General features: G+C 67.2%; 813 protein-coding genes, 9 tRNA genes, 13 pseudogenes and 2 riboswitches (2 of these 837 cut by a window edge). Of the genes and pseudogenes, 406 read left to right on the top strand and 429 right to left on the bottom strand.

Features of this window, described 5'->3' with window-relative positions:
* A protein-coding gene (locus BXA00_RS06665; protein WP_076517297.1) for an ABC transporter permease crosses the window boundary here: on the bottom strand, positions 1-22 show its beginning. Its footprint begins 887 nt before the window's first position; only the first 22 of its 909 coding nucleotides appear in the window; it begins with the start codon at positions 20-22; its stop codon lies beyond the left edge, outside the window.
* On the bottom strand, positions 19-774 hold the full coding sequence (locus tag BXA00_RS06660) for a cell division ATP-binding protein FtsE (RefSeq protein ID WP_076517296.1): 756 nt from the start codon (positions 772-774) through the stop codon (positions 19-21). The genes BXA00_RS06665 and BXA00_RS06660 overlap by 4 nt, the downstream gene beginning before the upstream one ends.
* 292 nt (positions 775-1066) lie before the next feature.
* Between BXA00_RS06660 and BXA00_RS06655 the strand changes: the two genes are divergently transcribed.
* The 6 genes from BXA00_RS06655 (at position 1067) to BXA00_RS06630 (ending at position 7640) form a co-directional block, all read left to right on the top strand.
* The gene (locus tag BXA00_RS06655) at positions 1067-2083 is read left to right on the top strand and encodes an amino acid ABC transporter substrate-binding protein (protein ID WP_076521832.1); all 1017 of its coding nucleotides are present in this window, start codon (positions 1067-1069) and stop codon (positions 2081-2083) included.
* Between the two features lie 169 nt (positions 2084-2252).
* The gene (locus BXA00_RS06650; RefSeq protein WP_076517294.1) at positions 2253-3443 is read left to right on the top strand and encodes an amino acid ABC transporter permease; all 1191 of its coding nucleotides are present in this window, start codon (positions 2253-2255) and stop codon (positions 3441-3443) included.
* A 1-nt stretch (position 3444) separates the two neighbouring features.
* Positions 3445-4545, top strand: a complete 1101-nt coding sequence (locus BXA00_RS06645; protein ID WP_076517292.1) for an amino acid ABC transporter permease — start codon at positions 3445-3447, stop codon at positions 4543-4545.
* A gap of 61 nt (positions 4546-4606) precedes the next feature.
* A complete protein-coding gene (locus BXA00_RS06640) occupies positions 4607-5347 on the top strand; it encodes an amino acid ABC transporter ATP-binding protein (protein ID WP_056320495.1) in 741 nt (246 codons plus the stop codon).
* 232 nt (positions 5348-5579) lie between these two features.
* The gene (locus BXA00_RS06635) at positions 5580-6596 is read left to right on the top strand and encodes a tripartite tricarboxylate transporter substrate binding protein (RefSeq protein WP_076517290.1); all 1017 of its coding nucleotides are present in this window, start codon (positions 5580-5582) and stop codon (positions 6594-6596) included.
* Positions 6597-7265: 669 nt separating this feature from the next.
* Complete coding sequence (locus tag BXA00_RS06630; protein WP_076521831.1) at positions 7266-7640, top strand: glyoxalase superfamily protein; 375 nt, start codon at positions 7266-7268, stop codon at positions 7638-7640.
* A 16-nt stretch (positions 7641-7656) separates the two neighbouring features.
* Here BXA00_RS06630 and BXA00_RS06625 read toward each other — a convergent pair whose 3' ends face one another.
* The 12 genes from BXA00_RS06625 to gtdA all read right to left on the bottom strand — a co-directional run bounded on the left by BXA00_RS06625 (position 7657) and on the right by gtdA (position 18916).
* Positions 7657-8349, bottom strand: a complete 693-nt coding sequence (locus BXA00_RS06625; RefSeq protein WP_076517287.1) for an ABC transporter ATP-binding protein — start codon at positions 8347-8349, stop codon at positions 7657-7659.
* Positions 8349-9101 carry an ABC transporter ATP-binding protein gene (locus BXA00_RS06620; RefSeq protein ID WP_076517285.1) on the bottom strand — a complete coding sequence of 251 codons (753 nt, stop codon included), beginning with the start codon at positions 9099-9101 and terminating at the stop codon, positions 8349-8351. The genes BXA00_RS06625 and BXA00_RS06620 overlap by 1 nt, the downstream gene beginning before the upstream one ends.
* Positions 9098-10060, bottom strand: a complete 963-nt coding sequence (locus BXA00_RS06615; protein WP_076521830.1) for a branched-chain amino acid ABC transporter permease — start codon at positions 10058-10060, stop codon at positions 9098-9100. The genes BXA00_RS06620 and BXA00_RS06615 overlap by 4 nt, the downstream gene beginning before the upstream one ends.
* A gap of 80 nt (positions 10061-10140) precedes the next feature.
* On the bottom strand, positions 10141-11055 hold the full coding sequence (locus tag BXA00_RS06610) for a branched-chain amino acid ABC transporter permease (protein ID WP_083714200.1): 915 nt from the start codon (positions 11053-11055) through the stop codon (positions 10141-10143).
* Between the two features lie 61 nt (positions 11056-11116).
* The gene (locus tag BXA00_RS06605) at positions 11117-12292 is read right to left on the bottom strand and encodes an ABC transporter substrate-binding protein (RefSeq protein ID WP_076517282.1); all 1176 of its coding nucleotides are present in this window, start codon (positions 12290-12292) and stop codon (positions 11117-11119) included.
* 80 nt (positions 12293-12372) lie between these two features.
* Entirely contained in the window at positions 12373-13620 is a 1248-nt protein-coding gene (locus BXA00_RS06600) for a 3-hydroxybenzoate 6-monooxygenase (RefSeq protein ID WP_076517280.1), read from the bottom strand.
* A 19-nt stretch (positions 13621-13639) separates the two neighbouring features.
* Positions 13640-14992, bottom strand: a complete 1353-nt coding sequence (locus tag BXA00_RS06595; RefSeq protein ID WP_076517277.1) for an FAD-dependent oxidoreductase — start codon at positions 14990-14992, stop codon at positions 13640-13642.
* Between the two features lie 53 nt (positions 14993-15045).
* Entirely contained in the window at positions 15046-16080 is a 1035-nt protein-coding gene (locus BXA00_RS06590; RefSeq protein WP_083714199.1) for a tripartite tricarboxylate transporter substrate binding protein, read from the bottom strand.
* Complete coding sequence (locus tag BXA00_RS06585) at positions 16073-16450, bottom strand: chorismate mutase (protein WP_076517275.1); 378 nt, start codon at positions 16448-16450, stop codon at positions 16073-16075. The genes BXA00_RS06590 and BXA00_RS06585 overlap by 8 nt, the downstream gene beginning before the upstream one ends.
* Before the next feature lie 2 nt (positions 16451-16452).
* Entirely contained in the window at positions 16453-17091 is a 639-nt protein-coding gene (gene maiA, locus BXA00_RS06580) for a maleylacetoacetate isomerase (protein ID WP_076517272.1), read from the bottom strand.
* Positions 17092-17106: 15 nt separating this feature from the next.
* Complete coding sequence (locus BXA00_RS06575; protein ID WP_076517269.1) at positions 17107-17805, bottom strand: fumarylacetoacetate hydrolase family protein; 699 nt, start codon at positions 17803-17805, stop codon at positions 17107-17109.
* A gap of 43 nt (positions 17806-17848) precedes the next feature.
* Positions 17849-18916, bottom strand: coding sequence for a gentisate 1,2-dioxygenase (gene gtdA, locus BXA00_RS06570; RefSeq protein ID WP_076517266.1), 1068 nt, complete (start codon positions 18914-18916; stop codon positions 17849-17851).
* A 183-nt stretch (positions 18917-19099) separates the two neighbouring features.
* Here gtdA and BXA00_RS06565 point away from each other — a divergent pair, with 183 nt between their 5' ends.
* Together BXA00_RS06565 and BXA00_RS06560 are read left to right on the top strand one after the other, a co-directional pair.
* Positions 19100-20035 (top strand): LysR family transcriptional regulator, encoded by a 936-nt coding sequence (locus BXA00_RS06565; protein WP_076517264.1) that lies wholly within the window; start codon positions 19100-19102, stop codon positions 20033-20035.
* Positions 20032-20580: a hypothetical protein gene (locus tag BXA00_RS06560; RefSeq protein ID WP_076517261.1), complete on the top strand. Its 549-nt coding sequence runs from the start codon at positions 20032-20034 to the stop codon at positions 20578-20580. Before BXA00_RS06565 ends, BXA00_RS06560 begins: the two co-directional genes overlap by 4 nt.
* Positions 20581-20631: 51 nt before the next feature.
* Here BXA00_RS06560 and BXA00_RS06555 read toward each other — a convergent pair whose 3' ends face one another.
* From BXA00_RS06555 to BXA00_RS06545, 3 genes are all read right to left on the bottom strand, one after another.
* On the bottom strand, positions 20632-22110 hold the full coding sequence (locus BXA00_RS06555) for an efflux transporter outer membrane subunit (RefSeq protein ID WP_076517258.1): 1479 nt from the start codon (positions 22108-22110) through the stop codon (positions 20632-20634).
* 72 nt (positions 22111-22182) lie between these two features.
* Positions 22183-25398 (bottom strand): efflux RND transporter permease subunit, encoded by a 3216-nt coding sequence (locus BXA00_RS06550; protein ID WP_076517256.1) that lies wholly within the window; start codon positions 25396-25398, stop codon positions 22183-22185.
* A gap of 25 nt (positions 25399-25423) precedes the next feature.
* Complete coding sequence (locus tag BXA00_RS06545; RefSeq protein WP_083714198.1) at positions 25424-26626, bottom strand: efflux RND transporter periplasmic adaptor subunit; 1203 nt, start codon at positions 26624-26626, stop codon at positions 25424-25426.
* A gap of 388 nt (positions 26627-27014) precedes the next feature.
* On the opposite strand from BXA00_RS06545, the gene BXA00_RS06540 reads away from it, so the two are divergent.
* From BXA00_RS06540 to BXA00_RS06525, 4 genes are all read left to right on the top strand, one after another.
* Entirely contained in the window at positions 27015-28082 is a 1068-nt protein-coding gene (locus BXA00_RS06540) for a LysR family transcriptional regulator (RefSeq protein ID WP_076517253.1), read from the top strand.
* Between the two features lie 166 nt (positions 28083-28248).
* On the top strand, positions 28249-29361 hold the full coding sequence (locus BXA00_RS06535) for an AI-2E family transporter (RefSeq protein ID WP_076517251.1): 1113 nt from the start codon (positions 28249-28251) through the stop codon (positions 29359-29361).
* 107 nt (positions 29362-29468) lie between these two features.
* Positions 29469-30239: a phytanoyl-CoA dioxygenase family protein gene (locus BXA00_RS06530; protein ID WP_076517250.1), complete on the top strand. Its 771-nt coding sequence runs from the start codon at positions 29469-29471 to the stop codon at positions 30237-30239.
* A gap of 173 nt (positions 30240-30412) precedes the next feature.
* Positions 30413-31240: an IclR family transcriptional regulator gene (locus tag BXA00_RS06525; protein ID WP_076517249.1), complete on the top strand. Its 828-nt coding sequence runs from the start codon at positions 30413-30415 to the stop codon at positions 31238-31240.
* A 109-nt stretch (positions 31241-31349) separates the two neighbouring features.
* Here BXA00_RS06525 and dapA read toward each other — a convergent pair whose 3' ends face one another.
* From dapA to BXA00_RS06500, 5 genes are all read right to left on the bottom strand, one after another.
* The gene (gene dapA, locus BXA00_RS06520) at positions 31350-32252 is read right to left on the bottom strand and encodes a 4-hydroxy-tetrahydrodipicolinate synthase (RefSeq protein ID WP_083714197.1); all 903 of its coding nucleotides are present in this window, start codon (positions 32250-32252) and stop codon (positions 31350-31352) included.
* Between the two features lie 33 nt (positions 32253-32285).
* Positions 32286-34061, bottom strand: a complete 1776-nt coding sequence (locus BXA00_RS06515; protein ID WP_076517246.1) for an ABC transporter permease subunit — start codon at positions 34059-34061, stop codon at positions 32286-32288.
* A 4-nt stretch (positions 34062-34065) separates the two neighbouring features.
* On the bottom strand, positions 34066-35154 hold the full coding sequence (locus BXA00_RS06510; RefSeq protein WP_076517244.1) for an ABC transporter ATP-binding protein: 1089 nt from the start codon (positions 35152-35154) through the stop codon (positions 34066-34068).
* 61 nt (positions 35155-35215) lie between these two features.
* On the bottom strand, positions 35216-36298 hold the full coding sequence (locus BXA00_RS06505) for an ABC transporter substrate-binding protein (RefSeq protein WP_076517242.1): 1083 nt from the start codon (positions 36296-36298) through the stop codon (positions 35216-35218).
* A gap of 44 nt (positions 36299-36342) precedes the next feature.
* Complete coding sequence (locus BXA00_RS06500; RefSeq protein ID WP_076517240.1) at positions 36343-37770, bottom strand: FAD-binding oxidoreductase; 1428 nt, start codon at positions 37768-37770, stop codon at positions 36343-36345.
* Between the two features lie 532 nt (positions 37771-38302).
* Here BXA00_RS06500 and proC point away from each other — a divergent pair.
* Entirely contained in the window at positions 38303-39109 is an 807-nt protein-coding gene (proC, locus tag BXA00_RS06495; protein WP_076517238.1) for a pyrroline-5-carboxylate reductase, read from the top strand.
* Positions 39110-39144: 35 nt separating this feature from the next.
* Here proC and BXA00_RS06490 read toward each other — a convergent pair whose 3' ends face one another.
* A complete protein-coding gene (locus BXA00_RS06490) occupies positions 39145-40599 on the bottom strand; it encodes an MFS transporter (protein ID WP_076517236.1) in 1455 nt (484 codons plus the stop codon).
* A 96-nt stretch (positions 40600-40695) separates the two neighbouring features.
* Between BXA00_RS06490 and BXA00_RS06485 the strand changes: the two genes are divergently transcribed.
* From BXA00_RS06485 to BXA00_RS06475, 3 genes are all read left to right on the top strand, one after another.
* On the top strand, positions 40696-41574 hold the full coding sequence (locus BXA00_RS06485; protein ID WP_076517234.1) for a helix-turn-helix transcriptional regulator: 879 nt from the start codon (positions 40696-40698) through the stop codon (positions 41572-41574).
* Positions 41575-41690: 116 nt separating this feature from the next.
* A complete protein-coding gene (locus BXA00_RS29200) occupies positions 41691-42458 on the top strand; it encodes a PadR family transcriptional regulator (protein WP_231952223.1) in 768 nt (255 codons plus the stop codon).
* Between the two features lie 27 nt (positions 42459-42485).
* Positions 42486-43301: a siderophore-interacting protein gene (locus BXA00_RS06475; protein WP_076517232.1), complete on the top strand. Its 816-nt coding sequence runs from the start codon at positions 42486-42488 to the stop codon at positions 43299-43301.
* 6 nt (positions 43302-43307) lie between these two features.
* Here BXA00_RS06475 and BXA00_RS06470 read toward each other — a convergent pair whose 3' ends face one another.
* Positions 43308-44198, bottom strand: coding sequence for a LysR family transcriptional regulator (locus BXA00_RS06470; protein ID WP_076517230.1), 891 nt, complete (start codon positions 44196-44198; stop codon positions 43308-43310).
* A 102-nt stretch (positions 44199-44300) separates the two neighbouring features.
* On the opposite strand from BXA00_RS06470, the gene BXA00_RS06465 reads away from it, so the two are divergent.
* A complete protein-coding gene (locus BXA00_RS06465) occupies positions 44301-45161 on the top strand; it encodes an oxaloacetate decarboxylase (protein ID WP_076517228.1) in 861 nt (286 codons plus the stop codon).
* Here BXA00_RS06465 and BXA00_RS06460 read toward each other — a convergent pair.
* Positions 45155-48043 (bottom strand): WG repeat-containing protein, encoded by a 2889-nt coding sequence (locus BXA00_RS06460; protein WP_076521824.1) that lies wholly within the window; start codon positions 48041-48043, stop codon positions 45155-45157. The genes BXA00_RS06465 and BXA00_RS06460 overlap by 7 nt on opposite strands.
* Positions 48044-48045: 2 nt before the next feature.
* The gene (locus BXA00_RS06455; RefSeq protein WP_231952222.1) at positions 48046-51159 is read right to left on the bottom strand and encodes a WG repeat-containing protein; all 3114 of its coding nucleotides are present in this window, start codon (positions 51157-51159) and stop codon (positions 48046-48048) included.
* A gap of 260 nt (positions 51160-51419) precedes the next feature.
* On the opposite strand from BXA00_RS06455, the gene BXA00_RS06450 reads away from it, so the two are divergent.
* Positions 51420-52661 carry an MFS transporter gene (locus BXA00_RS06450; RefSeq protein WP_076517226.1) on the top strand — a complete coding sequence of 414 codons (1242 nt, stop codon included), beginning with the start codon at positions 51420-51422 and terminating at the stop codon, positions 52659-52661.
* A 9-nt stretch (positions 52662-52670) separates the two neighbouring features.
* Here the strand turns inward: BXA00_RS06450 and BXA00_RS06445 are convergent, their stop codons facing one another.
* Positions 52671-53051 carry a cupin domain-containing protein gene (locus tag BXA00_RS06445; protein ID WP_076517224.1) on the bottom strand — a complete coding sequence of 127 codons (381 nt, stop codon included), beginning with the start codon at positions 53049-53051 and terminating at the stop codon, positions 52671-52673.
* Positions 53052-53150: 99 nt separating this feature from the next.
* Here BXA00_RS06445 and BXA00_RS06440 point away from each other — a divergent pair, with 99 nt between their 5' ends.
* The 4 genes from BXA00_RS06440 (at position 53151) to BXA00_RS06425 (ending at position 56113) form a co-directional block, all read left to right on the top strand.
* Complete coding sequence (locus BXA00_RS06440) at positions 53151-53384, top strand: Arm DNA-binding domain-containing protein (protein WP_076517222.1); 234 nt, start codon at positions 53151-53153, stop codon at positions 53382-53384.
* Positions 53381-53938 carry an ureidoglycolate lyase gene (locus BXA00_RS06435; protein WP_076517220.1) on the top strand — a complete coding sequence of 186 codons (558 nt, stop codon included), beginning with the start codon at positions 53381-53383 and terminating at the stop codon, positions 53936-53938. Before BXA00_RS06440 ends, BXA00_RS06435 begins: the two co-directional genes overlap by 4 nt.
* Positions 53939-54152: 214 nt before the next feature.
* Entirely contained in the window at positions 54153-55172 is a 1020-nt protein-coding gene (locus BXA00_RS06430) for a DUF1254 domain-containing protein (protein ID WP_231952221.1), read from the top strand.
* 11 nt (positions 55173-55183) lie between these two features.
* Positions 55184-56113, top strand: a complete 930-nt coding sequence (locus BXA00_RS06425; RefSeq protein ID WP_076517215.1) for a LysR family transcriptional regulator — start codon at positions 55184-55186, stop codon at positions 56111-56113.
* Between the two features lie 45 nt (positions 56114-56158).
* Here the strand turns inward: BXA00_RS06425 and BXA00_RS06420 are convergent, their stop codons facing one another.
* Genes BXA00_RS06420 through BXA00_RS06410 form a run of 3 tightly spaced genes read right to left on the bottom strand, consistent with a single transcriptional unit; the run spans position 56159 to position 59152 of the window.
* A complete protein-coding gene (locus BXA00_RS06420) occupies positions 56159-56974 on the bottom strand; it encodes an SDR family oxidoreductase (protein ID WP_172805857.1) in 816 nt (271 codons plus the stop codon).
* An 18-nt stretch (positions 56975-56992) separates the two neighbouring features.
* Entirely contained in the window at positions 56993-58192 is a 1200-nt protein-coding gene (locus tag BXA00_RS06415) for an ABC transporter substrate-binding protein (RefSeq protein ID WP_076517212.1), read from the bottom strand.
* A 27-nt stretch (positions 58193-58219) separates the two neighbouring features.
* Positions 58220-59152 (bottom strand): 3-keto-5-aminohexanoate cleavage protein, encoded by a 933-nt coding sequence (locus BXA00_RS06410; protein WP_076517210.1) that lies wholly within the window; start codon positions 59150-59152, stop codon positions 58220-58222.
* Here BXA00_RS06410 and BXA00_RS28790 point away from each other — a divergent pair.
* The 5 genes from BXA00_RS28790 (at position 59127) to BXA00_RS06390 (ending at position 63852) form a co-directional block, all read left to right on the top strand.
* Complete coding sequence (locus tag BXA00_RS28790; protein WP_156902762.1) at positions 59127-59516, top strand: hypothetical protein; 390 nt, start codon at positions 59127-59129, stop codon at positions 59514-59516. The genes BXA00_RS06410 and BXA00_RS28790 overlap by 26 nt on opposite strands.
* A complete protein-coding gene (locus BXA00_RS06405; protein ID WP_076517208.1) occupies positions 59513-61012 on the top strand; it encodes an FGGY-family carbohydrate kinase in 1500 nt (499 codons plus the stop codon). The genes BXA00_RS28790 and BXA00_RS06405 overlap by 4 nt, the downstream gene beginning before the upstream one ends.
* 159 nt (positions 61013-61171) lie before the next feature.
* Positions 61172-62113, top strand: a complete 942-nt coding sequence (locus BXA00_RS06400) for an ABC transporter permease (protein ID WP_076517206.1) — start codon at positions 61172-61174, stop codon at positions 62111-62113.
* A gap of 17 nt (positions 62114-62130) precedes the next feature.
* A complete protein-coding gene (locus tag BXA00_RS06395; RefSeq protein ID WP_076517204.1) occupies positions 62131-63090 on the top strand; it encodes a substrate-binding domain-containing protein in 960 nt (319 codons plus the stop codon).
* Between the two features lie 21 nt (positions 63091-63111).
* Positions 63112-63852: an ATP-binding cassette domain-containing protein gene (locus BXA00_RS06390; RefSeq protein WP_076517202.1), complete on the top strand. Its 741-nt coding sequence runs from the start codon at positions 63112-63114 to the stop codon at positions 63850-63852.
* Between the two features lie 94 nt (positions 63853-63946).
* Here the strand turns inward: BXA00_RS06390 and BXA00_RS06385 are convergent, their stop codons facing one another.
* The 3 genes from BXA00_RS06385 to BXA00_RS06375 all read right to left on the bottom strand — a co-directional run bounded on the left by BXA00_RS06385 (position 63947) and on the right by BXA00_RS06375 (position 67682).
* Positions 63947-64228: a peptidylprolyl isomerase gene (locus BXA00_RS06385; protein WP_059373949.1), complete on the bottom strand. Its 282-nt coding sequence runs from the start codon at positions 64226-64228 to the stop codon at positions 63947-63949.
* Positions 64229-64405: 177 nt separating this feature from the next.
* On the bottom strand, positions 64406-66547 hold the full coding sequence (locus tag BXA00_RS06380; protein ID WP_076517200.1) for an ATP-dependent helicase: 2142 nt from the start codon (positions 66545-66547) through the stop codon (positions 64406-64408).
* Positions 66548-66665: 118 nt separating this feature from the next.
* Positions 66666-67682, bottom strand: coding sequence for an amino acid ABC transporter substrate-binding protein (locus BXA00_RS06375; protein ID WP_076517198.1), 1017 nt, complete (start codon positions 67680-67682; stop codon positions 66666-66668).
* 201 nt (positions 67683-67883) lie between these two features.
* Here BXA00_RS06375 and BXA00_RS06370 point away from each other — a divergent pair, with 201 nt between their 5' ends.
* The gene (locus BXA00_RS06370) at positions 67884-69008 is read left to right on the top strand and encodes an FUSC family protein (RefSeq protein ID WP_076517196.1); all 1125 of its coding nucleotides are present in this window, start codon (positions 67884-67886) and stop codon (positions 69006-69008) included.
* 54 nt (positions 69009-69062) lie between these two features.
* Here the strand turns inward: BXA00_RS06370 and BXA00_RS06365 are convergent, their stop codons facing one another.
* Complete coding sequence (locus BXA00_RS06365; RefSeq protein ID WP_076517194.1) at positions 69063-70049, bottom strand: LysR family transcriptional regulator; 987 nt, start codon at positions 70047-70049, stop codon at positions 69063-69065.
* 181 nt (positions 70050-70230) lie between these two features.
* Here BXA00_RS06365 and BXA00_RS06360 point away from each other — a divergent pair, with 181 nt between their 5' ends.
* Positions 70231-71211 carry a D-2-hydroxyacid dehydrogenase gene (locus BXA00_RS06360; protein ID WP_076521823.1) on the top strand — a complete coding sequence of 327 codons (981 nt, stop codon included), beginning with the start codon at positions 70231-70233 and terminating at the stop codon, positions 71209-71211.
* 5 nt (positions 71212-71216) lie between these two features.
* On the opposite strand, the gene BXA00_RS06355 is transcribed toward BXA00_RS06360, so the two are convergent.
* Positions 71217-72158 carry a LysR substrate-binding domain-containing protein gene (locus BXA00_RS06355; protein WP_076517192.1) on the bottom strand — a complete coding sequence of 314 codons (942 nt, stop codon included), beginning with the start codon at positions 72156-72158 and terminating at the stop codon, positions 71217-71219.
* Positions 72159-72371: 213 nt separating this feature from the next.
* Between BXA00_RS06355 and BXA00_RS06350 the strand changes: the two genes are divergently transcribed.
* The 3 genes from BXA00_RS06350 to BXA00_RS06340 are packed head-to-tail and all read left to right on the top strand — an operon-like array spanning position 72372 to position 75540.
* On the top strand, positions 72372-73601 hold the full coding sequence (locus tag BXA00_RS06350) for an amidohydrolase family protein (RefSeq protein ID WP_076517190.1): 1230 nt from the start codon (positions 72372-72374) through the stop codon (positions 73599-73601).
* 35 nt (positions 73602-73636) lie between these two features.
* On the top strand, positions 73637-74992 hold the full coding sequence (locus tag BXA00_RS06345; protein ID WP_076517188.1) for an MFS transporter: 1356 nt from the start codon (positions 73637-73639) through the stop codon (positions 74990-74992).
* Positions 74989-75540 (top strand): GAF domain-containing protein, encoded by a 552-nt coding sequence (locus tag BXA00_RS06340; RefSeq protein ID WP_076517187.1) that lies wholly within the window; start codon positions 74989-74991, stop codon positions 75538-75540. Before BXA00_RS06345 ends, BXA00_RS06340 begins: the two co-directional genes overlap by 4 nt.
* Positions 75541-75631: 91 nt before the next feature.
* Here the strand turns inward: BXA00_RS06340 and BXA00_RS06335 are convergent, their stop codons facing one another.
* A complete protein-coding gene (locus tag BXA00_RS06335; RefSeq protein WP_076517186.1) occupies positions 75632-76477 on the bottom strand; it encodes a DMT family transporter in 846 nt (281 codons plus the stop codon).
* A 46-nt stretch (positions 76478-76523) separates the two neighbouring features.
* On the bottom strand, positions 76524-77417 hold the full coding sequence (locus tag BXA00_RS06330) for a LysR family transcriptional regulator (protein ID WP_076517184.1): 894 nt from the start codon (positions 77415-77417) through the stop codon (positions 76524-76526).
* A 114-nt stretch (positions 77418-77531) separates the two neighbouring features.
* Between BXA00_RS06330 and BXA00_RS06325 the strand changes: the two genes are divergently transcribed.
* The 3 genes from BXA00_RS06325 to BXA00_RS06315 all read left to right on the top strand — a co-directional run bounded on the left by BXA00_RS06325 (position 77532) and on the right by BXA00_RS06315 (position 80011).
* On the top strand, positions 77532-78539 hold the full coding sequence (locus BXA00_RS06325) for a tripartite tricarboxylate transporter substrate binding protein (RefSeq protein ID WP_076517182.1): 1008 nt from the start codon (positions 77532-77534) through the stop codon (positions 78537-78539).
* Between the two features lie 66 nt (positions 78540-78605).
* The gene (locus tag BXA00_RS06320) at positions 78606-79325 is read left to right on the top strand and encodes a PIG-L deacetylase family protein (RefSeq protein WP_076517180.1); all 720 of its coding nucleotides are present in this window, start codon (positions 78606-78608) and stop codon (positions 79323-79325) included.
* Positions 79322-80011 carry a 4-carboxy-4-hydroxy-2-oxoadipate aldolase/oxaloacetate decarboxylase gene (locus tag BXA00_RS06315; RefSeq protein WP_076517178.1) on the top strand — a complete coding sequence of 230 codons (690 nt, stop codon included), beginning with the start codon at positions 79322-79324 and terminating at the stop codon, positions 80009-80011. The genes BXA00_RS06320 and BXA00_RS06315 overlap by 4 nt, the downstream gene beginning before the upstream one ends.
* Positions 80012-80039: 28 nt before the next feature.
* Here BXA00_RS06315 and BXA00_RS06310 read toward each other — a convergent pair whose 3' ends face one another.
* Both BXA00_RS06310 and BXA00_RS06305 read right to left on the bottom strand, forming a co-directional pair.
* Entirely contained in the window at positions 80040-80336 is a 297-nt protein-coding gene (locus tag BXA00_RS06310) for a hypothetical protein (protein WP_076517176.1), read from the bottom strand.
* 77 nt (positions 80337-80413) lie between these two features.
* Positions 80414-81598 (bottom strand): S1 family peptidase, encoded by a 1185-nt coding sequence (locus BXA00_RS06305; protein ID WP_231952220.1) that lies wholly within the window; start codon positions 81596-81598, stop codon positions 80414-80416.
* Positions 81599-82229: 631 nt separating this feature from the next.
* Here BXA00_RS06305 and BXA00_RS06300 point away from each other — a divergent pair.
* From BXA00_RS06300 to BXA00_RS28785, 4 genes are all read left to right on the top strand, one after another.
* A complete protein-coding gene (locus BXA00_RS06300) occupies positions 82230-84377 on the top strand; it encodes a TonB-dependent siderophore receptor (RefSeq protein ID WP_076517173.1) in 2148 nt (715 codons plus the stop codon).
* A gap of 10 nt (positions 84378-84387) precedes the next feature.
* Positions 84388-85557, top strand: coding sequence for a PepSY domain-containing protein (locus tag BXA00_RS06295; RefSeq protein ID WP_076517171.1), 1170 nt, complete (start codon positions 84388-84390; stop codon positions 85555-85557).
* Positions 85554-85766, top strand: a complete 213-nt coding sequence (locus tag BXA00_RS06290; RefSeq protein ID WP_076517169.1) for a hypothetical protein — start codon at positions 85554-85556, stop codon at positions 85764-85766. Before BXA00_RS06295 ends, BXA00_RS06290 begins: the two co-directional genes overlap by 4 nt.
* A 332-nt stretch (positions 85767-86098) precedes the next feature.
* Positions 86099-86389 carry a hypothetical protein gene (locus BXA00_RS28785; protein ID WP_156902761.1) on the top strand — a complete coding sequence of 97 codons (291 nt, stop codon included), beginning with the start codon at positions 86099-86101 and terminating at the stop codon, positions 86387-86389.
* Positions 86390-86433: 44 nt separating this feature from the next.
* On the opposite strand, the gene BXA00_RS06280 is transcribed toward BXA00_RS28785, so the two are convergent.
* Together BXA00_RS06280 and BXA00_RS06275 are read right to left on the bottom strand one after the other, a co-directional pair.
* Positions 86434-87171, bottom strand: coding sequence for a hypothetical protein (locus BXA00_RS06280; protein WP_076517167.1), 738 nt, complete (start codon positions 87169-87171; stop codon positions 86434-86436).
* A 287-nt stretch (positions 87172-87458) separates the two neighbouring features.
* A complete protein-coding gene (locus BXA00_RS06275) occupies positions 87459-89615 on the bottom strand; it encodes a LamG-like jellyroll fold domain-containing protein (RefSeq protein ID WP_076517165.1) in 2157 nt (718 codons plus the stop codon).
* Between the two features lie 277 nt (positions 89616-89892).
* Here BXA00_RS06275 and BXA00_RS28780 point away from each other — a divergent pair, with 277 nt between their 5' ends.
* The 4 genes from BXA00_RS28780 (at position 89893) to BXA00_RS06255 (ending at position 92052) form a co-directional block, all read left to right on the top strand.
* Positions 89893-90531, top strand: coding sequence for a hypothetical protein (locus tag BXA00_RS28780; RefSeq protein ID WP_156902760.1), 639 nt, complete (start codon positions 89893-89895; stop codon positions 90529-90531).
* Positions 90528-91067: a hypothetical protein gene (locus BXA00_RS06265; RefSeq protein ID WP_156902759.1), complete on the top strand. Its 540-nt coding sequence runs from the start codon at positions 90528-90530 to the stop codon at positions 91065-91067. Before BXA00_RS28780 ends, BXA00_RS06265 begins: the two co-directional genes overlap by 4 nt.
* Before the next feature lie 492 nt (positions 91068-91559).
* Positions 91560-91763, top strand: a complete 204-nt coding sequence (locus tag BXA00_RS29195; RefSeq protein WP_255376774.1) for a lysozyme inhibitor LprI family protein — start codon at positions 91560-91562, stop codon at positions 91761-91763.
* Between the two features lie 67 nt (positions 91764-91830).
* Positions 91831-92052 carry a hypothetical protein gene (locus tag BXA00_RS06255; RefSeq protein WP_076521821.1) on the top strand — a complete coding sequence of 74 codons (222 nt, stop codon included), beginning with the start codon at positions 91831-91833 and terminating at the stop codon, positions 92050-92052.
* Positions 92053-92150: 98 nt separating this feature from the next.
* Here the strand turns inward: BXA00_RS06255 and BXA00_RS06250 are convergent.
* Positions 92151-92235: transfer RNA gene (locus tag BXA00_RS06250), tRNA-Leu, on the bottom strand.
* A gap of 165 nt (positions 92236-92400) precedes the next feature.
* A complete protein-coding gene (locus tag BXA00_RS06245) occupies positions 92401-93792 on the bottom strand; it encodes a uracil-xanthine permease family protein (RefSeq protein ID WP_076517162.1) in 1392 nt (463 codons plus the stop codon).
* Positions 93793-93994: 202 nt separating this feature from the next.
* Between BXA00_RS06245 and htpG the strand changes: the two genes are divergently transcribed.
* From htpG to BXA00_RS06230, 3 genes are all read left to right on the top strand, one after another.
* Entirely contained in the window at positions 93995-95893 is a 1899-nt protein-coding gene (gene htpG, locus BXA00_RS06240) for a molecular chaperone HtpG (protein WP_076517160.1), read from the top strand.
* Positions 95894-96096: 203 nt separating this feature from the next.
* Positions 96097-96369, top strand: coding sequence for a helix-turn-helix transcriptional regulator (locus tag BXA00_RS06235; protein ID WP_076517158.1), 273 nt, complete (start codon positions 96097-96099; stop codon positions 96367-96369).
* 154 nt (positions 96370-96523) lie between these two features.
* Entirely contained in the window at positions 96524-97723 is a 1200-nt protein-coding gene (locus BXA00_RS06230) for an MFS transporter (RefSeq protein ID WP_076517156.1), read from the top strand.
* Positions 97724-97795: 72 nt separating this feature from the next.
* Here BXA00_RS06230 and BXA00_RS06225 read toward each other — a convergent pair whose 3' ends face one another.
* The 6 genes from BXA00_RS06225 to BXA00_RS06200 form a co-directional block, all read right to left on the bottom strand.
* On the bottom strand, positions 97796-98104 hold the full coding sequence (locus BXA00_RS06225) for a DNA-binding protein (RefSeq protein WP_076517155.1): 309 nt from the start codon (positions 98102-98104) through the stop codon (positions 97796-97798).
* Positions 98101-98424 (bottom strand): type II toxin-antitoxin system RelE/ParE family toxin, encoded by a 324-nt coding sequence (locus BXA00_RS06220; protein WP_076517153.1) that lies wholly within the window; start codon positions 98422-98424, stop codon positions 98101-98103. The genes BXA00_RS06225 and BXA00_RS06220 overlap by 4 nt, the downstream gene beginning before the upstream one ends.
* Positions 98425-98714: 290 nt before the next feature.
* Positions 98715-100025 carry an MFS transporter gene (locus tag BXA00_RS06215; protein ID WP_076517151.1) on the bottom strand — a complete coding sequence of 437 codons (1311 nt, stop codon included), beginning with the start codon at positions 100023-100025 and terminating at the stop codon, positions 98715-98717.
* A gap of 26 nt (positions 100026-100051) precedes the next feature.
* Positions 100052-101200, bottom strand: coding sequence for a galactonate dehydratase (gene dgoD, locus BXA00_RS06210; RefSeq protein WP_076517149.1), 1149 nt, complete (start codon positions 101198-101200; stop codon positions 100052-100054).
* Positions 101197-101850 carry a 2-dehydro-3-deoxy-6-phosphogalactonate aldolase gene (locus BXA00_RS06205; protein WP_076517147.1) on the bottom strand — a complete coding sequence of 218 codons (654 nt, stop codon included), beginning with the start codon at positions 101848-101850 and terminating at the stop codon, positions 101197-101199. Before BXA00_RS06205 ends, dgoD begins: the two co-directional genes overlap by 4 nt.
* Positions 101851-101858: 8 nt before the next feature.
* A complete protein-coding gene (locus BXA00_RS06200) occupies positions 101859-102866 on the bottom strand; it encodes a 2-dehydro-3-deoxygalactonokinase (protein ID WP_076517145.1) in 1008 nt (335 codons plus the stop codon).
* A 275-nt stretch (positions 102867-103141) separates the two neighbouring features.
* Here BXA00_RS06200 and BXA00_RS06195 point away from each other — a divergent pair, with 275 nt between their 5' ends.
* On the top strand, positions 103142-103963 hold the full coding sequence (locus tag BXA00_RS06195) for an IclR family transcriptional regulator (RefSeq protein ID WP_076517143.1): 822 nt from the start codon (positions 103142-103144) through the stop codon (positions 103961-103963).
* A 9-nt stretch (positions 103964-103972) separates the two neighbouring features.
* Here the strand turns inward: BXA00_RS06195 and BXA00_RS06190 are convergent, their stop codons facing one another.
* From BXA00_RS06190 to BXA00_RS06170, 5 genes are all read right to left on the bottom strand, one after another.
* The gene (locus BXA00_RS06190; protein WP_231952219.1) at positions 103973-106117 is read right to left on the bottom strand and encodes an ATP-binding protein; all 2145 of its coding nucleotides are present in this window, start codon (positions 106115-106117) and stop codon (positions 103973-103975) included.
* 237 nt (positions 106118-106354) lie between these two features.
* On the bottom strand, positions 106355-106978 hold the full coding sequence (locus tag BXA00_RS06185) for a glutathione S-transferase family protein (protein WP_076517141.1): 624 nt from the start codon (positions 106976-106978) through the stop codon (positions 106355-106357).
* An 18-nt stretch (positions 106979-106996) separates the two neighbouring features.
* Positions 106997-107575: a 1,6-anhydro-N-acetylmuramyl-L-alanine amidase AmpD gene (ampD, locus tag BXA00_RS06180; RefSeq protein ID WP_076517139.1), complete on the bottom strand. Its 579-nt coding sequence runs from the start codon at positions 107573-107575 to the stop codon at positions 106997-106999.
* 99 nt (positions 107576-107674) lie between these two features.
* Entirely contained in the window at positions 107675-107944 is a 270-nt protein-coding gene (locus BXA00_RS28775; RefSeq protein ID WP_156902758.1) for a PP0621 family protein, read from the bottom strand.
* A 1-nt stretch (position 107945) separates the two neighbouring features.
* Complete coding sequence (locus tag BXA00_RS06170) at positions 107946-108788, bottom strand: inner membrane protein YpjD (RefSeq protein ID WP_076517136.1); 843 nt, start codon at positions 108786-108788, stop codon at positions 107946-107948.
* Positions 108789-108894: 106 nt separating this feature from the next.
* On the opposite strand from BXA00_RS06170, the gene ffh reads away from it, so the two are divergent.
* Positions 108895-110301 (top strand): signal recognition particle protein, encoded by a 1407-nt coding sequence (ffh, locus tag BXA00_RS06165; RefSeq protein ID WP_076517134.1) that lies wholly within the window; start codon positions 108895-108897, stop codon positions 110299-110301.
* A 372-nt stretch (positions 110302-110673) separates the two neighbouring features.
* Here ffh and lysM read toward each other — a convergent pair whose 3' ends face one another.
* The 4 genes from lysM to trmB form a co-directional block, all read right to left on the bottom strand.
* Entirely contained in the window at positions 110674-111120 is a 447-nt protein-coding gene (gene lysM / locus BXA00_RS06160; RefSeq protein ID WP_076517132.1) for a peptidoglycan-binding protein LysM, read from the bottom strand.
* Positions 111121-111423: 303 nt separating this feature from the next.
* Positions 111424-111624: a sulfur carrier protein ThiS gene (thiS, locus tag BXA00_RS06155; protein WP_056559414.1), complete on the bottom strand. Its 201-nt coding sequence runs from the start codon at positions 111622-111624 to the stop codon at positions 111424-111426.
* 11 nt (positions 111625-111635) lie between these two features.
* Positions 111636-112577, bottom strand: a complete 942-nt coding sequence (gene pip, locus BXA00_RS06150) for a prolyl aminopeptidase (RefSeq protein WP_076517130.1) — start codon at positions 112575-112577, stop codon at positions 111636-111638.
* The gene (gene trmB / locus BXA00_RS06145; protein WP_076517128.1) at positions 112577-113401 is read right to left on the bottom strand and encodes a tRNA (guanosine(46)-N7)-methyltransferase TrmB; all 825 of its coding nucleotides are present in this window, start codon (positions 113399-113401) and stop codon (positions 112577-112579) included. The genes pip and trmB overlap by 1 nt, the downstream gene beginning before the upstream one ends.
* Before the next feature lie 128 nt (positions 113402-113529).
* Here trmB and BXA00_RS06140 point away from each other — a divergent pair, with 128 nt between their 5' ends.
* The 7 genes from BXA00_RS06140 to BXA00_RS06110 all read left to right on the top strand — a co-directional run bounded on the left by BXA00_RS06140 (position 113530) and on the right by BXA00_RS06110 (position 120020).
* Entirely contained in the window at positions 113530-114426 is an 897-nt protein-coding gene (locus tag BXA00_RS06140) for a LysR substrate-binding domain-containing protein (RefSeq protein WP_076517126.1), read from the top strand.
* A 126-nt stretch (positions 114427-114552) separates the two neighbouring features.
* The gene (locus BXA00_RS06135) at positions 114553-115746 is read left to right on the top strand and encodes a CaiB/BaiF CoA-transferase family protein (RefSeq protein WP_076517124.1); all 1194 of its coding nucleotides are present in this window, start codon (positions 114553-114555) and stop codon (positions 115744-115746) included.
* Positions 115743-116693 (top strand): hydroxymethylglutaryl-CoA lyase, encoded by a 951-nt coding sequence (locus BXA00_RS06130; protein ID WP_076517122.1) that lies wholly within the window; start codon positions 115743-115745, stop codon positions 116691-116693. Before BXA00_RS06135 ends, BXA00_RS06130 begins: the two co-directional genes overlap by 4 nt.
* Positions 116694-116847: 154 nt before the next feature.
* Positions 116848-117834 carry a tripartite tricarboxylate transporter substrate binding protein gene (locus BXA00_RS06125; protein WP_076517120.1) on the top strand — a complete coding sequence of 329 codons (987 nt, stop codon included), beginning with the start codon at positions 116848-116850 and terminating at the stop codon, positions 117832-117834.
* A 106-nt stretch (positions 117835-117940) separates the two neighbouring features.
* Positions 117941-118014: transfer RNA gene (locus tag BXA00_RS06120), tRNA-Gly, on the top strand.
* A gap of 348 nt (positions 118015-118362) precedes the next feature.
* Positions 118363-118776 (top strand): helix-turn-helix domain-containing protein, encoded by a 414-nt coding sequence (locus BXA00_RS06115; RefSeq protein WP_076521819.1) that lies wholly within the window; start codon positions 118363-118365, stop codon positions 118774-118776.
* Entirely contained in the window at positions 118776-120020 is a 1245-nt protein-coding gene (locus BXA00_RS06110; protein ID WP_076517118.1) for a type II toxin-antitoxin system HipA family toxin, read from the top strand. The genes BXA00_RS06115 and BXA00_RS06110 overlap by 1 nt, the downstream gene beginning before the upstream one ends.
* 21 nt (positions 120021-120041) lie before the next feature.
* Here the strand turns inward: BXA00_RS06110 and BXA00_RS06105 are convergent, their stop codons facing one another.
* From BXA00_RS06105 to BXA00_RS06090, 4 genes are read right to left on the bottom strand one after another with little or no spacing between them, the layout of a single operon-like run.
* Entirely contained in the window at positions 120042-121247 is a 1206-nt protein-coding gene (locus tag BXA00_RS06105; RefSeq protein ID WP_076517116.1) for a Wadjet anti-phage system protein JetD domain-containing protein, read from the bottom strand.
* Positions 121244-124621, bottom strand: coding sequence for an ATP-binding protein (locus BXA00_RS06100; protein WP_076517115.1), 3378 nt, complete (start codon positions 124619-124621; stop codon positions 121244-121246). The genes BXA00_RS06105 and BXA00_RS06100 overlap by 4 nt, the downstream gene beginning before the upstream one ends.
* The gene (locus tag BXA00_RS06095; protein ID WP_076517113.1) at positions 124621-125292 is read right to left on the bottom strand and encodes a DUF4194 domain-containing protein; all 672 of its coding nucleotides are present in this window, start codon (positions 125290-125292) and stop codon (positions 124621-124623) included. The genes BXA00_RS06100 and BXA00_RS06095 overlap by 1 nt, the downstream gene beginning before the upstream one ends.
* 31 nt (positions 125293-125323) lie before the next feature.
* Positions 125324-126796 (bottom strand): DUF3375 domain-containing protein, encoded by a 1473-nt coding sequence (locus BXA00_RS06090; protein ID WP_076517111.1) that lies wholly within the window; start codon positions 126794-126796, stop codon positions 125324-125326.
* A gap of 538 nt (positions 126797-127334) precedes the next feature.
* Here BXA00_RS06090 and BXA00_RS06085 point away from each other — a divergent pair.
* The gene (locus BXA00_RS06085) at positions 127335-128543 is read left to right on the top strand and encodes a hypothetical protein (protein WP_156902757.1); all 1209 of its coding nucleotides are present in this window, start codon (positions 127335-127337) and stop codon (positions 128541-128543) included.
* Positions 128544-128605: 62 nt separating this feature from the next.
* Here BXA00_RS06085 and BXA00_RS06080 read toward each other — a convergent pair whose 3' ends face one another.
* Both BXA00_RS06080 and BXA00_RS06075 read right to left on the bottom strand, forming a co-directional pair.
* Positions 128606-130444, bottom strand: a complete 1839-nt coding sequence (locus tag BXA00_RS06080) for an ABC transporter ATP-binding protein (protein WP_076517107.1) — start codon at positions 130442-130444, stop codon at positions 128606-128608.
* 171 nt (positions 130445-130615) lie between these two features.
* Positions 130616-131524, bottom strand: coding sequence for a LysR substrate-binding domain-containing protein (locus tag BXA00_RS06075; protein ID WP_076517106.1), 909 nt, complete (start codon positions 131522-131524; stop codon positions 130616-130618).
* Positions 131525-131667: 143 nt separating this feature from the next.
* On the opposite strand from BXA00_RS06075, the gene BXA00_RS06070 reads away from it, so the two are divergent.
* Together BXA00_RS06070 and BXA00_RS06065 are read left to right on the top strand one after the other, a co-directional pair.
* Positions 131668-132654: a tripartite tricarboxylate transporter substrate binding protein gene (locus BXA00_RS06070; RefSeq protein WP_076517104.1), complete on the top strand. Its 987-nt coding sequence runs from the start codon at positions 131668-131670 to the stop codon at positions 132652-132654.
* A gap of 27 nt (positions 132655-132681) precedes the next feature.
* Entirely contained in the window at positions 132682-134091 is a 1410-nt protein-coding gene (locus tag BXA00_RS06065; protein WP_076517102.1) for an amidase family protein, read from the top strand.
* Positions 134092-134107: 16 nt separating this feature from the next.
* On the opposite strand, the gene BXA00_RS06060 is transcribed toward BXA00_RS06065, so the two are convergent.
* Genes BXA00_RS06060 through BXA00_RS06030 form a run of 7 tightly spaced genes read right to left on the bottom strand, consistent with a single transcriptional unit; the run spans position 134108 to position 141842 of the window.
* Positions 134108-134845 (bottom strand): carboxymuconolactone decarboxylase family protein, encoded by a 738-nt coding sequence (locus BXA00_RS06060; RefSeq protein WP_076517101.1) that lies wholly within the window; start codon positions 134843-134845, stop codon positions 134108-134110.
* Entirely contained in the window at positions 134833-136014 is a 1182-nt protein-coding gene (locus BXA00_RS06055; protein WP_076517099.1) for an SDR family NAD(P)-dependent oxidoreductase, read from the bottom strand. The genes BXA00_RS06060 and BXA00_RS06055 overlap by 13 nt, the downstream gene beginning before the upstream one ends.
* A complete protein-coding gene (locus BXA00_RS06050; RefSeq protein WP_076517098.1) occupies positions 136014-136772 on the bottom strand; it encodes an SDR family NAD(P)-dependent oxidoreductase in 759 nt (252 codons plus the stop codon). The genes BXA00_RS06055 and BXA00_RS06050 overlap by 1 nt, the downstream gene beginning before the upstream one ends.
* 9 nt (positions 136773-136781) lie before the next feature.
* A complete protein-coding gene (locus tag BXA00_RS06045; protein ID WP_076517096.1) occupies positions 136782-137726 on the bottom strand; it encodes an acyl-CoA dehydrogenase family protein in 945 nt (314 codons plus the stop codon).
* On the bottom strand, positions 137723-138928 hold the full coding sequence (locus tag BXA00_RS06040; protein ID WP_076517094.1) for an acyl-CoA dehydrogenase family protein: 1206 nt from the start codon (positions 138926-138928) through the stop codon (positions 137723-137725). Before BXA00_RS06040 ends, BXA00_RS06045 begins: the two co-directional genes overlap by 4 nt.
* Positions 138929-138936: 8 nt before the next feature.
* Entirely contained in the window at positions 138937-141069 is a 2133-nt protein-coding gene (locus BXA00_RS06035) for an acetate--CoA ligase family protein (RefSeq protein WP_076517092.1), read from the bottom strand.
* Between the two features lie 2 nt (positions 141070-141071).
* A complete protein-coding gene (locus BXA00_RS06030; RefSeq protein ID WP_076517090.1) occupies positions 141072-141842 on the bottom strand; it encodes an enoyl-CoA hydratase/isomerase family protein in 771 nt (256 codons plus the stop codon).
* A 288-nt stretch (positions 141843-142130) separates the two neighbouring features.
* Between BXA00_RS06030 and BXA00_RS06025 the strand changes: the two genes are divergently transcribed.
* Positions 142131-143009 (top strand): SMP-30/gluconolactonase/LRE family protein, encoded by an 879-nt coding sequence (locus BXA00_RS06025; RefSeq protein WP_076517089.1) that lies wholly within the window; start codon positions 142131-142133, stop codon positions 143007-143009.
* Between the two features lie 16 nt (positions 143010-143025).
* Here the strand turns inward: BXA00_RS06025 and BXA00_RS06020 are convergent, their stop codons facing one another.
* Positions 143026-143973 carry a LysR family transcriptional regulator gene (locus tag BXA00_RS06020; protein WP_076517087.1) on the bottom strand — a complete coding sequence of 316 codons (948 nt, stop codon included), beginning with the start codon at positions 143971-143973 and terminating at the stop codon, positions 143026-143028.
* 108 nt (positions 143974-144081) lie between these two features.
* Here BXA00_RS06020 and BXA00_RS06015 point away from each other — a divergent pair, with 108 nt between their 5' ends.
* Positions 144082-145146, top strand: coding sequence for an LLM class flavin-dependent oxidoreductase (locus BXA00_RS06015; RefSeq protein WP_076517086.1), 1065 nt, complete (start codon positions 144082-144084; stop codon positions 145144-145146).
* An 11-nt stretch (positions 145147-145157) separates the two neighbouring features.
* Complete coding sequence (locus tag BXA00_RS06010) at positions 145158-145955, top strand: flavin reductase family protein (RefSeq protein ID WP_076517084.1); 798 nt, start codon at positions 145158-145160, stop codon at positions 145953-145955.
* Positions 145956-146027: 72 nt separating this feature from the next.
* Here the strand turns inward: BXA00_RS06010 and BXA00_RS06005 are convergent, their stop codons facing one another.
* Both BXA00_RS06005 and BXA00_RS06000 read right to left on the bottom strand, forming a co-directional pair.
* Positions 146028-146990 (bottom strand): tripartite tricarboxylate transporter substrate binding protein, encoded by a 963-nt coding sequence (locus BXA00_RS06005; protein WP_076517083.1) that lies wholly within the window; start codon positions 146988-146990, stop codon positions 146028-146030.
* A 224-nt stretch (positions 146991-147214) separates the two neighbouring features.
* Positions 147215-148009, bottom strand: coding sequence for a Crp/Fnr family transcriptional regulator (locus BXA00_RS06000; RefSeq protein ID WP_231952215.1), 795 nt, complete (start codon positions 148007-148009; stop codon positions 147215-147217).
* Between the two features lie 148 nt (positions 148010-148157).
* Here BXA00_RS06000 and BXA00_RS05995 point away from each other — a divergent pair, with 148 nt between their 5' ends.
* The 6 genes from BXA00_RS05995 (at position 148158) to BXA00_RS05970 (ending at position 155417) form a co-directional block, all read left to right on the top strand.
* The gene (locus tag BXA00_RS05995) at positions 148158-149375 is read left to right on the top strand and encodes an ABC transporter substrate-binding protein (protein WP_083714194.1); all 1218 of its coding nucleotides are present in this window, start codon (positions 148158-148160) and stop codon (positions 149373-149375) included.
* Positions 149376-149385: 10 nt separating this feature from the next.
* Positions 149386-150300, top strand: a complete 915-nt coding sequence (locus BXA00_RS05990) for a 3-keto-5-aminohexanoate cleavage protein (RefSeq protein ID WP_076517081.1) — start codon at positions 149386-149388, stop codon at positions 150298-150300.
* A gap of 63 nt (positions 150301-150363) precedes the next feature.
* Complete coding sequence (locus tag BXA00_RS05985) at positions 150364-151140, top strand: SDR family oxidoreductase (protein WP_076517079.1); 777 nt, start codon at positions 150364-150366, stop codon at positions 151138-151140.
* 145 nt (positions 151141-151285) lie between these two features.
* Positions 151286-151819 (top strand): sigma-70 family RNA polymerase sigma factor, encoded by a 534-nt coding sequence (locus BXA00_RS05980; RefSeq protein ID WP_083714193.1) that lies wholly within the window; start codon positions 151286-151288, stop codon positions 151817-151819.
* Positions 151816-152808, top strand: a complete 993-nt coding sequence (locus BXA00_RS05975) for a FecR domain-containing protein (protein ID WP_076517075.1) — start codon at positions 151816-151818, stop codon at positions 152806-152808. The genes BXA00_RS05980 and BXA00_RS05975 overlap by 4 nt, the downstream gene beginning before the upstream one ends.
* Before the next feature lie 140 nt (positions 152809-152948).
* Positions 152949-155417 carry a TonB-dependent receptor gene (locus BXA00_RS05970; protein WP_231952214.1) on the top strand — a complete coding sequence of 823 codons (2469 nt, stop codon included), beginning with the start codon at positions 152949-152951 and terminating at the stop codon, positions 155415-155417.
* 14 nt (positions 155418-155431) lie between these two features.
* Here BXA00_RS05970 and BXA00_RS05965 read toward each other — a convergent pair whose 3' ends face one another.
* A complete protein-coding gene (locus BXA00_RS05965) occupies positions 155432-156112 on the bottom strand; it encodes a LytTR family DNA-binding domain-containing protein (RefSeq protein ID WP_076517074.1) in 681 nt (226 codons plus the stop codon).
* Positions 156113-156193: 81 nt separating this feature from the next.
* On the opposite strand from BXA00_RS05965, the gene BXA00_RS05960 reads away from it, so the two are divergent.
* Together BXA00_RS05960 and BXA00_RS05955 are read left to right on the top strand one after the other, a co-directional pair.
* On the top strand, positions 156194-157270 hold the full coding sequence (locus BXA00_RS05960; RefSeq protein WP_076517072.1) for a sensor histidine kinase: 1077 nt from the start codon (positions 156194-156196) through the stop codon (positions 157268-157270).
* 111 nt (positions 157271-157381) lie between these two features.
* Entirely contained in the window at positions 157382-158896 is a 1515-nt protein-coding gene (locus tag BXA00_RS05955; protein ID WP_076517071.1) for an argininosuccinate lyase, read from the top strand.
* Between the two features lie 43 nt (positions 158897-158939).
* Here the strand turns inward: BXA00_RS05955 and BXA00_RS05950 are convergent, their stop codons facing one another.
* Positions 158940-159842: a LysR family transcriptional regulator gene (locus tag BXA00_RS05950; RefSeq protein ID WP_076517069.1), complete on the bottom strand. Its 903-nt coding sequence runs from the start codon at positions 159840-159842 to the stop codon at positions 158940-158942.
* 143 nt (positions 159843-159985) lie between these two features.
* On the opposite strand from BXA00_RS05950, the gene BXA00_RS05945 reads away from it, so the two are divergent.
* Positions 159986-161404 (top strand): MFS transporter, encoded by a 1419-nt coding sequence (locus BXA00_RS05945; RefSeq protein WP_076521815.1) that lies wholly within the window; start codon positions 159986-159988, stop codon positions 161402-161404.
* A gap of 2 nt (positions 161405-161406) precedes the next feature.
* Here BXA00_RS05945 and BXA00_RS05940 read toward each other — a convergent pair whose 3' ends face one another.
* From BXA00_RS05940 to BXA00_RS05925, 4 genes are all read right to left on the bottom strand, one after another.
* A complete protein-coding gene (locus BXA00_RS05940; RefSeq protein ID WP_076517067.1) occupies positions 161407-162372 on the bottom strand; it encodes a tripartite tricarboxylate transporter substrate binding protein in 966 nt (321 codons plus the stop codon).
* 65 nt (positions 162373-162437) lie between these two features.
* Complete coding sequence (locus tag BXA00_RS05935) at positions 162438-163682, bottom strand: CaiB/BaiF CoA-transferase family protein (protein ID WP_076517064.1); 1245 nt, start codon at positions 163680-163682, stop codon at positions 162438-162440.
* Positions 163683-163713: 31 nt separating this feature from the next.
* Positions 163714-164859 (bottom strand): MaoC family dehydratase N-terminal domain-containing protein, encoded by a 1146-nt coding sequence (locus tag BXA00_RS05930; RefSeq protein WP_076517062.1) that lies wholly within the window; start codon positions 164857-164859, stop codon positions 163714-163716.
* Positions 164860-164900: 41 nt separating this feature from the next.
* Positions 164901-166478, bottom strand: a complete 1578-nt coding sequence (locus BXA00_RS05925) for an acyl-CoA synthetase (RefSeq protein WP_076517060.1) — start codon at positions 166476-166478, stop codon at positions 164901-164903.
* A gap of 167 nt (positions 166479-166645) precedes the next feature.
* Between BXA00_RS05925 and BXA00_RS05920 the strand changes: the two genes are divergently transcribed.
* On the top strand, positions 166646-167446 hold the full coding sequence (locus tag BXA00_RS05920; protein WP_083714192.1) for an IclR family transcriptional regulator: 801 nt from the start codon (positions 166646-166648) through the stop codon (positions 167444-167446).
* 4 nt (positions 167447-167450) lie between these two features.
* A complete protein-coding gene (locus BXA00_RS05915; RefSeq protein ID WP_076517056.1) occupies positions 167451-167921 on the top strand; it encodes a PaaI family thioesterase in 471 nt (156 codons plus the stop codon).
* Positions 167922-167982: 61 nt separating this feature from the next.
* Here BXA00_RS05915 and BXA00_RS05910 read toward each other — a convergent pair whose 3' ends face one another.
* The gene (locus BXA00_RS05910; protein ID WP_076517054.1) at positions 167983-169827 is read right to left on the bottom strand and encodes a methyl-accepting chemotaxis protein; all 1845 of its coding nucleotides are present in this window, start codon (positions 169825-169827) and stop codon (positions 167983-167985) included.
* A gap of 370 nt (positions 169828-170197) precedes the next feature.
* Here BXA00_RS05910 and BXA00_RS28770 point away from each other — a divergent pair, with 370 nt between their 5' ends.
* The gene (locus BXA00_RS28770; protein WP_156902756.1) at positions 170198-170671 is read left to right on the top strand and encodes a hypothetical protein; all 474 of its coding nucleotides are present in this window, start codon (positions 170198-170200) and stop codon (positions 170669-170671) included.
* Positions 170649-172850: a M48 family metalloprotease gene (locus BXA00_RS28765; RefSeq protein ID WP_156902755.1), complete on the top strand. Its 2202-nt coding sequence runs from the start codon at positions 170649-170651 to the stop codon at positions 172848-172850. Before BXA00_RS28770 ends, BXA00_RS28765 begins: the two co-directional genes overlap by 23 nt.
* A gap of 64 nt (positions 172851-172914) precedes the next feature.
* On the opposite strand, the pseudogene BXA00_RS05905 reads toward BXA00_RS28765, so the two are convergent.
* Positions 172915-173436: pseudogene (locus BXA00_RS05905) on the bottom strand (PrpF domain-containing protein); the annotation flags it as partial.
* Here BXA00_RS05905 and BXA00_RS05900 point away from each other — a divergent pair.
* The 3 genes from BXA00_RS05900 (at position 173437) to BXA00_RS28760 (ending at position 175906) form a co-directional block, all read left to right on the top strand.
* Positions 173437-174348, top strand: coding sequence for an RHS repeat domain-containing protein (locus tag BXA00_RS05900; RefSeq protein ID WP_083714398.1), 912 nt, complete (start codon positions 173437-173439; stop codon positions 174346-174348).
* Positions 174349-174389: 41 nt separating this feature from the next.
* A complete protein-coding gene (locus tag BXA00_RS05895) occupies positions 174390-174869 on the top strand; it encodes a hypothetical protein (RefSeq protein ID WP_076517050.1) in 480 nt (159 codons plus the stop codon).
* A gap of 734 nt (positions 174870-175603) precedes the next feature.
* Positions 175604-175906, top strand: coding sequence for a hypothetical protein (locus tag BXA00_RS28760; RefSeq protein WP_156902754.1), 303 nt, complete (start codon positions 175604-175606; stop codon positions 175904-175906).
* A 58-nt stretch (positions 175907-175964) separates the two neighbouring features.
* Here the strand turns inward: BXA00_RS28760 and prpF are convergent, their stop codons facing one another.
* The 4 genes from prpF to BXA00_RS05870 form a co-directional block, all read right to left on the bottom strand.
* Positions 175965-177149: a 2-methylaconitate cis-trans isomerase PrpF gene (prpF, locus tag BXA00_RS05885; RefSeq protein WP_076517047.1), complete on the bottom strand. Its 1185-nt coding sequence runs from the start codon at positions 177147-177149 to the stop codon at positions 175965-175967.
* Between the two features lie 70 nt (positions 177150-177219).
* Positions 177220-179835 (bottom strand): Fe/S-dependent 2-methylisocitrate dehydratase AcnD, encoded by a 2616-nt coding sequence (acnD, locus tag BXA00_RS05880; RefSeq protein WP_076517045.1) that lies wholly within the window; start codon positions 179833-179835, stop codon positions 177220-177222.
* Entirely contained in the window at positions 179835-180545 is a 711-nt protein-coding gene (locus BXA00_RS05875) for a GntR family transcriptional regulator (protein WP_076517044.1), read from the bottom strand. The genes acnD and BXA00_RS05875 overlap by 1 nt, the downstream gene beginning before the upstream one ends.
* Before the next feature lie 173 nt (positions 180546-180718).
* A complete protein-coding gene (locus BXA00_RS05870; RefSeq protein ID WP_172805856.1) occupies positions 180719-181411 on the bottom strand; it encodes a response regulator transcription factor in 693 nt (230 codons plus the stop codon).
* Between the two features lie 369 nt (positions 181412-181780).
* On the opposite strand from BXA00_RS05870, the gene tssH reads away from it, so the two are divergent.
* The 19 genes from tssH to BXA00_RS05775 all read left to right on the top strand — a co-directional run bounded on the left by tssH (position 181781) and on the right by BXA00_RS05775 (position 208867).
* Positions 181781-184447: a type VI secretion system ATPase TssH gene (gene tssH / locus BXA00_RS05865; protein ID WP_076517041.1), complete on the top strand. Its 2667-nt coding sequence runs from the start codon at positions 181781-181783 to the stop codon at positions 184445-184447.
* Positions 184448-184459: 12 nt separating this feature from the next.
* The gene (locus BXA00_RS05860; protein ID WP_076517040.1) at positions 184460-185104 is read left to right on the top strand and encodes a response regulator transcription factor; all 645 of its coding nucleotides are present in this window, start codon (positions 184460-184462) and stop codon (positions 185102-185104) included.
* A gap of 231 nt (positions 185105-185335) precedes the next feature.
* The gene (locus BXA00_RS05855; RefSeq protein WP_076517038.1) at positions 185336-185872 is read left to right on the top strand and encodes a fimbrial protein; all 537 of its coding nucleotides are present in this window, start codon (positions 185336-185338) and stop codon (positions 185870-185872) included.
* Positions 185873-185955: 83 nt separating this feature from the next.
* A complete protein-coding gene (locus tag BXA00_RS05850; RefSeq protein WP_231952213.1) occupies positions 185956-186696 on the top strand; it encodes a molecular chaperone in 741 nt (246 codons plus the stop codon).
* Positions 186697-186734: 38 nt separating this feature from the next.
* Positions 186735-189425 (top strand): fimbria/pilus outer membrane usher protein, encoded by a 2691-nt coding sequence (locus tag BXA00_RS05845; RefSeq protein ID WP_172805855.1) that lies wholly within the window; start codon positions 186735-186737, stop codon positions 189423-189425.
* 24 nt (positions 189426-189449) lie between these two features.
* Complete coding sequence (locus BXA00_RS05840) at positions 189450-189989, top strand: fimbrial protein (protein WP_172805854.1); 540 nt, start codon at positions 189450-189452, stop codon at positions 189987-189989.
* The gene (locus tag BXA00_RS05835; RefSeq protein ID WP_076517033.1) at positions 189986-190513 is read left to right on the top strand and encodes a DotU family type IV/VI secretion system protein; all 528 of its coding nucleotides are present in this window, start codon (positions 189986-189988) and stop codon (positions 190511-190513) included. The genes BXA00_RS05840 and BXA00_RS05835 overlap by 4 nt, the downstream gene beginning before the upstream one ends.
* Positions 190506-192011 carry an OmpA family protein gene (locus tag BXA00_RS05830; protein WP_156902753.1) on the top strand — a complete coding sequence of 502 codons (1506 nt, stop codon included), beginning with the start codon at positions 190506-190508 and terminating at the stop codon, positions 192009-192011. The genes BXA00_RS05835 and BXA00_RS05830 overlap by 8 nt, the downstream gene beginning before the upstream one ends.
* 149 nt (positions 192012-192160) lie before the next feature.
* On the top strand, positions 192161-192697 hold the full coding sequence (tssB, locus tag BXA00_RS05825; protein ID WP_076517030.1) for a type VI secretion system contractile sheath small subunit: 537 nt from the start codon (positions 192161-192163) through the stop codon (positions 192695-192697).
* Between the two features lie 41 nt (positions 192698-192738).
* Positions 192739-194241: a type VI secretion system contractile sheath large subunit gene (tssC, locus tag BXA00_RS05820; RefSeq protein ID WP_076517029.1), complete on the top strand. Its 1503-nt coding sequence runs from the start codon at positions 192739-192741 to the stop codon at positions 194239-194241.
* A 108-nt stretch (positions 194242-194349) separates the two neighbouring features.
* A complete protein-coding gene (locus BXA00_RS05815) occupies positions 194350-194832 on the top strand; it encodes a type VI secretion system tube protein Hcp (protein WP_076517027.1) in 483 nt (160 codons plus the stop codon).
* Between the two features lie 134 nt (positions 194833-194966).
* Positions 194967-195506, top strand: a complete 540-nt coding sequence (tssJ, locus tag BXA00_RS05810) for a type VI secretion system lipoprotein TssJ (RefSeq protein WP_076517025.1) — start codon at positions 194967-194969, stop codon at positions 195504-195506.
* Positions 195507-195509: 3 nt separating this feature from the next.
* Positions 195510-196859 carry a type VI secretion system baseplate subunit TssK gene (tssK, locus tag BXA00_RS05805; RefSeq protein WP_076517023.1) on the top strand — a complete coding sequence of 450 codons (1350 nt, stop codon included), beginning with the start codon at positions 195510-195512 and terminating at the stop codon, positions 196857-196859.
* A complete protein-coding gene (gene tssL / locus BXA00_RS05800) occupies positions 196856-198187 on the top strand; it encodes a type VI secretion system protein TssL, long form (protein WP_076517021.1) in 1332 nt (443 codons plus the stop codon). Before tssK ends, tssL begins: the two co-directional genes overlap by 4 nt.
* 37 nt (positions 198188-198224) lie before the next feature.
* Positions 198225-202103: a type VI secretion system membrane subunit TssM gene (gene tssM, locus BXA00_RS05795; RefSeq protein ID WP_076517019.1), complete on the top strand. Its 3879-nt coding sequence runs from the start codon at positions 198225-198227 to the stop codon at positions 202101-202103.
* Positions 202103-202798 (top strand): type VI secretion system-associated protein TagF, encoded by a 696-nt coding sequence (tagF, locus tag BXA00_RS05790; RefSeq protein ID WP_076517017.1) that lies wholly within the window; start codon positions 202103-202105, stop codon positions 202796-202798. Before tssM ends, tagF begins: the two co-directional genes overlap by 1 nt.
* 11 nt (positions 202799-202809) lie before the next feature.
* Positions 202810-205224: a type VI secretion system Vgr family protein gene (locus BXA00_RS05785; RefSeq protein ID WP_083714190.1), complete on the top strand. Its 2415-nt coding sequence runs from the start codon at positions 202810-202812 to the stop codon at positions 205222-205224.
* Positions 205225-205266: 42 nt separating this feature from the next.
* The gene (locus tag BXA00_RS05780) at positions 205267-205539 is read left to right on the top strand and encodes a PAAR domain-containing protein (protein WP_076517013.1); all 273 of its coding nucleotides are present in this window, start codon (positions 205267-205269) and stop codon (positions 205537-205539) included.
* Between the two features lie 10 nt (positions 205540-205549).
* Positions 205550-208867 carry a DUF6531 domain-containing protein gene (locus BXA00_RS05775; protein WP_083714189.1) on the top strand — a complete coding sequence of 1106 codons (3318 nt, stop codon included), beginning with the start codon at positions 205550-205552 and terminating at the stop codon, positions 208865-208867.
* Positions 208868-208883: 16 nt separating this feature from the next.
* On the opposite strand, the gene BXA00_RS05770 is transcribed toward BXA00_RS05775, so the two are convergent.
* The 9 genes from BXA00_RS05770 to BXA00_RS05730 all read right to left on the bottom strand — a co-directional run bounded on the left by BXA00_RS05770 (position 208884) and on the right by BXA00_RS05730 (position 218662).
* On the bottom strand, positions 208884-210275 hold the full coding sequence (locus BXA00_RS05770) for a GlcNAc-transferase family protein (protein ID WP_076517009.1): 1392 nt from the start codon (positions 210273-210275) through the stop codon (positions 208884-208886).
* Between the two features lie 14 nt (positions 210276-210289).
* Entirely contained in the window at positions 210290-211297 is a 1008-nt protein-coding gene (locus BXA00_RS05765; protein ID WP_076517007.1) for a fimbrial protein, read from the bottom strand.
* A gap of 43 nt (positions 211298-211340) precedes the next feature.
* Positions 211341-212384: an ImpA family type VI secretion system protein gene (locus tag BXA00_RS05760; RefSeq protein ID WP_076517005.1), complete on the bottom strand. Its 1044-nt coding sequence runs from the start codon at positions 212382-212384 to the stop codon at positions 211341-211343.
* A gap of 14 nt (positions 212385-212398) precedes the next feature.
* Positions 212399-213436 carry a type VI secretion system baseplate subunit TssG gene (gene tssG, locus BXA00_RS05755; RefSeq protein WP_172805853.1) on the bottom strand — a complete coding sequence of 346 codons (1038 nt, stop codon included), beginning with the start codon at positions 213434-213436 and terminating at the stop codon, positions 212399-212401.
* A 2-nt stretch (positions 213437-213438) separates the two neighbouring features.
* On the bottom strand, positions 213439-215316 hold the full coding sequence (tssF, locus tag BXA00_RS05750) for a type VI secretion system baseplate subunit TssF (protein ID WP_076517001.1): 1878 nt from the start codon (positions 215314-215316) through the stop codon (positions 213439-213441).
* 2 nt (positions 215317-215318) lie between these two features.
* A complete protein-coding gene (tssE, locus tag BXA00_RS05745) occupies positions 215319-215831 on the bottom strand; it encodes a type VI secretion system baseplate subunit TssE (RefSeq protein WP_076516999.1) in 513 nt (170 codons plus the stop codon).
* Positions 215818-216660 (bottom strand): type VI secretion system accessory protein TagJ, encoded by an 843-nt coding sequence (locus BXA00_RS05740; protein ID WP_076516997.1) that lies wholly within the window; start codon positions 216658-216660, stop codon positions 215818-215820. Before BXA00_RS05740 ends, tssE begins: the two co-directional genes overlap by 14 nt.
* Positions 216661-216673: 13 nt before the next feature.
* Complete coding sequence (locus tag BXA00_RS05735; protein WP_076516995.1) at positions 216674-217609, bottom strand: TagK domain-containing protein; 936 nt, start codon at positions 217607-217609, stop codon at positions 216674-216676.
* A 147-nt stretch (positions 217610-217756) separates the two neighbouring features.
* Complete coding sequence (locus tag BXA00_RS05730; protein ID WP_076516993.1) at positions 217757-218662, bottom strand: LysR family transcriptional regulator; 906 nt, start codon at positions 218660-218662, stop codon at positions 217757-217759.
* A gap of 114 nt (positions 218663-218776) precedes the next feature.
* Here BXA00_RS05730 and BXA00_RS05725 point away from each other — a divergent pair, with 114 nt between their 5' ends.
* The 17 genes from BXA00_RS05725 (at position 218777) to BXA00_RS05645 (ending at position 239507) form a co-directional block, all read left to right on the top strand.
* Positions 218777-222316 (top strand): indolepyruvate ferredoxin oxidoreductase family protein, encoded by a 3540-nt coding sequence (locus BXA00_RS05725; RefSeq protein WP_076516991.1) that lies wholly within the window; start codon positions 218777-218779, stop codon positions 222314-222316.
* 74 nt (positions 222317-222390) lie between these two features.
* Positions 222391-223293, top strand: a complete 903-nt coding sequence (locus BXA00_RS05720; RefSeq protein ID WP_076516989.1) for a LysR substrate-binding domain-containing protein — start codon at positions 222391-222393, stop codon at positions 223291-223293.
* A gap of 147 nt (positions 223294-223440) precedes the next feature.
* Positions 223441-224415, top strand: coding sequence for a tripartite tricarboxylate transporter substrate binding protein (locus BXA00_RS05715; protein ID WP_076516987.1), 975 nt, complete (start codon positions 223441-223443; stop codon positions 224413-224415).
* A gap of 10 nt (positions 224416-224425) precedes the next feature.
* Positions 224426-226405, top strand: coding sequence for an aconitase family protein (locus BXA00_RS05710; RefSeq protein WP_076516985.1), 1980 nt, complete (start codon positions 224426-224428; stop codon positions 226403-226405).
* A 323-nt stretch (positions 226406-226728) separates the two neighbouring features.
* Positions 226729-227589: an N-acyl homoserine lactonase family protein gene (locus BXA00_RS05705; protein ID WP_076516983.1), complete on the top strand. Its 861-nt coding sequence runs from the start codon at positions 226729-226731 to the stop codon at positions 227587-227589.
* 7 nt (positions 227590-227596) lie between these two features.
* Complete coding sequence (locus BXA00_RS05700; protein ID WP_076516981.1) at positions 227597-228556, top strand: ABC transporter ATP-binding protein; 960 nt, start codon at positions 227597-227599, stop codon at positions 228554-228556.
* Complete coding sequence (locus BXA00_RS05695; RefSeq protein WP_076516979.1) at positions 228553-229266, top strand: ABC transporter permease; 714 nt, start codon at positions 228553-228555, stop codon at positions 229264-229266. Before BXA00_RS05700 ends, BXA00_RS05695 begins: the two co-directional genes overlap by 4 nt.
* Positions 229263-230642: a GldG family protein gene (locus tag BXA00_RS05690; protein WP_076516977.1), complete on the top strand. Its 1380-nt coding sequence runs from the start codon at positions 229263-229265 to the stop codon at positions 230640-230642. Before BXA00_RS05695 ends, BXA00_RS05690 begins: the two co-directional genes overlap by 4 nt.
* On the top strand, positions 230639-231229 hold the full coding sequence (locus tag BXA00_RS05685) for a DUF4340 domain-containing protein (RefSeq protein ID WP_231952212.1): 591 nt from the start codon (positions 230639-230641) through the stop codon (positions 231227-231229). Before BXA00_RS05690 ends, BXA00_RS05685 begins: the two co-directional genes overlap by 4 nt.
* A 274-nt stretch (positions 231230-231503) precedes the next feature.
* Entirely contained in the window at positions 231504-232409 is a 906-nt protein-coding gene (locus tag BXA00_RS05680; protein ID WP_076516974.1) for a branched-chain amino acid ABC transporter permease, read from the top strand.
* On the top strand, positions 232409-233389 hold the full coding sequence (locus BXA00_RS05675; RefSeq protein WP_076516972.1) for a branched-chain amino acid ABC transporter permease: 981 nt from the start codon (positions 232409-232411) through the stop codon (positions 233387-233389). The genes BXA00_RS05680 and BXA00_RS05675 overlap by 1 nt, the downstream gene beginning before the upstream one ends.
* A 2-nt stretch (positions 233390-233391) precedes the next feature.
* Positions 233392-234132 (top strand): ABC transporter ATP-binding protein, encoded by a 741-nt coding sequence (locus BXA00_RS05670; protein WP_076516970.1) that lies wholly within the window; start codon positions 233392-233394, stop codon positions 234130-234132.
* Positions 234133-234135: 3 nt separating this feature from the next.
* On the top strand, positions 234136-234792 hold the full coding sequence (locus BXA00_RS05665; RefSeq protein ID WP_076516968.1) for an ABC transporter ATP-binding protein: 657 nt from the start codon (positions 234136-234138) through the stop codon (positions 234790-234792).
* Between the two features lie 18 nt (positions 234793-234810).
* A complete protein-coding gene (locus tag BXA00_RS05660; RefSeq protein WP_076516966.1) occupies positions 234811-236247 on the top strand; it encodes an aldehyde dehydrogenase family protein in 1437 nt (478 codons plus the stop codon).
* 27 nt (positions 236248-236274) lie between these two features.
* On the top strand, positions 236275-237027 hold the full coding sequence (locus BXA00_RS05655) for a glucose 1-dehydrogenase (RefSeq protein WP_076516964.1): 753 nt from the start codon (positions 236275-236277) through the stop codon (positions 237025-237027).
* Positions 237028-237041: 14 nt separating this feature from the next.
* Positions 237042-238166, top strand: coding sequence for a zinc-dependent alcohol dehydrogenase family protein (locus tag BXA00_RS05650; RefSeq protein WP_076516962.1), 1125 nt, complete (start codon positions 237042-237044; stop codon positions 238164-238166).
* A gap of 36 nt (positions 238167-238202) precedes the next feature.
* A complete protein-coding gene (locus BXA00_RS05645; RefSeq protein ID WP_076516960.1) occupies positions 238203-239507 on the top strand; it encodes an ABC transporter substrate-binding protein in 1305 nt (434 codons plus the stop codon).
* 88 nt (positions 239508-239595) lie between these two features.
* Here the strand turns inward: BXA00_RS05645 and BXA00_RS05640 are convergent, their stop codons facing one another.
* Positions 239596-241947, bottom strand: a complete 2352-nt coding sequence (locus tag BXA00_RS05640; RefSeq protein WP_076516958.1) for a cytochrome P450/oxidoreductase — start codon at positions 241945-241947, stop codon at positions 239596-239598.
* A 67-nt stretch (positions 241948-242014) separates the two neighbouring features.
* Positions 242015-243004 (bottom strand): tripartite tricarboxylate transporter substrate binding protein, encoded by a 990-nt coding sequence (locus tag BXA00_RS05635; RefSeq protein ID WP_076516956.1) that lies wholly within the window; start codon positions 243002-243004, stop codon positions 242015-242017.
* A gap of 168 nt (positions 243005-243172) precedes the next feature.
* Between BXA00_RS05635 and BXA00_RS05630 the strand changes: the two genes are divergently transcribed.
* The 11 genes and pseudogenes from BXA00_RS05630 to BXA00_RS05590 all read left to right on the top strand — a co-directional run bounded on the left by BXA00_RS05630 (position 243173) and on the right by BXA00_RS05590 (position 250283).
* Positions 243173-244012, top strand: a complete 840-nt coding sequence (locus tag BXA00_RS05630) for an IclR family transcriptional regulator (RefSeq protein ID WP_076516954.1) — start codon at positions 243173-243175, stop codon at positions 244010-244012.
* Positions 244013-244189: 177 nt separating this feature from the next.
* Positions 244190-244300: pseudogene (locus BXA00_RS29190) on the top strand (integrase core domain-containing protein); the annotation flags it as partial.
* A gap of 70 nt (positions 244301-244370) precedes the next feature.
* A protein-coding gene (locus tag BXA00_RS05615; RefSeq protein ID WP_156902752.1) for an IS3 family transposase occupies positions 244371-245458 on the top strand; the annotation gives its coding sequence in 2 pieces (ribosomal slippage) (positions 244371-244623 and positions 244623-245458; 1089 coding nt in all).
* A 225-nt stretch (positions 245459-245683) separates the two neighbouring features.
* On the top strand, positions 245684-246139 hold the full coding sequence (locus BXA00_RS05610; protein WP_076516950.1) for an SMI1/KNR4 family protein: 456 nt from the start codon (positions 245684-245686) through the stop codon (positions 246137-246139).
* 47 nt (positions 246140-246186) lie between these two features.
* Positions 246187-246852: pseudogene (locus BXA00_RS05605) on the top strand (transposase); the annotation flags it as partial.
* A 297-nt stretch (positions 246853-247149) separates the two neighbouring features.
* The gene (locus BXA00_RS05600) at positions 247150-247824 is read left to right on the top strand and encodes a hypothetical protein (RefSeq protein ID WP_156902751.1); all 675 of its coding nucleotides are present in this window, start codon (positions 247150-247152) and stop codon (positions 247822-247824) included.
* 56 nt (positions 247825-247880) lie between these two features.
* A pseudogene (locus BXA00_RS05595) lies at positions 247881-248486 on the top strand (IclR family transcriptional regulator); the annotation flags it as partial.
* Positions 248487-248501: 15 nt separating this feature from the next.
* Entirely contained in the window at positions 248502-248711 is a 210-nt protein-coding gene (locus BXA00_RS28755) for a hypothetical protein (RefSeq protein WP_156902750.1), read from the top strand.
* Between the two features lie 157 nt (positions 248712-248868).
* Entirely contained in the window at positions 248869-249261 is a 393-nt protein-coding gene (locus BXA00_RS28750; protein WP_156902749.1) for an SMI1/KNR4 family protein, read from the top strand.
* Positions 249262-249511: 250 nt separating this feature from the next.
* Positions 249512-249664 (top strand): hypothetical protein, encoded by a 153-nt coding sequence (locus tag BXA00_RS28745; protein WP_156902748.1) that lies wholly within the window; start codon positions 249512-249514, stop codon positions 249662-249664.
* A gap of 139 nt (positions 249665-249803) precedes the next feature.
* Entirely contained in the window at positions 249804-250283 is a 480-nt protein-coding gene (locus tag BXA00_RS05590; protein WP_083714186.1) for a DUF4291 family protein, read from the top strand.
* 480 nt (positions 250284-250763) lie between these two features.
* Here the strand turns inward: BXA00_RS05590 and BXA00_RS05585 are convergent, their stop codons facing one another.
* Complete coding sequence (locus tag BXA00_RS05585) at positions 250764-251054, bottom strand: barstar family protein (RefSeq protein WP_076516946.1); 291 nt, start codon at positions 251052-251054, stop codon at positions 250764-250766.
* 526 nt (positions 251055-251580) lie between these two features.
* On the opposite strand from BXA00_RS05585, the gene BXA00_RS05580 reads away from it, so the two are divergent.
* The 8 genes and pseudogenes from BXA00_RS05580 to BXA00_RS05555 form a co-directional block, all read left to right on the top strand.
* Complete coding sequence (locus tag BXA00_RS05580) at positions 251581-251862, top strand: helix-turn-helix domain-containing protein (RefSeq protein ID WP_076516944.1); 282 nt, start codon at positions 251581-251583, stop codon at positions 251860-251862.
* A gap of 341 nt (positions 251863-252203) precedes the next feature.
* A complete protein-coding gene (locus BXA00_RS28740) occupies positions 252204-252674 on the top strand; it encodes a hypothetical protein (protein WP_156902746.1) in 471 nt (156 codons plus the stop codon).
* 191 nt (positions 252675-252865) lie between these two features.
* On the top strand, positions 252866-253120 hold the full coding sequence (locus BXA00_RS28735; RefSeq protein ID WP_156902745.1) for a hypothetical protein: 255 nt from the start codon (positions 252866-252868) through the stop codon (positions 253118-253120).
* Positions 253121-253618: 498 nt separating this feature from the next.
* A complete protein-coding gene (locus BXA00_RS05570) occupies positions 253619-253957 on the top strand; it encodes a hypothetical protein (RefSeq protein ID WP_197685563.1) in 339 nt (112 codons plus the stop codon).
* 112 nt (positions 253958-254069) lie between these two features.
* The gene (locus BXA00_RS28730) at positions 254070-254288 is read left to right on the top strand and encodes a hypothetical protein (RefSeq protein ID WP_156902744.1); all 219 of its coding nucleotides are present in this window, start codon (positions 254070-254072) and stop codon (positions 254286-254288) included.
* Positions 254289-254960: 672 nt separating this feature from the next.
* Positions 254961-255317 (top strand): hypothetical protein, encoded by a 357-nt coding sequence (locus BXA00_RS28725; protein WP_369825609.1) that lies wholly within the window; start codon positions 254961-254963, stop codon positions 255315-255317.
* Entirely contained in the window at positions 255250-255492 is a 243-nt protein-coding gene (locus BXA00_RS05560) for an RHS repeat domain-containing protein (RefSeq protein ID WP_076516938.1), read from the top strand. Before BXA00_RS28725 ends, BXA00_RS05560 begins: the two co-directional genes overlap by 68 nt.
* Positions 255493-255512: 20 nt before the next feature.
* Positions 255513-255827: pseudogene (locus BXA00_RS05555) on the top strand (hypothetical protein); the annotation flags it as partial.
* 76 nt (positions 255828-255903) lie between these two features.
* Here the strand turns inward: BXA00_RS05555 and BXA00_RS28720 are convergent.
* Positions 255904-256218: a hypothetical protein gene (locus tag BXA00_RS28720; protein ID WP_156902743.1), complete on the bottom strand. Its 315-nt coding sequence runs from the start codon at positions 256216-256218 to the stop codon at positions 255904-255906.
* Between the two features lie 526 nt (positions 256219-256744).
* Here BXA00_RS28720 and BXA00_RS29490 point away from each other — a divergent pair.
* Together BXA00_RS29490 and BXA00_RS05545 are read left to right on the top strand one after the other, a co-directional pair.
* Positions 256745-257512: pseudogene (locus BXA00_RS29490) on the top strand (RNase A-like domain-containing protein); the annotation flags it as partial.
* Between the two features lie 61 nt (positions 257513-257573).
* Positions 257574-257867 (top strand): contact-dependent growth inhibition system immunity protein, encoded by a 294-nt coding sequence (locus tag BXA00_RS05545; protein WP_231952211.1) that lies wholly within the window; start codon positions 257574-257576, stop codon positions 257865-257867.
* Positions 257868-257905: 38 nt separating this feature from the next.
* Here the strand turns inward: BXA00_RS05545 and BXA00_RS05540 are convergent, their stop codons facing one another.
* Complete coding sequence (locus tag BXA00_RS05540) at positions 257906-258943, bottom strand: DUF2235 domain-containing protein (protein ID WP_076516934.1); 1038 nt, start codon at positions 258941-258943, stop codon at positions 257906-257908.
* Between the two features lie 370 nt (positions 258944-259313).
* On the bottom strand, positions 259314-259739 hold the full coding sequence (locus BXA00_RS05535; RefSeq protein WP_076516932.1) for an organic hydroperoxide resistance protein: 426 nt from the start codon (positions 259737-259739) through the stop codon (positions 259314-259316).
* A gap of 238 nt (positions 259740-259977) precedes the next feature.
* On the opposite strand from BXA00_RS05535, the gene BXA00_RS05530 reads away from it, so the two are divergent.
* Positions 259978-260724 (top strand): 5'-methylthioadenosine/adenosylhomocysteine nucleosidase, encoded by a 747-nt coding sequence (locus BXA00_RS05530; protein ID WP_083714396.1) that lies wholly within the window; start codon positions 259978-259980, stop codon positions 260722-260724.
* 18 nt (positions 260725-260742) lie between these two features.
* Here BXA00_RS05530 and BXA00_RS05525 read toward each other — a convergent pair whose 3' ends face one another.
* From BXA00_RS05525 to BXA00_RS29370, 3 genes are all read right to left on the bottom strand, one after another.
* A complete protein-coding gene (locus BXA00_RS05525) occupies positions 260743-262068 on the bottom strand; it encodes an ATP-binding protein (protein ID WP_076516930.1) in 1326 nt (441 codons plus the stop codon).
* Positions 262065-262805, bottom strand: a complete 741-nt coding sequence (locus tag BXA00_RS05520) for a response regulator (protein ID WP_076516928.1) — start codon at positions 262803-262805, stop codon at positions 262065-262067. Before BXA00_RS05520 ends, BXA00_RS05525 begins: the two co-directional genes overlap by 4 nt.
* 69 nt (positions 262806-262874) lie before the next feature.
* Entirely contained in the window at positions 262875-263006 is a 132-nt protein-coding gene (locus tag BXA00_RS29370) for a hypothetical protein (RefSeq protein WP_255376771.1), read from the bottom strand.
* A gap of 173 nt (positions 263007-263179) precedes the next feature.
* Between BXA00_RS29370 and BXA00_RS05515 the strand changes: the two genes are divergently transcribed.
* The 16 genes from BXA00_RS05515 to BXA00_RS05440 all read left to right on the top strand — a co-directional run bounded on the left by BXA00_RS05515 (position 263180) and on the right by BXA00_RS05440 (position 276402).
* Positions 263180-263866 (top strand): cytochrome c biogenesis CcdA family protein, encoded by a 687-nt coding sequence (locus BXA00_RS05515; RefSeq protein ID WP_076516926.1) that lies wholly within the window; start codon positions 263180-263182, stop codon positions 263864-263866.
* Positions 263867-263883: 17 nt separating this feature from the next.
* A complete protein-coding gene (locus tag BXA00_RS05510) occupies positions 263884-264399 on the top strand; it encodes a thioredoxin family protein (RefSeq protein WP_076516924.1) in 516 nt (171 codons plus the stop codon).
* Between the two features lie 267 nt (positions 264400-264666).
* A complete protein-coding gene (locus BXA00_RS05505; protein WP_231952210.1) occupies positions 264667-265470 on the top strand; it encodes a transporter substrate-binding domain-containing protein in 804 nt (267 codons plus the stop codon).
* A 28-nt stretch (positions 265471-265498) separates the two neighbouring features.
* A complete protein-coding gene (locus BXA00_RS05500) occupies positions 265499-266212 on the top strand; it encodes an amino acid ABC transporter permease (protein WP_076516920.1) in 714 nt (237 codons plus the stop codon).
* Positions 266209-266856: an amino acid ABC transporter permease gene (locus tag BXA00_RS05495; protein WP_076516918.1), complete on the top strand. Its 648-nt coding sequence runs from the start codon at positions 266209-266211 to the stop codon at positions 266854-266856. The genes BXA00_RS05500 and BXA00_RS05495 overlap by 4 nt, the downstream gene beginning before the upstream one ends.
* A 13-nt stretch (positions 266857-266869) precedes the next feature.
* Positions 266870-267706, top strand: coding sequence for an amino acid ABC transporter ATP-binding protein (locus BXA00_RS05490; RefSeq protein ID WP_076516916.1), 837 nt, complete (start codon positions 266870-266872; stop codon positions 267704-267706).
* Positions 267703-269001, top strand: coding sequence for a M20 family metallo-hydrolase (locus tag BXA00_RS05485; RefSeq protein WP_076516914.1), 1299 nt, complete (start codon positions 267703-267705; stop codon positions 268999-269001). Before BXA00_RS05490 ends, BXA00_RS05485 begins: the two co-directional genes overlap by 4 nt.
* 80 nt (positions 269002-269081) lie before the next feature.
* A complete protein-coding gene (locus BXA00_RS05480) occupies positions 269082-269783 on the top strand; it encodes a DUF1989 domain-containing protein (RefSeq protein ID WP_076516912.1) in 702 nt (233 codons plus the stop codon).
* A gap of 33 nt (positions 269784-269816) precedes the next feature.
* The gene (locus BXA00_RS05475; protein ID WP_076516911.1) at positions 269817-270440 is read left to right on the top strand and encodes a cupin domain-containing protein; all 624 of its coding nucleotides are present in this window, start codon (positions 269817-269819) and stop codon (positions 270438-270440) included.
* Positions 270441-270468: 28 nt separating this feature from the next.
* Positions 270469-271407, top strand: a complete 939-nt coding sequence (gene speB, locus BXA00_RS05470) for an agmatinase (RefSeq protein ID WP_076516909.1) — start codon at positions 270469-270471, stop codon at positions 271405-271407.
* A 125-nt stretch (positions 271408-271532) separates the two neighbouring features.
* On the top strand, positions 271533-272513 hold the full coding sequence (locus BXA00_RS05465; protein ID WP_076516907.1) for a tripartite tricarboxylate transporter substrate binding protein: 981 nt from the start codon (positions 271533-271535) through the stop codon (positions 272511-272513).
* Positions 272514-272571: 58 nt separating this feature from the next.
* Entirely contained in the window at positions 272572-273537 is a 966-nt protein-coding gene (locus BXA00_RS05460; RefSeq protein WP_156902903.1) for a tripartite tricarboxylate transporter substrate binding protein, read from the top strand.
* A gap of 16 nt (positions 273538-273553) precedes the next feature.
* Positions 273554-274198: a flavin reductase family protein gene (locus BXA00_RS05455; protein ID WP_076516904.1), complete on the top strand. Its 645-nt coding sequence runs from the start codon at positions 273554-273556 to the stop codon at positions 274196-274198.
* 38 nt (positions 274199-274236) lie between these two features.
* Positions 274237-274851 (top strand): glutathione S-transferase family protein, encoded by a 615-nt coding sequence (locus BXA00_RS05450; protein WP_076516902.1) that lies wholly within the window; start codon positions 274237-274239, stop codon positions 274849-274851.
* Positions 274852-274864: 13 nt separating this feature from the next.
* Positions 274865-275479, top strand: a complete 615-nt coding sequence (locus tag BXA00_RS05445; protein ID WP_076521810.1) for a carboxymuconolactone decarboxylase family protein — start codon at positions 274865-274867, stop codon at positions 275477-275479.
* On the top strand, positions 275476-276402 hold the full coding sequence (locus BXA00_RS05440) for an amidohydrolase (protein ID WP_076516900.1): 927 nt from the start codon (positions 275476-275478) through the stop codon (positions 276400-276402). Before BXA00_RS05445 ends, BXA00_RS05440 begins: the two co-directional genes overlap by 4 nt.
* 29 nt (positions 276403-276431) lie before the next feature.
* Here BXA00_RS05440 and BXA00_RS05435 read toward each other — a convergent pair whose 3' ends face one another.
* From BXA00_RS05435 to BXA00_RS28715, 9 genes are all read right to left on the bottom strand, one after another.
* Complete coding sequence (locus BXA00_RS05435; RefSeq protein ID WP_076516898.1) at positions 276432-277394, bottom strand: LysR family transcriptional regulator; 963 nt, start codon at positions 277392-277394, stop codon at positions 276432-276434.
* A gap of 69 nt (positions 277395-277463) precedes the next feature.
* Positions 277464-278435: a tripartite tricarboxylate transporter substrate binding protein gene (locus BXA00_RS05430; protein WP_076516896.1), complete on the bottom strand. Its 972-nt coding sequence runs from the start codon at positions 278433-278435 to the stop codon at positions 277464-277466.
* 57 nt (positions 278436-278492) lie between these two features.
* Complete coding sequence (locus tag BXA00_RS05425; protein ID WP_083714184.1) at positions 278493-280838, bottom strand: acyl-CoA dehydrogenase; 2346 nt, start codon at positions 280836-280838, stop codon at positions 278493-278495.
* A complete protein-coding gene (locus BXA00_RS05420; RefSeq protein ID WP_076516894.1) occupies positions 280835-282058 on the bottom strand; it encodes a CaiB/BaiF CoA-transferase family protein in 1224 nt (407 codons plus the stop codon). Before BXA00_RS05420 ends, BXA00_RS05425 begins: the two co-directional genes overlap by 4 nt.
* A gap of 12 nt (positions 282059-282070) precedes the next feature.
* Entirely contained in the window at positions 282071-282868 is a 798-nt protein-coding gene (locus tag BXA00_RS05415) for an enoyl-CoA hydratase/isomerase family protein (protein WP_369825600.1), read from the bottom strand.
* Positions 282869-282885: 17 nt separating this feature from the next.
* Positions 282886-284106, bottom strand: coding sequence for a CaiB/BaiF CoA-transferase family protein (locus tag BXA00_RS05410; RefSeq protein ID WP_076516893.1), 1221 nt, complete (start codon positions 284104-284106; stop codon positions 282886-282888).
* 129 nt (positions 284107-284235) lie between these two features.
* Positions 284236-284400 carry a hypothetical protein gene (locus BXA00_RS29050; protein ID WP_172805852.1) on the bottom strand — a complete coding sequence of 55 codons (165 nt, stop codon included), beginning with the start codon at positions 284398-284400 and terminating at the stop codon, positions 284236-284238.
* Between the two features lie 161 nt (positions 284401-284561).
* A complete protein-coding gene (locus BXA00_RS05405) occupies positions 284562-285539 on the bottom strand; it encodes a DUF945 family protein (protein ID WP_076516891.1) in 978 nt (325 codons plus the stop codon).
* A gap of 19 nt (positions 285540-285558) precedes the next feature.
* A complete protein-coding gene (locus tag BXA00_RS28715) occupies positions 285559-287643 on the bottom strand; it encodes a hypothetical protein (RefSeq protein WP_156902742.1) in 2085 nt (694 codons plus the stop codon).
* A 163-nt stretch (positions 287644-287806) separates the two neighbouring features.
* Between BXA00_RS28715 and BXA00_RS05395 the strand changes: the two genes are divergently transcribed.
* Together BXA00_RS05395 and BXA00_RS05390 are read left to right on the top strand one after the other, a co-directional pair.
* Positions 287807-288553 carry a hypothetical protein gene (locus tag BXA00_RS05395; protein WP_156902741.1) on the top strand — a complete coding sequence of 249 codons (747 nt, stop codon included), beginning with the start codon at positions 287807-287809 and terminating at the stop codon, positions 288551-288553.
* Positions 288554-288969: 416 nt separating this feature from the next.
* On the top strand, positions 288970-289485 hold the full coding sequence (locus BXA00_RS05390; RefSeq protein ID WP_231952209.1) for a hypothetical protein: 516 nt from the start codon (positions 288970-288972) through the stop codon (positions 289483-289485).
* Between the two features lie 29 nt (positions 289486-289514).
* Here the strand turns inward: BXA00_RS05390 and BXA00_RS05385 are convergent, their stop codons facing one another.
* Positions 289515-291083 (bottom strand): tetratricopeptide repeat protein, encoded by a 1569-nt coding sequence (locus BXA00_RS05385; RefSeq protein WP_197685562.1) that lies wholly within the window; start codon positions 291081-291083, stop codon positions 289515-289517.
* A gap of 126 nt (positions 291084-291209) precedes the next feature.
* On the opposite strand from BXA00_RS05385, the gene BXA00_RS05380 reads away from it, so the two are divergent.
* From BXA00_RS05380 to BXA00_RS05350, 7 genes are all read left to right on the top strand, one after another.
* On the top strand, positions 291210-291641 hold the full coding sequence (locus tag BXA00_RS05380) for a hypothetical protein (protein WP_076516886.1): 432 nt from the start codon (positions 291210-291212) through the stop codon (positions 291639-291641).
* Between the two features lie 42 nt (positions 291642-291683).
* Positions 291684-292382 (top strand): glutathione binding-like protein, encoded by a 699-nt coding sequence (locus BXA00_RS05375; RefSeq protein WP_076516885.1) that lies wholly within the window; start codon positions 291684-291686, stop codon positions 292380-292382.
* Between the two features lie 3 nt (positions 292383-292385).
* Positions 292386-293321 carry a LysR substrate-binding domain-containing protein gene (locus BXA00_RS05370; RefSeq protein WP_076516883.1) on the top strand — a complete coding sequence of 312 codons (936 nt, stop codon included), beginning with the start codon at positions 292386-292388 and terminating at the stop codon, positions 293319-293321.
* A 77-nt stretch (positions 293322-293398) separates the two neighbouring features.
* The gene (gene tcuA / locus BXA00_RS05365; protein WP_076516882.1) at positions 293399-294814 is read left to right on the top strand and encodes an FAD-dependent tricarballylate dehydrogenase TcuA; all 1416 of its coding nucleotides are present in this window, start codon (positions 293399-293401) and stop codon (positions 294812-294814) included.
* A complete protein-coding gene (gene tcuB / locus BXA00_RS05360) occupies positions 294801-296030 on the top strand; it encodes a tricarballylate utilization 4Fe-4S protein TcuB (RefSeq protein WP_076516880.1) in 1230 nt (409 codons plus the stop codon). Before tcuA ends, tcuB begins: the two co-directional genes overlap by 14 nt.
* 74 nt (positions 296031-296104) lie before the next feature.
* Positions 296105-297082, top strand: a complete 978-nt coding sequence (locus BXA00_RS05355; protein ID WP_076516879.1) for a tripartite tricarboxylate transporter substrate binding protein — start codon at positions 296105-296107, stop codon at positions 297080-297082.
* Between the two features lie 101 nt (positions 297083-297183).
* Positions 297184-297783, top strand: coding sequence for a hypothetical protein (locus BXA00_RS05350; RefSeq protein WP_076521807.1), 600 nt, complete (start codon positions 297184-297186; stop codon positions 297781-297783).
* A gap of 33 nt (positions 297784-297816) precedes the next feature.
* Here the strand turns inward: BXA00_RS05350 and phbB are convergent, their stop codons facing one another.
* Genes phbB through BXA00_RS05320 form a run of 6 tightly spaced genes read right to left on the bottom strand, consistent with a single transcriptional unit; the run spans position 297817 to position 305584 of the window.
* On the bottom strand, positions 297817-298563 hold the full coding sequence (gene phbB / locus BXA00_RS05345) for an acetoacetyl-CoA reductase (RefSeq protein WP_076516877.1): 747 nt from the start codon (positions 298561-298563) through the stop codon (positions 297817-297819).
* Positions 298553-299014, bottom strand: coding sequence for a hypothetical protein (locus BXA00_RS05340; protein ID WP_076521806.1), 462 nt, complete (start codon positions 299012-299014; stop codon positions 298553-298555). Before BXA00_RS05340 ends, phbB begins: the two co-directional genes overlap by 11 nt.
* A gap of 49 nt (positions 299015-299063) precedes the next feature.
* Positions 299064-300188, bottom strand: coding sequence for an ABC transporter permease (locus tag BXA00_RS05335; RefSeq protein ID WP_076516875.1), 1125 nt, complete (start codon positions 300186-300188; stop codon positions 299064-299066).
* A 1-nt stretch (position 300189) separates the two neighbouring features.
* On the bottom strand, positions 300190-302931 hold the full coding sequence (gene rbbA / locus BXA00_RS05330) for a ribosome-associated ATPase/putative transporter RbbA (RefSeq protein ID WP_076516873.1): 2742 nt from the start codon (positions 302929-302931) through the stop codon (positions 300190-300192).
* Positions 302931-303998, bottom strand: a complete 1068-nt coding sequence (locus BXA00_RS05325; RefSeq protein WP_076516871.1) for an HlyD family secretion protein — start codon at positions 303996-303998, stop codon at positions 302931-302933. Before BXA00_RS05325 ends, rbbA begins: the two co-directional genes overlap by 1 nt.
* Positions 303999-304027: 29 nt before the next feature.
* Complete coding sequence (locus BXA00_RS05320) at positions 304028-305584, bottom strand: efflux transporter outer membrane subunit (RefSeq protein WP_172805851.1); 1557 nt, start codon at positions 305582-305584, stop codon at positions 304028-304030.
* 193 nt (positions 305585-305777) lie between these two features.
* Here BXA00_RS05320 and BXA00_RS05315 point away from each other — a divergent pair, with 193 nt between their 5' ends.
* Complete coding sequence (locus BXA00_RS05315; protein WP_076516870.1) at positions 305778-306419, top strand: TetR/AcrR family transcriptional regulator; 642 nt, start codon at positions 305778-305780, stop codon at positions 306417-306419.
* Between the two features lie 74 nt (positions 306420-306493).
* Complete coding sequence (locus BXA00_RS05310; protein ID WP_369825599.1) at positions 306494-308104, top strand: EAL domain-containing protein; 1611 nt, start codon at positions 306494-306496, stop codon at positions 308102-308104.
* On the opposite strand, the gene kch is transcribed toward BXA00_RS05310, so the two are convergent.
* Positions 308081-309292, bottom strand: a complete 1212-nt coding sequence (gene kch / locus BXA00_RS05305; RefSeq protein WP_076516867.1) for a voltage-gated potassium channel protein — start codon at positions 309290-309292, stop codon at positions 308081-308083. The two genes, BXA00_RS05310 and kch, sit on opposite strands and share 24 nt — an antisense overlap.
* 393 nt (positions 309293-309685) lie before the next feature.
* The gene (locus BXA00_RS05300; protein WP_076516865.1) at positions 309686-310498 is read right to left on the bottom strand and encodes a response regulator transcription factor; all 813 of its coding nucleotides are present in this window, start codon (positions 310496-310498) and stop codon (positions 309686-309688) included.
* Positions 310499-310564: 66 nt separating this feature from the next.
* Here BXA00_RS05300 and BXA00_RS28710 point away from each other — a divergent pair, with 66 nt between their 5' ends.
* Together BXA00_RS28710 and BXA00_RS05290 are read left to right on the top strand one after the other, a co-directional pair.
* Complete coding sequence (locus BXA00_RS28710) at positions 310565-310918, top strand: hypothetical protein (protein WP_156902740.1); 354 nt, start codon at positions 310565-310567, stop codon at positions 310916-310918.
* Between the two features lie 149 nt (positions 310919-311067).
* On the top strand, positions 311068-311478 hold the full coding sequence (locus tag BXA00_RS05290; protein WP_083714182.1) for a helix-turn-helix domain-containing protein: 411 nt from the start codon (positions 311068-311070) through the stop codon (positions 311476-311478).
* On the opposite strand, the gene BXA00_RS05285 is transcribed toward BXA00_RS05290, so the two are convergent.
* Positions 311459-312610, bottom strand: coding sequence for an acyltransferase (locus tag BXA00_RS05285; RefSeq protein WP_076516859.1), 1152 nt, complete (start codon positions 312608-312610; stop codon positions 311459-311461). The two genes, BXA00_RS05290 and BXA00_RS05285, sit on opposite strands and share 20 nt — an antisense overlap.
* 304 nt (positions 312611-312914) lie before the next feature.
* Here BXA00_RS05285 and BXA00_RS05280 point away from each other — a divergent pair, with 304 nt between their 5' ends.
* The 3 genes from BXA00_RS05280 (at position 312915) to BXA00_RS05270 (ending at position 315120) form a co-directional block, all read left to right on the top strand.
* Entirely contained in the window at positions 312915-313445 is a 531-nt protein-coding gene (locus BXA00_RS05280) for an META domain-containing protein (RefSeq protein ID WP_076516857.1), read from the top strand.
* 34 nt (positions 313446-313479) lie between these two features.
* Positions 313480-314307, top strand: a complete 828-nt coding sequence (locus tag BXA00_RS05275) for an META and DUF4377 domain-containing protein (RefSeq protein WP_076516855.1) — start codon at positions 313480-313482, stop codon at positions 314305-314307.
* A 75-nt stretch (positions 314308-314382) separates the two neighbouring features.
* Positions 314383-315120: a sulfurtransferase gene (locus BXA00_RS05270; protein WP_076516853.1), complete on the top strand. Its 738-nt coding sequence runs from the start codon at positions 314383-314385 to the stop codon at positions 315118-315120.
* 91 nt (positions 315121-315211) lie between these two features.
* Here BXA00_RS05270 and metG read toward each other — a convergent pair.
* Positions 315212-317311 (bottom strand): annotated as a pseudogene (gene metG / locus BXA00_RS05265) (methionine--tRNA ligase); the annotation flags it as partial.
* A 192-nt stretch (positions 317312-317503) separates the two neighbouring features.
* Entirely contained in the window at positions 317504-317779 is a 276-nt protein-coding gene (locus BXA00_RS05260; protein WP_076521804.1) for a hypothetical protein, read from the bottom strand.
* Between the two features lie 101 nt (positions 317780-317880).
* Between BXA00_RS05260 and apbC the strand changes: the two genes are divergently transcribed.
* The 4 genes from apbC (at position 317881) to dcd (ending at position 325188) form a co-directional block, all read left to right on the top strand.
* A complete protein-coding gene (apbC, locus tag BXA00_RS05255; RefSeq protein WP_076516849.1) occupies positions 317881-318969 on the top strand; it encodes an iron-sulfur cluster carrier protein ApbC in 1089 nt (362 codons plus the stop codon).
* Between the two features lie 3 nt (positions 318970-318972).
* Positions 318973-320865 carry a BamA/TamA family outer membrane protein gene (locus BXA00_RS05250; protein ID WP_076516847.1) on the top strand — a complete coding sequence of 631 codons (1893 nt, stop codon included), beginning with the start codon at positions 318973-318975 and terminating at the stop codon, positions 320863-320865.
* A 56-nt stretch (positions 320866-320921) separates the two neighbouring features.
* The gene (locus BXA00_RS05245; protein WP_172805902.1) at positions 320922-324515 is read left to right on the top strand and encodes a translocation/assembly module TamB domain-containing protein; all 3594 of its coding nucleotides are present in this window, start codon (positions 320922-320924) and stop codon (positions 324513-324515) included.
* Between the two features lie 109 nt (positions 324516-324624).
* On the top strand, positions 324625-325188 hold the full coding sequence (dcd, locus tag BXA00_RS05240) for a dCTP deaminase (RefSeq protein ID WP_076516843.1): 564 nt from the start codon (positions 324625-324627) through the stop codon (positions 325186-325188).
* 4 nt (positions 325189-325192) lie between these two features.
* Here the strand turns inward: dcd and BXA00_RS05235 are convergent, their stop codons facing one another.
* Positions 325193-326056, bottom strand: a complete 864-nt coding sequence (locus tag BXA00_RS05235; RefSeq protein WP_076516841.1) for a GNAT family N-acetyltransferase — start codon at positions 326054-326056, stop codon at positions 325193-325195.
* A 171-nt stretch (positions 326057-326227) separates the two neighbouring features.
* Here BXA00_RS05235 and BXA00_RS05230 point away from each other — a divergent pair, with 171 nt between their 5' ends.
* Entirely contained in the window at positions 326228-327469 is a 1242-nt protein-coding gene (locus tag BXA00_RS05230; RefSeq protein ID WP_076516839.1) for a diguanylate cyclase, read from the top strand.
* Between the two features lie 10 nt (positions 327470-327479).
* Here the strand turns inward: BXA00_RS05230 and BXA00_RS05225 are convergent, their stop codons facing one another.
* Positions 327480-327998: a GNAT family N-acetyltransferase gene (locus tag BXA00_RS05225; protein WP_076516837.1), complete on the bottom strand. Its 519-nt coding sequence runs from the start codon at positions 327996-327998 to the stop codon at positions 327480-327482.
* Positions 327999-328118: 120 nt separating this feature from the next.
* On the opposite strand from BXA00_RS05225, the gene BXA00_RS05220 reads away from it, so the two are divergent.
* The 8 genes from BXA00_RS05220 to gcvP all read left to right on the top strand — a co-directional run bounded on the left by BXA00_RS05220 (position 328119) and on the right by gcvP (position 339031).
* The gene (locus BXA00_RS05220) at positions 328119-328571 is read left to right on the top strand and encodes a hypothetical protein (protein WP_076516835.1); all 453 of its coding nucleotides are present in this window, start codon (positions 328119-328121) and stop codon (positions 328569-328571) included.
* 311 nt (positions 328572-328882) lie between these two features.
* Positions 328883-331144, top strand: coding sequence for an arginine/lysine/ornithine decarboxylase (locus tag BXA00_RS05215; RefSeq protein WP_076516833.1), 2262 nt, complete (start codon positions 328883-328885; stop codon positions 331142-331144).
* Positions 331145-331167: 23 nt separating this feature from the next.
* Positions 331168-332370, top strand: a complete 1203-nt coding sequence (locus tag BXA00_RS05210; protein ID WP_076516831.1) for an NAD(P)/FAD-dependent oxidoreductase — start codon at positions 331168-331170, stop codon at positions 332368-332370.
* A 117-nt stretch (positions 332371-332487) separates the two neighbouring features.
* Positions 332488-333102 (top strand): superoxide dismutase, encoded by a 615-nt coding sequence (locus BXA00_RS05205; RefSeq protein WP_076516829.1) that lies wholly within the window; start codon positions 332488-332490, stop codon positions 333100-333102.
* 30 nt (positions 333103-333132) lie between these two features.
* On the top strand, positions 333133-334026 hold the full coding sequence (locus BXA00_RS05200; RefSeq protein WP_076516827.1) for a ZIP family metal transporter: 894 nt from the start codon (positions 333133-333135) through the stop codon (positions 334024-334026).
* A gap of 96 nt (positions 334027-334122) precedes the next feature.
* Positions 334123-334224, top strand: a riboswitch (glycine riboswitch).
* A gap of 44 nt (positions 334225-334268) precedes the next feature.
* Positions 334269-334392, top strand: a riboswitch (glycine riboswitch).
* Positions 334393-334477: 85 nt separating this feature from the next.
* The gene (gene gcvT, locus BXA00_RS05195) at positions 334478-335578 is read left to right on the top strand and encodes a glycine cleavage system aminomethyltransferase GcvT (RefSeq protein WP_076516825.1); all 1101 of its coding nucleotides are present in this window, start codon (positions 334478-334480) and stop codon (positions 335576-335578) included.
* 99 nt (positions 335579-335677) lie between these two features.
* The gene (gene gcvH, locus BXA00_RS05190; protein WP_076516823.1) at positions 335678-336055 is read left to right on the top strand and encodes a glycine cleavage system protein GcvH; all 378 of its coding nucleotides are present in this window, start codon (positions 335678-335680) and stop codon (positions 336053-336055) included.
* A 102-nt stretch (positions 336056-336157) separates the two neighbouring features.
* Complete coding sequence (gene gcvP / locus BXA00_RS05185) at positions 336158-339031, top strand: aminomethyl-transferring glycine dehydrogenase (RefSeq protein ID WP_076516820.1); 2874 nt, start codon at positions 336158-336160, stop codon at positions 339029-339031.
* Positions 339032-339147: 116 nt separating this feature from the next.
* Here gcvP and BXA00_RS05180 read toward each other — a convergent pair whose 3' ends face one another.
* From BXA00_RS05180 to BXA00_RS05135, 10 genes are all read right to left on the bottom strand, one after another.
* On the bottom strand, positions 339148-341103 hold the full coding sequence (locus BXA00_RS05180) for a DUF945 family protein (RefSeq protein ID WP_076516818.1): 1956 nt from the start codon (positions 341101-341103) through the stop codon (positions 339148-339150).
* A 228-nt stretch (positions 341104-341331) separates the two neighbouring features.
* A complete protein-coding gene (locus tag BXA00_RS05175; protein ID WP_076516816.1) occupies positions 341332-342807 on the bottom strand; it encodes a M81 family metallopeptidase in 1476 nt (491 codons plus the stop codon).
* Between the two features lie 29 nt (positions 342808-342836).
* A complete protein-coding gene (locus tag BXA00_RS05170) occupies positions 342837-344246 on the bottom strand; it encodes an amidase (protein WP_076516814.1) in 1410 nt (469 codons plus the stop codon).
* 26 nt (positions 344247-344272) lie between these two features.
* Complete coding sequence (locus tag BXA00_RS05165; protein ID WP_076516812.1) at positions 344273-345970, bottom strand: ABC transporter ATP-binding protein; 1698 nt, start codon at positions 345968-345970, stop codon at positions 344273-344275.
* A 5-nt stretch (positions 345971-345975) separates the two neighbouring features.
* Positions 345976-346881 (bottom strand): ABC transporter permease, encoded by a 906-nt coding sequence (locus tag BXA00_RS05160; RefSeq protein WP_076521803.1) that lies wholly within the window; start codon positions 346879-346881, stop codon positions 345976-345978.
* Positions 346882-346891: 10 nt separating this feature from the next.
* Complete coding sequence (locus tag BXA00_RS05155; RefSeq protein ID WP_076516810.1) at positions 346892-347833, bottom strand: ABC transporter permease; 942 nt, start codon at positions 347831-347833, stop codon at positions 346892-346894.
* Between the two features lie 77 nt (positions 347834-347910).
* Positions 347911-349476 carry an ABC transporter substrate-binding protein gene (locus tag BXA00_RS05150; RefSeq protein ID WP_076516808.1) on the bottom strand — a complete coding sequence of 522 codons (1566 nt, stop codon included), beginning with the start codon at positions 349474-349476 and terminating at the stop codon, positions 347911-347913.
* A gap of 81 nt (positions 349477-349557) precedes the next feature.
* Entirely contained in the window at positions 349558-351069 is a 1512-nt protein-coding gene (locus BXA00_RS05145; protein WP_076516806.1) for a M81 family metallopeptidase, read from the bottom strand.
* 217 nt (positions 351070-351286) lie between these two features.
* Positions 351287-352780 carry a CoA-acylating methylmalonate-semialdehyde dehydrogenase gene (locus tag BXA00_RS05140; RefSeq protein WP_076516804.1) on the bottom strand — a complete coding sequence of 498 codons (1494 nt, stop codon included), beginning with the start codon at positions 352778-352780 and terminating at the stop codon, positions 351287-351289.
* A gap of 106 nt (positions 352781-352886) precedes the next feature.
* A complete protein-coding gene (locus BXA00_RS05135) occupies positions 352887-354212 on the bottom strand; it encodes an aspartate aminotransferase family protein (RefSeq protein ID WP_076516802.1) in 1326 nt (441 codons plus the stop codon).
* A gap of 158 nt (positions 354213-354370) precedes the next feature.
* Here BXA00_RS05135 and BXA00_RS05130 point away from each other — a divergent pair, with 158 nt between their 5' ends.
* Positions 354371-355789, top strand: coding sequence for a PLP-dependent aminotransferase family protein (locus BXA00_RS05130; RefSeq protein ID WP_076516800.1), 1419 nt, complete (start codon positions 354371-354373; stop codon positions 355787-355789).
* Between the two features lie 63 nt (positions 355790-355852).
* On the opposite strand, the gene BXA00_RS05125 is transcribed toward BXA00_RS05130, so the two are convergent.
* The 4 genes from BXA00_RS05125 to BXA00_RS05110 all read right to left on the bottom strand — a co-directional run bounded on the left by BXA00_RS05125 (position 355853) and on the right by BXA00_RS05110 (position 360418).
* Positions 355853-356338, bottom strand: coding sequence for a dihydrofolate reductase (locus BXA00_RS05125; protein ID WP_076516798.1), 486 nt, complete (start codon positions 356336-356338; stop codon positions 355853-355855).
* Positions 356339-356410: 72 nt separating this feature from the next.
* Entirely contained in the window at positions 356411-358474 is a 2064-nt protein-coding gene (locus BXA00_RS05120; RefSeq protein WP_076516796.1) for a bifunctional diguanylate cyclase/phosphodiesterase, read from the bottom strand.
* Positions 358475-358883: 409 nt separating this feature from the next.
* Positions 358884-359855: a thymidylate synthase gene (locus BXA00_RS05115; RefSeq protein ID WP_076516794.1), complete on the bottom strand. Its 972-nt coding sequence runs from the start codon at positions 359853-359855 to the stop codon at positions 358884-358886.
* A gap of 119 nt (positions 359856-359974) precedes the next feature.
* Complete coding sequence (locus BXA00_RS05110; RefSeq protein WP_076516792.1) at positions 359975-360418, bottom strand: OsmC family protein; 444 nt, start codon at positions 360416-360418, stop codon at positions 359975-359977.
* Between the two features lie 132 nt (positions 360419-360550).
* Between BXA00_RS05110 and coq7 the strand changes: the two genes are divergently transcribed.
* From coq7 to BXA00_RS05060, 10 genes are all read left to right on the top strand, one after another.
* Positions 360551-361228, top strand: coding sequence for a 2-polyprenyl-3-methyl-6-methoxy-1,4-benzoquinone monooxygenase (coq7, locus tag BXA00_RS05105; protein WP_076516790.1), 678 nt, complete (start codon positions 360551-360553; stop codon positions 361226-361228).
* Between the two features lie 765 nt (positions 361229-361993).
* Complete coding sequence (locus BXA00_RS05100; protein WP_056325286.1) at positions 361994-363100, top strand: glycosyltransferase; 1107 nt, start codon at positions 361994-361996, stop codon at positions 363098-363100.
* Positions 363101-363193: 93 nt separating this feature from the next.
* Positions 363194-364471 carry a Vi polysaccharide biosynthesis UDP-N-acetylglucosamine C-6 dehydrogenase TviB gene (gene tviB / locus BXA00_RS05095; RefSeq protein ID WP_092581082.1) on the top strand — a complete coding sequence of 426 codons (1278 nt, stop codon included), beginning with the start codon at positions 363194-363196 and terminating at the stop codon, positions 364469-364471.
* 11 nt (positions 364472-364482) lie between these two features.
* Positions 364483-365508 (top strand): SDR family oxidoreductase, encoded by a 1026-nt coding sequence (locus tag BXA00_RS05090; protein ID WP_076516788.1) that lies wholly within the window; start codon positions 364483-364485, stop codon positions 365506-365508.
* Between the two features lies 1 nt (position 365509).
* Positions 365510-366859, top strand: coding sequence for a murein biosynthesis integral membrane protein MurJ (murJ, locus tag BXA00_RS05085; RefSeq protein WP_076516786.1), 1350 nt, complete (start codon positions 365510-365512; stop codon positions 366857-366859).
* Complete coding sequence (locus BXA00_RS05080) at positions 366860-368002, top strand: glycosyltransferase family 4 protein (protein WP_076516784.1); 1143 nt, start codon at positions 366860-366862, stop codon at positions 368000-368002.
* A 44-nt stretch (positions 368003-368046) separates the two neighbouring features.
* Positions 368047-369981 (top strand): asparagine synthase (glutamine-hydrolyzing), encoded by a 1935-nt coding sequence (asnB, locus tag BXA00_RS05075; protein ID WP_076516782.1) that lies wholly within the window; start codon positions 368047-368049, stop codon positions 369979-369981.
* Positions 369982-369984: 3 nt separating this feature from the next.
* On the top strand, positions 369985-371100 hold the full coding sequence (locus tag BXA00_RS05070) for a glycosyltransferase family 4 protein (RefSeq protein ID WP_076516780.1): 1116 nt from the start codon (positions 369985-369987) through the stop codon (positions 371098-371100).
* Positions 371097-372254 carry a glycosyltransferase gene (locus BXA00_RS05065; protein ID WP_076516778.1) on the top strand — a complete coding sequence of 386 codons (1158 nt, stop codon included), beginning with the start codon at positions 371097-371099 and terminating at the stop codon, positions 372252-372254. Before BXA00_RS05070 ends, BXA00_RS05065 begins: the two co-directional genes overlap by 4 nt.
* A complete protein-coding gene (locus tag BXA00_RS05060) occupies positions 372251-373384 on the top strand; it encodes a glycosyltransferase family 4 protein (protein WP_076516776.1) in 1134 nt (377 codons plus the stop codon). The genes BXA00_RS05065 and BXA00_RS05060 overlap by 4 nt, the downstream gene beginning before the upstream one ends.
* On the opposite strand, the gene pgi is transcribed toward BXA00_RS05060, so the two are convergent.
* Both pgi and BXA00_RS05050 read right to left on the bottom strand, forming a co-directional pair.
* Entirely contained in the window at positions 373374-374921 is a 1548-nt protein-coding gene (gene pgi, locus BXA00_RS05055; protein ID WP_076516774.1) for a glucose-6-phosphate isomerase, read from the bottom strand. The genes BXA00_RS05060 and pgi overlap by 11 nt on opposite strands.
* Positions 374922-374929: 8 nt before the next feature.
* A complete protein-coding gene (locus BXA00_RS05050) occupies positions 374930-376321 on the bottom strand; it encodes a phosphomannomutase/phosphoglucomutase (protein WP_076516772.1) in 1392 nt (463 codons plus the stop codon).
* A 328-nt stretch (positions 376322-376649) separates the two neighbouring features.
* Here BXA00_RS05050 and BXA00_RS05045 point away from each other — a divergent pair, with 328 nt between their 5' ends.
* The 5 genes from BXA00_RS05045 to BXA00_RS05025 all read left to right on the top strand — a co-directional run bounded on the left by BXA00_RS05045 (position 376650) and on the right by BXA00_RS05025 (position 381682).
* Positions 376650-377282: a BPTD_3102 family carboxylase-like protein gene (locus BXA00_RS05045; RefSeq protein WP_076516770.1), complete on the top strand. Its 633-nt coding sequence runs from the start codon at positions 376650-376652 to the stop codon at positions 377280-377282.
* Between the two features lie 103 nt (positions 377283-377385).
* Positions 377386-378801, top strand: coding sequence for an FAD-binding oxidoreductase (locus tag BXA00_RS05040; RefSeq protein ID WP_076516768.1), 1416 nt, complete (start codon positions 377386-377388; stop codon positions 378799-378801).
* Between the two features lie 19 nt (positions 378802-378820).
* Positions 378821-379534, top strand: a complete 714-nt coding sequence (locus BXA00_RS05035) for a response regulator transcription factor (RefSeq protein ID WP_076516766.1) — start codon at positions 378821-378823, stop codon at positions 379532-379534.
* The gene (locus BXA00_RS05030; protein WP_076516764.1) at positions 379531-380874 is read left to right on the top strand and encodes a HAMP domain-containing sensor histidine kinase; all 1344 of its coding nucleotides are present in this window, start codon (positions 379531-379533) and stop codon (positions 380872-380874) included. Before BXA00_RS05035 ends, BXA00_RS05030 begins: the two co-directional genes overlap by 4 nt.
* A gap of 61 nt (positions 380875-380935) precedes the next feature.
* Positions 380936-381682, top strand: coding sequence for a phosphatase PAP2 family protein (locus tag BXA00_RS05025; protein WP_083714181.1), 747 nt, complete (start codon positions 380936-380938; stop codon positions 381680-381682).
* On the opposite strand, the gene BXA00_RS05020 is transcribed toward BXA00_RS05025, so the two are convergent.
* The 5 genes from BXA00_RS05020 to BXA00_RS05000 all read right to left on the bottom strand — a co-directional run bounded on the left by BXA00_RS05020 (position 381675) and on the right by BXA00_RS05000 (position 386316).
* Entirely contained in the window at positions 381675-382958 is a 1284-nt protein-coding gene (locus BXA00_RS05020; RefSeq protein ID WP_076516762.1) for a TRAP transporter large permease, read from the bottom strand. The genes BXA00_RS05025 and BXA00_RS05020 overlap by 8 nt on opposite strands.
* Complete coding sequence (locus BXA00_RS05015) at positions 382949-383512, bottom strand: TRAP transporter small permease (protein ID WP_083714180.1); 564 nt, start codon at positions 383510-383512, stop codon at positions 382949-382951. Before BXA00_RS05015 ends, BXA00_RS05020 begins: the two co-directional genes overlap by 10 nt.
* 7 nt (positions 383513-383519) lie before the next feature.
* Positions 383520-384497, bottom strand: coding sequence for a TRAP transporter substrate-binding protein (locus BXA00_RS05010; RefSeq protein WP_076516759.1), 978 nt, complete (start codon positions 384495-384497; stop codon positions 383520-383522).
* A gap of 112 nt (positions 384498-384609) precedes the next feature.
* A complete protein-coding gene (locus BXA00_RS05005) occupies positions 384610-385488 on the bottom strand; it encodes an SMP-30/gluconolactonase/LRE family protein (RefSeq protein WP_076516757.1) in 879 nt (292 codons plus the stop codon).
* A 9-nt stretch (positions 385489-385497) separates the two neighbouring features.
* Positions 385498-386316, bottom strand: coding sequence for an NAD-dependent epimerase/dehydratase family protein (locus BXA00_RS05000; RefSeq protein WP_369825598.1), 819 nt, complete (start codon positions 386314-386316; stop codon positions 385498-385500).
* A gap of 150 nt (positions 386317-386466) precedes the next feature.
* On the opposite strand from BXA00_RS05000, the gene BXA00_RS04995 reads away from it, so the two are divergent.
* The 3 genes from BXA00_RS04995 to BXA00_RS04985 all read left to right on the top strand — a co-directional run bounded on the left by BXA00_RS04995 (position 386467) and on the right by BXA00_RS04985 (position 390462).
* Positions 386467-387195, top strand: coding sequence for a FadR/GntR family transcriptional regulator (locus BXA00_RS04995; RefSeq protein WP_076516754.1), 729 nt, complete (start codon positions 386467-386469; stop codon positions 387193-387195).
* Between the two features lie 227 nt (positions 387196-387422).
* On the top strand, positions 387423-389318 hold the full coding sequence (locus BXA00_RS04990; RefSeq protein ID WP_076516752.1) for an LTA synthase family protein: 1896 nt from the start codon (positions 387423-387425) through the stop codon (positions 389316-389318).
* Between the two features lie 229 nt (positions 389319-389547).
* On the top strand, positions 389548-390462 hold the full coding sequence (locus tag BXA00_RS04985) for an acyltransferase (RefSeq protein ID WP_076516750.1): 915 nt from the start codon (positions 389548-389550) through the stop codon (positions 390460-390462).
* A 31-nt stretch (positions 390463-390493) separates the two neighbouring features.
* Here the strand turns inward: BXA00_RS04985 and fahA are convergent, their stop codons facing one another.
* The gene (gene fahA, locus BXA00_RS04980; protein WP_076516748.1) at positions 390494-391813 is read right to left on the bottom strand and encodes a fumarylacetoacetase; all 1320 of its coding nucleotides are present in this window, start codon (positions 391811-391813) and stop codon (positions 390494-390496) included.
* A gap of 136 nt (positions 391814-391949) precedes the next feature.
* The gene (hmgA, locus tag BXA00_RS04975; protein ID WP_076516746.1) at positions 391950-393248 is read right to left on the bottom strand and encodes a homogentisate 1,2-dioxygenase; all 1299 of its coding nucleotides are present in this window, start codon (positions 393246-393248) and stop codon (positions 391950-391952) included.
* 165 nt (positions 393249-393413) lie between these two features.
* Between hmgA and BXA00_RS04970 the strand changes: the two genes are divergently transcribed.
* Entirely contained in the window at positions 393414-394322 is a 909-nt protein-coding gene (locus BXA00_RS04970; RefSeq protein WP_076516745.1) for a LysR family transcriptional regulator, read from the top strand.
* Positions 394323-394351: 29 nt separating this feature from the next.
* Here the strand turns inward: BXA00_RS04970 and BXA00_RS04965 are convergent, their stop codons facing one another.
* The 4 genes from BXA00_RS04965 to mutM form a co-directional block, all read right to left on the bottom strand.
* A complete protein-coding gene (locus BXA00_RS04965) occupies positions 394352-394552 on the bottom strand; it encodes a DUF2783 domain-containing protein (RefSeq protein ID WP_076516743.1) in 201 nt (66 codons plus the stop codon).
* Positions 394553-394569: 17 nt separating this feature from the next.
* Positions 394570-396249, bottom strand: a complete 1680-nt coding sequence (locus tag BXA00_RS04960) for an FAD-dependent oxidoreductase (protein WP_076516741.1) — start codon at positions 396247-396249, stop codon at positions 394570-394572.
* Positions 396250-396351: 102 nt separating this feature from the next.
* On the bottom strand, positions 396352-397305 hold the full coding sequence (locus BXA00_RS04955) for an MBL fold metallo-hydrolase (protein ID WP_076516740.1): 954 nt from the start codon (positions 397303-397305) through the stop codon (positions 396352-396354).
* 140 nt (positions 397306-397445) lie between these two features.
* On the bottom strand, positions 397446-398273 hold the full coding sequence (gene mutM, locus BXA00_RS04950; RefSeq protein ID WP_076516738.1) for a bifunctional DNA-formamidopyrimidine glycosylase/DNA-(apurinic or apyrimidinic site) lyase: 828 nt from the start codon (positions 398271-398273) through the stop codon (positions 397446-397448).
* On the opposite strand from mutM, the gene BXA00_RS04945 reads away from it, so the two are divergent.
* The 14 genes from BXA00_RS04945 (at position 398272) to BXA00_RS28705 (ending at position 415457) form a co-directional block, all read left to right on the top strand.
* Complete coding sequence (locus tag BXA00_RS04945; protein WP_076516736.1) at positions 398272-400158, top strand: lipopolysaccharide assembly protein LapB; 1887 nt, start codon at positions 398272-398274, stop codon at positions 400156-400158. The two genes, mutM and BXA00_RS04945, sit on opposite strands and share 2 nt — an antisense overlap.
* 29 nt (positions 400159-400187) lie before the next feature.
* A complete protein-coding gene (gene lolB, locus BXA00_RS04940; protein ID WP_076521801.1) occupies positions 400188-400757 on the top strand; it encodes a lipoprotein insertase outer membrane protein LolB in 570 nt (189 codons plus the stop codon).
* Positions 400758-400986: 229 nt separating this feature from the next.
* Entirely contained in the window at positions 400987-402585 is a 1599-nt protein-coding gene (locus tag BXA00_RS04935; RefSeq protein ID WP_076516734.1) for a methyl-accepting chemotaxis protein, read from the top strand.
* A 130-nt stretch (positions 402586-402715) separates the two neighbouring features.
* Positions 402716-403642, top strand: a complete 927-nt coding sequence (gene ispE / locus BXA00_RS04930; RefSeq protein ID WP_076516731.1) for a 4-(cytidine 5'-diphospho)-2-C-methyl-D-erythritol kinase — start codon at positions 402716-402718, stop codon at positions 403640-403642.
* Between the two features lies 1 nt (position 403643).
* Positions 403644-403720 (top strand) — tRNA-Gln (locus BXA00_RS04925).
* A 187-nt stretch (positions 403721-403907) separates the two neighbouring features.
* On the top strand, positions 403908-404858 hold the full coding sequence (locus tag BXA00_RS04920) for a ribose-phosphate pyrophosphokinase (protein WP_006227587.1): 951 nt from the start codon (positions 403908-403910) through the stop codon (positions 404856-404858).
* Positions 404859-405007: 149 nt separating this feature from the next.
* Positions 405008-405619, top strand: a complete 612-nt coding sequence (locus BXA00_RS04915; protein ID WP_056325375.1) for a 50S ribosomal protein L25/general stress protein Ctc — start codon at positions 405008-405010, stop codon at positions 405617-405619.
* A 99-nt stretch (positions 405620-405718) separates the two neighbouring features.
* Entirely contained in the window at positions 405719-406315 is a 597-nt protein-coding gene (gene pth, locus BXA00_RS04910) for an aminoacyl-tRNA hydrolase (RefSeq protein ID WP_076516729.1), read from the top strand.
* A complete protein-coding gene (locus BXA00_RS04905; protein WP_076516726.1) occupies positions 406315-407085 on the top strand; it encodes a type II CAAX prenyl endopeptidase Rce1 family protein in 771 nt (256 codons plus the stop codon). The genes pth and BXA00_RS04905 overlap by 1 nt, the downstream gene beginning before the upstream one ends.
* A 178-nt stretch (positions 407086-407263) precedes the next feature.
* Complete coding sequence (gene ychF / locus BXA00_RS04900; RefSeq protein WP_076516724.1) at positions 407264-408355, top strand: redox-regulated ATPase YchF; 1092 nt, start codon at positions 407264-407266, stop codon at positions 408353-408355.
* Between the two features lie 319 nt (positions 408356-408674).
* Positions 408675-410783, top strand: coding sequence for a type VI secretion system Vgr family protein (locus BXA00_RS04895; protein WP_076516722.1), 2109 nt, complete (start codon positions 408675-408677; stop codon positions 410781-410783).
* Positions 410780-411685 (top strand): DUF4123 domain-containing protein, encoded by a 906-nt coding sequence (locus BXA00_RS04890; RefSeq protein ID WP_076516720.1) that lies wholly within the window; start codon positions 410780-410782, stop codon positions 411683-411685. Before BXA00_RS04895 ends, BXA00_RS04890 begins: the two co-directional genes overlap by 4 nt.
* Positions 411682-414342, top strand: a complete 2661-nt coding sequence (locus BXA00_RS04885; protein ID WP_156902738.1) for a T6SS effector BTH_I2691 family protein — start codon at positions 411682-411684, stop codon at positions 414340-414342. Before BXA00_RS04890 ends, BXA00_RS04885 begins: the two co-directional genes overlap by 4 nt.
* On the top strand, positions 414342-415457 hold the full coding sequence (locus tag BXA00_RS28705; RefSeq protein WP_076516716.1) for a hypothetical protein: 1116 nt from the start codon (positions 414342-414344) through the stop codon (positions 415455-415457). Before BXA00_RS04885 ends, BXA00_RS28705 begins: the two co-directional genes overlap by 1 nt.
* A gap of 15 nt (positions 415458-415472) precedes the next feature.
* Here the strand turns inward: BXA00_RS28705 and BXA00_RS04875 are convergent, their stop codons facing one another.
* Positions 415473-415916 carry a MarR family winged helix-turn-helix transcriptional regulator gene (locus tag BXA00_RS04875; RefSeq protein WP_076516715.1) on the bottom strand — a complete coding sequence of 148 codons (444 nt, stop codon included), beginning with the start codon at positions 415914-415916 and terminating at the stop codon, positions 415473-415475.
* 3 nt (positions 415917-415919) lie between these two features.
* Positions 415920-417518, bottom strand: coding sequence for an MDR family MFS transporter (locus BXA00_RS04870; protein WP_076516713.1), 1599 nt, complete (start codon positions 417516-417518; stop codon positions 415920-415922).
* Between the two features lie 343 nt (positions 417519-417861).
* On the opposite strand from BXA00_RS04870, the gene BXA00_RS04865 reads away from it, so the two are divergent.
* Entirely contained in the window at positions 417862-420363 is a 2502-nt protein-coding gene (locus BXA00_RS04865; protein ID WP_076516711.1) for an AsmA family protein, read from the top strand.
* Complete coding sequence (locus BXA00_RS04860; protein ID WP_076516709.1) at positions 420360-420746, top strand: MOSC N-terminal beta barrel domain-containing protein; 387 nt, start codon at positions 420360-420362, stop codon at positions 420744-420746. Before BXA00_RS04865 ends, BXA00_RS04860 begins: the two co-directional genes overlap by 4 nt.
* Positions 420747-420773: 27 nt before the next feature.
* Here the strand turns inward: BXA00_RS04860 and BXA00_RS04855 are convergent, their stop codons facing one another.
* The 4 genes from BXA00_RS04855 to rsmD all read right to left on the bottom strand — a co-directional run bounded on the left by BXA00_RS04855 (position 420774) and on the right by rsmD (position 423481).
* A complete protein-coding gene (locus BXA00_RS04855) occupies positions 420774-421991 on the bottom strand; it encodes a benzoate/H(+) symporter BenE family transporter (protein ID WP_076516707.1) in 1218 nt (405 codons plus the stop codon).
* Entirely contained in the window at positions 421988-422239 is a 252-nt protein-coding gene (locus BXA00_RS04850) for a YfhL family 4Fe-4S dicluster ferredoxin (RefSeq protein WP_043547072.1), read from the bottom strand. The genes BXA00_RS04855 and BXA00_RS04850 overlap by 4 nt, the downstream gene beginning before the upstream one ends.
* A 113-nt stretch (positions 422240-422352) precedes the next feature.
* Positions 422353-422856: a pantetheine-phosphate adenylyltransferase gene (gene coaD / locus BXA00_RS04845; protein ID WP_076516705.1), complete on the bottom strand. Its 504-nt coding sequence runs from the start codon at positions 422854-422856 to the stop codon at positions 422353-422355.
* Positions 422857-422914: 58 nt separating this feature from the next.
* The gene (rsmD, locus tag BXA00_RS04840) at positions 422915-423481 is read right to left on the bottom strand and encodes a 16S rRNA (guanine(966)-N(2))-methyltransferase RsmD (RefSeq protein ID WP_076516703.1); all 567 of its coding nucleotides are present in this window, start codon (positions 423479-423481) and stop codon (positions 422915-422917) included.
* A gap of 478 nt (positions 423482-423959) precedes the next feature.
* Between rsmD and ftsY the strand changes: the two genes are divergently transcribed.
* Entirely contained in the window at positions 423960-424964 is a 1005-nt protein-coding gene (gene ftsY / locus BXA00_RS04835) for a signal recognition particle-docking protein FtsY (protein WP_369825597.1), read from the top strand.
* A gap of 96 nt (positions 424965-425060) precedes the next feature.
* Here ftsY and BXA00_RS04830 read toward each other — a convergent pair whose 3' ends face one another.
* The 7 genes from BXA00_RS04830 to BXA00_RS04800 all read right to left on the bottom strand — a co-directional run bounded on the left by BXA00_RS04830 (position 425061) and on the right by BXA00_RS04800 (position 432219).
* On the bottom strand, positions 425061-426719 hold the full coding sequence (locus BXA00_RS04830) for a CYTH and CHAD domain-containing protein (protein WP_076516699.1): 1659 nt from the start codon (positions 426717-426719) through the stop codon (positions 425061-425063).
* Positions 426720-426948: 229 nt separating this feature from the next.
* Positions 426949-427773 (bottom strand): phosphonate ABC transporter, permease protein PhnE, encoded by an 825-nt coding sequence (gene phnE / locus BXA00_RS04825; protein ID WP_076516697.1) that lies wholly within the window; start codon positions 427771-427773, stop codon positions 426949-426951.
* Positions 427770-428657: a phosphonate ABC transporter, permease protein PhnE gene (gene phnE / locus BXA00_RS04820; protein ID WP_076516695.1), complete on the bottom strand. Its 888-nt coding sequence runs from the start codon at positions 428655-428657 to the stop codon at positions 427770-427772. The genes phnE (BXA00_RS04825) and phnE (BXA00_RS04820) overlap by 4 nt, the downstream gene beginning before the upstream one ends.
* Complete coding sequence (gene phnC, locus BXA00_RS04815) at positions 428654-429424, bottom strand: phosphonate ABC transporter ATP-binding protein (RefSeq protein WP_076516693.1); 771 nt, start codon at positions 429422-429424, stop codon at positions 428654-428656. The genes phnE (BXA00_RS04820) and phnC overlap by 4 nt, the downstream gene beginning before the upstream one ends.
* 6 nt (positions 429425-429430) lie before the next feature.
* Positions 429431-430429 carry a phosphate/phosphite/phosphonate ABC transporter substrate-binding protein gene (gene phnD, locus BXA00_RS04810; RefSeq protein ID WP_076516691.1) on the bottom strand — a complete coding sequence of 333 codons (999 nt, stop codon included), beginning with the start codon at positions 430427-430429 and terminating at the stop codon, positions 429431-429433.
* Between the two features lie 146 nt (positions 430430-430575).
* Positions 430576-431388, bottom strand: coding sequence for an IclR family transcriptional regulator (locus BXA00_RS04805; RefSeq protein WP_076516689.1), 813 nt, complete (start codon positions 431386-431388; stop codon positions 430576-430578).
* 12 nt (positions 431389-431400) lie between these two features.
* A complete protein-coding gene (locus BXA00_RS04800) occupies positions 431401-432219 on the bottom strand; it encodes an HAD-IIB family hydrolase (protein ID WP_076516687.1) in 819 nt (272 codons plus the stop codon).
* Between the two features lie 148 nt (positions 432220-432367).
* Here BXA00_RS04800 and ribBA point away from each other — a divergent pair, with 148 nt between their 5' ends.
* The 6 genes from ribBA (at position 432368) to BXA00_RS04770 (ending at position 436830) form a co-directional block, all read left to right on the top strand.
* Complete coding sequence (gene ribBA / locus BXA00_RS04795; protein WP_076516685.1) at positions 432368-433543, top strand: bifunctional 3,4-dihydroxy-2-butanone-4-phosphate synthase/GTP cyclohydrolase II; 1176 nt, start codon at positions 432368-432370, stop codon at positions 433541-433543.
* A 10-nt stretch (positions 433544-433553) separates the two neighbouring features.
* The gene (gene ribH, locus BXA00_RS04790) at positions 433554-434084 is read left to right on the top strand and encodes a 6,7-dimethyl-8-ribityllumazine synthase (RefSeq protein ID WP_076516683.1); all 531 of its coding nucleotides are present in this window, start codon (positions 433554-433556) and stop codon (positions 434082-434084) included.
* Positions 434053-434562: a transcription antitermination factor NusB gene (gene nusB / locus BXA00_RS04785; RefSeq protein ID WP_076516681.1), complete on the top strand. Its 510-nt coding sequence runs from the start codon at positions 434053-434055 to the stop codon at positions 434560-434562. Before ribH ends, nusB begins: the two co-directional genes overlap by 32 nt.
* A gap of 166 nt (positions 434563-434728) precedes the next feature.
* On the top strand, positions 434729-435694 hold the full coding sequence (thiL, locus tag BXA00_RS04780; RefSeq protein ID WP_076516679.1) for a thiamine-phosphate kinase: 966 nt from the start codon (positions 434729-434731) through the stop codon (positions 435692-435694).
* Positions 435695-435760: 66 nt separating this feature from the next.
* Positions 435761-436267 carry a phosphatidylglycerophosphatase A gene (locus BXA00_RS04775; protein WP_076516677.1) on the top strand — a complete coding sequence of 169 codons (507 nt, stop codon included), beginning with the start codon at positions 435761-435763 and terminating at the stop codon, positions 436265-436267.
* Positions 436264-436830, top strand: a complete 567-nt coding sequence (locus tag BXA00_RS04770; RefSeq protein ID WP_076516675.1) for a CinA family protein — start codon at positions 436264-436266, stop codon at positions 436828-436830. Before BXA00_RS04775 ends, BXA00_RS04770 begins: the two co-directional genes overlap by 4 nt.
* A gap of 60 nt (positions 436831-436890) precedes the next feature.
* Here BXA00_RS04770 and pyrF read toward each other — a convergent pair whose 3' ends face one another.
* The 3 genes from pyrF to BXA00_RS04755 are packed head-to-tail and all read right to left on the bottom strand — an operon-like array spanning position 436891 to position 439484.
* A complete protein-coding gene (pyrF, locus tag BXA00_RS04765; RefSeq protein WP_076516673.1) occupies positions 436891-437709 on the bottom strand; it encodes an orotidine-5'-phosphate decarboxylase in 819 nt (272 codons plus the stop codon).
* A gap of 8 nt (positions 437710-437717) precedes the next feature.
* Complete coding sequence (locus BXA00_RS04760; protein WP_076516671.1) at positions 437718-439037, bottom strand: NAD(P)/FAD-dependent oxidoreductase; 1320 nt, start codon at positions 439035-439037, stop codon at positions 437718-437720.
* Positions 439038-439085: 48 nt separating this feature from the next.
* Positions 439086-439484 carry a diacylglycerol kinase gene (locus BXA00_RS04755; protein ID WP_076516669.1) on the bottom strand — a complete coding sequence of 133 codons (399 nt, stop codon included), beginning with the start codon at positions 439482-439484 and terminating at the stop codon, positions 439086-439088.
* Positions 439485-439667: 183 nt separating this feature from the next.
* Here BXA00_RS04755 and BXA00_RS04750 point away from each other — a divergent pair, with 183 nt between their 5' ends.
* The 9 genes from BXA00_RS04750 to BXA00_RS04710 all read left to right on the top strand — a co-directional run bounded on the left by BXA00_RS04750 (position 439668) and on the right by BXA00_RS04710 (position 449535).
* Positions 439668-440381: a FadR/GntR family transcriptional regulator gene (locus BXA00_RS04750; protein WP_076516667.1), complete on the top strand. Its 714-nt coding sequence runs from the start codon at positions 439668-439670 to the stop codon at positions 440379-440381.
* A 143-nt stretch (positions 440382-440524) separates the two neighbouring features.
* Entirely contained in the window at positions 440525-441499 is a 975-nt protein-coding gene (locus BXA00_RS04745; RefSeq protein ID WP_076516665.1) for a sialic acid TRAP transporter substrate-binding protein SiaP, read from the top strand.
* 63 nt (positions 441500-441562) lie between these two features.
* Positions 441563-442189: a TRAP transporter small permease gene (locus tag BXA00_RS04740; RefSeq protein WP_156902737.1), complete on the top strand. Its 627-nt coding sequence runs from the start codon at positions 441563-441565 to the stop codon at positions 442187-442189.
* Positions 442190-442241: 52 nt separating this feature from the next.
* Complete coding sequence (locus BXA00_RS04735; RefSeq protein ID WP_076516663.1) at positions 442242-443651, top strand: TRAP transporter large permease; 1410 nt, start codon at positions 442242-442244, stop codon at positions 443649-443651.
* Positions 443652-443663: 12 nt separating this feature from the next.
* Positions 443664-444410: an SDR family oxidoreductase gene (locus BXA00_RS04730; RefSeq protein ID WP_076516661.1), complete on the top strand. Its 747-nt coding sequence runs from the start codon at positions 443664-443666 to the stop codon at positions 444408-444410.
* Between the two features lie 30 nt (positions 444411-444440).
* A complete protein-coding gene (locus tag BXA00_RS04725; RefSeq protein WP_076516659.1) occupies positions 444441-445307 on the top strand; it encodes a fumarylacetoacetate hydrolase family protein in 867 nt (288 codons plus the stop codon).
* 50 nt (positions 445308-445357) lie between these two features.
* Positions 445358-446893 (top strand): UxaA family hydrolase, encoded by a 1536-nt coding sequence (locus BXA00_RS04720; protein ID WP_076516657.1) that lies wholly within the window; start codon positions 445358-445360, stop codon positions 446891-446893.
* A gap of 59 nt (positions 446894-446952) precedes the next feature.
* Positions 446953-448473 carry a mannitol dehydrogenase family protein gene (locus BXA00_RS04715; RefSeq protein ID WP_076516655.1) on the top strand — a complete coding sequence of 507 codons (1521 nt, stop codon included), beginning with the start codon at positions 446953-446955 and terminating at the stop codon, positions 448471-448473.
* Positions 448474-448482: 9 nt separating this feature from the next.
* On the top strand, positions 448483-449535 hold the full coding sequence (locus BXA00_RS04710; protein WP_076516653.1) for an Ldh family oxidoreductase: 1053 nt from the start codon (positions 448483-448485) through the stop codon (positions 449533-449535).
* Positions 449536-449564: 29 nt separating this feature from the next.
* Here the strand turns inward: BXA00_RS04710 and BXA00_RS04705 are convergent, their stop codons facing one another.
* The 10 genes from BXA00_RS04705 to BXA00_RS04660 form a co-directional block, all read right to left on the bottom strand.
* Positions 449565-450275: an ABC transporter ATP-binding protein gene (locus BXA00_RS04705; protein ID WP_076516651.1), complete on the bottom strand. Its 711-nt coding sequence runs from the start codon at positions 450273-450275 to the stop codon at positions 449565-449567.
* Complete coding sequence (locus tag BXA00_RS04700; RefSeq protein WP_076516650.1) at positions 450272-451039, bottom strand: ABC transporter ATP-binding protein; 768 nt, start codon at positions 451037-451039, stop codon at positions 450272-450274. Before BXA00_RS04700 ends, BXA00_RS04705 begins: the two co-directional genes overlap by 4 nt.
* Entirely contained in the window at positions 451036-452019 is a 984-nt protein-coding gene (locus BXA00_RS04695; RefSeq protein ID WP_076516648.1) for a branched-chain amino acid ABC transporter permease, read from the bottom strand. The genes BXA00_RS04700 and BXA00_RS04695 overlap by 4 nt, the downstream gene beginning before the upstream one ends.
* 13 nt (positions 452020-452032) lie before the next feature.
* The gene (locus BXA00_RS04690; RefSeq protein ID WP_076516646.1) at positions 452033-452953 is read right to left on the bottom strand and encodes a branched-chain amino acid ABC transporter permease; all 921 of its coding nucleotides are present in this window, start codon (positions 452951-452953) and stop codon (positions 452033-452035) included.
* A 40-nt stretch (positions 452954-452993) separates the two neighbouring features.
* The gene (locus tag BXA00_RS04685; RefSeq protein WP_076516644.1) at positions 452994-454169 is read right to left on the bottom strand and encodes an ABC transporter substrate-binding protein; all 1176 of its coding nucleotides are present in this window, start codon (positions 454167-454169) and stop codon (positions 452994-452996) included.
* A gap of 51 nt (positions 454170-454220) precedes the next feature.
* Complete coding sequence (locus BXA00_RS04680) at positions 454221-455225, bottom strand: amidohydrolase family protein (RefSeq protein WP_083714178.1); 1005 nt, start codon at positions 455223-455225, stop codon at positions 454221-454223.
* 13 nt (positions 455226-455238) lie between these two features.
* Positions 455239-455790, bottom strand: coding sequence for a 3-hydroxyanthranilate 3,4-dioxygenase (locus BXA00_RS04675; protein ID WP_076516642.1), 552 nt, complete (start codon positions 455788-455790; stop codon positions 455239-455241).
* Between the two features lie 545 nt (positions 455791-456335).
* Complete coding sequence (locus BXA00_RS04670; protein ID WP_076516641.1) at positions 456336-457322, bottom strand: LysR substrate-binding domain-containing protein; 987 nt, start codon at positions 457320-457322, stop codon at positions 456336-456338.
* A gap of 103 nt (positions 457323-457425) precedes the next feature.
* Entirely contained in the window at positions 457426-457875 is a 450-nt protein-coding gene (locus BXA00_RS04665; RefSeq protein WP_076516639.1) for a RidA family protein, read from the bottom strand.
* A 24-nt stretch (positions 457876-457899) separates the two neighbouring features.
* Complete coding sequence (locus BXA00_RS04660) at positions 457900-459357, bottom strand: 2-hydroxymuconic semialdehyde dehydrogenase (protein ID WP_076516637.1); 1458 nt, start codon at positions 459355-459357, stop codon at positions 457900-457902.
* A gap of 141 nt (positions 459358-459498) precedes the next feature.
* Between BXA00_RS04660 and BXA00_RS04655 the strand changes: the two genes are divergently transcribed.
* A complete protein-coding gene (locus tag BXA00_RS04655; RefSeq protein WP_076516635.1) occupies positions 459499-460002 on the top strand; it encodes a MarR family winged helix-turn-helix transcriptional regulator in 504 nt (167 codons plus the stop codon).
* 21 nt (positions 460003-460023) lie between these two features.
* On the opposite strand, the gene BXA00_RS04650 is transcribed toward BXA00_RS04655, so the two are convergent.
* From BXA00_RS04650 to groES, 3 genes are all read right to left on the bottom strand, one after another.
* Positions 460024-461025, bottom strand: a complete 1002-nt coding sequence (locus tag BXA00_RS04650) for a YihY/virulence factor BrkB family protein (RefSeq protein WP_083714176.1) — start codon at positions 461023-461025, stop codon at positions 460024-460026.
* 222 nt (positions 461026-461247) lie between these two features.
* A complete protein-coding gene (groL, locus tag BXA00_RS04645) occupies positions 461248-462888 on the bottom strand; it encodes a chaperonin GroEL (RefSeq protein ID WP_076516634.1) in 1641 nt (546 codons plus the stop codon).
* A 37-nt stretch (positions 462889-462925) separates the two neighbouring features.
* Complete coding sequence (gene groES, locus BXA00_RS04640; protein ID WP_006221616.1) at positions 462926-463213, bottom strand: co-chaperone GroES; 288 nt, start codon at positions 463211-463213, stop codon at positions 462926-462928.
* A gap of 609 nt (positions 463214-463822) precedes the next feature.
* Here groES and poxB point away from each other — a divergent pair.
* Positions 463823-465550: a ubiquinone-dependent pyruvate dehydrogenase gene (gene poxB, locus BXA00_RS04635; RefSeq protein WP_076516632.1), complete on the top strand. Its 1728-nt coding sequence runs from the start codon at positions 463823-463825 to the stop codon at positions 465548-465550.
* Between the two features lie 111 nt (positions 465551-465661).
* A complete protein-coding gene (locus tag BXA00_RS04630; RefSeq protein WP_156902736.1) occupies positions 465662-465814 on the top strand; it encodes a transposase in 153 nt (50 codons plus the stop codon).
* Positions 465815-465892: 78 nt separating this feature from the next.
* Here BXA00_RS04630 and BXA00_RS04625 read toward each other — a convergent pair whose 3' ends face one another.
* Positions 465893-467992: a TonB-dependent siderophore receptor gene (locus BXA00_RS04625; protein WP_076516630.1), complete on the bottom strand. Its 2100-nt coding sequence runs from the start codon at positions 467990-467992 to the stop codon at positions 465893-465895.
* A gap of 183 nt (positions 467993-468175) precedes the next feature.
* On the opposite strand from BXA00_RS04625, the gene BXA00_RS04620 reads away from it, so the two are divergent.
* Both BXA00_RS04620 and BXA00_RS04615 read left to right on the top strand, forming a co-directional pair.
* Positions 468176-469456 carry a PepSY domain-containing protein gene (locus BXA00_RS04620; RefSeq protein WP_083714174.1) on the top strand — a complete coding sequence of 427 codons (1281 nt, stop codon included), beginning with the start codon at positions 468176-468178 and terminating at the stop codon, positions 469454-469456.
* Positions 469457-469902: 446 nt separating this feature from the next.
* Entirely contained in the window at positions 469903-470886 is a 984-nt protein-coding gene (locus BXA00_RS04615; protein WP_076516627.1) for a tripartite tricarboxylate transporter substrate binding protein, read from the top strand.
* Between the two features lie 71 nt (positions 470887-470957).
* Here BXA00_RS04615 and BXA00_RS04610 read toward each other — a convergent pair whose 3' ends face one another.
* The 6 genes from BXA00_RS04610 to BXA00_RS04585 form a co-directional block, all read right to left on the bottom strand.
* Entirely contained in the window at positions 470958-471683 is a 726-nt protein-coding gene (locus tag BXA00_RS04610; protein WP_076516625.1) for an anti-sigma factor domain-containing protein, read from the bottom strand.
* Positions 471680-472249: a sigma-70 family RNA polymerase sigma factor gene (locus tag BXA00_RS04605; RefSeq protein ID WP_076516623.1), complete on the bottom strand. Its 570-nt coding sequence runs from the start codon at positions 472247-472249 to the stop codon at positions 471680-471682. The genes BXA00_RS04610 and BXA00_RS04605 overlap by 4 nt, the downstream gene beginning before the upstream one ends.
* A 107-nt stretch (positions 472250-472356) precedes the next feature.
* Positions 472357-472902: a DUF3455 domain-containing protein gene (locus BXA00_RS04600; RefSeq protein ID WP_076516621.1), complete on the bottom strand. Its 546-nt coding sequence runs from the start codon at positions 472900-472902 to the stop codon at positions 472357-472359.
* Positions 472903-473090: 188 nt separating this feature from the next.
* Positions 473091-474095 (bottom strand): aldo/keto reductase, encoded by a 1005-nt coding sequence (locus BXA00_RS04595; RefSeq protein ID WP_076516619.1) that lies wholly within the window; start codon positions 474093-474095, stop codon positions 473091-473093.
* A 24-nt stretch (positions 474096-474119) separates the two neighbouring features.
* Positions 474120-474587, bottom strand: a complete 468-nt coding sequence (locus BXA00_RS04590) for a MaoC family dehydratase (protein ID WP_076516617.1) — start codon at positions 474585-474587, stop codon at positions 474120-474122.
* Positions 474588-474602: 15 nt separating this feature from the next.
* Positions 474603-475787: an acetyl-CoA C-acetyltransferase gene (locus BXA00_RS04585; RefSeq protein WP_076516615.1), complete on the bottom strand. Its 1185-nt coding sequence runs from the start codon at positions 475785-475787 to the stop codon at positions 474603-474605.
* 163 nt (positions 475788-475950) lie between these two features.
* On the opposite strand from BXA00_RS04585, the gene BXA00_RS04580 reads away from it, so the two are divergent.
* Positions 475951-476403, top strand: a complete 453-nt coding sequence (locus BXA00_RS04580; RefSeq protein ID WP_076516613.1) for a MarR family winged helix-turn-helix transcriptional regulator — start codon at positions 475951-475953, stop codon at positions 476401-476403.
* A gap of 138 nt (positions 476404-476541) precedes the next feature.
* Here the strand turns inward: BXA00_RS04580 and BXA00_RS04575 are convergent, their stop codons facing one another.
* From BXA00_RS04575 to BXA00_RS04535, 9 genes are all read right to left on the bottom strand, one after another.
* Positions 476542-477507 (bottom strand): DUF3829 domain-containing protein, encoded by a 966-nt coding sequence (locus BXA00_RS04575; RefSeq protein WP_076516611.1) that lies wholly within the window; start codon positions 477505-477507, stop codon positions 476542-476544.
* A gap of 180 nt (positions 477508-477687) precedes the next feature.
* Positions 477688-478491 carry an N-acyl homoserine lactonase family protein gene (locus BXA00_RS04570; protein ID WP_076516610.1) on the bottom strand — a complete coding sequence of 268 codons (804 nt, stop codon included), beginning with the start codon at positions 478489-478491 and terminating at the stop codon, positions 477688-477690.
* Positions 478488-479720: an alpha/beta fold hydrolase gene (locus tag BXA00_RS04565; RefSeq protein WP_076516608.1), complete on the bottom strand. Its 1233-nt coding sequence runs from the start codon at positions 479718-479720 to the stop codon at positions 478488-478490. The genes BXA00_RS04570 and BXA00_RS04565 overlap by 4 nt, the downstream gene beginning before the upstream one ends.
* On the bottom strand, positions 479665-480408 hold the full coding sequence (locus tag BXA00_RS04560; protein ID WP_076516606.1) for a GntR family transcriptional regulator: 744 nt from the start codon (positions 480406-480408) through the stop codon (positions 479665-479667). Before BXA00_RS04560 ends, BXA00_RS04565 begins: the two co-directional genes overlap by 56 nt.
* A gap of 117 nt (positions 480409-480525) precedes the next feature.
* The gene (locus tag BXA00_RS04555) at positions 480526-481239 is read right to left on the bottom strand and encodes an ABC transporter ATP-binding protein (RefSeq protein ID WP_083714173.1); all 714 of its coding nucleotides are present in this window, start codon (positions 481237-481239) and stop codon (positions 480526-480528) included.
* Positions 481236-481976 carry an ABC transporter ATP-binding protein gene (locus BXA00_RS04550; protein ID WP_076516604.1) on the bottom strand — a complete coding sequence of 247 codons (741 nt, stop codon included), beginning with the start codon at positions 481974-481976 and terminating at the stop codon, positions 481236-481238. The genes BXA00_RS04555 and BXA00_RS04550 overlap by 4 nt, the downstream gene beginning before the upstream one ends.
* Positions 481969-482943: a branched-chain amino acid ABC transporter permease gene (locus BXA00_RS04545; RefSeq protein WP_076516603.1), complete on the bottom strand. Its 975-nt coding sequence runs from the start codon at positions 482941-482943 to the stop codon at positions 481969-481971. Before BXA00_RS04545 ends, BXA00_RS04550 begins: the two co-directional genes overlap by 8 nt.
* Positions 482940-483803, bottom strand: coding sequence for a branched-chain amino acid ABC transporter permease (locus tag BXA00_RS04540; RefSeq protein ID WP_076516601.1), 864 nt, complete (start codon positions 483801-483803; stop codon positions 482940-482942). Before BXA00_RS04540 ends, BXA00_RS04545 begins: the two co-directional genes overlap by 4 nt.
* 39 nt (positions 483804-483842) lie before the next feature.
* Positions 483843-485063 carry an ABC transporter substrate-binding protein gene (locus BXA00_RS04535; RefSeq protein WP_076516599.1) on the bottom strand — a complete coding sequence of 407 codons (1221 nt, stop codon included), beginning with the start codon at positions 485061-485063 and terminating at the stop codon, positions 483843-483845.
* Positions 485064-485267: 204 nt separating this feature from the next.
* Between BXA00_RS04535 and BXA00_RS04530 the strand changes: the two genes are divergently transcribed.
* The 3 genes from BXA00_RS04530 to BXA00_RS04520 all read left to right on the top strand — a co-directional run bounded on the left by BXA00_RS04530 (position 485268) and on the right by BXA00_RS04520 (position 487690).
* Positions 485268-485681: a carboxymuconolactone decarboxylase family protein gene (locus tag BXA00_RS04530; protein ID WP_076516597.1), complete on the top strand. Its 414-nt coding sequence runs from the start codon at positions 485268-485270 to the stop codon at positions 485679-485681.
* Complete coding sequence (locus BXA00_RS04525; RefSeq protein ID WP_076516595.1) at positions 485678-486592, top strand: NAD(P)-dependent oxidoreductase; 915 nt, start codon at positions 485678-485680, stop codon at positions 486590-486592. The genes BXA00_RS04530 and BXA00_RS04525 overlap by 4 nt, the downstream gene beginning before the upstream one ends.
* 120 nt (positions 486593-486712) lie before the next feature.
* Positions 486713-487690: a tripartite tricarboxylate transporter substrate binding protein gene (locus BXA00_RS04520; RefSeq protein WP_076516592.1), complete on the top strand. Its 978-nt coding sequence runs from the start codon at positions 486713-486715 to the stop codon at positions 487688-487690.
* 149 nt (positions 487691-487839) lie between these two features.
* Here BXA00_RS04520 and BXA00_RS04515 read toward each other — a convergent pair whose 3' ends face one another.
* A complete protein-coding gene (locus BXA00_RS04515; RefSeq protein ID WP_076516590.1) occupies positions 487840-489042 on the bottom strand; it encodes a M20 aminoacylase family protein in 1203 nt (400 codons plus the stop codon).
* An 8-nt stretch (positions 489043-489050) separates the two neighbouring features.
* Complete coding sequence (locus BXA00_RS04510) at positions 489051-490034, bottom strand: tripartite tricarboxylate transporter substrate binding protein (RefSeq protein ID WP_076516588.1); 984 nt, start codon at positions 490032-490034, stop codon at positions 489051-489053.
* Positions 490035-490143: 109 nt separating this feature from the next.
* Between BXA00_RS04510 and BXA00_RS04505 the strand changes: the two genes are divergently transcribed.
* The gene (locus tag BXA00_RS04505; protein WP_083714172.1) at positions 490144-491103 is read left to right on the top strand and encodes a LysR family transcriptional regulator; all 960 of its coding nucleotides are present in this window, start codon (positions 490144-490146) and stop codon (positions 491101-491103) included.
* Between the two features lie 149 nt (positions 491104-491252).
* Here the strand turns inward: BXA00_RS04505 and BXA00_RS04500 are convergent, their stop codons facing one another.
* Positions 491253-493247 (bottom strand): phosphatase PAP2 family protein, encoded by a 1995-nt coding sequence (locus tag BXA00_RS04500; RefSeq protein WP_076516585.1) that lies wholly within the window; start codon positions 493245-493247, stop codon positions 491253-491255.
* 169 nt (positions 493248-493416) lie between these two features.
* Here BXA00_RS04500 and BXA00_RS04495 point away from each other — a divergent pair, with 169 nt between their 5' ends.
* A complete protein-coding gene (locus BXA00_RS04495) occupies positions 493417-494190 on the top strand; it encodes a hypothetical protein (protein ID WP_231952206.1) in 774 nt (257 codons plus the stop codon).
* A 6-nt stretch (positions 494191-494196) separates the two neighbouring features.
* Here the strand turns inward: BXA00_RS04495 and BXA00_RS04490 are convergent, their stop codons facing one another.
* The 5 genes from BXA00_RS04490 to BXA00_RS04470 all read right to left on the bottom strand — a co-directional run bounded on the left by BXA00_RS04490 (position 494197) and on the right by BXA00_RS04470 (position 502087).
* The gene (locus tag BXA00_RS04490; protein WP_076516581.1) at positions 494197-496626 is read right to left on the bottom strand and encodes a TonB-dependent receptor; all 2430 of its coding nucleotides are present in this window, start codon (positions 496624-496626) and stop codon (positions 494197-494199) included.
* Between the two features lie 125 nt (positions 496627-496751).
* Positions 496752-497702: a FecR domain-containing protein gene (locus BXA00_RS04485; RefSeq protein WP_076516580.1), complete on the bottom strand. Its 951-nt coding sequence runs from the start codon at positions 497700-497702 to the stop codon at positions 496752-496754.
* A complete protein-coding gene (locus tag BXA00_RS04480) occupies positions 497699-498208 on the bottom strand; it encodes a sigma-70 family RNA polymerase sigma factor (RefSeq protein WP_076516578.1) in 510 nt (169 codons plus the stop codon). Before BXA00_RS04480 ends, BXA00_RS04485 begins: the two co-directional genes overlap by 4 nt.
* A gap of 94 nt (positions 498209-498302) precedes the next feature.
* Positions 498303-501077, bottom strand: coding sequence for an autotransporter outer membrane beta-barrel domain-containing protein (locus tag BXA00_RS04475; protein ID WP_076516576.1), 2775 nt, complete (start codon positions 501075-501077; stop codon positions 498303-498305).
* A 146-nt stretch (positions 501078-501223) separates the two neighbouring features.
* Complete coding sequence (locus tag BXA00_RS04470) at positions 501224-502087, bottom strand: prephenate dehydratase domain-containing protein (RefSeq protein WP_076516574.1); 864 nt, start codon at positions 502085-502087, stop codon at positions 501224-501226.
* Between the two features lie 236 nt (positions 502088-502323).
* On the opposite strand from BXA00_RS04470, the gene BXA00_RS04465 reads away from it, so the two are divergent.
* A complete protein-coding gene (locus BXA00_RS04465) occupies positions 502324-502548 on the top strand; it encodes a hypothetical protein (RefSeq protein ID WP_076516572.1) in 225 nt (74 codons plus the stop codon).
* A 102-nt stretch (positions 502549-502650) separates the two neighbouring features.
* On the opposite strand, the gene BXA00_RS04460 is transcribed toward BXA00_RS04465, so the two are convergent.
* From BXA00_RS04460 to BXA00_RS04440, 5 genes are all read right to left on the bottom strand, one after another.
* Positions 502651-504789: an acetate--CoA ligase family protein gene (locus BXA00_RS04460; protein ID WP_076516570.1), complete on the bottom strand. Its 2139-nt coding sequence runs from the start codon at positions 504787-504789 to the stop codon at positions 502651-502653.
* 12 nt (positions 504790-504801) lie between these two features.
* Positions 504802-505797 carry an acryloyl-CoA reductase gene (locus BXA00_RS04455; protein WP_076516568.1) on the bottom strand — a complete coding sequence of 332 codons (996 nt, stop codon included), beginning with the start codon at positions 505795-505797 and terminating at the stop codon, positions 504802-504804.
* An 18-nt stretch (positions 505798-505815) separates the two neighbouring features.
* Positions 505816-506961: an acyl-CoA dehydrogenase family protein gene (locus BXA00_RS04450; protein ID WP_076516566.1), complete on the bottom strand. Its 1146-nt coding sequence runs from the start codon at positions 506959-506961 to the stop codon at positions 505816-505818.
* A gap of 20 nt (positions 506962-506981) precedes the next feature.
* Positions 506982-507965 carry a tripartite tricarboxylate transporter substrate binding protein gene (locus BXA00_RS04445; RefSeq protein WP_076516564.1) on the bottom strand — a complete coding sequence of 328 codons (984 nt, stop codon included), beginning with the start codon at positions 507963-507965 and terminating at the stop codon, positions 506982-506984.
* A gap of 64 nt (positions 507966-508029) precedes the next feature.
* Entirely contained in the window at positions 508030-509196 is a 1167-nt protein-coding gene (locus BXA00_RS04440) for an acyl-CoA dehydrogenase family protein (RefSeq protein WP_076516562.1), read from the bottom strand.
* Positions 509197-509387: 191 nt separating this feature from the next.
* Between BXA00_RS04440 and BXA00_RS04435 the strand changes: the two genes are divergently transcribed.
* On the top strand, positions 509388-510185 hold the full coding sequence (locus tag BXA00_RS04435) for an IclR family transcriptional regulator (protein WP_076516560.1): 798 nt from the start codon (positions 509388-509390) through the stop codon (positions 510183-510185).
* Positions 510175-510948 carry an IclR family transcriptional regulator gene (locus BXA00_RS04430; protein WP_076516558.1) on the top strand — a complete coding sequence of 258 codons (774 nt, stop codon included), beginning with the start codon at positions 510175-510177 and terminating at the stop codon, positions 510946-510948. The genes BXA00_RS04435 and BXA00_RS04430 overlap by 11 nt, the downstream gene beginning before the upstream one ends.
* 25 nt (positions 510949-510973) lie before the next feature.
* Here the strand turns inward: BXA00_RS04430 and BXA00_RS04425 are convergent, their stop codons facing one another.
* From BXA00_RS04425 to BXA00_RS04400, 6 genes are all read right to left on the bottom strand, one after another.
* Entirely contained in the window at positions 510974-512155 is a 1182-nt protein-coding gene (locus tag BXA00_RS04425; RefSeq protein WP_076516556.1) for an MFS transporter, read from the bottom strand.
* Positions 512156-512344: 189 nt separating this feature from the next.
* Positions 512345-513244, bottom strand: coding sequence for an SMP-30/gluconolactonase/LRE family protein (locus BXA00_RS04420; RefSeq protein WP_083714171.1), 900 nt, complete (start codon positions 513242-513244; stop codon positions 512345-512347).
* Between the two features lie 4 nt (positions 513245-513248).
* Complete coding sequence (locus tag BXA00_RS04415; protein ID WP_083714392.1) at positions 513249-514247, bottom strand: tripartite tricarboxylate transporter substrate binding protein; 999 nt, start codon at positions 514245-514247, stop codon at positions 513249-513251.
* A 59-nt stretch (positions 514248-514306) separates the two neighbouring features.
* The gene (locus tag BXA00_RS04410; protein ID WP_076516554.1) at positions 514307-515287 is read right to left on the bottom strand and encodes a tripartite tricarboxylate transporter substrate binding protein; all 981 of its coding nucleotides are present in this window, start codon (positions 515285-515287) and stop codon (positions 514307-514309) included.
* Positions 515288-515290: 3 nt separating this feature from the next.
* Complete coding sequence (locus tag BXA00_RS04405; RefSeq protein ID WP_076516552.1) at positions 515291-516487, bottom strand: CaiB/BaiF CoA-transferase family protein; 1197 nt, start codon at positions 516485-516487, stop codon at positions 515291-515293.
* 12 nt (positions 516488-516499) lie between these two features.
* Positions 516500-517426, bottom strand: coding sequence for a hydroxymethylglutaryl-CoA lyase (locus BXA00_RS04400; RefSeq protein ID WP_076516550.1), 927 nt, complete (start codon positions 517424-517426; stop codon positions 516500-516502).
* Positions 517427-517560: 134 nt separating this feature from the next.
* Here BXA00_RS04400 and BXA00_RS04395 point away from each other — a divergent pair, with 134 nt between their 5' ends.
* Both BXA00_RS04395 and BXA00_RS04390 read left to right on the top strand, forming a co-directional pair.
* Complete coding sequence (locus BXA00_RS04395; protein ID WP_076516548.1) at positions 517561-518289, top strand: IclR family transcriptional regulator; 729 nt, start codon at positions 517561-517563, stop codon at positions 518287-518289.
* 191 nt (positions 518290-518480) lie between these two features.
* On the top strand, positions 518481-518834 hold the full coding sequence (locus BXA00_RS04390) for a NirD/YgiW/YdeI family stress tolerance protein (RefSeq protein ID WP_076516546.1): 354 nt from the start codon (positions 518481-518483) through the stop codon (positions 518832-518834).
* A gap of 45 nt (positions 518835-518879) precedes the next feature.
* On the opposite strand, the gene BXA00_RS04385 is transcribed toward BXA00_RS04390, so the two are convergent.
* The 3 genes from BXA00_RS04385 to BXA00_RS04375 form a co-directional block, all read right to left on the bottom strand.
* Positions 518880-520487 carry a hypothetical protein gene (locus BXA00_RS04385; RefSeq protein ID WP_076521795.1) on the bottom strand — a complete coding sequence of 536 codons (1608 nt, stop codon included), beginning with the start codon at positions 520485-520487 and terminating at the stop codon, positions 518880-518882.
* 2 nt (positions 520488-520489) lie between these two features.
* On the bottom strand, positions 520490-521326 hold the full coding sequence (locus BXA00_RS04380) for a hypothetical protein (RefSeq protein ID WP_231952205.1): 837 nt from the start codon (positions 521324-521326) through the stop codon (positions 520490-520492).
* A gap of 198 nt (positions 521327-521524) precedes the next feature.
* A complete protein-coding gene (locus BXA00_RS04375; RefSeq protein ID WP_076516542.1) occupies positions 521525-521983 on the bottom strand; it encodes a hypothetical protein in 459 nt (152 codons plus the stop codon).
* A gap of 265 nt (positions 521984-522248) precedes the next feature.
* Between BXA00_RS04375 and BXA00_RS04370 the strand changes: the two genes are divergently transcribed.
* The 4 genes from BXA00_RS04370 (at position 522249) to BXA00_RS04355 (ending at position 525813) form a co-directional block, all read left to right on the top strand.
* Complete coding sequence (locus BXA00_RS04370) at positions 522249-522833, top strand: hypothetical protein (RefSeq protein ID WP_076516540.1); 585 nt, start codon at positions 522249-522251, stop codon at positions 522831-522833.
* A gap of 111 nt (positions 522834-522944) precedes the next feature.
* Positions 522945-523610 carry an RNA polymerase sigma factor gene (locus BXA00_RS04365; RefSeq protein WP_076516538.1) on the top strand — a complete coding sequence of 222 codons (666 nt, stop codon included), beginning with the start codon at positions 522945-522947 and terminating at the stop codon, positions 523608-523610.
* A gap of 2 nt (positions 523611-523612) precedes the next feature.
* Entirely contained in the window at positions 523613-524230 is a 618-nt protein-coding gene (locus BXA00_RS04360) for a hypothetical protein (RefSeq protein ID WP_076516536.1), read from the top strand.
* A 176-nt stretch (positions 524231-524406) separates the two neighbouring features.
* Positions 524407-525813, top strand: coding sequence for a caspase family protein (locus tag BXA00_RS04355; protein ID WP_083714170.1), 1407 nt, complete (start codon positions 524407-524409; stop codon positions 525811-525813).
* 153 nt (positions 525814-525966) lie between these two features.
* Here BXA00_RS04355 and BXA00_RS28530 read toward each other — a convergent pair whose 3' ends face one another.
* From BXA00_RS28530 to BXA00_RS04305, 8 genes are all read right to left on the bottom strand, one after another.
* Positions 525967-527832 carry a methyl-accepting chemotaxis protein gene (locus tag BXA00_RS28530; protein ID WP_083714390.1) on the bottom strand — a complete coding sequence of 622 codons (1866 nt, stop codon included), beginning with the start codon at positions 527830-527832 and terminating at the stop codon, positions 525967-525969.
* A gap of 170 nt (positions 527833-528002) precedes the next feature.
* On the bottom strand, positions 528003-528785 hold the full coding sequence (locus BXA00_RS04335) for an enoyl-CoA hydratase/isomerase family protein (protein ID WP_076516534.1): 783 nt from the start codon (positions 528783-528785) through the stop codon (positions 528003-528005).
* A 30-nt stretch (positions 528786-528815) separates the two neighbouring features.
* Positions 528816-529832 (bottom strand): tripartite tricarboxylate transporter substrate binding protein, encoded by a 1017-nt coding sequence (locus tag BXA00_RS04330; protein WP_076516533.1) that lies wholly within the window; start codon positions 529830-529832, stop codon positions 528816-528818.
* Positions 529833-529904: 72 nt separating this feature from the next.
* The gene (locus BXA00_RS04325; RefSeq protein ID WP_076521793.1) at positions 529905-531485 is read right to left on the bottom strand and encodes an AMP-binding protein; all 1581 of its coding nucleotides are present in this window, start codon (positions 531483-531485) and stop codon (positions 529905-529907) included.
* Between the two features lie 40 nt (positions 531486-531525).
* Entirely contained in the window at positions 531526-532302 is a 777-nt protein-coding gene (locus BXA00_RS04320; protein WP_076516531.1) for an enoyl-CoA hydratase/isomerase family protein, read from the bottom strand.
* A gap of 190 nt (positions 532303-532492) precedes the next feature.
* Positions 532493-533248, bottom strand: a complete 756-nt coding sequence (locus tag BXA00_RS04315; RefSeq protein WP_076516529.1) for an IclR family transcriptional regulator — start codon at positions 533246-533248, stop codon at positions 532493-532495.
* Between the two features lie 153 nt (positions 533249-533401).
* On the bottom strand, positions 533402-533917 hold the full coding sequence (locus BXA00_RS04310; RefSeq protein WP_076521792.1) for a hypothetical protein: 516 nt from the start codon (positions 533915-533917) through the stop codon (positions 533402-533404).
* A 140-nt stretch (positions 533918-534057) separates the two neighbouring features.
* Complete coding sequence (locus tag BXA00_RS04305) at positions 534058-534678, bottom strand: TetR family transcriptional regulator (protein WP_076516527.1); 621 nt, start codon at positions 534676-534678, stop codon at positions 534058-534060.
* A gap of 131 nt (positions 534679-534809) precedes the next feature.
* Here BXA00_RS04305 and BXA00_RS04300 point away from each other — a divergent pair, with 131 nt between their 5' ends.
* From BXA00_RS04300 to catA, 5 genes are all read left to right on the top strand, one after another.
* Positions 534810-535892 carry an alkene reductase gene (locus tag BXA00_RS04300; protein ID WP_076521791.1) on the top strand — a complete coding sequence of 361 codons (1083 nt, stop codon included), beginning with the start codon at positions 534810-534812 and terminating at the stop codon, positions 535890-535892.
* 52 nt (positions 535893-535944) lie between these two features.
* Entirely contained in the window at positions 535945-536733 is a 789-nt protein-coding gene (locus BXA00_RS04295) for an SDR family oxidoreductase (protein WP_076516525.1), read from the top strand.
* Positions 536734-536785: 52 nt separating this feature from the next.
* Positions 536786-537787, top strand: coding sequence for an NADP-dependent oxidoreductase (locus BXA00_RS04290; RefSeq protein ID WP_076516524.1), 1002 nt, complete (start codon positions 536786-536788; stop codon positions 537785-537787).
* 172 nt (positions 537788-537959) lie between these two features.
* Positions 537960-539105, top strand: a complete 1146-nt coding sequence (locus BXA00_RS04285) for a muconate/chloromuconate family cycloisomerase (RefSeq protein WP_076516512.1) — start codon at positions 537960-537962, stop codon at positions 539103-539105.
* A 55-nt stretch (positions 539106-539160) separates the two neighbouring features.
* Positions 539161-540096 (top strand): catechol 1,2-dioxygenase, encoded by a 936-nt coding sequence (gene catA, locus BXA00_RS04280; protein ID WP_076516510.1) that lies wholly within the window; start codon positions 539161-539163, stop codon positions 540094-540096.
* 36 nt (positions 540097-540132) lie between these two features.
* Here catA and BXA00_RS04275 read toward each other — a convergent pair whose 3' ends face one another.
* Positions 540133-540579, bottom strand: a complete 447-nt coding sequence (locus BXA00_RS04275) for a two-component system response regulator (protein WP_231952204.1) — start codon at positions 540577-540579, stop codon at positions 540133-540135.
* A gap of 326 nt (positions 540580-540905) precedes the next feature.
* Between BXA00_RS04275 and BXA00_RS04270 the strand changes: the two genes are divergently transcribed.
* The 4 genes from BXA00_RS04270 to BXA00_RS04255 are packed head-to-tail and all read left to right on the top strand — an operon-like array spanning position 540906 to position 547033.
* Positions 540906-544346 carry a response regulator gene (locus BXA00_RS04270; protein WP_076516508.1) on the top strand — a complete coding sequence of 1147 codons (3441 nt, stop codon included), beginning with the start codon at positions 540906-540908 and terminating at the stop codon, positions 544344-544346.
* A gap of 31 nt (positions 544347-544377) precedes the next feature.
* Positions 544378-545217 carry a protein-glutamate O-methyltransferase CheR gene (locus tag BXA00_RS04265; protein WP_076516505.1) on the top strand — a complete coding sequence of 280 codons (840 nt, stop codon included), beginning with the start codon at positions 544378-544380 and terminating at the stop codon, positions 545215-545217.
* Positions 545214-545834, top strand: a complete 621-nt coding sequence (locus BXA00_RS04260; RefSeq protein ID WP_076516503.1) for a chemotaxis protein CheB — start codon at positions 545214-545216, stop codon at positions 545832-545834. Before BXA00_RS04265 ends, BXA00_RS04260 begins: the two co-directional genes overlap by 4 nt.
* Positions 545835-545854: 20 nt before the next feature.
* Positions 545855-547033, top strand: coding sequence for a hybrid sensor histidine kinase/response regulator (locus BXA00_RS04255; protein WP_076516501.1), 1179 nt, complete (start codon positions 545855-545857; stop codon positions 547031-547033).
* On the opposite strand, the gene BXA00_RS04250 is transcribed toward BXA00_RS04255, so the two are convergent.
* Positions 547030-547686: an NTP transferase domain-containing protein gene (locus tag BXA00_RS04250; RefSeq protein ID WP_076516499.1), complete on the bottom strand. Its 657-nt coding sequence runs from the start codon at positions 547684-547686 to the stop codon at positions 547030-547032. The two genes, BXA00_RS04255 and BXA00_RS04250, sit on opposite strands and share 4 nt — an antisense overlap.
* A gap of 134 nt (positions 547687-547820) precedes the next feature.
* Here BXA00_RS04250 and paoA point away from each other — a divergent pair, with 134 nt between their 5' ends.
* From paoA to paoC, 3 genes are read left to right on the top strand one after another with little or no spacing between them, the layout of a single operon-like run.
* Positions 547821-548456 (top strand): aldehyde dehydrogenase iron-sulfur subunit PaoA, encoded by a 636-nt coding sequence (gene paoA / locus BXA00_RS04245; protein ID WP_076516497.1) that lies wholly within the window; start codon positions 547821-547823, stop codon positions 548454-548456.
* Entirely contained in the window at positions 548453-549403 is a 951-nt protein-coding gene (locus tag BXA00_RS04240) for a xanthine dehydrogenase family protein subunit M (RefSeq protein ID WP_076516495.1), read from the top strand. Before paoA ends, BXA00_RS04240 begins: the two co-directional genes overlap by 4 nt.
* A gap of 4 nt (positions 549404-549407) precedes the next feature.
* Entirely contained in the window at positions 549408-551609 is a 2202-nt protein-coding gene (paoC, locus tag BXA00_RS04235; RefSeq protein WP_076516493.1) for an aldehyde oxidoreductase molybdenum-binding subunit PaoC, read from the top strand.
* Positions 551610-551642: 33 nt separating this feature from the next.
* On the opposite strand, the gene BXA00_RS04230 is transcribed toward paoC, so the two are convergent.
* Positions 551643-551888 carry a hypothetical protein gene (locus BXA00_RS04230; RefSeq protein WP_076516491.1) on the bottom strand — a complete coding sequence of 82 codons (246 nt, stop codon included), beginning with the start codon at positions 551886-551888 and terminating at the stop codon, positions 551643-551645.
* 410 nt (positions 551889-552298) lie between these two features.
* On the opposite strand from BXA00_RS04230, the gene BXA00_RS04225 reads away from it, so the two are divergent.
* Both BXA00_RS04225 and BXA00_RS04220 read left to right on the top strand, forming a co-directional pair.
* Complete coding sequence (locus BXA00_RS04225) at positions 552299-553753, top strand: DUF1254 domain-containing protein (RefSeq protein ID WP_076516489.1); 1455 nt, start codon at positions 552299-552301, stop codon at positions 553751-553753.
* A gap of 85 nt (positions 553754-553838) precedes the next feature.
* Positions 553839-554621, top strand: coding sequence for a hypothetical protein (locus BXA00_RS04220; RefSeq protein ID WP_076516487.1), 783 nt, complete (start codon positions 553839-553841; stop codon positions 554619-554621).
* Between the two features lie 31 nt (positions 554622-554652).
* Here BXA00_RS04220 and BXA00_RS04215 read toward each other — a convergent pair whose 3' ends face one another.
* Positions 554653-555267, bottom strand: a complete 615-nt coding sequence (locus tag BXA00_RS04215; RefSeq protein ID WP_076516485.1) for an ATP-binding cassette domain-containing protein — start codon at positions 555265-555267, stop codon at positions 554653-554655.
* A 144-nt stretch (positions 555268-555411) separates the two neighbouring features.
* Here BXA00_RS04215 and BXA00_RS04210 point away from each other — a divergent pair, with 144 nt between their 5' ends.
* Complete coding sequence (locus BXA00_RS04210; RefSeq protein WP_076516483.1) at positions 555412-556206, top strand: enoyl-CoA hydratase; 795 nt, start codon at positions 555412-555414, stop codon at positions 556204-556206.
* 69 nt (positions 556207-556275) lie between these two features.
* Here BXA00_RS04210 and BXA00_RS04205 read toward each other — a convergent pair whose 3' ends face one another.
* Together BXA00_RS04205 and BXA00_RS04200 are read right to left on the bottom strand one after the other, a co-directional pair.
* Positions 556276-558357, bottom strand: coding sequence for a PIG-L family deacetylase (locus BXA00_RS04205; protein WP_076516482.1), 2082 nt, complete (start codon positions 558355-558357; stop codon positions 556276-556278).
* Positions 558358-558625: 268 nt separating this feature from the next.
* Positions 558626-559846, bottom strand: coding sequence for an MFS transporter (locus tag BXA00_RS04200; RefSeq protein ID WP_076516479.1), 1221 nt, complete (start codon positions 559844-559846; stop codon positions 558626-558628).
* A gap of 343 nt (positions 559847-560189) precedes the next feature.
* On the opposite strand from BXA00_RS04200, the pseudogene BXA00_RS29485 reads away from it, so the two are divergent.
* The 4 genes and pseudogenes from BXA00_RS29485 to BXA00_RS04190 form a co-directional block, all read left to right on the top strand.
* Positions 560190-560315: pseudogene (locus tag BXA00_RS29485) on the top strand (ESPR domain-containing protein); the annotation flags it as partial.
* Between the two features lie 234 nt (positions 560316-560549).
* On the top strand, positions 560550-563453 hold the full coding sequence (locus tag BXA00_RS04195; protein ID WP_231952203.1) for a YadA-like family protein: 2904 nt from the start codon (positions 560550-560552) through the stop codon (positions 563451-563453).
* A gap of 232 nt (positions 563454-563685) precedes the next feature.
* Positions 563686-563835 (top strand): annotated as a pseudogene (locus BXA00_RS29480) (ESPR domain-containing protein); the annotation flags it as partial.
* A gap of 189 nt (positions 563836-564024) precedes the next feature.
* The gene (locus tag BXA00_RS04190; protein ID WP_231952201.1) at positions 564025-567018 is read left to right on the top strand and encodes a YadA family autotransporter adhesin; all 2994 of its coding nucleotides are present in this window, start codon (positions 564025-564027) and stop codon (positions 567016-567018) included.
* Positions 567019-567199: 181 nt separating this feature from the next.
* Here BXA00_RS04190 and BXA00_RS04185 read toward each other — a convergent pair whose 3' ends face one another.
* The 19 genes from BXA00_RS04185 to BXA00_RS04095 all read right to left on the bottom strand — a co-directional run bounded on the left by BXA00_RS04185 (position 567200) and on the right by BXA00_RS04095 (position 590772).
* Positions 567200-570325 (bottom strand): DUF6519 domain-containing protein, encoded by a 3126-nt coding sequence (locus tag BXA00_RS04185; RefSeq protein WP_076516473.1) that lies wholly within the window; start codon positions 570323-570325, stop codon positions 567200-567202.
* Between the two features lie 25 nt (positions 570326-570350).
* Complete coding sequence (locus BXA00_RS04180; RefSeq protein ID WP_076516471.1) at positions 570351-572453, bottom strand: phage tail protein; 2103 nt, start codon at positions 572451-572453, stop codon at positions 570351-570353.
* A complete protein-coding gene (locus tag BXA00_RS04175) occupies positions 572450-575575 on the bottom strand; it encodes a putative baseplate assembly protein (RefSeq protein ID WP_076516469.1) in 3126 nt (1041 codons plus the stop codon). The genes BXA00_RS04180 and BXA00_RS04175 overlap by 4 nt, the downstream gene beginning before the upstream one ends.
* Complete coding sequence (locus tag BXA00_RS04170; protein ID WP_076516467.1) at positions 575572-578028, bottom strand: putative baseplate assembly protein; 2457 nt, start codon at positions 578026-578028, stop codon at positions 575572-575574. The genes BXA00_RS04175 and BXA00_RS04170 overlap by 4 nt, the downstream gene beginning before the upstream one ends.
* Positions 578025-578387, bottom strand: a complete 363-nt coding sequence (locus BXA00_RS04165; RefSeq protein WP_076516465.1) for a GPW/gp25 family protein — start codon at positions 578385-578387, stop codon at positions 578025-578027. Before BXA00_RS04165 ends, BXA00_RS04170 begins: the two co-directional genes overlap by 4 nt.
* 11 nt (positions 578388-578398) lie before the next feature.
* Positions 578399-578722, bottom strand: coding sequence for a hypothetical protein (locus BXA00_RS04160; RefSeq protein ID WP_076516463.1), 324 nt, complete (start codon positions 578720-578722; stop codon positions 578399-578401).
* A gap of 12 nt (positions 578723-578734) precedes the next feature.
* Positions 578735-579250: a phage baseplate assembly protein V gene (locus tag BXA00_RS04155; RefSeq protein ID WP_076516462.1), complete on the bottom strand. Its 516-nt coding sequence runs from the start codon at positions 579248-579250 to the stop codon at positions 578735-578737.
* Complete coding sequence (locus tag BXA00_RS04150; protein ID WP_076516460.1) at positions 579247-580374, bottom strand: hypothetical protein; 1128 nt, start codon at positions 580372-580374, stop codon at positions 579247-579249. Before BXA00_RS04150 ends, BXA00_RS04155 begins: the two co-directional genes overlap by 4 nt.
* Entirely contained in the window at positions 580367-580696 is a 330-nt protein-coding gene (locus tag BXA00_RS04145; protein ID WP_076516458.1) for a hypothetical protein, read from the bottom strand. Before BXA00_RS04145 ends, BXA00_RS04150 begins: the two co-directional genes overlap by 8 nt.
* Positions 580693-581346, bottom strand: a complete 654-nt coding sequence (locus BXA00_RS04140) for a hypothetical protein (protein WP_076516456.1) — start codon at positions 581344-581346, stop codon at positions 580693-580695. Before BXA00_RS04140 ends, BXA00_RS04145 begins: the two co-directional genes overlap by 4 nt.
* Positions 581343-581612 (bottom strand): hypothetical protein, encoded by a 270-nt coding sequence (locus BXA00_RS04135; protein ID WP_076516454.1) that lies wholly within the window; start codon positions 581610-581612, stop codon positions 581343-581345. Before BXA00_RS04135 ends, BXA00_RS04140 begins: the two co-directional genes overlap by 4 nt.
* Before the next feature lie 8 nt (positions 581613-581620).
* Complete coding sequence (locus tag BXA00_RS29145) at positions 581621-582784, bottom strand: DUF4157 domain-containing protein (RefSeq protein ID WP_083714168.1); 1164 nt, start codon at positions 582782-582784, stop codon at positions 581621-581623.
* Between the two features lie 8 nt (positions 582785-582792).
* On the bottom strand, positions 582793-583050 hold the full coding sequence (locus BXA00_RS04125; protein WP_156902734.1) for a hypothetical protein: 258 nt from the start codon (positions 583048-583050) through the stop codon (positions 582793-582795).
* Positions 583047-584990 carry an ATP-binding protein gene (locus tag BXA00_RS04120; protein WP_076516448.1) on the bottom strand — a complete coding sequence of 648 codons (1944 nt, stop codon included), beginning with the start codon at positions 584988-584990 and terminating at the stop codon, positions 583047-583049. The genes BXA00_RS04125 and BXA00_RS04120 overlap by 4 nt, the downstream gene beginning before the upstream one ends.
* Positions 584987-586279, bottom strand: a complete 1293-nt coding sequence (locus BXA00_RS04115; RefSeq protein ID WP_076516446.1) for a DUF4255 domain-containing protein — start codon at positions 586277-586279, stop codon at positions 584987-584989. Before BXA00_RS04115 ends, BXA00_RS04120 begins: the two co-directional genes overlap by 4 nt.
* The gene (locus BXA00_RS04110; RefSeq protein ID WP_076516444.1) at positions 586276-587160 is read right to left on the bottom strand and encodes a hypothetical protein; all 885 of its coding nucleotides are present in this window, start codon (positions 587158-587160) and stop codon (positions 586276-586278) included. The genes BXA00_RS04115 and BXA00_RS04110 overlap by 4 nt, the downstream gene beginning before the upstream one ends.
* Positions 587157-587882 carry a hypothetical protein gene (locus BXA00_RS04105; protein WP_076516442.1) on the bottom strand — a complete coding sequence of 242 codons (726 nt, stop codon included), beginning with the start codon at positions 587880-587882 and terminating at the stop codon, positions 587157-587159. The genes BXA00_RS04110 and BXA00_RS04105 overlap by 4 nt, the downstream gene beginning before the upstream one ends.
* 12 nt (positions 587883-587894) lie before the next feature.
* Positions 587895-588419: a phage tail protein gene (locus BXA00_RS04100; protein ID WP_076516440.1), complete on the bottom strand. Its 525-nt coding sequence runs from the start codon at positions 588417-588419 to the stop codon at positions 587895-587897.
* Between the two features lie 70 nt (positions 588420-588489).
* Positions 588490-590772, bottom strand: a complete 2283-nt coding sequence (locus BXA00_RS04095) for a phage tail sheath subtilisin-like domain-containing protein (protein WP_076516438.1) — start codon at positions 590770-590772, stop codon at positions 588490-588492.
* A gap of 415 nt (positions 590773-591187) precedes the next feature.
* Here BXA00_RS04095 and BXA00_RS04090 point away from each other — a divergent pair, with 415 nt between their 5' ends.
* A complete protein-coding gene (locus BXA00_RS04090; RefSeq protein WP_156902733.1) occupies positions 591188-593788 on the top strand; it encodes a carbohydrate-binding family V/XII in 2601 nt (866 codons plus the stop codon).
* 10 nt (positions 593789-593798) lie between these two features.
* Here BXA00_RS04090 and BXA00_RS04085 read toward each other — a convergent pair whose 3' ends face one another.
* From BXA00_RS04085 to BXA00_RS04075, 3 genes are all read right to left on the bottom strand, one after another.
* The gene (locus tag BXA00_RS04085) at positions 593799-594554 is read right to left on the bottom strand and encodes a hypothetical protein (protein ID WP_231952200.1); all 756 of its coding nucleotides are present in this window, start codon (positions 594552-594554) and stop codon (positions 593799-593801) included.
* A gap of 18 nt (positions 594555-594572) precedes the next feature.
* Positions 594573-596300 (bottom strand): alpha/beta-hydrolase family protein, encoded by a 1728-nt coding sequence (locus BXA00_RS04080; RefSeq protein ID WP_156902732.1) that lies wholly within the window; start codon positions 596298-596300, stop codon positions 594573-594575.
* Between the two features lie 80 nt (positions 596301-596380).
* On the bottom strand, positions 596381-597040 hold the full coding sequence (locus BXA00_RS04075; protein ID WP_076516434.1) for a glutathione S-transferase family protein: 660 nt from the start codon (positions 597038-597040) through the stop codon (positions 596381-596383).
* Positions 597041-597223: 183 nt separating this feature from the next.
* Here BXA00_RS04075 and BXA00_RS04070 point away from each other — a divergent pair, with 183 nt between their 5' ends.
* The gene (locus tag BXA00_RS04070; protein ID WP_076516433.1) at positions 597224-597988 is read left to right on the top strand and encodes a class II aldolase/adducin family protein; all 765 of its coding nucleotides are present in this window, start codon (positions 597224-597226) and stop codon (positions 597986-597988) included.
* A gap of 23 nt (positions 597989-598011) precedes the next feature.
* On the opposite strand, the gene BXA00_RS04065 is transcribed toward BXA00_RS04070, so the two are convergent.
* Complete coding sequence (locus BXA00_RS04065; RefSeq protein WP_076516431.1) at positions 598012-598800, bottom strand: hypothetical protein; 789 nt, start codon at positions 598798-598800, stop codon at positions 598012-598014.
* Positions 598801-599009: 209 nt separating this feature from the next.
* Between BXA00_RS04065 and BXA00_RS04060 the strand changes: the two genes are divergently transcribed.
* Positions 599010-599441: a DUF1801 domain-containing protein gene (locus tag BXA00_RS04060; protein ID WP_076516429.1), complete on the top strand. Its 432-nt coding sequence runs from the start codon at positions 599010-599012 to the stop codon at positions 599439-599441.
* Here BXA00_RS04060 and BXA00_RS04055 read toward each other — a convergent pair.
* Together BXA00_RS04055 and BXA00_RS04050 are read right to left on the bottom strand one after the other, a co-directional pair.
* A complete protein-coding gene (locus BXA00_RS04055) occupies positions 599438-599890 on the bottom strand; it encodes an SRPBCC family protein (RefSeq protein ID WP_076516427.1) in 453 nt (150 codons plus the stop codon). The two genes, BXA00_RS04060 and BXA00_RS04055, sit on opposite strands and share 4 nt — an antisense overlap.
* 91 nt (positions 599891-599981) lie before the next feature.
* Complete coding sequence (locus BXA00_RS04050) at positions 599982-600284, bottom strand: hypothetical protein (protein ID WP_156902731.1); 303 nt, start codon at positions 600282-600284, stop codon at positions 599982-599984.
* A 93-nt stretch (positions 600285-600377) separates the two neighbouring features.
* On the opposite strand from BXA00_RS04050, the gene BXA00_RS04045 reads away from it, so the two are divergent.
* A complete protein-coding gene (locus tag BXA00_RS04045) occupies positions 600378-603011 on the top strand; it encodes an excinuclease ABC subunit UvrA (protein ID WP_076516423.1) in 2634 nt (877 codons plus the stop codon).
* Positions 603012-603075: 64 nt separating this feature from the next.
* Here the strand turns inward: BXA00_RS04045 and BXA00_RS04040 are convergent, their stop codons facing one another.
* Positions 603076-603858 carry a hypothetical protein gene (locus tag BXA00_RS04040; protein WP_076516421.1) on the bottom strand — a complete coding sequence of 261 codons (783 nt, stop codon included), beginning with the start codon at positions 603856-603858 and terminating at the stop codon, positions 603076-603078.
* Positions 603859-604046: 188 nt separating this feature from the next.
* On the opposite strand from BXA00_RS04040, the gene BXA00_RS04035 reads away from it, so the two are divergent.
* Positions 604047-605096, top strand: a complete 1050-nt coding sequence (locus BXA00_RS04035; RefSeq protein ID WP_076516419.1) for an NADP(H)-dependent aldo-keto reductase — start codon at positions 604047-604049, stop codon at positions 605094-605096.
* An 88-nt stretch (positions 605097-605184) separates the two neighbouring features.
* Here BXA00_RS04035 and BXA00_RS04030 read toward each other — a convergent pair whose 3' ends face one another.
* Entirely contained in the window at positions 605185-605457 is a 273-nt protein-coding gene (locus BXA00_RS04030) for a hypothetical protein (RefSeq protein WP_076516417.1), read from the bottom strand.
* The gene (locus tag BXA00_RS29140) at positions 605454-606188 is read right to left on the bottom strand and encodes a hypothetical protein (RefSeq protein WP_197685558.1); all 735 of its coding nucleotides are present in this window, start codon (positions 606186-606188) and stop codon (positions 605454-605456) included. Before BXA00_RS29140 ends, BXA00_RS04030 begins: the two co-directional genes overlap by 4 nt.
* A gap of 342 nt (positions 606189-606530) precedes the next feature.
* Here BXA00_RS29140 and BXA00_RS04020 point away from each other — a divergent pair, with 342 nt between their 5' ends.
* The 3 genes from BXA00_RS04020 to BXA00_RS04010 all read left to right on the top strand — a co-directional run bounded on the left by BXA00_RS04020 (position 606531) and on the right by BXA00_RS04010 (position 610026).
* A complete protein-coding gene (locus BXA00_RS04020) occupies positions 606531-608708 on the top strand; it encodes a TonB-dependent siderophore receptor (RefSeq protein ID WP_369825596.1) in 2178 nt (725 codons plus the stop codon).
* Between the two features lie 203 nt (positions 608709-608911).
* A complete protein-coding gene (locus tag BXA00_RS04015) occupies positions 608912-609739 on the top strand; it encodes an RNase A-like domain-containing protein (RefSeq protein WP_076516415.1) in 828 nt (275 codons plus the stop codon).
* Positions 609739-610026, top strand: coding sequence for a contact-dependent growth inhibition system immunity protein (locus BXA00_RS04010; protein ID WP_076516413.1), 288 nt, complete (start codon positions 609739-609741; stop codon positions 610024-610026). The genes BXA00_RS04015 and BXA00_RS04010 overlap by 1 nt, the downstream gene beginning before the upstream one ends.
* Before the next feature lie 60 nt (positions 610027-610086).
* On the opposite strand, the gene BXA00_RS04005 is transcribed toward BXA00_RS04010, so the two are convergent.
* Positions 610087-610911: a metallophosphoesterase gene (locus BXA00_RS04005; RefSeq protein WP_076516412.1), complete on the bottom strand. Its 825-nt coding sequence runs from the start codon at positions 610909-610911 to the stop codon at positions 610087-610089.
* Positions 610912-611016: 105 nt separating this feature from the next.
* Between BXA00_RS04005 and BXA00_RS04000 the strand changes: the two genes are divergently transcribed.
* The 3 genes from BXA00_RS04000 (at position 611017) to BXA00_RS03990 (ending at position 613126) form a co-directional block, all read left to right on the top strand.
* A complete protein-coding gene (locus BXA00_RS04000; protein ID WP_076516410.1) occupies positions 611017-611421 on the top strand; it encodes a lysozyme inhibitor LprI family protein in 405 nt (134 codons plus the stop codon).
* Positions 611418-612074, top strand: a complete 657-nt coding sequence (locus BXA00_RS03995) for a DNA-3-methyladenine glycosylase I (RefSeq protein ID WP_076516409.1) — start codon at positions 611418-611420, stop codon at positions 612072-612074. Before BXA00_RS04000 ends, BXA00_RS03995 begins: the two co-directional genes overlap by 4 nt.
* Positions 612075-612151: 77 nt before the next feature.
* Positions 612152-613126, top strand: coding sequence for a helix-turn-helix domain-containing GNAT family N-acetyltransferase (locus tag BXA00_RS03990; protein WP_076516407.1), 975 nt, complete (start codon positions 612152-612154; stop codon positions 613124-613126).
* Here the strand turns inward: BXA00_RS03990 and BXA00_RS03985 are convergent.
* The gene (locus BXA00_RS03985; RefSeq protein ID WP_076516406.1) at positions 613113-613808 is read right to left on the bottom strand and encodes a pentapeptide repeat-containing protein; all 696 of its coding nucleotides are present in this window, start codon (positions 613806-613808) and stop codon (positions 613113-613115) included. The genes BXA00_RS03990 and BXA00_RS03985 overlap by 14 nt on opposite strands.
* A gap of 5 nt (positions 613809-613813) precedes the next feature.
* Entirely contained in the window at positions 613814-614260 is a 447-nt protein-coding gene (gene gvpU / locus BXA00_RS29045; protein ID WP_172805849.1) for a gas vesicle accessory protein GvpU, read from the bottom strand.
* Positions 614261-614467: 207 nt separating this feature from the next.
* Between gvpU and BXA00_RS03975 the strand changes: the two genes are divergently transcribed.
* A complete protein-coding gene (locus BXA00_RS03975; RefSeq protein ID WP_076516405.1) occupies positions 614468-614836 on the top strand; it encodes a hypothetical protein in 369 nt (122 codons plus the stop codon).
* A gap of 66 nt (positions 614837-614902) precedes the next feature.
* Here the strand turns inward: BXA00_RS03975 and BXA00_RS03970 are convergent, their stop codons facing one another.
* Both BXA00_RS03970 and BXA00_RS03965 read right to left on the bottom strand, forming a co-directional pair.
* The gene (locus tag BXA00_RS03970) at positions 614903-616243 is read right to left on the bottom strand and encodes a ParB/Srx family N-terminal domain-containing protein (protein WP_076516404.1); all 1341 of its coding nucleotides are present in this window, start codon (positions 616241-616243) and stop codon (positions 614903-614905) included.
* A 195-nt stretch (positions 616244-616438) separates the two neighbouring features.
* The gene (locus BXA00_RS03965) at positions 616439-617545 is read right to left on the bottom strand and encodes a porin (RefSeq protein ID WP_076516403.1); all 1107 of its coding nucleotides are present in this window, start codon (positions 617543-617545) and stop codon (positions 616439-616441) included.
* Between the two features lie 253 nt (positions 617546-617798).
* Between BXA00_RS03965 and BXA00_RS03960 the strand changes: the two genes are divergently transcribed.
* The 3 genes from BXA00_RS03960 to BXA00_RS03950 all read left to right on the top strand — a co-directional run bounded on the left by BXA00_RS03960 (position 617799) and on the right by BXA00_RS03950 (position 621096).
* Positions 617799-618449 (top strand): NUDIX domain-containing protein, encoded by a 651-nt coding sequence (locus BXA00_RS03960; RefSeq protein ID WP_076516401.1) that lies wholly within the window; start codon positions 617799-617801, stop codon positions 618447-618449.
* A gap of 85 nt (positions 618450-618534) precedes the next feature.
* Positions 618535-619377 carry a ribose-phosphate diphosphokinase gene (gene prs, locus BXA00_RS03955; RefSeq protein WP_076516400.1) on the top strand — a complete coding sequence of 281 codons (843 nt, stop codon included), beginning with the start codon at positions 618535-618537 and terminating at the stop codon, positions 619375-619377.
* An 18-nt stretch (positions 619378-619395) separates the two neighbouring features.
* Positions 619396-621096 (top strand): nicotinate phosphoribosyltransferase, encoded by a 1701-nt coding sequence (locus BXA00_RS03950; RefSeq protein ID WP_076516398.1) that lies wholly within the window; start codon positions 619396-619398, stop codon positions 621094-621096.
* Between the two features lie 87 nt (positions 621097-621183).
* Here the strand turns inward: BXA00_RS03950 and BXA00_RS03945 are convergent, their stop codons facing one another.
* From BXA00_RS03945 to cyoA (BXA00_RS03925), 5 genes are all read right to left on the bottom strand, one after another.
* Positions 621184-621960 carry an SURF1 family protein gene (locus BXA00_RS03945; RefSeq protein ID WP_076516397.1) on the bottom strand — a complete coding sequence of 259 codons (777 nt, stop codon included), beginning with the start codon at positions 621958-621960 and terminating at the stop codon, positions 621184-621186.
* Entirely contained in the window at positions 621960-622382 is a 423-nt protein-coding gene (cyoD, locus tag BXA00_RS03940; RefSeq protein WP_076516395.1) for a cytochrome o ubiquinol oxidase subunit IV, read from the bottom strand. Before cyoD (BXA00_RS03940) ends, BXA00_RS03945 begins: the two co-directional genes overlap by 1 nt.
* A complete protein-coding gene (cyoC, locus tag BXA00_RS03935; protein WP_076516393.1) occupies positions 622379-623023 on the bottom strand; it encodes a cytochrome o ubiquinol oxidase subunit III in 645 nt (214 codons plus the stop codon). Before cyoC (BXA00_RS03935) ends, cyoD (BXA00_RS03940) begins: the two co-directional genes overlap by 4 nt.
* Positions 623016-625019: a cytochrome o ubiquinol oxidase subunit I gene (gene cyoB, locus BXA00_RS03930; RefSeq protein WP_076516391.1), complete on the bottom strand. Its 2004-nt coding sequence runs from the start codon at positions 625017-625019 to the stop codon at positions 623016-623018. The genes cyoC (BXA00_RS03935) and cyoB (BXA00_RS03930) overlap by 8 nt, the downstream gene beginning before the upstream one ends.
* A gap of 63 nt (positions 625020-625082) precedes the next feature.
* Positions 625083-626126, bottom strand: coding sequence for a ubiquinol oxidase subunit II (gene cyoA / locus BXA00_RS03925; RefSeq protein WP_076521784.1), 1044 nt, complete (start codon positions 626124-626126; stop codon positions 625083-625085).
* Between the two features lie 234 nt (positions 626127-626360).
* Between cyoA (BXA00_RS03925) and BXA00_RS03920 the strand changes: the two genes are divergently transcribed.
* A complete protein-coding gene (locus BXA00_RS03920) occupies positions 626361-627707 on the top strand; it encodes an MFS transporter (protein ID WP_076516389.1) in 1347 nt (448 codons plus the stop codon).
* Between the two features lie 30 nt (positions 627708-627737).
* On the opposite strand, the gene BXA00_RS03915 is transcribed toward BXA00_RS03920, so the two are convergent.
* Positions 627738-628781, bottom strand: a complete 1044-nt coding sequence (locus tag BXA00_RS03915; RefSeq protein WP_076516387.1) for a histone deacetylase family protein — start codon at positions 628779-628781, stop codon at positions 627738-627740.
* A 48-nt stretch (positions 628782-628829) separates the two neighbouring features.
* Positions 628830-629408 (bottom strand): YdcF family protein, encoded by a 579-nt coding sequence (locus BXA00_RS03910; protein ID WP_076516386.1) that lies wholly within the window; start codon positions 629406-629408, stop codon positions 628830-628832.
* Positions 629409-629533: 125 nt separating this feature from the next.
* On the opposite strand from BXA00_RS03910, the gene BXA00_RS03905 reads away from it, so the two are divergent.
* The 4 genes from BXA00_RS03905 (at position 629534) to BXA00_RS03890 (ending at position 634182) form a co-directional block, all read left to right on the top strand.
* Positions 629534-630040 carry an RNA polymerase sigma factor gene (locus BXA00_RS03905; RefSeq protein WP_076516384.1) on the top strand — a complete coding sequence of 169 codons (507 nt, stop codon included), beginning with the start codon at positions 629534-629536 and terminating at the stop codon, positions 630038-630040.
* Positions 630027-631028: a FecR family protein gene (locus BXA00_RS03900; protein ID WP_076516383.1), complete on the top strand. Its 1002-nt coding sequence runs from the start codon at positions 630027-630029 to the stop codon at positions 631026-631028. Before BXA00_RS03905 ends, BXA00_RS03900 begins: the two co-directional genes overlap by 14 nt.
* A gap of 235 nt (positions 631029-631263) precedes the next feature.
* Positions 631264-633630, top strand: a complete 2367-nt coding sequence (locus tag BXA00_RS03895) for a TonB-dependent siderophore receptor (protein WP_172805848.1) — start codon at positions 631264-631266, stop codon at positions 633628-633630.
* Between the two features lie 150 nt (positions 633631-633780).
* On the top strand, positions 633781-634182 hold the full coding sequence (locus BXA00_RS03890) for a hypothetical protein (RefSeq protein ID WP_076516381.1): 402 nt from the start codon (positions 633781-633783) through the stop codon (positions 634180-634182).
* A gap of 6 nt (positions 634183-634188) precedes the next feature.
* On the opposite strand, the gene BXA00_RS03885 is transcribed toward BXA00_RS03890, so the two are convergent.
* The 3 genes from BXA00_RS03885 to BXA00_RS03875 all read right to left on the bottom strand — a co-directional run bounded on the left by BXA00_RS03885 (position 634189) and on the right by BXA00_RS03875 (position 636237).
* Positions 634189-634806, bottom strand: a complete 618-nt coding sequence (locus tag BXA00_RS03885; RefSeq protein WP_076516379.1) for a hypothetical protein — start codon at positions 634804-634806, stop codon at positions 634189-634191.
* A 53-nt stretch (positions 634807-634859) separates the two neighbouring features.
* Positions 634860-635258, bottom strand: a complete 399-nt coding sequence (locus tag BXA00_RS03880; protein WP_076516377.1) for a hypothetical protein — start codon at positions 635256-635258, stop codon at positions 634860-634862.
* Positions 635259-635343: 85 nt separating this feature from the next.
* On the bottom strand, positions 635344-636237 hold the full coding sequence (locus tag BXA00_RS03875; protein WP_076516375.1) for a LysR family transcriptional regulator: 894 nt from the start codon (positions 636235-636237) through the stop codon (positions 635344-635346).
* Between the two features lie 108 nt (positions 636238-636345).
* Between BXA00_RS03875 and BXA00_RS03870 the strand changes: the two genes are divergently transcribed.
* The 3 genes from BXA00_RS03870 to BXA00_RS03860 all read left to right on the top strand — a co-directional run bounded on the left by BXA00_RS03870 (position 636346) and on the right by BXA00_RS03860 (position 639737).
* Complete coding sequence (locus BXA00_RS03870; protein WP_076516373.1) at positions 636346-637332, top strand: TerC family protein; 987 nt, start codon at positions 636346-636348, stop codon at positions 637330-637332.
* A gap of 170 nt (positions 637333-637502) precedes the next feature.
* The gene (tam, locus tag BXA00_RS03865) at positions 637503-638276 is read left to right on the top strand and encodes a trans-aconitate 2-methyltransferase (RefSeq protein ID WP_076516371.1); all 774 of its coding nucleotides are present in this window, start codon (positions 637503-637505) and stop codon (positions 638274-638276) included.
* Between the two features lie 210 nt (positions 638277-638486).
* A complete protein-coding gene (locus BXA00_RS03860) occupies positions 638487-639737 on the top strand; it encodes an MFS transporter (protein WP_076516369.1) in 1251 nt (416 codons plus the stop codon).
* Here the strand turns inward: BXA00_RS03860 and BXA00_RS03855 are convergent.
* Positions 639658-639990 carry a protealysin inhibitor emfourin gene (locus BXA00_RS03855; protein ID WP_076516367.1) on the bottom strand — a complete coding sequence of 111 codons (333 nt, stop codon included), beginning with the start codon at positions 639988-639990 and terminating at the stop codon, positions 639658-639660. The two genes, BXA00_RS03860 and BXA00_RS03855, sit on opposite strands and share 80 nt — an antisense overlap.
* The gene (locus tag BXA00_RS03850) at positions 639987-641051 is read right to left on the bottom strand and encodes a M4 family metallopeptidase (protein WP_076516365.1); all 1065 of its coding nucleotides are present in this window, start codon (positions 641049-641051) and stop codon (positions 639987-639989) included. The genes BXA00_RS03855 and BXA00_RS03850 overlap by 4 nt, the downstream gene beginning before the upstream one ends.
* A 180-nt stretch (positions 641052-641231) precedes the next feature.
* On the opposite strand from BXA00_RS03850, the gene BXA00_RS03845 reads away from it, so the two are divergent.
* Both BXA00_RS03845 and BXA00_RS03840 read left to right on the top strand, forming a co-directional pair.
* Entirely contained in the window at positions 641232-641867 is a 636-nt protein-coding gene (locus BXA00_RS03845; protein ID WP_076521782.1) for a DUF4375 domain-containing protein, read from the top strand.
* 266 nt (positions 641868-642133) lie between these two features.
* Positions 642134-643015, top strand: a complete 882-nt coding sequence (locus tag BXA00_RS03840) for a prohibitin family protein (RefSeq protein ID WP_076521781.1) — start codon at positions 642134-642136, stop codon at positions 643013-643015.
* On the opposite strand, the gene BXA00_RS03835 is transcribed toward BXA00_RS03840, so the two are convergent.
* Positions 643008-645113, bottom strand: a complete 2106-nt coding sequence (locus BXA00_RS03835) for a PTS sugar transporter subunit IIC/EAL domain-containing protein (protein ID WP_076516363.1) — start codon at positions 645111-645113, stop codon at positions 643008-643010. The two genes, BXA00_RS03840 and BXA00_RS03835, sit on opposite strands and share 8 nt — an antisense overlap.
* A 287-nt stretch (positions 645114-645400) precedes the next feature.
* On the opposite strand from BXA00_RS03835, the gene BXA00_RS03830 reads away from it, so the two are divergent.
* The 5 genes from BXA00_RS03830 to BXA00_RS03810 all read left to right on the top strand — a co-directional run bounded on the left by BXA00_RS03830 (position 645401) and on the right by BXA00_RS03810 (position 650316).
* On the top strand, positions 645401-645643 hold the full coding sequence (locus tag BXA00_RS03830) for a hypothetical protein (protein WP_076516361.1): 243 nt from the start codon (positions 645401-645403) through the stop codon (positions 645641-645643).
* 203 nt (positions 645644-645846) lie between these two features.
* Complete coding sequence (locus BXA00_RS03825) at positions 645847-646323, top strand: sigma-70 family RNA polymerase sigma factor (protein WP_231952199.1); 477 nt, start codon at positions 645847-645849, stop codon at positions 646321-646323.
* 11 nt (positions 646324-646334) lie between these two features.
* Positions 646335-647336 (top strand): FecR domain-containing protein, encoded by a 1002-nt coding sequence (locus BXA00_RS03820; protein ID WP_076516359.1) that lies wholly within the window; start codon positions 646335-646337, stop codon positions 647334-647336.
* A gap of 119 nt (positions 647337-647455) precedes the next feature.
* Entirely contained in the window at positions 647456-649900 is a 2445-nt protein-coding gene (locus tag BXA00_RS03815; RefSeq protein WP_083714163.1) for a TonB-dependent siderophore receptor, read from the top strand.
* A gap of 68 nt (positions 649901-649968) precedes the next feature.
* The gene (locus BXA00_RS03810) at positions 649969-650316 is read left to right on the top strand and encodes a hypothetical protein (RefSeq protein WP_076516357.1); all 348 of its coding nucleotides are present in this window, start codon (positions 649969-649971) and stop codon (positions 650314-650316) included.
* Between the two features lie 12 nt (positions 650317-650328).
* Here the strand turns inward: BXA00_RS03810 and BXA00_RS03805 are convergent, their stop codons facing one another.
* A complete protein-coding gene (locus BXA00_RS03805; RefSeq protein WP_231952198.1) occupies positions 650329-652005 on the bottom strand; it encodes an ATP-binding protein in 1677 nt (558 codons plus the stop codon).
* A gap of 123 nt (positions 652006-652128) precedes the next feature.
* Here BXA00_RS03805 and BXA00_RS03800 point away from each other — a divergent pair, with 123 nt between their 5' ends.
* From BXA00_RS03800 to BXA00_RS03790, 3 genes are all read left to right on the top strand, one after another.
* Positions 652129-652650 carry a sigma-70 family RNA polymerase sigma factor gene (locus BXA00_RS03800; protein WP_076516355.1) on the top strand — a complete coding sequence of 174 codons (522 nt, stop codon included), beginning with the start codon at positions 652129-652131 and terminating at the stop codon, positions 652648-652650.
* Positions 652647-653615: a FecR domain-containing protein gene (locus BXA00_RS03795; protein WP_076516353.1), complete on the top strand. Its 969-nt coding sequence runs from the start codon at positions 652647-652649 to the stop codon at positions 653613-653615. The genes BXA00_RS03800 and BXA00_RS03795 overlap by 4 nt, the downstream gene beginning before the upstream one ends.
* Before the next feature lie 96 nt (positions 653616-653711).
* A complete protein-coding gene (locus BXA00_RS03790; protein ID WP_076516351.1) occupies positions 653712-656174 on the top strand; it encodes a TonB-dependent receptor in 2463 nt (820 codons plus the stop codon).
* Positions 656175-656189: 15 nt separating this feature from the next.
* Here BXA00_RS03790 and BXA00_RS03785 read toward each other — a convergent pair whose 3' ends face one another.
* Complete coding sequence (locus BXA00_RS03785) at positions 656190-656852, bottom strand: 2OG-Fe(II) oxygenase (RefSeq protein ID WP_076521777.1); 663 nt, start codon at positions 656850-656852, stop codon at positions 656190-656192.
* A gap of 158 nt (positions 656853-657010) precedes the next feature.
* Here BXA00_RS03785 and BXA00_RS03780 point away from each other — a divergent pair, with 158 nt between their 5' ends.
* A complete protein-coding gene (locus BXA00_RS03780; RefSeq protein ID WP_076516348.1) occupies positions 657011-657703 on the top strand; it encodes an HAD family phosphatase in 693 nt (230 codons plus the stop codon).
* A gap of 22 nt (positions 657704-657725) precedes the next feature.
* On the opposite strand, the gene BXA00_RS03775 is transcribed toward BXA00_RS03780, so the two are convergent.
* The gene (locus tag BXA00_RS03775; RefSeq protein ID WP_076516346.1) at positions 657726-658508 is read right to left on the bottom strand and encodes an SDR family oxidoreductase; all 783 of its coding nucleotides are present in this window, start codon (positions 658506-658508) and stop codon (positions 657726-657728) included.
* Between the two features lie 170 nt (positions 658509-658678).
* Here BXA00_RS03775 and BXA00_RS03770 point away from each other — a divergent pair, with 170 nt between their 5' ends.
* The gene (locus BXA00_RS03770; protein WP_076516344.1) at positions 658679-659197 is read left to right on the top strand and encodes an MgtC/SapB family protein; all 519 of its coding nucleotides are present in this window, start codon (positions 658679-658681) and stop codon (positions 659195-659197) included.
* Between the two features lie 5 nt (positions 659198-659202).
* Here BXA00_RS03770 and BXA00_RS03765 read toward each other — a convergent pair whose 3' ends face one another.
* The 8 genes from BXA00_RS03765 to BXA00_RS03730 form a co-directional block, all read right to left on the bottom strand.
* Positions 659203-659949, bottom strand: coding sequence for an SDR family oxidoreductase (locus BXA00_RS03765; protein ID WP_076516342.1), 747 nt, complete (start codon positions 659947-659949; stop codon positions 659203-659205).
* A 146-nt stretch (positions 659950-660095) separates the two neighbouring features.
* On the bottom strand, positions 660096-660464 hold the full coding sequence (locus tag BXA00_RS03760) for a cupin domain-containing protein (RefSeq protein ID WP_076516340.1): 369 nt from the start codon (positions 660462-660464) through the stop codon (positions 660096-660098).
* 93 nt (positions 660465-660557) lie between these two features.
* Positions 660558-661367: an AraC family transcriptional regulator gene (locus tag BXA00_RS03755; protein WP_076516338.1), complete on the bottom strand. Its 810-nt coding sequence runs from the start codon at positions 661365-661367 to the stop codon at positions 660558-660560.
* 15 nt (positions 661368-661382) lie between these two features.
* Positions 661383-661775: a VOC family protein gene (locus BXA00_RS03750; RefSeq protein ID WP_076516336.1), complete on the bottom strand. Its 393-nt coding sequence runs from the start codon at positions 661773-661775 to the stop codon at positions 661383-661385.
* A gap of 61 nt (positions 661776-661836) precedes the next feature.
* Positions 661837-662850 carry a formylglycine-generating enzyme family protein gene (locus BXA00_RS03745; protein WP_076516334.1) on the bottom strand — a complete coding sequence of 338 codons (1014 nt, stop codon included), beginning with the start codon at positions 662848-662850 and terminating at the stop codon, positions 661837-661839.
* 123 nt (positions 662851-662973) lie between these two features.
* Positions 662974-663633: a DNA oxidative demethylase AlkB gene (gene alkB / locus BXA00_RS03740; RefSeq protein ID WP_076516332.1), complete on the bottom strand. Its 660-nt coding sequence runs from the start codon at positions 663631-663633 to the stop codon at positions 662974-662976.
* A gap of 1 nt (position 663634) precedes the next feature.
* Positions 663635-664348, bottom strand: coding sequence for a 2OG-Fe(II) oxygenase (locus BXA00_RS03735; protein WP_076516330.1), 714 nt, complete (start codon positions 664346-664348; stop codon positions 663635-663637).
* Positions 664349-664425: 77 nt separating this feature from the next.
* The gene (locus BXA00_RS03730; RefSeq protein WP_076516328.1) at positions 664426-665940 is read right to left on the bottom strand and encodes a phospholipase D family protein; all 1515 of its coding nucleotides are present in this window, start codon (positions 665938-665940) and stop codon (positions 664426-664428) included.
* 143 nt (positions 665941-666083) lie between these two features.
* On the opposite strand from BXA00_RS03730, the gene BXA00_RS03725 reads away from it, so the two are divergent.
* Both BXA00_RS03725 and BXA00_RS03720 read left to right on the top strand, forming a co-directional pair.
* Positions 666084-666659 (top strand): helix-turn-helix domain-containing protein, encoded by a 576-nt coding sequence (locus BXA00_RS03725; RefSeq protein ID WP_076516326.1) that lies wholly within the window; start codon positions 666084-666086, stop codon positions 666657-666659.
* An 8-nt stretch (positions 666660-666667) separates the two neighbouring features.
* Positions 666668-667204 (top strand): GNAT family N-acetyltransferase, encoded by a 537-nt coding sequence (locus tag BXA00_RS03720; protein ID WP_076516324.1) that lies wholly within the window; start codon positions 666668-666670, stop codon positions 667202-667204.
* 21 nt (positions 667205-667225) lie between these two features.
* On the opposite strand, the gene BXA00_RS03715 is transcribed toward BXA00_RS03720, so the two are convergent.
* Complete coding sequence (locus BXA00_RS03715) at positions 667226-667558, bottom strand: hypothetical protein (protein ID WP_076516322.1); 333 nt, start codon at positions 667556-667558, stop codon at positions 667226-667228.
* 312 nt (positions 667559-667870) lie between these two features.
* Between BXA00_RS03715 and BXA00_RS03710 the strand changes: the two genes are divergently transcribed.
* A complete protein-coding gene (locus tag BXA00_RS03710) occupies positions 667871-668686 on the top strand; it encodes an SDR family NAD(P)-dependent oxidoreductase (RefSeq protein ID WP_076516320.1) in 816 nt (271 codons plus the stop codon).
* On the opposite strand, the gene BXA00_RS03705 is transcribed toward BXA00_RS03710, so the two are convergent.
* Positions 668683-669456 carry a sulfite exporter TauE/SafE family protein gene (locus BXA00_RS03705; RefSeq protein WP_076516318.1) on the bottom strand — a complete coding sequence of 258 codons (774 nt, stop codon included), beginning with the start codon at positions 669454-669456 and terminating at the stop codon, positions 668683-668685. The two genes, BXA00_RS03710 and BXA00_RS03705, sit on opposite strands and share 4 nt — an antisense overlap.
* 283 nt (positions 669457-669739) lie before the next feature.
* Between BXA00_RS03705 and BXA00_RS03700 the strand changes: the two genes are divergently transcribed.
* The gene (locus tag BXA00_RS03700; protein WP_076516316.1) at positions 669740-670705 is read left to right on the top strand and encodes a LysR substrate-binding domain-containing protein; all 966 of its coding nucleotides are present in this window, start codon (positions 669740-669742) and stop codon (positions 670703-670705) included.
* On the opposite strand, the gene BXA00_RS03695 is transcribed toward BXA00_RS03700, so the two are convergent.
* Positions 670629-671981, bottom strand: coding sequence for an MATE family efflux transporter (locus BXA00_RS03695; RefSeq protein ID WP_076521776.1), 1353 nt, complete (start codon positions 671979-671981; stop codon positions 670629-670631). The genes BXA00_RS03700 and BXA00_RS03695 overlap by 77 nt on opposite strands.
* Before the next feature lie 198 nt (positions 671982-672179).
* On the opposite strand from BXA00_RS03695, the gene BXA00_RS03690 reads away from it, so the two are divergent.
* Positions 672180-672656 carry a MarR family winged helix-turn-helix transcriptional regulator gene (locus BXA00_RS03690; RefSeq protein WP_076521775.1) on the top strand — a complete coding sequence of 159 codons (477 nt, stop codon included), beginning with the start codon at positions 672180-672182 and terminating at the stop codon, positions 672654-672656.
* On the opposite strand, the pseudogene BXA00_RS03685 reads toward BXA00_RS03690, so the two are convergent.
* The 6 genes and pseudogenes from BXA00_RS03685 to BXA00_RS03660 all read right to left on the bottom strand — a co-directional run bounded on the left by BXA00_RS03685 (position 672643) and on the right by BXA00_RS03660 (position 679429).
* A pseudogene (locus BXA00_RS03685) lies at positions 672643-673571 on the bottom strand (DMT family transporter). The gene BXA00_RS03690 and the pseudogene BXA00_RS03685 overlap by 14 nt on opposite strands.
* Before the next feature lie 82 nt (positions 673572-673653).
* Complete coding sequence (locus BXA00_RS03680) at positions 673654-674448, bottom strand: AraC family ligand binding domain-containing protein (RefSeq protein ID WP_076516314.1); 795 nt, start codon at positions 674446-674448, stop codon at positions 673654-673656.
* A 70-nt stretch (positions 674449-674518) separates the two neighbouring features.
* Positions 674519-675010 carry a hypothetical protein gene (locus BXA00_RS03675; RefSeq protein ID WP_076516312.1) on the bottom strand — a complete coding sequence of 164 codons (492 nt, stop codon included), beginning with the start codon at positions 675008-675010 and terminating at the stop codon, positions 674519-674521.
* Entirely contained in the window at positions 675007-675555 is a 549-nt protein-coding gene (locus BXA00_RS03670) for a hypothetical protein (RefSeq protein ID WP_076516310.1), read from the bottom strand. The genes BXA00_RS03675 and BXA00_RS03670 overlap by 4 nt, the downstream gene beginning before the upstream one ends.
* A gap of 49 nt (positions 675556-675604) precedes the next feature.
* Complete coding sequence (locus BXA00_RS03665; RefSeq protein ID WP_076516308.1) at positions 675605-678355, bottom strand: cation-transporting P-type ATPase; 2751 nt, start codon at positions 678353-678355, stop codon at positions 675605-675607.
* 105 nt (positions 678356-678460) lie between these two features.
* Positions 678461-679429 (bottom strand): LysR substrate-binding domain-containing protein, encoded by a 969-nt coding sequence (locus BXA00_RS03660; protein ID WP_076516306.1) that lies wholly within the window; start codon positions 679427-679429, stop codon positions 678461-678463.
* A gap of 107 nt (positions 679430-679536) precedes the next feature.
* Between BXA00_RS03660 and BXA00_RS03655 the strand changes: the two genes are divergently transcribed.
* Positions 679537-681834 carry an NADP-dependent malic enzyme gene (locus BXA00_RS03655; RefSeq protein WP_076516304.1) on the top strand — a complete coding sequence of 766 codons (2298 nt, stop codon included), beginning with the start codon at positions 679537-679539 and terminating at the stop codon, positions 681832-681834.
* Positions 681835-681901: 67 nt separating this feature from the next.
* Here the strand turns inward: BXA00_RS03655 and BXA00_RS03650 are convergent, their stop codons facing one another.
* The 9 genes from BXA00_RS03650 to BXA00_RS03610 form a co-directional block, all read right to left on the bottom strand.
* Positions 681902-682921, bottom strand: a complete 1020-nt coding sequence (locus BXA00_RS03650) for a DUF6708 domain-containing protein (protein WP_076516302.1) — start codon at positions 682919-682921, stop codon at positions 681902-681904.
* A gap of 107 nt (positions 682922-683028) precedes the next feature.
* A complete protein-coding gene (locus BXA00_RS03645; RefSeq protein ID WP_076516300.1) occupies positions 683029-684048 on the bottom strand; it encodes a DUF6708 domain-containing protein in 1020 nt (339 codons plus the stop codon).
* The gene (locus BXA00_RS03640) at positions 684048-686621 is read right to left on the bottom strand and encodes a T6SS effector BTH_I2691 family protein (protein WP_076516298.1); all 2574 of its coding nucleotides are present in this window, start codon (positions 686619-686621) and stop codon (positions 684048-684050) included. Before BXA00_RS03640 ends, BXA00_RS03645 begins: the two co-directional genes overlap by 1 nt.
* 13 nt (positions 686622-686634) lie before the next feature.
* Positions 686635-687513, bottom strand: a complete 879-nt coding sequence (locus BXA00_RS03635) for a DUF4123 domain-containing protein (protein WP_076516296.1) — start codon at positions 687511-687513, stop codon at positions 686635-686637.
* On the bottom strand, positions 687510-689633 hold the full coding sequence (locus BXA00_RS03630; RefSeq protein WP_076516295.1) for a type VI secretion system Vgr family protein: 2124 nt from the start codon (positions 689631-689633) through the stop codon (positions 687510-687512). Before BXA00_RS03630 ends, BXA00_RS03635 begins: the two co-directional genes overlap by 4 nt.
* Positions 689634-689799: 166 nt before the next feature.
* Positions 689800-690318 carry an Hcp family type VI secretion system effector gene (locus BXA00_RS03625; RefSeq protein ID WP_076515977.1) on the bottom strand — a complete coding sequence of 173 codons (519 nt, stop codon included), beginning with the start codon at positions 690316-690318 and terminating at the stop codon, positions 689800-689802.
* Between the two features lie 436 nt (positions 690319-690754).
* Positions 690755-691135 (bottom strand): hypothetical protein, encoded by a 381-nt coding sequence (locus BXA00_RS03620; RefSeq protein WP_076516293.1) that lies wholly within the window; start codon positions 691133-691135, stop codon positions 690755-690757.
* Between the two features lie 140 nt (positions 691136-691275).
* The gene (locus BXA00_RS03615; protein ID WP_076516292.1) at positions 691276-691641 is read right to left on the bottom strand and encodes a DUF4148 domain-containing protein; all 366 of its coding nucleotides are present in this window, start codon (positions 691639-691641) and stop codon (positions 691276-691278) included.
* Positions 691642-692127: 486 nt separating this feature from the next.
* Positions 692128-692343, bottom strand: a complete 216-nt coding sequence (locus tag BXA00_RS03610; RefSeq protein WP_076516290.1) for a SlyX family protein — start codon at positions 692341-692343, stop codon at positions 692128-692130.
* 98 nt (positions 692344-692441) lie between these two features.
* Between BXA00_RS03610 and BXA00_RS03605 the strand changes: the two genes are divergently transcribed.
* Entirely contained in the window at positions 692442-694520 is a 2079-nt protein-coding gene (locus BXA00_RS03605) for a TonB-dependent receptor (RefSeq protein ID WP_076521774.1), read from the top strand.
* Between the two features lie 51 nt (positions 694521-694571).
* On the opposite strand, the gene BXA00_RS03600 is transcribed toward BXA00_RS03605, so the two are convergent.
* From BXA00_RS03600 to BXA00_RS03570, 7 genes are all read right to left on the bottom strand, one after another.
* Entirely contained in the window at positions 694572-694829 is a 258-nt protein-coding gene (locus BXA00_RS03600) for a PAAR domain-containing protein (protein WP_076516289.1), read from the bottom strand.
* A gap of 76 nt (positions 694830-694905) precedes the next feature.
* Positions 694906-695886, bottom strand: coding sequence for a hypothetical protein (locus BXA00_RS03595; RefSeq protein ID WP_156902730.1), 981 nt, complete (start codon positions 695884-695886; stop codon positions 694906-694908).
* Positions 695883-698708, bottom strand: a complete 2826-nt coding sequence (locus BXA00_RS03590) for a toxin VasX (protein WP_076516285.1) — start codon at positions 698706-698708, stop codon at positions 695883-695885. Before BXA00_RS03590 ends, BXA00_RS03595 begins: the two co-directional genes overlap by 4 nt.
* A complete protein-coding gene (locus BXA00_RS03585; protein ID WP_076516283.1) occupies positions 698708-699583 on the bottom strand; it encodes a DUF4123 domain-containing protein in 876 nt (291 codons plus the stop codon). Before BXA00_RS03585 ends, BXA00_RS03590 begins: the two co-directional genes overlap by 1 nt.
* Positions 699583-701709: a type VI secretion system Vgr family protein gene (locus BXA00_RS03580; RefSeq protein WP_076516281.1), complete on the bottom strand. Its 2127-nt coding sequence runs from the start codon at positions 701707-701709 to the stop codon at positions 699583-699585. The genes BXA00_RS03585 and BXA00_RS03580 overlap by 1 nt, the downstream gene beginning before the upstream one ends.
* A 166-nt stretch (positions 701710-701875) precedes the next feature.
* A complete protein-coding gene (locus BXA00_RS03575) occupies positions 701876-702394 on the bottom strand; it encodes an Hcp family type VI secretion system effector (protein WP_076516280.1) in 519 nt (172 codons plus the stop codon).
* Between the two features lie 357 nt (positions 702395-702751).
* Complete coding sequence (locus BXA00_RS03570; RefSeq protein WP_083714158.1) at positions 702752-703381, bottom strand: nitrogen fixation protein NifQ; 630 nt, start codon at positions 703379-703381, stop codon at positions 702752-702754.
* 181 nt (positions 703382-703562) lie between these two features.
* On the opposite strand from BXA00_RS03570, the gene BXA00_RS03565 reads away from it, so the two are divergent.
* A complete protein-coding gene (locus tag BXA00_RS03565) occupies positions 703563-706079 on the top strand; it encodes an ankyrin repeat domain-containing protein (protein WP_076516278.1) in 2517 nt (838 codons plus the stop codon).
* A 63-nt stretch (positions 706080-706142) separates the two neighbouring features.
* On the opposite strand, the gene cyoD (BXA00_RS03560) is transcribed toward BXA00_RS03565, so the two are convergent.
* The 9 genes from cyoD (BXA00_RS03560) to BXA00_RS03520 form a co-directional block, all read right to left on the bottom strand.
* Positions 706143-706493, bottom strand: coding sequence for a cytochrome o ubiquinol oxidase subunit IV (gene cyoD / locus BXA00_RS03560; protein WP_076516277.1), 351 nt, complete (start codon positions 706491-706493; stop codon positions 706143-706145).
* Positions 706493-707107: a cytochrome o ubiquinol oxidase subunit III gene (gene cyoC / locus BXA00_RS03555; RefSeq protein WP_076516275.1), complete on the bottom strand. Its 615-nt coding sequence runs from the start codon at positions 707105-707107 to the stop codon at positions 706493-706495. Before cyoC (BXA00_RS03555) ends, cyoD (BXA00_RS03560) begins: the two co-directional genes overlap by 1 nt.
* Before the next feature lie 3 nt (positions 707108-707110).
* Positions 707111-709087, bottom strand: coding sequence for a cytochrome o ubiquinol oxidase subunit I (gene cyoB / locus BXA00_RS03550; protein ID WP_076516274.1), 1977 nt, complete (start codon positions 709085-709087; stop codon positions 707111-707113).
* Positions 709088-709089: 2 nt separating this feature from the next.
* On the bottom strand, positions 709090-709998 hold the full coding sequence (gene cyoA, locus BXA00_RS03545; protein WP_076516272.1) for a ubiquinol oxidase subunit II: 909 nt from the start codon (positions 709996-709998) through the stop codon (positions 709090-709092).
* A gap of 258 nt (positions 709999-710256) precedes the next feature.
* A complete protein-coding gene (locus BXA00_RS03540) occupies positions 710257-710808 on the bottom strand; it encodes a response regulator transcription factor (protein ID WP_076516270.1) in 552 nt (183 codons plus the stop codon).
* A 5-nt stretch (positions 710809-710813) separates the two neighbouring features.
* Complete coding sequence (locus BXA00_RS03535; protein ID WP_076516268.1) at positions 710814-712019, bottom strand: HAMP domain-containing histidine kinase; 1206 nt, start codon at positions 712017-712019, stop codon at positions 710814-710816.
* 246 nt (positions 712020-712265) lie between these two features.
* Entirely contained in the window at positions 712266-712754 is a 489-nt protein-coding gene (locus BXA00_RS03530) for a copper chaperone PCu(A)C (RefSeq protein ID WP_076516266.1), read from the bottom strand.
* A 20-nt stretch (positions 712755-712774) separates the two neighbouring features.
* On the bottom strand, positions 712775-713398 hold the full coding sequence (locus BXA00_RS03525; protein ID WP_083714157.1) for an SCO family protein: 624 nt from the start codon (positions 713396-713398) through the stop codon (positions 712775-712777).
* Positions 713399-713521: 123 nt separating this feature from the next.
* The gene (locus BXA00_RS03520; RefSeq protein ID WP_076516262.1) at positions 713522-713947 is read right to left on the bottom strand and encodes a DUF2946 family protein; all 426 of its coding nucleotides are present in this window, start codon (positions 713945-713947) and stop codon (positions 713522-713524) included.
* Between the two features lie 198 nt (positions 713948-714145).
* On the opposite strand from BXA00_RS03520, the gene BXA00_RS03515 reads away from it, so the two are divergent.
* A complete protein-coding gene (locus BXA00_RS03515; protein ID WP_076516260.1) occupies positions 714146-714814 on the top strand; it encodes a peptidoglycan DD-metalloendopeptidase family protein in 669 nt (222 codons plus the stop codon).
* Positions 714815-714905: 91 nt separating this feature from the next.
* On the opposite strand, the gene BXA00_RS03510 is transcribed toward BXA00_RS03515, so the two are convergent.
* From BXA00_RS03510 to BXA00_RS03500, 3 genes are all read right to left on the bottom strand, one after another.
* Positions 714906-715661: an amino acid ABC transporter ATP-binding protein gene (locus tag BXA00_RS03510; RefSeq protein WP_076516258.1), complete on the bottom strand. Its 756-nt coding sequence runs from the start codon at positions 715659-715661 to the stop codon at positions 714906-714908.
* Positions 715658-716338, bottom strand: coding sequence for an ABC transporter permease subunit (locus tag BXA00_RS03505; RefSeq protein WP_056327000.1), 681 nt, complete (start codon positions 716336-716338; stop codon positions 715658-715660). Before BXA00_RS03505 ends, BXA00_RS03510 begins: the two co-directional genes overlap by 4 nt.
* Positions 716339-716452: 114 nt before the next feature.
* Positions 716453-717235: an amino acid ABC transporter substrate-binding protein gene (locus BXA00_RS03500; protein WP_076516256.1), complete on the bottom strand. Its 783-nt coding sequence runs from the start codon at positions 717233-717235 to the stop codon at positions 716453-716455.
* Between the two features lie 212 nt (positions 717236-717447).
* Between BXA00_RS03500 and BXA00_RS03495 the strand changes: the two genes are divergently transcribed.
* The gene (locus BXA00_RS03495; RefSeq protein WP_076521772.1) at positions 717448-718077 is read left to right on the top strand and encodes a hemolysin III family protein; all 630 of its coding nucleotides are present in this window, start codon (positions 717448-717450) and stop codon (positions 718075-718077) included.
* An 11-nt stretch (positions 718078-718088) separates the two neighbouring features.
* Here BXA00_RS03495 and BXA00_RS03490 read toward each other — a convergent pair whose 3' ends face one another.
* On the bottom strand, positions 718089-718565 hold the full coding sequence (locus BXA00_RS03490) for an Lrp/AsnC family transcriptional regulator (protein ID WP_076516254.1): 477 nt from the start codon (positions 718563-718565) through the stop codon (positions 718089-718091).
* 137 nt (positions 718566-718702) lie between these two features.
* Here BXA00_RS03490 and kynU point away from each other — a divergent pair, with 137 nt between their 5' ends.
* Both kynU and BXA00_RS03480 read left to right on the top strand, forming a co-directional pair.
* On the top strand, positions 718703-719953 hold the full coding sequence (gene kynU, locus BXA00_RS03485; protein ID WP_076516253.1) for a kynureninase: 1251 nt from the start codon (positions 718703-718705) through the stop codon (positions 719951-719953).
* A gap of 77 nt (positions 719954-720030) precedes the next feature.
* A complete protein-coding gene (locus BXA00_RS03480; protein WP_076516252.1) occupies positions 720031-721437 on the top strand; it encodes an amino acid permease in 1407 nt (468 codons plus the stop codon).
* Positions 721438-721467: 30 nt separating this feature from the next.
* Here the strand turns inward: BXA00_RS03480 and BXA00_RS03475 are convergent, their stop codons facing one another.
* The 3 genes from BXA00_RS03475 to BXA00_RS03465 all read right to left on the bottom strand — a co-directional run bounded on the left by BXA00_RS03475 (position 721468) and on the right by BXA00_RS03465 (position 723256).
* Positions 721468-721878 (bottom strand): VOC family protein, encoded by a 411-nt coding sequence (locus BXA00_RS03475; protein ID WP_076516250.1) that lies wholly within the window; start codon positions 721876-721878, stop codon positions 721468-721470.
* Between the two features lie 69 nt (positions 721879-721947).
* A complete protein-coding gene (locus BXA00_RS03470) occupies positions 721948-722637 on the bottom strand; it encodes a YafY family protein (protein WP_076516248.1) in 690 nt (229 codons plus the stop codon).
* A gap of 151 nt (positions 722638-722788) precedes the next feature.
* The gene (locus tag BXA00_RS03465) at positions 722789-723256 is read right to left on the bottom strand and encodes a CopD family protein (protein WP_076516246.1); all 468 of its coding nucleotides are present in this window, start codon (positions 723254-723256) and stop codon (positions 722789-722791) included.
* A 166-nt stretch (positions 723257-723422) separates the two neighbouring features.
* Between BXA00_RS03465 and BXA00_RS03460 the strand changes: the two genes are divergently transcribed.
* From BXA00_RS03460 to BXA00_RS03420, 9 genes are all read left to right on the top strand, one after another.
* Entirely contained in the window at positions 723423-723932 is a 510-nt protein-coding gene (locus BXA00_RS03460; protein WP_076516245.1) for a sigma-70 family RNA polymerase sigma factor, read from the top strand.
* Positions 723911-724921, top strand: coding sequence for a FecR domain-containing protein (locus BXA00_RS03455; RefSeq protein ID WP_076516243.1), 1011 nt, complete (start codon positions 723911-723913; stop codon positions 724919-724921). The genes BXA00_RS03460 and BXA00_RS03455 overlap by 22 nt, the downstream gene beginning before the upstream one ends.
* Before the next feature lie 135 nt (positions 724922-725056).
* A complete protein-coding gene (locus BXA00_RS03450; RefSeq protein ID WP_076516242.1) occupies positions 725057-727681 on the top strand; it encodes a TonB-dependent receptor in 2625 nt (874 codons plus the stop codon).
* Between the two features lie 79 nt (positions 727682-727760).
* Positions 727761-728807: a hemin-degrading factor gene (locus tag BXA00_RS03445; protein WP_076516240.1), complete on the top strand. Its 1047-nt coding sequence runs from the start codon at positions 727761-727763 to the stop codon at positions 728805-728807.
* A gap of 18 nt (positions 728808-728825) precedes the next feature.
* A complete protein-coding gene (locus BXA00_RS03440; RefSeq protein ID WP_076516238.1) occupies positions 728826-729656 on the top strand; it encodes a hemin ABC transporter substrate-binding protein in 831 nt (276 codons plus the stop codon).
* 49 nt (positions 729657-729705) lie between these two features.
* Positions 729706-730653 carry an iron ABC transporter permease gene (locus BXA00_RS03435; protein WP_076521771.1) on the top strand — a complete coding sequence of 316 codons (948 nt, stop codon included), beginning with the start codon at positions 729706-729708 and terminating at the stop codon, positions 730651-730653.
* Positions 730650-731438, top strand: a complete 789-nt coding sequence (locus BXA00_RS03430; RefSeq protein ID WP_076516236.1) for a heme ABC transporter ATP-binding protein — start codon at positions 730650-730652, stop codon at positions 731436-731438. Before BXA00_RS03435 ends, BXA00_RS03430 begins: the two co-directional genes overlap by 4 nt.
* Positions 731439-731532: 94 nt before the next feature.
* Positions 731533-732015, top strand: a complete 483-nt coding sequence (locus BXA00_RS03425) for a YajQ family cyclic di-GMP-binding protein (protein WP_076516234.1) — start codon at positions 731533-731535, stop codon at positions 732013-732015.
* A gap of 18 nt (positions 732016-732033) precedes the next feature.
* Complete coding sequence (locus BXA00_RS03420) at positions 732034-732939, top strand: LysR family transcriptional regulator (RefSeq protein ID WP_076516232.1); 906 nt, start codon at positions 732034-732036, stop codon at positions 732937-732939.
* A gap of 56 nt (positions 732940-732995) precedes the next feature.
* Here the strand turns inward: BXA00_RS03420 and BXA00_RS03415 are convergent, their stop codons facing one another.
* Positions 732996-734441 carry an AlkA N-terminal domain-containing protein gene (locus tag BXA00_RS03415; RefSeq protein ID WP_076521770.1) on the bottom strand — a complete coding sequence of 482 codons (1446 nt, stop codon included), beginning with the start codon at positions 734439-734441 and terminating at the stop codon, positions 732996-732998.
* Between the two features lie 170 nt (positions 734442-734611).
* Between BXA00_RS03415 and ogt the strand changes: the two genes are divergently transcribed.
* The 3 genes from ogt to BXA00_RS03400 all read left to right on the top strand — a co-directional run bounded on the left by ogt (position 734612) and on the right by BXA00_RS03400 (position 737450).
* Entirely contained in the window at positions 734612-735178 is a 567-nt protein-coding gene (ogt, locus tag BXA00_RS03410; protein WP_076516230.1) for a methylated-DNA--[protein]-cysteine S-methyltransferase, read from the top strand.
* An 86-nt stretch (positions 735179-735264) separates the two neighbouring features.
* Positions 735265-736350 carry a tartrate dehydrogenase gene (locus tag BXA00_RS03405; protein WP_076516228.1) on the top strand — a complete coding sequence of 362 codons (1086 nt, stop codon included), beginning with the start codon at positions 735265-735267 and terminating at the stop codon, positions 736348-736350.
* 119 nt (positions 736351-736469) lie between these two features.
* On the top strand, positions 736470-737450 hold the full coding sequence (locus tag BXA00_RS03400; RefSeq protein ID WP_076516226.1) for a tripartite tricarboxylate transporter substrate binding protein: 981 nt from the start codon (positions 736470-736472) through the stop codon (positions 737448-737450).
* A gap of 19 nt (positions 737451-737469) precedes the next feature.
* Here the strand turns inward: BXA00_RS03400 and BXA00_RS03395 are convergent, their stop codons facing one another.
* From BXA00_RS03395 to urtA, 7 genes are all read right to left on the bottom strand, one after another.
* A complete protein-coding gene (locus BXA00_RS03395) occupies positions 737470-738075 on the bottom strand; it encodes a phosphatase PAP2 family protein (RefSeq protein ID WP_076516225.1) in 606 nt (201 codons plus the stop codon).
* A gap of 92 nt (positions 738076-738167) precedes the next feature.
* The gene (gene arsC / locus BXA00_RS03390) at positions 738168-738596 is read right to left on the bottom strand and encodes an arsenate reductase (glutaredoxin) (RefSeq protein WP_076516223.1); all 429 of its coding nucleotides are present in this window, start codon (positions 738594-738596) and stop codon (positions 738168-738170) included.
* A 73-nt stretch (positions 738597-738669) separates the two neighbouring features.
* Positions 738670-739368, bottom strand: coding sequence for an urea ABC transporter ATP-binding subunit UrtE (gene urtE, locus BXA00_RS03385; RefSeq protein WP_076516221.1), 699 nt, complete (start codon positions 739366-739368; stop codon positions 738670-738672).
* 1 nt (position 739369) lies between these two features.
* The gene (gene urtD, locus BXA00_RS03380) at positions 739370-740209 is read right to left on the bottom strand and encodes an urea ABC transporter ATP-binding protein UrtD (protein ID WP_076516219.1); all 840 of its coding nucleotides are present in this window, start codon (positions 740207-740209) and stop codon (positions 739370-739372) included.
* Positions 740206-741333, bottom strand: coding sequence for an urea ABC transporter permease subunit UrtC (urtC, locus tag BXA00_RS03375; RefSeq protein WP_076516217.1), 1128 nt, complete (start codon positions 741331-741333; stop codon positions 740206-740208). Before urtC ends, urtD begins: the two co-directional genes overlap by 4 nt.
* Entirely contained in the window at positions 741330-742961 is a 1632-nt protein-coding gene (gene urtB, locus BXA00_RS03370; protein ID WP_076516215.1) for an urea ABC transporter permease subunit UrtB, read from the bottom strand. Before urtB ends, urtC begins: the two co-directional genes overlap by 4 nt.
* Positions 742962-742990: 29 nt before the next feature.
* Positions 742991-744244 carry an urea ABC transporter substrate-binding protein gene (gene urtA, locus BXA00_RS03365; protein WP_076516213.1) on the bottom strand — a complete coding sequence of 418 codons (1254 nt, stop codon included), beginning with the start codon at positions 744242-744244 and terminating at the stop codon, positions 742991-742993.
* A 372-nt stretch (positions 744245-744616) separates the two neighbouring features.
* On the opposite strand from urtA, the gene atzF reads away from it, so the two are divergent.
* From atzF to BXA00_RS03350, 3 genes are read left to right on the top strand one after another with little or no spacing between them, the layout of a single operon-like run.
* Positions 744617-746458: an allophanate hydrolase gene (gene atzF, locus BXA00_RS03360; RefSeq protein WP_076516211.1), complete on the top strand. Its 1842-nt coding sequence runs from the start codon at positions 744617-744619 to the stop codon at positions 746456-746458.
* Between the two features lie 27 nt (positions 746459-746485).
* Entirely contained in the window at positions 746486-750124 is a 3639-nt protein-coding gene (gene uca / locus BXA00_RS03355) for an urea carboxylase (protein ID WP_076516209.1), read from the top strand.
* Positions 750121-750849, top strand: a complete 729-nt coding sequence (locus BXA00_RS03350; protein WP_197685586.1) for a GntR family transcriptional regulator — start codon at positions 750121-750123, stop codon at positions 750847-750849. The genes uca and BXA00_RS03350 overlap by 4 nt, the downstream gene beginning before the upstream one ends.
* Positions 750850-750934: 85 nt before the next feature.
* On the opposite strand, the gene BXA00_RS03345 is transcribed toward BXA00_RS03350, so the two are convergent.
* From BXA00_RS03345 to BXA00_RS03330, 4 genes are all read right to left on the bottom strand, one after another.
* Positions 750935-751762 (bottom strand): anti-sigma factor, encoded by an 828-nt coding sequence (locus tag BXA00_RS03345; protein WP_076516207.1) that lies wholly within the window; start codon positions 751760-751762, stop codon positions 750935-750937.
* Entirely contained in the window at positions 751759-752289 is a 531-nt protein-coding gene (locus BXA00_RS03340) for an RNA polymerase sigma factor (protein ID WP_076516205.1), read from the bottom strand. The genes BXA00_RS03345 and BXA00_RS03340 overlap by 4 nt, the downstream gene beginning before the upstream one ends.
* A gap of 24 nt (positions 752290-752313) precedes the next feature.
* Positions 752314-752682, bottom strand: a complete 369-nt coding sequence (locus BXA00_RS03335; RefSeq protein WP_076516203.1) for a hypothetical protein — start codon at positions 752680-752682, stop codon at positions 752314-752316.
* Positions 752683-752779: 97 nt separating this feature from the next.
* On the bottom strand, positions 752780-753244 hold the full coding sequence (locus tag BXA00_RS03330) for a GNAT family N-acetyltransferase (protein ID WP_076516201.1): 465 nt from the start codon (positions 753242-753244) through the stop codon (positions 752780-752782).
* A 179-nt stretch (positions 753245-753423) separates the two neighbouring features.
* On the opposite strand from BXA00_RS03330, the gene BXA00_RS03325 reads away from it, so the two are divergent.
* From BXA00_RS03325 to BXA00_RS03315, 3 genes are all read left to right on the top strand, one after another.
* Positions 753424-756195 (top strand): type VI secretion system Vgr family protein, encoded by a 2772-nt coding sequence (locus tag BXA00_RS03325; protein ID WP_197685557.1) that lies wholly within the window; start codon positions 753424-753426, stop codon positions 756193-756195.
* Positions 756188-757948 carry a phosphatidylserine/phosphatidylglycerophosphate/cardiolipin synthase family protein gene (locus BXA00_RS03320; protein ID WP_076516197.1) on the top strand — a complete coding sequence of 587 codons (1761 nt, stop codon included), beginning with the start codon at positions 756188-756190 and terminating at the stop codon, positions 757946-757948. The genes BXA00_RS03325 and BXA00_RS03320 overlap by 8 nt, the downstream gene beginning before the upstream one ends.
* Positions 757949-758028: 80 nt before the next feature.
* On the top strand, positions 758029-759126 hold the full coding sequence (locus BXA00_RS03315; RefSeq protein WP_076516195.1) for a tetratricopeptide repeat protein: 1098 nt from the start codon (positions 758029-758031) through the stop codon (positions 759124-759126).
* Positions 759127-759205: 79 nt separating this feature from the next.
* Here BXA00_RS03315 and BXA00_RS03310 read toward each other — a convergent pair.
* The 8 genes and pseudogenes from BXA00_RS03310 to BXA00_RS03275 form a co-directional block, all read right to left on the bottom strand.
* Positions 759206-760677 (bottom strand): annotated as a pseudogene (locus BXA00_RS03310) (DUF1501 domain-containing protein).
* Positions 760674-762224, bottom strand: coding sequence for a DUF1800 family protein (locus BXA00_RS03305; protein WP_076516193.1), 1551 nt, complete (start codon positions 762222-762224; stop codon positions 760674-760676). The pseudogene BXA00_RS03310 and the gene BXA00_RS03305 overlap by 4 nt, the downstream one beginning before the upstream one ends.
* Positions 762225-762370: 146 nt before the next feature.
* Positions 762371-763075, bottom strand: coding sequence for an SDR family oxidoreductase (locus BXA00_RS03300; protein WP_076516191.1), 705 nt, complete (start codon positions 763073-763075; stop codon positions 762371-762373).
* 47 nt (positions 763076-763122) lie between these two features.
* Positions 763123-764439: a sorbosone dehydrogenase family protein gene (locus BXA00_RS03295; protein WP_076516189.1), complete on the bottom strand. Its 1317-nt coding sequence runs from the start codon at positions 764437-764439 to the stop codon at positions 763123-763125.
* Between the two features lie 10 nt (positions 764440-764449).
* Positions 764450-764878 (bottom strand): universal stress protein, encoded by a 429-nt coding sequence (locus BXA00_RS03290; protein WP_076516187.1) that lies wholly within the window; start codon positions 764876-764878, stop codon positions 764450-764452.
* Between the two features lie 15 nt (positions 764879-764893).
* Positions 764894-765319, bottom strand: a complete 426-nt coding sequence (locus tag BXA00_RS03285; RefSeq protein WP_076516185.1) for a universal stress protein — start codon at positions 765317-765319, stop codon at positions 764894-764896.
* Between the two features lie 86 nt (positions 765320-765405).
* A complete protein-coding gene (murI, locus tag BXA00_RS03280) occupies positions 765406-766224 on the bottom strand; it encodes a glutamate racemase (protein WP_076516183.1) in 819 nt (272 codons plus the stop codon).
* Between the two features lie 110 nt (positions 766225-766334).
* Positions 766335-767267, bottom strand: a complete 933-nt coding sequence (locus BXA00_RS03275) for a LysR family transcriptional regulator (RefSeq protein ID WP_076516181.1) — start codon at positions 767265-767267, stop codon at positions 766335-766337.
* A gap of 142 nt (positions 767268-767409) precedes the next feature.
* On the opposite strand from BXA00_RS03275, the gene BXA00_RS03270 reads away from it, so the two are divergent.
* From BXA00_RS03270 to BXA00_RS03250, 5 genes are all read left to right on the top strand, one after another.
* Positions 767410-767982: a chromate transporter gene (locus BXA00_RS03270; RefSeq protein ID WP_076516179.1), complete on the top strand. Its 573-nt coding sequence runs from the start codon at positions 767410-767412 to the stop codon at positions 767980-767982.
* Positions 767979-768503, top strand: coding sequence for a chromate transporter (locus BXA00_RS03265; protein ID WP_076516177.1), 525 nt, complete (start codon positions 767979-767981; stop codon positions 768501-768503). Before BXA00_RS03270 ends, BXA00_RS03265 begins: the two co-directional genes overlap by 4 nt.
* Before the next feature lie 68 nt (positions 768504-768571).
* Positions 768572-769330, top strand: a complete 759-nt coding sequence (locus BXA00_RS03260) for a DUF1345 domain-containing protein (protein ID WP_083714153.1) — start codon at positions 768572-768574, stop codon at positions 769328-769330.
* Between the two features lie 180 nt (positions 769331-769510).
* Positions 769511-770743, top strand: a complete 1233-nt coding sequence (locus BXA00_RS03255) for an MFS transporter (RefSeq protein ID WP_076516164.1) — start codon at positions 769511-769513, stop codon at positions 770741-770743.
* Positions 770744-770758: 15 nt separating this feature from the next.
* Positions 770759-772003 carry an arsenic transporter gene (locus BXA00_RS03250; RefSeq protein ID WP_076516162.1) on the top strand — a complete coding sequence of 415 codons (1245 nt, stop codon included), beginning with the start codon at positions 770759-770761 and terminating at the stop codon, positions 772001-772003.
* Positions 772004-772033: 30 nt separating this feature from the next.
* On the opposite strand, the gene BXA00_RS03245 is transcribed toward BXA00_RS03250, so the two are convergent.
* From BXA00_RS03245 to BXA00_RS03215, 7 genes are all read right to left on the bottom strand, one after another.
* Entirely contained in the window at positions 772034-773152 is a 1119-nt protein-coding gene (locus tag BXA00_RS03245) for a class I SAM-dependent methyltransferase (RefSeq protein ID WP_076516160.1), read from the bottom strand.
* 120 nt (positions 773153-773272) lie between these two features.
* Complete coding sequence (locus BXA00_RS03240) at positions 773273-774940, bottom strand: OFA family MFS transporter (RefSeq protein ID WP_076516158.1); 1668 nt, start codon at positions 774938-774940, stop codon at positions 773273-773275.
* 126 nt (positions 774941-775066) lie between these two features.
* Positions 775067-775324: a formate dehydrogenase subunit delta gene (locus BXA00_RS03235; RefSeq protein ID WP_076516156.1), complete on the bottom strand. Its 258-nt coding sequence runs from the start codon at positions 775322-775324 to the stop codon at positions 775067-775069.
* 18 nt (positions 775325-775342) lie between these two features.
* A complete protein-coding gene (gene fdhD / locus BXA00_RS03230) occupies positions 775343-776164 on the bottom strand; it encodes a formate dehydrogenase accessory sulfurtransferase FdhD (RefSeq protein WP_076516154.1) in 822 nt (273 codons plus the stop codon).
* Between the two features lie 26 nt (positions 776165-776190).
* Positions 776191-779067: a formate dehydrogenase subunit alpha gene (gene fdhF / locus BXA00_RS03225; protein WP_076516152.1), complete on the bottom strand. Its 2877-nt coding sequence runs from the start codon at positions 779065-779067 to the stop codon at positions 776191-776193.
* Positions 779068-779080: 13 nt separating this feature from the next.
* Positions 779081-780661 (bottom strand): NADH-quinone oxidoreductase subunit NuoF, encoded by a 1581-nt coding sequence (locus tag BXA00_RS03220; RefSeq protein WP_076516150.1) that lies wholly within the window; start codon positions 780659-780661, stop codon positions 779081-779083.
* Entirely contained in the window at positions 780658-781215 is a 558-nt protein-coding gene (locus tag BXA00_RS03215; protein WP_076516148.1) for a formate dehydrogenase subunit gamma, read from the bottom strand. The genes BXA00_RS03220 and BXA00_RS03215 overlap by 4 nt, the downstream gene beginning before the upstream one ends.
* Before the next feature lie 158 nt (positions 781216-781373).
* Between BXA00_RS03215 and BXA00_RS03210 the strand changes: the two genes are divergently transcribed.
* From BXA00_RS03210 to mobA, 3 genes are read left to right on the top strand one after another with little or no spacing between them, the layout of a single operon-like run.
* The gene (locus tag BXA00_RS03210; RefSeq protein WP_076516146.1) at positions 781374-782483 is read left to right on the top strand and encodes a substrate-binding domain-containing protein; all 1110 of its coding nucleotides are present in this window, start codon (positions 781374-781376) and stop codon (positions 782481-782483) included.
* A gap of 7 nt (positions 782484-782490) precedes the next feature.
* A complete protein-coding gene (gene moaA / locus BXA00_RS03205; RefSeq protein WP_076516144.1) occupies positions 782491-783594 on the top strand; it encodes a GTP 3',8-cyclase MoaA in 1104 nt (367 codons plus the stop codon).
* Positions 783587-784276, top strand: a complete 690-nt coding sequence (gene mobA / locus BXA00_RS03200) for a molybdenum cofactor guanylyltransferase MobA (protein ID WP_083714152.1) — start codon at positions 783587-783589, stop codon at positions 784274-784276. Before moaA ends, mobA begins: the two co-directional genes overlap by 8 nt.
* Here mobA and glp read toward each other — a convergent pair.
* From glp to moaC, 5 genes are read right to left on the bottom strand one after another with little or no spacing between them, the layout of a single operon-like run.
* The gene (gene glp / locus BXA00_RS03195) at positions 784261-785466 is read right to left on the bottom strand and encodes a gephyrin-like molybdotransferase Glp (protein ID WP_076516142.1); all 1206 of its coding nucleotides are present in this window, start codon (positions 785464-785466) and stop codon (positions 784261-784263) included. The two genes, mobA and glp, sit on opposite strands and share 16 nt — an antisense overlap.
* A 3-nt stretch (positions 785467-785469) precedes the next feature.
* Complete coding sequence (moaB, locus tag BXA00_RS03190; protein WP_076516140.1) at positions 785470-785991, bottom strand: molybdenum cofactor biosynthesis protein B; 522 nt, start codon at positions 785989-785991, stop codon at positions 785470-785472.
* The gene (locus tag BXA00_RS03185) at positions 785988-786470 is read right to left on the bottom strand and encodes a molybdenum cofactor biosynthesis protein MoaE (protein ID WP_076516138.1); all 483 of its coding nucleotides are present in this window, start codon (positions 786468-786470) and stop codon (positions 785988-785990) included. The genes moaB and BXA00_RS03185 overlap by 4 nt, the downstream gene beginning before the upstream one ends.
* 4 nt (positions 786471-786474) lie before the next feature.
* Positions 786475-786726 (bottom strand): MoaD/ThiS family protein, encoded by a 252-nt coding sequence (locus BXA00_RS03180; RefSeq protein ID WP_076516136.1) that lies wholly within the window; start codon positions 786724-786726, stop codon positions 786475-786477.
* A complete protein-coding gene (gene moaC / locus BXA00_RS03175) occupies positions 786707-787195 on the bottom strand; it encodes a cyclic pyranopterin monophosphate synthase MoaC (RefSeq protein ID WP_076516134.1) in 489 nt (162 codons plus the stop codon). Before moaC ends, BXA00_RS03180 begins: the two co-directional genes overlap by 20 nt.
* Before the next feature lie 167 nt (positions 787196-787362).
* Here moaC and BXA00_RS03170 point away from each other — a divergent pair, with 167 nt between their 5' ends.
* Both BXA00_RS03170 and BXA00_RS03165 read left to right on the top strand, forming a co-directional pair.
* Positions 787363-790923 (top strand): DUF748 domain-containing protein, encoded by a 3561-nt coding sequence (locus BXA00_RS03170; protein WP_076516131.1) that lies wholly within the window; start codon positions 787363-787365, stop codon positions 790921-790923.
* Positions 790924-790990: 67 nt separating this feature from the next.
* Positions 790991-791869 (top strand): dienelactone hydrolase family protein, encoded by an 879-nt coding sequence (locus tag BXA00_RS03165; protein WP_076516129.1) that lies wholly within the window; start codon positions 790991-790993, stop codon positions 791867-791869.
* 72 nt (positions 791870-791941) lie between these two features.
* On the opposite strand, the gene BXA00_RS03160 is transcribed toward BXA00_RS03165, so the two are convergent.
* Positions 791942-792364: a hypothetical protein gene (locus BXA00_RS03160; protein ID WP_076516127.1), complete on the bottom strand. Its 423-nt coding sequence runs from the start codon at positions 792362-792364 to the stop codon at positions 791942-791944.
* 251 nt (positions 792365-792615) lie between these two features.
* Here BXA00_RS03160 and BXA00_RS03155 point away from each other — a divergent pair, with 251 nt between their 5' ends.
* Together BXA00_RS03155 and BXA00_RS03150 are read left to right on the top strand one after the other, a co-directional pair.
* Positions 792616-793119: a peroxiredoxin gene (locus BXA00_RS03155; protein ID WP_076516125.1), complete on the top strand. Its 504-nt coding sequence runs from the start codon at positions 792616-792618 to the stop codon at positions 793117-793119.
* An 85-nt stretch (positions 793120-793204) separates the two neighbouring features.
* Positions 793205-794614, top strand: a complete 1410-nt coding sequence (locus BXA00_RS03150; protein WP_076516123.1) for an MFS transporter — start codon at positions 793205-793207, stop codon at positions 794612-794614.
* Positions 794615-794672: 58 nt separating this feature from the next.
* Here the strand turns inward: BXA00_RS03150 and BXA00_RS03145 are convergent, their stop codons facing one another.
* From BXA00_RS03145 to BXA00_RS29040, 10 genes are all read right to left on the bottom strand, one after another.
* Positions 794673-795548 carry a DMT family transporter gene (locus tag BXA00_RS03145; protein ID WP_076521766.1) on the bottom strand — a complete coding sequence of 292 codons (876 nt, stop codon included), beginning with the start codon at positions 795546-795548 and terminating at the stop codon, positions 794673-794675.
* On the bottom strand, positions 795545-796570 hold the full coding sequence (bioB, locus tag BXA00_RS03140) for a biotin synthase BioB (RefSeq protein ID WP_076516121.1): 1026 nt from the start codon (positions 796568-796570) through the stop codon (positions 795545-795547). The genes BXA00_RS03145 and bioB overlap by 4 nt, the downstream gene beginning before the upstream one ends.
* A gap of 248 nt (positions 796571-796818) precedes the next feature.
* A complete protein-coding gene (locus BXA00_RS03135) occupies positions 796819-798312 on the bottom strand; it encodes a helix-turn-helix transcriptional regulator (protein WP_076516119.1) in 1494 nt (497 codons plus the stop codon).
* A 219-nt stretch (positions 798313-798531) separates the two neighbouring features.
* Positions 798532-798608: transfer RNA gene (locus tag BXA00_RS03130), tRNA-Asp, on the bottom strand.
* A gap of 89 nt (positions 798609-798697) precedes the next feature.
* Positions 798698-798773: transfer RNA gene (locus BXA00_RS03125), tRNA-Glu, on the bottom strand.
* A gap of 50 nt (positions 798774-798823) precedes the next feature.
* A tRNA-Ala gene (locus BXA00_RS03120) sits at positions 798824-798899 on the bottom strand.
* 104 nt (positions 798900-799003) lie between these two features.
* Positions 799004-799080, bottom strand: a tRNA-Asp gene (locus BXA00_RS03115).
* Between the two features lie 76 nt (positions 799081-799156).
* Positions 799157-799232: transfer RNA gene (locus BXA00_RS03110), tRNA-Glu, on the bottom strand.
* A gap of 35 nt (positions 799233-799267) precedes the next feature.
* A tRNA-Ala gene (locus tag BXA00_RS03105) sits at positions 799268-799343 on the bottom strand.
* A gap of 111 nt (positions 799344-799454) precedes the next feature.
* A complete protein-coding gene (locus BXA00_RS29040; RefSeq protein WP_172805847.1) occupies positions 799455-799736 on the bottom strand; it encodes a hypothetical protein in 282 nt (93 codons plus the stop codon).
* A gap of 43 nt (positions 799737-799779) precedes the next feature.
* Here BXA00_RS29040 and BXA00_RS03100 point away from each other — a divergent pair, with 43 nt between their 5' ends.
* A complete protein-coding gene (locus tag BXA00_RS03100) occupies positions 799780-800787 on the top strand; it encodes an aldo/keto reductase (RefSeq protein ID WP_076521765.1) in 1008 nt (335 codons plus the stop codon).
* Positions 800788-800793: 6 nt separating this feature from the next.
* Here the strand turns inward: BXA00_RS03100 and lnt are convergent, their stop codons facing one another.
* The 5 genes from lnt to miaB all read right to left on the bottom strand — a co-directional run bounded on the left by lnt (position 800794) and on the right by miaB (position 806403).
* Complete coding sequence (lnt, locus tag BXA00_RS03095) at positions 800794-802422, bottom strand: apolipoprotein N-acyltransferase (RefSeq protein ID WP_076516117.1); 1629 nt, start codon at positions 802420-802422, stop codon at positions 800794-800796.
* A complete protein-coding gene (locus BXA00_RS03090; protein WP_076516115.1) occupies positions 802419-803309 on the bottom strand; it encodes an HlyC/CorC family transporter in 891 nt (296 codons plus the stop codon). The genes lnt and BXA00_RS03090 overlap by 4 nt, the downstream gene beginning before the upstream one ends.
* A 154-nt stretch (positions 803310-803463) precedes the next feature.
* A complete protein-coding gene (gene ybeY / locus BXA00_RS03085) occupies positions 803464-803937 on the bottom strand; it encodes an rRNA maturation RNase YbeY (protein WP_076516113.1) in 474 nt (157 codons plus the stop codon).
* Positions 803927-804952: a PhoH family protein gene (locus BXA00_RS03080; RefSeq protein WP_076516111.1), complete on the bottom strand. Its 1026-nt coding sequence runs from the start codon at positions 804950-804952 to the stop codon at positions 803927-803929. Before BXA00_RS03080 ends, ybeY begins: the two co-directional genes overlap by 11 nt.
* Entirely contained in the window at positions 804949-806403 is a 1455-nt protein-coding gene (gene miaB / locus BXA00_RS03075; RefSeq protein WP_076516109.1) for a tRNA (N6-isopentenyl adenosine(37)-C2)-methylthiotransferase MiaB, read from the bottom strand. Before miaB ends, BXA00_RS03080 begins: the two co-directional genes overlap by 4 nt.
* 169 nt (positions 806404-806572) lie before the next feature.
* Between miaB and BXA00_RS03070 the strand changes: the two genes are divergently transcribed.
* Positions 806573-807340, top strand: a complete 768-nt coding sequence (locus BXA00_RS03070; protein ID WP_083714150.1) for a phosphatase PAP2 family protein — start codon at positions 806573-806575, stop codon at positions 807338-807340.
* Between the two features lie 88 nt (positions 807341-807428).
* On the opposite strand, the gene BXA00_RS03065 is transcribed toward BXA00_RS03070, so the two are convergent.
* From BXA00_RS03065 to queA, 9 genes are all read right to left on the bottom strand, one after another.
* Positions 807429-808139: an alanyl-tRNA editing protein gene (locus tag BXA00_RS03065; protein ID WP_076516107.1), complete on the bottom strand. Its 711-nt coding sequence runs from the start codon at positions 808137-808139 to the stop codon at positions 807429-807431.
* 55 nt (positions 808140-808194) lie between these two features.
* Complete coding sequence (locus BXA00_RS03060) at positions 808195-808872, bottom strand: VOC family protein (protein WP_076516105.1); 678 nt, start codon at positions 808870-808872, stop codon at positions 808195-808197.
* A gap of 75 nt (positions 808873-808947) precedes the next feature.
* Positions 808948-809265 (bottom strand): helix-turn-helix domain-containing protein, encoded by a 318-nt coding sequence (locus tag BXA00_RS03055; protein WP_076516103.1) that lies wholly within the window; start codon positions 809263-809265, stop codon positions 808948-808950.
* The gene (locus BXA00_RS03050) at positions 809262-809630 is read right to left on the bottom strand and encodes a type II toxin-antitoxin system RelE/ParE family toxin (protein WP_076516101.1); all 369 of its coding nucleotides are present in this window, start codon (positions 809628-809630) and stop codon (positions 809262-809264) included. The genes BXA00_RS03055 and BXA00_RS03050 overlap by 4 nt, the downstream gene beginning before the upstream one ends.
* Positions 809631-809791: 161 nt before the next feature.
* Positions 809792-810727 (bottom strand): protein translocase subunit SecF, encoded by a 936-nt coding sequence (gene secF, locus BXA00_RS03045; RefSeq protein ID WP_076516099.1) that lies wholly within the window; start codon positions 810725-810727, stop codon positions 809792-809794.
* Between the two features lie 54 nt (positions 810728-810781).
* Positions 810782-812662, bottom strand: coding sequence for a protein translocase subunit SecD (secD, locus tag BXA00_RS03040; protein ID WP_076516097.1), 1881 nt, complete (start codon positions 812660-812662; stop codon positions 810782-810784).
* A gap of 120 nt (positions 812663-812782) precedes the next feature.
* Complete coding sequence (yajC, locus tag BXA00_RS03035; protein WP_076516095.1) at positions 812783-813127, bottom strand: preprotein translocase subunit YajC; 345 nt, start codon at positions 813125-813127, stop codon at positions 812783-812785.
* A gap of 230 nt (positions 813128-813357) precedes the next feature.
* Positions 813358-814494 (bottom strand): tRNA guanosine(34) transglycosylase Tgt, encoded by a 1137-nt coding sequence (gene tgt / locus BXA00_RS03030; RefSeq protein ID WP_076516093.1) that lies wholly within the window; start codon positions 814492-814494, stop codon positions 813358-813360.
* Positions 814491-815549, bottom strand: coding sequence for a tRNA preQ1(34) S-adenosylmethionine ribosyltransferase-isomerase QueA (queA, locus tag BXA00_RS03025; RefSeq protein WP_076516091.1), 1059 nt, complete (start codon positions 815547-815549; stop codon positions 814491-814493). Before queA ends, tgt begins: the two co-directional genes overlap by 4 nt.
* 265 nt (positions 815550-815814) lie before the next feature.
* On the opposite strand from queA, the gene dacB reads away from it, so the two are divergent.
* Together dacB and upp are read left to right on the top strand one after the other, a co-directional pair.
* Positions 815815-817263, top strand: coding sequence for a D-alanyl-D-alanine carboxypeptidase/D-alanyl-D-alanine-endopeptidase (gene dacB, locus BXA00_RS03020; protein ID WP_076516089.1), 1449 nt, complete (start codon positions 815815-815817; stop codon positions 817261-817263).
* A 242-nt stretch (positions 817264-817505) separates the two neighbouring features.
* On the top strand, positions 817506-818144 hold the full coding sequence (upp, locus tag BXA00_RS03015) for a uracil phosphoribosyltransferase (RefSeq protein WP_076516087.1): 639 nt from the start codon (positions 817506-817508) through the stop codon (positions 818142-818144).
* Between the two features lie 56 nt (positions 818145-818200).
* Here upp and cysG read toward each other — a convergent pair whose 3' ends face one another.
* Together cysG and BXA00_RS03005 are read right to left on the bottom strand one after the other, a co-directional pair.
* Positions 818201-819610, bottom strand: coding sequence for a siroheme synthase CysG (gene cysG / locus BXA00_RS03010; RefSeq protein ID WP_076516085.1), 1410 nt, complete (start codon positions 819608-819610; stop codon positions 818201-818203).
* A 115-nt stretch (positions 819611-819725) separates the two neighbouring features.
* Positions 819726-820307, bottom strand: a complete 582-nt coding sequence (locus tag BXA00_RS03005; protein WP_076516083.1) for an ANTAR domain-containing response regulator — start codon at positions 820305-820307, stop codon at positions 819726-819728.
* 407 nt (positions 820308-820714) lie between these two features.
* Between BXA00_RS03005 and BXA00_RS03000 the strand changes: the two genes are divergently transcribed.
* The 9 genes and pseudogenes from BXA00_RS03000 to BXA00_RS02960 all read left to right on the top strand — a co-directional run bounded on the left by BXA00_RS03000 (position 820715) and on the right by BXA00_RS02960 (position 829841).
* A complete protein-coding gene (locus BXA00_RS03000; protein ID WP_156902728.1) occupies positions 820715-822013 on the top strand; it encodes a CmpA/NrtA family ABC transporter substrate-binding protein in 1299 nt (432 codons plus the stop codon).
* Positions 822014-822038: 25 nt separating this feature from the next.
* On the top strand, positions 822039-822869 hold the full coding sequence (gene ntrB, locus BXA00_RS02995) for a nitrate ABC transporter permease (RefSeq protein ID WP_076516081.1): 831 nt from the start codon (positions 822039-822041) through the stop codon (positions 822867-822869).
* Between the two features lie 4 nt (positions 822870-822873).
* Positions 822874-823746 (top strand): ABC transporter ATP-binding protein, encoded by an 873-nt coding sequence (locus BXA00_RS02990; RefSeq protein WP_076516079.1) that lies wholly within the window; start codon positions 822874-822876, stop codon positions 823744-823746.
* 10 nt (positions 823747-823756) lie between these two features.
* Positions 823757-824974, top strand: a pseudogene (locus tag BXA00_RS02985) (NAD(P)/FAD-dependent oxidoreductase); the annotation flags it as partial.
* Between the two features lie 6 nt (positions 824975-824980).
* Positions 824981-827701: a nitrate reductase gene (locus tag BXA00_RS02980; protein WP_076516075.1), complete on the top strand. Its 2721-nt coding sequence runs from the start codon at positions 824981-824983 to the stop codon at positions 827699-827701.
* Positions 827702-827862: 161 nt separating this feature from the next.
* The gene (locus BXA00_RS02975) at positions 827863-828588 is read left to right on the top strand and encodes a hypothetical protein (protein ID WP_076516073.1); all 726 of its coding nucleotides are present in this window, start codon (positions 827863-827865) and stop codon (positions 828586-828588) included.
* Between the two features lie 84 nt (positions 828589-828672).
* A complete protein-coding gene (locus BXA00_RS02970) occupies positions 828673-828990 on the top strand; it encodes a YqjD family protein (RefSeq protein WP_056326638.1) in 318 nt (105 codons plus the stop codon).
* A gap of 68 nt (positions 828991-829058) precedes the next feature.
* The gene (locus BXA00_RS02965; RefSeq protein ID WP_076516071.1) at positions 829059-829475 is read left to right on the top strand and encodes a phage holin family protein; all 417 of its coding nucleotides are present in this window, start codon (positions 829059-829061) and stop codon (positions 829473-829475) included.
* A 3-nt stretch (positions 829476-829478) separates the two neighbouring features.
* Positions 829479-829841, top strand: coding sequence for a hypothetical protein (locus BXA00_RS02960; RefSeq protein ID WP_076516069.1), 363 nt, complete (start codon positions 829479-829481; stop codon positions 829839-829841).
* Positions 829842-829989: 148 nt separating this feature from the next.
* Here the strand turns inward: BXA00_RS02960 and BXA00_RS02955 are convergent, their stop codons facing one another.
* Entirely contained in the window at positions 829990-831534 is a 1545-nt protein-coding gene (locus tag BXA00_RS02955) for a UbiD family decarboxylase (RefSeq protein WP_076516067.1), read from the bottom strand.
* 81 nt (positions 831535-831615) lie between these two features.
* Between BXA00_RS02955 and BXA00_RS02950 the strand changes: the two genes are divergently transcribed.
* Positions 831616-832434 carry a lytic transglycosylase domain-containing protein gene (locus tag BXA00_RS02950; protein WP_076516065.1) on the top strand — a complete coding sequence of 273 codons (819 nt, stop codon included), beginning with the start codon at positions 831616-831618 and terminating at the stop codon, positions 832432-832434.
* Positions 832435-832530: 96 nt separating this feature from the next.
* On the opposite strand, the gene BXA00_RS02945 is transcribed toward BXA00_RS02950, so the two are convergent.
* Positions 832531-833691 (bottom strand): pyridoxal phosphate-dependent aminotransferase, encoded by a 1161-nt coding sequence (locus BXA00_RS02945; RefSeq protein ID WP_076516063.1) that lies wholly within the window; start codon positions 833689-833691, stop codon positions 832531-832533.
* Positions 833692-833734: 43 nt separating this feature from the next.
* Between BXA00_RS02945 and BXA00_RS02940 the strand changes: the two genes are divergently transcribed.
* The 4 genes from BXA00_RS02940 (at position 833735) to BXA00_RS02925 (ending at position 838742) form a co-directional block, all read left to right on the top strand.
* Positions 833735-834646: an FAD-binding protein gene (locus tag BXA00_RS02940; RefSeq protein ID WP_076516061.1), complete on the top strand. Its 912-nt coding sequence runs from the start codon at positions 833735-833737 to the stop codon at positions 834644-834646.
* A gap of 133 nt (positions 834647-834779) precedes the next feature.
* Positions 834780-837068 carry an NADP-dependent malic enzyme gene (locus BXA00_RS02935; RefSeq protein WP_076516059.1) on the top strand — a complete coding sequence of 763 codons (2289 nt, stop codon included), beginning with the start codon at positions 834780-834782 and terminating at the stop codon, positions 837066-837068.
* Entirely contained in the window at positions 837049-838278 is a 1230-nt protein-coding gene (locus BXA00_RS02930) for a patatin-like phospholipase family protein (protein ID WP_076516057.1), read from the top strand. Before BXA00_RS02935 ends, BXA00_RS02930 begins: the two co-directional genes overlap by 20 nt.
* The gene (locus tag BXA00_RS02925; protein WP_076516055.1) at positions 838275-838742 is read left to right on the top strand and encodes a barstar family protein; all 468 of its coding nucleotides are present in this window, start codon (positions 838275-838277) and stop codon (positions 838740-838742) included. Before BXA00_RS02930 ends, BXA00_RS02925 begins: the two co-directional genes overlap by 4 nt.
* Before the next feature lie 15 nt (positions 838743-838757).
* Here the strand turns inward: BXA00_RS02925 and BXA00_RS02920 are convergent, their stop codons facing one another.
* Entirely contained in the window at positions 838758-839516 is a 759-nt protein-coding gene (locus BXA00_RS02920) for a 16S rRNA (uracil(1498)-N(3))-methyltransferase (protein ID WP_076516053.1), read from the bottom strand.
* 206 nt (positions 839517-839722) lie between these two features.
* On the opposite strand from BXA00_RS02920, the gene tkt reads away from it, so the two are divergent.
* From tkt to BXA00_RS02900, 4 genes are all read left to right on the top strand, one after another.
* Entirely contained in the window at positions 839723-841759 is a 2037-nt protein-coding gene (tkt, locus tag BXA00_RS02915; RefSeq protein WP_076516051.1) for a transketolase, read from the top strand.
* 15 nt (positions 841760-841774) lie between these two features.
* Entirely contained in the window at positions 841775-842785 is a 1011-nt protein-coding gene (gene gap, locus BXA00_RS02910; RefSeq protein WP_076516049.1) for a type I glyceraldehyde-3-phosphate dehydrogenase, read from the top strand.
* A 93-nt stretch (positions 842786-842878) separates the two neighbouring features.
* The gene (locus tag BXA00_RS02905; RefSeq protein WP_076516047.1) at positions 842879-844075 is read left to right on the top strand and encodes a phosphoglycerate kinase; all 1197 of its coding nucleotides are present in this window, start codon (positions 842879-842881) and stop codon (positions 844073-844075) included.
* Positions 844076-844283: 208 nt separating this feature from the next.
* On the top strand, positions 844284-845972 hold the full coding sequence (locus tag BXA00_RS02900; protein ID WP_076516045.1) for a SulP family inorganic anion transporter: 1689 nt from the start codon (positions 844284-844286) through the stop codon (positions 845970-845972).
* Positions 845973-845998: 26 nt separating this feature from the next.
* Here BXA00_RS02900 and fabI read toward each other — a convergent pair whose 3' ends face one another.
* The 7 genes from fabI to BXA00_RS02865 form a co-directional block, all read right to left on the bottom strand.
* The gene (gene fabI / locus BXA00_RS02895; RefSeq protein ID WP_076516043.1) at positions 845999-846772 is read right to left on the bottom strand and encodes an enoyl-ACP reductase FabI; all 774 of its coding nucleotides are present in this window, start codon (positions 846770-846772) and stop codon (positions 845999-846001) included.
* Complete coding sequence (locus BXA00_RS02890) at positions 846769-847953, bottom strand: acetate/propionate family kinase (protein ID WP_076516041.1); 1185 nt, start codon at positions 847951-847953, stop codon at positions 846769-846771. The genes fabI and BXA00_RS02890 overlap by 4 nt, the downstream gene beginning before the upstream one ends.
* 65 nt (positions 847954-848018) lie before the next feature.
* Positions 848019-848963, bottom strand: a complete 945-nt coding sequence (locus tag BXA00_RS02885) for a phosphate acetyltransferase (RefSeq protein WP_076516039.1) — start codon at positions 848961-848963, stop codon at positions 848019-848021.
* Complete coding sequence (locus BXA00_RS02880) at positions 848960-851494, bottom strand: DUF3141 domain-containing protein (protein WP_076516037.1); 2535 nt, start codon at positions 851492-851494, stop codon at positions 848960-848962. Before BXA00_RS02880 ends, BXA00_RS02885 begins: the two co-directional genes overlap by 4 nt.
* A 183-nt stretch (positions 851495-851677) precedes the next feature.
* Entirely contained in the window at positions 851678-852310 is a 633-nt protein-coding gene (gene yfcF / locus BXA00_RS02875; RefSeq protein ID WP_076516035.1) for a glutathione transferase, read from the bottom strand.
* Between the two features lie 104 nt (positions 852311-852414).
* Positions 852415-852744, bottom strand: coding sequence for a DHCW motif cupin fold protein (locus tag BXA00_RS02870; protein ID WP_076516033.1), 330 nt, complete (start codon positions 852742-852744; stop codon positions 852415-852417).
* 63 nt (positions 852745-852807) lie between these two features.
* Positions 852808-853293, bottom strand: a complete 486-nt coding sequence (locus BXA00_RS02865) for a GNAT family N-acetyltransferase (protein ID WP_076516031.1) — start codon at positions 853291-853293, stop codon at positions 852808-852810.
* A 215-nt stretch (positions 853294-853508) separates the two neighbouring features.
* Between BXA00_RS02865 and BXA00_RS02860 the strand changes: the two genes are divergently transcribed.
* The 3 genes from BXA00_RS02860 to BXA00_RS02850 all read left to right on the top strand — a co-directional run bounded on the left by BXA00_RS02860 (position 853509) and on the right by BXA00_RS02850 (position 855485).
* Positions 853509-854450, top strand: coding sequence for a DnaJ C-terminal domain-containing protein (locus BXA00_RS02860; protein WP_076516029.1), 942 nt, complete (start codon positions 853509-853511; stop codon positions 854448-854450).
* 2 nt (positions 854451-854452) lie between these two features.
* Positions 854453-854767, top strand: a complete 315-nt coding sequence (locus BXA00_RS02855; RefSeq protein WP_076516027.1) for a chaperone modulator CbpM — start codon at positions 854453-854455, stop codon at positions 854765-854767.
* A 106-nt stretch (positions 854768-854873) separates the two neighbouring features.
* Complete coding sequence (locus BXA00_RS02850) at positions 854874-855485, top strand: glutathione S-transferase family protein (protein ID WP_076516025.1); 612 nt, start codon at positions 854874-854876, stop codon at positions 855483-855485.
* Between the two features lie 16 nt (positions 855486-855501).
* Here BXA00_RS02850 and BXA00_RS02845 read toward each other — a convergent pair whose 3' ends face one another.
* The 4 genes from BXA00_RS02845 to BXA00_RS02835 all read right to left on the bottom strand — a co-directional run bounded on the left by BXA00_RS02845 (position 855502) and on the right by BXA00_RS02835 (position 859056).
* Positions 855502-856158 (bottom strand): DsbA family protein, encoded by a 657-nt coding sequence (locus BXA00_RS02845; protein ID WP_076516023.1) that lies wholly within the window; start codon positions 856156-856158, stop codon positions 855502-855504.
* A 96-nt stretch (positions 856159-856254) separates the two neighbouring features.
* Positions 856255-857730, bottom strand: coding sequence for an inorganic phosphate transporter (locus BXA00_RS02840; protein WP_076516021.1), 1476 nt, complete (start codon positions 857728-857730; stop codon positions 856255-856257).
* Positions 857731-857809: 79 nt separating this feature from the next.
* Positions 857810-857935: a hypothetical protein gene (locus BXA00_RS29365; RefSeq protein ID WP_255376757.1), complete on the bottom strand. Its 126-nt coding sequence runs from the start codon at positions 857933-857935 to the stop codon at positions 857810-857812.
* A complete protein-coding gene (locus BXA00_RS02835; RefSeq protein ID WP_076516019.1) occupies positions 857932-859056 on the bottom strand; it encodes a D-alanyl-lipoteichoic acid biosynthesis protein DltD in 1125 nt (374 codons plus the stop codon). Before BXA00_RS02835 ends, BXA00_RS29365 begins: the two co-directional genes overlap by 4 nt.
* A gap of 285 nt (positions 859057-859341) precedes the next feature.
* Here BXA00_RS02835 and mog point away from each other — a divergent pair, with 285 nt between their 5' ends.
* From mog to BXA00_RS02820, 3 genes are all read left to right on the top strand, one after another.
* A complete protein-coding gene (gene mog, locus BXA00_RS02830) occupies positions 859342-859974 on the top strand; it encodes a molybdopterin adenylyltransferase (RefSeq protein ID WP_076516017.1) in 633 nt (210 codons plus the stop codon).
* Between the two features lie 124 nt (positions 859975-860098).
* Positions 860099-860437 carry a hypothetical protein gene (locus tag BXA00_RS02825; RefSeq protein WP_076516015.1) on the top strand — a complete coding sequence of 113 codons (339 nt, stop codon included), beginning with the start codon at positions 860099-860101 and terminating at the stop codon, positions 860435-860437.
* A 38-nt stretch (positions 860438-860475) separates the two neighbouring features.
* The gene (locus BXA00_RS02820; RefSeq protein ID WP_076521762.1) at positions 860476-861312 is read left to right on the top strand and encodes a peptidoglycan DD-metalloendopeptidase family protein; all 837 of its coding nucleotides are present in this window, start codon (positions 860476-860478) and stop codon (positions 861310-861312) included.
* Positions 861313-861358: 46 nt separating this feature from the next.
* Here BXA00_RS02820 and BXA00_RS02815 read toward each other — a convergent pair whose 3' ends face one another.
* From BXA00_RS02815 to BXA00_RS02785, 7 genes are all read right to left on the bottom strand, one after another.
* Entirely contained in the window at positions 861359-861664 is a 306-nt protein-coding gene (locus tag BXA00_RS02815) for a hypothetical protein (RefSeq protein ID WP_076516013.1), read from the bottom strand.
* A 158-nt stretch (positions 861665-861822) separates the two neighbouring features.
* A complete protein-coding gene (infA, locus tag BXA00_RS02810) occupies positions 861823-862086 on the bottom strand; it encodes a translation initiation factor IF-1 (RefSeq protein WP_006221179.1) in 264 nt (87 codons plus the stop codon).
* 519 nt (positions 862087-862605) lie between these two features.
* The gene (locus BXA00_RS02805; RefSeq protein WP_076516011.1) at positions 862606-863145 is read right to left on the bottom strand and encodes an SRPBCC family protein; all 540 of its coding nucleotides are present in this window, start codon (positions 863143-863145) and stop codon (positions 862606-862608) included.
* A gap of 37 nt (positions 863146-863182) precedes the next feature.
* Positions 863183-863635 carry a GFA family protein gene (locus BXA00_RS02800; protein ID WP_076516009.1) on the bottom strand — a complete coding sequence of 151 codons (453 nt, stop codon included), beginning with the start codon at positions 863633-863635 and terminating at the stop codon, positions 863183-863185.
* 50 nt (positions 863636-863685) lie between these two features.
* Complete coding sequence (locus BXA00_RS02795) at positions 863686-864192, bottom strand: GAF domain-containing protein (protein WP_076516007.1); 507 nt, start codon at positions 864190-864192, stop codon at positions 863686-863688.
* Positions 864189-865163 carry a tripartite tricarboxylate transporter substrate binding protein gene (locus BXA00_RS02790; protein WP_076516005.1) on the bottom strand — a complete coding sequence of 325 codons (975 nt, stop codon included), beginning with the start codon at positions 865161-865163 and terminating at the stop codon, positions 864189-864191. Before BXA00_RS02790 ends, BXA00_RS02795 begins: the two co-directional genes overlap by 4 nt.
* 59 nt (positions 865164-865222) lie before the next feature.
* Positions 865223-867058 carry a gamma-glutamyltransferase family protein gene (locus tag BXA00_RS02785; protein ID WP_076516003.1) on the bottom strand — a complete coding sequence of 612 codons (1836 nt, stop codon included), beginning with the start codon at positions 867056-867058 and terminating at the stop codon, positions 865223-865225.
* Positions 867059-867166: 108 nt separating this feature from the next.
* On the opposite strand from BXA00_RS02785, the gene BXA00_RS02780 reads away from it, so the two are divergent.
* The gene (locus BXA00_RS02780) at positions 867167-868138 is read left to right on the top strand and encodes a LysR family transcriptional regulator (RefSeq protein ID WP_076516001.1); all 972 of its coding nucleotides are present in this window, start codon (positions 867167-867169) and stop codon (positions 868136-868138) included.
* A gap of 163 nt (positions 868139-868301) precedes the next feature.
* Complete coding sequence (locus BXA00_RS02775) at positions 868302-868736, top strand: hypothetical protein (protein ID WP_076515999.1); 435 nt, start codon at positions 868302-868304, stop codon at positions 868734-868736.
* 22 nt (positions 868737-868758) lie between these two features.
* Here BXA00_RS02775 and BXA00_RS02770 read toward each other — a convergent pair whose 3' ends face one another.
* Positions 868759-869148 (bottom strand): hypothetical protein, encoded by a 390-nt coding sequence (locus BXA00_RS02770; RefSeq protein ID WP_076521761.1) that lies wholly within the window; start codon positions 869146-869148, stop codon positions 868759-868761.
* 136 nt (positions 869149-869284) lie between these two features.
* Positions 869285-870577 (bottom strand): dicarboxylate/amino acid:cation symporter, encoded by a 1293-nt coding sequence (locus BXA00_RS02765; protein WP_076515997.1) that lies wholly within the window; start codon positions 870575-870577, stop codon positions 869285-869287.
* 275 nt (positions 870578-870852) lie between these two features.
* Here BXA00_RS02765 and BXA00_RS02760 point away from each other — a divergent pair, with 275 nt between their 5' ends.
* Positions 870853-871752: an SMP-30/gluconolactonase/LRE family protein gene (locus BXA00_RS02760; protein ID WP_076515995.1), complete on the top strand. Its 900-nt coding sequence runs from the start codon at positions 870853-870855 to the stop codon at positions 871750-871752.
* A gap of 39 nt (positions 871753-871791) precedes the next feature.
* Here the strand turns inward: BXA00_RS02760 and BXA00_RS02755 are convergent, their stop codons facing one another.
* Positions 871792-873393, bottom strand: a complete 1602-nt coding sequence (locus tag BXA00_RS02755) for an ABC transporter substrate-binding protein (RefSeq protein ID WP_083714149.1) — start codon at positions 873391-873393, stop codon at positions 871792-871794.
* Positions 873394-873568: 175 nt separating this feature from the next.
* Entirely contained in the window at positions 873569-874342 is a 774-nt protein-coding gene (locus BXA00_RS02750) for an IclR family transcriptional regulator (RefSeq protein ID WP_076515993.1), read from the bottom strand.
* A 229-nt stretch (positions 874343-874571) separates the two neighbouring features.
* Here BXA00_RS02750 and BXA00_RS02745 point away from each other — a divergent pair, with 229 nt between their 5' ends.
* From BXA00_RS02745 to BXA00_RS02680, 16 genes and pseudogenes are all read left to right on the top strand, one after another.
* Positions 874572-875894: an ArgE/DapE family deacylase gene (locus BXA00_RS02745; protein ID WP_076515991.1), complete on the top strand. Its 1323-nt coding sequence runs from the start codon at positions 874572-874574 to the stop codon at positions 875892-875894.
* A gap of 40 nt (positions 875895-875934) precedes the next feature.
* Positions 875935-877539 (top strand): ABC transporter substrate-binding protein, encoded by a 1605-nt coding sequence (locus BXA00_RS02740; RefSeq protein WP_076515988.1) that lies wholly within the window; start codon positions 875935-875937, stop codon positions 877537-877539.
* Positions 877536-878513: an ABC transporter permease gene (locus BXA00_RS02735; protein WP_156902727.1), complete on the top strand. Its 978-nt coding sequence runs from the start codon at positions 877536-877538 to the stop codon at positions 878511-878513. Before BXA00_RS02740 ends, BXA00_RS02735 begins: the two co-directional genes overlap by 4 nt.
* Positions 878510-879349, top strand: coding sequence for an ABC transporter permease (locus BXA00_RS02730; RefSeq protein WP_076515986.1), 840 nt, complete (start codon positions 878510-878512; stop codon positions 879347-879349). The genes BXA00_RS02735 and BXA00_RS02730 overlap by 4 nt, the downstream gene beginning before the upstream one ends.
* Complete coding sequence (locus BXA00_RS02725) at positions 879349-880980, top strand: ABC transporter ATP-binding protein (RefSeq protein ID WP_076515984.1); 1632 nt, start codon at positions 879349-879351, stop codon at positions 880978-880980. Before BXA00_RS02730 ends, BXA00_RS02725 begins: the two co-directional genes overlap by 1 nt.
* Positions 880973-882412 (top strand): amidase, encoded by a 1440-nt coding sequence (locus BXA00_RS02720; RefSeq protein ID WP_076515982.1) that lies wholly within the window; start codon positions 880973-880975, stop codon positions 882410-882412. Before BXA00_RS02725 ends, BXA00_RS02720 begins: the two co-directional genes overlap by 8 nt.
* Positions 882413-882620: 208 nt before the next feature.
* Positions 882621-883685 (top strand): class II fructose-bisphosphate aldolase, encoded by a 1065-nt coding sequence (fba, locus tag BXA00_RS02715; RefSeq protein WP_076515979.1) that lies wholly within the window; start codon positions 882621-882623, stop codon positions 883683-883685.
* A gap of 420 nt (positions 883686-884105) precedes the next feature.
* The gene (locus tag BXA00_RS02710; RefSeq protein WP_076515977.1) at positions 884106-884624 is read left to right on the top strand and encodes an Hcp family type VI secretion system effector; all 519 of its coding nucleotides are present in this window, start codon (positions 884106-884108) and stop codon (positions 884622-884624) included.
* Positions 884625-884781: 157 nt separating this feature from the next.
* Positions 884782-886911 (top strand): annotated as a pseudogene (locus tag BXA00_RS02705) (type VI secretion system Vgr family protein).
* The gene (locus BXA00_RS02700) at positions 886908-887786 is read left to right on the top strand and encodes a DUF4123 domain-containing protein (protein ID WP_076515975.1); all 879 of its coding nucleotides are present in this window, start codon (positions 886908-886910) and stop codon (positions 887784-887786) included. Before BXA00_RS02705 ends, BXA00_RS02700 begins: the two are co-directional and overlap by 4 nt.
* Positions 887783-890608, top strand: coding sequence for a toxin VasX (locus BXA00_RS02695; protein ID WP_076515974.1), 2826 nt, complete (start codon positions 887783-887785; stop codon positions 890606-890608). Before BXA00_RS02700 ends, BXA00_RS02695 begins: the two co-directional genes overlap by 4 nt.
* Positions 890608-891585 carry a DUF6708 domain-containing protein gene (locus BXA00_RS28690; protein WP_156902726.1) on the top strand — a complete coding sequence of 326 codons (978 nt, stop codon included), beginning with the start codon at positions 890608-890610 and terminating at the stop codon, positions 891583-891585. The genes BXA00_RS02695 and BXA00_RS28690 overlap by 1 nt, the downstream gene beginning before the upstream one ends.
* The gene (locus BXA00_RS28685; RefSeq protein ID WP_156902725.1) at positions 891585-891755 is read left to right on the top strand and encodes a hypothetical protein; all 171 of its coding nucleotides are present in this window, start codon (positions 891585-891587) and stop codon (positions 891753-891755) included. The genes BXA00_RS28690 and BXA00_RS28685 overlap by 1 nt, the downstream gene beginning before the upstream one ends.
* A complete protein-coding gene (locus BXA00_RS02685; protein ID WP_076515970.1) occupies positions 891755-892732 on the top strand; it encodes a hypothetical protein in 978 nt (325 codons plus the stop codon). Before BXA00_RS28685 ends, BXA00_RS02685 begins: the two co-directional genes overlap by 1 nt.
* A gap of 22 nt (positions 892733-892754) precedes the next feature.
* Positions 892755-892904, top strand: a complete 150-nt coding sequence (locus BXA00_RS28680) for a hypothetical protein (protein WP_172805846.1) — start codon at positions 892755-892757, stop codon at positions 892902-892904.
* A 52-nt stretch (positions 892905-892956) separates the two neighbouring features.
* A complete protein-coding gene (locus BXA00_RS02680; protein ID WP_369825593.1) occupies positions 892957-893187 on the top strand; it encodes a PAAR domain-containing protein in 231 nt (76 codons plus the stop codon).
* A gap of 103 nt (positions 893188-893290) precedes the next feature.
* Here the strand turns inward: BXA00_RS02680 and BXA00_RS02675 are convergent, their stop codons facing one another.
* Positions 893291-893743: a GFA family protein gene (locus tag BXA00_RS02675; RefSeq protein ID WP_076515968.1), complete on the bottom strand. Its 453-nt coding sequence runs from the start codon at positions 893741-893743 to the stop codon at positions 893291-893293.
* A gap of 231 nt (positions 893744-893974) precedes the next feature.
* On the opposite strand from BXA00_RS02675, the gene BXA00_RS02670 reads away from it, so the two are divergent.
* The 6 genes from BXA00_RS02670 (at position 893975) to BXA00_RS02650 (ending at position 898682) form a co-directional block, all read left to right on the top strand.
* Positions 893975-894856: a phosphoribosylaminoimidazolesuccinocarboxamide synthase gene (locus tag BXA00_RS02670; RefSeq protein ID WP_076515966.1), complete on the top strand. Its 882-nt coding sequence runs from the start codon at positions 893975-893977 to the stop codon at positions 894854-894856.
* Between the two features lie 198 nt (positions 894857-895054).
* The gene (locus tag BXA00_RS29035; RefSeq protein ID WP_369825592.1) at positions 895055-895213 is read left to right on the top strand and encodes a DUF5993 family protein; all 159 of its coding nucleotides are present in this window, start codon (positions 895055-895057) and stop codon (positions 895211-895213) included.
* A gap of 10 nt (positions 895214-895223) precedes the next feature.
* Positions 895224-895796, top strand: coding sequence for a disulfide bond formation protein B (locus BXA00_RS02665; RefSeq protein WP_076515964.1), 573 nt, complete (start codon positions 895224-895226; stop codon positions 895794-895796).
* A 104-nt stretch (positions 895797-895900) separates the two neighbouring features.
* Complete coding sequence (gene purE, locus BXA00_RS02660; RefSeq protein WP_076515963.1) at positions 895901-896422, top strand: 5-(carboxyamino)imidazole ribonucleotide mutase; 522 nt, start codon at positions 895901-895903, stop codon at positions 896420-896422.
* Between the two features lie 5 nt (positions 896423-896427).
* The gene (locus tag BXA00_RS02655; RefSeq protein ID WP_076515961.1) at positions 896428-897618 is read left to right on the top strand and encodes a 5-(carboxyamino)imidazole ribonucleotide synthase; all 1191 of its coding nucleotides are present in this window, start codon (positions 896428-896430) and stop codon (positions 897616-897618) included.
* 14 nt (positions 897619-897632) lie between these two features.
* Positions 897633-898682: an L-threonylcarbamoyladenylate synthase gene (locus BXA00_RS02650; RefSeq protein ID WP_076515960.1), complete on the top strand. Its 1050-nt coding sequence runs from the start codon at positions 897633-897635 to the stop codon at positions 898680-898682.
* Positions 898683-898706: 24 nt separating this feature from the next.
* Here BXA00_RS02650 and BXA00_RS02645 read toward each other — a convergent pair whose 3' ends face one another.
* From BXA00_RS02645 to BXA00_RS02630, 4 genes are read right to left on the bottom strand one after another with little or no spacing between them, the layout of a single operon-like run.
* Positions 898707-899534, bottom strand: coding sequence for an IclR family transcriptional regulator C-terminal domain-containing protein (locus tag BXA00_RS02645; protein ID WP_076515958.1), 828 nt, complete (start codon positions 899532-899534; stop codon positions 898707-898709).
* Positions 899534-900175, bottom strand: a complete 642-nt coding sequence (locus BXA00_RS02640) for a 3-oxoacid CoA-transferase subunit B (protein WP_076515956.1) — start codon at positions 900173-900175, stop codon at positions 899534-899536. Before BXA00_RS02640 ends, BXA00_RS02645 begins: the two co-directional genes overlap by 1 nt.
* Before the next feature lie 25 nt (positions 900176-900200).
* On the bottom strand, positions 900201-900881 hold the full coding sequence (locus tag BXA00_RS02635; protein WP_076515954.1) for a 3-oxoacid CoA-transferase subunit A: 681 nt from the start codon (positions 900879-900881) through the stop codon (positions 900201-900203).
* Positions 900882-900925: 44 nt separating this feature from the next.
* Complete coding sequence (locus BXA00_RS02630) at positions 900926-901945, bottom strand: tripartite tricarboxylate transporter substrate binding protein (RefSeq protein WP_076515952.1); 1020 nt, start codon at positions 901943-901945, stop codon at positions 900926-900928.
* 353 nt (positions 901946-902298) lie between these two features.
* Between BXA00_RS02630 and BXA00_RS02625 the strand changes: the two genes are divergently transcribed.
* From BXA00_RS02625 to BXA00_RS02605, 5 genes are all read left to right on the top strand, one after another.
* Positions 902299-903321, top strand: coding sequence for an amino acid ABC transporter substrate-binding protein (locus BXA00_RS02625; RefSeq protein ID WP_076515951.1), 1023 nt, complete (start codon positions 902299-902301; stop codon positions 903319-903321).
* A 187-nt stretch (positions 903322-903508) separates the two neighbouring features.
* Positions 903509-904027, top strand: coding sequence for a sigma-70 family RNA polymerase sigma factor (locus BXA00_RS02620; RefSeq protein ID WP_076521758.1), 519 nt, complete (start codon positions 903509-903511; stop codon positions 904025-904027).
* Positions 904024-904986: a FecR domain-containing protein gene (locus tag BXA00_RS02615; RefSeq protein ID WP_076515949.1), complete on the top strand. Its 963-nt coding sequence runs from the start codon at positions 904024-904026 to the stop codon at positions 904984-904986. Before BXA00_RS02620 ends, BXA00_RS02615 begins: the two co-directional genes overlap by 4 nt.
* A gap of 96 nt (positions 904987-905082) precedes the next feature.
* The gene (locus BXA00_RS02610) at positions 905083-907500 is read left to right on the top strand and encodes a TonB-dependent receptor (protein ID WP_076515947.1); all 2418 of its coding nucleotides are present in this window, start codon (positions 905083-905085) and stop codon (positions 907498-907500) included.
* A 212-nt stretch (positions 907501-907712) separates the two neighbouring features.
* Complete coding sequence (locus BXA00_RS02605) at positions 907713-909272, top strand: acetolactate synthase large subunit (protein ID WP_076515946.1); 1560 nt, start codon at positions 907713-907715, stop codon at positions 909270-909272.
* 23 nt (positions 909273-909295) lie between these two features.
* On the opposite strand, the gene BXA00_RS02600 is transcribed toward BXA00_RS02605, so the two are convergent.
* The 7 genes in view from BXA00_RS02600 to BXA00_RS02570 are tightly spaced (at most 55 nt apart) and all read right to left on the bottom strand, a layout consistent with a single transcriptional unit that may run on beyond the window.
* Positions 909296-910006, bottom strand: a complete 711-nt coding sequence (locus BXA00_RS02600; protein ID WP_076515944.1) for an ABC transporter ATP-binding protein — start codon at positions 910004-910006, stop codon at positions 909296-909298.
* The gene (locus BXA00_RS02595; RefSeq protein WP_076515943.1) at positions 910003-910767 is read right to left on the bottom strand and encodes an ABC transporter ATP-binding protein; all 765 of its coding nucleotides are present in this window, start codon (positions 910765-910767) and stop codon (positions 910003-910005) included. Before BXA00_RS02595 ends, BXA00_RS02600 begins: the two co-directional genes overlap by 4 nt.
* Complete coding sequence (locus BXA00_RS02590; protein ID WP_076521757.1) at positions 910760-911842, bottom strand: branched-chain amino acid ABC transporter permease; 1083 nt, start codon at positions 911840-911842, stop codon at positions 910760-910762. Before BXA00_RS02590 ends, BXA00_RS02595 begins: the two co-directional genes overlap by 8 nt.
* A gap of 45 nt (positions 911843-911887) precedes the next feature.
* The gene (locus BXA00_RS02585; RefSeq protein WP_076515941.1) at positions 911888-912769 is read right to left on the bottom strand and encodes a branched-chain amino acid ABC transporter permease; all 882 of its coding nucleotides are present in this window, start codon (positions 912767-912769) and stop codon (positions 911888-911890) included.
* Positions 912770-912806: 37 nt separating this feature from the next.
* Entirely contained in the window at positions 912807-913967 is a 1161-nt protein-coding gene (locus BXA00_RS02580; protein ID WP_076515939.1) for an ABC transporter substrate-binding protein, read from the bottom strand.
* A 55-nt stretch (positions 913968-914022) separates the two neighbouring features.
* Positions 914023-914859, bottom strand: a complete 837-nt coding sequence (locus BXA00_RS02575; protein WP_076521756.1) for an alpha/beta fold hydrolase — start codon at positions 914857-914859, stop codon at positions 914023-914025.
* 2 nt (positions 914860-914861) lie between these two features.
* Positions 914862-915367: the 3' portion of a benzoate-CoA ligase family protein gene (locus BXA00_RS02570; RefSeq protein WP_076515937.1), read on the bottom strand. The gene runs 1054 nt beyond the window's last position; only the last 506 of its 1560 coding nucleotides appear in the window; its start codon lies beyond the right edge, outside the window — the gene reads right to left on this strand; its stop codon occupies positions 914862-914864.

The raw sequence follows: 915367 nt of genomic DNA, 5'->3' as shown, positions 1-915367 counted from the left end.
GTTGCCGCAGCCAGGCGTTCATGCGGATTCTCCCGGATGGCCCAGGCCCGGCTCGGCGCGGCCGGGACGCGCGGGCGCCGCGTGGGGAGCGTGGGCGTCGGCAGGCGTGGCGGGACCGTGGGAATCGGCGAACCGGCCCGGATCGATGCGCAGGGTGCGGGTGGCGTAGCGCGCCATGAGTTCCTGGTCGTGCGAAGCGATCAGCGTGGTGACGCCGACGCGGTTGAAGTCGCGGAACACGTTCATGATGCGCTGCGCGTTGTCGTGGTCGAGGTTGGCGGTGGGTTCGTCCGCGATCAGGATGGCGGGCCGGTTGACGATGGCCCGCGCGATTGCCAGGCGCTGCTGTTCGCCGCCCGAGAGCTCGATGGGATTGAGGTCTTCCTTGCCCGACAGCCCGACCTTGTCCAGCGCCGCCCGGGCGCGCGACGCGGCGGATTCCCAGGGATGGCCCTGGACGGCCAGCGGCAACATCACGTTTTCGAACGCGCTGCGATCGAACAGCAGGTGCGTGTCCTGCAGGATGACGCCCACCGCGCGGCGCAGGTAGGGCCGGGCGCGCGCGGGCAGCTTGTCCAGACGCTGGCCGTTCACCTGGATCGAGCCCCGGCTGGCGGGCTCAAGCCCGCCGATCAGCTTGAGCAGGGTGGACTTGCCGGCGCCGGACGGCCCCGATACGAAAACGAACTCTCCCGCGCTCACGCGGAAGTTGATGTCGGCCAGGATATTGCGGCCGCGACCATATGATTTGAATACGTGCTGGAATTCGATCATGGCGGCTGTCAGATGAAGCCGCCATAGTAACTCGGGGACAGTAAGGTGGCCTACACCTCGTGGCGCGTCGTCCAGGCGATGGCCTCGTTCGACAGGCTGAACCGGATGCCCGTAAACCTGAAAGCGCGTCCCTGTTTTTCGTCAAAAACAGCGTTTCATTTCATCCAGTGTCCCTATATTTCAAGGGAATTCCCGGATGCGCCGCGTGCTTTGCGGACGCTACCATCCGCCCAATGCGTGGGCCCAACCCGGCACGCGCTTTGGATTCGCTTCATCCCACACGGAGATCACGATGAAAGTACTGAAACTCGCTGCCATTGGCGCTGCCCTGCTTGCCGCATCCTCGGCTGCCAATGCGGGCGCAACCTTCGATAACGTCAAGAAGAAAGGGTTTGTCCAGTGTGGGGTTTCGACGGGTATCCCGGGGTTCTCCATCGCTGACAGCAAGGGCGAATACAAGGGCATCGACGTGGACATGTGCCGCGCCATCGCCTCGACCATGTTCGGCGACGCCACCAAGGTCAAGTTCACGCCCTTGAACACCCAGCAGCGCTTCACCGCGCTGCAATCCGGCGAAGTCGACGTGCTGACCCGCAACACCACCGTCACGCTGACCCGCGACACCACGCTGGGCCTGATCGGCGTGGGCGTGAACTACTACGACAGCCAGGGCGTCATGGTCTCCAAGGACCTGAACATCAAGAGCGCGAAGGAACTGAACGGCGCCACCGTCTGCGTGCAGCCGGGCACCACCACCGAACTGAACCTGGCCGACTGGTTCCGCAGCCAGAAGATCGAATTCAAGCCGGTCGTGATCGACAAGTACGACGAAATCATCCGCGCCTTCTCGGCCGGCCGCTGCGACGCCTTCACGACCGACAAGTCGCAACTGGCTTCGACCCGCACCACGCTCGAGAACCCGGACAAGTTCGTCATCCTGCCGGAAGACTTCTCCAAGGAGCCGCTGGGCCCCATGGTCCGCCAGGGCGATGAGCAGTGGTTCAACGTCGTGCGCTGGTCCCTGAACGCCATGCTGGAGGCCGAGGAATACGGCATCACCAAGGCCAACGTCGATGAGATGCTCAAGAGCTCCAATCCCAACATCCAGCGCATCCTGGGCGTGACCCCGGGCATGGGCAAGAACCTGGGCGTGGACGACAAGTGGGCCTACAACATCATCAAGAACGTGGGTAACTACGGCGAAAGCTTCGAAGCCACGCTGGGCAAGAACAGCGCGATGAAGCTGGAGCGCGGTTTGAACGCTTCGTACAAGCAAGGTGGCTTGATGTACGGCTGGCCGGTGCGCTGACGCGCGGCTGCCTGGCATGGCGGAGCACGGCTCTCCGTCATGCCTAGGGCCTGTCTGCACAGGACGTGTATTTCCTGACAGGCCCTAACCCGCCTTCGGGCGGGCGGCAGAAGTGGGTGGCGCGGCAATTGCGGCATGTCACCCGGTGTCCGACTTCTGTAGATTCATCATGACGACTCCCAACAAAAACGCCCCGATTTCGGCACCCCCACGGCGTCTGAACTGGAACGATCCCGGCGTGCGCTCCGTGGTCTACCAGGTGATTGCCCTGACCGCGGTAGCCTGGGCCGTGTGGTTCCTGGTATCGAACACGCTTCATAACCTGTCCGTGCGCAACATCGCCACGGGTTTCGGCTTCCTGGACCGCGAGGCCGGCTTCGCAATTGGCGAAACCGCCATTGCCTACTCTCCCTCAGACACCTATGGCCGCGCCATCGTGGTCGGCCTGCTCAACACGTTGCGCGTGGCTGTCCTCGGCATTGTGCTGGCGACCATCCTCGGCACGCTCATCGGCATCGGCCGCCTGTCCAAGAACTGGCTGGTGTCCAAGATCACCTCGGTCTACGTCGAGGTGATGCGCAACGTGCCGCTGCTGCTGCAACTGTTCTTCTGGTACGCGATCATCACCGAGAACATGCCGGGTCCGCGCCAGGCGCACAATCCGCTGCCGGGCGTCTTCATCTCCAACCGCGGCCTGAAAGTGCCGGCGCTGGAAGGCAATTCGCTGGACTGGATGCTGGCCGGCCTGGGGCTGGCCATCGTGGCCATCATCCTGCTGGGCCACTGGGGCAAGAAGCGCCAGGAAGCGACCGGCCAGGTTTTCCCGCTGGGCCGCGCAGCCATCGCCCTGCTGATCGCCTTTCCCGTCATCGGCTGGCTGGTGAGCGGCGCGTCGCTGAAGCTGGACATGCCGGAATTGAAGGGCTTCAACTTCGCGGGTGGCCTGACGCTGTCGCCGGAATTCGCCGCGTTGCTGGCGGGCCTGGTGATCTACACGTCGGCGTTCATCGCTGAAGTCGTGCGCTCGGGCATCCAGGCGGTCAGCAACGGCCAGTGGGAAGCCGCGGGTTCGCTGGGCCTGCCGCGCGCCAAGGTGCTGCGCCTGGTGATCCTGCCGCAGGCGCTGCGCGTGATCATCCCCCCGATGACCAGCCAGTACCTGAACCTGACCAAGAACAGCTCGCTGGCCGTGGCGATCGGTTATCCCGACATCGTGTCGGTGGTGAACACCACGCTGAACCAGACGGGCCAGGCCATCGAGGGCATTCTCATCATCATGGGCGCGTACCTCACGGTCAGCCTGTCGATCTCGATCTTCATGAACTGGTACAACAAGCGCATCGCGCTGGTGGAGCGTTGATATGAGCAGCACTACGCATACCCCCAGCGAGGCCCTGCCGCCGCCGAGCAACCAGACCGGGCCATGGGCCTGGCTCAGGACGCGGCTGTTTTCGTCGCCGCTGAACATCCTCATCACGGTGCTGCTGGCGTGGTTCCTGCTGATGTCGGTGCCGGCGCTGGTGGAGTGGGCCTTCATCAAGGCCAACTTCAGCGCGACCAACGCCCAGGAGTGCCGCGCCTCGGGCGGCGCCTGCTGGGCCTTCATCATCGAAAAGCACCGGCTGATCCTGTTCGGCACCTATCCGTATGACGAGCAATGGCGGCCGTTGATCGCCACCCTCATCCTGGTGGCGGTGATCGTCTGCAGCGGCATCCGCCGCTTCTGGAACTGGAAGCTCGCGGTCATCTGGACCGTGGGGCTGACGGCCGTGGCGGTCCTGATGTGGGGCGGCGTGTTCGGCCTGACCTACGTGGAAAACGCGCGCTGGGGCGGCCTGCCGCTCACGCTGATCCTGTCCACGTTCGGCATCGCCTTTGCGTTTCCGATCGGCGTGCTGCTGGCCCTGGGCCGGCGCTCGAAGATGCCCGCCATCAAGGCGCTGTGCGTCGTGTACATCGAGCTGATCCGCGGCGTGCCGCTGATCAGCCTGCTGTTCATGTCGTCGGTGATGCTGCCGCTCTTCCTGCCGGAAGGCTTTTCGATCGACAAGCTCTTGCGCGCGCAGATCGCCATCATCATGTTCGCCGCGGCCTATATCGCGGAAACGGTGCGCGGCGGGCTGCAGGCGATCCCCAAGGGGCAGTATGAGGGCGCGGATTCGCTGGGCCTGAATTACTGGCAGCAGATGCGCAAGATCATTCTGCCGCAGGCGCTCAAGATCGTGATTCCGCCGCTGGTCAGCATCTTCATCGCGCTGTTCAAGGACACGTCGCTGGTGGTGATCATCGGCATCTTCGACCTGACGCTGGCGGCCAAGGCAGCCTTGTCCGATGCGGCATGGCGCGGATTCGGGGTGGAGGCGTATCTGTTCATTTCGCTGATCTACTTCGTCTTCTGCTTCTCCATGTCCAAATACAGCCAGGCGCTGGAAAAACGCCTGGCCACGGGTCACGCACGCTAGCAATATGCCGCGCGTCCGCCGCCAGGCGGGCGCGCCCAGCGATACTTACGGGAGTACAGGCATGTCGGATGCCATTATTCGTTTGCAGGACGTGAACAAGTGGTACGGCCAGTTCCACGTGTTGCGCAACATCAACCTGGACGTCGCGCCAGGCGAGCGCATCGTGGTGTGCGGACCTTCGGGTTCGGGCAAGTCCACGATGATCCGCTGCATCAACCGGCTGGAAGAACACCAGAAGGGCCACATCATCGTGGACGGCACGGAGCTCACCAATGACCTGAAGCACATCGAGACGATCCGCAAGGACGTGGGCATGGTGTTCCAGCATTTCAATCTGTTCCCGCACCTGACGGTGCTGGAGAACCTGACGCTGGGCCCGATGTGGGTGCTGAAGAAGCCGCGCGCGGAAGCCGAGGCGACGGCGATGAAGTATCTGGAGCGCGTGCGGATTCCGGAGCAGGCCAAGAAGTTTCCCGGCCAGCTGTCGGGCGGGCAGCAGCAGCGCGTGGCGATCGCGCGGTCGCTGTGCATGAATCCCAAGATCATGCTGTTCGATGAGCCGACGTCGGCGCTGGATCCGGAAATGGTGAAGGAGGTGCTGGACGTGATGGTCAGCCTGGCCCAGGAAAGCGGCATGACGATGATCTGCGTGACGCACGAAATGGGCTTTGCGCGCAAGGTCGCGAACCGCGTGATCTTCATGGACCGCGGCGAGATCATCGAACAGAATACGCCGGACGAGTTCTTCGACAATCCGCAGAACGAACGGACGAAGCTTTTCTTGAGCCAGATTTTGCACTGATCCGCCAAGCCGCTTTTGTGAACGGACCCCCCGTGGGTGGACGCCAGTCCAACTACCGGGGGTCTGTTTCATTCGGGCGGGTTGGCGTTGGTGCGGCGGCCTGACCGGGCGTGCGCCGGTGCGGCCAATCCTTGGAAGTCCGGCCGATCTTCCCGGTATCCCTTTGTTACGGCATTCACGTGCGTGGGGTATGCTACTGACCGCCAATGATCCAGAGTGAGGAGACCGAATCATGACGAATACCCCCCGCAGCGCCGCGCGCCGCGCCCTGTTGCAAGGCGCCGTGGCGCTGGCCGCGACCCTGCCGTTTGGCGCGCCCGCGCTGGCCCAGGCCACCGATTTTCCGACCAAGCCGATCCGCTTTGTCGTTCCCTACCCGCCCGGCGGTCCGCTGGACACGATGGCCCGCATGCTGGCCGAGAAGGTGCGCGGGTCGCTGGGCCAGCCGGTGATCGTGGAGAACCGTTCGGGCGCGGGCGGCAACATCGGCGCCGACCTCGTGGCCAAGGCGCAGCCGGACGGCTATACGCTGGTGATGGGCGCCGTGGCGACGCATGCGATCAATCCCTGGCTGTTCGCGAATCTGCCTTACGACCCGGTGAAGGATTTCGCGCCGGTGACGATCGTGGCGGCGGTGCCGAATGTGCTGGTGATGAATCTTGAGTTCGCGCAGAAGAACAAGATCGAGAAGCTGGCGGATCTGATCGACTATGCGAAGAAGAATCCGGGCAAGCTGAATTACGGCTCGGGCGGCAACGGCAGCGCGGGCCATCTGTCGGGCGAGCTGCTCAAGGCGCGGGCTGATATCAAGGTCGAGCACATCCCCTACCAGGGCGCGGCGCCGGCGCAGTTGGCGCTGCTGTCGGGCCAGTCGGATTTCATGTTCGACAATCTGGCGGCGTCGGCGCCGTTGATCAAGGACGGCAAGGTGAAGGCGCTGGCCGTGACGACGGCCAAGCGTTCGTCGCTGCTGGCGGATGTGCCTACCGTCGAGGAATCGGGCGTGAAGGGCTTTGACCTGGGCACGTGGTTCGGGGTGTTCACGACGGGCGGCACGCCGGCGCCGGTGGTGGCCAAGCTGAACAAGGCGTATGCCGAGGCGATGGCGCAGCCGGACATCAAGCAGCGTCTGCTGACCATGGGGTCCGAAGCGGGTCCGATGACGCCGGAGGCGTTTGCCGAATTCGTGAAGGCCGAGAAGGCGAAGTATCAGGAGATTGTGAAGATCTCGGGTGCTAGCTTGAATTGATGCTTTTTGGCGATGGGCGTCTTTGGTGGATGCCTGTTGCGATGTGGTTTTTGAACGCCCGTTGGAGTTGTTTCCGGCGGGCGTTTTGGTTTCTTCGGGCGGTTGCGGCTGGAGTAGGGCTGGGTTCTTTTGATGCTGGGCTTTTGGCCGTTGTAGGGCCGCGTTCTTCTGACGCCCGGCGCGTCGGCGGCCTGGGGCGCGCGGGGCTACGATTGCGGTCCGGAGCCTTCGCTCCGGACTGCCCCGTCGTCATCGTCGTTGGCGCCCTTCGGCGCCTGCCTTCCGATTCCCTCGGGCGCATCTACACGCCCCGCGCACCCCAGGCCGCCGCCACGCCGGGCTCTGTGGCTTGAGCTTGGCGGTCGCTGGGGCGGGTTGGGTTCTTTAGGTTCTATTGAGCAGCGGCGTGGGTTTGGAGCGTCTTGCGGGGCCCGCCCCACTGCGGCCGCGCGGGCGGCCTGGTGGGGCTTACGCAGTGTCTTGCGGCGGGGGGATGACGCTGCGCGATTTTCCGGGGGTGCCAGACACCGCATTGACTTGCACCTCAGCGGCCGTCGCGCGGGCATTCATGCTGGCGGTCCTTTGATCAGCCACTGCAGGGGCGTGGCGATGGGCATGGATGGGCGAGTGGTCTATGCTGGATTTTTCGCATCCTACCAAGGCACCGCCATGCACCTGCAAGCCGCCATACCGATCCTGCGCATTTTCTCGGTGGAGAAGGCGCGCGATTTCTATCTGGATTTTCTGGGCTTCACCTGGGACTGGGAGCATCGCTTCGAGGCCGGGTTTCCGCTCTATGCGCAGGTGCATCGCGACGACCTTGTGCTGCATTTGTCCGAGCACCACGGCGATGCAACGCCGGGCTCGGCGGTGTTCGTGCGGATGCAGGGCGTGGATGCGTTTCACGCGGAGGTCAGCGCGAAGGGCTATGCCTACATGCGGCCCTGCGTGGAGGAGATGCCGTGGGGGCGCGTGATGGCGGTGATCGATCCGTTCGGGAATCGCTTGAGTTTCTGCGAATCGCAGGACCAGGACCAGGGCTAGGATCAGGCCGCATCCTCTACACCCCCAGATACCGGTGCGCCAGTTCCGGCTGCGCGGCCAGTTCCGCGGGGCTGCCTTGCCAGACGACGCGGCCTTTTTCCAGGACGTGGTGGCGATCGACCAGGGTGGCCATTTCCTTGAGGTTCTTGTCGATCACGAGGATGGTCTGCCCTTCTTCCTTCAGGCGGCGCAGGCAGTTCCAGATTTCCTGGCGGATCAGGGGCGCGAGGCCTTCGGTGGCTTCGTCCAGGATGAGCAGGCGCGGGTTGATGAGCAGGGCGCGGCCGACGGCGAGCATCTGCTGTTCGCCGCCCGAAAGGGTGCGCGCCGATTGGGTGCGGCGCTCCTTGAGGCGCGGGAACAGGTCGAAGACCCGGCCGACGTGCCAGCCGGCTTGCGTGTTGCGGGCGGTGGCGACGAGGTTTTCTTCGACCGTCAGGGAGCCGAAGACGCGGCGTCCTTCGGGCACGAGGCCGATGCCCAGTTGCGCGATGCGGTGCGGGGCCATGCCGGCAATCGGCTTGCCGTCCAGCAGGATGCTGCCGCCCTGCGCGGGCAGCATGCCCATGAGGGTCTTGACCGTGGTGGTCTTGCCCATGCCATTGCGGCCGATCAATGAGACGACCTGGCGGGGCGCGATGTCCAGGTCCACCCCGAAGAGCACTTTGCTGGCGCCGTAGCCGCCCTGCAGTTGGTTGACTTGCAGCATCAGTCCTCCTCGCCCAGGTAGGCGGCGCGAACATCGGGATGGCGGCGCACCTCGTCGGGCGTGCCGGTGAATATGGTTTTGCCGTAGACCAGCACGGTGACGCGGTCCGCCAGCGCGAAGACGGCGTCCATGTCGTGTTCGACGAGCAGGATGGCGTAGCGGCCCTTGAGCGTTTGCAGCAGGGCGGTCATGCGTTGCGATTCCTCGGCGCCCATGCCGGCCATGGGTTCGTCCAGCAGCAGCACCGACGCGTCGAGCGATAGCGCCATGGCCAATTCGAGCTGGCGCTTTTCGCCATGCGCCAGGGCCGATACGCGCACGTCGGCGCGGCCCGCCAGGCCGACGCGATCCAGTGCCTGGCGCGCCGGCTCCCGCAGGCGCGCCAGGCGCCTGGCGTTCTTCCACAGATTGAAGCCGCCGGGGCTGTGCGCCTGCACGGCCATGGCGACGTTGTCTTCGGCGGTGAAGTCGGGGTAGAGCTGGCTGATCTGGAAGGACCGCGCCAGCCCGGCGCCGGGCCGCTTGTGGGCGGGCATGCGCGTGATGTCGTCGCCGTCCAGCCAGATGCTGCCGGCGTCGGGCAGGATTTCGCCGCTGATCTGGGACAGCAGGGTGGTTTTGCCCGCGCCGTTGGGGCCGATGAGGGCGTGCAGTTCACCGGGCCTGACTTCGAGGTTGACGCCTTGCGTGGCGTGCACCGCGCCGAACGATTTCCGCAGGTCGCGAATTTCCAGCTTGGGATGCGACGTCATGGTTTGCCTCCTGCCAGCCAGCCGTACACGCCGCGCTTGCCGAACAGCACCACCAGCACCAGCACCGGACCCAGGATCAGCATCCAATGTTCGGTCCAGCCGGTGGCGACCTGTTCCAACCCCAGGTACACGGCCACGCCCAGCACCGGGCCGAAGATCGTGCCCATGCCGCCCAGGATCACCATGGCCATGAGTTCGCCCGACTTTTGCCAGGCCGACATGTCGGGACTGACGAAGAGCGCGTAGTTGGCCCACAGCGCGCCCGCCAGTCCTGTGCCCGCGGCCGACAGGACGAAGGCGGTGAGGCGATAGCCCAGGGGCGCGAGGCCCAGCCCGATGCTGCGGCGCGGGTTCTGTTTGATGCTCTGCAGCGCCATGCCGAACGGCGAGTTCACGATGCGCCGGCAGACCACGATCCAGAGCGTCATCAGCGCCAGGCAGACGTAGTAGAAGGTGGCCGGATCGTTCAGGTTCAACCCCGGCAGGGTGTTGCGCGCGTCGATGGCCAGGCCGTCGTCGCCGCCATAGACCATCAGGCCCACCAGGATGAAATAGAGCATCTGCCCGAAGGCCAGCGTGATCATGATGAACTGCACGCCGGACGTGCGCAGCGACAGGAAGCCCACCGCCAGTCCCGCCAGCGCCGCGACGGCGACGGCCAGCGGCCACATCACGAGCGCGGCGTTGCTGCCGCTCCAGCCGAACAGGGTGTCGCCCTGTCCGACGTGGAAGCCGACGATGCCGATCACGTAGCCGCCCAGGCCGAAGAATGCGGCATGGCCGAAACTGACCATGGCGCCGTAGCCCAGGATCAGGTCCAGGCTCACGGCGGCGATGGCGTAGATGAGAAAGCGCGTCATGAGGTTGACGAGGAAGCTCTCGCCGGTGGCCGACGCGATGGCCGGCACCAGGACGAACAGCAGCAGGCCGATGGCGTTGACGAGGGCGCTTCGGGTGATGCGCCGGTGGCTGGCGAGGGCGGGGACGTAGGTGTCAGGCATCGGAGACGATGGAATTTGTCTGGTCATGGATATCGTTCCTAGCGCTGGGCCGGCACCAGCCCGCGCGGCTTGAACAGCAGCACAATGGCCATCAGAATGTAGATGCTGGCGGACACGAGGCTGGAGCTGGCCGAGTCTGACAGTTCAGGGGGAAGCAGGCGCGACATCCAGAAAGGGATGTAGGCGCGCCCCAGCGCATCGGTCATGCCGATCATCAGCGAGCCCGCCAGCGCACCGCGCACCGAGCCCACGCCGCCCACCACGATGACCACGAAGGTGGTGATGAGGATGCGTTCGCCCATGCCGATCTCCACCGCCAGCAGGGGCGCGGCCATCACGCCCGCAAAGCCGCAGAGCAGGGCGCCCAGCGTGAAGATCAGGGTGAAGAGGCGCTGGATGTTGACGCCCAAGGCATCGACCATTTCGCCGTCGTCGGCGCCGGCGCGCACCAGCATGCCCACACGGGTGCGCGAGATCAGCAGCCAGAGGCCCAGCGCGACCAGCGCGCCCGCGCCGATGAAGGCGAGCCGCATGACCGGGTAGTTCAGGCCGGGCAGCAGCGCCACGGACCCCGACAGGAACGGCGGGATGTCCATGAAGGGCGGACTGCGGCCGAACAGCACGGTCACCAGTTCATTGGTGAAGAGCGTCAGCCCCAGCGTGGCCAGCACCTGGTCCAGGTGGTCGCGCCGGTACAGGTGGCGGATGACCAGCAGTTCGATCACCAGCCCGTAGAGCGCCGCGCCCGCCAGCGCCGCCAGCAAGGCGGCGGCGAAGGACCCGGTGGACGCGGCCGCGCTGGCGGCGCAGAACGCGCCCACCATGTAGAACGAGCCGTGCGTCAGGTTGATGACGTTCATGATGCCGAACACCAGCGTCAATCCCGCCGACAACAGGAACAGCAGGGCGCTGTATTGCAGGCCATTGAGCACCTGCTCCAGGAACATCAGCATTGCGACTCCTTCTTGGGAGAGTCTGGGTGATGGCGGCCCCGCACGGCCGCCGATCGTGTACTCACATCTTGCAGTCCACGGCGTGCACGTCGGTATGGTCGCGCGCAAGCACCTTCAGGTTCTTGTAGACCAGTTTGCCGTCGGGGCCCGCTTCGATGTGCAGCAGATACCAGTCCTGGACGGGATGCTGGTTGGGGCCGAACTTGAATTTGCCGCGCACGCTGGGAAAGTCCGCGCGGCGCAGCGCGTTGCGAAAGTCGTCCGGCTTGCCCGCGATGTCGCCGTCCACTGCTTTGAGCGCGGAGCCGATCAGGTTCGCGGTGTCGTAGGCCTGCGCCGCATAGGCCGTGGGCGCGCGGTTGTAGGCCTTGGTGAAGGCCTCGACGAAGTGCTTGCTTTGCGCGTTGTCCAGGTCGGCGCTCCAGAGCGAGCTCAGGTAAAAGCCCTTGCCCGCCGTGCCCGTGGCGGCCAGCATGCGGTCGTCCATCGAATAGATCGGCGTGATCATCTTGATCTTGTCCGCCAGCCCCGAGTTGGCGAATTGCTTGGTCAGGTTGATGCCCGCGCCGCCCGGATGGAACTGGAAGATGGCGTCGGGGTTGAGCGAACGGATGCGCGCCAGCTCCACCGAGAAGTCGGCCAGTTCGAGCTTGGTGTAGATCTCGTCGGCGATTTCGCCCTTGTACGTGCGCTTGAAGCCGGCGACGGCGTCGCGGCCCGCCTGGTAGTTCGGGGCCATGATGACGACGCGCTTGGCGCCCAGCTCGTTGGCCGCCATGCCCGCGGTGTCGGCGTACGAGTCGTTCTGGAACGCCACCGAGAAGTAGTTGGGATTGCAGGCCTTGCCGGCATAGTTGGAGGGGCCGGCGTTCAGGCTGACGTAGAAGGCGCCGGCGTTCAGCACCGTGGGGCCGACGGCGGCCATGACGTTCGAGAAATTGATGCCGGTGAACAGGCGCACGCCGCCCTGCACCATCTTGTCGGCGATCTGCTTGGCGTTGGCGGGCTTGAGCGCGTCGTCCTCGACGCGCACATTGACCGGCACGCCGCCCAGCTTGCCGCCGCCTTCCTTGACGGCCAGCATGAAGGCGTCGCGCTCGTCTTCGCCGATGTAGCCGGCGGGCGTGGACAGGGTTCCGATGAAGCCGATGTCCACGGGTTTCTGCTGCGCGCTGGCCGCGTACGAGGCCAATGACAGCAGGACGGCGGCGGCGCCGCGGAGGGTGCTTTGGTGCATGGTTGTCTCCTCTTTTGCTTATGCTCTGTGCCGCATGGTCTTCGCCACGCGGCCTGTTCCCTGCAACGTCGATCACTGCATCACTGCGGCATGCCTTGCGCGAGGCAGTTCTCCACTTTCCAGCCGTACAGCCACTGCAAGGCGTCGTAGAACTGGGACTGGCTGCGTCCCGTCCACAGCATGTTGCGCACCGTGCGCTCCACGCCGCGCGCGTGATAGAGCCTGCCCATCTCGCGCGTGGACCACACCACGCGCGCGCTGCGCGGGATGCGGACCGATTCGTACAACCGGAAGGCCGCGGGCAGGTCGTGCTCGCATTGCCGGATTGCCTCGCCCAGCGTCACGGCGTCTTCGAGCGCCATGCAGGCGCCCTGGGCCATGTACTGCGTCATGGGGTGGGCGGCATCGCCAAGTATCGTGACGCGGCCTTGGCCCCACCGCTCCACCGGTTCGCGGTCGGCGGTGGCCCAGCGTTTCCATGAGGTCGGGCGGTCCAGCATCTGGTGCGGCGTCGGGTGGATGCCCTGGAAGTAGGACAGCACCTCTTCCTTGCTGCCTTCGCGCACGCCCCATTCCTCCTGCTCCCGGCTGTGGAAGGTGACGACCAGGTTGTATTGCTGGCCGCCGCGCAGCGGATAGTGCACCAGGTGGCAGTGCGGACCCGCCCACAGCACGGGGGCGTTGATGCGCAGTTCCTGCGGCATGTTTTCCTGGTCGACCACGGCGCGGTAGACCACGTGGCCCGTCACGCGCGCGGGATCGCCCACCATGGCTTCGCGGATCACGGACTTGACGCCGTCTGCCCCCACCACGGCATCGGCGCGGTAGCGGTTGCCCTGCGTGTCCACGACGTCGACCCCGTTGGCGTCCTGCGACATGCTGGCGATCCGCGTGGAGGTGCGGAACTGGATCAGCGGATCTCTCTGCACCGCTTCCAGAATGGACAGGTGGATGTCGGCGCGGTGAATGACGGCGTAGGGGCCGCCGAAGCGCGCACGAAAGGCCTCGCCTGTGTCGATGCGCACCACCTCCCTGGCATCCACGGCGTCCATCATGATGATGTGATCGGTGAAGACGGCGCGGCCGCGGGCCGTCGTGCCCACGCCCAGCGCGTCGAGCGCGGCGAAGGCATTGGGGCCAAGCTGGATGCCCGCGCCGATTTCGCCGATCTGCGCGGCCTGTTCCAGGAGTTGCACGGCAATGCCTTGCCGCGTGAGCGCCAGCGCGGCGGCCAGGCCGCCGATGCCGCCGCCCACGACGATCACGGTCTGGGTCTGGGTCTGGGTCTGGGTCGGCACTTTCGGTTTTGCTGCCAGGATAGTCGTCATGTCGGGTCCTCGCTGTGGTTCAGTCCTGGCCGCCCAGGAAGGCGCCTTGTTGCGTCAATTGCGCCTGCAGCGCCGCAATGGAGACGTCGCCCGGCGCGATGCCCGCGCGCAGCGCCATGGCGGACGCGGTGCCGGCGGCCTCGCCCATGACGAAGCAGCTTCCGCTGACGCGCGCGGCGGACTGGCCCTCGTGCGTCATCGAGGCGCAGCGGCCGGCCACCAGCACGTTGTCCGCCACGCCCGGGCCGCGCCGGGGCACCATCATGCGAAACGGAAGCTGGTTGTAGCCGCGCGATTCGGGTATGGGCGGCCAGAGCCACTTGACGTCGCCCGCCGTGTGCATTTCCAGCGGCCAGCCGTTGACGCCGATGCTGTCCGGAAAATCCGCGCAGCCCAGCACGTCTTCCTGGGTGAGCACGGCCTCGCCCACGATGCGGCGGGTCTCGCGGATGCCCAGCTGCGGGGCGATGTCCAGCACATAGGCCTGCTCGAATCCCGGCACCTTGGCGCGCAGGAAAGCCAGGTAATTCATGATCTGGCGGCGGCCTTCGAGTTCGCCCGCCGACAGCGAATCGGCGTCGGTGCCGTCCGCCGCGCTACCGTCGGCGTTGGCAAGCTGCGTGACGTTGACCCGCCATTCGTAGTCGTGCTTTTGGGGACGCACGATGGCGCCCTTGCGCGGAAACGTGAACTCGCCGCTGGCCGCCGCTTCGTCCATCAGCACGGGGATGGTCTTCCAGGCCTCTTGCGCGCGCACGCCGTCCACGTTGCCCACCTTGAACATCAGGGTGGGATAGAGCAGGTGGCCGTGCGCGTCGCCCTTCTCAAAGGGCAGGCCGCCCCACTGGGCGATGTCGGCATCGCCCGAGCAGTCGATGAAGATCCTGGCGCGCACCGCGCAGCGGCCGGACTTGGTTTCCAAAAAGAGCGCGTCCACGCGGCCCTGATCGTCGCGCGTGAGGCCCGTGGCCAGCGCGTGAAAGAGCACATGCGCGCCGCTGTCCTGCACCAGGCCGTCGGCCGCGCACTTGAATGCGGAGATGTCATAGGCCTGCGCATGGATCTTGCCCAGGATCAGATGCGGATCGTTCAGCCCGTCCATGGCGCGCATGCGGTCGAGCAGGTCGTCGGTCATGCCGTGCACCACCTGCCGGATGTCGCCGTGGATGTTGGCATGCAGTCCGCAGAAGTTGGACACGCCGGCGGCGGTGCCCATGCCGCCCAGGAAGCCGTAGCGTTCCACGAGCAGCACGCGCGCGCCATTGCGCGCCGCGCTGGCGGCCGCCAGCACGCCGGCCGGGCCGCCGCCCAGGACGACGACCTCGTACTCGCCATAAAGCGGCACCTGGCGTGCGGGTTCGGTAATGACCATCTGATTCTCCTTGCTTTGTTGCCGCCGGCGCGCGGCGCGGCCGCGCGTCGGTCTTACTGGCCCTTGATGCCCAGCTTCTTGATGAGGGGCTCCCAGCGCTTGAGCTCATCGTCCATGTAGCCGCGGAATTCGGCCGGCGTGTCGCCCACCGGATCCATGTACTGCGCTTGCAGCCGCTTGGCCACCTCGGGGTCATGGATGGCCTGGATGAGCGCGTCCGACAGCTTCTTCCGCACATCGGCCGGCGCCTTGGACGACACCACGAAGCCGATCCACGCAGATCCCTCGATGCCCTGCACGCCCACTTCGGCCAATGTCGGGATATCGGGCAGCAGCGCCGAGCGCTTGGAGGAGGTGACCGCCAACGCCTTCAGCCGGCCGTCCTTCACCATCGGCATGACCGCGATGGGCGGCAGCGCGGCGAACTGGGTGTCGCCCGACAGCAGCGAGGTCAGCGCGGCGGGCGAGGACGGATACGGGACGTGCGTGGCGCGCGCGCCGATCTGCTGCAAGAGCAGCTCGACCGCCAGGTGCGACACGGTGCCGGCCCCCGGCGACGGGAAGTTGTACTTGTCCGGGTTTTTCTTCAAGGCCTCCAGAAGCTGGCCGACGTTGTCGATGCCGGCAGTGGCGGGCACCACCAGCACGTTGGGCTGGTGCACGGCAAGGGTCAGCGGCGACAGGTCCTTGGCAGGGGCGTAGGGCAGCTTGTCGAACAGCAGCGTGTTGTTCACCAGCGGGCCGGTGATCGACACGCCGAAGGTGTAGCCGTCGGGCTTGGCGTTGGCGATGGCATAGGTGCCGATGTTGCCGCTGGCGCCGGGCTTGTTTTCGATGACGATGGCCTGGCCGAGAATCGCACCGGCCTTCTCGCCGACGATGCGCGCGACCTGGTCGGGGCTGGAGCCCGGACCGAATGGCACGACCGCCTTGAGCGGCTGGGTGGGCCACCCGTCGGAGGCTTCGGCGGCTACGGCGGTGCCGGCGGCGGCCAGCGGCGCCAGCGCGGCCAGGCCGAGCGCGGCGGCGCGCACCGCAAGACGGCGCGCGATCATGCGGCCCGGCGGCAGGAACGAAGAATCAGGCATGCGTGTCTCCCACGTCTTTCATGGTGTCGAAGTAGGTCTGCTCATTGGCGATGAATGCGGCGACCATCGCGCGATAGGTCGCGTCCACCACCTGCTCCAGGTTGGCAAAGCCCCGGTTGTGGCGTTCCGCCAGCTTCCTGGCCTTCTCGAAGACCTGGGCCTGGCGCGCGGGGGCGCTCACCTGGAAAGCGTCGCGCTTGAAGCGCGCCGCGTCCTTCACGTACATGGCGCGCTCGGCGATGAGCCGCACGATGTCGTCGTCCAGCCGGTCGATGTGGGCGCGCACCTCGGCCAGGTTGGCGCACAGCGGCCGATAGCCGGGATCGGTGTACTCGCGCAGCGGCGCGCCGTGGGTGTCGGGCTCTTGCATGTTCACTTGGTGTAGTCCGGTTGCTGGGCCGGCGCGGCCGCCCGGAAGGCAGGCTGCGCGTTGCAGTGTTCAAAAACGCGGAGGATGCGCGGATAGCCGGAGAGGTCGCAGCCCATGCGCTGGGCATTGGCCACCTGGGGCACCAGGCAGCAATCGGCCAGCGTGGGCGCGTCGCCAAAGCAGTACGCGCCGTGGCCGTGGCGTTCCAGCAGGGCCTCCACGGCGGTCAGGCCTTCGCGGATCCAGTGGTGGTACCAGGCGTTCTTCTGTTCGTCGCTGGCCCCCAGCACGTCCTGCAGGTAGCGCAGGATGCGCATGTTGTTGACCGGGTGGATGTCGCAGGAGATGGCGTCGGACAGCTCCAGCACCCGGGCGCGCGCCTGCGTATCGGCGGGAATCAGGCGCGGCTCGGGATGCGTGGCGTCCAGGTAGTCGATGATGGCAAGCGACTGCGAGAGCTGCATGTCGCCGTCGATCAGCAGGGGCACGCCCGCGGAGGGGTTCCTGGCCATATAGTCCGCGGTCCGCTGCTCCTGCTTGCGCAGATTCACCGGCAGGTACTCATAGGACAGGCCCTTGAGCGCCAGGGCGATGCGCACGCGGTAGGAGGTGGAGCTGTTGAAGAAACTGTGCAGTTGCATGCGGAACTCCCGGCCTCAAGCCATCTGGACGCTGATGGTGCCCAACCCGTCCACGCCGCCGACCATCTTGTCGCCGCGCACCACAGGACCCACGCCTTCGGGCGTGCCCGTGTAGATGAGGTCGCCGGCTTCGAGGCGGAAGTATCTGGACAGGTAGGCGATGGTCTCGGCGACAGACCAGATCAGCTTGCCGATGTCGCTGCGCTGCTTGTCGGTGCCGTTGACCTGCAGCCAGATGCCGGCCTGTTCGATGCCGCTGACCGATTGCGCGGGATGGAGCGGTCCGATGGGCGCGCTCTGGTCGAAGGCCTTGCCCAGTTCCCACGGGCGGCCGGCTTCGCGCATTTTCATTTGCAGGTCGCGGCGCGTCATGTCCAGGCCGACGGCGTAGCCCCACACGTGCGCCAGCGCGTCGTCGACCGGGATGTTGGCGCCGCCCTTGCCGATGGCCGCGACCAGTTCGATCTCGTAATGCAGGTTCGACGTTTCAGGCGGGTAGGGCAGGGACAGCGTGGCGCCGTCGGCCACGGGGACCACGGCGTCGGCCGGCTTGCAGAAGAAGAACGGCGGCTCGCGGTCGGGGTCGAAGCCCATTTCGCGCGCGTGGGCGGCGTAATTGCGGCCGACGCAATAGACGCGGCGCACGGGAAAACTGTCCTGGCTGCCGGCGATGGGCACGGCGACGGGGGCGGCGGGAGCAAACACGAACGACATGGAACACCTTTGAAGACGGGATGGGGATTCGGGAGCGCGCGGATCAGCCGACGCGTTCTTCGCGCCACAGGCCCAGCGCGGCCTGCACCGGGCGGTCTGAATAGCTGAAGAGCGTGGCGTCCTCCAGCGCGGCCAGTTGGACGGGCATCCAGGACGGCGCCACGACGACGTCGCGCGGACCGAAGAGGAATTCCTGGTCGCCGATGCGCGCCGAGCCCCGGCCTTCGACCACGCTGTAGACCGTGGAGTCGGTCGTGCGGAAGGTCTTGCCCTGAAAGCCCGCGGGCAGGAATTGCATGAACGTGGCCATCGTAGGCATGGGATAGCCGCCGGTGGCCGGATTCACGTAGCGCAGCTTGACGCCGTCCCAGGGATCGAGCTCGCCGTGTCGGTACAGCGCGTCCAGCGCCTCGCGGCTGCGTTCGTAGGGGTAGTTGAAGATGGGCGACGTGCCGCTGGACACCTGGTGGCGCACGGGCGCCATGTTGTGGCCGAAGCGCGCCAGGCTGTCGCCTTCGGGGCGCGTGACAGGCTGGGTGGCCGAGGGGTAGTTTTCGGCAAACCCGGCGTCCAGGAAGCGCAGCAACGGGATGTCCAGGCCGTCGAGCCAGACCACGGGCTCGCCGCCTTCGACGGTTTCGGCGTTGCCATGGTCGTGCCATGTCCACGACGGCGTGATGATGAAGTCGCCGGGATGCATCGTGGTGCGCTCGCCATTGACGGCGGTGTAGGCGCCGCGGCCCTCGACGATGAAGCGCAGGGCCGATTGCGTGTGGCGGTGGCTGGGCGCGATTTCGCCGGGCAGGATGAGCTGCAGGCCCGCGTACAGGCTTTGCGTGATGCTGGCCTGGCCGGGCAGGCCGGGGTTTTCCAGGATCAGCACGCGGCGCACGGCTTCTTCCGCGGAAATCAATGCGCCCGACGCCATGACGTCGTCGCGCACGTCGTCGTACTTCCAGATGGCAGGCACGCAGCGCGGCGCGGGCTGGCGCGGCACCAGGTTGTGCAGCGATTCCCACAGGGGCGACATGTGTTTCTTGGCGATGCGCGCGTAGTAGCGGGCGCGGTCCGAGGCAGCGCTGTCCGCGCTGGCGGGGTGGCCATCGTGCATGGTTGTCTCCGGTATGTCCGGCTATTGCCGGCTTCTACGGGCGGCCGCCGCGTGGGTTCGCAGCTGGTCCTGGTATGGAGACGATTATGCGCAAGCAGCTATGCGGTTTGAAATGAATTTATCTTATTATCCATACGAATAAGAACATACCTACGAGACAACCTCCCCACCAAGAGGGCCTGCATGGACTGGACCCACCGCTTGCGGCTGCGCAACCTGAAAATGCTGCTCAGCCTGGCCCAGACCCGCAACATCAGCCATTCCGCCGCCATGCTCAATACGACGCAGCCGGGCCTGTCGAAATGGCTGAAGGATCTGGAAGACGATATCGGACTGCCGCTCTTCGAGCGCCATGCGCGCGGCCTGCGCCCAACCCCGCACGGCGACGTGCTGATCGCGCATGCGCAGCGGGTGGAGTCGCAACTGGACCGCGCCAGCGCGGACATGGCGGCGCTGCGGGAGGGCGGCGGCGGCCGCGTGGTGATCGGCGCATCGGGGGCGTCCGCGTCCGACACGGTGCCGCTGGCGGTCATGAAGCTGCTGGAGCGCATGCCGCAGGCGCGGGTAAAGCTGGTGGAGGGCACCACGGACCGTCTGCTGGCGCAACTGGCGCAGGGCGACCTGGACATCGTGGTGGGGCGGTCCGCGCCCGAACACCATGACCCTGCCATCCGCTTCGAGGCCCTGTACCTGGAGCCCATCCATCTGGTCGCGCGGCCCCGGCATCCGCTCTTCGCCGTGGAGCGGCCAAGCTGGCAGGACCTGCTGTCTTATCGCTGGATCCTGTGGCCCAAGGGCACGCCCATCCGCAACGCCGTGGATGCGGCGCTGGCCGCGGCTGGCCAGGCGCCGCCGCCGGACCATGTGGAATCGAATTCGGTCACGGTCAATCTCACGCTCATCAACAACAGCGACATGATCGGCGTGGCCTCGCACCGCGCCGCGCTGCGCTTTTCGCAGATGCGCGCGATGCGCATCATCCCGGTGCGGCTGTCGGGATTCGGTTCGGTGGCCATGTACTGGCGCGAGGATGGGTTCCGGCCGTTGGCGGTGCAAGAGGCGATGGCGGCGTTGCGAAGCACGGTGGCCGAGCATGCGCCGGGAGTGACGCGCCCGTGACGCCCGCTCCCGCCCGCGGCCTGAACGCCTTGATCGCGCAGTGCCGCAGGCTGGAGGCTGCGCAGGCGCAGGGACGGGATCCCGCCGCGTCGGCGGCGATGCATCGCTTCGTGGCGCAGATGGATGCGGGTCGCACGCCGCCGGGGACGTGGTCTCCGCTGGTGCTGGCGGTGCTGGTGATGGGCGGCGGGCTCGGCGTCGGGATCGAGGTCTTGAGCCTGCTGATGCGCGGCGTGGGACCGGCGCTGGCGGCATTCGCGCTGGTCGCGGTGTGCACCGGGACGGCGCTGGGTCTGGCGATCGGCGTGGTGATGATGATGGCCGGACAGGCCGCGGGACTGGTGCTGCTGAAGCGGCTGTCGATCGGGCTGGTCATCGTCGGCGCGTTCGGCGTGATCGCCTGGACCCAGGGCGATGTGCAGGCCGTGGGACCGGTGGTGGCGCTGATGGGCGGCCTGGGCGCCTGGCTGGTGATGAACAGCGACGGGTTCTATGTGTACGCCGGGTACCGGATCGCGTTGCGGTATCTGGCGCGCAAGGCGTGAAGGCGGAGCAACGCCGGGGCGTTGCACCCCGGCGTTGCCCTGCTTTCCCGCTTACTTCGCCGCCACCTTCTCCGGCGGCACCGGGTTGTCCCAGCCGCCGCCGATGGCGCGGATCAGGCCGACGGTGGAGCGGGCCTGTTCGGCGCTGAGCTGGACGGCGACGCGCTGCTGCAGCAGCACGCTGCGGTCCGCTTCGATGACGTCGAGGTAGCTGATGGACCCCTCGCGGTACTGCGTGTGCGAGAGCTTCGCGGCGCGCGCGGCGGCTTCGACCGCGGCGTCCTGGGCCTTGGTCTGGTCCGCCAGGATGCGCAGGTTGGCGAGGTTGTCTTCGACTTCGCGGAAGGCGTTGAGGACGGTCTGGCGATAGACGGCGACGTCTTCTTCGTAGACGGCGCGGGCGCGGTCCAGGCCGGCCTGGCGGCGGCCGCCGTCGAAGATGGGCATGGACAGCGCGGCGCCGACCAGGGGACCCAACAGGAACGTGCGGCTCGACCATTGGAACAGGTTGCCCAGTTCCGAAGACTCGTAGCCGAAGGCCCCGGTGATGTCCAGGCGCGGGAAGAACGCGGACTTGGCCGCGCCGACGCGGGCGTTGGCGGCGGCCATGGCGCGTTCGGCGGCGGCGATGTCGGGGCGGCGTTCGAGCAGGGTCGACGGCAGGCCGGCGGGGATGGACAGCGCGATCTTCTCGATGGGCTGCGGCGGCATGGTGAATTCCGACGGGGCGCGGCCCAGCAGCACGGCCAGCGCGTGTTCGGCGGTGGCGCGGCGGCGGTCGATGCCCAGGGCCTCGGATTGCGCGGAGGCCAGTTCAGCCTTGGCGCGCGCCAGGTCCAGTTCGCTGATGTCGCCGGCGTCGTAGCGGCGCTGGATGAGTTGCAGCGTTTCCGTGCGCAGCTTGACGGTCTGGTAGTACAAGCGGGACTCCGCATCCTGCTCGCGAACCAGGAAGTAGGTGGTAGCGACGTCGGCCTGCAGGGCCAGCAGCACGGAGCGGTAGAGCGCCTCGCTTTGCTGGGCGTCGGCGGTGGCGGCGTCGACGGTGGACGCAACGCGGCCGAACAGGTCGGCCTCGTACGACACCGTGCCCTGCGCGCGCCAGGTGGTCACGGGCGAGGTCGACGTGCCGTCGGGCAGCCCTTGCGACACGGCCGAAGGGCGCTGGCGATTGGGGCCGAACCCGGCGTCCAGGCTGGGGAAGAAGCCGGACCGGGCTTCGCGCTGCAAGGCGCGGGCCTGGCTCAGCCGGGCGGCGGCGGCCTGCAGGTCCTGGTTGGCGCGCTGGGCTTCTTCTTCAAGCTGGTTCAGGCCTTCGTCGTTGAACACTTTCCACCACGCGCCGCGCAGCGCATCTTCGGACGGCTCGGCGGGCTTCCAGGAGCCGGCTTCGGACGCGGGCAGGGCGGCTTCCTTGAAGGCCGCGGGGGTGTCGGCCGAGGGCCGCTCGTAGGTCGGACCCACCGCGCAGCCGGCCAGCACGAGCAGCATGGCAAGCAGGGCGGATCCTCGGGTCAGTCTTTTGATCATGATGACGTTTCTCTTTGGCGCGCGTCCCGCCCGGCTGGACGGGACGCGCTGGCTTTTCTTGTGCGTGCCGGCCTAGGCGTTGTGCTGCGTGGCGGGCGGCGCGTTCGGATCGACGTGGGGCACGCACACGGGCGCTTCATGCGGCGCGGCCGAGTGCAGCGTCTTGCCGCCGATGGAGCGCAGCAGCACGTAGAAGACCGGCGTCAGGAACAGGCCGAACAGGGTCACGCCCAGCATGCCGAAGAACACGGCCACACCCATCGCATGACGCATTTCAGACCCCGCGCCCGAGGACAGCACCAGCGGCACCACGCCCATGATGAACGCGATGGACGTCATCAGGATGGGACGCAGGCGCAGGCGGCTGGCTTCGATGGCGGCTTCCAGCGGTGTACGGCCATTCATCTCCAGTTCGCGGGCGAATTCCACGATCAGGATCGCGTTCTTCGCCGACAGCCCCACCAGCACCATCAGGCCGATCTGCGTGAAGATGTTGTTGTCGTTGCCGGTGAGATAGACGCCGGTCAGCGCCGCCAGGATGCTCATCGGCACGATCAGGATCACGGCGAGCGGGAGGGTCAGGCTTTCATACAGGGCGGCCAGCACCAGGAACACGAGCAGCACGCTGATCGGGAACACCCACAGGCCGGCGTTGCCCGCCAGGATCTGCTGGTACGTGAGGTCGGTCCATTCGAACTTGACGCCGCGCGGCAGCGTTTCCGCGGCGACGCGCTCGGCCGCGGCCTGCGCCTGGTCGGACGAGTAGCCGGGCGCCGGACCGCCGTTGATGTCGGCGGCGGTGTAGCCGTTGTAGCGCACCACCATTTCCGGGCCGAACGTCTGCTTGACCGTGACCAGCGACGACAGCGGCACCATGTCGCCGGCGGCGTTGCGGGTCTTCAGTTGCAGGATGTCGTCGGCGTGGGCGCGGAACGGGGCATCGGCCTGCGCGCGGACCTGGAACACCCGGCCGAAGCGGTTGAAGTCGTTGACGTACATGGAGCCCAGGTAGATCTGCATGGTGTCGAAGACTTCGGTCACCGGCACGCCCAGCTGCTTGGCTTTGACGCGGTCCAGGTCCACGTCGAGCTGCGGCACGTTGATCTCGTAGCTGGAGAACGTGGGGCCGAGTTCGGGCGTCTGGCGCGCCTTTTCCAGGAAGGCCTGCTTGGCCTTGTCCAGTTCCGCATAGCCCAGCGCGGCGCGGTCTTCGAGCTGGAGCTTGAAGCCGCCCAGCGTGCCCAGGCCCATCACGGGCGGGGGCGGGAACACGGCGATGAACGAGTCCTGGATGGCCGCGAACTTCTGGTTCAGCGACGCGGCGATGGCGTTGCCGGACAGGTCCGCGCTCTTGCGTTCGTCAAAGGGCTTCAACGTGACGAACACGATGCCCGCGCTGGAGCTGTTGGTGAAGCCGTTGATCGACAGGCCGGGGAAGGCGATGGCGGACTGCACGCCGGGTTCCTTCAGGGCGATGTCGCTCATGCGGCGGATCACGTCTTCGGTGCGGTCCAGCGAGGCGCCGTTGGGCAGTTGCGTGAAGCCGATCAGGTACTGCTTGTCCTGCGCGGGCACGAAGCCGCCGGGCACGAGGTAGGACACGCCGATGGTCGCGGCGACCAGCACGGCGTACACGCCCATGGCGCCCGCCTTGCGGCGGATGACGCTGGCCACGCCCGTGCCGTAGGACTCGGACGCGCGGCCGAACATGTTGTTGAACCAGTTGAAGAAGCGGCCGAAGACGCGGTTCATGCCGCGGGTCAGCCAGTCAGGCTTGTCGTGGTGGCTCTTGAGCAGCAGGGCCGACAGCGCGGGCGACAGGGTCAGCGAGTTGAACGCCGAGATAACCGTAGAGATGGCGATGGTCATGGCGAACTGCTTGTAGAACTGGCCCGTCAGGCCCGTCATGAAGGCGAGCGGCACGAACACGGCGCACAGCGTCAGGGCGATGGCGATGATGGGGCCGCTGACTTCGCGCATGGCGCGATACGTGGCGTCGCGTGGACTGAGCCCGGCCGCGATGTTGCGCTCGACGTTTTCGACCACCACGATGGCATCGTCCACCACGATCCCGATGGCCAGCACCATGCCGAACAGGGACAGCGCGTTGATGGAGTAGCCGAACACCAGCAGTAGCGCGAACGTGCCGACGATGGACACGGGCACCGCCAGCAGCGGGATGATGGACGCACGCCAGGTCTGCAGGAACAGGATCACCACCAGCACGACCAGCGCAATGGCTTCCAGCAGCGTATGCACCACGGCTTCAATGCTGGAGCGCACGAACTGCGTGGGATCGTATTCGATGCGGTATTCCACGCCCGGCGGGAAGTCCTGGGCCAGTTCCGCCATGGCGGCGCGCACCTGGCTGGACACGTCCAGCGCGTTGGCGCCCGGCGACTGCATGATGCCCATGCCCACCGCCTGCTTGTTGTCCAGCAGCGAACGCAGGCCGTATTCCTGGGCATCGAGTTCCACGCGGGCCACGTCGGACAGGTACGTCACGGCGCCGTCCGGCGAGGTCTTCAGGATGATGTCGCGGAATTCCTCTTCGGTCTGCAGGCGGCCGCGCGCGTTCACGTTCAGTTGCAGCGGCACGTCGCCCGCCGTGGGCGAGGCGCCGATCACGCCCGCCGCCACCTGCACGTTCTGCTCGCGGATCGCGGCGACGACTTCGGACGCGGTCATGCCGCGCTGCGCGACCTTTTGCGGATCGAGCCACACGCGCATGGAGTAGTTGCCCGAGCCCCACACCGTCACTTCGCCTACGCCCGTGATGCGGGCCAGGCGGTCCTTCACGTTCAGGATCGCGTAGTTGCGCAGGTAGGTGATGTCGTAGCGGTCATTGGGCGAGATCAGGTGGACCACCAGCGTCAGCGTGGGCGAGCTCTTGGCCGTGGTCACGCCCAGGCGCTGCACGTCCGGCGGCAGGCGCGGCAGCGCCTGCGACACGCGGTTCTGCACGAGCTGCTGGGCCTTGTCCGGGTCCACGCCCAGCTTGAAGTTCACCGTCAGCGTCAGGTTGCCGTCGCTGTTGGCCTGCGACTGCATGTACAGCATGTCTTCCACGCCGTTGATGGACTCTTCCAGCGGCGAGGCGACGGTTTCGGCGATGACCTTGGGGTTGGCGCCCGGATACTGCGCGCGCACCACCACCGACGGCGGCACCACTTCCGGGTATTCGGAGATGGGGAGCTGGAACATGGCCAGGAGGCCCGCCAGCAGCACCAGGATGGATAGCACGCCGGCGAAGATCGGCCGGTCGATGAAGAATTTCGAGATATTCATGGACGTTCTCGTTAGACGCGTCGGCTCAGTTCTGTGCCGAGGCGGTCTGGACCGGGTTGCCGGGGCTACGCTTGGCGGCAACCATGGGGACGACGGTCGGGGTCACGGCGTCGCCGGGACGGATGCGCTGCAGGCCGTTGACGACGATGCGTTCGCCGGCGGCCAGGCCCGAATCGACCACGCGCAGGCCTTCCTGGTTGGCGCCCAGCTTCACCTGGCGGTAGACGGCGTGGTTCTTGTCGTCCAGCACCAGCACGAAGCGCTTGTCCTGGTCGGTGCCGATGGCGCGTTCGTCGATCAGCACGGCCGCGCGCGGTTCGCTGCCGCCCAGGCGGATGCGGGCGTAGAGGCCCGGCAGCAGCGTGCCGTCGGCGTTGTCGAACTCGGCGCGCACGCGGATGGTGCCGGAGGTGGCGTCCAGCCGGTTGTCCACCGACTGCACGACGCCCGTGCGCGAGTAGCCGTCTTCATTGGCCAGGCCCAGTTCCACCGGCACCGAACCGGCGCGGCCGTTGCGGGCGGGGTTTACGTAGCGCAGGAACGTCTGTTCGTCCACGTCGAACGAGGCGTACATCTTGGACACCGACACCAGCGTGGTCAGCGGCACGGACGTGGCGCCGGCGGCGACCACGTTGCCGACCGTGACTTCGGCGCGCGACACGCGGCCATCGACCGGCGCCTCGATGCTGGTGTAGCCCAGGTTGAGCTTGGCGTAGTCCAGCGCGGCCTGCGCGCCCTGCAGGTTGGCGGCGGCTTCGCGCGCGGCGTTCTGCTTTTCCTCGAAGTCGCGGCGGGCGATGGCGTTGTCGGTCAGCAGGCGCTTGCCGCGGGCCAGTTCCGACGCCGTGTAGGCGGCGCGGGCCTTGGCGGCCGTCAGCGCGGCGGCGGCGCGATCCACCTCGGCCGCGTAGGGGCGCGGGTCGATGGTGAAGAGCACGTCGCCCTTCTTGACGATGCTGCCGTCCTGGAAGTGCACGGCGGTCAGCGTGCCGGACACGAGCGGGCGGATGTCGACGCGGTCGATCGCTTCCAGGCGGCCGGAGTAGCGCTGCCAGTCGACGATGGTCTTGTTGACGACTTCGGCGACCTCGACCGGGGGCGCGGCGGGGGCGCCCTGCGCCATGGCGACGTTTCCGCCCGCGGGGCCGCGGGTCAGGGCATAGCCGCCGCCGGCCGCCAGCACGGCTGCAAAGACGACGAGCACAGCAATACGATTACGCGAAACCATGATGTTTCCTTGAGTGGTTTTCAGGGTCGAAAGCGCGCTTGCCCGAAAAGCCTGGGGCGCAGGCGGCGGCGCGACGGGTATGCCAATCCTGAGAATCCGGGGCCGGTAGGGTATGTTGCAGCGCAACATCGGCCGGGTTCGGGTATCCGGCGGCGGCGGGCGCCTGATCAGGGCGGGTCGCTGCGGGGTCGGAGTCTGAGGGTTGACATGCCCTTTGATGGCGCCGGGCGGCAAGGGCACTTCAAGATGGGTTGCATTTTGAGTGTTTTGTCCGGACGGATAAACCTGTCTATCTCGGCAACACTATTCGTGGAGAATGACTAATCCGCGCCGGAATCGGGTTATGCTGCGTTCACCCCGACTTATTTGCCCAAAGGACACCCTTGCCATGGACCGTTTTCAGGCGATGCAGGTGTTTGTGCGCGTCGTGGACGCCAATAGCTTCACCCGGGCGGCCGACAGCCTATCGCTTCCGCGCACCACCGTCACGACCATCATCCAGAACCTCGAACGCCTGCTGGGCGTGCGTCTGCTGAACCGCACGACGCGCCGCATCGGCCTCACGCCCGACGGCGCGGGCTATTACCAGCACTGCGTGCGCATCCTGGCCGACGTGGAAGAAACCGAGGCGTGCTTCCAGGAAGCCGCCCTGCGCCTGAAAGGCCGGCTGCGCATCGATGTGTCGACCTCCATCGGCCGGCTGATCCTGATCCCCTCATTGTGTGATTTCCACGACAAATACCCGGACGTCGAACTGGTGCTCGGGCTGGGCGACCGCCCCGTCGACATGGTCCAGGAAGCCGTGGACTGCGTGATCCGCGCCGGCGACCTCGAAGATTCCAGCCTGGTCGCCCGCCGCATCGGCACCCTGCAGACCGTGACCTGCGCGTCGCCCTCCTATGTGGCCCGCCACGGCATGCCGCAGACGATCGAATCGCTGCGCGACCACCATGCGGTGCATTATTTCTCCAGCCGCACCGGCCGCAATTGCGCCTGGGACTTCAAGGTGGACGGCAAGCACCAGGAAGTGGACATGAAGGGCACGGTGGCCGTGAACGAAGCCGGCGCCTACCTGGATTGCGGGTTGAAAGGCTTTGGTCTCATCCAGACGGCGCGCTACATGGCGCTGCCCTACCTGCAGTCGGGCGAACTGATTGAAGTTCTGCCCCAATGGAAGCCCAGCCCCACGGCCATATCCGTGCTGTACCCGCAGAGCCGGCAGTTGTCGCCCAAGGTGCGCGCCTTCACCGACTGGGTGGCCGAGCTTTTCGCCGGCTGCCCGCTGCTCAGCGGCCGCGACGAAACCGATCCGGCCGCGGCGTCCTGCGCGGTGTATCAGCGCAACCAGGGGCTTCCCATGGCTGCCCAGCCGCACGTCCCCGCGATTCCTGCCGCGCCCGCCATGGCGCCGCGCCGCCGCACCGCGCGCGAAGAAGCCGCGGAGTACGTGCTGTAAATACGCGCTGGCGCGATATCCCCATGGCGGGCCGGCGGTTTCGCCATGGGCAAAAAGCACGGGAAACCCCGTAGTAAATACAGCCCTTGCGTCCCTCGTATCGGGTGAAACGTCTGTATAGTCCGACAGTCAAAGCCTACAACGCCCTTAAACTGTCGATCGCGCTATGCAGCCTGTTCTACCCGCTTACCTGATCGCCCGTTGGCTGTTGCTGCTTGTGCTGTTGGCGGGGGTTTACTTTCTTAGCGGATTCCTGGTTCCGGCCCTGGCGGCGCTGATCATCGGCCTGGCCAGTTGGCCGCTCTACCAGCGCCTCGTCGTCCGATGCGGGGGCCGCACGGCGGTGGCCGCGTCGCTGGCGTTGCTGGTGGTCGTCGTCGTGCTGATCGTGCCGTTGTCGCTGGCCCTGTCCTATGCCATCAAGGAAGCCAGTGCGTTCGTCGCGTGGGCCATCGCGGCCAACCGCCACGGGGTGGACGTGCCCGCGTGGATCTCGTCCTTGCCGGTGGTGGGCGACCGCCTGTCCCAATACTGGGAATCCTATATCGGCCAGCCCCACGCGCTGGGCGCGCTGGTCGAAGCCGTCAGTGGCGAACACCTGGGCAATATCTACCGCATGGCGCTGGCCGCCACGGGCAACGTCTTTCAGTTGCTGCTGACGGTCCTCTTCATGTTGATCACGCTGTTCTTCGTCTACAAGGACGGCATCCGCATGGTGGCCCAATTGGACGTCCTGGGCGAACGCATCCTGCCCGCGCGCTGGCAGCGCTTTTCGCGCGTGGTGCCGGCCACCATCAATTCCACCGTCACCGGCATGGGGCTGATCGCCCTGGGCGAGGGGCTGGTCCTGGGCGTCGCCTACTGGATCGCGGGGGTTCCGTCGCCGGTCCTGCTGGGCGTGGTCACCGGCTTCATGGCCCTGATCCCGGGCGGCGCGCCGTTGTCCTTCACCCTGGTTTCGCTGTACCTGGTGGGCTCCGGCCACGTGGTGGCGGGCATCGCGCTGATGGTCTGGGGCAGCGTCGAACTCTTCATCGTTGACAAGACCCTGCGCCCGCGCCTGGTGGGCGGCCCCGTGAAGCTGCCGTTTTTGCCCACGTTCTTCGGTCTGGTGGGCGGCGTGAAGACCATGGGGATCGTCGGGCTCTTCGTCGGTCCCGTGCTGATGGCGCTGCTGGTGGCCGTGTGGCGCGAATGGGTGCACCATGAAGTCCAGGAGCGCGACGCCGCCCGCCTGAACCCGCCGGCCAGCCAGCCCGGGAAAACGCCCGCTGCCTGACCCGGCGTTTTGGTAATCTAGCCGTCCCGCGTCGACCGGCGCCTCGCCCGGTGCGCGCCTGCCCGCATGCAGACGCGTCGCATACGGCGCGGGCTGTGAGGATCGAGATGTCCAGGTTACTGCCTGATGAACAGATAGCCGTCCTGCGCGAGCAGGGCTTCGTCGTGGCGCGCCAATTCGCGAGCCAGAAGCAGGTCGCCGCGCTGCGCGCCCTCGCTGAACGCCACTTGCGCGACCACGTCGCGCCCATCGAATACGAAGCCGACCTGCGTTACCCCGGCGCGCCCGAATCGCGCGCTGCCGAGGGCGGGCTGACCGTGCGCCGTCTGCTGGGCGCCTACGCCCGGGACCCGCTGTTCGCGCAATGGGCCACCGATCCGCGCATCGCGCAGTGGCTGTCGCGCTATTTCCAGGAAACGCCGGTGCTGTCCACCGTGCACCACAACTGCGTGATGACCAAGCATCCGGCCTACGGCAGCCTGACGGGCTGGCATCAGGACATCCGCTACTGGTCGTTTTCCGATACCGACCTGGTGTCCTGTTGGCTTGCGCTGGGCAACGAAACGCGCGCCAATGGCGGCCTCTCGTTCATCCCGGGCTCGCACGCGGCGGCCTTCACGCCGGCGCAGTTCGACGAAAAGAAGTTCTTCCGCGACGACGCGGCGCAGAATGCGGAATGGATTGCGCGCGCGGTCTGCCCGGAACTCCAGCCCGGCGACGTGGTGTTCTTCCATTGCCGCACGCTGCACGCCGCCCAGGGCAATGCCAGCGACCGCGTGAAGCTGTCGGTGGTGCATACCTATCACCCCGCCTCCTGCCATCCCCAGCCTGGCTCGCGCTCGGCCTCACAGCCGGGGGTGCCGCTGGCGGATGCCTAGATGGCGTGGCGATTAAAGTAATTGAAATCTGCTATTAGTGATTGAATTACAATTAATTCGAGCGCAATACGCGACCGCAGTACGCGACCGCAGTACGTGACATGAGCCCGGCAAATGCCGTGTCGCGCTGATTCTTGCGCCGCCTCCCTATCATCACTCCATAGGCTGCCCCCGTGCGCACACCCCCTTCAGACGACACGCAAACGCCGCAGGCGCCGACCGAGACCCGGTCGTCGCTGTTCGTAGGCTCCACCGAAAAAGCCTTCCAGGTGCTGCACGCGTTCGACGGCCCCAAGCGCCACATGACCCTGGCCGACATCGCCCGCGCGTCGGGCCTGGACCGCAGCGCGACGCAGCGCCTGGTCTACACGCTGGAAACCCTGGGGTACCTGCGCCGCATCCCCGACACGCGCAACTACGGGCTGACGCCGAAGGTGCTGCAGTTCTCATACAACTACGTGCGCGCGAACGAACTGATCGACAAGGCGTCGCCCTATCTGCTGGACATCAGCCGCACGCTGGGCGAGACGACCAACCTGCAGGAACTGGACGGCCACGAGATTGTTTTTGTCGCGCGCTTTCCCGGCCACCACCTGGTGAACGTGGACATCGCCGTGGGTAGCCGCCTGCCGGCGTATTTCACGGCATCGGGCACGGCGATCCTGTCCCGGCTGTCCGAGGAGCATCGCCGCGAAATCCTGGCGCAGACCCGGCTGGAACCGATCACGCCGTACACGGAAGTGAACCCGGACAAGCTGCAGGAGCGGGTGCAGCGCGTGGCCGAAAAGGGCTACGCGGTCATCGTCAATGAGACGGTGCTGGGCGATATCTCCGTTGCCGCGCCGGTGATCGATCATCGGGGATGGGCGGTGGCGGCGATCAATATTTCCGTGCCGACGACGCGGTGGACGGTGGCACGCGTGGAAGCCGAGCTGGCGCCGCACGTGCAGGTGGCGGCCACGTCGATATCGAAATCGAAGTTCTCGGGCTATTCGAGGTGACGGGGGCTTCCCGATCACCCCGATCACCCCGATCATTCCGTTCACCCCATTCGTCCAGGCATCCGGGAAGCTGAATCCACGGGTGCCCGGTGAGGTACCTCAACCCCCCTCAAACCCCTTCAAACTCCCGCAGCAACGGCGTCAGCGCTTCCCGCAAGGCCGCCTGCAACCCATCCGCCGGCGCCACCAGCGGATCCAGCACTTCCGGCGCATTCACGCCGATCAAATCCATGACCGACTTCATCGGCCCCGGATTCGTTTCCGCAAATGCCAGGTTCATCAGCGGAATCAGCCGCCGATGCAGTTCCATCGATTCGCGCGTGCGCCCCGAAGCACCCAGCTCGTACACCTTGCGCCAGGCCGACGGCAGCAGGCTCGCCGTCACCACGATTCCGCCCCGCGCGCCGGCCGCCAGATGCACCGGCAGCAGGGTGTCCTCTCCGCTCAACACCGCAAACGACTCATCCACGCCCGCCACCGTGCGCAGGAAGTGGTACATGTCGGTATTGCAGGCCTTCATCCCGATGATGTTTTCGTGCCGCGACAGTTCATGCAGCACCTCCGGCGCGATCGCGATGCGGGTGCGGTACGGGATCTCGTAGATCATCACCGGCAGCGGCGAGGCGTCCGCATAGCGCAGGAAGTACTCGCGGATGCCCGCCTGCGTGGGCGTCGTGTAATAGGGCGTCAGCACCATCAGCGCATCCGCGCCCGCGTCCGCGAACTCCTTGCCCGCCTGCTGCGCATCGTGAAAGCCCGGGTCCAGCACGCCCGGAATCACCGGCACGCTGCCGGCCACGGCGTCGACCGTCAGCTTGCACATCCGGATGCGTTCCGCGCGGGCCAGCGCGCCATACTCGCCCGTGCCGCCCAGCGGCACGATGCCATTGATGCCCTGCTTGAGCAGATAGGCGATCAACGCCTGCGCGGCCGGGACGTGGATCGTGTCGTCGGCGTGGACGGGGGTCGGGATGGCGGGGAAGACTCCGCGCAGTTGTGTTGCGTTCAGCATGTTGCAAATCCTAGAGGGTGAAACGAGCGCGGATCAGTGGGCCAGGCTGCGGCGGCGCAGCCGGTCGGCCAGCCAGATCAGCGCGGCAATGAAGATGAAAAGGCAGGTCGAAACCGCGGCGATCACCGGAGAGATCTGCAGCGTGACTTCGTCCCAGAACTGCTTGGGCAGCGTCGCGTTCAGCCCGCCCGAAGCGAACAGCGCGATCGTCAGCTCGTCGAACGAGGTCGCAAACGCGAACAGGAACGACGACAAGAGGCCGGCGCTCAGGATCGGGAAGGTCACAAAGCGCAGCGTCGACCACGGGCCCGCGCCCAGGCTCTGCGCCGCCAGATCCAGGCGCGTGTCGTAATTGCGCAGCACCGCCATCATGGTGATCACCACGTAGGGCACCGCCACGACCGTGTGCGCCAGGATCAGCCCGATGGTCGACCCCACCAGCCCCACACGCGCAAAGAAATAGAACATGCCCACCGCGATGATCATGCGCGGCACCACGATCGGCGACAGCACAAAGGCCAGCATCGCCGACTTGCCCCGCATGTTCGCGCGCACCAGCAGGAACGCGGCAGGCGTGCCGATCAGCATCGCCAGCAGGCCCGTGCCCACGCCCACGATCAGCGACCGCGTGATCGCCTGCATCCAGACGGGCGAGGTGAACATCTGCTCGTACCACTGCAGCGAAAAGCCCTTGGGCGGCCACGTCAGGCCCGAGCCCGAATCGAACGACAGCGGAATCATCAGGAAGGCGGGCGCGGCCAGGAACGCCAGCACCAGCAGGACGATCCACCACAGCGTGCGCGACTGGCCCGTGCCCGACACCGAGCGGCGCAGGCGCGCGGGCAGCAGGGCGAACAGCGCATCGGACACATTGGCCAGCACGGTCAGCACCGCCTCGCCCGCGCGCCGCGACAGGCTTTGCCTGCCCGGCGCGCGCACCCGGGTCGACGCGCCGCCGGCCATCGTCGACAGGCCCAGCACCTTGTCGTAGATCGCGAACACCACCAGCACCACCACCAGCAGCAGCACCGACACGGCGCCCGCGAACTCCCAGTTCAGCGTCTGCTGGACCTGGTCGATGATGATCTGCGTGATCATCGTCTCCTTGCGTCCGCCCAGCAGCGCGGGCGTAATGAAAAAGCCGATGGCGGTCACGAACACCATGATCGCCGCGGCGGCCACGCCGGGCATCGACAGCGGGAAATAGATCTTCCAGAACGCCGTGCCGGGCCGCGCGCCCAGCGTGGACGCGGCGCGGGGCAGGTTGCGGTCGATGTTCTCCATCACGGACAGCATCGTCAGCACCGCCAGCGGCATCAACGCGTGCACCATGCCCACCAGCACGCTGCCGAAGTTGTAGAGCAGGCTGGCGGGCGCATCCAGGATGCCCAGCGCCTGCAGCAACTGGTTCACCACGCCGTTCCTGCCCAGCAGCACGACCCACGCAAAGGTGCGCACCAGGAAGCTCGTCCAGAACGACAGCAGCACCCAGAACAGCAGGGACGTCTTGCGCCTGGCCGACAGGCTGGAGATCAGGTAGGCCACGGGATACCCCGCCACCACGGAAAAGAACGTCGTCCACAGCGAGATCTTCAACGTGATGAGCAGCACATTCACGTAGACCGACGACGCGAAGAGCTTCTGGTACTGCGCCAGGCTGAAGCCCTGTTCGCCAAAGACGCTCAGCAGCAGCAACTGGCCCACGGGGTAGATCAGCAGCACCACCAGCAGCAGGACCAGGGGCGCGGCCATCAGGAAGTGGCGGCGGCCCGGGCTCATGCGTTGACGGGGTTTGGCAAGGGTTGTCATGGGATCACTCCGCGATGGCCACCGCATCCGCGGCCGCCCAGCTCACCGACAGCGGCTGCCCGATGTCGTAGTGCTCGGCCTGGCGCTGCGTGGGGTAGGCCACGACGACCGGGCCGGCATCGGCGGCGCCGGTGTCCAGGTAGAGCTTGGTCAGGCTGCCCGTCACCATCACGTCCAGCAGCTTGCCGGTCAGCGCGGCGCCCGCGGCGCCGGCCGCGCCGACGCGCAGGTTCTGCGGGCGCAGCATCACGGTGACCTTCTGGCCTGCCTGGATGGGCGCGCCGTTGGACAAGGCCTGGCCGGTCACGCCCTGATGGGCGAGCTGGACAGAGAGCGTCTCGCCGTCGACCGCCGTCACCACGCCCTGCAGCAGGTTCGATTCGCCCAGGAAGTCGGCCACGAACAGCGTGCGCGGACGGAAATACAGGTCGGCCGGCGTGCCGAGTTGCTCGATGGCCCCGCCGTTCATCAGGCAGATGCGGTCGGACATCGTCATCGCCTCTTCCTGGTCATGCGTCACGTAGACGATGGTCGTGCCCAGTTCGCGGTGGATGCGCTTGATCTCCAGCTGCATCTGGTCGCGCAGCTTCTTGTCCAGCGCGCCCAGCGGTTCGTCCATCAGGATGATCGCGGGCCGGTAGACCATGCAGCGGGCCAGCGCGATGCGCTGCTGCTGTCCGCCGGACAGTTCGCGCGGCAGGCGCGCCGCCACATGGGGCAGCCGCACCATTTCCAGCGCCTCGAGCGCGCGGCGGCGGGCCTCGGCGGCGGGCACCTTGCGCATCTTCAGCGGAAACGCGATGTTCTCCTCGATCGTCATGTGCGGGAACAGCGCGTAGTTCTGGAACACCATGCCGATATCGCGTTCGTAGGGGGCGCCGTAGGTCACGTCGACGCCGTCGATCAGCACGCGGCCCTCGTCGGGCTGGGCCAGGCCGGCGATCAGGCTCAGGAGCGTGGTCTTGCCGGACCCGGAGGGACCGAGCAGGGTCAGGAACTCGCCGCGGGCGACGTCCAGGTGCGTGGGCGCCAGCGCGACGAATTCGCCATAGCGTTTGCCCAGGCCCGAGATTTGCAGATTGGAAGAAGACATGGTGTTCGACACAAAGAGAATTGGCCCCGCGCCGCCCAGCGTGCGCGCGCGGGTTGCAGGCTTACTTCAGCACCCAGCCGTTGAAGCGCTCGATCACGTCGCGCTGCTTGTCCAGCCAGTACGCCGCATTGATGTGCAGGCCGTTCTTGATGTTGTCCGGGTGCGTGGGGCAATTGCGCGCCACGTCGGCCTTGATGTAATCGAACGCGGCGGGCTGCGTGACGCCCGCGGCGAAAAACTCCACCAGCGCGGCCTGGCGCTTGGGATCGGAGGCAAACTTGATGAATTCGCGGCACGCGTCGGCGTTGGGCGAGCCCTTCAGGATCGCCCAGTTGTCGCAGCCCCAGATGTTCTGGTCCCACACGATCTGCACCGGCGCGCCATTGGCGGCGGCCGACTGCGCCCGCGACACCCACGTGGCGATCATGTCCACCTCGCCCGAGCCCAGCATCTGCTCGACCTGCGCGCCGGTGTTCCACCACACGTCGACGGACGGCTTGATCTTGTCCAGGCTGGCCAGCGCGCGGTCGATGTCGCACGGATAGACCTTGTCGGTCGGCACGCCGTCGGCCATCAGCGCCTGCTCGATGGTGTCGAACGGGTGCTTGCGCAGGCCGCGGCGCCCCGGAAAGTCCTTCACGTTCCAGAAGTCGGCCCACGAGGCCGGGGCCTTGCGGCCCTTGAAGGCGTCCGTGCGGTAAGCCAGCACCGTGGTGTAGACGTTGTTGCCCACGCCGTAGGGCGACATGTATTGCTTGGGGATGGTGGCCACGACCGGATCGGACTCCAGGCCGTGTTTTTCCAGGTACACCTTGCCGCCTTCGGTCAGCATCAGGATGGCGGGTTGGCTGATCTTGGCCATGTCCCAGGTGTAGTTGCCCGTATCCACCATGCTGCGGATCTGGGCGGTGGGTTCGGCATTGGCCTGCACGCCCACGACCTGGATGCCGGTGGCTTCCGAGAAGGGCTTGTAGAACACCGCGCCATACGCCTTGCTGTAGATCCCGCCGTCGTCGCGCACGACGATGCGCTTGGAGGCGGCGCGCGAGGGCGTCCAGATCATGGGCATGGCCAGCGCGGCGGCGCCGGCGGCGACGGTCTTGAGCGCGTTGCGGCGCGAGGCGTTGTGGGAGGTCGATTTCATGGAAGACTCCTGCGGGTCAAAGACGACGGATCGGGAACGACGGCTCAGGGCAGCAAGCGGCCGGGATTGAAGAGGTGGGAGGGATCGAAGGTGGCTTTCAGCGCGCGCATCATGTCCAGTTCGACGGCGGACTTGTAGTGCGCCATCTCGGCCAGCGACGTGCGGCCCACGCCGTGTTCGGCGCTGAACGTGCCGCCCAATGCATCGGCCACGTCGTTGACGGCGCGCCGGATGGCGGCGGCCATGGCGTCGCGGTCGGGCAGCGCATCCCAGGCGGCGAAGGTGAAGAAAGGAATGAAATGGACGTTGCCGTCGCCCAGATGCGCCACGATCAGCACGGGCAGGTCTGGCACCAGGCGGCGCACGGCGAGGGTGGCTTCATCGATGAAGCGCGGGACGCTGGACACGGGCACCGCGCTGTCGGTGGTCAGGCCGACGCCCGCCTTCTTGTTGCCTTCCGACACGCTGTGGCGCACTTCCCAGAGCGCGGCGCGCTGCGTGTCGTTGCTGGCCACCACCGCGTCGTGCAGCAGGCCCTGCTCGGAAGCCTGTTCCAGGATCTGTTGCAGCAGGTCCTGCAGGCCGGCGCCGTCGCCGGTGTCGGACAGTTCGACCAGCACGTGCCAGGGATGCGCGCCGGCCAGCGGATTCTTGCGGCCGGGCACGTGTTCCATCACGACGTCGAGTTGGTTGCGGTCGATCATCTCGAAGGCCGACAGGCGCGAGCCGCAGGCATCCTGGAACCGGCCCAGGATGTCCAGCGCGGCCTGCGGACTGTCGGGCGCCAGCCACGCCACGGCGTGGGCGGTGGGCAGCGGATGCAGCTTGAGCACGGCGGCGGTGACGATGCCCATCGTGCCCTCGGCGCCGATGAACAGGTGCTTCAGGTCGAAACCCGTGTTGTTCTTGCGCAGGGCGGTCATGCCATTCCAGATGCGGCCGTCCGGCAGCACCACCTCCAGGCCCAGGATGTTGTCGCGCGTATTGCCGTAGCGCAGCACGCCCGTGCCGCCCGCATTGGTCGCGATGGTGCCGCCGATCTGGCACGAGCCTTCCGCGCCCAGGCTGATCGGATAGAGACGGCCGCTCGCGGCGGCGGCTTCCTGGATCGTGGCCAGCACGCAGCCGGCTTCGACCTGCATGGAGTTGTTCGCCGCGTCGATGCCGCGGATCCTGCGCATGCGGGACAGGTTCACGATGACGGGCGGGGTGCCGTCCGCCGCCGGGACCGCGCCGCCGCACAGACTGGTGTTGCCGCCTTGCGGCAGCAACGGCGTGCCGTGCAGGTTGCACAGGCGCACGATGTCCGACACCTGCTGCGTACTGCCGGGCAGGGCCACGCACAGCGCCGGGCCCTTGTACCGGCCGCGCCAGTCCTCGGTGTAGCCGGCGGTGTCGGCTTCGGAATGAAGAATGGCGTCCTGGCCCAGTGCCTGGGTCAACGCGTCTAGCAGGGTGATGCCGTTGGTCATGTCTGTGGTCCCGAATGGAGCGGGCGCGTCGGTGCACGCCCCAGCGCATTGAGGCACAGCATACGATTACTTAAATCGCTTTTCGATTTGATTAATCGTCATGCAATTGATTCTAGGGTATGTCCTAGGCGTTGAAACCGCAGGTCGACGCGGGGGCTGCACAAGAGGACTTGGACGCGGTCCGCGATTCTGGCAAGGTTGCGCGCGGATGTCCCGGCCGCAGGCCCGCTGTCGTGCGGTCTAATGGGTGACCCGGATTGCTCCCGCCGGATCGAGCGAAATACAATTGGATCGCTCGAAATGCAATTTATAAGGCATCCCCTGGGCGGACAGCCGGCGGTTCGGATCCGGGTACGGCCGCAACGGGCTATCCGCCGCGCCGGGACGCGGCCACGCGGCCCTGGCGATTCTGCGCGACGAACGGGACAATGCCGCTTAGACTCGGGGCCGCACCTGGCAGGCGCAGGACGCCCAGGCCGTGCGCAAGCGAGAGACCCGACCTGCAATCCCTATTCCGGAACTGAAAAGCATCATGCGTGAAAAGATCGTCTTCATCGGCGGCGGCAATATGGCCTCCGCCATCATCGACGGCCTGCTCGGCCAGGGCCGGGCGCTGACTGATTTCCTGGTGGTCGAGCCCTATGCGCCCACGCGCGAGGCGCTGACCGCGCGCGGCCTGCCGTGCCAGGAGACCGTCACCGCCGACATCGCCGGCGCCGCGCTGTGCGTGCTGGCCACCAAGCCGCAGGTGCTGCGCGAAGCCTGCGGCCAGGTGCGCCAGCATTTGCCCGCCGAAGCCACCGTGGTCAGCATCGCCGCGGGCGTCGAACTTGCCGCGCTGTCGGACTGGCTTGGCGGCCACGCGCGCATCGTGCGCGCCATGCCGAACACGCCGGCCAAGGTGGGCCTGGGCATGACCGGCCTGTACGCCACGCCGGCCTGCGGCCAAGCCGAGCGCGATCGGGTCGACGCGCTGTTCGCCGCCGTCGGCGAACGCATCTGGACCGAGACCGAAGCCATGATCGACGCCGTCACCGCGGTGACGGGCAGCGGTCCCGGCTACGTGTTCCACTTCATGGCGGCGCTGGAAAAGGGCGCCGTGGAGCTGGGCTTCGCGCCGGCCGACGCCCGCCGCCTGGCGGTCGCGACGTTCCGCGGCGCGGCCGGACTGGCAGCCAGCGAGGATGTGCCGCTGACCGAATTGCAGGAGCGCGTCACCTCCAAGGGCGGCACCACCTATGCCGCGCTGTCGCACATGCAGGAAGCGGGCGTGGCCGTGGCCATCGCGCAGGCCGTGCACAAGGCCGAGCAGCGCGCGCGCGAACTGTCGGCGGGGTAGGGCCCCAGGGCCCGGCCCGGCGGCGCGCCGGACCATCAGCGTCGCCGCCCCAACAGCCACAGCAAAGCGGCCGCCGCCAGGATGGCCGCGACGTTGAACTGCATGGCCGAGGCGAACGCGTGCGCATGGCGCTCGGCCACGCTCGCGTGCGCGTACGCCTCCAGCGTGCCGCCATACAGCATGCCGGCGGCCGACACCCCCAGCGCGGCGCCCACCTGCTGCAAGGTCGAGACCACGCCTGCCGCCATGCCGGCCTGGAGGTCCTGGACCAGCCCCATCGCCAGATTCACCAGCGGCGTGTTGACGGCGCCCTGCGCCGCGCCCAGCCACACCAGCGCCGGCAGCAGCGACCAGGGCTCCAGATGGGCGCCGGCGCTGCCCGTCTGCAGCATCAGCGCGGCCGTGGCCCCGCCGTACAGCAGGGCGGCCAGCGCGATCGCCCGCGTTCCGTACCTGGCGACCAGCCGCGGCGCGGCCATCGACCCCGCCACGAACCCGACGCTGGCCGGCGCAAAGATCAGGCCGGCCGTCAGCGCGTCGCGTCCGAAGCCGGTCTGCACCAGCAAGGCATAGCAAAGAAACATGGCGCTGGCGGTGGAGAACACCAGCATTACGACGAGGCACCCCGCCGCAAAGCGGGGCTGCGCCAGCAAGGCCATGTCCACCAGCGGCGCGCCGCCCCGCGCGGCGATGCGGCGCTGCAGTCGCGCGAAGGCCGCCAGCGCGGCCGCCGATGCCGCGCCGCAGGCCAGTGTCCAGGCCGGCCATTGACGCGCGGGGCCCTCGATCAGCGCGAGCAGCAGCAACGCCAGTCCCAGCCCCACCAGCACCGCGCCGCGCCAATCCATCGCCGCGCCCGAGGGCTCGACGGACTCGGGCATATGGCGAGCCAGCCAGCAAGCCAGCAGCCCCAAGGGCAGGTTGACGAGGAAGATGGCGCGCCACGCCAGGCCGAACAGATCGGCATGGACGATCCATCCGCCGAGCACCTGTCCGGCGATGGCGGCCAGCCCCAGCGTCATGCCCAGCAACCCGAACGCCCGCCGCCGCGCGTGTCCGTCGTAGCTGACGCGGATCAGCGCATACACCTGCGGGAACAGCATCGCCGCGGCCGCGCCTTGCAGGATGCGCGCGGCGATCAATGTGCCGGGCGTGGGCGCCAGGCCGCACAGCGCGGACGCCAACGCAAAGCCCGCCATGCCCAGCATGAACAGCCGGCGCCTGCCGTGCCGGTCGCCCAGCCGGCTGCCCGCGACCAGCAGCATCCCGTACGCCAATTCGTAGGCGGCAATGATGAAGTTGATCTGCGCGAAGCTGGCCGACAGCGTGGCTTGCATGCTGGGTATGGCCACGTTCACGACGAAGAGGTCGAAGATCGTGATGAAGCCGCCGGAGAGCAGCACGGCCAGGCCGAGACGGCCCAGGGCCGGGGTGCCGGCGTGCGCGGCGGGGGCGGGTTGGCAGGCGGAGGGGAGGGTGGAGGTCGTCATGAAAGCGCCAGGAAAGTTCAGATCGGCGCTATTCTGGGCGGGCTTTTAGCCTTATACAATTTAGCTGCTTATGCTATTACTGCCTGCAATATGTCCATGACAGCACCTGCCCCTGTCCCCCGGTTGGCGCGCACGCGCGCCGACCTGTCCGAATTCCTGCGGCTGCGCCGCGAACGTCTCAGCCCCGCCGACCTCGGCCTGCCGCCCGGCCGTCGCCGCCGCACGCCCGGGCTGCGCCGGGAGGAGGTCGCGGCGCTGGCGGGTGTCGGACTGGCCTGGTACACGTGGTTCGAACAGGGCCGCAACATCAGCGTGTCGGCCGCCTTCCTGGAAAACCTGGCGCGCGTGCTGCGGCTGGACGATGCGGAGCGCCGCCACCTGTACCTGCTGGCGCACCAGCGTCCGCCCGCCGAGACCGGCCGCACGTGGTGCACGGTGCCCGCGCAGGTGCGCCGCCTGATGGATGACCTGCCCACGCGGCCGGCCTACATCCTGAACCTGCGCTGGGACGTGGTGCTGTTTAACCCCGCCGCGGACAAGGTGTTCGGTTTTTCGGCGCAGGCGCCTGGGCGCCGCAACCTGCTCTGGATGCTGTTCGTGGACCCTGCGATGCGCACCCGCTTCGTGGATTGGGCGGCGCAGGCGCCCCGCATGCTGTCCTCGTTCCGGCGCGATTTCGCCAGCGCCGCCGGCGTGTCCGACATCGCCGAGCTGGTCGACGAGCTGGAACGGGTCTCGCCCGATTTCCAGTCATGGTGGCGCGAGCACGACGTGCATGGCGCCTGCATGGGCCTGCGCAGCCTGCACGTGGAGCCGCTGGGCGATATCGCGTTCGAGCACGCCACGCTGAGTGTCGATGAAAGCCGCCATCTGCGGCTGGTCGTCTACGCGCCCGCGCCGGACGAGCCCAAGGCGGCGGACTTCGCCCGCTGGGTGCAAGCCAGCCCGCCGGCGTCGGGTGGCCCGGCGGGGTAGGCGGGTTGCGCGGGGTCTGGCGGGGTTGACGGCAACCAGTCTGTAGATATATCGTAAGAGCTATATCGTAAGATACATCGTCAGATGCATCGTCAGATACATCGCCGGAGCCCAACATGCGCCATTCCCATTTCATCGCCGCGTTCCAACGCGCCCTCGAGGGCCGCCACGGCCACGGACGCCACGGCCATTTCCACCCTCACGGCCCGCTTCCGCACGGGCTCGAGTGCCATCATCCTGCCTCTCCCCACGGCGCGCGTCCTCACCCCCGTCACGCCAGCGCGGGCGGCGACTGGTTCTCCGGGGCCCAGGACGGCCGCGGCGACGCCGATGGCTTTGGGGGCGACGGCCGCGGTTTCACCCGCAGCCGCAAGGTGTCCAGCGACGACCTGCAGCTCATGCTGCTGGGCCTGCTGGAACAGAACCCCAGCCACGGCTATGAACTCATCAAGGCGCTGGGCGCATTGAGCAACGGCTTCTACACGCCCAGCCCCGGCATGGTCTACCCCGCGCTGACCTATCTGGAAGAACTGGGCTACGCCACGGTCGAGCAGGAGGGGACCAAGAAGCGCTACCACCTGTCCGAGCCCGGCCGCGCGCACCTGGATGCCAACCGCGAGCGCCTGGAGCTGATGTTCAACAAGCTCAAGCACGTGGCCCGCAAGATGGACTGGATGCGCCAGGCCTGGAGCGGCGAGCCGCGCAGCACCGGTCCCGAGGGCGAGGATGCCCGCACCGGCTGGCTGCCCGAATTCGTGGCGGCGCGCCAAGCGCTCAAGCGCGCGCTGCTGGACCGCACCGACGCCTCCCCCGCCGAACAACGACGCATCGCCGCCATCCTGGCGCGTGCGACCGACGCAATCACCGGCAAGTCCGGCAACTGATCGCGTCCCCCACACTCTGGAGTTCCCATGACCCGTAGCGACCTGAACGTCGAGCGCGTTCGCCACCCCCTGAAGATGCGCCTGCTGACCGTGACGCGCGTGGAGCGCATCGCCGGCCTGCTGGCGCGCATCACCTTCACCGGCGAGGACCTGCAGGACTTCGTGTCCGCGTCCTTCGATGACCACGTGAAAGTCTTTTTCCCCGCCGATCCCGCGCTGGCGCCGGTGCTGCCCACCGCCGGGCCCGACGGCATCAAGTTCCCCGAGGGCGTGCCGCGGCCCGCCGCGCGCGACTACACGCCGCGCCGCTTCGATACCGCGCGCCAGGAGCTTGAGATCGAATTCGTGCTGCACGGCGACGGCCCCGCCTCGACCTGGGCCGAGCAGGCCCGGCCGGGCCAGCAGTTGGGCATCGGCGGCCCGCGCGGTTCGTTCGTGGTGCCCAAGGCGTTCGACTGGCATGTGCTGATCGGCGACGAGACCGCGCTGCCCGCCATCGCCCGCCGGCTTGAAGAACTGCCCGCAACGGCGCAGGCGCTGGTGCTGATCGAAGTTCCGGCGCAGGCCAATGAAATCCCGCTGCCCACGTCCGCCAAGGCCACCGTGCGCTGGCTGCACCGCAACAGCACCGCGCCGGGCTACAGCACGCTGTTGCTCGAAGCCGCGCGTGACCTGGCGCTGCCGCAGGGCGAGGGGTATGTGTGGGTCGCGGCGGAATCCTCTACCGCCAAGGCCGTGCGCGAGATCATGGTGGCGCAGCACGGCATCGACAAAAGCCGCATCCGCGCCGCCAGCTACTGGAAGCGCGGCGCGGTCGCCGTGCATGAATCGCACGACGACTGAAGCGCGTCACTGGCTGCGGGATTCGCGCGCCAGCGCAAGCAGGTTCGCCGCCCGCGCCCCGGGCGCGTGCTGGCGCAGCGCCAGCCCCAGCACCGCCCGGGGCCCGTCCAGCGCGAAGGGGCGGTAGACCACGCCATCGGGCCGCAGGTGCCGCAGCGATGCCGGCACGATCGCCACGCCCATCCCCGCCGCCACCAGATTCACCGCCGATGACAACTGCGGCGCCTGCTGGCCGATGCGCGGACTCAGGCCCTGCTGCCGGCACGCCGCCATGATGTCCGCGCTGAGCCCGTAGCCCGACTTGCGGGAATACAGGATGAAGTGCTCGCGCGCCAGGTCGGCGGGCGCGAGGCGCTTGCGGCGCGCTAGCGCATGTCCCAGCGGCAGCGCCACCACCAGCGGTTCTTCAATCAGTTGCGTGAACGCCAGTCCGCCTTCCAGCGCGAAGGGCGGCCGCACGAACGCGGCATCTATCGCGCCTTCGCGCAGCCGCGCCACCAGCGTTTCGCTGTCGCCTTGCGACAGCGTCATCTCGACTTCCGGGTAGCGCTCGCGGTATTGGCGGATCAGTTCGGTCACCACGCCGTTAAAGGACGCCGACTCGGTAAATCCCAATGTCAGTTCGCCGACCTCGCCGCGTGCCGCGCGCCGGGCCGTGCGCATCGCGGCGTCCGCGCGTTGCAGGATGTCTTGCGCGCACACAAGAAGCGCGCGGCCCGCGTCGTTGAGCGCGACGCCCCGCCCCGTGCGGTCAAAGAGCGGCGTGCCCACTTCCTGTTCAAGCTGGCGTATCTGCTGGCTGAGCGGCGGCTGCGCCATGCCCAGCAGCTCGGCCGCGCGCGTGAAATGCTGGGCCTCGGCCGTGACGACGAAATAGCGGAGATGGCGCAGTTCCATACAGATACCTAAAAAATACTGATCAGCAAGTTTTCATATATTGGACATTCTAGTCTGGCGCGCCGATCATGCCTGCATCGTCAATCGCATCGAAGGAAATCCATGACCGCCACCCCGAATCCCGGCGCGCTGCTGCGCCAGCGCCTGTCTGAAGACATCGTCGTCGCGCCCGGCGCCTACGACGGCCTGTCCGCGCGGCTGGTCGCCGCGGCGGGCTTTTCGGCCGTCTACGCCAGCGGCGGCGCCATCGCCCGCGCGGCGGGCTATCCCGATATCGGCCTGCTCAGCTTCACGGAGGTGATGGACCGCGTGGAAAAAATCGTCGACGCCAGCGGCCTGCCCGTGGTGGCGGACGCGGACACGGGGTTTGGCGGATCGGCCAATGTAGAGCGCACCGTGCGCCTGATGGAACGCGCGGGCGTGGCCGCATTCCATATCGAAGACCAGTCCTTTCCCAAGCGTTGCGGCCACCTGGACGACAAAAGCCTGGTGGACGCCGACGAGATGTGCCGCAAGGTCCACATCGCGCGCCAGACGCTGGCCGACGCGGACACGCTGGTCATTGCGCGCACCGACGCGATCGCGGTGGAAGGCTTCGACGCTGCCATCGCCCGCGCCGAGCGCTATCTGAAGGCGGGCGCCGACATGATCTTCGTCGAGGCGCCCGAGACGCTGGCGCAGATCCGCGCCATCGCCGAGCGGCTGCCCGGCCTGAAGCTCATCAACATGTTCTACGGCGGCAAGACGCCGCTGGTGCCGCTGCCGGACCTGGCCGAGATGGGCTATCGCCTGGCGATCATTCCGTCGGACCTGCAGCGCGCGGCCATCCATGCGATGCAGGCCACGCTGCAAGCCATCCGGCAGACGGGCGACAGCAGCGCGCTGGCGGACCGCCTGACCAGCTTCAAGGAGCGTGAAGAGATCGTGCAGACCCGCCGTTATCTGGCGCTGGACGCTCAGTAGGCGCTGGCCTGAGGACGGTCCTTGCAGCCGTGGGGCATGCGCAGCGGCCACAGGCGCTGCCCGGCGGCGCCGTACAGCGTGCGGATGCCGCACTGCATCTGCACGTAGGCGAGCCGATGGCCGGTGTCGTCGATGATCTGCGACACGTCATCCGTGGAGACCACGGCGCGCTGTTGCGAGAAGCCCGACACCGCCTGGAAGTCTGCCGGGATGGCGAACTCGCCCTCGCGGTTCACGTAGCCATAGCTGCGGTCCTTGCGGGCGGGCGCCAGGCCTTCGCGCATCGCGCCCAGCGCGTCGAAGGCGGGCCCCACCAGCGTGCCCCGGGTGTCCACCCAGCGCACCCCGCCGCCGGACAGTTGCGTCACGGCGCGGCCTTCCGAGAACGCCGATGCCAGGCCGTCGACCGTGAGCCGGGGCTTGCCCGAGAGGTCGGTGTAGTCGGTCCGGGTCCCGCGGTCCGTCGCGTAATGGCGCAGCAGCATGTCGGAGCGGCGCGGCCAGACCCATTCGCCCTTGGGCAAGGTCGCTAGGGTCTTGCCGTTGGCGTCGATGATGCGCGTGCCGGCGGCGTCCATCGCCAGGGCCCGCGCGGGCGCGCCCCGGAAGTCGGTTGCGGTCCAGGCCGCGGGTTCGATCTGCCAGGCGCCGCTGGCGTTCAGGTAGCCCTGGCGGTCGGGGCGGCGGATCTCCATCCAGTCGCCCAGGCGGATGTAGTCGGCGTCCTTCATGTCCAGCGCGTCCGAGCCGTCCGGCGAGATGATCCAGCGGCGTTCGCGATTGCCCGCGCTGAGCGAGCCATCTCCGAAGTCGCCGATCTGCAAGCCGGGCATGAAGGCGGTCAGCGCCTTGCCTTGCGCATTGAAGACGGCGGCGGGGCGGTCGGATTCGTACTCCTGCTTGCCGGGTTGCGAGACCCGCCACAGCATGTCGTTCACGCGTTCGACGTCGTGATGGCTGGCCGGCAGGATCCACCGGCCCTGCATGTCGATGACGCCGACGCGGCCCGCGCCCAGCGCGGCGACCGCCTGGCCGTTGCGGAAGTCGCCGATGCGGCTGAACGCGGGCGCGGCCAGTTCCTTGCCGGCGACGAAGTCGTACAGCCCCCACGGCGCGCCGTCGGCCGCCGTCTTCAGGAAGCGCACCACGCCGGGCGCCACGACCTGCGAATCAAAGTTCTCCGGCAGCGCGTAGGTCTTGCCCGCGCGATCGATCATCCGCACCACGCCGTCGCCATAGACCTGCGCGTAACCGTGGCGGAACATGCCGATGTGCTGCTGAACGGGCAGGTCCAGCGCCTGGCCGCGCGCATCCAGCAGCACCATGCCTGCGTCGGTCTCGGCCGCGTAGCGCAACTGGTCCGCCTTGATCGGGGCATCGGCCTGGCCGCCGGCCTCGTCCAGCGGCGTGACCGCAGACCACGAGGCATCGGTCACGATGCTGCCGTCCGCCAGCAGCAGGCCCACCTCCACGTCATCGCACTGGCAATGGCTTTGCCCGAGCAGGCCCAGCGGACCGCCCGGCACGCCGCCCGGCAGCGGCGTCAGCGGCCGGTCCCGTAGCGCCGCCACGGTCTCGGGCTTGAGCAGCGCCTTGCCCTCGCGGTCCACCACGTTGAGCAGCTCGTCCTGCGCGCCGGACAGCCACAGATTGCCCTCGCGCACCGCGATGCGGCGGGCGTCTGCCAGCCAGGCAGGCGCGGTGGCGCCGTGCAGCCAGGCGCCCGAGGGCGTCAGCAGGCCGGCGGCCCGGCTGGAGCCATCCACGAACAGCACATAGCCCTCCATTTCGTCAGTGGCCGACAAGCCCTGGCCCAGCGTGACGGGGGTCTTGTGTCCCGGGACCAGCGCCACGAGCTGGTCGCCCGACGGGTACACAATGATGTCGGCATGGCGCTGCGAGGCGTGGCCTTCGTCCTGCGTCAGCGTGGCGACGACCGTGCCATCGCGGTCCAGCACCGCAAAGCCGGCCTGGCGTGGCAGCGCCGCGCTGAAGAACGCCGTGCCCACCGGATTCATGCTTTCGTACTGCTGGCCGGCGCCGATGAGCTTGCCGTCGGCGGTCACCATCATCGAGCCTTCTGCGCCGTAGCCGGTGGCCACGCCTGCGCCTTCCTGCACGTAGATGTCGTCCAGCACCGGCTCCACGACCCAGTTCCAGTCCTTGTCCACCACGCCGTACTTCGCCTGGCCATCGGAGGCGACGTACAGGCCCTTGTCGCCCAGCGGCCGCGTGATCACGACGCCGGCGCCGCCGTAGCGGCGTTCGCCGGAGGCCGAGCGGTACTCTTCCCGGTACTGGACGGTCGCCCGCGCGGGCACGCCGTCGGACAGGCGCACGTCGCGCACGACTTCCTCGAACGGCTGGCCGACCGGATTGCCCTGGCGGTCGATCAGCATGGGCCTGCCGTCCAGGGTGGCCACCGCCAGTCCGACTTCGACAAAGTCCTGCACCGCGTCATAGCGCGGCCGCACCGCCATGCGGCCCCTGGTGTCGATGAAGCCCCATTTTCCCTGCCACTGCACCGCGGCCAGTCCATGGCGGAAGTCGCGCACCGCCTCGAAGATGGGCTTGATCGCGACGCGGCCATCTGGGTCCAGAAAGCCCCAGGCATGGCGGCGCAGCGAGAAATCGTGCGGCACGCGGTCGATGTTCTCGATGGCCGAAGGCAGCAGCACCGCGGCGCGCTCGTCGTGCAGGTCCCGGATGCACCCGTTGCCGAAGGGACTGCGTGAGGCGATGTCGTCGGCGGCGGGATAGGCCTCGTAGAAGACCTCGCCCAGGCAGTACACATGGCCGGAATACGCCTGCGCGGACAGGGACGCGCCCAGCGCGGCCAGGGCGCAGGCGATGCGGGTGGTGCGAAGCACACGTGACGTCATGATCATTCTGCGTTGGCTTGTTCGGTTGCGGGAGGGGTGATGCCGGCGGCCTCGGGGCAATCGAGTTTGCGCGGCGGCCAGCTCTGCCTGTCCTGGGCGTCCACGATCACCATCGTGCCGCACAGCAGGCCGAACAGCGCGGTGGTCTTGCCCTTGGTGTCGATGTATTCGACCAGCCGGGTGCGGCGCACCAGCGCGCGCCCCTCGTGGAAGTCGTCGGCCCACGTGAACGCGGGCGCGATGGCGTAGCGTCCGGTCAGGTCGATGTAGCCGTACTGCTTGCCGGTGCGCGCCAGGCGGCGGGCCCGGGCGAGCCCGTCCTTCAAAGGGCCGAGATAGTCGAAGTGCGCGCCCACGACGCGCTTGCCGTCCGCGTCGATGAACCCGTACTTGTTCCGGGCATCGCTGTAGGGCACCACGCCTTCGCTGGCCTTGTCGGCGTCGACCGCGTAGCGGCCCGGCAGCCGCGCGATCTCGCGGCCCTGCAGGTCCACCATGATGCTGGACGAATCCTCGCTGTCATTGAAGACGACGCGCCGCATCGACGCCAGCGGCGTGCCGTCGCCCCACTTTTCCAGCACGGTCCTGCCGGTCTGGTCGATCACGCGGTAGCCCGGTCCGAGGTAGGCGCGCGCCAGGCCTTCGGGCTGCGCAAAGAACGGATTGAATTCGCCATAGCGCGCGGGCACCTTCAGGTTGCCGCGCGCGTCGATGGCGCCTTCGCGCTCGTCGTACTCGACGTGGATCCAGTCCCCGTATTGCTGCGTGCGCGCCGCGCGGCCGTTCGAGACGCGCAGGGCGGCGCCCTGCGCGTCGAACAGCACGGCGCTCTCGTCGGCCAACTCGCCCAGGTAGCGTCCGTCCTGCAGTTTCTGCGGCTTGCCGATCACGGGTTCGCTCGCTTTGCCCGTGCGCAGGTTGATCACGCGGTAGGCGCTTTCGCGATAGCCGCCGCTTTCGCGCTTGGCGTCGGGCGCATCCACCAGCATGAGGCCGTTGCCCAGGTATTCCAGGTCGTACGCGCCGTCGTACCGGGCGGGCAGCACCCACTTGCCCTGCCGGTCGACCACGCCCCAGCGGCCCTGGTCCTGCACCTTGGCCCAGTCGTCCTCGAACTCCTCGATCTGGTCGTAGACCGGCTTGAGCATCGGCGCGCCCTTGCGCAGGTTCCAGATGCCCCAGCGGCGCTGGCGGTTTTCGTTCATGGCGCGGTAATGCAGCAGGTCGCCATCGATGCGCGACGCTTCTTCCAGCACCTCGGCCGGGACGGGCACCTTCTGGCCGCGGGCATCGATCAAGTCGGCTTCGCGGCGGTCCATGTCCTTCGTGCGGGCCCAGGTGTAGGCGCCCTTGAAAGGGCGCATCTCGGCGTACCGCGGCTCGACGGCCCACGCGCCGTCGGGACCGATTGCGCCGACTTGGTACTGCCGGGTGCGCGCGACGATCGGCAGCGCGACGTCGTAGGTGTCGATGCTGTCCCACTCGGGATTGGTCACGATGGCGCCCGCGGCGGTCAGCACCCCCAGCGGTTTGTCGTCGTCGAGGGGACGCAGCAGCGCCAGCGGCGCATCGGCATTGCCGGCGGCTTCGCGTCCGTAATGGAACGCGCTGACCTCGTAGCCGCGCAGGCGGGAGAGGGAGGCCTCATCCAGCATGGCGCGGCCGTCGCGGGCGTAGATCTGGTAGAGCGATGGGTCATCGTCGGCGGCGAGGGCCGCGTCCTGCGCGGTGTCGTAGGAGGCCGTGGCCGCGTCGCTGGCGGCTTGCGTCGCGGCATCGCCGGCCTGGGCCGCCACTGGCGGGTCCACGAAGGCGGCTGCGGTTTCGGCCGCTGACGCCGCCTGCATCGCGTCCGCAGCGGCCTCTGCCTCGGGGTTTGCCTCTGCCTCTGCCTCCTTGGCCGCCGCCGCGTCCCCACCGGCCTGCGCCGCGTCGGCCGCATGCATCGTATCGGCGGTGGAGTCCGCCGCCGGCCCCGCTGGCGCGCCGTACACCCACGCGCGCCCGTCGTGGATTTTCACCTCGCCGTTGCGCAGCGCCAGAAGCTGCACGCCGCCTGCGGGGTCGATCAGCAGCGTCATGCCCGGTTCGGAGGCGATGCGCCATCCCTCGCGCTGCGCCACGCCCAGGTAGTCGTCGCGAAACACGTGCAGGGGCTGGAGTTCTCCGTCCAGCAGCGACGTGCCGCCGTTGGCATCCGCTTTGGCCAGCCATACGCCCGGCGCCAGCAGTTCGACGCTGGTGTAGCGCTGCGTCGACAGCGGCTCGCCGCGCAGGTCGACGAATTCCCAGGCGCGCTCGCGATTCACGGCCACCACGTCACCGTCGCGCAGCGGCGGGGCGAAGGAACGCAAGGTTTGCGGAGCGACCGCCCATGCGCCGTGGCGGTCCAGCAGCCCCCACCAGCCGCCGTAGCGCGAGCCGCGCGCCTGCGCGGGCAGATAGCCGCCGCTGGGCGCGGCCAGCGCCATCACGTCCTCGGGCAGCGCGGCCGGCTTGCCGGTCGTGGTGTTGAACAGGCTGGGCGGTGTCGGGATCTCCATGGCCGCCAGCGTCTGGCCGGGTGCAAAGCCCGACGTGCGCGTGCCCAGCGCAAAGGTCTTGAGCACTTTGCCGTGGCGGTCGATCAGCACGTCCTGGCCGTTTTCCTCGGCCAGCGCCGTGCCCTGCGCGTTGAACCCCGTGGCTTCCGAGAACCGCGGCTCGATGGCCCAGCGTCCCTGTCGGTCGATGTAGCCCCAGAGGTCGTCCCGGCTGACCGCGGCCAGTCCGTTCTGGAAGGGCCGGGCGTCCGAGTACGCGGGCGCGATGGCCATGGCGCCCTGCTTGTCGATATAGCCCCAGGCGGCCGATTCGCCATCGGCGGTGCCCACCAGCACGGCGGCCAGGCCTTCCTGGTAGGGCTGATTGCACGGCGTGCCGGCGCCTTCGCCGACGTAGTTCAGGCCGCATTGCTGCGTCCAATCGGGCTGCGCGTGCGCGCCGGCGGGCGCCAGCAGCGCCAATCCGGCCAGCGCCGCGGCGAGCGCCAGGGGCCTGAAGAACGGCGCCGCCGTCATGGTTTGCGGGCGCGGCCAGGAACCGCGGAAGTGAAAGTGCCAGACCGGGCGTGCCACATGAGTCAATGCCTGCCGAGGTGAATGGAGAAGGCAGCACTGTAACCAGCGTTACCAGGGACAGATCGCCTTAGATGTAACCATAGAAAACGAAGCGTTAACGTCCGCGGCCGCTGTCCGGTCAGAGGGGGCGCCCGGATCGCATTCCGCCCGCGCATGCAGCCGGCAAAAATTAATCGGTTGAAGCGCCCGGGCGGCGCCCCTGTAATAGAGCCGGCGCCCGCCTGCTGCGGGGCGACGTTCCCTGCGAGAGGTCCACCATGTCCATCCCTCAAAAATCTTCCCTGGATGCATCGCAGCTCTGGCTGCTGGTGCTGGCCGGCGGCGTCATCATGGGCCTGGCTCTGGGCGTGCGGCACGTCCAGGGCCTGTTCCTCTTGCCCGTCACCATGGACCGGGGCTGGAGCCGCGAGACCTTTGCCATCGCGCTGGCCGTGCAGAACCTGACCTGGGGTGTCGCGCAGCCTTTCACCGGCATGATCGCGGACCGCTTTGGATCGGCCAAGGTGATCGCCGGCGGCCTGGTGTTCTATGCGGCAGGCCTGGCGGGCATGGCTTACGCCACCACGCCCGCGGGCTTCATGTGGACCGCCGGCGTCTGTGTCGGCATTGCGCTGTCCGGCACCGCGTTTGCCGCCATCTACGGCGCGCTCAGCCGGCTGGTGCCGCCGGAGCGGCGCGGCTGGGCGCTGGGTGTGGCCGGAGCGGTGGGCGGACTGGGCCAATTCACGATGGTGCCAGCCGCGCAGTGGCTGATAGGCGGTTGGGGCTGGGTCGCGGCGCTGCTGGGATTCGCCGTTGCGCTGCTGATCCTGCTGCCCCTGGCGTTTCCGCTGCGCGAGCCGGCCGGCCGGCTGCGCGACGCAAGCGCGCCCGACGCAAACCTGTCCCTGACCGACGCCATGCGCGAGGCGTTCACGCGGCCCGGCTTCTGGCTGCTGAACCTGGGCTTTCTCGCCTGCGGCTTCCAGCTTGCCTTCATCGGCACGCACCTGCCCGCCTATCTGATGGACAAGGGCCTGCGCGCGTCGGACGCCGTGGCCGCGCTCGCCATCATCGCCCTGACCAACGTCATGGGCACCTATGTCTGCGGCATCCTGGGGGCGCACCATCGGCGCAAATACCTGCTGGCCGGCCTTTACCTCGTGCGCACCGCGGCTATCGCGCTATTCGTGCTGCTGCCGCTGTCGACCTGGTCGGTGTATGTGTTCGCGGCGGTCATGGGCTTTGTGTGGCTGGGCACGGTGCCGCTCACCAATGGCCTGATCTCGCAGGTGTTCGGCGTGCGCTACATCACGACGCTGTTCGGCTTCGTGTTCTTCGGCCATCAGCTGGGTTCGTTCATGGGCGTGTGGCTGGGCGGCGTCGTGTTCGAGGCCACCGGGTCCTATGACCTGATCTGGCTGGGCGCGATGGCGCTGGGCGTGCTGTCGGCCGCGTTGCACTGGCCCATCGACGACCGCGAGATCCAGCGCGTGCGCCCCGCCGGCGCGGCGGGGTAGCGCGCGGCGCTAGGCGGGCCGGTGCTGCGTGCCCGCGCCCATGGTGATGTGCAGCATGCGGCAGGGCTCGATGACCTTGACGGTGTGCCATGCGCCCTTGGGGATGACGTAGGCGTCCCCGGCCAGCATCTTCACGCGCTGGATGCCGGTGGGCCACTCCAGGTGCAGCTCCGCGGCGCCGGCCATGAGCCGCACGATTTCGTCGGCGCCCGGATGCATCTCCCACTGCGGCCAGTCCGACGTGAATTCGTATTCGGACACCAGCCAGCCGCGCCCGTACTTCTCCAGGTCTTCGCCGGACTGCGACCAGAATGCGTCGCCGCCCGTCACGACGGCGGCGGCGCCGCTGGCGTCCAGATACACGTAGTGCGACGTCAGGTCAGTAGCCATTTGCGCGTCCTCGGAAAGGGGATTCGGGCAGTGTATGCCAGCGCCGCCGTCATATCGATGCGTTTATCATGTGGGCCATCGGCAACAGGGGAGCACGCGATGAGCAGGGGATTCGAAGGGGTGCGCCCCGCGTCCGAGTCGTCCATCGAGATCGGTTTCTTCTTTGACGGCCGGCATTGTGTCGAGCGTATCCGGGTCAAGCCCACCGCCGCCAACCTCAAGCGCGCCGCGGACCGTCGCGCCGCCATCCTGGAGGCCATCGCGCGGGGCGACTTCGACTACGACGCCGAATTTCCCAAACGCGGCGGCAAGCCATCACAGGATTCTGCATGACGAGCAACACGCAGATTGAAATCAACGACCTCACGCCGGAGGCGTTCAGCGCCTTTGGCTGGATGCTGGGCAAGCCCATGCCGGACGGCAACGGCGTGCCGCTGTACACAAACCCCGCCACCGACTTCTGGCATGAGCACCTGTTCAACACCGGGGCGGGTGGCGACGCCGAGGTGCTGTGGGTCAACTACCGCAGCCAGTCCACGGAGATCGCCAGCCTGGAAAAGCACCTGCTGACGCAGCAGGCCATCGTCCCGCTGACGGGCAGCATCATCCAGGTGGTGGCGCGCAGCGCCGCCGACGGCAGCCCCGACCTGTCCACCCTGGCCGCCTTTCGGGTGGCGCAAGGGCAGGGGGTGTGCATGCGGCCGGGCTGCTGGCATGCCACCCGCGTGACGGACGCCGAGGTCACCTGCCTGATGCTGACCCGCCGCTCCACCACGATCGACCTGATCCAGCACCTGACCACCGACGCCAGCGCCACGGAAAGCGCCATCGTGGCCATCCCCGCGCATCGGCTCGACGTGCCGCAGGATCTGCCCCAGAGCGTCTGAGCCCCTGCATGAGGGGGAAATATGCCAGAATCCCCCGGATTCGAGCCGGGCGCACCCCCCGTCGTCATCCGGGCGCCTGAGCCATCCCGCCATGCCGGAGCCCTGAATGCGCCACCGCCAGAGTAGCAACGGATTTTGCCGCGCCGCCTGCCGCCTCGTTACAGGGCGGGTCACAGGACGACTCACAGCCCGGCTCGCAAGCCTGGCCGCAACCGTGGCATTGGCGGCTTTCCTGCCAGGATGCAGCGTCACATCGCCTGATGCCGCGGGCGCGCAATCGGTCGGCATCGAGGGCATCACCGGGCAACAGGCGCGCAGCATTGCCCGCGAGGCCTATCTTTACGGCGCGCCCATGGTCGCCAGCTACCAGGCCATGTACGCCTACAGCCTCGACAAGACCGGCGCGCACTACAAGGGCCCGCCCAATACGATCAACCCAGTCGGCACCGCCGCCGCAGCCGCGGCGAACCTGGATCCGGGGTACCTGTACTCGTATGCCGCCCTGGACCTGCGTGCCGAGCCCGTGGTCATCACCGTGCCGCGCATCGGAAAGCGGCGCGAGGCCTCATTGCAGTTGATGGACCTGTACACGTACCGCCTCGCCCGATTTGGCTCGTCCGGCATCGGCGGCGGCACGTTCCTCATCGCCGGCCCCTCCTGGAAGGGCAAGACACCCGCCGGCATCACCAAGGTGTTCCGGTCCGAGACCGAACTTGCCACGCTGGTGGGCCGCACGCAGCGCTTCAGCCCCGCGGACCAGGAGAACGCGCGGCGCATCCAGATGCGCTACAAGGTCCAGCCCCTGTCGGCATTCCAGAAGCGGGCCGCGCCCGCGCCGGCGCCGGTGGATTGGGCGGCGCCGGTCCCGCGCGCCCAGATGTACGCCTCGCTCGCGTTCTATGACGAACTGGCGTTCCTGCTGCAATTCGCGCCTGCCCATGCGTCCGACAAGGGGGTGCGCGAGCGCATGGCCAGCCTCGGCATGCGTCCCGGCGAACCCTTCGAGACCGCCACCCTCAACCCCGCGCTGCGTCGCGCCCTGCAAGAGGGCATGCACGACGCGCAAAACGACATCGACAAGAACCGCGCGGCGAAAGGCACGGATACCGACGGGCTCTTTGGCGGCCGCGACGCGCTCAAGAATGACTACCTGTCGCGCGCCACCGGCGCGCAGATGGGGCTGTTCGCATTCGGCGGCAGCAGCGCGCCGCCCGCGCCGGCCAGGAAGAAGTAGGCACGCGCGGCATGAAGCGCAACTTCAACATCCACGACCTGCGTATCTTCTACGCCGTCGTCATGACCGGTTCTACGCGGCAGGCGGCGCATGCCATGCATCTGACCCAGCCCGCGATCAGCCATGCGATCTCGCGGCTGGAAAGCGCCACGGGCGTGCAGTTGTTCGACCGCTCCCACAAGACCCTGCGGCCCACCGAGGCCGGCCAATACCTGTACAGCGAGGCCAAGTTCGTGCTGGACGAGCTGGTGCGCATCGACGAAGCCCTGCACAGCATCGAACAGTTCGGCGGGCGCGGCCTGCGCATCGCGTCGTCGCCCGCGCTGGCGCTGGGCTACGCACCCGACGCCGTGCGCCGCTACCTGGACGCCAACGGCACGCGGCCGTTTTCCATCGATGTCGAGTCGTCCATGCAGGTGATCAGCGCGGTGGAAACCATGCGCGCGGATTTCGGACTGGGCGCGGTGGGGCGCGACAGCACGCGGCTGAGCTTCACCCCTTTCCTGCGGGCGGACGTCATGGCGATCGCGCATCGCGAGCATCCGCTTGCCGGACACGATACGGTTGCCGTGGCGGACATCCCGCCCGACACCTACGTCAAGCCGCTGTGGTCCGACTACGTCGTGGCGCAGGGCGACATCGCGGACTCGCTGCTGCTGCGCTCGGGCATGCAGGCCCATATGTCGCTGGTGCCGGGCACGGTGCGCGCGGTCAAGGGCATCAGCCTGGTCAATGCGCTGTCGGCGTCGGACATCGTGGCGTCCTTCCCCGACCTGGTCGCGCTGCCGCTGGCGTCGCGGCAGTGGTTCGACTTCCTGCTCATCACCCGCACGGAATCGCGCAACCAGGACCTGACGGCACGGCTGCTGGACGCCCTGCGCGCCACCGCCCAGGCGCGCCGCCAGGGCGTCTACGCGCAAACCATCGAACTGCTGGCGTAGACGCCGGGTCTGCAAGCGCTGTCACAAGCGCTGTCACAAGCGCTGTCATTGCGCCGGCGGCTGCCAGGGCAGGGACTGCAGGTCGCCATCGATGCTGATGGCCTGCCCGCTGACCATCGCCCCGAAAGGGCTGGCCAGGAACAGCGCCATGTTCGCGATGTCCGCCGCGCGCACGAACTGCCGCAGGCTGACGCCGGACAGTTCCAGCCGGGTCTGCTCCTCGACCGACAGTCCCATGTTCTTGGCCCGCGCCGCAATCACCCGTTCGATGCGCGGTCCGGCCACCAGCCCGGGCAGCAGCGCATTGACCCGGATGCCCAGCGGCCCCAGTTCGACCGCAAGCGAACGAGTCAGTCCGACCACGCCCCATTTGGTGGCGGCATACGGCGTGCGCATGGGCAGCCCCATCCGGCCGGCCACCGAACTGATGTTGATGATGCTGCCCCCGCCCGCCTGGCGCAGCGCGGGCAGCGCGTGGCGCACGGTGTGAAATTGCGAGGCCAGGTTGATGTCCAGCGTCGCCGCCAGCTCCTCTTCCGTGATGTCGGCGATGCCCGCTGTCGGACCCGCGATGCCGGCGTTGTTCACCAGCACGTCCAGGCCGCCCAGGTGCGACAGCGCGGTCTGCATGTAGCGGTCGATCTCGTCGCGGCTGCCCACGTCCGCGCGCGCCCACGCATGACGGCAGCCGGCCAGGGCCTGGTCGTCCACGTCGCACACGTGCACGCGCGCGCCGCGTTCGGCAAAGGCGTCAGCCAGCGCCGCGCCGATGCCGGCCGCGCCCGCGGTGACGATGACCCGCTTGCCGGACAGGTCCACGGGCAGGGCGCCAGGGTTCATGAGGGTTTCCGTTTTTTTCATGGCGTCATTGCTTCAGCGTCATTGCTTCATCAGGCGGCAGGTCGATTCCGCGGGCGACGTATACACCTGGTCGCCCGGCACGCGCGCCACCAGCTTGTAGTAGTCCCACGGCGCCTTCGATTCGGCGGGCGCCTTGACCTGCATCAGGAACATGTCGTGCACCATCAGGCCGTCGGCGCGGATCTTGCCGTCCTTGACGAAGAAGTCGTTGACCGGGTTTGCCTTCAGCCACTTCATGATGGTCTCGCCGTCGGTGCTCTGGGTGGCCGCCACCGCCTTCAGGTAGGTGGTGGCGGCGGAATAATCGCCCGCCTGCAGCATGGACGGCTTCTTCTTCATCACGGATTCAAAGCGCGACGCCCACTTGCGCGAGGCGTCGTCCTGGTCCCAGTACCATGCCGTGGTCAGGTACATGTTCTGCGCCGCCTGCAGCCCCAGCGCGTGCACGTCCGTGATCAGCACCAGCAAACCCGCGATCTTCATCCTGGGCGTGAGGCCGAATTCGTTGGCGGCCTTCACGGCGTTGCTGGTGTCGCTGGCCGAGTTGGCCAGGCCCAGCACTTGCGCGCCCGACGCCTGCGCCTGCAGGATGAACGACGAGAAATCCGCCGTGTTCAGCGGATGCCGCACCCTGCCCTTGGCGGTGCCGCCGTCTTCCTGCACCACCTTGGAGGCGTCGCGTTCCAGCGCGTGGCCGAAGGCGTGGTCCACCGTCAGGAAGAACCAGTCCTTGTTGCCTTCCTTCATCATGGCGCGCGCCGTGCCGCGCGCCAGCGACACCGTGTCATACACGTAATGCACCGTGTAGGGCGTGCATTGCGAATTCGTCAACTCGGAGGCGCCCGCGCTCACCACGAAGAACGGCGTCTTCTTTTCCTCGGCCACCTTGGCCATCGCCAGCGCCGCCGCGGAATTCGCGCCGGCGATCAGCATGTTCACGCCGCGCTGGTCCAGCCATTCCCGCGCCCGCGACGACGCGATGTCGGCGCGATTCTGATGGTCCGCCACCAGTACCTCCACCTTCTTGCCCGCCACCGTGCCGCCCAGGTCCGCAATCGCCATCTTGATGGCCTCGGCGCCGCCGGGTCCGTCGGCGTCCGCCGACAGGCCGGACATGTCCGTGATGAAGCCGATGCGGATCACGCCCTCGTCGGCCTGCGCCGCGCCCGCCATTCCAAACAGTGCGGCCAAGGCCGCCGCGCACAATGTCTTTTTCATGGTTGTCTCCCCACTGGGTTGGATCTTTCAGAACGCGACGTTGCCACGTCCTTTCAGCTGCAGCGTCTCGCGCGCATCGTCGGGCGTGGCGATCTGCAGGGAAAGGTCCTCCAGGATCCGCCGGATGCGGCGCACCTGGTCCGCGTTCGACCTGGCCAATTCGCCCGGCCCGTCCCACAACGAATCTTCCAGGCCCACGCGCACGTTCCCGCCCATCGTCGCCGCCATCGTGGCCAGCGGCGTCTGCTTGCGGCCGGCGGCCAGCACGGACCAGATGTAGTCGTCGCCGAACAGCCGGTCGGCCGTGCGCTGCATCATCATTACGTCTTCCGGATGCGTGCCGATCCCGCCGCGGATGCCGAACACCGACTGGATCAGGAAGGGCGGCTTGAGCAGCTTGCGGTCCACGAAGTGCGCCGCCGTGTACAGGTGCCCGATGTCATAGCACTCGATCTCGAACCGCGTGCCGTTGTCGCCGCAGGACGACAGGATGTGCTCGATATCCTTGAACGTGTTCCGGAAGATCAGGTCGTTGCTGCCTTCCAGGTAAGGCTTTTCCCAGGCATGCTTGAACTCCTTGAAGCGCTCCAGCAGTTCATACATGCCAAAGTTCATCGACCCCATGTTCAGCGATGCGACCTCCGGCTTGAACCGCAGCGCCGGCGCCATGCGTTCGGCGATCGGCAGCACGGGGGAGCCGCCCGTCGTGATGTTGACCACCACATCGGACTCCTGCCGGATGCGCGGCAGGAACTGCGCATACAGCGCCGGATCCTGCGTCGGCTGGCCGGTATCCGGCTTGCGCGCGTGCAGATGGACGATGGCCGCGCCCGCCTGGGCGGCGTCCAGCGCAGACTGCGCGATGTCGGCGGGGGTAACGGGCAGGTAAGGCGACATTGACGGCGTATGGACCGAGCCGGTGATGGCGCAGGTAATGATGACCTTTCTGGACTTTTTCATGGGCCTCTGGGGTACGCGTTGGAATCGCGTTGGATTCGCGTTGGATATTTATGGCCCCGGCTGTCTCCTCCGGGTGTGGGCCATTCTGTCGCACGCTTCCGGTGCCTGTCACCTGAACAGAAATTATCAATTGATAGGGAATCCGGTGCTGCGGTGCAGCGTTGAAAAGGGCGCGCCGGCCCGACGAAAGCACGCCGCCGGGCAGGCGCTGAAATACAATATCGGCATGCCGAAATACCTGTTTCGGCCTCAAACAGGCTTACGCCAGAAGCTGCGCTCCATGTCCAACATCCTGCCTTCCCGCCCCGCGCGGCGCATGTCGTCGGCGCGTGTCCGGATCCGTCATCCGGAGGTTCGGCCATGAGCTGTGTGCTTGCGCTCGACCTCGGCGGCACGCGCTTTCGCGCCGCGCTGGTGAACGGCGCGGGGCATGTTGCCCATGCCTGCCACATCGACAGCCCCGCCGGCGCCAGCGCGCGTCCCGGCTGGGACGATATCGACGCCGATGCCTGGTGGCGCGGCCTGCAGATGCTGGCCGACACCCTGGCCGCACAGGCAGGCCCGGCTTTCGACGCCGTGCAGGCCGTGGCGGTCTGCGGCGTCACGCGCACGCAGATCTTCGTGGACGATCAGGGCGAGCCCATCCGTCCCGCCATCACCTGGCGCGACGCGCGGGCGGCGCAAGACGTCTCGCAGTGGCTCGCATCCATGCCGACGTCCCACCCCGAGTCCAGACAGATCAACGCCTTTCACCCCTGGGCCCGGGTGGCATGGCTGCTGCATGCGGAACCCGCCCACGCGGCCCGCGTGAAGGCGGTGCTGGAACCCAAGGACTACCTGAACTTCCGGCTGACCGGCCGCATGGCCAGCGACACGGTGTCCATGGCCCGCCTGCACGCGGCGGCCCAGCCCCACGCATCCGGCCCCGATCTGCTGACCGCGGTGGGCGCCAGCCCGGCATGGGTGCCCGAGCTGCTGGATCCCCTGCAAATTGTCGGGCCGGTCCAGGCCGGCCTGCCCGGCGCCCTGGCCCGGCTGGCCGGACGTCCGGTGGTCGCCTGCTCCAACGACACCTGGGCCGCCGTCGCCGGCCTGGGCGCGCTGCGTCCGGGCTACGCCTACAACATCTCCGGCACCACGGAAGTGTTTGGCGCCGTGGGCGCCGAGCCCGTGCAGGCGCAGGGCCTCATGACCGTGGACTGGGGCGGGGGCCATCACCAGATCGGCGGCCCGGGCCAGAACGGCGCGGACACCGTCGCGTGGCTGCTGCCCTTGCTGGGCCGCCTGGGCGAAGACGGCATGGCGGGGGTGGGCGAGGCGATGAACGAACTCCTGGACGCGCCGCGCGACCGTCAGCCGGCGCTCTTCCTGCCCTATCTGCAAGGCGAGCGCGTGCCGTACTGGGATCCGCACCTGCGCGGCGCCTTTCTGGGCCTGAACCGCCGCCATGGCCCGGGAGACCTCGCCTGGGCGGTGCTGGAAGGGGTGGCCTTCCTGAACCGCATCGTGCTCGAGCGCGCCGAGGCCGCCCTGGGCGCGCCCGTTTCCGAAATCCGCTTTGGCGGCGGCGCGGCGTCCAGCGCGCAGTGGTGCCAGGTGAAAGCCGACATCTGCGAACGGCCCGTCGTCGTCGGCCACGCCGACCAGCCCGGCATCCTGGGCGCCGCCGTCGCCGCCTGGACCGCGCTGGGCCAGCACGGCAGCTTTGCGGACGGACAGGACGCGCTGGCGCGCCCCGCGCAGCGTTACGAACCCCAGCCCGAGCGCGCCCACGCCTACCGCCGCATGTACGCCCAGTTTCGCGCCGCCGAGGCCGCGCTGGCGCCGGTGTCGCATGTGCTGGCAGGTATCCGGGTCTGATGCGGCAGGGCGAGAAAACCCTGTCGCGGCGCCTCCACACGGCGGCCCTGCGGCACCGCTTCGGGGTATACACTGCTACGCCATCAAGGCGTGGTCGCGCGGCAGGCGGTGGATCACCCTGGCACACACAAGAACTCGAACGCAGCAAGGGTTGATTCGATGCGCGGCATCCTGGAAAAGTACGGCACGGCAATCGCGGGACTCCTCCTCCTGGCCTTCTTCGCCATCGGCGCCCCGAACTTCGCGGCCCCGACCAACCTCTTGAACATCGCCAAGGAAACCAGCTTCCTGGCCATCATCGCCATCGGCTTCACGCTGGCGCTGGTCACCGCCGAACTCGACCTGTCCGTCGCCGACGTCGCCAGCCTCGCGGCCGTCGTGACCGGCGCCCTGGTGCACACCGGCCAGCCCATTGCCATGGCCATCGCCGCGGGCCTGGGCGTGGGGCTGCTGTGCGGCCTGGTGAACGGCGTGGCCGTCACCCGCCTGCGCGTGCCCTCGCTGATCGCCACGCTGGGCATGGCCGCCATGGCGCGGGGCTTTGCCTTCATGCTGACCGACGGCGTGTCCTATGTGGGCCGCTGGCCCGCCAGCTTCACCGACCTTGCGCGCGCCAAGCCCTTCGGCATTCCCGCGCTGGTGCTCTGGATGCTGGCCGCCGTGCTCCTGGCCTGGTTCCTGATCAAATGGACCCGCACCGGCGCCCGCATGACCGCCACCGGCGAGGCCGGAGAGTCCGCGCGCCTGGCCGGCATCAACATCCGCGCCATGAAGAGCATCGGCCTGGCCCTGTCCGGCCTGTGCGCGGGCCTGGCCGCGATCCTGCTGACCTCCAGCCTGTCGTCCGCCGCGCCCAACATGGCCGGGGACTACTTCCTGTACGCCATCGCCGCCGTCCTGCTGGGCATGACCATGTTCAATCCCGGCCATGCCAACATCCCCGGCACCCTCGTCGCCGCGCTGATCCTCAAGGTGCTGGGCAACGGCCTGGTCCTGATGGGCGCGCCTTACTACGTACAGGACATCGTGCTGGGCTTCATCATGATCGCGTCCGTCGCGGTGTCATCGGCCGTGCTAAAGAAAGCGGCCTTCAAATTCTGACCGGAAGGGGAAAACACATGAACAAGCTCGTCAAGCGTTCGCTGCTGGCCAGCGCATTCGCCATCCAGGCGCTGGCCGCCAGCGCGGCCCACGCCTTCGACGTCGGCATCGTCGCATTCCAGATGTCGTCCGAAACCCACGCCCGCGTCGCCAACGCCGCGGCCGAGGCCGCCCGCGCCAAGGGCTGGACCGTCACCCAGCTCAACGCCGAAGGCTCGCTGCCCAAGCTGGCCGAACAGCTCGACACGCTGGTCAACAAAAAGGTCGACGCCATCGTCGTGGCCATGGGCAAGCCGGTGGAAACCGACGCCCAGCTCCAGACCGCCAAGGAAAAAGGCATCCCCGTCGTCGGCGTCATGTCCGGCGCCAGCCCGCACATGCTGTTCGACGTGGAAGTCAACGAATACGCCACCGGCGCGCAGTCCGTGCTGTACCTGCTGGGCAAGATGGGCTACCAGGGCAACATCCTGTCCGCGCGCTTTGACGGCAACTCCGGCACCCGCATCCGCGGCAAGATGCTCGACGCCGTCCTGACCGAGAACACCGCCGTCAAGGACCTCGCCAAGTTCAGCATGGCCCGCACCCAAAGCTGGCGCGACGACGTGCGCAACGGCATGCAGGCCCTGTTCCTGCGCCATCAGGGCCAGTTCAAGGGCGTCTGGGCATCGTTTGACGGCCAGGCCTACGTCATCGACGACCTGCTGCAGGCCCAGGGCATGAAGAAGGGCGACATCACCCTGGTGTCGGTCGACGGCGGCCCCGAAACCTATCGCCGCATCGCCGACCCCAACAGCCTCATCACCGCCACCATGATGATTCCGTTCGAACAACTGGGCGTCAGCGCCGTCGACGCCATCGACCGCATCGTCGTCAAGAAGGAACCCAAGGACAAGGTCGTCGCCGGCCCGTACCTGTTCATGGACTCGGTGCTGGTCGACCAGACCAACGTCCAGAAATTCCTGCAACCCGCCAAGTAAGTAAGAGTGAGTCCTGCCGCCATGACCGCCGCATTGTCGCTACGCCAGATCCGCAAGTCCTATGGCGCCGTCGAGGCCCTCAAGGGCGTCGACCTGGACGTGCCCGAAGGCAAGGTCATGGCCATCTGCGGCGACAACGGCGCTGGCAAATCCACGCTCATCCGCATCATCTCGGGCGCGCAGGAACCGAGCGGCGGCGACCTGACCCTGAACGGCAAACCCGTCGTGTTCGCGTCGCCGCACGATGCCCTGGTGCAGGGCATCGCCACCATCTACCAGGACCTCGCCCTGGCCCCGCGCCTGTCCATCTGGGAAAACGTCTTCATGGGCGCCGAGCTGACGCGCCGCGTGGGCTTTCTCAGCGTCCTGGACAAGCGCCGCATGGCGCAGGACGCGCGCGGCTACCTGCAGCGCCTGTCCGTGCCCATCGAAGACATGGACCGCCCGGTCGAACGCATGTCCGGCGGCCAGCGCCAGGCCGTGGCCATCGCCCGCGCCCTGCGCTGGGACGCCCGCGTCGTCATCATGGACGAACCCACCGCGGCATTGGGCGTCAAGGAAACGGCCCTGGTGCTGAACCTGGTGCGCAAGCTGCGCGAAGAAGGGCGCACCGTCATCCTGATCAGCCACAACATGGCTGATGTGGTCGCGCTGGCGGACCGCGTTGCGATATTGAAGAGCGGCACGAAAGTCATCGAGCGCGACGTGGCGGGATTGGATGCGGATGCGCTGGCGCACATGGTGATGACCGGGAAGGAGTGACCGGGCAATCGCCAGGTGAGAGGGCGGAAGTCCAAATAAGAAGGCCGCAGCCGGGTAACCCCGGCGGCGGCCTTCTCGCAAACCGCAGCGGAACTTAGTCCTTGCGGCTGGTCACTTCAACCAGGTGATAGCCGAACTGGGTCTTCACCGGGCCCTGCACCACGCCGACCGGGGCGCTGAACACCACGGTGTCGAATTCCTTGACCATCTGGCCCGGGCCGAACGTGCCCAGGTTGCCACCGTCGCGGCTCGACGGGCAGCTGGAGTTTTCCTTCGCGAGCTGGGCGAAGTCGCCGCCGTTCTCGATGGCGGTCTTGAGTTCGTTGGCCTTCGCTTCGGTGGAAACGAGGATGTGACGGGCGGAAGCTTGTGCCATGTGGGGGCTCCTTGCGGACTGATTTGGGGGAGGGGAGAGTAACGCATTTGGGCGTACTCACACCCTTGCCATCATAAACGGGCCATGCTGCCGGCATGTAACCAAGTCAGACCACGGGGCCGCCTCTGCACTGATGCGCTGCTGCGTCCCCGCATGCCGCGGTGATTCCGGCTAACCCTAGGCCCGGTCCGCGAACCACTCCCTGAACGGTTCAGGATCCAGATTCGCGGGCACATACCAGACCTTTCGCGTCCGGTCCCATTGAGCCCCCAGCGCCTTCACCACGTCCCGGTTTGCGTAGGCCACCTTCAGGTCGCGGTGGCCCACGGCCTTCTCGGGGGCGGCCTGATTGCGGCGCAGCGTGTTGTCGGCCCGCGCCTGGATGCTGCCCAACTGCAGTTGCGCCAGAAAGGGGCTGCGCCGCTCGGGCGCTTCGGGGGCAATCAAGGTCAGGCGCGATTTCGTGCGGGTCGCTGCCACGTAGAACAGGTTTCTTTCTTCTTCGCGTTCCCGAAGCGGATGGGGAAACTCCCCGGCTTGCATGAACGGCAGGATGACGTGATCGAATTCCTTGCCTTTGGCGTTGGCGATGCAGTCGATCAACACCGTGTTCTTGCCGGGGCGCGCGCCGGCAAAGGCTTCGGCGGCGCCGATCCATTCGGAGAACTGGCGCAGGGCTTTTCCGGAATCCCCGGCGGTCGTGATGAAGCCCTGCACGGACCTGGTGACGACCGACGCGTCGTAGGGGTTGATGTACAGCCGCCGGGCCAGGTTTTCCATGTCCATGATGCGGCAGACTGCTTCCAGCGCGCCCTGCGCCGGCGCGTCGGCGGACAGGCCGCGCAGATGCGACACGGCGTCGGCAATGCGCGTGCGCGCGGCAACGCTGCCCACGCGCTGGATCTGCCCGTCGAAAAAATGCTTCAGCGCCGACGGCTCCTTCGACAGCGTGGCCTGGGCTTCGCGCAGTTCCTGCGGCGTCAGCGGCACCTGTGCAAAGGTCGCCAGCGCCCCGACAATCGCCTCGCGCGTGGCGGGGGCGGCGACGTGGTGGAAATCGTCCAGCGCGATGGCGATCATGCCCCGCAGAAACAGGATCTCTTCGCGCAGCAGGTAGCTGTGCATCGTGAGCGTGCGGTACTGCACGCCCGCGTTCATCAGCGCGTTCTCGATTTCGATGGACTGATGCGCGTCGCGCAGCAGGATGGCGCAGCCGTCCAGCGGCTTCTTGTCCTGCTTCCATTGCAGCACCGCCTGCACGACCTCGGCGCCGCATGCGCCCGGGGCCGCTGCGTAGGTCGGTTCGCGGATTTCCGTGCGCAGGGGCAGATTGGAGTCCACGGGTTTGTGCTTGAACGCTTCCATGGCGTACGCCAGGTGCGGACCGTGGCGGTACGTCATCGTCAGCGGCAGTTTGACGCAATCCGGAAAGCTCGACGCAATGCGGTGCTGCAGGAACGATTCGTCCGCGCCCAGGTGCGAATAGATGACCTGGTCCTTGTCCCCGACCCCGACAAAGTAGCTGGTGCCCAGGCTCAACAGCGCCTCAAGAACAACGAACGACGCTTCGTTGACGTCATGCATTTCATCGCACACCACCAGCCTGGCAGGCGGCAGCTCGTGGCGCGCATCCGGGTCGGCGCGGAGCCTGCGGGCCAGGTCATGGGTGGCATCGAAGAAGCCGCGGGCGGCAACCTGGCCGAACACGTCGACGCGCAGCCTTTCGTATTCGATGGCCCACAGGTAGTCGGTCAGGGGAACGCCCGCGCTGGCCGCCGCGTATTCCGGATCGTCGGCGCCATCGGCGGACACCGCCATGGTGGCTTTCAGCCGCAGCAGGTTGTCCAGGAACTGGCTAACGGCCGTGTTGTGGGTCCGGATGTCGAGCGCTTCCGCGTATTGCGGGTTGTTGAGCGCCACGTTTTCCAGCGCCGCCAGCGCAAGTTCCTGCTGCTCGCGCCGTGAATGCAGGATCTCCGGCGTGCCGTCCTCGAGGGTCGCCAGGACGCGCTGCGCGTAGCCTTCCAGCGTCTGGACCTTGACGCGCCGGGCGGTGTTGTAGGCGATCCCCACTTCCTGCAGGCGGGTCTGCAGCACCTGCCTGGCTTCGTCGGTGAACGTCAGCGCCAGGATCTCTTCGGGCGGCAGTCCCCGGGTCAGCGCCTCGCCGATACGCAGGGCCAAAGTGGTGGTTTTTGCCGCGCCCGCATTGGCGATGACCAGGGTGGTCCGGTTCCGCGAGGTCTGGATCTTGCGTTGTTCTTCGGTGGGGACGAATCCCGCCGGAATGAACTGGGGCGAAGCGGAAGGTGTGGTCATGGGCAGGCAACAGGTGGACAGCGAAGGCCGCTGGGTCCAGCGGCGGCTTCAGTGTAAGCGGACGGCCCCTGACCAGGCGGGCAGGGGCCGGAATCCGCGGGCGCGCCCGCCCGGGGCGTTACCGTACCGGCCAGCCGTACATCAGACCGCCGTTGCGGTAGGACGCGTTCAATCCGCGTTCCAGCTTGAGCGGGCTGTTCGGGCCAAGGTTCTTCTCGAAGCTCTCGCCGTAGTTACCGATGTGCTTGATGATGTTGTAGGCCCACTTGTCATCCACGCCCAGGTTCTTGCCCATGCCGGGCGTCACGCCCAGGAGGCGCTGGACGTTGGGGTTGGTGCTTTTCAGCATCTCGTCCACGTTCTTGGACGTGACGCCGTATTCCTCGGCCTCCATCATGGCGAACATGGTCCAGCGGACCAGGTTGAACCATTGCTCGTCGCCCTGGCGCACCATGGGGCCCAGCGGCTCCTTGGAGAAGTTCTCGGGCAGGATGTCGTATTTTTCGGGGTTTTCCAGGTTGCTGCGCGCGGCGGCGAGCTGCGACTTGTCGCCGGTGAAGGCATCGCAACGGCCCACGGCGAAGGCGCGGATGATTTCGTCCAGGCGCTCGACCACGACCGGCTTGAAGGTGACGTTCTGCGAGCGGAACCAGTCGGCCAGGTTCAGCTCGGTGGTGGTGCCCGGCTGCACGCAGACGGTGGCGCCTTCCAGTTCCTTGGCGCTCTTCACGCCCAGGGACTTGTTCACCATGATGCCCTGGCTGTCGTAGTAGTTCACGCCGACGCCGATCAGGCCCAGCGTGGTGTCGCGCGTCAGCGTCAGCGTGGTGTTGCGGGTCAGCACGTCGACTTCGCCGGATTGCAGGGCGGTAAAGCGCTGGACGGCGCTGATCGCCTGGATCTTGGATTTGGAGGCGTCACCGAACATGGCGATGGCCAGCGCGCGGCACAGATCCACGTCCAGGCCGATCCAGCCGCCCTTGCTGTCGTTCACGGAAAAGCCCGCCACGCCGGTCGATACGCCGCAGTGCACGAAGCCTTTGCTCTTGACCGCGTCGAAGGTCGCGCCGGCGTGGGCGGTCCAGGACGAGATGAACAAGGCGGTTCCTGCCGCAGCCAGTTTGAGTGCTTTCATGGTGTCTCCGCGCGGAATTGCGCATGTTATGGATCAGCCGAAGGCTGAAGTGCGGCGAATGGTAGCCAGCGGGTCTGGGGGGGAGAATCAGGGAATTCCCGTTAAATCCGGGGGGCGGAATTTGGACGGCTCGCCCGGCCGCGCCGGTTTGCCGTCTTGCGACCGATCGCCCATACTGGGCGCTTCCCCATCCAAGCTCCTATGAAACGACGTGACCCACCCGCAGGACGGGACGACAAGCCAAGGCGCCCCTACGCCTTCGTCAAGAACCAGTTGCTCGGCACGTGGTCCGAGCTGACTCGGGTCAACGCCAGCGACCGTCCCTGGGAAATGCCCCTGGCCGCGGCGCTCTCGTCCGGCCTGCCGCTGATGGTGGGTGCGTATTTCGGGCGCATGGACTACGGGCTGATGTCCAGCCTGGGCGGCATGGTGTTTCTAAGCCTGCCCAACGCCTCGCTCCAGATCCGCATGATGATGTTGCTGGCCGCGTCCTTCGGCATGGTGGCCTGCTACGCGCTGGGCGCGCTGACCCAGTTCTGGCCCACCGCCACGATCGCGGCGCTGACCCTGATCGCGATGGTCGTGAACATGGTGTGCCGCTGCTATCGTCTGGGACCGCCCGGCAGCCTGTTCTTCATCATGGCCACGGCAATTGCCGCCTATACGCCCGGCACCGTCGAAGACGTGCCGATGCGGGTGGGCATGGTGGCGCTGGGGTGCCTGGTCGCCTGCCTGGTGGCCTTTGCGTATTCGCTGCACATGACGCGCGTCGCCCCGCCGCCCGCGCCCATCGAATTGCCCAAGCCCACCTTCGACTTCGTGGTCTATGACTCCGTGATCATCGGCCTGTTCGTGGGGATTTCGCTGCTGGTGGCCGAATTGCTGCAGTTGCAGCGGCCGTACTGGGTGCCGGTGAGCTGCCTGGCGATCATCCAGGGCGCCAGCCTGCGCGCGGCCTGGAGCCGCCAGTTGCACCGCATCCTGGGCACGGCGGTGGGCCTGTGCGTGGCCTGGGCGCTGCTCAGCCTGCCGCTGAATGTCTGGACGCTGAGCCTGATCATGATGGCGCTGTCGTTCGGCATCGAAACCCTGGTCGTGCGCCACTACGCCAGCGCGGTGGTGCTGATCACCCCGCTGACGATCTTCCTGGCCGAAGCGCCGCACCTGGGGCAGGGCTATCCCATCGACGTCATCGAGGCGCGTTTCGTGGACACCGTGATCGGCGCCTTCATCGGCGTATTGGGCGCCGTGCTGCTGCACAACCAGCGCATCCGCCCGCTGCTGTCGCGCTGGATGCGAGCCGTGCTGCCCCGGCGCGTGAACTGAAAGGCGGCGCCGGGCGCGGGCGTCATGCGCGCGTCGCGGCGATACGCCGGCCGGCTAGGCATCCCGCCGCGCCTTCCCGTCCCTGCGGCCCAGCACCTTCACCCCCGCCGGCACGGGTTTGTCGCGGATGACGTCCCGCATGTATTGCAGGAACAGCTCGGAGCCTGCCGACAGCGACCGCAGGCGCCGCGTGATGAGGCAGACCTCTCGCGCCAGCCGCGGCGAACCCAGCTCGCGGAACACGAACGGACCCGGCGCTGCGCCAGGCGCCAGCGGCGGCACGATGGAACTGGCCGCCAGCGCCGGCAGGATCGAATAGCGACCGCCGCCGCGCAGGACGGCATGCAATGACGACGTCCGGGATACCTCGTCGTGCTGTTGCTCGAAAAATCCCGCCTTGCCGGCATGCTCACGCAGGTGGGCGCCGATGCCGGTGTCCTCGGTAAAGCCCACGTACTCGGCCGGGTCCAGGTCGCTCCATTTCAGCGGGCGCGCGCCGCGCGCGTAGGCATGCATGGCATCGCAGATCACGCCATAGCGGTCCGCGAAGAGCGGCGTGTAGACCAGTTCGTCGTACCCGTGATGCGGCGTAGAAATCGCAAAGTCGATGTCGCCGTTGACGATCATCTTCTCGACGAGAGCCGAGCCCGCATCATGCAGCGAGAAAGTGATGCGGGGATAGGACTGCCGGAACGCGGCGATGGCGTCGCCCAGGAAGTAATTGGTGACCGAGGCCACCACCGCGATCCTGACATGCCCTTGCCGGCCTTGAGACAGCGATTCAAGGTCGCTCAGCGCGCCATCGAACTGGCTGAGGATGCGTTCGGCCTCTGCCTTGAAGCGGGCGGCCTCCGGGGTCATCGCCACGCGCCGCGTATTGCGGTCAAAGAGCTTGACGCCCACGGCGTCCTCGAACTGCCGGATCGTGGCGGTGAGCGATGACTGGGTCAAGAACAGCTGCGAGGCGGCCAGGGTGAACGAGCCCGTGTTGGCCACCGCCACGAAACAGCGGAAGTGGCGCAGGGTGATGTTGCGCTTCATCGTCACGCTCCAGAATGGCCTTGCGTTGATTTATTGGCGAAAACGAATAATAGGCAAAAACTAATAATTTGTAGCGCACACACCGCGCTTCTAGAATTTCGTTCGGACCGGCGGGTCGGGGCGGGGGGGCATGCCGGCGATCCGCGCCCGCACCCATCGCGTTCCCAAGGAGCAAACCGAAATGAGCCGTGCAGGTCTGGTGCCGCTGCGCATCCTGATGTCCGAACAAGCGCTGGGCCGGATAGGCCACGCCATCGCCCACGCGCTGGGACGGCGAGCCTTCGAACCCGTCGTCGCGGCGCAGACGCGCGGCCATGAGCCCCGTGATGTGGACGTCGCGTTCATCTCACGCGACGTGACGGGGCTGTCGACCAAGCATCGCGTGCTCGAACCGCTGGAGGCCTTCTACGGGTCGTTGCGCCAGTCCCCGCGGCTGGCGTGGGTGCATGTCCATTCGGCGGGCGCCGACCGGCCCATCTTTGGCGAGCTCAAGGAACGGGGCGTGCGCGTGACCACCTCGTCGGGCGCCAATGCGCGGGTCGTGGCGCAGACCGCGCTGGCCGGCATCCTGGCGCTGGCGCGCGAGTTTCCGACCCTGTTCGAGGCGCAGCGCGCGCGGACCTGGACGCCCTTGATCGGCAGCCTGATGCCGCGCGACCTGGCGGGGCAGACCGCCGTGATCGTGGGCTGGGGACCGATAGGCCGCGAGCTGGCGACCTATCTCCAGATGCTGGGCCTGACGGTCATTGCCGTGCGCAGCACCGCAGAGCCCGCGGCGGACGGCGTGGAAACCCACGCCTTCGAAGACCTGGCCCAGATCGCCGGCCGCGCGGACTGGCTGGTGCTGGCCTGCCCGCTCAGCGACCGCACGCGCGGCCTGCTGAATGCCCATGTGCTGTCGCGCATGGCGCCGCATGCCAGGCTGGTCAATGTGGCGCGCGGCGAGGTTGTCGACGAGCCCGATCTGATCGACGCCTTGCGCGCCAAGACCCTGGCCGGCGCCTACCTGGACGTCTTCGCGCACGAACCGCTGGATGACGCGTCGCCGCTGTGGGACCTGCCGAACGTCATCGTCACCCCGCATTCCGCCGGCCATTCGGACGGCAACGAAGCGCGCGTGGATCGCATCTTTCTGGATTACCTGCGCGAGTGGCGGCTGTAACCGCGCTAGTTGTGAGGGCCGGACGTGGCGCAATACGGGCAATCGGTGGCGCACGCCTTGACTGACGTCGTGGCGCTGGCTTCCGGGCCATGAAAGCACTCGTGCGCCAGCCATTGGCTCAGGCGCTCGTAGCTTTCCATGTTGCTGCGCCAGTTCGGGGCGCACAGATAATAGCCAAGCGGGCTTTCAAAGGTGCGATCGAATATGTCCACCAGTTGTCCGGTGGCCAGTTCCTTTTCGATCAGGCAGTGCGGCATCAGCGCCACGCCAAAGCCGGACGATGCCGCCTGGATAATCATCGAAAACAGATTGAAGCCGGGGCCGAAGCGCGCCCGGTCATAATCGCCCAGGTACGTCGAAAACCAGTATTCCCATGACAGCGGAATTTCGATGTGCTGCAGCAGCGTGCATTGCTTGATGTCTTCGAGGCTGCCGATGGGATGCTGTTCCAGATATTCCCTAGAGCAGACCAGGCGCGTTTCCCGCCCCGTCAGGTACTTGGCGTCGCCGTCATGCCAGTCGCCGTATCCGTACTGGATCGACGCATCGAAATCGAGTTCGGTGCTTTTGTAATCGGCGACGCTATACCGCACGAAGTTGATCGAGATATCCGGGTTGACCTCGCGGAAGGTCTTCAGGCGCGGAAACAGCCACTGCGCGGCGAAGGTGGGCGCCGCCGATACGTTCAGGGATTTTGCCGACTGCTGCGTCGCCATGACCTGCGACGTGGCGCTTTCCAGCGTATGCAGGGCCGGGCGGATCAGGCTGAGGTATGTGGCGCCCATGCGCGTCAATTGCAGCCCGTTGGTGCCCCGGATGAACAGCGCATGCCCCAGATAGCTTTCCAGCGTGGCGATGTGCCGGCTGATGGCGCTTTGCGTGACGAACAGCTCTTTCCCGGCCTTCGAGAACGACAGATGCCGCGCCGCCGCGGAGAACGCATTCAACTCGGAAAGGGTGGGGCAGCGGCGTCTCATGAGAGATATCAGGCGGAGGTATCAGGCGGAGGTATCAGGAGGGGGTATGAGTAATGCTCATAAGGCTGTTCGAATTTGTGTCGAACGCATAGGGGGAGACCCGGTATCGGACCCCCGAATTGTACCGGTAGAGTTCGGCATGCCGTCATTTCCAGGCGTTTTGAACTGTTTACGTGGTTGATTATGAAGCCGGTTGTCATCAAGAATTGCAGGATCCTCAATACCCGAACCTTGGCCCTCGAAAGCGCCGCGACCGTGCTGGTCCAGGACGGTCTGATCACCCGGATCGGCGGCGATGAGCCCGCCCCGGCGGATGCGCAGGTGGTGGATGCCAAGGGCATGACCTTGATGCCCGGCATGATCGACTGCCACGTGCACGTGGTGGCGTCGTCGTTCAACCTGGGCCGCGTCGCGGCCCTGCCCAACGCCCTGGCGCTGCTGCGCGCGCTGCCCATCATGCAGGGCATGCTGGACCGCGGCTTCACGTCGGTGCGCGACGCGGGCGGCGCGGATTGGGCGCTGGCCCAGGCCGTGCTGGACGGCACCATCGACGGCCCGCGCCTCTTCTGCTCGGGCAAGGCCCTGTCCCAGACGGGCGGCCATGGCGACTTCCGCCCGCGCAACGACGAGCTCGACCCGTGCCCCTGCTCGGTCAAGATCGGCAACATCGGCCGCGTGGTCGACGGCGTGGACAATTGCCGTCTGGCTGTGCGCGAGGAAATCCTCAAGGGCGCCACGCAGATCAAGGTCATGGCGTCCGGCGGCGTGGCTTCGCCCAATGATCCGATCCAGAACCTGGGCTTCTCCGAGGCCGAGCTGATCGCCATCGTGGAAGAAGCCAGCAACGCCAGCACCTACGTCATGGCCCATGCCTATACGCCGCGCGCCATCACGCGCGCCGTGCGTTGCGGCGTGCGCACCATCGAGCACGGCAACCTGGTCGACCGCGAGGCCGCGCAGGTGATGAAGGAACACGGCGCCTATATGGTGCCCACGCTGATCACCTACGAAGGCCTGGCCAACGACGGCGAGCGCTATGGCCTGCCGCTGGACTCGGTGAAAAAGATCGCCACCGTGCGCACGCAGGGCCTGACCGCGCTGGAGATCCTGGACGACGTCGGCGTGAAGATGGGCTACGGCAGCGACCTGCTGGGCGAAACCCACTACATGCAGTCCGACGAACTGGTGCTGCGCAGCCGCGTGCTGGGCAACGCCAAGGTCATCCAGCAGGCGACCCTGATCGGCGCCGAGATCCTCAACCAGCAGGGCCTCTTGGGCGAAGTGTGCGAAGGCGCCTACGCCGACCTGCTGCTGATCGACGGCAATCCGCTGGATGACATCGCGCTGCTCACCCAACCCGATTCGATCAAGCTGATCATGAATCGCGGCCTGCTGCACAAGAACGCCTGCTGACGTTCACCTTCTTCTTTACTCCGGAAATTCCCATCATGTATTCCGTATCCGACCGCCTGGAGCGGCTGCCCTTCAGCAGCTTCCACTTCCGGCTGCTGTTGATCGGCGGCCTCGGGCTTGCCTTTGAAGCCCTGGACGCTGGCATCATTGCCTTCATCATCCCCTCGCTGCGCACGCAGTGGGGCCTGACCACCGGCCAGATCGGCTGGATCGCCAGCAGCACCTACGTCGGCTTCCTCGTCGGCGCGCTGTTCTCCGGCATCCTGGGCGACCGCTACGGCCGCAAGAAGATCATGATGTGGGCCCTGCTGCTGTTCTGCGTGGCCACGTTCTTCAACGCGTTCGCGCGCAACTATCACGAGTTCTACATCCTGCGCATGATTGCCGGCATCGGCATGGGCGCCGAAGGCGCCATCATCGCGCCCTACCTGGCCGAGTTCGTCAGCAGCAAGTACCGCGGCCGTTTCACGGGCGCGCTGGCGGGCTTTTTCTCGTTCGGCTTCGTGCTGTCGGCGCTGCTGGGCTACTTCATCGTTCCGATGAGCGATGACGGCTGGCGCTGGATCATGATCATCGCGTCGGTGCCCGTCATCTTCCTGCTGTGGTGGCGCAAGTCGCTGTTCGAATCGCCACGCTGGCTCGAACACACCGGCCAGACCGCCGAAGCCAATCGCATCTGCGAAGTTATCGAAGCCGAAGTGCAGCAGAGCACCGGCCGTCCGCTGCCCAAGCCGGTCGCGACGCGCAAGGCCGCGCCGACGCCCGCCGACCAGCAGACCGCGATGGCCAAGCTGGCGTCGCTGTTCTCCCAGCAATACCTGGGCACGACCGTGCTGGTGTGGGTGTTCTGGATCACCGTGCTGTTCTGCTACTACGCCTTCCTGGTGTGGATCCCCAGCCTGCTGGTGGAACGCGGCTTCACGATCACCAAGAGCTTCTCGTACACCATCCTGATCTATCTGTCGCAGATCCCCGGCTACTTCTCGGCCGCCTACTTCAACGACCGGATCGGACGCAAGTACACCATCCTGGCCTACATGCTGCTGTCGTGCCTGTCCGCGCTGGGCCTTGCCCTGGCCAGCGGCGAGCACCAGATCATCATGCTGAGCATGCTGCTGTCCTTCGGCATGAACGGCGTCATCGCCGGCCAGTACACGTACACCGCCGAAATCTATCCCACGTCGATCCGCGCGACCGGCATGGGCGCGGCCTCGGCCTTCGCCCGCATCGGTTCGATCGCGTCGCCGACCATCGTGGGCGTGGCGTATCCGGTGCTGGGCTTTGCCGGCGTGTTCGCCATGATGACCGCCATCCTGCTGGTCGGCGGGCTGGGCATCCTGTTCTACGGCAAGAACACGCGCGGCGTCGTGCTCGAGGAGATCAACGCATGACGGCGGCATCCGTCCTGGCGCTGGGCCCGCTGGCGGCCCACGCCCGCAAGCTGGGCCTGGCCGCAGATCGCGAGGCGCAGTGGAGCGCGATCTCGGCCTTGCTCGAAGCAGCCTTCGGCCACAAGCTGTTCACCGCGCTCGTACACCTGGAAGCGCACCGCCTGATGAAGCGGCTGCATACGTCCGACGAAAGCATCAGTCCGCTGGGCGGCTTCAAGGCCACCGGCAACGGCCCGTGGTCGCGGCTGGTGCTGCAGGAAGGGCAGATCTACGTGGCCAGCAACGAAGACGACGTGCGCACGGTGTTTTCCGAGGCCCCGATGCTGATCGAACGCGGCCTGCAATCGGCCTTCAACATCCCCGTGCGGCACGAGGGGCGTGTCATCGGCTCGCTCAACATGCTGGGCGCCCGCCATGCGTACGACAACGCCGACCACGACCTGGCCGCCGTGATCGGTGGGTTGTGCGCACCGGTCTTCATCGAAGAAATGCGGGCCGCGCAGGCAGCCGCCGAGGCCGTGGACCGGTCGGCGCTGGATAGCGTGTGATCGACTGAAAAGTGGTGCGCCGTCACAAGGCCGTGACGGCGTCTTGCGGGCCGCTCCATCGAGCGGCCCTCTTTTTTTGAGGAGCCGGGGTTTATGCCGGGCGGGGGGTGCGAATCACCAGCGCCACGCCCGCCAGCACCAGCGTCGACGCGATCACCAGCACGCCCGTCAACGGCTCGTCCAGAAACAGCGTGCCGCCAAATGCCGCCAGCACCGGCACGCTGAGCTGCACGGTGGCGGCGCGCGTCACGCTCAACTGTTTCAGCGCGGCATACCAGAGGATGTATCCCAGGCCCGACGTCACCGCGCCGGACGCGACGGCGTAGGCAGCGCCTGTCGCGTCGAAGCGGGTATGCGACGCCGCCAACTGCGCGGCGAACAGCGCTAGCGCCACCGGCGTGGCGCGGATGAAGTTGCCGGCGGTTGCCGCTGCCGGATGCTTCGTGCCGCGCCCGAGCAGCGAATACACGCTCCACGCGACGCCCGACACGATCATCAGGAACCCGTAGAACAATGGCGGCGCGCCCATGCCGGGCAGCATCAGGGCCACCAGGCCGGCGATTGCGAGGGTGATGCCCATGCCTTGCACCGCGGACAGCCTCTCGCCGATCAGGAAGCCATACAGGACCATGCTGATCTGGATCGCCCCGAACAGCAGCAGCGCGCCGGTCCCGGCAGGAATATGCGTATAGGCAAAAGAAAACGCCAGCGCATATGCAAACAGGGCCAGCGCGCCCGCCCAGGTGCCTTCGAGGCGCGAGCGGTCGCGGCGGGCGCGCAGCACCAGCCACAGCATCAAGGCGCCGGACCCGATGCGCAGGGCGACAAACGTCGTGGGATCGATGGCCGTCTGCGTAAGCGCAACCCGGCACAGCAGGGAATTGCCGGCAAAGGCCAGCATGGCGAAAAGGGTCAGGGCGAACAGGCGCAATGTCATGGCGCGGGCCTTCCAATGACCGCTGCGAGGCGCCAGCCGGCGCCGGTTACCGCACGGCCACGGCGGCCTCGCGGAACCGCTGCACCAGCGGGGAACCGTCTTCGGAACGATACGCCAGCAGGACCTGGCTTTGGGCGTCGGGCGTGTCCAGTTCACGATAGGCCACGCCGGGGATGCCCGTCTTCATGTAGGTATCCGGCAGGATGGAAATGCCCATGCCCGCCGCCACCAGGCCGATGATGGTCGCGCCTTCGCGGGCCTCCTGGCCCACTTGCGGCGCAAAGCCCGCGCGGCTGGCCAGCACGCCCACGTGGTCGAACAGGCCGCAGCCCAGTCCGCGGGGAAACAGGATAAAAGACTCGTCCGCCAGGTCCGTCATGGACAGCGGCGCGCTGCGCCGCGCCAACGGATGCGATTGCGGCAGGGCGGCCATCAGGCGGTCGGTCCAGAGCGGCACCGTTGCAATGTTGGGCGGCGCAACGAACAGGATCGACGGCCGCAGAAATCCCACGTCGATGTCCTTGGACGCCAGTGCGCGCAATTGCTGGCCGGTGGACTGGTGGCTCAGGTCCACGCCCACGCCGGGAAAGTCCGTGCGGAACGCGTGAACGATGCGGGGAAAGGCCTCGAACATCGGCACCGACGCGGTGAATGCCACGCGGATTTCGCCGGTTTCGCCCAGCGCCGATTGCCGCACGACTTCGCCGGCCCGTTCCAGGTGGGCCAGCGCCCGGCGCGCCTGCTCCAGGAACAGCGCGCCGGCCTGCGTCAGTTCCACGCTGCGGCTCGTGCGCGTCAGCAGGGGCGACCCCAGTTCTTCCTCCAGGGCCTTGATCTGCAGGCTGAGCGGCGGCTGGCTGACGTGCAGCCTGCGGGCGGCCTGGCTGAAGCTCAGTTCCTCGGCGACGGCGACGAAGTAGCGCAGTTGGCGGAAATCCATATCGATTTGGAAAGCAAATAGATCGTCATGAAAAACGGTATTGGACGATATGAGTGTACTCCGCGCATCATGCCGCCATACCCACACCGATAACTAGACAGACAGGAGACATTCATGAAGGCTTTCGTCCCGTCGCGGCCTCGCCGCGCCCTGGTCACCGCCGCGGGTTTGGGCGCGCTGCTCGCCGCCGCCGCGCTGGCGCCGCTGCCGGCCGCCGCCCAGGCCGCCTTTCCCGACAAGCCGATCCGCATCGTCGTGCCGTACGCCGCGGGCGGCGGCGTGGACATCGTCACCCGCCTCGTCAGCCAGAAAATGGGCGAGGCCCTCAAGCAGACCATCATCGTCGACAACCGCCCTGGCGCGGCCACCAACATCGGCATGGACATGGTTGCCCGGGCCCAGGCCGACGGCTACACCCTGCTGACGGCCTCCAACACGCTGGCCGCCAACGGCGCCCTGTTCTCCAAGCTGACGTTCGATCCCGCCCACGATTTCACGCCGGTCGGCGCGATCGGCTACGCCCCGCTGGCCGTGGTGGTGCCCATCCAGTCGCCCTTCAAGACCTTGAAGGACCTGACCGACTACGGCCGCGCAAATCCCGACAAGCTGACCTATGCGTCGGCGGGCAACGGCAGCTCGGGCCACCTGGCCAGCGAACTGCTCAAGCGCGAAAGCGGCATGAAGGCGCTGCACGTGCCCTACAAGGGCGGCTCGCCGGCGGTCACGGACCTGTTGGGACAGCGCATCTCCTTCATGTCCATCAACCCGCTCGAAGTCGTCTCGCACGTCAAGGCGGGCAAGCTGCGCGCCTTGGCCGTGCTGGACGACGAACCGGCCGCCATGCTGCCCGAGGTGCCCACGGTGGTCTCGCAGGGCTTGCCGGGCGCGATGGCGACGGTGTGGTGGGGCCTGATCGGTCCCAAGGATCTGCCGCCCGAGGTCACTGCCAAGCTCAACGCCGCGCTGCAGGCCGCACTGAAAGACCCCGACGTCAAAAAGCGTTTTGGCGAAATGGGCGCGGTCGTCACGCCGGGCACGGACAAACAGTTCGGCGCGTTCGTCGCGGCGGAAACCACCAAATGGACCAAGGTCATCCAGGACGCGGGCATCAAGGCGGACTAGACGCGCCCGCGCCGGCACGGCGCCGCGCGGCGGCGCGTGCCGGCTTTCATGCATAGAGGAATTGAAATGGAACGGCAAAAGAACGGGCTGGTCGTCAGCGCACACTCCGCGGATTTCGTCTGGCGCGCGGGCGGCGCCATCGCCCTGTACGCCAAGCGCGGCTGGAAGATGACCGTGGTGTGCCTGTCGTTCGGCGAGCGTGGCGAATCCGCCAAGCTGTGGAAGCAGCCCGGCATGACGCTGGAAAAAGTGAAGGCAGACCGCCGCGACGAAGCGCGCCTTGCGGCCGACATCCTGGGCGCGGACATCCGCTTCATGGATTGCGGCGACTATCCGCTGCGCGTGTCGGACGAGGCGCTCTTTGAACTGGTCGACGTCTATCGCGAGCTGCAGCCGGAATTCGTGCTGACCCACTCGCAAAAAGACCCCTACAACTTCGACCACCCGCTGGCCACGCACGTCGCGCAGGAAGCCCGCGTGATCGCGCAGGCGCACGGCCACCATCCCGAACAGGCGGTATTGGGCGCACCGCCCGTGTTCCTGTTCGAGCCGCATCAGCCCGAACAATGCGAATGGAAGCCCGAGGTCCTGCTGGACATCTCCGAGGTCTGGGACCAGAAGCGCCGCGCCTTTGAAACCATGGCCGCGCAGGAACACCTGTGGGAGTACTACACGCGCGTCGCCCTGCAGCGCGGTGTCCAGGCCTCGCGCAACTCGAACTTGAAGATCCAGTACGCCGAAGGCTACCAGCGCGTGTTTCCCCAAGTCACCGGGGAACTGGCATGAGCGTTGCCGTCAGGAACATCGCGCGCGCCGACAGCGCGGTCATCGCGCGCCTGGCGTCGGCCGGCGTCGCGACCGCGCACGAAGCCCAGCAGCGCACGGGGCTGTTGCAGCCCTACCTTCGCCCCATCTACGCCGGCGCGTCCATCGCCGGCAGCGCCGTCACCGTCCTGGCCCAGCCGGGCGACAACTGGATGCTGCACGTCGCCATTGAACTCTGCCGGCCTGGGGATATCGTGGTGGTGGCCTGTGCGTCTTCCAGCGAAGACGGCATGTTCGGCGAACTGCTGGCCACCTCGATGCGCGCACGCGGCGTGCAGGGGCTGGTCATCGACGCCGGCTGCCGCGACGTCGCGGCGCTGAAGGATATGCCGTTTCCCGTGTGGTCCAAGTGCGTATCGGCCAAGGGCACGGTCAAGGCCACGCCCGGGTCGGTGAACGTGCCGGTGGTGTGCGCGGGCGCGCTGGTGCAGCCGGGCGACGTCGTGATCGCCGACGACGACGGTGTGTGCATCGTGCCGCGTGCCCGGGCGGCGGAAGTTGCCGACGCGTGCGACGCGCGGCTGGTCAATGAGGCGGCCAAGCGCAAGCGGCTGGCGGCAGGGGAATTGGGGTTGGATATCTACGGGATGCGGGACAAGCTGGCGGCCGCCGGCCTGGTGTACGTGGACAGCCAAGTCGGCAAGTAACGACAGGGCGGGCGCCTGCGCCTTGCTGTCAGCGCCGGCCCTGCGCGTCCACCGGGCCCGTCACCGTAATCACCAACGGCACGCCGTTGATTTCGCGCGGCAGTCGCGCCGCCACGCCGGAATCCGTTACCCCCACCGCAAGCGCCTCTTCTCCAGGACGCCCGGTGGTGACGCCGACCGAGACGACGCCCGGCGTAGCGAGCAGCCGCGACTCTTCGGTGGCAAGCAATTGTTCAACCTTGCCGCTTGCCTGCGTCTGGCCCGGGTTGAATTGGACGGGGCCGGCGCCGGAGAAGTCGGGCCCTGGTTTTGGTGTGTCGCTCATGGCTCCCACTCCTCTTGGTCTGGTCAACGCTGCGAAATCGGCCGCCCCGGTGAGGGGCAGGGCGGCCGGAACCTCGATCAGGGCAGCAGCCTGATGTTCAGTGCGGAAAACACGGACGCGATCGGGTTGGCAAACGTCGTCCCACCGCCGCCCGCGAACAGCAGCGCGACGGGCCGCACGCCGGAGGCCCAATGCCAGATCAGCGATCCGGAATCGCCGCCCGCCGAGAACGGATTGGCGTTCACCGACTGGATGGCGATCTGGTTGCGGAACAGCGCCACGCGGCCGCCGCCGTAGTTCACGTTAACCGACACGCCGATCTGTGTCACGCGGCCCTGGGTAAGCCCCGTGGTGCGGCCGCTCTTGCCGACGATCATGCCGAGCGAGGCGGCCAACGCCGCCGTGCCGGTGCGGTAATACGCGGCGCTGCCGCCCGACAGGTAGTACTGCTCGCCGCGGATGCGCTCGTGCCAGGCCCAGCCGAAGGCCGCGTCCACGAAATTCGCCGCGCCGCCAAAGTTGATCGGCACCCAGCGCGCCAGCACGGCAATCTGGTCCCCCGGATGGCGTCCGCCATCCGCCGTGCCTGGCTGGATGATGCTGTCGTTCACGCTGGCAACGTTGGAATTGGCCAGCACGTGGTTGTTACTGAGGATCAGGTGCCGATTGGTCCACGGCGCCGTCAGGCCGATCGCCCGGCTTCCGAGCGTGCCTGCCGTGACATTCACGTGTCCCACCGACACCCCGCCCGGCGCCGGACGATGCCGCGCGCGGTGCGAATAAGCGTCCACGACGCCCACCGGCACCTGCTGCACCGGCACGGTCGATAGCGACCGCGTGCCGGCCGCCTGGGCTACCTGGCCAAGCACCGCCTCCTGCGGCATGGCGCTCTCGGTAAAGATGGTCAGCACCGGCTCACCGGGGCCGCCCGCGCCAAACGTGACGTTGGTCGGGTCCGGCAAGCCGATCCCGACGCCGACGATTCCTTCGGACGAAGGGGTCTCGGAGAAGGTTCGGAATTCGCCGGACGCGGTCAGCAACTGCGCTTCGATCGCGTCCCGCAGCGCCAGCAGGTCGTCCGACACGCCTGCCTCGGCAAAAACGGCTTGTTGTTCCGCCTCTTGGCTCAGCGCTTCGAGCCCGGCGGCGTCAGAGTCCGGGTTCTCGGGCGCCCCGGAAGCGGACTTGCCGGTGGCCGGCCCGCCTTCGTCTTCTTCGCCCGGGTTGTCCACCCGTGGGGTGTTGTTGTTCTTTCCTGACATGACAGTGTCCTCCAACTATATGAGTAAGCGTTAGATAGAACCGTGCAGAACTTCCATGAGGTCATGAGTCGCCCCGCGGCCTTTGGGGCCGCGCCTGGCGCTTGAAGCCCGATTCGCACTGTCACTGCGGCGGGCGGCCAATGGGCGGTAAAGGACCTTTCGATTGCTCCTTGAGGTTGATGGCCGATGAGGCCAGATAAAAGCAGCCCCACCCCGCAAGCGAACCTTGCGGTTGGCAGTCTGCGGATCGGGGCTGGAGAGGAATGTCGCGGGGTGTCCGGCAGGGCAGGTAACCAGGCCCGGCGGCCCGCGCGATGGACGGATTGCCAGGCATGGGAAGCGACTGGATTCCGGGGCGGACTAAGCCTTTTGGGCGTTGATGCGAGCCATTATTTGGCTGCGTTCAGCGCTTGGGTATGGGCAAACTTTGGTATGGACAAGCGAAGGCTGATGCGGGTGGATGAGATCCGGATGAGGGCCGGCGTTACGGTGTTCCGGCCACGCCATCCAGATAAACCCCGTAGAAAATACTAATAAGAATGCTTATCATGCTCGTTTTATAAAAAAATGAGCGGGGTGGGCAGTGGGTAAAGCAATCAAAGGCCGTCAAGGGGCGCAATGGCGCGTCGCCATGACCATGAAGCAGGCATTGGCGGGCAGCGCCGCGCTGTATGCCGCATCGTTATCGGCCCAGACCGCCGACCCTGACCCCGCCAAGATCACCGTACTTCCCACCGTCACCGTCACCAGCGCGCCCGTCGCCCTGGGCGAGGCGCCCGCGCCCATCGCAGGCGGCCAGATCGGCGGCGGCGCCCGCATGGGCATTTTGGGCAACACGTCCGTCATGGACACGCCTTTCAGTGTCACCAGCTACACCGCCCAGACCATCGAGAACGAACAAGCCCGCTCCGTGGCCGACGTCGCCACCCTGGATCCCGCCGTCCGCATGAGCAGCGCGCGGTCGAACATCAACGAAGACCTCACCATCCGCGGATTCAATGTGCCGACCGCGGACTTCGCATTCAACGGCATGTTCGGGCTGTCGCCGTACTGGCGCGCCCCGGTCGAAACCCTGGAGCGCGTCGAAATCATCAAGGGACCGTCAGCGGCGCTCTTTGGCATGACGCCGGGCGGCAGCGTCGGGGGCGTCGTCAACCTGGTGCCCAAGCGCGCCACCGACGACCCCATCACCCGCGTGACGGGCAGCGTCATGTCCGATTCCGTCTTCGGCGTCCATGCGGACGTCGGCCGCCGCTTCGGCCCGGACAACGCGTTCGGCATCCGCGTGAACGCGATGCTGCGCGACGGCGACACGCCGATCAAAGACCAATCCGCGCGCGAATCGCTGGGATCCGTCGCGCTGGACTACCGCGGTGAAAGACTGCGTTCGTCCCTGGATCTGCTCTGGCAAAAGGAACGTATCGACAACGTCGTGCGCCAGTTCCAGCTTGGCCCGGACCTGACCTCGATTCCCCAGGCGCCCAGCAACAAGAATCCATACCCCGGCCTGGGCTGGAGCGACGGCCGCAATGGCGCCGGCGTGTTCAAGGTCGAATACGACCTCACCGACAACCTCACCGCCTACGCCGGCTATGGCCAGCGCAAGCTGAACTGGGACGCCTTCGCTGCGAACCCTGTCCTGCAGAACACGCAGGGCGACTACTCCTTCTTTGGCGGATGGCAACGGATGACGGTGGACAGCAAGTCCACCGAAGCGGGCCTGCGCGGCAACTTCAAGACCGGCCCGGTCAGCCACAAGGTCGCCTTCAGCTACACACTGCTGGACCAGGACTCCAAGCTGGGCTTCTACACCGGCTTCCCGCCCGGCAACTCCAACATCTACGCGGGCAACACCTTCGACACGCCGTCCATCTCCGGTATCAGCAATCCCCTGAACCGCTACCAGAGCACCAAGCTCACGAGCTATGCGCTGGCCGACACCCTGGGATTCATGGACGACCGCCTGCTGCTGACCCTGGGCGCGCGCCGGCAGAACGTGCAAGGCCAGAACTACAACTTCATGAACGGCGAGCCCAGCGGCCCGCGCTACGACAAGAGCGCCACCACGCCCTTGGCCGGCGTCGTCTTCAAGGTGCGGCCAGACGTCTCGGTCTACGCCAGCTACGTCGAAGGCCTGTCCCAAGGCGACACCGCGCCCACCAGCGCCGCCATCACCAACCCGGGCGAAACCCTGGCGCCCTTCAAATCCAAGCAAAAGGAAATCGGCGTCAAATACAACCTGAACGACGACATGCTGGCCACCGTCGCGCTCTTCGAACTGACGCGCCCCAGCTCCGGCATCTCCGGCAACACCTTCGGAGAGTTCGGCGAACAGCGCAATCGCGGCGTCGAGGCCAGCTTTGCCGGCGAAGTCACGAAGGGCGTGCGCCTCCTGGGCGGCATCAGCTACATCGACGCCGTCATCAACAAGGCCGTCACGCCCGACCTGCAGGGCAACAAGGCCATCGGCGTGCCCGACTGGCAATTCAACCTGGGCGCCGAATGGGACACGCCCTTCGTCCCAGGCCTGACGCTGTTGGGCCGCGTCATCTACACCGACAGGACGTATGCCGACGCCGACAACACCCTGTCGGTCCCAAGCTGGACCCGCGTCGACGCCGGCGCCCGCTACGAAACCAGGATCAGCGGCACCCCCGTCACCTTCCGCTTCAACGTCGAAAACCTCTTCAACCGGAACTACTGGGGCACGGCCACCGCCGGCTACCTGTTCGTCGGCTCGCCGCGCACCTACACGCTCTCGACCAGCATCGCCTTCTAAGGAGGCCCCCATGTCCACGCAAACCTGGTCCTGGATACACAAGTGGAGCAGCCTGGTCTGCACGGTCTTCATGCTGCTGTTGTGCCTGACCGGGCTGCCGCTGATCTTCCACGAAGAGATCGAGCACCTGTCCGGCGTGGTCGAAGCCCCGCCCATGCCGGCCGGCACCCCCAATGCCAGCATGGACCGAATCGCCCAGACCGCCCTGGAGCGCCGCCCGGGCGAGGTCATCCGCTACATGTTCTGGGACCAGGACGAGCATCCCGACATCACCTACGTCTCGATGGCCAGCGCCGTCGACGCGCCGCCGGAAGAGAACAACGCCGTCGTCATCGACTCGCGCACGGCCAAAGTCCTGGACGAACCGGCCACCGACGAAGGCTTCATGTACATCATGCTCAAGCTGCATACGGACATGTTCGCGGGTCTTCCGGGCATGCTGTTCCTGGGTGCGATGGGCCTGTTGATGGTCGTCGCCATCGTCTCGGGTGTGGTGCTGTACTACCCCTTCATGCGCCGCCTCAAGTTCGGCGCGTTGCGCACCCGGCGCAGTACCCGCGTCAAATGGCTGGACTGGCACAACCTGCTCGGCATCGTCACCGTCGTATGGCTGCTGGTCGTCGGCATCACGGGCAGCATCAACACCTTGAACCGCGTCGTGCTGAGCCTGTGGCAGATGGACCAGATGGCGGAAATGACCGCGCCTTTCCGCGGCCTGCCGCCCGTCACGCAGCCCGCGCATTTGGAAGACTCCTTCCGCACGGCCCGCGCCGCGGTGCCGGACATGGCGGTGAGCCTGGTGGCGTTTCCGGGAACGATGTTCTCCAGTCCGCACCACTACACGTTCTTCATGAAGGGCAACACGCCGGTGACCTCACGGCTGCTCAAGCCGGCGCTGGTGGATGCCACCAATGGCAAGCTCACCGATACGCGGGAAATGCCCTGGTACGTGAAGACCCTGTTCCTGTCGCAGCCGCTGCATTTTGGGGATTACGGCGGCCTGCCGTTGAAGATTCTGTGGGCGCTGCTGGATATCTTTGCGATCGTGGTGCTGGGCAGCGGGTTGTATCTGTGGCTGCGCAAACCCAAGGCCGCCACGGCTTCCCGGCCGCAGGCGGAGGACGGCACGGAGACTGCCAATGCACTGCGCCAAGGGGATCGTCAGGGGGCCGCGCAATGAACAAGACCTATGAATCCCGCGGCGTGCGTACCGAACGCCTGCAATCGGCGGGCGAGGTGTTCCGGGTGCCGATCTGGCTGGGCATCGCGTCGGTTGTCGGGCTGGTGTCTGCGCTGTTGGGGGATGGGGTGTGGGATGGGGTGTCTTGGGGGGCGATTCTGATGCCGGTTGTGGCGGTGTGGTGGGCTTGGCGGCGGCGGGGGGGATAGGAGCGTCGACGAGAACCCTGGCTTGCGCGCTTGTCAGCATTTCGGACGATGCTGATATTGCCAGCGCAGCACCTTCGCTAGATTGAGGACTTTGATGGGGAAGGGGTAAGTGCCTTCTTGCTCCTTGGTCCGGCAAACGCGCCGTACGACCTCATTGGAAACAGTTGTTCGACCAACGTCGCCGATGTGTTGGAAATGGTTGGCGTATTGGCGCACGACCCGAGGTTTAAGTGGGATGCGGCCGCAACGACGGCTGTAAGTCCGAAAGAAGTTCTAATCATTGTGTCGCGGTCCCCGCGCATGAGACGGCGAAACGTTTACCCAAAAACGAAATGAAATCCTTGGTGGCTGCCTTGGCAATAATTGCTGTGTTGCTTGGTGCATGTTCAGATGCCCCGACGGGAAGATGGCAAGTCATCGCGCCTGTTGAGGTGTATGCAGACAACGATGATGTCGCGCCCGTCGTCTTTCAATTGCAGCCGGGTGACTTCTGTGCGCTGGGCGATGCATGGAGCTACCAAAAGGTCTACCGGTTCAAGCGGGTTTCTTGCGCAAAAGGGGAGGGCTGGGTGTCCACCGACAGTCAGTTTGTGCAAAGCCCAGAGCTACCGCCAGAAGTCTGAAGCCACCTGCCGGTCGAGCCGCGTCTGCGCATCTGAGCATGGATTTACTCCGTCAGCCGCACCTGCACAGGCGCAAACCCCGCGCGCCGCTTCCAGGTGAGCAGGCCTTCTCCGCCATGTTCCAGCGCCCCATACCAAATGGCGCGTGCGCCGCGAGCCGGCGGCGTGTCGGCGTCCAGCAGCCATTGCGCGATGTGCGAGTGCATCAGCAGCATGACGCCGTCAGCCAAAAAATCGCGGTGTCCCATCAGGTCCAGGTAGTGGACCAGTTCGCCCGCGCGCGCGAGCTTGGTGTAGGCCACCAGCCGCTCGGGCGTCTGAAGGTTGCCATTGCGATGACCGGGCGTGTCGATGAAGACGCCCCACCAGATAGTCCAATGGGTATCGCAGGCTGGCGGTTTCCAAGGTTGGAGCTCTTCCGTTTGCCGTCCGATATGTTCGGGCCGCAATAGCCAGCGTGCCAGCACCGGACCGCCACTGCGCACCGCCATCGAGGTCTTGATGGCGTGCACGTCATGGACGTGGTTGGCCAGCGCGAAAGGGCGCACCCGATATCCCATGCGCCCGGCGCGGCGGATCTTCGTCATGTTGCGCGAAGACAGGCCTCGCAACTGTTGTTCCAATCCCTTTGCATCACCGCAGGCCTGCAGATCCAGCATCATCGGCGTGGCGCCGCGGCCAAGCGCGTGCATGTCATAGCGCTGCGCCACGCGCCGCATGCGCGTCAGCGCCTGGGCGGAACCCGATCCCGATGCCCGGCCTGCCTCCAGGTCTAGCGTCATCGACGCCGGAGTGCCTCCCCACAAGTGCAAGCGTGCCGATTTACGGCGCCGCACCAGGATGGGATCCAGCACCCCATAGTAAATACGCATCAAAAAGGCGATCGCGTTCATTCGGGTCCGCGTTGAGAGGGCAAAACCCGAGGAGTGTAAGTGAATATGGGGTTGGGGAGCTACGCCACCACGAAACGCGCCGGTTGTGGCCATGTCGTCGCTGTAAATCCTGGCGATAACTGCCGGTATCGCTGCGGATTGCGACTAGCCCTGACCCCAACCGGCACGTGCGCCGATCAACGCTTGCGCGCGGTCAGCCAATCGATGGGCTGGAGCGCCCGGTCGACGATACGCACTTCACCGATGCTGCCAAAGAAGCCATCGGCACGTGCGCCGTCCCACGAACCGGCGCCGATGATCCACGGCATGTTTGCCGCAAGCGTCGCCAGTCCGGGGGCGTCGGAGGTGTTGCGCAGCACGGGCGCGCCTTCCACGTAGAGAATGGTCTCGTGCGTGGTGTCGTCGTTCACGACGGCAACGTGCATCCACTTGTCAGGGATGATCTCGCCAGACCAGTTGGCCTTGGCGCCGCGCGTTCCAGCGGTATCGGGCACCACTTCCCACTGGATCTCGCGCAGGCTCGACACCGCGAACAGCAACGGCGGCGACTCCGGGTCTCCCCCGGAAAAGCCCGGCAGGTCGCCGCGCTTGCCGTCGCGCGTCATGATGTTCATCCACGCATGCTTGGACGCGACCCAATCGCGGTCGATCTTGATGAACGCTTCCACCGTGTAGCCGTTGGGCGCGGTCTGGCCATTGATGACGGCCGCGGCGTCCGTGGCGAAGTAACTCATCCGCGCCGTGTTCTTGTCGGTGTTCAGAAAGCGCACCGACCCGGGAGCGGCCGAAAGGTAATGGTGATCGTCGGACCACACAACGTCGCCCAATTGCGCACCGGCCACGCCATCGATGTTCAAGGGCGCGCGGCGCATGGGGTTCATGCCCGTGCGGTCGGCAATCAACTCACCCACGGGGACAGGCTGACCATCCGCGCCGCCAAAGAAGCGCCAGTGCGCCAGCGTGCCCGAGACCTGCGGGTAGTCTTCACTGTCGGCGGCAGGCTTTTGCTCCGCGGCAACCGGATCCGTGTAGTTCGCAAGAATCAACGCGCGCGCCTGATCGATCAGCGCGGTATGCGAGGGCGTGGCCGCCTTGAATTCCTTGTTGAAGCCGCCAAAGCGCTTGGCGAAATCCATCTTGATGGTGAACTGTTCATTGGCGGCCGTCAGGATGGCCTGGTCGAACGTGTTCAGCGTTTCCTTCGGCTTCTGCGGCACCCAGGGCGAAAACGACAGCACCCGGATCTCATTGTTGGTGAGGTCGAATTCGTAAAGGCGCATCAGGCCGTTGCCGCCCTGGTAAGCCATCTGGTAGTCCACCACCATTTCCTCGACGGCGTTGCCGAACGCATTCGTCTTGGTCAGGTGCGCGGCGCCGTGATAGTGCCCGTTGAGCGTCATGAAGATCTGATCGTTGTCGCGGATCAGCTTGTCCCACAGCATCAGCCCGTAGGGCACTTCAAGCGGCGTGACGCCGTCTTTATCGATATTCAGCAGTTGGTGATTGACCAGGATGACCGGCAACGAGGGATTCGCGCGGATGACCTGATTGGCCCACGTCAGCGCGTCATCGGAAATGCGCCACGACAACGACAGCACCATGAACTTCTGGCCTTCGGCTTCGAACACGTGGTACTCGTGAAACCCACTGGGATCGCGTCCGCCAAAAGTGGCCTGCTGTTTGGCGCGATCGGCGCTGAAGGTCTGCAGATACGGCTCGGCGGCCAGATTGCGCTGGGCATCCGTAGCGCTGGCTTGACTGCTGGCATCGACGTAGTCGCGGTCCAGGATCACGTCGTGGTTGCCGGCCAGGATCGAGTACGGCACCTTGGCGTCTTCCAGAATCGCCATCGCCGCGTCGGCCACCTTCCACTGATCGGGCTTGCCCTGCTGGTCGACGACATCGCCCAGGTGGGCCAGGAACGGAATGCTGAGCGACTTGGCATGGTCCGCCACCCACTGCGTCTGCGCCTTGTACGGCTCGCTGCCGTACTTGCGCATGAACTGCTGGTTCTCGGCGTCCGTCGCGTAGCGGGAGTAGAACTGCGTGTCGGGTAGGACTGCGACGGCGAAGCTGGAGATGTTGACGGGCTGCGGTTGCGGTTCGGGCTGGGGTTGGGGTTGTTGTCCGGGCGTCTCGGGCGTCGAGGTGTCATCGTCGTCGTCGCTGGAGCAGGCCGAGAGCAGAAGCGAACCGCTTACGGGCAGCAGCGTGGCGCCAAAGCCAGCCTTGAGCAGGCTGCGCCGCCGCGGATCTGTGGCGGCCGGCAGTGTCGAAGGGGTGTTGGCAATATCGAGTTTGCCGTCTTGCTTGTCTTGCTTGTCGTGCGCCATCTGTGTCGCCCTGTGGGAAAAGCGGGAAGCTTAGGAAGGGCGGGTGACGGGATGATGAATGTTCAGGTGTTGGGGAGATGACCATTCAAATACGGTCATGGCCGCGGGCGAACATTGCCGCCCTGCATCCGATGCCGTGCGCGGCCGTGACGGCGGGGGCGGTCTTGATGTCTTCGGCAATAGCGGGTGCGCGAAGCACTCGTCTCAGACGCCGCTGATGGGCTGGGGGCGATAGTCCTTGAATGATGGGGGATTCTGCTTTCGTAAGGTCGCCCCAATGCCGGACTATGCAGCCGCTCTAGATGCTGAGCCCTCCTATGTGTGGGACGGAGCTTCCCCACTGTCGCCCGCCCTTTTTCAATTCTTGCCGCCCAGCGTGCCTGAAGGGGCGCAGCCCATTCACGATGAGGCCCTGGACGCGATCATTGGGTATCGAATAGGCTTTGGCGGCGTATTTCGGACCTACGACCTTTTGGGGGAGCTGCAATCCATTGACGAATTGCCCCTGGAAGCGCCGCTGATCGACCCCCTGGATGCGGTCGTTCTAGCGGGAACAGCGTGGAAGCTAGGGTCCAGGCTGGTTCGAGGGGCCGTGCTGGCGCGATCGGGTGTAACTGTTAGCCAAACAGTCTTGATACCCTTGCGGGCGAAATATTTTGCGCTGGCAAGAAGAGATCTGCGCTTCATGGCTGCTCCGCTGGCCAATATGAAAAAACCAGAACGATTTGTTCCCGTGCATATACTCAGGCTGGCAATTTTGCATGGCAAGCGTACACCTGATCCAAAAGGAACTGCTGGATTTTTTATGTACAGGATCAAGGTCATGTTTCGAGGGAAGCCATACGAGTTGGAGGTCTTGCTTTATGAACGTGAATACACCATTGTGCATTTCTTGTACGAGCAAATTAAAAAATGAGCTCTGTCACGATCACCCCTCTTCATACTATCTCGCCAGCTCGAGTGGAGGTCATCTGGGAAGCCTCCAGCCAGAATCTATGCTGCACGATTGAGTATCCTGAGAAGGCGCCCGTCGGCCAAGGATCGACCGCACTACGCGATTTTGTGGATGCGAAATGGCCGCTCCCGCGCCCTCGCCGCATGATTGTCGGTGGTGAGTTTTCCATGGTCCTCGATTCAGAGGGGCGTCTTCACGACTTCGATATCCGCACTGAATTAACACAGCGGGTTCTTCACCCCATCGCCCCATGCGATGCCGATTACATGGAGCCATATATTCAGGCGAGCTTTGACGAGGGCGGCGACGCGGAATGCTCCCCGATTGAAGAAGCGCTGTATGACCCTGCCCAAGGCATCGTCTGTCTCAGTTGGGGGGCGGCTGACCGCTGGTGCAACATCGCGCCGACGTTGGCGTTAGGACTCGCAGCAGATGGAAAGCTCATGAAGATTCAACTAAGCGAGTTTTGGCCGCGAGTGCCGAAGGCCCGGTCGTAAAGCGGATAGCGGCGGCTGAAGTTCAAACATCTATCCTGCCGGCCATTCTGGTAATTGTGGTGGCCCTCTGCGGCTGTTCAGATGAGCCCAATGGGCGATGGAGGGCTAATGCGCCAGTTGACGTTTCGATAAGGCATTCGGGTTCGAGCGCGTTTCATATGAGCAGGCTGGTCTGCGATCCCGTATAAGACAGCGCCTATAGTCAACAAAAGCTGTTGCAACTAGCCTTGGTCAGGAACCGCGCCCCACCCGCATATGCACAAACTAGCTCTTACTGTCTTTCTCGTGACTGCTTTCCATCCATTGGCTGCGATGGCTGCCGCCGATGCCAATGTTCAGAGTGAACGTGAGCTGCGCAACGAATGTTCGGGTGAAATAACCGGGGTTAGGGAATGCCTCCAGAAGAAGGCGGAGGAAAGTGAGGTCTAGTTAAAAGACGCAGAAAAGAAGGCGGTAGACGTTCTGACCCAATGGGATGGAGACGCCAAGTACGTGAACCAAGCCAAGGCCAAGCTCAAAGCATCGAACAGGGACTTTGTGAAGTACCGCGAGTCCCAGTGCTCATTCGCTTCATCTTTAGGTGGCGGGGCAATTGGAAATGCTTTGGCTATGCGGCGTTTCGCTTGCATTGCAGAACTCAACAGCAGACGAGCGTTTCAGCTACGCGATTTGGTGTCGGATCGCCCACTGAAGTAGCTTCTATGGGCCGTTACCCCAAAGAGGCGTGGTGCTGAACTCTGATTGCAATTCGATGGTGAGGACAATGCGTAAAGCAACGATATTTGCTGGAGATTTTGACGAGTCTCCATCAGAAGATGCCGCTTGGGTTCGGCAGTGGCTAGAAAAATGGGGCGCAGATGTGGTCGTGGTCCATTATTCAACCGGCGGTTGGGAACACCTTTGGGATGTGTTGGGGCCGGAAGCAGCAATTGACGAAATACCCGCGCATCTTCTTTGCACGAGTGAATGGGCTTCAGAGGGATAGCGCTCCCTGGCCCCACCGCAGCCTGTGTCCAGGTCGGCCGCCGGCAATCCGGAATGAAAAAAGCCGTTGACGGCAAACGTCAACGGCTTTTCGAATTCTGGTGCCCGGGGCCGGAATCGAACCGGCACGCCTTGCGGCGGGGGATTTTGAGTCCCCTGCGTCTACCAATTTCACCACCCGGGCTAGGAGGTCGCGAACACGTCCAGATGACGGCTGCGGGAGATGCGAAGACCGCGATTATATGCGGTCTTTTCCATCTTGTCAGGCGACGGCGGGGCGAGCAGGCCGTATCCAGCGCGATCTCGGGACACGCCACGCAGCGCATCCCGGACGCTATGCGCCCAAAACCTACTTCTTCTCAGGCAAGAACCAGTTCATCACCAGCGCGCAAATCCCGCCGGTCGCCACGCCTGATTCCAGCACGCTCTTCACGGAATGCGGCAGATGCGACAGGATTTCCGGCACCTGCGACACGCCCAGGCCCAAGGCCAGGGACACCGCGATGATCAGCAGAGCCCGCCGATCCAACTGAATGCCCGCCAGGATATTGATCCCCGACGCAGCCACCGCGCCGAACATGACCATGGCGGCGCCGCCCAGTACGGGTTCGGGCACGGCCTGCAGGACGCCGGCCACGACCGGGAACAGGCCCAGCAGGATCAGCATGCCGGCGATCCACACGCCGACGTGGCGGCTGGCGATGCCGGTCAATTGGATGACGCCGTTGTTCTGTGCGAAGACGGAGCTGGGGAAGGTGTTGAACACGCCGGCCAGCAGCGAGTTCGCCCCATTGACCAGCACGCCGCCCTTGATGCGCTGCATCCACAGCGGGCCTTCGACGGGCTGCTTGGATACTTTGCTGGTGGCGGTGACGTCGCCGATGGCTTCCAGGGACGTGACCAGGTAGATGATCAGCATCGGCACGAACAGGGCCCAGGAGAAGCCCAGGCCGAAGTGCAGGGGCACGGGCACCTGGAACAGGGCGGCTTCGCGGGCGCCGGTGAAGTCCAGGCGGCCCATCCAGGCGGCGGCGATGTAGCCGACGGCCAGGGCCAGCACCAGGGCAGTGCTGCGGATCCAGACGACCGGCACGCGGTTGAGCAGGATGATAGTGCCCAGCACGAGGCCGGACAGGGTGAGGTTTTCGGCGCTGGCGAAGGTGCCGTTAGCCATGGCGCCGAAGCCGCCGCCCATGCTGACGAGGCCGACTTTGATCAGCGTCAGGCCAATGAGCAGCACGACGATGCCGGTAACGAGGGGGGTGATGAGGCGCTTGACGAAGGGCAGGATGCGGCTGATGCCCATTTCGACGAAGGAGCCGGCGATGACGACGCCGAAGATGGCGGCCATGACGGCTTCGACCGGGGTGCCTTGCTTGACCATGACCGAGCCGCCGGCAATCAGCGGGCCGACGAAGTTGAAGCTGGTGCCCTGCACGATGAGCAGCCCGGCGCCCAGGGGGCCGAAGCGCTTGCACTGCACGTAGGTGGCGATGCCGGAGATGACCAGCGACATCGAGACGATCAGGGTGGTGTCGCGGCTGCTGACGCCCAGGGCCTGGCAGATGAGCAGGCCGGGGGTGACGATGGGGACCAGGATGGCCAGCAGGTGCTGCAGGGCGGCGACGAAGGCGACGGGGGGCGCGGGGCGGTCGTCGGGGCCGTAGACCAGGTCGTGGCTGGGTTCGGCGTCGTGGGGCGCGCTGCTGGGGGCGGGATGGGCGAGGGAGGCGGGTTGCATGGCGGAGTGCCGGCCGGGGAGGGGTAGAAAAGTGCGGGATTTTACCGGGGACAGCCCGGCGTCAGGTTGCTCTCATGCGACCCGGCCTTGAAAAGTTCCGATAGGCCCCCACATCAGTAGGGTTTCCCGGCGACTGCGCGGCTGCACTGCCCCAGTCGTCGAATATTACGTCCCTAATTTATTTTCAAAGCCACGTAGAACTATGAGCCAAACCGCCACGACTTCCGCGTCCGAAACCCTGGGGTTCCAGGCCGAGGTGAAGCAACTGCTTCATCTGATGATCCATTCGCTGTACAGCAACAAGGAAATCTTCCTGCGCGAGCTGGTGTCGAACGCGTCGGACGCCTGCGACAAGCTGCGTTTCGAGGCCATCGACCAGCCGGAGCTGCTGGAAGGCAACGGTGAACTGGCCATCACGGTCAGCTACGACAAGGCGGCCCGCACGATCACGATCTCGGACAATGGGATTGGCCTGTCGCGCGAGGAAGCGGTCGCGAACCTGGGCACGATCGCCCGGTCGGGCACGCGCGAGTTCTTCTCGCAGCTCACGGGCGACAAGCAGAAGGATGCCCAGCTCATCGGCCAGTTCGGCGTGGGCTTTTATTCGTCGTTCATCGTGGCGGACAAGGTGACGGTGGTGAGCCGCCGTGCCGGGTCCTCGGAAGCGATCCAGTGGGAGTCGGACGGCCAGGGTGAATTCACGATTGCCGCCGCCGAAAAGGCCGGCCGCGGCACGGACGTGACGCTGCATCTGCGCGCCGACGAGGACGAGCTGCTCAATGGCTGGAAGCTGCGCGAGATCCTGCGCCGTTATTCGGACCACATCTCGCTGCCGATCCGCATGGCCAAGGAAGAGTGGGATCAAGAGAAGGGCGAGCAGGTCAAGACCGAGGAACTGGAAACGGTGAACCAGGCGAATGCGCTGTGGGCCCGCAACAAGTCTGAGGTGACCGAAGAGCAGTACCGCGAGTTCTACAAGACGGTGTCGCACGACTACGACGACCCGCTGGCCTGGACGCACAACCGCGTCGAAGGCCGCAGCGAGTACACGCAACTGCTGTACGTGCCCAAGCATGCGCCGATGGACATGTGGGACCGCGATGGCCGCCATGGCGTGAAGCTGTATGTGAAGCGCGTCTTCATCATGGACGATGCCGACCAGCTGCTGCCGTCGTACCTGCGCTTCGTGCGCGGCGTGATCGATTCGGCGGACCTGCCGCTGAACGTGTCGCGCGAGATCCTGCAGGAAAGCCGCGACGTGCGCGCCATCCGCGAGGGCTCGGCCAAGCGCATTCTGTCGCTCCTGGAAGACATGGCCGAGAACAAGCCGGAAGACTACGCGACGTTCTGGTCGGAGTTCGGCCAGGTGCTGAAGGAAGGCGCGGGCGAGGATACGGCCAACCTGGAGCGCATCGCCAAGCTGATGCGTTTTGCGTCGACGAACTCGGGTGACCAGGCGCAGACGGTGTCGTTCGCTGACTACGTGTCGCGCATGAAGGAAGGCCAGGACAAGATCTACTACGTGACGGCCGACACGTTTGCCGCCGCCAGCAACAGCCCGCATCTGGAGATCTTCCGCAAGAAGGGCATCGAGGTCCTGCTGCTGTCGGATCGCGTGGACGAGTGGATGCTGTCGTACCTGCGCGAATTCGACGGCAAGTCGCTGGTGTCGGTGGCCAAGGGCGGCCTGGATCTGGCGGAGCTGGCCGACGAGGAAGAAAAGAAGCACCAGGCCGAAGTGGCCGAGGACTTCAAGCCGCTGGTCGAGCGTCTGCAAAAGACGCTGGAAGACCAGGTCAAGGAAGTGCGCGTGACGCTGCGCCTGGTGGATTCGCCGGCGTGCGTGGTGGTGGGCCAGAATGAACTCAGCCCGCACCTGTTGCGCATGCTGAAGGCCGCGGGGCAGGAAGCGCCGAACGTGAAGCCGGTGCTGGAGATCAACCCCGAGCATCCGCTGCTGGCGCGCATCCGCGCGGCCGAGGATGGCGAGTTCGATCAGTGGGCGCGTTTGCTGCTGGATCAGGCGCTGCTGGCCGAAGGGGCGCAGATTGCGGACCCGGCGGCGTTCGTGAAGCGGTTGAATGCGTTGCTGCTGAAGTAAGCGGCGGGGTTTCGCGATGCGAGGGGCGTCCGGTGGGACGCCCCTTTTTTCTTTTTGCTGGACACACGGCGGGCAATGTCGAAGAGGTGTCGGGCCGGCGAGTGTCTGATTTTCAGTTGTGAATTACCGATCGGTAATTCTTTACCGCGCAAGCCGCCAAAACCGCCTTAGGATTACCGATCGGTAACTCTGGTGGTGATGCCATGTCGACGACGCGTGATCATGATGTGGTTCCGGCGGTTGCGCGCACGTCGATCGAATTGGGCGCGCTGGTCAAGTCCGTGCGTCGATCCCAGGGATTGCTGCAAGCGGATCTGGCGGGCTTGGGAAATTCGGGAAACCGGTTTGTGGTCGACCTGGAGCGCGGTAAACCCACCCTGCAGTTGCAGAAGGTGCTGGACATGTTGGACCTCCTTGGCCTTGAGGTCGAAGTGCGTAGGAAGCGCGCCCGACTTGACGGATGGCAAGCCGATTAATGACCTGAAGTCAAAAGTGTTTGCCCGCCAGACGGCTTTTTCTGCAAGGATCGGGCCGTCATACTGCAGCCCTGTCTATCCGATGCGCCGGCCGATTCAGGCCGGCCCCGCCCCAGGTACCGCCTGCCGGCGCCGTCGAACCCAAGGAACTTGCATGAATCCCCAAGAAACCCAGCCGGTGAAGGCCGGCCCGCCGTTGTTGGCGCTTGCCGTCGGTGCGTTTGGCATCGGCGTGACCGAGTTTTCTCCCATGGGCCTGCTGCCCGTTATCGCCGACGGCGTGAACGTGTCCATTCCCAGCGCGGGCATGCTGGTCAGCGCCTACGCCATCGGCGTGATGATCGGCGCGCCGCTGATGACGCTGGCGTTTTCGCGCTGGTCGCGGCGCAAGGCGCTGATTCTGCTGATGGCGATCTTCACCATTGGCAATATCCTGTCCGCGCTGTCGCCCAACTACACGACGCTGCTGCTGGCGCGCCTTGTGACCAGCTTGAACCACGGCGCGTTCTTCGGCCTGGGCTCGTTGGTGGCGGCCAGCGTGGTGCCGCGCCACAAGCAGGCCAGCGCGGTGGCGACGATGTTCATGGGGCTGACCATCGCCAACGTGGGCGGCGTGCCGGCCGCGACGTGGCTGGGGCAGGTGATCGGGTGGCGCATGTCGTTTGCCGCGACGGCCGTGCTGGGCCTGATTGCGATGCTGTCGCTGTGGCTGGCGCTGCCGGCCGGCGAGGCGGGCCGCCGTCCCAACGTGCGTCACGAACTGGCGGTGCTCAAGAGTCCCGCGGTGCTGCTGGCGCTGTTGACCACGGTGCTGGGCGCGGGCGCGATGTTCACGCTGTACACGTATATCGCGCCGACGCTGGCTGACATCACCGGCGCGTCGCCGGCCTTCGTGACGGGGATGCTGGTGCTGATCGGCCTGGGCTTCACGCTGGGCAACGGCGTGGGCGGACGCATGGCGGACCGCTCGCTGGATGGCACGCTGATTTTCTTCCTGGTGCTGGTCATCGTGGACCTGCTGGCGTTTCCGTGGCTGGCGTCCACGCCGGTTGGCGCGGCGGTATCGCTGCTGATCTTCGGCATCGCGACGTTCGCGGTGGTGCCGCCCCTGCAAATGGGCGTGATGCGCGCCGCGACCGATGCGCCGGGCCTGGCGTCGTCAATGAACGTGGGCGCGTTCAACCTGGGCAACGCCGTGGGCGCGGCGGCCGGGGGCGCGGTGATTTCGGCGGGCATGGGCTATGCGGCGGTGCCGATCGCCGGCGCGGTGATCGCGACGGCCGGGTTGGGGCTGGTGCTGGTGCAGCGTGCCACGAATCAGCGTCGGCGCAGGCTGGCGATGCAGGGCTGCTGAGGTTCGGGCTTCGGGCCGAATGGTCGAAACCCCTGGTGGACAGGCTGTCGGCCAGGGGTTTTTCGTTGGACGCTAACCGGTGTGCCGCGGGTCCAATGGCTGCACCGCCAATCGCAATCCCATCGCCTTCAGAATCGACGTCAGGCTGCTGAGGCCTGGATTCCCGCTTGGCGAGAGCGTGCGGTAAAGCTGAGTCGGATTCAACCGCGCCTGTGCGGCCACGGATTGAACGCCGCCAAACGCCAGGGTGAGCTGGCGCAGCGCAATCAGCAGCTCGGCCTGGTCGCCATCTTCCAGGACGCTGTTGATAAGGTCTGCGGCGAGTCCCGGGTCGTTGCGGTACAGCTCCGCCATGGCCTCGTCATGTGATCTGCTCTTCATGGTCTCTGTGCCCAATCTGTCTGGTAACGAACGGCGCTGGCGATGTCTGTCGCCTGCGTATTCTTGTCGCCGCCACATAGCAGCAGCACGACCCGGCGTTCAGCCAATGTGTAGTAGACGCGGTAGCCGGGGCCCACGTCGATGCGCAGTTCCCAAATGCCGTCGCGGCAAAATCGGTGGTCGCCAAAAATGCCCAGTTCGGCTCTGGCAATTCGCCGGATGACTGCAACCTTGGTCCGGTTATCTCGCAAGCCGTTCAGCCAGTCCAGGTAGGGATTCGTGCGGCCATCAGGCGCCAGGTAGTGTTTGATTTCGTACATTGGATATTCGTTTATTGACGAATTCTAGTCAAGCCTGGGTTTGAGCATTGGCGAGTGGGTTTTCAATACCGCGCCAGCCGCGCGCGTCGCGTCAAATGATCCGGGGAACGACTCACCGCGCAATGGGGGCAGTGACGGATTTATCACTCAGGCGCATGTGCCGCCCAACGTGGACGATGGTTCGGGTGCCCGCGGGGGAAGGCGCCGCGGGCGCCCCGGCTCCCACAAAAAAGGGCGTCCCGCAGGACGCCCCTATTGCCAAGTCAGGAGTCAAGCTCCCGGCGGCGACATCAAGCCTCGATCCGCTCCACCTTCCCCACCAGCAGGATGTACGACAGCGCGCCCAGCAACGCCAGCGACGACACGTACACGATCGCCGGCGCGAAGTTGTCCTTGGACACCAGGAAGCCGATCACGATGGGCGTGCAGATCGATGACAGGTTGCCGACGAAGTTGAACACGCCGCCGGTCAGGCCCAAGAGGCGCACCGGCGCCAGCGCCGACACGAGCGACCAGGTGATCGATGCGAGCCCGTTGCCGAAAAACGCCACCGCCAGGAAGAAGATGACCCAGGGCGTGGAATCGGTGAAGTTCGCGCCGATCATGGACGTGGAGATCAAGAGGCCCAGGATGATGGGCAGCTTGCGCGCCATGCCGACGGTGGCGCCGCGGCGGATGAGGAAGTCGGACAGCACGCCCGAGCACAGCACACCGACGAAGGCCGCCAGGAACGGCACGGAGGCCAGGAAGCCCGACTTGATGAAGTCCATGCCGCGGTACTTCACCAGGTAGGTCGGGAACCAGGTCAGGAAGAACCACAGCGTGGACGTCAGGCAGAACTGGCCCAGGTACACGCCCCACAGCTTGCGCTGGCTCATGACCAGGCCCAGGTCATTCCAGTTGAACGGGGCCTTCTTTTCCCGGACGCGCGTGTCCAGGTCGACGACGCCGCCGCCTTGCTGGATCAGGTCGATCTCCGCCGCGTTGGCGCCTTTGAACTGGCGCGGCTCGCGGTAGATCATGAACCACAGCACGCCCCAGACGATGCCCAGGAGGCCCGTGCTGACGAACACCATGTGCCAGCCGTAATGGTGCTGCAGCCACGCCAGCACCGGGGTCAGGAACGCCAGGCCGACGAACTGGCCTGACGTGTAGAAGCCGATGGCGGTGGCGCGTTCGCGCTCTGGGAACCAGGTGGTGACGACGCGGTTGTTGATGGGGTAGGCCGGGGCTTCCAGCGCGCCCACGGCCAGGCGCAGGACGAACAGGATGACGAAGCTGCCGGCGAATCCCATGAAGAAGGTGGCCGCCGACCAGAGGATCAGCGCGGCGGCGTACAGCACGCGGGGGGACACGCGGTCCACCAGCCAGCCGCCGGGGATCTGCATGGCGGCGTAGGTCCAGCCGAAGGCCGACAGGATCAGGCCTTCATGCACGGTGTCCAGGCCGAACTCATCCTTGAGGGCGGGCGCGGCGATGGACAGGTTGCTGCGGTCCAGGTAGTTGATGACGACGGTGATGAACAGCATCACCATGATGATGTAGCGGCTGCGCGTGGGCCGCTGGCCGCTTTGCAGGGCGGCGTGGGTGGCGGTGGACAATGGCGTCTCCTCTCTGTTTTATCGGCTTACCATTCGGCGAAGCTGCCGTCGGCGTGACGCCAGATGGGGTTGCGCCAGCGGTGGCCCACTGCGGCGCGTTCCTTGACGTATTCCTCGTTCACCTCGATGCCCAGGCCCGGCCCCTGCGGGATCGCGACCATGCCGTCCTGGTAGGCGAAGACCTCGCGGTTGCTGACGTAGTCGAGCAGGTCGTTGGCGGCGTTGTAGTGAATGCCCAGGCTCTGTTCCTGGATGAAGGCGTTGTAGCAGCCGGCGTCGATCTGCAGGCAGGTGGCCAGCGCGATGGGGCCGAGCGGGCAGTGCAGCGCGAGCGCCACGTCGTAGGCTTCGGCCATCGCGGCGATCTTGCGGGTTTCGGTGATGCCGCCGGCGTGCGACGGGTCGGGCTGGATGATGTCGACGTAGCCTTCGGACAGCACGCGCTTGAAGTCCCAGCGCGAGAAGAGGCGCTCGCCCAGCGCGATGGGCGTGGACGTGAGCGGGGCCAGTTCCTTCAGGGCTTCGTAATGTTCGCTCAGGACGGGTTCTTCGATGAACATGAGCTTGAAAGGATCCAGCTCCTTCATCAGCACCTTGGCCATGGGCTTGTGGACGCGGCCGTGGAAGTCCACGCCGATGCTCACGTTCGGGCCGACGGCGTCACGCACGGCGGCGACATTCTCCAGGCACTTTTCGACCTTGTCGAACGAGTCGATGTATTGCAGCTCTTCGGTGCCGTTCATCTTGACGGCGGTGAAGCCGCGCTCGACGGCGCTCTTGGCGGCCGCGGCGGTGTCGGCGGGACGGTCGCCGCCGATCCACGAGTACACGCGGATGCGATCGCGCACGTTGCCGCCCAGCAGTTGCGAGACGGGCACGCCCAGGTGCTTGCCCTTGATGTCCCACAGGGCCTGGTCGATACCGGCCAGCGCGCTCATGTGGATGGCGCCGCCGCGGTAGAAGCCGCCGCGGTACAGGACCGTCCAGTGGTCTTCGATGTTGCGCGGATCCTTGCCGATCAGGTAGTCGGACAGTTCCTCGACGGCCGCGGCCACCGAATGGGCGCGGCCTTCGACGACGGGCTCGCCCCAGCCGACGATGCCTTCGTCCGTTTCGATCTTCAAAAAGCACCACCGGGGCGGCACGATGTAGGTGGTGAGCTTGGTGATCTTCATGCTTGTGTCTCCTGGGCAGGATAGGCGCGTTGCCAGGCCGCGATGAATGCGCGCGCGTTCTGGCCGGTTGCTTCGGCCGACAGGCCGGGTTTGTACAAGGCGGAGCCCAGGCCGAAGCCGCTGGCGCCCGCCTGGGCGTAACTGGAAAGGTTGTCGGGCGTGATGCCGCCCACGGGCACCAGCGCAATCGGCGGGCGCATCACGGCGCGCCATGCCTTGAGCACGGCCGGGCCAAGCTGTTCGGCGGGAAACATCTTCAGCACGTCGGCGCCGGCGGCCAGCGCCGCGAAGGCTTCGGTGGGGGTCGCCACGCCGGGGCAGGAGGCCATGCCCAGTTTCTTGGCTTCGCGGATCACGGCCGGATCGCTGTGGGGCATGACGATGAGTTCGCCGCCGGCCTGCTGGATGCGGGCGCAGTCCTTGGGATCGAGGACGGTGCCGGCGCCGATGAGGCAGTCGGTGGGCAGCGCGGCGCGCATGGCGCGGATGCTGTCCAGCGGATCGGGCGAATTGAGCGGCACTTCGATCAGGCGAAAGCCCGCGTCGTACAGGGCCTGGCCGACGGGTTCGGCTTCGGCGGGCGTGATGCCGCGCAGGATGGCGATCAGGCCGCAGTGGGCGAGGGCGGTTTGCAGACCGGGATGGTTCATCGGGGCTCCTAGGCTGAGATCGGGGTGGACGCGCGGACCAGGCCGGCGCTGACGGCCAGGTGCCACAGGCCGCGCTCGGTGGCGTTCTGCGCCTGGGCGGGCGTGCCCAGGCCGTAATGCTGCATGGCCAGGATGTAGCGGCGGCACAGCGCGGGATCGCCGCAGAGCACGATGCGGGGCAGTTCGCCCTGCTGGCGCAGCATCTCGGCCAGGGCCGCGATTTCGTGGCCGATCAGCAGGCCCGACAGGTAGTCGGCCTGCGATTCGGGCGCGAGTTCGCCGGTCAGGCCCAGCGCGCGCGTGCTGAAGATGGTGGACATGACCCCGGCGCGGCCCGCGGGGGCGCCGGCGACTTTCAGGCCGCGTTCGAAGGCCGCCATGTCGGGACTGGCGGCGTCCGCCATGGTGCGGCCCAGGATGGTGTGGCCGCGCAGCGCCGCGTAGACCTCGCCGGTCATGAAGGTGTCGAAGTGGGTGACGCGGCCGCGCCGCGCGTTGACCCATTTGGAGTGGGTGCCGGGCAGGCCGATGAGCACGCTGTCCGCGTCGGCGCTGGCCTGTTCGGACATCACGCCGAAGACCTGGGTCTCTTCGCCGCGCATCACGTTGGGCAGGCCGTGGCGCTGGATGAGGCCGGGCACGATGTGCAGCGGCGTGCCGCCCGGGCGGTCCACCACGGTCAGGCGCGTGCCGATGCGATCCAGGTCGACGGGCACGTCCAGGTAGGCGGCTTCCTTCCAGCCCTGGGCGCTGCCAACCATGCCGCAGGCGATCACGGGCAAGGCGGGCTCGGCCCGCAGCCAGTCGCCGCAGGCCTGTTCAAAGGCCAGTTCAAAACCGGATAACGCGGTGGTGGCGGCGCCGTCCTGCAGCGGCTGGGGCAGGCGCATGATGCCCCAGGGCAGATGGCGCGTATCGAGCGTGCGGCCCGTGGCGTCCAGGCGGTAGGCGCGCAGCGAAGAGGTGCCCCAGTCCAGCGCGATGAGCGCCGCACGGGCGGGCGATCCGGTAATCATCAGAGTCTGTCTCGTCTCTGGCCGTGCATCTGGCTGCTGTCGCGGCGCCGGATTGGCGCGCGAGGCGGGGATGCGCGGACCTTGTTGTCTGAAATCTGCCGTGCGCGTGCGCGGGCGCGCGGCGAACGGTGGCAAAAATTCTAGATCAGTGCTTGAAAAATCTCAAAATATAGAATTAAATCCCACATACAGGGAATTTGTGAGGGTCTCCGTGCCGAGTTTCAGGCCGGGTATCCTTGCCATTCCTGTCCGCCCACTTCCACCCGCATCGCTTCATGACCGTGACTCCCCAGATTCCCGAGCAGCCGTCCCTGCTGGACCCCGATGCCGCCGCGCCCGCCGGCACCCAGACGCTGATGCGCGGCCTGGCCGTGGTGCAGGCCGTGGCCGACGGCGCGCGCGACCTGAAAGAGATCTGCGCGCGTATCGGCGTGGCGCGCAGCACCACGCACCGGCTGGCCAGTTGCCTGGTGCAAGAGCGCTATCTGCGCGCCTTGCCGGGCGTGGGCTACGTGCTGGGCCCCAAGCTGATCGAGCTGGGGTTCCAGGCGCGCGAAGCCTTCCCCATGGCGACGCTGGCCCGCCCGTATCTGGACCGTCTGGCGGAACTGACGGGCGACACGATTCACCTGGCTGTGCGCGACAGCAACGAAGTCCTCTATCTGGAAAAAATCCCGGGCAAGAAGGGGCTGGAAATGCGCTCGCGGGTCGGGCACCGCATGCCGCTTGCCGCCACCGGCGTGGGCAAGGCGCTGCTGCTGGACGCGGACGAGCCGCAATGGAAGGCGCTGCATCGCGTCGGCGCGCCGGTGTCGTCGCGCGCGCCCGGCGGACAGCAGGGATGGGAGGCGTTCCGTGACCGCATGCGCGACTACGCGTCGCAAGGCTATGCGTTCGACCTGGAAGACAATGAGCCGTCGATCCGCTGCGTGGCCGCGCCGGTGCGCGATGCGACCAGCGGCATCGTGGCCGCGATCAGCGTGTCGAGCACCGTGCCCTACCTGTCTCTGGAGCGCATGCGAGAGATGGTGCCCGTGGTGCAGGGCGCGGCGGCGGCGATCTCCGCCGAGCTCGGCTGGAAGGTGGAGCGCGGCTGAGACCTGTCGCTAACGCTTGCCGTCGCGGCGTCCGGCATCGGACAGCACCTCCAGCAGGACATCCATATCGACCGGCTTTACCAGATGCGCATCGAAGCCGGCTTCCAATGAGGCCCGGCGGTCCTCTTCCTGCCCCCAGCCGCTGAGCGCGAGGATCGTCGCGTCCTTGCCCCAGTCGAGCGTCCGGATGCGGCGGCAGGCCTCATGGCCGCCCATGCCGGGCATGCCGATGTCCATCAGGATCACCTGCGGGCGTATCCGCTCGCCCACGGCGATGGCCTCTTCGCCGTCGTATGCGGCGTTCACCTCGTGGCCTTCCAGGGCGAGCACGGCGGCCAGGGACTCCACGGCATCCCGGTTGTCGTCGACCACGAGCACCCTGCGCGCGACCGTCGAGAAGTCCGCGGCCTGCGCCTGCGGCGCCGGGTGCTGAATGTCGGTGACGGGCAGCCGGACCACGAACTCGCTGCCCTGGCCCAGGCCGTCGCTGTGCGCGTGGACCGTTCCGCCATGCATTTCCACCAGGCGCTTGACGAGCATCAGCCCGATGCCCAGGCCGCCCTGGGCGCGCTCCAGCGTCCGGTCGACCTGGGTGAACATGTCGAAAATCCGGTCGAGCTGGTCGGGCGGAATGCCCGCGCCGTTGTCCCTGATGGCGATCTGGACGGCATCGTCGCCCGGTTCCACGAAGAATTCGATGTCGCCGCCGGGCGGCGTGTACTTGGCCGCGTTGGACAGCAGATTGCCGAAGACCTGCGACAGGCGCTCGGCATCGCCGCGCAAGGTGATCTGGGCGTCGGGCTGCACCAGACGGAGCCGATGGCCGTGTTGCTCCAGGGCGGGCCGGCACGTCTCGATGGCATGCTGCAGGACGGTGTCGAGCGTCAGGACGTCGAGCCGAAGCTCGAGCTTGCCGCGATTGATGCGGTTCACATCGAGCAGGTCGTCGACCAGCCGCACGAGCTGCCGGAGCTGGCGGTCCATCACCTCGCGGGCGCGCACGGTCATGGCGGGGTCGCGCTCGGCGCGCTTCAGGACTTCCAGCATGTTGCGCAACGCGGCCAGGGGGTTGCGAAGTTCGTGAGCCAGCACCGCCAGGAACTCGTCCTTGCGCCGCCGCTCGCGCGCCAGTTCGGATTCCGCCAGGTGGCGCTCCAGCAGTTCCGCGGCCTGACGCGCGAGCAGATCGATGTAGCGCAGGGCCTCGGGCGAGGGGCCGCCGGGCCAGCGATAGTGGTTGTTGAGCATGCCCAGGAGCTGGCCGCTGCGGCTCAGGAGCGGCGTGCATTGGATCGACCGGATGTCGTCTTCAAGGACGATCTCAAGTCCCTGGGTGCCCTGCAGATCCGTCAACTGTTCCACGTCGGGCACGACCAGCCGTTGCAGGTCCTGGGCGGCTTGCGCGCAGCTTGCGACCCAACCGTCCTCCGCGAAGTGCTCGACCAGGCGCGCGCTCAGGCCCTGATGCACGGCGATGCGCAGCGTGCGCTTCGCGGGATCGTAGATCTGGATGTTGCCTTTCTCGGTCCCGGAAATGTCGGCGGCGGCGGCCAGTATCTTCTTGAGCAGGGGCTCGAATTCGCCCGGGCCGACGAGTTCGGCGCTCAGCGCTTGCAGTCTGGCGAGCGCGTGCACTTCGTTCTTCAGGTCCGCGGCGGCGCGATCGCGCTCGACGACGATGCTGGTGGCCAGCGCGCCGAATTCCGCGACGCGTTGTTCCCACGGCGTGGGCGTGCGCGCCTGCGTCAGGCAGACGAAGAACCACCCCACCGGCGTGCCATCAGGCGTCAGCGCGGGGCGCGCATGGCAGGCGCGCAGGCCGTGGTCGCGGCAGATGGCGCGCCAGGGCGCGGCCCATATCGGCGATTGTTCGATGTCGGCGCAACCCACGGGGTTGTCGTGCGCCACGGGCTGGCCGCCGGCGGCAAACAAGGCTTGCTCTATCGGCAGCCCGCGCAGAGGGCATGCGAACGAGGCGGGAAGATGGGTCGAGTAGGCGTCGCCCACTTTGCTGCGGTCGGCGCCCGCCAGGAGCACGCATGCCCGCGTGCCGGGCGCGAGGCGGCCGACGGCATCGGAGAGCGCTTCCAGGCACGACCCGCTAGGCGCACCCGATGCGATGAGAAGCAGGATTTTTCGCTGCTCTTCGTCCAAGGCGGTTTGGATTGCGGATTCTGGCGGCTCGTGAGTCAAGCGGGTTTCCTCCAGGTGCGTCGCCAAGGCGGCGATCGTCCCCCGAGCCATGGCCCGGGAAATGAAAAGGCGCCCAAGGCATGAACCAGGGCGCCCCAGAGGTTGTCAATAATTGCACGAATCGAGCACGATGAATGTTGCAATTTGTCCCGACCGTGTACGGAAGGAACGGGCCGCACGGCGGCCCCGGCCGCGTGCCTAGCCCAGCGGCAGCGTCAGTACGCCCTGCGTGGCGGGGCGCATCATGACGCGGCGATACCAGGCCGACAGCGCGGGCGTGTCGGGCCGCTGGATCGGCATGCCCAGCCAGCGGTGCGCAGCCGCGACGAGCGCGATGTCGCCCATGGTGAGATGGCGGCCCGCGATGAACTCACGACCCTGCAGCGCCTGATCCAGGATCAGGGCGCGCGCATTCGCGCTTTTGACGGAGCTCTCGATCGCGGCCGCGTCGCGCTTGTCTTCGGGCGTACGGATCAGGCCCTTGAAGGCGGGCACCATGGCCGGCTGCCATTCGGTGGCCTGCCAGTCCATCCAGCGGTCGGCGTCGGCGCGCAGGCAGACGTCTTCGGGCCACAGCGACCCTTCGCCGTAGCGCGCGGCCAGGTAGCGCACGATGGCATTGGACTCCCACAGCACAAAGCCGCCGTCGTCGATGACGGGCACCAGCCGGTTGGGGTTGAGCTTGGCCGCGTAGTCGGCCGTGTCGACCACGCCGAACGGGCCGCCCGCCTGGACGAACTCGTGCGGCAGGGCCAACTCGCGCACGGTCAGCATCACTTTCTGGACGTTGACGGAAGTCAGGCGTCCCCAGATCTTCAACATAGCCAATCCTTGTAAGGGTCAGGCGGGCGGCAGGTGCCGTCGCGCAAAGCCGCTGTCGCGCGAAAAGCGCGTCCAGTCGAAAGCCGGCCCGGGGTCGGTCTTGCGGCCCGGGGCGATGTGTTCGTGTCCCCGGACGGCGGCCAGGGGATAACGCGTGCGCAGCGTCCTGGTCAGCCTGCGCAGCGCCGCGTACTGGTCGTCAGTGTAGGCCAGCGTGTCCGTGCCTTCCAGTTCAATGCCGATGGAAAAGTCGTTGCAGCGCTCGCGCCCCGCAAAACGCGACACGCCGGCATGCCAGGCGCGGCGGTCGGTGGAGACGAACTGAATGATGCGGCCGTTGCGGCGGATGAAAAAGTGCGCCGATACGCGCAGCCCGCGCAGGCGTTCCAGCCAGGGGTGCGAACGGTAATCCAGCGTGTTCAGGAACAGGCCCGCGACTTCAGGGCCGCCGAACTTGCCGGGCGGCAGGCTGATGTTGTGCAGGACCAGAAGCGAAACCTGCGCGTCCGCGGGCCGCGCGTCGCAATTCGGAGAGGGCAGAAGGGAAACGCCCGCAGCCGGCGCCAGCCAGCCATGTCGATCCAGGAGCAAAGGCATAGGGAGGGAGCATGTGAGGATTCCGACATGCATTATGCCGTGCGTGCGCGGGATGCTCCATCCGGCGGGCCTGCGGGGCATCGCCCGCGCCGGCCAGGGTCAGCGTTTGGCCGGACCCAGGCGGGCGTGGTCGGCGCTGCACCAGGTCTGGCCGTTCTGCAGCAGGGCTTCGGAACGGGGCAGGTGGATGCCGCAATGGGCGCAGCGCACCATGGATTCCAGTGGTTTGGGCTGCGGCGGCTCCTTGCGCGACGTTTTCTTCTGGCCGGGCTTGGCGTCGGCCTGGCGCTGCGCGGCCATGCGACCGGCGATGCGGGCAACGAAAAGGACCAGGACGATCAGTACGATCCAGAACAGCAACTTGCCCACGTCAGCCTCGATGCAGAATCATTTCCAGCACGAACCGGCTGCCGGTATAGGCCAGAATCAGGAAACCAAAACCCGTGAGGGTCCAGCGCAGCGCGACGCGGCCGCGCCAGCCCCAGATGTGCCGGCCCGCCAGCAGCACGCCGAAGGTCAGCCAGGACAGCAGGGTGAAGACGGTCTTGTGGTCGAACGGCAGGATCTTGCCGGTCAGTTTCAGGGAAGCCACCGAGCCCGAGCCCACGGCCAGCGTCAGCACGATAAAGCCGATCCAGATGACGCGAAAAAGCAGTTGTTCCTGCACCAGCAGCGGCGGCTGCGAATCCAGCACGCGCCCGACGATGCTGCGTTCGGCGGGGGCGTCCAGCGGGCGGTGCAGGTGGCGGTCCAGCAGGGCCATCATCATGGCGTGCAGGGCGGCGATGGTGATGAGGCCATAGGCGGCCAGGGCGATCAGCAGGTGCGCGCGCAGCCAGGGATCGTCGGCGTGGGGCACGAACTGCCCTTGCGGGAACAGGGCGGCCAGGCCGCTGGCCAGGGCGGCGGCGGGCAGCAGCAGCAATTGCAGGCCGTCGATGCGCACCAGCAGGCTTTCCAGCCAGAACACGACCATGCCCAGCCAGATGGCGGCGGACAGGGCAAGCGCCCACCCGATGAAAAGATGGCGGGATTCCAGCATCGATTGTTGCAGCCCGATTCCATGGAGGACCAGGGCTCCCAGCAGGCACAGACGGGCGATTCTGCCGGTCTGTTCGACGTCCTTGGCGCCAGCCAGGCGGATCCAGAGCGACCCCCCGAGCACTGCGTACGCCAAGGCAGCCGCTGTGTGAAATACAATGCCTAGTGACATAGAAACCGTTGTCTGGATGGGGCCTTGGGGTGCGCGTCACCCGAAAGCGCAGAATCCGCGCCTGCGGCCACCGTTCAATCAACTAGTTTAAGCGGAAACGCCTCTCATGCTCGATAACCTAACTCAACGCCTGTCGCGCGTCGTCAAGACGCTGCGAGGGGAAGCCCGCCTGACCGAGGCCAATACCCAGGAGATGCTGCGCGAAGTGCGCATGGCGCTGCTGGAAGCCGACGTGGCGCTGCCCGTCGTGCGCGAGTTCGTCGCGCGGGTGAAGGACAAGGCGCTGGGCGAAGAAGTCGCCGGCAGCCTCAGTCCCGGCCAGGCGCTGGTCGGCGTCGTCCACAAGGAGCTGACCGCGCTCATGGGCGGCGACCTGGGCGCCGATTCCAACGAACTGTCGCTGGCCGTGCAGCCGCCGGCCGTCATCCTCATGGCGGGCCTGCAGGGCGCCGGCAAGACCACCACCACCGGCAAGCTGGCGCGCTGGCTGTCCGAAGGCCAGCATACGCAGCACGGCCGCAAGACCGGCAAGAAGAAAGTCCTGGTCGTGTCCGCCGACGTGTACCGTCCGGCCGCCATCGACCAGTTGAAGAGCGTGGCGGCGCAGGTCGGCGTGGACTTCCTGCCGTCCGACCCCAGCCAGAAGCCCGAAGACATCGCGCGCGGCGCGGTGGACCATGCCCGCCGCCATCATTACGACGTGCTGATCCTGGACACGGCGGGCCGCCTGGGCATCGACGAAGCCATGATGCGCGAAATCCGCGCGCTGCATGACCTGGTCAAGCCGGTGGAAACGCTGTTCGTGGTGGACGCGATGCAGGGCCAGGACGCGGTCAACACCGCGCGCGCCTTTGCCGACGCGCTGCCCCTGACCGGCGTCGTGCTGACCAAGCTGGACGGCGACGCCCGCGGCGGCGCTGCCCTGTCGGTGCGCCACGTCACGGGCAAGCCGCTCAAGTTCGTCGGCGTGTCGGAAAAGCTGGACGGGCTGGAGCCTTTCTATCCCGACCGCATGGCGCAGCGCGTGCTGGGCATGGGCGACATCGTCTCGCTCGTGGAGCAGGCGCAAAAGAATATCGACATCGCCGAAGCGCAGAAGCTCGCGTCCAAGATCAAGTCGGGCAACAAGTTCGACCTGAACGACTTCCGCGACCAGCTTGGCCAGGTGAAGAAGCTGGGCGACATGGGTTCGCTGCTTGAAAAGCTGCCGGCGCAGTTCCAGCAGGCTGCCGGGCAGTTGCAGGGCGGCCAGGCGGAAAAGCAGCTGCGCCGCACCGAAGGCATCCTGAATTCCATGACCGCGGCCGAACGCGCCAAGCCCGAACTGATCAAGGCCTCCCGCAAGCGCCGCATCGCGGCCGGGTCCGGGGTTCCGGTGCAGGAGGTCAATCGTCTGCTGGCCCAGTTCGAACAGATGCAGGGCATGATGAAGCAGATGAAAAAGGGCGGCATGGCCAAGATGATGCGCGCCATGGGCGGCATGAAGGGGCTGGGCCGCTTCGGGATGAAGTAGTCAGGGCCCCCACGCCGCGCTCGCTTCGCTCGCTTGCTGCCCCCCGAGGGGGCTGCCCCGCCTTCGGGCGGCCGGGCGGCGGGGCGCGGCCCCCACGCCGCACTCGCTTCGCTCGCTTGCTGCCCCCCGAGGGGGCTGTGCCCCGCCTTCGGGCGGCCGGGCGGCGGGGCGCGGCCCCCACGCCGCACTTGCTTCGCTCGCTTGCTGTCCCCCGAGGGGGCTGCCCCGCCGGTGTCTGACACCTTCCCCCACTGCAAAAAAATGGCCAGACATTGCGTCTGGCCAAGCAATCGCGGCAGGCAGGGGGCGCCGCGCCGCGACACAAGCCGGAGAACGCATGGGTGTCCCCCGGATTGTCGGAATACGGGCCGCTTACGACAGCGGCGGAATGCGCAGCACCTGGCCCGGGTAGATCTTGTCGGGGCTGGTGAGCATGGGCTTGTTGGCCTCGAAGATCAGCGAGTTCTTGGCGCCCTGGCCCTTGCCGTATTGCGCCTCGGCGATCTTCCACAGGTTGTCGCCCTTTTGCACCGTGTACATCTTGGCTTCGGGCGTGGCCTGCTTGACCTTCAACTGGTTGTCCACCGCCGCGACGCCCACGGTGTTGCCCAACGCCAGCGAAATCTTCTCGGCGTCTTCGGTGCTGAGGGCTTCGCCCGCGACCGTGACCTTGTCGCCGTCCACCGAGATTTGCAGGCCATCCGCGTTCAGGCCGTGCTTATCAAGCTCTTTCTTCAACTCTTCTGCCGTCGCGGCCTTCGCCTCGCTGGCGCCGAAGAGTTTTTCTCCAACGTCCTTGATGAAATTGAGCAGACCCATAGTGTTTCCTTTATCGATGTTGCGGTGAGAAAACCTGCGCGCCGTAACGGCGCTGGCGTCGTTCAAGGCGGCGCGGCAGAAACGATTATGACTCGCTCATTTGCCCTACGACGAGGGGTTGTGGTGTAACAGGTTGCTAGCCTTTTGCCAGACTACGCAACAATGCTGGCATCTTCGTCGGACGGTGGTATCTGCGGGTGTAAGCCCTCTCGTGCGAGGGGCTGCATGCAAAAAGGCCGCTGGGTTTCAGCGGCCTATGACGGGGGGGCGCAACGTCGCGCCGACGTGCTTGCAGACAGGGGTTCAGCCGCCGCCCACCGCGACCACGATTTCGATCTGGTCGCCGTCCGACAGCGCGGTCTGCGCGTGCTGGCTCTTGGGCACGATTTCGCCGTTGCGTTCGACGGCCACGCGCTTGCCGGCGTAGCCCAGCGTTTCGAGCAATTCATTGACCGTCGTGTCCAGGGGGAACTCGCGGGCGTCTCCGTTCAGGGTGATGTGCATGACAGGGCTCCTCACTGTTTTGCGTAGGCGTCGGTGGCGGCGATCAGGCGCGCCAGCGTGCCGGGTTCGTCGAAGGCATGGCCGGCGTCGGGCACCAGGTGAAAGTGCGCTTCGGGCCAGGCGCGATGCAGGTCCCACGCGGTGCGCGCGGGCGTGCAGACGTCGTAGCGGCCCTGCACGATGGTGCCGGGGATGCCGCGCAGCTTGTGCGCGTCGCGGATGAGCTGGCCTTCTTCCATGAAGCCGGCATTGAAGAAGTAATGGTTTTCGATGCGCGCGAAGGCCAGCGCGGCGCGGTCCGCGGCATGGCTTTGCTGATGGCGCGGGCTGGGCAGCAGCGTGATGGTGCTGTCTTCCCATTTGCTCCAGGCCTTGGCGGCGCGCAGTTGTTCGGCGGGGTCGTTGCCGGTCAGACGCTTGTGGTACGCGCCGACCATGTCGCCGCGTTCGGCTTCGGGAATCGGCGCCAGGTAGTCTTCCCAGCGGTCGGGGAACAGCCACGACGCGCCTTCCTGGTAGAACCACTGGATCTCGGCGCGCCGCAGGCCGAAGATGCCGCGCAGCACCAGTTCGCTGGTGTGCATGGGATGCGTTTCCGAGTAGGCCAGCGCCAGCGTCGATCCCCAGGATCCGCCGAACACCAGCCATTGCTCGGCGCCCATCACTTCGGTGCGCAGGCGCTCGATGTCGGCGACCAGGTGCCAGGTGGTGTTGTTCTCCAGGCTGGCATGGGGCAGGGAACGGCCGCACCCCCGCTGGTCGAAGAGCAGGACGTTGTAGCGTTGCGGATCGAAGAGCTGCCGGTGCACGGGCGAGCAGCCGCTGCCCGGCCCGCCATGCAGGAAGACGGCGGGCTTGCCCTTGGGGTTGCCACACATTTCCCAATAGATCTGGTGGCCGTCTCCGGTTTCCAGCATGCCTTGGCGGTAGGGTTCGATCGGCGGATAGAGCATCAGGCGACTCGCTTGAAGATCAGGTCCCAGACGCCGTGGCCCAGTCGCAGGCCGCGTGTCTCGAATTTGGTGAGGGGGCGGTAGTCGGGGCGCGGCGCGTAGCCGTCCGCGGTGTTTTTCAAGAGCGGTTCGCCGCTCAGCACGTCCAGCATCTGCACCGCGTAGTCTTCCCAGTCGGTGGCGCAGTGGATATAGCCGCCGGGAGCGATGCGGCTGGCGAGCAGCGAGATGAACGCGGGCTGGATCAGGCGGCGCTTGTGATGGCGCTTCTTGGGCCACGGATCTGGAAAGTAGATGTGCACGCCGGCCAGCGAATCCGGGGCGATCATGTCACGCACCACTTCGACGGCGTCGTGCTGGATGATGCGCAGGTTCTGGATGCTGGAGTCTTCGATGCGGCGCAGCAGCGATCCCACGCCCGCGTTGAACACTTCCACGCCCAGGAAGTTGTCGCCGGGACGGGCCAGCGCGATCTTCTCGGTGGTTTCGCCCATGCCAAAGCCGATCTCCAGCACCGTCGGGGCCTGCCGTCCGAAGGCGGCGGCCGGATCCAGGCGGCGCGGGGCGTAGGGGATGGACCACTGGCCCATCAGGCGCTCCAGCGCGGCGAGCTGGCCTTGCGTGATGTGGCCGCGGCGGTGCACGAAGCTGCGGATGTGGGTGGCGCCAGGGCTGTTGGGCGCGTGCGCGGTGCTGGCCAGCGCGGCCTGGGTTTCCGGGGAAACGGGGGCGGGCGCGGCGTCGGAAGCGGGGGGGGCGGCAGGGCTCACGCCCGGGTCCGCGGGGGTGTTCGTGGGGCTGTTCGTGGGGTTGTTCGTATTCATAGGCGGGATTGTAGTGGCAGCCTTGCCCGCGCGGCGTCGGCCATCGGCACTAAAATAGGGACGCATTTATCCCGGATCCCTGCGGCTATAGTTCCAGTCCGGTTCCCCTTGTGCCGTAGGCCATTTTCATGAACGTTGCCCGCATCGACCTCGTCACGCTCGCTCTGTTTGTTTCCGTGGCGCGCCAGGGAAGCATCTCGGCCGGCGCGCGCCAGTCGCACCTGGCGGTGGGGGCGGCGAGCAAGCGCATCTCGGACCTGGAGGCTGCGCTGGGCTCCCCCTTGTTGTACCGGAACGCCGCCGGAGTGGAACTGACCGACGCCGGCCAGACTTGCCTGGTGCACGCGCTGCGGGTGTTGCAGGAAGTGGAGCAGATGGCGGGCGCGCTGTCGGACTTTGCGCAGGGCGTGCGCGGACAGGTGCGCATCGCCGCCAACACGTCGTCGCTGACGCAGTTCCTGCCCGAGGACCTGGCAGCCTTCATGGACGAACACCCCGCGGTGCGCATCGACCTCGAAGAGCAGAACAGCAGCGACATCGTCACCGCCGTGCTGGAGAACCGCGCGGACATCGGCGTCTTCGCCGACCGCACGCTCGCAGACGGTCTCGCGACCTTCCCGTACCGCCTGGACGAACTGGTGCTGATCGTGCCGCAGCGTCATCCGCTGGCCGCCGAGCCGCAGGTCGCCTTTGCCGACACGCTGGCGTACGACTACGTCGGCCTGCCCCCCGCGACCTCGCTGGCGACCCGACTGTCCGAGGAGAGCGAGCGGATGGGCCGGGCGATGCGCCTGCGCATCCAGGTCCGCAGCTTCGACGCCATCTGCCGCATGGTGGCGGCCACGCGTGGCGTGGGCGTCCTGCCGCGCATCGCCGCCGAACCGCATGCGCGCTCCATGCCCATCCGGCTGATTCCGCTGACCGACGAGTGGGCGCGCCGCTGGCTGCTGCTGGGGGTGCGCGACGCCGAGACCCTCACCGTGGCCGCGCGCCTCTTGCTGGCGCATCTGCGCGGCGAGGGCTGAGCCGCGGGTTTGCCCGGGGTTTCTCGTTCCGGGAATGCCCCTTTCCCCGATTGTCCATTCCGCCGGGCGGCGCTTTGCGCGCACACTGCCGTCCATCATGACGGTTGGACGCGCCTGGGAGGCGATATGGCAGGGCAGATTCTTGCGGGCATTCGGGTGCTGGAGCTGGGGCAACTCATCGCGGGGCCTTTCGCGGCCAAGACCCTGGCGGACTTCGGCGCGCAGGTCATCAAGATCGAGCCGCCGGGCCAGGGCGACCCGCTGCGCAAATGGCGCCTGCTGCACGAGGGCACCTCGGTGTGGTGGGAGGCCCAGTCGCGCAACAAGCAGTCGGTCTGCGTGGACCTGCGCCAGCAGGAAGGCCAGGACATCGTGCGCCTGCTGGCGCGCGAGGCCGACGTGCTGATCGAGAACTTCCGTCCCGGCACGCTGGAGAAATGGGGCCTGTCGTGGGAAGCCCTGCACGAACTGAATCCCCGCCTCATCATGCTGCGCATCTCGGGATACGGCCAGACCGGCCCCAAGGCGCGCGAGCCGGGCTTTGCCGCCATTGGCGAGGCCATGGCGGGCCTGCGCTACCTGAACGGCGAGCCGGGCCGCGCGCCGGTGCGCGCCGGCCTGTCGCTGGGCGACACCATCGCCGGCCTGCACGGCGCGCTGGGCGTGATGCTGGCGCTGTACCAGCGCGATGCGCGCGGCGGCGTGGGACAGGTGATCGACACCGCGCTCTACGAAAGCCTGTTCAACCTCAGCGAAAGCCTGCTGCCGGAATACTCCGTGTTCGGCGCGGTGCGCGAACCCGCGGGCGCGTCGCTGCCCGGCATCGCGCCGTCCAACGCCTATCCGTGCCAGGACGGCTACGTGCTCATCGCCGGCAACGGCGACGCCATCTACACCCGCCTGATGGCGCGCATCGGCCGCGAAGACCTGGGACAGGACCCGGCGCTCGCGCATAACGACGGTCGCGCGCGGCGCGTCGACGAGATCGACGCCGCCATCGGCGCGTGGACGCAGCAACGCCGCATCGACGACGTGCTGGCCGCGATGCTGGAAGCGGGCGTGCCCGCCGGCCGCATCTACTCGGTCGCCGACATCGCCAAGGATCCGCACTACCGCGCCCGCAACGCCATCACCTCGGTGGAATCGGCGGCGGGCGTGCAGGTCGAAATGCCCGCCGTGTTCCCCTACCTGTCGTCCAATCCGGGCGCGGTGCGAGAGCGCGCGCCCACGCTGGGCGAACACACCGACACGGTACTGGCCTCAGCCGGCCTGACCGATGAACAACGCGCCGCGTTGCGCGCCAAGGGAGTGATTGCATGAACCACGGTCCCGCCCGCATCGAGATCAACGAAGTCGGCCCGCGCGACGGGCTGCAGATCGAGAAGGCCCTGGTGTCCACCGACGACAAGGTCGCCTTCGTGGACGCCTTGTCCGACTGCGGCTTTGCCCGCATCGAGGTCACCAGCTTCACCTCGCCAAAGGCGATCCCGGCCCTGGCCGACGCGGTCGACGTCATGCGCCGCATCCGCCGCCAGCCGGGCGTGATCTACACCGCGCTGGTGCCCAACGTCCGCGGGCTGGAACGCGCGCTGGAAGCGGGCACCGACGAAATGAACCTCGTCATGTCGTGCAGCGAGACGCACAACCGCGCCAACCTGCGCATGACGCGCGACCAGTCTTTTGCCGAGCTGTCGCAGGTGCTCGCTGCCGCCGCCAAGGCCGGCGCGCCCTGCAACGTGTCCCTGTCGACCGCCTTCGGCTGTCCGTTCGACGGCGACGTGCCCGCCGACACGGTGCTGGACCTGGCCGCCCGGCTGGTCGACGCCGGCGCCGCCGGCATCACGTTGTGCGACACCACCGGCATGGCGTTTCCGACGCAGGTGGCCAGCCTGTGCGAGCAGGCGGCGGCCCGCCTGCCCGGCGTTGCGCTGACCGTGCACCTGCACAACACGCGCGGCATGGCGCTGGCCAATGCCATCGCGGCCTGGCAGACCGGCATCACGCGCTTTGACGCGGCGGCTGGCGGGCTTGGCGGCTGTCCCTACGCGCCGGGCGCGAGCGGCAACGTCAACACCGAAGAGCTGGTCCACATGTTCGCCTGCATGGGCGTGGAGACGGGCGTGTCGCTGGAACCGTTGCTGGCCATCGTGCAGGGCCTGCCTGGACTGGTGCAGCGGACCTTGTCCAACGCGCTGCTGCAGGCGGGGCCGCGGCTGGCCCTGCATGCGCCGCCGGCGTGGCTGGCCGAAAGGTTTCCGGCGGACTGATCCATGGGCGTGGCTTGAACGCTTACGTCGAAATCCGCAACCGAATCATCCGCAGCGCTTGCGGCACCCGCCGCAGCCGCTGCAATACGAAGCACCCGCAGCACCCGCAGCACCTGATCCTCACCTACCGATAACAAGACCCAGGAGACAACTCATGGCCCTTACCCGCCTGCCCCATACCCTGCGCGCCAGCGCTGCCTTCGCCCTGACCGTCGCCGCCGGCGTCGCCAGCGCGCAGGCCGATTTTCCCAACCGCCCGGTCACGCTGATCGTGTCCGCCGCGCCCGGCGGCACCACCGACATCGCCGCCCGCCTCATCGCCCAGCCCCTGGGCGCGGCGCTGGGCCAGAGCGTCGTGGTCGAGAACAAGCCCGGGGCCTCCGGCGGCATCGCCGCGCAGACCGTGGCCCGCGCCAAGCCGGACGGCTACACGCTGCTGCTGCAGTATTCGGGCTTCCAGGTCATCACCCCGCACGTCACGCCCGCCGCCGGCTGGGATCCCATCAAGGACTTCGCGCCAGTCGCCAACGTGCTGTCGGCGCCGCAAGTGGTGGTCGTGCGTCCGGACCTGCCCATCAAGTCCCTGAAGGAACTGGTCGAATACGCCAAGGCCAACCCGGGCAAGCTGAACTACGCCTCGTCCGGCAACGGCTCGCTGCAGCAGGTCGCCACGGAACTCCTGAACCAGATGGCCGGTACGCAGATCACGCACATCCCGTACAAGGGCACCGGCCCCGCGCTGAACGATCTGTTGGGCGGCGCCGTCGACATGACCATCACCACCCCGCCGCCGCTCCTGGGCCAGATCGCCGCGGGCAAGCTGCGCGCGCTGGCCGTCACCGGCAACACCCGCCTGCCGTCGCTGCCCGACGTGCCCACCGCCGCCGAAGCGGGCTACCCCGACCTGATCGTGTCGTCCTGGTTCGCGATGTACGCGCCCAAGGACACGCCCGCACCCGTGGTCGACAAGATCGCCGGCGAAATCCAGAAAATCATGAAGACCGACGAGTTCCGCAAGAAGGCGGGCGAGCAGGGCGCCGAAGCGACCTTCATGGGACCGAAGGAACTGGGCGCCTACACGCAGTCCGAGCTGGACCGCTGGGGCAAGGTGGTCAAGGCGGCGAATATCACGGCGAATTGATGGCGGCGGCTTTTCCAGGGGGCGGGCTTTTCGAGCCGCCCCGGCCGAAAAAAGCCGCGCTATAATCGCGGCTCTGCCCGGCCCACGGCCGCGGCACGACACCCGAGCGGGTGTAGTTCAATGGTAGAACGGCAGCTTCCCAAGCTTCATACGAGGGTTCGATTCCCTTCACCCGCTCCACTTCGGCTTTCTCCCCATTTCCCGCGCTTCGACCGATCTCAGGCGTGTCGAGGCCGCCTCGACAGGCAACGAAGAGGCGTCCGCCAGACCTCGGGGATCTACCTCCTAATCGATAAAGCATGACGGTCCGTTTCCCGAGCTCGTGGGAAGGAGCCGCTCGTTCGCCCCTGCGCCGGGATCGCGCAATGAAGAGTGCGAGCGTCTGTCGGATTTGATTTGGCGCTGGTGGCCCTATTGACTCATGCAGCGAACTTGGCCTTGGTTGACTGAAGGTTGACTGAACACCACTTTTGCACTCAAATATGAACCAATATTGAGAACATAAAATCATATTTGAGTATATAAATGATGCCGTCTCCCAACCAAAAACGCTCCGGTGCGCAGGTGGCCATGCCACAGCCCGTCGCGCGCGCGCTGCGCCGTCTGGGGCAGGACATCTCGGCGGCGCGGCGCATGCGCCGGCTCAGCCAGGAAGACCTGGCGCAGCGCATTGGCACCTCCCTAAGCACAGTCAGGCGCATGGAAGATGGCTATCCCGGCACCGCGCTGCACACCTTCCTGCGCGCGCTGCATGTGCTGGGCCGGCTTGATGATCTGGTCAAGGTGATGACCTTGGAAAACGACGCGCTCGGTATGGAACTGGTGCGGGAGCAGTTGCCGCAGCGGGTGCGCACCTCGTCCGGTAAGAAGCGTCCGATAGTGCGTCCAGAGACTGCGGCTGGCGAAGGCGATGCGCCCGCCGATGAACTGGAGGGCTTCTGATGGCAACGACGCGGCCTACCCGGCGCCCAGATCTCGAAATCCACCTGGGGACGAGTGGCCAGGTCGTGGGTCGCCTGCACTTGGGCAGTGGCAGACGCAGTGCGTTCAGCTACGACGAAGGGTGGTTGCGGGATGCGCGGTTTTTCACGTTGTCGCCCGAGCTGTTGCCGGTGGCCGGCGTGCAGCATCCTCGGCATGTGTTTTTCCTCGCTCTGGAGGACTCCGCGCCCGACGCTTGGGGCGAACGCGTGATTCGGCGTGCCCATGCGAAGCTGCGGCAGGAAGGCCGCGACACGCCCGCATTGGCCCCCGTGGACTTCGTAATGTGGGTGGACGACGAGGCGCGCATCGGCGCGCTGCGCCTGTTCGATCCACAGGCCGGCACGTACGTCTGCGCCGGCGGAGCCAACCGTCATGTGCCGCCGCTGGTGGAACTGGACAAGGTGCTGCGCGCGACACGTGCCCTGGAGGAAGGCACGGAGAGCGAGCGGGATCTTCGCTACCTTCTCGGGCAGGGCACGTCGCTGGGCGGCGCAAGGCCCAAGTCCACGGTGCGGGATACCGATGGCCGGCTGGCCGTGGGCAAATTCCCCAGTCAGGCGGACCGGCGCGACGTGATCCGAGGCGAAGTGCTGGCCATGCAACTGGCGGGCAAGGCCGGCATCCGCGTGGCGTCGGCCCGCGTGGAAATGATCGGCGGTACGGCCGTCGCCATCATCCGGCGTTTCGACCGCAGCGACGATGGCGGCCGCATCCCTTACGTGTCGGCCGCAACCATGCTCCAGTCCGATGGCCGCGACGCAACGCATGCTTACACCGAATTGGTGGATGTGCTTCTTCAGTCGGGCGCTGATCCGATCGTCGACATCCATGAGCTGTGGCGCCGGCTGGTCTTCAATTTCGTGATCTGCAATACCGACGACCACCTGCGCAACACCGGCTTCCTGTACGACGCGCGCCTGCGCGGCTGGCGTCTGTCGCCGGCCTTCGACCTCAATCCGATGCCGGGCGACCGACGCGAGAGCAAGACATGGCTGACTGAGGACTCAGGTGTTATCGACAGCCGTGGCATGCTGATGAGCGCCGCGCGGTATTTCAGGTTGGATGAGACCCAGGCTAAGGCGATCTGGAGCGAAGTGACCCAAGCCGTGGAGGGATGGCGCGCCGTGGCCAGGGGATTGGGGATGCGCGGTACCGACCTGGTGGACTTCGAGCCGGCCTTCATCGAACCGATCACATCCTGACGGCATCGGCAGGGAACGCCGCTACGGCCGAAAATCGTTCCGGACGGTTTCGACCAACGCTGCGCATAGCCAGCGATAGCCGATGCGTTCCTGTTCCAGCCGCAGCTGTGGCCGAAAGCGATCATCACGCAAGTCGTCGTAGAGAGCGGCTTCCTCATCGACCAGTCGGGACAAGGGCAACGTATGGCGTTTGTCGAGGGGCTCCTCACCCCATTGCAGTGCATGGGCCATCAAGGTGGGGCGGTCCATGAGGAATGAAGCGGCTAGGGGAAAATACTTGCGCAGGCTGTCCAGAATGGCAAAGCCATGGGTATCGATATCTCCCCAGTAGTACAGTGAGGCGCGATGCAGCCAGTCGGCTCGGGCAAGTGCCCTCCAGCCATAGCCGGCACCGAAAACGACGATGGCACCCGAGACGGGGGGGAACGCCAGGAAGTTCACCTCGTTTTCGGTGATGAAAACCCGCCGAGCAGGCAGGTCGAGGGTGGCGAAGCTGTCCGCATCCAGGGTGATGTCGGCCAGCCCCGTGCAGCCGGGAAGTTGGAGCAACTGGGGATCGAGCAAGCGCAGGCGGATGCGAATGGGCTTGTCGAGAAAGCCGTAGCGACGGGCAAACCCCGCCATCCCGGTCGCATCGTAATCGATGGCTTCGGCCGGCAAGGTCAGGTCCAGCCACTGGCCCAGTGTGCCGCGATGCGCTTCGATGAACTTGCTGTCCACACCCGGCGCATCGACTTGTCGCAGATAGACGCCAGGACGCGGACGGGCCTGCATCCAGGCCACCACGGCCAGCAGCCGCGGCCAGTGTTCGGCTAGTGCCAAGGTCTGCAACGGTGATCTGTGCAGCCACGGCAGCAGTGCGGGTTGCGCTTCGGCAGTCTGCTGCCAGAGCGCCTGGAATCGGCGGGCATCTCCGATTTTGTCGATCATCGCCAGTGCGTCGTCCAGCGTATCGATCCAGAGCGTGTCCGGCAGGCGCTGCCGGCCTTGTACCCGGTGCACCCACTCGCGCCATTCGATGCGCACGCGTGGCATGGCGCTCATGTCGCGCACCCAGCCCCGCACGGAATCGAAGCGGTGGCTGAGGTCGGCGGCGGAAGGCGCCTTCAGCGACAGCCGCAAGGGCCAGCCCGGCGTGTCGCCGCCGACCACGGCACGCAGCAATTCGCCGCGTTGCCACAGTCGTTCGACCTGACCACAAAGGTCGGCGGGCTGGCTCCACGTCATTCGGCACCTCCCGAAGCGGCGGCCTTCTGCGCGCGGTACGCTTCGATGCTCAGGTTGCGCAGTCGCGACTCACGGCCTCCTTCGTTGTGCACGAAGCCGACGCTGGACACATACGGCTCGATTATGTGGATCTTCTGCAGCGGCGTGATGATCAGCAGTTGCAGGCTGAGCTGGCGGAACAGTTCCAGCCCGTACTGGGCCGATTCGTCCGAGCCGCGCCCGAAAGCCTCATCGATCACGACAAAGCGGAACGAGCGCGAGCGCACCGCGCCCCATTCCAGGCCGAACTGGTAGGCCAGGCTGGCGGCCAGTACGGTGTAGGCCAGCTTCTCCTTCTGCCCTCCGGATTTGCCGCCGGAATCGGAATAGTGTTCGTGTTCGGCATCGTCTTCGCGCCAGCGTTCGCTGGCGGAAAACAGGAAGCCGTTCCGCACATCGGTCACCTTCTGCATCCAGCGCCGATCGACCTCGGTCAGCCCCTCACGCCCTCGGAAGCGGTCGATGATGGCTTTGACCTGCAGGAATTTGGCCTCGGAATACTGTTCGTCTTCCGAGCCGCTCAGCGCGCCTTCGGTGCAGGCACGCAGATCCTGCAGAAAGTCGCGGATCTCCGCGTCGGGGCTGGGCTGCGCCAGCAAACGGATGTAGCGTCCCGGGTTGTAGTCGATCACCTGCAGGGATTGGTTTATAACGTCGACCCGTTCTTTGATCGTTGCTCGCTCGCGCGCGAGCTGAGCGTTGAAGTTGGCGATCTCGTTGATGGTGTTGACGTTGAGAAGTTCCTTGAAACGCGCTTCGAAGCGCGGCAGGTCGTCGCGCTGCAAATCGTTCATCAAGCGTTCGAACTCGGGCAACGCGGCCAGGCTGATGTCTATCTCTGTGGTCTCTGCCTTGAAGGCCTCCTTGAAACCGCGCATGGCGTTGATGATGCGCTCGGTCAGGCGCGAAAGACGCTTGTCTTCGGCATCTATGCGCGACTGCAAGCCATTGCGCACGTCCTGCTCGCGGTTGTCGCAGGATTCCACCGTGAGCTGGTGTTCGCCGAGGATTTCGGCGCGCCAGCCTTCAAGACATTGCAGCAACACGTCGTCCAATGCAGCTTGTCCACGGATGTCGAGAGCCTGCGCGTGCTGCGCCTGGGCCGTTTCGTGCTTGTTGCGGGTCTCTCCGCGTTTGCCTTGCGCCTCGCCAAGCTCGCCTTCGATTTCCTTCAGGCGTTCAATGACCTGCGCCTGTTGCCTTTCCAGTTCCCGCAGGGTATCGGAGGCAGCTTTGAGGCGGTTTCGCTCTTCGGTCAGCCTGGCAATCTCGCGGGCCGGCTCCTGCCAGTCGATCTCGCTGTAGCGGGTGAATACTTCTAGCTTGGCCAAGGCCTCCAGTTGTGCCTGACATTGTCCGCGCAGCTTTTGCCTGTCTGCAATGCGCGCGCCGACGTCCCCAAGTATTTTCTCCAGCCTCTCTCGTTGGTCGCGCAAGGTGCGCAGTTTGTCGGCGTTGGTCCAGCCCAGCACATAGCGGCTGCGATCGTCGATGCGCCGGCGGTCGTCCTTTTCGTGGCGTCCGCTCGGATCCTTGATCTGTCCGGCACGGGTGATGGCGCGAGCCTCGCGGCGGAACTGCTCGGTGTTGTCGCAGCAGGCCAGGTCGAAGCGGTGGTGCAGTTCGCGTTCGAGCCACTCGTAGTGTGGCGTGTCGGGCTTGATGAGCAGCTTGCGCACCAGAGATTGGGGGTGCAAAGCGGTGGCCTGTGCAGACTTGCGCGCACGCACGTGAAAGTACACCAGTCGCGCGCCCAGGTGCTGGCGTTCCACCCAATCTGCGACGCCCTTGTAGTGTGAATCGGGTACCAGCAGGGACAGGCCAAATCCATGCAGCAGGCGTTCGGCCGCACCCTCCCAGTCACGTTCGTCCTCGCGAACCTGAATCAGTTCACCAGCAAAGGGCAAGTCTTCCTCGGCGATGGACAGGGCTGCACACAAGGCGTCGCGGATGCGTACCTGAGCCGCATCGATATTGCTCTTGCGACGCGTAAGGCTGTCGATCTCGTCGCTTAGCGCTTTGTGTTCTTCCTGACCCCGCCGTAGCGCATAGCCGTCTTCATTGATCTGTGTGTCGTGGTCCGCAATGCTTGTGCGCAGCGCTTCGGCGTGTTCTCCGATGGTGTCTCGTTGTGCCATGAAAGCAGCTTCGTCTCCCGGCGCGGCTTCGCCAATGCGCGTCAATAGCAGGGTATACGCGTCCGCTTTCTCCTGCCGTTGCTGTTTCTCGGCTTCCTGTTGCTGAATGGCGGCTGCGAGTTGTTGTAGCCGGTCACCGCCGTTCTCGCGCAGTGCGCTTTCGAGCTTCCCCTGCTCGATTCGGGCGTTGTCCCGTTGTTCTCCCAATTGCTTGATGCGGCCTTCCCAGCGCGTCGCATCCTGAGTCAGCAATTCCAGGCGCCGTTCCAACAATGTGGCCTTCAAACCGGCGAAGTAGGGGCGCAGCGCGTCGCGTCCTTCGCGCAGATCCTGGATCTCGGCGGCTATTTCTCCATGGCGACGGCCATCGTCCACCAGTGGGGTCAACAACTCGATCTGGCGCTTGGCCTTGAGCACTGACTGGTGGGCGCGGTCGAGGTCATCGAAATGGCTAAGCAGCGCCTCGATGCGACTGCCCACATTGAACGGCTCGAGCATGTGGCTGCGCACAAAATCCGTCAAGTTGCCGACCGACTTCATTGAAACCGTCTGATGGAACACTTCCAGCGCTTGCTCGTGCTCAATGCCGAAACGGCGGCGGAACCAGGCGCCGTAAGGAGGGAAGCTTTCGTTGAGTTCGCTGCCCATCGCGCGCAACTTCTTGCGCAGGCCGTTGAGGTCGCTGCCGAATCCGGAGAAGTGCTCGGTGATGGACAGTTCCCGCTCTACCGCCACGAACAAGCGCACAGGCTGGCTCTGTGGTTCGCGAAACCAGAAGACTTGCGCCAGCGTGACCGCCTGGTCGTAGCCTTCGTTGCGGAACACACCCAAGATGACGCTGTAGCTGGTGGTATCGCGTAACGCCACCGGGCGGGCGCTGCCGGTCGTTTCGTTACGCTCGCTTTTGTAGTGGCCCAACACGTAGGACCGCAGTGATCGCTCGCGCGTCTCGGCGCCCGCAGCCTTGTTGTAGGCGATGCGTTGCGCCGGCACGAGCAGCGTAGTGACGGCATCGACCAGGGTGGATTTGCCCGAGCCGATGTCGCCCGTCAGCAGGCCGTTGCGTCCATCGAGTTCATAGCGCCAGACGCGCCGGTCGAATGTGCCCCAGTTCAGGACTTCCAGCCGCTGCAGACGAAAGCCGACACGGCTGTCGTCTGCCACGAAATCAAGCTCTTGCAGTGAGGGGGTATTCATCAGTGGGCTTCCTTGTCGCGATCGGAACCTGACAATACAGAGCGGTAGCCTTCCAGGCGCGCATCGAAGTCGGCCAGCCACTGTGCATCGACGAACGCCTTGAGAATGCGCCGCACCTCGTAGCGAGGTGCCTGCTGAGCTGCGCCGGCAGCGGACTTGAGCTTGCGTAGATAGCCTAGTTCCACGACCTTCGTGATGGTCGAGTCGACCTGATCGATCAGGCGAGTTTCGTTGGTGCCGTCGGGCAGAAACACGCGCATCAATTCGGCAATCTCTTCGGCCGAAAGTACTAGCCGGGTATCGCCGCCGCTGGCGTCGGATTCGGCCATACGCTTACGCAGCAAGGCCAGCATCAGGCTGACCGGGTATGACAATGGTCGTCGCGCGATCAGGCGTGGCGGGCGGGGTGTGACTTCCGCGTGCTCCGGCTCTGGCTGGCTTTTGAGGAAGGCGTACCCCTCGGCTTCGTCCAGGATCAGATCCAGCAACAACACCGCCGCCTGTTCCCGTACCCGCGCTTGCAGGTTCTGCAGGCTGGCCCACAGGCGCTCGTCATCCTGACGGTACAAGACGCCTTTGAGTAAATGCACCATCAATTGCGAGAGCTCCGGTATAACGGGCGGGCTCGACTCGGTTCCGCCTTCGGGACCATTCTGGTGGATATCGTTCATGATTCTCTGCTATATCCTTCGCAGCTTTCATTCAACGCGTAAAAATCACGCGGGGCATTCGCGCCCGCCGTCGTACCGTCGAGCCATCCCTGTCCAGCATGGCCCATTCGATGATCTCCCGTACATCGTCATCAACAGTGGCCTTGAGGCCTTCTAGCCCGCGGTTGCCAGCATGGGCCAGTTCCAGCCAGGTCACAAGTTCGGCCAACCCCTGTTGCAGCGGCTGCGTTTCAAGCAACGCACGCAAGCTGATCTGCGACTGCTGGCGCAATGCCTGCCTTAGGGCCTGACGCAGTCGAGCCTTGTCCACGACATGCTGGCCGAACAAGCGTGTGATGTCGATGTCGTCGTCACCGTCCTCAAGGACCAGTTCCGCCAGGCGTGGCTTGGCATGAAGAGCGAACAGAGGGCGCTCCTGTGGCAAGGCAATGTCAGCGCCCATCTCGTTGAGGCACATCACGTCGCTGGCCGGGGGCATGTCGCGCAAAGAAAGTGCCTTGGTCTCGATGGCGCGCAACACTTCGAGGATGCGACGGTTCTCCTGGAAAGCCCGGTCATCCAGGTAGCGGCGCAGTTGTTGCGACAACAGGGCTATCGTGCGTTGGGTATGTTCGCCCGCTTCCAGCCAGTCGTGATGCACCCTGCGGGTGCGCGGCTCCGGCTTGAGCGCAGCCACGGCGGGCAGCCCCAGGATCTGGTCGAGCCGTACGGACAGTTCTTCCTGGCGCCGGCTGGACATCAGGAAATCCCAGAACGCACGGAAGCTGCGCCCTTGGTCCGAATCCCCGATGGCGTCGCGCTCGCCCATGACGTTGTCGAGCAAGGCCCCTTTGCTGCCATCCCACAACGCGATCTTCTCGCGAACGCTGCGGTCCAGCTGGCGAAAGTTGTGTTCCACCTGGCGGAAGTCGCTCAGCAACTCGCGCGCCAGTTGCTGGAATTGAAGGAAGCGATCCTTGATGGCCGTGTCATCCATAAGCGGCACGTCGCCGGACAGTACACGGCCAATTTCCGCATCGATCTCGTCGCGCTTGCGCCGCAGTTCCTCCAGACGCTTGGCTGGGTCGGTCTCGCTTCCAGCGCCGATCTGCTCCAGCAGTGCAAACAAAGTCAGCAAGCGCGATTCGGTGCCGACGAAAGGCCGTTCGGTCAGCGATGCCAGCCAGGAAATGGCTTTTTCCGTGGCGGGGGTGAGATCGAACTGAGCTTCATCGGTGCCCGGTTTGTAGAATTTTCGCAGCCAGCCCTTGTCGGGCGCGCACCAGTCATTCAGGTACTCGGTTGCGGCTTTTGGATACACCTCGGCACCGATCTGTTCGCGCAGGGCAAACAACTCGTCTTCCAGCATCTCGGCCAGATCCGCTTCACTCGCCACCCGCACGTTCGGTGCGACGAACATGCGATACAGGAAACTTGCTACCAACGGCGCATGTGGCGAGGCCAGCAATCGCCATGCAGGATGCCGATCGCGGTATGTAGTGAGTGTGAGGTGGTCGAGTGCCATGATGGGCTACCTATTCGGACCGTTCGTTGTGAACGAGGTCTCGATCCGAACGCGCGGACCGAGCGCGCTGGGCATGTGAGGATCTTTCCATCGCCCAAAAGGTGTTTCTTGATTTCGTTGATCTTATACATCAAACGACGAAATGAATTTTTCCTGCCTGGAGTGCGCAAGTCCTCCCGGCTATTGCTCCCTCTACGCCCTCTCATCCAAATATTTCCATCGAACGAAATCGAAAAATCATCGGCGAGCGCCGTGATTGAGATTCGCCGTGATCTCCGTCAACTGGCAGCCAGCGGCATCCACAGACGACCCGTGCTCTCTGGTAAAACGTCGTCGCAAAACAATGTGGAGAGCTTCTGTCTCCTCTCATTTGGGAAAGCCCGGGGCTGAAAGGGATTCCAGTCACCGGCTTGCCATTCATGTTGCGATTCAGTGCCATTTCCTGGCGCTATCCGCAAGGGATCATCCGTCGACTTCGCTGCTTGGGAGAGCCATCCATGCTGTGCCATTGTTCATTCTTTCCTTTTGGCGCGCCGACATGACCGAGGCGTCCATCGCGCTTCTGGAACGCCTGCGTGCCGACGGCGTCATACGTCCCGACCAGCACGCCGCTGCGCTTGAGCGGCGGGGCGTCGTGCCCACGGAGTCCTGGGCCACGCTGGGAGAGGCGCTGCTGTGGCTGGTGGACGAAGGTATCGTGTCCGATGTAGATCTGGACGACATGGGCGAGATGGCCGTGACCGAGGCCGCATTCGCCAGCAACGCCACACGCCGGCAGGCCCTGGACGAAATGTATGCGCTGAGGGAGCGCAAGCTTGAAGACCGCATACGGCAGGCGCGGCAAGCGGCCTTCAAGGACGCGTTCCCTGGACCAAGATGGGCCTGGCTGGGTGGCGGCGCCGTGGCGGTGGTGTCGGCCGCGTGGTTTGTACTGGCGCCAGCGTCGCCGCCGCAGTGCGGGGATGCCGGTGTGCAGAGAACCTTGCGGACCAGCATGTTTTCCACGAGCGTCCAGCATATGGCCAGAAGGGCTTCGGGTGGCGGGCCGACCCCCTCGGACCTGCTTCTGGCCACGTTCACGAACGTCAAGGAGGTCGGCTACATCAAGGCCGAGCGGTCACGCGGGTGTAGCGCCACACTGAAGGTCGGCGACATCGCCGCGCCGGTCGCTTACATCATCGGGCCGAACGACAAGGGCGACATGATGGTCTCCGGTGCGAATCCGCGCGTGGTGAGCGTGCGTTATGGTCAGTACGGTCCTGCCGGCAAGTCGCAGGACGTGGGCCGGCCCGCCGGCGCGACGCAATTGATCGCCGCATTCGAGCGCAGCGTAGCAGCTTTCGACGAGCGGACACAGAACGCGGCGAGCCGGGAGGCGTTCGATCGCCAGCGCAAGCGCATGGGCCAGTCCCCCGACACCGATACGCGCAGCGTACGCAATATCACGCCATTGGGCGACTGCAAGGAGCTTGGCCCGGATCGATGGTCATGCCGCCTGCAGGCCGAGTTCCGCGATCGCCTGATGTCGGCCATCGGCAAATCCGACTGGGTGGTGATAGAGGGAGACTTCGATTTCGTGCGGAAAGGAACTGCCTGGATGATGGACGATAACTTCGCGCGGCAGTACACGGATGCCATCGTTCGGGGCCGTGTCGCGCAAATGAAAGGGGATGAGGCGGCGGCCAAGCTGGAAGAGATCCAGCGTCAGCGGCCGGGCGTTGCCCAGGGCAGGGGCAGCGTCAATTAGCGGTCGGTCAGCGTCGGATGATATTGCCGGCGTACGGCGCTGCCGCTCGCATCCACACTCTCCTACTGACTCGGGTCCTCGGCCAGAAACCCCCCACTCTGATGCCGCCACAGCCGCGCATACACCCCATTCAAGGCCAGCAGTTCCGCGTGGCTGCCCTGTTCGATGATGCGCCCCTGGTCCATCACGATCAGCCGGTCCATCGCCGCGATGGTCGACAGCCGGTGCGCAATCGCAATGACCGTCTTGCCTTGCATGACCTCGTCCAGGCTTTCCTGGATGGCGGCTTCGACTTCGGAATCGAGCGCGCTGGTGGCTTCGTCCAGCAGCAGGATGGGCGCGTTCTTGAGCATGACGCGGGCGATGGCGATGCGTTGGCGCTGGCCGCCGGAAAGCTTGACGCCGCGTTCGCCGACCAGCGTGTCGTAGCCCTTGTTGCCATGGGAGTCGCTGAGCTGTTCGATGAATTCGTCGGCCTGTGCGCGGGCCGCGGCGGCGCGGACCTCCGCCGGGTCCGCGTCGGGACGGCCATAGGCGATGTTGTCGCAGATGGACCGGTGCAGCAGCGAGGTGTCCTGCGTCACCATGCCGATGGCGCTGCGCAGGCTGTCCTGGGTGACCCGGGAGATGTCCTGGCCGTCGATGCGGATCACGCCGCGGTCGACGTCGTAAAAGCGCAGCAGCAGGTTGATCAGCGTGGACTTGCCCGCGCCGGAGCGGCCGACCAGGCCAATTTTCTCGCCGGGCCGCACCGTGAGGCTCAGGCCGTCCAGGACCTGGCGTTCGTTGTTGTAGTTGAAGAAGACATTGTCGAATTCGACTTCGCCGCGGGTGACGCGCAGCGCAACCGCGTCGGGCGCGTCCTGTACTTTCGGCGGATGGGTCAGCGTGCCGATGCCGTCCTGCACGGTGCCGATGTTCTCGAAGAGCGACGTCATCTGCCACATGATCCAGTGCGACATGCCGTTGACGCGCAACGCCATGGCGGCGACGGCGGCGACGGCCCCGGTGCCGATCTCGCTGCCGTGCCACAGCCAGAGCGCGTAGCCGCCGGCCGAGGCGATCAGCGCGGTGGCCAGGATCTGGTTGAAGATCTCGAACTGGCTGACCAGGCGCATCTGCCGGTAGCCGGTTTCCTTGAAGTCCTCCATGGCCGCGCGCGCGAAGCGGGCTTCGCGGTTGGTGTGCGAGAACAGTTTGACGGTGGTGATGTTGGTGTAGGCGTCGGTGACGCGCCCGGTCATGGATGAACGCGCGTGCGCCTGGTCCTTGCCGACCTTGCCCAGGCGCGGCACGAAATACATCATGGTCAGTCCGTAGAGCGCCATCCAGGCGATGAAGGGCAGCATCAGGCGCAGATCGAATCCGCCCGCCAGCGCCACGATGGCAAAGAAGTAGACGGCGATGCCCAGCACGATTTCGCAGAAGGTGAGCAGCACTTCGCGCACGGCCAGCGCGGTCTGCATGACCTTGGTGGTGACGCGGCCCGCGAATTCGTCGGAGAAGAAGGACAGGCTCTGCCGCAGCATCATGCGGTGGAAGTCCCAGCGCAGGCGCAGCGGCAGGTTGATGGCGAGGACCTGGTGCTGGACCAGGGTGCGCAGCGCGACCACGCCGACGCTGGCGCACAGCACGAGGGCGATGCCCCACAGGACGCGCCGCTCGTGCGCCGACGCGGGCTCGCCGGCGTGCCAGGCGGTCAGCATGTCGACGACCTGGCCCAGGAAGGCGAACAGCCACGCTTCATAGATGGAGACCGCCGCGCTCAGGACCGCCAGCGCGGCGATGTAGCGGCGCGATCCGTGCGTGCAGAACCAGAGGAACGCGAAGAAGCCCTTGGGGGGCGGCGGCACGTTCTCGGAGGGGAACGGGTTGAGCTGGCTTTCAAATCTGCGGAACAAGGCAGAGACTCCAAAATCTGGGGTAGTGCGGGGCAGCTGGACGGCGCCGGGGCCGAGGGCGAGCGCCGGGGGCGCGGTGCGTCAGCGATACCGCGTCGCGTCGACAAAAGCCGAAGGGGCGGGCGTCACGAAGATTACACCCCTCGTCGGGCGGGTTGAGCCGCGCCGGCGCTATTGCCTCGGCGCCCCGCGCGCGACGTGCCGCCGGAAAATGTCCGCCATGGTGGCCGCGGCCAGCGACAGCGGGGTGCCTTGCAGGGTCATGATGCCGATGCTGGCCACCGGCATGGGCACGTCCGCGCGGATGCGCCGGGCTTCGTCGCCGTAGGGCTTGACGTTGAGCATGCCCGACGGACAGACGATGAGGGCGTCGCTGCGGGTCATCAGGTTCCACATGACGCCGAACGTGTCGCAGTCGATGACGCGTTCGGGTTCCGGCAGTCCGTGGGCGCGCAGGCCGTGCAGGAAGGCCTCGGTGTGGCTGCCGCCCGACACGTTGAGCAGCCATTCGCAGCCCCGGATGTCTTCCCAGCGCCGCGCCCGCGCCAGCGGATGGCCCTTGCGGCAGGCGATCATGAATTCCAGCGGCCGCAGTTCCTCGAAGTCGAATTCATGCCCGCCGCCGCCGTCTTTCATGCGCGAGGCCACCGCGAAATCCATCGTGCCGTTGCGCAGCGCGGGCTGCACGGCGGCCAGCAGGCCCTCCGAGACTTTGACCCGCGCGGCCGGCATGCGGGTCCTGAACTCGGTCAGCACATCCGGCAGTACGCTCAGCATGACCATGGGCGTCACGCCCACCGCCACCCGCGCCTGCGCGCCGCTAAGCAACTGGCGGATGTCCTGGCGCGCCAGCGCAAGCTGCGCCTGCGCCAGGCGCGCGCGCACCGTGAGATGTTCGCCGCATTCGGTGACCGCGATGCCCTTGGGGCTGCGCGTCAGGAGCGGGGCAGCCAGTTCGATCTCCAGCTCCTTGATGGCCTTGGTTACCGCGGCCTGGCTCAGGTGCAGGCTGCGCGCGGCGGCGCGGATGCTGCGCAGTTCGGCCACCTTCAGCCACGCCCGCAGATGATGGTCTTTCATGCGGGCTCCCGCCCTGACAACCTGGGGTGGTCACCTTAACAAAAATATAGCCTTCCGCGCAGCGGGGACGATCCCTAATCTTGAGGCGACAAGGAACCGGGCGCGATCCGCAGCCCGGTCCGACCGCCCTCAAGGAGAAAGCCATGCAAGTCTTCCCCAGCCGTATCCGCCGCGCCTTGTCGCTGCTGCTGGTCCTTTGCGCCGCGACCGGCGCGGGCGCCGCCCGGGCCGACTGGCCGGCGCGCCCGATCAAGCTCATCGTGCCGTATGCCGCGGGTTCCGGTCCCGACGTGGTGCTGCGCCCCATCGCCGACGCCCTGGGGCGCGAACTGGGTCAGCCGGTGATCGTGGACAACCGGGGCGGGGCCGGCGGCATTGTCGGCACGCAGGCGCTGGCGGCGGCGCAACCGGATGGCTACACGATCGGCTTCGGCAACATCGTCACGCTGGCGATCAACAAGAGCATGTATGCGAAGCTGCCCTATGACCCGCAGCGCAGCCTGGCGCCCGTCAGCCTGGCCATCAGCAACGCGCTGGTGCTGATCGCGCGCAATGACCTGCCGGCAGCCAATGTGCAGGAACTGGTGGCGTATGCGAAGCAGCACCCGGGCAAGGTCAGCGTGGGGTCGCTGGGGGTCGGGTCCAGCGCGCATCTGGCCGGCGAGATGCTCAAGAGCGAGACGGGCACCACCATGCTGCACGTGCCCTACAAGAGCGGCCAGCAGGCGGTGGTGGACATCGCGGGCGGACAGCTCGACGTGATGATCGACAACGTCGCGGGTGTGCTGCCGTTCATACGCGCCGGCCAGGTCAAGGTCCTGGGGGCGACCAGCCTCAAGCGCGTGCCGGTGCTGCCGGATGTGCCGACGCTGGACGAGTCGGGCCTCAAGGGCTTCGAGGTGGTGTCGTGGGGCGGCATCGTGACGCCCGCGGGCGTGCCCCAGCCGGTCATCGACAGGCTCAACGCCGCCATCGCCAGGGCGCTGCAGGACCCCGCCGTGCTCAAGCAGAACGAGACCCTGTCCGTCGACGCCACGCCCTCCACGCCCGCGCAGTTCGCCAGCCTCATCGCCGCCGAGATCCCGCGCTGGGCCGTGATGGTCAGGCAATCGGGCGCGTCGGCCGACTGAATACGCTTAGAACAGGAAGGAGACACCATGACGAACGCACTCTGGCGCTGGAACGCGCTTGACCTTGCCCGCGCCATCCGCAGCGGCGAGGTATCCAGCCGCGAAGCGGTCCAAAGCTGCCTGGACCGCGCCGGCGAGGTCAATCCGGTCTTCAATCCGCTGACCGAGCTTTACGCCGGACAGGCGCTGCGCGCCGCGGACGCGGCCGACGCCGCCGTGCGCGCCGGGCGCGGCCTGGGCATCCTGCATGGGGTGCCGGTGACGATCAAGGCCAACGCGGACCTGGCGGGCACCGCCACGACCAACGGCGTGACGGCCTACCGGGACCTTATCGCGCACGAAAACAATCCGGCCGTGGACAACTGGATCCGCGCGGGCGCGGTCGTCATCGGCCGCACGAACGTGCCCGCGTTCTCGTGGCGCTGGTTCAGCGACAACGACCTGCATGGCCGCACCCTCAATCCCTTCGATGCTGCGCGCACGCCGGGCGGATCGAGCGGCGGGGCGGCGGTGGCGGCGGCGCTGGGGATCGGCCCGCTTGCCCATGGCAGCGACCAGGGCGGCTCGATCCGGTATCCGGCCTATGCGTGCGGGGTGGCGGGACTGCGCCCCTCGCAGGGGCGGGTGCCGGGCTACAACGCCAGCCAGTTGTCGGAGCGGCCGGTGGCCTCGCAGATGGCCGCGACGCAGGGACCGCTGGCCCGCAGCGTCGCGGATCTGCGGCTGGGCCTGGCGGCGATGTCGGCCGGCGATTCGCGGGACCCGTGGTGGGTGCCGGCGCCGCTGGCGTTTGCGTCCGCGGCAGGTGAGCGGCGCGTGGCGCTCTTTACCGGCACGGCGCAATGGCGCGCCGACCCCGCGGTCGCCGACGCGCTGCAACGCGCCGCCGGCTGGCTGCAGGACGCAGGCTATATCGTCGAGGCCGCGGAACCGCCGCAGTTCGACGCCGCGGCGCGGCTGTGGCTGGACGTGTTGATGAACGAGGCCGCCGGTTCCATGCGGCGCGAGATCGAGCGCGCCGGAGACCGCGCGATCCAGAACGCCTACCAGAGCATGCTGGCGCACACGCCGCAGCGGGAAAAGGACGGCTTCATCCAGGCGATGGCGATGCGCACGACGATCCTGCGCGAATGGGGCCGCTTCTTCGACCGCTATCCCGTGCTGCTGATGCCCGTGTCCTTCGCGCTGCCGTTTCCGGTGGATCTGGACCAGCAGGGGCCGGATGCGATGGCGGATATCCTGCGGGCCCAGAGTCCGCTGGTCTCGACGGCGATCCTGGGACTGCCGGGCTTGTCGGTGCCGGTGGGGATGGCGGACGGCGTGCCCGTCGGCGTGCAGGTGGTGGCGGGGCGTTTCCGCGAAGACCTGTGCCTGGCCGTGGGAGAGGACATCGAGGCGCGGGCGGGCTGGTCGGTGCTGGACCGGCTGACCGTTTGAGCCCGGCCTGCCTGTCTCAGTCCGACGCGCCGGCTGCCTGCAAGCGCGCATGGACGGTCGCGCCCAGGGCCGCGCCATGCACCGCCAGATGGCCGCCTAGCTGGATGGCCTGCAGGATTTCCTGGCGCGACACGCCCTGCGCAAGCGCGTCGCCGATCAGCGCGCGCGTGGCGGCCATGTCGCCGTGCGTGAAGCAGGCGTGCAGGGCAATGCGCACCAGCATGCGTTCCGCCGCCGCCAGTCCGCCGGCCGGCGCGCCGCCTTCCAGGAAGTCGAGCAGGACGGCGACGTAGCCCCGGTCCTGCGCCGCCAGCCGCAACAGGCTGGGCGCCTGCGCCGGCCACAGCGCGGCGATGCGCGCCCGCATGGGGTCATGCGCGTCCAGCGCCGGTTGCGGCGCGGCCTCGTGCAGCAGGTCGGCGGCTTGCAGGACCGCGCTCAGTCCCTGCATCGTCACCAGGTGCAGCACGTCGAACACGTCGGCGTCGCTGGCGCCCGCCTCGCGCGCCATGCGCAGATGGGTCGCCAGCCCGGCTTCATACAGATGCGTCGCCGATGCGTCCAGCGCCACGTAGATGAGTTCGACCATGCGCGGCGTCAGCGGTCCGGTCCTGGCCGGATGGCCCGCGTATTCGGCATAGTGGGCGAGAAATCCCGGGTTGGCCCGCAGCATCGCGTCGGTCCACGGGCGCCAGTAGCCGCGCGCGGCGATGAAGCGCGCCTTGATGCTGTCCAGGTCGTTCAGCGGCTGCATAGCACTTGTCCGGTGAGGTATTGCGCCTGAGCGCCGGCGACAAAGCGCAGCAGCGGCGCCAACGTTGCCGGGTCCGTGCCCGGCGCGACTTCCACCGCATTGATGCGACGCGCCGCCGGCCCCCACTCGCAGGCCAGCGAGGCCACGAGCATGCGCGCCGCGGCGTGGTCGCCGGCATGGTCCCAGGAAAGGTCCTCGCCGGCGGGCAGCAGCAGGGTCAGGCTGGCCGGTCCCTCATGATCGAAGCGGCGTGCGGCCTGCAGCGCGGCCGCCAGGCGCCGGCCCGGCGCGCTGGACAGCACGGTCGCATCCAGGACTGCCGGATAGCCGTCGGGCGCGCCATCGTCCGGCACCGGCGGCCAATCGCCGCGCACGGCCAGGGACAGGGGGGTATCCAGGGAAATGCAGGCGCCGCTGCCAGCCGGCCCATAGACCTGGCTGCCGCCATACACCGACGAGCCGCCGTCCACGCACAACAGGCCGCCCGCCAGGGGCGCGGCGTGCGTGCCGGCCAGAAAGGCCAGGGCGCAGGCAATTTCGTCGGGGTCGGCCAGCCGGCCAAGCGGAATCTTGGCGACCGCGCGGGCCGTGTCCAGGCGGCCGGACGCGATCAGACCCGCCACCAGCTCCGTGCGCACATAGCCGGGACAAAGCACGGTGACGCGCAGGTCGGCGTCGGCCTGCGCCAGCGCGCGGCTCTGCGCGATCAGGCCGGCCTTGCTGGGGCTGTAGCCGCCGCGCCAGGGAATGGCGCGCAGGCCCGCGCCGGACGCCACGTTGACCACGCGCGCGCCGGGCGCGAGCCGGTCGCGCAGCGCGGCCACCATGCGGGCAGGCGCCCGCAGGTTCAGGTCCAGCAGGCGCTGCCAGTCTTCGTTCGATTGTTCGACGGTGGGGCGGTTGCTGCTGTCGGTCATCCCCGCGTTGTTGATCAGCGCGTCCAGGCGCGGCATGCCGTCGGCCAGCGCCGCGATCTGGTCGGGGTCGGTCAGGTCCGTGACACGCGCCACGTGCGCCTGCCCGGCCGGGGCAGGCAGCGCCGCGCGCAGCGCCTGCAGCGCGGACGCGTTGCGATCCACCAGGATGCAGCGATGGCCCGCGGCCGCGAGCCGCCCGGCCGTCGCCCGGCCGATGCCGCTGGCCGCGCCGGTGAGCAGGACCGTATCCATCAGAGCGTGGTGAACGTGATGCCGCCGTCGACCACCAGCGCCTGCGCCGTGATGAAGCGGGCGTCGTCGCTGGCCAGGAATGCGATGGCGTCGGCCACGTCGTCCACCGTGCCCAGGCGTCCCATCGGCGTGCTGGCGATGCGGCGCGCGTCGCGCTCGGCGTTGCGGTTGCGCTGCGTGCCTTCGGTCGGCACCGCCGACGGGCACACGGCGTTCACCCGGATGCGGCGCGCGCCCAGCTCGGCGGCGGCGGCGCGGGTGACGCCCAGCACGCCGGCCTTGATGCCGGAATACACCATCGAACTGGGGGCGGACTTGAGCGCCGCCGTGGAGGCCACGTTGACGATCGCGCCGCCGCGATCGGGGTCCATGACCTCGGCCGCCGCCTGGATGCCCCAGATGACGGCCTTGAAGCCGATGTCCAGCATGCGTTCCAGCGTGTCCGGCTGGATCTCGGCCACGCTCTGGTAGCGGACCCAGGCCGCGTTGTTGACCAGGATGTCCAGGCGCGAGGCGTGTTCGGCCGCCAGCCGCACGGCCTGGCCGATGCCCTCGCGCGTGGCGACGTTCTGCACCACGGGAAAGGCCTTGCCGCCTTCGGCGGCGATGGCCGCGACGGTGTCGTCCACCAGTTCCTGCTTGAGGTCGTTGACGCCGACCGTGGCGCCGCGCGCGGCGAGCAGGCGGGCCGTGGCCCGGCCGATGCCGGCGCCCGCGCCGGTGACGAGCGCGACGCGCCCGGCGAGATCATGTGCCATGGTGTCTTCCTATACCGATTGAATGAAGGCGCGCCCTGCGTCGCGCGACAGGCCCGCGAAGGCGGCGTCCAGCCTGCGCACGGCGCGCAGCGCCCGGTGCAGCGGCAATTCCCAGGTGAAGCCCATGCCGCCGTGCAGGTGGATGGCCTTCTCGATGACGAAGGCCGCGTTGGCGAGCGCCCCGGCCAGCGCGGGCCGCGTGTCGCGCGGCTTGCCGTACTCGTCGGCCTGCGTGGCGCGCCGGATCGCGGCGCTGGACACGTCCTGCAGCAGCCGCATGCGGGCCAGCAGATGGCGCACCGCCTGCTTGGCCGACAGCGGCCGGCCGAACTGCACCCGCGTGGCCATGTAGTCCGCCGCGGCCTGCAGCGCGCCTTCGGCCGCGCCGTTGGCGAACTCGGCCAGCAGCAGGTGGGCCTGGCGCCGCAGCGCGTCCCAGTCCGGTTCGTCCAGCCGCGCCAGCACGGGCGCGCCTGCCAGCGCGATCCAGGTTTGCGGATGCTCGGGGTCCAGCACGGCCTGCGGTTCGTGCGGCTGCGCGCTGGCATCGATGAGGGCCGCGCCCGCGCCGTCCGCCACCAGCACCCAGTCCGCGAGGCCATTGTCCACGCGGGCATGGCCGGTCTGCAGGCTGCCGTGCCAGGCGATGCCGGCCAGGCGCTCGCCGGCGGCCAGGGCCGCGGCCTGCGGGGTGCCGGCCAGCGCGCGGGCGAGCAGGATCTGTTCGGGCAGCGGCAAGGGCAGGCGCAGGCGCCCGGCGGCGTGGGCGATAGGCAGCGCGAAGGCGAGGTCCAGGCCCAGTCCGCCGTCGTCCTCGGCCGCCATCACGCCGCACAGGCCGGCCTGCGCCAGCACCTCGGCCATGGCGCGCGGATCGGCGCGGGTCAGGGCGTCGGCGATGGCCGCGTCGGCGGCCTGCGCGAATTCCTCGGGACGCAGTTCTTCATGGCTCATGTCAGGTCCTTGGGCAGATTCATGACGCGCTGCGCGATGACGTCGAGCTGCACTTCGGTGGTGCCGGCGTAGATCGTCTCGGCGCGCGAGAAGAGGTAGGCGGTGGTGAAGGCTTGCTGGGCGCGGCGCGCGAGCGGGCTGGAGTGGGGGCCGACCTGCGACAGCAGCGAGAGCGCGAGGCCGGCGAAGGCCTGGTGGCATTCCGACCAATAGAGCTTGGTCAGCGAGCCGCGCGCGCCGATCGTTTCGCCGCGCAGCATGCGCGCGACGGTAAGTTCGACCAGGCCCTTGAGGCCATCGATCTCGCAGATCAGGTCACCCACGCGGCGCTGCACGTAGCCATCTTCCAGGGCGGGCGCGAGCTGCGCATCGGACTTGCAGGCGGCGATAAGCTGGCGCAGCTCGCATTCGAAGCGCCACGGGCGGTACATGCGGTTGGTGGCGCGTTCGATGGACAGGACGCGGATGGCGGCGTTCCAGCCTTCGTCGGGGGCGCCCAGGCGTGCGCTGTCGGGCACGACCACGTCGTCGAAGAACACTTCGGCAAACGACTCCTTGCCGTCGATCGACTTGATGGGGACGACGCGGATGCCCGGCGTGTCCATCGGAACGGCGAACATCAGCAGGCCGCGATGCTTGTCGGCCACGGTGCCGGTGCGCGTCAGCAGCAGGCAGTAGTGGGCCTTGGCCGCGCCGCTGGTCCAGATCTTCTGGCCGTTGATGCGCCAGTGGCCGCCCTCCTGGACGGCCTTGGTGCGCAGCCGCGCCAGGTCCGAGCCGGCGTCGGGCTCGGAAAAGCCCTGGCACCAGAACTGGCGCATCGCCAGGATCGCGGGCAGGAACGCCTGCTTCTGGTCTTCGGTGCCCACGGCCATGATGATGGGGCCGGCCAGTTCCTTGCCGATGGAGCTGACGCTTTCGGGCATGGGCAGCGCGCCGATCTCCTTGTTCACCGCCAGGTGCTCGCGCAGCGTCAGGCCGTGGCCGCCATAGGCCTTGGGCCAGGTCATGCCGGCCAGGCCCGCCTGGTACATGGCCGCTTCCCAGGCGCTGCTTTCGGCGAGGGTGGGGGCGCGCCAGTCCAGGCTGTCGGCGCGCATGGAGTCCGGCAGGTTGGCGCGCAGCCAGGTGCGCGCATGCTGGCGGTAGATATCGGGTCCGGCGGCCGGATCGGGCACCGCGACGTGGTGTTCAACTTGCATGGCTGTCCTCAGTGGGCGGGCGCGGCGCGCGGGATCATCAGCGCGTCCAGGACGACCACGCCTTGGCCCTGCGGCCGGACCAGGATGGGATTCATGTCGATTTCGGCGACGTCGTCGCGATGCCGGGACGCGAACTCCGACAATCGCGCCACGGCGCGCGCCGCGGCGGCGACGTCGGCCTTGGCCTGGCCGCGCGAGCCGTCCAGGATGGGGAACATCCGGAGCGAGCGGATCATCTCGGCGGCTTCTTCCTCGGTCACGGGCGCGGCCTGCACGGCGACGTCCTTCAATACCTCGGCATGGATGCCGCCCATGCCGACCATGACGATGGGGCCGAAAACGGGGTCCTGCGAGACGCCGGCGATCATCTCGGTGCCGCCGCCGACCATCGGCGCGACCAGCACGCCGTCGATGCGCGCGGCGGGGGCGTGGCGGGCGACGCTGGCCAGGATCTGGGCGTGGCCGCGGCGCACGGCCTGGGCGTCGGCCAGGTTGAGCAGCACGCCGCCCGCTTCCGTCTTGTGCGCGACGTCCTCGGAGGCGATCTTCAGCACGACGGGATAGCCGATGGCCTCGGCCGCGCGGACGGCCTCGTCGGCGTCGCGGGCGATGCATTCCTGCGGCACGTCGATGCCGGCTTTGCCCAGCGCCTGCTTGGCGTGGAATTCGTTGCGGAATACGGCCGGGTCCACGGGCGCCACGGCGGGCGGCGCGAGGGGGGCGGCGGTGGCCGCGCGCAGCCGGCCCAGCCTGACCAGGCCCGCCAGCCCGGTGGCCGCCGCATCGATGCTGGAAAACACCGGAATGCCCAGCGCGTTGATCTGCGCGACGGCGTCGGCCGGGCCCTGGCTGATGACCATCAGCAGACGGTCCGGATGGCTGGCGCGCACCTGCGCCAGGGCTTCTAGGTAGATGCCGCGCAGCCGGGTGTTGTAGAGCGACAGCGACATGAAGAGCGCGAGCGAACTGGCCGAGGGATCGTCCAGCAGGGCGCTCAGCATCTTCAGGAGAATGTCGGGGCGGCTGGACATCTGCGCGGACGCGTCCACCGGATTGCCGGTGCTGGCGGTGGGCACGGCGTCGAGGATGCGCCGCTGCGTGTCGGGCGCCAGCGCGGGCAGCGCGAGGCCGGCCTCGCTCATGGCGTCGGCCATCATGATGCCGAAGCCGCCGGACGCGGCGACCAGCGTCACCGCGTCGTTGCGGGGCAGGCGACCGGGAATCAGCAGCGAGGCCGCGTGGCCGATGTCGATCAGGGCCTCGACCGAGCGCACGCGCAGCACGCCGTGGCGGCGGAACACCGCGTCGATCACCGCGTCCGAGCCGGTGAGCGCGCCGGTATGCGAGGCGGCCGCGGCCTGGCCTTTTTCGGTTGAGCCGATCTTCAGGATGATGACGGGCTTGCCCTGCTCACGCGCCAGGCGCAGGGCCTCGATCAGCTTGCCGGCGTCGCGGCAGGTTTCCATGCAGCACAGGATGATGCGCGTGTCCGGGTCCTCGGCCAGCGCGGCGATGCCGTCGGCGGCGTCCACGTCGGCCTCGTTGCCGGTCGCGATGAAGCGGCTCACGCCCATGCCGCGCCGGGCCACGCTCTGCATGGTGTGGCTGCCCACGTTGCCGGACTGGGACACGATGCCCACGTGCCCGGCGGGCGGCATGTTTTCCTCCAGGGCGATGGAGAACGAGCCGATCAGGCGGTCAGCCACGTTGACGGTGCCCAGGCAGTTCGGGCCCAGCACACGCATGCCGTGGGCGCGGGCGATGGCGACCAGCTCGGCCTGCAGCGCGGCGCCTTCAGGGCCGGCCTCGGTGAAGCCGGCCGACAGCACGATGGCCGCCTTGACGCCGCGCGCGGCGCAGTCGCGCAGCGCGGCGGGCGTGGCGGCGGCGGGCACGGCCAGGATGGCGAGCCCGGGTGCCTCGGGCGTGTCCCGCACCGAGGCGTAGGCCGGCAATCCCTGGATGACGCCGCCCTTGGGGTTGATGGGGTACACGGCGCCGCGGTAGCCGTGCTTGATCAGCATGTGCACGGGGCGGCCGCCGATCTTGGTGATGTCGTCGGAGGCGCCGATCACGGCGATGCCCGTTGCCTCAAAAAAGGGGGTAAGCCCCGCGCCGGGGCGTTGCTGGTGCGTGCCCATGCTCAGCGCCCCTTGAACTGGGGCTGGCGCTTTTCCAGAAACGCCATGCGGGCCTCGCGGGCATCCTCGGTCTTGGCGAGCGCCATGGTGAAGTCCTGTTCAAAGCGATAGGCATCGCGCTGCGGCATCAGGTCCACCATGTTGGCCGCGCGCTTGGCGTACAGCACGGCGAGCGGGGCCTTGGACGCGATTTCGTGGGCCAGCGCCAGCGCGGCGGGAAGCAACTGGTCGGGCGGCAGCACGTCTTCCAGCACGTTGCGGCGCAGCAGGTCATGCGCGGTAAGCCGTTGGCCGGTGTAGAACATGCGGCGCAGCGTCGAGCGTCCGAACAGGGTGCGCAGCATCGAGGCGCCGCCGGCCAGCCCGACATTGATCTCGGGCATGCCGAACGTGGCGTTGTCGGACGCATACATGATGTCGCAGGCGGCCATGAGGCCCAGGCCGGCGCCCAGCGCCGCGCCGTTGACGGCGGCGATGACCGGCTTGGCGCATTCGCGGATGGCGTTGCCGGTTTCGCGGGTGATGCGGTTGTGTTCCAGGAAGTCGCCCGCGACATCGGCATCGGGACGGTCCTTCAGGTCCGCGCCGGCGCAGAAGACCTTGCCGCTGCCGGTCAGGACCGCGCAGCGGATGTCGTCGCGCTCGGAGATTTCGTCGAAGATCGCCACGATGCGGCGGCGCATGTCGCGGTTCAGCGCGTTGACCGGCGCGTGGTTCAGCGTGACCAGGGCGACGCCCTCGCTGACCTCGAATTTGACGGGGGTATCGCTCATGCCCGCACCTCGTTCGACAGGGTGGGGGTGAGAGGCGCCGGGCGCCGCGGGCGTGCTGCATCGTAAGTCTCCTCGGGTCGGATTGACCGGTCTTGTCCGCTGTCCGCGCCCTGCGGCGCTGGACTTTTTTTTGATTTTAGGGAGGGGGTATGCGTCGATCTACGCCAAAAACGGTGGTTGTGTTCTGCAGGAATGGCGCATATTCCGCCGCGCCGCCAGCCGATACCATGACGCAGAAGCCTCGTCTGAAAGACCTATGGGACGAGAGGCCAGGAGACAAATCGGCAGATGCAGATCGAACGTATCGGAAGCCTGCGCGCGGCCCTGGGCGAATGCCCGGCATGGGACGCGGCGAGCGGGCGGTTGTGGATGGCGGACTGCCGCAAGGGCCTGATCCTGGCCGTGGCGCCGGACTCGGGCAGCGTGCAGAGCTGGCAGTTGCCCGCGCCGCTGGGATCCTTCGCTTTCAATGGCGAGGACGAGCTGGTGGTGGCGCTGAAGGAGTCGTTTGGGCTTTTCCGGCCGGCCGATGGCAGCCTGCGCACGCTGGCCCGTATCGAGGACAGCCACCCCAACCTGCGGTTGAACGACGGCGCGCCGTTGCCCGATGGCAGCTTCGTGGCGGGCACCATGCACATCTACCGGGAGGCCGGCGAAGCCCCGCTGGGCGGGCTGTATCGCCTGGATACCGGCGGCCGGCTCACGCGGATCGCGCAGGGGCTGGGCGTGGTCAACGGTCCGGCCCTGCATCCGGACGGCGGGCACCTGCACGTCTGCGACAGCGCCGCGCGCAAAATCTACCGCTACCGGATGGACGCGGCGGGCGGGCTGACCGCGCGCGAGGTCTTCGTCGACACGGACGCGCTGGGATCGGCGCCGGACGGCTGTTGCTTTGACCGCGACGGCGGGCTATGGACCGCGCTGGTCCACGCCGGCGCCATCGCGCGGTTCGACCGGGAGGGCAGGCTGGATGTGCGCATCGACCTGCCGGTCGCGCATCCGGCGTCGTTGTGCTTTGGCGGCGACGGCCTGGCCGACCTTTACGTCACGTCGATCAGCGACAGCGGCCGCCTGTCGGCCCACGGCCCCCTGGACGGCGCGCTGCTGCGCCTGCGTGGGACCGGCTATGCAGGCGCGCCGCGTCCGCGCTGCCTGATCCGGCCCTGAGCCGCGCGGCCCGGCGTCATTCGCCGCTGGCGCCCGCCGGCTTGCCATAGGCCGCAAAGCGCAGCTCGGCGCCCGACACGTGCGACGCCACGAAATCCAGGAACAGCCGTATCTTCACCGGAATCATGGCCGTATCCAGGATGGTGGCGTACATGCCTTCTTCGAAGGTCGTGTTGGTGACGCGGTAATCCGGGCACAGCCGCACCAGCGTGCCGCGCTCGATGTCGTGGTGCACGGTGTAGTCGTCCAGCAGCGCGATCCCTTCGCCCAGCCGCGCCAGTTCCAGCAGGGCCACGCCATTGTTGCTGACGTGCCGCGGCTTGATCAGGATTTCGTCGATGGCCTCGCCCCGCTTGAAGCGCCAGCAGTATTGGTCGCCGGGCAGCAGGTACGCCAGGCAGGCATGCTGCGCGATATCGGCCGGCTGCGTGGGCAGTTCCCGGTTCGCCAGGTACGCGGGCGACGCCACCAGATAGCGTTCGCTCTTGAACAGGATGCGCCGCTTCAGGCCGGCCTCGACGGGCGGCGAAATGCGGAAATCGATGTCGAAGTTGTTGCGCCGCAGATCGGTCTTGGCTTCCGACAGCACCAGTTCAATGTGGATCTCGGGGTAGGCTTCGCGGAACGCGGCCACCAGCTGCGGCAGCACGCCCAGGCCGAACATCATGCGCGAATGCACGCGCAGAATGCCCTTGGGCGCGGCGCGGATTTCGGTGATGTTGCGGTGCGCCTCGTTGATGTTCCAGAGGATGGTTTCCAACTGGCGGGCGTATTCCTGGCCGGCTTCGGTCAGCACGACCTGCCGCGTGGAACGCAGCAGGAGCTTCACGTTGAGCTCGCTTTCGAAGTCGGTGATCATGCGCGACACCGAGGTGGCAGAGATGCCGAACTGGCGCGCGGTTTCCGAGAAGCTCTCGGTCTTCGAGATCGACAGAAAGAGCTCCATTGCGCGCAGTCTGTCCATCATTCCTCCACTTTATGCAGCACAGAACGCCGCTTTTCTTGTATTCCAGCCCATGACTACCGGCCTCTAGAATTTCCTCAAGGATTCATGCATCAACGAGGAGACAATATGGAATTCGGCGTATTCATTCTGGCGCAGCAACGAGGTTACCACCAGTCCTCGACGCAAGTCATCAACAACTCCATCGAGCAGACGGTGGCGGCGGAGCAGGCAGGATTCGACGCGGCCTGGTACGCCGAACATCACTTCAACAACTACTCGCTGTCCCCCTCGCCCCTGATGACGGTGGCCCATGCGGCGGCCAAGACCCGTCGCATCCGGCTGGGCACGGCGGTGTGCATCCTGCCGCTCTACCATCCGGCGCGCTTCCTGGCCGAGGTCGGGTTCGTGGACACGGTGTCCAACGGACGCCTGGATCTGGGCGTGGGATCGGGCTACCAGCAATTCGAGTTCGAGCGCTTCGGCGTCCAGATCGAGGACTCGGGCGCGATCTTCAACGAGTTCCTCGACGTGATCCCCAAGGGCCTGACGCAGAAGATCTTCGAGCACGACGGCAAGTTCCTGAAGATTCCGCCCAGTTCGATCGCGGTGCGCTGCGTGCAGGACCCCATGCCGCCGCTGTGGATCACGTCGGGCAACCCGGTGACGCTGGGCCGCGGCGTGCGCGAAAACCACAACCTGTTCGTGACGGCGCTGCTCAAGGGCAACGACGCCATCGCGGAACTGCGCGGCCGGCTGGAGAAGGTGGCCGAGGACAACGGCAAGGACCTGGACCGCGACGTGAAGTTCGGCTTCCTGCGCTGCGGCTACGCCTCGGACAACAAGGCCGAGATCGATGCCTATCTGGATTGCGCGCGCTTCCAGCGCCGCATTTCCGAAAGCCTGAAGTTCCGCCGCGCGCAGAGCGACGATGGCTACATGGTCAAGGAAGTGCCGTCGGACACCGACCCGACCTTCGAGCAGCTGCGCAAGAACCTGCCGGTGGGCTCGGTCAACGAAGTCATCGACAAGATGCTGGAAGAGATCAGCATCCTGCGGCCCAAGCACATCGCGCTGCAAACGCAGCTTGGCGACTTCGACCAGAAGACGATGCTCAAGCAGATCGAGCTCTGGGGCGACAAGATCATTCCCGCGATCCGCAAGGAAATCGGCAGTACGGCAGTGCTTGCCTGAAGGAGGGCGACATGCGTATCTACTTGAGCAATGCCGGCGCCATCGCGCTGCGCGACCCGGCGGATTTCGGCCGTCTCGATGTCATGGCGGACCCGCAGCCCGCCGACCGGCTCGAGCGCGCCATCGCCCGGATCGGCCGGCGCGAGGACGAGCGGCACGTGCGCCTGTCGCCGTCGGTGCTGCGTTTTCTGTCGCAGCACGCCGGCGATCCGGACTGGGAGGCTGGCTTCTCGAAGATGGTGGATTACGCGGCGCGGCATGGGTGGGTCGATGAACGTGGCGACATCCGCGCGCACATGGTCTTCAACGAGCGCGACGAGGTGGTGTCGGTCGACGATTTCAAGGCGGCCATGCGGTCGCTGCCGGCGGGCATCAGCGCCGTCAGCACCGGGGACGGCGAGCAGATGGCGGGCATGATCGTGTCCAGCCTGACGTCGATCTCCGCCGATCCGCCCATGGTCGGATTCTTCGTGCAGCAGACCTCGTCGGCGCGCGAGCCGCTGCTGCGCAATGGCCGCTTCGTCGCCAACATCCTGGGCGAAGGCCACGGCGAAGTGATCGAAGCCTTTCTGAAACAGCCTCAGGGCCAGGCGCGCTTCGCGCAGGGCGGCTGGGTGCTGAACGAGCATGGCGCGCCCGTGCTGCCCGATGCGCTGGCCAGCATCGAATGCGACATCGTCTGCACCGAAAAGCTGGGCACGCACGATCTCATCGTGGGCAAGATCCGCAAGACCGCCTGCCGCGAGGCGCGGCCGGTCATCAACTTCAACGCGGCCACCCACTGCATCGCGCCGGCCCGGCTTCAGTAACGGGCCGCGCGGGCCGCCGCAAAAAGCCACAGCCCGCCGAACGGCGGGCTGTGGCTTTTTTTTACTGCGCGATCAATCAAGGACGATGTGGTTTTCCTGGATGACCTTGCCCCAGTACTGGCGGTCGGATTCCAGTTGCGCCTCCAGGGCCTGCGGGCCGCCGGCTTTTTCGGTCTGCCCGTTGGCGACGAGCACCTTGCGGAAGCGCTCGGATTGGACCGTCTTGATGGCGGCCGCGGCGTAGGCCTGGACGATGGCGTCCGGCGTGCCCTTGGGCGCGTGCAGCGCCGTCCAGTAGCTGGCCTTGAGCTGTGGATAACCCAGTTCGGTGACGGCGGGCACGTCCGGCAGCGCCGGGTCGCGCTGGTCGGTGGTCAGCGCCAGGATTTTCACCGCGCCGGCCTTTTGATGGTCGGCCAGCGCGATGGGCGTCATGTACGAGAGGTCGTTGCGGCCGGTGATGAGGTCGATCAGGCTGGTCGGCGTGCTCTTGTAGGGCACGGCGGTCAGCGGGATGCCCAGCGTCCTGGACAGGATCAGGCCGTACAGGTCGGTGACGCTGCCCGGTCCCAGCGATCCGTAGGTCAGCGCGCGGTTTTCCTGCTTCGCGTAGGCGACCAGGTCGGCAATGGAGTTCACGCCCATCTTGGACGGCACGGTGATGGTCAGCGGGCCGTCGAACATCATGGCCACCGACTTGAAGCTGTCAAAGCCGTAGTTCAGGCGGGGGCGCAGCAGGATGTTCAGGGACACCGGACCGGAGCCGCCCATCAGCAGCGTGCTGCCGTCGGCCGGGGCGCGCGCGACCTGGGTCGCGCCGATGATGCCGTTGGCGCCGGGTTTGTTCTCGACGATGAAGTTGATGCCCAGTTCGGCGCTCATGCCCTCGGCCAGCAGGCGCGCGAAGTTGTCGTTGGGGCCGCCCGGCGCGTAGGGCACGATCAGGGTCACGGGCTTGGCCGCGGCGCGCAGCGGCCGGGCGAGCATCATGAGTGTGCCGGCCGCGATGAAGCCGCGGCGCGTGAGCTTGAACATTGTCTCTCTCCTGGTTCCCGCCGCCATGCGTGGCCGTGCCTTGCGCGGGCCGGCTCTTATGGTTGTGCGCTGGTGGCTGGGTCGGCCGGCAGCGGGCCGCCGGCCATGGGTTGTCTCAGTAGCCGATCATAATTTTTATCGGCCTGATCGATTACCCCGTCGATATGCAGAACTGTTCTGCGCGGCGAGCATGACTGCGGCCCGCCATGGGCGGCCGTGGCGGATTATGCCGCATCGGCGCGGACGTCGCCGGCGCCGCGCGCGTGCCTGGCCGCCTCGCGGCTGATCTTCGCGCACCGGTACAGCGCGTCCTTGTCCAGCACCGTCAATCCGCCGTAGTGCGTTTGCAGGACCCCCGCCCGCGCAAGGCGGGTCAGCGCGGTGTTGCAGCGCTGGCGCGAGACGCCGCACAGGCCGGCGATCTCTTCCTGCGAGATGCGCAGACGCCCCTGCGTCCCCGAATGGACCTCGGCGTCCAGTTGCGCCGCCACGGCGCGCGCCACGGTGGTGTCCACGTCCAGCAGCACGTTGCCGGTGTAGCAGCCCATCAGCCAGTTCACCCGCTGCGCCAGGTGCGTCATCAGCGCCTTGGTGAATTCGATGTTGTGGTTCCACAGGCGCTCGCAGGTGTCGCGCGGCAGGATCACGATGCGGCTGGGCCGCAGGGCCACCACTTCGTACTCGAAGCGTTCGCGGCGGATCATGGTGGCTTCGCCGAACCAGCTTCCGGTGCTGAAGCCGGCCAGCGACAGGGTGCGGCCGTCGGTCCCTGGTGACGACCACTTCACCAGGCCTTCGACCACGCCATACCAGCCGAGCGACCGCGAGCCCGCGCGAAAGAGGTATTCGCCCGTGGCCAGCGACACCGTGCGCAGTTCCGCGCGCACCACGCCGCGCTCCAGTTCCGGCAGGCCCTTGTACCAGGGCACGACGTCGAGCATCTTGTCCACGGCGCAGCGCGCGGGCCGGCGGTTCGCGTTGGACGGGGCGTTGCCCATCAGGGCAGGGGGTGCGCGCATGTTCGTTCCCTGTCTGGAGATGGAGTGCCGCCCAGGTAAACCCTAGGATTCTTTGTCAACATGATGACTGTCCGCGGGGGCAGCCGGGCCGCAGAATGGTTGACGCCCCATGGGCCAAAAACCATAAGAGGAGACCGGTATGTTGTCAATGCCACGCCTGCTGTCCACCACCGCCATCGCCTGCGCCGCGTCCGCCGCGCTCCTGCCCATCCAGGCCGCCCAGGCGCAGATTTCCGACGACGTCATCCGCATCGGGTTCATCACCGACATGTCCGGCGTCTACTCGGGGCCGGATGGTCCCGGCGGCGCGGAAGCCATCAAGATGGCGATCGAGGAAATGGGCGGCGAGATCAACGGCAAGAAGATCGAGCTGCTGACGGCGGACCATCAGAACAAGGCCGACGTGGCCTCGGCCAAGGCCCGCGAGTGGTTCGACCAGCGCGGGCTGGACATGCTGATCGGCGGCACCAATTCCAGCACGGCGCTTGCCATGTCCAAGGTGGCCGCGGACAAGAAGAAGCCCATCATCGTGGTGGGCGCCGGGGCGCCCGCGCTCACCAACGAGCAGTGCACGCCCTATACGCTGAACTACGCCTACGACACCGTCGCGCAGGCGCGCGGCACGGGCGCGGCGGTGGTCAAGGCCGGCGGCAAAAGCTGGTACTTCCTGACGGCCGACTATGCCTTCGGCCATGCGCTGCAGGCCGACACCACCAACGTGGTGAAGTCGGGCGGCGGCACGGTGGTGGGCAGCGTCAAGCATCCGCTCGCCGCCAGCGATTTCTCGTCGTTCCTGCTGCAGGCGCAGGCCAGCAAGGCCGAGATCCTGGCGCTGGCCAACGCGGGCGCGGACGCGACGAACTCGATCAAGGCCGCCAACGAGTTCGGCATCACCAAGTCCATGAAGCTGGCGGGGATGATCATGTTCATCAACGACATCCACGCCATGGGGCTGCCCGCGGCGCAGGGCATGTACCTGACCGACAGCTGGTACTGGAACGCATCGGACGAGACGCGCGCCTGGAGCCGCACGTTCTTCGACCGGCGCCAGGCCATGCCGTCGTCGCTGCAGGCGGCGGACTACTCGGCGGCGCTGCAGTATCTGCGCGCGGTCAAGGCCACCGGCACCGACGACGCGGACCGTGTGCTGGCCCATCTGCGCGACAACAAGCTGAACGACATGTACATCAAGGACGGCGTGGTGCGGCCCGACGGCCGCGTGGTGCACGACATGTACCTGCTGCAGGTCAAGCGCCCCGAGCAGTCCAAGACGCCTTGGGATTACTTCACGGTCGTGCAGACCATCGACGGCAACCAGGCCTTCACCAAGCAGTCCGAAAGCCGCTGCGCCCTCTGGAAATCGTAGGAGACCGGGCATGTCCAAACGCAAAGTGATCGTGACCATCGCCCCGACCGGGGGCATGGCGCTGAAAAGCCAGAATCCGCACCTGCCGACGCAGCCCGCCGAGATCGCCGAGGACGTCTACCGCTGCTACAACGCGGGCGCCAGCGTCGTCGCGCTGCACGCGCGGCGGCCGGACGATCTTGCCACCTGCGACGCGGCGGTCTACCGGAAGATGAACCAGCTGATTCGTGAGCGCTGCGACATCGTGCTGAACAATTCCACGGGCGGCGGGGTGCATGGCGACATGGTCGCGGAAACCTCGCCGGGCACGTGGGAGATCCTGTGGGACGAGCGGGTCAAGGGCATGGATGCGGGCGCGGAAATGTGCACGCTGGACGCCACCACGCTGAACCTGGCTTTCGGCGACCGCGAATACCTGATGAACACGCCGCTCAGCAAGGGGCGCGAGCTGGCCGCCGGCATGAAGGCGCGCGGCATCAAGCCCGAGTGGGAGGTGTTCAGCCCCACGCACATCCTGCAGGACGTGACCACGCTCATCAACGAGGACCTGGACGAAGGGCCGCACTTCATCAACCTGGTCATGAACGTGCACCGCAACTTCCAGAACGCGATGCCGTTTTCGCCGCGGCACCTGCAGATGATGGTGGACCTGCTGCCGCGCAACAGCATCTTCTGCGTCAGCGGCATCGGACCCGCGCAGCTCGAGGCCAACATCAGCGCGTTGCTGCTGGGCGGCCATGCGCGGGTCGGGCTGGAAGACAACCTCTACTACCGGCACGGCGAGCTGGCCACCAATGTGCAGCTCACCGAGCGCATCGTGCGCATCATCCGCGAGATGGACATGGAACCCGCCACGCCCGCCGAGGCGCGCGAGATCCTGGGCCTGCCCCTGAAAAGCGGCGTCCGGCCCGAGTTCGCACGCTGACGAACAAGCCGGCAGGTGCGCCATCGGGCCGCGCCGCCGGTCACCCATCCATCGGGGAATGACATGATCGAATCGTTGAAGGGGGCCCGCGTCCTGATCACCGCGGGCGCGCAGGGCATCGGGCTTGCGATGGCGCGCAAGTTCGTGGAATCGGGCGCGGACGTGCACATCTGCGACGTGGACGCGCAGGCGCTGGAGGCGGCCCGCGCAAGCCTTCCGGCCGTGGGCGCGAGCCTGACGGATGTTTCCGACGAGGCGCAGGTACTGAAGATGTTCGACGCGCTGGCGCAGCGGTGGGGCGCGCTCGATGTCCTGGTCAATAACGCGGGCGTGTCCGGCCCGACCAGCCGTCTCGAAGACACGGACCTCGCTTCCTGGCGGAACACGCTGGAGGTCAACCTGACCGGCACGTTCCTGTGCGCCCGCAGCGCGGTGCCGCTGCTGCGGGCCGCGGGCGGCGGTTCCATCGTCAATATCTCTTCCGTTGCGGGGCGCCTGGGGTTTTCCCTGCGCACGCCCTACAGCGCCAGCAAGTTCGGGCTGGCCGGCCTGACCCAGACCTGGGCCATGGAGCTGGGGCCGTCGAACATCCGCGTCAATTCGGTGCTGCCGGGCGTCGTGGCGGGCGACCGGGTGGAGCGCATCATCGCCGCCCGTGCGGCGGCCGGCGGGGTGAGCAACGACGCCATGCGCGAGCAACTGGTGGAAAAGGTGTCGCTGCGCCGCATGACGCGCCCGGAAGACGTGGCGAACCAGGTGGCGTTTCTGTGCTCGGCCGAGGGGGCGATGATCAGCGGGCAAAGCATCTCGGTGTGCGGCAACGTGGAGTATCTGGGCTGACGCCGGGCGGGGCGGGTTGCCCCCCCGTTGCCAAATCCCGTGACCCCGGTCCATAATCTGCGCTTTGTTAATTGATAACCGTTCGCATTATTAATGATGCGAACGGGCGTCGCGTGCGGGCGGGATCGTGAGCGGATCGGAAGGGGTGTCCCAGGACTTCGAAAGCCTATACGGCAATCACCACGGCTGGCTGGTGGCCTGGGTGAACTGGCGGCTGGGCAACGCGGCCGATGCCGCCGACCTGGCGCATGACGCATTCGTGCGCCTGCTGACACGCCCGTGCAAGTTCGACAACGCCCGGCATGCCAGAACCTACCTGCGCCGGATGGCCAACGGCATGTGCATCGACCTGTGGCGCCGCCGGGACCTGGAGCAGGCCTGGCTGGACGCCCTGGCCGCGCAGCCGGAGCCCACGGTGTCGTCCGCCGAAGACCAGGCCATGGTGCTGCAGGCGCTGGGCGAGATCGACGCCATGCTGCGGGGCCTGCCGCCCCGGACTGCCCACGCCTTCGTCATGGCGGTGGCCTGCGAAATGACCGATCAGGAAGTGGCCGACGTGCTCGGCGTGTCATCGCGCATGGTCCGCAAATACGTCGCCCAGGCCATGCTTTGCTGCATGAAGCTGGAGGCCCGCCTGGCGGGCGGGCTCGCGGGCGAGCCGCAGCCGGGCGCGGCATGAGCGCCGCGCAGGGGCGCGAGCCTTCGCATCGCGTCATGGAGCAGGCCGCCGAATGGTATGCGCTGCTGCGCTCGGGCGAAGCCTCGGCCGCCGAGCGCCAGCAATGGCAGCAGTGGGTGGAGCGCAAGGCGGAACATCGCGAGGCCTGGGGTTACGTGGAGCGCATCGGCCGCCGTTTTTCGCCTTTGCAAACCAGTCCGGACCGGGATGCCGCGGTTACCGCGTTCGGCCAGGCCGCGTCGGCCGGGCGGCGCGGGCGCCGGCAACTGCTGCTGGGGCTGGCGGGCGCGCTGGGCATCGCCGGCCTGGGATGGACCGCGTGGCGGCAGACGCCGCTGCCCATCGTGGCCTCGACCTGGGGAGCGGATCAGCGCGCGGGCATTGGCGAGACCCGGCGTGTTGCCCTGGCCGACGGCACCGAGGTCTGGCTCAAGGCCCTGAGCGCCTTCGACGTCGACTATGGCGCCACGCTGCGCCGCCTGCAGCTCGTCGCGGGCGAGTTGCTGATCGCCACCGCCCCGGACCCCGCGCGTCCGTTCGTGGTCGACACCGCGCAGGGCCGGCTGCAGGCCCTGGGCACGCGCTTTACCGTGCGGGGCGAGGACGACGGCGTGGTGGTCGCCGTGCATGCGGGAGCCGTGCGGATCGACACGGCGGTCAGCCGCGCCAGCGGCATCGTGCCGGCGGGGAGCCAGGCCCGGTTCACCGCGGACACGCTGGACGCGATCCTCCCGGTGAACCCGGCGCGCGAGGCCTGGACGCGCGGCGTGCTCGTGGCCGACGACACGCCGCTGGCGGACGTCGTGGCGGAATTGCGCCGCTATCACTTCGGTCACCTGGCGGTGGCGCCGGAGGTGGCGCGCCTGCACGTCTTCGGCAGCTATCCGCTCCAGGACACCGGCCGCGCGCTGGACATGCTGGCCTCGGTGCTGCCGGTCCGGGTGCGCCGCACCCTGCCCTGGTGGATCAGCATCGAACCACGCGCCTGAAAAAAAATGCGCCGGGCGGTTCCGGGTTTGGCGGGCTCGTTCGAATAAGGACAGTAAGAGCCGCTCGCGCCCGGCAACCCGCCGGGCTGGCGCGCCGCTCTCCTTTCCCGAACCCCACGCACGAGAGCACAGGTCCCGTCATGTCCCACCGTCTTCCCCCCGTCGCCGCGGCTTTTCCCGTGACCCGCGCGCGCCCCTTGGCTTCCCGTGGCGCCCGCCTGCCGTCGTGGAGCCTGCCGCTGGCGCTGGCCCTGGCGGTTTCCACGGTCTGGGGGCCGCCCGCGCATTCGCAGGCGGCGCCGGCGGCGACCGGCGTGGCCGACCTGATCACCTTCGACATCCCGCCCGCGCCGCTGAATCAGGTGCTGACGCGGCTGGCCAACGAATCCGGCATCCTGCTGGCCGCGCAGCCGTCGCTGGTGGCCGACCGCCAGAGCAACGGCGTGCGGGGCCGCTATTCCAGCCACGACGCGTTGCAGCAGGCCCTGGCCGGCACGGGCCTGCGCGCCACCCGCGAGGCGCCGAACCAGTACCGCCTCAGTGCGCTGCCCGTCTCCGACGCGGCGACGCTGGAGGCCGTGACGGTGACCGCCTCCGGGCTGTCCAGCGGACTGCCCCCCGTCTATGCGGGCGGCCAGGTGGCGCGGGGCGGGCGCCTGGGCCTGTTGGGCAATCGCGACGACATGAGCACGCCGTTCAGCGCGACGCAGTACACCGCCAAGCTGATCGAGGACCAGCAGGCGCAGAACATCGGCGACGTCCTGGTCAACGACCCCACCGTGCGCAATACCTATTCGCGCGGGGCGGGCCGGGACGAATTCAACATCCGCGGATTCACGCTGTTCAACTACGACGTGTCGTTCAACGGCCTGTACGGCGTGTCGCCGCGCAATTCCAGTTCGCTGATCGGCGTGGAGCGGGTCGAAGTGCTGCGCGGCCCCAACGCGCTGCTGAACGGCATGGCGCCCTACGGCTCCGTGGGCGGTTCGATCAACCTGGTGCCCAAGCGCGCGGGCGCCGACCCGCTGAATCGCTTTACCGTGTCCTACATCGGCGACAGCCAGTTCGGCGCGCATGCCGACCTGTCGCGCCGCTATGGCGACAGCCAGGAATGGGGCGTGCGCCTGAACGTGGCGGGCAGCGGCGGCGACCTGCCGATGGACGGGGCTAGCGAGGACCTGGGCGCGGTGGCGCTGGGGCTGGATTACCAGGGCGAGCGCTTTCGCGTCGAAGGCGACATCAACTACCAGAACCGCACCACGGATGCGCGCAGCGGCCTGCTGTTCCCGCCGCCCTCGGGCGTGGACATCGGCCGGGCGCCGGACGCGCGCCGCAATTTCTTCCCGTCGTGGACGTACTGGAAGACCGAGGAATGGTCGGGCGCGCTGCGCGCCGAGTATGACCTGTCGCCGGACTGGACCGTCTACGGCGCGCTCGGCGCACGCAAGCACGACTTTGAAAGCATGCAGACGAGCTGGCTCATGCTGAACGAGGCGGGCGATATCGGCGCGGTGCCGTCCCGCCTGAACGAGTCGCTCACCAGCAAGACGGGCGAGGTCGGGGTGCGCGGCCGCTTCCAGACCGGCGCGCTCAAGCATGAGCCCGCGCTGAGCGCCAGCATCCTGGACATCGATTATTCGGCGGCCCGGATCCGGTCCAGCACGGTGTTCTCGAACATCTACAACCCCGCGGACCTGCCCAAGCCGAACATCGCGCGCCCGTCGGATCTGCCGCGGGCGAGCGATTCGCGGCTGGTCAGCATTGCGCTCGCCGACACGATCTCGATGGCGCAGGACCGCGTGCAATTCATTGCGGGCGTGCGGCACCAGCGCGTGGAATCCACCAACTTCGACGCGATGACGGGCCGCCAGACGTCCAACTACGACAAGTCCGCCGTCACCCCCGCGTTTGCGCTGACGGTCAAGCCCACCGAGCGCCTGTCGCTCTATGGCAATTACATCGAAGGCCTGAGCCAGGGCGGCACCGCGCCCGAGGGCGCCATCAACGCCGGCGAGGTGTTCGCCCCGGCCATCTCCAAGCAGTTCGAGCTGGGCGCCAAGTACGACTTCGGCCAATTCGAAACCACGCTCAGCGCCTTCCAGATCGAGCGCCCGAGCAGCTATCTGGACCCCGCCTCGCTGCGCTACGTGTCCAACGGCGAGCAGCGCAATCGCGGGCTGGAGTTCCTGGTGCAGGGCGAGCCGGCCCACGGGGTGCGCCTGCTGGGCGGCGTGGCCTATACCGACGCGCGGCTGATCCGCACCGCGGGCGGCGTCAACGACGGCAACCGCGCGCCCGCCGTGCCGCGCCTGCAGTTCAACGCCGCGGCCGAATGGGACACGCCTTTCGTCCCGGGCCTTACCCTGACCGCGCGGATGCTGAGCACTAGCTCGCAGATCGTCGACGTGAGCAACACGCAGGAGATCCCGGGCTGGACGCGCTTTGACGTGGGCGCCCGCTATGCCTTCAACGCCAATGGCAAGCCCGTGGTCATCCGCGCGATGGTCGAGAACGTCCTGAACAGGAACTACTGGCAGTCCGCGGCGCGCGAAGGCCTGACGGTGGGCGCGCCGCTGACGGTGCTGCTGTCGGTGACGACGGAGTTCTGAAGGCGGGTGGGCGGCTAGGCCAGCGCCCGCCGCAGCCGCAGCGACGCGACGCGGCCCAGCACGACGGGCTGGACGCCGTTGTTGAAGCTCACTTCGGACTGCGCGCCGGGCCGCTGCTCGACATGGGACACATGTTCCAGGTTGATGATGACGGACCGGGACAGGGCGCAGAACGGGGGAAAGGGCAACTGCGCGGCCAGGCGCTTGAGGGTGATGTGCATCAGCTCGTTCGCCTGGGCGGCGCTGCACAGGCGCACGTAGTCGCCCTGGGCCTGCAGCAGGGTCAGCTCCTGCACTTTGATGAGGCGCGTGCCCGTCTTGGTGCGCATCGACAGATGGCCGCTCGAACGCGGCCGCAACCGCGCCAGCGTCTGCGTCAGCCGGTCCGGAGATACGGGCTTGAGCAGGTAGTCCACGGCTTCGACGTCGAAGGCGCGCGGCGCATAGCTGTCATGCGCGGTGACGAACACGACGGATGACTGGCGCGCCTGCCCATCGAGCAGGTCGAAGCCCGTGCCGCTGGCCAGCTCGACGTCCAGGAAGATGGCGTCCGGGCTGTGCTCCTGGATCAGGCTGCGGGCCTGGTCGACGGTCGCCGCCTCGCCCGCGACGTGCACCGCGGGGGCGGCTTCGAGGAGGCGGCGCAGATAGCGGCGCGCCGGGGCTTCATCGTCGACGATCAGCACACGCAGCATGGTTTTTCTCGGGCAGCAGGTCAGGCGAGTGTATTCTTTCGATCCAATCCGTGGGGTAACGATATATAAGGCGGCACGTCCATGATTGCGACATCGATCGGCCGGGAGTTGAGCCAGGGCGAGTCCGCGCCGGGATTCTGGCGCGCGCAGACCGTGGGCTGGGTATTCCTGGCGTTCGTCGGCTACTTCATCCGCCTGGCGGCGTTCGGCAATCCCATCGCGGCATTCTGGCTGACGCTGACGCTGGAGCCGCTGGCCTTCGCGCTGACCAGCCTGGCCGCCGTGCAGCACGGACGCCTGCCGGCCAGGGTCCGCGAGCCCCTGCCGGTGCTTGCCTGCGCGGTGGTGCTGTGCGTGGCCGCCTCCGCGCTGCTGGCCACGATCGCCTACGCCATCAACCACCTGTTTCTGTCTGAAATCCGCGATATTCCCGACAACCAGTACTGGCTGGGCTTCATCTATTACATGGGCATCCTGTCCATCTGGACGCTGGTCTATTTTGGCGTGTCCGCCGAGCTCGCCGCCCGCACCGAGCGCCTGCACAAGATCAATGCGCAGGCGCGGTCATTGAAGCTGGAGCTGGAGCATCTGCAACTGCAGGTCGAGCCGCATTTCCTCTTCAACGCGCTGAACACCATCGTCGCGGAAATCGCCGAGCGGCCGTCCGTCGCCGAGGAAATGACGCGGCGCCTGGCGCAGTATCTGCGTTATTCGCTGGACCGGCGGGGGCGCGGCCTGTGCCGGCTGGAAGAGGACATCGAGGCCGCGCAGGCCTACGTGCGCATCCAGGCGCTGCGCTTCGAAAGAAAGCTGGAATGCCGATGCCAGATCGATCCGGCCACGCTGAAGATCAACATCCCGCACATGACGCTGCAGGGGCTGGCCGAGAACGCGATCAAGCACGGCATGCGCGCCGAGCACGAGCGCTTCGTGATCCACATCCGCACGCGCCTGCACGGCGGGGAACTGGTCATCGAGGTGAGCAACCCCGGCACGTTGCAGACGCCGTTCGATCCGGCGCAAGGCAAGGGCGGCCTGGCCAATCTGTGCCGGCGCCTGGCGCTGCGGTATCCGGAGCGCTACGCGTTTGCGCTGGAACCCCGCGGGGAGATGACGGTGGCGCAGATCCGGCTGCGGGGCGAGCCGGCGCCGCTGTAGCGCGGCGGGCCTGGGGGTAGCCCTGACTGGCCCGCGCCTGCGTGAAATTCAGGATGTCCGCGGGAAAACCGCTCCGATACACTGTCCGGCCATCCCTATAACGAGAACGCCATGAGACAGTTTCTACCCACCCTGGGCGCCGCCCTGGTGCTATCGCTGGCCGCGAACGCCGCCGCCGCGCAGCCGGCTCCCCCCCGCGATCCCTTCTTCTGGCTGGGGGAGATCAACAAGGCCACCACGGTGATCAACACCGACGAAGGGCTTCTGGACAAGGCCATGGCGCCCCGCCTGGCGGCCGGCGTGGCCAAGGTCATCAATGACGGCAACCAGCCCGGCGCCAAGCGCCCGGCCACGGTCATCACCTTCGAACCCCTCCTCATCAAGGCGGCGGGCGAGGACATCACCCTGCTGCACGCGGGCCGTTCCAGCCAGGACATGCACGCCACCTACCGCAGCGCGATCCTGCGCGACAAGCTGCTGGAACTGGCGGACCAGCTCAACGCCACCTCCACCACCCTGGTGGAACTGGCGGCCAAACACGCGGGCACCATCGTTCCCAACTACACGAACGGCGTGGCCGCGCAGCCCAACAGCTATGGACACTACCTGCTGGGCCAGGCAGCCGGCCTGGCGCGCGATGCGCAGCGCATCCGCGAGGCCTATGTCCGCATCGATCGCTCGCCCATGGGCACCACGGTGCTCAACGGCACGAGCTGGCCGCTGGACCGCAAGCGCATGGCCCAGTACCTAGGATTCGCGGCGCTGGTCGACAATGCCTACGACGCCTCCCAGATATCGTCCATGGACCAGCCGGTCGAGGTCGCGTCCATCGTGACCAGCATCGCGCTGCGCACCGGCAACTTCGTCGAAGACGTCATGACGCAATATGCGCAGCCGCGCCCGTGGATCCTGCTGGAGGAAGGCGGCGGCAACACCTACGTGTCCAGCGCCATGCCGCAAAAGCGCAATCCGGGCCTGCTCAACAACACGCGCAGCGACGCGTCGACGGCCGTGACGCTGGCGATGGGGCCGGTCCTGCAGACGCACAACATCACGCCCGGCATGAGCGACCCCAAGGACGTGAAGCAGAACTCGGCGATGGTCGACAGCGGCATCTCCGCGCTCAAGCGCTGGGACCGCGTCCTCAAGGCCATGGTCATCAGCCCCGACCGGGCGCTCGAAGAACTGAACAGCGACTGGACGGCGTCGCAGGAACTGGCCGACGTGCTGATGCACAAGTACAAGCTGCCGTTCCGCGCGGGGCATCACTTCGCCTCGGAAGTGGTCTCGTACGCCAAGACCAACAACATCAAGCCGCTGGACTTTCCGTATGAGCAGGCGCGCCGCATCTACGCGGACGCGATGAAGGATTCCAAGTACGGCACCGACCTGCCGATGAGCGAGGCGGAGTTCCGCTCGACCCTGGACCCGGTGGCCATCGTGAAGAACCGCGCCACCAGCGGCGGCCCCCAGCCCAAGGAAATGGAACGCATGATCAAGGAGGCGCGCGAGCAGCTCGCCGCGCAGGACAAGTGGATCAAGGAGCGCCGCGCGCACATCGACGCGTCGCTGGCGGAGCTGGACAAGCAGTTCGACGCGCTGGTGGCCAGCGCGCCGAAGCCATAGCCATAGCCATAGCTATAGCCATCGCTTGCATGCGGGACGGCGCCTAGCCAGGGGCGCCCGTTCCGCACGCCGCCAGGACGCAGCCGCGCAGCCAGCGGTGCGCGGCGTCCCCGTCCATCCTGGGATGCCACAGCATGGACACCGTGAAGGGCGCCATGGCAAAGGGCAGCGCAAAGCTGCGCATGCCTTCCCGCAGCGTGGCGGTGTGCATTTCGGGAACCGTGGCGATCAGGTCCGTGCCCCGCGCCAGCGCCAGCGCCATCGAGAATCCGCCGGCAATGGCGGCGATGTGGCGCTCGCGTCCCAACGCCTGCAGGGCTTCATCCATGGGCCCGGACTCAAGCCCGCGGCGTGACGCCAGGACGTGGCGCGCCGCCAGGTAGCGCGCCAGCGTGACGTTGCGCCCGCCCAGCGGATGGTCCGCGCGCATGACGCCGATGTACCGGTCCTGGAACAGCGCGCGCGTGCGCAGCTCCGGGCTGGCCAACCGGCCCACCACGCCGGTTTCCAGGTCGACGTCGCCTTCGCGCAGCGGTCCGCTGTCCTTGTCCGCCTTCTGCACGAAGCGCAGGCGCACGCCCGGCGCCTGCGCGGCGATCCGGGCGATCAGCGCGGCGCCGACGTTCTCCACGAAACCGTCGCTGACGCGCAGCGTGAACGTGCGGACGAGCCCGGCAAGATCCAGTTCGTGCGCCCGGCCCAGCACGGCCTGCGCGTCCCGGACCAGTCCGCCGACCTGGGCGCGCAGCGCCAGCGCGCGGGGGGTGGGAACCAGCCCGCGCCCGGCGCGCACCAGCAGCGGATCTCCCGTGGTCTCGCGCAGGCGCGCCAGCGCGCGGCTCATGGCGGACGGGCTCAGGCGCAGGCGCCGGGCCGCGCCGGCCACGCTGCCTTCCGAGAGCAGCGCGTCCAAAGTGATCAGCAGGTTCAGGTCGGGCTGGGTCATGCGGCAACCGTAGCATGCCGGCCTGGCCGGCGGAACATCCTGGCATGGCGTTTCATGCAGGTATTTGCTGCAAATGCTGCGTCTTCCGCCAGCGGTCATCGGGGCATACGCTGGGATACCGTGTTCCCTTGCTGGATGCCATCATGTCTCTTCCCGATCCTTCCACCCCGCCTTCCCGGCCCGATCCCATGCTCGTGGCCTGCCTGGCCCTGTCGATGTTGCTGTCGTCGCTGGGCACCAGCATTGCCAATGTCGGCCTGCCGGCGCTGGCGCGGGCCTTCGACGCCTCCTTTCCATCGGTGCAGTGGGTGGTGCTGGCCTATCTGCTGGCCGTCACCACCGCCGTCGCCAGCGCCGGGCGCCTGGCCGACCTGATCGGCCGGCGGCGCCTGATGCTGGCCGGGCTTGCGTGGTTCACCGCCGCCTCGGCGCTGTGCGGGGCGGCGCCCGGCCTGTGGAGCCTGGTGGCCGCGCGCGCCGCGCAAGGCGTGGGCGCGGCCGTGCTGATGACGCTGGCCATGGCCCTGGCCGGCGAGGCGGCGCCGAAGGGCCGCGCCGGCAGCGCCATGGGCCTGTTGGGCACGATGTCGGCGGCAGGCACCGCGCTGGGCCCGACGCTGGGCGGCGCGCTGATCGCCGGGCCGGGGTGGCGCGCGATCTTTCTGGTCAATCTGCCGCTGGGCCTGCTGGCGTTCTGGCTGGCCTGGCGGCATCTGCCCCAGGACCGGCCGCGCGCCACGCAGGCGCCGGTACGCTTTGACCGCCTGGGCAGTGCGCTGTTGACGGTGTCTCTGGCCGCCTATGCGCTGTCCATGACCTTGGGAAAAGGCGCTTTCGGCCCGCTCAATGCCGCCCTGCTGGCGGCGGCGGCCGCTGGCGCGTGCCTGTTCTGGCGGGTGGAATCGCGCAGCGCGCATCCGTTGCTGCGGCCGGCCATGTTCAGCGACGCCGGGCGCTCGGCAGGCCTGGCCGCCAGCGCGCTGGTTGCCACGGTGATGATGGCGACCCTGGTGGTGGGGCCGTTCTATCTGGCGGGGGCACAGGGGCTGGACGCCGCGCGCGTCGGCCTGGCGATGTCCTGCGGTCCGCTCGTGGCCGCGGTGGCGGGCGTGCCCGCGGGCCGCTGCGTGGATCGGTTCGGCGCGCGGCCCATGACGCTGGCCGCGCTGGGCGCCATGGCGGGCGCATCGGCCACGCTGCCGTTCGCGTCCGATGCGTTCGGCGTGGCGGGCTACGTCATCGCGCTTGTCGTGATCACGGCGGGGTACGCCTTGTTCCAGGCGGCCAACAACACCGCGGTGATGGCGGGCGCGGGCGGCGAGCGGGGCGCCGTGTCGGGGCTGTTGAACCTGTCGCGCAACCTGGGTTTGATCACCGGGGCGTCGGCGATGGGGGCATTGTTCGCCCTGGGCGCCGGAACGGCGGACCTGGCTGGCGCGCCGCCGCAGGCGCTGGCGGCGGGACTGCGGGCTGTCTTCCTGGCGGCGGCTGCGCTGTGCGTCCTGGCCGCGGCCGCGGTGGCGGCGGCCGGCGTGACCCGGCCGCGCGCCGTCCAGCCTTAGCGCTACTCCGCCTTCAACCCCGCCTGCACGATCAACGGCTGCCACTTCAGCCGTTCGCTGCGCGCGAACGCCGCCAGTTCGTCTGGCGTGCCGCCGCCCGGCTCATGCCCCAGGTCCAGCAATTTCTGCCGCACCTCCGGACGCGCGAGGATCTTCGCGAGATCGGCGTTCAGCCGTTTGATTGCGGCCGGCGGCGTGCCCTTGGGCGCGTACAGGCCATTCCACGCGACGACTTGAAAGCCCTCCAGCCCTTGCGCGGCCACGGTCGGCACGCCCGGAAGCAGGGCCGACTCCTTCAGCGACGTCACGGCCAGCGGGCGCAGTTTGCCGCTGGTGATGAACGAGCGCGCCGCGCTCACGGTGTCAATGCCTAGCTGCACCTGCCCGCCCAGCAGGTCTGTGGTGGCGGTGGCCGACCCCTTGTAGGGGATGCCGCGGAGGCTGTTCACGCCCTGCTGCTTGAGCAGTTCGTAGACCAGGCGCGCGGTGGTGCTGGGCATGCCGACGTTGATGCTGTCGGGCTTGGCCTTGGCCGGGTTGCGCAGGTCGGCCAGGCTGGCGTAGGGCGAGGATGGCGTGGTCAGCAGCACCATGGGAAACGAGCTGACCAGCATGACGGGCGAGAAGTCTTTCTCGGGATCGAAGTTGGTGGACGCATACATGTATTGGTTCAACACATGCGTGCCGTTGGTGCCCATCAGCAGCGTGTAGCCGTCCGGCGTGGCGCGCGCGGCCTCGGAGGCGCCGATGTTGCCGCCCGCGCCGGGACGGTTCTCGACGATGACGGGCTGGCCCAGGTCGCGGGCCAGGTACTCGGCCAGGTAGCGCGCGGCAACGTCCGTGCCCTGGCCGGCCTGGTAGGGGACGATGATCTTGACGGGTTTGGAGGGATAGCTGTCGGCCGCCGCGGCGGGCTGCGCGAACAGCAGCGGCGCCGCGAGCGCGGCGATCAGGCGTAAGGTCTTCATGGTGGTCTCCTCGATTTCTTATAGGTCTGCATCGGGTTGCGGTACGGATTGCGTCACGGACTGCGCTATGGCTTGGGCGGAGGCCAGCGCGGCAGGATGCCCAGCTCCTTCAATGCCGCGATCTGGGTATCGGCGAGGCCGGCCTCCCTGAGGACCTCGTCGGTATGCTGCGCATAGGCGGGCGGCAGGCGGTCCACGCGGGCGGGCGCGCGCGACAGCCGGACTGCGGGGCCGATGCCGTGATAGCCGTCGCGATCGACGCGCATGCCGCGATGGGCGGTGTGCGCCTGCGCGAAGGCTTCAGGCACGCTGTTGACCGGGCCGGCCGGTACGCCGATTCGCATCAGCTCGGCGCACAGCGCCTCGCGCGGGCGCGCGGCCAGCGCCGCTTCGATGGCGCCGCGCAAGGCCTCGCGATGCGTCAGCCGCGAGCGGTTGGTGGCAAAGCGGGCATCGTCGGCCAATGCCGCAAGACCCGCGTAATCGCAGAACCGGCGGAATTGGCGGTCGTTGACGATGCCCAGGAAGATCTCGCCGTCGCGGCACGCAAAGCGGTCGTACGGCGCGATGTTGGGATGCGCGCTGCCCAGCAGGCCGGGGGCGTGCTGGGTGTGCATCCAGTTGGCGGCGTGGGGCACCAGCAGGCTGAGCGCCGTGTCGAACAGCGTGACCTCGACGCGCTGGCCCAGCCCGGTGCGCGCGCGGTGATACAGCGCCAGCAGGATGCCGGATTGCGCGGTGTAGCCGGTCAGGTGGTCCACGATGGGGATGCCGACGCGGGTGGGGCCGCTGGCGGGGTCCCCGTTCACGCTCATCAGGCCGCACATGGCCTGCAGGATGGCGTCGTAGCCGGGCAGGCCGCCCAGCGGGCCGTCCTCGCCAAAGCCCGTGATGGAGCAATGGATGAGCTGCGGAAAGCGGGGCTTGAGGTCCGCCTCGTAGTCCAGCCCCCATCGGGCCATCGTGCCGGGCACGAAATTCTCGACCAGGACGTCGGCCTCTTGCAGCAAGGCCAGCAGGACCTCGCGACCCTCGGGCTGCGACAGGTCCAGCCCGATCGCGCGCTTTCCGCGATTGACCGCCATGAAGTAGGCGGCATCGCCGTCCTCGTTGACCGGCGGCCCCAGCGTGCGGGTCTCGTCCCCGCCCGGGGGCTCGACCTTGATGACGTCTGCGCCCTGGTCTGCCAGCATCTGCGTGCAGAGCGGGCCGGCCAGGACGCGCGACAGGTCGATGACGCGCAGGCCCTCCAGCGCGCCCCGGGCAGGGGCGTCGGGGCCGGGTGCAGCATGTTCCGATGAATCAGACATCGCCCACCTCGTTTGGGGAGATTGCCGCGGGTCAGGCGCGGGTAGGCAATTCGACCACACCGGAACCCAGCACGGAAAGCTCGTCGTCCTGGTTGCGCGCTTCCTGTTCGATCTCGACCAGGTGGCGGCCGTCTTCCACGTACTTGCGCACGACCTTGCCCTTGAAGAACAGCATGTCGCCCTCGGGGTTGTGGCGGCGGATCTTGCAGGTGGACTTGCGCAGGAAACCCGCGTCGCCCATCCAGTTGGTCAGATGGTGGGTCAGCCACGAGTTGCGCTCCGGACCGTAGTCGTAGGCGCCGGGCGCGCCGACTTCCAGCGCGAAGTCCTCTTCCCAGTGGACGCGCTCGGGCACGTCGGGGATGCCGAAGCGGTTGGTGATGCCCACCCCGGGGTGGGCGTCGATGAGCTGCCACGCCAGCTTGTTGGCGCGGATATACAGCCCGCCCCAGCCCTGCGCGTAGGCGATGAAGCCGGTCACCGTCATCGGGCCCTTGAACATCACGGGCAGTTCCTCGCCTTCCTTCACGTCTTCCCAGTAGCGGGGCGTGGCGCCGCGCACTTCTTCCTGGGCGTACAGCTTGTAGGCTTCCTTGATTTCCTCGGGGCTGTAGCGGCGCGGTTCGCGGGCGCGCACTTCCTTGTACTTGCTGCCCTGTTCGCGCGCGTGGTCGCGTTCGGTGCGGAAGCACCAGCTGTCGGCCTCGGCGACCTTGTCGCCGTCCTGGTTGAAGAAGTCGACGTGGTAGATCTGCTGCACGGCGCGGCCGGCAAAGCGGGTCTGGTGTTCGATCAGGTTCTTCAGGTGCGCTTCGGTCGAGATGGCGTCGTTGCGCTTGACCGTCTTGTGCCAGGTCCAGTCCGCGCCCGACCACATGGCGTGCACGCCGGGCAGCCCGCCCACGTAGCCGGACACGATGCGGCTGGTGGCAAACAGAAAGCTGGGCAGGGCGATGATGCCGCCGTGCTGCGTCTTGGCCGCGTACTCCGGGTCGGACCACAGGGGGTTGTCGTCGCCGATGCCGTGGGCGTAGTGGCGGATGTTGTCGCGCGTGGCTTCGTAGCACCACGGCTCGGCCGTGGCGCCGATCTTGACGCCGATGCGCTCGCGCAGCTCGTCCAGCCCGCGTTCGGTGATCTTGGGGAAGCTGCGTTCGGTCTTGGTCTGGGTCAGCATGATGTCTCCTGGGTGTGGTGATGGCCGGGGCTGGCGCAGCCCTAGGCGTGGGCGGCGCCGGCGGGCGTCTGGGCGGCGGTCGCAAGTTCCTGCTCCCGCAATTTCCTGCGATGGATCTTTCCGGCGGGCGTCTTGGGCAGTTCGGCCACGAACACCACCTGGCGCGGATACTCGTGCTGCGCCAGGCGGCTGCGCACGGCGTCCTGGATTTCTTGCACGAAAGCGTCGTCGCCGGGGCGGGCCGACACGACGAAGGCCTTGACTACCTGGCCGCGCAGCGGATCGGGCACGCCGATCGCGGCGGCCTCCGCCACGTCGCGGTGCTTGAGGATGGCGTCTTCGATTTCGACGGCGCTCATGGTCCAGCCGGCCGAGATGATGACGTCGTCGGCACGGCCCCCGTGCCAGAAGTAGCCGTCCTCATCCACGCGCCCCAGGTCCTTGGTGGCGACCCACGCGTCACGGCGCCACAGCTTGAGCTCTCCGGTTTCGCCGGGCGCGCAGGGCTGGCCGCTGGCGTCCTGCACTTCCACGCGCAGTCCGGGCACGGGCTTGCCCAGCGAGCCGGCCTTGACCGTGAAATCCGGCGCGCCGGGATAGTTGACCAGGCACACGCCGATTTCCGTCGTGCCGTACATGCTGCAGACCGGGCGGCCGAAGGTGGCCTCCACGAACGCGGCGGTCTCGCTGTCGATGGGCTCGCCGGTGAAGGACACCTTGTCGAGCTGGTAGCGATACCGGTCGGCCGCGCCGCAGTTGCGCATCATGCGGTAGTGCGTGGCGGCGGCGGAGATGTTGTTGAAGCGGTGCTCCTGCAGCGCCTGCAGCAGCCGCTCGGCGTTGAACTTGCCGGCGTAGGCGCCGATGGTGACGCCCAGCGCCAGCGGCGCCAGCGTGCCGTGCCACAGGCCGTGCCCCCAGGCGGGAGACGACGGGCACATGTAGCGGTCGCCGGGACGGATGCCGGTGCCGTACAGGGCGGCCAGCATCAGGGTGACCAGGGCGCGGTGCGTGTGCTTGACGGCGTCGGGCAGCTCGCGCGTCGTGCCGGACGTGTACTGGAAGATGGCCAGGTCATCGGCGCGCGTGCGGCATGCATAGTGCGAGGGGTAGCCGGCCAGCGCGCCGACGAATGCGTCGTCCGCGATGACCACGCGCATGTCGTCGCCACCCGCGGCGAGCGGCGCTTTTTCCGCGTTGGTCACCAGCATGCGCGGCTGGCAGTCCTGCACCCGCAGGCGGATGCCGTCCGGGCCGAACAGGGTAAAGAGCGGCACGGCGATGGCGCCCATCTTCATGGCGCCGAACATGGCCACGTAGAACGGCAGCGATGGCTCCAGCATCACGGCCACGCGGTCGCCGGGGCGGATGCCCTGTTCGACCAGGTAATGGGCAAAGCGCGAGGACTGCTCGGCAATCTGGCGGAAAGAGTAGGTCTCGTCGCCGCCCGCGGCGCGCACAAGGATGATCGCCGGCTCGGCCTTGCCGGCGTGCCGATCGATGCACTCGTGCGCGATGTTCATGTATTCGCGGTTGCCGTCGAAAAGCTCCCAGAGCTTGTCGGCGGAGCAGAGCGCCTGGGCGTCCGCGTAGGAGAGGGTGTCGGTCAGCTTCGTCATTTCGTCGCACCTGTGTGGGTCGGCAACCTGTTGAAGCCACTATGCGCGCCGGAAAATAAATTGTCAATGGCGTTCATTAATTGTATATAGACAATTATGAAGGTTGGGAAAACGCTGCGGGAGGCGGCGCGCACGGTATGCTTGCCGCCATGCAAACGGAGAAACCGATGAGTGAAACCAGTACCCCGGAACTTGCGTCCGCGGCCGGCCCGCGCGTGCGGCCGGTGCCGGCCGTGACGCGGTCCATCGCGATCCTTCGCCTGTTGGGCCGGGGCGGGGAGCCCATGACCTTGAAGGCGATCTCGCAGGAACTGGGCATGGTGACCAGCACCTGCCTGCACATCCTTCGCGTCCTGGTGGAAGAAGGCCTGGTGAAGGTCGATCCCGGCGCCAAGCGCTACAGCCTGGGCGTGGGCATGCTGACGCTGGCGCGCAGCGTGATCGAGAGCAATCCGTTCCCCGCGCTGGCCCAGCCCGTGCTGGACCGCATCGCCAACGCGGCCAGCGTCACCGCGATCGGGGTCGAGGTCTCGGGCAGCGACCACATGGTGGTGCTGGCGCTATCGCGGTCGAACGCGCCGTTCCGCCTGCACGTCGACGTCGGCAGCCGCTTTCCCGCGCTGATCAGCGCCACGGGGCGGCTGGTCGCCGCGTTCTCGGACTTTTCGGACAAGGAACTGGAGCGCCGCTTCAAGGCCCTGCGCTGGGACCAGGCGCCGGCGTTCTCCGCCTGGAAGGCCGACGTGGACGCGGTGCGCCGCCAGGGCTACAGCGTGGATCGCAACAACTACATCAACGGCGTCGTCGTGATCGCCGTGCCTGTCCTGGACAGCCACACGCGCATGACGCACGCGCTGGTGGCGGCGGGCCTGGCCGAACAGCTCGACGCGGCGCGCGTCGAGTCCCTGGCCCATGAATTGCAGGGCGAAGCGCACGCGCTGTCGCAACTGCTGGCGGCAAGGAACTGAACGCATGAGCGATGACGCCGCTGTTGACGCCGCCGTCCCGCCGGGATGGCGCAAGAAGACCCTGCCGGGTTTCGCGGGCCGGATCGGTCCGCTGTGGGTGTGCAAGGAAGACGACGGCTGGGCCTATGGCCTGCTGGCCACCGCCGACCACCTCAATCCCGCGGGCGTGGTGCACGGTGGCCTGCTGACCGCGCTGCTGGACCATGGGATCAGCGCGGTCGCGTGGGAAGCGCTGGGCCGGCGCGCGTGCGTGACGGTGCAGCTGGACACGCACTTTCTGGCGGCGGCACGCGCAGGCCAGTTCCTGGAGTTGCGCGCACGCGTGGTGCGGGCCACGTCCTCGCTCGTGTTCATGCAGGGCGAGATCAGCGCCGCCGGGCAGGCCATTGCCACGGCGGTCGCGGTGCTCAAACAGATGGGTCCGGCGCCGAAGGGCGCGGGAGAAGCGGCGGCGGGCGGTGCGCCCGCGCCTTAGGGCCGCGTTTTAGGGTCGCCTCTTAGGCCCGCGCCTTAGACCCACGCCTTAGGCCCGCCTCTTAGGCCGGCAGCGCGATCAGCCTGCCGGGGGTGCCCATTTCCTCTTCGCGCAATTTGAAGCGGGCGACGGCCTCGGCCAGCACGCGCGCCTGGTCGCTCAGCATGCCGGACGCGGCCGTGGACTGCTCGACCAGCGCCGCATTCTGCTGCGTGGCCTGGTCCATGTCGGCGACCGTCCGGTCGATCTGACCCAGCCCCGTGCTCTGCTCGGCCATCGCGCCGTGGATCTCGCTCACCATCCGCTGCACGCGGTGGATGCCGTCGACGATTTCGGTCATGGTCGAACCCGCCGCCTGCACGCGCTCCGTGCCGCTCTTCACGTTCTGCACCGACGCCTCGATCAGCGTCTTGATCTCCTGCGCGGACGAGGCGCTGCGCTGCGCCAGCGTGCGCACTTCGCCCGCCACCACCGCGAAGCCGCGGCCCTGCTCGCCCGCGCGCGCCGCCTCGACGGCCGCATTCAGCGCCAGAATGTTGGTCTGGAACGCGATGCCGTCGATCACGCGGATGATCTCGGTGATGCGTTGCGACGACTGCGAGATCTCGCTCATGGTGCTGACGGCATCGCGCACCACCTGCCCGCCGCGCGCCGCGACGGCGCTGGCTTCGTCGGCCAGGCGGGTGGCATGTTCCGCCGTTTCCTCGGTCTGGCGCACGCTGGACGTCAGTTGCGTCAGCGCCGACGAGGTTTCCTCCAGCGACGCGGCCGACGTTTCGGTGCGCTGCGACAGGTCGCGGTTGCCCATGTCGATCTCGCGCGTGGCGGCGCTCATCGAATGCACACCGCTGCGCACTTCGCGCATGACGTGGGTGATCTTGTCGACAAAGGCGTTGAACGACGACGAGATCTGCGCCACTTCATCGTGGCCGACCACCGCCAGGCGGTGGGTCATGTCGCCATCGCCCGAGCCGATGGTGTCCATCGCGTCGCGCACGGCGGACAGGCGCTTGAATGCGCGCGACGTGATCACGCTGGCCAGCGCCACGGCCACCAGCGTCAGGACCACCAGCGAGATCAGCGTCGCGTGCAGCACCTGCGTCTGGCCGACGGTGGCTTCGGTCTTGTCCAGCGCCACCACCAGATACCAGTCCGTGCCGGGGATGCGGCGCGCCTTCAGCAGCTTCTGCGCGCCATCCAGCGCCAGTTCGACCGGCGCGGCGCCGTCGCGGGCCATGGCGGCCACGGCGTCCGGGGTCAATCCGGCGGCGATGTCGGTCGACGGCTTGAGCGCCAGCTTGTCATTCAGGTGCGAAATCACCTGGCCGTCCGTCCCCAGCACGAAGGCGCTGCTGGACGGGGTGGGGTGGATGGCCTTGATGATGTCCTTGACCCCATCCAGCGGCACCGCGCCGCTCAGCACGCCGACCGTCTGCCCGCTGCGCACGAGCGGCGCGGTGAACGCGACGTACAGCACGCCCGTGGTGGAGTCGCCGTAGGGCTTGGTGATGGTCAGCTTGCCGGCGGCCACGGCGCTCTTGTACCAGGGCCGCGCCGTCGGATCGTAGTCGGCCGCGGTCTTCGTGGTGGAAAAGAAGGTCTTGTCCGACCAGCCGATCGTGGTGATGGGAAAGCCGTTGGTCTGGCCCATGAGCTGGGTCAGGCCCCGGGGATCGCCTTTTTCCACCACTTGCGCCGTGGCGTTGACGGCCTGCGCCTTGTCCGCCGACCAGCGCTCGATGGCGCTGGCATTGCCGGAGGCCACGGCGTCCAGGGTCGCGGCGATGGTTGTCATCATGTTGTCGCGCACGATCTGGTAGGTGATGAAGCCGGAGAGCGTAAGCGCCCCGACCACCGTAAAGCAGGTAATAAGCAAAATGCGGTTGCGCAGCGACGTGATCTTCATGCTCTTAGTCTGGTGCGCCAACCAGAAAGGTCGGCGGGTTGCGAGTCAGCCGGGAAACGCCCGGCCGCAACCCGCTAACGGCATTTGCGTGCAGCGACTTTAGGTCTGCACGAAGACGCAGTCGGGTGGTTGAGCAGGGACTTAGGCGAAATGAGCGGAATCTAAGCAGATGCGACACCGATTCAAAGGCGCTCCATCCTTGGCCCCAATTTCTACGCATGACACTGCTTCGATAAAAGCGCCCTTACCCAAAATTGACTATAGAGGAAGAGAGTTAATGAAGCCTACACTTCAAGCTAATTTGAGGCTATCTAGTGTCGAGATTTTGTGAGTTCCTCTGCAAGTTGGTAAGAGGTGGCGGAGAAAAATTATGAAAATGAGCAAGGGTGAGTTGACAGTTTGGCAAGCAATTGGGTCGGTCTTGAAAACTGAGGATCCGGTTGAATATGAAATGCTGCCGGAAATAGTGGAAATGCATAGCATCCCTGCTACGGACATAGGACGACAACCGGGGGCGTTCGATGCCGGTCAAATACAACTTGTCGCAGGAGTACTTTTCGGCATAGCGTCTTCGGTGATGCAGATGGTCCTGCCTAAACTCTTCGATGCGGCGCTGGATATCGGAAAAGACGCTCTGAAAAAGGAATTAGAGCGTCGGGCCTCCTGTCCGTCCACTCCGCCCGAACTAAAGAATAGAATTTCGGTATCTTGTCAGCAAATACGAGAAGCCATATTTCGGGCGGCTGCCGACCGAAAGCTTAGTCCTCGCACCGCTGCGGCTCTGGCCGATGCGCTGATCGCTCAATTCATTGGGGCGGAATATGTTGAATCCGCGAAGACTTAATCAGCTATTGTTGACCGATGATACTAGGTTCGGATTGTTGCTGGTGTGGGTATACATGATTCTGGAAGCTGTGCAGCAAACGTACCTTGGGGGCTACTGGCTAAGCAGATGGATCGGAAACAATACTAATGATCTATGGTGGTCAGTGATTGAAAGAGGGGCTCAAGTTGCCCTCCTGCTAGGGCTGGCAGGAGCTATTGGATGTTTTCGACTATATCGTTTGATACGACAAGTAAGACCTAGAGATCTATCGGATGCTGACCCTGCGTTTAGTGAGAACGTAACCTACATTGCACACAGCATCGTTAAACAGCGGCCGCGATTCCTTGCTACCCCCAATCTGGCAGACACGAATGCATGCTGTGTTCTGGCATGGCCACAGCAGTATGTCATTGTTGGAGGCGGCCTCAGGTTACTGTGGCGCAAAGCAGCAGCCCAAGCAGATAGCATCATTGCGCATGAGTGTGTTCATTTAGCAAAGCGCGATACGTTCTTGCTCATTGGAACTTGGTATACCTTTATTGCATATACTCTATTGCTAACCTTGAATTTGGTTCTGCATCAGGGGCTGTTTTGGGGAAAAGTTATTGCTCGCGTGCCAGCGTGGCTGGAAGCGGGGCAGGCTATTGCCGGTCTAAGTCGGAACCTGATAGTCGCTGGAGCCGTAGGAACTCCTCCGCTGATAAGTGCCCTAGTCATTGGAGTGATGCTGCGCCACATTTTGCGCTTGCGCGAGTTCATTGCCGACGAGGGCGCGGCCCAGCAAGGTTTTAGGCAAGGACTCATTCGGAACCTTGCAGTCGCGGCGGAAAACGAGAATGTTTCCTTTCGACTCTTCCGGTCGTTTCATCCTTCTGCCGCCGACCGGTTGGAACGGGTCGAAATGGGAGCCGGCTGGCTGCATGTTGATCGTCTATATTGTTTAGCCTGCGGGCTCATAAGTGCCAGGATGTTAGAAGCACTTAGCAACTTTGGCGGTAATTGGTGTTCTCGAACGGTCGGCGAAGAGTTATGGGGGGCACTGGTAAATTGTCTGTCAGCGGAACCGGGTTTGTGGGTTGCTGTGGCCTTCTTCTTTGTTGCGCTGGTGGGAGTGGGATTACTGGTGGTGCATCACGCCTACAGAACTTTGATGAGCAACCGAGCCGAAAGGCGTCGTTGGACCGATACTGTGCTGGTGGTTCTGGAAATATGGGCGTTCTCAATGCTAGGCGTTGTTCTCGGGAATTTTACCGATAGTCGCGTGGTGGGCAAGGTCGCCGAAATTATTGTTTTTGATATAGTCCCAGTTTCAAAGGTCTTCGATCGTGCGCTAGCATCTTCGATTTTTACTTCTAGCGCGTTGCTGCTGTTATTGGTTGCGACGGGAATAGTAGTTAGTATCACTGCGAAGCGGTTCAATGCAAGTCGACGCGTACGCTTTTTGGGGTTCTTAACTGCTCTCTTGGTGGCAATGACGCTATCTTCGTTTCTCGTAAATTTTTCGATACTATTGATGCATGAGTTCGGCAGGCTGTTAAATTTCGCGAACGTTGTCGGTTGGGAACGATCCACCACTTCAATAGTGCAGGGCTCGCCGACCCCGGTTGAAAGCATGATGAATTTGATCGTGCTGGCTCTGGCAATAGGAATTATGTCTTACGTCTTAAGTCGCTACCATAACTGCCGAACAAATGCGGCCAGTGACATGAACTCAAAACGGCTAATTTTGCGGGAAAGTGATGCTGTCGAAAATGCGATTTTCCAGACTTCAGTCCGCTCGGTGCCGATTTGGCGAGCGCCGTGGGTATTGCTCTTTGTGGCCGTTCTTGGAGTGGTAGGTACGACCGCATTCCTGCGGTCCGTGGACCAAATAGCGCTGGAGAGGCCAATTAAATTCAAATTCGAATACTCACATGGAGACAAGGCGGGAACCAGAACTTGGACGAGAAGTACGGCGGGAATTTGGTCCGAGTGGTATTGGGGGAAAGTCTACAGCACGTTCCGCGAAGTGGGGCGAATAAATTTGGCGGGCTGCAACGGAACGGTTGTTGAGCGTCGGGATTATCCCGCTTTTAAGGTTTTTATCCCGGATAAACGCTGCGAGAACAAGTCGTTAATGGCCAGGAACGGCGAAAGCAGTTGGGCTTTTTTGGGGTCAATGAACTTGATATGGTCGATCAGGACGTGGGATAAATAACATGCCTCCACAGAGCGATTAACGGTGGTCCGCCGTTCATAACCGGCTTTATGCCGAGGGCCCCTTAAAACCCCACCCGCGGCACATGCACCCGCCCTTCCATCAGCACCCGCGCGCTGCGGCTCATGATGGCCTTGGTGACTTTCCATTCGCCGTTCACCAACTGCGCCTGCGCGCCCACGCGCAGCGTGCCGGACGGGGGGCCGAAGCACACGTTGTCGCGTTCGCCGCCGCCCGCGGCCAGGTTGACCAGTGTGCCGGGCACGGCGGCCGCGGTGGCGATGGCGACGGAGGCCGTGCCCATCATGGCGTGGTGCAGCTTGCCCATGGACAGGGCGCGCACCAGGACGTCGATGTCGCCCGCGCCGATCCGTTTGCCGCAGGACGACACGTAGGGCTTGGGCGGCACGACGAAGGCGATCTTGGCGGTGTGCTGGCGGCTGGCGGCCTCGGCGATGTCCTTGATGAGGCCCATGCGCAGCGCGCCGTGAGCGCGGATGGTCTCGAAGCGCGCCAGCGCGGCAGCGTCGTCGTTGATGGCTTCCTGCAGTTCCGTGCCGGTGTAGCCCAGGGCGTCGGCTTCCAGATGGGCTGCAGCACGACACTCTACGGCTGGGATGGCGACACCCTGGCATGGGAAGGCGCTGATGACCAGATCGCGCACTATCTCTACGAACCCGGAATTTTCGTGCCGCTGGCCCAGGCAATCAGCCGCAAACCCATTCTCCTGCACCGGCAACCGGAGTACGCCGGCGCCTATGACATCGACCGCGATCCGCTAAGGATAACCTCGCCCGCTCCAGACCCCGTGGACGCCCTCGCTTGGTATCACTGCGATCACCTGGGCACGCCGCAGGAACTGACGGACGCGCAAGGCGAGATCGCCTGGAGCGCGCAGTACCACGCGTGGGGCGCGACCAAAGAGGCCATCACCGATGCCGCCCGCGCGGCGGGAATCCGTAATCCGATCCGATTCCAGGGGCAGTATCTGGACCCCGAAACAGGCCTGCATTACAACCGCCATCGGTACTATGCTCCGCAGATCGGGCGGTTCATATCGAAGGATCCGATCGGATTTTCGGGTGGGCTGAACATTTATCAGTATGCCCATAACCCCATCGAATGGCTGGATCCGCTCGGGCTAGCGGGTGCTAGAGGTGTACTTCGCGCGCAGAACATACCGGGAGGTTCGCAATGGGGACTCAGCTCCGGCGAGGGCGGAAGAGGCATAACAAACGCTGCCGTTAAGGCAGCTTATGACAATGTTCCGCTGACTGAGCGAAGCGAATATCACGGGGCTTGCGCCGAAGCGGACGCGTTGAGTAAAGCCGCGAATGCCGAAGGGATAGAAACACTCGACGAACTGAAAGATCTGGTTCAAGGCGGATCTTCCCAAACCTGGCGCAACGACAAGAAAGCCAAACCCATGCCTGCTTGTGGCTCTTGCGCCCATGTCCAGCGGCAACTGGGAATCAGAGACGATTGCCCAACGAGATAAGCGCTGGACGGTAGATGAGTAACAAGAGAAGGGATCCAAACATGAGCGACGCAAGTGACTGCATGAATCAATACAAGATCTTTGAAGAGGGCTTCAATATTGAATCGATGAGTTATGAGGACTTTTTCTTCGTTCTGACTGACTATATTGAGGACTGCCTGATCCATGAGCGGACATGCCTCTGTATTTCATCTCGGGTCAAAAGCATCGTTGCTTCCTACATTGACATCATCAGGGATCATCTGTCCCAAAAAACCGGTCCGGACTTGCTGGACCAATTGTGCATAGAAAACATGAAGAATAGGGAAGGCGCCAATTTTGAAGAGAGTGAGCAGGTATTGTTGAAAATAATCCAATATGCCCTATTTAGCAGAGAGAGGTCCTCGCTGACGAAGGATGGGGCAGACTTTATGCTGGGGTTTGTTTTTGCCGATATTGGTTTGCTGGGGCATGAGTATTGCCGAAGCTTTCGGCTATATCTAGAGCAACATACCCGAATGCACAAGTTCAAGGTCGACTAAGCATATGTAATGACCAGTGAGAACCTGACTCACGTCATAATCGAGGGAATTGACGATGAGCATGAAGATAAGCGGTGTCTCTGTAAACAGTGCAAACGGTAAGTCGCTTGGAGAACTAACCGCGAGTATTCCGCACTCCAAGGTGGGAACCACCACGGTTGGCGCTGTGACAGCGGCAGGTGGTGATGTTGTTCCTTCTCCAACCAGAAGTAATCCGTATCATGCGACACTTTCCTGAATCACGGGCAAGCAGGCCTAATCATTGATGACCCCTGTGGTCAAAAACCCCAGCGTGACAAGGTGAATCAGCATGGACAGTGCAGAACTAGATCGAATCGAAGCGCGCTGCCAGGCGGCAACGCCCGGCCCATGGCAGTCATATATAGAGGGTAGAGACCACGAGAGCGGTTCGAATTTTATTCGAACGGGGCCACCGGGGGCTAGGCATGAGGACATAGAGTTGTCTGGGGCGACTGTAGCCGATCAGGACTTTATCGCTCACGCAAGGCAGGATGTTCCTCGCCTATTGCAGGAGGTGCGGCGTCTTCAAAAATTGCTAGGGTCGAGCGTTCACCGGTGATGGACCCGGCCAATGGCGCGAAAACATTTGCTGGCGACGATGGACGAGGTGCGTCCTTGATATGCCCGCAGGCCGCGAAAAGGGCCTTATCCGGGACGTGAGCGCCAGATAAGCCGAGCTCTTTGAACTGTTTGGCAGAATTTTGGAGGCGCTAATGAATTTCTTCCCGAATGATCCCGTTGTCATAGAGACCTTTCTCGGAACGAAAACGACCGCCGCCTCAACACGAGATTCGGAAAATTACTGGAAACTGGTCGGGCAGCGAGGTCTGGTCGTCAAGGTAGAGTCGCAATCGGGCCTACCCCGCCATGAACGTGGAGAACGCGTATTAGTCAAATTCGATGTCGACGTTGCGAGTTTCGGAATGCGTTGTCACAACGAAATTCCCAATACGCTTTGGATTTTCATCTCCGACCTGCACCGGGCTTCCTGCTTAACGGGCGGTGTTGAAAGGTAATACTCCTGAACTTTCCGCCCAGAACTGCAGGCTGCTGCCTCGCGATTCTGATCTCCCGTCAAAACCCCTCCCGCGGCACATGCACCCGCCCTTCCATCAGCACCCGCGCGCTGCGGCTCATGATGGCCTTGGTGACTTTCCATTCGCCGTCAACCAGCTGCGCCTGCGCGCCCACGCGCAGCGTGCCTGAGGGGTGGCCGAAGCACACGTTGTCGCGTTCACCGCCGCCCGCGGCCAGGTTGACCAGCGTGCCGGGCACGGCGGCCGCGGTGGCGATGGCGACGGAGGCCGTGCCCATCATGGCGTGGTGCAGCTTGCCCATGGACAGGGCGCGCACCAGGACGTCGACGTCGCCCGTGCCGATCTGCTTGCCGCTGGACGACACGTAGGCCTTGGGCGGGGCGACGAAGGCGATCTTGGGGGTGTGCTGGCGGCTGGCGGCCTCGGCGATGTCCTTGATGAGGCCCATGCGCAGCGCGCCGTGGGCGCGGATGGTCTCGAAGCGCGCCAGCGCGGCGGCGTCGCCGTTGATGGCTTCCTGCAGTTCCGTGCCGGTGTAGCCCAGGGCATCGGCTTGCAGGAAGATCGTGGGGATGCCGGAGTTGATCATCGTGGCCTTGAAGGTGCCCACGCCCGGCACTTCCAGGTTGTCGACCAGGTTGCCGGTGGGGAACATGGAACCGCCGTCGCCTTCCTCGGCCGGGTCCATGAATTCCAGGCGCAGTTCGGCGGCCGGGAAGGTCACGCCGTCCAGTTCGAAGTCGCCCGTCTCCTGCACCGCGCCGCCGGTGATGGGCACGTGCGCGATGATGGTTTTCTGGATGTTGGCCTGCCAGATGCGCACCACGGCGGTGCCGTCCTGCGGGATGCGGGCCGGATCGACGAGGCCGTTGGTGATGGCGAAGGGGCCGACCGCGGCGGACAGGTTGCCGCAGTTGCCGCTCCAGTCCACGAAGGGCTGGTCGATGGAGACCTGGCCGAAGAGATAGTCCACGTCATGGTCGGGACGCGTGCTCTTGGCGACGATGACGGTCTTGCTGGTGCTGGAGGTGGCGGCGCCCATGCCGTCGATCTGCTTGCCGTAGGGGTCGGGGCTGCCGATCACGCGCAGCAGCAGCGCGTCGCGCGCGGCGCCGGGCACGCGCGCGGACTCGGGCAGGTCGTCCAGCTTGAAGAACACGCCTTTGCTGGTGCCGCCGCGCATGTAGGTGGCCGCGATCTTGGTTTGGGGAGCATGTGCCATGAAACAGTCCTGAGATATCGGAATAGGGGCGGCGGGCGTTGCAACGCCCGCCGGTCTGCATGACGGCCGGTCAGGCGAGCTTGCCGGCGCCGGAGGCGGAGGCGGCCTCCAGGAAATCCTGCGCAAAGCGCTGCAGCACGCCGCCGGCTTCGTAGATCGAGACTTCTTCGGCGGTGTCCAGGCGGCAGGTCACCGGGACCTGCTCGGTGCTGCCGTTGCGGCGGTGGATGACCAGCGTCAGGTCCGCGCGCGGCTTGCGTTCGCCGGTCACGTCGTAGCTTTCGGTGCCGTCCAGCGCCAGGGTCTTGCGGTTCACGCCCGGCTTGAATTCCAGCGGCAGCACGCCCATCCCGATGAGGTTGGTGCGGTGGATGCGTTCGAAGCCTTCGGCGACGATGGCCTCGACCCCGGCCAGGCGCACGCCCTTGGCGGCCCAGTCGCGCGACGAGCCCTGGCCGTAGTCGGCGCCGGCCACGATGATGAGCGGCTGCTTGCGGTTCATGTAGGTTTCAATGGCTTCCCACATGCGCATGACCTGGCCTTCGGGCTCCACGCGCGCCAGCGAGCCCTGCTTCACGCTGCCGTCGGCGTTCTTGACCATCTCGTTGAAGAGCTTGGGATTGGCGAAGGTGGCGCGCTGCGCGGTCAGGTGATCGCCGCGGTGCGTGGCGTAGGAGTTGAAGTCCTCTTCGGGCAGGCCCATCTTGTGCAGGTACTCGCCCGCGGCGCTGTCCAGCAGGATGGCGTTGGACGGCGACAGGTGGTCGGTGGTGATGTTGTCGCCCAGCACGGCCAGCGGCAGCATGCCGCGCAGCGTGCGTTCGCCGGCGAGCGCGCCTTCCCAGTAGGGCGGGCGGCGGATGTAGGTGCTTTGCGGGCGCCAGTCGTACAGCGGGCTGACGGCGGTCTGGCGGTCGTCCTTGATGCCGAACATCGGGGCATAGACCTTGCGGAACTGCTCCGGCTTGACCGCGGACTTGACCATGGCGTCGATTTCCTCGTCGCTGGGCCAGATGTCCTTCAGGCGGATTTCGCGGCCGTCGGCGGTTACGCCCAGCACGTCGCGCTCGATGTCGAAGCGGATGGTGCCGGCGATGGCGTAGGCCACGACCAGCGGCGGCGAGGCCAGGAAGGCCTGCTTGGCGTAGGGGTGGATGCGGCCGTCGAAGTTGCGGTTGCCGGACAGCACGGCGGTGGCGTAGAGATCGCGGTCGATGATTTCCTGCTGGATCTTCGGGTCCAGCGCGCCGGACATGCCGTTGCACGTGGTACAGGCGAACGCCACGACGCCAAAGCCCAGCTGCTCCAGCTCTTGCGTGAGGCCGGCTTCTTCCAGATAGAGCTGCACGGCCTTGGAGCCGGGCGCGAGCGAGCTCTTCACCCAGGGCTTGCGCGCCAGGCCGGCGCGGTTGGCGTTGCGCGCCAGCAGGCCGGCGGCGATGACGTTGCGCGGGTTGCTGGTGTTGGTGCAGCTGGTGATGGCCGCGATGATGACGGCGCCGTCGGGCATGAGGCCGGGCTGGTTTTCGACCACGCCGGCGATGCCGCGTTCGGCCAGGTCGGACACCGGCAGGCGGCGATGCGGATTGGACGGGCCGGCCAGGGTGCGCACCACGGTGGACAGGTCAAAGCGCAGCACGCGCTCGTACTGCGCGGTCGCCAGGCTGTCGGACCACAGGCCCGCTGTCTTGGCGTAGGTTTCCACCAGCGCGATCTGCGCATCTTCGCGGCCGGTCAGGCGCAGGTAGTCGATGGTCTGCTGGTCGATGGAGAACATCGCGGCCGTGGCGCCATACTCGGGCGCCATGTTTGAAATGGTGGCGCGGTCGCCCAGCGTGAGGCTGGAGGCGCCTTCGCCGTAGAACTCCAGGTAGGCGCCCACGACTTTTTCCTTGCGCAGGAATTCGGTCAGGGTCAGCACGATGTCGGTGGCGGTAATGCCGGGCTGGGCGCGGCCGGTGAGTTCGACGCCGACGATGTCGGGCAGGCGCATCCATGACGCGCGGCCCAGCATGACGTTTTCGGCTTCCAGGCCGCCCACGCCGATGGCGATGACGCCCAGCGCGTCCACGTGCGGCGTGTGGCTGTCGGTGCCCACCAGCGTGTCGGGGAAGGCCACGCCGTCCTGCGTGTAGATCACGGGCGACATCCGCTCCAGGTTGATCTGGTGCATGATGCCGTTGCCCGGCGGGACGACTTCGATGTTCTCGAAGGCCTGTTTGGTCCAGTCGATGAAATGGAAGCGGTCTTCGTTGCGGCGGTCTTCGACCGCGCGATTCTTGGCGAAGGCGTCCGGATCGTTGCCGTCGTATTCCACCGCGAGCGAGTGGTCGACGATGAGCTGCACGGGCACCACGGGGTTGACCTTGGCCGGGTCGCCGCCCTTGTCGGCGATGGCGTCGCGCAGGCCGGCCAGGTCCACCAGCGCGGTCTGGCCCAGGATGTCATGACAGACGACGCGCGCCGGAAACCACGGGAAATCCAGGTCGCGGCGGCGCTCGATGAGCTGCTTGAGCGCATCGGTGAGCAGCGCGGGATCGCAGCGGCGCACCAGGTTCTCGGCCAGGACGCGCGACGTGTAAGGCAGGCCGTCATACGCGCCGGGCGCAATGGCGTCCACGGCCGCGCGGGCGTCGAAGTAGTCCAGGCGGGTGCCGGGCAGGGTCTTGCGATACGACTTGTTCATCATGCCTCCGTGCGCTGTGGGGTGCTTTGCGCAATCTGTTGTTCGATATTGATGCGGGATGCGCGGATGTGGCGGCGCATCAGCATTTCAGCCAGCTCGCCGTCGCCGTCGGCGATGGCGTCGAGAATGCGGTGGTGTTCGGCGTAGGCCTGCCGCGGGCGGTTGGGCGTGGTCGAATACTGGATGCGGTACATCCGCGCCAGTTGGTAGAGCTCGTCGCAGAGCATGCGAAACAGCATCTGGTTGCCGCTGCCCTTGACGATGCGGTAGTGGAAATCGTAATCCCCTTCCTGCTGGTAGTAGCCCAGGCCGGCCTGGAAGGCTTCGTCGCGTTCGTGGGCTTCCAGCACGCCGCGCAGTTCCTCGATTTCAGACGGCGGCATGCGCTTGGCCGCCAGCCGGCAGGCCGTGCCTTCCAGGGATTCGCGGATTTCGTAGAGTTCGACCAGTTCCTGGATCGACAGGGACACGACCCGGGCGCCCGCGTGCGGCACGCGCACCAGCAATTTCTGGCCTTCCAGGCGGTGCAGGGCCTCGCGCAGCGGGCCGCGGCTGACGCCGTGGATGCGTGCCAGCTCGGGCTCGGAAATTTTGCTGCCCGGGGCGATCTCGCCCTTGACGATGGCGGACTGGATCTTGCGGAAGATGTGGTCCGACAGGGTTTCGCCGTCGATCGGCGCCGCCGTCGGCAGGGTGAGCACTTTGCTCATGGTGTCGACAATCCGTAGGTTTTCTTAAGAAATATCCCAGAAAAGCGCGCCAGGCACGCCAAATTGTCAACAATTTACTCCCGGCTGGGGGGCGGACGCAAGCGGGCTGGCGGCCCGCGGCGGGGCGAGGCCCAGGCCTTGGCGCCCGGGGCGCGGCGCCGCCCGGGGACGGATCAGTAGGGTTCGGAGGTGCTGCTGATCAGGCGGAACAGCCCGCTATCCGATGACACGCCCAGCTTGCGGAACGCGGCCGCCTTCTGCGAGCTGACCGTCTTGGGGCTTTTATGCAGGCGCGCCGCGATTTCCATCACGTTGATCCCCGACACGAAGGTCTTGAGGACGACGCGTTCGCTGGGGGACAGCTTGGCGCTGTCGAGCAAGGCCTGGATGCGCCGCCCGGCCCGGATGCGCTGCGCCGCGACGGGAAAGATGGGGGAAAGGCTGTCGGGCAGCAGGTGCCGGATCGCGGGGTCGATGAATTGCCCCCCGGCGTGGACGCGGCGCAGCGCGGTGAGGACGACCTCTTCCGGCGCGCACTTGCTGACAAAGCCGTGGGCGCCGAGGCGCAAGGCCAGGGCGGCAACGCCGGGGTCCTGCGAGGCGGAGAAGATGACGACGCGGGTGTCGGGATGCAGCCGTCGCAGGATGGGAATGAGCTCGGCGCCATCGTGATGGGAGTCGTCGAGGAAGTATTCCATGAGCACCACCTCGGTGTGCATGGATGACATCGCGTCGAGCAGGGCCACGCTGTCGTCGTACGTGCCGAGCACTTCGACGTCGGTGCATTTTTCGAATATTGCGGTGAGACCTTTGAGTACCAGGGGATGGCTGTCCAGGATGCCGAGCCGTATGCGGGGCGGGTGCATGTGCATAGGAATGAGGGTTCTGCCTGTCTGCAAGATTAGGTAATGCCGGCCGCCTGGTGAGCGGCCGGGAGACACCGCGGCGATAGACCGGCGCCCCTTGCGGCGGCGCGCGCATCGGGAAGTCCCGGTTCGATCGTCACTGGGATTTTTATGGCGCGGTGGGTCACTGGGAATAGGACTATTTCGAAAAGCGAAGACAAGTTGTTCGCTCAGCGGCTTTTCGCGGGCCGCACTGCGCCTGATCAAGCAGGGAAAAGCGCCGCGCCGCGAGCAATCTCTTCGGAAATAACTTTTGTCTAGTCTGATTGTTTCGTCGATTGATGGTGGATAGCCTCGGAAAAATCCTTGGGCCAACCACTTAAAAGACGAATGACAATTCTTCGACGCGTCCTGTTCGGAAAACTCAATCAACGACTGTTCCAGAGCCTGGAATCGGCCACGGCATTCTGCAAATTACGGGGAAACCCGTACGTGGAAGTGGTCCACTGGCTGCATCAGCTGTTGAATCAATCGGATGGCGATCTGCAGCGCATCCTGCGTCACGCGGGAGCCGACCCCGAAGTCATCGACCTGCATGTGCGCGAGGCGCTGGCGTCGTTGCCCGGCGGCGCGGGATCGGTCAGCGACTTCTCCTATCAGGTCGAGATCGCGGTCGAGCGGGCGTGGATCAGCGCGACCCTGCAGTTCAACGACTCCCGCATCCGGGGCGGCTGGCTGATCCATGCGCTGGCCACCGATCCCGAATTGCGCCGGGTGCTGCTGGGCATTTCGCCCGAATTCCGCAAGGTGCCGATGGACGACCTGGCGGCGCCCCTGCGCGGCTGGATCGACGGGTCGCCCGAGGCCGCGGGGCCGGAGACGGGGCAGACAGCAGGGCAACGGCCGGACGGCGCCGCGCAGGACGGCGCGCCCGGCCAGGACGATCTCTTGGCCAAGTTCTGCACCGACCTCACCGCGCGGGCCCGCGACGGCGGCCTGGACCCGGTGCTCAGCCGCGAGATCGAGATTCGCGCCATGGTCGATGTGCTGATGCGCCGGCGCCAGAACAATCCGCTGCTGACCGGCGAGGCGGGCGTGGGCAAGACCGCGGTGGTCGAGGGCCTGGCGATCGCCATCGCGCAGGGGGTCGTGCCCCCGATGCTGGCGGGCGCGCGCGTGCTGAACGTGGACATCGGCGCCATGCTGGCGGGCGCCAGCGTGAAGGGCGAGTTCGAATCGCGCCTGAAGGGCCTGCTGGACGCGGCCAAGCGCTCGGCCGCCATGACCATCCTCTTCATCGATGAAATGCACACGCTGATCGGCGCGGGCGGCCAGGCCGGGACGGGCGACGCCGCCAACCTGCTCAAGCCCATGCTGGCGCGGGGCGACCTGCGCGTGATCGGGGCCACGACGTGGGCGGAATACAAGCGCTACATCGAAAAGGATCCCGCGCTGACGCGCCGGTTCCACATGCTGCAGGTGGCGGAACCGCAGATCGAGCAGGCCGTGGCCATGGTGCGTGGCCTGGTGCCCAGCTTCGCGCGCCATCACGGCGTGCTGGTCCGCGACGACGCGGTGCGGGCGGCGGTGACCCTGTCGCAGCGTTACCTGCCCACGCGGCAGCTGCCGGACAAGGCGATCAGCCTGCTCGACACCGCCTGCGCCCGGGTGGCGCTGTCGCAGCACGCCCCGCCCAAGGTGCTGGAGCACGTCCAGCAGCGCATGCTGGCCTGCGAGTCCGAGCGCGCGTTGCTGGATGCGGAGGCAACGGTCGGCCTGCGCGACGCCGCCGAACTGGCCGAGATCGATGCGCGCATGGCGGCGCTGCGGGACGAGAAGGCGGCCATCGAGCACGACTGGCGCGAGCAGCGCGCGCAGGTCCAAGCCCTCCTGGCGCGGCGCGCCGCCGCGCTCGAGGGCAGGCCGGACGGCGCGGACCCGGAATCGGCGTCCGCGCTGGCGCAAGCCGCGCAGGCCCTGCGTGCGCAGCAGGGCGAAACGCCGCTGGTCCATCCGGAGGTCGGCGACAGCGCGGTGGCGGAGATCGTCGCCGACTGGACCGGCATTCCCGTCGGGCGCATGCTCACCGACGAGATCACGGCCGTGCGCAATCTCCAAGGCGCCCTGCGCGCGCGGGTGATCGGGCAGGAGCAGCCCATCGAGCGCATCGTGCAGCGGGTGCGCACCGCCCGCGCGGGGCTGTCCGATCCGCAAAAGCCCCAAGGCGTTTTCCTGCTGGCCGGCCCCTCGGGCGTGGGCAAGACCGAAACCGCGCTCGCGCTGGCCGAAGCGCTGTATGGCGGCGAACAGAATCTCATCTCCATCAACCTCAGCGAATACCAGGAAGCGCACACCGTGTCGGGCCTGCGCGGCGCGCCGCCCGGGTACGTTGGCTACGGCGAAGGCGGGGTGCTGACCGAAGCGGTGCGCCGCCGGCCTTATTCCGTGATCCTGCTCGATGAGGTCGAGAAGGCGCACAGCGACGTGCACGAACTGTTCTTCCAGGTGTTCGACAAGGGCTACATGGAAGACGGCGACGGACGCTACATCGACTTTCGCAACACCGTCATCCTCCTGACGACCAACGTGGCCAGCGAGCTGATCTCCACGCTCTGCGCGGACGAGGACGCGCCGCCCGCGTTCGACGGCCTGCGACAGGCGATCGAGCCGGACCTGCTGGCGCGCTTTCCGGCGGCGCTGCTGGGCCGCCTGACCGTCATCCCCTACGCGCCGTTGCGCAGCGATGCGCTGGCCAGCATCGTGCGGCTGCACCTGGACCGCGTGGTGCGCCGTATGTCCGAAACATTGAAGTCGCGGCTTTCCTACGAGCAGGACGTGGTCGATTATGTGGTGGCCGCGTGCCGGGTCGACCAGACGGGCGCCCGCGCGCTGATCGGCCATCTCGAACAGCACATCCTGCCGCGCCTGGCGTCCCTCTGGATGGATGCCATGGCCGACCGCAAAACGCTGGCGCGCGTGGACATCCTGGTCCAGGACAAGGACGCGGCGCCGGAAGCCGCTTTTTCGTTTCAACCGCATCTGGTGGACGCAAACTGAAGGGGCCGCCCAATGTCCAATCCGATCCGAGTCATCGTGGCCGACGGTCATCCCGTCTGCGTCAGGGGCGTGCAGGTCGAAGTCGCGGAGATGAGCCATGCCCGTGTCGTCGCAAGCGCCCAGAACTCGACGCAGCTCTTCAGCGTGCTGCTGAGCCAGCCGTGCGATGTGCTCGTGAGCGACTACGTCATGTCGGGCGAGAGCTTCGGCGACGGTCTGGGCATGCTGACGCTGATCCAGCAGCGGCATCCGGCGCTCAAGCTCATCGTGCTGACGTCGATCGACAGTCCGCTGGTGCTGCAGGCGGTGGAACGGCTGGGGGTGCAGGGCATTGTCAGCAAGTCCGACATGACCGAACACCTGCGCCATGCGATACAGGCCACCTGGCGCGGCGACCGGTATCGCTCGCCGCGGATACGCGGGGCGCTCGAGGCGGGGACCGGCGGCGCGGGCGCGGAACGCGCCAGCAAACTGACGCCGTGCGAAGTCGAGGTCGTGCGCCTGTTTCTCGCCGGCCTGACGGTTGGCGAAATCGCCGAGAAGTTCTCGCGCTCGAAGCAGACGGTCAGCGCGCAGAAGCGCGCCGCGATGCGCAAACTGGACGTGCATTCGGACAGCGAACTGGTCAGGTATGGCGTGCGCAACGGCCTGACCTGACAAGCGACATCCGGCTCGGGCAGCAAAGGCCGGATTTCGTCTTATTGTCGCCGCGCACGTCAATCACACCGGGCTTTTTTCCTCCGTATCGGACAGCGCTGATGTGCGAGCCCGCGGGCGCTACCTAGACTGACCGTGGTCGTGTCAGAAGATGGACCAGCGGATTCCGCCTCCGTGTTTTGAGTTCTGGCCACGCGTTCTCACTTCGATATCCAAACAGAGGAACTTAAGATGAAACTCCGCATTCTCGGCATCTCCATCGCCGCCGCGCTGGGCGCTGTCGCGTTGCCGGCAAGCGCCGCGCAAGTCGGCACGGGCAAGGTCAACTTCGAAGGCACCCTGATTCCGAACACCTGCAAGGTCGCTCCGGCTTCGGAGGACCAGACCGTCCTGCTGCCGACGGTGTCGACCCAATCGCTGATCACCGAGGGCGATACGGCGGGTTCCAGGGCGTTCGAAATCGACGTCATCGAGTGCCCCGACACCATCGACGAGGTCCAGGCGCACTTCGAGATCACCAACATGGAGCCGAAGTACCGCACGCTGAAGAACCTGGAATCCACTGGCGCCCAGAACGTCACGGTCCAGCTCCTCGAGGCGGACGGGACTCCCATTCAGGCGGGCTCGGCGGGCACTGCGTTCCCGGTCACCGGCGCCGGCGCCACGCGCGGCGCAACCCTGGTCTACGGCGGCCAGTACTTCTCGCTGGGCGGGGCCACCTCGGGTGTCGTGAAGACGTTCGCCGAGTTCACGCTGGCCTATCCGTAAGCATCGGCTGGCCTAGCTTGAACTTCCGCCGGGGCGTGCCGCCCCGGCGAATCGATATCCGCGTTTCCCGATCAAGGACTACCGTGTTCTTCGTCTACCTGCGCGCGGCGCTTGCCGCGCTTCTGGCATGCATTGCCGCAAGTGTGAATGCCGGTGTGGTCATCACCGGAACCCGCGTCGTGTATCCCGAGGGCAGCCGCGAGGTCAGCCTGCGGATGCGCAACGCCGATGAAAAGCCGCTGCTGGTCCAGTCATGGATCGATGACGGCAACATCAATTCCACCCCTGGCGCGCTGGACGTGCCGTTCCTGGTCACGCCGCCGGTCTCGCGGGTCGAGCCCGGCAAGGGGCAGACGCTGCGCATCGTGTACGTGGGCGCCGACCTGCCGCGCGACCGCGAATCCCTCTACTTCCTGAATGTGCTGGAAGTCCCGCCCAAAGCCGAGCGTAAGGAAAACGAGAACTACATGCAGCTCGCGGTGCGCACGCGGCTCAAGCTGTTCATGCGTCCGGGCGGCCTGACGGCGCTGGTCGAGGAGGCGCCTCAGGCCCTGACCTGGCAGTTGGGCGACAAAGGCGCGCTGCAGGTCAGCAATCCCACCCCGTACTACGTCACCTTCAGCCGCGTGCAGGCCAACATCGCCGGATCGCAGGTCTTCTTCGCGCAGGACATGGTCGCGCCGTTCGGCACGCTGGTCTTGAAGCGCGCGGCGGGCAAGGCAGCCGACAGGCAGCCGGTTGCCGCCAATCAGGTGCGCTTCGGGGTCATCAATGACTACGGCGCGGAAGTCCAGACGCAGGCGGAAATCAGGCCGCGTCCCTAGGTGCAAAGGAAAAAATGATGCTGCGAGGTTGCGTGAAGATGCACAAGTCATGGGCGGCCGGACTCTCGGGCACAGCCGGGAATGCGGGACGCGGCCGATGGCGGCAGGCGGCCATTACGGCGCTCATGCTGCCTTGCGCGGCCGGCGCGGCGCCGCCGGCCGAGGCGCCGCCGCGTTACGCGCAGGTCGATTTCGATCCCCGCTTCCTGTTCGGGACGTCGATGGACCTGGCAAGATTCAGCCGCGGCAACGCGGTGCTGCCGGGCCTCTACGCGACCGACGTCAGGGTCAATGGCCAGCGGGTGGGCACGTTCGACGTGCGTTTCCAGGCGGTGGACGCCGCGGGCTTCACCGAACCCTGCTTCAGCCTGATGGAGCTTGAGCAACTGGGCATCGACACCGCGCGGCTGCTGGCCGCCCGAACGGGCGAGGCGCCGGCGACGCGGGACGCCTCCCTTGGGGAGGCCGCCGGCTGCGAGCCCCTGAGCGTGGCGGTGCCCGGCTCGCGCGCCGACATGAACCTGGGCGACCTGCTGCTGGACCTGAGCGTGCCGCAGGCCTACATGCACACGCGGGTCCGCGGATGGGTCGATTCGTCGCGCTGGAACGAGGGCGCCACCGTCGGCCTGCTGGACTACAGCCTGAACGCGTACTCCAGCCGCACCAACACCATAGGCACGAATTTCAGCAATCTGTACCTGGGCCTGACGTCCGGCGTGAATCTCGGCGCGTGGCGCCTGCGCCAGCGGTCGAGCAAAAGCTGGTCCAATCGCGGCAATTCCAGCTGGGACAGCATCGAAACCTACGCACAGCGGGACATCGCGCCCTGGCGCGGACAGCTCGTGCTGGGCGACAGCAACACCAGCGGAGAACTCTTCGACACGTCCAGCCTGCGCGGCGTGCGGCTCTTCAGCGATGACCGGATGCTGCCCGATTCGCTGCGCAGCTACGCGCCCATCGTGCGCGGCATTGCCGACACCAACGCCGTCGTCACGGTGCGCCAGGGCGGACGGGTCATCCACGAACAGAACGTGCCGGCAGGGCCGTTCGAGCTGGCCGACATGCCGGCGGCCGGCTATGGCGGCGACCTCGAAGTGACCGTCCAGGAAGCCGATGGGCGCCAAAGCACGTTCAGCGTGCCGTTCTCGACCGTGCCCCTGCTGCTGCGCCAGGGCGTGCACCGCTACAGCGTCGGCGTGGGCAAGTATCGCAACGCCGAGTCCGACGGCGAACCCTGGATGGCTGAAGGCACCTACCAGTACGGCGTGACCGACGGGCTGACCGCCTACGCGGGCACGCAGGCGTCCGAGGGCTATGCCTCGCTCATGCTGGGGTCCGCCCTGAATACACCCATCGGCGCGTTCTCGCTGGACGTGACCGGGGCGCGCACGCAGGTCGGCGGCGCGTCGCACGAGGGCTTGAGCACGCGGCTGAACTATTCGAACATCCTGCAGGACACCGGCACGCGCTTCTCCATGGCCGGCTACCGCTATTCCACCTCCAACTTCTATTCCCTGCGCGATGCCATCTACACGCGCGAAGGCGGCGGCGGCAGCGAGGACGATCCGGGCTACGCCTGGCGTAATTTCCGCGTGAAGGAGCGGTTCCAGGTGAACGTGTCGCAGCCCGTGGGCGACCGGGGCAACCTGTTCGTCACCGGCAGCAGCCAGAACTACTGGCGCGAGGATTCCGGCCATGACCTGCAGTTCCAGATCGGTTACAGCGGCGGGTATCGCCAGCTCACCTATGCGGTCTACGCGCAGCGCAGCCGCAGCGGCGAGTCGGCGACGATGAGCAACCAGGTCATGCTGACGCTGTCGATTCCCCTGGGCCGCAACGCCATCGACGCCGGCCCGGGCTTCAACAGCCTGAGCACCAGCGTCAGCCGCAGCTCCCGGGGCGACCACCTGGTCCAGGCGTCGGCCAGCGGCAGCGGGGGCACGGAACTGCCCGTGTCGTTCGGCCTGACCGCCACCACCGCGCAGAACAGCGAATCGAGCGCCAGCGTCAACACCCTGGGCGGCTACGGCGCCTACCGCGCGCCGTTCGGCACCTACACGGCCAACGCGTCGATCGGCAACCGGTCCAAGCAGGTGGGGCTGGGCGCGCGCGGCGCCGTGGTCGCACACAGCGGCGGCCTGACGGCCGGGCCCTCGCTGGGCCGCGCCGGCGCGCTGGTGCAGGCCAAGGGCGCCACCGGCGCGCGGCTGATCAACGGCCAGGGCGCGGAAATCGATGCGAACGGCTACGCGCTCGTGCCGTCCCTGACACCGTACCGGGTCAACAACGTGATGCTGGATCCCACCAGCCTCGGCATGGATGTGGAGCTGGAAAGCACCTCCGAGGAGGTCGTGCCGACGCTGGATTCCATCGTGCTGGTGGAAATGCGCACGACCCAGGGCCGGCCGGTGCTGCTGCGGCTGCGCCGCGAGGACGGCGAAGCCGTGCCGCTGGGCGCCGACGTGTTCCAGGAGGCGGACGGCACCGCCCTGGGCACGGTGGGCCAAGGCGGCGCCGCGCTGGTGCGCGGGCTGGCGGAGCAGGGCGCGGTGCAGATTCGCTGGGGCCAGGCGCCGGACCAGCAGTGCCGTGCCGAATACACGCTGCCGCCGCAAGCGCCCGCCATCGCGGGGCAGGCCAAGGCGGGCATCGCCAGCATCGTGCGCGTACAGGCGGCGTGCCGCGTATCGGGGGCCGCGGTGTCCGCGGCGCCAGGCAAGAAAGGGTGATCCATGAAACTGAAAACGTTAGGAATGCGTTCCTGGCTCGCGCTGGCCGCGGCGGCGTTGACGGCCGCGCTTGGGTCGGACGCGGCGCGCGCCGCCACGGAAGACGTGCAGATCAAGTTCACGGGACGCTACGTGCCCTTGAGCTGCACCGTGCAGGCCGGCGCCGAGACCATGACGGTGACCCTGCCCACGGTGTCGGTCCAGTCCCTGTCCGCGCCCGGCAACACCGCCGGATCGACGCGGTTCGAGATACCCATCGAGTGCGTGGGCACGCCCGCCACGGTGCGCGCGTACTTCCAGTCGGGACCGACTTCGGACATGACCGGACGCCTGAACCCGCAGGCCGTGTCGCCCGGCGTCGCGGCGCAGGGTGTGCAAGTCGAGCTGCTGAACGAATCGGGCAGCGTGATCCGGGTGGGCGACCGTGACAGCGTGACGCCCATCGAGGCCGACGGCGTCAGCGGTCCGCTGCTGCTCGTCTATTACGCGCGCTATTACGGCACGGGCGGCGCCACGGCGGGCCAGGTCAGCACCTACGTGAACTACGTGCTCGATATTCCATGACGCAGGCCGTGCGTGCCGGCGCGGATCCGGACCTGTTCCTGCATACGCCGATGCTGGACGAGACCTTGCTGCACCTGGCGGTGCTGGACCGGCATGCCCGCCTTGGTCCCCTGCACGCCTGGCGCGCGCGCTGCGTCGCCCTGATGGCCGAGGTCGATGGCGCGCTGCTGGCGCGCAACGTGACGCCGGAGCAGGCGCACCGCCTTCGCCTGTCGCATGCGCTGCTGCTGGACGATGCCACGCTGGCCTCCTGTCCCGAGCCGATGCGCAAGGAATGGCAAGACGCCACGCTGTGCCGGATCGAACTGGGCGAACCCGATGCGGCGGACGTGGTGCTGGCGCACCTGGACGCCCTGGCGCGCCATCCTGACCGCGGCGGGGCCTGGCTGAACTGGTACGCGCGGCTCTTTGCCGCGGGGCTGTTGCGGCGGCGTCCGGACGCGATCCAGCGCTGCCGCCAGGTGAACGAACGGCTGCGCGAAGCATGGCCGTGGGCATGCGGCGAGGAGCAGGGAAGTGACTGACGCCATGCAGCGCAACACCGTCGCGACCGTCATCGTGGCCGGACCGAACGCCAGCCATCTGTTCGACAGGCAGGACGACGGCGCGGTGCGCGATACGGCGCGCAAGCGCTGGGGCGGAAATGCGGCATGGCTGCTCGCGGCCAGTCCCGACGACCTGCTGCGCATCCTGAAGGACGCGCCACGCGACGGCGCGCCGTGCGCGCTGCTGTTGCCGCTGGTGCCCGCGGGCGGCGACGAACTGGCGATGCGCCGGGAATGGCGCGAATGGCAGCGCGCCGTCGCCGGCTGCGCCGTGCTGGGACAGCGGCCCATTCCGGTCTACGCGGCCGTCTACGCGTGCCTCGGCCCGGCGCACGGCGACCCCATCACGCTGAGCAGCGGACTGTCCGTCGATCCGCAGGGGCAGGGCCGGGTCAGCTTGCGCCACGCGCTCAACGCGCTGCGCGAAGGCGCAATGCGGCGCCCGCCCGGGGCGGGAACCTTGCACGAACGCCTGGCCCTGTCCTTCGTGGACTGGGCGGCGGAGGCCGCGCTGCTGGCCCTGATGGAAGACATCGCGAACACGCCGCCGCTGTTCCTGGGGGGCGTATTCCTGGTGGACGCGGGCACCACGCTGCCGGACATGGCCGGGTGGATGCGGTGGCTCATCGGACGCACGGGCCTGAGCCCGTCGCTGCCCCCGCCCCGGCACGGCCCGTTGCCTCTGCCGCCGTTGGCCTTCGATGCGCAGCGCCAGGGACCCGGCTGGAATGACAGCGTCCCGCCGCCGCGCTCGCCGCGGGCCCGCGGTCTGCGCGTCGCCGCGATGTTGGGCGCGCTGGCGCTGATCCCGGCCTTGCTGGCGTGCGTGCCGTACCTGCGCGCCAAGGACGAACTGGACCGCTACGCAGAGGGCCTGCGCGCCTACGGGGGCATCGCCCCGGCGCGCATGTTCGACAAGTGCGCGGCGCTGCTGCAGTTGCGCGCCCAGCACGATCAACTGGGCAAAAAGCTCGCCGATGACGGCGTCGGATCCTGGATCTATCGCCAGGCGGGCGCACAGCGGGTCCAGGCGGCGATGTCGGAAGCGATCGCGGCCTACACGCCGCCGCAGACGGCATTGCGGCTGGACAGCATGGCGGTGTTCGAGAGCGGCAGCGCGACCTTGATCCGCGCCAGCGCCGCCCGCCTGCTGGACCCCGCATCGCAGCTGCTGCGCGCGAATCCCGATCTGCACGTGCGGATCGTCGGCCATACCGACGGGACGGGCAGCCCCGAGAGAAACCTCGCATTGTCCCTGGCCCGCGCGCAAGCCGTGCGCGACCAGCTCGTCGCCATGAGCGGCACGCCCCTGGCCCAGTTCGAGACGGCGGGGCGCGGCGCCTCGCAACCGGTCGACGACAACGCAACCGCGGCCGGCAGAGCCCGCAACCGGCGGGTGGATATCACGCTCACGCCGCTGCCCTCCGCGCATTTCGCGTGCGGCGCAATGGGGGGCGACGCCCCGCCGGCGGGGTGACGGGCATGCGTCGAAGTGGCATTCGCCAACACGGCGGGAGCGGTCCGCGCAAACAAACCTGTCGGACTAGGACAAGTCTGATTCCTTGCACAGAAAGCCTTGCATAAGCTGTGCGCATTCGTACCCCCTCAGCCTGCGTCGGAGAAAACATGGCGGTTTCCAATAGTTCACAGAAGTTCATTTCGCGCAATCGCGCACCCCGGGTCCAGATCGAATATGACGTCGAGATCTACGGATCCGAGCGCAAGGTCGAGCTGCCTTTCGTGATGGGCGTCCTGGCGGACCTGTCGGGCAAGCCGATCGAGGCATTGCCCGCCGTTGGCGAACGCAAGTTCCTCAGCATCGACATCGACAACTTCGATGAGCGCATGAAGGCGATCCAGCCGCGCGTGGCGTTTGCCGCGCCCAACACCCTGACGGGCGATGGCCAGATCATGGTCGACATCACCTTCGAAAGCATGGATGACTTCTCGCCCGCCGCCATTGCGCGCAAGGTCGAGCCGCTGTCCAAGCTGCTGGAAGCGCGCACGCAGTTGGCCAACCTGCAGACCTACATGGACGGCAAGGCGGGCGCCGAGACCCTCATCAATCAAGTCCTGAGCGATCCCGCGCTGCTGCAGACGCTGGCCAAAACGCCCAAGCCGCAAGCCAGGACCGAAGCGCCCGAAGAGGCCGAAGCCGATTAACGGCTCGCCGCAACGCATGTAAGCAACTGGGAAATCAAGAAATGGCAGTCAAGCAAAAAATCGCCGACAACGTCGCTCCCCAACCCGAAGCCGGGCATTCTGACTTCACCAACCTGTTGGCGCGCGAGTTCAAGCCCAAGACCGATCAGGCGCGCGCCGCCGTCGAGCGCGCCGTGCAGACGCTGGCCGAGCAGGCGCTGCAGAATGTCGTGCGCGTGTCCGACGATGCCTACAAGAGCATCGCGGCCATCATCGGTGAAATCGACAGGAAGCTGTCCGAGCAGATCAACCTGGTCCTGCATCATCCGGAGTTCCAGCAGCTGGAAAGCGCCTGGCGCGGACTGCATCACCTGGTCAACAACACCGAGACCGACGAAAAGCTCAAGATCCGGTTCATGGATCTGTCCAAGGAAGACCTGCGCCGCACCATGAAGCGCTACAAGGGTCTGGCGTGGGATCAAAGCCCGATCTTCAAGCAGGTGTATGAAGAAGAATACGGGCAGCTGGGCGGCGAGCCCTACGGCTGCCTGGTGGCCGACTACTACTTCGACCACACGCCGCACGACGTCGATCTGCTGGGGTCGATCGCCAAGGTGGCGGCCGCGTCGCATGCGCCGTTCATCACCGGGGCGGCGCCCTCGGTGCTGCAGATGGACTCCTGGCAAGAGCTGGCCAATCCGCGCGACCTGACCAAGATCTTCACGCAGAACCTCGAATACGCGCCGTGGAATGCGCTGCGCAATTCCGAGGACGCGCGCTACATCGGCCTGGCGATGCCGCGCTTTCTCTCGCGCCTGCCTTATGGCGCCAAGACAAACCCGGTCGACGAGTTCGACTTCGAGGAAGCCACCGACGGCGCCGATCACCGCAAGTATGTGTGGTCCAACGCGGCCTACGCGATGGCGGTGAACATCAACCGCTCGTTCAAGGAATACGGCTGGTGCACGCTGATCCGCGGCGTCGAAAGCGGCGGCGTCGTCGACAACCTGCCTTGCCATACGTTCCCCACGGACGACGGCGGCGTGGACATGAAGTGCCCCACCGAGATCGCCATTTCCGATCGCCGCGAGGCCGAGCTCTCCAAGAACGGCTTCATCCCGCTGATTCATCGCAAGAGCACCAACTACGCGGCCTTCATCGGCGCCCAGTCGTTGCAGAAGCCCGCCGAATACTACGACGCCGACGCCACCGCGAACGCCAATCTGTCGGCACGGCTTCCGTACCTGTTCGCCTGCTCGCGCTTCGCGCATTACCTGAAGTGCATCGTGCGCGACAAGATCGGCTCGTTCAAGGAACGCGACGAGATGCAGTCGTGGCTGAACGAATGGGTCATGAACTACGTCGACGCCGATCCGGCCAACAGTTCGCAGGAGACCAAGGCGCGTCGCCCGCTGGCCGCGGCGGAAGTCGTGGTCGAGGACGTGGAGGGCAACCCGGGCTACTACCAGGCCAAGTTCTTCCTTCGGCCGCACTTCCAGCTTGAAGGCCTGACCGTATCGCTGCGCCTGGTTGCCAAGCTGCCTACCGTCAAGGCGGCGGCGTAGGCGAACAAAGGTTGAGTGTGGCGGATCTTCCGCCGGAGCAGGCGGCCGGAATGCTCTTCAAAACCGTCCGGCCATTTTCGCAACAACAAATGATGTAAAGGATTTTCAATGGCACACGATATTTTCCTGAAGATCGATGGCATCGAAGGCGAGGCCGAGGACGCAACGCACAAGAATGAAATCGAAGTGCTGAGCTGGTCCTGGGGCGTGTCGCAACAGTCCAACATGCACATGGGGTCGGGCGGCGGCGCGGGCAAGGCCACGGTCGACGATCTGGCATTCGAGCACTACATCGACCGCGCCACGCCGAACCTGGTCCAGTACTGCCTGCTGGGCAAGCACATCAAGCAGGCGCAGCTGGTGGTGCGCAAGTCGGGCGGCAACCCGCTTGAATACCTGAAGCTGACCATGAACGACGTGATGGTCACGCGCGTCAACCCCGAGGGCGTGGCCACCGACGAGTCGCGTCCGCGTGAACGCGTCAGCCTGTCGTTCTCCAGCATGAAGCAGGAATACATCCTGCAAAACGCCCAGGGCGGCAGCGGCGGCGCCGTCACCGCAACCTTCGACATCAAGAAGAACGCGGCCTGAGGCCGGCGCGACGCTTGATTACGGGACGGACGGCGCTTCCTGGGCGCGCGGTTATCCGTCCTTTTTTGTACCGATCATTGCGCCTTTGCGGGTCGTCCCGCGAAGGCGCGCCGGTTCGCCGGCTTGCTGAGCTTATGAACACTACCGAGATTTTCCGCTGTTTGGCCGGTCGTGCGCGGCCATGGGGCGTGCTGGCGTCGGTGCTGCTCGCGATGTCGCTGTCGGCGTGCGCGAGCCAGGGCGATGCGCCCGAAAAGACGGTCAGCCTGGATATCCTGATCGAGGCGGACGCGCGTGTGAACGCCGATGCGCAGGGCCGCCCGGCGCCGATCCAGGTCCGCGTCTTCGAGCTGAAGTCCCGGTCGGTCTTCGAGGAAGCCGACTTCTTTTCGCTGCAGGGCAAGCCGCGCCAGGTGCTGGGCGGCGATCTGGCCGAATCCGACGACCTGGTGCTGCGGCCGGGCGACGCCAAGCGCATCCAGCGCCGCGCCGACCCCGAGACGGTGGCCATCGGCGTGGTGGCCGGCTACCGCGACCTGGGGCGCAGTGTGTGGCGCGCCACCTTCACGATGCCGCCCCGGCAAGCCCAGAGCTGGTACAGCTCGTCCAGCCAGACGGTGCGCGTGCGGATCAAGGCCGGCGCCGACACCGTCGCCGTCACGCAAGCGGACTGAGCAATGAGCCTCTACAGCAAAGTCGTCTGGAGCGAGGGCCTGTTCCTCATTCCGCAGTTGTTCCAGCAGCAGGAACGCTACCTGGAGTTCTTCGCGCACAAGCGCGCCGCGCCCGCGGGGCCGTTCTTCTGGGGCTTCTCGCGGTATGAGATCGACCATGAAGCCCTGTCGTTCGGCAAGATTGCCCTGCAAAAGGGGGCGGGCGTGTTTCCCGACGGCACGCCCTTCGACATTCCCGCCCACGAGCATCCGCCGGCGCCGCTGACGGTGCTGCCGGAGCATCTGAACCAGCGCATCTTCCTGGCCGTCCCGCTGCGCCTGCCCGACGTGGACGAAACGATGTTCCGGCCGGATCCGGGATCGATGGCGCGCTACGTGGCATTCGAAAAGGAAATGGCCGACAGCAATGTGATCGGCCAGGGCCCCAAGGAAGTCCAGCTTGCGCACCTGCAGCTGCGGCTGCTGCCCGAGAAGGAACTGACGCAGTCGTGGATCGGCGTGGCGGTGGGGCGCGTCAAGTCGATCCTGGCCGATGGCTCGGTGACTTTGCACGATGGCGACTTCATTCCGCCGGTCAGCGCCTGCGCGGCCAACCCGCTCCTCGTGCAGTGGGGACAGCAGTTGCAGGGGCTGATCAAGTTGCGCGCCGATGCGCTGGCCAGCCGGCTGTCCAGCGGGCAGGGCAGCGTGACCTCGGCCGCGGAAGTGTCGGACTACCTGTTGCTGCAGATCCTGAACCGCTACGACCCGTTGATGGATCACATCTGCCGGGTTGGCGAGACGCCGCCCGAAACCCTGTACACCACGCTGGCGATGCTGGCGGGCGACCTGGCCACCTATGTCCGGCCGCAGTCGCGGCGGCCGCAGCCCGCGCCGGGCTACGACCATGCGCAGCTGTATTCCAGCATCCAGCCGCTGGTCGCCGAAGTGCACAGCCTGCTCAATCAGGTGCTGGTGCGCAGCGCGCAGCCCATCGCGCTGGTGGAGCAGGCGCATGGCATCCGCACGGCGACGCTCATGCCGTCGGAACTGCAGGGCTACGCCAACCTGGTGCTTGCCGTCAGCGCGCAGATGGCGCCGGACCAGCTGCTGCAGCAGTTCGTGTCGCAGACCAAGATATCGCACCCGCACCGCTTGCCCGAGCTGATCCGCTCGCACCTGCCGGGCGTGGGGCTGTCGCCGCTGCCGGTCCCGCCGCGCCAGATTCCGTTTGCCGCGGGCAATGTGTATTTCGAGCTGAGCCGCTCCGGACCGCTATGGGACCAGATCGCGCGGCAAGGCGGGCTGGCCTTGCATATTGCCGGGCATTTTCCCGAACTGAAACTTGAATTGTGGGGAGTTCGAAGCCGATGAATGCGCCCGGATTTGATGTCAGGACGTTCGACCTGCTGACCGGCACGGCCGCGGGCAGGCCGGCAAGCGCGCCGCCTGAGCCGCCCAAGGCGGTGGAGATCGCGCTGGATGACGAGGGGGCGGCGGCCGACCTGGCAAGCCGGCTGGACGCGGTCAAGGCCGCGCACAATCCGCTGCTCGAGGCGGCCGGGCCGCTGCTGCGGCTGCTGGCCTCCATGCCCGACAACCTGCCCGACCAGACCGCCATCCTGGCGCTGCGTCAATTGCTGATGCGCGAGATCGGGCAGTTCCAGAACCTGTGCGACAAGGCGGGGGTGCCCTGGAAGCAGGTGGCCGTGGCGCGCTACTGCCTGTGCACGGCCCTGGACGAGGCCGCCAACCGCAGCGCCTGGGGCGCGGGCGGCGTCTGGGCGGCGCAAGGCCTGCTGATCGCCTTCGAGGGCGAAGTGGATGGCGGGGAAAAGTTCTTCCTGCTCATCGGCCGGATGGCCAGCGATCCTGACGAGTACGCCGGCACGCTGGAAGTCCTGTATCACATCCTGGGCCTGGGATTCGAAGGCCGCTACAGCGTGGTGGCCGATGGCCACCGCCATCTGGAGCAGATCCGGCAGCGCCTGGCGGCGCTGGTGGCGCGGGCGCGCGATTCGGCGACGAGCGAGCTGTCGGTGAACTGGCGCGGCGAGGGCCCGATTTCCGGCGGCGCCCGCCGCGTGTTCCCGGCCTGGCTCAGCGCGTCCCTCGCGTTTCTGGTCTGCGCCGCGGTCTTCGGCTACCTGCTCGACGAGGTCGGCACGCAGCGCGACACCCTGGCGCATCGCATTCTGCAGGTCGGACTGGACCCGTTGCCTCAGGAAAGCGTCGCGACCCCGGCAGTGGCGGCGCAGGCGCCGGCCGCCTCGCGGCTGCGCCTGGCGGAACTGCTGAAAGAAGAAATCGCGCGCGGGCTGGTGAAGCTGCGCGAGGAACCCAAGCGCACGCTCGTCACCTTCCCGGGCGACACGATGTTCGTGTCCGGGCGCAGCGACGTGTACGCCCCGATGGTCGCGGTGCTGGAGCGCGTGGCCGACGAGGTCAAGCGCGTGGACGGCAAGATCGAGGTGGTGGGCTACACGGACAACCAGCCGATCCGCACGCGCCAGTTCCCGGACAACCAGACGCTGTCGCAGAAGCGGGCCGAGTTCGTCCGCGACATCTTCCTCAAGCGCGGACTGACGCCGCAGCAGGCGGTCGCCGCCGGCCGGGGCGAGCAAAGCCCGCTGGGCGACAACGCAACACCGGAAGGCCGCGCGCAGAACCGTCGCGTCGAACTGTACGTGACCTCGTACTGATGGGCGTGCCGGCCGGCACGCAATGGATGATCAAACAATGAAACGATTGCTGGGCTTTCTGTTTTCATGGCGCTTTGGCGCCATCGTGGTCTGCGTTCTGCTTGCGGCGATGGTCTGGATGGTCGGGCCGATGGTCGACCTGGGCGGACTGCGGCCGCTGGAGGACGTCGTCGTGCGCGTGGCGCTGATCGGCCTGCTGGTCGCGGCGCTGGCGTTCTGGCTGGTGGGCTGGCCGCTGTGGATCGTGTCGATGGCGGCGCTGTGCACACTGGTCTGGTTTGGCGGACCGATGGCGGCGATCGGGGAACAGCGACCGCTGGCGGACGCCGGCGTGCGCATCGGCGTGATCGCCGTCATCGTGCTGCTGGCGGCCCTGTACGGGGCCTACCGGCTGTTGCGGCTGTTGCGGACCGACGAGGCGCTGCTGCGCCGCATCCTGGCGCCCAGGAGCGACGAGGCGCAGCGGGATGCGTCCTCGGAGGTGAAGGCCGTGCGGCTGGTCGTGTCCAAGGCGGTGGGGCAGCTCAAGCGCTTGCGCGGCGGACCGCAGGGCTGGCGCCGCCTGCTCGAAAGCAAGCGCTATCTGTACGACCTGCCCTGGTACATGATCATCGGCACGCCCGGCGCCGGCAAAACCACGGCCATCCTGAATTCGGGGCTGGACTTTCCCATGGCCGAGCAGATGGGCGTGGCCAGCCTGCCCGGCGCGGGCGGCACGGTGAACTGCGACTGGTGGTTCACCAACGACGCGGTCCTGATCGACACGGCCGGCCGATACAGCGACCAGGACGAACAGGGCAATGCCGAGGCCGCGAGCGTGAACGCCGCCGAATGGCAGGGCTTTCTGGGCGCGCTGCGCAAGCACCGCACGCGCGCCCCGATCAACGGCGTGATCCTGGCCGTGAGCGTGGCCGAGCTGCTGGAGCGGCCGGGCGACAACGGCATGCTGGCGTCGATTCTGCGCACCCGCCTGGCGGACCTGCGCCAGGCGCTGGGCATCCGCTTTCCCGTTTATGTGCTGGTGACCAAGCTGGATCTGCTGCCGGGCTTTGACGAGTACTTCCAGGCCATGACGGCGGAGGGGCGGTCGCAGGTCTGGGGATTCACCCTGGACTACGCGCGCCGCGAGTCCGATGCGCAGCCGTTCGACCTGCGCGCGCGCTTCGCCAGTGAATTCCAGTTGCTGGAACGGCGTCTGGAAGACGGCCTGAACGCACGGCTGGTCGAGGAGTACGGCGCGGCCCGGCGCAAGCGCCTGTACCCGTTTCCGCAGGAGTTCCGCAGCCTGGCGGCGGAACTTTCCGATCTGCTGTCCAAGGTGTTCCTGGATTCGCGCTATGACGATGTGCAGATCCAGCGCATGCTGCGCGGCGTCTATCTGAGCAGCGCCCAGCAGGCGGAACGGGTGGTCAATGCCGACCGGAACTCGCTGTTCGAGCGCCTGCGGCGCACGCTGGGCCGGCTGTACGGCGGCGAGGACGTCGCGCTGCTGTCGGGCGGGCGCGAGCCGGCGCTGATGGCGCATCGCAGCTACTTCCTGCGCAACCTGTTCAAGCAGGTCATGATTCCGGAGTCGCACCTGGTGCAGCCCAACCGGAAATGGATCCTGGCGCAGGGCGCGGCGCGCTGGGGCGTCCATCTCGCGTCGGCGGGCCTGATGGTGTGGCTGGTGAGCGGCATGGTGGCCAGCCGCGCGAACAACGCGCAGTATCTGGGGGCCGTCGGCCAGAAGGCCGACGGGCTGACGCAGCAGGCCAGCGACGTGCCGGCGGGCGTGCTGGATGCACAGGGCGTGCGCCTGCTGACGGACGCCGCGACGCTGGCCCAGGTCGAGGGCCTGGACCTGGACGCGCCGCCGCTGGATTACCGCTATGGCCTGTATGCCGCGCCTCCCGTCGACGCGGCCGCGCAGGCCACCTATGCGCGCATGCTGCGCAAGCATCTGTTGCCCCAGGTGGGCAAGACGCTGGAAGGCGCGTTGCGTACGCAGATCGCGCGCAAGGACGCCGACGGTCTCTATGCGACGCTGGGCCTGTACCTGTCGCTGTACGACACGCGTTATTTCGAGTCCGATGTCCTGATCGAATGGGTGCAGCGGCAGTGGGCGCGCAGCCGCCATGACAGCGAGCGCGAGAAGTCCCAGCTGGCGGTGCACCTGCACTCGCTGTTCGACACCGGCTACGAGCCGCTGCCCGAGGCCGAGCGCGACGCCGCCGTGGTCGAACAGGCCCGCGCGCTGCTGCAGGAGCGTCCCGACGCCACGCGCATGTATGACCGGGCCATGCGTGCGCTGGAGGCCGCGGCGCCGCCGCGTTTCACGCTGCACCAGGTGTTGGGCGCGAGCGATGCCGCCCTGTTCAGCGATCAGGCGGCCGACGGGGACCCGGGCGTGCCCGGGCTCTTCACCTATGCCGGGTACCGCGACGTGTTCCGCAAGCGCGTGGGGGCGTACATCGATACGGTGTGGGCGCGCGAGAGCTGGATGCTCGGGCGCGAAGGCGGCGACGGGTCCGCGCTGTCGGAGGCGCAGGACGCCCGGCGCGCCTGGCGCGACAAGGAGCGCATCGAGCGCGAGGTCTATACGCTGTTCCTGCGCGACTACGCCGCCCGCTGGGAGCGGTACATCGACCAGATCCGGCTGGTCTCCACCGCCGGCGCCGGGGACGGGCCGCTGTCGGTCGACGTGGCCACCCTGCGCGCCCTGGCCGCCGCGAATTCGCCGCTGGCGCGGTTGGGCGTGGCGCTGTCCCGTCAGACGACGCTCTCGTCCGACGTGGATGCCGAGAACCCCGCCGACTCCGCCGCGGCGCAGCTTGCCGCGGAGACGGCCCAGCGCCGCTCCTCGGCCGTGGCGCGCGCCTCGGACGCGCTGACCCGGCTGGCGGCGGACTTCGACCAGGACAAGCTGGCCGAAGAACTGGTCGACAAGCGATTCTCGGCGCTGCGCGAAGTGGTGACGGGATCGCCCAACCCCGGGCGCATCGACCCGGTCAAGCCGGGCGCGCAGATGCAGCAGATCCTGCAGCGCATCAACGAGCAGTACACGCAGATGGCGGTCGCCAGCAGCGCGCTGGCCTCGGCCAGCATGCCGCCGCCGCAGGACGCCAGTCCGGCCTTGTTCCTGACGGCCGAGACGCTGCCCGCGCCGTTCAAGCGCATCCTGGCGGGGCTGTCGCAGCGCGCGGCCAACCAGTTGGGACGCGAGACCGGACTGCTGCTGGCCGAACAGGTCAACGCCGCCGTGGGCGGGATCTGCCGCACGGCCATCTCCGGCAAGTTCCCCTTCGCCGAGTCGTCCCAGGAAGTCGATCCGGACGACTTCGTCCAGCTCTTCGGCGCGGGCGGGGTGTTCGACGCGACGTTCCAGCGGTCGCTGGCGATGCACGTGGACACCAGTTCCAGTCCCTGGCGATACAAGCCGGCCAGCCCCGGCATGCGGCCCATCCAGGGCCCCGATCTGCAGCCCTTCGAGCGCGCCGCCGAGATCCGCAAGGCGTTCTTCGACGGCAGCGGCGCCAAGGGCCTGAACTACCGCCTGACGGGCAGCATCGTGTCCGTGGATCCGGCCATCACCGAACTGCTGCTGGATGTGGACGGCGACAGCCTGCGCTACATGCATGGCCCGGTCTCGCCGTTTTCGTTCGCCTGGCCGGGGCCGCGCAGCGGCAGCTACCTGGAGTTGTCGGCCCGGCCGAGGGTCACCGCGGAGTCGTCGGGCGTGCATCTGTCGGGCCCGTGGGCGCCGCTGCGCCTGCTCGATTACGGCCGCGTCACCGCCACGGCCTCGTCCGGCAGGGCGCTGGTGGATTTCGATTTCGACGGGCGTCACGCCGTGCTGGAGATCGGCGGCGGCCGCAAGGGGAATTTCCTGACCGGGTCGCTGTTGCGCGGCTTTCGCTGTCCAGGGGGCGCGTGATGAACCTGCCGCGCCCCGCCTACTGGGGCAAGCTTCCGGCGTATGGCGATTTCCTGCGGCAAGGCGCGCCCCTGGACGTGCAGCAGGCCTGGCGGCAGTGGCTGGAAGGCCCGCTGCGTGAGGCCTGGCTGGCGTCGGGCCTGGCGCAGGCCCATGCCTTGCCGTGGAGCTTCGTGCTGCGGCCGGGATGCCTGCGGTTCTCGGGCGACCGCTATGTGGCGGGGGTGTACGCCCGATCGCAGGACAAGTTCGGCCGGGAACACCCCTTCCTGATGTGGTTCCTGCTGGCGCCGGCGAGCGTATCGGCGCTGTTGAGCACGCATGACAATCCGCTGTTCTGCCTGGCGCGCCTGCTGCATGGGCATCTGGCCGCGCCGGGCGTCGCTGCGTCGGGCGGGCCGGCCCTGGTGGATCAGATCAACCGGCTCTGGCGGCCTGGCCGCGCCGGCGTCCTGGGCGCCTTGCGGCGGCGCAAGGACGCGCCGGACTTCGCGGCCGCGCGCGGATGGGCCGATGGCTGGCCGTCCGACACCCGCGAGGATGGCCTGGCGGGCGTGCCGCACGCGCCATGGCGCAACTGGCCCGGGACCGTGTTCGAAGACCTGAGCCAGGCCTGGTACTGGCAACAGGATGTGCAAGCCGGGTATGTGAGTTTTTTATCGGTAACGGCCGCTGAACCGGCCGATCTTGCCTGAGGAAGTCAAAGATGGCCATTGCGAGTAATTCAGTTTCGAATCAAGCCCGCACGGTGGAAATCCGCGGGGCGGGCCTGCCGTCGGCGATGGGCCTTCCCATGCTGCGGCTGCAGTCGCTGGACGGCCAGGAGCGCATGGGCGAGTTGTTCAGCTACGAGGTGATCCTGCGCACGCCCAATGACACGCAGGTGCCGCTGTCGGTGTCGGCCAATCTGGACCTGACGGGCATGATCGGCAAGGAGCTGACCGTGTCGGTCCAGCTGTCCGATGGCGGCCGCCGCGAGATCTCCGGCCTGGCCGTGAAGGCCGGGTTCGTGCGCCAGGAAGGCGACCACAACCTCTACCGCGTCACGCTGCGCCCCTGGCTGTGGCTGGCCACGCTGACCACCGACTACAAGATCTTCCAGGACCAGAACGTGGTCCAGATCATCGAGCAGGTGCTGAAGGACTATCCGTATCCGGTCGAGAAGCGGCTGGACATTGAAAAGTACGCGATCCTGCCGGAAAGCGTCACCAACGAGCCGCGCAATTTCCAGGTGCAGTACGGCGAGACGGATTTCGACTTCATCCAGCGGCTGATGGAGGAGTGGGGCATCTACTGGTTCTTCGAGCACACCGAAGGAACCCACAGGCTGGTGTTGTGCGACCACGTCGGAGCCCATCGTCCGCCGGACAGTCCGGCCTATCAGCACATTCCCATGCACGCGCAGGGCGGGCACGTGGACTGCGATGTCTTTCACCAGTTCGGCGTCGATGAACGTCTGTTTCCCGGGCGGGTGGTGGTCGATGATTTCGACTTCACGCGGCCGCGCATGCTGTTGGCCACGTCCAGCCACCAGCCGCGCGAAACGAGCTGGGCCGAAGGGGAAATCTTCGAATGGCCCGGCGACTATACCGACGCCAAGCATGGCGCGCTCATCAGCCGGATCCGCATGGAGGAGCGGCGCGCGCGCGGCGTGCGCTCGCGCGGCTACGGCAACGTCCGTGGCGTCGCCGTCGGCCAGACCTTCAATCTGACCGGCCATCTGTACGAGAAGGCCAATCGGGAATACCTGGTGCTGGCCTCGAACCTGTCGTTGTCGGAGATTCCGGAAGAGACCGGCACCGGGGTGATCTACGACTGCGCCAATGAAGTGGAAGTGCAGCCGACCGGCGAAGTGTTCCGCATGCCGCGGGTGACGCCCAAGCCGGTCGTCAGCGGCCCGCAGTCGGCGCTGGTCGTGGGACCGGAAGGCAAGGAGGTCTGGACGGACGAGTTCGGCCGGGTCAAGGTGCGGTTCCTGTGGGACCGCTACGCGCGCAATGACGCGTCCGATTCCTGCTGGGTGCGCGTCAACCAGGCCTGGGCGGGGTCGAACTTCGGCGGGATGTACATCCCGCGGATCGGGCAGGAGGTCATGGTCGGCTTCATGAACGGCGACCCCGACCGTCCCATCATCCTGGGCGGCCTGTACAACAGCGTGACCCGCCCGCCCTGGGACCTGCCGGCCGAAGCCACCAAGAGCGGCATCAAGACCCGCAGCCTGGAGGGGGGCCGGGAAAACTACAACGGCATCCGCTTCGAGGACAAGCCGGGCCTGGAAGAATTCTACGTGCAGGCCGAACGCGACATGGTGCGGTTGACCAAGGGCGCCGAGATGCACACGGTGGCATTGACCTATGGCCAGGCCGTGGGCATCAACCACTCGACCGCGGTCGGCGGCATGCTCAGCAGCACCGTGGCCGGCACTGCGTCCTACAACGTCGGGCTGGCACACTCCACCCAGGTGGGCGGCCTGTGCGCGCTGAACGTGGGCGGCGCCTATGCGGTCAACGTGGGGGCGGCGGCCAACCTGAACGTGGGGGCGGGCCTGTTGATGAACGCGGGGGCCGCCGTCGCGATCACCTGCGGCAAGGCGGGGATCAACCTGCTGCACGACGGAACGATTGCGCTGATCGGCAACAAGATCTCGATCATCGGCTCGGACGAGGTGGTCGTGCAGGGCAAGCCGCTGCAGCTGAATCCGTGCGCCGATGGCGACATCGTCAGTTTCGGCCTGGGCGCCGGCGTGCCGCCGGTGTTCCTGCCGACGATCGAGCTGCCCATCGGCGGGCACGACAAGCACGTGCCGCGGCCCACGACGCCGCCGCCGCCGACACCGCCGGTGACGACACCGCCGGTGACGCCGCCGGTGACACCGCCGCCGCCGACGCCGCCGGTGACACCGCCGCCGCCGACGCCGCCGGTGACACCACCGCCGCCGACGCCGCCGGTGACACCACCGCCGCCGACGCCGCCGGTCACGCCGCCGCCGCCGACGCCGCCATTGACGCCGCCGCCGCCGACGCCGCCGGTCACGCCGCCGCCACCGACGCCGCCCGTGACGCCGCCGCCGACGACCAAGCCGCCGGGTCCCACGGAGCTCTCGGCAATGATCGACGGCTAACCCAGACGGCCCGCTCCGTCCGGCCAATGACAGGAGGACTGCATGACTTCATTTCCCGCGGTACGCGCCGGCGACCTGATCGCCCACGGCGGAAGCATCCTGACCGGATCGCCCGATGTGTTCATCAATAAACTGCCCGCGGCCTTCTGCGGGGCCTCGGCGGTCTGCTGCGGCTTGCACGTGTCGGCGCAGGCGGTCGCTTCCGGCGCGCCGACGGTCTTCATCAATGGACTGAAGGCCGCGCACAAGGCCAGTTGTTCGTCCTGCGGCTCGCCCGCCGCCACGGCGTCCCTCGACGTGTTCATCGGCGTGTGAGCGCAGCGGCATGACGGCAGTGGCGGGGGTGGCGGGGGTCCTGTTGGGCCTTACGGGACGGTTGATCGAGGGCGACGACCTTCCTCGCGCGCCGGACTGGTGGCGGCGCCGCGAAAGCGGCGTGTTCCTGCGCAAGCTGCCGGCCAGTGCCCTGGCGGGCCTGGGCCCCGGCGGGGTCGACGTGCGCAGCGGGCAGCTCCTGTGCAACGTTGCGCGGCGCCGCGACGTCGTGCCGGCGGGACCGTTGGGGCTGGGATTCGACCGCATCTATGACAGCCGGATCAAGGACGCCGGGTGCCTGGGGCCAGGCTGGCGGACGCGCTGGGACGTGACGCTGCGCGTCCAAGGCGAATCGCTCGTCTACCGGGACGAATGGGGGCGTGCGCTGACGGTGCCGCGGCCGGAACCCGGCACCCAGGTCATTCTTGCCGCGGCCTCGCTCAATCTGGCCTGCCTTGAGGACGGCCATTATGTGATCGCGGACGCGGGGCCGGCCTGCATGCGCTTTCTGCCCGCGGACGAAGCGGGCACGTGGCGGCTGGACGCCCTGGAGTTCCTCGACGGCAGGCTATTCACGATTGCGCGCGACCCGCGCGGCGGCATCCGGTCTGTCAGCAATGAGCGCGGCGCGGGACTGTGGTTCGACCTGGACGACGCGGGCAGGATACGCGCCGTGGCGCGCGGCCCCCAATCGGAACCCAGCGCGGTTTATGCGTACGGGACCGACGGACGCTTGGCGCGGGTGGAATCGTCCCGCGGCAAGCCGATAGGCCGGTACGGCTACCAGGATGGCCTGCTTGCCGACATCGCCGAGGCGGCCGGGGAGCGGTCGATCCGTTGGCTCGGATCGACCGCGGGACCGCAGGTGGCCGGGTTGCGCCTGCCGGGGGGGCGGATGTGGCTGGTGCGACGCGAGCCGCAGGCCCGGCGTGTCAGGATGCAGGCCTCGGACGGCGCCGAATTGCACTGGCATGTCGATGCGCAAGGGCGGGTCGTGGCCTACCGCGATGCCCAGGGGGCCGTCTACAAGGCGCACTACGACAAGGGCTCGCAGCTCGCGCGCGTGGACGCGCCCGACGGGGCATTCGAATTCGAGTACGACGGCTTTGGCCGCGTGGTCCGAGAGACGGCGCCCCATGGACGGGTGCGGCGCGTGGGCTACGCCTTTTCCACGTCGATTCCCCTCATGCTGTCGCGCGAGGGCGCGCGGAACTGGTTCTGGCTGCGCGATCCCCACTTGCGCCCGCAGCAGCGGCGTGCGCCGGGGGGCGTCATCACGGACTATGAATATGACCCGGAAACCGGCGCACGGCGGGTGGTGCGCCAGAACGGCGTCGCAACCCGCCATGCGCATGACGACGCGGGCCGGCTGCTGGTGCGCGAAGGCGCGGACGGCGCGCAGTTCCGGTACGCCTGGACCGATGACGGCCAACTGCGCGCACGGGGCGGGCCCGGCCATCCGCTGGAAGTGCGGGAGCGGGACGACGTCGGCAATCTCAAGGTGCGCGTCGGCGACGGCACGCGGGCGCGGCTGGCCGTGTATGACGCGGGGGGACGCCTGGTCTCGCTGGCCAATGCCGCGGGGCACACGCGCCATTGGCGCTATGACGCGCAAGGGGCGCTGGCGCAGCTTACGGACGAAGAAGGCGCCACCACGCGCCATGCCCGGGATGCGACAGGCCATGGCCTCGAGGTGCAAGGGCCGGGCGGCGGCACGCAGCGCTGGATCATGGACGTGGTGCGCCGCGCGTGGGCGCGGCGCGATGCGGACGGGGTGACCATCGAACGCCGCCTGGATGTCTCGGGCCGCGTCACGCATCAGGCGGACATCGCCGGCGCAATGCGCGCCGACACCGAGTTCGGCTACGACGCGCAGGGACGCCTGGCCCGCCGCGAGCGCGCGGGCCTGCGCTGGGCGTTCGAGCACGATGACCACGGCCGGCTGGCCGAGGTCCGCGCTGAGGGCGATGGGGGGACATCCCGCCTGGTGTTCGCCTATGACGCCCATGGCCGCGTGGTCGGGGAAACCGGCGAGCGCGGCACGCTGCAGCGGCATATCGACGACCAGGGCCATGTGGCCGCGTACCGGCTGCCTTGCGGCCTGGCCCTGTACGCGGCGCGCGACCCCGGGCAGCGGGCCGTGCAACTGAGCTATGCGCTGGAGGGAGAGACCGTGACGCTGGCCACGCTGATCTACGATGGCGCTGGCCGCGAGACGATGCGTATTGCGGGCGGCGTGCAGCGCGACATCGTCATCGACGAGACGGCGGGGACGCGGTCGGAGACGTCGGCGCGGGTGGCTGGCGGCTTCACGCGGATCGACGGTCTCGACCGGAGCGAACGGCGGGACGCGGCGGGGCGGCTGGTCGAAGAGTCGGACGCGCTGGGGCGCCGGCTCTACGACTACGACCGGCGTGGCCAATTGGTGCGCAGCCTCGGCGAGGCCGGCATGGTCTACACCACCTGGGATGCGGGCGGCAACGTCATTGCGTTGGACAGCGCGGGGTGGGCGCCGCCCAGCCCCGCGCCCGACCATCGTCCCGCCCGGGTCGGCCGGCACGCGCTGGCGTACGACCCCTGGGGGCGGGTGCTGCGACGCGACGGCCCTTTGTCCCGCGCGTCATTCGAGTGGGACGCGGCAGGCCGGCTGATCCAGGCCCGGGAGAACGGCGTGGCCGTCGCGTATGCGTACGACGCGGCCGGCCGGCTGGCCGCGCGGCGTCTCGCGCAGGCGGGCGATGCGTGGACCCATCGCTTCGTGTGGGACGGGCTGCGCCTGATGCAGGAGCGCACCCCGTTGCTGCGCGTCACCTACCTCTATGCGCCGGCGCGTCCGGGCTGCCTGTCGTACGCCCCGGTCGCCCGGCTGATCCAGCGGCGGCCCCACAAAGCGGCAGGCTGGGCCGCGCCGCAGGCGCAATACCTGTATGTGGACGCGGCGGGCCGGGTGCGCGCGGTCCTGGACGGCGACGGGGGCGTCGCCTGGCTTGGCGGCATACGGGCCTGGGGCGAACGGATTGGCCCACCCGTGGTGGACACGCCCGCGCCGCCGGGCTTTGCCGGCCATTGGATGGACCCGGACGTGTCGATCTGCTGGAATGGCCGCCGCTTTTATGACCCGCTCACCGCCCGCTACCTGAGTCCGGACCGCGACGCGCCGCCCGGGGTCAGCCCGTATCGCTACGTGGGCGCGCCCGCGATGCAGGCCAATCCCACCGGCCTGGCGGTGGGGACGCCGGGCGTTGGCGCGCGCGCGGGGATCACGATTCCGGAGCGCGCGCCGGTCCTGTGGGCCGGCGCGCTGCCGCCCGCCGCGCGCGTCCCGTAGCCGGGCGGGCCCGCCCTTACCCCACGGCGCTCGTGAATGCCTTCAAGGTTTCGCCGTGCGCATCGCGCAGCACGATGCGAAACGCGGCGGGCTTTACGCCCAGGTCGCTCATGAACGCCAGGTCGCGGTCGAACCATTCGCCATGGCAGTGCTGCCGCGCGGCCTCGATGTCGGCGTCGTCTTCGTGCAGCACGGTGCCGTCGTCGCGCAGCGCCTGGACGGTGCAGCGCGTGGCGCGTGGACAGGCGGCGACGTCGATGGACGTGTGATGGGCGACCACCCGCACGTCGTTCGAACGGCGCAGCGTGGCGCGATCCAGCGTCGCGCCGGGCCTCACGGCGCCAAGGTCGGGAGGCGCATGCGCCAGCACCTCCGGCTGCACGGCGCGGTCGCGAAAGCTGATGCCGGCGTAGACCTCGTAGTCCGCCAGCGATCTTGCCGTGCCGAACCCGTAGGCGCTGCCGCGCGGATCGTTCCTGGACAGTTCCGTATCCCCGGCCTCCGGTTCCATGCCGAACAGCACGCGGTTGCGCGCCATCGAAAGGTCATTGCGCTCGCTCCAGGTGAGGCGGACCCGTCCGTCGTCGCGCGCCGTCTTGTCGTGGTCGTCCCATATCTTGCGCCGGCCGTCGCGCACGTACTCGTGCCAGGCGAGGGTGCGGTGCGGGTGGTACAGGTCATAGCCGTGCGTGAAGGCGCGCACGGCGATGGAGATTTCCTCGCCGTGGAAAAAGTAGTCCGGGTCGTGCTGGACTTCCCGCGCGAATGCGCCATCGGCAAAGGCAAAGTGCCCGCTGTAGAAACGTGCGGGGACCGGTTCGTGCAGCGTCCGCCAGTTGGGCAGCGTGAACGAGCGGAACAGGATCGGCCCCCCCCGGCTGAACCTGTCGAAGCGCATGCCGAGCGCGGGCTCCTCTTTCTTGATGAAAGGCGTGTCGGGCGCAGGGGGGGTGTAGAACGACAGATAGGCCGTGAGCAGCGGCTTGGGGCTGCGCGGCCGCAGTTGTTCCAGCATGCCGATCACCGCGGTGTCCCAATTGGCCACGAAGCGGTGATGCGAGTCCAGTTGCAGCGTATAGGCTTCGTCGCGGTACCGCTGCTGGATCTGGTTGCGCGCCCAGCAGGCGCCCTGCGACTGTTCATGGGGCACGTCGATCAGCTCGATGCGCGCACCCCCGAATGTAAACGTATGCAGGTTGAACGGCGAACCGGGTTGCAGCTCCCACTGCAGGAACTGCTGGCTAAGGAAGATGCCCACATGTTCGTCGGGCCCGTGCTGCCAGCAGACCACGATGCGAAGGCGGTCCGGAAACGCCGCGCTGCCGATCAGGTCGCGCAGCGTGGGGATGAGTTCCGGATCCCGGTAGCTGGCGATCTGGACGAAGATGGTGGAAGTCGTCTGGCTCATGCGGGTGCGGGGGGTCAGAGGAAAGTCAGGGTGACGACCGCCTGGGCGTCGATCGTGCCGGGGACGGCCGCCGCGGCGCCGACCCGCAGCACCGAGGCTTCCAGATTGAAGGCGGTGTTGTAGCCCGGCGAGCTCTGGGTCAGCACGCTGGTGGGAATCTGCGGCTTGAGCACCGCCTGCGTGGCCACGTCGCGCAGCCGGATCGCCAGGCCGGAGGCGGTGCCGCCGTTCTTGATGAAATCGCTGACGATCGGGTCGGGCTGCGCCGCCAGCGTCGCCGACACCGTGTTGGGCGGGGTGGGACCATCGCAGGCCACGTTGATCGTCACCGGCTGGGTCGGGCCGCTGATCGCGGACACCTCGCTTGGACCGAACTGGCCAAAATCCACCAGCAACGGTTTATCGCCGGTGACCTGGCAATGCGGCAGCACGCGCAGGGTGACCGGGCTGGCCAGCACCTTGAGGGCGGTGACGCCGTCGCCGCCGCCGGCAATGCGCGCCACCTGTCCCAGATTGAGGGTCGATACGCTTGGCATGGGGCCGGTCTTGACGAGTTCGATCACGAAGGTGTTGCCGGCCGGGATGGCGGGATACTCGGTTCGGTCCGCGGTCCAATAGTTGATGTACGGAAACTGCGTCGACGTACCGCTGGCGCGCTTGTAGAAGACGCGGTAGCCGATCCCGTCCACACCCGAAGGCTGGATGTCCGCGCCGTTATCGGGGGTCAGCTCGAACCGGTTGGTGCCGACGTTGTCGTCGCAACGCAGGATGTAGGTGTGTCCCGTTGGCGCCGATTCGCCGGTCGCGATGGTGGCGTTGACAGGGAGCGTCGACTCGACGTCGATGAGACCGCTTCCGAACGTGACTACATGCTCGGCGTTGTAGTCGATCACACCGGGAACCGGATCCTCCATGCCCAGCCAATTGTCATAGTCCGCGGGAACAATCTTCCGGCATTCGGCGTGGGCGTTCTGGAACTGGAACAGCGCCGCCAGGGCGACTGCCGCGCATATGCGTTTCATGGGTCTTACTCCTGTTTCGACATCATTCGAGAGGGCACGTGGATCAATCCTGCGGGGCGTCCCATTGCTCCAGCAGCTCGGCCGGAACCATGCGATGCAGCTCGGCATAGCGCCGTCCGACCATGCGTTCGGCCTGCTTGAGCAACACGCTGACCGGGCTGCTGGGTTCGTGGAACTCAAACCACTGGCGGGCGCTGCGCAGCGTTTCAAGCATGTCCCAGCGGGTGACGGCCGCGCCGAAGAGCGCCGGGGCCGGCGCGGCCGGGTCCAAGGGCAGCGCGGCGGCGGGCGGCGCGCCGCCGGGCGCGGACGGTTCGGACGGCGCCGGGGCCGCGGCCGGCCCGGTCTGCACCGGCGGCGCGGCCGTCGGCGCGTGGAAGGGCTGCAGCAGTTGGACCAGCACGCCCAGGTCCGGCCGGGCGCCGTCCAGGTGCTGCGCGGCCCAGTCCTGGATGCGGCCGAGCGCGGCAAAGGCCTTCGACAGGGCCGTGACCACGGGGTCGCGCCGGTCGTGCAGGTCGGACACGAGCCGCGTCGCGGCCTCCGGCGAGAGCGCATCCTTGGCGCGGGTTCGGGCCAGCGCGCGTTCGATGTCGCGGACCTTCAGCGGCGTGCCCATGCTCTTGGGCAGGCCGATGTCGCGCACGTCCGCCGCCAGGCCGTCCGGGTCCGCCAGCGCGGCCAGGACGTTGGAAACGATGAGCGGATCAGGGTCGCCATCGAGCAGGGGAACAGGATTGAGCGCGCCGGGATAGCGGCGCAGCATGGCGTCGATCAGCGCAAGCGCCGCGCGCAGTCCCGCCGCGCCGGCCTGCCGCACGCGGCAGCGCGCCAGGACGATCAGCAGGCGCAGGTCCTTGCTGCGCGCCAGCAGGGCGCGGCAGTCGCGTTCGGCGTCCGCCCAGTTGATGGCGGGCGCGGCGTCGACGAAGTCGCCGTACTGCGCGTCGCCGCGTGGTGCGACGTTGGCGTGCAGGACCACGAAGTCGGGGTCGTATTCGAGGTCCGGGCCGCAGGGCAACGGGCCTTCCAGCGGTTGCAGGAGGTCGGAATCGGGGCCGAGGTCGGCGGGCGTGGCGGTGTCCATGGCGTTGCGCTCGTTCAGGGGGCCTTGGGGTCGCGGTAGTGCTCGGGCTCGAACACCATGCCGGTCACGGGCGCGTCGGTCGGCGCTTCGCCGAGCCAGGTGGAGTACCCGAGGCGATGGTCGGCCCGGGCGCGCGCGCACGGCGCCGCCCGCGGCTTGATCAGCAGTTGCAGTTCCCAGTCGAATTCGTAGCCGACAAAGGTGCGCACCCAGTCCACCAGCGTGGGCAGGTCGTCGCCGTGCGGCGTCAGGCGCAGGTATTGCTCCAGGGTCAGCGGTCCCATCACCAGGCGGAAGCGGTGCTGGCAGTCGGGAATGGAGTGCCCCAGCGTGGCCTGCCCGCCCAGGATGGCGGCGGGCGACGGCACGCCCAGGATGCCGCGGCCGCCGACGTCCAGCCCAATCCAGTTGGGCATGAATTCCTCGACCTCGACGTCCACGCCGAAATAGAAGGACAAGGCGCGCGCGAGGCCCTCGGGATTGCGGGCCTCGCGCACCAGATGCGAGGCCGCGGCGTAGCGGGCATGGGTGGCGGGGTGCAGCGCGGCGCTGTCGCGGGGATCGTCCCCGATCAGGCTGCCGATGTAGAACGTGAACCGCTCTTCGGCCGGGCGGTCCAGCGAAGCGGTCGATTGCCCCGCCGCCCACGCGCGGTAAAAGAGCGACAGGGCGCGATGATGGAACAGGTCCGCGAAGTCGGTCAGCGTGCGGTCGTGGTGGCTTTCGACGCGCGTGTACGCCTGCTCGGACATGTGCAGCGGCATCGGCCCCTGCGGCCCCCACATGCCCAGGCTGTGCAACTGCACGTGGATGCGGGCGCCGTCGTGCTCGACCGCGGCGACTTCGCTGGGGGCGAACACCAGGCTGGCGCGCTGCCCGATCCGGTGCGATTCCTCGCTGGGCAGCAGGGCGGCGCCGGGGACCGGCGCGTCGGACATCTGCGCGGCCAGCGCGCGCATCAGCCCGAGAAAGCTGGTCTTCCACGGCTGTGCCGGGTCGAACCATTCGCGCAGCGCGGGCGCCGGCGGGGCGGGGTGGGGAAGCGGTTCCATGGCTAGACCACGCTGCGCCCGCCCGGGCGGGGCGCCCATCGGGCCACGTCGCCGCGCTGGATCGAGCGCAACGAGGTTTCGGTGAACACGTTGATCGAGACGTGGCGCGCGATGTACTGCTCGAGGATCAGGCCGAACAGGTAGGGGCTGACGCCGGAGAAGCCGGTCTCGTCCACGGTGAGGTCGCAATGGATGCCCCGGCCGTAGACCATCAGCGCGTGGCGCGGCAGGCGGCGCGTCACGCGGGTGATGCGCGAGCCCACCAGGGCATCGATCTGGTTGGAAAGATCGGTCTCGCCGGCGTGCAGGAACAGGCGCAGCATGTTGCGCAGGGCCTGCCCGCCGTCGCTTTCGTTCAGGTCCGCCAGCGGGATGTAGTTGAAGCTCAGCTGGCGGATCAGCCGCCAGGCGGCTTCGCCCTGCGCGTAGGGTTCGCGCGGGATGCTGGGCGGGTGCAGCAGCGACACGCGTTCGATGGGAATCGATTCCCGCATGGAGAGGTCGTTGTGGCCGTCGACCGGGATGAGCCGGGGCAGGTCGCGGTTGGTCACCAGCGCGTCGACGGACAGGTAGCGGATGTCTGCGCCATAGGGCGCTTCGTACTGGTCCACCAGGGACAGGTACACCTCGGTGCCCACATACAGCGTGCGCGTCCCGTACTTGCGGGCGTTGTCGGACAGGACGCGGCGCTCGCGGTTGACGGAGAAGTAGCGGCCGTTGTTGCCAAGGTCGCTGTGCAGCGTGTGATAAAGCGGATTGAAGACCACCTCGCTGGCGCTCTTGGCCTGCTGGCCGACCACGCGCTGGACCGAGAACACTTCGTAGTCCAGCGGGCGGCTGCGGTCGGGCACGAGGTGGAGTTCGGTCTTGGCGCGGTCGACTTCGACGCGGTCCGTGCGCTTTTCGAAGAGATTGACGATGGGCGTGCAGAACAGCGCGAAGCGGGAGGCGTTGACGTGCGTGGACAGGGCCTGCGGCAGCCGGTCCAGGAGCAGGATGATCTCGGCTTCCTGGCCGTCGGCGGATGCCAGGCCGCGCGCCAGTTGCGTCGCATTGAAGAAGTAGAAGCGCTGGCGGAAGGCGAAGTACTCCTGGATCAGGTTGTTGCCGTGAAAGCCGTTCCAGGTGGTGGGCAGCTGGGCTTGCGCGGCGGTCAGGCCCGCATGGGTGACGGCGCCCCGCGTGATGACGTGGCCGCCGCGATCGTCGTCGGCCCCGCGCACCACCGCGGCCACGCAGCCGACGTGGATGAGTTCAAAGAGATGCGAGGTGATGCGTTCGTCGCCGGTGATGTAGAAGCACAGTTCGTCCAGGCCGCGCAACTGCGAGAACTTGACGTCGCCGGTGGTGCGCAGGCGGATGCGCAGCGCGCCCTGCAGGTTCTGGCCGGTGGCCAGGTGGCGGCGCATGTCGGGAAGGTCCGGCGGCACGATGGTCAGCGAGGCGCTGGCGATCTCGATCGGCCAGAGCACCACGTCCTGGCTGCTGCGGAATTCGCACGCGGTCTGCTCGCCGGGGGTGATGCCCGAGCGAAAGACGCTGTGCCGGGGCACGCGCACGCCGCGGCTGAAGTCGCCCTCGCGGGTGGCGGGGTGCAGCCGCGCCACGCTCATCGATGGCGTGGGCGCCACGTAATTGGGGTAGACGACTTCGAGCAGCCGCTGCGTGAAGCGCGGAAATTCCGCGTCCAGCTTGAGCTGCACGCGCGCCGCCATGAAGCAGAACGCCTCGATCATGCGTTCGACGTAGGGGTCGGCGACCTCCACGCCCTGCATGCCGAGCCGGCGGGCGACCTTCGGGTGGGCCGCGGCGAATTCGCCGGCGAGTTCGCGCAGGTAGGTCAGTTCGCTGTTGTAGTAGTCGAGCAGCCGGGGATCCATGGTCAGAACCCGCTCCGGCCGTCGACCGACGCATGCGAGGACTCGAGGTCGTACCGGGTTTGGACCAGGAACTCCAGCGGGTAGGGCGACCAGTGCATCAAGGCTTTGATTTCGAGGTGGATGACGTTGTAGGAGCCCGGCTGCGCCGGGGGCAGGACGCGCACCGACAGGGTTTCGGGGATGAGGCGAGGCTCGAAGGCCACGATGGTTTCGCGCACCAGCTTTTCGATGCTGGACGCGTTGTGCTGCGCCCGCAGGCTGCCCGATAGCGGCGGCAGGCCGTAGTTCACCGCCGAGCGGGCGGCCTGCGGGTGGCGCGCCGCGTCCAGCGCCGCGCCCAGGTTGCTGGTGTTCAGCAACAGGGCCAGGTCGCGCTGGATGAGGCGCTGCATGGCCGCCGCATCGGGCGCATACGCGTCCGGCCGTTCATGGGGCGAACGGGGATCGTGGTCGCGGAGCCGGTCGAACAGCGAGGGCAGGTAGCGGACCTTGGGAAAGGCTTCACGCGCATTCAACGGACTGCCCCTCGAAGTGCATGCTGAGCACGCTGAGCATGGCGATCTCGCCGGTATCGGTCAGCCAGGTGCGTTGGCCGGCGCCGGTGACCGTGGTGTCGCTTCGGTCGGCCCAGGTGGTGACCGTGGCGAGCTTCTGCGCGTCGGTCTGGTCGCGCAGCAGCGGATAGCGGGTCGGCATGTAGGCGCTGAGCTCGGTCTGGTCGCGCAGGGTGATCTTGCATTGGCGCCAGATCAGGTCGAGCGCGCCCTGCACCGGCGGAAAGGACAGCCGGGCGATCAGGGAGAAGGGAATCCAGCGGTAGCCGCCGGAGAACATCAGTTCGCAGTTCGGTCCGAAGCGGGTGTCGGTGTCGGTGATCCAGGCGAAACCGGCCCCGGGGTTGGCGTGTCCGGGGACTTCCGGCGCGACGTCCAGGGCCTGGCGCCGCAACACGTCCGCGCGGGCGGGATTGCCGGATTCCAGGGCGTGGATGGCCTGCGTGAGCTGCCTGGACCAGTCGGCGGGCTCATCCAGCCATCCGGGTTCCTTGTGGCCTTTCATGACTTCGTCGCGGTAGGCTTCCGCGCGCAGCAGCTCGCGCAGCATCTGGGCCATGCGCAGATGGCTGCTGTTCAGGCTGGCCCAGATCTGAAGCTGCTTGAGGGCGCGCACCCAGTCGCCCTTGAGGCAGAGCAGCTGGAACAGCACCCAGCGCAGGTCGACGTCGGCCGGCTGGCGCTGGATGTTGCCCGTGGCGTCGCCAATGGCGCACTCCAGCGTGCGGCCGCGCAGCAACTGGCGCAGCGAATCGCGGGGATCGGCAGGGGGGGCGGCGGTTTTCAACATGGTTTTCTACGGCTCATTGCGCGGATTCGGAGAGGTCTTGCTGGAAATGGCTGTCGATGGACAGGTCGTGGTGTTCGCGGCGGGCCAGCGAGGCGATCGTCCGGGACGGCGCGCTGGCGCCCGCCTGGTCCGCCAGCAGGCGCAGCACGTCCTGGGCGGGCGGTGGCGCGAACAACTGGGATTCGTCGAAGGCATTCATGTCGGCGAGGATGCTGTCGATGTCGGTGGCCTCGGGCAGCAGGCCCTCCAGCAGCATGCGCGTGGCGGGGGCGGCGGCGGGGGCCTCGAAGGGATCGGGCGGCGGGGGCAGGGTGCTGCCGGGCAGGCCGGGCGCGGGGCTGTGCAAGGCGCGCAGGCCCTGGTGCGTGCCCTGGATGGCCTGGTCGAATTCCGTGGCGAGCGATGCCAGGGGATCGCTGGCGTCCTGCGGCAGCCCATCCGGGTCGGCCCCGCGGCGGCTGTGCCGCCGGTCCTCGGGCAAAAAGGGCACGGCGTGCGTGTCCGTGTCGTTCAGGGCGCGCAGGGCGAGCAGCGCGGCCTGGTCGTCCAGGGCGTCGCCCGGCCGGCAGCCGTCCCAGGCTTCCCATTGCAGGGGCGAATCGGCCTGCACCACCGACAGCCGGGTCAGGCCGATGGTGATGTCGTCGCGGTCGGACAGGGGCCAGCGTTCGCCGGGGCGCATTTCGGCGCCGTTCACGCGGCAGGACAGCGTGGCGCAGGCGTTCTGGATCCAGGCGCGGCGGTCCTCGCCCACGCCGAATACCGAGTGCTCGGTGCCGTCGGCTTCAGCGGCCCGATGGGGGACGAGGGCGCCAGACGCCGCGCGCAGGCACAGGGGCTGCTCGTGCAGGGAGTGCACGCGCATGCCCGGGATCGGGTGGCCGGCGTGGGCGGACATCCAGATTCCCCAGGCGACGGGCGCGGGTTCGGCGGCGGCGGTTTGATTCATGGCGAGGGCGCGAGACGGGGCCTTCCTCCCGTGGGGGAGGGAAAAGTGGGCGATGACGCATGGTAGGAAGGGGCTCGCGCGCCTGCTATCGGCGCTGTCTGATATGTGCAGAAAGGCGGACGATTCCCCGGGCGGGGCGCCGCCGGATCACACGCCGCAGGCGTAGATCATGAACTGCCGGAAGGCTTCGGCCGGCTTGGCCATGGCCGCGCGCGGGTGCCACAGCAGGCCGGCCTCCATGGGCGGCACGGCGTCGGTGATGGGCACGGCCTCGATCTTGCGCCCTTCGAGCGACCAGGGGCGGTAGACCATGTCCGACAGCATCGTGATGCCAAAGCCGTGCGCGACCAGCCCGCGCAACGCTTCCATCGAGCGCGTGCGGAACGCGATGTCGGGTTGCAGGCCGTGCGTCTTCCAGTAGGAGAGGGTGGACCGCTCGCCCTCGTCCATTTCGAGCAGGATGTACGGATAGCGCGCGATGTCGGCGAGGGACGGCGCCGCGGCCTGGGTCAGCGGATGGCCGGATGCCGCCCAGAGCTGGCGGCGGGAGCGGACCAGCACCTGATGGCCGAAGCGCTCGCGCCGGTCCACGTTGGACAGCAGCGCGACGCCCAGCTCCACGTCGCCGCTGGCCACGGCGTTTTCGATCTCCGGCCGGTCCAGGTCCACCAGATCGAGCACGACGTCCGGATAGCGCCGCCGAAAGCGCGCCAGCAGATCGGGCAGGAAGTACCCCAGCACGGTATAGGACGCCGCGATCCGCACCGAGCCGCGCAGCGCATAGCGCTGGAAGCCCGGTTCGCGCAGGGCATCGTCCAGCGCGTCCAGCACGTCGCGCGCGCGCTGGTGGAAGTTGTGGCCCTCGGGCGTCAGCGTGACCCCGTGCGGGTGGCGGTCGAAGAGGCGCACGCCGAGCTGCGATTCCAGCGCCAGCACCGCATTGGTGACCGCCGACTGCGACACGTGCTCGTCGGCCGCCGCCATGGAAAACCGCCCGGTCCGGGCCGCGGCGGCGAAGTAGCGCAGTTGCCGGAGGGTGACGTCATTGGCCATGCGTTTTTCAGATACCAGTTACACGAATATATGAATATACGATGGCAATGGCCCTACCTACACTGCGGAAAACACCCGATTCCCATGCCGCGGATGGCAGGAGACAAGCCCCCCATGAACGCCCCTTTACCCCCCGGCGTGGCCGATACCCATGGCCTGTCGCTGGACGACAAATACGCGCAGCCCACCGGCCGCGTCTACCTCAGCGGCACGCAGGCGCTGGTGCGCCTGCCCCTCATGCAGAAGCAGCGCGATGTGCAGGCGGGCCTGAACACGGCGGGCTATGTCTCGGGGTACCGGGGATCGCCGCTGGGGGGGCTGGACCAGGCGCTCTGGAAGGCCAAGGGCCATCTCAAGGCCAACGACGTGGTGTTCCAGCCCGGCCTGAACGAAGACCTGGCGGCCACGGCGGTCTGGGGCTCGCAGCAGCTCAATCTGTTTCCCGGCGCGCAGCGCGACGGCGTCTTCGGCATGTGGTACGGCAAGGGGCCCGGGGTGGACCGGTCGGTCGATGTGCTCAAGCACGCCAACTCGGCGGGCTCGTCCGCGCATGGCGGGGTGCTGATGCTGGCGGGCGACGACCATGCCGCGAAGTCGTCGTCGGTGGCGCACCAGTCGGAACACGTGCTGATCGCCAGCGGCATTCCGGTGCTGTACCCGTCCAACGTGCAGGAATACCTGGACTACGGCCTGCACGGCTGGGCCATGAGCCGCCACACGGGGCTGTGGGTGGCGATGAAATGCGTGACGGATGTCGTGGAATCCAGCGCCTCGGTGGACGTGGACCCATCGCGCGTGCAAATCGTGCTGCCCCAGGACGGCGTGCCGCCGGGCGGGCTGAACATCCGCTGGCCCGATTCGCCGCTGGCGCAGGAAGCTCGGCTGCTGGACCACAAGTGGTACGCGGCGCTGGCCTACGTGCGGGCCAACCGGCTGAACCGGGTCGTGCTGGACTCGCCGCATGCGCACTTTGGCATCATGACCGCGGGCAAGGCCTATCTGGACGTGCGCCAGGCGCTCAACGACCTGGGCCTGGATGAAGCGGCCTGTGCGCAGGCCGGCATCCGCGTGCTGAAGGTGGGCTGCATCTGGCCGCTGGACGCGCAGGACGCGCGCGAATTCGCGACCGGACTGAAAGAAATCCTGGTCGTCGAGGAAAAGCGCCAGATCCTGGAATACGCGCTCAAGGAAGAGCTCTACAACTGGCGCGACGATGTGCGCCCGCGCGTGTACGGCAAGTTCGACGAACGCGAGAACGGCGGCGGCGAATGGTCCACGCCGCGCGGCGGGTGGCTGCTGCCCGCGCGCTATGAACTGTCGCCCGCGCTGATCGCCCGCGCCATCGCCGCGCGCCTGGAGAAGGCCGACCTTTCGCAGGCCCTGCGCGCCCGCATCGCGGCCCGCCTGGCCGTGATCGACGCCAAGGAGCGCGAGGCCAACCGTCCCACGCTGGTGGAAGAGCGCAAGCCCTGGTTCTGTTCCGGCTGTCCGCACAATACGTCCACCCGCGTGCCCGAGGGCTCGCGCGCGGTGGCGGGCATCGGCTGCCATTACATGGCGATGTGGATGGACCGCGACACCGACACCTTCAGCCAGATGGGCGGGGAGGGCGTGGCGTGGCTGGGCCAGAAGGACTTCACCGCCGAGCGCCACATCTTCGCCAACCTGGGCGACGGCACGTATTTCCATTCGGGCCTGCTGGCCATCCGCGCGGCGGTCGCCGCGCGCGCCCGCATCACCTACAAGATTCTTTACAACGACGCCGTCGCCATGACCGGCGGGCAACCCGTGGACGGCGTGCTGACCGTGCCCCGGATCGCCGCGCAGATGCTGGCCGAAGGCGTGGTCAAGACCGTGGTCGTGACCGACGAGCCGGACAAGTACACGGGCGCGCTGGCCTTGCCGGCCGGGGTGGACGTCCACCATCGCAAGGCGCTGGACGACGTGCAGCGCGCACTGCGCGAGATCGAGGGCGCCACGGTGCTCATCTACGACCAGACCTGCGCCACCGAGAAGCGCCGCCGCCGCAAGCGCGGCGAGTATCCCGATCCGCCCCGGCGCGCCTTCATCAACGAGGCGGTCTGCGAAGGCTGCGGCGATTGCTCGGTGCAGTCGAACTGCCTGTCCGTCGAACCGCTGGACACGCCGATGGGGACCAAGCGGCGCATCAACCAGTCGTCCTGCAACAAGGATTTCTCCTGCGTGGAGGGCTTCTGCCCCAGCTTCGTGACGGCCGAGGGCGCGGTCCCGCGCAAGCCCGGCAAGGGCGGCGGCGCACCCGCGCTGCCCGAGGCGCCCCTGCCCGAGCGCGCGGACATCGCGCCGGGCGCGGCCTACCGCGTGGTGGTCGCCGGCGTGGGCGGCACGGGCGTGGTGACGATCGGCGCGCTGCTGGGCGCGGCCGCGCACATCGAAGGCAAGGGCGTGACGGTGCTGGACATGGCGGGGCTGGCGCAGAAGGGCGGTGCGGTGCTGTCCCACGTGCAGCTCGCCAACCGGCCGCAGGACCTGCACGCCACCCGCGTGGCGCTGGGCGAGGCCGACCTGGTCATCGGCTGCGACGCCCTGGTGTCGGCGTCGCCCGAAGTGCTGTCGCGCCTGCGGCCCGAGCATGGCCGCGCCGTGGTAAACAGCAGCGCCGCGCCGACGGCCACGTTCCTGTCGCAGCCGGCCTGGCGCTTTCCCGGCGCGCAGGCGCAGGACGCGCTGACGCAGAGCACGGGCGGCAACTGCAACTTCCTGGAGGCCGGCCCGCTGGCCGAGGCGCTGCTGGGCGACAGCATCTACGCCAACCCGCTGCTGCTGGGCTATGCCTGGCAGAAGGGCGGCCTGCCGCTGTCGCTCGCCAGCTTGCGCCGCGCGATCGAGATCAACGGCGTGTCGGTGGACAAGAACCTGGCCGCGTTCGAGCTGGGCCGGCAGGCGGCGCATCGCGGCGTGCAGGCCCTGCGTCCCGCGGCGGCGGAGCGCGTGGTGAGCCTGCCGGAGTCCCTGGATGCCCTGGTCAAGCGGCTCGCGTCGCACGTGCAGGCATACCAGGACGAGGCCTATGCGCGGCGTTTCCTCGCCGCCGTGGACGCGGTGCGCGCGCGTGAATCCGCGCTCGGGGACAAGCGCGGCGACGTCACCCGCGCCGTCGCGCGCAACCTCGCCAAGCTCATGACCTACAAGGACGAATACGAGGTGGCGCGGCTGCACGCCGATCCCGCGTTCAAGGACCGGCTGCGTGCGCAGTTCGAGGGCGAACCGGGCCGCGATTACCAGGTGCGCTATTACCTGGCGCCGCCTGCGTTCGCGCGCCGCGACGCGCGGGGACGCCTGCAGAAGCGCGCGTACGGATCGTGGATGGAATGGGCGTTTCGCGCGCTGGCGCCCATGAAGCGCCTGCGCGGCACCTGGCTGGATGTGTTCGGCCGGACGGCCGAGCGGCGCATGGAGCGCCAGCTCGCGGCCGACTACTTCGCGCTGGCCGAGGAGTTCGCCCGCACGCTGGACGCCGCCAACCGCGACGCGGCGCTGGAACTGGCCAACGTGCCGGACGCGATCCGCGGGTATGGGCACGTCAAGGAGAAAAGCGTGGAAGCGGCGCGCGTGCGCCAGGCCGCCCTGTGGGAGCGGTATCGCGGGGCCGCGCCGGCGCAACGGGCGGCCTGAGCGCGCGCCGGGGGGCGTGGTGTACGATCCCCCGTCAATGCCGGGCGCTTCCCGCCGCCCGGTCCTGTCCCTCCATGGAAAGCATCCTCCGCAAACTCGACCTGACCTCGCTGCGCCTCTTCGTGGCGGTGTGCCAGGAAAACAGCATCGCGCGGGCCGCCGAGCGCGAGTTCATCGCGCCGTCCGCCGTCAGCCGGCGCATCGCCGACATGGAATCGCTGATCGGCCTGCCGCTGATCGCCCGGCACACCCGTGGCGTGACGGTGACGCCAGCCGGGCAGACCGTGCTGCGCCACGCGCGGCAGATCATCGGCGACGTCGAGGCCATGGGGGCGGAGCTGTCGCGGTTCTATGAGGGCGTGAAGGGACGGGTGCGCGTGGTGGCCAATCTGTCGGCCATCGTGCAGTTCCTGCCCGAGGACGTGGCCGCGTTCCAGCGCCTTTTTCCCGATGTGGACATCGACCTGGAAGAGCAGCACAGCCCCGACGTCCTGCGCCTGGTGCGCGAGCGCGCCGCCGATTTCGGCATCTGCAACCGGATTGCGGGCGCGGAGGGGCTGACGCTGCTGCCGTACCGCCGCGACCGGCTTGCCGTGATGCTGCCGTCCGGCCATCCCAAGGCGGCCGCGCGCCAGCTCAGCCTGGCGGACATTGCCGAGGAAACCTTCGTGGGCCTGCGCGAGAACAGCGCGCTGACGCAGCTGCTGGCCGCACGGGCCGCGGCGCTGGGCAGGACGTTGTCGGTCAAGATCCGCGTGGCGAGCCTGGACGCGCTGTGCCGCATGGCGCACGCCGGCCTGGGCATCGCCGTCATGCCGCAGCAGGTGGCCGAACTGTACCTGCAGGCGCTGGATGTGGTGGTGCGGCCGTTGTCGGACGACTGGGCGCGGCGCGAGCTCTGCATCGTGTTTCCCGGCCAGGCGCAGCTGCCGGCCACCGCGGGCACCCTCGTCAAGTTCCTGGCGCAGCAGGGCTGACCCGCGCCGCCCCGCCGCCGTCGCCATTCGCGATGGCGGGACTGCCGAGATGACACTTCGGCATTGTCCGCGGTCTTCGTATAGTCAAGGCGCGTTCATCGCCGGTACGGGGCATCCAGACCCCGCTGCGTCCTATACGGAGACACCATGACCCCCACCCGATTCCTTGCGGGCTGTGCGCTCGCCCTTGGCGCCCTGTGCGCGGCATCGACCGCGGCGGCGGCCGGCTATCCGGACCGTCCCATCCGGCTGATCGTGCCCACCTCGCCCGGCTCGACCGCCGACGTGGTGGCGCGCGTGGTGGCCGAAAACCTGGGCAAGGCGCTGGCCCAGCCCCTGATCGTCGAAAACCTCGCGGGCGCGGCCGGCATCCCCGGCACGCGCCAGCTCGTGTCGGCCAAGCCGGACGGCTACACGCTGGGCATCGTGTCGTCCAACCACGCCATCAATCCCAGCCTGTACAAAAGCCTGCCCTACGACACGGTCCGGGACATCACGACCATTTCCGTCATCGGCACCACGCCGCTGGTGGTCGTGGTGGGGGAAAACTCGCCGTACAAGACGATGGGCGACCTGCTGAAGGCCGCCCGCGAGCAACCCGGCAAGATCAACTACGGCTCCTCGGGCACGGGCAGCGTCCTGCATCTGGCGGGCGAGCTGCTCAAGTCCAAGGCGGGCGTGGACATGATGCATATCCCGTACAAGGGCGGCAATGCCCTGATCACCGATGTGATGTCGGGACAGATCCAGGTCGCCTTCCTGGCGACCCCCTCGGTGCTGGCGCAGGTGCAGGCCGGCAAGCTGCGGGCGCTGGCCGTCAGCACGCCCGGGCGCCTGGCGGTCCTGCCGGACGTGCCGACGCTGGACGAGGCCGGCGTGAAGGGCTATTCGTACGACGCCTGGATCGCGCTGATCGGGCCGGCCGGGCTGCCCGCCGACATCGTGCAAAAGCTGCAGGCCGCGACCCGCCAGACCATGCAGTCGGCCCCGGTGCTCAAGGCGCTGTCGCCGCAGGGCTTCGTGCCGCAGGGCACCAGCGCCAGCGAGGCCGCCCAGACGCTCGCTGCGGAACTCACCAAGAGCCAGGCGCTGGTCAAGGCGGCTGGCGTCACCATCGAATGACCGTATCGCCATGACTGCCGCCACCATCCTCGACGCCCCGGCCCGCCTGCTCTTTCTGTCGCAAGACCCCGCCCGCGTGACCGCGCAGCTCGGCGGCGCGGCGCTGTCGCAGGAAGCGGCCGCGCCGCTGCGCGACGACATCTCCACCGACGAGATCACGCCGGTGCCGATCCTGACGCATTTCGACGAGAAGCTGGGCCGCTATCCCTACACCGGCTTTCGCGCGGACGGCGCGCTGCCCATCGGCATCGACGCGGTCCGGCAGGCGGGCGTCAACGTGGTCGTCGCGGGCAAGCGCTACGGCAAGGGGTCCTCGCGCGAGCACAGCCCGATGGCCGAGAAGTCGGCCGGCGTGCGGCTGGTCATCGCGGAAAGCTTCGAGCGCATCTATCGCCAGAACGCCGACAACATCGGGCTCTACACCAGCACCGACATGGGCCTCGCGGCGCGCCTGCAACGCGGTGAGCGCATCACGGTCGACGAGATCGTCGCGGGCCGTGACGCGCTGGCCGCGGCCATCGTCAGGGCGGGCGGGCTGCTGGCCTTCGGACAGGCGCAGTTGCGCGACGTTGCGCCCGCGGCCGGCCGGGAAGGGCCGGCGCCGCGCACGCTGTTCGAAAAAATCGTGCTGCGCCATCTGTTGCAGACGCCCGCGACGGCGGCCGACCCGGAGCAGGGCGCGGGCGTCTTCCTCCGCGCGGACTGGCGCTTCATCCATGAGTACTACACCGGCATGGCCGCCCATATGCTGCATGCGCGGTTCGGTCGGCCCCTGCGGCTGGTGGACCCGGAACGGATCGTGGTGTTCGAGGACCACACCTCGTACGTCGACGAAAGCCCGAACCACGTGCGCGCGGGCATCGTCCCCAACGTGCGCGCCATGTGCCAGGCCCAGCGCGACTTTGCCGACGCCTATGGGCTGCGCCAGCACCGCACGCTGACCGAGGCCGAGGCGGCGCGCGACGCCGGCGCCAACGTGGCCGGCATCTCGCATGCCATGATGGCCGAGCACTACGCGCTGCCCGGGCAGGTCGTGGTGGGCACGGACTCGCACACGCCGCACAGCGGCGCGCTGGGCTGCGTGGCCTTCGGCGTGGGCACGACCGACATGGCCAATGCCTTCGTCACGGGTGCGGTGCGGCTGACGCTGCCGGCCAGCCTGCGCGTCGAACTGGACGGTGCGCCGCCGCCCGGCGTCACGGCCAAGGACATCGTGCTGCACCTGCTGGCCCTGCCGGAGATCCGCGCGGGCGCGGGCGTGGGCAAGGTGTTCGAGTTTGCGGGCGCGGCCATCGCCGGCCTGTCCATCGACGAGCGCGCCACGCTGACCAACATGACCGCCGAGCTGGGCGGGCTGACGGGCATCGTCGCGCCCGATGCCGAGACCGCGCGCTTCCTGCGCGAACGCCGCGGCGTGGACGCCGGCATCGAACCCTGGATGCGCAGCGATCCGGGCGCCGAATACGCGGCCATCCTGCGCGTGGACTGCGCGGCGCTGTCGCCGCTGGTGGCCGCGCCGGGCGATCCGGGCAACGGCGTGCCCCTGTCGACCCTCACGGCGCGGCCGCGCATCGACATCGCCTATGGCGGCTCCTGTACCGCCGGCAAGCGCGAGGACTTCGATCACTACCATCAGGTCCTGGCCTGGGCGGTGGCGCGCGGGCTGACGCTGCCCGAGGGCGTGACGCTGTTCCTGCAATACGGCACGACCGCGGTGCGGGACTACTGCGTGGCGCAGGGCTACGACAAGACCTTTGCCGCGGTCGGCGCGCGCATCCTGCAGCCGTCGTGCGGCGCCTGCGCCAACTGCGGACCCGGATCGTCCACCGACCCCTCGCAGGTGACGATCAGCGCCATCAACCGCAACTTCCCCGGCCGGTCGGGACCGGGCAGCGTCTGGCTGGCCAGCCCGCCCACAGTCATGGCCAGCGCGCTGGCGGGGGAACTGGTGTCCTTCGCGGAACTGCAGGCGCGCCACGCGGCCGATTGAATTTCGACCCCTGGCTGCCCGTCTCGCGCGGGCTCGCCGTCCGGCTACTAGGGTTCCCCCCACTTCGCCGGCGGCGAAGCCCTGCTTAATCAATCCTTAATTGGCAGCCCTTCGCGCCTGCGTCAGAGTGCGCAACAGAGAAAACGGCCGCCAGATGCCGTTTCCGGCCGAGCGCCCCGATCGCGCGCGCTGCGGCCTGCCGCAAGGCGCCCTTGCACGGGAAACACCCTGTCGACGATGTGAACCCGGGACACACCGGGAGCTTGCTGACTGGCCGCGCCGCCATGGCTGCGGCTTCCCCCTGTTGGTCCGAGGAGACAACAATGAGCAAGAGCTGGAAAGCAATGGTTGGAGCGGTGGCGGTGATGGCGGGCGGATGGGCGCAAGCCGCCGACGCGCCGCCCACCGACGTGAAGCTGATGCAGCTGTCGGTGGGCAAGATCGAGCTGGACAAGGGCTTCATGACCGCCATGGTCGACGTGGGCACCAAGATCAAGATTCCGGTGCCCGCCTACGTGATCCAGCACCCGCGCGGCCTGGTGCTGTTCGACACCGGCATGAACCAGGCCACGGCGGACGGCAATTGCGCCAACTACTGGGGACAGGGCCTGTGCGGCGCCTTCAATTCCATCCAGGGCCGCGACGAGGTCATCGACCGCCAGCTCAAGGCTGCGGGCTTTGACGTGAGCGACGTGAAGTACGTCGTCTACTCGCACTTCCACCTGGACCACGCCGGCAACATCAAGATGTTCCCCAAGGCCAAGCATGTCGTGCAGAAGGCCGAATTGCGCGCCGCCTGGTGGCCCGAAAAATTCCAGCGCGCCGCCTACGTGATGAAGGACTTCGACACCACGCGCGACTACGACTTCATCCAGGTGGAAGGGGACTTCGACCTGTTCGGCGACGGCACCATCGTGCTGCTGGACACCAAGGGCCACACGCAGGGCCACCAATCCCTGCAGGTGAAGCTGCCCAAGACCGGCACCGTGCTGCTGGCGGCGGACGCCATCTACACGGGTGAAAACGAGGCGGGCGTGATCCCCGGCATCACCTGGAACACCGCGGCGTCCATGCAGGCCATCGACCGCCTCAAGCAGATCCGCGACGCGCGCCAGGGCCAGCTCTGGTACAGCCACGACGCGGAGCAGCACGCGCAGAACGCCAAGACCAAAGTCTTCGACTGAGCGCGCCATGGAGCCCGCCGTCGCCTTGCACCAGGTCTGCAAGTCGTTCGGGCCGCGCCAGGTCCTGGATTCCCTCAGCCTGTCCGTCAGGCCGGGGGAGATCCTGGGCCTGCTGGGACCGAACGGCAGCGGCAAGACCACCACGCTGCGCCTGATGGCGGGCTTTTACACGCCCGACAGCGGGCGCATCACCATCCGCGGCCGCGCGCCCGCGCCGGGCCGCGGCAATGCCGATATCGGCTATCTGCCCGAGCGCGCGCCGCTGTATGACGCGCTGACGGTGACGCAGTACCTGGAATTCGGCGCCGGGGTCAAGGTGCAGGGCGGCGCCCGCGCGCGCCGCCTGGCCATCGAGCGCGCCATCGACGGGTTCGATCTGCAGGGCGTGGCGCGCTCGGTGATCGGGCGGTTGTCCAAGGGGCAGCGCCAGCGCGTGGGACTGGCTCAGGCCGTGCTGAACGACCCGCCGGTGCTGCTGCTGGACGAGGCCACCAATGGACTGGATCCGGTGCAGATCGTCGAGGCGCGCGCGATGATCCGGCGCTGCGCCGAAGGCCGGGCGGTGGTGTTCAGCAGCCACCTGATGCAGGAAGTGGAGGCGCTGTGTTCGCGCATCGCCATCCTGCGCGAGGGCCGGCTGGTGCAGGACCAGGCGCTGGGCGAATCGCGCACGGCGCTGCACCTGCAGCTTGCCCTGCCCACGGCCCGGCACGGCGCGTTGCACGCGGCCCTGTCTGCCTGCCCGGGCGTCAAGACCGTGGACATTTCCCTGCTGGAGGGCGGCCACAGCAAGTGGCGCATCGCCTGGGACTCCCCGGCCGCCGGCGCGGCCGCGTGCGACGCGGCGATGCGCGTGGCGCTGGCCCACGCCGAACTGCGCGCCGTGCTGCCGGCGCAGGAAGCCGTCGAGGCCCGCCTGCTGGCGGCGCTGGCGCCCAACGATCCCCCGCTACGGAGACGCGCATGAAGGGTTTCGCGGCCTTGTACCGCAAGGAATTGCGCACCGACTTCGGCTCGCCCGTCGCGCTGGCCGTCGTCGCGGTGTTCTGGGCCCTGTCGGGCTATCTGTTCAGCTTCAACCTGTTCTTCGTCAGCACCGGCCAGATGGTGACCGCGTTCCACAACATGACCATCCTGCTGATCCTGGTGATGCCGCTGGTCAGCATGCGGGCGTTTGCCGAAGAGGCGCGGCAGGGCACGCTGGAACTGCTGCTGACCCTGCCGTTGTCGGACTTCACGCTGGTTGCGGCCAAGTACGCAGCGGGGCTGACCATGCTGGCGCTGATGCTGGCGGGCACCATGTCGGCGGTGCTGCCGCTGGCCTGGTACGGCGAGCCGGACTATGGCCCCATCGTGGGCGGCTACATCGGGGTCTTCCTGTACGGCGCGCTGTTCCTGGCGATCGGCATCGCCGTGTCCAGCGCCTGCGCGAACCAGATCGTGGCCGCCAGCGCCACCTGGGGCATTCTGGTGCTGCTGTGGTTCATCGACTACCCGGCCGCGCTGGACGCGTTTCCGGCGCTGTCGCCGTTCTTCCAGGCCTTGTCGCTGTCGGCCCAGCACGTGGACTTCATCCGGGGCGTGCTGCCCGGGCCCGCGACCGTCACGCTGGCCAGCGTGGCCGTGCTGGCCCTGATGGTGGCCTCGGTCAACCTGAAGCGCTGGAGGCTGCGATGAGCCCCGCCTTGCGCCGCGCCGGCCGGCGCCTGTCGCTGTGGCTGCCCGTGCTGGCCGTGGCCGCGCTGCTGCTGGCGCTGAATCTGTGGGCCTCGCGCCATCTGGGCCGCATCGACCTGACCGCGCAGCGGGTGTACAGCCTGGCGCCGGAAAGCCTGGAGGTCGCGCGCCAGGTGCGCCAGCCCGTCGAGGTGACGTGGTTCTACGACCTGCGCAACAAAAGCATGGTCGACGCGCTGGAACTGCTGCGCCAGTACGAGCGCGAGAACCCGCTGATCCGCGTGCGCGGCGTGGACCCCGCGCTGCGTCCGGCCGAGGCGCGCGCCGCCGGCATCCAGTTCGCGGGCAGCGCCGTGCTGGCCTCGGGCGAGCGCCGCACCACGATCAACGGCGGCACCGAGACCGACTTCACCAACGCGCTCATCCGCATCAGCCAGAATGGCGCGCAGACGGTCTGCTTCACGCAGGGCCACCGCGAGGCCATGCTGGACAGCCTGACTTCGCTGGACGACCTGGAGGAACACGACCACGACGAGAACCTGGTGGCCCGCGTCGAGGTGCACGAGCAGCACGGCATGGCGATGGCGCGCAACGCCTTGCAGACGCTGGGGTTTTCCACGCGCGCCGTCGGCGCGGGCAGCCTGGCGCAGGCCCTGCCGCGCTGCGCAGTGGTGGTGGCCGCCGGACCGCGCACGGCGTTCGGCCAGGACGACGCGCAGGCGCTGCGCCGCTGGACCGCCGCGGGCGGCAAGACGCTCCTGCTGCTGGAGCCCGACACGCGGCACGGCCTGGATGACCTGCTGGCCGATTTCGGCATTGCGCTGGCGCCGGGGGCGCTCAGCGACCCCGGCAGCCATTACCGCAACGATCCCGGCAGCCCGGCCGTCAGCGACTACACGCGCCACAAGATGACGCGCGGCCTGCCGCTGAGCTTCTTTCCGGGGGCCGCGGGGCTGGAACCGGCGGGCGACGGCCTGCCGCCCGGCGTGGTGGTGACGCCGCTGGCGCAGACCTCCGCCCAGGCCCATCCGCCCGGCCAGCCGCCGTCGCGCTACACGCTGATGGCGCTGGCCACGCGTAGTGCGCAGGCCGCCCGCGAGGACGGCGCCGCGCGGCCCACGCTGCTGGTCGCGGGCGACAGCGACTTCGCGATCAACCGCCATTTCGCCACGCTGGGCAATGGCGCGCTGTTCACCAACGCCGTCACGCTGCTGGCAGGCGAAGACGCGCTCCTGTCGATCCGCCCGCGCCACTACGAAAGCCGCCGCGTCGAGCTGACCAACCGGCAGATGCGCGCGGTGTTCTGGACCAGCACGGTGGCCTTGCCCCTGCTGGCGCTGCTGACCGGGCTGCTGCTGTGGTGGAGGCGCCGGTGAGCGCCGCGCGCGCCTTCTGGCCCGCGCTGCTGGCGGCCGGCATCGCGCTGTCGGCGTGGCAATGGCACGAGGCCGCGGAATCGCCGGCGCAGCACCACGGCCACACCCATCTGCATGACGACAGCGGCAAACCCGCGCGGCTCTATGCCTGGGACGCCGGCCGCGCGGCGCAGGTGACGCTTGCCTCGGCCGCCGGCTCGGTCCAATTGACACGCGGTCCGCAGGGCTGGGCCGCCACGCCGCCCGGGCAGGCGGCGGGCTTTGACGCGGCCGGCTTCGTCGCGCTGTTTTCGCAGGTCCGCAGCGACCGCACGCTGACGCCGCAGGAAGGCGAGAGCTATGGCCTCGCGCCGCCGCAGCTGCGCATCGACGTGCGCGACGCCGCGGGCGAGCGCCTGGCCCTGCTGGACGTCGGGGCGCTTGCGCCCGATGGACTAGGCCGTTATGTACGCCTGCCGGACGAGGCGCAGATCCGGATTATCCCGGACTATCAGACGCGGGCGCCCCTGGCCGCAATGGGGGCGGCCGGGCCGCAGCCGGCGGCCACTCCACCGCTTGTTAAACCCGCCTTGCACAAAGATAAATAGCTGGCCGATAAACCCCTACCTATACTTCGCACACATACCCAGGCGGGTTTGCCCGGCGATTTGTCGGGGCGAACCGACAGCCTGAATAAAGCGCCTTCCGGCCCTTTGCGCACGCAGCACGCAGCACGCAGCAAATACACGCACCGCGCAGCGGGCACGGCAAGGTTGACAACGAGACAAGGACGCGCCGGGCGCGTCCAGGGCGCAAGCCCGCACGCCGCGCGGCGCATTCGATCATCGCCGCGCCCGTGCTCAGCGTATTGGGAGAAGACGCTTGACCTTGGATCTACTGCCTCTCGCCCTGGTGGACGGCGTGGCCTACGCCAGTCTGCTGTTCCTGGTATCAATGGGCTTAACCCTGGTGTTCGGCGTGATGGGCATCCTGAACGTCGCCCACGGCGCGTTCTACGCCTTCGGCGGCTATGCCGCGGCCAGCCTCGTCATGTTCCTGGCGCCCAAGACCGACTCTCCCTTCCTCTTGTTCGCGGCCCTGTTCCTGGCCGCCATCGCGGTGGGCCTGGCGCTGGGCAGCATCATGGAGTTCGTCCTGATCCGCCGCGCCCAGAACTACGACCCCATCCTCAAGCTCCTGCTCACCTTCGGCGCATTCCTGATGCTGGAAGACATCCAGCGCCTGCTGTGGGGCGCGCAGCCCTACAGCGCGAGCGAAGTCGTGAACCGGCTGGGCAACATCGAAATCGGCGACATCACCTACACCACCTACCAGCTCGTGGTGGTGCCGGTCACCGCGCTGCTGGCCTACGTGTGCCTGGAATACTTCCTGCGCCACACCAAGCTGGGCAAGCAGACGGTGGCCACGACACACAACCGCGAGGTCGCGACCTCGCTCGGCATCAATGCCAAGAAGATCGGCTACGTCACCTTCGTGATCGCGACCATCCTGGGGGCGCTGGGCGGCGCGCTGGCTGCGCCCACCACCTCGCTGGTGCCGGGCGCGGGCACGGACATGACGGTGCTGTCGTTCGCCGTGGTCGCCACCGCCGGGCTGGGCCAGATCACCGGCGCGCTGATTGCGGCGCTGCTCATCGGCATCATCCGCGCCATCGCCGTGTACACCGCGCCCGAACTGGAAGTGGCGATTCCCTACATCATCATGGTGCTGGTGCTGATCATCCGTCCGCATGGCCTGTTCACCGTTGCCCAAGCGAGGACGATCTGATGAAAGTCCCCGTCCTCAGCCTGCTGGCCGCGCTGTTCACGCTGTTCCTCGGCTACACCTATTCCTGGACCATCACGCCCATCGTCATCGGGCTGACCTATGCCATCGCCGCGCTGGGCGTGTCGGTCATGGCGCGCGCCGGACAGATTTCCTTCGGCCACGCCATGTTCGCCTGCATCTCGGCCTATACCGTGGCCTTCCTGGCCAAGGCCATGCCCGGCCTGGACGCGCTGGCTCTGATCCTGGCCGGCGTGGCCGCCAGCTTCGCCGCCGCCGTCGTCATCGGCCTGTTCGTGGTGCGCTACCGCGGCATCTTCTTCGGCATGCTCAACCTGGCGCTCAGCATGGTGCTGTTCGCGCTGCTGGGCAAGCTCTACACGCTGACGGGCGGCTCGGACGGCATGCGCATCGTGCGTCCGACCCTGGCCGGCATCGCCATGGAGCGCGAATCCTTCGAACGCGCGCTGCTGGTGCTGACGCTCGTCCTCTCGCTGGCGCTGGGCTGGTGGGTGCAGCGTTACTTCCGCTCAGGCAGCGGCCAGGCGCTGTCGGCCATCAAGACCAACGAAACGCGCATCGAGTACCTGGGGTTCTCCGCCTACTTCATCATGTGGAAGGGCTACCTGCTGTCGGCCGTGGTCGTGGGCTTCTCGGGCGCCATCCTGGCCCTGATGCAAGGGCTGGTCACGCCGGAAATCGGTTCGTGGCTGCGCTCCGGCGAGTTCGTCTTCATCACCATCCTGGGCGGCGCGGGCCATGCCGCTGGCGCATTCCTGGGCGCGGTGGGCTTTGAGTCCGTCAAGCTGATCTCCGCCGCGTACTTCCCCGGACTGTGGCAGTTCCTGCTGGGCCTGACGCTCATCCTGGTGATTTTCATGTTCCCCACGGGCTTTGTCGGCCAGATCACCAAGCGCATCAAGTCGCGCGAGCGCGCGCAGCGCCGCGCCCAGGCTCCCGTGCAGGTCGCGGCAAGGAACTGACGATGAAACCCCTCATTCAAACCACCGACCTGTACCTGGCCTTCGGCGGCGTGGTGGCCGCCGACAACATCAACTTTGAACTGCACGAAGGCGAACGCCTGGCCGTGATCGGGCAGAACGGCGCGGGCAAGACCACCTTCATCAACATCTGCACGGGATACCTCACGCCCTCCAAGGGCAAGGTGTACTTCGACGGCAAGGACGTCACCGCCATGGCGCCGCGCAAGATCGTGCGGCTGGGCATGGGGCGTTCGTTCCAGCTTCCGCAGCTCTTTACCGAGCACACGGTGCGCCAATGCGTGCAGATCGCCGCCGCGCGCCGCAACAAGGAACTGAGCTGGTTCCGCTCGCTGGAAAGCACCATCGACGGGCGCGAGGTGGACGCCACCCTGGACCTGGTGGGCCTGTTGCCCGACGCCGACGAGGCCTGCATCGAGCTGCCCGAGGGCAAGCGCAAGCTGCTGGACGTGGCCATGGCGCTGGCGCTGCAGCCCAAGCTGCTGATCATGGACGAGCCCACCAGCGGCGTGGCGTCCGAAGACAAGTTCGGGCTGATGGAAACCGTGATGCATGCGCTGGACGAACGCCGCGTCACGAGCTGGTTCGTCGAACATGACGTGGACATCGTGTCGCGCTACGCCACGCGCGTGGCGGCCTGGATCGCGGGCAAGGTGGCCGCGGACGGATCGCCCGACGAGGTCTTGAACAATCCGCAGATCAGAAGCGAAGTGCTGGGGGCCTGAACCATGTTGAACCTATCGGCCATCAATGTCGACCTGGCGGGCAATCGCATCCTGCGCGACGTCAGCGCCAATTTCGAAGCCTCGCGCACCATCGGCATCGTCGGGCGCAACGGCGCGGGCAAGACCACGCTGCTGCGCACCATCATGGGCCTGACGCGCATCCGCTCCGGCACCATCGCCTTCGACGGCGCCGACCTCACCGCACTGCCCGGGCACAAGCGGGCCGCCATGAAAGTGGGCTACGCGCCCGAAGACCGCGTCATCTTCCCGACCATGACGGTCGAGGAAAACCTGCATCTGCCCTGCGAGGTGCAGGGCCAGTCCAAGGCCGAGATCCAGGCGCGGATGGACACGGTGCTGAAAGTGGTGCCGCAGATCGAGCCCATGCTCAAGCGCTCGGGCTCCGCGCTGTCGGGCGGGCAGGGCAAGATGGTGGCGCTGGCGCGCGCGGTCATGGTCGGCACGCGGCTGCTGATGCTGGACGAGCCCTTCCAGGGCCTCGCGCCCAAGCTGGCGCGCGACTACACCGAGGCGCTGGGACGGCTGAAGGAGATGCAGCCCGACCTGTGCGTGGTGATCACCGAATCCAACGTCAAGTTGCTGGGCGACATTCCCGACCAGATATGGACGATCGAGCGCGGCTCGATCACGCTGAACTGATTTCCACGGAGACATTCCATGACGCAGATGATTATCGGCGGCCGCCAGGTCGACGCCCAGGACGGGCGCACGATCGAGGTCGTTTCCCCCGTAGACGGTGACGTGTTTACCACCATCCCGCGCGGCCAGCAGGCCGACGTCAACGCCGCGGTGCAGGCGGCGCGCGACGCGCTGGGGGGCGCCTGGGGCGACATGACGGCGCTGGAGCGCGGCCGGCTGCTGATGCGCCTGGGCGAAAGCGTGCTGGCGCATCACGAGGAACTGGCGCAGCTTGAATCGCGCGACACCGGCAAGCCCATGTCCACCGCGCGCGGCGACATCACCGTGCTGGCGCGTTACTTCGAGTTCTACGGCGGCGCGGCGGACAAGGTGCACGGCCAGACCATTCCGTTCCAGAAAGACTATTCGGTGCAGTTGATCCGCGAGCCGCTGGGCGTCACCGCCCACATCATCCCGTGGAACTACCCCGCGCAGATGTTCGGCCGCAGCGTGGCGCCCGCGCTGGCCATGGGCAACGCGGCCGTGGTCAAGCCGGCCGAGGACGCCTGCCTGTCCATCATCCGCGTGGCGGAACTGGCGCTGGAAGTGGGCTTTCCGCCCGGCGCGCTGAACATCGTGACGGGTCTGGGCGAAGAGGCCGGCGCGGCGCTGTCGCGGCATCCGGGCATCAATTTCATCACCTTCACCGGTTCCAACGAGGTCGGCGTGCTGGTCCAGCAGGCCGCCGCGCTCAACGCGGTCAAGTGCGTGCTGGAACTGGGCGGCAAGTCGGCGCACATCGTCTTTGACGACGCCAACTACAAGCTGGCCATTCCCGCCATCGTCAAGGGCATCGTCCACAACACCGGGCAGACCTGCACGGCGGGCAGCCGCCTGCTGGTGCAGAAAGGCATCTACGCCGACTTCATGAAGGCGCTGGGCGAGGAGTTCTCCAAGGTGCGCGCCGGCACGCCGGACATGGACCTGACCTGCGGGCCCGTCGTCAACAAGGCGCAGTACGACCGCGTCAACGGCTACATCGCCAAGGGGCTGTCCGAGGGCCTGACGGTGGCGGCCGAGGGCGGCATCGCCGACGGCGTGCCCAAGGGCGGCTTCTTCGTCAAGCCCACGCTCTTTGCCGCCACCAGCCACGACAGCGACCTGCTGACCGAGGAGATCTTCGGCCCGGTGCTGGTCGCGCTGCCGTTCGCGGACGAGGCCGAGGCCATCCGCCTGGCCAACGCCACCGATTACGGCCTGCTGGGCGCGGTCTGGACCGAGAACGGCGGCCGCCAGCAGCGCGTGGCGCGCGGCATCAAGTGCGGCCAGGTCTACATCAACGGCTTTGGCGCGGGCGGCGGCGTGGAGCTGCCCTTCGGCGGCGTGAAGAAGAGCGGCCACGGCCGCGAGAAGGGCTTCATCGCGCTGGAAGAAATGAGCACGACCAAGACCCTGATTCAGTTCTATGGCGAGTGATCGCCGCGCATCATACGGAGACAAAAAATGAGCCAGTTGCAAGGCAAGGTTGCGATCGTCACGGGCGGGGGCAATGGTTTTGGCGAGGGCATCGTCAAGCTGTACGCCAAGGAAGGCGCCAAGGTGGTCATCGCCGACATCAATAAAGAAGCCGCCGACCGCGTGGCCGCGGACATCGGCGACGCCGCGCTGGCCGTGAAGGCCGACGTGTCCAGCCGCGCCGACATCGACAACGTGGTGCGCGCCGCGCTGGACAAGTTCGGGGCCGTCGACATCGTGGTCAACAACGCCGCCATCACCCACAAGAACCAGCCGATGCTGGACGTGGACGAGGCCACCTTCGACCGCATGTTCGACATCAACGTCAAGTCCATCTATCACATGGCGCAGGCCGTCGTGCCCGTCATGCGCAAGCAGAAGCGCGGCGTGATCCTGAACATCGGCTCCACCGCCGGCATCCGTCCGCGTCCGGGCCTCAGCTGGTACAACGCGTCCAAGGGCGCGGTCAACGTGCTGTCCAAGTCCATGGCCGTCGAACTGGGCGGCGAAGGCATCCGCGTCAACGCCATCTGCCCGGTCATGGGCGTGACCGGCATGTTCGAGCTTTTCATGGGCCTGCCGGACACCCCCGAGAACCGCGCGAAATTTGTGTCGACCATTCCGCTGGGCCGCTTCTGCCAGCCGTCCGACGTGGCCGCGGCGGCGCTGTTCCTGGCGAGCGATGCGGCCGAGTTCATCACCGGCGTGGAATTCCCGGTCGATGGCGGCCGCACCGTCTAGGCAAGGGGCTGCGCATGAAAATCAAAGCGGCGCTATTGCGGAACGTGGGGGTTGAAGGCCCCTACGCGCAGACCCGGCCCCTGACCATCGCGGACATCGAACTGGACCCGCCCGGGTTCGGCGAAGTGCTCGTCAGGATCAAGGCGGCGGGGCTCTGCCATTCCGACCTGTCGGTCATCAACGGCGACCGGCCGCGCGGCGTGCCCATCGTGCTGGGCCATGAGTCGTCGGGCGAAGTCGTCGAGACCGGTCCCGGCGTCACGGACCTGAAAGCCGGCGACCACGTCGCCATGGTCTTCGTGCCAAGCTGCGGCTGCTGCAACCCCTGCATGGAAGGCCGTCCCGCCCTGTGCGAGCCCGGCGCGGCCGCCAACACCCAGGGCACCTTGCTGGGCGGCGAACGGCGCCTGCACATCGGCGACGAATACATCAACCACCACACCGGCGTGTCGTGCTTTGCGGAATACGCCGTGGTGTCGCGGCGCTCCTGCGTCAAGGTCAACGTCGAACTCAGCCACCGCGAGGCGGCGCTTTTTGGCTGCGCCGTGCTGACCGGCGCGGGCGCCGTCATCAACCGCGCGCGCATCAAGATGGGCGACACCGCCGCCATCGTCGGCCTGGGCGGCGTGGGCCTGAGCGCGCTGCTGGCCGCCGTGGCGGCGGGCGCGCGCCGCGTCGTCGCCATCGACCTCAGCGACGACAAGCTGGCGCTGGCCAGGGAGCTGGGCGCCACCCACGTCGTCAATCCCAAACAGGTCAAGACCGACGACGACCTCATGGACCTGGCGGGCGGGCGCGTGGACTTCGGCTTCGACATGGCCGGCGCGGTGCCTGCCTTTGAAACGGCCTACAAGCTGACGCGCCGCGGCGGCGCAACCGTCACCTCCGGCCTGCCCAATCCCAAGTTCAGCTTCCCGCTGTCGCTGTCGCAGATGGTGGGCGAAGAGCGCGAGATCCGGGGCAGCTACCTGGGGTCGGGCGTGCCGGCCATCGACATCAGCCGCTACATCGACCTGTACAAGGCCGGGCGGCTGCCGGTGGACCGCATGATGGGCCGATCTTTTTCGCTGGACCAGATCAACGAGGGGTTCGATCACCTCGCCACCGGCGGCAGCCTGCGCGACGCCATCGTTTTCTAAGGGCACAGACCCGACTACAACACTGGAGACAACACCATGAAGACCTCAAGACTGGCGGCCCTGCTGGGCGCCACCCTGCTGTCGGGCCTGGCCACGCTGGCGATCGCCGCCGACAAGCCCAAGGAACTGAACATCGGCATCTCGACCTTCCTGTCGGGATCGGCCTCGGTGTTCGGCGTGCCGGCGCGCGACGCGGCCGACATCCTGATCGAAGAGATCAACGCCAACGGCGGCATCGATGGCGTGAAGATCGTGCCCAGCTACATCGACGAAGGCGGCGGCGGCGAAAAGCTGCTGTCCGAGTACCGGCGCCTGGCCGAGGGCGGCACGCGCGTCATGCTGTCGGCCATTTCCAGCGGCAATTGCAACATCGTCGCGCCCGTGGCCGAGGACCTGAAGGTCCTGAACGTGATGTGGGATTGCGGCACCGAAAAGGCGCTGGAAGGCAAGAACTACAAATACGTCGTGCGCACGCAGGCCAACGCCACTACCGAAATGGTCGCGCAGGTGCTGTACCTGATGAAGGTCAAGCCCGACTTCAAGACCATCGCCATCGTCAACCAGGACTATGCCTGGGGCCGCGATTCGCGCGACATCTTCCTGGCCGCGCTCAAGAAGTTCAAGCCCGACGTCAAGGTCGTGGCCGAGATGTTCCCCAAGTTTGGCGCGGCGGACTTCTCCACGGAGATCAGCCGTCTGCAGGCCTTGCGGCCGGACGTCATCGTCTCCACCTCGTGGGGCGGCGACCTGGACAACTTCGTGCGCCAGGCCTCGCAGCGCAACCTCTTCAAGAACTCGACCTTCGTGCTGTCGCTGGCGGAGAGCTCGCTGGAGCGCCTGGGCAACGCGCTGCCCGAAGGCGTGCTGGTCGGCGCGCGCGGCGACCACTACTTCCTGCATCCGGAAACCAAGGACGATCCCAAGCACCAGGCCTTCGTGAAGAAGTTCCACGACAAGACCGGCGCCTATCCGATCTATTCCGTCTACCACATGGTGCAGGGCATCAACGGCCTGAAGGCGGGCTACGAGAAGGCCATCAAGGACAACGGCGGCAACTGGCCCACGCCCGAACAGGTGGCCGCCGCCATGCATGACGTGAGCTTCAAGGGCTACGGCCGCGAAGTGAAGATGCACCGCGCTGACGGCCAGGCGCTGGAAGCGCAGCTCTTCGGCGTGACCAAGAAGAGCGACAAGTACCCGTTCAAGGTGCTGGCCGACATCACCATCGTGCCGGCCGAGCTGGTGACGCCGGGGGTGTCGGACACGTCGATGGCCTGGATCGAAAAGAGCCTGACCCCCGACGTCCTGAAGAGCGACCAGATCAAGGTGTTCCCGAACTGATCGGGAAGGATTGAGCAAGCAGCAGTGTGTGGTGCAGGGATGGCCCCGGCGTGAATCGCCGGGGCGCTTTTTTGTGCGGCGATGACGCCTACAGCTCCAGCACGACCCGCTTGCCCCCGCACGACCGCGAGCAGCACGCCATCATCTTGTTGTTGGCCTCGCGCTCCGCGCGCGTCAGCACCACGTCGCGGTGATCGATGTCGCCTTCCAGCACGCGCACCTCGCACGATCCGCACAGGCCTTCCTCGCAATCGCTCTGCACGTCGATGTTGGCCCCGCGCAGCGCCGTCAGCAGGGTCTGGTCGGCGGGCACCGTGATGACGATGCCCGAATCCTTCAGCACCGCCTCGAAAGGCTGCTCCTTGGTCGGGTCCAGCGTGCCCAGCGTCGAGTGGAAGTGTTCCACGCGCAGCGCGTCCTCGGGCCACGCCGCGCAGCAGCCCGCCAGCGCGTCCAGCAGGCCTTGCGGGCCGCAGGCGTACACCTGCGCGCCCGGGGTGGGCTGGGCGAGCAGGGCCGCGTAGTCCGCGCGCCCGCCCTCGTCCTTGATGTGCAGGTGCAGGCGATCGCCGTGCAGCGCCGCCAGTTCGTCCACCAGCGCCATAGAACGCCGCGAACGCCCGCTGTAGTGCAGCGTGTAGTCCAGGCCCAGTTCACGCGCGCGGCGCGCCATGGCGCTGATCGGCGTGATGCCGATGCCCCCCGCGATCAGGATGAGACGGGAGGCGGATTCGTTCAGCCGGAAATGATTGCGGGGGCCGCGGATGCGCAGGCGCGCGCCCGGCACGGCATGCGCGTGCATCCAGGCCGAGCCGCCGCGGCCGTCTGCTTCCCGCAGCACCGCGATCTCGAACACGCCGGTCTCGGCGGGGTCGCCGCACAGCGAATACTGGCGCGACAGGCCGGTGTCGCCGCATTCCACGTCGATGTGCGAGCCCGGCGTCCAGCGGGGCAGGGGCTTGCCGTCGGGCGAGGCCAGACGCAGCCGCAGGATGCCCTCGGCCGCCAGCTCCGCCTGTTGCACCACCATCGGCCGGGTGATGGCGTGCGAGGACGGCTCGCCGATGCGCACGGGATGCATGCCGTCCAGCAGGGCCGGATTGGCGCGCTCCGGATTTTGCGCGGGATCCCATTCCACCCACAGGTGTTCGGGGCCGCGGAATGACGTGTTGGGCACATACGTGAAGGTCTGCTCGGACAGCTTCAGGTGCGGCAGGCGGCGCGTCAGCTCTTCCAGGAAGATCTGCATCTCCATGCGCGCCAGGTTCTTGCCCATGCACTGGTGCGATCCATAACCGAAGGTGAGCTGGTCGCTGGCGTTTTCGCGGCGGATGTCAAAGAGGTCGGCGTCGGCGAACTGGCTTTCGTCATGGTTGGCGGACGAGGTCACGATCAGCAGCTTGGCGCCGGCCGGAATGTCAACGCCCGCGATCTGCACGTCGCGCGTGGCCAGCCGCCGCCACGCGGCGACCGAACCGTTGTGGCGCAGGCATTCCTCGACCGCGTTAGGGATCAGGTCCGGGTCCTCGCAGATGTCGCGCCAGGCTTGCGGGTGCTGCAGCAGCAGCTTGATCGCATTGGCCGAGGCATTGGCCGTGGTCTCGTGCGCCGCGACGATGCCGGCCATCATCATGGAATGCAGGTACGAATCGGTCACCACGTCCGGATGGGTCTGCTGCTTGCGCAGACCGTATTGCATCCAGCCCGGGCCGGACGGGTCCTGCCGCATCTTGTCGAGGATCTTGCCCGCGAGCTGCCAGAAGTTGCCCACCGCGTGCGCCACCGCCACCTGCTCTTCGGGCTTGGGACGGCCCCAGGTGTTCACGGTGTGCGCGATGGAATACTGGCGCAGCAGGTCCATGTCCTCTTCCGGCACGCCCAGGAAATGCAGCGCCACGGTCAGCGGCACTTCCCACAGCATCTGGTCGACCAGATCGGCGCGGCCATCGTCGATGAAGCGGTCCACATATTCGCGCGTGAGGCGGCGCACCATGGGTTCATGGTGCTTCAGCTCCTCGGGCGTGAACGGGTCCATCAGCACGCGGCGGCGCGGCATGTGCGCCGGCTCGTCCTCGTTCACCAGGGTGCGGTTCATGGCGTAGCCGTACGATTCCAGCACCGCGTTGGCCTCGGGCCCGGTCGGCGTGATCTTCTCCAGCGCAATCGACGGGCTGAACGTGATGTTGTCGCGGAAGATCGCCTTGATGTCGTCGTAGCGCGTCACCACCCAATAGCCCAGTTGCGGGCTGTAGAACACCGGCTCCTGTTCGCGCGCCCAGCGCACGTACTCCGGCGGATCCTGCTGGTAGCCGTCGCCGAAGGGATCGAAGGCGGCGGCGCGCGCGCTGACCGGACAGCCGGTGGGGCTCTGCGCGGCGGCCAGCGCGGCGTGGTCGATGGGACAGCCCGTCGGGCGCGGGGAGGCGGTTGCTTGGCTCATGGCGATGTTCCGTGTGTTCGTCTTGCAGGCCCGCCGCGCGGGGCAACGCGCGGCGGGCGGGCGATGCTCAATCCAGCGTGATGCCCAGGTCGCTGATCAGTTTCTGCCAGCGGGCGCGTTCGCTCGTCAGCATGTCGGCGTATTGGGCGGGCGTGTTGCCCACCGGCTCGATGCCGAACTCCACCAGGCGCTGGCGCGTCGCGGGATCGTTGATGGTGGCGACCACTTGCTTGTTCAGCGCGTCGATCACCGGCTTGGGCGTGCCGGCCGGGACCACCACGCCCACTTGCGCGGATGCTTCCACGTTCTTCAGGCCCAGTTCCGCGAAGGTCGGCACGTCGGGCAACTGGGGCAGGCGCGTCGGGTTGGCGACGGCCAACGCCTTCACCTTGCCGCCGTTGATGAAACCGGCGCCCGCAGCCAGGTCCACCATCATGGCGGGAACCTGTCCGCCGGCCACGTCAGCCAGTGCCGGCGATGCGCCGCGGTACGGCACGTGCGTCATCGTCAGGCCCGCCTCGACCTTGAGCAATTCCATGGCCAGGTGGTGCGGGCTGCCGGCGCCGGCCGAGGCGTAATCCAGGCCTTCCTTGCGGCTTTTGGCGTCCGCCAGGAATTCCTTGGCCGAATTGACCTTCATGGCGGGGCCGACCACCAGGATCATCGGGAAGCGTCCCATCAGCGTCACGGGCGCCAGGTCTTTCGCCGGGTCGTACGACAGCTTCTTGTAGAGCGCGGGGTTGAACACCAGCGTGCCGTTGTCGGCGGACAGCATCGTGTAGCCGTCAGCCGGGGCGCGCGCCGTCTCCGACGCCGCGATGGCAGTGTTGCCGCCCGGCTTGTTCTCGATCACCACGGGCTGGCCCAGGCGGCCGGTCAGGCCCTGTCCGATGCTGCGCGCCAGGAAATCCGACCCACCGCCCGCGGCGTAAGGCACGATCCAGCGCACGGGCTTGGAGGGATAGTCGGCAGCCGGCTGCTGGGCGAACGCGCTGGCGCCGGCCAGCAGGGGCAGGGCCAGCAGGCCGGCCAGGACATGGTGTTTAACACTGCGCATGGGAAGTCTCCTTGTTGAGGAATGTCAAAACTGCATTCCTTGTTTGCGTTTGCGTAAATCATATACGCAATGCGTAATTTTTGAAGAAGGGTTAACCTTGATGCCGCCTCGCCCGGCGTTGGGTCTCAATGTCCCCCTGCGGGCGCCCGATCTGGAGCCGCACCCCCCATGAGCAAAAACCTCCCCGCCGAATCCGGCCTCGAACCCGTCCCTGATTCGTCCGCGCGCCCGCGCGAGCGCCGTCAACGGGTGCAGGCCGCCGAAACCGGCATGTCGGTGCTCAAGGGCCTGGCCCGTCTGGGCGGCCGCGCCAGCCTCACCACCCTGGCCGCCCACGTCGGCGAAAGCCCGGCCAAAGTGCACCGCTACCTGATGAGCCTCATCGCCGAAGGCCTGGTCGACCAGGAAGTCGCCACCCAGCAGTACCACCTGGGCCTCGAAGCCCTGTACGTCGGCGTGGCCGCCATGCGCCAGGCCGACCCCCTGCGCATCGGCGAACCCGCGCTCGTACGCCTGCGCGAAAGCCTGGCCGTCACCTGCTTCATCGCCGTCATGGGCAACAAGGGCCCCACCATCGTGCGTTTCGAGGAACCCGGCCTGCCAGTCACCGTGAACGTGCGCGTCGGGTCGGTGCTGTCGATGCTGTGGTCGGCGACGGGCCGCGCGTTCCTGGGGCTATTAGACGAGGCGTCCGTGCAGGCGCTGGCGCAAGCCGAGTTGGCCGACGCCCCGCCCGAGCAGCGCGCGCTATTGGATCGCGACGACCCCATCGGCGCCCTGCGCCGGGAAGTGCGGGCGTTGGGGTGCGCCACCGTCAAGGACACGAATCTGCGCGGCATCAGCGCGGTGTCGGCGCCGCTGTATGACCATATCGGGCGGGTCTGCGCGGTATTGACCGCGTTGGGTGCGACGGGCGGGTTTGACGTGTCGGCGGACGGGGCGGTGGTCGAGGCGGTGAAGCGGGAGGCGCTGGCGGCTAGTGTGGCGTTGGGGTATGTGGCGGGGTGATCGTCTGCTGAAGTCGTGCAGATTCGGATTAATCTGATGCGCGATGTCGGGATCTACGTCGACGACAAGATAGATGTCCCTCTTGTCCGTGTTGGCTGCCGTGTGGAGCTTGTCTATGCTCTTGATGAGCTAAAAAAGCAGTCTGCATCAAATGGGGTCAACCATACCAAAATGGCGACGGAAATGGCCGAGTGCGAATCGTTCAATGGCCGCTTCCGTCAGGAATGCCTGAACAGCCACTGGTTCTTGTCATTTGCCGACGCCAAGGAGAATATCGAAACTTGGCGGACCTACGGTAATCCCCCCGCAAAAGCGATGAGGTCAGAAGTAGAATTTTCTCGTTGAGGAGTTCTACCGCATGAAGAAGTCGAGATTTACGGATAGCCAGATCATTGAAGCCATCAAGCGCGTGGAGGCTGGTCTTGCCGTTCCTGAGCTGTGCCGAGAGCTGGGCATCAGCTCGGCTACGTTCTACAAGTGGCGTTCCAAGTACGGCGGCATGGACGTATCTCTGATGGCGCGCATGAAGGAGCTGGAGGCCGAGAACGCCCGGCTGCGCAAGATGTACGTCGAGGAGAAGCTTAAGGCTGAGATCGTGACGGAGGCGCTAGAAAAAAAGTGGTGAGGCCATCTCGCCGCCGCGAGATGGCCCAACGTGCAGTGCAGGATCGCGGCGTATCAATCCGGATGGCCTGCGAGGCGTTCAGGGTCAGCCAGACTTGTTATCGGTACGTCACCAAGGCGGACGCTGAGAACGAGGAGATCGCCAATTGGCTGCTACGTCTGACCGACAACCACCGCAACTGGGGCTTTGGTCTGTGCTTCCTTTATCTGCGCAATGTTCGAGGCTTCGGCTGGAACCACAAGCGTGTGTACCGGATCTATCGCGAGCTCGAACTGAACTTGCGTATCAAGCCGCGCAAACGGCTGATGCGGCAGACGCCTGAGCCACTGACCGTGCCCACCAACGTGAACCAGGTATGGTCGATGGACTTCATGCATGACCAGCTTGCCGATGGGCGCAGCATCCGCGTGTTCAACGTGATTGACGACTTCAGCCGCGAGGCGCTGGGCATTGAGGTTGACTTCTCGTTGCCGTCTGAGCGCGTGATCCGCACACTCAAGCAGATCATCGGCTGGCGGGGAAAGCCCTTGGCCATTCGGTGCGATAACGGACCCGAATACCTGAGCGCGGCAATTGTCGAGTGGGCCGGGGCATGGGGCATAAAACTCGAATATATCCAGCCGGGCAAGCCACAGCAGAATGCCTACGTCGAACGGTTCAACAGGACCGTGCGCTACGAATGGCTATCCCAATATCATTGGGACGATCTGGATCACGTGCAGCGCGCCGCCACGCAGTGGATGTGGTCCTACAATCACGAGCGCCCAAATATGGCTCTGGGCGGATTTACCCCAAAACAGCGGTTAGCCATGGCCGCGTAGCGTTCCTACTTCTGGCAATCGCTAAAGATGGGGGGATTACCGAAGGTCGTTCTGACTGTTTACCGTAACCTGAGCGATATTGATCCCGGCCTCCACATTTTTGTTGATGTGAGAGTTAATAAGGTATTTCAGCTTCCGAAACGATCCCGTTTTGAATAAACAGTACAACGATTTTCGGCAAGATTGGTGGACGTCTCGCGCTGATGATTTCAAGGGGAATTGATAATGGCTGAATACGATGAACTTGCCATGGCGGCAGAAGCCGCAGGCAACGAAATCTTCTGGCTGGGGCCAGCGTCTGGACATCAAGTTCAGCGCCTTGAAGCCCTACTTGGGTTGCAACTTTCACCGTCATATAAGCGATTCTTGGAGGTATATGGAGGCGGCGGTATTGTGTCCGCGGAAATTTCCGGGATTGAGGATGACAATGCCGAGTTGATGACAGGTGGGTCGGTACTTGGTGACACATTTACTTGTCGGGATCGTTTTGGGTTGCCTGATCATCTTGTGGTGATTTATTTTCACGACGACGAGGTTTGTTGGTGCTTGGACGCAAGTGAAGGCGACGGGGACGAATTTCCTGTTGTCAGTTACAACATATTTAGCAAGGAGGTCGATCGGGCCATTTCCGAGGATTTCTCAGCTTTCATGCGGCAGCATTTAGCCCTTTATTCGACTTGATTGCCTGGTTCGGTTGTTTTACGGCTAAGAATCCGCGATCAGTTAGCCTGGGCCTTTGGATCGAAGGCACCGAAGGCGCCAAGCGCTGGAAGAAGGTCTTCAACAATCTCAAGAGGCGAGGCGTGGGCGATATCCTGATCGCCGTGTCCGAAGGGCTGAAGGGCATGCCTGAGGCCCTGAGCGCAGTACTTCCCGCAACCACGCTGCAAACCTGCATCGTGCATCTGATTCGCAACAGCCTGGATTACGCCACCTGGAAGGACCGTAAGGCGCTTGCCGCGGCTATCTGGCCGATCTATACCGCCACAAGTGCCGAGGCGGCCCGGGTCGAGCTCAATGCCTTTTCTGAAGGCCTCTGGAGCCAGAAATTCCCGACGATCCGCGCTGCTTGGCGCAACGCCTAGGATCGCGTAATTCCTTTCTTCGCGTTTCCGCCGGAAGTGCGCGGCGCGGAACGGTGAGGCACCGGCTATATCATGCCGGTTACCAATGCGATAGAGAGCGTAAATGCGCAGCTTCGCAAGATCATCAAGACGCGCGACCACTTCCCCTCAGACGATGCAGCCATTAAGCTGCTCTGGTTGGCGCCACGAAACATCTCCGTCAAATGGGGATCGGCAACACATCATTGGACCGAGGCCATGCAACAGTTCGCCGTTCTCTATGAGCAGCGATTTACCCGGCCCCGTATCGAATCGCAGCCGGCTGGCTAGTTAATGAGGCAACGTCAGAGTAATGCCTAGAACAAAAAAACTCTCACACTCCCGTCGATGCAAAAACACCATCGATGCAAAAACACGCACCATTCCGTTCGATACAAGAGAGGGGCGGTATATCTCTAGCTATGTTGTTGATGGGTTAGAGCGCAAAAGTCAAGCGATTTCTCAAAGTCCCGGCTACGTGGGCGTAATCGAATTTCCCTGAACTAAAGCCCGAAGAGAGGCGCAAAAGGACTGAGACGCTTTGGTATACAGAACATAAGCACAAGAGTGCGACGGTAAGGGTCTGGTATGAAAATCGAGGCGATATTTAGACGGCGGGCACAGGTTGCAGAGAGTGTGATCGAATTAAATTCAGAACTCGTTGATAAGCTATCAAAAATATCTGGTTTTTTTTCTGGCAACTATTTCGATGGAATGGAGACGTTTGATCCGGGGGAAGGGGAAAGCGCTAGCACGAATCTCTCGCCGTGCTTGATGCCTGGTATGAGCGGGGGGGTAATCTTCGCATCGAGAATTCCGGGCGTGGTAAGCGACAGAGCCACATCTGACGATTCCCTTGGTTTAAAGATTGACCTGGAAAGGATAGATTTCTTGAGATTTTCGTCGGTGGTTTTTCCCGAGATTGTGCGTGCGTTTGGCTGCTATCGATCAGCTGTGATAACGGATGTGAATCTGTATTTGGATGATTATGAAGAAATAGTCGAGAACAGCAGGTCAACGACTTTGGATGTGGATGGTAGGGATGGGGTGTTTCGCTTTAATCCTGTTAATTATTTCGACGATATATTATGTGTTCGCGCGTTTGCATTGAGCGCTGCTGAAGTGGCGGCGCGGCTGAGGGGGCACTGCAAGATGGTGAAGGAGCTTGACGAGGGCGTCTTTTTCTTGGCGGCGGACAGACCCATTTTCGGAAGTGAAAGCATAGAGCTAGACAGGCGCGTGCGCGGCTTTCTGCGTCTGTAGTGTGTAGGTCGTCGACGAAGTGCGGTGGGTCGAAAATGTAGTCTGACACCTTATTTCAGGAAGTCGCCACCCAGCAGTACCACCTGGGCCTCGAAGCCCTGTACGTCGGCGTGGCCGCCATGCGCCAGGCCGACCCCCTGCGCATCGGCGAACCCGCGCTCGTACGCCTGCGCGAAAGCCTGGCCGTCACCTGCTTCATCGCGGTCATGGCCAACAAAGGCCCCACCATCGTGCGCTTCGAGGAACCCGGCCTGCCGGTCACCGTGAACGTGCGCGTCGGGTCGGTGCTGTCGATGCTGTGGTCGGCGACGGGCCGCGCGTTCCTGGGGCTATTGGACGAGGCGTCCGTGCAGGCGCTGGCGCAAGCCGAGTTGGCCGACGCCCCGCCCCAGCAGCGCGCGCTGTTGGACCGCGACGACCACATCGGCGCCCTGCGGCGCGAGGTGCGGGCATCGGGGTGCGCCACCGTCAAGGACACGAATCTGCGCGGCATCAGCGCGGTGTCCGCACCGCTGTATGACCATACCGGACGGGTATGCGCGGTATTGACCGCGTTGGGTGCGACGGGCGGGTTTGATGTGTCGGAGGATGGGGCGGTGGTCGAGGCGGTGAAGCGGGAGGCGCTGGCGGCCAGTGTGGCGTTGGGGGATGTGGCGGGGTGATCGTCCGCCGAAGTCGTGCAGATTCGGACCGATCTGATGCGCGATGTCGGGATCTACGTCAACGACAAGATAGATGTCCCTCTTGTCCGTGTTGGCTGCCGTGTGGAGCTTGTCTATGCTCTTGATGAGCTAAAAAAGCAGTCTGCATCAAATGGGGTCAACCATACCAAAATGGCGACGGAAATGGCCGTGTCGTCGCAGTCTGTCGATGCTTTATCAGCTTGAAGCAGGTCAGGGCACGGGCCGCTCGTTATGCAGCTTAGTCCTTCCTATCTTCTTAACGAGGGGGGCAAATCTCGTGGGCGCAAGACCAGCGCCACGCTAGTTTGCATCGATCGGGCAGGCCGTCGATCGACATATTTAACAGATAAGGAAGAAAGTTGTGTCCACATACGATGACCTAGCGGCGAAAAAAGGGCGAGGCACCCCATTTGATGGTTTGGTTGCGGTCGAGTTTGCAGCCGATTTAAATCCTTTCATGCTAAATCCGCCGAAAGATTATATTGATTTTTTATTGGAAATCGGTGCGGGGGAATTGGGAAACGCGAGTTATATGATTTATAGTGGGTTAATAGAATCCGTTGAGTTATATGGCGAGGACCTGGCTGGAGCGGGTGGTGTGTTTCTCTTTGGGGACGATTTTCAGGGTTACTGCACTGGATTTCGAGGTGGTGATTGGAAGGTCGTGGAGGTGGATCCTGTTAGCAAAATAATCGAAGAAATATTCCCTACCTTTCAAGATTTTATACGGAATAAAATATCTCAAATTTCTTGATGCGCAAAGTATGCGATTTTGGCAGCAGGTAATGACCAGGTTGCAGCAATCTCAGATTTGTCGCATTGGCGCCAGTCGAGGAAAAAGCGGCATCGCTTCATTTTGCGGGTAGGTGTGGAGGCGCCTCGGTTTTCATAACCGACTTCTTGTCTTCTTCCTATCTTGGCGTGCAGGTAATCCAGCCGGAACAAATTGCAGCAAGACTTGAAAGTTGCTGCCGTGAAGCCGTTGCTTGCAGAAAGTGGGGGGCATGGATCCAATCGTCGGGGGTGATGTCATCAACCCAAAAAATCCCGGTGGTGTAAAAAGCTCAGAGCAGGTCATCATGACTACTAACCCGAAAGATATCGACGAGTTCCTGTTCGGAAATGGGGCCGCTTGGAGGATTACTTCATTCGGCTAACTCCCGTCTCGGAGACGCTCAGCTACACGAATGAAGCAGGCCGGGAGTTCTACTTGCCTATAAGTGATGACGCGCTGGCAGATGCTGCGATTCGGCGACTGAAAGATCTTGGTGTTCGCATCGTCTCGATCAGAGTTTGATGTCGCCTTCCATCTTCATGCTCATCGTCAATTCCCTCGAAATTGACATTTCGCGTGAAGGCTTTGAGTGGGCACTGCCCCACAGTTGTCCAAGCCACCCTGACGAATCGATGAGCAAAGAAGAATGGCAGCACGCAAAGGAGAACGCCCCTGTGCGCGCCCAATGGGATCCAGAGCGGGGCCTGCTGCTACAACCATTGCCAAGCCGAGCCATTCAGATCGGCCTGAGTAAGCAAGCGGTCGATCTCCATGTGAAGGAATGGATACTGCAAATCACGGATCCGACGGAATTGGCACATGGCATCCACGCGCTGGTTATCGAGAAGAAGCTGGATGCGGCCAAGTCCCTCTTGCCAGTGGAGCCGTATATCCGTTGGAATTGGATCAGATCAAGCGCTATGCCAACGAGAGGCTGTCTAGCCAGTAAACCCCGCGAACGGACCGAAGAACACCTGCCCCGCCTTTACCACGTCGGTTAACTGAGCCGCAGTTGGCATTTGATCGAGGTAATCAGGCCAGACCTTGATCAGATATTCGGCGCACGACGCAAGAGGTATTTCTCTCACCTCATTCCTCAGGTCGTCGAATTTATATCCCATCTGTGTAATAGCCAATACTCCCTTCCTGACCGCTGCTTGGTAGTCAGGTGCCGCAGCGTAGCACGTGACATAGGCGCCCGTTAGCTCCTCAGGCATCTCCGTGGAATCCCCACGTAGAATTTTCATAGTGAACTCATAAAGGGTATTCATCTACGCATCCGTCAATGGCGCGGCACGGGGATCGCACCAGCCACAAGATTTCGCAGAAAAAGCGGACCGACATCAAATCGCCAGGATGAGCAATCTCTTGGAAGAAGATCACGCTTAAGCTGCTCGTACTGGTACGCGCTATGGGCTGGATCACTAGCTACCGCCCTTCCTCTGCTTGGAACAACGGCGCGTCGTTAAGGCGCGCCGCCTCTATTTACGCGTGAACAAGAATCTATCGTCCCATCCGTACTCCGCGTCCTGGTCAGCAACGTCATTGAAGAGCTTTACATACTTCGAGAACGTCGCATCGCCCAAAGCGATGCGACTGCTCTCTGAGTCTTCCCAAACGATGTGAACTGGTCGCTCAACATCTGTCGTTAGACGATCCCATAACGCAGCCGAGTTGCAGCCGTAGAAATCACCCAGTTGGAGCTGAGCCTTCAAGAAGTCGTGCAGATCGCGCTCGCTGTGGATTGCGCTTCCATTGATGACAATGATCACGGATTCATTCGGTTCGGGAGTTAGTACAGACGTTCGTAATGGTCGGGGGGCAAGAATCCCATGCCATCGTTGGAATCGAGTAAGCGCGTGCCAGGCCGATTGGCTCGACTCATTGTATTGCTGAGTCCGATATCTGCTTCGTACCACATTCGATTGGGAGCTCCAGGAAAACCAATCGCTCCCGTATCTCTCTGAACCTATCTCCACCCAATTGGCCGCCCGGAACAGCATTGTTCAGGGCTTTGCCTGGCTTCCAACCTGCTTGCATAGCCTCGGCTTTGGTCGCGAAGTGTGCGGGGAGTCGACCGGCTTCCCGAAGATTGTCGACAAGATTCGGACCCATCTGATCGACAGCAAAGGCGTGACTCGCGACAGTGTCCCTCGTCAGCAGCTTAGGGAACGGCGCCAAGTTCTCCGAGACGGTCCAGGTGCTACATTGCTTTCAAAAGAAATTGCATAAGACCCGACAACCAGACTTGGGCCTGTCTGCAACGCGATACCGGGATTCGTCGAGGGAACTGACCTGATGAGAAACTCACAGCACGACAGCGTGTGGGATGCCATCGAAGACTGCCCTGCGCAAGCAGAGAACATGAAGCTGCGTTCCGTCTTGATGATGGCGTTGAAGCACCACATCACGCAGTCAGGGATCAGCCAGGTGGAGGCCGCCCGCCTGTTCGGCGTTACTCAGCCTAGGCTATCCGAACTGATGCGGGGAAAAATCGACCTGTTTGGACTGGATGCGCTGGTGAAGATGGCGGCGGCCGCAGGTTTGCAGGTGGAAATGCGCGTGCACGGGGCCGCGTGACAATTCGTTGTCCCTGAGTTGATGGCTCTTACTCCGCGGCCGCAAAAATCCTGGACTCCGTCACCGGTATAAGGCCCCCCATCATGTCTCTATCGAGTAGGCGATCGGTGTGCAGCGGGGCGAAACGAAGGGAATGCAAGTTGCATTCTGGAGACGTTGGTCGCGGCCGAAGATCTCGATAATCTATTACGCTTGCGCCCAGCCAAAATCTTGCCGTAGCCACATTTTCACGAGTGTCGCCATGCACCAGGTTCCGCCCCAATTGATGAAATCGAGAAAGCAATCCTTCGACCTGCTACTCCCCATGCAAGCTCTACGGCTCCAATTGATCTGGAGGTTCAATGTTATTTCCTGAAAATCCAGAAAAGTGTCCAACTCTTTGGGACGCCATCGCCAAGCAGCTAAGGCAGGAAGCAATCTGCTTTGTTATCGCAGAGGGTTATGGTAATCCGCGCGCAGAAGCACAAAGGCCAACTGACGATCTGGCGCAGCAGGTAATCACCAGATTGCAGCAATCTCAGCTTTGTCGCATTAGCGCCAGTCGTGGAGCTGCGGTATCTCCTCATTTTGCTGGCATGCGTGATGGCGCCTCGGTTTTCATAACCGACTTCTTGTCTGCTCCCTTTGTTGGCATGCAGGTGATCCAGCCGGATCAATTGCAGCAAAACTTGGAAGTTGCTGTCGTGAATCTGTTGTTTGCAGAAAGTGGGGTCAGTAGAGTGGCGATACCGCTGCATATAACCCCGTGGGCCATGAGGGATGCGAAGGTTCACCCCACGGCCGGTGGGCTCATATTTACGAAAAAGGCGTAGCGGTACGTGGCGGAGGTCATGCCGCCGCTACCGGAGCGATCCGCACTTATCACCCCTTCCTCCCTTCAGAAAAAGTTGGATCTCGATCCAATCGTCGGGGGCGATGTAATCCCCCCACACAATTCCGGTGGTGTGGAAAATCTGAGCAGGCCACCAGGCCATAAGAATGAAAAAATAAAGATAAGTACCCATTGATTCGCCGCACGCTAGAAGGAATCTTTGGCTTCCAGGCTGGAATGGATGTGGATTCAGCTATGGAAGCCTTCAGGAATTATCTTAAACACCTGCCGCTTCTCGAAGGAATTCCGAGGGAACTGACGGAAGCATTCTCTGACGGAGAATTGTCCTGGCAGAAACTGCTTGATGAATGTTATGTGGGTGCCTTTGGATGTGAGAAGGAGGCCGAAGAGTTTGTTCGACGAACCCTCCTGCGTACGATTGATTAGGCCTTGGTCAATAGTTGATAGGGTGCTAGGGCCAATCAGTGAGCCTCCTCAATTGTTGTTCCATATACGGTTGGGGCTGAATCTAGCGCCGCGGCGTTCAATGGCGCGCTATATCCCGCTGAAAAGCTACGCCAGCTGCGCGATACCTTGAAAGGCGAGGGGTGTCGGTTTACGGCACAGAAGGCAATCCAAGCTTCATTGCGCGTGCGCACGGGACTAGGATGAAGCAGCTTCCAGTCAATCCGACAGTCCTTCCGGTTAAGCATGAGCTGCCGCACTACTTGGATTTCAAGAGGATGGGATTCCAAGCCTGTCGGGACATGGGGCGGGCGGCGCGCGGTTGGCGGGTGATCTGACCTTGGCCGAGCGGCCTATTAGCTTCGACTACTTGATCGGTGAAGGCTACAAGAAGACTTCGCTGAACTATGGTGAATCGTACTCAGCTCAGGTTTGGTTTAGGAATGGCAAGGTAAATACGGCATTCCCAATTTGGGGGAAATGATGAAAGTAAAAAAAGAAATGTTGGATTTGCTCAGTTTGCTTAAGGTTTTTGATGCTAATTTTGTTAGTGATGCGGACTGTGAACAGCTTCAAGGACTGGATGTGAACAGCCCTAGCGGTGTAGCCAGTGCGGTTCGAGCGCTTCTTTTACCTGAGTTCCATACGTACACAAAGAATGCGCAGGATCGACAAAAAAATCTGCTAAGCATGTTTTTAGCCGATCCATATGAGAAATTTGACGCTCTCTTTGAAGGTGTGGAGCTTGTATTTGACGATGAAATCACCGATCGGCGCGCCTTTATGGCTGCTTTATTGGCAGAAATTGAAGGCGAATAGTCGCAGGTAGAGAAAGTGCTCTGCCAGGGAAGGGCTCGAATTTCGGACGGTTAGTTAAAATAGTACAAGTGTTTTGGATTTGAGTAAGCTGCCGTTGGGTCTTAGAAACACCGTGTCCAATGTTCTAAATGATATTAGAAGGATGCGCCGAGATGGGGTATTTAAAGGCCATCCTGAATTTATGAGTTATTCTGCTGAAACTCAGAAAATAATGTCAACCGATGTTCTCGTGGGAGTCGGGGCGGAATTGGTGGATAGTTTTCCGGGCAAACAAAATATAATAATATTCCTGCAAAAAGGCGATTTGAAAAATGAATCAATTTTCCGATAGGGTTGTGTTCGATAAATTAATATAAGATGCGGATAAGATAATTCCAGATAAGGTTTTGGATATTTTGGCAGACGACGACAAGGGTCGAGCGGTCGGCGATGCTTATGACGCGTTTGGATATGAGTTAAGAGCAGGTTTGGGATTGGATGAGGAAGATGCATCTGAAAAATTGATGGCAATTGTGAGAAATTCGAGGCAAGGGTTTCTCGCTGGCTTCAATGGGGAAGGAGATGCCTATGCTATCTTGGATTATATGTGGAATAGAATCCGGAGAATCTAATATTCGCGGTTGGTGTGGGGATTGCCGCTCCGACGCTTTATTAGCCTTTCCGGTTTGGGTGTCATGCTGCGCAAGTTGATATGTCAGACTTCCATTTTCTGTCGAGTTAACGAAAATGTAGTCTGAGACCCTAATATGGTCCGGCCGGCCGAGCGTCGCGCGCACCTATAACAGCTAACGCAACACCTTGACAGTGACCGCTCCACGGTCTCGTTGCTGGATCACCCGCTACACCTACAACGCCAACAACCAAATGACTTCCGCGGTCCGCCGCGAATGCGGACGGGGTCGTTGGGGCTTGCCCGGCCATACACCTCTATTACGACGCCGTCGGCTACAACGTTGCCACGCGCGACGCCAACGGCGTCTAATACAATGCGCGCGGCAACCGCATTCGCGAGATACGCGCCGACGGCGGCGTCTTTCGCTATGAATACAACGCGCTGGGCGACAATGTGGCATGGGTCGACGCCCTGGGCAACAACACCGGCTACAGCTACGACAACATCGGCCGTCTGATCCTGACGTCGACCGCGGCGGTCGCCAATTACGCCATCGCGGGCAACGCGGTGGACCTCGTCCATACGGGTTACAAGACCGTCATCGAACGCGTGACGTATGACGAGCTGGGCAACAAGCTCAGTTCCTCCAACGGCGCGGGCGAGACCACCTGCTTCCGTTATGACCTGCGCGGCAACGTCACGGGCGTGCGCAAACCTGGAATGTCCACGCCTAAGCACCGCCTATGATGCGCGCGGCAACAAGACGTTCGAGGCGGACGGCAACGGCAACGCGTCGACCTGGGCCTATGACTACTTCGGCCGACTGGTGGCGCACACCGACATCGGCGGCGCCAAGTACTTCTACACCTACGACAACGCCCGCCAGTTGCTGAACAGACAAACACGCGTGGCCAGAACCTAAACTACAGCTACGATGCCGCGGGCCAGGTGACGAAGATCTACGACGCCGCGATCGGGCAGGTCACGGACTATGCCTATGACCATGCGGGCTACAAGGTGCGCGAGCGCACAGCGCAGGGGGGAGGCGTCTACCAGAACAACATCATGGCGTATGACGCGCTGGGGCGGTTGCGGCAGGCCTCGGACAGCTACCTGCGCCAGATCATCGATTACGACGCCAACGGCAATCGGACCCGGGTGCAGACCCAGTACACCGATTCGTCCGATACCTGGCGCAACCGCGACTACTGGTACGGCTATGCCTTGATGAACGGCAGACGACGGTCGAGGCCGTGAACGCCAATCTGGAAATCAACGCCGCGCAAGGCCACAAGCTGACCTACGACGGAGGATGCCTCGGCCTTTCCCACGTTCAGTATGTGCTTGAGCGTAGCACCTTGCTTAACGCCATCAAGCGACTCGCAGCCCAGTCAACGGCGCCGATTTCGCCGTCGAGATAGACCAGAAGGTCTGCACCAGGGAAGTCTGCTTCGGCAGGCTCTCCATCATCTTCGATAAAGTTCGCTTGCAGAATTAAGTTGGCTCCATAAAGGTCACCACGGAAATACTCTCCTCCATGGTACGCACTCTCATGCGCCGCCAATGAAAGACCGACGGAGGACTCAATTGCGCTCTTCGCTTCTTCAAGACTCGATGCAGTTGCCTCTAAAAGCAATGCTTTCTTCATCACGGGTTCCTCGGAACAAAAATACTCGGAGACCTGTCAATCGCGTCATCATTTGATTGATAGATCATGAAGTTAACGGGTCGACCGGCCTGTGTCGATAGCTGTGCGTTTGATCTACTCAGAGCAATTCTTACCTGTTGGCATTTGAGAAAATTGCTTCCAACGCGAGAAGGAAGCGAGATGGAACGTAGCGGGGCTGCAAGTTTTCCGTACACGACCCCAGCGTCGCGTGGCGGCTTGCCGCCCCGCGGCCGTTGACGTCTGCAGCGCATCAGGATTCCTAACCGAAGCCAAATTCCAAATCCCGGTGGTGTGAAAAATCAGAGCAGGTCAGGGGTATGTGGCGGGGTGATTGTCCGCTGAAGTCGTGTAGCCATGAGGCGGGTGGCGTTTGCGGACTGCCGACCGGAATTTCCCGCTGCGCTTGCGGTCTGCGCCGATAAAACAGCGTTTTCGGACAAGGCTGATCGACTGGCTGTTCGATTTTCGTGACATTCGTTGCCCTATTTCCATACGGGGCAGACGGATGACTGAAGATTCAAGCATCAATATTGTGCTCACGCCGGTGCAGTTGGCAGCCATATTGCAAGGCGATTCGATCAGCAGTGAAGCGACGGTTTCGAATCGAATGTGGGGCGGCCTGACCCTCGCGGCGGGCGTGGCGGAAATGGTGGGCGGTGCTGCGCTCTGCGTGGTGCCTGAGCCCACCGGCTTGACCAAGGCTGGTTGTGTTCTCCTAGGCGCCCACGGTTCCGATATGGCAGCGGTTGGCCTGCATGAAGCATGGACGGGGCAGCAAGCGCGATCCTTGACCGAAAGGGGCCTTACAGAGCTTGCCTCCAGATTGGGCGCAACTCCCGGCTCGGGACAGGCGCTGGGCTTGGCGGTCGAGGTTGCCGTTCCCGCAGGATTCGCGGGCGCAATAAGGGCGATTCGGGTTTCAAGCGTGATCGCCGGTCGGATATCGCTGTCCCGACATGAAGCCAGCGTCCTCGGAAGCCCCGGTGGGCACACCCTTGCACAGCATGTCGGCAAGACGAAGGAATTCCTGGAAGCGAGGCTGCGTAATGAGCCGCATCTGCCTGCCGCCTCGACCTTTCATTCCGTTGAGGGGGCGGAGCGTGCGGTGAACGCCTTAATGCGCCGTCAGGCTCAGACGGTGGCGACATGGGCAGCGTCGGCCCATAATGGCGCCAAATTGGGCCTGAGCGGCCCGGTCTTCCAAGGTGTGGGTGTCGTGCTCGCGAGAGGAGCGGCTGCGGCAGTGGATGCGACGGTAGTCAGAGTCGTTCTAAAAAAGAGCAGCCCTATAACGGCATGCCCTACTACGTGCTCAGCGCCTATCTGGCAGTCCAATGACGACAATGAAAGAACAATATCCAGAGTTGGACCAACTTTTCTGGGCCTATTTCAACGAAGATTTCGATTTATCCGGCGACACCATCGAAGAAATCGCCGCCTGCTACAGGCGCGATGTGGATGTAGATCGAATTGTCCGGGCCTGCGCTGAAATGAACCGCTTCATGGACCACCATGCCTCGAACGCGGAAGCAGAGTTCGCGAGACGGTGGGGCTCGTTCGATCCAAAGCTCTGGGGCTATACGGTAGCGTCCTTCTTTGACGAACTGAAGCGGATGTTCACTAACTGAGTGCCACACGTCGATCAGGCGCTTGAAGGTATAGCCGGCTAACTCCCCACCTTCAGCTTCCCCAATTCCTCCCTGAACTCCGGAAACTCCCTCAAAAACGCCTGATTCTTCTCAAACCGCCTCACCAGCCGATCATCGATCGTCAGATTCAGCACCGTCTCCTTATCCCAAAACCTCGGCAGCTTTTTCACCGGAATTGGCACCTTCTGCGTAAATTCCTTGTACGAGTCATGCGGCTCGCACTGTTCGTAATCGGTCGAGATCCGCTGCACCGTCCCCGCCTCCAACCCCGCCTGCCGCGCCTTTTCCTGCAGCCATGACGCAGGCAGCGTCTGCAAGCTCCCATCCTGATATCCCCCGCCCACATCGGAGTGCGCCCCGATGAACCAGCGCTGTTCGACGGGCAAATGCGCCGGGCGGGGCGGGGAGCCGGCGCGGCGGGTCCATAGGGTCGGGAAGTAGGGCTCGCGGTATTCGTTGGTGGCGATGGCGTGGTACGCGTTCAGGACGTGGTTGCTCAGTTCCGTGTCGTGGAAGTTGTAGAAGCCGGAAAACCCGGGAAAGGAGATGCCGCCGACGGGAATGCCCAGGCTGCCCACCGTGTCCCAGACGCCGACGAAGTGCAGGTCGGTGTCACGGGAGAAGCGGTCTCGGAAGGCGGCGGCTTCCAGGGACGACGGTGTGCAGTCGTCGCGGTACAGCGCGTAGGCCTCGGAGACGTTGTCTTCGGTGGGCTGGTTGAGCAGGCCGCATTTGCGCACCATGCCCGCCAGGCTGCGGGCGGAGTACGCGCCGCGGCTGAAGCCGAACAGGAAGATGCGGTCGCCGGGGGTGTGGCGCTGGCACAGCCAGCGGTAGCCTTGCCGGATGTTGGCCGAGAGGCCGGCGCCGAAGGCGCCGCCCACGAATTTGTCGATGGCGGCCCACAGGCCCTGGCCTTGGGTGCCGACGCCCTCGATGTAGAGCGTTTCCTGCGTGCTGGTCTCGGGCGCTGCCTTGTAGAGCTCGTAGACGTTGGTGCGGTCGTTGGGTTCGTTCCACGTTCCGTCGAAGAATACGGCGAGGTTTTTCATCATGATCGTCTCCCCACACACAGATAAAGTCTGGCGATACCTATGCTGCCGGCTGGGACTACACCTCTGTGAGGCAAGCTAGCACGCGGGGACTTTGCCGCAGGGCGCGGGATTTCCCTGCTGCATGGATGTACACCATCTTTTTGCCTAGCCAGCGCCGACCGAGAGGGCGATCCTGCTGGGCGGAAGCAACAGAAGCAAGGCGTGGGAGTACGCCTTTACTACAGCATCAGCAGCAATCCGAACTTCCATCGGTTGGTATCTGAAAAGGGCAGGAAAGCGGCTCGCTGCAACAACCCCGAAGCTTGGGTCCATTCCGACTTCCGGGGTCGGTTCAGCGGGGCGCTTTCCTGAACGCGCCGGAAGTGGGACGTCAGACGATCTCGAACCGCACGTCGATGTTGTCGCGGATGGCGCGCGAATAGGGGCAGAGCTGGTGCGCCGATTCGACCAGCAATTGCTTCTGGTCGGCGGTCAGGCCGGGCAGCGAGACGGCCAGGGTGACGCCCAGGGCGAAATTCTCGCCGTTGTCGACCTTGCCTAGCGACACGCTGGCGTCGATGGCGACATCGCGCGGCACGGTGACGCCGTGGGTGGCGCCGGCGCGCTTGATGGCGCCCATGAAGCAGGCGGAGTAGCCCACGCCGAAGAGCTGTTCGGGATTGGTGCCGGGCTTGCCCGATCCGGGCGTGCTGAGCGTCACGTCCAGCGCGCCGTCGCTGCTGCGTCCCGCGCCCTCGCGGCCGGCGGTGGTGTGGGTGTGCGCGGTGTAGAGGACCTGCTCAAGTTGCTTTGCCATGATGACTCCAGGGTGTCGGCGCGGCCGGGCTGCGCCAGTGGGTTGAAAGCCTGCATTGCAACAAGGCGCTGTATCGGCCATGTGTCCGGGACGCGGCGGGATGGCATCGCGACGTGTCGGAGGGGCCGCCGGATACGCTGCGATACAAACCGCGACTGCGTTGGCGGACGCGATGGCAATGGAGTATGTTGCGCGCTGGCGGCGCGAGGCCGCGCATCAATCACGGAAGAAGAACATCATGGGACGTCTTGCCATCCTGGGCGCGCTGCACGAAGAAATCGCCGACCTGCTTGCGGCCATGGATCCCGGCGCGCAGACCTGCCGCATCGCCATGCGCGATTTCCAGGTGGGGAGCCTGTGGGGCACGCCCTGCGTGATCGCGCTCAGCCGCATCGGCAAGGTGGCCGCCGCGGCCACGGCGTCGATTGTGATCCAGGAATTCGGCGTGTCGCGGGTGATCTTCACTGGGCTGGCGGGCGGCCTGCATCCGCGGGTGCGGGTGGGCGACGTGGTCGTGGCCGATGCGCTGATGCAGCACGACATGGACGCGCGGCCTTTGTTCGGCCGGCATGAAATCCCCCTGCTGGGCCGCGAGCGTTTCGATGCCGATCCGGCCCTGAGCGCGCTGCTGCTGGAAAGCGCCCGGGAATTCGCGGGCAACGGCGGCCTGCCGTCTGCGTCCGCGCCGCCCCAGGTCCACCACGGCCTGATCGCGACCGGGGACGTGTTCGTCAACGACAACGACCTGGCCCACGCGCTGCGCGAACGTCTGCCCGAGGCGCTGTGCCTGGAAATGGAGGGGGCCGCGATGGCGCAGGTCTGCCATGAGTTCGGCGTGCCGTTCGCCGTGATGCGCATCATCTCCGACAGCGCCGACCATGCAGCGAAGGCGGACTTCACGGATTTCCTGGTGAACCTGGCGCGGGTGTATTCGGCCGGCATCATGAAGCCGCTGCTGCAGTCGGGCGCGCTGCGGGGCGCGTAACGCGGTCCTGGCCGGAAACTACTGGCCGATCGCCGCGATCCTGACTTCGGCTGACAAGCCGCCGCCCTCGCGGTTGCTCAGGACCAGCGCGCCGCCCAACGCCGCCGCCAGTTGGTGCGCGATGGCCAGCCCAAGACCGGTGCCGCCGGTATCGCGGCTGCGGGAGCTTTCCAGGCGGTAAAAAGGTTGCAGCACCGCGTCCAGTTCCCCCGCCGGGATGCCCGGCCCGCGATCCAGCACGAAGATCGACAGGCGTCCGCCGTCCCGCGCCGCCACGCGCACTTCGGCTGCGCCGGCGAACTTCAGCGCGTTGTCGATCAGGTTGCCCAGGATGCGCCGCAGCGCATGCGGGCGCGTGGACAGCGCCGGCGCGGCGTCGCCCGTCAGGCTGACGTCCTTGCCGGTGTCCTGGTAGTCGCACACCAGGCTGTCCAGGAAGGCGTTCAGGTCGATGCGCGCAGGCGGCTCGGCCTTGCCATGCGCGCTGCGGGCGTAGTCGATGCCTTCGCGCACCAGGCGTTCCACCTCGTTCAGGTCCTGCGCCAGCTTGTCGCGGTCGGAGGACGGGTCCATGAATTCGGTGCGCAGCTTCATGCGCGTGATGGGCGTCTGCAGGTCGTGCGAGATCGCGCCCAGCATCTGCATGCGCTCGGCGACGTGGGCGGCGATGCGGTCCTGCATGGCGTTGAAGGCGACGGCCGCATGCGCGACCTCGGCGGGGCCGGCCTCGTCCAGCAGGGGGCTTTTCTGGTCGGGATCCAGATCCTCGGCCGCGCGGGCCAGGCGCGTCAGGGGGCGGACGACCAGGCGCACGGCCAGCCAGGCGCAGCCGGCGAGCAGCAGAAGCTGTACGCCCAGCACGCCGAACAGCCACGGCGCCGGCCGCATGCGGGACAGTTCGATGTCCAGGATCGCCGGCTGGCCGTCGGACAGCACGACGCGGGCCTGGATGTGGCGCGGATCGTCGGCCATGGCGCGCACCGTCACCGGCCGCTCCGGCCCCAGCGCGGCCTCGATCGATTGCGCGGCGGTGCGCGCCGCGTCATCGGACAGCGGCTGGTCGGCCTTGCCGTCGCCCAGCAGGTACTGGCGGTTGCTGCTGGACAGGCGCGGCAGCCACGCGGGGCGTTCGGCGGCGGGCAGCCGGTCCAGGATGTCCATGGCGATGGCGACGTCGCGCTCCAGGTCGCCGAGCATCATGTTGCGGGTGGCGCTGTAGCGCTCATAAAAGAGCGACGCGAACGACAGGCCATAGGCCAGGACCAGGCCCGCCAGGAAAATCAGGAACAGCCGGGCGACCAGCGTGCGGGGCCAGGCGAACGGGCGCGGCGCGGCGGCGTTCACTGGCTGGAATCCGAGACGTCGACGGCGGCGGAGAAGACATAGCCTTCGCTGCGCACGGTCTTGATGTACATGGGCTCGCGCGCGTCCTCGCGCAGCCGCTGGCGCAGTCGGCTGACCAGGAGGTCGATGGAGCGCCCGAAGAAATCGGCATCGCGGCCCTGCGTCAGGTTCAAAAGCTGGTCGCGGTTGAGCACGCGCTGGGGATGATCGAGGAAGACGCGCAGCAGCCGGTATTCCGCGCCGCTGAGCGACACGATGGTGCCGTCGGCGTCCAGCAGGTGGCGCGCGGTGGTGTCCAGCCGCCAGGCGCCGAAGGCGATCTCGCGGCCCGGTTCGGTCACCTGGAAATTGGGCGGCAGCATGCGCGTGCGGCGCAGGATCGCCTTGATGCGGGCCAGCAGTTCGCGCGCCACGAAGGGCTTGACCAGGTAGTCGTCCGCGCCCATTTCCAGGCCCAGGACGCGGTCCATGTCGTCGCTGCGCGCCGTCAGCATCAGGATGGGGATGCGGCGGTGCTTGCCGCTGCGCAGTTCGCGGCACAGCACCAGGCCGTCGTCGCCGGGCATCATGAGGTCCAGCACGATCAGGTCGACGGACAGGCTTTCCAGCAGGGACCGCATCTGCCGTCCATCGGCGGCCAGCGTGACCGTCAGGCCGTTCTTCCTGAGGAAGCCGCCGGCAAGCTCACGGATTTCCCGATCGTCGTCCACGATCATGACGTGGTCTATGTGATCCATCTGCGGGTGCCTTCTATTGGGTGGTGAGGGCGCGGCGGGCGCGCCCGTCCGGTTCAAGAATTCTAGGTCCTAGCGCTCGCCCGGGGGCAGGGGATCGCGGCGCGGGCGGGTGTTCGAGATGAGCTGGCACTGGAAGGGCTTGGCGGCTTCGGTGGTGAAGCCGCCAAAGAGCAGCAGCAGTACGGCAAGAAAGCGCTTCATGAGGGGCTCCGCTTATCGGGTTGAACGCTTTATAGCGCCGCCCCGGCCGGCAAGTGTGTCGTACTGTATACGCCCTGGCGGCGGATACACGCGCTTGAAAAAATGCCCCGATCCGGCACATGGCGGATACGTGCGGCGGGTGCAATGGGGTCACTTTCCAAAGGACGACCCCCATGGACCTCATCAACACTCCCATCGCTCTGCTTGCCGGCATGCTGACCATCGCGTCGCCCTGCGTGCTGCCCCTGTTGCCGGTGCTGCTGGGCACCTCGCTGGAACGCGGCGACCGGCTGCGCCCCGTGTTCGTCGTATCGGGCTTCGTGCTGGCGTTCGCCGGCCTGGGGATCGCGCTCAGTCTTATCTCCAACCTGAATGAACACGTGCACGAAGCCGTGCGCTCGACCTCCATCGTGTTGCTGGTCCTGTTCGGCCTGGCGCGGATCTGGCCCCAACCCTACGACCGCCTGATCGCCTATGTGGGCGGTCCGTTGCAGCGCCTGGCCGCCGCGGGCGGCACGGGCAGCGGCAATGCCGGCGGCTTCGTGCTGGGCCTGTCGCTGGGCGCCGTGTGGACGCCGTGCGCCGGGCCGGTGCTGGCGTCGATCCTGGTGCTGGCCGCCAAGGCGCAGGACCTCGTGCAGTCCAGCACGCTGCTGCTGGTGTTCGCCATCGGCGCGGGCGTGCCCATGCTGGTGATCGCCTATGGCGGGCAGGCCATCGCCACCCGGGTGCGCGGCCTGTCGCGCCACACGCACCGGCTGCAGCAGGGATTCGGCGTGCTGCTGGTCCTGACCGCCATCGCCATCCATTTCCAGTACGACGTCCTGGCCTATGCCTGGATCGCCAACCTGTTCGCCTGACCGACAAGGAGTCAACCATGTATGCCACATTCAAGAAGATTGCCCTGGGCGCGCTGATCGCGACGACCCTGATGCAAGGTGCCGCGCAGGCCGCGCCCCAGGCCCCGGAATTCACCGGCATCCAGACCTGGCTCAATAGCGAGCCGCTGACGATGGAATCGCTGCGCGGCAAGGTGGTGCTGGTGGATTTCTGGACCTACACCTGCATCAACTGCATCCGCACGCTGCCCTACGTTACGAGCTGGTATCAGAAGTACAAGGACCAGGGCCTGGTGGTGGTGGGCGTGCACACGCCGGAGTTTCCCTTCGAGCGGTCCACGCCCAATGTGGAAAAGGCGCTGCAGCGCTACGGCATCACCTATCCGGTGGCGCAGGACAACCGCTACGCCACGTGGACCGCCTACCGCAACCAGTATTGGCCCGCGGCGTACCTGATCGACAAGCAGGGCAGGATCGTCTACAGCCACTTTGGCGAAGGCCGCTACAAGGAAACCGAGGCGCAGATCCAGCGGTTGCTGGCGGAGCCGGGCTGAAAGCCGTCGCCGTCCCACACGGGTATCCGGCGGGCGGGCGCCACCAATCTGGTGCCCGCCCGCGCCGCATATCGCACCAGCCTGGTGCGCGACAGCCCTGCGTATTCCCCTTTCCCCACGCAAACCGGTTGGCATGAAACTTGCTTGATATCCATGCAAGTGACTTGCATACAGTGCGAGTGACTTACATAACCGGGCGCCTGCCCGGTCCGGATACTCAGACACAGGGGAAATGTCATGCTGCTACGCCGCGTATTCGCTGGAGCGATGTCTTTATTCATGGCCGGCGCCGCGCACAGCGCCGATCTGCTGGACACGATCAAGAGCAAGAAAGAGATCGTCGTCGGCACCGAAGCGCAATTCGCGCCGTTCGAGTTCGTGCAGGACGGCAAGATCGTGGGCTATGGGCCGGACCTGATGAATCTCATCCTGGCTGATGCGCCGGGCGTGAAGGTCAAGCAGTTCGACGTGCCGTTCCAGGGCATCCTGCCGGGCTTGGCGACCAAGCGTTTCGATTTCGTGGTGACGTCGGTCACCATGACCAAGGACCGCGCCGCCAAGTTCGCGTTTACGGTGCCGATTGCCGACGCCACGACGGCGCTGGTCAAGCGCAAGGACGACGCGGCGCTGACCGACCCGTCGGGCATCGCGGGCAAGGTGGTCGGTTCGCAGGCGGGGTCCGCGCAGTTGAAGGCGCTGCAGGACTATGCCAAGAAGCTCCAGGCCGACGGCAAGCCCGCCGTCACCATCCGCGAATACGTCAGTTTCGATGAGGCCTACGCCGACCTCGCGGCTGGCCGTCTGTCGGCGGTGGCGCAGTCGCTTGCCAACTTGGCGACGCTGGTGAAGACCCGTTCGGATGTGTATGCGGTGATCGACCAGCCGATCGGTCCGAAGACGTACTTCGGCTGGGTCGGTCGCAAGGACGCGGACAGCGCGTCGCTGGTGAAGTTCTTCTCCGACGGGATCGCGCGCGCGGCCAAGTCCGGCCAGTTGCAGGCGCTGCAGACCAAGTGGTTCGGCTTCACGATGGACGTGCCCACCGACTCGGTGCCGGCGCCGGAACTGTGATTCTCGTCCGTCCCGGGAGCATCGCGCGATGAATGCCGACACTTTTGCCGACCGCCTCGCGGCGTACCTGCCCGTGCTGCTGCACGGCGCCGGCATGACGCTGCTCGTGGCGGCGCTGGCCATCGTCGCGGGCTTTGCGCTGGGCGCGGCGCTGCTGGGCCTGTCGCTGCACCGCCAGGGCCGCGGGCCGCTGGCGCGCGCCGTGGCGCTGTACGTCAGCTTCTTTCGCGGCACGCCGTTGCTGGTGCAGTTGCTGATGCTGTTCTACCTGCCCAGCGCGTTCGGCGTGGATCTGCCTCCGCTGTTGGTGGCGGTGTTGGCGATGAGCCTGAATTCCGGGGCGTTCCAGTCGGAGATCCTGCGCGCGGGCCTGGCTGCGGTCCCCAAAGGGCAGATCGAAGCCGCGGCCATTTTCGGCCTGTCGCCGCAGCAGGTGTTCCGCTATGTGCAGTTGCCGCAGGTGGCGCGGGCCGTCTGGCCCGCCCTGGTGTCCGAGGCCATCGACGTGGTGAAGAACTCGTCGATCGTGTCGGTGATCGCCGTGGCCGAACTGGCGCGCGGGGGCCGGCAGATCGTGGCAGCGAATTTCCGTCCGCTCGAGGTCTACCTGACCGTGGGCGCGACCTATCTGCTGATGACCGGCGCGATCTTCGCGCTGGGCGCCTGGCTGGGCAAGCGGATGGGACAGGGGCGGCGCGCCAGCGCCGCAGTGATGAACCGCATCGCCATCAACAAGACATGATCGACCTGACTCTGCTGGGCCAGTTGCTGCCCGTCTTTGGCACTGCCGCATTGCGCACGGTGGCCCTGGTGGCCGCCGGGCTGGCGGGCGGCCTGGCGGTGGGCTTTCTGATGCACGTGCTGCGCGAAACGCGGGTGCCTGCGTTGGCGTGGATCTACTGGGCGTACACGGCCATCTGGCGCGGCGTGCCGTTCCTGATTCATCTCTTCATCGTGTACTTCGGGCTGCCGGCGGTAGGGATATCGATGGACCCCTTTGTTGCCGCGGCCGTGACGCTGTCCGTGTATGGCGGCGCGTACTTCGCCGAGATCTTCCGGGCGTGCTGGCAGACCATCCCGCGCGGGCAGATCGAGGCCGCGCGCTGCATGGGCCTGACGCGGCGCCAGGTGTTCCTGCGCATCGAGTGTCCGCAGGCCCTGCGCGCCAGCGTCCCGCTCATCGTGAACCAGACCATCCTGCTGATGAAGGAGTCGGCCCTGGCGTCGGTGATCACCTACCCGGAACTGACGATGACCGCCGGCAAGGTGGTGTCCGAACAGTTTGTGTACATCGAGCCCTATCTGCTGCTGGCGCTGAGCTATTGGGCGCTGTCGTTGCTGATCAACCGCCTGGGCCGGCTGCTGGCGCGGCGCGTGGCGCTGTGAGGAATTGCGAACCATGAATACCCCCCATCCCGTTCCCATGCTGTCGCTGCGCGGCGTGGGCAAATCGTTCGATGGCCATCCGGTGCTGGCCGGCGTGGACCTGGACGTGATGCAGGGCGAGGTCGTGACCTTGATCGGTCCTTCGGGCTCCGGCAAGACCACGCTGCTGCGCTGCATGAACTTCCTGGAAGCCTATGACCAAGGGCAAGTGCAGGTGCGTGGCGCCTTGCTGGGCTATCGCCGCGGACCGTCGGGTCAGTTGCTGCCCGAATCCGACCGCGTCGTGGCAGAGGTGCGCGCACCGCTGGCGATGGTGTTCCAGCAGTTCAATCTGTGGCCGCACATGACGGCGCTGGCCAACGTCATGGCGCCGCTGACCCTGGCCAAGGGCATACGGCCGGACCGCGCGCGCAAGGTGGCCGCCGACGCCCTGGACCGGGTGGGCATGGCCGCGAAGGCCGACTCCCTGCCGGCCAACCTTAGCGGCGGCCAGCAGCAGCGCGTCGGGATCGCCCGCGCGCTGGCGGTGGGGCCCGAGGCGATGTTGCTGGATGAGCCGACGTCGGCGCTGGACCCCGAGCTGGTGGACGAAGTGCTGGAGGTCATCAAGTCCCTGTCGCGCGAGGGCATGACGATGGTGATGGTGACCCACGAAATGAGCTTCGCGGCCGAGGTGTCCGATCGCATCGTCTTCATGGAAAAGGGGCGCGTCGTCACGATCGGCACGCCCGACCAGATCATCCGCCGGCCCGAACATCCGCGCGTCCAGGCGTTTCTGCAGCCCTGGATCCGGCGCAGCCTGGGCGACACCGCGCGGCGGGACGCCATCGCGGCGGGAGCGGCGCAATGAACGTCAACGGATTCGATGCCGCGGCCGGCGCGCTGGCGCAAGCGGTCCAGGCGCAACGCCTTGCGCAACGCCTGCGCGGATTGGCCGCGCACGGCGGCGTGCCGACCGGCGGCGTGGCGCGGCAGGCCCTGACGCATGAGGAGCTGGCGGCGCGCCGCTGGCTGGCGCAGGACTTCGCGGCCCGGCCGGGCTATCGCGTCGGCATCGACGCGGCGGCCAATGTGTATGTGCGCCGGTGCGGCGTGGACGCCGGGGCCGCGCCAGTCATGACGGGCAGCCATGTGGACACCCAGCCGCTGGGCGGCTGGCTGGACGGCGCCTTTGGCGTGGTGGCGGGCCTGGAGGTGTTCGACGCGCTGGATAGCCTGGGCGTCGCGACGCGCCGGCCGCTCGACGTCGTCATGTGGACCAACGAGGAAGGGTCGCGCTTCGCGCCGGGGCTGATGGGCGCGGTGTCGTTCACCGACCCGCAGCGGCTGGCGGACTTTCTGCCCGTCGCCGACAGCGCGGGCGTGGCGTTCGAGACCGCGCGCGACCAGGCCGTCACGGACTTCGAGACACACGCGCAGCGGCTCGGCTGGTCCTGGATGGACCGCCCGCTGGGCGCGCCCGTGCACGCCTACGTGGAAGCCCATATCGAACAGGGACCGGTCCTGGAGGCGCAGGGCCTGCAGGTCGGATGCGTGACCGCAATACAGGGCGTGCGCTGGTACCGCGTCAGCGTGCCCGGTCGCAGCGCCCATGCGGGCACGACGCCGCTTGCCAACCGCGACGATGCGCAGGCCAAGGCCATCGCCATGGCGCATGCCGTGCTGGGCCACGCCAGGGACTGCGGCGATGAACGGATGCGCGTCACGATCGGCCGCTGGGAATGCCTGCCGGGCTCCATCAACACGATTGCCGACCACGTGAGCTTCACGGTCGATGCGCGCCACCCGGATGCCCAGGCGCTGGACGCGGTGCGCACCGTGATGGACGCGGCATTGCCCGACGGCGCGCACATCGAGGTCTTGCAGGACAAGCCGACCGTGCAGTTTGCGCCGGACCTGGTGGCCCTGGCCACCGCGGGCTGCGAGGCCCTGGGCATGCGGCACCGCCAGATGCTGTCGGGCGCGTTCCACGACGCCATGCCGATGGCGGGCTTCTGCCCCACCGCGATGCTGTTCGCGCCCAGCATCGCGGGCGTCAGCCACCACCCGGCCGAAGACACGCCCATTGAGGACCTCGCCGCCTGCACCCAGGTGCTGGCCTGGTGCCTGCTCAAGCTGGCCGAACCCGCGCCCGCGTCCACATAAACACCCAAACCCGGGCCGGAATGCCGGACCTGGACATCCAATCCCGAACTTCTTCCCCCTCTCATCGAAGGACACGCACCATGGACCAAGCCATCGCCCAACCCGCCGTCGCCGACAACGGCGAACCCGTCGGCCTGAACAACACGCACCGCGAGCCGATCTCTCCGGACGGCACGCCAGAACTGGGCAAGGTCTACGAAGTGCCGGCCCGCCACGGCCGCGCCGTGCGCGTGGCCAAGGGCCAGGTCATCCGCATCATCAACACGCACGGCAGCCAGGTCTGCGACACGTGGGCGTTCAAGAGCGACGACCTGAGCGAGTTCATGTCGATGGAACATGCCCGCGCCGCGATCGACCGCATCATTCCCCAGGCCGGCGACCCGCTCTTCAGCAACCGCCGCCGCAGCATCATGACCATGACGGCCGATACCTCGCCCGGCGTGCACGACACGCTGATGGCCGCGTGCGACGCCTACCGCTACCGCAACCTGGGCGTGGAGCACTACCACGACAATTGCGCCGATAATATGCGCCTGGCGCTCAAGGCCATTGGCCTGCGGGCTCGCGAAGTGCCCCAGCCCTTGAATCTGTGGATGAACATCCCAGTCGGCAGCGATGGCGGCGTGCAGTGGCTGCCGCCGGTGTCCAAGGCGGGCGACTACGTCGATCTGCGCGCCGAGATGGATTGCGTCGTGGTACTGTCGGCCTGCCCGCAAGACATCGTGCCGATCAACGACAACCGTCCGGTCGAGGTGCATTTCTCGGTGCGCGCCCAGGCCTGACGATTCTTCCCGACGACAACGCGGTATACGCATATGGCAAAGAAAAGCAGGGAAACGGCGGCCGAGCCGCACGACGCGCACGAGGGCGAAGCGGCCCTGTCCACGCTGGGTCCCCGGCTCAGGCATGCGCGCATGGTGCATGGCCTGACGCTCAAGGCGCTGGCGCAGGCGGCCGATTGCTCGGAAAGCCTGTTGTCGCGCGTCGAGCGCGGCCAGGCCATGCCGTCGCTCGCGAACCTGCATCGCCTGGCCCGCGCGCTGGGCACGAACGTGGCGGAACTGACGGCGGCGCATGCGCCGCCGGCTTCGCCCGTGATCCGGCAGGCGGACCGGCCCATCATCGAATTCACCAGCCAGCGCGGCCGCAAGCCGGGCGTGAAGCTGGAACGGGTGATCGTCCCCATGCGCGGCCAACTGCTGCAGGCCGACATCCACCAGCTTGCGCCCCAGGCCGAAAGCCTGGAACAGATCGCGCATGCCGGCGAGGAAATGGGCTACGTCATCGAAGGCGAATTCGAGCTGCGCCTGGGAGCCGAGGTCCATCTCATGCAGGCGGGCGATTCCTTCTACTTTTCCAGCGATGTGCCGCACAGCTACCGCAATCCGGGCCGGACCGTGGCGCGCGTGTTGTGGGTGAATACGCCAGCCACGTTCTGATCCGGGGAACTTCACCACGGAAACAGCAATGAGCACCGATACCTCGATGCAGGGGCTGCCGCGCTACAGCGGCATTCCCACTTTCATGCGGGTCCCGCTGGCCCGCGGGCTGGCGGATTTCGACATCGCCCTGGCGGGCGTGCCGTTCGATGGCGGCGTGACCGCCCGGCCCGGCGCGCGATTCGGCCCGCGCGAGATCCGCAACATGTCCACCATGATGCGCGCCATCCACCACGTCACGGGCTTCAACCCCTTCGCCGCCTGCAAGGTGGCCGACGTGGGCGACGTGCCGTTCACGGATGTCTTTCACCTGGAGCGGGCCCATGACGATATCCGGCGCTTCTTCGAGCCGATCTTCGCGGCGGGCAAGAAGGCGCTGATCGCGGGCGGCGACCATTCCATCACGTTTCCCGTCTTCCAGGCGATCGCGCCGGCGCAGCCCTTGGGCATGGTGCACATCGACGCGCACACCGACACCTGGGACTACTACGTGGGATCCAAGTTCAGCCACGGATCGCCTTTCCGGCGCGCCGTCGAGGCCGGGCTGCTGGATCCCGCGCGCACCATCCAGATCGGCATCCGGGGCGCGCAGAACACGGACGAAGGCTGGCGCTATTCGCTGGAAAGCGGCATGCGCGTGGTGTTCATCGAAGAATTCGACGCGGCCGGCGTGCAGGCCATCATCGCCGAAGCCCGGCGCGTGGTGGGGGGCGGCCCGGCCTATCTGTCGGTGGACGTGGACGGGCTGGACCCGGTCTATGCCCCCGGGACCGGCACCCCGGAGGTGGGCGGCCTGTCCACCCGGGAGACCCTGGCGCTGCTGAGGGGTCTGGATGGGCTGGACTTTGTCGGGGCCGACGTCGTCGAAGTGTCGCCGCCCTATGACCCCAGCGGCAATACGGCGCTGCTGGGCGCCACGCTGATGTACGAGTGCCTGTGCCTGCTGGCGCGCGGCCGGGCGCGCTGACGCCAGGCTGAGCGCCGGCGGCCTGCGCGGCCGCCGCGCAAACCAGATATGCGATCCCGCGCATAGCCCCGGCCCGCCCGCGCGCCTACCATTCTCCAAACACAAAAACGATGTTTGGAGACAGCATGAAAATGACAAACGCGCTGACCGCGCTTGGCCTGTGCCTCGGCATGGGCCTGGTTTCCGCGGCGGCCGCCGCGGACGGCTATCCCGACCGGCCGCTGCGCATGGTCGTGCCCTTTCCGGCGGGCGGGGCTACGGACCTGATGGCCCGCGCCCTGGCGCAGGGCCTGGGGGAAAAGCTCGGCCAGTCCGTCGTGGTGGAGAACCGCGGCGGGGCAGGGGGCTCGATCGGGGCCGAGGCCGTGGCCACCGCGGCGCCCGATGGCTACACGCTGCTGTATTCGACGATGGGCGTCCTGACGATCAACCCGTCGCTCTACGCCAAGCTGCGCTATGACCCGCAAAAGAGCTTTGCGCCGGTCTCGCTGACCAACCTGACGTCCAATCTGCTGGTGGTCGATCCGGCGCTGAAGGTCGATTCCGTGGCGGCACTGGCGGAGCTTGCCCGCCAGCGGCCGGGGGAGTTGACCTTCAGCTCCTCGGGCAATGGCACGACCAGCCACCTGGCGGGCGAGATGTTCAAGTCGACCGCCAAGGTGGACATCCGTCACATTCCCTACAAGGGCACGTCCGGCGCCATCAATGACTTCATGGCCGGTCGCATTTCGATGATGATCGACACCTCGTCCAATTTCATCGAACAGGTCAAGCAGGGCAAGATCAAGGCGCTGGGCGTGACCAGCCGCAAGCGGCTGGCGGCGTTGCCGGACGTGCCGTCGATCTCGGAGACGCCGGGTTTCGAGTCGTACGAGGTGAGCCTGTGGTCGGGCGTGCTGGCGCCGGCGGGCACGCCGCGTCCGGTCATCGACCGGCTGAACGCCGACATCAAAAGCGTGATGACCTCGCCGCAGATGGTGGAGCGGATGGCCGGCTACGGCATCCAGACCACGCACAGCACGCCCGAGGAATTTTCGGAACGCATCCGCGCCGATACGCAGAAGTGGGCGCGGATCATCGATCAGTCCGGAGCCCGCGCGGACTGATCGCCAGCCCGCGCCTTAGCCACCGCTTCTACAACCGAACGGAATCCCCATGCCCACGATGATCCGATCCCTGCTGGCGGCCGCCGCCGCCCTGTCCGCCCTGTGCGCCTCCTTCCCGGCCGCCGCGGCCTATCCGAAGCACCCGATTACCCTGATCAATCCCTACGCCGCGGGCGGCCCGGCTGACGTGGTGGCGCGCAGCCTGGCGCGCGCGCTGGAAAAGCGCCTGGGCCAGCCGGTCGTGGTGGAAAACAAACCCGGCGGCGGCGCGTCCATCGGCACGGGCTTCGTGGCGCGCGCCAAGCCGGACGGCTACACGCTGCTGCTGGGCACGGCGGCGGGCCACGTGGTGACGCCGTTGATGCAGAAGACCGCGTACGACGGCGTCAACGGCTTTGCGTTCTGCTCGGTCGTGGCGGTGCAGCCCATCATGCTGGTCGTCAACCCGTCGCGCGGCATCAAGACGGTGCAGGAGCTGATCGCCCGCGCCAAGGCCGAACCCGGCAAGCTCAGCTACGGGTCGGCCGGCGTGGGCGGCGCCACGCACCTGGGCGCCGAACTCTTCCAGCAGGCCGCGCGCGTGCAGCTCAATCACATTCCCTACGCCGGGGCGTCGCCCGCGATCAACGATGCGGTGGGCGGGCAGATCGACCTGGCCATGCTGAACCTGTCCGCCAGCCTGCCGTTCATCCGGCAGGGGCGGCTGGTGCCGCTGGCCTATGCGGCGGACCAGCGTTCGGCGCTGCTGCCGGACGTGCCCACGCTGGACGAGGCCGGGGTGCATGGCGCGCAGGCCGCCACCTGGTACAGCCTGGCCGCGCCCGCCGGCACGCCGGCCGGCATCGTGCAGACGCTGAGCGACACCGTCCGGCGCGTGAACGACGATCCCGAGTACCAACGCGTCATGCAGGACCAGGCGATCGCGCTGATGGCGCTGTCGCCCCAGGAGGCCACGGCGTACGTCCAGAAAGACCGCGCCGACATGCAGCGTCTGCTCGGCACGCTGGGGCTGCTGGCCAAATGATGACGACGCCCACGCCATGAACTTCGACTTCAGCAAGCTGGCTCCGGCCGACGCGTTCAAGCTGCTTTCCAGCGTGGTCGTGCCGCGGCCCATCGCCTGGGTGGTCAGCCAGTCGGAAGCGGGCGCGCGCAATGCGGCGCCGTTCTCGTTCTTCAACGTGGTCAGCAGCGATCCGCCCATCGTCGCGCTGGGCATCGGCCCGCGCGGCGGGCAACTGAAGGACACGTCGCGCAACATCCTGCAGACGCGGCAGTTCGTGATCAACCTGGTGTCGGCGGAACTGGCCGAGCAGATGAACCACACCAGCCTGGACTACGATGCCAGCATCGACGAACTGGCGCGCGCGGGCCTGGCGATCGAGCCGTCCCTGATCGTGGCGCCGCCGCGCATCGCGCAAAGCCCGGCGGCGTTGGAGTGCGAGGTGTGGCAGGTGCTGGAAGCGGCGCCGCAGCGGGTCATCGTGCTGGCGCGTGTGGTGGCGCTGTATCTGCGCGATGATGCCTTGCTGGATGCCGGAAAATGCTATGTGGACACCCCGGCGCTGCGCCTGCTGGGCCGCATGCACGGCGCGGGCTGGTATGCGCACACCAGCGATCTATTCCAGATGCGCGCGCCGGAAGTGGCCAATGACCCGGCCATAACGCCCGCGCAGGGGCACTGAATGCCCCGCATGACCTTGAATCCCTTGGGAGCTTATCGATGAAACTGCATTGGTCGCCGCGTTCGCCCTTCGTGCGCAAGGTGATGATCGTCCTGCACGAAGCTGGCATCGCGGACCGCGTGACGCTGGTGCGCACGCCGGTCGCGATGGACAAGCCCAATCTGGACCTGCTGCCCGACAATCCGCTCATCAAGCTGCCGACGCTGGTGCTGGACGACGGCACGCCGGTGTACGACTCGCGCGTCATCTGCGCCTATCTGGACGGCCTGACCGGCTGCGGCCTGCTGCCCGCCGAACCCGCGGCGCGCCTGCTGGCCGAGCGCCGCCAGGCGCTGGGCGACGGCTTCCTGGATGCGCTGCTGCTGTTCCGCCAGGAACGCAACAAGCCCGCGGAGCGGCAGACGCCCGCGTGGCTGGACGCCTTTGCGCTGAAGACGAAGGCGGTGCTGGCCGCGCTGGAAGCCGAGGCGCCGGCGCTGCAGGCGTCGCGCTTCGACCTGGGGCTGATCGCCATCGGCTGCGCGCTGTCCTACATGGACTATCGTTTTCCGGACATCGCCTGGCGCGACGGGCATCCGGCGCTGGCCGCCTGGCACGAGCGCTTTGCCGCGCGCCCGTCGGTGGCGCGCACCCAGCCCGACGACACCCCTTGAAGAAAGGACGATGATGAGCCGCATCCCGCTGCCCGACCCCGACAGCATGACCGATGACCAGAAGCGCGTGTACGAGCAGATCATCTCGGGGCCGCGCGGCCGTCTGGTCGGCCCCTTGCGCGCCGCGCTGCACAGTCCCGAACTGGCCGAGCGCTGGCAGGCGCTGGGCGCGCTGCTGCGCTTTGGCACCAGCCTGCCGCCCCGCGTCAGCGAACTCGCCATCGTGGTCACGGCGCGCCGCTGGAACAGCCAGATCGAATGGCACATCCACGCGCAGGCCGCGCGTGCAGCCGGCATTGCGGACGCGGTGCTGGACGCGATCCAGGCACGCGCCACGCCGGTGTTCGACAACCGCGACGACGAAGTGGTCTACGAGTTCGCGCGTCAGCTCCAGGAAACCGGACAGGTCGAGCCCGCCCTGTATGCACAGGCGGTGGAGCGTTGGGCGGCGGTCGGCGTGGTGGAGCTGACTGCCGTGATCGGCTACTACACCATGGTGTCGATGACGCTGAACGCGCACGAGATCCCGATGCCGGACGACGCGCCGCCGCCGCTGGACACGCCGCGGCAGGACGGCGGACCGGCGCTCAGCCGGTTGGCGCCGCTGGGCAAGCGGGGGCAATCATGAGCGCCGCCGCCAGCGGGGACCGGAAAGCCCGCCCCTACGTGCCGGACAGCGTCGAGACGCCGCGCATGCCCGTCGCGCCGGCACATGCACTGCCCGCAGGCGCGTGCGACACGCATTGCCACGTCTTCGGTCCCTACGACCGCTTTCCCCTGCAGCATCCGTCGTCCTACGCCGCGCCGGACGCCGCGGCGCCGCGCTACCTGCGCATGCTGGACACGCTGGGCGCGGCGCGCGGCGTGCTGGTGCAGCCCGCGCCCTATGGCACGAACCCCGATGCGCTGCTGGACGCGCTGGCGCAGGGTGCAGACCGCCTGCGCGGGATCGCCGTGGCCGATCCGTCGGCCACCGATGCGCAACTGCGTGACCTGTACGAACGCGGCGTGCGCGGCCTGCGCTTTGTCGAGGCGCGCGACCCCGCGGGCAAGCTGTTTCCCGGCAGCGTGGGATTCGATCAGGTCGCCGCGCTGGCCCCGCGCATGAAGGCGCACGGCCTGCACGCGCAGCTCTGGGCGCCTTGCGACACCTATCTGCGCCACCTGCCGGCGCTGGCGGGGCTGGACCTGCCGATCGTCATCGATCACCTGGGCAGCCTGGTGCCGGCGCGCGGCGACTCGGATCCGGTGTTCCAGCTGCTGCGCGGATTGCTGGCCGAAGGACGGATCTGGATGAAGCTGACGGTGTGCCGCGTCGGCACCGCGCCGGACTACGAGAACGCGCGCTTCATCCACGATGCCTGCATCGCCGCCAATCCGGACCAGGTGCTGTGGGGTTCGGACTGGCCCTTCGTGCGGATGGGCGCCGCCGCGCCGTCGGCCGACGCGCTGGTCGACCTGGCGCACCGCTGGCTGGGGAGCGACGCGCTGCGCAGGAAGGTCTGGGTGGACAACCCGGCGAGGCTTTACGGCTTCAAGCAAACGGCTTAAGGGGAAGGCGGCCGCGCGCCGGCCCGCCGCTACGGGCTGGCGTGCCAGACGCCTTCGCCGCCGATCTCGCGCACCAGGGCCTCGATCTGCGAGGCCACTTCCATGACGGTGCGCCCCGGCCCCTTGGCGCGCGCGAACGCCATGGAAATGATGCGGCTCATCGTGGGGTCGCGTAGCGCGGCGATGCTCAGCCGCCCTTCCTGCACTTCCTGCCAGACCGCGTGCAGCGGCAGCACGGTGTACATCTTTTCGTGTTCGACGATGGACTTCATGAGCGGCAGGGAATCGGCCTCGATCAGGGGCGCGATGGTGATCTTGCGCGCCCGCGCCAGGCCGTCCAGCGCGTTGCGCAGGCCGTTGGGCGCGCCGGGCAGGATGAAGGGCAGGCCATCGAGCTGGTCGAACGTGATTTCGCCTGCCTGCGTGCGCGCATCGCCCGCCGCGCCGACGAGGTAGGAGTCGACGTAGGCCAGCGCCTGCTCGCCGGGCGGGCATTTGTCGCCATAGCGGTACAGGATGGCGATGTCCACGCGGCTGTCCGTCAGCCATTCCTCGATCTGGCCGCTGGACCCCTCCAGGATCTTGAGATGCACCTTGGGAAACTGCTGGCGCAGCCGCGAGAACAGCCGGCGGATCAGCGGATGCGCCGTCGACGGCAACAGGCCCAGCGTGACCTCGCCGGCGGGCTCGCGGGCCTCGCCGTTGAGCTCCAGTTCCAGGCGCTCGGCGTCGTGCAGCAGCGTCTGCACCAGCGGGAAGAGGCGTTCGCCCACTTCCGACAGGTTGACGCCGCGGCCGGTGCGGTTGAAGAGCCGCGCATTGCACTCGCGTTCCAGTGCATTGATGCGGCGGCTCAGCACCGACTGGTCCTGGTCCAGGTACAGCGCGGCGCGGGTGATGCTGCCCAGTTCCGCGATGGCCAGGAAAGCCCGCCATTTGTGCAGGTCGGCGGTCAGGTCCAGGCTCAGGCCCGTGGCTTTTGCGGTTGGCATGGTCGATGGCGGCAATGGGCGGTCGTGGGAATCGGCATAAGCGTACGGCAAAAGCGCGGGGGCATGGCGTTATTGCAGTCCCAGCTTGCCGCGCCGGATGACCTCGCCCCATTTTTTCGATTCCGCCTCCATCAGCGCGCGGTATGCGTCGGGCGTGGTGGCCATGGGGATGGCGCCCTGGTCGATCATTTTCTGGCGCAGGACGGGGTCCGCGAGCGACTTGGCGATCGCGTCGGCCATCTTTTCCACGATGTCTTGCGGCGTGCCGGTGGGCGCGATGATCCCGTAGTTGGACTCGACGATGATGCCGGGAAAGCCCGCCTCCTGGGTGGTGGGCACGTCGGGCAGGCCTTCGAAGCGTTGGGGGCTGGCCACCGCCAGCGCGCGCAGCTTGCCGGACTTGATGAAGCCCAGGGCGGCCGACGCGTCGCCGGGGAACATCTGCACCTCGTTGGACAGCAGCGCCGTCACCGCGGGCGCGGCGCCCTTGTAGGGCACGTGCATGATGTCGATGCCGGTCTGCTGCTTGAGCAGTTCGCCGCCCAGATGCGGAGTCGTGACGTTGCCGGCGGAGCCGTAGTTGTACTTGCCGGGCTGCTTCTTGGCGCTGGCCACAAAGTCCGCCAGCGTGGCGTCCGGCAGCGAGGGGTTGACCATGATGACCTGCGGAATGCGCGCCACCAGCGAGACATACTGGATCTTCGACACGTCGTACGGCACTTTCATGACGTGCGGCAGGCCGGTAATCGCGCCCGGCACGCCGAAGCCGAAGGTGCTGCCGTCGGGCGTGGCGCGCACGGTCGCGTCCACCCCGATGGTGCCGCTGGCGCCGGCCTTGTTCTCGATCACGATGGTCTGTCCGAGGCGCTGGCCCAGGGACGGCGCGAGCAGGCGGGCCAGGTTGTCGACTGAGCCGCCGGGCGGGTAGGGCACGATCAGGCGGATCGGCTGGCTGGGCCAGGGCTGCGCGGCGTGCGAGGCGGGCGCGGCGACGGCGCCCAGGATCATGGCCGCCACCGTCAGTGCGGTTGCTTTTTTCATGTGTCTCTCTCCGGATGCGCCGGCTCGGGCCGGCGCGTTGTCGTTGATTTTTCGCTGCTAGGCGCCTTGCAGGCCGAGGACCTGCTTGGCGTAGATGTTGCGCTGGATCTCGTTGGTGCCGCTGAAGATGGTTGCCGCCAGCGCGTTGACGTAGGGCGCCAGCGCATGGACGTTGCCGTTGCCGTAGCCCAGCCGCATCGCCGCGCCGCCGTATTCCTCGGCGATCTGGATCAGCAGCGCGCCCAGGCGCTCGTGCGTTTCGGTCGCCCAGATCTTCAGCAGCGACAGCTCGGGCGGCAGCGGACGGCCCGCCCTGGCCAGGTCCGCGAAGACGCGGTACATGGCGGTCAGGTCGGCGCTGTCCAGCCGCAGCTCGGCCAGCCGGTCCGTGAAGGCGGGATCGGCCAGCAGGCCGCGCTGGCGCGCGATGCTGAAGATCTGCTGCAGGGCATGGCTGGCGTGCTTGGGGCTGCCGCTGAACAGGCGCTCGAAGCCCAGCAGCGCCTTGGCGATATCCCATCCGGCGTTCAGCTCGCCGACCACGTTGTCGCGCGGCACGCGGACCTGGTCGAAGAACACCTCGCAGAACTCTTCGTGGCCCGATAGCGTGCGGATCGGCCGGCGGCTGACGCCCGGGCTGGCCAGGTCCACCAGCAGGAAGCTGATGCCCGCCTGTTTCTTGACGGTCTTGTCGGTGCGCACCAGCATGAACATGTGCGTCGCGTCCTGCGCCAGCGTGGACCAGGTCTTCTGGCCCGTCACCACCAGTTCGTCGCCGTCGATCACCGCCTCGCAACGCAGCGAGGCCAGGTCGGAGCCCGCGTTGGGTTCGGAGTAGCCCTGCGCCCACACCGCCTCGCCGGACAGGATGCCGGGCAGAAAGCGCGCGCGCTGCGCCTCGGTGCCGTAGCGGATCAGGATGGGGCCCAGCATGACCAGGCCCTGGTCCGGCGCGCGCGCCACGCCGTAGCGCTCGGCCTCTTCGATGAAGGCGATCTGCCGGGCCGGGGACAGCGCCATGCCGCCATGCTCGCGCGGCCAGGCCGGCGCGATCCAGCCCTGGCGCGATAGCGTGAAGTACCAGTCCTTGATCTCGTCCCAATGCAGCCGCCATGGCACGTGGCGCAGGGCGTCGGGGTAATGCGTGCGGAAGAACCGGCGCAGCATCGCGCGGAACTGCGCTTCGGGCATGGCGTTCCAGTCGGCGTCGCGCGGGAATTGCGCGTCGCTGGCGTCGTCCTCGCCGTCGTCATCGTCGGCCGGCGGGGCGGGATCGGGCGCCAGCGCGCCGTAGCGTTGGCGATGCGCCGTGGCGTTGCCCAGCCAGGCGCCCAGGTGCAGGGCGCTACGGAAATACAGGCTGACGTCGCATTCGTCGGTGTAGCCGATGGCGCCGTGAAGCTGGATGGCCAGCCGCGACGCCTCGATGCCGGCACGCGCCGCGCGGGCCTTGACCCGGCTGGCCGCGGCCTTGCGCGCCTTGGCGTCGCCGGGCGCGGCCGCGATGGCGTTCAGCGCGTCCAGCAGGCTGTTGGCGGCCAGTTCCACCTGCATCGCCGCGTCCACCAGCCGGTGCTGCAACGCCTGGAATGACGACAACGGCCGGCCGAACTGCGAGCGTGTGTTCAGGTAGGCCACCGAGTCGGCCAGCACCTGGCGCGCGATGCCCACCAGTTCCGCCGATTGCATCAGGCGGCCGTAGTCGATGGCTTCGTCCACGGCGTCCAGCACGCCTGCGCGCGCCAGCAGCGCGTCCGGCGTGAGGACGGCCGATTCGATCGCAAGGTGGCAGGCGGGCGAGCCGTCGGCGCGCTCGTGGGCATGCACCGTGACGCCCGGCGTGCCGGCCGGCAGGTAGAAGAGCGCGGAGCCCGCTTCGCCGTCGGCCGTGATGAGCCAGCCGTCCACGGCCGCGCCGGGGATGACGTGGCGCTTTTCGCCGTTCAGCACATAGGCGCCTTCGCGCGCGGTGACCGTGACGCCGAAGGCCCCGGCGGCCTCGCCGGCTTCGAGCTGGCCCTCGGTCTCCTGCCACGCCAGGCCCACGACGCGCTCGCCCCGGCAAATCGCGTCCAGGAGCCGGTCGCGCGGACCGGCGTCGCCCGCCGGCGCGATGCGGGCCAGCAGCGTCGTGGCCAGCACGCCCGCGCCGACGAGCGGCTCGGGCAGTTGCGCACGGCCGGCCTCTTCCAGCACGGCGGCCATCGCATGCCAGCCCAGGCCAAGCCCGCCCAGCGCTTCGGGCACGCTCATGCCCAGCCAGCCGACCGAGGCGATCTCCTTCCAGTATTCGCGGTCGCCCGCCGCCGCCTTGCGCTTGCGTTGGCGCTGGTCGCGGCGCAGCAGAAAGTCGCGCGCGCTGTCGCGGATTTCTTCGATGAGCTCGTGGTCGATGGCGTTCATACGATGCCCTCGGCTTGCAGGCGTCCGATCGCGTCGTCGGACAGGCCCAGTTCCGCGCGCAGGATGTCGGCGGTGTGTTCGCCCAGCATGGGGGGCGGCAGGCCGACGGCGATGGGCGTGCCGGAGAAATGGATGGGGTTCCGGATGACGGGCATGGCGCCCAGGGCGGGATGCTGGACGCTGCCCAGCACCTCGCGGTGCCGCACCTGCGGATCCTCGAATACCTGGTCCATGGTGTAGATGGGGCCGCAGGGAACATTGGCGCCGGCCAGGGCCTGGTTCCAGTCGGCCACCGTGCGCGCGCGCATCGCCGGTTCGATCAGCCGGGACAGGTCCGCCTGCGCGGCCGCCCGCTTGGGATTGGTGTCGAAGCGCGGATCCTGCGCCAGCGCGGGCAGGCCGATGACGTGGCAGAAGCTGCGGAACTGCGAGTCGTTGCCGACGGCCACCATCAGGTGCCCATCCTCGCATTCGAAGGCGCGGAACGGCGCGGTGATCTGCGAGGCCGAACCCATGCGGACGGGCAGCTTGCCGCTGGCCAGGTAATTCATGCCGATGTGCGAAATGGCCGCGATCTGCGCATCCAGCAGCGCCAGGTCGATGTGCTGGCCCACGCCCGAGATCTGGTCGCGGTGCCGCAGCGCGGCCAGGATGGCCGACACCGCGTAAAACCCCGCGGTCAGGTCGGACACCGAATAGCCGGCCTTGACCGGCCCCGCGCCGGGTTTCCCGTCCGGCACGCCCGTCACGCTCATCAGGCCGCTCATGGACTGGAAGATGGGGTCGTAGCCCGGCAGGTGGCTGTAGGGGCCGGTCTGGCCGAACCCGGTGATCGAGCAATACACCAGGCGCGGATTCAGGGCCGACAGCGCGGCGTAATCCAGCCCGTAGCGCCGCAGGTCGCCGGCCTTGAAGTTTTCGATGAGAATGTCGGCCTTTTGCGCGAGCTGGCGCACCAGTTCCTGGCCCTCTGGCCGCGAGATGTCCAGGGTCAGGGACTTCTTGCCGCGGTTCATCGCGACGAACGAGGACGTCTCGCGGCTGGGCTGCCCGTCGCGGTCCGGCATGGGATAGCCCTGGTGCCGCACGTCGTCGCCGCGGCCGGGGCGCTCCACCTTGATGACCTCGGCGCCAAAATCGGCCAGCATCTGCGCGGCCCACGGCCCGGAGAACACGCGGCTCAGGTCCAGGACCTTCACGCCTTCCAATGCACTGCTCATGGCGGCCTCTCCTTATCGGCCCTGGAACACGGGGGCGCGCTTCTCCAGGAACGCGCGCCGCGCTTCCTGCGCGTCCTCGGTCTTGCCGATGGCCGCCGTCATGTCCTGTTCGTAGCGGTAGCCGTCGCGCAGGCTCATGTCTTCGATGGCGTTGAGCGTCTGCTTGGCCAGCACCGTGGCCAGCGGACTCTTGGACGCCAGCTCGCGGGCCAGTTCCATCGCGCGGTCCATCAACGCCTCGGCGGGCACGGCGGCTTCGACGATGCCCAGCCGGTAGAGCTCGTCGCCGTCGACGCGCAGGCCGGTCAGCATCATGCGGCGCAGGCGCGAATGGCCGAAGAGCCGCATGCCGTGCCGACCGCCGCCCAGGAGCCCCACGTTGATCTCGGGCAGGCCCACGACCGCATCGGAGGCGGCCAGCAGGATGTCGCACGAGGCGACGATTGCCAGGCCGGCGCCCAGGGCCGCGCCGTTGATCGCGCCCACCACGGGCTTGGCGCATTCGCGGATCGCATGAAAACACTCGCGCGTGCGGCGCGAGTGCTGTGGCAGGTCGCCCGGCCCCTTGATGGTGGCGGCGCGGTTCTTCAGGTCGGCGCCGGCGCAGAAGGTCTTGCCCTGGCCCGACAGCACCACGGCGCGCACCTCGGGCGTCTCCGAGATCCGGTCCAGCACCCAGGACAGCTCATTCATCATCTCGGTGCTGAGCGCGTTGACGGGCGGATTGGCCAGCAGGATCGTCGCGACGCCGTCGGCAATCGATACCTGCAACGCGGTGTAGGGGCCTGCCAGGTTTTCCGGCATGTTCATGTCTCTCTCCTTGTCGTTCAGATGATCTTGCGGTCGCGATAGTCCTGGATCTGTTCGGCGGACAGGCCCAGTTCCGTCAACACGTCGGCGGTGTGCTGGCCCAGCAGCGGCGGCGCGGCATCGGCGCGCAGCGCGGCGTGGCCAAATCGCAGCGGGTTCATCACCTGCGGCACCGAGCCGGCGGCGGGATGGGGCAGGCGCCGCAGCATGGCGCGGTGCACGACCTGCGGGTCCTCGAACACTTCAGGCACGGTATTGATGGAGCCTGCTGGAACGCCGGCCTGCTTCAGGGCCGCCAGCCAGTGCGCGCGCGGCTGCGCGGCGAAGATCGCGTCCAGGATCGGGTCCAGCGAATCCTGGTTCTTCACGCGCTGGCTGTTTGTGAGGTAGCGCGGGTCCTGCGCCAGCTCGGGCGTGCCCAGCACGCCGCACAGCGTGGCGAACTGCGCGTCGTTGCCGACCACGATCACGATGTCGCCGTCGGCGCAGGCAAAGGTGCGCTGCGGCTGGATGTTCGGATGCGCGGTGCCGGTGCGGCGCGGCACCTTGTTGCCCAAGAGGAAGTTCATGGCCTGGTTGGCCAGCAGGCCGACCTGCACGTCCAGCATCGCGACGTCGATGTATTCGCCCTGGCCGGTCTGCGCGCGGCGCAGCAGCGCCGCCACGATGCCCAGCGCCGCGTAGACGCCGGTGGTCAGGTCCACGATGGGGACGCCGACCTTCTGGGGGCCGCCACCGGGCTTGTCGTCGCGTTCGCCGGTGACGCTCATCAGGCCGCCCATGGCCTGGATCAGGAAGTCGTAGGCGGGTTCGGCGGCGCGCGGGCCCGTCTGGCCAAAGCCGGTGACCGAGCAGTACACCAGCCGCGGGTTGATCCTGGACAGGGATTCGTAGTCCAGCCCCATGCGCGCCAGGGTGCCGACCTTGTAGTTTTCGAGCACCACGTCCGCGTCGCGCGCCAGTTCCTTGACCAGCGCCTGGCCTTCGGGCGTCTGCAGGTCCAGGGTGATGGAACGCTTGCCGCGGTTGGTGGCGATGAAGTAGGCGCCGTCTTTCGTGTCCCGGCCTTGCTCGTCCTTCAGGAAGGGCGGTCCCCAGGACCGGGTGTCGTCGCCCTGGCCCGGCCGCTCGACTTTGATGACGTCAGCGCCCAGGTCGGCCAGGATCTGGCTCGCCCACGGACCGGCCAGGATGCGGCTCAGGTCCAGGACTTTGAGGTTGGATAACAGCGGCTGCAAAGCCTTCTCCTTGACTGCGGTGATGTGAAGGCAGTCTAGGATTCGCCGGGCTCCAGAGGAGGAGCCCGGGGGCGCAAAGCTGTTATGCGGTTCGGGCTGCGCCCGGGGGGCGCGGGGAGGGGGCCGCGCTTACCTTCCGGTGTCCGGGTAATTGGGGCCGGCGTCGCGGAATCCGCCGCTGCTGTAGGGATTGACCGCGCCGGGATGGGGCGGTCCGCCCGGGCCGGAGGTGCATCCGGCCAGCAGCAGGGCAACGGCAAGGAGGGAAATCAGGTGATTCAGCGGGGCTTTCATGTGGGTCTCCTGCGTCTGCCCCTCAGCAGGCGCGCTTGCAGCGAATGAAGCGATTATAGGGCGGCGCATGCAGGGCAGCGCGCCCTGGGGGGGGGCGCGCAAAAGCAAACCGGGCGGCATCCCATGCAGGATGCCGCCCGGCGGGTTCCGGCGCGTGGCGCTCAGTTCTTCAGCGTGGGCGAGAACAGCGCCAGGACCTTGCTGTAGTCCCGGCCGCCGCCCGACAGCATTTCAGCCACGGACACGCCGTTGCGCGGATTCAAGGTCAGATGGATCTCGCGGTCTTCGCCGCTGGCGAAATTGGCCGCCGCCGAGCAGGCGTCGTCGTTGTCCTCGAAGCCCGCCATCGCCTGGCGCTGGATGCACTGCTTGCGGGCGTCGTCGATGAACTTGTCGAACAGCTTGGCGCGCTGCTTGTCCGGGTTGCCTTCGCCCGGGACGGCGGCGATGTTGTACCGCTTGTAGAGTTCGATGCTGCGCTTGACGTAGCCGTCGTCCTTGAGCGACAGGCTGCCCTCCGTGATGCGGACTTGCGCCAGGGGCGCCAAAGCGCGGTCGATCCGGCCCAGGCCCATGATGCCCATCATGCCCAACGCGCCAAGCGCCGCGCCGTCCTCGGCCAGGGCGGCGGCACCGTTGACGCGCTCCAGGCCCAGCATCAGCTCGGCGTCCAGCGCGTCGGGTTGCTCGAGGTTGAGGTGGATCGACGCGTTGTCGTCGTCCCGCTGGTAGTCCCAGCGCACGCGCAGGTTGGCGGGGGGCAGGTCGGATTTGCCCGCCTGGCGGATAAGGTCCGTCTGGCTAAGCACGCTGTTGCCGTTGGGCAGCGCGGCGCCTTCGATCGTCACGTCGCCGCTCTGGCGGTCGTACGAGTTGCGCAGGCCGCTTATCTTGACGGTCTCGATGCGGGCGATGGGCGACGCCGCCGAGCCGATCGTGACTTCCTTCAACTTGGCGGAGCCGAACGGCGACGCCGAAATGCTCTTCCAATGCACCATGTCGCGCTGGCCGGTCTTGTCCAGCAGCGCCAGCAGTTCATCTTCGGCCTTGCCGGACGCATAGACGCCCAGCCCCCACCAGGCGCAGGCGAGCGCCGCCACGACGCCGCCCGCGATCAGGGATTTCTTTTGTTTGATCATTGCGTTGCTCGTCCGGCTATCAGGGTTGGGTGGCTTGGTCGATCACGGCCTGGGCCTGTTCTGGCGTCCAGTCGGGCAGGCCGAGCATCATGCGCGCGCCCACCAGCGGATCGTTCAGGTCGGCGCAGCCTTCTTTCTTGCACGCGTGGGGCGCGCCCTGGCCCAGCGTCAGCAGGGTCAGGGGCAGGCCGCGGCCATCGACGCGCTTCGGGTCCAGCGTGATGTCGCCGGGGACCAGGTACCAGCCTTCCTTCAGCGACTTCTGGCCGGGCAGGCGCATTTCGTACGGCCAGTCGGCGACGGCGTCGTTGTCTTCGTGGTCGTCCACGTGGACCACCATGCGTACCGTGGCCTTGCGGCCGGCCATCAGGCCGCCGTAGCCGGCGCCGGTCAGCGGCTGGTAGCGCACGTCGCGCACCATGCGGCCCAGGATGCCCTGGGGATCGTTCTTGGCCTGCTCGACCAGGTTCTGGTACTGGCGCAGGTTGTCGCGTTCCTTATTGGCCAGGCGCATCTGGGCTTCGCGCTTTTTGCGGGCCAGGATCTCGTCGCGCTTGAACAGGTAGTTCTGCGCATACTGCAGGTTGTAGCGCCATTCGCTCTTGGGCTTGCCGGTGCGCCAGTCGGTGGCGCGGTTGGCGTTGATGGCGTAGAGCAGATGCTCGGTCTGCCCGCCGATGGCGCCTTCCTCGAAGCTGTCCGAGAACACGATTTGCGCGTTGGCGGCGTCGGGGACCGACGTGCGCTCCAGCACGCGCAAGGCGGCGTCCACGGCCACTCGGATGTCGGCGGCGTTGCGGAACGCGTCCGCGCTTTCCGTGACCACATCGATCCGGTTGTAGCGCCAGGATTGCAGCGCGTTGTTGTATGACGCGCGTTCAGCGCGCAGCAGATAGTGCGAGCGGCTTACCGGGTCGCTGTCCATGTGGAACCACAGCGTGCCGTTTTCGCCGACGTGGGCCAGGCGCGCCGCGTTTACGGGCGCCGCAAAGGGAATGCCCGACACCAGCCAGACGTCATCCGTATGCGCGATGCGGGCGCCGTCCGAGCGTTCCAGCCGCAAGCGGCCCTTGCCCGTCGCGTAGCCGTCGGGGCCGCAAGCCAGGCCGTCTGACTTCAGCGTGATGTACTGCGCGCCGTCGCCCAGTTGGAAGGTCGAGATCACCTTGCAGCCGTTCTGGTCCTGCATGACCTTGAGTTGCTGGGTTCCGGCCATCGCGGCGGCGGCCTGCGGGGGCGCCCAACCGTTGACCGCGAACGCGGCTTGCTGCGGAGCAGGGGCCGGGGCCGAAGCAGGGGCTGGAGCCGGAGCCGGGGGAACGGCAACGGGCGCCGCAGGCTGGACGTCGGCGACCGCTGCGGCCGGCACGGGTGCAGGCGACGGCTCGGGTGCGGGCGCCGGCGCGGCTGGGACCGCAGTCATCGCGGAAGCGGCTGGAGCGGCAATCGCGGGCGCCGGTGCTGCGGGCGCGGCCGCTGCGGCCGGCGTGGCGAAGATCGGGGCCGGCGCCGTTGCGGCAGCCGGCGGCGTTGCAGGGGCGGCCGGGGCCGGCGGGATGGGTGCTTGCGGCGCAGCTTGCTCGGCGGCAGGCGTGGCGGCTGTCGCGACCACGGCAGGCGTGGGAACAGCCGGCGCTGCGGCAGTTGGTGCGGCGGCAGTTGGCGATGCGGTAGCAGTTGCCGCGGCAGCCGGTGCTGCGGCAGCCGGTGCTGCGGCAGCCGGGGCAGCCGCAGCCGGGGCCACCGCAGCCGGCGCTGCGGCCATCTGCATCGTCCAGCCGGAGGCCTTGGCGCTGGTGCCTTCGGCGACGCGGGCGCCGGCACTGTTGACGCTGGTCCAGCGCAGGTCGGACGCCTGCGGGCATTGCTTGTTGAGCAGCACCCCGATCTTGGGCAGCAGCCGGCCCAGCGCTGCCGCGTCGGGCGTGCCGCCGTAGACGGCGCGCAGGTTCAGTTGCGGACCGCACCAGGCCGCGCCATTGGCGTGGTCAATGAAAATCTCGATGTTTTCCGCCTTGGAATATGCCAGGCGATACGCCTCGGCGTGCGCCGGCGCACTGCCGACGCTGGCGGCAATTGCCGCGGCCACGCAAACCTTCTTCATCCTTTAAGCCTCGCCCTGTACGCTTTGGTTTACAGTATAACATTGCGTATCATTTAGACATAAATGATACGACTGTAAGAGTCACCGGTTACAAGTAAATTCTTATTTTTAATCAAGAGGTTATTGAATGATGGCGGCGAGCGTTGGTGGCGTTTTGGCAAGGATGGCAAGCAAGCCCGGCACTAGCCGTTCGGTCGGTGCAATAGTCCTGATTTTCGGCGTGGCGGCGCTGTCGGGCTGCGTCAGCACCGGCTCCGGCAAGATGGGGCTGGATTTCGGCGAAGTCCTGGCCCAGGAACAGCAGGTGTTCATGGTCAACGGCGAGCGCGCCGCGCTGCGCCGCTACTACAACGACTCCTACGACATCAAGCTCTATGGTCAGAAGAAAGTCATGGAACTCGACGTCACCGGCAACACGATGATGGTGGCCAACGTCGCCGAGGTGCCGGGCGCCACGCTGATCACCCTGGACGTGCCGCAACCCGGTTGCAGCCACGTCTATCACGTGTACCGGGTATCGGGCACACAGTCCTCGAAGTGGGGGACCGGATATCGCAGTTGCGAAGGCCCGCTGTCCTTCAAGGTGGCCAACGGCCAATGGACCGCCCGCCAGACCGTAAAGCCCGCCGTCGGCAAACCCTACATGCTGGTCTACCAGGACGGCAATCTCTACACGCGTCCGCTTGAAGCCGCCAAGCCCCGCGTGCCGGCCAGGCCGCGCCCGAAAGCGGCGCCGAAGGCCGCGCCGCCCAAGCCCCCCGTGGCCGACGCCGTGAACCTGGACGACGTGGCGGCGCCGGCCGCTGCGGCCAACCTGGATGAGATCGACGCGCCGCCGCCCGGCAAGATCAACACCAGCGGCTTGAAGGCCGACACGTCCAGCGACGTGAAGATGAAGGACGAGAAGTAAGTTCGCCGGCGGCGAAGGCCGCCCGCACTTTCCAGGCCGGCTGCGCGAGCAGCCGGCTTTTTCATTGCCCGATGAATCCAGTGCAGCATGTCGCGGGACTAAGGCAGGAAGGCTGCCGAGTATGGCCAGGCACGCAAATCGGCGGACATGGTGGAAAACCGGCGCCAGACCATCGTGGCGGGCAGACAGCCCGGCCAGCAGGTCCGAGAGGAACGGGCTTGGCGGGAGCCTATTCGGGCCTTGAAAACAAAAGCCCCGGCTCTAGGCCGGGGTGGGTATCAGGTCTTACATGATGGGTCGTAGGCTTGCGCCCATTGGAAGCCATCACCAACCTTGTCGCCATGGTACCGCACTTGCGCCCGCCAGCGTCAACCCCGACCGCTGGCGGGCCGCCACACTGGAGGTTCCTCGACCGTATGCCCCAGACTTTGCAATATCGGCCCGTGCTGATCGACTCGCTCATCAGCAACGAGCGTATCAACAGCTACCAGAGCGTATTCCACCCGGCCAACGACGTGGAACTGATGGGCGTGTACCTCTGGAACGCGCACGTCTGCGGCGCTCTGTTCCCTCTGATTGGCGCGGTGGAAATCACGTTGCGCAACGCCATCGACCAGGCGCTTGTCGCCGATTTGGGGCGCTTCTGGTGGGCGGGCGGCAAGCTGCACTATCGTTCCTTCGCGCCCGGCGTGGATGCGCCGCATCCGGTGCAGGCCGTGCGTGACAACTTCGCCAAGGCGACCCGAAACCATACCGCCGAGCAGCGCCGCCGCCATGAACCTACCTTGACGGCATGGTTTACGGCCGGCGGCGCGGCATTACGCTCGTATGGGAATGGCACCGCGCGCCGTGGCTTGGCCGCATGCGCAGCGCAGTGCCGTCAGGCGCGCATTGCGCAAGACAGGAACAAGGGGCGCGCATCACGACCTTGATATGTCCTGGTTCCGATAGCGGACATTTTTCAAGTCTGTTCGCTTGACCGGGTCTTGGCCTTGATCCGCGGCCCGTCGCAGCGGTCCCGGTATGCCTGCACCGCGCTGGAACCCGACGGCTGAAAATACGGATGCGGATAGGCGGCTTCCCGCAGCGCGCTGTGCAGGCGCAGGCCCCAGACGCACTGCCGCTGCGCCTCGTCCCACAGCCGCGTGGCGTACTCGCGCTGGCCACTGCGCCAAAGCGCCAGGCCGTAGTCAGCCACCATTTCCTGATCGCGCGGCAGATCGCGGTAGGCGTCGCGCATCAGGCGCAGCCCTTCTTCGGTCTGGCCGCGCAGTGCCAGGATCCAGCCCAGCGTGCCCTGGTTGTAAGGACGCGTGCCGTAGCGGTCCAGCGAGCGGCGTGCCTGTTCCTCGGCTTGCGCCAGGTAGTCCGGGAAGTCCGCCAGGTAATAGGCCGTGTTGTTGGCCAGGTCGTCGCCCGTCGGCGCGCGCGCGCCGTCGCGGCGGGATTGCCGGGCCTGCAATGCGTTCGAATCGGCCAGGACCAGTTCCGGCATGCCCAGCAGCTGTTGCACGGCCAGGCGTTCGCGCAGGACATCCGTCTTGACGGGCTTGAGCCATTGGGGAAACGGCCGTTGCCGCGCCTGCATCAGCCAGTGGCGGGCCAGGTCGGGCTGGCCGGCCAACAGCAGCAGGCGGGCCAGGTCCAGCCGCTGCGTCGGGGTCTCGTTACAACGCATCTCGGCGATCCGTTCGCGCGCGCCGTCGGCGTCGTTTTGCGCAAACTTGCGGTTGATGGCGTCGAGCTCGTCAAAGCACGACCGGTCGGCGGTGACCCGTCCTTCGATGGACAGCGAGATCGATCCGGCCGGCACGTCATGGCTGAAGTACGCCGTTGCGCCCTGACGGGTGGTGTAGCCCAGGTCCACCCACTGTTCGCCCCAGCGCACGCGCATGGTCATGATGTAGGGCCAGCCGGCCAGCGGCTCGTCGTCGCCGCTGCGCAGCAGCTGGAAGAAATGGCCCCACGGCCCGTCGCCGATGCGGCGCAGCAGGGTGAAGTCGCCGGCGCGACGGGGCAACGCGGTGCGGATGCGCGCCGTGCGGCCCTGGGCATCGGTCACGCCGTGCAGGATGCCATCGGCGCGGGGCGTGTCGAGGATGGCGTCGTCCTTGCCCGTCAGGAAGACGCGGTACGGCGTGTCGGGCGCCGGGGCTACGCCATCGCGGGTCGGCAGCATCAGCGTCAGGACGTGCTCGGTGGACGGGGCTTGCTCGGCCGCGTCCGGCGTGTGCGGATCGGCCGAGGCGGCGATGGGCGCGGCCTGCGTGGCGGGCAGGAATCCCGCCAGCGCCGCGGCCAGCCAAAGCGCGGGCAAGGTGCGGGGCCCTCGGGGGCGTGGCGGCGCGGGTGGCGCGGCGTGTCGTGCGGCGTGTCGTGCGGGAACCGGTCCGGGGCGATGCTGCGGATGCTTCATGGAACTGCCGATGATGCCGGGCCGCTGCACAGTGCCGCGACGGGCGGGGTGGTTGGGGACGCGCAGGTTCCAGGCCCCGCGCGCCAGTGCGACGCGGATTGTCGCATCAGCCATGGGATCCGGGTGAATCCGCGCGGACCGCGCCGCGCCCGGTGTGGGGCCGAAGGCCCGGCCCGGCTGCGTCCAGGCTGTGGCATGCTCCCGCCACTTCCCTCCCGGTGGCCTTCGCCCAAATCCCGCATGCCCAAGCTCCTCTCGCGTGTCCTGGACCTTGTCCTGCTGTCCTTCGCCGCCGCGCTTTTCGGCGCCTGCCTGACTTCCCTGGTGTCCACCGGCACCTACGGCTGGATGGTCCCCGATGCGCCCTACGTGTACGAACCCCGCGACTTCTATGCACAGGCCGTCCTGGCGGGCCTGGCAGGCATGATGGCGCTGATGCTGGCCGAGCGTTCGGCCAGGCTGCGGCAATCGCCGCCCGGGCGCGCCGTGGCGACCTTTGCCGCCGCGCTCCTCGCCCTGTATCTGGCGCCGCCGTCGCCGCAGGTCTTCGGCAACACCTGGGCGCCCGGCGAGGCGACGCGCGAGCTGTTCCTCGCGCAACTGCACATGGTGCTGCCCATCGCGCTGGCCGTCACCGCGCTGCGGTGGGGGTTGCAGCGGGTTTTGCGCTAGGATTGTCGTCACCCAACCCCGCCTGCCCTGGAGAATCCCCGCATGTCCTCCCTAGACGCCTTCGCCATCACCAAGAAGTGGCCCGCCCGGCATCCCGACCGCATCCAGCTTTATTCGCTGCCCACGCCCAACGGAGTGAAGGCGTCGATCATGCTGGAAGAAACCGGACTGCCCTATGAGCCGCACCGGGTCGGATTCGAATCCAGGGATCAGTTCTCGCCGGAATTCCTGTCGCTCAGCCCGAACAACAAGATTCCGGCCATCCTCGACCCGAACGGGCCGGACGGCAAGCCGCTGGGCCTGTTCGAGTCCGGCGCGATCCTGGTGTATCTGGCCAGCAAGGCCGGCCAGTTCATCCCGGCCGACACGGCGGGGCGCTTCGAGACGCTGCAATGGGTGATGTTCCAGATGGGCGGCATCGGTCCGATGTTCGGCCAACTGGGGTTCTTCCACCGCTTCGCGGGCAAAGAGTACGAGGACAAGCGCCCGCGCGATCGCTACGTGGAAGAGTCCAAGCGCCTGTTGGCGGTGCTGGACCAGCGCCTGCAAGGGCGCGACTGGGTGATGGGCGACCAGTACACCATCGCCGACATCGCGATCTTCCCCTGGGTGCGCAACCTGGTGGGCTTCTACGACGCCGGCGAGCTGGTCGGCTTTCCGCAATTCAAAAACGTCGAGCGCGTGCTGGAGGCGTTTGTCGCGCGCCCGGCGGTCGCCAAGGGACTGACCATCCCGGGCTGATCCATGGAACTGCGCCAGCTCCGTTACTTCGTGCGCGTGGTCGAGGCGGGCAGCATCGGCCGGGCGGCCATGTCGATCGGCATGGTCACCTCGGCGCTCAGCCAGCAGATCAGCCGCCTCGAAGGCGAACTGTCCACCCGCCTCTTGCAGCGCAGCGCCAGCGGCGTGGTGCCCACGGACGCGGGGCTGGCCTTCTTCCGGCAGGCGCAGCTTGCCCTGCGCCACGCCGACGACGCGGTGCAGGCCGCGCAGCAGGCGCGGCTGGCCGGCCACGTCAGCGTCGGCCTGCCCTCCACGACGGCGGCGGTGCTGGGGGCGCCCTTCCTGAAAGCCATGAACGAGCGCTATCCCGACATCCGGCTGCATCTGGTCGAGGCGCTGTCGGGGCACCTGACGGACATGCTCAACGGCCGCCTGCTGGACCTGGCCATCGTGTTCCACGCCGAGTCCGCGCGCCGCTGGAGCGTGATGCCGCTGCTGGACGAGCCGCTGTTTCTCTTTGCCCGGCCCGACATGCCGGGCGTGCCGGCCATGCCGGCCGGCGGTACGACGCGGCTGGAAGCCATCGCGGACCTGCCGCTGGTGCTGCCCAGCGGCCGCCACGGGCTGCGCGCCCTGGTGAACAACGCCTTCCTGCAATTGGGGCGCACGCCCCGCGTCGTGGCCGAGGTCGATGGCCTGTCGCTGCTGATGGACGTGGTGCAGCAGGGCGCCGCCGCCACCATCCAGCCCAGCTCCGCCACCGCGCGCATCGCGCCCGGCCAGTTGCAGATGGCGCGCATCGACGATGCCCATCTGTTCCGCTCCAACCTGCTGGCCAGCCTGTCGGACGAGGAACTGTCCCCCGCGGCGCTGGCCGCCCGGCTGGTCATGGCCGACGTGTCCCGCACCCTGGCCCGCGAGGGCAAATGGGCCGTGGTGACTCTTCACGAATCGTGAACACCCGTTGACGCCTGCCTGATATCGCGGCGGCGCGCCGCTGCGTACAGTCTGCCCCTTGAACTGGGGAAGATGGCATGGTTGACGTCTTGGTGATTGGTGGGGGCAATGCGGCGCTGTGCGCGGCCCTGATGGCGCGGGAAGCCGGCGCCAGCGTCCTGCTGCTGGAAGCGGCGCCGAAGGAATGGCGGGGCGGCAATTCGCAGCACACGCGCAATCTGCGCTGCATGCACGATGCGCCGCAGGATGTGCTGGTCGACGCGTATCCCGAAGAAGAATACTGGCAGGACCTGCTCAAGGTGACGGGCGGGCTGACCAATGAACACCTGGCGCGGCTGGTCATCCGCGAATCGTCCACCTGTCGCGACTGGATGCGCCGCCACGGCGTGAACTTCCAGCCGCCGCTGTCGGGCGCGCTGCACGTGGCGCGCACCAATGCCTTCTTCATGGGCGGCGGCAAGGCGCTGGTCAATGCCTATTACCGCAGCGCCGAGGCCCTGGGCGTGCAGATCCGCTACAACGCGCCGGTCAATGCGCTGGAACTGGACAAGGGCCGCTTCGTGGCCGCGCGCATTGGCGCCGAACGCATCGAGGCCCGCGCCTGTGTGCTGGCCGCGGGCGGCTTCGAGTCCAACCGCGAATGGCTGCGCGAAGCCTGGGGCCAGAACGAGCGCGGCGAATGGCCGGCCGACAACTTCCTGATCCGCGGCACGCGCTTCAACATGGGCGTGCTGCTCAAATTCATGCTGGACGCCGGCGCCGACGGCATCGGCGACCCGTCCCAATCGCATTGCGTGGCCATCGACGCCCGCGCGCCGCTTTACGACGGCGGCATCTGCACCCGCATCGACTGCGTGTCGCTGGGCGTGGTGGTCAATCGCGATGCCGAGCGTTTCTACGACGAGGGCGAGGACTTCTGGCCAAAGCGCTACGCCATCTGGGGCCGCCTGACGGCCATGCAGCCGGGCCAGATTGCCTATTCCATCATCGACGCCAAGGCCGTCGGCCGCTTCATGCCGCCGGTGTTTCCGGGCGTGAAGGCCGACACGCTGGCCGAGCTGGCCGTCAAGCTGGGCCTGGACCCGGCCACCTTCGAGAAGACGATCGGCGACTACAACGCGGCTTGCCGCGTGGGCAAGTTCGACCACACCGCGCTGGACGACTGCCACACCGAAGGCCTGACGCCCGCCAAGACGCACTGGGCCCGTCCCATCGATACCGCGCCGTTCTACGGCTACGCCCTGCGGCCCGGCATCACCTTTACCTACCTGGGCCTGAAGGTGGACGACACCGCCGCGGTCCGTTTCAACGACACGCCCAGCGACAACCTGTTCGTCGCGGGCGAAATGATGGCCGGCAACGTGCTGGGCAAGGGCTATACGGCGGGCGTGGGCATGTCCATCGGCACGGCCTTCGGCCGCATCGCCGGCACCCGCGCCGCCGCGGCGGCGCGCAGCCAGAAACCTGCGGGAGCACAACGTGAAGCAGCTTGAAGCCCTGGCCCGCGAGGCGCAGTCCTTTTCCAGCAGCCAGTCCGGCCCGGCGCCGGCGATGGCCGAGCAGCCGGTGCATTTCCACGCCCGCGGCGCCAAGCCGCTGACGGAAACGCTGACCGACGACGAAACCGAAGTGGCGCGCGTCATGCAGATCTGCAACGCCTGCCGCTATTGCGAAGGGTTCTGCGCGGTGTTTCCCGCCATGACGCGCCGCCTGGAATTCGGCAAGGCCGACCTGAACTACCTGGCCAACCTGTGCCACAACTGCGGCGCCTGTCTGCACGCGTGCCAGTACGCACCGCCGCATGAGTTCGCCGTCAATGTGCCGCAGGCCATGGCCAAGGTGCGCATGCAGACCTATACCGACTACGCCTGGCCGGCCGCGCTGGGCACGCTGTACAAGCGCAACGGCCTGGCGCTGTCGCTCGCCACGGCCGCGGGCCTGGCGCTGTTCCTGGTCCTGGCGGTGGTGATGGCCGGCGGCCTGTTCCACGAGCCGATGGCCGGCAATTTCTACGCCGTGTTCCCGCACAACACGCTGGCGCTGATGTTCGGCGTGGTGTTCGGCTTTTCGATGCTGGCGCTGGCGGTGGGCGTGACGCGCTTCTGGCGCAACGTCAGCCCGGGGGCGGCCTCGGGCGCGGCGGTGGCCGAGGCCGCGCACGATGCGCTGCGCCTGCGCTACCTGGACGGCGGCCACGGCAAGGGGTGCAACAACGCCGATGATGCGTTCACGCTGTGGCGCAGGCGCTTTCACCACTTCACGTTCTACGGTTTCATGCTGTGCTTCGCGGCCACCTGCGTCGCCACGCTGTACCACTATCTGCTGGACCTGCAGGCCCCGTACCCGATCCTGAGCGCGCCGGTGCTGCTGGGCACCGCGGGCGGCATCGGCCTCTTGATCGGTCCGGCCGGATTGCTGTGGCTGAACTTCAAGCGCCATCCGCTGCAGGGCGACGCCGCGCAAAAGCCGATGGACCGGGGCTTCATCGTCCTGCTGTTCCTGACCAGCGCGACCGGACTGGCGCTGCTGGCCGGCCGCGACGGCGGCGCGATGGCGCTGCTGCTGGCGATCCACCTGGGCGTGGTGATGGCGCTATTCCTGACCTTGCCCTACGGCAAGTTCGCGCACGGCATCTACCGGTCGGCCGCGCTCTTGAAGTGGTCCATCGAGAAGCGTCAACCCAACAAGCTGCAGCTCGGTTCGGACTGACCGGACCGGCTTTATCGCCGATATGACGGCGCCCCAGGAAGGCGCCGCAATCGATAACAACCGAGGAGACTTCAATGTTCCGCTCACGACTGCTGGCGCGCGTTGCGCTGGCCGCCTGTATGACGCCGGCGCTGCCGGCGGCGCATGCGCAATCCTTTCCCGCCAAGCCCATCACGCTGGTCGTTCCCCATTCGGCTGGCGGCACGTCCGACATCCTGGCCCGCACGGTGGCCGCGGAAGCCGCCAAGACGCTCGGCCAGACCATCGTCATCGACAACAAGGGCGGCGCCAACGGCACCATTGCCGCCAAGCAGGTGGCATCGAGCGCGCCGGACGGCTACACGCTGCTGCTGGCGACCGCCAGCACGCACGGCATCAACCCGTCGCTGTACTCGCGCATTTCGTACGACGCCGTGAAGGACTTCACGCCGGTCACGCTGCTGGCCACCGTGCCCAACGTGCTTGTCGTCGGCCCCAACGTCAAGGCCGGCAACGTCCAGGAGCTGATCGCCTACATCCGTTCGCAGGGCGACAAGACCAACATGGGCTCGGCCGGCGCCGGCACGCCGGGGCACCTGGCCGGCGAGATGTTCAAGAGCGAGGCCAAGCTGGAATTCACCCATGTGCCTTACAAGGGCGGCAGCCCCGCGATCACGGACCTGATCGGCGGGCAGATCGACTTCATGTTCACCACCATTCCGGGCGTGCTGCCGCACGTGAAGGCGGGCACGCTGCGCGCGCTGGCCGTCACCTCGCCCGAACGCTCGTCGGCCATGCCCGACGTGCCGACCATGGCCGAGTCGGGGCTGCCGGGGTTCCAGGCGGTGTCGTGGCACGGCATCGTGGCGCCCGCCGGCACGCCGGATGCCGTGGTGGCCCAGCTCAACCAGGCCCTGAGCGGCGCGCTGGCCGCGCCCGAGGTCAAGCAGCGCCTGCTGGAAGAGGGCGCGCGCGCGTCCGGGGTGAACACCGCCGCCTACGGCAAGTTCATCCAGACGGAGATCACCGCGTGGGCGAAAGCGGTCAAGGACTCCGGCGCCACCGCGAACTGACGCGGCAATGACGCAATGACGTGACAGACGGCCCTTCGGGGCCGCTTTTCATTGCGCAGGCACGCCCGGCGCCGTCGCCGCGCCATGCTAGGATGCCGCGCATGCTGATCGCCGCCCTGTTGACCTCGCTTGCCCTGGCCTCGGGCACCGTCTCCGATTACGACCTCCCGTGCTTCTATGCGGACAAGCTGGCGGACGGGTCCCTGGAACACGTGGCGCACTGCGCCCGCGCAACGGACGGCGTCGTGGAATTCCGGCCCGCCGTGCTGGCCCGCATGGACTTCGGCGACGATGGCTTGTCGCCCGCCACCGCGAACGGCTCCTGGCACTGGGTGCGTCCCGACGGGCGCGCCGTCGCAGTGGTCACGTTCGACAACGGCGCCGATGATTTCCAGGAGGGCCTCACGCGCGGGCCGTGGGCGGGCGGCATGGCCTATTACGACAAGCAGCTCAACCGCGTGCTGGCCACGCCCTACGACTGGGGGGACCGGTTCGAGGGCGGCATTGCCGCGGTGTGCCAGGGCTGCCGCGTCGAGCGCAGCCCTGACGGGGAGCACAGCTATAGCGTGGGCGGAGAGTGGGGCGCGATCGACCGCAACGGGCGGCTGGTGCTGCCGCTGCGCCAGGATGCGTCGACCTTGCGGGCGGACATGGCGGCGGCGCGGGCGGGCGGGGGCCGCCGCACGGACCCCGCCCGCTGACCGGCGCTGCTTACGCACCGGCGGCCGCCGCCGTCAATACATGTGCTGCCCGCCGTTCATGGCGACGTTGCTGCCCGTCATGAAGCCCGCGGCGTCGCTGCAGATGAAGGCCACCAGCGCGCCGATCTCCTCGGGCTGGCCCAGCCGGCCCAGCGGGATCTGCGGCAGGATCTTTTCCTCCAGGACCTCCGCCGGCACGGCCTGCACCATGCGCGTGGCCAGGTAGCCCGGCGACACGGTGTTCACCGTCACGCCCTTTTTGGCCACTTCCAGCGCCAGCGACTTGGTGAAGCCGTGGATGCCCGCCTTGGACGCGGCGTAGTTGGTCTGCCCGAACGCGCCCTTGCTGCCGTTGACCGACGAGATGTTCACGATGCGGCCCCAGCCCCGGTCCGCCATGGGGCCGCACAGCGGCTGCGTCATGTTGAACATGGAGTCCAGGTTGCTGTGCATGACCTCGGCCCAGTCCTGCGCGGTCATCTTGCGCAGGCTGGCATCGCGCGTGATGCCGGCGTTGTTCACCAGGATGTCGATCTGGCGTCCGTCTTCCGCGAGCCGGCGGGCCAGCGCCTGGCAGGAATCGAAGTCCGCCACGTCGACCTTGTACATGGCGAAAGTGCGGCCGCGGGCGGCTTCCTCCTGGATCCACTCGCGCGTGGCGCTCTCGCTGGAATGGTAGGTGACGATGACGTCATGGCCGGCGTCGTGCAGGGCCACGGCGATGGCGCGGCCCAGGCACCCGGCCCCGCCCGTGATGAGGGCCGTGCGTTTAGCCGTCATGGCGGGCCCCCGGCTGGTTGGCGTCCTGCATGGCGGCGCAGGCGGCCTCCATCTGGTTGGACATGACCGACCACATCTGGGTCAGCGGCGATTTGTCGATGGCCGCGCTGTTGGCGTTCTTGAACCACTCGCGCATTGCCTCGCCCAGGCCCGCGGCCAGGGCGGCCTGTTCCTGCAGCATCACGTGGGTGATGGCCTGGCTGGCTTCGAGCTGGCTCTGCCAGCGCTTGCGGGTGAGTTCGCCCAGCGCGGGCGCGAGGTCCTGCCAGTTGTCGGCGGGCGTCAGGGGGGCGAAGGCGGCGAGATACTGGCTGGTGCCGTCGCCCGCGAGCCGCTGGCCCAGTTCGAGCCAGCGCTGCTGGCTGTCCTGGGCAAGCTGGGTCAGGCGCTGGCAATAGGCCACATTGGCGCCGGCGAGTCCTTGAGGCAGGGAGGCAGTTGTTTTCTTCATCATCCGTCCTTTTATAAGCGTGGTAAGGGGAAACGAATACACACGGGCCTCATGCCATCTGGCTGAGGGTCTTGCGAAAGCGCGCCAGGGATAACGCAAACAGGACTGTGCCGATCAGCGCCAGCGCCAGGAAGGGCTGCCATACGACGCTTATGCCCGCGCCGCGATAGAGAATGGCCTGGCCGAGTTCGACGAAGTGCGTCGTCGGCGCGGCCAGCATGATGTGCTGCACGAACTGGGGCATGCTCTCGCGTGGCGTGGTGCCCCCGGACAGCATCTGCAGGGGCAGCAGCACCAGTACGAGCAACATGCCGAACTGAGGCATGCTGCGTGCGAGCGTGGCCATGAAAATGCCCATCGAGGTCGTGGCGAACAGGTGCAGCGCCACGCCGGCCAAAAACAGCGCCACCGAGCCCTCGATGGGCACGTGCAGCAGGCCTCGCACCACGAACGTCAACGATAGCCCAGCGCAGGCCAGTACCACCAGTCCCATCGACCAGACCTTGGCGACCATGATCTCGGTGGGCGTCACCGGCATGACCAGCAGGTGCTCGATGGTGCCGTGCTCGCGCTCGCGGATCAGGGCCGCGCCGGTCAGGATGATGGACAGCATCGTCACGTTGTTGATGATCTCCATCAGCGCGCCGAACCAGGATTGGGTCAGGTTCGGGTTGAACCGCATGCGCACCGCCAGCTCCACCGGCAGCGCCGACGACGCGCGATAGCGCCGCGCGAACTCGTTGATCTCGTCCGTGACGATCTGCTGGATGTAGCTGCTGCCGGTAAAGGCCTGGCTCATCCGGGTGGCGTCCACGTTCAGCTGGATCTGCGCGGGCCTGCCCGCCAGCACGTCGCGCTGGAAATTGGGCGGGATGTTGAGGGAAAACGTATGGCGGCCCGCGTCCATGCCCGCATCGGCCTGCGCCGAGGTGACCATCTGCGGCGGCGTGAAGTGGGGCGGGTAGAAGGCCGAGACGATGCGGGCGGACAGTGGCGAGTGGTCCTCGTCCACCACCGCGATGGGAGCGTTGTGCAGCGTTTCCGGGACCGCCGTGGCCGCGGTATAGATCATCAGCGTGAACGACACGGCGATCAGGATCAGCATCATCGGGTCGCGCGCCAGGCTCCACAGCTCCTTGATTCCCAGGCGGTAGATGTTGGCGAGGCGCCGCATGTCAGGTCTCCTGCTTTTTCAGCAACAGCGCCGAGGCGCCCAGGATGACCGGAATGGCGATCAAGAGGGGCCAGAACGAGGCCTGCAGGTCGTGCCAGCCCAGCGCCTTGCTGAACACGCCGCGGCTGATGGTGAGCATGTGGGTGGCGGGATAGACCTGCCCGATCAGCCGGCCGCCGCCCTCCAGCGAGGTCACCGGGTTGAGCAGGCCGGCGAATTGCACCGCCGGCACCAGCGTGCCGATCATCGTGAAGAAGAGCGCCGCGATCTGGCTGCGCGTGAACGTCGAGGCCAGCAGGCCGATGGCGGTGGCCACCACGTTGTAGATCAGCGCCGCCAGCAGCAAGGTGGCGAAGCTGCCGGTGATCGGCACGCCGAACAGCGTGACGGCCAGCAGCGCCATCAGCAGGAAGTTCAACATCGCCAGCGCCACATACGGCGCCTGCTTGCCCAGCAGGAATTCCAGCCGCGTCACCGGCGTGACGTAGAGATTGATGATCGAGCCCAGCTCCTTTTCGCGCACCACCGCCAGCGCGGTCAGCATCGCCGGCATCATCAGCAGCAGCAAGGGAATCACGGCGGGCACCATGGCGGGCAGGCTGCGCACGTCCGGGTTGTAGCGGAAACGGGTCTCCACGCTGACGGCAGGCTGCGCGCGGGCGCCCAGCCGCTCGCGCGCCTGCTGCGCCAGCCAGCCCTGGTGCATGCCCAGCACGTAGCCGCGGATGGTTTCGGCGCGCTGCGGCATGGCGCCGTCGATCCACACGCCGATCTGGACGTCCTTGCCGCGCGTCACGTCGCGGGCGAAGCCCTGCGGAATTTCGATCGCCAGCGACAGCTCGCCGCTGCGCATGCGCGCGTCCAGTTCCGCATATTCGGCGATGGGGGGCCGTTCGATGAAGTAGCGCGACCCGGACAGGTTCAGGCTGTAGTTCTGGCTCAGCCCGGTCTGGTCGCGGTCCATGACCGCGTAGCGCAGGTCTTCGACGTCCAGGCTGATGCCGTAGCCCATCACGAACATCAGCAGCAGCGAGCCCATCAGCGCCAGCGTGGCGCGCACGGGGTCGCGCCGCAGCTCCAGCGACTCGCGCCACATGTAGCTGAACGCGCGATGCAGGCTGAAGCGACGACGCGGCGGTTCGGCGGGCGGGGGCGCATTTTCCGGCGGAAGCGCCGCGCCCTCGGCCTCGCCGGCGGCGGTTCCGGCGCCGGCGTCGATCAGATAGGCGATGAACGCATCTTCCAGCGTCCTGGCGCCGCGCAGCCGCGTGATCTCATCGGGCGAGGCGCTCACCAGGACCTTGCCCGCATGCATCAGCGAAATGCGGTCGCAGCGCTGCGCCTCGTTCATGAAGTGCGTGGATATGAAGATCGTGACGTGGTCCTTGCGGGCCAGCTCGATCAACAGGCGCCAGAAGCCATCGCGCGCCACCGGGTCCACGCCGGAGGTCGGTTCGTCCAGGATCAGCAGTTCGGGCTTGTGCACCATGGCCACCGCGAGCGACAGCCGCTGGCGCACGCCCATGGGCAGGTTCTGCGGCAGCGCGTCCAGCACGTCGCCCAGGCCGAAGCGTTCGACCATTTCGTGCACGCGCGCCGGGATGTCGGCCTCGGGCACGTGGAACAGCCGGGCGTGCAGCACCAGGTTCTGCCGCACCGTCAGTTCGCCATACAACGAAAAGGACTGCGACATGTAGCCCACGCGGCGGCGGGTATCGAGGTTGCGCGGATCGACCTGCTGCCCGAACAGCCAGGCCTGGCCGTCGCTGGCGGGCAGCAGTCCGGTCAGCATTTTCATGGTGGTCGACTTGCCGCAGCCGTTGGAGCCCAGGAACCCGAATATCTCGCCGCGCCGGATCCGGAAATTGACGTGGTCCACGGCGACGAAGTCGCCGAAGCGCATGGTCAGGTCGCGCGCCTCGATGGCGATCCCGGCGTGCTCGTCCAGGGCCAGCGGCACGATCTCGACCGGCTGGTGGCCGCGCCGCTTTTCCTCGGGCAGCAGCGCGATGAAGGCGGCCTCCAGCGTCTGCGCGCCGGTGCGGTCCTGGAGCGCGCCGGGCGTGCCGGTCGCCAGCACGCGGCCTTCGTCCATGGCGATCAGCCAGTCAAAGCGCTGGGCCTCGTCCATGTAGGCCGTCGCCACGATGACGCTCATGCCGCTGCGTTCGCGCCGGATCTCGCCGATGAGGTCCCAGAACTGCGCCCGCGCCAGCGGGTCGACGCCGGTGGTGGGCTCGTCCAGGATGAGCAGGTCGGGGTCGTGGATCAGCGCGCAGCACAGGCCGAGCTTCTGCTTCATTCCGCCCGACAACTTGCCCGCGGGGCGGGACAGAAAGGCGGACAGGCCGGTGCTCTGGGTCAGGCTGTCGATGCGCCGCCGCCGTTCGGCCTCGTCGTGGCCGAACAGGCGGCCGAAGAACTGCAGGTTTTCTTCCACCGACAGGGTGGGATAGAGATTCTTGCCCAGCCCTTGCGGCATATAGGCGATGCGCGGGCAGACGGCTTCGCGATGGCGGCGGCTGGCCATGTCGCCGCCCAGGACCTCGACCTTGCCCTGCTGCACCGCCCGGGCGCCCGCCACCAGCGCGAGCAGGCTGGACTTGCCCACGCCGTCCGGACCGATCAGTCCCACCATGCGCCCGGCGGGGATGTCCAGCGTGATGCCGTCCAGCGCGCGCGTCTTGCCGTAGCGCAGGCCGACATCGGTCAGCGTGACGACGGGCGGGGCGCTTGCGGCCATCAGGGCACCCGGACTTCAAGGTTGGCGGGCCAGCGGGCGTCCGGATCCAGCTTGAGCCAAGCCACGCCGGGCAGGCCGGTCTTGACCTGCGTGGGGTGCCGCCGCAGCAGCTCGGGACTGATCTGCGCCTTGACGCGGAACATCAGTTTCTGGCGCTCGCTCGCGGTTTCCACGGTCTTGGGCGTGAACTGCGCGATGCTGGCGACGAACGACACCTTGGCGGGAATGACGTACTCGGGCGCGGCGTCCAGGATGATGCGCACGTCCTGGCCCAGCGCGACGCGGCCGGCGGCCTGTTCGGGCAGGAAGAAGGTCATGTAGACGTCGGCCAGGTCGACCATGTTCAGGACTTTGCCGCCCGCGCCCAGCACTTCGCCCGGCTGGGCCACGCGGTATTGGACGCGGCCGGCGCGCGGGGCGCGCAGTTCGCCGTCGGCGATGTCGGCATCGATGCGCGCCACGGTGGCCTGCGCGGCGGCGATGGCCGATTGCGCGCCCACCTGCGCGGCCCGCGCCGCGTCGATGGCCGCGGCGGCGGCCGTGACCTGCGCGCGCGCGGCATTGACCGCCGCCTGCATGCTGCGCACGCGCGCGCGGTCATCGTCCAGTTCCTGGATCGACGAGGCGCCTTCCTTGGACAGCGTCTCGGAGCGGGCCAGCCGCCGGCGCGCCGCGTCCAGCTCGCTCTCGCGCTGCACCACCACCGCCTCGGCCGCGCGCTTGTCGCTCTCGCGCTGCGCCACCTGGGCCGCGGCGCTGGCCGCGCCGTTGACCGCCTGCTGATGCTGCGCGCGCGCCTCTTCGCGCTGCGCCTGCAGCGTGTCGATCTGCATGCGCGCCAGCGGCTGGCCCGGCGAGACGAAGTCGCCCTCGGTGACCAGCACCTCCTGCACACGGCCCGCCAGCTTGGTGGCGACGTCGATCTCGGTGGCTTCGATCCGGCCGTTGCCGCTGATGAAGGCCGCGCCCGGACCGGTGTCCGCCAGCATGCGCCAGCCGTAATAGCCGGCGGCCGCGAGGACCGCGAGGGCAATCAGGGGGATCAGTTTTCGGGTGGGTAGCGGCATCTGGGCGTGTCCTTGATCTTGTCTGCCAATCAGCGTTGGGCGGTGCCCGGGCCGGGCGTTGCAGCGGCCAGCGAGCCCCCGCCCAGCGCGGCATACAGGCCGACGCGGCTGGACAGGAGCGCGCGGCGCGTCTCGACGAGCTGTTGCTGCGCGGCCAGCAGGTCGCGCTTGGCGTCCAGCACCTCCAGGTAGGGCGAGGCGCCGTGGTCGTAGCGCAATTGCGCCAGGCGGGTGCGTTCGGCCTGGGCGGCCACGGTGGCGCGCAGCACGTCCACCTGTTCGGCCAGCCAGCGGCGCGAGGACAGGGCGTCGGACACGTCGCGGAAGGCGCTTTGGATGGTCTGCTCGTAGTTGGCCACGGCCAGGTCCCGCCGCGCCTCAGTCAGATCCAGCGACGATTGCCGGCGGCCGGCATCGAAGATGGGCAGGTTGATGCTGGGCGCGAAGTTCCAGGCGCGGCTGCCGCCCGCGAACAGTCCGTCCAGTTCGGCGCTGGCGGTGCCGAACGCGCCGGTCAGCGTGATGCTGGGCAGGAACGCGGCGCGGGCAGCGCCGATGTTGGCGTTGGCGGCCTTGAGCCGATGCTCGGCCGCAAGAATGTCGGGGCGGTTGGTCAGCAGGTCCGACGGCAGCCCGGCCGGCAGCTCGCGCATGACGGCCTCGTCATTGAGGCGCGCCGGGCCGGCGGGCAGGTCGAGCGGCGCGCCCACCAGCAGCTCCAGGGCGTGGGCCTGCGCGGCGCGCGTGCGTTCCAGCTCCGTGCCCAGCGCCTTGGCCTGCTGCCACAGCGTGTCCACTTGCGTGAGGTCCAGCTTGGAGATGGCGCCTTCTTCAAAGCGCCGGCGGAAGATGCGCAGCGACTCCGCGCGCGATGCGATGGTCTCCTGCGTGAGTTCCAGCCGCTCGTCCAGTTCGCGCAGCGTCAGGTAGCTGTCGGCGACCTGGGCGATCAGGCTCAGCGTGGCAGCCTGCGCCGCGGCCTCGGTGGACAGATAGTTCTCCAGCGCCGCATCGCTCAGGCTGCGCACGCGGCCCCAGAAGTCCAGTTCCCAGGTCGCCATGCCCAGGCCCGCCTGGTACTGGCTGGAGATCTGCGGCTGGCCCGTCAGGTTCAGGTCCGCCGGCACGCGTGCCCGCGAGCCCTGCGCCTGCACGCCAACCGAGGGGAACTGGTCCGAGCGCTGGATGCCGTACAGCGCGCGCGCTTCTTCCACCCGCAGCAACGCCGCGCGCAGGTCGCGGCTGTTGTCCAGCGCGGTGGCGATCAGGCGCTGCAGCGCGGGGTCGGTGAAGTAGCGCTGCCAGGCAATGCGGGCGGCGGGATCTTGGGGCGAGGGGGAGGGGGAGTCGGCGGGGGCCGGATGGCCAGCCTCTGGATGGCCGGCCCCCGGAACGCCGGCCGCCGGTAGGTCGGCCCCCGGTAGGCCGGCCCCCGGATGGCCGGCCCCCGGATACTCCGCCGGAACGGGGAGCGCGGGGCGCTGGTAATCGGGGGCGAGCGAGACGCAGCCGGCCGCCAGCAGCAGCGCCAGGGCGGCGGGAGCCAGGCGGGCGGTGATCTTGGCGGCGGACACGGGAGCTTTCATGCGGCGGTTCTCCGGCTCGACGGCCGGGGGCGTGGCGCGGGCGGCAGGCTGGTGGCGTGCCGCGCGGTCGGCCCCGGCGCCAGGGCATGCGCCTATTTTGCCCAGCGTGCCTCGATCGTTCATTGATCCGGGTCAAGGTAACGACTGACCGGTCGGTATGTAATCGCCTCATCTCGAACACGGAGCCACCAAGATGGACAGGCAGCGCAGTCGTCTTCCGCCGTCGGTGCGGGTCGACCAGATCGTCGACGCCGCGCTGCGGGCGTTTTCGCAGGCAGGCTATGCCGGGGCGCGCATGGACGACATCGCGCGCGGCGCAGGCCTGTCCAAGGGCGGGCTGTACGCCCATTTCACAAGCAAGGAAGCCGTCTTCGAGGCGCTGCTCGAGCGCCACCTCGCGCCTGCGCCGCTCGATGTCGACGCGATCGTCAGCGACGCGGATTCCGTGCAGGCGCTGGCCGAACGCATCGCCGATCATCTGCACGACCGCCTCGCCAATCCCGCCATGATCAGCACGCTGCGCCTCTTGCTCGCCGAAAGCGGCAGGGTGCCGCACCTGGCGGCCCGCTGGCGCCACGAAACGGCCGCCACGCATTTCGCCGATCTGGGCCGCCTGCTGGCGCTGGCGCGCGAGCGGGGGCTGTGCCGCGACAGCGTGGCGCTGCGCCAGCCGTGGCTGCTGCTGGCGCCGGTGGTGCATACCGTCGTCCTGGCCGCGCTGGCCGACCCGGACGAGCCCGTCCGCCTGCAGGACCGCCGCGAGGCGCACGTGGCCATGATGGTCGAACTGCTGGACCCGGCCGCCAGATCCCCGTGCGCCGCACGCGGTTCTTGACGCCGCGCGGCGCTTGGTGTCCCATCCGAACGGTGCGCTCGCGCCAATCGCAGCGATCCTTAAGCGGAGACCCTTTGCCGACATCGGTCTTGATGGAACGCGTATCGTCGTGGCGGTATCTGCCTGTGGCCCTGGCGCTGGTGCTGCCGGTGCTGGCCTGCGTGGCCTGGACCGGATGGCACGCCCGCAACGCCGAGCGCCAGGAAGCCGAGTCGGCCGCGCGCATCGTGCGGGTCCAGGCCCAGCACATCCTGGGACAGGCCTGGGAAATGCTCGACAGAGTGGCCGCGCTGACGGCCCTGCCATGCGAGCAGGCGCTGCCCGACCTGCGGCGCTGGGGCATGCTCAATCCCTACTTCCGGTCGCTCTTTCTGGTGCGCGGCGACCGGGTCTACTGCTCGTCGGCGGTGGGCCAGACCGATTATCCGTTGTCGGGATTTCGCAGATGGTCGGTCGACACGCCGCCGGACCAATGGCTGGTGACCGTGTCCGGCACGCCCCTCGCGCCCGAACGGCCCGCCATCCTGCTGGGGCGGCCGGGCGTCGACGGGCACAGCGGCGTGGTCGTGGTGGACGGGCGCCATCTTCAGGACCTGCTCGGTGCCGTCGCCACGCTGCGCGATTACCGGATCGAGCTGATCGTGGGCGAGGGCGCCGCGTCGATACACAGCGATTCCAAGGGGTCTGCCGCGACGCACGGCCAACTGGTGCATGGCGAGACCACGCTCTACGACGGGCGCGCCGCCGTGACCATCCGCGTCAAGGCGCCGCCCGAGGCCGTCGTCCTGGCCTGGCAGCAGCTCATGCTCACCTACCTCCCCTTCGCGGTGCTGATCGGCGTCTGCCTGGCCGTCGCCGCCCACCGGCTGCAGACCAACCGTCAGTCCATCAAGGAAAAGTTGCGGCGCGCCATCCTGGCCGACGAATTCCGGGTGCATTACCAGCCCGTGTACAGCCATGTGTCGGGCCAGTGCAGCGGCGTCGAGGCGCTGATGCGCTGGCATCGGCCCGGGCAGGGCGACGTGCGGCCTGACCTGTTCATTGCCGCGGCCGAGGCGCAAGGCATGATCGTCCCGCTGACGCGCCACCTGTTCGCGCTGATCGAGCGCGACATGGGCGGCTGGGCCACGCCGCCCGGGTTTCACGTCGGCGTCAACATCGCCGCCGAGCACTTGTCCAGTCCCGCCCTGGCGTCCGACGTCGAGCGCTTCGCGGCGGGAATCGCGGCGCGCCAGCCCGTCGTGGTGCTTGAAATCACCGAACGCAGCCTGATCGCCGACGACGGCCAGGCTCGGCGCAACATCGACGCCCTGCGCGCGCGCGGGGTGCGCGTGGCCATCGACGACTTCGGCACGGGGCACTGCTCGCTTTCCTATCTGCAACGATTTCCCGTCGACTACCTGAAGATCGACAAGGGCTTTGTGCAGGCCATCGAGCCTGACGGGCAAGAGGCGCCGGTGCTGGACGCCATCATCGCCCTGGCGCATAGGCTGGGCCTGTCCGTGCTGGCCGAAGGCGTCGAAGCCGATTATCAGTTCGACTACCTGGCGCGGCGCGACGTGACGTTCATCCAGGGCTATCTGTTCGCGCGGCCCATGCCGTCCGAGCAGTTCGTGCGCTGGTATGCCGACCACCCCTTGCCCCGCGGGGCGCGGCGCGAATCAGGTCGCCTTGGCGTCGGCTGAGGATTTGGCGAAGAACAGGTCGGTGATGGCCTGGCTGTCCATGGGCTCGCCGTTGATGGCACGCATCAGCAGTTCGGCGCCCAGCAACTGCACCGAAAACACCAGATCGGGCTGCACGCGGCGGATCTTCTCCAGATGCTTGCTGGTGTTCACCAGGGCGACGGTCTTGGCGCCGTGCGGACCGGTGGCTTCCTTGGCGGCCAGCACGATGAAGGCGTTCTCGGCATCGTCGTCGCGCAGCGCCAGCACATAACGCGCCCGCCCCACGCCCGCCACGTGCAGCACGTCGACGCTGGAGGGATCGCCCTCGATCAGGTCGGTGGACACGGGGTAGTCGTGCGCCATGCCGGTCGGCACGATGACGGTGACTTCTTCGTTGCGGTGGCGCAGACCCTGATAGACGCTGAGCGCCAGGGGCGTGGCGCCGGCGATGATGATGTGGTTCTTTCTCATGGCGGAGGAAAACCTGCCTTTGACGAGCCGTTTCAGGTTGCCGCCGATCACCGGCCCGGCGATCGCGCTGACGGACGTGGCGAACACGGTAATGCCGAGGATGATAATCGACGCGGTGAACAGGCGCGCCGTGCCGCTGTGGGGCGTGATGTCGCCATAGCCCACGGTCGACATGGATACGATCGAAAAGTAAAGCGCGGTGCCCGCGTCCAGGATGGGGGGATTGAATTCATTGCCCAGGTACAGCGTGCCGAATACCGCGTAGATCATCAGCGACAGCACGCTCACCAGCGCGAACAGCGAGCCCGCGGTCACGCTGGCGCGATCGAAGCGCCGCCAATAGACCACCAGCGCGATCACGAGAATCAGGGTGTAGAGCCCCAGGCCCGCGCGGCCGCCATCGCCCAGGATGGAGAAGGTGCCCACGCCGATCAGCAGCACCAGCGAGAACGCCCACGCGATGCGCGCTTTCAGGATCAGCCCCAGCGCAATGACCTGCAGGCCGACGCCGAGCACCAGCCGTGGAATTTCCAGCAGCCCAACCACGCGCATGATCTCGTGCCAGTTGTCCAGCGCGAGCCAGAACGAATATTCGCGCGCACGGACTTCGCGCAGCACGGGATGCATGAAGGCATATCCGTCCAGCGCCACCAGGATGGCGAGGCACCAGTTGGGCGGAAACAGCGCCAGTATCTTGCGGAAGCGATGGCGCAGGGAAGGCTTGGGCAGAGGCATCGAAGGCACGTTCTTCCTATATCAATATGGTATGGAAGACTATCAACAAAGAATTACTGGAAACGCGTCCAAGGTCCTAAACTTTCCTCATCACGCGGCTATCCGGAAGGAACGCCGCTGATATGGCAGTAACGCCCGCCAGCAGCCAGGGTGGGCGCATTGCCAGGCTTTGATCACGTTGCAGCCTGCGCAGGGACTAGAGACCCGGCGCAGGTCCACGGTCGGACCGTGCGTGAGTAGTATGAGGCACGAATGTTGGAATCGCGTGATCCAGGTAGAAGGCATCGGTGCCGGCCGATGACTCCAGGCTCACGTGTTGTTTTAGCGCGGCGTCTTACCCTTCGGGGGCAGCGCCGCGTTTTTTTCGCCTGTCGGCCTTGCGCCGGCCGGCGTCTAGACGGACGCGCTCGCGTCCGCTTCTTCGCTGCGCCAGGCCTGCTGGCCTTCCGCGCGGCCGCTGTCGCCCGTCACCCGGTAGTCCAGATCCAGCGTGATGTCGGCGGCAAACATGTAGCCCCATCCATGGACCGCGCGTATCGGCAGCGTCATCTGATTGGCCGCGGCCTTGCGGCGCAGCCGGCTGATCATCACATCCACGAAGCGGCGCCGCGTGATGCCGCTGTCGGCTTCGTCCGCCCCGTCGGCAAGGAATGCATCGCGGCTGATCTTGCGGTCGGGCGCCTTCACCAGCCGCGTCAGGAAATCGCGTTCCCCCGTCGTCAGTCCCAGCGTCCTGCCCTTCGGGCTGATGAGGGTCCAGCCCTTGTTGGCCAGCCGCCAGCCCGCCTGCTCGGGCTCTTCGGCGTGCGCGTCCGTCGCGGGATCCAGGCCGTCCAGGCCTACCGCGCGCCGCACCAGGGCCTGCAGGACCGCCGCCAGTTCCAGTCCCGTGACATCCGGCGGCAGGCACGCGTCGGCGCCGCAGAGCAGGGTGCGGATACGGCTTTCGGCGTCGGCGAATTCGGCGATGGCGACGATGCCCAGGCTGCGGTCGATGGCGCGCAGCCGCACGGCGGCGTTGTGCACATCGGGGAGGGGAGCTTCCAGGACCACCAGGGGGCTGGGCTGGCGGGAGTACCTGTCGTAGACATCCACGAGATCGTGGCAGCGGCGGACGTTGAATCCCAGGTGGGATAGGGATTCGACCAGTCTGGCATGCCTGGCGTTGTCATTGCCAAGAAAAATGACATCCAGCGTGTTGTTCATTGATGCTTCCAATGAGGCGGCGCGGCAGGGCGCTGGCGCCGGAAAAGCCGGGCGCCTGGCAGAGCCATGCCGTTGCCGGCCGTTGTGGGCGCTTTCCCTCATGGAGTCACGCCTGTGTTTCATTTAAACACGGGCGTGTTTTTTTGTGAAGATACGTTTCTATGGTTTCGGACGGTAACAGTCCTTGCGCTCGAAAGTCGGGTCATTCCATTGAAACGCCGTTTGATTCGGGCTTTGCATCAACAATTTATTATGTATTACCGATACATTATTTTCTCTTTTGTCAGCAGACTTGCCCATAAACTTGCGCGGCTTTTTTTCGCGCGCCGTTGGGGCGGCGGGCTCAGCGGTCCAGTAGCCGCGGCGGGGATGGGGATCCTTCGCAAGCGGTTGATAGATATGGACTTTGCGGGCTTCTAGGCAGAGCAAAAGGCTGGCGCGCGGGCCAGGTCTTGCACGGCCGGCGGGGGGCATGCGGCGATTTATGGATTAGCCCGGAAAATGGGGTCTAATCCATATGTTTGGCCGTGGAATTGAAATGCTTTAATCAAATAAAACCATGCAAATTAATGTCTCGGGTTGATCGATTGGACACGTTTAGCCATCGTCTGCGCAACGCAAGAATGCTTCAGGGATGGACTCAAAAAGACTTGGCGGTCGCGAGCAACCTGTCGCAAAGCGCCATCGGCAACTACGAAAGCGGGCAGCGCCTGCAGCCTTCCAGCGATGCGCTCATCAAGCTGACGCGCGCGCTGCGCGTCAGTGCCCTGTGGCTCAGCACCGGCGAAGGCCCGATGCTCGACGCGCCGACCGGCCACGTCCTGCCGGACAGCATTGCGGACGGCATCGGGGAGATTCCCGATCCGCCCGCCTGGCCCTTCGAAACCGTTTCCTACTCCGCCTACTCGCGCCTCAGCCGGCAGGAAAGGCGGCAGATCGAACTGGTGCTGGCCGCCTACATCAAGGCACGCGGCGAATAGTCCCCATCGGTTGGGCGGGGACCGGTGGCCGCCGCGCGGCGTCGGCCGCGGGAGACGTCCCCGCGCCCTTGGCGTCGGTGCGCAGCCGGCTGCGCAGGCGTTCCACGGGATCGGCAATCAGGTAGTTCAGCACGGCGGACACGCCGATGCAGCCCGTGATCGCCATCGCGGCGAACAGCATCGGCTGGTGTTCCTGGACGTCGTGCATGAGCCAACTGAACGCCATGATGACCAGCATGTGGCAGATGTAGAGCGGATAGCTCAATTCGCCGATCGCCTTGTCCAGCCGGTGCCGCGACTGGAACAGGAAGGCCAGCGGCAGCAGCGCGGCAAACAGCAGGACGGCCAGGCCATCGCGCACGGTGGGATGGATGCCGATCGAAAAATGCGCCAGGACATAGAGGAAGAGGATGCCCGTGCCCAACTCGGGCAGCCGCTTCACGCGCTGCGTCCACGCCTTCATGCGCGGCAGCACCACCTGATGCGACAGCGAGCCGATCAGGAACAGCGCCAGTTCGGTGGGGAAAAAGCGGTAGGTCCAGGGATCGGAGCGGCCCACGCCGGTCGCGATCAGCACGGCGCGCAGCGCCAGCGAGGCCGCCAGCAGCATCAGCAGCCGGCGCGGCGAGCGCAGGATGAAGGGCGCAACCAGGTAGAAGCTCATTTCCACGCCCAGCGTCCAGGCTTGCGGCACGAGCAGGCCCTTGTAGAGCGGGACATCGCTGTTGGCGAAGCTGCCTGTGAAGGCCAGCGCGGAGTCCCGGATCCCGAAGAACATCAGCCAGTCCTGGCCGAAGATGAAGAGGTTGGAGAGGAACAGGAAGACTTCGGCGCTGAAGGGCAGCGATTCGTAGAGACGGAAGAATGAGCCGCCGCTTACGATGTGAGCCGTCAGCGTCAAGGCCGCCACCGCCAGATAGATGGGAAACAGCCGCAGGAACCGGTTCGCGTAGAACTTGCCGGTGGCGCCCTGGTAATTGTCCGTCGCCGTCAGCACATACGAAATCAGGAAGCCGGAAATCACATAGAAAAGCTGCACGGCCAGCCGGCCGCCGACAAGCTGGTCGGCATAGCCGCCGCCCAGGTGGTCCAGCACTACCGACAGCGCCAGTAACGTTCTCAAGAAACCCATCGCGCATCTCCCCGGTCGATATTGTTCTCAGGCCCGATGGGCCGGACACTGCGCTTGCGGTGGTCGCTTGTTCCGCTCCTCTTTCCCTGTATTTCTGTTCGGCCGGAGACCACGACTGTCGTTGATTCTGCGCGCCGTCGCCAGCGCCCGCCATGCGGCATTCGATGCAAGACGCCCGATCATCGGAGCTAGAACCGGGGGCCTGCGGTGCATCTTTTGGATACGGCTGTAGGGCGGAGAAAAATCGCCCGCGCGGCCCAGGCCGGTTACAGTACGGCGGTACGAACCTTTTGGAGTCCCGCCCATGCCCACCCTCCTGTCCACGCCCAACAGGCTGCTCTGCCTGGGGCTGTTGACCGCGGCGCTGGCCGGTTGCGCCGGCACCACCGGCGGCGCGCGTCCCGAAGGCGCCGCGGCCGCCAGCGCAGCCAGCAGCGCGGATTCGCTGGCGCAGACAAGCTGGGAACTGGTCCGTTGGACGCAGGCCGGCGGTGCGTTGCGCGACATCCCGCACGGCGACAACGGCGAACCCATCCGGCTCACGTTCCTGGCGCAAGGCAAGCAATACCACGTCAACGGCTTTTCCGGCTGCAACCGCTATACCGGCACGTACAAGCTGGAACGCAACAAGCTCTTCATCGACGCGCCGGCCTCCACGCGCATGGCCTGCGTGCCGCCCGACCGCGCGAAGCTCGAAGCCGATTATCTGCGGGGCCTGCGCGCCATCGATACCTTCACGCTGGATAGCGGCGGGGCGCCCCGGCATCTGACGTTCAATCTGCGCGGCGGCGATGTGCTGGAATTCGAGCGCCGCCAGGATCCGCCGACGCCCTGAGCCCCGGCGCCGCACCTCGTACCGGAAGACTTGCATGCGCATTTCCGTCCTCCTGCGCCGCCTGGCGTCCTGCCTGCTGTGCGCGGGCCTCGCCGCCTGCGCTTCGCCGCCGATGCGCGCGGCCGACGGGCAGGATCCCCGTTTCCAGCCGACCTCGGCCTCCGACATCCTGGTGCAGACGCGCTGGGATCTGGCGCGCTGGTCGCGGCCGGGCGGCGCCTTGCGTCCCGTGCCGCATCCGTCGTCGACCACGCGCCCCATCACCGCGGAATTCATCCACGAACAGGGCGCGCCCCGGATGATGGGCTTTGCCGGCTGCAACGCGTACAGCGCGCCGTACACGCTTGCCAACGGACTGCTGATCGTGCGTGCCAGTCCCGTCGCCACGCGCAAGGCCTGCGCACCGCAGGCCATGGCGCTCGAACAGGACTTCCTGGCGGCGCTCACCCGCATCACGGCCTCGTCGTTCGACAACGCCAACAATCCGCAGCGCATGACGTGGAAGCTCAGCACGGGCGACACGCTGGATTTCGGGCGCCGCGCCGACCCGATCGCCGGCGGCCAGCGCGGGCCGACCAAGCTCGTCTACGTGGATGCCGAGCGCGTGCCGTGCGACACGGGCGCGGGCCGCGCCATGTGCTATCGGGTGCGGGACAGCGCCGCCCAGCCCTGGCAGCCGTGGCACGGTGAAATCACAGGCTTCGACTTCCAGCCCGGCGTGCAATATCGCCTGCGCGTGGTCGAGGTCAACGACCCGGACCCGCCTCAGGGCGCGTCGTCGCTGCGCTGGGTGCTGGACGCCGTCATTGAGCAGCACGTCATCGAGCAGCACGTCATCGAGCAGCACGTCGTCGGCCGCTGAGCGCGGGCGCAGGGCGGGGCAATCCGTCCTGCGATTATCATTACGGGCTTTGCTGCCCGTACTCACTGCTTTGCCATGACTGCCGTCGTCAATATCGCCGCCTACAAATTCGTATCCCTGGATGCCTTGCCCGAATTGCGCGCCCGCCTGCTCGCCGAGGCCGGCGCCGCCGCGCTCAAGGGAACCATCCTGCTGGCCGAAGAAGGCATCAACCTGTTCCTCGCGGGCGCGGCGGACGGCATCGACGCCTTTCTGCAGGGCCTGCGCGCCGACGCGCGCTTCGCGGACCTGGAGGTCAAGTTCAGCCACAGCAACGGCGTGCCGTTCCGAAAACTGCTCGTCAAGATCAAGCGCGAGATCATCCGCATGGATCACCCCGCCATCCGGCCCGCCGCAGGGCGTGCGCCCGGCGTCGATGCGCATACGCTGGCGCGTTGGCTGGCGCAGGGCGTGGACGACGCGGGGCGTCCGGTCGTCATGCTGGACACGCGCAACGCCTTCGAGGTGGACGAGGGCACGTTCAAGAACGCCATCGACTGGCGCATCGAGCGCTTCACGCAATTCCCCGCCGCGGTGCAGGCGAACCGCGCGCAGCTCGAAGGCAAGACGGTGGTCAGCTTCTGCACGGGCGGCATCCGCTGCGAAAAGGCGGCCATCTACATGAACGAGGCCGGCATCGACAACGTCTACCAGCTCGATGGCGGCATCCTCAAGTACTTCGAGGAAACCGGCGGTCCGGGCTACGAGGGCAAGTGCTTCGTGTTCGATGAACGGGTCTCGCTGGACCCGGCGCTGGCGCCCAGCAACGGCTGAGCGGCCGGCGACCCGGCGGCCGGCGATCCGGCGCCGCAAAGAGAAGAGCCCGCTTCACGCGGGCTCGGTCTTTTCTGGTCTGCCGTGCCGGTCAGCGCACGCGCATGCCGGGCTTGGCGCCGGGGAACGGTTCCAGCACGTAGATGCCGGCGTCGACGGCTTCGTCCGCGTGGCTGGCGGCCAGCACCATGCCTTCGGACACGCCGAACTTCATTTTGCGCGGCGCCAGGTTGGCCACCATCACGGTCAGCTTGCCGATCAGGTCTTCCGGCTGGTAGGCCGACTTGATGCCCGAGAACACGTTGCGGTGGCGGCCTTCGCCCACGTCCAGCGTCAGGCGCAGCAGCTTGGTGGAGCCCTCGACGTGTTCGCAGTTGACGATCTGCGCGATGCGCAGGTCGACGCGCGCGAAGTCGTCGATGGAGATGGTCTCGGCCAGCGGCTCGCCGCCGGGCACCACCACGGGCGCGGCGGGCGGCTCGAACAGGTCTTCCAGCATCTGCGGCTCGACGCGCTGCATCAGATGCTTGAACGGCGCAACGCGCTGCGGCAGCACCGAGGCATCGGCCCAGGTGAAGGGCGCCTGCGCGCCAAAGAGCTCCAGCGCGACGCGTTCGGCCAGCGCCGGCAGCACCGGCGCCAGCATCACCGACAGGGCCTTGAAGCCAGCCAGCGAGCGCGAGCAGATGTCCTGCAGCGCGGCCTTCTGCGCGTCATCGGCGGTGGCCAGGCCCTTGGCCAGCACCCACGGCTGCGCGGTGTCGAACGCCTGGTTGATGCGGTCGGCGTAGGCCATGATTTCGCGGATGGCGCGGTTGTATTCGCGCGCCTCGAAGGCGGCGCGGATGGATTCGGCCTGTTCGGCGTATTCGGCGGACAGCGCATCGGTGTCGCCCGAATAGCCCAGCACGCCGTCGAAGTGCTTGGTGATGAAGCTGGCGGCGCGGCTGGCGATGTTGACGTACTTGCCGACCAGGTCGCTGTTCACGCGCGCGATGAAGTCCTCGGGATTGAAGTCCACGTCCTCGACGCGCGCGTTCAGCTTGGCGGCGATGTAGTAGCGCATCCATTCGGCGTTCATGCCGAGTTCCAGATAGCGCAGCGGCGAAATGCCGGTGCCGCGGCTCTTGGACATTTTTTCGCCGCTGACCGTGATGAAGCCGTGCACATTGACCGCGTCCGGCGTCTTGCGGCCGGCGAACTTCAGCATGGCGGGCCAGAACAGGGCGTGGAAGTACACGATGTCCTTGCCGATGAAGTGCACCTGTTCGGTGTCGCCATTGGGGTCGAGTAGGGCGTCGAAGTCCATGCCCTTGACCTCGCAGTACGACTTGAGCGAGGCCAGGTAGCCGACCGGCGCGTCCAGCCACACGTAGAAGTACTTGCCCGGCGCGTCCGGGATCTCGATGCCGAAATAGGGGGCGTCGCGGGAAATGTCCCAGTCGCCCAGCTTGGCCTCGCCATCTTCGGCGCCCAGCCATTCGCGCGTCTTGGCGAGCATTTCAGGCTGCAGGTGCTTGCCGCCGTGCTTGTTCGCGCCGGTGGTCCACTGCTGCAGGAATTCCACGCAGCGCGGATCGGACAGCTTGAAGAAGAAATGGTCGGACGACTTCAGGACGGGGGTGGCGCCGGTCAGCGCCGAGTACGGATTGATCAGCTCGGTGGGCGCATAGACCGCGCCGCAGACCTCGCAGGAATCGCCGTACTGGTCCTTGGCGTGGCACTTGGGGCATTCGCCCTTGATGTAGCGGTCGGCCAGGAACATGCCCTTGACCGGATCGTAGAACTGCTCGATGGAGCGCGTTTCGATCAGGTCCTGGGCCTTCAGCGCGCGGTAGATGTCGTGCGACAGCGCGACGTTTTCGGCCGAGTCCGTGGAGTGCCAGTGATCGAAGCGGATGTGGAAACCGTTCAGGTACTGCGGACGCTCGGCGGCGTAACGCGCCACCAGCGCCTGCGGCGTGATGCCTTCCTTTTCGGCCTTCAGCATGATGGGCGCGCCGTGCGCGTCATCCGCACCCACGAAGTGCACCGTGTGGCCCGCCATTCGCATCGAACGAACCCAGATGTCGGCCTGGATGTATTCCATGATGTGGCCGATGTGGAAGGATCCGTTGGCGTAGGGCAGCGCAGTGGTGACAAAAAGGGTGCGAGACATGGTTGTCGACTGAGGTTGAGGGGAAAAGGGATTTGGCCGGCCATTTTAGGGCAAGCGCGCGCACCTGCCCGCGACGCGGCCCCGGAAAGCACACAACCCGCCTCTCGCGGCAAGGCGAATCAGGCGGGTTGAGGGGGAATGGGCCGGTGCGCGGGCTGCGGTTTGGCGCAACACGCAACGGCCTGCTTGCGCCGGATCTGGGCGCAAGGCAGTGAAAAAACGCCGTCAGCGGATTTCGCGGGCTTCGACGTCGATCACGTCGCCGCGCGGTTGCGTGGCGAACGGCGCGGTGGCGGACTGGAAGGGGCCCGGGCGGGCGCCCTGGCGCTGGCTCCAATAGGCGCGAACGCCAAAGGGCTTGCCGCGCACCTTGGCGACCACGTACAGGATCGCCACGGCGACTGCCGTGGAAAGCATGAACACCAGCGCCATCGCCATGCCGATCAAGGCCAGGGCGGCGAATAGGACGGCACGAAAGAAGCGGATAAGTGTGTTGGTCATGAATGTCGGATGCAAAACGCAGCGAAAGGTTCCCGTGTATCCGCTATCCTTTAGGGGATGGCGGCCCGCAGACGCCGCGCTGCCTACGGAACCATAGTGACATGAGTATAACGATAGAAAACATCCGCGCCGCACTGCGCGCCGCGCACGACCCGAATACCGGTTTGGATTTAGGCGTTTCTGTAAAAGATCGTGACATTCAAATGGCTGGCGGGCGCGTGGCGGTGACCCTGGAGCTGGGCTATCCCGCCGACGCCGTGCGCGAGCAGATCCGCGACATCGCCGCGCGCGCGCTGGCGCAGGCCGGCGCGCCGGACGCGCAGGTCACCGTCACCTGGAAAGTCGCCGCGCATGCCGTGCAGAAGGGCCTGAAGCCGCTGCCCAATGTGCGCAACATTATTGCGGTTGCGTCGGGCAAGGGCGGCGTGGGCAAAAGCACCACGGCCGTGAATATTGCGCTGGCCCTGGCGGCCGAGGGTGCAAAGGTCGGCCTGCTGGACGCCGACATCTACGGTCCCAGCGTGCCGACGATGCTGGGCATTTCGGGCCGTCCCGAAAGCCTGGACAACAAAAGCATGGAGCCCCTGACGGGCCACGGCCTGCAGGCCAACTCCATCGGCTTTCTGATCGACGCCGAATCGCCGGCGATCTGGCGCGGCCCGATGGTCACGCAGGCGCTGGAACAGTTGCTGCGCCAGACCAACTGGCGCGACCTGGATTACCTGATCGTCGACATGCCGCCGGGCACGGGCGACGTGGCCCTGACGCTGGCGCAGAAGGTGCCGGTCGTGGGCGCGGTCATCGTCACCACGCCGCAGGACGTCGCGCTGCTGGATGCGCGCAAGGGCCTGCGGATGTTCCAGAAGGTTGAAGTGCCGATCCTGGGCGTGGTCGAGAACATGGCCATCCACATCTGCTCGCAGTGCGGCCACGCCGAACACATCTTCGGCGAAGGCGGCGGTCAGCGCATGGCCGAGCAATACCAGACGCCGTGGCTGGGCAGCCTGCCCCTGACGCTGGCGATCCGCGAACAGACCGACGCCGGCACGCCGACGGTCGTGTCGGACGCGGGCAGCGAAGCCGCGTCGCTGTATCGCGCGATCGCAAGAAAGCTGGCCGCGGGCGTTGCGGCGCTTCCGCGCGACATGGCCGGAAAGTTCCCCTCCATCGTCGTCCAGCAACCGACCTGACACATGCGGTGGGCTGCCCGAGCCGTATTGGCAGGACTGTGCATGATGGCGGGCGAGGCGTTGGCCAAGCGCCCGGAAGTCATCGTCGACCCCGGGGGCGTGCCCCCGGCCGCGCTGCAGGCGATCACGCAGGCGGTCGATGCGATCGCGCGGCTGGCCGAAGACCAGGACGGCGGTGAAATCAACCGCCTGCGCCGGCGCGCGCGCGACGCGACGCTGGCGGCGCTGGCCACGCAAGGCTATTTTTCGCCCAAGGTTACGCTCGAAGCCGGCACCGACATCGGCGGGGAAACCTGGGACATCGCCATCGTGCCGGGCAAGCGCACGGTCGTCGAATCCGTCAGCCTGGAATTCTCCGGCCGCATTACGCGACCCGAGTACGCGCAGCGCGTGCAGACGCTGCGCGACGACTGGCGGCTGAAAAAAGGGCAGCCGTTCATCAACAGCGAATGGAACCGCGCCAAGGCCACGCTGCTCGATGACGTCACCACCCGCGATTTCCTGCTGGCGCGCATGACCTCGTCGCGCGCGGACATCGACGCGGACAACGCCGTCGCGCATCTGCACGTCGCCATCGACAGCGGGCCGCAGGTCCGCATGGGCGAACTGAACACGCAAGGCCTCAAGCGCGTCCCGGAAAAGCTGATCAACCGCTATGTCCGCTACAACGTGGGGGCGGCGTTCAACCAGGATCGGCTGGACCAGTGGCAGCAGGACCTGCAGTCCACGGCGTTCTTCCGCGGCGCGTTCGTGTCGCTGCAAGAGCCTGACCAGACCGTCCAGCCTACCGATCCCATTTCGGACCGCGCCCGCGGACCGGGAGCCGAAGACGCCGCCGCGGCCGCGCCGGCGGGCGACCCCACGGTGTCGGGCGGCCTGCCCCCGCCGCCGGCCCAGTTCGATTCGGACGGCGAGGTCACCCTGCCCGTGCAGGTGCGCGTGGTCGAAGCGCCGCCCAAGCGTTTTTCCGCGTCCATCGGCGTGGATGACGAGGCCGGCGTTCGGGTGGAATCCCTGTACCGTCAGAACGTGGTGTTCGGCCAGCCCGTCACGCTGGAAACCGGGTTCGGCGTGGATCGGCTGCGCCAGCGCGCCTTCATGGACATCCTGCTGCCCCCGAGCGAGCGCGGCTACCGCGATTCCTTCGGGATTCTGGCGGACCGTTCCGACATCCAGGGCCTGGAAGTCACCCGCTACGCGCTGGGCGCCACGCGCACCCAGGAGCGCAAGGGGGCGGGCAACAGCCGCGTCGAATACGAAACGCGCTACGGCGTGCTGCTGGCGCAGGACCACGTCAAGATCGATGGCGGCGACAGCTACACGCTGCCCACCGTGACCACCACGGCGGAATGGCTGCGGCGCGATGTGGACAACAAATACGATCCGCGCGAAGGCAACCTGATTTCGGTGGGCGGCGGCGTCGGTGTCACGCTGGACACGGGCGAGCCCTACACGCGCCTGCGGCTGCGTGGCCAGAAATGGTGGCCGATCGGCAAGCTGGACGTGCTGACGATCCGCGCCGAAGCGGGCCGCGTGTGGTCCAACGGCGATGTGCAGGTGCCCGACGACTTCGGCTTTCGGACGGGCGGCGCGCGTTCCATCCGCGGCTACCGTTACCAGAGCATCGGCGTGCATCGCGACAACGCCGTCGTGGGCGCGCCCACGCTGCTCGTGGGCAGCATCGAATACGACCACTACTTCGATGAACGCTGGGGCATGGGCGTCTTCGTGGACGCGGGTGATGCGGCCGAATCCTTCGGCGACATGTCGATGAACGTGGGCTATGGCGTCGGCGCCCGCGTGCGCACGCCCGCCGGGCCGCTGTTCCTTGACCTGGCCTACGGTCAGCGCCAGCGCGACCTGCGACTGCATTTCTCGCTGGGGATCGCATTTTGACGTTCTTGCGTAAATTCCTGCGTCAGGTGCTGGTCTGGTGGTTGCCCGGCCTGGCCATGCTGGCGGCGTTGGCGGCCGGATTCATTTTCTGGCTGGTCGCGTCGCAGAACGGCACGCGCCTGTTGCTGACCACCGCCGCGCAGCAGCTCGACGGTCAGGCGCTGGACGTGAACGGCTCCATCCTGCGCGGCGTGACCGTGGGCCGGCTGGAACTGGTGGCCGGGGGCGCGCATGTCGACATCGCCGACCTGAACCTGGTGGTGCGCTGGCGCGCGCTGGGGGATCGCCTGCTGCACGTGCGCAACCTGTCGGCCGGATCGGTCCGCGTGGCCATGACCTCGCCGCCGCAGGCGCCGCCCGCCGAAGACGGCGACGAACCCTTCACCATGCCGGAACTGCCGGTGACCATCGCCGTGGACCGGCTGGCGCTGGGCGACTTCCAGTTCATCCAGGACGGCCAGCCGCTGCCGGTGACGCTGAACGACCTGAGCGCCACCTTGGCCGCCGGCAGGCAGGGCGCCCAGTTGCGCATCGCCAGCCTGCGCGTCGGACACGAGGTGGGCGAGGCCGACGTGACCGGCCAGGCCGACCTGCAGGCCCTGGCGGACCCCTGGCCCTTTGCCGCGCGCCTGGACGTGACGGCGCGTGGCGCGGGACCCGAGTCGCCGCTGTGCCAGGCCGACCGGCTGAGCGGCGTGTTCGGCCCGGCCAAGGGGCCGGGCGATGCCGCCGCGGGCGCCAAGCCGCCATCCGGACAGAAACCCGGCCAGAAACCCGGCCCCGCCGCCGCGCCGATGGGGCCGCCCGCGCCCGCCTGCCTGGTGGTGCTGCGGGCCGACGCGGCGGGATCGCTCGACGGCATCCAGGCCAAGGTCGACGGCACGGGCTCCAACCTGATGCTCGACGTGGTCGCCGACCTGGCGCCGCGCACGGCGCTGGTGCTGCGCAGCGCCCGGGCGCGCGCGCAGTTGCCGGACAAATCGACGCTGGCCGCGCAGTTCGACCTGCAGGCCGGCGATGCGCCGGGCCGTGACCGCATCGTTGGGTCGCTCGACGCCCAGCGGCTGGATCTGGCGCCCTGGGCGGGCGACGCGCTGCCGCCCGCGCTGCTGACCGTGCGCGCCGACGTGCAGGCCGAGATCGAAAACCTGAGCGCGCTGCGCCATGCCGCCTTCAACCTGCGCTTTGAAGAGGGCAGCCGCTGGAACCGGCAGCCCCTGAGCGGGGACCTGAAGGCCCAGGTGGACGTGGCCGCGGCCCCGCCCGCCGGCACGGCCGCGCCGGGCCCGGCCGAGGCGCCGCTGGCGGGCCTGCGTATCCATGGCCTGGACGTGGACCTGCGGCTGGGCCGCAACCGGGTCCGGGCGACGGGCGAACTGGGCGCGTCGGACGGCGCGATCACCCTGGACGCCCAGGCGCCGCAACTGGATGCCTTCTGGCCCGGCCTGCCTGGCGGGGCGGACGTCAAAGCCCGCCTCGACGGCGCGATGGCGGCCCATCGCGGCGAGATCACCGCCAGTTACACCCCGCCCAACCCCCGCCCGGGCATCGTCGGGCGGTCGCGCGCGCAGGCCAGTCTCGCCTTCGCGGGCGGCTGGGGCAGGGGCCCGGCAGGCCAGCCCGACGCGGCGCTGGTGGGCTGGCGCGGCACGTTTTCCCGGCTGGCCGCCGATACGGCCGGATTCACGGTGTCGCTGGACCGGCCGGTCACGCTGTCTTTCCTTCCTTCGGCCGTGGCGCCGCAGTGGCAATGGCAGGTCGGCCAGACCGCGATAAGCCTGGCGCTGCCCGGCAAGGAGCGCCTGACCGTGGCGCACCAGGGCTCGCGCGGCGGCGGCAAGCGTTGGGAAACCGCGGGGCAGTCGGACAACCTGGTCATTACCGCCGCCATGGCGCGCCAGGTGATCGGGGCGTTCGACCCCGAAGCGGCGGCCAAGCTGGGCCGCAACGCCGGCCGCGTGAATGCGATGGTGCCCGACGGCCAGCGCCGCATCGCGCTCGACCTGCTGTGGGACCTGAAATTTGACGGCCGGCTGGCGGGCAAGGCGCGCATCGCGCGCCGTTCGGGCGATCTGCTGATTCCGGGCGATCCGCCCATCCCGCTGGGCGTGAAGGCGCTGGTGCTCGATCTGACGGCCACGCCCACCTCGGCCAACGCCAGCCGGCTGGACGCGCGGCTCGACCTGTCCACGAACAAGATGGGTTCGATCAACGGCACCGGCACGGCGGTGTTGCTGGTCGACGCCCAGGGCGGCATGGCGCTCGATTCGCGCCAGCCGCTGCGGGCGCGGCTCAACGCGGACATCGCCGACCTGGCGTGGGTGGGCCTCTTCGTGGGCGACGCCATGGAGGTCGGCGGCGCGCTCAAGGCCAACATCGACGTCCAGGGCACGCTCGCCGGCCAGTGGGGCGCCACCGGCAATATCCGGGGCGACAAGCTGCGGCTGGTGCGCATCGACGACGGCGTGCGGCTGATCGACGGCACGCTCTCCGCGCGCCTGGACGGCCAGCGGCTGATCCTGGACAGCCTGCGCTTTCCGGCGTCGTTGCGCGTCATGCCGGCCGAATGGCGCACCAAGGAATGGATCACGACCAACCCGGGGGCGAAGGGCGGCTACGCCGAGGCCAAGGGAGACTGGAACATCATGGACGGCGGCGGGGCCATCAACCTGACGCTGTTCCGCTTCCCGGCCTTGCAGCGCTCGGACCGCTACGCCATGGTGTCCGGCACCGTGGAGGTGCGCGCGGCCATGCCGCGCCTGGAAATCGTCGGCAACCTGAGCGCCGACGCGGGGTGGTTCAGCCTGGAGATACTGCAGGGCGTGCCGACGCTGGATGACGACGTGCGCGTGATCCGCGCGGGCGACGACCCCAGCAAGGTCTCGACGCCGCTGCAGACCAGCATGGACCTGAAGTTCGACATGGGGCCGCGCTTCTACATCACCGGGATGGGGCTGGATGCCGGGCTGCTCGGCTCCATCCAGATCCGGCTCAACGAGGGCAGGCTGACGGGCTGGGGACAACTGCGCACCCGCGGCGGCGGCATCGAGGCCTATGGCCAGCGGCTGCGGCTGAGCCGGGGCACGCTGACCTTCCAGGGCCGCCTGGACAATCCCATCCTGGACATCGAGGCCCTGCGCACCGGCGAATTGGTCGAGGCGGGCGTGCGGGTGGTCGGCACCGCCCAGCGGCCGCGCATCGATCTGGTCTCCTACCCCGAGGTCAGCGACGTCGAAAAACTATCGTGGCTGCTGCTGGGCCGCGGCCCGGACGAAAGCGGCGGCGACGCGGCCCTGCTCGTGTCGATCGGCACCGCGCTGCTGGGCGGCGGGCAGCCGTTCTACAAGCAGTTCGGCCTGGACGACGTGGCCGTGCGCACCGGCAACATGGGCAGTTCGGGCAGCATCCTGCCCGACCGCACGGTGGCCGGCAACGTGAACCGTGACATCAACAGCGACCTGTCCACGCAATTCCTGGTGGCCAGCAAGAACTTCGCCAACGGCATCACGCTCAGCGTCGAGCAGGCCCTGTCCGGCAGCGACACCGTCGGGCGCGCCAGCTACCGGCTGGCGCGTGGTCTGTCCCTGGATTTGAAGGGCGGGTCGGTTAACGGGATCTCGCTGGTATACCGGACGCTGTTCGGCAATTGACCGGGCGCCCCGCTTGAGGCGGGACAAGCCGGTCCCGCCCCGGTCAGGGGCGGGCCGGCGCGCTCGGGATAAAATGGCGTCCATTCAAATCCCTAGCACCACACCCACCATGAGCATCAAAAGCGACCGCTGGATCCGCCGCCAGGCCGACGCCGGCATGATCGAACCCTTCGAACCGGGCCAGGTCCGTACAGCCAATGGCGGGCGCATCGTCAGCTACGGCACCAGCAGCTACGGCTACGACGTGCGCTGCGCCGACGAATTCAAGATCTTCACCAACATCAATTCCACCATCGTCGATCCCAAGAATTTCGACGAAGGCTCGTTCGTGGACTTCAAGGGCGACGTCTGCATCATCCCGCCCAATTCGTTCGCGCTGGCGCGCACCGTGGAGTACTTCCGCATTCCGCGCAGCGTCCTGACGGTCTGCCTGGGCAAGAGCACCTACGCGCGCTGCGGCATCATCGTCAACGTCACGCCGCTGGAACCCGAATGGGAAGGGCACGTCACGCTGGAGTTCTCCAACACCACGCCGCTGCCCGCCAAGATCTACGCGGGCGAAGGCTGCGCGCAGATGCTGTTCCTGGAAAGCGACGAGGTCTGCGAAACCTCGTACCGCGACCGCGGCGGCAAATACCAGGGCCAGCGCGGCGTCACGCTGCCGCGCACCTGATGCGTCAGCCTGCGGCCGCGGGCCGCAGGTAGTCGATGTCCCACACGTCTTCGCCGGTCTGCACGAAGCCGTGGCGGCGATAGAAGCGGTTCGAGTCGCTGCCGCGCAATGCGCTCAGCGTCACGCTCTGGCCGCGCCGGTCGGCCTCCTGCAGGAGGCGCCGCAACACCTGGCCGCCCACGCCGAGTCCTTGCGCGTCGGGGTGCACGTACAGATGATCCAGGCGCAGGCCTGCGCCGTCCGGGCGCAGGCAGTAGAAGCCGATGCGTTTGCCTTCCCGCTCGATGTGCCAGGTGTATTGCGGCTGGAACGTGCTCTGCAGGCGCGCTCGCGCCCGGTCCGGGTCGAAGCGGCCCAGCCGCTCCAGGCTTTCGCGCATGGCCGCGATCCGCAGGGCCAGCAGCGCCTCGAAATCGGTTTGCGACACGGGAGTGAAGCGCAGCGGCGCCGCCGGGGAGGCGGCATCGGGCGCCAGCTCGTCGTAGCCGCGGTTCAGGAATTGCAGGATGCAAATGCCATGGCCGTAGGGGTCGGACAGGTGCGCGATGCGGCCCCAGGCATGCGTGGCGGGCGGATCCTCCAGCCGCGCGCCGGCCGCGACCGCCCTGGCCACCGCGCCGTCCACGTCATCCACCACCACGTCCAGGTGCACGGGCGTCCAGTGCCGCGCATAGTCGCGCGGCTGGCGCACGGCGCCGGCGGCCGGCGTGCCGGCGGCCTTTTCGAGCAGGTAGATGGGCGCGTCGGCGCCCAGCATCTCGGCGCCGGCCGGACCCAGGCGGCGGTTCAGCGTCAGGCCGAAGGCGTTCTCATAGAAGCCGATGGCGTGTTCGAGATCGGGCACATCGATATTGACCAGGATTCGCATGGATGCCTTCCAATGGTGGAGCCAACAACGGTGGAGCGCCAACATAGCACGGGCGCGACGCCCGCTGTTACGCGGCGGGCGCTAAAGAACCCCACGCCGCGTCCGTAAAATGAGTACATGTGTTTGCCGATTTGGCGACGTCATATCTGCAAGCGTGAGCAAGGCCCATTTGTGCGTTACCCCCATATTCCCTGGCTGCCCCTGTTGTTCTACCCCGCGTTGCCGGTGGCCGCGGCGTTCGGTCTCCTGTTCTGGCGGGAATGGCCGCCCGCGCTGAGCCTGATCCTGCCGTTCGTGCCGTGGGTGATGGCGCTGATCGGCTCGGCCATCTGCCTGATGTATCAACGCTCGCAGACCATGGCGCTGATCCTGTGCGTGCTGGCCGTCACGGCGGCCTGGCCCACGCTGGCGCGGCAGGCGCCCTGGGCGATGGGGCCATTGCTGGCCTGGTGGGCGCTCGTCTACACCAGCAACGCCTTGTGGTCCGAACGATCCAGCATGCTGCTCGACATGGCGCTGCGCATCGGCCTGATGGCCGCGGGCGTGGCGGTGATCGCGCTGGCGGGCAAGGACGGGGTGGACAGCCTTTTCAGCACCTTCGCGCTGCAGGGCATGCTGGCGCGCATGGGCGTGCCGGCCGAGGCGCTGATCGCGCTGCTGGCAAGCGGACTGACGCTGACGCTGCTGCTGTTGCGCTACGGGCGTCCGCAGCAGGCGGGACAGTGGCTGGGCTTCGTGTGCATGGCATGGGCGCTGCCGCGCGGCGCGGCCCACCCCATTGAACTGGCGCTGATGTCCGCCGCGTCGCTCACGGCCCTGTGCATCTCGCTGGCGCACGAAGGCTTTCACATGGCGTTCCGGGACGAACTCACCGGCTTGCCGGGCCGCCGCGCCCTGAACGAGCGGCTGCAGCGCATGGGCCGCGTCTACACGCTGGCGATGGCCGACGTGGACCACTTCAAGGCATTCAACGACACCCATGGTCACGACGTGGGCGACCAGGTGCTGCGCATGGTCGCCTCGCAGTTGCGGCGCGTGCCGGGGGGCGGCCGCGCCTACCGGTACGGCGGCGAGGAGTTCACGCTGGTGTTCCCGGGCAAGACCGCGGCCGAAGCGATGCCGCACCTGGAAACGGTCCGGCGCGCCATCGAGGCGTATCAGATGCGGCTGCGCGACAAACCCGCCCGGCCCAAGGCCGACCAGCTTGGCCAGCGGCGGCGCGGCGCGCGGGGCGGGCGTGGCGCCCGGCCGCTGCGCGTCACGGTCAGCATCGGCGTGGCCGAGCGCAGCGAGACCTTGCGCGCGCCCGACGCGGTCATCAAGGCGGCCGATCAGGCGCTCTACAAGGCCAAGGATGGCGGGCGCAACCAGGTGTGCGCCTACGGCGCGCGCCGCCGCTCGGGCGCCGGCTGACACCGCCGCGCTACCCGTTCGCCAGCGGCAGCGCCATCAGGGTTTCGTCGTACAGCCTGCCGTTGACGCACAGCGCCTCGCGCTCGTGGCCATACACGGTGAATCCGAGGCTGGCATACAGCGCCGCGGCCGCGGCGTTGTTGGCGGTCACGCTCAACTGCACCTGGCGTACGCCGCGCATGGTCCGCGCGTGGGCAATCGCGGCGTGCATCAGCAGCCGCCCGAGCCCGCGCCCGCGTTGGGCCGGCGCCACGTACATGCTCCAGATGTGGGCCTTGTGGCGCATCTTCAGCTTGCGCTGCCGCCCCACGCCCACCATGCCTGCCAAGGCGTCCTGCATGAACACGCCGAACATGGCGCCATCGTCGGCCGGGGTGATCCATTCGCGGATGTCCGCCAATGTCAGCGTGTGTTCCTCTTCGTAACTCGATCCGAAGGACTCGGGCGTCTCGACCAGGGCGTCCAGCCGCAATTGCCGCAAGGGCGCGGCATCGAGGGCGGTCAGGCGTCGAACGACGGGCTCGGACATGGGCGGCGCAAGTGTTGGGAATGCAAGTGTTGGGAATAGGAAACGTTCGGGCAGTATAGGCCGGTGGCCTTGCCTATAATGGTTTCAACGCCGCTTGCGGTTTTCACAAAGGAGCCACTGATGTTCGGTTTCCTCAAGACAAACCAGGTTGCGACGCGCCATGAAGTGCAGGAAGAGTTCGTGGCCCGTGTCGCGGGTGCAGCGCAGGACTTCGTGGAGGCAGCCGGTTCCACCGGCGCCGTGCTGGACTACTCACCGTCCAGCGTCCATGCGCTCGATGACGCGCTGGAGGCCGCCCATCTGGGCACGCTTCCCCTGACCCCCATGCAAACGGTCGGCGCCGCCGCCTATCTCTACGAGGTCGGCCGCCGGGCGCACGGCGGGTTGTACGAGGTCTGCGACGACGAGGATCCCGTCGTCCTGGTCTGCGGGGAACCCGGCGCGGAAGTGTGCTTCGGCGCCATCGCCAAGGTCGAGCGGCGCATCCGCTATGGGGCCGCCGAGGCGATTCCCGCCTATTTCGAACTATTCACGGACGCCCTGCAGACCGGCGAAGCCCGGACCATCCGCTAGGCCGGGACGCCGCCTGCGCGGGGCGCTGCCTGGCTGCCGGTTCCGGGCGCGCCCGGAACCCGGCCGCCGGCCCTGGGCGGGGCCGGATTTCTCCCTGGCCCGCCATCGTCGCGGCCTCCTTTTGGCGGCCGGACAACGCCTGCTTACGCCTTCTGGGGATTTCCCGTAGGGCTGTAAGAAAAACAGCCCTACAATTCCGCAATTCCCGCCACCCGGCGGGTGCTCGCGCCGTCTGTCATCGGACGGTTTTTACTAGCAGTACATTCGCGCCGCGATACGCGTCCGATTCGCCTTGCCCCAGGAGCGCCTGCATGAAATTCCGCTTCCCCATCTTCATCATCGACGAGGACTACCGTTCCGAGAACGCGTCCGGTTTGGGTATCCGTGCCTTGTCCGCCGCAATCGAGGCCGAGGGCGTCGAGGTGATCGGGGTGACCAGTTACGGCGACCTGAGCTCGTTCGCGCAGCAGCAAAGCCGCGCCAGCGCCTTCATCCTGTCGATCGACGATGAAGAGTTCGACGTGGACTCGCCCGAGGACGTGGCCAGCGCGATCAAGAACCTGCGCGCCTTCATCGGCGAGCTGCGTTTTCGCAACGCCGACATCCCCATCTACCTGTACGGCGAGACCCGCACCTCGGAACACATTCCGAACGACATCCTGCGCGAGCTGCACGGGTTCATCCACATGTTCGAGGACACGCCGGAATTCGTGGCGCGCCACATCATCCGCGAAGCGCGCAGCTACGTCGACAGCCTGCCGCCGCCGTTCTTCCGCGAGCTGGTGAAGTACGCGCAGGACGGCTCGTATTCGTGGCACTGCCCGGGCCATTCGGGCGGCGTGGCGTTCCTGAAGAGCCCGGTCGGCCGGATGTTCCACCAGTTCTTCGGCGAAAACATGTTGCGCGCCGACGTCTGCAACGCCGTGGACGAACTGGGCCAGCTGCTGGACCACACCGGCCCGGTCGCCGAATCCGAACTGAACGCCGCGCGCATCTTCCACGCGGACCATTGCTTCTTCGTGACCAACGGCACGTCGACCTCGAACAAGGTCGTGTGGCACGCCAACGTCGCCGCGGGCGACGTGGTGGTGGTGGACCGCAACTGCCACAAGTCGATCCTGCACGCCATCACGATGACGGGCGCGATCCCGGTGTTCCTGCGCCCCACGCGCAACCACCTGGGCATCATCGGGCCGATCCCCCTGGAAGAATTCCATCCCGACAACATCCGCAAGAAGATCGAGGCCAACCCCTTCGCGCGCGAAGCGGTCAACAAGAATCCGCGCATCCTGACGCTGACGCAGAGCACGTACGACGGCGTCATCTACAACGTCGAAATGATCAAAAAGCAGCTGGGCAGCTATGTCGACACGCTGCACTTCGACGAGGCCTGGCTGCCGCACGCGTCGTTCCACGAGTTCTACCAGGACATGCACGCCATCGGGCAGGACCGCCCGCGCAGCCAGGACGCCATGGTGTTTGCGACGCACTCCACGCACAAGCTGCTGGCCGGCATCTCGCAGGCCTCGCAGATCATCGTGCAGGAGTCCGAGACCCGCAAGCTGGACCGCAACGTCTTCAACGAGGCGTACCTGATGCACACGTCCACGTCGCCCCAGTACGCGATCATCGCGTCCTGCGACGTGGCCGCGGCCATGATGGAGCCGCCGGGCGGCACCGCGCTGGTCGAGGAAAGCATCCGCGAAGCCCTGGATTTCCGCCGCGCCATGCGCAAGGTGGAATCCGAATTCGGCAAGAACGACTGGTGGTTCAAGGTCTGGGGCCCGAACCGCCTGGTGTCCGAAGGCATCGGCAACCGCGACGAGTGGATCCTGGAAGCCAACGACCACTGGCACGGCTTCGGCGAGATGGCCGAAGGCTTCAACATGCTGGACCCGATCAAGGCCACGGTCATCACGCCGGGGCTGGACATGTCGGGCAGCTTCGGTGAAACCGGCATTCCCGCCGCCCTGGTCTCCAAGTACCTGACCGAGCACGGCGTGGTGGTCGAGAAGACGGGCCTGTACTCGTTCTTCATCCTGTTCACCATCGGCATCACCAAGGGCCGCTGGAACACGCTGCTGACCGCCCTGCAGCAGTTCAAGGACGACTACGACCGCAACCAGCCGCTGTGGCGCATCCTGCCGGAGTTCTGCCGCGACCATCGCCGCTACGAGCGCATGGGCCTGCGCGACCTCTGCCAGCAGATCCACGAGGCCTACCGCGAGCGCGACGTCGCCCGCCTGACGACCGAGATGTATCTCAGCGACATGGTGCCCGCCCTGAAGCCGTCGGACGCGTTTGCCCGCATGGCGCACCGCGAGGTCGAGCGCGTCGACATCGACAAGCTGGAAGGCCGCGTCACGGGCGTGCTGCTGACGCCTTACCCGCCGGGCATTCCGCTGCTGATTCCGGGCGAGCGCTTCAACCGCACCATCGTGCAATACCTGCAGTTCGCGCGCGAGTTCAACGAACGCTTCCCCGGCTTTGAAACCTACATCCACGGCCTGGCCGACGAAGTGGGACCGGACGGCGAAAAGCGTTACTACGTCGACTGCCTGATCGAAGACTGAGCGCGGGCGGACCTGGAATCTTGATGTTCGATGTCGCAGTACTCGGCGCCGGCGCCGCGGGAATGATGTGCGCCGCGGTCGCCGGCCAGCGCGGACTGCGCGTGGTGCTGGTCGACCACGCGCAGCGCCTGGCCGAGAAGATCCGCATCTCGGGCGGCGGGCGCTGCAACTTCACGAACATCGGGGCCGGGCCCGCCAACTTTCTTTCCGAGAACCCGCATTTCTGCCGGTCGGCGCTGTCGGCCTACACGCCGCAGGACTTCCTGGCGCTGGTCAAGCGCCACCGCATCGCCTGGCACGAAAAGCATCGCGGCCAGTTGTTCTGCGACGACTCCAGCGAAAACATCATAGACATGCTGCGTGCCGAATGCGGCGCGGGCAATGTGCAATGGCGCATGGGCTGTTCGGTGGCCGAGATCGCGCAGGGCGAGGCCGGCTTTGAACTGCGCACCAGCCAGGGCGTCATCCGCGCCGCCAAGCTGGTCATCGCGACCGGCGGCATGGCGATTCCCCAATTGGGCGCCACCGACTTCGGGCTGAAGATCGCCCGCCAGTTCGGCCTGAAGGTCGTGGAGCCGCGGCCCGCGCTCGTCCCGCTGACCTTCGACCCCGTCCAATGGCAGCCCCTGTCCGAGCTGTCCGGGGTGGCGCTGGAAGTGAACCTGCACACGGGGCAGGGCAAGGCGCGGGGCGAATTCCTGGAAGACCTGCTGTTTACGCATCGCGGGCTGTCCGGGCCGGCGATCCTGCAGATTTCCAGCTACTGGAAGCCGGGCGAGCCCATCGTGATCGACCTGGCGCCGGGCCGCGACCTGGCGCAGGAACTGCTGGCGTCCAAGTCCGGCAACCGCCAGCAGCTTCATACGGTGCTGGGCGGGCTGTGGCCCAAGCGCCTGGCCGACCGCTGGCTGCACCTGGCCGAACAGGCGGGCAAGCCGGGACTGGCGGCGCTGCGCCTGGCGGACGCGCCCGACAAGACGCTGCGCGCGCTGGCGCAGGACATCCATCAATGGACGCTCGTGCCCAGCGGCACGGCGGGCTACAAAAAGGCCGAAGTCATGCGGGGCGGCGTGGACACGCGCGGCCTGGACCAGAAGTCCATGCAGGCCAAGGCCGCGCCGGGCCTGTATTTCATCGGCGAGGCCGTCGACGTTACCGGCTGGCTGGGCGGCTACAACTTCCAGTGGGCCTGGGCCTCGGGCGTGGCCTGCGGCCAGGCGCTGTAGGCCGCAGGGCGCTTTTTTGGACACTCCGGCATTGTGATATTAAATAAAAATACATATCATTTATGTTTTGATATTTATCAAGCCTGTCCCCCTGGGATGGATCAGCCGGAGATTCGCATGGCCTACACCCTACCGCCCCTGCCGTACGCCTATGACGCGCTGGAACCTCACATCGACGCAATGACGATGGAGATCCACTACACCAAGCATCACCAGACCTACGTCACCGGCCTGAACACCGCCCTGGAAGGCGCCGGCATCGCCACGGACGAGCCCGTCGAAGCCCTGGTCGCCCGCATCAAGGAACTGCCGGAAGCCGTGCGCGGCGCCGTGCGCAACCATGGCGGCGGCCATGCCAACCACAGCCTGTTCTGGTCCGTCATGTCGCCGCAGGGCGGCGGCGAGCCGGATGGGGCCCTTGCGGCGGCCATCGAAGCGGAACTGGGCGGGCTGCCCGCCTTCAAGGAAGCCTTCACCAAGGCGGCGCTGACGCGCTTCGGCAGCGGCTGGGCCTGGCTGAGCGTGACGCCGGCCGGCAAGCTGGTGGTCGAGAGCAGCGCCAACCAGGACAGCCCCTTGATGGATGGAAACACGCCCATCCTGGGCCTGGATGTCTGGGAACACGCTTACTATCTGAAGTACCAGAACCGCCGGCCGGAATACATCGGCGCTTTCTACAACGTGGTGAACTGGCCCGAAGTGTCGCGCCGCTATGTGGCGGCGAAGGGCTGAGCGCCTCTCCCGCAAGGAGCGCAGCGGCATATGAATACCTTCAGCCGTCATCGTGTTCGGCCGGCGGCCACCAGCATCAGCGTCTGGACGCTGGCGGTCATGGTGTCCTGCCTGGCCCTGTACCAACTCTGGGTCTTTCTGGACGTGCGCGCGCCGCACGTGGCCGACGCCCTGCTGGGCGGCCTGGTCGCGGCCGGGGCGACCGGGCTGGGCACGCTGCCCATTCTTTTTGCCCGCACCATTCCGCAAAAGGCGCAGGACAGCATGTTCGGCTTCGGGGCCGGCGTGATGCTGGCCGCCTGCGCCTTTTCGCTGGTGGCGCCGGGCATCGCGGCGGGCGAGGATCTGGGTTATGGGCCATGGGGGGCGGGCCTGACGGTGGGCGCGGCCGTTCTGCTTGGCGCGGCGGTGCTGCTGCTCATGGACCGCATCCTGCCCCACGAGCATTTCATCAAGGGCAGGGAGGGCATGGAGGCGCACCGGCTGCGCCGAACCTGGCTGTTCGTGTTCGCGATCATGCTGCACAACCTGCCCGAAGGTCTGGCGATCGGCGTGGGCTACGCTGGCGGCGATCCCGTGCGGGGCACGGCCCTGGCGACGGGCATTGCGATCCAGGATATCCCCGAAGGACTGGTGGTGGCCGTGGCCCTGTTGGCCGCCGGCTACAAGCGCACGTTCGCCGTGGCGCTGGGCATGCTGTCGGGGCTGATCGAGCCCGTGGGCGCGGTGCTGGGCGCGGCCATCGTCGGCTGGTCGGCGCCCATGCTGCCGTGGGGCCTGGGTTTCGCGGCCGGCGCGATGCTGTTCGTGATCAGCCACGAGATCATTCCGGAATCGCACCGCAAGGGGCATGAGGTCTATGCGACCTGCGGCCTGATGCTGGGATTCGTCCTGATGATGCTGCTGGACACGGCCCTGGGATAAGGCGCAAGGGCGCCGGAAAGATGCCCGCAGATGCCCGCAGACGCCCGGCGGGCCTAGGCTGATCCGGGATTTTCGTTGTATGCTTTGCCCGCTGTCACGCATGTTGCGGGAGAGAGCGGCCGAAGGCACACAGTCCGGCCGCCGCCGAAGGCGCAATTCGCCCAGAATCGCTCAGGTAACCGATACCGCGCAGGCTTGTCCCGTCCCGCATTTGTTGCCCAACCGGCCATGCGGACGCGGCAAAACAGTACTCTGGAGAGACCTGGCACCGCCGCCCTAATCAGGGACATGGCGAGCAGCCCAGGCGCCGAAGGTGCAAACCCGCCACGCGGGGCAACTCTCAGGCAAAAGGACAGAGGGGCGGAAGATTCAGCCGTTGCGCGGGCGCCATCCGCCCGCAACCAGCGGCATTCCGTAACCCTGGCATCACTGCCGTCCCGGAGTTCCCCGCATGTCCGCACCCCTCAAACGCACCCCGTTGGCCGAAGAACACATCGCGGCCGGCGCCCGCATGGTCGATTTCGGCGGCTGGGACATGCCGCTCGCCTACGGTTCGCAGCTTGAAGAACACCACGCGGTGCGGCAGGACGCGGGCATGTTCGACGTCTCGCACATGCTGAACGTCGACGTGGCCGGGCCCGACGCCTACGCCTTCCTGCAGCGCCTGGTCGCCAACGACGTGGCCAAGCTGACGGTGCCGGGCAAGGCGCTGTATAGCTGCATGCTCAATCCGCAGGGCGGCGTCATCGACGACCTCATCATCTATTTCTTCGCCGTCGACGAATGGCGCGTGGTGGTCAACGCCGGCACCGCGGACAAGGACGTGGCCTGGATGCAGCGCGTCAAGCAGGCTGGCGCGTTCGACGTCGCCATCACGCCGCGCCGCGACCTGGCCATGGTCGCCGTGCAGGGCCCCAATGCCCGCGCCAAGGTCTGGGCCGCGCGCCCGGCCTGGAAGGCCGCCAGCGAATCCCTCACCCCCTTTGTCGCCGCCCGCGTGAGCGACGACACCCTGGTCGCCCGCACGGGCTACACCGGCGAAGACGGTTTTGAAATCGTCCTGCCCGCCGCCGACGCGGTGCAGTTCTGGCGCGACCTCGTCGCCCAGGGCGTGCGCCCGGCGGGCCTGGGCGCGCGCGACACGCTGCGCCTGGAAGCCGGCATGAATCTCTACGGCCAGGACATGGACGAACTGACCCAGCCCGGCGAAGCCGGCCTCACCTGGACCGTGTCGCTCAAGAACGCGGACCGCCGCTTCATCGGCCGCGACGCGCTGGAACAATTCGCCACGCCGGCCACCTTCATCGGCCTGAAGCTGCAGGACCGCGGCGTCATGCGCGCGCACATGGCCGTGCGCACCGCGCAAGGCATGGGCGAGCTCACCAGCGGCACCATGTCGCCCACGCTGGGCGTGTCCATCGGCTTTGCGCGCCTGCCGCAAGGCGTGGCGCCCGGCGACACGGTCGAGGTCGACATCCGCGGCAAGTGGGTGCCCGCCGTGGCGTGCAAGCTGCCTTTCGTGCGTAACGGCAAAGCCGTCGAACACTCGTAAACTCGAAGCTTCGCGCGGGCGCCCACCCGGTCTGGGCGGCGGCCGTCCGCGCGAGGCGCGCAACACCATTCATCTACCCGCATTCCCTCAGGAGTTCCCATGAGTCTGCCCACCGATCGCAAGTACACCGAATCCCATGAATGGGTCAAAGCCGAGGGCGACGTGTTCGTCGTCGGCATCACCGACACCGCCCAGGATCAACTGGGCGATCTGGTCTTCGTCGGCGACGTGAACGTCGGCGCCAAGCTGGCTGCGGGTGAAACCGCCGGCGTGGTCGAGTCGGTCAAGGCCGCCTCGGACATCTACGCGCCGGTCGCCGGCGAAATCGTCGCTTTCAACGAAGAACTGGAAAGCAACCCCAACCTGATCAACGAATCGGCCTTCACCGCCTGGATCTTCAAGATCAAGCCGGACAACGCGGCCGACGCCGACAAGCTGCTGGACGCCGCCGGCTACGAAGCCGTCGCCAACGGCTAAGCCGGCCAGCAGGCGGCGCGGGGCCGGCAGGCGCCGCGCCCCTTGCGCCAGATGCAATACCGTCCGTCCCTTCGACGACACCCGCTACCCCGAGATCTCCCCATGTCGCGCGCCCTAGACACCCATACCGACTTCATCCCCCGCCACATCGGCCCCTCCGACGCCGACCAGGCCGCCATGCTTGCCGTGATCGGCAGCGACAGCCTGGACGCCCTGATCGAAGAAGTCGTGCCCCCCAAGATCCGCAGCCAGGAGCCGCTGGCGCTGCCGCAATCGCGCAGCGAAGCCGATGTGCTGGCCGAACTGAAGCAGGTCGCGGGCCGCAACAAGGTCTACCGCAGCTACATCGGGCAGGGGTACTACGGCACGCAGACGCCCAACGTGGTGTTGCGCAACATTCTTGAAAATCCCGCCTGGTACACGGCCTACACGCCCTACCAGCCCGAGATCTCGCAGGGCCGTCTGGAAGCCCTGCTGAACTACCAGACCATGGTCGCCGACCTGACGGGCCTGGACATCTCCAACGCCTCGCTGCTGGACGAAAGCACCGCCGCCGCCGAAGCCATGACGCTCGCGCGCCGCAGCGCCAAGTCCAAGAGCCCGGTGTTCTTCATCTCGCGCCACGTGCATCCGCAGACCATCGAGGTCGTGCGCACGCGCGCCGAAGGCCTGGATATCGAGATCCGCATCGGCGACGAGGCCGAAGGCCTGCCCGAGTGCTTCGGCGTGCTGCTGCAGTACCCGCACAGCACGGGTTCCGTCTCCGACTACCGCAAGCTGGCCGAGGCCGCCCACGCGCAGGGCGCGGTGGTCGCCTGCGCGACCGACCTGCTGGCGCTGGCCCTCCTGGCCGCCCCGGGCGAATGGGGCGCGGACATCGCCATCGGTTCGGCGCAGCGCTTTGGCGTGCCGTTCGGTTTTGGCGGCCCGCACGCCGGCTTCATGGCCTGCAAAGACGCCTTCAAGCGCAACATGGCCGGCCGCCTGGTCGGCGTGTCCAAGGACGCACAGGGCAACCCGGCGCTGCGCCTGGCGCTGCAGACCCGCGAACAGCACATCCGCCGCGAGAAGGCCACCTCCAACATCTGCACGGCGCAGGTGCTGCTGGCCGTGATGGCCGGCATGTACGCCGTGTGGCACGGCCCGGCCGGCATCCGCCGCATCGCCGAGCGCGTGCAGCGCGCCACCGCCATCCTGCGCGCCGAACTGATCAAGCTGGACGTCAAGGTCGTCAACGACACGTTCTTCGACACGCTGCTGCTGGAAACGGGCGCCGCGACGCCCGCCATCCTGACCGCCGCCGATTGCGCGCACATCAACCTGCGCCGCGTCGACGGCGCGCGCCTGGCCGTCTCGCTGGACGAAACGGTCACCGTGGCCGACCTGCAGGCGCTGGTCAACGTCTTCGCCGCCGGCCTGCAGCGCGATGACGTCGAACTCGACATCGACGCGCTCGACGCCGCCGCCGCCGGCGGCATTCCCGCCTCGGTCGCCCGCGAAAGCGCGATCCTGACGCATCCCGTCTTCTCCAGCGTCCAGTCCGAAACCGACATGCTGCGCTACCTGCGCAAGCTGGCCGACAAGGACCTGGCCCTGGACCGCACGATGATCCCGCTGGGTTCGTGCACCATGAAGCTGAACGCCACGGCTGAGATGATCCCCATCACCTGGCCCGAGTTCGCGCTGATCCACCCGTTCGCGCCCGCCTCGCAGAGCCAGGGCTACGCCGAACTGATCGACCGCCTGTCCGCCGCGCTGTGCGAGATCACCGGCTACGACAACATCAGCCTGCAGCCCAACTCGGGCGCGCAGGGCGAATACGCGGGCCTGCTCGCCATTCGCGGCTATCACCAGGCCAACGGCCAGCACCAGCGCAACATCTGCCTGATCCCGTCGTCGGCCCACGGCACCAACCCGGCCTCGGCCCAGCTCGCCGGCATGGATGTGGTGGTGGTGGCGTCGGACGCCAATGGCAACGTGGACCTCGCGGACCTGCGCGCCAAGATCGAACAGGTCGGCGACAAGCTGGCCGCGCTGATGATCACGTACCCGTCCACGCACGGCGTGTTCGAGGAAGCTGTCACCGAAATCTGCGACCTGGTACACCAGGCCGGCGGCCAGGTGTACCTGGACGGCGCCAACATGAACGCCATGGTCGGCGTGGCCAAGCCCGGCAAGTTCGGCTCGGACGTGTCGCACCTGAACCTGCACAAGACCTTCTGCATTCCGCACGGCGGCGGCGGCCCCGGCGTGGGCCCCGTGGCGGTGCGCGCGCACCTGGCGCCTTACCTGCCGGGCGTCGTGAACGAGCAGGGCAAGCTGCCTGGCGAGGCCAAGGTCGGTCCGGTCTCGGCCGCGCCGTTCGGTTCGGCCGGCATCCTGCCGATCCCGTTCGTGTACATCGCCCTGATGGGCGCGGACGGCCTGCGCCGCGCCACGGAAGTCGCGATCCTGAATGCCAACTACATCGCCACCCGCCTGCGCGACCACTATCCGGTCCTGTACGCGGGCCGCAACGGCCGCGTGGCGCACGAGTGCATCCTGGACGTGCGTCCGCTCAAGGAAACCAGCGGCATCAGCGCCGAAGACATCGCCAAGCGCCTGATGGACTACGGCTTCCATGCGCCCACCATGAGCTTCCCGGTGGCCGGCACCCTGATGGTCGAACCGACCGAATCCGAAGGCGTGGCCGAACTGGACCGCTTCATCGACGCGATGATCGCGATCCGCGAAGAGATCGCCCAGGTCGAGCGCGGCGAACGCGACCGTGACGACAACGTCCTGAAGAACGCGCCCCACACCGCCCAGATGCTGCTGGCCGAAGAATGGCTGCACGACTACCCGCGCCAGCAGGCCGCCTACCCGGTGGCGACGCTGCGCGACGCCAAGTACTGGCCGCCGGTCGCGCGCGTGGACAACGCCTACGGCGATCGCAACCTGGTGTGCGCCTGCCTGCCGGTCGAGGCCTACGCCTAAGGCATTGCCAGAAGGGTCTGGCTCCGGCCGGGCGCTTTGCGCCCGGGCCAGGGCGTAAAAAAGCCCCCGTCGTTTATGACGACGGGGGCTTTTTCTTGGCTTGCTTCAGCGCGGGCTTACTTTGCCGGCGCCTTGGCCTCGGCGCCGAAGTCTTCGGCGATGCTGATGAAGGTATTGAGCAGGATCTGCAGGTTGTCCTTGCCCAGTCCGCCTTCCGCGTTCATGTCCATCTGCAGCACGGCCTGGTTCTTGTCATCCAGGTAGGCGCGGGACCAGCGGTATTCCTGGTTCCAGGCATTGATGGCCTTGAGCGTCATCGGCTTCTTGGTGCTGTAGGTGGCGGTCAACACCAGGTCCAGGCACTTTTCGGTGAAGTCGTTGCACAGGAACTCCAGGCGCAGGTCGCTGGCGCCGGTGGTGCCCGGGTTCAGGACCAGCACGGGACCGTCGGTGCCGTCGGCGCGCGTGACGGTGTAGCCCATGTCATCCAGCATGCTGGCGACGTCGTCCAGGTTGAAGTCCTGCATCATGCCCACGGCCGGGGCCGGCACGGCGGGTTCCGCGTCCGGGTCCATGCCCAGGCCGGACAGATCGTCGTCGTCGTCCATCGAGTCCATGCCGGTGGCGCCCAGGAGGCCGCTGAACAGTTCTTCGGCGGGGATCTTCTGGCCGTTCAGGTCGCCCACGCCGTCGGCAAAGGTGAACCGGCCGACGATGTTGTCGCCGTCGTTCTTGCCCACGTTGAGCATCTCGGCCATGCCGGCCATCTGGCGCATCTGCTCGTCGGCCTGGGCGGCGGCCTGGTCGGCTGCCGCGCCTTCCTTCTTGATGGCGTACTGCACCATCAGGTCCTGGATCATGGGCTTGGAAATGACCAGCGAGGCATCGATCTTCTTGATCGCCTGGACCGCGATTTCCTGCGGAGTGAGGTCCTTGACGTTGGCCGGGTTGGCCAGTTCCAGCGAGAAGGTCAGCTTGCTCTCGCCCTTGGCCGTCTTCCAGCTCAAGGGATCGATGCTGAACGACGGATTGCCCGCCAGCAGCTTGCCGGCGTTGTCCAGAATCACGTCGAACTGTTCGTCCTTCAGGCCTTCGTCGCTGACGCCCATCATGAGCTGACGCACGAGCTGATTGTAGGTGTCGGACAGTTGCTTGACGGCCGGACCGTCCAGCTTGGCCAGCTTGACCACGGCCTGGCCGCTGCCCAGCGCCACGTCGTTCACGGTCATGTCGCCGGTGTTGTAAGCGGCCTGCACGTTGATCGTCTTGTCGTCCTCGGACAGCTTGACGCCATAGGCGAAGTTGTCCAGCGAGAACTTGATGTCTTCGGTCGGGCGCAGGACGTCCAGGCGCTTGATCTTCAGGTCGGAATTGCCCATCGAAATGCCGAACTTGCCCATGCGGCTGTCGACGTCCAGGGTCAGGCCGGCCAGGGTGATCTTCACCGGATCGTGGCTCTTGGTGCCATCGACTTCCAGCTTGTCCATCAAGCCGTGCGCGGTGACGGCCTGCGAGTCGCGGTCGAAGGTGCCTTCCACCTTCATGCCGCTGAAATCGAGCGCATTGCCGTCATGCGTGACCGTGATGGGCGCAATCATGGCGGTCGACGTGGCGTTGCCGCCGTAGCCGACGATGGCGTCGCTCATCAGGGGCGAGACGCCCTTGGTCAGCTCGAACACGGGCGCGACGTTGTCGGTCTTGGCGATCTCGCTGTGGATGAAGGCCAGCTTGGGCGCGATGGCGCCGCGCGCCAGGGCGCTCTTGGGGAAGGGGCCGTGCTCGACATTGGCGTCGAACTCGATCATGCCCGGGGGCATGTCGTTCGGGCTCTTGTCGTTCTTGAGGAAGGACACGCCATAGCGCGCCTGCGTCGAAAACAGGCCGCGTTCGTATTTCAACTGATCGATGCGCAGACCGAACAACGGCGTGATCTTGGCCAGCTTTTCATTGGCTTGCGCCAGATAGCGCTGCGAGTCCGCTTCGATCCGCTTGCCGGTGTACCACGTGGCGCCAACCCAGCTTCCCGCTCCCACTATGACCACGCCCAGGGTGATCGCTACGCTCTTTTTCATCGTTCTGCTTGTATCGTTGATTATCGAGTCATATCCGGCGATGGCGGCTCATGGAGCCGCTGCCCCAACTGCGGACGCATCCGGAATACGCGTGTTCATCGGCCTGTAAGGCCCGCGGCGGAGTATACCGAGACGCGTGTCTACCCGAACGCGCGTGCCGTTACCGAAGATTTCAAAATGAAAGTCGGCGCATGCGCGCCGGCTTTTTTGTCGACAAAGCGCCTGGTTTTACAGCGGGTCGAGCGGATAGATCGGGCGGCGCACGTGCTTGAATTCAAGCTGGCCGTAGTCGGAGGTGGTGACGCCCACGCCGGTGCATTCGATGATTTCGGTGGCCATGTCCGAAAAGCCCGCGCGCCAGTGGATCCGGCTCTTCAGGACGACGTAGCGCTTTTGCAGCGGATCGATCCCCGCCGACAGCAGGCAATTGATGTCGAAGGGCTCCTGGTGGCGCGACACGACCACGATCTCCACGCGGCCGGTGTCGATCACCACGGTCAGGCCGGTGTCGTTGCGCACGCCGCGGTACATGGGGCCGCGGTTCAGGTAAACGCCGTCGAACACCAGCTTGACGCGGCCGGTGACTTCCAGCGGTTCGCTGGGTTGGCTGAGCGCCGGCATCGCCATCTTGCCGCCCAGCTTGATCGTGATGGTGCTGCCCACGCCGGCATCGGCCGCCTCGCGCGCGGCCTGCGGGTCGCAGATGGCGTAGAAGACCACGTTGTCCAGTTCCTGGCGCATCACTTCGGCCAGCACGGCCGTCGTGTCCATGGTGCCGCCCGAGCCCGTGTTGTCGTAGTGGTCCAGCAGCACGACCGGGCCTTGTTCGATGGCCTTGGCGCGCGCAATCGTGGGCGCCAGCGGTTCGGAATGGAACACCCAGTCGGCGCGGCCGTTCCAGGCGCGGTCCAGCAGTTCGTCGCGATGCTGTTCGGCGGCGGCGAGATTGCCGTCGGTACAGACCACGGCGCTCAGGCCCGCCTCGCGGATGTCCGCGTGCGGAAAGCCCACGAAGACCGAGGCGGCCAGCACGCCGCCCGCCTCCAGTTCCTTGCACCGCTCCTGCAGGGGCTTGTTGGGCGCAGCGTGCGTGCCCTGGCACATGATGTGCGGCAGCATGGGCCGGTTGGCCCAGGCCATCACCGGCTTGATCTCGCCCTTGAGGGTGCGGACGATGACATTGGCCGCGCGCACGCCCGCATCGCGGATGTCCACGTGGGGATAGGTGTGAAAGCCGCTGATGACGGTGGCGTTGCTGACGATGTTGTCGTAGAGGTTGGCGTGCATGTCCAGCGTCACGGCCACCGGCGTCTTGGGATCGATCTCGCGCAGGCGGCGCAGCAGGTCGCCTTCGGCGTCCTCCACGCCCTCGGCGACCATGGCGCCGTGCAGGTCCAGCAGGATGGCGTCGAAGCCGCCGCGCCTGACCTCGTCCAGGACCAGCTCGCACAGCCGCTCGTGCGTGGCGGCGCTGGTCGGACCGCTGGGCCAGGATTCCGCCGCCACCGGCACCACCATCTGGGCGCCTTCGCGGCGCGCGACCTCGATGTAGCCGCCCAGGCCGCTATCGGTGTTTTCATAGGCCCGGATGGCGCGCTCGCCGGCCAGGATCTCGGGACTGCCGCGAAAGAAGCGCTCGAGCGGGGTGGGCACGGGCGAAAACGTATTCGTCTCGTGCTTGATCATTGCCAAAAGCCAACGCATGGGAGGTTCCTGTGGGTTGCCGTGGAAAGTCAGTTTGCCGCGGGCGGCTGGGGCCAGGGGCGCTGCGCGGGGCGCATCCGCTCCCAGGCGCGCGCGATGCGCAGCACGCCCAGGTCGTCAAAGCGCGGGCCGGCGATCTGCAGCCCGATCGGCAGGCCCGCCTTGGTGTAGCCGCAATTGACCGAGGCGGCGGGCTGCTCGCTCATGTTGAAGGGCAGGGTGAAGCCGATGTGGTGCATCGTGGTGGCGACCTCGTTGGTGGGCGAGGGCCACTCGGCGTTGTAGGCCACGACCGGCGCGACGGGCGACAGCACGTAGTCGAACGGTGCGCAGGCCGCGACGGTGCGCGCTCGCACATTCAGCGTCTCGTAGTAGCTGCGAAAGACCGCCTCGCCGCTGTGTCCGGCGCCGCTTTCGGCCCAGGCGCGGATGAAGGGCAGGATCTTGGCGCGGCGTTCGTCGGGCAGGGCGGCCAGGTCGATGGCCGAGCGGGTGCGCCAGAAGCGGTCGACGCCGTCCAGCATGTCGGGCGTCATCCAGGGCTGCATGGGCGTGACGATGGCGCCCGCGGCTTCGAAGGCGCGCGCGGCGGCCTCGACCGCCTCGCGGGTTTCCGGATCCAGCGGCAATCCGCAACCCGCGTCCAGCAGCAGGCCGATGCGCAGGCCGCGCACGTCTTGCTCCAGGTCCAGCCAGTCGAACGCCTGGTAGGGCAGGCTCATGTGGTCGCGCGCGTCCGGTTGGGACAGCACGCCCATCATGAGGGCCGCGTCGGTGATGGTGCGCGTCATGGGACCGGCGCAACGGCCCATGAAGGGCGGGTCGATGGGGATGCGTCCCAGGCTGGGCTTGAGCGTGGCGATGCCGCACCAGGCCGCGGGCAGCCGGACCGAGCCGCCGATGTCGGTGCCGATGTGCAGCGGTCCGTAGCCAGCGGCCGCGGCCGCGCCGGCGCCCGCGCTGGAGCCGCCCGGGTTCTTGGTCAGGTCCCACGGGTTGCGCGTCAGGTCGTGGAAGCTGGACAGCCCGGACGATAGCATGCCGTAGTCGGGCATGGTGGTCTTGCCGATCAGCACGGCGCCCGCCTCGCGCATGCGCGCCGCGGGCGGGGCGTCGGCCGCGGCCGGGGTCAGGTCGGTGGCCGCGGTGCCCAGGGGCACCGGCACGCCGCGGGTGGCGATGTTTTCCTTGATGGTGGCGGGCACGCCGTCGAGCGACACGCCGCCGCAGGTCTGCGGCTCGCCCTTCATCCAGCGGGCCTCGGACGCGCGGGCCATGGCCAGCGCGCCTTCCGGATCCAGCGCGTAGGTCGCCTTCAGCCGGGGTTCCCAGCGCGCGATGTGGTCCAGCACGGAGCGGGTGACCTCCACGGGCGAGAGGGTCTTGCTGCGATACGCCTGGAGAAGTTCATGGGCGGACAGTTCATGCGGTTGCGGCATCTCGATTCCAGTGGTGCGCAAGTTTGTCAGGAGGCGGGCGACGCGGCCGGCATCAGGCCGGACGCGATGGGACGGAAGTTGCGGAAGTCCCAGTCGCGGCCGGGCGCGGCGTCGATCAGGGCCCGCGTGTATTCATGGCGGGGCTCGGTCAGCACGGTTTCGGCCGAGCCCGTTTCGACGACCTGGCCGCGCTGCATCACCATGATGGTGTCGCAGATCTGCGCGGCCACGCGCAGGTCGTGCGTGATGAACAGCACGCCCACGCCCGTGCGCTCGCGCACCTGTTCCAGCAGTTCCAGCACCTGGGCCTGGACCGACACGTCCAGCGCCGAGACGGCCTCGTCGGCCACCAGGATCTCGGGGTCCATGACCAGGGCGCGCGCGATGCAGATGCGCTGGCGCTGGCCGCCCGAGAACTGGTGCGGATAGCGGCGCATGGCGTCGGGGCTCAGGCCCACCACGCTGAGCGTCTCGCCGGCGCGCTTGAGCGCCTGGTCGCGCGGCACCCCAAAGTTCAGGAGCCCTTCGATGATGGATTCGCCGACCGTGCGGCGCGGATTCAACGAGCGGTACGGATCCTGGAACACGATCTGGATGCGCCGGCGCACCGGACGCAGCGCCGACCCGGACAGCGTGCTGAGGTCTTCGCCGCCCATCATCATGTGCCCGGCCGTGGGCTCGATGAGCCGCACGATGCAGCGCGCCACCGTCGACTTGCCCGACCCCGATTCGCCGACGATGCCCAGGATCTCGCCCTTGCGCAGCGTCAGGTTGACGTCCGTGGCGGCGATGACGCCCTGCGACGCCTTGCGGGAAAACAGCGAGCTCTTGCCGGCATACGTGCGGCCCAGGCCCTTGACGTGCAGCACGGGCGCCCCGGCGGGCGCGTCGCGGCGCGAGGGCACCAGGCTGGGCACCGAGGACACCAGGCGGCGCGTATAGGATTGCTTGGGCTCGGCCAGGATCTCATGGCGCGTCCCGCTTTCGATCAGGTCGCCGCGGTTCATGACGACGATGCGATCGGCGATCTCGGCCACCACGCCGAAATCGTGGGTGATGAACAGCACCGCGGTCTGGTGCTTGACCTGCAGCTCCTTGATCAGCGACAGGATCTGCTTCTGCGTGGTGACGTCCAGGGCCGTGGTGGGCTCGTCGGCGATCAGCAGCTTGGGCTCCAGGATGAGCGCCATCGCGATCACGATGCGCTGGCGCTGGCCGCCGGAGAGCTGGTGCGGATAGGCGTCGTAGATACGTTCGATGTCGGGCAGGTGCACCGACTGGAACATGTCCAGCACCTTGGCGCGGCGCTCGGCCGCGGACATGGCCTTGCGGTGCAGGCGCAGCACTTCGTCGACCTGCTTGCCCACCGTGTGCACCGGGTTCAGCGCGGTCATGGGCTCCTGGAAGACCATCGCCATGCGCGTGGCCCGCATTTCGCGCAGGCGCCGCTGCGTGGCGGTGGCGACGTCTTCGCCTTCGACGCGGACGGAGCCGGCGCTGATGCGCAGGATGCCCTGCGGCAGCAGGCCCATGACGGCCAGCGACGTGACGGACTTGCCCGAACCGGACTCGCCGACCACGCAGACCGTTTCGCCGGCATGCACGTCCAGGCTGAGGTTGCGCACGACGCGGTTGCCCGCGCCCGCGACTTCGACCGACAGGTTGCGGATGGCCAGGATGGCGGACGAGGTATCGCCCGCGGGGGGATTGGGGGAATAGTTCATCGGCATCAGATCCTGCGCACCATTTTCGGGTCCAGCGCGTCGCGCAAGGCGTCGCCCAGGATGTTCACGCTGAGCACGGTCAGCGACAGGAACAGTCCGGGGAACAGGATCAGGCCGGGCAGCATGCGGAAATACATGCGGCCTTCGGACATGATGTTGCCCCAGGACGCGATCTCGGGCGGGATGCCCGCGCCCAGGAAGCTCAGGATGGCCTCGGTCAGCATGGCGGACGCAAACACGTACGTGCCCTGCACGGTCAGCGGCGCCACCGTGCTGGGCACCATGTGGCGCCACAGCAGCAGCGGCAGCGGCGTGCCCAGGGCCAGCGCGGCTTCGACGTAGGGTTCGCCGCGCACGCTCAGGATCTGCCCGCGCACCAGGCGCACCACCCGCGGGATTTCCGGAATGGTGATGGCCACGAGCACGGTCGTGATGCTGGCGCCGGTGACCGACACCAGGGCGATCGCCAGCAGGATGCCGGGAATCGCCATGATGGCGTCCATGGTGCGCATGATGGGACCGTCCAGCGACCGGAACCAGCCGGCGATGACGCCGATGACCAGTCCGATGACCACGCTGACCACGGCCGCGCCCAGGCCCGCGATCAGCGAGATGCGCGCGCCGTAGGCCACGCGCGACCACACGTCGCGGCCGAAGGCGTCGGTGCCCAGCAGGTAATCGGTGAAAGGCTGCTTGAGCCGCGCGCCCGGGTTCAGGAGGGTGGGGTCCACCGTGCCCAGCAGCGGCGCGAAGAGGGCGATCAAGACGATCGCCGTCAGCACCACCAGCGCCAGCATGACGGGCCAGCTCTTGAGCCCCTGGCGGATCTGCCGCCAGGCGGTGACATGGGGAGTGCCGCCTCCGGGGAGGTCGGCGGCCGCCTGCGCGGCGGCGTCGGTTGGCGTTTGCATGCTCATGGTGTCAGTACCTGATCCGCGGGTCGAACACCGTATAGGCGCAATCGACAACAAGATTGATGAACACGTAGACGAACGCGAAGAAGAGCGTCAGGCCCTGGATGACCGGGTAGTCGCGCGCCAGCACGGCTTCCACCACCAGCCGGCCGAGGCCGGGGATGTTGAATACCGATTCCGTCACGACGACGCCGCTGATCAGCAGCGCGATGCCCACGCCCACGACCGTGGCGATGGGCACGGCGGCATTGCGCAGCGCATGCCCGAGCAGCACGCCGGTTTCGCCCAGGCCCTTGGAGCGGGCCGTGCGGATGAAATCCTCGCCCATGACCTCGATGACGCTGGTGCGCGTGATGCGGGCGATCAGCGCCACGTAGACGGTGGACAGCGCCAGCGAAGGCAGGATGAGCCGGTGCAGGAAAGGCCAGAAACCTTTTTCCAGCGGCGTATAGCCCTGCACGTTGAACCAGCCCAGCTTGATGGCGAAGATCCAGATCAGCAGATAGCCCGTGACGAACACCGGCACCGAGAATCCCAGCACCGAAAAGCCCATCACCGCGCGATCCAGGAGCTTGCCCTGGCGCCAGGCGGCCAAAACGCCCAGCGGAATGGCGACGATCAGCGTGAACACCAGCGTCAGGACTGCCAGGCTGAGGGAAGGTTCGAGACGCTGTCCGATCAGCTTGGTGACCGGCACGCCGGACATGAGCGAGGTGCCCAGGTCGCCCTGCAGGAGCCTGCCGCCCCAGATGAAGAATTGTTTGACCACCGGCTGGTCCAGGCCCATCGTCTGCCGTATCTGGACGATACGCTCGGGCGTGGCGCCGTCGCCCGCCATGATGATGGCCGGATCCCCGGGGCTGAAACGCAATATCGCAAAGACCACCACCGCGACCATCACCAGCACGGGGATGGTCGCGAGGAGCCGGCGTGAGACAAATGCCAGCATGTAATTCCCCCTGATCTCTATGAGATCTAAGAGGGCTCGCGCGCGCTACCGCAAGCCGCGCGCGGGCCCCTGCCCCTTCAAGGGGCCTTTTTGACGTTCCAGAATGCAAAGACCGGCGCGTGCACCAGGCCCGACAGCTTGGTCGAATAGACGGTGGGCACGGACATCTGGCCCAGCGGCACGTACAGGCCTTCGTCGATGCCGATGCGCTGCACTTCGTCGGCGATCTTCTTCTGTTCGGCCGGGTCGGCGGTGAGCGCCATCTTCGTGCGCAGTTCTTCGATCTGCGGGAAGTCGGGCCAGCCGAACCAGGCGTTGTCGCCGTTGGCCGCGGCCGGGGCCGAGCGCACCGGATCCATCACGTCGGTGGCGTACCAGTTGGTGTTGTGGACGTTCCAGCCGCCTTCGGCGGGCGCGGCCTTCGAGGCGCGGCGGGTGGCCACGCTCTGCCAGTCCATCGCCGCCAGGTTGACGTTGAAGCCGGCCTTGCGCAGCGCCGCGGCCATCACGACCGGTTGCGCCGACAGCGTGCCGACGTCGGTGGCGTGCATGACCAGGATGGGCGTGTTGTCGTAGCCCGCTTCCTTGAGCAGCGCCTTGGCCTTCTCGATGTTCGACGGAACGACCATTTCCTTGCCGATATCGCTTTCCAGCGGCGTGCCGCAGCCCCACAGCGAAGCGCAGGTCTTCCAGTACTTGGGATTGCCGACCAGCGCCTTCATCACGTCTTCCTGGCCGATCGCGTACATGGCGGCCTGGCGGATCTTCTTGTTGTCGAAGGGCGGGTACTTGAAGTTGAAGCGGTACATCGTGAAGTAGCCGACCGGGCTGAGCGACTCTTCCTTCAGATCCTTGTTGCCTTCGATCATCGGCAACAGGTCATACGGGAACTGCTCGACGAAGTCGATCTCGCCGCCGAGCAGCGCGTTGGCGGTGGTCAGCGCGTCGGGCATGACGTCCCACTCGACCTTGTCCACGTTGACGACCTTGCCGCCGGCCAGGCCGCTGACGGGTTCCTTGCGCGGCACGTAGTCGGTGTTCTTGACGTAGACGGTCTTCACGCCCGGCTTGAATTCGGCGATCTTGAACGGACCCGAACCGGTCATGTCGGTGATGGGCTTGCCGATGGGCTGTTCTGCGATGCGCTTGGGCATCATGAACGGCGCGGTGCCGGTGGGCTTGGACAGGGCGCGCAGCGCCAGGTCCGTGGGTTCCTTCATGACGATGCGAAAGCTCTTGTCGTCGATGACTTCGATCTTGTCGGTGAACTTGAGCAGGGTGCGGCCCATGCCGTCGCCCGCGGCCCAGCGCTTGATCGACGCGACGCAGTCCTCGGCCGTCACCGGCTGGCCGTCGTGCCACTTCTGGCCGGGGCGCAGCGTCATGGTGTAGGTCTTGCCGTCGGGCGAGACCTCCCACTTCTCAAGCATCTGCGGCTGCACCTTGTTGTCGGCATCGGTGGCCAGCAAGGTGTCGTAGATCATGTAGCCGTGCCACGTCGTGATGTAGGCGGTGGTGGCGTGCGGATCGGTCAGGCGCAGAGGCGAGTGCATCACCGTCTTGATGACGGTCTCGGCGTAGGCGCCGTGAGCCATCGCGAGAGTGACGCCGGCCAATGCGGCCGCTCGGACAAACTTGAGCATGTAATTTCCCCTTGAAGCGTAGTGAGCGGCGCGATGGGCCGCTACGTCGTTGACGCGCCGCGCAACGGCGGCGCGCGAGGGTCAGGCTGTCGCTGCGGCCCGGCCGTCGAATACCGGTCCGCAAGGCGCCATTCTGATACCGGGACGCAACCGTGTCCATGGTTGTTTTGCCGCATCCATCAGCATGGAGCCGGGGGCGGCGCAGACCAGGATCGTGTGCGCGATGGCGGTGAAATCGGCGCGAAAATGCGCCGAACTCTTGACCACCAGGATCGCCGCGCGCGTGGGTTCCACGCCCGCGAAGCGGAACATTTCCTGGTCGGCCATCTGCACCTTGTTGGAGGCGACGATGATGCGTACGCCGCCGATGCGCAGGCAGGCGCTGGCGCCCAGGTCCATGTGAAAGCCGCGATAGAACGCGCCATGCGTATCGAAGCGTCCGTCGGACGTTTTTTCGACGATGAATTCGGCGTCCAGGGGAGCGTCGTCGGGAATACCCGAATGTCCACCCAGTGCAATCCGCAGCGTGTTGCCTTCGCCGGCGCGGTGCGCGGCCAGCGCGGCGGCCGGGTCCACGATCAGGCCGATGGCGGTATCGCGCGCGTCGTGGCGGATCAGCGCGCGCAGCAGGCCGGTGGTGTCGGAACTGCCGCCCGCGCCGGGGTTGTCCTGCGCGTCGGCAATCACCACCGGCTTGTTGGCGCCGCGGGCGAGCCGCAGCGCTTCCTGCACGGCTTCGTCCGGCGTGTAGAGCCTGCCGCCGAAGTCCTGCTCCGCATTGAGCACCGCGCGCGCCATCTCGTCGGCGGCGGCGTCGGCGTCAGCCTGCGTGGCGCCGTAGGCCCAGACCGTGGGCGCGCATTCGGGAAAGTCCGCGGCCGGAAAACCGGTCGCAAAAGACACGCTTGCCGCGCCGCGCGCTTCCATGTCGCCCACCCGCTGGTACAGGCTGCGCGCCGGTTCGATATCGGTGGACTGCCAGCACAGGGAAATCAGGAAGGGCAGGCTGCGCAGGGCCACGTAGTGGCGCGGCACGCCGGCAAGGCGCTGCGCCAGCAGGCCGGCGGCGCGCTGCCCGGTCTCGGCCATGTCGATGTGGGGATAGGTGCGATAGCAGACCAGCGCGTCGGCATGGCGCACCATGGCGCGGGTCACGTTGGCGTGCAGGTCCAGGCTGGCCACGACTGGCACGTCCGGACCGACCAGTTCGCGCACGCGTTTGAGGAGCTCTCCTTCGCCGTCGTCCAGGTGCTCGGTGACCATGGCGCCGTGCAGATCCAGGTAGACGCCGTCCAGCGGCAGCGCCTGCGACAGGCCTTGCAGGATCATTGCGCTGATGCGTTCGAACGCATCGCGGGTAACGTGGCCGGAGGGACTCGCGGCGGCCCACGTCGTGGGGATCAGCGCATGCTGCCCCATGGCCTCGATGAAGCCCGCCACCGGAATGTTCGCCCCCGCCACTGCCTCGAACATTGCGGGCCCGCTGACCAGCTTCGGCCACCCCCCGCCCTTGTCCGCAAAATCCTCCCACGCCGCGCGCGACGGCGCGAACGTATTGGTCTCATGCTGAAAGCCGCCGATCCCGATGCGCATCAGGTTTCCCCTTGTCGTACAGATATTCGGATGGCGCGGCGAAACGCCGCGCCAGTGTCAGAATTTCACGGACGCTCCCGTCCATGGAATCGCGCGATAGGCTAAGCGCCCCTAACCCGTGACGGTGTCCCAAAGCGCAGTCGCGCGGATCCGGGCTCCGCCGGTCCGCTGCGACGCCCCCCTGGGGGGGAAGCGCGGCAGCGCTTCGGGGGGGGGCCTACCGGGCCACAGGCATCGTGAATTCGGCGCCCTTGGCGATGCTGTCCGGCCAGCGCTGCATCACGCTCTTGTAGCGGGAATAGAAGCGGATGCCTTCCTCGCCATACGCGTGGTGGTCGCCGAACAGCGAGCGCTTCCAGCCGCCGAACGAATGCCAGGCCATGGGCACGGGGATGGGCACGTTGATGCCTACCATGCCCACCTTGATCTGGCGGGCGAAGGCGCGCGCCACGCCGCCGTCGGAGGTGAAGCATGCGACGCCGTTGCCGAACTCATGCGCATTGATCAGCTCCACCGCGCTGGCGAAGTCCGGCACGCGCACGATGCACAGCACCGGTCCGAAGATCTCTTCGCGGTAGATGTTCATGGCGGGCTTCACGTTGTCGAACAGCGTGCCGCCCAGGAAGAAGCCCTTCTCGTTGCCGGGCACCGTCAGGTCGCGGCCATCGACCACCAGGTCGGCGCCGCTGGCGATGCCGTCCTCGATGTAGCCCATCACCTTCTTGCGGTGCTGCGCGGTCACCAGCGGGCCCATTTCGGCGTCGGCCTGCATGCCGTCCTTGACCACCAGCGCCTTGACGCGCGGCGTGAGGCGTTCGACGACCTTGTCGGCCACGTCGCCCACCGCCACGGCCACCGAGATGGCCATGCAGCGTTCGCCCGCGGAACCGTAGGCCGCGCCCATCAGCGCGTCGGTCACCTGGTCCAGGTCGGCGTCGGGCATGACCACGAGATGGTTCTTGGCGCCGCCCAGCGCCTGCACGCGCTTGCCGCGCTTGGTGCCTTCAGCGTAGATGTACTCTGCGATGGGCGTGGAACCGACGAAGGACAACGCCTCGACGTCAGGGTGCGAAATCAGCGCGTCCACGGCGAGCTTGTCGCCATGCACCACGTTGAAGACGCCGGCGGGCAGGCCCGCTTCGGCCAGCAGTTCGGCCAGGCGCACGGAGGCGGAGGGATCGCGTTCGGACGGCTTGAGGACAAAGGTGTTGCCGCAGGCGATGGCAACGGGGAACATCCAGCACGGCACCATCATCGGAAAGTTGAACGGCGTGATGCCGGCCACCACGCCCAGCGCCTGGCGCATGCTCCAGTTGTCGATGCCGCCGCCGATCTGGTCGGAATACTGGCCCTTGAGCAGTTGCGGAATGCCGCAGGCGAATTCGACGATCTCGATGCCGCGCATCACTTCGCCCTTGGCGTCCGAAAACACCTTGCCGTGTTCACGGGTGATCAGCTCGGCCAGTTCGTCCTGGTGCTTGTCCAGCAGCGCCTTGAAGTTGAAGAGGATGCGGGCGCGCTTGAGCGCCGGCGTCTCGGACCAGGCGGGGAAGGCCGCCTTGGCGGCGGCCACGGCCAGCGCCACGTCGTCGTTGGAGGCCAGGGGGATCGCCGAGCAGATCTCGCCGGTGGCCGGATTGAAGCCGTCGGCGTAGCGGCTGCTGCCGCCCTCGTAGGGTTGGCCGTTGATGAAATGGGAAATCTTCTTCATGGGTGTAAGGCTCGGTGCGGGAATTCGTCAAGAATGCGGTGGGCGGCCGCGCGGGCCGCCCGTCTGCGGAACTGGCGCCCTGGGCGGGCGCGCGGCTGGGGAATACTCAGGCAACCTCTTTCAGGATCTTGCCGATCTGCTCGAAGATCTGGCCGATCTGGGCTTCGTCGATGATGAGCGGGGGCGAGACGGCGATGATATCGCCGGTATAGCGCACCATCAGGCCGCTGTCGAAGCAGCGCTGGAAGACTTCGGCGGCGCGCGCGCCGGGGGCGCCCTCGCGCGGGGCCAGTTCAATGCCGGACACCAGGCCCAGGTTGCGCACGTCGATGACGTGCGGCGCGCCCTTCAGGCCGTGGGCCGCGTCCTGGAAAGCGCCGGACAGCTTGCGCGCGCGGCCGAACAGGTCTTCGCGGCGATAGATGTCCAGGGTGGCCAGGATGGCGGCGGCCGCCAGGGGGTGCGCCGAATAGGTATAGCCATGGAAGAACTCGATGCCGCCCGCCGGTCCGTTGACGATGGCGTCGTGGACTTCGCGCTTGACCGCGACCGCGCCGGCCGGGACGGCGGCGTTGCTCACGCCCTTGGCCATGGCGATGATGTCCGGCGTCACGCCGAAGAACTCGGAAGCCGTGGCGGCGCCCAGGCGGCCGTAGGCGGTGATGACCTCATCGAAAATCAGCAGGATGCCGTGCTTGGCGGTGATTTCGCGCAGCTTCTCGAGGTAGCCCTTGGGCGGGATCAGCACACCCGTGGAGCCGGCCATGGGCTCGACGATCACGGCGGCGATGGTCGAGGGGTCGTGCAGGGCGATGATGCGTTCCAGCTCGTCGGCCAGGTGGGCGCCCCAGGCGGGCTGGCCCTTCGAGTAGGCGTTGTGTTCCAGGTTATGGGTGTGGGGCAGGTGGTCCACGGCGGGCAGCAAGGCGCCCGAGAAGGTCTTGCGGTTGGCCGAAATGCCGCCCACCGAGATGCCGCCGAAACCCACGCCGTGATAGCCGCGCTCGCGCCCGATCAGCCGGGTGCGCTGGCCTTCGCCGCGCGCGCGGTGGTAGGCCAGGGCGATCTTCAGCGTGGTGTCCACGGATTCGGAGCCGGAGTTCGTGAAGAACACGCGGTCCAGGCCCTGCGGCATCAGGCCCGCGACGGCGGTGGCGGCCTCGAAGGCGAGCGGGTGGCCAAGCTGGAAGCCCGGCGCGTAATCCATGACGCCGGCCTGGCGGGCGATCGCCTCGACGATTTCCTCGCGGCCGTGCCCGGCGTTCACGCACCACAGGCCGGCCGTGCCGTCCAGGATCTGGCGCCCGTCGGTGGACGTGTAGTACATGCCTTTGGCCTTGGCCAGCATGCGCGGCTGGGCCTTGAACTGCTTGTTGGCCGTGAAAGGCATCCAGAGATGGGACAGGTCGGGCAACTGGGCGGGGGCGTTCATGGTGACTCCGGAAGAGGGACAACCGCGGCCGCCGCGAAACGCGCGCAGGCAGCGGGATTCGGACGATTCTGGAACGTCCCGCCGCGAATGAAAATATACAATCCGCGCATTTGGCGCTAACTGTATAGTTACGAGCACCACAACTGTACAGTTAGTCCGTGATCGACTTCCATCCCATCCGCGGTCGCGGGGCCGCGCCCACCCTCGTCGAGCAGTTGGTCGCCGCCATCCTGCGCGCCGTGGAGGCGCAGACCCTGCGTCCGGGTATGTCCCTACCCTCGGTCCGCGAGTTTGCGCGCCAGCATGGTGTCAGCACCTTCACGGTGGCCAGCGCCTACAGCCGACTGGTGTCGCAGGGCTGGCTGGCCGCCCGCCCCGGCGCGGGCTACCGGGTGGCCTCGCCGGACGCGCCGGCGCGGCGCGCCGAACCCCTGTCCTGGGAGCCGCCCCGGCTGAATGCCGGGTGGCTGCTGTCGGACATCTTCGCGGACCATTCCATCCCCATCAAGTCGGGCTGCGGCTGGCTGCCGGGCGAGTGGCTGAACGAGGAAGGGCTGCACATGGCGCTGCGCCACATGGGGCGCGTGCCGGCGATGCGCATCGCCAACTACGGCCATCCGTATGGCTACGCGCCGCTGCGCGAGACCATCGCCGCCAGCCTGAGCGCGCAGGGCATGGAGGTCGAGGTGTCGCAGGTGCTGCTGACGCAGGGCGTCACGCATGGCCTGGACACGGTGATCCGCACCTTGCTGCGGCCCGGCGACACGGTCGTCGTCGAGCAGCCTGCCTATGCCAACCTGCTGCAGTTGTTGCGCCTGGCGGGCCTGCGCGTCATCGCGGTGCCGCGCAGCATCGACGGCCTGGATTGCGACGCGCTCGAGCGCGTGGCGGCCCAGCACCGGCCGCGCGCGCTCTTCATCAATACCGCGCTGCAGAATCCCTCGGGGGCGAGCATCAGCATGCCCAATGCGTTCCGGATCCTGCAGGCGGCCGAGCGTCACGGGCTGTGGGTGGTGGAAGACGACATCTCGCGCGAACTGGCGCCGGGCGTGACGCCGATGCTGGCGGCGCTGGACGGCGCGCGCCGGGTCGTCTACCTGGGCGGCTACTCCAAGGTCATCAGCCCGTCCGTGCGGGTGGGCTATGTGGTGGCGCACCGCGACCTGGTCCGTGACATCGCGCGCACCAAGATGGCGGTCGGCCTGACCACCCCCGAGATCATGGAACGCATCGTGCACCAGGTGATCCGCGAAGGCCGGTACCGCGCGCACATCGCGCGCACCCGCGAGCGGCTGGCGCAGGCGCACACGGAAGTGGCCGAACAGATGCGCCAGCATGGCTTCGAGATCCATGGACGGCCGCAGGGCGGGCTGTTCCTGTGGGCCAAGGTGGCGGGGCAGTGGCGCGAACGCGGCGCCAACGGCCTGGCGGAGCTGGCGCTCAAGGACGGGATCTGGCTGGCGCCCGGGTCCTACTTCGAGGCCGACGAGGCCGACACGCCGTGGGTGCGCTTCAATGTGGCGTATTCGGCGGCGCCCGCGCTCTGGCGCTTCATGCGCAATGCGGGCGCGGCATAGGGCCGCCCGGCCTCGGTTTCAGGCATGCGGGCTTCCGGCTGACGGACTTCCTGCGCGCGCGCTTCAGGCCCGTTCGTAGGTGACGAAGTCGTAGCGGTAGCCGTTCTCGGCGGGCTGGGGCTCGCGCGCGGTTTCCTTCCATTGGAACGACGGCAGCAGCGGGAAGAACGCGTCGCCCTCGACCTCGGCATGGACTTCGGTCGCCAGCACGCGCCGGGCCAGCGGCAGGGCCTGCGCGTAGATCTGCGCGCCGCCGATCACAAAGGCTTCCTGGACGTCGCCACAGGCGGCCACGGCGGCCTCCAGCGTCGGCGCCAGGATGGCGCCGGCGGCGCTGAAATCGGGGTTGCGGCTGATGACGATGTTGCTGCGGCCGGGCAGGGGGCGGCCCAGCGAATCCCAGGTCTTGCGGCCCATGATGATGGGGTGGCCCAGCGTGCTGCGCTTGAAGTGCGCCAGGTCGCCCGGCAGCTTCCAGGGCAGGGCGTTGTCGCGCCCGATGGCGCGGTTGAGGGAGTAGGCGACGATCAGGGTAAGGCTGGCGGGCATGCGTGCTGGCAACATTAAGGGTTGGGCCGGAGAAACGCCGTAAGCGTAGCAAATTGCGCCGGCCCCAGCCGGTCACTGCACCGCGTGTTCCAGGAATTCGGTGGCTGGCATGGGCTTGCCCAGGAGAAATCCCTGCAACGAATCGCAACCCAGCCCGGTCAGGAATTTCTGCTGCGCCGCCGTTTCCACGCCTTCGGCGACGATGCGCAGATTGAGCTGCTGCGCCAGGGCGACGATGGCCGCGACGATGGCCGCGTCTTCATGGTCATGATCGAGCTGATTCACGAAGCCGCGGTCGATCTTCAGCTCGGTGGCCGGCAGCCGCTTCAGATACAGCAGGCTGGAGTAGCCCGTGCCGAAGTCGTCGATGGAGATCGTCACGCCCAGCTCGGACAGGCGCTTGAGCACCGTCATGCTGGCTTCGGCGTCGCGCATGGCCGTCGATTCGGTCACCTCGATCGTCAGGCATGAGGGCGGGATCGCATGCCGCGCCAGCGCCGAACGCACGGTTTCGACCAGGCTGGCATGCGAGAACTGCAGCGCCGAGATATTCACCGCGATGGTCCAGTGGCCCTGGCCGACGTCGATCCATTCCCGCATCTGGCGGCAGGCCTCGTTGATCACCCAATCGCCAATGGACAGGATCAGGCCGGTCTTCTCGGCCGTGGGGATGAACTGGTCCGGGCCCACCAGGCCGCGCGTCGGGTGGTTCCAGCGCAGCAGCGCCTCGGCGCCCATGATCGGGCCGGCAGGCGCCTCGTACTTGGGCTGGTAGTGCAGGACGAACTCGCCGCGCTCCTGCGCCAGGCGCAGGTCGTGCAAGAGCTCGATCTGCTCGTGCGCGTCCGCGTTCATGGAGGGCTCGAAGAAGCTGTAGCCGGTGCCGCCCAGCCGCTTGGCGTGGTACATGGCGGCGTCGGCATTGGTCAGCAGGGCGTGCGTGTCCTCGCCGTCGTTCGGATAGACCGCAATGCCCACGCTGGACGTCACCAGCACGTCGTGGCCGTAGACCGTGACGGGGCGGGCGATGGCGTCGATCAGGCGGTCGGCGACGTTGGCCGCGTCGGTGGGTTCGAGCACCTCGCTCAGCACGATGAATTCATCGCCGCCCAAGCGGGCGACCGTGTCCTGGGTGCGCAGGGCCTGCCGGATGCGTTGCGCCAGGTCGATGAGCAGCGCGTCGCCGGTGTGGTGTCCGTAGGCGTCATTGACCGCCTTGAAGCCGTCCAGGTCGAAGAACAGCACCGCAAAATGGCCCCGGCGGCGGCTGGCGCTTTCGATGGCCTGTTCCAGCCGGTCTTCCAGAAGAATGCGGTTGGGCAGTTTGGTCAGCGTGTCGTGCAGCGCGAGCTGCACCAGTTCCTCGTTGGCCTCGGCCAGCGACGAGGCGAGGGCGGACGTGCGCGCTTCGAGCCGGTTGTCCAGCACCGCGACGACCAGGGCGATCGCCAGCACGCTCAGCGTGACGGCGGTCACGGCGATGGCCAGCCAGCCGGCCGAGATGCCGGCGTCGGCGGCCATGCAGATGCTGCCTGCCGGAAAGCCCGCCGCCTCCATGCCCGTATAGTGCATGCCCACGATCGCCAGTCCCATGACCACCGCGGCCAGCGGGCGCGACAGCGCCACGCGCGGACCATCCTGGCGCAGCCGGTACGTGATCCACAGCGCCGCGCCCGAGGCGGCAATGGCGATGACCACGGAAAGCGCGAACCACCGCGGGTCGTAGTCGATCCCGGGCGACATGCGCATCGCGGCCATGCCGAGATAGTGCATGGCGGCGATGCCCGAGCCCATCAGCACGGCGCCCGCGGCCAGGCGCCTGGCGGGCAATTCGTCCTTGCAGACCATCCACAGCGCGAAGGCCGAGCAGCCGATGGCGATCGCCAGGGACAGCACGGTCAGGGGCAGGTCGTAGCCCATCGCGATGGGCAGGCTGAACGCGAGCATGCCCACGAAATGCATGGCCCAGATCCCGACCCCCATCGCGAACGCGCCGCCCGCCAGCCAGTACTTCGCGGCGGGCAGTCCGCTCGATGCCCTCACGCGGTTGGCCATGCCCAACGCCGTGTATGACGCCAGGACGGCGACCCCTAGGGATACGAGGACGAGCGAAGGGTTATAAGTTCCAACGAGCATTTGTGGGGTCCTGTCCTAAGCGCATACAGCCGCCGCGCGGGGCACGAATTTCAAATCAATTGGTAGTCAACAGTTGCATTCCGAACGCAAGGAGATTCCTGCTCTCGACGCTGGCTATTCTCACACTCTCTTTATAGGGATGGGGGATTGGGCGGAGCAACGCCAGCGGTCGGCGGAGTTCGGGCGAGCGGCATGGCGCGCCCATGGAGCCGGTCGAAAGCGGCGGGGCGCGCGGCATGCTGGACGCGCGTCCGTGGCTAAGGGATGGGTTATACCGAAAACGCGCTTCCAGAAGCTCACCAATCTTCACCTGCTGTGGGGCGTGCAAGGAACCGGGGGCCGGGCGGCTGCCCGGCGCGTTGTTGATGCGCCCTGAAAGGCGGGCGCCGGCGCGCGGCCGGCGCGGAAATCAAACGGCCATGGCGGCCGTGAGCGGTGCGTGATGGGTGTAGCCGGACAGGGAGAAGTCGCCCGGCTCGACCTTTTCCAGCCATTCGGGCTCGTAGAGGCCCGTCACGGCGAAATCGGGGATGCGGTCCGAGAGGACGAGGCGGGGAGACTCGTACGGCGTTCGAGTCAGTTGCTCGCGCAGCATCGGCAGATGGTTTTCGTAGATGTGCGCATCGCCGATGAAGTAGGTGAACCACCGGGGCGTGTAGCCGGTCAGGCGTCCCACCAGGTGCAGCAGCGCCGCCCCTTCGGTCAGGTTGAAGGGCGTGCCCAGGCCCACGTCATTGGAACGGATATAGAGGCAAAGCGAGATCTCGCGCGTCGTGGCGTTGGGCAGGAACTGATACAGCAGATGACAGGGAGGCAGCGCCATTTCCTCGATCTGGGCCCAGTTCCAGCCGTGGAACAGAATGCGGCGGTCGCCCGGACGCTCATGGATGGTATCCAGGCATTGCCGCAATTGGTCGACGGCCTTGTACATCAGTACCTTGGGTGCGCCGCCTTCGTCCAGGTCGGCCACCTTGGCGTAGCCGCGCGACAAGGCGTCTTCGATCTGCGCCGTGCGGCTGGCGTCCAGCACCTTGTAGGCCGGCCACTGGCGCCACTGCACGCCGTAGACGGGGCCGAGGTCATCCGGGCCTTCGCGGTAGGGGTTCGCCAGCCACTGGGCGTTTTCGTTGGCATTCTGGTCCCAGACCTTGCACCCGAGGTCGCGGAATTCCGCCGCGCTGCGGGAGGCGCGCAGGAATCCCACCATTTCACCGATGGCCGACTTGAAGGCCAGCTTCTTGGTCGTGACGGCGGGAAAGCCCTGCTGCAGGTCAAAGCGCAGCGAGGCGCCCGGCATGCTGAGGGTGCGGATGCCGGTGCGGTTTTCCTGCCACGAGCCCGTGTCTAGGATGGATTGAACGAGGTCCAGGTATTGTTTCATGGCGATCCTTGTGCCTGCCCGCCCGGCGGGTCAAGCACGCGCGCCGCCGCGATTGTGTCGCGGCGGCGCCTGTATGGAGATAAGGCAAGCCGAATTACACCACGGCCGCGCAGGGCGGCTCAGGCGGTGGCGGCGGCTTCCTGGGTGTCGACGATGTCGACCGAAAAAGTCATGGCCGCGGTCTTTTCCAGCATGGCCGAGGCCGAGCAGTATTTCTCGTGGGACAGTTGCACGGCGCGCTCGACCGCCGCCCGCGGCAGGTTGCGGCCCGTGACGGTGAAGGCGAAGTGAATGCGGGTGAAGACCTTGGGGTCGGCATCGGCGCGCTCGGCCTGCAGCTTGACGCTGCAGCCGGTGACGGCGTGGCGGCCGCGCTTGAGGATGAGCACCACGTCATAGGCGGTGCAGCCGCCCGTGCCGGCCAGCAGCATTTCCATGGGGCGGGGCGCCAGGTTGTGTCCGCCGCCGTCCACGGCGCCGTCCATCACGGCCACATGGCCGCTGCCCGTGCTGGCGGTAAAGAGCATGCCATTGGGGCCGCCCCAGTCGATCGTGCATTCCATTTGCGTGAGTCCTTGAGCTTTGAGCGCTTGAGCGCAGTCAATGGCTGATGATACCCGTTGCGTACAATCCCGGACACGAGAATCCCGCCCCGCGATAGGGGCGGAGTGCGTCTGATTTGCCTAGGAGCTGCCATGTCCACCACGTTGCCCAAACCCGGTCCCGTCTCGCTTCGGCGCCGCCACGGTCCCCTCGACGCCTTGCTGGCCGAAGCGGATCGCGCGTTGCGGGTATTGTCGGGCAGCGCCAGCGCCGGCCGGCCGTATCCGGCCACCGCGCAGGAATCGCCGCAAGCCATGTCGGCGCAGGAAAAACGCCACGCGGCCGGGCTCATGCGGGTCAATCACGTCGGCGAAGTCTGCGCCCAGGCGCTGTACCGCGGCCAGGCCTCCGTGTGCCGGGACCCCGCGCCCCGCGCGCTCCTGCTCAACGCCGCCGCCGAAGAAGTCGACCATCTGGTCTGGTGCAACGAGCGCCTGACCGAACTGGGCAGCCGTCCCAGCCTGCTGAATCCGCTCTGGTACGCCGGTTCGTTTGCGCTGGGCGTCATGGCCAGCGTGGCCGGTGTGCCGCGCAATCTGGGCTTCATGGCCGAAACCGAAAGGCAGGTCGAGGACCATCTGGACGAACATCTACGCACCTTGCCGGTGCAAGACGAGCGATCGCGCCAGATCGTCCAGAGGATGAAAGAGGACGAGGCCCAGCACCGCGCCAGCGCCGAGCAGGCGGGGGGCGTGCCGCTGCCCACGCCCGTGAAAACGGCGATGCGGGCCATGTCCAAGGTCATGACGACCACCGCTTACTGGATCTGAAACGGGCTTTCCGGAAATGTTGCAATGCGCAAATCAGGCTGCGTCTTGGTGCCTGATGCACCTATTTGGTGCGATTTCCAGGGTGGGATTACCCGTTGTTTTTTAGGGTTAGTCCGCAACGGGTAAACCCCTTCGGCAAAAACCCGGTTTTTTGGAAAGACGTTGATTGGCGCGGGTTTCCGCAGGGGGCGCGCAAAATTTGCGGCAAAAAAGCAACGCAGAAACCCTCGCTGAAAACAGCGCAAAAAAATTCTTGCAACGCACAAAAAACATGGGTACTATTCAGTCATCGGATGTTGAAACGCAGACGGCGCGGTGAAAACCCCGTCAGCGCAGTGAGCAGAAGGCCCGCTCCCAACATGCCACGGTTGTCTCCTCCACCCTCCTCCTTTGGTGGATTTAGCCCGAGATCTCACGATCTCGGGCTTTTTTTTGCCTTGGATTATTCTGTCCCTATTTGTTAGGAGCGGTAAGGCCACCGCGCCAGACCGCCGGCGCATTGCCGCGGGTCGGACTTCGCGTTTTCCCTTGGATTTTTCGCTTGCCCACGGGCGGAACGCTCTACAATCGCTTCATGAAACCAGTACTGTCGGGCGCTGGCGCGCCAGCGCCTTCCTGTCACCTGCGCGGCGGACACAACGCGCGCTTGCGCGAGTTACGTTCTGTGCCGCGGAATTGCACTTCTTTATCCCTCCCATATATGGGCGTTACACCTGCCTCCGATAATGGCGGGCCTGTCTCGATAGACCAACCAGAGGTGATCCAGTGACCTGGCTGTACATATGCGTGGTCGCGTTCATGGTGGGGGGACTCATCGTGGCGTCCGAGCGCTGGCATGGCGCTTTTACCGGCGATAGCGACCTCAACAAGCCCCAAGCCAATCATTCCCGCGCGACGCCCCGCGTCGGCGGTCTGGCGGTGCTTGCCGGTACGCTGGCCGGTCTGCTGGTCCTTGGACCCAGCAACATGACCCTTACCTGGCTGTGGCCCGCGCTCTTCGTCGCGGCGTTGCCCGTTTTCGTGGCCGGCCTGCTTGAAGACATCACCAAAGATATCGGCGCCAGCAAACGCCTGCTGGCGGCCTTCCTGTCCGCGGCCATCGCGTGGTGGCTGCTCGGCGGCGTCAGCCGTGTCGGCATGGCGCCTGTGGATTACGTGCTTTCGTTCTGGCCGGTCTCGCTGCTGTTCACCATGTTCGCGGTGGGCGGCTGTACCCATGCCCTGAACATCGTCGACGGCATGAACGGCCTGGCCGGCATGGTCGCCACCCTGATGGCGGTGTCCATCAGCCTCGTGGCGCTGCAGGTCGGCGACGTGCCGATCTTCCTGGTGGCGGCGGCGCTGGCGTCGGCGACCCTGGGCTTCCTGGTGTGGAATTTCCCGTTCGGGCGCGTGTTCCTGGGAGATGGCGGGGCTTATTTCCTGGGCTTCATGCTGGCCGAGCTGGCCGTGCTGCTGGTCGTGCGCAACCCGTCGGTGTCGCCGTTCTATGCCCTGGCGGTCCTGTTCTACCCCGTCTTCGAAACCGGATTTTCGATCTGGCGCCGGCGCTTCAAGCGCGGTGTGCCGGTGGACCAGCCGGATGCGCTGCACCTGCACCAGCTCGTGTTCCGCCGGCTGGTCCGTGTCACCTTCAGCCGCGGCCGGCGCCATGCCGTGCCCGCGCTTTGCAATGCGCTGGCGTCCCCGTACATGTGGGTCCTGGCGCTGATCGGGCTGGTGCCGGCCACGATCTGGTGGGACAACGCCTGGGCCCTGAGCGCCAGCCTGGTTGTCTTTGCCAGCGTCTACATCTGGCTGTATGCGCGCCTGGTCTCCTGGCGCCGCCCGGGTTGGCTGTTGCTGCCGTCCGTGCTGCGAACCACCGATTAGTTTGAGTGCCCCGGCGATCGCCGCCGGGGGCTCGGTATCCATCACCAGACCATCTTTAAAATGCCGTAAACGTTCTACGGTGAAGGGAGAGTTATGTTGCGAATCCAGGATGTGAAACTCGCTGTCGTCGGCCTTGGCTACGTCGGTCTGCCCCTGGCCGTGGAGTTCGGCAAGAAGCGCCCGGTCATCGGCTTTGACATCAACACGCGCCGTATCGACGCGTTGAAGGCGGGCCACGACCACACGCTGGAAGTCAGCGATGCCGAACTGGCCGAAGCCAAACAGCTGAGCTACACCGCCGATCGCGCTGAATTGGGCGAAGCCAACGTCTTCATCGTGACCGTGCCGACGCCCATCGACGAGTACAAGCAGCCGGATCTGACCCCGTTGGTCAAGGCCAGCGAGACCATCGGCGCGGTGCTCAAGCGCGGCGACATCGTGATTTACGAATCCACCGTCTATCCCGGCGCCACCGAGGAAGACTGCGTGCCGGTCCTGGAGCGCGTGTCGGGCCTGAAGTACAACGTGGACTTCTACGCCGGCTACAGCCCCGAGCGCATCAACCCGGGCGACAAGGAACACCGCGTCAGCACCATCAAGAAGGTCACCTCCGGTTCCACGCCGGAAGTTGCCGAGCTGGTGGACCAGCTCTACAAGGAAATCATCACCGCCGGCACGCACAAGGCGCCGACCATCCGCGTGGCCGAGGCCGCCAAGGTGATCGAAAACACCCAGCGCGACGTGAACATCGCGCTGATCAACGAGCTGGCGCTGATCTTCAACAAGATGGACATCGACACCGAAGCCGTCCTGCAGGCGGCCGGCACCAAGTGGAACTTCCTGCCGTTCCGCCCGGGCCTGGTGGGCGGCCACTGCATCGGCGTGGACCCGTACTACCTGACGCACAAGGCGCAGTCCATCGGCTACCACCCCGAAATCATCCTGGCGGGCCGCCGCCTGAACGATTCGATGGGCGGCTACGTGGTGTCGCAGCTGGTCAAGTGCATGACCAAGCGCCGCATCCACGTGCAGGGCGCGCGCGTGCTCGTGATGGGCCTGGCCTTCAAGGAAAACTGCCCCGACCTGCGCAACACGCGCATCGTGGACATCGTGCGCGAGCTGGGCGACTACAACGTCGAAGTGGACGTCTACGACCCGTGGGTCGATGCCGACGAAGCCATGCACGAGTACGGCCTGACCCCGGTGGCCAAGCCCGAGGAAGGCAAGTACGACGCCGTGATCCTGGCGGTGGCGCACAACCAGTTCAAGGACATGGGCGCGGCGGGCATCCGCAAGCTCGGCAAGGCCGACCACATCCTGTACGACCTGAAGTACGTGCTGTCGCCCGCCGACTCCGACCTGCGTCTGTAAAGGATCCAGCGATGACCACACGATTCGAGACTGTCACCCAGGAACTGACCGCCGCGCCGCGCAAGTGGCTGGTGACCGGCTGCGCCGGCTTCATCGGTTCGAACCTGCTGGAGACCCTGCTCAAGCTGGGCCAGACCGTCACCGGCCTGGACAACTTCGCCACCGGCCACCAGCGCAACCTGGACGAGGTGCGCGCGTCCGTCTCTCCGGAACAATGGGCGCGCTTCACCTTCATCGAAGGCGATATCCGCGACCTGGACGCGTGCCGCCGCGCCGCCGACGGCGTGGACTTCGTGCTGCACCAGGCCGCGCTGGGGTCGGTGCCGCGTTCGCTCAATGACCCCATCACCACCAACGAAGTCAACATCAGCGGCTTCCTGAACATGCTGGTGGCGGCGCGCGACGCCAAGGTCAAGTCGTTCGTCTATGCGGCGTCCAGCTCCACCTACGGCGACCACCCGGCGCTGCCCAAGGTCGAAGAAAACATCGGCAAGCCGCTGTCGCCCTATGCGGTGACCAAGTACGTCAACGAACTGTACGCCGACGTCTTCGCGCGCTCTTACGGTTTCGAGACGGTGGGCCTGCGCTATTTCAACGTGTTCGGCAAGCGCCAGGACCCGGACGGCGCCTATGCCGCCGTGATCCCGAAGTGGACCGCCGCGATGATCCAGGGCAAGGACGTCACCATCAATGGCGACGGCGAGACCAGCCGCGATTTCTGCTTTGTGGAAAACGCGGTGCAGGCCAACATCCTGGGCGCGATGGCCGCGCCCGAAGCCCGCAACCAGGTCTACAACGTGGCGGTCAGCGGCCGCAGCACCCTGAACCAGCTCTTCAACTTCCTGGTGCAGGCGCTGGGCAACCAGGGCGTGGACTACGGCAAGCAGCCGGTCTACGGCGACTTCCGCGCGGGCGACGTGCGTCACTCCCAGGCCGACATCGGCAAGGCCAGCCGCCTGCTGGGCTACGCGCCCACGCACACGGTGCTGCAAGGCCTGGAAGTCGCCATGCCCTGGTACACGCAATTCCTGCGTTGATTTGAAAGCACTCGTCCGAAAACTCGGCAACATCCACCCGGACCATCAGCGCATCTTCAAAGGCGCGTTCCGGGTGGCGGTGTTTCTGTTGCTGGGCAAGGCCGCCGGCGCCATCAAGGAGATGGCGGTGGCGTACCGCTACGGCGTCAGCGATGCCGTGGACGCCTACCAATTCACGATGACCATGGCCACCTGGCTGCCGGTCACGATCGTGGGCGTGCTATCGGTGGTGCTGATTCCGGTGCTGGTTCGTTTGCACCGCGCCGGCGGGGCCGAGAAAGCCCTTTTCCTGCGCGAATTGCAGGGCTGGGTCGCCGCCGCCGGCGTCGCGCTGGCGCTGCTGACGTGGTTTGCCTGGCCCTATGTGGTGGACCGGCTGGGGCAGGGCCTGTCGGCGCAGGTGCGCGACATGACGGGCGACCTGCTTGTGGCCTTTGCGCCCGTGGCGGCATTGCTGCTGGTCGCCGGCATCAGCGCCGCGCGGCTGCGCGCACAGGAGCGGCACGTCAACACGCTGCTGGACAGCGTGCCGGCCGTGACGACGCTCGCCTGGGTCATGCTGGCCGCCAGCGCGGACGGCGTCGGGCCGCTGTTGTGGGGCACGCTGGTCGGTTATGCCATCCAGACCGTCTGGCTGGCCTGGCTGGCGGCGCGCGCGGATGGCGGATTCTGGGGCGCGCCGCGCCTGTCGCTGTCATCCCCGCACTGGCCCGAGCTGATGGGCGCGGCCGGCGTGATGCTGATCGGCCAGGTTGCCATGAGCTTCGTGGGCCCGCTGGACCAGTACGCCGCCGCCAACCTGGGCGCCAACGCCAACGCGACACTGGGCTACGCCAGCCGGCTGCTTTCGCTGCTGCTGGGCATCGGCGCGGTCTCCGTGGGGCGCGCCGCGCTGCCGGTGCTGGCCGACGTGCAGGCGCGCGGCGACACGGCGCGCGCACGCAGCATGGCCCTCAAGTGGTCGCTCCTGATGCTGATCGCGGGCGCCGCCGCGGTGGCGCTGGGCTGGGTCCTGGCGCCGTGGGGCGTGTCGGTGTTGTTCCAGCGGGGCGCGTTCACCGCCGAAAACACCGCCGCCGTCGCGCACGTGCTGCGCTGGGGGTTGCTGCAGCTTCCGTTCTATTTTGGCGTGCTGATCCTGGTGCAACTGCTGGCCAGCCAGAACCGCTACCGCATCATGGCCGCGATCGCCGTCGGCAATTTCGCGCTGAAGGCCGTGCTGAACACCGTGCTTGCGCCCCGCATGGGCGCGGCCGGCATCATGCTGGCGACCAGCCTCATGTATGTGCTGTCCTTCGCGTGCTACCTGGCGGTGGCGATGCGCAAGGCCGAACCCAAGGAGGCCGATTGAATGTCCGTAGCCGACTCCGCCCGTCCGGCGCGCGTGTTGCTGTTCATCCATTCCCTGCATGGCGGGGGCGCTGAGCGCGTCGCCGCCGACCTGAGCGCCCATTGGGCGGCCGAGGGCAGCGAGGTCATGGTGGTCACGCAGGCCGGCGCCGAAGGCGACGTCTACGCACTGCACCCCAAGGTGCGGCGCGAGGTCCTGCATACCGCGGGCGAGGGCGGCGGGCTGCGCGGCATCCTGAGCAACCTGCAGCGGGTGCGCGCGCTGCGGCGCGTGGTCAAGGCCTTCCGGCCGGACATCGTGCTGGGCATGATGACCACCGCGTCGGTGCTGTCCGTCCTGGCCTGCGCCGGACTGGGCTGCCGCGTCATCGCCACCGAGCATACCCATCCGCCGTCCCAGACCCTGTCGGGCTTCTGGCAGCGGCTGCGCCGCCTGACCTATCCGCGCGCCGCGCGCGTGGTCGCGCTGACCCGGGGCACCGCGGACTGGCTGGAACAGCACGTGCCCGGCTCCCGGCTGGCGGTCATCCCCAATCCCGTCCACTTCCCGCTCCCGCGCGCCGAGCCCATCCTGCCGCCGGCCGCGCAGGAAGGCCGCAAACGGCTGCTGGCGGTCGGGCGCCTGCATGGCGACAAGGGATTCGACCTGTTGATCCAGGCCTTCGCGCGGCTGGCGCCATCGCATCCTGCGTGGGATCTGGTTATCCTGGGCGAGGGCGGCGAGCGCCAGGCGCTGGAGGCGCAGGTGACCGAGGCGGGGCTGCAGTCGCGCGTGTCGATGCCGGGGCGCGCCGGCAACGTCGGCGACTGGTACGACAGCGCCGATCTTTACGTGCTGACCTCGCGCTTCGAGGGGCTGTCCAACACCTTGCTGGAGTCCATGGCGAGCGGGCTCGCGGCGGTGTCGTTCGATTGCGATACCGGGCCTCGCGAGATCGTGCGCGACGGCATCGACGGCGTGCTGGTGCGGCCCAACGGCGACGTGGCCGCGCTGTGCAAGGCGCTGGACGCCGTCATGCGCGATGACAATGGCCGCGCGCGCATGGCGCGGGCGGCAACGGACGTGCGCGACCGCTTCTCGGCCGCGCGCGTGCTGCGGAAATGGCAGGAACTTTTTGACGGCGTGCGGGCGACGGGCCGCTAGGGCCCCGCGCGCGCCGTTGCTACGGTGACCACGAGAATCTCATCATGTGTGGAATAGTCGGAATTTGGGGCCCGGTGGGGAACAAGGAACAGGTGCTGGCGGAAAGCTGCCGGCGCATCCGCCATCGCGGGCCCGACAGCAACGGGTTCTGGGAAGACGCCGACGCCGACCTGGCGCTGGCGCACGTGCGCCTGGCGATCCTGGACCTGACCGAAGCGGGCCACCAGCCCATGACGTCCGCCTGCGGCCGCTATGTGATGGTGTTCAACGGCGAGATCTACAACCACCTGGACATCCGCAAGCAGCTCGAACAGTCGGGGGCGGCGCCTGCGTGGCGCGGGCATTCGGACACCGAAACCCTGCTCGCGGGCTTTACCGCGCTGGGCATCGAGGCCACGCTGCAGGCCGCGGTCGGCATGTTCGCCATCGCGCTGTGGGACAAGGCCTCGCGCAAGCTTGTGCTGGCGCGCGACCGCATGGGCGAGAAGCCGCTTTACTACGGCTATTCCGGCGCGGCGCTGGTGTTTGCCTCGGAACTGAAGGGGCTGATGCCCATTCCGGGCTTTGGCCGCAACCTGAACCGCAACGCGCTGGCCTCGTTCATGCGGCACAACTACATCCCGGCGCCGCAGTCCATCTACGAGGGCATCGCCAAGCTGCCGCCCGGCACGTGGGTCGAGTTCACGGCCGACGACGCCCGCAGCCGGCGCATGCCGGAACCGCGTGTGTACTGGTCGGCGCGCGCGGCCGCCGATGCGGCCGCGCAGTCCCGGCCGTCGTTCGAGTCCGATGCGCAGGCCACGGACGCGCTGGAAAAGGTGCTGTCCAAGGCCGTGGGCGGCCAGATGCTGTCCGACGTGAGCCTGGGCGCCTTCCTGTCCGGGGGCATCGATTCGTCGACCATCGTGGCGCTGATGCAGGCGCAAAGTTCGCAGCCGGTGCGCACCTTCGCCATCGGCTTCCATGAAAAGGGCTACGACGAGGCGCAGCACGCGAAGGCCGTGGCCACGCACCTGGGCACCGACCACACCGAACTCTACGTCACCGCGGACGACGCGCTGGCCGTCGTCCCCCTGCTAGCCGACATGTATGACGAGCCCTTTGCCGATTCGTCGCAGATCCCGACGTCGCTGGTGACGCGCATGGCGCGCCAGCACGTCACCGTGGCCCTGTCCGGCGATGGCGGCGACGAGCTCTTTGGCGGCTATTCGCGTTATTTCCGCGTGGACAACTGGTGGCGTCAGTTCGAGCGCGTGCCCGGGCTGCTGCGCAAGCCCGCGGGCGCGATGCTCAGCGCCTCCACCCATCTGCCGGGCCGGGGCGCCTGGCGCGGCAAGGTGGGCAAGCTGGGCGAGCTGCTGCGCGCCGATACGCGCGGCGAGTTCTATCGCCTCTTCGTGTCGTACTGGTCGGACCCGGCCCGCGTGGTGAAGGGCGGCGTCGAGCCCGTGTCGGAATTCGAGCGCGCCATGCAGGGATCGACCTTCTTCGAGTCGATGATGAAGCTGGACACGGTCACCTACCTGCCCGACGACATCCTGGTCAAGGTGGACCGCGCGGCCATGGCGGTCAGCCTGGAAACCCGCGTGCCGCTGATTGACCACCGCGTCTATGAATTCGCCTGGAGCCTGCCGCACCAGTACAAGGTGCGTGGCAGCACGGGCAAGTGGCTGCTGCGCCAGGTGCTGCACCGCCATGTGCCGCAGGCCCTGGTCGACCGCCCCAAGCGCGGCTTTGCCGTGCCCCTGGCCGCGTGGCTGCGCGGCCCCCTGCGCGAATGGGCCGATGCGCTGCTCGACCCGGCGCGCCTGCGCCAGGAAGGGTGGTTCGAACCCGAGCCCATCCTGCGCAAGTGGCGCGAGCACACTTCCGGCCATCGCAACTGGGACAGCCATCTGTGGGGCGTGCTGATGATGCAGGCCTGGCTGGACCGCTACCGGGCGGGCATGGATCAAGGGGGACCGATTGAGGACCGTTGACGAATGAAAATACTGATGCTGGTCAGCTCCATGCATGCCGGCGGCGCGGAAAGAGTCGCGGCGACCCTGGTCAACGCATGGTCCGAGCGCGGAGACACCGTCATCCTGACGCCGACCTATTCGTCCAAGGGCACCTGCTTCTACCCCCTGTCCGACAAGGTGAAGCTCGCGTGGCTGGCCGATCTGGCCGGCACCCGCGCGTCGGGCGCGATGGCCGCGGTCAAGCGCCTGCTGGCGCTGCGCAGGCACATCCGCGACACGCGGCCCGACGTGGTGGTGTCCTTCCTGACCAACGTCAACGTGGCCGCCATCCTGGCCACGCGCGGCCTGAACGTGCCGCTCATCGTCTGCGAGCGCACCAATCCGGTCGCGGACACCACGACGGGCTCCGTGTGGCGCAAGCTGCGCCGCGCGCTCTACCCCCGTGCCGACATGGTGACCGTCCAGGCCGAAGGCACCGCCGGTCCGTTCGCGCGGCAAGTGCCCGGCATCCGGCGCCTGGCCGTCATTCCCAATCCGCTGCCCGCGCCGCTGCTGGATGCGCCGCTGGTGCAGCAGCACGAGGGCGGCGCGCCGCGCACGCTGGTGGCCATGGGACGCCTGGTGCCCGACAAGCAGTTCAGCCTGCTGATCGACATCTTTGCCCAGCTTGCGCCGGAGTTCCCCGACTGGAACCTGCGCATCTGGGGCGAGGGACCCGAGCGCGACGCGCTGGAGCAGCAGGTGGCGCGCCTGCGCCTGCAGTCGCGCATCAGCCTGTCCGGGCGCACCGAGGCGCCTTGGGAAGAACTGGCCCGCGGGCAGGCCTTCGTGCTGAGTTCGCTGGTCGAAGGCTTTCCCAATGTCCTCCTGGAAGCCATGTCGCTGGGCCTGCCGTGCGCGGCCTTCGACTGCCCCAGCGGTCCGCGCGAGATGACGCGCGACGGCCAGGACGCCTTGCTGGTGCCCGCCGGCGACCGCGTCGCGATGACCGATGCCCTGCATCGCCTGATGAGCGATGCGTCCCTGCGTCAGCAGCTAGGCACGCGCGCTGCGGCAGCCGTGCGCCAGCGCTACGCGCTGTCCAGCGTGCTGGGCGAGTGGGATGAATTGTTCGAAGCGGTGCGGGAGGGACGATGAGCACCCAGCCGCTGCGCATTCTGCATGTCATCACCGGGCTGGGGCAGGGCGGCGCCGAATCCGTGCTGTTCCGCCTGGCGACCTGGCCGGACGCGGGCGTGGCGCACACGGTCGTGTCGCTGACCGATGAAGGCATCTATGGCGAACGGCTGCGCGCGGCCGGCGTGGCGGTGCACGCCCTGGGCATGAAGCGCGGCCGCGTGAGCCTGGGCGGCTTCCTCGCCCTGCGCCGCCTGATCGCCCGGATGCGCCCGCATGCCGTGCAGACCTGGATGTACCACGCCGACCTGATCGGCGGCCTGGCGGCACGCATGGCGGGCGTGCGGGCCATCGCCTGGGGCATCCGCAACTCCGGCGAACACCTCGAACGCAGCAGCCGGTCCGCGCGGCTGGTGCTGCGCGCCTGCGCATTGCTGTCCGGCAGCGTGCCGCGCGCCATCGTGTGCGCGGCGCAGAACGCGGCGCAGCGCCACGCTGAAAAGGGCTACCGGCGCGACCGGCTGGTCGTGATTTCCAACGGTTATGACCTGTCGCGCTATGCGCCCGATCCGCAGGCGCGCGCGCGGGTGCGCGCCGCGTGGGGGCTGTCCGAGGATGTGCCCGTGATCGGCTGCGTGGCCCGTTGGGATCCGCTCAAGGACCATGCCAATCTGCTGCGCGCCGTGGCCGCGCTGGTGCGCGACGGACGCGACGCCGGCCTGCGCTGCGTGCTGATCGGCCGGGACATGACCGAAGACAACCCGCCGCTGGGCGCCTTGCTCGACAAGCTGGACCTGCGCGACCGCGTGGTGCTCAACGGCCCCAGCGACGACGTGCCCGCCGTGATGAACGGGCTGGACCTGCACGTGCTGTCCAGTTGCGCCGAGGGCTTTCCGAACGTGGTGGCCGAGGCCATGGCCTGCGGCGTGTATTGCGTGGTGACGGACGTGGGCGACGCCGCCTACATCGTGGGCGACACCGGCGTGGTGGTGCCGCCCGAGCAGCCCGAGGCCCTGGCGCGCGGCATCGAGTCCGCGCTGTGCGACGTGGCCGCCCGCGGCCGCGAGCGCGCCGGCGAGGCGGGACGCGCGCGCGTCCTGGAACACTTCGACCTTGCGCGCATGGTGCAAAGTTACATCGCCGTCTGGCGCCGCATTTCTGGAGTCCAGGCATGAGCGCCCGCCGCTGTCTGCTGTTTGTCGTCAACAACCCGGCGTTCTTCATGTCGCACCGCGTGCCGGTCGCGCTGGCCGCGCAGAAGGCGGGCTACGACGTGCACGTCGCCACGATGGACGGGCCGGCCGTGGCCGACATCCAGGCGCTGGGCATGACCCACCACGCCATTCCCATGACCCGCAGCGGCAAGCACCCACTGCAGGAGCTGGGGACGCTGCTGGCGCTGATCCGCCTGTTCCGCCGGCTGCGCCCCGATGTCGTGCACCTGGTCACCATCAAGCCGGTGCTGTACGGCGGAATCGCCGCGCGCCTGACGCGCGTGCCGGGCATGGTGGCGGCGATTTCGGGGCTGGGCTTTGTCTTCCTGTCCCATTCGCTGAAGATGCGGATGGTGCGCGCCGTGGTGGCGCGGCTGTACCGGATCGCCCTGGGCCATCCCAACAGCCGCGTGATCTTCCAGAACGCCAACGACCGCGACCTGCTCAAGTCGCTGGGCGCGGTGCGCGACGACCAGGTGGTCATCATCCGCGGCGCGGGCGTGGACCTGGAGGCGTACACCCCCTCGCCGGAGCCCCCGGCGCCGCCCGTCGTCGTCACCATGGTGGCGCGCCTCTTGCGCGACAAGGGCGTGCAGGAGTTCGTGCAGGCGGCCCGGCTGCTGCGCGAGCGCGGCGTGCCGGTGACGATGCAACTGGTGGGCGGCCTGGATGCCGGCAATCCCACGTCGGCCACGCAGGCCGACGTCGACGCCTGGCAGCGCGAAGGCTGCGTGCAGGCGCTGGGCGAACGTGCCGACGTGGCGGCGCTGTATGCGGCCGCGCACATCGCGGTGCTGCCGTCTTACCGGGAAGGCCTGCCGAAGTCGCTGATCGAAGCCGCGGCCTGCGGGCGGGCGGTCGTGACGACCGACGTGCCGGGCTGCCGGGACGCCATCGAGCCCGGCGTGACCGGCCTGCTGGTGCCGGTGCGCGACGCCAAGGCCCTGGCCGATGCCATCGCCCGGCTGGCCGGGGATGCGGACTTGCGCCAGTCGATGGGCGCGGCGGGCAGGGCGCTGGCGGAACGCGAATTCGACATCGACCAGGTCGCGCGCACGCACGTCGCGCTGTACGACGCCCTTAGCGCCTGATCGCGTCGATCCAGAAGCGCGTGGACGGGTCCTGCTGGCTGGGCTGGGGCGCGTCCAGCTCGCGCATGATGTTCTTGGCCAGCGCCTTGCCGAACTCCACGCCCCACTGATCGAAGGGGTTGATGCCCCAGATCACGCCCTGCGTGAAGACCTTGTGTTCGTACAGGGCAAGCAGCGCGCCCAGCGTATAGGCCTCCAGGCGCGGCAGCACGATCAGCGATGACGGCCGCCCGCCCGGATGCACGCGGTGCTGCGCCAGCAGGCGCGCGCGCGCCGGATCGCTTTCCGTGGCGGACGTCTCGGCCAGGGCTTCCTCGAAGGACTTGCCGCGCAGCAACGCCGAGCGCTGGGCCAGGCAATTGGCCACCAGCAGCTCATGATGCCGGGCATAGGCGTGGTCCGGCTTTTCGCACAGGATGAAATCGACGGGCGCGCCCGTGGCGTCCTGGTGCAGCCACTGGAAAAACGTGTGCTGGCAGTCCGTGCCCGACATGCCCCATACGGCTGGGCCGGTCGGCACGCCGGCGGGGCTGCCGTCGGCGGTGGCGACCTTGCCCAGCGATTCCATTTCAAGCTGCTGGGCCCACGGCACGATGTGGTACAGGCGCGAATCGTAGGGCGTGATGACGAGCGAGTCGTAGCCCAGCACGCTGCGGTTGGCGACCCCGGCCAGCGCCATCTGCACGGGCGCGTTCTCGGCCAGGGGCGCGTGGCGGAAATGCTCGTCCATGGCCGCCGCGCCCGCCAGGAGCTGGTCGTAGGTGTCGTTGCCCAGCGCCAGGGCAATGGGCAGGCCGATCGCCGACCACAGCGAATAGCGCCCGCCCACCCAATCCCAGATCTGGAAGATGTGGTCGGGCAGGATGCCCAGGTTCAGCGCCGCCTCGACGTTGCTGGTGATCGCCACGACCTGCTTGATGGGATCGGCCACGCCGGCCTGGCGCAGCCAGTTCATCGCAACCTCGGCATTGGCCAAGGGTTCGGTCGTGGTGAACGATTTGGACGCCACGATGACCAGCGTGTTGTGCGGGTCCAGGCGGCTCATCGCGTCGGCGACGGAATGCGAGTCGACGTTGGAGGCGAACCGCACTTCGCGGCGCGCGCCTTCGTGGCGCAAGGCGCGGGTGACCAGGCGCGGGCCCCAGTCGCTGCCGCCGATGCCCAGGTGCAGCACGCTGCTGTAGCGTCCGGCCGCATCGGCCGTGCGTACGAACTCGCGCATGCGTTCGCGCTCGGCCAGCACCGCCTTGGCCACCATCGCGGGCGGCTCGGCCGCGCGCAGGGCGGTATGCCAGGCGGCGCGCCCTTCGGTCCAGTTGGCCGGTCCGCCATCGAACAGCCGCGCGCGCTGGGCCTCGAAGTCCTGCTGCGCCAGCAGGGCCGTCGACGCGGCCAGCAGCTCGGGCGATTGCGCCTGGGCGCTCAGGTCCAGGCGCAGCCCGGGGGCATTGATCAGGCGCAGGGTCTGGCCATCCCGGGATGCCGTGCGTGTCGCGGCGATGAACTGCTGCCACGCGGGGCTGTTGGATAACGACATGGGGCGGATCAGAACGGCAGCGAGGCGTTGGGCGCGAGCTTGCCGAGTTCGCGTCGGAAGTCCGCCTGGATGCGGGCCAACGCCTCCTCGCTCTGCGCTTCGAACCGCAGCACGACGACCGGCGTGGTGTTCGACGGACGCGCCAGGCCGAAGCCGTCGGCGTACTCGGCGCGCACGCCGTCGATCGTGATCACGCGCTTGGCGTCGGGGAACTGGCCCTGCTCCTGCAGCGCCTTGACCAGCGTGAAGGGCTGGCCTTCTTCCATTTCGAGCTTGAGTTCCGGCGTGGAAACGTCCTGCGGCAGGTCTTCCAGCGGGGCGCAGGGATCGGCAAAGCGCGACACGATCTCCAGCAGGCGCGCGCCGGTATACAGGCCGTCGTCAAAGCCGTACCAGCGTTCCTTGAAGAAAATGTGCCCGCTCATCTCGCCGGCCAGCGGCGCGCCGGTTTCGGCCAGCTTGGCCTTGACCAGCGAGTGGCCCGTCTTCCACATCAGGGGGGCGCCGCCGGCGGCTTCGACGGACAGGCCCACATGGCGGCTGCACTTCACGTCGTAAATGATGGTGGCGCCGGGATTGCGTTCCAGCACGTCGCGGGCGAACAGCACCAGTTGCCGGTCGGGCCAGATGATCTGGCCCGACTTGGTGACCACGCCCAGGCGGTCGCCATCGCCGTCAAAGGCCAGGCCCAGTTCGCAGTCGGTTTCGGCGACGTGCTTGATCAGGTCCTGCAGGTTCTTGGGTTCGGCGGGATCGGGATGATGGTTGGGGAAGTTGCCGTCCACGTCGCAGAACAGCTCGTCGACCTCGCAGCCCAGCGCGCGAAAGAGCTGCGGGGCGACCGCGCCGGCCACGCCGTTGCCGCAGTCGATGGCGATCTTCATGGGACGCGCAAGCTTGACGCCGGAGGCGACGCGCGCGATGTAGGTCTGCACCAGGTCGAGCTGGCGGCGCGTGCCGGCGGCGGCCGCCGGGGCGGGCGCGTCGCCGTTCATGGCCTGGGCCAGTTGCTGGACGTCGTCGCCATACAGCGCGCGTCCGCCCATCATCATCTTGAAGCCGTTGTACTTCGGCGGATTGTGGCTGCCCGTGATGGCCACGCCCGAGCCGGTCTGCATGATGTTCGCGGCAAAGTAGACGAGCGGGGTGGGGACCATGCCGACGTCCAGCGTGTCCACGCCGCCTTCGAGCATGCCTTCCTGCAGCGCGAGCGACAGCATTTCGCTGCTGAGCCGGCCGTCGCGCCCGACCACCAGCGTCTGGACGCCTTCCGCGCGGGCGCGGGCGGCGAGCGCCACGCCCAGCGAACGGGCGAAGGGGGCGTCGATCAGGTCCGGCACGGTGCCGCGGATGTCATAGGCCTTGAAAACGGAGGCCGGAAATTGTGTATTGTTGCCCACGACGATTCCTTGTTAGGGGGACAGCGCGGCGACGGCCGGGTAGTGGTAAACCCGTACCTCCAATCCGCTATGACTAGGGGTCAAAGCTGGATTATCCCCCATCGGCGCAGGGGCCTTCATCCTTCGGGCGGAGTAGGGCGTTTTCCCGGTGGCGACTTGCCCCGCGATGGTGCGCCGCCTGGGGCGGCGCGGCCTGATTGCGGTGCATGCGCCAGCCGTCCGGCAGGCCGTCCGCAGGGGCGCGCGGGGTGGCCAGGGATGGCACAAAAGTTGCTCGTCATCCGAAGGTGATACGCTTGCCATGCAAGCAGAAAGACCAGGAGGGGCCATGGGCGCCAAAGTATCCACAGTCATGTCATCGGGCGGCGCCACCAGCAGGCGGGGACCACCCACGGACTTTGCCGGGCCAGCGGCCGGCCGGGAACGCCGGCTCGATATCCACGTGTTTGCGGCGGCCACCGGCGAACTGGCCACCGGCCGCGCCTGGGAACGCAGCGTCTGGCGCGATGCCCGGGTCCTGATCGCGGAATGCCCGGCGCCGCACCTGGCCGCCTCGATCGAAAGCGCGCTGCGCACCGTGGCCGCCAGCGTGGCCCGGGACCGCGGCTGGCAGGCTGCCGGCACGGTGTCGTTTTCACTGGACGACCGCAGCGGCGTGTTCCGCGTCATCGACGCCCATGCGCAGGCCCGCACGCCGGCCATGCCGATCGCCGAACACGATCCCATCGCCGCGCACGTACTGGAAGTGCGCATCGACGGCTGCGGCGATCGCCGCCTGCCCAGCACCCATCTCATGATCTGCGGAGCCACGCGCGGCGAAGTGCTGCGCCGCGCTTATCGCGCCCTGTCCGAACTGCCCGGTCCCGCGGGCGTGGACCGCGCCTTCCTGATGGAGCGCATCGCGTCCCGGGCGTTCTGCTCGGGCATGACGGGCACGCGGCTGGACCAGGCGGTCGGCTGACAGGCGGGGCTTCAGGGCGGGCCGCCCAGCCCCTACAATAGTCCGCACATCCGATGAACAGCGCCCGGCCCTCGCGGCCAGGCCTACCTCTTGTGCGGCATCCATGACACTGCTGAGCGATCTACAGGCCCTCCTGGGCGATTCCCACGTCCTGACGGGCGACGACGCCGAGTCCTATGTGCTGGATTGGCGCCGGCGCTATCGCGGCGCGGCGCTGGCGGTGATCCGCCCCGGGTCGACCGCGGAAGTGGCCGCGGCGATCAAGCTGTGCGCGCAGCACGGCGTGCCCGTGGTGCCGCAGGGGGGCAATACCGGCCTGTGCGGGGGCGCTACGCCGGACGACTCCGGCAGCGCCGTCGTCCTGTCCACCACTCGGCTCACCGCCGTGCGCGCGCTGGACACCGACAACGACACCATCACCGTGGAGGCCGGCTGCATCCTGCAGGCCGTGCAGGATGCAGCGGCGGCCGCGAACCGGCTGTTTCCCCTGAGCCTGGCCGCCGAAGGCAGCTGCACCATCGGCGGCAATCTGGCGACCAATGCCGGCGGCACGCAGGTGCTGCGCTATGGCAACGCGCGCGACCTCACGCTGGGCCTAGAGGTCGTGACCGCGGAAGGCGAGATCTGGGACGGCCTGCGCGGCCTGCGCAAGGACAACACCGGCTACGACCTGCGCGACCTCTACATCGGCAGCGAAGGCACCCTGGGCATCATCACCGCCGCCACGCTCAAGCTGTATCCGCGTCCGGTGGCGTCCTGCACCGCGCTGCTGACGCTGGACAGCATCGACAACGCCGTCGAGGTCCTGTCGCGCGCCCGCTCCGGGTTCGGCGCCTCGCTGACCGGCTTTGAACTCATGAGCGGCGCCTGCCTGCAAGGCGTGGTGCGGCTGTTCCCGCAGCAGCGCCTGCCATTCGACGGCGAATCGGCTGCCTCGCCGTGGTTCGCCCTGCTGGAACTGTCCGACAGCGAAAGCGAAAGCCACGCGCGCGAGCGCTTCGAGAGCGTGCTGGGCGAGGCCATCGAGGCCGGCCTGGTGAACGACGCCGCCATCGCCGCCAATGTGTCGCAAAGCAAGGCGCTGTGGCACCTGCGCGAAAGCATTCCGCTGGCTGAAGCCGAACTCGGCAAGTCGGTCAAGCACGACGTGTCGATCCCCATCTCTTCCATCGCGGGCTTCGTGCACAAGACCAATGCCCTGTTGCAGGCGCGCTTTCCGGGCGTGCGCCACGTGATCTTCGGCCATCTGGGCGACGGCAACCTGCATTACAACGTGGCCAATGCGCCGGGGCAGTCCGAAGCCGAGCTGCTGGCGCTGCAAAGCGAAATCTACGGCGTGGTGCACGACAGCGTGCACGCGCACCAGGGGTCCATCAGCGCCGAGCACGGCGTCGGGCAGCTCAAGCGCGACGAACTGCCGCGCTACAAGCAGCCGGTCGAACTTGCGCTGATGCGGCGGATCAAGCGCGCGCTGGATCCGCAGGGGCTGATGAACCCCGGCAAGGTGCTGCAGGCCTGACACGTCCAGGACGCAAACCATGGCAGCCAGTCCCGCAGCGGGTGCGCATTACCGGGTGCTGATCGTCGAGGACGACCCCACCATCGCCGGCAATCTATACAGCTTCCTGGAGGCGCGCGGCTTTCTCCCCGACGTGGCCTATAGCGGGCCGGCCGCCTTGCAGCGGCTGCAGGAGCAGCGGTTCGATGCCGTGCTGCTGGACATCGGCCTGCCCGGCATGGACGGCAACGCCGTGCTGCATGACATGCGCACGCAAAGGCGGCTGGATGTGCCGGTGCTCATGCTGACCGCGCGCGACAGCCTGGAAGACAAGCTGGCGGGTTTCTCGCACGGGGCGGACGACTACCTCACCAAGCCGTTCGCGCTGCTCGAGGTGGAAGCCCGGCTGCTGGCCCTGATCCAGCGCGCCCAGGGCGCCACGGTGGACGCCGTGCGCGCCTTCGGCCCCTTGCAGTTCGACACGCGCAGCCGCGCGGTATCGGTCAATGACGTTCCCGTCCACCTGACCCGCAAGGCCTGTCTCATCATCGAAGTCCTGCTGCGCGATCCGGGCCGCGTCGTGCGGCGCGAAGAGCTGGAATCGGCGTTGTGGGGCAACGAGCCGCCCTCGTCCGACGCGCTGCGCAGCCAGGTCCACCTGCTGCGGCGCGCGCTGGCCGACGCGGGCTTTGACGGCATCGAGACCGTGCACGGCACCGGCTGGCGCCTCACGCTGCCCGGCGTGCCCTCATGAGCCGCGCCGCCGCCGGCACGTTGACCCAGCGCGTCGTGTGGGCGCTGACGGGAACGGTCGCGCTGTTCGTCACGGCGCTTGCCCTGCTGGCCTACCTGACGTTCGACCAGATGGAAGACGATCTGGTCAACGACATCCTCAACACGGAAATGGACCGCCTGGTCCAGCATGCCCGCAGCAGCGACGAATTCCTGCCGCGCCATGGCGCCCGCGAGCTGGGCGGTTCCATGCGCGCCTGGCTCAGCGCCGACGGCCAGCCGCCCGCCGGCATGCCGCCCGAATTGCTCTCGCTGGAAAACGGGCTGCATCTGATCGAACCGGGCGCCTACACCTGGCATGTGATGGTGGCCGAGACCGGCCGCGGCACGGTGTATCTGTTGTATGACGCGACCGACAATGAAGAGCGGGTGCGCGATTTCGGCCTCATCGTGCTGGGTGTGGGCGCGCTCTGCGTGGTGCTGGCGTACGCCCTGTCGCGGCGGGTGGCGGCGGTGGCGGTCGGTCCGCTGCTGGAACTGACGGACCGGCTGTCGACCTGGGCCCCCGGCTCGCCCGACCTGGCCGTCACCCGCGACGACGAGACCGGGCGGCTCATCGAAGCCTTCAACCGCGTGCAGAACCAGGTGGACCGGTCCATCGCCCGCGAACGCGAATTCGCCGGCAATCTCAGCCATGAGGTGCGCACGCCGCTCGCGGCGATCCGCTCCGACAGCGAACTCATGCTCCTGACGCAGACGCTGACGCCGGACCAGCAGCAACGGCTCACGCGGGTGGTCGACAACGTCGACGACGTCATCGTCAGCCTGGAAAGCGCGCGCGCGATGGCTCGCGACCAGTTGCGCGAGCCCGAGCCCGTGGACCTCGCCGAGTGCATGGACGACGCCTGGGGCGGCTATGCCGCGCAGGCGAAGCTGGCGAACCTGGGTTTCGACAACCGTATCCCTGCCGGCCACGTGCTGACGCTGGACCGCTACGCCTTGCTGACCGTCCTGCGCAACCTGGTGCGCAACGCCATCGAGCACGCCGCGCCGGCCACGTTGACGGCGGCGTTGGACGCGCAGGGCGGGCTGGCGCTGCGCGACGACGGCAAGGGCATCGCCGCCGCCGACCTGCCGTTCCTGTTCCGCCGTTATTTCAGCGGCCGCCTGCGCGATTCGGCGATGGATGGCGGCGCCGAGACGACGCGCGGGCTGGGCCTGGCGATTGCCAAGCGGGTCTGCGACATGCAGGGCTGGGCGCTGTCCGTCGAATCCTCGCAGGCGCACGGCCCGGCGCGCGGGACGCGGTTCCTGCTGCGCTTTGACAACGCCCCTGAGGCCGGTCCCCAGACGCGGATTTGACGAATTTTCGACTGCCGGGCCCGTACAGTGCGCTGCCCGAACCGTCTGGAAATTTCCGTCCATGCCGTCCCCCTCGCTGCCAGCGCCGCGCGCGCCAACCCCAGCCTGCTATCTGCTCACGCACGTCGTGGGCGTGCCGCTGATCCTCGCCTGTCTTGCGTGGTGGACCCAGGATTCCGGGCTGGACATGCGCATCGCGCGGGCCTTGTTCGACCCGGCGCTCGACGACTTTCCGCTGCACGCCAGCCGCTGGCTCGAACTCCTGGGCCATCGCATCGTGCTGGCCCTGCCGATCGGCGTGGGCCTGGCCGCGGCGGGCGCCGCCGTGGCCAGCTTTCGCATCCCGGCCTGGCGGCGCTGGCGCGGCGTGGCGCTGGCGGTGGCGGCCACGTGCCTGACGGGACAGCTCCTGATCAACCAGCTCAAGCATCACACGATGCTGCCGCGTCCCTACGACCTGGAAACGCTGGGCGGCTACACCCCCTATCCGGTGCACTGGTGGACGTGGGCGCGTGCCCGCGCGGGGGGCGCCCTGCCCAGCGGCCATGCCGGCGCGGGGTACGCGCTGCTCAGCCTGTATTTCGCGGGCTGGGCGCTGGGACGGCCCGCGTGGCGCTGGGCCGGCCTGGCGGTCGGCGTGGCGGGCGGTGTGGGCTTTTCGGCCGTGCGCATCCTGCAGGGCGCGCATTTCCTCAGCCAGACGATCTGGTCCGCCGCGCTGATGTGGCTGCTGGCGGCGGTCTTTTTCTATCCGTTGATCGCGGGCCGGACCGCCGGCGGCCCGCCCCGCGCGCCGGGCGTCAGTTGAGCAGCACGCCCGGCAGCCACAGCGAAAACGCCGGCACGTAGGTCACCAGCGCCAGCGCGGCCAGCAGCGCGCCGTAGAACGGCCAGATGGTGCGCATGACCGTGCCCACGGAGACCCCGCCGATGGCGCATCCCACGAACTGCGTGGTGCCCACGGGCGGCGTGTTCAGCCCCAGCGCGCAGTTCAGCAGCAGGACCATGCCGAACTGCACCGGCCCCATGCCGTACTGCATGCAGATCGGCAGGAAGATCGGCGTGCAGATCAGGATGGTGGCGGCCATGTCCAGGAACGTGCCCAGCACGAACAGGATGATGTTGACCATCAGGAAGATCGCCCAGGGTTCCGTCGAGATGGACGCCATGAGCTGACCGGTCTTTTCGGCCACGCCATAGAAGCTGATCAGGTAGCCGAACGTGGCGGAAATGCCGATCAGCAGCAGCACCACGCCCGTGGTCTTGACCGCCTTGCTGGCCGCGCGCACGAATTGGTCCCAGGTCAGCGAGCGGTAGACGAAGATCGTCAGCGCCAGCGCATACAGCACCGCCACCGCCGCCGATTCCGTCGCGGTGAAGACGCCGCTCAGGATGCCCGCGATGATCAGCACCACCACGAACAGCCCAGGCGCCGCGGCCACCAGCGAGCGGAACACGATGTGCCAGCCCGGGAAGCTGCCGGCCGGATACCCCCGCTTGCGCGCCACGAAGTACGCCGCCGCCAGGTTGCAGGCGGTCAGGATCAGGGCAGGCACCACGCCGGCCGCGATCAGCGCCGCGATGGACACCTTGCCGCCCGCGGCCAGCGTATAGATGATGATGTTGTGGCTGGTCGGCATCAGCGCACCCACCAGCGCCGCGTGCGTGGTGACGTTCACCGCGTAGTCGGCGTGGTAGCCCTCGCGCTTCATCATCGGGATCATCACCGAGCCCATCGCCGACACGTCCGCCACGGGCGATCCCGACACGCCGCCGAACAGCGTGCAGGCCACCACGTTGGACATCCCCAGGCCGCCGCGCACGTGGCCCACCAGCGATTTGGCGAACGCGACGATGCGGTCCGCGATGCCGCCGTACAGCATCAGCTCGCCCGTGAAGATGAAGAAGGGGATGGCCAGGAACGAGAAGGCGTTCATGCCCGAGGTCATCTGCTGGAAGGCCACCGCCAGCGGCAGGTCCTCGTACATGATAGCCGTGAGCGACGACAGCCCGATGGCGAAGGCCACCGGCACCCCGATCACCAGGAACCCCATGAAGGTGAAGGAAAGCAGTGTCAGCGCCATGCCGGTACCACCTTCTGGTTGCGCAGGATCGCGATGATGTGCTCGATGGAAAAGAGCGCGATCAAGGTGCCCGACAGGGTTGCAGGAATGTACTTCCACGCGTTGGAGATCCCCAGGTTGGGAATCTTGTAGGCCGCGACGGATTCGGCCAGCACGCCGCAATTCCAGGCCATCAGCACGCCGAACAGCAGCACGAGCAGATGGATGAAGATGCGCAGCCGCCGCTGCCCGCCGGCCGGCAGGGCGTCGAGCAGGGACTCGAAGCCGATGTGGCCGGCGTCGCGCACGCCGACCGCGGCGCCCAGCATGGTGACGTACAGCACCAGCAGGAGGGCCAGGCTTTCCGCCCAGGTCGGCGTGTTGTTCAGGACGTGCCGCCCGACGATCTGCAGCGTGACGGCGATGATCAGGCAGACCAGTCCGAACACGCTGGTCCACATGCAGGCCCGCGCCAGCCGGGCGCAGCCGCGCGAGTAGGCATCCAGCGGGGCAGCCAGGGCTTGCGCCCGGCCCCCCGCGGCGACATCTGGTTCATTCGTGGGTGTGGCCAACATGATGTCCTCACTGCACGGCCTGGATCTTCGCGACCAGGTCTTTCATTTCAGGGGTGGTGACGAAGCGGTCGTACACCGGCTTCATCGCGCCCTGGAACGAGGGCTTGTCGACCGCCGAGATCTGCGACCCGGCCTTCTCGACCACGGCGCGCGACTTCTGTTCGCGCTCGTCCCACAGCTTGCGCATGAAAGGCACCGATTCACGCGCGGCCTCGCGCAGGATCTTCTGGTCATCGGGCGGCAGCTTGTCCCACTGGCGCTTGGAGAAGATCAGGATCTCGGGCGTCATGGTGTGCTCGGTCAGCGAATAGAACTTGGCCACCTCGTAGTGATGCGCGCTTTCGTAGCTGGGGAAATTGTTCTCGGCCGCGTCCACCAGTCCGGTCTTGAGCGAGGTGTAGACCTCGCCCATGGGCATCGGCGTGGCGTTGCCGCCCATGGCTTCGACCATCGCGACGGACAGGTCCGACTGCTGCACGCGGATCTTCAGCCCCTTCGCGTCGGCCAGCGTCTTGACGGGCTTCTTCGTCGTGTACATGGAGCGCGAACCGCTGTCGTACCAGGCCAGCCCCACGAACCCGGCGGCTTCGCACGAGCGCAGGATCTGGTCGCCGATCTCGCTGTCCAGCACCTTGTGCAGGTGTTCCTTGGAGCGAAAGAGGAACGGCAGCGACGGCACGCGGGTGGTCTGGCAGATGTTGTGCATGGCCGCGCTCGACACGCGGGTCATCGCCAGCGCGCCCAGCTTCACCTGTTCGATGGAATCGTCCTCGTTGCCGAGCGCGCCGCCCGAAAACACCTTGATGGTGATGCGGCCGTTGGTCCGTTGCTTGACCAGCTCGCCGAAGTGGCGCACGGCCTGCACAGTGGGGTAATCGTCGGGATGGATGTCCGCGGAGCGCAGCTCGGCGGCGTGGGTGGCGGGAACCAGCGTCAGCAAGGCGGCCGCGGCCAGGACGGCGCGGCTCAGGTGAGGGTGCAGCATGTCTACCTCCGGATGGGGTACGGCGTTTCGTTGAGGGCCGCAAAGGGCCCCGAAGCTCTTTGATATGCACAGACCTGCTCGGGGTGGCGCGCGACACGGCGCCGATCGGGTGCTAACCGGCGCTGGCGGGTTCCTCCAGGCCCTGCACGCCGGGGTGCAGGGCGAATACCGCGCCGTCCGGCGAGCCGGGGGCGGCGTTCGCGGGACGGATGGATGTGACGAATAGCGTGTCCAGGCCGGCGCCGCCGAAGGCGCACATCGCGACCTTGGCGGCGGGCACGTCCAGGGTGCGGTCCAGGCGGCCGTCGGGGGTGTAGCGGTACACCTTGCCGGCATCGTTGCCGCAGATCCAGTAGCAGCCGTCCGTGTCCACGGCCGCGCCGTCGGGGCGGCCGGCCGGCAGGGCGGGAATGAAGACGCGGCGATGGCGCGGTTCGCCCGTTGCGGTGTCGTAGTCGAAGGCCCAGACCGTCGCGCGCGACGGGTGTGAATCGGACAGGTACATGGTCCGGCCATCGGGGCTGAAGGCCAGGCCGTTGGGCACGATCAGGCCGTCCAGCAGCACGGACACCCCCCGGTCGTCCAGGCGGTACAGCGCGCCCGCGGGGTCGGCCACGCTCATGTCCATCACCATGGTGCCGGCAAGAAACCGGCCCTGCCGGTCGCAGCGGCCGTCATTGAAACGCATATTGGGCGCGGCGTGGGCCACGGCGGCGAGGTGGCGCGGGATGCATGGCTCGTCCTCGCACAGCGCGCCGCAGGCATAAAGGCCGTCTTCCATCGCCAGCAGCCAGCCGTCGCCGCGCATCGCGATGCTGCCGGCCATCTGCGGCAGCGCCCACTGCGCGAAGGCGCCGGTCGCGGGTGTCCAGCGCCAGAGCGCCTTGCCGGGAATGTCGGTCCAGTAATAGGCCTGGTCGGCGCGGCGCCAGACGGGGCTTTCTCCCACGCCGCACAATACCGTTCCTATACGTTCTGCGGTCATGGGCATGGACGGTGTTCAGGCGTTGGGGAAAGGGAAGGGGCCGGCCTTGACGAAGGCGCCGCCCTGGTAGCGCGCCGCGGGATCGTCCGCGGCCAGCGGCGGCTGCGCTTCGACCTGCGCGCGGAACCGCTCGGACGAGTCTTTGGGCGCAAAGCCCAGCACGGCCGCGCCGCGGTTGTCCCACCAGCTATCCCGGTTGGCCGAGGCCCCATACACGATCAGGTGGCCGACGTCGGGGGTGAAGAGCGACCGCACGACCAGGTCCGTCAGGTCGTCGTGGCTGAGCCAGGTGACCAGCATGCGCCGGTCCTTGGGTTCGGGAAACGACGAGCCGATGCGCAGGCACACGGTCTGGATGCCGTAGCGGTCGAAGTAGAAGCGGGAAAGGTTTTCGCCATAGGCCTTGCTCAGGCCGTAGTAGCCATCGGGGCGCAGCGGCACGTCGGCGTCCAGCGTCTTTCCCTGCTCATAGAAGCCGATGACGTGGTTGGAGCTGGCGAACACGACGCGCTGCACGCCGTGCAGGCGGGCCGCCTCGTAGATGTTGTAGACGCCCTGGATGTTGGCGGGAAGGATTTCCTCGAAGGGGCGCTCCACCGACACGCCGCCCAGATGGACAATGGCGTCCACGCCGTGCACCAGGGCGGACACCGCGGACGCGTCGGCCAGGTTGCAGGGGACGACCTCTTCGCCCGCCTGCGCGGGGGCCATGGGCGCCACGTCGGAGACGCGCAGGATGTCCGCATGGGCTTTCAATCGGGGACGCAGTACCAGGCCCAGGTTGCCGGCGGCGCCGGTCAACAACAAACGAGGACACCGGGGGGATGCAGGCATGTTGTTGACAGCTCGGCTCATGACGCAACGCTCGGGTTATGGCGCGGTGGAGTGGACTTGTCTGGTACGTTATCGTACAACTGTCGCAAAGTATAATGAACGCCATTTTTCAGCGTCAAGCGCTGCGCAACCGCTTTCGGATAATCCCTGATGAACGCTCCTGTCGATACCTCTGTTTTGCCGCAGCGTCGTCCCCGCAACCTGGCGCAAGGCCTGGTGGAGAGCATTTCCGAACGCATCCGAAGCGGCGAAATCCGCCCGGGGGACAAGCTGCCCACCGAGTCCGAAATCATGCGTCAGTTCGGCGTAAGCCGCACCGTCGTGCGCGAGGCGCTGTCCCGCCTGCAGGCATCGGGGCTGGTCGAAACGCATCACGGCGTGGGCACCTACGCGCTGGAGCCCAGCGGCGGCGGCGACTTCCGCGTGGACCCCGCGGACATCGCCACCGTGCGCGATGTCCTCGTGCTGCTGGAGCTGCGCATCTGCCTGGAAAGCGAGGCCGCGGGCCTGGCGGCCATCCGGCGCAGCGACACGCAATTGCAGGACATGCGGCGCGCGCTCGATGCCTTCAAGCAGGCGCTGGATAGCGGCGGCGATACCATCACGCCCGATTTCCAGTTCCATCTGCTGGTGGCCCAGTCCACCGACAACCGGTATTTCGCGGACCTCATGTCGCATCTGGGGTCGGCCATCATCCCTCGCACCCGCATCAACTCCGCCAAGTTCGCGCACGAAGACCGCGCCGCCTATCTGGCGCGCGTGAATCTCGAACACGAAGACATCTACAGCGCCATCACGCGGCAGGATCCCGAGGCGGCGCGCGCGGCGATGCGCACGCACCTGAGCAACAGCCGCGAGCGCCTGCGCCGGGCGCAGTAGCCGCGCGGGCACACTGGCATCTCGAACCACGCATATGTGATGTCGTACAACGTTTGAACCGGCCGCCGCGCCGGTGATCCGCCGAAACCGCGTTACTCTTGGCGCGGTTCATTTTCTGGTCATCGAGGCGGCATGGTTTTGCGCGGCATACACGGTTCACACGGTACACACGGCAGGTCTTTTTCTTTATTGGGTCAGGCATCGCGCCCGGCGCGGAGGGCGTCGCCATGCGCCATCTGACCGTACGCTTCATCCTCGCGATCCTGGCGCTGCTGACGCTGTCGCGGCTGGGACTGGCCTTCTGGATGTGGGACCGCGTCGAGGCCGCCGGCGGCCTCGGGCCGCTCATGCTCGGCGGACTGCGCATCGACGTGTGCCTGCTGTCCATGGTGATTGCGCTGCCGGCGGTGTTTTCGCCGTGGTTCGGGCACCGGCCGCTGGCCGCGCGCATCACCGCGTGGTGGTTCCGCGTCTGGTGGATGCTGTATGTGCTGCTGGAAGTCTCGACGCCGCAGTTCATCGCCGAATACGACACGCGGCCCAATCGCCTCTACTTCATCTATCTGCTCAACCCCAAGGAAGTCGGCTCGATGCTGTGGCAGGGCTACAAGGGCGTGCTGCTGGCGTCCTTCGTGGTGCTGGTTGTCGCGGCGTGGCTTGCGGTCAAGCTCTTCCCGACCCGCTCGCGCGATGCCTTCATGGGGTGGTGGAAGCGTCCGGTCGCGTCGTTCGTGATCCTGGCGCTGGTGTTTTTGGGCGCGCGCGGCACGCTGGAGCATCGGCCCATCAATCCCGCCAAGGTGGCCTTCAGTTCGGACGCCATGGTGAACGCGCTGGCGCTCAATTCCCTGTACAGCGTGTTCGACGCGGCCTATCGCATGCGCGACGAACGCTCGTCGGCCGCGATGTACCCGAAGATGCCGGTCGACGAGATGAACGCCATCGTGCGCGAAAAAGCCGGCATCACCGGCGCGCCGTTGGATCCGGCCCTGCCCAGCCTGCACGAGCAGAAGGCGACCGTGCGGCGCGACAAGCCGCTGAACGTGGTCATCATCCTGCAGGAGAGCCTGGGCGCGCAGTACGTGGGCAGCCTGGGCGGCCGCGACCTCACGCCGAACATCGACAGGCTGGGCAAGGAGGGCTGGATGTTCCACCGCGCCTACGCCACGGGCACGCGGTCGGTGCGCGGCATCGAGGCGGTGACGGCGGGCTTTCTGCCCAGCGTGGCCGATGCGGTGGTCAAGCTGCCGCGCTCGCAGACCGGGTTCTTCACGCTGGCGCAGTTGCTCGGCAAGCACGGGTACCACTCGCGCTTCGTGTACGGCGGCGAGTCGCACTTCGACAATATGCGGGCGTTCTTCCTGGGCAACGGCTTCGATGAGATCGTGGACCGTCCCAAGTTCGTGGACCCGGTCTTCGAGGGATCGTGGGGCGCGTCGGATGAAGACATGTTCAACCAGGTGGACCGCCTCCTGCGCGCCGATGGCGACAAGCCGGTGTTCACGCTGGCGTTCTCGGTGACCAACCACTCCCCGTGGGAATACCCACCCGGACGCATCCAGCCCGTGGGCGACCCGGCCACGGTGGACAACACGGTGCGCTACGCGGACTGGGCCCTGGGCCAGTTCTTCGACAAGGCGCGCAAGGCGCCGTACTGGGACAACACGGTCTTTCTCGTCATCGCGGACCACGATTCGCGCGTGTACGGGTCCATCCCGGTGCCGGTGCGGCATTTCCAGATCCCCGCGCTGATCCTGGGCGCGGGCATTGAACCGCGGCAGGACCAGCGCCTGGTCAGCCAGATCGACATGGCGCCCACGCTGTTGTCGCTGATCGGCCTGGACAACGTGAACCCGATGTTGGGCGTGGACCTGACGCAACGCGACCCGAACCGCGCGATCATGCAGTACGCGGACAATTTCGGGTATCTGCAGGGCGATCAGCTGCTGGTGCTGGAGCCCGCCAAGGCGCCGCGCCAGTTCCGCTACGAGGCGGCGCCGGTGGGGCGCGATGAAACCTACGCGCCGGTCGAGCCCGCGGATCCCGCATTGACGCAAGAGGCGCTGGCGCATGCGCTGTGGGCAAGCTGGGTGTACCGCGAGGAAAAGTACCGCCTGCCGTGACCTTGACTTTGACTTTGGCCGTGACCTTGGCCATGACCCCGCCGCCATGTGCCGCGTCCGGCGCAGCCAGCCGCCTTGATCCTGCTCAAGCCGGATTTCGCGGGGCGATAGCACACTGGCGGCCATGACAACGCCGAACCCGTCCTCCGGAGCTTCCCGCGCCGCTCCGGCGACTCTGACTCAGGCCCAGGGCAGCGCGCCGCGCGCACGCCGCCCCATGGCGATTCCGGTGCCGCGCGGCCGGCTTGCATGGATCACGGGCGTCTTCAGCGCGGTCTGGCTGGCCGCGAACACGCTGTTCTGGTGCCTGCTGCTGTTTCCCATGTCGCTCCTGAAGCTGGCGCTGCCTTTCGCGGCGGTGCGGCGGCGCGTCGATCCGGTGCTCAACGGCATCGCCACGGCATGGGTGTCCTGCAATACCGGCTGGTTCGTGCGCATCCAGCCCCAGGGCTGGGATATCCAGGGCAACAAGGACCTGCGCTATGCCGACTGGTATCTGGTCAATTGCAACCACCAGTCGTGGGTCGACATCTTCGTCCTGCAATACGCGCTGAACCGGCGCATCCCGCTGCTCAAGTTCTTTCTCAAGCAACAGCTCATCTACGTGCCCGTGATCGGGCTGGCGTGGTGGGCGCTGGACTTTCCCTTCATGAAGCGGCACGGCAAAGCCGCGTTGCGCAAGAATCCGGATCTGGGACGGCAGGACCAGGAGGCCGCGCGCCGCGCCTGCGCCAAGTTTTCGCTGGTGCCGACCAGCGTGATGGTGTTTGCCGAAGGCACCCGCTTTTCCGAAGCCAAGCGCGATGCGCAGGGCTCGCCTTACCGTCATCTGCTCAAGCCCAAGGCGGGCGGGCTGGCGGTGTCGCTGAACGCCATGGGCGCGCGCTTTCGGTCGATGATCGACGTCACCATCGCCTATCCGGACGGCGCGCCCAGCTTCTGGGATTTTGCCTGCGGGCGCGCGGGCCAGGTGGTGGTGCGCATGCGGCAGTTGCCGGTGCCGCCGGCCTTCTGCGAAGCCGACTACACCCGCGACAAGGCTTTTCGCACCATGTTCCACCAATGGCTGGGCCAGCAGTGGCAGGCCAAGGACGACGAGATCGAAGCGCTCATCGCGCGCGCCGGAAACCCGCCGGCCAACTAACTGACCTGGCGGATTTCCGGGCGGCGGGGCGTCAGACGCGCGCCGGCAGCACGACGCCGGAACACTCGCCGAAGCCGATGCGCGGATAGCCCGCCTTCACGCATTCGGCGCGGATGATGATCTGGTCGCCGTCCTGCAGGAACGTGCGCTTTTCGCCCCAGGGCAGGTCGAACGGGGACTTGCCGCCATTGCTCAGCTCCAGCAGCGAACCGGCTTCCGAGGGGCGCGGGCCCGACAGCGTGCCGGTGCCCAGCATGTCGCCCGGCTGCAGGTTGCAGCCGTTGACGGTGTGGTGCGTGATGAGCTGCGCGATGTTCCAGTACGCATCGCGGAAATTGCTGCTCGACAGCTTCGCCGGCGGCGTGCCCGCGGCGCGGGACTGCTCGGTGGTCATCAGCACTTCCATCTGCACGTCGTACGCGCCCTTGGCCCGGTTGGCGTCGGAGGCGAGGTAGGGCATGGGCTGCGGCTCGCCCGCGCCGCGATTCCATTGCGTGCGGAAGGGCTCCAGCGCCTCCATCGTGACGATCCACGGCGAGATCGTGGACGCGAAGTTCTTCGACAGGAAGGGACCGAGCGGCTGGTATTCCCAGGCCTGGATGTCGCGCGCCGACCAGTCGTTCAGGATGCACAGCCCGAACACGTGCGCGTCTGCGTCGGCCAGGTCGATGCGTTCGCCCTGGGCGTTGCCCGTGCCGACGAAGATGCCCAGCTCCAGCTCATAGTCCAGGCGGGCGCAGGGGCCGAACTGGGGTGCTTCGCCTTCATTGGCGGGACGCGTCTGGCCGACGGGGCGCGGGAACTTCTGGTCGACGCCGATGCTGGAGGCGCGGCCGTGATAGCCGATCGGGACCCACTTGTAGTTGGGCAGCAGGGGGTTGTCGGGACGGAACTGCTTGCCCACGGCGGTGGCGTGGTGCACCGAAATGTAGAAGTCGGTGTAGTCGCCGATGCGGGCGGGCGTGGTGTATTCGGCGTCGGCCTGCGCGACCAGCAGCGGCTCGACCGTGGCGCGCAGCGCAGCCCCTTCGCGCAGCGCGCGCGACAGGGCCAGGCGCAAGGCGCTCCAGTGCGGCTGGCCCAGGGCCATCAGCGCATTCAGGCTGTCGGTGGCGCACGCGGCCAGGGCTTCGGCGGCCAGGCCCTCGAACGGCTTCTGGGCAGCCAGGGCGGCCAGGTCCAGGATCTGGTCGCCGATGGCCACGCCAGGGCGGAAGGATTCCTGCGTGCCCTTGCGGCGGAACGAGGCGTAGGGCAGGTTCTGGACGGGGAAATCCGATGCGTCCGCATTGGCGCTGGCAAGCCAGCTCTTCAAGGACGGGTCGTGGGTTTCGTTGATCGCGGTGGTCATGGCTGCGTGTCTCTTTCAGTGTGTTTATGAGGGGCTGGCCCGGCGCGCGGGCCGATCTGGCGCCGGATGAATCAAACGCCAAGCGGCGATGCGCTTGCGCGCATCGCCGCCGGCGGGGAAGGCGGACGCGGGCGCGTCACGCCTTCTTGGGATCGAAATGTTTTGCGATGCCCTGCCAGCACCGGTAATAGTCGCCCTGCAATTCTACCGATGACAGCGCCTGTTCCGTCGGGCGGATGACGCGGCGGGTCTCGAACATGAACGCCATCGTGTCGCGGATGTAGTGCGCCTTGCTGGTGTCCGCATGGGAAGCCTTTTCGAAGGTCTCCGCGTCCGGGCCGTGCCCGCTCATGCAGTTGTGCAGGCTGGCGCCGCCCGGTGCGAATCCGTCGGCCTTGGCGTCGTACACGCCCTGGATCAGGCCCATGAATTCGCTGGCGATGTTGCGGTGGAACCAGGGCGGACGGAACGTGTTCTCCATGGCCAGGATGCGCGGCGGGAAGATCGCGAAGTCCATGTTGGCCGTCCCCGGCGTGTCGGACGGCGCGGTCAGGACCGTGAAGATCGAGGGATCGGGATGGTCGAAGCTGATCGACCCCACGGTATTGAAGTTGCGCAGGTCGTACTTGTAGGGGGCATGCGTGCCGTGCCATGCCACCACGTTCAGCGGCGAATGGTCGATCGAGGCGCGCCAGAAGCCGCCCGTGAACTTGGCGATCAGCTCGAAATCGCCTTCCACATCTTCGTACCAGGCCACCGGCGACTTGAAATCGCGCGCGTTGGCCAGGCAGTTCGAGCCGATCGGACCCAGTTCGGGCAGGCGCAGGGCCGCGCCGAAGTTCTCAAGCATGTAGCCGCGCGCGACGCCATCCAGCAGTTCCACGCGGAAGCGCACGCCGCGGGGGATGACGGCGATTTCCAGCGGTTCCAGGTCGATGAGGCCCAGTTCGGTGGCCAGGCGCAGGCGCCCCTGCTGCGGGACCAGCAGCAGCTCGCCGTCGGCGTTATAGAAGTAGCGGCCCTGCATCGAGCGATTGGCGGCGTACAGGTGGATGCCCACGCCGCCCTGTTCGTCGGGCCCGCCGTTGCCGCCCCAGGTCTTCACGCCTTCCAGGAAGTCGGTGGGGGCGTCGGGGATCGGCATCGGGCTCCAGCGCAGCTGGTTCGGCGTGACCGGGCCGTGGCCGAAGGTGCTCAGCCAACCCGTCGCGCCATCGAAGGCTTCAAACGGCTTGTGCTGGGCACCCGGGCGGATCCGGTAGAGCCAGGAGCGGCGGTTCTCGGCGCGCGGGGCGGTAAAGGCGGTGCCGGACAGCTGTTCGGCATACAGGCCATACGGGCATTGCTGCGGCGAATTGCGGCCCACGGGCAGGGCGCCGGGCAGGGCCTCGGTCGCGCATTCGTTGCCGAAGCCGGTCTGATATTGCAGTTCCATGGAATCCTCCTGGGCGGCGTGCGCGGTGCTTGGCCGCGCGGCCTGGCGTGGTTGGCGGGACGGGCGTGTCCCAGGCCGATATGCCATTTTCGGAAAAAATCCCTCTTGCGGCTACGGGAATGCAAAAATAGCGACTATAAATTTTGTGAATAGTGGGGGGCGCCTGTGGCCGAGTTGCGTGATGTGGACCTGAACCTGTTGCTGCTGTTCCAGCACTTGCTGGAAGACCGCAACCTGTCGGCCGTGGCCCGGCGCATGGACCTGTCGCAGCCCGCCGTCAGCAATGCGCTGCGCCGCCTGCGGGCGGCGTTCGGGGACGAACTCTTCGTGCGCACCGGCCAGGGCATGCTGCCGACACCGCGCGCCCAGCGCCTGGCCGGGCCGGTCAGCGAGGCGCTGGGGATGCTGTCGCAGGCGCTGCGGGACCAGGACGTGTTCGACGCGGCCACCAGCAGCCGGCGCTTTCGCGTCGCCATGACGGATGTCGGCGAGATCCACTTCATGCCCCGCCTGATGGAAGTCTGCGTGCAAAGGGCGCCGCAGGTGCGCATCGACTCGGTGCGGGTGTTGGGGCCGGACCTGCCGCGCGAGATGGAGTCGGGCCGCGTCGACCTGGCGATCGGCGCGTTCGACGACATGGGGGCGGGCACGCTGCAGCGGATGCTGTTCAGGCAGGGCTATGCCACGCTGTTCCGCCAGGCCCATCCCACCGCGCACGCCGGCATGGGCATCAAGGCGTTCCGGGCGGAACGCCATCTGATCGTGTCGCGCGCCGCGCCCTATGGGCAGGTCAACCAGTCGATGGATCGGGCCGGCGTGGAACTGGCCGACCATTTCAGCGTGCCGCATTTTTCGGCGGTGCCCTACATCGTCAGCGCGACGGACCTGCTGGCTACCGTGCCGGAAAAGCTGGCGGCCAGCGCCGCCGCCCCGTTCGGCCTGCGCTTCATGACGCCGCCGCTGAAGGTGCCCGCGCTGCAGACGAATATGTACTGGCAGCGCAGGGTGGACCGCGATGGCGGCAACCAATGGCTGCGCGCCCTGATCGTCAACACCTTCGCGGTCGGGTCCTGAACGCGGCGCGCGGCCGCGGCCTGGGCGCGTCAGGCAGCCTGCGTCACGGAAGCGCGCGCATGACGCAGGGCTTCCTTCAGCAGGGCCAGGTCGCCCAGGTGGTTCGCCAGCAACAGGATCAGCGCGGCGTTCAGCTCCTGGCTCTGTTCGTTCGACAGGTCGCGGTGGGCGTCGATCAGCGCTTCGTAGAAGTCGTCCGGCGCGCCCAGGTTGGTTTCGGTGATAAGCATGGGGAAGGCCTCCGGATTCACGCGCGGCCCGTCGCGCGGTGGACGGCGGCGGCAACGGCTTCGGGGTTGAAGGCGCGCCAGCGCGCGGCAATGTGCTGGTCGGGACGGATCAGGTAGGCGGTGCCGCCCTGCGCGTCGTAGCGTTTGGCAAGCAGGCCTTCGTCGTCCCGGACCACGGCCAGGTCCGCGGGCGCTTCGGACACGTCGGTCTGCGCGCCGGCCACCAGCACCGCCTTGATCGGGACGGGCGCCATGCGCAGGGCCTGCAGCGCCTGCAGCGTGGCGCGGTCCGGCAGCGCGTCCAGGCAGAACAGCGCCAGCACGAACCCGCCATCCAGCTGCGACAGCCACCAGCCCGGCTCGCCCCGGGCCTGCACCGGCGCATCCAGGGCCACCGCGCCGGGCACCATGCGGCCGGTGAAGGCATCGGCGTCCGGCGTGTTCAGCGGGGACGACGCATACGTGGCCGGCAGCGACAGGCGGCCGCTGTTGACGAGCGATCGCGCGAAAGCGTGGTCCTTGGCCAGGTTGAGCACCGCGTTGCGGAAGCTGCGGCTGATGTCGCTCTTGGGCGTGATGAAATCGGTGGCGCGTGAGGAGTTGAGGATGTTCTCGTCGGCCGCGAACTCGCGTTCGGCGCCGTAGCTGTCGATCAGCGTGTCGGGCGCCAGGCCCGCCAGCACGAGCTTGAGCTTCCAGGCCAGGTTCTCGGCGTCCTGCACGCCGCTGTTGGCGCCACGCGCGCCGAACGGCGACACGCGGTGCGCGGCATCGCCCGCGAACACGATGCGGCCGTGCCGGAACTTGTCCATGCGCTCGCACGCAAAGGTGTACACGCTGACCCATTCCAGCTCGAACTGCGCGTCCGGGCCCAGCAGCGCGCGGATCCGCGGCAGCACGTTCTCGGGCTTGACGGCCTCGACGGGGTCGGCGTTCCAGCCCAGCTGGAAGTCGATGCGCCATACGTTGTCCGGCTGGCGGTGCAGCAGCACGGACTGGTTCGGGTGAAAGGGCGGGTCGAACCAGAACCAGCGTTCGGAAGGAAAATCGGCCGTCATCTTGACGTCGGCGATCAGGAAGCGGTCGCGGAAGATGCGGCCATGGCTTTCCTGGCCGATCAGCTTGCGCACCGGCGAACGCGCGCCGTCGCAGGCGATCAGCCAGTCGGCATGCAGGGTGTAGGGGCCTTCGGGCGTTTCGACGGTCAGCGTTACGCCATCGTCGCCCTGCACGACGCCGGCGACTTTGTTCTTCCAACGCAGGTCGATGTCGGGTTGCTGGCGGACCTGCTCGTACAGATAGCCTTCCGCGTAATACTGCTGCAGGTTGATGAACGCCGGGCGCCGGTGGCCGGGCTCGGGCAGCAGGTCGAAGCGCCAGACCTCCTGTTCGCGGAAGAACACCTTGCCGACGTTCCACGACACGCCCTTGTCGATCATGCGCTGGCCCACGCCCAGACGGTCCCAGATTTCGAGGGTGCGCTTGGAAAAGCAGATGGCGCGCGAGCCGGTGGACAGGCGGCAGTCGTCGTCCAGCACCACCACATGCACGCCCTGGCGCGCCAGGTCCAGCGCGGTGGTCAGGCCGACCGGGCCGGCGCCCACCACCACGACCCGATGGCGCGCCAGTTCGCTGGCGGTCTGGTCCGCGTGTTTCTCATAGGCGAACTCCATCGCCTGAAAATCGATGTCTCCCACGGTTGTCTCCTGTGTGGGTCATTTTTTTATTTATGCGGACACGCTGCGCCGCGCTGGGCGCGCGTGTCCGGTTCTTGCAGGCAGGGCGGGGCGCCCCGGGGATCAGCCTTCGAGCTGGGCCCACATCTCCAGGTCGCGCTTGTCGGTCCAGATGCGCGGATCGGTGTAGCCGGTGGCCTCGTCATAGGCGCGCGACACGTCGAACGGCATGCAGTGGTCGAAGATCACCCAGTCGCTGTAGCGCGGCTTCATGAAGTCGTAGACCTCGCGGTAGATCGTCTTCAGATCCTTGCCTTCGGCCACGCCGCGGTTCACGGCGCCGTACAGGTCGGTCAGGAAGGCGCGCGTGCCGGCCAGGCCCTGGCGCACTTCGGTGGCGTTCTTCAGCGCCGGGCCGCGGCCGGGCACCATTTTTTCGGCTTCAAAGCCCGACAGCGCGTCCAGCGTGGTGGGCCAGTCGCGGAAGTAGGCGTCGCCGCAGTAGGGCGTGGACTGGTATTCCACCAGGTCGCCGGCGAACAGGATCTTCTGCTCGGGCAGCCAGGCGATGGTGTCGCCCTTGGTGTGCCCGCGGCCGACCTGCAGCAGCTTGACTTCCAGGTTGCCCAGGTTGACCGTCATTTCGCCCTTGAACGTCATGGTCGGCCAGACCAGGCCCGGCGGAATCGACTCGGCGTTGCGGAACAGACGCGGAAAGCGGCCGATCTCGCTGGCCTTGTCCTGCTCGCCGCGTTCGGCGATGAGGTCGTAGGTGTCGCGGCTGGCCAGGATTTCCTGGGCGTTGTAGGCCGACGCGCCGAACACGCGCACGGCGTGGTAGTGCGACAGCAGGATGTACTTGATGGGCTTGTCGGTGACTTCGCGGATGCGGCGGATCACGTCCTGCGCCATGACGGGGGTCGCCTGGGTGTCGATCACCATGACGGCCTCGTCGCCGATGATCACGCCCGTGTTGGGATCGCCTTCGGCCGTGTAGGCGTAGGCGTTGTCGGACAGCTTTTCGAACGAGACGACCTTGTCGTCCAGGTCCGCGTGCGAGGCGAATTGCTTGCTCATGGAGGCTCCTTCCACTGTTATAGGAATAGGGGTGTGGAAGGAAATATAGTCCCGCGTTAGTTTTCGTGCAATACGTTTGCTATAAACGAATCCTCAATGCGGCACGGGGATTTCCCGGGGGCGCCGGGGGCAGGAGCGGCTCAGTTGCGCTGGCATTTCGGGCAGTAATAGGTGGCCCGCTGCCCCTGGACGAAGCGGCGGATCGGGGTGGCGCAGATCCGGCATGGCAGGCCCTCGCGCTCATAGACGGCCGCGTGGATCTCGAAGTACGCGCCCGGCTCGCCGCTCGCGCCCACGTAGTCGCGCAGGGTGCTGCCGCCGGAGGTCAATGCGTCGGCCAGCGTGGCGCGCACCATGTCGGCCAGCCGCTCGCAGCGGGCGAGCGACAGCCGGTTCGCCGGGGTCTTGGGGTTGATGCGCGCCCGGAACAGGCTTTCCGACGCGTAGATATTGCCCACGCCCACGACCGCCATGCCGGCCAGCAGCACCTGCTTGACCGCCGCGGAGTGGTTCCTGAAGTGCCGGTGCAGCCAGCTCCCGTCAAAACGCGGGTCGAAGGGCTCGATGCCCAGCTTGGCGAGCAGCGGGTGCGCGTCGATGGGGCCGTCGGCGTCGGCATGCCAAAGCACCGCGCCGAAGCGCCGCGGATCGTGCAGGCGCAGCACCGCGCCATCGAAGATCCATTCGACGTGGTCGTGCTTGCGCAGGAATTCGCCCGGCGACACGCTGCGCAGCGATCCCGACATGCCCAGATGCACGATCTGGGTGCCATGCTCGAAGCGCAGCAGCAGATATTTGCCGCGTCGCGCGCATTCCAGCACGGTGCGTCCGCCGATCAGGGACGGCAGGTCGGGCGGAATGGGCCAACGCATGCGGGGTTCGTGAACGACCAGTCGCGTGAGCGTCCGGCCGGTGATGACGGCGTCGATTCCTCGGCGCGTGGTTTCGACTTCAGGCAGTTCCGGCATGAGCCAGTGTAAGATCATCAATTGCGTGTACGAAGATTGTGCCATCAACCGGACGGGCCGCGTGAAGTCGTCTTTTAAACAAATGAATATCGGGATCGCCGCGCTGGGGCTTGCGCTGGCAGCAATCATGGCCCCGCCGGCCCAGGCCGCCGACGGCCGGACGCGCGATGCGACCGGGCCCCGGATGGCTCCCCAAAGCCGCCAACCTGAAACCGAAGTCATCCGCCTGCGGCCGGGGCAATTGCCCTACGTGACGCTGACCGGCGATATCTTCTACCGCGTACTGGCTTCCGAAATCGCCGCCCAGCGGGGCATGTACGGCACCGCGGCCACCACCATGGTCGGCCTGGCCCGGGACACCGGCGACCCGCGCCTCGCCCGGCGCGGCCTGGAATTCCAGCTTGCCGGCGGCAATCTTCCCGGCGCCCTGGAAGCGGCCCGCGTGTGGGCCCGCCTGGCGCCCAACGACGTCGAAGCCAGCTCCACCGAGCTGGCGCTGGCCGCGGCCAATGGCCAGACCAAGGGCCTGTCCCAGGCGCTGCGCAAGCGTATCGACTCGTCGAGCGACAAGCCGGCCGCCATCGGCCAGGCGCTCGCGGTGCTGAGCCGGCTGAACGACCGCCGCCTCGCCCTGCGCATCCTCGACGAATCCCTCAGCGACAACGTGCGCAAGCTGCCCGCGGCCCACCTGGCCTTGGCGGACGTGGCTTCCGCCGCCGGCGACTACGAGCGCGCGGCGCAGGAATCGCGCGCCGCCCTGGCCGCGGACCCCAGGTCCGAGGGCGCCGCCCAGCGTGTGCTGGAATACGGCTCCAGGGTGGACCCCAAGCGCGCCCAGGCCGAAGCCCGCGCCTTCATCAACCGCAATCCGGGCGCGCGCAAGGTACGCCTGATGCTGGCCGGCCAACTGGCCGACAGCGGCGACTACGACGGCGCACTGGCTGAACTCCAGGCCATGTCGCGCCGTTCGCCCGAAGACTTCGATCTGCTCTTCATGCAGGCCCAGCTGGCCTACAAGTCCGGACAGCTCTCGCAGGCCAAGACCCTGCTGCGGCAATACCTCGAGGTGCAGAACCAGCGCCAGCGCGCCACCGTGCCGGGCGCCACCGACGCCGGCGCGGCCGCCGCCGATGCGCATGTGCTGTTGGCGCGCATCGCCGAAGACCAGGGCCTCTACGAAGAAGCCATCGCCGAACTCGGCCGCATCGACGATCCCACGCTGCGTTATTCCGTGCGCATGCGCCAGGCCGTCCTGCGCGCCAAGAGCGGCCGCGTGGATGACGCGCTGGCCATGATCAACTCGGCCGGTCCTCAGGACGAAGAAGAACGCGCGCTGGGGGCGCTGACCAAGGCGCAGATCCTGCGCGACGCGGATCGGATCGGGCAGGCCGTCGCGGCCCTGGAAGCCGCCGACCAGGCGCTGCCGGACACGGTCGAGATCAAATATGAACTGGCGATGCTGTACGAGCGCCAGAACCGGCTGGCCGACCTGGAGCGCATGTTGCGCCAGGTCATCGCGCTGGATCCGGACCACGCGCATGCGTACAACGCATTGGGCTACACCCTGGCCGACCACAACCAGCGCCTGCCCGAGGCCCTGGACCTGATCACGCAGGCCCTGGAGCTTTCGCCCAACGATCCGTTCATCCTGGACAGCATGGGCTGGGTCAAGTTCCGCATGGGCGACACCACCGCCGCTGCCGACTACCTGCGCCGCGCCTACAGCGTACGCCCCGAAGCCGACATCGCCGCGCATCTGGCCGAGGTGCTCTGGAGCCAGGGCAAGCGCGACCAGGCCACTGAACTGCTGCGCGCGGCGCTGCAGAAGGACCCGAGGAACAAAACCGTCCTGGATGTCGCCAAGCGCCTGGGGGTCAACCCGTGACGGTCGTGTTCCGGGGGCTGCGCGACGCGATGGCCAGCCTGCGTTGGGCCCTGCTGGCGCTGCTGGCTTTCCTGCTTGCCGCCTGCACGTCGCTGCCCAAGCCCATCGAAGGCGGAGGCGCCGATGCGTTTTCGCGCATCGGCCGATTCGCCATCACCGTCAACGACGAAGACGGCAAGCAGAACGCCGTCCAGGGCGGCTTTTCCTGGTTCGACGACGGACGACGCTACGTCCTGGACCTGACCAATCCGCTGGGCTCCACGGAGGCGCGGGTCGAAGGCCGGCCCGGCGCCGCCAGCCTGACCAAGGCCGACGGCACCCGGCTGGTCGCCGACAATCCCGATGCGCTCGCCGAAGACGCATTCGGCAGCAGCATGCCGGTGTCGGGCCTGCGCGACTGGCTGCGCGGCAGGCTGCCGGCCGATCCGCAAGCCACGGAGGTGAAACGCGACGACCAGGGTCGTCCCGTCGCCTTCGCGCAGGGCGGCTGGCGCGCCACGCTCTCGCGCTACGACGCGCTGGGGCCGCAGATGCTGGTGCTGGAACGCCAGGAGCCGGGGCGCCGCATCCTGGTGCGGCTGGTGGTGAACCAGTCCTGATCTGGGCGCCGGCTGGCGGTGTTTTTTTTGGGGGGGCTGGGATTCGGGTTAACCCTTATCACATCGCCCATTTTCCAATCAAGCGAATAAGCGCCGCAAAATCGGCCATGTTACCGCTTGAAATATATTGCCCTGACTGAATAATTCTCCCCTGTGCCGGGGCGCGGTTCGCGCCCTGCGCAGCGTGGGGGCGACACTCGTCTGCCGCCACCCTTATGGAGAATGGCCAATGTTCAGAAACACGCGCATCGCGACGGTGCTATTGGGGATCATCGCGGTATTTTTCACTTTCCAGCTCCTGGTGGGCGGCATGGGCTTTCTCGCCCTGCGGCAAACCAACCAGGACGTCGGACAGCTTTATCGCCTGTCGGCGCAGCAGGTCAACGCGGTGAACTCCGCGTCGCTGTCCCTCGTGGCGGCCCGCACCGACCTCAGCCGTTTCGCCACGCGCGTCGCGCAGGGCAATGCCAGCGATACGACGTCGCTGCAGGCCGCGCGCCAGCGCATCGTGTCCGCCGATCGCGCCTTCCAGGGCTTTTCCAGCGGCCTGTCGGCCGAGGAAAAAGCCGAGTCGGCCAAGCTGATCGATGCCTACACCAAGTTCAGCGCCAACCTCCAAAGCGTCGGCAGGGTGCTGGAAGCGGGCGACATGGATGCCTATTTCAAGCAAGGCACGCAATCGGTCCAGGAGCGCCTGGTGAGCGAGCGCGACGCCTTCATCCAGCGCGCCGAGAGCACCGGACAGGCGGTGATGGATGAAATCTCCATGTTCCACAAGCTGTTCAGTTCGCTGCTGGCCGGCATCCTCGCGCTGGGCCTGGCGATGGCCGTGGGCGCGCAAGTGATGATCCGCCGCATGATCGTGCGTCCGCTGCTGGAAGCCGGCGAGGTCTTTCGCCGTATCGCCGAAGGCGACCTGACGCGCCGCATCGCCGACCATGGCAAGAACGAAATCGGCGCGCTGCTCGGCGCGCTCAAGAGCATGCAGGACAGCCTGGTGCGAACCGTATCCGCCGTGCGCCATGGTGTCGACGAGATCAACGTTGGCGCCCGCGAAATCTCCTCCGGCAACACCGACCTCTCCAGCCGCACCGAAGAGCAGGCCGCATCGCTCGAGGAAACCGCGGCCAGCATGGAAGAACTGGCCACCACCGTGAAGCAGAACGCCGACACCGCGCGCGAAGCCAATCGCATGGTCGCCGCGTCCGAAGCGGTGGCGCAGCGCGGCGGGCAAGCCGTATCCAGCGTGGTTGAAACCATGCGCGCCATTTCCGGCAGCTCGTCGCGCATTGCCGATATCGTCGGCGTGATCGACGGCATCGCGTTCCAGACCAACATCCTGGCGCTCAATGCGGCCGTCGAAGCCGCCCGCGCCGGCGAGCAGGGCAAGGGCTTTGCCGTCGTCGCCAGCGAAGTGCGCACGCTGGCCCAGCGCAGCGCCGCCGCCGCCAAGGAAATCAAGCAGCTCATCGAGGACTCCGCGCAGAAGGTCGGCGTGGGTTCCGAGCAGGTCGAAAACGCGGGCGCCACGATGCGCGAAATCGTCGAATCCGTCCAGCGCGTGACCAGCCTGATGGCCGAGATCTCGGCCGCTTCCGAAGAGCAGGCCACTGGCATCGATCAGGTCAATCGCGCGGTCTCGCAAATGGACAGCGTGACGCAGCAGAACGCAGCCCTGGTCGAAGAAGCCGCCGCCGCGGCCGGCGCGCTGGAAGAGCAGGCCCGCCAATTGGCCGGCGCCGTCGCGGTATTCAAACTGCCGGCCGGACAGGTCATCGACGCGCCCGCCGCCAGGCTGAGCGGCCGCGTCACGCCGCAGCTCGCGTAACCGCAACGCGCCGTGCTCGCACGGCCAGGCATGGCCCCGCAGGGCCATGCCCCAGCCGGCGCGCCGTCTTTCGCGGCGCGCCGGCCCGTCTGGCTAGAATGACGGATTGTCCCGCAACGGTTGTCTTTCCGTGACTCTCTACGACGTTCCCGCTCCCGCCAAGCTGAATCTCTTTCTGCATGTCGTGGGCCGCCGCGCCGACGGCTATCACCTGCTGCAGACGGTGTTCCGCTTCATCGACTTGTGCGACACGCTGCACTTCGACCTGCGAGCCGATGGCGTCATCAGCCGCGCGACGGATCTGCCGGGCGTACCCGAAGACCAGGACCTCACCGTGCGCGCCGCGCGCGCGCTGCAAAAGGCCACGGGCACGCGCCAGGGCGCGCAGATCAGCCTTGAAAAACGCATCCCGCAAGGCGGCGGCCTGGGCGGCGGATCCAGCGATGCGGCATCGGTCCTGATTGCGTTGAACAAACTGTGGAACACGGGACTGTCGCGCCAGGAACTGATGGCGCTGGCGCTGCCGCTGGGCGCGGACGTGCCCGTCTTTGTCTTTGGCCAATCGGCCTTCGCGCAAGGCATTGGTGAAGATCTCACGGCCGTGACGCTGCCTGACCGTGCCTATCTGGTCGCTCAACCCGATGCCAGCGTGCCCACTGTTGGAATTTTTTCGGCACCCGATTTGACAAGGGATTCTTCTTACATCACAATAGCGGACTTTCTTGCTTCGCAAACATTTTTGCCCAGCGGAACCTTCGGGAATTCGCTTTACGGAAGAAATGATTTGGAGCCGGTGGTCTACCGTATTTACCCTGAAGTGCTTGGGGCATCGCGGTGGCTTGCAGAGCGGGGTTTCCCTGTTCGCATGTCGGGATCGGGGGCGTGTTTATTCGCCGAATTTTCCGAAACATCGCAGGCCGTTTTGGCAGAACAAGAAATTACCGCTATAATGCGCGGCGCTGATAAAACATTCAGCCAAACGCATCCACGGTTTCGGTTAGTGCAGGCATGTACTGGGTTAGCTGAACATCCGTTGCGGAATTGGATTGCAAGATAGTTGGGGAGTCGCCAAGCTGGTTAAGGCACCGGATTTTGATTCCGGCATGCGAAGGTTCGAATCCTTCCTCCCCAGCCAACCGAATACATAAAAAAGCTGTTGAACACGCCTGTAAGACACTGGCCCGGGTTCAGCAGCTTTTTTATTTTCCGGATTCTGGCGCAAGTTGTGCATCACAGGTTTGCATCACAAGTTGTTTTGCATCACGGCGCGTCATTAAGCCTCACCTCGTTAGTGTCTTAAAACGACCATCGCATCATCCATCATGGCAAACGATAGCTTCATGATTTTCACGGGCACCGCCAACACTCGGCTGGCCGTGGACGTAGTCAACCACCTCGATATGTCCCTGGGAAAGATGACCGTCGGTCGCTTCTCGGACGGCGAGGTGATGGTCGAGATCAACGAGAACGTGCGTGGCAAGGACGTCTTCGTCCTGCAACCCACCTGTGCCCCCACCAACGACAACCTCATGGAAATCATGGTGATGGTCGATGCCCTGCGCCGCGCGTCGGCCGGCCGCATCACCGCCGCGATTCCCTATTTCGGCTATGCCCGCCAGGACCGCCGCCCGCGTTCGGCGCGCGTGGCCATCTCGGCCAAGGTCGTGGCCAACATGCTGCAGGTCGCTGGTGTTGACCGCGTCCTGACCATGGACCTGCACGCCGACCAGATCCAGGGTTTCTTCGACATCCCCGTGGACAACATCTACGCCGGTCCGATCCTGCTGGGCGACATCTGGCGCCGCAATTTCTCGAACCTGGTCGTCGTGTCCCCGGACATCGGCGGCGTGGTCCGCGCCCGTGCGCTGGCCAAGCAACTCGAAGCCGACCTGGCCATCATCGACAAGCGCCGTCCGCGCGCCAACGTGTCGGAAGTGATGAACATCATCGGTGAAGTCGACGGCCGCACCTGCATCATCATGGACGACATGGTCGACACCGCCGGCACGCTGTGCAAGGCGGCCCAGGCCCTGAAGGACCGCGGCGCCGGCGCCGTCTACGCCTATTGCACGCACCCCGTGCTGTCGGGCGGCGCCATCGACCGCATCGAAGCGTCGGAACTCGACGAACTCGTCGTCACCGACACCATTCCGCTCTCCGAGCAAGGCCAGGCCAGCGGCAAGATCCGCCAGCTGTCGTGCGCCGCGCTGCTGGGCGAGACCATTCTGCGTATTTCCAACGCCGAATCGGTCAGCTCGCTGTTCGTCGATTGACGCGCTAGCGTCGATCGGCCCACAGCCCGACATTCCCGTTTTTTGCACCCTGCTGGTCGCGGCAGGGCGCAATCAAACACGGCGCGCCTTTTGCGCGCCGTGCACATAACCGGTGAAGCCTCTTCACCTTATTGTTTTCGGAGTTATCCATGAAATTTACTGCCACTGCGCGTAGCGTCCAGGGTTCGAGTGCGAGCCGCCGCCTGCGCCGCGCGGGCCGCGTTCCCGCCATTGTCTATGGTGGTACGGCTGCCCCCCTGAACATCGAACTCGACCACAACGAGATCTACCACGCGCTGCGTAAGGAAGAATTCCACGCATCGATCCTGCAAATGCAGCTCGAAGGCGCCAAGGATGAGCAAGTTCTGCTGCGTTCGGTTCAATGGCACGCCTACAAGCCGCAAGTCCTGCACGTGGACTTCCAGCGCGTCGACGCCAACCAGGCCCTGCGCACCAAGGTGCCGCTGCACTTCGTGAACGCTGAAATCTCGCCGGCCGTGAAGCTGAGCGGCGCGATCATCAGCCACGTGACGACCGAACTGGAAATCACCTGCCTGCCGTCGGCGCTGCCCCAGTTCATCGAAGTCAACCTGGCTGACGTGCTGGCCGGCGGCTCGATCCACCTGGCCGACATCAAGCTGCCCATGGGCGTGACGTACGTCCCCCACGGCGGTGAAGACAACCCCCTGCTGGCCGCCGCGGTCACCAAGGGTGGCGCTGCCGCTGCCGACGAAGCCGAAGAAGCTGCTCCGGCCGCCTAAGTTCAGCAGGAAAGCCCTGGCGGCTTTCCCGCGGCTTACGCCCGAAACCCTGCGTGTGCATTTGCATGCGCAGGGTTTTTTGGTTTAAACACCCCCATCATGTCTACTCCCATACGCCTCATCGTGGGACTGGGTAACCCCGGTCCCGACTACGAAACCACCCGGCACAACGCCGGCTTCTGGCTGGCCGACCACCTGGCGGACGACCTGCGCACGTCTTTTGCGCTGGAGAAGTCCTTTTTCGGCATGGTGGCCAAGGCGCGGCTGGGCGCCGACAACGTCCTGCTGCTCAAGCCCAACACCTACATGAACCGTTCCGGCCAGGCGGTCGGCGCGCTGGCGCGCTTCTACAAGCTGACGCCCGAAGAAGTGCTGGTGCTGCACGACGAACTGGACCTCATGCCCGGCCAGGTCAAGCTCAAGCAGGGCGGCGGTCACGCCGGCCACAATGGCCTGAAGGACATCCAGGCCGCGCTCGGCAGCCCCAACTTCTGGCGCCTGCGCATCGGCATCGGCCATCCGCGCACGCTGGGCCTCGCGCAGCAGGTCGCCGACTTCGTCCTGCATCCGCCGCGCCGCGACGAGCAAAAGGAAATCGAAGCCGTCATCGACCGCTGCCGCGCCGTCGTGCCCGCCATGCTGGCGGGCGACTTCGCGCTGGCCACCCGCCAACTGCACAGCGGCAACGAGTCCTGATGAAACCCGGCCCGTCCACCCGGAAGATGCGCTTTCGCAACGAGATCGCGGACTTCTGGCGCTTCATCCGTCACCCGCATCCGGTGTCGCGCCTGCCGGTCCGCGCCGGCGGCAGCGGGCTGGTTGCCGACTGGTGGCCGGCCATCGGACCGGGACGTCTTCTGGCCTGGGCCGCCGTGTTGTGGGCCATCAACCTCTTCGCCCTGGGCCCGGTCGCCGTTGCCGCCGCCGGGCTGGGCGGCGTCACGCATCGGCTCGATCCCCACAACATACCCTGGCTCACCGCCGTGCTGTGGGCGCCGCTGGTCGAGGAAATGCTCTTTCGCTATGGCCTGCGCCGACCGCGCCAGGCGCTGTGGCTAATCCCCGCGCTGGTGCCCGTCGTGCTGTGGGGCCCCAGGCTCTGGACAGGCCTGCTGCTGGCCGCGTTCATCCTGCTTGCGTGCTGGGGGCTGCGCCAGCGTCCCGAGCCGCTCAAGGGCTGGGACACGAACTGGCGCAGGTACTACCTGCAGCACTTCGGCGTGGTGTTTCACCTGGTCGCGCTGACCTTTGCCGCCGTCCACCTCACCAACTTCGTCTACAACAAGACGCCGTATTGGCTGCTGCCGCTTCTGGTGCTGCCGCAATGGCTGACCGGGCTGGTGCTGGGCTGGATCCGCGTGCGCCGCGGCATCGGGGCCGCGATCCTGCTGCATTCCGTTTTCAACGCGGGACCGATCCTGATGATCTGGCTGGTCATGCGCTACGCGCCGACGGCGGCGGGGTAGAGGCGGCTGCCGCCAAGCTTCACAGGCGGGGCGCGACGTGGCGATGCCCGCTGCCGGCGCGGCGCGTGGCGGGCCGATTTCTTGGGGCCGCATCACGCCCCGCCCCGGGGCGCTCCCAACCCCCTGCCGGGGTAAACTACGCCGTTAACGCTCAATACCGTACTTACACAGGATTCCCATGGCTCTGCAATGCGGCATCGTCGGCCTGCCCAACGTTGGCAAATCGACACTCTTCAACGCTCTGACCCGCGCCGGCATCGCCGCCGAGAACTACCCGTTCTGCACCATCGAACCCAACGTCGGCGTGGTCGAAGTGCCGGATCCGCGCCTGCAGAAGCTGGCTGAAATCGTCAAGCCCGAACGCATCCTGTCGGCCACCGTCGAATTCGTCGACATCGCGGGCCTGGTCGCCGGCGCAAGCAAGGGCGAAGGCCTGGGCAACCAGTTCCTCTCGCACATCCGCGAAACCGACGCCATCGTCAACGTCGTGCGCTGCTTCGAAGATCCCAACGTGATCCACGTCGCCGGCAAGGTCGATCCCATCGCCGACATCGAAGTCATCGAAACCGAACTCGCCCTGGCCGACCTGCAGACCGCCGAAAAGGCCCTGCAACGCCACCAGAAAACCGCGCGTTCCGGCGACAAGGAAGCGCAGCGCATCGTCGCCGTGCTGGAAAAGTGCATTGCCCAGCTCAACGAAGCCAAGCCGATCCGCGCGCTGGACCTGAGCACCGAAGAAAAAGCCGACATCGCCCAGCTCTGCTTCATCACCGCCAAGCGCGCGATGTACGTGGGCAACGTCGCCGACGACGGCTTCACCAACAACCCGCTGCTCGACCGCCTGACCGAATTCGCCGCTGCCCGCAACGCGCCGGTCGTGGCCATCTGCGCCGCCATCGAATCCGAAATCGTCGACCTCGACGACGCCGACCGCGAAGCCTTCCTGAAGGACATGGGCATGGAAGAGCCGGGCCTGAACCGCCTGATCCGCGCCGCCTTCAAGCTGCTGGGCCTGCAAACCTACTTCACCGCGGGCGTGAAGGAAGTGCGCGCGTGGACCGTGCCCATCGGCGCCACCGCCCCCCAGGCCGCCGGCGTCATCCACACCGACTTCGAACGCGGCTTCATCCGCGCGCAGACCATCGCCTACGAAGACTTCATCACGTACAAGGGCGAGCAGGGCGCGAAGGAAGCGGGGAAGATGCGTGCGGAAGGGAAGGAATACATCGTGCAGGATGGGGATGTGATGAACTTCCTGTTCAACGTCTGACGCATTCCCCGGGCGCCGATGCGCCCGCCCCCGATCGATAGATCCCCAAAGGCTCCTGGCATCCAGGAGCCTTTCTTTCATCCGCGCCGCTTGCACATCAGAATCTCCAGCTCCCGCCCATCTGTTTCACAAGCGTAAATAAGAACCTTCTTATATACGCAGCACAATCTGGCATGCACGATCTGGACCCAAGTTCTTGGACGTCCATTGCTGTCAGAGGCGAACATCGCGTAAGCCCGCGCGCCGCAGTGGATGCTCATCCCCCACGCGGCCCGGACGCAGACGCTGACGCACAGGGCCGCCGTTGCAGGAGCGCCGCGTGCCCGCCCAGTCCGATCTGCGCTTTTCCTTCACCGCTGGCGTCGTCGCGTTCGACGTCATCGAATTCCGCCTTTGCGAAGCGTTGTCCGAGGTCTTTACGCTAGCCGTGGACCTCAGTTGCGCGGACCCCGCCGTCGATTTCAGCCAGGTCCTGGACCAACCGGCGCTGCTGACCATCTGGCAGGGCGAGCAGCCCGTACGCTATGTGCATGGCCTGGTGACGTCACTCCAGCAGGGCAATACCGGCTTTCGGCGCACGCGCTATCACGCCACTGTCGAACCGCGCCTGGCTCGCCTGCGACTGTCTTCCGACTGGCGGATTTTCCAGGCCCTGAATGTGCCCGAGATCGCCACGATGATCCTCGATCAGCACGGCGTCACGCAATCCTACGAGCAGCAGGCCACGAATCTCCATCTGCCGCGCGAGTACTGCGTGCAGGCTGGCGATACCGACTACGACTTCGTCGAGCGCATCATGCGCGAGGAAGGCTTCTTCTATGGCTTTCGCCATACCGCGGCGGGGCACCATCTGGTTCACAGCGATCGTCTGTGGGTATTCGGCAGGGAGCCGGGGCCACCCGTGGAGTACAACCCCATGGCCGGTGGCGACAGGCCGGGCCCGGCGTTGCGCAGCTTCCTGTACACCGAAAGCGTGCGCACCGCGCGCCAGACCCAGCGCGACTATGACTTCAAGAATCCGCGGTACGACCACGAAACGTTGCGCGATGGCGAGGGTCTGGCGCACCAGGCGCGAGGATACGAGCGCTACGATTACCCGGGCCGCTACAAAAGCGTGGCGGGCGTGGCCTTCACCCGGGACCGCCTGCGGGGCCATCGCGGCGACGCGCGCATCGCGGTTGTCGAAGGCGACGATGCCCGGCTGACACCCGGCGTCTCCTTCGATCTCATCGGCCATCCCCGCCCGGAAATGAACCGCGGCTGGCGCCCGGTGCGCATCGAGCACCACGGCACGCAATACACCAGTCAGGGCGAGGAAAGCGCCGACGCCGAGCAGGGGTCGCACTATCACTGCACGGCCACGCTGGTGCCCGACGATGTCGAATGGCGCGCCGAACCCTTGCCCAAGCCGCGCATCGATGGCCCGCAGCAGGCCACGGTGGTCGGGCCGCCCGGCGAGGAAATCTATTGCGACCCCTACGGCCGTGTGAAAGTGCAGTTCCGCTGGGACCGGGAGGGCAAGCACGACGAGCACAGTTCCTGCTGGATACGCGTGTCGCAGAACGTGGCGGGCGCGCTCTGGGGGCACATGGCGATCCCTCGCATCGGCCAGGAGGTGATCGTCAGCAACTTTGATGGCGATCCGGACCAGCCGGTCATCACCGGCCGGAACTACAACGCCCATCAGCTTCCGCCCTACGAACTGCCCGCGCACAAGACCCGCATGACCATCAAGAGCCAGACGCACAAGGGCGATGGTTTCAACGAGATGCGGTTCGAGGACGAGGCCGGACGGGAGGAGATCTACGTCCACGCCCAGAAGGACCAGAACATCCACGTCAAGCACGACGAGAGCACGTTCGTCGGGCACGACCGCAGCGAGCGCGTGGAGAACGATGAGGCCATCGTCATCGGCCATGACCGCAACGAGAACGTGGGCAACGACGAGCAGGTTGCCATCGCGCGGGACCGGCGTCACGACATCGGCCGTGACGGCTTTCTGGCCGTTGGGCGCGATTACACGATCTCCATCGTCAAGGACCGCATCGAGGAAGTGGGCAACCACCGCCGCGATAAGACCACGGCCAATCACTGGACGGAGGTCGGCGGGCACCTGGAGCAGCGCGTCGAAGGACATGCGCATCTGCAGGCCGCGCAGGAGATCCTGCACCGAACCAAGGTGTACCGGATTCAGGTGGAGGACGAGGTCGTGCTGGAGGGGCCGGGCGGCTCGTTGCGCATCAACCGGTCCGGCATCACGCTCAATGGCGTGGCAATACATCTCAAGGGTCCCATGAGCGTGCAGGCCACTGGAGCGGGAACGGCTATCTCATTGACTGGCGAGCCGGACGAGGGTGAACCCATCTGCGTCAGTTGCTGGTTGAAAGCGGCCCGTGAACGCAAGGCGTTGATGAGGATGGACGCATGATTCCCCATGACCTGATCCGCGCCCTGAACCAAGAGATCCACGAGGGCGACCGTTCACAACCGCGCCATCTGTCGGCGCTGATCGACATGGCGCTCGTGCCCGAAGACCAGCGGCAAGCCATTGCCGCGTATTTCGCCGCGAACGTGCACCCGTTGCTGCGCGATCCTGAACTGGCTGCGCTGCAGCCGCTGGGTGCGATGCTTGTCAGCGCGGCGGGAAGCGGGCCGGGGCAATACGACGCGGTCCTGTCGAGAGTGGGGACGCGATGTGAGTCATTCGTGCAGGCATGGATAGCCAGTGTCTTGCCAGCGGAGCAACTGGCGCTGCACTTGAGCGAGGCGACCTACGCCTTGGGAGCCTCGCAAGAGCGCTATCTTTTGCGCTACTACGATCCGCTGGTCACGCCTGTTCTTTATTTGCATGCCGACCGCGCATGGGTGTCCTGGTTCTTTGGGCCGGTGCTGTCCTGGTGGTTCGCGGACGCGACGCAGCAAACCTCACGATGGCGTCGAATCCGCGGTGGCGGACGAGGCGTCGGCGCGATTGCGCCGCAAGCGCTGCACTTGAACGATGCCTTGTGGCGGGCGCTGGAATCGGACCCGCTGCCTCACCGCTTGTTGCACACGCTTGAAGCGCAGGCGCCGCACGTGTTCGAGAGCCACTGTGGCGGGATACGGCTGGCGCAGGTCGAGGCGCAACTGAACGATGCCCGCCAAGCCGGGCTCACGCGGCACGAAGACCTGACGACTTATGTGCTGGTGGGCATGACCCTTTCCTGGAGCCAGAAGACGGCAGACGCCCGTTGGCAAGCGGCGCTGGATCGTGCCGTCGCCGGCGGCGAGCCGCTGCATGAATCGCTTGCCCGGCTTTCGACACTCCAAGACCGGGGGGCGCGGTCATGAAGCCGATGTCCCTCGACCAACTGCTATCACAGGCGCTCGATATCGCGCGCAGCACCCGCCGGGACGAACCCGCGAGCCCCTGCGTCGATTGCAAATCCGAAGTCGCCCTCCTGCCGCTGCGCTATGCCGTGGTGACCAGCGATGACCCGCAAGCCCTTGCCGCCCTGACGCCGGATCTTGCCGCCAACCTTGGCCGGGGACTGCCCCCGCTGGAAGCGGCGGGTGTGCGATACGCGGTGCGCGCCATGCGTCAGGGCTATCTGTACGCGTTCATCAAGCGCTTTGGAAAGTGGACGTGCGAGAGCGCATGGCGCGCCACGGGGACGGGGGTGTTCTCGCCGATCTGGCCCTACGCGCCGACTCTGCCCTATGCGCCGGACCAGAGCCGTCTGCTCGGGCTTGGCGCCTGGACCCTCCTGTTCAAGGCGCCCGAAGCCATCGAAGAGGCGCGTCTGCTGTTCACGCCTGATCCCTTGACCGCACGCATGCTGGACAAGCTGCGCGACACCGACGCGCTGCGCAACAAGCTCCAGACCTTCGACATCCGCGAGATCGCCAAGAGCTGTTCGTTCGCCGCGGATGTGCTGGATACCGCAACGCCCGCCAGCAGCGTCGCCGAGGACATCGCCGCAGCCAACAAGCACCTGGCGCCGGTGCTTGCCAACCAGCTTTACGCCGATCCGGATTACCACCACGCGCCGCAACTGATCGCGTCGGACCTGAAGGAAACGACGACGCGCGCCCGCGGCGCCGCGATCGTATTGCACGATCCCATCGGCATTACCCAGCAGCTCAATGCCTGGCGCAACGAGGCCGTGGAGAAGTTGCGGGACCACCTGAACAAAGGGGCGGCGAACAAGGGCATCAGCAACGAGCGCAAGATCCTGGTGGCGCAGGCGTTCGAGGACGTCAGGCGCCAGTTCGAAGAAAAGTCTGCTGCCCTGGAGGCGCAGCACTACATCGAGATCGAGCGCGACAAGGTGTTCAATCCCGAGATGGCCCAGGCGCGCAACTGGATTCTCAATGATGACGAGCAAAGGCGCTGGGACGAGGCGGCCGCGCAGCACGTGCGCGCCTATGAAGCGACGATACGGGCGCGCGTCCAGGCCAAGCTCGACAGCGGCGAATACCGCAATCGTTTCGAAAGCAAATACGTCACGCCACCGGATCCGCAAGCCGCCCTGCAGGTGGGCGCCATGAAGGCGGCGCTGGCGGATTTTGAAGCGCGGTGCCAGGCCGCCCAGACGGAAGCCGAACGGCGTGCGCGGCCCTATGAGGCATGGCTGCAAAGCACGCAATTGCTGGACGGGTTGGAGGTCTATGACGATGCAGACCTGGCAAACGGCTGGCAGTTTGCGGGCCAGACCGGGCTGTGCGTGTTTGGCGCGGAAGGGTGCGAGAGCAGCGCCGACCTCATCCAGCAGTGGTGGCAGGGCCGCCCGCAAGACCGCAATAACCTGGCCCTGCGCAGTTTCGGGTTGAACCAGAAGACCATCCTGGCCGAGATGCAGCGCACGCTGGAAGCGGCCCGGTCGCAACCGCTTCCCGTCGATGCCGAAGCCATCTACCAGTACACGAAGACGGGCCTGGAAAAGGCAAAGACGCTGGCGGAGCTTTTTGACAAGGCCAACGGCGTATTTGAAGAGCTGGAGAGAGCCGGCCGAGCGGGATTGTCCGGCGGCATCCTGGCCTGGTACAGCAGCCTGGGCCGCCAGACGCTGCGCCACGCGGCGAAAGGCAAGGAGTGGTTCGTCCACGGCGCCACCCGCGCCTGGCTTGCCGCCAGCATCGGCAAGGGCGCGGTCAACCTTCGCCTTGAGGAATTGCAGGCCGTCGGCCGCAGCGCCGATCGGGCGACCATGCGTGGCCAGATCAATAGGAACGTCCAACTCGCCTTTGCGACAGAACTGGTGGACGCGCGTTCGAGCGAGTTCTACAAGGTGCGCGCCACCGGTTGGCTGCTGTTGCTGGAGGCGGGGCTGCTCAGTTTGAGGATGCGCAGCCTGCCCAGGGACGACAGGGGACTCGCTGAACTGACTGCTGCCTTCCTGGCTGTGGGGGCGGCTGGGATCGAGATGTTGGCATGCGGCACGGAATTGGTGCTGAGGCACTTTAACGCCAGTAGTACGACGGGGGTGGGCGCGACGGTGTTTTTGGGGCGCTTGAGGTTGTGGGGCGGGGCACTGTCCACCATCGGAGGCACCGTGATCGCCTTTTACGACTGGAGCGATGGTGACAAGGCTGAGACGCAAGGACAGTACGTGCTATCACGCGCGTACCGGCTTCGCGCAATGGTAGCCATGACGATGGCGGTCAGTCAGCTAAGTTTGGCGATTGCCGCAGCCAGTCCCATGCTCAAGATATTGGCCGAACGCGCCCCGAACACCAAATTCTCCCTTTTGTATGGCATTTTCGCTCGAATGTCCGCGCTTTTGGCCCGACAGGCGGTGGTTCTTTTCTTGAGGCGGGTATTGCTGCGTGGGACGTTAGTCACCCTCGCCGTTAGCGTGGCAATTGCAATTTTTGATGATGATGCCCTTGAAAAATGGTGTAAGCGCACGCTATATCGCGGTTCGAAGTTCAAGGACGAAAAAGCGTTCGAAGATGTGGCGAACGAGCTGGCTGCGTTGTATGGCGCGCTTTCGGAGATTGTCTGATGTACGTTGCCGAATGGATCATGTGGTTCAGTTGCCTCAAATCAGATAACTGGATTCGGAAAAACCTGGAGGAACACAGCAGTCCATCGATGCCGGTCGTCCAACCCGCATATGAAGATAGCATCGTGGAAGATCGCGAACGCCAAGCGGCAAAGCGGTTTGAGTACGCCAGATCCAGGGGGCCTGTCTATGCATGCAACGACACTTATCTGGAAATGCGATGTGGCGGCATGGAGGACAAGCGGGGCTTGATTACGCTCTGTTCATCGATTTTTTTGTATTTTCTAGTCGGGATGTGGATTGATTTTGACGCACCTGTCTTGTGGTCTGTGGTGGCCGAGCCAGACGGGTATAAAGCTTGGGGTATCGGCATCGTTGTGTTCTCCTTGGTAACAACGGCGGGGACTGTCGTCCTGCTCTGGCTTTATTGCAAATACGCTCTTCGTATAACTCGGCTTGAAGCGCTTACCTCCCGCCATCAACTCATCCGCTTCAACCGAATCACGCGCCAGGTCTATCTCCATCGGCCGTCAAGTTGCGGCGGCATCCTCGTCTTGCCCTGGGAGGGCGTTCAGACCGACGAAGTGGCAGGACTGAGCCTGGTGATGGGCTGGTATCCCGGTGACAGCACAGACTTGCCCTTTCCCACATTGGTCTTCATTGGCAGGCAAAGCAGTCGTCTATCGGACCTGCAATCCGAATGGGAATTCATCCGGCGCTACATGGACGAGGGCGGTGTCCAGGCGGTCGAGAAGCCGCGCATCAGCTCGCAACTGCCTCTGCCTTGGCCAGCATTTACCGCGCAGTTCGACGCCCTGTGGCCATTCTTGCGCAACAGCGGCCCTGTCGTGTGGCTGGGTTGCCTGCTGATTTCGCCGGCCTTCGTCATCCTCGGTCTGTCGCATTGGGCGTCGCTGCTGCTGTGCTGGCGTCCCCGTTGGCCGCGCATCATCCGCGAGGCCGGCCAGGCCGGCAAGCCGGTGCCGGCCTTTACGACCGTGGAAGACTACCCGCCAGACGTGCGGGCGCAATTGCTGGCGAATGCGCACCGCTGGGCGTTGCGGCCAGGGCGTGCGCCGGACAACCGCCGGCGAGGGCGCGAGGACGCTCGCTGATGGGCGGCGCGATTCCTAACCGCCCCGTTCCCCCGCCGCCCTGACAAAATTTTCCTCCAGGACGCTCAACACGCGGTTCAGGGTATCGATATCCGCCCCGGACAAGCCCTTGAGCGACTCCTCGAAAAACTGAGCCCGCTTGGGCAACGCCTCATTCACCACCGCCTGTCCGGCCGCCGTCAACGTGGCGTTCGTCAGCCGGTTGTCCTGCGCATCCACCGCCCGGGATATCCAGCCGAGCTTCTGCATTGCCTGCAGTTGACGCGTCAGTGACGCCGGATCCAGCCGGCAACGCTCGGCCAGGTGTTTCTGCGAGCACTGCCCGTTTTCATGCAGCGCCAGCAGGATGCGCCAGCGCGGCAGCGCGTGGCCGACCTTGCTGCTGAAGGCGCTTTGCATGACGCGGTACGTCTGGCCCATGTGCTGGATGACTTGCAGGCCTTGTTGTTGTTTGGGCAAAAGTTACTCTCCGACGCCGGCGGGCTCCGGCTTGGATGGCCGGACCAGTTTCACCAGGGGCACGCGCCGCACGCACCAGAGTGCGAAAACGGCGACGGCGAGGGCGATGAGTTGCCCTTCGTGGATGGCGCCCACCAGCGCGACGCGCGCGATTTCGATGAGCGACGTGCCATCCTGGCCTTGATGCGCCAATTGTGCCAGGAACTCGGTCTGCGCCGCCGGGTTGACCAGCATCTGCGGGTCGTTCAGCTTGGGCAGCCATTGCGCGGAGGCGCCGCGCAGGGTGGATTCGACGCCGCTGAAGTAGCTGTGGCTGACCATGGTGCCGACGACGGCCGTGCCCAGCATGCCGCCGATCATGCGCAGGGACTGCAGCAGCGCGGTGGCGATGCCCAGGTGGCTGCGGCCGGCGGTCTGCTGGGCGAAGACGGTGAGGTTGGGCATGATGAAGCCCATGCCCAGGCCGGCCATCAGCATGTAGGCGGCAATCAGCGTGTGCGACGTGTAGCTGTGGGTGGTGACGATGCCCAGGCAGGAGAACGCCATCAGGAGAAAGCCGGCGTAGAGCATGCGGTTCGGATTGCGGATCCGGGTGATGATGCGGCCGTTGACGATGCTGCCTACGGTGATGAAGACGACCATGGGGGTGATGAGCAGGCCGGCTTCCTGGGGCGACAGTCCAAAGCCGCCCTGCAGGAGCAGGGGCGCGTAGAAGAGCAGGGAGTACATCGTCACCCCCACCAGCAGGGCCAGGATGAACAGCATGGCCAGGCCGCGGTTGCGGAACATGTCCAGGGGCAACAGGGGGTGCGGGCAGCGGCGCTCCCACCAGATCAGGATGGCGAAGGCGGCGATGCTGCCGGCGCCCAGGAGCAGGAGCGGGGGCGTGAAGCCGTCCTTGGGCAAAAGTTCAACCAAAAGCTGCAGGGCGCCCAGCGCCAGGGCGATCAACAGCGCGCCCTGCCAGTCCAGCCGGACCTTGCCGGGGGCTTGACTGCGCAGGTGGGGCAGGTAGCGCGCGACGAACCAGAGGCCGAGGATGCCGATGGGCAGGTTGACGTAGAAGACGGACCGCCAGCCATAGTGCTCCGTCAGCGCGCCGCCCAGCGAAGGCCCGACGGCATTGGCGATGCCGAAGGCGGAACTGAGCATCACCTGCCAGCGCAGCCGCACATGGGGGTCGGGAAAGAGGTCGGGAATACAGGCGAAGGCGGTGCCGACGAGCATGCCGCCGCCGATGCCTTGCAGCGCCCGCGCCAGCACCAGTTCGAGCATGGTGTCGGCTGCGCCGCACAGGACGGAGGCCAGGGTGAACAGCACGATGGCCGCCACGACGAAGGGTTTGCGTCCGTAGTAATCGCCCAGCCTGCCGAAGATGGGCACGGTGATGACCGAGGTCAGCAGGTAAGACGTGGCTACCCATGCATACAGTTCGAAGCCCCGGAGTTCCGCCACAATGGTCGGCAACGCGGTGCCCACGACGGTCTGGTCGATGGCGACCAGCATCATCACGAAACACATGCCCAGCATGGCCAGCAAGGATTGCCGGAAAGGGAGCACCTGGCCGGGCGAGTGTGGAGCAGTGGGGGCGGGGGCGGGCATTGTTGGACGTATCAATAATTGATAGATCAACCATTCTAGCCCTACAATCCGCCGGTCAGGAAGCCGTCAGCTTGGCCGATCCCGCGGCGCGGCCTGATTTGTTACGATAGCGGTTATCTGCACGCTGGGTTACCGGCGTCTTCAGCAGCCTTCCTCGGTAGCACCTCCCCTTTTGTCGCCAATGCCGCAGGCACGGCGGGACGAGGACACGCCCTACAAGGCAAGCCCTGACAGGCAGACAGTTCACCAAGCCAGGCGGTTTTCCGCCGGCAACGCACCTTCCCCGCGCCTTGCGCGGTGGGCGGCATCAAGGATATCCAGTCGAGGTACCGACGGGGCAGCAATGAAAACGTGGTTCAAGCGCATTTTGATAGGCCTGGTAGTGTTGGTTGTCGTGGCCGTCGTTGGCCTGGCCATCTTCTTGCTGACATTCGACCCCAACGCGTACAAGTACAAGCTGGAAGAGCTTGTCCAGGAACGCTACCAACGCACACTCACGATCGACGGCGAAATCGAGCTGTCGCTATTCCCGCGGATCGGGCTGTCGGTGCAGGGCGTATCGCTGTCCGAGCCCAACAGCACCGAAACCTTCGCCTCCATCGAAAGCACCCGCCTCGCCGTTGCGGTGTGGCCGCTGCTGTCCAACAGCTTCGTGGTGGACCATGTGGCCATTAGCGGGCTGAAGGCCCGCGTGGTGCGTGACAAGCAGGGGCAGTTCAACTTCAGCAACCTGGTGGGCGGCGCGCAGTCGGTCACCGACGCGCCCAGCAATCCGGCCGAAGCGCTGGTGGGGGCGGCCCAGACTGCCGCGCAGGCGATCACCAGCGGCACCATGCCGCCGTCGCGCAACAATATGCAGATCGACATCGCCGGCCTGGATCTGAAGGACGGCGAGGTCCAGATGCAGGACGCCATGACGGGCATGGCGGTCGCCGTGACCCGCATCAACGCCAACACCGGCCGTGTCACCTTCAATCAGCCTTTCGACGTGCGGATGTCGGCGCGTGTCGAAGGCGGCTATCCGCGCGTGGACGCCAATCTGACCGGTCAGGCGCTGCTGACGCTGGATCCCTCCGCCAAGCGCTACGCCGCACAGAAGCTGGATCTGCGCATGGACGGCAAGCTGCCGGGCGCCGAGGCCAAGAGCCTGGTGATGCGCGGCAACCTGGCATTCAATGGCCAGAAGTCGGCGCTGGACGTGGCTGGCCTGGAGCTTCTCTTCCAGGGCGATGTGACCGAGCCCTCCGTGCGCGCGACCAACGTGGAAGCCAGCGTGGCGATCCCCAAGCTGGCGATCGACCCGCACAAGAGCCAGCTCCAGATCGAAAAGCTGGCTGTGCGCGCCAAGGGCGGCGTGGCCGATGGCCCCTTCGAACTGGCGGTCGACGCGCCGGCGCTCAATATCTCTCCCGCCTCGGCCACCGGCGAGGCGCTGACCGGCCGTCTGCGCATCAGTGGCCTGGACGCCAGCCTCGGCATGAACGGCATCAGCGGCAATGCGGGCGAACTGGACATCAAGGAAGCCAAGCTGGACAGCACGTCCAAGACGGGCGAACGGGTGGTGAAGCTGAATTTTGCCTCGCCGCTCACCCTGAATCTCCTGCAACGCAGCGGCGCCATGTCGGCGCTGCGCGGCGACGTGAACATCACGGACCCTGGCCTGCCCAAGGGCAGCCTGCAGATTCCCGTCATCGGCAGCCTCACGCTGGATCTGCTGAAGGACCAGGCCACCAGCAAGATCAACGCCGTGCTGGAAGGCGGCAAGTTCGATCTCAGCGCCGACATCACCAAGCTCTCCGCCGATTCGCCGCAGATGAAGTTCGCGCTGGCCGTGGATACGCTGGACCTGGACAAGCTGGTGCCGCCGGTGCCGGTCACGCCACCCAAGCCGCCCGCTGACGGCAAGAAAGACGAATCCAAGCCTGCCGCGCAGCCCGCGCCGGCTGCGCCCGCCGACGATACGATCAACCTGTCGGCACTGATCGGTCCCAGCGTCAACGGCACCTTGAAGGTCGGCAAGCTGGTCGTGCGCGGCCTGAAGGCCGATGAGGTGTCGGCCGCCGTGAAGCTGGACAAGGGCAAGCTGGAAATATCCAACATCGCGGCGGGCCTCTATGGTGGCAAGCTGGGCGGCGCGTTGTCGGTGGATGCGGCGCAAGGCAATCAGGTCGCCACGAAGATGTCGCTGGCCGGCATCGCGATCGAGCCCCTGCTCATGGACCTGGCGCGCAAGAACGTGCTGAGCGGAACGGGCAGCCTGGCGCTGGACCTGAAGACTGCCGGCGCCAATGCCTACGCCATGAAAAGCGCCCTGGCCGGCACCCTGCAGTTGCGCCTGCGTGACGGGGCGGTCAAGGGCATCGACCTCACGCAGACGCTGCGCGACCTGAAGGCCCGGTTCTCGCCCGACGCGCAGAACGAAACGGTGCCCGCCGACACCAGCAAGCAGACGGCGTTCTCGGAACTGGAAGCCGACCTGGCGATTGCCAAGGGTGTCGCCACGGTGAAACGCCTGAGCTTCGTGTCGCCGCTCTTGCGTGTGACGCAGGGCGATCCGGCCAGCATCGACTTCGTGAAAAGCGAACTGGATGTGGTGGCGCGCGCGCGCGTCATCAACCCGGCCGCCGATCCGGAAGGCAAGGAATTGATCGACCTGAAGGACGTGACCATCCCCGTCCACTTCAAGGGGCCGTTCGACAATCCCTCGTACACGCTGCTCTGGAAGGACGCCATCGGCGGCATCCTGAAGCGCAGCCTGGAGAACAAGCTCAAGGAAGCGGTCTCCGGCAAGGGCAAGAACGGCGCCGCCGTGGACAAGGCATTGAAAGGACTGTTGGGCAAATGAGCGCTGACCAATTCCAGCCTGTCGCCGAATGCGGCGTGACGACGCAATCGCAGGCCGCCGCCTATCACCGGCAGTGGCTGGTCGCCAACGATTCGGGGCAGTGGCTGAACCGCGAGCTGTGCCCCAGGCTGGCCGAGGTGTCGGTGGAACTGCGCCTGGGCTACCTGGTGCTCAAGGCGCCCGGCATGCTGCGCATGGATATCCCGCTGGACGTCATCGAAGACGACGACAGCGTGCGCTACAGCATGATGGTGGGAGAGCAGGCCATCGACGTGATCGATGAAGGCGAACTGGCCGCGGCGTGGATCTCGAACTTCGCGCAGGTGCCCTGCCGCATCATGAAGGTGCATCCCGACACGCCCGTGGCCGCCTGGCCCACCTGAGCGGGCGAGGGCGCCGCCCGGGCCCCGTCAGGTCCGGGTGCGCTTGTATTCGAAAGCGGTGTGGGCCAGCAGGCCCGCAGCCAGGCCCCAGAAGGCCGAACCGATCCCCCAGAAACTGAATCCCGAAGCCGTCGCCAGCAGCGTGATGAGCGCCGCTTCGCGCCGCTGCGGATTGGCCATGGCCGCCGCCATGCCGCCCATGATGGTGCCCAGGAGCGCCAGTCCCGCCAGTGCGGCCAGCAGGGCGGCCGGCAGCGCCTGGAAAAAGACCGCCACGGCGCCTGCGACAATGCTGAGCGCGACGTAGCCGATGCCGTAGGTGGCAGCCGCGATGTAGCGCTTGCCGGGATCGGGATGCGCTTCGGGGCCTGTGCAGATGGCCGCGCTGATCGCGCCCATGGTGACGCTGTGCGCGCCGAAAGGCGCGGCGACCAGGCCCAGCAGGCCGGTGGCGGCAACCAGGCGCGACGCCGGCGGCCGATAGCCGGCGGCTTGCAGAATGGCCAGGCCGGGCAGGTTCTGCGAGGCCATGGCCACGACAAAGAGCGGGATGCCCAGGCTGACCGCCGCCTGCGCGCTGAAGGCGGGCGTGGTCCAGACGAATTCGGTCAGGCGCCAGTCGAGCAGGTTCACCTGCATCAGGCCCATTGCCGCGGCCATGGCCACGGCTACCGCCATCACCACCAGCACCGCGTAGCGCGGCGCCCAGCGGCGGCACAGCAGGTAGGCGGCGCACATGGCCAGCACCAGGGCGGGCTGCCTGGAGATGTTGCTGAAGATCCCCATGCCGAAATTGAGCAGCACGCCGGCCAGCATCGCGGCGGCGACTTCGCCGGGGATGCGGCGCAGGATGGGGTCGATCCAGCCGAAAAGGCCGCAGGCCAGCGTCAGGCCGGCCGCCAGGACAAAGGCGCCCACGGCTTCATCGAACGGCACGCCGGCCAGCGCGGTGACGAGCAGGGCGGCGCCAGGCGTGGACCACGCCATGACCACCGGCAACCCGGTGCGCAGGCTGTAGAACGCGCCGCCCAGGCCCAGCACCAGGCTCAACGAGCCGATCCAGGACCCGATGCGCGCGGCGTCAAGCCCGGCGGCATGGCCCGCCTGCACCATCAGCACGGCGGTGCCGCCAAAGCTGACCAATACGGCGACCAGCCCCGCGGCGACCGCGGACGCGGAGAGGTCGCGGCGGGCATGGTGTGTGGGAGGGGAAAGGTTGAGGCTGGGCGGCGCCGCGTCACTCATGCGGCACCGGTCAGGCGTCGGTACTTGGCCATGAGCTGCTCCTGGCCTTCATGCCACTGCGGATGCAGTTCGATGCATTCCACGGGACAGACCACCTTGCATTGGGGTTCATCGTGATGGCCGACGCACTCCGTGCACCGGTCGGGGTCGATGACGTAATAGTCCTCGCCCATGGAGATCGCTTCGTTCGGGCACTGGGGCTCGCAAACGTCGCAATTGATGCATTCTTCGGTGATGGTGAGGGCCATGATGGGCAGCGGAGCAAGGCAAGGGGCGCTGTCATTGTAGCGCCGGGCGGCCGCGGCCCGGAAAGCGCGAAAAGGGCGCTTGCGCGCCCGTTCGGGGATGCTGCCGGCGGGTGTCAGCCCGGCCAGGACTGTTCGCGGCGTTCCTTGGCCTTTTCCTGGAGCCAGCGCTCCACGGACGGAAAGACGAACTTGCTGACGTCCCCGCCCAGCTGGGCGATCTCGCGCACGATGGTGCCCGAGATGAACTGGTATTGGTCCGACGGCGTCATGAAGAGCGTTTCGACGTCGGGCAGCAGATGGCGGTTCATGCCGGCCATCTGGAATTCGTATTCGAAGTCGGACACCGCGCGCAGGCCGCGCACGATGACGCGGCCGCCCTGGTCGCGCACGAAGTCTTTCAGCAGGCCGCCAAAGCTCTGCACTTCCACGTTGGGGTAGTGCCCCAGCACTTCGCGCGCGATCTCCACGCGCTCGTCGATGCTGAAGAAGGGCTTCTTGTTGCGGCTAATGGCGATCCCCACCACGACTTTGTCGAAAAGCGTGGCTGCACGGCGGACCAGGTCTTCGTGGCCCCTGGTCAGCGGGTCGAAAGTGCCGGGATAAACAGCGATGATCATGCGAGCTCCGTACCGTTATTTGTGGTGTACACCATCCTCCGAAGCCCGGATTATTGATCTATTTCCGCAATGCAGCAAATTCCAGAAGATGGAAGTGGACCGCGCCGGCCTTGTCCTGCCGCACAATCTGGAATCCCTCGGGCGCTTCGATGGCGGATTCCGCCTCGACATAGACTAGCCCATGATCGGTCAGGATGCCCGGCAAAATGGGCCACAGGCGCGGCAGCCAGCCCTGTCCAAAGGGAGGATCCAGCAGGATGAGGTCGAACCGCGACGCATCCATCCGTTCGGCGACCTGCATCGCATCCCCGACATGGATGCGTATCATGTCGGCTTTGAGCTTGTCGCGCAGTGTCCGCAGCGCGGACGCGGCGGTCTTGTCCCGCTCGACCATCTGCACATGCGCCACGCCGCGCGAGGCCGCCTCGAAGCCCAGGGCGCCGCTGCCGGCGAACAGATCCAGTACCTGCTTGTCGGCGAATTCGCCGCCCCACAGGTGAGTAAGCCAGTTAAATAGCGTTTCGCGCACCCGGTCGGGCGTGGGACGCAGCGTCTCCACGTCGGGAACGACGATGGGGGTGCGCCGGTATTGGCCCCCGACGATACGAATATACTTGTTACCCATGTTTAGCCGCTTCTTCAAGAAAAAATCCCCTCCGCCCGCCACGCCGGCTCAGCCCGCGCCGCCGCCGGAGGTCGTCGACGCCAGCGTCGCGCCCGCAGAGCCCGCCGTAGCCCCGGCCAGCCCGGCGCCGGCCGTCCCTGCGCCTGCGGGCCGCCAGGAATCTGCCGCGCCGGTTTCGGCTCCGGTTTCTGCACCGGTTACGCCTTCCGTTTCGGTTCCCGCGCCCGCCGCGACGCCGGGCTCGGTTCCGGGTTCAGCGCCTGCGCCGGTGCCCGCCCCAACTGCGGCGCCGGCTTCGGTTTCCGCTCCTGCCGCAACGCCTGCACCTGCTGCAACACCTGCACCTGCGCCGGCATTCGCACCCGCCGCGCCGTCCTCGTCCGTTTCCGCTCCGGCCCCGGCTCCGGTCGCGCCACCCGCGCCTGTCGTGTCAGCCGCGCCGGTTGTCGAGCCCGTCCGCGCGCCGCAGCCCGCGTTCATGCCCGCTCCGACGCCGCCGTCCGCGCCGGTGGCTGCGCCCGTGCCGGCCGCGCCGCCCGCCGCGGAACCCGCGCCCGCCGAGGCGCCCAAGAAAGCGTCCTGGCTGTCGCGCCTGAAGCAGGGCCTGTCCCGCACCGGGCAGAGCATCGGCGGCATTTTCGTCGGCGTGAAAGTCGACGAGAACCTGTTCGAGGAACTCGAATCGGCCCTCATTATGGCCGATGCGGGCCTGGAGGCGACCGAGAAGCTGCTGACCGCGCTGCGGGCGCGCGTCAAGAAAGAGCGCATCGAGGACCCGGCCAAGGTCAAGGCGGCCCTGCGCCAGCTCCTGGCCGACCATCTGCGGCCGCTCGAACGCGCCTTCGACCTGAAGCGCACGCAGCCGCTGGTGGTGATGATCGCCGGCGTCAATGGCGCGGGCAAGACCACGTCGATCGGCAAGCTGGCGCACACTTTCCAGCGCCAGGGCGCCAGCGTGCTGCTGGCTGCCGGCGACACCTTCCGCGCCGCGGCGCGCGAACAGCTCGTGGAATGGGGCAGCCGCAACAACGTCAGCGTGATTTCGCAGGATGGCGGCGACCCGGCCGCGGTGGCGTTCGACTCGGTCAACGCCGGCCGCGCGCGCGGCATGGGCGTGGTGATGGTGGATACCGCCGGCCGCCTGCCCACGCAGCTTCACCTGATGGAAGAACTGAAGAAAATCCGTCGCGTGATCGGCAAGGCCGACGCGACCGCGCCGCATGAGGTGCTGCTGGTGGTGGACGGCAACACCGGCCAGAACGCGCTGGCGCAGATCCGCGCTTTCGATGCGGCCATCAATCTGACCGGCCTGGTCGTGACCAAGCTGGATGGCACCGCCAAGGGCGGCACGCTGGCCGCCGTGGCCGCGGGCAGCCAGGGCGTGCGTCCGGTTCCGGTGTACTGGATTGGCGTGGGCGAAAGCCTGGAAGACCTTCAGCCCTTCGTCGCGGACGAGTTCGCGGCGGCGCTGCTGGCCGACTGACACGTCCAGTCGATGCGCCTGCCTACGCAGGCAGTGCGGGACGGTGCGCAAGCGCCGTCCCGTTGTCGTTTGGCGTGCCCGGAATGGCGCCTTGCGCTACTTCCAGAAAGGCTTGCTTTGCGCGAGGTCGTCAAAGGCCATCTGCGCCTCGATGACCAGTTCGTCCAGGCGCGCGCTGATCCAGCCCAGCGCGAACCAGGCCTGCGGGTGCGTGGCCGTACATGACTGGTAGTAGTCCTTGGCCATCGCCAGATCGTTGATTTCGCCCAGCACGTCCTGCACGCGCGACAGCAGCTTGCGATAGCCGCGCAGCTTGGCGGCCGGCAGCAGCGATTCCGCGAACGACAAGCCATAGCGCAGGCGCTTGCCGCGCTTGCGCAGTTCGTGGCGCGTGGGGATGTCGAGCGACGCGAAGTGCGTGCCCTGGTCGGCCACCTTGCCGTGCCAGCGATGCAGGCGGCGCGCGAGCAGCTTGTGCAGGCGCTGCGGTTGGGGTTCCGGCGTCAGCATCGGAATGATGGTGGGCTTGATGGTCGGGCCGGCCACGCCGCCCTCCAGCCGGATGGCGGGCTCGGGCGCGGCGTCGGTGGGCGTGCCGTTGGCGATGGTCTGGCTGTCCGCGTCCGGCTGCACGGGCGGCACGTCCAGCGTCCATTCCAGCAGTTCCAGCAGCCACGCCTGGAATGCCTGACCGCCCGCGATGGTCTGTGCGTCCTCTTCCGGCGGCGCGGCTTCCATGGGGATGACCGGCATGCCGGCGCGCATCAGCGCGGGCGCGACGGTTTCGTTCAGCACGTCCTGGTCGCGATTGGCGCCGAAGGCCGCAAAGTGCGTGCGCACACCCTGCAGCAGGGAATCGGGGATGGGCGCGATCCAGCCGTCGAACAGCTTCCAGGCCGACCGCAGCCTGCGCACGCCCACGCGCAGCTGGTGCACGTGTTCCGAGTTGCCGGCGCGATACACGCCTTCGGTGTCGACCTCGGCCAGCACGGCGGCATTGCGGCAGATCTGGTCCAGGCATTCGGCGGCGATGGCGCCCATGGCCTGCGGCGGGGTCATGTCGTCGCGCAGTTTCACGGACGCGGCGCCGCGCGGCGCCCAGAATTGGGCGATGGCCTGCGCGCGCCGCGTTTCGAGGTCGTCGCCAGGCGTGGCGTCCACCTCGGCCAGGCGCTGCGCAAGCTGGGCCAGCGCGTCGCCGCGTTCGGATTTGCTGCGCGGATCCAGGATCAGGGCGTGGCGCTGCTGCCAGCCTCGCGCCGCGGAGAAAATGGCGGCGGGGCGGCCCGATACCAGTTCGAATTCCAGTTCGGAGATCGGCAATTCGAGCGCGCCCGCGCGCAGGATGCCGGTGTCGTAGGCCAGTTCGACGGTGCCGTAGCGCGTGCGCACCTTGCGCAGCAGGCGCTGCACGTCGGTTTCGTAGCGCAGGCCCAGTTCGCCCTTGATGGCGGAAAGCGCGGCCTCGACTTCGGTGCCGGCGTAGACCGACAGGTCGAGCACGGGGCCCGGACGCGGATGGTTCATTTCGATGCGCGAGATGGCGTCGGCGCCGGGCATCTTCAAGGTTTGGACCCAGTCGGGCCCCTCCTGGCGCAGCCGGATCGCGATGCGCGCCCGCGCAAGCTCGCGCTCGGGCGTGTCGAAATACATGGCATGCAAGCGGATGCGCGTGGCTTCGCGCTGCTTGACTTCACGCAGCACGGCCTGGCGTGAAGCCGTGGGCACGTGCAGTTTCAATTCCTGTTCCGACATGGCAGCGGGGTGTCCAACGGCAAAAGCCGAGATCTTAATCAACGCACAGGTGCGATTTGATGACCGTTCATAATTTGTTCACATTGAGCATAGACGTGTTTGCGGCGCAATAACAAGACGGCCACCGCGGCGGCCGCCAGCCGGAAGGCCCCAAGAAAAACGCCGCCCCAGGGGGCGGCGAAGGAGCGCTGTCAGGGGAAACCGAGCAGCGTACGGCAACCGGTGCGCGCTACAGGATGCGTTTGCGCGCCTGCGTGATGATGATCTCGGCCAGCACCACCACCACGAAGATGGCAGCCAGCACCAGCGCGACGCGATCCCACTGGAACAGGTTCAGGGCGGTGTCCAGCGCCATGCCGATGCCGCCCGCGCCGACCAGTCCCAGCACCGCCGATTCGCGCACGTTGATGTCCCAGCGCAGCAGCACGATGGACCAGAACGCCGGGCGGATCTGCGGCCAATAGGCATACCAGATCACCGAGGCCTTGCTGGCGCCGGTGGCCGTGACGGCTTCGATGGGGCCGCGCTGCGCTTCCTCGATGGCTTCGCCGACCAGTTTGCCGACAAAGCCGATGGAGCGGAACGCGATGGCCAGCGTGCCGGCCAGCGCGCCGGGGCCGAAGATGGCGATGAACAGCAGCGCCCAGACCAGCGAGTTGACCGAGCGGCTGGACACCAGGATCAGCCGGGCCAGCATGTTGATGGTCTTGCTGGGCGTGAGGTTGTTGGCCGCCAGCAGGCCCACCGGCACGGCCATGAACACCGAGAGGATCGTGCCCAGCGTGGCGATGTGCAGCGTTTCGACCAGGGCGTTGTGGACGCCGTCCGGGTAGTAAGCCCAGTCGATCGGCCACATGCGCCGGAAGAGGTCGGCCATCTGTTCGGGCGCGTCGTACAGGAACTCCGGGATGATCTCCACGCCGCGGATCGCCTGCACGATGGCCGCCACCACCAGCAGGTACAGCGCAAAGCGCAGCAGGCGCTGGCCCATGCTGTAGCGCTGCCAGACGCGCGGCTGGCCGGCGGGGTTCAGGGGAGAAACGTGGGCGTTCATTCGTCCACCTCCGCCTTGCGTGCCGCCGTCGGCTTGCTGCTGCCCATGCCGCGCGCGCCGGCGAAGCGGCTCTGCAGGATGCGGTCAAAGCCCAGATTGTCCAGGAACACGGCCCGCACGAAGCCGGCCAGGATCTCGCCCAGCATGATGATGGCGATCAGGGTCAGCAGGATGGCGCTGACGAAGTCGTAGTCGAAGCGCTGGAAGGCCGAGAACAGGGTGCCGCCCACGCCGCCCGCGCCCACGATCCCCACCATCGTGGAGTTGCGCAGGTTGGAGTCGAACTGGTAGGTGGCAAAGCCGATGAAGCGGGCGAACACCTGCGGCAGCACGCCGAACACGATCACGTTGGCGAACGATGCGCCGGTCGCGCGGACGGCCTCGACCTGCTTGAGCGAAATTTCTTCGATGGCCTCGGTGAAGAGCTTGCCGATGAAGCCGATGGATGCGACGGTCAGCGCCAGGATGCCGGCCAGCGCGCCGAAGCCGACGGCCTTGACGAACAGGATGGCGACGATGACCGGGTGCAGGGCGCGGCACAGCGCGACCAGCGACCGCGCGGGCCAGGAGATCCACGCGGGCATCATGTTGCGCGCGCCCAGCAGCCCGACGGGCAGGGCCAGGAAGATGCCCAGCATCGAGGCCAGGACAGCGATCTCCAGGCTTTCCGCGATGCCCTTCCACAAGGTGTCGGGCTTTTCGAAATTGGGCGGGAACATGCGCGCCAGGAACGTCGACGCGTGGCCCATGCCGGATTCGAAGCGCGTCCAGCTGAAGTCGAGCTGTGCGCCGGCATAGAGGGTGTAGATCACCAGCAGCAGCACGCCCATCTTGGCGCGCCCCGACATGGCGAAGGGGCGCAGGCCGCCCCGGGGTTGCGTCATTCCAGCCAAGACTCGCCTCCGTAGATGGTCTTGAGCATGGACGCGTCCAGGCCCTGGCCGTCGCCGTCATAGACCACGTGGCCACCCGACATGCCGACGATGCGCGTGGCGTATCGGCGCGCCAGTTCGACGTCGTGGATGTTGACGATGACGGGGATGCCCGTGGCGCTGCCCTGCGCGGACAGCAGTTCCATGATCTCGACGGAGGTCTTGGGATCGAGCGAGGACGTGGGCTCGTCGGCCAGCAGCAACTGCGGGCGCTGCATCAGCGCGCGGGCGATGCCCACGCGCTGGCGCTGGCCGCCCGACAGCGCATCGGCGCGCTGGTCGGCAAACCCGGCCAGGCCGACGGTGTCCAGCAGCTTGTAGGCATGCTCGATGTCCTCGGGCTCGAAGCGCCGCATCCAGGCCTTCATGGCCGAGGTGTAGCCCAGCCTGCCGGTCAGCAGGTTTTCCATGACGGTCAGGCGTTCGACCAGGTTGTATTCCTGGAACACCATGCCGATGCGGCGGCGGGCACGGCGCAGCGACGCGCCGCGCACGCGCGCCAGGTCCACGGCGCCATCGTCGGATTGCAGCACGATCTCGCCCTTGGTGGGCTCGATCAGCCGATTGATGCAGCGCAGGAGCGTGCTCTTGCCGGTGCCCGAAGGCCCGATGATGGCGGTGAGCCCCTGACCGGCGATCTGCAGGTCGATGCCGTTCAGGACCGGCCGGCCGGCCCGGTATTCCTTGACCAGGCCGGAAATGCGTAGCGACGTCGTCATGCTGGATTACTTCTTGCTCTTTGCGGATTCGCGGTCGTAGGCGGCGCGGTTGAAGCTTTCGCCACCGGATTCAGCCACCTGGCGGACGATGGCCCAGTCCTTCTGGTAGGTCACCGGATAGAAGCGGTCGGCGCCGTCGAAGGCCTTGGACATTTCCGCGGGGAAGCGGTAGTCGTAGAAGCACTTGAGCATCTGGTCGCGGAACTTCGGCTCCAGGTCATGCGCATAGGCGAACGACGAGGTCGGGAACTTCTCGCTGGTGTAGATGATGCGGAAATCGGCTTCCTTGACCTGGCCGCGCTCGACCATGCGCTTGAAGACGTCCGATGCCACGGCAGCGGCGTCGTAGTCGCCGGAGTTCACGCCCATGACGGACTGGTCGTGCTTGCCGGAGAAGATGATCTTGTAGTCCTTGTCGGGCGTCAGGCCTTCCTTGGGGAAGAGCGCCACGGGCGCCATGTGGCCGGAGTTCGAAGACGGCGCGGTGTGCGCGAGCTTCTTGCCCTTCAGGTCGGTCAGCTTCTGGTAGGGGCTGTCCTTCTTGACGATCACGATCAGGTTGTAGCCCTGGAAGCCGTCGGCGTAGCCCTTGACGGCGAACGGCACGGCGCCCGCGATGTTCACGGCAAAGGCCGTGGGGCCCGTCGAAAAACCGCCCACGTGCAGGCGGCCCGAGCGCATGGCTTCGATTTCAGCCGCGTTGCTCTGCACCTGGTAGAACACCACGCGCTTGCCCGTGCATTCGGACAGGTGCTTGGTGAAGGGTTTGAAGATGTCTTCGTACACGGCCGGGTCTTCCACCGGCGTGTAGGTGAACACCAGCGTGGAAGGCGTCTTGAGCTTGGACGCATCGGTGGGCGTGTCGGCCACCAGGTCCTTGTTCGCGTCGCAGTACATCTGGTCCAGGTCGCCGCGGTTGGAGCAGGTGTCGGCGGCCTGGGCGGCGGACGCTCCAAAAGCGAATGCGGCCAGAGCGGCCGCCTGCATAAGACGCAAGGCTTGCATCGTGTGTCTCCTCGTGTAGGTATGAATTGAATATTTGCTGAATTCAAACACACAACCGGGGACGGCACACTCGGGAAAGTCCCTGCCTTTTTTTTCGTCTTTTGTTCGTTTTGTTCGCTTTGTGTTCGTTTTTGCGCGAAGCGCGTTCAGCCGCGGAAGCCGAGTTTGCGGGAGATTTCCTGGGCGCAGGCCAGCAGGGGACGCGCGATCGCGCCGTCCCACGACACGTCGAACAGCCCCGTCGGTCCCAGGCTGGTCAGCGCCAGGACGATGCTGCCGGTGTTGTCAAAGACCGGCACGGACAGCGCGTCCACGCCGGGCAGCGGGTTGCCCAGCGCGCGCGCCATGCCGTGCACGCGGATGTCGGCCAATTGGGCCTCTATGTTGGCGCGCGAGGCCTTGCGCGGGGGCGGCATGCTGGCGATCACGGCGGTGTCGCCTTCCTCGCGCGCGATGTAGTGTTCGCTGACCTTGGGCGGCAGCCAGGCCGCGAAAACCAGTCCCGTCGCGGTATGCAGCATGGACATCACCGTGCCCTTGCGCATGTTCACGTGGACCGGGTAGCTGGCTTCGGTCATGTGGATCATGGTGGGGCCGTGCGAGCCCAGCACCGCGATGCCCAGGGTGTGGCCGATCTCGGACTGCAGCTTGGCGATCTCGGGCATGGCCACGCGCACCGGGTCCAGGCGCTGCAGACTGACCAGGCCCATCTGCAGGGCGAACGGGCCCAGCTCGTATTGGCCGGTGGTGGCGTCCTGCTGCACCAGTCCCACGCGGATGAAACTGACCAGGTAGGGGTGCGCCTTGGCGGACGTCATGCCCGCGCCGGCCGCCAGGTCGCGCAGGGTCAGCGGCTTGCCGGCATCGACCAGGGCGGCCAGCAGGGGCGCGCCCACCTCGATGGACTGGATGCTGCGGCGGCCGTCGTTGGCGGGCGCCGCTGTCTTGGAAGTTGCCACGGTGTGCTGACCTCAGGCCGGCTGGACTTGGGAAGGCTGGCGCGCGGCGAGCAGCCGGTCGGCCATTTCGACGAAGCCCCCGCCGCCATGGAACGCGGCCACGAAAGCGGGGCGGTGTGTCAGGCGGTGCAACTGCGCCTGGATGTTGGCCACGCCGACCGAGATCGGGAAGTAGGCAAACATCGGCTCGTCGTTGGGCGAGTCCCCGATGAAAAGCGTGCTGTCCAGGGCGCCGGCCACGTCCATGCCGAATTCGCGCTGGAACATCGTGCGGGTCATGGTCAGCTTGTCGTAGTCGCCGAACCAGCCGTTGACGTGGATCGAGCTGACCTTGGCCTGCGCGCCGGCGTCCTGGAAGATCTGGACGATGCGGCTGATCGCCGCGTCGGGCAGGGCGGGCACGTCCTCGCAGAAGTCGATGGCCAGGTCGGCCACGCGGTAGTCCTGGTCGCTGGCCACCGCGCTGCCCGGCACCTCGGCCAGGACGCGGTCGCGGATCGCGTCCAGCCGCTTGCGGCTTGCCTGGCGCGAGGCCGCGTCGGTCCAGTAATGGGTGGTCATGCGGCGCGCCTTGCGGTCATAGGCGTAGTAGAACGCGCCGTTCTCGCCGACCACCGCGCGCACGGGCCACATGCGGGCGATGTGATCGCACCAGCCCGCCGGGCGGCCGGTGATCGGCACGACCTGGATGCCGGCCTGTTCCAGGCGTTCCAGCGCGGCGTAGGCGTCGGCCGGCAGGCGGCCTTCGGTGGTCAGCGTATCGTCGATGTCGGTCAGGACGACGCGGACGGCTGCCGCGATGTTCAAAGGCATGGCCGCTAGGGCTTGCATGAGGTTTTTCCTTCGTTTTTCTGGGGGATCTCCGGGCGAAAGTTTAACCGGATGCCCCCGCCCGAACGGGCCGGCCAGCCTTCGATAGGGATTCCGCGCGCGGGGGCGGTAAAATCCGGACTTTCCCGCCTGGTTTACGTGTCACGCCATGTCCGTCCAGTTGTCCCCCCTGCCCGGCTCCGAGCCGGAATCCTTCGGTATCGCTTCGGTTGCCGAGATCATCGCCGAGCTTCGCGCCGGCCGCATCGTCATCCTGGTTGACGAAGAAGACCGTGAAAACGAGGGCGACCTCGTCATGGCCGCCGAATTCGTCACCCCCGAAGCCATCAACTTCATGGTCACCCATGGCCGCGGCCTGGTGTGCCTGACCCTGACCGAAGAACGCTGCCGCCAGCTTGAGCTGCCCATGATGGCCGCCCGCAACGGCACGCGCTACGGCACCAATTTCACGCAGTCCATCGAGGCCGCCGAAGGCGTCGAGACCGGCATTTCGGCCGCCGACCGCGCCCGCACCATCCAGGTGGCCGTGGCGCGCGACGCCAAGCCGTCCGACCTGGTCCAGCCCGGCCACATCTTCCCGGTGCGCGCCGTGCCCGGCGGCGTGCTGGTGCGCGCCGGCCACACCGAGGCCGGCTGCGACCTGACCGCCATGGCCGGCCTGACGCCCGCCGCGGTCATCTGCGAAATCCTCAAGCCCGATGGCACCATGGCCCGCCTGCCGGACCTGGTGGAATTCGCCCGCCAGCACGGCCTGAAGATCGGCACCATCGCCGACCTGATCCAATACCGCAGCGAGCACGAATCCATCGTCAAGCGCGTGGGCAAACGCACCATGCAGACGGCCTGGGGCACCTTCGAGGCCGTGGCCTATGAAGACGCCGCCACGGGCTCCGCCCATTTGGCGCTGGTGCATGGTAATGTGACTCCCGACGCCGAGACGCTGGTCCGGGTGCACGAACCCGCGTCCGTGCTGGACGTGCTGGACACCGGCGCAAGCCCGCACAGCTGGGGCGTGGCCCAGGCGCTCAAGGCCATCGCCAGCGCCCCGGCCGGCGTGCTGGTGCTGATGAACTGCCAGTCGTCCACCGAACACCTGTTTGGCCAGATTGCAGGCTGGAACGACCCGAAGGCCCAGTCCAATGCCGCCAACGCCGATCGATTCGGCCTGCGCACCTACGGGATCGGCGCCCAGATTCTGCGCGACCTGAACGTGGGCCAGATGCGGCTCCTGGCCCGGCCGCGCAAGATGCCCAGCATGGCGGGCTTTTCGCTCACCATTACGGGTTACGATTGCGACCCGCAGAACACTCCCGCAACACACTGAAGGCCGACACATGAACCCTTACATCCTCACCCCCGACCTGAACGGCGAAGGGCTGCACATCGGCATCGTACGCGCCCGCTTCAACGAAGAAATCGGCCAGGCCGAACTCGAAGCGTGCCTGAAGGAACTGGCCGAACTCGGCGTGGACGAGCGCGACGTGATGGTCGCCACCGTGCCCGGCGCGCTGGAACTGGGCGTGGCCCTGTCGCACATGGCCGAAACGTTCGAGTTCGACGCCCTGATCGCGCTGGGCGCAGTCATCCGCGGCGAAACCTATCACTTTGAAGTGGTCAGCAATGAAATGGCCACGGCAATCACCCGTATCTCCCTCGAAACCGGTATCCCCGTCGCGAACGGCGTGCTGACCGTCGACACCGACGAGCAGGCGCAGGCCCGTGCCGCGGGCAAGGGCCGCGACTGCGCCCAGGTGGCCGTTGAAATGGCCAACCTGGTGGCGGCGCTGGAACCCGAGGAAGAAGACGAAGACGAAGACGACGAGGACGAAGATTTTGACGACGAAGAAGACGACGAGCAGCGCTGATAGCGCGGCGCAGGCCCGCGCCAACGCGCGCAGCGCGCGGCGCCGTGCACGCGAATTCGCGCTGCAGGGCGTGTACGCGTGGCTGCTGCGCGGCGGCGAAGGCACGCAGGACGCCGGCGAGATCGACGCCCACCTGCGCGACACCGAGGATTTTTCCGAGGCCGACGCGCAGTGGTTCAAGACCTTGCTGCATGGCGTGCTGCGCGAAGCGCCCACGCTGCGCGAGCGCTTCACGCCCTACGTCGACCGCCCGCTGGCCGAGTTGTCGCCCGTTGAGCACGGCATCCTGCTGATCGGCAGCTTCGAACTGATCCATCACGTCGAAGTGCCGTACAAGGTCGCCATCAACGAGGCCGTCGAACTGGCCAAATCGTTCGGCGGCACCGACGGCTTCAAGTTCGTCAACGGCGTGCTCGACAAGCTGGCTGCCGACGTGCGCGCGCACGAAGTCCAGGCCGCCGCGCAGCAACGGCGCTAGCTAGACCCACCCCCGAAGCGCTGCGCGCTTCCCCCTGGGCGGGCCCCCCTCAAGGGGGCGCCGCTGCGGACCGGCGGAGCCGGATCCGCGCGGCCCCGCTACGGGGCGCGCGGAGCGCCCCGGTCGATGCGACGCCGACCCATTGATAGCCGATTGTGGAGGCGCGGTGGCGTCCGAATTTGATCTGATTGCGCGCTACTTCACCCGCTCGGCGCCGGCCGGCCTGTTGGGCGTGGGCGATGACTGCGCCCTGTTTCCTGTTCCGCCCGGCGAGCAGGTGGCCACCAGCACGGATCTGCTGCTGGAAGGCCGGCATTTCTTTCCCGACGTCGATCCCAAAGCCCTGGGGCACAAGTCCCTGGCGGTCAACCTGTCCGACCTGGCGGCCATGGGCGCGCGTCCCATCGGCTGCGTGCTGGGGCTGGCCTTGCCGCGCCTGGACGAGCCCTGGCTGGCGGCCTTTGCGGAAGGCTTTCATGCGCTGGCCGCCGCGCACGGCTGCCCGCTCATTGGCGGCGACACCACGCGCAGCGCGCATGACCTGGCGATCAGCGTGACGGTGTTCGGCGCGGTGCCGCCCGGACAGGCGCTGCGCCGCGACGGCGCGCAAGCCGGCGATGATGTGTGGGTGTCCGGCGAACTGGGCGCGGCGGACGTGGCCTACCGGCTGCTGGACGGACAGTACCCCGCCGATCCCGCGCTGCTGGCCGCGACGCGCGACGCGCTGGAATGGCCGCAACCGCAAGTGGCGCTGGGCCTGGCGCTGCGCGGCGTCGCCCATGCGGCGATCGACCTGTCCGACGGCCTGCTGCAGGACCTGGGCCATATCCTGGCCGCCAGCCGTGTGGGCGCCTGCCTGCGGTTCGCGGACCTGCCCGTGGCGCCCGCCCTGGCGCGCCTGGACGCGGCGCCGCTGCGCCGCGCGGTGCTGGGCGGGGGCGACGTCTACCAGCTCTGTTTCACCGCGCCCGCGTCCGGGCGTGACGCCGTGTTGGCGGCGGCCAGCGCGGCCGGCGCGCGCGTGACCCGCGTGGGCCAGATCCTGCCGCAGGCGGGCTTGTCGGTCCTCGATCCTCAAGGCCGCCCGCTGGCGGACCTGCCCGCGGGCTTCGATCACTTTCCCGCGGCCTGACCCGCGGCCTCCTGGCTTTTGCCGAACCAGCACTCCATGACTTCCACCGACAAGCATTCTCCCTCCATGCGCGATCGCAGCCGCGCCGCGTACCCCGCGTTGTCCTGGATATGCCGGGATCCGGGCCGCCTGATCGCCTTCGGGTTCGGCAGCGGGCTGATCCGGCCCGCCTCGGGCACCTGGGGCACGCTGCTTGCGTGGGCGATCTGGGTGGCGGCCGCGCCCGCGGCGTCGGACCTGGCCATCGGCGTGTTCCTGGCCGTGGCCTTTCTGTACGGTTGCTGGGCGTGCCATCGCGTGGGCCGAGAACTCCAGCAGTCGGATCATGTCGGAATGGTGTGGGACGAGATGGTGGCGTTCTGGCTGGTGCTGTGGCTGACGCCGACCGGCTGGATGGCGCAGACCCTGGCGTTCGTGCTGTTCCGCACGTTCGACATCGTCAAGCCGCCGCCCATCAAGTTCTTCGACGCCCATATCAAGGGCGGCTTTGGTGTCATGTGGGACGATATCGTGGCGGCCGGCTATGCCTTGCTGGTGATGGCGCTGGTGGCCCGCACAGGAGTCTTGGGATGAACGATCAGCAGGAAGGCGCGCGGACACACATGGCGGCCGCGCAGTTGTCGGAAGCAACCATCCTCGGCCTGTCCGAGCGGCTGGGCGACGTGCTGCGACGGCAGGGGTGGATGCTGGGCACCGCGGAGTCGTGCACGGGGGGCCTGCTGGCGGGCGCCATCACCGCGGTGGCGGGCTCCAGCGACTGGTTTGAGCGCGGCTTCGTCACCTACAGCAACGACGCCAAGGTGACCGAGCTGGAAGTTTCGCCCGAAACCCTGCAGCACTTCGGCGCGGTCAGCGAACCCGTGGCGCTTGAAATGGCGAATGGCGTGCTGTTGGCGGTGCCGAATGCGCACGTGGCCGTGTCGACCACCGGCATCGCCGGCCCGGGGGGCGCGACGCCGGGCAAGCCCGTGGGCATGGTGTGCTTCGGTTTTGCCATGCGGGTCGGCGACGGCATCAGCAGCCGCGCGGTAACGCATGTGTTTTCCGGCGACCGGGCGCAGGTGCGCCGGGCCTCGGTGGAATTCGCGCTGCGCGCGGTGCTGGAATTCGTGGGCGCGCCGATCAACCGGCGCTAGGGGGGTTATAGGCCCCCTAGCCGCGCTCACTGCGTTCTCTTGCTGCCCCGCGACGTCCGATCAGCGCACCGCGTTGATCGCGTCGCGCAGGCCCTTGGCGGCCACGGCGGCGGCTTCGCGCCAGTCATCGCCGCCGCTGGCGTAGATGATGGCGCGCGAGGAGTTGATCATCATGCCGCTGCGCGCCGCGTTGGCGCCCGCGTTCACCGTGGCGGTGATATCGCCGCCCTGGGCGCCGATGCCCGGCACCAGCAGGGGCACGGCGTCGCCGATGCGCTGGCGCACGGAGGCCAGTTCGTTCGGGAAGGTCGCGCCCACCACCAGGCCGCATTGGCCGTTGGCGTTCCATTTGTCGGCCACCAGCCCCGCGACGTGCAGGTACAGCGGCTCGCCGTTATCCATTTTCAGGAATTGCAGGTCCGAGCCGCCCGGGTTGGAGGTGCGGCACAGGACGATCACGCCGCGGTCCCGCCACGCCAGGTAGGGCTCCACCGAGTCCAGGCCCATGTAGGGGCTGACGGTCAGGGCGTGCGCCTGGTAGCGCTCGTAGGCTTCGCGCGCGTAGTTTTCAGCGGTGGAACCGATGTCGCCGCGCTTGGCGTCCAGCACGATGGGCAGGTCGGGATGGTTGTCGCGGATGTGCTGGCACAGCGCTTCGAGCTGGTCTTCGGCGCGGTGCGCGGCGAAGTACGCGATCTGCGGCTTGAAGCTGCATGCATACGGCGCGGTGGCGTCGACGATGTCGCGGCAGAACTGGAAGATGGCGTCGGGCTTGTCCTGCAGTTCGCGCGGGAAGCGCTGCGGGTCGGGATCCAGCCCGACTTGCAGGAGCGAGTTGCTGGTGGTCCAGGCGTGTTCGAGTTTTTGCAGGAAATTCATGGGGGAGTTCAGTGCAGTTTGACCCGCGGGCGCGTGCGCCGCATGAGCAGGCGAGCCAGGGCAAGGGAGACGGTACGCGAGGCGCCCAGCACCGACCTGTGATGCATCAGGTGCAGGCTCATGTACATCAAGCGCGCCAGTGTACCGCTTACGAACAGTCCCCGTCCGGCGAGCTTGCCCATCAGGCTGCCCACCCCTGCATCCTGCCCCAGCGACACCAGCGACCCGTGATCCTGATAGACATAGGGCGCGGTGGGCTCGGCGTGGTTGCGCAGCCGGGCGGTGAGCTTCTTGGTCAGATAGTCGGCCTGCTGGTGCGCGGCCTGGGCGCGGGCGGGCACCGTGCGCCCGTCGCGCCAGGGCGCCGCGCAGCAGTCGCCCAGCGCCAGGATGTGCGGATCGGGCGTTTCGAGCCGCTCGTTGACCTCGAGCTGCCCCAGCTTGTTCAGCGGCAGGCCCAGGTCGGCCAGCAGGGCGGGGCCCTTGATCCCGGCGGCCCACATGCACAACTGGGCCGGGAATTCGCGCCCGTCGGCGGTGCGCACGGAGTTGTCCGTCACCTCGGACACGCGGCAGGAGGTTTCCACGCGGATGCCCAGCTCGGTTAGCCGCTTGGTTGCCGCGACCGAGATCTTCTCGGGTAGCGCGGACAGGATGCGCGGCGCGCCCTCGACCAGCGTGATGGCCAGATCCCGGTCGGCGCGGAAGTTCGGCAGGCCGTAGGCGCTGACGACGTGGCTGGCTTCGGTCAGTTCGACGGCCAGTTCGACGCCCGTGGCGCCGCCGCCCACGATCACCAGATCCAGCCGCGCGGACGGATTGCGCACCTTGGCCTGGTCCACCAGCGCCATGGCCTTGAGCATGGTCAGGCGGAACTGCTCGGCATTTTCCGTGGTGTCCAGCGTGACCGCGTGTTCGGCCGCGCCGGGCGTGTTGAAGAAGTTGGACGTGCTGCCCAGCGCCAGCACCAGCGTGTCGTAGGGCAACTCGCGGCGCGGCAGCACTTCCTGGCCCTGGGCGTCGTTGACGGCGTCCAGCGTGATGAGCCGGCGTTCGCGGTCGACGCCTTCCAGGCGGCCCTGGGCAAACGAGAAGCCGTCCATGTGGGCCAGCATCAGGTAGGAAAGGCCTTCCTGGTGGATGTCCAGCGTGCCCGCGGCCGCTTCATGCAGCGAGGGCTTCCAGATATGGAAGGGCCGGCTGTCGACCAGGGTGATGTGTTGACGGCCGTGGATACGGCCCAGTTTGGCGGCCAGTTCCAGGCCGCCCGCGCCGCCGCCGACGATGACGACGCGCTTGGAGGGGGCTGACGTCGATTGAGGCATCATGGGTCCCAGTATAAATAGGCTCGCATCCTCATCATGGTGCGAACCGTGTCAATGCATGACGAAACGGCTGATGGCCACTCCCACCCAGACCGTTCCCGCGAATATCAACAGCAGCATCACCGCCGCGCTGCCCAGGTCCTTGGCCCGTCCCAACAGGGGATGGCGTTCGACGGACAGCGCATCGGCCAGCGCCTCGATGGCGGAATTGAGCAGTTCCGCCGCCAGCACCATGACCACCACGCCCACCAGGAAAAACACCTCGACCGTGGTGCGGCCCAGGAAAAAGGCCGCCGGGATCATCAGCACGGCCAGCGCGAGTTCCTGGCGAAAGGCCGCCTCGTATTGGACGGCCGCCTTCAGGCCTTGCCATGAATAGCGCAGCGCATTCAGGATGCGGCGCGCGCCGCCGGTGCTTTTGAAGGGCGAGTGTTGCGGGTCGTGGGTCATGGAATCGGAAGAAGGCCGGGTGTGGCGGCTTTTTAACAGATAAGGGTTGCCCGCGTGGCACGGCGCGCGCCTATGGGCAAACCCTAATTGTGACCCAACGGCAGCAGGCGCAGGATTCTGGTCAATTGGTAAGGCCACTTTACCTTTCGCTCCTGTCATCGTCCTGTCAACGACTTGTCTTGCATGCCGATTCAGACCATTGAACCTCGCCGCCTGTATCGCCAGATCGCCGATCAGCTCCGCCTGCTGATCGAGGCGGGCGAGTTTCCCGTCGGCGCGCGCCTGCCGCCCGAGCGCGACCTCGCGCTGAAGCTGGGCGTCTCGCGCCCCTCGGTGCGCGAGGCGCTGATCGCGCTGGAAGTCGAAGGCTGGGTCGAAGTCCGCATGGGTTCCGGCGTGTATGTGCACAGCCTGGCCGGCGCGCCGCGCGCCAGCCTGACCGCCGAAAGCCCGCTCGAGACCATCCGCGCGCGCCGCACCATCGAAGGCGAACTGGCCGCCCAGGCCGCGCTGAATCCAGTGCCCGCGCTGGTGGAAGGCCTGCGCGACGCGGTCGACGCCATGGAAGACGAGGCCCGGTCGGGCAGCGTGCCCATCCGCGGCGACAGGCTGTTCCATCTGCGCGTGGCCGAAATGGCCAGCAACGCCGTGCTGGTGCGCGTCGTGGGCGAGCTGTTCGACGAACGCCATAACCCGCTCTCCGTGAAGCTGGGCGATTACTTCGAAAATTCCGATAGCTGGGCCGTCGCCATCACCGAGCACCGGCGCGTCATCGACGCGATCGCGGCTGGGGACGAACAGGGCGCGCGCGCCGCCATGCATCAACATCTCTCCTGCTCGTACGACCGCCTGATGGCCAGTTGGCCCGGCGCGGCCGATGCGTTGCGCGCTGAATAGCAACATGCCGCCGGCGCCCTGGAGGCGCGGGCGGCGGATCGCAGTCGCAGTACGTAGGTGCAGCTCCAGTAAGTGAAGGTGAACTCCATATGTAAAACATGACGCAGGCCGTTGAGCCCGCCACCTCAAAGAGAGGAGACAACATGAAGTCAGGCAACGCTATCAAAGTGCTATTTGCCGCCGTCGCGCTTGCCGTGAGCGGCACCGCGCTGGCCCAGACCACGCTGAAATGGGCGCACGTGTACGAGACGTCCGAACCCTTCCACACGTCATCGGTGTGGGCGGCCCAGGAAATCGAAAAGCGCACCAACGGCCGCTATCACATCGATGTCTATCCCGCCTCGCAGCTGGGCAAGGAAAACGACATCAACCAGGGGCTGACCCTGGGCACGGTGGACATGATCATTTCCGGGTCCAGCTTCGCCGCCAAGACCTTCCCGCGCATCGGCGTCACCTACTACCCCTACACCTTCCGCAGTCCCGAGCACCTGATCGCCTACACCAAGAGCGACATCTACAAGGAGCTGACCCGCGGCTACGACGAAAAGAGCGGCAACCACATCGTCGCGACCACGTACTACGGCACGCGCCAGACGACGTCCAATCGCCCGTTCACCAAGTGCAGCGAAATGAAGGGCCTGAAGATCCGCGTCCCGGACGTCGCGGCCTACCTGGCCATGCCGCGCGCCTGTGGCGCCAACACGGCGCCCATCGCCTTCGCCGAGGTCTACCTGGCCCTGCAGAACGGCACGGTGGAAGCGCAGGAAAATCCGCTCACCACCATCGAGGCCAAGAAGTTCTACGAGGTGCAGAAGAACATCATCCTCACGGGCCACATCGTCGATCACCTGAACACGGTGATCTCCGGCAAGCTCTGGAAGAGCCTGTCGGACGAGGACAAGAAGATCTTCACCGAGGTCGCGCAGCAGGCCGCGGAAAAGGCGTCGGCGGAAGTGGCCGCCAACGAAAAGAAGATGGTCGACGTGTTCAAGAAGCGCGGTCTGACGGTGGCCGAGGTCAACGTCCAGGAGTTTCGCGACACCGTGCTGGAGAAGGTGCCGTTCAAGCAGTACGGCTACGAAAAGTCGGACTGGGAAAAGATCCAGGCGGTGAAGTAGCGCGCGGGCGGGCCGGCGTCCCGGCCCGCCTTTCCGTACCCGATCCCGGACGAGGGGAACGCCATGCATTCCAACGCGAAGGCCGCGCCGATGGCGGCCGTCAGCCACACGCCGGACCGGCCGCCCGGCCCGCATCACGTCGCCTCCGTGGATGAAATCGTCCACAGCTTCGAAGAGGCCGACCATCACGAGGTCAGCCTGGCCGGCTACCAGCCCGAAGACTGGATCTGCCTGGCCATCTTCTGGGCCATGGCGCTGCTGGTCTTCCTGCAGTTCTTCTCCCGCTACGTGTTGAACGATTCATACGCCTGGACCGAAGAGCTGGCGGTGTATTGCCTGATCGGCGTGGTGTTCCTGGGCTCGGCCATGTGCGTGCGCGCGTGCCGGCACATCCAGGTGGACTTCCTGTACCGCTACCTGCCAAAACCCGTGGGCCGCGTGCTGTCGACGCTGATCGATATCCTGCGCACGGCCTTTTTCGGCTATGCCGTATGGCTGACGTACCGCTACATCGTGCTGGTGGGCGACGAGCCCATGACCACGCTGTTCTGGAACAAGGCCTACGTGTACTGGGTGGCGCTGGCGGGCTTTGCCATGATGTTCCTGCGGTCGCTGCAGGTATCCCTGCAGAACTGGCGCCAGGGCTATTCGATCCTGGAAAACCCCGCGGCCTACGAGTCGCTGGACTGAACCGCGAGCCGGCGTCCACCACGAATCCGCAGTGTCTTTCCGGGAGCGATACATGGGCACACTGATAGGAAGCTTTCTGCTGTTGATGATCATGGGACTGCCGGTGGCGGTGTCCATGGCGGGCGCGTCCCTGCTGTACATCCTGATCTCCGGCAGCGTGCCGGACGTCGTCGTCGCGCAGCGCATGATCGCGGGCGTCGAGTCCTTCCCGCTCCTGGCCGTGCCCTTCTTCATCCTGGCGGGCAATCTGATGAACATCGCCGGCATCACCGGCCGCATCTACAACTTCGCGGTGGCGCTGGTGGGGTGGATGCGCGGCGGGCTGGGGCAGGTCAATATCGTCGGTTCGGTCGTGTTTGCCGGCATGTCGGGCACCGCCATCGCCGACGCCGCGGGCCTGGGCACCATCGAGATCAAGGCCATGAAGGACCACGGCTACCAGACCGAATTCGCGGTCGGCGTCACCGCCGCGTCGGCCACGCTGGGCCCCATCATTCCGCCCTCGTTGCCCTTCGTCATCTACGGCATGATGGCCAATGTGTCGATCGGCTCCCTGTTCCTGGCGGGCCTGATTCCCGGCCTCGTGCTGACCCTCATGATGATGTTTACCGTGGCCTATTACGCGCGCCGCAACAACTGGGGCGGCGACGTCGCCTTCAACTGGAAGCGGCTGGGCGGCGCGGCGCTGGAAGTGCTGATCGTGCTGGCGTTTCCGCTGTCGATCTGGCTGATGACGCTGCAGGGCGTGTCGCCCAACATTGCCGCCGCAATCGCGTTCGCGGTCCTGCTGATCCTGGACTGGAAGTTCAATTTTTCCGCCGTCATGGCGCTGATGGCGCCGGTGATCCTGATCGGCGGCATGACGCTGGGCTGGTTCACGCCCACGGAGGCGGCGGTCGCCGCCGTGATCTGGGCGCTGTTCCTGGGGCTGGTCCGGTATCGATCCATGACCTTGCGCACGTTGGCCAAGGCGTCGTTCGACACCATCGAGACCACCGCGTCCGTCCTCTTCATCGTGACGGCGGCGTCGGTGTTCGCATGGCTGCTCACCACCACGCAGGCGGCGCAGGCGTTGACGGACGCCATCCTGAGCGTGACGCAGAACAAGTGGGTGTTCCTGCTGATGGCCAACGTGCTGATCCTGATCGTCGGCTGCTTCATCGACACCATCGCCGCCATCACCATCCTCGTGCCCATCCTGCTGCCGATCGTGCTGAAACTGGGCATCGACCCGATCCACTTCGGCCTCATCATGACGCTGAACCTGATGATCGGCCTGCTGCATCCGCCGATGGGGATGGTGCTGTTCGTGCTGGCGCGCGTCTCCAAGCTGTCCGTCGAGCGCACCACGATGGCCATCCTGCCATGGCTGGTGCCGCTTTTCCTGGCGCTGATCGCCATTACCTACATCCCGCAAATCACCCTGTGGCTGCCCACGGCGATGGGCATGGCCGGCAAATAAGGAACCCATCACATGTCAGGAAGACTGCAAGGCAAGACCGCCCTCGTCACCGCCGCCGGGCAGGGCATCGGGCGCGCCGTGGCGCTGGCCTATGCGCGCGAAGGCGCCGACGTGCTGGCCGTGGACCTGAACGGCGCCGCCCTCGAAACGCTGTCCGGCTGTCGCACGCGGGTGCTGGACGTGACCGACGCCCACGCCGTGCGGGCGCTGGCGCAGGACGCGGGCGCCGTCGACGTGCTGTTCAACGGCGCGGGCTTCGTGCATGCCGGCACCATCCTGGACTGCGACGAAGACGCGTGGGACTTCTCGTTCAACCTGAACGTGCGGTCCATGTACCTGCTCATCCGCGCCTGCCTGCCGGCCATGCTGGCGCGCGGCGCGGGGTCCATCGTCAACATGGCGTCGGTGGCCGGCAGCATCAAGGGCGCGCCCAACCGCTGCGCCTATGGCGCCACCAAGGCCGCCGTCATCGGCCTGACCAAGTCGGTCGCCGCCGACTACGTGGCGCAGGGTATCCGCTGCAACGCGATCTGCCCCGGCACCGTGGAATCTCCGTCCCTGCGCCAGCGCATCGACGCCCAGGCGCAGGCCAGCGGGCAACCTGTCGCCGCGGTGGAAGCGGCGTTCACCGCGCGCCAGCCGATGGGCCGCATCGGCCGCGCCGAAGAGATCGCCGCGCTGGCGGTGTATCTTGCCAGCGACGAATCCGCCTTCACCACCGGCACCGCGCAGGTGATCGACGGCGGCTGGTCCAATTGAATTCCTCTTTTCCAGCAACAAGGAACCGCTATGAAATTGATGCGCTATGGCGCCAAGGGCGCTGAAAAGCCTGCCCTGATCGATGCCCAGGGCCAGGTCCGCGACCTGTCTTCCGTCATCCCCGACATCACCGCGCAGACGCTCGCGCCGGCCACGCTGGCCAAGCTGCGCGCGCTGGATCCGGCGTCGCTGCCGCAGGTGGCGCAGCCGGGCCGCGTGGCGCCGCCCTGGAGCGGCATGGGCAAATTCATCTGCATCGGCCTGAACTACGCGGATCATGCCGCCGAGTCGGGCCTGCCGGTGCCGGCCGAACCCGTCGTCTTCATGAAGACGACCTCGGCCGTGGTCGGATGCAACGATGCGGTCGTGCTGCCGCAGGATTCCGTGAAGACCGACTGGGAAGTCGAGCTGGGCGTGGTGATCGGCGAAAAAGCCCGCTACGTCAGCGAGGCGGACGCCATGAAGCACGTGGCCGGCTACTGCGTGGTGAACGACGTGTCAGAGCGCGAATACCAGATCGAGCGCGGCGGCACCTGGGACAAGGGCAAGGGCTGCGACACGTTCGGCCCCGTGGGCCCCTGGCTGGTCACGGCCGACGAGATCGCCGATCCGCAAGACCTGGAGATGTGGCTGGAGGTGAACGGCAAGCGCTACCAGAACGGCAGCACCCGCACCATGGTGTTCGGCGTCGCGCAGCTGGTGTCGTACGTCAGCCGCTTCATGACGCTGTATCCCGGGGACCTCATCAGCACTGGCACGCCGCCCGGCGTGGGCATGGGCCAGAAGCCCGCGCCCGTCTACCTGAAGGCGGGCGACGAAATGAAGCTGGGCATCGCCGGCCTGGGCGAACAGCGCCAGCGCGTGCATGCCTGGGATCCCGCCCTGATCGACGGCTGATCGGCGGCTGATTGGCGGATTGCCCCCGCCCTTTGCTTTCCGGAGTTTTCATGTCGCAGACCGATACCGCAGTCATACGCATCCACCCGGCGGACAACGTGGTGATCGCACGGCGCCAGCTCGTCAGCGGCACGCGGCTGGAAGGCGAGGGCGTGACGGTCGTGGGGCTGGTGCCCCCCGGCCACAAAGTGGCGGTGCGCGCCATCGCGGCCGGCGAGCCGGTGCGCCGCTACAACCAGATCATCGGCGTGGCGCGGCAGGACATCGCGCCCGGCCAGCACGTCCACACGCAGAACCTGGAGTTCTCGGACTTCGAGCGCGATTACGCCGTCGGGCAGGACGCGCGTCCCACGGACTACGTGACCGCGCCGGCCCTGTTCGACGGCATCGTGCGCGCCGACGGCCGGGTCGCCACCCGCAACTACATCGGCATCCTGACCAGCGTGAACTGCTCGGCCACGGTGGCCCGCGCCATCGCCGACCACTTCCGGCGCGACATCCGGCCCGAGGCGCTGGCCTCCTGTCCGAATGTCGACGGCGTGGTGGCGCTGACGCACGGCGCCGGCTGCGCCACCGGCAGCGACGGCGAGCCGCTGCGCGTGCTGCGGCGCACGCTGGGCGGCTACGCGCGCCATCCCAACTTCGGCGGGCTGATGGTCGTGGGGCTGGGCTGCGAGACCAACCAGATCGGCGGCCTGATGGAGCAGGAGCACCTGCGCGAAAGCGGCATGCTGCACACCTTCAACATCCAGGACACCGGCGGCACGCGCAAGACGGTGGCGCGCGGCATCGAACTGGTGGAGCGCATGCTGGACCAGGCCAACCGCGTCGAGCGCCAGGCCGTGCCCGCCAGCCACCTGACGGTGGGCCTGCAGTGCGGCGGATCGGACGGCTACTCCGGCATCAGCGCCAATCCGGCGCTGGGCGCCGCGGTCGACCTGCTGGTGCGGCATGGCGGGACGGCCATCCTGTCCGAGACGCCCGAAATCTACGGCGGCGAACACCTGCTGACGCGCCGGGCCGAGACGCCCGCCGTGGCGGACAAGCTGCTGGCGCGCGTGCGCTGGTGGGAAGACTACTGCGCCCGCAACGACGCCGAGATGGACAACAATCCGTCGGCCGGCAACAAGGCGGGCGGCCTGACCACCATCCTGGAAAAATCGCTGGGCGCCATCGCCAAGAGCGGCACCACCAACCTGACCGACGTCTACGAATACGCCGAGCCGGTGCATACGCGCGGACTGGTCTTCATGGACACGCCCGGCTACGACCCGGTATCGGCCACCGGGCAGGTGGCGGGGGGCGCGAACCTGATCTGCTTCACCACCGGACGCGGGTCCGCCTACGGCTGCGCGCCCGCGCCTTCGCTCAAGCTGTCCACCAACACGGCGTTGTGGCAGCGCCAGTCCGACGATATCGACATCAACTGCGGCGAGGTGGTCGACGGCGCGCAAAGCGTGGCGCAGATGGGCGAGCGCATTTTCCAGCTCATGCTGCAGACGGCCTCCGGCCGCCGCACGCGCAGCGAAGGACACGGCTACGGCCAGAACGAGTTCGTGCCATGGCAACTGGGCGCGGTGATGTAGCGGGACGGGACGGGCCGTGCTATACCCTGGCCTTGCCCCACTTCTCGCCCCGCTCATCCATGCTTGAACGTTTGAATACGGAGTCGTTGCCGCGTCTGCCCGCAGACGTCGAAAAGCCTGCCTACGACCGGAGCCGGCTCACGCCCGGCATCGTGCATCTGGGGCTGGGCGCCTTTCACCGGGCGCACCAGGCGGTCGTGACGGACCAGGCCATGCAGGCAACCGGTGATCTGAGCTGGGGCATCCTGGGCGTATCCTTGCGCCATCCCGGCACCCGCGATGCGCTGACGCCCCAGGACGGCCTGTATACGCTGGCCGTGCGCGACGCCGGACCGGACGGCCAGCACCACGAACAGTTGCGTGTCGTGGGCTCGGTCCTGCGCGTGATGGTGGCCGACGAGGACCCCAACGCGGTCCTGGAACGGATCGCCTACCCGCAGACCCGCATCGTCAGCCTGACCGTGACGGAAAAGGGCTACAGCCACGAACCCGCCACCGGCCACCTGCGCTGGGACGATCCCGATATCCTGCACGACCTGCAAGATCCCATCCGCCCGCGCAGCACGATCGGCATCCTGGTGTATGGCCTGGCGCTGCGCCGCGAACGCGACCTGCCGCCGATCACGCTGCTGTCCTGCGACAACCTGCGCGGCAATGGCGACACGCTGCGCAGCCTGGTGCTGGGGTTCGCGCTTCGGGTGGACGTCACCCTGGCCGACTGGATCGACCGGCACTGCACCTTTCCGAATTCCATGGTGGACCGCATCGTGCCGGCCACCGAAGACCAGGACCGCCAGCGGATCGCCGGGCGGCTTGGCGTGGAGGACGCCTGGCCGGTGCTGGGCGAGCCCTACCTGAACTGGGTGATCGAAGACAAGTTCGCCGCCGGCCGCCCCGCCTGGGACGCGCAGGGCGGCGCGACCTTCGTGCGCAACGCGGCCCCCTATGAACGCCTGAAGCTGCGCATGGTGAGCGGGCCGCATTCGGCGTTGGCCTACCTGGGCACGGCGCTGGGCCTGCAGACCACGGCCGACGCCATCAATACGCCCGCCCTGCGCGGCTACCTCGACGCGATGATGCGCGAGGAGATTGCCCCGACCTTGCGCGGCATCCCCGAAGCGGGGCTGGTGGAATACCGCCTGCGGTTCCTCCAGCGGATCTCCAACCCGGCGCTGCCCCATCCGCTGCGGCAGATCGCGATCGATGGATCGCAGAAGCTGCCCCAGCGGCTGCTGGACACGATCCGCGACCGCCTGCGCGCCGGCCAGGGCATCGACCGCCTGTGCCTGGCGGTGGCGGCGTGGCTGAATTACCTGGGCGGCCAGGACGAGCAGGGCGGCGCGTATGCCATCCACGACCCGCTCGCGGCGCAGCTTGCCCGGCTGCTGTCGCGCGCCGAGGTCGCCGCGCAGACGGCCAAGCCCTCGCAGGCAGCACAGCGGCGCGCCACGGTGCTGGCGCGCTTCAAGCCGGTGTTCGGCGACCTGGGCGATTCCGCCGAGTTCGTCGCCCGCCTCACCGTCCAACTGGAAGCGCTGCGCGAGCATGGCGCGCTCCATGCCGCGCAGGCGGTCACCTAGGAGCAGGACATGGACGCCGACAGCCGCGTGACCGCCGCCGATTGGGAACGCTGGGCCGAGGCGTGCCTGCTGGCCCAGGACTACCCCGCGGACGACGCGCGCTGCCTGGCGCAAAGCCTGGCGCAGACCAGCCTGTGGGGCATCGATTCGCACGGCATCGCGCGGCTGCCGCACTACCTGAACCGCGTCGCGCACGGCTCCATCCTGTCCCGGCCTGACATCCGGGTCGAGCGCACGGGGCCGGGCACTGCCCAGGTGCATGGCGGGCGGGGGCAGGGCATCGTGGTGGCCCACCGGGCCAATGCGCTGGCGATCGAACTGGCCCGCGATGCCGGCGTGGCGGCGGTTGGCGTCAGCGATTCCTCGCACTGCGGCGCGATCGGCCTGTATAGCCGCGCCGCTGCCCGGCAGGGCATGATCGGCATCGCGTTCACGCATTCGGACGCGATTGCCGCGCCATTTGGCGGCCACGAACCGTTCTTCGGCACGAACCCGATTTCGCTGGCCTTCCCGCGCGCGCAGGCGGAACCGCTGTGCCTGGACATGGCCACCACCCCGATTCCCTGGAACCGCGTCATGAATGCCCGCCGCGACGGCGTGGCCCTGCCGCCGGGCGTCGCGCTGGACGCGCAGGGCCAGGACTGCACCGACCCCCAGGCGGCGCGGGCATTGCGTCCGCTGGGCGGCGAAGAATACGGCTACAAGGGCTACGGCCTGGCGATGATGGTGGAACTGCTGTGCGGACCGCTCAACGGGAATCCGTTCGGCCCGCATATCTCGCCCATGTATGAAGCGCTGGACCGCCCGCGCGAGCTGGGCGCGTTCTTCATCGTCATCGACCCGGCGCGATTCGCGGGCGGCGCGGCCTTGGCCGGCGTCGTGGCGGCGATGGCGATGGAGCTGTCACAGGCGCCGGGCGGGCCGCGCCTGCCGGGCGATCCCGAAGCCGCCGCGCAGGCCGAGCGTCGGCAGCAGGGACTGCCGGTGCCGCCGGGCCTGTGGGCCCAGATGCAGGACTGGAGCGGCCGGCTGGGCGTGGCGCTGCCGGCGCGCCAGCCCTAGGCGTCATCGTCCGCGGATCGCAGATCCGCCTACACCCCCAGGTACCGCAGCAGGCGGGCTTCGTCGTCCAGGAATTCCTTCGACGTGCCCGTCCACGCGACGCGCCCTTTTTCAACGATGACGTGGCGGTCGGCGGTGGCCAGAAGCGGCTCCAGATTCTTGTCGATGCACAGCACCGCCAGCCCCGTCTGTTTCAGCGTATCCAGCGCCGCCCAGATCTCTTCGCGCACCACGGGCGCCAGGCCCTCGGTGGCTTCGTCCAGGATCAGGAGGCGCGGATTGGTCAGCAGCGCGCGGCCGATCGCCAGCATCTGCTGCTCGCCGCCGGACAGGTGGCTGCCCAGGTGCCGGGCGCGTTCGGACAGGCGGGGAAAGAGCGCGTAGACCCGTTCCAGCGTCCACGGGTGCGTCGCGCCTTGGCGGTTGTGCGCCGTGGCGACCAGGTTTTCGCGCACGGACAGGTTGGGAAAGACATGGCGGCCCTCGGGGACAAGGCCGATCCCGCGCTGCGCCACCTTGTAGGCGGGCAGCCGGCTGATGTCGTCGCCGTCGAACGAGATCGCGCCGTGCGAGGCGGGGTTCAATCCCATCACCGCCTTGACGGTGGTGGACTTGCCCATGCCGTTGCGTCCCAGCAGGGTGACGAACTCGCCCGGCCCGATGTCCAGGTCGATGCCGAAGAGGGCCTGGCTGGCGCCATAGTGCGCGGTGACGCCGCGCAGCGAGAGCAGGGTGTTCATGCGCGGGCCTCCCGGGCGCGGCCGCGCTCGCTGCCCAGATAGCACTCGCGCACCTGCGGGTCGTCGCGGATCTGGTCCACGGTGCCGCAGGTGAGCGCGCGTCCATAGACGAGCACGGTGATGCGGTCCGACAGGGCGAACACCGCCTGCATGTCGTGCTCTACCAGCAGGATGGTGTAGCGGCCGCGCAGTTGCCGCAGCAGGCGGGTCATGGCGTCGGATTCGTGCTGGCTCATGCCCGCCATGGGCTCGTCCAGCAACAGCAGCGACGGCTCGCACGCCAGCACCATGGCCAGTTCAAGCTGGCGCAGCTCGCCGTGCGCCAGTTCGCTGGCGGGCGTGCGCTCGCGGGCCGACAGGCCGGCCAGCGCCAGCGCCTCGCGCGCGGGTTCGATCAGCGCCGGCGTCGACAGCACGGGGCGCCAGAACCGGAAGCTGTGGCCGCGGCGCGCCTGCACCGCCATCGCCACGTTCTCCAATGCCGTGAAGGGCTTGAAGACAGAGGTGATCTGATAGGACCGCGCCAGCCCGTGGCGCACGCGCTTTTCAACCGGCATGCGCGTGACGTCCTTGCCGTCCAGCAGCACGCGTCCGGCGTCGGGCCGCAGTTCGCCGCTGAGCTGCCCGATGAGCGTGGTCTTGCCCGCGCCGTTGGGACCGATGACGGCATGCAGTTCCCCGCTGGCGACCTCCAGCGACAGCTTGTCGGTGACCGTCAGTCCGCCGTAGCGCTTTTCCAGGTTCTCGATGCGCAAGGCGCTCATTGCGGCTCTCCGGTGGGATGGCGGGCGGCTCTGCGCGCGTAGCGCCAGGGCGCGGCGGACAGGCTGCCGTACAGGCCGCGCCGCGAGGCCAGCACCACGCCGACGATCAGCAGGCCCATGACGAGCATCCAGTGCTCGGTCAGGAGCTTCAAGCCTTCCTCCAGCAACAGGAATGCCAGCGCGCCCGCCACGGGGCCGAACAGCGTGCCGATGCCGCCCAGCGCCACCATCACGATGAGTTCGCCCGACGTGGTCCAGGCCAGGTACGAGGGCGAGACGTACATGGTCAGGTTCGCCAGCAGCACGCCCGCCACGCCGCAGATCACCGCGGAAATCACGTAGGCGGCAAGCCGGTATCGCAGCGTCGGAAAGCCCAGCGCGCGCATGCGGCGCTCGTTGGCCTGGCAGCCGCGCAAGGCCATGCCGAAGGGCGCGTGGATCAGCCGGTGCATCAGCCACAGCGCCCCGATCAGCACCGCGAAGGCCGTCCAATACAGGGCAAGCGGCGTGTCCAGCCGGAACAGGCCGAAATCGCTGCCGGCAAAGAGCGACATGCCGTCGTCGCCGCCAAAGCCTTCCAGGCCCGTGGCCAGGAAATAGAACATCTGCGCGAAGGCAAGCGTGATCATGATGAACGCGATGCCCGTCGTGCGCATGACCACGTAGCCGCTCACGAGTCCGACGACCGCGCAGGCCCCGATGGCGGCGGCCAGGTGCAGCCAGCCGCTTTCGATGCCGTAGTGCGACAGCACGCCGACCGAGTACGCGCCCAGGCCCAGGTACAGCGCGTGGCCGAAGCTCACCATGCCGCCGTAGCCCAGCAGCAGATTGAGCGCCAGCGCGGCGATGCCGTAGACCAGGACGCGGCCGAACAGCGCCAGCAGGAAGGGTTCGCCCTGCCAGTGCGCGTACGCGGGCACCAGCGCGAACAGGATCAGCAGCGCGGCGGCGACCAGCGCGCGGGGAGAGAAGTTCAACATGCCGTCTGCGTCCTTATCCATGCCTGACGGGAAACAGCCCCTGCGGCCGCATCGCCAGCACGAGGGCCATGACGATATAGATCAGCATCGAGGCGATGGCCGGCCCCGCGGCGTTGGCGGCCGCGGGCGGCAGGGCGGCGCGCAGCAGCGTGGGCAGCAGCGCGCGTCCCAGCGTGTCGATCAGCCCCACCATCAACGCGGCGAGGAAGGCGCCGCGCACCGACCCGATGCCGCCGATCACGATGACCACCAGCGTCAGGATGAGGATGGGCTCGCCCATGCCCGTCTGCGCCGACAGGATGGGACCGGCCATCAGCCCGGCCAGTCCGGCAAGCACCGCGCCCAGCACGAACAGCAGGGTGTTCAGGCGGGCGATGTTCACGCCCAGCGCGCCGACCATCATGCGATCGGTCGATCCGGCGCGGATCAGCATGCCCAGCCGCGTGCGATGGATCAGCACGTAGCAGCCCGCCGCGACCGCGAGGCCGACCACGATGATGAGGAACCGGTAGAGCGGATACGTGACGCCCAGGATGTCGATGGTGCCGGACAGCCAGGACGGCAGTCCCATGCTGACCGGCGCCGGACCCCAGATGATGCGGGTGAGTTCGTTGAAGAACAGGATGAAGCCGAAGGTCGCCAGCACCTGGTCCAGGTGTTCGCGCGGATACAGGCGCGCCAGCGCGATCCGGTCCAGCAGCAGGCCCAGCGCGGCCATGCCGGCGACGACCGCGGCGGCGGCGAGCAGGAACGAACCGGTGTGCCGGAACACGGTGGCCGCGATGAAGGCGCCCATCATGTACAGCGACCCGTGCGCCAGGTTGATGAAATTCATGATGCCGAACACCAGCGTCAGGCCGGCGGCCAGCAGGAACAGCAGGATGCCGAGCTGCAGGCCGTTCAAGGCCTGCACCAGCAGCAGCGTCGTGGACATGGCTACACCCCCTTGCCGGCGGCCGTCAGGGCCGCCCGCTTCACTTCATGGCGCACTGGGCGGCGTACTGGTCGGATACCTTGGACAGGTCGGGGAAGATGGGGCCCTTGTTCACGAAGGCCACCTTGCCGTCCGCGTTTTCTGCCACATCCGCCCGGAAGAAGCCGGCCACCGGAAAGTGGTTGGGCTGATAGCGGAACTCGCCGCGCACGGAGGGGAAGTCGGCGGCCTCCAGCGCCTTGCGCAAGGCTTCCTTGTCGTCGACCTTGCCGCCCGTCTTCTTGAGCGCCGACCCGATCAGCTGGGCCGCGTCAAAGGATTGCGCCGCGTAGCTGGACGGTTCGCGGCCGTACTTCTGGCGGAACGCCGCGGCAAACGCCTTGTTGGCGGCGTTGTCCAGGTCAGGCGAGTACGGAACGTTGGTGACCGCGCCCAGCGCGTCCTTTTGCAGGGCGGGCAGGGTGGCGCCGTCGATGGTGTCCACCGACAGGAGCGGGATTTTGCCGAAGAGGCCCGCCTGGCGGTATTGCTTGATGAAGTTCACGCCCATGCCGCCCGGAAAGAACACGTAGGCGGCATCGGGCCTGGCGTCGGCCAGCGCGGCCAGCTCCACCGAGTAGTCGGGCTGGTTGACCTGGGTGAACACTTCGTTGGCCACGTCGCCCTTGAAGAAGCGCTTGAAGCCCGCCATGGCGTCCTTGCCGGCCTGGTAGTTGGGCGCCAGCAGGTAGACCTTCTTGAACCCCATCTGGTTGGCCATCTCGCCGCTGCCTTCGTGACGTTGGGTATTGTTCCAGGAGGTCGAGAAGAAGTAGGGCGAACAGTCCTTGCCGGCCAGGTTGGTCGGGCCCGCGTTGGAGCCCACCAGGAACACGCCGGCGCTGGTGACCGGCCGCACCACGGCCAACATCACGTTCGAATACACGACGCCGGTGATGATGGGCACCTTGTCGCTTTGCACCAGCTTGCGCGCGGCCTGCACGCCGATCTCGGGCTTGAACTGGTCGTCTTCCTTGATGACCTGCACGGGCACCCCGCCGAGCTTGCCGCCGCCCTGGTCGACGGCCAGCATGAAGCCGTCGAGCTGGTCCTGGCCCAGCACGGAGCCCGGACCGGTCAGCGTCGTCAGCAGGCCGATTTTGACGTCGGCCTGCGCGGCTGCGCCGATCGACAGTCCCAAGGCCGCGGCGGCGGCCAGCGTGTGGATGCGTTTCATGGTGATTCCCCTTGCTATGCCGTGTGTCACGGTCGTGGATGTGATGGGGCGCTATTGCGCCTGCAAGCCAAAGAACGTCATCGTGTTGCGGAACAGGATCTTCTGTTGCACGCCGGGCAGCAGATCGGCGTGCGCGACGAGCTTGCCGACCTCCTGTTCGCCCAACGGGTATGGGTAGTCCGAGCCCAGCAGCACGCGGTCCTCGCCCATGACGTCGATGAGCAGGCGCAGCGAGCGCGGGTCGAACACGGCGCTGTCGGTGTAGAAGCGGTCGGTGTAGGAAGAGGGCAGCTGCGGGCAGTCTTCGCGCACGATGTCGCGATGCCGCCAGGCATTGTCGACGCGGCCGAGCAGGTACGCGAAGCTGCCGCCGCCGTGCGCAAAGCACAGCTTGAGGCTGCGCGGAATGCGCTCGAACGCGCCGGACAGGATGAGGGATAGGATGCCGAGCTGCGTTTCGGCGGGCATGGCGACGAGCCACGGCAGCATCCATTTCTTCATGCGGCCGTCGGTCATCATGTCCCACGGATGCACCAGCACGGGGATGCCGTCGTTGGCGCAGTGGATGAGGAACTGCACGAGGGTTTCGTCGTCCAGGTCGCGCGGGCCGACGTGGTTGCCGATCTGCACGCCGAGGTGGCCGGCGGCGCGCGACCGGGATGCTTCGCGGCAGGCCAGGTCCAGGTCCTGCAGGGGGACCTGGGCAAGCGCCTTCAGACGGGCCGGCGCGTGGGCGCAGTGTTCGAGCGCCAGGTCGTTCATGCGCGCGGCCCAGTCGGCCGCGGCCTGCGCGGGATAGGTGTAGCCGAACATGATGGGCGTGGCGCACAGGATCTGCACGTCGACGCCGTGCCGGTCCATCTGCGCCAGACGCAGCGCGGGGTCCCATAGCGTGGCGTCGACCGGGCGAAAGGGGCGCTCGCCCGCCATGATCTGACCGGTGGAGCCGTTGGCGTCGGGACGCAGCCAAGGCGCGTTGACGGGGTCCAGCGCGGCCGCTTCCTGCCGGGTGATCGGCGGGAAGAAGTGCGCATGCATGTCGATTTTCTGGATCATGTCGGGATGAGGACTAGGCAGGGGTGGCCTGTGCGGAAGGGGCGTGGCCCTTGCCGGGATGGATGTCGCCGCAGGCGGGGCAGGTGCGTTTTTTGGGGCTGTCGTAGAAGGCCTGGAAGAGCGGGGGCAGGTCGGTGACGATGCTCTTGAGCTGGACTTCGACGCGATGCACGAGGTGGCCGCAGTGCGGGCAGTACCACTCGAAGCCATCGAGAAGGCCCGGCGGGCGCTGGCGTTCGATGACGAGACAGGCGCTGTCGGCTTCGGGACGTTGCGGCGAGTGGCGCACGTGCGGGGGGAGCAGGAAGATGTCGCCTTCCTTGAGGTCGACGCGTTCGGGCTTGCCGTCGATCCAGAGCGACAGCCAGGCGTTGCCGCGGACCTGATAGAAGAATTCCTCCAGCGGGTCGTCGTGGTAGTCGGTGCGATGGTTAGGACCGCCGACGACGGTGACGATGAAGTCGCTGTCCTGCCAGATCTGCTGGTTGCCGACGGGGGGCTTGAGCAGATGGGCGTGGTCGTGGATCCAGCGCTGGAAATTCAACGGCGGGCCGTAGGCGGGCATGAGGGTCTCTCCGTGGGTCTTTTGACTTGCGGGTGATGGTGAAGTCTAGGCGGGGGGATGGTGGGCTGCACAATAGAAATTGTGCGGTTGGATATGCGGGTTATCTATCGCGGGGTTTCCCGGGGGGATTGCTGGTTCTTAAGGTGCCCGGTTTCTCGGGGGGATTGCTGGGTTCTTAAGACGCCCGGCGCGGCGGCGGCCTGGGGCGCGCGGGGCTACGATTGCGGTCCGGAGCCTTCGCTCCGGACTGCCCCGTCGTCAACCTCGTCCGCCTTCGGCTCCCTACGGTTTCCCTCGGGCGCATCTACACGCCCCGCGCACCCCAGGCCGCCGCCACGCCGGGCTCGGGTGATTGCAGCTTGTCGGTCGCTGGGGCGAGCCGGGTTCTTTAGGTTCTTTGCTGCGGCGGCGTGGATTTGGAGCGGCTTGTGGGGCCCGCGCCACGGCGGCCGCGCGGGCGGCCTGGTGGGGCTTACGCGGTGTCTTGCGTCGGGGGGATGACGCTTCGCGTGGATTCTGCTTGTCTGCCTTTTCTGGTTTCGCGGTCAGTCACGGGGCGCGGGAGCGCTCGGCGGCGCCTCGCGTTGCGCCGTGATTTGCTTCAGATAATCCACCAGCCGCTGGCATGCGGGCGTGAGCGGGCGGTCGGCGCGGATGGAGTAGCCGACGTCGCCGAAGGCGCCGAAGACGTCGGTGGGCAGGCGTGCCAGGATGCCCATCGACAGGAATTGCGCGGCGGCGTCGTAAGGGATGAGGGCGAGGGCGTCGCTGTGCATGAGTACGCCGATATTGGTCAGCAAAGACAGCGATTCGACGTGGCGGGCGGGCAGGCGCAGGCCGGCGTCGAAGAACGTGCGTTCTATCGACGCGCGCAGCGGGGATGTGGGGGCGGGAAGGATCCAGATGTAGTCCATCAGGTCCGCGAGGTCGACGCGGGGGGCGGCCGCCATCGGGTGGCGCGCGCCGACGACGAGGCACAGGTCTTCGTGGTAGAGCTTGTGGTGGTCGACGGCGACGCCGGAGATGGAGGCCATGTCGGCGCCGGGCAGGCGGCCGACGACGATGTCGACGTCGCCAGTGGCGAGCGCCGGGAGCAGTTGCGCGGAGGGGCCTTCGCGCACGGTGACCTGGATGCCGGGATGCTCCGTCATGAGGCGGGCGATGGCTTCGGGCAGGAGCTTGGCGGAGGCCGCGATGAGGGTGCCGACGACGACGTGTCCGCTGGCGCCGCCCAGCACCGCGTCGATGTCGTCGGCCATGTAGCGGACTTCGGCCATCATGGCGTGGACGCGCCGGCCCAGCACGAGGGCGAGCTCGGTGGGCGTGACGCCGCGGTTGGAGCGTTCGAACAGCGTCGAGCCGAAGAAGGCTTCGAGGTCGTGGATGGCCTTGGTGACGGTGGGCTGGGTCAGGTGCAGTTCGCTGGCGGCGCGCGAGAGCGACCGGCGCGCCAGCACGCGTTCGAAGATCTGCAACTGGTGCAGCTTCAGTTTGTGGCTCAGCGCGTTGGGCGTAATGCGGAAGTTCGACATCCGTGCAGCCGCCCTGGCGCGTGGCCGCGGACGATCGTCCTGTTTCCTGGGTGAATCTGACATGCCGCCGCCCGTTCCGCGTTGCCCGGTGCGCTTGCGGCTGCTAGCGCACGGGTGGCTTGTAGGCGACCGCCTTGATTTCGATCAGCAATTGAGGGTGCGGCAACTGGTGCACCGCAACCGTGGTGCGCGCCGGGCCGTCGGCGTCGAAGAACTCGCCGTAGACCTGATTGTATCCACCGAAGTCGTTCATGTTGACCAGGAAAGTACTGATCTCGACGACGTCCGCGAGCGTGGCGCCTGCGGTGGCGAGGATGTCGCGGATGTTCTCGATCACGGCGCGGGTCTGCACACGGATGTCGAGCGTGGCGGTGCCCATGGCGTCGACGTGGGCGCCGGCGATGCGGTTGTCGGGCAGGCGCGAGCTGGTTCCAGAGACGAACAGGAAGTCGCCGGCGCGCTTGATGTGGGGATACTTGCCGCGGGGCGTGGCCTTGCCGGGTACGACGGTGGCGCTGGCGCTGGCGCTGGCGTTGGCGTTGGGCGGATTCATCGTGCGTTCCTTTGGGTGGGAGGGTCAGAGCTTGATGCAGACGTTGGTGGGCTCGGTGTAGAAGTGCAAGGAGTGGCGGCCGCCTTCGCGGCCGATGCCCGAGAGGCCGCTGCCGCCGAACGGCGTGCGCAGGTCGCGCAGGAACCAGCAGTTCACCCAGGCAAGGCCAACCTGCATGGCCTGCGCCACACGGTGCCCGCGCGCGAGGTTCTGGGTCCAGACAGCGGCCGCCAGGCCGTAGCGCGTGTCGTTGGCAAGGCGTATGGCCTCTTCCTCGGAGTCGAAGGGCGCGATGTGGCACACGGGGCCGAACACCTCTTCCTTGATGCAGCGGGCGCTTTCCGGCAGCCCGGTCCAGATCGTGGGCTGCACATAGGCGCCTTCGTCGCGCGCATCGCCGAACACGGGCACGCCGCCGCCGGCGACGACCGTGGCGCCTTCTTCACGCGCCAGCGCGAAGTACGAGAGAACCTTGTCGCGATGTTCGCGCGACACCAGCGGTCCCATTTCGGTGTCGGGGTCCAGCGGCCAGCCGATGCGCATGTCGCGCGCCCGCGCGGACACGGCCGCGACGAAGCGGTCGTAGAGGGGGCGCTCGACGTAGACGCGCTCCGTGCACAGGCAGACCTGGCCGCAGTTGGCGAAGACCGATCGGGTGACGCCGTCCACGGCGGCGTCGAAGTCGGCGTCCGCGAAGACGATCGCCGCGTTCTTGCCGCCCAGTTCGAAGGACACGGGCTTCACGCCGGGCGCCACGGCGCGCATGATGGCCGCGCCGGTGGCGGACTCGCCGGTGAAGGTGATGCCGTCGATGTCGGGGTGGGTGGTGATGAATTCGCCGGCCGAGTCGGGGCCGAAGCCGTGCGTGAGGTTGAGGACCCCCGCCGGCAGGCCGGCGTCGTGGGCGACTTCCGCCAGCAGTGTCGCGGTGGACGGCGTCACTTCGGACGGCTTCATGATGACGGTGTTGCCGAAGGCCAGCGCGGGCGCCACTTTCCAGGTCAGCAGCAGCAGGGGCAGGTTCCAGGGGGATATGACGCCCACCACGCCCAGGGGCTTGCGGTAGGCATAGTTCAGCGCCTGCCGGCCATCGGGCGTGTCGGTCATGTAGCTTTCCATGTCCAGGGTGCGCGCCAGCTCCGCGAAGGTGCGGAAATTGGCCGCGCCGCGCGGGATGTCGATCTTGCCGGCCCAGCCGACCGGTTTGCCGGTATCGCCGATCTCGGCCTGCAGGAAATCGTCGAAGCGGCGCTCGATGCCGTCCGCCAATGCCAGCAGATAGTCGGTGCGCGCCGCCACCGGCAGCGCCGCCCACGCGGGCAGCGCGCGCCGGGCGGCGGCCACGGCGCGCTCGACCTGGTCACGGCTGGCCTCGTGGACCTGCGCAATGCGCTGTCCGTCCACCGGACTGGTTTTGTCGAAGGTGGACCGGCCGTCTTCGAAGCGGCCATCCAGGTAGTTGCGCAATTGGCGTATCGGCATCGGCGTGTTCTCCGGGTGGATGCAGATAAATACGTATACGTACTATATTGACGGATAGTAGGCAGCCCGCCGCGCCGAGTCAATGCGCTTTTTCGAGCACGGCTGCGCCTACAATCGCCAGGCCAATTCCATGGACGTCCGATGACCGCCGCTTCCCGTTCCGCCCGCCCGGCCTCTGCCCGGGCTTTGCAGGAGTTCGACCTGACGCAGGTGGCCTCGCACCTGCTGCGCCGCGCCCACTTCCGGGCCGAAGCGCTGTTCGCGCAGGCATTTCCGGACGAGGACCTGACGCCGCGCCAGAAGGCCCTGCTGGTCACCGTCTACCAGAATCCTGGCGCCACGCAGAACCGTATCGCCGAGCTGATCGCGCTGGACCGCAATTCGTTCGCCGAAATGATCGCGCGCATGACGAAGAAGGGCTACGTGCGCCGCACGCGTTCGGCGGAAGATGGCCGCGCCTATGCGCTGGAAATCACCCCGCAGGGCGAGGCGCTGCTGGCGCGCATCCTGCCGCGCGATGCCGAGGTCGAGGCGCAGGTGCTCGCGCCGATTCCCGAGGAATTGCGGCCCGTCTTCCTGCGGTGCCTGCGCCTGATGGCGGGGCTGGAGACCCCGGAGAGCCCGGAGACCCCGGAGACGCGCTGAGGCCGCTCCCCTCGGGCTGCGTCAGGGGTCGGTCTTGGGGGCGGCGTGCGCCGGCTCGGCGGGGGAAGGCGTCGGTGCCGGCGTTTGTGCGGGCGGTGGCGTCTGCGCGGTCGAGGGCGTCTGCGGGACGGGCGGCTCTTCCCGTTGAACCTTGCCGAATCGCAGCGCGTACTGCCGGGTGAAGACCGCGCCGAAAAAGAAGATCTGCGCGGAATACCAGATCCACAGCAGCAGTGCGATCAGCGAGCCGGCCGCGCCATACGCCGACACGGCGGCGCCGCGCCCCAGGTACAGGCCAATGCCCCACTTGCCCAGCAGAAACAGGGCGGCCGTGACAATCGCGCCCGGAATGACGTCCTGCCACGATATCTTCGCGCTGGGCAGCAGTTTGAACACCACCGCGAACAACGCCGCCACAACCGAAAAAGAAAACAGGTTGGAGGTCCACTCCGCGACAACGGCGAAGGTGGAATTGGCCCACAGTTCGCCGTAGATGCCGCGCGCGGCGGCCAGCGCGGCATTCACGGTCAGCGACACCAGCAGGAAGAGCGCCAGGACCAGCACCAAGCCGAATGACAAGAGGCGGCTGCGCACCATTCCGTGCAGGCCGCCTTTCTGGTTGGCGGTCACGTCCCACAATTCGTCCAGGCTTGCCTTCAGTTCGGCAAAGGCCGTGGTCGCGCTGAAGATCAGCACGCAGATCGAGACAAGCGCCGCGATCCAGCCGCTGCCCGACTCGTGGGCGCTGGCCAGCACAGTCTGGATCATCTCGGCGCCCCGGTCGCCGATCAGGTCGCGAAGCTGCGCGAACAATTCCGAGCGCACCGCCTCCTCGCCAAAGAACGCACCGGCCACCGCGATCACCAGCAGCAGCATCGGCGCCAGCGAAAACACCATGTACAGCGCCAGGGCGGCGCCCTTGCTGGACGCGCGATGGCTGGACCACTGCCGCGCGGAGTCCATCAGCAGTCCGCCGATCTGGGAAGGTCGCAGGACACGCAGCAGGTTCTTGGGCAGGCGCATGGGAAAAGGACTCGGAATCGGAGCCTTCATTGTAGGGACGCATGCAGGCCCCAGATACCGGCAGATTGTTGGCAAACGTTTGCCAGCGCCGGGATTTCGCCGCCCTTGAAACAACACGCAAAGAAATCCAGGGCGAAAAAAACCCCCGGGGCGAAGGACCGGGGGTTTCGGATACTGCATTCCCCGGCCGAAGCCGGGGAGGCCTTGCACGGGAAGCGGGACTTAGAAGTCCATGCCGCCCATGCCGCCCATGCCGCCGGGCATGGCCGGGGCAGCGGGCTTGTCTTCAGCCAGTTCAACCACGGCGGCTTCGGCCGTCAGCAGCAGGCTGGCGACGGAGGCAGCGTTCTGCAGGGCGGTGCGGGTCACCTTGGTGGGATCCAGCACGCCTTGCTCGACCAGGTCGGTGTACTCGCCGGTCGCGGCGTTGTAGCCGTAGTTGCCCTTGCCGTTCAGCACGTTGCTGACCACGACGCTGGCTTCTTCGCCGGCGTTCGTGACGATGGTGCGCAGGGGCTCTTCCACAGCGCGCAGGATCAGCTTGATGCCGGCGTTCTGGTCAGGCGTGTCGCCCTTCAGGTCAGCGATGGCTTGCTTGGCGCGCAGCAGTGCAACGCCGCCGCCAGCCACAACGCCTTCTTCCACTGCAGCGCGGGTGGCGTGCAGGGCGTCTTCGACGCGAGCCTTCTTTTCCTTCATTTCGACTTCGGTGGCAGCGCCAACGCGAATCACGGCAACGCCGCCGGCCAGCTTGGCCACGCGTTCTTGCAGCTTTTCACGGTCGTAGTCGGACGTGGCTTCTTCGATCTGCACGCGCACTTGCTTGACGCGGGCTTCAATGGACTTGCTGTCGCCAGCGCCGTCGATGATCGTGGTGTTTTCCTTGCCCACTTCGATGCGCTTGGCTTGGCCCAGCTCAGCCAGCGTGGCCTTTTCCAGCGACATGCCGGTTTCTTCGGAGATCACCGTGCCGCCCGTCAGGATGGCGATGTCTTCCAGCATGGCCTTGCGGCGGTCGCCGAAGCCAGGCGCCTTGACGGCGGTGGTCTTCAGGATGCCACGGATGTTGTTCACAACCAGGGTGGCCAGGGCTTCGCCTTCGACGTCTTCCGCGATGATCAGCAGGGGACGGCTCGACTTGGCAACTTGTTCCAGCACCGGCAGCAGGTCACGGATGTTGCTGATCTTCTTGTCGAAAATCAGGACAAACGGATCTTCCAGGACGGCGACTTGCTTGTCCGGGTTGTTGATGAAGTAGGGCGACAGGTAGCCGCGGTCGAATTGCATGCCTTCGACGACGTCCAGCTCGTTTTCCAGCGACTTGCCGTCTTCGACGGTGATGACGCCTTCCTTGCCGACCTTGTCCATCGCGTCAGCGATGATCTGGCCGATGGAGGAATCGCTGTTGGCCGAGATGGAACCGACCTGGGCGATTTCCTTGCTGGTCGTGACCGGCTTGGATTGCTTTTGCAGTTCGGCGACGGCGGCGGCGACAGCCTTGTCGATGCCGCGCTTCAGGTCGATCGGGTTGAAACCGGCGGCAACGTACTTCAGGCCTTCCTGAACGATGGCCTGGGCCAGCACGGTGGCGGTCGTGGTGCCGTCACCGGCGTTGTCGGAGGTCTTGGAAGCGACGTCCTTGACGAGCTGGGCGCCGATGTTCTCGAACTTGTCCTTCAGTTCGATTTCCTTGGCGACGGACACGCCGTCCTTGGTCACGGTCGGGGCGCCGAACGAGCGCTCCAGCACGACGTTGCGACCCTTGGGGCCCAGGGTGGTCTTGACAGCGTTGGCGAGGACATTCACGCCACGGACGATGCGCACGCGGGCGTCATCACCGAACAATACTTGCTTGGCAGCCATTTCTTAGCTTCCTTCGAAAATTCGTTTGAGGCGGGGTTTACTGGACCACGGCGAGGATTTCGTCCTCGCGGATGACGAGCAGTTCTTCGCCATCAACCTTCACGGACTGGCCGGCGTACTTGCCGAACAGAACCTTGTCACCAGCCTTCAGGTCAACCGGCAGGATCTTGCCGTCTTCGGTCTTCTTGCCGGGGCCGACGGCCACGACTTCACCCTGGTCGGGCTTTTCAGCGGCGCTGTCCGGGATCACGATGCCCGAGGCAGTCTTGCGCTCGTTTTCGAGGCGTTTGACGATCACGCGATCGCCCAGGGGACGCAAGGCCATGAGGAACTCCTGTTAACTAAAAAGTAAGTGAATGATCGGTTAGCCCCGGGAGGGCTGTTAGCACTCACCGGTGTCGAGTGCTAATTATAGGGATGATGTTCTGAGGTTCAAGGGGGGGGCGGGGCGCTGTTACATCTTTGGGGCCGGGGTCGACGTTCAATCAACTTGAGAACTGGTTCACTAAGGTTGGCGTGTAACTTCAGATGACATCAAGGCTTTGCCTTCAGTGAACTTCGATAGCGCGGTCGTCGAATCCCCTCCCGACGTTGCCGGCGTAGCGCAAGTCGCCGCTGGAATGCCGCTTGCCGCCAGCCAGTCCGCCAGCGCCTTTGCAGCCTTGCCAAGAATCGGCTTCTGGTCCTGAGACCGAACGGCGCCAGTCTGGTTGGTCTTGGAAAGCGCCACCGTATATAGAGATAGCCATCGCCTGTGCGTCGGGTGTTTTCCACCGCGGCACGCACCGTCTTCCGCCGGCGCCCGCCGCCACGGCGCGGGGTGTGGGCTTGGCACCGGGTGCGGTGCTACGATTTCCGCACGTGTGTCAACTTCCGGCGCTGGGGGCAAACCGTAGCGATAAGTGCCCGGCGGCGTTCCTTCAAGGAGCATTCCATGGCCGCAACCGTCGCAGATTATCTTGTTAAAGTGCTTGCCGAAGTTGGGGTCCGCCGTATCTGGGGCGTGACGGGCGACAGTCTCAATGGACTGAACGACAGCCTTCGACGGATGGACCAGATCGCGTGGATGCACACCCGCCACGAAGAGACCGCGGCTTTTGCCGCCGGCGCCGAGGCCGCGATTACGGGCACGCTGGCGGTATGCGCAGGCAGTTGCGGTCCCGGCAATCTGCACCTGATCAACGGCCTGTTCGACTGCCAACGCAGCCGCGTCCCGGTGCTGGCCATTGCCGCCCACATCCCGTCGTCGGAAATCGGGCTGGGGTACTTCCAGGAAACCCATCCCCAGGACTTGTTCAAGGAATGCTCGGAATTCGTCGAACTCGTCTCCAATCCTGCGCAACTTCCTGGGGTGCTGGCCCGCGCCATCAACACGGCGATCGGCAAACAGGGGGTGGCGGTCCTGGTGATACCCGGCGACGTGGCGCTCGCCGCCGCGCCTTCGGACGTGCCGGCGTCGTGGCCTTTGCCACCGGCGCGCCCGCACATCCGCCCGGACGCAACGGCGGTGCAGGAACTGGTCCAATTGTTGAACGGGGCACGGAAGGTGTCGATACTGGCCGGCAGCGGCTGCGCCGGCAGCCACGACGCGGTCGTCGCGCTGGCCCAGCGCCTCAAGGCGCCCGTCGTCCATGCGCTGCGCGGCAAAGAGCACGTCGAGTGGAACAACCCCTACGATGTCGGCATGACAGGCTTCATCGGCTTTTCGTCCGGCTACCATGCGATGGAAAACGCCGACCTCCTGCTGATGCTGGGCACAGACTTTCCCTACCGCCCGTTCTATCCCAAAGACGCAAAGATCGTGCAGGTCGACCGCGATCCAAGCGCGCTCGGCCGGCGTGCACCGCTGACGTTGGGCATTGCCGCCGACGTGGACGAGACCATCGCCGCGCTGCTGGCGCAGCTTGACGAGCGCCAAGACAGCGCCTTCCTCGACGCCGCGCTCCGGCATTACCGGAATTCCCGCAAAGAACTCGACAACCTTGCCGCACCGGCGCCCGCTGGCCGCCCTCTGCATCCCCAGTATCTGGCCCGCCGCATCAACGAACTGGCCGATGACGACGCCATCTTCGCCGTGGACGTCGGCTCGCCAACCGTGTGGGCGGCCCGATACCTCACCATGAATGGCAAGCGCCGACTGCTGGGTTCCTTTAACCACGGCTCGATGGCCAACGCGATGCTCCAGGCGCTTGGCGCGCAGGCAGCGGCGCCTGGCCGGCAGGTAATTTCCATGTCCGGCGACGGCGGATTCACGATGATGATGGGAGACTTCCTGTCCCTGTCCCAGTTGCAGCTTCCCGTAAAGATCGTCGTCTTCAACAACGGCGCTCTCGGCTTTGTTTCCATGGAAATGAAAGCCGCGGGGTTTCTGGATACGGGAACCGACCTGTCAAATCCCGATTTCGCCGCCATGGCCGAAGCGGTCGGCGTACGAGGCATCCGAGTCGAATCGTCCGAATTCCTTGATGCCGCGCTGCAGGAGGCGCTTGCTCACCCCGGCCCGGTGCTGGTCGACGTGCTGACCTCGGCGCAAGAGCTGATCGTCCCCCCCAAGATCAAGCTCGAACAGGCCAAGGGGTTTGGCTTGTACATGCTGAAGGCCATCATGAACGGCAGGGGCGACGAGGTGATTGAGTTGGCCAGGACGAATCTGGGGCGTTGAGGGGCGTCTTTATGCTGGAATTTTGTGAAGACCGGGCGGCGGATATAGGGCCGCCGGCGGCCAAGTTCAATGAACTTTCCCGATAGTGTCCACCACTTTTAGGTGGACACCATGTCGAAGACAGAATTAGCACCGGTGCCTAAGCGCGGGTCTTATCCGAAGGCGCTGAAGGCAAAGATCGTCGCCCAGTGCAGCCAGCCCGGAACATCCATTGCTGGTGTGGCGCTGTCGCACGGCGTGAACGCAAAAATGGCCCGTGAGTGAGGCCGGCGCGTGCGTGGCATGGTTACGCGAGTGGCTGCGGTGATCCGTGTCGCCGCACCATCCCCAGCCGCTCCGCGATCAGTGGCGGTACGACAGCGTTAACAGGGTGATGCGTCCGTCGCCCAGCGCGACGGCGTTGCGTACGCCGCCTGCGTAATAGGATTTGTCGAACAGGTTGTTCATGGTTAGCGCTGCGCGCCAGCGGCGCGCGCTATATGCAACGCCTGCGTCGGCGACGACATAGCCGGGGAGGTCGTAGCCGTAGGTATAACGGCTTCCTTCACCGCGAAGCCCGCCGGTCAGTTCCCAGCCGGCCAGGTCGCCTTGCATCCGATAGCGCGCAGTAACGTTGAAACTATGACGCGGAACGCTGTTGAGGCGGGTATTGTTGGTGGACGGCTGCTGGCCGCCATCGTCAACGACGACGGCCGATAGATACGCGTATCCCCCCATCAGGCTCAGGCCGTCGGTCAGGTCCGTCGCCCATCCCAATTCCGCGCCGCGCGTACGTTGCTTGCCGACCGCAATGCTGTAGCCGTCGTTCAGCGGATCCGATTGGAGAACGTTGCGGCGCTCCAGGTCGAACGCCGCCACGGTGATGCTGGTGGCGCCGTCGTTAAGGTCGAACTTCACGCCGGCTTCCCATTGCCTGCCGCTTTCCGGTTTGAATGTGCTGCCGTCTACGCTGGTGCCGCTGTTGGGATAGAACGACGTGGCGTAGCTGATATAAGGCCGCACGCCGGGCAGGATCTCGTACATCAATGCGCCTGAACCAGTGATGGCGTTATCGCTGCTGTCTTCGCGCGCCTGCGTGCGATGTTCCGTCGAGTAAGTGGTGGCGCTGTCATGGCGCAGGCCGAAGACCGCGTTCCATCGCTCTCCCAGCGCGATCTGGTCGCGGGCATATAGGCCAATCGAGCGCACGGTGGTGCTGCTGTCGGTGCGCGGATTGGCAGGGCAGTTGATGGCGCTGCCGTACACGGGTTGGTAGACGTCCAGGTCCCCCACCGAGCAGTTATACGACAGGCTGTTCTCGCGCGTGCGCAGGTAGTCCAGGCCAACCGTGATGTCATGGCGGCCAAAGCCGGTTTCAAATCCGCGCTGCGCGTTGGTATCCACCGTGATCGTGTCGCCGTCCCAGTGCTGGTCGGTGGCGGTACGCCGCAGCGTCCGATTGTCCGCGCGCAAGAGGCCATTGGCGACCAACTGGCCATTGAGCGTAAACGACTGCCAGCGCGCATTCTGGTTGACCGTCCAGCCATTGTCGAACCGATGCGTCAGCGCATAGCCCACGCGGCTTTGGTAGCCGCGATAGGGGTCCTGCCCCGGCTCGCCGGTAAAGCGGTCTCGGGGGATCTGGCCATTAGGGTTCGACTGGACCGACCCGACGATCGGCAATCCCTGCTGGCGGATGTAGCGGCGTTCCTGGTAGCTGGTGAGAATGGTGAAATCCGTTCGCGCGCCCAGATCCAAAGACAGTGAAGGGGCGATGAACCGATTCTTGAACCACACGTGGTCTGTTTCGTCGTCCGAATTCATGGCCAGGGCATTGATGCGAAATGCCGCCTTGCCGTTGTCCGACAGCGGCGTCCCCATGTCCAGCGTCGCCTGCCGGAAATCGTGGCTGCCCACGGTGGTGGCCACGTCCGCAAAACTCTCGGCACGCGGGCGCTTGCTGACCATGTTGACCAGGCCGCCGGGCAGGACCTGCCCATAAAGCAGCGAGGCGGGGCCCTTCAACACCTCTACCTGTTCCACGCCGAACAGTTGTTCGGCGACGCGGTTGCTTGCCGCTGTACGCAGCCCATCCAGGAACAACGAATCCGAAGCGACCTGGCCGCGGATGATGAGGTCGTCCCAGCCGCGACGGCCAAACTGATTGCTGACTACGCCGGGCACGTTATGTAGAGCGTCGGCCAGGGTCTGCGCCTGTTGCGCGTCCAGGACCGCCCGGGGCACCACGGTGATCGACTGCGGTGTCTTGGCAAGGGGAACCGACGACTTGGTGACCGTGGGCGGCGCGATAGGGTTGAACAGGCCCTCTTGGCCTGCGTCGTCGTCGCCGGTTACGCGCACGGCGGGCAGTTCCACGGCGGCATCGGAGTTCTGGGCAACGGCGGCAAAGGGGGCGGCCAGCGTCAAGGCGGCAGCGAATGCCGGATAGGGATGCAAGGGCATGAAGGGACGGCAGGGGAGGAGATGCGGTGGCGAGGAATGCGCGACAGCGCGTTTCCTGAAAGCACAGCGATATTTGAGAATGAGAATAACAACGATTAATTATAAGCACTACAATGCACGGTGAGCTAGGCAATGCGCTCAAAAGCTTTTGCCTTGCGATGTCTTTACATACTTTCATGCGTCATGCCGCCCGCGCCGACCTCCCTTGATTCTTCTGCCGCCACGCTTGCCGTGGCCAAACCGCGTACTTCCGCTCGCAAGCTTTGGTTCGCGCTGCACAGCTGGATCGGCATGAAGCTGTGCATTCTGCTCAGCTTTATCTTCTGTACGGGAACGCTGGCGGTGATGGCGGCCGAGATTGATTGGCTGATTGAACCTGCCATGCGGGTCACGCCTCAGGAAAGGCAGGCCAGTTGGGGGGAAATGTTGGCGGCTGCCGAGCGGGCGCACCCAGGTCTGCGTTTGCGCAGTCTGTCCGCGCCGCATGGCGAGCGCTTTGCGGCCGAGGCCCTGATGCGTCAGGACAATGGCGAACTGCTGCGGGTGTGGGTGAATCCGCATACCGCGCAAGTGACCGGGCAATCCTCGTGGTGGAGCGCGCAGCGATGGTTGCGGGACACGCATCGCAACCTCATGCTGCCCCCCAGATTCGGGGTGCCGCTGGTCGCCCTGATGTCCATCCCGCTCCTGTTGATGCTGGCCAGCAGCCTCTTCATCTACAAGCGCTGGTGGCGCGGCTTTCTGACATGGCCGCGCAAGGGAAAGCCGCGATTGACCTGGGGGGATGTGCATCGGCTTGCAGGCGTCTGGAGTCTCGGTTTCATGCTGCTTATCGGCATGACTGCGTTCTGGTATCTGGTGGAGTCGCTGGGGGCGAAGGCGCCGCTTCCTCCCGCGATCGTGCAGCTCAAGGGCAATGCCAAGCACGCGCCGTTGGCGGCCGAAGACGTCGACAGGGCAATCTCCGCGGCACAGGCGGCGTGGCCCGATCTGAAGATCTCCAGCGTACGGCCGACCCCCAACGGGAAAGCCCTGTTGTTGGAAGGGCAGGCGAATGGATTGCTGTTGCGTGAGCGCGCCAACGTCATCGGTGTCGAGCTCGCTTCAGGCGAGATCCTGGGGCGCAACGACGGGCGGGACATGAGTGTGCACCAGCGCATCGGTGAGCTCGCAGACCCGATCCATTTCGGCACGTTCGGCGGGTGGCCTGTGCGCGTGCTGTGGTTCATTTTTGGACTACTGTTGACGACGCTATCCCTGACAGGGGCGTATCTTTATGGCATCCGCGTTGCCGAGGCCACGCGGGCGGCACTCAAGCGGCGCGGTGCGCCGGCCGGCGCAACGCATTCCCGTGCCCAGTCCGCCTGGTCCGTCGCGTGGCGCAGCATGGGATGGTGGCGGTGGCTGGGCGGCGGCGTCCTGAGCGTATGGGGGATGCTCGTGATCAACCAGGTGTTGAAGTGACGTGACGATACGATTCATGGAAACCGTTGATGACTGCGGCACTAGAGGCGCTGTTTGGCGATAGGCCGGGAATTAAACCGCGCTACTCGTGAAGGCTTGGTTGCACTGAACCGCCTTGGGGAATTGCGAAGGCTCACGCGCCAGCTAGGCCTTGGGAGCGACCACTGCTGCTAATCCGCTTGGCGGCAGACCCTGCAATAAGGACGGGAGGCTCAAATCAGAGTCATCCCGTTTTTTTGTTCGGACGAGCGCCGTCTCGATCAGCCGCGCCTGTCGCCGGAAAGCTAGGGTTATCCGGGATTCTTTATGCTTAAACTTTTGTGAAGAATGAGCGGCAGTTGCAGGACCGCCGCCACAATGAGGCATCAAGGCGGTTCACCGTGGTGCGGCACGTGACGCACCACTTGAGGGATCGCGGGGTTCCCCCCCCCACTAAGGAGAGTCGCATGCTGCTGCGTAGACGTTGTCTGGCCTTGATGATGCTGGCGCTGACTGGCTGGGCGACGGCCAGCCATGCGCAAACGCCGTCTGAGGCCTGGCCCGTCAAGCCCGTGCGCCTGGTCGTGGGGCTGGCACCCGGCGGGCTGGTCGACGTGCTCGCGCGCACCGTGCAGCCGCACTTGGCCGAGGCCTTGAAGCAGACCGTTATCGTGGAGAACCGGGGCGGTGCGGGCGGCAACGTGGCGGGAGCCGAGGTGGTGCGTAACGGTAGAGACAACCATACCTTCCTGCTCAATCCATCGACGACCGAATCGGTCAACCCCCTGATGTTCGCCAGCATGCCGTTCGATCCGCAGCGTGACCTGCGGCCGGTCGCCTTGCTGGCCAACAGCCAATTGTTCCTGTTTGTCCGGTCCTCGCTGGGCGTCAATACGCTCGAAGAGTTCGTGGAGTACGCGCGCAAGCGGCCCGATCCGCTGAATTACGGTTCGGCCGGCAACGGCACGACGCCGCATCTGGCCGGCGAGCTGCTCAAGCAGGCGACTGGCATGCAGGCCACCCATGCGCCGTATCGCGGCGTGGCGCCGGCGATACAAGACCTGGCAGCGGGCCAGATCGACTTCGCGTTTGGGCCCGCCACGGTCTTTCCCATGGTGCAAGCGGGCAAACTCAAGGTACTGGCGGTGGCGAGCCGGAAACGCGCCGCCGTCGCGCCCGACATACGGACCTTTTCCGAGGCGGGCATCGACGGCGTTTTCGCGGACAGCCTGTTCGGCGTGTATGCGGCCGCTGGCACCCGCGATGATGTGGTCGATCACATGAACGCCGAAATCAACAAGGTGCTTGCGCGGCCAGAGATCCAGGCGCGCTTTCTGGATGCGGGTGCCGAGGCGATCCCGCTGAGCGTGACCGACTATGCCGCGCGCGTGCAGGACGAAAAGAAGTTGTTCGCCCCGTTGATGAAATCGTTGGGGTTGAAGGAACAGTAGATAGCACAACGCTACAAAAGCCGCCGTCTCCTTGCCGTTATCCGGCGCGCGCAGGCTTTAAGCCCAAGCGGCTACATCACCTTTACCGCCCGGCCGATGAACTGGATCGGGCCGGTCGGTTTGCCGGTGGGCGAGCCCGTTGGCGGTTCCAGCGTCAATTCAAACAACTGGTTCGCCTCCAGCGGGGGCAGCTTGTCCAGCGCGATGCGGACCGGCTCGCCGGGTTTGATCAGGCCGAGCGACACCGGGCCGTCCCAGCCGTCGGCCTTGGTCCAGAATTCCAGCGCGCGATCGGCCGGCACCTGCATGGCGGCGATCGGCACCAGTTGCACCTCGCGTTGACCCGCGCTGGCCTGCACCACCCAGCCTGGCGTCTGCGACTGTGGCGCGACCAGCACTACCATGTACTGCACGGGCCCCGGGGCTGGCGCGGGCCGCAGCGCCAGGGTGCCAGCCAGCGCCAGTGCGGCGGCCAGGCCGCTGGCGGCCGCGCCTCGCCAGAAGAACAGGCTGTCCCACCAGCCCGGACGCGCCGGCCGGCGGGTTTGCCGGGCAGCGTTCTGGCGATCCAGCGTCCTGGCGATGCGCGGCCACAGGAGGGGCGACGGCTCGATCGGCACGGCCAGATCGGTCAGCGGCAGCAGGCGCGCTTCCCAGCGGTCCACGGCGGCGCGCAGCGCGGCATCGTGCGGCAGACGGGCGTTGACCTCGTGACGGCGCGCGCCGGACAAGGTGCCAAGCACGTATTCACCGGCCAGTTCGTCCAGGTTGTCGGGGGGGACTGTCGGGGCGCTCATGCCAGGCATTCCTTCAGCGCTTTCAGGCTGCGTTTGATCCAGGCTTTCACGGAGCCGAGGGGGGCGCCCAGGCGCTGTGCGATTTCGCTGTGCGACAGGCCGTCGACGTAGGCATGCAGCACGCAGTTGCGGCGCACGGGTTCCAGTTGTTCGAGGCAGGGGCCCAGGCGGCCGGCGCTGTCACGCCATTCGAAGGCGTCGCGCGTGTCGTGCCAGGCGTCGATCGCGTTGCGCGCATCCAGCGCGGCGGCGGTCTCGTCGTCGACGGCGGTTTCGTGGCGGCCGTCCCGCACGGCGTTCAACGCCAGATTGCGTGCGACGCTGTAGAGCCAGCCGCGCGCCGAGCCGCGCGCGGCATCGAAGCTGCCAGCCCGATTCCAGACATTGACGAAGGTGTCGTGCACGATATCTTCCGCTTGGGTGCGGTCACGAACGATGCGCTGGGCAACGCCCAGCAGCCGTGGGCCTTCCTGTCGGTACAGGGCTTCCAGCGCCGAGCGGTGCCCCGCGGCGCACTGCTCGAGGGCGGCTTTGTAGTCGAAATCCGGTACAGGTCGGTTCGGCATGCGCGCGGGGCAAGGGGTGAAGGATACGGGCCGGGCGGGCAAGCCCCGGGCGGCGGCAAATCCAGGCACATGTTAGCGGACTCCCGCCGCCGTGGCCCGGCCGGGTGTCAGTTCGCCTTCCAGAAAATGTAGTCGGCCTGGTACGACACCTGGCTGCGCTGGCCGGCCTGGGTGCAAGGCGTCTGGGGCGCGACGCCGCCCTTGAGCGCCGTGCGCTGGATGTAAGCGACGCCCGTCAGCGCGCCGGCGCCCATGGCGGGATTGGCTTTGACCAGTTGATAGGGCAGGTTGCCCCCGCCGGCCGGCGCCACGGCGACCTGTGTGCCGGTCAGCTTGGAGCCGTCCGAGGCCTCCCAGGTGGCGGGCGGGCCGTAGTAGGTGCCCACCTGCTTGCCCTGGCGGTCCTTGAGCACCGCCTTCGGACCGGCGAAAACCCATTCCATCTGGTCCTTGGCGCCGGCCTTCGCGCGGCATTCATAGGTGATGTCTCCCGTGCCTACGGTTTCCCAGGCCACTTTGTGGCCGGCGGGCACCTGGACAGCAGCGGGCAGCGCGTCTTGCGAGGCGGCCATGGCCGGGGCTTGCAGCAGGCCGCAAGCGGCGAGCAGGGCGGCGGTGAAAAGGCCGGTGGCGGGGGCGGGGCGAGTCGTCATGAGCGGTCTCCTGCGGAATAGGAATCTTCCGATACGGCGCACGGAATGCGCGCCGTTGCAGGTACTACACGCGGGGGCCGCTTTTGGATGCAGGGCGACAGAATTATTTTTGGCGCGAGGGAAGGGCTTGGCCTTGTTGGCGCAAGAGGGAGCCATCTTGCCCAGGGGGGCTCATGGCTCCCGGCGATTCAAGCCACGGCGGTCGACGCGGCAGCCCCCCATGCAATGGGTGTCCGCACCCGCGTGGCTTCCGACAGGCTGCTCACCGCATCCAGGCGCGCAATCTGATCGGCGGAGAGGTCCACCGTCAGCGCACCCAGATTGTCCTGCAACTGCTCGTTCGAGCGTGGACCGAGGATCGGAATGGAGCCGTGCGTGCCCGCCCACGCAATGGCGACCTGGCTTGGCGTAACGCCCAGGTCGTTGGCGATGGCAATGACGGTGTCAAGCACCGCCGTGCGCTGAGGCGAGTTTTCTGGTTGGAACACGTTGCCTCCGAAGGCTTCCGCGCGACCCTTTGCGCCCTCGCGGTATTTGCCCGTCAACACGCCGCCGCCCAGCGGCGACCATGTCACGACGCCCAGGCCTAATGCGTTGGCGGCAGGGAACAGATCGGCCTCGGCTTCCCGGCGCACCAGACTGTGCTCGAACTGCGCGGCGGCAATGGGAACGGTGCGGGTCAGTTCGGCCAGCGTCGCGGCACGGGCGAGGCGCCACGCCGGAAAATTCGACATTCCGGCATACAGGATCTTGCCCGCCCGAGCCAGATCTTCGAAGCCGCGCACGATCTCTTCGGTGGGCGTCACGTGATCCGGCCAGTGCACCCAATAGATGTCGATGCGGTCTGTTTTCAGCCGCTTGAGACTTGCCTCAAGCGACGCAACCATCGCTTTGCGGCTGTTTCCTGTCACAAGACGATTCGCGTTGGGTGCCGCGCCGCGTGTGAACTTCGTCGTCAACACGAAATCCTCGCGTCGCCCTTGAAGCAGGTTTCCGAGCAGTTCCTCGGACTGGCCGAACTGGTAGACATCCGCCGTGTCGATGAAGTTGCCGCCGGCATCGCTGTAGCTGTTGAAGATGGCTTCGGCCGTATCCGGATCGGCGCCATGCCCCCAGCCGGTCCCGAAGTTGCCTGTGCCCAACGCGACTTGCGAAACCTGAAGGCCTGTCTTGCCAAATGTGGTGTATTTCATGTCTGTTTCGATAGAAATGATGATTCAGGGATTGTTCGACGGCGTCGTCCTGCGCAGTACGACAAGGTTGCTCACCGAGGTCTGTACGACTTCGCCGTCTTGGTTGAATGTGCTCGTCCGTACTTTGACCAGTCCTTGCGCCGGCCTGGATTTCGATGGTCTGACCTCGAGCACTTCGCTTTCCACGCGGAGTTCGTCGCCGGGACGCACGGGCCGCGGCCAGCGCAATTCGTCGATGCCAGCCCCGACGATGCCGCCCGCGGGCTTGAACTCACTGTTCACCAGCAGGCGCATGGTCACGGCGGCGGTGTGCCAGCCGCTGGCGGCCAGGCCGCGAAAGATCGACGCCGCCGCGTCGGTCTGATCGAGATGAAAGGGTTGGGGATCGAACTCGGACGCGAAGCGCTTGATACCGCTTTCGTCGATGCGGATACGCGTGGTTCCAGGGTATCGCTGGCCGGGCTCCAGATCTTCCAGGTACAGGAATGTCATGGCTGATCGCTCCTGCTAGAGCGCTTCGAGCGCCAAAGCAATGCCCTGGCCGCCACCGATGCACAAGGTCACCACGCCGCGCCTGACCCCATCGCGGCGCATCGAATGCATGAGCCGCGTGGTGAGTACCGCGCCCGTGGCGCCGATGGCGTGTCCGTGGGCGATTGCGCCGCCTTCGACGTTGACGATCTCCTCCGGCAAGCTCAGTTCGCGCAGGCACGCCAAGGTGATCGCTGCAAAGGCCTCGTTGATCTCGATGCGGTCGATGTCTGTGTGTGTCCAGCCCGCGCGGGCCAGTGCAAGCTTGACCGCCGGGATCGGCCCCAGCCCAAACAACCCGGGTTCCACGGCGGCCACGCCGAATGAAGCCAACCTGGCCCAGGGCTGTAGCCCTTGAGCTTCGGCGTAACCGCGCTCGGCGACGATCAGCGCCGCGGCACCGCTGTTGAGCCCCGGGGCGTTGCCTGCCGTGATCGTGCCCTCTTTGCGAAATGCCGGCTTCAGCCTGGCCAACGTGTCCACCGTGGTATCGGGACGATTGGTTTCGTCACGCTCGAACCGAATCGTGCCCTTGCGGCTGGCAAGCTCGATGGCGGCGATCTCGTCGTCGAACTTGCCTGCGGCTTGCGCGGCGCTGAAGCGCTGCTGTGAACGCGCGGCCCAGCGATCTTGATCCTCCCGAGTGATCTCATGTTGGCTGACCAGGTCTTCCGTATGCCAACCGGAATGCTGGCCGCTGAAGGCGTCGTTCAGTCCGTCGCGCAACATGCTGTCAAGCATGAGCGCATCGCCCATGCGGACCCCCCAGCGCCCGCCTGGAACCAGATGGGGAGCCTGATCCATGTTCTCCATGCCGCCGGCGATCACCGCGTTGGCATAGCCCGCCGCGATCTCGAGTGCGGCACTGGCGATGGCTTGCGCCCCGGAACCGCAGACGCGATTCACTGTCAATGCGGGCACCGTGACGGGCAGGCCACCGCCAATCGCAGCCTGCCTGGCAGGGTTCATCTTTACCCCGGCCTGGATGACGTTGCCCAGCACGACGGCATCGATCTTGTCGGCGGCCAAGCCCGAGCGGCGCAAGGTTTCGCGCACCACCGCCGCACCCAGTTCGGGCGCAGGGGTTTCCTTCAGCGTGCCGCCGTAGGCGCCGATGGGTGTGCGAACCGGTGCGCACAAGACGATTTCAGGTTTGCTCATGGGAACTCCTTTCGGGACGAGCAGGAACTTCGAGAATCAGGCAGGTCGGGTTGCCTCGCGTCGGGCAAGGTGGCGAACCGGCCGCCATGCAAAGCACCGGGTATTGCGGCGCTCCATTCACCATATGTTTGTAGCTGCAATAGTTGCAGGTACAATATATAGTATGAATAACGCCATCAAGCCGCAAGGCTGTACCAACTTGAAGCTGCGCCAGCTTGATCGCGTGGTGACGCGGCATTACGACCAGTATGTCGCCAGGGCAGGGCTGAAGAACACGCAGTACGCCTTGCTGTCGCACGTGATCAGGCTAGGCCCTATCCGGCCGGGGGATCTGGCGCGTCATATGCAGATGGATGCTTCGACGCTCACGCGCAATTTGCAGCCCCTGGCCGCCCAGGGCTGGCTGGTGATTGGAGCGGGCCCTGATTCGCGCAGCCGTCTGGTTGAAGCGACCGAGGCGGGCATCGCCAAACGCGCGGAGGGGCAGCGCGCTTGGCGGCTGGCGCAAACAGCGCTCAATGAACGTCTTGGCGAGGAGCGCGTTGTCGAGTTGCACCGGTTGCTCGACGCTTGCATGGCCTGCCTGGCTGACGAGGCGGGGGAAGACAGCCCATGAGGCGCGGGCAGTCCGGGATGTGTCTTCTTGTGGAGGGAAGTGTCCCGGCAGGACATGGGCCGCACATGAAAACAGCGCCCGCATGGGGCGCTGCTTCAGGTTGCGGCCAGGCAAACCGGCCGCGGATGTTGGCGCCGATCAGCAGCGGCCGATGTTCAGGTCGGAGATCAGGTTGTTGAAATTCTGGCGCAGGTCGTTGGCGTCGTCTACGATCGTGGGGCGCATCATCTTGAACGCGCCCGTGCGCGCCGCATCTTCCTTGTAGCGGCCATTGTTGGTGTGCTCCAGGATCTTGCGGCCGGCGGCCAGAAAGCCGTTGACGTCCATCATCATGCTGCTGCAGCCCTTGGGATCGGCTTCGCGCGTCTTCTTGTCAAAGCCCAGCGCCATTTCATTCATCTTGTCCAACTGCTGCTTGAACGCTTCCTGGTCGGCACCCAGGCCCTTGCCGTCAAAGACGCCCGACGCCTTGTCCATCGTGGCCTTGCCGTAATAGACCATGCCGGCGCGGTAGTAGGCGACCGTGTCCTTCTTGGCCTTTTCGAAGGCCTCCTTGGTGTTGGCCGTGTCCTTGATGGAGATGCCGCGGTAGAAGCCGTTCTCCGCCTTGACGACTTCCGTCAGCGCCGCGACGTAGGCCGGGCTTTTCTCGCGCGCCAGCGTGCCGTTGTCCGACAGGAAGGTCTTGGCGGCCGAATAGTTCTGCAGTTCGTTGCTCAGCGGGGCCAGCTTGCCCAGCGCATCCGAGAATTCCTTGGCCGGTGCGTCGATCTCGGGGATGGGCGTCGTCATCGCCAGCGCGCGGTCGAGTTTCTCCTTGGTGCGCAGGATGGTCGTGTCATTGCTGATGACGAAATCCTTGAGCGGCTTGTTGCTCTTGAGCGCCGGGATGGCATAGGTCTCGTAGCGGTCCAGCGCCTGTTCGAAGGTCGTGGAGATGCTGTTGGCGGTGTCCACGTACAGGTTGTACTTGATGATCTCGGCTTGAGCGGTGGTCGGCTCGGGCGCCTTCGCTTCCTTATTGGCGCTATCGTCGCCGCACGCGGCGAGCGCCAGCGTGACGGCCAGAACGGCGGACATGCGCAAGGGGCGCGGCATATACATCTTTGTTTCCTGTTGCGGGTGTTATGAAGGGGACGGATGATATTCCCTTCATTTCCTTAACACGCTACAAAATACTTCGCCGCTGTCACAAGATTTTTCAGGGCGTCCAGCTTTGCCGCCGGATGCGGGTTCGTCCACGCAATCGGGCCGCTTTGCGCCGCTTGGCCGGCTCCGGATGCGCTAGGTTTCAGGCCGAAAGTCCTGGTGCAACGCAACGATTTCTGTGCTGCCCGTCATGACGGCGGGATATCTTGAGCGCACGAGCGGGTCGTGCCCCGGCACAATGTGCTCCGGGGATTCGGCAAACTTCAGCAGGGCCTCATAGCCCGCCAGCATGTCAGCCACGTTCAGCACAATTGGGAATGGCGCATCCAACCCCATGTTGTCGTAGTAGTGGCTGGCGTCGGATGCCAGCACGATCCAGCCGCGTGTGGTGTGCACGCGCACGGCTTGCAGCCCTTGCGTATGACCCCCGATGTGCAGCAGTTGCAGACCCGGAGCGACTTCATCGTGCCCTTGGTAGAACGAGACCCGCTTGTCGTACACCCCCCGCACCACGTCGATCACGTCTTCCACGGCGTAGGCGTGGCGCAGCATGTCGAAGCGCATATTGCAGCCGCAGGCGTATTGCAATTCGCTCTCCTGCAGGTGCAGTCGCGCATGAGGCAATTTCCGGATGTTGCCGGCGTGGTCGTAATGCAGGTGAGTCACGATGACATCGCGGACGTCCTCAGGCTTGATGCCCACTGTCTCCAGTGCGTCGATCGGACACCTCAGGAACTCGCGCCCGCGCGCGTCGGCGGCCGCTTTGTTGAACCCCGTGTCGACGAGCCAGACGCGCTGGCCGTCCCTGATTATCCAGACGAAGTAATCCATCGGCATCGGACCGTCATGCGGGTCAGGAGGGGTGATGAAATTCTGCGTGCGCTGCCTTGCGACGGTGGCGTAGCGCAATGCGTAGACTTCGTAGGTAGGCAGCGTCATGCGATTCCCCGGGCGGCGCGGATCAGGTCCAGTTCTGGTTTCAGGTAGTGCATCAGGCGCTGCGGATTTTCAACCATTGGGAAATGGCCGAGGTCAGGCATGGCCGTGAAGCGCGCGCCGGGTATCAGCGCGGCGACGCGACGCGAGTCCTCGGGGCTTGCCGAGTAATCGTAGGCTCCCGTCAGCAGGGATACGCCGAATGCGCTGGCATCGAGACCGTCAAGATGCTCGGTCGCGTCGAAATCCTCGCTGTAGAACCAGAGATCATCCGCATAGGTGCCGAACCCCCCTTGCGCGTATATCCAGGCGGCCTCGCGGCGGGCATCCAACGGCGAAGCGGGACCCATCAGCCCACGTACATAAGCGGGATTGTGCGCAGCCTGGTTGACCTGCGGGTGGCACAGCAGTGGGGTGCGCCGGCCCGCCGCCCTGCAGGGAGCTTCAAGCGCCACCACGCCTGCCACTTCCGCGGGGCTGGATGCGGCGATGACCAGCGCCATCGCTGCGCCCATCGAGCAGCCAAGCAGAACCGCAGGCGCACCCACGATCTGGTGGATGACAGCAAGGCAAGTGTTCAGGTAGGCGTCGCGTGTCAGCCCGGTCGCGGTCCAGGCCTGGCCAGGAAGCGGCATGCTGCGGCCGTGGGCTGGCATGTCGAAGGCAATCATGCGCCACTGGCTCCGTAACTCGGCGTCGGCCATCAATGCGTGGAACTGGCGGGAATCGGCACCGGCGGTGTGCAGCATCAAAAGCGCCGGGCCTTCGGCCAAACCGCTCGTTTCGTAGTACAGAGACGTTTGGGCATGCCCGATATCGAGCGTGACGTAATGGCCGGAAATAGGGCTGCGGTCAAGCAAAACTGGTGAAACATCCACCTGCCCCCGCAGGATTTCAAACAGCCTTTCCAAGGCATGCAGGGCCTGCGCGACAGCCAACGCGTCCCCCTTCACGTGCAGGCCCTGAGCATGACGGTTCGCAGCGGTGAAGGAGTGATAGCCGGCGGGAGGAGTGGGGTCCAGTAGTTTGCGCCAGGTTTCGGGAGGCGCCGAGATGACGATGCACTGCGAAGGCGTGGCAGGCTGGCCGGCCCAGGCGCTGACCTTGTCGCCGGGATCGGTCCCGGCGTGGAGCCAAATGGCGCAGGGCAGGCCTTTGGCTGCGAGTTTGAACTCGCTATCCTGATGCGCCAGCGTCACGCCGGCTTTCAGTTCCTGAACGATCGTCTTCACTTGGGGCGGTCTCCTCTTGTTGGCGCCTCAGCACTTCGAGTGCGGTGCGTTGCGCATTGACGATATGGCTCTGAGCCGCCGCTTGGGCGCCCAGGGGGTCGCGAGCCAGGATGCGCTCGAAGATGTGATCGATTTCCGCCATGCTTTCGGGTAGCCGGTCGGGGCGCGCGAACGACGTCGCACGCAGCAAGTTGATGCGCGACAGCAGGCCCGGAAGCATGTCTTTCACCAGGTCGTTTTCGCAACCGGAAAGCAGGACGTCGTAGAAATCGCGTTTGGCCGCGAGCAGCGCGGACTTATTGCTGCCTTTGGCCTGGCGGTTCAGGGCTTGGACGGCCTTGCGAAGGCGTTCCACGTCGGCATCGCTGGCAAGACGGGCGAACTCATGCGCGGCGAAACCTTCCAGCAGCGCCCGCAAGGCGTAGAGGTCGCGAGCCGCCTTCTCGGTGATACGGACGACCGTCGGGCCGCGGTGCGGCTCGATGGAAATCAGCCGTTCGGCTTCCAGCGTTCGCAGCGCCTCGCGCAGCGTGCTCCGGCTGATATTCAATTGCTCACAGAGTTCCACTTCACGCAGGCGCTCGCCGCCCTTGATGCGCCCGTCCATGATGGATGTGCGCAGGAATTCCTCGACGCGGGTGCGCAAGGTGGAAGGTTTCTCGAAAACGGCGCCGGAGGGGCTGGGCATGGCTGTCTCTCGCTTAACTTGGCGGCAGGCTCCAGCAGCAGTCCAGGCTTGTGGCCCGGACCGTGCGAGCCGCCGGTTCAACGTAAAGACGCAATATATCCCGCCAGCGGGCCATGGTCACAGTCCCAGGTAGGCGGCACGCACCCGGCTGTCTTCCAGCAGCCCGCTGCTGGGGCCGGACAGCACCATCACGCCTGACTGCAGCACATAGGCGTGATCGGCCACCGACAGCGCGAGGCGGGTGTTCTGCTCCACCAGCAGGATCGTCAGGCCGCTTCGATGGATATCGATCATGGCCCGGTGCATTTCCTCGACCACCTTGGGCGCCAGCCCGTGGCTCGGTTCGTCCAGCAACAGCAGACGGGGGTTGAGCATCAGCGCGCGGCCGAATGCCACCATCTGCTGTTCTCCCCCCGACAGGGTGCCCGCCAGTTGCCGGCGGCGTTCCTGCAGCCGGGGAAAGAGGGCGTAGACCTGGTCGCAGCCGCGTTTGAGCCCAGCGGCATCCTTGCGACGGGAATATCCGCCCAGGTACAGGTTTTCCTCGACGGTCATTTCGGGAAAGACGTGTCGGCCCTCTGGCACGTGCGCAATGCCCAGCTCCGGGATCCTGTGTGGGGGCAGGCGTAGGATGTCCTGGCCGTCGAACACAATGCGGCCGCTGACCTTGCCGAGCAAACCGGATATGCAGCGCAGCAGCGTGCTTTTTCCGGCGGTGTTGGCGCCGACCACCGCGATGAAACCGCCTTCGGGCACCTCCAATGACACGTCATGCAGGACGGGACTGCGGTCGTAAGAGGCTGTCAGACCGTGGATCTGCAACAAGCTCATGCCGCCACCTCCGCCTGTTCCATCGATTTGCCCAGGTAAACCTCGATCACCTTGGGGTTGGCCGCGATCTCGACAGGGCTTCCTTCTGCGATCTTCTGGCCGAACGACAGCACCAGGATCCGGTTGCAGAGCCGCATGATGGCGCGCATGTGGTGTTCGACCACGATGAAGGTAATGCCCGACTCATCGCGCAGGGTGCGGATCAAATCCAGCAAGGCGTCCATTTCGGACTCGTTCAGCGCCGCCATGACTTCGTCCAGCAGGAAGACCTTGGGGTCGGTGCATAGCGCGCGCGCCAGTTCGACCCGTGCCTGCTCGGGGAAGGACAGTTCGCCCGCCGGTTTGGCGGCGATGGCGGACAGTCCCACGCGGTCCAGGCTGTCGCGGGCCAGTTTCCGCGCGCGCGGCACGTCATGACGCAGCAGGCCCCCGACCAGCACGTTGTCCAGCACAGTCATCTCGGGAAAGAGCGCCACGTTCTGGAAGGTCTTCGTCATGCCCAACGCGGCAATCTGGTGGGGCCGCAGGCCGCTGACATCCCGGCCTTCGAGTTCGATGCGTCCGCCCTGGCTGCGGTACAGGCCGACCAGTAGGTTGAACAGGGTTGTCTTGCCGGCGCCATTGGGACCGATCAAGCCCAGGATGTCGCCCTTGGCGACACGGAACGACACGTCGTCGACGGCCTTCAGACCGCCGAAGCGCCGCTGAATGTTCGATACTTTCAGGATGTCAGGCATGCTGGCCCCGCGTCAGATTGCGCAGTCGCGCCCACAGTGCGGATAGACCGCGCGGCTCGATCAGGATGATGGCGATCAGGATCAGGCCGAACGCCAGCTGCGACACGCCTGCCGTCTGGCCCGACAGCCAGTCGTTGAACACCTCCTCCAGCGGAATGATGACCAGCGCGCCGATGAGCGGCCCGGCAACCGTACCCACGCCGCCGATGATGCAGATCAGCGCCACACGCACCGAAATGCCCACCAGCGAGAACACGGTATCCGGGTCAAAGAAGTAGATGAACTGCGCATAGAGCGTGCCGCAAGCGCCCATCAATGCGGCGGATATGACCGCCGCAAGGATGCGCGTCCGGGCCGTGTTCACGCCGATGACTTCCGCCGCCTGCGGATTGGCTTTTACGGCGCGCAGCCGGTAACCCAGCCGCGATCGGCTGATCAACGCGAACACAATCGATGTAATCAACGCGGCGCCAAGCATCAGGTAGTAATAGGGGATGCTGGACTTGAATTGCATCTGCGCGAAACCTTCCGCGAACGGGATGGACAGCCCCACCGGTCCGCCCGTGACCGATGCCCAGGTATTGGCGATGGCGCGCAGCACTTCGCCGAATGCCAGCGTCGCCAGCGCGAAGTAATGCCCGCGCAGCCGCATGGTGGGCAGGCTGAGCAGGCCGCCCGCCACGGCGGCTACGGCCATGGCGGCCACGATGCCCAGCCAAGGCGATATGCCATAACGCATCAACAAGAGCGTGGACGTGTACGCGCCCAGCCCAAAGAAGGCGGCGTGCCCGAGCGAGATCTGGTTGGCCAAGCCGCCTACGATGTTCCACGACTGCCCCATCGCCGCAAACAGCAGAACCAGCGTCAGAACCCGGATGCCGTAGCCTTGGTCCTCCATCATCCAGGGCGCTGCCATGGCGATCGTCACCAGCACCGCCCAAGGCAGGAATTGTCGAATCGACGTCATGATGTAGCCCTTTTCAAGAGACCTTCCGGGCGCACCGCCAGGACCAGAATGAAGATGGCGAACAGGACGAGGTTCTGAAGCTGCATCGGCAGAACCAGCGAGGACAAGGATTGGATGACGCCGACCGCCACGCCTCCCACCACCGCGCCCATTACGCTGCCCAGTCCTCCCAGGACCACCGCCGTAAACATCAACACGCTGAACTGGGCGCCGACGGTCGTTGATGCGGTGAGATAGGGCAGGATGATGCCGCCGCCCAATGCCGTCAGGCCCACGCCCAGCCCGAAAGCCAACTGGTGCACGCGATGGGTGGAGATTCCCGAAAGGCGGGCCGCCATCGGGTCTTGCGCCGTTGCGCGCACCGCCATGCCCCACCAGGTCTTCTTCAGCACCCACCACAGCGTCAGGCCGGCCACTGCCGCCACGACAAAGGCCAGCAGATAAGGCGCGCTGAGCAGGAGGGGGCCGATCGCCAGCGCCGTCATCTGATAGGACGTCTGCACGGAACGGAATTCCGATCCGAACAGGATCAGCGCCAGGTTTTCCATCACGATGAGCAGCCCGACCGTCAGGAATATCTGCGCGACCGCGGGCGCCTTCAACACGCGGTCGATCAGGAATTTCTGTGTCAGCACCCCGAGCAGGAAGGCCACGGCGAAGGACAGCAGGGAGCCCAGCAGCGGGTCCAGGCCCAACAGCTTCCAGGCGAAGTACGCCACGAACATGCCCACCATCAGGAACTCGGCCTGGGCGAAATTGACAATGGAGACCACCCCGAATACGAGCGTCAGGCCGATTGAAATGACTGCGTAAACGCCGCCCAGCAGAATGCCGTCCACCAGCGCCTGCAAAAATTGCATGACTGTCCTCCTTGCGTCCTTCGTCCTGTGCGCTGCGGGTCAGCTGGCGGTGATGACGCGGCCCTTGGCGAGCGCCTGCGGCCACACCGAGACCAGTTCGTTGTTCTGCCACTGGACCATGATGGGTTGGGCCAAGGTGTTAAGGCCATTGGCGTCGAAATGCACGCCGCCACCGGACATCACGCCAGACCAGCCCTGGTCATACTTCTGCGCGCGCAGTGCCTTGGATACCGCGTCGGGTTTGTCCGACGCCGCCACCTCCAGCGCCTGGGCGAGCACGCCCGCGCACACGGCATGCTCCAGGGCTTCGTGCGGCATGAATGTCCCAAAGCGCTTGCGGTAGCGCTCGGTATATGCCGGCGCCTGGTCGTAGTTGGCGGGTGCGATGGACAGCACGGCCTGGGCATATTGGCCCAGCGCCTTGGCGAAGTCAGGAATCACGTAGCCCGCCGCCCCGCCGACGATAGGGACCGTCAGCCGTTGCTGGCGCATCACGCGAATGATCAGCAGGCTGTCATTCAAGTAAGAGATAGGAAATACGATCTGCGCGTCGGAGCCACGCAATTTGCTGATCAGCGGCGTCACATCGGTGATGCCCAGCGGGTAGGCCTCATCGAGCACGATCTGGGCGCCTGCCGCCTTGGCCGCGTTGCGCACGCCGACGGCCTGCGACGTGCCGTAGGCCGTGTCCTCGTACAGCAGCGCAATTTTCTTGATGTCGGACGCGCCGGCCACGACGGATGCGGCGTAGTCGTACTGCGCCTTGCCCAGCACCGATCCCTTCGATACCACTTGGAAGATGTGCTTGAAACCACGTTCGGTCAGCACGTCGGAGAACGACATGGTCAGCAAGGGTATGCCGCGGCGTTCGGTGACTTCGGAGACGGCCAGCGTCAGCGATGATGCATAGGCGCCAATGATGGCCACGCAACGGTTCTGCGTGATCAGCCGCTGCGCGACCGTGGCGGCGGTGGTGGGCTGCGACGTCGCGTCCGCAACGATCAGCTTGAGCTTGGCGCCGCCCAGCGACTTGATGCCGCCCGCGGCATTGATCTCATCCGCTGCCAGTTCCAGGCCTTGGCGTGAATTGATGCCGAACTGCGCATTGGCGCCGGACAGGGGCAGGATCACGCCGACGTTGATCTCTGTGGGTGCGGCCAGGACGCGTCCGGGCAGGGATGTCGCCAGGGCAGCCGCACCCAGACCAGCCACAAATTCCCGGCGCCCGTGGCGCACGGCGTACTTGGGGAGTTCTTTCATGTTTTGTCTCCTGTTTTTTGTGGGTATTGGCGCGCGGCAGCCAGCCCGGCGCTTCGCCGCATTATTCGTTTCATTTTTTGATCAGTCAAGAAGATTGTCCGACAATCCGACTGTTGACGGATAGAGAATTATTGTCAGACAATCCGATCATCGACAAGCGGCAGGCGTTTGCAGATCAGGCGCCGCCATCACCACGAGGAACGTATGGCAGACATCAAATCCGAAACCCAAGCCCTGTTCGATCAAGGCCTGAACCTTCGCCGCGAAGTATTGGGAACCGAGTACGTGGACGGCTCCCTGGCGCGCGCCAATGACTTCATGATGGCGTTTCAGCACATCACGACGGAATGGTGCTGGGGCTACACCTGGGGGCGCGCCGGGCTGGAGAAGAAGACGCGCAGCATGCTGAACCTGGCCATGCTGACGGCGCTCAACCGCCCGGCCGAAATCAAGTTGCACGTCAAGGGTGCGCTGAACAATGGCGTGACGGTGGAAGAGATCAAGGAGATCCTGCTGCAAGCGACCGTCTACTGCGGCATTCCCGCCGGCCTGGACGCGTTCAAGGTGGCCAACCAGGTGCTGGAAGAAGAGGGCGCGTTCAAGGAGCAGCAAGCATGAACACGCAGCGAGAACGCGTGGGCCTGGTCGGCATCGGCAGCATGGGATGGCCGATGGCGGCCCGCCTGGTGCAAGCCGGCTATGCCGTGACCGTGTTTGATGCCGTGCCGGGTCAGGCTGAGAAGTTCGCCCAGGAGGTGGGCGGACAGGCGGCCGCGACCTGCGCAGCGCTGGCCGCGCAGAGCGACATCATTTTCACCATGCTGCCCACCAGCGCCATTGTCGAACAGGTGTTAAGCGGGCCGGACGGCGTGCTCGCGGGTTTGCGCGCCGGCAGTGTCGTGGTGGAAATGAGTTCGGGCGTGCCTGCCCACACGCAGCGGCTGGCGACCGCCGTGGCTGCCGCAGGCGGCCAGATGGTGGACGCGCCCGTATCCGGCGGAGTGCCGCGGGCGCGCACCGGAGAACTGGCCATCATGTTCGGCGGCCCCGCCGCGACCCTGGAGCGCGTGCGTCCGGCGCTGTCCGCGATGGGCTCGTCCATCACGGCGGTCGGAGACGTCGGCAGCGCCCACGCCATGAAGGCGCTCAACAATCTGGTGTCGGCGGGCGGCTTTCTCATTGGCGTTGAAGCCATGTTGATTGGCCAGCAGTTTGGCCTGGATCCGAACGTGATCGTGGACGTGCTGAATGCGTCCACCGGCATGAACAACTCCACCCAAAAGAAGTTCAAGCAGTTCGTGTTGTCGCGCCAGTTCAATTCAGGCTTCGGCCTTGACCTGATGGTCAAAGATCTGGGGATTGCCCTGGGAATCGCTACCGATACGGGAACGCCGACGCCGTTCGCATCGTTGTGCCGCGAGCTCTGGGCGGCGGCGGGAAAGTCCCTGGGGCCGGGACAGGACCATACCGCCGTGGCACGCCTGTCGGAACAGTTGGCGGGCGTTGAGCTGGCTAACAAGCAGGACTAGGCCGACTCACTAGGATAGCGGCGCGGCGGTGACCGCGCCGTCCCTTCAACCTGCAACACCAAGACCGCCAAGACAAGGCGGAGGACCGGCTGTCGCCGGCAAAAACAGCGAGGAGCAAACATGAAGAAGATTATTCTGGCGGCCTTGAGTGCCGGCATGATCGGACATGGCGCCGATGCCGCCGCGCAAAGCTATCCGACACGCGCCATTTCGATGGTGGTGCCGTACGCCGCGGGCGGGTCGACTGACGGCCTGGCCCGGATCGTGGCACAGGCCATGGGGGAGAACCTTGGGCAGACCGTCGTGGTCGAGAACCTGGGCGGCGGCGGCACCATGATCGGCAACCAGCGCGTGGCGCGGGCCGAGCCTGATGGCTATACGATCACGTTCGGCAACATGGGCTCCTTGGCCATCGCGCCGTCGCTGTACCCCAAGAGCAAGTTCGACCCGCGCCGCGATCTGACGGCGATCGGCTTGGTGGCGACCGTGCCGATGGTGCTGTCGGTGAGTAAAAAAAGTGGAATCACCACGCTATCCGACTTTGTCGCGCGCCTGCAGAAACACGGCGCCGATGTGAACTTCGGGAATGCGGGCAACGGATCGACCAGCCATATTTCGGCCGCCTATTTCATGCATGTCACCAAAACCCAAGGCATGCAGATCCCCTACCGTGGTGCGGGGCCGGCTATTGCCGACCTGATGGCCGGCACCGTGGACGCGGTGATTGACCAGACGGTCACGATGATTCCGCTTCATGAAGGCCAGCGCGTCACCGCGCTGGCAGTGGCTTCGGCCTCCCGTTTGCCTCAGATTCCCGATGTGCCGACGTTTGCAGAGGCGGGCGTGCCCCAATTCAATATGAGTGTGTGGAACGGCATCGCGGCCCCCGCCGGCACGCCGCCAGCCGTCATCGCGCGGCTGGAACAAGCGCTGGCCTCTGCGCTGAAGAGTCCGGGCGTGCGAGCGTCATTGGACAAGCTGGCGGCGCAGGCGCCCGACGAAAAAGACCAGGGCGGGGCCGCCTTTCAGGCGCTCATTGCCCGCGATGTCCCGCGCTTCGCCGGCCTGATCAAAGAGGCGAACATCACGGTCAACTGAGGCGAGCCCACTGTCGGGGGCGCCCCGGGGCTATGCTGCGGCGATTACGTCTTTCAGTGTGCCCCGGACCGGCGGATGGGTGGCTATGACGTTCGACGCTGGATAGGGAAGAGGTCGTCTACCGCGCGGCGACAAGATTTTTAAACCCCTCATTGCGCCAGGAACCGCTGCGCCAGCCGCACGAAATACGCCGCACCCAAGGGAATTGCGTCGTCATTGAAGTCGTACGACGGATTGTGCAGGCGACAAGGCCCCGGGCCATGTCCGGCATCGCGGTGCACGCCGGCGCCGTTGCCCAGCAACACATAGCAGCCAGGCCTTTCGGCCAGCATGAACGAGAAGTCCTCGGACCCCATCAGCCGTGCTAGATCGTCCGATACCCGGTCCGGGCCAGCGACCTCGCGCATCACCTCGACCGCGAAGCGGGTCTGCTCTATGTCGTTCACCAGAGACGGGTAGCAGCGCTCGAATTTCAGCGTTGCCGTGCAGCCGAAGGTGGCTGCCGCGCCGTCGGCGATTTCACCGATGCGCCGCTCGATCATGTCCAGTGTGTCGTCGCGATGCGTGCGAACGGATCCGCCCAGCCACGCCTCTTGCGGGATGACGTTGACCGCGTCGCCACCGTGAATCTGCGTGACGGACAGCACCGCGGGCTCATCCGGCGCGCGGTTGCGCGATATGACGGTTTGCAGGGCGGTCAGGATGTGGCCCGCGCAGACCAGCGGATCCGCGCTCAGCTCGGGCTGCGAGGCATGGGCGCCTTTACCGGCGATGTCGATGCGAAAGCGGTTGCTCGATCCCATGAAGGGACCGGCGCGCACGCCCATGCTGCCGACCGGCAGGTCGGGCCAGTTATGCAGCGCGAAAACGGCATCGCAGGGAAAGCGCTGGAACAGCCCGTCTTCAATCATGGCGCGCGCGCCCGCCTGGCCGCCTTCCTCGGCGGGCTGGAAGATGCAATGGATGGTGCCGTCGAACTGGGCATGATGCGCCAGATACCAGGCGGTGGCGAGCAGGATCGCAGTATGTCCGTCGTGGCCACAGGCATGCATGCGGTTGTCGCGCTGCGACCGATGCGCAAAGTGATTGGCCTCGGGCATCGCCAATGCATCCATGTCGGCGCGCAGGCCGATGCGGCGGGATCCTGAGCCGCGTGTCAGGGTTCCGACAACGCCGGTGCCGCCTATGCCGGTCAATACCTCCCAGCCCCAGGCCGCCAGTTCGCGGGCGACCATCGAAGCGGTGCGATGTTCCTCAAAGCCGATTTCGGGGTTGGCGTGCAGATCGCGACGGATGGCCCGAAAGGCCGGGTTTGCGGCGATGGTGTCGAGAATGTCGTGGACCGGGGGCATGGGTATCCTCAAGGTTGGATGGTGAGATTCAAGGCGCGCAGGACGGAAAGATCATCGCGTATGCGGGTATCGAAGCTGGCCTTGCTGTAGGACGTTGCCGACTCCATGCCCATCGCCTGCACACGCTCGCGCACGGCAGGCGTTTGCATGACGGCGGCCAGCGCATCGCGCACGCGTTGCAGGCGCTCGGGCGGTACGCCCTTGGGCGCCAGCACGCCCACCCAGCCGGTCATTTCCATGCCTTGCACGGCGCCACTTTCATTGATGGTGGGCAGGTCAGGGTAGGCCGACAGCCGTTGGCCGCTGATCACGCCCAGGGATTTGATGCGACCCTGCTGCAAATGCGGCAAGGCGGTGGGCGGCGCCATGACCGCCATGTCGATCTGGCCGCCCAACAGGTCGTTGACCAGGGGCGCAGCGCCCTTGTAGGGCACGTGCAGCATCTTTGTGGCGGTGCGCCGCTGCAGATCTTCAATGACGACATGCTGGAACGTGCCTTGCCCCGGACTGCCGTAGCTCAGGCTTTCCGGGTCGGCGCGCAGCGCCTGCACGACCTCGTCGATGTTCGATTGCGGCAAGTCCTTGCGGGCGACCAGGATCACCGGCGATGTGAAGACCAGCGAGACGGGTTCGAAATCGTCGGTGCCATAGCGCAGGTGGCTGTTGACCAGCGGCTGCAAGACCACGTCGTTGATGCTGCCGGCCAGCAGCGTCGTGCCGTCAGGCTTGGCTTGCGCGACGCGCCCCGCGCCAATCGAGCCGCTGGCTCCGCCCACGTTTTCGATCACGACCGTCTGGCCCAGCCGTTCACTCAATTGCGGAGAAATCGCCCGCATCACCGCGTCGATGGATCCTCCGGCCGGGAACGGAATGATGAACGTGACGGGCTTGTCGGGCCACGTTGTTGTCTCGGCGGCGGCCGCCGTTGCATTCAGGACCAGCGCAGCGCAGAGGGCGGCGCCTACGCGCGCGCCCCGTAAGAAATGCGACATCGGAAAACCCCTTGAAGTATTGGTATGAGATTGGTATTGCGCCTTGAATAGCTATACTTGAAAAGTGAAATATCACAAGTAGCTATGCCAGTTCGGAATAGGTAGATTCATGCTCAGCCCATCAACCAGCGACCGCTCGTCCGCGGCAACCCTCTTCAATCGTCTGGTTGCGCGCACGCGATTGCGTCATCTGCAATTGATCGTGCTGGTGGCCGAGCTGGGCAGCGTGCAGCATGCGGCGGCGCAGATCGGCCTGAGCCAATCCGCCGCGACGAAAATGGTGCTGGAGGTCGAGCGCGCGCTGGAGACGCGCCTGTTCGAGCGGCATGCGCGCGGCATGCGGCCTACCTTTGCCTGTCGCGACCTGCTGCCCCTGCTGCGTAGTGTGATGAACAATCTGACGGGATGTGCGGAGTCGCTGGCGGCGGCGGGGGCCGGTTTTGAAGGGACGGTAAGAGTGGGCGCGATTACGGCGGGCATTACCGGCGTCATCAACCCCGCGTTGCCGGCGCTTTTTTCTGCCCAGCCCCAAGTGCGGCTGGAGCTGTTTGAAGACGCGCTGCCCGTGCTGCTTGGACGCTATGCGGACGGCGAACTGGATATGCTGGTGGCGCGCGAGCCGGCTCAACTGGCGCCCGATTCGCGGTTTCAGGCCTTGCTGGCCGATGTCTGCGTCGTAGCCTCTGGCCCCAGTCATCCTCTGGCGAAGCGCCGACACCTGCGACCGGCCGATCTGCTGGATTTCCCGTGGGCCAGTCCGCCGCCGGACAGCCAGACGCATAAAGCCTTCGAAGCCTTGTTCGCCGAATGCGGCGCGCTGCCCGCGCTGCAGCCCCTGAGCACGCGCTCGTTGGCGGCCATGGTGCATTACCTGAGGGCCAGCAACGCGCTAATGATGGGACCGCTCAGTTTCGTGCGTGAGGCGCTGGAGGCAGGCGCGCTGCGCCGGTTGGACTGCGCAGTAGCCAGTACCCTCCCGCCGTTGGGGCTGGTCAGCCGGCATGAGCCCCGCAACCGCAGCGTTGCGGCTTTCCACGCGCAACTGGTCACGATGGGCGTGGCCGATTAGACAGGGATGGGATTGGCCGTGGGCAGCAATCGTGGCTGAACGGACAAACGGCAACCAGGCGGGTGCACCCCGCCTGGTTGCCGTCGGTCCTATCGCCTAAAGATCGGGTCAACCAAATCGGGTCAACCCCAAATCAGGCCAACCCCAACTCAGCCCGCCGCGTCCAGCCGGACCTGCACGCTGTCCGCGTTGTAGATCGGCGTTGCCTTGAAGCCCTTGACAGTGATGCCATCGAACTTGCCGTGCACCTTGGTGGCTCGCAACACCGTGATCGTCGAGCCGGCCGTGGCCGTGTAGCCCGGACGGAACGCGATGTTCAGCTGGCCGGCCAGCGCGGCATCGGAACTGACCGCCATTTGGCCCGCTTCATCGTCGCCAACATGGGCTTCAAGCGTGCCTGCGGACGTCTGGGTATAACTTCCCTGAACCTGGACGGCCTCTTTTGCGTTCAGTACCAGCACACCTGCGCTGATGTAGACCGCGCCGGTACCCAATGCCTTGTCCGAATCGGCGCGCAGGGATCCGGAAGCGATCACGGTGCCGCCCGAATAGGTGTTTGCGCCCGCCATGGCCAACGTGCCGGTGCCGCTCTTGGTCAGTTTGCCCGCACCGCTGATGTCGTTGCGCCAGACGTCCAAGGCATTGAAGCCACCGAGGCTGGCGTTCATGGTGACATCCACATCGCCATTGAATGCGCCGTAGCCGTCGGCGGCCGCAAACAGGTTCATGCGGCCAAAGCCTTCCGCGTCATCAAGAATGGGATAGCCGGAAGGCAGTGCGGTGGTTTTCAGGACAACCCGTCGTTGGTCGTTGTTCAGGTACGGCAGGCGGGTTTCCAATATCACTTCGGCGCCCTTGGGCACCACGGCCGGTTTGCCCGTGTCGCCGATCTGCGTGAAGCTGAACGTCAGGCGGCGGCGGTATTCGGCCTTGTTGGCGTCATGATCGGCAAACCGGTCTTCGCTGAGGTCTTTGGAATGCGCGAAGGCCAGGAACGCTTCGGGCGTGCTGGCGCCCACTGCGGCCATCAGGGTCTGGCGGGCCTGCGCGTACGCAACGGCACGCGTGCCTTCGCTGGCGGCGAAGATGTTGCCCGTCGCCGAGGCCTGGCCCAGGATGCGGCCGCTCATGACATCCAGCGGCGAGTGCATGCCGGCGATGATCCGGCTTTCACCCAATTCAACGCCGCGGGCCACGAGTTCCTGGAAGCGCTCGGGCACCAGATAGGCCATGGCAATGGCATTGCGCACGGATTCGGCGGTGTGGCCGCTGGGGTAGCCGCCGTCGGTGGCGGGGGAAGAACTCTTGGCGGGTTCCAGTTCCGGGACGACCTGCACGCTGGCGCTCCACCGCCACGGGCGCGCATATTTGTAGAAGCGTTTGCTGGGCTCGGTGGAGGCATTGTCGCCCATGCTCTGCACGAACGCGATGGCGTCGCCGAAGGCCGGGTTGGCGGCGCCCGACACGCCCGTGTTGTTGCCGGTGTCGTCGTACTTCACCGTGGCGGCGTCGGGCGCGACGTCGTTGATGCTGGTGGTTTGCTGAGCCGCCGTGCGCCAGGCTGCGGTCAATGGACCCAGGCCATCGGTGACGCTGTAGTTCTTGCCGCGGCGGTCGTCCAGATAGGCGGCCTTGGCCTGCTCGGCGGTCCGGCTGGCGGTTGTGCGCACGACGAAGTCGATGTTTTCTTCATGCACGGCCTGGTTCTTGACCCGACCGTCAGTCGCGTCACCGGGAATGCCGGTCCAGTCAGAGGCAATGATGCCGGGGAAGCCATCGGCGCCCGCGGCGGTCACGCCCGCATCGACCAGACGCGTGCGGGGCTCCCAGATATCCAGGAAGCCGCCCAGCACGCGAACGCCAGCGTTCGAGTCCAGCGTCGCATAGCGCGGATCGCCGCGTTGATTGGTGGCCGCAAAATCGACGAAGGCGGGCGCATCCGGCAGCGGCGCGGTGTCGACCTTGCCCAGACCCGCGGGCGGGGCGGGAATGACATACGCGGCTTCCCCGCCGTTGCCTGCGTTGCTGTCGTCGTCTCCGTCGTCGTCACCGCCGCAAGCCGACAATGCAAGCACGACCGCCAAGGTAGTAACGCGCAAAGAGTAGAAGGGAAGTGCGTGCAGCAGGAATCTTGCGTGGTGCATGAATGGTGACCGTTTCGGTTGAAGGAGGCGGCATGGTAGGAAACGATTGTTTACTGCTGATGACATGCCTTGGCCGCTGCATGTCTGACGCTGCGCAGAAGGTCATGTGCCGTTCCAATGGCAGGGCGGCTGGCTCGTCTGCCGGGGTTGCTCCCGGCGGCGCGTCAGCATGCCCGCTTTCGATTTCGCGTACGCTCTGGGGCTGGCAATTTCTGGACGACACGAAATGTGGCGCACGTTCTTCAAGCTGTCGTTGGCGGTGGGGTGGGGGCTTTGGCTGGCCGCCATGGCGTGGTTCGCGCTGGGCATGCTGCGGTACATACCGTCCGCCGACGCGACGCTGACGCCGATCACCCTTGCGCCCGGGCAGACCGCGCAGGCCGAGGTTTACCGCATCCGCGAAGCGCCGCTGTGGATGGAGGCGCGCTTTGGCGGCCCGATGGGCCGGGAGCGGCCCGAACTGGGGGAGTATTCGACCCGGGCGGGCGCGGGGGACGCGTCGCCGCGCTTCACCAACCCGGGAGAGCCGGTGCGGATCCGGGTGCGCGACGGCAAGGGGTTGGACGTGGTCCTTGTCGCGGCCCCGCGCAGCGCTGCCAGCGCCACCCATTTCTACCGCAAGCTCTGGCCTGAAATCCATGCCGATGGCGCGGCGCGTGAGAGCGCGCCGCCGTTCCCCGCACTGGCGAAGGGAACCTCGCATCTCACCTTCACGGTGCTAGAGGCCGGGCCCGCGCTGCTGGGCGAAAAGATCGAACTGGAAATCAGCGCGCCCATCGGCCTGAAGCGTACCGCGGCCGGCTGGGACGACGTGTCGGCCTTTATCTTCTGGCCTTTCTACGCCGCGATCCTGGGCGTGTGGGCCCTGGTGTGGGCGGGACTCACGTGGTGGTATCGCCGCCGGGCGGGCGCCCGGAAGCGCCCGCCCGGCCTTGCCGGCTGAACTGCCTCAATACTGATAGCGCAGCGTCAGCATCACGCTGCGCGGTTGGCCGTAGTAGTTCTGCCGCGACGCGCCGCCGAGCTTTTCGTAGTACTTGCGGTCGAACAGGTTGTCGACCGTCAGCGTGCCCTCGAGATGGCGGTTGTAGCGATAGCCGATCTGGGCCGAGACGAGCGCATAGCTGCCCTGGTCCCAACGCACGTTGCCGCTGCGCAGATAGTTGCCGCTGTTCCAGCGCACGCCGGTGCCCACGCTGAAACCCTGCAGCGCCGGCTGGGTGAAGCGGTAGCGGGTCCAGAGGTTGATGGCGTGGCGCGGGGTGATCGTGCTGTACGACAGGCCTTCCGTGCCTTCGTTCGCTTCGAGGTATTTGGTCTGGGTGTAGGCATAGCCCGCCACGATGTCCCAGTTCGGCAGCAGCGCGCCGCTGACCTCGGTCTCGAAGCCCTGGCTGCGCACCTTGCCCGCCGCCACCGAATACATCGGGTTGTCCAGGTCGCTCATCGCGCGGTTGCGGTCCACGATCTGGAACAGCGCGGCGTGCGCGTTGAGCGCACCGTCCATGAATGCGCCCTTCAGGCCGGTTTCGATCTGGCGTCCCACGCGCGGCGACAGCGTGTTGCCTTGCGCGTCGATTTCGGTCTGCGGCTGGAAGATGCTGGTGTAGCTGGCATAGGCGGACACCTGCGGCGTGAACTCGTAGACCAGCCCGGCATAGGGCGAGGGGCGGGCGGAGATGCGCGTCGTCGTCTGGCTGAAGTCGCCGAAGTACTGGTTGGCGTTGCGTGCGTCGTTCTTCCACCACGACAGGCGGGCGCCCGCGATGACCTTCAGATTGTCGGTCGCCTGGATGTTGGCACGCGTGTAGAGGCCGAACTCGCTCGTGCGCCCGTCATTGCCGTTGACCTGCTCCATCTCGGGCTGGGGCATGTTGATGACCGGCTCGTACACATTGGTCGGGAAGATGCTGCCGCCGCCGTAGTTGAATTGTTTGTGCGTGTAGCTGTAGTCGGCGCCGACCAGCAGGCTGTGCTCGCGGCCGAATGCCTGGAAGGGCTGGTTCACGTGGGCGTCCGCGCCGGTGGTCTGCCAGTGATTGCGGTACGACCAGGCGATGAGGTTGGTGTCGCCGGTGACCGGGTCGACGGCTTTATTGGGCCAGGTGGTCACGCGCGTCGGCGTATCGGTGTCGCGGTGGAACACGCTTGCCTTCACCGAGCCGCCGCCTTCGAACCGGTGCTCCAGGTCGGCGAAGACCTCGGTGGTCTCCTCTTTGATGTGGTTCCATTCCGCGCTGAGATTGGTGCTGCGGCGCACGTCGAGCAGCGACCCATCGGCATAGGCCGGCAGGCCGAACGCCGGCGTAATGTTGGAGCGTTGCTGCGTGATGCCGGCGGCCAGTGTGGTGTTGGGGGTGAGGTCGGCCTCGATGATGCCGTAGAGCGTGGGGCGTTCCGAACTTACGCGGTCCACGAACGAGCCGCGGTCTTCGTAGGCGGCGATGAAGCGGCCCCGGAGCTTGCCTTCGCTGTCGAACGGCGTGCTCAGGTCGGCCACCGCGCGGTAGTAGTCCCACGATCCCACGCTGGCCTGCGCGCCAAAGGCGAATTCCTGCAGCGGGCGCTTGCGCACAAGGTTCACGCTGCCGCCCGGCTCGCCGGTGCCTTGATAAAGACCCGAGGGGCCGCGCAGCACTTCGATGCGGTCGTAGATGGCAAGGTCAAAGCCCGCCGACAGGTTGCCCGCGCCGGCCGGCGCGCGCATGCCGTCCACCTGGATCGAGTCGAGCGTATAGCCGCGGGAAATGAACCCGGACATGTTGCCGTCGCTTGAGAGCGTCTCGACGGTGATGCCGGTGACATTGCGCATGGCGTCCGACAGGCTGTTGAGGTTCTGGTCGTCGAGCTGCTGGCGCGTGACGACGGATACCGACTGCGGAATCTCCTTGAGCGTCTGCGTGCCCTTGCCGATCGTGACCGCGCGGGTGGCGTACGAGCCCGTTCCTTCGCTGGTGGCGCGTTCGGCGGTGCCGGTCACGGTCACGGGTTCCAATTGCGCGATGCCGCTTTGCGGGGCGGCCTGCAGGGCATAGGTGCCTGCCGCGGTGGGGACGGCGCGGTAGCCGGTGCCCGCCAGCAGGCGGTCAAAGCCCTGCTGCACGCTCATCTCGCCCGAGAGGCCCGGGCTCTGGCGGCCAGCCAGCCAGGCGGGGTCGTAGACGATCTGCACGCCCGCCGCGGCCGCGTATCGCGCCAGCACGGCATCGAGCGGACCCGCTGCGATTGCGACGGTGCGCGCCTGCGCGGCCGTTGCCGCGCCGGGCTGCGCCGCGGACTGGGCGCCCGCCGTCGCGCTTGCCATGGCCGTGCACCAGACCGCCGACCAGATCAATGCCTTGCGGGATCCGCTGCCCCGCGCTGCGCGTACACGTGCCATCACTCTTTCATCCTTTCATCGTCAAGCAAGAAGCGCCCGCATCCCCTTGATGCGGTCTTACTTCCTACTCCGCACGACGGCGGAAAAGTGATCACCTGGACGCAAAATATTTTTCACGCGGCCGCTCATGCGTCGGCCGGTCCGACCGAGACCCAGTACCGGGTAAGGCGCTGCACGGCGATCGGCAGGCGTTCCGCCAGGGCGCGCAGGGCCGCATCGGTATCGCGCAGCGACAGCGCGCCCGACACCCGCAGGTCGGCGACCTCGGGATCGCAGCGCAGAAACCCCGGGCGATGACGCGCCAGCTCCGCCACCACATCGGCAAGGCGCTGGTCGCGCACGACCAGCATGCCTTGCTCCCAGAGCGCCGCGCTGTCGTCCACCGGCGCCAGCGCGCCGGCCCGGGCGAGCGTGAAGCTGCCCCGCTGGCCCGCGTCGATGCGCAAGGGCGCGGCGTGCGCCGGGCGCGCCAGCACCGCGTGCTCGAACACCATGATCTCGGTGCGGTCGTCGACCAGGCGCACCGAGAAGCGCGTGCCCAACGCCTGCACCTCGCCCTGCGGGGTCTGCACCACAAACGGCCGATACGCGGGCTGCTGTTCCTGTCCGGTGGTCACCAGCACCTCGCCCGAGACCAACACCAGGCGGCGCTCGGCGGTTCCGTAACGCACATCGACGGCGCTGCCGCTGTTCAGGACCAGCCGCGTGCCGTCGTCGAGCATGCGTGTCAGTTGTTCGCCCGCGGCGGTGCGCAGATCGGCCCGCCAGGCGGGCGCCTCGCGCCAGGCGATCCAGCCGGCCGGCGCGACGACGCCCAGCCCCAGCGCCGCGCGCAGGACGGCGCGCCGGCCCTGGCGCTTGCGGGTGGCGCGCAGCACGCGATGTCCGATCGGCGCGGGCAGACCGTCGAACGCGCCCAGCACCTGTTCGGCGCGTGCCCAGGCCTGCGCATGGGCCTCGCCCTGCGAGAGCCAACGCTCGAACGCCCGCCGGGTGACCGCATCGGCGGGTTCGTAGCGCAGCCGGATCACCCAGTCGGCCGCTTCCTCGAGCAGTGCGTCGCCCGGCGCGGTCATTCTGCGGCCGTCATGCAGGCCATCAGGGCCTTGCGCAGATGGCGGCGCACCGTAATCACGGGTTTGCCGGTCCGCTCGGAAAGCTCCTGCAGCGTCAGCCCATCGAGCTGGGCGAGCAGGAACAGGTCGCGCGTGGCAGCGGGCAGGCGCTGCAGCATGGCGTCGACCGCCACCAGCGTCTGCACGATCATGAGGCCGGTTTCCGGAGACGGCACCTGCGGCTCGGGCAGGTGTGCGATGGCGTCCAGATACGCCTGCTGCACCGCCCGGCGCCGCCAATGGTCGACCAGCAGGCCCTTGGCGATATGCGTGATCAGCGCGCGCGGTTCCTCCCGCAGCACGGGCGGCCGGCGCGCCGCCATCAGCCGCACGAACGTGTCCTGCGCCAGATCGGCCGCGTCGCCGCTGTCGCCCAGCTTGCGATGGAGCCAGCCTTGCAGCCAGCCATGGTGGTGGCGATACAGCTGCTCGACCGCGGGGAGGGAAAGGGAGTCGGAAGATTGCAAGATGCCCTGCAGTCTACCCAATGCGAATAAGAAATACTATTAATTAGAGTAGGGCGGGTGGGGTGACGCGGCGTGCGCGCAACAATCCACGGGCCTAGAACGCGATTCGGATCCCCGCCATCGCGCTCAGTGCGTAGCTGCCGGCGAAATCGGCATCGGCGGCCACTTCGCCATAGAAGTCGTAGCGTTCGTCGTGGCGATGGTTCATGCCGATGCTGATTCCGCCCCAGGTGCGTCGCAGCCGGCTGTCCACCGGCACATCGGCCACGTGCATCCGGCTGCCGTCCAGGAATTCGTGCTTGAGGTTGACGATGCCGTAGTAGCTTGCCTGCTGCGACCGGCCGCGCCCGTCCCGCCAGGATCGCTTGTAGTCCAGCGCCAGGCCGAGACGCCCCGCCAGGCTGTTGTTCTTGTCGCTGTCGATGCGGGCACCGAACGTGTCGTCAAAGCTGCCGAAGTGCGCCGTCACGTAGCTCAACTGGGCCTGGGGGACCAGCGCGAAGCCCTCGTCCAGGGAAAACGCCTTGCCGGCTTCGACACTGAGCACGTAACTGTGCGCCGCCTGGCCGTCTTTCAGCTTACCTGCGAGGTTGGAGCGCAGGTCGCTGTCGAACAGGTTCGCCTGCGCCTGCGCGTCGACGTACGCGCCATCTTTACCGTACCAGGTCAGGGTCGTCGCCACGCCGTAGGACGTCGTGGCGATGCTCCCGTTGCCGAAGGTCGAGGAGGCGCGCGTGTTGGCCGAGCCGTAGTGCATCGTCAGTCCGGCCACCAGGCGCGATGCGTCCTGGTCCGCAAAAAGGTTGCGATCGATGCCGAACTGGGCTTTCCAGCCGTCCATGTTCTGGCGCCCCAGCGTGGTGGAGACGGAAGGCTTGAACTGGCCGCCCGTGCCCTCCAGCCGCATCCAGGCGCCGTCGCGTTTCGAGTCGGCGGGATCATAGTGGCGATTGCCGACGCGCTGGCGCAAGGTGGCTGGCTGGCTCAACAACAGCAGCGTATTGGCATAGGCCTCATATACCGGGACGCCGGGCTGATACAGCAGGGGCTCCTCTGCGCCAGGCGTGCCGCCCGCGCCGGGCGGAACCGAAGGGACGACCGGCGCTTCGGCGCCCGGAACGGGAGGGACGCCGCCCGGCTCTGGCGCGGTGACGTCCTTGAGCGAGGAGCGCAGATACCAGCCGCCGTCCGAGGGTTCCTGCTGCAAGACGTAGCCGTAGGCGCCAGCGACGATGGCTGGCTGGCCGCCGATGACGTAATCGGGATTGGCCAATTGGAACTGGCCTGCCGACAATCCGTTCACCTGCACGACCTGGATGCCGCGCTGGGTCGCCGCGCCCGAGCCCGCGGCATTGGTCACATTGACCGGTGTCGCGCCGGCCGTGCCGCCCGTGATCACCAGCCTGTCGGTCGGCGAGTTGTCGTCGCCCAGCATGGTCCTGATGTCCAGGCTGCCGCCGTCGGCGACGTAGTCGCCGGCTATCGTCAGCGTGCCGAAGCCCGTGCGCGGCCCCGGCGCGATCGTGCCGCGATTGACGGTGGAGCCGACCCGGCCGGTACCCGTCAGCCGCGCCCCGGACGCGACTTGCACCGGTCCCCCCAGCGCGCCATCGACTTGCAGCGTCCCGGCCTGAACCTGCGCGGTTCCCGAGAATGCGGAACTGTCGGCCACGAGTGTCAGGATGCCCGCGCCCAGCTTATTGAAGCTGGATGTGCCGGAGAAGGCCGAATTGACGCCCACGTCATGCGTGTCGGTGTCGAACCAGGCGCCTTCGGCGCCCACGGCCTGGGTGGAGAAGCCCACCAGAAAATCCGCGGTGCTGCGCGTGGCGCGCAGGATGCCGCCATCGAGATACAGATTGGCGGCGCCGTCGCCCTTGATGACGGACCCGGTTTCCAGAATGCCGCGGCCGGTGGCATCGCCCTGCAGGTTCAGCGTGCCGGTGGCGGTGCTGTCGATGGCAATCCACGTGTGGCTGCCGGCGCGCACGAGGCCGCCCTTGCCGATGGTCAGCGTGCCGGCGCCGCCGACGCCCACCGAGACGCGATCGGTCGCGCCGAGCGACGCGATGTCGGCGGTGGTGCTGGATACGGTCACCGTGCCGATGCCGCCCGCCCCGTATCCGATGTAGAGGGTCGACGCGGCGCCCGGGCCGCTGGATCCGGCGGTGCTGACCGTTGCGCCGTCGCGCACGCTCAGATCGCCCGTCCCGTCGAAACCGACATAGATGTTGTTGGCGGGATCCCACACAGTCCCAGGTCCCGTCACCGAGACGCGGCCGTCGCCGCCGATATCCCAGCCGATGATTGCCTGACCGCTATGCACGGCCGCCCCGTTCGCGACGACCAGCGTGCCGCGGCCGGACAACCCCACCGTGAATGCGCTGGGCGTGGAAAGCGTCCAGGCTGACCCCGCGCCGGTCACGGTGACGGTTCCCTCGCTGCCGTTGTCGGTGCCGATGTTGGCGAAGCTGCCGGAGGCCACGCCTCCGTCCTGGATCAGCATGCTGCCGATGCTGCCCCATTGCGCGCCGATGTACACCCCGCCGGAGGACGTCCACGTGGAGGCGTTTCCGCTGCCGTCCGTGCCCGACACGGTTATCGTGCCGACCCCGCCCGCCAGATTGCCGATGTACGCCCAGTCGTTCACGACCGTGCCGCCGTTTTCGATGGTCAAGGCGCCCGCGGACGAATCGCCCACGACGAGGTCCCCGCCGATCACCCAATCGGGCGTTTGTACTAAGGACGGCACAATTTCGCCGGTCCCCCAGACGGCTTGCGCACGCGCGGGCGTCATGCAGTTCAGGGTGCAGAGCAGTCCGGCAAGCGTCCGAACATAGGGTAGGGAACCGGAGCGTCCTTTTGCCATGTCGTGTCCATCTTGGAGTGACGGCGATCATCGCCTTTCCAGGCGTCTACGACATTTCGCGGCGGTTTCTTAAGCTTGAGCGGTCCCAGCGAACCCCTGCGGGCGCTGGCGTGCCCGCGCAGATGCAGCGTGCGAGGCGGCGCGCCCTACTGGCGGGGGTACGAACCAAGCAGCCGGAATTCGGGGTGCGCCTTCAATACCGTCGCCAGCGGTTCCTGCCTGGCGTGGCCCGCCACGTCGATCAGGTACCGATGCGTATCCAGGGTCTTTTTGCTGGGACGTTCATAGATCGTGAGCACCTGCACGTTGGCTTGGACGAGCGCGCGCAACGCGTCGTTCAGGCCGTCGTCCGCGGTGGAGAGCACCAGCGAGGTCTTGTCATGCCCGCTCGGCGCCGGGATGTTTCTCCCCAGCACCCACCAGCGCGTCACATTGTGCGGTCCTTCCTCGATCCCATCGACCAGCGCGTCCAGCGCATACACGGCGGCGCCCACTTTCGGCCCGAAGGAGGCCTTGTCCAGGGTGGCGCTTTCGGCGACAGTCTTGGCCGCCGCGCCGCCGCTTGCGGACTCGGTGCGCCGCACGGCGGGCATTTCACGGTCGAGCCAGGGTTTGACCTCTTCGAAGGCGACCGGATGGGCAAACACTTCCTGGATGTCTTTCAGCTTCGTGCCGGGCCGCGCCAACAGGCTGTAGCCCAGCATCTTGGGGTATTCGCCGACGACGGTCGCGTTGGGCAGATCCAGGACCGCGTCCAGGTACGGCGTGACGCCGACGACCGAGGTCGTCACGGGAACGCACGCCTGTGTCAGCGTGCCCGATGCGTAGCCGGAAAACAGTTCGTCGCGGGTCAGCGCGACCAGATCGGCGGGCCCGAACAGGTCCAGGCACGCTTGATGGGTCCAGGAGCCTGCCGGCCCCAGGTAACCAATGGAACCAGCAACACTGGGGGTCATCGTCATCATCCCGATCATGAAACCGGCTGCCGCCGTGAGAAGTTTTCTTGCCATGTCGTCACCTTCGATGTGTGCGGCGCGGGCGGCCGCGACACGTCATGGACCGCCAAGACGCTATGAGACTACAGGCGGGTTGAATCTGTATACCGCTGTTTTGCTGCGTTTGGGGCGTTGACCCGGGGGCGTTGACTCGGCGGCGTTGACCCGGGGGCGTCGATCGCCGGGCAAGGCGGCATGACACCGGGGCGAGGCCGCGATAGGATGTCCGCTTCCTAGCATCGGGAGGCATCATGGATTGTTCGGTCGAAGGGAAAGTTGCGTTTGCGCAGGGCCATGCCTATCACTTCGCCACGGTGGACGCGGCGCTCGCGTTCCATGCGTGCGTGACAGGCGGCGGCGCGGTGGAGCAGTGCGCGGCTCAACACGGCTGCACCCGCCGCGTCGAGCTGGAGGATGTGGAGGCGCAGGAAGAGGCGGAACGCCGCGAGGACGACAGGCCTGGCGCCACGCCATAAGCCTGAGCACGCCGTCAGCGCGCCGGGGCGTCGCGACGGCGGCGTCCAGGCGCGGCGTCGCTGGCGCCGGACGCGTTGCACCGCCCGGCACCGCCTTGCGCGTCACGCCGGCCTGTCTTCCCGGATCACCACCGCATCCAGGGCCACCACGCCCTGGCCCTCGGGCAGCGCCAGCAAGGGGTTGATCTCCACCGAGCGGAAGTCCGCCCTGTGTGCATGGGCGAACCGTGACAGGGCGGCCAGCGCGTCGGCCAGCGCGTCGATGTCGCATGCCGGCGCGCCGCGCGCGCCTTGCAGCAGCGCGTAGCCCTTGATCTCGCGGATCATCGCCAGCGCGTCGTCGCGGCCGAAGGGGGCCAGGCGGAAGCTCACGTCCTTGAGGACTTCGACGAAGACGCCGCCCAGCCCGAACATCACGACCGGTCCGAATACCGGGTCGCCATGCACGCCCGCGATGCATTCCACGCCTTTGGGCGCCATGGGGGCGACCAGCACGCCGTCGATGCGGGCGTCGGGCCGGTGCTGGCGCACGTTTGCCATGATGTCGGCGTAGGCGCGCCGCACGGCGTCCTCGCCGCGGAGGTTGAGCTTGACGCCGCCCACGTCGCTCTTGTGCGTGATGTCGGGCGATACCACCTTGAGCACCACGGGCATGTCGTTGCCGGCGACGGCGCGCACGGCCGCGTCGGAGTCGCTTGCCAGGGTGCAGGGGGAGGCGGGCAAGCCGGCCTGTCGCAGAAGCGCCATGGCCTGGACTTCGTTATAGGCGTCCTGCAGGGGCGGTGCGTCGGCGGGCGCGGAGGCGGGTGTGGGTGCGGACGCGGGCGCTTCGTCGATCCCGTCGCGGCCGGCCTGGGCGGCCAGGCCGGCCACCGCGCCGATCGTGCGAACGGCGGCGCTGGGGTCGGGGAACACCAGGCAGCCAAGCTGTTCCAGTTCGCGCCGCCGCGCGGGCGGAAACAGCGCGCTGATGGCCAGCGGCACGTCCGGATGGCGCGCCTGCATCTGCCGGGCGAAGGCTTCGAAGGTGGGCCACAGGGCTTCCGACGAGCCGGCGGCCGCCAGAAACATGGCCAGGGCGTCGTAGCGGCCGTCCGCCAGCATGTCGTCGGCGGTGGCCAGCAGCAATCCCGGTTCGGACACGGCCTGGCCGGTGACGTCGACGGGATTGCGGCCGCTGGCGAAGGGCACGCGCTGCAGCAGCCGGGCCTGCGCGTCGGCGGCGGGTTCGGGCAGCGCCAGCCCGGTGTCGGCGGCTTCGTCGGCCATCAGCGCGCCCACGCCGCCGGAGATGGTGAAGATCCCCAGCCGGCGGCCTTGCGGCGGGCGTTTCCAGGTGTCCAGCGCATAGCCCAGGTTGAAGAACTCCTCGATGGTGCGCGCGCGCAGGGCGCCGTACTGGCGGAACAGCGCGTCGTACACGGCGTCGTCGCCGGCCAGGGCTGCCGTGTGCGAGGCGGCGGCCTGCGCGCCGGCCTGGGTGCGGCCAATCTTGGTGATGACGACGGGCTTGCCGGCGGCGCGGGCCGCGGCCAGGGCGCGGCGCAGCTTGGCGCCGTCGCGGCAGCCTTCCATGTAGGCCATGATGACGCGGGTGTCGGCGTCGCGGGTCAGCCATTCGATGCAGTCGGCCACGTCGATGTCGGCCTCGTTGCCGGTGCTGATCCAGTGCGACAGGCCCAGGCCGCGCTCGCGCGCCATGCTGTACGCGTAGGCGCCGAACGCGCCGCTCTGCGACACCATGCCGATGCCCCCGGCGGCGACGATGCCGTTGGCGGGCGCGGGCGAGAACGTCGCGTAGACGTTGCGCCGCACGTTCATGAAGCCCAGGCAATTCGGCCCCAGCAGCCGGATGCCGCGTTCGCGCGCGATGGCGCAGAGCCGGTCCTGTTCGGCCGCCCCTTGCGCGCCCGTCTCGGAAAAGCCGGAGGTGAACACCACGGCCGCGCCCACCTGGCCGGGCCGGGCGCGTTCGAGCGCCTGCGCGGCATGGGCGGCGGGCACGGCCAGGATGGCCAGGTCCACGTCCGCGTCGAGCGTGTCCAGGCCGGGCACGGCCGGCAGGCCGGCGATGGTGTCCGCGCGTGGATTCACGGGGATGATGCGGCCGCCGTAGCCGTGCTGCAGCAGCAGGCTGATGGGCATGGCGCCGATCTTGCCCGGCGTGGCCGAGGCGCCGACGATGGCGATGCCTTGCGGATCGAAGAGGCGGGAGAGCGAGGAGTCGGGAGCGTGGGTCATGGGTATCGGAAATCAGGAGTAGCGCACGACGCCGCGGCCGGTGCTGCCGCGTTCGAGCAGGGCGGTCAGCGCCTGCGGCAGTTCACGGGGGGCGATGACGCGCGCGATCAGGTCCAGATGCGCGGGGCGGTATTCGGCGGCAAGCTTGTTCCACACCTGGCGCCGCAGCGGCATGGGGCTGTTGGCGTTGATGCCCAGCAGCTTGACGCCGCGCAGGATGAAGGGAATGACAGAAGTGGGCAGGTCCGCGCCGCCCGCGTTGCCGAAGGCGGCGGCCACGCCATCGGGCTTCAGGCTGGCGAGCGCGTGGGCCAGCAGCGGGCCGCCCACGGAGTCGATCACGCCGGCCCAGCGCGCGCTCATGAGCGGCTTGATCGGGGCCGACGGATCGGGCGGGGCGATCACCTCCTGCGCGCCCAAGGATCGCAGATAGTCCGCCGCGTCCGGTTTGCCGGACATGGCGCAGACGCGGTAGCCGCGCTGGCTCAGGATGTCGATGGCGACGCCGGCGACGCCGCCGGTGGCGCCGGTGACCAGCACTTCGCCGTGGTCCGGCGTCAGTCCGCAGTGTTCCATCCAGTGCAGCGACAGCGCGGCGGTGTAGCCGGCCGCGCCCAGCACGGCGGCGTCGCGCAGCCCGATGCCGGCGGGCAGGGGCAGCACCCAGTCATGGCGCACCCGCGCATATTCGGCGTAGCCGCCGTCGCACTCCACGCCGATGCCAAAGCCGTGCACCACGACCTCCTGGCCGGGCGCGAGCGCCGGGTCGGCCGAATGCACCACGGTGCCCGACAGGTCGATGCCGCCGATGCGGGGATACTCGCGGATGATGCCGCCGCGTCCGGCCTGGGCCAGCGCGTCCTTGTAGTTCAGCCCCGCATAGGCCACCTTGATGAGCGTGTCCCCCGCGGAAAGCTGGTCCACGGTCAGGGTGTCGTAGCGGCCTTGCGGCGGTTCGCCCGGCGCGCCCGCGTGCAGGCGGTAGGCCTGGAATTCAGGGTGTTCCATCGTTGTCTCTCCTGAGGCTCAGGCTTGCGCCAGGAGCCGGCGCGCCAGGGTGGCGCGGTGCAGTTCGTTGGCGCCGTCGTAGATGCGGAAAGGGCGCATCTCCTGCCAGATCATGGACACGGGCGTGTCCTCGGACAGGCCCGACGCGCCCATCATCTGCACGGCGCGGTCGGCCACGCGGTTCACGGCTTCGGACACGAAGACCTTGGTCATGGCGCTGTGCTGCTTCACCGGCAGGCCCTCGTCCATGCGGCCGGCGCAGTCCAGCGTCATGAGGCGGCTGGCGTGCAGGTCGATGTGGGAATCCGCGACCATGGCCTGGATCTGCTGCAGGTCCGCCAGGCGCGCGCCAAACGATTCACGGCCCAGCACATAGGCCTGCGCGGTTTCCAGCGCGCGCCGCGCGCGGCCGATGTAGCGCATGCAATGGGACAGCCGCGCCGGCTCCAGCCGCAACTGCGCATGGGCCAGGCCACGGCCGGGCTCGCCCAGCACGGCCTCGTCGCCGACTTCGCAGTCCTGCAGCAGGATCTCGGCGTGGCCGCCGATCTGGTAGCCCGTGACCATGCCGATGTCGCGCACCACCTGGTAGCCCGGCGTGTCGGCCGGCACCAGGAACAGCGTGGCGCCGTCGTCGGTGCGCGCCAGCACCAGCGCGAAATCCGCGCCCACGCCGCCGCTGATGAACTGCTTGTGGCCGTTGAGCACCCAGCGCGCGCCGCGCCGCTGCGCGCGGGTGCGCAGCATGGACGGGTCGGACCCGGCGCCGGGGGCGGGTTCGGTCATGGCGAAGCAGGCCCGCTGCTCGCCGCGCACCAGCGGCGCAAGAAAGCGTTCCTGCTGGGCGGCGTTGCCCAGGCGCAGCAGCGTCAGCATGTTGGGCTGGTCGGGCGCGGCGCAGTTCAACGCGGCCGGACCCAGGAAGCCGCGGCCGGCCTCTTCCAGCACCTGGGCCAGGTCGCGCCAGCCCAGGCCCAGTCCGCCCCATTCCTTGGGCAACTGGGGCGCGTACAGGCCTGCCTCGCGCGCCTGGACGCGCAGCCGGGCGACGCAGCGGTCCAGCGCGGCCACGTCGCGGGCGATGGCGGGGGATTCCGCCGGTATCGCCACGTCGTCGACGAACTGGCGCACGCGCGCGCACAGCGTGTGAAGGTTGGGTTGCATGGCGCTCTCCCTGCGCGGGCCTATTGGACGCGGGTGCCGGTGGACTTCACCAGCTTGCCCCACCAGGCGGTTTCGTCCGCAATCTGCTTGGCGAACTCGGCGGGCGTGCTGGCCAGCGGTTCGGCGCCCAGTTCCTGGAAGCGGGCGCGCAGCTGCGGGTCCTGCAGCGCCTTCACCACGGCGGCGTGCAGGCGCTCGATCACCGCCGGGTCGGTGCCCGCGGGCGCCATCAGGCCTTTCCAGGCCATCACCACAAAGCCCTTCTGGCCGGCTTCGTCGAAGGTGGGGATGTCGGGCGCGGCGGTGGCGCGCTGGTCGCTGGGCACGGCCAGCGCGCGCAGGCCGCCCGCCTTGACCTGCGGCAGCAGGGCCGGCATGTTGTCGATCATGAAATCGATGTGGCCGGCCACCAGGTCGGTGATGGCGGGGCCGCTGCCCTTGTAGGGCACGTGCTCGGCCTGGATGCCGGTCCGCTGTTTGAGCAGTTCACCCGCCAATTGGGCGGGCGATCCGTTGCCCGGCGAGCCGAACGACAGCTTGCCGGGGTTGGCGCGCGCGTATTGCAGGAATTCCTCCAGCGTCTTCACCGGCATGGATTTGGTCACCACCATCAGGTTGTGCTCGCGTTCCAGGCAGGTGATGGGCGCCAGGTCCTTGGCCGGATCGAACGGCATGTTGGCGTACAGGCTGGGGTTGATGACGGTGGGGCCGGCCGCCGCCAGCAGCAGCGTGTAGCCGTCGGGCGCGGCGCGCGCCACGTAGTCGCCGCCGATGTTGCCGCCCGCGCCGGGCTTGTTCTCGACGATGACCGGCTGGCCCAGGATGGGATGCAGGGCCTCGGCCAGCAGGCGGCCCAGGATGTCGGTCGAGCCGCCCGGGGCGAACGGCACGATCAGCCTCACGGGCTTGTCGGGGTAGGCCGCGGCGGCCTGGGGCGGCAGCGCCGCGCAGGTAAGGGCCGCGGCGATGGCGCCGATCCATTTCGGCAGGTGCTTGTGCAGCATGATGGAAGTCTCCTTTGGTAGGGCGGGCCGGCGGCTTCTTGCGGCCGCGGTCCCTGTGCAGGCCTTAGCGGCCGGGCGTGTAACCCGCCTGGGTCAGCGTGTGGCGGGCGATGGTCAGTTGATGGATCTGGCTGGTGCCTTCGTACAGCCGGAACAGGCGCACGTCGCGGTAGAAGCGCTCGATGCCGTAATCGGCGATGTAGCCATAGCCGCCATGCATCTGCACGCAGCGGTCGGCCACGCGGCCGCACATCTCCGACGCGAAGTACTTGCAGATCGAGGCGTTCAGCGTCACGTCCACGCCGGCGTCGCGTTCCCGGGCGGTCTGCAGCACCAGCGCGCGCGCGGCCTGGATCTCGGTCTGGCAATCGGCCAGCATGGCCTGGATGAGCTGGAAATCCATCAGCGGCTTGCCGAATTGCTGGCGCTCGGCTACGAAGCGCAGCGTGTCGTCCAGCATGCGGATGGCCGGGCCGATGCACAGCGCGGCCAGATGGATGCGCTGCTTGTTCAGCACCTTCATCGCGGTCTTGAAGCCCATGCCTTCCTGGCCGCCGATGATGTTGGCGGCCGGCACGCGGCAATCCTGGAAGTGCACGGCGGACACGGGCGAGCCGGCCTGGCCCATCTTGTCGTAGGGCTGGCCGGTGGACAGGCCTGGCGTGCCGCGTTCCACGATGAAGGCGGTGATGCCCTTGGCGCCGGGCGCCTGCGGGTCGGTGCGGGCCATGACGGTGAACAGGCCCGCCAGCGGCGCATTGGTGATGAAGCACTTTTCGCCGTTCAGCACGTAGTGGTCGCCGTCGCGCACGGCGGTGGTCCGCAGCGCCGTGGCATCGGAGCCCGCTTGCGGCTCGGTCAGGGCGAAGCAGCCGGTGAGTTCGCCGGATGCCAGCCGCGGCAGGTAGCGGGCTTTCTGCGCTTCGGTGCCGTCGGCCACCAGTGCCTCGGAGCCGATGCCGGTGTTGGTGCCGACGCGGGCGCGGAACGCCACCGAGCATTGGGACAGTTCCATGGCGGCCAGGATCAGTTCTTCGGTGGTCATGCCCGCGCCGCCGTATTGCTCGGGGATGGAGTATCCGAACAGGCCCTGCGCGGCCATGCCGGCCACCAGGTCCTGCGGCACTTCGTCCAGGCGGGCGACCTCCGCCTCGCGCGGCGCCAGTTGTTCGCGCACGTAGCGGCGCAGCGATTCGAGGAATTGGGGGAAGCCGTCAGGGTCCCTGATCATGGTTGTCTCCGTTTTATCGTGGGCGCCGATGCGTGTCGCGCCGTGTTGAATCCAGGCTAGCAAAACGCCGCCGGATGCGAGACAACTGTTTCGATATCTTGAACGTCCCTGAATTTGGTCCGGCCGCCGCTGCACTATGATCCGCAGGAACGGCGGCGCATTCCGCGCAGGCCGGAATCAGGACCGCGACCATGACCACCCGCCCGGGCGAACGCCATGCCGACCCCGCCTTCGCCACCACGCTGGCGCATGGCCTGTCGGTGCTGCAGGCGTTCCGGCATGGCGAACCGGCGCTCAGCAACCGCGAACTGGCGGACCGCACGGGCCTGTCCAAAGCGACGATTTCGCGCCTGACCACCACGCTGATGCAACGGGGCCTCTTGCGCTATGACGCAGGTTTGCGACGCTATCGGCTGGGAACCGCGGTGCTGTCGCTGAGCTATCCGCTGTTGGCCAGCATCAAAATCCGCCAATTGGCGCGCCCGTTGATGAAGCGGCTGGCGGACGCGGCGGGCGGCTCGGCTTCGCTGGGCATGCATCACGGCCTGCACATGGTGTACGTGGAAACCTGCCGTGGGCATGACGCGGTGTCGTTTCGCCCGGATATCGGGGCCTTGCTGCCGCTGCTGCCCTCGGCGATGGGGCGCGCGTGGCTGGCGCAGGCGCCGGCAGACGAGGCCGAGCCCGTGCTGGCCGCGCTGCGGCGGCAGGACCCGGCCATCTGGCGGCGCCATGCGCCGGATCTGGAGCAGGCGCGGCGCGACTACGCCGAGCACGGATATTGCGTGGGGCAGGGCGATTGGCATTCGGACGTGCATGCGGTCGCGGTGCCGATGCGGACACGGGTCGATGGCCAGGCGCTGGTGTTCAATTGCGGGGTGCCTGTGACGCGGCTGCGGCCGGGCGACCTGCGCGGCCGCATCGCGCCCCGCCTGCTGACGCTGGTGGCGCGCGTGGAAAAAATGGGGGAGCGCCAGCATGAAGGGTGACCAGGACCGCGAGTTCACCAGCACGCTGGCGCACGGCATTGATATCCTGGCGTGCTTTCGTGCCGACCGGCCGGTGCTGGCCAACAAGGATTTCGCGCAGCAGACCGGCCTGTCGCGCAGCGCCGTGGCGCGCCTGACGCACACGCTGGTGGAATTGGGCTTTCTACAGCGCGAAGGCGAGCCGGCGCGTTACCGGCTGGGGGCGTCGGTGCTGGCGTTGAGCTATCCCTTGCTTGCCAGCATGCAGATCCGGCAACTGGCGCGGCCCTTGATGAAGCAGCTTGCCGACCATGCGCGCGGCGCCGTGTCGCTGGTGGTGCGCGACCGCCTGCAGATGGTGTACGTGGAAACCGCCCGCTCCAATGAGGCCCTGCAGACGCGGCCCGACATCGGCGCTTCGCTGCCGCTGCTGTCCAGCGCCGCCGGCAAGGCATGGCTGGCGCGGGCGCCGGACGATGAGCGGGCCGCCGTGCTGAACCAGTTGCGGGTGGCCGACCCCCGGCATTACGAGGCCCACTTTCCCAATCTGGCGGCTGCGCGCCGCGACCTGGAACGCAAGGGTTATTGCGGCAACAACCTGGAGTGGCGTCCGGACGCCTACGGGTTTGCCGCGCCGTTGGGGCGGCCCTATCAGTCCCTGTTGTACGTGTTCAATTGCGGCGTGCCAACGCAGGACGGGCCTTATCGAGAGCGCGCCGCCGACATCGGACCTCGTCTGGTCGCGCTTGCGCGCGAGACGGAAAGGCTGCTGGGCGTGGGCTGACGCGGCCCCGTTGCGCGCCGAAAGCTCAAGCCTGCGCGCGGCGCGGCAGCCAGCGCCAGAACACGCCGGCCGCCACCAGGCCCAGGGTGCCGACGCCGAACGACGCGCCGCCCAGCGACAGCAGCGCGGTCAGCACCGACAACGCCACCGGCCCGCCGCTCGCTCCGAGATCGGACATGAAGCGCCAGATGCCGAGGAACTGCGTGCGCGCGCCCGGCGGGGCGGCGTCGGCGCCCAGCGTCATGACGATGCCCGATCCGATCCCGTTGCCGAAACCCAGCAGTACCGAAACCAGGATGAAGCTCGTGACGCCTGCGGTCAGCGGGATCGCCATCAGGCTCAATCCCATCAGCAGCGTGCACGGCAGCGCCACCCACAGGCGGCCGCGCTGGTCCATCACCTTGCCCGCCGGATAGAACACCGACATGTCGACCGCGGCGACCAGCCCGTAGACCAGCGAAGTGGTAGTGGCGTCCAGGCCCAGATGGTCGGCCCACAGCGGGATCACCACCTGGCGCGATGCGCGCAGCGCGCTGATCAGCATCACGCCCACGCCCAGCGTGGCGTACACGCTGCGGTGGTCGCGCGCGACCTCGCCGATGCGGGCGCGCGGCGCGCCCACGGACTTGCCGTGCACAGGCTCGATGTCGGGCGCCTTGATGGCGATGAAACCCGCGCCGAGCATGGCGCAGACGGCAATCCAATAAGCGCCGTCGAGCCCGATGAAATGGATCAGCGCCGCGCCCGCGAAGGGGCCGATGAAGGTCCCGATCCGCGTCGTGCCGCCAAGCGTGGACAGGGCGCGCGCCCGGTACGCTATCGGTACGACCTCGATCATGTAGCTCTGGCGGGCCAGCTGGAACACCGACTGCGCGCACCCCTGCATCAGCATGGCCAGGGCCAGCACCCAGAGATTGGGCACGCCGATCACGAGCAACAGGCCAGCTACGCTCAACAGCGCCGCGCCGGCCATGGCGTGCTTTTCGCCAAAGCGCTCGGTGATCAGCGCGGAGGGAATGTTGGAGAGCAGCGAGCCGATTCCGATGAGGGCGGCGATCAGCCCGGCAGCCGCCACCGACGCCCCTTGGTCACGCGCGGTGAGCGCGATCACGGGCAGGATGGCGCCATTGCTGATGCCATAGAGCAGCGACGGGCCGAACGCCGGCACGGCGATCTGCTTCAGATTGAACGAATCGGGTTGCGGCATGGGGGGAAGCAAGCAGGTTCGGCCGCCCGCCGGTCGCCGCCAGCGAAGGGGCGCGGGGCCGGCACGGGGCCAGGGCGTGGGATCCCGTGAGTGTAGCGAACGTCTTGCGCTTGCGGCTGTCTGCTGGCTGAACCTGGAGGGGGCAGCCGCGATTCGCGATCACGATGCCGCGGGCGAATGCCCGCCGCATCATGGTTGCGGCAATTGCGCCTGCAGCAGCGTGCCCGAGGCGGATTCGGTCATCAAGACGGCGCTTGCGTCGGGCGTGACCGCGATGTTGGTGACCGTCTGGCCGCCGGGGCTGCGCAGGAAATGCGTAATGTTCCCGCGCGCGTCCAGCAGGAAGGCGCCGCCCAGGCTGGCATGCGCAACCAGCAGGCCGCTTCGCGGAGCAAGCGCCAGTCCGTCCGGGCCGCTGCTGCCAAAGAAGGTCTGGAAGGCGCCCATTTTGCTGAGGGACCCGTCGCCGAGCAAAGGCGCGCGCCACACCTGGTTGGCGCGTGTCACCGCCACGTAAAGAACGCCGGCCTGCTCGTCCAGGGCGATGCCATTGGGGCTGGGGGCGTTGGCGACCAGCAGGTCAAGGCGGCCGTTGGCGCAATCGTAGCGGTAGACGCGGCCGCTGGGATCGTGCAGTCCGGTCTGCCCCTGGTCGGTGAAGTACAGGCGGCCGGCCTTGTCGAACACGAGATCGTTCACGCCCTTGAACGACTCGCTGTTGCGGTGGCCAAGCACCGTATCGATCCTGCCGCTGTCCGGTTCGCACCGCAGGATGCCCAGACGGTAGTCCGCGATCCAGAGGCTGCCGTCGGTGTGCCGCGCCAGGCCGTTGGGCCAGCCGCCGGTCTGCGCGACCACGTGCCAGTCGCCGCCGCCGTCCAGGCAGAGGATGCGGCCGTGCGGTATGTCGGTCACGTATATCCGACCTTGCGCGTCGAATACGGGGCCTTCCAGGAAGCTGTCGACGACGTGGCCGGGCTTGTTCGCCGCTGCCCAGGCGCTCGCCCTGGGCAGGCGCAGCGTGTCCGGCAGGCGCGAAAGCTCGGTGGCCTCGATGATGGCGGGCGGAGTGAAGCTCATGTTCCACATGGCGTCACTCGGGCTTGATGTTCACGCGCTTGCCCACGTCGGCCCAGAGCGTGACTTGCTGGTTGACGTACTCGCCGAACTGCGCGGCGGTCATGTCGCGATGGCGCGCGCCCTGTGCGTTCATCTGATTGCGCATGGCGGGGTCGTTCATGACCTGGCCCACCAGCCGGTTCATTTCCTGCACGATGGCATCGGGCGTGCCTTTCGGCGCAGCCAGCCCGAACCAGTTCAGCACCTGGTAGGACGGCAGGCCGGCCTGCGCGAATGTGGGCACCTCTGGCAGGGCGTCCAGGCGGCTTTCGCCGCTGACAGCCAGCGCGCGCACGCGTCCGCCCTGCACGGGGGGAATGGCGGTGGGCGCGGCCGTGATCAGCACGTCGATCTGCCCAGCCATGACGTCCGCCAATGCCGCGCCCGCGCCGCGGTAGGGGATATGGGTGAGTGCGACCTTGGCTTCGTTCTTGAAAACCTCGGCGGCCAGGTGGGTGGAACTGGCCTGTCCGCCCGAGCCAAAGTTGAGCTTGCCCGGGTTGGCCTGGGCGTGGCGGATCAGCGCATCCAGGGTCTTGAAGGGCGACGTCGCCGGCACGATCAGCACCAGCGGCGTTTCGATGATCTCCGCCACGTGCACCAGGTCGCTGCGGTGATCCCAGGGCAGCTTGGCGAACAGCAACGGCAGCATGGTGTAGGTCGTGTCGGTCACCAGGAAGGTGCTGCCGTCGGCCGGCGAACGCGCCACATCCAGGGTGCCGATCGTGCCGGATGCGCCCGTCTTGTTGTCGACGATGAATGTCTTGCCGGTCAGTTCGGACAGCCGCTGCGCGACCTGGCGTCCCGCGTAGTCGGTCGTTCCGCCGGGGGAATAGGGCACCACCAGTCTGACCGGCTTTGTTGGCCAGTCGGCTGCGGTGGCGCACAGGGGCGCCGCGGCGCTGGCCGCCAGGGCCAGGCGGGCGAGCAGTTGGAGGGCGCGGCCGCCGCGCCGGTTTTGCTTTGCGTGCATGAGTATGTCTCCGTTGTCGTTGTCGTTGTCGTTGTCGTTGTCGTGGTTCCGGCAGCGCATCAGGTGGCCGTCTGGATGCCGGCCTCGCGAATCAGCCGCGCCCATTTCTGCTGTTCTTCCTGGATATAGCGCACGGCCGCATCGGGCGCGCCGCCGAGCGTCGTGCTGCCTTCGGCCGTGAACATCGCCACGGTGGCCGGGTCCGCCAGCACCTTGACCAGCGCGGCATTGATGCTGTCGATGACGGCGGGGGGCGTGCCCGCGGGCGCGACCACCGCCTTCCAGTCCACGGCGGCAAAGCCGTCATAGCCGGACTCGGCCACTGTGGGCACGTCGGGCAGGATCGGCAGCCGCGCCGGCGCGGTGACGGCCAGCGGGCGCAGCAGTTTGCCCTTGAGCATTTCCTGGGCGGCCTGGGGCGTGGCGAACATGTAGTCGGTGTTGCCGCCGAGCAGATCGTTCAGGGCAGGCGCCGCCCCGCGATACGGCACATTGAGCACCTTGAAACCGGCCTGGTAGGCAAGCAGTTCGCCTGCCATATGGCCCACGGTTCCCGAGCCCGCCAGGGCCTGCTTGAGCTCGCCGGGCGCAGCCTTGGCATCGCGCACCAGGTCGGCCAGCGTCTTCCACCGCGCATCCGCCTTGACGACCAGCATGACCGGCAGCGAGGCCACCAGGACCACGGGCGAAAAATCCTTGGCGGGGTCGAACGGCACGTTCGGCATCAGCGCGGGGTTGATGGCCAGGTTCGCGGTCTGGCCCAGGGCCAGCGTCAGGCCGTCCGGCTTGGACTTGGCGACCAGATCCAGGCCGATATTGCCGCTGGCGCCGGGGCGGTTTTCGACCACGACCGACCAGCCTGCCACCGAAGTGGTCTTGGCGGCGATGGCGCGCGCGACCGTGTCGGTGCCGCCACCGGGCGTGTAGGGAACGATGAGCCGCACCGGGCGACCATTGGGATAGGCATTGGCGGCGCGCAGGGGCAAGGCCGCCGCGCACAGCGCGGCGCCGACGAATGCGCGGCGGGTGAGGGTGAACATGGGTCAGTCTCCTTGGGCTATGTGTTGGGCTTTCAGGGCCTCTATCTCTTGTTCGCTGTAGCCGACGCCCATCAGCAGCGCGTCGGTGTGTTGGCCGGCCGCGGGCGGCTGGAGCCGGATGCCGGGCTGCTCTCCATCGAGCGTGAAGGGCGCCAGCGGTACTTTGGACGTGCGCCCGTCGCCCAGCGAGATCGGCGCCAGGCCGCCGGTGCTCGCCAGATGGGGATCGTCGAACAGGTCTTCAGGCTTCGTGATGGGGGCATAGGGCAGCCCCTCGCGTTCGAACACTTCGGCCAGCGATGCGGCGCTGTATTCGGCCATGCGGCTGCGCAGGATCGGCATGAGCCAGTCGCGCGCCTGCACGCGGTCATTGTTGGTTTGCAGGCGCGGATCGCCGTGCAGATCCGACAGGCCCAGGGCGTCGCAATAGATCGTCCACTGCTTGTCGCTCACTACGGCCAGGAAGATCTGCTCTCCGTTCTTCACGGTAAAGACGTCGTAGACCGCCCACGCGGAAATGCGGCTGGGCATGGGGGCAGGGGCGCGGCCCGTCATTGCGTACTGCATCATGTGCTGGCCGACCAGGAAGACGTTGTTCTCGAAGAGCGACGCCTGCACCTCGCCGCCCGTGCCGGTGCTTTCGCGCCGGGCCAGCGCGGCCATCGCGCCGATGGCGCCGAACATGCCGCCCATGATGTCGTTGACGCTGGAGCCAGCGCGCAGGGGATCGCCGGCGCGTCCCGTCATGTAGGCCAGGCCGCCCATCATCTGCACCACTTCGTCCAGGGCGGTGCGCTGTTCGTAGGGGCCGGGCAGGAAGCCTTTGTGGCTGACGTAGATGAGGCGGGGATGCTCCTGCCGCAGCGAGGCGTAGTCCAGGCCCAGCTTGGCCATGACGCCAGGCTTGAAGTTTTCGCTGACGATGTCGGCCGACGCGATCAGGCGCCTGGCCGCCTCGCGGCCTTCGGCGTGCTTGAGGTCCAGGACGATGCTCTTCTTGTTCCGGTTGAACATGGGGAAGAAGCCTGCGCCGGAACCGAGCAGCCGCCGCGTGCTGTCGCCGCCAGGGGGTTCCACCTTGATCACTTCGGCGCCCAGGTCGCCCAGGATCATGCCGCAGGTCGGCCCCATCACCATGTGGGTGAATTCGATGACGCGCACGCCCTCGTAGGGCAGGCGGGTGGGTGTGTGGCTGGTCATGGATGTCCTGGTTCAGTGCGCGGGCGCGAAATTCCGGGGCAGGCCCGCGTCCGGCGTCATGCCGTAGAGCGGTTCGCCGGGCAGGCCGGCCGCCAGCGGCGCTCGCGCGGCAAACAGGGCCTTCAGGTCGATGCCGGTGTCGATGGCCATGGCCTCGAACATGAAGACGAGGTCTTCGGTGACCACGTTGCCCGAAGCGCCGGGCGCGTAAGGGCATCCGCCCAGCCCGCCCAGCGAACTGTCGAAAGTGCGCACGCCTTCGTCGTAAGCCGCCAGGCAATTGGCCAGTCCCAGTCCTCGCGTGTTGTGCAGATGGGCCGCGCCGGCGTGCTCGCCCAATTCCTCGCGCAGGCGGCGAAAGCGCTGGCGCACCTGGGCGGGGTTGGCGTAACCCACCGTATCGGACAGGCCGGACTCATCGGCGCCGGCGGCGATGCATTGCACCGCCAGGCGGATCACGTCGTCCTCGGCAACGTCACCCTGCAGCGTGCAGCCGAAGGCGGTCGAAATGCCCGCCTCCAGTTTGACGCTCGGCGCCATCTCGTCGCGCAGCCGGGCGATGGCGCGGACTTCCTCGACCATCTCTTCCGGCGTCTTGCGCACGTTCGCGAGCGAATGGGCGCGGCTGGCGGACACGGGCATGGTCAGCTTGTGCACGCCCGCGTTCAATGCGGCCTGGGCGCCGCGCAGGTTGGGCACCAGGGCCATGACAGTCAGGCCGGGATGGGTCAAGGCATGGCGCACGACGTCGGCGGCGTCCGCCATCTGCGGCAACAGTCTGGGCGGCACGAACGAGGCCACTTCGATTTCGCGCACGCCCGCGGCCACCAGCGCGTCGATCCAGCGGCACTTCGCCTCGGTCGGCATCGTGGCCTTGACCGACTGCAGACCGTCGCGCGGACCCACTTCACTGATGAGAACGAAAGGGCGGGGTGGCATGGGCGTGTCTCCGTATGATATGTTCTATCTTATAGAATGAAGTTCTATAAGTTGAAATGATGCAGCAGGCGCAAAGCGGTTGTCAAGCGCCGCCTACAATGCAACGTTCTAATAGATGGAATGCAGGAGCCGCCATGCCGCGTAAAGCCGCGACGGAATCATTGGCCGACCGCGATGCCGCAGAGGGCGGCGTGGCCGCGGTGGATCGGGCGTTGAGCCTGATGTCGGTGTTTGGCGAGGGGGACGCCTCGCTTTCCCTGATTGAGCTTGCCGAGCGCACCCAGTTGTACAAAAGCACGGTGCTGCGGCTGCTGGCGTCATTGATGCATGCTGGCTGGGTGCAGCGGCTCGAGGACGGCCGCTTTGCGCTGGGCCCCGAGATCGCGCGCCTGCACGGGCTATACGCCGCGTCTTTCTCTCTGGAGCGCATCGTGATGCCGGTGCTGCGCGACCTGGTTGCGGCAACCGGCGAAAGCGCCGCCTATCACGTGCGCCAGGGCGATGCGCGGCTATGCCTGTACCGCGTGGATTCTCCGCACCCGGTGCGCGACCACATCCGCGCCGGCGACCTGCTGCCACTGGACCGGGGAACGGGGGGGCGGGTGCTGACCGCGTTCGACCCGGTGCTGGGTGTCGCCCCGGGGGGCGACCAGGCCTTGTACGCCCGTATCCGCGCCGATGGCTACATCGTCGCCGTCGGGGATCGCCTGGCGGAAGTGGCGGGCATTTCCGCGCCGGTATTCCTGGCGGATGGGAGCGTCGCCGCTGCGGTGACGCTGACCGCGCCGGTGCATCGGCATCGGCATGCGCACCTTGAGGCGGTCTTGCAGGCGGCGAGACGCCTAAGCGGTAAAGTGGGGTGATGCGCCCGGCAGCGTGAAGCCAGTTTGTCCGCCTTCATGCTGAAAGGGATGCCCACGACCCGCTGCGCATAGGGCTGCAGGCGGCGATGTTCACGGCGCCAACGCGGCGCGTCTGCCGGATAGCCGTGGTGTGAATGATTGCGATGTCTTGAGAGTCTTGGGTCTATGCCAATGCAAACAAGGAGAATGTCATGTACGCCAGGCTTATTTCCGCGATGGTCTTGTCGGTCGCATTTTCGGCGTCCGCGCTTGCACAGTTTTCAGGGCCCAGCAAATCCGGGTCCCATACCACGGTGACGCAAGCCGCCGGCAATCTGCGTGTGGGCACGTATGTCACGTTGACCGGAAACGTTATCGAACACTTGCGCGAGGAGTACTTCACCTTTCGCGATAAAAGCGGCAGCATGCGCGTCGAGATTCCGGACCGGGTCTTCCGGGGCCAGCGCGTGGAACCCAGCACCACCGTTCGTATTACCGGCGAGATCGACGTGGGTCGCGCCGGCCGCTACGTCTACGTCAACGCGCTGGAGGTGGTTTCACCCTAGGGCGCGCAGTTTCTGGCTGATGCGTCAGCGCGGCGGTATTGCGCACTAGCCCGCATCGCCGTGATACCCGTATTTGATGCCACCCAGCACGCGCGTACGCACGGCCTCGTTGAAGGGGTAGGTGTAGGCCTGCCCCACCACGACCACATGGGCTACGTTGGCCAGCACGCGCCGCCGCAGCGCCTGGCCGATGGACTCGTCTTGGCTGCCGCCTTCCACGCGCGACATCTGCTGGAAGAGTTCGCTTCGCGTCACGCCGTTCTGCATGAAGGAGAACGCCGTCCAGACGCAGGCCAGCGTCAACACCAGCGCCAGGCCCGCCGCGCGCGTGGCGGTGCGCCCCGGCTGCTGGCCCGCCGGCGTGCGCAGCCAGACGACGAGCTTGGCGATCAGGTAGAGCAGCTTGGCGAAGTGGCCCACCGCGCCCAATAGCGAACACAGCAGCGCGACCGGCGGCACGATCGCCGCGCGCGCGGCGTCCTCCCCCAGCTTGTCGTGCAGTCCGCCGCGCCCGAAGTCCGCGCTGCTGGCGGAAAAGCGCGGCAGGGCTTCGTCCACGGCCCGGTCCAGCATGCCTTCGTAAAGCCGCTTGAAGCCGGCCACATCCGTGTAGTTGGGCGCAACGTTCATCGTGGCTGGCACCATCAAGGCCTGGCGCAGCAGCTTCTGGACGCCGGGGCGCGCGACGAAGTCTTCGTACGCCAGGCCGGGCGGGATGGCGTCGCCCTCGACATGCACCGTACGGCTGCGCATGGTCCTCCAGTACTGCTGCGCCACCGCCTCATTGAAGGTGGCGCGGTCATGCGGTTGCCAGTCGCCGGGCACGGGAATGCGCTTGCGCACGTCCTGCACCACGCGGCCCTTGTAGCGCGCCGGCACGTTGTCGGGCGTCCAGCCGCGGCGCGACAGGCTGCGGCGGTAGTCGCCCCAGGCGCGATCCTGTTCGCGCGCCAGGCCAATGTCCGACGCCACCGGCACACCCGCATACTTCTTCCAACGCTCGGCCACGGAACCCATCACGCTGGTGTAGACCTGGTGATAGCCGCGTATGCCAGGGGCTGTCATGCGGACTTCGCGGCCATCGAAGGTAAACGTCTTCATCTGGCGCTGCAGATCGGTGCGGATGACCTGCCGCTTCTTCGGTTCGACTTTTTCGTCCAGGTTGTCGATGTTGGACAGCAGCACCTGGAACACGGCCAGGAACGCCTTGCCCTCGGGGCGCGCGTAGACGTCGTCGTCGTCCACCAGCCCGTCCAGTTGCAGGTCGCCCTGCACCAGCGACCGTTGCAGCAAGCCGGCGTTGGTGGCGATGCGGCGGAACTCGCCATCGCGTGTATCGACGAGCACGTTCACCAGCAGCTTGATGGCGCTGAAGACAAGGAGCGCCGTCACGACACAAGCGACGGCGATCTTCAGGGTGGAGGGGCGGCCGCCCGTGGCGAGCCGACGGGTCCACATCAGCTGCAGCACCACCAGCGCGGCGGCGATGCCGGACAGGGTTCGGCCGAAGAACTCCAGTTCTTCGATATCGTGCGGCGTGGCGCGGCTGCCCACCACATCGAGCAGGCGGGCATTGAAGCCGAGTTCGAAAGCGAGGTAGATGACCGTCAGCACGATCAGGAAAAGGATCTGGCGAATCTGGGCTTGCCGCACGGTCAATCCCTCAGGTCCAGACGCGTCGAGGTGATTTCCTCGTCGGGCAGGTCCAGCTTGGCCGGCGCGCGCGATGCCGCGCCCGTGCGTGGCGAGCTGCCGGCCGCCGCAGTGGGCGCGCCGCTCGCGGGTGCGCGCTGCGGTGGCGGCGCAACAGCGCGACCACCGGATGCACTGCCGCCGGACGCCCGGGTCTGCACCGTATCGGGCGAGGCGCTGCGGCCCGACCTGCCGGAGCGAGCGGCCGGCGCCGGGGGCGGCGGGTAGACCCCATACAGGCGCAACGACTCCTGATACCCGGGCGGGTACAGCGATTCATCGGCGAACGGCTTGGCGCGCGGATTCATGCCCGCGACCGTCTTCACATCGCCCCGGCGCATCCGGCCGTCTTGCGTGTAGATGAACCGTTCGATCCTGGCGCCCTTGGGAAAGTCCAGGGTCATGGCGCTGCGGTCGTCCTGGACCAGCACCGCCGGCCGGTCCCGGCAATTGCCCAGGTCCCACGACAGCACGTCGGAGCCTTCGATGGCCAGCACCGTATAGCGGTAGTCGCAGTTGCGGCGCTGCGTTTCGATGACGACCACGGTGCGCGGCCCCACGTTTTCTGTGCGTGCGATCCGTGCGGACTCCACGTTGTTCAAGGGCACCACCCGCTGGTTGCCCGATAGCTTCACCGAGAAGTTCTTGCCCTCGCGGCGCAGCGTGCCGGTCCCCCCGTCCTGCAAGGGAAACTGACTGATCTCGGTGCCAAACAGGGCGGCGGTATCCACGCCATAGACGAAGTTGCCGCGGGAATTGGTATTGACCGCGCAGGCAGACAGCCCGGCAAGGAGCAGCAAACTGGTGATAAGGCGAAGGATTGACGAACAGGATACAGGCAGGCGCATTGACATCATGGGGAAGGCGGGAAACCCGGCGCGGCGAGGCGCCGTTTCCGTCAAAGCCCTGCAATGTATCGCAAAGTTACAAGGCAGGACCAGGGTTGTTTCAATTGCGCAGGGCCCGGTCGGCCGTATCGGGCCGCCGGACAGCCGCGCTTAGCTGGCGGGCTGCTTCAGTTCCATCGCCTGCTTGATCAGTTCGCGCGCGCCGTGGCGCACGGCGGACACGCAGCGTTCGACGGTGGCGCGGAGCAGGGCGGCATCCGGCAGGGTGTTGGGCCCGGCCACAAAGCTTTCCACCGAGGCCGACAAACGCCCGGCCCGTTCCGCGCTGTCTTGCGACAGCGTCAGCTTGATCGCCTTGCAGCGGTTGTTGACGGTGTTGATCACCTCCAGCAGTTGTTCGCGGGTCAAACCCAGTTCGTCGGCCTGCACGAAGCTTGGGTAGACCAAACGCAGGAATTCCGGATCCGAATCGCTGAGGCTGAAGTACATGATGCCCAGGTCGGGATACTTGAAGACCACATCGCCTTCATCGTCAAAGCGGGCGACCAGGCCCAGTTCTTCTTGCACCACGGTTTGGTACAGGGCGGCCAGCGGGGTGGGGGTGGACATGATTGAACGCTCCGTTCTTGGTCAGTGGGACTTTTCAGTCAGTGGGGCATGCCGGGCTTTGTCGGCAAGCGGGGCGGAAAAGCCGCGCCCTTGACCATTGCTACGCGCCACCTCGGGAAAAGTTCGAAAAAAAGTCGCGCCGAAGCATAAACCCATCCGGAAAAAAACAATCGCCTGAAAAACGCCCGAAAAAAAACGAACCTTTTCGGCCGCCATGCGTAGCCATGAATACCGGCATCCCGCCACAACCAGACAAGGAAAGACCATGCAAGGCAAAGCACAGGACGTATTGACGCAGGCCAGGACCCATGCGGCGCGGTGGGCGGGCATCGCGGCCCGGCGCGTCCATCGTGGCGACGCCGTGGGCGCGCTGCTGTTCCTTTTGGCCACTACGGTGTTTGCCGTGGTCTCGCTAAGCATGATGGGGTCGAATGCAAGCCTGAGCTTCTACGACCTGTTGCGTTTGCAGAACGGCGGCAGCATGCAAGGCGCGATGGCGGGCCGAGGTTCGGGCGCGGGCGTTTATGCACTGCTGTGGCTGCTGGCCGTGGCGGGCCCTTTGCTGCCCTCGCTGCTGACCCATCGCGCGGCGCGCCTGGGCTACTTTGCACCCCTCGCGCTGTGGGCCATTGCGCTGGCCGGCGTGGTGTCGCAGGTCCGCGAGCTCATGAACGCCACGCGCCAGTTTGCGGGCTTCATGAGCAATTCGCGGTCCAGTCGCAGCCTGGCGGGAGACATGGCGTCCAATCTGTGGGACAGCCTGTCGTTCGGCTTTGGCTTCTATCTGTCCTTGGCCATCGCCGTCGCATTCACTGTCCGCGGCATCGCCGTGCTGCGCCGCCGCGCTTGATTTTCCGCCCCTGCACGGCTAATGTGCCGCAGCCCGCGTTTTGCCGGGTTGCGGCTGTTGCCGCCGGTGGGCTGACGTTCCGCGTCCAGTTCGACTTCCAGAATCTGAACCATGAACTCGCTCGATTCCAAGCGCTACGTCATTGAAAACGTTGACGCGTTGCTGCGCATCATGCATGCCGATCCCCACTACGCGCTGGCGTTTCGCAACAAGGCCGAGCAGCACATCACGCTGAAATTGCGCAGGAAATTCTTCAACGCGTCGCCCGATGGCGTGGTCGATGCGTTCAACAATGCGCTCATGAAGTTCTTGCACACGCGCACGTTCAAGGATGAGGGGTTCAAGCAGGGTCAGCCCGAGGGCGGATGGACGGCGCATGAACTGGCCGTCGGCACGCTGGGCGGCTACTTGTATCGCGGGTCGCTGCACGAGCTGATCCAGATGCATCGCCGCACGCGGCACGAAGTGCAATGGACCTATCCCGAGGACGGCGGCGAGCACGATGACGCGGCGCTCGACGACATCCGGAACGTGGGCGACCCCTCCCGCTTTGCCGATCCCGCGCACGCCTACGAGCATCTATCTATCGTCAAGCGCATGCGCGAATGCCTCAATAAGCTCAGCGACACCCTGCGCGCCACGATGTTCCTGTACCTGGACGACATGCCGATGGAACAGATCGCCAGGCAGCAGGACCTGCACGTGCCTACCGTGAAAAGCCGCCTGCACGCCGCGCGCAAGCTGGTGACGGAATGCACGCGCAAAGGAATGGACTGATCATGCCTGAAGACCGAGTGCTGTCCTATCTGTCGGGCGAGCTTGATGCCCCGGCCCGCCGCGCCTTCGAAGCTGAACTCGCGCGCGACCCCGCGCTGCGGGCCGAGCTCGATACGTGGCGCGATCTGGCCCAGGCGCGTCAGTTGGCCCACAACGAGATCGGCCAGGCCGAGCGCGATGCCGCCTTTCTGCGCGCGCTGGCGCAACGCCCGCGGGCGGTGCGCGCGCCGATGTCCCGCGCGCGCCGGCTGTGGCAATGGCTATGGCCGACGCCCGCCAGCCCCTTGATGCCGCTGGGTTGGGCGCTGGCGATCATGCTGTCCGTCATGGTGGTCCAGCAAGCGCCGACGGATGCGCCGGGCATCGCCGCGCCGGACGGCGTGCTGACGCGTGGCGGCGCGTCCTGCCCTCGGCTGGCGGTGGATCTGCCCGACACGCTGACGGCCCGGCAACTGCGCAACACCTTGTCCCAGTACGCCGTGTCCATCGTCGACGGTCCCGATGCGGACGGCCAATACGTCCTGGCCGCGGCGCGCGAGTCATCGCTGCGCGACGCCGCCGCGGCGCTGGGTGCCTTGTCCGCCACGGCCTCGCCCGCGGGCGCTTGTCCCAAACCCTGAGGCCTCGCATGAAGTCCTTGAATAATCCTGCGGGCGCCGGCGTGGCGCATGCACCAACGTGTCCACCCATGCGGCGGCGATTGTTGACGGCGCTGATCGGCGCGAGCCTGTGGGCGGCGCACCCGACGGCTTTGCGCGCGGCGGGAGCAAATGCAAGGGGACTCAACACAAGAAACATGGCCGATCCGGATCCGGCGCCCACCGAGGCGCTTACCTCCACGGCCCCTGCGCCGACGCCCGAGGACGATGCGCCTGTGGCGGCAACCACTGCGTCGCCCGCCAGGCGCCGTTATGCGCTGGTGATCGGCAACGCGCGCTACGCCATCCCGGCCAACGCGCTCGTCAACCCGGTCAACGATGCCCGGCTGATCGCCGATTCGCTGCGCCAGCGCAGCATCGACGTGACCTTGCTCACGGACCTGACCACCGCGCAGATGGAAACCGCCGTCGATGACTTCGCGGCGCGTGCCACGGGCGGGGATCTGGCCTTGGTGTATTTCGCCGGACACGCCGTCGCCGTGGATGACGTGAACTATCTGTTTGGCGTGGATCTGCCCTTGCCGCTGGGCGAAGTACGCATCCGCACGGCGCAGCAGAGCTCGCTGAGCCTCAGGCGCGTGTCGCAGGCGTTGCGGCGCGCGAACGTCCGTGCCCGCCTGATGGTGCTTGACGCCTGCCGCACCAACCTGACCCGGGGTGCGGCCTCCGCCGGCCTCGTCCACGCCGTGCCCGCGGGCGGAGAGCTGATCGCCTTCTCGACGCAGCCCGGCGCTACCGCGGAAGACGGCTTTGGCAACGATGGGCCGCGTCACAGCCCCTATGCGTATTACTTCGCGCAGGGGCTGCGCGCGCTACCCGGCTCCGCGCCGGTGGAGAGCTTCTTCAAGCAACTGACCGCCGACGTGCAGGTGGCCACCGCCTACCGCCAGATTCCCCACTACGCCAGCAGCCTGGTCGGCACCGTTACCTTCACGACGCTGGCTGACGGCACAACGCCCGCGACGCCCGGAGGAAAGCCGGGCCAGGCGGGACGCGGCCCGTCGCCCACGCTGGGCCGCGATCTGATCAAGGCGCGCATGAGCGCATGGGAATACGAAATCGAGCGGGGCGCGCAATATGTGGACGAACCGCGATTGGCGTCGCTGCAGGCGCGCGCCAAGGCGGGCGATGTGGTCGCCATGACCACCCTGGGCTTGATCGCCGAGAACGGCGAGTATGTAGAGAAGAACTACCCGGTCGCCGCCCGCTGGTATCGGCGCGCCGCCGATCAAGGGTTCGCGCCCGCGCAGACCTATCTGGGCGAGCTGACCGGCATGGGCCGGGGCGTGCCCAGGAACTATGCCGAGGCCGAACGCCTGTTCCGCGACGCGGCCGAGGCGGGCCACCGGCGGGCCGCGCTGGACCTGCTGGACGTGCGTGCGCGCATGGGAGAACCCATAGACCCGCAGGAGTGGGCCAGGGTGCTGCAGGACGCCGCGCTCAATCCTGTCGGCCTGCCCCTGCCGGGCATGGCGCCCGTGCAGGGCCTGCCCGACATGCCTTGGATGCGCGCGCTGGGCGTGCGGCCTCCCGGCCAGCGCTGAGTCTGCCGTTCAACACCCAACGAACACCGGCTTGCGTTTTTCAGCGAAGGCGGTCGCTGGAGCGCATCGTGATGCCGGTGCTCGACGCGGCGTTAATGGCCGCGGCGCGCGGTGCGGACTGAGCACGCCGCGCGCCGCGTCAACCTTCATTGCTTAAAAGCTTTCCCAATCGTCGTTCGGCTGCGCGGGCTTGCGATCGCCCGGAACCCGCAGCGGGGCGGTCGTGGCGGGCGCGGGCTTGGGGTGCGCGCGGCGGGCCTGGGCGGGCTTTTCGGCGGCGGCGGCCCGGGTGGGTGCCGGCTTGGCCAGGGCGCGCAGCGGCTTTGCGGGCTGCGGGGGCACGGGCTGCGAGTTCCCGGTCTGCGGGTGCACGGGCTGGGCCTCGCGAGGGGTCGCGATACTTGGGCGCGGTTGCGGCTGTGCCTGTACCTGCGGCTGTGCCTGCGCCACGGGGCGGAAGGCGCCGTCGTCGGCCAGGCGGAACACGCTGACCAATTGCACCAGCGTCGCGGCCTGCCCGTTCAGGCTGTGGGCCGCGGCGGCCGACTCTTCCACCAGCGCGGCGTTTTGCTGGGTGGTCTGGTCGAGCTGGTTGATGGCATCGCCGACTTGCGAGATGCCTTGTCCCTGCTCGTGGGCAGCGGCGCCGATCTCGGCGATCAGGTCGGCAACGCGGCGCACCTGCGTCACGATGTCGTTCATGGTGTTTCCGGCCTCGCCGACCAGGGTGGAGCCGGCTTCGACGTTGCCCACGCTGTCGCTGATCAGTTGCTTGATTTCCTTGGCGGCGCCCGCGCTGCGCTGGGCGAGCGCGCGCACTTCGCTGGCCACGACGGCAAAGCCCCGGCCCTGTTCGCCCGCGCGGGCCGCCTCCACCGCCGCGTTCAGGGCGAGGATGTTGGTCTGGAAGGCGATCGAGTCGATGACGGCGATGATGTCGACGATCTTGCGCGAGCTGGCGGAGATGGCGTCCATGGTGCTGACCACGTTGCCGACGACCTCGCCGCCGCGTGCGGCGGCCGCGCTGGCGGACCCGGCCAGGCTTGCGGCCATCTGCACGGATTCAAGGTTCTGCTTGACCGCGGCATTCATCTCTTCCATCGACGCCGCGGTTTCTTCGACGTTGGCGGCCTGTTCTTCCGTGCGCTGGCTGAGGTCGCTGTTGCCCGAGGTGATCTGGGTGGCGCCCGTGGCGATCGACTCGCTGGACTGGCGCACCTGGCTTACCAGGCGCGCCAGGTTGGCGCGCATGGCTTCCATGTTGGCCAGCACGCTGGTCTGGTCGCCATCGCGGCGCTGCACGCGCACGGCCAGGTTGCCCTTGGCGACTTCCTGGGCGATCTGGGCGGCGTAGGCCGGCTCGCCGCCGAGGCGGCGCATGACGGACCGCACCAGAAGAAGGCCAAGGACGCCGCCGATCAAGGCGCACAGCACGATCAGTGCCGTCAGCGTCCAGAACGTGCGTTCGACCGATGCCGCGGCGTCTTCGGTGTCCAGCCGGGCCAGTTCTTCCTGGCGCTTGGCGGCTTCCATCAGGAGGTTGCGCACGGCCACATGCAGTTCGGCCGAGTCCTTGTGCAGCACGGCCATCGCGGTCGGGTCGTTGCGGTCGGCCAGGCCTTTCACGTTGTCCACGGCCGACTTGTAGCGGGTCCAGGTGTCGGCCAGCTTGCCGCCCAGGGCGCGCAGCGTGGGATCCTGCTCCTGCTGCAGGCGGTCGCGCGCTTGCAGCACGGACTTTTCGGAATCTTCGTTCAGGCGAAGTTCGTTCTGGCGGCCTTTCGGATCGGTATTCCAGATGTAGACGTACATGCGCCGGAAGTGCGTGGCGCCCTGCCGGGCGGCGTCGACCACGACACGCAGCGGCATGACGGTTTCCGTGTACATGGCGCGCTGCTTCTGGCTGATGCTCCAGAGCTGCTGCATGGCGATGGCGCCCACCACGACCAGCGTGGCGGTGAAGAAGAGCACCAGCGCGATCAGGCTGCCCCGGAGAGAGAGATTTCTGAGTTTGGACATGATGGTCACGCGACGAGGCCGCGGAATGCGTCCTCCACGCGTGAACTACAGCACATCATGTTGCGGTGCAATACGGCGAACTGCGGGATAAAAAGCCTGGTCGGCGCGCCCGGCCGGTCCGGCGTTCCACTATTCGGGATTCGCCGGATGGCGGGGGCGCCTCCCGGGCCTCAACGCCCAGCGAACACCGGCTTGCGCTTTTCAGCGAAGGCGGTCGCGGCGTTGCGATAGTCCTCGCTTTGATTGGCCTGGTCGGACAGCGCCTGGATGCGCGCCGCGTCTTCGACCAGCGTGCCGGCCGAGATCGCGTTGAGCTGGAGCTTGCTGCCGGCAATCGAAAGCGGTGCGTTGTCCATCATGTCCGCCCCGAAGGCCAGCGCGCCGGCTACCGGATCGTCGTGGAGGGCGTCGATGAAGCCCGCCTGATGCGCCGCGGCGGCGTCCACGAACTCCCCGGTGTAGAGCCAGCGGCGGGTCCGGCTCACGCCGATGAGCTGGGACAGGCGCTGGAGCTGGACGGTGGGGTAGACCAGGCCCAGGCGCGCCACCGGCACGCTGACCCGCGCGCTGCCGTCGCCCACGCGGAAGTCGCAGCACAGCGCCAGGCTTGCGCCGCCGCCCACGCACACGCCGCGCATCGCCGCGATCACCGGCACCGGCGCGGCCTGCACGGCCGCAAAGCATTCCTGGATCACCGCGCGATAGGCGTCGGCGCGCGCCGGGTCGGACAGCGCCTCGCGAAACGCGAGGATGTCGTCGCCCGCGCAGAAGTGGCCCTGGGCGCCGGTCAGCACCGCCAGCCGCAATCCGCGGTCTTGCGCAAACCCGCGAAAGATGTCGCGCAGGTCGCGCCAGGCTGCCAGGTCGCAGGCATTGCGCCGGTGCGGCCGATCGATCGTGACGACGGCCACGCGGCCGGCGTCACGGCTTTCCAGACGAATTTCAGATGCCAATGCAGTCTCCTGTGCCGGGCTCGCGGCGTATCAATTCAGCGTGATGTGCGTGGCATCGACCACGCTGTTCCATTTCTCGACCTCGGCCCGCAGCGCCGCGTCGGCGCGGGCGGTGTCGGTGTAGACCGGCACCACCCCTTGCAGCCGCAGTTTCTCGGCCAGCGCCGGCCCTTCGTTCAGCCGCTTGAGCGCGCCATTGAGCGCCTGCACGACGGGCTCGGGCGTGTTGCGCGACACGAGAATGGCGTAGACCGACGACGCGGTGAAGTCCGGCAGCCCTTGTTCGATCAGGGTCGGCGTGTCGGGCAGCGAGGCCAGCCGGTTGCGCGAGGCCACGCCCACCGGCACGATGCGGCCGCCGGGCAGGTTGGCCAGCGCCGTGGGGGCCGTGGCGAACATCATCTGCACCTGGCCGGCCAGCAGGTCGACCATGGCGGGCGCGGCGCCGCGATACGGGACGTGCAGCAGCTCGAGTTTTTCGCGCAGGCGGAACATCTCGGCGACGGCATGCTCCAACGTGCCCGGCCCCGAGGAACCGTAGGCGAACTCGCCCGGCGCCGACCGCGCCTTGCTGACCAGTTCGGGCAGGGTCTTCACGCCCATGCCCTGGTTTGCCACCAGCACGACGGGAAGCTCGCCCACCACGCCCACCGAGCGGAAATCCTTGAGCAGATCGAAGCCCACGACGTCCTTGCCCATCAGCCGGCTGTTCAGCACATACGACGTGGTGGGCGCCATCAGCAGCGTGTAGCCGTCGGCCTTGGCGCGCCGCACCTGCTGCGCGCCGATGTTGCCGCTGGCGCCTGCCTTGTTCTCGACCACGACGGTCTGGCCGAGCTGCTCGCCCATCGCCGTGGCGAGGATGCGGCCGACGACGTCGACCGCGCCGCCAGGCGCGAACGGCACGATCAGCGTGATCGGGCGTTCGGGATACTCGGCTTGCGCCGGCGCTGCCGTCAGGCCCAGCCCCATGCCCAGGCCCAAACTGATTGCGCCCGCCGCGAACCTGGCGGCCCAGCGCGGCTTCCGATTGAAAATGGTGTTCATAGACTTCCCCTTGATGCGGCGCGTTGTCGTCCGCGGATTCTGATGTGTCCGTTGAACTGCAGTGGTGGTACGTTACTTGCCGACCCGGTAGCCCGAGGTCTGCAGATCCCACACGCCGGCGGTCTGGCGCGACAGTTCCTTTTTCTGGATCCGCTGCGTCGGCGTCTTTGGAAATTCGTCGATGAACGCCACGAAGCGCGGGATCTGGTAGTACGGCAGGCGCGGCTCGCTCCAGCGGATGAGGTCGAGCGGCGCCAGCGCGCGGCCCTCGCGCAAGCGCACGAACAGCTTGAGCTCGTCCTCGCCCAGGTCGCTGGGCACGCCCACCAGGGCGGTCTCTTCGATGTCGGGATGCTCTGCAATCACGCGCTCGACCTCCCAGGCCGAGATATTGATGCCGCGCCGGCGCAGCATGTCCTTCTTGCGGCCGGCGTAGTAGAGAAAGCCCTGTTCATCCTGGCGTGCGAGGTCGCCGGTGCAGAACCACTCGCCGCGCCGGGCCTCGCGCTCGGCGTCGGGGTTGCGGAAGTAGCCTAGGAACCCCAGGCCGGGCACGCGTGCGCGCACGGTGATTTCGCCGCTTTCGCCGACGGGCACGGGTTCGCCGTCGTCGCCGGTGAGCCGCACGTCGTAGTAATCGAGCGGCTTGCCCACGGAGCCCGCGGGCCCGGCCGGGTTGACGGTGACGAAGGTGATCAGCTCGGACAGGCCGTAACCCTCGCGCATCTCCACGCCGAAACGTTGCGAGAACGCCTGCCACAGCTCCGGCGGGCAGCCGCCGCCCCAGGCGATGCGCACGCCGTGGTCGCGGTCGTCCGGACGCGGGGGCTGCTTGAGCAGCATCGGAATCACGGTGCCCAGATAGTGGATATGCGTCACGCCGTAGCGGCGGGCGTCGTCCCAGAAGCGCGATGCGCTGAAACGTTCGACCATCGCGAGGCGGGTTCCGCCCAGCAGCGCCGAGATGATCACCGCGACGCCGGCGCCATGGTGCAGGGATTCCCACAACAGGAACACGTTGCCGGGCGCGGCGCCGGTCAGCCGCAGGATCGCGAGCGGGCCGGCGCGCAGGGTGCGGTCGGATTTCAACACGCCCTTGGGCGCGCCCGTCGTGCCCGAGCTGGGCGTGAGCGCTAGGATGTCGTCAGGCCCGGGCGAGACCGGCAACGGGTCGGCCGGCGTGTCGAGATAGCGCTCGAATGCGCGGCCCGCATCGCCGTCAGGGCCTTGTCCGCCGCGCCACAGCACCACATCCAGCCGGTGCAGCTCGGGCGCCAGCGCGTCGGCGTGTTCCGCATCGGCGATGAGGGCGCGCGGCGCCAGGTGCTCGAACAGATGCGTGAGCGACGCGCCCTTCAGGTGCACGTTCACCGGCACCCGCACCAGGCCCAGCGCGGCCAGCGCGAAGATGGCGACGATATGGTCGGGGTGGCTGGGCAGCATCAGCGCCACGCGGTCGCCGGGGCGCAGGCCCTCGCGCCACAGCAGGTTGGCCAGGCGCAGCACGCGCTGGTGCAGCATGGCCAGCGTGAGGGGCTCGTCATTGAAGAGGCAATACACCTCGTCCGGCGCCTCGGCGGCGCGGCGCGCGATGAGCTGCGCGAGCGTTTCGTCGGAGACCGGCGGGATATCGATATGGGTGTCTGAGGTCATGATGCCGAAAGCGGTCGAAGAATCCAAAGGCGCGGCCACGTCAGCGGGCGGCGGGGCGGCGCTGTTCGCGCTCGGCAAAGAAGGCCTGCATCATGCGGGCGGGTTCTCCGCTCTCGTACGATTCGTGGTGCAGCCGCGCGGCGGCCTGCATGGCGTCGCGAAAGCCGGCCTCGGTCATTTCCTGGAAGCGCTGCTTGTCCAGGCGCAACGCCACGGGCGGCTTGGCCGCCAGTTGGGCGGCGATCTCCAGCGCGCGCGTACGCACCTCGTCGGCCGCGACCAGGTGGTGAATCAGGCCCAGTTGGTGGCATTCGCGCGCATCCATCATGCGGCCGGTCAGCGTGAGCTCGATGGTGCGCGACAGGCCCAGCATCTCGCGCATGATCCACGGACCGGTGACGCTGGCGATGCCGGCGTTGATTTCGGGCTGCCCCATTTTCACGCCGTCGTGCGCCACCCGGATGTCGCCGAGCAGCGCCACCTGGAAGGCCGAGCCCGCGGCGGTGCCATTGAGCGCCATGACCAGCGGCTTCGGGAAGCTGCGCAGCAGGTGGTAATAGGTCTCCCATTCGCCGATCCACGTTTCGGCGCGGGCGCCGTCGAAATCGCGCGCCTCGTTCAGGTCCTGTCCTGCGCAGAAGGCGCGGTCGCCGGCGCCGGTCATCACCAGCGCGCCCACGTCCGGATCCGTCGCGGCCTCGCGCAGCACCTGCATGATCTCGGCGCGCATTGCCGTATGCCAGGCATTGAGGCAATCGGGCCGATTCAACGTCAGCACGGTCACGTTGCCAACGCGTTCCAACTTGATGAAGTCCATGGTGTTCGTCCTTTACGAAAGCATCTGCCGCCGCCGGCAGCTGTAATTGCATAGTAATTTATAAAATTACTATTTAATTTTTATGGATCATACGCCGGATTTTTGGACGAACAAGCGAGGGCTTTCCCGTAGGGAATGCGCAAGCCATGGCAATTAAATTGCCATGCAATTTTCTTAAAAGAGGGGGGGATTACGCCGCGATGAGGTCGCGCGCGGTCTGGATGACGAGGGGAAGCAGGCGGGTGCGCACGGCGTGCGCGTCGTGGCGGGCGGCCAGCGTGGAAAGATTGATGGCGGCGATGGTCTGGCCGCGGCCGTCGACGACCGGCACTGAAATCGACACGCTGCCTTGGCCCAGGTTCTTCTCGGTCATCGAATGGCCCTGCGCCCGGGCCTTGGTGAAGAAGCTCAGGATCTCGTCGTCGTCGCGATCGCCGAACCGGGCGCGTACGCTGGCAGGCATGGCGGCGATCCGCGCGCGCAGCGTGGCGTCGGGAAGATGGGCCAGCAGCACCTGCCCCGACGAGGCCGGCATGGCCGCGAAGCGGCTGCCCACCGGCAGGTTCACCGACACCGGGTGCACGCTGGGGATGTTGCCCAGGACGATGATGTCGTCGCCGTCGAGCTCCACCCACGAGATCGACTCGCCGGTTTCGCGCGCCAGCTCGACCAGGTTCGGCCAGGCATGTTGCAGGGGCGCATTTCCGCCCAGCGTGGTGCCGGCCAGACCGACCAGCTTGGCCGACAGGCGATAGGTCTTTGCGCCCGCCAGCCGCTGCAGGTAGCCCAGCCGGTGCAAGGTGTAGACGAAGCGTTGGGTCGCGCTGCGGCCCAGTCCGGTACGGTCGTTGAGTTCCAGAATCGACAGCGCCTGGTTGTCGCGATCAAAGCTTTCGAGCACGCGCATCGCCTTTTCCACCGACGCCACGAACAGGCGTTCGTCCACCCCGTCCTCACGGGCGATGGGGGAGGCGGGTGCGGCAGCGGAGGTACTTGGGGCGGTGGACACGGTTGGACAGGAAGCGCTCTGGGGCCAGTGAGCGCACAGTGTACCGTCCTGCCCGGGCGCGGCGGCGCGCCCGGGCCGCCCGCGTCGGGGTCAACGCGGCGGACCGCCCCGGTTGATCTGCTGCTGCAGCATCTGTTCCATCATCATTTGCTGCATGCCCATGTACTGATCCCGCATGTACTGGCGTTCCCTGACCTGTTCGGGATTCAGATTCGAATAATTTCCCCGCATGGCGTTCCACCCCATCATGGGTCCGCCGCGATGTTGACGCCCGCCGCCGCCCGCCATGGCGCAGCAACCCATTGCGCCGCTGCCCCACATCTGGTTCATCATGCCCATGTTCTTCTGCATCAACTCCTGGTGTTCGCGCAGGAGCTTCTGGCGTTCGGCGGGGTCGGTGGATTTCTGGATCTGGCCCATCGTGGCCTGCATCTTTTCCAGGTTCTCCCGGATCTGCGCCGCCTGCTTGTCAAACTGCTCGACACTCTCTTGCGGCTGCGCCGCCGCGGGCGAGGCAGCCGATGGCTCGGTGGGCGGGGCGGCTGGCGCCAAAACGGGAACCATCGCGGCGGCGAGTGCAAGTCCGGCCAATCTGCGCATCTTCATGGTCATTCTCCCCATGGTTGATATTCCTGGACTCCTCCGCGCACTGAGCGGACGAGTAGGGCAAGCGTAGATCTGCCAGGATGGCCGACGTTGACGATCGTCAACGAATCGTCGGCGCCGGCTTGAAACGGGCTATCGCGTCATGGCGCGGCGTCATGCCGGTCGGCGGGCGCGGTGTCGTTCGCTGCCGACGGCGGGCTGATTGACGCCAGCAGGCTCTCGCGGCAAGCCGCCAGGATCTCGTCGGCCAGAGGCGAGTCGTCCGGGCAGGCGCGCGACAGGACGATGGCGCCGACCAGGTGCGCCATCCGGTCAAGAATCCGGGCGCGCGCCTGGCGCGCCTGCGCCGGGTCCGACGCGGCGCTTTCCGGGACCAGCGCGGTCAACAGCCCCTCGATGCCGGCGGCGAACGTGTCGCGGACGGCGGGCGGCTGGCGCGCCGCATCGCCGCCCAACGCCGCCATCGTGCACCCGGTGGCGCGGCCGTCGCGGTGCTCGCGGGACAGGTACGACTCCACGAATGCCGCCAGGTCCGCGTCTTTGCTCAACGCCACCGTCTGCGCGATGCCGCAGGCGGCCGCTTCGGCCATCAGGTCGGATTTGGAGCGGAATTGCTTGTAGAAGCCGCCGTGGGTGAAACCGGCGGCGGCCATCAGATCGGCGACGCCGACGCCGTCGTAGCCGCGTTCCCGAAACAGCCTGGATGCCGTTTCGACGACGTGCTGGCGGTTCGCCTGTGCCTGTGCCCGGGTGATCTTCATGGTGTGACCACGCTGAATAGCTGTCGAAGAAGGCTTGCATCATACATTGATGATGGTCATCATCAAAACCGTTGACAGTTTAGATGATGATCGTCATCATTGAGTCCGATTTCATTCCTGAAGGGTTGCACATGAGCCACCACACGCTGTTCGATTCCTATGTCCTGGGCGGGCTGACGCTTGCGAATCGCATCGTCATGGCGCCGCTGACCCGCAATCGCGCCGGCGCCGGGCTGGTGCCCGGCGAGCTGGCCGCGACCTACTATGCGCAGCGGGCATCGGCCGGCCTCATCATCACCGAGGCGACGCAGGTGTCGGCCCAGGCGCAGGGCTACCAGGACACCCCGGGCCTGTACACCCCCGAGCAGATCGCCGGCTGGCGCAAGGTCACCGACGCGGTGCATGCCAAGGGGGGACACATCTTCGTCCAGCTCTGGCACGTCGGCCGCGTCTCGCATGTCGATCTGCAGCCGGGCGGCGCCGCGCCGGTCGCGCCGTCCGCGATTCGCGCGGAGACGAAAACCTTCGTCAACAATGCGTTTGCCGAGGTGTCGCAGCCGCGCGCCCTCGAACTCGATGAACTGCCGGGCATCGTCAACGACTTCCGCCAGGCCGCGGCCAACGCCATGGCGGCGGGCTTCGATGGCGTGGAGGTCCACGGCGCGAACGGCTATCTGCTGGAGCAGTTCATCAAGGATGGGGCCAACCGGCGCACCGACGCCTACGGCGGCACCATCGAGAACCGCGCGCGCCTGCTGCTGGAGGTCGTCGCCGCGGTGGCGCAGGAAATTGGCGCCGATCGCACCGGCGTGCGGATTTCGCCCGTGTCGCCGGCCAACGGCATCTCCTGCTCGGATCCCCAGGCGCAATACGACTACATCGTCGAACAGCTCAGCGGGCTGGGCATCGTTTACCTGCACGTGGTCGAGGGCGCGACGGGCGGCCCGCGCGATGTCGCGCCGTTCGACTATGACGCGCTGCGGCAGCGGTTCGGGCAAGCCTATCTGGCCAACAACGGCTATGACCTGGAACTGGCAACCCAATCGCTGAACGCGGGCCGTGCGGATCTGTTCGCGTTCGGCCGTCCCTTCATCAGCAATCCCGATCTGGTCGAACGCCTGAAGGCGGGGGCGCCGCTGGCCCGCCCGGACGTGGCCACGCTCTATGGGGGTGGCGCCGCGGGATACACCGACTACCCGACCCTGGCCGCCTGAAGCGGCGCCGGCCGCTTTTCGCACCCGGACCCCTCTGCAAAGGAATACACCCATGACTTCGCTTCCCGCCGTTCTCATCACCGGCGCCTCTTCCGGCATCGGCGCCACTTATGCCGAGCGCTTCGCCCGCCGCGGCCACGATCTCGTCCTGGTTGCGCGCGACCTGGCGCGCATGCAGGCCCTGGCCGCGCGGCTGCAGCAAGATGCAGGCGTAAAGGTCGACGTCTTGCAGGCGGACCTGACCCAGGCGGCAGACCTGGCCCGCGTCGAAGCCAGGCTGCGCGATGACGACCAGATAGGCATCCTGATCAACAACGCCGGCATGGCGCAGTCGGGCAGCTTCGTGCACCAGAGCGCCGACGCCATCGACCAGCTGATCGCCCTGAACGCGACGGCGCCCACCCGGCTGGCGGCGGCCGTCGCGCCGCGCTTTGTCCGGGCAGGGGGCGGCGCCATCGTCAATATCGGCTCGGTGGTGGGCTTTGCCCCCGAGTTCGGCATGTCGATCTACGGCGCCTCCAAGGCCTTTGTGCTGTTCCTGTCGCAGGGTTTGAACGTCGAACTGGCGCCCAGCGGCGTTTATGTGCAGGCGGTGCTGCCTGCCGCGACGCGCACGGAGATCTGGGAACGCGCCGGTATCGACATCGATACCCTCGCCGAGTCGATGGAGGTGGGCGAATTGGTCGATGCCGCGCTGGCGGGCTTTGATCGCCGCGAACTCGTCACCATCCCGCCGCTGCATGTGGCCGGGCGCTGGGACTCGCTGGAAAGCGCGCGCCTGGGCCTGATGTCCGACATCCGGCAGGCGCACGCCGCCGAACGCTATCGGCCGCGCGCCTGAACCGGGCGGCGTCCGCCCACCTGCCCGCTGTTTTCGGGAATCTGCACACAAGATGAAAGCGCTTACCTTCCAACGCTATGGCAAGGCCCCCGGGATCGGCTTTGCCGAGGTGGCTCGCCCCGTCCTGAAGCCGGACGAACTGCTGGTGGAGGTTCACGCCGCGGGCGTGAATCCCATCGACAACATGATTCCGGCGGGGACGTTCCGGCCCGTGTTGAAGTTCGACCTGCCCGCCACGCTGGGCAGCGACGTCGCCGGGGTCGTGATCGAGGTCGGCAGCGCCGTGACGCGCTTCAAGCCCGGTGATGCCGTCTTTGCCAGTGTTTTCGACCTGGGCAAAGGCACATTCGCGGAGCTGGCGGCGGTGCCCGAGCACGCCGCCGCGCACAAGCCCGACAACCTGGATTTCGTGCAGGCCGCGGCGGTTCCGATGGTCGCGCTGACGTGCTGGCAGGCCCTGAAAGAACGCGCCGGGCTCCAGGCTGGCCAGAAAGTGTTCGTTCCCGCCGGGTCCGGCGGGATCGGTTCCTTCGCCATCCAGTTGGCCAGGCATTTCGGCGCCACGGTGGGCACGACCACCAGCACGGCCAACGTCCAGTGGGTAGCCGACCTGGGCGCGGATGAGGTCGTCGACTACAAGACGCAGGCGTTTGAACAGGTGCTGCGCGGCTATGACGTCGTCCTGGGCACGCTCAGGGGGGATGCGATCGAGCGGTCGATGGACATTCTCAAGCCGGGAGGCAAAGTGGTGTCGCTGATCGGCCCCCTGGACCCTGCCTTCGCGCGCGCCCGCCGGCTGAATCCCGTTCTGAGGTGGGTCCTTGGGCTCATGAGCCGCAGGATCCGGCGGCTGGCCAGGCAGCGGGACGTGTCGTATTCCTTTCTCTTCGTGCGCCCCGACGGCGCGCAGCTTGCTGAAATCGGCGCGCTGCTTTCGACCGGGCGCATCCGGCCCGTGATAGACCGCGTGTTCCCGTTTGACGAAGCGAAGGAAGCGCTTGGCTATCTGGCGCAGGGACGCGCCAAGGGCAAGGTTGTCCTGCGGATCCGCTGACGGGCGCAGCTCAAGCAAAACCTGAAAAGTATTGAAAAACCGCGCCATGCCCCCGGGACTGCGCGGTTTATTTATGCCTTTCAGGTATCAATTTGGATTTTCAAAGTATTGGACGGCAAAAGTCGGGCAGTCTTATAACTGCCTTCTGACTCTCTGACTTCCATTGCCCGCCATGCCCGCCGCCTTCATCGAACGCATCGAAACCTCTCTCGTCGACCTGCCGACCATCCGCCCGCACAAGCTGTCGGTGGCCACGATGTATGGCCAGACGCTGATGCTGGTGAAGGTTTACTGCAGCGACGGCGTGGTGGGGATCGGTGAAGGCACCACCATTGCCGGCATGGCGTATGGCCCGGAAAGCCCCGAGGCGATGAAGCTGTCCATCGACGCGTATTTCGCGCCCGCCATGATCGGCCAGGACGCCACCCGCATCCAGGCGCTGATGGCGCACCTGGGCAAACTGGTCAAGGTGAACCATTTCGCCAAGAGCGCGCTGGAAACCGCCTTGCTGGACGCGCACGGCAAGCGGCTGGGCGTGCCGGTGAGCGAACTGCTGGGCGGACGCCAGCGGGACCGCCTGCCGGTGGCCTGGACGCTGGCGTCGGGCGACACCGCGCGCGACATCGACGAGGCCGAAAAGATGCTGGACGCGCGCCGGCATCGCATTTTCAAGCTGAAGATCGGGGCCAGGGATCCGCGCGTCGATATCGCCCACGTTGCTGCCATCAAGGCGGCGCTGGGCGATCGCGGCGCGGTCCGGGTGGATGTGAACATGGCGTGGAGCGAGACGCAGGCGGCCTGGGCCATTCCGGCGTTGGCGCAGGCGGGCTGCGAACTGGTCGAGCAACCGGTGGCCAGCGCCGCGGCGCTGGCGCGGCTGATGCGCCGGTTCCCGGTGGCCCTGATGGCCGACGAGTTGCTGCAAGGCCCCGACACCGCCTTCGAGATCGCGCGCCACCATGGCGCCGACGTGTTCGCCATCAAGATCGAGCAGAACGGCGGCCTGTTTGCGGCCCAGCGCGTGGCGGCGATCGCCGACGCGGCGGGCATCGAACTGTACGGCGGCACGATGCTCGAAGGCGCGGTCAGCACGATTGCGTCGGCGCACCTGTTTGCCAGCCTGCCCAGGCTGCAATGGGGCACGGAGCTGTTCGGCCCCTTGCTGATCACCGAAGAAATCCTCACGCAGCCGCTGGACTACAGCGACTTTGAACTGACGGTGCCGGCCGGACCGGGGCTGGGGATCGAGCTGGATGAAGGCAAGCTCAAGCGCTTTACGCGGGATGGGCTGGTGAAGGCGACGGACAGGAAGCATTGACCAGGCACGGACGCGCGGCCCGGTCGCAAGAACGGATAACCCACTGGAGACAGACATGAGCCTCGACGTATTCAACACCAAGGAAGTGCAGGACTTGCTGAAGGCCGCCACCAATCTGGATGGCGGCGGGGGCAATCCGCGCGTCAAGCAGATCCTGAATCGCCTGCTGAGCGATCTGTTCAAGGCCATCGACGACCTGGACATCACGCCCGACGAGGTCTGGGCTGGGGTGAACTACCTGAACCAGCTCGGCCGCGATAGCGAGGCCGCGTTGCTGGCCGCCGGCCTGGGCCTGGAGAAGTACCTCGACGTCCGGATGGATCGCGAGGACGAGCTGGCCGGCCTGGATGGCGGCACGCCGCGCACCATCGAAGGTCCGCTCTACGTGGCCGGCGCGCCGGTGCGCGACGGTGTCTCGCGCATCGATCTGGATCCGGATCCCGACGCCGGCCCGCTCGTGATCCGCGGCGTCGTGCGCGACACCCGCGGCGCGCCGCTGGCCAACGCGATGGTCGAATGCTGGCATGCCAATTCCAAGGGCTTTTATTCGCACTTCGACCCGACCGGCGCGCAGTCCGAGTTCAACCTGCGCGGCGCGGTCCGGACCGACGCCGACGGCAGGTATGAGTTCCGTACGCTGATGCCCGTGGGCTACGGCTGTCCGCCGCAGGGCGCCACCCAGCAACTGCTGGACGCGCTGGGCCGGCACGGCAACCGACCGGCGCATGTGCACTTCTTCGTCAGCGCCGACGGGCATCGCAAGCTGACGACGCAATTCAACATCGAGGGCGATCCCCTCATTTGGGACGACTTCGCCTATGCCACCCGCGAAGCCCTGATCCCGCCCGTGGTCGACAAGACCGGCGGCGCCGGGCTGGGCCTGAAGGCGGATGCCTATAAAGAGATCGAATTCAACTTCGTGCTCACCGGGCTGCTGCAAGGCAAGGACAACCAGGTCGTCAACCGCCTGCGCGCCAGCGCCCAGGCCTGAACCCGGCGGCGGCCGTACGCGCGACGCGTCAGGCCGTCAGGCCGGGCACGCCTGGATGCTTTGCGCCGAGCCCGCCGCGTGGCCGAGCGGGCCGGCGTACGTCTGCGCGCGCAAGGACCGCTGCGACTCCGCGAGCAGGCGGCGAACCGCTTCCAGCACCTCGGGCGGTTGCGCCGGCTTGCGCATGAGCGTCGCGCGGCCTTCGCAGGCCGCCATGAGCTCGTACTCGGGGCGGCCGCTCAGCACCAGCACCGGGGTTTCGTGCAGGTAGGCGTTCTCGCGCATGGCGGTCAGGAGCGCGCCGCCGTCCATGCCCGGCATGGAAAAGTCGGTGATGACCAGGTCGGGACGCAGGGCGATCATCTGCTGCAGCGCGGTCAGGCCGTCGGTATGCGTCGTGACGTCATAGCCTTCGCTGCTCAGGAACTCGCTCATCAGGGCGACCAACGTGGGTTGGTCGTCGACCAAAAGGATTTTTGTCATGATTATTCAGTGCCACGGCGGCGGCGATTCGGTTGTCGGCCCACCGGCTGTCGCCAGGATCATGCAGGGATGCCTGTGGGCGTTGCGCCGGCCATGCAAGCGGCAGCCACGCGAATAGGCGGTCGGGAGACCGTGAAGGCGGAATCCTAGGGCATGCGGGCGCCGCGTTGGTGTTGTAGTTGTATCCGGACGCAACCGGTGCGTGCCGCTACCTGTATAGTTCACCAGTTAGCAGGATGGTTGAGCGGCTCTCCGTCCCTATAATTCTTCCTGCTCTCGCATCGCGCAAATCGCGCGCTTTCCCCCTGAATCGGTAAATCGACCTCATGCTGAAATCGCCGCAGCCCGCCAGCCGCCTTGCCTTTCCCCGCACCCTGATGGCCGGGTTCGTGCTGGCCGCGGTAGCCACCTTGGTTATCGCCTTCGTCAACGTGCGCTCCGCGGACACGCGCACGCGCGCGGTCCAGGCGATGGACCGCGCCACCGAGTCGCTGCGCCAGCTCAGCCTGTTCAATTCGGCCCTGAAAGACGCCGAGATCGGGCAGCGGGGTTACCTCCTGACCGGCGATGCGAACTACCTGGAACCCTACGTGCGCTCGGTGCCGCTGATCGAGCAGCGCCTGGAGACGGTCAAGGAAGTCGCGCAGCAGGACACCGCGCAGCGCCGGATCGTCAATGACATCGCGGGCATCACGCGGCAGAAGTTGAGCGAACTGCACAATACGATCGAGATGCGCCGGGCCGGCGACGTGGAAGGCGCGATGGCCGTGGTGCGGACCGACTCGGGCAAGGAAGCGATGGACCGGCTGCGCGAGCTGGTTGCCGATCTGTACGCGATCCAGATGAACCAGATCCAGCAGGAGCGGGATTCCTGGAATTCGGCCGCGACGACGTCGACGTATTACTCGTGGGGCGGCGCGGTGCTGCTGCTGTTCCTGATCGCCGGCTCGGCCGCCATGACCATCCGCGAGTACCGCGCCAAGGCGCGACAGGCCTGGGTGACGACGGGCCTGTCGGGCCTGAGCCTGCAGCTTCGGGGCGACCACCGCCTGGACGAGATCGGCAAGCGGGCCCTGGCCTACATGGCCGATTACCTGAATGCGAGCGTCGGCGCGGGCTATGTCGTCAACGGCGGCGAGCTGGAGCTATTTGGCGGTTTTGCGCTGCCGCCCGAGCGGCTCGCGCAGAAGATCCCGCCGGCGCAGGGCCTGGCGGGCCAGGCGGTCGCGTCGCGCAAGCTGCTGCATGTGCGCAACGTGCCGACCGGCCATCTGGAGGTCTCGTCGGCGACGGGCCGCTCCACGCCGGTCGAGCTGGTGGTGGCGCCCGCGATGCAATATGACCGCGTGTATGCCGTGATCGAACTGGGCTTCAATCATCCGGTGAGCGAAAGCGAGCGCAACCTGCTGGAAGGCGCGTCGGAAATGCTGGCGTCGGCGATCCGGGCCGGGATGGACCGGACGCGGCTGGAATCGCTGCTGGCGGAAACGCAGCGCCAGTCGGAAGAACTGCAGACGCAGCAGGAAGAGTTGCGCGTCAGCAATGAAGAACTGGAGCAGCAGAGCCGCATCCTGCAGGAATCGCAGGCGCGCATGGAGCTGCAGCAGACCGAACTCGAACAGACCAACGTCAACCTGGAATCCCAGGCCGAGCAGCTGCTGCGGGTGCAGAGCGCGCTCACGGACAAGGCCCGCCTGCTCGCGCAGGCCAGCCAGTACAAGAGCGAATTCCTGGCCAACATGAGCCACGAGCTGCGCACGCCGCTCAATTCCACGCTGATCCTGGCCAAGCTGCTTTCCGACAACAAGCCGGGCAATCTGACGGCCGAGCAGGTGAAGTACGCGCAGACCATCCTGGCCGCGGGGCGGGATCTGCTGGCGCTCATCAACGACATCCTGGATCTGGCCAAGATCGAAGCCGGCCAGGCGACCGTGGAACTCGAGGAAGTGCCCATCGCGCCGGCGCTCCAGCGGCTGCTGGAACCGCTGCGGCCGCTGGCGCACGACAAGGGGCTGGCGCTGGAGCTGGACATCGCGCGCGACGTGCCGGACACGCTGCACACCGATCCGCAGCGTCTGGGGCAGGTGCTCAAGAATCTGCTGTCGAACGCCATCAAGTTCACTGAACAGGGCTTCGTCGCGCTGCGCGTGACGCGGGCGCCGGGAAGAATGCTGTCGTTCGCGGTGCAGGACACCGGCATCGGCGTGGCCGAAGACCAGCACGAACTGATATTCGAAGCCTTCCGGCAGGCCGACGGCAGCACCCATCGCAAGCACGGCGGAACGGGACTGGGGCTGTCTATCTCGCGCGATCTGAGCAAGCTCCTGGGCGGCACGCTGACGCTGGTCAGCGCGCCGGGGCAGGGCAGCGTGTTCACGTTGCTGTTGCCGATGGACCAGCCGGCCGCCTCGTCTTCCCCGGCGCCGCGTGCCCGCGCCGAGGCGTCCGCCGCGCTTGCGCGGCCTGCTTTTGCCACGCCGGCGGATGCGGCCGATGCCGCGCTCTCGGTGCCGCTGTTGGCGCCGGCGGCGCCGGCGGCTCCTGCCGTGGCTGCCGACCCCGAACCCGTCGAGACCGCTGGCCGCACCATCCTCGTCATCGAGGACGATGAGCGTTTTTCCAGCATCCTGGCCGATCTGGCCAAGGAGATGGGCTTTGGCTGCCTGACCGCGCACACCGCGACCGACGGCCTGGCGCTGGCGGCCCAGCGGCGGCCCGACGCCATCGTGCTGGACGTCAACCTGCCGGACTTCTCCGGCCTGGGCGTTCTGGACCAGCTCAAGCGCAATCCGGTCACCCGCCATATCCCGGTGCATATCGTGTCGGTGGCCGATTATGCGCAGGAGGCCCTGGTCCGCGGCGCGGTCGGGTATGCGCTCAAGCCGGTCAAGCGCGAGGAACTGGTCCACGCGCTGCAGCGCCTGGAGGCCAAGTTCACGCAGAACGTGCGGCGCGTGCTGGTCGTCGAGGACGACGACCGGCAGCGCGACAGCGTGCGCGAGCTGCTGGCCCGCGACGACGTGCAGATCGTGTTGGCGGCCAATGCCGGCGACGCGCTGGCGTTGCTGCGCGAGACCACCTACGACTGCGTGGTGATGGACCTGAACCTGCCCGACATGAGCGGCTATGAGCTCTTGCGCGAAATGGCCGAACAGGAAGCCGTGTCGTTCCCGCCCGTGATCGTCTACACCGGCCGGGCGCTGTCGCGCGACGAGGAGCAGCAGCTTCGCCGCTTCTCCAAGTCGATCATCATCAAGGACGCCCGCTCGCCCGAACGCCTGCTGGACGAGGTGACGCTTTTCCTGCATCAGGTCGAGGCCGAACTGCCGCCGCAACAGCGCCAGATGCTGGAGCTTGCGCGCAGCCGCGACACCGCGCTGGAGGGCCGCACGGTGCTGGTGGTGGAAGACGACGTGCGCAACGTGTTCGCGCTGTCGAGCATCCTGGAGCCCACCGGCCTGCACGTGGAAATCGCGCGCAATGGGCGCGAGGCGCTGGAAGCCCTGGGCCGCGCCGGCGTGAATGGGCACCGCTCGGTCGACCTGGTGCTGATGGACATCATGATGCCCGAGATGGACGGCTATACGGCCATGCGCGAGATCCGCGCGCGGCCCGAATGGCGCCGGCTGCCCATCATTGCCCTGACCGCCAAGGCCATGAAGGACGACCAGGAAAAATGCCTGGCCGCGGGCGCGAACGATTACATCGCCAAGCCGCTGGACGTGGAGCGCCTGCTGTCCCTGGTGCGCGTCTGGATGCGCAAGTAAGCCGCGCCGCCCGGACCCAGCGATCGCCACCATGCCCACACAGAACAAGGCGCACATCGAAGACATCGAGCAGCGGCTGCTGCTCGATGCGATCTATCACCGCTTCCACTACGACTTCCGCGAATATGCGCAGGCATCGCTGAAGCGGCGCCTGCGCGCCGCGCTGACGGAGTTCGGCTGCAAGACGCTGTCCCAGCTGCAGGACCGGGTGCTGCACGACCCGTCGGTGTTCACGGGACTGCTGCAGTACCTGACGGTGCAGGTCAGCGACATGTTCCGCGATCCCAGCTACTTTCTTGCGCTGCGCAATGAGGTGGTGCCCATCCTGCGCACCTATCCGTCGATCAAGGTGTGGGTGGCCGGCTGCAGCACGGGCGAAGAGGTCTATTCGCTTGCCATCCTGCTGCTCGAGGAAGGGCTGCTGGACCGCACGCTGATCTACGCCACCGACATCAACCCGCATGCGCTGCGCGCGGCCGAGCAGGGCGTCTTCGACCTGGACCGCGCCGCGGCCTTCACGGCCAACCATGCGCAGGCCGGCGGGCGCAGTTCGCTGTCCGACTACTACACGGCGCGGTATGGCCGCGTGGTGTTCGACAAGAAGCTGCGCGAGCACATGGTGTTCTCCGATCACAGCCTGTCCACGGACAGCGTGTTCGCCGAAGTGCACCTGGTGTCGTGCCGCAACGTGCTGATCTACTTCGAGCGCGACCTGCAGAACCGGGCGCTCGGACTATTCCACGAGGCGTTGGTGCATCGGGGATTCCTGGGCCTGGGCTCGCGGGAATCGGTGCGTTTTTCGGCGCAGGCCGACGGCTTTGATGACTTCGTGCTGGCAGACCGCATCTACCGAAAAAAGGCCGACCTGTGAACGGGGGCGCGCCTGACCCTCGCGCCGGCCCGCAAGACGAGGTCCAATGGGACGCCATCGTGATCGGCGGCTCGTCGGGCGCGATCGACGCCTTGAACGCCCTGCTGCCGGCGCTTCCCGCCGGCCTGCGGGCCGGGGTCATCGTGCTGCTGCACCTGCCGTGCAACCGCCGCAGCCGGCTGGTCGAGATCTTCGGCTACCGCTGCGCCCTGCCCGTGCAGGAGGCCGAGGACCAGCAACCCATCCTGCCCGGGCATGTGTATTTCGGCCCGCCCGGCTATCACCTGCTGGTGGACCGTGGTCCGCGCCTGGCGCTGTCCATCGATCCGCCGGTGCTTTTTTCGCGGCCGTCCATCGACGTGCTGTTCCAGTCCGCCGCCGATGGCTATGGCGATCGGCTGCTGGGCGTGCTTCTTTCTGGGGCGAACGAGGATGGCGCCGAAGGCCTGGCCGCCATTCATGCGGCAGGCGGCCGCGCGCTGGTGCAGGCGCCGGACACGGCGGCCATGCGCACCATGCCCGATGCCGCCCTGGCGCGGGTCCCGACGGCGCAGTCCCTGACGCCCGAGGAGATCGCCGCCGTTTTCGCGCAGTTGCCCACTGAGCCTCTGCCCTGAAACCCACCTGCAATGACACTATGAACCCGACATCAGCCCAATCCCCCGATGACCGCATCAAGTGCCTGCTGGTCGACGACGTTCCGGAGAACCTGATCGCGCTCGAGGCGTTGCTGGCAAGCGACCGTGTCGAGGTCTTGAAGGCGCAGTCCGGCCCGCAGGCGCTGGAGCTGCTCTTGCGCCACGGCGACGTCGCGCTGGCGCTGCTGGACGTGCAGATGCCCGACATGAACGGCTTTGAACTGGCCGAACTGATCCGCGGCAGCGAACGCACCCGCCACATTCCGCTGATCTTCATCACCGCGGGGTCGCGTGAACAAAACTGGCAGTTCCGCGGCTACGAGAGCGGCGCGGTGGACTTCCTGTACAAGCCCATCGACCCGTACATGCTGCGGACCAAGGCGAACGTGTTCTTCGAACTGTACGAGCGCAAGCGCGCGCTGGCGCAGCAGTTGGAAGAACGCACCGAGGCGCTGCGCGTGAACGAGATGTTCATGGCGGTGTTGAGCCACGATCTGCGCACGCCGCTGCAGGCCATCATCATGGGCGCCACCGTGCTGCAGCGCCAGGGCGCCGACGAGCGCATCGTCAGCGTCGCGCGGCGCATGCTGCAGAGCAGTGAGCGCATGTCGTGCCTGATCGAAGACCTGCTCGACGTGACGCGCATCCGGCAGGCGGGCGGGCTGGCGCTGGCGCCCGCGGCGATCAGCATGGGAACGCTGGTCGAGCGCACGCTGGACGAGGTGCGCACGGGCTTTCCGGACCGTCAGATCGAATCGAGCGCGCGGGGCGACGCAACGGGCACCTGGGACGGCCAACGCATCTCGCAAGTGATCGCCAATCTGGTGGGCAACGCCTTGCACCACGGCAGCAAGACCGCCCCGGTGCAGGTCGAGATCGACGGCGAGCAGGCGGACGAGGTGGCCGTCACCGTCATCAACGGCGGCGCGATCGCGCCCGAGCTGCTGCCGCATCTCTTCAATCCTTTCCGCAGCGGCGCGCGCCGGCCGGGCGGCCATCACGGCCTGGGCCTGGGACTGTTCATTGCGCAGCAGATCGTGGTGAGCCACGGCGGCCGCATCAGCGCGGAGTCGCGCGACGACACGACGCGGTTCCGCGTGGTGTTGCCGCGGCATGCGGCCTGCGCCGGCGCGACGGTGATCGGCGGCCGGGCGGCCGGCCCCGCCTCGCCGACCTAACGCGAAGCGCCGGGGCCGTCGTGGCGCGCCCCGGCCAGGTCGGCGGGCGTGTCCACATCGGCACGGATCCCGGGATCGTCGACGGCCAGCTCGGTCGCCCCGTGGCGGGCCAACACGCCTCTCGCGCCCACATCCCCCGTCAGCGCCGCCAGCGACGGCCAGATCGATCGGTGAAATGCCACGGGATGGCCGCGCAGGCCGTTCCATGCCGGCACCACGACCGGGTGGTCCAGCGCCTGCCGTGCAATGCGCAGGCACGTCTCGGGGCGGATCCACGGCATGTCGCCCAGCGCCACGAGGCAGGACGCGATGCCGGGCGCGCAGGTCCGCAGCGCGTGGCGGGCGGCGATGGCCAGGCTGTCGCCCATGCCGTCCGCGTCCGGCCCGGTCGTCACGACTTCGCAGCCCGCTTCGGCCAGCAGCCGCGCCACCCGTTCGTTGTCGGCGCGGGTGACCGCCACGACGCGCGCCGCGGCCGCTTGCAGCGATGCCGCAGCGGCCACGACGACCGGCGTGCCGTCGGGCAGCGCGGCCACGAGCTTGTCCTGTCCCGCCGCCGCATCCGCGTAGCGCCGGCCATGCCCGGCGGCCAGCAGGATGCCCACCATCTGCGTGCGCACGGCGCTGTCTGGATTGGTTGCGAGATCGAACATTTTCTTGTCAGGGTTGCGTGGTTTCAGATCTGATCGAGATCTTAGCCAGAAACCGCGCCAGGGGCGGGAACAGTATTTGCTGGGCAACCCCAGGGTCGCCCGCTGCGACCGCCCGGCCGTCATAGGAGTGAGCCTTGGAAAACCCCCACGATATGAAGATCTCCCGGCGCAACCTCCTGAAGGCGGGCGCGGCCTCCGCGACGGCGATGGGCACGGCGCCGTTGTCCGCGGCCCGCGCCGCCGGCGCGGGGCAGCGCGAAGCCGCCACCGTCACCTTGCACGTGAACGGCAAGGCGCACGAAATGGCCCTGGACCTGCGCACGACCCTGCTGGACGCGTTGCGCGAGCACCTGCGCCTGACCGGCACCAAGAAGGGCTGCGATCATGGCCAGTGCGGCGCCTGTACGGTGCTGCTGGAGGGCCGGCGGGTCAACGCGTGCCTGACGCTGGCCGTCATGCACGATGGCCAGCAGATCACCACGATAGAAGGCCTGGGAACGCCGGGCGCGCTGCACCCGCTGCAGGCCGCGTTCGTCAGGCATGACGGCTACCAGTGCGGCTACTGTACGCCGGGGCAGATCTGTTCCGCAGTCGGCATGCTGGACGAGGCCGCGCGCGGCATGCCCAGCCATGCCACCGCGTCGTTGTCCGAACGCCCGCTGCTGACGCCGGAAGAGATCCGCGAACGCATGAGCGGCAATATCTGCCGCTGCGGCGCGTACGCCAACATTCTCGATGCCATCGAAGAGGTTGCGGAGGGCAAGGCATGAGACCGTTCACCTATGAACGTCCCCGGACCGCCGCCGAAGCGGCCGCCAGCGCCGCGCGCGAGCCGCGGGCGCGCTTCATCGCGGGGGGCACGAATCTGCTGGACCTGATGAAGATCGAGGTGGAAACGCCTGCCCATCTGGTCGATGTCAACGGCCTGGGGCTGGACCGCATCGAGCCGGCTGAAGACGGCGGCCTGCGCATCGGCGCGCTGGTGCGCAATGCCGATCTGGCCGCCGATGAGACCGTGCGCCGCGACTATGAAGTCCTGGCGCGCGCGCTGCTTGCCGGCGCGTCGGCCCAGATCCGCAATCGCGCCACCACCGCCGGCAACCTGCTTCAGCGCACGCGGTGCCCGTACTTCTATGACACCAATCAGCCTTGCAACAAGCGCGCGCCCGGCAGCGGCTGTTCGGCCATCGGCGGGGTGTCGCGGCAGCTCGCGGTGATCGGTTCCAGCGACGCCTGCATCGCCACCCATCCCAGCGACATGGCGGTGGCGATGCGCCTGCTGGACGCACAGATCGAGACGGTGCGCCCGGACGCCACGCGGCGCGTCATCCCGATTGCGGACTTCTACCGGCTGCCGGGCGATACGCCGCACATCGAGACCCAACTGGCGGCCGGTGAGATGATCACCGCGGTGACGCTGCCCAAGCCCGTGGGCGGCAGGCACTTCTATCGCAAAGTGCGCGACCGCGCGTCCTTTGCCTTTGCGCTGGTGTCGGTGGGCGTGGTGCTGCAGGACGACGGCAGCGGCCGCGTGGCGCTGGGCGGCGTGGCGCCGCAACCATGGCGCAGCGTGGAGGCCGAGCGGCACCTGCCGTCCGGCGCCGCGCGCGTGACCGAGGCGCTGCTGGCCGGCGCCAGGCCCACGCCCGACAACGGCTTCAAACTGACCCTGGCCCAGCGTGCGCTCGGTGCGGTGTTGACGGAAGCGAGGACCTGACCCAATGAAATTCGATACCCCCGCCGCGGAAAACCCCATCGACCGGCTCAAGGTCGTCGGTCAGCCCGTCGACCGCATCGACGGCCCGTTGAAGACCAGCGGCCAGGCCGCCTACGCCTATGAACATCACGACATCGCGCCAGACGCGGCCGTGGGCTACGTGGTGGGCGCAGCCATCGCCAAAGGCGTCATCACCGCGATGGACGTCGATGCGGCGCGCAGGGCGCCCGGCGTCCTGGCCGTCGTCACCGCGCAGAACGCCGGCAAGCTGGGCAAAGGCAAGATGAACACGGCCACGCTGCTGGGCGGCCCGGACGTGCAGCACTACCACCAGGCCATCGCGGTAGTGGTCGCGAACACGTTCGAACAGGCGCGCGCGGCCGCCAGGCTGATCCGCGTGCAATATGCCCGGCGCGACGGGGACTACGACCTGGCGGCGCTAAGGCGCGAGGGCGGGAAGTCCGGCAAGCACCTTCCGAAGACGGACGTGGGCGACTTCGACGCCGCGTTCGCGGTGGCCCCGGTCAGGATCGATCACACCTACACCACGCCGGACCAGTCGCACGCCATGATGGAGCCGCACGCGTCGCTGGCGGTCTGGAAGGGCGACAAGCTGACCCTGTGGACCTCCAACCAGATGATCGCGTGGGGCCGCTCCGACGTCGCCCGGACGCTGGGCATTCCCAAGGAAAACGTCCGCCTGATTTCCCCCTATATCGGCGGCGGCTTCGGCGGCAAGCTCTTCGTGCGCGCCGACGCGCTGCTGGCCGCCCTGGGCGCGCGTGCGGCGGGCCGGCCGGTCAAGGTGGCGTTGCCGCGCCCGCTGATCTTCAACAACACGACGCACCGGCCCGCCACCATCCAGCGCATCCGGTTGGGCGCCGGGCGCGACGGCCGGCTTACGGCCATTTCGCATGAAAGCTGGTCCGGCGACCTGCCGGACGGTCAGCCCGAAGAGGCCGTGCAACAGACCAAACTGCTGTACGCGGGCGCCCATCAGCGGACGGCGCTCAACCTGATGACGCTGGACCTGCCCGAAGGCAACGCCATGCGCGCGCCCGGCGAGGCGCCCGGCATGATGGCGCTGGAGATCGCCATCGACGAGATGGCGCATGCGCTGGACATGGATCCCGTGCAGTTCCGCATCCTGAACGACACGCAGGTCGATCCCACCGATCCGTCGCGGCCCTTCTCGGGCCGGCGTTTCGTCGACTGCCTGCAGACCGGCGCGCGTCATTTCGGCTGGGACCGGCGGGACGCCGCGCCGGGCACGCGCCGGGAAGGGCGCTGGCTCATCGGCCTGGGCGTGGCCAGCGCGTTCCGCAACAATCTGGTGACCAAGTCCGCTGCCCGCGTGCGGCTGGATGCGGCGGGGCGCGTCATCGTCGAGACCGACATGACCGACATCGGCACGGGCAGCTATACCGTCATTGCGCAGACGGCCGCCGAGATGCTGGGCGTGCCGCTTTCCCGCGTGGTGGTGCGGCTGGGCGATTCGGACTATCCCGTGTCCGCGGGATCGGGCGGGCAATGGGGCGCCAACAGTTCGACCGCGGGCGTGTACGCGGCCTGCGTGAAGCTGCGCGCCAGCGTGCTGGAACGCCTGGGTTTCAACGGGGAGGGCGCGGTGTTCGCCGATGGCGCGGTCACCGACGCGGGCGGGCGCAGCGCGCCGCTGACCCGCGCGGTGTCGGGCGGCGAACTGATCGCGGAGGATGCGATCGAGTTCGGCGATCTGGACAAGCAATTCCAGCAATCCACTTTCGGCGCGCATTTCGTGGAAGTGGCCGTGGACGCCGCGACGGGAGAGACCCGTGTGCGGCGCATGCTGGCGGTCTGCGCCGCCGGGCGCATCCTCAATCCCAAGACGGCCCGCAGCCAGGTCATCGGCGCCATGACCATGGGCGTGGGGGCGGCGTTGATGGAGGAACTGGCCATCGACCACCGGCTGGGCTATTTCGTCAATCACGACCTGGCGGGCTACGAAGTGCCCGTGCACGCGGACATTCCGCGGCAAGAGGTCATCTTCCTGGACGAAGTCGATCCGGTGTCCTCGCCCATGAAGGCCAAGGGCGTCGGCGAACTGGGCCTGTGCGGCGTGGCGGCGGCGATCGCCAACGCCGTGTACAACGCCACGGGCGTGCGCGTGCGGGACTATCCGGTGACATTGGACAAGTTGCTGGCAGGGCTGCCCGCGCAGGCGTGACCGGCGCGAGCAGCCCGAGGCCCCGCCAGGGGTTCACGACGTCGGCGGCGCATCCGCGAGCCGGCACGCGATGGCGCGCAACTCAGTGCCGTCTGGCAGCGCGTATCGGCTTTCCCCCAGCCACGAGACGGGTCTTCCGTCCTGCACGCAGCAGTAAAAGAAGGCCTGCTCCCCGTCATCGCAGGGCAGCGCCTTGCTGCGCCGCTCGATGATGTAGGTCGTCCCATCCGACCCGACCGCGACCAGTTCGGTCGCCCGCTTCTTGTAGTGCGTCTGCATGGCATCGCTCCCTCTTGAACCGGGTTATCAGGGGATAAAACTACCTCGCATTCGGGAGGAAGACCATTCGGCACCAAATTAATGTGGCGGCATTGCCGCACGGCGCGTTCGGCGTCGTGCCGGATTGCGACCATAGGCGGAGGGTCGTAATCATTCCGGCGGATTGAGCGCGCCAGGAACTGCGCATAGATTGAGCAAGCTCATCCTTTCCCCAGTCCTGTCATGCGAGGGGGCCGCGCGCCCCTGCCGCCCCTCGTTGCCGCCGCTTGCCCTTTGCCCACCTACCCTGACCCACGGAGCGTGCCACCCACCTCAACATCGATTGCGCCGTAGCTTGGAAAGAATATCGCCGTGCATGTCGGAAGTCCCCTCAGTGAACTTCGCCGAAACCATCCATTGGAGCGACAACAATGAAGCTGACACGCCGCAAGATGAACGCAGGGGGACTTGCCCTGCTGACCGCAGGATCCCTGGGGCCGGCTTTCCGCGCCTCGGCCGCCGCCTCGGAAGGGCTGGTGGCGAATATTCCAGAGGCCGATGACCGGTTTGCCGTGGCCACCGACGCCTACATCTATGCCTACCCGCTGGTGACGATGGAGATGACCCGCCGGGTCATCACGAACGTCACGGAGCCCAAGGGCACCCGCGCGCCGATGGGCCAGCTCATCAAGCTGCGCGAATACCCCAACGCCAAGTTCCGCGACGTGACGGCGCCGAACGCCGACACGCTGTACACCACCGCCTTTTTCGATGTGGGCGACGAGCCCTGGGTGGTGAGCCTGCCGGACCTGAACGGGCGCTATGCCCTGTTTCCGCTGCTGGACGGATGGACGACCGTGTTCGACGTTCCTGGCAAGCGCACGACGGGCACCGGCGCGCAGACCTTCGTGGTGACGGGCCCGGGCTGGGAGGGAACGGTGCCGCAAGGCATGAAGCAGTACAAGTCGCCGACCAGCATCGTGTGGCTGCTGGGCCGCATCTATTGCACGGGCACGCCGGAGGACTACGCCGAAGTGCACAAGCTGCAGGACCAGGTGAAGATCGCGCCGCTGAGCGGCTGGGGCAAGGACTGGAAAGCGCCGCAGGGCAAGGTCGATCCGGCGATCGACATGAAGATGCCGGTGCGCGATCAGGTCAACAACATGTCCGCGGCCGATTATTTCGCCCTGTTTGCGCAATTGCTCAAGCGCAATCCGCCGACCGTGGCCGACGCGCCGATGGTGGAGAAGCTGGCAATGATCGGCATCGTGCCGGGCCAGGACTTCGACCCGTCCAAGCTGCCGGCCGATTTCGCCAAACGCGTGCCGCAAACCGCCTTCGCGCGGATCATGGCGCACTTCCGGTCCGACGACGGGGATATCCAGCATATCGATGGCTGGGGCTTCACGACCAAGACGGGGATTTACGGCACCAACTATCTGCAACGCGCGTTGGTCACGGCCATCGGGCTGGGCGCGAACCGGCCGCAGGACGCCGTGTATCCGACATCCTTGAAGTCGACCAACGGCGCGTTCCAGCGCGAGTACAACGGGTCCGAGAGGTACGTGCTGACCTTCCGGAAAGGGCTACTGCCGCCCGTGTCGGGATTCTGGTCGCTGACGATGTACGACCAGAACTACTTTTTCGTCGACAACCCGCTGAACCGCTACTCCATCAGCGAACGCCAGGCGCTCAAGCGCAAGCCGGACGGGTCGACCGAGCTGCTGATCCAGCATGAATCGCCAGGGCCGGAGCTCGAGTCGAACTGGCTGCCGGCGCCCAAGGGCAGGTTCATCCTGATGATGCGGCTTTACTGGCCCAATGAAAGCGATCCGTCGATCATCAACGGCTCGTGGACCGTGCCGGCGGTGCGTCGCGTGAGCTGACGCGGCCAGGGCGCCCGGGGCCCGTTCGCAGGGCGGAGCGAGCCCCGGTTGTCTCGTCAGGCCTACGGGCTGGAGGGATTTCGCGATGAACAAGCACATCACGCTCTGCCTGGCATGCGCCATGCTCCATGCCGGGTCTGCCGCCGCGGCCGACGCCGCGCCGCAGCCAGCGCCGGTTATGGATTCCACGGTCTCGAACGAATGGAAATTCTCGGTCTCGCCGTACTTCTGGGCGGCGGGGCTGTCGGGCAAGGTCTCGCATCGGCGGCTTCCCGTGATCGATATCGACGCGAGCTTCGACAAAATCTTCGACAACCTGGATTTCGCGGCCATGCTGATGGGCGACGCGCGCAAGGACCGCTACAGCATTTTCGGCGATCTGATCTACGTGAAGCTCGGCGCGCAAGGGGACACGCCGCGCGGCATCCTGGCCAGCAGCGCGGATGTGAAGAGTGAGTCCTTCACGGGCCTGATCGGCATGGGCTATTCCGTGCTCGACAAGTCGGCCCACGACCTGGATGTCGTCGCGGGACTGCGGGTGTGGTCGGTGGACACCGACATCACCTTCAAGGGCGCGCTCGCGAACGGCAGGAAGGACAGCGACAGCGCCACCTGGGTGGACCTGCTGGTGGGCGTGCGCGGCAATTACGCCTTCAGCCCCAAGGCCTACCTGACCGGCTGGGGCATGGTGGGCGCGGGCGGCGCGCAGGCGGACTGGGACGTGGGCGTCGGCATCGGCTACAACTTCAGCAAGATGATCTCGGGCACGATCGGCTACCGCGCGATGGGCGTGGACTACGACCGCAACGGCTTCAAATACGACGCGGTGCTGCAGGGGCCGATCGCGGGCTTGACGATCCGGTTCTGAACCGCTTGCGGGGCGGCGCCCGGCCTTGCGCTCAGCGCAGGTCGGCGACGTTCACTGTCGTCGCGCCGCAGGCCTGCACGAGTTCGGGGTCATGGCTGGCGAACAGCACGACGCGATCCCGCGCCCAGGTCTTGAACACGTCGGCCAGCACCCCGCGCGCCTGCGCGTCCAGCCCATTGCTGGGGCCGTCGGCCACCACCACGGCCGGATCGCCCAGCGCGGCGGCCGTCAGGTACACCTTGCGGCGCGTGCCCGTGGACATCTGCTCGAAGCGCTTGTCCAGATGCGGTTCCAACCCCAGCCGGCGGGCCAGATCGAGTATCGCGTCGTCCAACGGCGCGTTCTTGGCCAGGGCGGCCTGTTCCAGCAGGCCGCGCCCAGTCTGTCCGGGAAACTGCATGCAGTTGTCCGGCACATAGGCCAGGCGGGCCCGCGCCAATTGCGGCGCGTCGCGCAGCGAATGGCCGCCGATGAGCACGTCTCCGCCGTCTGGCGCAATGGCGCCCGCGATGATGCCCAGCAGGCTGGATTTGCCGGTGCTGTCTTCTTCGCACAGCGCCACGCAGCCGGGCGCAAAGGCGTGCTTCAAGCCCTCAAACACGATATGGTCGCCGTAGCGCTTGCTGAGATTGTCGATGCGTAGCATGCGGCAAGTGTACGCAGGAACGCAGCGAGCGGCCAGCGTCCCGCGGTCCCGTCCGGCAGGCCGAATCGCGCTACGCTCATGAATCGTGGCGCGTCCGGCGCCGGTTGAACAATGAACGGCCTCGACGCCCAAGCTGGAGCTTGCATGACCCCGTCCATTCCCGATTTTCCCCATGCCCTCGTGACGCGCGACGCGCGCGGTGTCTATACCCTGCAGATCCACGACGCCAAAAGCCTGAACATCCTGGCCTCCGCCGTCACGCTCGGCCTGACCGACGCGGTGCGCTGGATCGCCGCGCAGGAAGATGCGCGCGCGGTGGTCATCCGGGGGGCGGGGGAGCGGGCCTTCGTGGGCGGGGCCGACATCCACGAGATGGCCGGCCTGGACCCGCAGGGCGCCCGCGCCTTCATCTCCCGCCTGCGCGACCTGTGCGATGCGGTGTGGCGCATCCCGGTTCCCACCATCGCGCGGCTGCAGGGATTTTGCCTGGGAGCCGGCATGGAATTGGCGGCGGCCTGCGACATCCGGCTGGGCTCGCCGGACGCCGTGTTCGGCATGCCCGAGGTGCGCGTGGGCATTCCGTCGGTGATCCATGCGGTGCTGTTGCCCGGGCTCATCGGCCAGGGGCCGACGAACTGGCTGCTGCTGACCGGCGAGACGGTCGATGCGGCGCAGGCGCGGGACTGGGGCTTTCTGGAATTCGTGGCCAAGGAGGGCGAGCTGGACTCGCTGGTCGAACGCACCGCCTCGTCCATCGCGGCGAGCGGCCCGCTCGCGGTCCGCTCGCAGAAGGCCTTGCTGCGCCATTGGACGGAATCCACCATCCAGGACGGGCTGGACCGCAGCGTGGACGCCTTCGGCGAGGCATTCATGACCGACGAGCCGCGCCGGTACATGGCGCCGTTCCTGACGCGCAAGCAGCGCGGCGTGGGGGCGTAGGGGGGGCTTAGGGGCGCGCAGGGGGGCGGGACTGGCGGCGAGCAGGCTCGCCGCGGCCCGCGGGCTGGCTTATTGCACGCTGGTCGGGTTTGCGATCCGCGAGGTCTGGGCCGGCATGCGCTCGACGGTGAGCGCGTCGGCTTCGCCCGCCGATGGGCGCACGACGACGGCCGTGTTGGCGCTGGCCGCGCCCAGGTTGGGCAGGTCGGCGGGGCGGGCAGCCACGCTCGCGAACGGACCGCCGCCGCTGGCCGGGACGCCATCCAGCGTCAGGTTCGCGGTCCAGGCGCCGCTGCGGCGCGAGAGCACCTGGTAGCGCTGCGGCTTGCCGGCGGCGCGCGCGACGAGGTACAGCGTGCCGTCGATCAGGCTGATCGCGGGGGGCGACGCGGCGGCGGCGTCCAGCTTCTCGAGCTTGCCGCGGTCCAGCAACCAGAGCTGTCCGCCCGCGCGCTCCAGCAGGGCGAGCACCACATTGCCCTGCTTGTCGGCGGTGATGGCGGGGCGGCCGATGTAGGGCACGCCCATGTCCGTCGGGGCGCTCCAGTCCATGTCCAGATCGGTGGTGTCGCCGGCTTCCACCAATCGCGTCAGGTGATTGTCGGCGCGCTGGCGGAAGTAGAGTTCGACCCGGTTTTCGTGGTTGCGGATGGCGGCCAGCCCACCGGCCGCCTCCGGGGCCGCGACGCGGCGCCAGCCTTGCCATTCAGGTCGCCGGCCCTTGTCGGCCGGGAGCTGGCGGGTGTAGAAAAGCGCGCCCTTGGCGGCCATGGCGAAAACGACATAGCGGCCATCGGCGCCGCGCGCGGCGGCCGGCGAACCGGTGGCGCCTTCGAGCGCCGGCAGGGCCTGCCAGGGGCTCCAGCTGCCGTCGATGCCCGAGGGCGCGATCCAGTGCAGCAGGCCGTCGTAGCCCAGCGCCACCGCGGCGGCCTCGCCGCGCGGCGCCACGGCCGGGATCTGCGTGACGCGCAGCCCGCTCAGCGCCTGCCAGCCTTGCCAGGTGCCGTCATGGCGCTGCTTGTTGGCCCACACGCCGCCCAGCGGATCGCGCGCCATCAGGCCGGCCGTGCCGTCGGCATGGGCGAATGAAACCACCGGGCCGGCGGTGCGGCCGCCCAGGCTGTGCCAACGCTGCTCGCCCGAATCCCAGCGGTTGATGGCGGCGTTGGTTTCGCCCGCGGCGAAGATGACCAGGCCGCCGCGCCCGTCCGGGTAAAGCTGCGGCGCGACGTCGTGGCGCGACACGTAGTAGGCGCGCTGCACCCAGGCGGCCGCGGGGCCTGCGGGTTCCTTGCATCCCGTGGGACCGGCGCAGTAGTGGTAGTCGTTCCAGGCGTAGTGCTGGAAGATCACCGACTTGTTTGCGATCTCGGCGTCGGCCAGGTTGGTGGCGCGCTCCTGGCTGGGGTAATCGATGTAGCCGGTTTCGGCGTAATTGCCGGGCGCGCGCAGCATCGCCTCGCGCGCCAGCCGGGCGCTGGCGATGTGGTCCGGATGGCCATGGCCGGCGCAGCGCCAGCACAGTTGGGTATAGGGGACGCTGATCGTGTCGTCCAGATGGCGCACGGTGGTGGGGCCATATTGGCGGATCATTTCCGCCAGGGTGTCGACGAGTTGTTCGCGGGTGTAGGTCTCGGCGTGGGGGCCCAGCGTGTCAACGGGTTGGCCCGGTTCGGATTCGGTGCGGCTCAGCGGCGTCAGGCTGCCCCAGCCATTGCCCAGCCAGGGGTCTTTCAGGCGCATGTGCCAAAGCTGTACGCGCGGGTTGCCCTGCAGCGTGAACCGCGCGATCTGGCGACTGGCGACGATGCCGGTGTCTTCGATCCACGCGTCCGGCTCGCGCGCCATGTAGGCATAGGCGGCGCGCACGCCGCGCTCGCGGCCCAGCATATAGCCTTCGCCTTCGCCGGCGTCGCTGGCGGTCAGGTAGACGACACGCACGCAACCGCCCGCCTCGATGTTGGCGGCGACGTCGGGATTCATGAAGAGCAGGTCGTCATCCAGGTGCGCGACGAAGGCGAGATCCTTGATGCCGTGGCACTGGGCCAGGGTGGGCGGCGCGGCCAATGCCTGGGTGGAAACGAGGGCTGCGGCCAGGCAGCAGAGCGCCAGGCACAGGGGGCGCAGCAAGGCAGTCAAAGCGGGCATAAAAAAAGCGCTGCAGCAAGAGAGGTGCAGCGCGTCTTGAGGGTGGTAAAGAGTGCGCAAAGTATAGCTGTGGCGCCGGCGCCGCCTGCAATAGGCGGTTGCCCCGGTGTGGTGTGGGGCAGACGCTTTTTCCCGGAATAAACGGGGACGTGAAGCCAGGGACGTGAAGCCGGGGACGCGAAGCCCGCCAGCGCGGCGCGAATCGGGGACGCGTGGTCGACGTCCCGCACGGTAAACGGGGACGCCGGCAAAGACGTCCCGGTCCTCGTCAACTTGCCGATTCTGCATAGGCTGCCAGCTTGCCCGCGCGCGCGGCGCGCACCCGGCGTTCCAGGACCACGGCCCACAGCCACAGGGGCATGCTGGCGATGGCGAGCAGGCTGCCGACCCAGCCGGTCGACGTCCAGCCGAACCCCGCCGCGATGGCCAGGCCGCCCAAAAAGGGCCCGAGCGCATTGGCGGTGTTGAAGGCGGAATGGTTGAGCGCGGCGGCCAGCCCCTGGGCGTCGCCCGCCACGTCCATCAGCCGGGTTTGCAACACCGTGCCCAGCGCGCCGCCCACGCCGACCAGGAACACGTTCAGGGTGATCAGCCAGACGTTGTGCGCCATCAGCGGAAAGAGGGCCAGCACCACGGCCGACCACAGCAGCAGCAGGCCGGCGGTGCGCATGACGGCGCGGTCGGCAAAGACCGGCACGACCATATTGCCCACCGTCAGGCCCACGCCGAACGCGCTGAGGACCAGCGGCACGGTGGCCGGCGTGACCTGCGTGACGGCCGCCAGCGTGTCGGCCAGATAGGTGTAGACCGAGAACAGGCCGCCGAAACCGACGGCGCCGATCGCCAGCGTGATCCAGACCTGGCCGCGCCCCAGCGCGCTCAGCTCGCGCAGCGGGCTGGCGTGCGGGTCGGCCGGGGTGTCGGGCGCGTAGCGGTGGACGCTGATCATGGTGAGCAGCGCCAGCAGCGACACCAGCCCGAAGCTCCAGCGCCAGCCGATGACCTGGCCCAGCCAGTTGGCCAGGGGGACGCCCACGATGGTGGCGACGGTCAGGCCGAGGAACACGCGGCCCACGGCCACGGTGCGGCGGCTGGCCGGCACCATCGAACTGGCCACCAGCGACGCGATCCCGAAGTAGGCGCCATGCGGCAGGCCGCTCAGAAAGCGAAAGAACAGCATCCAGTGGTAATCAGGCGCGATCGCGCTCAGGCCGTTGCCGATGGCGAACAGGCCCATCAAGGCGATCAGCAGGCGGCGGCGCGGCATGCGGGCGCCCAGCACGGCCAGGATGGGGGCGCCCACCACCACGCCCAGCGCGTAGGCGCTGATTACGTGCCCGGCGGTGGGCGCGTCGATGCCGAGCGACTGCGAGAAATAGGGCAGCAGGCTCATCGTGGCGAATTCGGTGGTGCCGATGGCGAAGCTGCCGATGGCAAGCGCAAGCAGCACCAGGCCGGGCCGGTGCTGGGAGGAGAAGGAGTGGGGCATGGAGACGACGAAGCGGGGATTGCGGAATGCTGCGATGCAACAGCCGCATTGTAGGGGGCGGAACCTGTCATTTGCATGTCGGCCCGGGATGACGCTTCGGCACGGGCGTGGGCGGGGCCCAATGCGTGGGCCGCGGGCCGTGCGGCGCTTGCTCGTTTACGAATCCTGACAATTGGAGCACCGCAATTTAAGAAACCTTCGATGTTTCGTGCGCGGTCCCGTCTCTACAGTCGTGTTTTCAAAAAAACCCTTATTCAACAATAGGTTGTGGGGCAATTCCTACCCGGTGGCCCTGGCAACGACTGTGCTGCGTGTACGACGCGCGGCGGATACCTGCTTACAAATGAACCACATCTTTATGCTCGTCTGGAATGCCGCCTCCAACACGTGGGTGGCCGTGTCCGAAACCGCTCGTTCGCGCAGCAAGCCCGGTCGGGCGCGCCGTGCCGCAACGTCGGCAGTCTTGGTGTTGAGCGGCTTGGGAGCCATGAGCCACGCGCCGTCTGCCCTCGCGGCCGGAACGGGACTCCAGCTCTGCGATCCCACGACCAGTACGGGGTCTACCATAGGCTCGTCAGGCGTGCCGGGCGGGTTGGGTTGTACGGTCACAGGCATGACCTTCTCGTTGAACAATGCTGGCGCTGACAACGGCGGCGGCGGCTTTTCGGCTTCGACTGCGCGTATCACCGGCTATAACACTGGCGTGTTGGAGTTGAAGGGCACCAGCGGTATTTCGATGCTGAACGACGTCCACATGAACGGCAACAAGATCACGCAGGTCGGCGCCGCCTCGTTGGATCCAACCAGCCAGGACGCCGTCAATGGCTCGCAGCTGCACGCGACGAACCTGGACGTCGCGGCCCAGGCGTCGGCGATCATCGACGTGGATAGCCGAGTGACGTCCAACACGGCGTCCCTCACCAGCCTCGATGGCCGCGTGACCTCAACCACGTCGTCCATCACGTCGCTGGACAGCCGCGTGACGCAGAACTCGGGCGACATCACCAACCTGACGCAGGCGCTGAACAACGGCGAGTCGGGCCTGGTGCTGCAGGACGCCGTGTCGAAGAACATCACGGTCGCCAAGGACCTGGACGGCTCGCTGGTGGACTTTGCCGGCACGGCCGGCGCGCGCAAGCTGACGGGCGTCGCCGCCGGGACGCTGGACGCGGCCAGCGTGGATGCGGTCAACGGCGCGCAGCTTTATTCCACCAACCAGAGCGTCCTGGCCAACACGTCGGCCATCACCGGCCTGGATACGCGCGTAACCACCAACACCACCTCCATCACCAGCCTCGATGGCCGCGTGACGTCGAACACGTCGTCCATCACTTCGCTGGACACCCGCGTGACCCAGTCCGCGGGCGACATCACCAACCTGACGCAGGCGCTGAACAACGGCGAGTCGGGCCTGGTGCGCCAGAACCCCGTGTCCAAGAACATCGAGGTCGCGGACGAGCTGTTCGGCACCGTGGTGGATCTGTCGGGCAAGGAAGGCGCGCGCAGGCTGACCGGCGTGACCGCCGGCACGGTGCATGCGACCAGCCTGGATGCCGTCAATGGCGCGCAGTTGTACACGACGAACCAGAACGTCGCCGCCAACGCGTCGGCGATCACCGGCCTGGATACCCGCGTGACCCAGTCCGCAGACGACATCACCAACCTGACGCAGGCGCTGAACAACGGCGAATCTGGCCTGGTGCGCCAGGATGCCGTGTCCAAGACCATCACCGTGGCCAAGGACCTGGACGGTTCGCTGGTGGACATGACCGGCACGGCCGGCGCGCGCAAGCTGACGGGCGTCGCCGCCGGGACGCTGGACGCGGCCAGCGTGGATGCGGTCAACGGCTCGCAGTTGTACTCGACGAACCAGAACGTTGCCGCCAACACGTCGGCTATCACGGGCCTGGATACTCGCGTAACCACCAACACCACCTCCATCACCAGCCTCGATGGCCGCGTGACGTCGAACACGTCGTCCATCACTTCGCTGGACAGCCGCGTGACGCAGAACTCGGGCGACATCACCAACCTGACGCAGGCGCTGAACACGGGCGAATCGGGCCTGGTGCGCCAGGATGCCGTGTCCAAGACCATCACGGTTGCCAAGGATCTGGACGGCTCGCTGGTGGACTTTGCCGGCACGGCCGGCGCGCGCAAGCTGACGGGCGTCGCCGCCGGTACGCTGGACGCGGCCAGCCTGGATGCGGTCAATGGTTCGCAGCTCTACGCCACCAACCAGAACGTGCTGGCCAACACCACGGCGCTGAACACGCTGGATGGGCTGGTCGCGCAGAACACGACGAACCTGAACAACCTGACGGCTAGCATCAGCGGCGGCGAACTGGGCCTGGTCAAGCAGGACGCGACGACGCGCGCCCTGACGGTCGGCAAGGATCAGGACGGCAATCTGGTCGACATCACCGGCACGGCCGGCGCGCGCCAGTTGAACGGCGTGGCGGATGGCGTGGTCGCGGCGGGCAGCCTGCATGCGGTAAACGGCGGACAGCTCTACCGCGTGAGCGACTCGGTCGCCAGCGCGATGGGCGGCGGCGCCTTCGTCAATGCGGACGGTTCGATTGCCGCGCCGTCGTACAGCGTGGGCGGGACGGTGTACCGCTCGGTTGGCGCTGCCGTGACGGGCCTGGACAGCCGGGTGACCCAGATGCAGACGACGGTCAACAACATGGCGGCGCAAGTGAGCAGCGGCGCGATGGGCCTGGTCAAGGAAGAGTCCGGCAATGGCGAGATTTCCATCGCCGCAGACAAGGGCGGCACCGTGATCGACATGGGTGGCACGGACGGCGCTCGCAAGATCACGGGCGTGGCCAACGGCGTCATCTCGGCCGATAGCACGGACGCCGTGAACGGCAGCCAGATCTACGCCCTGACGGAGAAGGTGGGTGAAATGAGTGCCGCCGGTGCTTACGTCAAGGCGGACGGCGCCGGCGACGGCAGCGATGCGGCGGTGGCGGGCGCAGGCACCAAGGCCGTGGCGATCGGTTCCAACGCCTCGGCGTCGGCGGCCAACAGCGTGGCGCTGGGCGCCGGTTCAGTGGCCGACCGCGCGAACTCGGTGTCCGTGGGCGCCAAGGGCGCCGAGCGCCAGGTGACCCGCGTGGCGGCCGGCACGCAAAAGACCGACGCCGTGAACGTGGGCCAACTGGATCCGGTGGTGGCCAGCCTGGGCGGCGGCGCGCGCATCGATGCCGCCACTGGCGCGGTGACCGGCCCGTCGTATCAGGTGGACGGCCAGACCTACAACACGGTGGGCGACGCGCTGGGTTCGCTGGACAGCGGCGTGCAGCAAAACCGCCAGGGCCTGAACCGCCTGGACAGCCGCCTGGACCAGACCAACAAGGCGCTGGACAACGTGGCGCGCAATGCCTATTCCGGCATTGCCGCCACCACCGCGCTGACCATGATTCCCGACGTGGACCCGGGCAAGCGCTTTGCGCTGGGCATGGGCGCCTCCACCTATCGCGGTTATCAGGCCGTGGCGCTGGGCGCGTCGGCGCGCGTGAATGACCGCATCAAGCTGAAGGCGGGCGTGGGCATCGCCTCGGGCGGCGCCACCGCCGGCATCGGCGCCTCGATGCAGTGGTAAGCGCTAGCGCCAGATAGGACAGGCGCCCGCGAAAGCCGAACGCCCTTGCCGTCCCATTCTTTGCGATGGGCGGCAAGGGCGTTTGCAGTTGGGAAAGGCAGAAAGGGGCATTCGAATTTTTACGAAAATCGACATGCGAGTCCGCCATTTAAGAAACCTTTGATGTGTCTTATCAGGTTCCGTCCCTACAGTCTCGACTGCCAAAACCCTTTCCAACCCCAGATTGCGGGGCATGCCTTACCGGGTAGCCCTGGCAACGACTGTGCTGCGTGTACGACGCGCGGCGGATACCTGCTTACAAATGAACCACATCTTTATGCTCGTCTGGAATGCCGCCTCCAACACGTGGGTGGCCGTGTCCGAAACCGCTCGTTCGCGCAGCAAGCCCGGTCGGGCGCGCCGTGCCGCGACTGCGGCAGTTTTGGTGTTGAGTGTCTTGGGGGCCATGAGCCACGCGCCGTCTGCCCTGGCTGCCGGATCAGGACTCCAGCTCTGCGATTCGACGACAAATACGGGGTCTTCCATAGGCTCGTCAGGCGCACCGACCGCGTTGAGTTGTACGACGGCGGGCATGTCCTTCTCGTTGAACAATGCTGGCAATGACACCGGCGGCGCGGGCTTCTCGGCTTCGACTGCGCGCATCTCCGGGTACACCAATGGGACGCTGGAGTTGAAGGGCACTGGCGGCATTTCGATGCTGAACAACATCGAGATGAACGGCAACAAGATCACGCAGGTCGGTGCGGGCGGCGTCACCGCGATCAGCCAGGATGCCATCAACGGCTCGCAGCTGTACACGACGAACCAGAATGTCTTGGCCAACACCTCGGCGATCACCGGCCTGGATACGCGCGTGACGTCCAACACCACTTCCATTACCAGCCTCGATGGCCGCGTGACCTCAACCACGTCGTCCATCACGTCGCTGGACAGCCGCGTGACGCAGAACTCGGGCGACATCACCAACCTGACGCAGGCGCTGAACAACGGCGAGTCGGGCCTGGTGCTGCAGGACGCCGTGTCGAAGAACATCACGGTCGCCAAGGACCTGGACGGCTCGCTGGTGGACTTTGCCGGCACGGCCGGCGCGCGCAAGCTGACGGGCGTCGCCGCCGGGACGCTGGACGCGGCCAGCGTGGATGCGGTCAACGGCGCGCAGCTTTATTCCACCAACCAGAGCGTCCTGGCCAACACGTCGGCCATCACCGGCCTGGATACGCGCGTAACCACCAACACCACCTCCATCACCAGCCTCGATGGCCGCGTGACGTCGAACACGTCGTCCATCACTTCGCTGGACACCCGCGTGACCCAGTCCGCGGGCGACATCACCAACCTGACGCAGGCGCTGAACAACGGCGAGTCGGGCCTGGTGCGCCAGAACCCCGTGTCCAAGAACATCGAGGTCGCGGACGAGCTGTTCGGCACCGTGGTGGATCTGTCGGGCAAGGAAGGCGCGCGCAGGCTGACCGGCGTGACCGCCGGCACGGTGCATGCGACCAGCCTGGATGCCGTCAATGGCGCGCAGTTGTACACGACGAACCAGAACGTCGCCGCCAACGCGTCGGCGATCACCGGCCTGGATACCCGCGTGACCCAGTCCGCAGACGACATCACCAACCTGACGCAGGCGCTGAACAACGGCGAATCTGGCCTGGTGCGCCAGGATGCCGTGTCCAAGACCATCACCGTGGCCAAGGACCTGGACGGCTCGCTGGTAGACATGACCGGCACGGCCGGTGCGCGCAAGCTGACGGGCGTCGCCGCGGGCACGCTGGACGCGGCCAGCGTGGATGCGGTCAACGGCGGGCAGTTGTACTCGACGAACCAGAACGTTGCCGCCAACACGTCGGCTATCACGGGCCTGGATACTCGCGTAACCACCAACACCACCTCCATCACCAGCCTCGATGGCCGCGTGACGTCAAATACCTCGTCGATCACGGCGCTGGATACTCGCGTGACCCAATCGGCGGGTGACATCTCCAACCTGACCCAGGCGCTGAACAACGGCGAATCCGGCCTGGTGCGTCAGGATGCGGTTTCCAAGACTGTTACGGTTGCCAAGGATCTGGACGGCTCGCTGGTCGACGTGACCGGCACGGCCGGCGCACGCAAGCTGACGGGCGTCGCCGCCGGCACGCTGGACGCCACCAGCCTGGATGCGGTCAATGGCTCCCAGCTCTATGCCACCAACCAGAACGTGCTGGCCAACACCACGGCGCTGAACACGCTGGATGGGCTGGTCGCGCAGAACACGACGAACCTGAACAACCTGACGGCCAGCATCAGCGGCGGCGAACTGGGCCTGGTCAAGCAGGACGCGACGACGCGCGCGCTGACGGTCGGCAAGGATCAGGACGGCAATCTGGTCGACATCACCGGCACGGCCGGTGCGCGCCAGTTGAACGGCGTGGCCGACGGCGTGGTCGCGGCGGGCAGCCTGCATGCCGTCAATGGCGGACAGCTCTACCGCGTGAGCGATTCGGTCGCCAGCGCGCTGGGTGGCGGCGCCTTCGTCAATGCCGATGGGTCGATCGCTGCGCCGTCGTACAGCGTGGGCGGCACGGTGTACCGCTCGGTTGGCGCTGCCGTGACGGGCCTGGACAACCGGGTGACCCAGATGCAGACGACGGTGGACAGCGTCACGGCGCAGATCACCAGCGGCCAGATGGGGATGGTCAAGGAAGATGCTACGAGCGGAACCATTTCCGTCGCTTCCGACAAGGGCGGCACCACGATCGACATGGCGGGCACGGATGGCGCTCGCAAGATCACGGGCGTGGCCAACGGCGTCATCTCGGCGGACAGCACGGACGCCGTGAACGGCAGCCAGATCTACGCCCTGACGGAGAAGGTGGGTGAAATGAGTGCCGCCGGTGCTTACGTCAAGGCGGACGGCGCCAGCGACGGCAGCGATGCGGCGGTGGCGGGCGCGGGCACCAAGGCCGTGGCGATCGGTTCCAACGCCTCGGCGTCGGCGGCCAACAGCGTGGCGCTGGGCGCCGGTTCAGTGGCCGACCGCGCGAACTCGGTGTCCGTGGGCGCCAAGGGCGCCGAGCGCCAGGTGACCCGCGTGGCGGCCGGCACGCAGAAGACTGACGCCGTGAACGTGGGCCAACTGGATCCGGTGGTGGCCAGCCTGGGCGGCGGCGCGCGCATCGATGCTTCCACTGGCGCGGTGACCGGCCCGTCGTATCAGGTGGACGGCCAGACCTACAACACGGTGGGCGATGCGCTGGGTTCGCTGGACAGCGGCGTGCAGCAAAACCGCGAAGGCCTGAACCGGCTGGACAGCCGCCTGGACCAGACGAACCAGGCGGTGGACAACGTGGCGCGCAATGCGTATTCCGGCATCGCTGCCACCACCGCGCTGACCATGATTCCCGATGTGGACCCGGGCAAGCGGTTTGCGCTGGGCATGGGCGCCTCCACCTATCGCGGCTATCAGGCCGTGGCGCTGGGCGCGTCGGCGCGCGTGAATGACCGCATCAAGCTGAAGGCGGGCGTGGGCATCGCCTCGGGCGGCGCCACCGCCGGCATCGGCGCTTCGATGCAGTGGTAGGGCGCTAGCGCCAGACAGATCGGCGCGTCAGATCGGCGCCTCGATGCAGTGGCAAAGCGCTAGCGCCAGACAGGACAGGCGCCCGCGACAGCCGAACGCCCTTGCCGTCCCATCCTTTGCGATGGGCGGCAAGGGCGTTTGCTTTTGGGCAGTCCGCCGCGCCGCCGCGCCCACCGCCCGATCACACCGTCACGACATTCAGCCCGCCGTTCGCCAGGCTTTCCGGGTTGGCGCCCGACACGAACAGGCGGAAGTCGTTGTGCGCGAAGTTGCCGATGATCTTGGCCTGCGTGGCGATGACCGCGCCGGCGTCGCCGTTGGTGAGCAGGTTGTTGCCCGTGACGGCTGCGTCGAATGCCGGGAAGTGGCTGTAGGCTTCCAGCGCATTGTCCGCCGCGCGCAGGCAGCGCCACGCGGCGAACTCGCCGCCGGTCTGGATGATGGTCAGCATGGCGCGGGCCGCTTCGGCGCCCAGCCGCATGCTGGACAGTTGATTGCTCTGCAGCGTCAGCGTGCCTTCGCCTTGCGGCACCATCTTGCCGGTGCGGATGCCGCCGCCCAGCAGTTTGAGCTGGTCTACCGTCAGCTCGGGAAAGTCGCCCGATTCCGCGAAGAGCGCGATGCCGCCGCGCAGCCGGTTGTCGCGCAGCGTGGTGTCGGCGTCGTTGTCCGCGAGCGCTAGCGCGCAGGACAGCGGATCGGCCAGCAGGGCGGCCGCCAGCGCGGCGATGGCGGGGCGCAAGCGGCTGGCCGCCGGCGCTTCCCGGCTGAGGTGGGTGGCCAGGACCGTCAGCGCGGACTGGATGCGCGGGTTCATCGTCAGGGCATTGCCGGCGGTGCTGGCGCGCAGCAGGGCGGCTATCTCGGTGGTCATGGCCTTGCGCGCGTCGATGGGCTGGCGCGCCAGCGCCAGGGCCGCGCGGTCGTCGTCATCGTCCAGCACCGACTCCGGCGCCAGCGCCGCCTTCAATGCCGCCAGCGTGGGGGCGCGGGTGAACAGGAAGTCGTGGCGTTCGGCGGTGCCGCGGCCCGCGGCGACGAGGCGGCAGGTGTCGATGTGCACGCGGCGGCTGCCTTGGACGCGCACCAGGCTTGCGCCCGGGCCCGCCGGACCGACGCAGTCGACGCGCGAGAGCCGCAGCTCGGCGCACCCACTGAAGGCGATGGCGCTGGGCTGGCCGCGCCGGGCGATGGCCAGGTCGGCGAGGGCGACGCTGGTAAAGCCGTCCAGGCCGAACGCGCGCTCGTCCAGCATCAGGCGGCTGGCCGGCCCGCAGCCGTGCACAAGGAGGCGCACGCGCGGCCCCTTGATGATGAGATCTTCCTCCAACTTGTGTTCGCCCGGCGTGAGGCACAGGCAGATGTCGAGCCGGTCCTGTCCGATCAGCGTGCGCAGCGCGCGGTCCAGCGTGGGGAAGTCGCCCGCCGGGCCGACGGTCAGGCAGCACCCGCCGCCATGTGTGCGCCGGCACAGCGCGTCCAGCGCGGCCTGCACGGTGTAGGCCTCCTCGGCCAGGAGGTCCGCGCAGCCGGCCGGGTCGTAGGCGACTTCGGCGGCGAGGGCGAGCGACGCGGTGTAGCGCAGGGGCAGATAGCGGTCGGGTGCGGGCTGGCCGGCGAGCAGGAGCTGGGCCGTGGCGCGCTGCACGGGGCGCGCGGGGTCGCAGGCCAGCGACCAGGAGATGGCCGCGACGCCATCCGGGCCGGTCGGCACGTCCTGTGTCGCGGTGCCGTTGGGCAGGCGGCCCGCGTCCACGCTGAAGCGCACCACCGCGCCGGCGACGGGGCGGCTGCCATTTGCCACGCCTGCGCGCAGGTCGGACGGCAGCGCCACCACGTCGGGCGTCATGGCGGGATTGGGCTTGACGCTCTGGCCGTCGCCGCCCGCGTAGTACAGCTGCGTGAGTTCGGTCAACGCGGGAAACAGCGGCCGGCAGTCGCTGACCGCCGTCCAGGCGCCGCCCTGCCAGCGCAGCAGGGCCAGCCGCGCGTAGGCGCGCAGGATGCCCGCGGGGGGGCTGAAGGCGGGTTTGCCGTCCGGCGCCTGCGGCCATTCGATGGACGCCGTGGCCGTGCGGGCGGGAATCAGCCAATAGTCGCCGACGCGCAGGCGGCCCGGGGAAAACTTGAGCTCGATGCCGTCCTGGTCCAATTCGACCCAACCGGCGTTCGGACTGCCGATGGGCGCGGGCGTGATCTCGGCCACGCCGTCCCAGCGGCGCACGCGCGGATTGGCCGGAAAGCGCGCCGCGTCCAGCGCATGGCCGATCACGCTGGCCGGGTCGATCGTCACCGTGTTGCCGTCGGTGCGCACGACCTGCGCCAGCGGACCGGGCTGCCCCAGCAATTCATGCGTGTCGTCCAGGAACTCGACCCAGCAGCCCGCGGCGATGGCAAGCACGTCGTCGCGGCCGATGCTGGCCACCTCGAACTCGTTGGCCACGGGATCGTCCAGCCAGCGCACGACGCGCGACAGAATGCTGCCGTTCTCGCGCGACCACTTGTAGCGCGCCTTGCCCGCGCCCGCGCCGTCCTGGTGGATCTCGATGCGATACAGATGGTTTTCCAGCAGGCGGTAGCCCGCGTCGGGCGGCAGTTGGCAGGGGGTCTTGGGCGGCACACTGGCCTCGGCGCGCGCGGCCATGCGTGCGTCGGGCGCGGCCGTCAGCGCATCCCACGTGGGCAGCGCCGACAGGCAGGTGAGGGCGGCGTCGGGGGCGCCGACTTGCATCAGCTTGACCTGCCAGATCGTCTTTTCGCGGGTTGCGGTGTCGGGGCCGCCGAGCGCGACCTCGCGCATGCTGGTGTCGCCGGGCGGCAGGTCGAGCGTGCAGAGGTGGCGCTGCCAGGTTTCCAGGTAGGCCAGATACATGCCCTCGGGCGGCGGGGCGGTTTGCCCGCCCGCGCCGAAGACCACGACGCCATCGATGTCGGCGGGCGTGAGTCCTGGCGGCGGCAGCGGCAAGGCGGAGGCGCCGGCCGGCAGCACGGGCGACGCGGTCGGCGGCAGGTCGGGCTGCTTGGCGACGGTGGCGGCTTGCGGGTTCTCGCAGAGCAGGCCGTCGACATACAGGCGGCCGGCCGACAGCGACAGGTCCTTGCCCGCGGGCGCCAACGCGAAGCCCGGCGCTTCCAGCGGCACGCCCACGGCGCCGACGGTGTCCGCGGTTTCGGTTTCGATGCGGCGGTTCAGGATGTCCTGCTGCTCGTTCCAGTCCGCGTCCATCTGCACGCGGCCCTGCTGCATGCGCACGGCCCGGTAGCGGCGGACGGCGTCGAAAGTGAGGCGGCTGAGATCGGCTTTCATGGTGTTGTTCCCGAAGACAGGGGGCTCAGTTCACGGGGATCAATCCCGCTTCGAGTCCGAAGCGCAGATACTCGTCCAGCGCCTGCCGCAGGTTGGCTTCGCGTTGGGCTTGCAGCAGGAAGTTCCAGGCGCCCATCTCGGCGCCGTTGTCCGCGCCGGCGCGGATCTCGGCCGCGCAACTGCGCGCCAGCTGGCCATAGGCGGGCGAGCCGAAGCGCGTGGAGGTGAAGGACGGTGCGACGCGCGCCGCCGCGCGCCTGGCGGCCGCGGCGCCCAGGTCCTGCATGACGAGGTCCGGCTGGCAGCGGTAGCGGCGCGGCGTGACCGACGGCAGGGGAACGTGGCAGTAGCGCACGCAGCCTTCCTGGCGGCGGTTGATGGAGACCGGCGCGCCGAACAGGGTGTTGGAGGCGTCGAGCCGGCCGGCGGCCACGCGCCCGAACAGCGTGCTGGCCAGGATGCGCAGGGCGCTGTCGTCCACGTCCACTGCGGCCGCGGCGCTGCCTTGCGCGTCGATCAGGCAGGCGTCGATTTGCACCGAGGCGAGCGGCGTGGCGCTGCGCACCGGGCCGCAGAGACAGCGGGTCAGGGCGAGATCCAGTTCGGGCGCGGCGCCCGTGTGACGCAGGCCGCCCCGCGCCGGCACCAGCGTGCAGTGGCGCAGCGCGACCGACCGCAACGCGCCGTCCAGCCGCAGGCGGCCGTCCAGCAACAGGCCGTCGAGCAGCAGGCGGGTGCTGGCGTTGCCGCGCAGCCGCCAGTCGCCCCGGAATACCGGCCGGCGCAGCGGGGCGGCTTCGATCGTCAGGAACGTGTCGGGCAGGACCAGGTCGGGCGCGATGGCTTCGGTGCTGTCGTGGTCGATCACGATGCGCGTGCGCTGGCCCGCCTGCACGGCGGTCAGCGCCGCGGCCAGCGTGGGCGTCGCGGCCGAGGGCACGCGCAGCTGGATGTCGAAGGGCTCGGCGGGCGGCGCGTCCGGCAGGTCTTCGGCAGAAGCGCTCCGGTCGTACGGTCCGGCGCCGATGTCGCCGGGAAAGCCGTACGCATAACGCACTTGCACCGATTGCGCGGAAGCGCCCGGCGGCAGCGCGAGACGGCCGCGGCGCGGGTCCAGGCCCACCAGCACGCCGCCCGCGTCGGGAAAGCTGCGGTCGGGGCGGCCGGGCTTGCGGGCCCGGACCAGCAAGGCCGCATCGGGCCGGCGCCATTCCTCGGGCACGACGCCGGGGATGGGCGCGAGGTCGCAAATCACCAGGTGTTCGGCGGGCACGGGCTGGCCGTCCAGCCAGACCTGCACGACCGGGCCGGGGCCGCCATCGGCGAACCAGCCTTGCGGCGGGGCGTCGCCGTCGGTCAGCGCCTGGCGGCGCGCCTCCAGCTCGGCATGCAGGTCGCGCCAGGACAGGGGTTCGGGCACGTTGATCGGCTCGGCCAGATGATCGATGTCGGTCTCGGTGCGCGGACGGTTGAAAAGCGCCGCATCCCCGCCCAGCGGATCGAACGTGTAGAAGCCGTCGAGCGTCGTGGCGCGGGCGGCGTCGCCCCGCTGCACGGTGTACGACTGCAGCCGCCACAGGAACAGGGCGACGTTGGGCAGGTTGTAGCGCCCGGCGGGCAGCGCGCGCACGTCCGCGGTGTGCAGCTCGGCGCCGAACGGGCCATCGACGCGCTCCATCGCGCGCGACTGGCGCAGGTCCGGCGTGCGCAGCGCGTGCGGTCGCGGGTGGTTGACGTGCTGCGTGGTGGCGACCCGTTCAAAGCACTCCGAGACGCGGCTGCGCCAGCCGGTGGCGTCGGCGGCAAGCTCCTCCAGCACGAGGGCCGTGCCCTTGCGGCGGCGCAGCCGCAGCGTGTTGGCCACCAGCGCGCGGGGCGAGAACGCGGCGCCGACCGGATACAGCGCGCGCACGCCCAGCAGGTCGCCCAGGTAAGGCACCACCCAGTCGTCGCAGGTCTCGATGAACCAGTTGTCGTAGAGCCGGTCCACGTCCGCGTCGAGCAGCGCGCCCTGGCGCGCCAGCACGTCCAGCAGCGCGCGCAGCGGCCCGCCGGCGGCCGCGTCCCGTTCGCGGTAGAAGGCCGGCAGCAGGGCCATCAGGGCATCGGCATCGAGTCGGGTGTTCATGTGCGCTCCGTCAGCAGGATGCCGGCCGGATCCGGGCGCAGCAGATCCGCGGGCCGCAGGCTGCCCTGTTGCCAGCGCGCCGTGCGGGCGGGAAGGGTGGCGTCGGGGCCGGCGCTGCGCCGCGCCGCGCTCCCGTCCAGGCCCTCGGCGAGCACCAGCGCGTCCAGGTCGACCCACTGCACGCCGTCCACGCCCTGCAACACGGCCAGCACTTCCCCGCCATGCACCGGCTGGCCGAAGGCGCGCGCGGCAAAGCCGAACGCCTGCAGCACGCGGTCGCGGGCCGCGGCCAGCACCCGCGGCGCCTCGTGCCGGGGATCGATGCCCAGCCCCGCCCGCACCCCGAAATCCAGGTAGCGGCAAGGCGCGACCCGCAAGGGCTGGTAGGGCGGACGCGCCGCGTCGATGGCCGCGAGCAGGTTGCGGTAGAGCGCCTCGGCCGGGTCCAGCGCCGTGCCGTCCTCGCCGGCGACGGTCAGGTGCACGAGCCGCGTTTCGCCGTCCCACAGCCACATCGCCTGCGCCTTGCCGATGCCGGTGAACGCGGCGGCAAAATCCTCGAAGTCGCGCAGCGAGACGATGCGGTCCAGCGTGCGCACGCGCAGCGGCGCATTGCGGCGCGCGGCGTCGCCGGCCTCGGGATCGACGCCGCCGGTCGCGGCCTGCGGGTTGGTCACCGCCTTCACGCCGGGCGCGCGCGTGAGCAGCACGCTGAGCTGGCCGGGCGCGACGTTGCCTTCGCGGCCCAGGCCGACGCGGTAGCGCGCCTCTACGTTGCCCGACCCGGACGGCAGGCGCGCGCCGTGCAGGCCGTCGCCAAACTGCACCGTCGCGCCGCCGCTGTCGTCCAGCCGCAGGAGATAGGCGCGGTCGCCGGGCGCCAACGCCGTGATGCGCGGCGCTTCGTTCCACAGCAGGCCGTCCACGCGGACCTCCAGGCTGCTCGCCGCGCCGCTGGCGGTGGGCGCGGGCACGAAGGTCAGGGGTGCCTGTTGCAGCGTGAAGCGCTGGAACGCCCGGTTGCCGGCGCCGCTGCCCAGCACCTCGGGCTGGATGCGCATCTGCCGGCTGTCGCCGTGGCTGGCAGGCGCGACGTTGGCGTTGATGCGCACCGTGGCGGGCAGATAGGCGTGCGCCAGGTCGGCGTCCAGCAGCAGCGCCGTTCGGCCGCCCGCGCTGTCGTTGCGCTGGATGCGCACGATGTCGCTGGCCTCGGCCAGCGTGACGGCGGCACGCGCGCCGTCCTCGAATTCCAGTTCCGCGCTGGCGCGGTCGCGCGCCACGCGCACGCCGGCCAGCGGATCGCCGCGCAGCAGCCGCTCGCGGGGCGCGGCGTTGGCCGCGTCGGCCTCGTCCAGGACCAGGCCCGACACCGCCAGCACGCGGCCCTCGGGCAGGTCGGGCTCATAAGCCGCCAGCGTGAGCGCATGACCTTGCGTCAGTCCGGAGGCGGGCCGCTGGCCCCAGTCCAGCGGTTCGGATTCGCCATAGGCGGTGGTCTCGCGCAGGGCGTCGTTGAACTGCTCCCGCACGCGCTCGCCGCGCAGGGTGAGCCGGGTGGTGGGGCCGGCCAGCGCGAAGCCGGTGCGCGCGTCGGGCGTCGCGTCGGCGATGCGGTAGAGCTCTTCGTAATTGGGCATGGACAGCACGGCCCAGCCGCCCGCGACCCATTTCGGATGGCTGGCGTCCAGGTGGACGCCATGCACGTCGGCGGGGTAGAGGCTGGCCGCCGGGATGGTCTGGCGCGCAAGGCCCGGCCCGGACCAGGCCAGCGCGATCGTGGCGTCGCCGCCCGCCTCGTAGTAGTCGAGGCGGATGTCGTGCTTGCGTCCGGCGGTCAGGCGCGCGCTGGCGGCGTATTCAGTGGGCGACTGCTCGCGCCACTGGTCGATGAGCAGATCGCCATCCAGCCAGAGCCGCACGCCGTCGTCGGCCGTGACGTGGAAGGTGTAGCTGCCGCTGGCGGGCGCGCGCACCCAGCCGGTCCAGCGCACGCAGAAATGGTCGGCGGGCACGCCGTCGCCGGGCCCGCCCGCCGCCCAATGGAAATCGACCTGCGCATCGGTGCGGGTCATGATCCGTTCGCTGAACGTGCGGCCCCGGTAGTACTCGCCATACAGGCCGGCGCCGGGACCGCTGCCGCCCGGCGGGTCGGACACGTCGGCCAGGGTGAAGCCCGGCCACTGCGGGAACTGGCTGAACGACGGCTTGGCGTCGTCGGCCATGCCCAGGTAGGCCGCGCGCAGCGTGGCGGGCATCGCGCGCCAATCGGGCGCGTTGTAGCCGAACAGCCGGGCCTGCGCGCGCAGCGCGTGGCAGCGGGCGTTGCGCCGCGCGGGCTGTACGTGCGGCTGCGCGCTGCCCAGGCCCCGTTCCAGCGAGATCAGCGTGTAGGCCGGCGCGCCGTCTTCGCCCGGTCCGGGCACGAACTCGCGCACCTGCGTCACGCGCCGGAAATCCCAGTTCTCGTTGCCCGGGTCGCGCGCCCGCTCGTCGCCCACGATCAGCACCGCGTCGCCGGGCTTCAGGCGCGTGGCGGCGCCCGCCAGGCACAGCGTGCGCGCGCCGAAGCGGGGCGGCGTGGGTTCCAGCCACGCCAGTTCCAGCGCGTTCCAGGCCGCGCGGGCTTCCACGGCCGCCAGGGTTTCGAAGGTCTGGGCCCGTTCGTCCTGCGCGGGCACGCTTTGCGTGCGTGTCCAGGGCTCGACGCGCGCGCGCGGCGGCGCGCCGGGCGCGGTCTCCAGCGTGAACGCCAGCCAGGTCGTGGCGGCCACGCCGGGCCGCAGTTCGTAGCCGATGGCGCGCGCCAGCGACTGCACCGACCGGCGCTCGGTCGCGGTGCGCAGATAGCCTTCGTTGCCGATGCGTTCCTGGTAGAACGCCAGCACGTCCAGGACGGCGGCCCAGGCGTCGAACAGGGCCATCACGGGATCGTCGCGGTCGCGCGTGGTCAGCGCCGCCAGATCCGGCGCGCGCGCCAGATCCGCGGTCAGGCTGGCCAGGAATCGCCCGTGGGTGCCGACGCGCAGCCGCAGCGCGGGCTGGCCAGGCGGATTGGCCAGCGTGTCCGGCGTGAGGGCGGGCTGGCCGGCGCAGCAGCCACAGTCGGCGGGTGCGGTCATGATCCGCCCTCCACGAGGAAGTCGATGCGGCCGTTTTCAGGGAAATTCGGATCGCCGTCGGCGCGCAGCACTTCGAGCGGCGCGGCCAGGATGCGGCCGGTGTCCAGCTCGCCGGCGGGCTCGCGGCCCCAGCGCTGGAAGCGCTCCGCGCGCGCGGAGGCCACGCCCGGCACGGCCATGACGGCGTGCATCACCGCCGACAGCGCCAGCGGCGTGCCGAAGGTGTGGCGGTCCGGATGAAAGAAGCCCGGCCTGCCCGCGCGGTCCAGCCCGGACGTGAAGACATCGCGCAGCGCCGCCTTGACGTCCGAGGCGAAGTGGCCGGGCGCGGCGCACACGCGCAGCAGGATGTCGAGCGGCACGTGGACGGGATCGGAGAACTCCAGGTCTTGCCCAGCCAGGCGAAAGCGTTCCATGAACGCCCGCATGGTCGCCCGGAAAGGCGCATCCACGGCCGCGCCGCCGCGCCGGTCCACGGTCAGGAAGACGGTGTGCCAGCTACCCGTCCAGCGCAGCCGGGCCGCCGCGCGCTGGACCTGCGGATGGCGCTCGGCAAGCCGCGCATAGTCGTCGGCGGTGACCGCCCGCTCCTGCACGCGGAAGGCCTCGGGCGCGTTGAGCCGGATCGCGTCGGCGGGCTCCGGCGCCGCCCCGCCCTGCGCGGGCAGGGGATTGCGCACCCGCGCGACGCCCAGCATCAGGCCGGGGTCGTCGGTGACGAGTGCCCCGATGGCGTCCGCGCCCACGTTGCCGCCGGGGCCGCCGCCCAGCCGGTAACGCGCCAGCAGGCGCTCGCCGGGCACGGGCGCGGCGCCGTAACGGTTGTCGCCAAAGCGCAGCCACGCGGCGCCGTCGGTTTCCGTTTCGACGACGAACTCGCGCGCATCGCGGGCGCTGGACAACAGGCTGCGTTGCGGCGACCAGGGCTGGCTGGCCGGGGCGGGCACGTCGCCGGGCTGATTGGCGTCATCCGCCTGCAGCGTCATGCCGCTGGGCAGAGCGCGGCGCGGGTCCTGCGCCAGCGCCGCGCCGGCGGGCAGCGCGGCGGACACGGCGAGGTCATGCCGGTAGGGCTCGGCGCAGGCCAGGCCCGTGTCGGGCAGGCGGGGGCGGTAGGGCCGCGCGGCGAATGCGTCGCGCGCCGTCGCGGCGTCCGGCTGCAAGGGCGTCCAGTCGCGCCGCATGCCGTGGTCGGCCAGCACGACATTGCCGCGGGCCACGGACACCGCGCGCTTGACCAGCGCGCCGCCCTCGTCGAACTCCTGGCTGACGCACAAGGGGAAGGGCAGCGCGTCGTCGGGGTGCCACGCGACCCGCAGCAGGTCGGTGCCGGTCAGGTCGTCGCGGCCTGCACGCGTCTCGGTCAGGCGCACGGCATGCCGGTGCGCGCGGTCCGCGTCGGCCGTGCGCCCGGTCAGCGGGTCCAGGACTTCCTCGAACACCAGCACGTCGCCGCGCGCCAGCGCCAGCGGCGGGTCGTTCACCAGCGCGGCCTGCGTCTCACCCCGGGGCAGGCAGTACGCGGGATCGGCGAAGTCATGCAGCAGGATGCGGCCGTGGGCGGCGTGCAGCGTCAGGTCGTGCAGCGTCTCGAAGACCTCCACGCCGGCCGCCGGCAGCCCGTCCAGCGCATCGCGGCGGCGCACGGGCGCGCTCAGCGCGGCCTCGGGGGTACTGGTCAGCAGCGGCGTGCCGGCGGGCACGGCCTTGCCGTCGCCCTGCGCGTTGGCCTCGATGGCGACGAAGACGCGCGCGTTGCAGCCGTCGTGCAGGGGATAGTCCAGGAGCCGCGCGTGGCGGCGCAGCGAGGTCCGGCGGCGCGCGGTGTCCAGGTACGCCTCGGTGGCGACGGCATCCTGCGCATAGGAAAGATGATCGGCCGCGTAGGCCAGGGTTTCCACGAGCGCCACGGTGAAATCCGCGGGGCTGCGCTCGGTGAAGTCCGGCATGCTCTGCGACAGACGGTCCAGCATCAGCCGCCGGAAACTGTCGTAGTCCTTGGCCAGGTAGTCCAGCAGCGGTTCGGGGGGCACGGCCGGATCGCAGGCATGGGTATCGGCGCAGTCGAACTCCGACGGACAGCCCGCCTTGAAGTTGATCTCGATGGTGGACAGGCACAGGTCGAACCCCGGCGCGGGCGCGTCCGGATCGGCCGGGTTGACCAGCGCCAGCGTGTACCACGAGAAGTCGCCCGCCTTGTCCACGGTCAGCCGGATCTCGTTGCCCGACAGCACCGGGTCCGCCGCCAGCGCGATGCCGCGGATGCGCGCGCCGCCCTCGATGCGCACGTGGGCGCGGCCGATGCCCGCCACCGGATGCACGCACACCACGCGCAGCGTGCGCTGGTCGGTCGCGTCGATCTCGACAAAGGCGATGCCGTTGTCGCCAGGCGGCTGCTGGGCGCGCAGCAACTGTAGCCGGCGCGGATGGGCGCTGCGGAATTGGCGGTTCATGGCAGATCCCGCGTAAAGCGCGCCAGCCGACGCTGCTGGCCCTGGCGCAGGACGTATTGCACGTCCACCTGCAGGGTGGCGTGGCGGTGCGAGACGTCCACGGACTCCACGGCGATGCGTTCGCCCAGCCACTGTTGCAGCGCGCCCTGCACGCTCATCTGCACCGCGGCGGCCAGCGTGTCGCTGTTGGGGGCGAACACCAGTTGCAGCAGGCCGCAGCCGAAGTCCGGCCGGTTGACGCGCTCGCCGGGCACGGTGAACAGCACCTGCTCGATCATGTCGCGCACGTGCGTGGCGTCGTCCGCGACGCGGCTGCGGCCGCGTGCGTCGGGTTCGAATGGAAAGCGCAGGATGGCCATGGCGCGGCGCCTCACATGCCCACGACGCGCGCCTGCGCCTGCAGGGCCAGCATGGGCGTGCCGGTGGGCATGCAGATCGACGACCCGGCCTGCAGCGCGGCGGGCAGCCCGCCGATCAGCACGCGCGTGGCGCCGCTCAGCCACATGCCGGTGACGCAGGGCCCATTGCCCGAGGGCGGCGGCGGGAACGCGCAGCCGGCGATCGAATACGACGACAGGATGACCACGGCGGGCTGGCCCGAGAGCAGCACGCGCGGGTTCGGCGACAGGGGAATGGCCTGGCCGCCGTGCGAGCACTGCACGGTGGCGCCAAGATGCAGCAAGGGTCCGGGCATGGCTGGGTCTCCTCAGGTCACAGTCAGGGCGCCCTGGTTGATGTTGACGGCCGGCCCCGCCAGCATCACCGTCGCGCCCTGTCCGTTGGACAAGGTGATGCCGACGTCGCTGATCGAGATCATCGCGCCGGTCTTGGTCTTGAGCAGAATGCCGCCCGTGGGGCCGGGCAGGTCGGAAATCATCAGGGTGTTCTGTCCGCCCGTCTGCAGCACGATGCTGGGCGACACCGGCAGGCCCGCCAGCGCCAGCGCGGGCACTTCGGCCGCCGAGCCCCAGAAGCCGCCGACCCAGATGGGGTAGTCGGGCTTGCCCTGCTCGAACTCGACCCACACGCCCGCGCCGACCTGCGGCAGCACGAATACGCCGCTCTGCTGGCCCGCGAACGGCACGCAGGGCATGGCCCAGCTTGACACGCCCAGGCCCAGCACGTCGGGCACCTGCACCTGGATGCGGCCCATCTGCATGGGATCGATGTTGCCGATCACCACGCCGCGGAATTTGCCGTAGTGGCGAAGGGGTTCTGTCATGGGGGCACCAGGGGCAGGGTCGAGATCAGGCCGTTGCGGGCCAGCGAGAACTGCTGCGTGAATTCGCCCGCCTTCAGCGTGCTGTCCACGCGCTTGACGTAGTACAGGCCATCGAAGGCGAGTCCCGCGCCGCGCACGCCCACCAACTGGCGCGACTTGAGCACATGGCCGTAGCGCAGCACGTTGAGCGAGCCGTCGGCGGTCACCGCGTCGGCGGTGGTGCCGGCGGCCATGGCCAGCCCCTTGCCCAGCGCGGCCGCGGGCGACAGCTTGGCGGTGTCCTTCAGCAGCGTCAGGCCCTTGGCCAGCGGCGGCAGCAGGCCCAATGGCGGGCTGGTCAGGCTGACATCGGGCACGGGCAGCGGGATCGGAAACTTGGTCAGCGGGTTCTGGATGAAGATGACGGGCAGCGCGGCGTCCGACTGGTTCACCGAAAACGACAGCGACTCCACATTGGTGTGCACGTCCATGCCCAGGCTGAGCGCGGGCTGCACCGGCCCCAGCCGGATCTCCGGCCCCCAGTACGCCACGTTGGCCCCGGGCAGCGGGCCGGGTTCGACGTAGAACACGTGGCCGACCTCCGCGGCGAGCTGGCGTACGTAAGCGAGGTCCGTGCCTTCGTGCAGGGGAATGCGGTCGACGGGGATCGGCACGTCGGTGAAAGGCGACGGCACGATCAGCGGCAGCATCCCGTACAGCGCGTAGCGGCCGACGATGGCCGCGACGCGCGCGGGCGGCGGCATGGCCGGGTAAGGCAGGCCGCTCATGTCCTGCTTGTCCATCGCCACCGTCAGGTCCTCGCCGGTGACGGTCAGGCGCGATTGGCCGGGCGCGTTGCCGTCCGTGATCTCCTGGCGCGTGACCAGCCCGTCCATCAGCACGATAGGCAGCCCGTTCAGCGTGGCGATCAGGATGACGCGCAGCCACGGCACCTGGCCGCCGGCGATCACCAGCAGCGTGTGCAGCGGCGAGCGGTTGCTGACCGTGAAGGTGAGCTGAAAGCCGCCGGGGCCGTCCGCCGACGAGGACACCTCGGCGCTTTCCAGGCTGTCCATCAGCGGGCGGGGAGCGGGAACCGGCAGCCCGGGACCCACCAGCAGCGTCAGGTGCACGCCGTTAAGCATCGCCGCCTCCGAAGGACGCGCCCAGCGAGGCGGGCAGCGTCACGCGCAGGCTGCGTCCGGGCGCTTCCAGCGCGGCCGGGCGCGGCGCGTCGTTGCCGTCGGCCAGGCGCCAGAATTGCAGCGGGTCGCCCAGCGCAGCGGCGGCCAGGCGGTCCAGGCGGTCGCCTGGCGCCACGGCCAGTTCGCCGACCGGGGTGAGCGTGGACGGATCGGGCAGGAAGCGGCGGCGCAGGAAGACCCGCGGCTGGCCGTCGGGGCCGGGCATCTCGGCCGTGGCCACCCCGTGATAGCGGCTGTTGGCGGGAAAGCGCTGCACGCTCATGGCAGGGACTCCAGGCCGACCGAACCCAGATCGCCCAGGCCGGCCATCGCGGCCAGCCGTTCCTTGCGCTGCTGGTACACCAGGTACAGATGGCCGCCCTTGTCGCCAAAGCCCAGGTCGCCCACATGCAGCACGCGCAGGCCCAGCGACACCTTGGCGCGGATGGGATTGAGCCGCGCGTCGAAGGCCTCCTCGGTGATCGAGAAATCCGTCACGCGCACGGGCACGACGCGCTCGCGGCTCCAGACGAACAGGCACAGCGGCGCGACGGTGGGGGCGATCTCCAGCGTGCCCAGGTTGGCGATCTGGTTGTTGCGGATGAGCGCCGCGCTGTCCGGGTAGACGATGGTCTCCAGCGCGGCGAGCTGGGCGTGGATGCCGGTGTCGCGGGCCTGGGGATGGTCGTCGGGGAATTCGAGCTGGTCGGTGGCGTCCATCTCGGCGTCCAGCCGGATCGTCTCGGCGGGCGGGCCCTTGAGCCGCAGCGGCTCGCCCGCCGCGCCGCCGTCGTCCACGCTCTGGGGCTGCAGCGAGCGGGTCAGCGTCTCGGGGTTGTACTGCAGCGATATGACGCGCTGCACGGCCCCGCTGGCCGGATCGATCAGGATGATGCCGCCGCGCAGGAGGCGGGGCGCAAGCGGCCCGCTCATGGATAGGCCTGCGGTTCGGCGGCGTTGCGCACCGCGGTGATGCGCTGCGCGCCCACCAGCGATTCGGGCCAGTGGCGCGCGGCGCTGAAAAGTTCGGGGCGGTAGTCGAATTCCAGGACATAGCGCGACGCCGGCATCCGTGCCACGCAGTCCAGTTCCACCGCGCGCAGCTTGCCGGGCGGCTCGTCGACCAGGGTGACGTCGGCGTAGCGCGTCTGGCACAGGTCCAGCACCTCGCCTACGGTCTTGCCTATCCAGTCTTCCATGTCGGCTCCTAAATCAGGCTCATGCTCTTGGGGACGGCGCTGGCCGCATCCGGCCGGCAGGCGCGGTAGAAGCAGATGCCGCAGCCGTCGATGGAGGCCCGCACCGCGGACTCGACCTTGGCCTGGAACGTGCCGGTGGCCGCGGCGAACGCGTCGTTCCAGCGCGTCTTGAAGTCCACGTTGCGCTTGCGGCAGTCGTACACGGCCTCGTAGTCCTGGATGTTCAGCGCATAGTTGCAACTGCCGGCGCCCACGTACTTCACCCAGCCCTGATTGCCGGCCATGAAGTTGGCCACGTCGCCGCCCGAGAACGCCACGCCCAGCCTGGACTTTTCGGACTTGCTGTAGGGATGGGTGTGAAAGGTGCCCAGGGTGTAGTCGCCCTTCTGCTCGGCCGGCAGCGTGATGCTGCCGCCGCCGCCCGAGCCGGTGCGGATGACGCGCTTGCCGTCCTTGTCGGACACGATGCGTCCGCCATGTTCGGTCACCGTGTCGCCGCCGTGTCCGGACTTGGACCAGGCGTCGTTGATGGCGTCGAACACGTCGTTCGGCATGGTGTGCGTCGCCGGGCATTTGCGCGCCTCGGCTTCGGCCACGCGCAGGTCGCCCATGCCGGCGCGCTGCACGGTCTGCGCCAGGCCGGGCGCGGGCAGGGGCTGGCCGAGGCGGTGCGCGGCGCGGTCGGCCTCGGCCTCCTGCGGCGAGTGCGCCGGGCCCAGTTCCAGCGGCAACCCCGGCTGGTAGCGCGCCTGCTGCTGGACCACGTGCGCCAGTTCGTGCGCGAGCAGGGCGCGTCCCGCCGGGGTGCCCGGCGCATAGCGGCCGGCGCCGAAGGCCACATGCGGCCCGACTGTGTAGGCCTGCGCCTGCAGCGCGCGCGCCGACGCCGCGGCCTGCGAATCCGCGTGGATGCGCACGCGGCTGAAATCATGGCCGTAGCGTTGTTCGAATTCCGCCCGGTCGGCCGCCGCCATCGGCGCGCCGGGGCTGCGCAGCACGTCCTCCACCTGGCCGGGGACCGTCGCGCTGTCCCGCGCCGCGCCGCCCGTGCGCCGCGAGACCGCGCACGACGACTTGCCGCCGCAGCCGCAGGCGCAGCGGCGCTGCACCAGGCGCGAGCGCGGCGGCGCGGTGTCGGGCCGTGGCGAAAACAAGGAGGCCGACGTTCTCATGGCCGCGTTCAATGCTTGAGGTGGAAGGTGTCGGCGATGGCGCGGCCGGCCTGCGCGCCGGTTTGCGCCGGCTGCGCGCCTTGCGCCACGGTCTGCAGCCGCTGCACATCGGCGCCGGCCGCGGCACCCTCGACCACGGCGCCACCTTGTTGCGCGGCGCGCCGGACCAGTTCGTGCACCAGCGCGGCCACGAAGGCGTTGCGCTGGGCGGCGTCGTGGCTCGGCAGGCTGAGGGCGCGGATATGCAAATGGATTGCGGGTTTCATGGCCATCCTCTCGTTTCGGCGTCGGCCAGGGGCCGTTCGCGTTTGGCGGCTTCGGCGTGCGCGGCTTGCAGCACGTGAGCCATGGTGACTTCGGTGCCGGCGTCGGCGGCCAGGAAGGCCGCGTTCAGCGCGACGTTGCGGATGCTGCCGCCCGTCAGGTTCAGGCGCGCCAGTTGGCGCGGGTCCAGGCCGCGGGTCGGCGTGGCGGCCGGGAACACGCCGCGCCAGATGCGGGCGCGCAGTTCCTGGTCGGGAAACGGAAACTGCACGACGAAGCGCAGCCGCCGCAGGAAGGCGTTGTCCAGATTGGATTTCAGATTGGTGGTCAGCACGGCCAGGCCGCGATACGACTCCATGCGCTGCAGCAGGTAGCTGATCTCGATGTTGGCGTAGCGGTCATGGCTGTCCTTGACTTCCGAGCGCTTGCCGAACAGCGCGTCGGCTTCGTCGAACAGCAGGATCGCGCCGCCGTCTTCCGCGGCCTCGAACAGGCGGCGCAGGTTCTTCTCGGTTTCGCCGATGTACTTGCTGACCACCGCCGACAGGTCGATGCGGTACAGGTCCAGCCCGGTCTCGCGCGCCAGGGCCTCGGCGGCCAGGGTCTTGCCCGTGCCGCTCTCGCCCGTAAACAGGGTGGCCAGGCCCAGCCCGCGGGACTGCGCGGCCGCGAAGCCCCAATCCTGGTGGACGCGGTGGCGCTGGCGCAGATGCGCCGCGATCTGGCGCAGGACCGCCATCTGCGGATCGGGCAGCACCAGATCGTCCCAGCCGGCCGCGGGCGTCAGGCGCTGGGCCAGGCCGTCGAGGCGGCGGCGGCTGGCCTGCGCGCTGGCCTGCCAGAGCGCGGCGTGCGGATCGACGCCGGGCTCGCGCAGCGCGGGCGCGAGTGCGGCGGCGGTGAGCTGCAGGGTGCGCGCGTCCAGACCGAACTGGCTGGCGGCCTGGTCCAGGGCCTCGCCGGCGTGCGCGGCCGCCTCGGGTCCCAGCGCCTGGCGCCACAGAATGCGCCGGTCGGCCTCCTGCGGCCGGGACACCGCATGGTGGCGCGACGCCGCGCGCAGTGTGACCGGTTCGCGCACGCCCAGCAGGCACAGGCCGCCCGCCTGTTCGACCAGATGCCGCGCCGCGGGTGTGAGGCCCTCCGAGGCGTCGACGTACAGTCCGGCGCCCAGCAGCACCGCCTCGCGCTGCCAGCGCGTCAGCAGCGCGTCGCGGTCGGCGGCGTCGGCCGGGATGTCTTCGGCCCGCAGCGTCAGGCAGGCGAGCCCGGCGGCGCGCGCGGCGCGGGCGGCCACGTCTTCCTGCGCGCCGGGGTCGTCGCCTTCGAGCACAAAGACGGGCAGGGGGGCGTCATGGGCGGCGGCGATCTGCCCGGCGATCTGCTGCGTCGCCGCCTCGTGCGCGGGCGCCGCAAAGGGCAGCGGCATCGCGGGGCGCAGCAGCGGACGCAGATGCGCGTCGGGTTCGTTCAGGCCGGCCAGAAAGTGCAGCACGCGTTCGTCGATGCGCAGGCGCGCCGTGCTCAGGTCCGCCGCATCGTCCACATCCAGCAGCCGCCAGCGGCGCAGCGGCCGTTGCGGCGACAGGGCGCTCCAGTGCGCGCCGTCGAGCGCGGCCAGGGCCAGCGCAAAACTGGCGTGGCGCAGGCCGCCGCCGCGGCCCTGCGCCTGGGCGCAGCAGTCGGCCAGGGCCGCGTCCATTTCGACGCCGGCGCACAGCAAGAGGAGGTCGCGCTCGAATGCCGACAGGCCGAAGGCCGTGGTCAATTGGTCGATGGCCGCGTCGCCATCCAGCGCGGCGCGGGCCTGCACGCGCTGTTGCGCGCCGTGACGCGCCGGGCGGCTGCCGGGCTTGCTCAGCCTTGCGCGCAGCCGCGCGAATTCGGCGGCCAGCAATTGCTGGTTGGCGTCGGTCCAGTCCAGGGGCGCGCGCGCATTCATGGCAGCTCGATCTGGCGGTTCAGGTAACGCACGGGGACCGCTTCGCGGTCCACCAGCGGGCTCTCGATGCCGTCCACGCGCAGGCGCACGAGCAGCCGCGTGCCCGCGGGCGGCGCGTCGCGCCATTCGAAGACCAGTTGGCTCGCGGGCGCGGCCGCGGGTTCGGCGGGCAGGACGCGGTCGTCCAGCAGCAGGCTGGCCGATTGGCCCGGCAGCAACGGCGGCGCGATGCCCAGTTCGATGCGCACCGTGCCCGCGTTGCGCGTCACGGAGGCGGGCGGCAGCACGGGTTCGGGCGCCAGCACCAGCGCAAGCTGGTTGCTGTCGCGCCGCAGGCCGGTGTCGGCCGCCTGCACCGAGGCATGCAGGCGGTACACGCCGACGGGAAGGTCCGCGGGCATGGTCAGGCGCAGCCACGCGTCCGTGCCGGCGTCGACCGGCACGCTGCGCTCGGCCTGCAGCGTGGCGTGGCGCAGGGACACGACGCGCGCCAGGCCGTCCAGGTGGTGCCCGAGCAGCGTCACGGTGCCGCCCGGCACCGCCACCGGCTGCTTGCCCGACGGCTGCACGGACAGCAGGGTGGGCAGCGGCGGCGTCAGGCCGGGGAACACGGTCACGCCACGGTCGCGCGGGGTGCCGGGGATGGCTTCGCCGCGCGTCAGCACGGGCAGCGCGCCGCGCGCCGGACGCCGCGATTCGATCAGCACGACCGACACCTGGAAGGCGGCGGTCGGCCGATAGTGCGCCTGCAGCGCGGCCCACAGGCGCGACATCTCTTCGGCGCCGAGCGCCGACGGCGTGATCTTCAGGAGTTCGATCTGGCCGGCCAGGTCGGCGCCGCGCAGGCTCTGGTAGACCGTGGGCAGGATGGCGCCGTCGACCACATCCGGGTCCAGCGCGCGGCGCACGGCCTCGCGCGGCAGCACGGGCGATTCGTGCAGCAGCTGCAGCGCGTAGCCCAGCAGCACTTCGGCCTGCAGTTCGGCGCGGCCGTAGGCGGTGAGCAGGTAGTGCAGGTCCAGCGCCAGCGGCGGATGGGCGATGCGTTCGCCCGCCGCATCGCGCGACGGCAGCGCGGCATTGCGCCACGCGGCGTTGGGGGTGACCTGGTGCAGGAAGAGGTTGAGCTGCGGGTCTTCCTGGTTGTCCAGCGACACCGCGTCGGGCGCCACCGCCGACACCTTGACGCCCGCGCCCAGCGCGTCGGTCACGGCGTGGTCGATCATGCCCGAGTCGAGCAGGTCCTTGAGAACGGCGGTGACCGCCGCGATCGCCAGCGCGTTGCTCATGGCAGCCCCGTTCGCCGGGCGGCGAGGTAGGCGCGCAGGGAAAGCGCCGCGGATCGCGCGGGCGGCGCGGCGCGCGGGACCGGGGCGGGCGGGGCGACCTCCAGGCGGTCGATGGTGATGTGCACGTCGGGCGCAGGGGCGTGTGGCGGCGCGTGGCGCGAGGCCGGCGCGTGCCGCGTGGCGAGGGCGGCGAGGGTGCGCGCGTCGATGGCGCCTTGCTGCGCGGCGGTGTCGTCTTGGACTGCCTGGGGGGCGGGGGCGGCGGATTCGCCGGGTTTGTCCGAGGCGTCCGGTTCGCCTGGTTCGCGCTCGGCGCGGCCTGCGCGCGAGGGCGCCATCCCCGGTGCCCGCGCCGGTGCCCGCGCCTCCCACGGCATCGCGGCGCCCAGTCCGGCCCGCGCGTCGTCTTCCGTCCGTAACCCAGACAGGCCCGAAATGCCGCGAGGCGGCGAGTCCGCGCGGTGCGCAGGCGGCAAGCCGTCGCTGCCGTTCCACCGTGCCAAAAGCGGCGGCGGCATGTCCGCGTCGGCGCTTGCGGGCGGCATGGACCGGCTGCGGGGCGCATCGATACCCGCGATCCCGGCGGGTTGATCCGGCGCCGCCGTCGCGGCCGGCGCTGCGAGCCCCGGTTCCGCCGCCGGCCCGCGCAGGAAGGCCGCTTGCGCTGGCCTGCCGGCCGCGCCGTCGCTTGCGCTGACGTCCCAGGCCGGCGCGAACGCGGCGGTCTCGCCGCGTGCCGCCGCCTGCTCCGGCATGCCGGGGGCCGAGGCCTCGCCAGGCACGGCGCCATGCAGCGCCGCCGACTGCGGCGTAGGCGCGCCGCGCAGCCGGGGCGCGAGGCCCAGGCTGCGGCTGGCAAGCTGGCGCAGGAATCCGGTCATGGCATTGCTTCCCGGTCCACCAGTTCCAGATAGGCGGCGCGCCGCGCCGGGCCCAGCGCCAGCACCTGCGGCTCGGTCCAGCCGTAGGCGCGCGCCAGGCGGTGCACGTCCCGCAGCAGGCCGCGCGCGCACAGGCTGATGTCGTCCCACACGCAGGCATCGGCGTCCAGCGCCACCGTCCAGGCCCGCGCGCAATCGGCGCAGCGCAACGACAGTTCGATATTGGCCGCCGGATCCAGCGCTTCCATGCGCGCCTCGATGTCGTCCAGCGCCGCGCCCCGCGGCAGCGCGGCGTCGTCCGGCGCGTGCAGCCGGCAGGCCCGCAACAGCGCGGCGAGGGCCGCGCCGCTGTCGGCCGCCATGGCGGCGCGCGCCTGGTCGCGGCTGCTGGGCAGGCGCCAGGCGGCGCCGTGCGCATCGAACATGGGCTCGGCCGACGCGCGCTCGGGCGGCGCGGGCAGCGCGTCCACCAGCGCCGCCAGGTCCACGTCGAACGCCATCGCAGCCCCGCAATCGGGGCAATCGGCGCAGGCCGCCAGGCGCGGTCCGAAGGTCGCGCCGCGCAGGCGCAGCAGCGACAGCGTGCGCCATCCCACCGGCCGGGACGCGATGTCCACCCCCGGCATCGCCACGGCCAGCGCGCGCAGGCCGCGGTCTATCGGATGGCAGTCACGGCCCGCCTCCCACAGCGCAAGAATTTGCGTATCGATCAGGGCGTGCATGGCTGCGCTCCATCAGGCCGGCTCGACAAAACTCGGTTCGGACGGTTCGGCGACTTCGTAGTCGCGTTCCCATCCTTCGTTTTCCAGCTTGATGGTCTGGATCGCGACGGCGTTGGCGTTCGCGTCCAGGTCGGGAATGGCCTGGTATTCGGATACCCAGCAGCGGAACACTTTGTAGGCCAGCACGAGCTGACCGGCCTCGTTGTAGACCTCGATGATGATGTCCTTGCGGAAGTCCTTCAGCGATGCCTCGCTGCCCAGCCCCGATCCGAAGTTCCACACCTTGTTGGTCCACTGCTCGAATTCGCGGTCGTGCGTGACGCCGCGCTCCAGCGTGACGGCCTCGTACTTGTTGCGCCCCGGCGATTTGCGGGCGCTGGAGGGGTCGCCCCCTTCGCGGTGCTCGACCACTTCGGTGCTGCGCTTGAGCGCCGACACCTTGCTGACGCCGGCCACATAGCGGCCATCCCACTTCACCCGGAATTTGAAGTTCTTGTACGGGTCGAAGCGCTGCGGATTGACGGTGAACTGCGCCATGGCGATCTCCTGGAAACCGTGGTCGGCGCCTGCCGCGCGGCCGCAAGCGGCGCGCCGGCGGGCGCCGGGCTCAAGCCTGTATCTGGCCGGCCAGTTGCTGGATGCTGATGACGACGAACTCGGCGGGCTTGAGCGGCGCGAACCCCACGAGGATGTTGACCACGCCGCGATTGATGTCGTCCTGCGTGGTGGTTTCCCGGTCGCACTTGACCAGATAGGCCTCGCGCGGAGAACTGCCCTGGAAGGCGCCCTGCCGGAACAGGGTGTTCATGAATGCGCCGATGTTCAGGCGTATCTGCGCCCAGAGCGGCTCGTCGTTGGGCTCGAACACCACCCATTGCGTGCCGCGGTAGAGCGATTCCTCCAGATAGAGGGCCAGGCGGCGCACCGGCACGTACTTGTATTCCGACGTGAGCTGGTCCGCGCCGCGCAGCGTGCGCGCGCCCCAGCAGACCGCGCCGTACACGGGGAACGTGCGCAGGCAGTTGACGCCCAGCGGGTTCAGGCTGCCGTTCTCGCCGTCGGTCAGCGTGGCGGCCAGCGACACGACGCCGGCCAGGTTGGCATCGGTGCCGGCGGGCGCCTTCCAGACGCCGCGGTTGCCGTCCGTGCGCGCATACAGGCCCGCGATCGTGCCGCAGGGCGGCGCGAGGCGGGGCTTGCCGTTCTTGAGCGGATCGGACACGTGCGTCCACGGGTAGTACACGGCCGCATGATCCGACTTGGGCAGCGCCGTGCCGGTGGCGACCGCCACCATCGAGGCCGGGTCGACGGCCGTGGGCGGCGCATCCACGATCATGAACGCGCGCCGCTCTTCGCAGTACGAGGCGGCGTCGGCCAGGACGCCGGCATGCGTGATGGCGGGCAGGCAGAGCAGATTGAAGATGTCGGCGTCTTCCAGCGCGTACAGGCCCTGGCGCAGCGCGCGATTGCCGATGAACGCGGCATAGACGTCGTCCGGTCCATAGGGCGTTTCCGTGCCGCCTTCGAGCAGCGCGTCCACCGGCGGCGGCGATGCCACCGCGCCAGTCAGCAGGTGCAGGGACGCCGCCAGGTCGTTGGCCGGGGCGGCGGCGACGGCGATGGTGGAGCCCAGCCCGCGCGAACCGCTGGCCAGCACCAGCGTGCTGCCCTGCACGCGGGCGGTGAAGTCGCGGAATGCCGGCGTGCCCGGCCGCAGCGCGCGCACGGCCGCCTGCAGGCGCGCCGCCACGTCTTCCAGCTTGGCGGCCAGCGAGCCGCCCGCGGCGGCGGTGTCGCCCAGGCTCACCAGTTCCGGGCCCAGGCCGTCCAGCGTGATGCGCAGGCTGGTGTGCGTGGCGTCGGGCAGCGCATCCAGGTCGGTCGCGCCGAAGGTGTCGCTGGTGAGCGTGGCCGCATCGGGCGTGGGCGCGGGCCGGATGATGGCGGCGCCGTCGGTTTCGATGCCGCCCGCCAGCGAACCCAGCATCAGCACGCCGGCCGCGTTGTTGCGGGCGCCGGGCAGCACGCGCACGCTGGCGTTTTCACCGCCCGCGCCCGAGGTCAGCACGATGGTGTTGACGCTGCGCGCGGCCGTGAAGTTCGCCAGCGCCGGCCGGCCCTGCGCCTGCGCCCGCACCTTGGCCTGAATCGCGGCGCACAGCGATGTCAGCCGCTGCGTGGCCGTGCCGCCGGAAATGTCGCCGGGCAGCGCGATGCTCACGCCCACCGGTTCCAGACCGTTCACCGCCACGCGAAAGTCGGTGTGTGTCGCGTCCAGCAGCGTCTGCACGTCGCCCAGCGTGCCGCTGACGCTGGTGCCCGCCGGCAGCGCGTCCAGCGCGCCCTGCGACAGCAGGCGCTCCAGGCGCACAAGCTGCGAGACGCCCTGCACCAGATCCAGCAGGTAGCGCGGATCCTTGGCGTTGAGCGAGACATTGGCGTAGCTTTCCGCCCGGCCGTCGCCGGCGCGGATGAACTGGATGTTGAAGGTGCTGGAAGGCACGGCGGTGGCGTAGTCCACGCGGACCTGGATGCCGTTGCCCGAGACGCCCGGATCCAGCGCCCGGACCGCCAGCACGTCCACGGCCGTCGCGCTGCGTAAGGTGCGCTGCGCGGGCGATGCCTCTTTGACGACCCGCACGATCCAGGCATCCGTGCCGCCGTTCACGAAGAACTGCCGCACGGCGTAGCCCAGCTCCGAGTCGTCGGCCAGGCCGCCGAAGGCGCGCTCGTAGTCGGAAAAGCTGAAGATCCGGACCGCCTTGTTGACGGGACCGCGCGGGGCCGCGCCCAGGAACGCGGCAACCGACGTCGCGACCCCCGCGATCGTGCGCACGCCGCTGGGAATTTCCTGGATGTAAACCCCGGGATGGGACAGGGTAAGGGCCATGAGCTGCTCCTTCACACGACTTCTTGGACGAAGTGTTCTTGCCGTAGGAGAGTCTTAGAGAGCCGCCAGTGCGCCGCAGGACATGGGCCGGGGCATGGCGATTCGATTCGCGCGAGGCTGCGCGGTGTGGCGGGCGTTGCGCCGCTCTAGTTGGATTGCAGCGGAAAGGCAATCGGGCAAAAGCAGCAAGCCCTGGTGAGAACGAGTTATAGAAGGTCTGTATGAACCCGGCAATAGCTTTTTCACGGCGTTAACCATCTGTTTCTTATTCAGCCCGGATTCAGCCTGGGTCTTCCGGCAATTGAAGCGCGCGCGCCGCTGGCGTATAACCCGTAGCGGCGCCGCTGCGGAATCTTCCGGGCAGCGGGTCGCCCCGGCCGGCCTGGCAGGCGGCCCCAGTCCCAAGGAGCGTGCGATGAATAGCGTGTCCCGATTGCTGCGTTTGCATGCCTGGTTTTCCCGCTTGCCTGCCGCGCCTGACAAGGCGGGCCGCCGCCCGCGCATCGCGCGCGCCGTGCTCGGGCTGGCCGCCGGCGCCTCGTTTGTCTTCGGCGCTGCGGCGCAGCCGCAGGATGCCGGCCCGTCCCAGGCCGCCGCGGCCCAGCCCGCGCCTGCCGCCAGCCAGCCCGATGCCTCGGCCGTGCGCGCGCTGCAATGGCCGCGCAGCTTCTCCGCGCAGGACGGCACCCGCGTCGAGCTCTACCAGCCCCAGATCGACACCTGGACGGCGGATCGCATCACCGGCCGCATGGCGGTCGCGGTGGGCGCGGCCAAGGGCAGCCCGACCTACGGCGTGGCGGACTTCTCCGCGCGCGCGGACGTCAACAAGCCGGCCGGCCTGGTGCATCTGTCCGACATCCGCATCGAGCGCGTCCAGGTGCCCACCGCGCCGCAAGAGGCCGCGCGGCTGCGCAGCGCACTCGAAGCGCGCATTCCCGCCCAGGGCATGGTGACGCCGCTGGACGCGCTGCAACTGAGCTATGCGCTGTCGCAGAACAACCCGGCGGCCAAGACCGTGCCGGTGGACAACACGCCGCCGCGCATCATCTATCGCACGGTGCCGGCCATCCTGGTGCTGGTGGACGGCCCGCCCGCGTGGGCGGAGGTGGCCGGGGCGCAAGGGTGGCGCCGCGTCATCAACACGCGCGCGCTGATCCTGCGCGATAGCGCCGGGCGCCTGTACCTGCAGGCCGCGGGCCACTGGTACGAATCCGGCGATCTCAACGGGCCGTGGCGCACGGTCGCGCAGCCGGCGCCCGCGCTGCTCACGGCCGCCGACGCCGCCCGCCGCAGCGCCGCGCCCGATCCCCTGATGCCGCACGACGGCCGTGCGCCGCACCGCGCGCCCGACATCGAAGTGTCCACCGTCCCGGCCGAACTGCTGATCACGATCGGCCAGGCCGAACTGCGGCCGGTGCCGGGCACGTCGCTGTTGTCCGTCACCAACGCCGATCACGCGGTGTTCATGAACCCGGGCGACAACCGCTATTACCTGCTGGTGTCCGGCCGCTGGTTCCGCGGCCCGCGGCTCGAAGGGCCGTGGTCCTACGTGCCGGGCAAGGATCTGCCGCGCGATTTCGCGCGCATTCCGCCCCGCGATCCGCAGGGCGGGGTGCTGGTGTCGGTGCCGGGCACGCCGCAGGCCCGCGAGGCCGTCATCGCGTCCACGATTCCGCAGACCGCGACCGTGTCGCGCAGCGCGGCCACGCTGCAGGTCCGGTATGCGGGCGGCGCGCCCGTCATGCGCCCCATCGCGGGCACGCCGCTGTCTTACGCGGCCAATTCGCAGGTGCCGGTCATCCAGGCGGAAGGCCGCTACTACGCGCTGTCGCACGCCGTGTGGTTCGTGTCGGATTCGCCCACCGGCCCATGGCGCGTGGCCGACCACGTGCCGGCGGCCATCTACGCCATTCCCGCCAGCTCGCCGCTGCACTACGTGACCTACGTGCAGGTGTACGGCTCGACGCCGCAGAGCGTGGTGTTCGGCTATACGCCCGGCTACATGGGCGTGGTGGTCGCGCCCGATGGCACCGTTGTCTACGGCACCGGCTACCCCTATCCGCCCGTGATCGTGCAGGATGCCTGGGTGGGCTATCCGCCCAGCTACGGCTACAACGCGGCCTTCGATTCCGCGGCGGGCTTTGCCTTCGGCTTTGCCGCCGCCGAGGCCTGGGGCGGCGCGGCGCCGTACTGGGGGCCGTATTCTGGCGCGCCCTATTGGGGCGGCGTCGACGTCAACAAGGTCGACGTCTACGGCGCATGGGGCGGGTCCGGCACGGTCACGCACGCGGCCGGATGGAACGGCTGGACGGGCAACGAATGGCAGGGCACGCACGCCGAGGGCTACAACCCGCAGACCGGCGCGGCCTTCGAAGGCACGCGCGGCGCGGCCTATAACGAGTACACGGGCAACGCCGCGGCGGGAAGGCGAGGCGCCTACACCGATCCGGTGACCGGCGCATCGGGCGCGGGCCGCGCCGGCGCGGTCGAGAACGACGACGGCCAATGGGCTGCGGGCCGCCAGAATGTGCGCACCAACCCGGACACCGGCCGCACCACGTACTCCGCCGCCGCGGCGACGGGCACGGCGGGGCAGGGCGCCGACAGCGTCGACCGGCGCGGCGCGACCTACGACCGCAACACCGGCAGCGGCATGGCCTGGAACAACGGCAACGTCTACGCGGACCACAACGGCAACGTCTACGAGCACAACGACAACGGCTGGCAGCAGCACACGTCCTCGGGCTGGCAGCCGGTCCAGCCGAACACGCAGGCCAACGCCAACTACCTGAATTCCCAGCGCCAGGCGCGCGACTATTCGACGCAGCGCACGGGCGGGATGGACGGCGGCGGCTGGCAGGGGCGCATGGGCGAGTCGGAAGGCGGTTGGCAGGGCCGAAGCATGGATGGCGGCTGGCAGGGCCGAAGCATGGACGGCAGGTGGCAAGGCCGAGGCATGGAAGGCCGCAGTTTCGGCGGGTTCGGCGGCGGGTTCCGGGGCGGCTTCCGGCGCTGAACCGGCGGGCTCAGCCCGTCCTCACCCACTGCCCCGACGCGGGGTCGACGCCCACGCGCGCCCCGTCGGCCCGCAGCTGTTCTTCATCCAATCGCGAGGCCGCTGCGGGGTCCACGTCGAATTCAATGCCCAGCGCCCGCGCGACGCGGGCATCCTCGATGGGCAGCTCCCAGCTCAGGAACAGCAGCGTGCGGTCCGGACCCGACACAAAATCCGCTTCGTCAAAGCCGGTTGCGTCGCGCGGAATGACCGCGTGCGGCTGGCAGGTGTCGAAGATCATGGCCGCGCCCGGCGTGAGCGCAATGCGGTCGCCGGTGCCGGGAAAGTGCACGTCCAGTCCCTTGTCTTCGCAGAGGAACAGATTGCAGAACGCGGCGCCGCCGTACTGTTCGCCGTCGTGGTGATAGCGCGCGCCGCGGCAGGCCATGAGGGCCATGTCGCTGTCGGCCAGGACCTCGCCCAGTCCGAGCGTGCGCGTCCAGTCGCGCATGGCTTCTTCGCACAGGCTCAGTTCCGGCCAGCGCGCGCGGGTGCGCGGCAGGGGCATCTGTTCGACGTCGCCGGGTTCCAGGCAGAGGCGGGTGCGGATCTCGCGCTCCCAGTCGGCGCGTACGCGGGCCGGGGGCGCCGGCACGGCGAGGTTCCCCGCAAGCAGCCGGCCGCTCACGCTGCGGCTGCGCAGGGCGTCCTCGCGCCAGAAGAACGCGGTCAGGCGGTCATGCGCCGGGTGATTCAGGGGCAATGCGTTCATGGGCAATGCGTTCATGGGCAATGCTGGCAACGCCTATCCTCCGCGCCCTTCGTAGGCGGCTTCGTCGCCGTCCTCGTCTTCCATCGCCGCCTGCGCGCGTTCCAGCAGATAGCGCTTCAGGCCCTCGATGCCATCGGGCGTCCAGCCGTTCGCGCCGGTCACCGCCACCCAGGCGTTCACGTAGTGCTGGGGCGCATAGACGTGGCCATAGCCCATGGGCGTATTGGTGCCCACGGCCATGTCCAGCGCGAGCTGCAGCATGGTGACCACGGGATACCAGCGCAGCTCGGGCGACACGTCCGGGCCCATCGGCGCATTCATCCACGCGGGCGGACGGTAGAGGTCGCGGTAGTCGAAGAACGTGACCGGATCGCTGGCGTACTGCAGGTAGACGACGCGCATCGGACCCCAGGGCGCGTCGTCGGGCACGGGCGATCCGTGCTGGTTCATGAAGCGCACGAAGGCGCCATCTCGCAGCTCGGGCAGCCAGGCCGGCGATCCGGGATTGCGGGCATCGGTGATGGTGCGCCAGACGCGGCTTTCGAACGGCGGACCGCTCCACAGCGCGCCCTGTATCGGGTCGCCGATCATCTCGAAGAGCTCGGCCGAGCCGGCGGAATTCATCGCGCCCAGGCTCAGGCCATGCAGGTACAGGCGGGGCCGGCGGTCCTTGGGCAGGGCGGTCCAGTAGTCATAGACCGCCACGAAGAGCGCGCGCGCCGCCTCGGCGCCGTACTCGGGCTGCGCCAGCAGGGACAGCGGGCTGGACAGGTACGAATACTGCATGGCGACGCTGGCCACGTCGCCGTTCAGCAGGTATTCCAGCGAGTCCACCGCCGCGGGGTCGACCCAGCCCGTGCCGGTGGGCGTGATCACGACGAGCGTCGAACGGTCGAAGGCGCCCACGCGCTTCATTTCGTCCAGCGCGAGGCGCGCGCGCGCCTGCGGCGTGGCCGCGCCGCGCAGGCCGACATACACGCGGATGGGCTCAAGCGCCTCGCGTCCCGATTGCGTGGTGATCTCGCTGGCGGTCGGTCCCGAGGCGATATATTCGCGGCCCGCGCGGCCCAGTTCGTTCCAGCGGATCAGCGACGCGGGGCCGCCGGTCTTGAGCGCGGCGGTCGGTTGCGGCCGCTCGGGTTCGAGCAGCGCGTCGAATTCCCGGAACGACGCGTCCAGCACGTGCAGCGCGCCGCGGAAGAACACGTCGGTCGCCAGCAGCCAGAAGATCAGGATCGCGATCGCGGCGCCCGTGACGTTGGCCACGCGCCGCGGCACGACGCGCCGCACCTGCCGGGCCAGAAAGCGCGCGATCAGCTTGAACAGCCGCGCCAGCGCAAGCAGCACCGCGAAGGTCAGCACGGCGATCGCGCTGACCTTGATGGGATGGGCGCTGGTCACCGGCTCCATCTGCATCAGCGCGCGGATGGTGTTCTGCCATTCGGCGGCGCGGCCCAGGAACAGGATCGCCACCGACAGGCACAGCAGGCCGATGACGGTGTTGACGATCCGCGCCGCGCGCCCCTTGGGCTCGGGCAGTTCCATGTAGGCCCACAGCCAGTGCCACAGCACGCCCAGTCCGTATCCCGCCGCCAGGCAGGTGCCGGCCAGCACGCCCTGGGTGACGTGGGTGCGGGGAATCAGGGTGGGGGTCAGCGCCGCGGCGAAGAACAGCGTGCCGAGCATGAGCCCGACGCCGGACAGGGACTCCAGATGGGACCGGAAGAATGAAGGCAGGTGTCGAGGCAAGGCTTGCTGCACGGTAGGCGTCCTCATCCGGGTAGAAGTGGCGTTGATTCTCGCACGTTGCCGCGGGATGTCCGCGGGCCTGTCAGTCGCGGTCAGTCGCGGTCGGGCGCGCCCAGCGGAAAGAGCGGCCGGTAGGGCCGGGCTTCGTCGACCACGCGGGCGAACGACGGACGCGCCAGCAGCCGCGCGCGATAGGCCCGCAGATGCGGATAGGCGTGCGCGATGGGATACGTCCAGTCGGCATAGAACAGCGACGGGGCGGCGGCGCAGTCGGCCAGCGTGAAGTCCTCGCCCGCGGCCCAGGTGCGCGTGGCCAGTTGCGCGTCGATCCAGGCGTACGCCAGCTCCAGCCTTTCCGCCGCCTGCGCCATCCCTTCCTCGCGCCGGGCAGGGTCGCCGGAGAGCGCGCCGTTTACCGCGTGCTGCATCCAGAACATGACGTGCAGATCGAAATAGCGGTCCAGGAAGCGCACGTCCAGCGCGGCCATCGGGTCGTCGGGGATGAGCCGCACCGGGCCGGGATGGGCGAGCTGCAGGTATTCGATGATGATGCTGGATTCGACGATGTTGCGATCGCCATCGACCAGCAGCGGGAACTTGCGCAGCGGCCAGCGTTCCAGCCAGTCCCGGGCATGGCGGGGTGTTTCCGGCCCGAGGCTGCGGAATTCGAAGGGCGTGCCGTTTTCGTACAGCGCGATGAGCGCCTTCTGCGTGTACGAGGAAAAGGGATGACCGTAAAGTGCAGGCAGCATTCTCGGGTTCTCCAGAGCAGTGGCTCACAGGTTAATGGGTCTGGGCCTGTTTCACCAGACGGACGCCGCCCGGCGCGCCGCCGTGCGGCGGCGCGGCGAAAGGAATACAGTGCATGGCGGAGCCCCTGGCACGAGCCGCGGGTAAACAGCCAAACAGCCAAACAGCAACAAGACGGAGACGGGATGGATACGGTAGGCAAGCAAGGCGCCAGCGTGCGCGAACAGGTCGGCGAAACGGAATGGCAGGTCCGCAAGGACCTGGCGGCGTTGTACCGGCTGGTGGCGCTGTTCGGCTGGGACGACCTCATCTTCACGCACATCACGGCCAAGGTTCCGGGCACGGAGCACTTCCTGATCAACCCCTACGGCATGATGTTCGACGAAATCACGGCGTCCAGCCTGGTCAAGATCGACCTGGACGGCAACAAGGTGATGGCGTCCGAATACGACATCAACCCGGCGGGCTTCACCATCCATAGCTGTATCCACGCGGCCCGCAAGGATGCGATGTGCGTACTGCATACGCACTCGATCAACGGCGTGGCGGTGTCGGCGCAGAAGGCGGGGCTGCTGCCGCTGTCGCAGTTTGCGTTCATCGCGCTGCGCTCGCTCAGCTATCACGACTACGAAGGGCTGGCGCTCAATCCCGACGAGCAGCCGCGCCTGGTGCGCGACCTGGGCGCCAACAACTACCTGATCCTGCGCAACCACGGCCTGCTGACCGTGGGCCAGAGCATGGCCGAGGCCTTCCAGGCGATGCACCGCCTGGAGGCGGCCTGCATGGTGCAGGTCCGGGCGCAGGCGGGCGGCGAACTGACCTACATCCCGCCCGAGGTGCTGGCCCGCGCGGCGGTGGAATCGCCGGCCGATCGGGCGCACAAGGCCCAGCTCGCGTGGCCGGGTCTGTTGCGCCGCCTGGACCGCCGCAATCCGGGCTACGCCGACTAGACGGCGCGAAGCCGCGCGGCGGCTTACTTCCCGGGTTCGGGCATGGCCTCCAGGAATTCGGCGCAGTCGGGCAGTGGCGTGGCGGGCTGGTAAACGGATGCGTCGGCCTGCCAGGCGTAGGTCACGGTGTAGCTGCACGCGCTGTCCACCTGAGGCGCCAGTTGCTCCCGGGTCAGCGCGGGCCGCGCGCTCGAGTCCGCAAAGCGGCTGGCGCCGGCCGGCGAGCGCGTCGCGTGCGTCGTCACCTGCAAATCCGGATAGTCGCGGCCCGGCAAGGCTTTCACGGCGGTCGTGAAACGGTAGACGTCGCTGCATTGGCCGGCGCGCTTCTGCTCGTCGGCTGCGTTGAAGCACGCGCGGATGGAGGCGTCGGCCGTGTAGGGCAGGACCAGCACCAGGTTCGCGCCGGTCGGCTCGCCCAGCGTGACGTCGTACACATACAGGTCGCGGCGCGTGAAGCTGCCGCCGGAGAACGGTGTCTCGGGCTCGAAGTCCGGTTCTTGCGGTCCGATCACCCCCACCAGCGCGCGCTCCTCGTCCAGCCGGATCAGTTGCGGCCAGACGGAAAAGTGCTTGAAATCCGGGACCTCTGGCGAGTCCCAGAAGAGGCGTTCGGCGCGCAGCGTGCGGCTGGTCGCGAAGGGGCCGTTTTCCCCGAACTTGCCGTCCGTCTTGATGCCTACGCACCAGTCCGTCTGGGCATTGCAGTACAGCTTGTTGTCCGCGTTGAGCGTCAGCGGCTCGACGTCGGGCTGCGCCGCCGCGGCCACGGGCAGGACGGCGGAGATCACCAGGGCAAACAGTTTCGACACGATTCTTCCTTCTTGGGGTGAGCAGCGCCCGGCAGCGGATGGCGGACGGCGCGACGCCGCACGGGCGCGCCACATTTTGTAGGGAGTTGCACGGCTGCGCCGGGGCGGTTGGTGTCAAAACATGAACAAACGTATCGGCGTTAGCCCGAATTTTCGTGGGCGCGGCGCCGGTCCTATGCTGGAGACCCTTCAAGGAAACGGATAGCGGCATGATGAAAGCGGACAAGACTGGCGATAACCGGGATGCGCAGGCCGGCGCGTCCGAGCTGATCGACGCGCGCATCGCCGAACTGGACGACTGGCGCGGCCGGACGCTGGCCCACGTGCGGGCGCTCATCCGGCAGGCCGATCCCGACGTGGCCGAGGAGTGGAAGTGGCGCGGCGTCCCCGTGTGGTCGCATGCCGGCATCGTATGCACGGGCGAAACCTACAAGACGGCCGTGAAGCTGACCTTCGCCAAGGGCGCAGCGCTGGAGGACCCCGCCGGGCTCTTCAACGCCAGCCTGGACGGCAACACGCGCCGCGCCATCGATCTGCACGAGGGTGACCGCCTGGACGAACCGGCGTTCCTGGCGCTTTTCCGCGCGGCCGTGGCGCTGAACACCGCATCGAAGGTCAAGCGGGCCGGACCCGGCGGCTAACTGGCGGCGGGCACGTCCGACTCGACCAGCCGGGCAAGCTGCAGCAGCGATTCCTGCCAGCCCAGATAGCACATCTCTGTCGGAATGACGTCGGGGATGCCTTCCTGCACGATGATCAGTTCGGTGCCGCAGGAAACCTCGCGCAGCGTGATCGTGGTCGTCATCTCGCCCGGCAGGTTGGGATCGTTGAAGCGGTCCGTGTAGCGGATCTTCTGGAATTCGACCAGTTCCAGGTATTCGCCGCCGAACGGCTCCTCATGGCCGGTGGCGAAATTGCGAAAGAACATCTTGTGGCGGCCGCCCGTGCGGGCGTCCAGTTCCTGCACCGTGCAGGTGTACCCATAGGGGGGAAGCCACTTCGCGATGGCGTCGGGCTCGAGAAAGGCCCGGTAGACGCGGTCGGGCGTGGTGCGCAGGATGCGCAGGTGTCGTACGGTTCCGGTGGTCATGGTGTGTCTGCCTCGAATGGTGGGGGATACATGACGACGACGAACCGCAACCCCCCGGATCGACACGATTTTTCTTGGGGATTTCCCTAGGTCATGGCGCCGCGCCGGGGCTGGCGCGCAACAACGCGACGTAGGTCGACAGCGTCTCGGCGTGCCGTTGCTCCGCGCGCAGGCCCACGTGTCCATCGGCCCGGACCACCAGCAGCACCATGTCGCCCACGCCCAGCAAGGCCGCCGCGGCGGGCTCCAGATAGGCGTCCACCCCGGCGACGCCGGGGTTCGCGGCGATGGCGACGATGCCTTCGATGATATGCCCGTCCGTCAGCGGCTCGATGACGTCGATCTGGTCCGGCAGCCGCCATCGCCCGATCGGATGAGCGGGCGCGGACGTCATGCTTTTGCGCCATTCTGAAGCAGGCGGGGGCGCGTACGCCGCGCGGATGACCCCTTTGCGGCCGGGCGCCGGCGGGTCCATTACTATCTGGACATGAGCCAGCGCAAGACAACGCCCAAGCCGCGCCCCGACGCCTGCATCCGCGTGCGCGGCGCGCGCGAACACAATCTGAAGAACGTGGACGTAAGCATCCCGCGCGACGCGCTGGTGGTGTTTGCCGGCGTGTCCGGGTCAGGGAAATCGTCCCTGGCGTTTGGCACGCTGTATGCCGAAGCGCAGCGCCGCTACCTGGAATCGCTGTCGCCGTATGCCCGGCGCCTGATCGACCAGGTGGGCGTGCCCGACGTGGACGCCATCGACGGCCTGCCGCCCGCCGTGGCATTGCAGCAGCAGCGCGGCACGCCCAACGTGCGGTCCACGGTGGGCAGCGTGACCACGTTGTCCAGCATGTTGCGCATGCTGTATTCGCGCGCCGGGACGTACCCTGCGCGCCAGCCGATGCTGTACGCGGAAGATTTCTCGCCCAACACGCCGCAGGGGGCGTGCCCGCATTGCCACGGGCTGGGCTACGTGTACGACGTGACCGAGGCGTCCATGGTGCCGGACCCCTCGCTGTCGATCCGCGAACGCGCCATCGCATCGTGGCCGCCGGCCTGGCACGGCCAGAACCTGCGCGACATCCTGGTCACGCTGGGCTACGACGTGGACAAGCCGTGGCGCGACCTGCCCAAGAAGGATCGCGACTGGATCCTGTACACGGACGAGCAGCCGACCGTCCCGGTCTACGCGGGCTTTACGCCCGCCGAAACCCGCGCGGCGCTGCGCCGCAAGACCGAGCCCAGCTACATGGGCACGTACACCGGCGCGCGCCGCTACGTCATGCACACGTTCGCGACCACCCAGAGCGCCATGATGAAAAAGCGCGTGGCCCGCTTCATGACCGGCTCGCCGTGTCCGGAATGCGGCGGCCGGCGCCTCAAGCGCGAGGCCTTGTCGGTGACGTTTGCGGGGCTGGACATCGGCACCCTGTCGCAACTGCCGCTCAGCCGCATCGCCGAGGTTCTCGCGCCGGCCGCCGCAGGCCGGTTCGACGAAGCGGGGGCGCCGGGCGTGACGCGCAGCAAGGCGGCGGGCGTGCGTGCCAACGCCGGGCGCGTGGCGGCGGGCGGCCTGTCGCATGCGGGCAGCAGCGACGTGCGGCGCACGCCGGACTCTTCCCCGGAAAAGCGCATCGCCGCGCAGCGCATCGCGCACGACCTGATCGAGCGCATCGGCACGCTGCAGGCGCTGGGCCTGGGCTATCTGGCGATGGACCGGTCCACGCCGACGCTCTCGCCCGGTGAACTGCAGCGGTTGCGGCTGGCCACGCAGATCCGTTCCAATCTTTTCGGCGTGGTGTACGTGCTGGACGAACCGTCGGCCGGGCTGCATCCCGCGGACGCCCAGGCGCTGCACCGCGCGCTGGACCAGCTCAAGGCCGGCGGCAATACGCTCTTTGTCGTCGAGCACGACCTGGACACGCTGCGCCGCGCCGATTGGCTGGTCGACGTGGGACCGGGCGCGGGCCAGCATGGCGGGCAGGTGCTGTACAGCGGCCCGCCCGAGGGCCTGCGCAAGGTGAAGGAATCGGTCACGGCGAAGTACCTTTTCGATGCGCGCCCGGCCAGCCGCCGCGCGCCGCGCGAGCCTGCCGGCTGGCTGGAGCTGCGCGGCATCCACCGCAACAACCTGCATGGCATCGATGCGCGTTTTCCGCTCGGGGCATTCACGGCGGTGACGGGCGTGTCCGGGTCGGGAAAATCCAGCCTGGTCAGCCAGGCGCTGGTGGAACTGGTGGGCGAGCACCTGGGCCAGGAACTGCCCGCCGAGGAGTCCGAGGGCGACCTGCCGCAGCCCGGCAACCTGCCGCGCACGACAGGGCGCCTCCACGCGGGTGCGCAGGCCATCAAGCGGCTGGTCAATGTGGACCAGAAGCCCATCGGCCGTACGCCGCGGTCCAATCTGGCCACCTACACCGGCCTTTTCGACCACGTGCGCAAGCTGTTCGCCGGCACCAAAGCCGCCCGATCGCGGCGCTACGGCGCCGGCCGCTTTTCCTTCAACGTCGCCCAGGGCCGCTGCGAGACGTGCGAAGGCGAAGGCTTTGTCCACGTTGAACTGCTGTTCATGCCCAGCGTGTACGCGCCTTGCCCCGCCTGCCACGGCACCCGCTACAACGCCAAGACGCTGGAAATCGAATGGAACGGCCGCAACATCGCGCAGGTGCTGGACATGACCGTGGACGAAGCGCGTGCGTGCTTCCAGGACGAGCCCGCGGTGGCGCGTCCCCTGGCGCTGCTGCACGACATCGGCCTGGGGTATCTGCGCCTGGGCCAGCCCGCCACCGAGCTGTCCGGCGGCGAGGCCCAGCGCATCAAGCTGGCCACGGAGCTGCAGCGCAGCCAGCGCGGCAACACGCTGTATGTGCTGGACGAGCCCACCACGGGCCTGCACGCGGCGGATGTGGACAAGCTGATGGCGCAACTGCACGGCCTGGTCGACGCCGGCAACACCGTGGTCGTGGTGGAACACGACCTGCGCGTGATCGCGGGCAGCGACTGGATGCTGGACGTGGGGCCCGGCGCCGGGGAAGAGGGCGGCACCATCGTGGCGGCGGGCACGCCGCAAGCGGTCAGCCAGGGCAAGGCCGGCGTCACCGCGCCGTTCCTGCGGCGTCTGTTCGAATGAAGCCTCTGTTCGGATAAGGCTACTGTTCGGAAAAGGCCCCGGGGCCGCTGTCCGGGCGCCCGCGTTACTGCTGCATCTCGTGGGCCAGGGTGGCCTGCATGCGCTGCATGCTTTCCTGCCCGACCTCGATCAGGCCGCCGCTGGGCTGGTCGATGTCCAGGATGAACGTCAGCACCAGCGCGATCAGCGCGGCGAACATGCCCGTCGATATGGGCCGGCGCCGCCCGTGCAGGCCGGTGCCATAGGCGATGTAGGCCATGGACCCCGCCGCCACGATGAAGAGCAGGTAATACACCGGCTCCGGCACGTGGTTCTCCAGCGCGACGCGGCGCTTCTCGTTGATCTGCGCCATCTCGTTGACGGCCTGGATGAACATGATGGTGGAGATCGAGGGCGGGTTCTCCGCCCGGGCCGCGACCGCCGCCCGGATCTGGCGCTCGATGCGCCGGGCAGTGGCATTGGCCGCGTTGAAACGGGGCGAATCCTGGTCCGCCAGGTGGTAGTCCAGCGAGGCCGTGGTGTACTCATGCAGCATGTTCGCCACCACGGGCCGGTGCTCGACGGGAATGAGCTGCGAGCGCCAGTAGGCGTTGCCGATGGCGTTGGCCTCTTCCAGCACCAGGTTCTTGCGCGTTTCGAAGCGCGTCACCGACATGGCGAAGGTAAAGCCCAGCAGCAGGGCCAAGAGGCCAAGCAGCGCGGTCTGCAGCGCCGAAATGTGCGTCTTGGCGGCCTCGTCGGCCGGCTTGCGCAACCGGCGGCCCAGCCGGTAAGCGAGCTCGATGACAGCCAGGAAAATGATGAGCACGACGAAAAAGAGATAGATCTCGTCAATTTCCCTCAGCATGCCTGTTCCCCCCGGAATGAATTTGCGCATCAGCGTATGCCGATTGCGCGGCGCCGGCAAGGACGGGGTAAGGGCGGGGCAAGGGCGGGGCAAGGTCGGGGGCGCCCGCCGCGGCCGTGTCAGCGAAACGCCAACATCTTGGAGTAAGGTGTCGCTTCCCTACCCAAAGACCCCGCACGGAGCAGAACTTGAAATACCGCAAACTCGGCCGTACCGACCTGGATGTCAGCCTGATCGGGCTGGGCACCATGACCTGGGGCGAGCAGAACACCGAAGCGCAGGCGCACGAGCAACTGGACTACGCGCTGGAGCGCGGCGTCAACCTGGTCGACGTGGCCGAAATGTACCCGGTGCCGCCCAAGCCCGAAACCCAGGGCCTGACCGAAACCTACATCGGCACGTGGCTGGCCAAGACTGGCCGCCGCCAGGACATCGTGCTGGCCAGCAAGGTGGCCGGCCCCGTGCGCGATCCCAAGCGTCCCGGCCACATCCGCGACGGCAAGACCTTCCTGGACCGCAAGAACCTGACTGAGGCGCTGGACGCCAGCCTCAAGCGCCTGCAGACCGATTACCTGGACCTGTACCAGCTCCACTGGCCCGACCGCACGACGGCGACGTTCGGCCAGCTCAACTACCCGTGGGTCGAGGACGAGCACACCGTGCCCATCGAAGAGACCCTGTCCGTGCTGCAGGACTTCGTGCGTGCGGGCAAGGTGCGCCACGTCGGCGTGTCGAACGAGACGCCGTGGGGCGTCAGCCAGTTCCTGCGCCACGCCGAAAACCAGAACCTGCCCCGCATCGTCTCGATCCAGAACGCCTACAACCTGCTGAACCGCGTGTTCGAAATCGGCCTGTCGGAGTTCACGCACCATGAAGGCGTGGGCCTCCTGGCCTACTCGCCGCTGGCGATGGGCATGCTCTGCGGCAAGTATCTGGACGGCGCCAAGCCGGCAGGCGCGCGCCTGACCGTCTATTCGCGCTTTACCCGCTACAGCAACCCCCAGGCCGAGGCCGCCACGCGCGAATACGTCGACCTGGCGCGCGCCCACGGCGTGTCGCCCACGCACCTGGCCCTGGCCTGGATCAACCAGCGCCCCTTCGTCACCAGCAACCTGATCGGCGCGACGTCGCTGGAGCAGCTCAAGGAAAACATCGACAGCGTGGACGTCACCCTGTCCACCGAGGTGCTGGACGCGATCGAGCAGATCCACAAGCGGCACCCGAACCCGGCGCCTTGAGGCGGGCGGGCGGCCGGCAGGCCGCCCGTTATCCGGTTCAAGGTTGCCTCGCAGACCGGCCGATACGCCCGGGACAGACGCGTCGGATTCAGTCAGCCACGGGTGCGAAATCGGTATCGATGGAAATCCACCCGGCTCCCCTGGTACACGAAACTCGCTTGAATCGGAACATCTTGTGATAACTCCACGCGTTACCCAACGCGCAGGTGTCTCCGGGCTGAAGAACAAAAATCACCGGAGCACCGTCATCATTTTCCGAATAGACCTCGACGGGGGCCATGACTCGCCATTGGCCCTTGGGCTCGTCTGAACAGCCATACAGGGCCACCAACAAGGCAAACGCCGGGATCAGGGTTTTCATCTTTGTTTCGGATAGATGTTGCGTCGTTGCAGGCGTGATGATCTGGACACGATGATCAATATCTCTTTCGGACTGACCGCCGTCCGACGCGAAGCGTCCCACTGATACCTCGGATCATGCGCCAACACGCCGACTTTTTCGAGTACGTCAGCCACGTTCGTTGAACAACTGTTGCCGACCAGGTCGTAAGGAGTCTTTAGGGCCACGCGCCGTCGCAACTCGCTCGCGATCACTGCCACTTCTTTGGCAGACATCTCAAGGACCAAGCCCACCGTTTCGCGGAAGCTGTTGCGCTCCAGATAGGTCGCGCGCGGCATCACGTAGTAATCCGCGTGACCGCGAGAGTACACAGTACCTCCCACGTCAATCGCCACGTGCCCCCACTGCGAGCCCATACTGACAAATCGACCATCGCTCACGAGTATTTCGACGGTGTTCCGTGCGCCAGCGAACGTGTTTGCCCCGAAAGATATCCCAGCCGTCCGCTTAATCTGGTCAAGTGCGCGGAGCGCCGGCGACACCGGTTCAAGGCGGCCGCTTTCATCTTCGCCCAACCTGCGTTGAAGGTGCTTGATCGTCTCGACGACATCGAACGATATCTGGCCTGTTTCCGAAATCTCACGTCCGCGGATGTACCGGCGTTTATAGAGGCGAAGTGCCCTCTGCACCACGCGGACGTCCGAAGCGCGGTTGAACCCTCCTTGCCCCACAGACGCCGTAATCCGGATCATTGCCCCACTCCTCCAGGTGACAAGGCTCAACGACATGGCGAAGATTTCCTGACCGCGTTTATGGCCGACTGAACACTGGCAATCTATAGGGCGCGAGTTGCGGCGGGAATCAGCGCCGTCCGATCGGCCGGCGCTGATTCCCGGCGGAGCGGAGGCGCGCCGACAGGGAACCCCTGTGTTGCAGCCGGCGCGGCCCAAGTTGTTGATCGCAAAGCGATTTAGTGCTGTTTCAGGGATCCAAAGCCCCAATCGCCGCAAGCTATAAGGTGCTAATGGTGTTGCGAATCAGTCGCATTAATGACAGAGTGCGGACTTTTGTCCTTCCGCTCTGGAGATTCGACCTTGGTTCGTCCGACTGTCATCCGGGAGTGCCGTGCCCGCAAGCAAGCACATTCCGCCGCCACGCCCTCTGTTCTCGCCCTGGCCCTGGGCCTGGCATGCGCGTCTGGCGCGCATGCCCAGTCCGCTGCCGCGAATGCGGCATCCGCCTCGCAAGGCGTCGCGCAACTGCCCGCCGTCACCGTCAACGCCAGCGCCATCGACGACACGCTCGAGCATCTATCCGCCCCGGTGAACACGGGCGCCCTCGGCAGCCGCAGCCAGCTCGAAACCCCGTTCTCGACCACGGTGGTGACCGCGGCCGACATGCAGGCCCGGCAGGTGACCAAGCTGGGCGACGTGTTCGCGCTGGACGCCTCGGTCAGCGACAACAGCGCCGCCTTCGGCGCGTGGGCCAGCTACCTGAGCGTGCGCGGGCTGCCGCTGGACTGGCAGAACTCCTTCCGCATCGACGGCAAGCCCTTCCTGAGCTATGTCACCGTCCTGCCCTATGAGCACTTCGAGCAGATCGACCTGCTCAAGGGCGCTTCCGGCTTCATGTATGGCTTCGGTTCGCCGGGCGGACTGGTGAACTACGTGACCAAGCGGCCCACGGACGAACCCGTTCGCAGCGTCGAGCTGGGCTACATCTCCAATGGGCTGTTGCGCCAGCACGTGGACCTGGGCGGGCGCGTGGGCGAGAGCGGGACCTTCGGCTACCGGCTGAACGCGACGCACGAGGAAGGCAATACCTTCAACAACGGCTCGCTGTATCGTGATTCCGTGTCGCTGGCGCTCGATGCGCGCCTGACCGACAAGCTGACCTGGGACTTCCAGACCCTGTACCAGGACCGCAAGGCGATCGGTCAGGAGCCGACGATCTACGCCGGCGCGATGACGGGCAGCGAGTTGCCCTCTCCGGTGCGCAATGACGGCAAGCTGGTGGGCGAAGGCCCATACGCCGACAACGAATTCCGCTTCTACTCGACGGGCTTGAAGTACCAGCTTGCACCGGACTGGAGCGTGCGCACCGATTACACCTACAACACCACGCGCACGCGCCGCAATGAATCGGTGCTGTTCCTGCAGGACCAGTCGGGCGACTACGACGACTATCGCTCGGACTACGGCGAAGGTTATGCGTTCAATCAGTGGCAGGCGATGCTCGAAGGCAAGTTCGCCACCGGCCCGATCAGGCATCATGTGGTGGCCGGCGCATCGTGGCAGAAGCAGAAGAACGACTACAGCGCCGACGGCGTCTACCAGCTTCAGGGCACGGGCAATCTGCGCCGGCAGAATACCAACACGTATTACAGCGAAGGCAGCCTGGACCTGTACCGCGCGGCCGAAATCACACAGAAGGCCGTGTTCGCCAGCGACACGATCGACCTGACGGGCGGATGGTCCATCCTGGGCGGCCTGCGCTACACCGATTACGAGCAGGTCGGCTTCGATCCGGCCGGCGTGCAGACCTCCAGCTACGACAAGAACGGCGTGCTGACCCCCACCGTGGCGCTGATGTTCAACATCACGCCGCAGACGATGGCGTACGCCAGCTACATCGAATCGCTGGAGCCGGGGTCGTCCGTCGGGAATATCTATACGAACTTCGGTGAACTGCTGGACCCGCTCAAGAGCAAGCAATACGAACTGGGCATCAAGACCAACCAGGAGGACTGGGCGGCCACCGCGGCATTGTTCCGCATCGAAAAGAAGGCGGAATACGCCAACGCCGCCAATGAGCTCGTGCAAGACGGCAAGTCTGTCTTCCAGGGCCTGGAACTGGGGGCGTCCACGCGTATTGCCACCCACTGGAACGTGGGCGGCAGCGTCATGTTCCTGGATTCGGAATACAAGCAGGGCAGCGCCTTCACCGGCAACCGCGTCGCCGGCGCACCGAAGTTCGTCGCCGCCGCGCAGGTGGCCTATTCGGTGCCGCAACTGCCGGGCCTGACGCTACGCGCCGACGTCAAGTACACCAGCAGCACCATGCTCGGCGCATCGAACGCGGTCGAGGTGCCGGACTTCGCCATCGTCAACATCGGCGCCACGTACGACACGCGCATCCATGGCTACGAAACCACGTTCCGCGCGGGAATCAACAACGTCGCGAACAAGCGCTACTGGCTGTACCAGTCGTCCGACTACATCAAGGCGGGCGATCCCCGCACGTATGGGTTGAGCGCCAGCTTGAAGTTCTAGCCGGCGGGCGTTGCGTGTAGGCGGCAGGCGCCCGCGATTCGCGCTCGGGGGCGCAGCGCATCCAACTGGGGGTGCGCTGCGGCTCTTAAGGGCGTAGGGCGAGGTGACCTGGCATCAAAGTCCATGAAGATTCGGACGAGTCTGATCGACGAACCGCCCTTGCCGCGTAATAGTCGTCGCTCTATCAAGGGATGGGGTGACCGATGGACGACGAATCGGGCCTTCGCATAGTTCTCACGCCTGTGCAATTGGCGGCGATGCTGCAAGGCGAGTCGATCAGTGCTGAATCGACACTTTCGAATCGCATGTGGGGGGGACTCACACTGGCGGCTGGCGTGGCTGAAATGTTGGGCGGTGCCGCGCTTTGCGTAGTACCCGAACCCACCGGCGTTTCAAAAGCAGGCTGCGTGCTGCTGGGTGCCCACGGCTCCGATACGGCTGCGACGGGACTGCGTGAAGTTTGGACCGGGCAACGAACCCGATCGCTGACTGAGAGAGGCCTGACTGAACTCGCCAGCCAACTTGGCGCGTCAGCCGGGTCCGGTCAGGCGTTGGGCTTTTCCGTAGAGATTGCGGTGCCCGCCGGATTCGCGGGAGCAATCAGAGCGGCGCGCGCGACAAGCGTTATTGCGGGGCGTGTTTCTTTATCTCGGCATGAGGCCTCCGTCCTCGGGGGAGTTGGGGGGCATACGCTCGACAAGCATGTCGGAAAGACGAGGGCGTATCTTGAGGCGAGGCTGCGAGCCGAGCCTCATTTGCCGTCCGCCTCCACCTTTCACTCCATTGCGGCGGCGGAAAATGCCGTGAATGGGCTGATGCGTCTGGAAGCGGAGCGCGTGGCGACGTGGGCGGCTTCGGCGGCCGAGGGCGTCAGAATACGATTGAGAGGGCCCGTTGTCGGTGACGCCGGATATGTATTGGTGCGCGGGGCTAGCGAGTGGGTTAGGGGAAGAATGGTCCGCGTCGTGCTGAAGAAGGAGCGCTACAACGGCATGTCCTACTATGTGCTGACCGCGATGTTGGAGGCGTGATGGATATCGATCCCGATTCCGAGTTGGAACAATTCTTAGGCGCGTACTTCCATGAAGACTACGATCTGTTCGGCGACACGATTGAGGAAATTGCGCTTTGTTATAAGCGCGTGACAAGCCCGGATCGAATCAAGCAGGTCTGCGTGGAGATGGATGCGTTTGTCGCGAAGTATGGCGCAGAGGCGGAGGTCGTTTTTGCCCGGCATTGGGGTTCCTTCGACCCAAAGCTATGGGGTCACAGCGTGGCCTCGTTCTTTGATGAACTCAAGCGGGTCCTGAACCGATAGATCGGACGTGGAGCGGCGCTTGGCTCCCCCCTGGCCGACTCACCTGCGCGCCAACATGCGTCAATCGGCGGCCGGCAAGCCCGACACATCCCACAACCGATCCGGCGCGTAGTCCGCCTGTTCGCCTTTCTTGGCATACCCCAGCGGATTGGCGATGACCCGGCAGCCGTCCTTCACATAGTCCTGGGCGCAGTGCAGATGGCCGTGTATCCACACGTCGGCCAGCGGCAGCAACGCGTCGAGCGCGTTGCAGAATCCCGCCGTGCCCGGCGTGACGCCATAGCGCGGGTCGGCGCTGGCCAGCGTGGGGGCGAAGTGCGTGACCGCCACCGTTTTGCCCGCGAACGGCGTGCGCAGCGCGGCGTCCAGCCACTGCTGGCAGGCCAGGCTTTGCTCGCGCATCTGCTCGGCCATGAAGGGGGCGCCGTTGCGGCGCATTTCCGCCTTTTCCAGATAGAAGTCCGCCGCCCGGAAGGCCTTGGCGCGCTTCTTCAGGACTTCGCCGAGCGGATCGTGCGGGGCCGCCAGCGCATCGAAGTCCGCCCACAGCGTCGTGCCCACGAAACGCACGCCGTCGATCACGCGGGTTTCGCGTTCCAGCCACTGGATGTCCAGCGCCTCGCACAGCTCGCGCAGGCGCGCGTGCGTCTCGTCGAAATCCACGTTGTCGTATTCGTGGTTGCCCGGCACGTACAGCACCGGCGTGGGCCAGCCGTGACGCGGGGAATACGCGCCCAGCCCGAAATCGTCCCGCTCCAGGCGCGAGCCCTGGCGGTACGAGCCGATGTCGCCCGCCAGCACGAGCAGATCGGCGCCGGGCAAGGGTTGCGCCACGAACGTGGGATCGGTTTCAAGATGCAAGTCGGATAGCAGTTGGATCTTCATGGGCACTATCTTAGGCGACACGCCGGGCCGCGCTGCGACGCGCGGGCATCCATGCGACACTTTCCCCGACGATCCCATCACGCATCAACCCCAGGAGGACCTCCCATGCGTTTCGTGTTTGCCGCCGCCGCGCTCGTGCTGACGGCTGGGGCGCAGGCCCAAGTGATCAAGTGCGACCAGGCGTCCACGCAGACCGACCTGAGCCTGTGCGCCGACCAGGCCTACCGCAAATCCGACGCCGACTTGAACGCCGCCTACCGGGACGTGATGGCGCGCCTTGTGGACAACAAGGACGCCACCACGCGCTTACAGGCGGCGCAGAAGGCGTGGCTCTTCTTTCGCGACGCCGAGTGCGCGTTCTCCTCCTCAGGCGTCACCGGCGGCAGCGCCTATCCGATGGTGCTGAGCATGTGCCTGGACAAGCTGACGCAGGCCCGCACGAAGGAACTGCGCGCCTACCTGAAGTGCGAGGAAGGCGACATGAGCTGCCCCGTGCCCGCCGGGAAATGACGGCTGTGGACCACCCGGGCGGCGCCGCGCAGGAAGTTGCCGGCCTGATCCTCGATGGCAACGGCGTGCCGCGCTGCTTCTGGCAGCCTTCCATGCCCGACTATCACGACCATGAGTGGGGCCGGCCCGTGGCCGACGATCGCCGCCTGTACGAAAAGATCTGCCTGGAAGGCTTTCAGGCGGGCATGGCGTGGATCACCATCCTGCGCAAGCGCGAGGCGTTTCGCGAGGCCTTCGACGACTTCGATGTCGAACGCGTCGCGCGCTACACCGAGCGCGACGTGGAGCGCCTGATGGGCAACGCGGGCATCGTGCGTAACCGTGCCAAGATCGTGTCGGCCATCAACAATGCCCGGCGCGCGCGCGAACTGGCCGACGAAACCGGCTCGCTGGCCGGCTGGCTGTGGGCGCACGAGCCGCCGGCGCAGGAACGCCCGGCGGCGGTGGACCGGCGCCACTGGGACAACCATCCCACGTCCGACGCGTCGGTGCGGCTCTCGCGCGCATTGAAGCGGCGGGGCTGGACCTTCGTGGGGCCGACGACGATGCATGCCTTCATGCAGGCGGTGGGCATGGTGAACGAGCACATGAGCGGCTGCGTCTGCCATGCGGAGATCGAGGCGGCGCGCGCGCGCTTTGCGCGTCCCCGCTGACGGCGCGGCACGTGCTGCTTGTTTTGGTTGCGACTCGCAAGTATATTGGTTGCGAACCGCAACTTTAGGGGCGCGCCATGGACCTTATCGACTTTCCGTCCCAGTCTCGGGATAAAACCATCCAGGACCTGCGGGAGTTTTCCCGCAAGCTGGTGCGCGAGCTGGGCTTTATGCGCGCCTCGCTCGCGGGCAGCGATCTGGCGCCCTCGGCGGTGCACGCCATCATCGAGATCGGCCTGCACCCGGGCATCCAGGCGCGCGACCTGGCCGCGATCCTGCGGCTGGACAAGTCCAACACCAGCCGGCAGGTGGCCAAGCTGGAATCGGCCGGCCTGCTGGTGCGAGAGACCGCCGCCGACGACGCGCGTTCCTCCCGGCTCACCCTGACCGAGGCGGGCCACGCGCTGCGCGCGCGGATCGACCAGTTCGCCACCGATCAGGTGTCGCACGCGCTGCGCCGCATGGCGCCGGCCGACCAGGAATCGCTGATCCGCTTCCTGTCCCTGTATGCCGACGCGCTGTCCAGCGAGAACCCCAACGATGCCCCGCCCGCGGCCATCGTGCCCGCCAGCCAGATCCATGAGGGCTATCTGCCGGGATGCATCGGCGATATCGCCAGCCTGCATGCCCGCTATTACGCGCAAGCCTCGGGCTTCGGCGTGTACTTCGAGCGCAAGGTCGCGACCGAACTGGCCGAATTCGCGGAAGGCCTGCCCGCCCCGGGCAAGAACATGTGGCTGTACGTGGACAATGGCCGGACGCTGGCTTCGATCGTCATCGATGGCGATCTGGCTGCGCGGCAGGCGCATTTGCGCTGGTTCATCGTCGACGAATCGCTGCGCGGCATGGGCGTGGGCCGGGCCCTGCTGGCGCGGGCCATGGCCTACGTGGACGAGCGGTACGACGAAACCTACCTGTGGACGTTCAAGGGGCTGGACGCCGCCCGCCATCTGTACGAAGCGGCAGGCTTCACGCTGACCCAGGCGTCCGAAGGGCGCCAATGGGGCAGCGTGGTGGTGGAGCAGCGCTTCAGCCGGCTCAGACCACGCTGATGCGCAGTTCGGCCAGCAGGGCCGCCGCCTGGGTCTTGGAGATGGTGGCGCCCGCCAGCCGCGCGGCCGCCGTGAGGTCCAGCCCGCCCAGGTCGGCTTCGCGCAGGTCGGCGCCCTCGAAGTGGACATTTTTCAGGGTGGCATTGCGCAGGCTGCCGCCGTGAAAGACCGCTTCGCGAAAGTCGCTTCCCGACAAGTCTGCATCCGAGAAATCAAGCTGAAGCAGATTGCACTTGCGAAACGACACGCCGCGCAGCAAGGCGCCCACCAGCAGGCATTCTTCGAGCGACCAGCCCAGGCATGCGATGCCGTCGAAATCCGATCCGGTCAGCTTGCACGCACGGAACCGCGCGCTGGCCAGCCGCGCGCGGCGCCAATTGGCGTTGTTGAGGTCGCAGTTCTGGAAGGTGGCCTCGCTGGCGTCCGCCGAGGCGAAGCTGGCCGACCCGCCGCGGCAGCGCAGCCACTGGGTATCTGTCAGGTCGGCGCCCTGGAAAGAGGCGCCCGCGATCGCGCAGCCGCTGAACTGAAAGCCGCGCAGGTCCAGGCGGGAAAAGTCCGCCTCCTGGAAGTCGCAATCCACGAACGACCGCGGACTGCCCGCGGCGGCCTCGACGACCTCCAGCATCACCTTGCGGTCGACGTCCTGGCCTTCGATGGGCGGAAAGACAGGTTGCGTCATGCGGGTCAGGCGGATGCGCCGGACTGCAGACGTCCCAGGATGAAGCCGTCCACCGCGCTGGTGCGGCCGCGCCACAGGGTCGGCTGTCCGGCGACGGGCGTGCCGTCGGCCGTGAAGAACAGGGCGTCGGCCAGATGGATGTAGTTGGGCAGCGGATCGACCGGCTGCGGCAGGCGGAACACGTCGCCCAGCTCGGCCAGCGAGGCGTGCACGGTCTGACGCGTGTCCGCGTCCAGCGATTGCAGCGAGCCCGAGAAACTGGCGGCAAAGCTGTCGAAATATTCGGCGCCCGACACGATCGATCCGGACACCAGCATGCCGCCCATCTGCAAGGTCACGCCGATGCTTTCGATCTGGCTGCCGTTGTTCACCAGGTTGACCAGGAATTGCAGGAAGGCGTCCGCGCCCGGGGCGGCGGCGGCCGGCTGGCCGGGGAGGGAGTCGATGCTCATGAAAACGGTCTCGGGAAGATTTGCAAGAGGCACAAGATACTCGAACGGCGTGAGAAATGGTCGGCCCGCAATAGGCGGAGCAACGGGCTGATCGGGCGGCTGACCGGCTCTTCCGGCGGCACGCGCGCGGGGTAAGGTGGCAGCCTGAACGCCAGTCCCGCGACAGGCGGCCGCCGCGCCCCGCGGCGACTATCCATCGGAGCATCCATGAGCAGTGTGAATTTCCTGGGTATCAATGCCGGTTCGGGCCAGCCTGCGTCCGCCTCCCGTGCCGCCGCCGCTGGCGACGGCTTTCGCGCGGCGTTCGCGGACGCGACCGAACGCACCCGTTCCGCCATGGGCGGCGGCGTGTCGGGCGCTTCGCAGGCCGCGCCCTCGCAGGCCGAACAGGAATTCATGGACTACGCCGCCATGTCGATCGAAGACAAGATGTTCTACGCGGCGCTGGCCAGCCTGGGCATTTCCAAGGCGGAGTACGACGCCATGTCGGCCGCCGAACGCTTGGAAGTCGCCAAGAAGGTCTCGCTGGCGATGCAGCAACTGGCCAAGGCCGAGAACGCGCAGGAAGTCCTCTGACGCCCTGAACGCGCCCGCCGCGCCACCAGGCTGCAGGCGGCAGGCGCGTTCGCACGGGCCTTCACATCACCAGCCCCAGCACGTGCCCGCCGCGGGCTTGCCGCAGGTGCGGTAATTCACCGCGAACCACAGCTTGCCGGCCCCGCGCGGCGTGCCGTCGGACGTCTTGACATCGTTGCGCGGCAGTTCTTCCAGCGTGTCGCGCGCATCCTTGGTTGGCGAGCCGCTGTCGGCGTCCGGCTCCAGCGCGATGCGGCCCAGGCTGGCCGCGTCGCGGTCTTGGAACACGATATCGGTGGAATTGAGCGCAGCCATCCTGAGCGACGCATCGCGCACGGCGGCGGCATAGCTGTCGTTGGCCCCGGTGGGCTGGAGACTTTTGTTGAGCGTGCTCACGGCCAGGATCTCCGCGGGCGTGGCGGGCGCCTGCATCTTGTACTGCGCCAGATCCGGCAACTGCCCGGCGGCGACCTGGCGGCGCAGCCAGTCGCCCCACAGGAACTCGGCGAATTCGGGCAGGTTGCCGTTGCTGTAGGCGATATCGCGGGTGAAGTACACCAGCGAGCGGTAGCGGTCCTCCTGCATGCCGCCCGGCTCCTGCGCGCTGGGCAGCCCAAGGCGCGTGGGCAACTGGTCCACGGTGATGGGCTGGTTCTGGCCGTCGCGCAGCCAGGCGCGGCGTTCATCGACCATGCGCTGCCAGAAGGCGGCGGCGGTCGCCAGATCGCTGTAGTTGGCGTCGACCTTCACCCACACGGGCAGCGTCGCGCCGCCGTCGAAGATCTCGCGCAGGGACGAAAAGGTGTGGTGGCCGTCGGTCAGGTAGAGATTGCCGTCCCAGCCCACCACCACCGTCTTCAAGTTGGCGGCGTGGGTGCCCGGCGCATCCAGGCAGGTAAACGTGTCGGGCTGGTCCAGCCGCGCGGCGCGGGCCTCGGCGATGCTCTGGAATTCCTGCGCGCGCTCGGTGCCGCCCATGTCTTCGCAGTAATCGTCGAACTTCTTGCCGACCGTGCGGTTCAGGTAATCCAACTGCAGCGCCGGATCGGCCGCCCAGGTGGCGCGCTCGAAGTCGCCTTGCCAGCGCCCCAGCTTGTAGAAGATCTGGTCGTAGCCGATCGCGGCCTGGGTGGGGCGCAATTCCTCGATGCGCACGCGAATGACGTCGCCCGGCCTGGCCTGCAGGTAGGCGGTGTTGCGCGGCGGGGTCTCGGGACCGGGCGCCGGCGTTTCCGGCTGAGGCGCCGGGGTTTCGGCGACGGGGGGCAGCGCCTGGTCGTCATCGTCGCCGTCGCCGCCGCCATTGCAGGCAGCCAGGGCCAGCGGCAGCAGGGCCAGGGCAAAGGCGCGCATCAGGCGCGAAGGACGGAACAGGGGCGCAAGTTCGGACGGAAGACGAGATGGCATGGCGGTGCTTGGGGGCTGCGATCAGTGAGGGAGGCCGATCATGCCGGACGCTTGTTTCCTGCGCATTGCACGTCACCGCAATGCTTGCCGAGCTTAGGCCGCTTTGGGGGGCGGCGGCAAGGGGAGGGCCGCGCGCCCAGGCACCGGAAGGCCTGGGCGAAAAAGCCGGCCCGCGCGGGCCGGCTATACATCCGCTTAGAACTGGTGGCGGATGCCCACGCCCGCGGCGGTGCTCTTCAGGCCGTCGATGAACGCGTAGTCCGTGCCGTACGAGCCGTAGGCGTACAGGTTGGTGCGCTTGGACAGGTCGTAGGTGTAGCCCACGCTGTAGACGTTCATGTTGGCGTCGCCGCCCGTCAGCTTGTCATTGGACGGCGCCACGTGCTGCCACGAGGTGAACAGGCTGCCGGAAGCGCCCACGGGCAGGGTCGCGCCCAGCATGTAGGAGTTCGCCTTGAATCCGTCCACGAAGCGGTTGGTGCCGAACTCGTCGCTGAAGGGCGTACCGGCGGGCAGGTCCTGGCCCACGAACCAGCCGTCGGTGGTGCGGCCGTAGGCCGCGGCCAGCTTGACCACTTCCAGGTCGTACGACACGCCCACGGCGTATTGGCGCGGCGTGGCGCGGTTGTCGATGGTGCTGCGGTTGGCGCCGTTCAACTGGTCGTAGGTCAGCGCCACGTTCAGCGGGCCTTGCACGTAGCGCAGGCCTGTGGTGATGCCGCGCGTGTTGTCGGCGGTGCGGAAACCGGTCTGGTCGGCCGTGGTGTCGTCCGCATTGAACGAGTAGCCGATGCCGAATTCAAAGCCGTTCACCGACGGCGTGCGGTACATGACCATGTTGTCCCAGCGCATGGTGTTGGCCGCGCTGAAACCCAGGCCCATGTTCGATTGGGTGTAGCTGGTGTAGAAGGGGTCGATGTCGGCCAGGTAGTTCGAGCCGATCGTGGCCTGGCGGCCAAATTCCAGCGAGCCCCACGCGTCGTTGGCCAGCCCGATGGTGGCCTGGCGGCCGAACAGGCGGCCCGACTGGGCGCGCTGGCCGTTGGCGGAGTCAAACCCGCTTTCCAGCTTGAAGACGGCGCGCAGGCCGTCCCCCAGATCTTCGGATCCGCGCAGGCCCCAGCGGGAGCCGGCCTGGATGCCGTTGATCATGCCGACCTTCGAGCCGTTGTAGCCATCGCCCTTGATCTTGTTGTAACCGAGGCCGGTGTCGATGACACCATAGAGAGTGACTGACGGTTCTGCCTGGACAACGCCTGCAAAGGAAGCCAGCATTGCCGCGGCGAGCAGCGTCTTTTTCATCCGGAAAACTCCTGTGATACGGGTGTGGAAAATGCAAAAGGAACACGGCGCGCAGTGTCAACCTGGCGGTGTTCCTCGGGCCATAGTGTAGAACAATGCGTTATTTGCCGTTATCAGGCGGCAATTTATGGATAATTTCAGGCAATTTTCAGGGACATATTCCGCCGGCACACGGCCCGGCGGCTCGCGCCGATTTGACCGTCCGGCGTCATAGTGGCATCTTGCCCAGAAGCTCACTCCTGGAACCCGACCGTTGGACTTTCCTCAGCCGCTCGTCACCGTCGACGCCGTCCTGCTCACCTTGCGCGATTCCGGCCTGGAAGTCGCGCTGCACCGGCGCGACCGCGAGCCGTACCGCGACGCCATGGCCCTGCCGGGCGGGGTGGTGCACGCCGACGAGGACGCGTCCACCGAAGACAGCATCCGGCGCGTGCTGCGCGACAAGACCGGATTCGAGCCGCGCTATCTGGAACAGCTGCAGGTGTTTTCCGGCCCCGACCGCGATCCGCGGCAATGGTCGCTGTCGGTGGCCTATGTGGCCCTGGTGCCCGCCGCCGAACTGGCCGCGGCCACGGCGAAATTCCGCTTTGTCAGCGTGGACGCCTTGCCGCCCCTGGCGTTCGACCACGCCGAGATCGTGGGGGCGGCCGTCGCCCGCCTGCGCAGCAAGTCCACGTATTCGACGCTGCCATTTTTCCTGCTGCCCGAGCGCTTCACGCTCACGCAGCTGCAGCACACCTACGAAGCCATCCTGCGGACCCGCCTGGAAAAGTCCAACTTCCGCCGCAAGATGGAAGCCTGGGGGGCGCTGGAGGCCACCGACGAACACGTCGGGGGCGCGCAGCGGCCGGCCCGGCTGTACCGGCTGAAGGACTTCACCTTCTTTGACCGCAGCGTTGGCTGATCCTGTTCTCTACATAGTTGCATAAAGACAATAAGTAGGCCTATACTGGCGTCACTTAGTTTTGAAATGCCACTAAGGGACGATCATGTTCAGCATCACTGCGGTAATCGAAGGACAGGGCCAGACCGGTACGCCGGCCGCGTTCAAATTTCCGGGCGGCGAAATGCAGGTCACCGTGCCCGCCGCACTGCGCGCGCAGGCAGACGCCGCGCGCGAATTCCGCATCCATGCCCTGTTGAAGTCGGCCGACGACGTCATGCAGCTCCTGTTGCTGACCGACGCGCTGCGCCGCCTGAACCCCGCGGCGCCCGTGCACCTGGACATGCCCTACGTGCCCTACGCCCGCCAGGACCGCGTGTGCAACCCGGGTGAAGCCCTGGGCGCCGCGGTGTTCTGCAAGCTGATCAACGACCAGCAGTACGCCACCGTCACCATCGTGGAGCCGCACAGCGACGTCACGCCGGCGCTGCTGCAGCGGGTGCGCGTCGTCGACGCCGCCGCCTTCCTGAAAAAGGCGCTGGCCGCGCCGGCCTTTGCCCAGGGCGTCACGCTGATGGCGCCGGACGCCGGCGCCCGCAAGCGCGTGCAGGCGCTTGCCAAGGCGCTGGGCGTGGCCGACGTGCGCTACGCGGAAAAGGTCCGCGATCCGCTGACCGGCCGCATCACTGAAACCCGCGTGCCCGACGATATCCCGGCCCAGCCGGTGCTGGTGGTCGATGACATCTGCGACGGCGGCCGCACCTTCCTGGAACTGGCCGCCGCCCTGCGCGACCGGACCGGCCAGCCGCTCTACCTGTACGTCACGCACGGCATTTTCAGCAAGGGCCTGGCGGAACTGAAATCCCGCTATGCCGAAATCTTCACCGCGTATGACTGGACGGCCACCGAAGGCGCCGCGTCCAGCCCCGCCGCCGTGCGGGTCAACTGAAACAAGAAGGAAATCGCCATGAATGCTCCCGACACCCCGGCCCGCGGCCTGAAGAACGGCCTGAATCCCTTTCTGCAGGCCGACTTCTACAAGACCGGCCACCCCTTCCAGTACCCCAAGGGCACCAACAAGATCCTGGCCAACTTCACGCCGCGCTCCGCGCGCCTGGCGCCGGTGCTGCCCGAACTGTTCGACGACAAGATCGTCTGGTTCGGCCTGCAGGGCTTCATCAAGGAAATCCTGATCGGCCTGTTCGACCGCGAATTCTTCGCCAAGCCCGCCAGCACCGCCGTGCGCCAGTACCAGCGGCGCGTGGACAACGCGCTGGGCAAGGGCGCGGTCACGGTGGACCACCTGCAGGCCTTGCATGAGCTGGGCTACCTGCCGCTGGAAATCCGCTCAGTGCCCGAGGGCGCGCGCGTCGACATCCGCGTGCCGCCGGTCACCTTCATCAACACCCGGCCGGAATTCGCGTGGCTGGTGACCTATATCGAGACCCTGTTCAGCTGCGAATCCTGGAAGCCGTCGACGGTGGCCACCATCGCCTTCGAATACCGCAAGCTGCTGACGTATTTCGCGCGGCTGACCGGCAGCCCGATGGCGTTCGTGGATTGGCAGGGCCACGACTTCTCGATGCGCGGCATGGCGGGCCTGTACGATGCGCGCAAGTGCGGCGCGGGCCACCTGCTGTCGTTCACCGGCACCGACACCATCCCGGCCATCGACTACCTGGAAGACGTCTACAACGCGGACTCCGACCGCGAACTCATCGGCGGTTCCGTGCCCGCAACCGAACACTCCGTGATGTGCCTGGGCAGCAAGGAGGGGGAAATCGAAACCATCCGCCGCCTCGTCACGCAGGTCTATCCGGCCGGCATCGTGTCGGTGGTGTCGGACACCTGGGACTTCTGGCAGGTCGTGACCGACTTCGCCGCGGCCCTCAAGTCCGAGATCCTGGCCCGCCAGCCGGATGCGCTGGGCAACGCCAAGGTCGTGTTCCGTCCGGACTCCGGCGATCCCGTGAAGATCCTGACGGGCTATTTCTGCACGGACGTGGCCAGCGTGGAAGACAGCGCCGCCTTGCGGCAGGCGCGGGCCGGCGGTTACGAGGCGGTGCGCGACACGGCCACGGGCACGCACTGGCTGCTGGCCGACGACGCGAGCGCGCAGCAGACCTTGCGCCCGGCGGAGGTGAAGGGCGCGGTGCAATGCCTGTGGGATACGTTCGGCGGCGAGGAAACCGACAAGGGCTATAAGCTCCTGAACCCGCGCGTCGGCCTGATCTACGGCGATTCGATCACGCTGACCCGGGCGCGCGACATCCTGGTCCGCCTGGAACGCAAGGGATTCGCCTCGGGCAACGTGGTGCTGGGCATCGGCTCTTACACCTACCAGTACCTGACGCGCGACACGTTCGGCTGGGCGCTGAAGGCGACCTATGCCGAGGTCGACGGCGAGCCGCAGGAACTGGTGAAGGACCCGGTCACGGATTCCGGCGTGAAGAAGTCGGCCAAGGGGCTGCTGCGCGTCGACGAGACGGCCGACGGCTACGTGCTGCGCGACCAGCAGACGCCCGACCAGGCGGCAGGCGGGGCGCTGGCGCCGGTGTTTCGCGACGGCGCGTTGCTGGTCGAGCAGAGCCTGGCCCAGATCCGCGAACGGCTGCACGGCTCGTGGGTGTGCCCGGAGCCGGGCAGCATCGCGTGGCCGCAACGGTGATCCGCCGCCGGCCCAGGTAATGCTCAAAGAAGCAAAAAAAACGACGCCTCGATGAACGGGCGCCGTTTTTTTGCCTGGAATCGCGGGTCAGGGCCTGCGCGCGCGCCGCTCCTCGCGCACGAAGACCACCACCCCGACGATCACCATCAATGCCAGCGCATACCAGGTGATGGCATAGACCAGATGGTTGTTCGGAAAGCTGATCACCGTCAGGCCGCCCACCGGCGCCCGGGCCGGGTCCTTGCCAGGACTGGAAGCCGCGTCCGCGTCGATGAAGTAGGGCGCCACGTCGGTCAGGCCGCGGGCCGCGGCAATGGCCGGAAGATCGCGCGAATACCAGAGATTCGCGTCGGGGTCGTTGTTGCGCAGGAAGCCGCTGCCCGGCTCGCCCATGCGCAGGAACCCCGTGACCTGGGCCTGCGCGGGCGGCTGCGCGGTCTGGGCCTGGCTCTTACGCCAGGCCGGCAGCACGAAGCCGCGGTTGACCAGCACCGTGCTGCCGTCCGCCAACTGCAGCGGCGTCATGACCCAGTAGCCGCTGCCCAGTTCGGTCGCGGCCTGCACCAGCGTCTGCTGGTCGAAATTGAACGTGCCGGACGCGGACACGGGGCGGTACTCGGCGTTGTCGCGCGTGAGCTGGGCCCATTCGCTTTTGCCGGGCGCGGGCGTGGCCGGCGCATGGGCCCGCTCATCCACCTGCGCGATCAGCGCGCGCTTCCAGGCCAGCCGGTGCACCTGCCAGGTGCCCAGGGCGCACAGCCCGGCGAAGACGGCGGCAGCCAGCAACCCCAGGATGACCAGGGTTGCCTTGCTGCGCGGATTACGGGAGGTGTCGCGTGAAGAAATGTCTTTGACTGCTGCCATCAGGGCATCTTGCGCATGTCATGCGTGGACATGGGCATCATGTTGGAGTTCAAGTGATACATGATCCAGATGGATCCGCTGAGCGTAATGACGACCAGCACCAAAGTGAATATTAACGCCAACATGTTCCAGCCGCTTTCGGACTTGGTGTCCATGTGCAGGAAGTAGACGATGTGGACCACGATCTGCACGACGGCAAAGGCCAGGATCACCAGGCCCGTGACGCGCGAGCTGTCGATGACGCGGTCCATGACCAGCCAGAAGGGAATCGCGGTCAGGATGGCCGCCAGCACGAAGCCGGTCAGGTAGCTCTTGAGGGTGCCGTGGGCGGCGCCGTCGTCGTCGTGGTGGTCGTCGTGTCCGCCATGGCCGTGATGGCCGCCGTGGCCGGTGTCGGCCAGGTTATCCATGTGCGACGTCATGGCAGCACTCCCATCAGATACACGAAGGTGAACACGCCCACCCAGATCAGGTCCAGGAAGTGCCAGAACATCGACAGGCACATCAGGCGGCGGCGGTTTTCGGGGATCAGGCCGTGCATGCGCACCTGCAGCATCATCGTCACCAGCCAGACGATGCCGAAGGTGACGTGCAGCCCGTGGGTGCCGACCAGCGTGAAGAAGGCCGACAGGAAGGCGCTGCGCTGCGGGCCGGCGCCCTGATGGATCAGGTGCCAGAACTCGTACAGTTCCAGCGACAGGAAGCCCAGGCCCAGGATGCCGGTCACCGCCAGCCACCCCTGCGTCGCGCCGATGCGGTTGCGCCGCATCTCCAGCATGGCAAAGCCATACGTGATGGACGACAGCAGCAGCAGCGTGGTGTTCACCGCCACCAGCGGCAGGTCGAACAGGTCTGCGCCGGAAGGGCCCGCGGCGAAGCTGCGGCCCAGCACGCCGTAGACCGCGAACAGGCAGGCGAAGATGAGGCAGTCGCTCATCAGGTAGATCCAGAACCCGAGCAGCGTGCCGTTCTTGGGATGATGTTCGCCGGGAACGTAAAAGACGGGTTCCTGGGCGGCCGGCGCCGCGCCGCCGGGCAGGGTGTGGGCGAGGGTATCAGACATGTTGCGCTAGCAGCCTCGTGCGGGCGTCTTCCGTGGCGACGACCTGTTCGGCCGGCACGTAGTAGTCGCGCTTGTAGTTGAAGGTATGGATGATCGACACCAGGATCAGCGCCGCGAAGGACAGCACGACGAGCGGCCACATGTGCCAGATCAGCGCAAAGCCCATGACCACGCTGATCCCCGCCAGCACGATGCCCGCCCAGGTGTTCTTCGGCATGTGGATCGGGATGAAGCCCTGCTGCGGGCGCTGGTAGCCGTGCTGCTTCATCTGCCACCACGCGTCCAGGTCATGCACCCGCGGCGTGAACGCGAAGTTGTACACGGGCGGGGGCGACGACGTGGACCATTCCAGCGTGCGGCCGTCCCAGGGATCGCCCGTGGTGTCGCGCAGTTCCTCGCGGCGGCGGTAGCTGACCACGAGCTGGATGATGAAGCTGGCAATGCCGCAGGCGATCAGCAGCGCGCCGAAGGCCGCGATCTGGAACCAGATCTGCAGCGACATGTCCTCGAAGTGATTCACGCGCCGCGTCACGCCCATCAGGCCCAGCACATACAGCGGCATGAAGGCGACGTAAAAGCCCACCAGCCAGAACCAGAACGAGCACTTGCCCCAGAACGGATCGAGCTTGTAGCCGAAGGCCTTGGGAAACCAGTACGTGATGCCGGCCATCAGGCCGAACAGCACGCCGCCGATGATCACGTTGTGGAAGTGTGCGATGAGGAACAGGCTGTTGTGCAGCGCGAAGTCGGCGGGCGGCACCGCCAGCAGCACGCCCGTCATGCCGCCGATCACGAAGGTCACCATGAAGCCGATCGTCCACAGCATCGGGACTTCGAAGCGGATGCGCCCGCGGTACATGGTGAACAGCCAGTTGAAGATCTTGGCGCCCGTCGGGATCGAAATGATCATCGTCGTGATCCCGAAGAACGAGTTCACGCTGGCCCCCGATCCCATGGTGAAGAAGTGGTGCAGCCAGACCAGGTAGGACAGCACGGTGATGACGACCGTGGCGTACACCATGGACGCGTAGCCGAACAGCCGCTTGCGGCAGTAGGTGGACACCACTTCGGAAAAGATGCCGAACGCGGGCAGGATCAGGATGTAGACCTCGGGGTGGCCCCAGATCCAGATCAGGTTCACGTACATCATGGCGTTGCCGCCGAAGTCCGCCGTGAAGAAGTTGGTGCCGACGTAGCGGTCCATGGTCAGCAGCGCCAGCACCGCCGTCAGCACGGGGAAGGCGGCCACGATCAGCACGTTGGTGCACAGCGCGGTCCAGGTGAAGATCGGCATGCGCATCATCGTCATGCCCGGCGCGCGCATCTTCACGATGGTGACCAGCAGGTTCACGCCCGACAGCAGCGTCCCCACGCCCGCGATCTGCAGGGCCCAGATGTAGTAATCGACCCCGACGTCCGGACTGTGCAGGATTCCCGATAAGGGGGGGTACGCCAGCCAGCCCGTGCGCGCGAATTCGCCCACGAACAGCGACATCATCACCAGGATCACCCCGCCCGCGGTCATCCAGAAGCTGAAGTTGTTCAGGAACGGAAACGCGACGTCGCGCGCGCCGATCTGCAGCGGGACGATGTAGTTCATCAGCCCCGTGACCAGCGGCATCGCCACGAAGAAGATCATGATCACGCCATGCGCCGTGAAGATCTGGTCGTAGTGATGCGGCGGCAGGTAGCCCATGGAATCGCCGAAGGCCACCGCCTGCTGGCCCCGCATCATGATGGCATCGGCAAAGCCGCGTAGCAGCATCACGATGCCCAGGATCACATACATGATGCCGATCTTCTTGTGGTCGATGCTGGTGAACCACTCGCGCCACAGATAGCCCCACTTCTTGTAGTAGGTCACGGAGCCCAGCACCACGATGCCGCCCGCCGCCACCATGAAGAACGTGCCCAGCAGGATGGGATCGTGGAAGGGAATGGCGTCCCAGGTCAGTCGCCCGAAGATCAGCTTGGTGAGGTCAGGTTGATCAGGCATCTCGATTCCAGCAAAAAGACCGCGTTGACATGGACCACGTGCCGCGCCGCAAAACCTGCCGTGCTACAGCACCAATCCCTCGGTGGCCGTGCACATGGCGCCCACGTACTTGCGCGGCGGCGTTTCCGTCAGCCCCAGGCGCTCGCGCATCCGGGGATCCATCGTGGTGACGTTGTGCGCGCCGGGGATGCCGGCGCCGCCTTGCGCGTCGATGGCCATGGCGTCGCGCATGCACATGCGGTTGGGTTCGACGCAGCGGTTCACGATGGCGTCGAACAGGCCCGGGGCGACCGTGGCGTAATGCTGGACGGGATTGCGCTCGCTGGGTTGCTCGAGCTTCAGGTAGGCCTCGCGGCTGAGCGCGGCCGACGACGTGCGCGCCTGCGCGACCCAGTCGTCGAAGCCTTTCTGGTCCATGCCATGGAACCGGAAGCGCATGCCGGAAAAGCCCGAGCCGCTGAAGTTGGCCGACAGGCCTTCGTATTCGCCGGGATGGTTGATGACGGCGTGCAGGGTGGTCTGCATGCCCGGCATCGCGTAGATCTGGCCGGCCAGCGCGGGCACGAAGAACGAGTTCATCACCGAGGACGAGGTGATCTTGAACTGGATGGGACGGTCGACCGGCGCGGCCATTTCATTCACGGCCGCAATGCCCTGCTCGGGATACAGAAAGAGCCACTTCCAGTCCAGCGCGACGACTTCGACGACCAGGGGCTTGGTGCCCGCCGGCACCTCGCGGCCTTCGGACAGGCGCGCCAGCGGACGGTAGGGATCGAGCTGGTGCGTGCTGACCCACGTCAGCGCGCCCAGGGCAATGATGATCAGGAGCGGCGCGGCCCAGATCAGCAGCTCCAGCATGGTGGAGTGGTTCCAGTCGGGGTCGTAGGCGGCGTCCTTGTTGCTGGCGCGATAGCGCCATGCGAACAGCAGCGTCAGGATGATCACCGGCACGATGATGATGAGCATCAAGCCGGTGGAAATGATGATCAGATTGCGTTGTTGCACGGCCACGTCGCCGGATGGCGAGAGCAGGACCGCATTGCACCCGGCAAGCAGCGGCAGGGCGGCAATCAGGATAAATCCGCGGAGCCTTGGGAAGCACGACATGGCCATACCCCGAAACGTAACCGTGGGAAGTAAACGAAACACTACGCTGGAAGCCGCGAAAAATCTAGGGTAAAAAGAGCAAAAGTATGCACGGGAACGCGTACGGGGCAGTCCTGGGCCAAGGGCCTTGCGGCTTGCCGTGTGATGGGCGTAACGTGCTGCTGGTGTGTTGCAAGATCGTAGACAAGGCGAGTTCAACCTTCGCGTGTTCAACCTTCTTTTGCGAGCGAACCCATGTCGACCACCACGCAGTATCCTGGTCAGCCTGCTCCCTCTCCCGGTCCCTCGCCCGGGCCTGGGGCGATCAGCGGCGGAACCAGCCACGCAAAGGTGGCTCCCGGAGAGATCGCCGTCGGCGTGGTTGTCGGACGCGCCTCCGAATACTTCGATTTTTTCGTCTTCGGCATCGCGTGCGTGCTGGTATTTCCGAAGGTGTTCTTCCCCTTCGAAGCGCCGCTGGAAGGCACGCTGTGGGCCTTCGTCATCTTCTCCTTTGCGTTCATCATGCGGCCCATCGGCACGGCCCTGTCCATGGCGATCCAGCGTCGCTTCGGGCGCGCCACCAAGCTGACGGTCGCGCTGTTCGTGCTGGGAACCGCGACCGTGGGCATGGCCTTCCTGCCCGGCTACAACTCCATCGGCGTGCACGCCATCACCTTGCTGGCGGTGTTCCGTTGCCTGCAGGGGCTGGCCTTCGGCGGGTCCTGGGACGGCTTGCCGTCGCTGCTTGCGCTGAACGCGCCGCCCAATCGCCGGGGGTGGTACGCGATGATGGGGCAGCTGGGCGCGCCCGTCGGCTTCATGGTGGCCAGCGCGCTCTTTCTCTATCTGCACCTGACGCTGACGCAGGCGGACTTCCTGGACTGGGGCTGGCGGTATCCCTTCTTCGTCGCCTTCGCGATCAACGTGGTGGCGCTGTTCGCGCGGCTGCGGCTGGTGGTCACCCAGGAATACACGCAACTGCTTGAAGAAGGCGAGCTCGAGCCCATCAGCATGCGCGAGATCGTCAGCCAGCAGGGCTACAACCTCTTCATCGGCGCCTTCGCCGCGCTGGCGAGCTACGCGCTGTTCCACCTCGTCACTGTTTTTCCGCTGTCGTGGATCGCTGTCAGCGGCACGCAACAGATTTCCGATGTGTTGGTCGTGCAGATCATCGGCGCGGTGATCGGCATCCTGGGCACGATCGCGTCGGGCTGGCTGGCCGACCGCATCGGGCGGCGCACCACGCTCGGGCTGCTTGCCATGCTGATCGGCGTGTTCGCGGTCGTCGCGCCCTGGCTGCTGGGCGGCGGACCCAAAGCGCAGGATGCGTTCATCCTGATCGGCTTCGCATTGTTGGGCCTGTCTTACGGGCAGGCGTCTGGCACGGTTACCGCGAACTTCACGCGCCGCTTCCGCTATACCGGCGCGGCGCTCACGTCCGACATGGCGTGGCTGGTCGGCGCGGCATTCGCGCCGCTGGTGGCCCTGGGTCTGTCGGCGCGCTTCGGGCTGGTGGCCGTCAGCGTCTATCTGTTGTCGGGCGTGGCGTGCACGCTGCTGGCGCTGCGCGTCAACAAGGTGCTGGAAACGCGCGACTGACCGACACGCCAGCCGCGCGCAAGGGGGGCATCACCCCAGATACCCCTCCAGCACGTTCGCCACGTTGATGCCCACGTCGGCAACCGCATAGCCGCCTTCCATCGTGAACACCGCCGGCAGGCCCAGGCCCGCCAGCATGCGTCCGACCTGCAGATAGTCGGCGCTTTTCAGCTTGAACTTGGAAATCGGATCGCCTTCGTAGGTATCCACGCCCAGCGCGATGACCAGCGCATCGGGCTTGAATGCGCGCACCGCGTCCAGGCCTTGCCGCAGGGCGGCCGTCCATGCCGCGAAGTCGCTGCCGGCAGGCAAGGGCAGGTTCAGGTTGCAGTGAAGGCCCGCGCCTTCGCCGCGCTCGTCGGCATAGCCCAGGTAGAACGGATATTCCGTGGTCGGGTTGCCATGGACCGATACGGTGAGCACATCGCCGCGCGCATTGAAAATGCTCTGCGTGCCGTTGCCGTGGTGATAATCCACATCGACGACGGCAACGCGCTGCGCGCCCGCGTCGCGCAGCGCCTGGGCCGCCAGCGCCGCGTTGTTCAGAAAGCAGTACCCGCCGAAGAAATCCGGCCCGGCGTGATGGCCGGGCGGCCGGGTCAGCGCCATGGCCGCGCGCAGGCCCTGGCCGGCGGACACGGCGCGGGCGGCGTCGATGGCGCACGCGGCGCCCGCCGTGGCGGCTTCCCATGTCCCGGCCGTCAGGGGACAGCCGCTATCGAACGAGAACAGGCCGACACGGGCGGCGAAGTTCGTGGGCTCGACGTCGTGGCGAAAGCTGCGCACAGGCCAGATCGACGGCAGCACGTCCAGGTCCGCATTGGCCGGGTCCAGCGCGATCCATTCGTTCCAGGCGCTTGCCAGGAAGTCGACATAGCGCGGCGTATGCACCCGCTTGATGAGATCCATGTCGGGGCCGGACGGCACGCGCAATTGGCCGATGCCGCGCTGGCGCAGCGCGTCCAGCACGAATTCCAGCCGGGCAGGCGTTTCGTGGCAGGGCACCAGTTTGCCGCGGAACATCTCGTGGCGGCCGCTGTGTTTGTCGTGGACGGGGTTGTGGAAGATCAGCACGATGAAAGGTCCTGGAGTGATCGGGCCTGGCAAGCGGACGCGCCGCCGCTACAGGGGCCGGAAAATATACAGCGCCACGGCGGGCACCTCACGGAAAATCGAATACAGGTCGCGCACTTCGAAAAATGCGGGATAGCCGCCGCCGACCTCGGCCACGCCGTGACGCTTGAGCGCCAGCATCGTGCGCGGCACATGGAAGTACTGCGTCACGGCAAGCGCGCGGGTGTAGCCGTGTTCGCGCATGTAGGCGCTGGCGTGCCGGGCGGTGGCCCAGGTGTCGACGCCGGCGCTGTCGACGATGATGCGATCGGCGGGCACGCCGCGCGCCAGCAGGTAGTCGCGCATGGCGGCGGCCTCGTCCGTTCCGGCCGGATCCACGCCGCCACTGACAAACAGCATGCGGCATTGCGATGCGGCGTAGCAGTCATAGGCGCGGTCCAGCCGCGCGGCCAGGCGCGGCGAGGGCTGGCCGTCGGCCTGCACGGTGTTGCCGAGCACGACGGCCACGTCGGCGTTGCGCGCGCCCGCCACAAGGCCGGTTGCGGCCAGCGCCGCCGCGGCCAGCAGCACGCACGCTGCCAAGGCCATCAGGGCGCGCGCCGCGAATCTCGGAGTCTTGAATGTCATGGGTGTGCCGATGAGGGGCAAGGGCAGGAGCTTACGGCAAAAGGCAGGGCGGGTTCATTTGCCGTAATGAGAATCATGATTGATAATGCCGGCCTCTTCGCCCGCGATCCGCTTGCTCCTCTGCCATGTCCCGCCCACCGCCGTCCGAAAAAGGCTGGCTCGCGCATTATCGCGGGCTGATCGGGACGTGGACGCGGCGCAGCGCAAGCCGGCACGACGCCGAAGACGCCGCGCATGACGTCGTGGCCAACATGTTGCGCAATGGCGAATCGGCCGTGCTGGATCCGAAGGCGTATTTGTACGGCGCCAGTCAGAACCGCCTGAACGGCGAGTTCCGCCGCCAGTCCCGGCGCGAGGTGCTCAGCCTGGACGCGTTGACGGACGCCGAGCATCCCACGCAGGGCGATCCCGAGTCCTCGATCCGGGCGGCGCAGCTGGCCGATGCGCTAAAGTCGGCGCTGGCCGAACTGCCGCTGAAATGCCAGCAGGTGTTCCTCTGGAACAAGCTCGAGGGCTACACGCAGGCCGAAATCGCCCAGAAACTCGGGTTGACGCAAAGCATGGTCGAGAAATACATGAAGCGCGCGCTCACCCATATCCATGACCGGTTGCAAGATCATGCCCCGCACTGATTCCCGCGTGGACGCATCCCGCACGCCCGCGTCGCCGCGCGACCAGGCGGCGCACTGGTTCGCGCGCGAGCGGCTGGGGCAGCTTGACGACGCGCAGCGGCGGGCGTTTGACGCGTGGCTGGCGGCGGATCCGGAGCACCAGCGCCAGTACCGCGCGATGCAGGCGGTGTGGCGCGTCGCGGACCGCCTGCCGGAAGACGAGATGCGCGAGATCCTGGCTCAGTCCGATGACGCGCCCACGCGGCCGAGCCGGCGCAGGTTCGCCGTTGGGCTGTCGGCCGCCTGTGCCCTGACGCTGGCCGCCGGTGTGATCGCCCCGCGGCTGTGGTCCCCGGCGGCCGGCTTCACACAATCGCTGGCGACCGCGCGGGGCGAGCGCAAGCGCGTCGCGTTGCCCGATGGCTCGTTGGTGGAACTGAATACGGACACGCAGATCCAGGTCGCGCTCTATGCGGACCGGCGCGAAATCGACCTGCTGACGGGCGAGGCCTTGTTCACGGTCAGTCCCGATGCGGCGCGGCCCTTCACGGTCAACGCGGGCGCGGCGCAGGTGCGGGTGACCGGCACGCGCTTCAATGTCCGCCGCGAGGGGGACGCCGTGGCGCTGGCGGTGGACGAGGGCAGCGTGGCGTTTTCCGCGGGATCATGGTGGAACAGGACCACGCGCCACTTGACGGCGGGCTTTGCCGCCCGCTACGCGCCCGGCGCGCCGTTGGCCGCGCCGCACCAGGAAAACGTGGCGGCGATCACGGCCTGGCAGCGAGGCCGGCTGGTGTTTCGCGACACCCCGCTGTCGCAGGTCGTGGCAGAGCTGAACCGCTATCTGCGCACCCCGCTGCGGATCGACGACCGCAAGCTTGCGCAACTGCGCGTGGCCGGCACGTTGCCGATCGACGAGCCCGAGTCGGTCCTGGACGTGCTGCCCCACATTGCGCCCGTGATCGTGCTGTATCCCGCCGGGGGCGGCGCGGTGTTGGCGCCTCGCTAACGGCCGTCGCCGCGCGGGGGCGCCGACGCCATGACGGCGCAAGCACGGTCGAGCCGTCGCGGAATCATTTTGTTTCAAATATTCTATCGAGAATCATTCCGGTTTTTTCCGACCCCCGGCGTCTATCCGGTGAAAGGGGCCGTGCTCGCAAGCCGATAACGACCCCGGAAGCAACCTTTGGCCAAGGGTGTCGGGCGCTCAATGCGCGGGCAGTTGTACTGGAATTTTTCTTCTGATGATGGACAAGCAAGTTACGCCGCACGCTGCGGCGCGCAAGGCCGCGAAGCGCGGTGCGCAGGGCGTCTGCGGCGCCCTGGCGATTTCCCTGGCGCTGGCGTGGGGCGCCATGCCCAACGAGGCCGTGGCGCAGACGGCGCCCGTGCAGATCAGCATTGCCGCGCAGCCGCTGGGCGACGCGCTGATCCAGTTGGGCGAGCAAGCGTCGCTGGTGATCTTCTATCTGCCCGAGACCGTGCGCGGCCGCACCGCGCCGGCGGTGTCGGGACGCTTGACGCCCGACGACGCGCTGCGCCGGCTGCTGGCCGGCAGCGGTGTCGCGTTTCAGCGTGACGGACGCAATGTCTCGCTGACCGCCTCCGGCGCCTCCGCCCAGTTGGAGCCCGTGACGGTGCATGGCGTCGCGGTGGGCACGGCGGACAGCTTCGTCGCGCTTTCCAGCCAGAGCGGCAAGCTGGATGTGCCGCTGATCGAGACGCCCCGTTCGGTGTCGATCGTGACGCAGGAGCAGCTCAAGGTCCAGGCGCCGCGCAGCCTGGAAAGCGCGCTGGCCTACACGCCCGGCGTGCAGACCGAGGTGTCGGGGTCGAGCGATACGCGGATGACGGGCGCCGTAATCCGCGGGTTCAGCGACGGCAGCGCCTATTTCAAGGACGGTCTGAAGCAGCCGTCGACGGGCACGTATGCGTCGTGGAACGACAACATCGAAGAGCTCGACAGCATCGAGGTGCTGAAGGGGCCCGCTTCGGTGCTGTTCGGCCAGGGGCGGCCGGGCGGCGTCATCAACGTGATTTCCAAGCGGCCCTCGGCGGATCACGTCAACAGCGTGGGCGCCAGCTACGGCACGTACAACCGTCGCCAGCTTACGGCGGACCTGGGCGGCGCGTTCGACGCCGACCAGAAGGTGCTGTATCGCCTGAACGTGCTGGGTCGCGACAGCGACGGCCGCACGGACGGCTCGCGCGACGACCGGATTTCCGTGGCGCCGTCGATCCTGTGGAACATCACGAACCAGACCCGGCTGACCGTGCTGGGCACGTATTCCAAGGAGCGCGCCACGCCCAAGAGCTGGTGGCCCAATCTTTACACCTATCCGGAGATCGGCGACCTGCCGTTGAGCCGCACCGCCGGCGATCCGGATTTCGACCGTTTCGACCGCGACACGAAGTCCATCGGCTACGCCTTCGAGCACGACACGGACAGCGGCTGGCGCCTGCGCCAGAACCTGCGCTATTCCGAGATCGACATCGACTACCGGCACATCTACGCGATGGACCTGCTGGAAGACAGGCGCACCGTCACGCGCGCCAGCCTGGCCCAGCGCACGAACGGCAAGACGCTCGCCGTGGACAGCCGCGCCTCGCGCGACTTCCAATGGGGCGAGCTGCAGCATACCTTCGCGGTGGGCGTGGACTACCTGCGCTACAAGGAAAACGATGCGCTGGGCTTCGGGTGGGACGTGCCGAACCTGGACATCTACGCGCCCGTCTATGGCCAGCAGATCGACTATCCCGAAATGGATCCGTCGCGAACCGATCTGAAGCAGACGGGCATCTACACGCTGAACCAGCTCAAGTGGAACCGATGGGTCGGCAACGTGAGCCTGCGGCGCGACTTCGTGCGCACCGACCTGAGCAGCACCTCGCAGCCGCGGATCAACGACGCCGCCACCACGGGCAGCGTCGGCGTGCTCTATCTCTTTGACAACGGTGTGGCGCCCTATGTCAGCTATTCGACGGCGTTCGATCCAATCACGGGCCAGCAATTCGACGGCACGGCGTTCAAGCCGCGCGAGGGCAAACAGTACGAAATCGGTTTGAAGTACCAGCCGCCGGGCACCGATGCGCTCCTGACCGCGGCCGTATTCGATATCCGCCAGACCAACGTGACGACGCAGGATCCGGACCATCCGCGCTTCAGTGTGCAGACCGGCGAGGTGCGGTCCACCGGCATCGAGCTGGAGGCGAAGTTCCCGCTGTCGCGCGAACTCAGCGTGATGGCCGGCTACACCTACATCGACCCGCGCACGACCAAGAGCAACCGGCTGCAGGACGTGGGCCGCCAGCTCACCCAGACCGCGCGCCAGACGGCAAGCCTGTGGCTGGATTATCGGCCGCGGCAGGTGCCGGGCCTGATGCTGGGCGGTGGCCTGCGCTATCGCGGCAAGGCGCCGCTGAACACCGCGGCGGACGGCAGCACGCCCTACAACCCGGCGTTCACGCTGGCGGACGTGGCCATCGCCTACGAGACGCCGCGCTACCGCATCGCCCTGAACGTCAACAACGTGTTCGACAAGCGCTACTACACCTACACGTTCCGCGGCATGGAGCGCGAAGCGATGTTGAGCCTGAACTACTACTGGTAACGGGACGGGGACGGGGACGGGGGCGGAGACGGTCCTGGCCCGCGCGCTTGCGGGTAAGCGAGCAGTGCGTGCCTGCGCGCGCTCGTTCATCCTGGTTAGAATCCAGAGATAGGCACCCTCCCGCGCCGTCGCGTCTGGCGCACCGTCCCCATGAACCTGCCGTTTCCCATCCGCCAAGAATGCCCCCCCGGCGCCTGTGTGTGCGACCGGGACCGGCTGCTGGCCAATCCGGCGTCCGACCTGCGTGTCCTGCGGCTGACGCGGGAGGAAGAAAAGCGCCTGGTGGCCCGGTTGGAAAACATCACCAGCCTGGACGACCTGCGCGCGATGCAGGGGCGCATCCACGCCCAGCTGGGCATCGTGATCCACATCACGCCCAGCGAGAACGAGGTGCGGACCTCGCGCGGCATTGCGATCCAGCTCGAAGACCTGCCCGGGCTATGCCGCAAGACGCGGGCGTCCTTGCCCGCCGCCATCCGCCGCGGTTTCGACAACCGGCCGGAAATCGTCTATGCGCTGCTGAACGAGCGCGACCTGCTGAGCGGCACCTGATCAGCGTCAGGGCTGGCGGGCGCCCGGGCAGGCCGTGAGCGGGACCACGTCAGCCGGCGTGCGCCCGGCATCGGGTCGCGTGAGGTCCCGCTTCTTGTCGGGGCGGGCCGGATAGATCAGGAGCACCGCGCTGCCGGCTTCGAGCCTGCGGGGCTGCGCCGCGCCGTAGGCCACGGTCCAGCCGCGCAAGGCCAGCGGCGCCAGCGTGTACTGCAGGGCCGACCCGGGCGCCACGTGGGCGACCTTGCCCGCGTACAGCTCATACTGGGGCGTATCCACCCCGTTGATCATTTGATAGGTGGCGACGCTGACCAGCGCCGCCGATTCCCCATGGCGCGCCAGGTCCGCCGTCTTGTACCTGCCGGGCGGCAGGTCCTTCAAGCTGACGGTGACGTGCTTGCCGCCCTGGCCGCCGGAATTCAGGAGTACGCCGAGCACATCAGCGTGCGATAGCGTCTTGTCGCCGGTGTTGAGCACCCGCACGCTGTATTGCCCCGACGTGCCGGTCACCGTGCACACGTCGACGCCCTGGATGGGCTTGGTTTGCGCCGCCGCCGCCGCCGCGGCGCCCGAGAGCAGCGCCGCGAGCGGCAGGGTCAGGAAACGGGGGGATCGAGAGGGCACGGCACGCTCCTGGTGAGGGCAGCGTGCCGGGCGGCGCGATGCCTGCCCCTTTTTTACACCACTTGGCGGCCCGGGGCCGCGTCGCGTTCACGCTTGCCGGCCAGCCAGTGCAGGATCAGCGCCACCACCAGCAGGCCCGCCATGATGAAGCCCCAGCAGATCCAGCCCAGCACCGTGATCAGCGTGCCCAGGCTGCCGGCAAAGGGCAGCACCTGGTTCAGGCCCTGCGCGGCCCAGACCAGACCAGCCTGCAGCGAGGCCAGCCATGCCGGGTCGACCCATGCCGCCGCCCAGGCGGGGGGAATCCATTGCGACGTATCGATGGCGGTGCCGGGAACCTGGGCCGTCGCGATGCTGGCCAGCACCCAGTCGGTCAGCTGCAGCGTCAACGCCACCAGTCCGGTCCAGAGCGCCGCAAGGGCGGCGAAAGCGATCCAGATGATTTTTTTCATTGATGTGGTACTCCGAAAACTCAAAAAGAACGGCCACGGTACCGCCGATTCTATTTCTGAAAAACCAGAGCAGATGTGACAAACATTAAGGTAAAACCGAAGCTTTGGCCTGTGCGAGGATCTGCCTTACCAGCGGGTGGTGCTGGCCCCGGCGGTTGCGGATGGCGTGGATTTCCTCGTGCACGTCGTCGCAGCGCGCCAGCGGCCTCAGGCCCCGCAGCAGCGCGACGTCATCGCCGCCAAGGCGGCTGAGCGGAAAGACGCCCAGGCCGCGGGCCGCGAACACCGACATCAGCGCGCTGTCCTCGAATTCGCCGACCACGTTCGGCAGGACGCCCTGATCGCTGAACCAGCGATCCAGCGTCTGGCGCAGCACCGAATGGCCCGTCGGCAGCAGAACCGGCAGGCGTTCCAGGCAGCGGGGAAAGTCCAGCGTATCCGATTTGCGCACCAGCTTGGCGGGACCGTACCAATCGACGGGCGACGACACGAGGCGATCGCTGGTCAGGCGCAGGTTGGGGTTGGCGGGCGCGCCCTGGCCGGCCAGCACCAGGTCCAGGTGATGCTGCGCCAGCTCGCCCAGCAATTCCTCGACTTCGCCTTCGTGGCACGTCAGGTGCAGGTCGGGCGTGTGCAGCACCGGACCCAGCAACGCATGCGCGGCCAGCTTGGAGATGCCGTCCGACAGCCCCACCGACAGGCGCACGACGGGCTTGGTGGCGGCCGCGCGCACCGCCTGCGGCAGGACCTGCCCGATCTGGAATATCTCTTCGGCTCGGGCGAATGCGGCTTGGCCCGCGTCGGTGAGGGCCACGCCCCGGCCGGCCGGCTTGAGCAGCTGATGGCCCAGGTTTTTTTCCAGCTCGCGCACCTGGGCGCTGATGGTCTGGATGGCCATGTCCAGGCGCTCGGCGGCTCGGGAAAACCCGCCCTCCTTGGCGACCATCCAGAAGTAATACAGGTGACGGTAGTTCAGCATGGGTGTCCCTTAACTTCGGTTTTTCCGAACCTTAACTCACTTTCAGGCTGATTTCTCCATCCGGACAGGATCAGGATCATGGGGGCCTTCAAACCTAGCGGGGCAATCATGGACACTTTGATCACCTTCTTCAACGCCGATTTTCTCGGTACGCCGGCATGGAGCTGGCTGCTGTTCATCGGTATCGTCATCAGCCTGCTGGCCTTCGACCTGGGCGTGCTGCACAAGGAAGATCGCGAGATCGGCGTGCGTGAAAGCCTGCTGCTGTCCGCGGGCTACATCACCGCGGCCGTGCTGTTCGGCGGCTGGGTGTGGTGGAACATGGGGCCGGAGAGCGGCATGGCCTATTACACGGGCTTCATGATCGAGAAGTCGCTGTCCATGGACAACGTCTTCGTGATCGCGCTGATCTTCAGCTTCTTTGCCATTCCGCGCCAGTACCAGCACCGGGTGCTGTTCTGGGGCATCATCGGCGTGATCGTGCTGCGCGCCACGATGATCGGCCTGGGCGCCGCGCTGGTGAGCAATTTCGGCTGGCTGCTGTATCTGTTCGGCGCGTTCCTGGTGTTCACGGGCATCAAGATGTGGATGATCGCGGACCAGACGCCGGACATCGCCACCAACCCGATCCTGAAGTTCCTGAAGCGCCACATGCGCGTCACGGACGGCCTGCGCGGCAATGCCTTCATGGTGACCGAAACCGATCCGGCCACGTCCAAGAAGGTGCGCTACGCGACGCCGCTGCTGCTGGCGCTGGTGCTGATCGAGTTCGTCGACCTGGTGTTCGCGGTGGATTCGGTGCCGGCCATCTTCGCCATCACCACGGATCCGTTCATCGTCTACACCAGCAACATCTTCGCGATCCTGGGCCTGCGTGCGCTGTACTTTGCGCTGGCGGCGATGATCCATCGCTTCCATTACCTGAAGTACGCGCTGGCCCTGGTTCTGGTGTTCATCGGCACGAAGATCTTCCTGGTGGGCTTCATCGGCAAGGTGCCTCCCGCGATTTCGCTGGGCGTGACCTTCAGCCTGATCCTGGGTGGCGTGCTGTTCTCTCTGTGGAAAACCCGTTCGGATGAATTGAAGCCCCAGTAACGCAGGCATTTCGCCCATCGAACCCGCCCGCCGGCACCTGCCGGCGGGCGGGTTTTTTCTTTCCGATATCCATATTCTTTGGATATGGCAGGCGACCGAATTTGAGATTTGTAATATGAAAGGCCCAGGCGTACAGTCGGCGGTACCGCCTACCCACGCAAGGAACGATCATGACGAGCTGGTCCGCCACGCAATACTCCGCCTTTGAAAACGAACGCACCCGGCCGGTGCGGGACCTGGTGGCGGCGCTGCCGAACCGGGTCGTCAAACGGGCCGTGGACCTGGGATGCGGACCGGGCAATTCCACCGAGGTGCTGGCCAGCCGCTATCCGGACGCGGACATCTCGGGCATGGACAGTTCGGAAGACATGATCGCGGCGGCGCGCAAGCGCCTGCCGGCCCTGTCCTTCGAATTGGCCGACATTGCCGCCTGGAATCCGCCGCAGCCCTACGATGTGATTCTGGCCAACGCCTCGCTGCAGTGGGTGCCCGACCATGACACGCTGTATCCGGCGCTGGTGGCCAAGCTGTCGCCCGGCGGCAGCCTGGCGGTGCAGACGCCGGACAATCTGGAAGAGCCCGCGCATCGACTCGCCAGGCAGGTGGCTGGCGAGGCGCCCTGGGCGGCCAAGACCGGCGGCGTGAAGCATCCGCCGCGCCATGGCGCCGCCTGGTATTACGAACTGCTCAAGCCGCATTGCGCCACGCTGGATGTGTGGCGCACGACCTATCACCATCCGCTCGCCGGCGCGGCCGCGGTGGTGGAATGGTTCAAAGGCACGGCGTTGCGGCCCTATCTGGACAAGCTGGATGCGACGGAGCAGGCGAGCTTCCTGGCGCGCTACCAGTCGCTGATCGAGGCAGCCTATCCCGCGTTGGCCGACGGCACGGTGCTGCTGCCGTTTCCGCGGCTGTTCCTCGTCGCGGGCGCAAAGCAGGGGTGACGCGGGCGACGCGCTTGCCCCATTGCGCCACGGTGCGGCGGCCGGTGGGATCCGCATTCAAAGCGCCGGCGATGTCGCGCGGGCGGTCGGGAATGGGCCGGTGCAGGTGTTCGGTATTATCTCGACATTCTGCAAAGCGCCCGATGCGTAAGCTGGCGAGGGTGGAACGCGGCTCGCGCGCGTTCCTTGCACACTTCCCGGATTGAATCCATGCCGCACGCTGCTCCCCCGACCCTGACCACGCGCCCAGCGCTCCTGATCCTGGGCATCCTGTGCATCGCCATGGCGCTGCGCGCGCCATTCACGGGCGTGCCGCCGCTCATGGGATTGATACGCGGCGAACTGGGCCTGTCATCGGCCGCGGCGGGGATGCTGATCACCTTGCCCCTGCTGGCTTTTGCGGTGGTGTCGCTGTTTGCCGCGGGACTGGCGCGCCGCTTCGGGCTGGAACGCACCCTGTTCGCGGCGATGCTGCTGGTGGCCGCCGGGATCGGGGTCCGCACGATGGGCGGCGTGGGCGGGCTGTATGCGGGCACGGCCATCATCGGGGCCGGCATTGCCCTGGGCAACGTGCTGCTGCCCAGCCTGCTCAAGCGGGATTTTCCCCAGCGGCTGGCAGGGTTGACCTCTGCCTATGTGCTGACGATGGGGCTCGCGGCGGGACTGGCCTCGGCCATCGCCATTCCGCTGGCCAATCTGCCGATGGGGGGCTGGCGGTTTTCGACGCTGTGCATGCTGGCGCTGCCGCTGATCAGCCTGCTGTTGTGGCTGCCGCAGCTTGCCGGCCATACGCGGCCGGTCGCGGCGACCGCGCACGCGCCGCACGGCGCGCACCTGTGGCGTTCGCCCCTCGCGTGGCAGGTCACGATGTATCTGGGCATCAATTCCTTTGTGTTCTATGTGGCGGTGAGCTGGCTGCCGGCCATCCTGCACGATGCGGGCTTTACGGCCGAGCGCGCGGGCTCGCTGCATGGTTTCCTGCAGCTTGCGTCCGCCGCGCCGGCGCTCTTCCTGGCGCCCGTGCTGCGCCGGTTGAAGGACCAGCGGGCGGCGGCATTCTGCGCGGCGGGCGCGTCCTGCGTGGCGTTCGCGGGCCTTATCGCGGCGCCTGCGTGGGGCGCGGTGTGGATCGCGCTCCTGGGCCTGGGCACCGGCGCGGGCATCATCCTGGGCCTGGCGTTCGTGGGGCTGCGCGCCAGCCACGCGCAACAGGCCGCGGCCCTGTCGGGCATGGCGCAGTGCGTCGGCTATCTGTTCGCCGCGACCGGGCCGGCGCTGGTGGGGGGCGTGCACGACAAATTCGGCGGGTGGGGGTTTGCGCTGGGCGTGTGCGCCGCGTTGTGCGCGGTCATGGCCGTGGCCGGACTGTATGCCGGGCGCGCTATCCAGATTGGTCGGGCTGGTGCTTCCACAGCCGCACCAGCGCCTCTGGCGCATCCGCCTCGGGCACGTCAAAGCTGATCCGCCCCGTTTGGGCGTCCTGGAATTCCACCTCGACGTGGAAATAGCGCTGGTCGCCGCCTGCGTCCGCGCAGCCAGGCATGGCCTTGGGCGCCGCAAGGCGCAGCGCGTCGCAGACCGCCTGGCGCACGCCCGGCGGGCAGGTGCCCATATCGATGCGGCGCGGCTGCGCCAGGGCAGGAACAAAGGCCACGCCACCCTCGCGCGTCAGGCGCACGAGCTGGGCCAGGTCGAGTGACGGCAGTTCGATCATGACAGCACTCCCACGGCCTTCCAGGCCGTTTCGATGGCGCGGCGCACCGCCGCATCGTGCTTTTCGCCCGCGACCTCCAGCGTCAGGCCGGCGAAGTCTTTGAACCCGGCATCGTGGCGCAGGCGCTTGTCGCACAGGGTGTCGTACCAGACGCGGCCCGCGCCGTTCCAGGCATTGCCGTCCAACGCCGTGGCCGCGAGATAAAAGGCGCGGTTCGGAATGCCGGAGTTGATGTGCACGCCGCCGTTGTCGCGCGGCGTATCGACGTAGTCGCGCATGTGCGCGGGCTGCGGGTCCTTGCCCAGCACGGGGTCGTCGTAGGCGGTGCCCGGTTCTGCCATGGAGCGCAGCGCGCGCGCCTGCACCTTTTCCGTGAAGAGGCCTTCGCCTACCAGCCAGTCTGCCTGCCGCGCGGTCTGGTCCAGCGAATATTGCTTGACCAGCGCCCCGAACACATCGCACAGCGATTCATTGAGCGCGCCGGACTGGCCCTGGTAGAGCAGCGCCGCCTCGCTGTCGATCACGCCGTGCGTGAGCTCATGGCCGATGATGTCGACCGCGACGGTAAAGCGATTGAAGATTTCGCCGTCCCCATCGCCAAACACCATCTGCGCGCCATTCCAGAAGGCGTTTTCGTAGTCTTCGCCGTAGTGCACCGTGCCGATCAGCGGCAAGCCGTGCGCGTCGATCGAGTGGCGCTTGTAGATGTTCCAGAATAGTTTGTAGGTCGCGCCCAGGTGGGCATAGGCCTCGTCCACCGCGGGGTCGCCGCTGGGCCGCGCGCCTTCGGCCCGCGCCAGCTTGCCGGGCAGCGTGGTGCTGTTGGCGGCGTCGTGGATGGCGCGGTCGGGCGAGCCCGCAGGCGCCGCGTGGCGCGTGGGCCCGAGGGTCGCGCGGGGCGGTTGTTCCGCCATCTCGCGCAGGCTGCGCTGTTGCTGATCGATGATCAACGTCTTGACGGCGGGCATGCTGACGCGCGCATCGGTGTGCTGCGCGAGGCGGTCCAGCATGTACGGCGGGACCACTCCGATCAGGGGAGCGGACTCGGAAGGACGTGGCATGGTCGGTCTCCGACAGGGGCGCCGGCAGCAGCGCCGGCGCGGGTCACGGTTAACGTAGCAGATGGGGTGGCCCCGCGCGGTAACAGGATGCGGCGCGATGCGAGCCGGCAACGCGCGCGCCTCGACAGCGCGGCGCGGATCCGGTAGTTTTGCGCGCTTTCCTTGCTGCCGGACTTTTGCATGCCGTCATCCGACTATCGCATCACCTCCCTCACGCTGACCGACACCCACGTGCTGCTCACGCTGGCCAATGGCCGCGAGCTGCAGGAGCCGATCCGGCGCCACATCCGCCTGCATGAGGCCGCGCCGGCCGCGCGCGAGCAATGGCAGCTCGTTGATGGCGGCCATGGCGTCGTGTGGCCGGCCTTGCTGGCGCCGTCGCCGCAAGGCATGCTCAACGTCCACGATCTGCTGTGGGACCAGCGCTATGAGCAGGCGATGGCGGCCCTTCATGCAGCGGACTGGAAGCTTGATCGACTGTCGGGCACGGACCAGGAACTGGTGGCGCTGTGGCGCATGGAAGCGGACATCAACAACGGCGGCTTCATGCAGTTCCTCTGCAACTGGGGAGACGAAACCTGCCAGTTGGCCCTGCAGGCGCTCAGCAAGATCGGCGCGGTGCACATGCTGGATGTGCTGTCCCGCATGCGAGGGCTGATCGACCGCTTCGCGGCCGCGCCGGAAGTGATCCAGCTCGATGACATCTACGGCGCGATGACGGACGCGGAACAGGCGCAGCTCGAGGCGCTGGACCATGCATTCTGGGAGTATCCGGATCCGTTGGCGCGACTTGGATTGCGCTGGTACGGCGGCTGAACGCGCGCATTTCCGGGCGCGTGGAAACGTTCGGAAACGTATCGCCACATTAGGTCGGAACGTCGTGGCGGCAGCGTTCCCGCTGCAAGCTAGAATCCCGTCCTTCTTTCCCGGGGGGGACGCTCGATGCGGTATTTCCTGATCTTGGTGGGGGCGGCGGTGATCGCTTATCTGCTGGCGCGCGGCATCGCAGCGGTGCTCTCGGACCGTAAACGAACAAGAAACGACAGGGATTGGAAGTGAAAGTGAAGCCGACAGACATCCAGATGGTCAAGACGATCGGCGCGGTCAAGCCGCGCAACCTGAAATTCGCCGTTGGCACCGCGATTCTCTTCATGCTGATCGTGTTCATCGCGATGGGCTCGTGGTTCCAGGTGGACCAGGGCGAGCGCGGCGTGGTGCTGCGCAACGGCAAGCTGGTGCGCGTGGCCGAGCCGGGCCTGGATTTCAAGACGCCTTTTATCGACAACGTGATGACGGTGTCCGTGCGCGACCACACCTTCGTGTTCGAAAAGCTCGAGGCCTACAGCTACGACCAGCAGCCCGCGACGCTGCGCGTGTCCGTCACGTATCGCGTGCCGCCCGAGGATGTGGCCGAGCTCTACGCCGAATACGGCACCATCGCCACTTTGCAGATGCGGGTGCTGGAACGCAAGACGCCGGACGCGGTGAAGAACGTGTTTGGCCAGTACACGGCCGTGCGCGCCATCCAGGAACGCCAGAAGCTCGGCCTGGATGTCAACGCCGCGGTCCTCAAGACGATGGAGGGCGCGCCGGTGCAGGTGGTGGGGGTGCAGATCGAGGAAGTGGGTTTCTCGCAGGCCTACGAGCATTCGATCGAACAGCGCATGCTGGCTCAGGTGCAGATCGAGACGACCCGCCAGCAAAAGGAAACGGCGATGATCAATGCCGAGATCCAGGTGGTCAAGGCCAAGGCCGAAGCCGACGCCCAGCGTCAGCGGTTCACGGCGGAGGCCGACGGCATCCGCATGCGCGGCGAGGCCGAAGCGGCGTCGATCCGCGCCAAGGCCGAGGCGCTGGCCGCCAACACCAACCTGGTAAGCCTGAATGCCGTTGAAAAGTGGGACGGCGTTTTGCCGTCCACCCAGGTGCCGGGCGCGGCGCTGCCCTTCATCGGCATCAAATAGCCGCGGCGTTGGAAAGCTGCGCCGGCAGGGCGGGGGCTTCCTGCCGCCGGCGCGCGAAATCCACGAGATGGTCTCCCGAGACCGCCTTGCTGTAGTACCAGCCCTGCACGATGATTTCTGCGCTGGACGCCAGCGCGGATAACTGGGCTTCCGTTTCCACGCCTTCGACGATGATCTGCAGGTTCAGCGCCTCGCAGAAGCGCAGCAGGCCGCTCATCACCAGCGCGCCGCGGTCATGGCCCTGCGCCAGCACGAAGCTGCGGTCGATCTTGACCGCGTCGATCTGGAACTGATGCAGGTAGCTCAGCGCCGAATAGCCCGTGCCGAAGTCGTCGATATACACGCGCGCGCCGATGCCGTGCAGCCGGTCAAAGGCGGTGTGCAACGCGCCTGCGTCCTCGACCAGCGCGTCTTCCGTGAGTTCCACCGAGACCTGGCCCTGCGCCTGCTCCAGCACCTTGATCAGCCGGTCCAGGGAGGCGGGCGACGTCAGCGTTGCGCCGGTGACGTTGATGGTCATGGGCAGCGTGAAGCCTTGCGCGCGCCACGCCAGGCATTGCCGCACCGCCTGCCGCGCCACCCACAGGTCCACGTCCCGCATCAGGTCGGCCTGCGCCAGCCAGCGCAGGAATTCCAGCGGCGCCTGCTGCGTGCCTTCGGGACCGGTGGCGCGCAGCAGCGCCTCGCAGCCGGTGCACAGGCCCGTGCGCAGCGACACCTGCGGCTGGAATTCCAGGTAGAAGTCGTATTCGCTGATGGCGCGGATGCGCGAGACCTCGGCGCGGCGCCGCGCTCGGTTGGCGTAGGTGGACGCCACGGGATCATGGGCATAGAGCAGCGATTCTTCCTGCAATTGCGGAAACGTGGTGTCCAGCGACTTGAAGTACACCGTGGAATCGGCCGTGCGCTGACGCTCCAGCGCGATCAGGCAGGGCGCATAGATGCACGCGCCCAGCGCCACCAGCGCCAACTGCAATGCGATCCCGACCAGGTGCTCGCCAGCGCCCAGATAGGCGTTGAACAGCACCGGCGAGGTCAACGGCAGCGTGACCGTCGCGGGCGCCAGCCAGCCAAGCTGCACCACCGCCAGGGCAATGGTCACGTTGACCACGGGCGTGAGCACGAAGGGCAGGAGCAGCCGCGGATTCAGGATGAGGGGCAGGCCGAACAGCAGGATTTCGTTGACGTTCAGCAGCGACACCGGAATGCTCGCCAGGGCCAGCACGCGCAGCGACTCGCTACGCGAGAACAACAGGATGGCCACCACCAGCGACAGCGTTGCGCCCGATCCGCCAATGAAGGCAAACGCGCCCAGCAGCGTGCCGTTCAGCGCATACACGCTTTCGTAGCCCGCCGCGGCGGTAGTGGCGTTGAGCCGGGTCGCCTGGTCCAGGACGTCCATGATGGGCGCCATGGCATGGGCCCCATGGATGCCGAAGAACCACAGCAGCGAGTTCAGCGCGGCGACCAGGGCGCCGGAGGCGAACGGGCTGTCCAGCGACGCGAGGCTGAGCGGGATGTCCACCTGGGCGATGGCGGGAATGCGCAGGGCGGCGGACAGCACCGCCATCACCACGCCCGCCGTCAGCAGGCCCGGAACGATCATGTTCAGCGAGTCGCGGACGTTCTCGCCGACCAGGCCGTCCGGCGCCAGTTGCGTCCAGCGCCGGCGGTGCAGGCGGGCCATCAGGGGCACGGCCGCGATCGGCGCCAGGATCGCGATGAACAGCGTGAGCGTGGCCGCCGCCCGGGGATACGGTGCCAGCACGTTTTCGGCGATGACGACAAAGCACAGGCACAGCAGCGCCGTGGGCAGATGCGGGAGGCGGTGGCGGATCGACAGCATGTAGCCGATGGACGTGCCGGCCAGCAGCGGCATGATGCCCGACAGCTTGCGGTGCAGGCTGGCCAGCAGATCGGCCAGGGCGTCGGGCAGCCCGAGCAGCCGGGCGCAGACCGACAGCACCAGGAACAGCGCGGACACCAGCAGGCACGGCATGACCCACAGCAGGCCTTCGCGGATCGCGCGCAGGGCATTGGCGCTTGCCAGGGCGGCCAGCCGATCTCTTGGGTAGTGCGGAAAGATCGTTTTCGGCATGGCCGTCGTTTGCCCGAGGGGCCCGGTCGCTCCACGTCCGCCGGGGGGTGTAAAAATCCGTTGCCGCATCCTAGCGCCTGTATTCGTGCTTTAGCAATCCGAAACCTACGGTAGCCTAGGGATTCCCCTCTGCCGGGAATCAAAAATTCAGTCTTTTTGACAGGGGACAAGCGGGTCCGGACGCTATACGATCAAACGTGTCCCCGTTCCGCGCGGCCGGTCCGTCGTGACCCGTCCCGCGCGAATGGCGGACCCTAGCGCATAAGCTTCACCAGGAGGAGACCTGGATGTCTCAGTTGGATTGGACGCCCGGCGACACCGCGCCGGAACGTCAGGGGTATTACGAGACGCGGCTGGATACCGGCGGCACCGCGATTTCGCTCTACAGCGTGCTGGGTTGGATGCCATTGAAGACGCCGGGGAATCTGGTCAGTTGGCGCGCGCTGCCGCCCGCCGTCGAACGCGAAGAGGCCGAACGGCATCTGCAGGAAATACGCGCCGCGCAGAGCCACGTTCCCATGGATTACTGACGCGGCCGGGCGGGCAAGCGGCCCCCGGCGCGTCCCTGCGCCCAGCCGTGCGGTCGCCGCGCCTGCACCGCGCCAGACGGCCGCGCCTTGCACAGACAAAATCCGCACCTATAATTGCGAATCGTTTTCATTTGTCTTGCCCGTTGGCGGCGACGCCGGGCCGCATCGCCATGCCATCCTCTTCCTTCGCCTCTCGCGCAGAGGTGCAATCCGTTTACCAGGCCCATCACCAGTGGCTGCGCGGCGTGCTGCAGCGCAAGCTCGGCAACGCCTGCGACGCGGCGGACCTGGCACATGACACCTTCGAACGCCTGATCCGCGCCAATGTGCGCGAGCCGCTGCTTGAACCCCGCGCCTATCTGCGCACGATCGCCACGCGCCTGCTGATCGGCCGGGCGCGGCGCGCGGCGCTGGAGGCCGCGTATGCCGAGACGCTGGCGCTGCAGCCGCCGGCGGTCGAGCCTTCCGTCGAAGCCCGGGCCCTGATCATCGAGGCGCTGACGCAGATCTGCGAACTGCTGGACACCCTGCCGATGACCAGCCGGCGCATCTTCCTGATGGCCCAGATCGACGGCCTGTCGTACGCCGAGATCGGCGAGCGCCTGGGCCTCACGCCCAACGCCGTGCAGAAATCCCTGGCGCGCGCGCTGGTGCATTGCTATGCGGCCGTCTACGGCTGAACGCCCGCGCCATGAGTAACCTCCCGTTGTTGCGGCCGCACGCGCCCGAAGCCGGCGCGATCGATCCAAAAGTGGTCCGGCAGGCCGCCGACTGGTGGGTGCGGCTGCGCGAAGACGCCAGCGCCGCCGAGCGGGATCGCTTCGAACACTGGCGGCGGGCCGATCCCGCCCATGAACTGGCCTGGCAGCGATTCTCCGCGCTGACGCGCGATGTGGCAGCGGGCGTGGCGCAGGCCGGACCGTCGGTGGCCTCGCGCACCTTGTTGCAGGCGCCGCTGATCCGGTCGCGACGCACGGCGATCCGCGCGATGGTCGCGGCGGTCGGCGTGGGCCTGGGGGCCTGGGCGGTGGGCGAGCGCGATGCCGTGCGCCGCTTGTCGGCCGACCTGCGCACCGGCACGGGCGAACGCCGGTCGCTGACGCTGCCTGACGGAACCCGGGTCGAGCTGAACGCCGGCAGCGCGCTGGACCTGCGCTATACGGCGGAGCGGCGCGAACTGGTGCTGCTGCAGGGCGAGATCGGGATCGTCACCGCCCGCGACACGCTGGGGCGGCCCTTCACTTTGCGCACCCGCGGCGGGGTGCTCACGCCGGTGGGCACCCACTTTCTGGTGCGCGACCTGGAGGCCGGCCGCATGCGGGTCGCGGTGCTGGAAGGCGCGGTGGATGTGCGCGGCTTGCCGCCCGGCGATGCGCCGCGGCGCGTGCAGGCCGGCGAGCAGGCGGAGTTCTCCGCGAACGGGGCTTTCCAGTCGGGCCCCTTGGCGCCCGGCGCGTCCGCCTGGCTGCAGGGCATGCTGATCGCCGACGAAATGCCGTTGTCGGACTTCCTGGACGAACTGGGCCGGTACAGACCGGGCCTGCTGAATTGCACCGCCGAGGCGGCGGGCCTGCGCGTGGTGGGCGCGTTCCCGTTGTCCGACACGGACCGGGTCCTGGCCATGCTGCAGGAGATCCTGCCGGTTCGGGTGCGCCGCTATACCCGCTACTGGGTGACGGTAGGCCTGGCATGACCCGTGCCGCCGGCCTTTTTGTAACAGCAACGGCGGATATCCCGATCTCGCGCTTCATGTAGACAAAGCGGCCCGGTCACGCGGCTGCTGCGACCTTTCATGAGCCTGGGAATCCTTCGATGTCATCTCTTTCCATCCGCGCCGCCCGAGCCGCGGTGTCCGTCCGCCTACATCTGAGCCACGCGGCATTCGCCCTTGCCGCGCCCGTCGCCGTCGCGTCGGCGTGGCCCGCAGCGGCGATGGCGCAGACGCCCGGCGCCATTGCCTTCAGCGTCCCGGCCGGCCCGCTCAGCGCGGCGCTGGGGACGTTCGGCGCGCAGGCCGGCGTGATGGTGGCGTCGGACCCGGGCCTGACGGCCGGCGTGACGACGCGGGGCGTGTCGGGAGTCCATGGCGTCGACGCCGCGCTCGAACGCCTGCTGCTGGGCACGGGCCTGCAGGCCGTGGCGCGGGTCGAGGGCGGCTACCGCCTGCGGCAGGCGCCGGCGGCCGGCCCGACCGCGATGCTGGCGCCCGTCACGGTGACGGGCGACGCCACCACGACGGAGGGCACCGGTTCGTATACCTCGCCGGCCGTGACCATCGGCAAGACGGCGCAGGCGCTCAAGGACATTCCGCAGTCCATCACCGTGCTGACGCGCCAGCGCATGGACGACCAGGACATGACCAGCCTGCCGGACGCCGTCAACAACACGGTGGGCATGGTGGGCGTGCAGGGCGTGGGGGCGGGCGTGGCGATCAATGCGCGCGGCTTTCCGGTGGATCTGCTGCAGTATGACGGCGTGCCCTTGCTGCGCAACAGCTACAGCCTGGGCAACTGGGAGCAGGATTCCCTGGTGTTCTACGACCGCGTGGAAATCCTGAGAGGCGCGGCCGGCCTGCTGCAGGGCGCCGGCAGTCCGGGCGGCGCGATCAACCTGGTGCGCAAGCGAGGCGGCGCCGAACCGTCCGTGGTGGTCACGGGCAAGGCGGGGTCCTGGGACCACTACGGCCTGACGCTGGACGCGGGCGGCCCCTTGAACGCGTCGGGCACGCTGCGCGGCCGCATGGTGCTGGACGAGGACCGGAGCCATTCCTACATCGACTATGTCTGGGACAGGACGCGCAACCTGTACGCCGCGCTGGACTATGACATCACAGCCGACACGACGGTGGGCCTGGGCGTCAGCAACCGGTACAGCCGCTCGCGTCCCATGTTCGTGGGCTATCCGCGCTTTGCCGATGGCGGCAGCATCGATCTGCCGCGCTCCACATTCACGGGCTCGACCTGGAATCGCGCCACGAACGACCAGACCATCTTCAACGCGGATGTGACGCATCGCTTCAACGACGCGTGGCGCCTCCGGCTGGCCGGGGTGGCGATGGAGGAAGACAACACCACCGTGCACCAGCGCGTCGCCGGCGCCGTGGAGCGCGACGGCAGCGGCCTGAGCTACGGCAATTTCGGCGTGGATTTCAAGAGCGAGCAGCGCGCCCTGGACATGTCGCTGGCCGGCGACTTCACGGCCTGGGGCATGGCGCAGGAAGTGGTGGTGGGGGCCAACTACTCCAAGCTCACCACGAACGACCGCTTCACGCGCGCCTGGCAGGGCGGCGGCAACATCTACGACATCGATCACCACCGCCCCTGGCAGGACATCGACAGCATCGCGGCCGCCAGCGGCTACGATTCGCGCAGCGCCTACGACATCCGCCAAAAAGGCATCTACGGCACCTGGCGCGTCAAGCCCACGGAGTCGCTCTCGCTGATCGGCGGCGGGCGCGTGGGCTGGTTCGACTACCGCTACAGCGGCGACGGCAGCACGACCACGTCGTCGACGTCGGGCCGCTTCATTCCCTACGCCGGCATCGTGTATGCGCTGAACGACAACTGGTCCGTCTACACGAGCTACACCACGGTCTTCGAACCGCAGACCGAGCGCACCGTGTCGGGCAGCCTGCTCGAGCCGATCGAAGGCAAGAACTACGAAGCCGGCATCAAGGGCGAACTGGCCGGCGGCCGGGTCAACACCCTGCTTGCCGTGTTCCGCTACGACCACAAGAACCGCGCCGTCAACGACTACGACGCTGGGTTTGCCTGCAACGGCTGGTATTGCTCGCGCGCGGCGGGCGAGGTGCGCAGCCAGGGCGTGGAGGCCGAGATCTCCGGCGAGGTCGTCCGGGGGCTCGAACTGTACGCCGGCTATACCTACAACACCACCAAGTTCCTGTCGGACCCCGACAACCAGGGCAAGGTCTTCAATACCTGGACGCCCAAGCACATGCTGCGCCTGTGGGCCAACTACAGGCTGCCGGGCGCGTGGAACCGCCTGAGCGTGGGCGCGGGCGTCAACGCGCAGACGCAGACGATCAGCTCCGACCGTGAGTTCAAGTTGGCGGGATTCACGATCTGGAACGCGCGCCTGGGCTATCAGGCGACGCCGGAATTGAGCTTCGGGCTGAACGTGAACAACGTGTTCGACAAGAAGTATTACGTGCCTTCCTACAACACCCTGGGGGGCAACAACTATTACGGCGAGCCGCGCAATGTGATGCTGACGGTGCGCTACGCGCCGAAGCTGTAAGGCTGTAGCCGGGGCTCGTGTATAACATCCGGGACGGCGCCGCCAATGCGCCGTGCGAGGAGATGATCTTGCGCGAGTTCGTGGCGACGTTCCTGGACGCGGGTGTGCTGGTGCTGGCGGTGCTGGCGTTCCTGCTGCCGGTCCTGTCCGTGCTGGCGCTGTGGCTGCGGGCGCGGCCTGAAAAATATCCGCGCCTGAACACGCCCGGCTGGCGGCGCGCCGGGGTCGCGGTGCTATGGCTGCCGTTCCTTGTCATGGCGGTATATGGCGGCGTCGCGTGGTGGGCGGCGCGGGTCTATGACCGCTATTACTTCTTTGGCCTCTTGATCTGTTTTGCCTGCCTGCTGTGCGCGATGCTGCTGTCGATGGGGGCCTTGTTCTGGATCTGGTCGGCGCGGCGCAGGCTGCCGGATTGACGGGTCAGCACATCAGCGCATCAGCGCGTGCACCTCGCGCATCAGGTCGTCCAGGGTGTAGGGCTTGAGCAGCAGGGGGGCGCCTGACACGGGCGCATTGGCGCCTTCGGCGCTTTCGCCATAGCCCGTGATGAACAGCACTTTCATGCCGGGCCGCAGCGCCTGGCCCATTTCGGCGACCCGGCGTCCGTTCATGCCGCCCGGCAGCGCCAGATCGCAGACCAGCAGATCGATCCGTGCGTTGGCGTTCAGGTGCTTGAGGGCGCTGGCCCCGTCTGTCACTTCGAGCACGGTATAGCCCATTTCTTTCAGGACTTCGGCCGTGACTTCGCGCACCGCGGCGTCGTCTTCGGCCAGCAGCACCGTTTCGCCCTGGGAGACCCGGGGCGGCTCGGCCGTTGCCGCCGGCAAGGCCGCCGGGGGCTCCATCGCCGCCCCGCCATGGCGCGGAAAATACAGGTCGATGTCCGTGCCCTGTCCCGGCTGCGAACGCACGTGCACATGCCCGCCCGATTGCCGGACGAAGTCGTGCACCAGCGACAGCCCCAGCCCGGTGCCCCGTTCAGCCGGCTTGGTGGTGTAGAAGGGCTCGAACATGCGCTGCACGATCTCGGGCGTCATGCCGCAGCCCGCGTCGGACACGCGCAGCAGGACGTAATCGCCGGCCTCGATCCGGAACTCGCGCGTGGCGCCGGTGGGCAGGGCGACTTTGCGCGTCTCGATGCGCAAGGCGCCGCTGGAGGACATGGCGTCGCGGGCATTCAGGCACAGGTTCAGCAGCGCGTTCTCGAGCTGGTGCGAGTCGATCCAGACGGGCCACAGCCCGCGGTCGCACTCCAGTTCCAGCGTGACCGCCGCGCCGGCGCTGCGCCGGATCAGATCCTCCATGTCGCCGATGACCTGGTTGATGTCCACGGCCCGGCGCTCGAGCGGATGGTGGCGGGAAAAGGTCAGCAGGCGGCGCGTGAGGACGCCGGCCTTCGTGGCGCTGCTTTTCGCCACCGCGATGTGGCGCTCCAGCTCGTTGAGCCGGCCCTGCGCGACGCGCTGGCTCAGCAGTTCCAGGCTGCCCGAAATGCCGGTCAGCAGATTGTTGAAGTCATGCGCCACCCCGCCCGCAAGCTGTCCCACCGCTTCCATCTTCTGGCTCTGGCGCAGCGCCTCTTCGGTCAGGCGCAGCGCGTCGGCCTGCGCCTTCTCGGCGCCGATGCGGGCAGTGGTCTCGATGACCGTGTCGATCATCCCGACCACCTTGCCGTCTTCGTCGCGCACCGGGCTATAGCAGAACGTGAAACTTGCCATCTCCGCGCGGCCGTAGCGCTGGATTTCCAGCGCGTAGTCTTCGATGAAGGTGGGCTCGCCCGCGAAGGCGCGTTCCGCGATGGGGCCGATCAGCGGCCAGGCTTCGTGCCAGACCTCGTTGAACGGGCGGCCCAACGCGTCCGGCTTGGCGCCCAGGATGGGCACGAAGGCATCGTTGTAGAGGGAGATCAGCTCGGGGCCCCAGACCAGGCAGGCCGGGAACCGGGATGACAGCACCATGCCCGCGGCGATGCGCAGGGAGGCGGGCCAGGTGGAGAGGGGACCCAGCGGCGTGGCCGCCCAGTCATGGACGCCGACCCGTACGCCCATTTCTCCACCGCTGGCAAGAAAACGAGGCATGGACGGGTCGTTCTGCATGGCGCTCATCTACGTGGCTGGAAGTGATCGATTCTATCCCACCGCCCCCCGGGACGTGGGCACGCCAGCGCCGCTCGGCAGGCTCGTATAAAATAAAAATAATTCCTATTTGCATATGGTCCGAGGTGCGCCTTGCCTGCGCCGCAATCTTCCTGCGCCGATAACGTCACGAAGCTTTATCGAGAACACCACGGCTGGCTGGCGACGTGGTTGCGCGGAAAGCTGGGCAGTTCTTTCGATGCCGCCGATCTGGCGCACGACACGTTCGTGCGGCTGATGGCCGGACGGCGCAGGCAGGAGGCGGGCGCCGAGCCGCGCGCGCTGCTGACCCACATCGCCAAGGGCCTGGTGGCGGATCACTGGCGCCGCCGCGCGGTGGAAGACGCGTATCTCGCCGCGGTGGCGCAATTGCCCGCGGCCGAGGCGCCGTCGCCGGAGGCGCGCGCACTCATCCTGGAAACGCTGCACGCCATCGATGCCGCCCTGCGTTCGCTGTCAGCCCGCACGCGCGAGGCTTTCCTGATGTCGCAGTTTGATGGCATGGGTTATGAGGAGATCGCGCGGACGCAGCGCGTATCGCTGTCCACCGTGAAGCGCCACATGCAGGCCGCGTTCGCCGCCTGCCTGATCGCCTACCAGGCGGACGCGCCGTGAACGCGGCCATCGACCCCGCCATCCTGCAGGAAGCGGCCGGCTGGCTGGTGCGCTTGCAATCCGAGACCCTGTCGGTGGCGGACCGCGCGGCCTTCGACCGCTGGCGCGCGCGCAGCGCCGCGCACGAAGCCGCCTGGCAGCGCGTCGAGGCGATGCTGCGCGGCTTCGGCCAGGTGCCGCCGCGCCTGGGCGGGCAGGCGTTGCGCCAGGCCGACCGCGCCGCACGCCGGCAGGCCTTGCGCGCGTTGGCTGGGTTGCTGGTGCTGGGACCCGCGGCGTGGATGGGCGCGCGCGAACTGCCCTGGCGCGAATGGCGCGCGGACCTGCGCACGGCGACGGGCGAGCAGCGCCGCGTGGCGCTGGCCGATGGGACCGAGCTGGTGCTGAACACCGGCAGCGCCGTCGATGTCGACTACAGCCCCACGCAGCGTGTCCTCTGGCTGCGCGGCGGCGAAATCCTGCTGACGACAGGGCGCGATCCTGCGCCGGTCCACCGCCCCTTCGTCGTGCAGACCGCGCAGGGCAGCCTGCGCGCGCTGGGCACGCGCTTCCTGGTCCGGGAAGAAGGCGGCCGTGTCCGCGTCGCGGTGTTCGACGGCGCGGTGCAGGTCCAGCCCGCCCGGACGGATTCGGGCCTGGTGCTGGCGGCGGGCGAGCAGACCGTCTTCACCGCGCGCGAGGCCGCGGCGCCGGTTGCCGCCGACGGCGCGGCGGCGTCGTGGGTGGACGGCATGCTGGCCGCGCGCAATTGGCGGCTGGCGGATCTGGTGGATGAACTGGCCCGCTATCGGCGGGGCGTGCTGCGGTGCGATCCCGCGGTGGCGGGGCTGCGGGTGTCGGGCGCCTTCCCGCTGAATGACATCGACGCCAGCCTGCGCCTGCTGGAAAAGACGCTGCCGGTCAGGGTGAGCCGGATGACGCCGTTGTGGACGACGGTGGGGCCGCGCGCCGCGGTTACAAATTAATCGCCGATGGCCTGACACTTTTTTCCGCTTCGTCCGGTGTACCGGGTGAACCGTCGCGACACGCGCGCCACCCCGACACCCACGAAGGATCGTTTCATGGTTATCCGAATCTCCCGATCGCCGCGCCCGCCCCGCGTCCGCGCCGTCCTGTCGCCCGCCGCGGCCCTGGCCCGCGCCGCCGGCCTGGGACTGGCGCTGCTGGCCGTTGCGGGCGCGCCGGCGCTGGCGCAGGCGGCCGAGCCCGCCGCTGCCGCCGCGCGCAAGTCGTATGCCATCGCGGCGGGCCCGCTGGGCGACGTCCTGGCGCAGTTCGCGGCCGCGGCGGGTGTGCCGCTGTCGTTCGACCCCGCAATGGTCGCGGGCCTGCACAGCGACGGCCTGCAGGGCGCCTACTCCGTGCGCGAGGGCTTTGCCCGCCTGCTGGCCGGCTCTGGCGTTGCCCTGTCGGAACAGGGCGGCGGGGCGTATGCATTGCGCAAACTGCCGGCCGCCGCGGGCGAGGCCACCCTGCTGCCCGCGGTCACCGTGGATGGCGCGGGCGTGGGACCGTCCACGTTGCCGGTCGAATTCGCCGGCGGACAGGTCGCCCGCGGCGCCCGGCTCGGCCTGCTGGGCAACCGCGATGTGATGGACACGCCGTTCAACGTCACCAGCTATACGTCCGACCTGCTGGCGAATCGCCAGGCCGTGACCCTGGCCGACGCGCTGACTGTCGAGCCGTCCGTGCGCTTTACCGGCCAGATCGGCGGCGTGACCGACTCGTTCTACATCCGCGGCTTTCCCATCGGCGAGGGCAACCTGGGCGAGATCGCGTTCGACGGCGTCTATGGCGTGGCGCCCAACTACCACGTCTTCACCGACTACATCGAGCGCGTGGAAGTGCTGAAGGGGCCGGCGGCGCTGCTGTACGGCATGTCCCCCAACAGCGGCGTGGGCGGCGTGATCAATATGGTGCCCAAGCGGTCGCTGCCCGACGACCTGACCCGCGTGTCGGCCGACTACATGGCTGATTCGCAATTCGGCGCCCGCGTGGACCTGAGCCGCCGCTTCGGCGACGCCGGCGAATGGGGCGTGCGGGTCAACGGCATGCACCGGCAGGGCGATACGCCGCTGGACAACATGAACTCGCGCACGAGCATCGGCGCGCTGTCGCTGGATTACCAGGGCGAGCGGCTGCGCGCCTCGCTGGACCTGCTGACCCAGCATGAAAAGATCGACACCCCGACGCGGCCGTTCCTGGTCGCGCCCGGCATCGCCGTGCCGCGCGCGCCCGATGGCCGCCGCAACGCCACCCAGCCCTGGGGCTGGTGGAAATCGGACGGCGAGTCGGCGCTGCTGCGCGTGGAGTACGACATCAGCGACCGCCTGACGGTGTTTGCCGACGCGGGCGGCTCGGACACCTTCGTCTCGCGCCTGTCGGACCAGACGCCCACCATCGTGAACGAAGCCGGCGACACGGTGGTGACGCCGAACAACTTCCGCTTCCAGGTCAACCGCAGCACCTACAACGCCGGCCTGCGCGCGCAGCTGGACACCGGGCCGGTGCGCCACGCGGTGACCGTCATGGGCAGCCTGTACAGCGATCGCAACCTGCAGGCCAGCGTGAACGGCACGCCGCTGACGTCCAACATCTACGATCCGATTACGCGTCCGGCGCAGCACATCCCCGCGCCGGCCAACGTGCCCAAGGTGTCGTCGTCCGACCTGTCCGGGCTGGCGCTGGCCGACACGCTGAGCATCCTGGACGATCGGGCGCAGCTTACGCTGGGCGTGCGCCACCAGCGCATCGAATCGCGCAACTTCAATGGCGCGACCGGCGTGCGCACCGTCAGCTACGACGAGAGCGCGACCACGCCGCTGGCCGGGCTGGTCATCAAGCCGTGGCGCAATGTCTCGTTCTACGCCAATTACATCGAAGGCCTGAGCAAGGGCGACGTGGCGCCAGCGACCGCCACCAATGCGGGCGAGGTCTTCAAGCCGTACAAGGCCAGGCAGAAGGAAGTGGGCGTCAAGGTGGAACTGGACAGCGCCATGGTGACGCTGAGCGCGTTCGAGATCACCAAGCCCAGCGGCCAGCTCACCAACGGCGTGTACGCCGCGGACAGCGAGCAGCGCAACCGCGGGCTGGAGCTGAACGTGTCCGGCGAGCCGCTGCGCGGCCTGCGCCTGCTGGGCGGCGTGACTTTCCTGGACGGCGAGCTCACGCGCACCAACAGCGCCGCCACGCGCGGCAATCGGCCGGTGGGCGTGCCGACCGTCGCGGTCAACCTGGGCGCCGAGTGGGATACGCCGTGGGTGGCTGGGCTGACGCTGACCGGGGGCATGATCTACACCGGCCGCGAATACATCAACCAGGCCAACACGCAGTCCGTACCGTCATGGACCACGTTCGACCTGGGCGCGCGCTACGCCGTCAAGGTCCAGGGCAAGGACGTGACGCTGCGCGCCAACGTGGTCAACGTGTTCAACCGCGCCTATTGGTCGGGGGTGGCGTCGTACGGCACGATTTCCCAGGGCGTGCCGCGCACGGTGATGCTGTCGGCGTCGATGGATTTCTGAGGGCGGGCAAACGCGCTACGGCGACGGCGCGTCGTGCAGCATCAGGTCCAGGCCGACGCGCTCGCCGCTGCGCACGCGGCTGATGGCCTGGCGCGCCGTCACGCGGTAGACGCCCTGCGCGCCCCGCACCGGCCGGTGCGATACCGCGATCACCGCCGCGTCGCCCAGGCCCAGGGGCAGCACCATCGGGCGCGACTGCATGCGCGGGCGCTGCTCGGTCATGACGGTTTCGCCGCCCGTGTAGTCCACGCCGGGCTCGGACAGCAGGACGATGAGCCGCAGCGGAAAAACATCGGTTCCGTCGGCATGCTGCAGCAGCGGCTGGTAGCCGCCGGCGGCCAGGCGCCGGAGGGCGGTCAGGCCGCGCGATTGACCGGCCCGTCGGTTCTGGCGCGCGTAGGCGGCCAGGTCGTCGGGATACGCAACGTCCTGGCCCAGCGATTGCGCCCAGGCGCGCGCCACGGGCAGCAGCCGGGTGTAGAGATCGGCGCGCAGCCGGGCAATCGGCGCCGGGAGGGGATCGGCAAGCGGCCCGTCCAACGCCTGCAGCCGCGCCAGCGCGCGCGCGTCGTCCGGCGCGTACAGCGCGGGCAGGATCGCCCAGCCCTGCGCATCCAGGTCCCGCGCGATGCGGGGCCAATCGTATTGGCCGAGCGGCCGGTGAGGGGGCGTGGTCATGGTCATGGGGGGGGGCAGGGCGGCAGCCGCCGCCGTCGATACGAACGTACAGCGTAGCCAGGATGCGGCGCGGAGACACTCCGCGGCTTGCTGTCCGGCGGCCGGGCCGCCGTGCAGTATGCTTACCCGCTTCATGGATACTCCCCCGGCTGCCTGCAATGACTGATTTTCCCTTTGACGCCGTGCTGTTCGACTGCGACGGCGTCCTGGTCGATTCCGAACCCATCACCAGCCGCGTGCTGACCGAGATGCTCAATGAACTGGGCTGGGGCATCACGCATGCGCAGACGATGGAGATTTTCACCGGGAAGGCGGTCAAGGACGAGTTGCCGCTGATCGAGGCGCGCACCGGCGCCCGGATCTCGCCCGCATGGTTCGACCAGTTCCGCCAGCGCCGCAACGACGCCCTGGACCGCGATCTGCTCGAGATTCCCGGCGCGCCCGGCGCGGTGCGCGCGCTGCACGAGGCGCTGGACGGCCGCATCGCCGTGGCCTCGGGGGCGGACCGGCGCAAGGTCGAACTGCAACTGGCCAAGGTGGGCATTGCGGACTGCTTCGAGGGCCGGGTCTTCAGCGGTCACGAAATGCCGCGCAGCAAGCCGTTCCCGGACGTGTACCTGGCCGCCGCGCAGGCGCTGGGCGTGGACCCGGCGCGCTGCGCCATCGTCGAAGACACGGTGACGGGCGCGACGGCGGGCGTGGCCGCGGGCGCCACCGTGTTCGGCTACAGCCCCGGCGACCTCGGCCACAGCGGCGCGCAGGCGCTGCGCAGCGTGGGCGTGTCGCATGTCTTTACCGACATGCGGCAGTTGCCGGCGCTGCTGGCGGGCTGGCAGGCGGCGGCTGCCTGACGCCAGCCGGCCGGCGCGGGCCTCAGCGCCCGTGCGGGGCGTATTGCTCGCCGCCGTCCAGGTCGATCACGGTGCCGCTCAGATAGCCCGCGCGGGGCGAGGCCCCGAACACGATCATGTCGGCCACCTCGGCCGGCTCCATCAGCCGCCCGAAAGGCAGGTCCGACAGCGTGTCCTGCCAGCGCGATTCATCGCCCCAGCGCGCCTGCGCGCGCTGCCGCGCCAAGGTCAGCACGCGGTCGGTGCGCGTGCGCGACGGGTTGACGCCGAACACCCGCACGCCGTGGCGCGGCGACTCCCCGCCCAGCGCCCGCGTGAACGCGATGAGCGAGGCGTTGGCCGCCGCGCCGCAGATATAGTCGGCGCGCGGGGCCGAGCCCGCCATGCCGATGATGTTGGCGATGACGCCCGACCCCGCCTCGCGCATCCGGGGGTAGTAATGGCGCGCCAGGCCGATGTAACCGTGCACCTTCAGTTCCCACCCCGCGCGCCAGCGTTCGTCCTGCACCTGGTCCAGCGCCCCGCCCGGCACCGCGCCCGCATTGTTCACCAGGATGTCGACGGGGCCGGCTTCTTTGCACAGGCGTTCCGCCGCGCCGGGCTGGGCCAGGTCCAGCGTGACCGCATCGGCCTGCCGGCCCGTCTGCTCGCGGATCGCCGCGGTGGCGCCATGCAAGGCGGCATCGTCGCGCGCGACCAGTATCGGCTCGGCGCCTTCCCGCGCGAAGGCGATCGCGCAGGCCAGGCCGATGCCCTTGGAAGCGCCCGTGATGAGCACGCGTTTACCCGCCAGCTGCAAGTCCATGTGGAACTCCTGTCGATGCGCGCCGGCCGGCGCGGCCATGCAGGAGTTGTAAACCGGATGAGCGGTGCCGTGTCGGCCCGAGATGCGACAGAATCAGACACGCGGGACGTCCGCCGCGATCGCCGCGCCGCCTGCTATGCTCGGTGCTTCACGGCTCCAAGGAATCGTCGATGGCGGAAATCTGGCTGGAAATCTGGACCACGGTGCGTAGCGAATTCGCCGACATCCCCGACGTGGGCGAGGCGACGCGCATCGTGCTCCGTTTGGGCATGGCCGTCCTGCTGGGCGGTCTGCTGGGTTACGAGCGCGAACTCAAAGGCAAGGCCGCCGGCTTGCGCACGCATATGCTGGTGGCGCTGGGCGCGGCGATCTTCGTGCTGGTGCCGCTGCAGGGCGGCATGGACGTCGGCGACCTGAGCCGCGTGCTGCAGGGCGTCATCGCCGGCATCGGCTTTCTGGGCGCGGGCGCCATCATCAAGCTGGGGCAAGAGCGTGAAATCCACGGTCTCACCACCTCGGCCAGCATCTGGATGACGGCCGCCATCGGCGTGGCCGCGGGCATGGGGCGCGAGGCCACCGCCTTGGTCAGCACCCTGATTGCCCTGTTCGTGCTGGCCGTGCTGCGCCGCGTCGAGGCGCGCATTTCCGCCGGGCAGGATAAGAGCGTGATCTCGACGGGCGGCAAGTAGCCCGTTCAACTGCCGCCCGATACCTCGATGAACGAGCCGCTGGTATAGCCGGCCTCGTCCGAGAACAGCCACATGACTGCGCCGGCCACCTCCTGGACGGTGCCGCCGCGGCGCAGGGGAATCACGCTTTTGAGCCGGTCGACGCGGCCGGGTTCGCCGCCGCTGGCGTGCATCTCGGTGTAGATCGTGCCGGGGCGCACGCCGTTCACGCGGATGCCTTCGGGCGCGACTTCCTTGGACAGGCCGATGGTCAGCGTGTCCATCGCGCCCTTGGACGCCGCGTAGTCCACGTATTCATTCGGGGAGCCCAGGCGCGCCGCGGCCGAGGACACATTGACGATGGCGCCGCCCTGGCCGCCATGGCGCGGCGACATCCGCCGCACCGCTTCGCGCGCGCACAGGAAGGCGCCGACGACGTTGGTGGACAGCACCCGGTGCAGGCGGGCGGCGTCCATTTCCTCGACGCGCATCTGCTTTTCCAGGATGCCGGCGTTGTTGACCAGCGCATCGATCCTGCCCAGGCGCTCATCCAGCGTGCGGAACATGCGCATCACCTGATCTTCCTGCGCGACGTCGCCCTGGATGGCGATGGCCGTGCCGCCGCCGCGCTGGATCTCGTCCACGACGGCCTGGGCGGCATCGGCATTCGCGTGATAGTTGACGCCCACCGCGTAGCCGCGGCGGGCGGCCAGCTTGGCGACGGCGGCGCCGATGCCGCGGCTGCCGCCTGTGACCAGCATGACTTTGGACATGGTTTTCTCCTGTTCTGGCCTTGCGTGTTATGGCCTTGCGCATCGGGGGCGAACGTACTGGGCCTCAAATACCCCAGTCTCAAATACCCGGACCTCATGGATGCGGGCCTTATTTATCCGGGTCCCACCTTAGCAAAGGCCGACGTTCAGATCCATACGTCGTTGGGCGCGCTGCGCGGCCCGCCCTGGTCGCCGGTGTTGACCACGCCGCGCGGCTCGATCAGCATGACCTGGACTTCCTCGGGCGCACAGGGCTTGTGCTCCACGCCCTTGGGAATCACGGTCATTTCGCCGGGGCCCAGGTCGATCTCGCCGTCACGCAGCGCGATGCGCAGCCGGCCCTGGATGACGATGAAGGTCTCGTCCGTGTCGGCATGCGCGTGCCAGACGAACTCGCCTTGCAGCTTGACGAGCTTGAACTGGTAGTCGTTCATCTCGGCGATGACCTTGGGCATCCAGTGTTCCTGGATCAGCGCCAGCTTGGCGGCAAGATTGATGGGGTGCGGGGAAGGCATGGGGGCGTCGCCGTGGGGTGGGAAAGCCCTCACGATACGCCCGCGACGGGGGGCCGTCTTGTACGATCGAGCAGGTTTTGGCGGCGCCGCGCGTCAGGCCCGCAGCATCCGCCGCCAGCGGTCGGGCGCCATGCCATACGCCTGCACATGGCGGCGCGTGAGGTGGCTTTGATCGGTGAATCCGGCGTCCGCCGCGGCCTGCGCCAGCGGGCTGCCCGCCGCGATGAGGCGGCGCGCAAGGTCCAGGCGGCGCAGCATCACGTAGCGGTAGGGGCTGGTGCCGAACAGCGCGCGGAAATCGCGCGACAGGCGCCAGCGGTCGGCGCCCGCCGCGCGCGCCAGGTCGTCCAAGGTGATCGCCTGGCCCAGCGAGGCGTGCACGTACTGCCGTGCGCGCTCGGCCGCGGCATGGTCGGGCAGGCGCCGGCCCGTCTTGCGGCCTGCGGCCGCGCACAGCGCGTGGGCCAGTTCGAAGAGGGCGTCGTCCTCCTGCAGCGGATCGATAGCCTGGCCCGTGGCCTGCAGCAGGGCGTCGCTGGCCGCGTACAGCCGGGGATCGTCGCTGATGCCGTCGCGGATGAAAGGCAGCGGCCGGCCGCCCAGGATCTGCTGGATGAGGGCCGGCTCCACGTAGATCATGCGGTAGTGAAAGCCGGCCTCGGTTCCGGCCTGGCCGTCGTGGGCCTCGTCCGGATGCAGCACGAGGGTGCCGCCCGGCAGGCTGTGCCGCAGCCCGCGCCGGTAGTGAAAGCTCTGCACACCCGCCAGCGTGCGCCCGATGGCGTAGGTGTCGTGGCGGTGCATGTCGTAGCCATGGCCGCCGAAATAGGCCTCGATGCGCTCCAGGCGGCTGGAAGGCGCGGCGCGCCGGATCCAGTCCTGGCGTGACGGTTGGCGCGCCATGTCCGGACCCCGGCGCTAGGCCGGCTGCTTCAACTGGACCAGCACGAACTCGTTGCCGTACAGGTCGATGAAGTGGGCGTAGGCCGCGGTTTCCTCTTGCACGGGGTCGCGGGTGAAGCGCACCCCCTTGGCCGCGAACTGGGCATGGTCGCGCAGCACATCGTCGGTGTAGAACACCCCAACCGGCTGGCCGCCGGTCTGGTCGCCCACGCGGTCGCGCTGCGCCTGCGTCTGGGCCTGCAGCAGCCACACGCCGACCGCGGGCTGATCGTGCAGGCGCAGGTGCACATAGCGCTGCTGGCCGACAGGCATGTCGACAAAAACCTCCATGCCGAGCTTGTCCCGGTAGAAGGCGATGGCGGTGTCGTAGTCGTTCACAAGCAGGACGAGACGGCCCAGCGTATGCATGTCAGGTTTCTCTTCAAATGGATCGTGCGGCCATGCTAACCCACCGGGCAGCCTTTTATCGTCAATCGGCCGGGTCGGCCTCGCGCACCAGGCGCATCCCGACCAGCGGATAGCGCGTTTCCTGTGTATTCCAGTTGCGGTACGAGGCGCGGGTGTACAGCGCCCAGGTGTGCCAGGAGCCGCCGCGGCGCACGCGCACGTTGCCGGTGGCCGGGCCTTGCGGGTCGTCGGTCGGCGAGTTGGCGTAGTAGTCCTCGCCGTACCAGTCCGAGACCCATTCCCAGGCGTTGCCGTGCATGTCGTACAGGCCGAACGCGTTGGGGGCGTAGCGGGCGACCGGCGCGGTGAATGTGTTGCCGTCGCGGCGGGACGAGGCGTAGACCTGCCATGTCGGCCACAGGGGGGCGGCGTCCGCGTCGAAGCCATTGCCCACGTCGGGCATCCCGGCCGGGTCGTCGCCGTTCTGGTAGCGCGTGCGGGCGCCGGCGCGGCAGGCATATTCCCATTCGGCCTCGGTGGGCAGCCGGTAGACGCGGCCTTCGGTTCGGGTCAGCCACTGCGCCAGCGCCATGGCGTCGTTCCAGCTGATGTTCACCACGGGGTGATCGTCGTCCTGCGCAAAGCCGGGATTGCGCCAGGAGTACCGGCGGTCTCGGCCTTCGAAGGCGTCGCCGGAGGCGGAGGTTTCGGGGTCGTAGGCGGCGTTATAGCCATAGCCGCCCGTGCCGTCGGCTTCAGACTCCGGGACGTAGCCGGAGGCTTCGATGAAACGCCTGAACTGGCCCACGGTGACTTCGGTGCGCGCCAGATAAAACGGCCGGGTAATGCGCACGGTGTGCACCGGCGCTTCGTCCGAGAGCTGGGCGTAGCGGTCGGGCGGATAGTGGGGATAAGCGGCGGCAAGCGCCTGGGGCGTCTCGTCGCTGCCCATCTGGAACGTGCCGGCCGGCACGGGCACGAATGTCATGCCCAGGGAGTTTTCGACGACGGCAGGCGGCGCGGCCGCGAGAGCAGGCGCGCGGATCAGGGCGAAAAGCAGGGCGCAAAGCAGGGCGCGGGCAGTGCGGGTACGCATGGGGCTCCGAGGGGCGGGGCGAGGGGAGCGCCATAGTAGGGCCGGCGCGTTCCCGCCGCCAGACGCGGCGAACCCGTATTGCGTGGCGGACCGCGGGATCGCGGGGCCGGTGCGCGGCGCCGGCTAGCCCGCCTTGCGCAGGGTGAAATTGATGCGCCGGCTGCCCAGGCGCGGATGCGGCAGGTCTTTCAAGGGCATGACGCCATGAAAGCGCAGCCGGTCCACCCCGCCCCAGACGACGACGTCGCCGTGAAAGAGCGGCACCCGGGCGGCCCTGTCCCCGCGCTCGTCGCCACCGAACAGGAACAGGGCCGGCATGCCCAGCGAAACGGACACGATGGGCGCGCCGTAATCGCGTTCGTTGCGGTCCTGGTGCAGCGACAGGCGCGATCCGGGCTCGTAGCGGTTGACCAGGCACGCATCCGGCGAGAAACCGGGAAAGCCGGCCTCCCGCGCCGCGTCCTGCGCCAGTTGCCTGAAGGCGTCCGGCATCGCGGGCCAAGGTTGGCCGGTCTGCGGGTCGATGCGGCTGTAGCGATACCCGCGGGCGTCCGTGGTCCACCCCAGTTCGCCGCAGTTGGTCAGCGCCACCGACATCGTGTAGCCGCCCGGCGTCACCATCTGCCGGAAAGGCGCCTGCGCGGTCACGGCATCCACGCCGGCCAGCAGCGCCTCCACCGCCGGCAGCGCATAGCCGCGCAGCACCACCGACTGCGGGCCGAGCGCCACGCGCCCGTGCTGGGCGGGATCGTCGCCGCCAAAAAGATCCAGGGTCGGGGTCATGTCACACCGCGTCGTGGAAGATGAGGCCCAGCGTGTGGCGCCGCCCCGAGCGCAGTTCGCTGACGCCATGGCGCATGGCCACTCGGCGCCAGCCGCGCGCGCCGGGCACCGGGCGCTGGTTCACGGTAAAGACCAGGGCATCGCCCTGTTGCAGGGGCAGGACGTCGGCGCGCTGCTCGCGGCTGCCGGTTTCGGTCATGACGAATTCGCCGCCGGTGAAATCCACGCCAGGCCGGGACAGCAGCACGGCCACCTGCAAGGGAAAAACGTGTTCGCCGTACAGGTCCTGGTGCAGGCAGTTGTAGTCGCCCGGTCCGTATTGCAGGATCAGCGGCGTCGGCCGGCGCTGGCCGGCCGCGTGGCAGCGCGCCAGAAATGACGCATGGTCGGCGGGGTATTGCACATCGATCCCCATCTGCCGGTTCCAGCGGTTGGCGATCGGCGCCAGGTGCGGATACAGCCCGCCGCGCAACTGCCGGGGCAGGTCGGGCAAGGGGTAGCGGAAGTACTTGTACTCGCCCCGGCCGAAGCCGTGGCGCGCCATCACGGTCCGGCTGCGGTAGCGTTCGTCCGCGCCGTAGGCGTCGGACAGGCTGGCGCATTGGGCGGGCGTCAACAGGGCGGGCAGGATGGCGTGGCCGTGCGCATCCAGGTCGGCGGCGGCGCGGCTCCAGTCCCACTGCGCGAGCAGGGCGTCGGCGGGCGTCTTGGTCATGGCGGGCGGAAAATGTCTGAAATCCGTGTCCAGTCTACGCCTTGCGCGCGGGCGGGCCACTCCGCTTGTTGCCAGTCTTACAGCAAAGGCTCCAGCGGCAGCCGCGACGCGATCCACACCGTCAGGCGCTGCCAGAGCGTGGCGCCCGGCTCGCGGTCGTGGCGCACGGTCTGGCCGTCGCGCGTGTCCAGCCAGTAGAGCTTGCCCATCTCGTCGATCCGCACGCGGTAGGCGGTGCGGGCAAGCTCGTCGTCGAACGTGTCCTCGATGTGCCGCGCCAGCGTCGGGCTGTTGATGACAAAGCCCAGTTCGGTGTTCAGGCGCGCCGAGCGGGGGTCGAAGTTGAACGAGCCGACGAACACGCGCTCGCCGTCCACGGCAAAGGTCTTGGCGTGCAGGCTGGAGCCCGAACTGCCGAAAGGCCCCAATCCCCTGTTGCGCTCGACGGGTTGGGCCATCCGCTTCATTTCGTAGAGCTCGACGCCGGCGGCCAGCAGGTCCTTGCGGCGCTTGGCGTAGCCCGAGTGCACGACCGCGACATCGGTCGCTTCCAGCGCATTGGTCAGCACCCGCACCTTGACGCCATTGCGCGCCATGTTGGCGAACGCGCGCGTGCCCGCCGCCGTGGGCACGAAATAGGGCGACACCAGCACCAGCGCCTTGGCCGGCACGCCCAGGATGTCCTGCAGCTGGTGCGGCAGCATCGCTTCGCGCGGCGCGGTGCCCAGCGTCTTGCGCGGGTCGTCGCTGACCATGCGCGTCTGCGTCCACTCCATGGGAAGTTCGCCGCGCAGCAACTGGCGTATGAACGGCAGCTCGCGCATGGCCTGCGCATACGCGGCGGCTTCGGGCGATCGTTCGACCGTGGCCGCGTCGGCCTCCAGCTCGTCCAGCTCGTTGGAAGCGGCCTTCTTGAGCAGGCCAGACACCGGATACGCGGAATCGCTGCTCCAATACCGATCGAAGTCCGCCGACACGTCGCCGACCGCCGCGCCGATGGCCAGCACGTCCAGGTCCGTGAACAGCACGCCATGGGTGGCGCCGAAATACTCGTCGCCGATGTTGCGCCCGCCGACGATCGTGGCCTGGTTGTCCGCGGTGAACGACTTGTTGTGCATCCGGCGGTTCAGGCGGGAAAAATCCGTCAGGTAGCCCAGCGGCTTGGGCCAGCGCACCGCGAAAGGGTTGTAGAGCCGCACGTCGATGTTCGGATGGCCGTCCAGCGCGGACAGCGTCTGGTCCAGCCCGGACGTGCCGTTGTCGTCCAGCAGCAGGCGCACCCGCACGCCGCGGTCGGCCGCGTCGTGCAGGGCCTCCAGCAGCATGGTGCCCGTCATGTCGTCGTGCCAGATGTAGTACTGCACATCCAGGCTGCGTTCGGCCGCGCGCGCCAGCATCATGCGCGCGGCGAAGGCGTCGTGGGGGTGGGCCAGGGCATGGATGCCGGATTTGCCGGGATGCGCGGCCACGAGCGGGGCGATCGCCTGGCCCAGCGGCGTGGCCTGGGCTTCTTCAGCGGTGAGCGCGTGCGACACGCTGCGCTCGTGCAGCGAGGGGAGGGAACCGGTAGTCAACGCGCAAAGAAAGGTCATGTAGGGGAGTCAGGCCGTTGGCATGACCGCTATTGTGCCGAATCCGGCGCGGTTCTTTCCTAGTGTCCCGGTTGCCGGGCGGGATCCGCATTGGGGAATACACGCAGTCGACCGAATTTCATATCTGGGATAAATTCCCGATTATGGAAAAATCAACGACCGCCGCCGACGCCGGGCTGGATCATCGTCTTGCCGCCCGCCTCAAAATGCTGCGCCAGGACCGGGGGTGGTCCCTGGACGATCTGGCCGGCCGCGCCGGCATCAGCCGCGCGACGCTCTCGCGGCTCGAAAATGCCGAGGTCAGTCCGACCGCCAGCGTGCTCGGCAAACTGTGCGCCGCCTATGGTCTGACCATGTCGCGCCTGATGCTGATGGTCGAGGACGACTTCGTCGCCCGGGTGCCCGAACAGGCGCAGGCGGTGTGGGTGGACGACTCCGTCGGCTTCCGGCGCCGGTCGGTGTCGCCGCCGTCGCAGCGGCTCGCGGGCGAGGTGCTGGCCTGCGAACTGGCCGCGAACGCCCGCATCGCCTATGAACAATCGCCGCGCCCGGGGCTGGAACACCATCTGCTGATGCTGGATGGCGAACTGTCCATCACCGTGGATGGCCAGGCGCATCGGCTGCTTCCGGGCGACTGCCTGCGCTATCAGCTGTTCGGCGCCAGCGCCTTCGCGACCCCGCCGCACAGCGGCGCCCGTTATCTGCTTTTCATCGTCTGAGCCCCGCCATGACCTCTGCCTGCCTTGAAGTGATGCCGCTGCCGGCCGACGCCGCCGCGGCCGCCGTGCCCGAGCTCGCCACCCTGCTGCACGCCTGCGTGCACGCGGGCGCCAGCGTCAGTTTCGTCTTGCCCTACACCCTTGAGGACGCGGCGTCGTTCTGGCGCGGCAAGGTGCTGCCGGGCGTGCGGAGCGGCGCGCTCACCCTGTGGGCGGCGCGCGTGGACGGACGGATCGCGGGTTCCGTGCAGCTCGATACCGACACGCCGCCCAACCAGCCGCACCGCGCCGAGGTGCGCAAGCTGCTGGTGCATCCGGACTGGCGCCGGCAGGGCATTGCGCGCCGGCTGATGCGCGAGGTCGAGGCCATGGCGGTCCGGCTGAACCGCAGCCTGCTCACCCTGGACACGCGCACGGGCGACGCGGCCGAGCCGCTGTATGCGGCGCTGGGCTATCAGACGGTGGGGGTGATTCCGGGCTTTGCGCGCGATCCGGTCGACCCGGCCAAGGTGGACGGCACGACGATCATGTACAAGCAGCTCTGAACGGCGTGCCCGGCGAGGCGATCAGGCCAGCGGCTTGATGCCCACGCTGTAGGGCGGCGCGTTGCCGCGGGCCGCGGCCTTGATCTTGAGCATGGAGCCGCCGGGCGTGAATTCGAACTCCTGGTAGGGCACCTCGAACCACTGGTGAAAACTCGTGCGCGAGAATTCCGGCACCCATACCTTGGCCCGCTTGGCGTCGCAGTGGAACTCCACCAGCGTGCAGTCGATGCCCAGCGGACGGGTGTTGCCGATACGGTAGCTGGCGCGCAGTTCGGCGCGCGCGGTCTTGCCGGGCTGCCAGGGCAGGCCGATGGATTCCATGAAGTGTTCGATCGCCTCAATGCCGCGATACATAGCTGACTCCGAAAGCTGCGGGGCAAAAGGCGCCGCAATGATCCGCCGCGCGTGGCGGCGGCAAACAGACGGATTATCCGCCATATCGGGCGGGCCTGCCGGCCGCGCCGGATGTCCGCGTCCGGACGGCCCCGCGCGCATCGCCGTAGAAATAGGCAGGTTTCACGCAAGATCGAGCCTGTACGGGCCTATCCCCGGTTCTTACTATCCTGTCCAGGGCCGTGCTGGCCATCGGCTCTGCGGAGCGCGCCAGCCTCGGACCGGGGGGGGCAGGCATCTCGCCGGCCGCCGCGAGCAAGGGAAGGGAATCACATGAACACGGAAAAAATCTGGCTGGTGACGGATGCGTCGGCGGGGTTGGGCCTGGTGCTCGTCAAAATGCTGCTGGACCAGGGCCACAAGGTGGCGGCCACGTCGGGCGACGGCGATGCATTGCTGGAGGCGGTGGGCGCCAAGCTGGAAGGCCGCTTTCTGCCCCTGACGGTCAACCTGGCCGACGAACGCGCCGTGCGCCGCGCCGTGGACGCGACCATTGCCGCGTTCGGCGGCATCGACGTGGTGGTGAACGGGGCGGGGCAGGGGCCGCAAGGGACGCTGGACAGCCTGTCGGATGCGCAACTGCGCGGCGCCTTCGATACCCATGTGTTCGGCGTGCTGAACGTCATCCGCGCCGTGATGCCGCGCCTGCGCGCGCAGCGCGGCGGGCATGTGTTCAACATCTCGTCGATCCTGGGCTTTGACGGGCGCTGCGCGCAGTGGGGCGCCTACAGCGCCGCCAAGTTCGCGGTCAGCGGCCTGACCGAAACCCTGGCCGCCGAGGCCGCGCCGCTGGGCATCCGCGTGTCGCTCGTCTATCCGGGCGCGATGCGCGCCGGCGATCCCGGCGGTTCGCCCGAACTGTCCGCGCGCGGGCCGCGCGCGCCGGACCAGGGCGGCGATCCGGTCAAGGCGGCGCAGGCGCTGATCCATGCCGCGCAGGCCCAGTACGCGCCCCTGCACCTGTTCCTGGGCCGCGACGCATTCGACCAGGCGCGCGGCAAGATCCAGGCGGTGCAGCAGGAACTGGCGCGCTGGCGCGAGATGTCGGTGTCGATCGGCTTCGTGGATGAACGGCGGCTGGCCGCCTAGGCCCCGATGACCGCCAGGCCGCGCGCGGCCTGATAGGCGCCCAGCAGCGCCAGGCTGACCATGAAGCACAGTTTGAACGTGCGCGCCGACAGCCGGTGACGCAGCCGCTGGCCCAGGGCCATGCCGGCCAGCGCGGGCAGCAGCATCAGGAGCGAGGCGCCCGCGGCGCCGGCGGTGTATCCGCCATTCAGTCCCAACCCCGCGGCCAGCGCCACGGTCGAGACCGTGAAGGAAATCCCCATGGCCTGGATGAGCTGATCCTTGTCCAGATCCAGCGCCTGCAGATACGGCACGGCGGGGATGACGAACACGCCCGTGGCGGCAGTGATCACGCCGGTGAGCGCGCCGGCGGCCGCGCCCAGCAACTGGGCGCGGCGGGGCGGCATATCTGGCGGCAGTTGGGGCGGCGCGCCGAACAGGCCCCAGGCGGCATAGGCCGCCAGCGCCAGTCCGAGACACACGCCGGCCCACTGGCCGGAGGGTGGGCCCAGCCACAGCGCGCCGGCGAGCGTCCCGGCGCAGACGCCCGCCTGCATGCCCGCGATGCGGCGCAGGACCGCGCCCAGCGTGGCCCAGGGCCGCGCCTGCCAGAGATTGGTGATCAGCGACGGCACGATCAGCAGCGCTGCCGCCTGCGCCGGGGCCATCACCAGCGCCAGCAATGCCATGGAAATGGTGGGCAGGCCCAGGCCCACGACGCCCTTGACCACGCCGGCCAGCACGAACACGGCAACGATGGCGCCCAGCAGCGCCGGATCGAGGAGGTTCATGCGGCCTCGCAGGGGGCGGGCGGCGCGTGCCGCCGGGCAGCAAAGATGTCACGGTCCGATCCGCGTTTCGCTTCGGCCAGGCCTGAGGCAGGGTTCGCCATCGCGGCCAACGCCGACGGCGGCCGGCGCGTGGCGAAAAGGTGCAGGATTGCGATATGCACGGCATTTCCTAATCGGGGTGGGTACGGGTCGCATTCTGTCGTGCGTGATGCACACGTGCCTATCGGGATCTTGCGTACCCAGGCTATGGCAGCGCCTGAGGCTGGCGTGCTACGCTTTTTTCATGCGATTCGACCTGACCGATCTTCGTCTCTTTCTCAACGTGCACGAAAGCGGCTCCATCACGGGCGGCGCGCGCCGTTCGCACATGACGCTGGCGTCGGCCAGCGAGCGCATCCGGGGCATGGAAGACGCGCTGGGCGTGGCGCTGCTGGTGCGCGAGCCGCGCGGCGTCGACGCCACGCCGGCCGGACGTACCCTGGTCCACCACGCCCGGCTGGTGCTGGGCCAGATCGACCGCATGCGCGGCGAGCTGGACCATTACGGCCTCGGCCTGGCGGGGCACGTGCGCGTGCTGTGCAACACCACGGCGCTCAGCGAATACCTGCCGCCGGTGCTGGGCGCGTTTCTCAAAGACCATCCGCGCATCTCCGTCGACCTGGAAGAGCGGCTCAGCCACGAGATCGCCGATGCGCTGCGCGCCGGCGCGTGCGACATCGGGGTGCTGGCGGACTCGGCCGACCTGCATGGCCTGCGCACGCGCATCTTCCGCCACGATCCGCTGACACTGATCGTGCCGCGGGGCCATCCGCTCGCGGCGCGGCCGCAGGTGCAGCTGGACGACGTGGCCGGGCATGAATTCGTGGGACTGGTGCAGGGCAGCGCGCTCGAGGAACACATCGCGCACCACGCGCGCCGCAGCGGCAAGCCCTTGTCCTACCGCGTGCGGCTGCGCGGTTTCGAGGCCGTCTGCAGGATGGTGGGGCAGGGCGTGGGTGTCGCCATCGTGCCGCGCGCGGCCGCCGTGCGATATGGCCGCGCGGCCGGGGTGGCCCGGGTGGCGCTGGCCGACGCGTGGGCCGACCGCGACCTGGTGCTGTGCGTGCGCGACGACCTGCCCGCCTATGCGGCCGACCTCGTGGCGTACGCCTTGCGTGACGCGCCGGTGGCGCCTATCGCGCGAACAGCCGGCGTCCCGGCAGATGCCCGCGGTCGAACCAGGAGCCCGACGCGACGGCCGCCAGGATGATCAGCCCATACAGGCACATCGCCACGGCCGAGAACACGAAAAACACTGTCAGCGAGCCGGTCAGGTGCAGCGCGATGCCGCCCGCGCCGATGCCGACGAGCAGGCGCAGGAATCCCGCGGTGAGCGGCCATTTCAGGCGCCCCGCGCCCTGCGACGCGAAATACAGCGAAAAGCCCAGCGCAAAAAAGCCATACACCGGACCGACGATGCGCAGGTAGTCCGCGCCGGCCTGCAGCATGTGGTCCTGCGCGCCGAACAGGCGCAGCCACGCTTCGGGAAAGAACGCCGCCGCCAGCCCGATGGCTTCGGCCAGCACGAAGGCCATCGCGCCGCCGGTCAGGGCGATGCGCATGGCGCGCTCCGGTTGGCCCGCGCCGATGTTGGACCCCACCATCGCCACCATCGGGGCGCCCAGGCCGAAGGCAATCGGCATCAGCAGATATTCCAGGCGCACCGCGACCCCGTAGCCCGCCAGGGCGGCCTCGCCCGAATAGGCGCCCACCAGCGCGGCGGTCAGGGCCACCAGCGCGTTGGTCAGCAGCGGGTTGATGGTGGCCAGCGCGCCCACGCTCAGGATGCTGCGCATGAGTCCCGCGTGCAGCTTGCTGGATACCAGCCGGGCCGCATTGCGGCCGCTGGCGCAGTACGCGCCCAGGATGAGCGTGCCCACGGCGTAGTAGATCACCAGCGCCCAGCCGCCGCCCGCCACGCCCAGGGCCGGGAAGGGCCCCCATCCGAAAATCAGGCAGGGCGAGAGCGGCACCAGCAGCAGCGCGCCGCCGCAGATCACCGCGCCGGGCACCAGCATGTTGCCCGTGCCGCGGATGGCGCTGGCGAACGCGTTCATCAGCCACATCAGGACGATGCCGCCGAAGATGACGTTGGAATAGGCCAGCGCCGCGTCGAGCGCCGCGCCCTCGGCGCCCAGCGCCCGGTACAGCGCCGGCCCGAACGCCAGCAGCAGCACGCAGAAGACGATGCCCAGCAGCGCATTGAGGACGACGGCGTGCAGCACGAGCTGGTCCGCTTCAAGCTGCCGGCCTCCGCCCAGGGCCCGCGCGACGGCGGCGGAGATTCCGCCGCCCATCGCGCCCTGCGACATGTTCTGCATCAGCATCAGCACCGGCACCACCAGCGCCACGCCCGCCAGCACGGGCGTGCCCAGCCGCGCCAGGAACCAGGTCTCGATCAGGCCGGTGGAGGACTGCGCGAGCATCATCAGGATATTGGGCCAGGCCAGCCGCGCGAGCGTGGGCGCGATGGGGGCGTGAAGCATGGCCTGCAAGCGCGCATTGGCGGGGCGGGGCGGGGCAGTCGCTGGCATGGACGGGGCAGGCCTGTGAAAAAGGTCGATAAAATTTACGTGCATATGCCAATATCTGTCAATCACGCACTGGAAATCACGCACTGGACGCGGGACCGCCCCGGCAGTAGCGTTATGTCCTCACCCGCAGACTTACCCATGCCGCCTGCCATGTCCGATGCCCCGCCTCTTGGCGCCGCCGTCCCCACGGATCCGCTCATCTGCAACGGCGCCGCGTTGCGCAAGGCGACGCGCCGCGTGTCGCAGCTCTACGACTCGGTGCTGGCGCCGTGCGGACTGAAAGTCTCGCAGCATTCCATCCTGGTCCATATCGCGCGCGCCGGGTCGCCCTCCATGACGGACCTGGCGCGGGCCATGGTGCTGGACCGGTCCGCGCTGGCCCACAACCTCAAGCCCCTGCAGCGCGACGGCTATGTGCGCATGATGCGCGACCCGCTCGACGGCCGCAGCCGCCGGGTCGAACTCACCGAGACGGGCCGCGCGAAGCTGGCGGAGTCCCGCCGCCTCTGGAAGGACGCGCAACAGCGCTTCGAGGCGGCCTACGGCGCGGAGCGCGCGGCGGCCCTGCGGCGGTCGCTGGCGGACATCTTTTCCGACGAATTCGCGCTGGCCTTCAGCCGCGGGTAGACGCCGTGCGCTTTCGGGCCGGGGACGGGGCTGGCCCTGCCCGCGCCCGCCCCAGCGCCAGCGCCGCGCCCAGCACGCAGGCCATGCCGGCGAGCTGGCTGGCGGACAGCGCTTCGCCCAGCAGCCCCGCGGCCAGCAGCACCGCCGATACCGGCGCCAGGGCCGTGAACATTGCCGCTTCCGCCCCGTCCACCCGCGCAGCGCCCGCGTACCAGAGCAGGAATCCGCCCACGGTGGGCACCAGCGCGTAGTAGCCGACGGCAAGCAGCGCGGCGGGCGTCAGGGACACGGTCCAGGGCGCTTCGACCAGGCAGACCAGGGCCGAAAACGCCAGTCCGAAGCCCGTCATCAGGGTCGACAACGCCAGCGGCGCGACCGGCGTGCGCAGTCGCTTGTTCAGGAGGATGAAGAGGCCTTCGCAGGCCACCGCGCCCAGGATCAGCGCGTTGCCCGTCAGCGACCCCGCGCTCCCCGCGTCGTGGGCGTTGCGCGACATCAGCCACACGCCGAACGCGGCGATGCCGATGGCGGCCAGCGCCGGCTTGCCGGGCCGTTCGCGCAGCACCAGCATGGCGATCGCGGCAGTCACCAGCGGCAATGTGCCCAGGATGATGCCGCCGTCCACCGCCGAGGTGCGCTGGAGCCCGGCGATGAGCAGCGTCGTGTAGCCGACGCTCCCGGCGACGGCCTGTACCGCCAGCAGCAGCCAGTCGTGCCGGCCCAGCCGGGGGAAGCGCGCGCCGGTGGCGGCCATCAGCAGGGCGAAGCAGGGCAGCGCGATCGCAAAGCGCAACGCGGTGGCGGTGAAGGGCGGGAGCCGGCGCCGATGATCTTGCTGACGGTGACCGTGCTGCCCACCAGCACCATGGCTGCCGCCAGGTAGACGTGGCCGCGCCTTCGTTCGCTGATGCCCATGGTGTGCGTCCTTGTGGAAAAGGCGCAGCGTAGGGCGCCGGAACACATCCGGTCTTGAACGAAATTGCGGGAAGGCGCGCCGTCAGGCGCCGCGGGCGGCCAGTGCGTATCCGCGCGGCGACACGCCGTAGGCGCGCACGAACAGGCGTGTCATGTGGCTCTGGTCGGCAAAGCCGCCGGCCGCGGCCGCATCGGCCAGCGCCATGCCCTGCCGGATCAGCCGGCGCGCCAGCAGCAGGCGGCGCTGCATCTGGTAGGCGTGCGGCGTCAGCCCGGTTGCGCGCCGAAAGGCGCGCAACACCTGGTAGCGGCCAAGGCCGCTGGCGGCGGCCAGGTCGGCCAGCGACAGCGCGGCGGCCGGATCGTCGTCGACCAGGGCCAGCGCATGGCGAAGCGAGGCCGGCACGCCGCGCGAGGGCGGGACCGCGGCAGGCGCGCCGCGCGCACCGCCCGCCTGCGCCAGCACGCGCAGCAGCAGCGCCTCGCACGCCAGCGGCGCCGCGCCCGACGTGACGAGCGCATACAGCGCCAGGACGTCGCGGGCAAGACCGGGTTGCTTTCGGGCAGGGTGCTCGAATTCATAGGCCGCGGCGGCCTGGGCGATCACCCCCGGATCCAGATACAGCATCTGCCAGGCGCGCACGCCGCCGCCGATCGGCGCGCCGTCGTGCACCTCGCCAGGGTTGACGGTGATGACGTAGCCCGGCCCCGCCTCGACCTGGCCGCGCCCGCTGTGCGACACCTGCGCGCCCTCGCGCATCACCCCAATGCCGAACTGCTCGTGCGTATGGCGCGCGAACGCGTGGCGGCTGCACGCGTCCACGGCCTGCACGCCGGGGAGGGCGCTGCGCTGCATGAGAAAGCGGCCTGCGGACATGGGGAAGGGGAGGCGAAGGGCGTCGGCCCAGTATCGCGCGCCGGGCAGGCGGGGAGCAAGCGCGCTGGCGCTATTGCAGGCCGGTCCAGCGCGCCACCGATGGCTCGGCCGCCGCCCACTTCCATTGGCCGTCCTGCCGCCGGCAGATCGTGCTGGCGTAGGCGGGGGCGGCGCCCTCCAGTTCCACCGTGAACAGCACTTCACGGCAATGCGCCAGCGGCGTCTCGATGTCGCGCACGGCCTGGATGCTGCCGCGCTCGTTGCCCACCGCCAGCGTGCGCTGGATCTGCCATTGCCGCACCTCGCCGACAGGCAGCGCGCCCACCGCGTTGGCCATGACGTTCTGCTGATCGTCTTTCCATTCGCGCAAGACGTACTTCACCGTGGCGTCCACGGCCGCCTGCACCGACACCCCGATCGCAAAGCCCGCGACCGGATTGGCCGTGGCCGCGCCGCTCAGCGTGCCGACCACCGCGCCGGTGGCGGGGCCGATGGACGAGCTCTGGCAGCCGCCCAGGCCCAGGCTGGCGGCCAGCGCCAGCATGCCCAGCGCGCGCCTCACTGGAGCGAACCCCAGCGCGCCGTGGCGGGTTCGGCGCTGGCCCAGCGCCAGTGCTCGCCGTCTCGGCACACGGTAGTGACGTAGAACTCGCGCAGCGGATCGGCGTCCGGCTTGTCCGCCGGCGTGTCCACCGAGAACACCACTTCCTTGCATTCGAGATTGGCGCCGCCGATGAGGCGGCTGACGGTGACCTGGCCGCGCGCGTCCTCTTCGATGGGCAGCGCGTGCTTGACGTTCCAGTTTGCCACCTTGCCGACCGCCAGCGGACCGGCCGCCCTGGCGATGGCGTCCTGTTCCTCGCCGCGCGTCTGGCGCTGCGCATAGGCCAGCGCGGCCTTGGCGCCGGCCTGCACCCCCAGGCCGATGCCGGTGGCGACAGTGGCGTTGTCCGTGACCTTGTTGGCGATGGCGGTGCCGGCGATGCCGGCCGCGGCGCCGGTGCCTTCGCCGAGCAGCGAGCCGCAGCCCGACAGCGCAGCCAGCGCGGCGAGGCCCAGCAGGGTCAGCGCGCGGCGGCTCGCGATGGTTGTAGAGATGGTGAACAAGCGGCGAGCCCTCCTGCGTGAAACCTGGCGGCCGCAAGTATAGGAGCGCTCATCGCCTTGCGGCGGGGACCTTTACATTTATTGGCATTTTTTGTGTGCGGCGCGCGCGCCACCGTCGCAGCACCCACTTTTCGCCCTCGACGATGCAGAACAGCACGCCCGCGGCCACCAGGGTCAGCGTCCAGTACTCGGGCGGCAGCGGCACCGTGCCGAACACGCGGTTCATTCCGGGCAGGTAGATCAAGGCGCATTGCAGCAGCCCCAGCAGGATCGTGACCAGCCACAGCGCCTTGTTGCGGAACATGCTGGGCGTGAGCGGAAAGCGGTCCTGCAGGCGGCAGTTGAACAGGTAGGTCCATTGCGCCGTCACCAGCGTCTGCAGAATGACGGTGCGGATGAAGTCCGCGTCGCGTCCCGCGGCGATCAGGCTTTTCTCGATGACGAACGCCGACGCCATGAACAGCAGGCCCACGAAGGCGATGCGCCAGATGGCGAAGGCGTCGAGGATGGATTTCGCCGGATCGCGTGGCGGCCGGTGCATCATGCCGGGCTCGGCGGGTTCGAACGCCAGGCCGAACGACAACGTGATGGACGTGGCCATGTTCATCCACAGGATCTGCAATGGCGTCAGCGGCGCCTGCGCGCCGGCTAGAAGCGCGGCGATGACGAGCAGGCCCTGCGCCAGGTTGGTCGGCAGGATGAAGAGGATCGTCTTTTTCAGGTTGTCGTAGACGCGGCGTCCCTCGCGCACCGCATAGGCAATGGAGGCGAAGTTGTCGTCCGCCAGCACCATGTCCGCGGCTTCCTTGGTGACTTCGGTGCCCTTGATGCCCATGGCCACGCCCACGTCGGCCTGCTTGAGCGCGGGGGCGTCGTTGACGCCGTCGCCTGTCATGCCGACCACCTCGCCCATGCCCTGCAGCGCGCGCACGAGGCGCAGCTTGTGCTCGGGACTGGTGCGGGCAAAGATGTCATGGTCGCGCACCCGCGCGGCCAGTTCCTCGTCGTTCATCTGTTCGAGCTGCGCGCCCGTGACGGCCTCGCGCACGTGCGTCATGCCCAGCATCGCGCCGATGGCGAGCGCGGTTTCGGGATGGTCGCCGGTGATCATCTTCACGCGGATCCCCGCCTGGTTGCACAGGGCGATGGCCGCGATGGCCTCGGGGCGGGGCGGGTCCATGATGCCGGCCACGCCGAGCAGGATGAGCCCGTCCTGGAAGTCGGCGTGGCTCAGCGCGGTGGCGCCCGCCGCGCCGGGCTTGTAAGCCGCGGCCAGCGTGCGCAGGCCCTGCTGCGCAAAGGCCGCCAGGCCGCGTTCCCAGTAGTCCAGGCGCAGCGGCTGCGGTCCATGCTCGCCCTGCTCGTGCGCGCACAGCCTGAACAGCACGTCGGGCGCGCCGGTGACGTAGATCAGGTTGTGCCCGTGGTCGTCGCAGCGGCGCGCCATGTACTTGTAGCCGGAGTCGAACGGCACCTTGCCATGCTTGGCCACGCCGTCCAGGCCCTGGCCCGCCTTGGCCGCCAGCACCATCATCGCGCCCTCGGTGGGGCCGCCCACGATGCGCCACTGACCGTCGGCGTCCTCGTGCAACTGGCTGTCGTTGCAGATCGCCGCGGCGCGCACGAAGCGGGTCAGCGCGTCTTCGTGCCGCCAGTCCACCGGCAGCCCGTCGGATGCGCGCGTGATCTCGCCGATGGGCTGGTAGTTGTCGCCCGCCACGTGGTAGACGCCCTGCGCCAGCAGCACATTCTTGGCGGTCATCTCGTTCATGGTCAGGGTGCCAGTCTTGTCCGAGCAGATCACCGTCATCGCGCCCAGCGTTTCCACGGTCGGCAGCTTGCGGATGATGGCGCGGTTGCGCGCCATGCGCTGCACGCCCAGCGACAGGATGATGGAGATGATGGCGGGCAGGCCTTCGGGCACGGAGGCGACCGCGATGCTGATCAGGGACAGCAGCAGGTCGGGCAGCGGCATGCCGAGCAGGTAGCGTCCCACGACGAACAGCACCGCCACCATCACCAGCACCACGTGGAAAATGCGCTTGCCCAGCAGCGCCATCTGCCGCAGCAGCGGCGTCTGCAGCGCATGCACGTCGGTCATCATGCGATTGATGTGGCCGATCTCGGTGTCGCTGCCGGTCGCGATGACGATGCCGCGCGCGTTGCCCGCGCTGACGTGCGTGCCCGAGAACCCGATATTCAGGCGGTCGCCCAGCGCCGCGTCGCCTGGCAGGGGCGCGTCGTGCTTTTCGACGACGGTGGATTCGCCGGTCAGCATCGATTCCTCGACGTGCAGGTTGTGCGCGTCGAACAGCCGCACGTCGGCGGGAATCTTGTCGCCCGGTCGCAGGATGACGATGTCTCCCGGCACCAGGTCGCGCGCGTCGATGTCCTCCTTCTGGCCATCGCGCACCACGCGTGCCCGGTTCGACATCATGTTGCGGATGCCGTCCAGCGACCGCTCGGCCCGGCTCTCCTGCACATAGCCGATGATGGCGTTGATCACCGCCACGGCCAGGATGACGGTGGTGTCCAGCCAGTGGCCCATCAACGAGGTCACCACCGCGGCAGCCAGCAGGATGTAGATCAGCACGTCATTGAAATGGCCCAGAAAGCGCAGCCAGGCGCTGCGGCGGGCGGGGGGAGGCAGGGCGTTCAGGCCATGGGTTTCCTGCCTGCGCCGGATCTGGTCCTGGGACAGGCCAGCGGCGCTGGTCACCTGGATGGCCAGCGTCTCGTGGACGGAGAGCTGGTGCCAGGGTCGAGGAGCTTGCGGAGCCTGCGTTCTCGCCTGCGTCATTGCCTTCGGCCTCCCGGAGGACCGGCGCCGCGTCCGGGCCGGGAGTCGGCGGCCGCACGGGTCAGTCCGGCTTTCATGATACGACGGCCCGAGTCGCGCCGACGATCAAGAGGGCGGACGAGCGCCCCGGGTGTAGACCTCGCGCAGGGCGGCGGCGAACAGCGCCTCCACGTTGCGCCGCAGGCCGTCCGACCGCGTGAAGATCGAAATCGGCGGCAGCGTCCAATCGAACGAGTACGGGACGATGGCCGCGCCCGCGATGCGCACCAGTTCGTCGGCGATGTCGGCCGGCAGAATGCTCACGGCGCGGTCGCTTGCCACGATCATTTCGCCGATCAGCTTGGACGAGTCGCTCTGGACCGACGGGGGCGGGGGCGCCAGCCCGGCGCGCAGGAAGATGTTGGCCACCTGCTCGCGGATCGGGCTGCCCGGCGTGCCCAGGATCCAGTCCAGGTCGGCCAGCCGGTTCCATTCCAGCCGCGACCGGCCCAGCCGGGCGGCCAGCCGGCGGCTGGCGATCAGGCGCGGCTGCTGGTGATACAGCACCTCGAAGCCAATGTGGGTCAGGTCCACCGACGGCGTGGCCCATCCCACCACCACGTCCAGCGTGTGGTCGCGCAGTTGGCGCAGCAGCGCCGGGCCCTGCCCCTCGTGGATGGTGGCGGTGATCTGCCGGCCTTGGGGCAGCGTGCGGCCGATGGCCGCCGACAGCATCTGGCCCGAGACAAACGGGATCACGCCGATGTGCAGGTGGGCGGCGTGCCCGGCCGCCACGGTTTCCATGTCCTGCACCAGGTGCCCCAGGTCGTGGACCAGCCCCCGGGCCCGCGCCAGCACCACGGCGCCCATCGGCGTGGGCGTCATGCCGCGCACGGAGCGGTCGAACAAGGGCACGTCGAACATGCTTTCCAGCTCGGCCAGGGCGTTGGTCACGGCCGGCTGGCTGGTCGCCATGTGCTCGGCCACCCGGGTCAGCGACCCATGCTGCTCGATCTGCAGGAGCAGGATCAGGTGGCGCATCTTCAGGCGCGAGGTCAATTTCCGGGTGACGGCATCCGGATCAAAGGCTGTCATAGACAAGGCATAAGGTAATGCTAATGGATCAATATTAAATCCGAATGATCACCTTATGCCTTGGGGCCTAGAATTTTTCAACTTCAAGACAGCGAGGCTACAGCCCCATGAACACGCAATCAGACCGCCAGGCGGCATTGGACTATCACGAGTACCCCACCCCGGGGAAGATTTCCGTCGTGGCGTCCAAGCCGCTCGTCAACCAGCGCGACCTGGCGCTGGCGTACTCGCCCGGCGTGGCGGCGGCCTGCGAGGAAATCGTGGCCGACCCGGCCAACGTGTTCCGCTACACCGCGCGCGGCAACCTGGTGGGTGTCATCACCAACGGCACGGCGGTGCTGGGCCTGGGCAACATCGGCGCGCTGGCCTCCAAGCCGGTGATGGAAGGCAAGGCGGTGCTGTTCAAGAAGTTCGCCGGCCTGGATGTTTTCGACATCGAAATCAACGAAACCGACCCGGACAAGCTGGTCGAGATCATCGCCGGCCTGGAAGCCACCTTCGGCGGCATCAACCTGGAAGACATCAAGGCGCCCGAGTGCTTCACGGTGGAGCGCAAGCTGCGCGAGCGCATGAACATTCCGGTGTTCCACGACGACCAGCACGGCACGGCGATCTGCGTGTCGGCCGCCTTCATCAACGGCCTGAAGGTCGTGGGCAAGGACATCAAGACGGTCAAGGTGGTCACGTCGGGCGCGGGCGCCGCGGCGCTGGCCTGCCTGGACCTGATGGTGGACCTGGGCCTGCCGCTGGAAAACATCTGGGTCACCGACATCGAGGGCGTGGTCTACGAAGGCCGCACCACGCTGATGGACCCGGACAAGGCGCGCTTTGCGCAAAAGACCGACGCGCGCAAGCTGGCCGAGGTGATCCAGGACGCCGACGTGTTCCTGGGCCTGTCGGCTGGCGGCGTGCTCAAGCCGGAAATGGTGGCCGCGATGGGTTCGCGTCCGCTGATCCTGGCGCTGGCCAACCCCACGCCGGAAATCCTGCCGGAAGTGGCGCACGGCGTGCGCGACGACGTGGTCATGGCCACGGGCCGGTCGGACTACCCGAACCAGGTCAACAACGTGCTGTGTTTTCCGTACATCTTCCGCGGCGCGCTGGACGTGGGCGCCACGACCATCACGCGCGAGATGGAAATGGCGGCGGTGTACGCCATTGCCGAACTGGCCGAAGAAGAACAGAACGAAGTCGTTGCCGCCGCCTACGGCACCTACGACATCTCGTTCGGTCCCGAATACCTGATCCCCAAGCCCTTCGACCCGCGCCTCATCGTGCGCATCGCGCCGGCCGTGGCCAAGGCCGCGATGGAAGGCGGCGTGGCGACGCGCCCGCTGGCCGACCTGGAAGCCTACGAAGAGCAGCTCCAGCAGTTCGTGTACCACTCGGGCGCGTTCATGAAGCCCTTGTTCTCGGCCGCCAAACGCATCGTGCGCGGCGGTGGCAAGGCGCGCATCGTCTTCACCGAAGGCGAAGACGAACGCGTGCTGCGCGCCGTGCAGGTGATCGTCGACGAGGGCCTGGCCCGTCCCATCCTGGTGGGCCGTCCCGCCGTGCTGCTCTCGCGCATCGAAAAATTCGGCCTGCGCCTGCGGCTGGGCGAAGACGTCGAAGTCACCAACCCCGAATACGACGAGCGCTTCCACCAGTACTGGACCACCTACTGGGAACTGATGAGCCGCCGCGGCATCACCAAGGAAATGGCGCGCGTCGAAATGCGCCGCCGCCTGACGCTGATCGGCGCGATGATGGTGCACCTGGGCGACGCCGACGGCATGGTCTGCGGCACGGTGGGCGCGTACCACGACCACCTGCGCTTCGTGGACGAAGTCATCGGCCGCCGTCCGGGCCACAACGTGTACGCCGCCATGAACATCCTTCTGCTCGACGAGCGCACGGTGGTGCTGGTGGACACGCACATCAACGACGATCCCACCGCCGAGCAGATCGCCGAATTCACCATCATGGCGGCCCAGGAAATGGCGCGCATGAACCTTGCCCCGAAGGTGGCGCTGCTGTCGCGCTCGAACTTCGGCTCCGGCAGCTCGGCCTCGGGCGAGAAAATGCGCCGCGCCCTGGAACTGGTCCGCGAAGCCGCGCCGGAACTGGAAATCGACGGCGAAATGCACGGCGACTGCGCACTGGACGAGGCCCTGCGCATGCGCATCCTGCCTTCGTCCACGCTCAAGGGCGAAGCCAACCTGCTGGTGTGCCCCAACGTGGACGCCGGCAACATCGCCTACAACCTGCTCAAGACGGCAGCGGGCGGCAACGTGGCCGTGGGCCCGTTCCTGCTGGGCGCCAACGCACCCGTCCACATCCTGACCAACAGCTCCACCGTGCGCCGCATCATCAACATGACGGCCATGGCTGTGCTGGACGCCAACCGGGTGGAAGCGGGCTGAATGCCCGTCCCGGCGCCGCGCGGCCTGCGCGGTATGTTCCGGTAAAGAAGAAAGCGAGCTGCCTCCGTTAGCGCGGGGCAGCTCGCTTTTTGTCTGGTGCGCCCGCTTCCTCAATGGCCCGAGGGAATTTGGGCTCATAGCAGAGCAGCAATGACAGCCAGTGGCCGGTCGCGTGGATCAGAATGGCCGGGAGTATCAGGATGTTGAGCAGCACGAATACCCACAACGCGCTGTGGCGCAGAAACTGGGTGTCCAGGCGCCAGGCGACCTTGAATGAGAGCCAGGGCCAGGGGAATTTGTTGATGAGTTTCTTGGGTGCCGGAGCGGCCTCGGGCCCTTCTTCCATGTAGCGGCGGATGTATTCCCAGAAGGCCAGCAGTTCGCTGGCGTTGCGGGTGGGCTTGCCGACGAAGGCGAGCTCGATGTTGTCGGTGGGATTGCCCTCAAGATCCACGCCGTCGCCCCTATCCCAGGCCAACAGGATAAAGCCGCCTGTACCGTCCAGTTCAGTCATGTTCTTATCGATGACGGGCTGCGCCTTTTCCCATTTCAATATCCGAATGCCGCCCAGATCATCGGGGCGTAACAGATAGACTTTGCGGGTGACTCTGTTGAATCGCACGATCAGGCGACGGGCGGTAAAACTTTCTAAGCGCAGATATGGGAATGCGTACTTGAAGTATATGTAGATTGCCCCTACGCAGAGCAATGGCATAAATATCAGGAAGAAGTAGTCGGATGACAAGACCGGTTGGCCGTCGGGACCTTGGCCGGTAATAACTCTTCTGGCAGAAATGTTTCCTAGTTCGGCTAACGCATAGAAGAGGAAAATCCCAATCCAACCCAAGAAAATTGTTATCACCCCTCGCTTTTCATCATTGAAAGTTCTGACATCAATGAAGGCATCGTTGTGGGCATAAATCGATTCATTGTGGTAGACAGATTCTGAAACTGACTCGCCAATACCGTAGGGGGCATTCAGTTCAGGCTGCCCCGGTTTGCGCGCGCGTTTCTCGACGTCTTCTCGGCACTCCTCGTAGGACATCTGTTGTTTCGACAACTGGAACGCCCATTCAATCAAGTACATCAGAGTTCGCTCCCGACTGCGCGTTGCGTGATTTCAACTTCCTTCCTTTCGGAATCAATTACCCCGGTGCTGCGATCCTTGAGGTAGCCTTCGCGCATCCAAACCACTTAGCGGTGCGAAGGGAAAGCGGCAGAATCTGTGGTGGCCTCCTCAATGACCCGTGGGAACTTGGGCTCATAGCAAAGCAGCAGGGACAGCCAGTGGCCAATGGCGTGGATCAGAATCGCCGGCAGCATCAGGATATTGAGCAGCACGAACACCCACAATGCGCTATGACGCAGGAACTGCGCATCCAGGCGCCACGCGGCCTTGAGCGACAGCCAGGGCCAGGGAAATTTATCGATGAGTTTCTTGGGCGCGGGAGCGGCGTCGGGCCCTTCTTCCATGTAGCGGCGGATGTATTCCCAGAAGGCCAGCAATTCGCTGGCGTTGCGGGTGGGCTTGCCGACGAAGGTCAATTCCATGTCGTCGACCGGCTTACCATCCAGGTCCACACCGTCTCCCTTATCCCACCCAAGTATCAGAAACCCGCCGGTGCCTTCCAGTTCCGACATGTTCTTGTCCAAGACGATCTGGGTCTTATCCCAGTCGAGGATCTGAATCCCCCCTAGATGCTTGGGACGGAGCAGATAGACCTTACGCGTAACGCGGTTGAATCGAACGATAAGACGGCGCGCGGTGAAAGCCTCCAAACGCAAATAACGAAAACAGTATTTGAAGTAGAAATAGCTTGCCGCAACAGGAATCAAGGCGGCCAGTCCCAGCATTGCAAAGTCATACGCTCCGACTGCTTCCCCGTTTCTTGCGTGCCCCTTTGTCGAAAAATCATAGGCAATCATGAGCAAGCCAACGAACATATAAATCAGTATGACGCCGATTCCGCCGCCAAATATTGTTATCAAACCCCGCTTTTCATCATGGGGCGTGCGCAGATCAATATATCGGTCAGTGTATTTATAAATTGATTCGTTGTCGTAGGTATAGTTGGATACCGACTCGCCAACATTGACAGGAGCATTGAGTTCGGATTGTCCGGGCATAAGCCGTTGTTTTCTCGAGGCTTCGAGGCTTTCTTCATGGGACATCTGACGCTTCGACCATTGGAATCCCCATTCGTACAGATACATCAGAGTGTGATCCCAATGGCGCGTTGCATGATCTCCACTTCATCTTCCTCGGTGTCGGTTATGCCATTACTTCGGTCTTTGCGAAAGCTGCAGTGATCTAGATAGCGTTCTAGCGCGTCGGGCATGAAAAATATCTCGATAACCGTCAACGCGAGAATGACAATATTCAAACCGAAGAAGACCCGTAGCATCAGGGTGAGGCGAAGTGCCAATGCTGACGATACTTGCACTGAACGCGATAGCGCTCGCCCAAAAAATGAACTGATGCCGTGTTTCTTGGTTAGGTATTCAAGATACGGGCCAGCGGACGCAAGAGCTGTTGAAACAGAAAGACTAGCCGCGCCTAGTTGAACCGAGCTTCGGATTAAATAGAAGAATCCAAGAGAGTATTTTTTCACTGCAAATCCGGCAAAGCCGTCTTGAACGTCATACCAAGCCCCCACCCCCGCAGCCCCACCCGCCAATATCCCTCCCGTGAGCCTCAACCCACTCCTGAACACCTTCGCTCCCTGCTGAACTGCTGCATTGCTGCTACGTTCCGCAAGCCCCACCGCCGCCGCGCCCATCTCCAGGCCTGCTGCTGTCAGCCCCACCATCGCCGCAGCGATTTCCGCGTATTCCCGGCTTCGCTTGTCGACCGCATTGAGGCGATTGGTCAGGTTCCACAGCTCCAACACCACCAGCAATCCCCCCACCCGCACTTCGGCCATGGGCCCCGTTGGGCCAGCACGCAGCGCATCGTCGAAGCTGCTCGCAGCGGAGCGATCCATGCGCCTCACGGTGCCCTGGCCCAACGCCTTGCCGCCCCGCGTTTCCAAACGGAAATGCTGGGCATAGCGCCCCAGGCGCGCGTGCAGGACGTTGGCCAACAACCAATTGGACGGTTTGTCGACAGCGGTGGCGAGCTTGCTCCGGAATAGCGTATTGCCCAGCGTATTGACCACCAGGGCCGATCCGACGAGGTAGCTGGCGGGCGGCCCCGCAGTCGCGCTTTGCGCCAATCCATCGACCAATGCATGGGCCTTGTCGAAGATGTCGGCCAGCTTCTTGATCCGGTCCTGGAGCGCTAGCGCATCGAGCTGCGCTAGCATGCCGCGCTCGGCGAACAGCCGATCGATCTCGTCCTCGGCGGATTCCTGGTTCTGCGCAAGCGACCGCCAGAACAGGTTTTCCCGGGAAATTCCCGCCTCGCGCCAGCGCTCGAGCAGCGCCTCGCCAACGGCGGTCGCGTTCATGCCGACGATGGCCTTGCCCATCTGGTCCTCGAACAGCAATCCCTGCTCGGTATCGTTGCGGTCGAATGCGTCGAGCGCGTTGAGGAATTGCTCGCTCTGCAGCCACTGCAGATGGTCCGCGGCCCGGGCGTCCTTCGCCTTGTCCGTCTCATCGACCATGCGGTGATATTCCGCCAGGAACGCCTGGCGCATGGCTTCGTCGATGTACGGTGCGTACTTATCCCAGCTTTCCCGGCGCCGCTGGCCGGCGATGCGTTCTTGCACCTCTCGCTGATGTTGGGGATTGCGATAGTTCGTATAGTTGCCCGCCGATTGAACAACGGCATGGCGATTGCTCATTTCGTATTCGCGGTCGGTATAGCGCACGCCTGTGTTCTGCGTTTCCTTGTAATAGTCGCGCTCCGCCGCGTCTGCCAACGTCTTCTTGATGTTTTCGATGGCGAAGGCGATGGTGAACTTGCGATGGTTGGTCAGTTTCTCGCCATCTTCGGCCTTCATGAAGGCTTCCAGGGGCTCGGTGCTTGCGTTGCGCCAGGCATTGAGCTCTTGGGTGATGCCGAGCGCATCGTCGACGACAATCGCCGCGCCACGGTATTCCTTGCGGCTGCCGGCGGGGAACATTTCGGCGCGGGCGGCCAGGTAGGGCGGGGGAAAGAAAGGGAATGCCTGCGTCTTGAGCAGATCCCGAAGTTCGGGCCGGTTGTTTGCGGCAAAGTCCGCTACGGCGTCAAGCTGGCGGGGAGTCAGCACGTTGCCCATTTCGGGCGGTTCGGCCGAGGCGAGTTTGGCCACGTCAATCGAGGCCAGCGTGTCGCGGTACAACGCCAGGATGCGATAGCTGCGCAGCACCCCCTGGGTCACGGGCGCGGGACTATAGAGCAGGCGCAAGTCGTCGATATCATCCAGATCGTTGACCTTGAACATCCAGGTCAGTCCGTGGATGCCGCTGCTATCCACGCCGAGCGGCGCGGGCGCTGCCCAAGGACTGTCCGCGTCGATGTAATTGAGCGTGCCGATTTCCGTGATGCGGTACTGACTGTGCCAGGCATACACGCCGACGCTTTTGCGTTTGATCAGCACATACAGAAAGCCGGCGCGCAGGGTGCGTAGCGCATAGCCCGATTCCTGGAGATCGCAGGCCTGATGGGGTTTGCGCAGATGCTTGGGCAGCGGCGGCAGCAGGCTGCGCTGGGCGGCGGTGCCGCCGACGGCCCCGAACCGCAGGGGCAAGACAGAAAAAGTGCGCGTGCAGGTCACTTCGGCGCCCGGCTGAAGCAGGGCATCGAGCATCGAACGGTTGTCCGCGCATCGATCGAAAGTGTCTTTCCAGCCGTACATATCGACTCTTCCTTTACAGGTTTGGGAACGCGCGCGATTTCAGCGCTTGAGCGAGGGGGAGACCGTCGTTGCACGCTTCCGTCAGCGCTGCCTGCCATGCGTCCATGCCGCGCAGCGTCGGTCCGTGCAGGGCAAGCAGGGTGACGTAGTCGGCCAGGTCGCCCGGACGCCGCAATCCTTCTGCGCGGGCCTCGCGCAAAAGCTTGCCGACCAGGCCAAGCCGTGTTCCATGGCAGTTCTCCGCGAATCCGGAAGCGGCAAGCGGTTCACGGAGCTGTTCCGCGAGGCTATAACTGAGCGGGTCGCCGGCCAACGCGTCCCAACACGCCTGGTCAAGCTGAATGAGCGGAATGCCGGCAAGCTGGGGCTGGTCGTAACCCGCGTAATGCCGCCAGGCTTTGCGCTCGGGATGCGGTTCGATGACCCACCAGGATTGGATTGGCGCAAGCAACTGGCCGATACCCGGCAGGTCGCGCCGCGCATGAAGGATGGGAAACGCCAGCTCGGTATGAAAGCGCAGCATGTAAGCGTGGCCGTCGGGGGCTTGGGCGGTCGTCGCTTGAGCAAGATGCCCGGCAAGCGCCGAGGGCGGCAAGGCGCTGATCAGCCAGCCGCAGAGCGCATCGCTGGTCGCATCGGTCAAGGCGCGATGAAAGTCGTATTGCCCCTGGAGGTCGGAACCCGGCGCGGCTGCAACCAGCCACGGACCCACGTCGCGAAGATTGGAAAAGCGCGGTTGATTCAGCAGCGGCCACGCGTTCGGCGCATGTCTGTCCAAAAAGGGCTGGCGCGCCGGCGCTGGCATCCGCGCCATCTCCACGATGGCGGTCAGGCGATGGGACGACGACTTGCGCAACGCATCGATCAGCTCTTGTGCAAACGCAGTGATCATGCGTGCGCTCCTTCCAGTCGGATGAGACTACGGCCTTCGGCTATCGCCTTGAGCAGGCAGCCCAGGCAGACGGGTTCGCCCAAGTCCGGGACGCCGCTGTGGGAAATGGAATTGGCGTTGCCTTGCGCAGCGGTCGCCAGCGGGCCCTTCATCTGTATGGCGATGCCATCGAGCGTGATGCCTGTCCCGTCGATGCGCAGCGTTCCGCCCGGCGCCCTGATGGTCAGACTGTTTGCGGCGAGAATTTCGTAGTCCTGGGTGCGATGCGTGATGCGCTGGCCGACCTGAATGTCGGCATGGCCCTGAACCTTCTGTTGAAGGTGCCCGCCGATCTCCACATGATGGTTGGCGGTGGTCCGGTCCTGGCGGTTGTTGCCCACGGCCTCGATACGGTCTTTGGCGATGGTGATGCCATGGTTGCGTCCGATGCTGAGGAGGTCGTCGCGGCCGATGTCCTGCCGGCGGTCCTGCCCGACAATGACCTGTTCGTCATTGCCTATCGTCTTCGCTCGGTCATGTCCGATGACGACGCGTTCATCGCGTTCGACCTGTTCGCTGCGGTCATTGCCGATGAAGGTGGATTCGTTGTGGTTGACGTGGATGTTCTGGTCCTTCTGCGCGTGGACGTAGATTTCTTCCCGATCCCGTTCATCCTCGAAGCGCAGCTCGTTGTAGCCATCGCCCTTGTGCGACTTGCTCTTGATCGTCATCCGCGTCTTGTGCAGCGGCAATTCGTAGGGCGGCAGGTTGATCGCGCGATTAGTGCGTCCGGTGATGATGGGCTGATCGCAGTCGCCATCCAGGAAATCGACGATCACTTCCTGGCCGATGCGCGGGATGGCCATGTGGCCCCAGGCCGCGCCCGCCCAGTTCTGCGAGACGCGGATCCAGCAGGAGCTGTGCTCGTCGTTCCTGCCCAATCGGTCCCAGGGGAACTGGACCTTCACGCGACCGTATGCGTCGCAGTAGATTTCTTCGTTGGCAGGTCCCACGACCGAGGCGATCTGCGGGCCGTCGATGCGGGGTTTAAGGGCTGGTTCCGGCTTCCAGTCCACCTTGTCCGGCACGATGTCGGCGGTGTAGCGGTATTGGGTGCCTTGCGCGGTGTCGGCGCCTTCTTCCTGCTGGCTGGTGTGCTGGATGCCGTGGTGCTGCATGCGCACGGGGCGCCAGCCGTGGTTCCAGTCTTCGCGCGGGTGGCCGGTCAGGTCGAACGCCACGCCGGGAATGAGCCTTGCGTCGTCGCCTTCGACGCGGGCCATGCGGGCGTCGCGCCGCAGGCCGAGGAGGCGGCTGTGGGTGAAGGGTTTGCCGGCTTCGTCGCGTTTGTAGCGGCCGGGGTAGTCGTAGCGTTCGTAGCGGGCGTCCTGGTGGTCCAGTTCGCGCGCTAACGCTGAATGCTCCTGGTCGTACTGCGGATGGGTGTAGGTGTAGTCGCGTTGCGTCTGGCGCGCGGTGCGCACGTGTTCGGCATACGTGAAGCGGCGCAGTGCCGGTTCGGGCTGATCGCCGCCGGGTGTTGGGTTGTAGGTGACCGGGCCGCCATCGATCGCGCCATGGACGTAGATGCGATCACCGTGGATCAGGCGGTGGCCCTTGTCGGTGTGAGCAAAACGGTAGAAGAAGCCCTCTTCGGCCGCGAGCCGGTCGAGGAACCGCAGGTCCGTGTCGCCCGCCTGCACGCAATACTCGCGCGGCAGGTGTTCGTGGGTGGTGACCTGTTCATAGTCCGTGATGCCGTGGGACTTGATGACCTGATCCAGGATTTCCGGCACCGATTGCTGCTGGAAGATGCGCCAGTCGGAGCACAGCGACGCGCGCGCCAGCGCCGGTTCCACCACGGCGCGGTAGCGGGTGCGCCGGAAACCGGTGTCGCCCTGTTCAAAGCTGGTGACGATGCCGTGTACGTGGCGCACAGGCACATCACCGCGCCAGATCGTGAACAACGCGGGTTGGTCCAGCAGCGCGCCAAAGTCCACGGCCGCATCGAAGCTGGACAACGCCACGCGCAAAAGAAAGGTCTCGGACAGCGCTTCATCCAGCGTGAACTCGATGACGTCGAATTCCACGCCGGCGGCGGACGGAGAAAACGTGAATCGCAGATCGGATAAACGGGTCATCTCGGTATCCTGCGCAGCCGCAACGTTGCGAGCAATCCTTGCGGCTGCCGATGGTCAAGAAGAAGACGGAATCACCGCTGGCGGCGACTCCGGGGACCGGATTGAGCAATGAGGCAGGAGGAGCCGGCGCGCGACGAATCGGGCCGGCTCATCTGGCTCATCCCGCTCAGCTCTCCAGCGGCTTGCGCCAGTCGTCCGAGGCTTCCGTGCCCGCGATCGCGTGGGTCCAGGTGATCTTGCGATACGCCATGGCCACCTTGATCAGTTGCGTGTAGTCGGCGTTGCCCGGGTCCTGCGCGTGCGGCAGGACGCTGGTGATGTCCACGATCGTGGCGTCTTCCAGTTCGGTGGTGAAGAAGTGTTCCTGCTTGCCGTCGATGGAGGTGCGGTACCACTTCACTTCGACCTTGGGCAGCATTTCGCCGGCGGCCAGGGCCTGGTACATGAGCGGCGTGGCCTTGTTCAGCGCGCTGGTGAAGATGAACGGCTTGTGCACGCGCTGGCCCGAAGGCTGGCCGCTTTGCGGGTCGGTGGGGGTGTTGACGCGGTGCTCGATTTCCTGGACCAGGATCTGGTCTTCGTGGCCTTCCACGTAGACGTTGCCGACGGAGTCGGCGGTGAAGGCGCCCTGGGTGATGTTGCCCTGGGTTTTGCCGGTGATGCTGATGTAGGCGGGAGTAGGCATTGACGGATTCCTTGTCGTCGTGAGGCCCGGTGGGGCCGAAGCATCCCGAAGGTGGGATGTGGCGACATATGCGAAATCCGTGCCAGGTGGGTCAGCGCGGGAGAAACATTTGAAGAATCAATGGGCTACGAGGAATTTGGCGGGATGCCATAAGACAGGCCGCAGGGGCAGCGTCACGCAAACCCGGGGTTTGACCGAGAAATCGGGCCAAATTTGACTCGCTTCGGACTAAGTCTTTGATAACTAAGCACTCTGAGCGGGCCATTTTTGGCCCGGTCGGGTCAAATCTGGCCCGGTCCGCCGCTTCGGGCCAGGTTTGCGAGGTGGCGGCAGGCCGGTGGCAGGTGATCCTGGACGTGGCCGCAGGAATCGTCATCAGCGCGGAACGCGCGCCGAGCCTCATGGCGGCGGCGCGCAGTGTCTTGCGGGGAAGGTGTCAGTTGGCGCTGGCTTTCCAGGTGCCGTCGGGCTGCTTGCAGAACCAGAACTGCCACGTTTCCGTGGTGGTCGTCCGCGCAAAATTGCCGACCAGGAAGCGGCAGACGCGGTCGTTTCCGGTTTTGGTGGTCTGTTTGGGCGTCAACTGCACGGTGATCGGCGCCGCCCGCTTGCGCTGGGTGGTGCTGGTCCATTCGGTGCTTTGGCCGTCCGCCGAGCTGTTCAGCGCCTGCGCCACGGCTTCGTGGAAGGAAGCGCGGTCGGCCTTGGATATCTGCGTGATGAGGGCGTCGTTGAGCATGACGGGCGGGGCGGCAAATGCCGCCGACGCCATGCCGCCGGACAGAAGCAACGCGACAAGAACGCGGGGATATTTCAAGATGGGGCTCCCTGTTGTGAACAGCCAATGTGGCGGTAAGCAAGTCTGCGCCGTGAATCTGAGCCGATAGTACGACAAAAGAAGGCCGCCCAACCGGGCGGCCCAAGGGTCAACAAGGGGAGGGTAAATCTGCGTGCGGCTCAGTTGCCGTGATAGACGCCGGCGAACGGCATGTCATTGGGTTCGACGTTCGACACCTGGCCGGCGGCCTTTGCGGCGGCCAGTTCGGCCTTGACCTCGGCGCGGGTCTTGCCGGTGTGCGGCGTGCCATAAACCCCCTGGAAAGGCACGTCGTTCGGCTCGACGCTGGTGTCCACGCCCGCGGCCTGGGCGGCGGCCTTCGCGGCGGCCAATTCGGCTTGCACCTGGGCGCGGGTGGGGCCTTCGTACGGGGTCCCGTAGACGCCCTGGAAGGGCACGTTGTTGGGCTCGACGTTGGACGAGGCCTGGGCGCCGGCGCTCAGCGCGGCCAGGGAGAACATCAAAGCGGTAGCAAGGGTCTTCATGGTAAACCTCCGATTTCTAGAGCCTGGGAGCGAATCCGGCGGCCTTTCCGTCGTGGTTCGTTGCTGTGTCCCGATGCCTGCATCTTGCGCCGATTTGACGTAGGTATTAACCCGGGTATGCGTAAAAGAAATTTCCATAAATGGAAAAATGGTGGCACGAGGCCACTTAATTCACCACTTATGGAAATCTCCCCCATCGCGCGGTCACCGATTTTCCCGTCCGCGGCCAAGCATGCGACGATCTGGCATCGTGGCGGCACAGACTGCGTGAAAGGGATGGGTGCCGTGCAGTGCAAGGCGGGACTGATTTGCGCCCAGCGTTCGACAGCCCTCGCTACGTCAAGCCGTGCGGCGCCGGCCCCTGCGGCAGGGGCGGGCACGAAGTACGCTGAGGACGCGCGGCGCCGATGGCAGGCGCGTGGCGGGCGGCGGGCACCCTGGCGGCGGCACGGCGACGCTATCGCGCCACCCGGTATGCCGCTCAGCTCAGTAGTGCGGCGGCAGTTCGTCGCGCAGGCTGCGGAAGGGGGCGGCGCCCTCGGGCGCCTGCTGGCGCAGGTCGGCGACCTCGCGCATGAGCCGTTCGATCTGCTGTTGCTGGCGGACGACGATCTGGTTCAACTGTTCCAGCAGATCGTCCGCGAAGCTCGCCTTGACCTCCAGGTCCAGCAGCCGGCGTTCGATGTCTTGCGAATTTTCCATGGCGGGTATTAGAACCTATTCCCGCTCCAGCACAGGAGAGAAGTTTGGCGCAGCGGCAATGGCGGGACGGTGGACCTTGGCGGTGGACGGCCAGCACGATCCTGGCGCTGGCGCCGGCCGCACCCGCTTTCGCGCAAGCGCAATCGCAGGCGCAGACGCTCACCCCGGTCGTCGTCACCGGCACGCGGCTGGGCACGGCCGTACTGGACACGCCGGCCTCGGTGGACATTGTCCAAGGCCGCGCCATGCGCTGGCAGCAGCCGGGCATCAACCTGTCGGAAGGCTTGGCGGGCGTGCCGGGCCTGCAGATCCAGAATCGCCAGAACTACGCGCAGGACCTGCAGATCTCCAGCCGCGGCTTCGGCGCGCGATCCACCTTCGGCGTGCGCGGCGTGCGCCTGTATGTGGACGGCATTCCCGCGACGATGCCGGACGGACAGGGCCAGACGTCCAACATCGACATTGGCTCCATCGACCGTGTCGAGGTCTTGCGCGGGCCGTTTTCGGCGCTGTATGGCAATTCGTCAGGCGGCGTCATCCAGGTCTTCACGCAGGACGGCGCCGATCCGCCCGAACTCACGGCCAGCGGCTGGGGCGGCAGCTACGGCACGTGGCGCTATGGCGCCCTGGCGAGCGGCGTTGCGGGCACGGGCGCCGGTCAACTGGATTACGTCCTGGACCTTTCGCGCTTCACCACCGAGGGCTACCGCGACCACAGCGCCGCCCGCAAGAACCTGGGCAACGCAAAGCTGGGGCTGCAGCTCAACGACGACAGCCGCCTGACCCTCATCGTCAACAGCGTCGACCTGACGGCGCAGGATCCGCTTGGCCTGACCTACCAGCAATTCCAGGACGACCCGCGCAGCGCGCCCATCGCCGAGCAGTACAACACGCGCAAGACCGTCAAGCAGACGCAGGGCGGCCTGATCTTCGACCACCAGGTGGATGGCCGCAACGCGCTGCGCGTGATGCTTTATTACGGCCAGCGCGACACGGCGCAATACCAGTCGATCCCGCCCGCCGTGCAGCGCCCGCCCACGCAGGCCGGCGGTGTCATCGACCTGAAACGCCAGTACGGCGGGGCGGACGTGCGCTGGACCTCCGAACTGGACCTGGCCGGCCGTCCGCTGACCCTGATCGGCGGCTTCTCCTACGACGCGATGCGCGAAGACCGCAAGGGCTATCAGAACTTCATCGGCTCGGGGCCTGGCCAGCAACTGGGCGTGCGAGGCATGCTGCGCCGTGACGAGACCAATCGCGTCTACAACGCCGATCCCTACGCCCAGGCCTCCTGGAACTTTGCCGAGCGCTGGACGCTGGATGCCGGCCTGCGCTACAGCACGGTCCGCTTCGACTCCGACGACCACTACATCGCCGCCGGCAACGCCGACGACAGCGGCAGCGCGCGTTACCGCAAGGCGCTGCCCGTCGCCGCGCTGCGCTACGCCGTCAACGACGACGTCAGCGTCTACACATCGTATGGCCGCGGCTTCGAAACGCCCACCCTGAACGAGATCTCCTACCGGCCCGGCGGCGACCCGGGGCTGAACTTCGGCCTGATGCCCGCCGTGAGCACCAACCTGGAGGCCGGCATCAAGGCGCGCACGGCGGGCGGCCTGCTGACGGCCGCGGTGTTCCACACCCGCACCGACGACGAGATCGTGTCCGCCGGCAGCTTCGGCGGACGCACCAGCTACCAGAACGCCGGCCGCACCCGCCGCGACGGCTTGGAACTGAGCTGGTCCGGCGAGTTCGGACGGCATTGGCGCACGCAGATCGCCTATACCCTGCTCAACGCGCGCTACGCCGATGACAGCGGCGGCGACATCCGCGCCGGCAACAAGATCCCCGGTATCGCCCGCCAGGCCGCCTACGCGTCGCTCGCCTGGGCTCCACCCGAGGGCTGGCAGGCCTCGGTCGAAGGCCGTTACCTGAGCAAGATCTACGTCAACGACGCCAACGACGCGGACGCGCCCGGCTACTTCGTGGCGGCGGCCAGCGTCGGCTACGCCAAGCGCATCGGCCCGTGGACGCTCAACGCCTATGCCCGCGTCGACAACCTTTTCGACCGCGACTATGCCGGCTCCGTCATCGTCAATGAAGCCAACGGCCGCTATTACGAACCGGCGCCGGGGCGCAATGCGGGGGTGGGGGTGGGGGCGACGTATCGGTTCTGACGCGGGGGAGCGCGTTGCGCGGCGGTTTGACGCGTCATCGGCGCTGCACGCTCAATCCACCAGCCAACCCGCTTCTCCTTCGATCAACACGCCACCGTGGCTGGTGGTATCACCCTGCCGCGCCACGGCCCGGCCTTCCAGCGTGGCCGTCGACGACCCGGTGACGATCACCGCGCCGCAACTGATCTGGTCGCCGACGCGCGCAATGGGGCGGCCGTTGACGTGGGCATGTTCGGCGCCGGTGATCACGGTGCCGGGGCCGTGGGTGGGACAGGTGTGACGATGGCCGACCAGGACGACGGGTTGCATGGGGGAGGCTCCTGTAGGGATGGGGGGAAAGGAAACGCGGGGGCATAGGAAAGGGTGGGGCTGTTTGCCTTGTGGTTCAGCCGAGCACATTCCCATGGATATCGACGAGGTCAAAACCTCGGCCGTTGAAGCGGTAAAAGATGTCCGGGTGCGCTTGAACTGGCGTCGTGTCATAGCCGCTGAGATCCGCGCCCGGGGAACAGAGCTGCTCGACCTCGGCGGGCCATTGGAGATTCGCCGCGCGTCGCAGCAGGTAGCGGTCGATCAACGGGCCACCGGCCAGGTAGTAGGCGGGAAGGACGACCAGTTTCGCGAGTAGAAAGTTGATCAGGCCGTCGTCCTTGAAGGTGACGGATCTTGTGAATCCGCTGGGTGGGTTGGCGGTGCGCTGGGGATCGGGTTGAATGGCGGAGAGACCTTCGGCCATGTAGCGGCGCAGGAATTCCAGGCGGGTAAGGTTGTCCACGAGGGCCGATTCATCGCCCAAGTCGAAGGCGCCGGGAGCCATCGCCAAGTCCGTCGGGCTTGTTCGGAATATCAGTTTGAGTGAGAGCTGCCCTTCTCCTGAGGGGCTGAACTTGGTGAAGGGATGGACCTCCCGCCAAAGCGACGTCATTGCTTCGCCAGGCCGCTGATAAATATGAACGAGTTGCGCTTGCCGATTGAACCGAACGCAAATGGGTTCAAGCTTGAACAATCCATAGGCAAGAAAGAACATGAGGATTGAGAACAAGGTCAGCATCCAGTTGAGGGATACTATTTCTCGCCAATCCCTGTTCGTTAGCATGTCGCACGTAATCGCGATGACTGAGAAGATCGCTGTCGCAAGAAACGCGCCGCAAGTCAAATAAAGTGCGAAGGCCATCTTTCCGACAAAAGCCCGGCTTTCCATATAGCGATCGTTGAACAGCGTTGCGTCGGACAAATCGTCTCCAAAGCTAACCTGACTTGGCCACATCGCCACGCGAATATCAGGAAGGTGCTGCCAGTTGGGGGCCCGCTTGAGATTGTCAAGCATCGCTTCAAAGGTGAGGACGGGTTCCGGCGAAGGTGTCAATTGATCATCTCCAGTATCAGATCCGGTTGCGTAAAGCCGTTAGGCCAGTAGCGCACCGCGGTATTGCCCGTCAGGTTGTGTGCGTCCAATCGCAGGTAGCCGTTTCCGCTCTTGACCTCCACCTTGGCTGGATCATCAATGACGCTTTCTGTCATTAGTCCGAACACCACATGCTGCGAAACTGTGTACGCGCTGACTTGTGGCCTCCACCCCGGCAACAGGACCACGACTTCGCGCTGTGGGCGCGACGGTCCAAATCGTGGCGCTATTCCGTCGAGCACAATGTTGCCGAATCGATAGCTGGCGTCGATCTTGGGCGTCAGGAAAAGCTGGTAGTAGGCTTTCTGCTCCGTCGCGCCATCAAAGGTGGAATCAAGTCCCAGACATCCCTGCTTGATCCAGTCGGTTACTTTGGCCCTTTCGACACGGGACTGATTCCATGTGTAGGCCAGTTGTAGCGCCGTAATGATCAAGGCTACCGGTGCGTCGGCAAACCATATCGCCGCCCGTCCCATCGTGCTGAGCAGTACCGCTCTTCCAGTAGCTTGTATGGCGACAGTGGCTCCCCCTTGCGTTAGTCTTTCTGCCCATATCTTTGCGAAGACGTGAGCAACACCTACGCCTCCGGACGCGATCTGAATCGCTACACCAATGGCGGCGACCGTGCGCTGCTGCTGTCCTTGTTGACGCAGCGCTATGGAGTCCTTTAATGCCGTAGCCAACGCTGCGGCCGCGGTCAAACTGATAGCCCACCGATCTGCCTTGTTGGCCAACGTCTTCAGCACCTCAGCTTCTGATTTCTTGCCTCGCAACATAGCCATATCCCGCTGCCGATTCAGCACGGCTGCCGTCAACGCTTTTCCAGCGCCCCCCATGCCTAATAGATTTCCCGTGACATTCAGAGAATTGACCAGGGCCGACTGATCGGCCGCCGTGAACTGATTCAGCGCAGTAGCGGTGTTCGTAATTGAGGCAAGCACGCTAAGCCCGCCCAGTCCCAATTTCGTTCCGTGCCACATAGACAGTTTTGGCGTCAGGCCGGGCGTAAGTTCTCCGACGCGGGAAAGCCCTGCTTCATCCAGGACAGTCGCAAGGCGAATCACAGTGATGTGATCTTTCGCGCCTCGAGCGAGTGCGCTTAGTCGGAACTTGACAGTCCCTTGAAGCTTCGCCTCTTGCCGAAGCAATTCGGGCACGTCGCGCGTGGCGATTTCTCCGGGAATGGCCAATCGCCCTTCGGCGGCCTCGAACAACGCGGCATACCGACTGCTCCATAGGGATTGCGCCGCCATCGGCTGCTGCCCTTTCATCAACCCCAGCATGGTCAAGGCAGAGAGCTGCCTGGATGCCGCGTCGGGCTGTAACTCCTGGACAAGGACATTGAGATCCTTCAGCGCTTGGCTGGCCAGGTGGTCGGTCGTAGTCTCAAGGATCTGTCGCGTTGCTGCCCAGGCGCTGATCTTGGGATGCCCCATCAGAGCATAGGCCAACAGCGTGCCGTCACGCGGTCCGCTCGGCGTCAGTTGTTGTGCGAGCGCCTGTGTGCCTGATGCGCAGCACGTCAACCCGTACTGCGTACGCACCACCGCTGCGCGTCCGGCCTTGAAGTTGGTGGGGTCCTTCCAGTCGTAAAGACTGATTATCGTCGCCGACAACGCGCCGGGTCCGGTGTAGATGAGTCCCCACGGTTCGAGGTCCGCGGACGCAATGTCGAGTTGTTGCTGGAAGTGCGCCACGGTCGATCCATCGTTCTCAAGGAACGCCGACCGCGCCTTTTGGTCAACGGATTCCGTGAATAACTCCCGCTTGGCTGCGAGACCTCTTTTGTAGGCGTAGTCACGCGCTTCGTTGGCTGCGCCGCCGGTTGCTCCGGGCGGCAGCGCGGTGCCGATCGCGTCGTTCGAGAATGTTTGAAGCTCCGTCTCTCTGGCTAGATTATTGCCAAGCGCTTCAATCGCGTCGCTGACCCAGCGCAGACGCGCGGCGTGTTCGTTGTAGTTGTTCCATTGCCGCAGTACGGCGTCGATGCGGTGATTCAGTTCGCTGGCCAGGCCTACCGGATCGTGCAACACCACCGCCAGCCGTGCGCTTCCGACCCCTTGGGCCATGGCCATGTCGGCAGCGGAGGGCATAAGCGCTCCGTTGGGATACTCGGACCACTGAACTATGTTGCCGTCGAGACCGATGGCTTGCTGTTCCGCGATGTCCTCGATGCGCAGCGTATGCTTGACGCCGGGGGCCTCTTTAGGGCTCGAGTCGGCGAAGAACGCGTCGAGCCACGGCGTCAGGTTGATCGACGTTCCCAGCGTGGTAAGCGTGTCTTTGTCGTTGCCTTGGATGGCTGCAAGCTTGTTCGGACTGAGTAATGTGTCGGCAAACCAGATCACGACTGTCTTCGGGGCGTGGTCATAGGCAGGAATGTAGGGAAAGGGAAGAGACTCCCCCACCAAGCCCGTGGCGCGAAACTCCCCGTCGAATTGAAGTCGCTGAAAGCGGGACGGCCTACGCTGCCCGTTGTTGCTCCCTCCGTCCGGACTGCGATAGACGAAGCACAGTATCTGTTCCCGATTGTCCGGATCGTAGATGTATAGATAGCCGTCGTCGTCGCGCAGGCCGCGCAGCACGTACTGACTGTTTTTCAGGATGGGAAAGCGACGTTCCAGGTTGGCGTGACTGTATGCGTATCCCGCTTTCGCGGCGGGCATGACGGCGTATCTGAGCGGAAAGAAGGGAATGACCTTGCTGCAATTGTGGGCCGATTGCGCGGCCCCGCTCGCGGTACAGGCGCTAAGTTCCCGAGGCGTCTTGGTGATGGCGGTCATCACGCGGCTCCTTTCATGAAGGCGTGGGCCTGCTGCACGCGGCGCCAGGCGGGGACGGTCGATTGGCTCATGATGCGTGCCAAGGGGCTATGGTCGGCGAACAGCTGCTCGTGGTATCGGAAATAGACCTCAAGAAAACCGTACATGTCTTCATCGTTCTCGAATCCGCGCGTGGCGGCGTCGAGGGAATGCCGACGTACGTAGGTCAACATGGTGTGCTCGTCAACACGTTCAAGGGCAGGGATGTTGCCTGCCAACAAGCGGCGCGCGAAGCGGGTGTCTCGATACGCAATCTGTTGCGAATGCAGCGCCTGAAGCCGTTCGGCGGTCAGCGCCAACGGGGCGTCTGCCGCGTGCCCATGGCCAGGCGAGCTGTGAAAGGCGCGATACCAGTCTCCCTTGCCTTCGTTCCACTCGCACCAGTACCAGCGATCGACTGGCCCGAGCAGCGCGTCGATGGCATCACCGTCCAGACCCTGTATCACACCGCGTGATGCGCGGGGATCATGAATCCGGAGCAGTGACTGCGTGCCATCGGGCAACCGGGCATGACGCAGGCAGCGAAGATGAACCAATACAACATCAAAGGATTGGTCCGACATCAGCAGTCCGCCCAGGTGCCTGGAGGGCCAGGCCTGCATGAAGGCTTGCAACAGAGGCGTATCTGCACGGGCTTGCACCAGGAGCGGTCCGTCGCGATGGTGGGCTGCATATTCGGTCTCGCTGTAGATCCACGCATGCCAGATGCGGTGATCCAGCGTGTTGAGCATGACTTCCAGGCCGGGTGCCAGGCCGCCGTCCAATAGCAGGAAGAGACGAGGCTGTCGTTGGACGTCCGTCACGAGGGCGTCCGGTGTCGTGCGCTGGAATGTCATCAGATCGCTCCGGAACGACCGCAGGGGCAATGTTGCAGGGGGCATGTGCCGTCGCTGCGCATTGCGCAGAGGGTATTGAGGGCGCGCCCCTGCTCCGCAATCCCTTTCATGCTCAATTGATTGCCGGCGCCGCGGCCCTGGCTGATGGGGCCTTTAATGTGGATGGCGATGCCCTCTAGCGTGATGCCTGACGCGTCGATCGTGATCGTGCCGCCGGGGCCGCGGAGTACTGTGCTGTAGCTGGTCTGGAGCTCGTAGCGGGCAGTTCTTCTATCGATGCTTTTCCCCGCCGAAAGCCGATGGTGCCCTTGCACGCTCAGCTCGGCATTTCCGCCGACATCCCTCAGGTGATTGGCCGTCGTCTTGTCGATCCGATGGTTCCCCACCTCTTCGATCCGATCCTTGGCCGTGCGGATGACGTGATTGCGGCCGATGTCCAGAAAGTCGTCCTGTGTGACGCTGTGCCGCCTGTCATTGCCGATGGTGACGTGCTCGTCATTGCCCACCGTTTCCTTGCGGTCGTGGCCGATGGCGATGGTCTCGTCGTGCTGGACCTGTTCGCTGCGGTCATTGCCGATGAAGGTGGATTCGTTGTGGTTGACGTGGATGTTCTGGTCCTTCTGCGCGTGGACGTAGATTTCTTCCCGATCCCGTTCATCCTCGAAGCGCAGCTCGTTGTAGCCATCGCCCTTGTGCGACTTGCTCTTGATCGTCATCCGCGTCTTGTGCAGCGGCAATTCGTAGGGCGGCAGGTTGATCGCGCGATTAGTGCGTCCGGTGATGATGGGCTGATCGCAGTCGCCATCCAGGAAATCGACGATCACTTCCTGGCCGATGCGCGGGATGGCCATGTGGCCCCAGGCCGCGCCCGCCCAGTTCTGCGAGACGCGGATCCAGCAGGAGCTGTGCTCGTCGTTCCTGCCCAATCGGTCCCAGGGGAACTGGACCTTCACGCGACCGTATGCGTCGCAGTAGATTTCTTCGTTGGCAGGTCCCACGACCGAGGCGATCTGCGGGCCGTCGATGCGGGGTTTAAGGGCTGGTTCCGGCTTCCAGTCCACCTTGTCCGGCACGATGTCGGCGGTGTAGCGGTATTGGGTGCCTTGTGCGGCGTCTGCGCCGTCTTCCTGTTGGCTGGTGTGCTGGATGCCGTGGTGTTGCATCCGCACCGGGCGCCAGCCGTGGTTCCAGTCTTCGCGCGGGTGGCCGGTCAGGTCGAACGCCACGCCGGGCACGAGGCGCGCGTCGTCGCCTTCGACATGGGCCATGCGGGCGTCTCGGCGCAGACCGAGTAGGCGGCTGTGGGTGAAGGGCTTGCCGGCTTCGTCGCGCTTGTAGCGGCCGGGGTAGTCGTAGCGTTCGTAGCGGGAATCCTGGTGATCCAGTTCGCGCGCTAAAGCTGAATGCTCTTGGTCGTATTGCGGGTGGGTGTAGGTGTAGTCGCGTTGCGTCTGGCGCGCGGTGCGCACGTGTTCGGCATAGGTGAAGCGGCGCAGGGCCGGTTCAGGTTGATCGCCGCCGGGCGTGGGGTTGTAGATGACCGGGCCGCCATCGATCGCGCCATGGACGTAGATGCGATCACCGTGGATCAGTCGGTGACCCTTGTCGGTGTGTTCGAAGCGGTAGAAGAATCCTTCCTCTGCCGCGAGCCGGTCTAGGAACCGCAGGTCCGTGTCGCCGGCTTGGACACAGTATTCGCGCGGCAGGTGTTCGTGGGTCGTGACCTGTTCATAGTCCGTGATGCCGTGGGACTTGATGATCTGGCCAAGGATCTCCGGCACCGATTGCTGCTGGAAGATGCGCCAGTCGGAGCACAGCCCCGCGCGTGCCAGCGCGGGTTCCACCACGGCGCGGTAGCGGGTGCGGCGAAAGCCCGTGTCGCCTTGTTCAAAGCCCGTGACGATGCCGTGAACGTGGCGCACAGGCGCATCCCCGCGCCAGATCGTGAAGAGCGCGGGCTGGTCCAGCAGCACGCCAAAGTCCACGGCCGCATCGAAGCTGGACAACGCCACGCGCAGCACAAAGGTCTCGGACAAGGCTTCGTCCAGCGTGAACTCGATGACGTCGAAGTCCACACCGGCGGCCGCCGGCGAGAACGTGAATCGCAGATCGGATAAACGGGTCATCTCGGTATCCTGCGCAGCCGCAACGTTGCGAGCAATCGTTGCGGCTGCCGATGGTCAAGAAGAAGACGGAATCACCGCTGGCGGCGACTCCGGGGACCGGATTGAGCAATGAGGCAGGAGGAGCCGGCGCGCGACGAATCGGGCCGGCTCATCTGGCTCATCCCGCTCAGCTCTCCAGCGGCTTGCGCCAGTCGTCCGAGGCTTCCGTGCCCGCGATCGCGTGGGTCCAGGTGATCTTGCGATACGCCATGGCCACCTTGATCAACTGCGTGTAATCGGCGTTGCCCGGATCCTGCGCATGCGGCAGGACGCTGGTGATGTCCACGATCGTGGCGTCTTCCAGTTCGGTGGTGAAGAAGTGCTCCTGCTTGCCGTCGATGGACGTGCGGTACCACTTCACTTCGACCTTGGGCAGCATTTCACCGGCGGCCAGGGCCTGGTACATGAGCGGCGTGGCCTTGTTCAGCGCGCTGGCGAAGATGAACGGCTTGTGCACGCGCTGGCCCGAAGGCTGGCCGCTTTGCGGATCGGTCGGGGTGTTGACGCGGTGCTCGATCTCCTGGACCAGGATCTGGTCTTCGTGGCCTTCCACGTAGACGTTGCCGACGGAGTCGGCGGTGAAGGCGCCCTGGGTGATGTTGCCCTGGCTTTTGCCCGTGATGCTGATGTAGGCGGGAGTAGGCATTGACGGATTCCTTGTCGTCGTGAGGCCCGGTGGGGCCGAAGCATCCCGAAGGGGGGATGCAGCGACATATGCGAAATCCGTGCCAGGTGGGTCAGCGCGGGAGAAACCCGTGAAGAATCAACGGGCTACGAGGAATTTGGTGGAATGCCCATAAGGCAGGCCGCAGGGGCAACACCACGCAAACCCGGGTTTTGACCGAGAAATCGGGTCAAATTTGGCTCGCTGCGTCATAAGCCCTTGATTACCAAGCACTCTGAGCGGGCCATTTTTGGCCCGGGCGGGTCAAATCTGGCCCGGTCCGTGGAAAGTCACGTCAACGGCGCCTGACCGGAAAACCAAGCCGGCCTGGCCGAGCCCCTATGCCGCCACGGGATAGCAGAACGTCTCATCCTCGCAGCCGCCACAGCCGGGCGCTGCCGTCGGCGGCAGGCCCGCATGTTCGCAGGCGGCGTACGCGAGGAATTTCTTCCAGCGCAGGTTGTCGACGTTGCGGCTCACCAGCCCGGGATAGTGCCGCGCAAGCAGCGCGGTGACGTCTTCGCGTCCGGACAGGCCCAGGTCGCGCCACAAGTGGTCGGGACGCAGGCAGGCGAGCGCGAGGATGCTGCTGACCCATTGCGTGGTGTCCGGGCCCGGCGCGCGGTAGGCGTCGAACAGGACGCGCATCAACAGCGTGAAGCCCGGTTGCGGATCGCTTGCCCCGACGCGGTCGTACTCGGGCAATTGGTCGCGAAGCGCGGACAGCGCGGTGTCGTGGCCGGACAAGGCGCCCGGGAACAGGTGGTCGATCAGGTCGTGCAGTTCGGCGGGCGCCAGGCCGCTGCGCGCCAGGTTCCGTTGAGCGAGGCTGGTGCCGATGACCGCGGCAAAGAAACCGGCATCCGGATGAACGGGCGGCGCGTGACGCAGCAGGGCGCGCGACAGCCGCTGGGCCCGGTCAGCAAGGCTGGGGGCGGGGTGGGAGGTCGGCACGGGCATGGCGTCCATGGTGGTCTGCAGCGATAACGGTTAATTAATCTGTTAATGAAACGGTGTAGGGGCGAATATATAACGAAAGATCGGCGAGTTCGTGCCATCCGCCATGGAAACCGGGTCGGGACATACCCGAGGGTGTCGGGCCGGACGGGTATCATCGGCGTCCCTGCTTTCTTGCCGACTGGCCTTACGCATGCCGCGCCCATTCCCTCACGCAGTTACCCGTCTGTTCAGCGCCGTCGCGCTGGCGCTGGCCGGCATGGCGGCGTCGCCGCCGCCGGCCTTGGCTTATGACATCGGGGCGGTCATCGAGTCCGTCCGGCTTTCGCGGTATCCGCTGCGCGAACCGGAGCGCCGCGCGTGGGGCACGGAGAACGTCAAGGACGCGGTGCTCGTCGGCCAGATGGAGAACCGTCTGTACCTGTATCGGTATCTGCGTGAGGGCGGCAAGGATTTCCGGCTGGACTTCCGGTCGCAGCCGCTGGTGATTGATCCGGAAGCGTGGCAGGCGTCGCGAGAGGAAAATGTGGAGGTCCGGACGCCGCGCGGCGGGGAAGGCTTTTACTGGGTCGGCTATGCCGACAACGGCGCTGGCGCCGGAAAGGCCAGGGGGTTCCTGGTGGACGGCGAGGGCGAGGCCGCCTCGGTGACGGCGGACACGCAACTGGCGGTTGTCACGAGCGGCCGGCCCTGGGACGAGGCGCGCCGTGCGCAGGCCCTGGTGAGTTTGCGGGCGGCCCTGACCGACTATCCGCTGCGGCTCAACCCTTTTCCCGCGCAGGTGCGGTTCGAGCATCGGGCGACGGTGGACGCGACGGCCACGTTCCGCACCCTGCACCAGGTGGCGCGCGCCATTCCGCGGGCGAAGACGGCGGAGTTCAATCGCGCGCTGGCGGACCTGCGCCGTTTCGTGATGACGCAGGATTACCGCGAGATCGATCCCGGCGGCAAAGACGGGGAGATGTTGACGGCCTTGAACGACTACGGCTTCTGGCTGGCCGAATCGGGCGATACGGCGCAGGCCGAGCGCATCCTGACCGACGTGCTGCGGCGCGATCCGTCGCGCACGGCGGCCTATCTGAACCGCGCCGACGCCCGCTGGGCGCAGCGCGAAAAATCCCGCGACCAGCGCGCGTATTACGAGGCGCTGGCGCGCGAAGACTACCGGCTGTATTGCTCGCGCCGCCTTGCCGCGAATCAGGCGATTCCCGGCGCCATCGCGACCCGCATCGGCGCGGCGCTGGGCGCGAACGCCCTGGACCCGGCCGCCTGCCGGCCGCGGCTGGCGATTTTCAAGGCGATCCAGGCGGACGACCTGGAGGCAGTGCGCGCCGAGCTGGCAGCGGGGCAGGACCCCGACGGGGTGAATGAAAATGGCACCTCCGCGCTGGCGGCCGCCGTGGCGCGCAAGCAGATCGAGATCGTGCAGGCCTTGCTGGACGCGGGCGCCCGGGCCGATGGCCCGAACAACGGCTACCCGCTGCTGGCCGGCGCGTTGCCGCAGGCCAATGACACGCGTCCGGCGGCGCAGCGCTACGCGCTGGCCGACCTGCTGATCGCGGCGGGCGCGCCGGTGGATGCCGTGGACGCGGGCGGCACGTCGCTGCTGATGCGCCGTCTTTCCTACTACGGCGATGACAAAGACAACCTGGTCTACCTGCTGGAAAAGGGCGCCAATCCGAATCTGCGTGACAAGAACGGGCGGTCGCTGCTGCATGCGGCGCTGCAGAGCCCGAAGAAATTCTGGTTTGCCGAAAAGCTGCTGGCCAAGGGCGCGGACATCAATGCCGCCTATATCCGCATGTATTACGGCAGCAGTCCCATGTGGGAAACGCCGCTGCTGGAGGCGTTGCGCGAATCGCTGAGCGGCGAGCTGACGCCGACGGCGACGTACGCGATTCCCGAGCGCGTGGCGTTTGCGCTTGCCCATGGCGCGGATCCGGCGGTGGGCGGCTACGGCAAGAGCAAGGAAGCGCCCGACCGCAACGGCTTGAACGAGGCGCTGACGCTGGCGGCCCGCTATCTGCAGCCCGGGCTGGTGGACCAGTTGGCGCAGGCGGCGCGCGCGCCGCACGCGCCGCTCTCGCCGGAGCCGCTGTCCAGTTTGCTGGCGGTGTGGAACCAGGTGGAACAACGGGCGGCGGCCCGCAGCAACGGTCCGGCCTGGGACGGCCAGCGCGCCCGGCTGCGCGCGACCGCCGAACGCCTGGTCGCCGCCGGCGTGCCGCTGACGGCGGCCGGGGACGCGACGGGGTGGCAGCGCGGCCGCATCGCGCCCCTGAGCCTGCCGTGGCTGCCCGACGATCTGTACGAGGCGTGGCTGAAGGCCGGCGCGGACGCTACGGACCGCAGCGATCCGGACAACCGTATCGAAGGGGTGTCGGCCTCCGGCGTGCTGCCGCTGGTCACGATGCTGGACCAGGGCAGGGAAGCCAAGGTGCGCCTGCTGCTCGAGCACGGCGGCGCGCCGCGCACGCCCGCGCGATGCGGCCAGGCCGTGGCCGATGTCCTGGCCTGGCAGTTGGGCAACAACGGACCGGTGAGCCCGCTGGGCGGGCGCGCGGTCCGGCAGGTGCTGGATGCGGCCGCCGGCGCCGCGGGTTGCGACCTGAACCAGGCCTCGCGGGTGCCGGCTTTCGAGGGCGTGACGGCGGCCGAACTGGCGCGGCGCGCCAATGTAAGCCTGCCCGCCGCCGGTTCCACGCGCTAGGCCGGTCCAAAAAAAACAGGCGCCCGAAGGCGCCTGTTTACCTGCCAGGACGGCGGGCCGTCCTTACATGGCGTGACCCATGTTGACGTTCATGTTGTACAGCACCCAGGCCGATCCACCGACGATGATGGCGATGATCATTACGGTGAAGACAAACGTGGCCAGGTTGTCACGGGCCGATTTCGAGGCGCCCATGTGCAGGAAGTACACCAGCTGAACCAGCAGCTGGAGCACGCACAGCGCCACCACGCCGATGATCGTGACGGTATGGGACAGCGCGCCGTGCATCACCAGGCCGAACGAGCCGAAGGTGAGCAGCAGCGAGAGCACGAAACCGGTGATGTAGGACTTCAGGCTGCCGTGGTCGGCGGCGTGATCGTCGTGGCCGTGTGCGGCCGCAGCGGAGTGCGACATCAGAGGGCTCCCAGAAGGTAGACAAAGGTGAAGACGCAGATCCAGACGATGTCCAGGAAGTGCCAGAACAGGCTCAGGCACGCCAGACGACGCTTGTTGATCGAGTCCAGGCCATGGCGGCGGATCATGTCGATCATGACGATGATCCAGATCAGGCCAAAGGTGACGTGCAGGCCGTGCGTACCGATCAGCGTGAAGAACGCGGACAGGTAGGCGCTGCGGCCAGGTCCTGCGCCGATGCTGATCAGGTGATGGAATTCATAGATTTCCATCGCGATGAAGCCCGCGCCGAACAGGAACGTCACCATGAGCCAGCCCATGGCGCGGCTCTTGTTGTCGGCGTGCACGTTCAGGTTGGCCATGCCGAAGGTGAAGCTGGACACCAGCAGCAACAGCGTTTCGACCAGGACGAAGTTCAGGTCGAACAGTTCCTTGCCGGACGGGCCGCCCGCGGTGGCGTTGGACAACACCGCGAACGTGGCGAACAGCACCGAGAAGATCAGCAGGTCGCTCATCAGATAGACCCAGAAACCGAAAACGGTCTTGGATCCATCGTCGTGATGCGCGTGATCGTCGTGACCCGCGTGGGGGTGAGTGGCTACGGCTTGAATCATGGCTCAGGCGGCCTTCTGCATTTTTTCAAAGTGGGCGTTTTCGATGCGTTCGACTTCCGCGGCCGGGACCCAGTAGTCGACGTCGCGGTCATAGGCGCGAGCGATGAACGAACCGACCATGCCGACGAAACCGACGATAGCCATCCACCAGATGTGCCAGATCAGCGCAAAGCACATGACCAGGCCAAAGGCGCCGATCCAGACGCCGGCGGCGGTGTTCTTCGGCATGTGGATGTCTTCGTACTTGGCCGGGCGCTTGTACGCCTTGCCGCTCTGCTTGTCTTCCCAGAACTGGTCCAGTTCATCGACGTGAGGAACGTGGGCAAAGTTGTAGAAAGGCGCGGGCGACGAGATCGACCATTCCAGGGTGCGGGCATCCCAGGGATCGCCGGTGACGTCCTGGTTCTGCTTGCGCTGGCGCACGGAGACGAACACTTGCTGCAGCAGGAACCAGATGCCCAGCATGATCAGCGCGGCGCCAGCCAGCGCGACCAGCAGGTAGGGCTGCCATTCGGGGTTGTCGTAGTGGTTCAGGCGACGCGTCATGCCCTTGAAGCCCAGGATGTACAGGGGCATGAAGGCCAGGAAGAAGCCGACGAACCAGCAGTAGAACGAGTAGCGGCCCAGACGCTCGTTCAGCGTGAAGCCGAACGCCTTCGGGAACCAGTAGATCATGCCGGCGATGCAGCCGAACACCACGCCACCGATGATGGTGTTGTGGAAGTGCGCGATCAGGAACAGGCTGTTGTGCAGCACGAACGACACGCCCGGGATGGCCAGCATCACGCCGGTCATGCCGCCGATGACGAACACGATCATGAAGCCCAGCGTCCACAGCACCGGCGTCGTGATGCGCAGGCGGCCGCGGTAGATGGTGAACAGCCAGTTGAAAATCTTGGCCCCGGTCGGGATCGAGATGATCATTGTCGCGATGCCGAAGAACGCGTTGACGTTGGCCCCCGCACCCATGGTGAAGAAGTGGTGCAGCCAGACCAGGAACGACATCACGCCGATGGACGCGGTGGCGTAGACCATGGACTTGTAGCCGAACAGGGTCTTGCGGGCGAACGTGGCAACGATTTCCGAATACACGCCGAAGGCCGGCAGCACCAGGATGTAGACCTCGGGGTGGCCCCAGATCCAGATCAGGTTCACGTACATCATGACGTTGCCGCCACCGTCGTTCGTGAAGAAGTGCGTGCCCAGGTAGCGGTCCATCGTCAGCAGCGCCAGGGTCGCGGCCAGCACGGGGAAGGCGGCGACGATCAGGACGTTGGTGACCAGCGAGGTCCAGGTGAAGATCGGCATCTTCATCAGGGTCATGCCCGGCGCGCGCATGCGCAGGATGGTGACGATGAAGTTGATGCCGCTAAGCGTGGTGCCCAGCCCGGAGATCTGCAGCGCCCAGAGGTAGTAATCCACCCCCACGCTTGGACTGTAGTCCAGCCCCGACAACGGCGGATACGCGAGCCAGCCGGTCGCGGCGAATTCGCCTACGAACAGCGAGATCATGATCAGCACGACGCCAGCGCCGAACAGCCAGAAGCTCAACGAGTTCAGGAACGGGTACGCCACGTCGCGGGCGCCGATCTGCAGCGGCACGACGATGTTCATGAGCCCGGTGATGAAGGGCATCGCCATGAAGAAAATCATGATGACGCCGTGGGCGGTGAAGATCTGGTCGTAGTGGTGCGGAGGCAGGAAGCCCGGCGAGTCGCCCGATGCGACGGCCAGCTGGGTACGCATCATGATGGCGTCGGCAAAGCCGCGCAGCAGCATGATCAGCGCGACGATGATGTACATCACGCCGATGCGCTTGTGGTCGACAGTGGTGAGCCACTCCGTCCAGAGATACTTCCACTTCTTGAAGTAGGTGAGGGCGCCGAAGACCGCTAGGCCTCCCAGGCACACGGCGGCCAGCGTAACCATGACGATAGGTTCATGGTACGGAATGGCCTCGAGGGTGAGTTTCCCGAGCATTGTTAGTTGATTCCTGCGATCAGATTATTCGACGTGGAGGTGCACGTGGCGGAGTCCACGCCGGCCATCTTGGTCATCGTGCTGCCCAGGATGAAATCGAACATGGCGGGCGGCGCCGACGAGTACTTCACGACCGGATTGTGTTCGCTGCGCTTGGTCAGTTCCGCGTAGACCTCGGGGGTCAGGGCGGAGGGAGCCGACTTGGCTTCCTTGATCCAGTTGTCGAACCCTTCCTGCGACATGGCGTGGGCCTTGAAGCGCATGCCCGAGAAGCCGCCGCCGCTGTAGTTGGCCGAAATGCCGGCGTAGGTGCCGATTTCGCGCGCGTTCAGGTGCAGCTTGGTCTCCATGCCGGCCATCGAGTAGATCTGGCTGCCGAGCTGGGGAATGAAGAAGGAGTTCATCACCGAGGCCGACGTGATCCGGAAGTTGACCGGAACGTCCACGGGGAACGCGATCTCGTTGACCGTGGCGATGTCGTACTCGGGGTAGATGAAGAGCCACTTCCAATCGAGCGAGACCACCTCGATGGTCACCGGCTTGTGTTCGGACACGAGCGGCTTGTAGGGATCCAACGCGTGCGTGGAGCGCCAGGTGATCACGGCGAGAATCGCCACGATGATACAAGGGATGGTCCAGACCACGATTTCGATCGCCGTGGAGTGGGCCCACGTGGGCTGGTAGTCAGCTTTGGTATTGGAGGCGCGGTATTTCCAGGCAAAAGCCACGATCATGACGATGACTGGAATGACAACGATGAGCATGAGCCCGGTCGCGGTCAGCAGCAACGTCTTTTCCTGGATGCCGATATCTCCCTTGGGGGAGAGGATTTCCATGTTGCAGCCGCCAAGCAGCATGACCGCGCCGACGCCAAATATGCGCGTAAGGGTCGCAAGGAGGGGGTGTTTCACGTACAGCCTTGGATGGAAGGTGGAAAATGCTGCAGGGCAGCAGACTGGAATGCTGCTAGGCAGCAACCTCCATCCTATCGGTTTGATTTCGGTCAAGCCTGCGACGAATGGTCGCATTGCCTGGGAGGAATCCGGCCCAATGGCAGCGGATTCAGGGTTTTCCTAGGGGAGCGGAAGCCCCGAGGGGAGGGGGAGGGGTGCGACGATATGTCGCACCTGCACACGGGGGTGTTGTAAAGATGTGTCGCCCCGCACAAATCAATCCACGAGCACTTCGCGTTCCGGCCCCGGTTTCTTGGCCAGCTTGCGCTGGAGCGAGCGACGGTGCATGCCCAGGAGGCGCGCCGCGGCCGACACATTGCCGCCGGTCTCGTGCAAGGCCTGGTGGATGTGCTCCCATTCTAGGCGGTGCAACGGCGTCATGGTCGTTTCGATCGTAACCGTTTCTGGCTTCACCAGGCCCAGCGTGCGCAGGATCATGGGCGCCGTGGCCGGCTTGGGCAGGTAGTCGTCCGCGCCGCGCTTGATGGCCTCGACGGCGGTGGCCACGCTGGCGTAGCCGGTGACCAGCAGGATGCGCATGTCCTCGCGCAGGGCGCGCAAGGGGCGGATCAGGGTCAGGCCGGAGTCTTCGCCCAGGCGCAGGTCGACCAGGGCGAAGGCGGGGCGGATTTCTTCGGCCACGCGCAGCGCCTCGGCGATGCCGGTGGCGGTGCGGGTTTCCAGGCCGCGGCGCGACAGGCTGCGCTGCAGGGTGCGCACGTAGAGTTCGTCGTCGTCGATCAGCAGGCCAAGGTCGTTTGCATTCATCACATTCAGGTCCCGGGGTTGCCCAGGGGCAGGTAAAAGCGGATGCGGGTGCCGCCGCCTTCGGCCGCGGTCATGGTCATTTCGCCGCCCATCTGTTCGACGGTGGCATGCGACAGCGCCAGGCCCACGCCCAGGCCGCCCGGCTTGCCGCTGTTGAACAGGCTGGTCGCGGGCAGCAGGGTATGGTCGGGGTCGAAGCCCCGTCCGTAATCCCGGACTTCCCCGCGCAGGGCGCCATAGCCGTATTCCAGGTGCAGGTCCACGCGGGGCGCCTCGGCCGCCTCGCCCGCGTCCGCCGCGTTGTTCAACAACGCCTGCAGCAGGTGGGCGATGGCCGGATCGACGCGCAGGCTGGTGGGCAAGGTGCCCGAGCGCTGCAAGTCGATGGTCGGGCGGATCAGGCGCCATTGCCCCACCACGCGAACCAGGTCCACGGCGGTTGGGACCGCCAGATTGCGGATGCGTTCCCGGCACAGGGCCAGGAGCTGGCTCAGGGTGGCGACGTCGGCGCGCAGGTCCTCGTCGTCCTGGACCTCGGCGGCGATCTCGTCGGTCAGGAGCGTCATGGTGGCGAGCGGGGTGTTCAGTTCGTGCGCCATCGCGGCCGCGTGGGTCGCCAGGGCGACGATGCCCTCATTGCGGGTGAAGCGTTCGCGCAGGCGGGCCAGTTCGCGCTCGCGGGCGCGCATGTCGGCGGCCAGGCGCGTCGAGAACACCAGTACCACCACGACCGAAATCAGGAAATTGGCGCCCAGGCCCCACAGCAGCAGATTGTGGGGATCGACGTCGCCGCGCAGGGGCTGGCCGAAAACGGCGGCCGCGGCGTAGCCCAGCACGCCGGCCAGCGCCGCGGCAAGGGCCCAGTTGCGGGGCAGCGCCAGCGCGGCCAGCGCCGTCAGGATCAGGAACATCGTCCCGAACGGATTGCTGATGCCGCCGCTCCAGCCCACCATCCAGGCCAGCACCGCCATGTCGACGAACAGGTGGCCAAAGGCGGTGGCGTGGGACAGGTCGCGCGGATGCCGCAGGCGCAGGCTGGCGTAGACGTTAAAGCCGATCAAGAGGCCCACGCCCAGCCACAGCGGCTCCAGCGGCAGGTCCAGCCCGAGCACGCTGCTGGCCAGCAGAATGGTGGCGGCCTGGCCCGCGATGGCAAGCCAGCGCAGGCTGCAGAGGGTACGCAGGAAGGAAAAGGCGGAACTACCGGGCATATCCAGATACAGAGGCGCCGGCCAGCCAGCCGGCAGTTACGGGCGCCCGGCTGCGCGGAACGCTGGCATCCTGAGCGCGGCGGCAGTGGCCGGCTGCTGCCCGGACCTCATGGCGCGGGCGGCGGATGTGCAGGCATTGTATGGTGAATCGGGGCGGCACGCTGTCCGGGCGGCATTGGATGCGTCCCTGATATGTGCGCCCCGTATCCGGGCCGGCGCGCGACGCGCGCCCGCTCCGAAGAGGCTTCAATGGTGGTGACCGGCCGCCGGTGCGGCGGCGGCGTTCAGCGGCCGCGCCACCGCGTCCACCGGCACGCGCCGCTGCTGGCGCGCCGCGTCTTCCACGATGAGCGTCAGCGAGACGTGGTCCCCCGGCGAGATCGGACGGGCCAGGTCGATGAGCATGACGTGATAACCGCCCGGCTTGAGGTCCACCGCCTGGCCGGCCGGCAGGTCGATGCCGGCCACCTGGCGCATTTTCATGACGTTGTCCTGCATCGCCATTTCGTGCACCTCCACGTGCTTGGCCGCCTGCGACTCCACACCGACGAGCCGGCCCGCCTGGGCGGAGGTCAGGCGCATGAACACGCCGGTCGCGTGCTGGTTGGGGACGGTGGCGCGCACCCAGGGGTCCTGCACGGCCAGTCCGGCGTCCTGCGCCAGGGCCGGGAGCGTGAATCCCGCCAGCGCCAGGGCGAAGACGGCGGCCAGGGGTTTGATCGAGATCTTGGTCATGGTGGTTTCCTTTGGGTGAGTCAAAGCACGGTGCGCAGGTCTTGCGCGCATTCCTGCGCCGTCTGCTGATGGCGCAGCGCGACGCGCAGCTTGCCCTGGGCGTCGATGAGGTAGGTCAGCGCGGTGTGGTCCATGGTGTAGGAGGAGCCCGTCGCGACCTTCTGGTAGAAGACCTTGAAGGACTGGGCGGCGGCCCGGGTCTGCTCCGCCGTGCCGCGCAGGCCGATGAAGCCGGGATCGAACGCCTGCGTGTACGCCCGCAGGATCTCGGCCGTGTCGCGCTCGGGGTCCACGGTAATGAAGAGGACGCGGAGCTTGTCGGCGTCGGCGCCCAGCAGCGACTTGATCTCGACCGCGCGGGTCAGCGCCGTCGGGCAGATGTCCGGGCATTGCGTGAAGCCGAAGAACAGCATGACGGGATGGCCGCGGTAGTCGGCCAGGGTGCGCGTCTGGCCGGCGGTGTCCTGCAACTGGAAGTCGCCGGCCGGCATGCTGGAAAGGTCCATGCCGTGCAGGGGGGGCGTGTCGGGGCCGCAGCCGGCGAGCGGCAGCAGCGCCAGGGTCGACAGCAGCAGGCGTCGCCGCGGATCGGGCGCGGCGGCGCGTGGCGCGCCGGCTGGCGCGCGCGAAAAAAGGGAATGCATGTAAAGCCTCGGGATTGACGGGTCGGCCGCGCGGTGGAGCCGCGCGGCAAGTGCCGCCCGCAGTCCCTTGCCACTACTAAATATAAGTAAGGCGGCAAGGCACGCGGACGGACCAGGACGGAGTCAGGCCCGTGGTGGAGGCGCGCGGGAGCCGAGCGGCGGCCCTTGGGCCGGCTGCGCGGGCAGGAAGGGGGGAGCGGGCGGGGGCGGAGGATGTCCGGCGGCCGTCAGCAGCAGCGGCGTCATGGGCGGCGCGGTGGCGGGCGTGACGTGCGCGAGCAGGCCGAAGGGACACTGCGCGCCGGTGTCCGCGGCGCCGTGGCCCGCCTTGTCATTGCCATCGGTGGGCAGCGCCACGTTCAACACCGACAAGTCGCCCGCCGCCGAGCAGAACGTGACCTCCAGGCGGCCATCGTGCAGCGCGCGCGTGTCCGGCATGTAGCCGGCGGGGACCAGGGCCCGCAGCGCCAGGGCCAGGAGCGCCAGCCATAGCACGCCCTCCGCGCGCAGGGCGCGCAGCGTGCACAGGAGGCGGGTCGTGGATGGCATGCAGGCATTCTATGCCAAGCGGTCCCGATTTCTTGGTACCCTTGAACGCACTTCGTTCCGACACGCGACCCCGTGCCCCAGGTTTCAGAGCTTTCCTTGTCCGTTTCGACCTTGCCCGTTTCGACCTTGTCCTTTGCCGTCCAGTCCCCCGGAAGGGACCGTGCGGGATCCATCGCCCGATGGTGGCGGGGCGCGCTGATGGCGGGGCTGCTGGTGCTGCTGGCCGCCTGCGGCACCACCAAGGTCCAGCCCGGCTACTACCGCGTCGAGTCGGGCGACACCCTCTATCAGATTGCGCGCAAGGAAGGGGCCAGCGTGCGCGACCTGGTGCGTTGGAACAACCTGTCGAACGCCAATTCGATCGAAGTCGGCCAGGTGCTGCGGGTCGAGCCGCCCGCCGGGCAGGCGCGCACCTCGCCGCCCCGCAAGGCCAGCAGCAAGCCCAAGCCCGCGCCGCGCGCCACCGCCTCGTCCGGCAAGCGGCGCACCGCGCCGCCGGGCGCGATTTCGCTGGTCTGGCCCGCGCAGGGCAAGGTCACGCGCGGCTACGACGGATCCCACTCGAACGGCATCGTCATCACCAATGCCGCCGGCACCCCGGTCGTGTCCGCGGCGCAGGGCACGGTGGCCTATTCCGGCAGCGGTCTGCGCGGCTACGGCCATCTGGTGATCGTCAAGCACAACGCCAGCTTCCTCAGCATCTACGCGCACAACAGCAAGCTGCTGGTCAAGGAAGGGCAGCGCGTGTCCCAGGGGCAGAAGATTGCTGAAATGGGCAACAGCGACAGCAAGCAGGTGGGGCTGTATTTCGAATTGCGCTACGACGGCCAGGCCGTCGATCCGGCGGGATCGCTGCCGCCGAAGTAGCGGGCGGTGGACGCGCGCGCGCGCCGGCGCCGTGTCTGACACCTTGTGCGGCGTTTCAGCGGATGTCGGGGACCGAAGCCAAAGACGACCGCTAGAGCGCGGCTTCCTGCGTCAGCGTCGACACGAACGCCGCGGTGCGCGAATCGGCGGGTCGCGTGAACACGGTGCGGGAATCCCCGGCTTCGACCACCACGCCATCCAGCAGGAATACCACTTCGCGCGACACGCTGGCGGCCAGCCGAAGGTCATGCGTGGCCATCAGCATGGTCATGCCTTCCGCGGCCAACTGGCGCAGCACGTCCACCACTTCGGCGGCCAGTCCGGGGTCCAGCGCCGAGGTCGGCTCGTCGCAAAGCAGCACGCGCGGCGCGGGCGCCAGCGCGCGGGCGATGGCCACGCGCTGCTGCTGGCCGCCCGACAGGTTGGCCGGCCAGGCGTCCGCCTTTTCCAGCATGCCCACTTTGCGCAGCAGTTCCTCGGCCCGCGCGCGGGCGCGGTCCGCGGGCCATTTCTGCACCGTCACCAGGCCCTCCATGACGTTGGCCACGACGGTCTGGTGCGGAAAGAGCTGGAAATTCTGGAACACCATGCCCGTCTGCTTGCGCACGGCCTGGACCTGCTCGCGCGCGAGCTTGCGTCCGGGTTCGAAATCGACCGTCTCCGGTCCGATCTCAAGGCGGCCGCGGTCGGGGACTTCCAGCAGGTTCACGCAGCGCAGCAGCGTGCTCTTGCCGCTGCCCGACGGGCCGATCAGCGCGGTGACGCTGCCTTCGTCGATCTGCACATCCACCTGCTTGAGCACGGGATTGCCGCCGAAGGACTTTTCGATTTTTTCAAGGCGGATCATCGGGTCTTCTCGCTGAACATGGCGTGCTGGCCGAAGCGCCGCTCCAGCCGCACCTGCGCCGCCGACAGCACGGAACTGAACGCCAGGTAGATCAGCGCGGCCTCGGTATAGAGGATCAGCGGCTCATAGGTGACGGCGGCGATGCGCTGCGCGGCCTGGAAGATCTCGGGCACCGTCAGCACGGCGGCCAGCGAGGTGTCCTTGACCAGCGCGATGAAGGAATTGGACAGCGGCGGCACGGCCACGCGGGCCGCCTGCGGCAGGATGGTGCGGCGCAGGGCCTGGCCGCGCGTCATGCTGAGCGAATAGGCCGCTTCCCATTGGCCCTTGGTGATGGATTCGATGGCGCCGCGGATCACTTCGGAGTTGTAGGCGCCCACGTTCAGCGTGAAGCCGATCAGCGCGGCGGGCAGCGGGTCCAGCACGATGCCCACGCTGGGCAGGCCGTAGAAGATGACGAAAAGCTGCACCAGCAGCGGCGTGCCGCGGATGAGCCAGACGTAGAAGCGCACCACCGCCACCAGCGGCGCGGGGCCGAACAGGCGGATGAGCGCCACCACGAAGGCGAGCGCCAGGCCCAGCGCAAAGGACATCAGCGTGAGCGGCACCGTGAACACCAGCCCCGCATGCAGCAGCGGCCAGAACGAATCCGCCATGAGCTGCACCCAGGCCGGCACTGTCCATTCGCCTATTTTTGCCAGCAGCCAGTCGGGCAGGAGGGCGTGCAGCCAGGTGGGCAGCGTCATGGGCGCTCCTATTGCTTATAGCGGCTAATAGCGGCTTATAGCGGCTTATTGGGCGGACAGGTCCGTGCCGAAGTATTTGACCGAGATGGTCTTGTACGTGCCGTCGGCCTTCATGTCGGCCAGCGCCTTGTCGATGGCCGCCTTGAGTTCCGGATTGCCTTTGCGGATCAGCACGCCGGAATTGCTGAATTCCGCCGTTTTGTCCGTGGCCGCGATCTTCACGCGGGCGTTGGGCTTCTGCTTCTTGAAGTCCAGGAAGGACAGGTTGTCGTTGACCGTGGCTTCGACGCGGCCGGAGGTCAGCAGGTCGATGGCCTCGTTAAAGCCCTGCACGGCGACCACTTCCGCGCCGTGGCTCTGCGCCAGCTTGCCGAAGTTGCTGGTCAGCGTATTGGCGGACTTCTTGCCCTTCAGGTCCGCGAAGGACTTGATGCTGGTGTTGTCGTCGCGCACGATCAGCACGGCGGCGGACGAGATGTAGGGATCAGAAAAATCGTACTTGGCGCGGCGCGCCTCGGTGATGCCCACCTGGTTGATGACCGCGTCGTAGCGCTTGGCGTCCAGTCCCGCGATAAGACCGTCCCACTTGCCTTCCACGAACTGCGCCTTCACGCCCAGGCGTTCGGCGATGGCGCGGCCGATGTCCACGTCAAAGCCGGTCAACTGGCCGGAGGCATCGTGGTAGGTGAAGGGCGCGTAGGTGCCCTCGGTGCCGATCTTGAACACGCCCGCGGATTTGATCTGGTCCAGCCCGGACTGGGCGTGGGCGGCGGACAGCGCGGCGGCCTGCACGAGGCCGGCGACGAGAAGCGTACGGAAGAGTTTCATGGCAATGCTCCACGGAGGTTCACTGTGGAGAGCATGTGGGCCTGCAATGCCCTCCGGCGTAGCCGCACTCTAACAACCGGCCTATTTTTCCACAAAGCATATGGAATAGTAAAAATATAGCTGCAGGTCATATGGCGGCGCTTGTCCCGCTTCTGTCACACAGGCCCGCCATGATGGCGGGCACCGGCATGGAGCCGGGGCGGGGGGCGCACATGCAGCATGGCGAACGACTCAATGGCGTGACCCATTTGACCGGGCTGGCGCTGGCGGTGCTGGCGTCCGGCGCATTGCTCACGCGCGCGGCCGAATTGCGGGTGGATACGCGCCAGATCATCGGCTGCGCCGTATTCGCGGCGTCGATGATCGCGGTCTACGCGTCGTCGGCCCTGTTTCACTGTTCGCAGGGCCGGCGCAAGGCGATGTGGGCCAAGGCGGACCACTGCGCGATCTATCTGCTGATCGCCGGCACCTATACGCCGTTGGCGTTCGGTCCGGTGGACCACGGCTGGGGCGCGGCGATGGGCGTGGCGATCTGGCTGCTGGCCTTCGTGGGCATCAGCCGCGAACTCTGGTGGGCGCGCGGCGCCCCGCCGGCCTTGCCGCTGTACCTGGCGATGGGCTGGCTGGGCGTGGCGTTCGCCGCGCCGATCGCGGGCGCGCTATCCACGGCGGGACTGGCCTGGCTGCTGGCGGGCGCGGCCATCTACACCACGGGCACGCTGTTCTACGCGAACGACAAGCGTTGGCGCCACGCGCACGGCATCTGGCATCTTTTCGTCATGGCCGGCACGGCCTGCCACTTCGTGACGGTGTTCGGCTTCCTGGAACACGCGCCGGCCTAGCGGCGCGGCGGCTACTGCCGCCAGGCGGACAAGGGCAGCATGCCTTCGCGGCTTTTCACTTTGCGCATGACGATGTGCGAGCACAGGTCGCGCACGCCGGCCAGTTTGCTGAGCTTGTCCTCCACGAAGGTCGAGAACGCGGCCAGATTGCGCGTGCGCACGGTCAGGATGTAGTTGGAAGCGCCGGTGACGATGCTGGCCTCGGTGATTTCGTCGTGCAGCGCGATGCCGGCCAGGAATTCTTCGTGCCAGCCCACGCGCGACTGGTCCAGCGACACATGGACGATGGCCTCCAGTTCAAAGCCCAGTTTTTCGGCGTCCAGCACCGCGCGATAGCCCCGGATGAGGCCCGCTTCTTCCAGCGCGCGCACGCGGCGCAGGCAGGCCGACGGCGACAGCGCCACCTGCTCGGCCAGGTCCTGGTTGCTGAGGTGGCCGTCTTCCTGCAGGCGGGCAAGAATGCGCCGGTCTACGGCGTCGATCTGCATGGCGCAATCCAATTCTGAAAATGGCGAATGGATGCAATTTAATGCGGAAAACCCGGGTAAGTCACGACCGATTTTGCAATTTATCGGCACGTGCGCGCTGATAGTATTTAACGCGAAACCGCTAGAAGGAACGGAACATGAACACTCGCGAAGCCTGCGTGAACGCCGACCGCCAGGATCCCCTGGCCCCCTTGAAAGACCAGTTCGAGCTGCCGCCCGGCGTGCTCTACCTGGACGGCAACTCCCTGGGCGTGCTGCCCAAGACCGCCGCGGCCCGCGCCGCGCAGGTCATCGGCCAGGAATGGGGCTCGGGCCTCATCCGCAGTTGGAACACCGCCGGCTGGTTCGACCTGCCCGCGCGCCTGGGCGACAAGCTGGGCGGCCTGCTGGGCGCGCGCGAGGGTGAACTGGTCGTCACCGACACCACGTCGCTGAACATCTTCAAGGCGCTGGCCGCCGCGCTGCGCATCCAGCAGGCAAAGCACCCGGCGCGCCGCGTCATCCTGTCCGAGCGCGACAATTTCCCCACCGACCTCTACATGATCCAGGGCATGATCGACCTGCTGCAGCAGGGCTACGAAATGCGCCTGATCGACGACGATCTTCCGCTGGACCAGGCGCTGGACGATTCCGTCGCCGTCATGCTGCTGTCCCACGTCAATTACCGAAGCGGCCAGATGCACGATATGGCCGCCGTCACCGCGCAGGCGCATGAGCGCGGCGCGCTGACCATCTGGGACCTGGCCCACGCCGCCGGCGCCGTGCCCGTGGACCTGAACGGCGCCAACGCGGACTTCGCGGTCGGCTGCACGTACAAATACCTGAACGGCGGCCCGGGGTCGCCGGCCTTCATCTGGGTCGCGCCGCGCCACACGCAGGATTTCTGGCAGCCGCTGTCGGGCTGGTGGGGGCACAGCCGCCCGTTCGACATGGCGGTGGCGTATGAGCCCGCGGGCGGCATCCGCCGCTACCTGTGCGGCACCCAGCCCATCGTGTCCCTGTCGCTGGTCGAGTGCGGCCTGGATGTGGCGCACGCGGCCGGCATGGATCAGGTGCGCAAGAAATCGCTGGCGCTGGGCGACCTGTTCATCGACCTGGTCGAATCGCGCTGCGCCGGCCACCCGCTGACGCTCGTGACGCCGCGCACGCACGCCGACCGCGGCAGCCACGTGAGCTTTCGCCATCCCAACGGCTTCGAGGTGATGCAGGCCCTGATCGCGCGCGGCGTGATCGGCGACTACCGCGAGCCCGAAGTGTTGCGCTTCGGTCTCACGCCCCTGTACATCGGTTATGCCGACGTCTGGGACGCGGTCGACATCCTGAAGGACGTGCTGGACACGCGCGCCTGGGACAAGCCCGAGTTCAAGCAGCGCTCCGCCGTGACCTGATCCCAGACGTTGCACCTGGCCGCGCCGGCCTTCCAAGCCGCCATCCCCAATAAAACAGCGCAGTAAAGGAGGAGACAATGCAACAACAGAAAGGATTCGGGCGGATCGCCGAACGCGAGCAGGGGCTCAAGCGCCGCCTGACGTCCGGGCAGATGAGCATGATCGCCATCGGCGGGGCCATCGGCACGGGGCTGTTCCTGGGCAGCAAGTTCGCCATCGGCTTTGCCGGCCCCAGCGTGCTGATCAGCTATGCCATCGGCGGGTTCATCACCCTGCTGCTGATGGCCTGCCTGGCGGAAATGACGGTCGCGCATTCCACGTCGGGCTCCTTCGGCGCCTACGCGGAACACTACATCGGCCCGCTGACCGGCTTTCTGGTGCGCTATGCGTACTGGTCCTGCGTGGTCCTGGCCGTGGGCACCGAAGTGACGGCGGTGGCCGAGTACATGAGCTTCTGGTTTCCCGGCGTGCCCGGCTGGCAATGGGTGTGCCTGTTTTCGGCGGCGCTCATCGTCATCAATGCAATGAGCGTCAAGGCGTTCGGCACCATCGAATACTGGTTCTCGACCATCAAGATCAGCGCCATCGTCGGCTTCATCATCCTGGGCGCCTATGTGGTGTGGGGCAGCCCGCAATACGGCGCCGCGCTGTACACCTCGCATGGCGGCTTCTTTCCGAACGGCGTGTGGGGGATGTGGATCGCCGTGGTGATTTCGATCTTCAGTTATCTCAGCGTCGAGATGATCGCCGTGGCGGCGGGCGAAGCCGAGGATCCCGAACGCGCCGTCAAGCAGGCGTTTCGCGCCACCATCATCCGGCTGGTCGTCTTTTATCTGCTGACGCTGGCGCTGATCCTGGCCATCGTGCCGTGGGACGAAGCCGGCAAGGGCGGTAGCCCGTTCGTGAAGGTGATGCAGGCGCTGGAGATTCCAGGCGCGGCCGGCGTTATCAACTTCATCGTGCTGGTGGCGGCCCTGTCGGCCATGAACAGCCAGCTCTACATCACCACCCGCATGATGTTCAGCCTGTCGCGCGCGGGCCATGCGCCGTCGGCGCTGGGCCGGCTGACGCGCAGCGGCACTCCGCTGAACGCGCTGCTGCTGTCAACCAGCGGCATCGCCATCGCCACGGTGCTGAACGTGCTGTATCCCGAGACGGCCTTCACGCTGATGATGGCCATTTCGATGTTCGGCGCGCTGTTCACGTGGATGATGATCTTCGTCACGCACTACTTCTTTCGCCGCCGCTGGGTGCGCGAAGGCGGCGAGCGGCTGTCGTTCCGCATGCCGGGCTTTCCCGTGCTGACGCTGCTGGGCGCGGGGGCGATGCTGGCGATCCTGGTCACCACCTGGTTCACCAGCGTGTTCAAGATGACGCTGGTGTTCGGCGTGCCGTTCCTGCTGTTGCTGGCCGCGCTGTATTACCTGCTGTTCAGGAAACGCGCGCAGGCGGTGGCGCTGAACGCAAGCCGCCAGCAGGCCTGACGCGCGGCGGCGCGGCCTGCGCCCGCCTAGCTAGACGGCGGCAACCGCGCGCTCGGACCGGGCCGCGACCGGCGGGGACGCGGGGGCAAAGACGCGCAGCCGGTGGCCGTCGGGATCCAGCGCGACGAACGTGCGCCCGAAGTCCATGTCGGTCGGGGCCTGCAGGATCGGCAGTCCGCGCAGGCTCCAGTCCACATGGCGCTGGTCGACGGCGCCGGCATCGGACACGGAGAAGGCCAGTTCGGACGCCCCGCCGCGCCCGGCCGCCGCGGGCGCGGCGGCGTAGCGCGACCACAGGCCCAGCATCAGCCCGGAGTCCAGCGCGAACAGCGCGAACGTCGGCGATGCATCGACGGGCGGCCGCTGGAGCAGCGCGCTGTAGAAAGCGGCGCTGGCCTGCGGATTTTCCACATACAGGATGACGAAATTGGTGTCTGACATGATGCGCTCCGGGTGATTGACGCGCTCATGATAGGCAGGGGTGCTGTCAGTTTTTGGCAGTAGCGTACGTCAGTCTTTGCGCGCCTCGTGCTCCAGCGCGCGCCATTCCTTGAGCAGCATGTGCCGGCGTTTGGGGTACCGGTCCGCAATGGCCAGCGTGGCGATGCGGTCGGTGCGGAAATGCCGGAAGTCGCCGCGCAATTCGCACCACGCCATCACCAGGCGCACGCTGTCGAAGAACCCCAGCGCAAATGGCCAGATCACCCGGCTGGAATCGGATCCCTTGTCGTCGCGGTACGTGATGTCCAGCTTCTGCTCGGCGCGGATCGCCTGGCGGATCAGCGCCACGTCAACCCGGTCCGTCACCGCGACGGCGCTGGGAGCGACCAGCAGCGGAATGGCGTCCAGCTCGTCGCGCAGCTCCTGCGGCAGCACCGCGCCGATCTTGGCCAGCGCATTGCGGGCCGCCAGGCCCAGGCGCTCGTCCGAGCGGCGGGCCACCCAGCGCGTGCCCAGCACCAGCGCCTCGATCTCTTCGGTGCTGAACATCAGCGGCGGCAGCATGAAGCCGGGCCGCAGCACGTAGCCCACGCCGGGTTCTCCCTCGATCTCGGCGCCCTGGCATTGCAGCGTGGCGATGTCGCGATACAGGGTGCGCAGGCTGATGCCCATCTCGGCCGCAAGCCGGCGGCCGCTGACGGGCAGGCGGTGGCGGCGCAGGGTCTGCAGGAGCTCCAGGAGGCGTTCGGTGCGGGACATGGGGCGGGCGGAAGAGGGACGCCGCAATACTGCCATGAATTGGCAGCAGGCGGTGGTCAACAGATCCGGAACGGCCGGATGCAATGCCGCGGGCATTCCCCAAGGCCGACGCTGGCCGCCCTGCCGCGCCAGGCCGCGCGGGTTCCGCCCGCTACACCAGGAAAACGACGGCGACGATGGCGATCCCGAGCAGCAGGTTCACGCCCACCCAGCGCCGCACGCCGGCCATGGCCCGGCCGCCCGCGGGCCAGTCGGACGCCGCCACGGCCGCGGCCAGGCGCTTGTACAGCGCGAACCGGATGTGGCCGTAGATGGCCATCATGACGATGCCGCCCGAGGCCATCAGCGTCCAGCTCCTGGGCATGAAGAAGGCGCCGCCCGTCTGCGCCGCCTGGCTGGCGGCCAGGCCGATCATTCCGGCGCCGGTCAGCAGAATCAGGGCGATGGCCGCCATCACGGCGTCCAGGAAAGGCCCCAGCACCGAGGACATGAGTGTCAGCCGAACGGGGGGCTCCAGCTTCGCGGCCGCCGGCCGCAGGAAACAGTGGGCGAAGAACATGCCGCCCACCCAGAGGATCACGGCGATGACGTGGACGAACTGCAGGACGGCGTAGAGCATGAGGTCAGCCTGTGGAAAGCGGCGCCGCGGGAGGCGGGCACCGTACGGATGATATCTCCGCAAGGCCGGCGCGCGGACTTGACCGGGATCAGGGTTTTGCATTTAGAATGAGATTGATTTCTATTTGTAGTTGTGATTTTTAGCGTTGTAAGTCAGGGAGCCATCCGTGCCGAATTCCGTGCTCGCCTCGGGCGATGCCGTCAATCTCCTGTATCGCGCCCATCACGGGTGGCTGCATGGGTGGCTGCGCGCCAAGCTGGGCAATAGCTTCGATGCCGCCGATCTTGCGCAGGATACGTTCGTGCGCGTGCTGCGCCACCGCCACGAGCTGGATGCGCTGCGCGAGCCGCGCGCCTACCTGACCACGATCGCCAAGCGCCTGCTCTTGAACCACCATCGGCGCCGCTCGGTGGAGCAGGCCTATCTCGAAGCCCTGGCCTTGATGCCCGAGGCGCTGGTTCCCTGCGCGGAGCAGCGCCTCATCATCCTGGAGACGCTGCAGGAAATCGAAGAGATGCTGGCGGGCCTGTCGCTGCCCGCCCGCCAGGCGTTCCTGATGGCGCAACTGGAAGGCCTGAGCCACGGCGAGATCGCCGCCAGGCTCAACGTGTCGCTGCGCACCGTGCACCGCTACATCACCAAGGGATACGAGCAATGCATCATGGCGGTGATGTGAGCGCCCAGGCCGACGCGGCCGGCGAGCTGCCGGCCGTCGAGCGCAACGTCGCGCGCGAAGCCGCGCGCTGGCTCTTGCGGCTGAGCTCGGGACGGGCCACGGACGCGGACGTCCACGCCTGCGACCAGTGGCGCGCCAGCAAGGCCGAACACGAATACGCCTGGCAGCGGGCGCAGCGGGTGAATGCGCGCTTCGGGCTGATTCCGTCGGCGCTGGGCATGGCCACGCTGGATCGTCCGGATCTCAAGCGCCGCCGCGCCGCCTTGAAGACGCTGGTGGCCCTGGTGGTGGCGGGACCGGCGGGCTGGGCGGCCTGGCGCGCCGATCCCCTGGACTGGAGCGCCGACTACCGGAGCGTGGTGGGCGAACGGCGCGACGTCAAGCTGGCCGACGGGTCCACCCTGCACTTGAACACGTCCAGCGCCGTCGACGTGCTGTTCGACGACGCGACGCGGCTGTTGCGGCTGCGCGGCGGAGAGATCGCCGTCCATGCCGTCGCGGACCCGGCCAGCCACCCGCGGCCATTTATCGTGCGCACGCGGCTCGGGGACATCGAGGCGCAGGCGTCGCGATTCTGTGTGCGCCAGGAGGGCGGGCGCTGCCAGCTCAGCGTGCAGGAAGGCCGCGTGCGCGTCAGCAGCCCCGCGCAGCCGGGCCGCTTTGTCAGCGTTTCGGCTGGCGAGCAGAGCAGCCTGTCGGCCGCCGGCGCCGCGGCGGCGACGCCGGCCGATCCGCATGCCAGCGATTGGCTGCGCGGCGTGCTGTACGCCAGCGCGCTGCGGCTGGATGCGTTTGCGGCGGAACTGGGCCGCTACCGGCAGGGCATCCTGCGCTGCGATCCCGAGATCGCGCACCTGCGCATTTCGGGCGCATTCCAGTTGCACGACACCGACGCGGTGCTGGCGGCCCTGCCGGCGACCCTGCCCGTGCAGGTGCGCTACCGCACGCCGTACTGGGTGACGATTGTTGCGCGCGAGGCGGCGGCGTGACGGGGGCGCGGGGGACGGGCTTTTTTGGCCGCGCGCAAAAAAACTTTTGAAAATGCTGTCCGGTTCTGAATTCCCGAGGGTCATGGTCTGTATAGGCACACGGATGCCGATACCTGTTGGATCGAAAGGACGACCATGGCTTACTTCCCCGCCGGCCGCGCAAGCGGCTCCCGACCAGCCCGAGGCGCGCAATGCCGGCTGACCCGTCTTACCGCCGCGGTGCATGCCGCGCTGGCCCTGGCCGCGGCATCCGCCGCGATGCTGCCGATGGCGGCGGCGCAGGCGCAGGGAACGGCGGCCGCGCAGGCGGGAGCGCGCGGCTACAGCATCCCGGCGGGGGCGCTGGCCGACGCATTGCCGCGCTTTGCGGACAGCGCGGGCGTGACGGTGCTGTTCGACGCGGCGCTGGTGGGACAACGCCGCACCGCGGGGCTGCAGGGAGAATATTCCGTGCATGAAGGCTTCTCGCGTCTTCTGGCGGGCAGCGGCCTGGGCGTGCAGGAGCGCAGCGCGGGCGTGTTCGTGCTGCAGGCCCTGCCTCAGGGCGCCGTGACGCAGCTTGCGCCGGTCCGGATCGACGGGGAGGCCGCGGTCATCACGCCGGCCTGGACCACCACCACTGACCGCCGCCGCCTGGACGACCTGCAGATCCGGAGCTGGACCGACCTGAGCCGGCGCGCCGAACCCGGCGTGAGCTTCAATCGCCAGACCAACAGCATCAACATCCGCGGCCTGGACCAGGACCGGGTGCTGACCCGCGTCGACGGCATCCGTCTGCCCTGGCTGGACGACGGCGCGCGCGGCGTGAAGGGCGGGCTGGAAGCCGTGGATTTCAACAGTCTGTCGCGCCTGGACATCGTGCGCGGCGCGGACGCCACCGGCGGCGGCTCGGGCGCGATTTCCGGCATCGCCGACCTGCACACCCTGAATCCCTCGGATCTGCTGGGCGAGGGCAAGCGCTTCGGCGCGCTGGCCAAGACCGACTATGACTCCGCCGACAGCAGTTGGGGCGCCAACGCCGCGCTGGCCGGCCAGATCCACAGCAACACGTTCTGGCTGGTGCAGGCCGGCGTGCGCAACGGGCACGAACTGGACAACCGCGGCGAGGTCGGCGGCTATGGTCCCAACCGCAGCAAGCCCAGCCCCGAGGACTACGACCAGCGCAGCTTCCTGATGAAGCTGCAGCAGCGCGTGGACGGCGCCCATCTTTTCGGCCTGACGGGCGAATACTTCAAGCGCGACGCCGACATCGACAGCAAATGGGAGCAGGGCCCTGGCACCAGCTACCTGATCGGCGAAAACAGCACCCGCAAGGAAACCGAGCGCGAGCGCGTGTCGTTCGACTACACGTACACCGCGCCGGATTCGGGCGGCTTCATCGACACGGCCAACGCCGTGGTCTATTGGCAGCGCGTGCGCCTGGACAACTCGCAGAACGGCATTCGCGGCGTCGACGCGCGTGCCCGCATCATTCCGGGCGACCCGTTCCGCTACGGCTTTCCGAATGGTCCGTATGGCCGCAGCAATTCGATCCAGCAGACCTTGTTCGGCGCCAGCACCGAATTCACCAAGCGCATCGCGGGCGATTCGGTGGCGCAGCTATGGTCTTTCGGCGGCGAGTGGTACGGCAACAAGACCGAGCAGAATTCCAGCGGCTACGACAACTGCCCCGCGATCCGTCCCGGCACGCCCGCGCCATTCGGCCCGCGCGCCTGCGACATGCTGCACACCAACCAGGCCGACGTGCCGCAATCCAAGGGCAACCAGTGGGCGCTGTGGGTGCAGGACGAGTTCAGCTTTGCCGACGGACGCTACACGCTTGCGCCGGCTGTGCGCTACGACCATTACGAGCAACGGCCGCAGTCTAGCGCCAGCTACGAAAGCAATCCGAACGCGGGCGCGCTGCCGCCGACCAACAGCGGCAGCCGCTTTTCGCCCAAGCTGCTGGCCACGTGGCGGGCGGCCGATCAGCTCAGCCTTTATGCGCAATATGCCTATGGCTTCAAGGCCCCCAGCGCCACGCAGCTCTACACCAACTATGGCGGCCCCGGCACGTACCTGCGCGTGGGCAATCCGTACCTGAAGCCCGAAACCAGCAAGGGCTGGGAGCTGGGCGCCAAGATCGGTTCCGACGACCTGGGCGGTGCGGTATCGTTGTTTGATAATCGTTATCAGAACTTCATCGATGGCGATGTGCCGCTCAATCCCGATTCGCCGCAGTGGCAGCCGGGGTGGGCGGGGCAGTATCCGCTGGGCGTGACCGGCAACGTCAACCGCGCCAAGGTCCGCATCTACGGCGCCGAGGCGAGCGCGCACTGGAAGTTCGCGCCGGGCTGGCGCACCTGGGGCTCGCTGGCGTGGGCGGTGGGCAAGGACGAGGGCACGGGGCAGTACCTGAATTCCGTGGCGCCGCTCAAGGCGGTGCTCGGCGTGGGTTATGGCCGCGACGTGTGGGGCTTGGATGCGATGCTCACCACGGCAATGCAGCGCAACAAGGTCGAATACCCGGAGGCCTCGGCCGATGCGCCCAACCCCGATTTCAAGGCGCCGGGCTATGGCGTGGTCGACCTGATGGGGTACTGGCGTCCGGCCGCGGTGAAGGGCTTGCAGGTGCAGGCGGGGGTGTTCAACCTCTTCGACAAGAAGTACTGGGAGGCCATCAACGTGCCGACCGCGGGCGCCACCGCGATTCCGCGCGCGGTCGACTGGTACACGGAACCGGGGCGCAGCGTGCGCGTTTCGCTGACGTATCAATATTGAGTTCGGTCCGCCGCCGTTTGGCGCTGACCGGACCGGCGGCGGCTTTCAGCAATGGTTTGCACTGGCCGGAGGGCCTACGATGACGAATACCGATTTCACGATCCGCGCTGAAGCATTGCGCGCCCGCAACGAGGCGCTGGCCGCCTCCCAACCCGGGCTGCGCGCCCGCAACCTGGCCCAGGCGCTGGGCGTATCCGAAGCCGAGTGGGTGGCCGCGGGCTGTGGCGGCGTGAAGGCCACCGCGCTGCACGGCACGCCGCAGGAGATCTTCCGCGAACTGGGCACGCTGGGCGAGGTCATGGCGCTGACGCGCAACGACTGGTGTGTGCACGAACGCCACGGCAGGTACGAGGACATCCAGGCCGAAGGTCCGGTGGGCCTGGTGCTGGGACCGGACATCGACCTGCGCGTGTTCTTCACCGCGTGGAAGTCGGCCTGGGCGGTCGAGCAGGACGGGCGCCGCAGCCTGCAGTTCTTCGACGGCGCGGGCGTCGCGGTGCACAAGGTGTACCGCACCGACGCCACCGATGCGGCCGCGTATGACGCGCTGGTCGCGCGGTTCGCGGGCGAATCGCAATGGCCCGTGGCGCAGCCCTACGCGCCGTCCGCCGATGCCGGGCAGGTCGAGGACGCGCAGGCCTGGCGCGAAGCCTGGCTGGGCATGAAGGACACGCACGAATTCTTCCCGCTGCTGCGCAAGTTCAAGGTGTCGCGCCTGGCGGCCCTGGCGGCGGCCGGCGAAGACCTGGCGCAGCCGGTGCCCGCCGACGCCGTGGAACGCATGCTGCAATCGGCGTCGGAATCGGGCCTGCGCATCATGTGCTTCGTGGGCAACCGCGGCATGATCCAGATCCACTCCGGCCCCGTGCAGTCGCTGCGCCGCACCGGTCCGTGGTTCAACGTGCTGGACCCGACATTCAACCTGCACCTGGATACGACGGCCATCGCCTCGGCGTGGGTGGTCAACAAGCCTACGGCGGACGGCTGGGTGACCTCGCTGGAGGTGTACGCCGCCACCGGCGACCTGATCGTGCAGTTCTTTGGCGAACGCAAGCCGGGCAAGCCGGAACTGGCGCCATGGCGCGAACTGATGGTCGGCCTGTGCAGCGCCCCGCTGGCCGCTTGAGCACATAAGGAAATGGCAATGAAAAAATGGTTGGCAGGGTTGGCGTGGATGCTGGCGGCAAGCGCGCAGGCGGTGCCGCCCGAGCGGGTCGTGACGCTGGGCGGCAGCGTGACCGAGATCGTGTATCGGCTGGGGCAGGGCGGCAAGCTGGTGGGAGACGATCTGTCCAGCCTGTACCCGGAGGCCGCGACCAAGCTGCCGCGCGTCGGCTATTACCGCGCGGTGCCGGTCGAGGGCGTGCTGGCGCTCCAGCCCGACCTGGTGCTGGCATCCGAGCAGGCGGGGCCGCCCGACGCCCTCAAACGCCTGGGCGAGGTCGGCGTGCGCATCGTCACCGTGCCGGATTCACCGTCGGTGGAGTCGCTGAAGGCGCGCATCCGCAACATTGCCGACGCGCTCGACGCGGCGCCGGCGGGCGAAGCCCTGGTGGCCGAGATCACCCGCGACCTCCAGGCGGTCGAGGCGACGCCCGGCACCGGCGCGCGCGCGATCCTGCTGCTCAACCGCACCGGCACGCTGCAGGGCGCGGGCGGCGGCACGGCCGCCAACGAGGTCATGACGATGGCGGGACTGGTCAACGTGCTGAAGGACCAGCATGGCTACAAGCCGGTGTCCGCCGAGGCGGTCAGCGCGCTGGCGCCCGAAGTGATCGTCGTGACCCGCACGTCGCTGGACGCGTCGGGCGGCCTGGACAAGCTGCTGGCGCAGCCGGGCATCGCGTCCACGCCCGCCGCCGCGCGCAAGCGCGTCATCGTCATGGACGACCTGCTGCTACTGGGCATGGGCCCGCGTCTGCCGTTGGCGCTGACCGAACTCAAGCGGGAGGCGGCCGGTGTCATGGGGCGCTAGCGCCAGGCGCGCGCCCGCGCCGCTGGCGCTGGCGGCGCTGGCAGCGGGCCTGCTGCTGGTGGCGCTGGCCGCGAGCAGCAGCGGCGCCGTGCAGATTCCCTTGCGCGACATCCCCGCGCTGCTGTGGGGCCAGCCGGCGGCCGGGGACGCGCTCTGGCGCAACGTGCTGATCGATATCCGGCTGCCCCGCGTGCTGTTCGCCATGGTGGCGGGCGCCGCGCTGGCCATATCGGGCGCGGCGATGCAGGCCCTGTTCCGCAATCCCTTGGCCGAGCCCGGCCTGATCGGGATTTCGGCGGGGGGCTCGCTGGGCGCGGTGGCCGCCATCGTGCTGACCTCGGGCGGATTCTGGGTGCTGGCGCCGGCCGCCTTCGCGGGCAGCCTGCTCGCCACCTTTTGCGCCTATGCGCTGGGCCGCCGCGTGCCCGGCGTGGCCGGCCTGCTGCTGGCGGGCATCGCCATCAACGCGGTGGCCGGGGCCATGATCGGCCTGTTCACCTTCGTGGCCAACGATGCCCAGCTGCGCGACCTGACGTTCTGGACCATGGGCAGCCTGGCCGGCGCGAAGTGGTCGCTGCTGGCGTTCCTGGGGCCCTGGGTGTTGCTGATGTCCGGGTGGCTGATGCGCCAGTGGCGCGTGATGAACGCCCTGCTGCTGGGCGAGCGCGAAGCGCAGCACCTGGGCTATGCGCTCAAGCGCGTGCGCGCGCAACTGGTGCTGGCCTGCGCGCTGATCGTGGGACCGCTGGTGGCCGCGACGGGCGGCATCGGCTTCGTGGGCCTGGTGGTGCCGCATCTGGTGCGCATGACGCTGGGCGCCAACCACCGCTGGCTGCTGCCCGCCTGCGTGCTGGGCGGCGCGCTGGCGCTGACGCTGGCCGACTGGCTGGCGCGGGTGGCGGTGGTGCCGGCCGAACTGCCGATCGGGCTGGTGACGAGCCTGGTGGGCGGTCCCTTTTTCTTGTGGCTGCTGGCGCGCGGCCGGAGGCATGGATGATGCTCGCGGCCGAGAACCTCATACTGACGCGCGGCGGCAACCGCATCCTGGACCAGGTGTCGCTCGCGGTGCGGCCCGGCGAAGTGGTGGGCCTGCTGGGCGCCAACGGCGCGGGCAAGTCGACGCTGCTGGGCGCGATGTCGGCCGAACTGGCGCCCGAGTCCGGCACGGTGCGGCTGGGCGACGCCGATGTGCAGGGCCTGGGCCACCGGCAACAGGCCCGGCGGCGCGCCGTGCTGCCCCAGAAGCCCGGCCTCGCCTTTGACCTGGACGTGCGCGAGGTGGTGGCGATGGGCGCCTATCCCTTTCCGGAGCTGTCGCCCGCGCAGGTGGAGGCGCTGGTCGAGCAGGCGCTGGGCTGGGCCGACGTGACCCACCTGAACGCGCGGCGCTATCCCGAACTTTCCGGCGGCGAACAGCAGCGCGTGCAGTTCGCCCGCGTCCTGGTGCAGTGCAAGGCGGCGCGCGTGGACGGCGAGCCGCGTTATTTGCTGCTGGACGAGCCCACCGCCAGCCTGGACCCCAGGCACCAGGGCGACCTGCTGCGCGTGGCGGCGGGCCTGGCCCATGCCGGCGATACGGGGGTACTGGTGATCCTGCATGACATGAACCTCGCGGCGCGCTGGTGCGACCGCCTGCTGCTGCTCTGCGGCGGCCGCGAAATCGCGGCGGGCGCGCCGGCGCAGGTGCTGACGCCGAAGAACCTGCACCTGGCCTACGGCATCGACGCCCACGTCATGTCCCATCCCCTGCAGCCGGACCGGCTGCTCGTGGTGACGGCCTGAGGGGCTGACGGCACGTCGGCGTGACGCGGCGCGCGGGGCCGGTAAAATGGCGGGCATTGCATTGCGCCATTCATTTCCTACAGGATCCCGTGTCATGCCTACTTTTGACGTCGTCTCCGAAGTCGACAAACACGAATTGACCAACGCGGTCGACCAGGCCAACCGCGAATTGTCCACGCGCTTCGACTTCAAGGGCACCGAAGCCAAGTTCGAACTCGACGGCTACGTCGTGACCCAGGTCGCCTCCAGCGCATTCCAGCTCAAGCAGATGCTGGACATCCTGCGCGGCCGCCTGTCGGCGCGCGGCATCGACGTGCGCTGCCTGGACGTCGCCGACCCGCTCGAAAACCTGGGCGGCGCCCGCCAGAAGGTCACCATCAAGCAGGGCATCGAACAGCCCGTCGCCAAGAAGCTCATCGCCGCCATCAAGAACGCCAAGCTCAAGGTGGAATCGCAGATCAACGGCGACAAGCTGCGCATCTCGGGCAAGAAGCGCGACGATCTGCAGACCGCGATCGCGCTGCTGAAAAAGGCCGACGTCGACCTGCCGCTGCAGTTCGAGAATTTCCGCGACTGACGGCACGGGCCCGCACCGATGGGGCATTCCGGCGAACTGCTCCTGGTCGTGGAGCTTGCGCGCGCCGGCGGCATGTCGGCGGCCGCGCGTGAGCTCGACGTCACGCCTGCCGCCGTCAGCAAACGGCTGGCGCAGATCGAGGCGCGGCTGGGCGTGCGCCTTTTCAACCGCAGCACGCGGCGCCTCAGCCTGACCGCCGAAGGCGAGGTCTACCTGGAAAACGCCCGGCGCATCCTGGGCGAAATCGACGACCTGGACGAGCTCATCGCCAGCCGCCAGGCCAGCCCGCGCGGCCTGCTCAAGGTCAATGCGCCGCTGGGTTTCGGCCGCAGCTACATCGCGCCGGCCATCGCGGAATTCGCGCAGCAGTATCCCGAGGTCTCGCTGCAATTGCAGTTGACCGACCGGCCTGCGGATTTCGTGCGGGAGGCGTTCGACGTCGCGGTGCGCTTTGGCGATCTGCCCGACACCAGCCTCATCGCGCGCAAGATCGCGCCCAACCGCCGCCTGGTCTGCGCCTCTCCCGGCTACCTGAAAATGCACGGCGTGCCCGCCACGCCGCATGACCTTGCGCGTCATCAATGCATCGTGCTGCGCCAGAACGAGGCCGCCTACGGCCTGTGGCGATTCACCAAGGGCCGGCGCAGCGAGACCGTGAAGGTGCGCGGCAATCTGAGCAGCAACGACGGCGAGGTCACGCTGACGTGGGGGCTGGCCGGCCTGGGCATCCTGCAGCGCGCCGAATGGGACCTTGCGCGCTACCTGCGCAGCGGCCGGCTGGTGCAGGTGCTGCAGGACTATGCGCTGCCGCAGGCCGACATCTATGCCGTCTTTCCCGAACGCCACCACCTGTCCGCCAAGGTGCGCGCCTTTGTGGATTTCCTGGTGGGCTACTTCCGGGAAGGATCGGAAGGCCGCTGGTAGCGCAGGCGACGGGGGGAGCTGGCGCGCTCAGGCCGGGGACGGTCGCGGCGCCGCGCTCACGCCGTCCACAGATGCTGCGCCGCGTAGGCGCGCCACGGCCGCCAGGCCTCGGACCGCGCCAGCAGTTGGGCCGGCGTATAGGTCCGCGATTCCAGCCGTTCCAGCGCGCGTATCAGCCCGATGTCCGCATGCGGGAACGCATCCGGTTCCCGCAACTGGCGCAACGCGATGTACTGCGCCGTCCATTCCCCGACCCCGCGGATCATGCGCAGCCGCCGCACGGCCTCGTCCAGCCCGCCGGCCGCGTCGAACAGCTGCGGGTCCGCGACCGCCGCGGCCGCCACCGCCGACAGCGTGGCCGCGCGGCTGCGCGGCATGCCCAGCGACGCCAGCTCCGCGGCGGCCACTGTTTCCGGCAAGGGAAACACGTGCGTCAGCGCGCCGGCCGGCCGGGCCAGCGGGACACCGTGCGCCGCCACCAGCTTGCCGGCCAGCCGGATGGCGGCGGCCACCGTGATCTGTTGTCCCAGCACCGCGCGCATGGCCAGTTCAAAGCCGTCCCACGCGCCCGGCACGCGCAGCCCCGGCCGCGCCTGCATCAGCGCGGTCATGACCGGGTCGGCGGAAAACTGGGCGGCAATGGCGGCCGGATCGCTCGCCAGGTCGAAGACGCGGCGCAGGCGCGCGATGATGGCCGGCAGGGATTGCAGCCGGGGAAAGCGCACCGTCGCCTGCAGCGCGTGGCCCTTGCCGGGCCTGACCGTCACGGTGCCCTGCGCGCCGTCCAGGCAGAGGGTGCGCGCGTAGGTGTCGTCCTCGACGGTTTCGATGCCGGGGATGGCGCGCACGCGCAGGAACGCCAGCATGGCGTCCCAGTCGTACGGCGGCCGATAACGCAGCAGCAGCTTGATCTCGCCGTCCGGCCCCGCCGGCGCCTCGGGCTTGCCCGAACGCCGCAGCGCGCCCGGCGGCCGCCCGAAGAGGTCGAGGAAGATTTCATTGAAGCGCCGGATGCTGCCAAACCCCGCCGCGAAGGCGATCTCGGCCATGGGCAGCTGCGTTTCATGGATGAGCTGCTTGGCCAGCAGCACGCGGCGCGTCTGCGCGACCGTCACGGGCGACGCGCCCAGATGCTGGCGGAACTGCCGCCGCAACTGACGCTCGCCCACGCCCAGGCGCCCCGCCAGGGCATCCACGCCGGCCTCGTCCAGCGCGCCCAGCTCGATCAGTTGCAGCGCGCGCGCCACGCTGTCCGGCAACTCGTGGCCGGGGCCCACTTCGGGCGCGGTTTCAGGCCGGCAGCGCAGGCACGGGTGGTAGCCGGCCTCCTGCGCGGCGGCCGCGGTGGAAAAGAACGTGACGTTCCTGGACAGGGGCGTGCGCGCCGGGCACACCGGCCGGCAATAGATGCGCGTGGTCTTGACGGCCGTGAAGAAGCGGCCGTCGTAACGGGCGTCGCGCACCTGGATGGCGCGGTAGCAGGCGTCGTGGTCCAGGTTCAGGAGCGGGTTGGGGTTCAGGTCCATGCGGCGATGCTAACGCCGGCAGGCAGGCGGGATCTAGCGGTTTCCGGACAGGGTTGTGCGAGTCACACTGAGGTCCGGAATCCGCCAGCCCGCGTCGCTTGGGCAGGTCTATAGTTGGCGGCATTTCCACACGCTCGGAGCGCATCATGCCGGTACAGACCTTTTTGCTGGAACGCGTGTCCACGCCCCTGGGACGAATGTTCGTGCTGACCGACGCGCAAGCCAGCCTGCGCGCCGTGGACTGGGAAGACTACGAGACCCGCATGCACACCTTGCTGCGCCGCCAGTACGGCAAGGGCGCGGTGGAATTGCGCGACGCCGCGCAGCCCTCGCACGCCAGCCGCGCGCTCCAGGCGTATTTCGACGGCGACGTCGGCGCCATCGCGCGGTTGCCCGTCGCGTTTGGCGGAACCCCGTTCCAGCGGCAGGTCTGGCAGGCGCTGCGCGCCATCGACGGGGGCCGCACCGTCAGCTACGGCGCGCTGGCCGAGCGGATCGCGCGGCCCACGGCCGTGCGCGCCGTCGGCCTGGCCAACGGCGCCAATCCCGTGGGCATCGTCATTCCGTGCCACCGCGTGATCGGCGCCAATGCCGCGCTGACCGGCTACGGCGGCGGCCTGCATCGCAAGCGCTGGCTGCTCGCGCACGAAGCCGACTGGCTGGGCGCGCAGCCCGCCGGCGCGGCCCCGGCCGCACTTTCAACTCCAGGTTGAAAATGTTGTGAATTGGCGCGCGGGCGCCGCGCGTCCCGGCCGGTACAGTGCCAGCAGACTTTCATCCACACGGAGCGCTGGCGCCCATGAAGACCTATCGCATCGCAACCATCCCCGGCGACGGCATCGGCAAGGAAGTGATTCCGGCCGGCCGGCGCGTCATGCAGGAACTGGCCGACCAGGGCGGTCCGCGCTTTGACTTCCAGGACTTCGACTGGGGCGGCGACTACTACCGCAAGCACGGCGTCATGATGCCGGCCGATGGCCTGGATGCGCTGCGCGACAAGGACGCGATCCTGTTCGGCTCGGCCGGCGATCCGGACATCCCCGACCACGTCACGCTGTGGGGGCTGCGCCTGAAGATCTGCCAGGGCTTTGACCAGTACGCCAACGTGCGTCCCACGCGCATCCTGCCCGGCATCGACGCGCCCCTCAAGCGCTGCACGCCCGAACAACTGGACTGGGTGATCGTGCGCGAAAACTCCGAAGGCGAATACGCCGGCGTGGGCGGACGCGTGCACCAGGGGCATCCCATCGAGGCCGCCACCGACGTGTCCATCATGACGCGCGCCGGCGTCGAGCGCATCCTGCGCTTCGCCTTCACGCTGGCGCAATCGCGGCCCCGCAAGCTGCTGACCGTCATTACCAAGTCCAACGCCCAGCGCCACGCCATGGTGATGTGGGACGAGATCGCCCTGCAGATCAGCCGCGAGTTTCCCGACGTGGCCTGGGACAAGGAACTGGTGGACGCCGCCACCGCGCGCATGGTCAACCGGCCCGCGTCGCTGGACACCATCGTCGCCACCAACCTGCACGCCGACATCCTGAGCGACCTGGCCGCGGCGCTGGCCGGCAGCCTGGGCATCGCGCCCACCGGCAATATCGATCCCGAGCGCCGCTACCCCTCGATGTTCGAGCCCATCCATGGCTCGGCGTTCGACATCATGGGCAAGGGCCTGGCCAATCCCATCGGCACGTTCTGGTCGGTGGTCATGCTGCTGGAGCACCTGGGCGAAAACGAGGCCGCCGCCCGGCTGATGCAGGCCATCGAAAGCGTCACCGCCGATCCCGCGCTGCACACCGGCGACCTGGGCGGCCGCGCGACGACCGAGCAGGTAACCGCGGCGGTCTGCGCGAAGTTGGCCGCCTCGGCGCGGGCCAAGGCGGCGTAAGCGGTGTCCTGTTCCGGTGTCTGACACCGTATCGAACCAGGCCCCAAGAACATCAGATTCAAGGCCTGCGCCTGGCAACAAATAAAAGACGAAGTCCATTCGTATCCAGGAGACAAACCATGCATAAGAAAGCGATGACGGCGCGCGCCCTGGCGTTCGCCTGCCTGATGGGCCTTTCCCTTGCGGGCGGCGCGCAGGCGCAGTCCTATCCGGCCAGGCCCGTGAACCTGGTCGTGCCATTCCCGGCCGGCGGCACCACGGACGTCCTGGCGCGCGCGCTGGGGCAGGAACTGGCTAAAAGCCTGGGCCAGCCGGTGGTGGTGGAAAACAAGCCGGGCGCGGGCGCGACGCTGGGCGCGGACTACGTGGCCAAGGCGGCGCCGGACGGCTACACGCTGCTGATGGGCGCGGTGCATCACACGATCGCCACCAGCGTCTACAAAAGCCTGCAGTACGACTTCCAGAAGGACTTCGCGCCGGTGACCACGGTGGCGCTGGTGCCGAACGTGCTGGTCGTCAATCCCAAGCTGCAAGCCAGGGATGTGGCGTCGCTGCTTAAGCTGGCCAAGGCCGCGCCCGGCAAGCTGACGTACGGGTCCAATGGCATGGGCACCGGCCAGCATCTGATCGGCGCGCAGTTCGAACGCGCGGGCCAGGTGCAGCTGCTGCATGTGCCCTACAAGGGCAGCGGGCCGCTCACGACCGACCTGCTGGGCGGGCAGATCGACATGTCGTTCGACACGATCACGCCGGTGCTCCCTCACATCCAGAGCGGCAAGCTGCGCGCGCTGGCCGTGACCACCAACCAGCGCTCGGCCGCGCTGCCGGACGTGCCGACCATGGAAGAGGCGGGCCTGAAGCCCTTCAACATGGGCACCTGGTTCGGCGTGCTGGCGCCGGCGGCCGTGCCCAAGGACGTGGTGGACCGGCTGAATGCGGAAATGGTGAAAATCATCCGTTCGCCCGACTTCACGCGGCGCATGGCGGAGATCGGCGCGGTTCCCATCGGCGACTCGGCCGCCGAGATGAAGGCGCGCATCGGCGCCGACACCTCCAATTACGCGAAACTGGTCAAGGAGGCCAACGTGGCGGTCAACTGACCGGTCTACGCCGCAGGTCCTAGGCCCGTATCCACCCGCGCGCAATCGGCAGGGCCAGCGCCTTGCGGTACAGGCCCTGCGCCGCCGCCGTCAGCGGCGCGCCCGCGCGGCGCCAGAGAGGAATCGTGATCGCGGCCGCCACGGGCGCCAGCAGCAGTCCGCCCGCGATGTCCAGCGGGAAGTGCACGCCCAGGTAAACGCGCGACGTCCCGACCAGCGCGGCCCCCGCCAGCGCCAGCCACCCCCATGCGGCCCGTTGCCGGTCCAGGATCAGCGCGAACGCGAAGGTGGCGATGATGATGGTGTGGTTGCTGGGAAACGAGGCGGTGGGCCTGTGCGGGAAGAAGGCATGCCCCAGGCCGACGGCAAAGGGGCGCGGGTGCGGCCACAGCACCCCGCACAGGTAGCTGGCGCCCAGCGCCACGGCGATGCTGGCCAGCGCCTTGAGCATCAGTCCGCGCTGCGCCTCATTGCCCCACAGCCACGCGGCGGCCATGACGCCCGGCAGCAGCAGGATCAGCGCATTGGCCGCCAGCAGGGCGGCATGGATCCGCCACGCGGACGCGGCCGGATCGGCGTTGATCAGAAGAAACAGGGACTGGTTGAGGCTTTCCAGGAATTCCATGACACGTCATCGCGGCGTAATGAATCAGTGGCCGCGATGGTATCTGGCGTACCCGTCAGTTTCCTTGCAATGCGGGCGCGCATCGCCCGCTTTTACTTCTGGATGCGATTGCCTTGCGCGTCGATGACCGGCTCGCCGCTTTCCTTGGAAAAGGCGCCTTTCTGCGGGGCCGGCAGGATGTCCAGCACCAGCTCGCACGGACGGCACAGGCGCGCGCCCAGCGGGGTGGACACGAAAGGGCGGTTCAGCAGGATGGGATGCTTGGCGATGGCATCCAGCAGGGCGTCGTCAGACAGCGAGGTGTCGTCCAGGCCCAGTTCCGCATAGGGCGTGCCTTTCTCGCGCAGCGCCTCGCGCACGCTGATGCCGGCGCGCTTGAACAGCGCCGTCAGCGTGTCGCGCGAGGGCGGCGTTTCCAGGTACAGCACGACCTGCGGCTCGATGCCGGCGTTGCGGATCAGGCCCAGCGTGTTGCGCGACGTGCCGCACTTGGGGTTGTGATAGATGATGACGTCGGACATGAATGCTCCTGTTTTCGGACGATGCGTGATGCAGGACTGGGAGCATAGTCCATCCGCCGCGCCGGGATCGGCTTCATACCGACAGGTGCCGCCGCACGTCCTCGCCGTCGATCGCATCGCGCCCGCCGCGCGCCACCACTTCGCCGCGCGACAGCACCACGAACTGGTCGGCCAGCTCGCGCGCGAAATCGAAGTACTGTTCGCACAGCAGGATCGCGATGTCGCCACGCTCGCGCAGCATGTGGATGACGCGCGCGATGTCCTTGATGATGGACGGCTGGATGCCTTCCGTGGGTTCGTCCAGGATGATGAGCTTGGGCTCGGCCACCAGCGCCCGGGCAATCGCAAGTTGTTGCTGCTGCCCGCCCGACAGGTCGCCGCCGCGGCGCGACAGCATGCTTTTCAGGACGGGAAACAGCTCGAAGACTTCTTCCTTGATGCGCCGCGCGCGGGCCGCGGGCTTGGTCGCCATTCCCATCAGGATGTTTTCTTCCACCGTCAGCCGCGCGAAGATGTCGCGGCCCTGCGGCACGTAGGCCATGCCGCGCGCGGCGCGCTGGTGCGGCGCCAGGCGCGTGATGTCCGCGCCGTCGAATGTGATGCCGCCGCGCGCCACGGGCAGCACGCCCATCACGCACTTGAGCAGGGTGGTCTTGCCCACGCCGTTGCGGCCCAGCAGCGCCAGGCACTCGCCCTGGCGCACGGACAGCGACACGCCGCGCAGGGTGTGGCTGCCGCCGTAGTATTGGTCGATCGTGCTTACGTCCAGCATTTCAGCGCCCCAGATAGACTTCGATCACGCGCGGATCGGCCTGCACGCGGCTCATCGGCCCTTCAGCCAGCACCGACCCTTCGTGCAGCACGGTGACCTTGCCGTCGCCCGCGATCTGGTTCACGAAGTCCATGTCGTGCTCCACCACCATCAGGGAATGGCGGCCGCGCAATTCATTCAGCAGTTCGCCGGTGCGCTCGGTCTCGGCGTCGGTCATGCCGGCCACGGGTTCGTCCAGCAGCAGCAACTGCGGCTCCTGCATCAGCAGCATGCCGATCTCCAGCCATTGCTTCTGGCCGTGCGACAGCAGCCCGGCGGGCCGCCAGACCTCGGCCCGCAGCCGGATCAGGTCCAGCGTCTCGCCGATGCGGTCGGCCTGTTCGCTGGACAGGCGCGAGAACAGCGTGGGACGCACGCGCTTGTCGGTCTTCATCGCCAGTTCCAGGTTCTCGAACACCGTGTGCTGCTCGAACACGGTCGGGCGCTGGAACTTGCGGCCGATGCCCGCGTGGGCGATCTGCGCCTCGTTCAGCGTGGTCAGGTCGATGCTCTGGCCGAAGTACGCCGTGCCCGCCGTGGGCCGCGTCTTGCCGGTGATCACGTCCATCATCGTGGTCTTGCCCGCGCCGTTGGGGCCGATGATGCAGCGCAGTTCGCCCACGCCGATGTCCAGCGTCAGGTCGTTCAGGGCCTTGAAGCCGTCGAAGCTGACCGTGATGCCTTCCAGGTACAGGATGGCGCCGTGGCTGGTGTCCAGGCCCGGGGGGCTGACGCGGCCGTAGCCGGCCTCGCCGCTCGGGCCGCCGTCCAGCATGGCGGATTCGGTGTGCGTGCTGGTCATGCCTTCTTCTCCTGGAAGCGGGCCGCGATGCGGCGGGCCAGACCGACGATGCCGGTGGGCAGGAACAGGGTCACCAGCACGAAGATGAGGCCCAGCGCATACAGCCAGTATTCCGGCAGCACGCTGGTGAACCAGGTCTTCAGGCCGTTCACCGCGCCCGCGCCGATGATGGGTCCGATCAGGGTGCCGCGCCCGCCCGTGGCCACCCAGATCACCATCTCGATGGAGTTCTCGGTCGACATTTCGCCGGGATTGATGATGCCGACCTGCGGCACGTACAGCGCGCCCGCGATGCCGCACAGCACGGCCGACAGCGTCCACACGAACAGCTTGAAGCCCAGCGGGTCGTAGCCGATGAAGCGCAGCCGGCTTTCGGCGTCGCGCACGGCCGTCAGCACGCGGCCCAGCTTGCTCTGCGTGACCATGCGGGCCAGGATCAGGGCGCCGGCCAGGGCCGCCAGCGTGACCCAGTAGAGCGTGGCGCGCGTGCCCGGCGCGGTGATGTCAAAGCCCAGGATGCGCTTGAAATCGGTAAAGCCGTTGTTGCCGCCAAAGCCCGTGTCGTTGCGAAAGAACAGCAGCATGGCGGCGAAGGTCAGCGCCTGCGTGATGATCGAGAAGTACACGCCCTTGATGCGCGAGCGGAAGGCGAAGTAGCCGAACACGAAGGCCAGCACGCCCGGCACCAGCACCACCAGCAGCATGGCGTACCAGAAGTGATCCGTGAACGACCAGTACCAGGGGTAGCTCTTCCAGTCCAGGAACACCATGAAGTCGGGCAGGTCGCTCTGGTAGACGCCGTCGCGGCCGATGGCGCGCATCAGGTACATGCCGTGGGCGTAGCCGCCCAGCGCGAAGAAAAGGCCATGGCCCAGGGACAGGATGCCGGCATAGCCCCACACCAGGTCCAGCGCCAGCGCCGCCATGGCGTAGCACATGAACTTGCCCAGCAGGGCCACGGCATAGGCGGAGACATGCAGGGCGTGGCCCGGCGGGAACACCAGGTTCAGCAGCGGCAGCAGCGCCAGCAGGGCGACGCCCGCGGCCAGGGCTGCCCACACGCGGCCCGAGAATAGCGGACGACGGGCCAGCAGGTTCAGGTCGGTCAGCGCGGTCTGTTTCATTCGACGCTCCGGCCGCGCGGGGCGAACAGGCCTTGCGGCCGCTTTTGGACGAACAGCACGATGAGCACCAGGATGGTGATCTTGGCCATGACGGCTCCCGCGTAAGGCTCCAGGATTTTGTTGACGCCGCCCAGGCCCAGCGCGGCGATGACGGTGCCGGCAAGCTGGCCCACGCCGCCCAGCACCACCACCATGAAGGAATCGACGATGTAGCCTCGGCCCAGGTCCGGACCCACGTTGCCAAGCTGGGACAGCGCCACGCCGGCAAGCCCCGCGATGCCGGACCCCAGCCCGAAGGCCAGCATGTCGACGCGGCCGGTGGGCACGCCCACGCAATCGGCCATGCGCCGGTTCTGCGTGATGGCGCGCACGAAGAGGCCCAGCCGCGTGTGGTTCAGCAGCGCCCACACCAGGAACACCACGAAGAAGGCAAAGCCGATGATGACGAGCCGGTTATAGGTGAGCACCAGTCCGCCCAGCACGTTGATGCCGCCGGACATCCAGCTGGGATTGCCGACCTCCACGTTCTGCGCGCCGAACAGCGAGCGCACGCCCTGCATCAGCATCAGGCTGATGCCCCAGGTCGCCAGCAGCGTTTCCAGCGGGCGGCCATAAAGCCACCGGATCACGGTGCGTTCCAGCGCCATGCCGACCAGCGCCGTCACCACGAAGGCGAGCGGCAAGGCGGCCACCACGTACCAGTCCAGCCAGCCCGGCAGCCAGGCGCGGAACAGCGTCTGCACCACATACGTCACATAGGCGCCGATCATCAGCAGTTCGCCGTGCGCCATGTTGATGACGCCCATCAGGCCGAACGTGATGGCCAGGCCCAGCGCGGCCAGCAGCAGCACGCTGCCCAGGCTCACGCCATAAAAGAGATTGCCGGCCCATTCGATCGTGGCCAGGTGCCGGTCGATCTGCTTGAGCGCGTTGGCGGCGGCTTCGCGCACGCCGGGGTCGGGCTCGGCGTAGGCGCCGTCGCGTTGTTGCGTCAAGGCGGCCAGGGTGGGGCGGAAGGCGGCGTTCTTCGTCTCGCCCAGCACTTCGACCGCGTGGCGGCGTTTTGCGGCGTCTTCGCTCTTGAGTTCCAGATTGGCCTGCGCGATCAGCAGGGCGCTGCGCACGGCCTCGTTCTTCTCGGCGGCGAGCGCCTTTTCCAGCATGGGCAGCCGGGCGGGGTCGCCCGTCTGCTGCAGGCGCCGGGCCGCTTCCAGGCGTTCGTCGGCATTGTCGGAGAAGAGCCGCGTGCCCGCCAGCGCGGCCTGGATGGCGCGGCGCAGGCGGTTGTTGATGGAGATGGAGCCCGCGTCCGCCGGCAGGTCGACGGACGCGCCGGTGGACGGATCGGTGGCGCGCGCGCCGCCCGTTCCGATCAGCACCCGGCCGTCGGCGGTGGCGTAGAGCTGGTCATTGCCCAGCGCCTGCAGCACCGCGGCTGCGCCCGGATCGGGCAGTTGGCCCAGCGCGGCAATCGCTTGCAGCCTGGCGTCCGTGTCGTCGCCGGCCAGCGGCGCGAGCAGGGCCTGGTCCACGCCGGCGGCGGCCGCCGGCGCGGCCAGCGCCGGCAAGGCCAGCAGCCATGCAAGAAGGAAACGACGCAAGAAGTGTGCGATTGGCGCGATGCGCATGGCTGCCCTTTCCTTGGGGTGTGGTGAAACTACAGGCCTTGCTTGCCTTCGTTGCCCGGGATGTACGGGCTCCACGGTTGGGCGCGGATCGGGCCCTTGCTCTTCCACACCACGCTGAACTGGCCGTCCGCCTTGATTTCGCCGATGTAGACCGGCTTGTGCAGGTGGTGGTTGGTCTTGTCCATCTCGATGGTGTAGCCGTCGGGCGCGTTGAACTTCTGTCCGCCCATGGCCGCGATCACCTTGTCCACGTCAGTGGTCTTGGCCTGTTCGACGGCCTGCTTCCACATGTGGATGCCGATGTAGGTGGCTTCCATCGGGTCGTTCGTCACGACCGTGTTGGCGTTGGGCAGGTTCTTGGCCTTGGCGTAGGCCTTCCACTTGGCGATGAAGGCGTCGTTGACGGGGTTCTTGACCGACTGGAAGTAGTTCCACGCGGCCAGGTGGCCCACCAGCGGCTTGGTGTCCACGCCGCGCAGCTCTTCTTCGCCGACCGAGAACGCCACGACCGGGACGTCGGTGGCCTTCAGCCCGGCGTTGCCCAGTTCCTTGTAGAAGGGCACGTTGGAGTCACCGTTGATCGTGGAGATGACGGCCGTCTTGCCACCCGTGGCGAACTTCTTGATGTTGGCCACGATGGTCTGGTAGTCGGAATGGCCGAACGGCGTGTAGACCTCTTCGATGTCGCTGTCCTTCACGCCCTTGGAATGCAGGAAGGCGCGCAGGATCTTGTTGGTGGTGCGGGGGTAGACGTAGTCGGTGCCCAGCAGCACGAAGCGCTTGGCGCCGCCGCCGTCTTCGCTCATCAGGTATTCCACGGCCGGAATCGCCTGCTGGTTGGGCGCGGCGCCCGTGTAGAACACGTTCTTCTCCAGCTCTTCGCCTTCGTATTGCACCGGGTAGAAGAGCAGGCCGTTCAGTTCCTTGAAGACCGGCAGCACCGATTTGCGCGACACCGAGGTCCAGCAGCCGAAGACCACGGCCACCTTGTCCTGCGACAGGAGCTGGCGGGACTTCTCGGCGAACAGCGGCCAGTTCGACGCGGGGTCCACGACCACGGCTTCGAGCTTCTTGCCCATCACACCGCCGTTGGCGTTGATCTCGTCGATGGTCATCAGGGCCACGTCCTTGAGCGACGTTTCCGAGATGGCCATGGTGCCGGAGAGGGAATGCAGGATGCCGACCTTGATGGTGTCTTCGGCGGCGTGTACCTGCGGCATCCACCCGGACATGGCCAACAGGCTCACGGCGGTCAGTTGCTTAAGGGCTAGTCTGCGTTTCATGGTGACTCCTGGATGGAATGGGCCGGTCTGGCCGGCGAGAACGTTCTGAACAACACCCGACAACGTAGGACTCAAAAGCAAAAGGCGTGCCAAGTGATGGCGCAGGCCGCGGCCGCTGTATGAGGAGGGGGTGTTTACGCGAAGGCGGGAGGCGTCGGCCGCGCGGCGCCGGCGCGATCAAAACGGTGCGGCGTGCACAAGACAGGTGCGCGATCCGCCCGATCTCGGTGCGGTGCGCACGGCGCGCGGCGGCGGCCGGACCGCAATCTGCGCAGGGGGCATCGGCGTTCCAGAGGGAAGGCCAAGGTTGCCGCCAACATGGCACGCAGATTGCTTGGGAATCCGTACTTGTATACAAGAAAGGATTCCAGCATGAATGCCGCAGCAACGCAGAAGAGCCCCGCCGGTTGGACGATCGCGCAGTGGCAGTCCGCCTACCGCGACGGGGCGCAACCCGAGGCGCTGTTGGCGGGCTATGCCGCCGTGGGCGACGCGTCGGATAACGCCGGCGACAACGCCTGGATACGGCGCGTGGACCGCGCGCAACTCGACGAACAGCTGGACGGCCTGCGCCTGCTGCTGGCCGCGGCGGGCGGCGACCTCTCGCGTTTGCCGCTGTATGGCGTGCCCTTCGCCATCAAGGACAACATCGACGCCGCGGGCTGGCCCACGACCGCGGCCTGCCCCGAGTTCGCCTATACGGCGCGGGAAGACGCCACCGTCGTGCGCCGCCTGCGCGCGGCCGGCGCCATTCTCATCGGCAAGACCAACCTGGATCAGTTCGCGACCGGCCTGGTGGGCACGCGCTCGCCGCATGGCGCCGTGGCCAACACCTTCAATCCCGAATATGTCAGCGGCGGTTCCAGTTCGGGATCCGCCTCGGTGGTGGCGCGCGGCATCGCGGCGTTTTCGCTGGGCACCGACACTGCGGGATCGGGCCGCGTGCCGGCGGGTTTCAACAACATCGTGGGCCTGAAGCCCACCAAGGGCTGGCTCAGCACGGCGGGCGTGGTGCCCGCCTGCCGCACGCTGGACTGCGTGTCGATCTTCGCGCTGACGGTGGACGACGCCGAGAAGGTCGCCGCGGTGGCGGGCGGCTATGACGACGCCGACCCGTATTCACGCCGCATGCCGGCCGGCGCGTCGCTGCCGTGGCCCAAGACGCCGCGGCTGGCGGTGCCCGCATCGCTGGAGTTCTTTGGCGACGCGCAGGCCGCCGCCGTGTTCGAGGATGCGGTGCGGGCGCTGCGCGCGGACGGCGCGCAGGTCGAGCCCATCGACTTCGGGCCTTTCAACGAACTGGCCGCGCTGCTGTACCAGGGGCCCTGGGTGGCCGAGCGCTTTGCCGCCGTGCAGGAATTGTGGAAGGAAAATCCCGACGCCATCAATCCGGTCGTGCGCGGCATCGTCGAGCAGGCCGCCAACTACAGCGCGCTGGACGCGTTCGAGGCCGAATACCGGCGCGCCGAGCTGACGCGCCAGATCCATCGCGCGCTGGAGGGCTTTGACGCGCTGGTCGTGCCGACCTCGCCTTCCATCTACACCATCGCGCAACTGGAGGCAGACCCCGTCACGCTCAATTCCCGCCTGGGCGTCTATACCAATTTCGCCAACCTGGCCGACCTGTCCGCGCTGGCGGTGCCGGCCGGCATGCGGGCCGACGGCCTGCCCTCGGGCATCACGCTGATCGGCCTGGCCTGGCAGGACCGCGCGCTGGCGCAGTTCGGCCGCCAGTGGCAGGCCCGTCGCGGCCTGCCGCTGGGCGCCACGGGCGAGCCCTTGCCGTCCATCGCCGCGGACACCGCGCCGTCCGCCGATACCGTGCGCGTCGCGGTCGTGGGCGCGCACCTGACCGGCATGCCGCTGAACCATCAACTGACGTCGCGCCATGCGGTGTTCGTGGAGAAGACCGCGACGGCGGGCGACTACCGCCTCTTCGCGCTGGCCAACACCACGCCGCCCAAGCCCGGGCTGGTGAAGATGCAAAGCGGCGCCGCCATCGAGGTCGAGCTGTGGGACGTGCCCGTGACGGCGTTCGGCGCCTTCGTGGCCGAGATTCCCGCGCCGCTGGGCATCGGCACGCTGGAGCTGGCCGACGGCCGGCTCGTCAAGGGCTTCATCTGCGAGCCGCGCGGCCTGGACGGCGCGCGCGACATCACCGACTTCGGCGGCTGGCGCGCCTACCTGGCCAGCCTCGGCGCCGCCACCCGATAACCCCGCCCTATACCTGGGAGTCGCACCGTGTTCGATACCGTTCTGATTGCAAACCGCGGCGAAATCGCCGTCCGCGCCATCCGCACCCTCAAGCGCCTGGGCATCCGCAGCGTCGCCGTCTATTCCGACCCGGACCGCAACGCCGCGCATGTGCGCGAGGCCGACGTGGCCGTCGCGCTGGGCGGCGAGAAAGCGGCAGACAGTTACCTGCGCATGGATCTGCTGCTGGCCGCCGCGCGCGAGCATGGCGCGCAGGCGATCTATCCGGGCTATGGCTTTCTTTCCGAGAGCGCCGATTTCGCCGAAGCCTGCGAGGCCGCGGGCATCGCCTTCGTCGGTCCCACTCCGCTGCAGATCCGCGAGTTCGGCCTGAAGCACCGTTCGCGCGAGCTGGCGGCCGAGGCCGGCGTGCCGATGACGCCCGGCACCGGGCTGCTCGCCAGCCTGGGCGAGGCGTTGTCGCAGGCCGAGCGCATCGGCTATCCGGTGATGCTCAAGAGCACGGCGGGCGGCGGCGGCATCGGCCTGTCGCGCTGCGAGAACGAGGCCGAACTCACGGTGGCGTTCGACAGCGTGCAACGCATGGGCGAACACTTCTTCCGCGATGGCGGCGCCTTCATCGAACGCTATGTGGACAATGCGCGGCACGTCGAGGTGCAGATCTTCGGCGACGGCGCGGGCCGCGTGCTGGCGCTGGGCGAACGCGATTGCTCGGTGCAGCGCCGCAACCAGAAGGTCATCGAGGAAACGCCGGCGCCGGCCTTGCCGGCCGCCACGCGCGCCGCGCTCCTGGACGCCGCCGTCAAGCTCGGCGAATCCGTGAAATACCGCTCCGCCGGCACGGTGGAGTTCATCTACGACCCCGCGCGCGACAGCTTTTATTTCCTGGAGGTCAACACGCGCCTGCAGGTCGAACATCCGGTCACCGAGGCCGTCACCGGCCTGGACCTGGTGGAATGCATGCTGCGTGTCGCGGCGGGCGAACCGCTGGACTACAAGGCCATGTCGCGCGCCCCGCAGGGCGCATCCATCGAGGTGCGCCTGTACGCCGAGGATCCGCTGCGCCAGTTCCAGCCTTCGCCCGGGGTGTTGACCGAAGTGTCCTTCCCGGATGGCGTGCGCGTCGACGGCTGGGTCGAGACCGGCACGGACGTGCCCGCCTTCTATGATCCGATGCTGGCCAAGCTGATCGTGCACGCGGACACGCGCGAGGCCGCGCTGGACAAGCTGGCCGATGCGCTCGCCCGGACGCGGCTGCACGGCATCGCGACCAACCTGGACTACCTGCGCCAGATCGTCGCCGACGAACGGTTCCGCGCCGGCAAGCTGTCCACCCGCTTTCTGGAAAGCTTCGCGTATCGGCCCGCGGCCATCGAGGTGCTGGAAGCGGGCACCTACACCAGCGTGCAGGACTATCCCGGCCGTGCCGGCTACTGGGACATCGGCGTGCCGCCGTCCGGTCCCATGGACGACTACGCATTTCGCATCGCCAACCGCATCGTGGGCAACGCGCCAGACGCGGCCGGCCTGGAAACCACGCTGGTCGGGCCGACGCTGCGCTTTCACGGCGACGCGGTCGTGGCGCTGACCGGGGCGTCCTGCGCCGCCACGCTGGACGGCGAGCCCGTGCCCATGTGGCAACCCATCTCCGTGCGCTCGGGCCAAGTGCTGGCCACCGGCCGCGCGCTGTCCGGCTGCCGCAGCTATCTGGCGGTGCGCAACGGCCTGGACGTGCCGCTCTACCTGGGCAGCCGTTCCACGTTTGCGCTGGGCCAGTTCGGCGGCCATGCCGGCCGCACGCTGCGCGTGGGCGACATGCTGCCCGTGATGCGGCATGAACTGGCCGGCGCGACGGCGGCGGCGCCCCAGGCGCAGCCCCAGGCCGCGCCCGCCGCGCTGATTCCGGAGTACGGCAACACCTGGGAAATCGGCGTGCTGTACGGCCCGCATGGCGCGCCGGACTTCTTCCAGCCCGAAGCCATCGACGCCTTCTTCGCCGCGGACTGGGAGGTGCACTACAACTCCAACCGCCTGGGCGTGCGCCTGATCGGCCCCAAGCCCACCTGGGCGCGCGAGAACGGCGGCGAGGCGGGGCTGCATCCGTCCAACATCCATGATTGCGAATACGCGGTCGGCAGCATCAATTTCACCGGGGACAGCCCCGTCATCCTGACGCGCGATGGCCCCAGCCTGGGCGGCTTCGTGTGCCCCGTCACCATCGCCCGCGCCGAGTTGTGGAAGGTCGGGCAGGTCAAGCCCGGCGACCGCATCCGGTTCGTGCGTATCGACTACCCGCAGGCGGTGGCGCTGGAAGCCGCGCAGGGCCGCAGCATCGCCGACCTGGCGCCGGCGGCGCCCGCGGCGACCGCGCCCGCGCCGGTGCCCGCCACCGTCTCCGAGACCATCGTCGCCGCGCTGCCGGCCGAAGGCGCGCGCCCGTCCGTGTCGTACCGGCAGGCGGGCGACGGCTACCTGCTGCTGGAATACGGCGACAACGTGCTGGACCTGGCGCTGCGCATGCGCATCCACCTGCTGATGGAGGCGCTGAACGCCGACCCGGTCGCGGGCGTGCTGGAGCTGTCGCCGGGCGTGCGCTCGCTGCAGATCCGCTACGACAGCCGCGTCATCCTGCAAGGCGCGCTGATCGCGAAGTTGCTGGAGATCGAGGCGGGGCTGGCCGACGTCGCCACGCTGAAGGTGCCGACGCGCGTCGTGTACCTGCCCATGGCGTTCGAGGATTCCGCCACGCTGGGCGCCGTGCAGCGTTACCAGGAGACCGTGCGCGCCAGCGCGCCCTGGCTGCCGAACAACGTGGACTTCATCCAGCGCATCAACGGCCTGGACGACCGCGACGAGGTGCGCCGCATCGTGTTTGACGCGAGCTACCTGATCATGGGCCTGGGCGACGTCTACCTGGGCGCGCCGTGCGCGGTGCCGATCGATCCGCGCCATCGCCTGCTGACGTCCAAGTACAACCCGGCGCGCACCTTCACGGCCGAAGGCACGGTGGGCATCGGCGGCGTGTACATGTGCATCTACGGCATGGACTCGCCGGGCGGTTACCAGCTCGTGGGCCGCACGCTGCCCATCTGGAACAAATTCCTGAAGAACCCGGTGTTCCAGGACGGCAAGCCCTGGCTGCTGCGCTTTTTCGATCAGGTGCGTTTCTATCCCGTCACGGAAGCCGAACTCGACGTCCTGCGCGAGGATTTCCGCGAAGGCCGCGCCACGGTCCGCATCGAAGAGGAGATGTTCGACTTCGCGGCGCACCAGCGTTTCCTGGCCGAACAGGCCGACAGCATCGCCGACTTCCAGGCCCGCCAGAAGACGGCCTTCGATGCCGAGGTGGCGCTCTGGAAGACGGAAGACGTGGCGGCCGAACCGCCTGCCGCCGAACCCGAGGCCGAGACCGTCCTGCGCGACGGCGAGCGCCTGGTCAGCGCCGACATGTGCGGCAACATCTGGAAGATCCCGGTCCAGGTGGGGCAGACCGTCTCGGCCGGCGACACGCTGGTGGTGGTCGAAGCCATGAAGATGGAGCTGTCCGTCATCTCGCCCGTGTCGGGCACGGTGTCGGCCATCCGCTGCGTCCCCGGCAAGCCCGTGAACGCGGGCGATCCGCTCATCGTCATCACTGAAGACGCCACGTGCGTCGTCGCCGGATGATGCGCCTGGAAGCCGTCCAGGCCGGTCCGGCCATCCGCCAGGCGCCGGCGCTGGCCGGCTCGCTGGCCGATCAGGTCTACCAGCGCATCAAGGACGACCTGTTCGCCTTTCGCATGCTGCCCGGCGAACGCTTCACCGAGGCCGACCTGGTGGCGCGCCTGGGCGTGAGCCGCACCCCCGTGCGGCTCGGCCTGGCGCGCCTGGAACGCGAGGGCTTCGTGCTGGCCCGTCCGCGCAGCGGCTGGCAGGTCCGTCCGTTCGACTTCGAACGCTTCGAGGCGCTGTACGACGTGCGCGTGGTGCTGGAACTGGCGGCCGTGGACAAGCTGTGCGCGCGCGAACACATGGACACGACCGGGATCCTGGGCGCGCTGACCGACGTGTGGCTGGTGCCGCCGCCGCAGCGCATCCTGGACGGGCGGCTGGTGGCGCAGCTGGATGAGGCGTTTCATTGCTCGCTGGTGGCCGCCGCGGGCAATCCCGAGATGGCGCTGATCCACCGCGACGTCACGGAAAAGATCCGCATCGTGCGGCGGCTGGACTTCACCAAGGATTTCCGCGTCGACGCCACCTACGACGAGCACGCGGCCATCCTGCGCGCGGTGCTGGCGCGCCGCGCCGACGAGGCGGGGCGCATGCTGCGGTCCCATATCGACATGAGCAAGGCCGAGGTCCGCAAGATCACGCTGCACATGCTGCACGAGGCGCGCGCCAGCGCGGGGTGAGGGCCGGGCGAAGGCAGGATGCAGGTCGGATGCAGGCCGGATGCGCCCCGCCGGCCGCGGACCGGGGACGCGGGGCGATGGGGCCCTAGCCCTGGCCCTCGCCCTGAAGCTGCCGATAGACCTCTTGCGACACGCGCTGCAGCTCATCGCGGCTGACGGCGCCGGACAGGGCATAGCCGAGCCCGCCTTCGACCCAATAGAACACCCGCACCGGGCCTTCCTGCGTGAATTGGAAGGCGTTCTGGCCGCCGGCCGCTTCGCGCGTGATGTACAGGGTCAGGCGCTGGCCGTCGGCCGCGCCGTACATGAATTGCGCCACCGGCCCCGCCCCGCCGGGCAGCAGGCGTCCGCCGATCAGCGCATACCCCGCCTGCGACAGCGACGGCGCGCGCATCGGCTCGCCCATGCGCTTGGTCAGCCAGGTCACCAGCCCCTTCTCGTTGTCGGCGCCGACTTCGACGGGGCGGCCCATGTCGGGCGCATAGACCGCGTGGGCGATGGCGGCGCGCTGCGCGTAGCCGGCCGCGGCGCGGTCCGCGCCGGCAGCGGCCAGCACGGTTTGCAGATGGCGCGCGTCCACCGCGCCGCGCGCGACCCACGCCGCGCTGGCGCTGACCACGGCAACCGCCACGCTGGCCGCCAGCGCGCGCCAGGGCCAAACGCGAGCGGGCGGCTTGAGCGGCAGGCGCAACGGCAGGGGCTCGTCCAGCACCGGGTCCAGCATGGCGCGCAGCGCGCGCCGCTGCGCCTGCCAGTCGTCCACGCGGGTCTGGTCCTGCGGATGCGCGGCCAGGAAGGCGGCCACCTCCGCATGGCGCGCGGCCGGCAGTTGGCCGTCGGCGTAGCCATGCAGATCGGCTTCGGTGATCGGCGTGCCCGCGGTGGGAACCGGTTGGAGGCGTTTGTCGTTCATGGCATTTCACGCGGGGTGGGTACGGGCCGCAGGCGCCTGCCGGCGTCGCGGCCCTGCATCAGCGCGCCGAGCTTCTCGCGAGCCCGCGAGAGGCGCGACATGACGGTGCCGATCGGCACCGACAGGATCTGGGCGGTCTCCTGGTAGGTCAGGTCTTCCACGGCGATCAGCAGCAGGATCTCGCGCTGTTCGGCGGGCAGGGCCTGCAGGCAGCGGTCCAGGTCCCGCACTTCGAGCTGGTCAGCCTGCGTGGCGCGCACCGGCGCGTCGGGCAGGTCGCCCGGGACCGTCACGTCGGTGCGCCGGCCGGCGGCGCGCACGCCGTCGATGAAATGGTTGTGCATGATGCCGAACATCCACGCGCGCAGCTCGCCGCGCCGCTGCCATCGGGAGTAGCGGCTCCAGGCGCGCTCCAGCGTGTCCTGGACCAGGTCGTCGGCCCGGTCGGGATCGCCCGTCAGCCCGCGCGCGTAGCGGCGCAGGCTGGGGATGCAGGCGAGGATGCGGGCTTCGTCTTCGGCGCGCATGGCGTGGCCGGGCGACCGTCCGGATCAGGGCTTGACGACGTGCCAGATGTCCCTGACGTTGTCGCCGGTCCTGTCGCCCGGCTTGGCGTCCTTGGCGAACAGATAGAGCGGCTTGCCCTTGTAGGCCCACTGCTTGCTGCCGTCGTCGCGGGTGATGATCGTCAGGTCGCCCATCGGCTTGGCGTCGGCGGCGGCCATGGCGGGCGGCCAGGCCTTCGCGCACTGGTCGACGCAGACGCTCTTGCCCGCGGAGTCCTTGTCGAAGGTGTACAGCGTCATGCCGGCGCTATTGACCAGGATGCCGTCCTGGGTCTTGACGGCCTGGGCGTGGGCGCCGGCCGAGAACAGGGCGGCGCAGGCGAGTGCCAGGGCCGCGGCGGTGTGTTTGCGCATGGTGTGCCTCGTAGGTGGGTAAGGTTGGGGACTGCCCTCTACGGACGCTTGCGGGCGCCGCCTTATTCCAGCGGCGCCAAAAAAAACCGCAGAGGGGTCAGGCGCCCGGCCGGACTGCGCCGGGTTCATACCGCATTTCATGCTCCAGCTCGGTCTCCTCGACGGGGGTGAAGCCCAGCGCTTCGTACAGCCGCCGGGCGGGATTGCCTTTCAGCACGCTCAACGTGACGGGCGCGCCTTCCGCGTCCGCCCGATCCAGTACCCCGGCCAGCAGCCGGCGGCCCAGCCCCTGGCCCTGGAAAGCGGGATCGATCTGGATCTGCACGATGCGCCAGCCCACGGCGTCGCGGTAATGCTTGAACAGCCCGGCCGGCCGGCCGCCCAGCCAGACGATCTGCGCGTCGTCGAAGCGGTACTGGATCCGCGCCAGGTGCTGCGCGTCGTCCAACGGCGCCCCGGCGCGCCGCAGATGCTCGGTCATGGTGGACTTGCGCAGGGACAACAGGAACGGCAGGTCTTCTTCGGTGGCGGACTGCAGCGCCAGATCGGGGGACAGGTTCATGGTGGGTTGGCGGAAGGAGGGAAGACGTCTGGCCAGGATGCTGGCGGAGCCGATCCATGAGGTTATAGAACGGATGCGTGGCCCAGCACCAGGGGCTTCCAAGTGTATTTTTCGAAGAAATCTTAGATCGGAAGCGCAGGCTTTCCTTCGATACTGGTGGCCCACTCGCGCCATGGACCATGACGCAGCGCATTTTCCCTACGGACGTCGGGGTCATTGCCGCTTCATGGTTTGCCCAGGGAATCGATATGCCTCGTTTATCCGACATGCGATTTACATTCTCGCCGGCCGCCGCCGGCGTGGACTTCGAGGTGATCGAATTCACGCTCGACGAAGCCCTGTCCGAAACCTTTCTCTTGCGCGTGGAGCTGTCCAGCTTCGACGCGGCCGTGGACTTCGGCGTGCTGCTCGATCATCCTGCGTTATTCACCATCTGGCGCGGCGTGACGCCCGTGCGTTACGTACACGGCATCGTCACGAGCTTCGAACAGGGCGACACGGGTTTCCGGCGCACCCGCTACCGGGCCGTCGTCGAACCTGCATTGGCGCGAACATCGCTGTGTTCCGACTGGCGCATCTTCCAGCAGCAATCCGTGCCCGAGATCCTGGAACTTGTCCTCAAGTCCCACGGCATCACCGATTACGAACAAGCCGCCACCAACGAACACCTGCCCCGCGAATACTGCGTGCAAGCCGGCGACACGGACCTGCAATTCCTGGCCCGGCTCGCGGCCGAGGAAGGTTTTTTCTACCGTTTCGCGCATTCCGATCAAGGTCACCGTCTGATCCATGGCGACCGCATCTATGTGCATGGCGAGATCGAAGGCGGCCCGGTTGTCTACAACCCGACGCCCGGCGGCGACCAGCCCGAACCGGCGCTGCGCCGCTTCAGGTATACCGAACATGTGCGCACCGCGCGCCAGACCCAGCGCGACTACACCTACACGCACCCGCAGTACGACCAGGAGCATTCCACCGTCGCGCGGGAACTGGACCACCAGGCCTCCCGCTACGAACGCTACGACTACCCCGGCCGCTACAAGCGCGATGAGGCCGGCAAACCGTTCACCCAAGCCCGCCTCCTGGGCCTGCGCCGCGATGCCCGCATGGCCACCGTTGAAGGCGACGACGCGCGTCTCGTGCCAGGCGTGGCCTTCGACCTGACCGGCCATCCGCGCGAAGACTGGAACCACGGCTGGCGGCCGGTGCGGATGCAACACTACGGCACGCAGCACACCAGCCAACAGGAAGAAGGCGCCGACGCCGCGCAGGGCACGCAATATAGCTACACCGCGGACATCGTGCCGGACCATGCGGACTGGAAGCCCGAGCCGGCCCGCAAGCCCCGCATCGACGGGCCGCAGATTGCATCCGTGGTCGGCCCGGCCAATGAAGAGATCTACTGCGACGCCTACGGCCGCGTGAAGGTCCAGTTCCCCTGGGACCGATTGGGCCGGAACGACGAACACAGTTCCTGCTGGATCCGCGTTTCGCAGAACTGGGCGGGCGCCGCGTGGGGCCACATGGCCGTCCCGCGCATCGGCCAGGAAGTCATCGTCGATTTTCTGGACGGGGATTGCGACCAGCCCATCATCACCGGCCGCACCTATCGCGCGATCAACTTGCCGCCTTACGAATTGCCGCGGCACAACATCCTGAACACCGTCAAAACCAAGGAGCACAAGGGCGACCGGGCCAATGAACTGCGCCTGGACGACACGTCCGGGCAAATCAGCGCTGCGCTGATGAGCGACCATGGCGCTACTCAATTGCATCTTGGATATCTGACCCATCCGCGCCCTAAGGGCGGGCAGCCCCGCGGTGAAGGATTCGAACTGCGCACCGATGAACACGGGGCCGTGCGGGCGGCCAAGGGGCTGCTGTTGACTACGGACGGACAGCCCCGCGCGCAGGGAGGCCAGCTTTCCCGCGCCGAGTTGATTCAATGCCTGGAAAGCGCGCTGAATCTGGCAAGAAGCCTGGGGGACTATGCCGAGACCCACTTGAGCCTGCCCCATGACGCGCAACCTCAGCAACGGCTGTCGGAAGCCGTACGCGATCTTGGGAATGGGACAAACGACGAAAGGGAAGGGGGCAATGGCGGGCAGCCACTGATCGCGATGAGCAGCCCCGCGGGCATCGCCGCTGCCACGCAACGCTCGATCACGCTGGCGGCTGGCGAATCACTGGATGCCGTAGCGGAGCAGAGCCAGCAGTTCTCCGCTGGAAAATCCATTCTCATGAATGCCGGTGACGGCCTAGGGCTTTTCGCCCGGGACGGAGACGTCCGGCACCTTGCTCATCAGGGCGAAATGGTGCTGCAGGCGCACCAGAAGTCCGTGCGTATCGAGGCGGACCAGAGCGTCGACATGTCGGCGAGCAAGCAGGGCATCACGATCTCGGCGCAGAAAAACATCACCATGTTGTGCGGCGGGGCCTATATCAAGATGGCGGACGGCAACATCGAAATGGGCATGCCCGGCGCGTTCATGGTGAAAGCAGGTTCGCACGCATTTTCGGGTCCCGCGCAACAGTCCCCTCGGTTTCCCGATTTCCCGGTCGGCACGATAAGTCCGAACGGACGCACGATGCGTTTCACGCTGGGGGCGCTGCCCAGCCATCTGGCGGACTACGGCGGCGAACCCTACACGTTGTATGCGGACGGGGTGCCGTTCAGCCAGGGGCTACTGGATGAAGGGGGCAGTGCACGATGGGAACACCAGGAAGGCGTAAGCCGATACCAGGTGGAACTGGCCACGGGCCAGGTTTTCGAGATCGACGCGCAAGACGAGTTTTCCTCGGACCCCGAGGTGCGCAGGCTCCAGGAGCTCTCCAACCTGGGCTATCGAGGCCACTTCCACGAGGGTGATGCGGCCGGCTTTGATGGGCACTATGGAGATGCCTTCCGCGCATTGCAGGCGCGTTTCGACAAGGATGCTTCCGATGTCTGAGGACACGTTCACCGTTTCGCTCTACAACAAGCGCGATGTGCGCGCCACCTTTCCGTGGTTCGTCCCCGAGGCGAAGTATCCCCCCCGCCCGGCGAACCTGATTCTGCCCCTCATCAACGGCGAGCGCGCGTTTAAGGCGGTTCAAGAAGCGATCAGCGGCGCCAAGAAGTCCGTGGACATTGTCAGTTGGGGGTTCGATCCCAGCATGCGCCTCGTTCCTGGCGGCGAGCGGCTAGGGGACTTGTTGCGTCGCAAGGCGGAAGGCACGCATGGCCCGGACTGGCAGCTCCCCGTCGAGATCCGAATCCTCATCTGGAAGAATGTCCTTAACTTCAAGGAAAACAACTTGCCCGGAGACGGGGTAATGGGCAGCGGCGGGGGCACGGGGATGGGGTCCGGCGTGGGCGGGCTGGCTTCGGCCGGCGGCGAGCCAGACGCTGATCGGAATGGGTTCAACAACTACGGCGGCTCAACCAACAGCGCTGCGGTAAAGCGGGGCGACGACGAGGCCAGGAAATTCAACCGCGAATGGTTCCGATATCAATCACTCAATATCGAGTTTCGCACCCGCGACTACGGCGTGCTGGACCGAAGCAAGATCTCTCTCATGCAAGTGATTCAGCGCGGCCTCGGGACGCCGGCCCAGCGCAACGCGCTTGCGCTTGCGGCCTCTCATCACCAGAAGACGATACTGGTGGACTATGAAATCCCGGAACATGCCGTGGGCTTTGTCATGGGCCACAACCTGCTGCGCAACTATTGGGATACCGACGCACACGAATACCAGTCCGCGGCGCGGCAGGGTTTCATGCCATGGCAGGACCTGTCCAGCCAGGTGTATGGGCCGGTACTCTATGACCTGAACGAAAATTTCATGACGGCCTGGGACAAGGCGCAAGGCCTGGGGTCGAAATTCTTCTGGACGGGCGCGCGCACCGCTCGCCGCAGCGAAGATTACGTCGAGCCCGCTCAAAAGCGGGGCAAGGGCGCTTTGGCGCAGATCTGCCGCACGCAATCGCAGGAATCGGAGAGGTCGATCCTGGCCTCCTACAAATTGGCCATCGGCAACGCCAGGAAATACCTGTACTTCGAGAACCAGTATTTCCGGTACCGCGACCTGGCGATGTTGTTACGCGAGACGCGGCGCAAACTGAAAAGCGCAGGCTGGCAGAAGGACCTGTACGTCTTCGTGGTGACCAACGTTCCGGACGACCACGGCAGGGGATACACCCACGCCATGCTCCTGGCATTAGGGCAAGGGCATCGCATGCCCGCCTATCACCGGCAAACCGACGACCGCGGCCCCGATGCGGAACTGCGCAAGACCGATCTGCAGGGCGTCAATATCATCATGGCGAGCCTGTGCACCACCGGCACCGCGTATTGGGGCGGTAACGAAGAGGTCCCGAAGCAGATGCACCGTTATGCGCCCATCTACGTGCATTCGAAACTTCTGCTTGTCGATGACGTGTTCTTTACGCTGGGATCGGCGAACGTCAATACGCGCAGTATGGAATCGGATTCCGAACTCAACATCGCATGCCCGTCTCCTGAGTTGACCCAGCATTGGCGCAAGCGTCTTTGGAAGATGCATGGGAGGTATGAGCCGGGGGATGACATTGCTGATGAGTTCAGATCTTGGGAGAAAGCTATTGGTGATAACACCTCAAACATGAAAGACGGAAAACCTCTCGCTTCATCCTTGATTGATTTTCATGATAGTGGAGAAAAATCATCGTTTTCGCTCGACTAGCTCGATACGCACCAGGCTTAGCTCCACTCTTCATATTCTTGGCTGCCGGCGGATGCAGCCCCGATACCGGAAACGGCGCGATGGACATCAGTAAACTCGATTGGAAGTCCTTGGAATTCTCGTGCGCGACGGAGCAGAATCCCGCCGTCGACCCAGAGGCGGACGGTTGGTTCAATCAGGCGAGAGCGCTGCAAAAAGGCGGCGGGCAAGAGTCTGAAAAAGAGGTCGTTCGCCTATACACGCAAGCAGCCGAAAAGGGCCATTACAAGGCCTATCTGAACCTGTCGATTTTGTACATTGAAGGGGATGGCGTGCCCAGCGACACCAGCAAGGCGGTGGACTTGGTGGAAAAGGCGCTAAAGCTCAATGCCCCGCATGCGTATTACCAGATGGGAGTGATGCTGCAACAGGGGATAGGAGTAAGGGAAGATCGCGGGGCCTCACTGGTGTATTTCAGAAAAGCCGCGGACCTGGGCAACAAGTATGGTCAATGGGCTATTGGCGACGACCTCCTGACCGCATTTGCGCAGCAAGCTGAGCCAGGCAGAAGTCGAGGCCGGGCAATCGGCTTGCAGATGCTGGAGTGCGCGCTTGGACAGGGCTTTGCAGAAGCCGGTCATAGGTTGGGTATGGATTACTTGCTCACGCAAGAAGATGTCTACGGCGCTTTGCCCTATTTCGAAAAGGCCGGGGCTTTAGGGCATGTGCAAAGTTTGTATAGGTTGTATTCGATGTTCAAGAATGGCGAGAATGGCCTTAAAAAGGATCCTCAGCGCGCCGCTTGCTACGATGCCTTGTGGAGGGCGAGGGAGGATGATCCGACCATTCGCTTTCCCGACCTCGCCACCCGCTGCCCCCTGCCGTCCGCGCCCGCAAAGAATAGCGAAAGCGGCGAGCCCGCACCCCGTGCCGGACTCTGGCGCGCGGTGGACGATCCCAACCTGATGTTTCGCGCCTCGCTGGGCGAGTCCTTGCCCAGTGTGGGCGGTGCCGCGCTGCGTTGGGAGTGGACGCCGCCGTTGGCAGGCAAGCAGGTACGGTCGGGTCAGCCTTGTCCCTGGCCGGGTTTATGGGCTTGCGAGGACTTTCCAACCGGCGAAAGGCAGTTCGCGCATGGCCAGTCCATGCCGGAGGTTGAAGGGCGTGCCGTGACGTGGAGGCTGAGCAGGGCCGGTTAGCGGTGCGGGCAGGTTCCTCGGTGTCCTGCAGCGAAATGCCTGAAGCCGGGCCGCAGCGTTGCACGAGGTTATCGACGCGCTACCCAACAGATCCTACGGGCAACGGCGTCAACATTCCCAACGGCTCAGGACCGAAATGCCGCAAATTCGGGAACACCGTCCGCAGGTCGTCCCGGCTGGCGCCGAACCACGCGCCCAGTTCGGCGCCCAACTGATCGACCGCCGTGGTGGGCAGCAGGCGGCCATTGTCGACGAAGCCTGGCCCATTCAAAGCGATCTCCGGATGGGCGCCGTAGCAGCGGCCGCCGTTGACCGCGCCGCCCAGCACGAAATGGTGCGAGCCCCAGCCGTGATCCGAGCCGTTGCCGTTGGAGCCCAGCGTGCGGCCGAACTCGGAGGCCGTGAAGGTGGTGACCTGGTCCGCCACGCCCATTGCCGACAGCGCCTGCTGGAATGCCGCCAGCGCCTGACCCAGCTCCTTCAGCAAGGCGGGGTGGGCGTCGTTCAGGCCGGTGTGGTTGTCATAGCCGTTCTGCGACACGAAAAACACCTGGCGGCGCGCGCCCAGGGCCTCGCGGGCGCCGATGATGCGCGCGACGATCCGCAACTGCTGCGCGAGCGGCGAGGAAAAGTCGCCGGGGACCGCCACGTCGGCCAGGGCCGCGCGCAGGCGCTTGTCGGCGGAGATGGACTGGGCGGCGATGCGCGACATTTCGCGCTCCATCAGGTGCTCGCGCGGCTCGGTGATCAGCGCGCGCAGCAGGGCGGTGCAGGCGCTGGAGCCGTACATGTCGCGCTGCAGCAGGTCGATCTGCGTGGACCCGTTGATGCCGACCCGGTAGCCCGCCACCTTGCGGCCCGCCAGCAGCACGGTGCTGCCGCCGGCCGTGATGCCGGTGAAGGTGCGCTGCGCATTCGCGTCCGCGAACAGGTCCGTCAGCCGGCCGGCCCAGCCCGACGAGGCGCCCTCGGGGGCCAGCGCCTGCCAGACGGATTGCTGGTCGTTGTGCGAGAACAGCTTGGGCGGCAGGGGCACGCGCGCGCCGATGTATTCGGCCTTGGTGGTGGGCACGATCAGCGGGCCCACGTTCAGCAGCGCGGCCATCTCGCCGCGCTCGTACAGCGGGGCCAGCGGGCGAGCGCCGGCGCCAGGGCGAACTGCATGCCGCCCTGCGTATCCGCCTTGCCGCGCAGCGCCGTGGCGCGCAGCGCGTCGCGGGGCAGGGCGATGTCGCCGCGCGCCGCGGCATAGGCGCGGTAGGACGACGGATCGTAGGGAACCAGCGTGTTGTAGGGATCGTTGCCGCCGTACAGGAAGACGCACACGAGCGCCTTGTACGACGGCGGGGCGGATTGCGCCGCCGCCGCGCCGATGGCGGCAAGATTGAGCGCCAGCGGGGCGGCGGCCCCGGTCGCGCCCAGCGCGCAGGCGCGCAGCAGGAAGTCGCGGCGGTCGATACCGCGGCGGTCGATACCGCGGCGGTCGACACCGGGGCGGCCCACACCGGGGCGGTCCCTGCCGCGGCCATCGGAATCGGGGCGGTCTGTCATTTCTGCACCAGATATTCAGGGGTGGCGGCCACCAGCATGATGGCGGCGCGGACCCGGTCGCGCGGGCGGTCCGGCGGCAGCGTGGCGACCGCCTGGGCGATGGCGGCTGCCGTGCGCGGGCTGAAGGCGTCCCCTGCCAGCAGCAGCACCACGCGCGCCACCAGCGCCTCCGGGTTCCCGGCCAGCGCGATCTCCGGCGCGTAGTCGGCCTGCAGGTCTTCCCAGCCGCGGTCCGCGTAGATCGCCAGGAAGTTCAGGTAGCCGGCGATGCTGGTCTCGTCCGTGATCTGCAGTTCCGGCGCGACCAGGTGGCGCCGGGCCAGTTCGGTCACCGGCGGCACGTAGCGCGGCCGGAAGAAGTTGAACACCGTCGCCGACCGCATCGGGCTCTGTGCCAGCCGGATGGTGTTGTCGGTGGTGTCCGGCATGGCCCATTCGCCATTGGTGGATGTCGCCCCGAAGGCGCGCGCCCAGCCCGAAAAGCGCAGGATGGGCTCGCGCACCTTGCCCCAGTAGGGCGAGCCCAGGTCCGGCTGGCGCGCCTCGGGATCCAGCAGGATGGCGCGCACCACCGCCTTCAGGTTGCCGCGCCGGCCCCGGCCGTCGTCGTTGAACACGGCCGACACGCGGCCGACGTAGGCGGGACTGGGATTGCTGGTCACCATGCGCTGGATGAGCTGCATGCCGATGAATGGCCCCACGTTCGGGTGGGCGCTGATGACTTCCATGGCGCGCTTGAGCGACAGGTGGCCGTCGGTGCCGGGCGGGATGACGGCGCCCAGGAAGCGCTTTTCCGACAGGGAGTGCAGGGCGTTGTTCAGCGCCATGGGACGGCGGTGGAACTCCACGTCCGTTTCCGGGCCGTTGATGTCCCAGCCGGTGAAGACCTTGGCCAGGCCTTGCACGTCGGCGTTGGTGTAGGTTTCCACGGGCGCGCCGTTGACCCGTTTCACCGTGCCGTCCTGTTCCAGTTCCAGCAGGCCGATGCTGAAAAGCTGCATGACCTCGCGCGCGTAGTTCTCGTCGGGATGGCGGCCGGTCTTGGGGTCTTCCTTGCGGTTGCCGCGATACGTCAGCATGCAGCCCATCGAGAGATTGCGCGTCACGGCGGTCAGCAGGTCCTGGTAGTTGCCCAGCGCGTGCTCGGCCAGCAGGTCCATGAAGCCCGCCGCGCCGAAAAGCGGCCACGATGCGGTGATGGATGACACGCCGACGACGAAGATCTCCGACAGCGAAAACGCGACCCGCGTGCGCACCTGGTCGGGCGCGCTGATGAATTTGCGCCACAACGTGGATTCCAGCGGCGCGTTGATGCCGTTGCCCTTGAAAGCCTCGGTGTTCTTCTGCTGCAACAGCAGCCAGTCGAAATGCGTCTGCGACGGCGGCATCGCCAGCTGCGCGTCCAGCCAGGCGGCGTACCCGTCACGCACGACGGCCTGGATATCGGCCGGCGTGGGGCCGAACGTGGCCTGCGCCAGAAAGCGCGAGGCCTGGCCCGGGGTGGGGGATGCGGATTGCGGCGCAGCCGCTGACGGCAGAGCGGACATGCGCCAGGCACCTCGTCGAATGCGAACACCTACGGTACTAAAGGCCGGGGGCGGGCTTCAATACCGTCATTCGGACGAGGGACTACGCCAAATGCATGATCCTCATGGTGCTGGCGCTGGCGCTGGCGCCGTCGCGCCGCGGCGTCCTACACGGATCGCGTGATGCCGCCGTCGATGCGGATGTTCTGCCCGGTGATGTAGGTAGACGCGTCCGACGCGAGGAAGGCGATCAGGTCCGCGACCTCCTGCGCCGTGCCGTAGCGGCCCATCGGAATGCGCACGCGGCGGTCGTCCTTTTCCGGCAGGCTGTCGATAAAGCCCGGCAGCACGTTGTTCATGCGCACGTTGTGCTGCGCATATTCGTCGGAAAACACCTTGGTGAAGGCGGCCAGCCCGGCGCGGAACACGCCGGACGTCGGAAACAGGGCTTCCGGCTCGAAGGTGGCGTAGGTGGAGATGTTGACGATGGCGCCGGACTGCTGCTGCTTCATCACCGGCGCGACCAGGCGCGTGATGCGCACCACGTTCAACAGGTAGAACTCCATGCCCAGGTGCCAGTCGTCGTCGCTGATCTCCAGCAGCGGGCCCTTGGGACCGTGGCCCGCGCTGTTGACCACCGCATCCACGCGGCCCCACTTCTGCAGCGCGGCGTCCACCAGGCGGGACAGGTCCTCGGGCGAGCGGTTCGAACCCGTGACGCCCAGACCGCCCAGTTCCTGCGCCAGGGCTGCGCCCTTGCCTGACGACGACAGAATCGCAATGCGGTAACCGTCGGCCGCCAGCTTGCGGGCCGCCGCCGCGCCCATGCCGCTGCCGGCCGCCGTGAGAATCGCCACTTTTTCCGTGCTCATGCTCGCTCCAGTCTGGAATTCGGGAGCGGCCATTGTAGGGGCGGCGCCTAGGGCGCGGGCGCTACCCGCCAGACCACGTTGCCCACGTCGTCCGCCACCAGCAGGCCGCCCCGTTTGTCGATGGCCACGCCGACCGGCCGGCCTTGCGCCTGCCCCGCGTCGTCCAGGAATCCGGTCAGCACGTCGCGCGCGGGTCCGCTGGGCCGGTTCTGGTCGAAGGGCACGAAGATCACCTTGTAGCCGCTGCGCGGATCGCGGTTCCAGGAACCGTGCTGGCCCACGAACATGCCGTGGACAAAGGGTTCCGGCAGCGCGGCGCCGCCCGACCAGGCCAGCCCCAGCGACGCGGTGTGCGGACCCAGCGCATAGTCGGGCACGATGGCCCGCGCCACCAGATCCGGCCGCGGGGGCTGCACCCGGGTGTCGACGTGCTGGCCGAAATAGCTGTACGGCCAGCCATAGAAGCCCCCGTCGCGCACCGAGGTCATGTAGTCGGGCACGAGGTCGCTGCCGAGTTCGTCGCGCTCGTTGACGGCGGTCCAAAGCGTCTTGCCGTCCGGCGCCCAGGCCATGCCCACCGGATTGCGCAAGCCCGTGGCGTAGAGGCGCTTTTGCCCGCTGGCGACGTCCAGTTCCCAGATCGCGGCGCGGCCCTCCTCGATGTCCAGGCCGTTTTCGCCCACGTTGCTGTTGGAGCCGACGGACACATACAGCCGGGCGCCGTCCGGACTGGCGATCAGGTTCTTGGTCCAGTGGTGGTTCAGGCCCGCGGGCAGGTCGGTGACCCGCACGCCCGGCGCCGTGATCCGGGTCTGGCCCGGCTCGAAGGGATAGCGCACGACCGCATCGGCATTGGCCACGTAGAGATGGCCGTCGACGAACGCCATCCCAAACGGCGAGTTCAGCCCTTCCAGCAGCGCCGTGCGGGTCTCGGCCACCCCATCGTGGTCGGCATCGCGCAGCAGGGTGATGCGGTTGGCGCTGACGGTCTTTGCGCCGGCGCGCTTCATCACCAGGCCGGCGGCCCATTGCTTGATGCCGCCGGGCGCGTCCTCGGGCTTGGGCGGCGCGTTGGTCTCGGCCACCAGGACGTCGCCGTTGGGCAGCACGTACAGCCAGCGCGGGTGGTCCAGTCCGCTGGCAAAGGCCGTCACGGCCAGGCCCTGGGCGGGTATCGGCTGCGCGCCCGGCGCCCAGCCCACGGCCTTGGCCGTGTTCACCGTGGGAATGAGGGTGGGGTTGGGGGCAGGCAGTTGGGGGTTCGGTCCCATGCCGGCTTCGACGGGCAGTTTGGCGACCTCGCCGCAGCCGCCGAGCATCGACAGCGCCAGGCCGGCCGCCAGCACGAGTCGCAGGGGGTGCATGGGTTTTGGCCTACTTCACCAGCGTGACCGGCACCTGCGCCAGCTGCACCACCTGGTTGGCGACCGAGCCGATCAGGATGTTGAGCAACTTGCCGTTGCCGCGCGTGCCCATGACGATGCGCGCGCAGCCATGGTCCTGCGCATAGCCCGCGATTTCGGTGGGCGCGTGCCCGAAGACGACGTGGCTCACGTAGTCCACGCCCGCCGCATTGAGCAGCTTGCGCGCCGATTCGGTGGCCTCCTGGCCCTCGCGGGCGTAGAAGTCGTTGATCATCTCTTGCGTGATCAGCCGCGACACGCCGGCCCGCCCGCGCGGCGGCGTCTGGATGTTCAGGAGGTGGATGCGCGCGGACTGGGCGCCTTGGGCAAGGCGGCGGGCGTACACGACGGCGCGGTCGGCGTTCTCGGAGCCGTCGACGGGAACCAGGATGTTCAGCATGGGTGCTCCTTTGCCTTACTTGACCAGCGTGATGGGCAGGTCGGTCAGGGACAGGACGCCCGTGGCGACCGAGCCCATGAAAAGCGCCGACACCGAGCCCAGGCCGCGCGTGCCCATGAAGATTTCGTTGGCGCCGGTTTCATCCGCCACGCGGGCGATGGTCTCGGCGGGAGAGCCGGCCAGGATGTGGGTCTCGAACGGCACCCCCGACTGCGTCAGCAGGTCGCGGGCGGCCTGCAGCGCGGCCTCGCCTTCTTCCTGGTGGTAGGCGTCGATCTCTTCCTGCGACAGTCCGCTGCCGAAGGCCCCGGCCTGCAGGGGAAGCTGCACGGCCAGCAGGTCGACCCGTTCGACCGGATCGTAGCGGCGGGCGTCGAGCAGCGCCTTGACCGCATTCAGCGCGGGTTCCGAGCCGTCGACGGGGATCAGGATGCGTTTCATGGGCATTTCCTTGTGCGGGCCGTGGGGCGGTCTTGCCAATGTATCTCACATTCGCCCCGCCGGCGCCGCCCGGAAGATGCGCCAGATCAAGCTGCGGGCGTTCCCCGCCAGCGCTCGGGCACGGCCTGCGCGACCAGGTCTTGGCCCAGCAGCCCGCTTGCCAGCCGGGACAGCGCGGCAGCCTCCCCCGTGGTCTGCAGCGCCAGGGTGCCGGGGCCTTGCCCGCGCAACAGGCCGCGTTCCTGCAACTGGTGGCGCAGCCAGCGCGCCACCGGGGCGCCCGTCTCGAGCAGCGGGACGCCCGGCCCGGCCGCCTCCTGGATCAGATCGCGCAGGAAAGGAAAGTGCGTGCAGCCCAGCACCAGCACGTCCGCGCCGGCCTCGCGCAGTTCGGCCACCGGGGCGTGCACCGCGGCCTGGGCCTCGGGTCCGGATAGGACCCCCCGTTCCACCAGCCGCACCCATTGCGGGCAGGGCCGCAGCAGGATGCGCACTTCGGGCGCCTCGCGTTGCGCCAGCGCGGCAAACTTGGGGCTGGCGAGCGTGCCGGTCGTGGCGAAGACGCCCACTACGCCCGTGTGCGTCAGGTGCGCCGCGGGCTTGATGGCCGGTTCGACGCCGATGATGAGCAGCCCGGGATGGCGCTGGCGCAGCAGCGAGATCGCGGCGGCCGTGGCCGTGTTGCAGGCCACCACCATCGCGCGCGCCTGGCGGGACACAAAGTAGTCGGCAATCGCGCAGGCGCGGCGCTCGACGAATTCCTGGGATTTTTCCCCGTACGGCACGTGGGCGGCGTCGGCCACGTACAGCAGCGGCTCATGGGGCAGCGCGTCGCGGATCGCGCGCAGCACGCTCAGGCCGCCGGCGCCGGAGTCGTACACGCCGATGGGGGATTCGGAAAGCATGGATAAGGCGGGTGCTAAATGCGGTGGCGGCAAGTGTAGCGCCGGGGCAGGGCGGGCCGGCGCCGGGCCTCGTTCCAGGTGCCGTGCCGCCCCGGCGCCGGCAGCGCGCCTCAGAGGCCTTCGCCCGCCTGCGGCTCGTCACGTTGCCGCCGCGCCTGGTCGATCAGCTTGCGGGCGGCGCCGGACAGGGGTTCGTCCCGCCAGATCAGGTTCAGCGGCGCGCGCAGCGCGGCGGGATGCGTGACGCTGACGTACACCACGCCCTCGATGTTCACGCGGCGCAGCGACGCCGGCACCAGCGACACGCCCAGCCCCGCGGCCACCAGGCTCAGCGTCGACAGCATGCGGGGCGCCTCCTGCGTCACGCGTGGGCTGAAGCCTTCGGCGCTGCATGCGGTAATGATCGCGTCGTACAGGCCCGGGCCGCTGTGGCGGCGATACAGGATGAGCGACTCGTCCGCCAGCTCCGACAGGGCGATGTGCGTGCGCGTACGCCCCTTCACCGCGGGATGGTCCGCCGGAAAGGCCGCCAGCATGGCCTCTTCAAGCACGGTTTCCATCTGCACGCCGCGGTCCGCGCCGTGCGCGCCCCGGATGAACGCCACATCGATGCGCCCCTCGGCCACGGCCTCGCGCAGTTCGCCCGTGCTGCTTTCTTCGAGCACCAGGCGCACTTGCGGCGCGCTCTCCCGGAAACGCCGGATCACCGCGGGCACGAACGGGTGGAACGCGGCCGATCCCGTGAATCCCACCGTCAGCCGCCCGGCCTCGCCCTGCGACACGCGGCGCACGCCGTCCACGGCCTGGTCCACCATCGCGATGATGTTGCGCGCATCGTCCAGCAGCGCGCGCCCGCTTTCGGTCAGTTCCATGCCGCGCGGCAGCCGATGGAACAGCGTGACGCCCAGCTCCGCTTCCAGCACGCGGATCTGTTGGCTGAGGGGCGGCTGGCGGATGCCCAGCCGGGCCGCGGCCTTGGTCAGGTGGGCTTCTTCGGCGACGGCCAGGAAATAGCGCAAAAGCCGCAGGTCTACGGATGCCATATTTTGTCGATATGAATATTGAGTCGTCCATATATTAGACATTATCTTGAACGAAGCGTAGGCTGCGATCCTGATATCCACCCCTGGCGCGCCGCCGCGCCCGCCCCGATTGCCGGCTCCGCACCGGCCAGACTTCACATGAATGCAGCACCCACCCCCCCCGCCGGCCGGGTTACCGCCGCCTCCCACTTGCGGCCAGTTGTTCCAAGGATTCCTGATGCTCGGCCTGACCGCCTTCGGCGGCGCCTTGCCCCTGGCGCGCCGCATGGTGGTCGAAAAACACCGCTGGCTGAGCGGCGCCGAATTCACCGAGCTGCTGGGCCTGTGCCAGTTCCTGCCGGGCGGCAACATCATCAATCTGTCCGTGGCCCTGGGCATGAAATTCCGCGGCCCGCGCGGCGCCTTCGCCGCCCTGATGGGGCTGATCCTGGCGCCATCGCTCATCGTCGTCATGCTCGGCATGGTGTACGACCGCTTCCAGGACGACCCCCACATCCAGCATCTTTTTGCCGGCCTGGCCGCCGCGGCCGCGGGGCTGCTGATCTCGATGGCGGTCAAGATCGGCATGCCCGTCGTCAAGCGCCGCGACTGGCTCGCGGGCGTCGTCGCCACGGCCTGTTTCATCGCCATCGCCGTGCTGCGCGTGCCGCTGCTGCCGACCATGGCGGTGCTGACGCCGCTCAGCATCCTGATGGTCTGGAGGCAACGCCGATGATCCACACCCTGATCGCCCTCGTCCTGATTTTCTCGGAGCTGTCCGTGCTGGCCTTCGGCGGCGGCAACACCATCCTGCCCGAGATGCAGCGCCAGGTTGTCGACGTGCACGGCTGGATGACGGCGGCGGACTTCTCGGCGCTTTTCGCGCTGGGCCAGGCCGCGCCGGGTCCCAACCTGATGGTCGTCACCCTGGTCGGCTGGCACGTCGCCGGCTGGGCCGGCATGCTGGCCACCACCATCGCCAAGTTCGGCCCGTCGTCCCTCATCACCATCTTCGCGCTGGGGCTGTGGGAACGCTTCAAGGACCGGCCGTGGCGCGGCGTCATCCAGGCGGGCATCTTCCCCATGACCGTGGGCCTGGTCGCGGCCAGCGCGGCGCTCATCACCGAGGCCTCGGTGCATTCCTGGCTGCTCGGCGCCATCGCCGCCACGGTGGCGCTGCTGGGCAGCGTCACGCGCATCCATCCCCTGTGGCTGCTGTTCGGGGGCGCGCTGGCCGGTTTGCTCGGTATCGGTTAGCGTAAGGGCCTGCGCGGCGCGCCGGGCGCGAAACCAGCCCGGGGCCGCGCCGCGGACAGGAGCCCGCCATGCAGCCGCCCAAGGATGACAGGGTCCGGGATCACGAAGCCCGGAACCACACGGCCCGGCATCACAACGCCCGGCAAGCCAGGACCCCCGACGCCGACACCCGCGACGCGTCGCTCCCCGACCGCCTGCCGTTCCTGCACGCGCACCGCAGGCTGATGCTGTGCGCCGGCCTGCTGCTGGCGGTGACGGCCGTGCTGGACGCCGCCGGCCTGCCGCCCAGCCTGTCCATCCTGCTCGGCTTTGACGCGGGGGCGCTGGTCTTCCTGGTGCTCACCGCGCGCGTCTTCGCCCGCACCAGTCCGGCGCAGATGCGACTGCATGCGCGCCAGCACGATGTGGGGCGCTCGGGCGTGCTCTGGAGCAGCGTGGCCCTGTCCTGCATGGTCCTGGTCGCCCTGTGGGTCGAACTGCGCGCGCAGGGCAGCGGCGGCGCCGTCGTGGACATGCTGGCCGCCGCGGTCACCATCGTGCTGTCGTGGCTCTACATGAACATGATCTATGCCTTGCACTATGCGCACGGCTACTACGGGCACGACAGCGCCATGCACAAGGGCCTGGATTTTCCGGGCACGCAGGACCCGGACTACTGGGACTTCGCCTATTTCTCGGTGGTGCTGGGCATGACCTTCCAGGTCTCCGACGTGCAGATCGTCAACCGGCGCGTGCGGCGGCTGGCCATGACGCATGGCGTCATCGCGTTCTTCTTCAATGTGTTCATCATTGCGATCAGCGTGAACGTGGCGGCGGGCAGGGCATAGCGGCGCGCCCCGGCGCGATCGCCAGACCGCGAAGCTGTCATTCCGTTGAACGCGGATGCGACGAATACGCTTTGTCGCTGACGCTGGAAACGTTGTGCTCTAACATGCGTCATCCCGACGGCGGCGCAAGGCACGGGCGCCGCGTCGACCCCGATCGATCCCCACGGTTGCACGGCTGCCTTGCTATTTCGCTTACCCGCTACGCGTCCCCTCGACTGGCTGAACTTCTTCGCGGCCGATGTGCGGGATGGACTTGGGCCGTATCTGGCCATCTACCTGCTTGCCGTCCACCATTGGCGGCCCGACAGCATCGGGCTGGTCATGACGATCTCCGGGCTGGCGGCGCTGGCGGCGCAGACGCCGGCGGGCGCGCTGGTGGACCGCGCGTCCAACAAGCGCGCGCTGCTCATCGCCGCGGCGGTGCTGGTGACGCTGGCCTGCATGGCCGTGCTGGCCAGCCCGGACCTGGCCTGGGTCACGATGACGCAGGCCGTGGCGGGGGCGGCGTCGTCCGTGTTCGCGCCGGCCATCGCAGGCATCACCCTGGGGCTGACCGCCGCGCATGCCTTCACGAAGCGCATCGCGCGCAATGAATCGTTCAACCACGCCGGCAACGGCGTTGCGGCCTTGCTGGCCGGCGGCCTGGCCTATGTGTGGGGGCCGGTGGCCGTGTTCTACCTGATGGCCGCCATGGCATTGGCCAGCGTGGCCGCCGCGCTGCGCATTCCCGCGCATATCGATCCGGCCCAGGCCCGCGGCCTGGGCCACGGCGGCGCGGCGCAGGCGCACCCCGTGCCGCTGCGTCAGTTGCTGTCCAACCGGCCGCTGTTGCTGCTGGCCCTGAGCTGCGCGCTGTTCCATCTGGCCAATGCGGCCATGCTGCCCCTCGTGGGGCAAAAGCTCGCCCTGGCCAATCCGGCGCTGGCCACCCCGCTCACCGCCGCCTGCATCGTGGCGGCCCAGTTCGTCATGATTCCGGCCGCGATGGCCGTGGGACGCCACGCGGACCGGCTGGGACGCAAGCCGCTGCTGCTGTTCGGCTTTCTCATCCTGCCCTTGCGCGGCGTGCTCTACACGTTCTCGGACGACACCGCATGGCTGGTGGGCGTGCAGTTGCTGGATGGCGTCGGCGCCGGCATCTTCGGCGCCGTGCTGCCCCTGATGGTGCTGGACCTGACGCAAGGCACCGGCCGCTTCAACGCCAGCCTGGGCGCCGTCACCACGGTGTTCGGCATCGGCGCGGCGCTGAGCAACGGGTTGGCCGGCCTGATCGTGCAGCATGCGGGTTACAGTGCAGCGTTTCTTGCGCTGGCCGGCATTGCGGCGCTGGCCTGCCTGGCCTTGCTGTGGTTGCCCGAGACGCGCGCGCCCGGCGCGGCGCCCGCCGCGTCGGCCTCTTCTTCCCTACCTTGATTCCCTGTTGAAAGCATGTCGTTATCCCATGCCGTGATCTGGCTGATTGCCGCGGCGACCACCATGGCCATCCTGTTTCGCCCCTGGCGGCTGCCCGAATACGTGTGGGCCTGCGTGGGCGCCATCGCCTTGGTGACACTGGGCCTGGTGCCCGCCGGTCAGGCCGGCGCCGCCATCCTCGAGGGCACCGATGTCTATCTGTTCCTGATCGGCATGATGCTGGTGGCGGAGGTTGCCCGCCAGGAAGGCCTGTTCGACTGGCTGGCGGTCGCGGCCGCCAACCATGCCGCCGGGTCGGCGCGGCGGCTTTTCGATCTGGTGTTCCTGGTGGGCACCGTGGTCACCGTGCTGCTGTCCAACGACGCCACCGCCGTGGTGCTGACGCCCGCCGTCTATGCGGTGACGCGCGTGGTCGGCGCGCCGCCCTTGCCCTACCTGTACGTCTGCGCCTTCATCGCCAACGCGGCCAGCTTCGTGCTGCCGATTTCAAACCCGGCCAACCTGGTCGTGTTCGGCGACCGCATGCCCGCGCTGGCGCCGTGGCTGGCGCACTTCGCCCTGCCGTCCGCGCTGGCCATCGGTTCCACCTACGTCACGTTGCGCCTGGTGTTCCGCCATGACCTGCGGCAGCCCTTGAAGCCGTCGCCGGCCTTGCCGCCCATGACATTGCCGCTGCGAATGGCCGCGCTGGGCGTGGCCGTCACTGCGGGCACGCTGCTCGTCACGTCGGCCCTGGGGCACCGGCTGGGCTTGCCCACGCTGGTGGCCGGCTGCGTGTCGGCGGCGCTGGTGCTGGCGGTCACGCGATCCAGCCCGCTGCGCCTAGTGAAGGGCGTCGCGTGGGGCGTCTTGCCGCTGGTGGCCGGATTGTTCGTGCTGGTCCAGGGCATGGCCGCCAGCGGCGTGCTGCAGGACCTGGCGGACGCGATGCGCGGCCTGTCGGCGGACGCGGCGCTGTGGGCAGGCGGCGTGGGCGCCGCGCTCGCGGGCAACGTCATCAACAATCTGCCGGCCGGCCTGATGGCGGGCTCGTTGGCGCGCATGGCGGACCTGTCCGGCTCCGCCACCGCCGCGCTGCTGATCGGGATCGACCTGGGTCCCAACCTGTCCGTGAGCGGCTCGCTCGCCACCTTGCTGTGGCTGCTGGCGGTGCGCCGGGAAGGCATGCACATCAGCGCGCTCAGCTTTCTTCGGCTGGGTCTGGTGGTCATGCCGCCCGCGCTGGTGCTGGCGCTGGGGGCGCTCCACGTCTTCAGTTGAGGGCGCGACGGGGGGCGTCGCGCTGCGCACTCAAGCCGCGCCCAATCTCCACAGCGACGTGACTTCCTTGGAGCGCGCCGCGAACAAGGGATCGTCCGCATCCCTTGCCTTGCCGTGCATCGGCCGCGTGTCCAGCTTTTCGATCACGCGCAGGCCCGCCGCTTCGATCATCTCCAGCACCTGCGCCCGCGTGCGCAGGCCCAGGTGCTCGGCCAGGTCCGACAGGATCAGCCAGCCCTCGCCATTGGGTGTCAGATGGTCCTTCAATCCGTTCAGGCACCCGCGCAGCATGCGGCTGTCCGGGTCGTACACCGCGTGTTCCAGCGGCGAGCTGGGCCGCGCGGGCAGCCAGGGCGGGTTGCAGACGATCAGCGACACCCGGCCTTCGGGGAACAGGTCGGTCTGTTCGACGTCGACCTGTCCGGCCAGGCCCAGCCGTTCCAGGTTTTCGCGCGCGCAGGCGATGGCGCGCGGATCCATGTCGGTGGCGATGACGCGCTTGCCGCCGCGCCGGGCGATCACCGCGGCGAGCACGCCGGTGCCGGTGCCGATGTCAAAGGCGACGCTGCCGCGTGGCATCGGCGTGTTGGCGACCAGTTCCACGTATTCGCCGCGCACCGGCGAAAACACGCCGTAGTGCGGGTGGATGCGGTTGTTCAGGGCGGGAATTTCGACGCCTTTTCTGCGCCATTCGTAGGCGCCGATCTGGCCGAGCAGTTCGCGCAGCGAGGCGACGTAGGGCTCGGCGGCCGGGCCGTGCGCGGCTTCGCAGGCCAGGTGGGCGTCGGGGGCGCGGCGCAGCGGGATGACGTGGCCGGCCTCGAAGGGGATGAGCAGCATGCCCAGGATGCGGGCGCGTTGCGACTGCGTCTGCCGATGCTGGTTGAAGGCGTCCAGCATGGTGTCGACCGGCTTGCGCGGGCGCTTGTCGACGCGCCGGGTCATGGCCTGCAGGAGCTGGCGCGCGTTCTGGAAGTCGCCGCGCCACAGCAGGCCGACTCCTTCGCACGCCTGGCGGTAGGCCACGTCCGCGGTGATCGTGTCGTCGGCGACGACGACGCGCTTGGGCGGCGTGGCGCCGGTTTCCGAGCGCCAGCGGGCGGAGCGGGCAACGCCGTTTTCTTCCCAGTGCAGTTCGGGGGCGGTCAAGTTTTCGCTCCGGCGGGGAAAAGGGGGGAGGGCAGGATCATGGGGAAAGGCACATAAAAGAAAAGGGCGCGGGCTGCCAATGTAGCAGCTTCGCGCCCCAGGGGCGGCGTCGCGCGCGGGTCAGTGGAACAGGACGACGGCCTTTTGCAGGGTGATCCAGATGCCCCAGGCCAGCGGGATGCCGACGCAGGCCCACGCAAAGGCGATCAGCGCGGGCGGCGTGCGGAAACTGGACTTGCCCACGCCATGGGTTTCGGCCGCGACCGCGCGTTCGTGCGCCAGGGCCTTTTCGCGGGCCAGTTCCTCGTCGGTCATGAAGTACTTGGCGTTGACCGGCCGGATCGCCAGATTGCACAGGAAGCCGACGACCAGCATGCCCGCCAGGATGTACATGGTGATGTCGTACACCTGGGCGCGCGGCACGCCGATGGAAAGCTGGTATTCCCGGATGTAGTTGACGAGGACCGGGCCGAAGATGCCCGCCGCGGACCAGGCGGTCAGCAGCCGGCCGTGGATGGCCCCGACCATCTGGGTGCCAAAGAGGTCGGCCAGGTACGCAGGCACGGTGGCGAAGCCGCCGCCATACATCGACAGGATGACGCAGAAGGCGGCGACGAACAGAGCGAGGGCGCCCATGTGCGCGGTCCAGGGGATGGCGGCGTACAGGACGAAGCCCAGCACGAAGAACACGAAGTACGTCATCTTGCGCCCCAGCTTGTCAGACAGGCTGGCCCAGAAGAAGCGGCCGCCGATGTTGAACAGGCTGAGCAGGCCGGTAAAGCCGGCCGCGATGGCGGCGATGGCCGCAAGCTGGTCTTTGTCGAGCTGCGCGAAGCCCAGCTCCGGCTTGTCGATCAGGCCGCCGCCGAACACTTCCTGCAGCAGCGGCGAGGCCATGCCCAGGATGCCGATGCCGGCCGTGACGTTCAGGCACAGCGCCCACCAGACCAGCCAGAACTGCGGCACGCCCCACACGCGCTTCACGTGCACGTGGCGCTGCGTGATCATGACGTTGTTGACCTGCTTGGCGGGCGGCGTCCAGCCCGCGGGCTTCCAGCCGGTGGGCGGCACGCGGTAGCCCAGCGCGCCGGACATCATGAAGATGAAGTACACCAGCGCCATGGTCAGGAAGGTCTGCCACACGCCCGGCGAGGTCGGCGTCGCGAAGTGGCGCATCAGCAGGTCGGCCAGCGGCGCGCCGATCATGGCGCCGCCGCCAAAACCCATGATGGCCATGCCGGTCGCCATGCCGCGGCGGTCCGGAAACCACTTGATCAGCGTGCTGACCGGCGAGATGTAGCCCAGCCCCAATCCGATGCCGCCGATGACGCCGGACCCCAGCCACAGCATCCACATCTGGTGCAGGTAGATGCCGATGGCCGAAATGACCAGGCCGCCGCACCAGCACAGCGCCGACACGACGCCCGCCTTGCGCGGACCGGCGCGTTCCAGCCAGCCGCCCCACAGCGCGGCCGAGCAGCCCAGCAGCACGAAAAAGAGGGTGTACATCCACCCCATGGTGGAAATCTTCCAGTCGCAGCTCGTGGTGAAGAGCTCGGCCACGAGACTCATGTCGGGCGGGCACGCCAGCGGCTTGTACCCGCCCACCACCTTGGACAACGGCAGCCAGAACACCGAAAAGCCGTAGGCCATGCCGATGCACAGGTGGATGGCCAGTGCGGCCGGCGGTACCAGCCAGCGCGAGAAGCCCGGCCCGGCGATGGTGCGTTCTTTGTCGAAAAAGCCCGGCCGTGAGCCGGGCAGGTCCAGGGTGGCACTACTTTCCATGATGTCTCCTCAAGGGTGCGGCTTTATAGCGTGCGTAGGCCGGAAAACCCGGTCCCGCCGCCTCTTTTATGGATCTGTTGCTGTCCTGCGACTTCGGAGCGGCCGTCATGTCACGGCCCGGACGCGCTAGGTGACGCGCGCCTGCGGCGTGAGGCGCGTTCGATGCTGCGTGACCGCCTGCAGCACCAGCGGATGCAACCGCTCTTCGCCGGCATCGCCATCGGGGCTGCGCGCCAGGAAGTCCAGCAGTTCGGTGCGCATGCGCGGCTCCCAGAACTTCTGGATGTGATTGGCGACGCCTTCCAGCGCCTCGGCCCGGTCCGGCATGGCGTCGAAGAATTGGCCGATGCGGTTGGCCATGCGGATCAGATTGAGGATTTCCATTGCTGTCGTGCGTCCGGTTCAGGTAAGGATGCGTTCGGGGTGGGCGTAGATGGCGGCGTCGTCGTCGCGCAGAAAGCCCAGCAGCGTCACGTTGGCGTCGGTGGCCAGGCGGATGGCGAGCGCGGTCGGGGCCGACACGGACGCCAGCACGGCGACGCCGGCGGCGGCCGTCTTCTGCACCATCTCGAAACTGGCGCGGCTGGACACCACGACGATGCCGTCGGCGGCGTTCACGGCCTGGCGGGCCAGCGCGCCGACCAGCTTGTCCAGCGCGTTGTGGCGGCCCACGTCCTCGCGGACCAGGGCCACGGCGCCATCGCCGCCGGCCCATCCGGCGGCGTGCGTGGCGCCGGTGATGTCGTGCAGCGTCTGGCGCGCGCGCATGTCGCGCATGGCGGCCAGCACGGCCCCGATGCGGACCGGCGCGCCGTTGGTGACCGGCGCCACCGGGCGCAGCACTTCCGGCAGCGTCTCCACGCCGCACAGGCCGCAGCCGGTGCGGCCCGCCATCGCGCGGCGCCGCGTCTTCAGGCGCATTTCGCAGGCCGAGGAAATCTCCAGCTGCACGACGATGCCGCCGCATTGCGGCAGCACGTCGATGCCGCGCACGTCGCTTACGCTGTCGATGATGCCCTCCGACAGCGAGAACCCCACGGCAAAGTCCTCCAGGTCCGCCGGCGTGGCCAGCATGGTCGCGTGGCTGATGCCGTTGAACTCCAGCGCCACCGGGGTTTCCTCGGCGACGTGATCGGTTTCGGCGTCGGGGGCGATGACGCCCGCGCGCACGCGGACGACCTGGGTCGGCGTGCAGTCGGGGCGGGCGTGGGTTGGCGTAGGCATGGGATCCCTGGCGTGCTGGCGGTCGGTTACTTCCCGGTCAGCGCCGCCTCGGTCTCGCGCGAGCGTTCGCGCAGCAGCTTTTGCTGGATATCCGCAAATCGCGACCACTGGCGCTGCCATTCCGAGGGCTGGGACACGCGCGTGACCTGCACGGCCGTGACCTTGTACTCGGGGCAGTTGGTCGCCCAGTCGGAACTGTCGGTGGTGACGACGTTGGCGCCGGACTCGGGAAAGTGGAACGTGGTGTATACCACGCCCGGCTGCACCCGGTCGGTCAGCGTGGCGCGCAGCACGGTCTCGCCGCTGCGGCTCTGGATGCCTACCCAATCGCCCTCGGCCACGCCGCGGTCCTCGGCGTCCTGCGGGTGGATTTCCAGCACGTCCTCGCTATGCCACATGACGTTGGGCGTGCGACGCGTCTGCGCGCCCACGTTGTATTGCGACAGGATGCGACCCGTGGTCAGCAGCAGCGGGAAGCGGCGCGTGCTGCGTTCGTCGGTGGGCACGTACTTGGTGATCATGAACCTGCCCTTGCCGCGCACGAACTGGTCGATGTGCATGATGGGCGTGCCGTCCGGCGCATCGTCGTTGCAGGGCCACTGCAGGCTGCCCAGCTTGTCCAGCTTGTCGTACGTGACTCCGGCGAACGTGGGCGTGAGCCGCGCGATCTCTTCCATGATCTCGCGCGGGTGCCTGTAGGTCATGGGGTAGCCCAGCGCGTTGGACAGCGCCACGGTGACTTCCCAATCGGACTTGCCGTTCTTGGGCTCCATGACCTTGCGCACGCGCGAGATGCGGCGCTCGGCGTTGGTGAACGTGCCGTCCTTTTCCAGGAACGACGAGCCCGGCAGGAACACGTGGGCGTACTTGGCGGTCTCGTTCAGGAACAGGTCCTGCACCACGATGCATTCCATCGCGGCCAGGGACGCGGCCACGTGCTGCGTGTTGGGATCGGACTGCACGATGTCCTCGCCCTGGCAGTACAGGCCCTTGAAGGTCCCGCCCAGCGCGGCCTCGAACATGTTGGGGATGCGCAGGCCGGGCTCGGGTTGCAGCGTGACGCCCCAGTCCTTTTCGAACTGCGCGCGCACGGTGTTGTCCGAGATGTGGCGATAGCCGGGCAGCTCGTGCGGAAACGAGCCCATGTCGCATGAACCCTGCACGTTGTTCTGGCCGCGCAGCGGGTTCACGCCCACGCCTTCACGGCCGATGTTGCCGGTGGCCATGGCCAGGTTGGCGATCGCCATGACGGTGGTCGAGCCCTGGCTGTGCTCGGTGACGCCCAGGCCGTAATAGATGGAGCCGTTGCCGCCCGTGGCAAAGAGCCGCGCCGCGCCGCGCACCGCCTGCGCCGGCACGCCGGTGATTTCTTCCATGGCCTCCGGCGAGTTCTCGGGCAGCGAGACGAAGTCGCGCCATTCCCTGAATGCCTTATCCTCGCAGCGTTCGGCCACGAAGTCTTCGGCGATCAGGCCCTCGGTGGCGATGACGTGGGCCAGCGAGGACAGCAGCGCGGTATTGGTGCCGGGCCGCACCTGCAGGTGATAGTCGGCCTTGATGTGCGGCGAGCTGACCAGTTCGATGCGGCGCGGGTCGATGACGATCAGCCGCGCGCCTTCGCGCAGGCGGCGTTTCAGGCGCGAGGCGAACACCGGGTGGCCGCTGCTGGGATTGGCGCCCATCACGATGACCACGTCCGTGTGCATCACGGAGTCGAAGGTCTGCGTGCCGGCCGATTCGCCCAGCGTCTGCTTCAGGCCATAGCCGGTGGGCGAATGGCACACGCGCGCGCAGGTGTCGACGTTGTTGGTGCCAAAGGCCGCGCGCACCAGCTTCTGCACCAGCCAGGTCTCTTCGTTGGTGCAGCGCGAGGACGTGATGCCGCCCACCGCGTCGCGCCCGTACTGGTTCTGGATGCGGCGGAATTCGGACGCGGCGTAGTCGATCGCCTGTTCCCAGGACACTTCCTTCCAGGAATCGGTGATGTGCTTGCGGATCATGGGCTTGAGCACGCGCTCCTTGTGCGTGGCGTAGCCCCAGGCGAAGCGCCCCTTCACGCAGGAATGGCCGCGGTTGGCCTGGCCGTCCTTCCAGGGCACCATGCGCACCACTTCCTGGCCCTTCATTTCGGCCTTGAAGCCGCAGCCCACGCCGCAGTAGGCGCAGGTGGTCACGACCGAGTGTTCGGCCTGGCCCATCATGATGACGGTCTTTTCCTGCAGCGTGGCGGTGGGACAGGCCTGCACGCAGGCGCCGCAGGACACGCATTCGCTGTCCAGGAACGGCTGGTCCTGTCCCGGCGACACGCGGGACGCGAAGCCCTTGCCGGAGATCGTCAGCGCGAAGGTGCCCTGGGTTTCCTCGCAGGCGCGCACGCAGCGGTTGCAGACGATGCACTTGGAGGCGTCGTAGGTGAAGTAGGGGTTGGACTCGTCCTTCTCCGCCTTGAGATGGTTGGCGCCGTCGTAGCCGTAGCGCACGTTGCGCAGGCCCACCACGCCGGCCATGTCCTGCAGCTCGCAGTCGCCGTTGGCGGGGCAGGTCAGGCAGTCCAGCGGGTGGTCCGAGATGTACAGCTCCATGACGCCGCGGCGCAGGTCATGCAGCTTGGGCGTTTCGGTGTAGACCACCATGCCGTTTTCGGCGGGCGTGGTACAGGACGCGGGATAGCCGCGGCGGCCTTCGATCTGCACCAGGCACAGCCGGCACGAGCCGAACGGCTCCAGGCTGTCGGTGGCGCAGAGCTTCGGGATATTGATGCCCGCGTCCGCGGCGGCGCGCATCAGCGACGTGCCTTCGGGCACAGTGACTTCCTGGCCGTCGATGGTCAGGGTGACGGTGTTGTCGGACACGCGCGCCGGCGTGCCCATGTCGCGATCGCGCTTGATGACGGTTTCTAGCATGGCGGTCTCGGGTTCAGGCCGCGTGGGCGGCAGAATGGGAGGACTCGATGCCGAAGTCCTGCGGAAAATGGTTCAGCGCGGACAGCACCGGGTAGGGCGCCATGCCCCCCAGCGCGCACAGCGAACCGCCCAGCATCGTGTCGCACAGATCGCGCAGCAGGTGCACCTGCTGTTCGCGCTGCTCGCGGCTCTGGCCGCCGGCGGCGATCTTGTCGATGGTCTCCACGCCGCGCGTCGAGCCGATGCGGCAGGGCGTGCACTTGCCACAGGATTCGATGGCGCAGAACTCCATGGCGTAGCGCGCCATGCGCGCCATGTCCACGGTGTCGTCGAAGGCCACGAGGCCCCCGTGGCCGATCATGGCCGAGATCTGGACGTAGGCTTCGTAGTCCAGCGGCACGTCCCATTGCGATTCGGGCAGGTAAGCGCCCAGCGGGCCGCCGACCTGGACGGCGCGCAGCGGCCTGCCGGATGCGCTGCCCCCGCCAAAGCCGTACAGCAGGTCGCGCAGGCTCAGGCCAAAGGCCTTTTCCACCAGCCCGCCATGCTTGAGATTGCCCGCAAGCTGGAACGGCAGCGTGCCGTGCGAGCGGCCCACGCCGTAGTCGCGGTAATACGCCGCGCCCTTGGCCAGGATGATGGGCACGGTGGCCAGCGAGATCACGTTGTTGATGACGGTGGGCTTGCCGAACAGCCCGGAAATGGCCGGGAGCGGCGGCTTGGCGCGGACCACGCCGCGCTTGCCTTCCAGGCTTTCCAGCAAGGAGGTCTCTTCGCCGCAGATGTAGGCGCCGGCGCCCTTGCGCACTTCCAGGTCGAAGCGGCGGCCGCTGCCGTGCACGTCGTCGCCCAGCCAGCCGACGCTGCGCGCCCGCGCGATGGCGGCTTCCAGCGTGGCGATGGCGTGCGGGTATTCCGAGCGCACGTAGATGTAGCCGTAGGTCGCGCCCACCGCCAGGCCCGCGATGGTCATGCCTTCGATCAGGACGTACGGATCGCCTTCCATCAACAGGCGGTCGGCGAAGGTGCCGGAGTCGCCTTCGTCGGCGTTGCAGACGATGTACTTGGTGTCGCCGGGCGTGCCCGCGACGGTCTTCCATTTGATGCCGGTGGGAAAGGCCGCGCCGCCGCGGCCGCGCAGGCCGGATTCGACCATTTCGTCGACGATCTGGGCGGGGGGCATGGACAGCGCCCGCTTCAGGCCCTGCAGTCCGCCATGCGCGGCGTAGTCCTGCAGGGACAGCGGATCGATCACGCCGACGCGGGCGAAGGTCAGGCGTTCCTGCTGCTTGAGATAGGGGATTTGTTCGGTCGGGCCCAGGTGCAGCGGATGCTCGCCGCCGGTGTGGAAACCCGCGTCGAACAGCGACGCCACGTCTTCGGGCTGGACGGGACCATAGGCGATCCGGCCCTCGGGGGTGGCCACCTCGACCAGCGGCTCCAGCCACAGCAGGCCGCGCGAGCCGTTGCGCACCACCTGCACGGCCAGGCCGCGCTGGTCGGCGATGCGCTCTATGTCGCGCGCCACGGCGTCCGCGTCCATGGCCAGCGCCGCCGCGTCGCGCGGCACGTAGATGACGAGGGGGGCGCTCATGGCGTGTCCTCCAGCGTGCGGGCCAGCAGGCGGTCCAGCTTGGCTTCGGTGACGCGGGCGTGGGGCTGGCCGTCGATCATGACCGCCGGCGACTGGGCGCACAGGCCCAGGCAATAAACCGGCTCCAGGGTGAAGTTTCCGTCCCGGGTGCTGCCGTGGAAGTCGCATCCCAGCGCGGCGCGCGCATGGGCGGCCAGGCGTTCGCCGCCCATGGACTGGCAGGCCTCGGCGCGGCAGACCTCGAGCGTATGGCGCGCGGCCGGCTCGGTGCGGAAATGGGGGTAGAACGTGATGACGCCGTGGACTTCGGCGCGGGAGAGGTTCAGGGCCTCGGCGATGGTCTGCACCGCCTCGGCCGGAATACAGCCCAGCTCGTGCTGGACCGCATGCAGCACCGGCAGCAGCGGGCCGGGCTGGTCTTTGAGCCGGGCAAGGATGCGGGCCGTGGCCGCGATGGCCGGGGTGGGGGACGCCTGGGCGGCGTCCAGGGCGAGCTTGCCGCCCCGGGCTCCACCGCTGGATGCCAGATCGGATTTTGCCTCGCGCAGGTGCACGTCGGTCTCCTCCTGTGTTGTGTGACCCCATCAAGGGGGCGTATTGCGGGGCGGGATCGGACGCTGATTAATATGCTTTAAAAAACATATAAAACGCCCGTCTGCCTCATTATTTGTGTACTCTAACGGCGTACTTGAACGCCTTCAATAAGAAATAAATGACATATAAGTTCCGAATCGGCCTAAGGCCGCAATGGACGCTGGGCGGAGACGACGAGGCGGGGCCCGTGCCCTTGCAGGACATGCTCGCCCTGCTGGCGGCCATCGACGCCACCGGCAACATCTCGGGCGCCTGCCGCGCCTGCGGGCTGTCGTACCGGCACGCCTGGGGCGTGCTGCGCCGCTTCGAATCCATCTTCGGCACGCAACTGCTCATCACCAACCGCCGCCAGGGCACGCAGTTGTCGCCCTTTGCGCAGCGCCTGCTGTGGGCCAACCGCCGCATCGAGGCGCGGCTGATGCCCACGCTGGACAGCATGGCCTCGGAACTGCAAGAAGAACTGGAACGCCTGCTGCCCGAAAGCGGCCCGCACCTGCGCCTGCACGCCAGCCACGGCTTTGCGGTGGAATCCCTGATGCAGCACATGAGCGGGCGCACGCCGGGGCTGGAACTGCGCTATCGCACCGCGATCGAGGCGCTGGCCTCGCTGGAACGCCACGAATGCGACCTGGCCGGATTCCAGGTGCCGCTGGGCGATTTCGAGGCGCCCATCATGGAGCGCTACGCGCAGTGGCTGCACGCCGACGACTACATGCTGATCCACCTGGCCGTGCGCAATACGGGGCTATTCGTCACGGCGGGCAATCCCAAGCAGATCCGCGGCATGGCGGACCTGGCGCGCACGGACGTGCGTTTCGTGAACCGCCAGATCGGCTCCAGCACGCGCTATCTGGTGGGGCTGATGCTGCAGCGCGCAGGCGTGTCGATCGGCGAGGTGCAGGGTTACGAAACCAACGAGTTCACCCACATGGCGATTGCCGCGCACATCGCCAGCGGCATGGCGGACACGGGCGTGGGCGTGGAGACGGCGGCCTGCCGCTTCGGCCTGGACTTCATTCCGCTGGTGCGCGAGCGCTATTTTTTCGCCATCCGCAAGGCGTCGCTGGACACGCCCGCCATGCGCGACCTGCTGTCCATCATGCGCAGCCCGGATTATGTCGGTTACGTAGGCCAGCTCGTGGGCTACGATGCCCGCGACACGGGGCGGCTGCAGACGCTGGAAGAAGCCTTTCCGCGGGAGCGCGCGCCGCGATCCGCCGGGATATGATGTGGCCATGAGCAAAGTGATCTTCCTTGCCGATCATCGCGGCAGTCCGCCGGCCCCTCTGGCGCCGGGTGAACTGCCGCCGCACGGGCAGCCCGCGCTGGACCAGCGCGCGCGTCCGCTGCGCGATCTGCGCATTTCCGTCACCGACCGCTGCAACTTCCGCTGCACGTATTGCATGCCGCGCGAGGTCTTCGACAGCAGCTACAGCTTCATGCCGCATTCGGCCCTGCTGTCGTTCGAAGAAATCAGCCGGCTGGCCGGCATCTTCACGCAGCTCGGCGTCGAGAAGATCCGTCTCACGGGCGGCGAGCCCTTGCTGCGCAAGCACATCGAAAATCTGGTCGGCATGCTGGCCGACCTGCGCACGCCACACGGCCGTCCCCTGGACCTGACCCTCACCACCAACGGCAGCGTGCTGGCGCGCAAGGCCGCCGCACTGAAGGCCGCCGGGCTGACGCGTGTGACGGTCAGCCTGGACGCGCTGGATGCGTCGATGTTCCAGGACATGAGCGACAGCGGCTTCACGCCCGATGACGTGCTGCGCGGCATCGACGCCGCCGCCGACGCGGGCCTGGCGCCCGTGAAGGTCAACATGGTGGTGCGCAAGGGACTGAACGACGGGCAGATCCTGCCCATGGCCGAACGCTTTCGCCACAGCGGCCACATCCTGCGTTTCATCGAGTACATGGACGTGGGCAACAGCAACGGCTGGAACCTGAAAGAAGTGGTGCCCAGCCGTGACGTGCTGGACCGCATCGGCGCGGTGTATCCGCTGGAACCCGTGGAATCGACGGAGATGGGCCGCGTGGCCGAGCGCTGGCGCTACGTCGATGGCGGCGGCGAGATCGGCGTCATCTCCAGCGTCACGCATGCCTTCTGCGGCGGCTGTACGCGGGCGCGCCTGTCGCCCGAGGGCAAGCTCTACCTGTGCCTGTTCGCGCACGACGGCCACGACCTGCGCGCCCCGCTGCGCGACGGCGCGTCGGACCTGGAGCTGGCGCGCATCCTGGCGGGCATCTGGTCGGCGCGCGGCGACCGCTATTCCGAACTGCGCGGCCAGAACATGGCGGACCCCGCGCGCAAGATCGAGATGAGCTACATCGGTGGCTGAACTGGATCGCGGCGAGGTCGCGGGGCTGGTCCTCGCGGGCGGGCAGGGCTCGCGCATGAATGGCCAGGACAAGGGACTGGTCGTGCTGCACGGCGAACCCATGGTCGCGCACGTCGCGCGGCGTCTCGCGCCGCAAGTGGGCCGCCTCATCATCAGCGCAAATCGCCATGCGGACCGCTACGGGCGCTACGGCGAGGTCGTGGCCGACGGCGATCCCGGGCTGGGCGCCTGGCAAGGGCCGCTGATGGGAATCGCGGCGGCGTTGCAGGTCGTATGCCGGCAGCGTGCATCCGAGCCGGGAGGGGCTGCGTCGAACCTTGCTGCGTCGAACCCTGCTGCGTCGAACCTCGCCACGCCGCAATGGCTGGTGGTCGCGCCCTGCGACACGCCGTTCCTGCCCGCCGACATGGCAAGCCGCCTGATCGGCGCGGCGCTCGCGGCGCAGTCGCCCATGGCCTATGCCGTGGCGCACGGCCAGCGGCATTCGGCCTGCATGGCGCTGCGCACGTCGCTGCGCCCGGGACTGCTGGCCTACCTGCAAGGCGGCGATCGCAAGGTGGGGTTGTGGCAGGCCAGGACGGGCGCGGTCCAGGCGTTGTTCGACGACGCGCCGCCCCATGCCTTCATGAACGTCAACACGCCAGAAGACCTGGCGCAGGCCGAACGCTACGCCAGCCAGTGACGCAGGTCGTAGTACGCCACCCGGTCCCCGTCCCGCACCGGCACGTCCGCCGGCAGGCGCGCCAGCCCGGTGGCCCACGGCAGTGAGCTGATCACGCCCGACCCCTGGTGGCCGTAGGGCGCGAGTTCGCTGCCGCCATCGTCCGCGACGCGGCACTGCACGCGCAGGAATTCCTCGCGGCTATCCTGGCGCGGTTGCGCGGTGCGCAGCGGCAACTGGCTGACGGGCGGGAAGATCGCTTCGCGGCCCTGCATGCGGCGCATCAGCGGCGTCACCAGCGTGGCGAACACGGCATAGGCCGACACCGGATTGCCGGGCAGGCTGACCACGGGCTTGCCGTCGATCTGCGCCAGCGCCACCGGCTTGCCGGGCTTCATGCGCACCTTCCACAGCGACAGCTCGCCGCCCAGCGCGGCAAGCGCCGGCTTGACGAGATCGCGCTCGCCCACCGACACGCCGCCCACGCTCAGGACCAGGTCGCAATCGGCCAGCAGCGTCTTGAAGGCCTGCAGCAGATCGGCCTCGGTATCGCGGGCGTGCAGCACGTGGACGGGCTCGGCGCTCATGCCGCGCACCATCGCGGCCAGCATCGGGCCGTTCGAGTTGTAGATCTGTTCGGTGGCGCGCGGCTGGCCCGGCTGGACCAGTTCGTCGCCGGTGGTCAGGATGCCGACGCGAAGCTGGCCGTAGACGGGCACGGCCGCCATGCCTTGCGAGGCCAGCAGCGCGACGTGCGCGGCCTGCAGCAGCGTGCCCGCTGGCAGCAGCGCGGCGCCTGCCATGGTGTCCTCGCCGCGGCGGCGGATGTGCTGGCCCGGCCGGGGTTCGCGCGAGATCTGCACCTGGTTGTCGGCTTCGACGGCGTCCTCCTGCATGACCACCACGTCCGCGCCCGCGGGAATCACGCTGCCCGTGAAGAGGCGGATCGCGTGGCCGGGCTTCAGGGGTTCAGGCACGTCGCCCGCGTAGCAGCGCTGCTGGATCGGCAGGCGGGCTTGCGGGGTCCAGTCGGCCAGGCGCAGGGCATAGCCGTCCATCGCGCTGTTGTCGGCCGGCGGGATGTCCACGGTGGCGTCCAGGTGGCTGGCCAGCACCCGGCCGCAGGCCTGCGCCAGTTCGACGTGTTCGGTGCGTGGGAGGGGGCCGGCGGCATTGGCCAGCAGGGTCTGGGCTTGATCGAAATCCAGCATGGGTCAGGCTTCTTCTACGCGTTTTTTGAACTGCGAGGCGAAATTGCAGGGGCCGTGGCGGCTGTCGAGCTGCTCGCGCAGGATCTGCGCCCAGGCGGTCTCGCAGGCGTTGTTCGACCCGGGCAGGCAGAAGATCAGGGTGTTGTTGGCCGAGCCCGCGAACGCGCGCGACTGGATCGTGGAGCTGCCGATCTCCGTGTAGGAGATCTGGCGGAAGAGTTCGCCAAAGCCGGGAATCTCGCGGTCCAGCAGCGGCATGATGGCCTGCGGCGTGTAGTCGCGATGCGAGAAGCCGGTGCCGCCGGTGGTCAGGATGACCTGCACCTCGGGATCGGCGATCCAGTCGCTGATGACGCGGCGGATCTGGTAGATGTCGTCGCGCACGATGTCGCGCCGCACGCACTGGTGGCCGGCCTGCGCCAGGCTGTGCGCCAGCAGATTGCCCGAGGTGTCGTCGCCCGCGCTGCGGGTGTCGCTGACCGTCAGTACGCCGCAGCCCAGCGGGACCGGGGTGGCTTCGTTCATGGATTCTCCTTTTTGTCGGCGGTGTCTTCATCCCAGGAATCGGTGCGGTCCTGGTCGGATTGACGCTGTTCCACCCAGAAGCTGCTGCCGCCCGCCAGGGTTTCACGCTTCCAGAAGGGCGCGCGCGTCTTGAGCGCGTCGATGATGTATTCGCAGCCGCGGAAGGCGTCGCCGCGATGGGCGCTGGCCGCCGCCACGAACACGATCTGCGCGTTGCGATGCAGCGCGCCCACCCGGTGCACGATGACGGTGCCGGCCAGGTTCCAGCGCGCGCGGGCCGTGGCGGCGATGTCCTCGAGCTCGCGTTCGCACATGCCCGGGTAGTGTTCAAGAAACAGCGTGTCGGTGGGCGTGTCCGGCGCGTAATCGCGCACGTAGCCCACGAAGGTCACGATGCCGCCGACGCCGGGGCCGGCGGATTCCCGCAGTCCCGCGGTCAGCGCGGCGGCGTCGAAGTCGGCTTCCTGCACGCGGATCATGGCGTCAGCCTCCGGTGACCGGTTCGAACACGGCGACCTCGTCGCCCGCGCGGATGGGCGCGGTCGGCTTGGCGTGGGTCTGGTTGATGGCCAGTTTCAGCCGCGCGGCCGGTTCAAGCTGGGGATAGCGTTCCCCCAGCGCGGCGAGCAACTGCGCGCCGGTGGATTCGCCCTGCACGGGCCACGCTTCGGCGCGCTTGCCGACCAGTTCGGCCACGCGCGCGAAGTACAGAAGGTTAATCGTTGCGCCATTCACCGCTTTTGCCTCCCGCCTTGTACTTAAGGCGAACTTGTTCGATCACGATGCCCTTGTCGGCGGCCTTGCACATGTCGTAGATGGTCAGGGCCGCCACGCTGCACGCCATCATGGCTTCCATTTCGACGCCGGTCTTGTAGCTGGTGCGGCACGTGGCCAGGATGTCGATGCGATGCTCGGCGTCGTCCAGCGAGAACTCCACGCCGACGAAGGCCAGCGGCAGGCTGTGGCACAGCGGGATCATGTCGGCGCAGCGCTTGGCGGCCAGGATGGCGGCCACGCGCGCGGTATTGAGCACTTCACCCTTGCCCTGGCCCGGCTGGGTCAAGAGGCCATAGGCCACGGCGTTCATGCGGATGCTGGCGGCGGCGACGGCCACCCGCTCGGTGTCCGTCTTGGCGATGACGTCGACCATGCGGACCTGGCCGGCTTCGTCCAGGTGGCTCAGGGTGGGGGTGGACGTGGACATGGAATCGGGACCAAGAATTGTTAATGAATGAAAAGAGCGGGGCCCGGCAGGCCGGGCGGGACCGCTGTTACGCCTATGATAGACGAGCAGTAGAGGGGGCGCGATAATCGCGCCTGTAGTCAGCGGAAGGACGAAAATCGCCTTCAATATGGTTCAGGAGACTTTCGATGCCCGTGCGGATGCCCAAGCTACGGTTCACCCGACGCGCCGGCAAGATTCTCCTGGGTATTGTGGCGTTCGTGCTGATACTGTTTGGCGTTGCCGCCTGGCAGGTGCCGAAGGTCCTGCATGGCGTCCTGACCGACGATGTCTCGAAGATGATCGGACGCGACGTTTCCGTTGGCAAGATCACCTTCAATCCCTTCACGCTGACCATCCGCGCGCAGGACCTGGCCGTGGCCCAGCCCGGCGCGCAGACGCCGCTCCTGACCCTGGCCGAACTGGACGCCAGCGCGTCGTGGACATCGCTGTTCTGGTTCGCGCCGGTGGTCGATCGTCTGACGCTGCGCCAGCCTAACATCGCCATCGTCCGCGAAGACGTCCTGCGGTTCAATTTCTCTGACATAGAACAACGCGTGGCCGAATTGACGGCCGCCAAGCCCGACGAGCCGCCCAAGCCGGACGAAGGTCTGCCGCGCTTTTCGCTCAACAACATGGTGATCGAGGACGGCACCGTCACGCTGGACGACAAGGTCACCGGGCGCAAGCAGGTCGTGGACGAGTTCACCATCGGCGTGCCGTTCATCTCCACCTTCGGCTACGCCACCGACATCGACGTGCAGCCGCGCCTGCATCTGCGCATCAACGGCAGTCCCTTCGACCTGACCGGCGTGGCGCGTCCGTTCGACGTGGTGCCCTCGTCCACGCTGCGCGTGGCCTTCGATGGCCTGCAACTGGAAAAGTGGGCCGACGTCTGGCCCATGCCGCTGCCGTTCAAGGTGCAAAGCGCGCTGCTGGACTCGAACCTGCAGGTCGTCTTCGAGCAGCCCAAGGACGCGCCGCCCAAGATCCGCATCGTCGGCGACGTGGGCTTGCGCCGCCTGGACCTGCGCGACCCGGCCGGCGGCGACCTGGCGGCCTGGAGCGCGTTGACCGTCAGCCGGCTGGAACTGGAGCCGATCGCCCGCCAGGTGTATATCGGCGAAATCGGCCTGTGGGCGCCGCAGGTCCACGTGCGGCGCCAGGCCAATGCCAACCTCAACTGGCAGGACGTCGTCGCCGGGCTGAAGGCGCTGGGCGGCGTGGAACCGGCCGCCACGCCGCTGCGGGACGAAATGCGCAAGGCAAGCGGGCTCAAGCCCAGGGCCGCTGGCGAGCCGCCGGCGCCCGCCTCCGTCGCTGCGCCGCCCGCGGACCCGTCCGCAGTCCCCCCCGCAGTCCCCCCCGCAGTCCCCCCCGCAGCCCCCGCCGCAGCCCCCGCCGCAGCCCCCGCTGCAGATCCCCCCGCGCCCGCCGAATGGAAGGTCACGCTCGACGCCTTCAACCTGCATGAAGGCGAGGTCTACGTCGCCGACGCGATCAGCAAGCTGGACTACGTGATGACCGGCCTGGCCGCCACCGTCGAAGGCGTGGAGCTGCCGCAGCAGCCGGACCGGCCCATCAATCTGTGGCTGACCATGGACAACAGCGCCGACGGCGGCTGGCTGCGCGCCAAGGGGCCGCTGGTGATCAAGCCGCTGTCGCTCGACATGGACGTGCGGCTGGGCAATGTGGCGCTGGCGCCGCTGGCGCCGGCCGTGCGCAGCGCGGCCCCGGTCACGCTGCTCGATGGCCGGCTGGCCGCCACCGCGCAGGTCCACGTGCGCGAGAAGGGCGGCGCGGTCGATGCGTCCGCCACGGCCGTGCAGGCCGACCTCACGCAATTCAAGGCCCGCGACGAATCGCTCCGGCCCGCGCTGGACGTTGCCCTGCAAAGCCTGCGCGTCACGGCCGACCGCCTCGCGCCGGGGCCGGGCGCCAGCAATTTCACGCTGGCCGCGGCCGGCATCCAGGGCAACGGCAAGCTGGACCTCAAGGGCGTGCTGACCCCGCAGCCGCTCACGCTCAAGACGTCCGTGGCCCTCTCGGGGCTGAACGTCGCCTCGTTCGCGCCGTATTTCGCCTCCAGCCTGAACGCCACCGTCCGCGCCGTCACGCTGGGCGCCCAAGGCAACGCCGAATTCGCCGCCGCCTCGGGCGCGGCGCCGATGAAGGCTGCCTGGAAGGGTGCCGTCGACGTCACCGACCTGGACCTCCAAGACCGCGTGAACCAGGACGACTTCCTGAACTGGAAACGCCTGGGCCTGACCGGCATGGACATCGCCGTGGCGGGCGACCGGATCGTCGCCCGGCTGGGCGACATCGCCCTGGAAGACTTCTATGGCCGCATCCTGCTCAACGCCCAAGGCCGGCTGAATGTCATGGACCTGGTGGCCGCGCCCGGCCAGGCCGGCGGCTCCATCACGCAGGACACGCAGACGCCCGGCCGCAGCGCCGAACCGCCGCCCGCATCCGCTGCGCCCGCCGCCTCCGCCAAGGGCAGCGGCGCCGCATCCATGCCCGACATCTCGGTCAACAGTGTCACGCTGACCCGCGGCCGCATGACCTTCACCGACCGCTTCGTCAAGCCCAATTACGTGGCCGAGCTGTCCAGCATCGAGGGCGGCATCTCCGCCGTGTCCTCCACCAATCCCCAGCCCGCCAAGGTCAAGGTCACGGGACGGGTGTACACGACCGCGCCGCTGTCCATCAGCGGGGTGGTGCAGCCGTTCGCCAAATATCTGTCGCTGGACCTGAAGGCGTCGGCCAAGGGCGTCGACCTGCCGCGGTTCAACACGTATTCGGCCAAGTACGTGGGTTATCCCATCAAGCGCGGCAAGCTGTCGGTCGACCTGGAATACAAAATCAAGAACCGCGCCCTGCAGGCCACCAACCATGTGGTGCTCAACCAGCTCACGTTCGGCGACAAGACCAACAGTCCCGACGCCACCAAGCTGCCGGTGCTGCTGGCCGTCGCGCTGCTCAAGGACTCGCGCGGCAACATCGACATCAACCTGCCGATCTCCGGCTCGCTGGACGACCCCGAATTCTCCGTCGGCGGAATCGTGGTGCGCGTGCTGATGAACCTGGTGGTCAAGGCGGTGACTTCGCCCTTCAGCCTGCTCGCCTCGGCGTTCGGCAGCGGCGAAGAGCTGTCTTACGTCGAATTCGCGCCCGGCAGCGCCGTCCTCACCGACGACTCGCTGCAGCGCATCGACACGCTCATCAAGGCGCTGACCGACCGGCCGGCGCTGAAGATGGACATCAGCGGCCGCGCGGACCCCAAGACCGACAGCGAAGGCCTGCGGCAGGCCTGGGTCGACGCCCGGATCCGCGGCGCCAAGGCCGCCGACGTCGCGCCGCGCGGCAAGAAGCCCAATCCGGCGGGCGTCGAGGTGTCGGGCGCCGAACGCCCCAAATACCTCGAAGCGGTCTACGATGACACCGACCTCAAGGACAAACCGCGCAATTTCATCGGCATGGCCAAATCCGTTCCGGCCGCGCAGATGGAGGCCATGCTGCGCGCCGCGGCCCCGGTCGGCGAGGAACAACTGCGCCAACTGGCCGATGCCCGTGCGCAGGCGGTTTATGAGAAGTTGCAAGCCCAGGAAGGACTCGCGGATCGCGTGTTCATCGTTGCGCCGCAGCTGGACGCCGATGGCATCAAGGACGAGGGGCAACCCTCGCGCGTGGACTTCTCCCTGAAGTGAACTCGGCAGGCCCAGGCGGGGCGCGAGGCGCGTCCCTGCCGCGCCCGCTTTTTCCAGGAGATGCTCGATGAAAGACCAGGACGCGCAGTTCGACAGCCTGCTCCCGCCCTTGCGGCTGGACCGGCGAGGCTTCATTGCCACCACCGTGGCGGCGGGGTTCTCGCTGGCGGCAGGACCGGCGGCGGCGCAGACCGCCATCGCCACGGACGCCAAGGGCCTCGTGGCCGGCAAGATCGACATTCCGGCGCCGGACGGCAAGATCCCCGCCTACCGCGCCGCGCCCGAGGGCAAGAAGGACCTGCCCACGCTCATCGTCGTGCAGGAAATCTTTGGCGTGCATGAGTACATCCAGGACGTCTGCCGCCGCCTGGCCCACCGGGGCTATCTCGCCATCGCGCCGGAACTGTATGCGCGCCAGGGCGACCCGTCCAAATACACCGAGATCCCCAAGCTGCAGGCGGAAGTGGTCAGCAAGGTCCCGGACAAGCAGGTCATCGCGGACCTGGACGCCACCGCCGCCTGGGCCGCCGCCAACGGCGGCAACCCCGACAGGCTGGGCATCCTGGGCTTCTGCTGGGGCGGCCGCCAGGTCTGGCTGTACGCCGCCCACAACCCCAGGCTCAAGGCCGGCGCCGCCTGGTACGGCCAATTGGCGGGCGAACCCACCGAGCTCAAGCCCAAGTCCGCGCTGGCCATCGTCAATGACCTCAAGGCCCCGGTCCTGGGCGCCTATGGCGGCAAGGATGCCGGCATCTCGCAGGCCGACGTGGATCGCATGCGCGTGGAACTGGCCAAGGGCTCCGCGGCCGCGAAGGCGTCGCGCATCGACATCTACCCCGACGCGCCGCACGCGTTCCACGCGGACTATCGCCCGTCCTATCGGAAGGCCGAGGCGGAACAGGCCTGGGTCCGGATGCTGGATTGGTTCAAGCAGCACGGGCTGTAAGCCCTAGGGGGGGCGTGCCGGGGCAGGGGCGTCTGGCGTTTGGCGGCGCGGCGCCGGGCGCGTGGCGCGGACCTACCGCGCCTTCTCTCCCGGCAGCCCGTCGCCAACCTCCGCAAAACCCCGCTTCATGCCCTCGTATGTCATGACCCGCTCGCTCTGGAAGCCGCCCAGCACGCCCCGGCACCCGTCGACACCGGAACGCTTCATGTCGTCCATCATCGTCTTGCCTTCGGCCTGGCCCTTCTTGAACAGGGCGTCATAGTTGCCGGCCGCAAACTGGTACTCGTCGGCATAACGCATCAGGTTTTTGCGCGCCGTGTCCTGGTGTTGCGCCAGGTCGGGTTCGGACGCCCCGCACGCGCGCGCCGCGCCATTGGAGGCGCCCGCCGCGATGACGAAGGAATCGTATTGGGCCTGTTCGGCGGCGTCCGGAGCCGCCCAGGCCGGGGCGGCGGCGGCCAGCATCCATGCCAGCCCGGTCAGGATCTTGCGCATCGAAAGTCTCCCGGTGAGGCCCGGCGCGGCACACGGCCTTTCGCGGCGGCGGCGGGCAATGTCTCTCTACCACGCGATTATGGCAAGCGGGCGTTTCCGGCTCGTGTGGGTGCGGTGTGGAGTCGTTTCAGACTGTTCATCTTCTTTTCCCCCGCCGCCAAAGGCAGCAGGCCGGCCGCGCACGAACTATGATGGGGGCTGTGAGGCGCTCTTGCCTCAATGCATTGCCCCCTTTTACCTTGGAGATCTACATGACGATCAAAGTCGGCGACCGCGTGCCCGATGGCACGCTGACCGAATTCATCGAGACCGAAACCGCCGGTTGCTCGCTCGGCCCCAACGCGTTCCAGGTCGCCGACCTGACCCGCGGCAAGACCATCGCGCTCTTTGCCGTGCCCGGCGCCTTCACGCCCACCTGCTCGGCCAAGCACCTGCCGGGCTACGTCGAACAGGCCGACGCCCTCAAGGCCAAGGGCATCGATGAGATCTGGTGCGTGTCCGTCAACGACGCGTTCGTCATGGGCGCGTGGGGACGCGAACAGAAGACCGAAGGCAAGGTCCGCATGCTGGCCGACGGCTCCGCGCTGTGGACCAAGGAACTCGGCCTCGAACTGGACCTCGTCCAGCGCGGCATGGGCGTGCGCTCGCAGCGCTACTCCGCCCTGATCGTCGACGGCGTCGTGAAGCAGCTCAACGTGGAAGCGCCTGGCAAGTTCGAAGTCAGCGACGCGGCCACGATGCTCTCGCAAGCCTGATCCCCGCAGTTCCCCGTTTTACCGCGTGACGCGCGGGCCGCCCCGGCGGCCCGCCGCGCCAGCGCCAGCAGCGGTTGTCGACGCCATGCTCTCCACGATTTCCTCGTTTTCGTCGCTCTATTTCGCGACCTTGCTGATGCTCATCGGCACGGGTCTCTTCAACACCTACATGGGCCTGAGGCTGACCGCGCAGTCCGTCAGCGAAGTGTGGATCGGCGTCCTGATCGCCGGCTACTACCTCGGCCTCGTGTGCGGCGCACGCCTCGGGCACAAGCTCATCATCCGCGTCGGCCACATCCGTGCGTTCGTCGCGTGCGCGGCCATCGCCACCAGCATGATCCTGGCGCAGACGCTGGTCGACTCCATGCCGATGTGGCTGGTGTTTCGCATCATCTCCGGCATCGTCATGGTGACCGAGTTCATGGTCATCGAAAGCTGGCTCAACGAACAGACCGAAAACCACCAGCGCGGGCGTGTGTTCTCCGTCTACATGGTCGTGTCCGGGCTGGGCACGGTGCTAGGACAGTTGGCGCTCACGGCCTACGCCACGCTGGATCTGCGTCCGCTGACCCTGGTGGCCATGTGCCTGGTGCTGTGCCTGGTGCCGCTGGCTGTCACGGCCCGGTCGCACCCGCCCACGCCGCTGCCCGCACCGCTGGATATACGGTTCTTCATGCGGCGCGTGCCGCTGTCCATGACGGTGCTCTTCGTGGCGGGCAACCTGTCAGGCGCTTTTTATGGGCTGGCCGCCGTCTATGGCGCCAAGCACGGGCTGTCCACGTCGCAGGCCGCCGTTTTCGTCGCGGCCGCCGTCACGGCGGGGCTGCTGTCGCAGTGGCCCATGGGCTGGCTGTCCGACCGCATCAACCGCGCGGGCCTCATCCGCTTCAATGCCTTGCTGCTGGTCCTGCTGCCCACCGTCATGTGGGGCTGGATCGCGCTGCCGTTCTGGGCGCTGGTCGCCATGTCCTGCGTCTTCGGCATCCTGCAGTTCACGCTCTATCCGCTGGGCGCGGCGTTTGCCAACGACCACGTCGAGTCCGAGCGGCGCGTCAGCCTGTCGGCGGTGCTGCTCATGACCTATGGCGTGGGGGCCTGTGTAGGCCCGATGATCGCGGGCGTGATGATGTCGTGGGGCGGTCCCAGCATGTACTACGTGTTCATCTCGGCCTGCGCCGTGATCCTGGTATGGCAGGTGCGTCCCACGCGCGTCACCGGCGCGCACCAGGTCCAGGAGGCGCCGACGCATTTCGTGCCTATGCCCGATACGCTCCAGAGCTCGCCGGCAGCCGCGGTGCTGGATCCGCGGGTGGATCCGGAGAACGACATCGCCATGGAAATGGTGCAGCCCGATCCCTCCGCGGCGCCCGCGCCGCCCGAACCCGTGGGCGACCCGTCGCCGGCCGACGCGCAGGGCGCCGAGGCGGCGCCGGACCCCGTGGCCGACGTCGAAACCGAGGCCGAACCCGAGCGGCAGGTCCGCACGGGCACCTGATCCGCCCTCACTCGGGCATTGCCAGCCGCATCATTGCCACGGGGCCGTCACCAGCGCTTCACCAGGGCGTCATCAGCAGGATGGCGGACAGCGCCAGCGCGATGCCCAGCCCATTCACGCGCGTCAGCGGTTCGCGAAACGCCAGGGCGCCCACCAGGGTGCCCAGCGTGATCACCCCCATGTTCATCGACGCGAAAACCAGCGCCGGATGGTCGGGCAAGGACTGGTGGGCCCGCACGTAGGTCAGGATATTGCCGAAATTGGCCAGCCCCAGCGCCACGCCGGCGGCCAGATGGCGTCCCTGCCAGCGCACGCGGCGCCACAGCAGATAGGCCAGCATCAGCGCGCCCGCCATCAGGAACGACACCAGCAGCCCGCCCGAGAACGCGGTGCCGGCGCGCGCAAGCTGCTTGAACAGGATGTCGATCACCCCATAGCCCGCCCACACCACCAGTGGCCACAGCCACATCGCGCGCCGGTCTTGCGCCGCGGTGGACTCGGACAGGCGGATGCGCGGCGGCTGGCGCAGCAGGCAGAACAGGGCGGTGAAGGCCAGCAGGATCGCCGCCAGCTTGCGTCCAGTGACCGGCTCGCCGAAAAACAGGAAGGCCGCGAGGAGCGGAATGAAGAGCGACAGGCGCTGCGCGGCGTCGCTGCGCACGATGCCGGCGTGCCGCAGCGCCGCCGCCATCGCCAGGAACACGCTGGGCAGCAGCACGCCCAGCGCCGCCAGCACCATCCAGGGCGTCTGGGGCGCCAGCAGGCGGGCGGGATCGGGACGCAGCACCAGCCAGCAGAGCAGGGCGGCCACGGCGTAGTTCATGGCGATGGCCTGGCGCACGTCCACCTGCCAGCGCCGCGCCAGCTTGAGCATCACCGCCACGGTGACACTGCACGCGACGCTGGCCGCCAAATACATCAGGCCCGGCGTCAACGGCATGATTCGATCTCCCCGTGGCCATGGCCGTGGCCGGCCGCATCGACCCGCATGCCCAGACGCTCCAGCAGGCGCTGGTCGGCCTCGATCTGCGGGTTCGCCGTGGTCAGCAGCGCGTCGCCGTAGAACATGGAGTTGGCGCCGGCCATGAAGCACAGCGCCTGCAGCGCGTCGTCCATGGCCTCGCGCCCGGCCGACAGCCGCACGGCGGCGCGCGGCATGGCGATGCGCGCCACGGCGATCGTGCGGACGAACTCGAACGGGTCCAGCGCCTGCACGCCCGACAGCGGCGTGCCTTCGACCTGCACCAGGTTGTTGATCGGCACGGACTCGGGGTAGGGCTCCATGCTGGCCAGCTGTGCGATCAGGCCCGCGCGCTCGCGGCGCGATTCGCCCATGCCCACGATGCCGCCGCAGCACACGCTGATGCCGGCGTCGCGCACGCGGTCCAGCGTGTCCAGCCGATCCTGGTAGGTGCGCGTCGAAATGATCTTTCCGTAGAACTCGGGCGAGGTGTCCAGGTTGTGGTTGTAGTAGTCCAGCCCGGCCTGCTTGAGCTGTTCGGCCTGGCCGTCGCGCAGCATGCCCAGCGTCACGCAGGTCTCCAGGCCCAGCGCCTTGACCGCGGTGACCATCTCGGCCACGGCGTCCAGGTGATGCGGCTTGGGACTGCGCCAGGCGGCGCCCATGCAAAAGCGCTGCGCGCCGCTGGCCTGCGCCGCGCGCGCCGCGGCCACCACGTCCGCCAGCGGCATGAGCTTGTCGGCGTCCACGCCGGTGTCGTAGTGCGACGATTGCGGGCAGTAGGCGCAGTCCTCCGGACAGCCGCCGGTCTTGATCGACAGCAGGCTGGAGAGCTGGATGACGTTGGGGTCGAAATGGGCGCGGTGCGTCTGCTGCGCCCGATGCAGCAGGTCCATGAACGGCAGCGCGTAGAGCGCCAGGATGTCGTCGGCGGTCCATGCCGGGGCAGTCTGGCGCTTGGGCGCCGTCGGGAAGGGGATATACGCGGTCTGCAAGGTCTGGCTCCTTCGTTCGTGCTCGATTCGCGCCCGCTGGCGGGGCCAGGGGCTGGATCGGCGGATCGTAAGAAGCTGCGGCCGTTTTGCGCAATGCGCTCAACAAGGCCGTTTTTGCTGGTGACTTGACGTAGAGATAGGAAAAAATGGCCGCTTTTGAAGGTCGGCTCAATCGAACGCGGCGTCATCTTCGGCGAGTGCGAGTCGCCGAAAATGTGGTGTCAATTTGTAAATTCCAGGCAGCCCGCTCAAGACTTGGCGGGCTTGTCCCGGTTGCGCGTGCTCTCGTGTCCGGTGATACCCCGGTCGCGGGCCCACACGATGGCGGCGCTGCGACGATGCACGCCGATCTTGCTGTAGATCGTCGCTACGTGGTTGCGCACGGTGTTGCGCGACAGCTTGAGCGCCTTGGCGATGCCGTCATCGTCGTGCCCCTGGCACAGCAGGCCCAGGACCTCGCGTTCGCGCGACGTCAGTTGGGCCAGCTCGGCCACGTCGCGCGTAGCGGGGGCGGGCTGGCGCAGTTGCGCCAGTTTTTCGATGATGCCGCGGCTGAACCACGAGGTGTCCTGCATGACCGCCTCGATCGCCGTCAGCAGTTCGGTCTCGGACCGCTTGCGGTCGGTGATGTCCTGCATCACGATCAGCACGCGCCGCAGCCCGCCGATCATGACGGGCTCGGCGGACACCAGGCAGTCCAGTTCGCCGCCGTCCTGGGCGATCATCGCCGCTTCGCGGTTGCGGACGCTTTCACCGCGCTTCAGGCCGGCCACCATGCCTTCATAGGGCCGCAGCCCCAGGTCGGTGAGGTCCTGTTCGTTGTTGTCCTCCAGCGCCACCCCCGTCACGGCCGTGAAGGCGTCGTTGACGTTCAGCACGTTGAGCGTGTCGCCGTCGCACACCGCCATAGGCACGGGCGCCAGCCGGAAGGCCTTCGAGAAACGCTCTTCGCTTTCGCGCAGCGCCTCTTCGGTCCGCTTGCGGCCCTCCAGGTCGATGAAGGTGAACAGCATGCAGGGCTCGTCGTGCATGTCGATCGGCTGCCCCGCCACCACGACGAATCTGCTCGAGCCGTCCGGCAGCTTCAGCACGCCCTCGCGCTGGGGAATGGTGCGGCCTTCGTTCAGGCGCGCGACGGCGGACTCTTTGTCCTCGCCGCCATCCAGCACGTCCAGTTCATAGGCCGACTTGCCCAGCACGGCGTCGCGCGCGTAGCCCGTCATCTCGAGAAAGCCCTGGTTGACCTTCACGTAGCGCAGGTCGGACAGCCGGCAGATCAGTGCGGGCGCCGGATTGGCCGAAAAGGTGCGTTCGAATCGCACCTCGGCGTTGATCTGCGCCGTCTGGTCATGCAGGATCAGCACCCGGTACGGGAAGGGCCCGCCGTCGTCCAGGTTCAGGCCGCGGGCGAGCAGGTTGCGCAGGAACTCTTCATCGTCCTTGCGGCCCAGGTCCAGCAGCAAGTCGTCGAACTCTTCGCCGGCCGCCAGCCGGTCCAGGGGATACTGGCGTGCCGGCACGCGGTGGTGGTTGCGGTACGTCAGCGTGTATCGCTTTCGAAAGCCGGCGGGCGTGCCGCCCAGGTCGTCGATGTCTTCGACGCCATGCAGCGCAAGTGCGCTGGCGTTGGCCCAGGCGATCGACCCGTCGGCCTCAAGCAGAATGATGCCCTCGTTCAAGCCCGCAATGATGCTTTGCAGGTGTTGGCGATGTGCTTGGGGTGCGGCGTCATTGGGGGTCACGTAGGCCTCTTTTCTTTGTCTGGCGTATACGCGCAAGCATGAAGCCGCGTGGCGACGCTGTCCAGAGGTCAAAACGGACGAGTCTCGCGGAAGGGGTACAACGGGAGGGGATTGGACCGCGCGAACGGCGGCGCGAAGGTCAGGCACAAAACAAAAAAGCTCCGGAATCCGGAGCTTTCTGGGTGTGCCGTGAACGGCGATCTGCAGGCGCAAAGTGCTTGGCGGAGCGGACGGGGCTCGAACCCGCGACCCCCGGCGTGACAGGCCGGTATTCTAACCAACTGAACTACCGCTCCGCAGCGGCCTAAACAGACGTCATCAAACAGACGACTTGAACAACTACGCTGCGGTGTCAAGGCAGCTTTTACTACATGCCAACCAAAGCTGGCGTCCCCTAGGGGATTCGAACCCCTGTACTCACCGTGAAAGGGTGATGTCCTAGGCCTCTAGACGAAGGGGACCTGGAACCAACAACTTTACTACTGTACTGCGTTACTACCGAACTGCGTACTGGTGGAGGTAAGCGGGATCGAACCGCTGACCTCTTGCATGCCATGCAAGCGCTCTCCCAGCTGAGCTATACCCCCAGCATGTGCTGCTGTCCCAAACTTCAGACAACAAGGTCTCACACTTATAAAACAAAAAAGCCCCGAAAACGGAGCTCTTGAAAGACCCTGAGCGAGAGAGCTTTTGGCGGAGCGGACGGGGCTCGAACCCGCGACCCCCGGCGTGACAGGCCGGTATTCTAACCAACTGAACTACCGCTCCGCAGCGGCTTAACTCAACTACATTGTCACTTCAACTGCATCACTGCTACTACTACACGACTAGCGTGCCAGAAAACTGGCGTCCCCTAGGGGATTCGAACCCCTGTACTCACCGTGAAAGGGTGATGTCCTAGGCCTCTAGACGAAGGGGACTGCGGACTTTCTGTACTGCGTTCTTCGCGTTGGGCTGGTGGAGGTAAGCGGGATCGAACCGCTGACCTCTTGCATGCCATGCAAGCGCTCTCCCAGCTGAGCTATACCCCCGTTTCTCTAATCAATCCGTTCAACGATTTTGGCGAAAAATGCGCTGTTTCCAGAGCGTTTCTTGCTGTTTCGTTGCCGGTTTTGTTTAGTGCCGTTGGCGAAGAAACGAGATTATGCACGAACTAAATTTGGTGTGCAAGTCGCTTCACGGCAAAAAGCAAAAAAGTTGTGAAAAAAGAGGGTTCGATGGGCATTTTGGAGCCGTTTTACGAGCGCGGCGGGCGCCGATTGCAGCGGCGCATTGGTGCAGAAATCAACAAAATCAAAGGCTTGTGCGAGTGCTATCGTGAGTGGAAAAATTTTGTTGGCCTGCCGGTTTTTTTTGCACGCGGGATGGCCGCCGCGCATCGGCAGGGAAACCCCATGAGCATCTTTCCATGAGCGCCTCTTCATGAGCAGCACCTCCTTTCCAACCGTGCCCCTGGGCCGCACGGGCATGGCGATCACGCGTATCGGCCTGGGCGCCTGGGCCATGGGCGGCAACGGCTGGGCGGTGGGGTGGGGCGCGCAGGACGATAGCGAATCCATCGAGGCGATCCGGCACGCGGTCGACCGGGGCATCAACTGGATCGATACGGCGGCCGTGTATGGGTTGGGCCACGCCGAGGACATCGTGCGCCAGGCGCTGGCGCAGATGCCGCGGGGTGATCGGCCCTATGTCTTCACCAAGTGCGGTCTGACCTGGTCGCCGGAGCAACCGCTGGCGCCGCCGCGGCGTACCGGCGCGCCGTCCAGCATCCGCCGCGAGCTTGAAGGGTCGCTGCGGCGGCTGGGCGTCGAGCGTATCGACCTCTACCAGATGCATTGGCCGGCGGGTGACGGCACGCCGCTGGAGGCGTATTGGCAGGAGTTGCTGGACCTGAAGCAGGCCGGGAAGGTGAGGGCGATCGGGCTGTCGAACCACAACCTGGCGCAATTGCGGGCTGCCGAATACCTGGGGCACGTGGACACGCTGCAGCCGCCGTTTTCCGCCATCCAGCGGACCGCCGCCAGCGATCTGATTCCCTGGTGCGCGGCGAACGGCACCGGCGTGATCGTCTACAGCCCGATGCATTCCGGCCTGTTGACCGGCACGTTCAGCGTACAGCGCGCGCGGGCCTTGCCGCCGGACGACTGGCGGGCGCGCCACCCGGATTTCCGGTCGCCGGACCTGGAGCGCAATCTGGCGCTGGCCGACGCCTTCAAGCCCATTGCCGAGCGGCATGGCGCGACGGTGGCCGCCGCCGCGGCGGCGTGGACGCTGGCGTGGCCGGGCGTGACGGGCGCCATTCTGGGCGCGCGCAGCGCTTCGCAGGTGGACGGGTTGATTGGCGCGGCGGAACTGGAACTGGATGCCGACGATATGCAGGCCATCGCGGACGCCATCGAACTGACCGGGGCGGGCAGCGGACCGCTGCGGCCGCCCGACGAAACAGGTTCGCTGCCCGCGAACCTGTTTGCGTGAGCGCGATCAGCCGCGGCGCGGGCGGCGGGCGCTGCCCACCGCGGCGATGAGCGCCAGGCCGATCAAGGCCAGCGCGGTCTTGTCGCCGAAACGCGCATAGGGCGTGAGCCCCGTCATGCCCTGCACGGACACGGGCAGCACGCCCGCCTGGTGCGTGGCAAGCTGCGCGGCGACGCGGCCCTTGGCGTCGATCGCGGCGGTGACGCCCGTGTTGGTGGCGGTCAGCATGGGACGCGCGGTTTCCATGGTGCGCAGGCGCCCGATCTGCAGATGCTGGCGCAGGGCCCAGCTATCGCCGAACCAGCCCAGGTTGCTGACGTTGACCAGGATGGTCGCGCCGGGCTCGCCATTGGGACCGGGCTGCAGCGCGGGCAGCAGGTCGGGGCCGAAGAGGTCTTCGTAGCAGATGTTGAACGCGATATGCTGGCCACCCACGGCAAAGGGCGTCTGTCGCTCGCGGCCGCGGTCGAAGTCGCCCAGCGGGATGTTCAGCATGTCGACGAACCAGTGAAAGCCCGGCGGCACGTATTCGCCCCACGGCACCAGGTGGCGCTTGTCGTAGCGCATGGCGGTGTTGCCGGCCACGAGCTGTTCGATGGGCGTCGCGCCATCGAAGCCGATGACGCTGTTGGTGTAGCGTTCGCGGCCGTCGACGCGGTCGTGCAGCGGCACGCCCATGGCGATGACCGTGTTGCGCTGCCGGGCCAGGTCGCGCCAGACTTCCCAGACGCGCGGGTCGAGTTGGTCCTGGAAGATGGGCAGCACGGTTTCCGGCAGGATCACCAACTGGGGCGCGGGCACGCCGGGCGCGGGCGGCATGGCCGTCAGCTCCAGGTGCCGTCGCACGCTCTGCTCCAGCAGCGCGGGATCGAATTTCTGGGACTGCCCGATGTTGCCCTGGACCAGCCGCACGTTGAGCGGGTCGCCGACGGGCGCCGACCAGTCGATGCGGGACAGGGGCCAGCCCGCCGCCGCCAGCGCGACCGCGACGCCGGCGGCCAGCGCGTGGCGCGGCCCCATGGCGGCCTTGCGGGCGGGCTGCCACAGGCTGGCGATGGCCGCCGCGACGAACGCGGCCAGGAACGCCATGCCGTGCACGCCGAGCAGCGGCGCCCAGCCCGCGATGGGGCTGTCGACCTGCGCGTAGCCGATGTTCAGCCACGGGAATCCGGTCAGGAGCACCGCGCGCAGCCATTCGAACGCGGCCCACATGGCCGCCCAGGCGAGCGTGGCGGACAGGATGCGGGAGGGCGCCGAGTCGGCGGCCAGCGGGGCGTAGCGGCGCGCCAGCGCATTGGCCGTGGCGGGAAAGAGCGCGAGAAACGCGGACAGCGCCAGCACCGCGGCCACCGCCAGCGGGGCGGCCAGGTCGCCGTAGCGGTGCAGGCTGATGAAGATCCAGTACAGGCCCAGCGCGTAGCTGGCAAAGCTGAATAGCCAGCCGCGCAGCCAGGCCTGCCTGGCCGAGGGCGCGTACAGCGTGACCCGGGCCAGGATGGCCAGCGCCACGACCTGGGTGAACGCCAGCGCCCAGCCGGGCAGCGGGCCGGGGGCAAAGGTGAGGGCGTGGACGGCGCCCGCCAGCACGAGGCCGGCGGCGCCGCGCAGGAGTCGGCCGCGCGGGGGTTGGGTCATGCGTCGGGGGCGGATGCTGCGGATTGGGGGGCGGCGATGCGCTTGACGCGCAGCCAGATGGCCCGGCGGGCGTCGCCGCGGGCCACTTCGAGGCGCAGGCCGTCGACATCGGCATGGTCGCCGCGGCGCGGGATGCGGCCGAGCTGTCCGCCCATCCAGCCGCCGACGCTGTCGTATTCGTCGTCAGGCAGTTGGCAGCCGAACACGTCATTGAAGTGCGAGATGTCGGTGGCCGCGAGCACGCGCCACTGGTTGTCGCCTTCCGGGAAGATGGAGTCTTCCTCGGTTTCGTCGAATTCGTCTTCGATGTCGCCGACGATCTGCTCCAGCACGTCTTCCATCGTGACCAGGCCGGAAATGCCGCCGTGCTCGTCGATGACGATGGCCTGGTGGTTGCGGCTGGCGCGGAACTCGTGCAGCAGCACGTTCAGGCGCTTGGATTCGGGGATGAAGACGGCGGGACGTACCAGCGTGCGCAATTCGATGTTGGGTTCCAGCATGCAGCGCAGCAGGTCCTTGGCGAGCAGGATGCCGATGATGTTGTCGCGGTCGCCTTCGTACACGGGGAACCGCGAATGCGCGGTCTCGATCACCGTGGCCACCAGGTAGGGGATGGGCTGCGTGACATCGAGCAGGTCCATGCGCGAGCGCGGAACCATGATGTCGCCGACGGTGCCCTCGGACACGGCCAGCGCGCCCTTGATCATCTTGTACGACTCCGCGTCGAGCAGGTCGCGTTCGTGCGCGGCTTCCAGAATGGCCTTGATGCCTTCGCGGTCCTCGGGCTCTCGGCGCACGAGGGAAAGCAGGCGGTCTAGGAGGGATTTGGTGGCGGGTTTGGCAGAGCGACCGGGCGTCGCTTCAGGAGCAGGGTAAGGGTCAGACATCGTCCGGGAGGACAAGTTGTGGAGGAGCCAGCATAACCGAAACTGGCCTGCAATTTGTAACGCCACCGCCGAAAATGGGTGCAATGGACGCGATCTGCGCCTTGCTGCACGCCATTTTCCGGTAATTTCTCAGGGTTGACCCGAGGGCCCGGCGTCAGGCCGCCAGGTAGGGGTCGGCGATGCCCATCTGCGCCAGGATCGCGGTTTCCAGGGCTTCCATGCGCTTGGCGTCGTGCGCCTTGATGTGGTCGTAGCCCAGCGAATGCAGGACCCCGTGCAGGGTCAGGTGGGCGGCGTGGTCCAGGAGCGCCTTGCGCTGTTCGCGCGCCTCGCGCACCAGCACGGGCACGCACATGACAATGTCGCCACGGGCCACGCCCAGCGGGTCCACGCCGTACTCGAACGTGAGCACATTGGTGGCGTAGTCGCGGCCGCGGAAGTCGCGGTTCAGGCGCCGGCCTTCGGCCGCGCCGACCAGCCGCAGGCTGAGCTCGGCGGCCTTGAAATCGATCAGGCCGTCCTCGAAGGCGCCGGCCAGCGCGCGTTCGGCCCAGCGCCGCAGGCGCCAGCGGGGCAGGCGGGCTTCCTCGACCCCATACTGGACGGACAGGGACAGCTCAGGCTTCATCTTCGGCGGCGCGGTCGTAGGCGTCGACGATGCGAGCGACCAGCGGGTGGCGCACGACATCGCGGCTGGTGAAACGGGTGGTGGCGATGCCCTGGACGTCATGCAGCACCTTCACCGCGTGCGCCAGGCCGCTGTCCTGCCCACGCGGCAGGTCGACCTGCGACGGGTCGCCGGTGATGACCGCCTTGCTGCCGAAGCCGATCCGGGTCAGGAACATCTTCATCTGCTCGGGCGTGGTGTTCTGCGCCTCGTCCAGGATGACGAAGGCGTGGTTCAGCGTGCGGCCGCGCATGTAGGCCAGCGGGGCGATCTCGATGGTCTGCTTTTCGAAGAGGCGCTGGACCTTTTCGAAGCCCATCAGGTCGTACAGCGCGTCATAGAGCGGACGCAGGTACGGATCGACCTTCTGCGCCAGGTCGCCCGGCAGAAAGCCCAGGCGCTCGCCGGCCTCGACGGCGGGGCGGGTCAGCACCAGGCGTTGCACCGTGTCGCGCTCCATCGCGTCGATGGCGCAGGCCACGGCCAGCCAGGTCTTGCCCGTGCCGGCGGGGCCGACGCCGAACGTGATGTCGTGCTTGAGGATGTTGTTCAGGTAGTCGCGCTGGCGCGGGGTGCGCGGGCGCAGGTCGCTGCGCTTGGTGCGCAGCGCGATGCCGTCGCTTTCGTCGTCCAGGGCGGGCAGGGCGTCCAGTTCCTGGGCCTGTTCTTCCTTGAGCTTTTCTTCCTGGCGGCCCACGCCGATCTCGACGAGCCCCAACTGGATGTCGTCGATGGACAGCGAGCGGTGCACGGCCTGTTCGTGAAAGCGGCGCAGGATGCGGCCGGCCAGTTCGGCCAGTTCGCCTTCGATCGTGACGCGGCTGCCGCGGCGCGACAGCTTGACGTTCATGCCATCGGCAAGTTGCCGCAGGTTTTCGTCCAGCGGGCCGCAGAGATTGGCCAGGTGGGTGTTGTCGCCGTCCAGGGTGACGATGACGGGCATGCTGCGACGCGCGCGGGAACGGGGTGTGGTCATTCAGCCTCTTGCGAAGTGCGGTCGATGTCGGCCACGCGGGCGCGCAGCGAATTCGTGTGCGCCTCGGTGATGATGACGTCGACCATTTGTCCGATGAGCCGCGCGGGGGCGGGGAAGTTCACGATGCGGTTGTTCTCGGTGCGGCCCATGAGTTCGTTCGGGTCGCGGCGCGAGGGGCCTTCCACCAGCAGGCGCTGGCGCGTGCCGACCATGTTGCGGGCGATGGCGGCGGCTTGCTCGTTGATGAGGGCCTGCAGGCGCTGCAGGCGGCGCAGCTTGACGTCCTGCGGGGTGTCGTCGGCGAGGTCGGCGGCGGGCGTGCCCGGACGCCGCGAGTAGACGAACGAGAACGAGGTGTCGAAGCCGACGTCCTGGATCAGTTTCATCGTCTTTTCGAAGTCTTCCTCGGTTTCGCCGGGAAAGCCCACGATGAAGTCCGACGACAGCGTCAGGTTGGGGCGCGCGGCGCGCAGGCGGCGCACGACGGACTTGAATTCGAGCGTGGTGTAGCCGCGCTTCATGGCGGCCAGCACGCGGTCGCTGCCGGCCTGCACGGGCAAATGCAGGAAGGACACCAGCTTGGGCAGGCGGGCATAGGCATCCACCATGCGCTGGGTCATTTCCTTGGGATGCGACGTGGTGTAGCGGATGCGCTCGATGCCGGGGATCTCGTGCACGTATTCGAGCAGCATCGCGAAGTCGGCGATCTCGTCGCTGTCGGTCATGCGGCCGCGGTAGGCGTTCACGTTCTGGCCGAGCAGCGTCACTTCCTTGACGCCCTGGTCGGCCAGGTCCGCCACTTCGATGAGCACGTCGTCGAACGGGCGCGAGACTTCCTCGCCGCGCGTGTAGGGCACGACACAGAAGCTGCAGTACTTGCTGCAGCCTTCCATGATGGAGACGAACGCCGTGGCGCCCTCGACGCGCGGGGGCGGCATGTTGTCGAATTTTTCGATCTCGGGGAAGCTGATGTCCACCTGCGAGCGCCCTTCGTCGCGGCGGCGCTTGATCAGGTCGGGCAGGCGGTGCAGCGTCTGCGGTCCGAACACCACGTCGACGTAGGGCGCGCGCTTGACGATGGCTTCGCCTTCCTGGCTGGCGACGCATCCGCCCACGCCGATCACGAGATTGGGGTTGGTCTTCTTCAGGTGCTGCACGCGGCCCAGGTCCGAGAACACCTTTTCCTGCGCCTTTTCGCGCACCGAACAGGTGTTGAACAGGATGACGTCCGCCTCTTCGGGGTTGTCGGTGAGCTCGAGCCCGCCCTGGTCCTCGCGCAGCACGTCGGCCATCTTGTCCGAGTCGTACTCGTTCATCTGGCAACCGAAGGTGCGGATGTACAGCTTGCGAGGGGAGCCGGCGCCGGAAGTGGCCGAAGGCAGGGCGGGGGAGCCGCCGTCGCGGGGGTTGCCTGGGACATTGCCCGCGCGCTTGAGGGAGGTTTCTTGCATGGTGGTCGCCGTGACGGGTGTAGATCCCGGGGGCTGGAAGGATGGGAAAGCGCGAATTTTAACCCTTGGCCGGAAATTGTTTCTTGGCCCGGTGCGCATTGGCCGTTACGATAGCGGTCCGCGCCCCGCCCAGCGCCGGTAAAATTTCTTTTTCTCCCGAGCGGCACCGATGAATTCCAATCGCTTCACGCCTCCGGTAGCCGCTCCGTCCCTCGATGGCGGGTCCGGTTCCGCTGTCCAGGATAAATTCCGCAATCCCTATCCGGCGTCCGTCTGGGCGCTGCTGGGCGCCGCGCTGGCGCTTGCGGCCACCGCGTGCGCGCTGTGGATCGACCTGCCGCTGGCGGTCTGGATTCAAAAATCGGTGTCGGAAGGCGTCGACCAGTCGTTCGAATGGGTGGGCGAACTGGGCGAGAGCGGCCATTACATCGTCATGGCGCTCGCGTTCTATGTGGTGGGCCTGGTGGGATTGGCGCGCGGCTGGCGCAATCCGCTGCGCGTGAGCTATGCCGCCATGGCGCGCGGCAGCCTGCTGATGCTGTCCACGATGGCGGTCGGCGGGCTGGTCGTGCTGCTGCTCAAGCGGACCGTGGCGCGCGCGCGCCCAGAGCTGTTCTTCGAAAAAGGCATCTACGGGCTGGGCGAGACCTTCTCGCGCGCCCAGCAGTTCAATTCCTTTCCGTCCAGCCACACCTATGCGGCGTTTTCCGTGGCCGTGGTGCTGGGCATCCTGGCGCCGCGCTGGCGCTGGGTCTTCCTGCTGCTGGCGTCGCTGGTGGCGATCAGCCGGGTGGTCAACCTGGACCACTATCTGTCGGACGTGATGACCGCGGCCGGAATCGCCGTGCTGGTCGGGCATGTCCTGGCGCCGCGCGTACTGGGCAGCGCGTACCAATGGCCGCTGCGCGCGCCGTGGCGCTGGTGGAAAAAGGGCTGAGCCCGCGCCCGGGCATCGGACAAGGCCGCGTCATCGCGGCCTTTTTTTCGTCCCGCCGGCTGGCTCCGTCGTGACCGGGCCGGCCGGCTCAGGCGAAGCCGACGACGACGCGCCGGTTGGTCCGGCTCTTTTTCTCGATCTTGGTGACGACCACCGCGCCGATCTCGCCGGTGTTGGCCACATGTGTGCCCCCGCAGGGCTGGCGGTCCACGCCCGGCACCTCGACGATGCGGATCACGGCCGTGCCGGCGGGCGGCGCGGCGCCCACCGTGCGCACCAGGTCTGGTTGCGCCGCCAGTTCTTCCGGGGTGATGCCGTTGATGGCGACGTCCGCGCGCGTGTTGATCAGGGCATTCAGGCGCTCGGTCAGGTCGGCCTTGTCGAGCGTGGACTCGGGCAGGTCGAAGTCGATGCGGGCGGAATCGGGCGAAATGCTGCAACCGGTGACGGGCGCGGGCACGAGCGCGCCCAAAAGGTGTAGACAGGTATGCAGGCGCATCAGGCGGTGGCGGCGCGGCCAGTCGATGGCAACGAGGACGCGTTCGCCCACCTGCGGGGCCGCGTCGCCCTGGATGACGTGCAGGATGCGCTGGCGGTCGTCGGCGTAGACCGTGTCCGTCAGCGGCAGCACGCGCCCGTCGGCGAGGGTGAGGGTTCCGCTGTCCCCCGCCTGGCCGCCGCTGCGGGCATAGCAGACGGTTTCGTCCAGCTCCACGCCGTCAGGGTGGACCGCGATCACCGTGGCTTCGCAATGGTCCAGGTAGGGTTCGTCGTCGAAGCGCTTGCGGGTGGCGGGCATGGGGGGCTCCGGGTAAGAGGGTTAGAGGGTCAGTGGGTCAGAGGCGCGGATGGCGTCACGTCAGCACTTTGATGCCGGACGGTGTCTCGATGTGCGCACTGAGCCGCGGCGGGCCATCGGCCTGCTCGATGTCGATCAGGCTGTCCGCGCCCATCCAGGCAAGACCCTGGCGCAGCAGCGAGGCGCGGGGATGGCAGCCGATGAGTCTGTGCAGGCGCAGCGGCTGGCGCGGCAGCGTCGCGCCGGGCGGCTGGTCGACGTCCCATTGGATGAGCGTGGGCAGCAGGCCTTCGCCGGCTTCGTAACCCGCTTCGCGCCAGGCCGGCAGGCTGCCGTCGTCCGGCACCGTCAGGCGCCAGCGCAGGTCGCCGCGCGTCATGGGGATGACCGGCGGCAGGCGGTCCGGGTGTTCGGCCTGCATGAGCGTCAGGTCCATGGGCGACTCCACGCGGGCAGCCCAGTGGGCCAGGAACGGCCCTTGTTCGAGACGCGCGCGCACGTCGCCCTGGTCCAGCCCGAACCAGCGGGGGCGCGACGGCGCGGGCGCGTCGGGGTCGATCGCGATGACCTCCAGATAGATGCCGTCCGCCATGCCCAGCACCCGGTTATGGGTGCCCATGCGCGGATGCGCGCCGCCGCCCTGCGGCGCGATGCCCAGAATGCCGGCGACATAGTCGGAGCCGCTGGCAAGGTCCGCGGCGGCGATGACGAGGTGGTCGATGGTGAGTTTCATAAGGGGCATGGTAACGAATAGGCGCGCGCCTGTATCCGTACAGCGCCGGGGGAATCCGTCGGTACAGTGCTGGGGTCAGGCTGCGACGGAGATACCGGCGGCGTCGGACCGCCGCGCCTTGCGTACCCGGATTTCAACGTGCTGGTCCAGGGAAACCAGCGCCTGCATGACCCGTTCCAGGGAAACGTTCTGCAGCTTGTACCGCCGTAGCTGGGACACCTTGGGCTGCGTCATGCCCGTGAGCGCGGCGACTTCCCGCTGGTTCAGGCCGCGTTCGTCGATCAAGTCGTTGAACCTGATGGCCAATTGGACCTTGGCGGTCAGCTCGGCTGCGTCTTCGAAGCCGAGCTCATAAAGCACGTTGCGTGTGCCGGGATTGGACGTGCGTGTCATGGGAAGCTCCGGGTCTGGTGTTGGCGAGCCATTGCCCGCTTCAGCCGACTGGAAATGAGATCGAGGTCATTTTGCGGGGTGCTGATGCCCGATTTGGACTTCTTTTGAAAAGCGTGAAGAACATGGATGGCGTCGTCGATCTTCATTGCGTAGGCGGTTCGATAAGCGTTGCCACGTTCATTGTCGACAAGTTCGTAGACGCCGGCCCCCAGTCCTTTCATGGCCTTTGCGGCATCGGGCCAACGGCCGCATTGGAGGGTGTACAGCGCCATCCCCATGCGTTTTTGCACGGGTAGCGGGAATGTCTTGAAGTCCTTCCTGGAAGAGCCCTCCCAGTAAAGCAACTTGGATTGGTCCGTCCGCATGAATATACCTGTTCAGATATATAAATCAACCGCCTTGGCGGGGGATCGGACAAGCTAACCGGCGAGAGCGAGGCAGACTATTCGTGCGAACCGCAGGCGCCGCGCGCCAAAAAGAAAAAACCCGTCACGCGTGACGGGTCTTACATGTCAAGGCCAGGGAATCAGGCGACTTCGCCTTCCTCGCCTTCCTTCTTGACCGGCTTGATCAGGTCTTCGCGCTTGACGCCCATCCACATGGCCAGCGCGGCGGCGACGAATACCGACGAGTAGATGCCGAACCAGATGCCGATGGTCAGGGCCATGGCGAAGTAGTGCAGGGTGGGGCCGCCGAAGAACAGCATGGCCAGCACCATCATCTGGGTCGAACCGTGGGTGATGATGGTCCGCGAGATGGTCTGGGTGATGGCGCTGTTGATGACTTCGTGCACGTCCGCTTTGCGGTACTTGCGGAAGTTTTCGCGGATCCGGTCCATGATGACCACGGATTCGTTCACGGAGTAACCCAGCACGGCCAGCACGCCAGCCAGCACCGCGAGCGAGAACTCCCACTGGAAGAATGCGAAGAAGCCCAGGATGATGACCACGTCGTGCAGGTTGGCGACGACGCCGGCCAGCGCGAACTTCCATTCGAAGCGAAAGCCCAGGTAGATCACGATACCGATGACGACCACGAGCAGGGCCATCAGGCCGTTATGCAGCAGTTCCTGGCCGATCTGCGGACCCACGAATTCGACGCGGCGCAGTTCGACGCCCGAATCGGCGGCCTTGAGCGCGGCCATGACGGTTTCGCTCTGGGTGGCGGACGTCTGGCCTTCCTGCAGGGGCAGGCGGATCATGACGTCGTGCGAGGTGCCGAAATTCTGGACCTGGAAGTCGGTGTAGCCCAGCTTGGACACCACGCCGCGCACGTTTTCAAGCTGCGCCGTCTGGGCGTAGTTGACCTCCATGACCGTGCCGCCGGTGAATTCGATCGACAGGTGAAAGCCGCGCGTGACGATGAAGAACACCGCCAGGAGGAAGGTAACGAGACTGATGATGTTCAGCACCAGGGCGTGGCGCATGAACGGGATGGTGCGGTGAATCCGGAAAAATTCCATTTTTCGCCTTCGGTTCTTTGCTGTGGCGGACGGCTTGGGCCGTCCGCCCTATTTTCAGTTTGCCTTCGGCTTCCAGACTTCGCCGATGGAGATCGAGGTGAGCTTCTTCTTGCGGCCGTAGTACAGGTTGGCCAGCGCGCGCACGCCCACGACCGACGAGAACATCGAGGTCAGGATGCCCAGGCAGTGAACCACCGCGAAGCCCCGGATCGGGCCCGAACCGAAGGCCAGCAGCGCCAGGCCCACGATCAGCGTGGTGAGGTTCGAGTCAAGAATGGTGCCCCAGGCGCGCTCGAAGCCCTGATGGATCGCTTGCTGCGGTGAGGCGCCCGCCCGCAGTTCTTCCCGTATGCGCTCGTTGATCAGCACGTTCGAGTCGATGGCCATGCCCAGTGTCAGCGCAATGGCCGCGATGCCGGGCAGCGTCAGCGTGGCCTGCAGCATGGACAGCAGGGCCAGCAGCAGCAGGACGTTGAAGGTCAGGCCGATCGTGGAGAACACCCCGAACAGGTGGTAGTACACGATGATGAAGACGGCAATGGCCAGGAAGCCGTACAGGGTCGAGTAAAAGCCCTTCGAGATGTTGTCCGCGCCCAGGCTCGGGCCGATGGTGCGTTCCTCGATGATGGACATCGGCGCGGCCAGCGCGCCCGCGCGCAGCAGCAGGGCGGTGTCGGCGGCTTCCTCGGAACTCATGCTGCCCGAAATCTGCACCTGGCCGCCGGCGATTTCGCCGCGGATCACAGGCGCCGTGACCACTTCGCCCTTGCCGTTTTCGAACAGCAGGATGGCCATGCGCTTGTTGATGTTGTCGCGGGTGACGTCGCGGAAGATGCGTGCGCCCTTGGAGTCCAGCGTCAGGTGGACGGCGGCCTGCTGGGTCTGCGAATCGCGGCCCGGCTGGGCGTCCTGCAGGTTTTCGCCGGTCAGGATGACCTGGCGGCGGACCAGGATGGGACGGCCGTCGCGGTCGTTGTAGCGTTCGAGGCCGAACGGGACGCTGCCGCCCAGCAGCGCGGCCTGCGCGGCGGGGGAGTCGTCGACCATGCGGATTTCGAGCGTGGCGGTGCGGCCCAGCAGTTCCTTGGCCTTGGCCACGTCCTGCACGCCGGGCAACTGCACCACGATGCGGTCCGAGCCCTGCTGCTGGATGACCGGTTCGGCCACGCCCAGCTCGTTGATGCGGTTGTGCAGCGTGTTGATGTTCTGCTTGAGCGCGGAGTCCTGCACGCGGGTGACGGCGGCCGGGTTCAGGGCGGCCAGCAGCACCTGCTTGCCGCCTTCTTCGCGTTCGGTGAATTCCAGGTCCGGCAGGCGCGAACGCAGCGCGGCGATGGCGCGGTCGCGGTCGTCGGTGTTGGCGAAGGCGGCGGCGACGCTCATGCCCGAGCGTTCGACGCCCGTCACGTTGATCTTCTGGTCGCGCAGCACGGAGCGCACGTCGCCGGCCAGCGAGTCATAGCGGGCGGTCAGCGCGCCTTGCATGTCGACCTGCAGCAGGAAGTGCACGCCGCCGCGCAGGTCCAGGCCCAGGTACATGGGCTTGGGCGCGAACCAGCCCAGCGCGCGCATCCAGGGCGGCGAGGCGGGCAGCAGGTTCAGCGCCACGGTGTAGTGCGGGTCGCCGGGAACGGTATTGAGCGATTTCTCGAGCAGGTCGCGGGCCTGCAGCTGCACGTCGGTCGACGGGAAGCGGGCGCGCACGGTGCCGAGCGTGCCGTTCATTTCGAAATAGGCGCCTTCGTTGGGGATCTTGGCGTCGGCCAGGATCTGCTCCACGCGGGCCAGCACGGTCGGGTCGACCTTGATCGTGGCCTTGGCGCTGGACACCTGGACGGCGGGGGACTCGCCGTAGAAATTGGGAAGCGTGTACAGCAGGCCAATGAGGACCGCGACCAGGACCGTAATGTACTTCCAGAGGGGATAGCGGTTCATTGCCGGCTACTTCATGTGAAAGAGATGAAAGGGCCGCCCGCGCGATCGGTCGCTGCGGGCGGCGGTAGGCGGAGGGCGTCGTCTAGGACAAGAGCCCCGATGGGGCTCTTTGTGGGACGCTTACAGGGCCTTGATGGTTCCCTTGGGCAGAACGGTCGACACCGACGACTTCTGCATGATGACTTCGACGGGCTTGTCGGCCAGTTCAGAGACTTCGACGGTGACGTAGCTGTCGTTGACCTTGGTGACCTTGCCGAGCATGCCGCCGGCGGTGACGACTTCGTCGCCCTTGGCCAGGGCGGCGAGCAGGTTGCGGTGTTCCTTCTGGCGCTTCATCTGCGGACGGATCATCAGGAAGTAGAGGATCACGAACATCAGGACGATGGGCAGCATGCCCATCAGCGCATTGCCTTCGGGGGCGGCGGCCTGGGCCACGACGAGGCTGGCGGTATCGATAACGGACATTGAATTCTCCTGCGTTTGAGTCTGTTTGGGTTTATCGCTATGTTTTTGATGCGCCCATCCCCGCGCGAGCCATGGATAGGGCAAGCCGACTATTGTATATAGGTTATAGCCAGCCTTTAACTGGGACGCCATCCCTTGCATCAGGCGGCTCCCGCTTACCTGGGGGCCTGCCGGTCAAATGGGGGCGAAACACGCCGGGAAAAGTCCCCGGCGGCGGTTTTTTACCCGGGCTACTCCACCCCGCGGGCGCGGTCCGCGGCAAACTGGGCGCGCCAGGCGTCGAAACGGCCTTCGGCGATGGCCTCGCGCATTTCCTTCATGATAGTCAGGTAGAAGTGCAGGTTGTGCAGCGTGTTCAGGCGCGCGCCGGTGATCTCGTTGGCGCGCTGCAGGTGGTGCAGGTAGGCGCGCGAGAAATTGCCGCAGGTGTGGCAACTGCAGCTCGGGTCCAGCGGCCGGGTGTCGTCGCGGTATTTGGCGTTGCGGATCTTGACGTCGCCAAAGCGCGTGAACAGCCAGCCATTGCGGGCGTTGCGGGTGGGCATGACGCAGTCGAACATGTCCACGCCGCGGCTCACGCCCTCGACCAGGTCTTCGGGGGTGCCCACGCCCATCAGGTAGCGCGGGGCCTGGGCGGGCAGCTTGGGCGTCACGTGCGCCAGTATGCGCATCATGTCTTCCTTGGGCTCGCCCACCGACAGGCCGCCGATGGCATAGCCGTGAAAGCCAATTTCTTGCAGCCCGGCCAGGGATTCGTCGCGCAGCGATTCGTACATGCCGCCCTGCACGATGCCAAAGAGCGCATTCGGGTTGCCCAGGCGGTCGAATTCCTCGCGCGAGCGCCGCGCCCAGCGCAGCGACATGCGCATGGAGCGCGCGGCTTCCTCGACGGTGGCGGGACGGCCGTCGATTTCATAGGGCGTGCATTCGTCGAACACCATCACGATGTCGGAATTGAGCGAGCGCTGGATGCGCATGGACTCTTCCGGCGTGAGGAACAGGCGCGCGCCGTCGATCGGGGAGGCGAATTTCACGCCTTCTTCGGTGATCTTGCGCATGCCCTGCAGGCTGAACACCTGGAATCCGCCCGAGTCGGTCAGGATGGGCTTGTCCCAGTTCATGAAGCCATGCAGGCCGCCATGCTTTTCCATGATCTCGGTGCCGGGGCGCAGCCACAGGTGGAACGTGTTGCCCAGCACGATCTGCGAGCCGATTTCCTTGAGCTCGTGCGGCATCATCGCCTTGACGCTGCCATAGGTGCCGACCGGCATGAAGATGGGGGTCTCGACCACGCCGTGGTTGAGCGTGATGCGGCCGCGGCGGGCGCCGCCATCGGTGGCGAGCAGTTCGAAGTTCAGTCCGGTCATGGGGCAGGGGTTTCGATGAACATGGCGTCGCCGTAGCTGAAGAAGCGGTAGCGCGCGGCGACGGCGTGGGCGTAGGCGCGGCGGATGGGCTCGACGCCGGCCAGCGCCGACACCAGCATCAGCAGGGTCGACTGGGGCAGGTGGAAGTTGGTGACCAGGGCGTCGACGACGCGGTACTGGTAGCCCGGGGTGATGAACAGGCGCGTGTCGCCCTGGGCGGGGGCCAGCGGAACGCCGGGCGCCGTGCGGCCCTCGGTCTGCGCGGCGGCCGATTCCAGCGCGCGCACGCTGGTGGTGCCGACGGCGATGACGCGGCCGCCCCGCGCGCGGGCCGCGGCGATCGCGTCCACGGCGGCCTGTGGCACCGTGAACCACTCGGCGTGCATGACGTGGTCGGCCAGGTTGTCCACGCGCACCGGCTGGAAGGTGCCGGCGCCCACGTGCAGGGTGACGAAGGCGCGCGCCACGCCCAGATCGGCCAGGCGGTCCAGCGTGGGCTGGTCGAAATGCAGGCCGGCCGTGGGGGCGGCCACCGCGCCGGGTTCGCGGGCGTAGACGGTCTGGTAGCGGTCGTCGTCGCCGGCGTCGGCGGCGTGCGTGATGTAGGGCGGCAGGGGCGTGGCGCCGTGGGCATCCAGCAGGTCCAGCACGGGGCCGGGGAAGCGGATGTCGAAGAGTTCGCCCTCGCGGCCCAGCACCGTGGCCTCGAAGGCGTCGGCCAGGCGCAGGACCATGCCGGCGCCGGGCGACTTGCTGGCGCGCACGTGGGCCAGGACGCGGTCGGGTTCGGTGATGCGCTCGACCAGCACCTCGATCTTGCCGCCGGTGATCTTGTGGCCCGCCAGGCGCGCCTTGATGACGCGCGTGTCGTTGAACACCAGCAGGTCGTGCGGGCGCAGCAGCGCCGTCAGGTCCGCGAACTGGCGGTCGTGAAGGCGGCTGGCGGCATCCAGGTGCAGCAGGCGGCTGCCCGTGCGCTCGGCGGCGGGCGTCTGCGCAATGAGCTCGGGGGGCAGCTCGTAATCGAAATCGGAAACGGTGAAAGACTGGGTCACGCGGGTATCGGGATCAGTGGAATCGGGCCCTGCACAGGACGAGCCGGGCCGCAAGGCGGGCTCGGGGCAACCGCGTATTGTAAAGGGACGGTTAATAGGGGCGGAACAAAGGCTGCGCACGGGGGGCGTGAACGGCCGCCCGCCCGGGCCGGGCGGCCGCATGACGATGCCCGCCAGGCGCGTTGGGCCGTCGTGTGCCGCCCGCAACCCGTCCAGGTTTTGTATGCTCTCGGTTTTGCAGGACGAGCAACCGGGTGGGCGTGGCATGACGGGACAAATGATCAAGCGTGTGGGCGGACTGAAGCGATGGCTGGCGGGCGGTGTCCTGGCCCTGGCCACGGGCGCCGTCTTTGCGCAGGTTCCCGGGCTGCCGCCCGACGTGGTCAAGGCGTGGAAGGCGTCCAAGCTGCCCGAGAGCGCCCTGTCGCTGGTGGTGCAGGAAGTCGGCGGTCCCCGCCTGGTGGCGCTCAACGCCAAGGAAGCCCGCAACCCCGCGTCGGTGATGAAACTGGTCACGACCTGGGCGGCGCTGTCCGAACTGGGCCCCAATTACGTCTGGCGCACGGAATTCATGACGGCGCCGGGCGTGCGGCCCGATGCCAAGGGCGCGCTGAACGGACCGCTGTACCTGCGGGCCGGCGGCGATCCGCAATTCCTGCTGCAGGACCTGTGGGCGCTGTTGCGCGAGCTGCGGCTGCGCGGCGTCAAGCAGATCAATGACCTGGTGATCGACCGCAGCATATTCGGGCAGGTGTCGATCGACCCCGGCGCGTTCGACGGCGCGCCCGACCGGGCCTACAACGCCAGCCCGGACGCGCTGATGGTGGGTTTTGGCGCCTTGCGCCTGTTGTTCACGCCGGATCCGGTGGCCAACAAATGGGTGCCGCTGATCGACCCGCCGCTGCCCGGCCTGAAGATCGAAGGCCATGTGGAATGGAGCGACATCCGCTGCCCCGGCCCGCCGGTGGTCACCACCGATCCCGTCATCACGCAGCAGGGCGTCACCATCCGGGTGAATGGCAAGGTGGCGGGCTCGTGCGGCGAATTCAGCCTGTATCGCCTGGCGCTGTCCCAGCCCGATTACGCGACCGAAGTCTTCCGCATGCTCTGGAAGGAGCTGGGCGGCACGTTCAAGGGACAGGTCCGTTCCGGCATGACGCCGCCGGACGCGGTGGTGCTGGCCTCGCACGATTCGCCCACGCTGGCCGAGGCGATCCGCCAGATCAACAAGCGCAGCAACAATGTGATGGCGCGCACGCTGCTGCTGACGCTGGGCGCGGAACGCGGCCGGCGCCCGGCAACCGTCGGCAGCAGCGAGGTGGTCGCCAAGGATCTGCTGGCCAAGCAGGGGCTGGACATGCCCGAGCTGGTCATCGACAACGGCGCGGGCCTGTCGCGCGACGCCCGCGTGTCGGCCGACAGCCTGGCGTCGATGCTGACCGTGGCCTGGAATTCCCCGGTGATGCCGGAGTACATCTCTTCGTTCGCCATCGCCGGGGTGGACGGCACCGTGCGCCGCCGTCTGAAGGGCAACGGCACGCTTGGCATGGCCCACCTGAAGACCGGTTCGCTGCGCGACGTGCGCTCGATCGCGGGATACGTGCTGGGCGCGAGCGGCAAGCGCTATGTGGTCGTCAGCATCGTCAACCACGAGCAGGCGGGCGCCGTCCGCGCCTTCGACGACGCCCTGATTTCCTGGCTCGCCGAACAATGAATGTGGGCCCCCACGCCGCGCACACTTCGTGCGCTTGCTGCCCCCCAAGGGGGCTGCCCCGCCTTGGGGCGGCCCGGCGGCGGGGCGGCTATTCTTGCGCGGCGTTCGTGCGGGGAAGGCCCTAAAACGATTACGATCCTTCCGTGTGACCCGCCACGGGTCGGCGCAGGCGCGCCGTGCCGATCCGGGTCCGCCTGAGGCCAAAAGATTCTGACCAACAAATACTCTGGAGAGTTACGCACATGCCCGTGCACGAAATCCGCCATCCGTTGATCCGCCACAAGCTCGGGATCATGCGACGCGTCGACCTCAGCACCAAGAGCTTTCGTGAACTGTCGCAGGAAGTGGGCGCGCTGCTGACCTATGAAGCGTCCAAGGACCTGCCCCTGGCGCCCGCCACCGTCGAGGGCTGGTGCGGCCCGGTCGAGGTCGAGAAGATCGCCGGCAAGAAAGTCACCGTGGTGCCCATCCTGCGCGCCGGCATCGGCATGCTGGACGGCGTGCTGAGCCTGATTCCGGGCGCCAAGGTCAGCGTCGTGGGCGTGGCCCGCAACGAAGAGACGCTGGAGGCCCACACCTATCTGGAACGCCTGGTGGGCGAGCTGGACCAGCGCCTGGCGCTGATCGTCGATCCGATGCTGGCGACCGGCGGGTCGATGGTCGCCGCGATCGACCTGCTCAAGCGCGCCGGCTGCAAGGAAATCCGCGCGCTGGTGCTGGTGGCGGCGCCCGTGGGCATTGACGCCGTGCTGGCCAAGCACCCGGATGTGCACATCTACACGGCGTCCATCGACGATGGCCTGAACGAGCACGGCTACATCATGCCGGGCCTGGGCGACGCCGGCGACCGCATCTTCGGCACCAAGCAGAAGGCCGAGTAGGAACTCCCGGCCCGGTCCTGGCGCGCCGGGACCGGCCGCAAGTCCTGGCGGCGGGCCTATGCCGCCAGTTCCGGCACCCCGAGGTGCCGGCCAAACCAATGCAGGCGCGGCGCCAGTCCCGCGACTTCGCCCACGATCAGCAGGGCGGGGGAGCGCACCCCATGTTCCAGGGCCAGTTGCGGAAGTTGCTCGAGCGGGCCGGACACCACGCGCTGTTCCGGCCGGCTGCCGTTCTCGATCAGCGCGAACGGCGTGCGCGGCGAGCGGCCATGGCGCAGCAGGCGCTGCGTCAGCAGGTCGAGCTGTCCCACTCCCATGTAGAACGCCAGCGTCTGCTTTTCGCGCGCAAGCGCGGGCCAGTCCAGGTTGTCTTCGTCTTCGCGGCAGTGCGCGGTGATGAGGCGCACGGATTGGGCGTGTTCGCGATGCGTGAGCGGAATGCCGGCAAAGGCGGCACAGGCCAGCGCCGCCGTGATGCCGGGCACCACTTCATAGCGCACGCCGTGCGCCCGCAGAAATTCCAGTTCCTCGCCGCCCCGGCCAAAGATGAACGCGTCGCCGCCTTTCAGCCGCACCACGCGGCGGCCGGCGCGCGCGTATTCCACCAGCAGCGCATGGATGCGGGCCTGGGTGGCGTGATGGTTTTCGCCGGGCAGCTTGCCCACGGACACGCGTTCGGCGTCGCGCCGGGCGAGCGACATGACGTCGTCGCTGACCAGGCGGTCGTAGAGGATCACGTCGGCCTCGTTCAGGGCGCGCAGGGCCTTGAGCGTCAGCAGGCCGGGGTCGCCGGGGCCGGCGCCCACCAGCACCACGCTGCCTTCGGCGGGGGCAATCGGGGCCGCCAGGGCGTCAGCCAGCGCGGCCTCGGCCTGCGCCGGCTGCTGCTGGCGCAGAAAGCCGGCCACCGGGCCGTCCAGCAGCCAGTCGTAGAAGCGCCGGCGCGCGCCCAGGTCGGGGTGGCTGGCGCGGATGCGCTTGCGATACGTGGCGGCGAGTCCGGCCAGTTGGCCCAGTGTGTGGTCAAAGAGCGATTCGATGCGTTCGCGGATGCGGCGCGCCAGCACCGGGGCCACCCCCGACGAGGAGATGGCCACGATGACGGGCGACCGGTCGACGATGGACGGCACCTGGAAGGACGACAGCTCGGGGTCGTCCACCACGTTGCAGAACAGGCGGCGCGCCTGGGCGGCTGTGGAGACCGCGCTGTTGACGTCGCGGTCGTCGGTGGCGGCGACCACCAGCCACACGTCCTCCAGCCAGGCGGGGTCGAACAGCCCGGGCAGGCGCCGGACGCGGCCCTCGGCGGCCAGCGACGCGAGTGCGGGGGTCAGTTCGGGGGCGCCGAGGACCACGTCGGCGCCGGCTTCCAGCAGGGCGAGCGTCTTGCGTTCGGCGACCGCGCCGCCGCCGACAACCAGTACCAGCCGGTCTTTCAGATCGGCAAAAATCGGGAAAAGCTTCATGAATGCCAGCCTCGGGCGTACCCGGCTCAATGTGGGTCGATCATAGGGACGGGCTTTCATCCCCACAACTTTTGATTTCTTTATTTGATATAGCCATAACTTATTTGGCCGGCAGTCAGGCGTTGCCGAGCCATTGGCTCATCTCCACGACCTCGCGGGCGACTTCGCCCAGGCGCTTCTGGCTTTGCATGGCGCGTTCGCGCAGGAGCCGGTGGGCTTCGTCCTCGGAAATGGCGCGGGTCTTCATCAGGATACCCTTGGCCTTTTCCACCCACTGGCGGTCGGCGAGCCGGAGCTGGGCCTCGCGCAGTTCCTCGCGACGGGATTTCTCCATCGCAAAGCGCTCGATCGCCACCGTCAGCAGCGGTTCGATGCGGGCGGCCGGCACATCGCCGACCACATAGGCCGCGACGCCGGCGCGCAGGGCGTCGCGTATGGTCTCGCGGTTGCCGTTGTCGGTGAACATCACGACCGGGCGGTCGCTGTGCGAGCTGGCCACACAGATGTTCTCCAGCGTGTCGCGGCCGGGGGCGTCGCTGTCGATCAGCACCACGTCGGCGGCCGACTGGGCGATGCTGGCGGCCAGGTCCGCGCCCGGCGCCACTTCGGCGACGACGTGCACGCCCGCCGCGGCAAGGGTTTGCCGCAGGGACGCCGCGCGTCCCTCGCCATCGTTCAGCAGCATGACCTTCAACATGAGACACCCCCCTGGTGTCCTGGTTCATGCAAGTTCCATGCCATCGCCGTCGCGCGCGGCGTGCGACGGGCGCGCACGGCCACGGGGCGCGCGCCGCACAGCAATGGTGCGCTGCGGCATCGGATCGCGCACCAACTTGGCTCCGCCCCTGATTGACGCAGGCTCCGGCCAGGACGCCCGCGGTACGGCCAGAGCAAGCGCCCGCGCGGGCTGCAGCGCCGTCAAGGCCAGATTTGCAAAAACTGGCACGGCGATTGCTTGAGTGAAATCGGGGCGGCCAACGGCGGTCGCCCGACGCAAAGCGCCGCGTAACGCGGCCAGGGACAACGACGTTCCGCAGCGCCATCGGATGGAAATCCGTGGCGCGCGGGACGTTTTTTTTTGCCGCTACCTTCCAGGAGCCTTGCATGACGCCTTTGACCCGCAGCCCCTCGCCCGACGCCGCCCGCGCCGACATGACCGCCAACGCCGGACGCCGCAAATGGCTGGGCGGCACGGCGCGCGCGGTCGCCGGCGCCGGCCTGCTTTCCCTGGTCGACCCGCTGGTGCGCGCCGGCGCCTGGGCCGCCGGCACCGACGCCCCGGAAAAGACCGAGGTGAAGATCGGTTTCATCCCGCTGACCGACTGCGCCTCGGTCGTGATGGCGTCGGTGCTGGGCCTCGACAAGAAGTACGGCGTGAAGATCACGCCTTCCAAGGAAGCGTCGTGGGCCGCCGTGCGCGACAAGCTCATGAATGGCGAACTGGACATGGCGCACGTGCTGTACGGCCTGGTCTACGGCGTGCACATGGGCATCGGCGGCCCGAAGAAGGACATGGCCGTCCTGATGAGCCTGAACCAGAACGGCCAGGGGATCACGCTCTCGAAGAAGCTGCTGGATTCGGGTGCGCGCGACGGCGAGTCGCTCGCCAAGCTGATGGCCGCCGAAAAGCGCGAGTACACCTTCGCGCAGACGTTCCCCACCGGCACGCACGCCATGTGGCTGTACTACTGGCTGGCGGCGTACGGCATCAACCCGATGAAGGACGCCAAGGTCATCACCGTGCCGCCGCCGCAGATGGTGGCCAACATGCGCGTGGGCAACATGGACGGCTACTGCGTGGGCGAGCCCTGGGGCGCGCGCGCCATCATGGACAAGATCGGCTTCACCACGGTCACGTCGCAAGGCATCTGGACGGACCACCCCGAGAAGGTGCTGGGCACCAGCGCCGATTTCGTGAACCGCAATCCGAATACGGCGCGCGCGGTCACCGCCGCGATCCTGGAGGCCGGCAAGTGGATCGACGCGTCGCCGGAAAACCGCCGCAAGACCGCCGAGACCATCGCTGCCAAGTCCTACGTGAACACGGACGCCAGCGGCATCGTGGACCGCATGCTGGGCCAGTATGAAGACGGGCTGGGAAAGAAATGGACGGACCAGCACGCCATGCGCTTTTACGCCGATGGCGCCGCCAACTTCCCGTACCTGAGCGACGGCATGTGGTTCCTGACGCAGCACAAGCGCTGGGGCCTGCTGAAGGACCATCCGGACTACCTGGCCATCGCCACGCAGATCAATCGCATCGAGCTCTACAAGCAGGCTGCGCAGGCCGCGGGCGTGTCGCTGCCCGCAAGCGAAACGCGCACGTCCAAGCTGATCGACGGCGTGGTCTGGGACGGCAGCAATCCCGCGGCCTATGCCGACGGTTTCAAGGTCAAGGCCTGAGGGCCTGTCAACAAGGGGACTCTCCATGTCTACCGTAACGATTACGCGCCGCGGCGACGACTTCGCCGCCTTGTGGCGGGAACGCCTGGAATCCGCGCTGAAGGCGGTCGTGGGGCCGGTCGCCGGCTTTGCCCTCTTCGTGCTGGTCTGGCAGGTGGTGGCCATGCGCATCACGGAAATCCCGACGCCCGGCGTCACCTGGCACGCGGCGGTCGAGCTGTTTGCGGACCCGTTCTATGACAACGGTCCGAACGACAAGGGCATCGGCTGGAACCTGCTGGCCTCGCTGGAGCGCGTGGCGGCCGGGTTCGGCCTGGCGGCGGTGGTGGGCATCCCCGTGGGCTTCGCGATCGGCCGCTACGCGGCCGTGCGTTCCATGTTCTCGCCCATCGTCAGCCTGCTGCGTCCGGTGTCGCCGCTGGCCTGGCTGCCGCTGGGGCTGCTGCTCTTCAAGGCGGCCAATCCCGCCGCGATCTGGGCGATCTTCATCTGTTCGATCTGGCCGATGATCATCAATACCGCGGTCGGCGTGTCGCGCGTGCCGCAGGATTACCTGAACGTGGCGCGCGTGCTGAACCTGTCCGAATGGAAGGTCACGACCAAGGTGCTGCTGCCCGCCGTGCTGCCCTACATGCTGACCGGCGTGCGGCTGTCCATCGGCACCGCGTGGCTGGTGATCGTGGCCGCCGAGATGCTTACGGGCGGCACCGGCATCGGCTTCTGGCTGTGGGACGAGTGGAACAACCTGAAGGTCGAGCACATCGTCATCGCCATTTTCGTGATCGGCATCGTGGGGCTGTTGCTGGAGACCCTGCTGGTCGCGCTGGCCCGCCGTTTCACCTATACCGAGGAATAGCGCCATGAAGAAATTCGTACGCATCGAACAAGTGGGACAGACCTTCGACACCCGCAAGGGCCCCTTCGTCGCGCTGCGCGACATCGACCTGACGGTCGAGCAGGGCGAGTTCATCACGCTGATCGGCCATTCCGGTTGCGGCAAGTCCACCTTGCTCAACCTGATCGCCGGCCTGACCCGCCCGACCCGCGGCGTGCTGCTGTGCGCCGAACGCGAGATCACCGGACCGGGGCCGGATCGCGCCGTCGTGTTCCAGAACCATTCGCTGCTGCCGTGGCTGACGTGTTTTCAGAACGTGCACCTGGCGGTCGAGCGTGTCTTCGGCGCCACCGAGAAGCGCGCGCAATTGGCTGAGCGCACCCGCGCCGCGCTGGACCTGGTGGGTCTCTTGCCCGCGCAGAACAAGCTGCCGCGCGAGATTTCCGGCGGCATGAAGCAGCGCGTGGGCATCGCGCGCGCGCTGGCGATCGAGCCGGGCGTGCTGCTGATGGATGAACCCTTTGGCGCGCTCGACGCGCTGACCCGTTCGCACCTGCAGGACGAGCTGCTCAAGATCGTGGGCAAGACGCGCACGACCACGATCATGGTCACCCACGACGTGGATGAGGCCGTGCTGCTGTCGGACCGCATCGTGATGTTGACCAACGGACCGGCCGCCACCATTGGCGAGATCCTGCCGGTGCCGCTGGCGCGGCCGCGCGACCGCGTGCGGCTGGCCAACGATCCGACGTACCTGGCGTGCCGCGCGGGGGTGGTGGACTTCCTGCATCGCAGGTACGGCAATCCGGAGCGCGCGCAGCCCGCTGCGCAGGCCCCTGCCACCCTTGCCGTCGTGCCCCCGCTGGAGGAGGCCGGCGCGACGCGCGCCGCCGCCTAGGAGCCCGGCCATGCACGAAAGGCAGAAGCTGGTCGTGGTCGGCAACGGTATGGCCGGCATCCGCACGGTGGAGGAATTGCTGAAACTGGCGCCGGACCTGTACGACATCACGGTGTTCGGCGCCGAGCCCCACACCAACTACAACCGCATTCTGCTGTCGCCAGTGCTGACCGGCGAGCGCACGTTGCAGGACATCGTGCTGAACGACGAGGATTGGTATGCCGGCCACGGCATCCGCTTGCTGCGGGGCCGCAAGGTGACCGGCATCGACCGCGCGCGGCGCGCGGTGCTGGCCGACGACGGCACGCGCACGCCGTATGACCGGCTGCTGCTGGCGACCGGGTCCACGCCGTACCGGCTTCCCGTGCCGGGCCATGATCTGGAAGGGGTGGTCGCCTTTCGCGATATCGGCGACGTGAATCTCATGATCGACGCCGCCTCGCGCTACCGCCATGCGGTGGTGATCGGCGGCGGCCTGCTGGGGCTGGAGGCCGCCAATGGCCTGGCCGCGCGCGGCATGCAGGTGTCGGTGGTGCATCTGGGCGCGGCACTGCTGGACCGGCAACTGGACGGCGAGGCCGCCGCGCTGCTGCGTGCGAGCCTGGAGGCGCGGGGCCTGACTTTCCTGCTGCAGCGCCAGACGGCGGCCATCCTGGGCGGGGCGGACGGACGCGTGCGGGCGGTGCGCTTCGCGGATGGCGAAGAGGTCCCCGCGGACCTGGTGGTGATGGCGGCGGGCGTGCGCCCGAACACCGAGCTGGCGCAACGCTGCGGACTGCACGTGGACCGCGGCGTGGTGGTCAGCGACACCCTGCAGACCTTCGATCCGCGCATCTACGCGGTGGGCGAATGCGTCAGCCACCGCGGCACGGCCTACGGCCTGGTCGCGCCGCTGTTCGAGCAGGCCAAGGTGGCGGCCAATCATCTGGCGCGGCACGGCATCGGCCGCTACGTGGGTAGCGTCACGTCGACCAAGCTGAAGGTCACCGGCATCGACCTGTTTTCGGCCGGGGACTTCGCGGGCGGCGCGCAGACCGAAACCATCACGCTGGCCGACATGCCGGGCGGCGTCTACAAGAAACTGGTGATCCGCGACGACCGGCTGGTGGGCGCCTGCCTGTACGGCGATACGGCGGACAGCGCCTGGTACGTGCGGCTGATCCGCGAAGGGGCGGGTCTGGGCGCCCTGCGCGACCGGCTCATGCTCGGTGAAAGCGCGGCGGGGGAGTAAACGATGGACATGCCGATGGCGCGCCGGATTGACATCATCAGCGAGGACACGCGTGAGGTCGCGTCCATCTGCTGTTATTGCGGCACAGGCTGCGGGGTGCGCGTGCAGGTGCGTGGCGACGCGGTCGTGGGCGTGCGCGGCGACGCGTCGCATCCGGCCAACCGGGGCCGCCTGTGCAGCAAGGGCCTGGCCCTGGCCGATACCGTCCGACGCGATGGCGCCCGCGTGCTGTCGGCGCGTGCGCGCGAGGCGCGCGGGCAGCCCATGCAGGACATCGCCCTGGCGTACGCGCTGGACCTGGCCGCGGACAGGTTGGCCGGCGCCATCGCCCGGCATGGGCCGGATTCGGTCGGCTTTTATCTGTCGGGCCAGTTGCTGACAGAGGACTACGCCGTCTTCAACAAGCTGGCGCGCGCGCTGGCGGGCACGAACAACATCGACACCAATTCGCGGCTGTGCATGTCCAGCGCGGTGTCGGGCTACAAGCGCACCCTGGGCGCGGACGCGCCGCCGGCCTGCTACGAAGACCTGGAGCTGGCGGACACGGTGCTGATCGCCGGGTCCAACATGGCCTATGCGCACCCGGTGCTGTTCCGGCGGCTGGAAGCCGCGCGGGCCAGCCGGCCCGGCATGAAAGTGATCGCGGTCGATCCGCGGCGCACGGATACCGCCGCCTTTGCCGATCTGCACCTGCCGCTGACGCCGGGGTCCGACGTCGCGCTCTTTAACGCCATGCTCAACGTGATGCTGCGCGAAGGCCTGGTCGACGAGGACTACATCCGGCGCCACACAGAGGGCTTTGACACGCTGCGGGCGCGCGTGCAGGCGGTCACGCCTGAGGCGGCGCAGCGCCTGTGCGGGGTGCCCGCGCGGGACATCGTCCAGGCGGCGCGCTGGTTCGGGGAAGCGGGCGCGGCGCTGTCGCTCTACACCATGGGTCTGAACCAGTCGGTGGCGGGCACCGACAAGAATGCCGCGCTGATCCACCTGCATCTGGCGACCGGGCAGATCGGGCGTCCCGGCGCGGGACCGTTTTCGCTGACCGGACAGCCCAACGCCATGGGCGGCCGCGAGGCCGGCGGCATGGCGACGCTGCTGCCGGGCCATCGCGATCCCGCTTCGGCCGCCGACCGCGCCGAGGTGGCGCGCCTGTGGGGCGTGGACAGCCTGCCCGACGCGCCGGGCGCGACGGCGATGGACATGTTCGACGCGGTGCTGGAAGGGCGCATCAAGGTGCTCTGGATCGCGGCGACCAATCCGGCCCAGTCGCTGCCGGACCAGGCGCGCGTGCGGGCGGCGCTGGAACGCGCCGAGTTCGTGATCGTGCAGGAGGCCTACGCCGGCACCGAGACGCTGGCCTACGCCGACCTGATCCTGCCCGCGGCGACCTGGCCCGAGAAGTCCGGCACGGTCACCAATTCCGAGCGCCGCATCAGCCGGGTCCGCGCCGCGATCGCGCCGCCCGGCGATGCGCAGCCCGACTGGCGGCTGGCGCAGGCGGTGGCCCGCCGCCTTGCCGCACGCATGGCGCCGGCCAAGGCGGACCTGTTCGCCTACCGTGACGAGGGCGAAGTCTTTGCCGAACATGCCCGCATGACGGCCGGCCGGGACCTGGACTACAGCGCACTGGACTACGGCACCCTGGCGCAGCGCGGACCGCAGCAATGGCCGTACCGGCACGGGCAGGGCACGGCGCGCCTGTACGCCGACGGCATCTTTCCCACGCCCAGCGGCCGCGCCCGTTTCTGCGACGTGTCCTGGCGGCCGACCGCCGAAACGACCTCCGAGGAATTCCCGCTGCAGTTGACCACCGGCCGGCTGCGCGACCACTGGCACACGATGGCGCGCACCTCGCTGGCCCGGGCGCTGACGCAGCATGTCGAGGAACCGTGGGTGTCGCTGCATCCCGATGACATGCGCCGCCTGGACCTGGCGCCCGGCGCGCTGGCCCGGCTGCACTCGCGGCGCGGCAGCCTGGTGCTGCCGGCGCAGCCGGACGACGCGGTGCGTCCCGGCCAGGCTTTCGTGCCGATGCACTGGGGCAGCGCCTTCATGGCCGGACTGGGCGTGAATGCGCTGACCAACCCCGCGACCGATCCGCTGTCGCGGCAGCCCGAACTGAAGTTCAGCGCGGTGCGCGCCGAACCCGCCGGCCTGCCCTGGCAGGCCGCCGCCTGGCGGCAGGGCGATGGCGCGGCGCTGCGCGCGGACCTCGCGCCGTGGCTGCGCCGCTTCGACTACGCCGTCGTACTGCCGACCGGGGCCGGCGGCGTCCGGTTGCGGGTCGCGAGCCGCGCGGCGCCGGATCCCGCGCTGCTGCACGAATTGGCCGAGGCGCTGGACCTGCGGCGCCCGGACGTGGCGTACGACGATCCCGCGCGCGGCACGCTGCGCCGGGTCTCGGCCGGGCAGGACGGGCTGCGCGCCTTTTTGCTGACGGGCGATCTGCGCGCGCAGGACGCGCTGCTGGCATGGGCGGGGGGCGGCGAGGCCCCCGCGAGCATCGCGGCGCTCCTGATGGGCCGCGTGGCCGGTCCGGCGCGATCGCGCACCGTCTGCGTCTGCATCGGCGTGAGCGAAGCGGCCATCCTGGGCGGCATCGCGCGCGGCTGCGATCTGGCGGCGCTGAAGGAGACGCTGGGCTGCGGGACCGGTTGCGGCTCCTGCGTGCCGGAGATACAGTCACTGATGGCGCGCCGCCCGGCGGCGCAGGCGCTCGCGTAGCGGGCAGCGGTCGCGCGCTCGGTCGCAATCCCGTGCTGAAGCCGCGCCGCGCCCGACACGTTCGGACATACGCCGCGCGCGGCAACCGGTGTAGTATCAAGCCAGCTGTCAGCCAAGGCGCGGACGGCGTTTTCGGATTTCTGGAGTGGCTTGTGACGACGATGCGAAAAGCGGCATCCCTGGTTATTCTGGCGGGCGCGATGGGCGCGGCCGCCACGGCGCAGGCTGGCGTGTGCGACGCGCAGTTCATGCATGATGGCGGCGCGGTGCAGCTCACCGGGTCGGGCAATCTGGCGCTGGGCGCCGACCTGACATTCGCCGAGGTTACAAAAAGCAATGGCGACAACTGCCGCGCGCGCGTGCAGGGCGTCGCCCGATTCAGCTACGCGGGCCTGCCGCCCGGCAAATCCAAGCTCGATTACCTGATGACGGTCAAGGGCGGCCAGGCAACGTTCCTGCGCTACGCGAGCGCCGGCGAAGCGCCCAAGCCGTCCGAGGGCCAGTTCGACCTGCGGATGCTCGGCCTCTTTGCCTATGACGGCAAGCTCAACGCCGGCCAGAAGCTGCCGGGCTCGTCGTTCCGCCTCAAGATTGGCAAGGAAGCGCCCGTGGGCGGACAGCCCAGCACCACCGTGCGCATCGGCGAAAAGAAGGTGGGGCCCAAGACTTCGCTCGACACCGCTTTGGGCCAGCAGTCCTGCCACCCGATCACCTACACGCGCAACTCGGATCCCACCATGGCCACGTTCCAGGGCCTGACGATTCCCATCCCCGGCATGAACACCACTGTCACCGACTGGTATTGCCCGGCCGTGAATCTGGTGATGAAACAGGACATCGACCAGGGCGGCGTGAAGTCCGCGGTTGAGATTACGCAGATCAAGTAGCACCCGGTAGCATGCGGGCGATATCGCCCGCGTGGTGGCTGGTATCATCGATTCGTCATGGACACACAACAGGAGCTCAAGAAAATGGCAACGAGAAAATCCGAAGACGTCGCAAAAGAAAAACTCATCGACAGTGTCAAGACCAGCCTGAATGACGCCGAAAGCCTGCTGCGCGAAGCGGCCAGCAGCACGGGCGACAAGGCCAACGAACTGCGCGACCGCGCCCTGACGTCGCTGCGGCGCACGCGCGAGGCGCTGTACGAAGCGCAGGACGCCGTCCTCGAACGCGGGCGCAAGGCGGCCCGCGCGACGGACGACTACGTGCACGACAATCCCTGGCAAGCCATCGGGGTGGCAGGCGTGACCGGCCTGCTGCTCGGCTTGCTGATCAGCCGCCGCTGACAGGGCAGAACGTCCGGGCGGCAGGCGCGGCGACATGCCGGCGCCTGCCGCCCGGCGTTCTTTCAGCCATGGGTCTACGAAAAACTGTTTTCGGTGTTGCCTCCAGCCTGGTCGGGCTGATGCGCACGCGGCTGGAGCTGCTGGCTCTGGAAGCCGCGGACGAAAAGGCGCGCCTGCTCAAGCTGCTGGGCCTGGCGTTTGCGGCCTTGCTATTCCTGACGCTGGCGGTGCTGGTGGCCACCATCACCATCGCCGTGGCGTTCTGGCCCACGGAAGACCGCTACCTGGCGCTGGGTCTGCTGGCGGCCTTCTACGGCGTGGCCGGCGTGGTGCTGTTGCTCGTGGTGCGCCACGGGCTCGTGTACGGACCGGCGCCGTTTTCGGCCACGCTCGAAGAGCTGGGTCGCGATGCGGAATTGCTGGACCGGGTGCGCGAGGCGCATGCCGACGACGAGCCGGCGGTCCGCCGGCGCGAGGAGCCCTGAGCCATGCACAAGAGATCTCCCTCCGTCGACCGCGCCGTGCGCATCGAACTGCTGCGCGCCCGCGCCGCGATCGAGCGCGAATCATTGGCGCAGAGCATCGTCTCGGCCGGGCGCAAGCTCGAGCCCGGCGCGCTCATCCGCGGCATGCTGCCCGGCCTTGCGTCGGGCGGCGCCTCGCGCTGGGCCTTGCAGGCGATCACCCTGGCGCGGCGCTATCCCATCATCAGTTCGTCCCTGTCCGCCATGTTCATGCGCGGGGGCAAGCGCGGCAAGCTCCTGAAGCTGGCCGGCGGCGCCTTCGTGGGCTGGCAACTGTTCAAGGCCTGGCGCGGCATGCGGCAGGATGACGACAGGGAGCGCGGCTGACGCCAGTCCGCACGCAGCAAAAAAACCCCGCCGCTTGAATCCCGCCCCGCCAGCCTGACATCCGTCGGGCATCCGGGGGCGTTCAGCGGCGGGGTTATTCATTTCGGCGGCGGGCTGCGTAGCGGCCTGCTCGGCGGATTGCGGGCGGCTACAGCCCCAGCTGCCCCCACATGTCGTCCACGCGCTTTTTGACGTCGGCATCCATCGTGATGGGCGTGCCCCATTCGCGGCTGGTCTCGCCCGGCCACTTGTTGGTGGCGTCCAGGCCCATCTTGCCGCCCAGGCCGGACACCGGTGAGGCAAAGTCCAGGTAGTCGATCGGCGTGTTCTCGACCAGCAGCGTGTCGCGCACCGGGTCCATGCGGGTGGTCATGGCCCAGACCACTTCCTTCCAGTCGCGCGGATTGATGTCCTCGTCCACGACCACGATGAACTTGGTGTACATGAACTGGCGCAGGATGCTCCACAAGCCGAACATGACGCGCTTGGCGTGGCCGGCGTACTGCTTGCGGATCGACACCACGGCCAGGCGGTAGCTGCAGCCTTCGGGCGGCAGGTAGAAATCCACGATTTCCGGAAGCTGGCGGCGCAGCAGCGGCACGAAGACTTCGTTCAGCGCGACGCCCAGCACGGCCGGCTCGTCGGGCGGCTTGCCCGTGTAGGTCGAGTGATAGATGGGGTTGCGCCGCATCGTGATCCGCTCGACGGTGAAGACCGGGAACCAGTCCTGCTCGTTGTAGTACCCGGTGTGGTCGCCGTAGGGACCTTCCAGCGCCATCTCGTAGCCGCTGTCCGGCGGCGGATTGACGCCGTCGGGGACCACGGGCTTGATGGCGCGCGGATCCGAGGACGGCAGCAGGTGACCCTCCAGCACGATCTCGGCCCAGGCCGGCACCGACAGATTGCTGCCCAGCGCCTGCGCGACCTCGGTGCGCGAGCCGCGCAGGAGACCGGCGAACTGGTATTCGGACAGGCTGTCGGGCACGGGCGTGACCGCGCCCAGGGTGGTGGCCGGATCGGCGCCCAGGGCGACCGCGATCGGAAATGGCGTGCCGGGGTTCGCGATGGCATGGTCGCGGAAGTCCAGCGCGCCGCCGCGGTGCGACAGCCAGCGCATGATCAGTTTGTTCGGCCCCAGCAACTGCTGGCGGTAGATGCCCAGGTTCTGCCGCTTGGCGTTGGGTCCGCGCGTGATGACCAGGCCCCACGTCAGAAGCGGCGCAACGTCGCCCGGCCAGCAGGTCTGGATCGGCAGGCGGGTCAGGTCCACGTCTTTGCCTTCCCAGACGATCTCCTGGCAGGCGGGGCTTTTGACGTTCTTGGGGCTCATGTCCCACAGCGCGGATTTCAGCATCGACACCTTGGCCAGCGCATCGCGCAGGCCCTTGGGCGCTTCGGGTTCGCGCAGGGAGGCCAGCAGCTCGCCGATGTCGCGCAGGGCGCTGACGTTGTCGGCGCCCATGCCCCGCGCCACGCGGGCCGGGGTGCCGAACAGGTTGGCCAGCACCGGCATCTGCGCGGGCTGGCCATTGTGGCGGGCGTTTTCGAACAGCAGGGCGGGCCCTTTGGCGCGCAGCACGCGGTCGGAAATTTCGGTCATTTCCAGTTGCGTGGAGACCGGGGCGCCAATGCGTTTGAGCTCGCCCATCCGTTCGAGTTGGGCGATGAAGTCTCTAAGGTCGCGGTATTTCACTACAGATCCCTGCTATTTGGTTACATTTCAGGTTCAAAGAGAGGTTAACATTGACTCCCTCTTTTTTACGCAGGAGGTTCCATGCCCGATGCGTCAGTGGCCAGCCTGTTCAGGCACTTGGCCCAAGGAGTGCACCAATATCTTGCCGAGTCCCTGCGCATTTGCTCTGTTTACCTGGGCATTGCGGTCATTGTGACGGTAAGCATGGGATTCGCCCTGCCTGGTTTGCGCGACCAGGCATTGCAAGTGCACAAAGCCTTGTTGACCGCCCTCGCGCCTTCGTCCATGCAGGCCAGCTCCGATTCCGAAGCCGGCTCCGAACTGGGTGCCGACACGTCGTCGGCCATTGCCATGGCCGTTCCCGCCGCACCCGCCAGCAACGCCACCGGCATGCTGGGGCCGGCCCGTATCGCGCCGCCCGCGCCCAAGACGCCCGCCTCGGCGGCCACGGGGCCACAGGCGGAAGCATTGCGCAACTATATCTCGCGCAAGTACAAGGTCGCCTATGACGCGACCGGTCCGCTCCTGAACACCGTGTACAAGGTCAGCCGCGAAAAGCAGCTTGATCCCTTGCTGGTGCTGGCCGTGATCGCCATCGAGTCGCGCTACAACCCGCTGGCGGAAAGCCACGTCGGCGCGCAGGGCCTGATGCAGGTCATGACCAGTGTCCACCAGGACAAGTTCGACGCGGTCGGCAAGAATCCGCTGGACCCCGCGGCCAACATCCGCGTGGGCGCCACCATCCTGCGCGACTGCATCAACCGGCGCGGTTCCGTGGACGGCGGCCTGGCTTGTTACGTGGGTTCCACCGGGCCGGACGACAACGGCTACGGCGCCAAGGTGCAGGCGGAACGCCGCCGCCTGGCGCTGGCGTCCGGCATCGCCATCGCGCGCGACTGAGTCTTCGCCCGGGCTCGTGCCCCGCTCCATGGCCGGTTCCATGCCCCCGGCTCTACAAAGAAGCGCGCCCTCGCGGGCGCGCTTTGGCTTTGGGGGTCAGCGTTGCAGCAGCACGCCCATCCGGGCCACCGCCTCTTCCAGGCGGTCCAGCCCGGTGGCATACGAGAACCGCATGGTGTGCGCCGCATGCGCCGGGCCGAAGTCCAGGCCCGGGACGGCGGCCACGCCCGCTTCCAGCAGCAGCCGCTGCGAGAACGCGGCGCTGTCCATGCCCAGGCTGCTGATGTCGGCATAGATATAGAAGGCCCCGTCCGGCTTGACCGGCACGTCGATGCCCAGGCGCTCGAACTCCGGCAGCAGGTAGTCGCGGCGCTGCTTGAAGGCTTCGCGGCGGTGTTCGAAGATCTTCAGCGCGGCGGGGGTGAAGCAGGCCAGCGCGGCGTGCTGGGCCAGGGTGGGGGCGCAGATGGCCAGGCTGGAGGCGATCTTTTCCACCGCCGCGACCATGCCCTCGGGCACGATCATCCAGCCCAGGCGCCAGCCCGTCATGTGGAAATACTTGGAGAAGCTGTTGATCACGATGACGTCGTCGTCCAGCGTCAGCGCAGACCGCGGCTGGCCGTCATAGGACAGGCCGAGGTAGATTTCGTCGACGATGGCAAAGCCGTCGCGCTCGCGCACCTGCGCCAGCAGTTGGGCCAGTTCGCCGTGGGCGATGGAGGTGCCGGTGGGGTTGCTGGGCGAGGCCACCATCACGCCTTGCGTGGCGGGCGTCCAATGCCGGGCCACGTCGGCGGCGGACAACTGGAAGCGCTTTTCCGCCGTACTGGGAATCAGGCGCGGCCTGCCGCCCGCGGCCAGCACGAAATTGCTGTTGGCGGGGTAGGAGGGGTCGGGCATCAGCACCTCGCCGCCCGGGTTCACCAGGGCCGCGCAGGCCAGCGTCAGGGCGCCGGAGGCGCCTGCCGTGACGATCACGCGGCGCGGGTCGATCGAGGCGCCGAACTGCTCCTGGTAGAAGCGGGCGATGGCCTCGCGCAGCGGGGCGATCCCCGCGCCCGGGCTGTAGCCGCTGAGCCCGGCGCGGGCGGCGCGGTCCAGCGCTTCCACGACCTGGGGGGGCGCGGTAAAGTCCGGTTCGCCGATGCCCAGGCTGATAATGTCCTTGCCAGCCGCCTGCAGCGCCTGCGCCTGCTTGAACAGTTCCATTACCTGGAACGTCAGGAAATCATGGGTGCGGTCGGCGAGGCGGGGCATTGGAATCTCGAAAGCGTCATCTAGCAAAAAAGGAATTGTAGTCATGCAGCCATCCCGGCGCGCCTTTCTCCTTGGCCGTCGCCCGGTCCAGACGCCCTGGGCGGCCTTCCTGCAACGCCTGGCGCTGGTGTGCCAGGGCCAGGTCCGCGACCTGGGCGAGGGCGGGCCGGACGGCGCGTGCGCCATCCTCACGCCCGCCCGCGACGCCGACGCCGCGCAAGCGCGCAAGCTGTGCGCCGAATACCGCGTGGTCATGGAACTGGAGGGCGCGGCCGGGCCGTTCGCGCCCTCGGCCCGGCCGCGCCTGCGGGTGGACCCCGCCTTGTTGACCGGCTTGACCCGGCTCGATGGCCCCGCGCCGCGCTGGCGCGCGCAGCCGGGCGTGACGCTGGCCGAGTTGGCCCGCGCCGGCCTGCGGCAATTCGCCGGACTGCCGGGCGACATGACGCTAGCCCAATGGGTGGCGGCGCCGGCGCCCTGGCCGGCGGGACGCTGCGCGGCCTCGGGCCTGCTGGGGGCGGACGTGCTGCTGGCCGATGGCGTCGAAGAGACGCTGGGGGCGTTCGGCGAATCGGACGTCCAGCCGCTGCGCTCGGCCACGGTTCAGCGCCTGGTGCCCGCCTTGTTCCAGCTTGCGTCCGGCGGCGACGCCTTCGCGACCCACGACGGCTATCACTGGCTGGGCCGCTACCGCCTGGACGCGCTCAAGCCCGAGGCGCCGGCCACCGTCAACCTGGCGCAGCTGCTGCTGGGCCACGGCGGCACGCTGGCCTGGCTGAATGGCGCGTTGCTGGCCGATGTGCCGGCCTGGAACGGCGCCGATGCCGACGGCGGCGCGTCGGCCCGATCCGCGCCCGACGCTCCTGGCCTGGCGACCGTCCGCCTGGACGGACGCGTCAAGAGCCTGTTCGATCCCGACGGCTGCTTCCCTGAAATCCTGTGGCCTGAAGTCTGAAAATCATTCAGCTTTCTGTAAAATTTCGGCGCTCGATCTCAAGAAAGAGAAAGGCGTGCCGTATCGCGTGGCGCGTCATGGGAATAGAATTCCTCCTCTTTCCGTGTCACACACTCTAGCCAGTAGCCGCCCTATGGATGCCAACCTTCGCAAAGCCGCCCTTGAATATCACGAGCACGGGCGCCCCGGCAAAATCTCTGTCACGCCCACCAAGCAGTTGACGAACCAGCGCGACCTGGCGCTGGCGTACTCGCCCGGCGTGGCGGCGGCCTGCGAGGAAATCGTGGCCGATCCGGCCAATGTGTTCCGCTACACCGCGCGCGGCAACCTGGTGGGCGTCATCACCAACGGCACGGCGGTGCTTGGCCTGGGCAACATCGGCGCGCTGGCCTCCAAGCCGGTGATGGAAGGCAAGGCCGTGCTGTTCAAGAAGTTCGCCGGCCTGGATGTCTTTGACATCGAAATCAACGAAACCGACCCGGATAAGCTGGTCGAGATCATCGCCGGCCTGGAAGCCACTTTCGGCGGCATCAACCTGGAAGACATCAAGGCGCCCGAGTGCTTCACGGTGGAGCGCAAGCTGCGCGAGCGCATGAACATTCCGGTGTTCCACGACGACCAGCACGGCACGGCGATCTGCGTGTCGGCCGCCTTCATCAACGGCCTGAAGGTCGTGGGCAAGGACATCAAGACGGTCAAGGTGGTCACGTCGGGCGCGGGCGCCGCGGCGCTGGCCTGCCTGGACCTGATGGTGGACCTGGGCCTGCCGCTGGAAAACATCTGGGTCACCGACATCGAAGGCGTGGTCTACGAAGGCCGCACCACGCTGATGGACCCGGACAAGGCGCGCTTCGCGCAAAAGACCGACGCACGCAAGCTGGCCGAGGTGATCCAGGACGCCGACGTGTTCCTGGGCCTGTCGGCCGGCGGCGTGCTCAAGCCGGAAATGGTGGCCGCGATGGGTTCGCGTCCGCTGATCCTGGCGCTGGCCAACCCCACGCCGGAAATCCTGCCGGAAGTGGCGCACGGCGTGCGCGACGACGTGGTCATGGCCACGGGCCGGTCGGACTACCCGAACCAGGTCAACAACGTGCTGTGCTTTCCGTACATCTTCCGCGGCGCGCTGGACGTGGGCGCCACGACCATCACCCGCGAAATGGAAAAGGCGGCGGTGTACGCCATTGCCGAACTGGCCGAGGAAGAACAGAACGAAGTCGTGGCCGCGGCCTACGGCACGTTCGACATCTCGTTCGGTCCCGAATACCTGATCCCCAAGCCTTTCGACCCGCGCCTGATCGTGCGCATTGCGCCGGCCGTGGCCAAGGCCGCGATGGAAGGCGGCGTGGCGACGCGCCCGCTGGCCGACCTGGAAGCCTACGAAGAGCAGCTCCAGCAGTTCGTGTACCACTCGGGCGCGTTCATGAAGCCGCTGTTCTCGGCGGCCAAACGCATCGTGCGCGAGGGCGGCCCCGCCCGCATCGTGTTCGCGGAAGGCGAAGACGAGCGCGTGCTGCGCGCCGTGCAGGTAGTGGTCGACGAGGGCCTGGCCCGCCCCATCCTGGTGGGCCGCCCGTCGGTGCTGCTGACCCGCATCGAAAAGCTGGGCCTGCGCCTGCGTCTGGGCGAAGACGTCGAGGTCACCAACCCGGAATACGACGAACGCTTCCACCAGTACTGGACCACCTATTGGGAGCGCATGTGCCGCCGCGGCATCACCAAGGAAATGGCGCGCGTGGAAATGCGCCGCCGCATGACGCTGATCGGCGCGATGATGGTGCACCTGGGCGATGCCGACGGCATGGTCTGCGGGTCCGTCGGCGCCTACCACGACCATCTGCGTTTCGTGGATGAAGTCATCGGCCGCCGCCCGGGCCACAATGTGTACGCCGCCATGAACATCCTGCTGCTCAACGAGCGCACGGTGGTGCTGGTGGACACGCATGTGAACGACGAGCCCTCGGCCGAACAGATCGCCGAGTTCACCGTGGCCGCCGCGCGCGAAATGCGCCGGCTGTACCTGGCGCCCAAGGCAGCGCTGCTGTCGCGGTCGAACTTCGGCTCGGGCAGTTCGGCGTCGGGCGCCAAGATGCGCCGTGCGCTGGAACTGGTGCGCCAGATGGATCCCGAGCTTGAGATCGACGGCGAAATGCACGGCGACTGCGCGCTGGACGAGGCCCTGCGCATGCGCATCCTGCCTTCGTCCACGCTCAAGGGCGAGGCCAATCTGCTGGTGTGCCCGAACGTGGATTCCGGCAACATCGCCTACAACCTGCTCAAGACGGCGGCGGGCGGCAACGTGGCCGTGGGCCCGTTCCTGCTCGGCTGCAACGCGCCGGTGCATATCCTGACCTCCAGTTCCACCGTGCGCCGCATCGTCAACATGACCGCGATGACGGTGGTCGATGTCAATACACCGCGTTGAAGTGACGCCGGCCGGCAGGGCGTGCCCGCGCACGCCCACCGGCCTGGTGCTGATGGGCGGCGGCGCGCGCGCCGCCTACCAGGTCGGCGTGCTCAGCGCCATCATGGAGCTGCTGGACCCGGACTGGCATTCCCATTTTCAGAACCCGTTTGACATCATCTGCGGCACATCCGCCGGCGCCATCAACGCCGCGGCGCTGGCCTGCCGCGCCGACCGGCCCCACCTGGGCGTGCGCCGCATCCGCCGCCTGTGGTCGTCGCTGAACACCGACATGATCTACCGGGCCGACGCGCCCGGCCTGATCCGCACGGGCGTGCGCTGGCTGGGCCTGCTGTCGCTGGGCTGGATGTACTCCGGCCTGACGCGCAAGCGCCCGCACTCCCTGCTGGACAATGCCCCCATGCAGGCGCTGCTGGAGCGGGTGCTGGACTTTCGCAACCTGCAGTCCAACCTGGAAGGCGGCGCGCTGTCCGCGCTGGCCATCACGGCCTCGGGCTACACCAGCGGCGAGCACCTGACCTTCTACCAGGCGCACACCCGGATCGAGCCCTGGCACCGCTATCTGCGGCTGGCGATACCCACGCCCATCAATATCGACCACCTGATGGCGTCGTCGGCCATTCCCTTTGTCTTTCCCGCCCGCCAGGTGCACGTGCACGGCAAGGGCGAATGGTGCGGCGACGGCTCGATGCGCCAGCTCGCGCCGATCAGCCCGGCCATTCACCTGGGCGCGCACCGGGTGCTGGTGATCGGCACGGGCTACCGCGACGACACCCACCCCGAGGCGCGCGCCGATTCGCCGCCGTATCCGTCGCTGGCCCAGGTGGGCGGGCACGCGCTGTCCAGCATCTTCCTGGACAGCCTGTCGGCGGACGTCGAGCGCCTGGAGCGCATCAACTACCTGATGGAGCACGCCGGCCCCAATGGCGCGCCGCCCGCCGTGCGCCGCGTCGAGGTGCTGACCCTCACGCCCAGCCAGTCGCTGGACCTGATGGCGCTCGAGCATTTGCAGGACATGCCCGCCCAGGCGCGTGCGCTTTTCCGCGTACTCGGTGTATCGTCCGATCCAGGCCGTCCGGGGGGAGGGGCGCTGATGTCCTATCTCCTCTTCGAAGCGAGCTACACCAAGCGATTGATTGAACTGGGTTATGCCGATACGATGCAGCGTAACGACGAAGTGATCGCCTTTTTCAGGGAGGCACAGGCATGACGCGCAATGGCCAATCTACTTTGCAGCGGCAGCTCATGCGCGGCGGAGCGCTGGCTCACGACGGGCTGGACAAGAAGGCCGTGGTGGACGCCGCGCACGAACTTGGCCTGTCCTTGTTTGTCGCCAATTGCGACCCCTGCCGCAGCCGCTCGGCGGTATTGCGCGCCATCGTCAAGGCCGTGGATTTCCCCGAGTACTTCGGCGGCAACCTGGATGCCCTGTACGACTGCCTATGCGACACGGTGCTGGACCACAAGTCTGGCGTGGTGCTGTGGCTGTACCGGCTGCATTCCGGCGATCCGGCGCTGGAAGAAGACGCGGTCCGCATCGAAACCGTCTGTTCCGACGTCGCGGATTTCGCGCACGAAAACGGCCGTGTCTTTGCCTACGTGATCGAACACGCGGGCAAGCATCCCGATCCTGAGCCCGGCGTGGCCGCGGCCCCGTACGGCGAAAACGACTGATCCGGCCGGGCCGGACTACCAGCCCTGCAGCGCGCTGATCGCCGAAATCAGCGCCAGTCCGGCCGTCTCGGTGCGCAGCACGCGCGGACCGAAGCGCACGGCCTGCACGCCCGCCTGGCGGGCCGCGTCCAATTCCTTGTCCGACCATCCGCCTTCCGGGCCGATCAGCAGGGTCAGGGCCTGCGTGCCCGATGCCCCCGATGCCCCCGATGCCCCCGATCCGCCTTGCAGCAGGCCGGCCAGGTCCTGGTCGGCCTCGGGGTGGCAGAGCAGCCGCAATCCGTCGGCGGGCTGGGCCAGCCAGTCGGCCAGCGCCTGCGGCGCATCCACGGCCATAAGGCGGTTGCGGCCGCATTGCTCGGCGGCCGACTGCGCGATGCGCTGCCAGTGCGCCACGCGCTTTTCCAGCCGGGCGCCGGACAATTGCAGCACGCTGCGCTGCGCGGCGATGGGGCAGACGCGCGCCGCGCCCAGTTCCACCGCCTTTTCCACCACCCAGTCCATCTTGTCGCCGGAGGGCAGGCCCTGCGCCAGCGTGATGCGTCCGCCCAGTTCGGCCTCGCGGGGATTGAACTCGCCAAGCTGGGCATAGCCCGCCTTGCCGTCGATTTCCAGCACCGCGGGAAATTCGCCGCCCAGGCCGTTGAACAGCGTGATGGCCTCGCCGGCGCGCAGGCGCAGCACGCGCACGGCATGATGGGCTAGGGCGTCGGGAAGGGCGATGCGGGCGCCGGCGGCCAGGGGAACGTCGCAATAGAAACGGGGGGCGGGCATGGGGGCAGGTAGCGGGAAACGGGGCGTTCTGACGAGTACGCGTAGCCTACCACCGCTCGCCCCTTTCCCTTGGAAACCCCCGATTACATAGGGCATCCGGGCGATGGCGTCCGGGAAATCCCCTGATGCTAAAATCTCCTGCTTCGCAACCTACTCAACTGGCCCTATTTCCAACGTAGGCGCGCCAGTTTCAAAGAGCCTTCCGAATGAGCAATCCGACCGCCCCTAAACTTGCCTTGGCGGATGCCATCCGCGCCCTCGCGATGGATGCCGTGCAACAAGCGAACTCCGGGCATCCGGGTGCTCCCATGGGCATGGCGGAAATCGCCCAAGCCTTGTGGGCCGGCAACCTGCGCCACAATCCCAAGGATCCCGCCTGGGCCAACCGCGACCGCTTCGTGCTGTCCAACGGCCATGGTTCGATGCTGATCTACGCCCTGCTGCACCTGACGGGCTACGACCTGCCCATCGAAGAACTCAAGAATTTCCGCCAGCTCCATTCCAAGACGCCGGGCCACCCCGAAGTGGGCATCACCCCGGGCGTGGAAACCACCACCGGCCCGCTGGGCCAGGGCCTGGGCAATGCCGTGGGCATGGCGCTGGCCGAAGCGCTGCTGGCTGCTGAATTCAACAAGCCGGGCCACACCCTGGTCGATCACCACACCTACGCCTTCACGGGCGACGGCTGCCTGATGGAAGGCATCTCGCACGAAGTGTGCTCGCTGGCCGGCACGCTCAAGCTGGGCAAGCTGGTCGTGCTGTACGACGACAACGGCATCTCCATCGACGGCCACGTCGAGCACTGGTTCGCCGACGACACCGCCAAGCGCTTCGAAGGCTACGGCTGGAACGTCATCCGCGGCGTGGACGGCCATGACGTCGCCGCCGTGGACGCCGCCATCAAGGCCGCGCGCTCGCAATCGGAAAAGCCCACGCTCATCGTCTGCCGCACCGTGATCGGCAAGGGCTCGCCCAACATGGCCGGCACGCACAACGTGCACGGCGCCCCGCTGGGCAAGGACGAAATCGCCGCCACGCGCGCCGCGCTGGGCTGGTCGTCGGAACCCTTCCAGATCCCGCAGGACATCTACGACGGCTGGGACGGCCGCAAGCAGGGCGAGCAAGCCCAGGCCGAATGGCAGTCGCGCTTTGACGCCTACGCCGCCGAATTCCCCGCCGAAGCCGCTGAATTCGCCCGCCGCATGAAGGGCGAAATGCCCGCCGGCTACGCCGACCAGTTCAAGGCCTTCCTGGCCGCCACCCTCGAAAAGGGCGAAACCGTCGCCACCCGCAAGGCCTCGCAATTCGCGATCGCCGCGCTGGCGCCGCTGCTGCCGGAAATGCTGGGCGGCTCGGCCGACCTGACCGGCTCCAACTTCACCGACTGGAAGGGCGTCGCCGCCGTCCGCGCCGGCGAACAAGGCATCCAGTTCGGCCGCCACATCAACTACGGCGTGCGCGAATTCGGCATGGCCGCCATCATGAACGGCATCGCGCTGCACGGCGGCTACCTGCCGTTCGGCGGCACGTTCCTGACGTTCTCCGACTACTCGCGCAACGCCATCCGCATGGCCGCGCTGATGAAGCAGCGCGTCGTCCACGTGTTCACGCACGACTCGATCGGCCTGGGCGAAGACGGCCCGACCCACCAGTCCATCGAACACGCGGCCAGCCTGCGCCTGATTCCCAACCTGTCGCTGTGGCGCCCCTGCGATACCGCCGAGACCGCCGTGGCCTGGAACGCCGCCGTGACGCGTCCGGCCAGCATCGGCATGGATGTGCATGACGGCGGCCCGACGGCCCTCCTGCTGTCGCGCCAGAACCTGCCCTTCGTGCAGCGCGACGCGGCCACCGTGGACGCCATCGCCCGCGGCGGCTACGTGCTGCGCGACGCCGACGGCGCCCGCGCCGTCATCATCGCCACCGGCTCGGAAGTCGCCATCGCGCTGGACGCGCAGGCCCAGCTTGCCAAGGAAGGCATCGCCGTGCGCGTGGTCTCCATGCCCAGCACCGACGTCTTCGACAAGCAGGACGCCGCCTGGAAGCAGTCCGTGCTGCCCAAGGGCCTGCCGCGCGTGGCCGTCGAAGCCGGCGTGACCGCCTTCTGGCACAAGTACGTGGGGCTGGAAGGCGCCGTGGTCGGCATCGACCGCTACGGCGAATCCGCGCCCGCTGGCGCCCTGTTCAAGTTCTTCGGGCTGACCGCCGACAAGGTGGCCGAGACCGTCAAGCAAGTTTTGTAAAAAAGGAGCTTAGTCATGACCATTCGCGTCGCCATCAACGGTTACGGTCGCATCGGCCGCAACATCCTGCGTGCCCACTATGAAGGTGGCAAGAAGCACGATATCGAAATCGTCGCCATCAACGACCTGGGCGATCCCAAGACGAACGCGCACCTGACGCGCTACGACACCGCCCACGGCAAGTTCCCGGGCACCGTCGAAGTCGACGGCGATTTCATGGTCGTCAACGGCGACAAGATCCGCGTCCTGGCCAACCGCAACCCGGCCGAACTGCCCTGGGGCGACCTGAAGGTCGACGTCGTGCTGGAATGCACGGGCTTTTTCACCACCAAGGAAAAGGCCGGCGCGCACATCAAGGGCGGCGCCAAGAAGGTCATCATCTCGGCCCCCGGCGGCAAGGACGTCGACGCCACCATCGTCTACGGCGTGAACCACGGCGTGCTGAAGGCGACGGACACCGTCATCTCCAACGCCTCGTGCACCACCAACTGCCTGGCCCCGCTGGTCAAGCCGCTGAACGACAAGCTGGGCCTGGAAAACGGCCTGATGACCACCGTTCACGCCTACACCAACGACCAGGTCCTGACCGACGTCTACCACGAAGACCTGCGCCGCGCGCGTTCGGCCACGATGAGCATGATCCCCACCAAGACCGGCGCTGCCGCCGCCGTGGGCCTGGTGCTGCCGGAACTGAACGGCAAGCTGGACGGCTACGCCATCCGCGTCCCGACCATCAACGTGTCGATCGTCGACCTGTCCTTCGTGGCCAGCCGCGACACGACCGTCGAAGAAGTGAACAGCATCCTGAAGGCCGCCTCCGAAGGCGAACTGAAGGGCATCCTGGACTACAACACCGAACCCCTGGTCTCGGTGGACTACAACCACAACCCGGCCTCCAGCACCGTTGACGCGTCGCTGACCAAGGTCTCGGGCCGCCTGGTCAAGGTCTCGTCCTGGTACGACAACGAGTGGGGCTTCTCGAACCGCATGCTCGACACCACCGTCGCGCTGATGTCAGCCAAGTAAGCACGCCGCCAGTCCATAAGGGGACGGATTTGTTTTCCGCCATTGCGGAAAATGGGTTCGTCCCCTTTGTTCGCCTACCGAAGGAATCCAAATATGTCCAAGGTCAAAACTTTGTCCGCGTTGGCTAAGGCCGGCGCCCTGTCCGGCAAGCGTGTGTTCATCCGCGCCGACTTGAACGTCCCGTTCGATGACGCCGGCCGCATCAGCGAAGACACCCGCATCCGCGCCTCCGTGCCCGGCATCCGCCTGGCGCTGGATGCCGGCGCCGCCGTGATGGTCACCTCCCACCTGGGCCGCCCCAAGGAAGGCGTGCTGACCGAGGCCGATTCGCTCGGCAAGGTCGGCCAGCGCCTGTCCGAACTGCTGGGCATGCCCGTGCAGTTGGTGCGCGACTGGGTCGACGGCGTGCAGGTCGACCACGGCCAGGTCGTGCTGCTGGAGAACTGCCGGGTTAACGTCGGCGAAAAGAAAGACGACGAGGCGCTGGCCAAGAAGATGGCCGCGCTGTGCGACGTCTACGTCAACGACGCCTTCGGCACCGCGCACCGCGCCGAAGCCACCACCCACGGCATCGCGCGCTTCGCGCCCGTGGCCTGCGCCGGCCCGCTGCTGGAAGCCGAACTGGAAGCCCTGGGCCGTGCGCTGCATGAGCCCAAGCGTCCGCTGGTCGCCATCGTGGGCGGCTCCAAGGTGTCGACCAAGCTGTCCATCCTGCAATCGCTGGCCGACAAGGTCGACCAGTTGGTCGTGGGCGGCGGCATCGCCAACACCTTCATGCTGGCCGCCGGCCTGGCCATCGGCAAGTCGCTGGCCGAGCCCGACCAGGTCGACCAGGCCCGCGCCGTCATCGACATCATGAAAAAGCGCGGCGCGGCCGTGCCGATCCCGGTGGACGTGGTGTGCGCCAAGTCCTTCGGCGCCGACGCCGAGGCCACCGTCAAGGCGGCCACCGACGTGGCCGACGACGACATGATCCTGGACATCGGCCCGCAGACCGCGGCGCAACTGGCCGACATCCTCAAGCAGGCCGGCACCATCGTCTGGAACGGCCCCGTGGGCGTGTTCGAGTTCGACCAGTTCGCCCATGGCACGGAAGTGGTGGCGCGCGCCATCGCGGACTCCGAAGGCTTTTCGATCGCGGGCGGCGGCGACACGCTGGCCGCCATCGCCAAGTACAAGATCGGCGAGCAGGTTGGCTACATCTCGACCGGCGGCGGCGCGTTCCTGGAATTCCTGGAAGGCAAGACCCTGCCGGCCGTGGCCGTGCTGGAAGCCCGCGCCGCGGGCTGATCTGCCCGGGGAAGGTGTCTGACACCCCGGCATGCCGGCGTGATGCCCGGGCCCGCGCAAGCGGTGTCAGACACCGGAACGGGTGTCAGACACCCTTGCAATGCCATTGTCTTGATTTCCCGCGCACGCCGTGCGATCGGGTTGGTGTAGGCTAGGCGGTCGACCCGCGCCTTGCGGGAGTCCCTTCTTCCGGTCGTCCCGCAGCACCATGAACTTCCGTTTTATTCCCGGCCTGGCCAACTTCCAGGGCATTTCCCGTGAGTCGGCGCGTCGCGACGTCGCCGCGGGCCTGAGCGTGGCCGCCGTGGCGCTGCCCGTCGGCCTGGCCTATTCCGCCATGATGGGCGTGCCGCCCGTCGCCGGCCTGTGGGCCGCCATCGCGGGCATGCTCGCCTACGCCTTCTTCGGGTCGTCGCGCACCCTCATCGTGGGCCCCGACACCGCCACCTGCACCCTGATCGCCGCCACCCTGACCGGCATGGCGCTGACCACGCCCGAAGACCGGCTGCTGGGCGCCACCGCCATTGCGCTGACCGTGGGCGTGGGCTGCCTGATCGCGCGCGTCCTGCGCCTGGGCGTGCTCGCCAACCTGCTGTCGCGGCCCGTGCTCATTGGCTACATGGCGGGCGTGGCGATCACGCTGGCCACGTCGCAGCTCAGCGGCCTGACCGGCGTGGGACTGCGCAACAGCGGCCTGATCAATCCCTTCATGGAGCTGTCGCAGCGGCTCGCCGAAATCCGCTGGCCCACGCTGGTGCTCGGCGTGGCGTCGTGCGTATTCCTGGTGGCCGTCAAACGCTGGCGCCCCGCGTGGCCTGCCCCCATCCTGCTGGTGGTCGCGACTTGCCTGCTGTCGTGGCTATTCAATTTTCCGGCGCTGGGCATTGCCGTAGTGGGCGACGTGCCGGCCGGGCTGCCGGCGCTCAGCCTGCCGGTGCGTCTGGACAACGTGGACGGGGTCCTGCTCGGGGCCGCGGGCGTGCTGGTCGTCAGCTTTTCCAGCGGCATCGTGACGGCCCGCAGCTTTGCGGCCCGCACGGGTGAACACGTGGACCCGAACCGCGAACTGGTGGGCTTCGGGGCGGCCAACGTCGCGGCCGGCCTGTTCCAGGGCTACGTCGTGACGGGCGCCGATTCGCGCACGGCGGTGGGACTGGTGGCCGGCGGTTCGTCGCCGCTGGTCAGCATCAGCGCCGCCGCCGCGCTGGCGGTCGTGGTGGGCCTGCTGAGCGCGCCGCTGTACTGGCTGCCGCAGTTCGCGCTGTCGGCCATTCTGCTGCTGGCCGCGGCCAGCCTGTTCGACTGGCAGGCCTTCAAGCGGCTGGCCCGGATTTCCCGGATCGAATTGGCCTTCGGCGTGCTGGCGGCGGTGGGCGTGGTGGGGTTCGGCGTGCTGCAGGGCGTGGCCGTCTCGGTGGGAGCGACGCTGCTGTACGCCATGTACGTGTCCGGCAATCCCCGCGATGCGCTGCTGGGCCGCCTGCCTGGTGAAACCGTGCTGGGCAAGCTGCACCTGAACCCCGAGGCCCAGCCCGTGCCCGGCGTGGTGATCTGGCTGTTCGAGTCCTCGGTGTGGTTCTTCAACGCCGACGCCTTCCGCCGGCGGGCGCGCGAGGTCATCGAGCAGGCGGGCGACGTACGCTGGTTCGTGCTGGATGCCGAAGCCATGACCCAGGCCGACGCCGACGCGGTCGAGGCGCTGTACGAACTCAAGCGCGTGCTGGACGAGCGCGGCATCACGCTGGTGGTGGCGGGCGGGCATGGCAAGTTCCGCGAGGCGCTGCAGCGCTCGGGCCTGGTCAACAAGATCGGCCAGAACAAGATCTTCGGCAGTCCCGAGCAGGCGGTCGAGGCCATCGAGCGCTGGCGCCAGGATGCGCCCGACACGCTGGCCTGAGCGGCGGGCCAGGACAGGCCGGGCGGTCAGTCAATGATGTGATAGCCGCCGTCGATATACAGCGTCTGTCCCGTCATCAAACGCGCCGCATCGGTGGCCAGCCACGCGGTGGCTTCGCCCACGTCGTCGATCGACACCAGGCTGCGCGCGGGCGCCTTGGCCTGGGCGCGGTCCAGCATGGTGTCGAACTCCGCGATGCCAGAGGCGGCGCGCGTCTTGAGCGGTCCCGGCGAAATCGCATGCACCCGGATGCCTTGCGGCCCCAGCTCCGCCGCGAGATAGCGGGTGGCCGATTCCAGCGCAGCTTTCACCGGCCCCATCATGTTGTAGTGCTCCACGACCATCTGCGAGCCGTAATAGCTCATGCAGAAGAGCGTGCCGCCGCGGGCCATCAGCGGTTCGGCCAGGTGGGCCATGCGGATGAACGACCAGCACGACACGTCCATCGCCTGCAGAAAGCCCGCGCGCGAACAATCCGTGACGCGGCCGTGCAGGTCGTCGCGCGGCGCGTAGGCCACGGAATGCAGCACGAAATCCAGCGCGCCCCAGTCGGCCGTGATGCGATCGAACACGGCTTCCAGCTCGCCGTCGTTCAGCAGGTTCATCGGCATCAGCAAGGGGGCGCCCACCTGCTGCGCCAGCGGGGCCACGTGGGGCAGCGCCTTGTCGTTCAGGTAGGTCACGGCCAGTTCCGCGCCCATCGCGCGAAACGCCTTGGCGCAGCCCCACGCGATGGAATCGGCATTGGCGATGCCCGTCACCAGGCCGCGCTTGCCCGCGAGCGGCAGGTGCGCGCTCATTGCTGCCTCACGAGGGCAAGGGTGTGTTGCGCGATGATCAGCTCTTCGTTCGTGCGCACCACGTACACGCCGATGCGGCTGTCGTCGCTGGAAATGCGCGGTCCGTGCCGGGCATTGCGTTCCGGGTCCAGCTTGATGCCCAGCCAGCCCCAGTGCTGGCTGATCGCCTGGCGGATCTCGGCGGAGTTTTCGCCGACGCCCGCCGTGAAGACGATGCCGTCGATGCCGTTCATGGCGCAGCCCAGGCCGATCATGCCTTCGGCCACGCGCCAGGCGAAGTATTCGAGCGCCCGCTTGGCCGATGGCGCATCGCTGGCCAGCAGCTCGCGCATGTCGTTGCTGATGCCGGACAGGCCCTTCAGGCCGCAGTCGTAATACAGCATGTGCTCGATCTCATCGTGGCTCATGCCTTGTTCCATCATCCAGAGCACCACGCCGGGGTCCAGGCGCCCCGGCCGGGTGCCCATGGGCAGGCCCTCCAGCGCCGTGAAGCCCATGGTGCTGTCCACGCTCTTGCCCTGGTGCATGGCGCAGGCCGACACGCCGGAGCCCAGGTGGGCGACGATGATCTTGCCCATGGCGATGTCCGGCAGCGCCTGCTTCAGGCGCTGCGCGATGTACTCGTACGACAGGCCATGAAAGCCGTAGCGGCGCACGCCTTCCAGGTAGAGGCGCTCGGGCAGCGCGTAGCGGTCGGCGACGTCGGAGTGGCTGCGATGGAACGCCGTGTCGAAGCAGGCGACCTGCGGAATCCACGGCCGGCGCTCGCGGATGACGCGGATCGGCGCCAGGTTGTTGGGCTGGTGCAGCGGCGCGAGCGGCGTGAAGGCGGCCAGCCTGGTCAGGATGTCGTCATCGACCAGCACGGGCTCGGACAGGTCGGGCCCGCCGTGGACCACGCGATGCCCCACGGCCAGGGGCGCGCCGCCCAGATGGCCGCTCAGCCAGGTGCCCACGACTTCCTGCGCGTTGGGCACGTCGGGGGCATGGCTGGGCGCGATGTCGCGTTCCACCAGCGCCTGCCCCGACGCGTCGCGCACCCGCAGACGGGGATGCGTGGTGCCGATGCCCTCCAGCTGGCCGCCCAGCCTGGGCGCGAGCGCGTGCTTGTCGTCGATGTCGTACAGGTAGAACTTGATGCTGGAACTGCCGGCGTTGATGACGAGGATGGTGTCGCTCATGGCGGTGTGCTTCCACGTTGAGACAAGTCGCTCGGAGCCCGCGCGAGCGGGCAGGGGGCCTGCTGTCAGGCCAGGGGCTTGGCCTGCTCCTGGGCAAGGTGGTGGGCGTAGATCGCCGCCACCGCGCACGAGGCCAGGCGCGAACGCGGGCTGTCGGCGCGGCTGGTCAGGATGATGGGCACGCGCGCGCCCAGCACGATGCCGGCGGCTTCGGCGTTCGCCAGGAAAGTCAGGTTCTTGGCCAGCATGTTGCCGGCCTCCAGGTCGGGCACCACCAGCACCTGCGCCACCCCGGCCACGGGCGACCGGATGCCCTTGATGCGCGCCGCGTCCGGGCTGATGGCGTTGTCCAGCGCCAGCGGGCCGTCCAGCACGCCGCCCGAGATCTGGCCGCGGTCGGCCATCTTGCACAGCGCGGCGGCTTCGATGGTGCTGGGGATGCTGGGGGTGACCTGTTCCACCGCCGACAGGATCGCCACCCGCGGCTCGCCCAGCCCCAATCCCCGATGCAGGTCGATCACGTTGCGGATGATGTCAGCCTTGGTTTCCAGGTCGGGAAAGATGTTGATGGCCGCGTCGGTGATGAAGAGCGGTTCCGGGTAGGTCGGCACTTCCATGATGAACACATGGCTGATGCGCCGGCCGCTGCGCAGGCCGGTGGTGCGCGCCACCACCTCGTGCATCAGTTCGTCCGTGTGCAGGCTGCCCTTCATCAGCAGCGCGGCCTCGCCGCTGCGCACCAGCGCCACCGCGGCTTCGGCGGCCGCGTGGCTGTGCGGCACATCGACGATGCGCGCATCGCCCAGGTTCAGCTTGAACTGCGCGGCGGTGTCGCGGATCTTGCCTTCGGGGCCGACCAGGATGGGCTTGAGCAGGCCCAGGTCGCGCGCCTCCAGCGCCGCCGACAGCGAGGGTTCGTCGCAGGGATGGGCGATGGCGCAGGGCGTCGCCTCCAGCGTCTGGGCGCGCGCGATGAGTTTGTCGTAGTGCGTGGAGGTGGGCAGGCTCATGATGTCTTGGCCTTGGAAGGTTGGCGGGAAGCCGCCTTGCCGCCGGCACGCCGCGCCGGTGCGCTGGCGGACGCTTCGGCGGACGTCTTGGCCGCGCTGCCGGGCCGGCTTCTGGCCGCGGTCTTGCCCGCGGGGTTGTCGGCGCCCTTGGCCGGCGAGGCCCCGTTAGCCGCCTTGCGGGCCGCGGCGGGGTGTTGCCTGGCCGTCTTGTCCGGCACCTGCGCGGCGGCCTGGACCAGTTCGTCGACCGCGCTGCCGTTCGCGGGCTCGGCCGCATCCTGCGCGCCGTTGCCCGCATCGGCCGCCTTGGCGGCGCGCCGGCGGGCCGCCGGCTGGGGCTGTTCGCGCCGCTGCGCGCGCCGCTCGGCCGCTTCGAAGATGCGCTCCATGTCGTTCAGGCTTTCACGCGCCGCGTCGCTGAGCGGTTCGGCGGCTTCCAGCACGCTCTTCATGGCGTCCAGGCCGGCGCGGATTTCAGCCGCCGTCGATCCTTCCAGCAGGTGCGGCATGGCCTGGATCGCGGCGGTCGAATCCAGCGTCATCATCAGGGCCTGTTCGCGGATGACGTCCTTGAACTGTTCAAGGGTCAGCGCGTTGTCGGCTTCGGCGCGCATCTTGCGGATCAGGGCGAAGCTGCGCTCGTCCAGGCCGCCTTCGGCGCCCGAGACATACAGCAGCATCCGGATCGCGGCCACGCGCAGGCCGCCTTCCTGCAGCATCGAACGCAGTTCCGCGGCGCGCTCTTCCATGAAGCGGCGATGCTCGGGCGACACCCCGGGATGCTTGCGCGGCGGACCGGACTTGGCGCCCAGGCCGGCCAGATCCTGCACCACCGGCGACCCGTAGATGCCCATGAAGGCGCGTTCGTCGGCCGAGTCGCGCATTTCCTGCCAGATGTTCAGGCCGGTCTCGACCATGTTCGAGAACATCTCCTGCGCGACCAGGAAGGGATTGGAGGGCGAGGCCTGCTGCCGGCTTTCGCGCACCTGTTCGGCCACCTTGGCGACCGGCGCGATCAGCGGGTTGCGGTCGGAGATCAGTTCGTAGGGCAGGCGCAGCGGATGCATGCGCTGCATCCATTCGGCCGATTGGGGCGTCACCATGGCACGCACCCACGGCTGCACGAAGCTGCGGTACATGCCGAGATTGATGTCGGAAATGCGGGCCACGGCGGCAAAGCGCTGGTCGTCTTCTTCGTTGCGGTCGACGATGGCGCGCACGTCGTCCAGCTTGCGCTGTTCAAAAGACAGGACATAGTTGCCGAAGGCGAGGTCCGCGTTGGGCGTATCCGGCGTCTTGTCGACGATTTCGGCTTCGTAGATGCCCGGCGGAAGCACATCGATCATGTCGATGTTGGAGGTGAATTCCTGGTGTTCCTTGCGGGCCACGCTGCCCGACACGAAGATGCCCAGGTGGCCGATGCTTTCATGGACGGCGTACACGATGGTCTGGCCGTGCGCGAGGATTTCGGCCTCGTTCTGATACAGATCGGGTATCCAGCCCAGCGCCTGGGGCGGCGGGGTGATGTTGTCGCCCTTGGAGCAGAACACCACGATGGGCGAGCGGATGTTGCGCAGGTCGATGCGGATGCCGTCGGAGGTGACCAGGCCGGCGGTGGCCAGGCGATTGCCCACGAACAGGTTGTCGACGATGTATTGGATCTCGGGCCCGTTCAGGAAGACGTGGCCGCCCCACCACTTCTCGAAGCTCAGGTAGCGGCTGGCCTCGGTGTCGACCTTGGAGTACAGGTTGTACTGCTTGGACCACAAGGTGTTGGCCGGATTCAGGTTCTCGAAATTCTGCACCAGCCAGGCGCCGTCGAACTTGCCGTTGCCCAGGTCGCTGGTCAGCGCGGTGAGCCAGCTTCCGCCCAGCAGGCCGCCGGCATAGCGCATGGGGTTCATGCCGCGCCAGCCCGCCCAGTACGACAAGGGGGCGCCGGCCACGATGATGGGGCCGAAGAGCTCGGGATGCACGGCGGCGGTCATCATGATCTGCCAGCCCGCCTGGCAATTGGCCACGACGACCGGCTTGCCTTCCGCGTCGGGGTGCAGGGCGATGATTTCTTCCAGGAAGCGGGCCTCGGCCATCATCACGTCTTCGACGGTCTGCGTGGGCATGGGCTGGGGGAGGAACGTCGCGAAGTAGCAGGGGTGTCCCGCCCGCACGGCGACGCCGATTTCGCTTTCGGGTTTGAACCCGCCGATGCCCGGCCCGTGGCCGGCCCGCGGGTCCACCACCAGGAAGGGGCGCTTTATCGGGTCCACTTCCACGCCCTCCGGGGGCGTGATGCGCAAGAGGCCGTAGTTGACGGGGCGCGGAAGCTCGCGGCCGTCGAGCACCAGTTCAAAGTCCATGCTGAGCACATTGGGCGCGCGCTTGGCCATGTGATCGTGGTACTGATTGCCGCGCTGGCGCATCACGTCAGCGTAAAGCACGCCGCGCTGCCAGGCGTCCACCGCATATTCGTACGCGGCCGTCCAGGGGTTGAAGGACGGGACGGGCGTGTGATCGGTGCCGGATTCGGCCATGGCGATCTCCTGTAGATTGCTCCCGGCGGCAAAGCGCCGCCCGGCGGGCCGGTCCCTATTGGAACCGGCGGCGTTGACCTCCCCATTACACCGCAACGGATGGTGCGGTGCAACATCCGATCGCATGCGCGGCGTCAAAACGGGATGGATCGGCCCGCTTCCGGTTGAGCCGCTTCAATCTGGTCAGCGGGCGGCGGCGTTGTGCTCCAGCCATTTCTGCACGCCCGGCCGCTGCCACTGGGCGTCGACGTAGGCGCGCAGGGTGTCTGGCAGGTCGTCCTGCTCCAGACGCTTGAGCATGGCCGCAAGGTCCGTGTCGGCAATACACCACTCGTCGAACAGCGTGGTCTGGTGGACGCCCACCAGATGGCTGGCCACCAGGATCAGCTTGGCCGCGGCGGCATGGCCGGCGTCGGACAGGGGCTGGCCGGCTTCTCCGTAGAACACGGTTTCGGTGGGGCGTTCCTGGCGCAGGGCCGTGAGGTCGCTGCGCAGCCAGGCCTGGAGCTGGCGGGCGCGGGCGCGCTCGCGCAGGCCGGCCGGAAACAGGGCGGCGTGCTCGGGCGCGGGAAAGGCTTCGTCCAGGTATTCGGCGATGGCGCTCGATTCGGTCAGGTTGAAATCCGCGTGCGTCATGGCCGGCACCCGCGAGGTGAGCGCGCGGCACTGGAACGGCTGCATGCGCTGCTCGCCGGCGTCCAGATCGATGGGACGCACTTCGAATGGCAGGCGCTTTTCGGTCAGCGCCACATAGACCGACATGGCGAAGGGGCTGAGGAACAGGGAGTCGACGTATAGCGTAATCGGGGCGCCCAAGGCTTGTCTCCGGGTCAGGCGGGTAACGTATGGTCAGGCTGCGCGGGGCGCCTGCGTTTGCAAAGCGTAACGCAACGGCAGCCCGGACGTGTCGCGCCGGCGCGTCAGTCCACGATGAAAAGCCTGGCGCCGGTGGCGGTGGATGAGCGGTGCGGTTCGGCCTGGTCGGCCACCTGGTAGCTCATGCCCGGCGTCAGCACGAACTGGCGGCCGTCTTCCAGCTCGGTGTGCAGTTCGCCTTCGAGGCAGAACAGGATGTGGCCCTTGGTGCACCAGTGGTCGGCCAGGTAGCCGGCCGTGTACTCCACCATGCGTACGCGAAGATCGCCAAAATGGCGGGTCCGCCAGTACGCCATCCCGGTGTCGCCGGCGTGTTCGGTGCGTTCCACTTCGGACCAGTCGGTGGTGCCGAAGGGGATGTTGCTCATCTTCATCGTGATTCCTGCGGTGTGGGTGCTGGCCCCGGTCATCCGGGGCGAAAACACATACTACGCCATTCAGGCGGCCAGCTTTTTCTGCCAGAACATGGCGCGCCCGGTGGTCTCGTCCAGCGCATAGCCCTCAAAGCCCTGCTTGCGGTACAGGCCCTGGGCGACGGCGTTGCCTTCCAGCACTTCCAGCGTGATCTTGCAGCAGCCCATCTGGCGCGCACGGTCCTCCAGCGCGGCCAGCAGTTGCTTGCCCACGCCGCGGCCCTGGAACGTCGGCGCCACCGCCAGATCGTGCAGGTTGAGCAGCGGACGGCACGCAAAGGTGGAGAATCCCTCGAGGTAGATCGCCACGCCGGCGGCCTGGCCATCGATGCGGGCCAGCAGGGCGTGGGCGGTGGGGCGGCGGGCCAGTTCCGCGATCAGGTTGGCCTGCGCATGGGCGGGCAGGGGCGTGTTGCCGCCCATGGGTCCGCTGGCGTATTCGTTCAGCATGGCCAACACCTGGCGGCCGTGTTCCGGGTCGTTGAAGTCGACGTCGATGATGTCCAGCACGTTCGGTTTCCTTCGCGCGGGCGCGCGGGGCCCGCGATGGATGATGTCGGGAAGCGGCGCGACCAGGTCGGACGCGCGCCAAACCGACCATTATGCGCCGTTTCCAACCTGGCAAATTGCATTGAAAAATCGGTCCATAGCCCCTATCTTTTGGCTATTCAAGGCCGGATCTGGCTGTGCCGGACGCGGCCTCAACCCTCTACGTGAGCTGGAACATGGAGTTCAAGGACTACTACAGCATTCTCGGGGTGGAACAGGGCGCGTCCGACGACGACATCCGCAAGGCCTACCGCAAGCTGGCCCGCAAATATCACCCCGACGTCAGCAAGGAAAGCGATGCCGAGTCGCGCATGCGCGACGTCAACGAGGCCTATGACGTGCTGCGCGACGCCGAAAAGCGCCAGGCCTATGACAACCTGGCGGCGGGCGTATCGCCCGATGGGGGCTTCCAGCCGCCGCCGGGCTGGGACGAAGGCTTCGAATTCCACCGCGGCGCGGCGCCCGGCGACGAAGCGCAATTCAGCGAATTCTTCTCGTCGCTGTTCGGCGGCCGCGGCGGGCGGCGCGGGGCGCGCCAGCAGGAGTTCCGCGCGCGCGGCGAAGACCACCACGCCGCCATCGAAGTCGACCTGGAAGACGCGTTCAAGGGCGCGACGCGCGACATCAGCCTGCGCTCCATGCAGATGGACGCCCAGGGCCGGCCGCAGATGCAGAGCCGCACGCTCAGCGTCAGGATCCCGGCTGGCGTGCGCGAAGGCCAGTACATCCGGCTGGTCGGACAAGGCATGCCCGGTTATGGCGGCGCCGAAAACGGCGACCTGTACCTGGAAGTGCGCTTCAAGCCGCACCCGCGCTATCGCGCCGATGGCCGCGATCTCTACATGACGCTGCCGGTCGCGCCCTGGGAAGCCGCGCTGGGCGCGCATGTCCAGGCGCCCACGCCCGCGGGCACGGTCGAGGTGTCGGTGCCGCCGGGGTCCGGCAACGGCCGCAAGCTCCGGCTGCGGGGGCGCGGCATCCCGGGCGATCCGCCCGGCGATCTGTACCTGGTCCTGGACCTGGTCCTGCCGCCGGCCGACAGCGACGCTGCCAAGGCCGCCTACCGCAAGCTGCAGCAGGACCTGCCCTTCAACCCGCGCCGCAACCTGGGGGTCTGACCATGAAGAAGATCGTGATCGCCAGCGCCACCGTCGTGGGCAAGTCGCAACCGCTCAGCGCGGATGACCTTGCCCGCGCCTGCGGGGCGGAAGTGGAATGGGTGGCCCGGCTGGTGGAAGTGGGCATCGTCACCGCCAGCGGGGGCGGCCCGTCGGAATGGCGCTTCTACAGCGTGGACCTGCAGCGCGCCTTGCACGCGCGGCGGCTGGAACGCGACTTTGGCGCGGGGCTGGATGCCGTGGCCCTCATCCTGGACCTGAGCCAGGAGGTGCGCCGCCTCAGGGCGCAATTGCGGGCGCTGGGGGGCCTGCCCTGAGGGCACGCGGTCAACGCCCGGCATGGCGGGCTACGGGATATTGCCGGCCTTGGCGGCGTAGCGATCGGCAGGGCAAAATGGTCCGATCCCCCCAAGGAGTCCGACCATGCTTACGCTCTATCACGCGCCGCGATCGCGGTCGTTCCGGATACTGTGGCTGCTCGAGGAACTGGGCGTGCCTTACGACACCGAAATGGTGTCGATCCGCGGGCACGACAGCACGGGGCACATGCCGGCCGATTACATCGACATCCATCCGCATCGCAAGGTGCCCGCGCTGGTGCATGACGGCGTGCCCGTATTCGAGACGCCGGCCATCGCGCTGTACCTGACGGACCTGCACCCCGAGGCGGGCCTCGGGCCGCTCATTGGGGACCGGCAGCGCGGCCCCTACCTGACCTGGCTGGCCTATTCCACGGGCGTGTTCGAGCCGGCCATGGTCGAGCGGGCCTACAAGACGCCGCACCAGGCGGCGCTGGGTTGGGGGTCGGCGGATGAGGTCGAGCAGGTGCTGGCCCGGGTGCTGCAGGCGCGGCCGTTCTTCCTGGGCGAGAAGTTCTCCGCGGTGGATATCGTGCTGGGCGGCTCGCTGCATTACATGATGCAGATGAAGGTCGTGCCCGAGACGCCTGTCTTCACCGCCTATGTCGAGCGGCTGGGTGACCGCCCGGCCATGCACCGCGCGTTGCAGCGCGACGGCGACATCGAAGAGTCCTGACGTCCGGCGCGCCCCGTCAGCGCGGGCCCGCGATGCGCGCCTGCAGGTGGTCCCGCCATTGTTCAGGACGGCCCAGGAAGCGGCTGGGTTCCAGCAGGGTGTAGACGCCGCCCTGCTCCAGCGCCAACGTGGGAAAGCCCGTGCCGCCCACCTGGGCCAGCAGCCGGCGGCTGGCGGCGATGTGCGCGGCCGTCTCGGTGCCCTGCGCGGCCGCATACGCCGCGTCGAAGGCCTCGGCGTCCAGGCCGATGTCCGTTGCCAGCATCCTGAGGACCGCCGGGTCGGCGATGCGCCGGCCTTCCACATAGTGCGCGTGCTGCATCCGGCGCAGCAGGTCCAGGCCGCGGCCCGCCATTGTCTGCGCGGCCAGGATGGCCGTGGTGGGCGGTTCGGAATCGAACACCGCCCCGCCGTCACGCAGCAGGCCGTCGAAATAGCCCGGGCCGAACGGCTGGCCCGTCAGCCCGGCGATGCGCTCGTCGTGCGGCATGACATAGCGGCGCAGGGCCTCGGTGACCGGCTGGCGGTTGGCGCCGGTCATCATGCCGCCGCCGTGGGGCTCGATGGACAGGCCCGCAATGCCGCGGGCGGCCTCCACCAGCGGCGCGGCGCCATAGCACCAGCCGCAGAGCGGATCAAAAACGTAATGCAGAGTGGGAAGAGAGGTCGTCATGGCGCCATGGTAGACGGCGCCCGGCGCGGGCGCATAGGCCGGCGCGATACCCAGAGTGTTGCAGCGGCCGTGCAGATTGCCTGCACGGCCGGGCGATCAGCCTGCGATCTGCACGCCGATCCAGAACAGGCCGGCGGCCAGCAGCATCGACGCGGGCAGGGTCAGCACCCAGGCCAGCAGGATGTTGCGCACGGTGTTGCCCTGAAGGCCGGTTTTATTGGCGATCATGGTGCCCGCCACGCCCGAGGACAGCACGTGCGTGGTCGATACCGGCAAGCTGAAGACGTTGGCCAGTCCGATGGCGCCCACGGCGGTCAATTGCGCCGACATGCCCTGCGCGTAGGTCATGCCCTGCTTGCCGATCTTTTCGCCCACGGTCAGGACGACGCGGCGCCAGCCCACCATGGTGCCCGCGCCCAGCGCCAGCGCCACGGCCACGATCACCCAGAACGGCGCGTATTCCGTGGTGGCGGTCAGGTCCGCGCGCAGGCGCTGCAGGTCGGCGGCTTCGCGCGCGGGCAGGCCCTCCAGGCGAGCCACCTTCTTGGCCGTATCGTCCAGGCACAGCAGGTAGCGGCGCACGTCGATGCGCTTCTGGGCCGACAGGTCGGCGTAGTTGGCCACGCCGTGCAGGTCGTTCTGCAGCGCCATGATGGTCGGCACCGTCAGGGTCGGATCGCAGTGGAAATTGGCGGGCAGGTCTTCCTGGATGTCGACGCGGCGCAGCGCCAGGTAATCGCCCAGCAGCGCTTCATTGCGCTGATAGAACACCAGCAGGTGGTTGGCGGCGTCGCGGGTGCGTTCGATCTGGTAGGTGGTGCTGTGGGTGTCCAGCACGAAGTTGGCCGGCACGATCCCGATCAGCACCAGCATGATCAGGCCGATACCCTTCTGGCCGTCGTTGGAGCCGTGCACGAAGCTCACGCCCATGGCCGACAGCACCAGCACCAGGCGGTTCCAGAACGGCGGATGCTTCTTGTTGTCGATGGCGCGGCGCTGCTCGGGCGTCTTGTGCATCTTGGACAGGGGCAGCCAGCGCTTGAGCGCCAGCAGGAGCACCCCCGCCACCATGAAGCCGGCGATGGGCGAGGCCACCAGCGACAGGCCGATGTCGATGGCCTTGCCCCAGTTCACCCCGTCCCCCAGCGGCAGATCGGTAATGAGCGCGTTTGCCAGGCCCACGCCCAGGATCGATCCGATCAAGGTGTGCGAGCTGGACGCCGGGATACCGAAATACCAGGTGCCGAGATTCCAGGCGATGGCGGCGGCCAGCATGGCGAACACCATGGCCAGGCCGCGGCCGGTATCCACGTTGATCAGCAATTCGACGGGGAGCAGATGGACGATGGCGTAGGCGACGCCCACGCCGCCCAGCAGCACGCCCAGGAAGTTGAATATTCCGGACAGGACCACCGCAAGGTGCGGCGGCATGGCCTTGGTATAGATGACGGTTGCGACGGCGTTTGCCGTGTCGTGAAAGCCGTTGATGAATTCGAAGGCCAGGACGAAGGTCAGGGCCAGCACGAGGCTGAGGCCGACCCAAAGGTCTAGGCCATGGAAGAGGTCGAACATGGGGAAGGGGGCGAGGTTCCGGCGAGAGGCCCCGATTATTGCAGATTTGTGACCTGTCCCTGAATGACCAGGCCCCAATTCAGAACTTCGAATACTGGAATTCGATCTCCATGGGCTTACCCAGATTGGCGGCGGTGTCCGCCTGGATCACCATCACGGCCAGCAGGCCCAGATACAGCAGGCAGAGCCAGAGCGTTCTTTTCATGGGCGGAATTCCTCGGCGATCCTTTGGTTGACGCGCAGCCAGCCCAGCTCGCCCAGGTGCTGGACGTCGCGCAGCGTGCCCACCTCGAAGGGGGCGCCGTACATGTCCATGCAGCGCATGGCGTAGCGCTGGCACAGGTCGGCCACCTGTCGCTGGATGGGCTGGAAGCGGTCCAGATCCTTGAACACCATCGGGTGCAGCGGCTGCATCACGAAAAGCGCGTCGACCCCGCGCCCGTGCAGCAGCGCCATCAGGGCGGCGAGCTCGCGGAGTTCGTCGCGGCCGGTCAGCGGCTGGGGCTGGTAGGCGGTCTTGCCGCCCTCGGGGATGCTGCGCAGGTACTTGTTGAAGAACTCGTCGCGCACCGCATAGCGGTTGTCCTGCATGAGCGCCTGTTCGGCCGCCTGCGCCTCGCTGGCCAGCGCGTCCCAGTCCACCACGCGGGCGGCGGCGGGCGGACCCTCGCGCTCCGGTTCGGGGGCGGGCGCGGCGTGGGCCGGCGTCCACAGGCTTGCAAGCCGTTGGCGGAAAACATACGCCTGCTCGGCCGCCATGGACCAAAAGACCCCGGCGTCGGCCTTCGCATCCAGCCATCGCAGGACTTCGGCCCGGCCTTCCGGCTGGCGCATCAGGCGCGGCAGCAGCGGGTTGGCGTGTTCCTTGAACTCGTCCGGTCCCAGCCCGCCGTCGCCGTCGAACCAGCCGGGCGACAGCATCACGACCACGCGCGACGCTGGCGACAGGTCATCGGCCAGCGCGGCCAGCACGAACTGCATGCCCAGGGACTGAAAACCCGAATGGCCGTAGGCCAGCACGGGCATTTGCAGTTCGTCGGCCAGGTAGCGGTACGGCACGAAGCGCAGATCGTTGCTGGTGAGTTCGGATGACCCCAGGATCACGAGACGGTCGCCCGTGCGCAGCGCCTGGCTCAGGCGCGACAGGTTGCGCGTCTGCTCGTCCAGCGTGTTGCCCAGATTGGGGATATAGATGCCTGGCGCGGCGACGGGCACCGCCTCTGTCTTCAGGGCCAGCAGGTGCACGGCCGCCCAGCCGGCGGCCGCGGCGACGGACAGGGCCAGCGCCACGGCGAGCGCATGCTGCGCGAGAGTGCGTTTGAACATGGGAAATCCGATAATGCGCCGCGCCTCGAACGGGGCGGGATTGTTAGCGGATGTTATCCAGCGTCCCCGGCCCGAACAAGCGCGGGAAACCCTCGGCGGCGCGCCGATTCCCCTTTTTGCCACACCCGGCAGGGGGGAAGGGCGGACGTGCCCGGTCAAGGAATGCGATAGCATCGATGTCGCGCGCCCGCCCGGTGCCCGGCAGGGCATCCAGGCAGGTATCCCAGGATCGCCCGCGCCCTCCGCCGCCGCGGCGTTTCATCGCCTGAACCTCATTCTTTCGCCATGACCGACATTGCCCGTATCGTCCGCAGCCATCCCGATGAACTGATCGTCGGCCTGGTGTCCATTTCCGACCGCGCCTCCACCGGCGCCTACCAGGATCAGGGACTGCCCGCGCTGCGCGAGTGGCTGGGCGGCGCGCTGGTCTCGCCCTGGCAGGCGGTGGACCGGCTGATTCCCGACGAGCCCGCGCGCATCTCCGACACCCTGATCGAACTGGTCGACCGCTGCGGCTGCGACCTCGTCCTGACCACCGGCGGCACCGGCCCGGCCCGGCGCGACGTCACGCCCGAAGCGACCCTGGCCGTCGGCACCAAGGAAATGCCGGGCTTTGGCGAGCAGATGCGCCAGATCAGCCTGCGCTTCGTGCCCACGGCCATCCTGTCGCGTCAGGTGGCCGTCATCCGCGAAACGGACGGCCATGCCGCCCTGATCGTGAACCTTCCCGGCCAGCCCAAGTCCATCCGCGAGACCCTCGAAGGGCTGAAAGGGGAGGACGGCGCCGTGCTGGTGCCAGGCATCTTCGCCGCCATTCCCTATTGCATCGACCTCATCGGCGGTCCCTACGCCGAGACCCGTCCCGAGGTCATCGCGGCCTTCCGCCCGAAGTCCGCCCGCCGCCCTGAAAAGGCGTGAACCCCAGCGTGAACCCCGGCCTGAACCCCGCGCTGGCGGCCGGTCCCCGCCCGGGGGCGGCAAGGGCCGTGCGGTATAGTTGGCCGCCCCGATCAACCCCTATTGACCAAGAGTTCCCATCGTCATGAAGGTTCGTACCATTCTGTCCCTCGCCGCCCTGGCCGCCCTGTCGGCCTGCGCCAACGTCAAGGACGTGCGCGACCGCGATCCCGTCTTCTACGGCTCCACCCAGCGCACTCCCGAGGATTACACGCAATGCGTGGCGCAAGCCTGGAAAGGCCTGGGCGTGGACTTCGAGCAGAAGCCGGTGCGCAACGGCTACGAGCTCATCCTGCACGGCAGCCTGGGCGTCGAAGCCGTCCTGACGACCACGCACTGGAAGGGCAAGACCGAGGCGCGTCTGTCCACGCGCATCGCGCGCCGCGACCAGTCCATCATCGAACCGGCCAACCTGTGCCGTTGAGCGCCATCATCCACCGGCGCGACCTCCTGCGCACCGGCCTGGCGGCGGCAGCCCTGTGCCTGGGGTGGCCCGCACGGGGGCAGGCGGCCGCGGGCTACATCAGCCGCAAGCTGGACGCGCGCGTGCCCGGCGGCGTGGCGGTGCTGGGCCTGGGAGACGCCGAAAGCGCGCCAGAGGTCACGTATCTGGACCGGCGCGTGCTGGTGGTGCGGGAAGAAGGCAAACAGTGGATCGCCGTGGTCGGCATCCCGCTTAGCGTGAAGCCGGGCCAGGAGCATATCCAGGTCAAGGATGCCGCCGGCCAGCGCAAGGTGGCCTTCACGGTGGGCGCCAAGGAATACGTGGCGCAGCACATCACCCTGAAGAACCGCCGCCAGGTCGACCCGAATCCCGACGACCTGAAGCGCATCGAGCGCGAACTGGCCGAGCAGCTTGCCGCCTACGCCCGCTATCGCGCGGGCGTCACGCCGAGCAACCTGCTGCTGGACCGTCCGGTCGACGGCGGGCGGCTGTCCAGCCCCTTCGGCCTGCGCCGCTTTTTCAACGGCCAGGAGCGCAACCCGCATTCAGGGCTGGATTTCGCCGTGCCCGCGGGCACGCCGATCAAGGCGCCGGCGGCCGGTGTGGTCGTGCTGGTGGGGGATTATTTCTTCAACGGCAAGACCGTGTTCCTGGACCATGGCCAGGGCTTGGTCAGCATGTTCTGCCACATGTCGGCCATCAGCGTGAAGGTGGGCGACGAGGTGCCGCGCGGCGGGGTGGTGGGCAAGGTGGGCGCGACCGGGCGGGCGACCGGCCCGCATCTGCACTGGAATGTCAGCCTGAACGATGCGCGCATCGATCCGGCGATCTTCATCGGCGCGTTCAAGCCCTGACGGGCAGGCTGGATAAAGGCCGGACGGGTCGGACAGGATGGGCGCGTCAGGCCTGGTTGGCCTTGTTGGCCTGTTGGGCCTGCATCGCAATGCGGTTCAGCACGTACTGGTGCATGCGCTCGGCATACTCCATCTGCTGCTGCACGTTGCGCTGTTCGGCTTCCTGGTCATCCAGGCAATTGTCGTACTTGGTCTTGGCGTCGGCGTAGGTCAGGCCGGTATTGCGCAGGCTGTTGATGAATGCCTCGCGCGACTGGCGCAGCAGGCGCAGGCCTTCCTCGCCCTTCGCGAAACGTCTGCGCGCCAGGGCAAGCTGGTCTGCGGCGGCTTGCAATTCTTCTTTCAGGTCCATCGTGCTTCGTGCGTATCCGACCCGGCGTTGCGCCAGGCGGGGAGCGCCATTCTTTCATGAACGCGCGTTCCACGCATTACGGCAATTCGCGAGCCGGGCTTAATGACTCGCGGAAAAGAGAGCCGGGCGCCGGCGTGAAGCCGGCCCGGGCAGCCGGATCAGCGGCGGTACTGCTGGGGACGGTGCGGCGCGGGAGCGCGTTCGTCCTTGTGGCGGAAGTTGATGCGGCCCTTGGTCAGGTCATACGGCGACATTTCCAGGGTGACGCGGTCGCCCGCCAGGATGCGGATGCGGTGTTTGCGGATGCGGCCCGACGCGTAGGCGCCGACTTCGATGCCGTTGTCCAGTTTGACGCGGTAGCGGCTATCGGGCAGCACTTCGTCAACGATGCCATCCAATTCGATGAGTTCTTCTTTAGCCATGCTCTACTCCTTGATCAAAACGCGCAGCCATGCCTGCGGCATGACCCGCCGCCCAAGGCGGCAAGCGCGTCGGACTCGGATAAACCGGTCCAGCGGTTTGAACGTAAAAAACGTCCGGGCAAGCGTGGGTATGGCCACGGCATCCGGGTGGATGTCTGAAATGGCGGATACTCGCGCCCCGAGGTAAGTGCGCGCGATGCGCGCGTAGGTCGCGGCGTTGGTGCTGCGGGCACCTTTGCCGGAAGAAGCGGGGTTGCAGCGTCTGCGGCAATGCTTGGCGCCACGCGGATTGCGGCGGCGCGTTGGGCTGTGACGGGGGTCGCCCAAAGGAAAAACCGGATGCAGTCTGCGGCGCTGACGCTCATTCAATAGCGCCCTTTTGTGGGCGCTACAGGTTGGCACGCAGAATGACCGAAGTCCGGTTTTTGCGGAAAAATCACGGACTTATGTTACTGCAAAGCTGGCCATTTAGCCAGTTTTTATGCTTGGTTCGGCCATGATAGTTGTGCTTGAACGACTCTAGCGGTGCGGTATGCGGCGCTGGTAGTCGGCCTCCCAGGCCGCGTTGGCGGACCAGAAGGGGCCGGGCTCGCGTCCGGCCAGCCGGGCGGCGAGCACGTTCAGATGGGTATGCCAGCCGCCAGCGACGTCGACCATATCGTCGCGGCTGGCCAGCTTGCGATGGGTCAGCACCAGCAGCGCGCCGTCGTCCTCCTGCGAGACCTCGAAAATCACTTCGGACGGCGATCCGGCCGATCCGCCCCAGGTGTAGCCCAGCAGGTGAGGCGGTTCGCAGCGCGTGATCAGGCCCTGGGTCGTGAGCCCTTCTTCAAAGGGCTTGTAGGCCTCGGGCGTCGGTTCGCGCACGGAAGACAGGTCTGCATGCAGGAACCGCAGGGTCACGCCCCCGCCCTCGGTCAGTTCCATGTCCCCGGAAGCCAGCCACCGGCCGCGTTTGTCGGATTCCGTCAGCCAGGCCCACACCTCCTGCACGCTGGCGGGCAGCCGTCGCGTGAAACGCAATGTGGTCGGATCCAGTACGACGCCATAGTCGTTCATGTCGATCTCCTGTGAAGTCCGCCGCCCAACGCAGGTGTTATCTGCCGTGCGAAAAGGGCAGGGGCGGGATTTGCGGGTCGTGGTCCGGCGCGCTTTCCATGGCGCCCTCGTGCTGGGGCAGCGCGTCGGTGATGTCGTACCACGGCGCTTTGCTCGACACGTGATAGTGCGCTTCGGGTTTGACGCCCGGGTCGTCGTCCAGGGCCCCCAGCGGCAGCCCGTAGATATCCGGGGTCTGGTCGAACCGGCTGAGCAAGGGCGAGCCGCAGGCCTCGCAGAAGCCGCGGTAGCAACCGGGCGACGAGGCGTACCAGGTGATGTGGTTCTCGCCCCGCGTCCAGGCGAAGTCCTTGGCCTGCACCGTCGCGCGGCTGCGGAAGGCCGCGCCGTGCGACTTGCGGCACATGATGCAATGGCAGTTGAGTGCGTGGGTGAGCGGGCCGGTGATCTCGTAGGCAACGCGGCCGCACAGGCAGGAACCTTTGATCATGATGGGCGTCGGGTAAGTGGGCAATAAGTCCAATATACCCGCGCGCCGCCTCAATCGGGCCGCTGCAGCCCCTGGAATGCCGGCAATGCCAGCAGCCCCGCCAGCCGGGCAGTGTGGATATCGGCATCCGACACGGCCGGCCGCGGCATCAGGAAGTTGACGGTGCCCAGGCACCGGCCGGAATCCACCACCGGCACGTTGATCACCGACTGCAACCCCAATTTCCGGATCGCGTCGTGATCGTCGAAGAATTCGCGGATCGCGTCCTCGCCCTGCCCGACGAAGACCTGCTGCTCCAGCAGGACGTGCCGGCCCCATGCCGTGCCGGTCTTGTCCTTGCTGCCCCCGGGCGGATAGGCGTGCGGGTTCGAGCTGTACAGGCGGACCACGCGCATGGCCTGGGCATCGTAGCGGTTGACGGTGCACAGGGTGTGCGCGAGGCGCAGGCGGATGTAGTCGTCGATGGCCTGCAAGGCGGCCTCGGGTTCGCCAGCCGCGTAGGCGCGCGAGATGGCCTCTACGCCGGCCAGCTCCGCGCTGGGGGAGATATCGGTCATTCCGCCGTGATTCCCAGTTCTTTGATCAGCTTGCCGTACTTGTCCGCATCGCGCGCCAGGATCTGGCCAAACTGATCCGGCGTGGTTTCGGTCAGCAGCACGCCCATGTCCCCCATTTTCTTGACCACCTCGGGCCGCTTCAGGATCAGATTGATCTCGCGGTTCAGACGGGCGGTCAATTCAGGCGGCATGCCGGCCGGGCCGAACGCGCCATACCAGACCGACAGTTCATAGCCGGGGAGGGTTTCGGCCACGGTGGGTACGTTGGGCAGCAGCGGCGAGCGCTTGTCTTCGGTGACGGCCAGCAGCTTGAGCTTGTCGGACTGCACGTGCGGCAGCGTCTGCGTCCCCGCGCTGAACAACACCTGCGTGCGGCCAGCCACCGTGTCCAGCACCGCGGGCGCGCCGCCGCGGTAGGGGATGTGCATCATCTTCACCCCAGCGGCCTTTTCAAACAGCACCGCGCTCAGGTGATTGGTCGAGCCCTGGCCCGCCGAGGCGTAGGCCACCGTGTCGGGATTGGCCTTCACGTAGGCGATGAATTCCTTCACGTTCGAGGCCGGTACCGACGGGTGCACCACCATGGTGTTGGTGACGAGGGCCAGCTCGGCGATGGGCGTGAAATCCTTCACGCCGTCGAACGGCATGTTGGGGTAGAGCGCCTGGTTCATCGTGTGCGTGCTCATCGACCCGACCAGCAGCGTGTAGCCGTCCGGCTTGGCGCGCGCGACGAACGCCGTGCCGATGTTGCCGGACGCGCCCGAGCGGTTTTCCACGATGACCGGCTGGCCCAGCGATTGGGTCAGGCCTTCCGACAGGACGCGCGCCAGGATGTCGGTGGAGCCGCCCGCGGCCCACGGCACGACCAGCGTGATCGGCTTTTCGGGCCAGGCGGCGTGGGAGATCGCGGGCGCGGCCATGGCCAGTCCCAGCGCGAACGTGCGCAGCAGTCGTTTGAATTGCAGTTTCATGGTGCGGTTACCCCTTGCGTAGTGTCCGGCTTCTCAGAGCCGGTCGGATGGAAATCGATTCAGCGGCCGACGGCATATCCCTGCATCCCGCGCGGATTGGCGGCCGCGCGCAGCAGCAGCCCGCCGCCCTCGGCCGGCTCGCGGGTGCAGGCGCTGATGCGGCCTTCGGACCAGTCCGGTCCGACCTTGACGTCGTGACCGGCGGCGCGCAGCGCGTCCAGCGTGGCGGCGGGCATGCGCGACTCCACGGTCAGGCGGTTCAGCGTCTGCGAGCGCGGCCAGAACGACCCCGGGAAGTGATCGATGTGCCAGGACGGCGCGTCGATCGCCTCCTGCAGGTTCATGCCCATGGCGTGACGCAGGAAGAACGCGACGGTCCATTGGTCCTGCTGGTCGCCGCCCGGCGTGCCGAAGGCCATGTAGGGCAGCCCGTCGCGCAGCGCCAGGCCGGGCGACAGCGTCGTGCAGGGCCGCTTGCCGGGCTGCAGGCGTCCGGGGACGTCCTCGTCCAGCCAGGTCATCTGCAGCCGGGTCGTGAGCGAAAAGCCCAGCGCGGGCACCACCGGACTGGACGACAGCCAGCCGCCCGAAGGCGTGGCCGCCACCATGTTGCCGTCGCGGTCGATGACGTCGATCTGGCAGGTATCGCCCACGAACAGCTCGCGCGCAGCCCATTCGGTCACGGGCGGCAACGCGGCGAAGGTCGGTTCGCCCACGCCATAGCGGGTATCGGAGGCGGCCAGGGTGCGGATCGCGGCGTCCAGGTCGGGCAGGCGCGGCGTCAGGCCGCCCGGGCTGCCGGGCTGCAGCGCGGCCGAGGCGCGCTCTCCTATGCTGGCGGCGCGCGCCCGCGCATACGTGTCGCTGAGCAGGGCCTCGATCGGCACCTGCACGAAATCCGGGTCGCCGTACCACGCGGTGCGGTCCGCGAAGGCCAGCTTGGCCGCCTCGGCCACGCGATGCACGAACTGCGGGGACAGCGGATCCAGCCCGCCGACGTCCAGGTGGCGCAGCAGCGCGAGCTGTTGCAGGTGCACAGGGCCTTGCGACCACACGCCGCATTTGGCCACGGTGTAGCGGCCATACTGGGTGGTCAGCGGTTCGTCGTAGGTGGCGCGCCAATCGGCAAGATCGGACTTGCGCAGCAGGCCGCGATTGCGCTGCCCGGTCGTGTCCAGCACGGCCTGGTTTGTGTAGTAGTCGTCGATCGCATCGGCGACGAAGCCGCGATACCAGACGTCCAGCGCCGCATCGATGCGGCCGCGCCGGTCGGTGCTGGCGGCGTGCGCTTCGTCCAGGATGCGGGTATAGGTGGCGGCGATGGCCGGCGTGCGGAACAACGCGTCCGGCGCGGGCACGCGCCCGCCCGGCAGCCAGACCTGGCCCGAACTCGTCCACTCGTCGCGGAACAGCGCCTGCACCGCAAGAATGGCCTGCGATATGCGCGGCACCAGCGGAAAGCCGTTGCGCGCGTAGTCGATGGCCGGCCGCAGCACGTCGGCCAGCTCCCACGTGCCATAGTCGCGCAGCAGGGTCAGCCAGGCGCCGAACGCGCCCGGCACGGTGGCGGGCAGCAGGCCGATCCCGGGCACCAGATCCAGTCCCAGCCCGCGGAAGTAATCGGGCGTCGCCAGCGCGGGCGCCGGGCCCTGTCCGCACAGCGCGCGCATGCGCTGTTCGCGCTCGTTCCAGAACAGGATGGGCACTTCGCCGCCGGGGCCGTTCAGGTGCGGTTCCACGATCTGCAGCACAAAGCCGCCGGCCACGGCGGCATCATAGGCATTGCCGCCGCGCTCCAGCACGCTCATGGCCACTTGCGACGCCAGCCAGTGCGTGGACGAGACCACGCCGTAGGTGCCGCGAATTTCGGGTCGGGTGGTAAATGAGGGAGTCATCGGGCGTATCCGGACGGCGGGGAGATGCCTGCAGTATAGGATCCTGAAATAACTGGTTTTATCTTTATTGGCATAATCCGATAACTGAATGGTTATTCGGAGCATGCCATGACCTGGGACGCAGTCCGGCTCGTCAACCGCCTGAAGCCCCGGCATCTGACGCTGCTGGTCAACATCGACCGCCACCGATCGCTGACGCGCGTGGCGGCCGCAACCGGCATCAGCCAGCCGGCGGTGACCAAGGCGCTCGCCGAGCTGGAGGACATCTTTGGCGCGCCCCTGTTCCAGCGCACCGGCAGCGGCCTGCAGCCCACTTTGCTCGGGAACCTGGCGCTGGTGCGGGCAAGGCACCTGCTCAGCGACCTGGACCTGTGGGCGCGCGAGGTCGAGGCGCTGCATGCCGGCCATTCCGCCCACCTGCAGGTGGGCGTGGTGCCCTACGTGTCCAGCGCCTTGCTGACCGCCGCCATCAGCAGCCTGCATCAGCGTCATGGCGTGACCCTGAGCCTGCACCGCGCCACCACGGATCACCTGGTGCCGATGCTGCGCCACCATGAGCTGGACTGCATCATCAGCCGGGCCACGTCCACCGTGACGCACGAGGATCTGATCCATCGCGTGCTGTATCGCCAGCGCCCGCGCCTGATCGCGCATGGCCGCCTGGCCCAGCGGCTGGCCCGGCGCCAGCCGGACTGGGCCGCCGTCGCCGCCATGGACTGGGTGCTGCCCGCGGCCAATACGCCCACGCGGCAACTGATCGTGGAGCATTTCATCCGCGCGGAGCTGCAACCGCCGTCGCCGGTGCTGGAAGCCTATTCGACGGACGTGATCGAAGGGATCCTCACCATGAACGACACGCTGATTTCGGTGGTGCCCGAAGACATCGCGCGCGAGCTGTGCCAGCGCGGCAGGCTGGGCATGGTGCCCTGGGATTTCGGCTGGGAGCTGCCGCCGATCAACCTGATCCGGCGCAGGCGGGACCAGGCCCTGGCGGCGGAGGAGCGGTTTTCGGAGATTCTGCTGGGTCTTTGCGGCGACGCGGCCGCGCCCTGGCGCCAGGGCGAGGCGGGCGCACCGTGAGGCAGCGCCCGCCTGGCGCGACCTGCGCATGTCCTAGGCGCAAAAACGTCGCGTGCCCCCAAAGACGCGGGAGCCTGCATCTGGTTAAATGGCTGAAAGGCTAGACGGCCTAGGGCGAGCCATGGCCTTTTCCGGCTCGCCATGACAAATCACGGAGCCCCAGATGGCACGATTCAATTTCACCCAGGACCTCGAAGAACCCGATCTGTGGGCGGCGGAAAACGTCCCCGCAGGAGAGGGCCGGCCGCCCATCCACGTCATGATCCAGACCGATGGCGAGGAGCCCGGCGGCGACGCCTCCAAGGTGGTCAAGGCCATCATCGACGACCTGGACGAACAGATCCTGGCCGCTGCCGAGTTCCTGCTCGACAACTATTCGTATGAGCACTACAAGAAGCTGGGCATCGAAGACGACCAGCTCCTGGCCGAGGAAACCGCCGAGGCCATGGCGGAAAAGGCCGTGCTGCGCGCCCTGTGGCTGTTCGATGAAGACGGCGACGGCTATGAACTCTGGTTCACGCTGCCCTGGGATCCGGTGCACACCTACGACGTGGAGTTCGAGGACGGTTCGCCCGTGTCGTGCTCGGTCAACGACTAGCGGCCGCGACGTCGGCAAGGCGTCAGGGCGTCAGCTCGTACTTTGTCGACATCGCCTGCCCCAGCGATTCGTCATACCGGTAGCGCACGTTCAGCGGCTTGCCTCGCTGGATCCTGCGGGCCGGCACGTTCTCCAGCGCCACATCGACATCCTTGCCCACGAACTGCGAGCAGTCGGTGTCGGCGCGCTCCCCGTCCGGGATCTCGGCGGCTTTCACTTTCAGCTTGAACAACACCTGGACCAGTTCCGAGCCATCGGTGCGGAATTGCCGGAAGGTGGTGGGCAGGGTGGCGACGGTGCCGTGCAGGTCGCAGGAGACGAGTGTCCATGCGTGCGCGGCAGGCATGGCGGCAAAGACGCCGCCGGCAAGCGCGGCGGCGGCCGCCGCGGTGCGAAAGGGCGGTAGGTTCATGGCGTGCGGGCCGGGCGTGGCGCCCATGCGCGCCGCGCCGGTACTTGTCGGAAGGGGCCTTTATGTTGCGCCCGCTCCCCGCGCCGGGTCAAGCTGGCGCGCACCATGAAAAATCGGGCCCTTGTGGCCCGATTTTTCATGCGTTCTGGGTGGCGGCCGCGCCCGTCTGCGGGGCGTCCTCGGTGGCCTGCGCGGGCAGGTCCTCCTCGTTGCCTTCAAGCTTGGCGATCACGGCCGTGGCCAGGCTGTTGCCGACCACGTTCGTGGCGGTGCGGCCCATGTCGAAGAACTGGTCGATGCCCATGATCAGCAGCAGGCCGGCTTCCGGCAGATGAAACATCGGCAGCGTCGCCGCCACCACGACCAGCGACGCGCGCGCCACGCCGGCCATGCCTTTGCTGGTCACCATCAGCACCAGCAGCAGGGTGAGCTGCTGCGTGAAGCTCATCTCGATGTTGTAGGCCTGGGCGATGAACAGCACCGCGAAGGACTGGTACATCATCGAGCCGTCCAGGTTGAACGAGTAGCCCAGCGGCAGCACGAATCCCGAAATGCGCTTGGACACCCCGAAACGCGCCAGCGCCTCGATGGTCTTGGGATACGCCGATTCGCTGCTCGCGGTCGAGAACGCCAGCAGGGTCGGTTCCTTGATCAGGCCGCCCAGGCGGAATGTGGACTTGCCCAGGAACAGGTAGCCGACGCCGAACAGGACCGCCCACAACAGGGCCAGGCCCAGGTAGAACTCCCCGATCAGCTTGCCGTAGCTGACCAGTACGCCCAGGCCTTCGGTGGTGATGGCGGCGGCCATGGCGGCGAATACGCCCAGCGGCGCGAAGCGCATCACATAATCGGTCACGCGGAACATGATCTTGGCCAGCTCGTCGATCATGTTGTAGATCGTGTTGTGGCCCTTGCCGCGGATAAAGGACAGCGCCGCGCCGAAGAACAGCGAGAACACCAGGATCTGCAGGATCTCGTTGTTCGCCATCGCTTCGGCGATGCTCTTGGGAAACACGTGCGCGATGAAGGCCTTGAGCGTGAAATCGCCCGTCTTCAGTCCCGAGGTCAGGCCCGCGTCGGGGATCGCCAGGTTCATGTGCGCGCCGGGCTGGAAGATGTTGACCAGCGCCAGGCCCAGCAACAGGGAGATCGCGGAGGCGGCGATGAACCAGATCATGGCGCGCAGGCCGATGCGGCCCACGGCGCTGGCATCGCTCATGCTGGCCAGTCCGGTCACCAGGGTGGCGAACACGAGGGGCGCAATGATCATCTTGATCATGCGCAGGAAGATGTCGGTGACGAGGCTGAAGTACGAGGCGATGTGCGCCGCCTCCTGCTGGTTCTGCGCGAACTTGTTGCAGAAGTAGCCCACCACGATGCCCAGCACCATGGCGATGCCGATATAACGCGTCAGCTTCTTAGTGTTCATGTTCAAAACGGGATAACGGGGAGCCGCCGCTCGGCCCGAAGGGCCAGGCCCGCCGGCATGGGGCGGTGCAGGGCGGTCCGATGACGGACATGCCAGGGCCCGGGGAAAGCACGGGTTAACCCTTGGGGCGCGATGTTAACGCCGTGAAGCTGACAGCTAGTTGTCAGTTTGGGGACGGATCAATCATGCCAGAATGACCGCGCCGGCCTCGACGACGAAGGCTGCGCGCCACCCTGGGAACCGGCCCCGAGCGGGGCGATAAAGGAGACAAAGCAATGCCGAATCGCGAGCTGTCCGTACTGGCCTCCGGCTATACCTATCTGGAAGGGCTGCGCTGGCACGACGATCGCCTGTGGGCGTCGGACTTTTACACCGGCCAGGTCATCACCGTGACTGAGCAAGGCGCCGTCGACCGCGTCTGTCTGGTCCCGCAGCAGCCGTCCGGCCTGGGCTGGCTGCCCGACGGCCGCCTGCTGATCTCGTCCATGAAAGACCGCAAGCTGCTGCGCCGCGAGGCCGACGGCACCTTGTCGGTCCATGCCGATCTGTCCGCCCTGACCGGCGGCCACATCAATGACATGGTGGTGGACGCGCAGGGCAGGGCTTATGTCGGCAACTTCGGCTTCGACATCATGGCGGGCGAGCCGGTCCGCACCACGACGCTGGTGCGCGTCGATCCGGACGGTGTCGCGCAGGTCGTGGCGGACGACCTGTGCTTTCCCAACGGGCCGTTCATCACGCCCGATGGCAAGACCCTGATCGTCAACGAGACCTTCGCCAATCGCATTTCGGAATTCGACATCCAGCCCAACGGCGTGCTGGGTCCGCGCCGGGACTGGGCCAACTTTGGCGAACTGCCCGACACCGATGACCTGTCCACGCTGATCGCCGCCTCCGCCATCGCCCCTGACGGCGGCGCGCTGGACGAGGAGGGCGCCCTGTGGGTCGCGGACGCCATCGGCAAGCGCATCGTGCGCGTCGAACGCGGCGGCCGGATCCTCGAACAGATCGACACGGGGGAATTCGGCATCTTCGCGGCTGCCCTGGGCGGCCCGGATGGCCGGACCCTGTTCATGGCGGCCGCGCCGGACTTCATCGAGGCCAACCGCCGAGCCAAGCCCCAGGCGCGGCTATTGGCGGCGCGGGTGGACGTGCCGCACGCTGGGCGGCCCTGAGGCCGCCCGCGGGCCGGGGCGCAGCGGCCCGGGCCGTGCCTACTTGGGCGCCAGCCACGCGTCTGCGTAGCTATCCACGGCGCCCAGTCCCGTCGTGATGGCGCCGTGCACGCGCTTGTCCAGGAAGGTGGAGTAGTTGGTGTCGTCGATCCACGCGAGCGGCACATCTTCGGCCAGGATCTTCTGCACTTCCGTGTACAGCCGCTGGCGTTCCTGGTCCGTCGGCGCGGTGGCGGCCTGGTCGAACAGTTCATCCACCTTGGGATTGCGGTACTGCGAGGTATTGGTGAACGCCAGGCCCTTCTTGATGTTGCTGCTGACGTACGTGCGCGAGACGCCGATGGCGGGGTCGCCATACTGGAACACGCCGTTATAGGCCATGTCGAAGTCCCAGTTGCCCATGCGCGTGGTCCAGCCGCCCACGTCGGTGCTCTCGATATCGATGACGATGCCGACCTTGCCCAGGCTCTGCTTCGTGTATTCGGCGATCCGGCGCTGCATTTCGCCATAGGGATTGGGGATGAGGCCAAGCTTGACGCGCACGCCCTTGGCGTCGGGCTTGAGGCCCATTTCGTCCAGCAGGGCGACGGCCTTCTTCGGATCGTAGGGGTACTGCCTGACATTGGGGTCGTAAAAGCGCGTATTGCGGTGGAACGGGCCGGTGGACACCGTGCCCATCCCGAACATGATGCGCTTGGCGATGAACTCTCGGTCGATGGCGTACATGACCGCCTGCCGGAAGCGCTTGTCGTCCATCGGCTTGCGCGCTTCGTTCATCTCGATCCAGTGCAGCGTGGACCAGTATTCGTAGCCCTTCTGCGTGACGTTGATGTGCGCCAGCTTGGCCACGCGAGGCATGTCGAAGGGCTCGATGTCCTGCAGCCAGGCCTGCTGCACCGTCCGCTGCTCCAGCGCCAGCCGGCGCGACGCCGCGTCGGGAATCACGCGGTAGGTGATGCCGTCCAGGTAGGGGCGGCCTTCCTTCCAGTAGTGCTCGTTCCTGACCAGTTCGATGTACGAGCCGCGCTCCCAGCGCTTGAACTTGAACGGCCCCGTGCCGATGGGCGCGTTGTTGTGCGGATTCTGTGCCAGCGGCGTGTCCACGTCGTACAGGTGCTTGGGCAGGATCACGCCGCCGCCGATATCGAAGGCATACAGGAAGGCCGAGTAGCGCTCCTTCAGATGGAACACCACCGTGTGCGCGTCCGGCGCGGTGATGTCCTGGATGTAGCGCATCAGCGAGCGCGTGCGCGGCGTGTTGGCCAGGATCTGCTTGTACGAGAACAGCACGTCGGCCGACGTGAATGGCTTGCCGTCGTGCCATTGCGCCTTGGGCTGCAAGTGGAAGGTATAGGTCAATTGATCGTCGGACACCTCCCAGGACCGGGCCAGGCTCGGCAGCGGCTTCAGGTCGAAGGAATAGGTCAGCAGGCTTTCGTAGATTTTTCCGGCCACCATCTGCGTGGTGCCCACCTGCTGCATCGCGACGTTCAGGTTGGGCGGCTCGGGATTCAGGATGGCGGTCAGCACGCCGCCGTGCTGCGGCTGGGGATCGGCGGCGCTGGCGGCGGGAACAGCGGCAATGGCGGCGGCGGCCAGCAGGCCCTGCATCAGGGCGCGGCGGACGTTATTGCACTTCAAGGCGAATCTCCTCGGGAGGGCGGCCCAGCGATGCCGACGGCCGCTGCTGCGTCAAATCTTAAGTATCAAATATTGATACGTAAGGATCCAGTCTGGCTATGGTGCAGCAGTGCGCCGGGCCGCGCAAGGCGGCCGGCGCTAGGGATTTCCCGTGAAAGGCGGCCGGCTTGCGGCCTCAGTTGCGGTTGGGGCGCCCGCTCAGGGCGCGCGCCGCCGAGATCGCCAGCGAGCTGAAACGCTGGGTGAAGGAGTCCGGCGTCCATTCGGCCAGGAGACCGGAAATGTGGATGGCCGCCAGGGGGCGTCCGCTGTGGTCGACCACGGCGCTGCCCAGCACGATTTCCCCGACCATGCTTTCTTCCAGGCAGAGGGCATAGCCCTGCACCCGGGCCTCCTGCACGCGTTGGCGGATCACGTCGGGATCGGTGATGGTCTTGGGCGTCAGCGGCCGCAGGTCGCTGCGCGCCAGGATGTCGTCGACCTCGGCGTCGGTCAGGTGCGCCATGATGGCGCGCCCGCCGGACGACGAAAACGTGGGCATCCGCCGGCCCACCAGCGTGGCGTAGAAGGTCTGGCGCTTGGTCTGACGGCGCAGCGCATAGACGATGGTCAGGTCGTCGAACAGGCTCAGGTCCACGCGTTCCCCGCATTCCTGCTGGAGCTGTTCCAGGATGGGCGTGGCGCGTTCCAGCAGGGGATGGCTGCGCAGGAAATCGAAGGTCCGGTCCAGGATCTTCTTGCCCAGCACATAGCCGCGCTGGTTGGTGCCGCGTTCCAGATAGCCCAGCGCCACCAGCGTATGCAGCATGCGCTGCGTGGAGCTGCGGTCCAGCCCCGACAGTTCCGTCAGCTCGTTGAGGCTGAGCGGACCGGGGTGATTGGAAAAAGCCTCCAGGATGCCGAAGCCTTTCGCCAGGGATTGGTTGAACCGGGTCTCGGTTGTGGCCATGTTGATTTCTCCGTTTCTCTTGTTATGTGCGGCCTTGCAAGCCCCGTTGCTACAGCGCGCGGATACGCACTGTAGCGGCAAGCATTTTCCAACAGGTCCTAGGGAAATTACCCATGGGTGTCGTATTGCTGCGCGCTTGTTCGAACTCTATCATGCCAAATATAGATATCTAAGTATCAACTATTGATACTTATATTTAAGCGATTTCATACTCGAAAAGGGGAATGCAATGATCGCCGTCGCAGCAGCCAGCGTGGACCAGGACAGAATCGCCGAAGCAGTGGCCGGACTTCGCCAGTACATGACCGATACGCTGACGGGCTTCGTGCAGTGCCGCAGCCTGCCCGGCCAGGAAACGTCCGCCGCAGAGTTCCTGGAGGGCGCGCTGGCCGACCTGGGCCTGACGTCCGAGCGCATCGCGCTGCGTACCGAAGAGCTCAAGAACCTGCCGCTGTATTCCCCCGCCTGCTGCCCCGACGGTGGCCGCTACAACGTGCTGGCGCGGCACGAACCCCGCAGCGCCGGCGGCCGGGCCGTACTGTTCAACGGCCACCTGGACGTGGTGCCCACCGGCCCGCACGAATTGTGGGATCCCGCGCCGTTCGACGGCGAACTGCGCGACGGCTGGCTCTATGGCCGCGGCGCAGGCGACATGAAGGCGGGCATCATCTGCGCCCTGGCGGCGTTCAAGGCCCTGCAGGATCTGGGCGTGCAGCCCGCGGGCGCCGTCGGCTTCAATGGCGTGCTGGAAGAGGAAAACACCGGCAACGGCACGCTGGCTACGGTGTCCGCGCTGCAAAGCGCCATCGCCGCCGCCAAGCTCAGCGCGTTCGACGCGGTGGTCATTCCCGAACCCACGCACGAGCGCATGATGAGCGCGCAGCTTGGCGTGTACTGGATGTACGTGGACATCGTGGGCCGGCCGGCGCATGCCGCCTATATGACCACGGGCGTCAATCCGGTCGAAACCGGCCTGCGCATCGTCGACGCCATGAAGCAGTTGGAGCACGAATGGAACCTGCCCGAGAACCGACATCCGGCCTACCGTGAGCACGCGCATCCCATCAACTTCAACCTGGGCCAGATCCACGCCGGCGACTGGAATTCATCCGTGCCCAGCGTGTGCACGCTGGGCATGCGTGTCGCCTGCTATCCGGACATGACCATCGATGAGGCCAAGCAACGGGTGGAAGCGCGCATCCGCGCCGTCGAGGCGGGCCTGACCGACAGCGACGTGCGTATCGATATCCGCTACGAAGGCTTTCACGCGCCCGGCTGCGAGTACGACCTGGACGTTCCCGCCATGCAGTTGCTGGCGGATGCGCACCGCCGCGTAGCGGGCGAACTGCCGCAGCCCACAGCGTTGACCGCCACCACGGACGGCCGCCATTTCCGGTTGATGATGGACGTGCCCGTGACCTGCTACGGCCCGAAGGTGCAGAACGTGCACGGTTTCAACGAATGCGTGTCGGTGGACAGCATGGTGCGCGTGGCGACCTCGCTGGCGCTCTTCATCCATGACTGGTGCGGCGTCGAACCGCTGCAAGCCTGAGTCCATCCGCGATCCTCTCTTTTCCTTGGGAAATCCTGCCATGAATGCCTTCAGTGCCTGCCGCGCCCTGGTGCGCTGCGTGCTGGCCGCCGCCAGCTTGCTGCCTTTCGCCGTCTCCCCCTCGCACGCCGCCGAAACCCCGCAATATGGCGGGATCCTGACCGCCATCGTCAATCCGGAGCCGCCCACGCTGAACGTGGCCGTGCAACAGGTGGCCAGCACTCAACTGGTGGCCGGCAAGATCTTTGAAAGCCTGCTGACCTATTCCTTCGACCTGAAGCCGCAGCCCGGGCTGGCCAAGTCCTGGGAAGTTTCGGCGGACCGCCTGACCTACACCTTCCACCTGCAGCCCAAGGTGCAGTGGCATGACGGCAAGCCGTTCTCGTCGGACGACGTGGTGTTCACCTACACCAAGATCCTGGCCAACACGCCGCGCACGCGGACGCTGATGGCGAACGTGCAGGAAATCTCGGCGCCCGATGCGCAGACGGTGGTCTTCAAGCTGAAGCAGCCGTACTCCGCCTTCCTGTATGCCTTCGACATTGGCGGCGGCGCGATCCTGCCCAAGCACCTGTACGACGTGGACACGCCGATCGGGCAGAATCCGAACAACAACGCGCCGATCGGGACCGGGCCGTTCAAGTTCAAGCGCTGGGAGCGCGGTTCCTACATCGAGCTGGTCAAGAACGAGCACTACTGGAAGGACGGGCGTCCCTACCTCGACGGGATTACCTACCGCGTGATCCCCGATTCCGCATCGCGCCGCGTGGCGTTGGAGCAGGGCACGGTGCTGCAGGCCTGGCTGCAGGATATCGAGCCCGTGGACGTGGCGCGCGTGGCCAAGCTGCCCAGCATCGCGCAGACGCACAAGGGCTACGAATACTGGTCGACGATGCAGTGGATCGAATTGAACGGCGGCCGCCAGCCGTTCTCGGACAAGCGCTTCCGCCAGGCGCTGATGTACGGCATCAACCGCCAGTTCATCGTCGACAAGATCATGTTCGGCACGGGCACGGTCGCCACCGGCCCCATCCATCACAACACGCGCTTCTACGATTCCAACGTCAAGTCCTATCCCTACGATCCCAAGAAGGCCATCGCGCTGCTGGATGAAATGGGCCTGAAGCCCGACGCCAAGGGCGTGCGCGCCTCGGTCGGCCTGATTCCGCTGCCCTACGGCGAGATGCAGCGCCGCGTGGCCGAATACGTCAAGCAGAACCTGGCCAAGATCGGCGTGGCGGTGACGCTGGAGAACACCGACGTGGGCGGCTGGACCAGCCGCGTGGGCAACTGGGACTACGACATGGGCTCCAACGGCGTGTTCCAGTACGGCGATCCGGCGATCGGCGTGTCGCGCACGTACCTGGGCAGCAACATCAAGAAGGGGCTGATGTTCACCAATACGTCGCAGTACAACAACCCCAAGGTCGATGCGCTGTTCAATGCCGCCGCCACCGCCGCCACCGATGAAGAGCGCCAGAAGCTGTACAGCGAGGTGCAGCGCATCCTGGTGGAAGACGTGCCCGTGCTGTGGATCGCCGATACCAACTATTCGACCCTGCTGAACAAGCGCGTGCATGACGCCGTGACGACCGCGCTGGGCGTCGTCGACACGCAGAGCGACGCCTGGCTGTCCAAAGAATGAAGAAGATCGCCAAGTTCCTGGCGAACCGGGTGGTCAAGAGCGTCCTGGTTCTGCTGATGATCGCGCTCTTTAACTTCTTCCTGGTGCGGGCGGCGCCGGGCGACCCGGCCGAGATCCTGGCCGGCCAGTCCGGCGCGGTGGACGCCGAGTTCATCGCCAAGCTGCGGCAGGAGTTTGGTCTGGACAAGCCGATCGCGGTGCAGTTGGGCCAATACCTCAAGAACGTCGCCACATTCGACTTGGGGTATTCCTATCGCCAGCAGGCGCCGGTATCCAGCCTGATCCTGGAGCACCTGCCGGCCACCTTGCTGCTGACCCTGTCGGCATTCGCCTTTGCGCTGCTGGCGGGGGTAAGCCTGGGCACGCAGGCCGCGCTGCGCGTCGGGAAGTGGGGCGATACCGTCATCACGACCCTGTCGATGCTGGCCTACGCCACGCCGCTGTTCTGGGTGGGGCTGATGCTGGTGCTGCTCTTTTCCGTGAACCTGGAATGGCTGCCGGCCTTCGGCTATGAAAGTGTCGGCGCCAACCTGACCGGGCTGGCGCGCCTGGCCGACGTGGCCAAGCATCTGCTGCTGCCGGCGCTCACACTGGGCATGTTCTACATGGCGGTCTACGCCCGGCTGACCCGCGCGTCCATCCTGGAAATCAGCCAGCTGGACTTCGTGAAGACGGCGCGCGCCAAGGGTCTGTCCGAACGCACGGTGATCGTGCGCCACGTGCTGCGTAACGCGCTGCTGCCCGTCATTACCTATGCCGGCATCCAGGCGGGCGGGCTGATCGGCGGGTCGCTCCTGGTGGAAACGGTCTTTGCGTGGCCGGGTATCGGCCGGCTGGCATTCGACGCGCTGATCCAGCGCGACTACAGCGTGCTGCTCGGCGTGTTCTTCGTGGCCTCGCTGATCGTGGTCGTGGTCAACCTCATCACCGACATTCTTTACACGGTGGCGGATCCCAGGATCGAACTCAAATGAAAGCGTTCATGCAATCGTTCTGCCGCAACAAGGGCGGCGTCATGGGCCTGATCGTGGTCGCGCTGGTTGCGCTGGTGGCCATCACCGCGAGCTGGATCTTCCCCGACAGTCCCTGGGACATCATCAACGGCCCATTCATGCCGCCGCTGTCCGAAGGCGCATTGCTCGGCACCGACACGCTGGGGCGCGACATCGCCTCGGGCATCGCCTATGGCTCGCGCGTCACGCTGGTGCTGGCCGCCGTGTCCACGGCGGTGTCGATCCTGCTGGGCATCACCGTCGGCGCGCTGGCCGGGTTCTACGGCGGACGAGTAGACCAGGCCATCGTGGGGTTCATCGAACTGTTCCAGACCATCCCCAGCTTTTTCCTGGCGGTGGTGCTGGTGGCGATCCTGACGCCCAACATGGCCACGGTGATCTTCGCCATTGCCGTGGTGTCCTGGCCGCCACTGGCGCGGCTGGTCCGCGCCGAATTCATGAGCCTGAAGAACCGCGAGTTCGTTCAGGCGGCGATGCTGTCCGGGCAGTCGAACCTGCGCATCATCCTCACGCAGATCCTGCCCAACAGCCTGTCGCCCGTGATTGTGTCGGGCTCCCTGATGATCGCCAGCTCGATCCTGCTGGAATCGGCGCTGAGCTTCCTCGGCCTGGGCGACCCCAACGCCATGACCTGGGGCTACATCATCGGCGCCTCGCGCAGCGTGCTGCGCGACGCCTGGTGGATGAGCGTGTTTCCCGGCGTGGCGATCCTGATGACGGTGCTGGCGCTCAACCTGATCGGCGAAGCGCTCAACGATGCGCTCAACCCCAAACTGGCCCGCAGGAGGACGACGTGATGAGCGCGCTGCTGGAAATCCGTGATCTCAGCGTAACGGCCGCCCATGGCGGTCCGACGGTGGTGCAGGGCGTGTCCTACACCGTGAACCGCAACGAGATCCTGTGCGTGGTGGGTGAGTCCGGCTCGGGCAAATCGGTCACCGCGCACGCCATCATGGGACTGCTGCCGGCTGACCAACTTAGCGTCACGCAGGGGCAGATCCTGTATGGCGGGCACGACCTGGTCCACCTGTCGCCCACCGACTGGTACGGCCTGCGGGGCCGGTCCTTCGGCATGGTCTTCCAGGAACCCATGACGGCGCTCAACCCCATCATGCGGGTGGGCCGCCAGGTCGACGAGGTGCTCGAGCGCCACACCAACCTGGGCGCCGCCGCCCGCAAGCAGCGCGTGCTGGACCTGTTCGGCCAGGTGTTGCTGCCCGATCCGCAGGCCATGTACGACGCCTATCCGTTCCAGCTGTCGGGCGGCCAGCGCCAGCGGGTGGTGATCGCGATGGCCCTGGCCCTGGAGCCGGACGTGCTGATCGCCGACGAGCCCACGACCGCGCTGGACGTCACCACGCAGGCGCAGATCCTGGACCTGATCAAGGATATCCAGCGGCGCATGGGCATCGGCGTCATCTTCATCACCCACGATTTCGGCGTGGTGGCCGACATCGCCCACCGCATCGTGGTGATGCGCAAGGGGACGGTGGTGGAGTCGGGCGCGGCCGAAGACATCCTCAACCGTCCGCAGCATCCCTACACGCGCCAGCTCATCGCGGCGGTGCCGCACAAGCCCGAAGGCAAGGATGAGGCCGCGGCGGCGCAGCCGCTGATGGTGGTGAAAAATCTGTGCAAGACGTTCGCCACGGGCGGGCGGCGCGTCGATGCGCTGCGCGACATTTCGCTGGAGATCCGCCAGGGGGAAACGCTGGGGCTCGTCGGGGAGTCCGGTTCGGGCAAGTCCACGCTGGGCCGCACGCTGATCGGGCTGATCGCGCCCGACAGCGGCAGCGTGCGCATGGAGGGCCAGGAGCTCGTGGGCATGAAGCCGCGCGATTTCCGTCCGTACCGCCGCCAGATCCAGATGGTGTTCCAGGATCCCTACGCGTCGCTCAATCCGCGCCATCGCGTCATCGAGGCCGTGGCGCAGGGGCCGATCGCCTTCGGCGAAAACCGCAAGACCGCACTGCGCGAGGCGCGCGAACTGCTGGAATTGGTGGGCCTGGGCGGCGACGCCGGCGACCGCTATCCGCACCAGTTCTCGGGCGGGCAGCGTCAGCGGGTGGGCATCGCGCGCGCGCTGGCGCTCAAGCCGCGGCTGCTGGTCGCCGACGAGGCGGTGTCGGCGCTGGATGTGTCGATCCAGGCCCAGGTGCTGGACCTGCTCAAGACCGTGAGCGGGCAGTTCGACCTGTCGGTGCTGTTCATCACCCATGACCTGCGCGTCGCCGCCCAGATCTGCGACCGCATCGCGGTGATGCGCCAAGGGCAACTGGTGGAGCTGGATCGCGCCGCCACGATTTTCTATCACCCCCAACATGAATACACGCGCCGCCTAATCGATTCGGTGCCGGGCAAGGCCTGGAACAAGCCCGATCTGGATGCGCTGTCGGATCCCTCGACCAGGAGCAAGCAGTATGCGTGACACCGAGTATCAGTTGCTGGACGGGCTGGCGCTGGCCGGCCTGCTGGCCCGGCGCGAAGTCCGCGCCGAAGACCTGATGGCCTGCGCCATCAAGCTGGCGCGGGAACGCGCGCCGGCGATGAACGCGCTGTGCTACGAGCGCTATGAGGAATCGCTGGACGTGGCGCGGGATTGGCAGCCGCGGGGGCCGTTCGGCGCCATCCCCTTCCTGCTGAAGGATTCCGGCCTGGCGCACACGCGCTTTCCGTCCAGCCTGGGTTCGCGCCTGCTCAACGACACGGCCTATGCGCGCAACGCCACGCTGGCCGACCGGTTCGAGGCCGCCGGCCTGATTCCGTTTGCGCGCACGACCGTGCCGGAATTCTGCATGGCGCCCACCACCGAGGCGGCGCGCAACGGCGACCCCACCCGCAATCCCTGGGATCCGACCCGCTCGTCCGGCGGATCCAGCGGCGGTGCGGCCGCGGCGGTGGCCGCGGGGATCGTGCCGCTGGCCCATGGCAGCGACGGCGGCGGCTCGATCCGGATCCCGGCGGCTGCCTGTGGCGTCTACGGCCTGAAGGTTTCGCGCGGGCGCGTGCCGATGGGGCCGTTCCGCGGCGAAGGCTGGGGCGGCCTGGCGACGGACGGCGTGCTGTCGCGCTCGGTGCGCGACACGGCCGCGGCGCTGGACGCCATCGGCGGCCATGAACCGGGCGCGCCTTACACGGCACCCTCAGGCCCGGCTTCGTACCTGAAGGTCCTGGACGAATCACCGCGCAAGCTGCGCATCGCCCTGTGGCGCGACGCCTGGAACGGCATTCCGGTGGCGCCCGAATGCGTCGCGGCAGTGGAGCGGGCGGCCGTGCTGTGCCGCGAGCTTGGACACGAGGTGGTGGACAGCGCGCCGCCGGACATCGAATACGAGGCGTTCGTGCTGGCCCACGCCAACGTGCTGGCCGGCAATATCGTGCTGTCGGTCGACACGCGCCTGGGACTGACCGGCCAGCCGCTGCGCGACGGCGACCTGGAACCCGTCCTGCGCGAGGGATATGAATACGGCAAGACGCTGCCGGCGGCGCACTACATCGCCAGCGTGAACCGGTTCCACGCCATCGGCCGCATCCTTGACGGCTACATGCAGGGCTACGACGCCATCCTGTCCCCGTCGCTCACGCAGCTTCCCCTGAAGCTTGGCGATCTCTCGACCGACAAGGGCTCGTTCCTGGACTTCCGCCGCAAGGTCGCCACTTACGGGACGTTCTCGGCGGCATTCAATGCGTCCGGGCAGCCCGCGGCCAGCCTGCCGCTGGTCTGGACCGAGGCCGGCCTTCCGGTGGGCGTGCAGGTGGTCGGCCGCTACGGACGTGAAGACCTGGTGCTGGCGCTGTCGGCCCAACTGGAGGCGGCCCAGCCCTGGGCGGGACGGATCGCCATTCCCAGGGCGGCCTGAAGGCCGCGGCGGCGGGGCGCAGGCTGTTCGGCCCCCCCCGCATCGGCCGTGCAACGGAGGTTGCCAACCGGCCCTACGCCGTTCGGCATCGTCTGAATGGATAGGATACCGGCCGTTGCAAGACCTTTCTTCGATTCCCCCGTAAAATCACCCCATTCAGCAGGACTTCAACCATCTTTCAATAGACAGTACCTAAGGAGGACCACTCATGGCCCTAGTCTCCATGCGCCAGTTGCTCGACCACGCCGCCGAGCACGGCTACGGCATTCCGGCTTTCAACGTCAACAACCTGGAACAGGTCCAGGCCATCATGGAAGCCGCGGCGGAGACCGACAGCCCGGTGATCATGCAGGCCTCGGCCGGCGCGCGCAAATACGCGGGCGAAGGCTTCCTGAAGTACCTGATCCAGGCCGCCGTTGAGTCCTACCCGCACATCCCCGTGGTCATGCACCAGGATCACGGCCAGTCGCCCAAGGTCTGCCAAGGCGCCATCGACCTGGGCTTCTCCAGCGTCATGATGGACGGTTCGCTCAAGGAAGACGGCAAGACCATCGCCGACTACGACTACAACGTCGAAGTCACCAAGAAGGTCGTGGACATCGCGCACAAGCTGGGCGTGACCGTCGAAGGCGAACTGGGCTGCCTGGGTTCCCTGGAAACCATGGAAGGCGACAAGGAAGACGGCCACGGCGCCGACGGCAAGCTGACCATGGACCAGCTGCTGACCGATCCGGAGCAGGCCGCCGACTTCGTGCGCCGCACCCAGCTCGACGCCCTGGCCATCGCCATCGGCACCAGCCACGGCGCCTACAAGTTCACGCGCAAGCCCACCGGCGACATCCTGTCGATCTCCCGCATCAAGGAAATCCACGCCCGCCTGCCCAACACCCACCTGGTGATGCACGGCAGCTCCAGCGTGCCGCAGGAACTGCTGGCCGAGATCCGCGAATTCGGCGGCAACATGAAGGAAACCTACGGCGTGCCCGTCGAGGAAATCCAGGAAGCCATCAAGTACGGCGTGCGCAAGATCAATATCGACACCGATATCCGTCTGGCCATGACCGGCGCCATCCGCCGCTTCTTCGCCGAGAACCCCGAAAAGTTCGACCCGCGCGAATACCTCAAGCCGGCCCGCGCCGCCGCCAAGGCGATCTGTGTCGCTCGCTACACGGAATTCGGCACGGCCGGCAACGCCAGCAAGATCAAGCCGCTGCCGCTGACCGAAGTCGCCGCGCAATACGCGTCGGGCAAGCTGGCCCAGGTGGTTCAGTAAGTCCGTGGCGCCGCTGGCAGGCGGCGCTCAAGGCAAAAGGGCGAGTCCTGTGGGCTCGCCCTTTTTTTGCGGGATTGCTTTCCCGGCAGTCCTTCACACGGTTTCTCGTCCGCCTGAATAGGGGGCGGGCCAGATTTGACCCGCCCGGGCCAAAAATGGCCCGCTCGAAGTGCTTGGTTATCAAGGGCTTATGACGCGGCGAGCCAAATTTGGCCCGATTTCTCGGTCAAAACCCGGGTTTGCGTCACGCTGCCCCTGCGGCAGTCCTTATGGCATCCCGCCAAATTCCTCGTAGCCCTTTGATTCTTCAAGGGTTTCTCCCGCGCTGACCCACCTGGCACGGATTTCGCATATGTCGCCGCATCCCACCTTCGGGATGCTTCGGCCCCAACGGGCCTCACGACGACAAGGAATCCGTCAATGCCTACTCCCGCCTACATCAGCATCACCGGCAAAACCCAGGGCAACATCACCCAGGGCGCCTTCACCGCCGACTCGGTCGGCAACGTCTACGTGGAAGGCCACGAAGACCAGATCCTGGTCCAAGAGATCGAGCACCGCGTCAACACCCCCACCGACCCGCAAAGCGGCCAGCCTTCGGGCCAGCGCGTGCACAAGCCGTTCATCTTCACCAGCGCGCTGAACAAGGCCACGCCGCTCATGTACCAGGCCCTGGCCGCCGGCGAAATGCTGCCCAAGGTCGAAGTGAAGTGGTACCGCACGTCCATCGACGGCAAGCAGGAACACTTCTTCACCACCGAACTGGAAGACGCCACGATCGTGGACATCACCAGCGTCCTGCCGCACGCGCAGGACCCGGGCAACGCCGACTACACGCAGCTCATCAAGGTGGCCATGGCGTATCGCAAGATCACCTGGACCCACGCGATCGCGGGCACGGAAGCCTCGGACGACTGGCGCAAGCCGCTGGAGAGCTGAGCGGGGTGAGCCAGGACGGTTCGCCGCGCTACGGCACCTCCTGGCGCGTCGCTCAATCCAGCCCTCGGAGTCGCCGCCAGCGGTGATTCCGTCTTCTTCTTGACCATCGGCAGCCGCAACGATTGCTCGCAACGTTGCGGCTGCGCAGGATACCGAGATGACCCGTTTATCCGATCTGCGATTCACGTTCTCGCCGGCGGCCGCCGACGTGGACTTCGACGTCATCGAGTTCACGCTGGATGAAGCGCTGTCCGAGACCTTTCTTTTGCGCGTGGCGTTGTCCAGCTTCGATGCGGCCGTGGACTTTGGCGCGCTGCTGGACCAGCCTGCGCTCTTCACGATCTGGCGCGGTGATGTGCCTGTGCGCCACGTACACGGCATCGTCACCAGCTTTGAACAGGGCGACACCGGTTTCCGGCGCACCCGCTACCGCGCCGTGGTGGAACCGGCGCTGGCGCGCGCGTCGCTGTGCTCCGACTGGCGCATCTTCCAGCAGCAGTCGGTGCCGGAGATCCTGGATCAGGTCATCAAATCCCACGGCATCACGGACTATGAACAGGTCACCACCCACGAACACCTCCCACGAGAATACTGTGTCCAAGCCGGCGACACGGACCTGCAGTTCCTCGACCGGCTCGCGGCAGAGGAAGGATTCTTCTACCGTTTTGCTCACACCGACAAGGGCCACCGCCTGATCCACGGAGATCGCATCTACGTCCACGGCGCGATCGATGGCGGCCCGGTCATCTACAACCCCACACCAGGTGGAGACCAGCCCGAGCCCGCACTGCGCCGATTCACGTACGCCGAACACGTGCGCACCGCCCGCCAGACGCAGCGCGACTACACCTACACCCACCCGCAATACGACCAGGAGCATTCGGCGTTAGCGCGCGAACTGGATCACCAGGACGCCCGCTACGAACGCTACGACTACCCCGGCCGCTACAAACGCGACGAAGCCGGCAAACCCTTCACCCACAGCCGCCTCCTCGGTCTACGGCGCGACGCCCGCATGGCCCGCGTCGAAGGTGACGACCCGCGCCTCATTCCCGGCGTGGCGTTCGACCTGACCGGCCACCCGCGCGAAGACTGGAACCACGGTTGGCGCCCCGTGCGCATGCAGCACCACGGCATCCAGCACACGAGCCAGCAGGAAGACGGTGCCGACGCCGCGCAAGGCACCTAATACCGCTACACCGCCGACATCGTGCCGGACAAGGTGGACTGGAAGCCGGAACCAGCCCTTAAACCCCGCATCGACGGCCCGCAGATCGCCTCGGTCGTGGGACCTGCCAACGAAGAAATCTACTGCGACGCCTACGGTCGCGTGAAGGTCCAATTCCCCTGGGACCGATTGGGCCGCAATGACGAACACAGCTCCTGCTGGATCCGCGTCTCGCAGAACTGGGCGGGCGCGGCCTGGGGCCACATGGCCATCCCGCGCATCGGCCAGGAAGTGATCGTCGATTTCCTGGATGGCGACTGCGATCAGCCCATCATCACCGGACGCACTTATCGCGCGATCAACCTGCCGCCCTACGAATTGCCGCTGCACAAGACGCGGATGACGATCAGGAGCAAATCGCACAAGGGCGATGGCTACAACGAGCTGCGCTTCGAGGATGAGCTGGATCGGGAAGAAATCTACGTCCATGCGCAGAAGGACCAGAACATCCACGTCAACCACAACGAATCCACCTTCATCGGCAATGACCGCAGCGAACAGGTCCAGCACGACGAGACCATCGCCATCGGCCACGACCGCAAGGAAACGGTGGGCAATGACGAGCATGTCACCATCGGCAATGACAGGCGGCACAGCGTCACACAGGACGACTTTCTGGACATCGGCCGCAATCACGTCATCCGCACGGCCAAGGATCGAATCGAAGAGGTGGGGAACCATCGGATCGACAAGACCATGGCGAACCACCTGATCGATGTGGGCGGCCACGTGGCGTTCACCGTACGGGGACACCATCAGCTTGCTGCCGGAAAAAGCATCGAGCGCAAGACGCTTAAGTACGATTTGCAGGCCAGCGAAAACATCGTCATTAAAGGCCCCGGGGGGACGATCACCATCGATAGTGGCGGCATCACTTTGGAAGCTATCGCCATACAGCTGAAGGGGCCAATAAGTCAGAGCGGTGGTTCAGGCAACCAACTGAGCATCAAAGGCGTTGCAGAGCAAGGACGCGCGCTCAACAGTTTGTGCGCCATGCGCAGCGACGGCACGTGTCCTCTTGAGCATTGCCCCTGTGGCCGGTTGAGGGTGAGCCCATGACGCTCCAGCCTACGACACCCGATGCGCTGCTGGCGCGCGTCCAGCAGTCGCCTCAACTGCTCCTGATTCTGGACGCAGGCTTGGAGCCGGAGCTGGAGGCCATCGTGCGTAAGCTGGATCACCGCATCTGGCATGCCTGGGTATACAGCCATACCGAATATGCCTCCCAGCATCGGGATGGGCCCTTGCTGATTCAGGCCCGCAGCGATTCGCCTTTGCTGCAGGCGTTCATGCAACCTTGGGTTCGGTTGCACTGGGGCGGATTGCTTTTATCCGACCAATCTTTCAATACGGTATTGGAGCACCTGCGCAGCCAGCGGCACGCGCTATTGCCGGACGGGACGCAGCCGCTGTTGAGGCTGCACGAGCCGCGCGCTTTGCGAGGGATGGTCCGGGACATGGACTCCCTGGAGCTCGACACGCTGTTGGGCCCTGTCGACCATTGGTATTGGTGCGAATGGAACGAGGGGAAAGGGGATTGGTACAGCGTGGGCCACAGTATGCCGGGTCGCGGGCAAGCCGCCAACGGGCCATTGAGGCTGAGCGCCACGCACCTGCATAGCCTTCAGGCGCAGCAAACTCAGTACCGCAACATGCAGTTCGTGCGCCGTTTGCTGGCCAGCGGCATTGCCGCGCTTGATGGCATCGACGAAGCGACGATGCTGACCTACGTTCAAAAGCACACCGAGGATGCGTTCTCGCGGGGCTTCGAAAACAACGAAGACATGCTCGGCTTCCTGGATGTGTACTTTCGCTACCACGAGCAGCTCTTCGAGAAGCAAAGTGCGCTGGCCAGGATCATGGGCGACTTGAAAACGCCTGCGTGGCGTCGTCTATTGCGGGCGCACGCCTTGATGGAAGGAATCACCGCATGACCGTCATCACCAAAACGCCGCAAGAGCTGAACAGCTGTACGCCCAGCGGCGCTGCCCAATCGCCGCATCATTGCAGCAAGGTCGTTCCATTCTTTCCATTACGGTATTCCGTCGCGCCCGCCGAGCGCGCTGGATTCGCCTATAGCCACCCCAATCTGGAACGCGGCTTCCCTGCGCTTGCGAGCACCCAGTACGTGTTGCGTGCATTGCGCGACGACGATGGCTACCTGTACATCCATGACCCGGACAACCGGGAACAGATTCTGTGCTTTGTCTATCGCAGCCCGGACGGCGATACCAACGGTGGCCAGCGCAGGCCCGCGCAATTCCAGCGGCTTCAGTTGAACGCCGAGTTCCGTGCCACGGGATTGGTCGGAGAGCTGCTGCCGTTTCCCTATATTCCCGCCTACGACCACGATCCGGCATGGGTCTCGATCTGGTTTGCCGATACCTTGCTGAGTCCCGACAAGCTTGCCTCCTTTCTGGACAACACGGATAACGTGCGCGGAACCCTGGGTACGGAGGTGGATCTTGCGCCGTGGCTGGCCGCCTTCAAGGCGAACCCCAGCCCCGAAGCAGCACCATCCGTCAAACATACCATTCGCCTGGAAGACATTGCGGACCAACACGCTGTCGGACTCGACGGCCAGAAGGTCCCGTGGTCGGAATACATCAACAGCGCGCGCCTGCCGACGACCGCTGACATGAGCATGGCTCAGGGACCGGGCAGCGCACGGCTGATGGTCGCGTTGCATGATCCGGTGGGACTGGCGAGCGAACTCAATCACCGCATCGATAGTGTGCTCAAGCAATGGAACGCATACAACCAGGATGCGGCCCGCTTGCGGTGGGTCAGCGGTGTGATCGAGACGCTGGGCGACAACCTGGCCCGGGAGGTCGAGCTCCAGACGTTCTCCAATGATGCGGTGGGCAGCGCGCTACCTCCGGGCACGACCGGCGGCGCGGCGAATGCCGCACGCGATTACGCCTATAGAAAGGGGCTGGCGGCAAAGCGCGATTTGTTCAGGGAAGCGGTAGATCAAAAGGCTCGGGCGGAGTTCCTTGAGAAGGATGATCCTACCGTGGCCCATTATCAACAGCAGCTGGATGCCGCGGCTGCAGACCTCATTCCGTGGGGTCAAGCCTATGCCGGTCCGGGCGCGCTGCCATGGAGCCTTCGCAAACTTTACGATTGGGAGGATGCACGCTGTTTCGTGGCTGGCCGGGCCGCCGTTGTACGCACCCTCCATGGCCTGATCTGCAGCGCCGCGGGCACGCAAGAACTTTCCCGCCAGTTGACGCCCAGCGGGCCACGCGAGGGGAGTCTGCTGGGTCTCGCCCTGCTTGGACATCCCAAGATCGGTGCCTGGGCCACGGTGCGTCAGGTGCTGGAGACCACGACGGACCAATTGGCCAACAAGACGTTAAAGGACCTGGGCACCCTAGTCAAGGAGATCAAGCCCGATGCGGCGTCCCGGCAACTGACTGCGTTGGCGATGCTGTCATTGACGAAAGGGCAGAATCCGATGGCGGCCCAGGCACTCTGGAGCAGCCGATACGCCGCCATGTTTGAGGTTGCGGAGGGCCAACTTGCCAGCCCGGTGCAAATTGCCACCCGAGACGTTCCTGACCTGCTGCGGCGCGAGGCCAACCTTGCTGGCACGGTGAACTTCCGTTTGACCGCAGTGGCCCAAGGGGCCAAGGATCAGATCACCGTAATACGGCTCGTGTCCGCGCTCGAGGCAGTGGATCAGGCCGAGGTTCGCGAACTGGTGCCCAGGCTTACGTTCAGGTTATCGCTTTGGCACGGGACCAAATTGGGCCTGGGCGGCCTGAGCGTACTTACTTCCGTGACAAATACCGCTGCGGCGTTCAACCAGTTCACGACGGGCGACCAAACCGCGCTGGTCAACAGTTTGAACGCTACCGGGAACCTGCTGGGTTTGGGCGGAGGGGGAAAAGGGCTTGCGTCCGCGGTATTGGCCCGGCAACGGGATCTGGCGGCGTTAAGCGGCAAGGCTGCCGAGGCGGAGGCGCTAAAGAAGCTGGCGGATCGGGCGGATCGTTGGGCGATTGGTTTGGTAGCGGGGGCTGCGCTCGTCATGGCGTTCAAGGATATTAATTCGCTAGCAAAACAGGAACATACTGAAAGGAAGGTTACGTACGTCGGGATTGCGCTGCAAGGCGCATCGGCTGGTGTAGGTTTTTCCTATCTCGGCGCAAAGATGTGGACGCGAGAGATAACTCGGTTAGGAGGAAAATTAGCACTGCAAAAAGCCGGACAGGCTGTCTTGTTCGGCGCATTGGAGCGGGCAGTAATCTGGTTTGCCGATGCGCCAGTGGCCTTGATCATCGCTGCATTGCAGCTCGCCTATACGTGGAACCAAGCCCGTGCCGATAAGGCCAAAGTCGCAGACTGGATCAGGAGAGGATGCCTGGGTCTTGATCCAACGCTTGATGGTACGGCGGAGCAAAAGGGGTATTACGAGTTGTTCCTCAAACCCAGAATAGAAGCCAGTTATAAGGTCGGCAACATTATGCTTGAGGGCGTTCTTCCGAGCGTGGGGCGTTCGCGGCCTCAACGCGATGTCGCCGTAGTGCTGCCGGGCTGGCAGCCACAAATCAGTGCATATGCGCTTACGCAGCATGTGGCTTTTGGTCTGATGACCGAAAGCGCTTTCAGCGACCCTGCGAAAGTCGAAGTCAAAGCGGGCAACGGCTACCTGCGTTTAGAAGCTCATAACCTGTTCGGCAATACGGTGGTGCGCTATTGGCCCAACGGTTTTACCCAGCCGGATTTGGTACTGGAGATGACGAACTGATGGCCAATCCCCCCCCCTTGCTCAACTTTGAACAAATGTTGGCCAACCTGAAGCGTCGTTCGGATTGGCAGCAACTTCCCGACATCCGTGTCGCGATGTGGCCTGGCCAGGTCAGTTTTTCGGACGACCTCTCTGACAAACATCTATTCAATGATCGCTATTTGGAAAGCCGTGTTTCTGTTGGAAAAATGGCCTTTGTTCTCTATTTGACGTGTGGCGCGTTCGTATTTACGTCTCTGTCTTCAATTTCCCTAATAATTTCCGAGTTCATAAATGGCCTCGAATTCAGCGAAATAATATCCCTCTATTGGATAGCTGTACTTTTCTGCGCATTCTTTTTTTTGCTTGCATACGGTCTAACCAGAATTACACCCTCTTGTGTTCGATTTAACCGTCAAGCCCAAGTTGTGCATATCTATGGAGGGCCGAACAAGGCGACTACCGCGCCATGGCGAGACGTCTATCCCTTCACCGAGTTCAGTGCATCCGCGGATGGAAAATTTTCCCTTAACCTGGTGTTTCGCACGGGGCCAACCGATCTGGCCATGGCTTCCGGGGCCTTCGACATCGGCGATGAATCCGCACTTGTAGATAATCTAACTCGCCTGGAGTTCCTCCGCCGCTACATGGCTGAAGGCCTGTCCGCCGTACAGCCTGATCCACAGCGAACCTTGTACAAACCCAGTGGCTTCACCAAGGCCGTCAATTTCAAGGATGATGGCTTCATCGATTTCCTGTTAGCAAGACTGGTGGTCATGCCAGGGTATTACCTGGCGGGCGGCCCCCTGATCGATCGGTATCTGATCCGCCGTGCTGCCAGCGCCCAGTGGCCTGAGGAAGTGGAGCGCCTGTGCGCACCAGGCGCCGACCTGAGCGGCTATGACACCACCCCGGTGGAAGCGCGCAAGGACATTTATCACCGCTTCAACGGCCATGGCTTTGACTTGGTCAACCTTATAGGCGAGGTGGTGGGCTGATGCTCGCGATTCAAAAGTGGCAATGGAAATTGTTAATGTTCCACGCCAAGGTCGCGAAGCGGGACGCCAAGATCGCCAAGCGGCATCAGATGCATGCACTTCATGCGTCTGTGCGCTATTGGCCCAACGGCTTTACCCAGCCGAATCTAGTACTGGAGATGACGAACTGATGGCCAACTCACCCCCCTTGCTCAACTTCGAACAAATGTTGGCCAACCTGAAGCGTCGTTCGGATTGGCAGCAACTTCCCGACATCCGTGTCGCGATGTGGCCTGGCCAGGTCAGTTTTTCGGACGACCTCTCTGACAAGCATCTATTCAATGATCGCTATTTGGAAAGCCGCGTTTCTGTTGGAAAAATGGCCTTTGTCCTTTATTTGGTGTGTGGCGCATTTTTGGCGACCTTCATTCCAGTGGGTATTTCTATAATTTCTGCAGCAGTGAGAGGCAAGAGCGCGATCGAAATTATCTCCGACGATTGGATAATCGCGCTCTTCTCGGTCCTGATGTTTTGTCTAGGATACGCACTCAGCAGGATTACACCCTCTTGTGTTCGATTTAACCGCCAAGCTCAGGTTGTGCACATCTATGGAGGGCCGAACAAGGCGACCACCGCGCCGTGGCGGGACGTCTATCCCTTCACCGAGTTCAGTGCATCGGCGGATGGAAAATTTTCCCTTAACTTGGTGTTTCGCACGGGGCCAACCGATCTGGCCATGGCTTCCGGGGCCTTCGACATCGGCGATGAATCCGCACTTGTAGATAATCTAACTCGCCTGGAGTTCCTCCGCCGCTACATGGCTGAAGGCCTGTCCGCCGTACAGCCCGATCCACAGCGAACCTTGCACAAACCCAGTGGCTTCACCAAGGCCGTCAATTTCAAGGATGATGGCCTCATCGATTTCCTGTTAGCAAGGCTGGTGGTCATGCCAGGGTATTACCTGGCGGGCGGCCCCCTGATCGATCGGTATCTGATCCGCCGTGCTGCCAGCGCCCAGTGGCCTGATGAAGTGGAGCGCCTGTGCGCGCCAGGCGCCGATTTGAGCGGCTATGACACCACCCCGGTGGAAGCGCGCAAGGACATTTATCACCGCTTCAACGGCCATGGCTTTGATCTGGTCAACCTTAGGGGTGAGGTGGTGGGGTGAAGGTCGCAGTTCAAAGTTGATTATGGCAATCGCTTTTCCCGACAGCTTGGCCGAGGTCATCGAATACAACGTTCCTTACACCCCTTTTCCGAAGGAAATTGATGAGCTCTGCGGATTTGTGGAGAAGCGCACACCGATCATGCGTCTGAATAGCGAGCGGATTGATTCGTGACGCCGGTCGGTTCTACTGGCTCATTCTGGTTGAATGTTCCTGATGCAAGGTAATGCCATGCGCCCTATTGTTCTTTGTTGGTCACCGCCATGATTGTCCTACCCATGGCATGGGAACCGTCGTCAGCGGCGCTGCACACGCAAATGTAGAGGGTTATCCGAAAGCCCGTGTCGGGGACAGGATAAGCTGCGAAGCGGTCATCCAGACCGGATCGTCGACCGCGGTCTGGAAGGTCGGGCAGTTGCACGGGTGGGTGATGCGACCAGCCACAACGCCGCTTTGATCGAAGGGGAAGGTGGCTGGCTGGTCGATTGATCGGCTTGAGTTGGTGGAAGCCTCGATAGCAGCGATGCCGCTGAACCTGTCGGCTTGGCGACTGTTTAAGGCTACGCCGGCGAGTTTCTCGGAAAATGCGGCACCGTGCGATCCACGTGATGCCACGAAGGCGCCGAATCCGTCCACAGGCTGACCTTGGCGTGGAACGCTTCCGGATCATCCAGCGACCCCGCGCGCACGACTTCATAACCCATGCCCTCCGAGCCGCCGAACAGCGGCGTCCCACAGGCGGGGCAGAAACTGCGCATGACGGTATGCCCGGAGTCGCCCTGGTAGCGGTGCTCCTTGGGCTGGCCGCGCAGCAGCGTCACCGTGCCCGCCGGGAAGATCAGCGCATGGGCCGGGGCGCCGCCGCTGGAATATTGGCAGTCCCGGCAATGACAGGTGGCGGCCGTGATGGGCTCGTCGGTGAGGGCGTAGCGGATGGCGCCGCATTGGCAGCCGCCTGTCATGTGTACCTGCGCGTCGGCGTGGGGCATGCGCTTGGGGGAAGCATCCTGCATACGGCTTTGTCTCCGGGCGGTGGGTTGCGCCGTGACGCCTGGGGCGGCCGGCGCGAATAATGGGTGGGAATAAAGCCTAACCCGGCCCTCGGCCAGCGGCAAGGCGAACTTATTTGCAGTAATCTATGCGCTTTGCGGGGGCCGCTCCCGCACAGTGTCCGATTTCGTTCTACTTCCCGCCCTGGCGCCCGCCCGCGGCGGGAATGTTCATTTTTGCCATAGGCCATTCCCGTGACTTCTGCTTTGCATGAATCCAGCATCAAGTCCTTGCCGCTGCTGGGCCGCGGTAAGGTGCGCGATATGTACGCCGTCGGCGACGACAAATTGCTGATCGTCGCGTCGGATCGTATCTCCGCCTTCGATGTGATCCTTGACGACCCCATTCCCGGCAAGGGACAGGTGCTGACCGAGTTGACCGAGTTCTGGTTGCAGAAGCTGGCCCATATCCTGCCCAACCATTCCACCGGCGTGAAGCCCGAGGACGTCGTGGCGCCCGATGAGGTGGACCAGGTGCGCGGCCGTGCCGTGGTGGTCAAGCGCCTGAAGCCCATCCTGGTGGAAGCGGTCGCCCGCGGCTACCTGATCGGTTCCGGCTGGAAGGATTACCAGGCCTCCGGCGCCGTGTGCGGCATCAAGCTGCCGGCCGGGCTGCAGCAGGCCAGCAAGCTGCCCGAACCGATTTTCACGCCGGCGGCCAAGGCCGAGTTCGGCATGCACGACGAAAACGTGGATTTCGCGCATGTGGTCAAGGAAGTCGGGCAGGAAATGGCCGAGCGCATCCGCGACGTCACGCTCAAGCTCTACGCCGAGGCCGCAGCCTTCGCGGCGACCAAGGGCATCATCATCGCCGACACCAAGTTTGAGTTCGGCCTGGACGATGACGGCACGCTGCACCTGATGGACGAAGTCCTGACGCCCGATTCGTCGCGCTTCTGGCCGGCGGACGGCTATCGCGTGGGCATCAGCCCGCCGTCGTTCGACAAGCAGTTCGTGCGCGACTGGCTGGAAACCCAGACCTGGGACAAGACGCCGCCCGCGCCGCGCCTGCCCAAGGACGTGCTGGACAAGACGGCGGCCAAGTACCGCGAAGCGCTGGACCGCCTGATCGCCTGATATTTGCCTGATGTTTGCCTGATCGGTCGCCCGACCGATCGCGCTTGATGAAACCCGCTCTGTACCCAGAGCGGGTTTTTTTTGCCTGCTCCCAGTCGCTGCAAGGGGAAACCCGGGGCTTGGTACGCCAATTATTTCGGATTGTTACGCTATACTCGTCCGCGCTTGGTTCGGGACATCCGTGATAAGGAGCGCCGCATGGTGATGATGTTGCCTTTTGTGACTGGGACGCTGGCGGTGTGGTTCGGGTTGACGGGCAGGCGCCGTCCCTGCGTGACGTTCTGGCTGCTCACCCTGGCGCTCTTTGCCGCCTGGTGCCAATACCACATGACCAGTCCGCTGGCGCTCTCCCTGTGATGCGCGGACAATGATCTTTTCCCTCAACCCCGCGCGCGGCTCGCGCATCCTGAACGCGCTGGCCCTCCTGGGCGTCAGCGCCATCCTCTGCATGGCCTTCGTCTGGCAATTCGCGTATGACGAACTGCCGTGCCCGCTCTGCCTGCTGCAACGCGTGGCGCTGATTCTTGCCGGCGTCGGGTTCCTGCTCAACCTCCGGCTGGGGCCGTCGCCCATGCACTATGCGATGAGCATCGCGGGGGCGATGGGCGGCATGGTCGCCTCGGGGCGCCAGGTCCTGTTGCACATCGCGCCCGGCGATCCGGGCTACGGCACGCCATTGCTCGGCCTGCATTTCTATACGTGGGCCTTCATCGCGTTCGCGGGCATCATCGCGTTCTGCGTCGTCATGCTGTGCGTCGACCGGAAATGGGGCGACAGCATGCTGAAAAAGCCGGTATCGGCGCTGGGCATGGTGATCATGGCCCTGTTTTTTGTCGTGGTCCTGGCCAATGCCGGCAGCACCACGCTGCAGTGCGGCTTCGGGCCTTGCCCGGACGATCCGGTCAGCTATCTTTGGCTGGACAGGGCGGCCGCGCAGTAGCGGTCCGCAGACGCCGGGTAAAATAGCGGGTTTCGCGGGCGGGTTCCGCGCTTTCCTGACATGTCGCGGCGCGCGCGCCGCGGTTCAACTTCTAGACACCGGTTATGACAGACCAGACTTCCGCAGCGGCGCAGGCCACCCCCGTGGTGGGCGTGATTATGGGATCTTCCAGCGATTGGGAGGTCATGAAGCACGCGGTGACGATGCTGGAGGAGTTCGGCGTGGCCTACGAGGCGCGCGTGATCTCCGCGCACCGTATGCCGCAGGACATGGCCGAATACGGGGCCGCGGCGCATCAGCGCGGCCTGCGCGGCATCATCGCCGGCGCCGGCGGCGCGGCGCACCTGCCGGGCATGATGGCGGCCCTGACCGAGGTGCCGGTGTTCGGCGTGCCGGTGCCCTCCAAGTACCTGCGCGGCGAAGATTCGCTGCTGTCCATCGTGCAGATGCCCAAGGGCGTGCCGGTGGCCACCTTCGCCATCGGCGAAGCGGGCGCGGCCAATGCCGCGCTGCACGTGATCGCCACGCTGGCGGGCACCGACGCGGGACTGCACGAAAAGCTGGTGGCGTTCCGCGCCCGCCAGACGCAGGCCGCGCGCGATATGAAGGTTCCGCCCGAGGCCTGATGCGAATGACTCAATCGACTCCTTTCATGATCGCGCCCGGCGGCTGGCTGGGCATGCTGGGCGGCGGCCAGTTGGGCCGCATGTTCTGCCACGCGGCGCAAAGCCTGGGCTACAAGGTTGCGGTGCTGGACCCGGCGGCCGAGTGCCCCGCGGGCATGGTCGCGGACCTGCACATCCAGGCAGCCTATGACGACGAGGCCGGCCTCGCGCAGTTGGCGCAGACCTGCCAGGCCGTCACCACCGAATTCGAGAATGTCCCCGCGGACAGCCTGCGCGCGCTGGCGACGCGCTGCCGCGTCAGCCCGGCGGGCGACGCCGTGGCCATCGTGCAGGACCGCATCGCCGAGAAGACCTTCATCGCCGCGCAAGGCATTCCGGTCGCGCCGCACGCCGCCATCCGCAGCGAAGCCGATCTGCATGCCGCGTCCGACGCGCTCTTTCCCGGCATCCTGAAGGTCGCCCGCCTGGGCTATGACGGCAAGGGCCAGGCCCGCATCGACACGCGCGAAGAAGCGCTGGCCGCTTTCGCCGAATTCGGCGGCGTGGCCTGCGTGCTGGAAGCGCTGATGCCGCTGGACTATGAAATCTCGGTCGTGCTTGCGCGCGGCTTCGACGGCGCGAGCGTGGTGTTTCCCGTGGCCCGCAACGTGCATCGCGACGGCATCCTGGCCGTGTCCACTGTCGCGCCAGTGCAGCAGGACGCCGCCCACGCCGAACGCCAGGCGCGCGCCACCGAGGCGGCGCAGGCCATCGCGCAGGGCCTGGGCTACCACGGGGTGCTGTGCGTGGAGTTTTTCGTGCTCAAGGACGGCAGCCTCATCGTCAACGAGATCGCGCCGCGGCCGCACAACAGCGGCCACTACACTATCGACGCCTGCGTCACCAGCCAGTTCGAGCAGCAGGCGCGCGCCATGGCCGGCCTGCCGCTGGGCGGCACGGATCTGCTGGCGCCCGCCGTCATGCTGAACATCCTGGGCGACATCTGGTACGCCAACGACACCGACACCGCGCAGCGCGAGCCCGATTGGGCGGCGGCGCTGGCGGTGCCGTCGGCCAAGCTGCACCTGTACGGCAAGCGCGAGGCGCGCCGCGGCCGCAAGATGGGCCACGTCACCATCGTGGCGTCCACCCTGCAAGCGGCCCGCGCCGATGCCGCCCGCGTGGCGGCCGCGCTGGGCATGCAGGCGCCCGAGTAACCCACGCCGATCCGATGTCCCAACCCACGCCCGACTCCGCCAGCGCCGCGGAAATCGCCCACGCCGCCCAGCGCATGCTGGACGGCGAGCTGGCCGCCTTTCCGACCGAGACCGTGTACGGCCTGGGCGCGGATGCCGAAAACCCGCAAGCGGTCGCCAAGATCTACGCGGCCAAGGGCCGGCCCTCCAATCACCCCGTCATCGTGCACATCGCCCCGCAGGGCGACGTGTCGTACTGGGCCGCGCAGGTGCCGCCCGAAGCGCGGCTGCTGATCGACGCGTTCTGGCCCGGTCCGCTGACCCTGATCCTCAAGCGCGCGCCGCACATCGTCGACACCGTGAGCGGCGGCCAGGACAGCATCGGTATCCGCTGTCCGTCGCATCCGGTGGCGCAGGCGCTGCTGGCGGCGTTCGCGGCCGGCAAGCCGAACGGGCAGGGCGGCGTGGCCGCGCCGTCCGCCAACAAGTTCGGCCAGGTGTCGCCCACCCGCGCCGAGCACGTGCGCAGCGAGTTTCCCGACGAAGTCGCGGCCGGCATGCCCGTGCTGGAAGGCGGCGCATCGGAAGTAGGCATCGAGTCCACCATCCTGGATCTGTCGCGCCTGGATCGCGGCGCCGGCCCCGTGCTGCTGCGGCCCGGCCACATCAGCGCCGCGCAGATCGAAGCCGTGCTGGGCGTGCAGGTTTTCGCGCCGGACGCCGCGGCGCCGCGCGCCTCGGGCACGCTGAAGGCGCACTACGCGCCGCGCACGCCGCTGGAACTGGCCAGCGACGCGCGCCTGCAAGACGTGCTGCAGGGGCGCAACCTGCCCGAAGGCCGCGTGGTGCTGGTGGCCTATGGCCCGCCGCCCGCCGCGGTCGATCCCCGCGTGCAATGGCAGCCGGTGCCGGCGGACCCGGCGCGGTATGCGCAGGCGCTGTACGGCCTGCTGCGCGATCTGGACGGACAGGGCTATGCGCGCATCATCGTGCAGGCGCCGCCCGCCACCGATGATTGGCACGCGGTCAACGACCGCATCGGCCGCGCGGCCGCGGCCTTCACGCTGGATACGACCGGCCTGTAGCCTGGTCCGGCATGGCCTGGCCGATCACGCGGCCAGGAATTCTCCGATTCGTTCGACGGCCTGCCGCAAGGGCGGCAGGAATTCGTCTTTCAGGCGATCGAGCGGCACGCGCGCGGCCTTGACGCTGACGTTCACGGCCCCGCAAGCCTTGCCGCTGGCCGAGCGCACGGCCACTGAAATTGCGCGCACGTTCAGTTCCAGTTCCTGGTCGACCACCGCATAGCCCTGCTCGCGGATGCGGGCGAGTTCCGCGCGCAGGCGGGCCTCGCTGGTCAGCGTGAATTCCGTGTAGGGCTGCAGGTCGGTCGCCGCGAAATAGCGGGCCAGCGCCGGCTCGGGCAATTCCGCCAGCAGCACGCGCCCGATGGATGTGCAATACGCCGGCAGGCGGCTGCCCAGGCCCATCGAGGTCGCCAGCAGGCGGTTCACTTCGGAACGCGCCAGATACAGCATCTCGTGCCCCTCCATGATGGCCAGCGCGCAGGTTTCGTTCACCGTGGCGCTCAACTCTTCCAGCACGGGCTGCGCCAGCGAGACGAACGGCGTCGAGGAAAAGTAGGCGTAGCCCAGGCCCAGGATGCGCGGCGTCAGCACGTAGAGCCGGCCGTGCTGTTCGGCCATGCCCAGCAGGATCAGCGTGTGCAGGCAGCGCTGCACCACGGCGCGCGGCAGGCCGGCGCGCCGGCTCAGCTCGGCGGCGGTCTGCGGATGGCGGCGCGTGCCGAAGGCGCGGATCACATGCAGGCCGCGGGCCAGCGTCAGCATGTAGTCCGGATCGCCGCGCAACTGGTCGGGATGGTCTTCGGCCGCGGGCGGCGCCGCGTAGCCGGGAGGAGGGAGGTTGGGCAGCATCAGCCTGCGCGCAGCGGCGCGCCGGTGCGCGCCTGCAGTTCGGTCAGAGTCATGCCGTCGATCATATCCCGGACCACCAGCCCGTCCGGCGTGACGTCGATGACGGCGAGGTCCGTGTAGATCCGGTCCACCACGCCGGCGCCGGTGAGCGGATAGGTGCAGCGCTGGACGATCTTGGGATCGCCGTTCTTGCTGTTGTGTTCCATCATGATGAATACGCTGCGCGCGCCCACGGCCAGGTCCATCGCGCCGCCCACGGCAGGCGCTTCGCCCGGCTTGTCGAGCGACCAGTTGGCCAGGTCGCCGTTCTCGGCGACCTGCATGCCGCCCATGACGCAGATGTCCAGGTGGCCGCCGCGCATCATGGCGAACGAGTCCGCGTGATGAAAGTACGATCCGCCCCGCAGCAGCGTCACGGGCTGCTTGCCGGCATTGATGAGGTCCAGGTTGATGTCGGCCTCGGCCGGGGGCGGACCCATGCCCAGGATGCCGTTTTCGCTGTGCAGCACGATCTCGCGATCGTCGGGCAGATGGGCCGCCACCAGCACCGGCATGCCGATGCCCAGGTTCACGTAGCTGCCGTCGGGGATGTCCAGGGCCAGGCGGCGCGCCATGGCTTCGCGGGTCAGGGGACGAAACATGCGGGTTCCTTTACGCGGGGTGGCGTTAGCTGGAAAAGGCGGCGTTGGGCACTTCCGTGACGCGCTTGACGAAGATGCCGGGCGTCACCACCGCCTCGGGGGGCAACTCGCCCAGTTCGGCCTTGGCGCGCACCTGCACGATGGTGGTCTTGGCCGCCATGCACATGATGGGCCCGAAGTTGCGCGCGCTCATGTTGTAGGTGAGATTGCCCCAGCGATCGCCGCGGTCCGCCTTGACCAGCGCGAAGTCGCCATGCAGGGGCTCCTCGAACACGTGGCCGCGGCCGTTGATGATGCGGGTTTCCTTGCCGCGGGCGAGGTCCGTGCCATAGGCGGTGGGGGTGAAGAAGCCGCCCAGTCCCGCGCCGGCCGCGCGCAGCCGTTCGGCGATGGTGCCCTGGGGTACGCATTCCAGGTCGATGCGGCCCTCGCGGTAAAACGCGTCGAAGACCCAGGAATGGGACGCCTTGGGAAACGAGCAGATGACCTTGCGCACGCGCCCGGCCTTGATCAGCGCCGCCAGGCCGGTGTCGCGATTGCCGGCGTTGTTGCTGACCACGGTCAGGTCGCGCGCCCCCTGGTCGATGAGCGCGTGGATCAGTTCGGTGGGCATGCCGGCGCCGCCGAACCCGCTGATCAGCACGGTGGCGCCGTCATGGATGTCCGCGACGGCCGCCGCGGGGGTGTCGATGAACTTGTCGATCATGGGAGCTCCGATGGAGGGCGGGCGCCCAGGGCGCCCGGCCCCGCTCAGTTCACGGTGATGTTCGCCTGCTTGATGATTTCGGCGTAGCGCGCCGAGTCCTTTTTCATCAGATCGGCGAACTGCGCCGGCGTGCCGCCCACGGGCAGAAAGCCCGCATCCACGAACTTCTGCCGCACGTCGGGTTCCTTGACGATCTCGCTGATCTCGCGCGCCATGCGTTCGATGATCGGCTTGGGCGTATTGGCCGGCGCCATCAGCCCCGCCCACGATCCGGTCACGAAGCCCGGCAGGCCCGCTTCTTCCATCGTGGGAATGCCGGGCTCCGTCGGCCAGCGTTCCTTGCCGGTGAACGCCAGCGCCTTCAGGCGGTTCTGCTTCACGTACTGCATCGGGACCAGGATGGGGTCGAACACCATCGACACGCGGTTGCCCAGCAGGTCGGTGAGGATCGGCGCGCTGCCCTTGTAGGCCACATGCGTCATCGTGATCTTGCTCTGCAGCGCGAAGTCGGCGCCGGTCAGGTGCGCGCTGGACCCGTTGCCGCTGGAGGCATAGGTGAGCTTGTCCGGATTCTTGCGGGCGTACGCGACCAGTTCGCTCACGTTGTTCACGGGCAATTCCTGCGACACGAACAGGAACAGCGGCAGGTCCGCCATCTGCACCACGGGCGTCAGGTCCGCAGGTTTGTAGCCCAGTTTGTAGAGGTGGAAATTGATGATGTAGGCCGGCAGCATCGACAGAAACGTATAGCCGTCGGGCTCTGCCTTGGCGACCAGGGCGGACCCCAGGCTGCTGTTGGCGCCCGGCCGGTTCTCGACCACGATGGTCTGGTTCAGGCGCGGCCCGAGCTTTTCCATGACGATGCGCGTGACGGTGTCGGTGGAACCGCCCGGCGTGTACGGCACGATGATCTTGATGGGCTTGCTGGGCCAATCGTCGGCCTGGGCGGGGCCGGCGGCCAGCCCGGTTACCGCCAGGGCGGCGAACAGCAGGTTCCTGAGAGCGTGGCGGCGGTCAGTGGCCGCCGCCGGGCGATGGGGCTGCGATGTGCATACATATGCCATGGACTTGTCTCCTCCATGAATCGGGCGAATGGCGATGCGCGTCCGGATTTTTTTGTGACGCGATCGGTGTTTCCTGGGACTGCGGCTTTGCTGCCTATCGGACAAAGTCGCAAAAAAAGTATGGCACGCGGGGGTGGCCGCGACGGTCCGCCGGGGCGCCGATAAAGTTCGATCACCGGACGCCTGCGAAATTGCGGTGGGCGCCTGGTCGCTGCGGGTTTTCACTAGGAAGGCGCGCGTTGTTCACGGGGTGGACATGGCTTAATCTGGCGGCCGGCCCAGTAAGGCGGGGCCTGGTTTCAGCCGTCGCCGGCTACGAGCCGATGGCGGACACCTATCTCAGGAGAAGCATCATGAAGCGGATTTTGATGGTTGCAGCCAGCACGCTTGCCCTGGCCTGCGCGTCTTCGGCGGCGGTGGCCGGTCCCACGCTGGATGCGGTGAAAAAGAAGGGATTCGTGCAATGCGGCCTGACGGACGGCGTGTCCGGCTTTTCCGCGACGAACAGCAAGGGCGAATGGGAAGGCATGGACGTGGACATCTGCCGCGCCGTGGCCGCGGCCGTGTTCGGCGACGCCTCCAAGTTCAAGGGCACCGCGCTTTCCACCCAGCAACGCTTTACGGCGCTGCAGTCGGGCGAGGTCGACGTGTTGCTGCGCACCGTGACGCTGACCCAGACGCGCGATACGTCGCTGGGCCTGTCCGCGGTCGCCGCCAGCTTCTATGACGGCCAGGGCATCCTGGTCAGCAAGAAGCTGGGCGTCAAGAGCGCGAAGGAACTCAACGGCGCCACGGTCTGCGTGCAGCCCGGCACCACCACCGAACTGAACCTGGCCGACTGGTTCCGCGCCAATAACATCGAGTTCAAGCCGGTCGTGATCGACAAGGTGACCGAGGTCGTGCGGGCCTTCGAATCCGGCCGCTGCGACGCCTTCACGGACGACTCCTCGCAACTGGCCGCCGTGCGCGCCACCCAGGTCGCCAACCCGAACGACTACGAGATCCTGCCGGAGCGATTCTCCAAGGAGCCGCTGGGCCCCATGGTGCGCCAGGGCGACGAGAACTGGCTGGGCATCGTGCGCTGGACGCTCTTCGCGCTGCTGGAAGCCGAGGAATACGGCATCACGCAGAAGAACGTGGATGACATGCTCAAGAGCAAGAATCCCAACGTCCTGCGCATCCTGGGCGTGACGCCGGGGGCCGGCAAGAACATGGGCCTGGACGAGAAGTGGGCCTACAACGCGATCAAGGCGGTCGGCAACTACAGCGAAGTGTTCGAACGCAACGTGGGCAAGGACAGCAAGCTGGGCCTGCAGCGCGGCACGAATGCGCTGTGGAACCAGGGCGGCGCCATGTATCCGTGGCCGATCCGCTGATGCGCCGGCATCCATAAAGGACGGATAAAACCGTCCTGCTCAATCGCGCAAGGCCTCCTCCGGGAGGCCTTGCTGTTTCCGTGCGCGATCGGCATGAGCACAATGCGCCTCTCGGAAAGGGGACGCCTTGGGATGATTGCGATAGAATGCGAGCGATTCCCATTTGCAGGTAACCGCCCGCCGCGCCATGCTTCCGCCTTCCACGCTTTCCCCGGACTATCCGCTGCTGGCCCGGATCTACACCGAAGACAGGCCATGGCTGCTGGGCCGGCTATACACCCGGCTGCGCAACCTCGAAGACGCCGAAGACGTTGCGGGCGACACGTTCGTACAACTCATCCAGACGCCGCGGCTCGCCGCCGTGCGCGAGCCGCGCGCGCTCATCATCACCATCGCCAAACGCCTGGTCTGGAAACTGTGGCGCCGCCGCGAGCTGGAAGCCGCGTGGCTGGAAAGCCTGTTCCACCAGGGCGAGCAATTTGCCCCGTCGCCGCAGGAACAGCTTGCGATCCTGCAGACGCTGCAGCAGGTGGACCAGATGCTCGACGGCCTGTCGGCGAAGGCGCGTGCCGCGTTCCTGTACAGCCAGCTCGATGGCCTGACGCACAAGGAAATCGCCGCCGCGCTGGGCGTGTCGGTGAGCATGGTGCGCCAGTACATCGCGCAGGCGCTGCAGCGCTGCTACGCATTGGCGGACGCGCCATGAGCCGCGAGCCGTCGATGGCCGAGGCCGGTGAACGGGCGATCGGCTTCTGGCTCAAGCTGACCTCGGGCGAGGCGACGGACGCCGACCATGCCGCCTGTGCGGCCTGGCGCGCGGCTGACCCCGCCCATGAACGCGCCTGGGCGCGGCTGCAGCAGGGTCTCAGTCAGTCGGTGGGCCGGTTGGAAACAGTCATGAAGAACGAGCACCACGCGCTGCGGCGCACGCTGGTGCGTCCGGCGCGCCGCCGCGTGCTGCTCAACGTGGCCGGCTTGGCTGGCGCCGCAGCAGCCGGCGGCTGGGCGGCCAACCGCCACTCCCCGCTGGGCAATCTGACCGCCGATCTGGGCACGGCTACGGGCGAACGCCGGACGTTCACGCTGCCGGATGGCAGCCTGCTGACCCTGGACGCGCGCAGCCGGGTGGACCTGGATTTCACGGCGGACGCGCGCCGCGTGCGGCTATTGGAGGGGGCGCTGGTGCTGCAGCCGCGCGCAGGCCTTTCCGCGCTGTTGTCCGTGCACACGCCTCACGGCCAGGTCCGTAGCGCGGGCGCCGGCTGCATGGTGCGGCTGGAACACGAGGCCAGCCTGGCGGTGGCGTTGCAGAGCAGCGTCGAGATCCTGCCGCGCAAGGCGTCGCCCCTGGCGCTGGCAATGGCCCAAGGCGCGCGCTTTGGCGATGGCTGGGTGGATCGTCCAGCACCGATGGAAGACGCCGCCTCGTGGCGCGAGGGATGGCTCACGGCCCGTGACCAGCCGCTGGGCGAGATCGCCGCGGCGCTGGGCAGCTACCGCACGGGTGTATTGCGCGTCAGCCCGCAGGCCGCCCGCCTCGCCGTGTCGGGGCTCTATCCGCTGGACGACCCCGAGCGCGCGCTGAGCGCGCTGGAACACACGCTGCCGATCACCGTCAGCCGCTACACGCGCTGGCTGACCCTGATCGACCTGCGCCGGGCCTGACCGCCTTTTTTCACTTTTTTCGCATGGGGACTGTCACTTTTCCGATCTCGCGGCACATGTCTACATATCACTGTGCGCAACGTATCGGAGATCCTCATGCGCGTCTTGCCCGTTCCTTCTGTCTTATGCGCCGCCATCGTCCTGGCGGTATCCAGCCTGGGCCTGCCCGTGCCCGCCCAAGCCCAATCGGGGGCGCCCATCGCGTTCGACCTGCCGGCCGGCAGCCTGGACGCCACCCTGACCGAGATCGCGCGGTTGAGCCGGACCGTGGTGTCCTACGACCCGCAACTGGTGCGCGGCCTGGAGGCCCCCGCCGTGACCGGCGTCTACACCGTCGATGCCGCGCTGCGCCAGGCGCTGTCGGGCAGCGGACTGGAACCGGCGCGCGCCGCGGACGGCACGCTGACGCTACGGCGTGTCCCGGCAGCGCAGACGACCACGCTGGCGCCGGTTACCGTGTCCGGCATGCTGCCGCCCACGGATACCCGCGGCACCTATGTGGTGCAGGCGACCAATAGCGCGACACGCCTGAACCTGTCGCCGCGCGAGACGCCCCAGTCCGTGACGGTCGTGACGCGCCAGCGCATGGACGACCAGTCGATGAAGAACCTGGACGACGTGCTGCAGGCCACGACCGGCATTTCGGTGGTGCAGAACGGCTCGGAGCGTTCCGTGTACCAGGCGCGCGGCCAGTTGATCGACAACCTGCAGATCGACGGCGTGCCCGCGAACATCAGCAACGCCTATTCGTTCGATGCCATCAACAAGCCCACCACCGAGATCTATGACCGCGTCGAGGTGGTGCGCGGCGCCACCGGGCTGCTGGAAGGGGCGGGCAATCCGGCCGCGTCGATCAACCTGATACGCAAGCGCCCCGGCATGGAAACCCAGGGCGTGTTGACCGTGTTGGCCGGGTCCTGGGACGACTACCGCACCATGCTGGACGTGTCGTCCCCGCTGAACGAGGCCAAGACCCTGCGCGGCCGTGCCGTGATGGCCTACACCGACGCGGGCAGTTTCAAGGAAAAGGCGGGCAAGGAGAACCAGCTCTTCTACGGCATCCTGGAAGCGGACCTCACTCCGGCCACCACGGTGACGGCGGGCTTCAGCTACCAGAAGGACCGCAACCAGGGATATGACTGGTCGGGGCTGCCCACGCAGGCCGACGGCGCGTTCTACCCGATGTCGCGCAAGACGGCCCTGGTCGGCGACTGGAATTACCTGAACAAGCGCAATACCAACCTGTTCGCCGACATCAAGCATGAGTTCGGCAATGGCTGGCGGTTCACGGTGGCCGGGAACTGGCTGTCGGCCAAGTCCGACTTCCTGGGCAACTACACGCAGCGCACGGAGGGCGACACGTTCACGCTGAATCCGCGCCTGTTCCAGTACGACGATACGCAGTGGGGCGTGGACGCCTACGCGTCCGGCCCGTTCCAACTGCTGGGCCGCCAGCACGAACTGGTGGTGGGCGCGTCCACCCGCAAGGACGATTTCGACTATCACGGCGGACGCGACGCCAGCTACCGTTACCTGGTCGACATGAACAACCTGGCTGCGTTCGACCCGCCCGCACCCACGGGGCTGGACGCGCACATGTGGCAGTACAACATCACGCAAAAGCAGCAGGGCATCTACACGGCGGGGCGTTTCAGCCTGACCGACAGCACCACCTTCATCCTGGGCGCGCGCATGAGCTGGTTCGAGTTCGACCGCTATGCCCAGACCACGGTGCGCACGGAAAGCCGCTATGAGCAGCGCGGCAAGGTCACGCCCTATGCGGGCGTGGTGCAGGACCTGAACGAGAACCTGTCGGCCTACGCCAGCTACACCGAAATCTTCAAGCCGCAGGAAAACATCGGCGTCGACGGCAGCGTGCTGCCGCCGATGACCGGGCAGAACTACGAGATCGGCCTGAAAGGCGAATTCATGGACCGCCGGGTGAACGCCGCGCTGGCCCTGTTCCAGACGGACCAGAAAGGCCGGGCGGACCTGATCCAGGATAGCGATCTGTGCCCGCCGGGCATCTTTTCCTGCTACCGCGCCGCCGAGAAGGTGCGCAACCGCGGCGTGGACGTCGAGATCAATGGCGCGATCACGCCGGCCTGGAACGTCAGCCTGGGCTACACGTACACGCAATCCAAGTATGCGCAGGGGCCTTTGTCCGGCCAGACCTTCGCCAGCACCTACCCGCGCCATCTGCTGAAGGTGTCCACCGACTACCGGCTGCCAGACCGCTGGAACAAGCTGCGCGTGGGCGGGTCGGTCTACGCGCAGAGCGGCATCTTCAATGCCAGCACCCCGGACGAGGACGAGGAATACAAGATTTCGCAGGGCGCCTACACGCTGGTCGGGCTGCACGCGGTCTACGACGTCAACAAGAACCTGGCGGTTCAGTTCAACGTGGACAACCTGTTCGACCGGCACTACTACCAGTCCGTGGGCAATACCAACTATTGGAATTACTTCGGCCAGCCGCGCACGTTCCGGCTCGCGGTGCGGGCGACGTTCTAGGCGACGCGCTGGCCGCCTGGCGGTTCGGGGGGCGGACGGCTCGCGCCCCGTTAACTCGCCCGTCTTGTTCCGACAGGCGAAATACAGCGGGAATGGTTCCATGAGGGCGGCCTGAAATGGCTCTATCGCGAATCCGCCAGGCTCCCTATCATGTCCGTTGCGCGGGTGGCGATGCCACCCGCACTGCCATTGATAACTACCAGGGAAACACGATGAACGGCGCCGACAGCCTCTGCGACACCTTGCTTGCCAATGATGTGGACGTTTGCTTTGCGAACCCGGGCACATCCGAGATGCACTTTGTGGCGGCGCTGGATCGCAAGCCCAAGATGCGCTGCGTGCTGGGCCTCTTCGAAGGCGTGGTGACGGGCGCCGCCGACGGTTACGCGCGCATGGCCGACAAGCCCGCGGCCACGCTGCTGCACCTGGGCCCTGGCCTGGGCAACGGCCTGGCCAACCTGCACAACGCCAAGCGCGCGCGCACCCCCATGGTCAACATCGTGGGCGACCACGCTACCTATCACGTCCAGTACGACGCGCCGCTGACCAGCGACGTGGAAGGCGTGGCGCGGCCCATGTCGCATTGGGTCAAGCGCACGATGACCGCCTCGGCGCTATCGGCGGACGCGGCCGAGGCCGTCGCCGTGGCGCGGCGCGCGCCCGGCAACATCGCCACCCTGATCCTGCCGGCCGACACGGCCTGGACCGAGCTGCCCGATGACGCACCCGCGCCCATCATCGCCAAGGACGAGGCGTTGGCGCACACCACCGCCGACGCCGTGCGCGCGGCGGCCGACGCCATCCGCTCGGGCGAAGTCACCGTGCTGATGCTGGGCGGCGCCGCCCTGCGCGAGCGCGGCTTGAACGCAGCCGGCCGCATCGCGCGCGCCACCGGCGTGCGCCTGGTGTCCGAAACGTCCAACCGCCGCATCGAGCGCGGCGGATCGCGAACCCCGGTGGACCGCCTGCCGTATCCGATCGACCTGGCCGTGGCCAAGCTGAAGGACGTGAAGCACCTGGTGTTGGCGGGCGCGAAGTCGCCGGTCGGGTTCTTTGCCTATCCCGGCAAGCCCAGCCTGCTGGCGCCGCAGGACAGCAACCAGGTCGTGCTGGCGACGGCCGATCAGGACCTGCCGCACGCGCTGGAATGGCTGGCCGACGAGCTGGGCATCGCCGCCGACGCGCCGCGCCTTGCGGCGCCCGCCGCCACCTACGAGGTGCCCGCCGCGGGCAAGCTGACCGGCGCCGCGGTGAACATCCTGGTCGCGCACCACCTGCCCGAACAGGCCATCGTGTGCGATGAATCCATCACGCAGGGCCGCGAATTCCCGCTCTACAGCGTCAGCAGCGCGCCGCACGACTGGCTGATGCTGACCGGCGGCGCCATCGGCATCGGGCTGCCCCTGGCGACGGGCGCTGCGGTGGCCTGCCCCGACCGCAAGGTCGTGACCCTGCAGGCGGACGGGAGCGGCATGTACACCCTGCAGGCCCTGTGGACGCAGGCGCGCGAGAACCTCGACTGCCTCACCATCATCCTGGCCAACCGCTCCTACGCCACGCTGCACGGCGAAATGAAAAACGTGGGCGTGCTGGAGCCGGGCCGCAATGCGCGCCGCATGCTGGACCTGCAGGATCCGCACCTGGACTGGACGCAGTTGGCTCGCGGCATGGGCGTCGAAGCGGTCAGCGTGGATACGATCGAAGGCTTCGCGCGCGCGCTGGCCGATGGTCTCAAGCGGCGCGGCCCCTTCCTGATCGAAGCGTTGATCTGAGCGCCAGGCGCGCCTATCCAGGCCTACACCCCCAGATAGCGCGTCAATTGTTCGGGCTGCCGGGCGAGCGACGCGCTGTCGCCGTCCTGCACGATCAGCCCCTTCTCCATGACCAGGCACCGGTCGGTGTGTTCCAGCACCGCCCGGTAATTGCGGTCCACGATCAGCGTGGACATCCCGGTCGCGCGGATCTCGCGGATGATGCGCCAGATCTCGGCCACGATGAGCGGCGCGAGGCCTTCGGTGGCTTCGTCCAGGATCAGCAGGTCCGGATTGGTCATCAACGCGCGGCCGATGGCCAGCATCTGCTGCTCGCCGCCCGACAATTGCTGGCCGCCATGGCCCAGGCGCTCGCGCAGGCGCGGAAAGGTGTCCAGCACCCGCGCATACGTCCAGTCCTGGCCCGCGCGCCTGCCCGGCCGCGCCGCCACCTGCAGGTTCTCGCGCACGTTCAGGTTGGGAAAGATGCCGCGCCCCTCGGGCACGTAGGCCACGCCCATGCGCGCAATCGCATGCGGCTGCGCGTGCGTGCAATCGCTGCCCCGCACCCGCACATTGCCGCGCGCGCTTCTCACATGGCCCATCAGGCTGCGGATGAGCGTCGTCTTGCCCATGCCGTTGCGGCCCACCAGTCCCACGGATTCGCCGGGGGCGATGTGCATGTCCACGCCCCGCAGGACGTGGCTGGCGCCGTAGTACACATGCAGTCCGCCAGCTTCGATCAGCGCGCTCATGCGTGCGCTCCTTGTCCGTCTTCGCCCAGGTAGGCGGTGCGCACCTCGGGGTTGGCGCGGATCTGCGCCGGGGCGCCGCTGGCGATGGCCGCGCCGTTGACCATGACGGTGACGGTGTCGGCGATGCGGAACACGGCGTCCATGTCGTGTTCGACCAGCAGGATCGCGTGCCCGGCCTTCAATGTCTGCAGCAGGTCCAGGATGCGGTCGGTTTCCTCGGGGCCCATGCCGGCCAGCGGTTCGTCCAGCAGCAGCACCTGCGGTTCGCCCGCCAGGCACATCGCGATCTCGAGCTGACGCTTGCGGCCGTGCGGAAGCAGGCCGGCGGGCTGGCGGGCGTCGCCGGATAGCCCGGTGCGGTCCAGCGCGGCGCCCGCCAGCTCGGCGCTGCGCCGGCAGGCGGCGGCATCACGCCACCAGTGCCAGAAGCGCTGCCGGCTTGCCTGCGCGGCCAGCCGGCAGTTTTCGAAGACGCTGAGTTCGGGAAAGATCGTGGATCGCTGGTAGCTGCGGCCCAGCCCGGCGCGGGCCCGCTCGGGTTGCGGCCAGGCGGTGATGTCGCGGCCGCGCAGCATGACCTGGCCGCTGCTGGCCGCCAGCTCGCCCGACAGGATGTTGATGAGCGTGGATTTGCCCGCGCCGTTGGTGCCGATCACGGCATGCACCTGGCCGCGCAGCAGGCCGAGCGATACGCCGTTCACCGCGGTGAGGCCGCCGAAGCGGCGGGTGACCGCGGTCGCGGCCAGCAAGAGATCAGACATGGCGTTCTCCCTGGAGGGGCAGGCGCGGCGCGGCGGGCATGGCCTCGGCGCGCGACGCGCTGCCGGCGTCGGTTCGGGGGCTGGTCGTGCCTGCCGCACGCGCGGCATCCGCCACGCGCGCCTGCCGGCGTTCGCGCCATTGGGCGGGCAGTCCGGCCAGCCCGTTGGGCAGCAATGCCACCAGCACGATGATGGCGATGCCCAGCGGCAGATGCCAGTGGCGCGCATAGTCGCCGAACAATTCCTGCGACTGGAACAGTTCCTGCAACAGCACCATCGTTACCGTGCCCAGCACCGCGCCGCCCAGGCTGCCCATGCCGCCCAGGATGACCATCAGTAGCACCAACCCCGATTGCTCCCACGCCAGCAGTTCGGGCGTCACGAACCCGTCCTTCAGGGCGAACAGGAAACCCGCCAGGCCGGCCAGCATGGCGCCCACGACGTAGGCGGCCAGCTTGTAGCGATAGGTCGAGTAGCCGGCCGCGCGCATGCGCTGTTCGTTGATGCGGATGCCGTTCAGGGCGGCGCCGAACGGCGAGCGCCGCAGCAGCGCAAGAAAGCCCCAGGTCAGCGCCAGGCCGGCCAGGACGAAGAAATAGAACGTGGCCGGGTCGCCCAGGTCCACGGGCGTCCACCCGCCCAGCGACAGGTCGGGCCGGAAGTACAGATAGATGCCGTCGCTGCCGCCGCCGATCTTGGTGTCGTGAAAGACGTAATAGGCCATCTGCGAAAACGCCAGCGTGACCATGATGAAGTACACGCCGCGCGTGCGCAGCGCGAGCGCACCCGTGACCAGCGCATAGGCGCCCGCGGCCAGCAGGGCGGCGGGCAGCAGCCACCACAGGCTGGCCGCTTCCGACTCGGGCGACAGCAGCGCCGCCACGTAGGCGCCGATGCCGAAGAACGCGGCGTGGCCCAGGCTCACCAGTCCCGCCCCGCCCACCAGCAACTGCAGGCTGAGCGCGAAGATGGCGTAGATCATGATCTTGACCGCCAGGCCGGTGTAGTAGTCGCTGCCGCTGAACCAAAAGGCGGCCAGCGCCAGCAGCGCGGCAAGGGGCAGGAGTCTGTTCATCAGCGGCGTGCGCATGCGAGGGTCCTTTTGATGTGTCGACAGGACCTAGCCCTGTTTGAACAGCCCTTCGGGCTTGCAAAGAAGAATGAAGGCCATCAGCAGATAGACCAGCACGCCCGCCGCCGACGGGAACAGCACCTGTCCGAAGGTCTCGGCAAAGCCGACCAGCATCGCGGCCAGGAAGGCGCCGCGGATGGACCCGATGCCGCCGATCACCACGACCACGAAGCAGATGATGAGCACGCCATTGCCCATGCCCGGATAGACCGACGAGACGGGCGCGGCGATGCTGCCGGCCAGCGCCGCCAGCGCCACGCCGGCCGCGAAGACGACGCGGTAGAGCTTGTTGATGTCGATGCCGAGCGAGCCGATCATCTCGCGGTTGCTGGCGCCCGCGCGCAGCATCATGCCCAGCCGCGTGCGCGAAATCACCCAATACAGCAGCAGCGCGACGGCGATGCCCACGCCCGAGATGAACAGGCGGTAAACGGGGTAGGTCATCACGCCGCCCAGCGGGATGCTGCCCTGCAGCCACGCCGGCAGCGGCACCCCGTGCACGTCGTTGCCGACCAGGATGCTGCGCAGCTCCTCGAACACCAGGATCAGGCCGTAGGTCATCAGCACCTGCTGCAGGTGGTTGCGCTTGTACAGGTAGCTGAAGAACGCCGCTTCCAGCACATACCCCAGCACGCCGGCCGCCAGCACGCACACGGCCAGCGTTGCGAGGAACCCGCCGCCCAGCCAGCGGTCCACCAGCGGCCCGAGCGCAAACGCCATGTAGGCGCCGATCATGTAGAAACTGCCGTGGGCCAGATTGATGATGCCCATGATCCCGAAGATCAGCGTGAGTCCGCTGGCCACCAGGAACAGCAGCAAGCCGTACTGGAATGCGTTCAGGCTTTGAATGAGCAGGATGCTGATGTCCATGGGGCCTCCCGTGGCGGACGCGTTCGGGGCGCCGCGGCTACAGCTTGCAGCCGCGGGCGGGATCGGCCAGCTTCTGCACCGCGACCTCGACCACCTTGTTTTCCAGGCCGTCCACGCGGCGCAGGTAGATGTCCTGCACCGGGTTGCCGGCCTTGGACAGCGTGAACGTGCCGCGCGGGCTGTCCACGGTCGCCGTGCGCATGGCGCTGCGGAAGGCGTCCTTCTTCGAGAAGTCGCCCTTCACGGCGCTCAGCCCCGACTGCATGAGCTGCGCGGCGTCATAGCCCTGCACCGCGTACACGTCCGGCTGCACCTTGTACGCCTTGGAATAGTCGGCGCGGAAGGCGTTGTCGCGCGGGGTGTTCAGGCCGTCGGCATAGTGCAGCGTGGTCAGCAGCCCCTGCGCGGAAGCGCCCTGCGCCTGCAGCGTGCCGTCCGTCAGGAAGCCCGAGCCATACAGCGGGATCGTCTTGTCCAGGCCGGCCGCGTGATAGTCCTGCACGAACTTCACGGCGCCGCCGCCCGCGAAAAAGGTGAAGACCATGTCGGGCTTGAGCGCGGCGATCTCCGTCAGCAGCGATTGGAATTCCACGTTGGGGAAGGGCAGGCTCAGCTCGCGCACGACCTTGCCGCCGGCCTTCTCGAAGCCTTCCTTGAAGCCGCCGATGGCTTCGTCGCCCGCCGCGTACTTCCAGGTGATGGTGACGGCCGTCTTGTGGCCCTTGGCGTTGGCCACGGGGCCCATGGCGTAGGCTGGCTGCCAGTTGGTGAACGAGGTGCGGAAGATGCCGGGCCCGCACAGCGGTCCGGTGATCGCGTTGGCGCCGGCGTTGGTGACGATGAGCGTCGTGTCGGCGTCCTTGGCCGCCTTGGCCAGCGCCATCGCCACCCCCGAATGCACCGTCCCGATCAGCACGTCCACCTGGTCGCGCTTGATGAGGCGGTTGGCGTTCTCCGCCGCCTTGGCCGGATTGGACTCGTCGTCCACCTTGAAGTATTCGATCTCGCGCCCGCCCAGCTTGCCGCCCTGTTCGGCGACGTAGAGCTTGAAGCCGTTTTCGATGGCGGTGCCGAGCGCGGCGAAGGTGCCGCTGTAGGGCAGCATGAAGCCGACCTTGAGCTTGTCGTCGGCATGCGCGCCGCCTGCGGCGATCGTCAGGGCGGCGGCAAGCGCGGCCCGGGTCAGGACGTGGTTCATGGTGTGTCTCCGTGCTTGTTATGGGCGGACGCCGGGGCCGGTGCGCGGCTTGGGGTCAACCGGGTTTTTCCAGCGCGCCGACAAAGCGTGCGACGGCCTGGACAACGGTGGCGGGCTGATCCCGGTGCGGCGAATGGCCGCAGTCCGGAATCTCCAGCAGTTCGGTTTGCGGCGCGCGCCGGCCGATGGCGCGCACCTGTTCCAGCGTGCCGTATTCGTCGTCGACACCCTGGATCGCCAGCACCGGGCAGGCAATGCGTTCCAGCGCGTCTTCGATGTTCCAGGCGCGGAATTCAGGGTTCAGCCAGATGTCGTTCCAGCCCCAGAACGCGGAGTCCACGTCCTGGTGGTGGCGGCCCAGCCGGGCGCGCAGGTCCGATTCCAGATAGGCCGTGCGCGCCTGCGCGATGCTGGCCACGGAAACGTCTTCGACGAACAGATGGGGCGCGGCAGCCACGACGCCGGCCACGGCGTCCGGATACGCCGCGGCGTAGAGCAACGCGATCGAGCCGCCGTCGCTATGGCCGAACAGCACGGGCTTGTCCCGGCGGGCGTCCACGCCCAGGACCTCGAGCAGGGCGGGCAGGACCTCTTGCGCCTCGCGGTGCATGAAATCCGGGGCCCAAGCCTCGCTCAGGGGGCGCGCGGTCGATTGCCCGTATCCGTAGCGCGAATACACCAGGCCGCGGCAATTGGCCTGGTCGCAGACGCGCGTCGGCCAGTCCTTCCACATCGACACCGATCCCAAGCCCTCGTGCAGGAACACGATGAGCGGCGCGTCGGCGCGCTCGGGCGCGATCCACTGGCATTCCAGCCGCAGGTCGCGGCCGCGCGCGTGCAGGTTGGCAAATACCGTGCCGGCGTCTGCGGTCGTGGTCGTGGTCGTGGTCATGGTCATGGCGTGGCCTCTTCCAGTGCGCGCAGGCGAAAGCGCTGGATCTTGCCCGTGGCGGTCTTGGGCAGCTCATCCAGGAAGTCGATCTGGCGCGGATACTTGAACGGCGCGAGGTGCTGCTTGACGTAGTGCTGCAGGGCGGCGCCGGTCTGGGCATCGGGCTCGAAGCCGGCGCGCAGCACGACATAGGCCTTGGTCTTGACCAGCCCATCGGGGTCCGGCACGCCGATCACCGCCGCTTCCAGCACGGCTTCGTGCTGGATCAGGATGTTCTCGACCTCCACCGGCGACACGTACTGTCCGCTGACCTTGATCATGTCGTCGCTGCGCCCGGCGTAGGTGTAGTAGCCGTCCGGATCGCAAACGTACTTGTCGCCGCTTTTCAGCCAGTCGCCCAGGAAGCACTGGCGCGTCTTGTCGCGGTTGTTCCAGTACATCAGCGCGGCGCTGGGGCCCTTGATGTAGAGGTCGCCGATGACGCCCTGGGCGACGGGCACGCCGTTGT

The organism is Achromobacter sp. MFA1 R4 (assembly GCF_900156745.1).
Taxonomy (GTDB): Bacteria; Pseudomonadota; Gammaproteobacteria; order Burkholderiales; family Burkholderiaceae_B; genus Achromobacter.
The sequence above is the reverse complement of the archived record's forward strand: the minus strand, read 5'-3'. Positions and strand labels throughout refer to the sequence as shown.

Excerpts from the sequence above, each read along its gene's own strand:
- BXA00_RS06660 (WP_076517296.1), bottom strand. The coding sequence starts at position 774 with ATGATCGAATTCCAGCACGTATTCAAATCATATGGTCGCGGCCGCAAT.
- BXA00_RS06655 (WP_076521832.1), top strand. The coding sequence starts at position 1,067 with ATGAAAGTACTGAAACTCGCTGCCATTGGCGCTGCCCTGCTTGCCGCA.
- BXA00_RS06650 (WP_076517294.1), top strand. The coding sequence starts at position 2,253 with ATGACGACTCCCAACAAAAACGCCCCGATTTCGGCACCCCCACGGCGT.
- BXA00_RS06645 (WP_076517292.1), top strand. The coding sequence starts at position 3,445 with ATGAGCAGCACTACGCATACCCCCAGCGAGGCCCTGCCGCCGCCGAGC.
- BXA00_RS06640 (WP_056320495.1), top strand. The coding sequence starts at position 4,607 with ATGTCGGATGCCATTATTCGTTTGCAGGACGTGAACAAGTGGTACGGC.
- BXA00_RS06635 (WP_076517290.1), top strand. The coding sequence starts at position 5,580 with ATGACGAATACCCCCCGCAGCGCCGCGCGCCGCGCCCTGTTGCAAGGC.
- BXA00_RS06630 (WP_076521831.1), top strand. The coding sequence starts at position 7,266 with ATGCACCTGCAAGCCGCCATACCGATCCTGCGCATTTTCTCGGTGGAG.
- BXA00_RS06625 (WP_076517287.1), bottom strand. The coding sequence starts at position 8,349 with ATGCTGCAAGTCAACCAACTGCAGGGCGGCTACGGCGCCAGCAAAGTG.
- BXA00_RS06620 (WP_076517285.1), bottom strand. The coding sequence starts at position 9,101 with ATGACGTCGCATCCCAAGCTGGAAATTCGCGACCTGCGGAAATCGTTC.
- BXA00_RS06610 (WP_083714200.1), bottom strand. The coding sequence starts at position 11,055 with ATGCTGATGTTCCTGGAGCAGGTGCTCAATGGCCTGCAATACAGCGCC.
- BXA00_RS06605 (WP_076517282.1), bottom strand. The coding sequence starts at position 12,292 with ATGCACCAAAGCACCCTCCGCGGCGCCGCCGCCGTCCTGCTGTCATTG.
- BXA00_RS06600 (WP_076517280.1), bottom strand. The coding sequence starts at position 13,620 with ATGACGACTATCCTGGCAGCAAAACCGAAAGTGCCGACCCAGACCCAG.
- BXA00_RS06595 (WP_076517277.1), bottom strand. The coding sequence starts at position 14,992 with ATGGTCATTACCGAACCCGCACGCCAGGTGCCGCTTTATGGCGAGTAC.
- BXA00_RS06590 (WP_083714199.1), bottom strand. The coding sequence starts at position 16,080 with ATGCCTGATTCTTCGTTCCTGCCGCCGGGCCGCATGATCGCGCGCCGT.
- BXA00_RS06585 (WP_076517275.1), bottom strand. The coding sequence starts at position 16,450 with ATGCAAGAGCCCGACACCCACGGCGCGCCGCTGCGCGAGTACACCGAT.
- maiA (WP_076517272.1), bottom strand. The coding sequence starts at position 17,091 with ATGCAACTGCACAGTTTCTTCAACAGCTCCACCTCCTACCGCGTGCGC.
- BXA00_RS06575 (WP_076517269.1), bottom strand. The coding sequence starts at position 17,805 with ATGTCGTTCGTGTTTGCTCCCGCCGCCCCCGTCGCCGTGCCCATCGCC.
- gtdA (WP_076517266.1), bottom strand. The coding sequence starts at position 18,916 with ATGCACGATGGCCACCCCGCCAGCGCGGACAGCGCTGCCTCGGACCGC.
- BXA00_RS06565 (WP_076517264.1), top strand. The coding sequence starts at position 19,100 with ATGGACTGGACCCACCGCTTGCGGCTGCGCAACCTGAAAATGCTGCTC.
- BXA00_RS06555 (WP_076517258.1), bottom strand. The coding sequence starts at position 22,110 with ATGATCAAAAGACTGACCCGAGGATCCGCCCTGCTTGCCATGCTGCTC.
- BXA00_RS06550 (WP_076517256.1), bottom strand. The coding sequence starts at position 25,398 with ATGAATATCTCGAAATTCTTCATCGACCGGCCGATCTTCGCCGGCGTG.
- BXA00_RS06545 (WP_083714198.1), bottom strand. The coding sequence starts at position 26,626 with ATGGTTTCGCGTAATCGTATTGCTGTGCTCGTCGTCTTTGCAGCCGTG.
- BXA00_RS06540 (WP_076517253.1), top strand. The coding sequence starts at position 27,015 with ATGGACCGTTTTCAGGCGATGCAGGTGTTTGTGCGCGTCGTGGACGCC.
- BXA00_RS06535 (WP_076517251.1), top strand. The coding sequence starts at position 28,249 with ATGCAGCCTGTTCTACCCGCTTACCTGATCGCCCGTTGGCTGTTGCTG.
- BXA00_RS06530 (WP_076517250.1), top strand. The coding sequence starts at position 29,469 with ATGTCCAGGTTACTGCCTGATGAACAGATAGCCGTCCTGCGCGAGCAG.
- dapA (WP_083714197.1), bottom strand. The coding sequence starts at position 32,252 with ATGCTGAACGCAACACAACTGCGCGGAGTCTTCCCCGCCATCCCGACC.
- BXA00_RS06515 (WP_076517246.1), bottom strand. The coding sequence starts at position 34,061 with ATGACAACCCTTGCCAAACCCCGTCAACGCATGAGCCCGGGCCGCCGC.
- BXA00_RS06510 (WP_076517244.1), bottom strand. The coding sequence starts at position 35,154 with ATGTCTTCTTCCAATCTGCAAATCTCGGGCCTGGGCAAACGCTATGGC.
- BXA00_RS06505 (WP_076517242.1), bottom strand. The coding sequence starts at position 36,298 with ATGAAATCGACCTCCCACAACGCCTCGCGCCGCAACGCGCTCAAGACC.
- BXA00_RS06500 (WP_076517240.1), bottom strand. The coding sequence starts at position 37,770 with ATGACCAACGGCATCACCCTGCTAGACGCGTTGACCCAGGCACTGGGC.
- proC (WP_076517238.1), top strand. The coding sequence starts at position 38,303 with ATGCGTGAAAAGATCGTCTTCATCGGCGGCGGCAATATGGCCTCCGCC.
- BXA00_RS06490 (WP_076517236.1), bottom strand. The coding sequence starts at position 40,599 with ATGACGACCTCCACCCTCCCCTCCGCCTGCCAACCCGCCCCCGCCGCG.
- BXA00_RS06485 (WP_076517234.1), top strand. The coding sequence starts at position 40,696 with ATGACAGCACCTGCCCCTGTCCCCCGGTTGGCGCGCACGCGCGCCGAC.
- BXA00_RS29200 (WP_231952223.1), top strand. The coding sequence starts at position 41,691 with ATGCGCCATTCCCATTTCATCGCCGCGTTCCAACGCGCCCTCGAGGGC.
- BXA00_RS06475 (WP_076517232.1), top strand. The coding sequence starts at position 42,486 with ATGACCCGTAGCGACCTGAACGTCGAGCGCGTTCGCCACCCCCTGAAG.
- BXA00_RS06470 (WP_076517230.1), bottom strand. The coding sequence starts at position 44,198 with ATGGAACTGCGCCATCTCCGCTATTTCGTCGTCACGGCCGAGGCCCAG.
- BXA00_RS06465 (WP_076517228.1), top strand. The coding sequence starts at position 44,301 with ATGACCGCCACCCCGAATCCCGGCGCGCTGCTGCGCCAGCGCCTGTCT.
- BXA00_RS06460 (WP_076521824.1), bottom strand. The coding sequence starts at position 48,043 with ATGACGTCACGTGTGCTTCGCACCACCCGCATCGCCTGCGCCCTGGCC.
- BXA00_RS06450 (WP_076517226.1), top strand. The coding sequence starts at position 51,420 with ATGTCCATCCCTCAAAAATCTTCCCTGGATGCATCGCAGCTCTGGCTG.
- BXA00_RS06445 (WP_076517224.1), bottom strand. The coding sequence starts at position 53,051 with ATGGCTACTGACCTGACGTCGCACTACGTGTATCTGGACGCCAGCGGC.
- BXA00_RS06440 (WP_076517222.1), top strand. The coding sequence starts at position 53,151 with ATGAGCAGGGGATTCGAAGGGGTGCGCCCCGCGTCCGAGTCGTCCATC.
- BXA00_RS06435 (WP_076517220.1), top strand. The coding sequence starts at position 53,381 with ATGACGAGCAACACGCAGATTGAAATCAACGACCTCACGCCGGAGGCG.
- BXA00_RS06425 (WP_076517215.1), top strand. The coding sequence starts at position 55,184 with ATGAAGCGCAACTTCAACATCCACGACCTGCGTATCTTCTACGCCGTC.
- BXA00_RS06420 (WP_172805857.1), bottom strand. The coding sequence starts at position 56,974 with ATGAAAAAAACGGAAACCCTCATGAACCCTGGCGCCCTGCCCGTGGAC.
- BXA00_RS06415 (WP_076517212.1), bottom strand. The coding sequence starts at position 58,192 with ATGAAAAAGACATTGTGCGCGGCGGCCTTGGCCGCACTGTTTGGAATG.
- BXA00_RS28790 (WP_156902762.1), top strand. The coding sequence starts at position 59,127 with ATGATGACCTTTCTGGACTTTTTCATGGGCCTCTGGGGTACGCGTTGG.
- BXA00_RS06410 (WP_076517210.1), bottom strand. The coding sequence starts at position 59,152 with ATGAAAAAGTCCAGAAAGGTCATCATTACCTGCGCCATCACCGGCTCG.
- BXA00_RS06405 (WP_076517208.1), top strand. The coding sequence starts at position 59,513 with ATGAGCTGTGTGCTTGCGCTCGACCTCGGCGGCACGCGCTTTCGCGCC.
- BXA00_RS06400 (WP_076517206.1), top strand. The coding sequence starts at position 61,172 with ATGCGCGGCATCCTGGAAAAGTACGGCACGGCAATCGCGGGACTCCTC.
- BXA00_RS06395 (WP_076517204.1), top strand. The coding sequence starts at position 62,131 with ATGAACAAGCTCGTCAAGCGTTCGCTGCTGGCCAGCGCATTCGCCATC.
- BXA00_RS06390 (WP_076517202.1), top strand. The coding sequence starts at position 63,112 with ATGACCGCCGCATTGTCGCTACGCCAGATCCGCAAGTCCTATGGCGCC.
- BXA00_RS06385 (WP_059373949.1), bottom strand. The coding sequence starts at position 64,228 with ATGGCACAAGCTTCCGCCCGTCACATCCTCGTTTCCACCGAAGCGAAG.
- BXA00_RS06380 (WP_076517200.1), bottom strand. The coding sequence starts at position 66,547 with ATGACCACACCTTCCGCTTCGCCCCAGTTCATTCCGGCGGGATTCGTC.
- BXA00_RS06375 (WP_076517198.1), bottom strand. The coding sequence starts at position 67,682 with ATGAAAGCACTCAAACTGGCTGCGGCAGGAACCGCCTTGTTCATCTCG.
- BXA00_RS06370 (WP_076517196.1), top strand. The coding sequence starts at position 67,884 with ATGAAACGACGTGACCCACCCGCAGGACGGGACGACAAGCCAAGGCGC.
- BXA00_RS06365 (WP_076517194.1), bottom strand. The coding sequence starts at position 70,049 with ATGAAGCGCAACATCACCCTGCGCCACTTCCGCTGTTTCGTGGCGGTG.
- BXA00_RS06360 (WP_076521823.1), top strand. The coding sequence starts at position 70,231 with ATGAGCCGTGCAGGTCTGGTGCCGCTGCGCATCCTGATGTCCGAACAA.
- BXA00_RS06350 (WP_076517190.1), top strand. The coding sequence starts at position 72,372 with ATGAAGCCGGTTGTCATCAAGAATTGCAGGATCCTCAATACCCGAACC.
- BXA00_RS06345 (WP_076517188.1), top strand. The coding sequence starts at position 73,637 with ATGTATTCCGTATCCGACCGCCTGGAGCGGCTGCCCTTCAGCAGCTTC.
- BXA00_RS06340 (WP_076517187.1), top strand. The coding sequence starts at position 74,989 with ATGACGGCGGCATCCGTCCTGGCGCTGGGCCCGCTGGCGGCCCACGCC.
- BXA00_RS06335 (WP_076517186.1), bottom strand. The coding sequence starts at position 76,477 with ATGACATTGCGCCTGTTCGCCCTGACCCTTTTCGCCATGCTGGCCTTT.
- BXA00_RS06330 (WP_076517184.1), bottom strand. The coding sequence starts at position 77,417 with ATGGATTTCCGCCAACTGCGCTACTTCGTCGCCGTCGCCGAGGAACTG.
- BXA00_RS06325 (WP_076517182.1), top strand. The coding sequence starts at position 77,532 with ATGAAGGCTTTCGTCCCGTCGCGGCCTCGCCGCGCCCTGGTCACCGCC.
- BXA00_RS06320 (WP_076517180.1), top strand. The coding sequence starts at position 78,606 with ATGGAACGGCAAAAGAACGGGCTGGTCGTCAGCGCACACTCCGCGGAT.
- BXA00_RS06315 (WP_076517178.1), top strand. The coding sequence starts at position 79,322 with ATGAGCGTTGCCGTCAGGAACATCGCGCGCGCCGACAGCGCGGTCATC.
- BXA00_RS06310 (WP_076517176.1), bottom strand. The coding sequence starts at position 80,336 with ATGAGCGACACACCAAAACCAGGGCCCGACTTCTCCGGCGCCGGCCCC.
- BXA00_RS06305 (WP_231952220.1), bottom strand. The coding sequence starts at position 81,598 with ATGTCAGGAAAGAACAACAACACCCCACGGGTGGACAACCCGGGCGAA.
- BXA00_RS06300 (WP_076517173.1), top strand. The coding sequence starts at position 82,230 with ATGACCATGAAGCAGGCATTGGCGGGCAGCGCCGCGCTGTATGCCGCA.
- BXA00_RS06295 (WP_076517171.1), top strand. The coding sequence starts at position 84,388 with ATGTCCACGCAAACCTGGTCCTGGATACACAAGTGGAGCAGCCTGGTC.
- BXA00_RS06290 (WP_076517169.1), top strand. The coding sequence starts at position 85,554 with ATGAACAAGACCTATGAATCCCGCGGCGTGCGTACCGAACGCCTGCAA.
- BXA00_RS28785 (WP_156902761.1), top strand. The coding sequence starts at position 86,099 with ATGAAATCCTTGGTGGCTGCCTTGGCAATAATTGCTGTGTTGCTTGGT.
- BXA00_RS06280 (WP_076517167.1), bottom strand. The coding sequence starts at position 87,171 with ATGACGCTAGACCTGGAGGCAGGCCGGGCATCGGGATCGGGTTCCGCC.
- BXA00_RS06275 (WP_076517165.1), bottom strand. The coding sequence starts at position 89,615 with ATGGCGCACGACAAGCAAGACAAGCAAGACGGCAAACTCGATATTGCC.
- BXA00_RS28780 (WP_156902760.1), top strand. The coding sequence starts at position 89,893 with ATGCCGGACTATGCAGCCGCTCTAGATGCTGAGCCCTCCTATGTGTGG.
- BXA00_RS06265 (WP_156902759.1), top strand. The coding sequence starts at position 90,528 with ATGAGCTCTGTCACGATCACCCCTCTTCATACTATCTCGCCAGCTCGA.
- BXA00_RS06255 (WP_076521821.1), top strand. The coding sequence starts at position 91,831 with ATGCGTAAAGCAACGATATTTGCTGGAGATTTTGACGAGTCTCCATCA.
- BXA00_RS06245 (WP_076517162.1), bottom strand. The coding sequence starts at position 93,792 with ATGCAACCCGCCTCCCTCGCCCATCCCGCCCCCAGCAGCGCGCCCCAC.
- htpG (WP_076517160.1), top strand. The coding sequence starts at position 93,995 with ATGAGCCAAACCGCCACGACTTCCGCGTCCGAAACCCTGGGGTTCCAG.
- BXA00_RS06235 (WP_076517158.1), top strand. The coding sequence starts at position 96,097 with ATGTCGACGACGCGTGATCATGATGTGGTTCCGGCGGTTGCGCGCACG.
- BXA00_RS06230 (WP_076517156.1), top strand. The coding sequence starts at position 96,524 with ATGAATCCCCAAGAAACCCAGCCGGTGAAGGCCGGCCCGCCGTTGTTG.
- BXA00_RS06225 (WP_076517155.1), bottom strand. The coding sequence starts at position 98,104 with ATGAAGAGCAGATCACATGACGAGGCCATGGCGGAGCTGTACCGCAAC.
- BXA00_RS06220 (WP_076517153.1), bottom strand. The coding sequence starts at position 98,424 with ATGTACGAAATCAAACACTACCTGGCGCCTGATGGCCGCACGAATCCC.
- dgoD (WP_076517149.1), bottom strand. The coding sequence starts at position 101,200 with ATGAAGATCACCAAGCTCACCACCTACATCGTGCCGCCCCGGTGGTGC.
- BXA00_RS06205 (WP_076517147.1), bottom strand. The coding sequence starts at position 101,850 with ATGAACCATCCCGGTCTGCAAACCGCCCTCGCCCACTGCGGCCTGATC.
- BXA00_RS06200 (WP_076517145.1), bottom strand. The coding sequence starts at position 102,866 with ATGATTACCGGATCGCCCGCCCGTGCGGCGCTCATCGCGCTGGACTGG.
- BXA00_RS06195 (WP_076517143.1), top strand. The coding sequence starts at position 103,142 with ATGACCGTGACTCCCCAGATTCCCGAGCAGCCGTCCCTGCTGGACCCC.
- BXA00_RS06185 (WP_076517141.1), bottom strand. The coding sequence starts at position 106,978 with ATGTTGAAGATCTGGGGACGCCTGACTTCCGTCAACGTCCAGAAAGTG.
- ampD (WP_076517139.1), bottom strand. The coding sequence starts at position 107,575 with ATGCCTTTGCTCCTGGATCGACATGGCTGGCTGGCGCCGGCTGCGGGC.
- BXA00_RS06170 (WP_076517136.1), bottom strand. The coding sequence starts at position 108,788 with ATGTCACTAGGCATTGTATTTCACACAGCGGCTGCCTTGGCGTACGCA.
- ffh (WP_076517134.1), top strand. The coding sequence starts at position 108,895 with ATGCTCGATAACCTAACTCAACGCCTGTCGCGCGTCGTCAAGACGCTG.
- lysM (WP_076517132.1), bottom strand. The coding sequence starts at position 111,120 with ATGGGTCTGCTCAATTTCATCAAGGACGTTGGAGAAAAACTCTTCGGC.
- thiS (WP_056559414.1), bottom strand. The coding sequence starts at position 111,624 with ATGCACATCACCCTGAACGGAGACGCCCGCGAGTTCCCCCTGGACACG.
- pip (WP_076517130.1), bottom strand. The coding sequence starts at position 112,577 with ATGCTCTATCCGCCGATCGAACCCTACCGCCAAGGCATGCTGGAAACC.
- trmB (WP_076517128.1), bottom strand. The coding sequence starts at position 113,401 with ATGAATACGAACAACCCCACGAACAGCCCCACGAACACCCCCGCGGAC.
- BXA00_RS06140 (WP_076517126.1), top strand. The coding sequence starts at position 113,530 with ATGAACGTTGCCCGCATCGACCTCGTCACGCTCGCTCTGTTTGTTTCC.
- BXA00_RS06135 (WP_076517124.1), top strand. The coding sequence starts at position 114,553 with ATGGCAGGGCAGATTCTTGCGGGCATTCGGGTGCTGGAGCTGGGGCAA.
- BXA00_RS06130 (WP_076517122.1), top strand. The coding sequence starts at position 115,743 with ATGAACCACGGTCCCGCCCGCATCGAGATCAACGAAGTCGGCCCGCGC.
- BXA00_RS06125 (WP_076517120.1), top strand. The coding sequence starts at position 116,848 with ATGGCCCTTACCCGCCTGCCCCATACCCTGCGCGCCAGCGCTGCCTTC.
- BXA00_RS06115 (WP_076521819.1), top strand. The coding sequence starts at position 118,363 with ATGCCGTCTCCCAACCAAAAACGCTCCGGTGCGCAGGTGGCCATGCCA.
- BXA00_RS06110 (WP_076517118.1), top strand. The coding sequence starts at position 118,776 with ATGGCAACGACGCGGCCTACCCGGCGCCCAGATCTCGAAATCCACCTG.
- BXA00_RS06105 (WP_076517116.1), bottom strand. The coding sequence starts at position 121,247 with ATGACGTGGAGCCAGCCCGCCGACCTTTGTGGTCAGGTCGAACGACTG.
- BXA00_RS06100 (WP_076517115.1), bottom strand. The coding sequence starts at position 124,621 with ATGAATACCCCCTCACTGCAAGAGCTTGATTTCGTGGCAGACGACAGC.
- BXA00_RS06095 (WP_076517113.1), bottom strand. The coding sequence starts at position 125,292 with ATGAACGATATCCACCAGAATGGTCCCGAAGGCGGAACCGAGTCGAGC.
- BXA00_RS06090 (WP_076517111.1), bottom strand. The coding sequence starts at position 126,796 with ATGGCACTCGACCACCTCACACTCACTACATACCGCGATCGGCATCCT.
- BXA00_RS06085 (WP_156902757.1), top strand. The coding sequence starts at position 127,335 with ATGACCGAGGCGTCCATCGCGCTTCTGGAACGCCTGCGTGCCGACGGC.
- BXA00_RS06075 (WP_076517106.1), bottom strand. The coding sequence starts at position 131,524 with ATGAAAGACCATCATCTGCGGGCGTGGCTGAAGGTGGCCGAACTGCGC.
- BXA00_RS06070 (WP_076517104.1), top strand. The coding sequence starts at position 131,668 with ATGCAAGTCTTCCCCAGCCGTATCCGCCGCGCCTTGTCGCTGCTGCTG.
- BXA00_RS06065 (WP_076517102.1), top strand. The coding sequence starts at position 132,682 with ATGACGAACGCACTCTGGCGCTGGAACGCGCTTGACCTTGCCCGCGCC.
- BXA00_RS06060 (WP_076517101.1), bottom strand. The coding sequence starts at position 134,845 with ATGCAGCCGCTGAACGACCTGGACAGCATCAAGGCGCGCTTCATCGCC.
- BXA00_RS06055 (WP_076517099.1), bottom strand. The coding sequence starts at position 136,014 with ATGGATACGGTCCTGCTCACCGGCGCGGCCAGCGGCATCGGCCGGGCG.
- BXA00_RS06050 (WP_076517098.1), bottom strand. The coding sequence starts at position 136,772 with ATGGCACATGATCTCGCCGGGCGCGTCGCGCTCGTCACCGGCGCGGGC.
- BXA00_RS06045 (WP_076517096.1), bottom strand. The coding sequence starts at position 137,726 with ATGAGCCATGAAGAACTGCGTCCCGAGGAATTCGCGCAGGCCGCCGAC.
- BXA00_RS06040 (WP_076517094.1), bottom strand. The coding sequence starts at position 138,928 with ATGCAAGTTGAACACCACGTCGCGGTGCCCGATCCGGCCGCCGGACCC.
- BXA00_RS06035 (WP_076517092.1), bottom strand. The coding sequence starts at position 141,069 with ATGGGCACGCACCAGCAACGCCCCGGCGCGGGGCTTACCCCCTTTTTT.
- BXA00_RS06030 (WP_076517090.1), bottom strand. The coding sequence starts at position 141,842 with ATGAGCGATACCCCCGTCAAATTCGAGGTCAGCGAGGGCGTCGCCCTG.
- BXA00_RS06025 (WP_076517089.1), top strand. The coding sequence starts at position 142,131 with ATGCAGATCGAACGTATCGGAAGCCTGCGCGCGGCCCTGGGCGAATGC.
- BXA00_RS06020 (WP_076517087.1), bottom strand. The coding sequence starts at position 143,973 with ATGGACAGACTGCGCGCAATGGAGCTCTTTCTGTCGATCTCGAAGACC.
- BXA00_RS06015 (WP_076517086.1), top strand. The coding sequence starts at position 144,082 with ATGGAATTCGGCGTATTCATTCTGGCGCAGCAACGAGGTTACCACCAG.
- BXA00_RS06010 (WP_076517084.1), top strand. The coding sequence starts at position 145,158 with ATGCGTATCTACTTGAGCAATGCCGGCGCCATCGCGCTGCGCGACCCG.
- BXA00_RS06005 (WP_076517083.1), bottom strand. The coding sequence starts at position 146,990 with ATGTTCAAGCTCACGCGCCGCGGCTTCATCGCGGCCGGCACACTCATG.
- BXA00_RS06000 (WP_231952215.1), bottom strand. The coding sequence starts at position 148,009 with ATGCGCGCACCCCCTGCCCTGATGGGCAACGCCCCGTCCAACGCGAAC.
- BXA00_RS05995 (WP_083714194.1), top strand. The coding sequence starts at position 148,158 with ATGCCACGCCTGCTGTCCACCACCGCCATCGCCTGCGCCGCGTCCGCC.
- BXA00_RS05990 (WP_076517081.1), top strand. The coding sequence starts at position 149,386 with ATGTCCAAACGCAAAGTGATCGTGACCATCGCCCCGACCGGGGGCATG.
- BXA00_RS05985 (WP_076517079.1), top strand. The coding sequence starts at position 150,364 with ATGATCGAATCGTTGAAGGGGGCCCGCGTCCTGATCACCGCGGGCGCG.
- BXA00_RS05975 (WP_076517075.1), top strand. The coding sequence starts at position 151,816 with ATGAGCGCCGCGCAGGGGCGCGAGCCTTCGCATCGCGTCATGGAGCAG.
- BXA00_RS05970 (WP_231952214.1), top strand. The coding sequence starts at position 152,949 with ATGTCCCACCGTCTTCCCCCCGTCGCCGCGGCTTTTCCCGTGACCCGC.
- BXA00_RS05965 (WP_076517074.1), bottom strand. The coding sequence starts at position 156,112 with ATGCTGCGTGTGCTGATCGTCGACGATGAAGCCCCGGCGCGCCGCTAT.
- BXA00_RS05960 (WP_076517072.1), top strand. The coding sequence starts at position 156,194 with ATGATTGCGACATCGATCGGCCGGGAGTTGAGCCAGGGCGAGTCCGCG.
- BXA00_RS05955 (WP_076517071.1), top strand. The coding sequence starts at position 157,382 with ATGAGACAGTTTCTACCCACCCTGGGCGCCGCCCTGGTGCTATCGCTG.
- BXA00_RS05950 (WP_076517069.1), bottom strand. The coding sequence starts at position 159,842 with ATGACCCAGCCCGACCTGAACCTGCTGATCACTTTGGACGCGCTGCTC.
- BXA00_RS05945 (WP_076521815.1), top strand. The coding sequence starts at position 159,986 with ATGTCTCTTCCCGATCCTTCCACCCCGCCTTCCCGGCCCGATCCCATG.
- BXA00_RS05940 (WP_076517067.1), bottom strand. The coding sequence starts at position 162,372 with ATGAAGACCTTACGCCTGATCGCCGCGCTCGCGGCGCCGCTGCTGTTC.
- BXA00_RS05935 (WP_076517064.1), bottom strand. The coding sequence starts at position 163,682 with ATGTCTGATTCATCGGAACATGCTGCACCCGGCCCCGACGCCCCTGCC.
- BXA00_RS05930 (WP_076517062.1), bottom strand. The coding sequence starts at position 164,859 with ATGCTGACCCAGACCAAGACCGAACGCAGCTTCCCCAAGATCACCGAA.
- BXA00_RS05925 (WP_076517060.1), bottom strand. The coding sequence starts at position 166,478 with ATGACGAAGCTGACCGACACCCTCTCCTACGCGGACGCCCAGGCGCTC.
- BXA00_RS05920 (WP_083714192.1), top strand. The coding sequence starts at position 166,646 with ATGAGTGAAACCAGTACCCCGGAACTTGCGTCCGCGGCCGGCCCGCGC.
- BXA00_RS05915 (WP_076517056.1), top strand. The coding sequence starts at position 167,451 with ATGAGCGATGACGCCGCTGTTGACGCCGCCGTCCCGCCGGGATGGCGC.
- BXA00_RS05910 (WP_076517054.1), bottom strand. The coding sequence starts at position 169,827 with ATGAAGATCACGTCGCTGCGCAACCGCATTTTGCTTATTACCTGCTTT.
- BXA00_RS28770 (WP_156902756.1), top strand. The coding sequence starts at position 170,198 with ATGAAAATGAGCAAGGGTGAGTTGACAGTTTGGCAAGCAATTGGGTCG.
- BXA00_RS28765 (WP_156902755.1), top strand. The coding sequence starts at position 170,649 with ATGTTGAATCCGCGAAGACTTAATCAGCTATTGTTGACCGATGATACT.
- BXA00_RS05900 (WP_083714398.1), top strand. The coding sequence starts at position 173,437 with ATGGGCTGCAGCACGACACTCTACGGCTGGGATGGCGACACCCTGGCA.
- BXA00_RS05895 (WP_076517050.1), top strand. The coding sequence starts at position 174,390 with ATGAGCGACGCAAGTGACTGCATGAATCAATACAAGATCTTTGAAGAG.
- BXA00_RS28760 (WP_156902754.1), top strand. The coding sequence starts at position 175,604 with ATGAATTTCTTCCCGAATGATCCCGTTGTCATAGAGACCTTTCTCGGA.
- prpF (WP_076517047.1), bottom strand. The coding sequence starts at position 177,149 with ATGGCACATGCTCCCCAAACCAAGATCGCGGCCACCTACATGCGCGGC.
- acnD (WP_076517045.1), bottom strand. The coding sequence starts at position 179,835 with ATGAACAAGTCGTATCGCAAGACCCTGCCCGGCACCCGCCTGGACTAC.
- BXA00_RS05875 (WP_076517044.1), bottom strand. The coding sequence starts at position 180,545 with ATGAGCAAAGTGCTCACCCTGCCGACGGCGGCGCCGATCGACGGCGAA.
- BXA00_RS05870 (WP_172805856.1), bottom strand. The coding sequence starts at position 181,411 with ATGCACCCGCCCCGCATACGGCTCGGCATCCTGGACAGCCATCCCCTG.
- tssH (WP_076517041.1), top strand. The coding sequence starts at position 181,781 with ATGACAATTCTTCGACGCGTCCTGTTCGGAAAACTCAATCAACGACTG.
- BXA00_RS05860 (WP_076517040.1), top strand. The coding sequence starts at position 184,460 with ATGTCCAATCCGATCCGAGTCATCGTGGCCGACGGTCATCCCGTCTGC.
- BXA00_RS05855 (WP_076517038.1), top strand. The coding sequence starts at position 185,336 with ATGAAACTCCGCATTCTCGGCATCTCCATCGCCGCCGCGCTGGGCGCT.
- BXA00_RS05845 (WP_172805855.1), top strand. The coding sequence starts at position 186,735 with ATGCACAAGTCATGGGCGGCCGGACTCTCGGGCACAGCCGGGAATGCG.
- BXA00_RS05840 (WP_172805854.1), top strand. The coding sequence starts at position 189,450 with ATGCGTTCCTGGCTCGCGCTGGCCGCGGCGGCGTTGACGGCCGCGCTT.
- BXA00_RS05835 (WP_076517033.1), top strand. The coding sequence starts at position 189,986 with ATGACGCAGGCCGTGCGTGCCGGCGCGGATCCGGACCTGTTCCTGCAT.
- tssB (WP_076517030.1), top strand. The coding sequence starts at position 192,161 with ATGGCGGTTTCCAATAGTTCACAGAAGTTCATTTCGCGCAATCGCGCA.
- tssC (WP_076517029.1), top strand. The coding sequence starts at position 192,739 with ATGGCAGTCAAGCAAAAAATCGCCGACAACGTCGCTCCCCAACCCGAA.
- BXA00_RS05815 (WP_076517027.1), top strand. The coding sequence starts at position 194,350 with ATGGCACACGATATTTTCCTGAAGATCGATGGCATCGAAGGCGAGGCC.
- tssJ (WP_076517025.1), top strand. The coding sequence starts at position 194,967 with ATGAACACTACCGAGATTTTCCGCTGTTTGGCCGGTCGTGCGCGGCCA.
- tssK (WP_076517023.1), top strand. The coding sequence starts at position 195,510 with ATGAGCCTCTACAGCAAAGTCGTCTGGAGCGAGGGCCTGTTCCTCATT.
- tssL (WP_076517021.1), top strand. The coding sequence starts at position 196,856 with ATGAATGCGCCCGGATTTGATGTCAGGACGTTCGACCTGCTGACCGGC.
- tssM (WP_076517019.1), top strand. The coding sequence starts at position 198,225 with ATGAAACGATTGCTGGGCTTTCTGTTTTCATGGCGCTTTGGCGCCATC.
- tagF (WP_076517017.1), top strand. The coding sequence starts at position 202,103 with ATGAACCTGCCGCGCCCCGCCTACTGGGGCAAGCTTCCGGCGTATGGC.
- BXA00_RS05785 (WP_083714190.1), top strand. The coding sequence starts at position 202,810 with ATGGCCATTGCGAGTAATTCAGTTTCGAATCAAGCCCGCACGGTGGAA.
- BXA00_RS05780 (WP_076517013.1), top strand. The coding sequence starts at position 205,267 with ATGACTTCATTTCCCGCGGTACGCGCCGGCGACCTGATCGCCCACGGC.
- BXA00_RS05775 (WP_083714189.1), top strand. The coding sequence starts at position 205,550 with ATGACGGCAGTGGCGGGGGTGGCGGGGGTCCTGTTGGGCCTTACGGGA.
- BXA00_RS05770 (WP_076517009.1), bottom strand. The coding sequence starts at position 210,275 with ATGAGCCAGACGACTTCCACCATCTTCGTCCAGATCGCCAGCTACCGG.
- BXA00_RS05765 (WP_076517007.1), bottom strand. The coding sequence starts at position 211,297 with ATGAAACGCATATGCGCGGCAGTCGCCCTGGCGGCGCTGTTCCAGTTC.
- BXA00_RS05760 (WP_076517005.1), bottom strand. The coding sequence starts at position 212,384 with ATGGACACCGCCACGCCCGCCGACCTCGGCCCCGATTCCGACCTCCTG.
- tssG (WP_172805853.1), bottom strand. The coding sequence starts at position 213,436 with ATGGAACCGCTTCCCCACCCCGCCCCGCCGGCGCCCGCGCTGCGCGAA.
- tssF (WP_076517001.1), bottom strand. The coding sequence starts at position 215,316 with ATGGATCCCCGGCTGCTCGACTACTACAACAGCGAACTGACCTACCTG.
- BXA00_RS05740 (WP_076516997.1), bottom strand. The coding sequence starts at position 216,660 with ATGTTGAAAACCGCCGCCCCCCCTGCCGATCCCCGCGATTCGCTGCGC.
- BXA00_RS05735 (WP_076516995.1), bottom strand. The coding sequence starts at position 217,609 with ATGAATCAAACCGCCGCCGCCGAACCCGCGCCCGTCGCCTGGGGAATC.
- BXA00_RS05730 (WP_076516993.1), bottom strand. The coding sequence starts at position 218,662 with ATGGCCAATGACGTCACCCTCCGGCAACTGCGCTACTTCGCCGCCGCG.
- BXA00_RS05725 (WP_076516991.1), top strand. The coding sequence starts at position 218,777 with ATGAACGCCCCTTTACCCCCCGGCGTGGCCGATACCCATGGCCTGTCG.
- BXA00_RS05720 (WP_076516989.1), top strand. The coding sequence starts at position 222,391 with ATGGAAAGCATCCTCCGCAAACTCGACCTGACCTCGCTGCGCCTCTTC.
- BXA00_RS05715 (WP_076516987.1), top strand. The coding sequence starts at position 223,441 with ATGACCCCCACCCGATTCCTTGCGGGCTGTGCGCTCGCCCTTGGCGCC.
- BXA00_RS05710 (WP_076516985.1), top strand. The coding sequence starts at position 224,426 with ATGACTGCCGCCACCATCCTCGACGCCCCGGCCCGCCTGCTCTTTCTG.
- BXA00_RS05705 (WP_076516983.1), top strand. The coding sequence starts at position 226,729 with ATGAGCAAGAGCTGGAAAGCAATGGTTGGAGCGGTGGCGGTGATGGCG.
- BXA00_RS05700 (WP_076516981.1), top strand. The coding sequence starts at position 227,597 with ATGGAGCCCGCCGTCGCCTTGCACCAGGTCTGCAAGTCGTTCGGGCCG.
- BXA00_RS05695 (WP_076516979.1), top strand. The coding sequence starts at position 228,553 with ATGAAGGGTTTCGCGGCCTTGTACCGCAAGGAATTGCGCACCGACTTC.
- BXA00_RS05690 (WP_076516977.1), top strand. The coding sequence starts at position 229,263 with ATGAGCCCCGCCTTGCGCCGCGCCGGCCGGCGCCTGTCGCTGTGGCTG.
- BXA00_RS05675 (WP_076516972.1), top strand. The coding sequence starts at position 232,409 with ATGAAAGTCCCCGTCCTCAGCCTGCTGGCCGCGCTGTTCACGCTGTTC.
- BXA00_RS05670 (WP_076516970.1), top strand. The coding sequence starts at position 233,392 with ATGAAACCCCTCATTCAAACCACCGACCTGTACCTGGCCTTCGGCGGC.
- BXA00_RS05665 (WP_076516968.1), top strand. The coding sequence starts at position 234,136 with ATGTTGAACCTATCGGCCATCAATGTCGACCTGGCGGGCAATCGCATC.
- BXA00_RS05660 (WP_076516966.1), top strand. The coding sequence starts at position 234,811 with ATGACGCAGATGATTATCGGCGGCCGCCAGGTCGACGCCCAGGACGGG.
- BXA00_RS05655 (WP_076516964.1), top strand. The coding sequence starts at position 236,275 with ATGAGCCAGTTGCAAGGCAAGGTTGCGATCGTCACGGGCGGGGGCAAT.
- BXA00_RS05650 (WP_076516962.1), top strand. The coding sequence starts at position 237,042 with ATGAAAATCAAAGCGGCGCTATTGCGGAACGTGGGGGTTGAAGGCCCC.
- BXA00_RS05645 (WP_076516960.1), top strand. The coding sequence starts at position 238,203 with ATGAAGACCTCAAGACTGGCGGCCCTGCTGGGCGCCACCCTGCTGTCG.
- BXA00_RS05640 (WP_076516958.1), bottom strand. The coding sequence starts at position 241,947 with ATGAGCCAAGCAACCGCCTCCCCGCGCCCGACGGGCTGTCCCATCGAC.
- BXA00_RS05635 (WP_076516956.1), bottom strand. The coding sequence starts at position 243,004 with ATGCGCAGTGTTAAACACCATGTCCTGGCCGGCCTGCTGGCCCTGCCC.
- BXA00_RS05630 (WP_076516954.1), top strand. The coding sequence starts at position 243,173 with ATGAGCAAAAACCTCCCCGCCGAATCCGGCCTCGAACCCGTCCCTGAT.
- BXA00_RS05610 (WP_076516950.1), top strand. The coding sequence starts at position 245,684 with ATGGCTGAATACGATGAACTTGCCATGGCGGCAGAAGCCGCAGGCAAC.
- BXA00_RS05600 (WP_156902751.1), top strand. The coding sequence starts at position 247,150 with ATGAAAATCGAGGCGATATTTAGACGGCGGGCACAGGTTGCAGAGAGT.
- BXA00_RS28745 (WP_156902748.1), top strand. The coding sequence starts at position 249,512 with ATGGATCCAATCGTCGGGGGTGATGTCATCAACCCAAAAAATCCCGGT.
- BXA00_RS05590 (WP_083714186.1), top strand. The coding sequence starts at position 249,804 with ATGTCGCCTTCCATCTTCATGCTCATCGTCAATTCCCTCGAAATTGAC.
- BXA00_RS05580 (WP_076516944.1), top strand. The coding sequence starts at position 251,581 with ATGAGAAACTCACAGCACGACAGCGTGTGGGATGCCATCGAAGACTGC.
- BXA00_RS28740 (WP_156902746.1), top strand. The coding sequence starts at position 252,204 with ATGTTATTTCCTGAAAATCCAGAAAAGTGTCCAACTCTTTGGGACGCC.
- BXA00_RS05570 (WP_197685563.1), top strand. The coding sequence starts at position 253,619 with ATGATGAAAGTAAAAAAAGAAATGTTGGATTTGCTCAGTTTGCTTAAG.
- BXA00_RS05560 (WP_076516938.1), top strand. The coding sequence starts at position 255,250 with ATGACCTGCGCGGCAACGTCACGGGCGTGCGCAAACCTGGAATGTCCA.
- BXA00_RS28720 (WP_156902743.1), bottom strand. The coding sequence starts at position 256,218 with ATGAAGAAAGCATTGCTTTTAGAGGCAACTGCATCGAGTCTTGAAGAA.
- BXA00_RS05545 (WP_231952211.1), top strand. The coding sequence starts at position 257,574 with ATGACGACAATGAAAGAACAATATCCAGAGTTGGACCAACTTTTCTGG.
- BXA00_RS05540 (WP_076516934.1), bottom strand. The coding sequence starts at position 258,943 with ATGATGAAAAACCTCGCCGTATTCTTCGACGGAACGTGGAACGAACCC.
- BXA00_RS05535 (WP_076516932.1), bottom strand. The coding sequence starts at position 259,739 with ATGGCAAAGCAACTTGAGCAGGTCCTCTACACCGCGCACACCCACACC.
- BXA00_RS05530 (WP_083714396.1), top strand. The coding sequence starts at position 259,978 with ATGGGACGTCTTGCCATCCTGGGCGCGCTGCACGAAGAAATCGCCGAC.
- BXA00_RS05520 (WP_076516928.1), bottom strand. The coding sequence starts at position 262,805 with ATGGATCACATAGACCACGTCATGATCGTGGACGACGATCGGGAAATC.
- BXA00_RS29370 (WP_255376771.1), bottom strand. The coding sequence starts at position 263,006 with ATGAAGCGCTTTCTTGCCGTACTGCTGCTGCTCTTTGGCGGCTTCACC.
- BXA00_RS05515 (WP_076516926.1), top strand. The coding sequence starts at position 263,180 with ATGGACCTCATCAACACTCCCATCGCTCTGCTTGCCGGCATGCTGACC.
- BXA00_RS05510 (WP_076516924.1), top strand. The coding sequence starts at position 263,884 with ATGTATGCCACATTCAAGAAGATTGCCCTGGGCGCGCTGATCGCGACG.
- BXA00_RS05505 (WP_231952210.1), top strand. The coding sequence starts at position 264,667 with ATGTCTTTATTCATGGCCGGCGCCGCGCACAGCGCCGATCTGCTGGAC.
- BXA00_RS05500 (WP_076516920.1), top strand. The coding sequence starts at position 265,499 with ATGAATGCCGACACTTTTGCCGACCGCCTCGCGGCGTACCTGCCCGTG.
- BXA00_RS05495 (WP_076516918.1), top strand. The coding sequence starts at position 266,209 with ATGATCGACCTGACTCTGCTGGGCCAGTTGCTGCCCGTCTTTGGCACT.
- BXA00_RS05490 (WP_076516916.1), top strand. The coding sequence starts at position 266,870 with ATGAATACCCCCCATCCCGTTCCCATGCTGTCGCTGCGCGGCGTGGGC.
- BXA00_RS05485 (WP_076516914.1), top strand. The coding sequence starts at position 267,703 with ATGAACGTCAACGGATTCGATGCCGCGGCCGGCGCGCTGGCGCAAGCG.
- BXA00_RS05480 (WP_076516912.1), top strand. The coding sequence starts at position 269,082 with ATGGACCAAGCCATCGCCCAACCCGCCGTCGCCGACAACGGCGAACCC.
- BXA00_RS05475 (WP_076516911.1), top strand. The coding sequence starts at position 269,817 with ATGGCAAAGAAAAGCAGGGAAACGGCGGCCGAGCCGCACGACGCGCAC.
- speB (WP_076516909.1), top strand. The coding sequence starts at position 270,469 with ATGAGCACCGATACCTCGATGCAGGGGCTGCCGCGCTACAGCGGCATT.
- BXA00_RS05465 (WP_076516907.1), top strand. The coding sequence starts at position 271,533 with ATGAAAATGACAAACGCGCTGACCGCGCTTGGCCTGTGCCTCGGCATG.
- BXA00_RS05460 (WP_156902903.1), top strand. The coding sequence starts at position 272,572 with ATGATCCGATCCCTGCTGGCGGCCGCCGCCGCCCTGTCCGCCCTGTGC.
- BXA00_RS05455 (WP_076516904.1), top strand. The coding sequence starts at position 273,554 with ATGAACTTCGACTTCAGCAAGCTGGCTCCGGCCGACGCGTTCAAGCTG.
- BXA00_RS05450 (WP_076516902.1), top strand. The coding sequence starts at position 274,237 with ATGAAACTGCATTGGTCGCCGCGTTCGCCCTTCGTGCGCAAGGTGATG.
- BXA00_RS05445 (WP_076521810.1), top strand. The coding sequence starts at position 274,865 with ATGAGCCGCATCCCGCTGCCCGACCCCGACAGCATGACCGATGACCAG.
- BXA00_RS05440 (WP_076516900.1), top strand. The coding sequence starts at position 275,476 with ATGAGCGCCGCCGCCAGCGGGGACCGGAAAGCCCGCCCCTACGTGCCG.
- BXA00_RS05435 (WP_076516898.1), bottom strand. The coding sequence starts at position 277,394 with ATGCCAACCGCAAAAGCCACGGGCCTGAGCCTGGACCTGACCGCCGAC.
- BXA00_RS05430 (WP_076516896.1), bottom strand. The coding sequence starts at position 278,435 with ATGAAAAAAGCAACCGCACTGACGGTGGCGGCCATGATCCTGGGCGCC.
- BXA00_RS05425 (WP_083714184.1), bottom strand. The coding sequence starts at position 280,838 with ATGAACGCCATCGACCACGAGCTCATCGAAGAAATCCGCGACAGCGCG.
- BXA00_RS05420 (WP_076516894.1), bottom strand. The coding sequence starts at position 282,058 with ATGAGCAGTGCATTGGAAGGCGTGAAGGTCCTGGACCTGAGCCGCGTG.
- BXA00_RS05415 (WP_369825600.1), bottom strand. The coding sequence starts at position 282,868 with ATGAACATGCCGGAAAACCTGGCAGGCCCCTACACCGCGTTGCAGGTA.
- BXA00_RS29050 (WP_172805852.1), bottom strand. The coding sequence starts at position 284,400 with ATGAAAGCCCCGCTGAATCACCTGATTTCCCTCCTTGCCGTTGCCCTG.
- BXA00_RS05405 (WP_076516891.1), bottom strand. The coding sequence starts at position 285,539 with ATGATCAAACAAAAGAAATCCCTGATCGCGGGCGGCGTCGTGGCGGCG.
- BXA00_RS28715 (WP_156902742.1), bottom strand. The coding sequence starts at position 287,643 with ATGAAGAAGGTTTGCGTGGCCGCGGCAATTGCCGCCAGCGTCGGCAGT.
- BXA00_RS05395 (WP_156902741.1), top strand. The coding sequence starts at position 287,807 with ATGGCAAGCAAGCCCGGCACTAGCCGTTCGGTCGGTGCAATAGTCCTG.
- BXA00_RS05390 (WP_231952209.1), top strand. The coding sequence starts at position 288,970 with ATGCCCCAGACTTTGCAATATCGGCCCGTGCTGATCGACTCGCTCATC.
- BXA00_RS05385 (WP_197685562.1), bottom strand. The coding sequence starts at position 291,083 with ATGGCTGATGCGACAATCCGCGTCGCACTGGCGCGCGGGGCCTGGAAC.
- BXA00_RS05380 (WP_076516886.1), top strand. The coding sequence starts at position 291,210 with ATGCCCAAGCTCCTCTCGCGTGTCCTGGACCTTGTCCTGCTGTCCTTC.
- BXA00_RS05375 (WP_076516885.1), top strand. The coding sequence starts at position 291,684 with ATGTCCTCCCTAGACGCCTTCGCCATCACCAAGAAGTGGCCCGCCCGG.
- BXA00_RS05370 (WP_076516883.1), top strand. The coding sequence starts at position 292,386 with ATGGAACTGCGCCAGCTCCGTTACTTCGTGCGCGTGGTCGAGGCGGGC.
- tcuA (WP_076516882.1), top strand. The coding sequence starts at position 293,399 with ATGGTTGACGTCTTGGTGATTGGTGGGGGCAATGCGGCGCTGTGCGCG.
- BXA00_RS05355 (WP_076516879.1), top strand. The coding sequence starts at position 296,105 with ATGTTCCGCTCACGACTGCTGGCGCGCGTTGCGCTGGCCGCCTGTATG.
- BXA00_RS05350 (WP_076521807.1), top strand. The coding sequence starts at position 297,184 with ATGCTGATCGCCGCCCTGTTGACCTCGCTTGCCCTGGCCTCGGGCACC.
- phbB (WP_076516877.1), bottom strand. The coding sequence starts at position 298,563 with ATGACGGCTAAACGCACGGCCCTCATCACGGGCGGGGCCGGGTGCCTG.
- BXA00_RS05340 (WP_076521806.1), bottom strand. The coding sequence starts at position 299,014 with ATGAAGAAAACAACTGCCTCCCTGCCTCAAGGACTCGCCGGCGCCAAT.
- BXA00_RS05335 (WP_076516875.1), bottom strand. The coding sequence starts at position 300,188 with ATGCGGCGCCTCGCCAACATCTACCGCCTGGGAATCAAGGAGCTGTGG.
- rbbA (WP_076516873.1), bottom strand. The coding sequence starts at position 302,931 with ATGGCCGCAAGCGCCCCGCCCGTCGTCACGCTGACCGATGTCGGCCTG.
- BXA00_RS05325 (WP_076516871.1), bottom strand. The coding sequence starts at position 303,998 with ATGCCGCTACCCACCCGAAAACTGATCCCCCTGATTGCCCTCGCGGTC.
- BXA00_RS05320 (WP_172805851.1), bottom strand. The coding sequence starts at position 305,584 with ATGAAAGCTCCCGTGTCCGCCGCCAAGATCACCGCCCGCCTGGCTCCC.
- BXA00_RS05315 (WP_076516870.1), top strand. The coding sequence starts at position 305,778 with ATGGACAGGCAGCGCAGTCGTCTTCCGCCGTCGGTGCGGGTCGACCAG.
- kch (WP_076516867.1), bottom strand. The coding sequence starts at position 309,292 with ATGCCTCTGCCCAAGCCTTCCCTGCGCCATCGCTTCCGCAAGATACTG.
- BXA00_RS05300 (WP_076516865.1), bottom strand. The coding sequence starts at position 310,498 with ATGAACAACACGCTGGATGTCATTTTTCTTGGCAATGACAACGCCAGG.
- BXA00_RS28710 (WP_156902740.1), top strand. The coding sequence starts at position 310,565 with ATGCCGTTGCCGGCCGTTGTGGGCGCTTTCCCTCATGGAGTCACGCCT.
- BXA00_RS05290 (WP_083714182.1), top strand. The coding sequence starts at position 311,068 with ATGTCTCGGGTTGATCGATTGGACACGTTTAGCCATCGTCTGCGCAAC.
- BXA00_RS05285 (WP_076516859.1), bottom strand. The coding sequence starts at position 312,610 with ATGGGTTTCTTGAGAACGTTACTGGCGCTGTCGGTAGTGCTGGACCAC.
- BXA00_RS05280 (WP_076516857.1), top strand. The coding sequence starts at position 312,915 with ATGCCCACCCTCCTGTCCACGCCCAACAGGCTGCTCTGCCTGGGGCTG.
- BXA00_RS05275 (WP_076516855.1), top strand. The coding sequence starts at position 313,480 with ATGCGCATTTCCGTCCTCCTGCGCCGCCTGGCGTCCTGCCTGCTGTGC.
- BXA00_RS05270 (WP_076516853.1), top strand. The coding sequence starts at position 314,383 with ATGACTGCCGTCGTCAATATCGCCGCCTACAAATTCGTATCCCTGGAT.
- BXA00_RS05260 (WP_076521804.1), bottom strand. The coding sequence starts at position 317,779 with ATGACCAACACACTTATCCGCTTCTTTCGTGCCGTCCTATTCGCCGCC.
- apbC (WP_076516849.1), top strand. The coding sequence starts at position 317,881 with ATGAGTATAACGATAGAAAACATCCGCGCCGCACTGCGCGCCGCGCAC.
- BXA00_RS05250 (WP_076516847.1), top strand. The coding sequence starts at position 318,973 with ATGCGGTGGGCTGCCCGAGCCGTATTGGCAGGACTGTGCATGATGGCG.
- BXA00_RS05245 (WP_172805902.1), top strand. The coding sequence starts at position 320,922 with ATGCTGGCGGCGTTGGCGGCCGGATTCATTTTCTGGCTGGTCGCGTCG.
- dcd (WP_076516843.1), top strand. The coding sequence starts at position 324,625 with ATGAGCATCAAAAGCGACCGCTGGATCCGCCGCCAGGCCGACGCCGGC.
- BXA00_RS05235 (WP_076516841.1), bottom strand. The coding sequence starts at position 326,056 with ATGCGAATCCTGGTCAATATCGATGTGCCCGATCTCGAACACGCCATC.
- BXA00_RS05225 (WP_076516837.1), bottom strand. The coding sequence starts at position 327,998 with ATGTCCGAGCCCGTCGTTCGACGCCTGACCGCCCTCGATGCCGCGCCC.
- BXA00_RS05220 (WP_076516835.1), top strand. The coding sequence starts at position 328,119 with ATGTTCGGTTTCCTCAAGACAAACCAGGTTGCGACGCGCCATGAAGTG.
- BXA00_RS05215 (WP_076516833.1), top strand. The coding sequence starts at position 328,883 with ATGAAATTCCGCTTCCCCATCTTCATCATCGACGAGGACTACCGTTCC.
- BXA00_RS05210 (WP_076516831.1), top strand. The coding sequence starts at position 331,168 with ATGTTCGATGTCGCAGTACTCGGCGCCGGCGCCGCGGGAATGATGTGC.
- BXA00_RS05205 (WP_076516829.1), top strand. The coding sequence starts at position 332,488 with ATGGCCTACACCCTACCGCCCCTGCCGTACGCCTATGACGCGCTGGAA.
- BXA00_RS05200 (WP_076516827.1), top strand. The coding sequence starts at position 333,133 with ATGAATACCTTCAGCCGTCATCGTGTTCGGCCGGCGGCCACCAGCATC.
- gcvT (WP_076516825.1), top strand. The coding sequence starts at position 334,478 with ATGTCCGCACCCCTCAAACGCACCCCGTTGGCCGAAGAACACATCGCG.
- gcvH (WP_076516823.1), top strand. The coding sequence starts at position 335,678 with ATGAGTCTGCCCACCGATCGCAAGTACACCGAATCCCATGAATGGGTC.
- gcvP (WP_076516820.1), top strand. The coding sequence starts at position 336,158 with ATGTCGCGCGCCCTAGACACCCATACCGACTTCATCCCCCGCCACATC.
- BXA00_RS05180 (WP_076516818.1), bottom strand. The coding sequence starts at position 341,103 with ATGAAAAAGAGCGTAGCGATCACCCTGGGCGTGGTCATAGTGGGAGCG.
- BXA00_RS05175 (WP_076516816.1), bottom strand. The coding sequence starts at position 342,807 with ATGCGTTGGCTTTTGGCAATGATCAAGCACGAGACGAATACGTTTTCG.
- BXA00_RS05170 (WP_076516814.1), bottom strand. The coding sequence starts at position 344,246 with ATGCCGCAACCGCATGAACTGTCCGCCCATGAACTTCTCCAGGCGTAT.
- BXA00_RS05165 (WP_076516812.1), bottom strand. The coding sequence starts at position 345,970 with ATGAACTATTCCCCCAATCCCCCCGCGGGCGATACCTCGTCCGCCATC.
- BXA00_RS05160 (WP_076521803.1), bottom strand. The coding sequence starts at position 346,881 with ATGCAAACGCCAACCGACGCCGCCGCGCAGGCGGCCGCCGACCTCCCC.
- BXA00_RS05155 (WP_076516810.1), bottom strand. The coding sequence starts at position 347,833 with ATGCTGGCATTTGTCTCACGCCGGCTCCTCGCGACCATCCCCGTGCTG.
- BXA00_RS05150 (WP_076516808.1), bottom strand. The coding sequence starts at position 349,476 with ATGCTCAAGTTTGTCCGAGCGGCCGCATTGGCCGGCGTCACTCTCGCG.
- BXA00_RS05145 (WP_076516806.1), bottom strand. The coding sequence starts at position 351,069 with ATGCGCATCGGGATCGGCGGCTTTCAGCATGAGACCAATACGTTCGCG.
- BXA00_RS05140 (WP_076516804.1), bottom strand. The coding sequence starts at position 352,780 with ATGAAGAAGATTTCCCATTTCATCAACGGCCAACCCTACGAGGGCGGC.
- BXA00_RS05135 (WP_076516802.1), bottom strand. The coding sequence starts at position 354,212 with ATGAACGCCCCCGCCCAGTTGCCCGACCTGTCCCATCTCTGGATGCCT.
- BXA00_RS05125 (WP_076516798.1), bottom strand. The coding sequence starts at position 356,338 with ATGCCCGCCAGCCTTACCCTGATCGTCGCCTACTCCCTCAACCGCGCC.
- BXA00_RS05120 (WP_076516796.1), bottom strand. The coding sequence starts at position 358,474 with ATGCTCGTTGGAACTTATAACCCTTCGCTCGTCCTCGTATCCCTAGGG.
- BXA00_RS05115 (WP_076516794.1), bottom strand. The coding sequence starts at position 359,855 with ATGAAACAATACCTGGACCTCGTTCAATCCATCCTAGACACGGGCTCG.
- BXA00_RS05110 (WP_076516792.1), bottom strand. The coding sequence starts at position 360,418 with ATGGAATGCACGATCGACTGGGGCGGCCCCAATGGCATGCTCTTTACC.
- coq7 (WP_076516790.1), top strand. The coding sequence starts at position 360,551 with ATGTCCACCACGTTGCCCAAACCCGGTCCCGTCTCGCTTCGGCGCCGC.
- tviB (WP_092581082.1), top strand. The coding sequence starts at position 363,194 with ATGTTGCGAATCCAGGATGTGAAACTCGCTGTCGTCGGCCTTGGCTAC.
- BXA00_RS05090 (WP_076516788.1), top strand. The coding sequence starts at position 364,483 with ATGACCACACGATTCGAGACTGTCACCCAGGAACTGACCGCCGCGCCG.
- BXA00_RS05080 (WP_076516784.1), top strand. The coding sequence starts at position 366,860 with ATGTCCGTAGCCGACTCCGCCCGTCCGGCGCGCGTGTTGCTGTTCATC.
- asnB (WP_076516782.1), top strand. The coding sequence starts at position 368,047 with ATGTGTGGAATAGTCGGAATTTGGGGCCCGGTGGGGAACAAGGAACAG.
- BXA00_RS05070 (WP_076516780.1), top strand. The coding sequence starts at position 369,985 with ATGAAAATACTGATGCTGGTCAGCTCCATGCATGCCGGCGGCGCGGAA.
- BXA00_RS05065 (WP_076516778.1), top strand. The coding sequence starts at position 371,097 with ATGAGCACCCAGCCGCTGCGCATTCTGCATGTCATCACCGGGCTGGGG.
- BXA00_RS05060 (WP_076516776.1), top strand. The coding sequence starts at position 372,251 with ATGAGCGCCCGCCGCTGTCTGCTGTTTGTCGTCAACAACCCGGCGTTC.
- pgi (WP_076516774.1), bottom strand. The coding sequence starts at position 374,921 with ATGTCGTTATCCAACAGCCCCGCGTGGCAGCAGTTCATCGCCGCGACA.
- BXA00_RS05045 (WP_076516770.1), top strand. The coding sequence starts at position 376,650 with ATGGGCGCCAAAGTATCCACAGTCATGTCATCGGGCGGCGCCACCAGC.
- BXA00_RS05040 (WP_076516768.1), top strand. The coding sequence starts at position 377,386 with ATGACACTGCTGAGCGATCTACAGGCCCTCCTGGGCGATTCCCACGTC.
- BXA00_RS05035 (WP_076516766.1), top strand. The coding sequence starts at position 378,821 with ATGGCAGCCAGTCCCGCAGCGGGTGCGCATTACCGGGTGCTGATCGTC.
- BXA00_RS05030 (WP_076516764.1), top strand. The coding sequence starts at position 379,531 with ATGAGCCGCGCCGCCGCCGGCACGTTGACCCAGCGCGTCGTGTGGGCG.
- BXA00_RS05025 (WP_083714181.1), top strand. The coding sequence starts at position 380,936 with ATGCCGTCCCCCTCGCTGCCAGCGCCGCGCGCGCCAACCCCAGCCTGC.
- BXA00_RS05020 (WP_076516762.1), bottom strand. The coding sequence starts at position 382,958 with ATGGCGCTGACACTGCTTTCCTTCACCTTCATGGGGTTCCTGGTGATC.
- BXA00_RS05015 (WP_083714180.1), bottom strand. The coding sequence starts at position 383,512 with ATGTTGGCCACACCCACGAATGAACCAGATGTCGCCGCGGGGGGCCGG.
- BXA00_RS05010 (WP_076516759.1), bottom strand. The coding sequence starts at position 384,497 with ATGCTGCACCCTCACCTGAGCCGCGCCGTCCTGGCCGCGGCCGCCTTG.
- BXA00_RS05005 (WP_076516757.1), bottom strand. The coding sequence starts at position 385,488 with ATGCCCATGACCGCAGAACGTATAGGAACGGTATTGTGCGGCGTGGGA.
- BXA00_RS05000 (WP_369825598.1), bottom strand. The coding sequence starts at position 386,316 with ATGCCTGCATCCCCCCGGTGTCCTCGTTTGTTGTTGACCGGCGCCGCC.
- BXA00_RS04995 (WP_076516754.1), top strand. The coding sequence starts at position 386,467 with ATGAACGCTCCTGTCGATACCTCTGTTTTGCCGCAGCGTCGTCCCCGC.
- BXA00_RS04990 (WP_076516752.1), top strand. The coding sequence starts at position 387,423 with ATGCGCCATCTGACCGTACGCTTCATCCTCGCGATCCTGGCGCTGCTG.
- fahA (WP_076516748.1), bottom strand. The coding sequence starts at position 391,813 with ATGACCACCGCGATCAACGAAACCCACGACCCGTCCTTGAAGAGCTGG.
- hmgA (WP_076516746.1), bottom strand. The coding sequence starts at position 393,248 with ATGGAACTGCAATATCAGACCGGCTTCGGCAACGAATGCGCGACCGAG.
- BXA00_RS04965 (WP_076516743.1), bottom strand. The coding sequence starts at position 394,552 with ATGCTTATCACCGAAACCAACCTGGGCGCGCCGGACGACTTCTACGAA.
- BXA00_RS04955 (WP_076516740.1), bottom strand. The coding sequence starts at position 397,305 with ATGAGCAAGCAATTCGCCTCGCACGCGGACCTGGACGACAAGGTCGTC.
- BXA00_RS04945 (WP_076516736.1), top strand. The coding sequence starts at position 398,272 with ATGAGCCAGTGTAAGATCATCAATTGCGTGTACGAAGATTGTGCCATC.
- mutM (WP_076516738.1), bottom strand. The coding sequence starts at position 398,273 with ATGCCGGAACTGCCTGAAGTCGAAACCACGCGCCGAGGAATCGACGCC.
- lolB (WP_076521801.1), top strand. The coding sequence starts at position 400,188 with ATGGCCAGCCTGCGTTGGGCCCTGCTGGCGCTGCTGGCTTTCCTGCTT.
- BXA00_RS04935 (WP_076516734.1), top strand. The coding sequence starts at position 400,987 with ATGTTCAGAAACACGCGCATCGCGACGGTGCTATTGGGGATCATCGCG.
- BXA00_RS04920 (WP_006227587.1), top strand. The coding sequence starts at position 403,908 with ATGGCAAACGATAGCTTCATGATTTTCACGGGCACCGCCAACACTCGG.
- BXA00_RS04915 (WP_056325375.1), top strand. The coding sequence starts at position 405,008 with ATGAAATTTACTGCCACTGCGCGTAGCGTCCAGGGTTCGAGTGCGAGC.
- pth (WP_076516729.1), top strand. The coding sequence starts at position 405,719 with ATGTCTACTCCCATACGCCTCATCGTGGGACTGGGTAACCCCGGTCCC.
- BXA00_RS04905 (WP_076516726.1), top strand. The coding sequence starts at position 406,315 with ATGAAACCCGGCCCGTCCACCCGGAAGATGCGCTTTCGCAACGAGATC.
- ychF (WP_076516724.1), top strand. The coding sequence starts at position 407,264 with ATGGCTCTGCAATGCGGCATCGTCGGCCTGCCCAACGTTGGCAAATCG.
- BXA00_RS04890 (WP_076516720.1), top strand. The coding sequence starts at position 410,780 with ATGATTCCCCATGACCTGATCCGCGCCCTGAACCAAGAGATCCACGAG.
- BXA00_RS04885 (WP_156902738.1), top strand. The coding sequence starts at position 411,682 with ATGAAGCCGATGTCCCTCGACCAACTGCTATCACAGGCGCTCGATATC.
- BXA00_RS28705 (WP_076516716.1), top strand. The coding sequence starts at position 414,342 with ATGTACGTTGCCGAATGGATCATGTGGTTCAGTTGCCTCAAATCAGAT.
- BXA00_RS04870 (WP_076516713.1), bottom strand. The coding sequence starts at position 417,518 with ATGCCCGCCCCCGCCCCCACTGCTCCACACTCGCCCGGCCAGGTGCTC.
- BXA00_RS04865 (WP_076516711.1), top strand. The coding sequence starts at position 417,862 with ATGAAAACGTGGTTCAAGCGCATTTTGATAGGCCTGGTAGTGTTGGTT.
- BXA00_RS04860 (WP_076516709.1), top strand. The coding sequence starts at position 420,360 with ATGAGCGCTGACCAATTCCAGCCTGTCGCCGAATGCGGCGTGACGACG.
- BXA00_RS04855 (WP_076516707.1), bottom strand. The coding sequence starts at position 421,991 with ATGAGTGACGCGGCGCCGCCCAGCCTCAACCTTTCCCCTCCCACACAC.
- BXA00_RS04850 (WP_043547072.1), bottom strand. The coding sequence starts at position 422,239 with ATGGCCCTCACCATCACCGAAGAATGCATCAATTGCGACGTTTGCGAG.
- coaD (WP_076516705.1), bottom strand. The coding sequence starts at position 422,856 with ATGATCATCGCTGTTTATCCCGGCACTTTCGACCCGCTGACCAGGGGC.
- rsmD (WP_076516703.1), bottom strand. The coding sequence starts at position 423,481 with ATGGGTAACAAGTATATTCGTATCGTCGGGGGCCAATACCGGCGCACC.
- ftsY (WP_369825597.1), top strand. The coding sequence starts at position 423,960 with ATGCCCGCTCCGACGCCGCCGTCCGCGCCGGTGGCTGCGCCCGTGCCG.
- BXA00_RS04830 (WP_076516699.1), bottom strand. The coding sequence starts at position 426,719 with ATGTCGGAACAGGAATTGAAACTGCACGTGCCCACGGCTTCACGCCAG.
- phnE (WP_076516697.1), bottom strand. The coding sequence starts at position 427,773 with ATGAACGCCCACGTTTCTCCCCTGAACCCCGCCGGCCAGCCGCGCGTC.
- phnE (WP_076516695.1), bottom strand. The coding sequence starts at position 428,657 with ATGACGCAACCCCGGGGCGGCCTGCGCCCCTTCGCCATGTCGGGGCGC.
- phnC (WP_076516693.1), bottom strand. The coding sequence starts at position 429,424 with ATGACGACGTCGCTACGCATTTCCGGCCTGGTCAAGGAATACCGGGCC.
- phnD (WP_076516691.1), bottom strand. The coding sequence starts at position 430,429 with ATGCAAGCCTTGCGTCTTATGCAGGCGGCCGCTCTGGCCGCATTCGCT.
- BXA00_RS04800 (WP_076516687.1), bottom strand. The coding sequence starts at position 432,219 with ATGCAAGCCCTAGCGGCCATGCCTTTGAACATCGCGGCAGCCGTCCGC.
- ribBA (WP_076516685.1), top strand. The coding sequence starts at position 432,368 with ATGTCCGTCCAGTTGTCCCCCCTGCCCGGCTCCGAGCCGGAATCCTTC.
- ribH (WP_076516683.1), top strand. The coding sequence starts at position 433,554 with ATGAACCCTTACATCCTCACCCCCGACCTGAACGGCGAAGGGCTGCAC.
- BXA00_RS04775 (WP_076516677.1), top strand. The coding sequence starts at position 435,761 with ATGCGCGATCGCAGCCGCGCCGCGTACCCCGCGTTGTCCTGGATATGC.
- BXA00_RS04770 (WP_076516675.1), top strand. The coding sequence starts at position 436,264 with ATGAACGATCAGCAGGAAGGCGCGCGGACACACATGGCGGCCGCGCAG.
- pyrF (WP_076516673.1), bottom strand. The coding sequence starts at position 437,709 with ATGAATTTCCTGCAAAAACTCGAACACGCCTGGACCACCAGCAACTCG.
- BXA00_RS04760 (WP_076516671.1), bottom strand. The coding sequence starts at position 439,037 with ATGATGCCTCAATCGACGTCAGCCCCCTCCAAGCGCGTCGTCATCGTC.
- BXA00_RS04755 (WP_076516669.1), bottom strand. The coding sequence starts at position 439,484 with ATGACCCACGACCCGCAACACTCGCCCTTCAAAAGCACCGGCGGCGCG.
- BXA00_RS04750 (WP_076516667.1), top strand. The coding sequence starts at position 439,668 with ATGCCGATTCAGACCATTGAACCTCGCCGCCTGTATCGCCAGATCGCC.
- BXA00_RS04745 (WP_076516665.1), top strand. The coding sequence starts at position 440,525 with ATGAAGTCAGGCAACGCTATCAAAGTGCTATTTGCCGCCGTCGCGCTT.
- BXA00_RS04740 (WP_156902737.1), top strand. The coding sequence starts at position 441,563 with ATGCATTCCAACGCGAAGGCCGCGCCGATGGCGGCCGTCAGCCACACG.
- BXA00_RS04735 (WP_076516663.1), top strand. The coding sequence starts at position 442,242 with ATGGGCACACTGATAGGAAGCTTTCTGCTGTTGATGATCATGGGACTG.
- BXA00_RS04730 (WP_076516661.1), top strand. The coding sequence starts at position 443,664 with ATGTCAGGAAGACTGCAAGGCAAGACCGCCCTCGTCACCGCCGCCGGG.
- BXA00_RS04725 (WP_076516659.1), top strand. The coding sequence starts at position 444,441 with ATGAAATTGATGCGCTATGGCGCCAAGGGCGCTGAAAAGCCTGCCCTG.
- BXA00_RS04720 (WP_076516657.1), top strand. The coding sequence starts at position 445,358 with ATGTCGCAGACCGATACCGCAGTCATACGCATCCACCCGGCGGACAAC.
- BXA00_RS04715 (WP_076516655.1), top strand. The coding sequence starts at position 446,953 with ATGCTTGAACGTTTGAATACGGAGTCGTTGCCGCGTCTGCCCGCAGAC.
- BXA00_RS04710 (WP_076516653.1), top strand. The coding sequence starts at position 448,483 with ATGGACGCCGACAGCCGCGTGACCGCCGCCGATTGGGAACGCTGGGCC.
- BXA00_RS04705 (WP_076516651.1), bottom strand. The coding sequence starts at position 450,275 with ATGAACACCCTGCTCTCGCTGCGCGGCGTCACCGCGCACTATGGCGCC.
- BXA00_RS04700 (WP_076516650.1), bottom strand. The coding sequence starts at position 451,039 with ATGAGCGCCTTGCGCATCGAGAACCTGGAAAAGCGCTACGGCGGACTG.
- BXA00_RS04695 (WP_076516648.1), bottom strand. The coding sequence starts at position 452,019 with ATGTTGAACTTCTCTCCCCGCGCGCTGGTCGCCGCCGCGCTGCTGATC.
- BXA00_RS04690 (WP_076516646.1), bottom strand. The coding sequence starts at position 452,953 with ATGTCCACGACGCTGCTGCTGGTGCAGGCCTTGAACGGCCTGCAGCTC.
- BXA00_RS04685 (WP_076516644.1), bottom strand. The coding sequence starts at position 454,169 with ATGAAACGCATCCACACGCTGGCCGCCGCCGCGGCCTTGGGACTGTCG.
- BXA00_RS04680 (WP_083714178.1), bottom strand. The coding sequence starts at position 455,225 with ATGATCCAGAAAATCGACATGCATGCGCACTTCTTCCCGCCGATCACC.
- BXA00_RS04675 (WP_076516642.1), bottom strand. The coding sequence starts at position 455,790 with ATGCCCGCCTACGGCCCGCCGTTGAATTTCCAGCGCTGGATCCACGAC.
- BXA00_RS04670 (WP_076516641.1), bottom strand. The coding sequence starts at position 457,322 with ATGTCGAACTTCCGCATTACGCCCAACGCGCTGAGCCACAAACTGAAG.
- BXA00_RS04665 (WP_076516639.1), bottom strand. The coding sequence starts at position 457,875 with ATGAATCCGCCCAACGCCAACGCCAGCGCCAGCGCCAGCGCCACCGTC.
- BXA00_RS04660 (WP_076516637.1), bottom strand. The coding sequence starts at position 459,357 with ATGCCGATACGCCAATTGCGCAACTACCTGGATGGCCGCTTCGAAGAC.
- BXA00_RS04655 (WP_076516635.1), top strand. The coding sequence starts at position 459,499 with ATGACCGCCGCTTCCCGTTCCGCCCGCCCGGCCTCTGCCCGGGCTTTG.
- BXA00_RS04650 (WP_083714176.1), bottom strand. The coding sequence starts at position 461,025 with ATGCGCCTGCCCAAGAACCTGCTGCGTGTCCTGCGACCTTCCCAGATC.
- groL (WP_076516634.1), bottom strand. The coding sequence starts at position 462,888 with ATGGCTGCCAAGCAAGTATTGTTCGGTGATGACGCCCGCGTGCGCATC.
- groES (WP_006221616.1), bottom strand. The coding sequence starts at position 463,213 with ATGGCCTTGCGTCCCCTGGGCGATCGCGTGATCGTCAAACGCCTCGAA.
- poxB (WP_076516632.1), top strand. The coding sequence starts at position 463,823 with ATGGCCGCAACCGTCGCAGATTATCTTGTTAAAGTGCTTGCCGAAGTT.
- BXA00_RS04630 (WP_156902736.1), top strand. The coding sequence starts at position 465,662 with ATGTCGAAGACAGAATTAGCACCGGTGCCTAAGCGCGGGTCTTATCCG.
- BXA00_RS04625 (WP_076516630.1), bottom strand. The coding sequence starts at position 467,992 with ATGCCCTTGCATCCCTATCCGGCATTCGCTGCCGCCTTGACGCTGGCC.
- BXA00_RS04620 (WP_083714174.1), top strand. The coding sequence starts at position 468,176 with ATGCCGCCCGCGCCGACCTCCCTTGATTCTTCTGCCGCCACGCTTGCC.
- BXA00_RS04615 (WP_076516627.1), top strand. The coding sequence starts at position 469,903 with ATGCTGCTGCGTAGACGTTGTCTGGCCTTGATGATGCTGGCGCTGACT.
- BXA00_RS04610 (WP_076516625.1), bottom strand. The coding sequence starts at position 471,683 with ATGAGCGCCCCGACAGTCCCCCCCGACAACCTGGACGAACTGGCCGGT.
- BXA00_RS04605 (WP_076516623.1), bottom strand. The coding sequence starts at position 472,249 with ATGCCGAACCGACCTGTACCGGATTTCGACTACAAAGCCGCCCTCGAG.
- BXA00_RS04600 (WP_076516621.1), bottom strand. The coding sequence starts at position 472,902 with ATGACGACTCGCCCCGCCCCCGCCACCGGCCTTTTCACCGCCGCCCTG.
- BXA00_RS04595 (WP_076516619.1), bottom strand. The coding sequence starts at position 474,095 with ATGAAATACACCACATTTGGCAAGACAGGCCTTCAGGTTTCGCAAGTC.
- BXA00_RS04590 (WP_076516617.1), bottom strand. The coding sequence starts at position 474,587 with ATGACATTCCTGTACCTGGAAGATCTGGAGCCCGGCCAGCGATACCCT.
- BXA00_RS04585 (WP_076516615.1), bottom strand. The coding sequence starts at position 475,787 with ATGAGCAAACCTGAAATCGTCTTGTGCGCACCGGTTCGCACACCCATC.
- BXA00_RS04580 (WP_076516613.1), top strand. The coding sequence starts at position 475,951 with ATGAATAACGCCATCAAGCCGCAAGGCTGTACCAACTTGAAGCTGCGC.
- BXA00_RS04575 (WP_076516611.1), bottom strand. The coding sequence starts at position 477,507 with ATGTATATGCCGCGCCCCTTGCGCATGTCCGCCGTTCTGGCCGTCACG.
- BXA00_RS04570 (WP_076516610.1), bottom strand. The coding sequence starts at position 478,491 with ATGACGCTGCCTACCTACGAAGTCTACGCATTGCGCTACGCCACCGTC.
- BXA00_RS04560 (WP_076516606.1), bottom strand. The coding sequence starts at position 480,408 with ATGCCCAGCCCCTCCGGCGCCGTTTTCGAGAAACCTTCCACCTTGCGC.
- BXA00_RS04555 (WP_083714173.1), bottom strand. The coding sequence starts at position 481,239 with ATGAGCTTGTTGCAGATCCACGGTCTGACAGCCTCTTACGACCGCAGT.
- BXA00_RS04550 (WP_076516604.1), bottom strand. The coding sequence starts at position 481,976 with ATGCCTGACATCCTGAAAGTATCGAACATTCAGCGGCGCTTCGGCGGT.
- BXA00_RS04545 (WP_076516603.1), bottom strand. The coding sequence starts at position 482,943 with ATGACGTCGATTCGACAATTCCTGCCTTGGGCGGTGCTGGTGACGATC.
- BXA00_RS04540 (WP_076516601.1), bottom strand. The coding sequence starts at position 483,803 with ATGCAATTTTTGCAGGCGCTGGTGGACGGCATTCTGCTGGGCGGCGTT.
- BXA00_RS04535 (WP_076516599.1), bottom strand. The coding sequence starts at position 485,063 with ATGAAAGAACTCCCCAAGTACGCCGTGCGCCACGGGCGCCGGGAATTT.
- BXA00_RS04530 (WP_076516597.1), top strand. The coding sequence starts at position 485,268 with ATGGCAGACATCAAATCCGAAACCCAAGCCCTGTTCGATCAAGGCCTG.
- BXA00_RS04525 (WP_076516595.1), top strand. The coding sequence starts at position 485,678 with ATGAACACGCAGCGAGAACGCGTGGGCCTGGTCGGCATCGGCAGCATG.
- BXA00_RS04520 (WP_076516592.1), top strand. The coding sequence starts at position 486,713 with ATGAAGAAGATTATTCTGGCGGCCTTGAGTGCCGGCATGATCGGACAT.
- BXA00_RS04515 (WP_076516590.1), bottom strand. The coding sequence starts at position 489,042 with ATGCCCCCGGTCCACGACATTCTCGACACCATCGCCGCAAACCCGGCC.
- BXA00_RS04510 (WP_076516588.1), bottom strand. The coding sequence starts at position 490,034 with ATGTCGCATTTCTTACGGGGCGCGCGCGTAGGCGCCGCCCTCTGCGCT.
- BXA00_RS04505 (WP_083714172.1), top strand. The coding sequence starts at position 490,144 with ATGCTCAGCCCATCAACCAGCGACCGCTCGTCCGCGGCAACCCTCTTC.
- BXA00_RS04500 (WP_076516585.1), bottom strand. The coding sequence starts at position 493,247 with ATGCACCACGCAAGATTCCTGCTGCACGCACTTCCCTTCTACTCTTTG.
- BXA00_RS04495 (WP_231952206.1), top strand. The coding sequence starts at position 493,417 with ATGCCCGCTTTCGATTTCGCGTACGCTCTGGGGCTGGCAATTTCTGGA.
- BXA00_RS04490 (WP_076516581.1), bottom strand. The coding sequence starts at position 496,626 with ATGGCACGTGTACGCGCAGCGCGGGGCAGCGGATCCCGCAAGGCATTG.
- BXA00_RS04485 (WP_076516580.1), bottom strand. The coding sequence starts at position 497,702 with ATGACCGCGCCGGGCGACGCACTGCTCGAGGAAGCGGCCGACTGGGTG.
- BXA00_RS04475 (WP_076516576.1), bottom strand. The coding sequence starts at position 501,077 with ATGGCAAAAGGACGCTCCGGTTCCCTACCCTATGTTCGGACGCTTGCC.
- BXA00_RS04470 (WP_076516574.1), bottom strand. The coding sequence starts at position 502,087 with ATGGCAAGAAAACTTCTCACGGCGGCAGCCGGTTTCATGATCGGGATG.
- BXA00_RS04465 (WP_076516572.1), top strand. The coding sequence starts at position 502,324 with ATGGATTGTTCGGTCGAAGGGAAAGTTGCGTTTGCGCAGGGCCATGCC.
- BXA00_RS04460 (WP_076516570.1), bottom strand. The coding sequence starts at position 504,789 with ATGACCCACGCTCCCGACTCCTCGCTCTCCCGCCTCTTCGATCCGCAA.
- BXA00_RS04455 (WP_076516568.1), bottom strand. The coding sequence starts at position 505,797 with ATGGAACACCCTGAATTCCAGGCCTACCGCCTGCACGCGGGCGCGCCG.
- BXA00_RS04450 (WP_076516566.1), bottom strand. The coding sequence starts at position 506,961 with ATGCAACCCAACCTTCACACGCTGTGCGCGCGCGTGCGCCAGTTCGTC.
- BXA00_RS04445 (WP_076516564.1), bottom strand. The coding sequence starts at position 507,965 with ATGCTGCACAAGCACCTGCCGAAATGGATCGGCGCCATCGCCGCGGCC.
- BXA00_RS04440 (WP_076516562.1), bottom strand. The coding sequence starts at position 509,196 with ATGATCAGGGACCCTGACGGCTTCCCCCAATTCCTCGAATCGCTGCGC.
- BXA00_RS04435 (WP_076516560.1), top strand. The coding sequence starts at position 509,388 with ATGACCACCCGCCCGGGCGAACGCCATGCCGACCCCGCCTTCGCCACC.
- BXA00_RS04430 (WP_076516558.1), top strand. The coding sequence starts at position 510,175 with ATGAAGGGTGACCAGGACCGCGAGTTCACCAGCACGCTGGCGCACGGC.
- BXA00_RS04425 (WP_076516556.1), bottom strand. The coding sequence starts at position 512,155 with ATGCCGCAACCCGATTCGTTCAATCTGAAGCAGATCGCCGTGCCGGCG.
- BXA00_RS04420 (WP_083714171.1), bottom strand. The coding sequence starts at position 513,244 with ATGTGGAACATGAGCTTCACTCCGCCCGCCATCATCGAGGCCACCGAG.
- BXA00_RS04415 (WP_083714392.1), bottom strand. The coding sequence starts at position 514,247 with ATGCACGCAAAGCAAAACCGGCGCGGCGGCCGCGCCCTCCAACTGCTC.
- BXA00_RS04410 (WP_076516554.1), bottom strand. The coding sequence starts at position 515,287 with ATGTTCACCCTCACCCGCCGCGCATTCGTCGGCGCCGCGCTGTGCGCG.
- BXA00_RS04405 (WP_076516552.1), bottom strand. The coding sequence starts at position 516,487 with ATGACCAGCCACACACCCACCCGCCTGCCCTACGAGGGCGTGCGCGTC.
- BXA00_RS04400 (WP_076516550.1), bottom strand. The coding sequence starts at position 517,426 with ATGCCACCCCGCCCTTTCGTTCTCATCAGTGAAGTGGGTCCGCGCGAC.
- BXA00_RS04395 (WP_076516548.1), top strand. The coding sequence starts at position 517,561 with ATGCCGCGTAAAGCCGCGACGGAATCATTGGCCGACCGCGATGCCGCA.
- BXA00_RS04390 (WP_076516546.1), top strand. The coding sequence starts at position 518,481 with ATGTACGCCAGGCTTATTTCCGCGATGGTCTTGTCGGTCGCATTTTCG.
- BXA00_RS04375 (WP_076516542.1), bottom strand. The coding sequence starts at position 521,983 with ATGTCCACCCCCACCCCGCTGGCCGCCCTGTACCAAACCGTGGTGCAA.
- BXA00_RS04370 (WP_076516540.1), top strand. The coding sequence starts at position 522,249 with ATGCAAGGCAAAGCACAGGACGTATTGACGCAGGCCAGGACCCATGCG.
- BXA00_RS04365 (WP_076516538.1), top strand. The coding sequence starts at position 522,945 with ATGAACTCGCTCGATTCCAAGCGCTACGTCATTGAAAACGTTGACGCG.
- BXA00_RS04360 (WP_076516536.1), top strand. The coding sequence starts at position 523,613 with ATGCCTGAAGACCGAGTGCTGTCCTATCTGTCGGGCGAGCTTGATGCC.
- BXA00_RS04355 (WP_083714170.1), top strand. The coding sequence starts at position 524,407 with ATGGCCGATCCGGATCCGGCGCCCACCGAGGCGCTTACCTCCACGGCC.
- BXA00_RS28530 (WP_083714390.1), bottom strand. The coding sequence starts at position 527,832 with ATGTCCAAACTCAGAAATCTCTCTCTCCGGGGCAGCCTGATCGCGCTG.
- BXA00_RS04330 (WP_076516533.1), bottom strand. The coding sequence starts at position 529,832 with ATGAACACCATTTTCAATCGGAAGCCGCGCTGGGCCGCCAGGTTCGCG.
- BXA00_RS04325 (WP_076521793.1), bottom strand. The coding sequence starts at position 531,485 with ATGACCTCAGACACCCATATCGATATCCCGCCGGTCTCCGACGAAACG.
- BXA00_RS04320 (WP_076516531.1), bottom strand. The coding sequence starts at position 532,302 with ATGGACTTCATCAAGTTGGAACGCGTTGGCAACGTGACCGTGCTGACG.
- BXA00_RS04310 (WP_076521792.1), bottom strand. The coding sequence starts at position 533,917 with ATGAAGATGCGCAGATTGGCCGGACTTGCACTCGCCGCCGCGATGGTT.
- BXA00_RS04305 (WP_076516527.1), bottom strand. The coding sequence starts at position 534,678 with ATGAAGATCACCCGGGCACAGGCACAGGCGAACCGCCAGCACGTCGTC.
- BXA00_RS04300 (WP_076521791.1), top strand. The coding sequence starts at position 534,810 with ATGAGCCACCACACGCTGTTCGATTCCTATGTCCTGGGCGGGCTGACG.
- BXA00_RS04295 (WP_076516525.1), top strand. The coding sequence starts at position 535,945 with ATGACTTCGCTTCCCGCCGTTCTCATCACCGGCGCCTCTTCCGGCATC.
- BXA00_RS04290 (WP_076516524.1), top strand. The coding sequence starts at position 536,786 with ATGAAAGCGCTTACCTTCCAACGCTATGGCAAGGCCCCCGGGATCGGC.
- BXA00_RS04285 (WP_076516512.1), top strand. The coding sequence starts at position 537,960 with ATGCCCGCCGCCTTCATCGAACGCATCGAAACCTCTCTCGTCGACCTG.
- catA (WP_076516510.1), top strand. The coding sequence starts at position 539,161 with ATGAGCCTCGACGTATTCAACACCAAGGAAGTGCAGGACTTGCTGAAG.
- BXA00_RS04275 (WP_231952204.1), bottom strand. The coding sequence starts at position 540,579 with ATGACAAAAATCCTTTTGGTCGACGACCAACCCACGTTGGTCGCCCTG.
- BXA00_RS04270 (WP_076516508.1), top strand. The coding sequence starts at position 540,906 with ATGCTGAAATCGCCGCAGCCCGCCAGCCGCCTTGCCTTTCCCCGCACC.
- BXA00_RS04265 (WP_076516505.1), top strand. The coding sequence starts at position 544,378 with ATGCCCACACAGAACAAGGCGCACATCGAAGACATCGAGCAGCGGCTG.
- BXA00_RS04255 (WP_076516501.1), top strand. The coding sequence starts at position 545,855 with ATGAACCCGACATCAGCCCAATCCCCCGATGACCGCATCAAGTGCCTG.
- BXA00_RS04250 (WP_076516499.1), bottom strand. The coding sequence starts at position 547,686 with ATGTTCGATCTCGCAACCAATCCAGACAGCGCCGTGCGCACGCAGATG.
- BXA00_RS04240 (WP_076516495.1), top strand. The coding sequence starts at position 548,453 with ATGAGACCGTTCACCTATGAACGTCCCCGGACCGCCGCCGAAGCGGCC.
- paoC (WP_076516493.1), top strand. The coding sequence starts at position 549,408 with ATGAAATTCGATACCCCCGCCGCGGAAAACCCCATCGACCGGCTCAAG.
- BXA00_RS04230 (WP_076516491.1), bottom strand. The coding sequence starts at position 551,888 with ATGCAGACGCACTACAAGAAGCGGGCGACCGAACTGGTCGCGGTCGGG.
- BXA00_RS04225 (WP_076516489.1), top strand. The coding sequence starts at position 552,299 with ATGAAGCTGACACGCCGCAAGATGAACGCAGGGGGACTTGCCCTGCTG.
- BXA00_RS04220 (WP_076516487.1), top strand. The coding sequence starts at position 553,839 with ATGAACAAGCACATCACGCTCTGCCTGGCATGCGCCATGCTCCATGCC.
- BXA00_RS04215 (WP_076516485.1), bottom strand. The coding sequence starts at position 555,267 with ATGCTACGCATCGACAATCTCAGCAAGCGCTACGGCGACCATATCGTG.
- BXA00_RS04210 (WP_076516483.1), top strand. The coding sequence starts at position 555,412 with ATGACCCCGTCCATTCCCGATTTTCCCCATGCCCTCGTGACGCGCGAC.
- BXA00_RS04205 (WP_076516482.1), bottom strand. The coding sequence starts at position 558,357 with ATGCCCGCTTTGACTGCCTTGCTGCGCCCCCTGTGCCTGGCGCTCTGC.
- BXA00_RS04200 (WP_076516479.1), bottom strand. The coding sequence starts at position 559,846 with ATGCCCCACTCCTTCTCCTCCCAGCACCGGCCCGGCCTGGTGCTGCTT.
- BXA00_RS04190 (WP_231952201.1), top strand. The coding sequence starts at position 564,025 with ATGTCCTTCTCGTTGAACAATGCTGGCAATGACACCGGCGGCGCGGGC.
- BXA00_RS04185 (WP_076516473.1), bottom strand. The coding sequence starts at position 570,325 with ATGAAAGCCGATCTCAGCCGCCTCACTTTCGACGCCGTCCGCCGCTAC.
- BXA00_RS04180 (WP_076516471.1), bottom strand. The coding sequence starts at position 572,453 with ATGAACACCCGACTCGATGCCGATGCCCTGATGGCCCTGCTGCCGGCC.
- BXA00_RS04175 (WP_076516469.1), bottom strand. The coding sequence starts at position 575,575 with ATGACCGCACCCGCCGACTGTGGCTGCTGCGCCGGCCAGCCCGCCCTC.
- BXA00_RS04170 (WP_076516467.1), bottom strand. The coding sequence starts at position 578,028 with ATGAACCGCCAATTCCGCAGCGCCCATCCGCGCCGGCTACAGTTGCTG.
- BXA00_RS04165 (WP_076516465.1), bottom strand. The coding sequence starts at position 578,387 with ATGGCCATCCTGCGCTTTCCATTCGAACCCGACGCACGCGGCCGCAGC.
- BXA00_RS04160 (WP_076516463.1), bottom strand. The coding sequence starts at position 578,722 with ATGCCCGGACCCTTGCTGCATCTTGGCGCCACCGTGCAGTGCTCGCAC.
- BXA00_RS04155 (WP_076516462.1), bottom strand. The coding sequence starts at position 579,250 with ATGACAGAACCCCTTCGCCACTACGGCAAATTCCGCGGCGTGGTGATC.
- BXA00_RS04150 (WP_076516460.1), bottom strand. The coding sequence starts at position 580,374 with ATGCTTAACGGCGTGCACCTGACGCTGCTGGTGGGTCCCGGGCTGCCG.
- BXA00_RS04145 (WP_076516458.1), bottom strand. The coding sequence starts at position 580,696 with ATGAGCGTGCAGCGCTTTCCCGCCAACAGCCGCTATCACGGGGTGGCC.
- BXA00_RS04140 (WP_076516456.1), bottom strand. The coding sequence starts at position 581,346 with ATGAGCGGGCCGCTTGCGCCCCGCCTCCTGCGCGGCGGCATCATCCTG.
- BXA00_RS04135 (WP_076516454.1), bottom strand. The coding sequence starts at position 581,612 with ATGGAAGACTGGATAGGCAAGACCGTAGGCGAGGTGCTGGACCTGTGC.
- BXA00_RS29145 (WP_083714168.1), bottom strand. The coding sequence starts at position 582,784 with ATGAGAACGTCGGCCTCCTTGTTTTCGCCACGGCCCGACACCGCGCCG.
- BXA00_RS04125 (WP_156902734.1), bottom strand. The coding sequence starts at position 583,050 with ATGAAACCCGCAATCCATTTGCATATCCGCGCCCTCAGCCTGCCGAGC.
- BXA00_RS04120 (WP_076516448.1), bottom strand. The coding sequence starts at position 584,990 with ATGAATGCGCGCGCGCCCCTGGACTGGACCGACGCCAACCAGCAATTG.
- BXA00_RS04115 (WP_076516446.1), bottom strand. The coding sequence starts at position 586,279 with ATGAGCAACGCGCTGGCGATCGCGGCGGTCACCGCCGTTCTCAAGGAC.
- BXA00_RS04110 (WP_076516444.1), bottom strand. The coding sequence starts at position 587,160 with ATGACCGGATTCCTGCGCCAGCTTGCCAGCCGCAGCCTGGGCCTCGCG.
- BXA00_RS04105 (WP_076516442.1), bottom strand. The coding sequence starts at position 587,882 with ATGCACGCCCTGATCGATACGCAAATTCTTGCGCTGTGGGAGGCGGGC.
- BXA00_RS04100 (WP_076516440.1), bottom strand. The coding sequence starts at position 588,419 with ATGGCGCAGTTCACCGTCAATCCGCAGCGCTTCGACCCGTACAAGAAC.
- BXA00_RS04095 (WP_076516438.1), bottom strand. The coding sequence starts at position 590,772 with ATGGCCCTTACCCTGTCCCATCCCGGGGTTTACATCCAGGAAATTCCC.
- BXA00_RS04090 (WP_156902733.1), top strand. The coding sequence starts at position 591,188 with ATGAATAGCGTGTCCCGATTGCTGCGTTTGCATGCCTGGTTTTCCCGC.
- BXA00_RS04085 (WP_231952200.1), bottom strand. The coding sequence starts at position 594,554 with ATGAACGCATTGCCCATGAACGCATTGCCCCTGAATCACCCGGCGCAT.
- BXA00_RS04075 (WP_076516434.1), bottom strand. The coding sequence starts at position 597,040 with ATGCTGCCTGCACTTTACGGTCATCCCTTTTCCTCGTACACGCAGAAG.
- BXA00_RS04070 (WP_076516433.1), top strand. The coding sequence starts at position 597,224 with ATGGATACGGTAGGCAAGCAAGGCGCCAGCGTGCGCGAACAGGTCGGC.
- BXA00_RS04060 (WP_076516429.1), top strand. The coding sequence starts at position 599,010 with ATGATGAAAGCGGACAAGACTGGCGATAACCGGGATGCGCAGGCCGGC.
- BXA00_RS04055 (WP_076516427.1), bottom strand. The coding sequence starts at position 599,890 with ATGACCACCGGAACCGTACGACACCTGCGCATCCTGCGCACCACGCCC.
- BXA00_RS04050 (WP_156902731.1), bottom strand. The coding sequence starts at position 600,284 with ATGACGTCCGCGCCCGCTCATCCGATCGGGCGATGGCGGCTGCCGGAC.
- BXA00_RS04045 (WP_076516423.1), top strand. The coding sequence starts at position 600,378 with ATGAGCCAGCGCAAGACAACGCCCAAGCCGCGCCCCGACGCCTGCATC.
- BXA00_RS04040 (WP_076516421.1), bottom strand. The coding sequence starts at position 603,858 with ATGCTGAGGGAAATTGACGAGATCTATCTCTTTTTCGTCGTGCTCATC.
- BXA00_RS04030 (WP_076516417.1), bottom strand. The coding sequence starts at position 605,457 with ATGAAAACCCTGATCCCGGCGTTTGCCTTGTTGGTGGCCCTGTATGGC.
- BXA00_RS29140 (WP_197685558.1), bottom strand. The coding sequence starts at position 606,188 with ATGATCCGGATTACGGCGTCTGTGGGGCAAGGAGGGTTCAACCGCGCT.
- BXA00_RS04015 (WP_076516415.1), top strand. The coding sequence starts at position 608,912 with ATGGACGACGAATCGGGCCTTCGCATAGTTCTCACGCCTGTGCAATTG.
- BXA00_RS04010 (WP_076516413.1), top strand. The coding sequence starts at position 609,739 with ATGGATATCGATCCCGATTCCGAGTTGGAACAATTCTTAGGCGCGTAC.
- BXA00_RS04005 (WP_076516412.1), bottom strand. The coding sequence starts at position 610,911 with ATGAAGATCCAACTGCTATCCGACTTGCATCTTGAAACCGATCCCACG.
- BXA00_RS04000 (WP_076516410.1), top strand. The coding sequence starts at position 611,017 with ATGCGTTTCGTGTTTGCCGCCGCCGCGCTCGTGCTGACGGCTGGGGCG.
- BXA00_RS03995 (WP_076516409.1), top strand. The coding sequence starts at position 611,418 with ATGACGGCTGTGGACCACCCGGGCGGCGCCGCGCAGGAAGTTGCCGGC.
- BXA00_RS03990 (WP_076516407.1), top strand. The coding sequence starts at position 612,152 with ATGGACCTTATCGACTTTCCGTCCCAGTCTCGGGATAAAACCATCCAG.
- BXA00_RS03985 (WP_076516406.1), bottom strand. The coding sequence starts at position 613,808 with ATGACGCAACCTGTCTTTCCGCCCATCGAAGGCCAGGACGTCGACCGC.
- gvpU (WP_172805849.1), bottom strand. The coding sequence starts at position 614,260 with ATGAGCATCGACTCCCTCCCCGGCCAGCCGGCCGCCGCCGCCCCGGGC.
- BXA00_RS03975 (WP_076516405.1), top strand. The coding sequence starts at position 614,468 with ATGAGCAGTGTGAATTTCCTGGGTATCAATGCCGGTTCGGGCCAGCCT.
- BXA00_RS03970 (WP_076516404.1), bottom strand. The coding sequence starts at position 616,243 with ATGCCATCTCGTCTTCCGTCCGAACTTGCGCCCCTGTTCCGTCCTTCG.
- BXA00_RS03965 (WP_076516403.1), bottom strand. The coding sequence starts at position 617,545 with ATGAAAAAGACGCTGCTCGCCGCGGCAATGCTGGCTTCCTTTGCAGGC.
- prs (WP_076516400.1), top strand. The coding sequence starts at position 618,535 with ATGTTCAGCATCACTGCGGTAATCGAAGGACAGGGCCAGACCGGTACG.
- BXA00_RS03950 (WP_076516398.1), top strand. The coding sequence starts at position 619,396 with ATGAATGCTCCCGACACCCCGGCCCGCGGCCTGAAGAACGGCCTGAAT.
- BXA00_RS03945 (WP_076516397.1), bottom strand. The coding sequence starts at position 621,960 with ATGGCAGCAGTCAAAGACATTTCTTCACGCGACACCTCCCGTAATCCG.
- cyoD (WP_076516395.1), bottom strand. The coding sequence starts at position 622,382 with ATGACGTCGCACATGGATAACCTGGCCGACACCGGCCACGGCGGCCAT.
- cyoC (WP_076516393.1), bottom strand. The coding sequence starts at position 623,023 with ATGTCTGATACCCTCGCCCACACCCTGCCCGGCGGCGCGGCGCCGGCC.
- cyoB (WP_076516391.1), bottom strand. The coding sequence starts at position 625,019 with ATGCCTGATCAACCTGACCTCACCAAGCTGATCTTCGGGCGACTGACC.
- cyoA (WP_076521784.1), bottom strand. The coding sequence starts at position 626,126 with ATGTCGTGCTTCCCAAGGCTCCGCGGATTTATCCTGATTGCCGCCCTG.
- BXA00_RS03920 (WP_076516389.1), top strand. The coding sequence starts at position 626,361 with ATGTCGACCACCACGCAGTATCCTGGTCAGCCTGCTCCCTCTCCCGGT.
- BXA00_RS03910 (WP_076516386.1), bottom strand. The coding sequence starts at position 629,408 with ATGACATTCAAGACTCCGAGATTCGCGGCGCGCGCCCTGATGGCCTTG.
- BXA00_RS03905 (WP_076516384.1), top strand. The coding sequence starts at position 629,534 with ATGTCCCGCCCACCGCCGTCCGAAAAAGGCTGGCTCGCGCATTATCGC.
- BXA00_RS03900 (WP_076516383.1), top strand. The coding sequence starts at position 630,027 with ATGCCCCGCACTGATTCCCGCGTGGACGCATCCCGCACGCCCGCGTCG.
- BXA00_RS03895 (WP_172805848.1), top strand. The coding sequence starts at position 631,264 with ATGATGGACAAGCAAGTTACGCCGCACGCTGCGGCGCGCAAGGCCGCG.
- BXA00_RS03890 (WP_076516381.1), top strand. The coding sequence starts at position 633,781 with ATGAACCTGCCGTTTCCCATCCGCCAAGAATGCCCCCCCGGCGCCTGT.
- BXA00_RS03880 (WP_076516377.1), bottom strand. The coding sequence starts at position 635,258 with ATGAAAAAAATCATCTGGATCGCTTTCGCCGCCCTTGCGGCGCTCTGG.
- BXA00_RS03875 (WP_076516375.1), bottom strand. The coding sequence starts at position 636,237 with ATGCTGAACTACCGTCACCTGTATTACTTCTGGATGGTCGCCAAGGAG.
- BXA00_RS03870 (WP_076516373.1), top strand. The coding sequence starts at position 636,346 with ATGGACACTTTGATCACCTTCTTCAACGCCGATTTTCTCGGTACGCCG.
- tam (WP_076516371.1), top strand. The coding sequence starts at position 637,503 with ATGACGAGCTGGTCCGCCACGCAATACTCCGCCTTTGAAAACGAACGC.
- BXA00_RS03860 (WP_076516369.1), top strand. The coding sequence starts at position 638,487 with ATGCCGCACGCTGCTCCCCCGACCCTGACCACGCGCCCAGCGCTCCTG.
- BXA00_RS03855 (WP_076516367.1), bottom strand. The coding sequence starts at position 639,990 with ATGATCGAACTGCCGTCACTCGACCTGGCCCAGCTCGTGCGCCTGACG.
- BXA00_RS03850 (WP_076516365.1), bottom strand. The coding sequence starts at position 641,051 with ATGCCACGTCCTTCCGAGTCCGCTCCCCTGATCGGAGTGGTCCCGCCG.
- BXA00_RS03845 (WP_076521782.1), top strand. The coding sequence starts at position 641,232 with ATGCCGTCATCCGACTATCGCATCACCTCCCTCACGCTGACCGACACC.
- BXA00_RS03840 (WP_076521781.1), top strand. The coding sequence starts at position 642,134 with ATGGTCAAGACGATCGGCGCGGTCAAGCCGCGCAACCTGAAATTCGCC.
- BXA00_RS03835 (WP_076516363.1), bottom strand. The coding sequence starts at position 645,113 with ATGCCGAAAACGATCTTTCCGCACTACCCAAGAGATCGGCTGGCCGCC.
- BXA00_RS03830 (WP_076516361.1), top strand. The coding sequence starts at position 645,401 with ATGTCTCAGTTGGATTGGACGCCCGGCGACACCGCGCCGGAACGTCAG.
- BXA00_RS03820 (WP_076516359.1), top strand. The coding sequence starts at position 646,335 with ATGAGTAACCTCCCGTTGTTGCGGCCGCACGCGCCCGAAGCCGGCGCG.
- BXA00_RS03815 (WP_083714163.1), top strand. The coding sequence starts at position 647,456 with ATGTCATCTCTTTCCATCCGCGCCGCCCGAGCCGCGGTGTCCGTCCGC.
- BXA00_RS03805 (WP_231952198.1), bottom strand. The coding sequence starts at position 652,005 with ATGAGCGCCATGCAGAACGACCCGTCCATGCCTCGTTTTCTTGCCAGC.
- BXA00_RS03790 (WP_076516351.1), top strand. The coding sequence starts at position 653,712 with ATGGTTATCCGAATCTCCCGATCGCCGCGCCCGCCCCGCGTCCGCGCC.
- BXA00_RS03785 (WP_076521777.1), bottom strand. The coding sequence starts at position 656,852 with ATGACCACGCCCCCTCACCGGCCGCTCGGCCAATACGATTGGCCCCGC.
- BXA00_RS03780 (WP_076516348.1), top strand. The coding sequence starts at position 657,011 with ATGACTGATTTTCCCTTTGACGCCGTGCTGTTCGACTGCGACGGCGTC.
- BXA00_RS03775 (WP_076516346.1), bottom strand. The coding sequence starts at position 658,508 with ATGGACTTGCAGCTGGCGGGTAAACGCGTGCTCATCACGGGCGCTTCC.
- BXA00_RS03770 (WP_076516344.1), top strand. The coding sequence starts at position 658,679 with ATGGCGGAAATCTGGCTGGAAATCTGGACCACGGTGCGTAGCGAATTC.
- BXA00_RS03765 (WP_076516342.1), bottom strand. The coding sequence starts at position 659,949 with ATGTCCAAAGTCATGCTGGTCACAGGCGGCAGCCGCGGCATCGGCGCC.
- BXA00_RS03760 (WP_076516340.1), bottom strand. The coding sequence starts at position 660,464 with ATGCCTTCCCCGCACCCCATCAATCTTGCCGCCAAGCTGGCGCTGATC.
- BXA00_RS03755 (WP_076516338.1), bottom strand. The coding sequence starts at position 661,367 with ATGGCGCGCCAACCGTCACGCCAGGACTGGATCCGGCGCGCCGCGCCT.
- BXA00_RS03750 (WP_076516336.1), bottom strand. The coding sequence starts at position 661,775 with ATGCATACGCTGGGCCGTCTCGTCCTGCTTGTGAACGACTACGACACC.
- BXA00_RS03745 (WP_076516334.1), bottom strand. The coding sequence starts at position 662,850 with ATGCGTACCCGCACTGCCCGCGCCCTGCTTTGCGCCCTGCTTTTCGCC.
- alkB (WP_076516332.1), bottom strand. The coding sequence starts at position 663,633 with ATGACCCCGACCCTGGATCTTTTTGGCGGCGACGATCCCGCCCAGCAC.
- BXA00_RS03735 (WP_076516330.1), bottom strand. The coding sequence starts at position 664,348 with ATGACCAAGACGCCCGCCGACGCCCTGCTCGCGCAGTGGGACTGGAGC.
- BXA00_RS03730 (WP_076516328.1), bottom strand. The coding sequence starts at position 665,940 with ATGACCTTTCTTTGCGCGTTGACTACCGGTTCCCTCCCCTCGCTGCAC.
- BXA00_RS03725 (WP_076516326.1), top strand. The coding sequence starts at position 666,084 with ATGGAAAAATCAACGACCGCCGCCGACGCCGGGCTGGATCATCGTCTT.
- BXA00_RS03720 (WP_076516324.1), top strand. The coding sequence starts at position 666,668 with ATGACCTCTGCCTGCCTTGAAGTGATGCCGCTGCCGGCCGACGCCGCC.
- BXA00_RS03715 (WP_076516322.1), bottom strand. The coding sequence starts at position 667,558 with ATGTATCGCGGCATTGAGGCGATCGAACACTTCATGGAATCCATCGGC.
- BXA00_RS03710 (WP_076516320.1), top strand. The coding sequence starts at position 667,871 with ATGAACACGGAAAAAATCTGGCTGGTGACGGATGCGTCGGCGGGGTTG.
- BXA00_RS03705 (WP_076516318.1), bottom strand. The coding sequence starts at position 669,456 with ATGAACCTCCTCGATCCGGCGCTGCTGGGCGCCATCGTTGCCGTGTTC.
- BXA00_RS03700 (WP_076516316.1), top strand. The coding sequence starts at position 669,740 with ATGCGATTCGACCTGACCGATCTTCGTCTCTTTCTCAACGTGCACGAA.
- BXA00_RS03695 (WP_076521776.1), bottom strand. The coding sequence starts at position 671,981 with ATGCTTCACGCCCCCATCGCGCCCACGCTCGCGCGGCTGGCCTGGCCC.
- BXA00_RS03690 (WP_076521775.1), top strand. The coding sequence starts at position 672,180 with ATGTCCGATGCCCCGCCTCTTGGCGCCGCCGTCCCCACGGATCCGCTC.
- BXA00_RS03680 (WP_076516314.1), bottom strand. The coding sequence starts at position 674,448 with ATGTCCGCAGGCCGCTTTCTCATGCAGCGCAGCGCCCTCCCCGGCGTG.
- BXA00_RS03665 (WP_076516308.1), bottom strand. The coding sequence starts at position 678,355 with ATGACGCAGGCGAGAACGCAGGCTCCGCAAGCTCCTCGACCCTGGCAC.
- BXA00_RS03660 (WP_076516306.1), bottom strand. The coding sequence starts at position 679,429 with ATGACAGCCTTTGATCCGGATGCCGTCACCCGGAAATTGACCTCGCGC.
- BXA00_RS03655 (WP_076516304.1), top strand. The coding sequence starts at position 679,537 with ATGAACACGCAATCAGACCGCCAGGCGGCATTGGACTATCACGAGTAC.
- BXA00_RS03650 (WP_076516302.1), bottom strand. The coding sequence starts at position 682,921 with ATGTACTTGATTGAATGGGCGTTCCAGTTGTCGAAACAACAGATGTCC.
- BXA00_RS03645 (WP_076516300.1), bottom strand. The coding sequence starts at position 684,048 with ATGTATCTGTACGAATGGGGATTCCAATGGTCGAAGCGTCAGATGTCC.
- BXA00_RS03640 (WP_076516298.1), bottom strand. The coding sequence starts at position 686,621 with ATGTACGGCTGGAAAGACACTTTCGATCGATGCGCGGACAACCGTTCG.
- BXA00_RS03635 (WP_076516296.1), bottom strand. The coding sequence starts at position 687,513 with ATGATCACTGCGTTTGCACAAGAGCTGATCGATGCGTTGCGCAAGTCG.
- BXA00_RS03630 (WP_076516295.1), bottom strand. The coding sequence starts at position 689,633 with ATGACCCGTTTATCCGATCTGCGATTCACGTTTTCTCCGTCCGCCGCC.
- BXA00_RS03625 (WP_076515977.1), bottom strand. The coding sequence starts at position 690,318 with ATGCCTACTCCCGCCTACATCAGCATCACCGGCAAAACCCAGGGCAAC.
- BXA00_RS03615 (WP_076516292.1), bottom strand. The coding sequence starts at position 691,641 with ATGAAGACCCTTGCTACCGCTTTGATGTTCTCCCTGGCCGCGCTGAGC.
- BXA00_RS03610 (WP_076516290.1), bottom strand. The coding sequence starts at position 692,343 with ATGGAAAATTCGCAAGACATCGAACGCCGGCTGCTGGACCTGGAGGTC.
- BXA00_RS03600 (WP_076516289.1), bottom strand. The coding sequence starts at position 694,829 with ATGCAACCCGTCGTCCTGGTCGGCCATCGTCACACCTGTCCCACCCAC.
- BXA00_RS03590 (WP_076516285.1), bottom strand. The coding sequence starts at position 698,708 with ATGACCGCCATCACCAAGACGCCTCGGGAACTTAGCGCCTGTACCGCG.
- BXA00_RS03585 (WP_076516283.1), bottom strand. The coding sequence starts at position 699,583 with ATGACATTCCAGCGCACGACACCGGACGCCCTCGTGACGGACGTCCAA.
- BXA00_RS03580 (WP_076516281.1), bottom strand. The coding sequence starts at position 701,709 with ATGACCCGTTTATCCGATCTGCGATTCACGTTCTCGCCGGCGGCCGCC.
- BXA00_RS03575 (WP_076516280.1), bottom strand. The coding sequence starts at position 702,394 with ATGCCTACTCCCGCCTACATCAGCATCACGGGCAAAAGCCAGGGCAAC.
- BXA00_RS03570 (WP_083714158.1), bottom strand. The coding sequence starts at position 703,381 with ATGGACGCCATGCCCGTGCCGACCTCCCACCCCGCCCCCAGCCTTGCT.
- BXA00_RS03565 (WP_076516278.1), top strand. The coding sequence starts at position 703,563 with ATGCCGCGCCCATTCCCTCACGCAGTTACCCGTCTGTTCAGCGCCGTC.
- cyoD (WP_076516277.1), bottom strand. The coding sequence starts at position 706,493 with ATGTCGCACTCCGCTGCGGCCGCACACGGCCACGACGATCACGCCGCC.
- cyoC (WP_076516275.1), bottom strand. The coding sequence starts at position 707,107 with ATGATTCAAGCCGTAGCCACTCACCCCCACGCGGGTCACGACGATCAC.
- cyoB (WP_076516274.1), bottom strand. The coding sequence starts at position 709,087 with ATGCTCGGGAAACTCACCCTCGAGGCCATTCCGTACCATGAACCTATC.
- BXA00_RS03540 (WP_076516270.1), bottom strand. The coding sequence starts at position 710,808 with ATGAATGCAAACGACCTTGGCCTGCTGATCGACGACGACGAACTCTAC.
- BXA00_RS03535 (WP_076516268.1), bottom strand. The coding sequence starts at position 712,019 with ATGCCCGGTAGTTCCGCCTTTTCCTTCCTGCGTACCCTCTGCAGCCTG.
- BXA00_RS03530 (WP_076516266.1), bottom strand. The coding sequence starts at position 712,754 with ATGACCAAGATCTCGATCAAACCCCTGGCCGCCGTCTTCGCCCTGGCG.
- BXA00_RS03525 (WP_083714157.1), bottom strand. The coding sequence starts at position 713,398 with ATGCATTCCCTTTTTTCGCGCGCGCCAGCCGGCGCGCCACGCGCCGCC.
- BXA00_RS03520 (WP_076516262.1), bottom strand. The coding sequence starts at position 713,947 with ATGCCATCCACGACCCGCCTCCTGTGCACGCTGCGCGCCCTGCGCGCG.
- BXA00_RS03515 (WP_076516260.1), top strand. The coding sequence starts at position 714,146 with ATGGCGGGGCTGCTGGTGCTGCTGGCCGCCTGCGGCACCACCAAGGTC.
- BXA00_RS03510 (WP_076516258.1), bottom strand. The coding sequence starts at position 715,661 with ATGATCCGCCTTGAAAAAATCGAAAAGTCCTTCGGCGGCAATCCCGTG.
- BXA00_RS03500 (WP_076516256.1), bottom strand. The coding sequence starts at position 717,235 with ATGAAACTCTTCCGTACGCTTCTCGTCGCCGGCCTCGTGCAGGCCGCC.
- BXA00_RS03495 (WP_076521772.1), top strand. The coding sequence starts at position 717,448 with ATGCAGCATGGCGAACGACTCAATGGCGTGACCCATTTGACCGGGCTG.
- BXA00_RS03490 (WP_076516254.1), bottom strand. The coding sequence starts at position 718,565 with ATGCAGATCGACGCCGTAGACCGGCGCATTCTTGCCCGCCTGCAGGAA.
- kynU (WP_076516253.1), top strand. The coding sequence starts at position 718,703 with ATGAACACTCGCGAAGCCTGCGTGAACGCCGACCGCCAGGATCCCCTG.
- BXA00_RS03480 (WP_076516252.1), top strand. The coding sequence starts at position 720,031 with ATGCAACAACAGAAAGGATTCGGGCGGATCGCCGAACGCGAGCAGGGG.
- BXA00_RS03475 (WP_076516250.1), bottom strand. The coding sequence starts at position 721,878 with ATGTCAGACACCAATTTCGTCATCCTGTATGTGGAAAATCCGCAGGCC.
- BXA00_RS03470 (WP_076516248.1), bottom strand. The coding sequence starts at position 722,637 with ATGTCCCGCACCGAACGCCTCCTGGAGCTCCTGCAGACCCTGCGCCGC.
- BXA00_RS03465 (WP_076516246.1), bottom strand. The coding sequence starts at position 723,256 with ATGCTCTACGCCGTCCTGCAGTTCGTCCACGTCATCGCCGTGATCCTC.
- BXA00_RS03455 (WP_076516243.1), top strand. The coding sequence starts at position 723,911 with ATGCATCATGGCGGTGATGTGAGCGCCCAGGCCGACGCGGCCGGCGAG.
- BXA00_RS03450 (WP_076516242.1), top strand. The coding sequence starts at position 725,057 with ATGGCTTACTTCCCCGCCGGCCGCGCAAGCGGCTCCCGACCAGCCCGA.
- BXA00_RS03445 (WP_076516240.1), top strand. The coding sequence starts at position 727,761 with ATGACGAATACCGATTTCACGATCCGCGCTGAAGCATTGCGCGCCCGC.
- BXA00_RS03440 (WP_076516238.1), top strand. The coding sequence starts at position 728,826 with ATGAAAAAATGGTTGGCAGGGTTGGCGTGGATGCTGGCGGCAAGCGCG.
- BXA00_RS03430 (WP_076516236.1), top strand. The coding sequence starts at position 730,650 with ATGATGCTCGCGGCCGAGAACCTCATACTGACGCGCGGCGGCAACCGC.
- BXA00_RS03425 (WP_076516234.1), top strand. The coding sequence starts at position 731,533 with ATGCCTACTTTTGACGTCGTCTCCGAAGTCGACAAACACGAATTGACC.
- BXA00_RS03420 (WP_076516232.1), top strand. The coding sequence starts at position 732,034 with ATGGGGCATTCCGGCGAACTGCTCCTGGTCGTGGAGCTTGCGCGCGCC.
- ogt (WP_076516230.1), top strand. The coding sequence starts at position 734,612 with ATGCCGGTACAGACCTTTTTGCTGGAACGCGTGTCCACGCCCCTGGGA.
- BXA00_RS03405 (WP_076516228.1), top strand. The coding sequence starts at position 735,265 with ATGAAGACCTATCGCATCGCAACCATCCCCGGCGACGGCATCGGCAAG.
- BXA00_RS03400 (WP_076516226.1), top strand. The coding sequence starts at position 736,470 with ATGCATAAGAAAGCGATGACGGCGCGCGCCCTGGCGTTCGCCTGCCTG.
- BXA00_RS03395 (WP_076516225.1), bottom strand. The coding sequence starts at position 738,075 with ATGGAATTCCTGGAAAGCCTCAACCAGTCCCTGTTTCTTCTGATCAAC.
- arsC (WP_076516223.1), bottom strand. The coding sequence starts at position 738,596 with ATGTCCGACGTCATCATCTATCACAACCCCAAGTGCGGCACGTCGCGC.
- urtE (WP_076516221.1), bottom strand. The coding sequence starts at position 739,368 with ATGCTGGACGTAAGCACGATCGACCAATACTACGGCGGCAGCCACACC.
- urtD (WP_076516219.1), bottom strand. The coding sequence starts at position 740,209 with ATGACCAGCACGCACACCGAATCCGCCATGCTGGACGGCGGCCCGAGC.
- urtC (WP_076516217.1), bottom strand. The coding sequence starts at position 741,333 with ATGAAACAGACCGCGCTGACCGACCTGAACCTGCTGGCCCGTCGTCCG.
- urtB (WP_076516215.1), bottom strand. The coding sequence starts at position 742,961 with ATGCGCATCGCGCCAATCGCACACTTCTTGCGTCGTTTCCTTCTTGCA.
- urtA (WP_076516213.1), bottom strand. The coding sequence starts at position 744,244 with ATGAAACGCAGACTAGCCCTTAAGCAACTGACCGCCGTGAGCCTGTTG.
- atzF (WP_076516211.1), top strand. The coding sequence starts at position 744,617 with ATGAATGCCGCAGCAACGCAGAAGAGCCCCGCCGGTTGGACGATCGCG.
- BXA00_RS03350 (WP_197685586.1), top strand. The coding sequence starts at position 750,121 with ATGATGCGCCTGGAAGCCGTCCAGGCCGGTCCGGCCATCCGCCAGGCG.
- BXA00_RS03345 (WP_076516207.1), bottom strand. The coding sequence starts at position 751,762 with ATGAACGACAAACGCCTCCAACCGGTTCCCACCGCGGGCACGCCGATC.
- BXA00_RS03340 (WP_076516205.1), bottom strand. The coding sequence starts at position 752,289 with ATGCGCGCCGAAGACGAAGCCCGCATCCTCGCCTGCATCCCCAGCCTG.
- BXA00_RS03335 (WP_076516203.1), bottom strand. The coding sequence starts at position 752,682 with ATGCGCAAACACACCGCCGCGGCCCTGGCACTCGCCTGCGCCGCCCTG.
- BXA00_RS03330 (WP_076516201.1), bottom strand. The coding sequence starts at position 753,244 with ATGAACCTGTCCCCCGATCTGGCGCTGCAGTCCGCCACCGAAGAAGAC.
- BXA00_RS03325 (WP_197685557.1), top strand. The coding sequence starts at position 753,424 with ATGACGCAGCGCATTTTCCCTACGGACGTCGGGGTCATTGCCGCTTCA.
- BXA00_RS03320 (WP_076516197.1), top strand. The coding sequence starts at position 756,188 with ATGTCTGAGGACACGTTCACCGTTTCGCTCTACAACAAGCGCGATGTG.
- BXA00_RS03315 (WP_076516195.1), top strand. The coding sequence starts at position 758,029 with ATGGACATCAGTAAACTCGATTGGAAGTCCTTGGAATTCTCGTGCGCG.
- BXA00_RS03305 (WP_076516193.1), bottom strand. The coding sequence starts at position 762,224 with ATGTCCGCTCTGCCGTCAGCGGCTGCGCCGCAATCCGCATCCCCCACC.
- BXA00_RS03300 (WP_076516191.1), bottom strand. The coding sequence starts at position 763,075 with ATGAGCACGGAAAAAGTGGCGATTCTCACGGCGGCCGGCAGCGGCATG.
- BXA00_RS03295 (WP_076516189.1), bottom strand. The coding sequence starts at position 764,439 with ATGCACCCCCTGCGACTCGTGCTGGCGGCCGGCCTGGCGCTGTCGATG.
- BXA00_RS03290 (WP_076516187.1), bottom strand. The coding sequence starts at position 764,878 with ATGCTGAACATCCTGGTTCCCGTCGACGGCTCCGAGAACGCCGACCGC.
- BXA00_RS03285 (WP_076516185.1), bottom strand. The coding sequence starts at position 765,319 with ATGAAACGCATCCTGATCCCCGTCGACGGCTCGGAACCCGCGCTGAAT.
- murI (WP_076516183.1), bottom strand. The coding sequence starts at position 766,224 with ATGCTTTCCGAATCCCCCATCGGCGTGTACGACTCCGGCGCCGGCGGC.
- BXA00_RS03275 (WP_076516181.1), bottom strand. The coding sequence starts at position 767,267 with ATGGCATCCGTAGACCTGCGGCTTTTGCGCTATTTCCTGGCCGTCGCC.
- BXA00_RS03270 (WP_076516179.1), top strand. The coding sequence starts at position 767,410 with ATGCAGCACCCACCCCCCCCGCCGGCCGGGTTACCGCCGCCTCCCACT.
- BXA00_RS03265 (WP_076516177.1), top strand. The coding sequence starts at position 767,979 with ATGATCCACACCCTGATCGCCCTCGTCCTGATTTTCTCGGAGCTGTCC.
- BXA00_RS03260 (WP_083714153.1), top strand. The coding sequence starts at position 768,572 with ATGCAGCCGCCCAAGGATGACAGGGTCCGGGATCACGAAGCCCGGAAC.
- BXA00_RS03250 (WP_076516162.1), top strand. The coding sequence starts at position 770,759 with ATGTCGTTATCCCATGCCGTGATCTGGCTGATTGCCGCGGCGACCACC.
- BXA00_RS03240 (WP_076516158.1), bottom strand. The coding sequence starts at position 774,940 with ATGGAAAGTAGTGCCACCCTGGACCTGCCCGGCTCACGGCCGGGCTTT.
- BXA00_RS03235 (WP_076516156.1), bottom strand. The coding sequence starts at position 775,324 with ATGGAAATCCTCAATCTGATCCGCATGGCCAACCGCATCGGCCAATTC.
- fdhD (WP_076516154.1), bottom strand. The coding sequence starts at position 776,164 with ATGCCTACGCCAACCCACGCCCGCCCCGACTGCACGCCGACCCAGGTC.
- fdhF (WP_076516152.1), bottom strand. The coding sequence starts at position 779,067 with ATGCTAGAAACCGTCATCAAGCGCGATCGCGACATGGGCACGCCGGCG.
- BXA00_RS03220 (WP_076516150.1), bottom strand. The coding sequence starts at position 780,661 with ATGAGCGCCCCCCTCGTCATCTACGTGCCGCGCGACGCGGCGGCGCTG.
- BXA00_RS03210 (WP_076516146.1), top strand. The coding sequence starts at position 781,374 with ATGACATATAAGTTCCGAATCGGCCTAAGGCCGCAATGGACGCTGGGC.
- moaA (WP_076516144.1), top strand. The coding sequence starts at position 782,491 with ATGAGCAAAGTGATCTTCCTTGCCGATCATCGCGGCAGTCCGCCGGCC.
- glp (WP_076516142.1), bottom strand. The coding sequence starts at position 785,466 with ATGCTGGATTTCGATCAAGCCCAGACCCTGCTGGCCAATGCCGCCGGC.
- moaB (WP_076516140.1), bottom strand. The coding sequence starts at position 785,991 with ATGAACGAAGCCACCCCGGTCCCGCTGGGCTGCGGCGTACTGACGGTC.
- BXA00_RS03185 (WP_076516138.1), bottom strand. The coding sequence starts at position 786,470 with ATGATCCGCGTGCAGGAAGCCGACTTCGACGCCGCCGCGCTGACCGCG.
- moaC (WP_076516134.1), bottom strand. The coding sequence starts at position 787,195 with ATGTCCACGTCCACCCCCACCCTGAGCCACCTGGACGAAGCCGGCCAG.
- BXA00_RS03170 (WP_076516131.1), top strand. The coding sequence starts at position 787,363 with ATGCCCGTGCGGATGCCCAAGCTACGGTTCACCCGACGCGCCGGCAAG.
- BXA00_RS03165 (WP_076516129.1), top strand. The coding sequence starts at position 790,991 with ATGAAAGACCAGGACGCGCAGTTCGACAGCCTGCTCCCGCCCTTGCGG.
- BXA00_RS03160 (WP_076516127.1), bottom strand. The coding sequence starts at position 792,364 with ATGCGCAAGATCCTGACCGGGCTGGCATGGATGCTGGCCGCCGCCGCC.
- BXA00_RS03155 (WP_076516125.1), top strand. The coding sequence starts at position 792,616 with ATGACGATCAAAGTCGGCGACCGCGTGCCCGATGGCACGCTGACCGAA.
- BXA00_RS03150 (WP_076516123.1), top strand. The coding sequence starts at position 793,205 with ATGCTCTCCACGATTTCCTCGTTTTCGTCGCTCTATTTCGCGACCTTG.
- BXA00_RS29040 (WP_172805847.1), bottom strand. The coding sequence starts at position 799,736 with ATGAAGAGGCGCTCATGGAAAGATGCTCATGGGGTTTCCCTGCCGATG.
- BXA00_RS03100 (WP_076521765.1), top strand. The coding sequence starts at position 799,780 with ATGGCGATCACGCGTATCGGCCTGGGCGCCTGGGCCATGGGCGGCAAC.
- lnt (WP_076516117.1), bottom strand. The coding sequence starts at position 802,422 with ATGACCCAACCCCCGCGCGGCCGACTCCTGCGCGGCGCCGCCGGCCTC.
- BXA00_RS03090 (WP_076516115.1), bottom strand. The coding sequence starts at position 803,309 with ATGTCTGACCCTTACCCTGCTCCTGAAGCGACGCCCGGTCGCTCTGCC.
- ybeY (WP_076516113.1), bottom strand. The coding sequence starts at position 803,937 with ATGAAGCCTGAGCTGTCCCTGTCCGTCCAGTATGGGGTCGAGGAAGCC.
- BXA00_RS03080 (WP_076516111.1), bottom strand. The coding sequence starts at position 804,952 with ATGACCACACCCCGTTCCCGCGCGCGTCGCAGCATGCCCGTCATCGTC.
- miaB (WP_076516109.1), bottom strand. The coding sequence starts at position 806,403 with ATGCAAGAAACCTCCCTCAAGCGCGCGGGCAATGTCCCAGGCAACCCC.
- BXA00_RS03070 (WP_083714150.1), top strand. The coding sequence starts at position 806,573 with ATGAATTCCAATCGCTTCACGCCTCCGGTAGCCGCTCCGTCCCTCGAT.
- BXA00_RS03065 (WP_076516107.1), bottom strand. The coding sequence starts at position 808,139 with ATGCCCGCCACCCGCAAGCGCTTCGACGACGAACCCTACCTGGACCAT.
- BXA00_RS03060 (WP_076516105.1), bottom strand. The coding sequence starts at position 808,872 with ATGAAACTCACCATCGACCACCTCGTCATCGCCGCCGCGGACCTTGCC.
- BXA00_RS03055 (WP_076516103.1), bottom strand. The coding sequence starts at position 809,265 with ATGACACGCACGTCCAATCCCGGCACACGCAACGTGCTTTATGAGCTC.
- BXA00_RS03050 (WP_076516101.1), bottom strand. The coding sequence starts at position 809,630 with ATGCGGACGGACCAATCCAAGTTGCTTTACTGGGAGGGCTCTTCCAGG.
- secF (WP_076516099.1), bottom strand. The coding sequence starts at position 810,727 with ATGGAATTTTTCCGGATTCACCGCACCATCCCGTTCATGCGCCACGCC.
- secD (WP_076516097.1), bottom strand. The coding sequence starts at position 812,662 with ATGAACCGCTATCCCCTCTGGAAGTACATTACGGTCCTGGTCGCGGTC.
- yajC (WP_076516095.1), bottom strand. The coding sequence starts at position 813,127 with ATGTCCGTTATCGATACCGCCAGCCTCGTCGTGGCCCAGGCCGCCGCC.
- tgt (WP_076516093.1), bottom strand. The coding sequence starts at position 814,494 with ATGACCGGACTGAACTTCGAACTGCTCGCCACCGATGGCGGCGCCCGC.
- dacB (WP_076516089.1), top strand. The coding sequence starts at position 815,815 with ATGACGGGACAAATGATCAAGCGTGTGGGCGGACTGAAGCGATGGCTG.
- upp (WP_076516087.1), top strand. The coding sequence starts at position 817,506 with ATGCCCGTGCACGAAATCCGCCATCCGTTGATCCGCCACAAGCTCGGG.
- cysG (WP_076516085.1), bottom strand. The coding sequence starts at position 819,610 with ATGAAGCTTTTCCCGATTTTTGCCGATCTGAAAGACCGGCTGGTACTG.
- BXA00_RS03005 (WP_076516083.1), bottom strand. The coding sequence starts at position 820,307 with ATGTTGAAGGTCATGCTGCTGAACGATGGCGAGGGACGCGCGGCGTCC.
- BXA00_RS03000 (WP_156902728.1), top strand. The coding sequence starts at position 820,715 with ATGACGCCTTTGACCCGCAGCCCCTCGCCCGACGCCGCCCGCGCCGAC.
- ntrB (WP_076516081.1), top strand. The coding sequence starts at position 822,039 with ATGTCTACCGTAACGATTACGCGCCGCGGCGACGACTTCGCCGCCTTG.
- BXA00_RS02990 (WP_076516079.1), top strand. The coding sequence starts at position 822,874 with ATGAAGAAATTCGTACGCATCGAACAAGTGGGACAGACCTTCGACACC.
- BXA00_RS02980 (WP_076516075.1), top strand. The coding sequence starts at position 824,981 with ATGGACATGCCGATGGCGCGCCGGATTGACATCATCAGCGAGGACACG.
- BXA00_RS02975 (WP_076516073.1), top strand. The coding sequence starts at position 827,863 with ATGCGAAAAGCGGCATCCCTGGTTATTCTGGCGGGCGCGATGGGCGCG.
- BXA00_RS02970 (WP_056326638.1), top strand. The coding sequence starts at position 828,673 with ATGGCAACGAGAAAATCCGAAGACGTCGCAAAAGAAAAACTCATCGAC.
- BXA00_RS02965 (WP_076516071.1), top strand. The coding sequence starts at position 829,059 with ATGGGTCTACGAAAAACTGTTTTCGGTGTTGCCTCCAGCCTGGTCGGG.
- BXA00_RS02960 (WP_076516069.1), top strand. The coding sequence starts at position 829,479 with ATGCACAAGAGATCTCCCTCCGTCGACCGCGCCGTGCGCATCGAACTG.
- BXA00_RS02950 (WP_076516065.1), top strand. The coding sequence starts at position 831,616 with ATGCCCGATGCGTCAGTGGCCAGCCTGTTCAGGCACTTGGCCCAAGGA.
- BXA00_RS02945 (WP_076516063.1), bottom strand. The coding sequence starts at position 833,691 with ATGCCCCGCCTCGCCGACCGCACCCATGATTTCCTGACGTTCCAGGTA.
- BXA00_RS02940 (WP_076516061.1), top strand. The coding sequence starts at position 833,735 with ATGCAGCCATCCCGGCGCGCCTTTCTCCTTGGCCGTCGCCCGGTCCAG.
- BXA00_RS02935 (WP_076516059.1), top strand. The coding sequence starts at position 834,780 with ATGGATGCCAACCTTCGCAAAGCCGCCCTTGAATATCACGAGCACGGG.
- BXA00_RS02930 (WP_076516057.1), top strand. The coding sequence starts at position 837,049 with ATGTCAATACACCGCGTTGAAGTGACGCCGGCCGGCAGGGCGTGCCCG.
- BXA00_RS02925 (WP_076516055.1), top strand. The coding sequence starts at position 838,275 with ATGACGCGCAATGGCCAATCTACTTTGCAGCGGCAGCTCATGCGCGGC.
- BXA00_RS02920 (WP_076516053.1), bottom strand. The coding sequence starts at position 839,516 with ATGCCCGCCCCCCGTTTCTATTGCGACGTTCCCCTGGCCGCCGGCGCC.
- tkt (WP_076516051.1), top strand. The coding sequence starts at position 839,723 with ATGAGCAATCCGACCGCCCCTAAACTTGCCTTGGCGGATGCCATCCGC.
- gap (WP_076516049.1), top strand. The coding sequence starts at position 841,775 with ATGACCATTCGCGTCGCCATCAACGGTTACGGTCGCATCGGCCGCAAC.
- BXA00_RS02905 (WP_076516047.1), top strand. The coding sequence starts at position 842,879 with ATGTCCAAGGTCAAAACTTTGTCCGCGTTGGCTAAGGCCGGCGCCCTG.
- BXA00_RS02900 (WP_076516045.1), top strand. The coding sequence starts at position 844,284 with ATGAACTTCCGTTTTATTCCCGGCCTGGCCAACTTCCAGGGCATTTCC.
- fabI (WP_076516043.1), bottom strand. The coding sequence starts at position 846,772 with ATGAGCGCGCACCTGCCGCTCGCGGGCAAGCGCGGCCTGGTGACGGGC.
- BXA00_RS02890 (WP_076516041.1), bottom strand. The coding sequence starts at position 847,953 with ATGAGCGACACCATCCTCGTCATCAACGCCGGCAGTTCCAGCATCAAG.
- BXA00_RS02885 (WP_076516039.1), bottom strand. The coding sequence starts at position 848,963 with ATGAGCCTGCCCACCTCCACGCACTACGACAAACTCATCGCGCGCGCC.
- BXA00_RS02880 (WP_076516037.1), bottom strand. The coding sequence starts at position 851,494 with ATGGCCGAATCCGGCACCGATCACACGCCCGTCCCGTCCTTCAACCCC.
- BXA00_RS02870 (WP_076516033.1), bottom strand. The coding sequence starts at position 852,744 with ATGAAGATGAGCAACATCCCCTTCGGCACCACCGACTGGTCCGAAGTG.
- BXA00_RS02860 (WP_076516029.1), top strand. The coding sequence starts at position 853,509 with ATGGAGTTCAAGGACTACTACAGCATTCTCGGGGTGGAACAGGGCGCG.
- BXA00_RS02855 (WP_076516027.1), top strand. The coding sequence starts at position 854,453 with ATGAAGAAGATCGTGATCGCCAGCGCCACCGTCGTGGGCAAGTCGCAA.
- BXA00_RS02850 (WP_076516025.1), top strand. The coding sequence starts at position 854,874 with ATGCTTACGCTCTATCACGCGCCGCGATCGCGGTCGTTCCGGATACTG.
- BXA00_RS02845 (WP_076516023.1), bottom strand. The coding sequence starts at position 856,158 with ATGACGACCTCTCTTCCCACTCTGCATTACGTTTTTGATCCGCTCTGC.
- BXA00_RS02840 (WP_076516021.1), bottom strand. The coding sequence starts at position 857,730 with ATGTTCGACCTCTTCCATGGCCTAGACCTTTGGGTCGGCCTCAGCCTC.
- BXA00_RS29365 (WP_255376757.1), bottom strand. The coding sequence starts at position 857,935 with ATGAAAAGAACGCTCTGGCTCTGCCTGCTGTATCTGGGCCTGCTGGCC.
- BXA00_RS02835 (WP_076516019.1), bottom strand. The coding sequence starts at position 859,056 with ATGTTCAAACGCACTCTCGCGCAGCATGCGCTCGCCGTGGCGCTGGCC.
- mog (WP_076516017.1), top strand. The coding sequence starts at position 859,342 with ATGACCGACATTGCCCGTATCGTCCGCAGCCATCCCGATGAACTGATC.
- BXA00_RS02825 (WP_076516015.1), top strand. The coding sequence starts at position 860,099 with ATGAAGGTTCGTACCATTCTGTCCCTCGCCGCCCTGGCCGCCCTGTCG.
- BXA00_RS02815 (WP_076516013.1), bottom strand. The coding sequence starts at position 861,664 with ATGGACCTGAAAGAAGAATTGCAAGCCGCCGCAGACCAGCTTGCCCTG.
- infA (WP_006221179.1), bottom strand. The coding sequence starts at position 862,086 with ATGGCTAAAGAAGAACTCATCGAATTGGATGGCATCGTTGACGAAGTG.
- BXA00_RS02805 (WP_076516011.1), bottom strand. The coding sequence starts at position 863,145 with ATGAACGACTATGGCGTCGTACTGGATCCGACCACATTGCGTTTCACG.
- BXA00_RS02800 (WP_076516009.1), bottom strand. The coding sequence starts at position 863,635 with ATGATCAAAGGTTCCTGCCTGTGCGGCCGCGTTGCCTACGAGATCACC.
- BXA00_RS02795 (WP_076516007.1), bottom strand. The coding sequence starts at position 864,192 with ATGACCGATATCTCCCCCAGCGCGGAGCTGGCCGGCGTAGAGGCCATC.
- BXA00_RS02790 (WP_076516005.1), bottom strand. The coding sequence starts at position 865,163 with ATGAAACTGCAATTCAAACGACTGCTGCGCACGTTCGCGCTGGGACTG.
- BXA00_RS02785 (WP_076516003.1), bottom strand. The coding sequence starts at position 867,058 with ATGACTCCCTCATTTACCACCCGACCCGAAATTCGCGGCACCTACGGC.
- BXA00_RS02780 (WP_076516001.1), top strand. The coding sequence starts at position 867,167 with ATGACCTGGGACGCAGTCCGGCTCGTCAACCGCCTGAAGCCCCGGCAT.
- BXA00_RS02775 (WP_076515999.1), top strand. The coding sequence starts at position 868,302 with ATGGCACGATTCAATTTCACCCAGGACCTCGAAGAACCCGATCTGTGG.
- BXA00_RS02770 (WP_076521761.1), bottom strand. The coding sequence starts at position 869,148 with ATGAACCTACCGCCCTTTCGCACCGCGGCGGCCGCCGCCGCGCTTGCC.
- BXA00_RS02765 (WP_076515997.1), bottom strand. The coding sequence starts at position 870,577 with ATGAACACTAAGAAGCTGACGCGTTATATCGGCATCGCCATGGTGCTG.
- BXA00_RS02760 (WP_076515995.1), top strand. The coding sequence starts at position 870,853 with ATGCCGAATCGCGAGCTGTCCGTACTGGCCTCCGGCTATACCTATCTG.
- BXA00_RS02750 (WP_076515993.1), bottom strand. The coding sequence starts at position 874,342 with ATGGCCACAACCGAGACCCGGTTCAACCAATCCCTGGCGAAAGGCTTC.
- BXA00_RS02745 (WP_076515991.1), top strand. The coding sequence starts at position 874,572 with ATGATCGCCGTCGCAGCAGCCAGCGTGGACCAGGACAGAATCGCCGAA.
- BXA00_RS02740 (WP_076515988.1), top strand. The coding sequence starts at position 875,935 with ATGAATGCCTTCAGTGCCTGCCGCGCCCTGGTGCGCTGCGTGCTGGCC.
- BXA00_RS02735 (WP_156902727.1), top strand. The coding sequence starts at position 877,536 with ATGAAGAAGATCGCCAAGTTCCTGGCGAACCGGGTGGTCAAGAGCGTC.
- BXA00_RS02730 (WP_076515986.1), top strand. The coding sequence starts at position 878,510 with ATGAAAGCGTTCATGCAATCGTTCTGCCGCAACAAGGGCGGCGTCATG.
- BXA00_RS02725 (WP_076515984.1), top strand. The coding sequence starts at position 879,349 with ATGAGCGCGCTGCTGGAAATCCGTGATCTCAGCGTAACGGCCGCCCAT.
- BXA00_RS02720 (WP_076515982.1), top strand. The coding sequence starts at position 880,973 with ATGCGTGACACCGAGTATCAGTTGCTGGACGGGCTGGCGCTGGCCGGC.
- fba (WP_076515979.1), top strand. The coding sequence starts at position 882,621 with ATGGCCCTAGTCTCCATGCGCCAGTTGCTCGACCACGCCGCCGAGCAC.
- BXA00_RS02710 (WP_076515977.1), top strand. The coding sequence starts at position 884,106 with ATGCCTACTCCCGCCTACATCAGCATCACCGGCAAAACCCAGGGCAAC.
- BXA00_RS02700 (WP_076515975.1), top strand. The coding sequence starts at position 886,908 with ATGACGCTCCAGCCTACGACACCCGATGCGCTGCTGGCGCGCGTCCAG.
- BXA00_RS02695 (WP_076515974.1), top strand. The coding sequence starts at position 887,783 with ATGACCGTCATCACCAAAACGCCGCAAGAGCTGAACAGCTGTACGCCC.
- BXA00_RS28690 (WP_156902726.1), top strand. The coding sequence starts at position 890,608 with ATGGCCAATCCCCCCCCCTTGCTCAACTTTGAACAAATGTTGGCCAAC.
- BXA00_RS28685 (WP_156902725.1), top strand. The coding sequence starts at position 891,585 with ATGCTCGCGATTCAAAAGTGGCAATGGAAATTGTTAATGTTCCACGCC.
- BXA00_RS02685 (WP_076515970.1), top strand. The coding sequence starts at position 891,755 with ATGGCCAACTCACCCCCCTTGCTCAACTTCGAACAAATGTTGGCCAAC.
- BXA00_RS28680 (WP_172805846.1), top strand. The coding sequence starts at position 892,755 with ATGGCAATCGCTTTTCCCGACAGCTTGGCCGAGGTCATCGAATACAAC.
- BXA00_RS02680 (WP_369825593.1), top strand. The coding sequence starts at position 892,957 with ATGCCATGCGCCCTATTGTTCTTTGTTGGTCACCGCCATGATTGTCCT.
- BXA00_RS02675 (WP_076515968.1), bottom strand. The coding sequence starts at position 893,743 with ATGCAGGATGCTTCCCCCAAGCGCATGCCCCACGCCGACGCGCAGGTA.
- BXA00_RS29035 (WP_369825592.1), top strand. The coding sequence starts at position 895,055 with ATGGTGATGATGTTGCCTTTTGTGACTGGGACGCTGGCGGTGTGGTTC.
- BXA00_RS02665 (WP_076515964.1), top strand. The coding sequence starts at position 895,224 with ATGATCTTTTCCCTCAACCCCGCGCGCGGCTCGCGCATCCTGAACGCG.
- purE (WP_076515963.1), top strand. The coding sequence starts at position 895,901 with ATGACAGACCAGACTTCCGCAGCGGCGCAGGCCACCCCCGTGGTGGGC.
- BXA00_RS02655 (WP_076515961.1), top strand. The coding sequence starts at position 896,428 with ATGACTCAATCGACTCCTTTCATGATCGCGCCCGGCGGCTGGCTGGGC.
- BXA00_RS02650 (WP_076515960.1), top strand. The coding sequence starts at position 897,633 with ATGTCCCAACCCACGCCCGACTCCGCCAGCGCCGCGGAAATCGCCCAC.
- BXA00_RS02645 (WP_076515958.1), bottom strand. The coding sequence starts at position 899,534 with ATGCTGCCCAACCTCCCTCCTCCCGGCTACGCGGCGCCGCCCGCGGCC.
- BXA00_RS02640 (WP_076515956.1), bottom strand. The coding sequence starts at position 900,175 with ATGTTTCGTCCCCTGACCCGCGAAGCCATGGCGCGCCGCCTGGCCCTG.
- BXA00_RS02635 (WP_076515954.1), bottom strand. The coding sequence starts at position 900,881 with ATGATCGACAAGTTCATCGACACCCCCGCGGCGGCCGTCGCGGACATC.
- BXA00_RS02630 (WP_076515952.1), bottom strand. The coding sequence starts at position 901,945 with ATGGCATATGTATGCACATCGCAGCCCCATCGCCCGGCGGCGGCCACT.
- BXA00_RS02625 (WP_076515951.1), top strand. The coding sequence starts at position 902,299 with ATGAAGCGGATTTTGATGGTTGCAGCCAGCACGCTTGCCCTGGCCTGC.
- BXA00_RS02620 (WP_076521758.1), top strand. The coding sequence starts at position 903,509 with ATGCTTCCGCCTTCCACGCTTTCCCCGGACTATCCGCTGCTGGCCCGG.
- BXA00_RS02615 (WP_076515949.1), top strand. The coding sequence starts at position 904,024 with ATGAGCCGCGAGCCGTCGATGGCCGAGGCCGGTGAACGGGCGATCGGC.
- BXA00_RS02610 (WP_076515947.1), top strand. The coding sequence starts at position 905,083 with ATGCGCGTCTTGCCCGTTCCTTCTGTCTTATGCGCCGCCATCGTCCTG.
- BXA00_RS02605 (WP_076515946.1), top strand. The coding sequence starts at position 907,713 with ATGAACGGCGCCGACAGCCTCTGCGACACCTTGCTTGCCAATGATGTG.
- BXA00_RS02600 (WP_076515944.1), bottom strand. The coding sequence starts at position 910,006 with ATGAGCGCGCTGATCGAAGCTGGCGGACTGCATGTGTACTACGGCGCC.
- BXA00_RS02595 (WP_076515943.1), bottom strand. The coding sequence starts at position 910,767 with ATGTCTGATCTCTTGCTGGCCGCGACCGCGGTCACCCGCCGCTTCGGC.
- BXA00_RS02590 (WP_076521757.1), bottom strand. The coding sequence starts at position 911,842 with ATGAACAGACTCCTGCCCCTTGCCGCGCTGCTGGCGCTGGCCGCCTTT.
- BXA00_RS02585 (WP_076515941.1), bottom strand. The coding sequence starts at position 912,769 with ATGGACATCAGCATCCTGCTCATTCAAAGCCTGAACGCATTCCAGTAC.
- BXA00_RS02580 (WP_076515939.1), bottom strand. The coding sequence starts at position 913,967 with ATGAACCACGTCCTGACCCGGGCCGCGCTTGCCGCCGCCCTGACGATC.
- BXA00_RS02575 (WP_076521756.1), bottom strand. The coding sequence starts at position 914,859 with ATGACCACGACCACGACCACGACCGCAGACGCCGGCACGGTATTTGCC.